809 protein-coding genes, 16 tRNA genes and 7 pseudogenes (2 of these 832 cut by a window edge) are annotated in these 909,037 nt (G+C 65.4%); 461 read left to right on the forward strand and 371 right to left on the reverse strand.

Going from position 1 to position 909,037, the window contains the following annotated elements; translation table 11 throughout:
• A protein-coding gene (locus ACMG4O_RS08525; protein WP_142948359.1) for an efflux RND transporter permease subunit crosses the window boundary here: on the reverse strand, positions 1–2,312 show its 5' portion. Its footprint begins 814 nt before the window's first position; only the first 2,312 of its 3,126 coding nucleotides appear in the window; it begins with the start codon at positions 2,310–2,312; its stop codon lies beyond the left edge, outside the window.
• A 12-nt stretch (positions 2,313–2,324) separates the two neighbouring features.
• Positions 2,325–3,593 (reverse strand): efflux RND transporter periplasmic adaptor subunit, encoded by a 1,269-nt coding sequence (locus ACMG4O_RS08530; RefSeq protein WP_414433579.1) that lies wholly within the window; start codon positions 3,591–3,593, stop codon positions 2,325–2,327.
• Positions 3,594–3,717: 124 nt separating this feature from the next.
• On the opposite strand from ACMG4O_RS08530, the gene ACMG4O_RS08535 reads away from it, so the two are divergent.
• From ACMG4O_RS08535 to ACMG4O_RS08615, 17 genes are all read left to right on the forward strand, one after another.
• The gene (locus ACMG4O_RS08535; protein ID WP_067610008.1) at positions 3,718–4,353 is read left to right on the forward strand and encodes a TetR family transcriptional regulator; all 636 of its coding nucleotides are present in this window, start codon (positions 3,718–3,720) and stop codon (positions 4,351–4,353) included.
• Between the two features lie 110 nt (positions 4,354–4,463).
• A complete protein-coding gene (locus ACMG4O_RS08540) occupies positions 4,464–5,666 on the forward strand; it encodes an acyl-CoA dehydrogenase family protein (RefSeq protein ID WP_414433580.1) in 1,203 nt (400 codons plus the stop codon).
• A gap of 22 nt (positions 5,667–5,688) precedes the next feature.
• Positions 5,689–6,453 carry an SDR family NAD(P)-dependent oxidoreductase gene (locus ACMG4O_RS08545; protein ID WP_067604925.1) on the forward strand — a complete coding sequence of 255 codons (765 nt, stop codon included), beginning with the start codon at positions 5,689–5,691 and terminating at the stop codon, positions 6,451–6,453.
• 199 nt (positions 6,454–6,652) lie between these two features.
• Positions 6,653–7,708 carry a phosphotransferase family protein gene (locus ACMG4O_RS08550; protein WP_414433581.1) on the forward strand — a complete coding sequence of 352 codons (1,056 nt, stop codon included), beginning with the start codon at positions 6,653–6,655 and terminating at the stop codon, positions 7,706–7,708.
• 143 nt (positions 7,709–7,851) lie between these two features.
• The gene (surE, locus tag ACMG4O_RS08555) at positions 7,852–8,625 is read left to right on the forward strand and encodes a 5'/3'-nucleotidase SurE (RefSeq protein ID WP_255442339.1); all 774 of its coding nucleotides are present in this window, start codon (positions 7,852–7,854) and stop codon (positions 8,623–8,625) included.
• A gap of 307 nt (positions 8,626–8,932) precedes the next feature.
• Complete coding sequence (locus ACMG4O_RS08560; protein ID WP_414433582.1) at positions 8,933–10,609, forward strand: long-chain fatty acid--CoA ligase; 1,677 nt, start codon at positions 8,933–8,935, stop codon at positions 10,607–10,609.
• A 116-nt stretch (positions 10,610–10,725) separates the two neighbouring features.
• Complete coding sequence (locus tag ACMG4O_RS08565) at positions 10,726–11,589, forward strand: branched-chain amino acid ABC transporter permease (protein WP_142948366.1); 864 nt, start codon at positions 10,726–10,728, stop codon at positions 11,587–11,589.
• The gene (locus ACMG4O_RS08570) at positions 11,589–12,623 is read left to right on the forward strand and encodes a branched-chain amino acid ABC transporter permease (protein WP_370203116.1); all 1,035 of its coding nucleotides are present in this window, start codon (positions 11,589–11,591) and stop codon (positions 12,621–12,623) included. The genes ACMG4O_RS08565 and ACMG4O_RS08570 overlap by 1 nt, the downstream gene beginning before the upstream one ends.
• The gene (locus ACMG4O_RS08575) at positions 12,616–13,383 is read left to right on the forward strand and encodes an ABC transporter ATP-binding protein (protein ID WP_142948368.1); all 768 of its coding nucleotides are present in this window, start codon (positions 12,616–12,618) and stop codon (positions 13,381–13,383) included. The genes ACMG4O_RS08570 and ACMG4O_RS08575 overlap by 8 nt, the downstream gene beginning before the upstream one ends.
• Positions 13,370–14,077: an ABC transporter ATP-binding protein gene (locus ACMG4O_RS08580; protein ID WP_142948369.1), complete on the forward strand. Its 708-nt coding sequence runs from the start codon at positions 13,370–13,372 to the stop codon at positions 14,075–14,077. The genes ACMG4O_RS08575 and ACMG4O_RS08580 overlap by 14 nt, the downstream gene beginning before the upstream one ends.
• A gap of 66 nt (positions 14,078–14,143) precedes the next feature.
• Complete coding sequence (locus ACMG4O_RS08585) at positions 14,144–15,307, forward strand: ABC transporter substrate-binding protein (protein WP_414433583.1); 1,164 nt, start codon at positions 14,144–14,146, stop codon at positions 15,305–15,307.
• Positions 15,308–15,701: 394 nt separating this feature from the next.
• Positions 15,702–17,786 carry a 3-hydroxyacyl-CoA dehydrogenase NAD-binding domain-containing protein gene (locus ACMG4O_RS08590; RefSeq protein ID WP_414433584.1) on the forward strand — a complete coding sequence of 695 codons (2,085 nt, stop codon included), beginning with the start codon at positions 15,702–15,704 and terminating at the stop codon, positions 17,784–17,786.
• 39 nt (positions 17,787–17,825) lie between these two features.
• On the forward strand, positions 17,826–19,025 hold the full coding sequence (locus ACMG4O_RS08595) for an acyl-CoA dehydrogenase family protein (RefSeq protein WP_414433585.1): 1,200 nt from the start codon (positions 17,826–17,828) through the stop codon (positions 19,023–19,025).
• Between the two features lie 10 nt (positions 19,026–19,035).
• The gene (locus ACMG4O_RS08600) at positions 19,036–20,187 is read left to right on the forward strand and encodes an acyl-CoA dehydrogenase family protein (protein ID WP_414433586.1); all 1,152 of its coding nucleotides are present in this window, start codon (positions 19,036–19,038) and stop codon (positions 20,185–20,187) included.
• Positions 20,188–20,405: 218 nt separating this feature from the next.
• Positions 20,406–21,437 carry an NADP-dependent oxidoreductase gene (locus ACMG4O_RS08605; protein WP_414433587.1) on the forward strand — a complete coding sequence of 344 codons (1,032 nt, stop codon included), beginning with the start codon at positions 20,406–20,408 and terminating at the stop codon, positions 21,435–21,437.
• 12 nt (positions 21,438–21,449) lie between these two features.
• Complete coding sequence (locus ACMG4O_RS08610; RefSeq protein ID WP_414433588.1) at positions 21,450–22,883, forward strand: DHA2 family efflux MFS transporter permease subunit; 1,434 nt, start codon at positions 21,450–21,452, stop codon at positions 22,881–22,883.
• 12 nt (positions 22,884–22,895) lie between these two features.
• Positions 22,896–23,816: a ketopantoate reductase family protein gene (locus ACMG4O_RS08615; RefSeq protein WP_414433589.1), complete on the forward strand. Its 921-nt coding sequence runs from the start codon at positions 22,896–22,898 to the stop codon at positions 23,814–23,816.
• A gap of 177 nt (positions 23,817–23,993) precedes the next feature.
• Here ACMG4O_RS08615 and ACMG4O_RS08620 read toward each other — a convergent pair whose 3' ends face one another.
• The 3 genes from ACMG4O_RS08620 to ACMG4O_RS08630 all read right to left on the reverse strand — a co-directional run bounded on the left by ACMG4O_RS08620 (position 23,994) and on the right by ACMG4O_RS08630 (position 26,573).
• Positions 23,994–24,455, reverse strand: a complete 462-nt coding sequence (locus ACMG4O_RS08620; protein ID WP_414433590.1) for an REP-associated tyrosine transposase — start codon at positions 24,453–24,455, stop codon at positions 23,994–23,996.
• Between the two features lie 331 nt (positions 24,456–24,786).
• A complete protein-coding gene (locus ACMG4O_RS08625; RefSeq protein ID WP_142948377.1) occupies positions 24,787–25,545 on the reverse strand; it encodes a class II aldolase/adducin family protein in 759 nt (252 codons plus the stop codon).
• Positions 25,546–25,607: 62 nt separating this feature from the next.
• A complete protein-coding gene (locus ACMG4O_RS08630; RefSeq protein ID WP_067606571.1) occupies positions 25,608–26,573 on the reverse strand; it encodes an NAD(P)H-quinone oxidoreductase in 966 nt (321 codons plus the stop codon).
• Between the two features lie 29 nt (positions 26,574–26,602).
• Here ACMG4O_RS08630 and ACMG4O_RS08635 point away from each other — a divergent pair, with 29 nt between their 5' ends.
• Positions 26,603–27,628 (forward strand): MBL fold metallo-hydrolase, encoded by a 1,026-nt coding sequence (locus ACMG4O_RS08635; RefSeq protein ID WP_414433591.1) that lies wholly within the window; start codon positions 26,603–26,605, stop codon positions 27,626–27,628.
• Between the two features lie 362 nt (positions 27,629–27,990).
• On the opposite strand, the gene ACMG4O_RS08640 is transcribed toward ACMG4O_RS08635, so the two are convergent.
• A complete protein-coding gene (locus tag ACMG4O_RS08640; protein WP_414433592.1) occupies positions 27,991–29,370 on the reverse strand; it encodes a hypothetical protein in 1,380 nt (459 codons plus the stop codon).
• A gap of 177 nt (positions 29,371–29,547) precedes the next feature.
• A complete protein-coding gene (locus ACMG4O_RS08645; RefSeq protein WP_370212362.1) occupies positions 29,548–30,699 on the reverse strand; it encodes an acyl-CoA dehydrogenase family protein in 1,152 nt (383 codons plus the stop codon).
• 114 nt (positions 30,700–30,813) lie between these two features.
• On the opposite strand from ACMG4O_RS08645, the gene ACMG4O_RS08650 reads away from it, so the two are divergent.
• The 6 genes from ACMG4O_RS08650 (at position 30,814) to hepT (ending at position 35,011) form a co-directional block, all read left to right on the forward strand.
• On the forward strand, positions 30,814–32,019 hold the full coding sequence (locus ACMG4O_RS08650) for a 3-oxoadipyl-CoA thiolase (RefSeq protein WP_414433593.1): 1,206 nt from the start codon (positions 30,814–30,816) through the stop codon (positions 32,017–32,019).
• 215 nt (positions 32,020–32,234) lie between these two features.
• Positions 32,235–32,687, forward strand: a complete 453-nt coding sequence (locus ACMG4O_RS08655; RefSeq protein WP_414433594.1) for a MarR family winged helix-turn-helix transcriptional regulator — start codon at positions 32,235–32,237, stop codon at positions 32,685–32,687.
• 99 nt (positions 32,688–32,786) lie between these two features.
• On the forward strand, positions 32,787–33,215 hold the full coding sequence (locus ACMG4O_RS08660) for an organic hydroperoxide resistance protein (protein ID WP_194855632.1): 429 nt from the start codon (positions 32,787–32,789) through the stop codon (positions 33,213–33,215).
• Positions 33,216–33,230: 15 nt separating this feature from the next.
• Positions 33,231–34,205 carry a quinone oxidoreductase family protein gene (locus tag ACMG4O_RS08665; RefSeq protein ID WP_414433595.1) on the forward strand — a complete coding sequence of 325 codons (975 nt, stop codon included), beginning with the start codon at positions 33,231–33,233 and terminating at the stop codon, positions 34,203–34,205.
• Positions 34,206–34,223: 18 nt separating this feature from the next.
• A complete protein-coding gene (gene mntA / locus ACMG4O_RS08670) occupies positions 34,224–34,619 on the forward strand; it encodes a type VII toxin-antitoxin system MntA family adenylyltransferase antitoxin (RefSeq protein WP_142948382.1) in 396 nt (131 codons plus the stop codon).
• On the forward strand, positions 34,604–35,011 hold the full coding sequence (gene hepT / locus ACMG4O_RS08675; RefSeq protein ID WP_142948383.1) for a type VII toxin-antitoxin system HepT family RNase toxin: 408 nt from the start codon (positions 34,604–34,606) through the stop codon (positions 35,009–35,011). The genes mntA and hepT overlap by 16 nt, the downstream gene beginning before the upstream one ends.
• Before the next feature lie 160 nt (positions 35,012–35,171).
• Here hepT and ACMG4O_RS08680 read toward each other — a convergent pair whose 3' ends face one another.
• Positions 35,172–36,395, reverse strand: coding sequence for an Ig-like domain-containing protein (locus ACMG4O_RS08680; RefSeq protein ID WP_414433596.1), 1,224 nt, complete (start codon positions 36,393–36,395; stop codon positions 35,172–35,174).
• A gap of 198 nt (positions 36,396–36,593) precedes the next feature.
• Between ACMG4O_RS08680 and ACMG4O_RS08685 the strand changes: the two genes are divergently transcribed.
• The gene (locus tag ACMG4O_RS08685; RefSeq protein ID WP_414433597.1) at positions 36,594–37,208 is read left to right on the forward strand and encodes an IMPACT family protein; all 615 of its coding nucleotides are present in this window, start codon (positions 36,594–36,596) and stop codon (positions 37,206–37,208) included.
• Between the two features lie 145 nt (positions 37,209–37,353).
• On the opposite strand, the gene ACMG4O_RS08690 is transcribed toward ACMG4O_RS08685, so the two are convergent.
• Positions 37,354–37,509, reverse strand: coding sequence for a hypothetical protein (locus ACMG4O_RS08690; protein WP_194855635.1), 156 nt, complete (start codon positions 37,507–37,509; stop codon positions 37,354–37,356).
• Positions 37,510–37,762: 253 nt separating this feature from the next.
• Between ACMG4O_RS08690 and ACMG4O_RS08695 the strand changes: the two genes are divergently transcribed.
• Entirely contained in the window at positions 37,763–38,161 is a 399-nt protein-coding gene (locus tag ACMG4O_RS08695; protein WP_414433598.1) for a DUF1330 domain-containing protein, read from the forward strand.
• Between the two features lie 55 nt (positions 38,162–38,216).
• On the opposite strand, the gene ACMG4O_RS08700 is transcribed toward ACMG4O_RS08695, so the two are convergent.
• On the reverse strand, positions 38,217–38,519 hold the full coding sequence (locus tag ACMG4O_RS08700) for a type II toxin-antitoxin system RelE/ParE family toxin (RefSeq protein WP_414433599.1): 303 nt from the start codon (positions 38,517–38,519) through the stop codon (positions 38,217–38,219).
• Positions 38,488–38,799, reverse strand: a complete 312-nt coding sequence (locus tag ACMG4O_RS08705) for a CopG family ribbon-helix-helix protein (RefSeq protein WP_414433600.1) — start codon at positions 38,797–38,799, stop codon at positions 38,488–38,490. The genes ACMG4O_RS08700 and ACMG4O_RS08705 overlap by 32 nt, the downstream gene beginning before the upstream one ends.
• 232 nt (positions 38,800–39,031) lie before the next feature.
• Here ACMG4O_RS08705 and ACMG4O_RS08710 point away from each other — a divergent pair, with 232 nt between their 5' ends.
• From ACMG4O_RS08710 to ACMG4O_RS08845, 28 genes are all read left to right on the forward strand, one after another.
• Positions 39,032–40,804: an SLC13 family permease gene (locus ACMG4O_RS08710; RefSeq protein WP_414433601.1), complete on the forward strand. Its 1,773-nt coding sequence runs from the start codon at positions 39,032–39,034 to the stop codon at positions 40,802–40,804.
• Between the two features lie 91 nt (positions 40,805–40,895).
• Positions 40,896–41,261, forward strand: coding sequence for a four helix bundle protein (locus ACMG4O_RS08715; RefSeq protein ID WP_414433602.1), 366 nt, complete (start codon positions 40,896–40,898; stop codon positions 41,259–41,261).
• Positions 41,262–41,322: 61 nt separating this feature from the next.
• Positions 41,323–41,937, forward strand: coding sequence for an adenylyl-sulfate kinase (cysC, locus tag ACMG4O_RS08720; RefSeq protein WP_414433603.1), 615 nt, complete (start codon positions 41,323–41,325; stop codon positions 41,935–41,937).
• A gap of 120 nt (positions 41,938–42,057) precedes the next feature.
• Positions 42,058–43,386 (forward strand): UDP-glucose dehydrogenase family protein, encoded by a 1,329-nt coding sequence (locus tag ACMG4O_RS08725; RefSeq protein ID WP_414433604.1) that lies wholly within the window; start codon positions 42,058–42,060, stop codon positions 43,384–43,386.
• A gap of 85 nt (positions 43,387–43,471) precedes the next feature.
• On the forward strand, positions 43,472–44,053 hold the full coding sequence (locus ACMG4O_RS08730) for an acyltransferase (RefSeq protein WP_414433605.1): 582 nt from the start codon (positions 43,472–43,474) through the stop codon (positions 44,051–44,053).
• Positions 44,054–44,074: 21 nt separating this feature from the next.
• The gene (locus ACMG4O_RS08735) at positions 44,075–45,166 is read left to right on the forward strand and encodes a DegT/DnrJ/EryC1/StrS family aminotransferase (protein ID WP_414433606.1); all 1,092 of its coding nucleotides are present in this window, start codon (positions 44,075–44,077) and stop codon (positions 45,164–45,166) included.
• A gap of 9 nt (positions 45,167–45,175) precedes the next feature.
• On the forward strand, positions 45,176–46,168 hold the full coding sequence (locus tag ACMG4O_RS08740; RefSeq protein WP_414433607.1) for an NAD-dependent epimerase/dehydratase family protein: 993 nt from the start codon (positions 45,176–45,178) through the stop codon (positions 46,166–46,168).
• A 5-nt stretch (positions 46,169–46,173) separates the two neighbouring features.
• Positions 46,174–47,289, forward strand: a complete 1,116-nt coding sequence (locus tag ACMG4O_RS08745; protein WP_414433608.1) for a DegT/DnrJ/EryC1/StrS family aminotransferase — start codon at positions 46,174–46,176, stop codon at positions 47,287–47,289.
• A gap of 29 nt (positions 47,290–47,318) precedes the next feature.
• A complete protein-coding gene (locus ACMG4O_RS08750) occupies positions 47,319–48,626 on the forward strand; it encodes a glycosyltransferase (protein ID WP_414433609.1) in 1,308 nt (435 codons plus the stop codon).
• The gene (locus ACMG4O_RS08755) at positions 48,619–50,079 is read left to right on the forward strand and encodes an oligosaccharide flippase family protein (RefSeq protein ID WP_414433610.1); all 1,461 of its coding nucleotides are present in this window, start codon (positions 48,619–48,621) and stop codon (positions 50,077–50,079) included. The genes ACMG4O_RS08750 and ACMG4O_RS08755 overlap by 8 nt, the downstream gene beginning before the upstream one ends.
• Positions 50,080–50,230: 151 nt before the next feature.
• Complete coding sequence (locus tag ACMG4O_RS08760; RefSeq protein WP_414433611.1) at positions 50,231–51,754, forward strand: capsule assembly Wzi family protein; 1,524 nt, start codon at positions 50,231–50,233, stop codon at positions 51,752–51,754.
• A gap of 29 nt (positions 51,755–51,783) precedes the next feature.
• On the forward strand, positions 51,784–52,896 hold the full coding sequence (locus ACMG4O_RS08765; protein ID WP_414433612.1) for a polysaccharide export protein: 1,113 nt from the start codon (positions 51,784–51,786) through the stop codon (positions 52,894–52,896).
• Positions 52,897–53,325, forward strand: a complete 429-nt coding sequence (locus ACMG4O_RS08770; RefSeq protein ID WP_414433613.1) for a low molecular weight protein-tyrosine-phosphatase — start codon at positions 52,897–52,899, stop codon at positions 53,323–53,325.
• Between the two features lie 66 nt (positions 53,326–53,391).
• Positions 53,392–55,560 carry a polysaccharide biosynthesis tyrosine autokinase gene (locus ACMG4O_RS08775; RefSeq protein ID WP_414433614.1) on the forward strand — a complete coding sequence of 723 codons (2,169 nt, stop codon included), beginning with the start codon at positions 53,392–53,394 and terminating at the stop codon, positions 55,558–55,560.
• Positions 55,561–55,636: 76 nt separating this feature from the next.
• Entirely contained in the window at positions 55,637–56,809 is a 1,173-nt protein-coding gene (locus ACMG4O_RS08780) for a glycosyltransferase family 4 protein (protein WP_414433615.1), read from the forward strand.
• 229 nt (positions 56,810–57,038) lie between these two features.
• Positions 57,039–57,536, forward strand: a complete 498-nt coding sequence (gene rfaH, locus ACMG4O_RS08785; RefSeq protein ID WP_414433616.1) for a transcription/translation regulatory transformer protein RfaH — start codon at positions 57,039–57,041, stop codon at positions 57,534–57,536.
• A 189-nt stretch (positions 57,537–57,725) separates the two neighbouring features.
• Positions 57,726–59,195, forward strand: a complete 1,470-nt coding sequence (locus ACMG4O_RS08790; protein ID WP_414433617.1) for an MBL fold metallo-hydrolase — start codon at positions 57,726–57,728, stop codon at positions 59,193–59,195.
• Between the two features lie 66 nt (positions 59,196–59,261).
• Positions 59,262–60,575: a nucleotide sugar dehydrogenase gene (locus ACMG4O_RS08795; RefSeq protein WP_414433618.1), complete on the forward strand. Its 1,314-nt coding sequence runs from the start codon at positions 59,262–59,264 to the stop codon at positions 60,573–60,575.
• A 13-nt stretch (positions 60,576–60,588) separates the two neighbouring features.
• The gene (locus ACMG4O_RS08800) at positions 60,589–61,548 is read left to right on the forward strand and encodes a Gfo/Idh/MocA family protein (protein WP_414433619.1); all 960 of its coding nucleotides are present in this window, start codon (positions 60,589–60,591) and stop codon (positions 61,546–61,548) included.
• A gap of 468 nt (positions 61,549–62,016) precedes the next feature.
• Positions 62,017–63,342: a lipopolysaccharide biosynthesis protein gene (locus ACMG4O_RS08805; protein WP_414433620.1), complete on the forward strand. Its 1,326-nt coding sequence runs from the start codon at positions 62,017–62,019 to the stop codon at positions 63,340–63,342.
• Positions 63,343–63,553: 211 nt separating this feature from the next.
• Complete coding sequence (locus ACMG4O_RS08810; RefSeq protein ID WP_414434861.1) at positions 63,554–63,901, forward strand: serine O-acetyltransferase; 348 nt, start codon at positions 63,554–63,556, stop codon at positions 63,899–63,901.
• Positions 63,891–65,051 (forward strand): glycosyltransferase family 4 protein, encoded by a 1,161-nt coding sequence (locus ACMG4O_RS08815; RefSeq protein WP_414433621.1) that lies wholly within the window; start codon positions 63,891–63,893, stop codon positions 65,049–65,051. The genes ACMG4O_RS08810 and ACMG4O_RS08815 overlap by 11 nt, the downstream gene beginning before the upstream one ends.
• A 3-nt stretch (positions 65,052–65,054) precedes the next feature.
• Positions 65,055–66,149: a glycosyltransferase gene (locus ACMG4O_RS08820; protein ID WP_414433622.1), complete on the forward strand. Its 1,095-nt coding sequence runs from the start codon at positions 65,055–65,057 to the stop codon at positions 66,147–66,149.
• Between the two features lie 100 nt (positions 66,150–66,249).
• A complete protein-coding gene (locus tag ACMG4O_RS08825) occupies positions 66,250–67,425 on the forward strand; it encodes a hypothetical protein (RefSeq protein ID WP_414433623.1) in 1,176 nt (391 codons plus the stop codon).
• A 35-nt stretch (positions 67,426–67,460) separates the two neighbouring features.
• Positions 67,461–68,582 carry a glycosyltransferase family 4 protein gene (locus tag ACMG4O_RS08830; RefSeq protein WP_414433624.1) on the forward strand — a complete coding sequence of 374 codons (1,122 nt, stop codon included), beginning with the start codon at positions 67,461–67,463 and terminating at the stop codon, positions 68,580–68,582.
• 15 nt (positions 68,583–68,597) lie between these two features.
• Positions 68,598–69,197 (forward strand): sugar transferase, encoded by a 600-nt coding sequence (locus ACMG4O_RS08835; protein ID WP_414433625.1) that lies wholly within the window; start codon positions 68,598–68,600, stop codon positions 69,195–69,197.
• Entirely contained in the window at positions 69,187–69,804 is a 618-nt protein-coding gene (locus ACMG4O_RS08840) for an acetyltransferase (protein ID WP_414433626.1), read from the forward strand. Before ACMG4O_RS08835 ends, ACMG4O_RS08840 begins: the two co-directional genes overlap by 11 nt.
• A 92-nt stretch (positions 69,805–69,896) precedes the next feature.
• Positions 69,897–71,096, forward strand: coding sequence for a DegT/DnrJ/EryC1/StrS family aminotransferase (locus ACMG4O_RS08845; protein ID WP_414433627.1), 1,200 nt, complete (start codon positions 69,897–69,899; stop codon positions 71,094–71,096).
• A gap of 258 nt (positions 71,097–71,354) precedes the next feature.
• Here ACMG4O_RS08845 and tnpC read toward each other — a convergent pair.
• From tnpC to tnpA, 5 genes and pseudogenes are all read right to left on the reverse strand, one after another.
• Positions 71,355–72,230: pseudogene (gene tnpC, locus ACMG4O_RS08850) on the reverse strand (IS66 family transposase); the annotation flags it as partial.
• Positions 72,231–72,271: 41 nt separating this feature from the next.
• Positions 72,272–73,356 (reverse strand): IS3 family transposase gene (locus ACMG4O_RS08855; protein WP_145912252.1). Its coding sequence is split into 2 segments (ribosomal slippage): positions 72,272–73,107 and positions 73,107–73,356, totalling 1,086 coding nucleotides; the frame shifts between segments, so codons are not numbered across the junction.
• A gap of 71 nt (positions 73,357–73,427) precedes the next feature.
• Positions 73,428–74,120: pseudogene (locus tag ACMG4O_RS08860) on the reverse strand (IS66 family transposase zinc-finger binding domain-containing protein); the annotation flags it as partial.
• A gap of 75 nt (positions 74,121–74,195) precedes the next feature.
• A complete protein-coding gene (gene tnpB, locus ACMG4O_RS08865) occupies positions 74,196–74,531 on the reverse strand; it encodes an IS66 family insertion sequence element accessory protein TnpB (protein ID WP_414433628.1) in 336 nt (111 codons plus the stop codon).
• Positions 74,528–74,911, reverse strand: a complete 384-nt coding sequence (gene tnpA, locus ACMG4O_RS08870) for an IS66-like element accessory protein TnpA (protein WP_414433629.1) — start codon at positions 74,909–74,911, stop codon at positions 74,528–74,530. Before tnpA ends, tnpB begins: the two co-directional genes overlap by 4 nt.
• Positions 74,912–75,057: 146 nt before the next feature.
• Between tnpA and ACMG4O_RS08875 the strand changes: the two genes are divergently transcribed.
• The 3 genes from ACMG4O_RS08875 to ACMG4O_RS08885 all read left to right on the forward strand — a co-directional run bounded on the left by ACMG4O_RS08875 (position 75,058) and on the right by ACMG4O_RS08885 (position 77,354).
• Positions 75,058–75,270 (forward strand): addiction module protein, encoded by a 213-nt coding sequence (locus tag ACMG4O_RS08875; RefSeq protein WP_414433630.1) that lies wholly within the window; start codon positions 75,058–75,060, stop codon positions 75,268–75,270.
• Between the two features lie 523 nt (positions 75,271–75,793).
• A complete protein-coding gene (locus tag ACMG4O_RS08880) occupies positions 75,794–76,096 on the forward strand; it encodes a helix-turn-helix domain-containing protein (RefSeq protein ID WP_414433631.1) in 303 nt (100 codons plus the stop codon).
• A 37-nt stretch (positions 76,097–76,133) separates the two neighbouring features.
• A complete protein-coding gene (locus ACMG4O_RS08885; RefSeq protein WP_414433632.1) occupies positions 76,134–77,354 on the forward strand; it encodes an O-antigen ligase family protein in 1,221 nt (406 codons plus the stop codon).
• Here the strand turns inward: ACMG4O_RS08885 and ACMG4O_RS08890 are convergent.
• The 11 genes from ACMG4O_RS08890 to ACMG4O_RS08940 form a co-directional block, all read right to left on the reverse strand.
• Positions 77,351–77,872 carry an acyltransferase gene (locus ACMG4O_RS08890; protein ID WP_414433633.1) on the reverse strand — a complete coding sequence of 174 codons (522 nt, stop codon included), beginning with the start codon at positions 77,870–77,872 and terminating at the stop codon, positions 77,351–77,353. The two genes, ACMG4O_RS08885 and ACMG4O_RS08890, sit on opposite strands and share 4 nt — an antisense overlap.
• Positions 77,873–77,951: 79 nt before the next feature.
• Entirely contained in the window at positions 77,952–78,428 is a 477-nt protein-coding gene (locus ACMG4O_RS08895; protein ID WP_414433634.1) for a hypothetical protein, read from the reverse strand.
• On the reverse strand, positions 78,400–78,711 hold the full coding sequence (locus ACMG4O_RS08900; RefSeq protein WP_414433635.1) for a DUF1778 domain-containing protein: 312 nt from the start codon (positions 78,709–78,711) through the stop codon (positions 78,400–78,402). Before ACMG4O_RS08900 ends, ACMG4O_RS08895 begins: the two co-directional genes overlap by 29 nt.
• A 70-nt stretch (positions 78,712–78,781) precedes the next feature.
• Entirely contained in the window at positions 78,782–79,486 is a 705-nt protein-coding gene (locus ACMG4O_RS08905; protein ID WP_142948423.1) for a TetR/AcrR family transcriptional regulator, read from the reverse strand.
• Positions 79,483–81,171 carry a long-chain-fatty-acid--CoA ligase gene (locus tag ACMG4O_RS08910; protein WP_414433636.1) on the reverse strand — a complete coding sequence of 563 codons (1,689 nt, stop codon included), beginning with the start codon at positions 81,169–81,171 and terminating at the stop codon, positions 79,483–79,485. The genes ACMG4O_RS08905 and ACMG4O_RS08910 overlap by 4 nt, the downstream gene beginning before the upstream one ends.
• Entirely contained in the window at positions 81,168–82,166 is a 999-nt protein-coding gene (locus ACMG4O_RS08915; protein WP_414433637.1) for a branched-chain amino acid ABC transporter permease, read from the reverse strand. The genes ACMG4O_RS08910 and ACMG4O_RS08915 overlap by 4 nt, the downstream gene beginning before the upstream one ends.
• Positions 82,163–83,044 carry a branched-chain amino acid ABC transporter permease gene (locus ACMG4O_RS08920; RefSeq protein WP_414433638.1) on the reverse strand — a complete coding sequence of 294 codons (882 nt, stop codon included), beginning with the start codon at positions 83,042–83,044 and terminating at the stop codon, positions 82,163–82,165. Before ACMG4O_RS08920 ends, ACMG4O_RS08915 begins: the two co-directional genes overlap by 4 nt.
• Before the next feature lie 19 nt (positions 83,045–83,063).
• Complete coding sequence (locus ACMG4O_RS08925) at positions 83,064–83,786, reverse strand: ABC transporter ATP-binding protein (RefSeq protein ID WP_414433639.1); 723 nt, start codon at positions 83,784–83,786, stop codon at positions 83,064–83,066.
• Positions 83,783–84,556, reverse strand: a complete 774-nt coding sequence (locus ACMG4O_RS08930; RefSeq protein ID WP_414433640.1) for an ABC transporter ATP-binding protein — start codon at positions 84,554–84,556, stop codon at positions 83,783–83,785. Before ACMG4O_RS08930 ends, ACMG4O_RS08925 begins: the two co-directional genes overlap by 4 nt.
• A gap of 26 nt (positions 84,557–84,582) precedes the next feature.
• Positions 84,583–85,821: an ABC transporter substrate-binding protein gene (locus tag ACMG4O_RS08935; protein ID WP_414433641.1), complete on the reverse strand. Its 1,239-nt coding sequence runs from the start codon at positions 85,819–85,821 to the stop codon at positions 84,583–84,585.
• A 41-nt stretch (positions 85,822–85,862) separates the two neighbouring features.
• Positions 85,863–88,001, reverse strand: a complete 2,139-nt coding sequence (locus ACMG4O_RS08940; protein ID WP_414433642.1) for an alpha/beta hydrolase fold domain-containing protein — start codon at positions 87,999–88,001, stop codon at positions 85,863–85,865.
• A 454-nt stretch (positions 88,002–88,455) separates the two neighbouring features.
• Here ACMG4O_RS08940 and ACMG4O_RS08945 point away from each other — a divergent pair, with 454 nt between their 5' ends.
• The 23 genes from ACMG4O_RS08945 (at position 88,456) to galE (ending at position 120,813) form a co-directional block, all read left to right on the forward strand.
• Positions 88,456–88,758, forward strand: coding sequence for a helix-turn-helix domain-containing protein (locus ACMG4O_RS08945; protein WP_142948431.1), 303 nt, complete (start codon positions 88,456–88,458; stop codon positions 88,756–88,758).
• Positions 88,759–88,861: 103 nt separating this feature from the next.
• On the forward strand, positions 88,862–89,986 hold the full coding sequence (wecB, locus tag ACMG4O_RS08950) for a non-hydrolyzing UDP-N-acetylglucosamine 2-epimerase (RefSeq protein ID WP_414433643.1): 1,125 nt from the start codon (positions 88,862–88,864) through the stop codon (positions 89,984–89,986).
• 39 nt (positions 89,987–90,025) lie between these two features.
• Complete coding sequence (locus ACMG4O_RS08955; protein WP_370203368.1) at positions 90,026–90,679, forward strand: type IV toxin-antitoxin system AbiEi family antitoxin domain-containing protein; 654 nt, start codon at positions 90,026–90,028, stop codon at positions 90,677–90,679.
• On the forward strand, positions 90,672–91,547 hold the full coding sequence (locus ACMG4O_RS08960) for a nucleotidyl transferase AbiEii/AbiGii toxin family protein (protein ID WP_370209949.1): 876 nt from the start codon (positions 90,672–90,674) through the stop codon (positions 91,545–91,547). Before ACMG4O_RS08955 ends, ACMG4O_RS08960 begins: the two co-directional genes overlap by 8 nt.
• Positions 91,548–91,554: 7 nt before the next feature.
• Positions 91,555–92,853: a UDP-N-acetyl-D-mannosamine dehydrogenase gene (gene wecC, locus ACMG4O_RS08965; RefSeq protein ID WP_414433644.1), complete on the forward strand. Its 1,299-nt coding sequence runs from the start codon at positions 91,555–91,557 to the stop codon at positions 92,851–92,853.
• Positions 92,850–94,181: a lipopolysaccharide biosynthesis protein gene (locus tag ACMG4O_RS08970; RefSeq protein ID WP_142948434.1), complete on the forward strand. Its 1,332-nt coding sequence runs from the start codon at positions 92,850–92,852 to the stop codon at positions 94,179–94,181. Before wecC ends, ACMG4O_RS08970 begins: the two co-directional genes overlap by 4 nt.
• Complete coding sequence (locus tag ACMG4O_RS08975) at positions 94,169–95,848, forward strand: heparinase II/III domain-containing protein (protein WP_414433645.1); 1,680 nt, start codon at positions 94,169–94,171, stop codon at positions 95,846–95,848. The genes ACMG4O_RS08970 and ACMG4O_RS08975 overlap by 13 nt, the downstream gene beginning before the upstream one ends.
• Complete coding sequence (locus ACMG4O_RS08980; RefSeq protein WP_414433646.1) at positions 95,845–97,044, forward strand: glycosyltransferase family 4 protein; 1,200 nt, start codon at positions 95,845–95,847, stop codon at positions 97,042–97,044. The genes ACMG4O_RS08975 and ACMG4O_RS08980 overlap by 4 nt, the downstream gene beginning before the upstream one ends.
• Positions 97,041–98,000 carry an NAD-dependent epimerase/dehydratase family protein gene (locus tag ACMG4O_RS08985; protein ID WP_142948437.1) on the forward strand — a complete coding sequence of 320 codons (960 nt, stop codon included), beginning with the start codon at positions 97,041–97,043 and terminating at the stop codon, positions 97,998–98,000. Before ACMG4O_RS08980 ends, ACMG4O_RS08985 begins: the two co-directional genes overlap by 4 nt.
• On the forward strand, positions 98,000–99,022 hold the full coding sequence (locus ACMG4O_RS08990; protein WP_370210623.1) for an MraY family glycosyltransferase: 1,023 nt from the start codon (positions 98,000–98,002) through the stop codon (positions 99,020–99,022). The genes ACMG4O_RS08985 and ACMG4O_RS08990 overlap by 1 nt, the downstream gene beginning before the upstream one ends.
• A 105-nt stretch (positions 99,023–99,127) precedes the next feature.
• Positions 99,128–101,095, forward strand: a complete 1,968-nt coding sequence (locus ACMG4O_RS08995) for a polysaccharide biosynthesis protein (protein WP_414433647.1) — start codon at positions 99,128–99,130, stop codon at positions 101,093–101,095.
• 639 nt (positions 101,096–101,734) lie between these two features.
• The gene (locus ACMG4O_RS09000) at positions 101,735–102,160 is read left to right on the forward strand and encodes a hypothetical protein (RefSeq protein ID WP_142948439.1); all 426 of its coding nucleotides are present in this window, start codon (positions 101,735–101,737) and stop codon (positions 102,158–102,160) included.
• A complete protein-coding gene (locus tag ACMG4O_RS09005; RefSeq protein WP_255442357.1) occupies positions 102,154–102,942 on the forward strand; it encodes a cellulose synthase operon protein YhjQ/BcsQ in 789 nt (262 codons plus the stop codon). Before ACMG4O_RS09000 ends, ACMG4O_RS09005 begins: the two co-directional genes overlap by 7 nt.
• Before the next feature lie 48 nt (positions 102,943–102,990).
• Positions 102,991–107,379, forward strand: coding sequence for a UDP-forming cellulose synthase catalytic subunit (gene bcsA, locus ACMG4O_RS09010; protein ID WP_414433648.1), 4,389 nt, complete (start codon positions 102,991–102,993; stop codon positions 107,377–107,379).
• 10 nt (positions 107,380–107,389) lie between these two features.
• Positions 107,390–111,781 (forward strand): cellulose synthase subunit BcsC-related outer membrane protein, encoded by a 4,392-nt coding sequence (locus tag ACMG4O_RS09015; RefSeq protein ID WP_414433649.1) that lies wholly within the window; start codon positions 107,390–107,392, stop codon positions 111,779–111,781.
• Position 111,782: 1 nt separating this feature from the next.
• A complete protein-coding gene (gene bcsD, locus ACMG4O_RS09020; protein WP_142948443.1) occupies positions 111,783–112,250 on the forward strand; it encodes a cellulose biosynthesis protein BcsD in 468 nt (155 codons plus the stop codon).
• Positions 112,251–112,264: 14 nt separating this feature from the next.
• The gene (locus tag ACMG4O_RS09025; protein ID WP_414434862.1) at positions 112,265–113,365 is read left to right on the forward strand and encodes a glycosyl hydrolase family 8; all 1,101 of its coding nucleotides are present in this window, start codon (positions 112,265–112,267) and stop codon (positions 113,363–113,365) included.
• Positions 113,355–114,281 carry a UTP--glucose-1-phosphate uridylyltransferase gene (locus ACMG4O_RS09030; protein ID WP_414433650.1) on the forward strand — a complete coding sequence of 309 codons (927 nt, stop codon included), beginning with the start codon at positions 113,355–113,357 and terminating at the stop codon, positions 114,279–114,281. The genes ACMG4O_RS09025 and ACMG4O_RS09030 overlap by 11 nt, the downstream gene beginning before the upstream one ends.
• A gap of 2 nt (positions 114,282–114,283) precedes the next feature.
• On the forward strand, positions 114,284–115,564 hold the full coding sequence (locus ACMG4O_RS09035; RefSeq protein ID WP_414433651.1) for a UDP-glucose dehydrogenase family protein: 1,281 nt from the start codon (positions 114,284–114,286) through the stop codon (positions 115,562–115,564).
• Positions 115,565–115,598: 34 nt separating this feature from the next.
• Positions 115,599–117,230 carry a glucose-6-phosphate isomerase gene (pgi, locus tag ACMG4O_RS09040; protein ID WP_414433652.1) on the forward strand — a complete coding sequence of 544 codons (1,632 nt, stop codon included), beginning with the start codon at positions 115,599–115,601 and terminating at the stop codon, positions 117,228–117,230.
• A gap of 35 nt (positions 117,231–117,265) precedes the next feature.
• Positions 117,266–118,660 carry a phosphomannomutase/phosphoglucomutase gene (locus tag ACMG4O_RS09045; RefSeq protein ID WP_414433653.1) on the forward strand — a complete coding sequence of 465 codons (1,395 nt, stop codon included), beginning with the start codon at positions 117,266–117,268 and terminating at the stop codon, positions 118,658–118,660.
• 113 nt (positions 118,661–118,773) lie between these two features.
• On the forward strand, positions 118,774–119,739 hold the full coding sequence (locus tag ACMG4O_RS09050; RefSeq protein ID WP_414433654.1) for a hypothetical protein: 966 nt from the start codon (positions 118,774–118,776) through the stop codon (positions 119,737–119,739).
• A 57-nt stretch (positions 119,740–119,796) separates the two neighbouring features.
• Positions 119,797–120,813, forward strand: coding sequence for a UDP-glucose 4-epimerase GalE (galE, locus tag ACMG4O_RS09055; protein ID WP_414433655.1), 1,017 nt, complete (start codon positions 119,797–119,799; stop codon positions 120,811–120,813).
• Between the two features lie 240 nt (positions 120,814–121,053).
• Here galE and ACMG4O_RS09060 read toward each other — a convergent pair.
• Together ACMG4O_RS09060 and ACMG4O_RS09065 are read right to left on the reverse strand one after the other, a co-directional pair.
• Positions 121,054–121,129: transfer RNA gene (locus tag ACMG4O_RS09060), tRNA-Asn, on the reverse strand.
• Between the two features lie 68 nt (positions 121,130–121,197).
• A complete protein-coding gene (locus ACMG4O_RS09065; RefSeq protein WP_142948450.1) occupies positions 121,198–122,388 on the reverse strand; it encodes a pyridoxal phosphate-dependent aminotransferase in 1,191 nt (396 codons plus the stop codon).
• 86 nt (positions 122,389–122,474) lie between these two features.
• On the opposite strand from ACMG4O_RS09065, the gene uvrB reads away from it, so the two are divergent.
• Positions 122,475–124,490, forward strand: a complete 2,016-nt coding sequence (gene uvrB, locus ACMG4O_RS09070; protein WP_142948451.1) for an excinuclease ABC subunit UvrB — start codon at positions 122,475–122,477, stop codon at positions 124,488–124,490.
• Between the two features lie 5 nt (positions 124,491–124,495).
• Here uvrB and ACMG4O_RS09075 read toward each other — a convergent pair whose 3' ends face one another.
• Entirely contained in the window at positions 124,496–124,822 is a 327-nt protein-coding gene (locus ACMG4O_RS09075) for a four-helix bundle copper-binding protein (protein ID WP_414433656.1), read from the reverse strand.
• Positions 124,823–125,010: 188 nt separating this feature from the next.
• Between ACMG4O_RS09075 and cysZ the strand changes: the two genes are divergently transcribed.
• Positions 125,011–125,805, forward strand: a complete 795-nt coding sequence (gene cysZ, locus ACMG4O_RS09080) for a sulfate transporter CysZ (RefSeq protein ID WP_414433657.1) — start codon at positions 125,011–125,013, stop codon at positions 125,803–125,805.
• A 96-nt stretch (positions 125,806–125,901) separates the two neighbouring features.
• Here cysZ and dbpA read toward each other — a convergent pair whose 3' ends face one another.
• A complete protein-coding gene (dbpA, locus tag ACMG4O_RS09085; protein ID WP_414433658.1) occupies positions 125,902–127,284 on the reverse strand; it encodes an ATP-dependent RNA helicase DbpA in 1,383 nt (460 codons plus the stop codon).
• A 307-nt stretch (positions 127,285–127,591) separates the two neighbouring features.
• On the opposite strand from dbpA, the gene ACMG4O_RS09090 reads away from it, so the two are divergent.
• The 13 genes from ACMG4O_RS09090 (at position 127,592) to ACMG4O_RS09150 (ending at position 146,470) form a co-directional block, all read left to right on the forward strand.
• Positions 127,592–127,993, forward strand: coding sequence for a hypothetical protein (locus ACMG4O_RS09090; protein ID WP_414433659.1), 402 nt, complete (start codon positions 127,592–127,594; stop codon positions 127,991–127,993).
• A gap of 30 nt (positions 127,994–128,023) precedes the next feature.
• The gene (locus ACMG4O_RS09095) at positions 128,024–128,428 is read left to right on the forward strand and encodes a hypothetical protein (RefSeq protein WP_414433660.1); all 405 of its coding nucleotides are present in this window, start codon (positions 128,024–128,026) and stop codon (positions 128,426–128,428) included.
• Positions 128,429–128,525: 97 nt separating this feature from the next.
• Positions 128,526–135,752: an RHS repeat-associated core domain-containing protein gene (locus ACMG4O_RS09100; protein ID WP_414433661.1), complete on the forward strand. Its 7,227-nt coding sequence runs from the start codon at positions 128,526–128,528 to the stop codon at positions 135,750–135,752.
• 21 nt (positions 135,753–135,773) lie between these two features.
• Positions 135,774–136,034, forward strand: coding sequence for a hypothetical protein (locus ACMG4O_RS09105; protein ID WP_414433662.1), 261 nt, complete (start codon positions 135,774–135,776; stop codon positions 136,032–136,034).
• 215 nt (positions 136,035–136,249) lie between these two features.
• Positions 136,250–136,663, forward strand: coding sequence for a hypothetical protein (locus tag ACMG4O_RS09110; protein ID WP_414433663.1), 414 nt, complete (start codon positions 136,250–136,252; stop codon positions 136,661–136,663).
• A gap of 107 nt (positions 136,664–136,770) precedes the next feature.
• On the forward strand, positions 136,771–137,019 hold the full coding sequence (locus tag ACMG4O_RS09115; protein WP_414433664.1) for an AbrB/MazE/SpoVT family DNA-binding domain-containing protein: 249 nt from the start codon (positions 136,771–136,773) through the stop codon (positions 137,017–137,019).
• Between the two features lie 23 nt (positions 137,020–137,042).
• On the forward strand, positions 137,043–137,240 hold the full coding sequence (locus ACMG4O_RS09120; protein WP_414433665.1) for a hypothetical protein: 198 nt from the start codon (positions 137,043–137,045) through the stop codon (positions 137,238–137,240).
• 255 nt (positions 137,241–137,495) lie between these two features.
• Entirely contained in the window at positions 137,496–140,993 is a 3,498-nt protein-coding gene (smc, locus tag ACMG4O_RS09125) for a chromosome segregation protein SMC (RefSeq protein WP_067606704.1), read from the forward strand.
• 78 nt (positions 140,994–141,071) lie between these two features.
• Positions 141,072–142,145, forward strand: coding sequence for a cell division protein ZipA (zipA, locus tag ACMG4O_RS09130; RefSeq protein ID WP_414433666.1), 1,074 nt, complete (start codon positions 141,072–141,074; stop codon positions 142,143–142,145).
• A 239-nt stretch (positions 142,146–142,384) separates the two neighbouring features.
• Positions 142,385–144,751 carry an NAD-dependent DNA ligase LigA gene (gene ligA, locus ACMG4O_RS09135; RefSeq protein WP_414433667.1) on the forward strand — a complete coding sequence of 789 codons (2,367 nt, stop codon included), beginning with the start codon at positions 142,385–142,387 and terminating at the stop codon, positions 144,749–144,751.
• Between the two features lie 322 nt (positions 144,752–145,073).
• Entirely contained in the window at positions 145,074–145,649 is a 576-nt protein-coding gene (locus ACMG4O_RS09140) for a hypothetical protein (protein ID WP_067608221.1), read from the forward strand.
• A 30-nt stretch (positions 145,650–145,679) separates the two neighbouring features.
• Positions 145,680–146,108 carry a hypothetical protein gene (locus tag ACMG4O_RS09145; protein WP_142948463.1) on the forward strand — a complete coding sequence of 143 codons (429 nt, stop codon included), beginning with the start codon at positions 145,680–145,682 and terminating at the stop codon, positions 146,106–146,108.
• Between the two features lie 122 nt (positions 146,109–146,230).
• The gene (locus ACMG4O_RS09150; RefSeq protein WP_414433668.1) at positions 146,231–146,470 is read left to right on the forward strand and encodes a YheU family protein; all 240 of its coding nucleotides are present in this window, start codon (positions 146,231–146,233) and stop codon (positions 146,468–146,470) included.
• Here the strand turns inward: ACMG4O_RS09150 and ACMG4O_RS09155 are convergent.
• Together ACMG4O_RS09155 and mnmC are read right to left on the reverse strand one after the other, a co-directional pair.
• Positions 146,467–146,847, reverse strand: a complete 381-nt coding sequence (locus ACMG4O_RS09155; RefSeq protein WP_414433669.1) for an MAPEG family protein — start codon at positions 146,845–146,847, stop codon at positions 146,467–146,469. The two genes, ACMG4O_RS09150 and ACMG4O_RS09155, sit on opposite strands and share 4 nt — an antisense overlap.
• Positions 146,838–148,739, reverse strand: coding sequence for a bifunctional tRNA (5-methylaminomethyl-2-thiouridine)(34)-methyltransferase MnmD/FAD-dependent 5-carboxymethylaminomethyl-2-thiouridine(34) oxidoreductase MnmC (gene mnmC, locus ACMG4O_RS09160; RefSeq protein ID WP_414433670.1), 1,902 nt, complete (start codon positions 148,737–148,739; stop codon positions 146,838–146,840). Before mnmC ends, ACMG4O_RS09155 begins: the two co-directional genes overlap by 10 nt.
• A gap of 364 nt (positions 148,740–149,103) precedes the next feature.
• Here mnmC and ACMG4O_RS09165 point away from each other — a divergent pair, with 364 nt between their 5' ends.
• Positions 149,104–149,607 carry an AEC family transporter gene (locus ACMG4O_RS09165; RefSeq protein WP_414433671.1) on the forward strand — a complete coding sequence of 168 codons (504 nt, stop codon included), beginning with the start codon at positions 149,104–149,106 and terminating at the stop codon, positions 149,605–149,607.
• Here ACMG4O_RS09165 and ACMG4O_RS09170 read toward each other — a convergent pair.
• Positions 149,604–150,230: a hypothetical protein gene (locus tag ACMG4O_RS09170; protein ID WP_194856884.1), complete on the reverse strand. Its 627-nt coding sequence runs from the start codon at positions 150,228–150,230 to the stop codon at positions 149,604–149,606. The genes ACMG4O_RS09165 and ACMG4O_RS09170 overlap by 4 nt on opposite strands.
• 183 nt (positions 150,231–150,413) lie before the next feature.
• Between ACMG4O_RS09170 and ACMG4O_RS09175 the strand changes: the two genes are divergently transcribed.
• Positions 150,414–152,954, forward strand: coding sequence for an ATP-binding protein (locus ACMG4O_RS09175; RefSeq protein ID WP_414433672.1), 2,541 nt, complete (start codon positions 150,414–150,416; stop codon positions 152,952–152,954).
• 119 nt (positions 152,955–153,073) lie between these two features.
• On the opposite strand, the gene ACMG4O_RS09180 is transcribed toward ACMG4O_RS09175, so the two are convergent.
• Positions 153,074–154,312: an NADH:flavin oxidoreductase/NADH oxidase family protein gene (locus tag ACMG4O_RS09180; protein WP_414433673.1), complete on the reverse strand. Its 1,239-nt coding sequence runs from the start codon at positions 154,310–154,312 to the stop codon at positions 153,074–153,076.
• 694 nt (positions 154,313–155,006) lie between these two features.
• Here ACMG4O_RS09180 and cmoB point away from each other — a divergent pair.
• Positions 155,007–155,972 carry a tRNA 5-methoxyuridine(34)/uridine 5-oxyacetic acid(34) synthase CmoB gene (gene cmoB, locus ACMG4O_RS09185; protein WP_142948470.1) on the forward strand — a complete coding sequence of 322 codons (966 nt, stop codon included), beginning with the start codon at positions 155,007–155,009 and terminating at the stop codon, positions 155,970–155,972.
• A 12-nt stretch (positions 155,973–155,984) separates the two neighbouring features.
• On the opposite strand, the gene ACMG4O_RS09190 is transcribed toward cmoB, so the two are convergent.
• Positions 155,985–156,785 carry a diguanylate cyclase domain-containing protein gene (locus ACMG4O_RS09190; RefSeq protein WP_414433674.1) on the reverse strand — a complete coding sequence of 267 codons (801 nt, stop codon included), beginning with the start codon at positions 156,783–156,785 and terminating at the stop codon, positions 155,985–155,987.
• A 201-nt stretch (positions 156,786–156,986) separates the two neighbouring features.
• Here ACMG4O_RS09190 and ACMG4O_RS09195 point away from each other — a divergent pair, with 201 nt between their 5' ends.
• Positions 156,987–157,301 carry a hypothetical protein gene (locus ACMG4O_RS09195; RefSeq protein WP_414433675.1) on the forward strand — a complete coding sequence of 105 codons (315 nt, stop codon included), beginning with the start codon at positions 156,987–156,989 and terminating at the stop codon, positions 157,299–157,301.
• Between the two features lie 172 nt (positions 157,302–157,473).
• Here the strand turns inward: ACMG4O_RS09195 and ACMG4O_RS09200 are convergent, their stop codons facing one another.
• Positions 157,474–158,226: an SCP2 sterol-binding domain-containing protein gene (locus tag ACMG4O_RS09200; protein WP_194866129.1), complete on the reverse strand. Its 753-nt coding sequence runs from the start codon at positions 158,224–158,226 to the stop codon at positions 157,474–157,476.
• A gap of 242 nt (positions 158,227–158,468) precedes the next feature.
• On the opposite strand from ACMG4O_RS09200, the gene ACMG4O_RS09205 reads away from it, so the two are divergent.
• From ACMG4O_RS09205 to ACMG4O_RS09215, 3 genes are all read left to right on the forward strand, one after another.
• Entirely contained in the window at positions 158,469–159,686 is a 1,218-nt protein-coding gene (locus tag ACMG4O_RS09205; RefSeq protein WP_142948474.1) for a DUF445 domain-containing protein, read from the forward strand.
• Between the two features lie 3 nt (positions 159,687–159,689).
• Entirely contained in the window at positions 159,690–159,986 is a 297-nt protein-coding gene (locus ACMG4O_RS09210) for a hypothetical protein (RefSeq protein WP_228548201.1), read from the forward strand.
• Positions 159,987–160,092: 106 nt separating this feature from the next.
• Positions 160,093–160,578 carry a phasin family protein gene (locus ACMG4O_RS09215; protein ID WP_194866130.1) on the forward strand — a complete coding sequence of 162 codons (486 nt, stop codon included), beginning with the start codon at positions 160,093–160,095 and terminating at the stop codon, positions 160,576–160,578.
• A gap of 623 nt (positions 160,579–161,201) precedes the next feature.
• On the opposite strand, the gene ACMG4O_RS09220 is transcribed toward ACMG4O_RS09215, so the two are convergent.
• From ACMG4O_RS09220 to ACMG4O_RS09250, 7 genes are all read right to left on the reverse strand, one after another.
• Positions 161,202–163,031, reverse strand: coding sequence for a long-chain-acyl-CoA synthetase (locus ACMG4O_RS09220; protein ID WP_414433676.1), 1,830 nt, complete (start codon positions 163,029–163,031; stop codon positions 161,202–161,204).
• 265 nt (positions 163,032–163,296) lie between these two features.
• Entirely contained in the window at positions 163,297–165,258 is a 1,962-nt protein-coding gene (locus ACMG4O_RS09225) for an acetyl/propionyl/methylcrotonyl-CoA carboxylase subunit alpha (RefSeq protein ID WP_414433677.1), read from the reverse strand.
• A 232-nt stretch (positions 165,259–165,490) separates the two neighbouring features.
• Positions 165,491–166,312 (reverse strand): enoyl-CoA hydratase/isomerase family protein, encoded by an 822-nt coding sequence (locus ACMG4O_RS09230; protein ID WP_414433678.1) that lies wholly within the window; start codon positions 166,310–166,312, stop codon positions 165,491–165,493.
• Positions 166,313–166,347: 35 nt separating this feature from the next.
• Positions 166,348–167,511, reverse strand: a complete 1,164-nt coding sequence (locus ACMG4O_RS09235; RefSeq protein ID WP_414433679.1) for an acyl-CoA dehydrogenase family protein — start codon at positions 167,509–167,511, stop codon at positions 166,348–166,350.
• A gap of 203 nt (positions 167,512–167,714) precedes the next feature.
• A complete protein-coding gene (locus ACMG4O_RS09240) occupies positions 167,715–169,325 on the reverse strand; it encodes an acyl-CoA carboxylase subunit beta (RefSeq protein ID WP_142949448.1) in 1,611 nt (536 codons plus the stop codon).
• A complete protein-coding gene (locus tag ACMG4O_RS09245; protein ID WP_414433680.1) occupies positions 169,325–170,200 on the reverse strand; it encodes an SDR family oxidoreductase in 876 nt (291 codons plus the stop codon). The genes ACMG4O_RS09240 and ACMG4O_RS09245 overlap by 1 nt, the downstream gene beginning before the upstream one ends.
• 127 nt (positions 170,201–170,327) lie before the next feature.
• Entirely contained in the window at positions 170,328–172,109 is a 1,782-nt protein-coding gene (locus tag ACMG4O_RS09250; protein ID WP_414433681.1) for an acyclic terpene utilization AtuA family protein, read from the reverse strand.
• Between the two features lie 312 nt (positions 172,110–172,421).
• Between ACMG4O_RS09250 and ACMG4O_RS09255 the strand changes: the two genes are divergently transcribed.
• The 10 genes from ACMG4O_RS09255 to ACMG4O_RS09300 all read left to right on the forward strand — a co-directional run bounded on the left by ACMG4O_RS09255 (position 172,422) and on the right by ACMG4O_RS09300 (position 181,620).
• The gene (locus ACMG4O_RS09255) at positions 172,422–173,012 is read left to right on the forward strand and encodes a TetR/AcrR family transcriptional regulator (protein WP_335628560.1); all 591 of its coding nucleotides are present in this window, start codon (positions 172,422–172,424) and stop codon (positions 173,010–173,012) included.
• Positions 173,009–173,191 (forward strand): hypothetical protein, encoded by a 183-nt coding sequence (locus ACMG4O_RS09260; RefSeq protein WP_142949444.1) that lies wholly within the window; start codon positions 173,009–173,011, stop codon positions 173,189–173,191. The genes ACMG4O_RS09255 and ACMG4O_RS09260 overlap by 4 nt, the downstream gene beginning before the upstream one ends.
• A 100-nt stretch (positions 173,192–173,291) precedes the next feature.
• A tRNA-Val gene (locus tag ACMG4O_RS09265) sits at positions 173,292–173,367 on the forward strand.
• A gap of 41 nt (positions 173,368–173,408) precedes the next feature.
• Positions 173,409–173,485, forward strand: a tRNA-Asp gene (locus ACMG4O_RS09270).
• Positions 173,486–174,102: 617 nt separating this feature from the next.
• Positions 174,103–175,473, forward strand: coding sequence for a hypothetical protein (locus tag ACMG4O_RS09275; RefSeq protein WP_142949443.1), 1,371 nt, complete (start codon positions 174,103–174,105; stop codon positions 175,471–175,473).
• A 108-nt stretch (positions 175,474–175,581) separates the two neighbouring features.
• Positions 175,582–176,655: a cyclic nucleotide-binding domain-containing protein gene (locus tag ACMG4O_RS09280; RefSeq protein ID WP_142949442.1), complete on the forward strand. Its 1,074-nt coding sequence runs from the start codon at positions 175,582–175,584 to the stop codon at positions 176,653–176,655.
• Between the two features lie 35 nt (positions 176,656–176,690).
• A complete protein-coding gene (locus ACMG4O_RS09285; protein WP_142949441.1) occupies positions 176,691–177,581 on the forward strand; it encodes an NAD(+) kinase in 891 nt (296 codons plus the stop codon).
• A gap of 75 nt (positions 177,582–177,656) precedes the next feature.
• Complete coding sequence (locus tag ACMG4O_RS09290) at positions 177,657–177,938, forward strand: YeaC family protein (RefSeq protein ID WP_067609496.1); 282 nt, start codon at positions 177,657–177,659, stop codon at positions 177,936–177,938.
• Positions 177,938–180,568 carry an aminopeptidase N gene (pepN, locus tag ACMG4O_RS09295; RefSeq protein ID WP_348322358.1) on the forward strand — a complete coding sequence of 877 codons (2,631 nt, stop codon included), beginning with the start codon at positions 177,938–177,940 and terminating at the stop codon, positions 180,566–180,568. The genes ACMG4O_RS09290 and pepN overlap by 1 nt, the downstream gene beginning before the upstream one ends.
• A gap of 53 nt (positions 180,569–180,621) precedes the next feature.
• A complete protein-coding gene (locus ACMG4O_RS09300) occupies positions 180,622–181,620 on the forward strand; it encodes a quinone-dependent dihydroorotate dehydrogenase (protein ID WP_348322357.1) in 999 nt (332 codons plus the stop codon).
• A gap of 118 nt (positions 181,621–181,738) precedes the next feature.
• On the opposite strand, the gene rmf is transcribed toward ACMG4O_RS09300, so the two are convergent.
• The gene (rmf, locus tag ACMG4O_RS09305; protein ID WP_142949460.1) at positions 181,739–181,945 is read right to left on the reverse strand and encodes a ribosome modulation factor; all 207 of its coding nucleotides are present in this window, start codon (positions 181,943–181,945) and stop codon (positions 181,739–181,741) included.
• Between the two features lie 256 nt (positions 181,946–182,201).
• Between rmf and rlmKL the strand changes: the two genes are divergently transcribed.
• From rlmKL to ACMG4O_RS09320, 3 genes are read left to right on the forward strand one after another with little or no spacing between them, the layout of a single operon-like run.
• The gene (gene rlmKL / locus ACMG4O_RS09310) at positions 182,202–184,316 is read left to right on the forward strand and encodes a bifunctional 23S rRNA (guanine(2069)-N(7))-methyltransferase RlmK/23S rRNA (guanine(2445)-N(2))-methyltransferase RlmL (RefSeq protein WP_414433682.1); all 2,115 of its coding nucleotides are present in this window, start codon (positions 182,202–182,204) and stop codon (positions 184,314–184,316) included.
• The gene (locus ACMG4O_RS09315; RefSeq protein WP_142949437.1) at positions 184,316–184,540 is read left to right on the forward strand and encodes a glutaredoxin family protein; all 225 of its coding nucleotides are present in this window, start codon (positions 184,316–184,318) and stop codon (positions 184,538–184,540) included. Before rlmKL ends, ACMG4O_RS09315 begins: the two co-directional genes overlap by 1 nt.
• Positions 184,541–184,542: 2 nt before the next feature.
• Entirely contained in the window at positions 184,543–184,851 is a 309-nt protein-coding gene (locus ACMG4O_RS09320; RefSeq protein WP_142949436.1) for a DUF6482 family protein, read from the forward strand.
• Here ACMG4O_RS09320 and ACMG4O_RS09325 read toward each other — a convergent pair.
• The 3 genes from ACMG4O_RS09325 to lexA are packed head-to-tail and all read right to left on the reverse strand — an operon-like array spanning position 184,826 to position 186,775.
• Positions 184,826–185,653 carry a TatD family hydrolase gene (locus ACMG4O_RS09325; RefSeq protein WP_370203322.1) on the reverse strand — a complete coding sequence of 276 codons (828 nt, stop codon included), beginning with the start codon at positions 185,651–185,653 and terminating at the stop codon, positions 184,826–184,828. The genes ACMG4O_RS09320 and ACMG4O_RS09325 overlap by 26 nt on opposite strands.
• Positions 185,654–185,658: 5 nt before the next feature.
• The gene (locus ACMG4O_RS09330; RefSeq protein ID WP_228548226.1) at positions 185,659–186,171 is read right to left on the reverse strand and encodes a DUF1499 domain-containing protein; all 513 of its coding nucleotides are present in this window, start codon (positions 186,169–186,171) and stop codon (positions 185,659–185,661) included.
• Complete coding sequence (gene lexA / locus ACMG4O_RS09335) at positions 186,161–186,775, reverse strand: transcriptional repressor LexA (RefSeq protein WP_142949434.1); 615 nt, start codon at positions 186,773–186,775, stop codon at positions 186,161–186,163. The genes ACMG4O_RS09330 and lexA overlap by 11 nt, the downstream gene beginning before the upstream one ends.
• Positions 186,776–186,945: 170 nt before the next feature.
• Between lexA and ACMG4O_RS09340 the strand changes: the two genes are divergently transcribed.
• Positions 186,946–187,605 (forward strand): cyclic nucleotide-binding domain-containing protein, encoded by a 660-nt coding sequence (locus ACMG4O_RS09340; protein ID WP_142949433.1) that lies wholly within the window; start codon positions 186,946–186,948, stop codon positions 187,603–187,605.
• Positions 187,606–187,765: 160 nt separating this feature from the next.
• On the opposite strand, the gene ACMG4O_RS09345 is transcribed toward ACMG4O_RS09340, so the two are convergent.
• Positions 187,766–188,218 carry a universal stress protein gene (locus ACMG4O_RS09345; protein WP_142949432.1) on the reverse strand — a complete coding sequence of 151 codons (453 nt, stop codon included), beginning with the start codon at positions 188,216–188,218 and terminating at the stop codon, positions 187,766–187,768.
• A 322-nt stretch (positions 188,219–188,540) separates the two neighbouring features.
• Between ACMG4O_RS09345 and topA the strand changes: the two genes are divergently transcribed.
• The 12 genes from topA (at position 188,541) to ACMG4O_RS09405 (ending at position 202,969) form a co-directional block, all read left to right on the forward strand.
• A complete protein-coding gene (topA, locus tag ACMG4O_RS09350; protein ID WP_414433683.1) occupies positions 188,541–191,273 on the forward strand; it encodes a type I DNA topoisomerase in 2,733 nt (910 codons plus the stop codon).
• Between the two features lie 94 nt (positions 191,274–191,367).
• Complete coding sequence (locus tag ACMG4O_RS09355; protein WP_214013878.1) at positions 191,368–191,895, forward strand: hypothetical protein; 528 nt, start codon at positions 191,368–191,370, stop codon at positions 191,893–191,895.
• A gap of 23 nt (positions 191,896–191,918) precedes the next feature.
• Positions 191,919–192,944, forward strand: coding sequence for a CNNM domain-containing protein (locus ACMG4O_RS09360; protein WP_142949458.1), 1,026 nt, complete (start codon positions 191,919–191,921; stop codon positions 192,942–192,944).
• Between the two features lie 122 nt (positions 192,945–193,066).
• On the forward strand, positions 193,067–193,726 hold the full coding sequence (locus ACMG4O_RS09365; RefSeq protein ID WP_335628550.1) for a TetR/AcrR family transcriptional regulator: 660 nt from the start codon (positions 193,067–193,069) through the stop codon (positions 193,724–193,726).
• Between the two features lie 172 nt (positions 193,727–193,898).
• Positions 193,899–194,372, forward strand: coding sequence for a L,D-transpeptidase (locus ACMG4O_RS09370; protein ID WP_194856512.1), 474 nt, complete (start codon positions 193,899–193,901; stop codon positions 194,370–194,372).
• Positions 194,373–194,384: 12 nt separating this feature from the next.
• Positions 194,385–195,404: a beta-N-acetylhexosaminidase gene (nagZ, locus tag ACMG4O_RS09375; RefSeq protein ID WP_228548121.1), complete on the forward strand. Its 1,020-nt coding sequence runs from the start codon at positions 194,385–194,387 to the stop codon at positions 195,402–195,404.
• Positions 195,404–196,657, forward strand: coding sequence for a mechanosensitive ion channel family protein (locus tag ACMG4O_RS09380; RefSeq protein WP_194856513.1), 1,254 nt, complete (start codon positions 195,404–195,406; stop codon positions 196,655–196,657). The genes nagZ and ACMG4O_RS09380 overlap by 1 nt, the downstream gene beginning before the upstream one ends.
• Entirely contained in the window at positions 196,647–197,219 is a 573-nt protein-coding gene (locus ACMG4O_RS09385) for a hypoxanthine-guanine phosphoribosyltransferase (protein WP_370183282.1), read from the forward strand. Before ACMG4O_RS09380 ends, ACMG4O_RS09385 begins: the two co-directional genes overlap by 11 nt.
• A gap of 1 nt (position 197,220) precedes the next feature.
• Entirely contained in the window at positions 197,221–197,946 is a 726-nt protein-coding gene (locus ACMG4O_RS09390) for an S-methyl-5'-thioinosine phosphorylase (protein WP_414433684.1), read from the forward strand.
• Positions 197,947–197,950: 4 nt separating this feature from the next.
• Entirely contained in the window at positions 197,951–199,180 is a 1,230-nt protein-coding gene (locus ACMG4O_RS09395) for an NAD(P)/FAD-dependent oxidoreductase (RefSeq protein WP_194856515.1), read from the forward strand.
• A gap of 312 nt (positions 199,181–199,492) precedes the next feature.
• Positions 199,493–201,970, forward strand: a complete 2,478-nt coding sequence (locus tag ACMG4O_RS09400) for a galactose oxidase-like domain-containing protein (protein ID WP_414433685.1) — start codon at positions 199,493–199,495, stop codon at positions 201,968–201,970.
• Between the two features lie 9 nt (positions 201,971–201,979).
• Positions 201,980–202,969: a hypothetical protein gene (locus tag ACMG4O_RS09405; protein ID WP_414433686.1), complete on the forward strand. Its 990-nt coding sequence runs from the start codon at positions 201,980–201,982 to the stop codon at positions 202,967–202,969.
• Positions 202,970–203,142: 173 nt separating this feature from the next.
• On the opposite strand, the gene mfd is transcribed toward ACMG4O_RS09405, so the two are convergent.
• A complete protein-coding gene (mfd, locus tag ACMG4O_RS09410; protein ID WP_414433687.1) occupies positions 203,143–206,589 on the reverse strand; it encodes a transcription-repair coupling factor in 3,447 nt (1,148 codons plus the stop codon).
• 288 nt (positions 206,590–206,877) lie between these two features.
• On the opposite strand from mfd, the gene ACMG4O_RS09415 reads away from it, so the two are divergent.
• The 10 genes from ACMG4O_RS09415 (at position 206,878) to nqrM (ending at position 216,919) form a co-directional block, all read left to right on the forward strand.
• Positions 206,878–207,753: an acyl-CoA thioesterase gene (locus ACMG4O_RS09415; protein ID WP_185956943.1), complete on the forward strand. Its 876-nt coding sequence runs from the start codon at positions 206,878–206,880 to the stop codon at positions 207,751–207,753.
• Positions 207,754–207,833: 80 nt separating this feature from the next.
• The gene (locus ACMG4O_RS09420; RefSeq protein ID WP_323745385.1) at positions 207,834–209,288 is read left to right on the forward strand and encodes a glyceraldehyde-3-phosphate dehydrogenase; all 1,455 of its coding nucleotides are present in this window, start codon (positions 207,834–207,836) and stop codon (positions 209,286–209,288) included.
• 182 nt (positions 209,289–209,470) lie between these two features.
• The gene (locus ACMG4O_RS09425; protein ID WP_194856519.1) at positions 209,471–210,817 is read left to right on the forward strand and encodes a Na(+)-translocating NADH-quinone reductase subunit A; all 1,347 of its coding nucleotides are present in this window, start codon (positions 209,471–209,473) and stop codon (positions 210,815–210,817) included.
• Between the two features lies 1 nt (position 210,818).
• The gene (locus ACMG4O_RS09430; RefSeq protein ID WP_335628541.1) at positions 210,819–212,078 is read left to right on the forward strand and encodes an NADH:ubiquinone reductase (Na(+)-transporting) subunit B; all 1,260 of its coding nucleotides are present in this window, start codon (positions 210,819–210,821) and stop codon (positions 212,076–212,078) included.
• Entirely contained in the window at positions 212,078–212,860 is a 783-nt protein-coding gene (locus ACMG4O_RS09435) for a Na(+)-translocating NADH-quinone reductase subunit C (protein ID WP_142949418.1), read from the forward strand. Before ACMG4O_RS09430 ends, ACMG4O_RS09435 begins: the two co-directional genes overlap by 1 nt.
• The gene (locus tag ACMG4O_RS09440; RefSeq protein ID WP_142949417.1) at positions 212,860–213,525 is read left to right on the forward strand and encodes an NADH:ubiquinone reductase (Na(+)-transporting) subunit D; all 666 of its coding nucleotides are present in this window, start codon (positions 212,860–212,862) and stop codon (positions 213,523–213,525) included. Before ACMG4O_RS09435 ends, ACMG4O_RS09440 begins: the two co-directional genes overlap by 1 nt.
• 24 nt (positions 213,526–213,549) lie before the next feature.
• Positions 213,550–214,170, forward strand: a complete 621-nt coding sequence (nqrE, locus tag ACMG4O_RS09445) for an NADH:ubiquinone reductase (Na(+)-transporting) subunit E (protein WP_142949416.1) — start codon at positions 213,550–213,552, stop codon at positions 214,168–214,170.
• Positions 214,171–214,185: 15 nt separating this feature from the next.
• Entirely contained in the window at positions 214,186–215,415 is a 1,230-nt protein-coding gene (gene nqrF / locus ACMG4O_RS09450) for an NADH:ubiquinone reductase (Na(+)-transporting) subunit F (RefSeq protein ID WP_142949415.1), read from the forward strand.
• Between the two features lie 237 nt (positions 215,416–215,652).
• Positions 215,653–216,681, forward strand: a complete 1,029-nt coding sequence (locus ACMG4O_RS09455; RefSeq protein WP_194856521.1) for an FAD:protein FMN transferase — start codon at positions 215,653–215,655, stop codon at positions 216,679–216,681.
• Position 216,682: 1 nt separating this feature from the next.
• The gene (nqrM, locus tag ACMG4O_RS09460) at positions 216,683–216,919 is read left to right on the forward strand and encodes a (Na+)-NQR maturation NqrM (protein ID WP_142949413.1); all 237 of its coding nucleotides are present in this window, start codon (positions 216,683–216,685) and stop codon (positions 216,917–216,919) included.
• Between the two features lie 15 nt (positions 216,920–216,934).
• On the opposite strand, the gene ACMG4O_RS09465 is transcribed toward nqrM, so the two are convergent.
• Positions 216,935–218,056 (reverse strand): GNAT family N-acetyltransferase/peptidase C39 family protein, encoded by a 1,122-nt coding sequence (locus ACMG4O_RS09465; protein ID WP_370203304.1) that lies wholly within the window; start codon positions 218,054–218,056, stop codon positions 216,935–216,937.
• A 122-nt stretch (positions 218,057–218,178) separates the two neighbouring features.
• Here ACMG4O_RS09465 and ACMG4O_RS09470 point away from each other — a divergent pair, with 122 nt between their 5' ends.
• Positions 218,179–219,318: a patatin-like phospholipase family protein gene (locus ACMG4O_RS09470; RefSeq protein ID WP_142949411.1), complete on the forward strand. Its 1,140-nt coding sequence runs from the start codon at positions 218,179–218,181 to the stop codon at positions 219,316–219,318.
• 99 nt (positions 219,319–219,417) lie between these two features.
• On the opposite strand, the gene ACMG4O_RS09475 is transcribed toward ACMG4O_RS09470, so the two are convergent.
• Positions 219,418–220,167, reverse strand: a complete 750-nt coding sequence (locus tag ACMG4O_RS09475) for a glycerophosphodiester phosphodiesterase (RefSeq protein WP_414433688.1) — start codon at positions 220,165–220,167, stop codon at positions 219,418–219,420.
• Positions 220,168–220,498: 331 nt separating this feature from the next.
• On the opposite strand from ACMG4O_RS09475, the gene ACMG4O_RS09480 reads away from it, so the two are divergent.
• Genes ACMG4O_RS09480 through ACMG4O_RS09490 form a run of 3 tightly spaced genes read left to right on the forward strand, consistent with a single transcriptional unit; the run spans position 220,499 to position 223,581 of the window.
• Complete coding sequence (locus tag ACMG4O_RS09480; protein ID WP_414433689.1) at positions 220,499–221,656, forward strand: sulfotransferase; 1,158 nt, start codon at positions 220,499–220,501, stop codon at positions 221,654–221,656.
• A gap of 58 nt (positions 221,657–221,714) precedes the next feature.
• On the forward strand, positions 221,715–222,887 hold the full coding sequence (locus ACMG4O_RS09485) for a glycosyltransferase (protein WP_142949408.1): 1,173 nt from the start codon (positions 221,715–221,717) through the stop codon (positions 222,885–222,887).
• Between the two features lies 1 nt (position 222,888).
• The gene (locus ACMG4O_RS09490) at positions 222,889–223,581 is read left to right on the forward strand and encodes a polysaccharide deacetylase family protein (protein WP_414433690.1); all 693 of its coding nucleotides are present in this window, start codon (positions 222,889–222,891) and stop codon (positions 223,579–223,581) included.
• A gap of 1 nt (position 223,582) precedes the next feature.
• On the opposite strand, the gene ACMG4O_RS09495 is transcribed toward ACMG4O_RS09490, so the two are convergent.
• On the reverse strand, positions 223,583–224,506 hold the full coding sequence (locus ACMG4O_RS09495) for a LysR family transcriptional regulator (protein ID WP_142949406.1): 924 nt from the start codon (positions 224,504–224,506) through the stop codon (positions 223,583–223,585).
• Between the two features lie 161 nt (positions 224,507–224,667).
• On the opposite strand from ACMG4O_RS09495, the gene ACMG4O_RS09500 reads away from it, so the two are divergent.
• From ACMG4O_RS09500 to ACMG4O_RS09510, 3 genes are all read left to right on the forward strand, one after another.
• On the forward strand, positions 224,668–224,919 hold the full coding sequence (locus tag ACMG4O_RS09500) for a hypothetical protein (RefSeq protein ID WP_414433691.1): 252 nt from the start codon (positions 224,668–224,670) through the stop codon (positions 224,917–224,919).
• A 406-nt stretch (positions 224,920–225,325) separates the two neighbouring features.
• Positions 225,326–226,642: an outer membrane protein transport protein gene (locus ACMG4O_RS09505; protein WP_414433692.1), complete on the forward strand. Its 1,317-nt coding sequence runs from the start codon at positions 225,326–225,328 to the stop codon at positions 226,640–226,642.
• 21 nt (positions 226,643–226,663) lie between these two features.
• Entirely contained in the window at positions 226,664–230,062 is a 3,399-nt protein-coding gene (locus tag ACMG4O_RS09510; RefSeq protein ID WP_414433693.1) for an Ig-like domain-containing protein, read from the forward strand.
• Positions 230,063–230,628: 566 nt separating this feature from the next.
• Here the strand turns inward: ACMG4O_RS09510 and ACMG4O_RS09515 are convergent.
• Positions 230,629–231,138 (reverse strand): hypothetical protein, encoded by a 510-nt coding sequence (locus ACMG4O_RS09515; RefSeq protein ID WP_142949402.1) that lies wholly within the window; start codon positions 231,136–231,138, stop codon positions 230,629–230,631.
• A 60-nt stretch (positions 231,139–231,198) separates the two neighbouring features.
• Positions 231,199–231,729 (reverse strand): hypothetical protein, encoded by a 531-nt coding sequence (locus tag ACMG4O_RS09520; protein WP_194856789.1) that lies wholly within the window; start codon positions 231,727–231,729, stop codon positions 231,199–231,201.
• 808 nt (positions 231,730–232,537) lie between these two features.
• On the opposite strand from ACMG4O_RS09520, the gene ACMG4O_RS09525 reads away from it, so the two are divergent.
• From ACMG4O_RS09525 to ACMG4O_RS09540, 4 genes are all read left to right on the forward strand, one after another.
• The gene (locus ACMG4O_RS09525) at positions 232,538–233,902 is read left to right on the forward strand and encodes a hypothetical protein (protein ID WP_414433694.1); all 1,365 of its coding nucleotides are present in this window, start codon (positions 232,538–232,540) and stop codon (positions 233,900–233,902) included.
• A gap of 109 nt (positions 233,903–234,011) precedes the next feature.
• The gene (locus ACMG4O_RS09530) at positions 234,012–234,599 is read left to right on the forward strand and encodes a hypothetical protein (RefSeq protein ID WP_414433695.1); all 588 of its coding nucleotides are present in this window, start codon (positions 234,012–234,014) and stop codon (positions 234,597–234,599) included.
• A 42-nt stretch (positions 234,600–234,641) separates the two neighbouring features.
• Positions 234,642–235,166: a DUF192 domain-containing protein gene (locus ACMG4O_RS09535; protein WP_414433696.1), complete on the forward strand. Its 525-nt coding sequence runs from the start codon at positions 234,642–234,644 to the stop codon at positions 235,164–235,166.
• A gap of 86 nt (positions 235,167–235,252) precedes the next feature.
• Positions 235,253–235,570, forward strand: coding sequence for a hypothetical protein (locus ACMG4O_RS09540; protein WP_142949397.1), 318 nt, complete (start codon positions 235,253–235,255; stop codon positions 235,568–235,570).
• Between the two features lie 10 nt (positions 235,571–235,580).
• Here ACMG4O_RS09540 and ACMG4O_RS09545 read toward each other — a convergent pair whose 3' ends face one another.
• The gene (locus tag ACMG4O_RS09545; RefSeq protein WP_414433697.1) at positions 235,581–236,288 is read right to left on the reverse strand and encodes a hypothetical protein; all 708 of its coding nucleotides are present in this window, start codon (positions 236,286–236,288) and stop codon (positions 235,581–235,583) included.
• Positions 236,289–236,438: 150 nt separating this feature from the next.
• On the opposite strand from ACMG4O_RS09545, the gene ACMG4O_RS09550 reads away from it, so the two are divergent.
• On the forward strand, positions 236,439–238,064 hold the full coding sequence (locus ACMG4O_RS09550; RefSeq protein ID WP_414433698.1) for a methyl-accepting chemotaxis protein: 1,626 nt from the start codon (positions 236,439–236,441) through the stop codon (positions 238,062–238,064).
• 54 nt (positions 238,065–238,118) lie between these two features.
• Here ACMG4O_RS09550 and ACMG4O_RS09555 read toward each other — a convergent pair whose 3' ends face one another.
• The 4 genes from ACMG4O_RS09555 to ACMG4O_RS09570 all read right to left on the reverse strand — a co-directional run bounded on the left by ACMG4O_RS09555 (position 238,119) and on the right by ACMG4O_RS09570 (position 241,815).
• Complete coding sequence (locus ACMG4O_RS09555) at positions 238,119–238,457, reverse strand: DUF3325 domain-containing protein (RefSeq protein WP_414433699.1); 339 nt, start codon at positions 238,455–238,457, stop codon at positions 238,119–238,121.
• Positions 238,454–240,046, reverse strand: coding sequence for a PepSY-associated TM helix domain-containing protein (locus ACMG4O_RS09560; protein ID WP_414433700.1), 1,593 nt, complete (start codon positions 240,044–240,046; stop codon positions 238,454–238,456). Before ACMG4O_RS09560 ends, ACMG4O_RS09555 begins: the two co-directional genes overlap by 4 nt.
• Positions 240,043–240,351 (reverse strand): DUF3649 domain-containing protein, encoded by a 309-nt coding sequence (locus ACMG4O_RS09565; RefSeq protein ID WP_414433701.1) that lies wholly within the window; start codon positions 240,349–240,351, stop codon positions 240,043–240,045. The genes ACMG4O_RS09560 and ACMG4O_RS09565 overlap by 4 nt, the downstream gene beginning before the upstream one ends.
• A gap of 81 nt (positions 240,352–240,432) precedes the next feature.
• Positions 240,433–241,815 carry an MATE family efflux transporter gene (locus ACMG4O_RS09570; RefSeq protein ID WP_414433702.1) on the reverse strand — a complete coding sequence of 461 codons (1,383 nt, stop codon included), beginning with the start codon at positions 241,813–241,815 and terminating at the stop codon, positions 240,433–240,435.
• On the opposite strand from ACMG4O_RS09570, the gene ACMG4O_RS09575 reads away from it, so the two are divergent.
• The gene (locus ACMG4O_RS09575) at positions 241,804–242,364 is read left to right on the forward strand and encodes an elongation factor P hydroxylase (protein WP_370202983.1); all 561 of its coding nucleotides are present in this window, start codon (positions 241,804–241,806) and stop codon (positions 242,362–242,364) included. The two genes, ACMG4O_RS09570 and ACMG4O_RS09575, sit on opposite strands and share 12 nt — an antisense overlap.
• Here ACMG4O_RS09575 and betT read toward each other — a convergent pair whose 3' ends face one another.
• The 10 genes from betT to arsC form a co-directional block, all read right to left on the reverse strand.
• The gene (gene betT, locus ACMG4O_RS09580; RefSeq protein ID WP_370202984.1) at positions 242,365–244,401 is read right to left on the reverse strand and encodes a choline BCCT transporter BetT; all 2,037 of its coding nucleotides are present in this window, start codon (positions 244,399–244,401) and stop codon (positions 242,365–242,367) included.
• 257 nt (positions 244,402–244,658) lie between these two features.
• On the reverse strand, positions 244,659–245,999 hold the full coding sequence (locus ACMG4O_RS09585) for a DUF58 domain-containing protein (protein WP_414433703.1): 1,341 nt from the start codon (positions 245,997–245,999) through the stop codon (positions 244,659–244,661).
• A gap of 298 nt (positions 246,000–246,297) precedes the next feature.
• Positions 246,298–247,263, reverse strand: a complete 966-nt coding sequence (locus ACMG4O_RS09590) for an AAA family ATPase (protein WP_142949388.1) — start codon at positions 247,261–247,263, stop codon at positions 246,298–246,300.
• Positions 247,260–248,573: a DUF4350 domain-containing protein gene (locus tag ACMG4O_RS09595; protein WP_414433704.1), complete on the reverse strand. Its 1,314-nt coding sequence runs from the start codon at positions 248,571–248,573 to the stop codon at positions 247,260–247,262. The genes ACMG4O_RS09590 and ACMG4O_RS09595 overlap by 4 nt, the downstream gene beginning before the upstream one ends.
• Entirely contained in the window at positions 248,570–250,060 is a 1,491-nt protein-coding gene (locus ACMG4O_RS09600) for a DUF4129 domain-containing protein (RefSeq protein ID WP_414433705.1), read from the reverse strand. The genes ACMG4O_RS09595 and ACMG4O_RS09600 overlap by 4 nt, the downstream gene beginning before the upstream one ends.
• Positions 250,047–251,036, reverse strand: coding sequence for a stage II sporulation protein M (locus ACMG4O_RS09605; RefSeq protein WP_194856629.1), 990 nt, complete (start codon positions 251,034–251,036; stop codon positions 250,047–250,049). The genes ACMG4O_RS09600 and ACMG4O_RS09605 overlap by 14 nt, the downstream gene beginning before the upstream one ends.
• On the reverse strand, positions 251,033–251,710 hold the full coding sequence (locus tag ACMG4O_RS09610; RefSeq protein WP_142949384.1) for an RDD family protein: 678 nt from the start codon (positions 251,708–251,710) through the stop codon (positions 251,033–251,035). Before ACMG4O_RS09610 ends, ACMG4O_RS09605 begins: the two co-directional genes overlap by 4 nt.
• Complete coding sequence (locus ACMG4O_RS09615) at positions 251,700–252,041, reverse strand: DUF2069 domain-containing protein (RefSeq protein WP_142949383.1); 342 nt, start codon at positions 252,039–252,041, stop codon at positions 251,700–251,702. The genes ACMG4O_RS09610 and ACMG4O_RS09615 overlap by 11 nt, the downstream gene beginning before the upstream one ends.
• Positions 252,042–252,062: 21 nt before the next feature.
• Complete coding sequence (gene wrbA, locus ACMG4O_RS09620; RefSeq protein ID WP_414433706.1) at positions 252,063–252,680, reverse strand: NAD(P)H:quinone oxidoreductase; 618 nt, start codon at positions 252,678–252,680, stop codon at positions 252,063–252,065.
• A complete protein-coding gene (arsC, locus tag ACMG4O_RS09625; protein ID WP_348322317.1) occupies positions 252,677–253,033 on the reverse strand; it encodes an arsenate reductase (glutaredoxin) in 357 nt (118 codons plus the stop codon). The genes wrbA and arsC overlap by 4 nt, the downstream gene beginning before the upstream one ends.
• 90 nt (positions 253,034–253,123) lie before the next feature.
• Here arsC and ACMG4O_RS09630 point away from each other — a divergent pair, with 90 nt between their 5' ends.
• From ACMG4O_RS09630 to ACMG4O_RS09650, 5 genes are all read left to right on the forward strand, one after another.
• Complete coding sequence (locus ACMG4O_RS09630) at positions 253,124–254,431, forward strand: YihY family inner membrane protein (protein WP_414433707.1); 1,308 nt, start codon at positions 253,124–253,126, stop codon at positions 254,429–254,431.
• A gap of 19 nt (positions 254,432–254,450) precedes the next feature.
• Positions 254,451–254,699, forward strand: coding sequence for an acylphosphatase (locus ACMG4O_RS09635; protein WP_414434863.1), 249 nt, complete (start codon positions 254,451–254,453; stop codon positions 254,697–254,699).
• A 13-nt stretch (positions 254,700–254,712) separates the two neighbouring features.
• Positions 254,713–255,591, forward strand: coding sequence for an alpha/beta fold hydrolase (locus ACMG4O_RS09640; RefSeq protein ID WP_142949379.1), 879 nt, complete (start codon positions 254,713–254,715; stop codon positions 255,589–255,591).
• Between the two features lie 146 nt (positions 255,592–255,737).
• Positions 255,738–257,246 (forward strand): fumarate hydratase, encoded by a 1,509-nt coding sequence (locus tag ACMG4O_RS09645; RefSeq protein WP_142949378.1) that lies wholly within the window; start codon positions 255,738–255,740, stop codon positions 257,244–257,246.
• 171 nt (positions 257,247–257,417) lie between these two features.
• Complete coding sequence (locus tag ACMG4O_RS09650) at positions 257,418–258,272, forward strand: hypothetical protein (RefSeq protein WP_414433708.1); 855 nt, start codon at positions 257,418–257,420, stop codon at positions 258,270–258,272.
• A 28-nt stretch (positions 258,273–258,300) separates the two neighbouring features.
• Here ACMG4O_RS09650 and ACMG4O_RS09655 read toward each other — a convergent pair whose 3' ends face one another.
• Genes ACMG4O_RS09655 through ACMG4O_RS09680 form a run of 6 tightly spaced genes read right to left on the reverse strand, consistent with a single transcriptional unit; the run spans position 258,301 to position 262,954 of the window.
• On the reverse strand, positions 258,301–259,233 hold the full coding sequence (locus ACMG4O_RS09655) for an alpha/beta hydrolase (RefSeq protein ID WP_414433709.1): 933 nt from the start codon (positions 259,231–259,233) through the stop codon (positions 258,301–258,303).
• The gene (locus ACMG4O_RS09660; RefSeq protein ID WP_142949375.1) at positions 259,227–259,610 is read right to left on the reverse strand and encodes a hypothetical protein; all 384 of its coding nucleotides are present in this window, start codon (positions 259,608–259,610) and stop codon (positions 259,227–259,229) included. Before ACMG4O_RS09660 ends, ACMG4O_RS09655 begins: the two co-directional genes overlap by 7 nt.
• On the reverse strand, positions 259,607–260,008 hold the full coding sequence (locus ACMG4O_RS09665) for a MaoC family dehydratase (protein WP_142949374.1): 402 nt from the start codon (positions 260,006–260,008) through the stop codon (positions 259,607–259,609). Before ACMG4O_RS09665 ends, ACMG4O_RS09660 begins: the two co-directional genes overlap by 4 nt.
• Complete coding sequence (locus ACMG4O_RS09670; RefSeq protein ID WP_414433710.1) at positions 259,995–261,518, reverse strand: acyl-CoA synthetase; 1,524 nt, start codon at positions 261,516–261,518, stop codon at positions 259,995–259,997. Before ACMG4O_RS09670 ends, ACMG4O_RS09665 begins: the two co-directional genes overlap by 14 nt.
• A gap of 27 nt (positions 261,519–261,545) precedes the next feature.
• Positions 261,546–262,304 (reverse strand): enoyl-CoA hydratase/isomerase family protein, encoded by a 759-nt coding sequence (locus ACMG4O_RS09675; protein WP_414433711.1) that lies wholly within the window; start codon positions 262,302–262,304, stop codon positions 261,546–261,548.
• Positions 262,301–262,954 carry a TetR/AcrR family transcriptional regulator gene (locus ACMG4O_RS09680; protein ID WP_142949371.1) on the reverse strand — a complete coding sequence of 218 codons (654 nt, stop codon included), beginning with the start codon at positions 262,952–262,954 and terminating at the stop codon, positions 262,301–262,303. Before ACMG4O_RS09680 ends, ACMG4O_RS09675 begins: the two co-directional genes overlap by 4 nt.
• Before the next feature lie 318 nt (positions 262,955–263,272).
• On the opposite strand from ACMG4O_RS09680, the gene ACMG4O_RS09685 reads away from it, so the two are divergent.
• The 6 genes from ACMG4O_RS09685 to ACMG4O_RS09710 all read left to right on the forward strand — a co-directional run bounded on the left by ACMG4O_RS09685 (position 263,273) and on the right by ACMG4O_RS09710 (position 269,210).
• Positions 263,273–264,496, forward strand: a complete 1,224-nt coding sequence (locus ACMG4O_RS09685) for a substrate-binding domain-containing protein (protein WP_142949370.1) — start codon at positions 263,273–263,275, stop codon at positions 264,494–264,496.
• Positions 264,497–264,606: 110 nt separating this feature from the next.
• Positions 264,607–265,410: an ABC transporter ATP-binding protein gene (locus ACMG4O_RS09690; RefSeq protein ID WP_142949369.1), complete on the forward strand. Its 804-nt coding sequence runs from the start codon at positions 264,607–264,609 to the stop codon at positions 265,408–265,410.
• A gap of 3 nt (positions 265,411–265,413) precedes the next feature.
• Complete coding sequence (locus tag ACMG4O_RS09695) at positions 265,414–266,139, forward strand: ABC transporter ATP-binding protein (RefSeq protein ID WP_142949368.1); 726 nt, start codon at positions 265,414–265,416, stop codon at positions 266,137–266,139.
• A 16-nt stretch (positions 266,140–266,155) separates the two neighbouring features.
• A complete protein-coding gene (locus ACMG4O_RS09700; RefSeq protein WP_194856622.1) occupies positions 266,156–267,217 on the forward strand; it encodes a branched-chain amino acid ABC transporter permease in 1,062 nt (353 codons plus the stop codon).
• A gap of 11 nt (positions 267,218–267,228) precedes the next feature.
• Positions 267,229–268,428, forward strand: coding sequence for a branched-chain amino acid ABC transporter permease (locus ACMG4O_RS09705; RefSeq protein WP_370209669.1), 1,200 nt, complete (start codon positions 267,229–267,231; stop codon positions 268,426–268,428).
• Positions 268,429–268,430: 2 nt separating this feature from the next.
• A complete protein-coding gene (locus ACMG4O_RS09710; protein ID WP_142949365.1) occupies positions 268,431–269,210 on the forward strand; it encodes a 3-hydroxybutyrate dehydrogenase in 780 nt (259 codons plus the stop codon).
• 155 nt (positions 269,211–269,365) lie between these two features.
• On the opposite strand, the gene minE is transcribed toward ACMG4O_RS09710, so the two are convergent.
• From minE to ACMG4O_RS09730, 4 genes are all read right to left on the reverse strand, one after another.
• The gene (gene minE, locus ACMG4O_RS09715) at positions 269,366–269,617 is read right to left on the reverse strand and encodes a cell division topological specificity factor MinE (RefSeq protein WP_067605699.1); all 252 of its coding nucleotides are present in this window, start codon (positions 269,615–269,617) and stop codon (positions 269,366–269,368) included.
• A complete protein-coding gene (gene minD, locus ACMG4O_RS09720) occupies positions 269,617–270,432 on the reverse strand; it encodes a septum site-determining protein MinD (protein ID WP_142949364.1) in 816 nt (271 codons plus the stop codon). Before minD ends, minE begins: the two co-directional genes overlap by 1 nt.
• 35 nt (positions 270,433–270,467) lie before the next feature.
• The gene (gene minC / locus ACMG4O_RS09725; RefSeq protein ID WP_142949363.1) at positions 270,468–271,178 is read right to left on the reverse strand and encodes a septum site-determining protein MinC; all 711 of its coding nucleotides are present in this window, start codon (positions 271,176–271,178) and stop codon (positions 270,468–270,470) included.
• Positions 271,179–271,361: 183 nt separating this feature from the next.
• Complete coding sequence (locus ACMG4O_RS09730) at positions 271,362–273,818, reverse strand: acyl-CoA dehydrogenase (protein ID WP_185956940.1); 2,457 nt, start codon at positions 273,816–273,818, stop codon at positions 271,362–271,364.
• A gap of 291 nt (positions 273,819–274,109) precedes the next feature.
• Between ACMG4O_RS09730 and ACMG4O_RS09735 the strand changes: the two genes are divergently transcribed.
• The 11 genes from ACMG4O_RS09735 to ACMG4O_RS09785 all read left to right on the forward strand — a co-directional run bounded on the left by ACMG4O_RS09735 (position 274,110) and on the right by ACMG4O_RS09785 (position 285,268).
• Positions 274,110–274,979 carry a tetratricopeptide repeat protein gene (locus ACMG4O_RS09735; protein ID WP_370184691.1) on the forward strand — a complete coding sequence of 290 codons (870 nt, stop codon included), beginning with the start codon at positions 274,110–274,112 and terminating at the stop codon, positions 274,977–274,979.
• Between the two features lie 918 nt (positions 274,980–275,897).
• Positions 275,898–276,236, forward strand: coding sequence for a P-II family nitrogen regulator (locus ACMG4O_RS09740; RefSeq protein ID WP_142949972.1), 339 nt, complete (start codon positions 275,898–275,900; stop codon positions 276,234–276,236).
• Positions 276,237–276,245: 9 nt separating this feature from the next.
• Positions 276,246–277,535, forward strand: a complete 1,290-nt coding sequence (locus ACMG4O_RS09745) for an ammonium transporter (protein ID WP_414433712.1) — start codon at positions 276,246–276,248, stop codon at positions 277,533–277,535.
• A 55-nt stretch (positions 277,536–277,590) separates the two neighbouring features.
• Positions 277,591–278,403, forward strand: a complete 813-nt coding sequence (locus ACMG4O_RS09750) for a PPK2 family polyphosphate kinase (protein WP_414433713.1) — start codon at positions 277,591–277,593, stop codon at positions 278,401–278,403.
• A gap of 3 nt (positions 278,404–278,406) precedes the next feature.
• Positions 278,407–279,927 (forward strand): Na/Pi symporter, encoded by a 1,521-nt coding sequence (locus tag ACMG4O_RS09755; RefSeq protein WP_414433714.1) that lies wholly within the window; start codon positions 278,407–278,409, stop codon positions 279,925–279,927.
• 157 nt (positions 279,928–280,084) lie between these two features.
• Positions 280,085–280,471 carry an SCP2 sterol-binding domain-containing protein gene (locus tag ACMG4O_RS09760; protein WP_142949968.1) on the forward strand — a complete coding sequence of 129 codons (387 nt, stop codon included), beginning with the start codon at positions 280,085–280,087 and terminating at the stop codon, positions 280,469–280,471.
• A gap of 158 nt (positions 280,472–280,629) precedes the next feature.
• A complete protein-coding gene (locus ACMG4O_RS09765) occupies positions 280,630–282,582 on the forward strand; it encodes an ATP-dependent DNA helicase (protein WP_414433715.1) in 1,953 nt (650 codons plus the stop codon).
• Entirely contained in the window at positions 282,579–283,244 is a 666-nt protein-coding gene (gene tsaB / locus ACMG4O_RS09770) for a tRNA (adenosine(37)-N6)-threonylcarbamoyltransferase complex dimerization subunit type 1 TsaB (protein ID WP_414433716.1), read from the forward strand. The genes ACMG4O_RS09765 and tsaB overlap by 4 nt, the downstream gene beginning before the upstream one ends.
• A 39-nt stretch (positions 283,245–283,283) precedes the next feature.
• On the forward strand, positions 283,284–283,724 hold the full coding sequence (locus ACMG4O_RS09775; RefSeq protein ID WP_142949965.1) for an acyl-CoA thioesterase: 441 nt from the start codon (positions 283,284–283,286) through the stop codon (positions 283,722–283,724).
• Positions 283,725–284,522, forward strand: a complete 798-nt coding sequence (locus ACMG4O_RS09780) for an undecaprenyl-diphosphate phosphatase (RefSeq protein WP_414433717.1) — start codon at positions 283,725–283,727, stop codon at positions 284,520–284,522.
• Positions 284,519–285,268: a class I SAM-dependent methyltransferase gene (locus tag ACMG4O_RS09785; RefSeq protein WP_414433718.1), complete on the forward strand. Its 750-nt coding sequence runs from the start codon at positions 284,519–284,521 to the stop codon at positions 285,266–285,268. Before ACMG4O_RS09780 ends, ACMG4O_RS09785 begins: the two co-directional genes overlap by 4 nt.
• Before the next feature lie 136 nt (positions 285,269–285,404).
• On the opposite strand, the gene plsB is transcribed toward ACMG4O_RS09785, so the two are convergent.
• Positions 285,405–287,951: a glycerol-3-phosphate 1-O-acyltransferase PlsB gene (gene plsB, locus ACMG4O_RS09790; protein WP_142949963.1), complete on the reverse strand. Its 2,547-nt coding sequence runs from the start codon at positions 287,949–287,951 to the stop codon at positions 285,405–285,407.
• A 184-nt stretch (positions 287,952–288,135) separates the two neighbouring features.
• On the opposite strand from plsB, the gene ACMG4O_RS09795 reads away from it, so the two are divergent.
• Entirely contained in the window at positions 288,136–289,005 is an 870-nt protein-coding gene (locus tag ACMG4O_RS09795; protein ID WP_370203141.1) for a Dyp-type peroxidase, read from the forward strand.
• Positions 289,002–289,886: a DMT family transporter gene (locus tag ACMG4O_RS09800; RefSeq protein ID WP_370203143.1), complete on the forward strand. Its 885-nt coding sequence runs from the start codon at positions 289,002–289,004 to the stop codon at positions 289,884–289,886. Before ACMG4O_RS09795 ends, ACMG4O_RS09800 begins: the two co-directional genes overlap by 4 nt.
• Here ACMG4O_RS09800 and ACMG4O_RS09805 read toward each other — a convergent pair.
• Positions 289,883–291,457, reverse strand: coding sequence for an aldehyde dehydrogenase family protein (locus tag ACMG4O_RS09805; protein ID WP_414433719.1), 1,575 nt, complete (start codon positions 291,455–291,457; stop codon positions 289,883–289,885). The two genes, ACMG4O_RS09800 and ACMG4O_RS09805, sit on opposite strands and share 4 nt — an antisense overlap.
• Before the next feature lie 152 nt (positions 291,458–291,609).
• Here ACMG4O_RS09805 and ACMG4O_RS09810 point away from each other — a divergent pair, with 152 nt between their 5' ends.
• Positions 291,610–291,804 (forward strand): hypothetical protein, encoded by a 195-nt coding sequence (locus tag ACMG4O_RS09810; RefSeq protein ID WP_414433720.1) that lies wholly within the window; start codon positions 291,610–291,612, stop codon positions 291,802–291,804.
• A 6-nt stretch (positions 291,805–291,810) separates the two neighbouring features.
• Here ACMG4O_RS09810 and dapE read toward each other — a convergent pair whose 3' ends face one another.
• The 6 genes and pseudogenes from dapE to map form a co-directional block, all read right to left on the reverse strand.
• A complete protein-coding gene (gene dapE / locus ACMG4O_RS09815) occupies positions 291,811–292,941 on the reverse strand; it encodes a succinyl-diaminopimelate desuccinylase (protein ID WP_414433721.1) in 1,131 nt (376 codons plus the stop codon).
• A 13-nt stretch (positions 292,942–292,954) separates the two neighbouring features.
• A complete protein-coding gene (gene dapD / locus ACMG4O_RS09820) occupies positions 292,955–293,989 on the reverse strand; it encodes a 2,3,4,5-tetrahydropyridine-2,6-dicarboxylate N-succinyltransferase (protein ID WP_142949957.1) in 1,035 nt (344 codons plus the stop codon).
• A gap of 39 nt (positions 293,990–294,028) precedes the next feature.
• The gene (locus ACMG4O_RS09825) at positions 294,029–294,376 is read right to left on the reverse strand and encodes an ArsC family reductase (RefSeq protein ID WP_185956967.1); all 348 of its coding nucleotides are present in this window, start codon (positions 294,374–294,376) and stop codon (positions 294,029–294,031) included.
• A 24-nt stretch (positions 294,377–294,400) separates the two neighbouring features.
• Entirely contained in the window at positions 294,401–295,582 is a 1,182-nt protein-coding gene (dapC, locus tag ACMG4O_RS09830) for a succinyldiaminopimelate transaminase (RefSeq protein ID WP_142949956.1), read from the reverse strand.
• Between the two features lie 29 nt (positions 295,583–295,611).
• A complete protein-coding gene (locus ACMG4O_RS09835) occupies positions 295,612–298,305 on the reverse strand; it encodes a [protein-PII] uridylyltransferase (protein WP_414433722.1) in 2,694 nt (897 codons plus the stop codon).
• A 36-nt stretch (positions 298,306–298,341) separates the two neighbouring features.
• Positions 298,342–299,175, reverse strand: a pseudogene (map, locus tag ACMG4O_RS09840) (type I methionyl aminopeptidase); the annotation flags it as partial.
• Between the two features lie 256 nt (positions 299,176–299,431).
• Between map and rpsB the strand changes: the two are divergent.
• From rpsB to ACMG4O_RS09985, 29 genes are all read left to right on the forward strand, one after another.
• On the forward strand, positions 299,432–300,187 hold the full coding sequence (rpsB, locus tag ACMG4O_RS09845; RefSeq protein WP_142949953.1) for a 30S ribosomal protein S2: 756 nt from the start codon (positions 299,432–299,434) through the stop codon (positions 300,185–300,187).
• Positions 300,188–300,260: 73 nt separating this feature from the next.
• On the forward strand, positions 300,261–301,142 hold the full coding sequence (gene tsf / locus ACMG4O_RS09850) for a translation elongation factor Ts (protein ID WP_194856459.1): 882 nt from the start codon (positions 300,261–300,263) through the stop codon (positions 301,140–301,142).
• 321 nt (positions 301,143–301,463) lie between these two features.
• Positions 301,464–302,213, forward strand: coding sequence for a UMP kinase (pyrH, locus tag ACMG4O_RS09855; RefSeq protein ID WP_185956966.1), 750 nt, complete (start codon positions 301,464–301,466; stop codon positions 302,211–302,213).
• A 2-nt stretch (positions 302,214–302,215) separates the two neighbouring features.
• Positions 302,216–302,773, forward strand: coding sequence for a ribosome recycling factor (gene frr / locus ACMG4O_RS09860; protein WP_194856458.1), 558 nt, complete (start codon positions 302,216–302,218; stop codon positions 302,771–302,773).
• 93 nt (positions 302,774–302,866) lie between these two features.
• Complete coding sequence (gene uppS / locus ACMG4O_RS09865) at positions 302,867–303,649, forward strand: polyprenyl diphosphate synthase (RefSeq protein ID WP_335628487.1); 783 nt, start codon at positions 302,867–302,869, stop codon at positions 303,647–303,649.
• Positions 303,649–304,473 carry a phosphatidate cytidylyltransferase gene (locus tag ACMG4O_RS09870; protein ID WP_142949949.1) on the forward strand — a complete coding sequence of 275 codons (825 nt, stop codon included), beginning with the start codon at positions 303,649–303,651 and terminating at the stop codon, positions 304,471–304,473. Before uppS ends, ACMG4O_RS09870 begins: the two co-directional genes overlap by 1 nt.
• Positions 304,473–305,657: a 1-deoxy-D-xylulose-5-phosphate reductoisomerase gene (gene ispC / locus ACMG4O_RS09875; protein ID WP_414433723.1), complete on the forward strand. Its 1,185-nt coding sequence runs from the start codon at positions 304,473–304,475 to the stop codon at positions 305,655–305,657. Before ACMG4O_RS09870 ends, ispC begins: the two co-directional genes overlap by 1 nt.
• Positions 305,651–306,964 carry an RIP metalloprotease RseP gene (gene rseP, locus ACMG4O_RS09880; RefSeq protein WP_414433724.1) on the forward strand — a complete coding sequence of 438 codons (1,314 nt, stop codon included), beginning with the start codon at positions 305,651–305,653 and terminating at the stop codon, positions 306,962–306,964. Before ispC ends, rseP begins: the two co-directional genes overlap by 7 nt.
• Positions 306,961–309,330 (forward strand): outer membrane protein assembly factor BamA, encoded by a 2,370-nt coding sequence (bamA, locus tag ACMG4O_RS09885; RefSeq protein WP_142949946.1) that lies wholly within the window; start codon positions 306,961–306,963, stop codon positions 309,328–309,330. The genes rseP and bamA overlap by 4 nt, the downstream gene beginning before the upstream one ends.
• A gap of 9 nt (positions 309,331–309,339) precedes the next feature.
• Positions 309,340–309,834, forward strand: coding sequence for an OmpH family outer membrane protein (locus ACMG4O_RS09890; protein ID WP_142949945.1), 495 nt, complete (start codon positions 309,340–309,342; stop codon positions 309,832–309,834).
• Between the two features lie 4 nt (positions 309,835–309,838).
• Positions 309,839–310,870, forward strand: coding sequence for a UDP-3-O-(3-hydroxymyristoyl)glucosamine N-acyltransferase (lpxD, locus tag ACMG4O_RS09895; protein ID WP_414433725.1), 1,032 nt, complete (start codon positions 309,839–309,841; stop codon positions 310,868–310,870).
• 45 nt (positions 310,871–310,915) lie between these two features.
• Positions 310,916–311,353 (forward strand): 3-hydroxyacyl-ACP dehydratase FabZ, encoded by a 438-nt coding sequence (fabZ, locus tag ACMG4O_RS09900; RefSeq protein ID WP_142949943.1) that lies wholly within the window; start codon positions 310,916–310,918, stop codon positions 311,351–311,353.
• Between the two features lie 82 nt (positions 311,354–311,435).
• Positions 311,436–312,221 carry an acyl-ACP--UDP-N-acetylglucosamine O-acyltransferase gene (gene lpxA, locus ACMG4O_RS09905; protein WP_194856451.1) on the forward strand — a complete coding sequence of 262 codons (786 nt, stop codon included), beginning with the start codon at positions 311,436–311,438 and terminating at the stop codon, positions 312,219–312,221.
• A 12-nt stretch (positions 312,222–312,233) separates the two neighbouring features.
• Entirely contained in the window at positions 312,234–313,406 is a 1,173-nt protein-coding gene (gene lpxB, locus ACMG4O_RS09910) for a lipid-A-disaccharide synthase (protein ID WP_414433726.1), read from the forward strand.
• Positions 313,399–314,046: a ribonuclease HII gene (rnhB, locus tag ACMG4O_RS09915; RefSeq protein ID WP_370212348.1), complete on the forward strand. Its 648-nt coding sequence runs from the start codon at positions 313,399–313,401 to the stop codon at positions 314,044–314,046. Before lpxB ends, rnhB begins: the two co-directional genes overlap by 8 nt.
• A complete protein-coding gene (gene dnaE, locus ACMG4O_RS09920; protein ID WP_142949939.1) occupies positions 314,039–317,569 on the forward strand; it encodes a DNA polymerase III subunit alpha in 3,531 nt (1,176 codons plus the stop codon). Before rnhB ends, dnaE begins: the two co-directional genes overlap by 8 nt.
• 96 nt (positions 317,570–317,665) lie before the next feature.
• Positions 317,666–318,637 (forward strand): acetyl-CoA carboxylase carboxyltransferase subunit alpha, encoded by a 972-nt coding sequence (locus ACMG4O_RS09925; RefSeq protein ID WP_142949938.1) that lies wholly within the window; start codon positions 317,666–317,668, stop codon positions 318,635–318,637.
• A 30-nt stretch (positions 318,638–318,667) separates the two neighbouring features.
• A complete protein-coding gene (gene tilS / locus ACMG4O_RS09930; RefSeq protein ID WP_414433727.1) occupies positions 318,668–319,987 on the forward strand; it encodes a tRNA lysidine(34) synthetase TilS in 1,320 nt (439 codons plus the stop codon).
• Positions 319,988–320,689: 702 nt separating this feature from the next.
• On the forward strand, positions 320,690–322,327 hold the full coding sequence (locus tag ACMG4O_RS09935) for a CTP synthase (RefSeq protein WP_142950217.1): 1,638 nt from the start codon (positions 320,690–320,692) through the stop codon (positions 322,325–322,327).
• An 11-nt stretch (positions 322,328–322,338) separates the two neighbouring features.
• Positions 322,339–323,184 (forward strand): 3-deoxy-8-phosphooctulonate synthase, encoded by an 846-nt coding sequence (kdsA, locus tag ACMG4O_RS09940; RefSeq protein WP_335628478.1) that lies wholly within the window; start codon positions 322,339–322,341, stop codon positions 323,182–323,184.
• A 30-nt stretch (positions 323,185–323,214) separates the two neighbouring features.
• Positions 323,215–324,507: a phosphopyruvate hydratase gene (gene eno / locus ACMG4O_RS09945; protein ID WP_335628477.1), complete on the forward strand. Its 1,293-nt coding sequence runs from the start codon at positions 323,215–323,217 to the stop codon at positions 324,505–324,507.
• A 63-nt stretch (positions 324,508–324,570) separates the two neighbouring features.
• Positions 324,571–324,882 carry a cell division protein FtsB gene (gene ftsB / locus ACMG4O_RS09950; protein ID WP_142950214.1) on the forward strand — a complete coding sequence of 104 codons (312 nt, stop codon included), beginning with the start codon at positions 324,571–324,573 and terminating at the stop codon, positions 324,880–324,882.
• Positions 324,875–325,618, forward strand: coding sequence for a 2-C-methyl-D-erythritol 4-phosphate cytidylyltransferase (ispD, locus tag ACMG4O_RS09955; protein WP_370202283.1), 744 nt, complete (start codon positions 324,875–324,877; stop codon positions 325,616–325,618). Before ftsB ends, ispD begins: the two co-directional genes overlap by 8 nt.
• A complete protein-coding gene (gene ispF / locus ACMG4O_RS09960) occupies positions 325,603–326,088 on the forward strand; it encodes a 2-C-methyl-D-erythritol 2,4-cyclodiphosphate synthase (protein WP_194856906.1) in 486 nt (161 codons plus the stop codon). The genes ispD and ispF overlap by 16 nt, the downstream gene beginning before the upstream one ends.
• Positions 326,085–327,140, forward strand: a complete 1,056-nt coding sequence (truD, locus tag ACMG4O_RS09965) for a tRNA pseudouridine(13) synthase TruD (protein ID WP_370202284.1) — start codon at positions 326,085–326,087, stop codon at positions 327,138–327,140. The genes ispF and truD overlap by 4 nt, the downstream gene beginning before the upstream one ends.
• A 40-nt stretch (positions 327,141–327,180) precedes the next feature.
• On the forward strand, positions 327,181–327,837 hold the full coding sequence (locus ACMG4O_RS09970; RefSeq protein WP_194856908.1) for a protein-L-isoaspartate(D-aspartate) O-methyltransferase: 657 nt from the start codon (positions 327,181–327,183) through the stop codon (positions 327,835–327,837).
• Complete coding sequence (locus tag ACMG4O_RS09975; RefSeq protein ID WP_194856909.1) at positions 327,834–328,757, forward strand: DUF368 domain-containing protein; 924 nt, start codon at positions 327,834–327,836, stop codon at positions 328,755–328,757. Before ACMG4O_RS09970 ends, ACMG4O_RS09975 begins: the two co-directional genes overlap by 4 nt.
• 4 nt (positions 328,758–328,761) lie before the next feature.
• Positions 328,762–329,541 carry a peptidoglycan DD-metalloendopeptidase family protein gene (locus ACMG4O_RS09980; protein WP_228548211.1) on the forward strand — a complete coding sequence of 260 codons (780 nt, stop codon included), beginning with the start codon at positions 328,762–328,764 and terminating at the stop codon, positions 329,539–329,541.
• 1 nt (position 329,542) lies between these two features.
• Positions 329,543–330,454 (forward strand): cation diffusion facilitator family transporter, encoded by a 912-nt coding sequence (locus ACMG4O_RS09985; protein WP_370202286.1) that lies wholly within the window; start codon positions 329,543–329,545, stop codon positions 330,452–330,454.
• 557 nt (positions 330,455–331,011) lie between these two features.
• Here ACMG4O_RS09985 and ACMG4O_RS09990 read toward each other — a convergent pair.
• Positions 331,012–333,708 (reverse strand): efflux RND transporter permease subunit, encoded by a 2,697-nt coding sequence (locus ACMG4O_RS09990; protein WP_414433728.1) that lies wholly within the window; start codon positions 333,706–333,708, stop codon positions 331,012–331,014.
• A 9-nt stretch (positions 333,709–333,717) separates the two neighbouring features.
• A complete protein-coding gene (locus tag ACMG4O_RS09995) occupies positions 333,718–334,149 on the reverse strand; it encodes an SRPBCC family protein (protein ID WP_414433729.1) in 432 nt (143 codons plus the stop codon).
• 164 nt (positions 334,150–334,313) lie between these two features.
• Here ACMG4O_RS09995 and ACMG4O_RS10000 point away from each other — a divergent pair, with 164 nt between their 5' ends.
• Genes ACMG4O_RS10000 through ACMG4O_RS10010 form a run of 3 tightly spaced genes read left to right on the forward strand, consistent with a single transcriptional unit; the run spans position 334,314 to position 337,423 of the window.
• Positions 334,314–335,339, forward strand: a complete 1,026-nt coding sequence (locus tag ACMG4O_RS10000) for an AraC family transcriptional regulator (RefSeq protein ID WP_414433730.1) — start codon at positions 334,314–334,316, stop codon at positions 335,337–335,339.
• A gap of 45 nt (positions 335,340–335,384) precedes the next feature.
• Positions 335,385–336,248: a fructosamine kinase family protein gene (locus ACMG4O_RS10005; protein ID WP_194856713.1), complete on the forward strand. Its 864-nt coding sequence runs from the start codon at positions 335,385–335,387 to the stop codon at positions 336,246–336,248.
• Between the two features lie 8 nt (positions 336,249–336,256).
• A complete protein-coding gene (locus ACMG4O_RS10010) occupies positions 336,257–337,423 on the forward strand; it encodes a 4-phosphoerythronate dehydrogenase (RefSeq protein WP_414433731.1) in 1,167 nt (388 codons plus the stop codon).
• Here ACMG4O_RS10010 and ACMG4O_RS10015 read toward each other — a convergent pair.
• Positions 337,422–337,511 (reverse strand): annotated as a pseudogene (locus tag ACMG4O_RS10015) (hypothetical protein); the annotation flags it as partial. The gene ACMG4O_RS10010 and the pseudogene ACMG4O_RS10015 sit on opposite strands and share 2 nt — an antisense overlap.
• A gap of 56 nt (positions 337,512–337,567) precedes the next feature.
• Between ACMG4O_RS10015 and ACMG4O_RS10020 the strand changes: the two are divergent.
• A complete protein-coding gene (locus ACMG4O_RS10020) occupies positions 337,568–338,713 on the forward strand; it encodes an ATP-NAD kinase family protein (protein ID WP_414433732.1) in 1,146 nt (381 codons plus the stop codon).
• A 386-nt stretch (positions 338,714–339,099) separates the two neighbouring features.
• Here ACMG4O_RS10020 and htpX read toward each other — a convergent pair whose 3' ends face one another.
• Positions 339,100–339,996 (reverse strand): protease HtpX, encoded by an 897-nt coding sequence (gene htpX / locus ACMG4O_RS10025; protein WP_370202501.1) that lies wholly within the window; start codon positions 339,994–339,996, stop codon positions 339,100–339,102.
• Positions 339,997–340,116: 120 nt separating this feature from the next.
• Between htpX and ACMG4O_RS10030 the strand changes: the two genes are divergently transcribed.
• Positions 340,117–341,040 (forward strand): class I SAM-dependent methyltransferase, encoded by a 924-nt coding sequence (locus ACMG4O_RS10030; protein WP_142949352.1) that lies wholly within the window; start codon positions 340,117–340,119, stop codon positions 341,038–341,040.
• Here ACMG4O_RS10030 and ACMG4O_RS10035 read toward each other — a convergent pair.
• From ACMG4O_RS10035 to ACMG4O_RS10045, 3 genes are all read right to left on the reverse strand, one after another.
• Positions 341,000–342,958, reverse strand: coding sequence for an acyltransferase family protein (locus tag ACMG4O_RS10035; protein WP_414433733.1), 1,959 nt, complete (start codon positions 342,956–342,958; stop codon positions 341,000–341,002). The genes ACMG4O_RS10030 and ACMG4O_RS10035 overlap by 41 nt on opposite strands.
• Positions 342,959–343,021: 63 nt before the next feature.
• Complete coding sequence (locus ACMG4O_RS10040) at positions 343,022–343,456, reverse strand: hypothetical protein (protein ID WP_194856708.1); 435 nt, start codon at positions 343,454–343,456, stop codon at positions 343,022–343,024.
• Positions 343,457–343,460: 4 nt separating this feature from the next.
• Positions 343,461–344,690 (reverse strand): pyridoxal phosphate-dependent aminotransferase, encoded by a 1,230-nt coding sequence (locus tag ACMG4O_RS10045; RefSeq protein ID WP_194856707.1) that lies wholly within the window; start codon positions 344,688–344,690, stop codon positions 343,461–343,463.
• A 91-nt stretch (positions 344,691–344,781) separates the two neighbouring features.
• On the opposite strand from ACMG4O_RS10045, the gene ACMG4O_RS10050 reads away from it, so the two are divergent.
• The 5 genes from ACMG4O_RS10050 to ACMG4O_RS10070 all read left to right on the forward strand — a co-directional run bounded on the left by ACMG4O_RS10050 (position 344,782) and on the right by ACMG4O_RS10070 (position 349,847).
• Positions 344,782–345,450 carry a DNA-3-methyladenine glycosylase I gene (locus ACMG4O_RS10050; RefSeq protein WP_194856706.1) on the forward strand — a complete coding sequence of 223 codons (669 nt, stop codon included), beginning with the start codon at positions 344,782–344,784 and terminating at the stop codon, positions 345,448–345,450.
• Between the two features lie 76 nt (positions 345,451–345,526).
• Entirely contained in the window at positions 345,527–347,446 is a 1,920-nt protein-coding gene (locus ACMG4O_RS10055) for an FTR1 family protein (RefSeq protein ID WP_414433734.1), read from the forward strand.
• Positions 347,447–347,596: 150 nt separating this feature from the next.
• Entirely contained in the window at positions 347,597–348,424 is an 828-nt protein-coding gene (gene djlA, locus ACMG4O_RS10060; protein WP_414433735.1) for a co-chaperone DjlA, read from the forward strand.
• 111 nt (positions 348,425–348,535) lie between these two features.
• Positions 348,536–348,775 (forward strand): YdcH family protein, encoded by a 240-nt coding sequence (locus ACMG4O_RS10065; protein ID WP_142949346.1) that lies wholly within the window; start codon positions 348,536–348,538, stop codon positions 348,773–348,775.
• A gap of 82 nt (positions 348,776–348,857) precedes the next feature.
• Positions 348,858–349,847 (forward strand): LLM class flavin-dependent oxidoreductase, encoded by a 990-nt coding sequence (locus ACMG4O_RS10070; RefSeq protein WP_414433736.1) that lies wholly within the window; start codon positions 348,858–348,860, stop codon positions 349,845–349,847.
• Positions 349,848–349,850: 3 nt separating this feature from the next.
• Here the strand turns inward: ACMG4O_RS10070 and ACMG4O_RS10075 are convergent, their stop codons facing one another.
• From ACMG4O_RS10075 to ACMG4O_RS10105, 7 genes are all read right to left on the reverse strand, one after another.
• A complete protein-coding gene (locus ACMG4O_RS10075) occupies positions 349,851–351,137 on the reverse strand; it encodes a DUF1835 domain-containing protein (RefSeq protein ID WP_414433737.1) in 1,287 nt (428 codons plus the stop codon).
• A gap of 195 nt (positions 351,138–351,332) precedes the next feature.
• A tRNA-Thr gene (locus tag ACMG4O_RS10080) sits at positions 351,333–351,408 on the reverse strand.
• 69 nt (positions 351,409–351,477) lie between these two features.
• The gene (locus ACMG4O_RS10085) at positions 351,478–352,989 is read right to left on the reverse strand and encodes a 4-hydroxyphenylacetate 3-hydroxylase family protein (RefSeq protein WP_414433738.1); all 1,512 of its coding nucleotides are present in this window, start codon (positions 352,987–352,989) and stop codon (positions 351,478–351,480) included.
• Between the two features lie 178 nt (positions 352,990–353,167).
• Positions 353,168–353,596 (reverse strand): peptide-methionine (R)-S-oxide reductase MsrB, encoded by a 429-nt coding sequence (msrB, locus tag ACMG4O_RS10090; protein WP_142949342.1) that lies wholly within the window; start codon positions 353,594–353,596, stop codon positions 353,168–353,170.
• Positions 353,597–353,605: 9 nt separating this feature from the next.
• A complete protein-coding gene (msrA, locus tag ACMG4O_RS10095; RefSeq protein ID WP_142949341.1) occupies positions 353,606–354,226 on the reverse strand; it encodes a peptide-methionine (S)-S-oxide reductase MsrA in 621 nt (206 codons plus the stop codon).
• Positions 354,227–354,318: 92 nt separating this feature from the next.
• Positions 354,319–354,915, reverse strand: a complete 597-nt coding sequence (locus ACMG4O_RS10100) for a hypothetical protein (RefSeq protein ID WP_414433739.1) — start codon at positions 354,913–354,915, stop codon at positions 354,319–354,321.
• A 150-nt stretch (positions 354,916–355,065) separates the two neighbouring features.
• On the reverse strand, positions 355,066–357,096 hold the full coding sequence (locus tag ACMG4O_RS10105) for a neutral/alkaline non-lysosomal ceramidase N-terminal domain-containing protein (RefSeq protein ID WP_414433740.1): 2,031 nt from the start codon (positions 357,094–357,096) through the stop codon (positions 355,066–355,068).
• Positions 357,097–357,345: 249 nt separating this feature from the next.
• Here ACMG4O_RS10105 and ACMG4O_RS10110 point away from each other — a divergent pair, with 249 nt between their 5' ends.
• From ACMG4O_RS10110 to ACMG4O_RS10120, 3 genes are all read left to right on the forward strand, one after another.
• Positions 357,346–358,437: an OmpA family protein gene (locus ACMG4O_RS10110; protein ID WP_370202086.1), complete on the forward strand. Its 1,092-nt coding sequence runs from the start codon at positions 357,346–357,348 to the stop codon at positions 358,435–358,437.
• Positions 358,438–358,448: 11 nt separating this feature from the next.
• A complete protein-coding gene (locus tag ACMG4O_RS10115; RefSeq protein ID WP_414433741.1) occupies positions 358,449–359,882 on the forward strand; it encodes a thrombospondin type 3 repeat-containing protein in 1,434 nt (477 codons plus the stop codon).
• Between the two features lie 158 nt (positions 359,883–360,040).
• Positions 360,041–362,134 carry a transporter substrate-binding domain-containing protein gene (locus tag ACMG4O_RS10120; RefSeq protein ID WP_414433742.1) on the forward strand — a complete coding sequence of 698 codons (2,094 nt, stop codon included), beginning with the start codon at positions 360,041–360,043 and terminating at the stop codon, positions 362,132–362,134.
• Positions 362,135–362,145: 11 nt separating this feature from the next.
• Here ACMG4O_RS10120 and ACMG4O_RS10125 read toward each other — a convergent pair whose 3' ends face one another.
• A complete protein-coding gene (locus ACMG4O_RS10125) occupies positions 362,146–363,060 on the reverse strand; it encodes an alpha/beta fold hydrolase (protein WP_370202089.1) in 915 nt (304 codons plus the stop codon).
• A 106-nt stretch (positions 363,061–363,166) separates the two neighbouring features.
• Here ACMG4O_RS10125 and ACMG4O_RS10130 point away from each other — a divergent pair, with 106 nt between their 5' ends.
• From ACMG4O_RS10130 to ACMG4O_RS10160, 7 genes are all read left to right on the forward strand, one after another.
• On the forward strand, positions 363,167–364,969 hold the full coding sequence (locus tag ACMG4O_RS10130; RefSeq protein WP_414433743.1) for a M61 family metallopeptidase: 1,803 nt from the start codon (positions 363,167–363,169) through the stop codon (positions 364,967–364,969).
• A complete protein-coding gene (hrpA, locus tag ACMG4O_RS10135; RefSeq protein ID WP_414433744.1) occupies positions 364,966–368,835 on the forward strand; it encodes an ATP-dependent RNA helicase HrpA in 3,870 nt (1,289 codons plus the stop codon). The genes ACMG4O_RS10130 and hrpA overlap by 4 nt, the downstream gene beginning before the upstream one ends.
• A gap of 166 nt (positions 368,836–369,001) precedes the next feature.
• Positions 369,002–370,132: a beta-ketoacyl-ACP synthase III gene (locus tag ACMG4O_RS10140; RefSeq protein WP_221929767.1), complete on the forward strand. Its 1,131-nt coding sequence runs from the start codon at positions 369,002–369,004 to the stop codon at positions 370,130–370,132.
• Positions 370,133–370,318: 186 nt separating this feature from the next.
• Entirely contained in the window at positions 370,319–370,576 is a 258-nt protein-coding gene (locus ACMG4O_RS10145; RefSeq protein ID WP_142949331.1) for a hypothetical protein, read from the forward strand.
• Positions 370,577–370,594: 18 nt separating this feature from the next.
• Entirely contained in the window at positions 370,595–371,446 is an 852-nt protein-coding gene (locus tag ACMG4O_RS10150) for a DUF692 domain-containing protein (RefSeq protein ID WP_414433745.1), read from the forward strand.
• Entirely contained in the window at positions 371,446–372,222 is a 777-nt protein-coding gene (locus tag ACMG4O_RS10155; protein WP_142949329.1) for a DNA-binding domain-containing protein, read from the forward strand. Before ACMG4O_RS10150 ends, ACMG4O_RS10155 begins: the two co-directional genes overlap by 1 nt.
• Positions 372,223–372,294: 72 nt before the next feature.
• On the forward strand, positions 372,295–373,119 hold the full coding sequence (locus ACMG4O_RS10160; protein WP_255442558.1) for a VacJ family lipoprotein: 825 nt from the start codon (positions 372,295–372,297) through the stop codon (positions 373,117–373,119).
• A gap of 30 nt (positions 373,120–373,149) precedes the next feature.
• Here ACMG4O_RS10160 and ACMG4O_RS10165 read toward each other — a convergent pair whose 3' ends face one another.
• Genes ACMG4O_RS10165 through dusA form a run of 3 tightly spaced genes read right to left on the reverse strand, consistent with a single transcriptional unit; the run spans position 373,150 to position 375,604 of the window.
• A complete protein-coding gene (locus tag ACMG4O_RS10165) occupies positions 373,150–373,593 on the reverse strand; it encodes a TerB family tellurite resistance protein (protein ID WP_335628449.1) in 444 nt (147 codons plus the stop codon).
• The gene (locus ACMG4O_RS10170; RefSeq protein WP_414433746.1) at positions 373,590–374,561 is read right to left on the reverse strand and encodes a transaldolase family protein; all 972 of its coding nucleotides are present in this window, start codon (positions 374,559–374,561) and stop codon (positions 373,590–373,592) included. Before ACMG4O_RS10170 ends, ACMG4O_RS10165 begins: the two co-directional genes overlap by 4 nt.
• Positions 374,558–375,604, reverse strand: a complete 1,047-nt coding sequence (dusA, locus tag ACMG4O_RS10175; protein ID WP_142949326.1) for a tRNA dihydrouridine(20/20a) synthase DusA — start codon at positions 375,602–375,604, stop codon at positions 374,558–374,560. The genes ACMG4O_RS10170 and dusA overlap by 4 nt, the downstream gene beginning before the upstream one ends.
• Positions 375,605–375,751: 147 nt before the next feature.
• Between dusA and ACMG4O_RS10180 the strand changes: the two genes are divergently transcribed.
• The 4 genes from ACMG4O_RS10180 to ACMG4O_RS10195 all read left to right on the forward strand — a co-directional run bounded on the left by ACMG4O_RS10180 (position 375,752) and on the right by ACMG4O_RS10195 (position 377,757).
• The gene (locus ACMG4O_RS10180; protein WP_067607129.1) at positions 375,752–375,907 is read left to right on the forward strand and encodes a DUF1328 domain-containing protein; all 156 of its coding nucleotides are present in this window, start codon (positions 375,752–375,754) and stop codon (positions 375,905–375,907) included.
• Between the two features lie 85 nt (positions 375,908–375,992).
• Positions 375,993–377,480, forward strand: coding sequence for a glutamate--tRNA ligase (gltX, locus tag ACMG4O_RS10185; RefSeq protein WP_335628446.1), 1,488 nt, complete (start codon positions 375,993–375,995; stop codon positions 377,478–377,480).
• Between the two features lie 120 nt (positions 377,481–377,600).
• A tRNA-Ala gene (locus ACMG4O_RS10190) sits at positions 377,601–377,676 on the forward strand.
• Between the two features lie 5 nt (positions 377,677–377,681).
• A tRNA-Glu gene (locus ACMG4O_RS10195) sits at positions 377,682–377,757 on the forward strand.
• Positions 377,758–377,997: 240 nt separating this feature from the next.
• Here ACMG4O_RS10195 and ACMG4O_RS10200 read toward each other — a convergent pair.
• Both ACMG4O_RS10200 and ACMG4O_RS10205 read right to left on the reverse strand, forming a co-directional pair.
• Positions 377,998–378,696 carry an RES family NAD+ phosphorylase gene (locus ACMG4O_RS10200; RefSeq protein WP_335628445.1) on the reverse strand — a complete coding sequence of 233 codons (699 nt, stop codon included), beginning with the start codon at positions 378,694–378,696 and terminating at the stop codon, positions 377,998–378,000.
• A complete protein-coding gene (locus ACMG4O_RS10205) occupies positions 378,693–379,097 on the reverse strand; it encodes an MbcA/ParS/Xre antitoxin family protein (protein WP_067606682.1) in 405 nt (134 codons plus the stop codon). Before ACMG4O_RS10205 ends, ACMG4O_RS10200 begins: the two co-directional genes overlap by 4 nt.
• 179 nt (positions 379,098–379,276) lie before the next feature.
• Between ACMG4O_RS10205 and ACMG4O_RS10210 the strand changes: the two genes are divergently transcribed.
• The gene (locus ACMG4O_RS10210) at positions 379,277–380,284 is read left to right on the forward strand and encodes an amidohydrolase family protein (RefSeq protein ID WP_142949323.1); all 1,008 of its coding nucleotides are present in this window, start codon (positions 379,277–379,279) and stop codon (positions 380,282–380,284) included.
• On the opposite strand, the gene ACMG4O_RS10215 is transcribed toward ACMG4O_RS10210, so the two are convergent.
• The 4 genes from ACMG4O_RS10215 to gltA all read right to left on the reverse strand — a co-directional run bounded on the left by ACMG4O_RS10215 (position 380,281) and on the right by gltA (position 386,448).
• Positions 380,281–381,156, reverse strand: coding sequence for an NAD(P)-dependent oxidoreductase (locus ACMG4O_RS10215; protein WP_228548127.1), 876 nt, complete (start codon positions 381,154–381,156; stop codon positions 380,281–380,283). The two genes, ACMG4O_RS10210 and ACMG4O_RS10215, sit on opposite strands and share 4 nt — an antisense overlap.
• Positions 381,153–382,238, reverse strand: coding sequence for an SMP-30/gluconolactonase/LRE family protein (locus ACMG4O_RS10220; RefSeq protein ID WP_414433747.1), 1,086 nt, complete (start codon positions 382,236–382,238; stop codon positions 381,153–381,155). Before ACMG4O_RS10220 ends, ACMG4O_RS10215 begins: the two co-directional genes overlap by 4 nt.
• A gap of 70 nt (positions 382,239–382,308) precedes the next feature.
• Positions 382,309–384,936: a DUF6351 family protein gene (locus ACMG4O_RS10225; RefSeq protein WP_414433748.1), complete on the reverse strand. Its 2,628-nt coding sequence runs from the start codon at positions 384,934–384,936 to the stop codon at positions 382,309–382,311.
• 225 nt (positions 384,937–385,161) lie between these two features.
• The gene (gene gltA, locus ACMG4O_RS10230) at positions 385,162–386,448 is read right to left on the reverse strand and encodes a citrate synthase (protein WP_142949320.1); all 1,287 of its coding nucleotides are present in this window, start codon (positions 386,446–386,448) and stop codon (positions 385,162–385,164) included.
• Between the two features lie 496 nt (positions 386,449–386,944).
• Here gltA and sdhC point away from each other — a divergent pair, with 496 nt between their 5' ends.
• The 9 genes from sdhC (at position 386,945) to sucD (ending at position 398,388) form a co-directional block, all read left to right on the forward strand.
• A complete protein-coding gene (gene sdhC / locus ACMG4O_RS10235) occupies positions 386,945–387,319 on the forward strand; it encodes a succinate dehydrogenase, cytochrome b556 subunit (protein WP_142949319.1) in 375 nt (124 codons plus the stop codon).
• A complete protein-coding gene (gene sdhD / locus ACMG4O_RS10240; protein WP_067611126.1) occupies positions 387,313–387,684 on the forward strand; it encodes a succinate dehydrogenase, hydrophobic membrane anchor protein in 372 nt (123 codons plus the stop codon). The genes sdhC and sdhD overlap by 7 nt, the downstream gene beginning before the upstream one ends.
• Before the next feature lie 3 nt (positions 387,685–387,687).
• Entirely contained in the window at positions 387,688–389,463 is a 1,776-nt protein-coding gene (gene sdhA / locus ACMG4O_RS10245; protein WP_142949318.1) for a succinate dehydrogenase flavoprotein subunit, read from the forward strand.
• Between the two features lie 15 nt (positions 389,464–389,478).
• Complete coding sequence (locus tag ACMG4O_RS10250; RefSeq protein ID WP_067609492.1) at positions 389,479–390,195, forward strand: succinate dehydrogenase iron-sulfur subunit; 717 nt, start codon at positions 389,479–389,481, stop codon at positions 390,193–390,195.
• 426 nt (positions 390,196–390,621) lie between these two features.
• A complete protein-coding gene (locus tag ACMG4O_RS10255; RefSeq protein ID WP_194856540.1) occupies positions 390,622–393,456 on the forward strand; it encodes a 2-oxoglutarate dehydrogenase E1 component in 2,835 nt (944 codons plus the stop codon).
• Positions 393,457–393,491: 35 nt separating this feature from the next.
• Positions 393,492–394,793 (forward strand): 2-oxoglutarate dehydrogenase complex dihydrolipoyllysine-residue succinyltransferase, encoded by a 1,302-nt coding sequence (gene odhB / locus ACMG4O_RS10260; RefSeq protein ID WP_335628442.1) that lies wholly within the window; start codon positions 393,492–393,494, stop codon positions 394,791–394,793.
• Positions 394,794–394,803: 10 nt separating this feature from the next.
• Positions 394,804–396,243, forward strand: a complete 1,440-nt coding sequence (lpdA, locus tag ACMG4O_RS10265; RefSeq protein WP_142949315.1) for a dihydrolipoyl dehydrogenase — start codon at positions 394,804–394,806, stop codon at positions 396,241–396,243.
• A 103-nt stretch (positions 396,244–396,346) separates the two neighbouring features.
• Positions 396,347–397,516 carry an ADP-forming succinate--CoA ligase subunit beta gene (gene sucC, locus ACMG4O_RS10270; RefSeq protein ID WP_414433749.1) on the forward strand — a complete coding sequence of 390 codons (1,170 nt, stop codon included), beginning with the start codon at positions 396,347–396,349 and terminating at the stop codon, positions 397,514–397,516.
• Positions 397,513–398,388 (forward strand): succinate--CoA ligase subunit alpha, encoded by an 876-nt coding sequence (gene sucD, locus ACMG4O_RS10275; RefSeq protein WP_067609757.1) that lies wholly within the window; start codon positions 397,513–397,515, stop codon positions 398,386–398,388. Before sucC ends, sucD begins: the two co-directional genes overlap by 4 nt.
• Before the next feature lie 70 nt (positions 398,389–398,458).
• Here the strand turns inward: sucD and ACMG4O_RS10280 are convergent, their stop codons facing one another.
• Positions 398,459–398,653, reverse strand: coding sequence for a PA3496 family putative envelope integrity protein (locus tag ACMG4O_RS10280; RefSeq protein WP_255442554.1), 195 nt, complete (start codon positions 398,651–398,653; stop codon positions 398,459–398,461).
• A 356-nt stretch (positions 398,654–399,009) separates the two neighbouring features.
• Here ACMG4O_RS10280 and ACMG4O_RS10285 point away from each other — a divergent pair, with 356 nt between their 5' ends.
• The 5 genes from ACMG4O_RS10285 (at position 399,010) to sixA (ending at position 405,196) form a co-directional block, all read left to right on the forward strand.
• Entirely contained in the window at positions 399,010–400,566 is a 1,557-nt protein-coding gene (locus ACMG4O_RS10285; protein ID WP_142949312.1) for a hypothetical protein, read from the forward strand.
• Positions 400,563–401,468, forward strand: a complete 906-nt coding sequence (locus tag ACMG4O_RS10290; protein ID WP_414433750.1) for a TIGR01777 family oxidoreductase — start codon at positions 400,563–400,565, stop codon at positions 401,466–401,468. The genes ACMG4O_RS10285 and ACMG4O_RS10290 overlap by 4 nt, the downstream gene beginning before the upstream one ends.
• Before the next feature lie 268 nt (positions 401,469–401,736).
• Positions 401,737–403,617: a molecular chaperone HtpG gene (htpG, locus tag ACMG4O_RS10295; RefSeq protein ID WP_194856535.1), complete on the forward strand. Its 1,881-nt coding sequence runs from the start codon at positions 401,737–401,739 to the stop codon at positions 403,615–403,617.
• A gap of 89 nt (positions 403,618–403,706) precedes the next feature.
• Positions 403,707–404,738: an NAD(P)H-dependent glycerol-3-phosphate dehydrogenase gene (locus ACMG4O_RS10300; RefSeq protein ID WP_335628438.1), complete on the forward strand. Its 1,032-nt coding sequence runs from the start codon at positions 403,707–403,709 to the stop codon at positions 404,736–404,738.
• Complete coding sequence (gene sixA / locus ACMG4O_RS10305) at positions 404,735–405,196, forward strand: phosphohistidine phosphatase SixA (protein ID WP_335628437.1); 462 nt, start codon at positions 404,735–404,737, stop codon at positions 405,194–405,196. Before ACMG4O_RS10300 ends, sixA begins: the two co-directional genes overlap by 4 nt.
• A 22-nt stretch (positions 405,197–405,218) precedes the next feature.
• Here the strand turns inward: sixA and ACMG4O_RS10310 are convergent, their stop codons facing one another.
• Positions 405,219–406,223: an ion transporter gene (locus ACMG4O_RS10310; protein ID WP_335628436.1), complete on the reverse strand. Its 1,005-nt coding sequence runs from the start codon at positions 406,221–406,223 to the stop codon at positions 405,219–405,221.
• Positions 406,220–407,044 (reverse strand): exodeoxyribonuclease III, encoded by an 825-nt coding sequence (gene xthA, locus ACMG4O_RS10315; RefSeq protein ID WP_370211976.1) that lies wholly within the window; start codon positions 407,042–407,044, stop codon positions 406,220–406,222. The genes ACMG4O_RS10310 and xthA overlap by 4 nt, the downstream gene beginning before the upstream one ends.
• A 138-nt stretch (positions 407,045–407,182) precedes the next feature.
• Between xthA and ACMG4O_RS10320 the strand changes: the two genes are divergently transcribed.
• The 3 genes from ACMG4O_RS10320 (at position 407,183) to ACMG4O_RS10330 (ending at position 409,453) form a co-directional block, all read left to right on the forward strand.
• Entirely contained in the window at positions 407,183–408,043 is an 861-nt protein-coding gene (locus ACMG4O_RS10320; RefSeq protein WP_414433751.1) for an alpha/beta fold hydrolase, read from the forward strand.
• The gene (locus ACMG4O_RS10325) at positions 408,033–408,887 is read left to right on the forward strand and encodes an alpha/beta fold hydrolase (protein ID WP_414433752.1); all 855 of its coding nucleotides are present in this window, start codon (positions 408,033–408,035) and stop codon (positions 408,885–408,887) included. The genes ACMG4O_RS10320 and ACMG4O_RS10325 overlap by 11 nt, the downstream gene beginning before the upstream one ends.
• A 104-nt stretch (positions 408,888–408,991) precedes the next feature.
• Positions 408,992–409,453, forward strand: coding sequence for a MaoC family dehydratase (locus ACMG4O_RS10330; protein WP_142949303.1), 462 nt, complete (start codon positions 408,992–408,994; stop codon positions 409,451–409,453).
• 1 nt (position 409,454) lies between these two features.
• Here the strand turns inward: ACMG4O_RS10330 and ACMG4O_RS10335 are convergent, their stop codons facing one another.
• Entirely contained in the window at positions 409,455–410,636 is a 1,182-nt protein-coding gene (locus ACMG4O_RS10335; RefSeq protein ID WP_414433753.1) for a saccharopine dehydrogenase family protein, read from the reverse strand.
• 141 nt (positions 410,637–410,777) lie between these two features.
• On the opposite strand from ACMG4O_RS10335, the gene ACMG4O_RS10340 reads away from it, so the two are divergent.
• Entirely contained in the window at positions 410,778–411,284 is a 507-nt protein-coding gene (locus tag ACMG4O_RS10340) for a DUF2505 domain-containing protein (RefSeq protein ID WP_414433754.1), read from the forward strand.
• 5 nt (positions 411,285–411,289) lie between these two features.
• Here the strand turns inward: ACMG4O_RS10340 and ACMG4O_RS10345 are convergent, their stop codons facing one another.
• The 5 genes from ACMG4O_RS10345 to ACMG4O_RS10365 all read right to left on the reverse strand — a co-directional run bounded on the left by ACMG4O_RS10345 (position 411,290) and on the right by ACMG4O_RS10365 (position 416,176).
• Positions 411,290–412,090, reverse strand: a complete 801-nt coding sequence (locus ACMG4O_RS10345; protein WP_142949300.1) for an SDR family NAD(P)-dependent oxidoreductase — start codon at positions 412,088–412,090, stop codon at positions 411,290–411,292.
• A gap of 4 nt (positions 412,091–412,094) precedes the next feature.
• Positions 412,095–413,384, reverse strand: a complete 1,290-nt coding sequence (locus ACMG4O_RS10350) for a dicarboxylate/amino acid:cation symporter (protein WP_214014041.1) — start codon at positions 413,382–413,384, stop codon at positions 412,095–412,097.
• Positions 413,385–413,455: 71 nt separating this feature from the next.
• A complete protein-coding gene (locus ACMG4O_RS10355) occupies positions 413,456–414,070 on the reverse strand; it encodes a hypothetical protein (protein ID WP_414433755.1) in 615 nt (204 codons plus the stop codon).
• Complete coding sequence (locus ACMG4O_RS10360) at positions 414,067–415,368, reverse strand: ammonium transporter (protein ID WP_414433756.1); 1,302 nt, start codon at positions 415,366–415,368, stop codon at positions 414,067–414,069. The genes ACMG4O_RS10355 and ACMG4O_RS10360 overlap by 4 nt, the downstream gene beginning before the upstream one ends.
• Positions 415,369–415,675: 307 nt before the next feature.
• Positions 415,676–416,176, reverse strand: coding sequence for an EVE domain-containing protein (locus ACMG4O_RS10365; RefSeq protein ID WP_142949296.1), 501 nt, complete (start codon positions 416,174–416,176; stop codon positions 415,676–415,678).
• A gap of 153 nt (positions 416,177–416,329) precedes the next feature.
• Between ACMG4O_RS10365 and prmB the strand changes: the two genes are divergently transcribed.
• Genes prmB through ACMG4O_RS10380 form a run of 3 tightly spaced genes read left to right on the forward strand, consistent with a single transcriptional unit; the run spans position 416,330 to position 419,561 of the window.
• Positions 416,330–417,295 (forward strand): 50S ribosomal protein L3 N(5)-glutamine methyltransferase, encoded by a 966-nt coding sequence (gene prmB / locus ACMG4O_RS10370; RefSeq protein WP_414433757.1) that lies wholly within the window; start codon positions 416,330–416,332, stop codon positions 417,293–417,295.
• A 17-nt stretch (positions 417,296–417,312) separates the two neighbouring features.
• On the forward strand, positions 417,313–418,410 hold the full coding sequence (gene aroC / locus ACMG4O_RS10375) for a chorismate synthase (protein ID WP_414433758.1): 1,098 nt from the start codon (positions 417,313–417,315) through the stop codon (positions 418,408–418,410).
• A gap of 14 nt (positions 418,411–418,424) precedes the next feature.
• Positions 418,425–419,561 (forward strand): MFS transporter, encoded by a 1,137-nt coding sequence (locus ACMG4O_RS10380; protein WP_194856698.1) that lies wholly within the window; start codon positions 418,425–418,427, stop codon positions 419,559–419,561.
• Here ACMG4O_RS10380 and ACMG4O_RS10385 read toward each other — a convergent pair.
• Positions 419,545–420,414 (reverse strand): LysR family transcriptional regulator, encoded by an 870-nt coding sequence (locus tag ACMG4O_RS10385; protein WP_194856697.1) that lies wholly within the window; start codon positions 420,412–420,414, stop codon positions 419,545–419,547. The two genes, ACMG4O_RS10380 and ACMG4O_RS10385, sit on opposite strands and share 17 nt — an antisense overlap.
• 114 nt (positions 420,415–420,528) lie before the next feature.
• Between ACMG4O_RS10385 and leuC the strand changes: the two genes are divergently transcribed.
• The 24 genes from leuC to ACMG4O_RS10505 all read left to right on the forward strand — a co-directional run bounded on the left by leuC (position 420,529) and on the right by ACMG4O_RS10505 (position 448,766).
• The gene (gene leuC / locus ACMG4O_RS10390; protein WP_142949291.1) at positions 420,529–421,959 is read left to right on the forward strand and encodes a 3-isopropylmalate dehydratase large subunit; all 1,431 of its coding nucleotides are present in this window, start codon (positions 420,529–420,531) and stop codon (positions 421,957–421,959) included.
• Positions 421,960–421,969: 10 nt separating this feature from the next.
• Positions 421,970–422,623, forward strand: coding sequence for a 3-isopropylmalate dehydratase small subunit (leuD, locus tag ACMG4O_RS10395; RefSeq protein WP_142949290.1), 654 nt, complete (start codon positions 421,970–421,972; stop codon positions 422,621–422,623).
• Between the two features lie 14 nt (positions 422,624–422,637).
• On the forward strand, positions 422,638–423,084 hold the full coding sequence (locus ACMG4O_RS10400) for a hypothetical protein (RefSeq protein ID WP_142949289.1): 447 nt from the start codon (positions 422,638–422,640) through the stop codon (positions 423,082–423,084).
• 31 nt (positions 423,085–423,115) lie between these two features.
• Positions 423,116–424,192, forward strand: a complete 1,077-nt coding sequence (leuB, locus tag ACMG4O_RS10405; protein ID WP_142949288.1) for a 3-isopropylmalate dehydrogenase — start codon at positions 423,116–423,118, stop codon at positions 424,190–424,192.
• A 73-nt stretch (positions 424,193–424,265) separates the two neighbouring features.
• Positions 424,266–425,378, forward strand: coding sequence for an aspartate-semialdehyde dehydrogenase (gene asd, locus ACMG4O_RS10410; protein ID WP_194856696.1), 1,113 nt, complete (start codon positions 424,266–424,268; stop codon positions 425,376–425,378).
• Complete coding sequence (locus ACMG4O_RS10415) at positions 425,378–426,388, forward strand: aspartate-semialdehyde dehydrogenase (protein WP_142949286.1); 1,011 nt, start codon at positions 425,378–425,380, stop codon at positions 426,386–426,388. The genes asd and ACMG4O_RS10415 overlap by 1 nt, the downstream gene beginning before the upstream one ends.
• Positions 426,389–426,550: 162 nt before the next feature.
• A complete protein-coding gene (locus ACMG4O_RS10420; protein WP_414433759.1) occupies positions 426,551–429,667 on the forward strand; it encodes a FimV/HubP family polar landmark protein in 3,117 nt (1,038 codons plus the stop codon).
• Between the two features lie 96 nt (positions 429,668–429,763).
• Positions 429,764–430,591 carry a tRNA pseudouridine(38-40) synthase TruA gene (gene truA / locus ACMG4O_RS10425; protein WP_194856694.1) on the forward strand — a complete coding sequence of 276 codons (828 nt, stop codon included), beginning with the start codon at positions 429,764–429,766 and terminating at the stop codon, positions 430,589–430,591.
• A 41-nt stretch (positions 430,592–430,632) separates the two neighbouring features.
• Positions 430,633–431,277 carry a phosphoribosylanthranilate isomerase gene (locus ACMG4O_RS10430; protein WP_414433760.1) on the forward strand — a complete coding sequence of 215 codons (645 nt, stop codon included), beginning with the start codon at positions 430,633–430,635 and terminating at the stop codon, positions 431,275–431,277.
• Between the two features lie 43 nt (positions 431,278–431,320).
• On the forward strand, positions 431,321–432,547 hold the full coding sequence (gene trpB / locus ACMG4O_RS10435; protein WP_142949282.1) for a tryptophan synthase subunit beta: 1,227 nt from the start codon (positions 431,321–431,323) through the stop codon (positions 432,545–432,547).
• A gap of 14 nt (positions 432,548–432,561) precedes the next feature.
• The gene (gene trpA / locus ACMG4O_RS10440; RefSeq protein ID WP_142949281.1) at positions 432,562–433,368 is read left to right on the forward strand and encodes a tryptophan synthase subunit alpha; all 807 of its coding nucleotides are present in this window, start codon (positions 432,562–432,564) and stop codon (positions 433,366–433,368) included.
• A 32-nt stretch (positions 433,369–433,400) separates the two neighbouring features.
• The gene (accD, locus tag ACMG4O_RS10445; RefSeq protein WP_142949280.1) at positions 433,401–434,282 is read left to right on the forward strand and encodes an acetyl-CoA carboxylase, carboxyltransferase subunit beta; all 882 of its coding nucleotides are present in this window, start codon (positions 433,401–433,403) and stop codon (positions 434,280–434,282) included.
• Complete coding sequence (locus ACMG4O_RS10450) at positions 434,279–435,514, forward strand: bifunctional folylpolyglutamate synthase/dihydrofolate synthase (RefSeq protein ID WP_414433761.1); 1,236 nt, start codon at positions 434,279–434,281, stop codon at positions 435,512–435,514. The genes accD and ACMG4O_RS10450 overlap by 4 nt, the downstream gene beginning before the upstream one ends.
• 2 nt (positions 435,515–435,516) lie before the next feature.
• Positions 435,517–436,095 (forward strand): SPOR domain-containing protein, encoded by a 579-nt coding sequence (locus ACMG4O_RS10455; RefSeq protein WP_414433762.1) that lies wholly within the window; start codon positions 435,517–435,519, stop codon positions 436,093–436,095.
• A gap of 81 nt (positions 436,096–436,176) precedes the next feature.
• Positions 436,177–436,671, forward strand: a complete 495-nt coding sequence (locus tag ACMG4O_RS10460; protein ID WP_067605387.1) for a CvpA family protein — start codon at positions 436,177–436,179, stop codon at positions 436,669–436,671.
• Positions 436,672–436,696: 25 nt separating this feature from the next.
• A complete protein-coding gene (purF, locus tag ACMG4O_RS10465) occupies positions 436,697–438,226 on the forward strand; it encodes an amidophosphoribosyltransferase (protein WP_142949277.1) in 1,530 nt (509 codons plus the stop codon).
• Between the two features lie 37 nt (positions 438,227–438,263).
• Positions 438,264–439,478 carry an O-succinylhomoserine sulfhydrylase gene (locus tag ACMG4O_RS10470; protein ID WP_414433763.1) on the forward strand — a complete coding sequence of 405 codons (1,215 nt, stop codon included), beginning with the start codon at positions 438,264–438,266 and terminating at the stop codon, positions 439,476–439,478.
• Between the two features lie 33 nt (positions 439,479–439,511).
• Positions 439,512–440,423: an AAA family ATPase gene (locus ACMG4O_RS10475; protein ID WP_142949275.1), complete on the forward strand. Its 912-nt coding sequence runs from the start codon at positions 439,512–439,514 to the stop codon at positions 440,421–440,423.
• Positions 440,424–440,448: 25 nt separating this feature from the next.
• Entirely contained in the window at positions 440,449–441,399 is a 951-nt protein-coding gene (locus ACMG4O_RS10480; RefSeq protein ID WP_414433764.1) for a DUF58 domain-containing protein, read from the forward strand.
• Positions 441,399–443,441, forward strand: coding sequence for a transglutaminaseTgpA domain-containing protein (locus ACMG4O_RS10485; protein ID WP_414433765.1), 2,043 nt, complete (start codon positions 441,399–441,401; stop codon positions 443,439–443,441). Before ACMG4O_RS10480 ends, ACMG4O_RS10485 begins: the two co-directional genes overlap by 1 nt.
• Before the next feature lie 37 nt (positions 443,442–443,478).
• Positions 443,479–444,267, forward strand: a complete 789-nt coding sequence (locus ACMG4O_RS10490; RefSeq protein WP_414433766.1) for a TenA family transcriptional regulator — start codon at positions 443,479–443,481, stop codon at positions 444,265–444,267.
• 579 nt (positions 444,268–444,846) lie between these two features.
• Complete coding sequence (gene hrpB / locus ACMG4O_RS10495; RefSeq protein ID WP_414433767.1) at positions 444,847–447,282, forward strand: ATP-dependent helicase HrpB; 2,436 nt, start codon at positions 444,847–444,849, stop codon at positions 447,280–447,282.
• 66 nt (positions 447,283–447,348) lie between these two features.
• Complete coding sequence (locus ACMG4O_RS10500) at positions 447,349–448,134, forward strand: thioesterase family protein (RefSeq protein ID WP_194856891.1); 786 nt, start codon at positions 447,349–447,351, stop codon at positions 448,132–448,134.
• Positions 448,134–448,766 carry a 1-acyl-sn-glycerol-3-phosphate acyltransferase gene (locus ACMG4O_RS10505; RefSeq protein ID WP_370202110.1) on the forward strand — a complete coding sequence of 211 codons (633 nt, stop codon included), beginning with the start codon at positions 448,134–448,136 and terminating at the stop codon, positions 448,764–448,766. The genes ACMG4O_RS10500 and ACMG4O_RS10505 overlap by 1 nt, the downstream gene beginning before the upstream one ends.
• A gap of 18 nt (positions 448,767–448,784) precedes the next feature.
• On the opposite strand, the gene ACMG4O_RS10510 is transcribed toward ACMG4O_RS10505, so the two are convergent.
• On the reverse strand, positions 448,785–450,011 hold the full coding sequence (locus tag ACMG4O_RS10510) for a GAF domain-containing protein (protein ID WP_335628796.1): 1,227 nt from the start codon (positions 450,009–450,011) through the stop codon (positions 448,785–448,787).
• Between the two features lie 143 nt (positions 450,012–450,154).
• On the opposite strand from ACMG4O_RS10510, the gene ACMG4O_RS10515 reads away from it, so the two are divergent.
• Complete coding sequence (locus ACMG4O_RS10515) at positions 450,155–450,418, forward strand: acyl-CoA-binding protein (protein ID WP_194856894.1); 264 nt, start codon at positions 450,155–450,157, stop codon at positions 450,416–450,418.
• Here the strand turns inward: ACMG4O_RS10515 and secD are convergent.
• From secD to ACMG4O_RS10535, 4 genes are all read right to left on the reverse strand, one after another.
• Positions 450,409–452,679, reverse strand: coding sequence for a protein translocase subunit SecD (gene secD, locus ACMG4O_RS10520; RefSeq protein WP_414433768.1), 2,271 nt, complete (start codon positions 452,677–452,679; stop codon positions 450,409–450,411). The genes ACMG4O_RS10515 and secD overlap by 10 nt on opposite strands.
• Positions 452,680–452,740: 61 nt before the next feature.
• A complete protein-coding gene (locus ACMG4O_RS10525) occupies positions 452,741–453,106 on the reverse strand; it encodes a hypothetical protein (RefSeq protein WP_414433769.1) in 366 nt (121 codons plus the stop codon).
• A 72-nt stretch (positions 453,107–453,178) separates the two neighbouring features.
• Positions 453,179–454,129, reverse strand: a complete 951-nt coding sequence (locus ACMG4O_RS10530; protein ID WP_370209991.1) for a DMT family transporter — start codon at positions 454,127–454,129, stop codon at positions 453,179–453,181.
• A gap of 2 nt (positions 454,130–454,131) precedes the next feature.
• Positions 454,132–454,599 carry a CopD family protein gene (locus ACMG4O_RS10535; RefSeq protein ID WP_335628801.1) on the reverse strand — a complete coding sequence of 156 codons (468 nt, stop codon included), beginning with the start codon at positions 454,597–454,599 and terminating at the stop codon, positions 454,132–454,134.
• A gap of 541 nt (positions 454,600–455,140) precedes the next feature.
• Between ACMG4O_RS10535 and ACMG4O_RS10540 the strand changes: the two genes are divergently transcribed.
• Entirely contained in the window at positions 455,141–456,313 is a 1,173-nt protein-coding gene (locus ACMG4O_RS10540; RefSeq protein WP_286875095.1) for a type III PLP-dependent enzyme, read from the forward strand.
• Between the two features lie 212 nt (positions 456,314–456,525).
• Here ACMG4O_RS10540 and ACMG4O_RS10545 read toward each other — a convergent pair whose 3' ends face one another.
• Positions 456,526–457,188 carry a hypothetical protein gene (locus tag ACMG4O_RS10545; protein ID WP_414433770.1) on the reverse strand — a complete coding sequence of 221 codons (663 nt, stop codon included), beginning with the start codon at positions 457,186–457,188 and terminating at the stop codon, positions 456,526–456,528.
• Between the two features lie 146 nt (positions 457,189–457,334).
• On the opposite strand from ACMG4O_RS10545, the gene ACMG4O_RS10550 reads away from it, so the two are divergent.
• The gene (locus tag ACMG4O_RS10550; RefSeq protein WP_414433771.1) at positions 457,335–458,066 is read left to right on the forward strand and encodes a zinc-dependent peptidase; all 732 of its coding nucleotides are present in this window, start codon (positions 457,335–457,337) and stop codon (positions 458,064–458,066) included.
• A 1-nt stretch (position 458,067) separates the two neighbouring features.
• On the opposite strand, the gene ACMG4O_RS10555 is transcribed toward ACMG4O_RS10550, so the two are convergent.
• The gene (locus ACMG4O_RS10555; RefSeq protein ID WP_142949982.1) at positions 458,068–458,355 is read right to left on the reverse strand and encodes a chaperone modulator CbpM; all 288 of its coding nucleotides are present in this window, start codon (positions 458,353–458,355) and stop codon (positions 458,068–458,070) included.
• On the reverse strand, positions 458,352–459,266 hold the full coding sequence (locus ACMG4O_RS10560; RefSeq protein WP_142949983.1) for a DnaJ C-terminal domain-containing protein: 915 nt from the start codon (positions 459,264–459,266) through the stop codon (positions 458,352–458,354). Before ACMG4O_RS10560 ends, ACMG4O_RS10555 begins: the two co-directional genes overlap by 4 nt.
• Before the next feature lie 191 nt (positions 459,267–459,457).
• Here ACMG4O_RS10560 and ACMG4O_RS10565 point away from each other — a divergent pair, with 191 nt between their 5' ends.
• The 3 genes from ACMG4O_RS10565 to ACMG4O_RS10575 are packed head-to-tail and all read left to right on the forward strand — an operon-like array spanning position 459,458 to position 462,349.
• Complete coding sequence (locus tag ACMG4O_RS10565) at positions 459,458–460,591, forward strand: glycosyltransferase family 4 protein (RefSeq protein ID WP_370184403.1); 1,134 nt, start codon at positions 459,458–459,460, stop codon at positions 460,589–460,591.
• Entirely contained in the window at positions 460,575–461,360 is a 786-nt protein-coding gene (locus tag ACMG4O_RS10570) for a DUF2334 domain-containing protein (RefSeq protein ID WP_370202117.1), read from the forward strand. Before ACMG4O_RS10565 ends, ACMG4O_RS10570 begins: the two co-directional genes overlap by 17 nt.
• Positions 461,357–462,349 carry a lysylphosphatidylglycerol synthase transmembrane domain-containing protein gene (locus ACMG4O_RS10575; protein WP_142949986.1) on the forward strand — a complete coding sequence of 331 codons (993 nt, stop codon included), beginning with the start codon at positions 461,357–461,359 and terminating at the stop codon, positions 462,347–462,349. Before ACMG4O_RS10570 ends, ACMG4O_RS10575 begins: the two co-directional genes overlap by 4 nt.
• Before the next feature lie 84 nt (positions 462,350–462,433).
• On the opposite strand, the gene ACMG4O_RS10580 is transcribed toward ACMG4O_RS10575, so the two are convergent.
• Entirely contained in the window at positions 462,434–464,143 is a 1,710-nt protein-coding gene (locus ACMG4O_RS10580; protein WP_414433772.1) for a sulfatase-like hydrolase/transferase, read from the reverse strand.
• 134 nt (positions 464,144–464,277) lie between these two features.
• Here ACMG4O_RS10580 and ACMG4O_RS10585 point away from each other — a divergent pair, with 134 nt between their 5' ends.
• Positions 464,278–465,222 (forward strand): LysR family transcriptional regulator, encoded by a 945-nt coding sequence (locus ACMG4O_RS10585; protein WP_414433773.1) that lies wholly within the window; start codon positions 464,278–464,280, stop codon positions 465,220–465,222.
• Here ACMG4O_RS10585 and thpD read toward each other — a convergent pair.
• The 4 genes from thpD to ACMG4O_RS10605 all read right to left on the reverse strand — a co-directional run bounded on the left by thpD (position 465,219) and on the right by ACMG4O_RS10605 (position 471,182).
• Positions 465,219–466,139, reverse strand: coding sequence for an ectoine hydroxylase (thpD, locus tag ACMG4O_RS10590; RefSeq protein WP_142949989.1), 921 nt, complete (start codon positions 466,137–466,139; stop codon positions 465,219–465,221). The genes ACMG4O_RS10585 and thpD overlap by 4 nt on opposite strands.
• A gap of 160 nt (positions 466,140–466,299) precedes the next feature.
• The gene (locus ACMG4O_RS10595; RefSeq protein ID WP_142950007.1) at positions 466,300–466,827 is read right to left on the reverse strand and encodes an isochorismatase family protein; all 528 of its coding nucleotides are present in this window, start codon (positions 466,825–466,827) and stop codon (positions 466,300–466,302) included.
• Positions 466,828–466,986: 159 nt separating this feature from the next.
• Positions 466,987–469,581, reverse strand: a complete 2,595-nt coding sequence (gene acnB / locus ACMG4O_RS10600) for a bifunctional aconitate hydratase 2/2-methylisocitrate dehydratase (RefSeq protein ID WP_142949990.1) — start codon at positions 469,579–469,581, stop codon at positions 466,987–466,989.
• 698 nt (positions 469,582–470,279) lie between these two features.
• On the reverse strand, positions 470,280–471,182 hold the full coding sequence (locus ACMG4O_RS10605; protein ID WP_194856298.1) for a lysophospholipid acyltransferase family protein: 903 nt from the start codon (positions 471,180–471,182) through the stop codon (positions 470,280–470,282).
• 75 nt (positions 471,183–471,257) lie between these two features.
• Between ACMG4O_RS10605 and ACMG4O_RS10610 the strand changes: the two genes are divergently transcribed.
• A complete protein-coding gene (locus ACMG4O_RS10610) occupies positions 471,258–471,872 on the forward strand; it encodes a tRNA-(ms[2]io[6]A)-hydroxylase (protein ID WP_142949992.1) in 615 nt (204 codons plus the stop codon).
• A 150-nt stretch (positions 471,873–472,022) separates the two neighbouring features.
• On the opposite strand, the gene ACMG4O_RS10615 is transcribed toward ACMG4O_RS10610, so the two are convergent.
• The 3 genes from ACMG4O_RS10615 to ACMG4O_RS10625 are packed head-to-tail and all read right to left on the reverse strand — an operon-like array spanning position 472,023 to position 473,843.
• Positions 472,023–472,751, reverse strand: coding sequence for a UDP-2,3-diacylglucosamine diphosphatase (locus ACMG4O_RS10615; protein ID WP_370203727.1), 729 nt, complete (start codon positions 472,749–472,751; stop codon positions 472,023–472,025).
• 4 nt (positions 472,752–472,755) lie between these two features.
• Positions 472,756–473,343 carry a peptidylprolyl isomerase gene (locus tag ACMG4O_RS10620; protein ID WP_414433774.1) on the reverse strand — a complete coding sequence of 196 codons (588 nt, stop codon included), beginning with the start codon at positions 473,341–473,343 and terminating at the stop codon, positions 472,756–472,758.
• A 2-nt stretch (positions 473,344–473,345) separates the two neighbouring features.
• The gene (locus ACMG4O_RS10625; protein WP_142949995.1) at positions 473,346–473,843 is read right to left on the reverse strand and encodes a peptidylprolyl isomerase; all 498 of its coding nucleotides are present in this window, start codon (positions 473,841–473,843) and stop codon (positions 473,346–473,348) included.
• An 85-nt stretch (positions 473,844–473,928) separates the two neighbouring features.
• Here ACMG4O_RS10625 and ACMG4O_RS10630 point away from each other — a divergent pair, with 85 nt between their 5' ends.
• The 4 genes from ACMG4O_RS10630 to ACMG4O_RS10645 are packed head-to-tail and all read left to right on the forward strand — an operon-like array spanning position 473,929 to position 478,833.
• Positions 473,929–475,626 carry a glutamine--tRNA ligase/YqeY domain fusion protein gene (locus ACMG4O_RS10630; protein WP_414433775.1) on the forward strand — a complete coding sequence of 566 codons (1,698 nt, stop codon included), beginning with the start codon at positions 473,929–473,931 and terminating at the stop codon, positions 475,624–475,626.
• Between the two features lie 6 nt (positions 475,627–475,632).
• The gene (locus ACMG4O_RS10635) at positions 475,633–477,741 is read left to right on the forward strand and encodes an FUSC family protein (RefSeq protein ID WP_414433776.1); all 2,109 of its coding nucleotides are present in this window, start codon (positions 475,633–475,635) and stop codon (positions 477,739–477,741) included.
• Positions 477,731–477,943 carry a DUF1656 domain-containing protein gene (locus ACMG4O_RS10640; RefSeq protein ID WP_142949998.1) on the forward strand — a complete coding sequence of 71 codons (213 nt, stop codon included), beginning with the start codon at positions 477,731–477,733 and terminating at the stop codon, positions 477,941–477,943. Before ACMG4O_RS10635 ends, ACMG4O_RS10640 begins: the two co-directional genes overlap by 11 nt.
• Positions 477,943–478,833, forward strand: coding sequence for an HlyD family secretion protein (locus ACMG4O_RS10645; RefSeq protein WP_194856292.1), 891 nt, complete (start codon positions 477,943–477,945; stop codon positions 478,831–478,833). Before ACMG4O_RS10640 ends, ACMG4O_RS10645 begins: the two co-directional genes overlap by 1 nt.
• Here the strand turns inward: ACMG4O_RS10645 and folD are convergent.
• On the reverse strand, positions 478,830–479,678 hold the full coding sequence (gene folD, locus ACMG4O_RS10650; RefSeq protein ID WP_142950000.1) for a bifunctional methylenetetrahydrofolate dehydrogenase/methenyltetrahydrofolate cyclohydrolase FolD: 849 nt from the start codon (positions 479,676–479,678) through the stop codon (positions 478,830–478,832). The genes ACMG4O_RS10645 and folD overlap by 4 nt on opposite strands.
• A 189-nt stretch (positions 479,679–479,867) precedes the next feature.
• Between folD and ACMG4O_RS10655 the strand changes: the two genes are divergently transcribed.
• The 10 genes from ACMG4O_RS10655 to ACMG4O_RS10700 all read left to right on the forward strand — a co-directional run bounded on the left by ACMG4O_RS10655 (position 479,868) and on the right by ACMG4O_RS10700 (position 489,051).
• Positions 479,868–479,944: transfer RNA gene (locus tag ACMG4O_RS10655), tRNA-Pro, on the forward strand.
• A 27-nt stretch (positions 479,945–479,971) separates the two neighbouring features.
• Positions 479,972–480,048, forward strand: a tRNA-Arg gene (locus tag ACMG4O_RS10660).
• A gap of 43 nt (positions 480,049–480,091) precedes the next feature.
• A tRNA-His gene (locus tag ACMG4O_RS10665) sits at positions 480,092–480,167 on the forward strand.
• Between the two features lie 151 nt (positions 480,168–480,318).
• Positions 480,319–481,629 (forward strand): trigger factor, encoded by a 1,311-nt coding sequence (gene tig / locus ACMG4O_RS10670; protein ID WP_194856291.1) that lies wholly within the window; start codon positions 480,319–480,321, stop codon positions 481,627–481,629.
• Between the two features lie 313 nt (positions 481,630–481,942).
• Positions 481,943–482,593, forward strand: a complete 651-nt coding sequence (gene clpP, locus ACMG4O_RS10675; RefSeq protein ID WP_083209708.1) for an ATP-dependent Clp endopeptidase proteolytic subunit ClpP — start codon at positions 481,943–481,945, stop codon at positions 482,591–482,593.
• Between the two features lie 118 nt (positions 482,594–482,711).
• Positions 482,712–483,992 carry an ATP-dependent Clp protease ATP-binding subunit ClpX gene (gene clpX, locus ACMG4O_RS10680; protein ID WP_142950002.1) on the forward strand — a complete coding sequence of 427 codons (1,281 nt, stop codon included), beginning with the start codon at positions 482,712–482,714 and terminating at the stop codon, positions 483,990–483,992.
• Positions 483,993–484,037: 45 nt separating this feature from the next.
• Positions 484,038–486,434, forward strand: coding sequence for an endopeptidase La (gene lon, locus ACMG4O_RS10685; RefSeq protein ID WP_142950003.1), 2,397 nt, complete (start codon positions 484,038–484,040; stop codon positions 486,432–486,434).
• A gap of 219 nt (positions 486,435–486,653) precedes the next feature.
• Positions 486,654–486,926: an HU family DNA-binding protein gene (locus tag ACMG4O_RS10690; RefSeq protein WP_142950004.1), complete on the forward strand. Its 273-nt coding sequence runs from the start codon at positions 486,654–486,656 to the stop codon at positions 486,924–486,926.
• Positions 486,927–486,936: 10 nt separating this feature from the next.
• Positions 486,937–487,013, forward strand: a tRNA-Asp gene (locus ACMG4O_RS10695).
• Between the two features lie 82 nt (positions 487,014–487,095).
• Positions 487,096–489,051 (forward strand): SurA N-terminal domain-containing protein, encoded by a 1,956-nt coding sequence (locus tag ACMG4O_RS10700; protein ID WP_414433777.1) that lies wholly within the window; start codon positions 487,096–487,098, stop codon positions 489,049–489,051.
• Between the two features lie 587 nt (positions 489,052–489,638).
• On the opposite strand, the gene ACMG4O_RS10705 is transcribed toward ACMG4O_RS10700, so the two are convergent.
• From ACMG4O_RS10705 to gloB, 7 genes are all read right to left on the reverse strand, one after another.
• The gene (locus ACMG4O_RS10705) at positions 489,639–490,445 is read right to left on the reverse strand and encodes an enoyl-ACP reductase (protein ID WP_414433778.1); all 807 of its coding nucleotides are present in this window, start codon (positions 490,443–490,445) and stop codon (positions 489,639–489,641) included.
• A 76-nt stretch (positions 490,446–490,521) separates the two neighbouring features.
• Complete coding sequence (locus ACMG4O_RS10710) at positions 490,522–492,159, reverse strand: dipeptide ABC transporter ATP-binding protein (RefSeq protein ID WP_335628820.1); 1,638 nt, start codon at positions 492,157–492,159, stop codon at positions 490,522–490,524.
• On the reverse strand, positions 492,143–493,180 hold the full coding sequence (locus ACMG4O_RS10715) for an ABC transporter permease (protein WP_142949885.1): 1,038 nt from the start codon (positions 493,178–493,180) through the stop codon (positions 492,143–492,145). The genes ACMG4O_RS10710 and ACMG4O_RS10715 overlap by 17 nt, the downstream gene beginning before the upstream one ends.
• Positions 493,180–494,262: a microcin C ABC transporter permease YejB gene (locus ACMG4O_RS10720; protein WP_142949884.1), complete on the reverse strand. Its 1,083-nt coding sequence runs from the start codon at positions 494,260–494,262 to the stop codon at positions 493,180–493,182. Before ACMG4O_RS10720 ends, ACMG4O_RS10715 begins: the two co-directional genes overlap by 1 nt.
• Entirely contained in the window at positions 494,262–496,058 is a 1,797-nt protein-coding gene (locus tag ACMG4O_RS10725) for an extracellular solute-binding protein (protein ID WP_414433779.1), read from the reverse strand. The genes ACMG4O_RS10720 and ACMG4O_RS10725 overlap by 1 nt, the downstream gene beginning before the upstream one ends.
• A gap of 150 nt (positions 496,059–496,208) precedes the next feature.
• On the reverse strand, positions 496,209–497,735 hold the full coding sequence (locus ACMG4O_RS10730; protein WP_255442626.1) for a lytic transglycosylase: 1,527 nt from the start codon (positions 497,733–497,735) through the stop codon (positions 496,209–496,211).
• A gap of 157 nt (positions 497,736–497,892) precedes the next feature.
• Positions 497,893–498,666 carry a hydroxyacylglutathione hydrolase gene (gene gloB / locus ACMG4O_RS10735; RefSeq protein WP_142949881.1) on the reverse strand — a complete coding sequence of 258 codons (774 nt, stop codon included), beginning with the start codon at positions 498,664–498,666 and terminating at the stop codon, positions 497,893–497,895.
• A gap of 65 nt (positions 498,667–498,731) precedes the next feature.
• On the opposite strand from gloB, the gene ACMG4O_RS10740 reads away from it, so the two are divergent.
• The 3 genes from ACMG4O_RS10740 to dnaQ are packed head-to-tail and all read left to right on the forward strand — an operon-like array spanning position 498,732 to position 500,704.
• Entirely contained in the window at positions 498,732–499,538 is an 807-nt protein-coding gene (locus tag ACMG4O_RS10740; protein ID WP_142949880.1) for a class I SAM-dependent methyltransferase, read from the forward strand.
• Between the two features lie 6 nt (positions 499,539–499,544).
• Positions 499,545–499,988 carry a ribonuclease HI gene (gene rnhA, locus ACMG4O_RS10745; protein WP_142949879.1) on the forward strand — a complete coding sequence of 148 codons (444 nt, stop codon included), beginning with the start codon at positions 499,545–499,547 and terminating at the stop codon, positions 499,986–499,988.
• A complete protein-coding gene (gene dnaQ / locus ACMG4O_RS10750) occupies positions 499,985–500,704 on the forward strand; it encodes a DNA polymerase III subunit epsilon (RefSeq protein WP_335628823.1) in 720 nt (239 codons plus the stop codon). Before rnhA ends, dnaQ begins: the two co-directional genes overlap by 4 nt.
• A 25-nt stretch (positions 500,705–500,729) precedes the next feature.
• On the opposite strand, the gene nhaB is transcribed toward dnaQ, so the two are convergent.
• Complete coding sequence (gene nhaB, locus ACMG4O_RS10755) at positions 500,730–502,322, reverse strand: sodium/proton antiporter NhaB (protein WP_142949877.1); 1,593 nt, start codon at positions 502,320–502,322, stop codon at positions 500,730–500,732.
• A gap of 250 nt (positions 502,323–502,572) precedes the next feature.
• Here nhaB and ACMG4O_RS10760 point away from each other — a divergent pair, with 250 nt between their 5' ends.
• From ACMG4O_RS10760 to ACMG4O_RS10785, 6 genes are read left to right on the forward strand one after another with little or no spacing between them, the layout of a single operon-like run.
• Complete coding sequence (locus ACMG4O_RS10760) at positions 502,573–504,255, forward strand: hypothetical protein (RefSeq protein WP_335628824.1); 1,683 nt, start codon at positions 502,573–502,575, stop codon at positions 504,253–504,255.
• Positions 504,248–505,087, forward strand: a complete 840-nt coding sequence (gene nudC, locus ACMG4O_RS10765) for an NAD(+) diphosphatase (protein ID WP_194856283.1) — start codon at positions 504,248–504,250, stop codon at positions 505,085–505,087. Before ACMG4O_RS10760 ends, nudC begins: the two co-directional genes overlap by 8 nt.
• 14 nt (positions 505,088–505,101) lie before the next feature.
• Complete coding sequence (locus tag ACMG4O_RS10770) at positions 505,102–505,752, forward strand: hypothetical protein (protein ID WP_142949874.1); 651 nt, start codon at positions 505,102–505,104, stop codon at positions 505,750–505,752.
• A 40-nt stretch (positions 505,753–505,792) separates the two neighbouring features.
• Complete coding sequence (gene sohB, locus ACMG4O_RS10775) at positions 505,793–506,845, forward strand: protease SohB (RefSeq protein WP_221929778.1); 1,053 nt, start codon at positions 505,793–505,795, stop codon at positions 506,843–506,845.
• Positions 506,846–506,886: 41 nt separating this feature from the next.
• A complete protein-coding gene (locus tag ACMG4O_RS10780; protein WP_142949873.1) occupies positions 506,887–507,879 on the forward strand; it encodes a YhdH/YhfP family quinone oxidoreductase in 993 nt (330 codons plus the stop codon).
• Between the two features lie 15 nt (positions 507,880–507,894).
• Positions 507,895–508,857, forward strand: a complete 963-nt coding sequence (locus ACMG4O_RS10785; RefSeq protein ID WP_414433780.1) for a zinc transporter ZntB — start codon at positions 507,895–507,897, stop codon at positions 508,855–508,857.
• Positions 508,858–508,870: 13 nt separating this feature from the next.
• Here the strand turns inward: ACMG4O_RS10785 and ACMG4O_RS10790 are convergent, their stop codons facing one another.
• From ACMG4O_RS10790 to ACMG4O_RS10805, 4 genes are all read right to left on the reverse strand, one after another.
• On the reverse strand, positions 508,871–509,395 hold the full coding sequence (locus tag ACMG4O_RS10790) for a DUF934 domain-containing protein (protein ID WP_335628826.1): 525 nt from the start codon (positions 509,393–509,395) through the stop codon (positions 508,871–508,873).
• On the reverse strand, positions 509,388–511,037 hold the full coding sequence (locus ACMG4O_RS10795; protein ID WP_142949870.1) for a nitrite/sulfite reductase: 1,650 nt from the start codon (positions 511,035–511,037) through the stop codon (positions 509,388–509,390). The genes ACMG4O_RS10790 and ACMG4O_RS10795 overlap by 8 nt, the downstream gene beginning before the upstream one ends.
• A 133-nt stretch (positions 511,038–511,170) precedes the next feature.
• Positions 511,171–511,422 (reverse strand): DUF2970 domain-containing protein, encoded by a 252-nt coding sequence (locus tag ACMG4O_RS10800; protein ID WP_142949869.1) that lies wholly within the window; start codon positions 511,420–511,422, stop codon positions 511,171–511,173.
• A 7-nt stretch (positions 511,423–511,429) separates the two neighbouring features.
• Positions 511,430–512,755 carry an MATE family efflux transporter gene (locus ACMG4O_RS10805; protein ID WP_194856280.1) on the reverse strand — a complete coding sequence of 442 codons (1,326 nt, stop codon included), beginning with the start codon at positions 512,753–512,755 and terminating at the stop codon, positions 511,430–511,432.
• A gap of 149 nt (positions 512,756–512,904) precedes the next feature.
• On the opposite strand from ACMG4O_RS10805, the gene nfuA reads away from it, so the two are divergent.
• Positions 512,905–513,498: a Fe-S biogenesis protein NfuA gene (nfuA, locus tag ACMG4O_RS10810; protein WP_142949867.1), complete on the forward strand. Its 594-nt coding sequence runs from the start codon at positions 512,905–512,907 to the stop codon at positions 513,496–513,498.
• Positions 513,499–513,561: 63 nt separating this feature from the next.
• On the opposite strand, the gene ACMG4O_RS10815 is transcribed toward nfuA, so the two are convergent.
• Both ACMG4O_RS10815 and ACMG4O_RS10820 read right to left on the reverse strand, forming a co-directional pair.
• Positions 513,562–514,344 (reverse strand): M48 family metallopeptidase, encoded by a 783-nt coding sequence (locus ACMG4O_RS10815; protein WP_142949866.1) that lies wholly within the window; start codon positions 514,342–514,344, stop codon positions 513,562–513,564.
• A 145-nt stretch (positions 514,345–514,489) separates the two neighbouring features.
• A complete protein-coding gene (locus tag ACMG4O_RS10820) occupies positions 514,490–515,893 on the reverse strand; it encodes a haloalkane dehalogenase (protein WP_414433781.1) in 1,404 nt (467 codons plus the stop codon).
• A 68-nt stretch (positions 515,894–515,961) separates the two neighbouring features.
• Here ACMG4O_RS10820 and ACMG4O_RS10825 point away from each other — a divergent pair, with 68 nt between their 5' ends.
• Complete coding sequence (locus ACMG4O_RS10825) at positions 515,962–516,285, forward strand: SET domain-containing protein (protein WP_142949864.1); 324 nt, start codon at positions 515,962–515,964, stop codon at positions 516,283–516,285.
• Between the two features lie 12 nt (positions 516,286–516,297).
• Here ACMG4O_RS10825 and ACMG4O_RS10830 read toward each other — a convergent pair whose 3' ends face one another.
• The 5 genes from ACMG4O_RS10830 to ACMG4O_RS10850 all read right to left on the reverse strand — a co-directional run bounded on the left by ACMG4O_RS10830 (position 516,298) and on the right by ACMG4O_RS10850 (position 522,091).
• Entirely contained in the window at positions 516,298–517,011 is a 714-nt protein-coding gene (locus ACMG4O_RS10830; RefSeq protein WP_414433782.1) for an RluA family pseudouridine synthase, read from the reverse strand.
• Positions 516,992–519,370: an endopeptidase La gene (lon, locus tag ACMG4O_RS10835; RefSeq protein WP_414433783.1), complete on the reverse strand. Its 2,379-nt coding sequence runs from the start codon at positions 519,368–519,370 to the stop codon at positions 516,992–516,994. The genes ACMG4O_RS10830 and lon (ACMG4O_RS10835) overlap by 20 nt, the downstream gene beginning before the upstream one ends.
• Positions 519,371–519,433: 63 nt before the next feature.
• Positions 519,434–520,108 carry a class I SAM-dependent methyltransferase gene (locus ACMG4O_RS10840; RefSeq protein WP_414433784.1) on the reverse strand — a complete coding sequence of 225 codons (675 nt, stop codon included), beginning with the start codon at positions 520,106–520,108 and terminating at the stop codon, positions 519,434–519,436.
• An 82-nt stretch (positions 520,109–520,190) separates the two neighbouring features.
• Positions 520,191–521,135: an alpha/beta fold hydrolase gene (locus tag ACMG4O_RS10845; protein WP_414433785.1), complete on the reverse strand. Its 945-nt coding sequence runs from the start codon at positions 521,133–521,135 to the stop codon at positions 520,191–520,193.
• Positions 521,136–521,242: 107 nt separating this feature from the next.
• Entirely contained in the window at positions 521,243–522,091 is an 849-nt protein-coding gene (locus ACMG4O_RS10850) for a DMT family transporter (protein WP_142949859.1), read from the reverse strand.
• Between the two features lie 143 nt (positions 522,092–522,234).
• On the opposite strand from ACMG4O_RS10850, the gene thpR reads away from it, so the two are divergent.
• On the forward strand, positions 522,235–522,738 hold the full coding sequence (gene thpR, locus ACMG4O_RS10855) for an RNA 2',3'-cyclic phosphodiesterase (protein WP_414433786.1): 504 nt from the start codon (positions 522,235–522,237) through the stop codon (positions 522,736–522,738).
• 75 nt (positions 522,739–522,813) lie between these two features.
• Here the strand turns inward: thpR and ACMG4O_RS10860 are convergent, their stop codons facing one another.
• Positions 522,814–523,635, reverse strand: a complete 822-nt coding sequence (locus tag ACMG4O_RS10860; RefSeq protein ID WP_414433787.1) for an anti-sigma factor family protein — start codon at positions 523,633–523,635, stop codon at positions 522,814–522,816.
• A 10-nt stretch (positions 523,636–523,645) separates the two neighbouring features.
• Positions 523,646–524,161 carry a sigma-70 family RNA polymerase sigma factor gene (locus ACMG4O_RS10865; RefSeq protein WP_194855887.1) on the reverse strand — a complete coding sequence of 172 codons (516 nt, stop codon included), beginning with the start codon at positions 524,159–524,161 and terminating at the stop codon, positions 523,646–523,648.
• Positions 524,162–524,321: 160 nt separating this feature from the next.
• On the opposite strand from ACMG4O_RS10865, the gene ACMG4O_RS10870 reads away from it, so the two are divergent.
• Positions 524,322–524,540, forward strand: a complete 219-nt coding sequence (locus ACMG4O_RS10870; protein ID WP_194855888.1) for a hypothetical protein — start codon at positions 524,322–524,324, stop codon at positions 524,538–524,540.
• Positions 524,541–524,621: 81 nt separating this feature from the next.
• On the opposite strand, the gene ACMG4O_RS10875 is transcribed toward ACMG4O_RS10870, so the two are convergent.
• From ACMG4O_RS10875 to ACMG4O_RS10890, 4 genes are all read right to left on the reverse strand, one after another.
• Complete coding sequence (locus ACMG4O_RS10875) at positions 524,622–526,004, reverse strand: NAD(P)(+) transhydrogenase (Re/Si-specific) subunit beta (protein ID WP_194855889.1); 1,383 nt, start codon at positions 526,002–526,004, stop codon at positions 524,622–524,624.
• Between the two features lie 3 nt (positions 526,005–526,007).
• Entirely contained in the window at positions 526,008–526,283 is a 276-nt protein-coding gene (locus tag ACMG4O_RS10880) for an NAD(P) transhydrogenase subunit alpha (protein WP_067611132.1), read from the reverse strand.
• On the reverse strand, positions 526,283–527,506 hold the full coding sequence (locus ACMG4O_RS10885) for a Re/Si-specific NAD(P)(+) transhydrogenase subunit alpha (RefSeq protein WP_142949889.1): 1,224 nt from the start codon (positions 527,504–527,506) through the stop codon (positions 526,283–526,285). The genes ACMG4O_RS10880 and ACMG4O_RS10885 overlap by 1 nt, the downstream gene beginning before the upstream one ends.
• A 205-nt stretch (positions 527,507–527,711) precedes the next feature.
• Positions 527,712–529,142, reverse strand: a complete 1,431-nt coding sequence (locus ACMG4O_RS10890; RefSeq protein WP_142949853.1) for an ABC1 kinase family protein — start codon at positions 529,140–529,142, stop codon at positions 527,712–527,714.
• 60 nt (positions 529,143–529,202) lie between these two features.
• On the opposite strand from ACMG4O_RS10890, the gene ACMG4O_RS10895 reads away from it, so the two are divergent.
• Together ACMG4O_RS10895 and ACMG4O_RS10900 are read left to right on the forward strand one after the other, a co-directional pair.
• Positions 529,203–530,003 (forward strand): alpha/beta fold hydrolase, encoded by an 801-nt coding sequence (locus tag ACMG4O_RS10895; protein WP_414433788.1) that lies wholly within the window; start codon positions 529,203–529,205, stop codon positions 530,001–530,003.
• 73 nt (positions 530,004–530,076) lie between these two features.
• Positions 530,077–531,219 carry an oxygenase MpaB family protein gene (locus ACMG4O_RS10900; RefSeq protein ID WP_142949851.1) on the forward strand — a complete coding sequence of 381 codons (1,143 nt, stop codon included), beginning with the start codon at positions 530,077–530,079 and terminating at the stop codon, positions 531,217–531,219.
• Positions 531,220–531,240: 21 nt separating this feature from the next.
• Here the strand turns inward: ACMG4O_RS10900 and ACMG4O_RS10905 are convergent, their stop codons facing one another.
• The gene (locus ACMG4O_RS10905; RefSeq protein ID WP_142949888.1) at positions 531,241–533,352 is read right to left on the reverse strand and encodes a carboxy terminal-processing peptidase; all 2,112 of its coding nucleotides are present in this window, start codon (positions 533,350–533,352) and stop codon (positions 531,241–531,243) included.
• Between the two features lie 165 nt (positions 533,353–533,517).
• Between ACMG4O_RS10905 and ACMG4O_RS10910 the strand changes: the two genes are divergently transcribed.
• Entirely contained in the window at positions 533,518–534,741 is a 1,224-nt protein-coding gene (locus tag ACMG4O_RS10910) for a nucleoside recognition domain-containing protein (protein WP_414433789.1), read from the forward strand.
• Between the two features lie 98 nt (positions 534,742–534,839).
• Here ACMG4O_RS10910 and ACMG4O_RS10915 read toward each other — a convergent pair whose 3' ends face one another.
• A complete protein-coding gene (locus ACMG4O_RS10915) occupies positions 534,840–535,520 on the reverse strand; it encodes an alpha-ketoglutarate-dependent dioxygenase AlkB family protein (RefSeq protein WP_414433790.1) in 681 nt (226 codons plus the stop codon).
• 65 nt (positions 535,521–535,585) lie between these two features.
• Between ACMG4O_RS10915 and corA the strand changes: the two genes are divergently transcribed.
• On the forward strand, positions 535,586–536,536 hold the full coding sequence (gene corA, locus ACMG4O_RS10920; RefSeq protein ID WP_414433791.1) for a magnesium/cobalt transporter CorA: 951 nt from the start codon (positions 535,586–535,588) through the stop codon (positions 536,534–536,536).
• A gap of 175 nt (positions 536,537–536,711) precedes the next feature.
• Here corA and ACMG4O_RS10925 read toward each other — a convergent pair whose 3' ends face one another.
• Both ACMG4O_RS10925 and ACMG4O_RS10930 read right to left on the reverse strand, forming a co-directional pair.
• Positions 536,712–537,545, reverse strand: a complete 834-nt coding sequence (locus ACMG4O_RS10925; protein WP_194855895.1) for an MBL fold metallo-hydrolase — start codon at positions 537,543–537,545, stop codon at positions 536,712–536,714.
• A 93-nt stretch (positions 537,546–537,638) separates the two neighbouring features.
• A complete protein-coding gene (locus tag ACMG4O_RS10930) occupies positions 537,639–538,091 on the reverse strand; it encodes a hypothetical protein (RefSeq protein WP_142950198.1) in 453 nt (150 codons plus the stop codon).
• A gap of 154 nt (positions 538,092–538,245) precedes the next feature.
• On the opposite strand from ACMG4O_RS10930, the gene yaaA reads away from it, so the two are divergent.
• Positions 538,246–539,025, forward strand: a complete 780-nt coding sequence (gene yaaA, locus ACMG4O_RS10935; protein WP_142950199.1) for a peroxide stress protein YaaA — start codon at positions 538,246–538,248, stop codon at positions 539,023–539,025.
• Between the two features lie 24 nt (positions 539,026–539,049).
• Here yaaA and ACMG4O_RS10940 read toward each other — a convergent pair whose 3' ends face one another.
• Positions 539,050–539,982, reverse strand: a complete 933-nt coding sequence (locus tag ACMG4O_RS10940) for a universal stress protein (RefSeq protein ID WP_370183325.1) — start codon at positions 539,980–539,982, stop codon at positions 539,050–539,052.
• A gap of 85 nt (positions 539,983–540,067) precedes the next feature.
• On the reverse strand, positions 540,068–540,280 hold the full coding sequence (locus ACMG4O_RS10945; protein WP_370183323.1) for a hypothetical protein: 213 nt from the start codon (positions 540,278–540,280) through the stop codon (positions 540,068–540,070).
• 66 nt (positions 540,281–540,346) lie between these two features.
• Here ACMG4O_RS10945 and ACMG4O_RS10950 point away from each other — a divergent pair, with 66 nt between their 5' ends.
• The 3 genes from ACMG4O_RS10950 (at position 540,347) to ACMG4O_RS10960 (ending at position 543,757) form a co-directional block, all read left to right on the forward strand.
• Positions 540,347–541,276, forward strand: a complete 930-nt coding sequence (locus ACMG4O_RS10950; RefSeq protein WP_370233180.1) for a chromate resistance protein ChrB domain-containing protein — start codon at positions 540,347–540,349, stop codon at positions 541,274–541,276.
• 2 nt (positions 541,277–541,278) lie between these two features.
• Positions 541,279–542,733, forward strand: a complete 1,455-nt coding sequence (gene chrA, locus ACMG4O_RS10955) for a chromate efflux transporter (protein WP_370183320.1) — start codon at positions 541,279–541,281, stop codon at positions 542,731–542,733.
• Positions 542,734–542,830: 97 nt separating this feature from the next.
• Positions 542,831–543,757, forward strand: a complete 927-nt coding sequence (locus ACMG4O_RS10960; protein ID WP_370183318.1) for a DUF1259 domain-containing protein — start codon at positions 542,831–542,833, stop codon at positions 543,755–543,757.
• Here the strand turns inward: ACMG4O_RS10960 and ACMG4O_RS10965 are convergent.
• The 6 genes and pseudogenes from ACMG4O_RS10965 to ACMG4O_RS10990 all read right to left on the reverse strand — a co-directional run.
• Positions 543,758–544,078: pseudogene (locus ACMG4O_RS10965) on the reverse strand (cbb3-type cytochrome c oxidase subunit I); the annotation flags it as partial.
• Positions 544,079–544,147: 69 nt separating this feature from the next.
• A complete protein-coding gene (locus ACMG4O_RS10970) occupies positions 544,148–547,288 on the reverse strand; it encodes an efflux RND transporter permease subunit (RefSeq protein ID WP_370210891.1) in 3,141 nt (1,046 codons plus the stop codon).
• Between the two features lie 9 nt (positions 547,289–547,297).
• Complete coding sequence (locus ACMG4O_RS10975; protein WP_414433792.1) at positions 547,298–548,323, reverse strand: efflux RND transporter periplasmic adaptor subunit; 1,026 nt, start codon at positions 548,321–548,323, stop codon at positions 547,298–547,300.
• Positions 548,324–548,917: 594 nt separating this feature from the next.
• Complete coding sequence (locus ACMG4O_RS10980; RefSeq protein ID WP_414433793.1) at positions 548,918–549,823, reverse strand: alpha/beta hydrolase; 906 nt, start codon at positions 549,821–549,823, stop codon at positions 548,918–548,920.
• 28 nt (positions 549,824–549,851) lie between these two features.
• The gene (bioA, locus tag ACMG4O_RS10985; protein ID WP_414433794.1) at positions 549,852–551,123 is read right to left on the reverse strand and encodes an adenosylmethionine--8-amino-7-oxononanoate transaminase; all 1,272 of its coding nucleotides are present in this window, start codon (positions 551,121–551,123) and stop codon (positions 549,852–549,854) included.
• Positions 551,124–551,184: 61 nt separating this feature from the next.
• A complete protein-coding gene (locus ACMG4O_RS10990) occupies positions 551,185–552,090 on the reverse strand; it encodes a hypothetical protein (protein ID WP_414433795.1) in 906 nt (301 codons plus the stop codon).
• 169 nt (positions 552,091–552,259) lie between these two features.
• On the opposite strand from ACMG4O_RS10990, the gene ACMG4O_RS10995 reads away from it, so the two are divergent.
• Both ACMG4O_RS10995 and ACMG4O_RS11000 read left to right on the forward strand, forming a co-directional pair.
• Complete coding sequence (locus ACMG4O_RS10995) at positions 552,260–553,699, forward strand: NfeD family protein (protein ID WP_414433796.1); 1,440 nt, start codon at positions 552,260–552,262, stop codon at positions 553,697–553,699.
• Positions 553,696–554,445 carry a slipin family protein gene (locus ACMG4O_RS11000; protein WP_142949726.1) on the forward strand — a complete coding sequence of 250 codons (750 nt, stop codon included), beginning with the start codon at positions 553,696–553,698 and terminating at the stop codon, positions 554,443–554,445. Before ACMG4O_RS10995 ends, ACMG4O_RS11000 begins: the two co-directional genes overlap by 4 nt.
• A gap of 5 nt (positions 554,446–554,450) precedes the next feature.
• Here the strand turns inward: ACMG4O_RS11000 and ACMG4O_RS11005 are convergent, their stop codons facing one another.
• Together ACMG4O_RS11005 and ACMG4O_RS11010 are read right to left on the reverse strand one after the other, a co-directional pair.
• On the reverse strand, positions 554,451–555,629 hold the full coding sequence (locus ACMG4O_RS11005) for a vWA domain-containing protein (RefSeq protein ID WP_067612281.1): 1,179 nt from the start codon (positions 555,627–555,629) through the stop codon (positions 554,451–554,453).
• Positions 555,630–555,653: 24 nt separating this feature from the next.
• The gene (locus tag ACMG4O_RS11010) at positions 555,654–556,496 is read right to left on the reverse strand and encodes an AAA family ATPase (protein WP_142949727.1); all 843 of its coding nucleotides are present in this window, start codon (positions 556,494–556,496) and stop codon (positions 555,654–555,656) included.
• Between the two features lie 135 nt (positions 556,497–556,631).
• On the opposite strand from ACMG4O_RS11010, the gene ACMG4O_RS11015 reads away from it, so the two are divergent.
• Positions 556,632–557,348, forward strand: coding sequence for a 16S rRNA (uracil(1498)-N(3))-methyltransferase (locus ACMG4O_RS11015; RefSeq protein ID WP_414433797.1), 717 nt, complete (start codon positions 556,632–556,634; stop codon positions 557,346–557,348).
• On the opposite strand, the gene rluB is transcribed toward ACMG4O_RS11015, so the two are convergent.
• The 6 genes from rluB to ACMG4O_RS11045 form a co-directional block, all read right to left on the reverse strand.
• Positions 557,345–558,184, reverse strand: coding sequence for a 23S rRNA pseudouridine(2605) synthase RluB (gene rluB, locus ACMG4O_RS11020; RefSeq protein ID WP_370183306.1), 840 nt, complete (start codon positions 558,182–558,184; stop codon positions 557,345–557,347). The genes ACMG4O_RS11015 and rluB overlap by 4 nt on opposite strands.
• A complete protein-coding gene (gene scpB / locus ACMG4O_RS11025) occupies positions 558,177–559,019 on the reverse strand; it encodes an SMC-Scp complex subunit ScpB (RefSeq protein ID WP_414433798.1) in 843 nt (280 codons plus the stop codon). The genes rluB and scpB overlap by 8 nt, the downstream gene beginning before the upstream one ends.
• Before the next feature lie 2 nt (positions 559,020–559,021).
• Entirely contained in the window at positions 559,022–559,942 is a 921-nt protein-coding gene (locus ACMG4O_RS11030) for a segregation and condensation protein A (protein WP_142949731.1), read from the reverse strand.
• 26 nt (positions 559,943–559,968) lie between these two features.
• Positions 559,969–561,183 carry a tryptophan--tRNA ligase gene (locus ACMG4O_RS11035; protein WP_335628856.1) on the reverse strand — a complete coding sequence of 405 codons (1,215 nt, stop codon included), beginning with the start codon at positions 561,181–561,183 and terminating at the stop codon, positions 559,969–559,971.
• Between the two features lie 82 nt (positions 561,184–561,265).
• Positions 561,266–561,889: an L-threonylcarbamoyladenylate synthase gene (locus ACMG4O_RS11040; protein ID WP_067610796.1), complete on the reverse strand. Its 624-nt coding sequence runs from the start codon at positions 561,887–561,889 to the stop codon at positions 561,266–561,268.
• Entirely contained in the window at positions 561,886–562,782 is an 897-nt protein-coding gene (locus tag ACMG4O_RS11045; RefSeq protein ID WP_370201813.1) for a PHP domain-containing protein, read from the reverse strand. The genes ACMG4O_RS11040 and ACMG4O_RS11045 overlap by 4 nt, the downstream gene beginning before the upstream one ends.
• A 91-nt stretch (positions 562,783–562,873) precedes the next feature.
• Here ACMG4O_RS11045 and ACMG4O_RS11050 point away from each other — a divergent pair, with 91 nt between their 5' ends.
• The 3 genes from ACMG4O_RS11050 (at position 562,874) to ACMG4O_RS11060 (ending at position 564,561) form a co-directional block, all read left to right on the forward strand.
• Positions 562,874–563,515, forward strand: coding sequence for an inner membrane-spanning protein YciB (locus ACMG4O_RS11050; RefSeq protein WP_335628858.1), 642 nt, complete (start codon positions 562,874–562,876; stop codon positions 563,513–563,515).
• A complete protein-coding gene (locus tag ACMG4O_RS11055) occupies positions 563,493–563,792 on the forward strand; it encodes a YciI family protein (protein WP_142949734.1) in 300 nt (99 codons plus the stop codon). The genes ACMG4O_RS11050 and ACMG4O_RS11055 overlap by 23 nt, the downstream gene beginning before the upstream one ends.
• 109 nt (positions 563,793–563,901) lie before the next feature.
• Entirely contained in the window at positions 563,902–564,561 is a 660-nt protein-coding gene (locus ACMG4O_RS11060; RefSeq protein ID WP_142949735.1) for a TIGR04211 family SH3 domain-containing protein, read from the forward strand.
• A gap of 6 nt (positions 564,562–564,567) precedes the next feature.
• On the opposite strand, the gene ACMG4O_RS11065 is transcribed toward ACMG4O_RS11060, so the two are convergent.
• Both ACMG4O_RS11065 and ACMG4O_RS11070 read right to left on the reverse strand, forming a co-directional pair.
• Positions 564,568–565,431, reverse strand: coding sequence for a hypothetical protein (locus tag ACMG4O_RS11065; RefSeq protein ID WP_142949736.1), 864 nt, complete (start codon positions 565,429–565,431; stop codon positions 564,568–564,570).
• Positions 565,432–565,587: 156 nt separating this feature from the next.
• On the reverse strand, positions 565,588–566,769 hold the full coding sequence (locus tag ACMG4O_RS11070) for a CaiB/BaiF CoA transferase family protein (RefSeq protein WP_142949737.1): 1,182 nt from the start codon (positions 566,767–566,769) through the stop codon (positions 565,588–565,590).
• Positions 566,770–566,922: 153 nt separating this feature from the next.
• Here ACMG4O_RS11070 and ACMG4O_RS11075 point away from each other — a divergent pair, with 153 nt between their 5' ends.
• Together ACMG4O_RS11075 and ACMG4O_RS11080 are read left to right on the forward strand one after the other, a co-directional pair.
• On the forward strand, positions 566,923–567,807 hold the full coding sequence (locus ACMG4O_RS11075; protein ID WP_414433799.1) for an acyltransferase: 885 nt from the start codon (positions 566,923–566,925) through the stop codon (positions 567,805–567,807).
• Positions 567,808–567,888: 81 nt separating this feature from the next.
• Complete coding sequence (locus tag ACMG4O_RS11080; RefSeq protein WP_414433800.1) at positions 567,889–570,507, forward strand: DUF349 domain-containing protein; 2,619 nt, start codon at positions 567,889–567,891, stop codon at positions 570,505–570,507.
• A gap of 84 nt (positions 570,508–570,591) precedes the next feature.
• On the opposite strand, the gene ACMG4O_RS11085 is transcribed toward ACMG4O_RS11080, so the two are convergent.
• Together ACMG4O_RS11085 and ACMG4O_RS11090 are read right to left on the reverse strand one after the other, a co-directional pair.
• Positions 570,592–571,227, reverse strand: a complete 636-nt coding sequence (locus ACMG4O_RS11085; RefSeq protein WP_142949740.1) for a DUF924 family protein — start codon at positions 571,225–571,227, stop codon at positions 570,592–570,594.
• 12 nt (positions 571,228–571,239) lie between these two features.
• Positions 571,240–571,854: an arylesterase gene (locus tag ACMG4O_RS11090; protein WP_142949741.1), complete on the reverse strand. Its 615-nt coding sequence runs from the start codon at positions 571,852–571,854 to the stop codon at positions 571,240–571,242.
• On the opposite strand from ACMG4O_RS11090, the gene ACMG4O_RS11095 reads away from it, so the two are divergent.
• Together ACMG4O_RS11095 and ACMG4O_RS11100 are read left to right on the forward strand one after the other, a co-directional pair.
• The gene (locus ACMG4O_RS11095; RefSeq protein ID WP_142949742.1) at positions 571,855–572,529 is read left to right on the forward strand and encodes an ABC transporter ATP-binding protein; all 675 of its coding nucleotides are present in this window, start codon (positions 571,855–571,857) and stop codon (positions 572,527–572,529) included.
• Positions 572,522–574,975 (forward strand): ABC transporter permease, encoded by a 2,454-nt coding sequence (locus tag ACMG4O_RS11100; protein ID WP_414433801.1) that lies wholly within the window; start codon positions 572,522–572,524, stop codon positions 574,973–574,975. The genes ACMG4O_RS11095 and ACMG4O_RS11100 overlap by 8 nt, the downstream gene beginning before the upstream one ends.
• Before the next feature lie 3 nt (positions 574,976–574,978).
• Here ACMG4O_RS11100 and ACMG4O_RS11105 read toward each other — a convergent pair whose 3' ends face one another.
• Positions 574,979–576,172, reverse strand: coding sequence for a multidrug effflux MFS transporter (locus ACMG4O_RS11105; RefSeq protein ID WP_194855934.1), 1,194 nt, complete (start codon positions 576,170–576,172; stop codon positions 574,979–574,981).
• Positions 576,173–576,315: 143 nt separating this feature from the next.
• Here ACMG4O_RS11105 and ACMG4O_RS11110 point away from each other — a divergent pair, with 143 nt between their 5' ends.
• Positions 576,316–578,136 (forward strand): cation:proton antiporter, encoded by a 1,821-nt coding sequence (locus ACMG4O_RS11110; RefSeq protein ID WP_142949744.1) that lies wholly within the window; start codon positions 576,316–576,318, stop codon positions 578,134–578,136.
• Here the strand turns inward: ACMG4O_RS11110 and ACMG4O_RS11115 are convergent.
• Positions 578,133–578,555: a MerR family DNA-binding protein gene (locus ACMG4O_RS11115; RefSeq protein ID WP_142949745.1), complete on the reverse strand. Its 423-nt coding sequence runs from the start codon at positions 578,553–578,555 to the stop codon at positions 578,133–578,135. The two genes, ACMG4O_RS11110 and ACMG4O_RS11115, sit on opposite strands and share 4 nt — an antisense overlap.
• Before the next feature lie 39 nt (positions 578,556–578,594).
• Positions 578,595–580,109: a glycerol-3-phosphate dehydrogenase/oxidase gene (locus ACMG4O_RS11120; protein WP_142949746.1), complete on the reverse strand. Its 1,515-nt coding sequence runs from the start codon at positions 580,107–580,109 to the stop codon at positions 578,595–578,597.
• 84 nt (positions 580,110–580,193) lie between these two features.
• On the opposite strand from ACMG4O_RS11120, the gene ACMG4O_RS11125 reads away from it, so the two are divergent.
• Both ACMG4O_RS11125 and ACMG4O_RS11130 read left to right on the forward strand, forming a co-directional pair.
• Positions 580,194–580,811 carry a GNAT family N-acetyltransferase gene (locus ACMG4O_RS11125; RefSeq protein ID WP_142949747.1) on the forward strand — a complete coding sequence of 206 codons (618 nt, stop codon included), beginning with the start codon at positions 580,194–580,196 and terminating at the stop codon, positions 580,809–580,811.
• Positions 580,812–580,933: 122 nt separating this feature from the next.
• On the forward strand, positions 580,934–581,599 hold the full coding sequence (locus ACMG4O_RS11130) for an OmpA family protein (RefSeq protein WP_142949748.1): 666 nt from the start codon (positions 580,934–580,936) through the stop codon (positions 581,597–581,599).
• A gap of 22 nt (positions 581,600–581,621) precedes the next feature.
• Here ACMG4O_RS11130 and ACMG4O_RS11135 read toward each other — a convergent pair whose 3' ends face one another.
• Genes ACMG4O_RS11135 through ACMG4O_RS11145 form a run of 3 tightly spaced genes read right to left on the reverse strand, consistent with a single transcriptional unit; the run spans position 581,622 to position 583,830 of the window.
• Positions 581,622–582,851, reverse strand: a complete 1,230-nt coding sequence (locus ACMG4O_RS11135) for an MFS transporter (RefSeq protein WP_228548015.1) — start codon at positions 582,849–582,851, stop codon at positions 581,622–581,624.
• A 56-nt stretch (positions 582,852–582,907) separates the two neighbouring features.
• Complete coding sequence (locus ACMG4O_RS11140; RefSeq protein WP_142949749.1) at positions 582,908–583,360, reverse strand: PaaI family thioesterase; 453 nt, start codon at positions 583,358–583,360, stop codon at positions 582,908–582,910.
• Positions 583,360–583,830 (reverse strand): PaaI family thioesterase, encoded by a 471-nt coding sequence (locus ACMG4O_RS11145; RefSeq protein ID WP_255442606.1) that lies wholly within the window; start codon positions 583,828–583,830, stop codon positions 583,360–583,362. Before ACMG4O_RS11145 ends, ACMG4O_RS11140 begins: the two co-directional genes overlap by 1 nt.
• An 83-nt stretch (positions 583,831–583,913) precedes the next feature.
• On the opposite strand from ACMG4O_RS11145, the gene ACMG4O_RS11150 reads away from it, so the two are divergent.
• Positions 583,914–585,038, forward strand: a complete 1,125-nt coding sequence (locus ACMG4O_RS11150; protein WP_142949750.1) for an alpha/beta fold hydrolase — start codon at positions 583,914–583,916, stop codon at positions 585,036–585,038.
• 3 nt (positions 585,039–585,041) lie between these two features.
• Here ACMG4O_RS11150 and ACMG4O_RS11155 read toward each other — a convergent pair whose 3' ends face one another.
• Together ACMG4O_RS11155 and ACMG4O_RS11160 are read right to left on the reverse strand one after the other, a co-directional pair.
• Positions 585,042–585,851, reverse strand: coding sequence for a hypothetical protein (locus ACMG4O_RS11155; RefSeq protein WP_414433802.1), 810 nt, complete (start codon positions 585,849–585,851; stop codon positions 585,042–585,044).
• Positions 585,852–585,953: 102 nt separating this feature from the next.
• Positions 585,954–586,742, reverse strand: coding sequence for a ParA family protein (locus ACMG4O_RS11160; RefSeq protein ID WP_142949752.1), 789 nt, complete (start codon positions 586,740–586,742; stop codon positions 585,954–585,956).
• Between the two features lie 290 nt (positions 586,743–587,032).
• On the opposite strand from ACMG4O_RS11160, the gene ACMG4O_RS11165 reads away from it, so the two are divergent.
• The gene (locus tag ACMG4O_RS11165) at positions 587,033–588,379 is read left to right on the forward strand and encodes a cytochrome P450 (protein WP_194855940.1); all 1,347 of its coding nucleotides are present in this window, start codon (positions 587,033–587,035) and stop codon (positions 588,377–588,379) included.
• A 33-nt stretch (positions 588,380–588,412) separates the two neighbouring features.
• On the opposite strand, the gene gorA is transcribed toward ACMG4O_RS11165, so the two are convergent.
• Positions 588,413–589,783 carry a glutathione-disulfide reductase gene (gene gorA, locus ACMG4O_RS11170; RefSeq protein ID WP_142949754.1) on the reverse strand — a complete coding sequence of 457 codons (1,371 nt, stop codon included), beginning with the start codon at positions 589,781–589,783 and terminating at the stop codon, positions 588,413–588,415.
• Between the two features lie 123 nt (positions 589,784–589,906).
• The gene (locus ACMG4O_RS11175; protein ID WP_414433803.1) at positions 589,907–591,472 is read right to left on the reverse strand and encodes an FMN-binding glutamate synthase family protein; all 1,566 of its coding nucleotides are present in this window, start codon (positions 591,470–591,472) and stop codon (positions 589,907–589,909) included.
• A 201-nt stretch (positions 591,473–591,673) separates the two neighbouring features.
• Here ACMG4O_RS11175 and ACMG4O_RS11180 point away from each other — a divergent pair, with 201 nt between their 5' ends.
• Entirely contained in the window at positions 591,674–592,294 is a 621-nt protein-coding gene (locus tag ACMG4O_RS11180; protein WP_142949756.1) for a lytic transglycosylase domain-containing protein, read from the forward strand.
• On the opposite strand, the gene ACMG4O_RS11185 is transcribed toward ACMG4O_RS11180, so the two are convergent.
• Both ACMG4O_RS11185 and ppsA read right to left on the reverse strand, forming a co-directional pair.
• Positions 592,291–592,593 (reverse strand): Rieske (2Fe-2S) protein, encoded by a 303-nt coding sequence (locus ACMG4O_RS11185; protein ID WP_194855942.1) that lies wholly within the window; start codon positions 592,591–592,593, stop codon positions 592,291–592,293. The genes ACMG4O_RS11180 and ACMG4O_RS11185 overlap by 4 nt on opposite strands.
• A 775-nt stretch (positions 592,594–593,368) precedes the next feature.
• The gene (gene ppsA / locus ACMG4O_RS11190) at positions 593,369–595,741 is read right to left on the reverse strand and encodes a phosphoenolpyruvate synthase (RefSeq protein WP_142950129.1); all 2,373 of its coding nucleotides are present in this window, start codon (positions 595,739–595,741) and stop codon (positions 593,369–593,371) included.
• Positions 595,742–595,950: 209 nt separating this feature from the next.
• On the opposite strand from ppsA, the gene ACMG4O_RS11195 reads away from it, so the two are divergent.
• Complete coding sequence (locus tag ACMG4O_RS11195; RefSeq protein WP_414433804.1) at positions 595,951–596,769, forward strand: pyruvate, water dikinase regulatory protein; 819 nt, start codon at positions 595,951–595,953, stop codon at positions 596,767–596,769.
• 21 nt (positions 596,770–596,790) lie between these two features.
• Here ACMG4O_RS11195 and prpD read toward each other — a convergent pair whose 3' ends face one another.
• The 6 genes from prpD to ACMG4O_RS11225 all read right to left on the reverse strand — a co-directional run bounded on the left by prpD (position 596,791) and on the right by ACMG4O_RS11225 (position 604,965).
• Positions 596,791–598,275, reverse strand: coding sequence for a 2-methylcitrate dehydratase (gene prpD / locus ACMG4O_RS11200; protein ID WP_414433805.1), 1,485 nt, complete (start codon positions 598,273–598,275; stop codon positions 596,791–596,793).
• A 16-nt stretch (positions 598,276–598,291) separates the two neighbouring features.
• Positions 598,292–599,470: a 2-methylaconitate cis-trans isomerase PrpF gene (gene prpF, locus ACMG4O_RS11205; RefSeq protein WP_414433806.1), complete on the reverse strand. Its 1,179-nt coding sequence runs from the start codon at positions 599,468–599,470 to the stop codon at positions 598,292–598,294.
• A 22-nt stretch (positions 599,471–599,492) separates the two neighbouring features.
• Positions 599,493–602,084: a Fe/S-dependent 2-methylisocitrate dehydratase AcnD gene (gene acnD / locus ACMG4O_RS11210; protein ID WP_214011618.1), complete on the reverse strand. Its 2,592-nt coding sequence runs from the start codon at positions 602,082–602,084 to the stop codon at positions 599,493–599,495.
• 97 nt (positions 602,085–602,181) lie between these two features.
• On the reverse strand, positions 602,182–603,306 hold the full coding sequence (prpC, locus tag ACMG4O_RS11215) for a bifunctional 2-methylcitrate synthase/citrate synthase (protein WP_348322138.1): 1,125 nt from the start codon (positions 603,304–603,306) through the stop codon (positions 602,182–602,184).
• 88 nt (positions 603,307–603,394) lie between these two features.
• Positions 603,395–604,288, reverse strand: coding sequence for a methylisocitrate lyase (gene prpB, locus ACMG4O_RS11220; RefSeq protein ID WP_214011620.1), 894 nt, complete (start codon positions 604,286–604,288; stop codon positions 603,395–603,397).
• A complete protein-coding gene (locus ACMG4O_RS11225; RefSeq protein WP_142950136.1) occupies positions 604,285–604,965 on the reverse strand; it encodes a GntR family transcriptional regulator in 681 nt (226 codons plus the stop codon). The genes prpB and ACMG4O_RS11225 overlap by 4 nt, the downstream gene beginning before the upstream one ends.
• Positions 604,966–605,188: 223 nt before the next feature.
• Between ACMG4O_RS11225 and ACMG4O_RS11230 the strand changes: the two genes are divergently transcribed.
• Entirely contained in the window at positions 605,189–606,295 is a 1,107-nt protein-coding gene (locus ACMG4O_RS11230) for an anthranilate synthase component I family protein (RefSeq protein WP_414433807.1), read from the forward strand.
• Positions 606,296–606,473: 178 nt separating this feature from the next.
• On the opposite strand, the gene thrH is transcribed toward ACMG4O_RS11230, so the two are convergent.
• The 3 genes from thrH to ACMG4O_RS11245 all read right to left on the reverse strand — a co-directional run bounded on the left by thrH (position 606,474) and on the right by ACMG4O_RS11245 (position 609,187).
• The gene (gene thrH, locus ACMG4O_RS11235; RefSeq protein ID WP_286875046.1) at positions 606,474–607,094 is read right to left on the reverse strand and encodes a bifunctional phosphoserine phosphatase/homoserine phosphotransferase ThrH; all 621 of its coding nucleotides are present in this window, start codon (positions 607,092–607,094) and stop codon (positions 606,474–606,476) included.
• Positions 607,095–607,179: 85 nt separating this feature from the next.
• Positions 607,180–608,154, reverse strand: a complete 975-nt coding sequence (cysB, locus tag ACMG4O_RS11240) for an HTH-type transcriptional regulator CysB (protein ID WP_142950139.1) — start codon at positions 608,152–608,154, stop codon at positions 607,180–607,182.
• Positions 608,155–608,272: 118 nt separating this feature from the next.
• The gene (locus ACMG4O_RS11245) at positions 608,273–609,187 is read right to left on the reverse strand and encodes a 5'-nucleotidase (RefSeq protein ID WP_142950140.1); all 915 of its coding nucleotides are present in this window, start codon (positions 609,185–609,187) and stop codon (positions 608,273–608,275) included.
• A gap of 207 nt (positions 609,188–609,394) precedes the next feature.
• Between ACMG4O_RS11245 and ACMG4O_RS11250 the strand changes: the two genes are divergently transcribed.
• Positions 609,395–610,048, forward strand: a complete 654-nt coding sequence (locus tag ACMG4O_RS11250; protein WP_348322135.1) for a hypothetical protein — start codon at positions 609,395–609,397, stop codon at positions 610,046–610,048.
• Positions 610,049–610,108: 60 nt separating this feature from the next.
• Here the strand turns inward: ACMG4O_RS11250 and ACMG4O_RS11255 are convergent, their stop codons facing one another.
• Positions 610,109–610,777 carry a hypothetical protein gene (locus ACMG4O_RS11255; RefSeq protein WP_142950142.1) on the reverse strand — a complete coding sequence of 223 codons (669 nt, stop codon included), beginning with the start codon at positions 610,775–610,777 and terminating at the stop codon, positions 610,109–610,111.
• Positions 610,778–610,891: 114 nt separating this feature from the next.
• On the reverse strand, positions 610,892–611,344 hold the full coding sequence (locus ACMG4O_RS11260; protein ID WP_228548171.1) for a DUF2489 domain-containing protein: 453 nt from the start codon (positions 611,342–611,344) through the stop codon (positions 610,892–610,894).
• Positions 611,345–611,458: 114 nt separating this feature from the next.
• Here ACMG4O_RS11260 and ACMG4O_RS11265 point away from each other — a divergent pair, with 114 nt between their 5' ends.
• The 5 genes from ACMG4O_RS11265 to mtnC are packed head-to-tail and all read left to right on the forward strand — an operon-like array spanning position 611,459 to position 614,832.
• Positions 611,459–611,899 (forward strand): hypothetical protein, encoded by a 441-nt coding sequence (locus tag ACMG4O_RS11265; protein WP_185956974.1) that lies wholly within the window; start codon positions 611,459–611,461, stop codon positions 611,897–611,899.
• Complete coding sequence (mtnA, locus tag ACMG4O_RS11270; RefSeq protein ID WP_414433808.1) at positions 611,900–612,943, forward strand: S-methyl-5-thioribose-1-phosphate isomerase; 1,044 nt, start codon at positions 611,900–611,902, stop codon at positions 612,941–612,943.
• Complete coding sequence (locus ACMG4O_RS11275) at positions 612,943–613,572, forward strand: methylthioribulose 1-phosphate dehydratase (protein ID WP_414433809.1); 630 nt, start codon at positions 612,943–612,945, stop codon at positions 613,570–613,572. The genes mtnA and ACMG4O_RS11275 overlap by 1 nt, the downstream gene beginning before the upstream one ends.
• A gap of 31 nt (positions 613,573–613,603) precedes the next feature.
• Positions 613,604–614,149 (forward strand): 1,2-dihydroxy-3-keto-5-methylthiopentene dioxygenase, encoded by a 546-nt coding sequence (locus tag ACMG4O_RS11280; RefSeq protein WP_142950145.1) that lies wholly within the window; start codon positions 613,604–613,606, stop codon positions 614,147–614,149.
• Positions 614,149–614,832 carry an acireductone synthase gene (mtnC, locus tag ACMG4O_RS11285; RefSeq protein ID WP_414433810.1) on the forward strand — a complete coding sequence of 228 codons (684 nt, stop codon included), beginning with the start codon at positions 614,149–614,151 and terminating at the stop codon, positions 614,830–614,832. Before ACMG4O_RS11280 ends, mtnC begins: the two co-directional genes overlap by 1 nt.
• A gap of 591 nt (positions 614,833–615,423) precedes the next feature.
• On the opposite strand, the gene ACMG4O_RS11290 is transcribed toward mtnC, so the two are convergent.
• A complete protein-coding gene (locus tag ACMG4O_RS11290; RefSeq protein WP_414433811.1) occupies positions 615,424–616,539 on the reverse strand; it encodes a methyltransferase in 1,116 nt (371 codons plus the stop codon).
• 139 nt (positions 616,540–616,678) lie between these two features.
• On the opposite strand from ACMG4O_RS11290, the gene ACMG4O_RS11295 reads away from it, so the two are divergent.
• Positions 616,679–616,755: transfer RNA gene (locus ACMG4O_RS11295), tRNA-Pro, on the forward strand.
• Between the two features lie 53 nt (positions 616,756–616,808).
• Here ACMG4O_RS11295 and ACMG4O_RS11300 read toward each other — a convergent pair.
• Positions 616,809–617,576: a DUF481 domain-containing protein gene (locus ACMG4O_RS11300; protein WP_142948758.1), complete on the reverse strand. Its 768-nt coding sequence runs from the start codon at positions 617,574–617,576 to the stop codon at positions 616,809–616,811.
• A 105-nt stretch (positions 617,577–617,681) separates the two neighbouring features.
• Complete coding sequence (locus ACMG4O_RS11305; RefSeq protein ID WP_194856013.1) at positions 617,682–618,197, reverse strand: DUF6580 family putative transport protein; 516 nt, start codon at positions 618,195–618,197, stop codon at positions 617,682–617,684.
• Positions 618,198–618,350: 153 nt separating this feature from the next.
• On the opposite strand from ACMG4O_RS11305, the gene metH reads away from it, so the two are divergent.
• Entirely contained in the window at positions 618,351–622,052 is a 3,702-nt protein-coding gene (gene metH / locus ACMG4O_RS11310; protein ID WP_414433812.1) for a methionine synthase, read from the forward strand.
• 188 nt (positions 622,053–622,240) lie between these two features.
• On the opposite strand, the gene ACMG4O_RS11315 is transcribed toward metH, so the two are convergent.
• From ACMG4O_RS11315 to uvrY, 22 genes are all read right to left on the reverse strand, one after another.
• The gene (locus ACMG4O_RS11315) at positions 622,241–624,229 is read right to left on the reverse strand and encodes a PEP-utilizing enzyme (RefSeq protein ID WP_335628886.1); all 1,989 of its coding nucleotides are present in this window, start codon (positions 624,227–624,229) and stop codon (positions 622,241–622,243) included.
• 13 nt (positions 624,230–624,242) lie between these two features.
• Complete coding sequence (locus ACMG4O_RS11320) at positions 624,243–625,031, reverse strand: DUF1461 domain-containing protein (RefSeq protein ID WP_335628887.1); 789 nt, start codon at positions 625,029–625,031, stop codon at positions 624,243–624,245.
• Positions 625,032–625,034: 3 nt separating this feature from the next.
• Positions 625,035–625,559 carry a type II secretion system protein M gene (locus ACMG4O_RS11325; RefSeq protein ID WP_335628888.1) on the reverse strand — a complete coding sequence of 175 codons (525 nt, stop codon included), beginning with the start codon at positions 625,557–625,559 and terminating at the stop codon, positions 625,035–625,037.
• Positions 625,556–626,707, reverse strand: coding sequence for a type II secretion system protein GspL (gspL, locus tag ACMG4O_RS11330; protein WP_335628889.1), 1,152 nt, complete (start codon positions 626,705–626,707; stop codon positions 625,556–625,558). The genes ACMG4O_RS11325 and gspL overlap by 4 nt, the downstream gene beginning before the upstream one ends.
• A gap of 12 nt (positions 626,708–626,719) precedes the next feature.
• The gene (gene gspK / locus ACMG4O_RS11335; RefSeq protein WP_335628890.1) at positions 626,720–627,826 is read right to left on the reverse strand and encodes a type II secretion system minor pseudopilin GspK; all 1,107 of its coding nucleotides are present in this window, start codon (positions 627,824–627,826) and stop codon (positions 626,720–626,722) included.
• Positions 627,814–628,455, reverse strand: coding sequence for a type II secretion system minor pseudopilin GspJ (gspJ, locus tag ACMG4O_RS11340; RefSeq protein ID WP_142948765.1), 642 nt, complete (start codon positions 628,453–628,455; stop codon positions 627,814–627,816). The genes gspK and gspJ overlap by 13 nt, the downstream gene beginning before the upstream one ends.
• Positions 628,455–628,928, reverse strand: a complete 474-nt coding sequence (gspI, locus tag ACMG4O_RS11345; RefSeq protein WP_142948766.1) for a type II secretion system minor pseudopilin GspI — start codon at positions 628,926–628,928, stop codon at positions 628,455–628,457. Before gspI ends, gspJ begins: the two co-directional genes overlap by 1 nt.
• Positions 628,929–628,930: 2 nt before the next feature.
• A complete protein-coding gene (locus tag ACMG4O_RS11350; RefSeq protein ID WP_414433813.1) occupies positions 628,931–629,665 on the reverse strand; it encodes a type II secretion system protein in 735 nt (244 codons plus the stop codon).
• Positions 629,665–630,096, reverse strand: a complete 432-nt coding sequence (gene gspG, locus ACMG4O_RS11355; protein WP_194856019.1) for a type II secretion system major pseudopilin GspG — start codon at positions 630,094–630,096, stop codon at positions 629,665–629,667. The genes ACMG4O_RS11350 and gspG overlap by 1 nt, the downstream gene beginning before the upstream one ends.
• 74 nt (positions 630,097–630,170) lie before the next feature.
• Entirely contained in the window at positions 630,171–631,394 is a 1,224-nt protein-coding gene (gspF, locus tag ACMG4O_RS11360) for a type II secretion system inner membrane protein GspF (protein ID WP_414433814.1), read from the reverse strand.
• On the reverse strand, positions 631,394–632,905 hold the full coding sequence (gspE, locus tag ACMG4O_RS11365) for a type II secretion system ATPase GspE (protein ID WP_142948770.1): 1,512 nt from the start codon (positions 632,903–632,905) through the stop codon (positions 631,394–631,396). The genes gspF and gspE overlap by 1 nt, the downstream gene beginning before the upstream one ends.
• Positions 632,906–632,908: 3 nt before the next feature.
• The gene (locus tag ACMG4O_RS11370; protein WP_214011645.1) at positions 632,909–634,024 is read right to left on the reverse strand and encodes a response regulator; all 1,116 of its coding nucleotides are present in this window, start codon (positions 634,022–634,024) and stop codon (positions 632,909–632,911) included.
• On the reverse strand, positions 633,993–634,607 hold the full coding sequence (locus tag ACMG4O_RS11375) for a chemotaxis protein CheB (protein WP_335628893.1): 615 nt from the start codon (positions 634,605–634,607) through the stop codon (positions 633,993–633,995). The genes ACMG4O_RS11370 and ACMG4O_RS11375 overlap by 32 nt, the downstream gene beginning before the upstream one ends.
• Positions 634,608–635,078 carry a response regulator gene (locus ACMG4O_RS11380; protein ID WP_067612917.1) on the reverse strand — a complete coding sequence of 157 codons (471 nt, stop codon included), beginning with the start codon at positions 635,076–635,078 and terminating at the stop codon, positions 634,608–634,610.
• Positions 635,079–635,103: 25 nt separating this feature from the next.
• Positions 635,104–635,967, reverse strand: coding sequence for a CheR family methyltransferase (locus ACMG4O_RS11385; protein WP_142948772.1), 864 nt, complete (start codon positions 635,965–635,967; stop codon positions 635,104–635,106).
• Positions 635,968–635,978: 11 nt separating this feature from the next.
• Complete coding sequence (locus ACMG4O_RS11390) at positions 635,979–639,656, reverse strand: response regulator (RefSeq protein ID WP_335628894.1); 3,678 nt, start codon at positions 639,654–639,656, stop codon at positions 635,979–635,981.
• A 155-nt stretch (positions 639,657–639,811) separates the two neighbouring features.
• Positions 639,812–639,898 (reverse strand) — tRNA-Leu (locus tag ACMG4O_RS11395).
• A 41-nt stretch (positions 639,899–639,939) separates the two neighbouring features.
• Positions 639,940–640,013: transfer RNA gene (locus ACMG4O_RS11400), tRNA-Cys, on the reverse strand.
• Between the two features lie 50 nt (positions 640,014–640,063).
• A tRNA-Gly gene (locus ACMG4O_RS11405) sits at positions 640,064–640,139 on the reverse strand.
• A gap of 139 nt (positions 640,140–640,278) precedes the next feature.
• On the reverse strand, positions 640,279–640,896 hold the full coding sequence (pgsA, locus tag ACMG4O_RS11410) for a CDP-diacylglycerol--glycerol-3-phosphate 3-phosphatidyltransferase (protein ID WP_142948774.1): 618 nt from the start codon (positions 640,894–640,896) through the stop codon (positions 640,279–640,281).
• A gap of 96 nt (positions 640,897–640,992) precedes the next feature.
• Positions 640,993–642,816, reverse strand: a complete 1,824-nt coding sequence (gene uvrC / locus ACMG4O_RS11415) for an excinuclease ABC subunit UvrC (RefSeq protein ID WP_414433815.1) — start codon at positions 642,814–642,816, stop codon at positions 640,993–640,995.
• 98 nt (positions 642,817–642,914) lie between these two features.
• Complete coding sequence (uvrY, locus tag ACMG4O_RS11420) at positions 642,915–643,568, reverse strand: UvrY/SirA/GacA family response regulator transcription factor (protein WP_067607693.1); 654 nt, start codon at positions 643,566–643,568, stop codon at positions 642,915–642,917.
• Between the two features lie 178 nt (positions 643,569–643,746).
• On the opposite strand from uvrY, the gene ACMG4O_RS11425 reads away from it, so the two are divergent.
• The 3 genes from ACMG4O_RS11425 to ACMG4O_RS11435 are packed head-to-tail and all read left to right on the forward strand — an operon-like array spanning position 643,747 to position 646,754.
• A complete protein-coding gene (locus ACMG4O_RS11425; RefSeq protein ID WP_414433816.1) occupies positions 643,747–645,426 on the forward strand; it encodes a carbon starvation protein A in 1,680 nt (559 codons plus the stop codon).
• Positions 645,427–645,452: 26 nt separating this feature from the next.
• The gene (locus tag ACMG4O_RS11430; RefSeq protein ID WP_185956919.1) at positions 645,453–645,719 is read left to right on the forward strand and encodes a cory-CC-star protein; all 267 of its coding nucleotides are present in this window, start codon (positions 645,453–645,455) and stop codon (positions 645,717–645,719) included.
• A 3-nt stretch (positions 645,720–645,722) separates the two neighbouring features.
• A complete protein-coding gene (locus ACMG4O_RS11435; protein ID WP_414433817.1) occupies positions 645,723–646,754 on the forward strand; it encodes an ArsA family ATPase in 1,032 nt (343 codons plus the stop codon).
• On the opposite strand, the gene ACMG4O_RS11440 is transcribed toward ACMG4O_RS11435, so the two are convergent.
• Positions 646,738–647,019 carry a putative quinol monooxygenase gene (locus ACMG4O_RS11440; RefSeq protein WP_067612904.1) on the reverse strand — a complete coding sequence of 94 codons (282 nt, stop codon included), beginning with the start codon at positions 647,017–647,019 and terminating at the stop codon, positions 646,738–646,740. The two genes, ACMG4O_RS11435 and ACMG4O_RS11440, sit on opposite strands and share 17 nt — an antisense overlap.
• A 392-nt stretch (positions 647,020–647,411) precedes the next feature.
• A tRNA-Ser gene (locus ACMG4O_RS11445) sits at positions 647,412–647,501 on the reverse strand.
• A 150-nt stretch (positions 647,502–647,651) separates the two neighbouring features.
• Between ACMG4O_RS11445 and ACMG4O_RS11450 the strand changes: the two genes are divergently transcribed.
• The 5 genes from ACMG4O_RS11450 to ACMG4O_RS11470 are packed head-to-tail and all read left to right on the forward strand — an operon-like array spanning position 647,652 to position 650,285.
• Positions 647,652–648,341 (forward strand): Bax inhibitor-1/YccA family protein, encoded by a 690-nt coding sequence (locus ACMG4O_RS11450; protein ID WP_228548030.1) that lies wholly within the window; start codon positions 647,652–647,654, stop codon positions 648,339–648,341.
• Positions 648,334–648,729 carry a sulfurtransferase complex subunit TusD gene (tusD, locus tag ACMG4O_RS11455; RefSeq protein WP_228548031.1) on the forward strand — a complete coding sequence of 132 codons (396 nt, stop codon included), beginning with the start codon at positions 648,334–648,336 and terminating at the stop codon, positions 648,727–648,729. Before ACMG4O_RS11450 ends, tusD begins: the two co-directional genes overlap by 8 nt.
• Entirely contained in the window at positions 648,722–649,033 is a 312-nt protein-coding gene (locus tag ACMG4O_RS11460) for a hypothetical protein (protein WP_194856026.1), read from the forward strand. Before tusD ends, ACMG4O_RS11460 begins: the two co-directional genes overlap by 8 nt.
• Positions 649,033–649,302, forward strand: a complete 270-nt coding sequence (locus ACMG4O_RS11465) for a hypothetical protein (RefSeq protein ID WP_142948780.1) — start codon at positions 649,033–649,035, stop codon at positions 649,300–649,302. Before ACMG4O_RS11460 ends, ACMG4O_RS11465 begins: the two co-directional genes overlap by 1 nt.
• The gene (locus ACMG4O_RS11470; protein ID WP_194856027.1) at positions 649,299–650,285 is read left to right on the forward strand and encodes a glycosyl transferase family protein; all 987 of its coding nucleotides are present in this window, start codon (positions 649,299–649,301) and stop codon (positions 650,283–650,285) included. The genes ACMG4O_RS11465 and ACMG4O_RS11470 overlap by 4 nt, the downstream gene beginning before the upstream one ends.
• On the opposite strand, the gene cysG is transcribed toward ACMG4O_RS11470, so the two are convergent.
• From cysG to ACMG4O_RS11495, 5 genes are all read right to left on the reverse strand, one after another.
• On the reverse strand, positions 650,282–651,697 hold the full coding sequence (gene cysG / locus ACMG4O_RS11475) for a siroheme synthase CysG (protein WP_335628899.1): 1,416 nt from the start codon (positions 651,695–651,697) through the stop codon (positions 650,282–650,284). The two genes, ACMG4O_RS11470 and cysG, sit on opposite strands and share 4 nt — an antisense overlap.
• 25 nt (positions 651,698–651,722) lie before the next feature.
• Positions 651,723–653,015: a serine--tRNA ligase gene (serS, locus tag ACMG4O_RS11480; RefSeq protein ID WP_414433818.1), complete on the reverse strand. Its 1,293-nt coding sequence runs from the start codon at positions 653,013–653,015 to the stop codon at positions 651,723–651,725.
• A gap of 107 nt (positions 653,016–653,122) precedes the next feature.
• Positions 653,123–654,448, reverse strand: coding sequence for a replication-associated recombination protein A (locus ACMG4O_RS11485; RefSeq protein WP_335628900.1), 1,326 nt, complete (start codon positions 654,446–654,448; stop codon positions 653,123–653,125).
• Positions 654,445–655,056: an outer membrane lipoprotein chaperone LolA gene (lolA, locus tag ACMG4O_RS11490; RefSeq protein ID WP_142948785.1), complete on the reverse strand. Its 612-nt coding sequence runs from the start codon at positions 655,054–655,056 to the stop codon at positions 654,445–654,447. Before lolA ends, ACMG4O_RS11485 begins: the two co-directional genes overlap by 4 nt.
• Positions 655,057–655,068: 12 nt before the next feature.
• Positions 655,069–657,384 carry a DNA translocase FtsK gene (locus tag ACMG4O_RS11495; RefSeq protein WP_414433819.1) on the reverse strand — a complete coding sequence of 772 codons (2,316 nt, stop codon included), beginning with the start codon at positions 657,382–657,384 and terminating at the stop codon, positions 655,069–655,071.
• Between the two features lie 303 nt (positions 657,385–657,687).
• On the opposite strand from ACMG4O_RS11495, the gene trxB reads away from it, so the two are divergent.
• Both trxB and aat read left to right on the forward strand, forming a co-directional pair.
• Complete coding sequence (trxB, locus tag ACMG4O_RS11500) at positions 657,688–658,635, forward strand: thioredoxin-disulfide reductase (RefSeq protein WP_142948787.1); 948 nt, start codon at positions 657,688–657,690, stop codon at positions 658,633–658,635.
• Between the two features lie 7 nt (positions 658,636–658,642).
• Positions 658,643–659,350: a leucyl/phenylalanyl-tRNA--protein transferase gene (gene aat / locus ACMG4O_RS11505; protein ID WP_142948788.1), complete on the forward strand. Its 708-nt coding sequence runs from the start codon at positions 658,643–658,645 to the stop codon at positions 659,348–659,350.
• A 5-nt stretch (positions 659,351–659,355) separates the two neighbouring features.
• Here aat and ACMG4O_RS11510 read toward each other — a convergent pair whose 3' ends face one another.
• Complete coding sequence (locus ACMG4O_RS11510; RefSeq protein ID WP_414433820.1) at positions 659,356–661,335, reverse strand: acetoacetate--CoA ligase; 1,980 nt, start codon at positions 661,333–661,335, stop codon at positions 659,356–659,358.
• A gap of 174 nt (positions 661,336–661,509) precedes the next feature.
• Here ACMG4O_RS11510 and ACMG4O_RS11515 point away from each other — a divergent pair, with 174 nt between their 5' ends.
• Positions 661,510–662,232, forward strand: coding sequence for an arginyltransferase (locus ACMG4O_RS11515; protein ID WP_142948790.1), 723 nt, complete (start codon positions 661,510–661,512; stop codon positions 662,230–662,232).
• 80 nt (positions 662,233–662,312) lie between these two features.
• Entirely contained in the window at positions 662,313–662,531 is a 219-nt protein-coding gene (gene infA / locus ACMG4O_RS11520; RefSeq protein ID WP_067606353.1) for a translation initiation factor IF-1, read from the forward strand.
• A 75-nt stretch (positions 662,532–662,606) separates the two neighbouring features.
• Here infA and clpA read toward each other — a convergent pair whose 3' ends face one another.
• Both clpA and clpS read right to left on the reverse strand, forming a co-directional pair.
• Entirely contained in the window at positions 662,607–664,871 is a 2,265-nt protein-coding gene (clpA, locus tag ACMG4O_RS11525) for an ATP-dependent Clp protease ATP-binding subunit ClpA (protein WP_142948791.1), read from the reverse strand.
• Between the two features lie 43 nt (positions 664,872–664,914).
• On the reverse strand, positions 664,915–665,283 hold the full coding sequence (gene clpS, locus ACMG4O_RS11530) for an ATP-dependent Clp protease adapter ClpS (protein ID WP_142948792.1): 369 nt from the start codon (positions 665,281–665,283) through the stop codon (positions 664,915–664,917).
• A gap of 227 nt (positions 665,284–665,510) precedes the next feature.
• Between clpS and ACMG4O_RS11535 the strand changes: the two genes are divergently transcribed.
• Positions 665,511–665,813 (forward strand): cold-shock protein, encoded by a 303-nt coding sequence (locus ACMG4O_RS11535; RefSeq protein WP_067610712.1) that lies wholly within the window; start codon positions 665,511–665,513, stop codon positions 665,811–665,813.
• A 29-nt stretch (positions 665,814–665,842) separates the two neighbouring features.
• On the opposite strand, the gene icd is transcribed toward ACMG4O_RS11535, so the two are convergent.
• A complete protein-coding gene (gene icd / locus ACMG4O_RS11540) occupies positions 665,843–667,105 on the reverse strand; it encodes an NADP-dependent isocitrate dehydrogenase (protein WP_142948794.1) in 1,263 nt (420 codons plus the stop codon).
• Positions 667,106–667,214: 109 nt separating this feature from the next.
• Between icd and ACMG4O_RS11545 the strand changes: the two genes are divergently transcribed.
• The 8 genes from ACMG4O_RS11545 (at position 667,215) to ACMG4O_RS11580 (ending at position 673,753) form a co-directional block, all read left to right on the forward strand.
• The gene (locus ACMG4O_RS11545) at positions 667,215–667,838 is read left to right on the forward strand and encodes a pseudouridine synthase (protein ID WP_194856035.1); all 624 of its coding nucleotides are present in this window, start codon (positions 667,215–667,217) and stop codon (positions 667,836–667,838) included.
• An 82-nt stretch (positions 667,839–667,920) separates the two neighbouring features.
• Entirely contained in the window at positions 667,921–668,388 is a 468-nt protein-coding gene (locus ACMG4O_RS11550; RefSeq protein ID WP_067607485.1) for an NUDIX hydrolase, read from the forward strand.
• Positions 668,389–668,419: 31 nt separating this feature from the next.
• Positions 668,420–669,520: a tRNA 2-thiouridine(34) synthase MnmA gene (mnmA, locus tag ACMG4O_RS11555; protein ID WP_370203006.1), complete on the forward strand. Its 1,101-nt coding sequence runs from the start codon at positions 668,420–668,422 to the stop codon at positions 669,518–669,520.
• Entirely contained in the window at positions 669,517–670,146 is a 630-nt protein-coding gene (gene hflD, locus ACMG4O_RS11560) for a high frequency lysogenization protein HflD (protein WP_370212255.1), read from the forward strand. The genes mnmA and hflD overlap by 4 nt, the downstream gene beginning before the upstream one ends.
• A 136-nt stretch (positions 670,147–670,282) precedes the next feature.
• Positions 670,283–671,653 (forward strand): adenylosuccinate lyase, encoded by a 1,371-nt coding sequence (gene purB, locus ACMG4O_RS11565; protein ID WP_335628906.1) that lies wholly within the window; start codon positions 670,283–670,285, stop codon positions 671,651–671,653.
• 26 nt (positions 671,654–671,679) lie between these two features.
• Positions 671,680–672,813 carry a JmjC domain-containing protein gene (locus ACMG4O_RS11570; protein ID WP_414433821.1) on the forward strand — a complete coding sequence of 378 codons (1,134 nt, stop codon included), beginning with the start codon at positions 671,680–671,682 and terminating at the stop codon, positions 672,811–672,813.
• Positions 672,814–672,823: 10 nt separating this feature from the next.
• Positions 672,824–673,249 carry a GNAT family N-acetyltransferase gene (locus tag ACMG4O_RS11575; protein WP_142948800.1) on the forward strand — a complete coding sequence of 142 codons (426 nt, stop codon included), beginning with the start codon at positions 672,824–672,826 and terminating at the stop codon, positions 673,247–673,249.
• Positions 673,250–673,261: 12 nt separating this feature from the next.
• Complete coding sequence (locus ACMG4O_RS11580) at positions 673,262–673,753, forward strand: hypothetical protein (protein ID WP_414433822.1); 492 nt, start codon at positions 673,262–673,264, stop codon at positions 673,751–673,753.
• Here ACMG4O_RS11580 and trmB read toward each other — a convergent pair.
• On the reverse strand, positions 673,750–674,421 hold the full coding sequence (gene trmB, locus ACMG4O_RS11585) for a tRNA (guanine(46)-N(7))-methyltransferase TrmB (RefSeq protein ID WP_142948802.1): 672 nt from the start codon (positions 674,419–674,421) through the stop codon (positions 673,750–673,752). The genes ACMG4O_RS11580 and trmB overlap by 4 nt on opposite strands.
• A 115-nt stretch (positions 674,422–674,536) precedes the next feature.
• On the opposite strand from trmB, the gene ACMG4O_RS11590 reads away from it, so the two are divergent.
• The 3 genes from ACMG4O_RS11590 to ACMG4O_RS11600 all read left to right on the forward strand — a co-directional run bounded on the left by ACMG4O_RS11590 (position 674,537) and on the right by ACMG4O_RS11600 (position 679,154).
• Entirely contained in the window at positions 674,537–676,639 is a 2,103-nt protein-coding gene (locus ACMG4O_RS11590) for a hypothetical protein (protein WP_414433823.1), read from the forward strand.
• Positions 676,636–678,303 carry a toxin-antitoxin system YwqK family antitoxin gene (locus ACMG4O_RS11595; protein WP_414433824.1) on the forward strand — a complete coding sequence of 556 codons (1,668 nt, stop codon included), beginning with the start codon at positions 676,636–676,638 and terminating at the stop codon, positions 678,301–678,303. Before ACMG4O_RS11590 ends, ACMG4O_RS11595 begins: the two co-directional genes overlap by 4 nt.
• An 80-nt stretch (positions 678,304–678,383) precedes the next feature.
• On the forward strand, positions 678,384–679,154 hold the full coding sequence (locus ACMG4O_RS11600) for a hypothetical protein (RefSeq protein WP_370183475.1): 771 nt from the start codon (positions 678,384–678,386) through the stop codon (positions 679,152–679,154).
• Between the two features lie 95 nt (positions 679,155–679,249).
• On the opposite strand, the gene ACMG4O_RS11605 is transcribed toward ACMG4O_RS11600, so the two are convergent.
• The 5 genes from ACMG4O_RS11605 to ACMG4O_RS11625 form a co-directional block, all read right to left on the reverse strand.
• Positions 679,250–681,415 carry a malate synthase G gene (locus ACMG4O_RS11605; protein WP_414433825.1) on the reverse strand — a complete coding sequence of 722 codons (2,166 nt, stop codon included), beginning with the start codon at positions 681,413–681,415 and terminating at the stop codon, positions 679,250–679,252.
• 140 nt (positions 681,416–681,555) lie between these two features.
• Entirely contained in the window at positions 681,556–682,431 is an 876-nt protein-coding gene (ttcA, locus tag ACMG4O_RS11610) for a tRNA 2-thiocytidine(32) synthetase TtcA (protein ID WP_414433826.1), read from the reverse strand.
• Positions 682,432–682,472: 41 nt separating this feature from the next.
• A complete protein-coding gene (locus ACMG4O_RS11615) occupies positions 682,473–683,270 on the reverse strand; it encodes an SDR family oxidoreductase (protein ID WP_142948806.1) in 798 nt (265 codons plus the stop codon).
• Between the two features lie 74 nt (positions 683,271–683,344).
• A complete protein-coding gene (locus ACMG4O_RS11620; RefSeq protein WP_414433827.1) occupies positions 683,345–684,553 on the reverse strand; it encodes an acyl-CoA dehydrogenase family protein in 1,209 nt (402 codons plus the stop codon).
• A gap of 11 nt (positions 684,554–684,564) precedes the next feature.
• Positions 684,565–685,662 carry an acyl-CoA dehydrogenase family protein gene (locus ACMG4O_RS11625; RefSeq protein WP_414433828.1) on the reverse strand — a complete coding sequence of 366 codons (1,098 nt, stop codon included), beginning with the start codon at positions 685,660–685,662 and terminating at the stop codon, positions 684,565–684,567.
• 212 nt (positions 685,663–685,874) lie between these two features.
• On the opposite strand from ACMG4O_RS11625, the gene ACMG4O_RS11630 reads away from it, so the two are divergent.
• Both ACMG4O_RS11630 and ACMG4O_RS11635 read left to right on the forward strand, forming a co-directional pair.
• Positions 685,875–687,026: a GGDEF domain-containing protein gene (locus ACMG4O_RS11630; RefSeq protein ID WP_228548033.1), complete on the forward strand. Its 1,152-nt coding sequence runs from the start codon at positions 685,875–685,877 to the stop codon at positions 687,024–687,026.
• 16 nt (positions 687,027–687,042) lie between these two features.
• On the forward strand, positions 687,043–687,585 hold the full coding sequence (locus tag ACMG4O_RS11635) for a YecA family protein (protein ID WP_142948809.1): 543 nt from the start codon (positions 687,043–687,045) through the stop codon (positions 687,583–687,585).
• Here ACMG4O_RS11635 and ACMG4O_RS11640 read toward each other — a convergent pair.
• Complete coding sequence (locus ACMG4O_RS11640) at positions 687,582–688,163, reverse strand: hypothetical protein (protein WP_335628919.1); 582 nt, start codon at positions 688,161–688,163, stop codon at positions 687,582–687,584. The two genes, ACMG4O_RS11635 and ACMG4O_RS11640, sit on opposite strands and share 4 nt — an antisense overlap.
• A gap of 27 nt (positions 688,164–688,190) precedes the next feature.
• Complete coding sequence (locus ACMG4O_RS11645) at positions 688,191–689,759, reverse strand: GMC family oxidoreductase N-terminal domain-containing protein (RefSeq protein WP_335628920.1); 1,569 nt, start codon at positions 689,757–689,759, stop codon at positions 688,191–688,193.
• A 180-nt stretch (positions 689,760–689,939) separates the two neighbouring features.
• Between ACMG4O_RS11645 and ACMG4O_RS11650 the strand changes: the two genes are divergently transcribed.
• Entirely contained in the window at positions 689,940–691,058 is a 1,119-nt protein-coding gene (locus tag ACMG4O_RS11650) for a prolipoprotein diacylglyceryl transferase family protein (RefSeq protein ID WP_335628921.1), read from the forward strand.
• Between the two features lie 335 nt (positions 691,059–691,393).
• On the opposite strand, the gene ACMG4O_RS11655 is transcribed toward ACMG4O_RS11650, so the two are convergent.
• From ACMG4O_RS11655 to ACMG4O_RS11665, 3 genes are read right to left on the reverse strand one after another with little or no spacing between them, the layout of a single operon-like run.
• Entirely contained in the window at positions 691,394–692,359 is a 966-nt protein-coding gene (locus tag ACMG4O_RS11655; protein WP_335628922.1) for a rhodanese-related sulfurtransferase, read from the reverse strand.
• The gene (locus ACMG4O_RS11660; protein ID WP_142948814.1) at positions 692,356–692,688 is read right to left on the reverse strand and encodes a BolA family protein; all 333 of its coding nucleotides are present in this window, start codon (positions 692,686–692,688) and stop codon (positions 692,356–692,358) included. Before ACMG4O_RS11660 ends, ACMG4O_RS11655 begins: the two co-directional genes overlap by 4 nt.
• Positions 692,689–692,722: 34 nt before the next feature.
• The gene (locus ACMG4O_RS11665) at positions 692,723–694,270 is read right to left on the reverse strand and encodes a carboxylesterase/lipase family protein (RefSeq protein WP_142948815.1); all 1,548 of its coding nucleotides are present in this window, start codon (positions 694,268–694,270) and stop codon (positions 692,723–692,725) included.
• Between the two features lie 127 nt (positions 694,271–694,397).
• Here ACMG4O_RS11665 and ACMG4O_RS11670 point away from each other — a divergent pair, with 127 nt between their 5' ends.
• From ACMG4O_RS11670 to ACMG4O_RS11680, 3 genes are all read left to right on the forward strand, one after another.
• Complete coding sequence (locus ACMG4O_RS11670; RefSeq protein ID WP_335628923.1) at positions 694,398–694,745, forward strand: poly(hydroxyalkanoate) granule-associated protein; 348 nt, start codon at positions 694,398–694,400, stop codon at positions 694,743–694,745.
• Positions 694,746–694,823: 78 nt separating this feature from the next.
• Positions 694,824–695,858: an AraC family transcriptional regulator gene (locus ACMG4O_RS11675; RefSeq protein ID WP_335628924.1), complete on the forward strand. Its 1,035-nt coding sequence runs from the start codon at positions 694,824–694,826 to the stop codon at positions 695,856–695,858.
• Between the two features lie 156 nt (positions 695,859–696,014).
• Positions 696,015–696,995: a malate dehydrogenase gene (locus ACMG4O_RS11680; protein WP_142948818.1), complete on the forward strand. Its 981-nt coding sequence runs from the start codon at positions 696,015–696,017 to the stop codon at positions 696,993–696,995.
• A gap of 64 nt (positions 696,996–697,059) precedes the next feature.
• Here ACMG4O_RS11680 and ACMG4O_RS11685 read toward each other — a convergent pair whose 3' ends face one another.
• The 8 genes from ACMG4O_RS11685 to ACMG4O_RS11720 all read right to left on the reverse strand — a co-directional run bounded on the left by ACMG4O_RS11685 (position 697,060) and on the right by ACMG4O_RS11720 (position 705,497).
• The gene (locus ACMG4O_RS11685; protein ID WP_335628925.1) at positions 697,060–697,626 is read right to left on the reverse strand and encodes a DUF805 domain-containing protein; all 567 of its coding nucleotides are present in this window, start codon (positions 697,624–697,626) and stop codon (positions 697,060–697,062) included.
• A gap of 17 nt (positions 697,627–697,643) precedes the next feature.
• The gene (locus tag ACMG4O_RS11690) at positions 697,644–698,066 is read right to left on the reverse strand and encodes a CBS domain-containing protein (RefSeq protein WP_142948820.1); all 423 of its coding nucleotides are present in this window, start codon (positions 698,064–698,066) and stop codon (positions 697,644–697,646) included.
• Between the two features lie 38 nt (positions 698,067–698,104).
• Positions 698,105–700,210, reverse strand: coding sequence for a glucans biosynthesis glucosyltransferase MdoH (gene mdoH / locus ACMG4O_RS11695; RefSeq protein WP_414433829.1), 2,106 nt, complete (start codon positions 700,208–700,210; stop codon positions 698,105–698,107).
• Positions 700,207–700,461, reverse strand: a complete 255-nt coding sequence (locus ACMG4O_RS11700) for a hypothetical protein (protein WP_228548183.1) — start codon at positions 700,459–700,461, stop codon at positions 700,207–700,209. Before ACMG4O_RS11700 ends, mdoH begins: the two co-directional genes overlap by 4 nt.
• Complete coding sequence (locus ACMG4O_RS11705) at positions 700,461–702,008, reverse strand: glucan biosynthesis protein G (RefSeq protein WP_414433830.1); 1,548 nt, start codon at positions 702,006–702,008, stop codon at positions 700,461–700,463. Before ACMG4O_RS11705 ends, ACMG4O_RS11700 begins: the two co-directional genes overlap by 1 nt.
• A gap of 145 nt (positions 702,009–702,153) precedes the next feature.
• Complete coding sequence (rraA, locus tag ACMG4O_RS11710) at positions 702,154–702,636, reverse strand: ribonuclease E activity regulator RraA (RefSeq protein WP_142948823.1); 483 nt, start codon at positions 702,634–702,636, stop codon at positions 702,154–702,156.
• Positions 702,637–702,652: 16 nt separating this feature from the next.
• On the reverse strand, positions 702,653–703,348 hold the full coding sequence (locus ACMG4O_RS11715; protein WP_142948824.1) for an NAD(P)H-binding protein: 696 nt from the start codon (positions 703,346–703,348) through the stop codon (positions 702,653–702,655).
• A 19-nt stretch (positions 703,349–703,367) separates the two neighbouring features.
• Complete coding sequence (locus ACMG4O_RS11720) at positions 703,368–705,497, reverse strand: response regulator (RefSeq protein WP_255442442.1); 2,130 nt, start codon at positions 705,495–705,497, stop codon at positions 703,368–703,370.
• A gap of 186 nt (positions 705,498–705,683) precedes the next feature.
• On the opposite strand from ACMG4O_RS11720, the gene ACMG4O_RS11725 reads away from it, so the two are divergent.
• The 7 genes from ACMG4O_RS11725 to ACMG4O_RS11755 are packed head-to-tail and all read left to right on the forward strand — an operon-like array spanning position 705,684 to position 714,782.
• Positions 705,684–706,079: a MerR family transcriptional regulator gene (locus tag ACMG4O_RS11725; protein WP_142948825.1), complete on the forward strand. Its 396-nt coding sequence runs from the start codon at positions 705,684–705,686 to the stop codon at positions 706,077–706,079.
• Positions 706,072–707,235: an isovaleryl-CoA dehydrogenase gene (locus ACMG4O_RS11730; RefSeq protein WP_142948826.1), complete on the forward strand. Its 1,164-nt coding sequence runs from the start codon at positions 706,072–706,074 to the stop codon at positions 707,233–707,235. The genes ACMG4O_RS11725 and ACMG4O_RS11730 overlap by 8 nt, the downstream gene beginning before the upstream one ends.
• 3 nt (positions 707,236–707,238) lie before the next feature.
• Positions 707,239–708,849 carry a carboxyl transferase domain-containing protein gene (locus ACMG4O_RS11735; protein ID WP_414433831.1) on the forward strand — a complete coding sequence of 537 codons (1,611 nt, stop codon included), beginning with the start codon at positions 707,239–707,241 and terminating at the stop codon, positions 708,847–708,849.
• Between the two features lie 11 nt (positions 708,850–708,860).
• Positions 708,861–709,643 carry an enoyl-CoA hydratase/isomerase family protein gene (locus ACMG4O_RS11740; protein WP_142948828.1) on the forward strand — a complete coding sequence of 261 codons (783 nt, stop codon included), beginning with the start codon at positions 708,861–708,863 and terminating at the stop codon, positions 709,641–709,643.
• A gap of 2 nt (positions 709,644–709,645) precedes the next feature.
• Positions 709,646–711,619 carry a biotin carboxylase N-terminal domain-containing protein gene (locus ACMG4O_RS11745; RefSeq protein ID WP_414433832.1) on the forward strand — a complete coding sequence of 658 codons (1,974 nt, stop codon included), beginning with the start codon at positions 709,646–709,648 and terminating at the stop codon, positions 711,617–711,619.
• Positions 711,616–713,565 carry an acetoacetate--CoA ligase gene (locus ACMG4O_RS11750; RefSeq protein WP_414433833.1) on the forward strand — a complete coding sequence of 650 codons (1,950 nt, stop codon included), beginning with the start codon at positions 711,616–711,618 and terminating at the stop codon, positions 713,563–713,565. The genes ACMG4O_RS11745 and ACMG4O_RS11750 overlap by 4 nt, the downstream gene beginning before the upstream one ends.
• A 2-nt stretch (positions 713,566–713,567) precedes the next feature.
• Positions 713,568–714,782 (forward strand): hypothetical protein, encoded by a 1,215-nt coding sequence (locus ACMG4O_RS11755; RefSeq protein WP_414433834.1) that lies wholly within the window; start codon positions 713,568–713,570, stop codon positions 714,780–714,782.
• Here ACMG4O_RS11755 and ACMG4O_RS11760 read toward each other — a convergent pair.
• A complete protein-coding gene (locus ACMG4O_RS11760; RefSeq protein WP_414433835.1) occupies positions 714,764–715,228 on the reverse strand; it encodes an acyl-CoA thioesterase in 465 nt (154 codons plus the stop codon). The two genes, ACMG4O_RS11755 and ACMG4O_RS11760, sit on opposite strands and share 19 nt — an antisense overlap.
• A gap of 89 nt (positions 715,229–715,317) precedes the next feature.
• Here ACMG4O_RS11760 and ACMG4O_RS11765 point away from each other — a divergent pair, with 89 nt between their 5' ends.
• Positions 715,318–715,842 (forward strand): hypothetical protein, encoded by a 525-nt coding sequence (locus tag ACMG4O_RS11765; protein WP_414433836.1) that lies wholly within the window; start codon positions 715,318–715,320, stop codon positions 715,840–715,842.
• On the opposite strand, the gene ACMG4O_RS11770 is transcribed toward ACMG4O_RS11765, so the two are convergent.
• Together ACMG4O_RS11770 and ACMG4O_RS11775 are read right to left on the reverse strand one after the other, a co-directional pair.
• Positions 715,843–717,381 (reverse strand): GMC family oxidoreductase N-terminal domain-containing protein, encoded by a 1,539-nt coding sequence (locus ACMG4O_RS11770; RefSeq protein WP_370201756.1) that lies wholly within the window; start codon positions 717,379–717,381, stop codon positions 715,843–715,845.
• Positions 717,378–718,019 (reverse strand): hypothetical protein, encoded by a 642-nt coding sequence (locus ACMG4O_RS11775; RefSeq protein ID WP_142948835.1) that lies wholly within the window; start codon positions 718,017–718,019, stop codon positions 717,378–717,380. Before ACMG4O_RS11775 ends, ACMG4O_RS11770 begins: the two co-directional genes overlap by 4 nt.
• A 178-nt stretch (positions 718,020–718,197) precedes the next feature.
• Between ACMG4O_RS11775 and ACMG4O_RS11780 the strand changes: the two genes are divergently transcribed.
• The 3 genes from ACMG4O_RS11780 to ACMG4O_RS11790 are packed head-to-tail and all read left to right on the forward strand — an operon-like array spanning position 718,198 to position 723,507.
• The gene (locus ACMG4O_RS11780) at positions 718,198–718,959 is read left to right on the forward strand and encodes an SOS cell division inhibitor SulA (RefSeq protein WP_142948836.1); all 762 of its coding nucleotides are present in this window, start codon (positions 718,198–718,200) and stop codon (positions 718,957–718,959) included.
• On the forward strand, positions 718,956–720,377 hold the full coding sequence (locus tag ACMG4O_RS11785; protein ID WP_142948837.1) for a Y-family DNA polymerase: 1,422 nt from the start codon (positions 718,956–718,958) through the stop codon (positions 720,375–720,377). The genes ACMG4O_RS11780 and ACMG4O_RS11785 overlap by 4 nt, the downstream gene beginning before the upstream one ends.
• 1 nt (position 720,378) lies before the next feature.
• Positions 720,379–723,507: an error-prone DNA polymerase gene (locus tag ACMG4O_RS11790; RefSeq protein ID WP_414433837.1), complete on the forward strand. Its 3,129-nt coding sequence runs from the start codon at positions 720,379–720,381 to the stop codon at positions 723,505–723,507.
• Positions 723,508–723,571: 64 nt separating this feature from the next.
• Here the strand turns inward: ACMG4O_RS11790 and ACMG4O_RS11795 are convergent, their stop codons facing one another.
• From ACMG4O_RS11795 to ACMG4O_RS11815, 5 genes are all read right to left on the reverse strand, one after another.
• A complete protein-coding gene (locus ACMG4O_RS11795; protein ID WP_142948890.1) occupies positions 723,572–723,916 on the reverse strand; it encodes a VOC family protein in 345 nt (114 codons plus the stop codon).
• Positions 723,855–724,184, reverse strand: a complete 330-nt coding sequence (locus tag ACMG4O_RS11800; protein WP_414434864.1) for a putative quinol monooxygenase — start codon at positions 724,182–724,184, stop codon at positions 723,855–723,857. The genes ACMG4O_RS11795 and ACMG4O_RS11800 overlap by 62 nt, the downstream gene beginning before the upstream one ends.
• 167 nt (positions 724,185–724,351) lie before the next feature.
• Positions 724,352–726,016: a hypothetical protein gene (locus ACMG4O_RS11805; protein WP_194856445.1), complete on the reverse strand. Its 1,665-nt coding sequence runs from the start codon at positions 726,014–726,016 to the stop codon at positions 724,352–724,354.
• Between the two features lie 100 nt (positions 726,017–726,116).
• Positions 726,117–727,289 carry a helix-turn-helix transcriptional regulator gene (locus tag ACMG4O_RS11810; RefSeq protein WP_067604834.1) on the reverse strand — a complete coding sequence of 391 codons (1,173 nt, stop codon included), beginning with the start codon at positions 727,287–727,289 and terminating at the stop codon, positions 726,117–726,119.
• 75 nt (positions 727,290–727,364) lie between these two features.
• The gene (locus ACMG4O_RS11815; protein WP_414433838.1) at positions 727,365–728,321 is read right to left on the reverse strand and encodes a helix-turn-helix transcriptional regulator; all 957 of its coding nucleotides are present in this window, start codon (positions 728,319–728,321) and stop codon (positions 727,365–727,367) included.
• Positions 728,322–728,515: 194 nt separating this feature from the next.
• Here ACMG4O_RS11815 and ACMG4O_RS11820 point away from each other — a divergent pair, with 194 nt between their 5' ends.
• Positions 728,516–729,694: a saccharopine dehydrogenase family protein gene (locus ACMG4O_RS11820; protein ID WP_142948841.1), complete on the forward strand. Its 1,179-nt coding sequence runs from the start codon at positions 728,516–728,518 to the stop codon at positions 729,692–729,694.
• Here ACMG4O_RS11820 and ACMG4O_RS11825 read toward each other — a convergent pair whose 3' ends face one another.
• From ACMG4O_RS11825 to ACMG4O_RS11835, 3 genes are read right to left on the reverse strand one after another with little or no spacing between them, the layout of a single operon-like run.
• Positions 729,695–730,042, reverse strand: coding sequence for a hypothetical protein (locus ACMG4O_RS11825; RefSeq protein ID WP_142948842.1), 348 nt, complete (start codon positions 730,040–730,042; stop codon positions 729,695–729,697). It lies immediately after the preceding gene.
• On the reverse strand, positions 730,032–730,358 hold the full coding sequence (locus ACMG4O_RS11830) for an antibiotic biosynthesis monooxygenase family protein (RefSeq protein WP_194856441.1): 327 nt from the start codon (positions 730,356–730,358) through the stop codon (positions 730,032–730,034). The genes ACMG4O_RS11825 and ACMG4O_RS11830 overlap by 11 nt, the downstream gene beginning before the upstream one ends.
• A gap of 31 nt (positions 730,359–730,389) precedes the next feature.
• Complete coding sequence (locus tag ACMG4O_RS11835) at positions 730,390–730,893, reverse strand: DUF2244 domain-containing protein (RefSeq protein ID WP_185956915.1); 504 nt, start codon at positions 730,891–730,893, stop codon at positions 730,390–730,392.
• 92 nt (positions 730,894–730,985) lie between these two features.
• Between ACMG4O_RS11835 and ACMG4O_RS11840 the strand changes: the two genes are divergently transcribed.
• Positions 730,986–733,076, forward strand: coding sequence for an LTA synthase family protein (locus tag ACMG4O_RS11840; RefSeq protein WP_414433839.1), 2,091 nt, complete (start codon positions 730,986–730,988; stop codon positions 733,074–733,076).
• Between the two features lie 9 nt (positions 733,077–733,085).
• A complete protein-coding gene (locus tag ACMG4O_RS11845) occupies positions 733,086–734,195 on the forward strand; it encodes an NAD(P)/FAD-dependent oxidoreductase (protein ID WP_414433840.1) in 1,110 nt (369 codons plus the stop codon).
• Between the two features lie 176 nt (positions 734,196–734,371).
• Here the strand turns inward: ACMG4O_RS11845 and ACMG4O_RS11850 are convergent, their stop codons facing one another.
• Complete coding sequence (locus ACMG4O_RS11850; RefSeq protein WP_370210337.1) at positions 734,372–735,301, reverse strand: electron transfer flavoprotein subunit alpha/FixB family protein; 930 nt, start codon at positions 735,299–735,301, stop codon at positions 734,372–734,374.
• A complete protein-coding gene (locus ACMG4O_RS11855; RefSeq protein ID WP_142948847.1) occupies positions 735,301–736,050 on the reverse strand; it encodes an electron transfer flavoprotein subunit beta/FixA family protein in 750 nt (249 codons plus the stop codon). The genes ACMG4O_RS11850 and ACMG4O_RS11855 overlap by 1 nt, the downstream gene beginning before the upstream one ends.
• 441 nt (positions 736,051–736,491) lie before the next feature.
• On the opposite strand from ACMG4O_RS11855, the gene ACMG4O_RS11860 reads away from it, so the two are divergent.
• Positions 736,492–738,147: an electron transfer flavoprotein-ubiquinone oxidoreductase gene (locus ACMG4O_RS11860; RefSeq protein ID WP_414433841.1), complete on the forward strand. Its 1,656-nt coding sequence runs from the start codon at positions 736,492–736,494 to the stop codon at positions 738,145–738,147.
• Between the two features lie 251 nt (positions 738,148–738,398).
• Here ACMG4O_RS11860 and ACMG4O_RS11865 read toward each other — a convergent pair whose 3' ends face one another.
• On the reverse strand, positions 738,399–738,578 hold the full coding sequence (locus tag ACMG4O_RS11865) for a hypothetical protein (RefSeq protein ID WP_414433842.1): 180 nt from the start codon (positions 738,576–738,578) through the stop codon (positions 738,399–738,401).
• Positions 738,579–738,729: 151 nt separating this feature from the next.
• Between ACMG4O_RS11865 and ACMG4O_RS11870 the strand changes: the two genes are divergently transcribed.
• Positions 738,730–739,629, forward strand: coding sequence for a LysR substrate-binding domain-containing protein (locus ACMG4O_RS11870; protein WP_414433843.1), 900 nt, complete (start codon positions 738,730–738,732; stop codon positions 739,627–739,629).
• An 18-nt stretch (positions 739,630–739,647) separates the two neighbouring features.
• Here ACMG4O_RS11870 and ACMG4O_RS11875 read toward each other — a convergent pair whose 3' ends face one another.
• Positions 739,648–741,189 carry a bifunctional GNAT family N-acetyltransferase/carbon-nitrogen hydrolase family protein gene (locus tag ACMG4O_RS11875; protein ID WP_142948851.1) on the reverse strand — a complete coding sequence of 514 codons (1,542 nt, stop codon included), beginning with the start codon at positions 741,187–741,189 and terminating at the stop codon, positions 739,648–739,650.
• A gap of 30 nt (positions 741,190–741,219) precedes the next feature.
• The gene (locus ACMG4O_RS11880; protein ID WP_414433844.1) at positions 741,220–741,594 is read right to left on the reverse strand and encodes a hypothetical protein; all 375 of its coding nucleotides are present in this window, start codon (positions 741,592–741,594) and stop codon (positions 741,220–741,222) included.
• A 42-nt stretch (positions 741,595–741,636) separates the two neighbouring features.
• Between ACMG4O_RS11880 and cobB the strand changes: the two genes are divergently transcribed.
• Entirely contained in the window at positions 741,637–742,365 is a 729-nt protein-coding gene (gene cobB / locus ACMG4O_RS11885) for a Sir2 family NAD+-dependent deacetylase (RefSeq protein WP_414433845.1), read from the forward strand.
• 73 nt (positions 742,366–742,438) lie between these two features.
• Positions 742,439–743,512, forward strand: a complete 1,074-nt coding sequence (locus tag ACMG4O_RS11890; protein ID WP_142948853.1) for a 3-deoxy-7-phosphoheptulonate synthase — start codon at positions 742,439–742,441, stop codon at positions 743,510–743,512.
• Positions 743,513–743,637: 125 nt separating this feature from the next.
• Here ACMG4O_RS11890 and ACMG4O_RS11895 read toward each other — a convergent pair whose 3' ends face one another.
• Both ACMG4O_RS11895 and ACMG4O_RS11900 read right to left on the reverse strand, forming a co-directional pair.
• Positions 743,638–746,010, reverse strand: a complete 2,373-nt coding sequence (locus ACMG4O_RS11895) for a hypothetical protein (protein ID WP_414433846.1) — start codon at positions 746,008–746,010, stop codon at positions 743,638–743,640.
• Positions 746,011–746,227: 217 nt separating this feature from the next.
• Entirely contained in the window at positions 746,228–747,085 is an 858-nt protein-coding gene (locus ACMG4O_RS11900) for a peroxiredoxin family protein (protein ID WP_142948855.1), read from the reverse strand.
• A 126-nt stretch (positions 747,086–747,211) separates the two neighbouring features.
• Between ACMG4O_RS11900 and ACMG4O_RS11905 the strand changes: the two genes are divergently transcribed.
• Positions 747,212–748,051, forward strand: coding sequence for an ion transporter (locus ACMG4O_RS11905; RefSeq protein WP_194856436.1), 840 nt, complete (start codon positions 747,212–747,214; stop codon positions 748,049–748,051).
• Here ACMG4O_RS11905 and ACMG4O_RS11910 read toward each other — a convergent pair.
• Both ACMG4O_RS11910 and ACMG4O_RS11915 read right to left on the reverse strand, forming a co-directional pair.
• Positions 748,048–748,608, reverse strand: a complete 561-nt coding sequence (locus tag ACMG4O_RS11910; protein WP_142948857.1) for a DUF1285 domain-containing protein — start codon at positions 748,606–748,608, stop codon at positions 748,048–748,050. The genes ACMG4O_RS11905 and ACMG4O_RS11910 overlap by 4 nt on opposite strands.
• Before the next feature lie 9 nt (positions 748,609–748,617).
• Positions 748,618–749,250, reverse strand: coding sequence for a TetR/AcrR family transcriptional regulator (locus ACMG4O_RS11915; RefSeq protein WP_142948858.1), 633 nt, complete (start codon positions 749,248–749,250; stop codon positions 748,618–748,620).
• A gap of 102 nt (positions 749,251–749,352) precedes the next feature.
• Between ACMG4O_RS11915 and ACMG4O_RS11920 the strand changes: the two genes are divergently transcribed.
• Both ACMG4O_RS11920 and ACMG4O_RS11925 read left to right on the forward strand, forming a co-directional pair.
• Positions 749,353–750,462, forward strand: a complete 1,110-nt coding sequence (locus ACMG4O_RS11920) for an aminotransferase class V-fold PLP-dependent enzyme (protein ID WP_414433847.1) — start codon at positions 749,353–749,355, stop codon at positions 750,460–750,462.
• 9 nt (positions 750,463–750,471) lie between these two features.
• On the forward strand, positions 750,472–751,299 hold the full coding sequence (locus ACMG4O_RS11925) for a hypothetical protein (protein WP_142948860.1): 828 nt from the start codon (positions 750,472–750,474) through the stop codon (positions 751,297–751,299).
• Here the strand turns inward: ACMG4O_RS11925 and ACMG4O_RS11930 are convergent.
• Together ACMG4O_RS11930 and sodC are read right to left on the reverse strand one after the other, a co-directional pair.
• A complete protein-coding gene (locus ACMG4O_RS11930) occupies positions 751,279–752,907 on the reverse strand; it encodes a S1 family peptidase (protein ID WP_414433848.1) in 1,629 nt (542 codons plus the stop codon). The two genes, ACMG4O_RS11925 and ACMG4O_RS11930, sit on opposite strands and share 21 nt — an antisense overlap.
• A gap of 233 nt (positions 752,908–753,140) precedes the next feature.
• A complete protein-coding gene (gene sodC, locus ACMG4O_RS11935; RefSeq protein ID WP_142948862.1) occupies positions 753,141–753,665 on the reverse strand; it encodes a superoxide dismutase family protein in 525 nt (174 codons plus the stop codon).
• A gap of 393 nt (positions 753,666–754,058) precedes the next feature.
• Between sodC and ACMG4O_RS11940 the strand changes: the two genes are divergently transcribed.
• The 13 genes from ACMG4O_RS11940 to ACMG4O_RS12000 are packed head-to-tail and all read left to right on the forward strand — an operon-like array spanning position 754,059 to position 767,921.
• Positions 754,059–756,140: a catalase gene (locus tag ACMG4O_RS11940; RefSeq protein ID WP_335628953.1), complete on the forward strand. Its 2,082-nt coding sequence runs from the start codon at positions 754,059–754,061 to the stop codon at positions 756,138–756,140.
• Between the two features lie 3 nt (positions 756,141–756,143).
• Positions 756,144–756,809: a cytochrome c3 family protein gene (locus ACMG4O_RS11945; protein WP_194856430.1), complete on the forward strand. Its 666-nt coding sequence runs from the start codon at positions 756,144–756,146 to the stop codon at positions 756,807–756,809.
• On the forward strand, positions 756,797–759,790 hold the full coding sequence (locus ACMG4O_RS11950; RefSeq protein WP_414433849.1) for a TAT-variant-translocated molybdopterin oxidoreductase: 2,994 nt from the start codon (positions 756,797–756,799) through the stop codon (positions 759,788–759,790). Before ACMG4O_RS11945 ends, ACMG4O_RS11950 begins: the two co-directional genes overlap by 13 nt.
• Complete coding sequence (gene nrfD / locus ACMG4O_RS11955; RefSeq protein ID WP_370201739.1) at positions 759,787–761,148, forward strand: NrfD/PsrC family molybdoenzyme membrane anchor subunit; 1,362 nt, start codon at positions 759,787–759,789, stop codon at positions 761,146–761,148. The genes ACMG4O_RS11950 and nrfD overlap by 4 nt, the downstream gene beginning before the upstream one ends.
• A complete protein-coding gene (locus tag ACMG4O_RS11960; RefSeq protein WP_414433850.1) occupies positions 761,141–761,671 on the forward strand; it encodes a DUF3341 domain-containing protein in 531 nt (176 codons plus the stop codon). The genes nrfD and ACMG4O_RS11960 overlap by 8 nt, the downstream gene beginning before the upstream one ends.
• The gene (locus ACMG4O_RS11965; protein WP_370201737.1) at positions 761,668–762,207 is read left to right on the forward strand and encodes a c-type cytochrome; all 540 of its coding nucleotides are present in this window, start codon (positions 761,668–761,670) and stop codon (positions 762,205–762,207) included. Before ACMG4O_RS11960 ends, ACMG4O_RS11965 begins: the two co-directional genes overlap by 4 nt.
• On the forward strand, positions 762,204–763,262 hold the full coding sequence (locus ACMG4O_RS11970) for a hypothetical protein (RefSeq protein ID WP_414433851.1): 1,059 nt from the start codon (positions 762,204–762,206) through the stop codon (positions 763,260–763,262). The genes ACMG4O_RS11965 and ACMG4O_RS11970 overlap by 4 nt, the downstream gene beginning before the upstream one ends.
• Positions 763,259–763,627: a hypothetical protein gene (locus ACMG4O_RS11975; protein ID WP_370201733.1), complete on the forward strand. Its 369-nt coding sequence runs from the start codon at positions 763,259–763,261 to the stop codon at positions 763,625–763,627. The genes ACMG4O_RS11970 and ACMG4O_RS11975 overlap by 4 nt, the downstream gene beginning before the upstream one ends.
• On the forward strand, positions 763,624–764,430 hold the full coding sequence (locus tag ACMG4O_RS11980) for an SCO family protein (protein WP_414433852.1): 807 nt from the start codon (positions 763,624–763,626) through the stop codon (positions 764,428–764,430). The genes ACMG4O_RS11975 and ACMG4O_RS11980 overlap by 4 nt, the downstream gene beginning before the upstream one ends.
• 3 nt (positions 764,431–764,433) lie before the next feature.
• On the forward strand, positions 764,434–765,414 hold the full coding sequence (coxB, locus tag ACMG4O_RS11985) for a cytochrome c oxidase subunit II (RefSeq protein WP_370184741.1): 981 nt from the start codon (positions 764,434–764,436) through the stop codon (positions 765,412–765,414).
• A complete protein-coding gene (locus ACMG4O_RS11990; protein ID WP_370184742.1) occupies positions 765,411–766,988 on the forward strand; it encodes a cytochrome c oxidase subunit I in 1,578 nt (525 codons plus the stop codon). Before coxB ends, ACMG4O_RS11990 begins: the two co-directional genes overlap by 4 nt.
• Positions 766,972–767,631: a cytochrome c oxidase subunit 3 gene (locus tag ACMG4O_RS11995; RefSeq protein ID WP_194856421.1), complete on the forward strand. Its 660-nt coding sequence runs from the start codon at positions 766,972–766,974 to the stop codon at positions 767,629–767,631. Before ACMG4O_RS11990 ends, ACMG4O_RS11995 begins: the two co-directional genes overlap by 17 nt.
• 8 nt (positions 767,632–767,639) lie before the next feature.
• Positions 767,640–767,921, forward strand: a complete 282-nt coding sequence (locus ACMG4O_RS12000; RefSeq protein ID WP_142948874.1) for a hypothetical protein — start codon at positions 767,640–767,642, stop codon at positions 767,919–767,921.
• Positions 767,922–767,934: 13 nt separating this feature from the next.
• Here the strand turns inward: ACMG4O_RS12000 and ACMG4O_RS12005 are convergent, their stop codons facing one another.
• From ACMG4O_RS12005 to ACMG4O_RS12035, 7 genes and pseudogenes are all read right to left on the reverse strand, one after another.
• Positions 767,935–769,599, reverse strand: a complete 1,665-nt coding sequence (locus ACMG4O_RS12005) for an FMN-binding glutamate synthase family protein (RefSeq protein ID WP_414433853.1) — start codon at positions 769,597–769,599, stop codon at positions 767,935–767,937.
• A gap of 272 nt (positions 769,600–769,871) precedes the next feature.
• Positions 769,872–771,161, reverse strand: a complete 1,290-nt coding sequence (locus ACMG4O_RS12010) for an ISL3-like element ISPpu12 family transposase (RefSeq protein ID WP_348321975.1) — start codon at positions 771,159–771,161, stop codon at positions 769,872–769,874.
• 21 nt (positions 771,162–771,182) lie between these two features.
• Positions 771,183–771,695, reverse strand: a complete 513-nt coding sequence (lspA, locus tag ACMG4O_RS12015; RefSeq protein WP_068518357.1) for a signal peptidase II — start codon at positions 771,693–771,695, stop codon at positions 771,183–771,185.
• Positions 771,696–771,698: 3 nt separating this feature from the next.
• A pseudogene (locus ACMG4O_RS12020) lies at positions 771,699–771,974 on the reverse strand (cation transporter); the annotation flags it as partial.
• Between the two features lie 63 nt (positions 771,975–772,037).
• The gene (gene hchA / locus ACMG4O_RS12025) at positions 772,038–772,919 is read right to left on the reverse strand and encodes a glyoxalase III HchA (RefSeq protein ID WP_138773299.1); all 882 of its coding nucleotides are present in this window, start codon (positions 772,917–772,919) and stop codon (positions 772,038–772,040) included.
• A 127-nt stretch (positions 772,920–773,046) separates the two neighbouring features.
• On the reverse strand, positions 773,047–774,117 hold the full coding sequence (locus ACMG4O_RS12030) for a helix-turn-helix domain-containing protein (RefSeq protein ID WP_278593314.1): 1,071 nt from the start codon (positions 774,115–774,117) through the stop codon (positions 773,047–773,049).
• A complete protein-coding gene (locus ACMG4O_RS12035) occupies positions 774,111–774,437 on the reverse strand; it encodes a hypothetical protein (RefSeq protein ID WP_138773300.1) in 327 nt (108 codons plus the stop codon). The genes ACMG4O_RS12030 and ACMG4O_RS12035 overlap by 7 nt, the downstream gene beginning before the upstream one ends.
• 132 nt (positions 774,438–774,569) lie before the next feature.
• Between ACMG4O_RS12035 and ACMG4O_RS12040 the strand changes: the two genes are divergently transcribed.
• The 3 genes from ACMG4O_RS12040 to ACMG4O_RS12050 all read left to right on the forward strand — a co-directional run bounded on the left by ACMG4O_RS12040 (position 774,570) and on the right by ACMG4O_RS12050 (position 776,402).
• Positions 774,570–775,592 carry a sterol desaturase family protein gene (locus tag ACMG4O_RS12040; protein ID WP_084687550.1) on the forward strand — a complete coding sequence of 341 codons (1,023 nt, stop codon included), beginning with the start codon at positions 774,570–774,572 and terminating at the stop codon, positions 775,590–775,592.
• Positions 775,589–775,996 carry a DUF4345 domain-containing protein gene (locus ACMG4O_RS12045; RefSeq protein ID WP_052717995.1) on the forward strand — a complete coding sequence of 136 codons (408 nt, stop codon included), beginning with the start codon at positions 775,589–775,591 and terminating at the stop codon, positions 775,994–775,996. The genes ACMG4O_RS12040 and ACMG4O_RS12045 overlap by 4 nt, the downstream gene beginning before the upstream one ends.
• A 94-nt stretch (positions 775,997–776,090) precedes the next feature.
• On the forward strand, positions 776,091–776,402 hold the full coding sequence (locus ACMG4O_RS12050; RefSeq protein WP_138773301.1) for a pyruvate formate lyase family protein: 312 nt from the start codon (positions 776,091–776,093) through the stop codon (positions 776,400–776,402).
• 181 nt (positions 776,403–776,583) lie between these two features.
• Here the strand turns inward: ACMG4O_RS12050 and ACMG4O_RS12055 are convergent, their stop codons facing one another.
• The 9 genes and pseudogenes from ACMG4O_RS12055 to ACMG4O_RS12095 all read right to left on the reverse strand — a co-directional run bounded on the left by ACMG4O_RS12055 (position 776,584) and on the right by ACMG4O_RS12095 (position 785,252).
• Positions 776,584–778,086, reverse strand: coding sequence for a transposase (locus ACMG4O_RS12055; protein ID WP_138773302.1), 1,503 nt, complete (start codon positions 778,084–778,086; stop codon positions 776,584–776,586).
• A gap of 65 nt (positions 778,087–778,151) precedes the next feature.
• A complete protein-coding gene (locus ACMG4O_RS12060; RefSeq protein ID WP_170214481.1) occupies positions 778,152–778,556 on the reverse strand; it encodes an MASE1 domain-containing protein in 405 nt (134 codons plus the stop codon).
• Between the two features lie 105 nt (positions 778,557–778,661).
• Positions 778,662–779,951, reverse strand: coding sequence for an ISL3-like element ISPpu12 family transposase (locus ACMG4O_RS12065; protein ID WP_348321975.1), 1,290 nt, complete (start codon positions 779,949–779,951; stop codon positions 778,662–778,664).
• Positions 779,952–779,972: 21 nt separating this feature from the next.
• Positions 779,973–780,230, reverse strand: a pseudogene (gene lspA, locus ACMG4O_RS12070) (signal peptidase II); the annotation flags it as partial.
• A 220-nt stretch (positions 780,231–780,450) separates the two neighbouring features.
• Positions 780,451–781,953 (reverse strand): transposase, encoded by a 1,503-nt coding sequence (locus ACMG4O_RS12075; RefSeq protein WP_138773302.1) that lies wholly within the window; start codon positions 781,951–781,953, stop codon positions 780,451–780,453.
• A 65-nt stretch (positions 781,954–782,018) separates the two neighbouring features.
• Complete coding sequence (locus tag ACMG4O_RS12080; protein WP_170214481.1) at positions 782,019–782,423, reverse strand: MASE1 domain-containing protein; 405 nt, start codon at positions 782,421–782,423, stop codon at positions 782,019–782,021.
• A 105-nt stretch (positions 782,424–782,528) separates the two neighbouring features.
• Positions 782,529–783,818: an ISL3-like element ISPpu12 family transposase gene (locus ACMG4O_RS12085; RefSeq protein ID WP_348321975.1), complete on the reverse strand. Its 1,290-nt coding sequence runs from the start codon at positions 783,816–783,818 to the stop codon at positions 782,529–782,531.
• A gap of 21 nt (positions 783,819–783,839) precedes the next feature.
• On the reverse strand, positions 783,840–784,352 hold the full coding sequence (lspA, locus tag ACMG4O_RS12090) for a signal peptidase II (RefSeq protein ID WP_414433854.1): 513 nt from the start codon (positions 784,350–784,352) through the stop codon (positions 783,840–783,842).
• A 3-nt stretch (positions 784,353–784,355) separates the two neighbouring features.
• Positions 784,356–785,252 carry a cation transporter gene (locus ACMG4O_RS12095; protein WP_068518358.1) on the reverse strand — a complete coding sequence of 299 codons (897 nt, stop codon included), beginning with the start codon at positions 785,250–785,252 and terminating at the stop codon, positions 784,356–784,358.
• A 95-nt stretch (positions 785,253–785,347) separates the two neighbouring features.
• Here ACMG4O_RS12095 and cadR point away from each other — a divergent pair, with 95 nt between their 5' ends.
• Together cadR and ACMG4O_RS12105 are read left to right on the forward strand one after the other, a co-directional pair.
• Positions 785,348–785,755 (forward strand): Cd(II)/Pb(II)-responsive transcriptional regulator, encoded by a 408-nt coding sequence (gene cadR, locus ACMG4O_RS12100; protein WP_067605269.1) that lies wholly within the window; start codon positions 785,348–785,350, stop codon positions 785,753–785,755.
• A gap of 123 nt (positions 785,756–785,878) precedes the next feature.
• Entirely contained in the window at positions 785,879–786,322 is a 444-nt protein-coding gene (locus ACMG4O_RS12105; protein WP_194856600.1) for a hypothetical protein, read from the forward strand.
• 6 nt (positions 786,323–786,328) lie between these two features.
• Here ACMG4O_RS12105 and rmuC read toward each other — a convergent pair whose 3' ends face one another.
• The 14 genes from rmuC to ACMG4O_RS12175 all read right to left on the reverse strand — a co-directional run bounded on the left by rmuC (position 786,329) and on the right by ACMG4O_RS12175 (position 797,907).
• On the reverse strand, positions 786,329–787,696 hold the full coding sequence (gene rmuC / locus ACMG4O_RS12110) for a DNA recombination protein RmuC (RefSeq protein WP_194856601.1): 1,368 nt from the start codon (positions 787,694–787,696) through the stop codon (positions 786,329–786,331).
• The gene (locus ACMG4O_RS12115; protein ID WP_194856602.1) at positions 787,693–788,499 is read right to left on the reverse strand and encodes a TatD family hydrolase; all 807 of its coding nucleotides are present in this window, start codon (positions 788,497–788,499) and stop codon (positions 787,693–787,695) included. The genes rmuC and ACMG4O_RS12115 overlap by 4 nt, the downstream gene beginning before the upstream one ends.
• Before the next feature lie 66 nt (positions 788,500–788,565).
• Positions 788,566–788,913: a PilZ domain-containing protein gene (locus tag ACMG4O_RS12120; protein WP_142949034.1), complete on the reverse strand. Its 348-nt coding sequence runs from the start codon at positions 788,911–788,913 to the stop codon at positions 788,566–788,568.
• A 53-nt stretch (positions 788,914–788,966) separates the two neighbouring features.
• Positions 788,967–789,947 carry a DNA polymerase III subunit delta' gene (locus ACMG4O_RS12125; RefSeq protein WP_142949138.1) on the reverse strand — a complete coding sequence of 327 codons (981 nt, stop codon included), beginning with the start codon at positions 789,945–789,947 and terminating at the stop codon, positions 788,967–788,969.
• 41 nt (positions 789,948–789,988) lie between these two features.
• The gene (tmk, locus tag ACMG4O_RS12130; protein ID WP_194856603.1) at positions 789,989–790,615 is read right to left on the reverse strand and encodes a dTMP kinase; all 627 of its coding nucleotides are present in this window, start codon (positions 790,613–790,615) and stop codon (positions 789,989–789,991) included.
• Positions 790,612–791,652, reverse strand: coding sequence for an endolytic transglycosylase MltG (gene mltG, locus ACMG4O_RS12135; RefSeq protein ID WP_414433855.1), 1,041 nt, complete (start codon positions 791,650–791,652; stop codon positions 790,612–790,614). The genes tmk and mltG overlap by 4 nt, the downstream gene beginning before the upstream one ends.
• An 18-nt stretch (positions 791,653–791,670) precedes the next feature.
• Positions 791,671–792,465: an aminodeoxychorismate lyase gene (pabC, locus tag ACMG4O_RS12140; RefSeq protein WP_414433856.1), complete on the reverse strand. Its 795-nt coding sequence runs from the start codon at positions 792,463–792,465 to the stop codon at positions 791,671–791,673.
• A complete protein-coding gene (gene fabF / locus ACMG4O_RS12145; protein WP_142949038.1) occupies positions 792,462–793,700 on the reverse strand; it encodes a beta-ketoacyl-ACP synthase II in 1,239 nt (412 codons plus the stop codon). The genes pabC and fabF overlap by 4 nt, the downstream gene beginning before the upstream one ends.
• Before the next feature lie 78 nt (positions 793,701–793,778).
• Positions 793,779–794,012, reverse strand: a complete 234-nt coding sequence (gene acpP / locus ACMG4O_RS12150; RefSeq protein WP_067606090.1) for an acyl carrier protein — start codon at positions 794,010–794,012, stop codon at positions 793,779–793,781.
• Positions 794,013–794,201: 189 nt separating this feature from the next.
• Positions 794,202–794,936, reverse strand: coding sequence for a 3-oxoacyl-ACP reductase FabG (gene fabG / locus ACMG4O_RS12155; protein ID WP_142949039.1), 735 nt, complete (start codon positions 794,934–794,936; stop codon positions 794,202–794,204).
• A gap of 10 nt (positions 794,937–794,946) precedes the next feature.
• On the reverse strand, positions 794,947–795,876 hold the full coding sequence (fabD, locus tag ACMG4O_RS12160) for an ACP S-malonyltransferase (RefSeq protein WP_142949040.1): 930 nt from the start codon (positions 795,874–795,876) through the stop codon (positions 794,947–794,949).
• Between the two features lie 112 nt (positions 795,877–795,988).
• A complete protein-coding gene (gene plsX / locus ACMG4O_RS12165; RefSeq protein WP_335628970.1) occupies positions 795,989–797,008 on the reverse strand; it encodes a phosphate acyltransferase PlsX in 1,020 nt (339 codons plus the stop codon).
• A gap of 158 nt (positions 797,009–797,166) precedes the next feature.
• Positions 797,167–797,361 (reverse strand): 50S ribosomal protein L32, encoded by a 195-nt coding sequence (gene rpmF / locus ACMG4O_RS12170; protein ID WP_142949042.1) that lies wholly within the window; start codon positions 797,359–797,361, stop codon positions 797,167–797,169.
• Positions 797,362–797,379: 18 nt separating this feature from the next.
• On the reverse strand, positions 797,380–797,907 hold the full coding sequence (locus ACMG4O_RS12175; protein ID WP_194856609.1) for a YceD family protein: 528 nt from the start codon (positions 797,905–797,907) through the stop codon (positions 797,380–797,382).
• Between the two features lie 161 nt (positions 797,908–798,068).
• Here ACMG4O_RS12175 and ACMG4O_RS12180 point away from each other — a divergent pair, with 161 nt between their 5' ends.
• Complete coding sequence (locus ACMG4O_RS12180) at positions 798,069–798,662, forward strand: Maf family protein (RefSeq protein ID WP_414433857.1); 594 nt, start codon at positions 798,069–798,071, stop codon at positions 798,660–798,662.
• A 216-nt stretch (positions 798,663–798,878) separates the two neighbouring features.
• On the opposite strand, the gene ACMG4O_RS12185 is transcribed toward ACMG4O_RS12180, so the two are convergent.
• The 3 genes from ACMG4O_RS12185 to ACMG4O_RS12195 are packed head-to-tail and all read right to left on the reverse strand — an operon-like array spanning position 798,879 to position 801,493.
• Complete coding sequence (locus tag ACMG4O_RS12185) at positions 798,879–799,862, reverse strand: S49 family peptidase (RefSeq protein WP_370184086.1); 984 nt, start codon at positions 799,860–799,862, stop codon at positions 798,879–798,881.
• Positions 799,863–800,540 (reverse strand): HAD-IA family hydrolase, encoded by a 678-nt coding sequence (locus ACMG4O_RS12190; protein WP_414433858.1) that lies wholly within the window; start codon positions 800,538–800,540, stop codon positions 799,863–799,865.
• Positions 800,540–801,493, reverse strand: coding sequence for an RluA family pseudouridine synthase (locus ACMG4O_RS12195; RefSeq protein WP_142949047.1), 954 nt, complete (start codon positions 801,491–801,493; stop codon positions 800,540–800,542). Before ACMG4O_RS12195 ends, ACMG4O_RS12190 begins: the two co-directional genes overlap by 1 nt.
• A 665-nt stretch (positions 801,494–802,158) precedes the next feature.
• Between ACMG4O_RS12195 and rne the strand changes: the two genes are divergently transcribed.
• Positions 802,159–805,659 (forward strand): ribonuclease E, encoded by a 3,501-nt coding sequence (gene rne / locus ACMG4O_RS12200; RefSeq protein ID WP_414433859.1) that lies wholly within the window; start codon positions 802,159–802,161, stop codon positions 805,657–805,659.
• 54 nt (positions 805,660–805,713) lie between these two features.
• Here rne and ACMG4O_RS12205 read toward each other — a convergent pair whose 3' ends face one another.
• From ACMG4O_RS12205 to ACMG4O_RS12255, 11 genes are all read right to left on the reverse strand, one after another.
• Positions 805,714–808,836, reverse strand: coding sequence for an efflux RND transporter permease subunit (locus ACMG4O_RS12205; RefSeq protein ID WP_414433860.1), 3,123 nt, complete (start codon positions 808,834–808,836; stop codon positions 805,714–805,716).
• Entirely contained in the window at positions 808,833–810,062 is a 1,230-nt protein-coding gene (locus ACMG4O_RS12210; RefSeq protein ID WP_414433861.1) for an efflux RND transporter periplasmic adaptor subunit, read from the reverse strand. Before ACMG4O_RS12210 ends, ACMG4O_RS12205 begins: the two co-directional genes overlap by 4 nt.
• Positions 810,059–811,450, reverse strand: a complete 1,392-nt coding sequence (locus ACMG4O_RS12215; RefSeq protein ID WP_414433862.1) for an efflux transporter outer membrane subunit — start codon at positions 811,448–811,450, stop codon at positions 810,059–810,061. The genes ACMG4O_RS12210 and ACMG4O_RS12215 overlap by 4 nt, the downstream gene beginning before the upstream one ends.
• 133 nt (positions 811,451–811,583) lie before the next feature.
• Positions 811,584–812,594, reverse strand: a complete 1,011-nt coding sequence (gene murB / locus ACMG4O_RS12220) for a UDP-N-acetylmuramate dehydrogenase (RefSeq protein WP_370184069.1) — start codon at positions 812,592–812,594, stop codon at positions 811,584–811,586.
• Positions 812,591–813,079 carry a low molecular weight protein-tyrosine-phosphatase gene (locus ACMG4O_RS12225; protein ID WP_228548143.1) on the reverse strand — a complete coding sequence of 163 codons (489 nt, stop codon included), beginning with the start codon at positions 813,077–813,079 and terminating at the stop codon, positions 812,591–812,593. The genes murB and ACMG4O_RS12225 overlap by 4 nt, the downstream gene beginning before the upstream one ends.
• Complete coding sequence (gene kdsB / locus ACMG4O_RS12230) at positions 813,076–813,855, reverse strand: 3-deoxy-manno-octulosonate cytidylyltransferase (protein WP_142949053.1); 780 nt, start codon at positions 813,853–813,855, stop codon at positions 813,076–813,078. The genes ACMG4O_RS12225 and kdsB overlap by 4 nt, the downstream gene beginning before the upstream one ends.
• Before the next feature lie 8 nt (positions 813,856–813,863).
• The gene (lpxK, locus tag ACMG4O_RS12235) at positions 813,864–814,853 is read right to left on the reverse strand and encodes a tetraacyldisaccharide 4'-kinase (protein ID WP_142949054.1); all 990 of its coding nucleotides are present in this window, start codon (positions 814,851–814,853) and stop codon (positions 813,864–813,866) included.
• Positions 814,846–816,594: a lipid A export permease/ATP-binding protein MsbA gene (gene msbA, locus ACMG4O_RS12240; RefSeq protein WP_142949055.1), complete on the reverse strand. Its 1,749-nt coding sequence runs from the start codon at positions 816,592–816,594 to the stop codon at positions 814,846–814,848. The genes lpxK and msbA overlap by 8 nt, the downstream gene beginning before the upstream one ends.
• On the reverse strand, positions 816,591–817,016 hold the full coding sequence (locus ACMG4O_RS12245; protein ID WP_067604772.1) for an ExbD/TolR family protein: 426 nt from the start codon (positions 817,014–817,016) through the stop codon (positions 816,591–816,593). The genes msbA and ACMG4O_RS12245 overlap by 4 nt, the downstream gene beginning before the upstream one ends.
• On the reverse strand, positions 817,013–817,654 hold the full coding sequence (locus ACMG4O_RS12250; RefSeq protein WP_142949056.1) for a MotA/TolQ/ExbB proton channel family protein: 642 nt from the start codon (positions 817,652–817,654) through the stop codon (positions 817,013–817,015). The genes ACMG4O_RS12245 and ACMG4O_RS12250 overlap by 4 nt, the downstream gene beginning before the upstream one ends.
• Before the next feature lie 15 nt (positions 817,655–817,669).
• Positions 817,670–819,889: a DNA internalization-related competence protein ComEC/Rec2 gene (locus ACMG4O_RS12255; protein ID WP_370184063.1), complete on the reverse strand. Its 2,220-nt coding sequence runs from the start codon at positions 819,887–819,889 to the stop codon at positions 817,670–817,672.
• Between the two features lie 130 nt (positions 819,890–820,019).
• On the opposite strand from ACMG4O_RS12255, the gene ACMG4O_RS12260 reads away from it, so the two are divergent.
• The gene (locus ACMG4O_RS12260; protein ID WP_142949058.1) at positions 820,020–820,529 is read left to right on the forward strand and encodes a DUF2062 domain-containing protein; all 510 of its coding nucleotides are present in this window, start codon (positions 820,020–820,022) and stop codon (positions 820,527–820,529) included.
• Positions 820,530–820,630: 101 nt separating this feature from the next.
• On the opposite strand, the gene ACMG4O_RS12265 is transcribed toward ACMG4O_RS12260, so the two are convergent.
• Complete coding sequence (locus ACMG4O_RS12265; RefSeq protein WP_370201652.1) at positions 820,631–821,329, reverse strand: ABC transporter ATP-binding protein; 699 nt, start codon at positions 821,327–821,329, stop codon at positions 820,631–820,633.
• Positions 821,322–822,557 carry a lipoprotein-releasing ABC transporter permease subunit gene (locus ACMG4O_RS12270; protein ID WP_142949060.1) on the reverse strand — a complete coding sequence of 412 codons (1,236 nt, stop codon included), beginning with the start codon at positions 822,555–822,557 and terminating at the stop codon, positions 821,322–821,324. The genes ACMG4O_RS12265 and ACMG4O_RS12270 overlap by 8 nt, the downstream gene beginning before the upstream one ends.
• Before the next feature lie 211 nt (positions 822,558–822,768).
• Here ACMG4O_RS12270 and ACMG4O_RS12275 point away from each other — a divergent pair, with 211 nt between their 5' ends.
• The 3 genes from ACMG4O_RS12275 (at position 822,769) to ACMG4O_RS12285 (ending at position 825,452) form a co-directional block, all read left to right on the forward strand.
• On the forward strand, positions 822,769–823,470 hold the full coding sequence (locus ACMG4O_RS12275; protein WP_228548052.1) for a hypothetical protein: 702 nt from the start codon (positions 822,769–822,771) through the stop codon (positions 823,468–823,470).
• Positions 823,463–824,494 carry an agmatine deiminase family protein gene (locus ACMG4O_RS12280; RefSeq protein WP_370184058.1) on the forward strand — a complete coding sequence of 344 codons (1,032 nt, stop codon included), beginning with the start codon at positions 823,463–823,465 and terminating at the stop codon, positions 824,492–824,494. The genes ACMG4O_RS12275 and ACMG4O_RS12280 overlap by 8 nt, the downstream gene beginning before the upstream one ends.
• A gap of 64 nt (positions 824,495–824,558) precedes the next feature.
• Positions 824,559–825,452: a carbon-nitrogen hydrolase gene (locus tag ACMG4O_RS12285; protein ID WP_370184055.1), complete on the forward strand. Its 894-nt coding sequence runs from the start codon at positions 824,559–824,561 to the stop codon at positions 825,450–825,452.
• On the opposite strand, the gene ACMG4O_RS12290 is transcribed toward ACMG4O_RS12285, so the two are convergent.
• The 6 genes from ACMG4O_RS12290 to ACMG4O_RS12315 form a co-directional block, all read right to left on the reverse strand.
• Positions 825,453–825,857 (reverse strand): MAPEG family protein, encoded by a 405-nt coding sequence (locus ACMG4O_RS12290; protein WP_370184054.1) that lies wholly within the window; start codon positions 825,855–825,857, stop codon positions 825,453–825,455. It lies immediately after the preceding gene.
• A gap of 102 nt (positions 825,858–825,959) precedes the next feature.
• Positions 825,960–826,205, reverse strand: coding sequence for a sulfurtransferase TusA (gene tusA / locus ACMG4O_RS12295; RefSeq protein ID WP_370184052.1), 246 nt, complete (start codon positions 826,203–826,205; stop codon positions 825,960–825,962).
• 10 nt (positions 826,206–826,215) lie between these two features.
• The gene (locus ACMG4O_RS12300) at positions 826,216–827,457 is read right to left on the reverse strand and encodes an MFS transporter (RefSeq protein ID WP_370184050.1); all 1,242 of its coding nucleotides are present in this window, start codon (positions 827,455–827,457) and stop codon (positions 826,216–826,218) included.
• Positions 827,450–828,478 (reverse strand): 23S rRNA (cytidine(2498)-2'-O)-methyltransferase RlmM, encoded by a 1,029-nt coding sequence (gene rlmM, locus ACMG4O_RS12305; protein WP_370184047.1) that lies wholly within the window; start codon positions 828,476–828,478, stop codon positions 827,450–827,452. The genes ACMG4O_RS12300 and rlmM overlap by 8 nt, the downstream gene beginning before the upstream one ends.
• A gap of 124 nt (positions 828,479–828,602) precedes the next feature.
• Positions 828,603–829,487 carry a formyltetrahydrofolate deformylase gene (gene purU, locus ACMG4O_RS12310; protein ID WP_414433863.1) on the reverse strand — a complete coding sequence of 295 codons (885 nt, stop codon included), beginning with the start codon at positions 829,485–829,487 and terminating at the stop codon, positions 828,603–828,605.
• A complete protein-coding gene (locus tag ACMG4O_RS12315) occupies positions 829,474–830,514 on the reverse strand; it encodes an AraC family transcriptional regulator (protein WP_142949067.1) in 1,041 nt (346 codons plus the stop codon). Before ACMG4O_RS12315 ends, purU begins: the two co-directional genes overlap by 14 nt.
• A 128-nt stretch (positions 830,515–830,642) precedes the next feature.
• On the opposite strand from ACMG4O_RS12315, the gene ACMG4O_RS12320 reads away from it, so the two are divergent.
• From ACMG4O_RS12320 to ACMG4O_RS12330, 3 genes are all read left to right on the forward strand, one after another.
• On the forward strand, positions 830,643–832,178 hold the full coding sequence (locus tag ACMG4O_RS12320; RefSeq protein WP_414433864.1) for a cryptochrome/photolyase family protein: 1,536 nt from the start codon (positions 830,643–830,645) through the stop codon (positions 832,176–832,178).
• 537 nt (positions 832,179–832,715) lie between these two features.
• The gene (locus tag ACMG4O_RS12325; RefSeq protein ID WP_414433865.1) at positions 832,716–833,222 is read left to right on the forward strand and encodes a hypothetical protein; all 507 of its coding nucleotides are present in this window, start codon (positions 832,716–832,718) and stop codon (positions 833,220–833,222) included.
• 85 nt (positions 833,223–833,307) lie between these two features.
• Positions 833,308–834,993 (forward strand): ABC1 kinase family protein, encoded by a 1,686-nt coding sequence (locus ACMG4O_RS12330; RefSeq protein WP_414433866.1) that lies wholly within the window; start codon positions 833,308–833,310, stop codon positions 834,991–834,993.
• On the opposite strand, the gene ACMG4O_RS12335 is transcribed toward ACMG4O_RS12330, so the two are convergent.
• The 3 genes from ACMG4O_RS12335 to ACMG4O_RS12345 form a co-directional block, all read right to left on the reverse strand.
• A complete protein-coding gene (locus ACMG4O_RS12335) occupies positions 834,990–835,580 on the reverse strand; it encodes a 2-hydroxychromene-2-carboxylate isomerase (RefSeq protein WP_194856153.1) in 591 nt (196 codons plus the stop codon). The genes ACMG4O_RS12330 and ACMG4O_RS12335 overlap by 4 nt on opposite strands.
• 1 nt (position 835,581) lies before the next feature.
• A complete protein-coding gene (locus ACMG4O_RS12340; RefSeq protein ID WP_067607816.1) occupies positions 835,582–835,998 on the reverse strand; it encodes a PaaI family thioesterase in 417 nt (138 codons plus the stop codon).
• A 95-nt stretch (positions 835,999–836,093) separates the two neighbouring features.
• Entirely contained in the window at positions 836,094–837,485 is a 1,392-nt protein-coding gene (locus ACMG4O_RS12345) for a PLP-dependent aminotransferase family protein (RefSeq protein WP_414433867.1), read from the reverse strand.
• A 290-nt stretch (positions 837,486–837,775) separates the two neighbouring features.
• Here ACMG4O_RS12345 and ACMG4O_RS12350 point away from each other — a divergent pair, with 290 nt between their 5' ends.
• Genes ACMG4O_RS12350 through ACMG4O_RS12380 form a run of 7 tightly spaced genes read left to right on the forward strand, consistent with a single transcriptional unit; the run spans position 837,776 to position 843,569 of the window.
• The gene (locus ACMG4O_RS12350; RefSeq protein ID WP_142949073.1) at positions 837,776–838,258 is read left to right on the forward strand and encodes an MSMEG_0572/Sll0783 family nitrogen starvation response protein; all 483 of its coding nucleotides are present in this window, start codon (positions 837,776–837,778) and stop codon (positions 838,256–838,258) included.
• 12 nt (positions 838,259–838,270) lie between these two features.
• Positions 838,271–839,311, forward strand: coding sequence for a Nit6803 family nitrilase (locus ACMG4O_RS12355; RefSeq protein WP_414433868.1), 1,041 nt, complete (start codon positions 838,271–838,273; stop codon positions 839,309–839,311).
• On the forward strand, positions 839,268–840,413 hold the full coding sequence (locus tag ACMG4O_RS12360) for an MSMEG_0568 family radical SAM protein (RefSeq protein WP_414433869.1): 1,146 nt from the start codon (positions 839,268–839,270) through the stop codon (positions 840,411–840,413). Before ACMG4O_RS12355 ends, ACMG4O_RS12360 begins: the two co-directional genes overlap by 44 nt.
• Entirely contained in the window at positions 840,410–840,952 is a 543-nt protein-coding gene (locus ACMG4O_RS12365; RefSeq protein ID WP_335629776.1) for an MSMEG_0567/Sll0786 family nitrogen starvation N-acetyltransferase, read from the forward strand. Before ACMG4O_RS12360 ends, ACMG4O_RS12365 begins: the two co-directional genes overlap by 4 nt.
• Positions 840,949–841,971, forward strand: a complete 1,023-nt coding sequence (locus tag ACMG4O_RS12370; protein WP_370186313.1) for a sll0787 family AIR synthase-like protein — start codon at positions 840,949–840,951, stop codon at positions 841,969–841,971. Before ACMG4O_RS12365 ends, ACMG4O_RS12370 begins: the two co-directional genes overlap by 4 nt.
• Entirely contained in the window at positions 841,952–842,236 is a 285-nt protein-coding gene (locus ACMG4O_RS12375) for an MSMEG_0570 family nitrogen starvation response protein (RefSeq protein ID WP_142949077.1), read from the forward strand. The genes ACMG4O_RS12370 and ACMG4O_RS12375 overlap by 20 nt, the downstream gene beginning before the upstream one ends.
• Positions 842,237–842,261: 25 nt before the next feature.
• Positions 842,262–843,569, forward strand: a complete 1,308-nt coding sequence (locus ACMG4O_RS12380) for an MSMEG_0569 family flavin-dependent oxidoreductase (RefSeq protein ID WP_414433870.1) — start codon at positions 842,262–842,264, stop codon at positions 843,567–843,569.
• Positions 843,570–843,652: 83 nt separating this feature from the next.
• Here the strand turns inward: ACMG4O_RS12380 and ACMG4O_RS12385 are convergent, their stop codons facing one another.
• The gene (locus ACMG4O_RS12385; protein ID WP_414433871.1) at positions 843,653–845,812 is read right to left on the reverse strand and encodes a 3-hydroxyacyl-CoA dehydrogenase NAD-binding domain-containing protein; all 2,160 of its coding nucleotides are present in this window, start codon (positions 845,810–845,812) and stop codon (positions 843,653–843,655) included.
• A gap of 24 nt (positions 845,813–845,836) precedes the next feature.
• Positions 845,837–847,048: an acetyl-CoA C-acetyltransferase gene (locus ACMG4O_RS12390; protein ID WP_194856160.1), complete on the reverse strand. Its 1,212-nt coding sequence runs from the start codon at positions 847,046–847,048 to the stop codon at positions 845,837–845,839.
• A gap of 242 nt (positions 847,049–847,290) precedes the next feature.
• Here ACMG4O_RS12390 and ACMG4O_RS12395 point away from each other — a divergent pair, with 242 nt between their 5' ends.
• The 3 genes from ACMG4O_RS12395 (at position 847,291) to smrA (ending at position 849,166) form a co-directional block, all read left to right on the forward strand.
• On the forward strand, positions 847,291–848,061 hold the full coding sequence (locus ACMG4O_RS12395) for a glutathione S-transferase N-terminal domain-containing protein (protein ID WP_255442497.1): 771 nt from the start codon (positions 847,291–847,293) through the stop codon (positions 848,059–848,061).
• A gap of 106 nt (positions 848,062–848,167) precedes the next feature.
• Positions 848,168–848,335: a hypothetical protein gene (locus tag ACMG4O_RS12400; RefSeq protein WP_414433872.1), complete on the forward strand. Its 168-nt coding sequence runs from the start codon at positions 848,168–848,170 to the stop codon at positions 848,333–848,335.
• 237 nt (positions 848,336–848,572) lie between these two features.
• Positions 848,573–849,166 carry a DNA endonuclease SmrA gene (gene smrA / locus ACMG4O_RS12405; protein WP_370201778.1) on the forward strand — a complete coding sequence of 198 codons (594 nt, stop codon included), beginning with the start codon at positions 848,573–848,575 and terminating at the stop codon, positions 849,164–849,166.
• Here the strand turns inward: smrA and sthA are convergent.
• A complete protein-coding gene (gene sthA / locus ACMG4O_RS12410; RefSeq protein ID WP_142949082.1) occupies positions 849,163–850,563 on the reverse strand; it encodes a Si-specific NAD(P)(+) transhydrogenase in 1,401 nt (466 codons plus the stop codon). The two genes, smrA and sthA, sit on opposite strands and share 4 nt — an antisense overlap.
• A gap of 141 nt (positions 850,564–850,704) precedes the next feature.
• Between sthA and ACMG4O_RS12415 the strand changes: the two genes are divergently transcribed.
• Positions 850,705–851,025, forward strand: coding sequence for a hypothetical protein (locus tag ACMG4O_RS12415; protein ID WP_414433873.1), 321 nt, complete (start codon positions 850,705–850,707; stop codon positions 851,023–851,025).
• On the opposite strand, the gene hda is transcribed toward ACMG4O_RS12415, so the two are convergent.
• Both hda and ACMG4O_RS12425 read right to left on the reverse strand, forming a co-directional pair.
• Positions 851,003–851,692, reverse strand: coding sequence for a DnaA regulatory inactivator Hda (gene hda / locus ACMG4O_RS12420; protein WP_142949084.1), 690 nt, complete (start codon positions 851,690–851,692; stop codon positions 851,003–851,005). The two genes, ACMG4O_RS12415 and hda, sit on opposite strands and share 23 nt — an antisense overlap.
• Positions 851,693–851,698: 6 nt before the next feature.
• Positions 851,699–852,778 carry a DUF2066 domain-containing protein gene (locus tag ACMG4O_RS12425; protein WP_414433874.1) on the reverse strand — a complete coding sequence of 360 codons (1,080 nt, stop codon included), beginning with the start codon at positions 852,776–852,778 and terminating at the stop codon, positions 851,699–851,701.
• Positions 852,779–852,917: 139 nt separating this feature from the next.
• Between ACMG4O_RS12425 and purM the strand changes: the two genes are divergently transcribed.
• From purM to ACMG4O_RS12445, 4 genes are read left to right on the forward strand one after another with little or no spacing between them, the layout of a single operon-like run.
• Complete coding sequence (purM, locus tag ACMG4O_RS12430) at positions 852,918–853,964, forward strand: phosphoribosylformylglycinamidine cyclo-ligase (protein WP_370201781.1); 1,047 nt, start codon at positions 852,918–852,920, stop codon at positions 853,962–853,964.
• Positions 853,961–854,611 carry a phosphoribosylglycinamide formyltransferase gene (purN, locus tag ACMG4O_RS12435; protein WP_142949087.1) on the forward strand — a complete coding sequence of 217 codons (651 nt, stop codon included), beginning with the start codon at positions 853,961–853,963 and terminating at the stop codon, positions 854,609–854,611. The genes purM and purN overlap by 4 nt, the downstream gene beginning before the upstream one ends.
• Positions 854,562–855,278, forward strand: coding sequence for a DUF3108 domain-containing protein (locus tag ACMG4O_RS12440; RefSeq protein ID WP_370201782.1), 717 nt, complete (start codon positions 854,562–854,564; stop codon positions 855,276–855,278). The genes purN and ACMG4O_RS12440 overlap by 50 nt, the downstream gene beginning before the upstream one ends.
• Entirely contained in the window at positions 855,275–855,991 is a 717-nt protein-coding gene (locus ACMG4O_RS12445; protein ID WP_370201783.1) for a DUF3108 domain-containing protein, read from the forward strand. Before ACMG4O_RS12440 ends, ACMG4O_RS12445 begins: the two co-directional genes overlap by 4 nt.
• A gap of 6 nt (positions 855,992–855,997) precedes the next feature.
• On the opposite strand, the gene dcd is transcribed toward ACMG4O_RS12445, so the two are convergent.
• Together dcd and apbC are read right to left on the reverse strand one after the other, a co-directional pair.
• Positions 855,998–856,567 carry a dCTP deaminase gene (gene dcd, locus ACMG4O_RS12450; protein WP_142949090.1) on the reverse strand — a complete coding sequence of 190 codons (570 nt, stop codon included), beginning with the start codon at positions 856,565–856,567 and terminating at the stop codon, positions 855,998–856,000.
• Between the two features lie 51 nt (positions 856,568–856,618).
• Positions 856,619–857,707, reverse strand: coding sequence for an iron-sulfur cluster carrier protein ApbC (gene apbC, locus ACMG4O_RS12455; RefSeq protein ID WP_370201787.1), 1,089 nt, complete (start codon positions 857,705–857,707; stop codon positions 856,619–856,621).
• Positions 857,708–857,796: 89 nt separating this feature from the next.
• On the opposite strand from apbC, the gene ACMG4O_RS12460 reads away from it, so the two are divergent.
• The 7 genes from ACMG4O_RS12460 to ACMG4O_RS12490 all read left to right on the forward strand — a co-directional run bounded on the left by ACMG4O_RS12460 (position 857,797) and on the right by ACMG4O_RS12490 (position 864,369).
• Complete coding sequence (locus tag ACMG4O_RS12460) at positions 857,797–858,498, forward strand: SIMPL domain-containing protein (protein WP_370203743.1); 702 nt, start codon at positions 857,797–857,799, stop codon at positions 858,496–858,498.
• Positions 858,499–858,504: 6 nt separating this feature from the next.
• Positions 858,505–859,539: an AraC family transcriptional regulator gene (locus ACMG4O_RS12465; protein WP_370203742.1), complete on the forward strand. Its 1,035-nt coding sequence runs from the start codon at positions 858,505–858,507 to the stop codon at positions 859,537–859,539.
• Positions 859,540–859,665: 126 nt separating this feature from the next.
• Positions 859,666–861,129, forward strand: a complete 1,464-nt coding sequence (locus tag ACMG4O_RS12470; RefSeq protein ID WP_142949094.1) for a DUF3336 domain-containing protein — start codon at positions 859,666–859,668, stop codon at positions 861,127–861,129.
• 147 nt (positions 861,130–861,276) lie between these two features.
• On the forward strand, positions 861,277–861,915 hold the full coding sequence (locus ACMG4O_RS12475) for a peroxiredoxin (RefSeq protein WP_194856166.1): 639 nt from the start codon (positions 861,277–861,279) through the stop codon (positions 861,913–861,915).
• 101 nt (positions 861,916–862,016) lie between these two features.
• Positions 862,017–862,090, forward strand: a tRNA-Gly gene (locus ACMG4O_RS12480).
• 368 nt (positions 862,091–862,458) lie between these two features.
• Entirely contained in the window at positions 862,459–863,328 is an 870-nt protein-coding gene (locus tag ACMG4O_RS12485) for a DNA ligase (protein ID WP_414433875.1), read from the forward strand.
• A gap of 60 nt (positions 863,329–863,388) precedes the next feature.
• The gene (locus tag ACMG4O_RS12490; protein ID WP_142949097.1) at positions 863,389–864,369 is read left to right on the forward strand and encodes an NAD-dependent epimerase/dehydratase family protein; all 981 of its coding nucleotides are present in this window, start codon (positions 863,389–863,391) and stop codon (positions 864,367–864,369) included.
• Here the strand turns inward: ACMG4O_RS12490 and ACMG4O_RS12495 are convergent.
• Positions 864,366–865,331: a methyltransferase gene (locus ACMG4O_RS12495; protein WP_370202837.1), complete on the reverse strand. Its 966-nt coding sequence runs from the start codon at positions 865,329–865,331 to the stop codon at positions 864,366–864,368. The two genes, ACMG4O_RS12490 and ACMG4O_RS12495, sit on opposite strands and share 4 nt — an antisense overlap.
• A gap of 158 nt (positions 865,332–865,489) precedes the next feature.
• Here ACMG4O_RS12495 and ACMG4O_RS12500 point away from each other — a divergent pair, with 158 nt between their 5' ends.
• Positions 865,490–867,406 carry a transglycosylase SLT domain-containing protein gene (locus tag ACMG4O_RS12500; RefSeq protein WP_414433876.1) on the forward strand — a complete coding sequence of 639 codons (1,917 nt, stop codon included), beginning with the start codon at positions 865,490–865,492 and terminating at the stop codon, positions 867,404–867,406.
• On the opposite strand, the gene ACMG4O_RS12505 is transcribed toward ACMG4O_RS12500, so the two are convergent.
• Complete coding sequence (locus ACMG4O_RS12505; RefSeq protein ID WP_414433877.1) at positions 867,403–868,161, reverse strand: hypothetical protein; 759 nt, start codon at positions 868,159–868,161, stop codon at positions 867,403–867,405. The two genes, ACMG4O_RS12500 and ACMG4O_RS12505, sit on opposite strands and share 4 nt — an antisense overlap.
• Positions 868,161–871,043, reverse strand: a complete 2,883-nt coding sequence (locus ACMG4O_RS12510) for a DUF748 domain-containing protein (RefSeq protein ID WP_414433878.1) — start codon at positions 871,041–871,043, stop codon at positions 868,161–868,163. The genes ACMG4O_RS12505 and ACMG4O_RS12510 overlap by 1 nt, the downstream gene beginning before the upstream one ends.
• Positions 871,044–871,170: 127 nt before the next feature.
• On the opposite strand from ACMG4O_RS12510, the gene ACMG4O_RS12515 reads away from it, so the two are divergent.
• Positions 871,171–871,644: a hotdog fold domain-containing protein gene (locus ACMG4O_RS12515; RefSeq protein WP_142949102.1), complete on the forward strand. Its 474-nt coding sequence runs from the start codon at positions 871,171–871,173 to the stop codon at positions 871,642–871,644.
• On the opposite strand, the gene ACMG4O_RS12520 is transcribed toward ACMG4O_RS12515, so the two are convergent.
• From ACMG4O_RS12520 to ACMG4O_RS12535, 4 genes are all read right to left on the reverse strand, one after another.
• Entirely contained in the window at positions 871,619–872,260 is a 642-nt protein-coding gene (locus ACMG4O_RS12520; protein ID WP_335629797.1) for an alpha/beta family hydrolase, read from the reverse strand. The two genes, ACMG4O_RS12515 and ACMG4O_RS12520, sit on opposite strands and share 26 nt — an antisense overlap.
• Before the next feature lie 77 nt (positions 872,261–872,337).
• Positions 872,338–873,384 (reverse strand): PA0069 family radical SAM protein, encoded by a 1,047-nt coding sequence (locus ACMG4O_RS12525; protein ID WP_142949104.1) that lies wholly within the window; start codon positions 873,382–873,384, stop codon positions 872,338–872,340.
• 84 nt (positions 873,385–873,468) lie between these two features.
• Positions 873,469–873,780 (reverse strand): DUF2288 domain-containing protein, encoded by a 312-nt coding sequence (locus tag ACMG4O_RS12530; protein ID WP_142949105.1) that lies wholly within the window; start codon positions 873,778–873,780, stop codon positions 873,469–873,471.
• A 271-nt stretch (positions 873,781–874,051) separates the two neighbouring features.
• Entirely contained in the window at positions 874,052–875,470 is a 1,419-nt protein-coding gene (locus ACMG4O_RS12535; RefSeq protein ID WP_142949106.1) for an alkaline phosphatase D family protein, read from the reverse strand.
• Between the two features lie 127 nt (positions 875,471–875,597).
• Here ACMG4O_RS12535 and ACMG4O_RS12540 point away from each other — a divergent pair, with 127 nt between their 5' ends.
• Together ACMG4O_RS12540 and metG are read left to right on the forward strand one after the other, a co-directional pair.
• Positions 875,598–878,387, forward strand: coding sequence for a 7TM diverse intracellular signaling domain-containing protein (locus ACMG4O_RS12540; RefSeq protein WP_414433879.1), 2,790 nt, complete (start codon positions 875,598–875,600; stop codon positions 878,385–878,387).
• A 73-nt stretch (positions 878,388–878,460) separates the two neighbouring features.
• Positions 878,461–880,488, forward strand: coding sequence for a methionine--tRNA ligase (gene metG / locus ACMG4O_RS12545; RefSeq protein WP_370202842.1), 2,028 nt, complete (start codon positions 878,461–878,463; stop codon positions 880,486–880,488).
• Here metG and ACMG4O_RS12550 read toward each other — a convergent pair.
• Positions 880,485–881,366 carry a fatty acid desaturase family protein gene (locus ACMG4O_RS12550; protein ID WP_370202844.1) on the reverse strand — a complete coding sequence of 294 codons (882 nt, stop codon included), beginning with the start codon at positions 881,364–881,366 and terminating at the stop codon, positions 880,485–880,487. The genes metG and ACMG4O_RS12550 overlap by 4 nt on opposite strands.
• Positions 881,367–881,464: 98 nt before the next feature.
• Between ACMG4O_RS12550 and ACMG4O_RS12555 the strand changes: the two genes are divergently transcribed.
• Positions 881,465–882,517 (forward strand): AraC family transcriptional regulator, encoded by a 1,053-nt coding sequence (locus ACMG4O_RS12555; protein ID WP_370202845.1) that lies wholly within the window; start codon positions 881,465–881,467, stop codon positions 882,515–882,517.
• A gap of 115 nt (positions 882,518–882,632) precedes the next feature.
• Here the strand turns inward: ACMG4O_RS12555 and ACMG4O_RS12560 are convergent, their stop codons facing one another.
• Positions 882,633–883,094, reverse strand: coding sequence for a Spy/CpxP family protein refolding chaperone (locus ACMG4O_RS12560; protein WP_067609970.1), 462 nt, complete (start codon positions 883,092–883,094; stop codon positions 882,633–882,635).
• A 230-nt stretch (positions 883,095–883,324) separates the two neighbouring features.
• On the opposite strand from ACMG4O_RS12560, the gene rsxA reads away from it, so the two are divergent.
• From rsxA to nth, 8 genes are all read left to right on the forward strand, one after another.
• Complete coding sequence (gene rsxA, locus ACMG4O_RS12565) at positions 883,325–883,909, forward strand: electron transport complex subunit RsxA (protein ID WP_142949109.1); 585 nt, start codon at positions 883,325–883,327, stop codon at positions 883,907–883,909.
• On the forward strand, positions 883,906–884,490 hold the full coding sequence (gene rsxB, locus ACMG4O_RS12570; protein ID WP_142949110.1) for an electron transport complex subunit RsxB: 585 nt from the start codon (positions 883,906–883,908) through the stop codon (positions 884,488–884,490). Before rsxA ends, rsxB begins: the two co-directional genes overlap by 4 nt.
• Positions 884,487–886,979, forward strand: coding sequence for an electron transport complex subunit RsxC (gene rsxC, locus ACMG4O_RS12575; protein ID WP_370202847.1), 2,493 nt, complete (start codon positions 884,487–884,489; stop codon positions 886,977–886,979). The genes rsxB and rsxC overlap by 4 nt, the downstream gene beginning before the upstream one ends.
• The gene (rsxD, locus tag ACMG4O_RS12580) at positions 886,976–887,995 is read left to right on the forward strand and encodes an electron transport complex subunit RsxD (protein WP_142949111.1); all 1,020 of its coding nucleotides are present in this window, start codon (positions 886,976–886,978) and stop codon (positions 887,993–887,995) included. Before rsxC ends, rsxD begins: the two co-directional genes overlap by 4 nt.
• Positions 887,992–888,651, forward strand: a complete 660-nt coding sequence (rsxG, locus tag ACMG4O_RS12585) for an electron transport complex subunit RsxG (protein WP_194856969.1) — start codon at positions 887,992–887,994, stop codon at positions 888,649–888,651. Before rsxD ends, rsxG begins: the two co-directional genes overlap by 4 nt.
• The gene (locus tag ACMG4O_RS12590; protein WP_194856970.1) at positions 888,644–889,357 is read left to right on the forward strand and encodes an electron transport complex subunit E; all 714 of its coding nucleotides are present in this window, start codon (positions 888,644–888,646) and stop codon (positions 889,355–889,357) included. The genes rsxG and ACMG4O_RS12590 overlap by 8 nt, the downstream gene beginning before the upstream one ends.
• Before the next feature lie 187 nt (positions 889,358–889,544).
• The gene (locus tag ACMG4O_RS12595) at positions 889,545–890,072 is read left to right on the forward strand and encodes a glycine zipper 2TM domain-containing protein (protein WP_194856971.1); all 528 of its coding nucleotides are present in this window, start codon (positions 889,545–889,547) and stop codon (positions 890,070–890,072) included.
• A gap of 100 nt (positions 890,073–890,172) precedes the next feature.
• Positions 890,173–890,811, forward strand: a complete 639-nt coding sequence (gene nth, locus ACMG4O_RS12600) for an endonuclease III (protein ID WP_370186347.1) — start codon at positions 890,173–890,175, stop codon at positions 890,809–890,811.
• A 568-nt stretch (positions 890,812–891,379) separates the two neighbouring features.
• On the opposite strand, the gene ACMG4O_RS12605 is transcribed toward nth, so the two are convergent.
• From ACMG4O_RS12605 to gyrA, 12 genes are all read right to left on the reverse strand, one after another.
• A complete protein-coding gene (locus tag ACMG4O_RS12605) occupies positions 891,380–891,700 on the reverse strand; it encodes a ComEA family DNA-binding protein (protein WP_067610733.1) in 321 nt (106 codons plus the stop codon).
• Positions 891,701–891,797: 97 nt separating this feature from the next.
• On the reverse strand, positions 891,798–892,493 hold the full coding sequence (pyrF, locus tag ACMG4O_RS12610; RefSeq protein ID WP_142949116.1) for an orotidine-5'-phosphate decarboxylase: 696 nt from the start codon (positions 892,491–892,493) through the stop codon (positions 891,798–891,800).
• On the reverse strand, positions 892,490–893,668 hold the full coding sequence (gene lapB / locus ACMG4O_RS12615) for a lipopolysaccharide assembly protein LapB (protein WP_142949117.1): 1,179 nt from the start codon (positions 893,666–893,668) through the stop codon (positions 892,490–892,492). Before lapB ends, pyrF begins: the two co-directional genes overlap by 4 nt.
• Positions 893,665–893,904, reverse strand: coding sequence for a DUF1049 domain-containing protein (locus ACMG4O_RS12620; RefSeq protein WP_194856683.1), 240 nt, complete (start codon positions 893,902–893,904; stop codon positions 893,665–893,667). The genes lapB and ACMG4O_RS12620 overlap by 4 nt, the downstream gene beginning before the upstream one ends.
• 21 nt (positions 893,905–893,925) lie before the next feature.
• Positions 893,926–894,297, reverse strand: coding sequence for an integration host factor subunit beta (gene ihfB / locus ACMG4O_RS12625; protein ID WP_142949119.1), 372 nt, complete (start codon positions 894,295–894,297; stop codon positions 893,926–893,928).
• A gap of 69 nt (positions 894,298–894,366) precedes the next feature.
• On the reverse strand, positions 894,367–896,043 hold the full coding sequence (gene rpsA, locus ACMG4O_RS12630; protein WP_194856681.1) for a 30S ribosomal protein S1: 1,677 nt from the start codon (positions 896,041–896,043) through the stop codon (positions 894,367–894,369).
• A 202-nt stretch (positions 896,044–896,245) separates the two neighbouring features.
• Positions 896,246–896,917, reverse strand: a complete 672-nt coding sequence (cmk, locus tag ACMG4O_RS12635; protein ID WP_142949121.1) for a (d)CMP kinase — start codon at positions 896,915–896,917, stop codon at positions 896,246–896,248.
• Positions 896,914–899,178: a bifunctional prephenate dehydrogenase/3-phosphoshikimate 1-carboxyvinyltransferase gene (locus ACMG4O_RS12640; RefSeq protein WP_414433880.1), complete on the reverse strand. Its 2,265-nt coding sequence runs from the start codon at positions 899,176–899,178 to the stop codon at positions 896,914–896,916. Before ACMG4O_RS12640 ends, cmk begins: the two co-directional genes overlap by 4 nt.
• Positions 899,178–900,281, reverse strand: a complete 1,104-nt coding sequence (gene hisC, locus ACMG4O_RS12645; RefSeq protein ID WP_335629805.1) for a histidinol-phosphate transaminase — start codon at positions 900,279–900,281, stop codon at positions 899,178–899,180. The genes ACMG4O_RS12640 and hisC overlap by 1 nt, the downstream gene beginning before the upstream one ends.
• Positions 900,282–900,290: 9 nt before the next feature.
• Positions 900,291–901,373, reverse strand: a complete 1,083-nt coding sequence (gene pheA / locus ACMG4O_RS12650; RefSeq protein ID WP_142949124.1) for a prephenate dehydratase — start codon at positions 901,371–901,373, stop codon at positions 900,291–900,293.
• Between the two features lie 49 nt (positions 901,374–901,422).
• Positions 901,423–902,502 (reverse strand): 3-phosphoserine/phosphohydroxythreonine transaminase, encoded by a 1,080-nt coding sequence (gene serC / locus ACMG4O_RS12655; RefSeq protein WP_142949125.1) that lies wholly within the window; start codon positions 902,500–902,502, stop codon positions 901,423–901,425.
• Between the two features lie 43 nt (positions 902,503–902,545).
• Positions 902,546–905,299, reverse strand: a complete 2,754-nt coding sequence (gyrA, locus tag ACMG4O_RS12660; protein WP_370203831.1) for a DNA gyrase subunit A — start codon at positions 905,297–905,299, stop codon at positions 902,546–902,548.
• Positions 905,300–905,566: 267 nt separating this feature from the next.
• Here gyrA and ACMG4O_RS12665 point away from each other — a divergent pair, with 267 nt between their 5' ends.
• The 4 genes in view from ACMG4O_RS12665 to ACMG4O_RS12680 are tightly spaced (at most 19 nt apart) and all read left to right on the forward strand, a layout consistent with a single transcriptional unit that may run on beyond the window.
• Positions 905,567–906,934, forward strand: coding sequence for a TRZ/ATZ family hydrolase (locus ACMG4O_RS12665; protein ID WP_414433881.1), 1,368 nt, complete (start codon positions 905,567–905,569; stop codon positions 906,932–906,934).
• A gap of 10 nt (positions 906,935–906,944) precedes the next feature.
• Positions 906,945–907,649, forward strand: a complete 705-nt coding sequence (gene ubiG, locus ACMG4O_RS12670; protein ID WP_142949128.1) for a bifunctional 2-polyprenyl-6-hydroxyphenol methylase/3-demethylubiquinol 3-O-methyltransferase UbiG — start codon at positions 906,945–906,947, stop codon at positions 907,647–907,649.
• On the forward strand, positions 907,642–908,298 hold the full coding sequence (locus tag ACMG4O_RS12675) for an HAD-IA family hydrolase (RefSeq protein WP_414433882.1): 657 nt from the start codon (positions 907,642–907,644) through the stop codon (positions 908,296–908,298). The genes ubiG and ACMG4O_RS12675 overlap by 8 nt, the downstream gene beginning before the upstream one ends.
• Before the next feature lie 19 nt (positions 908,299–908,317).
• Positions 908,318–909,037, forward strand: the 5' portion of a protein-coding gene (locus ACMG4O_RS12680; protein WP_370210844.1) for a YciK family oxidoreductase. The gene runs 54 nt beyond the window's last position; only the first 720 of its 774 coding nucleotides appear in the window; the start codon lies at positions 908,318–908,320; its stop codon lies off the right edge, out of view.

Consider the following 909,037-nt stretch of genomic DNA (forward strand, 5'->3'; position numbering starts at 1 on the left):
TGCACATAGACCCGTTTCACCCGGCCCCGGTCGACGAAGTCGTTGACGTAGCTGGAGCCCCAGGCCACCGCCAGGGTGTTGTTGATCTGCGACAGCGAGATGCCCATCGCCTGCGCTTCCGCGCGGTCCACGTTGAGCTTGTACTGAGGCGTATCCGCCAGGCCGTTGTGGCGCACGCCGGTCAACGCCGGGTGCTGATTGGCGGCCGCCAGCAGCTGGTCGCGGGCCTCGGACAGCGCCTCGTGGCCCAGCCCGGATTGATCCTGCAGCTGGAAGTTAAAGCCGTCGGAGGTGCCCAGCGCCGGAATCGACGGCGGGTTGAGGGCGAAGATCACCGCCTCGCGAATGGTCGAGAAGTAGCCCATGGCGCGCTGCACCACATGCTGCACGCCGTCCTCGGAGAGGTCCCGTTCCGACCAGTCCTTCAGGCGCACGAAGGCGATGCCCGAGTTCTGGCCCCGGCCGGCGAAGCTGAAGCCGGCCACGGTGAAGATCGATTCCACCGCGCCCTGTTCCTCATTGAGGAAGTAGTTCTCCATCTTCTTCAGCACTTCGATGGTCTGCCCCTGGGTGGAACCCACCGGCAGCTGCACCTGGGTGAGCATGATGCCCTGGTCTTCCTCGGGCAGGAACGCCGAGGGCAGGCGCATGAAGGCGAACGCCAGCACGCCGACAATCGCCACGTAGATCAGCAGGTAGCGGCCGCGGCGGCCGAGAATCTTCTCCACCTTGCCCTGGTAGCCGCGGCTGGCGCGGTCGAAGTTGCGGTTGAACCAGCCGAAGAAGCCCTTGGTTTTCTGGTGGTCGGCGTGGATCGGCTTGAGCATGGTGGCGCACAGCGCCGGCGTCAGGATCAACGCCACCAGCACCGACAGCACCATGGCGGAGACAATGGTGATCGAGAACTGGCGGTAAATGGCGCCGGTGGAGCCGGGGAAGAACGCCATGGGAATAAACACCGCCGACAGCACCAGGGCGATGCCCACCAGCGCGCCGGTGATCTGGCCCATGGATTTGCGCGTCGCTTCCCGTGGCGAGAGGCCGTCCTCCACCATCACCCGTTCCACGTTTTCCACCACCACGATGGCGTCGTCCACCAGCAGGCCGATGGCCAGCACCATGCCGAACATGGTCAGGGTGTTCACCGTGAAGCCGAACGCCAGCAGAATCGCGAAGGTGCCCAGCAACACCACCGGCACGGCGATGGTGGGAATCAGCGTGGCGCGGAAATTCTGCAGGAACAGGAACATCACCAGGAACACCAGGGCGATGCCTTCAAACAGGGTTTTCACCACCTCCATGATCGAGATTTCCACGAACGGGGTGGTGTCGTAGGGGTAGGAGACCTCGATGTTGTCCGGGAACAGCGGGCGCAGCTCTTCCAGCTTGGCGCGCACCGCCTCGGCGGTGTCCAGGGCGTTGGCGCCGGTCGCCAGGTTGATACCCAGGCCCGCCGCCGGCGAGCCGTTGAAGCGGCCCTGCACCTGATAGTTTTCCGAACCCAGCTCGACCCGGGCCACGTCACCCAGCAGCACCCGCGAGCCGTCGTCGTTGACGCGCAGCAGAATCTGTTTGAACTCGTCCGGGTCTTCCAGCCGCGTCTGCGCGATGATTGAGGCGTTCAGCTGCTGGCCTTCCACCGCCGGGGCGCCGCCCAGCTGGCCACCGGCCACCTGGTTGTTCTGCGCTTCCACCGCAGCGATAACGTCCGCCGGGGTCAGGTTGTACTGGTTCAGGTCGTCCGGGTTCAGCCAGATGCGCATCGCGTACTGCGAGCCGAACAGCTGGATCTGGCCCACGCCCTGCACCCGGCTCATCGGGTCCTGCACATTGGCGGCGACGAAGTCGGCCAGGTCCGAACGGCTCATGGAGCCGTCCTTGGAGTTGAACGCCATCACCATCAGGAACGAGTCCGAGGACTTGGTCACCTGCACACCCTGTTGCTGCACTTCCTGCGGCAGCAGCGGGGTGGCCAGCTGCAGCTTGTTCTGCACCTGCACCTGGGCGATGTCCGGGTTGGTGCCCGGCGCGAAGGTGATCGCGATCTGGGCGTTGCCCGCCGAGTCACTGGTGGAGGTGATGTACAGCAGGTTGTCGATGCCGTTCATCTGCTGCTCGATCACCTGGGTGACCGAGTCTTCCACCACCTTCGCCGACGCCCCCGGGTAGGTGGCCTCGATGGTCACTTCCGGCGGCGCCACGGTGGGGTACTGCTCCACCGGCAGGTTGTAGATCGAAAGCACCCCGGCGAGCATCATCACGATGGCGATCACCCAGGCAAAAATCGGTCTGTCGATAAAAAAGCGTGCCATGATAATCCCCGATTACTGGTTGTCGCCGCCACCCGACTGGGTGCCACTGGACGCCGGGTTCTCGCCGTCGAGCCCTTCCTGCTGCTCTTTCTGCTTCTGCTCCGGCGGGGTTTCGCCTTTCTCCATTTGCGGGCCGGCTTCGACGTCTTTCTCGTCCACCTTCACCGGCTTCACCGTCATGCCCGGCTGGACTTTCTGCAGGCCTTCTACGATCAACCGGTCGCCGCCGTTCAGCCCGTCGGCGATCAGCCAGCGGTTGCCCACGGCGCGTTCGGTGGTCACGTTGCGGCGCTCCACCTGGTCGTTGTCGTTGATCACCATGGCGGTGGCCTGGCCGGTGGAATCCCGGGCGACGCCTTTCTGCGGCACCAGAATCGCTTCGCTGCGCTCGCCCTCGGGCAGCTTGGCGCGCACGAACATGCCCGGCAGCAGGTCGCCGTCCGGGTTGGGGAACAGGGCCCGCAGGGTCACCGAGCCGGTGCTTTCCTCCACAGCGTATTCGGAGAACTGCAGCACGCCTTCTTCCTGATATTCGCTGCCGTCTTCCATCAGCAGGGTGACCCGCGCTTCGTCCTCGCCGACTTTTTCCAGTTCGCCGTTTTCCAGCGCCTGGCGCAGGCGGCGCAGCTCACGGGCGGACTGGGTCAGGTCCACGTAAATCGGGTCCAGCTGGCGGATGGTCGCCAGGGATTGCGCCTGGTTGGCGGTCACCAGCGCGCCGGCGGTCACCGAGGAGCGGCCGATGCGGCCGCTGATCGGCGCTTCCAGGGTGGTGTAGTCCAGGTTGGTGCGGGCGCTGCTCAGCGCCGCCCGGGCCGAGGCCACCTGGGCCTGGTTCTCGCCCAGCGCCGCTTCCGCCTCGTCATACTCCTGCTGGCTCACCGCTTTCATATCCAGCAGCTTCTCGAACCGCTCGGCGCGCAGCCGGGTGGACTTCAGGGTCGCCTGGGCGCGCGCCAGCTCGGCCCGGGCGCTCTCCACGTCCGCCTGGTAGAGGCTGTCGTCGATGCGGTAGAGCGGCGCGCCTTTTTCCACCAGCTGGCCTTCCTCGAACAGCCGCTCTTCGATGATGCCGTTGACCTGCGGGCGCACCTCGGCCACCTGATGCGGGGTGGTGCGGCCGGGCAACTCGCTGGTGATGGTGAACGGCTCCGGTTCAACGGTGATAAAGCCGGCTTCCGGCGGCGGTTGTTCGCCACCCGCCTGGTCGTCGCCGCCGCAGGCCGCGAGGGCGAGACTGAGAAATAGGGCAATCGGTAAAGCAACCGGAGCTGTGCGCATGGGAACCTCGGTTTTTCTATTAAAAGCGGATGGAAAAACAGCTTGGGAGTATACATACATTCAAAAACGTATGTATAGTGAATAAAGCATGAATCCTTAGCCACGAACGACCCAGGAGCAGCCGATGGCCAGGCGCACCAAGGCGGAAGCCCTCGAAACCCGCGAGCAGATCATCGATGCCGCCGAGCGCGTGTTTCACAAGAAAGGGGTGTCCCGCTCGTCCCTGAGTGACATCGCCGAGGAGGCGGGCGTCACCCGTGGTGCGATCTACTGGCATTTCAAGAACAAGCACGATGTCTTCGTCGCCATGACCGAACGGCACCGTCTGCCCATGGAATCCCTCTCCCAACAGGCGGAAAGCCCGGACGAGACCGACCCGCTGGGCAAGCTCCGCGAGCTGCTGGTTTACGTGCTCCACGATACCGTGCGAGATCCGTGCCGGAAACGCGTGTTTGAAATTATCTTCCACAAATGCGAGTTCACCGCCCAGACCGACCCGCTCATGGCCCGCCAGCAGGAAACCTACCTGGACGGCTCGGACAAGATCCGCCGCACCCTCAATAACGCCATCGCCCAGGGCCAGCTGCCCGACACCCTCAACATCGAGCGTGCCATCACCATGTTGCACGTCCAGATGACCGGCATGCTCTACACCTGGCTGCTGATCCCCGACTCCTTCGATCTGGAAGCCGAGGCCGAACACTTCGTCGACTGCTACCTCGGCAGCCTGCGCGAATGCCCCTCCCTGTCCGGTCAGTAATTTCGGAACATCGTTTCGAAAAATTTGACGCGACCATCCGGTCATGCCACATTTCGGGGCCGATTCGAATGCCAGAATAAACACGAGATAACCTCGAGGAGAGCCCCCCGATGTTGCCCCTTTCCGACCGGGCCCAGGCCCTGTATGACCAGCTCGTCGCCTTCATGGACGCCCACGTGTACCCCGCCGAGGCCGTCTACGCCGAACAGCACGGCAACAGCGACGACCGCTGGACCCCGCCGCCGATCGTCAAGGAACTGAAGAAAAAGGCCAAAGCCGAAGGGCTCTGGAACCTGTTCCTGCCGGAAAGCGAGCACGGCGCCGGGCTTAACAACTACGACTACGCGCACCTGTGCGAAGTGATGGGCCGCAGCGCCATCGCCCCGCAGATCTTCAACTGCGCCGCGCCGGACACCGGCAATATGGAAGTGCTGGCCCGCTACGGCACCCCGGAACAGCAGGAACAGTGGCTCAAGCCGCTGCTCAACGGTGAAATCCGCTCCTGCTTCTCGATGACCGAACCGGCGGTGGCGTCCTCCGACGCCACCAACATCTGCACCGAGATCAAGCGTGACGGCGACGACTACGTGATCAACGGCCGCAAGTGGTGGTCCTCCGGCGCCATGTCCAGCGAATGCAAGATCGCCATCGTCATGGGCAAGAGCGACCCGGACGCGCCGCGCCACCAGCAGCAGTCACAGATTCTGGTACCGCTGGACACCCCCGGCGTGAAGATCGAGCGCGCCCTGCATGTGTTCGGCTACGACCACGCGCCCAAGGGCCACGCGGAAATCACCTTCACCGACGTGCGGGTGCCGGCCAGCAACCTGATTCTCGGCGAAGGCCGCGGCTTCGAAATCGCCCAGGGCCGCCTGGGCCCGGGCCGTATCCACCACTGCATGCGCTCCATCGGCGTCGCCGAGCGCGCCCTGGAAGCCATGTGCAAGCGGGTGGAAGAGCGCGAAGCGTTCGGCCGCAAGCTGTCCCAGTTCGACTCGATCCGCAAGAACATCGCCCGCTCGCGCCTGGAGATCGAGCAGGCCCGGCTGATGACCCTGAAAGCGGCGCACATGATGGACACCGTCGGTAATAAGGTGGCCCGCCAGGAAATCGCCATGATCAAAGTGATCGCCCCGGAGATGGCCGCCAACGTGGTCGACCGCGCCATTCAGGTGCACGGCGCCCTGGGCGTCTGTCAGGACACCTTCCTGGCCAGCGCCTGGGCCAACCTGCGCACCCTGAGGCTGGCCGACGGCCCCGACGAAGTGCATCTGGACTCCATCGCCAAGCTGGAACTGGGCCGCTACCGCTAAGAACGATTCCGGGAGAACAACAATGAGCAAGCTCTTCGATCTGAAAGGCAAGGTCGCCCTGATCACAGGCTCCACCAAGGGCATCGGCAAGGCGATCGCCGAGGAAATGGCCGCCGCGGGCGCCAAGGTGGTGATCTCCAGCCGCAAGCCGGAGCCCTGCCACGACGTCTGCGAGGCGATCAAGGCCGCCGGCGGCGAGGCCATCGCCGTGCCCTGCAACGTGGGCAAGAAAGACGACCTGATGAACCTGGTCGACGAAACCCTGGCCGCCTTCGGCCGCATTGATATTCTGGTCTGCAACGCGGCCACCAACCCGGTCTACGGCCCCACCTCCGAGCTCACCGACGAGGCCTGGGACAAGATCATGGACACCAACGCCAAGGGCACCTTCTGGCTGTGCAACCGGGTACTGCCGGAAATGGATAAGAACGGCGGCGGCAACGTGATTATTATTTCCAGCATCGCCGGCCTGCGCGGCAACGCCACCATCGGCACCTACGGCGTTTCCAAGGCCGCCGAAGCGGCCCTGGCGCGCAACCTGGCGGTGGAGTGGGGCCCGCGCAACATCCGCGTCAACAGCATCGCCCCCGGCCTGGTGCGCACCGACTTCGCCAAGGCGCTCACCGAGGACCCGGTGCGCCGCCAGCGCGCCGAGGAGCGCACCCCGGTGCGGCGCATCGGCGAGCCGGTGGACATCGCCGGCGTGGCGCTGTTCCTGGCCAGCCCGGCCAGCGCCTACGTCACCGGGCAGACCATCGTCGCCGACGGCGGCGAAACCATTTGTTAGCGACCGGCGTTATGGAACAGCTCTTGTGGGAGCGGGCCCTGCCCGCGAAAGGCCGGTAACGCCGGCCGGCAGGATACCAGAGGCCTTATAAAGCGGATTACCAACAAGGTCTCTGGAATCCTGCCGGGTGGCTTCGCCACCCTTTCGCGAGCAGGCTCGCTCCCACAGCGGCGCCGCGAACTTGATTCGAGGAATAGTTATGGAAGGTCAACCGGAAATCGTCCCTGTTCTTGAGGCGCACCGCCTGGATGAGGGCCGTCTCGCCGAGTATCTGGAGCAGCACAATCTGCTCGACGGCGCGCTCAAGGTGCGCCAGTTCCAGGGCGGGCAGTCCAACCCCACCTATCTGCTGGAAAGCGGCGACCGCCAGTACGTGCTGCGCAAGAAGCCGCCGGGCAAGGTGCTGCCTTCCGCCCATCAGGTGGACCGCGAGTATCGGGTGATGAAAGCGCTTGGCGAACACAGCGAGGTGCCGGTGCCGGCCATGCACCTGCTGTGCGAAGACGATGACGTGATCGGCACCAGCTTCTACGTGATGGATTTCGTGCCCGGCCGGGTGTTCACCCAGCCGCAGCTGGAAGCCCTGCCCAGGGACCAGCGCGCCGACCTCTACAACGACAAGATTGACACCCTGGCCAAGCTGCACAGCGTCGACTACCAGGCCGCCGGCCTGGGCGATTTCGGCAAGCCCAAGGGCTATGTGGAGCGCCAGGTGAAACGCTGGAGCGCCCAGTACGAAGCCTCCAAGACCGATGAAATGCCGGCCATGGACAACCTGATGGCGTGGCTGGCGGACAATATTCCCCAGGACGACAGCGCCGCCATCGCCCACGGCGACTTCCGCCTCGGCAACCTGCTGGTGGATAACCGCACCCCCGACGTGGTGGCGGTGCTCGACTGGGAACTGGCCACCATCGGCCACCCGCTCGCCGACCTGGCCTACTGCTGCCTGCCGTACCACATGCCCCACGGCGTCAACGGCGTGCGCGGCCTCGACGGCCTGGACCTGCGCGCCCGCGGCATCCCCGACGAGCAGAGCCTGCTGCAGCGCTACTGCGAAGGCGCCGGCCGCGACGGCATCAACGACTGGCCGGTGTTCCTGGCCTTTGCCTTGTTCCGTTCCGCGGCTATTCTGCAAGGCGTTTACGCCCGCGCCCTGCAAGGCAACGCCAGCAACCGCAACGCCCTGGAAGTGGGCAAGCGGGCCGGCCTGATCGCCGAGCGCGGCTGGCAGATCGCAAGAACACACAAGTAACAGTGAACAGGTAACAGTGAACAGTTAATAGCGGGGCGGCTCCGTGGGCACGGCTTCGGCGACGGAGCCGCCCCGCTATTCACTATTAACTGTTAACTATTAACTTTTTTGGGGTTTATATGAGGCCGTTTGGCAGGATTTTGTTGACCAATGATGACGGCATCGACGCGCCGGGCCTGAAGGTCGCCGAGGACATCGCCGCGCAGCTCGCCGAGGAAGTCTGGGTGGTGGCGCCGGAGCACGACCAGAGCGGGGTGGGGCAGGGCATTTCGCTGCACACGCCGCTGCGCGTCTACCACCACGGCGAGCGGCGCTTCGCGGTGTCCGGCACGCCGGCGGACTGCGTGATGTTCGCCATGGCGGAATGGTTCGAGGAGGAGGCGCCGGATCTGGTGCTCTCCGGCGTCAACTGCGGCGCCAACCTGAGCGATTCGGTGATGTATTCGGGCACCGTCGGCGCGGTGCTCGCCGCCGCCCACCTGGGCCTGCCGGGCATCGCCCTGAGCCAGGCGTTCGTCGACCGCGCCGCCATCGATTACGCGCCCACCACCCGCTACGCCGCCGGTCTGATCCGCGAGCTGTGGCAGGCCGGCGCCGACCGCGACGGCTACCAGCGCGCCTGCTGGAACATCAACTTCCCCGACCTGCCGGTGGCGGAGCTGCGCGGCAGCCGTTTCACCCGGCAGATCGGCGGCGGCATCGCCGGGCCGCGCCTGGTGCACGGCACCGACGGCCGCGGGCTGGCCTACCACTGGCTGTCGTTCGAGCGCCGTCCGTCCAGCATCGACCACCCGCAATCCGACGTGGTCGCCCTGCGCGATGGGCACATCTCGGTGATGCCCCTGCAGCCCACCCGCTGCGATGACGCGCTGGCGGATGAATGCTTCCAGCAAGGCGACCGGCCTTTGCCCGGATAGCGTAAGGTCGAGGCACCTTGTAGGAGCGGGCCCTGCCCGCGAAAGGGTGGCGAAGCCACCCGGCAGGATTCCAGAGACCCCCGGAATGCGAAACCATATTCCAAAATAGTATTGACGCCCCAGGGGCGCCATGTCAGATTGACCGCTTGGTCAACTTCAGTATCGGTTATGTATCCGCGTTAACAAAAGCGCGGGTCAGGGTCCGGTACTGTCCGCGTCTCCGCGGGCCTTACAACAATCCAAACGGCCGGCACCGGTTTTCCGGTGCCGGCCGTCGATATAGAAAATATATAGGGAGAGCACAGGCATGTTTGATCGGCATTTTGCCGTCTGGCCGGAGGGGCTGCCTCACCAGCTCAAGCTTCCGGAAACCAGCCTTTACAGCAACCTCGAAATTTCCGCGCTGCGCTACCCGGATGAGAACGCGATCATCTACTACGATGCGCCCATCACCTACCGGGAACTCAAGCAGCAGGTGGACGCCCTGGCCGGCGAACTGCAGCACCTGGGCGTGGAAAAAGGCGACCGGGTGATGCTGTTCATGCAGAACGCACCGCAGTTCATCATCGGTTACTACGCCATTCTGCGCGCCAACGCCATTGTCGTGCCGATCAACCCGATGAACCGCAGCGCCGAGCTCGAGCACTACCTGCAGGACACCCAGGCCTCCGTGTGCATCTGCAGCCAGGAAGTGTTCCCGCACATCGAGCCGCTGATCGGCCATGAGCGTCTGCGCCATGTGATCGTCGCCGCCTACAGCGACTACATTCACCCGCAGACCGACCTCGACCTGCCCGCCGAGGTGGCCGCCCCGGCGCAGCCGCTGAACACCGCCGGCACCATCGCCTGGGGCGACGCCCTGGGCGCCGGTCACCAGCCCGGTGAACTGCTGGTGGGCCCGGACGATCTGGCCGTGTTCCCCTACAGCTCCGGCACCACCGGCGCGCCCAAGGGCTGCATGCACACCCATCGCTCGGTGATGGCCACCTGCGTGCACGGCGCCGCCTGGCGCTCCGGCGGCGGCCGCGAGGGCGTGACCCTGTCGACGCTGCCGTATTTCCACGTCACCGGCATGCAGGGCGCCATGAACGGCCCCATTTTCGTGGGCTCCTGCATCGTGCTGATGACCCGCTGGGACCGCCGCACCGCGGCCAAGCTGATCGAGCGCTACCGGGTCACCAGCTGGACCAACATCGTCACCATGGCCATCGATCTGCTTTCCGACCCGGACGTGGAAAGCTTCGACCTGTCCAGCCTCGAGAACATCGGCGGCGGCGGGGCGGCCATGCCCGAAGCGGTGTCCGATAAGCTGTTCAAGCTTACCGGCCTGCGTTACATCGAAGGGTACGGCCTGTCCGAAACCATCGCCGCTACCCATATCAACCCCTCCGAAAAACCCAAAAAGCAGTGTCTGGGCATTCCGGTCTTTGACGTGGATTCACGGGTGATCGACGTGGACACCGGCAAGGAAATGGGCGTCGGCGAAGTGGGCGAGATCATCTCCCGCGGGCCGCAGATCTTCCAGGGTTACTGGAACCGCCCCTTGGAAACCCAGAAAGCCTTCATCGAAATCGACGGCGAACGTTTCTTCCGCACCGGCGACATGGGCTACTACGACGAAGAGGGCTACTTCTTCATCGTCGACCGGGTGAAACGCATGATCAATGCGTCCGGTTTTAAAGTTTGGCCCGCCGAGGTCGAAAGTCTTATGTACCGGCATCCCGCGATCCAGGAAAGCTGTGTCATCTCCGCCCCCCACGAGCGCCGCGGTGAAACCGTGAAAGCCTGTGTGGTGCTGGCCGCCGACCACAAGGGCAAGGTCAGCGAAGACGAGATCATCGCCTGGTGCAAGGAACAGATGGCCGCCTACAAGGTGCCTCAGATCGTCGAGTTCCGCGATGAGCTGCCGCGCTCGCCCACCGGCAAGGTGATGTGGCGCGCGATGCAGGAAGAGGAATGGGCTGACCAGCAACAACAAGCCTGACAATTCCAAAAACCCAAAAAAGCTGAAACAACTTCCCGCAGTTCGAACGACGCGGATGGGACCTCGCCGCTCGCTGGGAGGTTGTTTCTCAAATAACACGAACAGGAGGCTCAGCCTTGGACGCGTTTCTTCAGCAAGCGCTTAATGGCCTCACCCTGGGCAGCATCTACGGCCTCGTGGCCCTGGGTCTGACCCTGGTGTACGGCATTTTGCACGTTCCCAACTTTGCCCACGGTGCTCTCTACATGGTGGGCGCCTACATCAGTTACTACATCATGGTGGATCTGGGGCTCAACTACTGGATCGCCATGCTCGGCGCCGGCCTCTTCGTGGCCGTGCTGTCGGTGCTCTGTGAACGCCTGGTCTTCCACCCGCTGCGGCACGCGCCGCCGATCCACGACAAGATCGCCGCCATCGGCATCCTGCTGTTCCTGGAAGCGGTGGTGCAGATGCACTGGGGTTCCGATTTCCGCCGCATGCCGACCCCGTACACCGGCATTCTGGAATTCGGCGGCCTGGTGCTGCCGGCCCAGCGGCTGCTGATCATTGTCGGCGCCTTCTCGATCATGGGCGCGCTGCACCTGTACCTAAAGAAGACCATGACCGGCTCCACCATCATCGCCATGGCGCAGAACCGGGAAGGCGCCTTCCTGGTAGGCATCGACGCCAACCGCGTGGCCATGATGACCTTCGCCATCGCCGGTTTCCTGGCGGCGGTGGGCGCCAGCCTGTTCGCGCCGATCAACCTGGTGTACCCGGCCATGGGCCACCTGGTGATCATGAAGGCCTTCGTGATCATTATTCTCGGCGGCATGGGCAGCATCCCCGGCGCCATCGTCGGCGGTCTGATCATCGGCTTCGCCGAAGCGCTGGGCGGCTACTACGTCTCCAGCACCTATAAGGATCTGATTGCCTTTGTTCTGCTGGTGGTGATTCTTTCCATCAAGCCCACCGGCCTGTTCACCAAGGGGGTGCGCTAATGGATCGCATTGCCAACTTCTTCGCCAGCCCGGCCATGAAAGTGGTGCTGTTGGCGTTCGCCCTGATTTTCCCGCTGATCGCGGGCAGCGAATACCAGATCTACGTGATGGCTCTGGCCTTTATCTGGGCCATCGCCGTGTACGGCCTGAACATCATCACCGGCTTCTGCGGCCAGCTGAACCTGGCCCACGGCGGCTTCTTCGCCATCGGCGCCTATGTGGTGGCGATCCTCACCGTGGATCACGGCTGGGCGTTCTGGCCCGCCTTTGTCGCCTCCGGCGTGTTCTCGGCGGTGTTCGGTTTCCTGGTGGGCATCGTGTCCCTGCGTCTCAAGGAACACTACTTCGCCATCTTTACCCTGTGCGTGGGCTTCATCATCTACCTGCTGCTGGATAAGTGGGAAGCGCTCACCCACGGCTCCCTGGGCATCATCAACATCGCGCCGCCGGAAGGCTTCGGGCTGATCGACTTCACCCGCACCATTCCGTTCTACTACCTGGTGCTGTTCTTCCTGGTACTGGCGATCGTGCTGGTGAGCCGTATTTCCAGCTCTCTGGTCGGCCGCACCTTCCTGGCCATCCGTATCAGTGACGACCTGGCCCAGTCCCTGGGCATCAACCTGATGCGCAACAAGGTCCTGGCGTTCGTGCTCTCCACCGTCTACGCCGGCCTCGCCGGTGGCCTGTACGCCGGTGTGGTGCGCTTTATCGGCCCGGCGGAAGCCGAGGTGGTGCACACCTTCGACATCATCACCTACCTGCTGGTGGGCGGTATCGGCACCCTGATGGGCCCGCTGGTGGGCACCATGGCGATCACCTGGCTGACCCAGGCGGTGCAGTCCTTCGAGGAGTACCGGATGATCGTCTTCGGTCCCCTGCTGGTACTGCTGGTGATCTTCATGCCCAAGGGCGTGGTCGGCACCTTCCTGACCTGGCGCGGCCGCCGTCTGGCGAGCAAAGCGCCGGCCAAAGAAGGCCAGACCCGTGTCGGCGACAGCGCCACTTCGTCCAAGGAGGCCAGCGACAATGCTTAAGATCAATAATCTCACCAAGCGCTTCGGCGGCCTGGCGGCGGTCAACGACGTGAGCGTGGAATTCGCCGCCGGCCAGATCAACGCGATCATCGGCCCCAACGGCGCCGGCAAGACCACCTTCTTCAACCTGGTGGCCGGCGCCATGCCGCCCACCTCCGGCAGCATCGAGTTCAACGGCATGGACGTCACCGGCATGGCGCCGGACCGCATTGCCCGTCTCGGTATCGCGCGGACCTTCCAGACCACCAAGCTGTTCGAGCAGTCCACGGTGCTGGATAACCTGATCGTCGGTCACCGGCTGCGTACCCAATCGCGGCTCTGGGACGTGATCATCAACTCCAAGCGGCTGCGCGACGAAGAGAAGAAGTGCCGGGCCAAGGCGGCCGAGGTGCTGGACTTCGTCGGTCTCAGCCACATCGGCCACCGCTACATCGCCGACACCACCCAGGAAGAGCGCAAGCGGGTGGCGTTCGCGCTGGCCATGGCCACCGATCCGGAACTGGTGCTGCTCGACGAGCCCGCCGGCGGCATCAACCCGGAAGAGACCGAAAACCTGGCGGCGCTGATCCGCAAAATGGTCGACCACGGCATCACCGTGTGCCTGATCGAGCACAAAATGGACATGATCATGAGCCTGGCCGACAAGATCATGGTGTTGGACCACGGCGAGAAGATCGCCGAAGGCACGCCGGAACAGATCAAGACCAATCCGGTGGTCATCGAAGCTTATCTGGGGAGTGAAGAAGATGTTGAAGCTTGAGAACGTGGACGCCAAGTACGACAGCTTCAAGGCCCTGGACGGCGTTTCCATGAGCGTGGAGCAGGGCGAGCTGGTGGTGCTGCTGGGCGCCAACGGCGCCGGCAAGAGCACCCTGTTCAACACCATCAGCGGTTTGCTCAAGGCGTCCGCCGGCAAGATCAGCCTGAACGGCGAGGACGTGACCGGCCGCAAACCCTCCGCGCTGGTGCAGGCCGGCGTGGTGCAGTGCCCGGAAGGCCGCAAGCTGTTTCCCGAAATGTCAGTACTGAAAAATCTCTGGCTGGGGGGCTACGTACACCGCCGCGATAAGGCGGGTATGAAAAAAACACTTGAGCATGTCCTTGCAATGTTTCCCATTTTAGACGAGAAAAAGGATCAGCCCGCCGGTTCCCTGAGTGGCGGTCAGCAGCAGATGGTGGCGATCGGCCGCGCCCTGATGGGCCGTCCCAAGCTGCTGCTGCTGGATGAGCCGTCGCTGGGTCTGGCGCCGCTGGTGGTCAAGCAGGTGTTCGAAGCCGTGCAGACCATCAACAAGGAAGGCACCTCGGTGCTGCTGGCGGAGCAGAACGCGTTCGCGGCACTGAAAATCGCGACCCGAGCCTACGTGATGGAGAACGGCCGTCTGGTCATGGAAGGCGACCGCGACGCCATGCTGGGTAACGAAGAAGTACGCAAAGCTTACATCGGCGCCTGAGGGCGCCGTGCAACACACTTAATTTCCGACCACATCCCAAACAATAAAGAAAGGGAGAGAAAGAGCATGAAAGTATTGAAATCCTTCCGTCGCCTGGCCGCCGCCAGCGCCGTAGCCCTCGCCATCGGTGGCGCGGCCCATGCCGACGAAGTGAACATCGGCTTCACCGGCCCGCTCAGCGGCGGTGCCGCCCTGTACGGTGAGAACACCCTGGAAGGCCTGCGCATGGCCGCCGAGGAAATCAACGCCGCCGGTGGCATCACCGTCGACGGTGAGAAACACACCATCAACATCCAGGCCCTGGACGACAAGTACTCGCCCAGCCAGGCGGCCGTGAACGGCAAGCGTCTGGTGCAGCAGTACAACGCGCCGGTGATCTTCACCCCGCACTCCGGCGGCACCTTCGCCCTGCAGGCGTTCAACGAGCGTGACGGCTTCCTGGTGATGTCCTACACCTCCGTGCCGGCGGTGACCTCCAAGGGCAACAAGCTGACCGTGAAGATTCCGCCCAACTTCACCGACTACATCGAGCCGTTCTCGCGCATCACCATGGACCGCTTCGGCAACAAACTGGGTGTCGCCAACGCCACCCACGACTACGCCAAGTACTGGACCAAGGAGTTCGTGCCGGTATGGCGTGAGCTGGGCGGCGAAGTCGCGGCCATGAACCCGATGGACTACAACAAGTCCGCGGACTTCTACACCGGCGTCAGCAAGGTGCTGTCCGAGGATCCCGACGTCATGTTCGTCGGCGGTGCCTCCGAGCCCACCGGCCTGGTGGTGCGTCAGGCCCGCGAACTGGGCTTCAAGGGCGGCTTCATCCTGATGGACCAGGCCAAGATGGACGAAGTGGCCAAGGTATCCGGCGGCATCAAGTCCCTGGAAGGCTCCGTGGGCGTGGTACCCCTGGACAAGTACGAGAACGAAGGCGCCAAGCTGTTCCTCGAGAAGTGGCAGCAGGACCACAACGGCGTGGCCACCTCCGAAACCGCGTACAACTACTTCGCCATGTACCTGATCGCCCAGGCGATGCAGGAAGCCGGCACCGTGGACGACGCCAAGGCGATCCGCGCGGCCATCGCGTCCGCCATGGATAAAGTGTCCGTGGAGCACAACCCCTACGACGTGGACGGCATCGACGAAGCCGGCAACCTGGGCGCCGACCCGCAGATCGCCGAAGTGGTCGACGGCGAAGTGGTGCTGCGCAAGTTGTCCGAAATCACCGAGTAAACGCCGCGCCTCACACTGTGAAGCAAAACCATAAAAGGGCACCATCAGGGTGCCCTTTTATGGTTATAGAGAGCTGTGCGAGCGGGCCCTGCCCGCGAAAGGGTGGCTTTAGCCACCCGGCAGGATACCAGAGACGCTGTTTGTGCCGCCGTTAAGCGTCTCTGGTATCCCGCCGGCAAGCGGAGCTTGCCTTTCGCGGGCAAGGCCCGCTCCCATAGGGTGTAGCCAACAACAGAGTTGGTCCGCTAGATAAAACCTAATTCCGAAATAATTGATAATGGCCCGGATTTTCTTATACTGAAGCGTCCGGGAGAGAACCGTTTCCACGGGATGCGCGGCGCCGTCGCGGCCCCTCCGGCCGCCGCACCGCGGGTCCCCCGCTGAAGGAGGAATCATGAGCGAGGTAGTGAGCTACCGTCTTGAAGGCGACATCGGTGTTATCGGCGTCGACTATCCGCCGGTCAACGCCCTGGGTCAGGGTGTGCGCGAAGGGCTGGTCAACTGCCTGCGCCAGGGCCTGGAAGACGACCAGGCCAAAGCCCTGGTGGTGATCGGCGAAGGCCGCACCTTCCCCGCCGGCGCCGACATCCGTGAATTCGGCAAGCCGCCCGCCGGGCCCGCCCTGCCGGACGTGATCAGCGAATACGAAAGCAGCGACAAGCTGGTGATCGCCGCCATCCACGGCACCGCCCTGGGCGGCGGCCTGGAAGTGGCGCTGGGCTGCGACTACCGCGTCGCCCTGGAATCCGCCAAGGTCGGTCTGCCGGAAGTGAAGCTGGGCCTGCTGCCCGGCGCCGGCGGCACCCAGCGTCTGCCCCGTCTGGTCGGCGCCAAGGCCGCCCTGGACATGATCGTCGGCGGCAACCCGGTGAAAGCCAAGGACGCCTTCAAGGTCGGCATCGTCGACGAAGTGGTCGGCGGTGATCTGCTCGAAGGCGCGCTCGCCTACGCCCGCAAGCTGGTGGCCGAAAACGCCCCGCTGCGCAAGATCCGCGACCTCGACGTGAAGAAGGAAGACGCGGACCTGTTCACCAACTACGAGAAGTCCATCGCCCGCAAACAGCGCGGCTTCAAAGCGCCGTTCCACTGCATCAAAGCGGTCCAGGCCGCCGTGGAACTGCCCTTCGACGAAGGCATGAAGCGCGAGCGCGAGCTGTTCGCCGAGCTGCTGGTGAGCCCCGAGTCCCGCGCCCAGCGCCACGTCTTCTTCGCCGAGCGCGAAGTGGCCAAGGTACCCGGCCTGCCCAAGGACACCGCCAAGCGTGACGTGAAAAGCGCCGCCATCATCGGCGCCGGCACCATGGGCGGCGGCATCGCCATGAACTTCGCCAACGCAGGCATCCCGGTGAAGATTCTCGAGGTGAAGGAAGACGCCCTGGAACGCGGCATCGCCGTGATCCGCAAGAACTACGAGAACACCGCCAAGAAAGGCCGCATCACCCAGGAGCAGGTGGAGCAGCGCATGGCGCTGATCCAGCCCACGCTCAGCTACGACGACCTGAGCGACGTGGACCTGGTGATCGAAGCGGTGTTCGAGAACATGGACGTCAAGAAAGCCGTGTTCACCGAGCTGGACCGGGTCTGCAAGCCCGGCGCCATCCTCGCCACCAACACCTCCACCCTGGACGTGAACCGCATCGCCTCGTTCACCAAGCGTCCCGAGGACGTGGTGGGCATGCACTTCTTCAGCCCCGCCAACGTGATGAAGCTGCTGGAAAACGTGCGCGGCGAGAAAACCTCCGACGAGGTGGTCGCCACCGTCATGGACCTGAGCCGCCGCATCGGCAAGGTCGGCGTGCTGGTGGGCGTATGCCACGGCTTCGTCGGCAACCGCATGCTGCACAAGCGTCAGGCGGAAGCGGTACAGCTGGTCAACGAAGGCGCCAACCCGGCGCAGGTGGACAAGGTGCTGTTCGACCTGGGCTTCCCCATGGGCCCGTTCGCCATGTCCGACCTGGCCGGCATGGATGTGGGCTACCGCATCCGCGAAGAGCTGCGCAAGGAAGACCCGGACAACGCACCGCCGCGCAACTGGACCGACGATCTGGTGGAGCAGGGCCGTCTCGGTCAGAAGACCCAGGCCGGCGTGTTCGACTACAAGGAAGGCGACCGCACCCCGGTGCCTTCATCCGAAGTCGACGCCTTGATCGCTAAATTCCGTGAAGAGAACGGCATCCAGTCCCGGGACATCTCCGACCAGGAAATCCTCGAGCGCTGCATGTACATCATGGTCAACGAGGGCGCCAAGATCCTGGAAGAGGGCATCGCCGCCCGCCCGCTGGACGTGGACGTGATCTGGATCTACGGCTACGGCTTCCCGGTGTACCGCGGTGGCGTCCTGTTCTGGGCCGATTCCGTGGGCCTCAAGACCATTTACGACAAGGTGAGCCAGATTCACCAGGAAACCGGCTCCGACACCTGGAAGCCGGCCGCGCTGCTGGAAAAACTGGCTAAAGAAGGCAAGGGCTTCTACAGCTGAACGCGAAGCCCTTAAGCCGCCTAAGACACAGAGGTTATTATGGACATTAATTACACCGCCGAAGAGCGCGCCTTCCGTGACGAAGTGCGTACCTTCCTGAACGAAAAGCTGCCCAAGGACATCGCCAGCAAGGTGAAAGAGCACAAGCGCCTTGGCAAGGAAGACACCATCCGCTGGCAGAAAATTCTCAACGAGCAGGGCTGGCTGGCCCTGCACTGGCCGAAAGAGTACGGCGGCACCGGCTGGAGCCCGATCCAGAAGCACATCTTCGAAGAAGAGTGCGCGGAAGCCGGCGCCCCCACCGTGCTGCCGTTCGGCGTCAACATGGTCGCCCCGGTGATCATCAAGTTCGGCACCCAGGAGCAGAAAGACTACTACCTGCCGCGCATTCTGCGCAGCGACGACTGGTGGTGTCAGGGTTACTCCGAGCCGGGCGCCGGTTCCGACCTGGCCGGTCTGAAAACCCGCGCCGTGCGCGACGGTGACCACTACATCGTCAACGGCCAGAAGACCTGGACCACCCTGGGCCAGCACGCCAACATGATTTTCTGCCTGGTGCGCACCGACCCGGACGCCAAGAAACAGGAAGGCATTTCCTTCCTGCTCATCGACATGGAGAAAAGCGAAGGCATCACCGTGCGTCCGCTGATCACCCTGGACGGCGAGCATGAAGTCAACGAAGTGTTCTTCGACGACGTCAAAGTGCCGGTGGAAAACCTGGTCGGCGAAGAGAACAAAGGCTGGACCTGCGCCAAGTACCTGCTCACCTTCGAGCGTACCGGCATCGCCGGCGTGGGCAGCTCCAAGGCCGCCCTGGCGCACCTCAAGCAGGTGGCCCGCGAGCAGCAGGTCAACGGCAAGCCGCTGATCGAAGAGCCGCACTTCCGCAGCCGCCTGGCGGACGTGGAAATGGAGCTGATGTCCCTGGAAATGACCAACCTGCGCACCGTGGCCGCCGCCGAAGCCGGTGGTGTACCGGGCGCGGAAAGCTCCTTCCTGAAGATCATGGGCACCGAGCTGCGCCAGGAGATCACCGATCTGTTCCGCCGCGCCGCCGGCCCGCACGCACTGCCGTTCCTGCCGGAACAGCTGGCCGGTGATTTCGACGGCGAGACCGTCGGCCCCGAGTTCGCCGGGTCCGTGGCCAGCCGTTACTTCAACTTCCGCAAGCTCTCCATTTTCGGGGGCTCCAACGAAATTCAGAAGAACATCATCTCCAAGATGATTCTCGGTCTGTAAGGAGACGAACATGGATTTCAAATTCAGCGACGAGCAGCGCATGCTCGAAGAGACCGTGGGTCGTCTGGTCCGTGACAGCTACACCTTCGACGCCCGCAACAAGGCACTGGAATCAGAGCACGGCTTCAGCACCGACACCTGGACCCAGTTCGCCGAACTGGGCCTGCTGGGCGTGCCGTTCTCCGAAGAGGCCGGCGGCTTCAACGGCGGCGGCCCGGAACTGATGGTAGTGGCCGAAGGCTTCGGCCGCGGCCTGGTGGTGGAACCCTACCTGGCCACCGTGGTGCTTTCCGGCGTGCTGATCGACAAGCTCGGCAACGACGCCCAGAAAGAGCAGTACCTGCCGGCCATCATCGGCGGTGAAACCCGCTTCGCCCTGGCCAACTACGAAACCAAGGGTCGCTACGACCACCGCTTCGTGGAAACCAGCGCCAAGAAAGACGGCGACGGCTATGTGATCAACGGCGAGAAAGCCGTGGTCCTGCACGGTGACAGCGCCGACCAGCTGGTGGTGATCGCCCGCACCGGCGGCAGCGGCAACGACAAAGACGGCCTCAGCGCCTTCATCGTCGACGCCGGCGCCGACGGCGTCAGCCGCCGCGGCTACCCGACCATCGACGGCCTGCACGCCGCTGACATCACCTTCAAGGACGTGAAAGTCGGCGCCGACGCGCTGCTCGGCGACGAAGGCAACGCCCTCGACGCCCTGGAAGCGACTCTGGACCTGGCGCTGATCACCCTGTGCGCGGAAGCCTCCGGCGCCATGGAAGTGGCCTGCGACCAGACCCTGGACTACATCAAGGAACGCCAGCAGTTCGGCGTGCCGATCGGTAAGTTCCAGGCCCTGCAGCACCGCATGGTGGAAATGCGCATGGAGCTGGAAAAAGTACGTTCCATCACCATGCTCGCCGCCTGCAGCCTCGACGTGGAGCCGCAACTGCGCAAAAAGCGCATCTCCGCCGCCAAGGCCCAGGTCGGCAAATCCGGCCGCAAGGTCGCCGAGGAAGCGATCCAGCTGTTCGGCGGCATGGGCATGATGGAAGAGACCCCGGTCTCCCATTACGCCAAGCGCATCGTCATGATCGACCACTGGTTGGGCGACCGCGAATACCACCTCGGTGTTCTCGAAGACCTGATCGACGTGGACGACCACGCAGCGTGAAAAAAGGGCGGCCTTCGGGCCGCCCTTTTTAGTTAACTCGTAGGAGCGGGCCCCGCCCGCGAAAGGGGGCGAAGCCCCCGGCAGGATTCCAGAGCGCTTTATAAGCAGGTCACCAACAACCTCTCTGGCATCCTGCCGGCAAGCAAGCTTGCCTTTCGCGGGCAAGGCCCGCTCCTACAACGCTACTAACAACAATGTTTCTCGGGAGAGCTCCAACCATGACTACCAATCGTCAGATCATTCTCGCCAAACGCCCCACCGGCATGCCCGGTGACGAAAACCTCAAGCTCCAGGAAGGCGCCGTGCCCGAAGTGGGTGAGGGCCAGGTGCTGGTGCGCACCATCTATCTGTCCCTGGACCCCTACATGCGCGGCCGCATGAGCGCCGCCAAGTCCTACGCCGCCAGCGTCGAGGAAGGCTCGGTGATGGAAGGCGCCACCGTCGGCCAGGTGGTGGAATCGCGCAGCGGCGACTTCAAGCAGGGCGACTACGTGCTGTGCCCGGGCGGCTGGCAGGAATACTCCGTCAATTCGCCCAAGGCGATGCGCAAGCTGGACCCGGCCCAGGCGCCGATCAGCACCGCCGTGGGCGTGCTCGGCATGCCCGGCTTCACCGCCTACGTGGGCCTGGATGAAATCGGCAAGCCGCAGAAGGGCGAAACCGTGGTGGTGTCCGCCGCCGCCGGCGCCGTCGGCCAGGTGGTCGGCCAGATCGCCAAGCTCAAGGGCTGCCGCGTGGTCGGCGTGGCCGGCGCCGAGGACAAGTGCAAGCACGTGGTCGGCGCCTACGGCTTCGACGCCTGCGTCAACTACAAGGACGCCGACTTCCGCGAGCAGCTCGCCAAGGCCTGCCCGGACGGCATCGACGTCTACTTCGAGAACGTCGGCGGCGAAACCTTCGACGCGGTGATGGAACTGGTCAACGACTTCGCCCGCATCCCGGTGTGCGGCCGCATCGCCCACTACAACGACACCGCCATGCCGGAAGGCCCGGACCGTCTGCCCGGCTTCATGGGCAAGGTGCTGGTCAAGCGTCTGCTGATCAAAGGCTTTATCCAGTTTGATTACATCCACCGCCAGGGCGACTTCCTGAAAGACATGCCGGTGTGGATCAGCGAGGGCAAGGTCAAATACCAGGAAGACGTGGTCGAGGGTCTGGAAAACGCGGTCAGCGCCTTCCAGGGTCTGTTGCAGGGTAAAAACCGCGGCAAGCTGCTGATCCAGGTCGGCGACGACCCGACCAAAAAATAACGGGCAACTTCCATGCCCGAAAATCCCGCCATAGAGCGTCTGTTCGAGCGCTATGGGCCAGCCTATCGATGGTACGCCACCGTCACGGTGATGCTCGGCACCCTGTCCGTGGTGCTGGCCTCCACCATCATCAATGTGGCGGTGCCCACCATCATGGCCGAGTACCGTCTCGAACAGGACCAGGTGCACTGGATCGCCACCGGCTTCCTCGCCGCCATGACCGTGGGCATGCTGCTCAACGCCTGGGCGGTGGCGCGGTTCGGCTCCCGGCGTGCCTTCCTGCTCGCCATGGCGATCTTCATCATTGCCTCCCTGGTGGGCGGCGTCAGCAACAGCTTCGGCCTGCTGGTGCTCGCCCGCGTGGTGCAGGGTGTGACCGCCGGCATGATCCAGCCCCACGCCATGATCACCATCTTCCAGGTGTTCCCGCTGCACAAACGCGGCCAGGCCATGGGCATTTACGGCATGGGCGTGATCCTCGGCCCTGCCATCGCCCCCGCCCTGGGTGGCGTGCTGGTGGACGCCTGGTCCTGGCGGGCGGTGTTCTTCGTGGTGCTGCCCGCCTGCCTGCTGGCCATGGTGATCGCCGGGCGCTTCCTGCCCGACCACCGCGAGGACGAGGCGCCGCGTCTTGACTGGGCCGGGCTGATCCTGCTCAGCCTGGGGCTGGTGGCCACGCTCTGGGCGCTGGCATCGGGCCTGCGGCGCGGCTGGCTGGACCCGCTGCTGTTCAGCGCCCTGCTGGGCGGGCCGCTGCTGTTGGTCCTGTTCGCGCTCTGGCAACGGCGTTGCCCGAACCCGCTGTTCGATCTGCGCGTGTTCGGCGCGCCGGGCTTCACCGGCGGCTTCCTGCTGTCCATCGTCATGGGCGCCGGCGTGTTCGGCTCCACCTATATGATGCCGCTGTACTTCCAGCAGGTGTCCGGGTTCAGCGCCTCCAGCGCCGGCCTCATGCTGATGCCCGCCGGCCTCGCCATGGCGTTCGTGTTTCCGTTCGTCGGCTACCTCACCGACCGGATTCCCCTGGCGCGGATGATCGCCGGCGGCCTGGCGTTCTTTATCGCCAGCATGGTGATGATGCGCGCCGCCGACCAGACCACCGCCGCCGTCTGGCTGGTGGCCTGGGCCGCCCTGGGCCGGGTCGGGCTGTGGCTGATCATGCCGCCGGTGACCACCGGCAGCCTCACGCTGCTGCCGCCGGCTCTGATCCCCCAGGGCTCGGGCATCATCAATTTCGGGCGCCAGACCGGCGGCGCCATCGGCGTCAACCTCAGTGCCATCTGCGTACAATTCTTCAGTGACCGTTACTGGCAAGCTCACCCGGAGGCCGGTCACCCGCACGCCTTCGAGGTCGGCTTCGATGACGCCTTTCTGATGTTGTTGATTGTTTATCTGCTGGCGCTCTGGCCGCTGCGCTCCATGCGGCGAGGGCTTATTGCCAATTAGGAGAGTTTTTCAATGAGTAACCTGAAACCCCACGCCTTGATCATCGGTGCCGGCGCCATCGGCAGCTTCTACGGCGCCATCCTCAAGCGCGCCGGCTGCACCGTCAGCGCCGTGGTGCGTTCCGAATACGACGCCGTCAAAGCGCACGGCTTCCGCTTCGAGAGCCCGCTGGGCGACATTTCCTGGAAACCGGATCACCTCTACAAGGACGGCGACCGCCCGGACAGCACCCCGGACTACGTGATCCTCGCCACCAAGGTCCTGCCCGGCAGCGACCGCGCCGGCCTGGTCCGCCCCTGGGTGGGCGAGGGCACCAACATCGTGCTGATCCAGAACGGCCTCGACATCGAACGGGAACTGGCCGACGCCTTCCCCGACAACCCGATCATCAGCTGCCTGGCGTTCATCGCCGTCAGCCGTGTCGCCCCCGGTGAAATCAAGCACAACGCCTACGGCCGGCTGGTCATGGGCCGCTACCCCAGCGGTTTGGACAACCACTGCCAGGCCCTGAGCGACCTGTTCGTGGAAGGCGGCATCGACATCAAACTCACCGAGGAAGTGGTCCGCGAACGCTGGCTCAAATGCGTCTGGAACACCCCCTTCAACCCGCTCTCCGTGCTCGCCAACGGCGCCGACACCTACACCATGCTCGACACCCCCGGCGGCGAAAAACTGGTACGCGAAATGATGCAGGAAGTGATCGACGCCGCCGAAGCCGACGGCCACCCGCTGCCCCCGCAGATCATCGACAGCAACATCGACGGCACCCGCAAAATGCCCGCCTACAAAAACAGCATGGCGCTGGACTACCTCAACGACCGCCCCATTGAGCTCGACGCCATCCTCGGCAACGTGGTGGCCATCGCCCAAAAGCACGGCGTCCCCGTCCCCCGCCTGGAAACCATGCTCGCCGCCCTCCGCATGCGGGCTTAATGACTACATTGTGCGAGCGGGCTTTTGTGAGAGCCTTGTGGGAGCGGGCCCAGCCCGCGAAAGGCCGGCCACGCCGGCCGGCAGGATCCCAGAGACGTTGTTTGCGCTGCCGTTAGATAGCTCTCTGGGATCCTGCCGGGTGGCTATAAGCCACCCTTTCGCGGGCGAGGCCCGCTCCTACAAGAGCCAGGCGGAATCCCAATGCGGGTAGTCGCCGATATCGTTAACGAGGCCGGCGCGGAGGGGGTTGGCCACGATATAGCGGGCCATGGCCACCAGATCTTCTTCGCGGCGTAGCGCACGGTCATGAAAGCCGGCGTGCCAGAGGCGTTTGTTGTCGCCCCGGCCCGCGCGACGCCAACGCTGAGTGGTCAGAGATTTGGCTTTCTGTACGGTGATGGATAAATCGGCGTGCTCACGAAGCGCCATCAACCAGTGAACATGGTCGGGCATCACCACATAGCTGAGGGTGACCGCGTGCGCGGTGCAGGCACGCAAGGCCTGGACGAAGCAGCGGCCGCTTTGCAACGCGGCGAAGTGCGCATGCCGCTGATGACAAGTGATGGTGATCAGATAGACGCGCCCCGATTCGCTGACGCGACCGATACGCAAACGGTGGGATCGGGCCTTCCTTGGCATGAGTGATACCTCCTTTCCATTGGAGGCACCACGCTAACCGGCAGTGGCCCGATTCTCTGTCAGCCGAAGCTGATTTTCGTGTAGGAGCGGCCCCTTGTGGGAGCGGGCCTTGCCCGCGAAAGGGTGGCTTTGTGGGAGCGGGCCCTGCCCGCGAAAGGCCGGCTACGCCGGCCGGCAGGATCCCAGAGAGGTTGTTTTCGCTGCCTTTAGATAGCTCTCTGGAATCCTGCCGGCAAGCAAAGCTTGCCTTTCGCGGGCTAGGCCCGCTCGCACAAAGCCACCCTTTCGCGGGCAGGGCCCGCTCCCACAAAGGCCCGCTCGCACAACGCGATCAGGTGGCGTAGTCGCTGCCGATGCGCTCGAGCTTGCGGAGCAGGGCGGGCCAGGTGAGCTGGCTGGCCATGCCGAGCTGCTTGGACTGGTCGCTGGTGGTGTCGATGGCGGCCTGGGAGGGCAGGTAGGGCTCGCCCTGGCCCAGGGTGCGCACCTGGATCTCGCTGGCCTTCATCAGGAAGTACATGTAGGTGAAGGCTTCCGCCACGGTCTTGCCCACGGTCAGGGTGCCGTGGTTGCGCAGCAACATCATGTTTTTGTCGCCCAGGTCTTTGACCAACCGCTCGCGCTCGTCCAGGTTCAGTGCCACGCCTTCATAGTCGTGGAAGCTGATGTGGTCCAGGCACAGCATGGCGGTCTGGCTGAGCGGCAGCAGGCCTTCCTTGTGGGCGCTCACGGCGACGCCGTCGGCGGCGTGCAGGTGCAGCACCGCGCCCGCTTCCTCGCGGGCCATGTGCACCGCGCTGTGGATGGTGAAGCCGGCCGGGTTGACCCGGTTGGTGGCGCCGGGGTCGACGATCTCACCCTCGGAATCCACTTTGATCAGCGACGACGCGGTGATCTCGTCGAACAGCCAGCCGTAGGGGTTGATCAGGAAATGATGCTCCGGCCCGGGCACGCGCGCGGACAGGTGGGTGAACACCAGATCTTCCCAGCCGTACAGCGCCACCAGCCGGTAGGCGGCGGCCAGGTCCTTGCGCACTTCCCACTCGGCCTGGCTCATCTGGCTCTGGCGAGTCGCGGTAGCTTCGGTCATTGCGGCACCTCTTTTGTTGTGAAATAGTATTTCATTAATATAACAACAATGTTGATCTTATGTCAGTCGACCACCAACACGCGTTTGCCGCTGAAGGCGTCCTCGATCATGTGCGCGTGCGCCGCCGGCGCATCGCTGAACGGGAACGTCTTCAAGGGCAGCGGCCGCAGGCGGCCGTTGGCGAACAGCGGCGCCAGGCGGTCGTTGAACACATTGGCGATGGCGATGCGCTTTTCCAGCGGCTGGCTGCGCATGGTCATGGCGGTGAGCGTCTGCCGGCGCTGCATCATGCCGCGCAGGTCCAGCTCGGTCTTGGTGCCGCCCAGCACGCCGATCATCACCAGCGTGCCCTCGATGCGCAGGCCCTTGAGCAGCTGGTTCCAGTCCGGGCCCACCATGTCGAAGATCACCGCCACGCCGTCGCCGGTAATCTCTTTCAAACGCTCGGGCAGGGTGTCGTCTTCCAGCACGCCTTCCACCAGCCCCATCTCGCGGGCGGTGGCCAGGTTGTCCAGGTTGCGGCTCGAGCCGATCGGCCGCGCGCCCAGCGCGTTGGCCAGTTGCACGCCCGCCAGGCCGACGCCGGCGGTGGCCGGGCGCACCAGCACCCATTGCCCCGGCTGCAGACCGCCTTCCAGGAACATCGCCCGGTAGGCGGTCAGAAACGCTTCCGGAATGGTGGCGCCGGTGGCGAAGTCGATCTCGTCCGGCAGCGTCAGCGTTTCGCGCTCGTGGGTCACCAGGTATTCGGAATAGGCGCAGCCCGGAATCAGGCCCATCACCCGGTCGCCGACCTTGCGGCCCATCACCTGGCTGCCCACCGCCTCGATTTCACCGGCGTATTCCAGGCCCGGCACGCTGCTGTCGAAGCCCGGCGGCGCCGGATAGAGCCCCTTCACTTGCAAGATATCCGCCCGGTTCACGCCCATGGCGCGCACTTTCACGCGCACCTGGTCCGGTCCCGGCTCCGGTGTGGTCATGGACGCCAGCTTAATCGTGTGGTCGTCTTGGATTTGCCACGCTTGCATTCTCGTCTCCCTGCTACGGATGTTTTGTTATGACCGACCCGCTTCGGTACCCGTTCGATCAGGCCCCGGAACCCGGTCAGCGCCGGGAAGTGGCCCCCGGCGTGCACTGGTTGAACTTTCCTCTGCCGTTCGCCCTCGACCACATCAATTTGTGGCTGCTCGAGGACGGCGACGGCTGGACCCTGGTGGACACGGGTTTCTCATCCCGTCACACCCAGGAAATCTGGCGCACCGCCTTCCAGGATGCCCTGGGCGGGCGGCCCATCCACCGTATCATCGTCACCCACTACCACCCGGACCACATCGGCCAGGCCGGCTGGCTGGCGCGGCAGTTCCAGGCCCCGGTGTGGATGACCCGGGGCGAGTGGGCGCTCACCACCCAGCTGCACGCGGCCAGCGACCAGGAGATCGGCGACAACTTCCGCGCCTTCTTCGGCCGCCACGGCGTGCCCGGTGACGACCTGGACGCCCTGGCCGGGCGCGGCAACACCTTCCGCAAGATTCTGCCGGAACTGCCGCCGCAACCGGAAACCCTGGCCGCCGGCGACGCCGTCACCGTCAACGGCGACACCTGGCGGGTGCACATCGGCCGCGGCCATGCCCCGGAGCACATCTGCCTTTACCGCGAGCGCGACCAGGTGCTGATCAGCGGCGACCAGGTGCTGCCGAAAATCTCCAGCAACCTGACGGTGCGCGCGCTCGACCCGGAGGACGACCCGGTCACCGCCTTCACCGACTCCCTGCGCGCCCTGCGCGACGCCATGGACGAGGACACCCTGGTGCTGCCCGCCCACGGTCTGCCGTTCCACGGCCTGCACGCCCGGGTCGACGACCTCTGCGACCACCACCGCGAGCAGCTCGACGCCGCCGAGGACGCCTGCCGGCAACAGCCGATCACCGCCCACGATCTGCTGCCGGTGCTGTTCAAGCGCAAGCTCGACAGCCACCAGCTCATGTTCGCCATGGGCGAGAGCATCGCCCACCTCAACTGCCTGCTCGCCACCGGCCGCGTCAGCCGCCAGGAGCGCGATGGCCGCCTCTACTTCAGCGCCTGATTGTAGGAGCGGGCCCTGCCCGCGAAAGGCCGGCAAAGCCGGCCGGCAGGATTCCAGAGAGATCGGTGTGTGCCACCCGTTAAAAAGGCCTCTGGAATCCTGCCGGCAAGCAAAGCTTGCCTTTCGCTTGCAGGGCAAGCTCCCACAAAGGCCCGCTCCTACAAAGAACATACCCGCAAGAATGTTTTGTGCATTGTATAAAATGGCTGGGCGGCATTCCGCTGGGCGGCACTCCGCTGGGCGGCTTGCGCCGCCCGATGCAGGATGCAGGATTCAGGATACAGCGCGGATGAAGCCCTGCGGGTTAACGGGAACCGCTTTCCCCGCGCTGTATCCTGCATCCTGAATCCCCTGATCACCGCTCAATACAACCAATCCACCAAGAACAGCCAGGCGCTGATCAGCGGCAGCAGTAACAGGAAAAACAGCCCGTCCCAGCGCCAGGCCAGGGTATAGGGCGAGCGGCCGGTGAGCTGCGCCAGCACCATCATGGCGGCGGTGAACGGCGACGAGATCATCGCCAGGCTCCAGGCGCTCATCAGCGCCACCGCCAGCACCTGCGGCTCCAGGCCGATCACATGGGTGTCGGCGAACAGCCCGGCGATCAGCGTCACCGACACAATCGGGTTGAGCCCCACCTGCGCCAGCAGCAACACGATCAGCATCGCCGCCACCGCCGCCGGCGCGCCGTGCAGGCCGGTGGCGATCAGCAGGTCGCCGAGCCACGCCTGGTCCACCAGTGGAATCAACAAGCCGCCCAGGAACGCCGAGCCGCCCAGCACCGCGATCTCATTGCGGCTGGCGCCGAAGATCAGCCGCGAATGCCGGCCCAGCAGGGTCACCGCGCGCACCACCCCGGTGCCGCCCCCCAGCCGCCGCCGCTGCACCGCCATCCACGCCACCGCGCTCAGCGGGCAGGCGATCAGCACCGCCACCGGCAGCCGCACATCCAGGCCCAGGCTCACCGCGAACACCAGCACGGTGATGCCCAGCGCCAGCGCGATAAAGCGAAACAAGGGTTCCGGCGAGGGGCGCGTCACCACCGGCGCGGTCAGATGGCGCGGCCGCAGCCACCAGTCCAGCGCCCAGCCCAGAACGAACACGATCGCCGCGGTGGGAAAGGCCACCGGCGCCAGCTTCGACCAGCTCAGCTGCGGCATGCTGGAAAGGATCACCGCCAGGGTCACGCCCAGCGGCGACACCAGGGGCGCCAGCGAAAAGCCGCGCAGCATCGCCATGATCATGCGCCGCTCGCGCACCGCCTGGATCGCCCGGTCGCCGCCCGCCGCCTTGAGGCTGTTGCTGCGCTGGATCATGGCGCCGAACAGATTGAGCACGCCGATATTGACGATCATCCCGAACAGGGCGCTGCCCAGGGACAGGGTAGGGTAGCGCCAGGTCGGGCGCTGGCGGATCAGCACCTGGCCGGCGTCGCGGATCAACCGGGAACGCATCGCCGACACCCGCAGCAGCCCCAGGGCGGACACGAAGGTGGCGAAGAAACAGAAGCGATCCCAGGCGTCGACGAGAATCGGCAGGGGGTCGGAGTGGAATACGGCCACCAGCAGCGACAACAACACCGCCACCGTCTGCAGGCCCTTGGCGAGCAGACCCTGGCGGGGCCACTGGGTAATCAGATAAACCAAGAGTGCGGGCCGGGCTATCCATAGCCCGAACTCGCTGTCGGCGGTGAGCGCCATCAAGGTGCCGATCATGCAGATCGGCAAGGAAAATCTCAGCATTGTTATTTCACGGATCTTGTGGGAGCGGGCCCAGCCCGCGAAAGGGAGCGCAGCTCCCGGCAGGATCCCAGAGAGGTTGTTTATATCGCCATTAGAAAGGCCTCTGGAATCCTGCCGGCAAGCAGAGCTTGCCTTTCGCGGGCGAGGCCCGCTCGCACAAGCAAAGCCAGCTTGCCGCTAAGACGCGTCGCGAACCATGCCCCGGGCGATGACGATCTGCTGGATCTGGGTGGTGCCTTCGTAGATCCGGAACAGCCGCACGTCGCGGTAGAAGCGCTCCACCGCGTACTCGGCCATGTAGCCGGCGCCGCCGTGAATCTGCACGGCGCGGTCCGCCACCCGGCCCACCATCTCGGCGCAGAACAGCTTGCAGCAGGAGGCATCGAGGCTGACGTTCTTGCCGGCGTCCTTGCTGCGCGCCGCTTCCAGCACCATGGAACGGCCGGCGAACGCTTCCGCGCGGGAATCGGCCAGCATCGCCTGAATCAATTGATGGTCCGCCAGCGGCGCGCCGAACTGCTTGCGCTCCATGGCGAAGCGCAGCGCGTCCTCAATCAGACGCTCGGCCACGCCCACGCACACCGCGGAGATATGCAGACGGCCCCGGTCCAGCACCTTCATGGCGGTCTTGAAGCCCTGGCCTTCCTTGCCGCCGATAATGTTCTCGGCGGGCACCCGGCAGTCCTCGAAGGTGATGTCGCAAACGTGGGCGCCTTTCTGGCCCATCTTCACGTCCGGCTTGCCGCGGATCAGCCCCGGCGTGTCGCCTTCCACGATAAAGGCGGTGATGCCGCCGGCGCCCTTGTTGTTCTGGTCGGTGCGCGCCATCACCGTGTACAGGCCGGCTTCCGGGCCGTTGGTGATGTAACGCTTGGTGCCGTTGAGAATGTAGTGGTCGCCGTCCTTGTCCGCGCGGGTCTTCAGGCTCGCCGCGTCGGAGCCCACGTCCGGCTCAGTCAGACAGAACGAGCTGATCACTTCGCCGGTGGCCAGGCGCGGCACGTACTTCTGCTTCTGCTCTTCGGTGCCGTCGATCAGAATGCCCTGGGCACCGATGCCGTTATTGGTGCCGAAGAAAGAGCGGAACGCCGGCGAGGTGTGGCCGATCTCGAACGCCACCAGGGCTTCCTCTTCCATGGTCAGGCCCAGGCCGCCGTACTCCTCGGGAATCGACAAACCGAACAAACCCATCTCTTTCATTTCCCGGGCAATGTCCTCGGGAATGGCGTCATTCTCGGCCACGGATTGCTCCGCCGGAATCAGGCGGTCGCGGACGAAACGGTGGATGGTATCGACGAGCTGGTTGAGTACTTCCTGGTCGCGAATCATGGGCGTTGTTCTGTCGTTGGTTTTAGTCAGCGTATTGCATCAAACTCTGTCACGACCTATGCTTTTCGTCAAGTTTCGGAATTGTGTTCCGCTTAGCGGACGAGGACCTTATTCATGCTCGACGCCTACATCTACGACGGCCTGCGCACCCCCTTCGGTCGCCACGCCGGCGCCCTTGCGCCGGTCCGTCCGGACGACCTGCTCGCCGACGTCATCCGCGCCCTGATCGCCCGTAACCCCTTCGACCCCGCCCTGATCGAGGACGTGGTCGCCGGCAACACCAACCAGGCCGGCGAAGACGCCCGTAACGTGGCCCGCCACGCGGCGCTGCTGGCCGGGCTGCCGGAATCCGTGGCCGGCCTCACCGTCAACCGCCTGTGCGGTTCCGGCCTGGCCGCCACCCTGGACGCGGCGCGCATGGTCACCGTCGATGAAGGCCAGCTGGTGATCGCCGGCGGCGTCGAATCCATGAGCCGCGCCCCGTTCGTGATGGCCAAGGCGGAAAGCCCCTACAGCCGCAGCATGCCGATGTTCGATTCCACCATCGGCGCGCGCTTCCCCAACCCCAAGATCCTCAAGCAGTTCGGTGGCGATACCATGCCGGAAACCGCCCAGAACGTGGCGTCCGATCTGGGCATCAGCCGCGAGCAGGCGGACGCCTACGCGGCTCAGTCCCAGCGCCGCTACGAAGAGGCCCGCGTCGACGGCTTCTTCAAAGAGGAAATCCTGCCGGTGGAAGTGCCCCAGGGCCGCAAGAAGCCGCCGCTGTCGGTCAGCGAAGACGAGCACCCGCGCCCCGGCACCGGCGTCGATAAGCTCGCCAAGCTGCCCGCCATCGTCGATGGCGGCGTGGTCACCGCCGGCAACGCCTCCGGCGTTAACGACGGCGCCGGCGCCCTGATCATCGGCTCCCGCGCCGCCGGCGAAAAAGCCGGCATCGCCCCCCGCGCGCGCATTATCGCCGGCGGCGTCGCCGGCGTGCCGCCCCGCGTCATGGGCCTGGGCCCGGTGCACGCCTGCAACAAAGTCCTGGAGCGCGCCGGCCTCACCCTCGCCGACATGGACGTGATCGAAATCAACGAAGCCTTCGCCGCCCAGGTGCTCGGCTGCTGCAAGCAGCTCGGCCTGCAAGGCGACGACGAGCGCCTCAACCCCAACGGCGGCGCCATCGCCGTCGGCCACCCGCTGGGCGCTTCCGGCGTGCGCGTGGCGCTCACCGCCCTGCGCCAGCTTGAGCGCACCGGCGGCCGCTACGCCCTGGTCAGCCTCTGTATCGGCGTCGGCCAGGGCGTCGCCATGCTGATCGAACGCCAGGCCTGAATCGCTTGCCGGGGCCCTGTGCGAGCGGGCCCCGCCCGCGAAAGGGTGGCTTATAGCCACCCGGCAAAGGTTGCCCCGCAGGATCCCAGAGAGGCTGTCCTGCGGGGCAACCTTTGCCGGGAGCTGTGCTCCCTTTCGCGGGCAAGGCCCGCTCGCACAAAGCCCCCACGAACCTATTCCTTGCCATTAGATAGCGCGCTATTTAATATCGCGCTATGACTAATCGCACCGACACCCTGCTCAAGCTCGACCTGCAGGTCTGCTTCGCCCTCTATTCCACCAACCTGGCCATGGCCAAGGTCTACCGGAAACTGCTGCGCGAGCTGGACCTCACCTATCCCCAATACCTGGTGATGATGGTGCTGTGGGAGGAGGGCGCCGACAGCGACGACCCGCTCAGCGTGTCGCGCATCGGCGAGCGCCTGTTCCTGGATTCCGCCACCCTGACGCCGCTGCTCAAGCGCCTGGAAAGCGCCGGGCTGATCGCCCGCCGCCGCGCCGCCGACGACGAGCGCCGCGTGGAAGTGCGCCTCACCGACCAGGGCCGCGCCCTGCGTGAGCGCGCCGAAGCGATCCCCGAAGCGGCGGCCTGCGCCAGCCAGTGCGAGCCAGAAGAACTGGCGGCCCTGAAAGCCCAGCTCGACGACCTCCGCCAGAAATTATCGTAGGAGCGGGCCCTGTGGGAGCGGGCCCCGCCCGCGAAAGGGTGGCTTATAGCCACCCGGCAGGATTCCAGAGCCATCTCTCAAACCCAAAGGAGAACCACCATGTCCGTAGAAAAAATCCTCTACCAGGCCGAAGCCCGCGCCACCGGCGGCCGTGACGGCCGCGCCGTGTCCAGCGACGACCAGCTCAACGTCAAACTCACCACCCCCAAGGCCCTCGGCGGCGCCGGCGGTGAAGGCACCAACCCGGAGCAACTGTTCGCCGCCGGCTACGCCGCCTGCTTCCTCGGCGCCCTCAAGCTGGTCGCCGGCAAAGCCAAGGTGAAGCTGCCCGAAGACACCCACATCGACGGCAAAGTGGGCATCGGCCCCGACGGCCAGGGCTTCGGTCTCGCCGTCACCCTCAGCGTCACGCTGCCCGGCCTGGAGCAGGCGCAGGCCGAAGAGCTGGTCAACACCGCCCACCAGGTGTGCCCCTACTCCAACGCCACCCGCGGCAACATCCCGGTGGACCTGGAAGTACACGTTTAGTAAGCAGGAGGCACCATGGCGACAGCGATGATCATGCACGAAGCGGGCGGGCCGCAGGTGCTGCGACCGGAAACGGTCACGGTGGGTGAGCCCGGCCCCGGCCAGGTGCGTCTCAAGCAGACCGCCATCGGCGTCAACTTCCACGACATCTACGTGCGCTCCGGGCTCTACCAGACCCTGACGCTGCCGGGCATTCCCGGGCTGGAAGCCGCCGGCGTGGTGGAAGCGGTGGGCGAGGGCGTCACCGCGTTCGCCGCCGGCGACCGGGTCGCCTATACCTCCGGCAACTACGGCGCCTACGCCGACCAGCGTCTGATCGACGCCGGCCGGCTGGTGCGCCTGCCGGACGACATCGACGACGTGCTGGTGGCCGGCATGATGGTGCGCGGCCTCACCGCCCGCATCCTGCTCACCGACGTCTTCCCGGTCCGCGAGGGCAGCATCATCCTGGTCCAGGCCGCCGCCGGCGGGGTCGGGCAGTTGCTGTGCCAGTGGGCGCGCCACCTGGGCGCCACCGTGATCGGCACCGTCGGCAGCCAGGACAAAGCCGAGCGCGCCCGCCGGCACGGCTGCCACCATGTGATTCTCGACCGGGAACAGAACGTGGTGGACACCGTCAAGCAGCTCACCGACGGCCGCGGCGTGGACGTCGCCTACGACTCCGTCGGCAAGGACACCTTCTACGATTCCCTGGCCTGCCTGGCCCCGCGCGGCCACCTGGTCAACTTCGGCCAGTCCTCCGGCCCGGTGGAGCCGCTCGCCATGCCGCGCCTGGCCGCCGGCTCCTTCACCGTGGTGCGGCCCATGCTCGGCCACTACACCGCCGACCCGGCCGACCGCGACGCCGCCGCCGACGCCTTCTTCCAGGCCCTGCGCGACGGCATCCTCACCCCCGACGACCCGGTCCGCTACGCCCTCCAGGACGTGGGCCAGGCCCACGACGACATGGAAGCCCGCCGCACCCACGGCGCCGTCGTCCTGATGCCATAGAGATGCTATTCTCGGACAATGATACCGACAGACACAGACCAATTTATTAAAGCAGCACTCCAGCCGTTCAGTCCCCGGCTGGTAGTGGTGTTTGGTTCGATGGCTCGTGGTGAAGCGACTGCCGCCAGTGATTTGGATATCGGTGTGATGCTGGAAAGTCCGCTAACCGTTGAGCAGCGGCAGGCCATGATCAAGGCGCTCGCCGGTGCTTTGGGACGTTCTGTGGACTTGGTGGATTTAAACCGTGTCGGAGAACCCCTGCTCGGACAAATCTTGAAAGAAGGGCGGCGATTGCTGGGCGCGCCGACCCATATGGCGATATTGCTAAGCCGCCACCTAACCAATGGCGAGGATTTTATCCCGCTGCAGAAACACATTCTGGAAACACGGCGGCGCGCATGGATCAAGTCATAATCGACCAAAAACTTGAGTCGCTGCGACGTTGTGTGCGCCGGCTCCATGAGCGTTGTCCGGATACGCCTGAGTTGTTGTCCGAGGACCTGGACGCTCAGGATATTGTGTCGTTGAATCTTACCCGGGCGATACAGCTTTGCGTTGATATAGCGGCCCATTGGCTCGCGGATCAAGACGATCTGGGTGCGCCGCAAACCATGGGCGAGACCTTCTCGCTGTTGGCGCAGGGCGACAAAATTCCCCAAGAGCTGGCTGACCGTCTTAGAGGCGCGGTCGGTTTTCGCAATATCGTCGTCCATAATTATGAAGCGGTGAACTGGAACATCGTCTTCCAGCTTTGCCACGAACATCTGGATGATTTCCGGGACTTTGCCCGCGCCTTCTCGGCCTGAACCCTCCAACCCTGATCCCAGAGACCTCTGGTATCCCGCCGGGAGCTTCGCTCCCTTTCGCGGGCGAGGCCCGCTCCCACAATTTCGCTCGCACAAATAAAAACGGCCCGCCGAAGCGGGCCGTGGTGCGCCCCCAAGGCGCGTAACCGGCAGGTCGGGATCAGGGCGCGCCCGCAGGGCAGCCACCGTCGTAGTCGGTGGGAAAAATCCGTGAGATCAGACCGTGCAGCGCCGGATCGTAGCTCTCCAGCTCCGCACGGGTATTGACGCTGTTGTGCAGCCCGTTGGGCGGATCGGACTCCAGGTTGGCGTTGAACCAGGTCTGCACCCCTTCCGCCCAGTACTCTTCCACGTTGTCGTCCGCGTAGGTGTTCTCAAACAGGTTGTTGGCGACGGCATCGTCGTAAGCCGCCTGCAGCGCGTCGAGGAAGTCCGGGTCCAGGTCTTCCAGCGCCATCAGGTCCACCGAGTGGGCGAACTCGTGCAGGAAGATGTCCTCGTGCACGCCGCCGTCCTGATACGGGTCGTTGCCGTAGCACAGCACGTTCTCCTCGGTGCCGCTGCTCACCGGCCGCGCCTTGGTGGCGCCCAGGCCGCCGCGGGCGCGGTTGTCCCAGGTGTCGCCGGTGATCGGGAAGACGGTATCCAGGTCCGAGTAGGCGGGAATCTGCGTGATCCCCTCGCCGTCGCCGGTCACCGCCGCGATCGTGCCGTTGGCGATCATTTCCGCCAGCAGATCCTGGCGCAGGCTCATCATCCCCAGAATGGTCTCGCAGGCGTGGGTCAGCGCCGCCGCCGACACCAGATTACCGCCCAGCACCGGCAGGCCGTTGGCGTCCGCGTATTGAGAATAGTAGGCGTCCTGCTCCGCGTTCAGGTTGAGGCTCGCGGGCACCGGGCCCACCGCGCAGGTGTAGTCGGCCACCGCGTTGGCGGTGAAATCCCAGCTCTGCGCCGCGTCCAGCGCGTCGCCGGACTGATCCGTGATGCCGTCCAACGTCACCGTGTACGCCTGGCCGTCCACCAGATCCGCATTAGGTTTGAAGATCACCACCGAGCCGTCGTCGCTGTAACTGAAGGTGCCGTCCACCTCATTGACGCCGGCGGTGACCATGAAGGAATCCCGGTCCACGCTGGCCGGGTCCACCGGCGCCGAGAACACCGCCACCACCGGGTAATCCGCCTTCTGCGTGGCGCCGTCAACCGGGCTGTTGGACGCCAGCGCCAGGCCGCCGGCGTCGGGCCCGCCGCCACCGCCGCCCGTGCCCCCGGTACCGCCGCCGCCACTGCTGCCGCCACCCCCACCGCAGGCGGTGATCGCCAGGACCAGAGCCCCCATCAGCACGGTGCCGCCGCGCCGGCGCGTAAAAATCGTCGTTTCCATGTCGCTTCCAGTTATCCGCTTTTGTTGTGCCGAAGACACTACGGACCGGCGACAACCGTTCACATCCCCTAATCAGGTAGGGCTCGAGCCTTGTGGGAGCGGGATTTGTGGGAGCGGGCCCAGCCCGCGAAAGGGCGGCAAAGCCGGCCGGCAGGATCCCAGAGCCCTCTCCAGCAAGGTCTCTGCTATCCTCTCTCAATGACTTACCCAACCCCCGCCGGCCCCGTCGACCGCGAACTGATCATCAACAAAAGCCGCTTCATCGCCTGGCTGCGCCCGGTCCAGGACCGCGACCAGGCCCAGGCCGTGCTCGAGCAGGCCCGCGCCCGCTACCCGGACGCCAGCCACCACTGCCACGCCTGGCTGATCGGCGACCCCCAGTCCGGCCAGGGCGCCATGAACGACGACGGCGAACCCTCCGGCACCGCCGGCAAGCCGATCTTCAACGTGATTCAGCACAAAGGGGTGGGCGACGTCATGGTGGTGGTCAGCCGCTACTTCGGCGGCGTCAAACTGGGCGCCGGCGGCCTGGTGCGCGCCTACGCCGGCGCCGCCGAAGCGGTGCTCTCCGCCATGCGGGTCACCGAACAGATCCCCGAGCAGACGCTCACCCTGCAGCTCGGCTTCGCCGACGAGCAGCCCCTGCGCCACTGGTGCGACCAGCACGGCGCCCGCCTGGAAGAGATCCAGTACAGCCAGCAGGTGACGGCCCGCGTCACCGCGCCGGAGCAATACCTGGACGACCTCCGCGCCTTCTGCGCCGCCAACGGCCTCCTTGTAGGAGCGGGCCCCGCCCGCGAAAGGCCGGCCTAGCCGGCCGGCAAGATTCCAGAGAGGTTCCTTGATAGTCCGACCCATTGCCTCCGGTGGCGCCCATAGAATTGGCACCGGCGGGGAGAGGTTTAAAATTGAGGATAGAGCCGGGGGTAGGGCGGGAGTGCTGCGCCCGCTGAACAGGCTATTTAGCGGCTTCAGCTTCAGCGATCAGACGCTTCTGCCGTTCGGTGGCCCGCACCAGCACGTCTTTATAGACCTGCTTGCGCTCAGCCGAAGAGGCATTGCGGATAAAATCCGAGAAACGGGTGCTGGAAACGGTCTTGGGCTTGTCTGACATAACTGACACCTATCTCGGGAGGAGCATCTTCTACATGCCACTATCACAAAGGAATCCTACTAGAGAGAGGCTTACCTATCTATTGTGCTCGTTGTGATCCGAAATGTAGAAATCTTACATGATCTTATCAATCTATCGTGTCCTTCTGCTCCCGCCGCAAGGCCGCCCATGGAATTGGCGCATCTCACCATTGGCGGCGGGGCGGGGAAGGGGCAACCTGATTGCCAATAATCAAAATCAAGGAGAGCACATCATGCCCGTCGTCGACCCGGATCCGAAACGCCTGCCGGACATCCTCAAAAGCATTCCCGCCGACACCCCCATCGTCATGCTCAACCTGCTGCGCTTCCGCGACAAAGCCCGCTACAAGGATGGCGAAGCCGACTACGACGGCCGCGAAGCCTACCGCCGCTATTCCCTGGTGGCGTTCGAGAAGGTCAAAGGCGTGGGCGGCGAAATGCTGTGGGCAGGCGACACCCTGGCCGGCGTGATCGCCCCGGAAGGCGAGCGCTGGGACGAAGTGCTGCTGGTGCGCTACCCGTCGATCCAGGCGTTCGCGCAAATGCTCGCCGACCCGGAATACAAGCAGGCCACCAAGCACCGCACCGCCGCCCTGGAAGAGGCCCGCCTCATTTGTAACCGGGAGAAATAGGAGCGACAAGCTGCAGGCAGGTCGTGCCGGCAGCTCTTGAATCGCGGTCAGGCTCTCAGGAACGGTTCGCGTCGCCAGCGTTCGACGGCGGCCACTGCCTGGCCGTATGAACGACGTTCAGCACGCGAACCTGGTCTCCGACAAGGTCGTAAACCATCATGTAATTCTCGTGTACCACGGCTTCCTGGGTACCAGGAACCCGGCCAACCCGCCCGCTTTCGGGGTGATCAATCAATAGGGCGGCGCGCTCCGAGAACAAATCATCGATGGCAATTGCCGCGGGCGGGTTCTTTTCCTCAAGGTAATCGTAAATCTTGCTACGGTCCTCAATCGCTTCTTCTGTCCAGAAAATCTCCATCCTCTTCCCTTATTAGATTGGTCCGGGTTACGGCACGGCGCGCCGCAAAGCGGGCCTCCACATCCGCCGCCGGGACCAGGTTGCCAGCGTCCGCCGATGCCCTCGACTGCTCCACCTTCGTGGTGAGCCAGGCGTCGTAATCCGCGGCTTGTTGTTTCTGACGTATGTAGGCCCTCATAAAATCGCGCAGGAGTTGAGCCCCGCTGCGATCATCGGCCTTCGCCAGCCTCGAAAACTCATGCTTCAGGTCGTCTTCGACCCGGAAGGTCATGGTGCTCATGGGTATTCCTCATTTCTCATGTGATATAGCCAATGTGTTATCTGGCATGTGCATTGTAACACATGGTATCGAAAACGGTGCAGGAAAAGGGGATTGCCTTTCGCGGGCAAGGCCCGCTCCTACAAGCGGCCTGTTATAAGTAAAGAACAAACTCACAGTTGCAGGTTATAAAGGCACAGGTACCATCGCTCTCTTCGCAACCTGCAACTTTTAGCCCGGTGCTTGGCTGTCCATGACCCCCGAAATGATCTACACATCCCTGGTGGTATTCGCGGTGCTGGCGGCGCTGGCCTCCAACCGCGTGCCCGCCGAGGTCACTATGATGGCCGCGCTGGTGGCGGTGCTGGTGGGCGACGTGATCACCGTGGACCAGGCCCTGGCCGGCTTCGCCAACCCGGGGCTGATCACCGTGGCGGTGCTCTATGTGGTGGCCGCCGCCCTGCGCGACACCGGCGCCATCTATTGGGTGGCCCACAAGCTGCTCGGCCAGCCCAAGAGCGCCCTGGGCAGCCAGGCCCGGCTGATCCTGCCCACTTCCATCCTCAGCGCCTTCCTCAACAACACCACCGTGGTGGCGATGATGATCCCGGCGGTGCAGGAGTGGGCCCAGCGCCTGAAGCTGTCCGCCTCGCAGCTGCTGTTGCCGCTCAGCTACGCCGCCATCCTCGGCGGCACCTGCACGCTGATCGGCACCAGCACCAACCTGGTGGTGGACGGCATGATGCAGAACCGGGGCATCGAAGGCTTCCACATCTTCGATATGGCCTGGGTGGGCGTACCGCTGCTGATCGCCGGTTCCGTATTTCTGCTGCTGTTCGCCCGCCGCCTGTTGCCCGAGCGCGAAGGCCTGGTGGAGCAGGTCGAGCAGGCCCGCGAATACCATGTGGAAATGGTGATTCCCGAAGGCAGCCCGCTGCACAACAAAAGCATCCAGGACGCCGGGCTGCGTAACCTCACCCACGGCTACCTCACCGAGATACAGCGCGGCGACAAGCTGTTCACCGCCGTCGGCCCGGACCAGCTGCTGCAGGCCGGCGACCAGCTCGCCTTCATCGGCGCCCCGGAGTGCGCCCGCGAGCTGCAGCGCGTCAACGGCCTGATCCCCGCCCACGGCGGCGCCCACAAGCTGCGCCTGAACAACCACCAGCGCTGCCTGGTGGAGGTGGTGCTCGGCCCCGAGTTCCCCGGCGTCAACAAAACCGTCAAGGACACCGGCTTCCGCACCCGCTACCAGGCCGCCATCCTCAGCATCAGCCGCGGCGGCCGCCGCCTGCCCGGCAAGGTCGGCGAGCAGGTGCTACGCACCGGCGACACCCTGCTGCTGGAAACCAGCGACACCTTCGTCGAGCAGTACCAGTACCGCCGCGACTTCATGCTGGTCAGCCCGCTCAGCGACTCCACCCCGCCGGACTTCAGCCGGGCGCCGCTGGCCACGGTGATTCTGGTGGCCATGGTCGGGGTCAACGTGATCGGCCTGGTGTCCGTGCTGGAGGCCGCCTTCCTGGCCGCCGGCCTGCTGCTGGTTACCCGCTGTGTCACCGTCAACCGGGCGCGCATGAACGTCAGTGTCAATCTGCCGGTGTTGGTGGTGATCGGCGCCGCCTTCGCCCTGGGCACCGCCCTGGAGCAGAGCGGCACCGCCGCCTGGCTGGTCGACGCCATGCTCGCCGACAGCATCCAGAGCCCCTGGCTGGCCCTGCTGCTGGTGTATCTGATCACCGCCCTGTTCACCGAAGTGATCACCAACAACGCCGCCGCCGTGCTGGTGTTCCCCATCGCCACCGGCGTCGCCGAGCAGCTCGGCGTCAGCCCGCTGCCGTTCATCGTCGCCGTCATGTTCGCCGCCAGCGCCAGCTTCATGACCCCGCTGGGCTACCAGACCAACCTTATGGTTATGGGCCCCGGTGGCTACCGCTTTACCGATTACCTTAAGATCGGCGTACCCATGAGCCTGGTCGCCCTCGCCGTGACCACCTCGCTGATCCCCCTGATCTGGCCGTTTTAGCGCCCTGCGGGCGCGATACAGGATTCAGGATGCAGGATTCAGGAGAAAACAGCCGGTATACTGTTCGGCCACATTATGAGGAGACGCAAGGATGCGCTTCGAGGAATTGGACGTATGGAAGCGGTCGGCACGCCTTAGTGCGGAACTATACAAATACTTCGTGGGTTTCCGGGATTACGGCTTTCGAGACCAGATAACCCGCTCAGGGCTGTCGATTCCCTCGAACATTGCGGAAGGCCACGAACGGGCATCGCCCAGAGAAAAACTGAACTTCCTGAATTACGCCAAGGGCTCCGCCGGCGAGCTCCGGGCACAGGTGCTGATCGGTATCCAAGCCGGCTACATAGACGTAAAAACTGGAAATCACTGGAAGCGGGAAGCAGAAGGCATAGCCAGAATGCTGCATGCCATGATTCAAGGCAGCCAACGCCGCAGAGCGCCTCGGCGCCACCCCTGAATCCTGTATCCTGAATCCTGAATCGCAGCCGCAGGCTGCCAACCGAGCAATAGGAGACATCATGTCAGGCCCGTACGAACGCCGAGAGAACGAGTCCCAGGCCGAAGTGATCTGGCACCAGACCCACATCACCAAGGACGACCGCGCCAAGCAGAAGAACCAGGTGCCCAAGTGCATCTGGCTCACCGGCCTGTCCGGCTCCGGCAAGTCCACCCTGGCCAACGCCCTGGAAGTGGCGCTCACCGAGCAGGGCAAGCACACCTACCTGCTGGACGGCGACAACGTACGCCACGGTCTGAACAAGAACCTGGGCATGAGCGACGAAGACCGCACCGAGAACATCCGCCGGGTGTCCGAAGTGGCCAAGCTGATGGTCGACGCCGGCCTGGTGGTGATCACCGCCTTCATCAGCCCGTTCCGTGCCGACCGGGACGCCGCCCGCGCCCTGTTCGAGGACGGCGAGTTCGTGGAAGTGTTCGCCGACGCCCCCCTGGAAGAGTGCGAGAAGCGCGACCCCAAGGGCCTCTACAAGAAAGCCCGCGCCGGCGAGATCAAGGAATTCACCGGCATCGACAGCCCCTACGAAGCCCCCGCCAACGCGGAAGTGGTGATCAACACCGCCGAGCACGACATCGGCGAGTGCGTGCGCCAGCTGATTGAGAAAATCGGCGTTTAATACCTCTCAAAGCCCCGTAAAAGGCGCTTTTTTGCGCCTTTCTCCAAGCATCGGCAGCGTCTCCGCCCGGTTAGCCTGACAACCCTTATCAGTGGTTGAACAGGCTCCGGGGAGCTGTCTATGCGTATCACCGTTTTCGGCGCCGGCTATGTCGGCCTGGTCACCGCCGCCTGCCTGGCGGATGTCGGGCACCGGGTGTTGTGCGCCGATGTGGACGTCGAGCGGGTGCGCACCCTGGACCGCGGCGAAGTGCCCATCTACGAGCCCGGCCTGAAAACCATGCTGGCGCGCAACCGCGAAGAGGGCCGCCTGGCGTTCACCACCGACGCCGGCCAGGCCGTGCGCTTCGGCACCCTGCTGTTCATCGCCGTGGGCACCCCGGCGGGCGAGAACGGCGCCGCCGACCTCAAGCATGTGCTGGCGGTGGCCGCCGCCATCGGCGAGCACATCGACGGTTACCGCCTGGTGATCAACAAATCCACCGTGCCGGTGGGCACCGCCGACCGCGTGCGGGCGGTGATCGCCGAGCAGGGCAGGGCGGATGATTTCGACGTCTGTTCCAACCCGGAATTCCTCAAGGAAGGCGCCGCCATCGAGGACTTCACCCGAGGCGCCCGCATCGTGGTCGGCACCGAGTCCGAACGGGCCCGCGAGCTGATGCGCGAGTGCTACGGCCCCTACAACTGGAACCGCGACAAGTTCATTTTCATGGACACCCGCTCCGCCGAGCTGACCAAGTACGCGGCCAACACCATGCTGGCCACCAAAATCAGCTTTATGAACGAGATGGCCAACCTGGCCGAGCACCTGGGCGCCGACATCGAACAGGTCCGCCTGGGTATCGGCTCCGACCCCCGTATCGGCTACCACTTTATCTACCCGGGTTGCGGCTACGGCGGCGCCTGTTTTCCCAAGGACATCCAGGCCCTGGAAAGCATGGCCCGCGACGCCGGCTACCCGGCGCGTATCCTGCAGGCCGTGGAGCAGGTCAACCGCGCCCAGAAAGACACCCTGTTCGCCAAGCTGCAAAAGGCCCTGGAGGGCGACCTGGCCGGCAAAACCATCGCCGTCTGGGGGTTGGCCTACAAACCCAACACCGACGACATGCGTGAGGCACCCAGCCGGTCGCTGATGGAGGCGGTCTGGGCCCAAGGGGGCCGAATCCAGGCCTACGACCCGGAAGCCGCCCAGGAGTGCCGCAGGCTTTACGGTCAGCGGCCCGACCTGACCCTGGCCGACGACCGCTACCAGGCTCTGGAAGGCGCGGACGCCCTGGTGATCTGCACCGAATGGAAGGAGTTTCGGGTGGTCGACGCCGCCGAAATCACTGCCCGCCTGCGCCGGCCGCTGGTGATCGACGGCCGCAACCTCTACGACCCGCCGGCCCTGCGGCGCGCCGGCATCGCCTATTTCGCTGTCGGGCGCGGGGACAGCGTGCTCACCAGCTAGCTTCCAAACCGGCACCTTGGAGCCGGCGAGCTATGCCATATACAATAGCCCGCTATTCTTGCTCCGCCCCGGATAGGGAGATTCCATGGATTATCAGGTTCACGAAAGCGCCATCGTCGACGAGGGCGCTCAAATCGGTAGTGGTTCGCGGGTGTGGCACTTCGTCCACGTCTGTGGAGGGGCCCGGGTAGGGCGTAACGTGTCCATGGGCCAGAACGTCTTCGTGGGCAACAAGGTCACCATCGGCGACAACTGCAAAATCCAGAACAACGTCTCGGTGTACGACAACGTGCACCTGGAAGAGGGCGTGTTCTGCGGCCCCAGCATGGTGTTCACCAACGTCTACAATCCACGTTCGCTGATCGAGCGCAAGGACGAGTATCGCGAGACCCTCGTAAAGCGGGGCGCCACCCTGGGTGCCAACTGCACCATTGTGTGCGGGGTGACCATCGGCGCCTATGCCTTCGTCGGCGCCGGCGCCGTGGTCAATAAGGATGTGCCCGATTACGCCCTGATCGTGGGCGTTCCGGGCAAGCAGATCGGCTGGATGAGTGAGTTCGGCGAGCAGTTGGATCTGCCCATGGATGGCAACGGGGAAGTGCGATGTGCGCATACCGGTGCCCATTATGTGTTGCACGACGGCCGTGTGACTAAAAGAAGCGACTGAACGCTGTCGTTTGGGGAACCTATGGAATTCATCGATTTAAATGCCCAGCAGGCTCGTATCAAAGAACGGATCGACGCCGGTATTCAGCGTGTCCTGGCCCACGGAAAGTATATTCTGGGGCCGGAAGTGGAAGAGCTCGAAGAGCGGCTGGCGGCCTTTGCCGGCAGCAAATACTGCATTACCGTGGCCAACGGCACTGACGCCCTGCAAATAGCCCAGATGGCGTTCGGGATCGGCCCCGGCGATGAAGTCATCGTGCCCGGCTTCAGCTATATCGCCACCGCCGAGACGCCGGCCTTGCTGGGCGCCAAACCGGTATACGTGGACATCGATCCGAATACCTATAACATCAGCCCGGCAGCCGTCGAAGCGGCAATCACCCCTAGAACCAAGGCGATTATCCCGGTCTCGCTCTACGGCCAATGCGCCGACCTGGAAGCCGTCAACCGCGTGGCGGCTAAGCACGGCCTGCCGGTGATTGAAGACGGCGCCCAGAGTTTCGGGGCCGAGCGCAATGGTGCTAAATCCTGTGCGCTGAGCACGGTCGGTTGCACCAGCTTCTTCCCGAGCAAACCGCTAGGCTGCTATGGCGACGGCGGCGCGATATTCACCGACGATGAAGAGCTGGCCCGGGTAATCCGGCAAATCGCCAGACACGGCCAGGACCGTCGCTACCATCATATAAGGGTGGGCGTGAACAGCCGTCTGGACACCATTCAGGCCGCCATCCTGTTGCCCAAACTCGAACTGCTGGCGGAAGAGATCACGCTTCGGAACCGGGTGGCGGCGCTGTATAACGAGCAGCTTGGCGGTTTGAGCTCATTGACCGTGCCCTATTGCGAGCCGGGTAACACCAGTGCCTGGGCGCAATACACCATTCGTGTGGAAAACCGCGACGAGGTGCGCGAGGCGTTGTCGGCCGCCGGTATACCCACGGCGGTGCATTACCCGATACCCTTGAACCGCCAGCCGGCGGTGGGCGACGAAAGCGTTTCCTTGCCGGTTGGCGATAAAGCCGCCGAGCAGGTGGTCAGTTTGCCGATGCACCCTTACCTGCCGCCGGAGGACGTGGAGACAATAACCCGCACCCTGGCGCAAATTACCGAATCGTAGAGAGATAACATGCTGAAAGGAAAGCGAATTTTTATCACTGGTGGCGCCGGGTTCATCGGCTCCACGCTGATCGGCAAACTGATTGATGACAACGAAATCATCGCCTACGACAACCTCAGCCGGAATGCGCTGGAGCGCAGCACCTCCCACGGCCACAAGAACCTGACTGTGAAGCAGGGCGATATCCTCGATAGCGAGTCTCTCAAAGAGGCGGCGAAGGGCGCGGAAGTGTTTATTCACGCCGCCGCGATCGCGGGAATCGACAACACCCTGGTTAATCCGGTCAATACCATGACCGTGAACATGGTCGGCACCGCCAACGCTCTGGAGGCGGCTCAATCAGCCGGTACGGTGGAGCGTTTTCTCGAGTTCTCCACCTCCGAAGTCTTCGGTTCGCGGGCTTATCGAGTCGAGGAAGTCGACTCGACCACCACCGGTGCCGTCGGCGAGGCACGCTGGACCTACGCGGTCAGTAAGCTGGCCGGTGAGCACCTGACTCACGCCTATCACCGGCAGCACAACCTGCCGACGGTCACGTTTCGGCCCTTTAATGTGTATGGTCCTGGCCAGGTAGGCGAGGGCGCTATCTCCATCATGATCCGTAAAGCACTGAAAGACGAAGATATCTATATCTTCGGCGATGGCGCTCAGATACGTGCCTGGTGCTACATCGACGATATGATCGATGCCTTGATGAAAGCGCTGGTGATGCCCAAGGCGGTGGGCGAATCTTTCAATATCGGTAATGCCAGGGCGGTCACCACCATCTACGGGCTCGCTCAGACTATCTGCCGGGTGCTCAATTCCAAATCAAAAATCGTTTTCAGGGATGCGCTCTCCGCCGATATTGAGCTTCGTATCCCGAATGTGGATAAAGCCAAGGATCTGATCGATTTCGAAGCGCGCGTGGACTTGGAAGAGGGGCTGCTCCGCACCGGCGAGTGGATATCCAAGAACATGGACGATTTGCCGGAGATGCCGGCTCTTTTCCAGAGTAAGTGAGCCGTATGATTAACCTGTCGAGGCCCAATATCAGCGAACAGGCCATTGAGTCCGTGGCCCGGGTGCTGCGCTCGGGACAGTTGGTACACGGACCGGAAAGCGAGACCTTTGAGCAGGAACTGGCCGTTTACCTGGGCTGCCGGGAGGCGATTCTGGTGTCCTCGGGCACCGCGGCTTTGCACCTGGCGTTGATGGCGCTCGATATCGGTAGCGGTGACGCGGTCCTGGTGCCCGACTTCACCTTTCCCGCCACCGCTAATGCAGTGATGGCGGTGGGTGCCCGCCCGGTCCTGGTGGATGTCAGCGCGGATACCTACAACCTTGATCCGCAATGCTTGCGCCAGACCATCGAAGGCTGGCGCGGCGCTGAGCGCTTGCGAGCCGTGATGCCGGTGCACGAGTTCGGGCACCCCGCCGATATGGCGGCGATCAGCGGCATCGCCAAAGAGCACGGTCTTTATGTGGTCGAAGACGCCGCGTGCGCTCTGGGCGCGAATCTCAACGGGCGTAAAACCGGCACCTTTGGGGATTTGGCGTGTTTTTCTTTTCACCCGCGCAAGACCCTGACCACCGGCGAGGGCGGGTTGTTGACCACCGACAACCCGGAACTGGCCCGGCGAACGCGCCGCCTGCGCAATCACGGCATGGAGCGTACCGATAGCGGTATGCGCTTTATGGAACCGTCGTTGAACTATCGTTTAACGAACTTCCAGGCGGCTCTGGGCCGGGCCCAACTCCCGTCCCTGGACCTATGGGTCAATGATCGTCGAGAACTGGCCGCACTGTACGTGGAGAACCTGGCCGCGCCCGCCGGTGAGGGGCTGTTGACCTTGCCAAACGCCGACCCGGGCCACAGCTGGCAGACCTTCATGGTGGTGCTCGATGGCCGTTTTGATCGGGCCGAAGTGATAGCGAAGCTCAAGGCGGTGGGTATCGAATCCAATCTCGGCGCCCAGAGTATGCAAGAGATAGGGCTGTACGGGGACGCTCTGGACACATGCAAAGTGGGCCCGCATCTGTATGCCCAGGGGCTGGCGCTGCCATTGTATGAGCGCATGACGCCGGACCAGATACGCCAGGTTTCCGAGAGCCTGACGGCGGTGTTATCAGGTGCCGACTAGACGAGCAGCCGGGTACGGGAATGCGTGACATGAAAGTGCTGATTGCGCCCGTCGAGACCGCCGGCTTCGTCGCCAATCTGGTGCAGGGGTTGCGGCAACTCGGCGTCGATGCCGAAAGCTATGTATCAGAGCGGCATTCGTTCTCCTATGACGTCGAGGAGGAGAAGAAAAGCCTGATCGTGCGCCTTTGGCGGCACCTGGGAACCTTGTTCAAGCGAACGCCCCCCTTTCCCTTTCCCGTCAGGGTGGCCCTTCTCGCGGCTCAGAGCGTTGTTGCCTGGTTCGTGCTGTTTCGCTCGGTGCGCCTATTCGACGCCTACATTTTCGTTGCCGGAAAAACGTTCACCAACACCCGCTTTGAATTGCGTTTACTGCACTTTCTCGGGAAAAAGATAATATTTGTTTCCTTAGGCAGTGAATCCCGCCCGCCGTACATGAGCGGTGGCTATTCCGCGGGTATGACGCCGGCCGAAGCGGCACCAAGAATCGTCCGGGCATCAAGAAAGGTAGCAAAGACAGTACAGCTCCAGGAGCGTTACGCGCACTACGTGGTCAATGCGCCGGGCACCGGTCAGTTTCATCGCAAGAACTTCGTAAATTGGTTTTCCATGGGCGTCCCGGTACCGGAAGCCCAGGAGCCGTCGCTTGAGGACGATGCTTCGAAAAGCGGCCCGGTCCGTATTCTCCATAGCCCCTCCAAACCCCTGCTGAAAGGGTCGAACGAAATACGCGCGGTAATCGCGAGTCTCAAGCACAAAGGCTATGCCATCGACTTTATAGAGTTGAAAGGCGTGCCAAACGCCGAAGTCAGGGAGGAGCTGGCGCGCTGTGATTTCGTCATCGACCAGCTCTACTCCGACACACCCATGGCATTCTTCGCCACGGAGGCGGCGCACTATGGAAAGCCCGCGGTCGTAGGGGGATATTTCTCCGCTTTCGTGAACCAGTATGTTGATAGGGGTGACATTCCGCCCAGCGCCTATGTATTGCCGGAGCAGCTGGAAGAAACCGTGGCCCGTCTGATCGACGACAGGCGTTACCGGATAGAGTTGGGCAGCGACGCCCGCCGTTTCGTGCGCGGGCGATGGCATAGCCGGATCGTCGCACAGCGTTATCTGCGGTTGCTTAACGATGAGGTGCCCGACAGCTGGTTGTGTTCGCCGGAGAATCTGTCGTACCTGGGGGGGGTGGGTGTATCCGAGAAGGAGCTCAAAGCCATGGTACGGTACATATTCGATCACTACGGGTGGGAGGCGTTCCAACTGAAGGGAAAGCCCGCCTTGGAAGCATCCCTTACCGATCTGTTAAGTCAGCAGCCCGCGGACGAAAATGCTTAAATCGGCACTGCGTGACAGCCTGATTTACGGTCTTGCGACCGTGCTCTCCAGAGGCATGGCGTTTTTTCTGTTGCCGCTGTACACCCACGTTCTGACGGTTTCACAGTACGGTGCCTATGACCTGCTGATCACTCTCGGTGCCCTGGCCAACCTGACCATCGCCCTGGAGATATCCCAGGGGCTGGCCCGGCACTGGGCCGAGGCCGCCAATGCCGATGAAAAACGGCGCCTGGCCAGCACCGCCCTGTTTTTCTCTCTCGGTATGTACGGGTTCTGGCTGGCGGTGGCGCTGTGGTTCGCCGAGCCGCTGGCGTCGATGATCCTCGGTGACTCGGAGTACCTGCCGGCGTTTCGCATGGGATTGTTGTTTATCGCCGCCAACGGCCTTTATCTGCTGCTGCTCAACCAGTTTCGCTGGCAGTTGAGAAGCCGGGCCTATGCGTCCGTCAGCATCGCCTACGCGCTCCTGACGGTGTGTTTCGCCGTGCTGTTCTGTGTACTTTTGGATATGAAGTTGGTCGGGGTGATGCTGGCCCAGTTCACGGCCGCCGCCGGTGCCTCGCTGGCCTGTTTTTATATGCTGCGGTCCAGTTACGGCCGGCTGTTCGACACCCGCCTGCTAAAGAAAATGTTGCTGTTCTCGGCGCCCCTGGTGCCGGCGGGCTTTCTGGTATTCCTGAACCTTTACGTGAACAGGCTGGCGCTCAACCATTTCATGTCTCTTGAAGAAGTGGGTGTGTTCGGCATTGCCAGCCGCATCGCCGGCATCGCCGCGTTACTGATTATCGGCATTAGAGCAGCGCTGACACCGCTGATCTACGAAAACCATCGGCGCCCCGAAACACCCGGTGAAATCGCCACGCTGTTCGGTTGGTTTCTGGCATTCGCGTTCCCGGCCTGCCTGTTTCTGTCGGTGTTCGCCCGGGAAGCGATCCTGGTGCTGGCCAAGCCCGCCTATGCCGAGGCGGCGTCGCTGGTGATCTATTTGGCTCCCGCCATGTTGATGTCGCAGATGTACATCTTCGCGCCGGGTATCGTCATCACCAAGAAAACCCACTGGCAGTTCTGGCTCACCCTGGCGTCCGCCACCGTCAGCGTGGTCGCCAACCTGGCTCTGGTACCGCTGGCCGGCGTGACCGGTGCCGCCATCGCCACGCTGGCCAGCGCCCTGGTGTTTTTCTTCGGCTGGGTACGGATCAGTCAGCGTCTTTACCCTGTCCCCTACGCCTGGCCCAGTGCTTTCCTGGCGATGCTCTGCTTCACCGGGCTATCTTCCCTGGGTGTCTGGATCGATGCCTCGGAGATGTCTTTATGGCCGGCGATCACCGCCAAGGCCTTGCTGCTGCTGGCCATGCTTGTCGCCGTCGTCGCTCTGAAGCTGCTCCCGGCCGCCGATCTGCGCAAGCTGGTCTCAAGCCTCATCGGCCGATTGCGCCCATCCAGCGGTAAATGATAAACCTGCCCCCGCTCTGTCACCGGGGTTAGCAATATAGTAAACACAATGTAAAATGCCGTTGCGTGTCATAGGCATGACAAAACGTGCGGGTGATAATCCTCGCCCCAGGGACGGGGAACAAACCAATCATCAGGATAGGACGCCGCCAGTGTTAAGTGGGTTCAAACGGGCCACCTGGGCCCGAGCAGTAAAGGGCGGAGCTCTGGGGATACTGCTAAGCGTCAGCGCGACGGCCGCCGCCGCCCCCTGGGCGGAGACCGGGGATCTGCGCGCCCGGCACCATCTGGAAGCGCTCTCCGCGCTGGGCTGCTTCGACGGCCTCACCACCACCTGGCCGGTGAACTGGTCGGCGGTGGCGGAAGGTCTGCGCGGCGCCAGCGACACCTGTCGCACCAGCGAGCACGCCGCCTACTTGCGTGCCGCCCTGGACCGCGCCAAAACCGAAACCCGCACCGCCACCGTCACCCTCGGCGGCGCCAATGAAGAGCCCCTGTTCCGCCACTTCGGCGCCCAGCCCGCCGGCCAGGTGGACGGCTCGGCGGCGGTGTCCTTCACCGGCCGCCGCTACGCCGCCCGCATCCAGGCCGGCTACACCGACACCGACGACCGCGAAGACACCAGCGAGCTGCGCGCCGACGGCAGCTTCGTGGCCGGCCGGTTCGGTAACTGGCAGCTTGGCGCCGGTGCCATCGACCGCTGGTGGGGCCCCGGCCACCACAGCTCCCTGGCACTCTCGAACAATGCCCGTCCGGTGGCCGGCCTCTGGTTTGGCCGCCAGACCCAGTACGCGCCGCGCTCGCCGTGGCTGAACTGGGTCGGTCCCTGGGACTTCCAGGCCTTCGTCGGCCAGCTGGAGCAGGACCGGGCGGTGCCGGACGCCAAGCTGGTTGGCGGTCGCCTTACGTTCCGCCCGGCCAGTTTCCTGCAGATCGGTCTCACCCGGTTGTTCCAGTGGGGCGGGGAAGGGCGGCCCGACGGCCTGGATTCGTTTGGCGATGCCTTGATCGGTAAGGACAACGGGCAGACCAGCGGCTTCACCGAGGGCGATGACCCCAGCAACCAGGTGGCCGGCTTTGATTTCCGCGCCGGCTTCCCGGTATTCGGCGTGCCCACTGGCTTCTACGGCCAGATGATGGGTGAAGATGAGGCCGGCGGCCTGCCGTCCAAATTCTCCGCCCTGGTGGGCTTCGACGCGCTCACTGGCATCGGCGCCGGCAGCCAGCGTTTCTTCCTGGAAGGCACCGACACGGTCGCAGGCCGGGCCATCAGCGATGCCCGTTTCAACACCGCCTACGAGCACGGGACCTACCGCAGCGGCTTCCGGTACTATGGACGCAGCCTGGCCTCCACCTTTGAAGGTGACGCCCGCGCGTTGACCCTGGGCGGCCAGCAGTTTTTCCGCAACGGCATGGTGTTCACCGCCTCGGTGACCTCCGCGACGCTGAATGCGCAGGGCGTGAAGCGGGCTCAAGTTGAACCCGACGGTGCCGAAATACTGCAAGCCAATGCGGAACAAGATATCGTGCTGGCTGAATTACGGCTGGAACACGGCCTGCTGGGCGGGCGTCTCACCTGGGCCCTGGCCGCCACCGACGAAGCGGTGGACACCTTCGCCGGTGAGCGCGAGCAGGTCACCGCCATGGCGCAATGGCGCCGCACGTTTGACTGGTAAAGGACTCCCAAACGGTTATGACAGCAATAATGAAAACACTGGCTATATTCGGGCTGCTGCTCGCCGTCGCCGGCTGCACCATTGTGCCCGGGTCCGACCGCGACGCGGAGCCGGGCTGGTTCGCCGAAGACGAACAGCCGGACGCCGCCTCCCTGCCGGACGTAATTAAAACCCATACCATCACCACCGCCATCCTCGACCAAAACGAGGCGCCGGCGCCGGAACTGCCGGAGGCGCTGGCTGACTCCCCAGAAAGCTACGACTATGAGGTCGGCATTGGCGATGTCCTGCAGATTACTGTTTGGGATCACCCCGAACTGACTATCCCCGCGGGTTCCATGCGTAGCGCGCAGGAGTCCGGCAACCTGGTACACAGCGATGGCAACATTTTTTACCCTTACGTGGGAAAGCTGCATGTCGAGGGTATGAAAGTCACCGAAATCCGGGAGATGATCACCGACCGCCTGGATGAGTACATTGAAGCGCCCCAGGTGGACGTGGCGGTAGCTGGCTTCCGCAGCAAAAGAATCTACGTGACTGGCGCAGTCAACAAGCCCGGTACCTACCCGATCACCAACGTGCCCATGCGTCTGGTGGACGCAGTCAGCGCCGCCGGCGGCATCGGTGAAAACGCCAACTGGTCCCAGGTGATTCTCTCCCGGGACGGTGAGGAATACCGCCTCTCCCTGCGCGGCATCTACGAGAACGGTAACGCCGCCCAGAACGTGCTGCTGCGCCCCGGCGATGTGGTCAACGTGTCGCGTAGCGACGACAACAAGGTCTTTGTGCTCGGTGAAGTGGTTAAGCCCGAAAGCATACCCATGGGCCGTAACGGCATGAGCCTGGCGGAAGCGCTCTCCAACACCGGCGGCCTGGACGAGCGGGAAGCGGACGCCTCCGGCATCTTCGTCTTCCGCAAGGCGCAGCCCGGCCAGGAACACGGCATTGATGTCTACCAGCTTAACGCCAAGGACGCCGCCGCCCTGGTGCTGGCGGACAGCTTCGAGCTCCAGCCACGAGATATCGTCTACGTCACCGCCGCGCCGCTGGCCCGCTGGAACCGGGTGCTGAGCCTGCTGGTGCCCAGCGTCACCGCGCTCTATCTGGGTGGCCGCGCCGAGAGCGAACTGGGAAGCGACTAGATGTTTGAGCGCATCCTGGTGGTCTGTGACGGTAACATCTGCCGCAGCCCCACGGTGGCGGCCATGCTCGCCGCTGCCCGGCCTGACAAGCGGATCAGCTCCGCCGGCCTGGTCGGTCTGGAGGGCCACGATATGGAGTCCACTGCCCGGGACGTGGCCGCCGCCCAGGGGTTGGAGTGCGGCCCCCACAAGGGCCGCAAGCTCGACCGGGCGCTGTGCCAGGACGCGGATCTGATACTGGTCATGGAAGGGCGCCAGCGCGACCGCATCATCCAGCAGTTCCCGGAAGCCAGCGGCAAGACCTTTTTGCTCAGCCACTGGAACGGCGGCCAGGATATTCCCGACCCTTATCGTCGGGGCCGGGAAATATTCGAGAGAATTTATCCGCTGATGCGCCAGGCCACGGATGCTTGGCTGAAAAAATTATGAATACAGGAACGACAGAATCCGATGAGTAACCACCCAGACACCGTCCGAGGAAGAAGCGCCGTATCCATGGATGAGGATATCGATCTGCACCGGCTGTGGGGGCTGCTGGTTGATGCCCGCTGGTTGATCCTGGGCACCACGATTCTGGCACTGCTGCTGGGTGCCGCCTATGCCTTTCTGGCAACGCCGATCTATAAAGCGGACGCCCTGTTGCAGGTGGAAAAGAAGCAAAGCGGGCTCCCTGGTTTCGAAGAGCTCAATGAGGCCCTCGGCCAGGAATCCTCGGCGGCGGCGGAAATCGCCATCCTCACGTCACGCATGGTGCTGGGGAACGTGGTCGAGCAGCTGCACACCGATATTCTGGTGGCGCCGGACCGTTTGCCGGTACTGGGAGCTTTCGGTGCGCCCGAGTCGGCGCCGCCGGGCGCGGCGCGGCCCCTGTTCGCCGGTTACGGTGACAGCGAGACCTTGGTTACGGTGAAGCGCTTCACCGTGCCGGATAGCCTGCGCGGTGAAGAGTTCAGGCTTACCGCCGACGACCAGGGCCATCCCGCTGTTTTTTATAAAGGCCAGAAGGTGCTCGGTGGCCCCGCGGATCAAGTGCTCATCAGCGAAGATGACAGTATTGCTCTGGAACTGGGGGAATGGCAGTACGGCGGCGAGGACCTGACGCTGATTCGTCAATCACGTCTGTCCGCCGTTAACAATCTGCGTGGTCGTATGGAGGTCCAGGAGAAAGGCAAGGACACGGGCATCCTCACGGTCACCCTTAATGGCCACAACCCGGCACGCATTCAAAAAGAGCTGGACGCGGTGGCGGATAACTATCTTCTCCAGAACATCAATCGACAGGCCGCCGAGGCGGAAAAGAGTCTGGCCTTTCTGGATGAACAGCTCCCTGAACTCAAAAGCAAGCTGACCAAGGCGGAAGAAAAACTCAATGAGTACCGCCTGCAGCGCGATTCCGTGGATATGCAGTTGGAAACCGAATCGCTGCTCGGCCGCCTGGTATCCATGGAGGCCAAGCTCAACGAGCTTAAAATCAAGGAAAGCGAAGTCTCGGCTAAATTTACCCAGGAGCATCCTGCCTACCGCACCCTGCTGGAGCAGCGCCGCTCCCTGGAGCAGGAAAAGGCCCAGCTCAACCAACAGATCGGTAATCTGCCCGAAACCCAGCAGGAAATCCTGCGTCTGATGCGCGATGTGGAGCTGAACCAGGAAATTTACGTGGGCCTAATGAATCGCGCTCAGGAACTGCGCATCATGAAGGCCAGCACGGTGGGCAATGTTCGCGTAATCGATGACGCCGTGGTGGCGCCCGAGCCGGTGAAGCCGAAAAAGGATGTGATCATCGCGCTGGCTGGCGTGCTTGGCCTGATGATGTCCGCTGGCTATGTACTGGGTGCGGGGTTCCTGCATCGCGGCATCGAAACTCCTGACCAGCTTGAGGAGCAGGGCGTTCCGGTTTATGCCGCCGTGCCTCTTTCCCAGAACCAGCAGAAGCTGGACCGCATCGTGGCGGTCATGCGCCGCCGCAAACGCTCCAAGCACGAGCCCATCCCGCTGCTCGCCGTCAATGATCCGGCGGACCTGGCCATCGAGGCCCTGCGCAGCCTGCGCACCAGCCTCCACTTCGCCATGATGGAAGCCTCCAACAAAGTGATGATGATCTCCGGCCCCAGCCCGGAGGTGGGCAAGTCCTTTATCTCCGCCAACCTGGCGGCGGTGCTCGCTCAGGTGGGTCAGAAGGTGGTGGTGATCGACGCGGACATGCGCAAGGGTCACCTGCACCGCTATTTCGAAAACCAGAACGACGTGGGCCTCTCCGATCTCCTGTCCGGCCAGGCGGAGCACCAGGAGGCCATCCACGAGACCAAGGTGGAGAACCTGCACTTTATTCCGCGCGGCCAGATCCCGCCCAACCCGGCGGAGCTGCTCATGCACCCCCGCTTCAAGGCCCTGATGGAGCGGCTCTCCGCCGAGTACGACCTGGTGCTGGTGGACACCCCGCCGATCCTCGCCGTCACCGACGCCGCCATTATCGGCCAGCAGGCCGGTACCAGCCTGATCGTTGCCCGCTACGGCATGAACTCCGCCAAGGAAGCGGACGTCAGCGTGCACCGCTTCGAGCAGAACCGCGTCGAGATCAAAGGCGCTATCCTCAACGCCATCGAACGCCGCGCCAGCAACGAATACGGCTACTACGCCTACCACTACAACAGTGATAAGAGCTAGACTGCGGCGAAACGTCAGGGGCCACGGAGGGCCAGGCGGTTCCACTCAAGTTTCTCCACCTGGTCTCTAGTCAAACATGAAAGTCGTGCATATTTGCCTCTCCGACTATTATCTGGACGACCGGGCTTACCAGGAAAATGAACTGGTGGAGGAGCACCAGCGCCAAGGCCATAAAGTGCTGGTCATCGCCTCCACGCAGGTTCTTGATAACGAGAAGCGGCGCAAGTATCTGGCTCCGGGGCGCTACCGCAACGGCCAGGGCGTGGAGGTGATCCGGTTGCCCTACCACCCCTGGTTGCCCCACGTGTTGGCCAAAAGCCTGCGGCCGCATCCGGGGGTGTACCGGTTACTGGATGAACTCGCTCCGGACGTTATTCTCTTTCACGGTATGTGTGGCTGGGAGCTGATTAATGTCAGCCGCTATAAGAAGGATCATCCTGATGTCAGGTTCTATGTGGATACTCATACAGACTTCATTAACAGTGCCAGAGGGCTGGTCTCTAAATGGGGCCTCCACTTCCTGTATTACCGGACTATCGTGCACTGGTGCCTGCCGTGGATAGACAGGATACTTTACATCTCCCAACTGACGGGAGAGTTCGCCCGCCGGTTTTACGGTATCCCGGAGAGTAAACTGGAGTTCTTTCCGCTGGGCGGCCATCCGGTGCCCGACGACGAGTACGACACTCTGAGAAGGCATACCCGGCAAGATCAGAACCTTACCGAGGAGCACATCCTGTTCGTGCAGTCTGGGAAACAGACCAGACAAAAAAAGCTGATTCACACGTTAAAAGCATTCTCCGGCAATCCGGACCCACGCTTTCGGCTTATAATCGTCGGCTCACTGCTCGAAGAGATCCGTGAACAGGCTCAAGCGCTTATCGACTCTGATGATCGGGTTCGATTTCTCGGTTGGAAGACGCCTGCTGAGATAAAAGCGTTACTCTGCGGTGCCGATGTTTATCTGCAACCGGGAAGCCAGTCCGCCACCATGCAGACCAGTCTCTGCTGCCGTTGCGTCCCGGTATTGGAAAACATCGAGGGTCACGATATATACACGGAAAACAACGGCTGGCTCGTCGACACCGAGGAGGACCTGGCCGCTGTGCTGACTGAAATCAGCTCAGGCACGGTCGATTTGAACAGGATGCGTGACGCTTCCGAGAAGCTGGCCAGAGAACATCTGGATTACTCGGTGCTTGCCCGGCGTCTCATTGAAGGTCCACCAGAGCCGGTACCGACGCAATAACGTGATGTTGATCACATAAATAATTTGCACTAGCATCACAAATCGATATTCCGGGGGAATGTAAAAAATCGCAACAAAAGACAACCTGAGCACTACGGCAAGGCGAACTCCGCCCGGCTAACGTAGGCTCCGTCACGCGAACGTCACCTCCCCGCGCGAAGCTACATGAATACGGACACTCGGCCTCAAAAGGGCCGGGCACGGGCAGAGCCCCGAAAAGGAAAACGGCATGAGCGATTCAGGCTGGTACGTGGTTCAGTGCCGCGCCAACCAGAACTACAGGGCCCAGGAAAACCTGGAAAATCAGGGCTTTACCTGCTTTCAGCCCCAGCTCTGCCTTGAAAAAGTGCGCGCCGGCCGGCGCGTGCAACGCCAGGAACCCCTGTTCCCCGGCTACCTCTTTATTCAACTGTCCGAGCAAGGCAGTGGCTGGCACACCATCCGCTCCACCCGGGGCGTGACCAAACTGGTGGCCTTCGGCGACCGCCCGGCGGCGGTGCCGCCCTCCGTGATCGACGCCCTCAAGCTACAGACCCAGACCAGCGCCAATGACGACCGCCCCGCGCTGCGCCCGGGCGACCGCCTGCGCATCGAACACGGCCCCTTCGCGGACATGGAAGCGGTGTTCCACCGCTTCGACGGCCAGGAGCGCGCCATCGTGCTGCTCAGCATGCTCCACAAGCAGCACCGCCTCACCCTGGCCCTGAAAGACATAAGCACTATGTAGCCCTTTTTGGTTGTGAGAGCGGGCCTTGCGGGAGCGGGCCTTGTGCGAGCGGGCCCAGCCCGCGAAAGGCAAGCACAGCTTGCCGGCAGGCTCCCAGAGACCTGCAATAAAAGAAACAGGCACCGATCCGTCCTCAGGGAATCGACGGCAAACCCTGCGGCGGTAGCGTGCCTGAACGGGGGACAGACAGTGAACGATTCCAATAAGAGTGTGATAAAACACCACGGCGCCGCCACCGGCGTCACCGGCTCATGCCACGAGCTGACGCTGGACGACAACGCGGGGCTGCTGATCGACTGCGGCCTGTTTCAGGGCGGTGACCGGGGGGCGGACGGCGCCGACGCCGGGCGCCCCGAAATCGAATTTGATATCGGCCACATCAGCGCGCTGGTGGTCACCCATGTGCATCTCGATCATGTGGGGCGCATCCCCTGGTTGCTGGCCGCCGGCTTCGACGGGCCGATCTATTGCAGCGAGCCCAGCGCCGAGCTGTTGCCGATTATGCTGGAGGACGCCTTTAAGCTGGCCGTCAGCCGCCAGCCCGAGGCGATAAACTGGTATCTGAGCCGGGTACAGCGTCTGCTGCGGCCGCTGCCCTTCGACCAGTGGCACAGCGTGTACCAGGGCGCGGGCAAAGAGGCGGCGATCCGCCTGCGCCGGGCTGGGCACCTGCTCGGCTCCGCCTATGTCGAGTGCGCTTTGACCGGTGAGGCCCGCGGCCAGGACACCAGGGTGATTTTCAGTGGTGACCTGGGGAACAGGGCGTCGCCGATACTGCGGCCACCCGACCAGCCGGACGGCTGTGACATCCTGGTGCTGGAGAGCACCTACGGCGACCGGGAACACGACGACCCGGGCGCCCGCCGTCACCGCCTGCGGGCCCTGATCGAGCGGGCTCTGGTGGACCGGGGCACGGTGCTGATCCCCGCGTTCAGCATCGGTCGCACCCAGGAACTGCTCTATGAGCTGGAGGACTTGATCCACGAGAACCAGGGCAAGGAGGCCGTCGGCGGGCTCCACTGGAACGACCTGCCGGTGATCCTGGATTCGCCCCTGGCCGGCCGGTTCACGAAGGCCTACCGGGGGCTCCGTGCGCACTGGGACGAACAGGCGCTTGAGCGGGTACGCCAGGGGCGTGGCCCGCTGGCTTTCGAGCAGCTGTTCACGGTGGACGACCATGAAACCCACCAGCGCATGGTCGCCCACCTGGCGGGCACTGGCCGGCCGGCGGTGGTGATCGCCGCCAGCGGCATGTGCACCGGCGGCCGCATCGTCAATTACCTCAAGGCGATGCTCGGCGACCCGCGCCACAATGTACTGTTTGTCGGCTACCAGGCCGCCGGCACCCCCGGCCGGGAGCTGCAGACGCAAGGGCAGGGCGGCCAGGTGGAACTGGACGGCGAGGTCCACGAGATCAAGGCCGGTGTGGACACCATTGGCGGTTATTCCGCCCACGCCGACCGCAACGGGCTGCTCGACTTCGTCACCGGTATGACCCGGTGGCCCCGGGAGATCCGCCTGGTGCACGGTGATGACCAGGCCAAGCGGGCCCTGGCCACGGAACTCGGGCGCCGCTATCAAGGCAGCGCGCAAAAAGGCAGAATCCGCACATCACCTGGACCGTCCTCAGGGAACCGGCGGCAAACCCTGCGGCGGTAGCGTGTCTGGATTACAATGGCGCCCGCAAAAAAGGCGACCATAAAGAAAGCAACAAGGAGACTTCGTGTGAGCGGTGGCAAAGAAGCCGTAATTCGGCGCTTTAAGACCAAGGAGGCGGTAATCGGTATCGTCGGCCTCGGCTATGTGGGCCTGCCCCTGATGCTGCGCTACAACAGCATCGGTTTCCGGGTCCTCGGCATTGATATCGACCAGGGCAAAGTGGATAAGCTCAACAGCGGGGTCAGCTACATTGAACACCTGGCGTCTGAACGGGTCGCCGCGGCGCGAGAAAGCGGGTTCGAGGCCACCGCGGACTTTGCCCGCGCCGCGGAATGCGACGCCCTGATCCTGTGTGTGCCCACGCCGCTGAACAAGTACCGGGAGCCGGACCTAAGCTTCGTCGTCAACACGGTAGAGGCGTTGCAGCCTCATTTCCGGCCCGGCCAGATTGTGTCCCTGGAAAGCACCACCTACCCCGGCACCACCGAGGAAGAGCTGTTGCCCCGGATCACCGCGCAGGGCCTCAAGGTGGGCGAGGACGTCTTCCTGGTCTATTCCCCGGAACGGGAAGACCCCGGCAACCTGGATTTCCAGACCAGCACCATCCCCAAAGTGCTCGGCGGACACACCCCGGCCTGTCGCGATGTGGGAGTGGCGCTTTATGAGCAGGCCATCGACCAGGTGGTCCCGGTGAGCAGCACCAAAGTGGCCGAGATGACCAAATTGCTCGAGAACATCCACCGGGCGGTGAACATCGGGCTGGTCAACGAGATGAAAGTGGTCGCTGATCGCATGGGGATCGATATTTTTGAGGTGGTGGACGCCGCCGCCACCAAGCCCTTCGGCTTTACGCCCTACTACCCGGGGCCGGGCCTAGGCGGGCACTGTATCCCCATCGACCCCTTCTACCTGACCTGGAAGGCGCGTGAATACGGCCTGCATACCCGCTTCATCGAGCTGTCCGGGGAGGTGAACCAGGCCATGCCGGAGTACGTGGTCGGTAAGCTTATGGACGCCCTGAACGATCATGGAAAGGCGCTGAAGGGCAGCAAGGTCCTGGTGCTTGGCATCGCCTACAAAAAGAACGTCGACGATATGCGGGAATCCCCCTCCGTGGAAATCATGGAGCTGATCCAGGATAAAGGGTGCCAGGTGGCCTACAGCGATCCTCATGTGCCGACCTTCCCCAAGATGCGCGAGCACCGGTTCGAGCTGGACAGTGTCCCGCTAACGCCGGATACCCTGGCCACCTTCGACGCCGTGGTGCTCACCACGGATCACGACCGGTTCGACTACGAAATGATTCGAGAAAATGCCGCGATCATCGTCGATACGCGCGGTAAGTACCGGGCTCAAGACCCGAAAGTCGTCAAAGCATAAGGTAACGTAACGAATGAAGAATTTCGCACTCATCGGCGCTGCTGGCTACATCGCTCCTCGGCATATGAAAGCGATCAACGAAACCGGCAACCGCCTGTCCGTAGCGTATGACATCAACGACTCCGTCGGCATTATCGACTCGCTCTCACCCGGCAGCGAATTTTTCACTGAATTCGAACGCTTCCAGGAGCACGCCTGGCAACTGAAACGGGATCCGGAAACCGCCCTGGATTACGTCGCCGTCTGTTCACCGAACTATCTACACCACCCGCATATTGCCGCCGGCCTGCGTCTGGGCTGTGATGTGATTTGTGAGAAACCTTTGGTGCCCACTCCCGAGCTGCTGGATGAGTTGAGCCGCGTGGAAGCCGAGACCGGCAAACGGGTCTACAACATTCTTCAACTGCGCCACCACCAGGCTATCCTGGACCTCAAGAAGAAAGTCGACGCCCAGCCCGCTGGCCCAAAGCATGAAGTAGAGCTCACCTACATCACCTCCAGGGGAAAGTGGTACATGGAGAGCTGGAAAGGGGACCCCAGGAAGTCCTTCGGAGTGGCCACTAATATCGGCGTACACTTCTTCGACATGCTGCACTTTATCTTCGGAAAGCTCGAGAAGAACGTGCTGCACTACGCCGACAACCAAAAAGCGGCCGGCTACCTGGAATACGAAAAAGCACGAGTGCCCTGGTTTCTATCCATTGACACCCAAGACCTCCCCGGAAGCGTCGAGAGCAAGCAAAGCACATATCGTTCGATTACCGTAGACGGAAATGAAATTGAGTTCTCAGCCGGATTCACCGATTTACATACTGTGAGCTATGAAGAGATATTAGCTGATCGTGGTTACGGTATAGAAGACGCTCGGCACAGTGTTGAAACCGTGAATAAAATACGCTGCGGGCACGTCGTACCTGCTGAGCCGAGGGAAGCTCATTCATTCCTGTCCCGGCTCTTGAAAGCTACTATCTAAGTTCGATTTGTATCTGACATTATCCCTAAAGCAGATTCGTCTTACTATGAAGTAAGCTGATCGGAAAGCAATTCTAAAAGGTTTTTTAAAGCTTATTTTTATCTGGTGATGTAGCTGGTGTCGCTTCTAACTACAAAGAAAAATTTTTAATTTAAGCGCCTGCACTAAAATCATCAAATAACAGAATTAAAAGTGGAAGGCATCGCCGAACCGGTTAAAGACATAGATGGAACTTTGGTGGTGAGTTTCATGTGTTGCTGCGTATTACTTATCAGAATATGAAATTTGTAAGTATCCAAATGCATTTTGATAAAAGAAATTTTCGAAAACTAAGCGATCTAGTCTCGTGTGCATTTAAATGACTATGAATATATCGGCGATAGGTGGTTAACATGAATGCACCGTCAGATCGAAGAGCACTTACAGCAAAAGTGAATTTAACATGACCTGCATGCTTGTTGGTTACCAATGAAACAGAAAATTGAGAAGGATAGCTTTTTCAAAAGTGTTGGCGTTATCTTGAGTGGGACTGTATTTGCGCAGGCTGTAACTTTATTTGTAGCACCATTCATTACTAGACTATACAGCCCCTCTGAATTTGGGCTATTTGCGGTCTACATTAGCGTAATGGCTATAATTGTAGTCCTCGGGTCTTTGCGCTATGAAATGGCAATATTGTTACCAAGGAAAAGAAGAGATGCCTATAGTATATTAATATTATGCTTTCTTATAGCAATGCCCATTTCAATTCTGGTGTTTGCAGTACTATCTTACCTGTCATTTTCTTCATTACAAATAAGCGCATATTTCCTATTTCTCCCTTTCGCTTTCTTTGCGACTGTCGGCTGCCAAATATTAACAAAATGGCAGTTGCGCGAGAAAAAATTCCATCGGATTGCCGTTTCGAGAGTAGCCCAGTCTTCTTTGACCGCTGCTGTGCAACTATCCTTTTTCAAAGGTGGTCCTTTAGGTTTAATAGCTGCTCACTTTCTCGGCCAAGTCATTCAGTTTATTATATTAAAAAAAAATGCAGTCTTCGCAAGAGACGTTTTTAGAGAAAATAAAAAAAAATTAGAGGAGGTAGCTTTTAGATATAGAAGGTTTCCTCTTTTCGATACTTCTTATGCTGTTTTTTTTGCTGCGGGTCAGCAGTCGCCGACTGTACTTTTAGGTTTGATGTTTGGCCCATCAGCGGCTGGATTGTATGCGCTCTCGGAGAGAGTTCTCTCTGCGCCGCTGAACGTGATAGGGGGCGCGGTAGGCAGCGTTTTCTTCTCTCATGTATCTGACTCAACATCGGTTTTAGAAAGAAACCAGATGATCCTTAACGTTTATACGAAAATGTTTTATTTGTCTTTGATGCCTGCCGTAATAATTTTTCTATTTGGCGAGGAGGTATTTGGCTATGTTTTCGGCGAAGCATGGATTGAGGCAGGTAAGATAGCAACTTATCTGGTGCCTTTTTTTGTCTCGCAGTTTGTGGTCTCACCTTTAATAACAATATTCGCAGTTCTTGAAGAGCAAAAAGCGGCTGCCTTTCTGCAAGGCGCTATCTTTTTTGCGAGAATTATCGTGCTGATCCTGGGCTCGATGTTCTGGAGCTTGGAGACTGTGGTTGTTATGTTTTCGGTTGTGAGCGTAATAGGTGCGATATTACAACTTTGTTTTATTTTTTGGCGTTGCAAAATTCCTCCGTTATTGGTTTTATTTAATCATATTAAGATAGCATTGGTTTTCTTGCTTTTGCTTGTCTTTTTTGAATTTACGAATTACTGGATTTTTGGCAACGTATGAGGTAAGCCTAGTGCTAAAAAAGCCAAAAGATTTAAAGTGCCTGCTCATTTTTATCAGATTAGACTTAAGGGCAAGAGGTCGTGATTTTAAATTGATATCGATTCTTGACCCTATAATCCGCTTCCAGATAGCACTAAGAATTTATGAATATCTAATAATAAAGCGCAGCTTTCTTCGATTTATATTCAAGGTCTATTTTAGATCTTTGTCGGTGAAATTATCGTTCTCAATACCTCCGCTTGTTTTTGGGCCCGGCCTTTGCATAGTTCATTACGGCACAATAATTGTTAATCCAAATTCGTCGATTGGAGCTAGATGTCGTATACATGCGGGTGTCAATATCGGTGGGAAAGCCGGCTTTTTCAGCGAAGAGGAAGCCAAGTCGCTGTGTCCGCGAATAGGGAAAAATTGTTACATCGGCCCAGGTGCTAAGATATTCGGGCCTATCTCTGTTGGTAATCATTGTTTCATAGGCGCTAACGCCGTTGTTACTAAGAGTTTTCCGGACCTGTGTGTTATAGCCGGTGTGCCTGCGAGGGTGATACGCGATGCTAATTGATATCGTGATGATCTCGAGAATAGGTCTGGGGGACGGTGGTCGAGAAACATGGCTATATAATTTCTTAATAGAAACGTTGTGTCGAAATGTAGATATAAGGTTTAGAATTTTTTGCTTGCCAGTCGATGGGAATAGCATCCTTGGCACAAAAGATTTTGTAAATGAGTCGAGAGTTTCCAAAGTAGAGGTGCCTTGTAATTCTAAAAAGATCCCGATATCTCTGCAGTTTGCCTTGTCTTTACGTAAAGCTTATACGCAAGTGAAGGAAAAAGCAGATATAATTATTGGTGTTGGAGGCCTGCCTGAAGCGTTGGCAATTATTTTGTCTGGACAAAAGAACGCCGACATATCAGAGAAAGTTATGTGGCTTAGAACTGTTTACACCAAAGAAAAGTCGGATTCACTACCTGTTGTCTCTATCCCTGTTGTAAAATTTTTTGAAAAATATGTTTTAAATAAAAAATTTGGAACTGTTATCGCTAATGGTGAGGACACGGCAGCTTTCTATAGAGAAATGGGTGTTGCTTGTACCGTAATACCGAATGCTATATCCCTCTCAAAATTTCAGCGCCCTAAAAAAAGGCGTTCAGATAAACTGAGAGTGGCTTTTGTAGGCCGCCTAGCAGAGGTTAAAGGGATTCGTGACTTTCTGCTGCTCGTACAAGCGTCCCATGAAGCTGGTATTTTAGATCAAGTTGAATATCACGTTGTGGGCGTTGGGCCTTTCTCAGATACGGTTAAAAAATATCATCTTGACAATAAGTTAGTATACCACGGTTATCTAAGTAACCTCGAAATGTCTGGTTTTCTAAACGATATAGATTGCTGTGTAGCTTTAACGTATTTCACGCCTACCATGGGCGGCGGTGGTGTTTCTAATGCATTGATAGAGCAAATGGCGGCATCACAAATAATAATAGCTTGGGATAACGTTATTTTTAAAAACGCCTTGAAAGATTCTGAATGTTTTTTTGTTCGTCAAGGAGATATAAAGGAGCTGTTCTCGATTATAAAAAATGTAGCTATCTACGACGATGCAGAAGAAAAGGCTGAACAGGCATCTTTAGGTGCGTATAGGTATAGTATAGAAAAGCACGTCGACCAATTCATAGAATTGATAGTCGATCCTAATGTCAGGGTAAAGATATAAATCATGAAGATACTTCTGGTTATAACGGGTCTTGGAGTAGGTGGCGCAGAAAGATTGGTAACTAATTTGTCGGATAAGTTTGTCCAGGCTGGACACGAAGTGACTTTGGCTTACTTCGTGGGTCCGGCCGATATGCTCCCACGAGATAGCCGAGTAAAGTTGGTTTTCATTAATTTTTCCAAATCTCCTCATGGAATAATAAAGGGTTTTATTAATCTGAGAAAGCTTGTTAAGCAATTCAAGCCGGATGTAATTAATAGTCATATGTTTCACTCTAATATTGTATGCAGATTGCTTAGGTTTGTTGCGCCAGTTAAAAGACTTATATCAAGTGCGCATAGCACTTACGAAGGTGGTAAATTGCGTATGCTTGCTTACCGTGTGACAGATCAGCTTTCTGATATAACTACAAATGTGTCAAGGAATGCGGTGGAAACTTTTGTCGCAAAAAGAGCGGTACCGTTTAATAGGATCATTCCAGTCTTGAACGGCATCGACACAGATGAGTTCTCTTATCGTTCCGACTCTCGGTACACTCTAAGAAAGAAATTACTTGGCGCCCGTCGCGGACCTCTGGTTCTGGCAGTTGGCCGTCTTTGGCCAGAAAAGGATTATCCGAATTTGTTGTCTGCTTTAAGTACGCTTCTAAATAGGGGCTATAATCCGTTACTGTTAATTGCAGGCGTTGGCCCTGAGAAACCTGCTTTAGAGGCTTTGGCGTTATCCTTGGGTATATCCGATCACGTATGCTTTCTCGGTCTTCGAACTGATATACCGGCGCTAATGTCAGCTAGCGATGTCTATGTACTCCCATCGGCTTGGGAAGGATTCGGTCTAGCCGTAGCTGAAGCTATGGCGACTGAGCGCATAGTCGTGGCAACAGATAGCGGCGGTGTGAAAGAGGTACTTGGTAACGCCGGAATATTAGTACCGCCAAAAAACCCCCTGCTTTTAGCGGCAGGGTTAGAGAAAGCATTTAATTTTAAGGACAGCGAAATCGAATTGATGGGAAAGGAAGCCCGAAATAGAGTCATTGAAAATTATTCTCTCGATAATACAGCCCAACAATACATAAGAATATATGATGGTTCTTTCTGAAGCTGACATTGATAATGCTATGCCACTGACATACTGCTTTGGCAGTTTTACCTTATGAATTTTGACTTACGCTATTTGAGCTTTAAGGGTTTGGGTTTTTATGCAAATCATTCTTAATTCATGGCATGTGTTGTCTTCGGCTTTGGTGTTTACGATAGGCCTGTTTGTAGCCCTTTTTCTTTCTCGCCGTTACGCAGTCTACCCTCAAAAAGCTATACTACTGTACTTGTGGCACACGATCTTTTGCTTCCTGTATCTTTTTTATTCGCTTTATAATCAAGCCGATTCTATAGGTTATTATAAAAGAAGTCTTACCTTCGATTGGTCTATTTCTTTAGGTACAGATAGCGTTGATGCTTTTTCGGCTATATTCTCGCAAGGTTTGGGCTTTTCATACCTTGGACTCTTTCTGGTATTTAATATTATTGGTTTTATTGGGTTCTTAGCTTTCTATGCAGTTCTTTCATACATTACATTGGGGGCTCCCTCTTATATTACTAGAATATCTACTGTCATCATATTCCTACCCTCTGTAAGTTTTTGGTCTTCGGCTCTAGGGAAAGATGCATTTTCTTTTATGAGCGTAGGCCTAGCCCTGTGGGCAAGTCTAGACTTAAAAAGATATATATGGCTGATGGTATTTGCCATAGTTCTGATGCTTATAGTTCGACCACATATGTCTGGCCTGATGGTAATAGCCCTCTCCTTAGCCCTTTTTTTCCAACCGGGAGCGTCTCCCGTCCAGCGTTTTTTATACTCGTTAGTAGCCGCCGGAGGAGCAATTCTTCTAGTCCCGCTAGCGCTTAGCTACGCTGGTGTTGGAGGCGATGCACAAGTTTCTGACTTAGTCGAATACATTGAGCAGAGGCAGAAAGAGAACCTTGATGGAGCATCTAGTGTTGACATAAATAATATGTCTCTAGTTGTAAAACTATTTACATATTTTTTTAGACCGTTGCCTTTTGAGGCGCACAATTTCGCCGCTTTAGCAGCGTCCCTGGATAACGTCGTTTTGCTTTTAATGCTTTTTTTGTCGCTTCGTTTGGTGCTAAAGCGTAAAAATTTTCAAACCGATATAGATAAAAGTGGTCGTATTTTCTTATGGACATATAGTTTCTCTGCCTGGGTTATATTGTCCATGACTACGGCTAATCTAGGTATCGCTATGCGCCAGAAGTGGATGTTTGCACCGATGCTGATTGTTTTGACTTTGTCAGCTTTGAGTCGAGCCTATAAAAGTGATCGTATTTTGAGGTCTAATCCAAGATTGAGCTAATGCCTTTAGCCAATAGCAATTAGATTGAGAGCTTCATGAAGAAACGTCTTGTTATCGTTACCACTGTCCCGGAGACGTTGGCCACAATCCTGAAAGGTCAACCGAGCTGGTTGAGTCAGTATTTCGATGTAAGCTGTATCACTTCTCCCGACGGTATTGATACCGTTCAAGAAAGCGAATCTGTTCCCGTTTATCCTTTGGCGATGACAAGAGGGATATCTCCGATGAGAGATATAATCTCTATACTTAAAATGTGGCGACTTCTAGTGACGCTAAAGCCTGATATCGTGCACTCTTACACACCAAAAGCTGGCTTGGTCGCAATGACTGCTGCATATTTGGCTGGAGTTACCACTAGGGTGCATACTTTTACAGGGCTGATTTTTCCTACATCTAAGGGGTTAAGAAAAAGGTTGGTTCTGGCCGCGGACAGGCTGATTAGCTCCGCTGCGACACACGTCGTGCCTGAGGGCGAAGGTGTAAAAAATGATCTCTATGAGTATGAGGTTACAAAAAAGACAATAAACGTGATCGGGCACGGAAATATAGCAGGCGTCGATTTGGATTATTTTAAGCCTGATTTGATGCGTGATGTAAACCATACTCCCGTCGAGAGCTTTACATTTTGTTATATTGGTCGCCTTAATCGTGATAAAGGTATAAAGGTGCTGGTTTCGGCTTTCCTGGACTTGAAGTTCGAAGCTCAGTTACTAATGGCCGGGTCAGTCGATACCACCTGCCCGCTTGATGATCGTACTTTTGAGGTTATTAAGTCACATCCCAGGATCTCATTTTTGGGGTTCCAGAATGATGTGCGAGATGTGCTTCTTAGATCTGATGTTTTGGTGCTTCCAAGTTTCAGGGAGGGCTTTCCTAATGTCGTTCTCCAGGCCGGCGCTATGTGTAAGCCGGTGATCGCCTCAAATATTAATGGTTGTAACGAAGTCATAGTGGACGGTTGGAACGGTTGGCTGGTTTCTCCTCGAGATGTGGCGGGTTTAGCAGAAGCGATGAAGAACGCCTTTGCCCTTGATAGGATAAGAATTTTAGAGATTGGGTGCAATGCTAGAAAGCGAATCGAAGAGCGATTTGATCGAGAGGTCTACCTTGAACATCTGCTATCTTTTTACAAAAAAGTTTCGCTCCGAGAATTTTAAATAGGTTGTTAATCCATGAAACGAGCCTTTGATATTTTTTTCAGCCTTTTTGCATTGATTATCTTATCTCCGGTTTTCTTGGCATGCGCTGTTCTGACCGCCACGCAGATTGGTATGCCTGTGCTTTTCTCCCAAGATCGCCCAGGACTAAATGGTAAGCGCTTTCGGATTATTAAGTTTAGGACGATGGTTGATATACGTGATTCCGAAGGTGTGTTGCTTCCGGACTCTGAGCGCATAACGAAATTTGGCCGTATTTTGCGCGAATCGAGTTTGGATGAGCTTCCAGAACTCTTTAACGTGCTGAAAGGCGATATGAGCCTGGTCGGGCCCCGTCCGCTGCTGATGGACTATTTGTCGCTGTATAACCAGCGCCAGGCGCGCCGCCATGAGGTCCGGCCGGGCATTACGGGCTGGGCACAGATCAATGGCCGTAACGCCTTATCCTGGGAAGAGAAGTTCGAGCTGGATGTCTGGTATGTGGACAATCAGTCGCTCTGGTTGGATATCAAGATTCTTTTTAAGACCGTGCTGCAGGTGCTGAAGCGCGATGGCATTTCCCACGGCGAGGAGGCCACCATGCCCAGATTCAAGGGGTCGAACCGTGACGATTAACTCGTTGGCCATATTGGGCGCGGGTGGGCACGGCAAGGTGATCGCCGACGCCGCGCTTCTGGCCGGCTGCCGTGACCTGGTGTTTTTCGACGATGCCTGGCCGGACAAGCAGGACAATGGCAACTGGCCGGTGGTCGGTGATTGGGCTGCGCTACTCGAGCGTCATCATGACTACGAGGGTGTCATTGTTGCTATTGGTGCTAATGACATTCGCATGGCAAAGCAGACTGCGTTGCGCGAGGCGGGCGTATCCGTGGCCACGGTGATTCACCCGCTGGCCGCTGTGAGCCCTTTCGCGGCCCTTGGGGCCGGCTCCGTGGCGTTTGCCGGTGCGGTGGTGAACCCGGACGCTCGCGCCGGTCAGGGCGTGATTATCAACAGTGGCGCGGTGGTCGAGCACGATTGCCGGTTGGGCGACTGGGTGCACATCAGCCCCAGGGCCTGTCTGGGCGGCAACGTCACCGTGGAAGAGGGCGCTTGGGTGGGTATCGGCGCCGTGGTCAAGCAGGGCGTCACGGTCGGTCGTGGCGCTATTGTCGGTGCCGGCGCGGCGGTGGTTTCCGATGTGCCGCCGGGTGCTACAGTCATGGGCGTCCCCGCCCGATAACACAATCTCTGTCTATAGTTTACAGGCCATCACCTAAGGTGATGGTATCTTATCGTTGTGATGGGGATCACACGCATTCAAGGAGCGCTGCAATGTTGAATGGACCTTTCCCTCCCTGGCCGTCCTACACCCCTGAAGAAGCCGATGCGGTTCAGCGGGTGCTGTTGTCGAACAAGGTGAACTACTGGACCGGCGACGAGTGCCGGGCGTTTGAGCGTGAGTTTGCCCCCTTCGCCGGCACGGAGTACGCGGTGGCGCTGGCGAACGGCACCGTGGCTCTGGATCTGGCGTTGCGGGCTTTGGGTGTCGGCGCCGGGGACGATGTGGTGGTGACTTCCCGCACTTTCCTGGCGTCCGCGTCGGCCATTGTCAATGTGGGCGCGCGTCCGGTGTTCGCGGATGTGGACCGGGACAGCCAGAACATCACCGCCGAGACCGTGGCCGCGGCGCTGACGCCGGCCACCAAGGCGGTGCTCTGCGTGCACTTGGCCGGCTGGCCCTGCGACATGGACGCCATGACGGCGCTGGCCGAGCAGCATGGCCTTTATCTGATCGAGGACTGCGCCCAGGCCCATGGCGCCACCTGGCGTGGCCGACCGGTGGGCGGTTTCGGCCATGTGGGCTGCTGGTCGTTTTGCCAGGACAAGATCATGACCACCGGTGGGGAAGGGGGCATGGTCACCACTAACGACCGGGCGCTGTGGTCCTGGATGTGGAGCTACAAGGACCACGGCAAAAGCTGGGAGGCGGTGTACGAGCGCGAGCACCCGCCCGGTTACCGCTGGCTGCACGAGAGCTTCGGCACCAACGGGCGCCTCACCGAGATCCAGGCTGCCATTGGCCGTATCCAGCTGAAGCGGATGCCGGAGTGGACCCGGCTGCGCAGTGCGTACTGCGAGCGCATTTGGGAGACTGCACGCGGGCTGCCGGGTTTGCGAGTGCCCACCGTGCCGCAGGCCGTGGGGCATGCCGGCTATAAATGCTACCTGTTCGTGGAGCCCTCGGAACTGGCCGCCGGCTGGGACCGGGACCGTATTCTCGAGGCCGTGCTGGCGCATGACGTGCCGTGCTTCTCCGGTTCCTGCTCGGAGGTGTACCTGGAGAAGTGCTTCCAGGACGCGGGCCTGGTGCCGGAGGCGCCGCTGACCAATGCCAACGAACTGAGCGACACCAGCCTGATGTTCCTGGTCCATCCCACCCTGGAAGGCCGCCACATCGACCAGACCTGCCATGCCCTCGAAGCCGTCATGGCCGAGGCCACCGCGCCAGGCGCTGCCCGCGCCTCCGGCTGACCCCTCCCTTGTGGGAGCGGGCCATTGTGGGAGCGGGCCCAGCCCGCGAAAGGGCGGCCTGCCGCCCGGCACCCAGCACCTCATCGTGAAAGATCTCCCCACAGGCCAATAGCTGTTCGCTGACAACGATTGACGTTCTGGCCGACATCCCGTTTGCTTGGGTCCGGTGCATACTGACTCCGGGCGATTGCGCCTAAGGGCAGTGCCGCTGGCCGATAAAACCGCACGCGCCTTAGTATCTGTGTAAGCGTCCGGCCATCACACCTTGTCAGTGATGGTCGGTTTCCAGTTGTGCGGCAGGAGTTCGCCGATGGCGCTGTTCTTCTGCGTCGGCAGGCGAGCCAGCACATCCTTCAGATAGACGTAGGGATCGTGACCGTTCAGCTTCGCCGATTGGATCAGACTCATCACGGCGGCGGCACGCTGGCCGCTGCGCAGTGAGCCCGCGAACAGCCAGTTGTTGCGTCCCAGCGCCCAGGGCCGGATCTGATTTTCCACCCGGTTGTTGTCGATCGGCACCGCGCCGTCGTCCAGGTAGCGCGTCAGCGCCGCCCAGCGTTTCAGGCTGTAGCCCAACGCTTTCGCCGTGCCCGACCCGTCCGGGACTTTCTGCCGCTGCGCGATCATCCATCGGTGCAGTGCGTCAGCGATGGGCCGGGCTTGTTCGTGTCTTAACCGCTGTCGGTCTTGATCGGACAGGTCCTTGAGGTCCCGCTCGATGCCGTACAGCGCGCCGATGGACTCCAACGCCTGGGCGGCCAGTTCACTCTTATTGGCCACGTGCAGGTCGTGGAACTTGCGACGGGCATGCGCCAGGCAGCCGATCTCGGTAATGCCCTCGCCGAAGCCCGCCTTGTAGCCGGCGTAGTCGTCACAGACCAGCTTGCCCCGCCAGTCGCCCAGGAAGGCGCGGGCGTGTTCGCCCGCCCGACCCGGGGCGAAGTCGTAGACCGTGGCCTTCAGGTCGGCGAACGGCGTACTGCAGTAAGCCCACACATAGGCCCGGTGGGTTTTCTTCTTGCCGGGGGCCAGCATGGCCACCGGGGTCTCGTCGGCGTGCAGCACCGGCTGGGCCAGCAGTGTGGCGCGCAGGGCATCCACCAGAGGCTGCAACCGTACACCGCAGGTGCCCACCTGTAATCCCCCCATTTTTAATCGCCAATTTGAGTAGAGGGTTAACCGGTTTGTAACAGCCGGGCCGGCGGCACGCCGCCGATAGCCGAGTTCGGTCGCTCGTGATTGTAATGCCAGAGCCATTGAGTCGCTAATAGCTGGGCGTGAGCAACGCTGGTGAACTCATGTAGATCCAACCATTCGTGCCGTGCGGTTCGGTTGAACCGCTCAATGTACGCGTTCTGGGTCGGTTTGCCTGGCTGGATGTAGATCAGTGTAATCCGCTGCCTGTTGGCCCACTCCACCAGCGCCTGCGAAATATATTCCGGGCCGTTATCACAGCGTAGGGCAGCGGGCTTTCCTCGCCATTCGATGATCTGGTCAAGCGCACGTATTACTCGTTGTGCAGGCAGTGACAGGTCAACTTCAATACCGAGCCCTTCGCGATTGTAGTCGTCGAGCACATTGAATGTTCTCAACGATTTGCCGCTGACCAGTTGGTCGCCCATGAAATCCATCGACCAGACCTGATTCGGCGCCGTCGGCACCGCCAATTCGCCCGGATAACCCCGCTTGATCCTCCGCCGGGGCTTGATCCGCAAGTTGAGTTCCAGCTCCCGATAGATCCGATACACCCGCTTGTGGTTCCAGGCATAGCCTTTCACGTTACGTAAATACAGGAAACATAACCCGAATCCCCAGCGCTTGTGGGCCTGCGTGAGCTTAAGCAGCCAGTCCGCAATCAGGGCGTTTTCGCCGCTAAGCTTTGCCTGGTAGCGGTAGCAGGTTTCACTAATGCCGTACACGACACAGGCGAGCCGGACACTGATACCGTGCTTGGCAACGCCCTTCATGGCCATCTCCCGGCGTTGAGACGGCCTTACAACTTTCCCTCCAGTGCTTCCTGGCGCAGTTCGGCTTTGAGGCGCTCCTCAGCATACATCTTCTTCAGACGGGCGTTCTCGGCCTCCAGTTCTTTCAGACGCTTCATCAGCGAGGCGTCCATGCCGCCAAACTTCGAACGCCACTGGTAGATCAGCGCTGTACTCACGTTGTGTTCGCGGGACAGTTCCGCCACCGGAACTCCGGCTTCGTGCTGCTTCAGAATCGCCAGGATCTGGCTGTCGGAAAATCGAGACTTCTTCATGTGTCGCTCCTCAATGCCATCAGTGTAAAAGTCTCTACTCAAAACCTCGATTACTTTTCGGGGGGATTACACACCCACTCGGCCAGGGTGGAGCGTGGGATCGTCAGCCCCGCCCGGCCGAAGATGCGTTCCTGGCGGTACAGGGGCAGATGGTCGGCGTACTTGGCCACCAGCACCTGGGCCAACAGCCCGGCAGTGGGGATGCCTTTGTCGATCACTTGTGCCGGCACCGGCGCCTGGATCAGCGTCTCGCACTGCTCGCAGGCCCACTTGCCACGGATGTGGCGCTCCACCGTGAACTCGCCGGGCACATAGTCCAGCTTCTCGCTGACGTCCTCGCCGATGCGTTTGAGCGCACAGCCACAACGGCATTGCGTGTTCTCGGGTTCGTGGTGGATCAGGGTGCGGGGCAGTTGTGGCGGCAGTGGCGCGCGCTTGGGCTGTTGCTTGGGTGCAGCGGTGGGCGCCTCGGCGGGCAGGCGCTCGCTCAGCTCCGTTTCCATGGCAGCCAGGTCGGCGTCGATCAGTTCTTCCAGCAGTTGCCCTTGCACGCCTTTGAACTGCTCGCTGCGGCGGGCGAACTTGTGGCGCTTGAGCAGCGCCAACTCGTGGTTTTGTTTCTCGATCACCGCGTCGCGGTGGCGGATGGCGGTATCTTGCTGGGTGAGGGCCCGGTCCTTACTCTCCAAGTGATCGAACAGTTCCGTGGCCAGAGCACGGAGTTGATCGGCGGAGAAGGCATTGAGGTCGGGGCGCGAAGTCATGGCGAACAGTATGCCAAGCCCGCGCCCGATCGGCGATTGGATGTTGGGCGTATAGCCAACAGGAACGGGGTGTGGTTACAGCACCGAGATCACGGCGTCGTTGCCCAGGCGCTGCCAGGGCAGGCCCTGCACCAGGGCGTCGAGCTGCTCGTCGGTCAGGCGTAACTGGTCACCGCGCCAAGCGTCCCCCCAGTGGAACTTGCCCCGATGGAGCCGGCGGGCGCACAGCCAGATGCCGAAGCCATCGTGGATCAGCACCTTCATGCGGTTGCCCCGGCGGTTGGCGAACAGGTAAGCCTGGTGCGGCTTCGCCGCACCGAACACCTGGATCACCCGGGCGAGGGCCTTGTCCGGCCCGGCGCGCATGTCCAGCGGCTCGGTGGCCAGCCAGATCTCGTCGATGCGGATCATCGCAGCAACTCGCGCAACAGGGCCAGGCACTGATGGGCCTGTTCGGCGGGCCACTCCACCACAACAGGCCCACCCGCGCGAGGCACTTCGATACGGATGCGGCTATCCTGACCGTTGGTTCGGGAGCGCTCGCCCGGACTCGACGCGGCCGGCAGGGACAAAGGCATAAACCCAGGTGACGCTGTTGCCTGGTCGGCTTGCTCGGCTTCACGGATCCAGCGGCGGAGCAGGTTAGCATTGAGTTGGTTGTCCAGGGCGATGCGGGAAACGGACACGCCGGGCTCCTGACAGGCGGCCACGATATGGGTCTTGAACTCACGGGAGAAGTGGCGGCGACGTCGGGGCTGAGGTTGGGGCTGAGGTACGCTTAAAGGGTCCATGGTAAGTGTCCACTAGGAATTAAGTGGACACTATCGTGAAGACCGCCATCATCGACTCAAGATGGGTTTGCCGGACGCTTACGTATCTGTTAAACTCGTTCTAGGTTGAGGTCCGGTTCATGTTGGACGCTACAATGGAGGCATTTATGGATCTTGCATCACTACGGCAGCTCCCCGTGGAGCAGCGTATGCATCTTGTCGAAGAGCTTTGGGACAGTATTGCGGCTGACCAGGGGGCGCTACCTCTTACGGATGAACAAAGAGTGGAGCTTGATCGGCGGCTTGATGCTTATGAAGCGGATGGTAACCCCGGTCGTCCTGCCAAGGAGGCGCTGGACGATATTCGGCAGCGACTGTGACGGCTTCCATCTATGTCGTCGCGGTGATGCACGGGAGCCGAAACCCCTCTCGCTGGAAAGCAAGAACATAAGCAGCCGGCCAAGCCCCGCCGCCCGCGCCTCCGGCTGATCCCTTGTGCGAGCGGGCCCCGCCCGCGAAAGGGCGGCCTGCCGCCCGGCAAAGGTCGCCCCGCAGTCTTCTATTGACAGTCTACGTCAAAGACGTATGCTGTCCGGATGTACACGGTAGTTGAGGCGCCAACATTCGCAAAGGATGCGGACAGGCTTTGGACCCACGACGAGCGCGCTGAGTTTTGTGTTTGGATAGCCGCGCACCCCGAAGCCGGTCAGGTGATACCGGGCAGCGGTGGTTGTCGTAAGATTCGCTGGAGCAAGGCGCAAAGCGGGAAGCGTGGGGGCGTTCGCGTGATTTATTTCACACGGCTTCCCGAGGGGCAGATCTGGTTATTGGTTATCTATGCCAAGAACGTGATAGCGAATATCCCAGCCCATTTGCTAAAAGCGATCCGCCAGGAGTTGGAAGATGGGTAAAATGAAAGAAGACATTACGGGTGAAGAGCTTGGAGAAAAGCTGCTTCATGCCGTGCGCGAAATGAAAGCAGGTTACTCTGCCAGGACCACTGAAGTCAGTACTAATGAGGTGGCGTCGGCTCGCCTGCGTACCGGGCTTTCCCAGGCACAATTCGCTCGTGCTCTGAAGATCTCTCCGCGAACATTACAAGAATGGGAGCAGGGTCGGCGTAGACCTTCCGGAGCTGCGCAAGCTCTTATTCAGATCGCCTTTCGTCATCCGGAAGTGATTGTGGAGTCGCTGAGCGATTCTTAGGGCTGGAACCTTTGCGGCTTAGGCGTCTCCTACCACCATGATCTCTTCTTCCCTGGCCGGGCTTGTGCTGGCCGCTTTTCTGTCTCTTCTTGTTGCCTGGCCACCGGCCTATGCCGTGGTGCCGCTGGCGGCGGCTGCCCTGGCGTTGGTGGCGTTTGTCTGGCCGCGCCAGACGGTTACCGCGCTGAGCCGCGAGGATGCCTGGTTCCTGGCCGCGTTGGCGGCATTTTCGTTGGTCTGGCTGGCCGACGTGGCGCGCACCGGGGTTTGGCCCCGGGCGATTGAGGGCGGCGGGCTGTGGTTGCCGCTTTGGCCGTTACTGGCCGCGTTTGTCTGGCTGGGGTGGCAGCGTCTCCGGCCCCCTGTCGCGGCTTTTTGGTGGGGCGTCGGCCTGGGCGCGTTGCTGGCCGGGCTGATCGCCGGCTGGGAGGTATGGGTCGTAGGCCGTGGCCGCGCCAGCAACGGCATCAACGCCATTCCTTTCGGCATGCTCTCGTTGTTGCTGGGCTCGCTGGCCTGGGTCGGGGTGTTCGCGGTGCGTTCCGGCTGGGCGCGGGCGGGGTTATTGTTGGCGCTGGCGCTTGGTCTGGGGGCGTCGCTGTTGTCCGGCACCCGGGGTAGTTGGGTGGTGTTCCCGGCTGTGGTGGTCGTGGTGGGGCTGGGCTTCTGGCGGACGCTGCCGCGCCCGGTGCTGGGGATCGGTGTGACGGCGTTGCTGGGTCTGCTGCTGTTGGCGTCGTTGTCGCCCACGTTGGCGGTGACTGAGCGCGTCGGCGAGGCCATGGAGAGCGTGGACGAATACGACGAGGGTGAGCGGGGCAATTCCTTCGGCGTGCGCGTGGAGATGTGGCGCGTCGGCGTGCGGCTGTTTTCCGAGAAGCCGTTGTTCGGTTGGGGGGAAGAGCGGCTGCAGGCGCGGCGTGACGACTGGGTGGCGGCCTGGAATTTGCACCCGGCGGTGAGTAAGCACGACCAGCTTCACAGCGATCTGATCGACACCGCCGCCCGCCGGGGCCTGGTGGGCCTGGGCTCCTTGCTGATGCTGTACGCCGTGCCGCTGCTGTTGTTCGCCCGCGCCCTGCGTGGCCGCCCCGACGCCACCACCCGGGCCCTGGCGGTCGCCGGCCTGGTGGTGGTGGTCGCCTTTATCGGCTTCGGCCTCACCCAGTCCATGCTCCGCGACGCCCGTGGCCTGGCCGGCTACCTGGGCATGGTTACCGCTTGTTGGTGCCTGCTGCGCAACCGTGAGGTGTCTTAGTCTTCTGTTCTGAGCTTGGTGCCGTAGTACTTCCCTTGGGCGGGCACGTCTTTGTTTACCAGGCTCATGGCCCCGATGATCGCTTTGTCGCCGATGGAAACGCCCATCTGCACGATCGTATTGGGACCGATGTAGACGCCATCGCCGATGCGGGTGGGCTTTCTTTCGATGCCTTTCTCGCCCAGAGAGGTGCTCCAATCCACCGTGTGGTGGGTGTAGATCTGGCTACCCGCGCTGATGGAGACGTAGTCACCGATCTCCAGCCCGCTGGACCCATCCAGCACCACATTGGGGCCGATCCAGGTGTTTTTCCCGACTTTCACGTCTCCCAGAATCAGCACGTTGTTGTAGCAGGACGTGCCCTCCCCAAAACCGTAGAAACGGGCGGTTTCCCATCGGTCCGTGAGCAAGTCTTGAACGGATACATGCCGATCGAACTTCTCTTTGATTTCTCTTCTTCTGGTCTCGATGAGGCTGCGAATTTCCTCTTCGATGCCGGTCTCTCTCGACTTGCTCATTTCCATTGCCTTTAAACGCGTCGCTCTGCCGACGAGCGGTTGCGGGCAGTATACATAACGCCCCGGCGCACTGTCCCGCCTACACCTCCATGAGCGAGATGCAATCTTGAATGGGCAGGAATAGCTGCAGCCCGTCTTCTTCGATCCTGAGGAATTCGTATTTCTCACAGAACGCAGCGGCCTGCTGATCCTTGGCATCCACCACCAACCCACCGATGGCGATGAAGGTTCGGGAGATGGTCGCCGCGTCGTCGATGGCGGAGAGTAACGCCAGCTCACCGACCCCCTGGCCCTGAACACTCTGATGCGAGGCGAGCCGGGCTATTCTTAGAAATGGCACAGGGTGCGGGTAGTCCATCTCGCAGGGCGCGGTCGAGTAGTAAGCCAGAATCCGCTCCGGCTGGTCGGTATCGACCAGCACTGTTGTGCGCACCAGGTGCCGTTCGTCCTGCCGTCGTGCGGTTTTCTGAATAAAAGTGTTGAGTTCCGCGACCCCGCAATCGAAGCCGGCTCGGTCGTGTTGCTTGCTAAGTGGCTGCTTTCGGATCCGAGTCATGCACCACGTCCTTGTAGTGTTGTGCGGCCCGCTTTAGGCGGGGCAGTTCGCGAGCCGGCTGGTCCAGGGCCGTCATCATGTTCTCGAAGGCGCCGCGACTTGCACTGATCCGTGTGGCTCGCTCGGTGACCTCGGCGGCGCGCTCCAGGGCAGCGTCCAGCAGGAACTGTGAGACCGTGGAGCCTTGCAGCTCCGCCGCGTCCGCAATCCGTTGATGGATCTCGGGCTTGGCGCGTGCCACCAGCCGCTTCTCTTTTTCATGGTCTGTCGCTGCTGTCGTCATGCGACACCTCTTCATTTAAATGTGGTGCCAATATGGCACCATCAGAGGTAAAAATCAATCTCCCGCCTCTTCAGGCGGCGGTGCCCAGCATCCGACGAATCAGAATACTGACCTGCTCGAGCGCCTGGTCGGGCGTCATCTGGCCCTTGGGGTTGTACCAGTAGGCCATGCGGTCGCACTGGCTGAGCAGCGCCAGGGTGACCACCTTGGGGCTCACCGGGGCGTCGTCGGCGACGTAGTCGCGCACCAGGTCCTGGACGGTGTGGCGGTAGCCGGCCATGCGGCCGCTGAAGTGCCGGGCGGTGTCCTCGGGCAGGAACATGCGCGCGAATTGCGGATCGATCAGGCGGTCGTTGGCGCGGGCGATCAGCCGGTGGCGCATTTTGTAGCCGGCGTGGCGGCGCACGATTTCGAACAGCCGCTCTTCGCGGGGCACCTCGTCGATGCCTTCCAGGATGTAGCTGAAGAAGTCGGTCATGCCCAGCTCGATGGCTTCGATCAGCAGCTGCTCCTTGGAGGCGTAGTAGTTGTAGAGGGTGGGGGCCTTGAGGCCCACCCAGCCGGCCAGGGTGCGCATGTTGAGGTTTTCGTAGCCGCGTTCGGCGAACAGGGCGATGGCGGCCACCAGAATGCGGCTTTGCATGGTGCCGCCGTCGGCCCGTTCGCTGACTTCCCGCAGGTCCTTCTCGATGTTCTCGCCGAGGTAGCGCGGTGTCGCCTGGTCGGCCGGCAGACGCGCGCCGTTGCGGGTGCGCCGTATTTTCGGTTCGCTCATAGGTCCTGTACTTCCCGCCACATGATCTTGCCGCTGCCGTTCTTGGGCAGGGCGTCCACGAAGTCGACGATTTTCGGCACTTTATACGCGGCCATATTTTCGCGGCACCATTCTATCAGGGTCTCGGCGTCCAGGCCCGACTCAGACGCGCGGCGCACCACCACCGCGCGCACGGTTTCGCCCCGGTAGGCGTCCTGGCTGCCGACCACGCAGGCTTCCTGAATGCCCGGGTGGCGGAACAGCAGGTTTTCCACTTCCGCGGGCCACACCTTGAAGCCGGAGGCGTTGATCATCCGTTTGATGCGGTCGGTGATGTAGAAGTAGCCCTCGCCGTCGCGCCGCCCCAGATCCCCGGTGAGGAAGTACTTACGGCCGCCGATGTAGAGGAAGCTTTTGGCGGTGGCTTCGTCGTTGTTCCAGTAGCCCTGGAACACCTGCGGGCCGCAGATGGCGATTTCGCCGGGCTGGTTGTCCGCGCACTCTTCGCGGGTGTCCGGGTCCAGCACTTTCACGTCGGTGCTCATGAACGGAATGCCCAGGCACTGCAGCTTGGGGCGGTGGCAGGGGTTCATGTGGGTGGGGCCGGAGGTTTCGGTGAGGCCGTAGCCTTCCACGAAGTTCAGCCCGTAGGTGTCCCTGAGGCGTTCGGCCACGGCTTCCGGCATGGCCGCGCCGCCGCCGCCGATAAACGCCAGCCGCGACAGGTCGTAGCGTTCCAGGTCCGGTGAGGCGAGCAGGTCCACCACCATGGTGGGAATGCACAGCCAGTGGCTGATGCCTTCTTTTTCGATCAGGTGGCTGGCCAGGTCGCGCTGCCAGCGCGGCAGGATCACCAGGGTGCCGCCGCCGAAGATCGTGCCGTGCATCACGCACACCAGGCCGGTGATGTGGAACAGCGGCAGCACCGCCAGCATCACGCTTTCCGGGTCGCCGTTGATCCAGTGCCAGCTGGCCACGGCGTTGTGCATGATCGAGCCGTGGTGGTGGACGCAGCCCTTGGGGGCGCCGGTGGTGCCGCTGGTGTAGGGCAGCAGGCAGGGCGTGTCCGGGTCGCCGATCAGCACCGGCGGCGGCAGGGTGGTGGCGAGCGCCTCCAGCCAGGGGGTGACCGGGGTGCGCCCGTCCACCGGCAGGTCGCAGGTGTTAAGCCAGCCCTGCCATTCGTCCGGTACCGGCAGGTCCTGGCTGGCGCTCGGGTCGAAGGCGTCGGCGTAGCGGGTCACCAGCAGCCGCTGCAGTTGCTCGTCGCGGGGCAGCTCGTTGTTGGCGCCGGTGAGCTCGCGGGTCAGTTCCGCGGAACAGATCGCCGCCTTGGCGCCGGCGTTGCGGATGTAGTGGCCCAGCTCGGAGGCTTTATTCATCGGGTTGATCGGCACCACCACCGCGTTGGCGCGCATGATCGCGTAGTGGGCGATCACCAGCTGCGGGCAGTTCTGCATCATCACCAGCACCCGGTCGCCGGGGCGCACGCCGGCGCCGCTGAGCCAGGCCGCCAGGGTCTCGCACTGGCACAGCAGCTCGCGGTAGCTGAGCGCGCGATCGAAGAAGCGGATCGCGGTTTTTTCCGGATAGCGCCGCGCGCTGGTGACCAGGTTGTCCCACAGGGTGGTGCGCGGCGGCCGAAGGCTCTTGGACAGCCGCGGCGGCCAGTGATGGTGAAACGCGTCGGGGGTATGGGTGGTCATGATTGAGGCTCCGGTGCCGGGTTGGGGGTGCGGACACGGCGGCGCAGGGCGTCGAGCTCGCCCATGATGCCGCGCCGGAAAGCGAGGACGCAGATCACGAACACGATGCCCATGATCATCATCACCGACTCGCCCAGGGTGGCGAACCAGCCGATGCCGGTGACGCCGGCGAGCAGCGCGCCCAGCTCGCCGATCTTGTTCTCCAGGGTGACCAGCACCACGGCGCCGACCACCGGGCCGGACAGGGTGCCCAGGCCGCCCACCAGGGTCATCAGCAGGGCGTGGCCGGAGGTCATCCAGTGCACGTCGGAGAGCGTCACGAAGCCCAGGCCGATGGCCTTGAGCGCGCCGGCCAGGCCGGTGAGCGCGGCGGACAGGGTGAACACCAGCAGCTTGTAGCGGTCCGGATGGTAACCCAGCGATACCGCGCGCGGTTCGTTGTCCTTGATCGCGGTGAGCGCCTGGCCGAACGGCGAGCGCACCACCCGGGCGATGAACAGGAACGCCGCCACGCCGATGGTCAGGGTGGTGTAGTACATGACGCGGTCGTTGTGCAGATCGATGAAGCCGAACAGCAGGCCCCGGTCGATGCCCTGCAGGCCGTCCTCGCCGCCGGTCTGCGGAATCTGCACGCACAGGAAATAGACCAGCTGCGCCAGCGCCAGGGTGATCATGGTGAAGTAGATGCCGGAGCGGCGGATCGACACATAGCCCATCACCAGCCCCATCAGCGCGCCCACCGACAGGCCGGCGAGCAGCGCCAGTTCCGGCGACAGCGCCCAGGCCTTGATGCCGTAGCCGGCCACATAGCCGCCGACGCCGAGAAAGGCGGCGTGGCCCAGGGACGCCAGGCCGGTGTAGCCGAGCAGCAGATGAAACGCGCAGGCGAACAGCGCGTAGCAAAGAATCTTGGTGCCGAGCACCGGGTAGAGCCCCATCCAGGGGGCGGCCACCAGGGCCAGCAGCAGGAAGCCGTAGCACATCAGGCGAGTCATTCCATACCTCCAAACAGGCCGTTGGGCCGCACCAGCAACACCAGCACCATGACCAGGAACATCACCATGGAAGAGGCTTCCGGGTAGTACACCTTGGTGAGCGCTTCCACTAGGCCCAGGCCGATGCCGGTGACCACGGTGCCGGCGATGGAGCCCATGCCGCCGATCACCACCACCGCGAACACGATCACGATCATGGTCTGGCCGGTGAGCGCGGACACCTGCATGATCGGCGCGGCCAGCACCCCGGCGAACGCCGCCAGGGCGACGCCGAAGCCGAAGGTCAGGCTGACCAGCACCGGCACGTTGATGCCGAAGGCTTCCACCAGCTTGGGGTTCTCGGTGGCGGCGCGCAGGTAGGCGCCCAGGCGGGTGCGCTCGATGGTGTACCAAGTGGCGGCGCACACCAGCAGCGAGGCGACGATCACCCACAGCCGGTAGTTGGGGATCATCAGAAAGCCCAGGTCGGTGACGCCGGAGATCGGCGCCGGGCCGTAGGGCTTGCCGGACACGCCGTAAACCGAGCGCACCGCGCCTTCGATGATCAGGGTCAGGCCCAGGGTCAGCAGCAGGCCATAGAGATAGTCGAGCTTGTAGATGCGTTTCAGAAACAAACGCTCCAGCACGATGCCGAACACGCCCACCACCAGCGGTGCCAGGAACAGCATCACCCAGTAGTTGAGCTCGAAGTAATAGAGGCCGGCCCAGCTGAGCAGGGCGCCCAGCATGAACATGGCGCCGTGGGTGAAGTTGATCACGTGCAGCATGCCGAAGATGACCGCCAGCCCCAGGCTCAGGACCGCGTAGAAGCAGCCGTTCACCAGGCCGATCATCAGTTGCGCCATGAGTGCCTGCACCGGCACACCGAATATATCCATAGCCTTCCCTTTATTGTTTTCAGACGCTGAGCATGCGCGCCACTTCGTCGGCGTTGTCGTCCAGTTGGTCCGGGGTCAGGGTGTCGATGATGCGGCCGCTTTCCATGAACAGCAGCCGGTCCGACAGCGCCGCCGAAAAATGGAAATTCTGCTCCACCAGCAGAATGGTGTAGCCGCGCCGGCGCAGCTCCTGGATCGCCTGGCCGAGGGTGTCGACGATCACCGGCGCCAGCCCTTCGGAGATTTCATCCAGCAACAGCAGCCGCGCGCCGGTGCGCAGAATGCGCGCCAGGGCGAGCATCTGCTGTTCGCCGCCGGACAGCGCCATGCCCGGGCTGTGCTTGCGCTCTTCCAGGTTGGGGAACAGCCGGTAGACCTCATTCAGCGAGAGCCCCGCCTCGGTGCCCTTGAACAGCGGCGGCAGCAGCAGGTTCTCCTCGCAGCTGAGGCTGGCGAAGATCCCCCTTTCTTCCGGGCAGTAGCCGACGCCCAGCCGGGCGATGCGGTGCGTGCTCAGGCCGATCACTTCCTCGTCAAACACCCGTATTGAACCGCTGCGCCGGCCGGTGAGACCGAGCAGGGCGCGTAGCGTGGTGGTGCGCCCGGCGCCGTTGCGGCCCAGCAGGGTGACCACTTCGCCGTGCTGAACGTGGAAGTTCACGCCCTGCAGCACGTGGGATTCGCCGTACCAGGCGTGCAGGTCGCGCACCGCCAGGGCCGCTGTTTGCGTTGCCGTGTTCATGCCACGCTCTCCTTGCCGTGCCCGGGGGCGGTGCCCATGTAGGCCTCCATCACCCGGGGGTTGGTGGACACCTCCTGGTAGCTGCCGCTGGCGATCAGCCGGCCGCGCTGCAACACCGACAGGGTGTCGGCGATGGACGCCACCACCTTCATGTTGTGCTCCACCATCAGCACGGTGCGGCCGACGGCCACCTGCTGGATCAGCGCGGTGACCCGGTCCACGTCCTCAAAGCCCATGCCCTGGGTGGGTTCGTCCAGCAGCATCAGCACCGGGTCCATGGCCAGGGTGGTGGCCAGCTCCAGGGCCCGCTTGTGGCCGTAGGGCAGGCTGCCGGCGGCGTGCGAGGCGACGCCGGTGAGCCCCACCGAATCCAGCAGCGCCATGGCGCGGTCGTTGAGCCGGTTGAGCACCCGGTCGCTTTTCCAGAAGTGAAACGACATGCCCAGCTCGCGCTGCAGCGCCAGCCGCACGTTGTCGAGCACGCTCAGGCTGGCGAACACCGCGGAGATCTGAAACGAGCGCACCATGCCGCGCCGCGCCACCTCGCGGGGCGGCAGCGCGGACACCGAGCGCCCGTTGAAGTGGATCTCGCCGGCGCTGGGCTCGGTGAAGCGGGTGAGCAGGTTGAACAGCGTGGTCTTGCCGGCCCCGTTGGGGCCGATCAGGGCGTGGATGTGCCCCTTTTGCACGGACAGATCCACGTTGTCGACGGCGGTGAAGCCCTTGAAGCGTTTGCTCAGCCGCCGGGTGCCCAGTACCTCGTCCGTCATGTCTGTCCCCTCCCTTAGCTGTTCTTTTAGCTGTTAACCAAAGGGCAGCGTGATTCGGAGAGCGGCTGGTAGGCTTTTTCCGCCGGCACGGTTTCGCGCAGCTTGTAGTAATCCCACTCGCCGTCGGACTCTTTCGGGCTTTTCACTTCGTAGAGATAGACGTCGTGGACCATCTGGCCGTCCGGGCGGATGCGGCCGTTCTTGGCGAACAGGTCGTTGATCTCCTGCTCGTGCAGGTGGGCCAGCACCGCGTCGGCGTCGTCGGTGCCCAGCTCTTTGGCGGCGCTCAGGTAGTTGGTGACCGCCGAGTAGGTGGCGGCGTTGAGCATGTTGGGCATCTTGCCGGTCTTATCCTTGAAGCGCTTGCTCCACTGGCGCGCTTCGTCGTCCTGATCCCAGTAGAACCCTTCCACCAGCAGCATGCCCTGGGTGACTTCCAGGCCCAGTGCGTGCACGTCGGTCATGCTGGCCGCCAGGCCGACGATTTTCTGCGACTGGTTGATGCCGAACTCATTGGCCACGCGCACCGCGTTGTGCAGGTCGCCGCCGGCGTTGGCGATGCCGATCACATCGGCGCCGGAGCTCTGCGCCTGCAGCATGAAGGAGGCGAAGTCGGAGGCGCCCATGGGGTGGTGCAGGGAGCCGAGCACTTCACCGCCGGCGTTTTCCACCGCCTTGGTGGCGTCGTATTCGATGGATTTGCCGAGCGCGTAGTCCACCGTCACGAAGTACCAGGACTCGTCGCCTTGCTCGGTGATGGTGCGGCCCAGGCTGTTGGCCAGGGAGTAGGTGTCCCAGGCATAGAGGATGGTGTTGGGCGAGCACTGCTCGTTGTTGATGGTGGTGGAACCGGCGCCGGTGACCATCAGCACGCGGTCCTTGTCGCGGGTCACTTCGGACACCGCCAGGGCCACCGCCGAGTTGATCACGTCGGTGATCATGTCCACGCCTTCGGTGTCGTACCACTCGCGGGCGCGGCTGGCGGCCACGTCGGTTTTGTTCTGGTGGTCGGCGGTGACCACTTCCACCTTGAAGCCGGGTTTCTGCTCGGCGACGAAGTCGTCCACCGCCATGCGCGCGGCGGTGACGGCGCCTTCGCCGCTCAGGTCGGAGAAGATGCCGGACATGTCCGCCAGCACGCCGATTTTCACGGTGTCGCCGGAGATGCCCTTGGCGTTGTCTTGCTTGGCGCTGTCGTTCGCGCCGGCCACGGCGCTGGCGAGCAGGGCGATGGCGAAGAGGCTGTTTGTTATTGGCTTATTCATGATGCGTCCTCGTTTTGTTGTTGTGGTTCTGATCGTTTGCTTCAGCCGGTGACGCGGCGCGCCCAGCGGCTGATTTCATTGAGGGTTTCGGTGGTTTCCGGCAGGAACGGGAACAGGGTGTAGACGTGCACCGAGTCCTTCACCGGCACCATGGTCACGTCCACGTCCGCTTCCCGGGCGCGTTCCAGCAGGCGGCTGCTGTCGCTGTACAGGGACTCGCCCTCCACGGCGGACAGGAACAGCGGCGGCAGGCCCTTCAGGTCGCCGAACAGCGGTGACACCAGCGGGTCGCGGGGCTCGTGCTCCTGGAAGTAGGAGGCCGCCATGAACGCCAGGGTGTCGCGGTTGGCCGCCGGGTCCTGGCCGGCGAATTCCTTGATGCTGGCGCCGGACAGGGTGAGGTCGGCGAACGGGCAGATGGCGATGATGCCGGCGGGCTGTTGGTCGCCGGCCATCTTCAGGGTGAGCGCCAGGGCCAGTGCCAGGCCGGCGCCGGAGGACTCGCCGCTGAGCAGAATCCGCGACGGGGCCACGCCGCTTTTGACCAGCCCGCGGTAGGCGTCCACCGCGTCGTCCAGCGCCGCCGGGTAGGGGTTTTCCGGGGCCAGCCGGTAGTCCACGGTGACGCAGTCGCCGCCCACCGCCTTGGCCAGCCGGCCGGCGTACTCCACCGAGCCCTTGGCGGAGCCGAGCATGTAGCCGCCGCCGTGGAAGTGCAGCACGGTGGTGCGATTGTCGGCGGCGGTGGCGCCGGCGGCGCGCACGCGCAGCGCTTCCACGCCGCCCAGCTCGGCGTTTTCCACGGAAAGGTCGTCCGGCGCCGGGAAGTGGGTGGTCAGGAAGCGGTCGTAGCCTTCACGCATGCCGTCGTGGCCGCGCGCCACGTCCTCGGCGGTGAACGCGGACTTCCACATATCAAAGGCGCGCTGGCTTTCCGGGCGCTCCATCTTCTTGTCTTCGCGGGTGGCGGACAGGCCCTGCACCTCACCGGCCGGACGCTTCACCTCTTCCAGCACGTTGTAATCCCAGACGAACGCCCAGGTGGCCTCGGTCATCGGGTCGATGTGCTGCATGCCTTTCCAGCGGCCGTTGCGCGCCTTGATGCGCTCCGGCTCGGACTCGTGCACCAGCTTGACCATGGCGCGGGCGCCGGACTGAACCCGGGTGGTGCGCGGGCGGCGGCGTTGTTCGTACTCCTCGAGCGCGGTTTCCAGATTGTCTTCGCCGTAGTGCTCCAGCATGGTCGCCAGCACCCAGGCGTCCTCGATGCCCTGGCAGGCGCCCTGGGCCAGGAACGGCACCATCGGATGGGCGGCGTCGCCCATCAGCGTCACGCGGCGGTCGGTCCAGCGGTCGATGGGGTCGCGGTAGAACATGCCGGTCAAAAAGGCGGTGTCGATCTGATCCATCATCGCCTGGGCGCGCGGCTCCAGGTCGGCGAAGGAGGCGCGCAGCTCGTCGATGTCACCGCTCTCGGTCCAGGACTCGCGGTGCACCTCGCCGGAGGGCACCGACGCGAGAATGCTGTAGAGATTCTGCGGGCGGATCCAGTAGGTGATCAGCGTGCGGCCGGGGCCGAACCAGTAGTTGCCGCGCTCGGGCAGGTCCACGTGCTCCAGTTTTTCGGCGGGAATCAGCGCCCGCCACATGAGGATGTTGGAGAACTGAACCTCGTCCTCGCCGAACAGCTGCTTGCGGATCACCGAATGGATGCCGTCGGCGCCGATCAGCACATGGCCGTGCAGATCGTCGCCGTCCTCGACGTGCACGGTGACGCCGTTGTCGTCCTGGGAGAAGCCGGTGCAATGCACCCCGAGACGCACCGACTCGGAGGGCAGGGCGTCGGCAAGAATCTCGATCAGGTCGGCGCGGTGGATGTTGTACAGCGGCGCCCCCCAGCGGCGGGTGCCTTCTTCGCCCAGCGGGGCCACCCACAGCAGCTTGCCGTCGCGGATATCACGCATATCGAAAGAACCGGGGATCACCGACTTCGCCGCCACCGCCTGCTCCAGGCCCAGCTCACGCAACACCACCGAGCCGTTGGCGGCGATCTGGATGCCGGCGCCGATCTCGGAGAGTTGCGAGGCCTGTTCGATGATGGTCGCGTCGATGCCCTTGTGGCGTAGCGCGATGGCGGCGGTCAGGCCGGCGATGCCGGCGCCCACGATCAAAACGTGCATGGTTGCTCTCCCTTGTTATTCTGTTTTGTGCATTACGAACGAATGTTCGTACGTAGTGGCTGGCAGTGTTCCCCAACCCCCGAACCCCTGTCAACACTTTTGCCTTTCGGCATTTGACTGCATACGTCAAAGACGTATACTGACCAAATGTACACGGTAGTTGAGACGCCAACATTCGCAAAGGATGCGGACAGGCTTTGGACTCAAGAGGAGCGCGCTGAGTTTTGTGTCTGGATAGCTGCGCACCCGGAATCCGGGGTCGTTATCCCTGGAAGCGGCGGTTGTCGGAAAGTTCGTTGGAGTAAGGCGCAAAGAGGCAAGCGTGGCGGCGTTCGGGTTATCTATTTCACGCGTCTGTCTGAGGGTCAGATTTGGTTATTGGTTGTTCACGCAAAAAATGAGATCGCCAATATTCCAGGCCATTTGCTGAAAGCTATTCGCCAGGAGTTAGAGCATGACTAAAGAAAAAGACGATCTTACCGGCGAAGAGCTTGGTAAAAAGCTGCTACATGCAGTGCGAGAAATGAAAGCGGGTTACGCGGCCAGGACCACAGAAGTGAGCACTAATGAAGTGGCTTCGGCTCGGCTGCGCACCGGGCTTTCTCAAGCTCAGTTCGCCCAAGCCCTAAAAATTTCTCCGCGGACATTGCAAGAATGGGAGCAGGGACGGCGTAGACCCTCTGGCGCCGCTCAGGCTCTGATTCAAATCGCTTTCCGTCACCCCGAAGTGATCGTGGAGGCACTAAGAGAGCCGTAGGAGCCGCGCCTACAATTACGCCGCGATTAATGAGAAAATGGCCGGCTTTCGGGCGCATGGCCCTAAATGACTGGCGATAAGGCGTTTTTGTGAGCGAACAGTGGTGAGCGGAAAACGGATTCTCAGTGTCTTCGGCACCCGCCCGGAGGCCATCAAAATGGCGCCGGTGGTGAAAGCCTTGAACGCCGACCCACGCTTCGACAGCCGGGTGTGCGTGACCGCCCAGCACCGCGAGATGCTGGATCAGGTGCTGGCGCTGTTCGAGATCACGCCGGACCACGATCTGGATATCATGGCGCCGGGCCAGGACCTCTACGACATCACCACCCGCATTCTGCTCGGCCTGCGCGACGTGATCCGCGCCGAGAAGCCGGACATGATCCTGGTGCACGGCGATACCACCACCACGCTGGCGGCCTCGCTGGCCGCTTTCTACGAGAAGGTGCCGGTGGGCCACGTGGAAGCGGGGCTGCGCACCGGCAACCTGCTTTCCCCCTGGCCGGAAGAGGCCAACCGCAAGCTCACCGGGGTGCTCGCCGCCGCCCACTTCGCGCCCACCGCCAGCGCCCGCGACGCCTTGCTGGCCGAGGGCGTGGACGAGGCCCGCATTCTCACCACCGGCAACACCGTGATCGACGCATTGCTGTGGGTGCGGGAGCGCATCGACGGCGACGCCGCGTTGCGCGATGAGCTGGCCGGGCGTTTCCCCTATGGCCTGGAACGGCCCATGGTGCTGATCACCGGCCACCGCCGGGAAAGCTTCGGCGGCGGTTTCGAGCGCATCTGCCAGGCGGTGTCGCGGCTTGCCGAGGCGCACCCGGGCACCGATTTCGTCTACCCGGTGCACCTCAACCCGAACGTGCAGGAGCCGGTGAACCGGCTGCTCAGCGGCCGGCCCAACGTGCACCTGATCGAGCCCCAGGACTACCTGCCGTTCGTCTGGCTGATGAGCAACGCCACGCTGATCCTCACCGACTCCGGCGGCATCCAGGAAGAGGCGCCTTCGCTGGGCAAGCCGGTGCTGGTGATGCGCGACACCACCGAGCGCCCGGACGCGGTGGACGCTGGCACGGTGAAGCTGGTGGGCACCGGCGCCGACGCCATCCACGACGAAGCGCACCGCCTGCTCACCGACCAGGCCGCCTGGGACGCCATGAGCCGCGCCCACAACCCCTACGGCGACGGCCGGGCCTCCCAGCGTATCGCCGACTACCTGGCCGGCAATTAGTGTTGGATACTTTCAAAAAATGAAAGTATCCTACATTTTATGGAGACATTGACCCGGACTCTGATCGATCAAGGACTGACGGAGCAGGTGCTGACCGAGAAGCAGCTGGCACGCTTGCTTCGGGGTACCGATCAACGGCGCTATAACCTGGTGAACCGCGCATTGCACGCCCAGGAGCTGTGGCGGCTGCGCCGTGGGCGCTATTTGTTGTCCCCGATGGTGTCGGGCTACCGGCCGCACCCTTTCGTGATTGTTCAGTCTCTTCATCCGGGGGCCTATGTGTCGTTCGAGGCCGCGCTGTCGCATCACGGCTGGATTCCTGAATCAACGCCTTTGGTTCAGGCGGTCACGCCGGGGCGGCGCCGGGATTTGGTTACTGTCACCGGGGTTGGAGAGTTCCGTTTCTATCCGTTGGCATTGAATCCTGGCGGTTTTTTGCGCGGTGTTGAACGCTCTGTCTTGTCCGGCCATCCGGCACTAGTGGCCAGGCCGTTGCGCGCGTTGCTGGATTTGCTCTGCTTGCGTAAGGAAGAATGGCCGGGAGAAACCGCCCTTCTTCAGGGCCTGCGCATTGATGAGCAGGCCTGGAAGTCGGTGGACGTTTCAGAAATGGACGCATTGCGGGCGGTGTATAAACATCGCCGCATGCAGCGTTTGATCGACGCTCTACAAAAGGATTTGGCCGATGATTGATCTGTTGCGTCAGCGCCTGGAGCGCTACGCGTGCACGGATGCTCTTCAGGAGGAGCACGCCCTCAAGGAAATTCTTCAGGAAGTCGCGCTGTATGGCTTATGGCGGGCGAATTTCTATGAAGTGGCGGCGTTCCAGGGTGGCAGCAGTCTGCGAATACTGCATGGTTTGCCACGCTTTTCGGAGGATCTGGATTTTATTCTTATCGAGCCCGACAAGGATTTCCAGTGGCAGCCGTATTGTGATGAGCTTCAAGAGGTTTTGCTTGAGTTTGGTGTCCGAGCGGAGCTTTCCGACCGGGGAAAGATGGACCGCGCCGTTCGGCAGGCGATGCTCAAGGACGACTCCATCGGTCGGCAGCTGGACCTCTCTTTCATGCAAACCGATTCCGGAAGAAAGCTACGGGTTAAACTGGAAATCGATACCCGGCCCCCGGCAGGCAGTGGTTTTGAATCCCATTACCTGGATTTCCCTCTCGATTTCGAGGTGCGCAGCCAGGACCTGGCCAGTAACTTCGCGTTGAAAATCCACGCCCTGCTTTGCCGGGATTACCTGAAGGGGCGGGACTGGTTCGACTTCAATTGGTATATCAAGCAAGGTGTGGCGCCGAATTTGAGTCACCTGCAGGCCGCGCTGCGACAGACCGGTCCATGGCAGGGGACGGATCCGGTGGTCGATGCGGCCTGGTTGGACGCGGCACTGACGGAAGCCGTGAACGCCATCAACTGGCGACAGGCGGCGGACGACGTCGCCCCTTTTCTGTCGCCGGCGGAACGTCATGGCCTTGCCCTATGGAAGGCGCCGTTTTTCTTGGATAAGGTTCGCAAGCTCAGCGCTTTGATCCGCCAAAACCCCACTGCCAAGGATTAACCCTCTTATGGATTTCAACACCGTTTGTGTCGTCGGCCTGGGCTACATCGGCCTGCCCACCGCCGCGGTCTTCGCCGGCCGCCGCAAGAAGGTGATCGGCGTGGACGTGAACCAGAACGCGGTGGACACCATCAACCGGGGCGAGATCCATATTGTCGAGCCGGAGCTGGATATCGCCGTGCACGCGGCGGTGAAAGAGGGCTACCTGCACGCCACCACCGAGCCGGAGCCGGCGGACGCGTTTCTGATCGCGGTGCCGACGCCGTTCAAGCGCCAGGCGGACCCGGACGCGGTGCCGGAACCGGACCTGAGCTTTATCCGCGCGGCGGCCCGTTCGGTGGCGCCGGTGCTGCGCAAGGGCAACCTGGTGATTCTCGAATCCACCTCGCCGGTGGGCGCCACCGAAGCGATGGCCGCCTGGCTGGCGGAAGCGCGTCCCGACCTGAGCTTTCCCCAGGACGCGGGGGAGGGCGCCGACATCCGCGTGGCGCACTGCCCCGAGCGGGTGCTGCCCGGGCGCATCATGCACGAGCTGATCGAGAACGACCGCATCATCGGCGGCATGACGCCGGCCTGCGCCGAGGCCGCCGCCGAGCTGTACCGCACCTTCGTGCGCGGCGACTGCCTGACCACCACGGCGCGCACCGCCGAGATGGCCAAGCTCACCGAGAACGCCTTCCGTGACGTCAACATCGCCTTCGCCAACGAGCTGTCGATTATCGCCGAGCGGCTGGACATCAACGTCTGGGAATTGATCGCGCTGGCCAACCGCCATCCGCGCGTCAACATTCTGCAGCCGGGCCCGGGCGTGGGCGGCCACTGCATCGCCGTGGACCCCTGGTTCATCGTCAGCGAGACGCCGGAGCTGGCGCGGCTGATCCGCGCCGCCCGGGAAGTGAACAGCGGCAAGCCGGACTGGGTGGTGGAAAAAATCAAAACCGCGGTGGGCGAGTTTCTGCAGGCGAACCCGGACAAGCGCGCCGGCGACGTGACCATTGCCTGCTTCGGTCTGGCGTTCAAGCCGGACATCGACGACCTGCGCGAAAGCCCGGCGCTGGACATCGCCACCCGGGTGGCGGCGGAACATCCCGGGCCGTTGCTGGCGGTGGAGCCGAACATCAAAGCGCTGCCGGCGGGCCTGGCGGAGCACGGCGTGGGCCTGGTCTCCGCCGACCAGGCCCTGGCGGACGCGGACGTGGTGGTGGCCCTGGTGGCGCACCGCTCGTTCCGGCGGGTGGCGCCGGCGGCGCTGGACGGTAAAAGGGTGGTGGACGCCTGCGGGCTTTGGAACCGCGTCGTCCCATGATGTGGAGAAATCTGTCTTTCGGGCTGCTCAGCCGCCTGATTCAGATTATCGTCTCGTTCTTCACCATCGGCATGGCGATGAAGGCGATCGGGCTGGACGCCTGGTGGATCGTCGCCACCGCCTTGAGCGTGATTACCTTGCTGCTGATGGTGCAGGCCGCGTCCACGGCGGGGCTTTCCCGGTTGCTGATTGAATACCAGGACGACGCGGCGTCGTTCAGTGCGTTGTATGTGACCGCGCTGACCGCCTTTCTCGGCCTGGGGCTGGTGGCGTTCGCGCTGGGCGGGCTGTTTTTCCTCTATTCCACCACGCCGATTCGCGATGAGTTGCTGGTGTCCCTGGGCGGTTTGATTTTCACGCTGATCGCCATTCCCAAGTACGCGGCGTTGTACGCCGGTGACCGGCTCGACCTGCATTTCAAAGTGATGATCACCACCGCCCTGGTCAAGGTGCTGGTGATTTACCTGCTCTACGCCGGCGATCTGCTCGGCACCTTCACGTTTTGCGCGGTGCTCGCGCTGGAGCAGATGATGATTTATCTGCTGGTGAGTGTGCAGTTCACCCGGGTGGTGGAGGCCGACAAGCGCAGACGCGCCGGCCGCTGGTTTCACCCCGAGGCGTTCCGTAAGGCGTTCGCCTTCAACGCCTGGATCAGCGTCAACAGCCTGAGCCAGAGCCTGATCATCACGGCGCCGCAGATTCTGCTGCACGGCGCGCTGGGCAGCCGCTCGCTGTCGTTGTACGGCGTTTTCCTGCAGTTGCACAACTTCAGCCGTGGTTTCATGGTGTCTCTGAACGCCTCCCTGGTGACCCGTTCGTCGCTGGATTACGACGGCGACACCGACGCCTTCCACCGCATGCTCGGCAAAAGCGCCGCCGGCCTGGCTGTGATCTCGGTGGTGGGGTTCTGGGTATTTCTGGCGGTGGGCGACCAGGCGTTGCATCTTTGGCTGGGCATCGATTTCAGCGAGAAAAACCTGTTTTTGATGTCGATGCTGTTGATGACCACGCTGTACGCCTCGTTGTCGTTCGTGTTCGGCAACCTGTCGGTGACCAGCAAACGTGTGAAGCCGCCGGCGCTGACCGGCCTGCTGATCGCGGTTTTGGCGGTGGTCACCTTGATCGTCATGGAGGAAACCGGCGTGCGGACCCTTGAGCACTATGCGTACAGCGTGGCCGGGTTCCAGTTGGTCTATGTGATCTCGAGAAACCTGGTCACGTTGAATGCCATGGGGGCCATTCTCAGCAACGCGGAGAAGGTCAGACAAATGACGATTAATCTGTTGGCGTTGCTGGCCATGGCGGCCGGTTTGGAGTGGCGGTTTTGAGCCGGCTGTGGCGGCTGTTCCACACCGTGCGCTACCTGCGGTGGCGGCAGGTGTGGTTTCGTCTCTATTACCGGGTGCGGCCGTTGCGCGTGCCGGTGGCCGGCGGTGCCCGGCCCCGTGGCGGGCTGACCCTGGACCCTTGCCATTGGGGTGAGCTGGCCACCGGCGACGGCCGCCGTTTCGATTTTCTCGGTGAATCCGGCGACGTGGCCACGGCGGCGGACTGGAACGCGCCGCGCTTCAGCAAGCTGTGGTTGTACAACCTGCATTATCTGAACGACCTGAACGCCGTGGGCGCGGACCGGCGCGAGGCGCTCAACGCCGCCTTGGTGGACCGCTGGATTGAGGAGAACCCGCCTTGCCAGGGCAACGGCTGGGAGCCGTACCCGCTGTCGTTGCGGCTGGTGAACCTGGTGAAGTGGTTCGCCCGCGGCGGCCAGGTGCCGACGCACCGGCTGGACAGTCTCGCCACCCAGGCGCGGGCGCTGGAGCGGCAGGTCGAATGGCCGATTCTCGGCAACCATCTGTTCGCCAACGGCAAGGCGCTGGTGTTCGTGGGTGCCTACTTGGCCGGCGAGGAGGGCGACCGCTGGCTGCGTCGCGGGCTGGCGATTCTCGACCGGGAGATTCCCGAGCAGTTTCTCGCCGACGGCGGCCACTTCGAACGGTCGCCGATGTATCACGACGCTCTGCTTTGGGATCTGTGCGACCTGATCCACCTGGCCGAGCGCGCCGGCTTGCCGGCGCTGTCGTCGCGGCGGCGGGACTGGCTGGCGGCGCTGGAGCGCGGGCTGCACTGGTCGTCGACCTTGCGGCACCCTGACGGCGACATCGCCTTCTTCAACGACGCCGCCTTCGGTATCGCGCCGTCGCTGGAGGATCTGCGTGCCTATCACCGGCGGTTGGCCGATGCTTCGGTGGTGGAGCGCGCCGTGGACGGCACCGGCACGCACTATTTCGCCGACAGCGGCTACGCGGCCCTGGACCTGGGGCCCGGCCACCGGGCGCTGCTGGATCTGGCGCCGGTGGGCCCGGACTATCAACCCGGCCATGCCCACGCGGACACGCTTTCGTTCGAGCTCAGCCTGTTCGGCCGGCGCCTGCTGGTGAATTCCGGTACCTCGCGCTACGGCGTCGACCGGGAGCGCCTGCGTCAGCGCGCCACCGCGGCGCACAATACGGTGGAAGTGGACGGCCAGGACTCCTCCGAGGTGTGGTCCGGCTTCCGGGTGGCGCGCCGCGCCCGGCCCACGGTGACCCGGTTCGAGAACGAAGGAGGGCGGGTCCATGTCAGTGCCGGCCACGACGGTTACCGGCGGCTGGCCGGTGACAACGTGCATTACCGGGAATGGCAGGCCCGCCCCGGCGAGCTGCTGATCCAGGACCGGGTGAGCGGCGCCCATGGGCAGGCCGTGGCCCGTTTTCATCTGCACCCGGACGTGCAGGCGCAGGCGGACGACGACGGCTTCGTGCTGCGGCTCTCGACGGGCGGCCCGGTGCGGGTGCATTGCCGGGGCGCCGACCGGGTGACCCTCGAGCCCGCCAGTTGGCACCCCACGTTTGGCGGATCGGTGCCGAATCAGTGTATCGTCGCTGCTTTTTCCGGGGGCGTGACCCTGGAGACCGCCATAGTCTGGCAAGACCATGTAGACGGGAGCGCCGTTTGAGACTGCTGTTTCTGAGTTTTTATTACCCGCCGGATCTGTCCGCCGGCTCGTTCCGGTCGGTGGCGCTGGTGCGTGCCCTGTTGGACCGCCTGCCGGCGCACGCGCACATCGAGCTGATCACCACGCTGCCCAACCGCTACAGCACCTTCACCAGCGCCGCGCCGGCGCTCGAGGAGCACCCGCGCCTGACCGTGCACCGGGTGGCGCTGCCGGCCCACAAGAGCGGCATGGTGGATCAGTCCAAGGCGTTTCTGGCCTATGCCCGTGGCGCCATGGCGTTGTGCAAGGGCAAGCGCTACGACCTGGTGTACGCCACCTCGTCGCGGTTGATGACCGGGTCGCTGGGGGCGCTGCTGGCGCGCCGTTTGAAGGCGCCGCTGTATCTCGATATCCGCGATATTTTCGTCGACACCATGAAGGACGTGCTGCCCGGCAAGCTGGCCTGGGCGAGCAAGCCGTTTCTGTCCGCGCTGGAGCGCTGGACGCTGGGCACCGCGCGGCGGGTGAACCTGGTGTCGCCGGGTTTTCTGCCGTATTTCCAGGCCCGCTACCCGGGGCGCGACTGGTCATTGTTCAGCAACGGCATCGACGATGAGTTCCTCGCCGCTGCGCCGCCGGACGCGGAACAGCCCGCCGGCGAGCGCGTGCTGGACGTGGTGTACGCGGGCAATATGGGCGAGGGGCAGGGGCTGCATGCCATCCTGCCGGGCCTGGCGCGGCGGTTCCGGGGGCGGCTGCATTTCCGGCTGGTGGGCGACGGCGGCCGCCGTGCCCAGCTGGAGCAGGCCCTGGGCGACGCCGGCTGCGATAACGTGACCCTGCTGGATCCGGTCAACCGCGAGGAGCTGATCGGCCTGTACCAATCGGCGGACGTGCTGTTTCTGCACCTCAACGATTACCCGGCATTCAAAAAAGTGCTGCCCTCGAAACTGTTCGAGTACGCCGCCCTGGGCAAGCCGGTGTGGGCCGGCGTCGGCGGTTACGCGGCGCGCTTCGTTGAGGAGCATATTGATAACGCGTCGGTCTTCGCGCCCTGTGACCTGGACGCGGCGGTGCGCGCCTTTGAAACGCTGGTGCCGGTGACCCGGCCGCGTCCGGAGTTCGTGGCTCGGTTCCGCCGCGACGCGATCATGGCGGACATGGCCGAGGACCTGCTGGCCACGCCGGGGTCGCCGTGGGCAGGGCGGACACCATGAAGGTCGTGCTGACCGGCGCCACCGGCTTCGTGGGCGCGCCCTTGCTGCGGCGCCTGCTCGCCGACGGCCACCAGGCCACGGCGTTGACCCGGGATGACGGCGGCGCGCTGCCGGCGGACGCCGCGCGCCGGGTGGTGGGCGAGCTGGGCCCGGACCTGGATTGCGGCGACGCCCTGGACGGCGCCGAGGCGCTGATCCACTGCGCCGCCCGCGCCCATATCATGGACGACCCGGCCGCCGACCCGCTGGCCGCGTTCCGCCGCGTGAATACCGAAGGCACCCTGGCGCTGGCCCGCCAGGCGGCGCGCGCCGGGGTGCGCCGCTTTATTTTCGTCAGCTCGATCAAGGTGAACGGCGAGGCCACCCGGCCGGGGCGGCCCTTTACCGCTAAGGATATCGCCGCGCCGGCCGATGCTTATGGTGTGTCCAAGGCGGAGGCGGAGCGCGGCCTGCTGGCGCTGGCCGACGAGACCGGCATGGAAGTCGTGATCGTGCGCCCGGTTTTGGTCTACGGGCCGGGTGTGAAGGCCAATTTCCATAGTATGCTGCGCTGGATGCAGCGGGGTGTGCCGTTGCCGTTGGGCGCGGTGAACAACCGCCGCAGCCTGCTGGCGATCGATAATCTGGTGGATCTGCTGGTCACCTGCCTGGACCACCCCGCGGCCGCCGGCCGGGTGTTCCTGGCCGCCGACGGCGAGGACGTGTCCACCAGCGGCCTGCTGCGGGCCGTGGCCCGGGCTCTGGGCCGGCCGGCGCGGCTGATCCCGGTTCCCGCCTTGGTGCTCACCGCGCTGGCCGCGCTGGTCGGCAAGCGAGACGTGGCCCGGCGCCTGTGCGATTCCCTGCAGGTGGATATCACCGACACAACCACGACGTTGGACTGGGTGCCGCCGGTGGATATGGACACGGCGCTGCGACGCACCGCCCAACATTTTTTGAATAAAGAGACGCATTGATGGCCTTTCTGTACTGGCTTTTGCCGCTGATTTTCCTGTGCTCGCTGGTCGGCACCTGGATGCTGCGGCATTACGCGGTGTCGCGCAGCATCCTCGACGTGCCCAACGCGCGCAGCTCCCATGAGGTGCCGACGCCCCGGGGCGGCGGCGTGGCGGTGGTGGTGACCTTCCTGGCCGGGCTGCCGGTGCTGGCGGCGCTGGGCGCGGTGTCCTTCCCGACGGCGGTGGGGCTGTGGGGCGCCGGCGCGCTGGTGGCGGCGATCGGCTGGCTGGACGACCACGGCCATGTGGCGGCTCGTTGGCGGCTGCTCAAGCATTTCGGTGCCGCCGCCTGGTTGCTGTACTGGCTCAACGGCCTGGCGCCGGTGGCCCTGTTCGGGTTCTGGATCGACTTCGGCTGGACGGGCCACATCTTCACCGCCTTCTATCTGGTGTGGATGCTCAACCTCTACAACTTCATGGACGGCATCGACGGCCTCGCCGGTGTGCAGGCGATTACCGTGGGCCTGGGCACGGTGTTTATCTACACCCTGCTGGGCGAGACCGGGCTGATGGCGCTGCCGCTGCTGCTGTGCGCCTCGGTGGCCGGCTTCCTGGTATGGAACTTCCCGCCGGCGCGGATCTTCATGGGCGACGCCGGCAGCGGCTTCCTCGGCTTTATGATCGGCGGGCTCTCCCTGCACGCCGCCTGGCTGGTGCCGGAGATGCTGTGGAGCTGGCAGATTCTGATGGGCGTGTTCATCATCGACGCCACCTTTACCCTGATCCGCCGGCTCTGTAACGGCGAAAAGGCCCACGAGGCCCACCGCACCCACGCCTACCAGTACGCTTCCCGGCACTACGGCTCGCACCGGGCGGTGACGTTGCGGGTGCTGGCGATCAATGTGTTGTGGCTGTTGCCGCTCGCCACCTTCGTGGCCCTTGAGTGGCTGGACGGCCCGCTGGCGGTGGTGATCGCCTATACCCCGCTGATTATGCTGGCGGTGCGTTTCAACGCGGGGCGCCCGGAGCCCGAAGCCTAGGGTTATCGATGGCTTCAAAAAAGTTACATATCAAGGTGGTAATGTGATACAGGGCACATCAGAATACGGGGTCCGAACACTGGGGACCGACAAGGAACTGTCAAAATGGCTCTAAGCGCGATGCAGCGTAGCGTCTCGCGGGTGCTTCAGTGCAGCCGCTGGCAAAAGCGCGGGATCATGATGATCGCCGACGCCCTGATTTTGCCGCTCCTGTTGTGGGGCGCCTACGCCCTGCGTTTCAGCACCGTGCAACCGGTGGTCCACGACAGCTGGCTGTTTCCCGTCGCGGCGCTGACCAGCGTGGCGATGCTGTATGTGTGTGGCTTCTACCGCTCGATTCTCCGCTATCTCGGCTCCGAAGCCGCCTGGTCCATCGTCACCGGCATGGCCGCCTCGGTGATCACCCTGGCGGCGATGTCCTACATGGTGCCCGCCGAGGTACCGCGCTCCATCTTCGTGATCTACTGGCTGCTCGGCACCATGTATCTGGGCGCCAGCCGTTTTCTGGCGCGCCGTTTCCTGTTCCGGGTGATGGCCGGCTACCTGAACCGGGAGCGGGTGGCGGTATTCGGCGCCGGCGAGGCGGGCGCGCAGCTGGTGGCGGCGCTGCAATCCGGCCGTGAGCTGAACCCGGTGCTGGTGGTGGACGACGACCCCGGCAAGCAGGGCTCGCTGCTGTGCGGCGTGCCGGTGGTCAACCGTCAGGGCCTGCAGGCCAAGGCCAAGCAGGGCGCGGTGACCACGGTGCTGCTGGCGCTGCCCACCTTGCCCCGGCACCGCCGCATGGCACTGGTGAACTGGCTGGAACAGCTCGATATCCGCGTGCAGACGGTGCCCACCTTCAACGATATTGCCAGTGGCCGCGCCCGCCTGGACGAGATTCAGGACGTGGCCATCGAGGACCTGCTGGGCCGTGACACCGTGCCGCCCAGGCTGGACCTGCTGAGCCGCTGTATCAGCGGCAAGCATGTGCTGGTCACCGGCGCCGGCGGCTCGATCGGCTCGGAGCTGTGCCGTCAGATCGTCAAGCTGGCGCCGGCGCGGCTGGTGCTGCTGGAACAAAGTGAAGTGGCGCTCTATGACATCGAGCGGGAACTGCGCGGCCTGATCGAGCTGAGCGGCCGCGACACCACCCTGGTTCCGATGCTCGGCTCGGTGGTCAACCGCGGGCATGTGCAGCGCCTGTGCCGGGAAAACCGCATCGACACTCTCTATCACGCGGCCGCCTACAAGCATGTGCCGATCGTCGAGGCCAACCCGGCGGCGGGCGTGCGCAACAACATCATCGGTACCCTGGCGGCGGCGGAAGGCGCCGAAGCCGCCGGTGTGAAGCACTTCATTCTGGTCTCCACCGACAAAGCGGTGCGCCCCACCAACGTGATGGGCGCCACCAAGCGGTTCGCCGAGATGGTGCTGCAGACCATGGCGGCGCGCGGCAGCGAGACGGTCTTTTCCATTGTCCGCTTCGGTAACGTGCTGGGCTCCTCGGGCTCGGTGGTGCCGCTGTTCCGCGATCAGATCCGCCAGGGCGGGCCGGTCACCGTGACCCATCCGGAGGTGGTGCGTTATTTCATGACCATTCCGGAGGCGTCGCAGCTGGTGATCCAGGCCGGCGCCATGGCCAAGGGCGGCGAAGTGTTCGTGCTGGACATGGGCGAGCCGGTGCGGATTCTCGATCTGGCGCAGACCATGATCCGCCTGATGGGGCTGTCGGTGCGCGACGAGTCCAACCCGGAGGGCGACATCGAGATCGTGTTCAGCGGCCTGCGGCCGGGTGAGAAGCTGTTCGAAGAGTTGCTGATCGGCGATGCCAGCGTGCGTACCGAGCACGAAATGATCATGCAGGCCCACGAAGAGACGCTGTCCGACAGCGATGTGGTGACGGCCATGGAAGCCTTCCGCGCCGCCCTGGACCGGGGCCAGTCCGAACCTCTGAAAGCGCTGCTGCGCAGCTACGTCAACGGTTACCAGCCGCGCCAGGAAGACGGCGAGGCGCCGGCGGCACGCGGCGGCGTGGAGCCCGTCGACACGGTGATCGACCCTCAAGTGGCGTCCGGAAAGGGCGTCCATTAAAAAGGGCGCCATAAAGGCGCCCCGGGCTCGAAGTGACGGAGACTCTTAAAAACATCACTCGATACTTCGCGGTCCGGCCACATCCGTGTTGTTTGATATCCATTCCGCGAAGCGCAAGAGCCTGCCACTGTGAGACCCGGGTCTCAATTCACAGCCTGATACTTTCTGTATACCCCTGCCTGCTTACTGCCTTCTTCCCGCCCATAAAAAAGGCGCCCGTGGGCGCCTGAAGTCACACAAAACGACTGTGAAACGATGCCCCGGGGCCTACGGGAAGGGGGTGAGATAACCCCGGGGCACACTCAAATCCTGCCATTTTGTGATACGCATCACAATATGCATTTCAAGTACCTTGGTACGAAAAGTCAGCTTGTGTGTGAAGAGTAATAATACTTGCCGCAATTTTTGTAATTATTAATGCTTAGTTTTAACTAGGCCGATTTTATTGTTTTACGCTCTTTAATCCAAAATACGATTAAAACCCTGGTTCTCAGCGTGTACAGCTTTTGTATCGATGTGTACCATTTCCGAATCTGTGATGGGGTTGGCATAAAAATAAATTTGTATGCGCTAGGCAATGTAATGCTTATGCCCGGGCGCAGTGTCAGTTCCAATTTGTGATCTGTACCTGGGGACGTCATGAATTCTTATCATGAAATTGAACGCTTTCAACGCAAGGCCGGGCAGGCCGATTTCCCTTTTCGTGATACCGGTACGCCGGCCCATGAGCACCGCGAGACCGGTTGGAGCCTGATCGACCAGGTCGCCGCCGGCGTGTCCGCTTCCCCTTCCACACCGTCCTCCGAACCCGACCCGGGGCCGCCGATCCAGGTAAGGCGGCCGGCGCCGGAGGTGACCGAAACCACTGAGACGCCGGCCCCCGGCGACGAAGAGGCCCAGGACGCCGCGCTGGAGCGTTTCGCCTCCTTGCTGCAGGCGCGTCACCGCCGCGAGGTGGAGCAGGACCACCCGGAAGCGGGCGACGAGCAACCGCTTAAACAATTGTTGCGCCGCATCGCGGTGGGCCCCGGCGAAAACAATGAGAGGTGGCCCACGCGGTGCTGATCGCGGTCGCATCCCCAAAAGGGGGCGTGGGTAAGACCACGTGCGCGGCGCATCTCGCCTACGGTATTGCCGCCGCGGGCTACCGCACCCTCGCTCTGGATCTGGATCCGCAGAACAGTTTGCGCCTGCATTTCGGCATTCCCCTGGGCGAAGCCGGCGGGCTGGCGCGGGGCGGCCCGCCGGCGGGCGACTGGATGGCGCGGGTGCTCAACGGCGGAGGCGGCGTCGGGGTGTTGCCCTACGGCGCCGCCGACGGCGCCCAGCGCCGCGAGCTGGACCAGGCGCTGCAGACGCCGGGGTTTCTGAGCGCGGGCCTGCGCGGCCTGGCGGAGCAGCCGGACACCGTGCTGGTGGTGGATCTGCCGCCGGGGCCGTCGCCGGCGCTGGACGCGGTGTCGCCGCTGGCCAACCTGCGGCTGACCCTGTTGCTGGCGGATTCCGCTTCGGTGTCCCTGCTGCCGGGTCTGGAGGACGGTTTTTATCCGCCCGGCGTGGCGCCGGGTTCCGAGCACCGGCTGGTGCTGAATCAGGTTGATATTCGCCGCCGGCTCAACCGCGAGATTACCGAATTTATGCAGACCCGGTACCGCGACAGTCTGCTCGCCACCCTGCACCGCGACGAGGCGGTGCCGGAAGCCGGCGCCCGTCAAATTTCCGTGTTTGAACATGCCGAGTCGTCGCGCGCCGCCCGCGACCTGGGGATGCTTTGCCGGCGTTCGCTGGCGCTGCTCAAGGGGGCGGATTCAGCGGGTTATTCACCGCTTTGGGGACACAACAGGTAATTAACCATGTCGAAGAATAAAACCCGGCCGCCATTGGGGAGGCGGTGTTTGTTCGCGCTTGCCTGCTTGCTGGCGATACCACCGGTGCTGTTGTTTATCACCACGCCCATGGACGCGGGGCACCAGGCGTTGCTGGGTGCCGCCAGCGTGCTGCTGATGGCGCTGGTGAACCGTGTGCGCCCGGACTCGCGGCGTGTGTCCCTGTGGCTGGTGGCGTTGTCGCTGATCGTTTCCAGCCGCTACATCTGGTGGCGCGCCACGGCGACGCTGCATTTCGAAAGCGTGCCGGAAGCGGTGCTCGGCTACGGCCTGTTCCTGGCCGAGTTGTACGCGCTGGTGATTCTTCTGCTCGGCTATCTGCAAACGCTCTGGCCGCTGGAACGCAAGCTGGTGCCGCTGCCGGACGACACCGGCCTGTGGCCCACCGTGGACGTCTATATCCCCACCTACAACGAAAGCCTGGAGGTGGTCAGCGACACGGTGCTGTCGGCGCAGAACCTGGATTACCCCGCCGACAAGATACGCATCTACATGCTTGATGACGGCCGGCGGGAAAGTTTCGAGGCGTTCGCCAAGAGCGCCGGGGTGGGCTATATCACCCGCCCGGACAACCTGCACGCCAAGGCCGGCAACCTGAACAACGCGCTCGGTCAGACCGACGGTGAACTGATCTGTGTGTTCGATTGCGACCATATTCCCACCGCCGGTTTTCTGCAGGCCACCGTGGGCGGCTTTCTCGATGACGCCAAACTGGCGATGGTGCAGACGCCGCATTATTTCTATTCCCAGGACCCGTTCGAGCGCAATCTGGGCGTCGGCGAGGAGCTGCCCCGCGAGGGCGAGCTGTTCTACGGGCCGGTGCAGAAGGGCAACGACTTCTGGAACGCCACCTTCTTCTGCGGCTCCTGCGCGGTGATCCGCCGTGAAGCCCTGGACGAGACCGACGGCTTCGCGGTGGAAACGGTCACCGAGGACGCCCACACCGCACTGCGTTTCCAGCGCAAAGGCTGGCGCACCGCGTTCGTCAGCCTGCCGCTGGCGGCGGGCCTGGCCACCGAGCGGCTGTCCCTGCACATCGGCCAACGGGCGCGCTGGGCACGCGGCATGACGCAGATTCTGCGGGTGGACAATCCGCTGTTCGGCCGCGGCCTGACCCTGGCGCAGCGGCTCTGTTATCTGAACGCCATGCTGCATTTCCAGTTCGCCCTGCCACGGGTAGTGTTCATCACCGCGCCTTTGGCCTACCTGCTGCTCGGCCAGAACATCATCGCCTCGTCCGCCTCGATGATCTTCGCCTACGCCCTGCCGCACCTGTTCCATGCGATCTGGACCAACTCGCGGCTCAACGGCCGTTTCCGCTACACCTTCTGGGGCGAGATTTACGAATCGGTGCTCTGTTTTCATCTGATCAAACCGACGCTGGTGACGCTGTGGGACCCCAAGAAGGGTTCGTTCAACGTCACCGAAAAAGGCGGCCTTCTGGAAAAGAGCTTTTTCGACATCAGCGCGGTGCGTCCGCATCTGGTGGTGGCGTTTTTGCTCGCCCTGGGTTTGGGCAGCGGCCTGGTGCGGTTCTATTGGAACGAGTACTACGCCATCGAGCGGGACGTGATGCTGCTCAATGTGTTCTGGGCCGGCTTCAGTTTGATCACCTTGCTGGCGGCGATCGCCGCTGCCCGCGAGCAGCGCCAGGTGCGCACCAACGTGCGGGTGCCGCTGGTGCTGCCGACGTCGATCTATCTGGCCGACGGCCATGTGCTGAAAACCCGCACGCTGGACGTGTCGTTGGGCGGCGTGCGGTTGGCCAACCCGCTTGAAGAGGCCTTCGACGGCGAAGTGGAAGACGTGGAAATCCGCCTCGACGACCAGAGCGTGGTGTTGCCGGCGCGGCTGGTCGACGCCGACGGCGAGGACCTTCGTTTGCAGTTCGGCCTGATGAACCTCAGCCAGCAGCGGCAGATGCTGCGCATCGTCATGGGCCGCTACGACGCCTGGCTGGCCGACAAACCGCACCCTAAGGACCGGCCCCTGCATTCCTTCCGCATCGTGCTGCGGGTGGTGATCCTGATGTTCTTCGGCCGCTGGCTGGCGCGCGGCACCAAGGAGCGCGAGATCGACGAAACCATGCGCGCCAACCACCTCTGGCACCGTTTCATGCCCCTGGCGGTGCTCGTGCTCCTGGCCCTCCTGGCCCTCCTGGCAGTCCGCCCGGCCCTGGCCGACGATGTGCGAGCGGGCCTTGTGGGAGCGGGCCCCGCCCGCGAAAGGCCGGCAAAGCCGGCCGGCAGGATCCCAGAGACCTCCATCAAGGGCGGCGCCACCCTGGAAACCCGCCCCCACCAACAAACCCTGACCTTCCGCCAGCTAGGCCAGGTCGACGGCCTCACCCTGGCCGGCGCCCAGTCCCAGGCCGGGCTGGGTTTCTCGGTGGGCCGCGATGAAGTGGTCACCGAGGCGGAGATGTATCTCAAGCTTAATTACGGCGATGAGATTCTCCTCGGCACCGGCCGGCTGGTGGTGGAGATCAACGGCGCCCGGGTGAAAACCCTGGAGCTGGACCGCGACGCCACCGAGGCCGAATTCCGGCTGCCGGTGAACCCGGCCCTGCTGGTCACCAACAACCGCATCAACTTCCGGCTGGTGGGGCTCGCCGACCGCGCTTGCCCCAACCCGCTGGACAAGCGGGTGTGGCTCACCGTGGCCCCGTCCTCGGCGATCGAATACCAGGCCGACCGGCTGCCGCTGGCCAGCGACCTGGAAATGCTGCCGGAGCCGTTCTTCGACCTCACCTCGCAGAGCCGGCTGGACCTGCATCTGGTGCTGCCCGATGCGCCGGACAGCGACGTGCTGCGCGCCGCCGCCATCACCGCCTCCTGGTTCGGCGCCCAGGCCCGTTACCGGGGTACCCGGTTCTCGCTGCACGACAACACACTGCCGGCCGGCCACGCCATTGTGCTGAGCACCGACGCCAACCCGGTTTCCGGGCTGGGGGCGGAGAAGGGCAGCCACCTGTCGGTGATCGACAACCCGGCGGACCCCTTCTACAAGCTGCTGGTGCTGCACGGCACCGACGGCGCCGACCTGGTGCGCGCCGCCCGCTACCTGACCCTGCGCAGCGCCGAACTGAGCGGTCGCCGTCAGCCGGTGGAGGACGTGTCCAGCCCGCCCCGTGCCGCCAACGACTCGCCGCGCTGGGTCTCCACCGACATGCCGGTGGAGCTGGGCAGCCTGGTGCCCGGCGATCAGCTGCGTACCCGGGGCCTTTATCCGGGCGTCATCGACGTGGGCTTCCGGGCGTCGCCGGACCTGTTCCTGTGGCCCGGCGAAACCGTGCCGCTGCGGGTCCGTTACCGGTTCGCCGAAGGGCCCTGGCTGGACAACGAAAAGTCGCGTCTGGACGTGGCGTTGAACGGCCAGTTCCTGAAATCGCTGCCGCCACCCCGCCTGGATTGGTGGGGCAACATCAAGCGTGAGCTGGGCGCCGGCGACAGCGGCCAGCAGGAGGCGGTGATCCCGGTGCCGCCGGATCTGATCCACGGCGAAAACCGCCTGACCTTCTATTTCAATATGCGCTACACCCTGGAGGACGAATGCGACCCGGTGCTGCCCGGTGACGTGGTCAATCAGGTGTTTCCCGGCTCCACCCTGGACCTGACGCACACCCGGCACCTGGCGGTGATGCCGTCACTGTCCGCGTTCGTGGCCGCCGGCTATCCGTTTTCCGCCCGCGCCGACCTTGGCCGCACCGGCCTGGTGCTGCCGGCGGCGCCGGATCGCGCCACCCTGACCGCCGCTTTGGATCTGATGGCGCGCATCGGCGCCGCCTCCGGTTACCCCGCCTTGGGCGTGGAGGTGGCCCTGGGCGTGGGCGGTCTGCATCGTTTGCGTGACCGGGATCTGCTGGCGGTGCTGCCGTTGGAGGATCCGGCCTTGCTACGGCTGCTGCGCGGCAGCGCTTTCCAGCGCGACGACCAGGCGCTGCGCATACGGCCGCCTTCGCTCGCCGATCGCCTGCGGCATGCCGCCCTGGGCGACTGGTTCCTGGAGCACGAGGAAGCGGCCATCGCCCTGGCCGGACAACGTGAGCCCCGGGCGCTGATGGCCATGCCCTCGTCCCTGAACTCGGATCATTGGCAGGTGCTGGTCACCGCCGAGGATTCGGCGCAGCTGCCCGCCATGGCCGAGGCCCTGGGCGACAGCGAGGTGACCTCGCGGGTGCGCGGCGATTTCCTGCTGCTGGACGCGGACCAGCCGCGCGGCTTCCGCGTCAATCCGCAGCGCCTCAGCGGCGACGTGAACTGGCTGACCCAGTTCCGCTGGGGCTTCGGCAAGCGGCCGCTGCTTCTGTTTTTCCTGATGTGCGTGATTTTCGCCGTGCTGGTGATCCTGTTGGTGCCGCTACTGAAATGGCGCCAGGCGCGGCGCCTGGGTGAATAAGGAAGGGTCCATGAAACGAGCGACTTTGGCTTTGCCGATGGTGTTGTGGCTGGTGATGACGCCCGCTTGGGCGGCGGCGCAGCAGGGCAGTGAAGCGACCGGGGACCAGGCGCCCCGCGCCGGCGAATCCTCCCTGGACGCGCTGTTCAGCCAGGCCACCTTCTGGCGGGCGAACAATCGCCCGGACCTGGCCCGGGACGCCCTTGAAAGGGTGCTGGCGGTGGAGCCGGACAACGCCCGGGCGCTGCGCGGCATGGGCGAGCTGGCGCTGGCCGCCGACGACCGGGACGGGGCCCGCCAATGGCTCGACCGGCTGCGTGAGCGGGCCCCGGGCAGCGAAGACGCGGCCCGCCTGCAGGCGGCGCTGCGCCGCGAACAGATCAGCAACGGCGATCTTATGGAGGCCCGTGCGCTCGCCAAGGCGGGGGACGCCGGCGCCGCCGTGGCCCGTTACGAGGCGCTGTTCGACGGCGCCGGGCCGCCGCCGGACCTGGCGCTGGAGTATTACCAGACCCTGGCCGGCGTCGACGCCCGTTGGCGGGAAGCCCGCGACGGGCTGCAGCAGGTGGTGCGCCGTAACCCCGACGACCCGGCCGCCCGCCAGGCGCTGGCGGAGGTGCTCACCTACCGCCAGGCGACCCGCGACCAGGGCATCGAGCAGCTGGCCGGGCTGTGGCGCGACCAGGAGCGCCTGCAGGTGATCGCCCCCTGGCGGCAGGCGCTGCTGTGGCTGCCGCAGGAGCCGGCCTCGGCGGACGCGCTGCGCGACTACCTGGCGGTGCGCCCGGACGACGAAGTGGTTCGCGAGCGGCTGGACAGCGTGCTCAGCGGCAGCGGCGGCGCCGCCGTGGCGGACGCCTACGACGCCCTGGAAGCGGGCCGCCTGAGCGCCGCCCGCCGCGGGTTCCAGGGCGTGCTCGAGGACGACCCGGACAGCGCCGAGGCGGTGGCCGGCCTGGGGCTGGCCGACTTACGCCAGGGGCGCTTCGGCGCGGCGGAGCAACGGCTGGCACGGTCGATCCGCATGGCCCCCGACCGGCGCGCCGATTGGGCGCCGGCGCTGGAGGATGCGCGCTTCTATGGCCAGCTCGCCGAGGCCCGCGCCCTGAACGAGCAACAGAACTACGACCAGGCCCTGCAGGCGGTGATTCCGCTGGCCCGCGCCGGCGGCCGCCGGGGCCGCGACGCCGCCTTGCTGCAGGGCGACATTCTGCTCGCCCAGGACCGGCCCCAGGTGGCGGAGACCGTGTTCCGCGACCTGCTGGAAAGCGACGACGCCAACAGTGACGCCCGGGTCGGTCTGGTACGGGCGCTGATGGCCCAGGAACGCTACGACGAAGCCAACCGCATCTACGCCGAGCTGCCCGCCGAGGAGCGCATGCGCTACGGCTATGTGCGCGACCAGCAGAGCCAGGTGTTGCGCGAGCGGGCGCAGGCGTTGATCGATGACGGCCAGGTCTACGCCGGGGAAGCGCTGCTGCACGAAGCGGTGGCGGCCGCGCCCCGCGACCCCTGGGCGCGGCTGGCGCTGGCCAAGCGCATGCAGGCGCGCGGCCAGAGCGGCCAGGCGGCGGCGATGCTGGAGCCGCTGGAAGCGCCGGACGCCGAGCCGGAAGCGTTGCTGGCGGCGGCGCAGTTCGCCGCCGACCAGGGCCGCTGGCAACACGCCCTGGATCTGCTCGACCGCCTGCCCGCCGACGCCCGCGACAGCGACAGCCAGGCGCTACGCCGGCGCGTGGAGAACGGCGCGCGGATGGCCGAACTGGCCCGGGTGTTCGACAGCGGCGACCGCTGGCGCATCCAATCGGAACTGGAGCGGCTTTACGCCGAACCGCCGGAGACTCCGGCGCAAACCGGCCAACTGGCCAATTTCCTGGTGGAGCGGGGCGAAAGCAGCCTGGCGCTGACGCTGGTGCGCAAGGACCTTGCCAAGGGGCTGGATCGGGGCGCGCCCAAGGATTTCGTGCCCCATGCGCTGGTATTGGGGCGGCTGGGCTACGACCGCGAAGCCGGCGAGCTGCTGCGCGAGCTGGAGCGGCGCGCGGAACGCCGGCCCGGCGGCGCCGGGGCCTTCGCCGACGCGCGCCGGACCCTGTCGGTGGCGGCGGTGGATCACGCCCGCCAGAGCGGCGATTTCGCCCGCGCCTACGACGAGGCGGTGATGGCACTGTCCTCGGACCCGGATAACGAAAAGTTGGTGCTGGCGCTGGGCCGGGTTTACCAGGAGGGCGGCCTGCACCGGGAAGCGGCCACCACCTATGACTGGCTGCTGGCGCGTCCCGGCCCGCAGTTGCCGGCGCGTCGCGCGGCGGTGGCCAATGCCCTGGCCATGGACGACGTGGAGCGGGCGGAACAGTTGCTGGAAGAGGCGGCGCCGCTGGAAGACGGCGAGCTGCTGTTGCTCGCGGCCCGCACCGCGCGCCGTTCCGGCGACAGCCGCAGCGCGCTGGCGCTGGCGGAAAAGGCGGCGGACGCCCACTACCGCGACAACCGTTCCGGCGCCCCGGCGGCGCTGGCGGGCAGCGCCAACCCGTTCCGCAAGAGCGCCGGCAAGACCCCGGAGAACCGCTGGCTGGCGCTCGCCGACGGCGACGGCAACAACGATGGCGCCCGCGCCGACGTCTGGTTGCCCGGCAACCGCTCCCCCGGCAATGAGGGCCAGCACTGGCAGCCGCCGGCCCGCGAGCAGGCGGTGGCCGCCTCGGCGCCGTCCGGCGATTACTACCAGCCCGGCGCGGCGCCGCGCCCGGCGCCGGCGCCCACGCCGGTGCAGGAGAGCGCCCGCGCCGAGGCGCGCATCGACCGCTTCCGCGAGGACGTGCGCCAGGATATCGCGCCGCGCGTGGAAACCGGCCTGGGCCTGCGCAACCGGGACGGCGAGTCCGGCCTCAGCGAACTCACCGAAGTAAGCGGCGAGCTGGCGTTCTCCGGCGTGCCGTTCCGGGGCGGCCGGTTCCGCGGCGCGGTGACGCCCACCTTCCTGAACGCCGGCTCGGTGAGCGGCTCCGCCGCCGGGCGTTTCGGCTTCGGGCCGCTGGCCGAGGGCACCGCCTCCCTGGCCGGTAATCTGGAAGGCGCCTACGACCTTATCGCCGAAGTGGGGCAGAACGCCGAGCAGCTGGAAGCGGCGGAAAGCGCCGTGGACGAAGCGCAGACCGCGTACCAGGAGGCGCTGGAAGAATTCAACACCCAGGTGCCGCCGGACCCGGACGACGAAAACGCGGACGAGGTGGATCTGGTCACCCAGGAGGAACTGGACGCGCTGGAAAACCAGGTGGCGGACCTCGAGGATCAGCGCGACCAGGCGGCCAACCAGTTCGAAAACGCCACCGGCCTGAATGTGCTGAATGAGGTGGGCATTGATCTGGACGCGCTCTCCGACGAGCAGCGCGCCTTCGTGGACCGTTTCCTGGTGTCCAATTTCGGCAGCGCCGACTTCTCCCTGGAAGCGGACACCCCGGAAGAGTTCGAGGCCCGCTCGCAGGCGGTGCGTGATCTGATCGGCGGCCTGCAGGCGCGCGCCAACGGCTATGCCCGTGGCGCCGCCGCCGGCAATCAGACCGAGGCGGGCATGGGCGTGGGCTTCGGCTATCAAGGTCGGGCGTTCGCCGCCGATATCGGCAGCACCCCGTTCGGGTTCGAGATCACCAATCTGGTGGGCGGCCTGAGCTGGGCGCCCAAGCTGGGCCGCAACGGGCGCTTTATTCTCGCCGGCGAACGGCGCGCGGTGACCGACAGCCTGCTCTCCTACGCCGGGGTCGAGGACCCGGGCACCGGCGACCGCTGGGGCGGGGTGGTACGCACCGGCGGCCGCCTCGGGCTGACCTTCGACAATGGTCCGCTGGGGCTGTACGGCGACCTGGGTTTCTACCACTACGACGGCCACAACGTGGCGGACAACCAGTCGGTGGAGGCGTCCCTGGGCGGCTATCTGCGGCCGATCCGCGAGGACGGCCGCGAGCTGAAGACCGGGGTCAATGTGCGCTACATGAGTTTCGACGAGAACCTCAGCAAGTTCACCTACGGCCACGGCGGCTACTTCAGCCCGCAGGATTACGTCAGCCTGTCGTTCCCGATCGAGTATTCGGAGGACTACCGCCGCTGGACCTGGAGCGCCACCTTCGCGCCCGGTTTCCAGAGCTACAGCAGCGACGCGGCGGCGTTCTTCCCGACCCTGGCGGAGGAGCAGTTCTGGATGGAAATCCTGGCCTCTTCCGGGGTCATCGACAGCGCCTACTACGCCGCCGAAAGCGAAAGCGGCTTCGGCGTCAATCTGGGCGCCGGCCTGGATTACCGCTTGTCGCCGGGGCTCAAGCTGGGCACCCGGCTGGGTTACGACACCTTCGGCGACTACTCGGAAACCAAGGCGTCGGTGAACCTGAATTACACCCTGGAGGAATAATATGGACCGCGATGCGATCAGCGCGCGCAGCCTGGCTTACCACCGGGACCAGCAATGCGCCGTGCAGTGGCGCGATTTTCTCTCGGTTCTGGTGGCGGAGCTGGGCCAGGTGTCCGGCCGCGAGGAATCCCTGGAATTTTTCCGCCATCTGGGCCACCGGCTGGCGGAACGGCTGCCGCTGCAGGAGCAGGACACCTTGCACGGGCTGGAGCAGGCGATCAACGCGCATTGGCGCCGCATGGACTGGGGCTGGTGTTTGTTCTCCGCGCAGCAGAACATGATCACCATTCTGCACGGCGCCTGGCCGGAACTGGACAAGCGCCCCGGCTGCCTGTGGCCGCTGGCCATGGCGTCCCTGCTGGAGGGGCTCTATGAGCGCTGGCTGCGCGGGCAGGGCGGCGGCGAGGTGTCGGTGAAGATGCTCACCGCGGTGGCGGGGGAACCGATGGAATTTTGTTACGGCCGATAAGAATGGATATGACGATGCACCTACGACCACGGAAGGTCGGACCCTTGGCGCGGCGCTGTTGGCCCGTGCTGCTGTGTCTGACGCTGTTCACCGGCCTGGCCGCCACGGCCGGGGCCGAAGAGCGCTACTCGATTTGGCGGGATTACGCCCAGCGTTTTATCACCGGGGAAGGCCGGGTGATGGATACCGGCAATAATAATTTCAGCCACACCGAGGGGCAGGGCTGGGCGATGCTGTTCGCCGAGGCGTTCGATGACCGGGCGCGTTTCGACGCGCTCTGGAACTGGACCCGCGAGCACCTGGATGTGCTCGACAGCGGCCTGCTGGCGTGGCGCTACGAGCCCGGCGAAACGCCGCCGGTGCAGGACCTGAACAACGCCAGCGACGGCGATCTGCTGATTGCCTGGGCGCTGCACCGCGCCGCCCGCAAGTGGCGGGCGCCGGAATACGAGCGGCAATCCCGGCGTTTGCGCGGCGCGATCGAGCGCCACCTGATCCGTGATTACGCCGGCTATTCGGTGCTGCTGCCGGCCCGGCGCGGCTTCGAGCATGACGGCTATGTGGTGCTCAACCTGTCCTACTGGGTGATGCCGGCGCTCCAGGAATTCGCCCTGGCGGAGCCGGACGGCCCCTGGCGGCGCTTGCTGCTCGACGGTGAGCGGCTGCTGCGCGCGGCCCGCTTCGGCGCCCACAAGCTGCCGCCGGACTGGTTGAGCCTGACCGAGGGCGGCGAGCTGCGGGTGGCCGACCAATGGCCGCCCCGCTTCGGTTTCGAAGCGGTTCGTGTGCCGCTGTACGCAGTTTGGGCCGGGCGCTCGGAACAAGCCGGGCTGGAGGCGGTCAGCGCTTACTGGCGCGGCGCGGCGGATGACCGGCCGCCGGCCTGGGTCAATCTGGTGGACGGCGACACCGCCGACTATCCGCTGTCCCGGGGCGGCATGGCGGTGCGCTCGCTGTTACTCGGGATGCCGGGTAAAATGCCCCAGCACATCCGCCCGGAGGATGATTACTACTCCGCGTCTTTATTGGTTCTGTCCTGGCTGGCGGCGTTCCTACCGGAACCGGCCGTCCCCCGGGCCCCCCTACAAGGAGGTAAGCGACCCCGTGATTCGTAAAGCGGTGATTCCCGTGGCCGGCTTCGGCACCCGCATGCTGCCGGCGTCCAAGTCGATCCCCAAAGAAATGCTGCCGGTGGTGGACCGGCCGGCCATCGCCTATGTGGTGGACGAAGCGGTGCGCGCGGGCATCACCGAAATCATTCTGGTCAGCCACGCCAGCAAGAGCGCGGTGGAGAACTATTTCGACGGCCATCCGGAGCTGGAAGCGCAGCTGGAAGCCAAGGGCAAGACCGGGCTGCTGGAGCAGGTGCGCCACCCGCTGCCGGACGGCGTGCAGGTGGTGAGCGTGCGCCAGGGGCCGCCGCTGGGTCTCGGCCACGCCGTGCATGCCGCCCACCAGCTGGTGGGGGATGAGCCGTTCGTGGTGATTCTGCCCGACGTGCTGGTGGACGCGCTGGACGACACCGACGACCTGACCGCCATGGTGCGCCGCTTCGAGGAGAGCGGCGCCGCCCAGATCATGGTGGAGGCGGTGCCCGACGACCGGGTCGACCAGTACGGCATCGCCGAGCTGGACGGCCCGTCGCCGGCGCCGGGGGCGAGCGCGCCGATGCGCGCGGTGGTGGAGAAGCCCAAGCCCGAGGACGCGCCCTCCAACCTGTCGGTGGTGGGCCGCTATGTGCTGCCCGCCGGCATCATGGGCCTGCTCGCCGACACCGCGCCGGGCGCCGGCGGCGAGATCCAGCTCACCGACGCCATCGCCGACCTGATCGCCCGCCAGCCGGTGGAAGCCTACGCCATGCGCGGCCGCACCTTCGACTGCGGCAGCAAGGCCGGCTACCTCCGGGCGATTCTCCACTACGCCGCCAAGGACCCGGCCCTCGCCGAAGTTCTGGCTGGAGCTGGCCTTGTGGGAGCGGGCCCAGCCCGCGAAAGGGAGCAAAGCGACCGGCAGGATCCCAGAGAGGCTTAACCATGCGAATCGATGTCTTCGGCGACACCCTCTGCGCCTCGGTGACCGCCGCCGCCTTGGCGCAGAGCGGCCATGAGGTGTGCTGGTTCATCCCCGAGGGCCGGGTGCTGGACGCGGTCAACGAGGACCGGGTGCCGTACCGCGAGCCGGGGCTCGGCGAGCTGCTCGGTGAGCAGCGTGCCGCCGGGCGGCTGCGCTGCGAGCCGATGACGCTGAACGGCGCGCCGGCGGCGCCGGCGGTGTTCCTGGCGCTGCAGCCCGGCGCCCAGGCGCTGGCCGGGGAGATCGCCGACTGGCTGGCCGGCTCCGGCGCCTGCGGCCTGCTGGTCAACCAGAGCGTGTTCCCGGTGGGCACCAGCGAGGCCCTGCAGGGACGGCTCGCCGAGGCGCGCAGCCCGGCGCGGGTGGTGGCGCTGCCGGAGACCCTGCAGGAAGGCGTGGCCATCGACAGCTTCCTGCGCCCGCACCATATCCTGCTGGGCTGCGACGACCCCCAGGCGGAAACCCTGATGCGCGAGATCCTGCGCCCGTTCAACCGGCGCCGCGATGTGATCCGCGTGATGGGCCTGCGCGAAGCGGAATTCACCAAGCTGGCGATCAGTGGCATGCTCGCCACCCGGCTCAGCTATATGAACGACATGGCGCTGCTGGCGGAGCAGCTCGACGTGGACATCGACACGGTGCGCCAGGGCGTCGGTTCCGACCCGCGCATCGGCGAAGCCTATCTGTACGCGGGCTGCGGTTTCGGCGGCTCCGGTTTCAGCCGCGACGTGATGAGCCTCACCGACACCCTGCGCAGCAAGGAAGTGAGCGCCAAGCTGCTGGAACAGGTGATGGAGATCAACGAGCGCCAGAAGGAGGTGCTGTTCCGGCGCTTCTGGCGCCACTTCGAAGGCGAAGTGGCCGGGCGCCGGGTGGCGATCTGGGGCGCCGCCTTCAAGCCCGGCTCCGACCGGGTGGACAACGGCCCGGCGCTGAAGCTGATCGAGGCGCTGTGGGCCCAGGACGTGCAGGTGCACGTGCACGACCCGCTGGCGCTGCCGGAACTGGAGGCCTGGGCCGGTGGCCACCCGGATCTGATTCTGCACGACGACCCCTATCAGGCGGCGGCGGAGGCGGACGCGCTGATGCTGGTGACCGAGTGGAAACAGTACTGGAGCCCGGACTGGTCGCGTCTGCGCGACAGCATGGGCACGCCGCTGATCCTGGATGGGCGTAATATTTACGACCCCGACTATGTGCGCGGCCAGGGTCTGCTGTATCACGGCATCGGCCGGGGCTGACCCGCCGCCGAGCGAGACGAAGAGGAAAGACAGGATGTTGCCCGACCACTTCAGCGCCGCGGAGCGGCCGGTGCGCCAGGCCCTGGCGGACCACGCCGGCAAGGCGCGCCACTGGCACCTGGCGGATCTGTTCGCCGACGACGCCGGGCGTTTCGAGACGCTCAGCCGGGAGTGCTGCGGCCTGCTGGTGGACTACAGCAAGCAGCGCCTGACCGGCGAGACCCTGGACCTGCTGCGGGACCTGGCCCGGGCCCGCGACCTGGAGGGCTGGATCCGCGCCCTGTTGCAGGGCAGCGACGTGAACTGGACCGAGGCGCGCCCGGCGCTGCACTGGCGCCTGCGCGAGCAGGCCGCCGCCGCCCCGGAGGTGCACGACCAGCTGGCGCGCATGGGCGAGATCGTCGACCAGGTTCTGCGCGGCCAGTGGCGCGGCTGCCACGGCGACGCCATCACCGACGTGGTCAACGTGGGCGTGGGCGGCTCGGACCTGGGGCCGCTGATGGCGTCCTACGCGCTGGGGGATTTCCGCCCGGAGCACGGCCGCCGGCCCAACCTGCACTTCGTGTCGTCCATGGACGGCAGCCAGATCGCGCCGCTGCTCAATGATCTCAACCCGGCCACCACGCTGGTGGTGGTGTCGTCGAAATCCTTCACCACCCTGGATACCCTGGCCAACGCGGAGACCGCCCGCGCCTGGCTGGAACGGGCCTTCCCCGACCAGCAGCGGGCGCTGATGCGCTGCCATTTCGTGGGCGTGTCCGCCAACCCGGAAAAAATGAGCGAGTGGGGCATCCACCCCTGCAACCAGCTGCTGTTCTGGGAATGGGTGGGTGGCCGCTTCTCTCTGTGGTCGGCGATCGGCCTGCCGATCGCGCTGACCGTGGGCATGCAGGGTTTCCACGAGCTGCTGGAAGGCGCCCGGGAGATGGACCGGCACTTCCGCGAGGCACCGCTGGCGGACAACCTGCCGGTGATTCTCGGCCTGGTGGACGTCTGGAACATTAACTTCCTGGACATCACCGCCCGGGCGGTGCTGCCCTACGACGGCCGGCTCAAGCATTTTCCGTCCTACCTTGAACAGCTGGAGATGGAATCCAACGGCAAGTCGGTGACCCGCGACGGCACGCCGGTGGATTACCACACCTGCCCGGTGATCTGGGGCGAGGTGGGCTCCAATGCCCAGCATGCGTTCTATCAGCTGCTGCACCAGGGCACCCAGCCGGTGGCCTGTGACTTTATCGTCGCCGGGCGCTATGTGCCGCCCCACGGCGATGCCGAAGGCGGCGAGCACCAGCGGCTGGCGCGCCAGCACCGGCTGACCCTGGCCAACTGCCTGGCCCAGTCGCGGCTGCTGGCGCTGGGCGGCCGGGCGCTGCCCGACGACCAGCACGACCAGCCCGCCTTCAAGCAGTACCGGGGCAACCAGCCCAGCACCACCCTGATGCTGGACGAGTTGTCGCCGCGCCGGCTGGGCAGCCTGGTGGCGCTCTACGAGCACAAGGTGTTCGTGGAATCGGTGCTGTGGGGCATTAACCCGTTCGACCAGTGGGGCGTGGAGATGGGCAAGGTGATCGCCCGCGACATGGTGCCGGTGCTGGAAACCGGCGACGGCCTGGACGGGCTGGACGCCTCCACCCGGGGCCTGGTGCGCCGCGCCCGCTCCTGACTTTTTACGTCAACGTTTTCGGTAAAGGACACAGCATGGCTTCCGACTTTTCCGCTTCCGAACTTTCCGACTCCCTGTTCCGCGCCTACGACATCCGCGGCATCTACGAGGATACCCTGACCCTGGAGGCGGCGCGTCTGATCGGCCGCGCCATCGGTTCGGAAGTGCGTCGCCAGGGCGGCGACACCCTGGCGCTGGCCCGCGACGGCCGCCTGTCCGGCCCGGCCCTGCTGGACGCCCTGGCGGAAGGCGTGCAGGCCTGCGGCTGCGCGGTGGTGGACCTGGGCATGGTGCCCACGCCGGTGCTCTATTTCGCCACCTGGCACTACCCGGGGGTCAATTCCGGGGTGATGGTCACCGGCAGCCACAACCCGCCGGACTACAACGGCTTCAAGATCGTGATCAACGGCACCACCCTGTCCGGCGACGCCATCCAGGCGCTCAAGCAGCGCATCCACGACCGGGATTTCAGCGACGCCGACAGCCCCGCCGGCCGTGAGACGCGCGACGTGCTGCCGGCCTACCTGGAGGCGCTGCTGGCGCGCCACCGCGCGCCGCGCCCGCTCAAGGTGGTGGTGGACTGCGGCAACGGCGTGTCCGGCGTGATCGCGCCGCGCGCGCTGCGCGAGATCGGCTATGACGTGGTGCCGCTGTTCGACGAGGTGGACGGCACCTTCCCCAACCACCACCCGGACCCGGGCGACCCGGAGAACCTGCGCGACCTGATGCGCGTGGTGGCGCAGGAGCGCGCCGACCTGGGCCTGGCCTTCGACGGTGACGGCGACCGGCTGGGCGTGGTGCTGCCCAACGGCACGGTGATCTACCCGGACATTCTGCTGATGGCGCTGGCCGAGGATATGGTGGCCCGCCATCCCGGCGCCAAGGTGATCTTCGACGTGAAGTGCACCGGCGCCCTGTTCGAGGTGATCCGCGCCGCCGGCGGCGAGCCGGAAATGTGGCGCACCGGCCACTCGCTGATCAAGGCGCGCATGAAGGAGACCGGCGCGCTGCTGGCCGGTGAGATGAGCGGCCATATCTTCTTCGGCGAGAACTGGTACGGCTTCGACGACGGCCTGCTGGCGGCGGTGCGGCTGCTGGACGTGCTGGGCCGCCAGGAGCAGGGCGCCCAGGCGTTTTTTGAGCGCTTCCCGGCGCTGTGCACCACCCCGGAAATCCCCATCGAGGTCACCGAGGAGAATAAATTCCGCATCGTCGAGTACCTGCAGAACCAGGTGGAGTGGGGCGAGGGCGCGCGCACCGTGCTGGACGGCATCCGCATGGACTACGAGGACGGCTGGGGCCTGTGCCGGGCGTCCAACACCTCGCCCAAGCTGGTGACCCGCTACGAGGCCCGCGACGAGCGTGCGCTGGACGCCATCCGCGCCCGCTTTGAGGCGGCCATCCGCGAGGCCATCGACGCCGTCGGCTGATAGCCACCGGTCGTCGGGGAAATTGCAAAATCGAACCGGTTTGCGGTGCGGTTCCCGTTCTTTAGCGGCGGGAATTGGACAATGGGTCTCCGCCATCGCGAAAGGATTCGATTATGAGCATTGCGGTTTTCGAGGCCGTACCGGACGACGTTCCCCATGACGTGCCGGACCAGGTGTTCCGCCGCCGCGACGTGCGCGGCCGCTACGGTGACACCCTGACCCTGGACGGCGCCCGCCTGATCGGGCGCGCCCTGAGCGCCCAGGCACGGGCGGAGGGCACCCAGCGGGTGCTGCTGGGCCGCGACGGGCGGCTGTCGTCGCCGGCGCTGGCCGAGGCGGTGACCGAGGGCCTGCGCGCCGGCGGCTGTGATGTGATCGACCTGGGCCTGGTGCCCACGCCGGTGCTCTATTTCGCCACCCACCATTATGACGATGCGCACGCCGGGGTGATGGTCACCGGCAGCCACCATCCCGCGGACTTTAACGGCTTCAAGTTCGTGCTCGGCGGCGCCGCCGTGGGTGGCGCCGGGCTGGCGACGCTGCGTGAGCGCGTGCGCGCGCGCCGTTTCAGCGAGGGCGCCGGCGGCTATGAGCAGCGGGACGTGCTGCCCGTTTACTTGAACGCCATGCAGCGCCGCCACGAACTGAGCCGGCCGATGAAGGTGGTGGTGGACTGCGGCAACGGCGCCGCCGCCGTGGCCGCCCCGGAAGCGCTGATGCTGATGGGCTGCGACGTGGTGCCGCTGTTCCTGGACGTGGACGGGCGCTTTCCCAACCACGCGCCGGACCCGGCGGACCCGGACACCCTGCACGACCTGCGGGTGACGGTGCGCGACGTCAACGCCGACCTGGGCCTGGCGTTCGACGGCGACGGCGACCGGCTGGGCGTGGTGCTGCCCGACGGCGAGCTGGTCTACCCGGACCTGCTGCTCAAGGCCGGCGGCGCCGGCAGCCCGTTGTTCTTCGGCGAGGAGTGCTACGGCTTCGGCGACGCCACCCTGGCCGCCGCCCGCCTGCTCGGCCTGCTCAGCCGCCACCCCGGCCCCGCCGCCGACTTCTTCGCCCACGCGGACTTGTAGCGCTTGCCACCAATCCGCCTACAATAGCCCCACATTTGACGGCGGAAAGGACACGCAATGGATACGGTTCTGGTTACCGGCGGCGCCGGTTACATCGGCTCGCACACGGTACTGTTGTTGCTGGAAGCGGGGCGCCGGGTGCTGGTGCTCGACAACCTCAGCAACAGCAGCCGCGAAGCCCTGGAGCGGGTGGCGGCGATCACCGGCAAGCGGGCCGAATTCGTGGAAGGGGACATTCGCGACACGGCGCTGCTGGACCGGCTGTTCCAGGAGCATGAGATCGGCTCGGTGATCCATTTCGCCGGGCTCAAAGCAGTCGGCGAATCCGTGGCCCAGCCGCTGCGCTACTACGACTGCAACGTGACCGGCTCGCTGCGGCTGCTGGAAGCCATGGACCGGGCCGGGGTGCGCAATCTGGTGTTCAGCTCCTCGGCGACGGTGTACGGCGACCCGGCCTCGGTGCCGATCCGCGAGGACTTTCCGCTCAGCGCCACCAATCCCTATGGCGCCACCAAGCTGCACATCGAGGACATGCTGCGCGACCTGCACCGCGCCGACCCGCGCTGGTCGGTGGCGCTGCTGCGCTATTTCAACCCGGTGGGCGCCCACGAAAGCGGCCGCATCGGCGAAGACCCCAACGGCGAGCCCAACAACCTGATGCCCTACGTGGCGCAGGTGGCGGTGGGCAAGCGCGAACAGCTGAGGGTGTTCGGCGACGACTACGACACCCCGGACGGTACCGGGGTGCGCGATTACATCCACGTCATGGATCTGGCGGAGGGCCACCTGGCGGCGCTGGACGCCCTGGCCCGGGACGGCGGCCTGATCACAACCAACCTGGGCACCGGGCGCGGTTACAGCGTGCTGGAAATGGTGCGCGCCTTCGCCGCCGCCTCCGGCCGGGAAGTGCGCTACCAGATCGCCGAGCGGCGGCCCGGCGACGTGGCGTCCTGCTACGCCGACCCGGCCCACGCCAAAACGGTGCTGGGCTGGGAGGCGAAGCGCGGCATCGACACCATGTGCGCCGACCACTGGCGCTGGCAGAGCGAGAACCCCAACGGCTACCGCGGCTGACTTGTGTGAGCGAGCTTATGGGAGCGGGCCTTTGTGGGAGCGGGCCTCGCCCGCGAAAGGGAGCGAAGCTCCCGGCAGGATTCCAGAGCGCGCTCTAACGGGAGCATGATCAGCGTTTCTGGGATCCTGCCGGGTGGCTATTGCCACCCTTTCGCGGGCGGGGCCCGCTCCTACGGACTTTTAACACCCGGGAGCCAAATAAAAAGGCCCCGGTGTCTGGGACACCGGGGCCTTTTTATTTGGCTCCGCCTGCTGGGCTCGAACCAGCGACATGCTGATTAACAGTCAGCTGCTCTACCAACTGAGCTAAGGCGGAATAACTTAAGGCGCGTATCTTAGTGTCGGTCCCGGGGGGCGTCAACCTCCCCGGGGCCTGTTTGCTGCTTATTTGCTCAGTGCTTTCTCGATACGGCTGATCGCTTCCACCAGCGTGTCCATGCCCACCGCGAAGGACAGGCGCAGGCAGCCCGGGGCGCCGAAGGCGGAACCGGGTACCAGGGCCACTTCGGCGGTTTCCAGCAGCTGGGCGGCCAGGTCGGTGCAGCTTTCCACGCCGTCCATGTCGGCGATGGCGCCGGAGAAGTCCGGGAAGGCGTAGAAGGTGCCGTCACCGGGGGCGCAGGTGACCCCGGGCAGCTTGTTGAGGGCGTCCACCACATAGTCGTGGCGTTCCTTGAACGCTTTGACCATGTCCTTGACGCACTGCTGGTCGCCGGACAGCGCCGCTTCGGCGGCGGCCTGGCTGATCGAGGCCGGGTTGGAGGTGCTCTGGCTCTGCACCTTCTTCATGGCGGCGATCAGCTTCTGCGGGCCGCCGGCGTAGCCGATCCGCCAGCCGGTCATGGAGTAGGCCTTGGAAACGCCGTTCATCACCACGGTGCGGTCGTACAGCTCCGGGCAGGCGTTGACGATGTTCACGAACGGCTGGCCGGTCCACAGGATGTGCTCGTACATGTCGTCGGTGGCGATGACGATGTCCGGGTGCTTCTTCAGCACCTCGCCCAGGGCGGCCAGTTCCTCTTTGGAGTAGGCCATGCCCGACGGGTTGGAGGGGCTGTTGATCACGAACAGGCGGGTTTTCGGCGTGATCGCCTGTTCCAGCTGCTGCGGGGTGATCTTGAAGCGGCTGTCCAGGTCGGTTTCCAGGATCACCGGGACGCCGCCGGCCACTTTGACCATGTCCGGGTAGCTGACCCAGTAGGGCGCCGGGATGATCGCTTCGTCACCGTCGTTGAGCAGCGCCAGGGCCATGTTGAAGAAGCTCTGCTTGCCGCCGCTGGAGACCAGGATCTGGCCGGCTTCGTAGTCCAGGCCGTTTTCACGCTTGAACTTGTCGATCACGGCCTTTTTGAGACCGGGAGTGCCGTCCACCGGGGTATACTTGGTTTTACCGGCGTTGATCGCCTCAATGGCGGCCTGTTTGATATGATCCGGCGTATCGAAGTCCGGCTCGCCCGCACCCAATCCAATGATGTCCTTACCCTGGGCCCGTAATTCCGCTGCTTTGGAAGTAATCGCCAGAGTGGGGGAAGGTTTGATGCGTTGTACGCGGTCGGAGAGGTTGATATCGGACATGCACTCCTCATTTCTCTAATGAGTTCGGGCCGCGCCGGCGGCGCGGGTAGGGGAGGCCAATACTAACGCATTCGGGACCAGGAATCATGTCAGACACCGCGTTCAAACTGCATTCCGACTACCAGCCGGCCGGCGACCAGCCGACCGCCATCGCCGGCCTGATCGAGGGTATCGGCGACGGTCTGGGCCACCAGACCCTGCTCGGGGTGACCGGGTCCGGCAAGACCTTCACCATGGCCAACGTGATCCAGGCGATCCAGCGGCCCACCATTATCCTGGCGCCCAACAAGACCCTGGCGGCCCAGCTGTATGGTGAGTTCAAGGAGTTCTTCCCGGAGAATGCGGTGGAGTACTTCGTCTCCTATTACGACTACTACCAGCCGGAAGCCTACGTGCCCAGCTCGGACACCTTCATCGAGAAGGACGCCTCGGTGAACGAGCACATCGAGCAGATGCGGCTGTCCGCCACCAAGGCGATTCTGGAACGCCGCGACACCATCATCGTGGCCACGGTGTCGGCGATTTACGGCCTCGGCGACCCGGCCAGCTACCACGCCATGGTGCTGCACCTGGTGCGCGGCGACCACATCGACCAGCGCGACCTGCTGCGCCGGCTGGCGGAGCTGCAGTACACCCGCAACGAGATGGATTTCCGCCGCGCCACCTACCGGGTGCGCGGCGACGTGATCGACATCTTCCCCGCCGAGGAAGAGAAAGAGGCGGTGCGCATCGAGCTGTTCGACGACGAAATCGAGGACATCAGCATCTTCGACCCGCTCACCGGCGAGGTGATCAAGCGGGTGGGGCGCATCACCATCTACCCGAAGAGCCATTACGTGACGCCCCGGGACACGGTGCTGGCGGCCATTGAGATGATCAAGGTGGAGCTGGAGGAGCGCCTCAAGCAGCTCAAGGACAACAACAAGCTGGTCGAGGCGCAGCGGCTGGAGCAGCGCACCCGCTTCGACATCGAGATGCTGCAGGAACTGGGCTACTGCAACGGCGTGGAGAACTATTCCCGGCTGTTTTCCGGGCGTCAGCCCGGCGAGGCGCCGCCCACCCTGTTCGATTACCTGCCCGACGACGCCCTGCTGATCGTGGACGAGTCCCACGTGACCATTCCGCAGCTGGGCGGCATGTACAAGGGCGATCGCTCGCGCAAGGAAACCCTGGTGGAGTTCGGCTTCCGGCTGCCTTCGGCGATGGACAACCGGCCGCTGAAGTTCGATGAATGGGAACGGCTGGCGCCGCAGATGGTGTTCGTGTCCGCCACGCCGGGCCCCTATGAGGAGGCGCACGCCGGCCAGGTGGTGGAGCAGGTGGTGCGGCCCACCGGCCTGATCGACCCGGCCCTGGAAGTGCGCCCCGCCGGCAGCCAGGTGGACGACCTGCTCGGCGAAGTGCGCGAATGCGTGGAAAAAGGCGAGCGGGTGCTGGTCACCACCCTGACCAAGCGGATGGCCGAGGACCTTACCGAGTACCTCAATGAGAACGGCGTCAAGGTGCGTTACCTGCACTCGGACATCGACACCGTGGAGCGGGTGGAGATCATCCGCGACCTGCGGCTGGGCAAGTTCGACGTGCTGGTGGGCATCAACCTGCTGCGCGAGGGCCTGGATATGCCCGAGGTGGCGCTGGTGGCGATCCTGGACGCCGACAAGGAGGGCTTCCTGCGCTCCGACCGCGCCCTGATTCAGACCATCGGCCGCGCCGCGCGGAACCTCAACGGCCGGGCGATTCTCTACGGCGACAAGATCACCGGCTCCATGCGCCGCGCCATCGACGAGACCGAGCGCCGCCGCGAGAAGCAGGTGCAGCACAACAAGGAGCAGGGCATCACGCCCCAGGGCCTGAAGAAGATGGTCCGCGACATCATGGACGACGCCTACACCACCGGCGCCGGCCAGCCGGAGCGCAAGCGCACCCGCAAGGTGGCCGAGGACAAGGCCCCCTATGTGGCCCGCTCACCGGCGCAGGTGGCCAAGGACATCGAGAAGCTGGAAGCGGAGATGATGAAGCACGCCAAGAACCTGGAGTTCGAGCAGGCCGCGGCGGTCCGCGACCAGATTCACAAGCTCCGCGAAGAAGGCTTCATGCGCTAGCGGCGTTACGCGGCCATCTTGCGGCATTCACGGACGCAGTCCATGCAAGCGTCGGCGCACTGACGGCAATGGTCGTGGTCATGCTTGCCGCATTCCTCGCCGCAGGCCTGGCAAACCTCCGCGCACAGGGAACAGAGCTGGGCGGCGAATTCGCTGCCCTGGGCCATGTACTGGGCGGCCAGCCGGCAGATAGCGGCGCATTGCATGTCCAGGCGGATGCACTCCGCCATCATCTTGGTGTTCTCTTCCTGCAGGCAGGACGCGGCGCAGAAATCGCAGTAGGCGGCGCAGCGGTTGCAGGCTTCGATGCAGTCAGCGTGGTTGATCGCCATGATTCTCTCCTTGAATGACGTACGGGGATGAGCTGAAACGCCCCTTCGACGCTAGTCCTGTGCGTCGGCGTCAACAAGCCGTGAAGTGCCAGGATCGGCTACCGCCGGGTAAAAGATTGTGGAATTGAGCGGCGCGGTGGCGATGCTACACTCCCTGCTTTACCCGACAGCCGACTCAAGAGGTCTCCGTGTCCCAAGTCACCGCCGCCCTCGATTACCTGAAACAGGGCCTGTCCCTGGCGAAAAGCCCGGGCCTGCGCCCCTACGTGATCATCCCGATGGTCTTCAATGTGCTGGTGTTCGGCGGGCTCTACTATTTCTTCGGCCAGTGGATCGGCGGCTGGGTGGCCGGCCTGGCCGCCGGCTGGGAATTCGGCGGCGCCTGGAGTTTCCTGAACCCGGCGGTGGACTTCCTGGTGGGCGCCGCCGTGGTGTTGGTGTGGGTCGTGCTGCTGGGGCTGTTCGCCAGTGTGTTCACCCTGGGCGTGCAGCTGATCGCCGCGCCGTTCATGGGCTTCCTGGCGGAGAAGGTGGATATCCGCGCCACCGGCCGGCCGATGCCGGAGGAATCCATCCCGGCGATGACCGTGCGGGTGTTCAAGCGGGAGCTGCGCAAAACCTGGTACTGGCTGTGGCGGGCGGTGCTGATTCTGTTCGTGGTGCTGGTGATCTACTTCATCCCGGTGGTCAACGTGCTGGCGTCCACGGTCTGGTTCCTGTGGTCCGGCTGGTTGCTGGGGATGCAGTACATCGACTTCGCCGCCGACAACCGCCAGGTGCCGTTCACGGTGATGCTGGAGCGGCTCAAGAGCAAACGCTGGATGGTGCTCACCTTCGGCTCGGTGGTGCTGGGTTTGACCATGCTGCCGCTGGTGAATCTGGTGATCATGCCGGTGGCGGTGATCGCCGGCACCCTGATCTGGGTGCACGAGCTGGCCGAACCCGGTGGGAGCGGGCCCAGCCCGCGAAAGGGTGGCTTCTAGCCACCCGGCGGGATACCAGCGGCCTTATTCTATTCTTGTTGCTCTCTGGGATCCTGCCGGCCGGCATTGCCGGCCTTTCGCGGGCAAGGCCCGCTCCTACAAGGCGCGTACCCTTAGTGAGCGGCCCTTGATCTTGCCTTGGCTGAGGCGCTGCAGGGCTTTATCGGCAATCGCGCGCTCCACCGCCACATAGGCCTGATTATCAAACAGGGTGATTTTGCCCACCTGTGAGCCAGGCAGCCCGGCGTCGCCGGTGAGGGCGCCGAGAATATCGCCCGGCCGCAGCTTCTGCTTGCGGCCCGCGCCGATGCACAGGGTCGCCATGGGCGCCTGCAACGGGCCACGGTCCACATGGGGCCGCACCTCGTCCAGCGGCCGCCACTGAATCGCGCCTTTCTGCTGATCCTCGATGGCCAGCGCGCGGCGCATTTCCTTGGGCGCCACCAGGCTCACCGCCAGGCCCTTTTCACCGGCCCGCCCGGTACGCCCGATGCGGTGGATATGGGTTTCCGGGTCACGGCCCAATTCCACATTGATCACCAGATCCAGCGAGGCGATATCCAGCCCGCGTGCCGCCACGTCCGTGGCCACCAGCACCGACAGGCTGCGGTTGGCGAACATGCCCAGCACCTGATCCCGATCGCGCTGGTCCAGGTCGCCGTTCAGCGCCATCGCCGAGACGCCCTTGGCGGCAAGATGATCCGCCACCTCCTGGCACTGCTGCTTGGTAAAGCAGAACGCCACGCAGGACGTGGGGCGCAGGCTGTAGAGCAGCCGCGTCACCGCCTCCAGCCGGGTCTCCGGCGTCACCTCGTAGAAGCGCTGCTCGATCTGCCGGTCGTCGTGCTGGGTGGCCACCTCGATCCGCGCCGGGTCGCGCAAGAAACGCCCCGCCAACGCCTCGATGCCGGCCGGGTAGGTGGCCGAGAACAGCAGCGTCTGCCGACGCGCCGGCGTTTGCCCGATGATCTCCGCGATGCTGTCCACGAAGCCCATGTCCAGCATGCGGTCCGCCTCGTCCAGCACCAGCGTGTTCAGCCCGTCCAGCGACAGCGTGCCCTTGCTCAAATGCTTCTGCACCCGCCCCGGCGTGCCCACGATCACCTGGGCGCCGTGCTCCAGCGAGCCAATCTGCGGCCCCATCGGCACCCCGCCGCACAGCGTCAGCACCTTGATGTTGTCCGACCCCCGCGCCAGCCGGCGCAGGTCCTTGGCCACCTGATCCGCCAGCTCGCGGGTTGGGCAGAGCACCAGTGCCTGGCAGCCGAAAAAGCGCGGGTTCAACGGGTGCAGCAAGCCCAGCCCGAAGGCCGCCGTCTTGCCGGAGCCGGTCTTGGCCTGGGCGATCACATCCCGCCCCTGCAGGATCAACGGCAGGCTCTGCGCCTGGATCGGCGTCATCTCGGCAAACCCCAGCGACGCCAGCGTCGCCAGAGTCGGCGCGGAAAGGGGGAGGGAAGCGAAGTCGGTATCGGTCACGGGTGGGCCTGCTATATGAAGGGGCCGGCAGTGTAGCACTCGGTCTGGAGCGCGGGCGACAGAGGGTTTGGGCGGGGAAATGAACTGACCAGCCGGTCGTCGCGGAATTCATGCCGGTGGTCCGTACGCCCAGATACGGAGGTAAATTTTTTGTGAACGTAAGTTATTGAAATAAAAAAACTAACCGCCACCGCTGTAAGAAAATGCTTACACCGGCGTGAAATGGCGTAAGAAAATGCCTTTGTACCGATAACTCGGGGTCTGATAAAAAACAAAAAAGGGAATTACTCGAAAAGAGGAACTAACAATGCGGTTGGGGTTTGTAGGGGTTTCATTACTCTTATTTCTTTCTTCTTCTTATGTTCATGCTGCGCGCGACTGGGCATTTCAGGACGTCTATGTCGATGACGTCCTCGTTTACAGTATGAGCGGCTATAACGTGGTCACCGTGAAGATGAAAGACGTCGGTCAGATAAATACCGGGTGCGCCCAGACAGATCAGCATCATATTGTATCTTATTGGACCACGGGCGGGCTTGGTTCCAACGTGCAAACATGGGTCTCCTTACTGCTGTCAGCGCAAGCGCAGAAGTTTCCGGTCAATCTTTTGGTTGAGATGAATACCTGCAGCACCGGCGCCGAATGGGACGCCTTCGGCAGTCCGGAGGGGCTTGGTTTGAAGCTGTTCGGGGTCAGGGTAATTAAATAGCTCTAAGGAATAGATAAGGCAGGGATGAATATGTATACAAAAATCATTTTGGCTACGCTGGCCCTAATTTTTTCTGCCGAAGCCGTTGCGGGGCGGATATGGCTCGAGAACAGTGTAAAAGTGGATGAGGTCCTGGTCTATCACAATAGTGGTTATAATATAATAACAGTAAAGGTGTCACCTTCAGAGCCACTTGAAACCGGATGTGTCCCCACGGATACCCATGACATTTTTAGTTACTGGACCCAAGGCGGTCTTAGCGGTGCGACACAAAGCTGGGTTTCACTTTTACTGTCTGCACAAGCTCAAGATTTAGACGTCAATCTGCTTGCGGACACTGCGAATTGTAACACTTCTACTACATGGACTGCGTTTGGTAATCCGCTTGGTCTGGGTGTTGCTTTTTATGGCGCCAGAATAGCGCCGCAAAATTAATAATTAAGCATGGTCGAAAATACTATTGGGCTGTGTGTTGATCCTCACTTTTATAGAAACTGGGGAAAAAAGGGATATAAGCAAGGTGGGTCTGAGGATGCTGGGATTAAATAGAGGTCTCGCTTTATTTGGTGTATTTTTTTTGCTGTTTTGTGCGCAGGCCGGTGCCTCCATGAATGGCCCATTCGAAGAGAAGTACTACGACGTCTATTATGAAGACGTCGAGAGTAATGAATATGGCCTTGATGGTTACCCGGATATCCTTCTTCGGTCTGTTCCTCGAATTATCCCACTCGGTGTAAGAATTACTTTCCCTATAGCCGTCAATTCCGGCTTTGAGACGTTATTGTTCTGCGGAACATCGTCCGGTGAGTTCGTTGCTTGTACAATATCCCCGAATGCTGAAATGCCTGCTGAACCGACCGACGATTTTGAGCTGATGGTTGGCGATTTCGACGGCGATGGCGAAATCGATATCCTGCTCCATTCAAAAGATGCGTCTGACAACACCGTTTACTTAAAAAATAATGGAAACGGCGGCTTCGATATCGAAGACCAATTTACACATATCGGTGATCACGCTGTATCCGGAAACACTAATGTCACGGCAACCGATAATATCGGCGCTGAGGGTGCCGAAATCGTTATCGATGATGAATTTTACTCCGAGGCACAAGGCGGAGACTTTAACGAGCCGCGTCGCATCAATCTCCTTTATTCTTTGGTTGGCGCCTCTCAATCCAGCTTCTCTGTCAGTAAAGGCCAGGCGCAACTCTCTATACCTATTCAGGTGGCGAGTGGTGGTGCCGGCGTAGCACCTAGCGTGTCACTGAATTACTCCAGTAACGGCGATTATGGCCAGGCTGGTATGGGTTTCCAGATATCCGGGCTTTCAAAAGTTAAGCGCTGTGGACGTAACAATCTTCAAGATGGCTATGTTCAGGCTGCGGACGGCTCAGACCAGGACCTGGCCTGCTTGGACGGTGGCAGACTGATTCTGGTAAGCGGCACTTACTGGCAGAGTGGTTCAGAGTATCGGCTGGAGCAAGAAGACAGTTCTCGAGTTGTGTTCGAGAACGGCGGCTTCACTCAATATAAGAAAGATGGTGACATTTATCGTTACGGGCAGACTGACAATTCGCGCGTTGCCGGACTCAGGAACAATGAGGCTATTGCGACCTGGGCCTTAGGCTCGGTATCCGACCGTTTGGGTTATGGATATCGAATAGAATATCTGCCAGATCGTGCCGCTACGTTTCCCGACTTCATAGAGTATACGGTGAAAGCCGGGAGTTCAGAGCCTGGCCATGCTGTCGTGGACTTTAGCTACGAAGCCGATCCATATGGCCAATCCATACCTGTTCTTGGTCGTCGTTACGATGCAGGTATTCGCTTGAGTAGTATACAGAGCCGAGTTGGAGGATCCACTCTTCGCGAGTACCACTTCTCCTATGATACTAACCCGGTTACACGGCGCTCGCTGATATCGAGCTACGCCGAGTGCGATTATAAAAAAGAATGTTTCCAGGCCACTGAACTTGAATGGCAGAATGCTGGGCCCGTAAATTTTTCGAACGGCCAATATATAAAATTGCCGGCGGGCCCTGAAGAGATTTTTCAAGAAGGTCTCCCGAGAAGCGGTTTTAATCGTTGGGCGGATATTAACCGGGACAAAATCGACGATTATTGTCGTATCTCGACATATAGCGGTGCTTCGTCCGGCCTCGAGATCATATGTTACGTCAACGATGGGAACGGCAATTTTGGTAATCCGATCCTTATTGATGCGGGTCTTCAGGGTACAGAGCCGGTTCCACAGAGTTCAGGAATTTATCTGGTAAACTGGAATGTCGACCCTGCCTGGCGAGACATCAACAACGACGGCTATACAGATTTTTGTTACTCTGTGCCACTCGACGAAAAAGCCGGTTGGGCGTTCTACGGTACAGACAGAATTAAGTGCCACTTGAATGACGGCCAGCAAGTGCCGAGTTTCGATACCGTCGTTAGCTTTGACATTGATCGTCCTGCTGCTGTTGGAGACGTTGCAGGCCGGTCTTGGACTGACTTTGATGGTGACGGTAATCTGGATTACTGCTTCTCGTATAAACCGGTGAATGGTAATAAATATGTCACCTGTGCGTTAAAAAAAGAGGGCGTGTTCGAATTTGAAGATCATGTATTCACGCAGAGAATAGAACGCACTGGTGGCTACTGGGTCGATGTCTCCGGTGACAGTCTGCCCGATTTCTGCCGCACTAAGAAAGATCGTATAGTTTGTGATATTAACAAGAATGGTAAAGATTTGACGGCTGGCCGGTGGTCTAAATCCGGTTCTCATTTGGCAAGTCGTTCTGAGCCTTCTTTCCCCTATCAGGGAAGCACAACTAAATATTTTAGCGCTCGCTTCTTCGACTTTTCCGGAAATGGCTACTCTGACTATTGCCGTATCTATATGGATCATTCTGGAGGGTACGACGGTTATCGTGCCAGATGTCTTGAATCTACGGGCAGCGGCTGGGCCGGCGAGATTGAGTCACCGTTCATGCCTGTGGTGCAAGGGTCGGGCTATGACTATGAATCCATGGCTGAAGCAACCCAGTTCATGGATGTAAATGATGACGGTATAATGGATTGGTGCGCAGAAGTCGACTCCGAGTTGAACTGCATGCTTTCAACGCCTGACGGCTTTGGCGAATCTGTTGTTACGTACGTTCTACCCGATCTTGGCGGTATATCGGGCCTGCGCAATCTACGAGAAGTTAACCGGGGATGGGCCGACGCCGACGGTGACGGTAAGGTGAGTTACTGCGCGTTGTACTGGAAAGATATTTATCCTCGCAATCGTGGCATGGCTTGCTTTGATTCCGGGTCTCTTGAAAATCACGATTATCTTGTGGGTGTCACCAATGGCCTGGGGCTATCCTACGAGGTTGAATACAAAGATATCGCCGATCCGTCGGTCTATTCGTACAATTCAGGCACGGGGCCTCATGGCGAAATTTATGCTGCATCCGGTGTTAACGTCGTCTCTCGTCTCCTGGTATCAAATGGCGTCGGTGGCGTTAACGAAGAGACGTATTACTACGAGGACTACGGCTATCTCGAGGGCGAGATTGGCGGGCTCGGTTTTCGCTATATCGAGACAACCTCTGAGGATGGCAAAAGGATTAATGAGGCCTGGTATCTGCACGAACCTTACCTGCATCAAACCGGTCGCCTTGAATCCAGCCAGACCAGCTATCTGACCGACAGCGGTGCGTTACAGGTCGTTTCCGAGCAGGAGAACACCTGGGAAACCGTTCTTTATAGCGGATCCGGTTTCAATGTCGAGGGTTATGACGGCACTATCTGGGATGCTGATGACGCCACGTCGCTTCGCTACCGTGTTCAACAGGTGGAAAGCGAGTCCACCAGCCACGATTTGAATGGCGCCTTCAGACAGTCGGTGGTATCCACTAATACTTACGATAACTTTGGGAATCTGACCGGGGCTACGGTAACCACCTCCGGTCCCCAGCAAACCTTTACCAAGACAGTCACAAGCCAGTTCGATGACTTTCTGGACGATTGGATTCTGGGCCGAATCACCAGATCCTCGGTGACCCAGTCAGGCACCTACAATGGCGTTCCCGTGCCGGCGATCACAAAGACCTCTGAGTGGGAATACTATTCACCCTCGCAGTCGCAGTTCGGTGGGATGGTCAAGAAGGAGATTATTGAGCCGGATCAACCCGAGTTGCGTAAGGAGAAAAGCTACACCTATAACGCCTTTGGCTTAAAGGAGTCGGTAACGACCTCCGTGCCAGGAAGCCCTCCGCGATCGGTTCAATTCGGTTATGACCCGAGTGGCCGTTTCCAGACCAGTGTAACCAATGAACTAGGCCATCAGGTTACCTACACCTATGATGAGGTGACCGGCGCGAAGCTGACACAACAAGATCCCAACGGGCTTGTATCCTCGTGGGAATACGACTCCGTTGGTAGGGTGGTGCGTGAACAGTCGCCGGGAGGCCAAGCCACCGAGGTACGACTCGCCACTTGTGTCTCGGGCTGCCCCGCACACGCTACCTACTACTCCGAAACCTGGACGACATCGGCTAGCGGTGCCGTCATGTCGCCAAAGACTCGTGAGTACAAGGACAAGCTTGGGCGTACCGTGCAAACGCGCTCACAGGGCCTGGACGGAACCTATATCTACAACGTGGCCCAGTACGATCCCCAGGGTCGCCTGCTTCGAAGCAGTCAGCCTTACGAAGCGGGTGACACTGTTCACTGGGACGAGGTTCTCGAACGGGACGCTATGGGGCGCGCGACTAAAAAGCTCAATGCTTCTGGGGCTCTACTGGAGACTCAGTTTAACGGTTTGACGACCACCCAGACGACCTCCTGGACCGGCCAATTGGGCGCCGGCAGTCAGGTTCGTGTTTCGTCTGTGACTGAGGATGTCGCCGGGAATATGCGTCAGGCGACGGATAACGATGGCCGCCAGATAACCTACTTCTATGACGCCACTGGTCAGCTCACGAAGGCGCTGTTACCGGGCGGTGTCGAGCTGGTCAACCAATACGATCAGCTGGGCCGCAAAGTGCTCTCCAGCGACCCGAATATTGGTACTTGGCGATACGCCTACGACGGCTACGATCAGTTGATTCTCCAAGAGAACGGCTCTGGCCGCCGTGTCTGCTTCAGTCACGATATTCTTGGCAGAAAGGTCGCTCGTACCGATGACTATCTGGCCTCCTCCAGTTGGGAGCAGGCTAAGTCGGGCGCCCTGAGTGCCTGCCAAGGGCAGCTAGCCGACGCAAACTGGAGCTACGACTCGCCATCCAAGGGTGTAGGTCGACTTTCCTCGATCCAAACATCCGAAGGCTATTCGCAAGAACCTTTCTACGACAGCTTGGGTAGGGTTGTCCGCACCGAAACCAGCTACGGACAAGAGGACTACGTAAGCACCCGGGAATACGATCCGGATACCGGTAAGGTTGCCTTGATGACACCCACTCACCGGGATCAGGGACCGAGTATCAGCGTCGAGTACCGCTATAACGCGCTGGGTTTTCTCACTGAGCTTGGTAAGGCTGGCACCTCGGACTATTACTGGCAGATTCTTTCCCAGAACGCCCGCGGCGATGTCACTCAGCGCCGATTCGCCAACGGCATGATTGAGAACCAGGCGGCCTACGACGACGCTACGGGCATGGTCTCCCAGATTCGCTCCAAGATGATGTTGGCCTCCGGGTGGGATATCCAGGACGAAACCTACGTCTACGATCCCAATGGCACCATGCTTCAACGTACCCAAACGAACACCGCTCAAAACCTCGATATTGAGGAAACCTTCGGTTATGACAATCTCGATCGCCTGATCAGCGCCAGCGTAGACAATCTGAGCAGCCCGGGCATGTCATTCGATCAGACCGTCCAATACGATGTCGCCGGTAACATCACTTCCCGCAACGATGTCGGCACCTATTCGTACCAGGAGAGCTGCCAGTACCAAGGGGAGACCTTCACTCCCGGCCCCTACGCGGTCACCCAGGTGAGCGGCGCCAGGAACGAGCAGTACTGCTACGACGACGGCGGCAACATGCTTATCGGCGGAAACAAGACGATCTCGTACACCTCCTTCAATAAGCCGGTGTCGATCAGCACGCCTGACGCTCAAGTCGACTTTGTTTACGGCCCGTCGCGCGAGATCCTGCGTAAGATAAGCTCCACCTCCAGCAAAACGATCAGCAAGACCTCGATCGGTTCCTACGAGGCCTTAACGATCTCCGAGTCCGGCAGCACCACGGTGAAAGAACGCTGGTCTTTGCCTGGCGGAGTGGTCGTCTCGCTGGAGGATGGCGACACCTCAACGCTCAAGGACGAATACCTGTTCTCGGACGCGCTCGGCTCCATCGTGGCCGTCGCCAATCAGCTCGGTGGCGTCACCGAGCGCTTCCAGTACGACCCGTGGGGGCGGCCAAGGCACGGCCTGAACTGGACCCTGCTGACCGATACCGCCTGGTTCGAGCTAGAGCGCGATGAGAACACCACAGGTAAAGGCTTTACGGGCCATGAGATGCTCGATCAGGTGGGCGTGATCCATATGGGCGGCCGGATCTACGATCCAACACTCGGCCGTTTTATGAGTGCGGACCCAGTGGTGAAAGGCCTTAAGAACACCGAGAGCTATAACCGCTACAGCTATGTGCTCAATAATCCCATGAGCTACACCGACCCGACCGGCTATTCATGGTGGAGCGAAAATATAACGGATAAGTGGCGTGATTTCAGAAAGGAATATAAACGTGAGATCATGCAATTTGCTCTGGGACCGGTCGGCGAAGCATTGTTCAGATACGGTGGCAGGGCGTTGTCTGAGTTCGCGCAGCGAAACAAATATGCTGGTGAAGTTATTGGAATTGTAAGCACTGTTGCCTGCGGTCCCGCTGCTCCGCTTTGTGCTGCAGGGGCCAACGCTAGTATCGCGTATGCCAATGATGCTTCTCTGTCTGATGTAGCTAAAATTGGGGTGAAGTCTGCTGCGTTGGCATATTCTAATCAGTGGGTAGCAGGCAGAATCGGAGCGGCCCGGGATCATGGGACCATAGGGAGTGTAGGTGCTGCTGGCTTGCATGGAGCTAGGGGGGCGGCCTTTGCCGCGGCTTCTGGGGGGGGCGCTCGGTCTGGTTTTGTTGGCGGAGTGACAGAGTCCGCATTAGGAGGCGCCATTCAATACTTGGTGCCAAATGATGCCGGAGGCACGTTAACTGCTGCCCTGACTAGTGGTACGGTTTCTCAAGTTACTGGTGGGAAGTTTGCGGTCGGTGCGCTTCAAGGTGCTGTAGGCTATAGGTTCAATCAGATCGGAGATCATCAAGAGTCATCAATATTCGGTTTCTTCAGAGAGGAAGGTGTAAATCTACTTCTGCGGGCTGGGCAGGCACTCGGTGGTCTGGGACAAGTTCTTTTGGGAGGAGCAATATGCACGGGTGTCGTCACTTGTGCTGGGGGTGGAGTGTTGGCGGTGAAAGGTGTAGATAATATTCAAGCAGGTATAAGAGGCACTGATAGTCTTGCTCAGCAAGGGTTGGTGGCCGTCACTGGCAGCCAAAAAGCGGGTACGTTAATAAACGCCGGCCTTGATTTGGGTACATCCGTAACAGGGTTGATGCGTAGTGTTCCTAAAATAAGCGCATATGGAACCCCTTATAATGCTAGATGGTATAAGGGTTCGCCTGGATACTTCGAGCCAGCAGTTAATCAAGCTGCCAAGCCCATGCTAATGATGGAGGGTTTTTCAAGCGGTGCAACCATCTACGGCACAATCGAGTAAATATTAAGAATGGTGGCATTTATGGAAACAATTTTATTGCTAATGTATGTTGTGCTTTTAAGGTTGCTTTTTTTTATAGCATTGAACAAATTTAGGGTAGTTAGAAGTTATAGCCTTGTGGCTTTTATTTTGTTTGCGGCGTTTGCGGTGCCGTTGCCGCTAGTTATGATCAAAAAAGAGATTATAAGTAATAGTGTTTTTAATATCTCTATTGCGGGACTATCTCTGTTTTATTTTGCATTTGTTGTTTCAGCAGGTCTTAGTCGTTTGAAGCGTTATTAAAGTTTTTTATAGGGTAGGTATTTATATATTTTTTGTCGCGGATTATCGCGCGGGTCCGGTTTGCAAGATATTAATTCCGCTTTATAGATAAAATTTAATGTATCACTATTGTGATGTATGGTGATGCACTTGGTCGCGTGCCAGATTCGATTGGCGGTTTAGCAACGTCGTTGTGCGCGAGTTTTAAATCATTAACATAAGCTGAGAAAGGGTAGATGAAAGTCAAAATTATTTTATTTATGATTGGTATTTTCTGGGCCATTAATGCTTATGCTGAGCTGGACTGGTTAATTAATGACGCAGAAATAGTCTCGGTCGGTACATTTTACGATGGCTATAACCATGTCTTGCAACTAAAGTTTAAAGCATCGCCTTCGGATGTAAACGCTGCTGCACTGAATTGCGCTCCGACATGGAGTGATGGAGAAACGACTGCATCTGACGTTATGACTATGGCGTGGTGGTCAGATAGCACGCCTCATTCAAGAATCCAAAGCCAGTACTCCACTGCGCTTTCCGCCCAGGCACAGAAGTTGCCGGTTGATCTTCATCTCGATACCTCTCGGTGTGCGTCTACTTCGGCTAAGCCGTATGGAAACTTTTGGACGGGGATAAGGTTTTCAGAATAGGGGCTTGATCTGTTGACGCGAGTCTCAAGCCGATCCTAATTGCGGTTCATTGTTTCTGTAGGTGTTTTATCAGGTTGGTACCATTTAAAATATTTCAGGTAATCGTGATGAAAGTGCAAATAGGAAAGAGGGGCAATAGTTTCGCGGTGCGCCTTCCTGACGCGCTGATGGCTCAGCTCGACCTGGAGGTAGGCGGCACGGTGACACTTGAGCTCCATGAGGACGCGCTTGTGATGTGCCCCGATCGCCCCTCGCTGGAGGACATGCTGGCGACTTGCACCCCGAAAAGAATGGCCCGGACCGACGAAGACCGGCACTGGCTTGGCAGCGTCGCCGCTGGCAACGAGAAGATCTGATCACCGGGATCGCGTGATTCGCAATGGGCAACGATGACCCAGAGCCCGTCGGCGCCGTTGGCTTCCGCCTCGCGGCTAAGGGCCTCCATGGCGTCATTCAGGTGTTGATTGGGCCGGTCGAGGCGCTCAAGGAACTGGTCGAAGGCTCGTTCCTGTTCCGGAGCCTGAAGATCCTCGAAACGGAGCCGACCTTGCTGCAAGACCCGAAGGGCGGGCGCTGAACTACCAGAGATACGACAGATTTTCGCCATGCGAGCCCCCTGAGACAGGCGTTGAGAGGGCCATGGTGGGACAACGGACCTGATTCCCCCACCTGCGCACTCCGGCCCCTCGTGTAACGACACGTAAAACGCCCCCGCCGTGGATGAATTCACCCTCTCTTCCCGCTAGACTAGCGCGTTTGAACCGTCCGCCGGCGACCCGCCGGGTCGCGGGCGCTTTGGGTTAGGAGCGGCCTGGGCCGCCATGCGAGCACTATGAGACTGAAAACAATCAAGCTGGCCGGGTTCAAGTCCTTCGTGGACCCGACGCCGGCCTCGTTCCCGGAAAATCTGACCGCCGTGGTGGGCCCCAACGGGTGCGGCAAGTCGAACATCATCGACGCGGTGCGCTGGGTGATGGGCGAGTCCTCCGCCAAGCACCTGCGCGGTGAGTCCATGGCGGACGTGATTTTCAACGGCTCCAATGCGCGCAAGCCGGTGGCCCAGGCCTCCATTGAGCTGGTGTTCGATAATTCCGACGGCACCGTCACCGGCGAGTACGGCAAGTTCAACGAAATCTCCGTGAAGCGCCAGGTGACCCGGGACGGCCAGTCCAACTACTACCTGAACGGCACCAAGTGCCGCCGCAAGGACATCTCCGACATCTTCCTGGGCACCGGCCTGGGCCCGCGCAGCTACGCGATCATCGAGCAGGGCATGATTTCCCGGCTGATCGAGGCGAAGCCGGAAGAGTTGCGCGTCTATATCGAGGAAGCGGCGGGCATCTCCAAGTACAAGGCGCGACGCCGGGAGACCGAGAACCGCATGCGCCGCACCCGCGAGAACCTGGAGCGGCTCACCGACATCCGTGACGAGCTGGAGCGCCAGATCGAGCGCCTGAGCCGTCAGGCGTCCGCCGCCGAGAAGTACAAGCAGTATAAAGAGGAAGAGCGCCACAAGAGCGCCCAGCTCAAGGCGCTGCGCTGGCGCGGGTTGAACGGCCAGGTGAAGCAGCTGGACCAGATTATCGCCGAGCTGGAAGTGGCCATGGAGGCGCGCATCGCCGAGCAGCGCCACGTGGACGCGGAGATCGAGCGGCTGCGCGAGAGCCACAACGACGCCCAGGAAGGCTTCAACCAGGTGCAGCAGAAGTTCTACGCGCTGGGCGCCGAGGTAGCGCGCCTGGAGCAGAGCATTCAGCACCAGCGCGAGCGCCGGCAGCAGCTGTTCGAGGAGCTGGATCAGGTGACCGCCAGCTGGAAAGAGGCGGACGCCCACCAGAACACCGACGCGGAGAAGCTCGCCGAGCTGGAGGAGCGGCTGGCGGCCCTGGAGCCGGGCCTGGAAGAGGCCCACGAGCAGCAGGAGACCTCCGCGGAGGCGCTGGCCCGTGCCGAGGACGCCATGCAGGAGTGGCAGCAGGCCTGGGAAACCTTCAACAGCAAGGCCGGCGAGTCCCGCCGCCAGGCGGAGGTGGAGCAGTCCCGCATCCAGCACCTGGAGAAGTCCATCGAGCGCCTGGGCGAGCGCATGGAGCGCCTGCGCAAGGAGCAGGAGTCCCTGGATTCCGGGCCGCTGGCCCGGGAAATGCGCGAGTTCGAAGAGCAGGTAGCCGAGTACCAGGAGCAGCGCGAAGAAAGCGAAATGCGCGCCGAAAGCCTGCAGGAACAGATTAATCAGCTGCGCCGGGACAACGGCGAGCGCGGCCGCGAGCTGGACGAGGCCCGCGACCAGCTGCAGAACCACAAGAACCGCCACACCTCCCTGGAAGCCCTGCAAAAAGCCGCCATGGGCGACGACGGCGCGGTCAGCGACTGGCTGGAGCGCCACGACCTGGACCAGCGGCCGCGCCTGGCGGACCGCATCGAAGTGGCCGAGGGCTGGGAAAACGCCGTGGAAGCGGTGCTCGGCGACGCCCTGCAGGCGGTGTCCGTGGACGGCCTGGAGGAAGTCAGCAGCTGGCTCGGCGACCTGACCCATGGCCGCGTGGCGCTGGTCCACGAGAGCCCGGTGCAGGCCTCCGGCGACGCCGGCGATCTGCTGCGCTCCCACGTCACCGGCCAGGTGCCGGAAGGGCTGCTGGCCGGGGTCTACGCCGCCGACGACCTGGGCGCCGCCCTGGCGCTGCGCGGCCGCCTGAAGGCCGGCGAATCCGTGGTCACCCGCGACGGCATCTGGCTGGGGCCGGACTGGCTCACCGTGGCCCGCGAGCAGGACCAGGAAGCCGGGGTGCTGGAGCGCCGCCGTGAGCTGGAGAGCCTGGCCGGGCTGATCGACAGCGGCCAGCAGCGCGTCGACGAGCTGAAGGCCAAGCTGGAAGAGACCCGCGAGCAGGTCGCCGAGCTGGAGGAAGAGCGCGAGGAAGTGCAGCGCCAGGCGTCGCGCATCAGCCGCGAGTTGGGCGAGGTGAACGCCCAGGTGAGCGCCCGCCAGGTGCGCCTGGAGCAGATCACCATGCGCCGCGAGCGCCTCGGCAAGGAGCTGGAGGAAGCCGGCGGCCAGCTGCAGCAGGAACAGGAACAGATCAAGGAGTCCCGCGCCGTCCTGCAGGAGGCCCTGGACGCCATGGAGCAGGACTCCGGCGAGCGCGAAGCGCTACTGTCGCGCCGCGACGAGACCCGCATGGCCCTGGACGAGGCCCGCCAGCAGGCGCGCCAGCACCGCGACCACGCCCACCAGCTGGCGATGGACGCCCAGGGCGCGCGCACCCAGGCGGACGCCCTGCGCCAGAACCTGGCGCGGCTGGAATCCCAGGTGGCCAGCCTGCGCGAACGCAAGGCGCAGCTGGAAGAGCAGGCCGGCGAAGACGGTGATCCGGGCATCGAGCTGCAGGAGCAACTGGAAGAGAAGCTGGAGCAGCGTCTGGAAGCGGAGCAGCAGCTGATCGAAGCGCGCCGCCAGCTGGAAGACGTGGAACACCAGATGCGCGACCTGGAAGGCCGGCGCGGCCAGCATGAGCGCCAGGCCCAGGAAGTGCGCGACACGATCAACAACAAGCGCATGCAGTGGCAGGACCTGAGCACCCGCCGCCAGACCGTGGCGGAGCAGCTTAACGAGCAGCACTTCGATCTGGACACGGTGCTCAATAATCTGCCCGAGGACGCCGACGAGAAGCAGTGGTCCGACGACCTGGAGCAGATCGCCCAGCGCATCGGCCGGCTCGGCCAGATCAACCTGGCGGCCATCGACGAATACCAGCAGCAGTCCGAGCGTAAACAGTATCTGGATCAGCAGAACGAGGATCTGGAAGACGCGCTCCGGACGCTGGAAAACGCCATCCGCAAGATCGACCGGGAAACCCGCACCCGCTTCAAGGAATACTTCGACCGCATCAACAAGGGTCTCCAGGAGCTGTTCCCGAAGGTGTTCGGCGGCGGCCACGCCTACCTGGAGCTGACCGGCGACGACCTGCTCGACACCGGCGTGGCGATCATGGCGCGGCCCCCGGGCAAGCGCAACAGCACCATCCACCTGTTGTCCGGGGGTGAGAAGGCGCTCACGGCCCTGTCCCTGGTATTCAGTATTTTTGAACTGAATCCGGCGCCGTTCTGTCTGCTCGATGAGGTGGACGCGCCGCTGGACGACGCCAACGTGGGCCGGTTCTGTAATCTGGTCTCGGAGATGGCCGAGCGGGTGCAATTTATTTACATCACCCACAACAAGATCGCCATGGAAATGGCGCGTACCCTGATGGGCGTTACCATGCACGAACCGGGTGTCTCGCGACTGGTGTCCGTGGATGTGGAAGAGGCCGCCGAGCTGGCGGCCATGTAAGCCGCCGCCGGCGTTTTGACAGGCGCCGGCGGCTGACCAATGATGACTGAAACTGGCGCGAGCTAAGGAAGAGGCAACATGGGCCTGAATCTGGAAACATTGATCGGCATTCTGGTTATTCTGATCCTCCTGATTCTTGCCGATGGCGTGCGGCGCATGATCCGCGAACGCCACGGCCGGTTGCGCATGCGCATCGACCGCCGGTTCGGCAAAGGCCCGGCGGCGGACGACGACAGCGACGACGATTACCCCAACGAACTGATCGGCCGCCCGCGCGTGCGCAGCCGCGAAGAGCAGGCCCGCATCGATATGGACGGCGTCGACGAGGACGGCGTCGACGAGGACGGCGACCGCGCCGACCCGCCGATCATGATGGACACCGCCGAAGCGCCGCCGGAAGCGCCCTCCCGCCGCGCCGAGCAGCAAACCCTGTTCGACGCCGACAACGGCGACGACGATGACGCCGCGCCGGAAAGTCCGGTGGCCGGCTCCGCGAAAGCCGGCGCCGCCACCTCCGGGTCCGCCGCCTCCGGCGTCACCGACACGGACGACGTGGACGAGCCGCCGGCCCGCCGGGTGACGCGCCGGCCCGAAGCCACCCGCGAGCCTGCCACCGGCTCCCAGCGCGAAGAGCTGCGCCGCGAGGAAAGCCGCAAGCAGTCCGCGCCGCGCCCGTCCGCCGCCCGTCAGGAGCCGAAACCCAAGGACCCGGGCCCGGTACTGGAAGTGATCGTCTTCCACCTGATCGCCCGCCGCCCGGAACGCTTCGACGGCCAGGACATGCTGCGCCTGCTGCTGGAAAACGGCCTGCGCTACGGCGACATGCACATCTTCCACCGCCACCGTGACGTGGACGGCCGCGAGCAACTGGAGTTTTCCGTGGCCAACGCCGTGGAGCCGGGCACCTTCGACATCGATACCATGGAAGACGAGCAGTTCGCCGGCATCACCTTCTTTATGAAGCTGCCCGGCCCCCGTGACCCGCTCGCCTCCCTGGAGCGCATGCTCACCGCCGGCCGCCGTCTCGCCGAAGGCATGAACGGCGACCTCAAGGACGAGCAGCACAGCGTGCTCACCCCGCAAACCATGGAGCACCTGCGCCAGCGCGTGCAGGAATTCGAACGCCGCCAGCGCGTCTCCCACGGGGCCTGAGCACCCTTGGCGACAGGCGGACCGTTGTGGGACGGCCTTTTGTGGGAGCAGGCCTTGTGGGAGCTTGCTTGCAAGCGAAAGGCCGGCAAAGCCGGCCGGCAGGATTCCAGAGACGGTGTTGCTGCCGCCGTTAAAATGGCCTCTGGGATCCTGCCGGGCGCTTCGCGCCCTTTCGCGGGCCGGGCCCGCTCCCACAAGGCCCGCTCCCACCCCCGCATTAACCAACGGACCAGGCAACAGTGACCGCAAAGAAAGACACTTCCCCAGCCGAAGAGATCAAAACGCTTCGCGATCAGCTCAATCAGTGGGCGCATGAGTATTACGTCCTTGATGATCCGTCCGTGCCTGATTCGGAATACGACCGTGCTTTTCAACAATTGCAGGCTTTGGAAGAAGCGCACCCCGATCTTGTTACCGCCAATTCGCCCACGAAAAGGGTTGGCGGTAAGCCCCTGGAAAAATTTGATGAAGTAAAGCACCAGGTACCCATGCTGAGTCTTCAGACGCTGACCGATGAAGATCAGTTTTCCGCGTTTGATTCCAGGATAGCCAAACAGTTAAATCGGAAATCGAATAACCTCAGCCTTTTCGACAGCGAGAGCGTCGAGATTGAATACTGCTGTGAACTCAAATTCGACGGTCTTGCGATCAGCCTTTTGTACGAAAATGGCCAGCTGGTGCGGGCAGCGACCCGTGGAGACGGCGAAGTCGGTGAGGATGTCACCGCTAACGCCATGACGATCCGCTCGATACCCCTGGAGCTTTTGGGAAAGGGCTGGCCGCGCACCTTGGAAGTCCGGGGTGAGGTCTGTGTTACTAAGCATGAATTCGAGAAGCTGAATAAAAAGCGCGCTGATGCCGATGAAAGGCCTTTTGCCAACCCCCGCAACCTCGCCGCGGGCAGCATGCGTCAACTTGACTCAAAGCTGGCTGCCCAGCGTCCGCTGGTCTTCTTTTGTTACGGCATAGGGCATATCGAGGGCGGCCGTGTCAGCGACCGGCAGAGAACCAGGCTGAGCCACTTGCAGGACTGGGGATTCCGCGTAGCCAAGGAAGTGAAAACGGCAAAAGGCACCGCCGGGTGTCTGGCGTATTTTCATGATATCGGTGAGAAGCGGGACCGCCTGCCCTACGAGATCGATGGCGTGGTCTTTAAAGTGAACTCTATCGAGTTCCAGGACATGCTGGGCTTTCGGGCCAGGGAACCGGCTTGGGCGGTGGCACTGAAATACCCGCCATCGGAAGAGATCACCGTGCTCAACGAGGTGGACTGGCAGGTGGGCCGCACCGGCGCGCTGACCCCGGTGGCCAAGCTGGAGCCGGTTCAGGTGGGCGGCGTCACGGTCAGCAACGCCACCCTGCATAACATCGACGAGATCCGCCGGCTGGACATCCGCGTCGGCGACAGCGTGGTGATCTACCGCGCCGGCGACGTGATTCCCAAGGTGGTGCGCACGGTCCCCGAGCGGCGCCCCAAGGATGCCGGGGAAATCAACCTGCCCACCGAGTGCCCGGTGTGCGGCAGCGAGATTCTGCGCGCCGACGACGGCGTGGTGGCGCGCTGCACCGGCGGCCTGATCTGCGGCGCCCAGCAGCGCGAGGCGATCAAGCACTTCGCGTCGCGGCGCGCCATGGACATCGACGGCCTGGGCGACAAGCTGGTGGACGCCCTGGTGGATCAGGAACTGATCGAGACCGTGGCCGACCTCTACCGCCTCAAAGCCGAGGACGTGGCCGGTCTGGAGCGCATGGGCGAGAAATCCGCCGCCAACCTGATCGAGGCCCTGGAAGCGTCGAAAAAAACGCCGCTGAGCCGCTTCCTGTTCGCGCTCGGCATCCTGCAGATCGGCGAGGAAACCGCCAAGGCCCTGGCGGAAGCGTTCGGCGAGCTGGACAGCATCCGCAACGCGCCGCTGCTGTTGTTCCTGCAGGTGCCCGACGTGGGCGGCGAAGTGGCCAAGGCGATCGCCGCCTTCTTCGCCGAAGAACACAACGAGAAGGTCATCGACGGCCTGCTCAACGCCGGCGTCGAGCCGCAGTCAAACGGGACGCCGTCACGCCGCTTCGTGGACACCCTGACCCTGGCCAACTTCCTGAGCAGCGCCAAAACGCTGGGCATGCCGCTCAGCGGCGTGGGCACCAAGACCCTGGAAACCCTGGGCCGCCACTACCGGCACCTGGACGCGCTGCTCAAGGCGGTGGACAAGGGCGAGGACGACAGCGGCGTCAAAGCCGGCACCCTGGAGAAGCTGGCGGAGGGTCTCAAGGCTGACGATTGGCGCAAAACACTAAAGGACGCGCAGGCCTACGCCGACAAGCTGGCCAAGAAAGCCCCTGCCGGCGGCGCCGACGAGCGTCCCCTGGAAGGAGAGACCTGGGTGCTCACCGGCACCCTGGCGCGCCTCACCCGCGACCAGGCCCAGCAGCATCTGGAAGCCCTGGGCGCCAAGGTCTCCGGCAGCGTCTCCGGCAAGACCGCCCGGGTGGTGGCCGGCGAGTCCGCCGGCTCCAAACTCGACAAGGCCCGCAGCCTCGATGTCGATGTGATTGATGAGGAGGAATTTATCGGCTTCCTCGCCGAACACGGCATCAAGCTCGAAGACTGAACAACGCTGGGAACGGGCCAAGCCCCTGAAACGGAGCTCTTGTGGGAGCGGGCCTTGCCCGCGAAAGGGAGCAAAGCTCCCGGCAGGATGCCAGAGGCCTCGCTAACGACAGCACCAACAACCTCTCTGGGATCCTGCCGGCAAGCTGCGCTTGCCTTTCGCGGGCGGGGCCCGCTCCCACAAGGCCGGGTCCCACAAGGCCGGGTCCCACAAGGCCGGGTCCCACAAGGCCGGGTCCCACAAGGCCGGGTCCGGTAAGCCATTGCTTGCAGCGTTCCCTCAACCCGCTACCATGACTCAAACCCAAACCCCGAGGTCGCCCATGCGTGCCGCAGTTCTGGCTTTGATTCTGGCATTGGGGGGCTGCGCCTCCACGCCCACCCACATCGACGACGTTTGCGCGGTGTTCGACCAAAAAGGCGGCTGGTTCAACAACTGGTACAAGGCCGCCAAGCGCAGCGAAAAAGAGTTCGGCGTGCCGGTGGCGATTCTGATGGCCACCATCTACAAGGAATCCGGCTTCCAGGCCGACGCTCGCCCGCCGCGCACCAAGCTGCTGGGCTTTATTCCCTGGAAGCGTCCCTCCAGCGCCTACGGCTACCCCCAGGCCCTGGACGGCACCTGGGACTGGTACCGCCGTGAAACCGGTCACGGCGGCGCCGACCGGGACGACTTCGGCGACGCGGTGCACTTCGTCGGCTGGTACCATTACCAGAGCCATGTGCGTAACGGCATCGCGCGCAACGACGCCTACCATCTGTATCTGGCGTACTACGCCGGCCACGGCGGCTATGCCCGGGGCACCTGGAAAAGCCGGCCCTACATGAAACGCTCGGCGCAGCGCGCCCAGGACATGGCCACCCGCTACGCGGTGCAGATGGAACGCTGCGGACGCTGACGCGGCGCTCTCTTTGGAACGAGGTTTGAATTGGACAACGAATCGATCGTCTACGGGTGCATCAAGCACCTGCCGTTCGGTGACCGGCAGCAGCGCCAGGCGAGCTGCTTCCACAACCGCCGCGCCATCCGCACCCTGCCGGAATCCGATCAGTGGCCGTTTCTCAGCCAGGACATGTTCGCGATCTCCGGCGACCAGGCCTCCGGCGGCAGCTACCAGACCCAGGTGATCCACTTCGGCATGTCCTACCGGGCGGTGGAGTACGAGTGGGAGCACTGGATCGCCAAATTCGAACGCCTGCTCAAACAGATGTACTGGGTGGGGGCGGTGGTGCACCTGGAAACCGATTTCGCCGGCTTCCACACCTTCATGTGGGACAGCGCCGACGACTACCACGAGCCCTCCGACGAGCCCCTGCGGGTGCGTTGCGAATGGTCCCGCGAAGGCACCATGGTTTAGAGCAGTTAATAGTTAACAGTTAACAGTGAATAGTTAAAACACCTTTGCAGCGAGGCTTGGCGCGCGGACAATACGCATTGTTTCGCTATTAACTATTCACTGTTAACTATTAACTGCCTTCTATGATTGTTCCCTGGCAAGAGATCCCCCCGGAGACCCTGGACAACCTGATCGAGGAGTTCGTCACCCGCGACGGCACCGATTACGGCGAGCAGGAAATCGGTACCGACACCAAGGTGGCGCAGGTGCGCGAGCAGTTGCGGCGCGGCCAGGCTTCGGTGGTGTTCGACGACGTCACCGAGACCATCTCCATCTTTACCCGCGAACAGCTCGACGAGCTCGACCGCTCGTCATCCTCTTAGGCGAGCACCATCACCAACAGGTGCACGGCACCGGCCAGCAGCGCGACCCAGTTGCTGACGATGCCCAGCTGGCGCGCCCGCACCGGGCCGCCCATCAGGCCCCAGGCGTGGGCCAGCCGGCCGCCCACCAGCAGGCAGCCGTAGAGGTGCAGCGCCAGGTGGTTGCCGTTGTTGCCTTCCAGCAGTGCCATCAGAATCAGGATCACCGGGGTGTATTCCACCGCGTTGCCGTGGGCGCGGATGGCGCGGTTCAGTTCGCCGCGGCCGCCGTCGCCCAGGGAGACCCCGTGGCGCAGCCGCAGGCGCACCACGTTGGCGGCCAGGGCGAGGATGATCAGCGCGGCAAGCGCCGCGTACAGGGCGGTGGTCAGGAACATGGTGGACTCCAGTCAGGTTGTTTTTTGCGTTTGCGGAGAATGAAGCGTTCCGGCGCCAGGGCGGCGACCAGCGCCTGGTCCGCCGGCGGCGCGCGCCGGCTCAGTTGGTCGGCGAGCAGGTCGGCGCACAGCGGCGTGCCGGTGATGCCGCGGCTACCGTGGGCGATGTTCAAGTATAGGCCGGGCAGGACGCGATGCGGGTTGGCCGTGGCGTCCGGCAGCGGGCCCACCAGGGGCAGGAAGTCCAGGCTCTGGCAGCGCATGGCCACGCGCCGGTCCACCACCTCGATGGATTCGCCGCCCAGTTCTTCCCACTCCCGTGGCAGGTGGTGGCGCAGCTGCGCCAGGTTGGCGGCGTCGTCGCTGTCGCGGGGCGCCGGGTCCAGCTGGTGCAGGTCGAAGGTGGCGCCCACGCAGTGCACGCCGTCCAGCGGCGGGGTCAGGTAGCCGCCGTGGCATTGCGCCTGTTGCCAGGCGGCGCTGGCGGCGGTGGGGCGGCAGTAGCTGACCTGGCCACGGATGGTCTTCAGCGGCAGCCACCCCAGGCCGGCGAGATCCCGGGCGGCGCCGGCGGTGGCCAGAATCAGGGCGTCCGCCTCCAGGGCGTGGCCGTCGCTCAGGCGCACCCGCACCGGCCGGTCGTCGGTGGCGGGCTGGAACTCGCTGACGGCGGCAAGCCGCGGTTCGATGGCCGGGTGGTCCAGCAGTTGTCGGCACCAGGCCGGCGGTGACAGATAGCCACCGCCCACCAGTTCCATGCCGTGTTCCCCCAGCGGCTTTAGCAGGGCTTGCGGCCAGGCGCCGCTGTCCCGGGCGGCGCGGATCTTGTCCGCCTGCTTGTCGTCGACGAAGTGCTGGGGCACACCGTTCAGGCGGCCCTGGTCCGGGCCGGGGAAGCGGTGGCGTCGCAGCCAGCGCAGGGCGTGCACATAGCTGAGCTGGTAGAAGCGGTTCTGTTCGGTGAGGTGGGCGCTGGGCGTGCTGTAGACCACCCCGGCCCGGTTGCCGGAGGCGCCGGCGGCAACGCCGGCCGGGTCCAGCACGGTGACCCGCCAGCCCCGCTCCGCCAGGGCGCGGGCGGTGGTGGCCCCGGCCAGGCCGGCGCCGGCCACCAGCGCATGGCCGCGCCGGGCGCGGGCCGGCTGCCAGACCCCGTCACCGAAGTGGCCGGCCAGCATGTGGCGCTTGCCGCCGAAGCCGTCGCGGCGCTGCATGGCGAAGCCCGCCTCGATCAGGCCCCGGCGCACGAAGCCGGCGGCGGTGAAGGTGGCCAGGGTGGCGCCGGGGCGGCTGTGGGCGGCCAGTTCGGCGAACAGGCCGGCCTGCCACATGTCCGGGTTGCGGGCCGGGGCGAAGCCGTCCAGGAACCAGGCGTCCACATCGGCGGGGCACTGGCGCCACAGCGCTTCCGCGTCGCCGAGCATCAGCGTGAGGGTGACGTTGTTCGCCAGTTGCAGCCGGTGGTAACCGGGGCTGGCGGGCGGGTACTGATCCAGCAGCGCCCGGGCGGGTTCGCCCAGCTCCGGCCAGTGGGCCAGGGCGCGGGCCAGGTCGTCACGCTGCAGCGGGTGCTTTTCCACGGACCACAGTTCCAGGCCGGCGCCGGCCGGCGCCAGCGCCAGAAAGCGCTGGGCGGCCAGCAGCATGTTGAGGCCGGTGCCGAAGCCGGTTTCGCCGATCACGAAGCGGTCGCCGTCGGCGAGGGCGGCGAAGCGCCGGTCCAGTTGGTTGCCGTCGAGGAACACGTAAAGGCTTTCCGCGCGGCCGTCCTGGCGCGAGAAGTAGGGGTCGTCGAAGTCGGTGGCCACCGGGGTGTGGTCCTGCCACTGCAGACGGGCCGGGGTGATCGGCGTGAAATCGGCCTCGGCGGCGCGGGACGGTCCGTTGGACATGGCTGGGCGGGCTCCTCACACTACGCGGCCTGGCGCGCTGCAAACGATTTCTCCGGACGCGGGATCTTACCATGCTAATGAAAATCTGGGCGGTGATGGCACCGGTGCTGGCCTGCGCCGGGGTGGGCTATTTCTGGGGCCGCACCGGGCGCCCGTTCGACACCCGTACTGAGTGTGGAGATCCTCGGCCAATGGCGTTCTTGTGGGAGCGGGCCTCGCCCGCGAAAGGCAAGCTTTGCTTGCCGGCAGGATTCCAGAGGCCCTTATTACGCACTTAAGATGACTCTCTGGTATCCCGCCGGGCGGCTAAAGCCACCCTTTCGCGGGCAGGGCCCGCTCCCACAAGGCGCTGGCTCTGGCCTGGATGATGCTGACCTCGGTGATCCAGTTTTCCCTGGGATTGGCGGTGGTCAGCGGCGAGCGGCTGTCGTGGCGTTTGCTGCGCCACCCAATCCTGATCTCGGTGGTGGTGGCCGTGGTGATGGTGGTGTTCCAGATCCGCCTGCCGGCCTGGCTGCAGAACAGCGTGGCGCTGATCGGTGACCTGACCATTCCGATGATGCTGATCACCCTGGGCGTGTCGCTGTCACAATTGCGGGTGCGCGATGCCGGCGGCGGGCTGGTGTTCGCCGCGGCCCGGCTGTTGCTCGGCTTCGGCGCCGCCTGGCTGGTGTGCGAACTGGCCGGCGTGGAGGGCGTGCTGCGCGGGGTGATTCTGATCCAGTCCACCATGCCGGTGGCGGTGTTCAACTATCTGCTGGCGCAGACCTACCGGCAGGGCCCGGAAACGGTGGCGGCGATGGTGGTGTTCTCCACGCTGCTCTCCTTCCTCACGCTGCCGCTGCTGTTGATGGTGGCGCTGCCCTAGCGGGCCGCCTGGTAGGCGCGGAATTCCGCCAGGGCCCGTTTGCTCAGTTGCAGCAGCTCGGTGGTCTTGCGTTCCCGCGAGCCGCTCTCGACGCGCACGAAATGGTCGCCGTCCATGGTCAGCAGCAGCACTTCGTGAAGCGGCCGCCGGCCGGGCTGATTGACCAGGTAGCGGGCGCTGGCGGTGAGGCGGCCTTCCAGGTCGAACAGCCGCTCGCTGGTGAAGCGGATCGACTGGTTGTCGCTGTTGTAGACCCGGTTGATGCGTTGCTGGCGAAGCTGGCCATAGTGGCCGGAGACGATGCGCTCCTGGCCCAGGTCCTGCCAGCCCGCCGGCAGGCCGTAGACGGTCACGGTGAGGCGGGTGCCCGGGTCGCCGAACAGCCACTGGCGCCAGCCGGAGCGGTCGCTGCTGATCTCGCCGTTGCTCTCCAGGCCGGCGAGCTCCGGCGGCCCGCGGAAGCGGTCCAGGGCCAGGGTCTGGCCGGCCAGCTGCCGTGGCAGGCTGCCGCCGTCGCCGCCCTGCAGGGTCCGGATGTTGTTTTCCGGTGCCGGGGCGGCGCAGCCGGCCAGGCTCAACACGGCGCCGGCGAGCAGGGCGAACAGGGTACGGCGAAAGCACATGGTCGGGACTCTTAACCAAGGGGACGAACGAAGGTTCTTTTTTACAGTAACCGCCCCCTGACCGTCACGCGATGGTGGCGTCACTATTGCCAAATTTGTCCTGTAATGCGTCCGGCGCCGTGCTAATTTTTCGGGATGAAGGCCCGGTACGCGAGGACGGGCCGTCGAGCCAAGGAGGCGATGGTGGCACAACGAAAACAATATCCGGCCATCTTGCTGTTAGTGGGCCTGGTCACCGTGCCGTTCCTGGTGGTCGCGGTGCTGTTGTTGCAGTACCGCGTGGGCCTTCACGAAGGCTACCAGCGCATGCTCGACGACGTACGCCTGTTCCGAATCGGCCTGGCGGTGACCGCGCCCCTGGAAGAAACCCGCGACCTGGCGCCGGCCCGGGTGCACCTGGAGGTGCCCGACCTGGAAGCGCGCTTTCTGCGGGCGCGGCGCAACACCGAGGCGCGGCTGGACGACTTCGTGCAGGCGGTGTCCGGCAGCGCCATCCCCAGCCTGCTGGATCAGGTGGTGGCACTGCGCCGGGAGTGGCGCGAGCTGAGTCCGGCCACCGGGCTGGCCGGGCGGGACGTGTCCGGCCCGTTCGATAACGTGGAGCAGATCAACGGGCGGCTGCACAACGCGCTGGCGGCGGTGCTCTACATGGGCGACATCGCCGTGCCCACCCGCCCCAGCCCCAACGAGGCCCTGTCCCTGCCGTTGAACGGGCTGCGCCAGCTCAGCCACGACCTGGGGGTCATCCGCGCCATCGCCGTCTACACCAGCCTCAACGGCGGCTACCTGAGCACCGTGGACCTGCGTCAGCTGGAGCGCGCCCTGGCGCGGCTGGAAGAGTTGATTCCCCAGGTGGAGGGGCAGATCCAGGCGCTCGCCTCGCGCACCGGCGAGGCGCGGCTGCGTCAGCAATGGCGGACCACCCACGCGGAATTGGAAAGCTACCTGCAGTGGTCGCGGCAGACGCTGCTGCTGCCGTCGCGGGTGACCGTCACCTGGCAGGAGGCGTTGGCCGAGGGCGGCGATCGCCAGCAGCGCCTGCGTGATCTCAGCGAGGACATCACCGGCGTCGCGGTGATGCTGGTGGAGCAGGGGCGCGGCAAGAGCCTGCGCGACAGCGGGCTGATCGCGGCCGGCCTGCTGGTGCTGTATCTGCTGGTGCTGGTGCTCAGCCTGGTGTTTTTCCACTTCGCCACCCGCGCCATTCGCGGCCGCGCCGAGGTGCGCGCCAAGAGCCAGTTCCTGGCGCGCATGAGCCACGAAATACGCACGCCGCTGAACGGCGTGCTGGGGCTGGCGGAGCTGCTGCGTGAAACCAACCCGTCGCCGCGTCAGCAGGAATACATCGGCTTGATCGAGAACGCCGGCCGCACCCTGAATACCCTGGTCAACGACGTGCTCGATTACGCCAAGCTGGAAGCCGGCAAGCTGGAGCTGGAGCAGTCACCGTTCGATCCCGCCGCGTTGCTGATCGACTGCGCGCACATGTTCAGCCTGCCGGCCAGCGACAACGGCGACCTGGTGCTGGTGGACGCCGACGCGGATATCCCGGCGCAGCTGCGCGGCGACGCGCCCCGGCTGCGCCAGGTGCTCACCAATTTGCTCTCCAATGCGATCAAGTTCACCCGCCACGGCTGGATCCGGGTGGGCGCCCGCTGCCTGGAAGAGCGCGACGGCCGGGCGATGATCGAGTTCACCGTCAGCGACAGCGGCATCGGCATGACCCGCGAGGAGCAGCGCCGGCTGTTCCAGAACTTCAGCCAGGCGTCCGCCTCGGTGGCGCAGCGCTTCGGCGGCACCGGCCTGGGGCTGTCGATCAGCCAGGAGCTGGTGCGCCTGATGGGCGGTGACATCGAAGTGCGCAGTGCGCCGGAGCAGGGCACCACCTTCCGCTTCGTGATTCCGCTGCCGGTGCTGGAAAAAGCGGTGCCGATGCCGGAATGGACCTCGGTGCCGGCGCTGGTGTGGGACCCGGTGGGCAACCTGGGTGAGCTGCTGCAGCGCGACCCGCGCTTCTCCCGGGTGCGGGTGGTGGACGACCTGGCGGCGGTGCAGCGGGCGCTGAGCGAAGACGACAGTGGCCATCTGCTGGTCAACGGCGTCAGCGACGGCGTGCTGCTGGATCAGGGGCTGCGGCCCGCCCGCGAGCGCCACGCCGGGCTGCGGCCGGTGTTGCTGTGCGGCATGCGCGAAAGTGGGGAAGTGGTGATGCGCGACGACGTCACCCTGGTGCGCCGCGCGGTGCTCACGGTGACCGAGCTGCAGCAGCTGATCAGCGACAGCGGCCCGGGCCAGGTGCCGCTGCTGTCGGAACGGGAACCGGTGGACACCCAGGGCGGCCTGCGCGTGCTGGTGGCCGAGGACAACCCGGTCAACCAGATGGTGACCCGCGGTTACCTGGAGCGCCTCGGCGTGCCCGGCCCGGTGCTCAGCGACGACGGCCGCAAGGCTCTGGAAGCGTTCACCGCCGGTGAAGGCCGCTACCGGCTGGTGCTCATGGACCTGGACATGCCCGACATGGACGGCTTCGAAAGTGCCACCCGCATGCGCCGCCTGGAGCAGGAGAAAGGCTGGCCCCCGGCGGTGATCCTGGCGCTCAGCGCCCACGTCCTCCCCGAATACGCCGGCCGCATCCACGACGCCGGCATGGACGGACAGTTGATCAAGCCGTTGACGCTTAGTGCCATGCAAGCGGCGCTACACCAATACCTTACGGACAGTTAACAGTTAAGAGTTAACAGTGAATAGCTAAAGCCCTTTGTAGATACGCAGGGTGCTATTGTGAAAACGCAAACCTGTCTGCTACGCACTGTTTTCAACTATTAACTGTTCACTGTTCACCTTTAACTGGCGCGCAAGCGCCCCATCCTGAGGCGGCGCCAGCCGATCAGGCCGGCGACCTTGACCAGGGAGGTGAGGCCGCCGGCGTCGGCGAGGGGGGCTTTGCCGCGGGCGATGCGGGCGAGCTGCAGGGTGTACCAGGACACTTCCATCATCGCGGCGTTGTCCACGGCGCGGATGCCGGTGCGGATCGGCGCCACGGCGCTGACCGCGTCTTCGCCGGCGAGCAGGCGGTTGCTGAACGCCGGGTCCAGCACCAGCGGCCGGGCCACGCCGATCACGTCGGTGGCGCCGTCTTCCAGGGCCGCCGCCATGCCTTCGCGGCTGCGGAAGCCGCCGGTCACCATCAGCGGGACCTTCACTCTTGAGCGCACCTGTTCCGCGTAGCTGAGGAAGTAGGCTTCCCGGCGGCGGGTGGATTCGCGCTGGCCCTGGCCGGCCATGCGCGGGGCCTCGTAGGTGCCGCCGGAGATTTCGATCAGGTCGATGCCGCGGGCGTCCAGCGCCTCCACCACCGCCAGGGATTCCTCCTCGGTGAAGCCGCCTTTCTGGAAGTCCGCCGAGTTGAGCTTGATCGATACCGGGAAGTCGCCGCCCACCCGGCGGCGGATCTCGTCGTAGACCTCCAGCACGAAGCGGCGCCGGTTTTCGGCGCTGCCGCCGTAGGCGTCCTCGCGGCGGTTGTGGCGCGGCGACAGGAACTGGCTGACCAGATAGCCGTGGGCGCCGTGGATCTGCACGCCGGAAAAACCCGCTTCCTTGGCGAGCGCGGCGGTTTCGCCGAAGCGGCGCACCAGGTCTTCGATTTCCGCCACGGTGAGCGCCCGCGGCACATGGAAGAAGCGCTTCAGGTTGGGGTCGGAGAACGGTACCGCCGAGGGCGACACGGTCTCGCGGTTAAGCGCCGCCGGCGCCTGCTTGCCGGGATGGTTGATCTGCATCCACAGGTGGGTGCCGTTCTCGCGGCCGGCCCGCGCCCAGGCCTTGAGCCGGTCCATGTCGCGGCGGTCTTCCAGCACCACGTTGCAGGGCTCGCCCAGGGCGCGCCGGTCGATCATCACGTTGCCGGTCACCGACAGGCCGGTGCCGCCCCGGGCCCAGGCCCGATACAGGCGGGTGAGCTTGGCGGTGACCCGGTTGTCGGTGGTGCCGAGGGTCTCGCTCATGGCGGACTTGCCCAGCCGGTTCTTCAGCGTCGCGCCGCAGGGCAGCTCGAGGGGTTGGTCCAGCGTCACGGTCATGGGGTTTCCTTACATCGGGCAATGGGAATGTGCACATAGTGCCTGTTCCCCTCGTGAATGCAGTGTCCGCACGGGCCAATCTTAGCGGCTGTGGGAGCGGGCCCTGCCCGCGAAAGGGAGCGAAGCTCCCGGCGGGATACCAGAGACCTGTCTAACGGGAGCACGAATAGCGTCTCTGCATCGGAAATGTGGGCTCTCCATCCGGGGTCGCGAGTCTGTGTTCTGCCCTTCCGGGAACGCTGTGAATACGTCCCTGTACGCTCCCTGTCGAACGTCCTGTTCTCCAGGGTCCCGGAAGGGCAGAACACAGACTCGCTCCGGGGCAGACTCCAGTGCCTCGGGTCATAGCTGACGCCGAACCTTTCTGTAAAGGTCCTGGCGGTGTTATGTCCCGTGGCGGTGACGCTGCCCAGTGAGCGGGGCAATGGTGGTGCCTGGAGGGAGCTGTTTGGCCAGGGAAGGCCAAACTAACAGCGGCCATGGATGGCTTGAGCGGTCCCGGAAGGCACCACCATTGCCCCGCGTCTCGGATACGGAGCTCCGAACACCTCAAAAACCCAGGTCTCTGGAATCCTGCCGGGTGGCAAAGCCACCCTTTCGCGGGCGAGGCCTGCTCCCACAAGGGCCCGCTCCCACAAGGCCGGTGCCGCAGCGGGCCTTGTGGCGGCGGGCCGGCGCCGGGATAATCCGCGCCATGCTGGATACCTATCTGAATGAACTGGACGCGGCGCTGCCGTCGCTGCTGGGCGAGGGCGGCGCGCCGGTGGCGGCGCTGACCCGCCATCGTTTGCTGGACAAGCCGCACGGCGATCTGCCGCGCTGGCACGACGCCGTGACGGCGTTGCCGCCGGGGCCGGCGCCGTGCCGGCTGGACCGGGACCGGGTCACTATCGGTGAGCCGGGGGCGGTGGACCCTGAGGTCCTGGACGCGGCCTTGCGCGGGCTGATGCCGTGGCGCAAGGGGCCGTTTGAATTCTTTGGTACGCACATTGATACCGAGTGGCGCTCCGACTGGAAGTGGCAGCGGGTGGCGCCGCACCTGTCCGATCTGCGCGGGCGGCGGGTGCTGGACGTGGGCTGCGGCAGCGGCTACCACGGCTGGCGCATGGCCGGGGCCGGCGCCGCCCAGGTGCTGGGCATCGACCCGACGGTGCTGTTCCTGATGCAGTATCTGGCGGTGAAGCGCTTTACGCCGGAGACGCCGTTCTGGTTCGCGCCGCTGCGCATGGAGGAGCTGCCCGCCGGGCTGGCGGCGTTCGATACGGTGTTTTCCATGGGCGTGCTGTACCACCGCCGTTCGCCGCTGGACCATCTGCTGGAGTTGCGCGATGCGCTGCGCCCGGGCGGCGAGCTGGTGCTGGAAACGCTGGTGGTGGAAGGGGACGAGCGCGCCGTGCTGATGCCCGAGGGGCGTTACGCGGCGATGCGCAATGTGTTCTTTTTGCCGAGCACCGAGCATCTGGCGGTGTGGCTGCGGCGTTGCGGGTTCGACCGGGTGCGTTGCGTGGACGAGTGCGTGACCACGGTGGACGAGCAGCGGGCCACGGACTGGATGCGCTTTCAGTCGTTGCCGGATTTTCTCGACCCGGACGATCCGACGCGCAGCCGGGAAGGCTACCCGGCGCCACGCCGGGCGGTGATGATCGCCCGCAAGGCGTAGCGCGGCGGCCCGTTAATGGGGGATCAGCGAGGCTTCCAGAAGCTGATCGATCAGCAGCATGCGGGTGCGCTCATCGAGCCGCTGCAGCGCCGGGGAGAGGGTGCTCACCAGGGTGGTGTCGTCGTCGCGCAGCTGATCCACCAGGTCCTTGAGTTGTTGCGGCGAGGCGTGCCCGTTGGCGGTGTCGTCGCGGCGGCGTTGCGGGCGGCCGTTCACGGGGCTTTCTTCAGTCGCTTCAGCCGCTTCACCTGCTTCGCCTGCCTGGTGGTTGATCGCCGGTGCGTTGTGGCTGTCGTCCAGGGCGCGCCGTGACAGCGCCGGGCCGTCGCCGTGTTCGTTTTCGGCGGCGAGCAGGCAGAGCGTGTCCATAAGCAGTTCGCGCACGTTTTCGCGGGCCTGCTCTTCGCTTTGTTCCGGCGTCGGGTTGGCCACGTGCACGGCCATGGCGGTGTCCAGCTGCACGGTGAATTCGTCCAGGGTGAAGCGGGTTTTCTGAAACCACTGCTCCAGCCGGCGGGCCACGCAGGCGGCGCCGGCGGCGCGGGTGCCCGGCAGGCAGAGCACCAGATAGCCCCGTTGCCAGGCGATCAGCGCGTCTTCCATGCGGGTGCGTTGCTGCACCGCCTGGCCCAGTTGTTTTTGCAGACGTTGCAGGCGGTCGCCGCCCAGTTGTTTGCTCAACGACGCCACATCCTTAAGCTGGATGGCGAGCAGCGAGAGCGGTAATCGGTAACGCTGACAAAGAGACAGCAGTTGCGCCAGCGGAGTGAGACTATGGCTCTGAGCGCGGATCGAGGTAGTCCCGGCAGTCATTCAAATATCCCGTGTCGAGTTTATTATCATGCTCCTGCGTATACACGGGCTGTCCTTAGCACTGTTTTTGCGCCATAAATTGGCTGTCGCAGAAAGATAGTAATTGTTTTGCTGAGCAATACTTCCGATTCGTACCAATGGTTACAGTAATGCCCGGCGCTGTTACAAAAGCGGTATCGGGTTGAACCGAAGGGGAACATCATGACCGCGATTTTGCTGTCCGCCGTATTGAGCGCGGCCATCACCTTGACCGTGGTGGCTATTTGGGGACAGGTCTATTTCTTGCCGCGCCTGCGCCGCACCGTTCGTCAGGACATCGACGAGGAGGCCCGCAAGGCCGCCGACCTGATCGCGGAGAGCGTGGAGGAAGCGGTCAAAAGAGGTATCAACGAGGGCGTGCGCAATCTGCCCACGCGGGAAATGCTGGAGGAAACCAGCCGCAGCCTGGCGCGCTCCAGCACCGAAATTGTCGGCGAACGTATCGGCCGCTTCTTCGGAAAGAAAGATCGCGACTAACGCGGTGCTATGAGCGGGCCTTTGTGGGAGCGGGCCCTGCCCGCGAAAGGCCGGTGCAGCCGGCCGGCAGGATGCCAGAGAGATATCTAACGGGAGCACAAAAAGCGTCTCTGGCATCCTGCCGGGAGCTTCGCTCCCTTTCGCGGGCAGGGCCCGCTCCTACAAGTCCGGTCTAGTTTTTGGGGCGGTGGAGCAGCCGGCCGAGAATGAGGGCGAGCCCCAGGCTGATCATGGCCAGCGACAGATAGTCGTGGGAGAGGGCGGTCCAGGTGGTGTGCCACTGGCCCAGGGCGCGCAGCAGCGACACCAGAATGAGCGTGACGCCGATCACCAGGAAGGCCAGATCGAGGCGGCGGCCGCGGCGCATTTCCCGGCGCAGGCCGCGCACTTCCTCGAGGATGTCTTCCTGCAGCAGTTGCTGGCGGGCCACTTGCGCGGCGAGCTCGCCCAGGTGGTCGGGGATGCCGGCCAGCTTTTCCAGCCAGGCCGGGTCTTCGCGGCGCAGCAGCGAGAGCAGCTCGCGCAGGCGCACGTGGTCGTCCAGCCAGTTGCGCACCAGCGGCCAGAGGCTGAATTCGCTGATGGTGGCCTGCAGGCGTTCCAGGGTGTCGTCCGGGCCGGTGATGCGCAGGCTGTGCTCGGCGTCGCCGCTGTTGGGCGCCAGCAGCCAGTGCAGCATGGCGCCCAGCGCGCCGCGCACGCGCACGTCCACCGGCCCTTCGTAGTCGCTGAGCAGCTCCACGCCGTCTTCGTAGATCAGCACATAGAGCACCCACATGGGGCTTTCGCCGCGCAGGCGCACCACGGTGCCGTCCAGCGCCGCCAGTTGCTCGCGGCCGCGTTCGTCGCCGGTGAGCGCCTGGTTGAGCAGCGTTTCCAGGGCGCCGTACATCAGCAGCCCGGTCAGCGACGAGGGGGAGGACATGGGTATACGAAATCCTTCTGTATCAAGGCGTTGGCCCGCTCGGAAGTATGAGGTATTTGCCGTCGGGTTGCCAAAAATTACGTTATTGTGCTTATTTCGCGCAGGCCGGCTGCTTATACTAGGTTCTTTCACAATTACATAACATTGGCTGTTGTGACTCGGGTCGACGCTCGCGGGAACTGTTCGTCATCTCTTTAGACGGCTAGTCTAGCCTTTTCCCTGGGAGGGGAGTCTCTGCCCACATGCTGGATTCGATTTTTTCCCATCCGGATTTCTGGAAATACTTCAGTATCCCATTCATAGCCGGCGTGGTTGGTTGGACCACCAACTGGATGGCCGTGCAGATGACCTTCTATCCATTGGAGTTCCTCGGCATCCGGCCGTTCTTCGGCTGGCAGGGCATCATTCCCTCCAAAGTGGAGAAGATGGCCGCCATCGTGGTGGACAAGACCCTCCAGAAGCTGGGCAGCCTGGACGAGTTTTTCCGGGAGATGGAACCGGAAAAGATCGCCGCCCACCTGACCAAGAGCATCCAGGGCCGTATCGAGGAATACGTTGACGAGGTGATGACCGAGCGCAACGCGGTGCTCTGGGAGAACCTGCCCCTGGCCGTGCGCCGGCGGGTCTACACCCGCGCCCGCCGGGCGATTCCCGCGGTGATGGATAACGTGGTCGACGATATCAGCCACAACCTGGAAAACCTGGTGGACATGAAGCACATGATTGTCGAGCGCATGCGCTCGGACAAGGCGCTCATGGTGCAGCTGTTCCAGGAAGTGGGCGAGCCGGAATTCCGCTTCGTCACCAATTCCGGGTTCTACTTCGGTTTTCTGTTCGGTTTGATCCAGGTACCCATCTTCATCTTCGTGCCCAGCAACTGGGTGCTGCCGCTGTTCGGCTTTATTGTCGGCATCGCCACCAACTGGCTGGCGCTGAACGTGATCTTCCGCCCCCTCAACCCGGTGCGGGTGGGGCCCTTCCGCCTGCAGGGCCTGTTCCTGAAACGGCAGAAGGACGTGGCGGAGTCGTTCGCGCGGCTGACCACCGAAGAGCTGGTGACGCTGCGTAACATCATGCATCAGGTGATCAACGGGCCGCGCGGCGACCGTACCAAGGCGCTGATCAAGCGCCACCTCAAGCCGCTGCTCAACGGTGGCATGGTGCGCACCGCCGCCCAGCTCACCGTGGGCCCGGGCGGTTACGCCGACCTGAAACGGGCGGTGGAAGAGAAGGCCGTGGACCTGGCGGTGGAGCCGTTCGAGGACGACAACTTCAACCGCGAGCGCAGCAGCATTATCGAGCGGCTGATGCGCGACCGCATGCAGGCGCTCAGTTCCGAGGACTTCCAGGATCTGCTGCGGCCGGCCTTCCAGGAGGACGAGTGGATCCTGATTTTGGTGGGCGGCTTCCTGGGCGCCATGGCCGGCCTGGCCCAGCTGATCTTCGTGTTCGGGCTCTGAGCCATGGAGAACGCCACTATCGCCACCGCCGACCTGATCCCGCTGCTGGTGGGCTGCGCGCTGCTGTCGTCGCTGATTACCCTGGCGGTGATCGGCGTGCTGGTGAAGTTCTGGCTGGGGCCGCGCCTGGAGCGCCATATCGACGAGCGCTTCGAGGCCGGCGCCGACCGGCTGACGCAGCGCTTCGTGGCGGTGCTCACCGGCAAATCCCGCGAGGTGATCCGCGACCGCGCCCGCGACCTGGCGCGCTTCGTGGGCGGCCGTCGCGGCCGCGACCCGGATGACGAGATCGACCCCTGACCCGCTGTCCCCACTGTCCCGGTGGCGCACCCCTTGTTCGACAATCAATTGGTTTCGCCTGTCATTTTTGACCTATACTCCCCTGGCGTTGATGGAGTAGAGGATCATGGCCGACCACAACAAACCGTCCGATCAGGACCCGCGAACCGACGGCGATGCCGTCTCCGAGCACCAATCCGGAACCCCCGTGGACGAGCGTGGCCACCCGCTGCGCGCGCTCAGCGGTGCGTCCCGCGATCTGCGCAAGTACACCCACCAGATCTGGCTGGCCGGGCTGGGCGCCTTCGCCCGCGCCGAGGAAGAGGGCAGTGGCTTTTTCGATGCCCTGGTGGAAGCCGGCCGCGAGGTGGAACGCCGCGCCAAGGACAAAGCGCCGCGCGTCGGTGAACTGAAGGAGCGGGTGCGCCACCACACCGGCGAGACCATGGACCGCATGGAAAAGGCCTTTGACGACCGGCTCGGCAAGGCGCTGTCCCGGTTGGGCATTCCCAATAAGCGTGAGGTGGATGCCCTGCGACAGCGCGTCCAGGAGCTCACCGACGCCCTGGACCATATCGACAAGGACGATCAGGACCCGCCGACGGGCCGCTAAGCGGCCCTTGTTCACCGTTTCCCACCAGTTTGTTCACACTGTTATCCACAAGCCTGGATAAAACCGGACAAAGCCGCCCCCGGCGCGACCCAAACCGGGGCAGGGCGGCGGCGTCCCCGCGCCCGAAAAACGGGCAGCCCGCTTTGCCTTCCAATGACGCATTTTCACTATTGACAGGTTTACCGTGGACCGAAACTGTGCACAGGCCGGTAACAAGTGGGAAAGAAGGTAACAAATCCTTCCAGAAGTGCTGTCTTCACCTATAAATAACGGCTAAGTCGTTGTTTAATAAGGCTTTTCATATTTTGGTTAAAAAAGCGTCAAATAGCCAGAGGGGCCGGATTGCTGCCGCTTGGCCGACTTGTCCGCGCTTTTTCAACAGGTTTATCCACAGTATTTGTGGACAACCCGGCCTGGGGAAAACTCCGTTTCATAGGTCTACCGGCGGCCGGTTGTGACTGGTTAATTTCACCGCATTCTGGGGGACGGCCCGGCAACACCGCGCTGGCCGGGGTCATCCAGTGTTTATTCACAATCTTGTCCACAGGATTTGTGCATAACTTCCGAGGCCATAAAAAAACCCGGCCGGAGCCGGGTTTTTTTGGAAGCGGCGGAGCGCCCGCTTAGAAGCGGTGCTTGCCGTTGTCGATGTCGGCCTGCATTTCCGGGGTGAGACGCTGGTAGCAGCTCTCGCCGGGCAGCAGCACATAGACCGGGTCGTTGTGCTGGTTGAGGTCGTACTTCTCTTCCTTCAGCTTGTTCTTCTGGTGCTTGAAGGTGCCGGTGGTTTCCACGCCGTGGTCGGTGATGCGCAGGAACACGGGGATCGCGTAGGGCGGCAGCTCGCGCTTGAGGTAGGCGCACAGGGCGGGCCAGTCCACTTCCTCGTGCGGACGGTCGAGACGCAGCTCAGCCATGCCGGCGCGGCCGTTGGTGCCGGGGATTTCCACGCCGTAGACCACGGATTCGACGATCTGCTCGAAGCCGTCGAGGATCTGCTCCACCTCGGTGGTGGAGACGTTCTCGCCCTTCCAGCGGAAGGTGTCACCCAGGCGGTCGACGAACTGGGCGTGGCGGAAGCCGATGTCGCGCATCATGTCGCCGGTGTTGAACCAGGCGTCGCCTTTCTTGAACACGTCCCGGAAGATCGCCTTCTCGGTCTTGTCCTTGTCGGTGTAGCCGTCGAACGGGGTCTTGTCGGTGATCTCGCCGAGCATCAGGCCGGATTCGCCCTTGCCGACCTTGATCATAAAGCCCTTGTCGTCGCGTACCGGCTCATCGGCTTCCTTGTCGTACTTGACGATGGCGTAGCTGACCGGCGAGAAGCCCACGGTGTTGTCGAAGTTGAACACGTTGGTGAAGGCCACGTTGCCCTCGGAGGAGGCGTACAGCTCCACCACGCGCTCAATGCCGAAGCGGTTCTTGAACTCTTTCCAGATGCTGGGACGCAGGCCGTTGCCGACGATGGTGTGCACCGGGTTGTCGCCGTCGTCCGGCTTCTCGGGCTGCTCGTGCAGGTAGCGGCACAGCTCGCCGACGTAACCGAAGGCGGTGCAGTTGTGCTTGCGGATGTCGTCCCAGAAGCGGCTGGCGGAGAACTTCCGCGCGATCGCCAGACCACCCGCGGGGGCGATCACCGAGGCCCAGCAGATCACCATGCCGGTGGCGTGGTAGAAGGGCAGGGTGCTGTACAGGCGGTCGTCCTTGTTCAGGCGCACGGCGGAGTAGCCGAAGGCGCCGTAGGCTTTTTCCCAGCGGCCGTGGTTGAACACCACCGCCTTGGGCAGCCCGGTGGTGCCGGAAGTGTAGATGTAGAACAGCGGGTCGCGCAGGAAGGTCTGGTGGGTGCTGGCCGGATTCTCGCTGGAGCAATCCTTGATCTCGGTGGCCAGGTTGGTGAAGCCTTCCGGGGCGGTGCCCGGGTCGGCCAGGGTGTCCTGGTCGGCGAAGTAGAAGAAGTTCTGCTTCAGGTCCAGGTCGTCACGCACTTCCTGGATCACTTCCACCAGCTCCTGGCCGATGATCGCCGCCTTGGGCTCCACCAGGTTGAAGCTGTGGGTGAGCACCTTGCCCTTCTGGGAGGTGTTGATCAGGGCGGAACAGACGCCCAGTTTGGCGCAGCCCAGCACGGTGGCCAGCAGCTCGGGACGGTTTTCCACGTCCACCGCCACGGTATCGCCTTTCTTCAGGCCGATGGAGGCCAGGTAGTCGGCGATGCGGTTGGCCCAGGCATTGAACTGCTTGTAGGTGAGCTCCCGGTCCTCGTAGAGGATGGCGACGCCGTTGGGGTTGCTGTCGGTGGCCTTTTCGAAAGCCACCCCCAAGCCCAGCGGCGTGTTGGTGTCGGTGATCTTGCTCATCTTGGAGCCTTTGATCAAACCGGGCAGATTACCGAAAATCTCGGGAACCTTGGACAGAAGCTTGGGCAACGTAATGACGTCGGCGCTGCTCATGGGATCTCCATTGTCTGTGTTCTTGGAATGCCCGGATCGAGCCGGGAGTTTATATAAAGCACTGCTCTATTAGTGTGGCGTCACATCCGGCGTCCGGTGGCGGCTCGGGACCGCTCCACAGGGGCCGCCATACCTTACCGTTCGCCCCCTATACCGGCAAGCAAAGCGCCGGCTCTTGCGCGACCGGCCGGTCGCGCCGCCGCCGTGGAGCCATTCAAACATACTTTGGAACGAACGTCCGTTACCCGAAAACGCCGGCCGGTTGTCATTCAGTGACAACCTCCGGGGTGACGGTGATCAGCAGCTGCTGGCGCTTGACCTGATCGCCGGCGCTGACGGTGACGGTGTCCACGGTGCCGTCGCAGTCCGCTTTCAGGGCGTGCTCCATCTTCATGGCTTCCAGCACCGCCAATGTCTGTCCCCTTTTTACCGTATCGCCGGCGGCGGCGTTCACTTCGATCACCGCGCCGTCCATGGGCGCTTTCAGCTGGCCGGAGCCGGGGCCCTGCTCGCCGCCGCTGGCCCGGTGGGTGCGCTCCTCGAAGCAGGCGCGCAGGCCGCCGTCCTGCAGCCACACGCGGCCGTCCCGGTGCAGCCAGTGGTAGCGGCGGCGCACGCCGTCCAGGGTGGCGATCAGGGTGCCGTCGTCGTGGACCGCGTCCAGGGTCAGGTCCGGGCCGCCGTGGATGCCGTCCGGGGTCAGGTAGAGGGTGCGTTCGCGGTCGCCCTGGGCCAGCACCAGCGGCTGCGCGCCCACGCCGCTGGAGTGCCAGTTGCGGTAGCCGGCGCGGCCGGCGGCGTCACCGGCGCCGATACGGGTGAGCAGCAGGGCGGCCAGCGCCCACAGGGCTTCCGGGGTGTCGGCGGCGCGCAGGCCCGGGTCGTCGGCGAAGGGGCCGTCGATAAAGGCGGTGGTGGCGTCGCCGGCGGCGAATTCCGGGTGGCGCAGGATCGCCGCCAGGAAGCGGCGGTTGTCGTCCAGGCCCATCAGCACGGTGTCTTCCACGGCGCGGATCAGCCGGCGGCGGGCTTCGTCGCGGCTGGCGCCGAAGGCGATGATCTTGGCCAGCATCGGGTCGTAGTGGCTGCCCACTTCGGCGCCGTCCACCAGGCCGTGGTCAATGCGCACGCCCTCGCCACTGGCCGGCCGCCAGCTCAGCACCGGGCCGGTTTGCGGCAGGTAGCCCTGGGCCGGGTCCTCAGCGTAGAGGCGCACCTCCATGGCGTGGCCGGTGAGCCGCACCTGCTCCTGGGTCAGGGGCAGGGGCTCGCCGGCGGCCACCCGCAGCTGCCAGGCCACCAGATCCTGGCCGGTGACCAGTTCGGTGACCGGATGCTCCACCTGCAGGCGGGTGTTCATTTCCAGAAAGTAGAACTCGCCGTCCGCGCCGAGCAGGAACTCCACGGTGCCGGCGCCCACGTAATCGCAGGCCTTGGCGGCGTTCACCGCCGCCTCGCCCATGCGCCGGCGCAGGTCTTCGTCGACCACCGGCGAGGGCGCTTCCTCCACCACTTTCTGATGGCGGCGCTGCACCGAGCAGTCGCGCTCGCCCAGGTGGATGACGTTACCGTGGTGGTCGCCGAACACCTGGATCTCCACGTGGCGGGGGTTGATCACCGCCCGCTCGAGGATCAGCTCGTCGTTGCCGAAGCTGCTTTTCGCCTCCTGACGGGCGCTTTTCAGCTGAGCGGGGATCTGCTGCGGTTCGGTGACCACGCGCATGCCGCGCCCGCCGCCGCCGGCGCTGGCCTTGATCATCAGCGGCAGGCCCACGGCCTCCGCTTCCTTTATCAGGGTGTCGTCGCTCTGGTCCTCGCCCTGGTAGCCGGGCACGCAGGGCACACCGGCCTTCTGCATGGCGATCTTGGACAGCCGCTTGGAGCCCATCAGGCGGATCGCCTCGGCGGGCGGGCCGATAAAGGTGACGCCGGCCTCCGCGCAGGCGGCGGCGAAGTCCGCGTTCTCGGACAGAAAGCCGTAGCCCGGGTGCACCGCGTCGGCGCCGCTGCGGCGGCAGGCGTCCAGCAGCGCCGGCACGTTCAGGTAGGACTCGGCGGCGGTGGCGGGGCCGATGCACACCGCCTCGTCGGCCAGCTGCACATGGCGGGCGCCGGCGTCCGCCTCGGAGAACACCGCCACTGTGCGATAGCCCAGCGAACGCGCGCTTTGCAGTACCCGGCAGGCGATTTCGCCGCGGTTGGCGACCAGTACTTTCTCAAAACTCATTGCCATTCCTTATTGATTTGTGCGAGCAGGCCTTGTGGGACCACCTGTGCGAGCGGGCCTTGCCCGCGAAAGGGTGGCTTATAGCCACCCGGCAGGATCCCAGAGCGGTTGTCTGCGCCGCCGTTAGAGAGGCCTCTGGAATCCTGCCGGGAGCTTCGCTCCCTTTCGCGGGCCGGGCCCGCTCCCACAAGGGCCCGCTCCCACAAGGGGTCGCTTTCACAGGAAGACCTGATCATTCGTCGGCGGCCCACTTCGGCGGACGCTTCTGCACAAAAGCCAGGGTGCCTTCCTGGCCCTCTTCGCTGGCCACGGCTTCGGCGAAGTCGGCCGCCGCGCGGTCGAGCAGCTCGTCCATGGGCACGTGGCCCACGTCGAGCACCAGTTGTTTGGTGACCCGGCTTGCGTTGGGAGCGCAGCGGCGTATTTCACCGAGCACCTCGGCGAGCTTCTTGTCCAGCTCCGCCGGGGAGTCCGCCACCTCGTGGACCACGCCCAGCGTCAGCGCGTGGTGGCCGTCGAAGCGCTGGCCGGTGAGGGCGATGCGGCGGGCGCGGGTGAGGCCGATGCGCTGCACCACGAACGGGGCGATCTGCGCGGGGATCACGCCGAGACCGGTTTCCGGCAGGCCGAATTTGGCGTCGCCGGCGGCGATCGCCACGTCGCTGACGCAGGCCAGACCGAAGCCGCCGCCCATCACCGCGCCTTCCAGCACGGTGATCAACACCTGGGGCAGACGGTTGGCGGTGCTGATCATTTCACCGAAGCGGCGGTTCAGGCGCAGGAACGCCTCCGGATCGCCCTCGGCGGCCTGCTGCCTGGCGCCGGCCATGTCCTTGATGTCGCCGCCGGCGCAGAAATGGCCGTCCGCGCCGCGCAGCACCAGGGCACGCACCCCGGCACCGCCGGCGTCGTTCTCCAGCCAGTCGAACACGTCCATCAGCTCGTTCACCATGGCCAGGCTCATGGCATTACGCGCTTCCGGCCGATTCAGCGTGATGTGCAAAACGCCGCTTTCACGGGAAAGCGTCAGCGCCGTCGTCTCAGGTAAAGTCATCATCCATCCCGCTAGTCACTGTTAACTGTTCACTATTAACTGTTTTTCTTTTTGCCTGGCAGCATGCCCATGGTCTTGCAGATAATGCCGAGCATGACTTCGTCGGCGCCGCCGCCGATGGAGCCCAGGCGGCCGTCGCGGTAGAGCTGGCTGGCCGGGTTGTCCCACATAAAGCCGTTGCCGCCCCAGTACTGCATGCAGCCGTCGGCCACTTCCCGGGACAGGCGGCCGGCCTTGAGCTTGGCCATGGACGCCAGACGCAGCACGTCGCCGCCGTTGATGTAGGTTTCGCAGGCCTGCCACACCAGCGCGCGCAGCATTTCCACCTCGGTCTGCAGCTCCGCCAGCTTGAAATGCACGGACTGGTTATCCAGCAGCGACATGCCGAACACCTGACGGTCGCGGGCGTACTCGATGGTCTGGGCGATCAGGTTCTCGCAGCCCTTGATGGCATTGGCGGCGCCCCACAGGCGCTCTTCCTGGAACTGCATCATCTGCATCATGAAGCCCATGCCTTCCTGGCCGATCAGGTTGCGTTGCGGCACGCGCACGTCGTCGAAGAACACCTGGGCGGTTTCCGAGCTGCGCATGCCCAGCTTGTTGAGCGGCTTGTCCACGGTGATGCCGCCGGCGTCCTTGGGCACCACGATCAGGGATTTGTTGACGTGCGGCTTGTCGTCGGAGGTGTTGGCCAGCAGGCAGAAGAAGTCGGCGCTGGGGGAGTTGGTGATCCACATCTTGGTGCCGTTGATCACGTAGTCGTCGCCGTCCTTTTTGGCGTTGGTCTTGATGTTGGCCACGTCGGAGCCGGCGTGGGGCTCGGACACCGCGATCGAGGCGACCATGTCACCGGCGATGGCCGGCGCCAGGTAGTCGCGCTTGAGCTCGTCGGAGCCGAAGCGGGCCAGGGCGGGCGTGGCCATGTCGGTCTGCACGCCGATGGACAACGGCACGCCGCCACAGGTGGCGCCGCCGATTTCCTCGGCGACGATCAGGCCGTAGGAGTAGTCCAGGCCCATGCCGCCGTACTCTTCCGGCTTGGTGACGCCCAGCAGGCCCAGGTCGCCCATCTTCTTGAACACGTCGTGGATCGGAAAACGGCCCGCCGCTTCCCACTCCGGCACGAACGGGTTCACCTCTTTCTCGATAAAATTACGCACCGTGCGGCGCAGCTCTTCATGTTCCTGAGTAAACAACATGGTCGTGTCCTGTGTTTGTTGGCTCGTTTTGTTGAGCGCTGGGATGTCGGTGGTAACCAAAAAAACTGGTGGTTTTAGTTAACAGTTAATAGTTAACAGTGAAGAGCGAAACAGGGTGCGGTCCGGCCTTCGCCGTCCGCACCGAGCCTTTCTGCAACGGTGTTTTCGCTATTAACTGTTCACTATTCACTTTTAACTGCTCTCTACAGTCGTGCCACGCCAAAGGTATTGGCGTTCAGCTCCCGTTGCTCCGCTTGCCGGCAGATGTCGAGCACGTAGGCCAGCACCTTGCGGGTGTCGCGGGGGTCGATGATGCCGTCGTCCCAGAGGCGGGCGGTGCCGTAGAGCGCGGTGGATTGCGCGTCCAGTTTCTGGGCCGTGCTTTGCTGCAGCATGTCGAGCACCTTTTCGTCCGGTTCCAGGCCGTTGGCGCGCTGCTTGGCTTCGGCGACGATGCGCAGCACGGTGCCGGCCTGCTGGCCGCCCATCACCGCCACCTTGGCGTTGGGCCAGGCGAAGATGAAGCGCGGGTCCAGGCCGCGGCCGCACATGGCGTAATTGCCGGCGCCGTAGGAGCCGCCCACGAGAATGGAAATTTTCGGGACCCGGGCGTTGGCCACCGCCTGGATCATTTTCGAGCCGTGCTTGATGACGCCGTTCTGCTCCGGGTCGGTGCCGACCATGAAACCGGTGGTGTTGTGGAGAAACAGTAAAGGCCGGCGGGTCTGGTCGCAGAGCTGGATGAACTGGGCCGCCTTGGCGGCGCCGCGCGGGGTGATCGGGCCGTTGTTGCCGATCACGCCCACCGGCTGGCCTTCGATGTCGATCCAGCCGCACAGGGTGGCGCTGTCCCAGTCGTTCTTGAAGTCCAGGAAGTCGGAGCCGTCGGCGAGGCGGGCGATGATCTCGCGCACGTCGTAGGGCTTCTTGCTGTCCGCCGGCACCACGCCGAGCAGCTGCTCCGGCGGGTAGAGCGGTTCTTGCCAGTCGCGGTGTTCAGCGGGCCGGTCGCGCAGGCCCAGCTTGCTCATGATGTCGCGGGCGTGGCGGATGGCGTCGGCGTCGTTCTCGGCCAGGTACTCGGCGGTGCCGGCCACGCCGGTGTGCATTTCCGCGCCACCCAGCTCCTCGTCGGTGGCGATTTCCCCGGTGGCCGCCTTCAGCAGCGGCGGGCCGGCCAGGAACATCTTGGCGCGGTTGCGCACCAGCACTACATAGTCCGAGAGCCCGGGCTGGTAGGCGCCGCCGGCGGTGGCGTTGCCGTGCACCACGGTGATCTGCGGGATGCCGGCGGCGGACAGGCGTGCCTGGTTGGCGAAGGTGCGGGCGCCCTCCACGAACACGTCGGCGGCGTAGTTGAGGTTGGCGCCGCCGGATTCCACCAGGCTCACCATGGGCAGCCGGTTCTCCTGGGCGATGCGCTGCAGGCGCAGCGTTTTGTGCAGCCCGGAGGGCGTTACCGTGCCGCCCTTGATGGCGGAGTTGGAGGCGGTGACCAGGCAGCGCACGCCGCACACATAGCCGATGCCGGCGATGGTGCCGCCGCCGGCTTCGGTGCCGTCCTTGTCGTCGTGCATTTTGTAGCCGGCCAGGTTCATCAGGCTCAGATAGGGCGAGCCCGGATCCAGCAGCCGCGCCACCCGCTCGTGGGGCAGCAGCTGGCCGCGTTTCTCGAACTTTTCCCGTTTGCCTTCGGCGGTGTCGCGCACCTGCTGTTCGATGGCGCGGAATTCCTCCACCGCCTGCAGCAGGGCGTCACGGTTTTGCCGGTATTCCTCGCTGTTCGGGTCGAGGGCGGATTCGAGTACAGGCATTAATCCAGATCCTTGAGCACGTTGGGCGTCACGGCGCGGTGGAAGCCGTCATAGGGTTTGGAGTTTTTGTGGTCGGGCAGCGGGAACATGGCCACGTTGCCCTGGCTGGCGGCGCCGTCGATGCGCCAGGTGTCGCCGCTGATAAAGGCGGCGCCGTCGCTGAGCAGGAAGGTGATCGCCGAGGACACTTCCGCTTCCAGGCCGAGCCGTTTCAGCGGCACCGCGCCGCGCAGGGTCTTGATGGTCTGCTGCATGCCTTCCGGGTAGGTGTCCATGCCGGAGGAGGCGATCCAGCCCGGCGCCACCGCGTTCACGCGCACGCCGGCGCAGGCCCATTCCAGGGCGGCGGTTTTGGTGAAGTTGTCCATGCCGGCGCGGGCGGCGCCGGAGTGGCCCATGCCGGGCATGCCGCCCCACATGTCGGCGACGATATTGACGATGCTGCCGCCGGTCTTGTTCATGCCCTGCATGAACACTTCCCGGGCCATCAGAAAACCGCCGGTCAGGTTGGTGCGAATCACCGTTTCCCAGCCTTTCTGGCTGATCATGGCCACCGGCGAGGGGAATTGGCCGCCGGCGTTGTTGACCAGACCGTCCACCTGACGCACCTGCTTGTAGATCGCCGCCACGGTCTCGCGGACCTTGTCTTCGTCACGGATATCGCAGGTGAAAACCAGCGCCTCCTGGCCGGTGTCCTCGCGGATCTCTTCGGCCACCGCCTTGAGCTTGTCTTCCTTGCGGCCCAACAGCACCACCCGGGCGCCCAGCGCCGCCAGTTCATGGGCGGTGCAGCGGCCGATGCCGGAACCGCCGCCGGTGACGATGATGGTGCGGTCGGAAAATAGGTCCGGGCGAAAAACGGAGCGATATGGCATTCGAAATATCCTCACTGCAATAATTCAATTTGGTTGGCCGCGAATGGCCGGCCACAAGCCTCAAGCTACAAGCTGCAAGCAAACAGGTGGCACGGCCAGCTTGCAGCTTGCGGCTTGGAGCCTGTAGCTACTCAAGTGCTTCCGCGATCTCAGCGCTCACCGGTACCGGAAAGTCCAGCAGCTGCTGGGCGAACGCCTTGCCCTGCGGGTCGATGCGCAGGCTGGCGATGCCGCCGCCGCCCAGGGCGTGGCGCAGCAGGAAGTTGAAGGCGTTGAAGCCCGGCAACTCCCAATGACTGACGCTGCCGCGCTCCGGGTCGAGCACGTGTTTCATATACTCCGCCACGGCGGCGTCGGTGAGCGCGGCGCGCAGGTAGGGCAGGTATTCCGGTTTGCGCGCCATCACGCCGATGTTGGCGTGGTCGCCCTTGTCCCCGGAGCGTGCCCAGGCCAGCTTCACCAGCGGCACGCTGGTGTCGCCGGTGGCGGTGTCGCTGCCGTTGGTGTCCGGCAGGCCGGCCACGTCCAGGGGTGTGCCCACCGGCACGCCCACTTCCGTGGGGGTGCCGTCCAGATCCACGGTGGCGGTGACGTCCACCTTGGGCACCAGGGTGGAGAACAGGCGGATGCGCGGCATCGGCTTGGGCCGGCCACCGACCAGCCCGGACAGGCCCGGCGCCATGCCGGTGGCGGCCTGGGCGATTTCCCGGGCGAACAGGCCCAGCGCCTTGCGGTCGTCGTGCAGGGCGGCGATTTTCACCACCACTTCGCGGCTGTCCTCGCGGCGCGCCTGGGCGCCGTAGGTGGTTTCGCTGCCGAGGATTTCCACGCTGGTGTCGCGCATCGGCGCCATGCCCAGCTGTTTGAGCAGGCCGTCGGTCTTTTTCAGGATCGCCGCCGCCACCGCGCGGCCCTTGGCCGGCGCTTCGCGGCCGCCCATCAGGAAGGAGGCGGTGATGCGCTGGCCGTCCGGGTAGGTGGCGGACACCTTATAGGTGTCGGTGGGCGGCAGGCCGCGGGCGCCGCTGACGCGCACCCGGTGTTCGCCGTCCTGGGTCAGGGTGACGCCGGTGAAGTCGCACACCACGTCCGGGAGAATATAGGCACGGGGGTCGCCGATTTCGTAGAGCACCTGCTCGCCCACCGTGGCCGGGGTCACCAGGCCGCCGGTGCCGGGTGGCTTGGTGATCACGAAGGTGCCGTCTTCGTGGCACTCGGCGATCGGGAAGCCCATGTTGTGGAAGTCCGGCACGTCGCGCCAGTCGGTGAAGTTGCCGCCGGTGCACTGGGCGCCGCACTCGATCACATGGCCGGCCAGTGAGCCCTGGGCGAGCTTGTCGTAGTCGTCGTCGGCCCATTTGAATTCGTGCATCAGCGGGCCCAGCACCAGCGCCGAATCGGCGATGCGGCCGGTCAGCACCAGGTCGGCGCCGGCGTCCAGCGCCGCCTGGATCGGCAGGGCGCCCAGGTAGGCGTTCATGGTCACGGTGATGGGCGGCAGGTCGGCGCCGGTGTCCAGCTCCTTGCAGTCGCTGAACTGGTCGCGGCGGCCGTTGAGGTCGTCGCCTTCCACCAGGGCGATGTTCATTTCCACGCCGGCCTCGGCGAACACCTTTTGTAGCGCCTCGCGGCAGGCGCGCGGGTTCACGCCGCCGGCGTTGCTGATCACCTTGATGTTCTTCTCTTTGATCTCGCGGGCCAGCGGTGCCATCACCTGGGTGACGAAGTCGTGGGCGTAGCCGGCGCTGGGGTCCTTCATGCGGGCGCCCGCCATGATCGACAGGGTCACCTCCGCCAGGTAGTCGAACACCAGATAGTCGATCTCCCCCTGGCGCACCAGTTGGAAGGCGGCGCTGTTGGTGTCGCCCCAGAAGCCCGCGGCGCAGCCGATGCGAACAGGTCCAGCCATAAGTCTTGCCCCGAATTGCTGTTGTGCGAATGATTCCGTAAGCTACCAAGCAAGCGCTTGGTTTGTAAAGCGGCAAACGGTGGCGACATTGTGGGAGCTTGCTCGCAAGCGAAAGGCCGGCAAAGCCGGCCGGCAGGATTCCAGAGGCCTTTCTAACGGCAGCACAAACAGCGTCTCTGGAATCCTGCGGGGCAACCTTTGCCGGGAGCTTCGCTCCCTTTCGCGGGCGAGGCCCGCTCCCACAAGGCCGCCAACCCGGTCTTGCAGCTTGCAGCTTGCAGCGATTAAATGCGCCCCGAGGAGGAGCACCCCATGCCTGACACACCCGCCATTCACGGCATCGACAATTCGCCCCGGGGCCGGCTGCTGAGCGCCGCCGCCCATCTGTTCCGGGACAAGGGGTTCGACCGGACCACGGTGCGTGACATCGCCGCGGCGGTGGGCATTCAGAGCGGCTCGATCTTCCACCACTTCAAGAGCAAGGAGGACATCCTGTTCGCGGTGATGGAGGAGGTGATCCGCTTTAATACCGAGCGCCTGCGCCAGGCGGTGGCTGACGCGGACACGCCGCTGGAGCAGCTGCGCAACCTGGTGCGCGCCGAGCTCACCGCCACCGTGGGCGACACCCGCGAGGCGATGGTGGTGATGGTGGCGGAGTGGCGCTGTCTCGGCGAGGCCAAACAGCAGGAAGCCCTGGCGCTGCGCGAGATCTACGAGCAGATCTGGCTGGATGTGCTGGGGCGCCTGCACAAGGCCGGGGCCTTCCACGCCGACCCCTTTATCATGCGGCGGCTGCTCACCGGCATGATCGGCTGGACCCCCAACTGGTTCAGCACCAACCGCCGGCTGTCCGTGGAGGACCTGGCGGACCTGATCGTTGACCGGGTGGTGGGCGAAGCATGATCGGCAACGGCATCGCCTGGGGGCGGCACACCATCATCGAAGAGGGCGAGCTGCAGCGCGACACCCTGCAGCTGCGCGTCGACCACTATATCGTCGCCGGCCCGGACGGGCGACCCTTGCCGGGCCGGTTCCCGACCCTCGAAGCGGCCAAGACCTTCGTCGAGCAGCGCGAGGCCTGACAACGCGCAATTTATGAACGAACGGTGTCATCGGGGCAAAAAAGCCGTTGACACCCCGGGCGCAATCCCTAAAATGGCGCCCACTTCGCAACGCGAACCTGGGTGGTTAGCTCAGCTGGGAGAGCATCTGCCTTACAAGCAGAGGGTCGGCGGTTCGATCCCGTCACCACCCACCAGATTTTGCAGTACGCACGACAGACTGTGCGGTAAAGAGTTTGGAGCGGTAGTTCAGTTGGTTAGAATACCGGCCTGTCACGCCGGGGGTCGCGGGTTCGAGTCCCGTCCGCTCCGCCATCTTCATGATCTTTCTCGTTTTCCGTTTGGATTTATGGCGACGCCGGCCTAGCCCGCGTCGCCTTTTTGTTTGTCTGAACCTTTCCCGCCGACACCGTTCTAACCCCCTGTAGCCCCCGTTCGCGGCCGCGATTGTCATCAAGCCGTCACGGGCGGTGCTCTAACCTTACCGATGAACACACTGAAACAGGCCCGTTGGGCCGAATGGAGTATCCCTATGGATGAATATCTGGAAGACCAACTGGAAGAAAAGCTGTGGCTGGAAAGCCTCGACGACCTGGACGACGATGTCGCCGATGACGGAGTCGAGCTTTGATGCCCCGGCGACAAGCGCCACGCTTCAAGCTTCAAGCAAGCCCCACCGCCACCCCGAGGCCTTCAGCTTGCGGCTTGTCGCTGGCAGCTTGAAGCCCCATCCCCGAACGTCCCTCCGACACTTCGAAAGCGAAACGCCCTCCCCTCGATAAAAGGTCCCTTTTTGGTGACCGGCTTCCTTGTTTTGCCCTTACCCCTGTGAATATGCTGCCGTTGAATCTGACGGGCAGCGGCAAGGAGTGACGCGTACTGTCACTGGCCGCGTGGATAACAGCGAAGAAATAACAACGAAGGGAAGGCTTATGGCGGGTTCGTCAGTGACCTCCGAAGCGGTGCTGTTCTATTGCGAGAAGGGCATCAGCAAAAGCATGTTGTACGCCGATTTCGAAGCCATTCTGGACGGCATGGTGGGGGTGCCCGAGTTTGCCGGTAAGGAAATGCGCGGCGCCTATTGCCTGGTCAACGGCCGGCTGCGGGCCAAGGCCATGGTGCTGTTTCTGATCGATTTCGACGCCGACGGCATGGCCGACACCACCTGGAACGTGCCCCTGCGACACCTGGCGGAACACGGCGGCCCGGGCCCGGACATGGGCGCCGGCCCGATTCGTCTGGCCTGCCGCAGCCAGTGCCCGGTGGCCTGGCACCAGGACCAGCTGTGGGACCCGGTGATGAAGCCCGGCGCCAATGATTTCGTGGCGGCCCGGGATCTGCTGCGCAGCCGGGGCTCGAAGATGGGCCTGGAAGTGGACGAGGATCTGCCGCCGCCGACGGCGGCGGTGCCCACCCTGTCCGGCGAGGACGTGCCCACGGTGCGGCCCGCCGACGGCGCCAGGAGCAAGAACGACGACGAGGAGCGGGTGCGTCTGGCGCGCACCATCAAGGAACTGCGGCTGCGCATCCACACCCTGGAAACCGGGCAGAAAGAGGAGATGGCCCAGCTCCGCTATGCCCAGCAGCAGAAGGAAGAGATTCTCAGCGCCCAGCTGGAAAAGGTGCTGATGCAGTTCAAAACCCTGAAATCACAGAACGCGGCGCTGCGTGAGCAGAACGGCTCGCTCAAGGCGCAGGTGGAGTCGCTCAACCGCAGCCTGGAAGAGCACGCCGGCCGCAACGCGGAGCAGGGCAGCGAGGTGGAGCGTCTGGCCGAGCAGTACAAGCTGTCCCTGGAGCAGCGCCTGGAGGAAGAGCGCGCCCGGCTGGCCGATGAGATCCACAGCCGTGAAATGGACGTGCTCAACCGCGACGACCTGGTCAACCAGCTGCGCGCGGAAATCTCCGAGCTTAAGCGCGACCAGATGAAAGTGGCCCACTCCGGCGGTCAGAAGATCCTCGATAAGCTGGAGAGCCTGGGCCTGAGCTTTATCGCCTTTCATCCGGGGGCCGGGCATGTGTCCGTGGCCGCCGACCAGATCGCCGATTATATGGACAACCCGGTGGCGTTCGCCGCCCGCAAGTGCCTGGTCACCGAGGACCATTACCGGGCCTGGCTGGCGCACTACGAAAACCCGGTGTGCCAGGTGGCGGTGGGCCCGGACCAGGCCTGCTGCGGCAAGCGGGTGATCCGCGTGGACGTGCCCAATCAGTTCAAGCCGGGGGTGTCGGATTGCAACTCCAACCGCTGCCCGCACTGCCGGTCGGATTCGTCCATCGATAACGTGCTCCGCTTCCGCTGAACGGGGGCGTGGCAGGGCGCGACCGCGAGTTGGTAAGTTTTTTGCAGGTAATTGTCCCAATAAACCGCGGACGCTCCGCGACACAAGAATGAATCAGGGGGAGCTCGAATGGCTCGTGAATCCATCGACAAGAGTCTGCTGCAGACCTTCGTGCCGGTGAACGCCCTGTCGGGTGATCAACTGGACTGGCTGCTGGATCAGCAGGAAGTGCGCCGCTACGAGGCCGGCGATGTGCTGTTCCGTCAGGGCGACCGGGACAACACCACCATTTACCTGCTGAGCGGCGAGGTGGAGTTGTTCAGCGAGCACGGCGAGCGCACGGTGATCAGCGCCGGCGACAGCGCCTCCTGGCACCCGCTGGGCCATTTCCAGCCGCGCCGGGACGACTGCAAGGCGGTCGGTGAGGTGAGCGTGGTGCGCTTCGACAGCTTCCGGCTGGACACCATCCTCTCCTGGGATCAGTCCGCCGGCTATGTGATTCTCGACATCAACGCCAACGCCGCCTACCAGCACGACCGCGAGTGGATGATCCGGCTGCTCAAATCCAAGCTGTTCCACCGGGTGCCGCCGGCCAACATTCTGGAGATCTTCCGCCGCCTGCGCGCGCGCCGCTGCAAGGAAGGCGAAGCCATCGTCACCCAGGGCGAGCAGGCGGATTGCTGCTATATCATCAAGGAAGGGGTGTGCGAGGTGGCGATCACCCTGGGCGGTAAAAGCAGCGAAGCGATGCCGGTGGCGATGCTCGAGGAAGGCCAGTGGTTCGGCGAGGAGGCGCTGCTCTCCGGCAAGCCGCGCAACGCCACCGTGACCATGGCCACCGACGGCGTGTTGATGCGCCTGGACCGCCAGGACTTCGACGCCCTGCTGCGCGAACCGGTGATTCACACCCTGGACCCGGCGGACGCCCGCCAGCGTATCGACGAGGGCGCCCGCTGGCTGGACGTGCGCACCGCCGACGAGTTCGACCAGCAGCATCTGGCCGGTGCCACCAATATTCCGCTGGGCGCGCTGCGCCTGAAATCCCGGTTGCTCGACCCCGCCGGCCGCTACGTGGCCTACTGCGACACCGGCCGGCGTAGCGCCACCGCCGCCTTTCTGCTAAAAAACGCCGGACTGGATGTGTTCGTCCTGGATGGCGGTCTGAATAACAATGCTGATACCCTGCAGGACTATCTGAAATAGCACGCCGACGGCGTCTACTTGGTTGCAGGAACAACGTGTCCCAGGAAAAATTTCGCAATATCGGTCTGATCGCGCGCACCGAGAGTGAACAAACGCTGTATTCGGTGCGGCAGCTGATCCACTTTCTGCACGGTCGCGACTGCACTGTGATCCTCGATCGGGCGATCGCCGGCAGCCTCCCGGAATCCGGCCTGCAGGCCGCCAAGGCCTCGCAAATGGGCGACGCCTGTGATCTGGTGATCGTGGTGGGCGGCGACGGCAGCCTGCTGGGCGCGGCCCGCGATCTGGCCCGTTTCGACGTGCCGGTGCTGGGCATCAACCGCGGCCATCTGGGCTTTCTCACCGACATTCTGCCCTCGGAGATCGAATCCCGGGTCGGCCAGGTGCTGGACGGCGACTACACCACCGAACGGCGCTTCCTGCTGGATATGGAAGTGCGGCGCGGCAAGACCGTGATGGGGGAGGGCAGCGCCCTCAACGACGTGGTGCTGCTCTCCGGTGACAGCGTCCACATGATCGACTTCGAGCTCACCATCGACGGCCTGTTCGTGTACGGCCAGCGCTCCGACGGCCTGATCATTTCCACGCCCACCGGCTCCACCGCCTACGCGCTGTCCGGCGGCGGGCCGATCATGCACCCGCGCCTGGACGCCATGGTGCTGGTGCCGCTCAACCCCCACACCCTCACCAGCCGGCCGCTGGTGGTGGACGGCAACAGCGAGATCAAGATCCACATCACCACCGAGAAGGTCAACCCGCTGGTCAGCTGCGACGGCACCGCCGGCATCCGCCTGCAGGCCGAGGACGTGATCGCGATCCGCAAGAAGCCCCACCGCCTGCGCTTGATTCACCCGCCCGGCCACGATTTCTACCAGGCCTGCCGTTCCAAGCTGGGCTGGAGCACCCGCCCCGGCGACGGGAACTAGCCGCAAGCTTCACTTGCATCCTGTATCCTAAGCCCCATTACTCCACGCATAGCGATTGATAGGTATAGGTACGCCATGGCTTCTTCCCCTTCCTTCGACGAGCTTATCGACGGCATGACCCTGGAGGTGTGGCACAACATGCGCACCGCGGTGGAAACCGGCCGCTGGCCGGACGGCCGCCGGGTCAGCGACGAGCAGCGTGCCCTGTGCATGCAGGCGGTGATCGCCTGGGAAGTGCGCAACCTGCCCGAGGAAGAACGTAGTGGTTACGTCCCCAGTCACTGCAAGAGCGCCGACGGCGACACCGGGGAACAGCCGGTGGACCTGCGCCCCGCGCGCCGACACGGAGAACATTGATGAGAGACGGCAACCCCGCGCCGGTCACCCGGATCACCGACTACCGCCCGCCGGCCTGGCTGGTGGACCACACCCGCCTGGACGTGGACCTGCGTGACGGCCACGCCACCGTCACCGCCGAGCTGACGGTGCGCCGCAACCCGGCCCTTGACGACCGCCCGGGCGAGCTGGTGCTGGACGGCGAACATCTGGAGCTGCTTTCCCTGAGCGTGGACGACCGTCCGCTCGGCGAGCCGGACTACCGGCTCGAGGAAGGCCGGCTCACGGTGCCGGGCGTGCCGGAACAGTTCACCCTGACTTCCAAGGTGCGCATCCATCCGGAGAGCAACACCGCCCTGGAAGGGCTGTACCGTTCCAACGGCATGTACTGCACCCAGTGCGAAGCGGAGGGGTTCCGGCGCATCACCTTCTTCCCGGACCGGCCGGACGTGCTCAGCCGGTTCACCACCACCATCCACGCCGACCGGGCCGCCTACCCGCTGCTGCTCTCCAACGGCAACCCGGTGGACAGCGGTGACGAGGAGGGCGGGCGCCACTTCGCCACCTGGGACGACCCCTTCCCCAAGCCCTGCTACCTGTTCGCGCTGGTGGCCGGCGACCTGGCCTGCCTGGAAGACAGCTTCCGCACCGCTTCCGGCCGCAATGTGGCGCTGCGTCTGTACGCCGAGCACCGCGATCTGGACAAGCTGGGCCACGCCATGGATTCCCTCAAGCGCGCCATGGCCTGGGACGAGCAGGTGTTCGGCCGCGAGTACGACCTGGATATCTTCCAGGTGGTGGCGGTCAGCCACTTCAACATGGGTGCCATGGAAAACAAGGGCCTGAACATCTTCAACACCTCCTGCGTGCTGGCGCACCCGGCCACCACCACGGACGCCGGCTTCGAGCGGGTGGAATCGGTGGTCGCCCACGAGTACTTCCACAACTGGAGCGGCAACCGGGTGACCTGCCGGGACTGGTTCCAGCTCAGCCTCAAGGAAGGCTTCACGGTGTTCCGCGACCAGGAGTTCTCCTCGGACATGAACTCCCGCGCGGTGACCCGGGTGGAGAACGTGGATTTCCTGGTCAACCACCAGTTCCCGGAAGACCAGGGCCCCATGGCCCATCCGGTGCGGCCCTCGGAATACCAGAAGATCGACAACTTCTACACCCTCACCGTCTACGAGAAGGGCTCGGAAATCGTGCGCATGCAGCACGAGCTGCTGGGCGCCGAGGATTTCCGCCGCGCCAGCGATCTCTACTTCGAGCGCTTCGACGGCCAGGCGGTGACCTGCGACGACTTCGTCGCCTGCATGGAGGAGGTGTCCGGCCTGGACCTGAGCCAGTTCAAACGCTGGTACAGCCAGGCGGGCACACCGCTGGTGACCGCCTCCGACCGGTTCGCCGACGGTGAATACCAGCTCACGCTGCGCCAGGAAACGCCGCCCACCCCCGGGCAGAGCGACAAGCAGCCGCTGATGATTCCGGTCAAGCTGGCGCTGCTCGACGACCAGGGCCGCGCGCTGCCGCTGGACGACAGCGGCGCCACCGAAACCGTGGTGATCCTGCGTGACGGCGAGCAGACCTTCCGCTTCCCGGTGGCCACGGACCGCATCCCGACGCCGTCGCTGCTGCGCGGCTTCTCGGCGCCGGTGTCGCTGCGCTACCCGTTTAAAGAAGCCCAGCTGATCACGCTGCTGGCCCACGACAGCGACGGCTTCTGCCGCTGGGACGCGGCGCAGCGGCTCTATTTCGCCGCCCTGGCGCGGATCATCGACGACGGCGAGGACGCCGCCGCGCAGCTCGACCGGCTCACCCCGGTGCTGGAGCAGGTGATCCAGCGCGCTGATGAAGACCCGGCGCAGGCCGCGCTGCTGCTCACCCTGCCCACGGAAACCGCGGTCGGCGACCGGCACACCCCGCTGCGCCCGCAGGCCGTCCACGACGCCCTCAGCGCCCTGCGCGCCGGCCTCGGCGAGGCCCTGGCGGCGTCCTGGTGGCGTCTGGTGAAGGAACTGGCGGAACCGGAGTATCGCGCCAACGGCGAGGCCATGGGCAAACGCCGGCTGCGCCAGGTGGCGCTGGGGTACCTGTCCGCCGCCGCCGGCGCCGGCCGTGGCGACCGCGACAAACTGGTGGCGCAACTGCAGGGCATGCTGGACGCCCCCACCTGCATGACCGAGGAACTGGGCGCCCTGCGCGCCCTGGTGCACAACCAGCTGCCCGGCGCCGAGCCGGCGCTGGCGGCCTTCGCCCAACGCTGGCGCGACGAGGCCCTGGTGATGGATCAGTGGTTCGCGGTGCAGGCCACCGTGCCCGGCGCCGACACCGTGGCGCGGGCGGAGGGCCTGTTGGCCCACGACGCCTTCGAATGGACGCTGCCCAACCGGGTGCGCGCCGTGGTCGGCACCCTGGTCAACGGTAATCCGTCCGCGTTCCACGCGCCGGACGGCAGCGGCTATGCGTTCTTCGCCCGGGCGCTGAAAAAGCTCGACGGCATCAACCCGCAGATCGCCGCGCGGCTGGCCAACGGCGCCGCCCGCCTGCAGCGCCTGGAGCCGGCCCTGGCCGAACAACTGAGCGCCGCCCTGCGCGAGCTGCGTCCCGCCGCCTCCGCCAACCTGGCCGAGGTCCTCGACCGCATCCTGTAACGTGGTCCCGGCTCCCGGTATAATCCGCGCCGCCAACCGAGGAGCCGCCGCCCATGCTTTACCAGCTTGCCCGTCCCGCCCTGTTCGCCCTGTCCGGGGAGCAGGCCCACGACCTGACCCTCGCCGCGCTGCGCCGGGGCGCCGGCAGGCTCTATCCGGCGCGGGTGCCGGCGCGGCCGGTGCGGGTGATGGGGCTGGATTTCCCCAACCCGGTGGGGTTGGCGGCGGGCCTGGACAAAAACGGCGACTGCATCGACGGCCTGGCGGCGCTGGGCTTCGGCTGCATCGAGGTGGGCACCGTCACCCCGCGTCCGCAGCCGGGCAACCCCAAGCCGCGCCTGTTCCGGCTGCCGCCGGCCGGGGCGCTGATCAACCGCATGGGGTTCAACAATCACGGCGTCGACGCCCTGGTGAACAACGTGCGCGCGGCCCGCTTCCAGGGCGTGCTGGGCATCAATATCGGCAAGAACAAGGACACCCCGGCGGAGCAGGCGGTGGACGATTATCGAATCTGCCAGGACAAGGTGCACGGCCTGGCCGGCTACCTGGTGGTCAACGTCTCCTCGCCGAACACCCCCGGCCTGCGCGACTTGCAGCACGGCGACGCCCTGAACCGCCTGCTGGGCACCCTGCGCGAGGCGCAGACCCGCCTGGATCAACAGCGCGGCGTGACCGTGCCGCTGGTGATCAAGATCGCGCCGGACAACAGCGAAGAGGAACTGGCGGCCATGGCGGAGGCGTTCGTGCGCCACGGCATCGACGGCGTCTGCGTGGGCAACACCACCCTGGAACGGCCCGGCGTGGCGCACCTGCGCCACGGCGACGAGCAGGGCGGCCTGAGCGGCGCGCCCCTGAAGCCGATCGCCGACCGGGCCCTGGCCACCATGGCCAAGGCCCTGGACGGCCGTATCCCGATCATCGGCGTGGGCGGCATCAGCGGGGCCGGCGACGCCCTCGATAAGCGGCGTCTGGGCGCCTCGCTGGTGCAGGTCTATTCGGGCCTCATTTACCAGGGCCCCGGGCTGGTCGGGGACATTGTCCGCGCCTGGTAGGTTTTTAAAGGCCGCAAAAGAAAAGGGCCCGGGAGGGGCCCTGTGGGGTCGACGCGCGAAGCGCCGGCGCTGATCGAAAACAGGTTTTTTACAATGTCCTCTTAACGCGAAATAAAGATTAGGTGACGTCTTTCAAATTCTGGATGCCGGCCACGCCGACCATGCCTTGTACCTGATTCGTGCGGCCCTCGCGCCAACCGCTCATCCAGTGGGTGCGGGCCTGCAATGCGCCGAAGGGGCAAAAGTCCCTGGGCCTGCCTTGAAATCCGGCCAGGTACCCCCGGCTGTAAGCTCTTTCATCACGACTGCGTTTCTGTCTTTTCATAGACACGATCCTCTTGGCTTGTACGCCTGTTGGCTTATTCGCAGTGCCGCTTTGCCGATTGCGGCGACGGTCAGTAAGCTGCGGCCCCCCGGTCACCTTTTCGAAGGGCCACGCTTTGAGTATGTGAAAGGGGGAAGAGGGTGTCGAATAACATGTCGCCATAATGGTGGCGCCGTTTAAGCGTGTGACGAATAATGGTCCAACCGATGAATTTTTCATTTCCGTCTTTAAAACAGGCACTTGCAGGGCAAAACCCATGGATTTCGTAATTACCTGTCTGCCCGGCCTGGGCCCCTTGCTCGCCGACGAGCTCACCGAATTGGGCATCTCGGTAACAGATCCGGGTAACGCCCATGTGGGGATTCAGGGTCTGCAGCAGGACGCCCTGCGGGCCTGCCTGTGGTCGCGCCTGGCGGAGCGGGTGCTGGTACCGCTGGCGGAACTGGATGTGACCCCGGACCAGGCGCCGGAGCGGCTGGCGGCGGCGGTGGACTGGCGCGCCCTGGTGCCGCCCGGCGTGGACCTGCATTTGAGCCTGGACCACGGCAAGGGCGTGCGCGGCGACAGCCGGGTCAGCGGTAAGCGGCTGCTGCGCGCCTTGCCGTCGGAGATCGGCCAGGCCCGGCGCGAGGAGGGCGCCTGCGCGGTGCGCGCCCGGCTGGACGAAAACAGCGCCCGCCTGTGGCTGGACCTGGCCGGCACGCCGCTGCACCGGCGCGGTTACCGGCTGGCCGGCGGCCGGGCGCCGCTGCGCGAGAATCTGGCGGCGGCGCTGCTGCGCGCCGGCGGCTGGCACCGCGAGGACCGGCCGGCGGCGTTGCTGGACCCGTTCTGCGGCAGCGGCACTCTGGTGATCGAGGCGGCCTGGATGGCCGCCGGCGTGGCGCCCGGCGCGCTGCGCCGCGAGTACGGCTTCCAGGCCTGGCGCGGCTGCCGCAAGCCGCTCTGGGAAGAGGCCCTGCGCGAAGCCGCCGCCAGCCTGGAGGGCGGGCTCAAGGGTCTGCCGTCGCTGAAGGGCTTCGACGCCGACCCGGACACCATTCAGTACGCGCTGCACAACGCCGAGCGCGCCGGGGTGCGCCGGCTGGTGCATTTCGAGCGGCGCGAGTTGGGCGCCCTGCGCGGCCGCGATTTCGCCGACCAGGGGCTGCTGGCCACCAACCCGCCCTGGGGCGAACGGCTGGACGAGCAGACCAGCGCCGCCTGGCTGTATGCCGGCCTGGGCCGCATCCTCGGCGAGAAGGCGCCGGCCTGGACCGCGGTGATGCTGGGCGCGGACGTGGCCGCTCTGGACCGCTCCGGCATGGATATGACCCAGCAGTGGAAGGTGCGCAACGGCGCGTTGAACAATTTCATCCGCGTCAGCCGGCCGCGCCCGCCGGCGCCGCAGCCGCCGCTGCGGGTCGGCGACGCGCCCGGCTTTGAGCTGCCGGAACCCGCCATGCCGCTGTTCAACCGCCTGCGCAAGAACGGCAAGCACCTGCGCCGCTGGCTGGAGCGCGAGGACATTCAGGCCTACCGCCTCTACGACCGGGACCTGCCGGAGTTCAACGTGGCGGTGGACGTGTACGGCGATCAGGCGCTGGTGCAGGAGTTCAAGGCGCCCAAGACCGTCGACGAGGACAAGGCGAAACAGCGCCGCCAATGGGCGGTGAGCGCGGTGCGCGCGGCCCTGGGCGTGCACCGCGAGCAGGTGCACCTGCGCACCCGCGAGCGGCAGAAGGGCAACCGCCAGTATCAGAAACTGGACGGCCAGGGCCAGTACCGGGTGGTCCGCGAGGGTCAGGCGCGCCTGCTGGTGAATCTGAACGACTATCTGGACACCGGCCTGTTCCTGGACCATAGGCCGTTGCGCCTGCGGCTCGCCGAGGAGTGCGCCGGCAAGCGCTTCCTCAACCTGTTCGCCTACACCGGCGCGGCCAGCGTGCAGGCGCTGGTGGGCGGCGCCCGCCGCGCGGTGACGGTGGACGCCTCGCGGCGCTACCTGGACTGGGCCGCCTGCAACCTGGCGGTGAACGGCTTCTCCAGCGAGGCCCACCCGCTGGTGCGCGCCGATGCCATGGCCTGGCTGGAGGACTGCCAGGAGCAGTTCGACGTGGTGTTCTGCGATCCGCCCACCTTCTCCAACAACAAGTCGCGCCAGGACTTCGTGGTCCAGGAGCACCACGGCGAGCTGATCCGGCGCATCATGAAGCGCCTGGAGCCCGGCGGCGTGCTCTACTTTTCCTGCAACTTCCGCCGCTTCGAGCTGGAGGAGAGCATCGCCCGCTGGTATCAGGTGGAGGACCTGACCGCCTGGAGCCTGCCGGAGGACTTCCGCCGCAACAGCGCCATCCACCACTGCTACGCGATCCGACACGGAACCCTTTGATGACTGTCGTGCTATACACCACCCTGGGCTGCCACCTGTGCGACCAGGCCCGCGACCTGCTGCTCACCGTGAACCCGCAAATCGATATTCACGCGGTGGATATCGCCGAGGACGATACCCTTATCGCGGAGTACGGCGAGCGTATCCCGGTGCTGCGCCACGGCGACCGCGAGCTCGCCTGGCCGTTCGGGTTGCTCGACATTCAGGCGCTGCTTTCGGAGTAAAGATGGAAAAGATTACCGTTAAGAAACTCAACGGACGGCACGTGGAAAAGGTGCTGCTGCGGTCGGTGACGCTGTCGATCTGCATCGTGCAGGTGGAGATCGACGGCGTGAGCTACCACGTGGTGGACGAGAAAGGCCAGATCGTGCGCTTTAACGGCGCCGAGCACGCCAACAACGTGCTCGGCAAGATGACCACCGACAAGGCGGTGCTGGTGCACAACTCGCCCTACGCGGAAATGGCCGGCCAGCCCGAAGACGGCCCGCAACCGCCGCTGGAAGTCGACTTCAACTGGCGCGCGGAGAAAGCCTGAGAAAAGCGCGGGTATTGGCAAAGGTGCGCTCTGCCAGATCCGCCTCACTCTCGCCACGCAACGCCGCGATCCGCCGCCCGATCCAGGGCAGATAGCAGGGCTCGTTGCGGCGCTTGCGCGGTGGCTTCTCCGGCAGATCCCGGGGCAGCAGATAGGGCGCGTCGGTTTCCAGCAGCAGGCGGTCGCCGGGAATCTCCGGCACCAGCTCCGCCAGGGCGCCACCGCGCCGCTCATCGCACACCCAGCCGGTGATGCCGATGTGGCAATCCAGATCCAGGTAGTCGAACAGGGCCTCGCGCTGATCGGTGAAGCAGTGCACCACGGCGGCGGGCAGCTTGTGCCGCCAGGCTTTCAGAATCGGCAGGAAACGGTGGTGGGCGTCGCGCTGATGCAGGAACACCGGCTTGCCGGCCTCGGCGGCCAGCGCCAGCTGTGCCTCGAAGGCGCTTTCCTGGTCGTCCCGGGGCGAGAAGTCGCGGTTGAAGTCCAGGCCCATCTCCCCGGCCGCCGCCACCTCGGGGTGCGCCAGCAGCCCGGCCAGCGCGTGGCCGGCCTCGGCGTCGAAAAAGCGGGCGTTGTGCGGGTGAATGCCGGCGGTGGCGAACAGGGCCGGGCCGGCGTCGGCCCATTGCCGGCACAGCGCCACGGCGGCTTCCGACTCCGGCACACTGGTGCCGGTGAGCAACATCAGGGCCACGCCGCTGTCGGCGGCGCGGGCCAGCACCTGTTCACTGTCCTCGGCGAACTGCTTGTCGCCAAGATTGACGCCGATGTCCGCCCAGCGCGGGCCGTGCTCCGGCATGCCGCTCATCCGTGGCTGGGCTGGGGTTGTCCAAGGCGCGCGTTGAGGCGCTCGCGCAGGTCTTCCACCCGGCGCCGGTTGGCGCCCAGGTCCCAGTAACCGATGCGCGAGGCGGAGCGCACGTCGATCAGACCGTCGTCGTGCACGTACAGGGTCACATCATCAACGAACCGCAGAATCCGGCTGGTGAAGCGGGCCTGAATGCGGGCCGGACCGATCCGCTCGTAGGCCACCCGGGGCAGGGTGTCGAGCACCTCTTCCAGCATCGCCAGGCTGTCGGCGCGGTTGCCGGCGCCGGGCAGCGGCGCCACCCGGTGACGTTCGTCCTCGGCAAGGCTCGACACGCAATTCGGCGCGGACGGGCAGGGGGCAAGCAAACGGGTGTCCGACATACGGTTCTGTCTCTCACTACTCTCGTTACTGGCGTCGTCGCCGGCGCCGGCGTTGCCCTGGCAGGCGGCCAGAGCGATGCCCAGCAACAGGGTTGCCAAAAGGCGGTTAACGGTGTCAATGCGCATTGGGATCACGGATCAGACCCACGAAAATACCCTCGATCATCAGCTCGTCGGCGGCCACGCGGATCGGCGCGTAGGCGTCGTTGGCCGGCAGCAGCGTGGCGCTGGAACGATTTAGTTTAAGGGTTTTCACCGTGACTTCATCGTCAATGCGCGCCACCACGATCTCGCCGGACCGGGCGGTCTGGCTTTTGCGAACCGCGATCAGGTCACCGTCGAAAATGCCGGCTTCGATCATGCTATCGCCCTGGACCTTGAGAAGATAGGTGGGGCGCTGGCGAAACAGCCCCTGGGGCACCGGCACGGTGCGCTCCACGTTTTCGATCGCCTCGATCGGCGTACCGGCGGCGACCTTGCCCACCACCGGCACCTCATCGCCCATCTCCAGGGCCAGATCGAGAAGCTGGATGCCCCGCGAGCGGTCGCCGTGCAGGCGGATGTAGCCCTTGCGCTCCAGGGCGCGCAGGTGGTCGGACGCGGCGTTCTTCGATTGAAAGCCCATGCGTTCGGCGATTTCAGCCCGGGTCGGGGCCATGCCGGTCTCCATCTGGGACGCACGAATGCAATCGAGAACCTGCTGTTGGCGTGCGGTTAATGCGATGCTCATGTCGGCCTCCTCGGGCACGGTTCCGCTGTTACGTACACTGATAATACGGACAGTGTAATATGTCCAGTGGTTTTTTGCACCGTGCGAGTGAATACGGCCTGTTCGGCGGTGGCAATCCGGGAAACGTTCGGGCTAGGATGAGGCCGCCATACACGGGGAAGAGGGGAGACATGAAGCACGCCCAATGGCAGGAATCGGATCACGCGCGGGTGGAGGCACTGCTTTCCGGCGTGCCGTTTTTCAATGAGGTGGCGCGTGACGACGCGGACCAGCGGGCGCTGCTTCTGGCGCGCACGGAAATCATCGAGGCCGGCCCCGGCGACCGGGTGATCCGCGCCGGGGAAGTGGAATCGTCACTGTACTTTCTGCTGCGCGGCCAGCTGGTGGTGCAGGGCGAGAGCGCCGACGGCGCACCCTCGGCGGTGCTGTATTACGTGTCCCCGGGCGAGGTGTTCGGGACGCTGTCCATGCTGCTGGGCACCGCCCGCAGCGCCACCATCCGCGTGGCGGACGCCGCCCGCGAGGCGGTGATGGCGAAGCTGGAATTCACCGATTTCGACCGCCCCGACTCGCCCTACACGCTGGCCACCCGGCTGGCGTTCTTCCATATGCTGGTGCATCAGATCCGCTGGGCGGTGGAAGTGCAGCGGATGCAGGCGCCGGACCAGGAGCTGGTGGCGGCGCTGCGCAAGGTGCCGATCTTCACCGGCCCCCGGGACAGCGACGAAGAGCTGGCCGCGCTCAAAACGCAAGCCCGCGAACTCGCCGGGCTGCTTTACAGGTGGAACACTAAGCCGCCCAGCGCCACTGGTAACGCCCAACTCACCTAATGGCACCCTGTGGGAGTGGGCCTTGCCCGCGAAAGGGCGCCGCCAGGCCGCCCGGCAGGATACCAGAGACCCTGTTGGCGGCTTCATAGAAAAGCCTCTGGAATCCCGCCGGCAAGCTCCGCTTGCCTTTCGCGGGCGGGGCCCGCTCCCACAGTTTCCGCTAGCTTTCCTTCTTGCGCTTGTCCATTTTCACGGCGAGCACGTCGCAGTGGGCGCCGGGCACCAGGCCGCGCGCGGTGGAGCCGAGCAGCAGGGCCAGGCCACTGCGGGTGTGGCTGCCAACCACGATCAGATCGGCGCCGATGTCGTCGGCCTTGTCGAGGATGGTTTTTTCGATCGACCCCAGTTCCACATGGATGCGGCTTTCCGGAATCCGGTAGTGGCCGGCGTATTCCAGCGCCGTGTCGCGGGCCTGCTTGACCAGGCCGCTTTGCAGGTCGGTGACGTCCATCGGCACGTCGGCGCCGTAGGCCAGCGCCAGCGGTTCGATCACGTGGATCAGGTGTAATTCCCCGTCGGTGCCTTCCTGGACCCCCGCCGCACGGGACAGAACCTCGGCGGATTCGTCGCTGCAATCAATCGCCACCAGTACCTTTCGATAGGGTGAGGTCATGGTGTTCTCCCTTAACCGGCAGAGGTTGTTTTCAGTACCTTCACGCCGAGTATAGCCTTCTCGGCGGGCTCTGCCAGCCCACCGTGAAAGGCGCCGCGACGCCATGGCCGGCGCGGCCTGGAGGGCTTCCGGGCGGCGTCGCCGGCGACCCCGGTGCTTGACCGGACGATACCGGCGCTGTCTAAATAGGCGCCCGCCGGGGTCCGCAAAGGCCCCGGCCCGACCTCTGAGGCGTGTCCTGCCCGGCGAATTTTCACCGCCGTGGCGGTCAGGCCTCAGAGGTTTCTTATGACGCAGCTTCTCATGATCGGGTGAGCAACGAATGGGTAAATCCCTTGTAATCGTGGAATCGCCGGCCAAGGCCAAGACCATTAATCGCTATCTGGGCGATGATTTCGTGGTCAAATCCAGTGTCGGCCATGTGCGTGACCTGCCGGTAAGCGGCGGCGCCAAGACCAGTACCCCCAAGGAGCGGGCCAAGGAAGCGGCCTATACCCGCTCACTGCCGAAGGAGGAGCGCGAAGCCTATAAAAAGAAGAAGGCCCGCGCGCAGCTGATCAACCGCATGGGCGTGGACCCGGACCACGGCTGGCAGGCGCAGTATCAGATCCTGCCGGGCAAGGAAAAGGTGATCGACGAGCTCAAGCGGCTCGCCAGCAGCGCCGACCGCATCTACCTCGCCACTGACTTGGACCGCGAAGGGGAGGCGATCGCCTGGCACCTGCGGGAAGTGATCGGCGGCGACGACCAGCGGTTCGACCGGGTGGTGTTCAACGAGATCACCAAGAAAGCGATCCAGGCCGCCTTCGAGGAGCCGGGCAAGCTCGACATGAGCCGGGTGGAAGCCCAGCAGGCGCGCCGCTTCCTGGACCGGGTGGTGGGCTTCATGATCTCGCCGCTGCTGTGGGAAAAGATCGCCCGCGGCCTGTCCGCCGGCCGGGTGCAATCGGTGGCGGTGGAGCTGGTGGTGGAGCGCGAGCGGGAAATCCGCGCCTTCACCCCGGAAGAGTACTGGGAGCTGCACGCCGACACCCATAACACGGCCAACGCGGCGGACGCCATCCGCATGCAGGTGGCCCGTTACCGGGGCGAGAACTTCCGCCCCAACAACGGCGACGACGCGGAGAAGCACCGCGCCGCCCTGGTGGCCGCCGGCAAGCTCACCATCAGCCAGCGCGAGGAGCGCCCGACCCGCTCCAAGGCGCCGCCTCCCTTTATTACCTCCACCCTGCAGCAGGCCGCCAGCACGCGCCTGGGCTTCGGGGTGAAGAAGACCATGATGATGGCCCAGCGCCTCTACGAGGCCGGCCACATCACCTATATGCGTACCGATTCCACCAACCTGAGCGCGGATGCGGTCAACGACTGCCGCGCCTGGATCGGCGAGCAACTGGGTAACAAGTACCTGCCCGAGCAGCCGCTGCGGTACTCCAACCGCGACGGCGCCCAGGAAGCCCACGAGGCGATCCGCCCCTCGGACGTGAAGCGCGACGCCAGCAACCTCAAGGACATGGAGCGCGACGCCCAGCGCCTTTACGAGCTGATCCGCCGCCAGTTCATCGCCTGCCAGATGCCGCCGGCGGAGTACCTGAGCACCACCATCACCGCCGAGGCCGACGGCTACGAGCTCAAGGCGCGCGGTCGCATCGTCAAGTTCGACGGCTGGACCCGCATCCAGCCCCAGGCGTCGCGCAAGGGCGCCGAGGACACCGTGCTGCCCGATCTCAAGCAGGGCGACGTGCTCGACATCGATCAGGTGGACGCCAACCAACACTTCACCAAGCCGCCGGCGCGCTACACCGAAGCCAGCCTGGTGAAGGAACTGGAGAAGCGCGGCATCGGCCGGCCCTCCACCTACGCCTCGATTATTTCCACCATCCAGGATCGGGGCTATGTCCGTCAGGACAACCGCCGTTTCTACGCGGAGAAGATGGGCGACATCGTCACCGACCGGTTGGCGGAAAGCTTCCCCGACCTGATGGACTACAACTTTACCGCCCAGATGGAGGAAACCCTGGATCAGATCGCCGAGGGCAAGCGCGGCTGGCGCGACGTGCTCGACGAGTTCTACCGGGACTTCCTGGCCAAGCTGGAAGCCGCCCAGGGCGAGGGCAGCGGCAAGCAGGCCAAGGGCGGCATGCGCGCCAACCTGCCCACCGACACCGACATCGACTGCCCCAAATGCGGCCGCCCGATGCAGATCCGCACCGGTTCCACCGGCGTGTTCCTGGGGTGCTCGGGCTACAGCCTGCCGCCCAAGGAGCGCTGCACCGCCACCCTCAACCTGCTGCCCGGCGAAGAGGCGGTGCGCGCCGACGACGAGGAAGCGGAAACCCAGGAGCTGCGCCGCAAGAAACGCTGTCCCAAGTGCGGCACGGCGATGGAAAACTACCTGATCGACGAAAAGCGCAAGCTGCACATCTGCGGCAACAACCCGGACTGCGACGGCTACGTGGTGGAGAAGGGCGAATTCCGCATCAAGGGCTACGACGGCCCGACACTGGAATGTGAAAAGTGCGGCAGTGAAATGCAGCTGCGCACCGGCCGGTTCGGCAAGTTCTTCAAGTGCACCAATGATGACTGCGGCAACACCCGCAAGCTGCTCAAGAACGGCGAGCCGGCGCCGCCGCGCGCCGACCCGGTGCCCATGCCGCACCTCAAGTGCGAGAAGGTGGACGATCACTACCTGCTGCGCGACGGCGCCTCCGGCCTGTTCCTGGCCGCCAGCCAGTTTCCCAAGAACCGGGAAACCCGCGCGCCGCTGGTGGAAGAGGTGCAGTCGGTGGCCAAGGAACTGGACCCCAAGCACAAGTATCTCGCCGAGGCCCCCGCCGAGGACGCCAAAGGTCGCAAGGCGGTACTGCGCTACAGCCGCAAGGCGAAAGAGCAGTACGTGATGACCGAGGAGGACGGCAAGCCCACCGGCTGGTACGCCTTCTACCGCGACGGCGCCTGGGAAGTGGAAGAGAAAAAGACCGCGCCCAAGAAAAAAGCCGCCAAGAAAAAGGCGGCGAAGAAAAAAGCCCCGGCCAAAAAGAAGGCCGCCAAGAAATAGCGACAAGCCTCAAGCTACAAGCTAGAAGCGGTTCGGGTGCGATAGCCGGCTTGCGGCTTGAAGCTTGAGGCGTGCAGCCCACCGGAGGTGGCGTATGTCCCGAATGGTTCGAGAAAGCGAAGTGAGCGGCCTGCGCGAGCGGCTGTTCTTCGCCCGCAGTCTGCTCAAGCAACTGTACAGCGACGAGAGCGCCGCCGTGGGCCAGCGCCTGGCGCTACGCGGTGCGGTGGTGTTTCATTTGTACTCGGTGCTGGTGGGTCTGGCCCGGCAGGCGGCCAAGAACTATCAGGTGGCCGGTTACGAGGATCTGATCAGCCTGGCGGCCCTGGAGCAGGCGTTTCAGCGCGCCGAGGTGCGCGCCCAGGAAATCCAGGTGCTGGCGACGGCGCGGGCGGACCGCGCGGATCTGGTATTCTGGCTCGATCAGGAAATCCGCGCCGCGGTGGGCGCCGCCGGGCTCGCCCGCCGGCCCACCCCGCCCGGTGAAGGCAATGATCTGGCGATGCGCGCCGAGGACCCCTACGCGCCGCTCGCCTACGGCGACCTGGAACGCCTGGAACAGGCCGCGCGCCGCGTTGAGGAACTGATCGAGCATTGCGGCGCCTATATGGAAGAATGGTAGGAAATCACTGAATGGAAACGCCGATGTTTTTGCTTATCGTTTTTGCCCTGGTCGCCATCGGGTTTTCGTTCCTGTGCTCAATTCTGGAAGCCGCCCTGCTGTCGATCACCCCCAGCTATATCGCCGGCCTCAAGGGTGAGCGGCCCAAGCTGTTCGAGAAGCTGCGCAAGCTCAAGGACGACATCGACGACCCGCTGGCGGCGATCCTCACCCTCAACACCATCGCCCACACCGCCGGCGCCACCGGGGTCGGTGCCCAGGTGGCGGTGATCTTCGGCGAGGCCTATCTGGGCGCGGCGTCGGCGGTGATGACGCTGGCCATCCTGATTCTCTCCGAGATCATTCCCAAGACCATCGGCGCCAAGTTCTGGCGCACCCTGGCGCCCATGCTGCCGCCGGTGCTGAACCTGATGATTCTGGTGCTCAAGCCGTTCGTGTGGCTTTCCAAGATCGTCACCCGGCAGATCGGCGCCGGCGAGCCGGACACCGATATCCGCGCCGAGCTCAAGGCAATGGCGGCCATCGGCCGCGATCAGCAGGCCCTGGACGAGGACGAGCAGCGGGTGATCACCAATGTGCTCAACCTCCACGAGATCAAGGTGGAGAAGGTGATGACCCCGCGCACCGTGGTGCGCTCGCTGGGCCCGGACGAGAGCGTGGCCGACGTGCGCCAGCGCCTGGCCGGCTCGCCGTTTTCCCGCTTCCCGGTGATCAACGAACACGACGAAGCGGTCGGCTACGTGCACAAGAGCGACCTGCTGGAAGTGGAGGGCGACCGCAAGGTCAGTGAGCTGGCCCGTGGCATGGCGCCGTTCCGCGCCACCATGAATATTGAATACGTGTTCGGCGAAATGCTGCGCGAGCGCCAGCACCTGGGCATGGTCTATGACGACCTGGGCACCTGGGTGGGGTTGATCACCATGGAAGACATTATCGAGACCCTGTTGGGGCACGAGATCATGGATGAGACCGATAACGTGTCCAATCTGCGGCGGTATGCGAAGCAGCGCTGGAGCCGGCGGTTGAAGAAGCGCGTTAGTCAGGACTAGTGACGTCTCTGGTATCCTGCCGGGCGCTTTGCGCCCTTTCGCGGGCTGGGCCCGCTCCTACAATTGACCTGTGGTGCCTCAAACGCTAGTTTAAAACGTCTGTTTCCAGGCGTGAGGCCGGCATGTCCCAATCCGATACCGTGCAGCGCATTCTTGATGCGGCGGAAGTTCTGTTCGCCCAGAAGGGGTTCGCCGAGACCAGCCTGCGCGCCATCACCAGCCGGGCCGGCGTCAATCTGGCGGCGGTCAATTACCACTTCGGTTCCAAGGAAGCGCTGATCCAGGCGGTGTTCGAGCGCTATCTGACGCCGTTCTGCCAGGCCCTGGACGCCAAGCTCGAGGAACTGGAAGGCGAAACCCGCAGCGGTGGCGAAGTGCCCCTGGAGAAGCTGTTCACCGTGGCCTCGCGGCTGGCGCTGGGCTCCCACGGCGACGAACCACGCCGGGCGATGATCTTCTTCCGCCTCTCCGGGCAGGCCTACAGCCAGCCGCAGGACCACCTGCGTGCCTGGCTGCGCGAACATTACGGCCCGGTGTTCCGCCGCTTCCTGGCCCTGCTGCGCCGGGCGGTGCCCGACGTGCCGCCGATGGAGCTGTTCTGGCGGGTGCACTTCAGCCTGGGCGCCGTGATCTTCACCCTGTCCGGCATGGAATCGCTGCAGGCGATCAGCAAGAAAGACTTCAACCAGAGCGTCACCGCCGCCCACATCACCCAGCAGCTCCTGCCGTTCGTGGTCGGCGGCATTGTAGGAGCGGGCCCAGCCCGCGAAAGGCAAGCGTAGCTTGCCGGCAGGATCCCAGAGAGGGTGTTGCTGCCGCCCTTAGATACGCCTCTGGAATCCTGCCGGGGCTTCGCCCCTTTCGCGGGCAGGGCCCGCTCCCACAAGGCCCGCTCCCACAAGGTTCCGCCGCCACAGTGCTTACAACCCGGCGCCCATCCTGTATCTTCTCGCTATGCCTATTCTCGTGTCGCTCAGCGATCAAACCCTGACTCTGGAAAGCCCTGAAGACACGCTGCGGTTTCCGGTGTCCACCGCCGCCGTGGGCGCCGGTGAGCGCCACGGCAGCGGCGCCACGCCGCGCGGCCGGCATCTGGTGCGGGCCCGCTTCGGCGCCGGTTTGCCGGCGGGCGCGGTGTTCGCGGGCCGTCGCTTTCACGGTGAGTTTTACGACCCGGAGCGGGCACGGGAAGCCCCGGAACGGGACTGGATTCTCAGCCGCATTCTGTGGCTCGGCGGTCTGCAGCCGGGCGTCAATCAGGGCGGCGACGTGGATAGTTTCCGCCGCTTTATTTATATTCACGGCACGCCGGACGACCAGCCCATGGGCGAGCCGGCTTCGCATGGCTGCATCCGCATGCGCAACACGGATGTGATCACTCTTTTTGAACGGGTACCGGTGGCCACGCCGGTGACCATCGTCGAGTAAGACACCCCGCTTATGTCGAACCAAACCGATACCCAGCCGCTGCTGATGCTGGACCTGGAAGGCCTTACCGTAACGGCGGAAGAGCAGGAGTTGCTGCGTCACCCGGCGGTGGGCGGCCTGATTCTGTTCAGCCGCAACTACCAGGAACCGGACCAGCTTTACGAGCTGATTCACCAAGTGCGGGCGGCGCGCCCGGACCTGCTGATCGCCGTGGACCAGGAGGGCGGCCGGGTGCAGCGTTTCCGCACCGAGTTCACCCGCCTGCCGCCGATGGCGGCGCTGGGCCGTTACCACGGGCGCGATCCCGAAGCCGCTTGCCACGCCGCCGACCTGCTCGGCGAACTGATGGCGGACGAGCTGCGCGCCTACGACATCGACATCAGTTTCGCGCCGGTGCTGGATCTGGATTTCGGCACCAGCAGCGTGATTGGCGACCGCAGCTTCAACGCCGATCCGCACGCGGTCACCGAACTGGCCGGCGCCTTTATCGACGGCATGGCCCGCGCCGGCATGGCCGCCACCGGCAAGCACTTTCCCGGCCACGGCCACGTGGCGGCGGACTCCCATCTGGAGCTGCCGGAAGACCCGCGTACCTGGGAACAGCTGCACGACGACCTGGTGCCGTTCAAGGCGCTGGCGCCGCGTCTGGACGGCATCATGCCCGCCCATGTCCGTTACCAGGCGGTGGACGCCGAGCCGGCGGGTTTTTCCCGCCACTGGCTGGGCAAGGTGCTGCGCGGTGACTGCGGCTACCGCGGTGTGATCTTCTCCGACGATCTGGGCATGGCCGGCGCCGCCGGTGCCGGAGACTTTTCCCAGCGCGCCCAGGCCGCCCTGGGGGCGGGTTGCGACATGGTGCTGGTGTGCAACGACCGCCCCGGCGCCGTGGCCGTGGCGCAATGGCTGGAAGGCCGACGCTTCGAGCACCGGGTCGGCGCCGCCGCCCTGCGCGGCAAGCCCCGCGCCCCCATGCATCTGAGCCGCCGCCGGCAGGCCGGCGACGTGGCCGACCTGCTTAATAAGGACCTGTAATGAATTGGGAAGCGCTGACCGACTGGCGACAACTTCTGGTGTGGCCCGGGCCGGACACCGAAACCGCGTTGTGGGTGACTCAGGTCTTCGCCGTGGTGCTGTGCACCGTCACCGTCAACTTTATCCTGATGCGGGTGATCGACATCATTGATCACTTCAGCCGCGAAACCCACAACCTGTGGGACGACGCCCTGCTGGATTCCCTGCGCATTCCGATCCGCCTGCTGATCTGGGTGGTGGGCCTGTCGGTGGCCGCGGAAATGATGCAGGCGGTGTCCGAGGCGGCGGTGTTCGATTACGTCGGCGACGCCCGCCGCGTGGCGTTCATTCTTATCGTCGCGCTGTTCCTGACCAAGCTGGTCGGCAACGTGGAAAAAAACCTGATCGACCCCGATCGCATGCGCAACCCGATGGATCAGACCACCGCCTCGGCGGTGGGCAAGCTGCTGCGCATTTCGGTGTTGATCACCGCCTTTCTGATCATTCTGCAGACGCTCGGTTACAGCATCTCCGGGGTGCTGGCGTTCGGCGGCCTGGGTGGCATGGCGGTGGCGTTCGCCGCCAAGGATCTGCTCGCCAACTTTTTCGGCGGTGCCATGGTGTACATGGACAAGCCGTTCAAAGTGGGCGAGTGGGTGCGCTCGCCGGACCGCAGCATCGAAGGCACGGTGGAGCACATCGGCTGGCGCCTGACGCGCATCCGCACCTTCGACCAGCGGCCGCTGTACGTGCCCAACGCCATGTTCACCACGGTGATCCTGGAAAACCCGTCGCGCATGCTTAACCGCCGCATCAACGAGAAGGTGGGCATCCGCTTCGACGACTGGGAGAAGATGCCCGCCATCGTCGACGCGGTGCGCGAGATGGCCAAGAAGCACAAGGATCTGGAAACCGAACACCGCACCCTGATCGTCAACTTCGACAGCTACGGCGCGTCGCACATTGAATTCTTTATCTACACCTTCACCAAGACCACGGACTGGGTCACCTACCATGAAATCAAACAGGACGTGCTGATGCGCATCATGGCCATTGTCCATGAGCACGGCGCCGAGTTCGCCTTCCCCAGCCGCACGCTGTACATGGCGGCCAACGATGAAGGGGACGAGGAATTCGAGGACGACGAGGACGAGGTCGCCGAAGGGCGCGCCGCGCAACGCCGTTCGCGCCGCCGCAGCCGCAACCGTCGCGACCGTAACCAGACCTGGAAAGGCGACCAGGACCAATCCGAGGAGGACGCCGATGGCGACTGAAATGGCCACTGAACTGAAGCAAGAACTGATGCGCGTGCGCCGCGAAGCCCGCGAGCTGTATTCCCGCGACCAGGTGGAAGAGGCGGTGGCCAAGGTGGCGATCAAGCTGGCCGAGGACTATTCCGAGCGCTTCCCGGTGTTCGTCACCATCATGAACGGCGGCCTGGTGTTCGCCGGCCAATTGCTCACCCGTCTGGACATTCCGCTGGAGGTGGATTACCTGCACGCCAGCCGCTACCTGGGCGAGACCAGCGGCGGCGACGTGCAGTGGATCGTTACCCCCACCGCCAATCTGGAAGGCCGCGACGTGGTGATTCTGGACGACATTCTGGACGTGGGCTCCACGCTGCTGTCGATCATCGATGCCTGCAAGGCGCAGGGCGCCGCCAGCGTCAAAACCTGCGTGCTGGTGGACAAGGTGCACGACCGCAAGGCGCAACCCGGCCTGAAAGCCGACTACACCGCCCTGGAAGCGGAAGACCTTTACCTGTTCGGCATGGGCATGGACTACAAAGGTTACTGGCGCAACGCGCCGGGTATCTTCGCGGTGGAGGAGGCCTGAGGTGCTGGCATTTATCGGCGGTACCGGCCTCACCCGCATGGACGACCTCGAGATTCGTCACCGGCACGATATCGAGACCCGCTACGGCAAGCCCTCGGCGCCGGTGGCGGAAGGCGAGCTCAACGGTGTGCCGGTGCTGTTCCTGGCCCGCCACGGCGACCCCCATGTGTGGCTGCCGCACCAGGTGAACTACCGGGCCAACATGCAGGCCCTCAAGGACGCCGGCGCCACCGCCATCGTGGCGGTCAACGCGGTGGGCGGCATCACCGCCCCGGCCGGCGCGTTGGTGTTGCCCGAGCAGATCATCGACTACACCTGGGGCCGCGACAGCACCCTGTTCGACGACCCGAACGACCCGCTGGTGCACGTGGACTTCAGCTGGCCGTTCGACCCGGTGCTGCGGCGCCGGCTGCGCGGTGCGTTGGAGCGCGCCGGCCTGCAATGGGTGGACGGCGGCTGCTACGCCGCCACCCAGGGGCCGCGCCTGGAAACCGCCGCCGAGATACTGCGCCTGGAGCGCGACGGCTGCGACATCGTCGGCATGACCGGCATGCCGGAAGCGGTGCTCGCCCGCGAGCTGGGCATCCCCTATGCGATGCTGTCGCTGGTGGTGAACCCGGCCGCCGGCAAGGCCAACCGGGAAATCACCATGGCGGAAATCGAAGCGGTGCTGCACACCGGCATGAGCGATGTCCGCCGCGCGCTCGCCACCCTCGCAGCCGGCTAAGCGAATGCAGCAGTACGATGTGGTGGTAATCGGTGCCGGCGCGGCGGGTTTGATGTGCGCCGCCAGCGCCGGTTACCGCGGCCGCTCGGTGCTGGTGCTGGACCACGCCAACAAGGCCGGCAAGAAGATCCTGATGTCCGGCGGCGGGCGCTGCAATTTCACCAACCTGAACACCACGCCGGACCATTTCGTGTCCGCCAACCCGCATTTCTGCAAATCCGCGTTGCACCGCTACAGCCCCTGGCACTTCGTCGAGATGGTGGAGCGTCACGGCGTCGGTCATGTGGAGAAGGCGCCGGGCCAGTTGTTCTGCGACACCTCCAGCAAGGCGATTCTTCAGGTGCTGCTTACCGAGTGCGAGTGGGCCGGGGCCGAGGTGCGCCTCAAGACATCGGTGACGCACATTAACAACCGGCCGGTGGGCGAGGGCGCCGACAGTGGCGCCTCATCACAAGCGTTGGGGGACGACGGCTTTGTGCTGCGCGCCGAAGGCGAATCGATTCGCTGTGACAAGCTGGTGATCGCCAGCGGCGGGCTGTCGATTCCGACCCTGGGCGCCGGCCCGTTCGCCTACCGGGTGGCGGAGCAATTCGGTCTGCGGGTGCTGCCCACCCGGGCCGGGTTGGTGCCGTTCACGCTGCAGCCCGCCGATAAGGAATGGCTGGCGGCACTCAGCGGCGTCAGCGCCGAGGTGCGGGCCGAGGCCGGGGGGCGCGCGTTCGCCGAGCCCATGTTGATCACCCACCGTGGTCTGTCCGGTCCGGCGATGTTGCAGGTTTCCAGCTTCTGGTCGCCGGGGGAGGCGGTGACCGTGGACTGGCTGCCGGCCCTGGCGGACCCGCTGGCGGCGTTGCGCGAGGCGCGCAAGGCGCAGCCCGCCGCCGGCGTGGAAAAGTGGCTGCGGGGGTTTTTCTCGCAGCGGCTGGCCGCCGCGCTGGCCGAGCACTTCGGCTGGTCCGGACCGTTGCAGCATTACAGCAACGAGGCCCTGGCGGAAATCGCCTCGGTATTGAAAGGCTGGCGGTTCAAGCCGTCCGGCACGGAGGGCTACCGCACCGCCGAAGTGACCCTGGGCGGCATCGACACGGACGCGGTTTCCTCCAAGACGTTCGAAGTGAAAAGCGTGCCCGGTTTGTATTTTATCGGCGAAGCACTGGACGTGACCGGCGAGCTGGGCGGCTTCAATTTCCAGTGGGCCTGGGCGAGCGGCTGGTGCGCCGGCCAGGCGGTGTGATCTGATCCGCCGCGCTTGCAATCGTTCTTTGGTATTAGTACGTTAGTCTCCATAAGTGCTTGATTCCGCTACACAAACCCCCTCAATTTGTTTTCCCCGTCAGCAGCGCGTGAAAATTTTAAGGCGTCTTTGTTAAGCCGCATGTTCATGCGGTGAATAACTGTCGTGATGTGGTAAGACCTGGCACTACCTTCATGACGCCCCTCTTTCCCCCGGCGCACAATCTTGCGTGAGAAGACGTATACATCGCGTCTCACTGATTGGTTTTGAACACCTCAGGTTTGAATAACAACGCCCTCGGGAGAGAGACAAATGAAAAACCTTGAACGGCTTATCGGACTGGGCTTGCTGACCACGGCGCTGATCGCCTGTGGCGGCGACAGCGGTTCCAGTGGTGCCGGCACAACGGCCAGCACCGGCGGCGGTGGTGGCGGTACCCCCGCCACCGACCCCGGCACGCCCCGCGCTGACGATCCGATGGCGCCTGCCCCGGCGCCTCAGGGATCGTCTTTCAGTGGTCGTCAGTACAGCTGTGAAGGCGATGAGTGTCTGGTGGGTAAATTTGAAGGCCCGTTTGCCGAGCCCACCATCCGCTACAGCGATTCCAGCACCGGCGACAACCTGAAAGTGGTGACCACCGAGGACAAATGTCTGGAGGACGCGGACGGTGCCTTGCGCTGTAAGCCCGCCGCCGGTTCCATCGCGCTGTTGCCGGATAACCGGTTGATCTATTTCAACGCCCTGGAAGGCACGGAAAACGTGGAGTTCTCCATCGTCGCCGAATTCGGCTTCGTGTCGGTGAACGACCAGACCCGGGTGCTGAACTTCGGCCCCGCCGGTGCCGACGACCAGATCTCCTGGCAGCGTCCGTCGCCGGTACGCGGCGGCGCCAATGTTGATGGCAACGACAGCGACACGCTGCTGCCCGGCGCCGAGCTTTCCGACGCGGAAAGCACCAACGGTAACGATGGCGCGCTGTTCTGCGCCGACGTGATCCAGCTCGCCGACGGCCGCATCATGGCGGTGGGCGGCACCGACTACTACACCGAGCCGTCCCTGGGTTCCGTGTTCCCGCAGGCCCGCGACGTGCTGGGCTCCATCGATAACGAGGTGCCGCTGCCCAGTAACTTCGGCGAAATCAGCGTGCCCGATGACATCGGTGTGGTGGAGCTGGAAGGCCTGAAAGACGCTCGTATCTTCAATCCGGAAGACAACAGCTGGACCCAGACCGGCCACATGAACCACGGTCGCTGGTACCCCAGCATGGTGACCCTGCCGGACGGCGACGTGTTCGTGGCCAGCGGCGTGACCAAGCTGCTCAAGCCGGTCTACACCGGCGCGTTGCTCGGCGGTGAGAGCACCGGCCTGCGCGAACTGCTGCAGTCCGCGGACAACGTGCGCACCAGCGAAACCTACGATCTCGATACCGGCACCTGGTCCGAGAACGGCGAGCGTCCGCTGCCGGGCCTCGACACCACCGCCGGTAAGCCGCTGCCGCTGTACCCGCGTCTGCACCTGCTGCCCAACGGCCAGGTGTTCTATAACGCGGCCGGTCAGGCGTTCAACCCGTTCGGCCAGTCCTACAACCAGGCGCAGTGGAACTTCGTTTCCGCTTACGATCCGGAAGAACAGCTGTGGACCGACCTGGGCTACGCCGGCCTGAACGTGCAGCTCGACGAGCTGGGCCTGGAGCGCATCACCTCCGCGCTGACCCTGACCAGCCCGAACCTGCTGGAAGATCTGATCGGCACCGGCGAAGGTCTGCTGACCAACCTGCTGGGCGATCCGCTCAACAGCCTGGAACAGCTTGAAAACGTGCTCGGCGACGTGGCCGACCCGCAGGTGGCCAACCGTCTGATCGGCGCCGGCTTCCGCGGTTCCAGCTTCTCCATCATGATGCCCCTGCGTCAGGACGAGAGCGGCAACTACAGTGAAGCCAGCTTCCTCACCGCCGGCGGCGTGCTGGGCGCGGTGGCGGCCACCAGCCCGGGCAGCTACCTGGCGGTGCCCAACAGCCGTCTGGACACGGTGGAAGTGAACGCGGACACCGAAACCGGCATGCGCTACTCCTCCGAGATCGTCGGTAACCTGAACGGCCCGCGCTGGTACTCCACCGGTGTGCTGCTGCCCGACGGCTCCGTGATGGCGTTCAACGGCGCCAACCGGGACGAAGTGGTCCTGCCCGGTTCCGCCACCCCGGTACAGATGACCGAACGGTTTGATCCCGAGACCGGCGAGTGGACCGAAATGGCCACCTCGCTGAACCCGCGCACCTACCACAACACCGCGCTGTTGCTGCCCGACGGCCGGGTGCTGGTGGGCGGCCACGCGCCGATCAACACCGCCTACCTGTTCAGCCTCAACCTGGAAGAGCTGGGCCTGTCCCCGAACGACGGTCGTGACCCGTCCTTCGAGATCTACAGCCCGCCGTACGTGTTCAAGGACCGTCCGGAAATCATCCAGGCGCCGAGTGAAGTGGATCACGGTGACACCATTGAAATCGCGGTGGACGACGCTTCGGCCATCAATGAAGTCATGATGGTGCGCCGCACCAGCCTGACCCACCTGGTGGACGGTGATCAGCGCAACGTGGTGCTGCCGCACACCGCCAACGGCAACAGCGTGCGTGTGCAGATTCCGGAGAACGCGGCGGTGATGCCGGCCGGTCACTACATGCTGTTCGTGAACCGCGTCGCCAGTGACGGTTCCGGCATGGTGGTGCCGTCCGTATCCGCACCGGTTCAGGTGATGCTGCCTTCCAGCACGCCGGGTCTGGTGGTGCAACGTTAAGGAGCCGACATGACGAGACGTAACCGCAATACCCACGCTCGTCTTGCCGCCTGGTTGCTGGGTGCCGTGCTTGCCACGGCGCCCACTCTGGCCCTGGCCCACGGGCCGGAGGCCAAGGCGGTGAAGGCGCGGCTGGCGCCGCTGTCGGACACCCTGGAGGGCATCAACGCCCAGGTGCAGACGACGGTGGCGCCGCAATTGGTGGTGGCCAACGACAGCCCACGCACCCTGGAGATTTTCGACCAGGAAGGGCGGGTGTTCCTGCGTATCAACGAGCAGGGCGTGCTGGCGGACCTGGCCAGCCCGGCCTGGTACCGCAGCCAGACTGCCGCCCGCGGCGTGCCGATTCCCGAAGGCGCCAGCCAGGACGCGGAGCCGCGCTGGGCGCTGGTGCACAAGGAACCCAACTGGGGCTGGTTCGATCCCCGCCTGCGCACCGATGAAATTGAAGTGCCCCACGACATGGAGCACGCCGGCAAGCCGGCGGCGATCAGCCAGTGGTCGGTGCCGGTGCGGCTCGACGGTGAGGAAAGCACCCTGGCCGGTGAATTCCGCTACGAGCCGCTGCCGCCCGGATCCTTTCAGTCGCGGCTGACCTCGGACCCGGAACCGGTCGAGGGCGTTTCCGTGAGCCTGGCGCCGGGCACCGTGCCGGCGGTGCACATTCATAACCAGAGCGGCAAGCCGGTGGTGGTGGCGGACGCTGAAGGTCGCGCGCATCTGCGCATCGGCCCCGGCGGCAGCTTTATGAACGCCAACCAGGAACAGGGCGAGCCGCAATGGGTGAAGGTGGCCGGCGGTTCCCGCTACACCTGGACCGAGCCGCGCGCCACCTACGGCGATCTGCGGCCGCCGGAAAAGGTGTCCGAGGCGGGGCGCCGCGCCCAGGTGGCCACCTGGTCACTGCCGGTCACCGTGGACGGTGAGCCGGTGGCGGTGAAAGGCGTGGTGGACTGGCTGCCCGGCGAGCAAGTCGCCGCCAGCGGCGGGCACCACTAAAGCGGAGGACTTGTAGGAGCGGGCCCAGCCCGCGAAAGGGAGCGAAGCTCCCGGCAGGATTCCAGAGACATTGTTTGCGCGCCTTTAGAAAGCTCTCTGGGATCCCGCCGGCCGGCTTTGCCGGCCTTTCGCGGGCAGGGCCCGCTCCCACCAGTTCGCTCCCACCCGTTGTTTTAAGCGTTTGAGCCGCTCAGGCGGTTCAGGACTTCCCCTACCACCTCAATGCGCTCCTGCGCGGTTTCGGATTCCAGTTCGAAACGGAGGGTGCTGGCGCCTTCCAGCTTGTAGACGTTGGGTCCGGACTGCACCAGTTTGACGATGGTGAGCGGGTCCACCGGGGTGCGCTCGGCGAATTCCAGCTTGCCGCCGCGGCCGTGGGCGTCGAGCCGGGTGATGCCCAGCTTTTCCGCCTGTTGCCGCAGCTCGGTGACCTGGAACAGATTCTTCACCGGGTCCGGCAGCAGCCCGAAGCGGTCGATCATTTCCACCTGCAGTTCCTTGAGCTGGTCGGCGTTCTTGCTGCCGGCAATGCGCTTGTACAGCGTCAGGCGGGTGTAGACGTCGGGCAGGTAGTCCTCGGGAATCAGCGCCGGAATGCGCAGGTTCACTTCCGGGCCGCCGGACAGCGGCTTGGCGGTGTCCGGCTGCTCGCCGCGCTTGAGCGCTTCCACCGCCTGCTCGAGCATTTCCATGTACAGCGAAAAGCCGATGCTCTCCATGTTGCCGTGCTGCTCTTCGCCGAGCAGTTCGCCGGCGCCGCGAATCTCCAGGTCCTGGCTGGCCAGCACGAAGCCGGCGCCCAGGTCGGTGGCCTGCTCGATGGCTTCCAGACGCTTGAGGGCGTCCTTGGTCATGGCGCGCGGCCCGGGGGTGGTGAGGTAGGCGTAGGCCTGGTGGTGGCTGCGGCCCACGCGCCCGCGCAGCTGGTGCAGCTGCGCCAGGCCGAGCTTGTCGGCGCGCTCGATGATGATGGTGTTGGCGCTGGGCACGTCGATGCCGGTTTCAATAATGGTGGAACACACCAGCACGTTGAAGCGGCGGTGGTAGAAGTCGCTCATCACCGCTTCCAGCTCGCGCTCGCGCATCTGCCCGTGGGCGATGCCCACCCGGGCGTCGGGCACCAGCTTGCGAATGTCCTCGGCGGTGCGCGCCATGGTGTCGATGTCGTTGTGCAGGTAGTAAACCTGACCGCCGCGCAGCAGCTCGCGCAGGATCGCTTCCTTGATGGCGGTGTCGTCTTTTTGCTGCACGAAGGTTTTCACCGACAGCCGCTTCTGCGGCGGCGTGGCGATAATGGAAATATCGCGCATGCCGCTCATCGCCATGTTCAGAGTACGCGGGATCGGCGTGGCGGTGAGGGTGAGGATGTCGCACTCGGCGCGCATTTCCTTCAGGCGCTCCTTGTGGCGCACGCCGAAGCGGTGCTCCTCGTCGACGATGATCAGCCCCAGGTCGTGGAAGGCCACCGATTCCTGCAACAGCTGGTGGGTGCCGACGATGATGTCCACCTTGCCGCTTTCCAGCCGCTTGAGCACGTCGGCGCGGTCCTTGGCGTTGCGGAACCGGGACAGCACTTCCACGTTCACCGCCCAGTCGGCGAAGCGGTCGATAAAGGATTCGTAGTGTTGCTGGGCGAGCAGGGTGGTGGGCACCAGCACCGCCACCTGGGCGCCTTTTTGCACCGCCACGAAGGCGGCGCGCATGGCCACCTCGGTCTTGCCGAAGCCGACGTCGCCGCACACCAGCCGGTCCATGGGCTTGGCCAGCTGCATGTCGCTGAGCACCGCGCGGATGGCGCTCTCCTGGTCCGGGGTCTCCTCGAACGGGAAGCCGGCGGCGAAGCGCTCGTAGTCTTCCGCTTCCACCGCGAAGGCGCGCCCCTGGCGGGCTTCCCGGCGGGCGTAGGTGTTGAGCAGCTCGGCGGCCACGTCGTGGATCTTCTCCGCCGCTTTTTGGCGCGCCTTGGTCCACTGCTCGGTGCCGAGGCGATTGAGCGGCGGGTTGTCCGCGCCGCCGTACCGGCTGATCAGATGCAGCGAGGACACCGGCACATAGAGCTTGTCGCCGCCGGCGTACTCCAGCAGCAGGAATTCGTGTTGCTGGCGGTCCACCTCCATGTGCACCAGGCCCTGGTAGCGGCCGACGCCGTGGTCCAGGTGCACCACCGCCGCGCCGGGGCTGATCTCGCCCAGGGTGCGGATGCCCAGCTCGTTGCCGCTTTCCTCGCTGGTGCGCCGGCGGCGGCGTTGCATTACCCGCTCGCCGTAGAGCTCGTTTTCGGTGACCACCAGCAGGTCGTGGTCGGGGGCGTAGAAGCCGGCGTCCAGCTCGCCGCGGGTGAGCGCCCAGCGGTCCGGTTCGTTGATGAAATGCGCCCAGCCCTCCTTCATCACCGGCTGGATGCCGATCTTCTGAATCATCTCCAGCAGCGCCTCGCGGCGGCCGGCGGTTTCCGCCACCACCAGAATGCGGGTGTCCGGGTGGGCGTCGGCGAAGGTGTGCAGCGGCGCCAGCGGGTTGCGCGCCTTGGCGTCGGCGGACACCGTGGGCGGCACCTCCACGTCGAAGCGCACCGCCTGCTCCGAATCCTTCTGGCGGGCCCGGGGCAGGGTCTGCCAGGCGCTGTTGAGCTGATCCGGGCGCAGGAACAGGTCCGTCGGCGGCAGCACCGGCCGGCGGATGTCGTGGCGGCGTTGCTCGTAACGGGCGCTGACCTCGTCCCAGAAGTGTCGGGCGGCCTCTTCACAGCCGGCCATCTCCACCGCCCGCGCCTTGCCGGGCAGGTAGTCGAACAGGGTGGCCAGACCGTCGAAAAACAGCGGCAGATAGTATTCCAGGCCCGGGGTGGCGATGCCCTCGGACACGTCCTGATAGAGCGGCACCTTGCGTGGGTCCACGTCGAAGGTGTCGCGGAAGGCGGTGCGGAACCGGCGGATGCCCTCGGCGCTGAGCGGGTACTCGGCGGCGGGCAGCAGGTTGATCTCGCTGACCTGGCCGGTGGAGCGCTGGGACTCCGGGTCGAACAGGCGCAGCGACTCGATGTCCTCGTCAAACAGCTCGACCCGGAACGGCTGCTCCGAGCCCATCGGGAAGACGTCCATGATGGCGCCGCGCACCGCGAATTCGCCGTGCTCGTAGACGTTGTCGCGCTGCCGGTAGCCGCAGTCCACCAGCCGCGCGCGGGTGGTCTCCATATCGAAGGTTTCGCCCACCCGCAGCATGAAACTGTTGCCGCTGATGTGCAGCGGCGGCGCGATGCGCTGCATCAGGGTGTTCACCGGCACCACCAGCACGCCGGTGCCGGCGCCGTGCAGCCAGTTCAGCACCCGGATGCGGTCGCTGACGATGTTGAACAGGTCGTAGGGCAGGGTCTCCCAGTCCGGGAACAGCATCACCGGCACCTCGCCGGCGGCGCCCGGGTTGCCTGCAAGGTAAAACCCCAGGGCATCCGCCAGCTGCTGGGCGCGGCTGCTGTCCGGCGCGGCCACCAGCAAGGGGCCGTCGGCGGCGCGCGCCACCTCGGCGAGCACGGCGGCCAGGCTGCCGTCGGACAGGCCTTGCCAGTCTTTGTAGTGGTCCTGACCGGTGGGGAACAGCGGGGTATCGGGTAACAGCGTCATTTCGTCTCCAGCAGAGGGCGCGCATTGTACCCCACCGGTGTGCCGGTTTGGGAGCTTGCCCTGTGGGAGCTTGCCTGCAAGCGAAAGGCCGGCAAAGCCGGCCGGCAGGATACCAGAGGCCTTTCTAACGGAGTTACAAACAGCGTCTCTGGCATCCTGCCGGGAGCTCCGCTCCCTTTCGCGGGCGGGGCCCGCTCCCACAAGCCCGCTCGCACAAGGCTTGCTCCCGCTGAGTTGTGGTAACATCTTCGCCGTTTTTATTGGCCCGGTCGCGGTAGGGGAGAGAGCATGAGGGAATCAGTCAGTGAATTGATGCAGCGGTTCCGCCTGGAGCCGCTGGAGGACAACCTGTTCCGGGGGCTCAGCGAGGCCAACGGGCAGAGCAGTATCTTCGGCGGCCTGGTGGCCGGGCAGGCGTTGCTGGCGGCCTCGATGACGGTGCCGGAGGACCGCCCGGTGCACTCCCTGCACGCCTATTTCCTGCGGCCCGGGGATATCCGCCAGCCGGTGGTCTACGACGTGGACCGGATCCGCGACGGCAAGAGCTTCACCACCCGCCGGGTCAACGCGATTCAGCACGGCCGTCCCATTTTTAGTCTGTCCACGTCATTCCAGGTGGAAGAGGAGGGCAGCCGCCACCAGACGCCGATGCCGGACGTGCCGGCGCCGGAGGATCTGGAGAGCGACGAGAGCGCCCGCCTGCGGGTGGCGGACCGCATTCCCGAGCAGTTCCGCGCCGCCTTTCTGCGCGAGCGGCCGGTGGAGTTCCGCCCGGTGACGCCGCGCGACGTGTTCGCCCCGGAGTCCCGCGAGCCGCTCAAGCAGTTCTGGTTCCGGGTGCCGGACCCGATCGAGGCGGACCGCATGACCCACAAGGCGTTGCTGACTTATTGTTCGGATTTCGGTTTCATGGGCACCGCCATGCAGCCCCACGGCATGACCTTCTGGCAGAGCAACGTGCAGTGCGCCAGCCTGGACCACGCCATGTGGTTCTATGACGACCTGCGGGTGGACGACTGGCTGCTCTACCACTGCGAGAGCCCCGGCGCCGCCGGCGCGCGGGGGCTGACCTTCGGCGCCATCTACCGCCGCGACGGCACTCTGGTGGCCTCGGTGGCCCAGGAAGGGCTGATGCGGCTGCGGCCGGGCGAAGACCCGGTGTAAGTACCCTGGAAGATGCGCGGGTTTGGCGCTATCATGCGCGCCCCCATGACCGCCAACCCAAACCGATGAGGGGCGCAGCCGTGAACAAACTGGAAGACCACTTCGGACGCTGGAAAAACCGCGAAGAAATCGCAGAGGCCATGATCCCCATGATCGGCCGCCTCTACCGCGAGAAGAACGTGACCACCACCGTGTACAGCCGGTCCCTGGTCAACAATTCCGTGATCCAGATCCTCAAGACCCATCGCTTCGTCAAGCAGATCGAGGACTCCGAGCTGTTCGAGAGCGGTCTTTCCGTGGTCGATTCCTTCCCGATCCTGCAGGAAGTGACCAAGCTGGATCTGGGCCCCTGCCGCCTGGACATCGGCAAGCTGGCGGTGGAGTACAAGAAGGACAGCCGTGGCCTGTCCGTCGAGGACTACGTCCGCGAGGAGCTGGGCGAGGCGGTCAACGATAAGGTGGACCTGCCGGGCCAGACCGACGTGGTGCTGTACGGCTTCGGCCGTATCGGCCGCCTGCTGGCCCGCCTGCTGATCGAGAAGACCGGCTCCGGCGACGGCCTGCGCCTGAAGGCCGTGGTGGTCCGCGAGACCGGCAAGGGCGACCTGCAGAAGCGCGCCAGCCTGCTGCGCCGCGATTCCGTGCACGGCCCGTTCGCCGGCACCATCGCCGTGGACGAGGAAGACAACGCGATCATCGCCAACGGCAACTACATCAAGATCATTTACGCCAATGATCCGTCGGCGATCGACTACACCCAGTACGGCATCAAGGACGCGCTGCTGGTGGACAACACCGGCAAATGGCGGGACCGCGAGGGTCTCGGCCAGCACCTGAAGTGCCCGGGCATCAGCAAGGCGATCCTCACCGCGCCCGGCAAGGGCGACATCAAGAACATCGTGCCCGGCGTCAACCACGGCATGGTGGAGGACAGCGACACCATTCTGTCCCTGGCGAGCTGCACCACCAACGCCATCGTGCCGCCGCTCAAGGCGCTCAGCGACAAGTTCGGCATTGAGTACGGCCACGTGGAGACGGTGCACTCCTACACCAACGACCAGAACCTGCTGGACAACTTCCACAAGGGTCCGCGCCGGGGCCGGGCCGCGCCGCTGAACATGGTGCTGACCGAGACCGGGGCCGCCACGGCCGCCGCCAAGGCGCTGCCGGAGCTGGGCGGCAAGCTCAGCGGCAACTCCATCCGGGTGCCGACCCCGGACGTCTCCATGGCGATTCTCAACCTGACCCTGGAGCAGGAAACCACCCTTGAGGAGCTCAACGACTACCTGCGCTGGGTGAGCCTGCACTCGCCGCTGCAGCGTCAGCTGGACTTCATCCGCAGCCCGGACGCGGTGTCCACGGACTTCGTGGGCTCCCGGCACGCGTCGGTGGTGGACGCCGAGGCCACCATCGTCAACGGCCGACACTGCGTGCTTTATGTCTGGTACGACAATGAGTTCGGCTACAGCTGCCAGGTGGTGCGGCTTCTGCAGCAACTGTCCGGGGTGGAATACCCGATTTACCCCAAGGATTGAGCCGTCAGCCAAGGAAAAGCCCGCTATCGCGGGCTTTTTTTCGACTAATAGCCACACGGTCAGTCCTGGCATCCGAACCACTCGGTCATTATAATGGCGCCGCCTTCCCACCTCCGCCTCCATCGCGGCCATCCGGGGAAAGCACCGCTTGACTTCAGAACACGCAACGTGGGCGAGACACTATGATCAAAATCAAGAAGGGGCTTGACCTGCCCATCGCTGGCGCGCCACGCCAGGCGATTGAGGAGGGTCATCAGGTCCGTTCTGTCGCCGTGCTCGGCGGCGACTACATGGGGATGAAGCCGACCATGGAGGTCCGCGAAGGCGACACGGTCAAGAAGGGCCAGCTGCTCTTCACGGATAAAAAGACCGATGGCGTGAAATACACCGCCCCCGCCGCCGGTAAGGTGGTGGCGATCAACCGCGGCCACAAGCGCGTGCTGCAGTCGGTGGTGATCGAGGTGGCCGACCAGGAAGACGAGGTCGAGTTCGACGCCCATGACGCCGCCGCCCTGGCTTCCCTGGACCGCGAGGCGGTACAGCGCCAGCTGATCGATTCCGGCGAGTGGACGCTGCTGCGCACCCGCCCGTTCGGCAAGGTGCCGGCGCCCGGCACCACCCCCAACTCGATTTTCGTCACCGCCATGGACACCAACCCCCTGGCGCAGGACCCGGCGGTGGTGATCAAGGCCAACGAGAGCAGCTTCCGCCACGGTCTCGCCGTGCTGGGCCGCCTCACTGACGGCCCGGTCTGGGTGTGCCGCGCGCCGGGCGGTGATCTGCCGGCCTTCGCCGAAGGCCAGATCCGTGAAGAAACCTTCACCGGCAAGCACCCGGCGGGCAACGCCGGCACCCATGTGCATTATCTTGACCCTGTCAGCCTTGCCAAGACCGTCTGGACGGTGGGCTATCAGGAAGTGATCGCCATCGGCAAGTTGTTCACCGAGGGCAAGATCAGCACCGACCGGGTAGTGGCGCTGACCGGTCCCCAGGTAAAAACGCCGCGTCTGATGCGCACCCGCGTGGGTGCCGGCATGGAAGACTTCACGCGCGGTGAACTCAAGGACGGCGACAATCGCATCGTGGGCGGCTCCGTGTTCAACGGCCATCACGCCCGCGGCCCGCTGATGTTCCTGAGCCGTTTCAGCAACCAGGTGACGGTGCTGCGCGAAGGCCGCGAGCGGCAGTTGCTGGGGTATATCTCACCGGGGCCCAACCGCTTCTCGGTGATGAACATTTATCTGTCCAAGCTGATGCCCGGCAAGCGCTTCAATCTGACCACCACCACCAACGGCAGTGAGCGCGCCATGGTACCGATCGGTGCCTACGAGCAGGTGATGCCGCTGGACATTCTGCCCACTCAACTGTTGCGCTCGCTGATCGTCGGCGACACCGATTCCGCCATCGCGCTGGGCGCGCTGGAAGTAGTGGAAGAGGACCTGGCGCTGTGCACCTACGTGTGCCCCGGCAAGTACGAGTACGGGCCGATTCTGCGCGACAACCTGACCACGATCGAGGTGGAGAGCTGAGATGGGCCTGAGAAACTACATCGACGACAAAATCGCGCCTCATTTCCACGAGGGCGGCAAGCTCGAGAAGTACTACGTCTTCTTCGAGATGTTCGACACCATGCTGTACAGCCCGGATTCGGTGACCCGGTCCGCCGCCCACGTGCGCGACGGCATCGACCTGAAGCGGATCATGATGACGGTCTGGTTCGCCACCTTCCCGGCGATCCTGTTCGGCCTCTACAACACCGGTTATCAGGCCAACCTGCAGATCACCGAGTTCGGTTACGACGCCATCCCCGGCTGGCGCGCCGACCTGGTGGCCATGCTGGCGGGCTTCGACTACCAGAGCTTCTGGGCCAATATGCTGCACGGCCTGGTCTACTATGTGCCGATTCTGGCCACCGTCTACCTCACCGGCTTCTTCTGGGAAGCCCTGTTCGCGTGGAAGCGTGGCCATGAGGTGAACGAGGGCTTCTTCGTCACCGGTATCCTGTTCACTCTGATTCTGCCGCCGGCGATTCCGCTCTGGCAGGTGGTGCTGGGCGTGTCCTTCGGCGTGGTGATCGGCAAGGAAGTGTTCGGCGGCACCGGCAAGAACTTCCTCAACCCGGCGCTGGTGGGCCGTGCCTTCCTGTATTTCGCCTACCCGGCACAGATGTCCGGTGACGCGGTGTGGACCGCGGTGGACAACTTCTCCGGCGCGACGCCGTTGTCCCTGGCCGCCAGCGGCGACCTGAACTTCGCCGCCGGCCTGGGCGAGAACGCCCTGGCCGCCGGCGCCAACGGCGCCACCCAGAGCCTGGCCTGGATGGACACCTTCCTGGGCGGTATCCAGGGTTGTATCGGCGAGACCTCGGTGATCGCCATCGGCCTGGGCGCGATCTTCCTGCTGTTCACCAAGATCGCCTCCTGGCGCATCATGCTGGGCGTGCTGCTGGGCATGGTGGCGATGAGCGCGGTGTTCAACGGCGTCGGCAGCGACAGCAACCCGATGTTCGCGATGCCCTGGTACTGGCACCTGACCGTGGGCGGCCTGGCGTTCGGCCTGGTGTTCATGGCCACCGACCCGGTGTCCGCGGCGATGACCAACACCGGCAAGCTGATCTTCGGCGCGCTGATCGGTGTTATGACGGTGCTGATCCGGGTGATCAACCCGGCGTTCCCGGAGGGCATCATGCTGGCGATTCTGTTCGGCAACCTGTGCGCGCCCTTGATTGACTACTTTGTTACCCAGGCGAACATCCGTCGTCGCCTGCGTCGGACCGGGGGAGTGGCGTAATGGCTGGAAAGAACGAAAGCGTAGGCAAGACTCTGCTGGTCGCGTTCCTGGTGTGTCTGGTGTGCGCGGTGGTGGTCTCCACCGCCGCCGTGAGCCTGCGCCCGGTGCAGCAGAAGAACCAGACCCTGGACCGGCGCGTGAACATTCTGCAGGCCGCGGATCTGTACCAGCCGGGCATGGACGTGGAAAAGGCGTTCAACACCATCGAGCGCAAGTTCATTGATCTGGAAACCGGCGAGTACGTGGAAAAACCGGACTCCTACGACCAGCTCAAGGCCGCCAAGGATCCCGAGCGCAGCGAGCGCCTCAGCGGCGAGGAAGACATCGCCGGCATCAAGTCCCAGGCGGACGTGGCCGAGGTGTTCCTGGCGCGCAAGGATAACGGCGAGCTGAGCCGCATTATCCTGCCGGTGCGCGGTTACGGCCTGTGGTCCACCCTGTACGGGTTCATGGCCCTGGAAGCCGACGGCAAGACCATCGCCGGTCTGGGCTTCTACCAGCACGGGGAAACCCCGGGCCTGGGCGGTGAAGTGGACAACCCGAAGTGGAAAGCACTCTGGGAAGGCAAGAAGCTCTACGACGAAGACGGCGACATCGCCATCGAAGTGGTCAAGGGCTCCGTGGACAGCGGTACGCCCAACGCGGAAAACAAAGTCGACGGCCTGGCCGGCGCCACCCTGACCAGTAAGGGCGTCAGCAACCTGGTGCGGTTCTGGGTCGGCGAGAAGGGCTTCGGTCCTTATCTTGAGCGCATGCGGAACCAAAGCGGAGGAGAAGCGTAATGGCGGAGAAAACCAAGGACCTGTTATTCGGTCCCATTTTCGACAATAACCCCATCGCGCTGCAGATCCTGGGTATCTGCTCCGCGCTGGCGGTCACCAGTAACCTCAGCACCACGGTCACCATGTGTATCGCTCTGACCCTGGTGGTGGCGTTCTCCAACTTTTTCGTCAGCACGATCCGCAACAGCATTCCCTCGAGCATCCGGATCATCGTGCAGATGACCATCATCGCCTCGCTGGTCATCGTCGTGGATCAGTTCCTGAAAGCCTACGCGTACAGCATCTCCAAGCAGCTGTCGGTGTTCGTCGGCCTGATCATCACCAACTGTATCGTGATGGGCCGCGCCGAAGCGTTCGCCATGCAGAACAAGCCGCTGCCGTCGTTCATGGACGGCATCGGTAACGGCCTGGGCTATTCCGTGCTGCTGCTGGTGCTGGGCTTTATCCGTGAGCTGTTCGGCGCCGGCAGCCTGTTCGGCGTGCAGGTGCTGCCCTCGGTCGCCGACGGCGGCTGGTACCAGACCAACGGCCTGCTGTTGTTGCCGCCCAGCGCCTTCTTCCTGATCGGCTTCTTTATCTGGGCGGTGCGCGCCTGGAAGCCGGAGCAGGTGGAAGAGGACGACTTCAAGATGAAGCCGCACACCCGTGTCAGCGACGCGTTCTAAGCGACGGCCTGGAGGATTTGAAGCATGTTTGAACATTATCTGAGCCTGTTCGTACGCGCCGTTTTCGTTGAGAACATGGCGCTGGCTTTCTTCCTTGGCATGTGCACCTTTATCGCCGTGTCCAAGAAAATCTCCACGGCCATTGGTCTGGGTGTCGCCGTGGTGGTGACCCTCACCATCACCGTGCCGGTGAACAACCTGATCCTGAACTACCTGCTCGGCGAAGGCGCATTGGCCTGGACCGGCATCGAGGCGCTGGCCAATCTGGACCTGCGCTTCCTGGGGCTGCTCAGCTACATCGGGGTGATCGCCGCGCTGATCCAGATTCTCGAGATGACGCTGGATAAATACGTGCCCAGCCTCTACAACGCGCTGGGCGTGTTCCTGCCGCTGATCACGGTGAACTGCGCGATTCTCGGCGCGTCCCTGTTCATGGTGGAGCGTGACTACAACCTGGGCGAGTCCCTGGTTTACGGCATCGGCGCCGGCACCGGCTGGGCCCTGGCCATCACGCTGCTGGCCGGTATCCGTGAGAAACTGAAGTACAGCGATGTGCCCGACGGCCTCAAGGGGCTGGGCATCACCTTCATTACCGTGGGGCTGATGTCGCTCGGGTTCATGTCCTTCTCCGGCGTGCAGTTGTAAAGGGGAAACAGCATCATGAGTTTTGAAATTATTCTCGGCGTGGTCATGTTCACCACCATCGTGCTGGCACTGGTGGCGGTGATTCTGGTGGCCCGCTCCCGGCTGGTGGTCAGCGGCAATGTGCACATCGACATCAACAACGATGCCGAAAAGGCCATCGACGCCCCGGCCGGCGGCAAGCTGCTCGGCACCCTGGCCGACCAGGGTATCTTCCTGTCCTCCGCCTGTGGCGGCGGCGGCACCTGCGCGCAGTGCCGTTGCCAGGTGCTGGAAGGCGGCGGTGACATCCTGCCCACCGAGGAAGGCCATTTCACCAAAGGCCAGATCCGCGACGGCTGGCGCCTGAGCTGCCAGGTGGCGGTCAAGCAGGACATGAAGATCAAGGTGCCGGAGGAATTCTTCGGCGTGAAGAAGTGGGAATGCGAGGTGGTGTCCAACCCCAACGTGGCCACCTTCATCAAGGAACTGACCCTGAAGCTGCCGGAAGGCGAGAACGTGGATTTCCGCGCCGGCGGTTACGTGCAGCTGGAATCGCCGCCCTACGACATCAAGTTTTCCGACTTCGACATCGAAGAGGAATTCCGCGGTGACTGGGAGCGCTTCAACTTCTTCGATCTCACGGCGAAAAGCGACGAGACCGTGGTACGCGCCTACTCCATGGCCAACTACCCGGAAGAGAAGGGCATCCTCAAGTTCAACATCCGTATTGCCACGCCGCCCCCGGGCTCCCAGGGCATTCAGCCCGGCCTGATGAGCTCCTACGTGTTCAGCCTGAAGCCCGGCGACAAGATCACCGTGTTCGGGCCCTTCGGCGAGTTCTTCGCCAAGGACACCGACGCGGAGATGGTGTTCATCGGCGGTGGCGCCGGCATGGCGCCCATGCGCAGCCACATCTTCGACCAGCTCAAGCGCCTCAACTCCAAGCGTAAGATCAGCTTCTGGTACGGTGCCCGCTCGATCCGCGAGACCTTTTACTCGGAAGAGTACGACAAGCTGGCCGAAGAGAACGATAACTTCGAGTGGCACCTGGCGCTGTCCGATCCGCTGCCCGAGGACAACTGGGAAGGCCCCACCGGCTTCATCCACAACGTGGTCTACGACATGTACCTCAAGGACCATCCGGCGCCGGAGGACTGCGAGTACTACATGTGCGGCCCGCCGATGATGAACGCCTCGGTGATCAAGATGCTCGAGGACCTGGGCGTCGAACCCGAAAACATCATGCTGGATGATTTCGGCGGGTGAGCCTTCTGGCCAGGGCCCTTGTGGCATTTGGCTTGTGGGAGCGGGCCCAGCCCGCGAAAGGCAAGCTCCGCTTGCCGGCAGGATTCCAGAGACGTTGTTTGTGCTGCCGTTAGAAAGGGCTCTGGGATCCTGCCGGGAGCTTCGCTCCCTTTCGCGGGCAAGGCCCGCTCCCACAAGGCCCGCTCCCACAATTTCTGCAAGCCGCTTTCAACCTTCAACCTTGTCGTAGGCAGGCCGATGCGAAACCCGCTCCTTCGTTTTTCCTTACTGCTGGTGGCGTTCGCACTCCTGACCGCCTGCGACGACACCACCGACCGTCTTTCCCAGCTCTCCGGGCCCACCATGGGCACCAGCTGGTCGGTGAAGTTCACCGGCACCCCGGAGAACGGCGTGCCGGCGCTCAAGAGCGCGATTGAGTCCTCCCTGGAGGACATCAACCAGGAAATGAGCACCTACCTGCCGGATTCGGCGATCAGCCGGTTCAACGGCCTGGAGGCGGGCGGCAGCCTGGTGCTGCCGTCGGATTTCGCCATGGTGCTGGACGAGGCCCTGGGCCTGGCCGAGGCCACCGACGGCGCCTACGACGTGACCGTGGGGCCGCTGGTCAACCTGTGGGGCTTCGGGCCGGACCCGGAACGCTTTGAGCCGCCGGCGGCGGAAGACATCGAGGCGGCCCGCCGGCGGGTCGGCTGGCACAAGCTGAAGCTGGACGACCGCACCCTGACGCAGCCGGGCGGTGTCTATCTGGATCTGTCCTCCATCGCCAAGGGTTTCGCCGTGGATAAGCTGGCGCATCTGCTTGAAAAAGCGGGTATCAGCAATTATCTGGTGGAGATCGGCGGCGAACTGCGCGCTTCCGGCACCAAGCCCCAGGGCCTGCCCTGGCGGGTGGCGGTGGAACGGCCGATCCCCGGTGTGCGCGAAGTGGAGAAGGTGGTGCCGCTGCGCGACCTGGCCATCGCCTCCAGCGGCGACTACCGCAATTTCTTCGAGAAAGACGGCAAGCTCTATTCCCACACCCTGGACCCGCGCACCGGCCGGCCGGTGGAGCACAAACTGGGCTCGGTGACCGTGTTACACTCCAGTTGTGCCACCGCGGACGGGCTCGCCACCGCGCTCACCGTGCTCGGCCCGGAGAAGGGCCTGGCGTTCGCCGAAGAGCGTGAACTGGCGGCGCTGTTTATTGTCCGAACTGATGACGGGGTCGAAGAAGTGATGACCCCGGCTTTCGAGGCGCTCCTCGAGAGCCGTGAAGGAGGAAACTGAAATGCTCGCAACCGTGATAGCCAGTATTGTTGTTTTCGCGCTGCTGTTCACCGGCATGGCGATCGGCTCGATTCTCGCCAACAAACCGGTGAAAGGCTCCTGCGGCGGCCTCGCCACCCTGGGCATGAAGCAGGGCTGTGAAATCTGCGGCGGCGACCAGGACGCCTGCGACGAAAACAGCCGCGAAGTGAACGCCAAGCGCGCCGGCGAACTCGGCAAGGACGTCCTTAAGACCTGATCTCGCTCTCTGGGATTACCCCCGCCCCACGATCACCGCGGTCCGCAACCTCGACTGCCCATACCGCGTCATCTGCTCGAAGCGATCCCGGCTGATCGGCACATGCTGGCAGTCCAGCGGCACCTGATCGTCCGCCGGGTCCGGGTCGTGAATGTAGAAGCACTCCCGGTCGGCGCCGCTCACCACCACCCAGTGGGGCGCCTTGCGCCCGTCTAGCCGCCAGGTGCTGATCAGCACGATGGCCACTTCGCCGTCCTGTAACGCCTGGTCCAGCCGCTCGGCGGTGAGCTCCTGGTAGTGCACCGGCACCGCCTGCTGCCGGGCCTCGTCCTCGAAATGCCGGTGCACCGTCTCGATCACCCGCTTCTTGTTCTCATCGCGCACCGAATCCAGAAACAACGGCCCGCTCTGGTTGCAGTAGACGGTGGCGCTCAGCCCCCGGCGGCGGGCGGCCAGCGCCAAGCCCAGCGGGTGGCAGCCGCCATGGCCGGCGGTCATGAAGATGGTGGTGGCTTCCCGCCAGATCAGCAGCTCGTCGGTGTCCGCCGGGGCGTGGCCGTCCAGGGCGTGGCGGGCCATCAGCAGGCAGGCGGGCCCGCAGGTGAATTCGGTGGTCTGGCGCACCCAGGGAATATCCAGCCGCGCCGGGTTCTCCGGCTTGTAGTGCAGCCGCTTCTGGAAGCGCAGGGCGTCCTGGTGGTCCTCGTAGTAGTCCGGGGTTTCCGCGAACAACTTGTAGCCCAGACGCTCGTAAAGGCGGATCGCCGCCGGGTTGTCCCGGCGCACTTCCAGGCGCAGATAGAGGCGTTTTTCCCGGTGGGCGTAGCGCTCGGCGGCGTTCATCAACTGCTCGCCAAGCCCCTTGCCGCGACAGGCCGGGTCGGCGGCGATGGAATAGAGCCGCGCCATGCGCGTGCCGCGCTGCAGAATCACCAGCGCGTAGCCGGCCAGGGCGCCCTCGGCCTCTTTGTCGTCGCTCAGGCCATGGGCCACGATCAGCCCGGAATGGGCCTGGCGGATCCAATGGCGGAAGCTGCGGCGTGACAGCCGGTCGCCGTCGAAGCAACGCTGCTCCAGGTCAACAAGGGCATCCAGGTCTTCGGGGCGGGCGGGGCGAAACGAAAAAGCGGCGGTCATGGCGTAATCCGGAAACAGACCGGGGCAGCATAAAGCGGAGTGGGGCGGTGAAGCCAGCGCTTCCCGACGGATGACGCCGGGGCCCGTCAAACGGCATACTGGCGCGATAAGGAGATCACACCATGCCCCAAGCGTCCGCCCCCAACCGAGGGCTGATTTTGTCCGGCGGCGGCGCCCGCGCCGCCTATCAGGTCGGCGTGCTGAGCGCCATCGCCGATATGCTGCCGGCCCACAGCAGCAACCCGTTTCCGATTATCTGCGGCACCTCCGCCGGCGGCATCAACGCCGCCGCCCTGGCCGCCGGCGCCCACGACTACCGGCTGGCGGTGCGTGGCCTGGAGCGGGTGTGGGCCAACATGACCGCCGAGCAGGTCTACCGCACCGATATCTTCGCCTTTCTGCGCAGCCTGCTGCGCTGGCTGATCAGCTCCGCCGCCGGCGGCCGGGCGGTGACCCGCAGCGCCTTGCTCGACAGCACGCCGCTGAAGCGGCTGCTGCGGCTGGTGATCAACTTCCAGCGCATCGAGGAGAGCATCCGCCAGGGGCATCTTCGGGCGCTGTCGATCACCGCCTCCAGCTACGCCACCGGCGAATCAGTGGCGTTTTTCCAGGGGGCTGAGGGCGTGGACGAGTGGACCCGCGCCCGCCGGCTGGGCCGGCGCTCGGACATCGGCGTGCAGCATCTGCTGGCGTCGGCGGCGATCCCGCTTCTGTTTCCCGCCGAGAAAGTGGACGGCAGCTACTACGGCGACGGCGCGGTGCGCCAGCTCGCCCCGGTGAGCCCGGCGCTGCACCTGGGCGCCGACAAGCTGCTGGTGATCGGCGTGTCCGGTAACGTCAGCGCCGACCACCAGCGCCAGCTCAGCGGCTACCCGTCGCTGGCCCAGGTGCTCGGCCATGTGCTCAACAGTGTGTTCGTGGACACCCTGGAAGGGGACGTGGAGCGGCTGGAGCGGATCAACCGCACCGTGGAGGCGCTCGGCAAACGGGCCCGCAGCCAGCACGGCATCCAGCTGCGCCAGGTGGACGTGCTCAAGATCTACCCCTCCCAGCCCATCGACGAGATCGCCGCCGAGCACATCAAGGAGCTGCCGCGCACGCTGCGCTTCTTCCTGAGCGGCTCCGGCGCCACCCGCTCGCCCGGCGCCAGCGCGGTCAGTTATCTGCTGTTCGAGCCCGGCTTTACCGGGCGACTGATGTCACTGGGGTACCAGGACGCCAAGGCCCGTGAAGACGAGATCCGCGCCTTTTTCGAGGATTGAAGCAGGTAAAGTGCTTTGTGCGCGAGCGCCCTGTGGGAGCGGGCCCTGCCCGCGAAAGGCCGGCGACGCCGGCCGGCAGGATCCCAGAGGTCCCTCTATTTAAGCCTTCCGCGCCGCGCGCCGCTCAAAATGGGCGATAAAACTGGTGGGGAAATCGGTGATGATGCCGTCCACGCCCAGCTCCACCATGCGCTCCGCCCGGGTCAGATCGTTCACCGTCCAGGTGGACACCTTCAGGTTGCGGCGCCGCGCCCGGCGCATCAGCGCCGGCGTCACCAGGGTGTGGCGCGGCATCAGCCAGGTGCAGCCCAGCGCCACCGCCCGCCGGGTGGGTTGCTGGTAGCGGTACTCCGCCACATAGCCGCGCTCGATGTGGGCGGTCATGGTGCCGAGCATGCGCAGAAAGCCGGTGTGGCTGGAGGTGACCACCACCCGGTCATTCATTTGTCGCTGGTTGATGAAGTCCACCAGCTGGTGGGCGAGGCGGTGCAGGATGGCCCGGTCGGCGCCTTTCACTTCGAACTGAAAGCGCATGGACGGCCCGCACAGATCCACCACTTCCCGCAGTGAAGGGATGCCCAGGGGGCTGTGCCAGCCGGGGGTGTTGCGGCGCGCGTCCAGCACTTCCAGTTGCGAAAGGGTGTAGTGGTGCGCCTTGCCCCGCTCACCGGTGGTGCGGGTGACGTTGGCGTCGTGCACCACGATCAGATGGCCGTCCCGGGACAGCCGCACGTCCAGCTCGATTTCGGTGACGCCCGCCTCCATGGCGACCTGGAAGCCCGCCGCGGTGTTTTCCGGGGCCTCGCCGCGGGCGCCGCGGTGGCCGACAATGGTGGGGAAGGTACTCATCAAGCCTCGAATTGATAAGGTTGCCTTGGCGGCCGTCGGCCGCGATTCAGCGTGCAGGATACAGGATGCAGGCGCGATTTTGTGTCCTTGGTGTGACGGCTGTGTTGCAAGGCTTGGGGGACTTGTCTGGTGGGAGCGGGCCCTGCCCGCGAAAGGCAAGCTTCGCTTGCCGGCAGGATTCCAGAGACGTTGTTTGTGCTGCCGTTAGAAAGGACTCTGGGATCCTGCCGGGAGCTTCGCTCCCTTTCGCGGGCTAGGCCCGCTCCCACGACATAGTTCTGTCATCTTTTTGCTGCTAGTGTCGGCGCGTCTTCGACGGAAGTAGAAAGCTATGGGTGCTTTGTTAAAAGCCTACGGGCGGTTGTTCGTGCGCTCCTGGTGTCCGGATTACGGCGGCACGCTGAAGGGGGTGTCGCCGCGCCGCTGGCTGGTGATGGCGCTGTTCTGGCCGCTGTTCGTGCTGCTGCAGGCGATCAACGGCGCCGGGCTGCTGCTCGATTACCTGCTGTTTTCCGACTTCCGCCGGGTGCGCGTGCGCGAGCCGCTGTTCGTGGTCGGTGTGCCACGCAGCGGCACCACCTTTCTGCACCGGCTGCTGGCCGGCGACCGCGAGCGTTTTACCACCACCGCCCTGTGGGAACTGATCTTCGCGCCGTCCATCACCCAGCGCTTTTTCTGGCGCGGGGTGGGGCGGCTGGACGCCCTGGTCGGCGCGCCGCTGAGCCGGCTGTTCTTCCGGCTGGAGCGATGGGTGCTGGGCGGGCTGGACGATGTCCATCAGACCGGCCTGCGCGACCCGGAGGAGGACTATCTGGCGCTGCTGCCGGTGCTGGGCTGCTTCCTGCTGGTCCTGGCGGTGCCGGACCCGGCGCTGTGGCGCCTCACCTACGCGGACCGGGATCTGCCGGCGGCGGAGAAACGGCGGCTGATGGCCGCCTACCGGCGCTTCGTGCAGCGCCACCTGTACTTCCACGGCGAGCACCGTACTTTCCTGTCCAAGAACCCGTCGTTCACGCCGTTCATGGCCACCCTGGCGGACGCCTTCCCCGACGCCCGTTTTATCGGCTGCCTGCGCAATCCCACCGCCGCGGTGCCCTCGCAGATCAACTCCATCGTGATCGGCGGCAAGCTGTTCGACGGCCGCGACACCGCCGACTACTGGCGCGAAGGCTTCCTCGCCATGCTCGATTACTACTACCGGCACTTGCTGGAACAGCTCGACGGCCTGCCGGAGGGGCGCGGCGCCCTGTCGGTGATGGAAACCCTGGCGGCCGCGCCCGGCGAGAGTGTAAGCGGATTTTACCGGACCTTCGGCTGGACCCCTTCGCCGGCGTACCGCGCCTTTCTGGACGGCGAGGACCGCCGCGCCGCCGGCTACCGCAGCGGCCACCGCTATTCCCTGGAGAACCTGGGCGTGGACCCGGGCCGTCTGGCGGCGACCTTCGGCTGGGTCTACGACCGTTTCGGCTACCCCCGACCCGGTGACTGAACCGTGCTAGGGTAGGGGTGTCATAAATACGACACACGTGGTGCGGATACTGACGACCATGAAAACAAAAGACCTGCGCGTACTGTTCGTCGTCGACGCCATGAAAGGCCGCAATGGGGTCGGCGCCTACTTCCAGGACCTGGTCGCCCACCTGGACGGGGTGGTGGCCCGGGCGGAGCTGGTGTCCCCCAGCCTGGAAGACCCTCACCCCTGCCAGGGGCTGTCCATGCCGATCCCCGGCGATCCCACCCAGCGCCTGTTCCTGCCGAAAATGCGCGAGCTCACCGCCCTGGTGTGGGAGATGAAACCCCATGTGATCGTGATTCCCGGACCGGGGATTTTCTCCCTGGGCGCGTTCTGGGTGGCGCGCAAACTGGGCATCCCGGTGTGCGTGACCTTCCAGACCGACTACGACAGCCTGGTGCGGCTGTACTGGGGGCCGCGTCTGGCGCGCCTGGCCGGCGGCCTGCTCAACTGGGTCAACCGCACCCTGTTCCAGGGCAGCAGCGCGGTGGCCACCATCTGTGAAAGCCTGATCGCCGACGCCCGCGCCGCCGGCGCCCGGCACCCGCAACTGGTGGGCACACCGCTGGGCCCGGAGTTCGTCGAGCGGCCGCCGCTGCCGCTGGCGGAGAAACTGGATTCGGTGCTCTACGTGGGCCGTTTGGCGGCGGAGAAAAACATCGAACGCTTTCTGGCGCTGGCCGCTCAACGGCCGGACTGCCGATTCACCGTGGCCGGGGACGGCCCGCTGCGGGAGAAGGTGGAAGAGCAGGCCCGCCGACTGCCCAATCTCACCTTCCTGGGCTGGTGCAGCCGGGCGCAGGTGGTGGAACAGCTGGACGCCGCCCAGGTGCTGGTGCTGCCGTCGGTGGTGGAGGCGTTCGGCACCGTGGCCCTGGAAGCCATGGCCCGCCAGCGGCTGGTGATCACCACGCCGGCCTGCGGCATCAATCAATGGCCGGAGCTGGCCCGCGGGCTGGCGATCATGGAAGAGGGCGAGAGCCTCGGTGACACCCTGGCGCGTCTGCAGGCGCAGAGCCCGGCGCAGCGCCGTGAGCGAGCCGAGCAGGCCCGCCACGCCGCTCTCACCATGAACCAGCGCGCCATGGACACCTGGCTGCAGGTGCTTGGTCACTGCGCCCGCCAGGCGCCGCTGCTGCCCAAGCGCTGGCCGTCGCCGACGCTGGCCGTGTTGCGCCGTTTGAGCACCGCCCGCCCGGAGCTCTGAGATGGCGCTAAGCGGCTTGATCTCGATTCACGATGTGATGCCGGAGACCCGTGAGCGGGTCACGGACATTCTCGAGCAGCTCGCCTGGCTGCCGCCGGCGGCGGTGACGCTGCTGGTGGTGCCCGGCAAGGACTGGCGGGCCGCCGATCTGGACTGGCTGCGCGACCTTAGCGAGCGCGGCTACCCGCTTGCCGGCCACGGCTGGCGGCACCGCTGCGACACCCCGAAAAGCCTTCACCACCGTCTGCACAGCGCGTTCATTTCACGGGACGCGGCCGAGCATCTGTCGCTGGACGAAGAGCGCATCATCGCGCTGATTCAGGATTGTCACCGCTGGTTCGTGGAGCACGGCCTCACCCCCGGGCCGCTCTATGTGCCGCCCGCCTGGGCGCTGGGGGCGGTGAACAAGCGCCGGCTGGCGGCGCTGCCGTTTCGCTACTACGAAACCCTGGGCGGCCTCTACGACGCCCGCGACCAGCGCTTTCACCGCATGCCGTTGCTGGGCTTCGAGGCCGACACCACGCTGCGCGCCTGGAGCCTCAATCTGTTCAACCGGGGCAACTATCTGGCGGCCCTGGCCAGCGGACGCACCCTGCGCGTGTCCATCCACCCCCAGGATCTGCAGCTGCGCCTGGGTGCGCAGGTGCTGTCCTGGGTGCGGCGTCTGGAACGCCCGCTCGAGGCCTACGCCTGAATCACGCCTGCGCGGAATCCGAAATCGGCTGCTTCAGGCGCTCCACGTTTTCTTCCAGGAAGGCAATGAAGGCCCGGGTTTTCGCCGGCAGCAGGTCCCGTCCGGCGTACACCAGATAGAAATCCAGGTCCGGCGCCCGGTAGCGCGGCATCAGCTGCACCAGCTCGCCGCGGTCCAGGTGCTCGGCGATATCCCAGCGGCTTTTCAGCGCCACGCCGTAGCCTTTCAGCGCCCACTCGCGCAGTGTTTCGCTGTTATCGGTGATCAGGTTGCCGGACACTTTGACGTGGTGCTGGCCGCCGTATTCGTCCTCAAGCTGCCATTGGTCCTTGAAGGAGCCGTGGCAGTCCAGGATCAGGCAGTCGTGCCGTTTCAGGTCCTTGGGGTGGCGAGGCGCCTTGCGGCCTTTCAGATAAGCCGGCGACGCGCACACGCAGCAGGGGTTGCTCATCAGCCGCTTGGCCACCAGGGAGGCGTCGTCCGGCGCGCCGATGGAAATCGCCACGTCCACGTCGTCGAGCACCATGTCCACATAGCGGTCGCCCAACGACAGTTGCACCGTCACGTCGGGGTACAGCTTGGAGAACTCCGATACCAGCGGCGCAATACGATTGCGCCCCAGACCGATGGTGGAACTTACCTTGAGCATGCCCCGGGGAACGTCCCGGCAGGCACTGACATAGGCAATCGCTTTGTTGAGCTGGCTGAGCAGGGTATCCACCCGCACATACAGCGCCTGGCCCTCGCTGGTGAGCCTGAGCCCCCGTGCGTTACGCACCAGCACGCGCACTCCGAGCTCCTGCTCGATGCGCGATATATACTTACTGATGGACGCTACGGAAAGACCCAGATCATTGGACGCTTCGGAAAGACTCCCCGCCTTAACGACCGACACAAACACACTGAGATCAGCTATCCGTTTCATCGTCGAATCCTTATTTTAAGGAACCGAGACGGCCGGCATAGGCGTTATTGAGCTACGCAAGACGGTACAGCGGTTCCTTCCACCTTTTGTTTTTCTTCAGGGTTTTGATCCCCTCCGGGCATTAGCCCGCCCCGGGGGCCCAGCACCCGTCCCGTTCAGGTGTGTTCTTACCGATCCTTGGACAGTTCTTAAAAAACTATAACACAAGACAACCGTTTTACGACGCTTTCGCCGTGGTGGCCGGGCGCGCCTTTTCTTTCGCCGCGAAGCCGCGCGGCGCGGGCATTTCGAAGAAAAAAGAGCGGTCTTCGCCGGCGCTCTGTTACAAAAAAGTTTGGCGCGGCGCGAAAAAAGTGGCCGGAAAGCGGCCGGTGTTTCCTCTGGTAACACCTGTAAACATGGTGGCGTTCTGATGGCGCTGAATAGGCGCCTCAGGCCCGCCACAACGGGTGGGCCTGCCGCACAAAAGAAAGTAAATAAAGGTGCGGCATTTTGTTTATCTTTTTGTTTACTTTTTCATAAAGTTGGCGCTTTCGGTGGTCCGAAAACAGGCAAAAAGTGTCTGTCACCATAAAATGTGACCGTCTGGTCAGGCGCATTAATAAAGGCTTTCCGCCATTCTTTCTTTTTTTGAAACACCTGTTTTCACGTTTTCTTGTGTCCGACGTCAGTGGGGCATCTATAGCCTCAGCAGTTGCACCATCCCGTCGGTGCCTTACCCGTTCATGGACAGTTCGGGACATAAAACCAATAACGACTGTTTGCGGCGAACACCCGCGAACGAAAGAGAACAACAAACAAATCGGAGGGAAAATCCGCATGCGACCGCTTCCTTATTTGAAGACCGGGCTGTGCGCCAGCACCCTAGTGCTGGCACCTGCTATCTCCCTGGCGAATATGGGCAACACCGCCACCACTTACGGCTTGCTGCCCACGGACATCGCGTCCGCGCAAGCGCTTTCCATGTTTAATACCCAGGTTTCCACCGCGTATTATAATCCGGCCTATCTGGCGCACAGCACCAAGAGCGAGCTGACCGCCGGCCTGATGCACGCCGAGCACAACCTCAAGGCCGACAGCCAGCAGTTCGGCACCTACACCGTGCAGGACGACCCCACCCAACAGGTGCTGCTGGGCCTCAAGGCCGATCTTAGCGACCTCACCGAGCTGGGCCAGCCCATGTACCTGGGCGTGATGATCGGCTCCGAGAAGTTCGGTGATGAGCTGCTCGCCTTCGGCTCCCGTACCGATCCGGACGGCCAGTACTTCAACTACGGCCGCCAGCCGCTGTTCCTGAGCATCGGCGTGGGCACCCACGTATGGCGCGGTCTGGACGTCGGCATCGGCACCAAGGTCACCCTCAAATCCGAGGCTTCCCTGGTGGCGCAGACCAATCTGGCCGGCGACACCGAGTACGAAGAGCTCAACGTCTCCGCCAAGCCGGTACTGCGGCCGGTCATCAGCATGAACTTCGACTGGGAAGAGACCTTCTGCCCGGACGCGCAGTGCTGGTATGACGGTCTGGAAACCGCGTTCGCCTTCAAGGGTTACTCCGACTCTTCCGTGGAAGTGAACGCCAACACCATCATCCCCGGCACCATCCCTGATCCCGGCCTGTTCATCGACATCGCCACGGTGGATTCCTACCAGCCCAACATCTACACCCTGGGCATGCAGCTCAAGCGTGACAAATGGCGCCTGGGCCTGGCGGTGGAAATGCAGGAATGGTCCGCGCTGGAAGACGAGCTCAACAACGACACCGTCAAGAACAACCTGGGTCTGGAGTTCGACGACATCGTCATCCCGCGCATCGGCGCCGAGTACTACCTGAACGACACCTTCACCCTCACCGGTGGCGTGGCGTTCGAGGAATCGCCGCTGGCCAACGACGTGAACCCGGAAGTGAACTACCTGGACGCCGACCGCACCGTGATCGGCCTGGGCATGAGCGCGACCTTCGACCACGTCTACGGCCTCAAGCATCCGCTGCGCCTGGACTTCGGCTATCAGTACCACCTGATGGATCAGCGCGAATTCCAGATCAAATCCAGCCAGCCGACCGCGCTCAACGATGATGTGGTGGAAACCAAAGGCGACGTTAACGCATTCGCCGGCTCCATCAGCATGCAGTTTTAAGGGGGCACCATGAAGACAAGAATGATCAAGCGGAAAGGAACGCTGCTGTCCTCCGTCGCGGTGCTCGGCACCGCGATGCTGCTTACCGCCTGTGGCGGTGACGGCGGCGACTCACCTGTCGACGATTTCGGCAGCAACCCAGGCGAGGGCGACAATCAAGCGCTGCTCTACGCCTATCCCGATAACGGCCAGGGCGAAATCTCCACCGCCGCCCCGGTGGTACTGCGCTTCTCCAGCGCCGTCAACCTGGGCCAGGCTCAAAACTCCATCACTCTGTATGAGGGCGATGCCGAGACCGGCACCGTGGTCAACACCACCCCGGAGTCAGTGGCCAAAGAGCCCAACAACGTGCTGCTGCAGCCCGACGAGGACCTGAAGCCCAACCAGACCTACACCGTGGTGATCGACGACCTGCGTCTGCGCAAAGGCGTCGCCGAAGACCAGACCCTCACCTTCACCACGCGGCCGCTGCATGAAGGCCCGAAAAATCTGGTGGTGAAAGACGATGCCTTCGAAGTCAGCCGGCGCATGCCGGACGGCTCGGAGATGGAACCGGTGATGGATTTCTCCAGCTTCCGCTTCCAGTTCACACAGCCCGTTGATCGCGCCACCGCCACCTACGGCGACTCCGTGACGCTCACCAGCAGCGGCGGCGACACCGTGGACGCGACCCTGCTGATCGACGGTGCCTACATGACCGTGGACCCGGACGCGGAATACCTGAACGCCGGCGAAACCTACACCCTGGACATCACCGCGGACCTGGCCAGCACCTACGGTGAGACGTTCGGCGCCGAGAGCTACACGTTCACGCCGAAAGACTCTTCCCCGGGCCGCGAACCGGCGATCCTGGTGCAGAAACTCACCCAGGGCACCACCTCACGCCTTACCGGCAAGCCGGTGAACGAAGTGCCCGTGAACGGCACCCTGCTCGGCGAAAACGACAACATCACCCAGGCCAGCGCCGAAGTGGTGCGCGCGGAATTGGCGGACGTCACGACCTACACCGACGTCACCCCGATTCGCTTGCCCAAGGGGACCGTCCTCAACGGCGCGGAAATCAATCCGATCCTCATCGGTGGTGAAGTGCCGGCCGGCTTCGGCTCCGGTGACGTCACCATGACCGTGCTGTCCGACGCCAGTGGCTACCTGGTGCCGAACCCCTACGCCGAGAACAACCCGGACGCCCTGCGCATCGTGCACCTGTTGATGGACGTGGGCATCGCCACCAGCGAGGCGCGCGCCAACGGCGCCTTTACTCAGGATCTGATGCACATTGAGCTGGTCGGCCTTGCCGAGGTGGACCCCGAAGCCGGCGTGCTGAACCTGGATGCGGTAAGCGTGGTTGAGCCCAACATTCTGGGGCAGGAATACGGCTACGGCATGTTGAGCTTCCAGTTGCAGTCTTATAAAGACCAAAACAATGCACCGCAGGTCGTGGGGGATGATACACCCCCGGCTTTGCAGAGTTGGAGTCTGGAAGACCTGGTGGGTGAGCAAGCTAAAACCGGCCTGGTTAAGCCGGGCGATCCCATCATTCTTAACTTTGACGAGCCACTGAACGCTGCTTCGGTCGCCGGAAAGGTGCACCTTCTGGAAAACGATTCTGAAGTTGAGGCGGCCGTGAATGTCTCGGGGTCGGCCATAGTGGTGAACCCGGCGTCCCCGCTTAAATTCGACCATGAGCTCGATCCGGTGGATTATGAACTGGTTCTTGACAGCGGCATCACGGATATCAGCGGTAATGAAACCGCGAGTATCTCGAAAAGCTTCGCCTTGCCCTTGGTCGTGGATCAGATCATAGGGGGGATTGACCCGAGCGAAAATCCGGAGGAGATGCGGATTCGCCCCCCGGTTGTCACCGCAACCTATCCTGGTTTCCCATGTGTGACCGACCCGCAGACCCGTGATCTGGCGAACGACATGGCGGGTATTTGTCTCGGCAGCGTTTACGAGTGGACGCACCCTGATAACCCTGAGGGCGGCACCGAGGACAGTGACTCAGTGCCCGTAATGGCCCTGCCTAAAAATCGGCCGATTATCGTTAATTTCTCGAAGAACGTTGATGCGGATTCGGTGCAGCTCGGTAGTACTTTTACAATTTACGAAGTCGACGCGAACGGTAATCCTATTGGCGGGCAGATCAATGGTTCGCTGAAAGTTAACCCCCGGCAGATCACTTTTTATCCGGATGAGGAATGGCAGGAAGGAGCGTTATACGCCTACACACTGCATTCCAACGGTGATATGCATGACAGCAGCTGCGATCCGGCGACCGCCATCTGTTCCGATGAACAGCCGGCCTTGCCTCTTCAAACGCAGATACTTGGGGAGCTAACGATTGATCTTTACCCGCAAAAGGATCCAGGTTTCGCGCGTTTAAGCACTGATCCGGTCGACGAGCGCGGCGGCGGGAAAAACATGGTGATTTATTTCCGCGGAGGCGCAGAAAGCAACAGTGTTCTTCAGAACTTAGTTAATGCGCCCACGTCGGATACAAACGCGAACTTCTTCCACGATACGAATCATGATGTTCAAGGCGAGATTCTCTTTCCAAGTATTTCTTATACGGTTCCACGAGAATATGCAGTGGAGGAAAAGGAACCCGGTGAAGAACCGGATCCTTACGCCGATCAAACTGAGAGCCCGCTAAATGGCGTTCCTATTGATCTGAACGGCGTAAAGCCGATTCCGAATAGCGCCAAGGTGCTCTCCCGGAATACCGCTGGTTCTCAGGAAACGGACTCGGACGGTTTTCCATTGGGCGTTAACTATGGGAATATCGGCTGCGGTGTTCGGGAGGCGATTCCCTTTGATCCAGACAATCCGTTTGCAGGAAATTATTTTATTCCTGTAAATTGTCCCGACAAAAAATTTGTATACTTGACTGGCGCGTTGAATGCTGAGGTTACTGATGAGTACTCCGAGCAAAGAGATGCGATAAAAGTAAAAATTTGGCCAAGCCAGATCGTTACGACCAGTTTGACTACGTACACAAATCTCTTCTCTTCCCAATTCGTTTATTCCTATAGTGGGCCGCAGTTACTACGGATTCGGTACGCACCAGGCCCTGATGGAAAGCGTGATCAACCAGTTACGGCTTGGATCAGAGAGACCGAAGAGGGGCCTGTTCTGGATGCAACGGTCGATTTGTATCTTGATGTTCCTTATCTTGAACAGCGATTCTTTGCTGTAGATAACCGACATAATCTGCATAGTTATCCGTTGACGATGGATCTCTCAGGCCCGCTTGAGTTCCTTGATGACGGTCGAATGGTTGTGACTCAATTTAATTATAATAATATTGATATAGACCTTCGTGGGTATGGTGAAAAAGAAGGGGGTATCAATACCAAACTTGATTTAAGGCTGCCAGACAGAGGGACATACATAAAATATGTGACTCAGCCTATTAAGTGATAGCCTCGCCCTTACCATCCCCTCGATGGTGAGGGCGTTCGCCTTTAGAGGGAAAGTAAAATCGCCCACGTCATTGGGTATATCTCTTTGCGCCCAAGCTTTCCGGGGCCCGGTAAATCCGTAGACTTTGCTCTGCTTGACATATCCAAGCCGGGCCTCGGAATACCGTCGCACAGTCGCGCTGATTGTTGAGCGCCAGTCCAACTTGTCAATTCGATGCTTGATCCAATCTACCTCCTAACTGAGCCGAATATGTTTTCGTGGTGATGCGCTGAACGGGCCTGCACGGCTAGGAGACGTCGAGGTTTGCTGACCCGGAAGTGCTCTTTCGGACACCCGGACCTTAGGGATACCAAAGAAAGTTATATTGACAGACGGAACAGGCAGCCTGGGTCGGTGTGGCTTCGTTTGGTAGTGTTTTGTAGATTATCGAGTGTGGATGAACAGCTACAAGGATTTAAAAAGAGGAGTAGGTGCCCCGGGCTTTCGGTTGCCCAGGGCTTGGTCTTTAAGTAAAAGCACTTTAAGTCAAAGTAAAAGAATAAAACCTGTATGTCAGCGATAAATTAGGGGTAGATGTTTAGGTCTCCGCTATGGCTCTCGGCAGGCACGATAGTAAGCGGAACATCCGTTTCGATAGAGCAGTTGTTCGATATATTCTGATCTGGAATTGTAATGAAGGAGGGGTTGCTGCCTGAGTTTTTAAAGTTGATGTATATGCTTTCGCCATCACATTCAAAAAATGTATGCCCCGTGAAGGTTATGCCAGAGAAATCTATTCTGGCTCCTTCGTTGGAAACGTTGCTTATCGTTCCGGTGCCCAGGTTTTGAATGCTGAAAACATGACAAGGATAAGAACCGCTTACTTGAGTATCAACAACCTCCATGGTGTCGGTGGATGTGTTGACTTCTGTGGTCATGTTTAGCGAGCACCCGAATGTAACGCTTCCATAACTTAGCTCGAAGCTGCCGAAAAAATTATACTCTTCCCCATTAGCGCCAACCGGGTCTAGCGTGATTGCATTGGCTTGCAGAGCTGCAGAAAGGAGTGCTATCCCTATAAATGTATGCTTCATAATGACCTCCAAAAAAAACGGGCACCTATTGGTGCCCGTTATGTTTTAGCCTCGTTTTTCTTACGGGCTTACATTTACATCGCTGCTGTAGCTGTCAGCGGGAACGATAGTCAGCGGCGTGTCGGTTTCCAGAGTGCAGTTGCCGAAGCTTTGCTGCGCAATGGTGAAGTAGGAAGGGTTGCTTCCGTCGTTATGGAAGTCCGCTACCACGGTGCCATCGTTACACTGGAAAAAAGTGGCAACGGTGACGTCGACGCCGTCAAAAGTAACCTGGCCGCCGTCGGAATCGATGTTGCTCACATCGCCCACGTCCAGGTTGCTGATGTTGACGGAGCCGCAGGGGTAGGGGCCGCTTACATCGTTGTTGGTGATGGTAATGGTTTCGTTGCCGGCAGTGATGTAGCCGGACAGTTCCAGGGTGCAGCTGGCGGTGATGCTGCCATAGGACAGATCCGTGGTCCCGGAGAAGGTGTAGTTCTGGCCGTCAGCGCCAGCGGGATCCAGGGTCAGGGCTTGGGCAGAAGCCGCGCCCAGCAGAGCGATAGCGCCAGCAGCACCAAGAACAGCTTTCTTCATCATTTCCATAGACATGAGAGTCTCCTCATTCTTCCGTTTATTTGGATGGTTTCGGCAGCGATTCTTTACTTCTTCCATGGTCGCCGCCGTGTCGGTTGGTGAGTTGTTGTTTTTGCCCCCGAACCGACACGATTCACGTTAGAGGAGGTGGGAAGGCGGGAGAATAGCAAAAAATGAAAAGGGGTCTTTCAAAAAATGAAAACATGAAATTCGACAAACGAGAAAACAGAACGAGAACAAATACTTGGGGCTAAAATCTGGCGTACAACCATAAACAATAAAAGTTCTGCGTCCCCGACGAGCGGTAGCGTATAGCCGACGAACGGTAGTATTTTCTGGTGCGGCCCAAAAACGTGACCGGGAAATTGTCCGTTCTTTAAAATCCGATTTTGTTTTTCTTGTAAGTTTTTGGCTATTTATTCTGTAAGTTTTTCGCTGGCCTTCCGGGTTTGTTACCTATGGTAGCATTTTAACCAATCTGTAGCGTTTCACTTGGTTTTTGGTGTCCTGGGTCAAGCCGTTCGTTCCTTGAATATCGAAATATTTTGCATTTCGCCGGCTTTTTTCTGTGTCCGCGTCGTTAGCCACGGGCTGCTATTAAGGTGTCGGACCCGTCTCGGCCGTTTTCGTGAAGGGTTGTTCGCACTTTGTGGCGTACAGGTGTGTGCAAAGCAGTGGCTGTGGCGTGCTTCGCTTTTTCTTGCCGGCCGGTCGGGGTAAGGTTGTTGACTCATTGATTCGACAATAAGAACTGATCATGCAGCCTCGCCCCGCCTCAACGTTGGCGCTGCTCCGGGATACCGGGCAGGGCCTTGAAGTCTTGATGCTCCAGCGCACCCTTAAGGCCGTGTTCATGCCCGGCTTTTATGTGTTCCCCGGCGGCGCCGTCGACGACGGCGATCGCGACCTGGCCCGCAGTGGTCACCTTTATGGCCACGATGACGATTCCGCCAGCGCCTTGCTCGGCCTGCCGGAGGGCGGCGGGCTGGGTTATCTGGTCGCCGCCGTGCGTGAGTGCTTCGAGGAGTCCGGCATGCTGCTGGCCCGCGACAGCGCCGGCCAGTGGCTGGACGGCGGCCATCCGGTGATGGACGGCCGCTGGGCGGTGGGCAGTGGTGAGGCGGATCTGGGGGATCTGTGCCGCTCCCACGGGTTGGCGTTGTCGCTGGACGGCATCGCCTATCTGGATCACTGGGTGACGCCGCCGGGGCCGCCGCGCCGGTTCGATACCCGCTTCTTCGCCGCCGTGGCGCCGCCGGACCAGGTGCCCGCCCACGACGGCGATGAAACCATCGACCATATCTGGATCCGTCCGCAGGACGCGTTGGAGGACCGCCGCCAGGGCCGTCGCGAGTTCGCCACGCCGACGGTGAGCGTGCTGCGCAAGCTGTCGGAGTTCGCCTCCGCGGACGAGGTGCTGGCCTACGCCCGCGACCGCCGGCCGCAAGCCTTCCCGACGCAGCCGTGGCCGGCGCGCAAGGGCGACGAGGTGGTGTATATCGAGCCGGGCCGCCCGGCCTACGATGAGGTGTGCAAGCTCGACCCGGATGCCAAAGGCAACGCCCAGGCGCGCCTGGAGGCGGGCCTGTGGGTGGCGCTCAGCAACCACGTATCGCGCCTGACCTTGAACGCCGGTTCGGACGACGGCGGCCCGGGCTTTAACAGCTACCTGGTGCGCGCCGGTGAGCAGGCCCTGGTGGTGGACCCGGTGATCGAGGGGCGGGATGACCTGCACGCGCTGCTGGAAGCCTGCGACGGCGTGCTGTCCACCATCGTGCTCACCCGGCCTCGCGAACAGGAAGCGGCGGCCCGCACCCTGCAGGGCGCCACCGGCGCCCGCATCCTCGGCGTGGCCGGCCCGGCGGACCTGCGCCTGGCGCACGGCGAGCCGCACCGCCTGGGCGGGCTTACCCTCAAGCTGCTGCACACCCCCGGCCAGGCGGACGACCGCCAATGCCTGCTGATCCAGGAGGAGGGCATGCTGTTCTCCGGCACTGCGGTGCTGGAGCGCTCCATCGCCAAGGGCTACCTGCCCGCCGCCGACGTCGATGCCTACGTGGCCGGCCTGGCCCGGCTGCTGGAGGAAGACCTGCACTGGATTGCCCCCGGCCGCGGCTTCCTGATGGGCCAGCCGCAGAAGGTCCTGGACCACCTGATGACCCAGTGCCTCAGCAAGGTTCAGCGCTGATTTCATGACACGGAAAAATGGGGACGGACCCGGTGCAAGTCGGGTCCTTTTCAACTAGAGTTTTGAATCAGCATAACAACGAACACCATGACGATTCTGGGGGCCGGCAATGGATGCCGATTTTTCCACGCAGGCTTTGCAGTACCAAACCACCGCGTTGCGCAACACCCGGCTGGCGCAGGACGCTTCGCTGGTGCCGTGGGCGGGTAACGCGGAGAGCCTGAAGGCCACCGCCGTGGCGCAGCTGCATCGCATCGCCGGCTTCAGCCCTGGCGGTGGATTCAGCGCGGGCGGCTGGGAATATCAATTTCTCTATAACACCTTGTACACGCTGGAAGCGCCCCAGCACGACGGCCAGGACCTGTATCAATTGGTTCTGACCTGGGACGCCACCCTGGTGGTGCGCTACCGTGCCGCCGAGGCGCAATCCCAGGAGAGCCTGCTGGAGGCCGCCTTCGGCGTCGGCGCCCGGGCCTTCCGCTCCCGCTGGCGGAGCACCGCGAACGTCCTGTTTGACCAGGCCGGCTACGGCGCCGCCGTCGGTGGCCAGGCCCTGGAAGACGCGCTCATCATGAAACCGCCTCGGAGCAAACCCGTGTACCAGCAGGACGAACCCCTGCACCCCGGTGTCACGCCCGCCCAGGAGGTGCGCCGCCCCAACGGGCCGGAGACCGGCCCCGTCGACCGCCCCCATTAGCCCGGTACGATAGCGTCGAAGGATTGGAAAGGACTCTGAAACATGGCAATAACCAAAACGCTGCTTCATCTGGCCCTCGCCGCCTCGATCTGGCTTGCGGTTGCGGCGGCGCAGGGCGCGCCGGTGACGTTTTCTTCCAAGGAACTCTGCGTGGAGGGTGTGGCGGCGCCGCTTGAAGTGGAAGTGGCGGAAACCCAAGCCCAGCGCAACCGGGGCCTGATGCAGCGCGACAGCCTGGCCGAGGACGCCGGCATGCTGTTTCTGTTCGACGGCCCGATGGCGAAGGGCGTCGGGTTTTATATGTACCGCACGCTGATTCCCCTGGACGTGGCGTTCGCCGACCCGGACGGCCGTATCGTGTCGATCATGACGATGACGCCGTGCCCCCATGAGGACCCGCGCCGCTGCAAGATCTACCGGCCGGGGAGGGCGTTCGTGTCCGCGCTGGAGGTGAACGCCGGCTTCTTTGAGCGCCACGGCGTGAAAAAAGGGGACAGACTTTTTGATCCGCAGGAAGGACGCTGCGATCTCGCACCCGACGACGAGCCGATCGCTGACAAGGATTAGCGTTTCCGGCTTATTCCCTTCGCGTTTTACCCCGGCACACTGAAGCCGTACCGACCCAAGGAAGCGGAACGGAGAGCGAGATCGATATGTCGGAGGAGCGCACCCCCTACGCGCCGGGCACCGGCTCGGCGGCGGATGCCTGGGTGGACCGCCTGCTGGAACGGGGGCGCGGCCCGGAGCTGGCGCCGATGCCCTTGAACACCCCGCTGGACGGCACCCACGTGACCGCGGCGGTGCGGCTCACCGGCCGCGACCGCTTTCACCTCGCCCGCGTTCTCGGCGTGGACCTGCCCACCCTGGAACACTGGGAGCGCGGCCTGGGCGCGCCGGACGGCGCCGCCCACGCCTTGCTGCTTATCGCCCTGCGCTTCCCCGAGGTGATCCGCGCGTTCTCCACGGATTGACCGGCCGGGGTTACTGCCGGGCGTTGAGCATGGCGATGGCGGCCAGCGCCTCCGGGTCGTGTTCCTTGAGCCGGTTGGCGATGCCGTGCTGGAAGAAGTAGCGGAAATCCGGCTCCTTCTGCGCGGGCACCAGGCAGTGGTCGCCGGGCAGCACCGGGGTCTGGGTGACCGCTGCCTCGTCGGCGACCATGGCCCGGGCGGTGCCGTCGCCGTACAGGCGCCAGCTCACCACTTCCATCAGGCTCAGGGTTTCGAACTCGTCCTCGGAAAACACCGCGTGGGTGCCGATGGTGTCGGGGATCTCCTGCACCAGGCCCCGGGCGGGATTGTCGAAGGTCGGTTTGCCGAAGAAGGACACCGCGGCGTCCAGCTCCTGGACCTTGTGCGGTGGCGCTTCGCAGAACAGGTGGTCGCTCTCCGGCAGCCGGTAGCCTTCCCAGCGCCCGTTGAGCGGGTCCGCCAGCTCATGGGCACTGGCCAGCTTTCTCAGCCACGGCACCATCGCCAGGGTGTCGCCGTTTTCCAGGCGTGCCCAGGCCAGGATTTTGACCGAGAAAAGAGTGTCGGGATGCTGGTCGTTGGCATAGAGCAGTTCCATGCCGTCGTATTCAGGGGAGAGCCTGAGAATCGGCGGCGAAGCGGCTCGCCGTCGTGGGGTGAATGGCAACACGTTGTTGGGACGCTTCGTGTCGCCGATGGGGTCACGCCGGTTTGCCATAAACACCTCCGCGCAGCCTATGTTTTCACACTAGACGGTGGCGGCGGGGCGCGCAAGCGCTGTTTTGCGGGAATTAAAGCGGCGATCGGATCAGCCGATGAACCGGCCAGGCGCCACGCGCATACGAAACTTACAAGCCGGAAAGCCGTCATGTCCCGTTCCTCCCGTTTTAGTATTCGCTCCAACCTGCAGAACAAGATGCTGCTTCTGGCCCTGGGCCCGGTGTTCCTGATTACCTTGATTCTGGAGGTGTTGGCCACCCTGGAAAGCCGCCGGGAAACCCGCGAAAGCCTGGCCGAGCAACGGTCCGCGCTGATCGAATCGCGCCAGCAGGGCATCAAGAATCTGGTCGACGCCGCCAAGGCGTCGGTGAGCCACCTGGCCGACGCGCCGCCGGAACAGCAGGCCGAAGCCCAGGCCCGTGCCCGGGAGATCCTCGGCAACGTCACCTTCGGCGGCGGCAACTATCTGTTCGTGTATGACTTCCAGGGCAACGTGGCGGCCTCGCGCACCGACAGCGTCGGCGGCAACAGTTGGGACCTGCAGGACGAAGACGGCCAGTATGTGATTCGCGATCTGATCGCCGCGGCCCGCGACGGCGGCGGTTATTACCAGTACCGCTGGACCAACCCGGCCACCGAGACGGTGGAAGCAAAGTACTCCTACGCCACCGCCATTCCGCAGTGGGATTGGATGATCGGCGCCGGGGTGTACGCCACCGAGGTGGACAAGAGCATGGCGCTGGCGGAAGCGGAGGCGATGGCGTCGCTGAAGCGATCGATGATCACCACCGTGCTCACCGGCCTGGGGCTGATGGCGCTGGTGGGCGCCGGCGCCGCCTGGATGGTGCGCCGCACCGTGCGGCCGATCCGCGATACCGCCACGGCCATGGAAGACATCGCCCGCGGCAAGGGCGATCTGACGCGCCGGTTGGCGGTGACCACCGACGACGAAGTCGGCGAGCTGGCCAATCAGTTCAACGGCTTCGTGGCGCGCATGCAGGAGACCCTGCTGGAGGTGCGCGGCAGCACCCGCCACGTGAACCGCGCCGCCGATGAGATCGCGCTGAGCAGCGAGGAGTTGGCCACGCGCACCGAGCAGGCCGCCGCCAACCTGCAGGAGACGTCCGCCTCCATGGAGGAGATCACCGCCACCGTCAATCACAGCGCCGAATCCGCCGGTCAGGCCAACAAGCTGGTGGCGGGCACCGGGAAGGTGGCCGGCGACGGCCTGGCGGTGATGGGCCAGGTGGAAACCACCATGGGCGAGATCAGTGACTCCGCCACCCGTGTGAACGAGATCGTGACCCTGATCGACGGCATCGCCTTCCAGACCAACATTCTCGCCCTCAACGCCTCGGTGGAGGCGGCCCGCGCCGGCGAGCACGGGCGCGGTTTCGCGGTGGTGGCCGAAGAAGTGCGCAACCTGGCCGGCCGCGCCGGCGAAGCCGCGCGCGAGATCCGCGCCTTGATCGACACCTCGGTGTCGCGCACCCGGGAAGGTTCGGAACTGGTCCGCCAGGCCGGCGAGACCATGCGCGGTATCGTCGACAGCGTCGCCCGGGTCACCGAGGTGATCGAGGAGATCAGCAGCGGCGCCGCCGAGCAGAGCAGCGGCATCGGCCAGGTGAACACCGCCGTGGCGGAGATGGATTCCGTCACCCAGCAAAACGCCGCCATGGTCCATCAGACCTCCGGCAACGCCGCCGAGATGCGCGGCCACGCCGGCCGCCTCAGCACCCTGATCGATTCCTTCGTGCTCGGCGACGCAACCTGATCATGCTCCATTTAGAGAGTGGGCCTTGTGGGAGCGGGCCCCGCCCGCGAACCCCTATATCACTGCCGTGGCGATCAACGCCAGCACCGGCAGAGCCGGCGCCAGCCGCACCATCAAACGCGGCCTGTACGGCAGCAAAAACACCAGCGGCAAGCCCGCCAGGGTGACCAGGCCCAGCGCCATCGCCAGCGCCAGGCCGGTGGGCCACAGCCGCAGGCAGCTGGCCACCATCAACGCCATCAGCACCCAGCCGGCGACACGAAAAGCACGCAGCCGTGCCGCCGGGGGTTTCGCGCCGACAGCCGCTTCATGGTGGCGTTTCATCGCCAGCGCCAGGGCGGTCAGGCCGGCGTAGGCCAGGCTCAGCGGCAACGTCACGGCAATGACCGTCATGCGCCATCCTCCGCCGTGCGTCGTTGTGGGAGCGGGCCGCGCCCGCGAACGGGTTGCTTCCGCACCACCCGCCACAGCGCGTAGCCGCCGGTCGCCGCCATCAGCAAACACACCACATCGAACCCGGCCAGCGCGCCGGTTCGCCAGGCGGTGGCGCTGAACAGGTGGCTGTCGGTGGTGGCCACATTCAATAGCGGCAACGCCGCCCACAGCACGGTGATTGCCGCCAGCTGCTCGATCCAGCCGCGCCGGTCCGGGCGCAGCAGGGCGTGGCCCAGGGCCAGCAGCCAGGTCAGGAAGAACACGCGGATCTCCCAGCTCTCCCGGGCGGCCAGCTCCACCGGCAGCAGCCGGTTGGCGGCGAAGTAGGCGGCCAGCGCGCCCAGCAGGCCGGTGAGCGAGGCGATGTTGAGCCCGTTCACCAGCCGCAGCGCGGCGCCCGGCGCCTTGCCGCGCAGCTGCTGGGTGCGCTTGGACACCCACAGCAGCATGCCGGTGGCGACCATGGCGGTGCCGCCCACGCCGAACAGGAAGAACAGCCAGCGCACCGTGGGGTCGGCGAAGCGCGCCAGGTGCAGGTTGACCAGCAGGTTGTAGACCCGGAAGGCGCCGGGCACCGCCTCGTCGCCCGGTCGCGTTTCCAGCAACTCGCCGGTGCCGCCGTTGAACACCAGGGTGGGGTTGCCGCCCCGGCGCTGGTCGGTGATGTGGGGATCTTTCGCCGTGGATACGCGGATCACCGCGTTGTCCCGGTTGGGCCAGTCCACGCTGATGCGGCGCACCGGCTGGTCGAAGGTGGCCCGGGTGCGCGCCACCAGCGGCGCGATGTCCACCATCGGCGCCGCCGCGCCGCCCTCGGCGGCGGCCTCCTCGCGCGGAAACACGTCCTGGAAGAAGCCGCGCCAGCCGTCTTCGTAGGCCGCGTTCATGCCCCAGGGCATCAGCATCACCATGAAAATCAGCAGACCCGAATAGGTGATCATGAAATGAAACGGCAGCGCCAGCACCGCCGTGGCGTTGTGGCTGTCCAGCCAGGAGCGCTGGCCCTTGCCGGGCCGGAAGGTGAAGAAATCCTTGAAGATTTTCTTGTGGGTGATCACGCCGCTGACGATCGCCACCAGCATGAACATGGTGGCCACGCACACCAGCCAGCGTGCCCAGATACGCGGCACCCCGTACAGCTCAAAGTGAAAGCGGTAAAGAAAGTCGCCGCCCCGGCTGGCGCGCGGCGTCAGCAGCTCGCCGGTGCCGGCGTCCATCACCGCCTGCTCGCCGCGTCGGCGTCCGCCGCCCTCGGCCTGAGGGGTATCCGGCTGCCAGCGCAGCTGCGCCACCGGCGAACGGGCCTCGGGCAGCTGAATGTCCCAGCTTTTCGCGTCCGGGGCCTTGGCGTTGAGCGCCGCCCAAGCCAGTGCCGGGGTGTCCGGCGACGGCTGCGAGTGGTGCAGTTCCGGTGCCATCCACAGGGAGATTTCCTCGCGGAAATAGGCACTGGTGCCGGTCACGAACATGGCCAGCAGCAGCCAGCCCAGTAACAGGCCACTCCAGGTGTGCAGCCAGGCCATGGATTGCCGCAGACCCGCCTTCACAGCAGGTTCTCCGCGCCGCCCAACCAGGCGAGGGCGGCCAGCATCAGCGCTGGAATCACGATGCCCGCCCAGGCGCGGGCGGCGCTGCGGGTGGCGAACGCCCACAGCACCGCCACCGTGTAGATCAGAAAAGAGAGCAGGTTGGCGGTGATCACCGCCGTGGCCGGCGCCGCCGGCAGCCACAGGGCGAGGGCGGTGGTGGCGCAGGCGGCCAGGGCGTAGCCGCCGAACACGGCGGCCAGCGTGCGCGACGCCACGCCGAGTCCGGGGGAGGCGGCGAACCGCTGCAAAGAATGTTTGGACATGCAATCCCCAGCGCCGAAGGGTCGGCACCCGTCACGGACGAATAAAGCAAATAAGAATTGTTATTATCCGCATTTAGAGGTTCAATGCAATGCGTCAACCGTAAGGTTTGTAGCCGGCGCCGCCAGCGGTTGTCGCAGCCGCCAGCGCAGGCGGATGCCGAGCAGCACGGCGGCGGCGGTGAGGCCCGACACCAGACCGATCCAGAAGCCCGCCGGGCCCATGGCCGGCACCCACAGATCGGTAAGCCCGAGCACATAACCCACCGGCAGACCCACGCCCCAGTAGGCCACCAGCGTCATCAGCATCGGCCAGGCGGTGTCTTCGAAGCCGCGCAGGCAACCGTTGGCGCACACCTGCAGGGCATCGGACACCTGGTAAATGCCGGCGAACAGCAGCAGGTGGGCGGCCAGGGCGATCACCTCCGGGTTGTCGGTGTAGATGTGCGGAATCCACGGTCGGCTGACGATCAGCGCCAGGCCGGCGAACAGACCGATGCCGCCGGTCATCGCCAGCGAGCAGCGCACCGCGCGGCTCAGCCCGGCGCTGTCGTGGCGGCCGCGCGCATGCCCCACGCGCACCGTTGCAGCGAGGGCGAAACTGAGCGGGATCATGAAAATCAGCGAGGTGAAGTTGAGCGCGATCTGATGGCCGGCGACGATCTCCGGCCCCAGCCGGCTGATCAACAGCGCGATCACCGCGAAGATGCTCACTTCGAAGAAAATCGACAGCCCCACCGGCAGCCCCAGCCGCAGCATGTAGCCCAGGCTGGCCAGCTCCAGATGGCGCTCGCGCAGCGTTAGCCGCGCCGGGCGGTAGACCGGATGACGGCGGATATAAGCGCCCATCATCAGCGCCATGCTCCACATCACCAGGCTGGTGGCCCAGCCGCAGCCGACCCCGCCCATGGCGGGGAAACCCAGCTTGCCGTAGATCAGCACATAGTTGGCGGGAATGTTGATGGCCAGGCCGATAACGCTGATCCACAGCACCGGCCGGGTGTGGTTCATCGCCTCGGTGTAGCTGCGCAATGCCAGCAGCACGGCGGCGCCGGGCATGCCCCAGCTGAGCGCGTCCAGATAACCGGCCACCAGCGGGCGGATCGCCGGGTCCACGTCCATCAGGCCCAGCAGCGGCCCCATGGAGCGCAGTATCACCGCGCTGAACAGGCCCAGCCCCAGCGCCAGCCACAGCCCCTGCTGGGCCACCGGGTTGACGCGATGGTAAGCTTCGCCGCCGAGGTGGCGGGAGAGAATCGGCGTGGCGCTCATCAGCACGCCGGTCATGAACAGGAACAGCGGCACCCAGATGCTGGCGCCCACCGCCACCGCGGCGAGATCCTCGGCGCCCACCCGGCCCGCCATCATGGTGTCCACGAAGCCGTTGGCGGTCTGCGCCAGCTGGCCGCCGAGGATCGGCAGGGCAAGACGCAACTGAGCAAGGTATTCGAGACGATGAGCGGACATGGCGCACTACAGCCTGATCACGGGGCGGCTACCATACCGCAATCCCGTGGCGTGGTGCACCGCGCCACCGACCTGGAAACGCTGTTTCGGGACACTTTTTTCGAGCGCCACCACACCGTGTTGGAAGGCGGCTTCGAAGAGCCGGTGTATTTGGCAGGCACACCGGTGGCGGGTGAGCCCGCCCGTATCCGCTACACCCGCGATTATTTCCGCAGCGCCCTCCATGAAGTGGCGCACTGGTGCGTGGCCGGCCCCCGCCGCCGGCGCCTGGACGACTACGGCTACTGGTACGCGCCGGACGGCCGCGACGCCGCCGCCCAGGCGGAATTCCTGCGCGTGGAAGTGCGGCCCCAGGCGCTGGAAGCGCTGTTCTGCGCCGCCTGCAATCATCCGTTCCGCGTCTCCCTGGACAACCTGGACGGCGACCCCGGCGACGAAGCCCGCTTCGCCGCCGACGTCCAGGCCCTCGCCGAGCGCCTGCACCGCGACGGCCCGCCGCCCCGCGCCCGCCTCTGGCTCGACGCCCTGACCCGCTTCTACAAAGTCTGATCAGCGCAGCATGTGCAGGAAATGCATGTGCTTCTCGTACTGGTCGAGCACGTCACTGATCACCTGCTCGCGGGTGAAGCCCATCAGGTCGTAGTCCTGGCCGCCTTCGCTGAGGAACACGTCGGCGCGGAAGTACTGGTCGCTGTCGGCGTGACGTTTCGAGTGCTCCAGCTGGCGCATGGTGATCGACGGGCGCGCGTAGCCGCGTATGCGTACGCCGTAGAGAAAGTCGGTTTCCTCCGCGTGACCGACGATCAGGGTGGCGCGGTCGTCGGCTTCTTTCACTTCCACTTCCAGGCCGTGGCCACGCAGTTCGTCGGCCACGGCGTTAAGGGCCGGTGTGGCGACGTCGCGCAGGAACGCCTCGACCCGGGCGCGGCCCGGGAAGCTGACCATGCCCCGCAGGCGCGACTTCCAGCCGCCGGTGGGCGCGGTGTGGCCCACGTGGATGGCCGCCGGCGCGGTGCCCAGATTGGACTGGAAGCTGGTGCGCCGGATGCCTTCCACCCTCAAGGATCGGACCAGCCCGAAGCAGGCGATCAGCAGCACCGCCGAGAACGGCAGCGCCGAGGCGATGGTGGCGGACTGCAGCGCCTGCAGGCCGCCGGCCAGCATCAGCGCGATCGCCACCAGACCCTCGGAGCCGGCCCAGAAAATCCGCTGCCACACCGGGGTGTCGTCGTGGCCGCCGGAGGCCAGCATGTCCACCACCATGGAACCGGAGTCCGAGGAGGTGACGAAGAACACCACCACCATCAGGGTGGCGACGCCGGAAATAAAGCCCGACCAGGGGAACTGCTCCAGGAAGCGGAACAACGCCACCGCGTTGTCGTCCTTCACGTATTCCGCCAGTTGCGCGTAGGAGCCGTCCAGAATCATGCGGATCGCGGAATCGCCGAACACGGTCATCCAGAACAGGGTGAAGCCGGCGGGCACCAGCATCACGCCCAGGGCGAATTCACGGATGGTGCGGCCGCGGGAAACACGGGCGATGAACATGCCCACGAACGGCGACCAGGAAATCCACCAGCCCCAATAGAACAGGGTCCAGCCGCCCATCCAGTCCTGCGGGCCGTCCTCCACCTTGGGCTGATAGGTGTAGAGGTTGAAGGTCATGCTGACCAGCTCGGAAAGGTAATCGCCCAGGTTCTGCACATAGGCTTTCAGCAGGAACACGGTGGGGCCCAGGATCAGCACGAACGCCAGCAGCAGGAAGGCGAGCCCCAGGTTCAGTTCGGACAGGCGGCGGATGCCGGCGTCCAGGCCGGTGACCACGGAGATGGTGGCCAGGCCGGTGATGGCGACGATCAGCCCCACCTGCACCCATTCGTTCTTGGGCAGTCCGAACAGATAGTTCAGGCCGGCGTTGACCTGCTCGACGCCGAAGCCCAGCGAGGTGGCCACGCCGAACACCGTGCCCACCACCGCGAAGATGTCCACCGCGTGGCCCAGCGGGCCGTAGATTTTCTTGCCGATCAGCGGGTAGAGCGCTGAGCGCAGCGTCAGCGGCAGGCCGTGCCGGAAACTGAAGTAGGCGAGAATCAGGCCGACAATGGCGTAGATGCTCCAGGCGTGCAGCCCCCAGTGGAAGAAGGTGGCGCGCATCGCCTCCTTGGCGGCGGCGATGGTGCCCGGGTCCGCCATCGGCGGCGCGGTGAAGTGGGTCACCGGCTCGGCGACGCCGAAGAACATCAGGCCGATGCCCATGCCCGCGGAGAACAGCATCGCGAACCAGGACCCGTAGCTGTAGTCCGGCTCCGAGTGATCCTTGCCCAACTTGATGTCCCCGAAGCGGCTCACCGCCAGAAAGGTCACCAGGGTGATGATGATCGCCACGGTGAGCACGTAGAACCAGCCGGCGTCGCTGATCACCCGCGCTTTGACGTTGTCGAACACGGTTTCCGCGGTTTCCGGCACGATCACCGAAAACAGCACCATGGCGGCGATGATCGCCACCGAAGTGAAGAACACCGGCGGGTTGATCAGCACCTTGGGTTTTTGTTCTGGGGCGGGGCTTTGCTGGGGATCATCACTCATCGGGTTCTCCTGATCCTTGGAAGAAACTCAATATCAAGACGCTAACACAGCGGCGGTGAAAACGACGCGAGCTTGTGGAAGCCAGCCTTGTGGGAGCTTGCTAGCAAGCGAAAGGCAAGCTTTGCTTGCCGGCAGGATGCCAGAGGCCTCTCTAAAGGCTATACAAACAACCTCTCTGGGATCCTGCCGGCCGGCTTTGCCGGCCTTTCGCGGGCAGGGCCCGCTCCCACAAGGCCCGCTCCCACAAAGGCCCGCTCCTACAAGCGGCCGGCCTGCTTGAGTTGTTGGTAGGCCTGGCCGAGGCGCTCGGCGAGGGTGTCCGGGGTGGCCGCCACCAGCTGCGCGCCGGCGTGGCGAAGGCGCGCGTGCAGGGCGCGGCGCAGGTGTTGTTCGTGGGCGTCGGCGGTGACGCGCAGGGCGTCGTCCACGCCGGTCACGCGGGCGTGGCGCAGGGCGGCCTGCTCGGGCAGCTCCATGTCGGCGACCATCACCAGGTGGCGGCGGCTGAGCATACGCACGGCGGCGAGCAGGTCGTCGCTGTCCTCCGCCTGCACCCGGCTGATGATCACCACCAGGGCGCGCCGCCGCCAGCGGCCGTGGAAGTGCCGCGCCGCCTGGCTGAAGTCGCTGGCGCGGTCGGCGGGGTGCACGTCGTAGAAGCCTTTCAGCAGACTCTGGATGCCGTTGGGCCCGTGCACCGGATCCAGCCAGCGCGGCGTTTCCGCCGAGAACAGCATGGCGCCGGCCCGGTCGCCCTGGCGCAGCGCCGACCAGGCCAGCAGCAGGGCGGCGTTAAGGCCATGGTCGAAGGCGGTCAGGTCGCCGATCGGCAGCGCCATGCGACGGCCGCCGTCGAGCAGCACCCAGACGCTCTGGTTCTGCTCGTCCTGATAGTGGCGGGTGATCAGCCGCTGGCGGCGGGCGCTGGCCTTCCAGTCGATGCGGCGCGGGCTGTCGCCGGCCTGATAGTCGCGCAGCTCGTGGAATTCCAGGCCCTCGCCCCGGCGCGGCTGCACCCGGGCCCCGAAGCGGCCACGGCTTTTGTCCACCGCCAGGGCGGCGCGGGCGATCGGCGAAAAATCCGGATAGACCGGCACCCGCCGCTCGGCGGCGATGCGCCGGCGCTGCTGCCAGAGGCCGCGCGGCGACGGCAGCCACAGCTCGATATCGCCGAACCGCACGGTGCCGCGCCGGGTGGGCCGGTAGCGGTAGGTCACTTCGGTGCGGTCGTGATCGACGGCGGGCACCAGGGTGCGCGGCAGGCCGGTGAGCGGATCGTCCGGCGGGTGGTGATCGGCCACCAGCCACGGCTCACCGGCGACGGCGCCACGACTGTCGAGCAGCAGGGTGACGGTGTGCGCGATGCCCACCGCCAGCGCCGCCGGCAGCCGCCGCTCCGCCGCCGGCGTCGGCCGCGCGCGCAACCGGCGCAGATCGTCCAGCGCCCAGGCGGCGCCGACCAGGCCTAACGCGGCCCAAGCCAGTAGAGCCGGCGCTGCCAGTTCCGGCAGCCCGACGCGAGCCACCAGTGGCAAGACGGCCAGCGCCGCCCACACCAGCAAGACCTGGATCAGGCGCTGTCCGGGCCTTATCCGCATGCGGCCTCCACGGCGGTCTGGCGACCGCGATGCAGGATGCAGGATTCAGGATACAGGGGCGAGGCCTGGTTTTTTGTGGGAGCGGGCCATGCCCGCGAAAGGGAGCGAAGCTCCCGGCAGGATCCCAGAGACCCTGTCGGCAATCCGCTGTCCTGGCTCTCTGGAATCCTGCCGGCCGGCTTTGCCGGCCTTTCGCTTGCAGGCAAGCTCCCACAGGGCAAGCGCCTACAAGAGGTCCAGCCGCTCACGCCTCCTGGCTGCATCCTGAATCCTGCATCCTGTATCGACCGGAAGGCGATCATTGCCGGGGCGCCTCCACCTGCTCCAGCAGTTGCGCGAGCACCGATTCCACGGTCTGGCCTTCCAGCTCCGCGTCCACGCCCAGGCGCAGGCGGTGGCGCAGCACCGGCGCCGCCACCGCCTTGACGTCGTCGGGCACCACGAAGTCGCGGCCGCTGAGCAGCGCCTGGGTTTTGGCGGTGCGGGCCAGGGCGATGCTGGCGCGCGGGCTGCCGCCCTGGATCAGGCTGGGATGCTCGCGGGTGGCGCGCACCAGGCGCAGCAGGTAGTCGATCAGGGCCGGGTCGATCAGCACCTGTTCGGCGCTGCGGGTCAGTTCCAGGATGCCGGCGGCGTCGGTGACCGGCGTCAGCTGCGCCGCGTCCAGGCTGTCCGGCAGCCGACCGTCGAGCACCATCTCCACCATGCGCGATTCGTGCGCCTGGTCCGGGTAGTCGATCAGAATCTTGAACAGGAAGCGGTCCAGCTCCGCCTCCGGCAGCGGGTAGGTGCCTTCCTGGTCGAGCGGGTTCTGGGTGGCCAGCACCACGAACGGCGGCGCCAGCGGGAAGCTCTCGCCCTCGATGGTGATCTGCCGCTCCTGCATCACTTCCAGCAGCGCCGCCTGGGTCTTGGCCGGCGCCCGGTTGATCTCGTCGGCGAGCAGCAGGTTGGTGAAGGCCGGCCCCTTGCGCACCCGGAAGTCGCCGCTCTGGCTGTCGAACAGGGCGTGGCCGGTGACGTCCGAGGGCATCAGGTCGGGGGTGAACTGGATGCGCTGAAAGTCCAGCTCCAGCACCCGCGCCAGGCTGCGCGCCAGCAGCGTCTTGCCGAGCCCGGGCACGCCTTCGATCAGCACATGGCCGCCGGTGATCAGGGCGATCAGCACCTGCCGGGTGATCGCCGGCTGGCCCACCAGCACCTGGTTAAGCTGCTCTTCGATGCGGCGCGCCAGGGCGCCGGCCTGTTCCGTCTGGCTGGTCATAAACGGCTCCTAAGGGTTTGCAGTATCGCCACCCGGTCCGCCCATTGCTGGCGGTCCCGGGGGCGCGGTGGTCGGGTGGCGCTGCCGCTGTTCAGGGCGTCGCGCAGAGCGGCTTCGGGCAGGGCCAGCCGCTCGGCGGCGATCGCCAGGGCCTGGTCCCGGTCCGGGTGAAGCAGGTCCAGGCGCCGCCGCGCCTCGTCGCGCAGCGGCGCCGTTAGCCGCTCGCTCTGGCCGGTGCGCCAATGGAAATGGCCCAGCGCCAGCAGGTGGCCGAGGTAATCGGTGCGGTCCGCTTCGGCGGCGTGCCACTGCGGCCCGGGGCGCGGCAGACGCCGCCACAGCCAGGCCGCCAGGGCGAGCAACAGGGCCAACATCAGCGGCCAGGCGTGCTGCCACAGCCACAGCGGCAGCGGCGGCATGTCGATGCCTTGCACGAACCACACCGGGCCGTCGCCGATCAGCTGCTCCAGCAGCCAGGCGTGGTCGAAATAGTGCAGGTGCTGGTTGTCCCACAGCGTCAGGCCGGCGAGCACGGTCATCTGCCCGTCGCCCCAAGACAGGTGAACCAGTTGCGCGCCCTCCGCATTGTCGGCCTTGGAGGACGGCAGCGCCGGCAGCAGGTCGGTGGGACGATGCTGCAGGGCCTGGCCGGGCGAGGCCAGCAGTTGCCGCCGGTCGCCGTCCGCGAACACCCAGGTTGCCGGCGCCGGTAACGGCGGCGCTTCGCAGGTGAGCGCCTCGCACTGCGGCGACAGGTCGCCGTCGTTGTCGCCCAGGCAATACTCCAGGAACAGGCTTTCCATGGGCTGGAAGCGGTCCAGCAGGGTGGTGAAGGGGTCGTCCTCGGTGTCCGTCTCCACGGCGACGGCGTGCAGGCCCAGCGGCGTCAGTAGCGGGTCGTCGTTGCCGCCGGTCCGCTCGCTGTTCCCGTCCTTGTCCCCGGTTTCGTCGGCCACGTAGTGATAGGCCGGGCGGGCGGCGACGATCAGATGGCCGCCGCGCTGCACCCAGTCGAACAGGGCGTCGATCCGACCGCTGCCCAGCTCGCCCCGGTATTCGTCCAGAATCAGGGTGGTGCCGGTGTCCGGCAGCGGGAACAGGGCGCCGGTGCTGAAGATCCGGCGGGTGGGGCGCTGCCAGTTTTCCAGCAGGGTCTGGGCGGCCAGGTAGGGGTTGCCGCGCACCGAGGCGTCCGGCGCCGCCGGTGCCATATAGCGTACCGGCTCGGTGGCCCAGACATAGAACACCAGGGCGGCGACCACCAGCAGCAGCGCCAGGCCGCCCCAGAATCTGCCGCGCCGCCGGCTCATGTTCTTGCCTCCGCCGGGCGCAGTCCGCGCCATTGGTCATAGAGCGCCTGGACCTGTTCCGGCGTGGTGGGGCGGTGCGCCCAGGCGGTGCGGGTCCAGGCCTCGGTGAGCCGTTCCAGGTAGACCACCGCCGGGGTGTCGCCCAGCAGCCGCCGGTAGGCGCGCAGGCAGTCCTGCTCGGTGGCGCCGGGGGTGAGCGGCGTGGGGTGCCGGCGGAAAAAGGTGACCAGGGTGTCGCGCAGCAGCAGTGCCAGGGCCTCACGCACCCGGCCCTGGCGCAGCGCGTCGTCCAGAGCGCCGGCCAGGTCCACCGGTAGATTCTCGGCGCGGGTGTCCAGGCCCGCCACCTGCACCGGCATGGCGGTGGGCGGCCGGCGCAGCGGCGAGCCGGGAAGACGGCGCAGCAGGGCCCAGGCGATCACCGCCAGCAGCGCCACCAGCAGCGTCCAGCCGATCCCGTGGATCAGGCCTTCCGGCAGCGCCAGCGGGTCGCCCCGTTCGTTGTCCCGCTGGCCGTCGATCAGCCGCTGCAGCAGGTCCCGCCACCAGCTGTCGCCGTCGTCGTCGCGGAATTGTTCCTTCAGGCGGCGCTCTTCGCGCAGCGCCATGGGCATGAAGGTGTCCGAGGCGAGCAGCTCCACGGCCTGCTGCTTGCTGTCTTGTTGCTCGGCTTGGCCCGGCGCCGGCAGGCCGCCCAGGCACAGCACCATCAGCGCCAGCGCCCCGGCGCCCCGGCTCAGGCCCAGCGCGGCGCGGCGCTTGCCGATGCGAGTCAGGCCCAGCTGCAGATCCCAGCCTTCCAGGTGGGTGCGCTGATTCAGGTAGAGGGCGAAGGAGGTGGCCACGTACAGCGGCTCGGTGACGGTCAGCACCAGATACCAGAACAGGTTGCCCAGGGCCCAGTGCAGGCGGCTCTGCTCGCCGAACCAGACGCTGAACTCCAGGTTGAACTGCCACGGCGCCAGGGTGATCGCCAGCAGGATCAGCGCCACCGTCATCAGGTGTTCCAGGGTGAGCAGGGTGAACGTCAGCGTGGCCGGGCGCTGGCCGGGGGCGCGCAGCAACACCGCGATGCGTCCGGAAGCGGCGTCGCCGCGGTTGCCTTCCAGCTGCCAGACGCCGGTAAGCATGCCCCGCGCCGGGCTCAGCCGCCGCCAGGTGAGCTGCCCGAACAGCCCGTTCAGGCCGTACTCCCGAAAGCCTTTGAGCAGGGCCCAGGGGCCGGGATAGTCATCGAACAGGGCGCGGCTGTAGAACGCCAGCAGCGGCCTTTCCCACAGCGGCTTGAGCCACCAGAACAGCAGCATTGGCCAGATGCTCTGCCAGGCGGCGGCGAGGCCGGCCAGCGCCAGGAAGGGCAACCCGGTGAACACCACCCACACCAGCGCCGCCGACCGCCACCAGTGCCGGTACAGGCGCGTGCCCATATCCATGGCCTGCCAGCACGAGCGCGGTGCCAGGCGGGCGTTGAGCTTATTCAGGTCCATGCCGCCCTCCCTGGCGCCGGCGTTGCCGGCCGGCGAACAGCAGGTACAGCGCCAGCAATGCCCAGCAGGCGGCGCCCACGCCGTACTTGATCTGCGGCGCCAGCTCCCGGGACGACCAGAACGCCTCGATGAACGCGGCCAGCACCAGCAGCGCGAACACGCCGTACATCACCGGCAGGCATTCGCCGGCGGCGCGCCGCAGGGCGTCCACCCGGCGCCAGGAGCCGGGCGCCAGCACCGCCCAGCCCATGCGCAGGCCGGCGCCGCCGGCCAGGAAGATGGCGGTCAGCTCCGGCGCGCCGTGGGCGATCACGAAGGTGAAGAACGGCTGCGCGGCGCCGGCCAGGGTCAGGTGGCCGGCGGCGGCGCCGAAGAAGCTGCCGTTGAAGAGCATCGCCACCAGCGCGCCCACGCCCAGCAGCAGGCCGCCGGCGAAGGTGCGGAAAGCGATGCCGATGTTGTTGTAGATGTAGTAGCCGAACATCATCACATCGTCCTGGCGGTCGCGGCCGCTGACGTCGCGCAGCTCCGGGTGGTACATCTCTTCCAGTTCGGCCACCTGCTGCGGGCCCACCACGGTGTGCACCAGCTCCGGGTCGTGCAGGATCATCGCCCACACCAGGCCGGCGGACAGCACGAAGCAGAGCGTGCTGACCAGATGCCAGCGCCACTGATAACGCACCGCGCGTGGGAAGCCGCCGGTGAAAAACGCCACCAGCCCGGGCAGCAGCGGGGTGCGGTAGCGGTACAGCTGGCGGTGGGCGCGCAGCATCAGGTCGTTGAGGTATTCCTGCAGCGCCAGGCTGTAGCCGCGCTCGCGGGCCAGCGCCAGCTGGTGGCAGAGGCTCTGGTAGTCGGCGGTGAAATCGGTGAGCGCCGACGCCTGCGGGCGGCGGCGGGCTTCCAGCGCGGTGAGACTGGTTTCCAGCCGTTCCCACTGGGGCCGGTAACGCTGCTCGAACTGGCTCTGCCTCATGCGCCCCCCAACACGTGCCGGGCCACGCGCTGCAGTTTTTCCCGGGCGGCGGCGGGCGCCAGCTCCGGGTAGGCGAGGGCGGCGAGCTCCTCCTGACGCTCGGCGGAGAGCCGCGCGCCCCGGTCGGTGAAGGCCAGCAACACCAGTTGGTCGTCGCGGCTGAGCGGCCAGTCCGGCGCTTCGCTGTCGCCGTCCTGGTGGGGCCGCGCCGGGCGCGCCGGCGGCGTGTGGATCACCAGGGTGTCGGCGGCCAGGTCGCCGAGGCGCTGCGAGCGTCGGGTGATCAGCATCACCACGAAGCCGGTGAGATAGAACATCGGAAACAGGTCGGCGGTGCGCAGCAGGTTACGCACCAGGCTGCCGTTAAAGCCCAGCGGCGCGCCGTTGCCGTGCACCACCGCCAGGCCCATCATCCGTTTGCCCGGCGTACGCCCCTGCCAGAGTGCTTCGAACAACACCGGGTAAAACCATTCCATCAAGAACAGCATCACCAGGTAGAGGCCCATTCCGCCGCGCCCGAACAGCATCAGCGGAATCGCGACCAGCGCCAGCGCCAGGCCGCGAATCGCCAGATCGATCCCGTAGGCCAGGGCGCGCGGCAGCGGCCCGGCCAGGGACAGCGTCAGGCGCGCCCCCTCCGGTGTATCGATGTGCAGCTGGTCATCAATCCGCACGGCCGCCCCGGCGCATGAGCTGCATGGCGAGCAGGAACAGCACCACCGTCAGCGACACCTGAACGATGGCCAGGGTGCGCACCGGCGGCGGGTTCAGGCACTGCACCACATAGCCGCAAAAATAGAAAAGCAGCAGGAAACACAGCCAGGTGAGCGAACGCGGGTGCAGCGTGATCGGCGCCGCCGCCATTAACGCCAGCGGGCCGTAGAGCACCGCCGCCATGATCACGGCGGCGAAGGTGGGCGTGTCCGGCGGCGCGAACCAGAACAGACCGGCGATACCGAGAACCAGCAGCAGAATATAGGTGATGCGCAGAAGGGCGCTCAGCATGGTGTTCCCCCTCGGTTGGGTTTAGTGGGCGGGCGCCAACTGGCGCGCCAGGGTGGCGAGCCGCCGGCCCAACGCCTTGGCGATGGCGTTTTCGTCGTCGCTGGTGTCGCGGCCGCGCCCGTCGCTGCCGGACACATGGCTGGCCCCGTAGGGCGTGCCGCCGCCGGTGGTGCGTGTCAGCGCCGCCTCCGAATAGGGCACCCCGGCCAGCACCATGCCGTGGTGCAGCAGCGGCAGCATCATCGACAGCAGGGTGCTCTCCTGGCCGCCGTGGAGGCTGGCGGAGGCGGTGAACACACCGGCCGGGCGGCCGATCAGCGCGCCGGACATCCACAGGTCGCTGCTCTGGTCGAGAAAATACTTGAGCGGCGCCGCCATGTTGCCGAAGCGCGTCGGCGAGCCCAGCGCCAGGCCGGCGCAGCCGGCCAGGTCGTCCAGGGTGGCGTAGGGGGCGCCGCTGTCCGGCACCGGCGGGGCGCTGGCCTCGTGGTCCGGGGACACCGGCGGCACGGTGCGCAGGCGTGCCTGCAGGCCGGCGCCTTCCACGCCGCGGGCCACTTGCTGCGCCAGCCGGGCCACGCCGCCGGTGCGGCTGTAGTAAAGGACCAGCACATAGGGGTTGAGGGCCGCGTCGCTCACGGCGTCACCAGTTCCAGAACCGTTTCCGGCGGGCGTCCGATCACCGCCCGGTCGCCTTTCACCAGCACCGGCCGCTCCAGCAGTTTGGGATAGCGGGCGATGGCGTCGATCACGGTGTCGTCGTCGGCGTCCTGGCTCAACCCCGCTTCCTTGTACTCCGCTTCTTTAGGGCGCACCAGATCGTGGGCCCGTTCCAGGCGCAACTTTTTTACCAGAGTGCGGACGGTTTCCGCATCCGGCGGCGTATCAAGATACTTGACGATGGTCGGGGTGATGCCGTTTTCTTCCAGCAGCGCCAATGCCTGCCGGGATTTGGAACAGCGGGGATTATGATAGAGCGTGTATTCGGCCATGGCGTCACGTTGTCGTCTGATAGGATGGGAGCATTGTAAGGCACCGACCCACAGCTACAAGCTTGCCGCTACGTGATTAAAGGAAGCAGTGTGAATCAGGACCTGGAAAGCAGCGAAGAAGATCCGGTAATTCCGTTCCGGGCAAGGGCGCAATCGGTGTGGGCGTTTCTCAAACTGTTGCGCCGCCAGTTCGTGGAGGACGGTTGTCAGTCCAGCGCGGCGGCGCTCACCTATACCACGCTGTTCGCCATCGTGCCGATCATGACGGTGATGTTCGCGGTGATCGCCGCGATCCCGGCCTTGAACGAACGGGGCATGGTGATCCAGGAGTGGGCCTTTGAATATTTCGTGCCGTCCGCCGGCGCCGAGATTCTCGAATACCTGAGCAAGTTTTCCCGCCAGGCCACCAACCTGACCGGCGCCGGCGTACTGATTCTGATCGTCACCGCGATCCTGATGCTGCGCACCATCGAGCAATCCCTGAACCGGATCTGGAAGATCCGCCAGCCGCGCAAGGGCCGGGTAAGCCTGATGATGTACTGGGCGGTGCTGTCCCTGGGCCCGCTGTTGCTGGGCGCGGGGCTCGGCATCTCGTCCTATCTGACCTCGCTGTCGCTGGTCAGTGACACCGTGGCCTATCTGGGCGGGGTGCGGTTCTGGCTCACGCTGTTGCCGTTTTTCCTGACCACCTCGGTGCTCGCCTTGCTATATATCGTGGTGCCCAACACCTCGGTGCCGTTGCGCCAGGGGCTGATCGGCGCGGCGTTCGCGGCGTTGCTGTTCGAGCTGGCCAAGGCCGCGTTCGCCCAGTTCATCAAGCACGCGCCCAACTATCAGGTGGTCTACGGCGCTTTTGCCGCGGTGCCGCTGTTTCTGTTATGGATTTATATTTCCTGGATGCTGGTGCTGTTCGGCGCCGAACTGGTGCGGGCCCTGGTGGTGTTTCAGGAGCATCAACGGCGGGTGCCGCGCATGCAGGCGCTGATGCGGTTGCTGAACGTGCTCTGGGAACGCCAGCGTGACGGGCGGACCCTGCACGGCAACGAGGTGCGGCGGGTGATGCAGGATGCCGGCATCACCCACTGGGATGAATTCCGCAACCTGCTGCAGGACTGCCATCTGATCCGCCGCACCGAGGAGGGCGGGTATGTGCTGATCCGCGATCTGCGGGCGCTCACCATGGCCGAGCTGCTGACCATGGTGCCCTGGCCGGCGGAGCAGCAGTTGCGTATTCACGCCAACGGCAAGGAGCCCTGGGAAGCGGCGCTGAAGCAACGCTGCGATCAGGCCCGGGAAGGCCTGCGCCTGCCGCTGGATTTCAACCTGGAAGCGCTGTTCGGCAACCGGTTGGAGGAAAGCCGGGATGTAAAAGAGGAGGAAAATCGTGACAACCGCTAGGATTGCCCGACAAGCCGTGGTGAGTGGCCGTGTCCAGGGTGTGTATTATCGGGCTTCCACCCAGCAACAAGCGCGCCGTTTGGCGGTCGCCGGCTGGGTGCGCAACCGCCCCGACGGCAGCGTCGAGGCGTGGCTGGAAGGCGCCCCCGACGCGGTCGAGGCGCTGCTCGCCTGGATGCGGCGCGGCCCCGCGGGCGCTCGGGTCACGGATATCACCGTCACCGAGACGCTGCCCCGGAACGACGCCGATTTTGTAGTAACCGATTGAAGAGGCTTCGCCCATGAAGCAGGTGGAAATGGTTAACGGGCACTTGCGCTTCCCGACGCTGCTCAGCGGTGACGGCGAGCCGGTGATTTTACTGCACGGTTTTCCCGATACCCACGAAAACTGGGCGGTGCAGATGAAGCTGATCGCCGACGCGGGCTACACCTGCCTCGCGCCGGCCCTGCGCGGCTACGCGCCATCCTGTCAGCCCGGCAACGGCGACTATTCCCTGCACGCCGCGGTGGACGACCTGCTGGTGTTCGCCAATCAACTGGGCGGGCGCGTGCATCTGATCGGCCACGACTGGGGCGCCGCCGTGGGCTACCTGGCCTGCGCCCGCTACCCGGACACCTTCTGCACCTTCACCGCGCTGGCGATTCCGCCGCTCAAGCGCCTGCCCCAGGCGTTACTGAAAGTGCCCGAGCAGATCAAACTGAGCGGCTACATGCAGTTCTTCCAGTTGCCCATGGCGCCGGAAGCCTGGCTGAAGAAGGATGATTTTTCCGGCATCGACAAACTCTGGCAACGCTGGTCGCCGGACTGGGAGCCGGGCCTCTACCTGGAAAACGCCAAGCACACCCTGCGCGAGCCGGGCGTGCTGCCCGCCGCGCTGGGCTGGTACCGGCATCTGATCCGCCTGTGGCGCAAGGAGCAGCGTGAGACCCAGGAGTGGCTGGGCATGAACATCACGGTGCCCACCCAGGTGCTGATCGGTGAACAGGACGGCTGCATGAGCCCGCGCCTGCTCGACCACACCGTCAACCACGGCGACTTCCCGGGCGGGCTGCGCGTGGAGCGGGTGTCCGGCGCCGGCCACTTCCTGCATCTGGAGCGTCCCGAGACCGTTGCCGATTTGCTTATCGCCCATCTTAAACGCGGTGAGTGCCTGGCGTAGGTCTCTGGGATCCTGCCGGCAAGCCTTGCTTGCCTTTCGCGGGCAGGGCCCGCTCCCACAAGCTCGCTCCTACAAGGCGGCTCCCACAAGCCGGCCCGGGTAGTCTATAATGCGCGCCCCGAATCCCAGCAGTCAGGAGTGCCCCCATGACGGTGATCCGCCAGGACGATCTGATTCAAAGCGTTGCCGATGCCCTGCAGTACATCTCTTACTACCACCCGGTGGACTTTATCCGCGCGGTGAAGGAAGCCTACGAGCGGGAAGAGAGTAAAGCGGCCAAGGACGCCATGGCGCAGATTCTGGTGAATTCCCGCATGTCCGCCATGGGGCGCCGGCCGATCTGCCAGGACACCGGCATCGTCACCGTGTTCTGCAAGGTGGGCATGAACGTGACGTTCGAGAGCGACATGAGCCTGGACGACATGATCAACGAGGGCGTGCGCCGGGCCTACAACCATCCGGACAACGTGCTGCGCGCCTCGGTGCTGGCGGACCCGGACGGCAAGCGCGCCAACACCAAGGACAACACGCCGGCGGTGATCAACTACTCCATCGTGCCCGGCGACACCGTTGAGATCGACGTGGCGGCCAAGGGCGGCGGCTCCGAGGCGAAGTCCAAGTTCGCCATGCTCAACCCGTCCGATTCGGTGGTCGACTGGGTGCTCGAGCAGGTGCCGAAGATGGGCGCCGGCTGGTGCCCGCCGGGCATGCTCGGCATCGGCATCGGCGGCACCGCCGAGAAGGCCATGCTGATCGCCAAGGAGTCCCTGATGGACCCCATCGACATCCACGAGCTGCAGGCGCGGGGCGCGCAAACCCGTTCCGAGGAACTGCGCCTGGAGCTGTTCGAGAAGGTCAACGCCCTGGGCATCGGCGCCCAGGGCCTGGGCGGCCTGACCACGGTGCTGGACGTGAAGGTGGCGGATTACCCCACCCACGCGGCCAACAAGCCGGTGGCGATCATCCCCAACTGCGCCGCCACCCGCCACGCCCACTTTATCCTCGACGGCACCGGCCCGGCGGATCTCAAGGCTCCGGACCTGGAAGAGTGGCCGGAGATCGCCTGGGGCAACGACGAGGGCGCCAAGCGCGTCAACCTGGACACGGTGACCCCGGAAGAGGTGCAGACCTGGCAGCCCGGCGACACCATCCTGCTGTCCGGCAAGCTGCTCACCGGCCGTGACGCGGCCCACAAGCGCATGGTGGACATGATCGCCAAGGGCGAGGAACTGCCGGTGGACTTCACCAACCGCTTTATCTACTACGTGGGTCCGGTGGATCCGGTGGGCGACGAAGTGGTGGGCCCGGCCGGCCCGACCACCGCCACCCGCATGGACAAGTTCACCCGCACCATGCTGGAGAAGACCGGCCTGATCGGCATGGTCGGCAAGGCCGAACGCGGCGACACCGCCATCGAAGCGATCAAGGACAACAAGGCGGTCTACCTGATGGCCGTGGGTGGCGCCGCCTACCTGGTGTCCAAGGCGATCCGCAAATCCCGCGTGGCCGCCTTCGAGGATCTGGGCATGGAAGCGATCTACGAATTCGAAGTGGAAGACATGCCGGTGACCGTGGCGGTGGATTCCAACGGCGAATCCGTGCACAAGACCGGCCCGGTGATCTGGAAAGAGAAGATCGCCGCCAAATCCGCCTGAGAGGGGAACTTGTGGGGCTGCTTCGGCTCGGACCATTGAACCTTTGCTTGTGCGGGTCTTGTGGGAGAGGCCCTGCCCGCCGGCTTCGCCGGCCTTTCGCTTGCAAGCAAGCTCCTACAAGTGCTCGCTCCCAAGGGTTTCAACAAAAACGAATACAACGTTGTTTTTAATATGCGTTCCAACCTGACGATCCTGCTTCTCGGCCTGGTGGCCGTGGCACTCACCGGCTGCGCCTCGCTGCGTGACTCCACCGCCGGGTTGATGGGACGGACGCCGGCGCCGGGGGCGGTGGCCGGGCTGAGCTACGGCGCCATCGACGCCCTCGGCGCCATGGACGGCGCCTGCCGGCGACTCGCCGAGGCGCACCGGGCGGAGCGCTACGTGGACGAGCGGCAACTGCGTGAGGACTGGCTGCCCGCCTGCCGGGAACGGATCGAATCGGTGCGCCAGTCGCGGCGTCTCGACCGGCTGGTGGACGACGCCTACCAGGCCCAGCAGGCCCATGAAGCCGAACTGGCCCGGCAACGGGCGGAACGTGAACGGGTCCGGCGGGACATGGAAGCGGCCCGCCGGGAAGCGGAGAAGCGCAGCGAAGCCGCCGCCGACGAGGCCCAGGGCCGGCTGCGCGAGCGGCTTGCCGACGCCCATATCCTCAGCATCCTCGAAGACGTGCCCGACCAGCCGCTGGCGTTTGCCGTGGGCCAGGCGTCGGAGCGCACCATGAAGAATTTCCTCGCCTGCCTGGAAGTGGGCTACCCCAACCAGGGCTACGAAGTGGACCGCGGCGACGACAGCCTTACGGTCACCGCCCGCCAGGCGGACATGCTGCGCGGTGACGTGGACATCCGCGCCCGCTTCGTCAACGTCTGGGACACCTGGATGCTGGAATCCCTGAGCGTGGCGGAGCTCACCGCGCGCACCCCCCAGGACCGCTTCATGCTGGCCCAGAACCTGCTCGCCGGGCACTGCTACGGCATCGATAATCTGATGCAGCGCGACGCCCCCGCCACCTCCGAACGTTCCTGACATTGTGGGAGCGGGCCCTGCCCGATTGTTAATCGCCGTTGAGGAAGGCGGCGATCTCCCGGTAGGTGGCGGCGCAGGCGTCGGGCGCCAGGGATTCCAGATTCAGATAGGCGTGGATCATGTCGTCGAAATGGCGGTGGCGGCAGGGCACGCCGGTGTCGTTCAGCCTTTGCACGTAGGCCAGCGCCTCGTCGCGCAGCGGGCAGTATTCGGCGCTGATCATCAGCGTTTCCGGCAGGCGGTTGCTCACCGGCATGAACAGCGGCGACGCGCCGCGGCGGTCCTCGCCGTGCTGGAAATAGTGCTCGAAATACCAGGCGATGCGCTCCGCTTCCAGTAAATAGCCCTTGCCGTTCTCGGTCACCGAGGGGTGGTTCAGGGTGTAGTCCAGGCTGGGGTAGATCAGCACCTGTTTTTCCACCGGCAGCCGCTGGTCGTTCTGCGCCAGGACGCTGAGGGTGGCGGCGAAGGTGCCGCCGCCGGAGTCGCCGGCCAGGGCCAGGCGCCGCTGGTAGCGCCGCCCTTCGGCGTCGAGCACCGGCCACAGGTGGCGGGCCACGCTGTGGCAGTCTTCCAGGCCGAACGGGTAGGGGTATTCCGGCGCCAGCCGGTAGTCCACCGACACCACCAGCCAGCCGCTGGCGTCGGCGAGCCGCCGGCAAATCGGGTCGTACACCGCCACGCTGCCGGCCATGTGCCCGCCGCCGTGGAAGAACAGGCACACCGGGGTGTCCCGGTCCGGCGCCGGGTCGTAGAGGCGCACCGGCACCGGGGTTTCGCCGCATTCCACCCGGGCGTCGCCGACCCAGGGCAGCTCGGGCCCCGGGCGGACCTGATTGCGGGTCATCGCCGCCATGCTGTCGCGCACGGTGGCCGGGGTGGCTTCCACGCCGGCCGCTTTTTGTTCCGCCACCAGTTCATTGAGGCGGTCCAGCCAGGCCTTTAGCTGAGCGTTCAGCATTGAAACAGCACCAGGGCGTCGCCCGCGCAGATCATCCGGCCGTCCTCGCCGGTGCACAGGGTGTCCAGGTTCACCAGCGCCTTGTCGCCGCGCAGGTGGGTGATGGTGACGGTGGCGGTGAGCGTCTCGCCGATGCGGGCGTCCTCCTCGAAGCGCATGTGCTGCTTGAGGTAGTTGGTGCCGTGGCCGGGCAGCTCCTCGCCGAGCAGATAGGAAAACAGGCCGGCGATCAGCGGCTCGGGCACCTGGTCCGGGGTCTCATCCTCAAGGCCGGCCATGTCGCACCAGGCGCGCACATCCTCGGCGCTGAAGCGCCGTTCCACGGTGGCCTGGTCTTCCAGCCGCAGAGCGTTGAAGCGGGGCAGGGTCTCGCTCATGGCGCCATCTCCTGGTCGAGTTTGAGACGGCAGGTGCCCTGCAGGCAGCGGCTGTCGTCTTCCTTGAGCACGTCGGTGGTGAGGTGGACGATGCCGTCCACCGGGCGGCCGCGGGTTTCCAGCACCACGGTGAGCGGCTCGTCGGCGTAGGCCGGCGCCGGAAATTTCAGGTCCTGCACTTCCAGGCGGGCGCCGGGGAAGAATTCATGGATCAGCCCGCGCACCGCGCTGAACAGCAGCATGCCGTGGGACACGGTGGCGCCGAAGCGGGTGCCGGCGGCGTAGTCCGGGTCCACATGGATGGGGTTGTGGTCGCCGCTGAGTCGGGCGAAACGCTGGAAGTCCTCCTGGCTGAAGGACAGATCCCGTTCCATGCGGGCGGTGTTATTGTTTTGCATGATCACGCAACTCCTGTTTGGTGACTTTGCCCAGGGCGTTGCGGGGCAGGGCATCGACCCGTTCGAACGCCTTGGGCACCTTGTAACCGGCGAGCCGCTCGCGGCAGAACGCGCGCAGCGCTTCCGGGTCCGGGGCGTCCCGGTCCGCGTGGACGCCGTAATAGGCCTTGCCGACTTCACCCCATTTGTCGTCGGGCATGCCGACCACCGCCACTTCGGCGATGGCCGGGTGTTGTTCCAGTACTTTTTCCACCTCCGCCGGGTAGACGTTTTCGCCGCCGGAGATGTACATGTCCTTCCAGCGATCGACGATGAAATACTGGCCGTCCTCGTCGCAGCGGGCCACGTCGCCGCTGTGCAGCCAGCCGTCGGCGCGGATCGCCTCGGCGGTGGCGTCCGGGCGGTTCCAGTACCCGGGCGTGATGTTGGGCCCGCGAATCAACAGCTCGCCGGCGTCACCCGGGGGCACGTCCCGGCCGTCGCGGTCGACGATGCGCACTTCCGTGAGCAGCTGCGGCCGGCCCACCGAGCCGATCTTGTCGATCACCTTGTCCTCGTCCAGCAGGAACACCGTGGGGCCGGTTTCCGTCATGCCCATGCCGGTGCGCACGCGGATACCGGCGTCCACATAGCGCTGCGCCACCGGCAGCGACAGCGGCGCGCCGCCGCAGCCCCAGGAGCGCACGCCCTTGAGACGCTCGCCGCTGAACCCGGGGTGATCGAGCAGCGCCTGGTACACCGCCGGCACCCCGAAAAAGATGGTCGCTCTTTTTTCCAACACTTGCAGTGCCTGATCCGGGTCGAAGGCGCGCGCCACCAGAACGCTGCCGCCGACCATGAACACCGCCGAGGAATACAGGTTGATGCCGGCGGTGTGGAACAGGGGCAGCACGTTGAGCAGCACATCGTCGCCGCTCAGGTTCACCGCCAGACCGATATTGAGATAGTTGGCCAGCATCATGCGGAAGGTCTGGATCACGCCCTTGGGCCGGCCGGTGGTGCCGGAGGTGTAGAGCAGGTACCAGGGGGTGTCCGGGTCCCTGTCCGGGTGGGCGGTGAGGTCCGGCCGGGTGTCGGCGAGATCCCGGTGATAATCGCGCTGGCCGTCCGCGGCGCCGTCCAGCGCCACCAGGGTGAGCGGCCCGCAGCGCTGCTGGAGCTCGGCGGCGGCGTCGGCGAACTCGGCGCCGAAAATCAGCGCCCCCGGGTCGCAGTCTTCCACCAGCACTTCCAGTTCCGGCACCGCCAGGCGCCAGTTCAAAGGCACCAGGATCAGGCCGGCCTTGGCGCAGCCGAACAGCATGGCGAAGAACTCGGCGCGGCTGTGGCCCAGATAGGCGAGCCGGTCGCCTTCCTCCAGGCCCCAGTGTTCGCGGGCGGCGGCTGCCAGCCGCGCGGCGCGCTCGTTGAACTGGGCGTAGTTGTAGCGTTCGCCGCTTTCCAGGTCCTCCAGCGCCGGGCGCTCCGGCGTTACCCGGGCCCGGTGGGCGAGCAGGTCGAACATGTCCATCGGGTTCTCCCTTAATTATTTCTCTTTTTATCTGTTCAAAAAATCGGCCATCCCCTGATCGGCTTCGTCGCTGACGATGTGCTCGAGAAAATGGCGGAGCTCCGCGTCCAGCCCGGCGGCCACGGTGTCCAGGTCGGGCCGGGTGAGGGCCAGGGTGTGGTGCACGCTGCCCCGCTTGGCGGAGCACAGGGTGTCGGCCACGGCGCGGGCCTGCTCGGCCACCTTGTTGTCCTCGCTGAGGTACTGAACCAGGCCCACGCGATGGGCTTCCTCGGCGTCCAGGCGGCGGTTGGTCAGCTGAATGTCGAGCGCGCGGGCGCGGCCGATGCGCTCCGGCATCAGGGCGGTCCAGCCGCCGTCCGGGCTGTAGCCCACACGGGTGTACCAGGGCGCGAAGCTGGCGCGCGGGCCGGCGACGACGATGTCGCAGGCCAGCACCAGGCCCACCGAGCCGCCGGTGACCATGCCGTGCACCGCCGCCACCGTGGGCAGCGGCAGGCTGAGCAGATCCAGAATCACCGCGTTGAGCGTGCCCACCACGCGGCTGGCGTAGTCGTGCCGTTCGGCGCGCGGGGTGTCGTAGAACCCGCCCACGTCGCCGCCGGTGGAAAACGAGCGGCCTTCCGCGTCCAGGATCAGCGCCGCCGGGCGGTCTTCCCGACAGCGCGCCAGAGCGGCGCGCAGACCGTCGAGCAGCTCCGGCACCAGAGCATTGTGGCGCTGCGGACGGTTCAGGGTGATGCGCGCCAGCTCGCCGTCCAGTTGATAGTGCACCGCCGTGTTCATGGCTTCTCCTTGCCGTCCAGGGTCAGGCCGTTGCGGAACAGGTCGGAGAGGGTCTCGACAATCTCGTCGAAGGAGACGTCCTGCTCCCAGAGCGCGTAGCGCAGGCCGAGAAAGTTGGACATGCCCATCAGGGCCCACACGCGAACCTCGTTATTGCCGGGGCGGATTTCCCCCTTGCGGGTGGCGTTGGCGAGCATGCGCACATAGCCCTTGCCGAAAGCTTCGTAGTAATCCCGGTAGATCGCTTCGTCGACGAACTGGGCTTCCTGCAGCACCCGGTACAGCGAGGGGTTCTCGTAGAGGTACTGCAGAAAGGCGCGCAGGCCCCGTTCCTCGGCTTCCAGCCGGTTGTCGGTGTCGAGAATTTCCGCCGCCAGATGGGCACGCACCTGATGCCCCATATCGCGCACCAGTTCGCGGAGGATTTCTTCCTTGCCGGCGAAGTAGGTGTAGAAGGTGCCCTGGGCGACGCCGGCGGCGCGGGTGATGTCGGAAATGCCGGCGCGGTGGTAACCGAGCGTGCCGAAGGTGTGTTCGGCGGCTTTGAGAATACGCGCCCGGGTGCGGGCGCCGCGGGCGGTTTTCGGGGCGCCGGGCCCGCCGCTGGCGGCCGGTGCCTGGGCGGCGTTGGTCTGGGAGGCAGTGGTCATGGCGGGCTTCTTAGGTCCGTGATTTTGTTGTATGAAATATGAATCGGTATTCAACTAAATTAAGTTTGCGCACCCCCGGTGTCAACCAGGACAGGGCCCAATGCCTGCCATACGCGGCCTTCCCGAACCGTGGAGTACGCCTCAAAGGCCCGTTATTCCGGTATTTGCAGGTGGCGTGGCCGGTCCAGGCGGGTAATTCCACGTTTGTGGAATTTTTTTCGAAACCCTCTTGCGGAAAGGTGAATCGGGAGTCATATTGAAGGGGACCATAACCACAACAAGACGGCCATCAGGCCGAAAAATAAGGGAGAGATTCCTATGAAGCGTCTCATCACCGCGACGGCCTTCACGCTCACCGCCCTCACCGCCGCGCCTCTTGCGCAGGCGGCCGATTCCATCCGTATTGCCCATGTCACCGGTTTCACCGGCCCGTTGTCCGCCTACGCCGAGCAGCTCAGCGTGGGTATGAAGATGGGCTTCGAATACGCCACCGACGGCAGCATGGAAATCGAGGGCCGCAAGGTCGAAATCATCGATAAAGACACCCAGCTGGATCCGGCGCGCGCCCGCTCGCTGGTGGAAGAAGCCTACGCCGAGGACGACGCCCACATCGTGGTGGGGCCGGTGTCTTCCGGGGTGGCGCTGGCGACCCTGCCGATCGCCCAGCAGTATGAGCGCATCATCATGCCCGAGGGCGTGGCCGACGCCATCACCGGCGCGGACTGGAACCGCTATGTGTTCCGGGTCGGCCGCAACTCTTCCCAGGACGCGGTTTCCAATGCCGTGGCACTCGGCGAGCCGGGCGTCTGTGTCGCCACCATCGCCCAGGATTACGCCTTCGGCCGTGACGGCGTGGCCGCCTATAAAGAGGCCATGGAAACCCAGGGCGGTGAAGTGGTCCACGAAGAATACCTGCCCACCGACGCCACCGACTTCACCGCCGCCGCCCAGCGTTTGTTCGGCGCCCTGAAGGATCGCGACGGCTGTGAGCAGGGCAAATACATCTTCGCCATCTGGGCCGGCAGCGCCAACCCGCTGAGCCGTATCCAGGACCTGAAGCCGGACCGCTTCGGCATCAAGCTGGCCACCGGCGGCAACATTCTGCCGGCACTGGTGAGCTACTCCGAGTTCCCCGGCATGGAAGGCGCCGGCTTCTATTACTTCGAATCCCCCAAGAACGAGATCAACGACTGGTTCGTGAAGCAGCACATGGAGCGTTACAACGCCGCCCCTGACTTCTTCACCGCCCAGGGCTTTTCCCAGGCCATGGCGATCACCGCGGCGATCCGTGAAGCGGACGGCTCCACCGACACCGAGGCTCTGATCGACGCCTTCGAGGGGCTGGTGTTCGAAACCCCGAAGGGCAAGATGGTGCTGCGTGACGAGGACCACCAGGCGATGCAGGAGATGTATCACTTCCGCATCGAAGTGGAAAAGCGTGACGACTGGTTCGCCGACCGCACCGTGGAAGCGGGCGTGCCCAAGCTGATTCGCAAGATCGGCATGGACGAAATGAACATTCCGATTCGCAACAAGCGCTAACGCCAAGGGCGTGGCCTTCGCGGGCCACGCCCTTCAGGTAGCCGCTTTCCATGTGCGACTCGTGGCTTCCGAAAAACTCTAGAAAATATTCCAATAAAAAGGGACCTCCCATGGCCTCCTTGCACCCCCAATCCGCCTCTGAACCGGTTCTGGAAACCCGCGGGCTGACCATTAACTTCGGTGGGCACGTGGCGGTGAATCAGGTGTCCTGCGCGTTCCACGCCGGCACCCTGACGTCCATCGTCGGCCCCAACGGTGCGGGCAAGACCACCTGGTTCAATCTTATTTCCGGACAGCTCGCCGCCAGTGCCGGCAGCGTGCATCTGTTCGATCAGGACATTACCGCGCTGGGCGCCGCCGCCCGGGCCGATAAGGGCCTGGGCCGCGCCTTCCAGCTCACCAACCTGTTTCCCAACCTGACCGCCCTGGAGAACGTGCGCCTGGCGGTGGCGTCGCGCTACCGCATCGGCCATGTGTTCTGGCAGATGGCCTCGCGCCGCCGCGACATCAGCGACCGCGCCGCCGCCTATCTGGAGCAGGTCAACCTGGGCAAGCGCGCCGACACGCCGGTGGCCAATCTGCCCCACGGTGATCAACGCAAACTGGAAGTGGCGCTGATGCTGGCGCTGGAGCCGGAAGTGTTCATGTTCGACGAACCCACCGCCGGCATGAGCGTGGACGAGGTGCCGGTGATTCTGGATCTGATCGCCGACATCAAGAACAAGCAGAACAAAGTGATTCTGCTGGTGGAACACAAAATGGACGTGGTGCGCTCCCTGTCGGACCGCATCGTGGTACTGCACAACGGTGAACTGGTGGCCGACGGCGAACCTTCCGAGGTGATCGCCTCGCCGATTGTTCAGGAAGCCTATCTGGGCGCGCCCCAGGAAGACACCGCCGGCGAGGAGGGCTGAACGATGGCCGAATCGATTCTTTCCCTGTCCGGCGTGCGCGCCGACATCGATCAATACCACATTCTGCACGGCGTGGACCTGGAAGTGCCCGCCGGCGAACTGACCGTGCTGCTGGGCCGTAACGGCGCCGGCAAGAGCACCACGCTGCGCACCATCATGGGCCTGACCACGGTGACCCAGGGCAAGGTGCGTTTTCGCGGCGAGGACATCACCGGCCAGCCCACCCCGCGGATCGCCCGCAAGGGCATCGCCTTCGTGCCGGAGAACATGGGCATTTTCAGCCTGCTGACGGTGCGCGAAAACATGGTGCTGGCGGCGGTGGACGGCCCCATGGACCCGGCCCGCCTGGACTGGGTGTTCGACCTGTTTCCGCCGCTGAAAAAATTCTGGAACCGGGCCGCGGGCAACCTCTCCGGCGGCCAGAAACAGATGCTGGCCATCGCCCGGGCGATCATCGAGCCGCGCGAGCTGTTGCTGGTGGACGAACCCACCAAGGGCCTGGCCCCGGCGATCATCAACGACCTGGCCGGCGCCTTCGAGCAGCTCAAGCAGCAACAGGTCACGGTGCTGCTGGTGGAGCAGAACTTTAATTTTTCCCGCCGTCTGGGTCAGTCCGCGGCGGTGATGAACGATGGCGGGGTGGTCTGGTCCGGCCAGATGACCGAACTCGCCGACAACGATGATCTCCAGCACGAGCTGCTGGGTCTTGGGCTCGGCGAGCACCAATAAGAATAGGAGTAAGACCATGTCGGCGCACGACGAAATGATTGGTCAAGCAACGCCGCCGCAAGGCGTGTTGGCGCGCTTTGCCGCGTTCCGCGAAAACAAGCCGCATATTTTTCTGCTGCTGCTGATGATGGCGGTGGCCCTGTTGATGATGGACCCGCGCACCTGGGTACTGCTGACCATCAGCGGCCTGGCGATGGGTGCCATGGTGTTTTTGATGGCCTCGGGCATGACGCTCACCTTTGGGTTGATGAACGTCCTCAACCTGGCTCACGGGGCCTTTATTTCTTTGGGCGCGTTCGCCGGTGCCAGCGTGCTGGTATGGCTGAGTGCGCAGGCCAGCGAACCGTCGCTGCTGATCAATCTGGCGGCGATTCTGCCGGCGCTGGGGTTCGCCCTGGTGGTGGCGGGGCTGCTGGGTCTGGTGTTCGAGCGGCTGGTGATCAAGCCGGTGTACGGCGACCACCTCAAGCAGATTCTGGTCACGGTGGGCGGCTCCATCATCATCATGGAGCTGATCCATGTGGTGTGGGGGCCCAACGAGATTCCGGTGCCGCGCCCGGAGGCGCTCACCGGTGCCTTTCTGCTGCCCGATGCGCTGCCGGTGATCGGCGGCGTGGCGCTGGAAAAATACCGCCTTATCGCGGTGGTGCTGGGCCTGGCCATTTACGGGCTGATGACCTGGATCATCGAGCGCACCCGGGTCGGCATTCTGATCCGCGCCGGGGTGGAGAGCCGCGAGATGGTGGAAGTGCAGGGCTACCGCATCCGCCTGTTGTTCCTGGGCGTGTTCGTGGCCGGCTCGGCGCTGGCCGGCCTGGGCGGCGCCATGTGGGCCATGTACCGGGAGATCATCACCGCGCACATGGGCGATGAGCTGATGATCTCGGTGATCGTGGTGATCATCCTCGGCGGTCTGGGCTCCATCAAGGGCTGCTTCTACGGCGCCGTGCTGGTGGGCCTGATCAATCTGTATGTGGGTTACCTGGAGCCCCGTCTGGCCGCGGTGGCCACGGTGGGGCTGATGGTGGGCGTGCTGATGTGGCGTCCGCAGGGCCTGATTCCGGTCATCAAAGTCTGAGGAGGCGCGCCATGTTTAATCGTATTCTTTCCGGCGACTATCCGCGTAGCCGGGCGCTCTCCGCACTGCTGGTGCTGATCGGCGTGTGTCTGGCCCTGGGGCCGTTCCTGTTTCCCGGCGTGCGCGCCTTTTCCATGCTCGGCATGATCTGCGTGTTCATTATCGTGGTGGCGTCCTACGACCTGATGCTGGGTTACACCCATATCGTGTCGTTCGCCCACACCATGTTTTTCGGCATCGGCGCCTACGGGGTGGCGATGTCCACGGACGCCTTCGGCTCCGGTTTCGGCGCCGTATTTATCGGCATCGGTGGCGCCGTGGTGATGAGCATTCTGCTGTCGCTGTTGCTCGGTTTGCTGTCGCTGCGGGTGAAAGCGATCTTCTTCGCGCTGGTGACCCTGGCGGTGGCGTTCGCCTTTCTCAGTCTGGTGACCCAGCTCTACAACATCACCGGCGGCGAAGACGGCCTGGCGGTGCGCAGCCCGCGCGAACTGGGCCCGGCGTTCCGGCCGTTGGATTCCTCGCTGCCGGGCTTCAGCGTGGTCGATTTCATCACCGGTGTGGTCGGCCAGGGCAGTATCGGCCAGGCGTTCAATGACGCCGTGTTCGAGGTGCGGGTGAGCGGCCGGCACCTGATGTACTACATCACCTTCGCGATCTCGCTGGGCGTGTTCCTGTTCCTGCTGCGCATGGTGAATTCCCCGTTCGGGCGGGTTCTGCAGGCGATCCGCGAGAACGAGTTCCGCGCCCAGGCGCTGGGTTACCGGACCGTGTTCTACCGCACCGCGGCAGTGATCGTGTCGGCGGTGCTGGCGACCCTGGCGGGCGTGCTGTTCGCGCTGATCAACCGTTACGTGAATCCGGAGAACACGCTCAACTTCGAGCTGATGGTGTTCATCCTTTTGATGTGCGTGATCGGCGGCATGGGCACCCTGTACGGCGCCGTGGTCGGCACCGCCGTGTTCCTGCTGGCGCAGAATTACCTGCAGGATCTGCTCGGGCTGCTGGTCAGCAACGCCGAGCCGGGCAGCCTGTTCGCCGAGCTGGCGGGCCCGGACCGCTGGCTGCTGTGGTTCGGTCTGTTGTTCGTGTTGAGCGTGTATTTCTTCCCCGCCGGTATCGTCGGCCAGTTGCGCCTTTGGGCGGAACGGCGCCGGGAGCGGAAAGCGGATAAGACGCCGGCGGCGTCGTCCCTGAAACAGGAGTCGTAGTCATGCGTCTTGAACAACGCGTCGCGGTGATCACCGGGGCCGGTCGCGGCATCGGCCGGGCGATCGCCGAGCGGTATGCCCGCGAGGGTGCCCGGGTGGCGGTGGCCGATCTGGACAGCGCCACCGCCGAGGAAGCGGCGGCGGCGATCCGTGACGCCGGCGGCGAGGCCCTGGCGCTGGCCATGGACGTCACCGACGAACAGGCGGTGGACGCCGGCGTTCAGCGGGTGGTGGACACCTGGGGCCGGCTCGACATCGCCTTCGCCAACGCCGGCATCCAGCATATCGAGTCCCTCGACAAGCTGGCGCTGGAAAACTGGCGCAAGGTGATGAGCGTGCACCTGGACGGCGCCTTCCTGCTGACCCGCGCGGCGCTGCGTCATATGTACGCGGGGCAGGGCGGCACGCTGCTGTACATGGGCTCGGTGCACTCCATGGAGGCCTCGCCGCTGAAAGCCCCCTACGTGGCCGCCAAGCACGGCCTGCTGGGGCTGTGCCGGGCGGTGGCCAAGGAGGGCGCCGGACACGGGGTGCGCAGCAACATCATCTGCCCCGGGTTCGTGCGCACGCCGCTGGTGGACAAGCAGATTCCGGAGCAGGCCCGCGAGCTGGGCATCTCGGAAGAGGAAGTGATCCGCAATGTGATGCTCAAGAACACCGTGGACGGCGAGTTCACCACCGTGGAGGACATCAGTGAGCTGGCGGTGACGCTGGCGGCGTTCCCCTCGGCCGCGTTAACCGGCCAGTCCGTCGTGGTCAGCCACGGCTGGCACATGGGCTAGGGGAGAGCGGAATAAGGTCCGGGAGCCCGGCTCCATCCTTGGAGCCTGGAGATCGATCAGGCCTTCCGAGGGGTCGCAGAAAAGAAAACCTGAGGAGGGCTCACCGGACCACCGAAGTTACTGTACATCCGAACAGTAGTCAAGCGAAGCCCGACCTATTCGTCGGGCAGGGTGATGTTCAGTTCCAGAATCTCGCAGCCGGATTCCCGGTCCACCTGGATGTTGATGGCGTCCTGGTCCACCTCCACGTACTTACGCACCACCATCAGCAGCTCTTCCTGCAACTGGGGCAGGTAGTCCGGGCCGCCGCGGGTGGCCCGCTCGCGGGCAACGATGATCTGCAGGCGCTCCTTGGCCACCGAGGCGGATTTCTCTTTCTTGGGAAGCAGGTAGCTGAAAATGCTCATCATTGCGCTCCGAACAGACGGCCGAAGAGCCCTTTCTTATTGGCGGTGAGGAAGCGGTGCGGGCGCTGCTCGCCGAGGAAGCGGGCGACCGCGTCCTCGTAGGCCTTGCCGGCGTCGGATTCGCTGTCGAGAATCACCGGCGCGCCGCTGTTACTGGCGTTGAGCACCGCCTGGGACTCCGGAATCACGCCCAGCAGGTCGATCGCCAGGATGTCCTTCACGTCCTCCACGGACAGCATCTCACCGCGCTCCACCCGTTCCGGGGAATAGCGGGTCAGCAGCAGGCTGGCGGGAATGTCGCCTTCGCCCCGCTCGGCCTTGCGGGTCTTGCTGGAGAGAATGCCGAGAATGCGGTCGGAGTCGCGCACGCTGGACACTTCCGGGTTGGTCACCACCACCGCTTCGTCGGCGAAATAGGCGGCGGTGAGCGCGCCTTTTTCGATGCCCGCCGGGCTGTCGCAGATGATGTATTCCATGCCCATGTCCTTGAGCCCTTCCAGGACTTTTTCCACGCCTTCCAGGGTCAGGGCGTCTTTGTCCCGGGTCTGGGAGGCGGGCAGGATGAACAGGTCCTCGACGCGCTTGTCCTTGATCAGACCCTGCTTGAGGTTGGCGTCGCCGTTGATCACGTTGACCAGATCGTAGACCACGCGCCGCTCACAGCCCATGATCAGATCCAGATTGCGCAGGCCCACGTCAAAATCGATGACCGTGGTTTTATGGCCGCGCTGGGCGAGGCCGGTTGCCAGCGCGGCGCTGGTGGTGGTTTTACCCACGCCGCCCTTGCCGGATGTTACGACCACGATTTTTGTCACGATCTCGTCTCCTAGGTTTTGCTGTCGGGTATGGCTTATTTGAGGTCCGCGAAGCGCATGGCGTCGCCGTCCAGAGTGATGTGCACCGCCTGTTTGCGGTGTTGCTCGGGCAGGTCTTCGGCGACCCGGTAAATCCCGGCGATGGAGACCAGCTCCGCGTCCAGTTTCTGGCAGAAGATGCGCGCGCTCTGATCGCCGCGCACACCGGCCAGCGCGCGCCCGCGCAGGGTGTTGTAGACGTGGATATGGCCTTCGGCGAGCAGCTCCGCGCCGGTGCTCACCGGCGCCAGCACGATCAGATCGCCGCGGCTGTAGATTTGCTGGCCGGAACGCACCGGCTGGTCGATCACCAGGGTGTGGCCGGCGTCGGCCGGTTGCTCCGCCTGCGGCGCCGGTTCGGCGCTGCGCGGCACGTCCCGGCCGCCGGCCAGGCTGATGCTGCCCAGGCCGAGCATGGCGGCGGTGTCGCTGTCCAGGTGCTCGTTGCGGGCCAGCGCCACCAGGTTCACGCCCAGGCCGCGCAGGGTGTCCACGGCGGCCATCAGGGCCACCTGGTCGGCGCCCTCGGGCTGTGCCAGGTCCACCACCACGGGCGCGTCGCGCAGCCACTGGGCGGCGTCTTCAAGCCGCTGGCTGACCTGTCGGTGCAGGGTGTTGGGGTCCAGGTCCTTGAGCAGCAGGACCGTCATCATCAGCATGCGGCCCTTGAACTCCAGAACCGCCTTTTCCTCGAATGCCACTGTCATTACGGGGGATCTTTATGAATATGGGTTGGCGCCGAAGGCGAGACGCAGAAAGCCTAGTCGAAAGCGGTAGCCGGTGAAAGCGGCGCGGCGGCCCGCCATTGTTAAATTTCGCCGATCTGGGATCGATCGAACAAAAAAAAGCCGCCCCGGAGGGCGGCTCTTGAGGATTTACCAGGGCCGCAATCAGGTCGGCCGCTGGGTGTTCATGTCGACTTCCTTCAACTCCTTGTCGAAGGCGTCGGTGAGCAGGCAGTCGTAGCGCATCTCGTCGTAGTCGAGAATCGCCTGTACCTGGTCGTTGGGGATGATGCCCTTGGCGGCGGCGTCTTCCAGCTTGGCCTGGATGGTCTCGCCCTCCAGCTTGCCCTTGCCGTCCGCCTTCAGGAAGGCTTCGTAGTCGCGCTCCACTTCCAGCAGCTTGTTGTAGGTGACTTCCACCCGACCGATGCTGTCTTTCGGATCGACGCTGATGTAGGCGTTGGCGGCCAGCGCATCGCGCACGCTGCTGGGGTTCATGATCTGCTCGCCCAGGGTGCGGATCAGCTCGTCGCTGGGCTTCTGAGCACCGGCGGGCCGGCCGAACGGGAAGAACACGCCTTTGAGAATGCGCGCCACACCCATGTAGCCGAAGTTGCGGGCGAAGTCCTCCACCGCGTCGTGGATCTGGCTGAACGCGTGCTGCAGCGCATAGCGGGCGTGCGCGTCGTTGGCCTCGTCGCGGGGCAGGGTGGCGTGGAACTTCAACACCGCGCAGGCGATCAGCAGCTGGCTGTGCACGTCGCCGAGGCGCGCGGACACCATCTCGCGGCGCTTGAGGTCGCCGCCCAGCAGCGCGAACGCCACGTCGGAGAAGCTCGCCAGCACCGCGCTGTAGCGGGTGATCAGGCGGTACCAGGGGGCGCTGAAACTGTCCGCGTTGGCCGGAATCTCCGCCAGCGCGGCGCCGCTCAGGCCGTGCACCAGACCGCGGCTCATGTTGCCCAGGGTGTGGCCGGCGTGCTTGAAGAACAGGCCTTCGAAGGTGTCCAGGCCGCGTTCCTGGTCCTCGTCCTGAATCGCCTGCAGCTCGTCGTACAGGTACGGATGGCAGCGCATCGCGCCCTGGCCGAAGATCATCAGCGAGCGGGTCAGGATGTTGGCGCCCTCCACGGTGATCGCCACCGGAATGGACTGGTAGGCCAGCGCCATGAAGTTACGCGGGCCCATCTGCACGGCGCGACCACTGGCGATGTCCATGCCGTTGTTGATCAGCACGCGCATCATTTCCGTGGAGTGGTACTTGGCCATGGCCGTGACCACGGAGATGGTGCCTTCCTCCAGGCCACGGGTGACCAGGTGGCGGTAGGCTTCCAGGGTGTAGGCCAGCCCCGCCACTTCCGCGGACGCTTCCTGCACGCCCTCGAAGTGGCCCACGGCGGTGCCGAACTGGCGGCGGATGCGCGAGAAGGCGCCGGTCATGCGGTAGCCCATCTCGCCGCTGGCGGTGGCCAGGGCGGGCAGGGAAACGCCGCGGCCCGCGCCCAGGCACTCGATCAGCATGCGCCAGCCTTTGCCGGCCATTTCCGGACCGCCGATGATGGCGTCCAGCGGCACGAACACGTCCTTGCCGTTGATCGGGCCGTTCATGAAGGGGGAACCGCCCGGGTTGTGGCGGCGGCCGATTTCCACGCCTTCGGTGTCGGCGGGCAGCAGGGCACAGGTAATGCCCAGCTCGTCCTGGTCACCCAGCAGGTGCTCCGGGTCGTAGAGTTTAAAGGCCAGCCCCACCACGGTGGCGATCGGCGCCAGGGTGATCCAGCGCTTGGCGAAGTTCAGGCGCATGCCCAGTACTTCCTCGCCGTCCACGGTCTGCTTGCAGATCACGCCCTTGTCGGGGATCGCGCCGGCGTCGGAGCCGGCTTCCGGGCCGGTCAGGCCGAAGCAGGGGATTTCCTCGCCGGAGGACAGGCCCGGCAGCCAGCGCTGTTTCTGCTCTTCGGTGCCGTACTTGGCGAGCAGCTCGCCGGGGCCCAGGGAGTTGGGCACCATGGCGGTCACCGCGGTGGTCAGCGAGCGGGTGGCGATCTTGCTCATGGTGCGGCTTTGCGCGTAGGGGCTGAAGTCCCGGCCGCCGTACTCCTTGGGAATGATCAGGCTGAAGAAGCCCTTGGTCTTCAGATAGTCCCAGACTTCCTCGGGCAGATCCTTGTGCTCGTGGTAGATCTTCCACTCGTCGAGCATTTCGCACAGTTCCTGGACTTCATTATCCAGGAACGACTGCTCGTCCTCGGTGAGCTGGGTGAAATTCACCTTGGAAAAGTCATCCCAGTCGGGCTTGCCGCTGAACAGCTCCGCCTCGAACCAGGTGGCGCCGGCCTCGATGGCCTCGCGCTCGGTGTCGCCGATCGGCGGCATCATCTTGCCGAGCGTCTGATAGACCGGCTTGCTGATCAGCTTGCGGCGCAGGCCGGGGTGGTTGAGCACCACCAGCGCGCCGGCCAGCAGAATCAGAAGAATCGGGTTGTACAACCAGGACGCCAACAGACCGCACAGTAACCAGACCACGGCGAACGTAACGCTGCCGACGGTCAGGGATAACTGCATGTAGAAAATGGTCGTCAATGTCGCGACCAGAATTACCAGGGCCAAAAGGCTCAGCATGGTCATCTCCTTTGCCAGGACTTCACTTGTCGATCACAAGTATGAACCGGAAATACGCCTCCGGGCGGGCGTGGGTATCGTAACGAATCAAACATCAGGGTACCGAGCGAGCATGTACGGCACGTGAACGCCTGTTCCTGACCCCTAAGAGAATACTAACGCCCATGATGCCGCTTTCGTCTTGATTTAACAGTATTTAATCCGGCCACTTGCATCCTGTATCCACAGCCCCATTTGAGTACAATGCAGCGCAACTCACACTCGCTTAGCAAGCCGCTTCAAGGAGCAACCGTGCAGGACAACGCCGCCACTATCGACGTCACGGAACAAAACGTTCAGCAACTGCTGGAGCACTCACGCCAGGTGCCCGTGCTGTTTGGTTTCTGGGCGTCCTGGAGCCAGCCCAGCCAGCAAATGACCGTCATGCTGGAGAAACTGACCCAGGAATATCAGGGCAAGTTCGTCCTCGCCAAGGTCAACGCCGACGAGCAGGCCAACCTGACCAGCCAGTTCGGGGTGCGCGATCTGCCGTCCCTGAAAATGGTCTACCAGGGCCAGCTTGTCAGCGAACTGGAAGGCGCGCAAACCGAAAGCGCGGTGCGCCAATGGCTCACCCCGGTGGTCGACCCGGACGCCGCCCAGCAGGAGCAGGAAGAGGGCTTCCTGGAGCAAATCCGCATGGCGATCGACGCCGGGCAGGGCGCCCAGGCCGAGCAGGCGTTGCGGCAAATGCTCTCCGAGCAGCCGGACAAGCACGCCTTCCGGGCGCTGCTGGTGGAGTACCTGCTCGGCGAAGGCCGCACCGACGAGGCGCAGTCGGTGCTGGCGGAAGTCACCGAGGACGTGGAAGCGCTGCGCCCGTTCCGGGCCCGCTTCGCGTTGCTGGAAAAGCTCGACAACGACGGCGTCGGCCTCAAGGAGCTGCAGGCGCGCATCGAGCGCGACGGCAAGCCGGAGGACCTGCACGCCTACGGCCTGCGCGCCGCCGCCGCCGGCCAGTTCCAGACCGGCCTGGACGCGCTGTTGCGGTTGCTGCGCGATCACCGCGACTACCAGGACGGGGTGGCCCGTTCGGCGCTGCTGGAAGTGTTCGAGTGCCTGCCCAAGGGCGATCCGCTGGCCAGCGAGTATCGCCGGAAGATGTTCACCTACCTCTACTAAGCGCCCGGCCCTTCCATCGGCGGATGCCGGTGTGTGGGAGCTGGGGCCCTCCAGCGGGGGCGCGGGTCTGTGTTAGGCCACTTCAGAGCGGGCTGTGGGAGCGGGCCCCGCCCGCGAAAGGGAGCGAAGCTCCCGGCAGGATCCCAGAGACTTTTCTCTCCAGAGAGCCCGCACCGGGATCGGGTGTGCCCATCCAGGACACGCTGCGAGTACATCCCTGTAAGCTCGGATTTGGCCATCCCTGGCCAAATACGGTCCTGGATGGGCACACCCGATCCCGGTGCTCCTTGGAAGATTCCAAGCTCCCCTCCCTGGAGGGTCCGGCGGTGTTATGACCCGTGGCGGTTCCGCTGCTAAGTGAGCGGGGCAATGGTGGTGCCTGGAGGGAGCTGTTTGGCCAGGGATGGCCAAACTAACAGCGGCCAGGGGTGAGGCAAGCGTGTTGCGAAGCACTGCTTCGCGCGCCGCCGAACGCCGCCCATCTGTGATGGGTGGCCGGGCCCGCTTGCGGGGCTTGAGCGGTCCCGGAAGGCACCACCATTGCACCGCGTCTCGGATACGGAGCACCGGACACCTGAAGAATCAGGTCTCTGGGATCCTGCCGGGTGGCTAAAGCCACCCTTTCGCGGGCGGGGCCCGCTCCCACAAGGACCGCTTCCTACAGAGCCTGCTGCCTTCAGATGGCGCAGGTCTGCACACTGGTCGTGCACAACATTGGTGACTTCGGCCTAATTTGTGCACGACAATAGTGCAAAATAGACGTCTCCGCACATCTTTACCCTCCCAATGCCCCGTTTTCTGGCGCTCCCTGTCCTGGCCCGATTCTTGTATGCCCTTAGCCGGTGCAATTCCGGCGGGCTGCTTCCCGCTGGTGCAATCCGGGCCGTTCGCGGCCGCGAGGACTAGGGACCTATAGCTATGAAAATGATCACGGCGGTAATCAAACCGTTCAAAGTGGATGACGTACGCGACGCCCTGGCGCAGATCGGCGTTCAGGGCATGACCGTCACCGAGGTAAAGGGCTTCGGCCGTCAGAAGGGCCACACCGAGTTGTACCGTGGCGCCGAGTACGTGGTGGATTTCGTGCCCAAGGTGAAGCTGGAGCTGGCGGTGGTGGACGAGCGCGTCGACCAGGCCGTGGAAGCCATCGCCCAGGCGGCCAGCAGCGGCAAGATCGGCGACGGCAAGATCTTCATCACCGCGCTGGAGCAGGCTCTGCGTATCCGCACCGGTGAAACCGACAACGACGCCCTGTAAGGAGGCCCCATGCGATATCTGATTGCGGGCCTGCTGGCCCTGACGCCGTCTCTGGCGCTGGCGGACACCCTGGATAAAAGCGACAGCGCCTGGATTCTCACCGCCACCGCGCTGGTGCTGTTCATGACCCTGCCGGGTCTGGCGCTGTTCTACGGCGGCCTGGTGCGTAACAAGAACGTGCTGTCGGTGCTGATGCAGTGCTTCGCCATCGCCTGCGCGGTGTCGCTGGTGTGGCTGGTGGTGGGCTACTCCCTGGCGTTTTCCCACGGTGGCGCGGCCAACGCCTGGATCGGCGGCCTCAGCCACGTGTTCTTCGACGGCATCGGCCGCGACACGCTGGAGGGCAGCCTGCCCAAGAGCCTGCACGGTCTGTTCCAGATGACCTTCGCGATCATTACCCCGGCGCTGATTGTCGGCGCCTTCGCCGAGCGCATGCGCTTCGGCGCCATGCTGGCGTTTTCGGTGCTGTGGGTGCTGGGCGTGTACGTGCCGATCTGTCACTGGGTGTGGGGCGGCGGCTGGCTCGCCGAACTGGGCCTGTACGACTTCGCCGGCGGCACCGTGGTGCACATCACCGCCGGTGTGGCGGCGCTGGTGGCGGCGGTGGTGCTGGGCCGCCGTCAGGACTGGCCCGGCCAGGCCATGAAGCCGCACAACATGACCATGACGGTGATGGGCGCCGGCATGCTGTGGGTGGGCTGGTTCGGCTTTAACGGCGGCTCCGCCCTGGCCGCCGACGGCAACGCCTCCATGGCCATGCTGGTGACCCATATTTCCGCCGCCGCCGGCTCCCTGGCCTGGGTGACGCTGGAAGCGGTCAAGTTCGGCAAGCCCTCGGCGCTGGGCATTGCCACCGGCATGGTGGCCGGCCTGGGCACCATTACCCCGGCGTCCGGTTTCGTGGGCCCCGGCGGCGCGCTGCTGATCGGTCTGGCCGCCGGTGTGATCTGCTTCTACATGGTGCTGGTGGTCAAGCAGAAGTGGCGCATCGACGATTCCCTGGACGTGTTCCCGGTGCACGGCATCGGCGGCGTGCTGGGCACGCTGTTGGCCGGCGTGTTCGCCTCCACCGAACTGGGTGTGTTCTCCGGCTACGGCTTCGCCAAACCGGAGTACGGCATGCTTGATCAGATCGGTGTGCAGGCGCTGGGTGTCGTGGCGACGTTCGTTTACACCGCTGTGGTCACTTTCCTGTTGCTCAAGCTGGCGGGCCTGTTCACGCCATTGCGCGTCACCGCCGAGGAAGAGGCGCAGGGCCTGGATATCGCGCTCCACGAAGAGCGCGGCTACGACATCTAACGCCACCGGCCGGGGTCCAGTATGCTCGGGGGAACCGTCCCGCGAGGAGCTTCCCTTGGATCTGGACCCCTACGGCTGGCCCCGCGCCGGCGCCCTGGACGTTCGCCAGCTGCCCACCGCGGTGGGGGCCCAGGGCGTGGCGCCCCTGGCGGACAGCCTCGACCGTATTCACGAGTATCAGCGCCGGCTCTATGCCGGCCGGCGCTATGGCGTGCTGCTGGTGGTGCAGGGACTGGACGCCGCCGGCAAGGACAGCCTGATCCGCACCCTGGCCCGGGCTCTGGACCCGGCCGCTTTCCGTGCCCATGCGTTTGCTCGCCCACTCGGCGAGGAAGTCCGCCATGATTTTCTATGGCGGGTTTGGCGGCATCTGCCGGAGCGGGGCGAAGTGGTGGCCTTCAACCGCAGCCACTACGAGGCGGTGCTGGCCGAGCGGCTGTGGCCCACCGGCGACATCGGCGTGGACTGGCGCGGCCGCTACCGGGCGATCAACGAGTTCGAGGGGCATCTGCACCGGGAAGGCACGCGGCTGCTCAAGGTGTGGTTGAACACCTCCGAGGACGAACAGCGCCGGCGCCTGCTTAAACGCCTGGATAAACCGCGCAAGCGCTGGAAGTTCGACCCCTCCGACATGGACAGCTGGCGCGCCCGCGACCGTTACCTGGCGCTGGTCAACGAGACGCTCACCGCCACCCACACCGACCACGCGCCCTGGCATCTGATCCCCAATGACGACAAACCGTCCGCCCGTGCCCGGGTCGCCGGCCTGCTGGCGGATCTGCTGGAAAGCCTGGCCCCGGAATACCCCCGCGAGGATATCGACTGCATTGAGCACTATCGGGCGCTGCTGCGCGGCGAGGAGGACTGAGCCTTGGCGCTGACCAACCTGCTGCAGGCGCTGGCCGGGTTGGGCCTGTTCCTGTTCGCCATGTCGCAGCTGGAAAGCGCCGCGCGCGCCCTGCTGGCCGGGCGCGCCGCCGGCTGGCTGCAACAGGCCGCCGGCACCCCGGTGAAGGGCGTGCTGCTGGGGGTGGCGGTGACCGCCCTGATGCAGAGCAGCTCCCTGGTGGGGCTGCTGGTGCTGGCCCTGGTCACGGTGCGGGTGCTGGCCCTGCGCCATGCCCTGGCCATTATGCTGGGCGCCAACCTGGGCACCACCGTGACCGGCTGGCTGGTCACCGTGCTCGGCTTCAAGCTGTCCCTGGGGGAAGCCGGCCTGCCGCTGGCCGGCCTGGGCGGGCTGCTCGCCCTCGCCCTGCCGGAGGGGCAGCGGTCGCTGGGCCGGTTCGTGTTCGCCCTGGGCCTGTTGTTGCTCGGCCTGGATACCATGAAGACCGCGGTCGAGGTGGTCGGCACCCGCTTTGATCTGGCGGTGTTGCAGGGGCTGCCGCCGATCGTCTATCTGCTGGTCGGTGTTGGTCTGACGGCGCTGATTCAGTCTTCTTCGGCGAGCATGCTGATCAGTCTGGCGGCGCTCAACGGCGGCCTGGTGAGCTTGCCGGAGGCGCTGGCATTCATGATCGGCGCGGACCTGGGCACCACCAGTACCTTGCTGTTGGGCTCGGTGAAAGGTGCCGCCGACAAGCGCCAGGTGGCGGCCTTCCATCTGCTGTACAACGTGGCCACGGCTCTGCTGGCGTTTCTTGTGCTTCTGCCGCTCTGGCCCCGCCTGCTGGCGGCCCTGGGCTGGAAGGATCCGCTGCTGGGGCTGGTCGCGTTCCACAGCACCTTCAATCTGCTCGGTGTGTTTCTGTTCCTGCCCTGGTTGGCGCCTCTGGAGCGCGGGCTGGTGCGATGGGTGGGGCGCCGTGCGCGGGATCCGGATCCGTTCGAGGACGTGGACCCCAAGGCGGTGGAGCCGGCGCTGCTGGTGGTGGAGCAGAGTGTCGCCCGGCTCGGCGAGACCATCCGGCGGCGTTGTCTGGATTGGCCGGACCGGGGCGCGCTGCCGGCTTTCTATCGGGACTACGAAGCGATCACCGACCGCGAGATGCGTATCACGGCCTACCTGAACCGCGTCGGGCAGCAACCGCTGGACGCCGGCCAGACCGCGCGCTTGCAGAGGGTGCGCCAGTGTCTGAGCGAGTGGGTGTACGCCTGCAAGGCGATCAAGGACGTGGTCGACGACCTGGCGCCGCTGCATGACAGCCGGGCGCCGGCTCTGGTGGCGCTGGACGCGGCCCTGCACCGGGGGCTGGCGGCGGCGCTGGCGCACGGCGCCGCTCTGGACGAGACCGCCCACGGCCGTGCCATGGCCCAACTTACCCGGCAGGCCTACCAGGCGGTGGAAGCGGCCCGCGCGGAGGGCATCAGCGTGCTCAATCTGGTGCGCGAAATCGATGCCTGCGGCCGGCACTGGATTCGCGGCGCGCGGGCCGGGTCGTCGATATGACTTTTTGGCTCATTCCGAGTGCCAGGAAGACATTGTCAGCCCCGGGGCCTTTCTATAAGGTACAGGAAAGTTTCGAACGCTCGTTTGAATATCGCTCAGGCGAATCGAGCGGCCCATCGACCCGGGCGTCGAGACCATCGCAACCAAGGAGATAACAATGAGCCTGGAATTTTTGTCCGACGAGTGGTTTGCAAAGGTTAAGGAAATCCGTGATTCCGCCGGCGACGTGGAAGCGCCCGCGGCGCTCGCGGACCTGGTGATCAACATCACCGTGAAAACCGATGACGGCGAGAAGCACATGGCGATGGCCGGTGGCATGATCGAGGAAGGTCACCACGACGACGCGCCCACCACGCTGATCCTGCCCGCCGATCTGGCCAAGCGCATCTTCATCGAAGGCGACCAGTCCGCCGGCATGCAGGGCTTCATGAGCGGCCAGATCAAGATCGAAGGCGACATGAGCAAGCTGATGGCGCTGCAGTCCGCCCAGCCCACCGACGAGCAGAAGCAGCTGATGAAGCAGATCCAGGACATTACCGCCTGAACCTGCTTTCTTCATCTCTCTCGGTGAATGACAATGCCCGCCCCGTGCGGGCATTGTCGTTTTTGCGCCGCGCGGTTGGGCGCGGGCCGGGTTATCCGCTATCCTCTCAGCCCCGAAAGCGGGTGTTTCCCCGCATGGCGAGACCCGAGAGACAGTGAGTGAACAGCGTCGGTGAATTCCAGAGTGCCCGCGATTACCTGAACGACAGCGCCCGCTTCGGCGGTTTGCTGGAGGGGTATCGTCCCCGCGAGGCGCAGCTGCGCATGGCGGACGCGGTGGCCGAGGCCATCGAGGCCCGCGGCACCCTGCTGGTGGAAGCGGAAACCGGCACCGGCAAGACGCTCGCCTATCTGCTGCCGGCGTTGCTGTCCGACGGCCCGACGCTGGTGTCCACCGGCACCAAAAGCCTGCAGGACCAGCTGTTCTTCAAGGACCTGCCCATGGTCCTCAAGGTGCTGGGCATGGCCCGCAAGGCGGCCCTGCTGAAAGGCCGCGCCAACTACCTGTGCCCCTACCGCCTGGAGCTGCACCAGGAAGAAGCCCGTTTTCTCACCCGGGAAACCGCCGAGCAGATGCAGGTGGTGGCCCACTGGGCCGGGCGCACCCGCACCGGCGATATCGCCGAGCTGAAGCAGTTGCCCGAGGACGCGCCGGTGTGGCCCTGGGTGACCAGCACCGCGGACAACTGCCTGGGCACCGAATGCCCGAAATACAGCGAATGCCCGTTGATGAACGCACGCAAGGAAGCCCAGGAGGCGGACCTGGTGGTGGTCAATCACCATCTGTTCTTCGCCGACGCGGCGTTGCGCGGCGAGGGCGTTTCCGAGTTGCTGCCCAGCGCCAACACGGTGATCTTCGACGAGGCCCACCAGTTGCCGGAGATCGCCGCCAACTTTTTCGGCGACTCCCTGAGCACGCGCCAGGTGCAGGAGCTGGGGCGCGACGCGCTGTCCGAGGCGGCCCATTCGGCACTGGATCTGGCCGCCTTGAACCAGACCGTGGCGGCGGTGGACAAGGCCTGCCAGGATCTGCGTCTGAGCCTGGGCGAAGCGGAGCGGCGCGCGCCCTGGTCCGAGGTGCAGGACACGCCGGCGGTGGTGGAAGCCGGCACGGCGCTGCTGGATGCGCTGGTGGATCTGGAGGCGTCCCTGGCGCCGCAGGCGAAAACCAGCCGCGGGCTGGACGCCTGCGCCCGGCGCGCCGCCGAGCAAGTGATTACGCTGAAGACCATTCTCGACGGGTCGGCGCCCAACCGGGTGTACTGGTTCGAGACCTTCAAGCGCACCCTGGTGCTGCACAGCACGCCGCTGTCGGTGGCGGCGCAGCTGCGCGCCCAGCGCGAGAAGCACCCCTGCACCTGGATTCTCACCTCCGCCACCTTGTCGGTGGCCGGTCGCTTCGAGCATTTGCAGAAGCGGCTGGGCCTGGAGGAGGCGGACACCCTGCGCCTGGAAAGCCCGTTCGATTTCAAACGCCAGGCGGTGTTCTATGTGCCCGAGGGCATGCCGGCGCCGTCCTCGCCGGACTACACCGCCACCCTCACCAAGGCGATGATTCCGGTGATCCGCGCCGCCGGCGGCCGTACCTTCTTTCTGTTCACCAGCCACCGGGCCCTGCGCGAAGCCGCCGGCCTGCTGCGCCAGGCGCAGCTCGAGTACCCGCTGCTGGTGCAGGGCGAGGCCGGCCGCCGCGAGCTGCTGGACAACTTCCGCAGCCTCGGCAACGCGGTGCTGCTGGGCACCAGCAGTTTCTGGGAAGGCATCGACGTGCGCGGCGAAACCCTCAGTTGTGTGATAATCGACAAGTTACCGTTCGGCTCCCCGGGGGACCCGGTGGCGGCGGCGCGCATCGAGCACATCAACAGCAGCGGCGGTAACGCCTTCCGCGATTACCAGCTGCCCCAGGCGGTGCTGGCGTTGCGCCAGGGCGCCGGCCGGTTGATCCGCGACCCCAGCGACACCGGGCTGCTGGTGGTGGGCGATCCGCGTCTGATCACCAAAGGCTACGGGCGCCTGTTTCTGGACAGCCTGCCGGGCATGACCCGCACCCGTAAGGCCGAGGTCGTGCAACGGTTTTTCACCTACATTGCCAACCGCGAGCACCTTCAATGACCTGCATTCTGGCCCTTGAAACCGCCACCGACGCCTGCTCCGTGGCGCTCTACCGTAACGGCGACATCCAGGAGCGTTTCGAACCCGGCGCGCGGCGCCAGACCGAGCGCATTCTGCCGCTGGTGGACGAGCTGCTGGCGGAAGCCGGGGTGACGCTGGCGGCGGTGGACGCGCTGGCGTTCGGCCACGGGCCGGGCGCCTTCACCGGGGTGCGGGTGGCCACCTCGGTGGTGCAGGGCCTGGCCTTCGCCCGCGACCTGCCGGTGGCCGGCGTGTCCACCCTGGCGGCCTGCGCCCTGGCGGCGTTCGACCGCTACCCGCACCGCTCCCGCGTGCTGGCGGCGTTCGACGCGCGCATGGGCGAGCTCTATCTGGGTGCGTATCAATGCGGCCCGGACGGCGTGGTGCCGCTGCTCGCCGATGGCCTGTTCGACCCGGACGCGGTGCCGGAACTGGACGGCGACGACTGGCTGCTGGCCGGCTCCGGCGCCGTCTACCGGGAACAGATCGCGGCCCGCGTGCGGCTGGCGGAGGTGGACGCTGACGTGGCGCCGCGCGCCGGCGCCGTGGCCCGTCTGGCACTGCCGATGGTGGCGCAGGGCCGCACCGTGCCGGCGGAACAGGCGCAACCGGTTTATCTGCGCGACCGTGTCGTGAATTAAGCCGCCGGAGCGCGGCACAAAAAAGGGAGAGTAATCGCGATGATCCATTGGGACCTGCCGGACGTGCACCAGATCGAAGTGGTGGTGGCGCCGGAATCCATCGACGTGCTCGGCCACGTCAACAACACCGAATACCTGCGTTACATGGAAAAGATCGCCTGGCAGCACACCCAGGTGCTGGGCCTGGGCTGGGACGAGTACCAGCGGCTCAACCGCTGCATGGTGGCGCGGCGCACCGAAGTGGACTATCTGGCGCCGGCGTTCGAAGGCGAAAAACTGCTGATCGGCACCTGGATCGTCGACAACGACCAGCGCATCAGCATCACCCGCCGCTACCAGATCGTGCGCGAAAGCGACGGCGTAACCCTGCTGCGCGGTCGCACCAAGTGGGTGTGCGTGGCGCTGGACTCGGGCAAACCCCGGCGCATGCCGCCGGAATTTCTGACCGGCTACCGGCCCACGGCGCAGGAATCCGTTTGAATGGATAATGTCCAGGCGTTGATTCTGGCCCTGGTTCAGGGCCTCACCGAGTTCCTGCCGATCTCCAGCTCGGCGCATTTGATCCTGCCCGCGCAGATGTTCGGCTGGCCGGATCAGGGCCTGGCGTTCGACGTGGCGGTGCACCTGGGCACGCTGCTGGCGGTGGTGGCCTACTACCGCCGGGATCTCTGGGCGATGACCCGGGGCGCCGGCGACGGCGTCATGCAGCGGCGCATGAACCCGGATCTGCGCCTGGGTCTGCTGGTGGTGCTGGCCACGGTGCCGGCGGTGGCGGCGGGCTTCCTGGCCAAGGATCTGATTGAAAACGAGCTGCGCTCGGCGGCGGTGATCGCCGTCACCACGGTGGTGTTCGGCGTGCTGCTGTGGCTGGCCGACGTCTACGGCGCCCGCAAGCGGGCGGTGGCCGAACTGGGCGTGGGCAGCGCGCTGCTGATCGGCGTGGCCCAGGCGGTGGCGTTGATTCCCGGCACCTCGCGCAGCGGCATCACCATCACCGCCGCGCTGGCGCTGGGCTTTCGCCGCGAGGACGCGGCGCGCTTCTCCTTCCTGCTGTCGATCCCGGTGATCCTCGGCGCCGGCCTGCTGAAAACCAAGGACCTGCTGGAAAGCACGGTGCCGGTGGATTGGGGGCACATGGCCCTGGGCGTGGTGGTGAGCGCGGTCACCGCCTACCTGACCATCATGCTGTTCCTGCGGCTGCTGGACCGGGTCGGCATGCTGCCGTTCATGCTCTACCGCCTGTTGCTGGGGGCGGTGCTGTTGGTGTGGTTCGTGTGAGCCTTGTGGGCCGCCTGCCCGGCGCCCCCGCCGTGGCGGGCACCGTGCCGGTGGCGTCAACGCAGGCCGCCCGCGACGGTGGCCTGGCGCTGGTGCTGGGCCCCGCCGGTGACGGCGGCGCCCTGTCGCTGTGGGACCCGGCGGACCGCGCCACGCCGCTGAGCGTGGATTTCCTCGCCGGCCGGCAGGGCTACCGGCTGGCCGCCGACCGGGCCCGCCACGAACGGCTGGTGAAGGCACTGGGGCGCTGCCGGGACGGCGTCCAGGGGGTGCTGGACCTGACCGCCGGCCTGGCGCGGGACGCGGCGCTGATGGCCGCCGCCGGCTACCCGGTCAGCATGGTGGAACGCCAGCCGGTGCTGCACGCGCTGATCGCCGATGCGCTGGCGCGCGCCCAGGGGCAGGGCGCCGCCGCCTTACTGACGCTGCTGGACAACGGCGACGCCGCCACGCTGACGCTGCCCGCCGGCCCCTGGCACGCGGTCTACCTGGACCCGATGTTTCCGGCCCGCGGCAAAAGCGCGGCGGTGAAGCAGGACCTGCAGTGGCTGCAGCAGCTTTGCCCCTATCCCGACGACGATGAAGAGCGCCGCCTGCTGGACGTGGCGCTGGCGGTGCCGGCCCGCAAAGTCGTCATCAAACGCCCCCGCCGCGCGCCGCCCCTGGCCGGCCGCGCCCCGCACCACGTCCTGGAAGGCAAGACCGTCCGCTTCGACGTCCACAACGGCATGGCAGTTAACAATTAACAGTTAACAGTTAACAGTTAACAGCGAAAACAGCGCGCACCGACCGACGTCTGCGCGATAGCAGTGTTTGTCATGCGTTTTTGCAACGGTTTTTTGACGTTAGCTGTTAACTGTTCACTATTAACTGTCAACTGATTTATTTGTCCGCTTCGGTGCCTTTGGCGGTGTTGCCGTCGTCCTGGGCGTCGTGCTCGGCGGTTTCCGCCAGCGCCCGTTCCAGCTCGGGCACGCGGGTGACGCGCTGGATCGCCTGGCTGATGTCCGGGCTGAGGATGCGACGGGCTTCGTCGTCCAGGGCGCGCAGGTTGTCGCCGAAGCACAGCGCCTTGTCGTCGTCCTGCCAGACCAGGTCGGTATCGCGCAGCTGGTTGATGAAGTTGCGCAGCACCACCTTGTCGAAGAATTCCGGGGAATTGAATTCGTACAGCAGCGACAGCCGCTGGGCGGTGTGGTGGGCCAGATCGCTGAGGGCGTCGGCGTCCAGCCTGCCGCTGCCGTACTGCACCAGCAGCCGGATGGTCAGGTAGAAGCGCTCCAGGGACGGCATCACCGTCTGCCCCAGGTGCGCCAGCATGTCCGACGCATAGGTGTGGATCGCGGCGCCGTGCAGGCAGTCGTCCTCGCGGCTCACCAGGCCGTGCTCTTCCAGCACCGAGGCGATGCGCTCCACCGCCGCCGGCAGTTCGCCGTCCTCGCGCCAGTGCAGCAGGTATTCGTTGCGGAAGAACGGGTAGAGCAGGGCGATCATGCTTTGCAGCATGTCCATGCGGATGCTGCGCGCGTTCAGGAACAGCGAGCAGATCAGCCCCGGCAGGACGAACAGGTGCAGGCTGTTGTTGCGCACATAGGCCATCTGCAGGGCGGTTTTCGGGTCGGTGGTGACCACGTCGCCGAGCGGGTGGGCGACGCGGATCAGGAATTCGTGCTCCAGCCCGTACTCGATGATCACGTCCGGATCGTTCTCCGCCAGCCGCGCGGTGTCGCTGTAGGGCGCCTGATCGAGCAGGTTGATGTAGAGCTGCAGTTGCTGGCGCAGTTGCTGCAGGTCCATGGTGTGCTTGGGCGTGGCCAGCAGCGCCAGGCTGATCAGGTTCACCGGGTTGGCGACGGCGGCGGCGTTGATGCCGGTGACCACGTCGCGGCCCAGGTTGTTGATGGTGGTTTTGAACCAGTCCGGGGTTTCGTGCACTGACAGCTCTTCGTTGCGCCAGCCTTCCCGGTGGCTGTCCAGGTAGTCCACCAGCTTGATCGGCTCACCGAAGTTCACGTGCACCTGGCCGAAATGGCTGCGCAGCACCTTGAGCGATTTCATCAGGCCGCCCACGGATTCTTTTTTCTTTTTGCCGCCGTGCAGTTCGCCGATGTAGGAGCCGCCTTCGATCACTTTTTCGTAGCCGATATAGACCGGCACGAAGGCGATCGGTTTGCGCGCGTCGCGCAGGAAGCTGCGCACCGTCATCGCCAGCATGCCGGTACGCGGCTGCAGCATGCGGCCGCTGCGGCTGCGGCCGCCTTCCACGAAATACTCAATGGAGAAGCCCTGGGTGGTGATGCTGTGCAGGTACTCGTAGAACACCGCCGCGTACAGCGGGTTGTCGCGGAAGCTGCGGCGCATGAAGAAAGCGCCGCCCCGGCGCAGGATGGTGCCCACCACCGGCAGGTTCAGGTTGATGCCGGCGGCGATGTGCGGCGGCACCAGGCCGTTGCGGTAGACCACGAACGACAGCAGCAGATAGTCGATGTGGCTGCGGTGGCAGGGCACGTAAATGATTTCGTGGTCGCGGGCCACCTGGGTGAGGTTGTCCAGATTATACAGGCGGATGCCGTCATAGAGGCGGTTCCACAGCCAGTTGAGAAACAGCTCCAGCGCGCGGATGGTGGTGTGCGAATAGTCCGCCGCGATCTCCATCGCGTAGCCGCGCGCCCGCGCCAGGGTTTTGTCCTCGCTTTCCTTGTTCTCTTCGGCGGTGTGCTGGATCGCCTCGCGCACCGACGCGGCTTCCATGATCGAGTTGGTGAGCGTCCGCCGGTGGGACAGGTCCGGGCCGATGGCGGCTTCCTGCTGGCGGCGGAAGTGCACGCGCAGAATCCGCGACGTCTTGCGCACCACCTGGTCGTCGGAGCGGCACTGGTCGACCAGCTGGCGCAGCGACATGGGCGAGCTGAACTGCACGTAAAGGTCGCGACCCTGGGTCAGCACGATGAAGAATTTCTTGATAAAGCCCGGCGGCGACCAGTTGTCGGAGAAGATAATCCGCCACAGGGAATTCTCTTTTTCCGGCTGGCGGCCCCAGAACACCGACACCGGCACCAGCTGCACATCCAGTTCCGGGTTGTGCTTGAGGCCGGACACCAGCCGCTGCAGTCGCGCCGGGGTGATCGCCCGGCGCTGACGGCTGATGGTGGTTTCCCGCTTGTAGAGGTGGAAGTAACTGCGCGACAGATGCTGCTTGCCCAGGGTCAGCGACGCCTTGGGGGCGCGCAGCCCGAGCCGGCGCGCCGCCTGGTCGGCCACCGCCGCGTCCGCCAGGGAGCGGTCGCGCAGCACATACACCACCGGTATGTCCGGGTTCAGCTGCAGTTCGGCGGGGTCGCCGGGCAGCGCGCGGATACGCGTGCACAGACGCATAAAAGCGCGAATCAGCAGGAAAAAGAGTCGATCAAGTCCTAACCAGGGCGTCATAAGGGCCGAAACTGTGGGAAAAGGTTTGTGAATTCTACCTAAAGGGCGGGCCCCCGGACATAACCGGATATTGCAAGATGTTACCGTCCGTCGAACGCCTGAGCGGTGCCGGTGTGGCCCCTGTCCGGGGCCCGGGATGTTGCTACAATCACGGTCTTTCCATTGCTTGCAGAGGAAGTCCAACGTGTCCGAGCATCAGGCCGGTATTTTCGACCGCAGTTTCACCGAGCATTTGTTCCTGGAATTCGCCCTGGGGGGCGGCCATTCGGTTGAAGCGGTGCGCGCCGCCCTGCGCGAGGCGCTGGCGGTGGCCGGGGAACGCACCCCGGTGCTGATGGCGTTCGGCCCGGGGCTGTGGGACCGGCTCGGCGAGGGCTTCGACTTTCCGCCGTTCTCCCTGGAGGGCATGGTGCCCGCTACCCAGGGCGACCTGCTGATCTGGATTCAGGCGGACAACCGCAGCGCGCTGTTCGATGCCGGCCTGCGGGTGCACCGGCTGTTGGCGCGTGAGCTGGATCTGCAACTGGAAGTGCAGGCGTTCGTCTACCACGACCTGCGTGACCTGTCCGGCTTTGTCGACGGCATCGGCAACCCGGAGGGCGAGCGCGCCAAGGAGGCGGCCATCATCCCCGAGCCGCACCCGGCGGCCGGCGGCAGCTGGGTGCTGAGCCAGAAATGGGTGCATACCGGTCTCGAGGACTTCCATAAATTGCCGGAAGCGGAGCAGGAGAACGTGTTCGGCCGCACCAAGGCGGACGCGGTGGAATTCGACGACGAGCGCATGCCCGTCAACGCCCATGTGGGGCGCACCGACGTGGACTACCACGGCGTGCCGCAAAAAATCTGGCGGCGCTCGGTGCCCTACGGCAACACCACCGAATACGGGCTCTATTTTATTGCGTTCAGTTGCGAGCTGGACCGCTTCGACTATCTGCTGCGCCGCATGTACGGCCTGACCGATGACGGCGTCCGCGACCGCCTGCTGGACTTCACCCAGCCGGTGACCGGTGCCTGGTGGTATGCGCCCACGCGGGAGTGGCTGGCGGCGCTGTGAGCACCGACAACCGCGTCCAGACCGCCGCCCGTCCGTTGCTGGGCGTGGCCCTGATGGCGCTGGGCGTGGGCATCCTGCCGGTGATGGACGGGCTGGCCAAGCACCTGAGCGCCGAGTACCACGTGGTGCAGGTCACCTGGGCCCGCTATCTGTTCCATTTCGTGCTGCTGGCGGCGTTACTGCTGTGGCGGCTGCCGCTGCGTGAGTTGATTCCCCGGCGCCTCGGCCTGCAGATCGTGCGCAGTGCCTTTTTGCTGTCCACCACGCTCTGCTATTTCGGCGCCATTGCCTTCCTGCCCCTGGCCAACGCCCTGGCGCTGGCGTTCATCGGCCCGCTGGTGAGCACCGCCCTGGCGCCCTGGCTGCTCGGCGAGCACGCCGGGGCGCGCCGCTGGCTGGCGGTGGTGGTGGGCTTCAGCGGCACCCTGGTGGTGATCCGGCCCGGCTGGGCGGCGTTCGAATGGGCGTCGCTGCTGGGCGTGGCCGCCGGTGTGTCCTACGGGCTCTATCAGCTCACCACCCGCCGTCTGTCCGGCAGCGGCCGCGCCTCGGTGACGCTGTTCTATACCTCGGTGTTCGGCTTCGCCGTGCTCAGCCTGGTGGTGGCGCCGTTCTGGACCACGCCGGACCTGGGCGGCTGGGGCCTGATGCTGATCATGGGCAGCGTCGGCGCGCTGGCGCACTTTCTGATTATCAGCGCCTTCGAATACGCCCCGGCGCCGGCGCTCGCGCCGGTCAGCTATATGGAGATGGTGTCCGCGGTGACGGTGGGCTGGCTGGTGTTCGGCGATTTCCCGGACGCCTTCACCTGGACCGGGATCGCCCTGATCGTGGTCAGCGGCCTCCTGGTGGTCACCGGAGGCCGCCTGCCCAAAACCTAGTCCGCCTTCCAGCCGGTGAACATCTTGCGGATTAGGAAGGGGGTGAGCTTGAGGCTGGCGCCCAGCCACTGGCCGACGCCGGTGGGGAAGGCGAAGCGCAGGGCGTTGAGCAGGCCCTTGTAGGTGGCCTGGTCGAACGGGTACCACCAGAGGTTGCGCTTGGCCGGCAGCAGGTCCCAGTTGATCACCTTGGCGTTGGTCATTTCCAGCAGGCCTTCGGGGCCGTGGGTGCGGCCGATGCCGGATTCCTTCCAGCCGCCCCAGGGCGCTTCCGACAGGCCGTGGGTGTAGAGGTGGTCGTTGATGGTGGTGACGCCGCTTTCCAGGCGCGCCGCCAGTTCCCGGCCGCGCTTGTTGTCGCCGGTCCAAATTGACGAGGTGAGCGCCAGGTTGGAGCGGTTGGCTTTCTCCAGCGCCTGTTCCGCGTTGGCCACTTTTTCCACCGCCAGGATCGGGCCGAAGGTTTCCTCGCACACGGTGAGCATGTCGTCGGACAGTTCCGTGAGCAGGGTGGCGGGGAAGAAGAAGCCGTTGTCCACGTCGCCCACCGGTTGTGACTGCGCCTGGATGCGCGCGCCCTTGGCGAGGGCGTCTTCCAGGTGCTGCTGGACGGTGCGCAGCTGGCCCTCGGTGGTCAGGCTGCCGATGTCGGCGGTGACCTCCTTGCCGTGGCCGGGGCCGTGGCGCAGGGCGCGGGTCTTCTTCGCCAGCCGTTCCACGAAGTCGTCGTAGACGGCGGCTTCCACGTAGATCCGTTCCACGCCGCCGCAGCTCTGGCCGGCGTTCTGGTAGCCGGCCCAGGCGGCGCCGTTGGTGGCGCGCTCCAGGTCGGCGTCGGCGAGCACGATCATGGCGTCGTTGCCGCCCAGTTCCAGGGACACCGGCGTCAGCGTCTGCGCGGCCTGGGCCATCAGGGTCTTGCCGGCGGGCACGCTGCCGGTGAAGAACAGTTTGTCGATGCCGTTTTCGAAGAAGGCGGTGGCCACCTTGGAGCCGGAGCCGACGATGTGCTGGAACAGGCCCTCCGGCAGTTCGCCGGCGTCCAGGATGCGTTCGATGGCGCGGCCCACCGCCGGGGTGGCGGCGGCCACTTTGAGCAGCACCGCGTTGCCGGCCATCAGCGCCATGACGATTTCACCGAACGGGATCGACAGCGGGTAGTTCCAGGGGCTGATGATGCCCACCACGCCCAGCGGCAGGTGGCTCACTTCGGTGCGCTTGTTGGCGAACAGCAGGTGGCCGGCGGCGCGTTTTTGCGGGCCGAGCACCTTGCCGGCGTTTTTGGCGTACCAATTGCACGCCAGGGCACAGGGCAGCACTTCCGTGGCCAGGGCGTCGATGCGGGTCTTGCCGTTGCTGTCACTGACGGTGGCGGCCAGGTCCTCGGCGCGGTCGACGATATAGCGGCGCATCAGCTCGATATGGCGGGTCCGTTCCTTGAACGACTTGGCCGCCCACTGGCGCTGGGCGGCGCGGGCCCGTTGCATGCGCTCGGGCATGCCGGCGAGATCGGTTTCATTGAGCTCGGCCACGGCGGCGCCGGTGGCGGGGTTGATATCGGTGACGGTCATCTCGTGGCTCCGGCCATGGACGATAAAACGGGTGGGTGACAAACGATAATGGAAGCATACGCCCCCGGCCCGGGGAATGGCGATGCCGCCGTTGTGAGCGGCGCGGCTGTCAAACTTTGCTATGCTGACCGACGGATAAAAAAGGAGAAACGATGATCGAGGATATCAATGCGTGGCTGCCGTTCTACGGCGCCTGGGTGGTGGTGTGCACGCTGCTGAGTTTGATGATCGCGCGCAACAAAGGCATGAAACCGCTGCTGCCCGCCGCGGCCGGTTTCGTGGCCGCGTTCATTCCGATTGTCGGGTTGATCTATCTGGTGGTGCTGGGCACGCGGCCCGCGAAATAGCGGGCGTTAACCGGCAAGCAGGTTTTTCAGGATGCTTTGGTAGATGCCGGTGAGCGTGTCCAGCTCGGAGATGGAGGTGTGCTCGTCCACCTTGTGGATGGTGGCGTTGACCGGACCCAGTTCGACGACCTGAGCGCCGGTGGGGGCGATAAAGCGGCCGTCACTGGTGCCGCCGGCGGTGGACAGATGCGTGTCGGCGCCGGTGTGTTCCTTGATCGCCGCCACGGTGGCGTCCACCAGGGCGCCGCGGTCGGTGAGGAACGGCTGGCCGGACAGCTTCCACTCGATCTCGTAATCCAGGCCGTGGCTTTGCAGGATGGTTTCGGTGCGCTGGCGCAGTTCGAAATCGGTGACTTCGGTGGAAAAGCGGAAATTGAACAGCACCTGGCAATCGCCGGGGATCACATTGGTGGCCCCGGTGCCGGCGTTGATGTTGGAAATCTGAAAGCTGGTGGCCGGGAAGAAATCATTGCCCCGGTCCCATTCCGCCGCCGCCAGCTCCGCCAGGGCCGGTGCCACTTCGTGCACCGGGTTGCGGGCCAGGTGCGGGTAGGCCACGTGCCCTTGCACGCCTTTTACCGTGAGCAGGCCGCCCAGGGAACCGCGCCGGCCGTTCTTGATCACGTCCCCGACGGTGTCCGTGGAGGAGGGCTCGCCCACCAGGCAGTAGTCGATGTGCTCCTCGCGTTCCTGCAGGGTTTCCACCACCTTGACGGTGCCGTTCACCGACGGGCCTTCCTCGTCGGCGGTGATCAGAAAGCCGAGGCTGCCCCGGTGGTCCGGGTGGGCGGCGATAAAGTCTTCCACCGCCACCAGCATGGCGGCGATGGAGCCTTTCATGTCCGCCGCGCCGCGGCCGTAGAGCAGGTCGCCGTCCTCGGTAGGCTCGAACGGGTCGAAGCGCCATTTGCCGGCGTCGCCGGTGGGCACCACGTCGGTGTGTCCGGCGAACACCAGCAGCGGGCCGTCGCTGCCGCGCCGCGCCCAGAGGTTGCGCACTTCCTCGAACCACAGCGTCTCGCACTGGAAGCCCAGGGCCTCCAGCTTTTCGATCATCCAGTCCTGACAGCCTTCGTCCTCCGGGGTGACCGAGGGGCGACGGATCAGTTCCTTGGCGTACTCGAGGGTTCTGCTCACGGACACTCCGGTTTTAGTTGTGTTTATGCAGCTCTTCGTTGAGCGCCACGGCGGTTTTGTTGGTCTGGCACTGCACCGCGCCGCTTACCGAATTGCGGCGGAACAGCAGGTCGGACTGGCCGGCCAGGTCACGGGCCTTGACGGTGTCCGCCACCTTGCCGTTCTGGTCCAGCACTTCCACCTTGGTGCCGGCGGTGATGTACAGGCCCGCTTCGATGGTGCAGCGGTCGCCCAGCGGGATGCCGGTGCCGGCGTTGGCGCCGAGCAGGCAGTTCTCGCCCAGGGAAATCACGATGTTACCGCCGCCGGAGAGGGTGCCCATGGTGGAGGAGCTGCCGCCCAGGTCGGAGCCCTTGCCGACGAACACACCTGCGGAGATACGGCCTTCGATCATGCCCGGCCCTTCGGTGCCGGCGTTGAAGTTGATAAAGCCTTCGTGCATGACGGTGGTGCCTTCGCCCACATAGGCGCCCAGACGCACGCGGGCGGTGTCGGCGATGCGCACGCCGGCGGGTACCACGTAGTCGGTCATCTTGGGGAACTTGTCCACGCTGTTCACTTCCAGCACCTTGCCGTTAAGGCGGGCGAGAAGCTGGCGCTCGGGCAGTTCGTTCAGGTCCACGGCGCCTTCGTTGGTCCAGGCCACGTTGGGCAGCAGCGGGAAGATGCCGCTGAGCACCACGCCGTGGGGGCGTACCAGGCGGTGAGAGAGCAGGTGAAGCTTGAGATAGGCTTCCGGGGTGGAGGCCGGCTCCGCGTCGCTTTCCAGAATGGTCAGCACCACCGGGCGCTCGGATTCCTGGAACGCCACCGCGTAGCTGGCTTCGTGTTCAAAGCCGGCCTCGCGCCATTCCCGGGCGAGGTGCTGGATCTGCCGGTGAGTCAGTTCCAGGGCCGCGTTGCCGCCCTCGTAGCCGACTTCTTCGCTGACCACGTCCACCAGCTTGCTGTCCGGGTTGATCACCGGGTCCGGGTAGAACACTTCCAGCCATTGGTCGTCGCGGTTCTTGCTGCCGCAGCCCAGTGCCATTGCGAAAATATTGCTCATGTTTGCCTCTCTGTCATTCGGTGCGGCGGAGCCGGTGGCTCAGCCCAGCAGTGTTTTCCAGCGGCCTTCTTCAAAGCCGGCTTCGATAATGTTGTCGCTGTGCAGAATCGGGCGTTTGATCAGGGACGGGTTGTCCTGTGCCGCGGCCACCGCGCTTTCCGCGTCCATGTTGTCGCGGGTGCTCTGATCGAGCTTGCGCCAGGTGGTACCGCGCCGGTTGATCACGGTGTCCCAGCCCAGGGCGTCGATCCAGCGTCGCAGCTGGGCTTCGGGCACGCCGTCCTTTTTATAGTCGTGAAAATGATACTCCAGGCCCTGTTCGTCGAGCCATTTCAGAGCCTTCTTCATGGTGTCGCAGTTCTTGATGCCGTAGACGGTTATCGCCATGGGGTCCTTCCTCCTGGGGCACGTTTACAGACGTTCGATCAGGGCGCGGATGCGCTTGGCGCCTTCCACGCACTGATCCAGTTCCGCGACCAGCGCCATGCGCACCCGGTTCTTGCCGGGGTTGCGGCCCTGCACGGTGCGCGACAGATAGCGCCCGGGCAGTACGGTCACGTTCTCTTCGGACTTGAGGCGGCGGGCGAAGGTTTCATCGTCCACCGGGGTTTTGGGCCACAGGTAGAAGCCCGCGTCCGGGGCGCTAACCTTAAGCGGCTCGCCGAGAATGTCCAGTACGGCGTCGAACTTGCTGGCGTACAGGGCACGGTTGGCGCGCACATGCTCTTCGTCGTTCCAGGCGGCGATGCTCGCCACCTGGTGATGGTTGGGCATGGCGCAGCCGTGGTAGGTGCGGTAGCGCAGAAAGCGGCGCAGGATTTCCGCGTCGCCGGCGACGAAGCCGGAGCGCAGGCCGGGCAGGTTGGAACGCTTGGACAGCGAATGAAACACCACGCAGCGGCGGTAATCATGGCGGCCCAGCTCCGCGCAGGCCTGCAGCAGACCGGCGGGGGCGCGCTCTCGGTAAATTTCCGAATAACATTCGTCGGACGCGATCACGAAGTCGTACTTGTCCGCCAGATCGATCAGTGCCTTGAGCTGCGCGCTGCTCAGGGTGGCGCCGGTGGGGTTGCCCGGCGTGCAGATAAACAGCACCTGGGTGCGCAGCCAGGTGCTTTCGTCGACGGCGTCGAAGTCCGGTTGCAGGCCGGTGGCGTCGGTGCAGGGCAAATACACCGGTTCGCCGCCGCCGAGCAGGGCGGCGCCTTCATAGATTTGATAGAAGGGGTTGGGCATCAGCACCAGCGGGCTGCGCTGACGGTCCAGCATCGCCTGGGTGAACGCGAACAGCGCCTCGCGGGTGCCGTTCACCGGCAGCACCTGATGGTCGCTGCTGACCTGCTGCAACTTGAAGCGCCGGGTCAGCCAGCCGGCGATGGCTTCGCGCAGCTCCGGCAGGCCGGCGGTGCCCGGGTACTTGGCGAGCAGGGCGGTATTGTCGCGGAGCGCCTGCTGCACGAAATCCGGCGCCGGGTGTTGCGGTTCGCCGATGGAAAACGCCACCGGGCTTTTGTCACTGGCGGGCAGGTCGGCGAACAACGTGCCCAGCTTCTCGAACGGATACGGATGCAGGCGTTCCAGATCGGGATTCATGGTGTTCCTTAAATACGGCGCAAAGGTAATTAGATGGTGACCGACATGGGGTCGGTTTTGCTGTAATCGTCCAGCTCCTGCTTGAGCGTGGCCTGCAGACGCTGGCACAGCTCCGGATCGGAGACCGGCTGGCCTTCCAGGTCGGTGACGAAGAACACGTCCTCCGCTTTTTCGCCCAGGGTGGCGATGCGCGCGTTCTGCACCAGCAGCTCAAACTGCACGAAGATACGGCCGATATGCGCCAGCAGGCCGGGGCGGTCGAGGGTCTGCACCTCCACCACCGAGCGGTCGTTGACGATGTCGTTGCTGATCATCACCTGGGTGGGCACATCGAAATGCTTGTGGCGGCGCGGCATGCGCCGGCTCACGGTGGCACCGAAATTTTCCGGCTGCTTGAGCGTTTCGGTGAGCGTTTTGCGGATGTATTCAATGCGCGGCCAGTCGTTACCGATGGGCGTGCCGTTCTCGTCGAGCACGATATAGGTGTCCAGGCTGAAACCGTCCGCGCTGGTGATAATGCGCGCGTCCATAATGGTCAGCCCGAGGCTGTCCAGCGCGTTCACGGTGGCGGCGAACAGGTTGCGGGTGTCCGGCGTGTAGATAAAGATCTGCGAGCCGCCTTCCAGGTTGCCGGGGCTGGTTTCCGACTCGCGGATCAATACCAGCGGGTCTTCCTTGTTGGTGCGTTCCAGCAGCGCCTCGGTGTGCCAGGCGATGTCCCAGGGTGTTTCACGCAGGAAATATTCGTCGCCGATGTTGGCCCACAGCGCTTCGATGGCGTGCGGATCATGGTCGCGCTCGGTGAGCAGCTTTAGGGCGTCGTCGCGGGTCTCGTCGATCCAGTCCTGTTTGTCCTGGGGGTTGTTCAGACCGCGCCGCAGGGCGCGTTTGGTCTCCAGGTAGAGCTGACGCATCAGCGAGGCGCGCCAGGAGTTCCACAGCGCCGGGTTGGTGGCGTTGATGTCGGCCACGGTGAGCACGTAGAGGTAATCCAGGTGCACCAGGTCGCCCACGGTGCGCGCGAATTCATGCACCACGTCCGGGTCGGAGATGTCCTTGCGCTGGGCGGTGACGCTCATGGTCAGGTGGTTGCGCACCAGCCAGGCCACCAGCTTGGCGTCCCAGTTGGTGAGGCCGTGGCGCTGACAGAAGGCGATGGCGTCGTCGGCGCCCAGCTCGGAGTGGTCGCCGCCGCGGCCCTTGGCGATGTCGTGGTAGAGTCCGGCCACGTACAGCAGCTCGGGCTTGGGCAGCCGGTAGAACACCTCGCAGGCCACCGGGAATTCGTCGCGCTGGTCGTCGTAGCGCAGGCGCCGCATGTTCTTGATCACCAGCAGGGTGTGCGCGTCCACGGTGTAAATATGGAACAGGTCGTACTGCATCATGCCGATGATGCGGCCGAACTCCGGCAGGTACTTGCCGAGGATGCCGTAGCGTTTCATGCGGCGCAGTTGCGAGAACAGCGCGTGGGGGCTGCGCAGCAGCTGCATGAACAGGGCGGTGTGGGCCGGTTCCTGGCGGAAGGCGTCGTCGATCAGCGGCCGCGACTCGATCAGCGCGCGCACGGTGGCGGCGCGCACCCCTTTCAGGTCCGGGTTCTGGGCCAGCAGCACGAACACCTCGAGGATCGCCGACGGGTGCTTGCGGAACACGTCCGGCGCGCTGATTTCCAGGTAGTCGTTGCGCACCTGGAAACGGCGGTTGAGCGGGCGCACGTTCTCCGGCTCGCCGGCGCGCAGGATCACCTCGTCGAACAGCTGCAGCAGCATCTCGTTGAGCACCGACAGCGCCAGCGCCACGCGGTAGAAGCGCTTCATCAGTTGTTCCACCGCCAGGTTGGCGTCGGAGTCCTTGTGGCCGAGGCGTTCGGCGAGCTGGCGCTGGTGATCGAACAGCAGCCGGTTTTCGTTGCGGCCGGTGAGGCCGTGCAGCTGCCAGCGGATCCGCCACAGCGACTCCAGGCACTTGCTCAGCACGCGGTGCTCGTCGGCGGTGAGGAAGCCGGCGTCGACCAGCGCTTCCAGGCTGTCGGCGCCGAAATGCCGCTTCGCCACCCAGGCGATCATCTGCACATCGCGCAGGCCGCCGGGGGCGTTCTTGATGTCCGGTTCCAGGTTGTATTCGGTGTCGTTGAACTTGCGGTGGCGGGCGGTCTGTTCTTCCCATTTGGCGGCGAAGAAGCGGTCGTTGGGCCACATCGCGTCCGGCCCGGTAAGCACCGCCAGATCCGCGCGCACCCGGTCGTCGCCGGCCAGGGTGCGTGCTTCCATGATATTGGTGGCCACGGTGATGTCCTGGCCCGCCAGGCTCACGCACTCGTCCAGGGTGCGCACGCTGTGGCCGATTTCCAGGCCGATGTCCCACAGAAAGGCGACGAAGCCTTCCAGGGCGGAGCAGGCCTCCGGGTTGGGGGCGTCGCGGAACAGCACCATCAGGTCGACGTCGGAGTGCGGGTGCAGTTCGCCGCGGCCGTAGCCGCCCACCGCCACCAGGGCGGCCTCGGCGAAGCGGTCCAGGCCGAACAGCGACCAGGCGGCGATCAGCACCCGGTCCACCAGCCGGGCGCGGCCGTGCACCAGCTCGGTGATCGGCGCTTCGTGAAAGGCCTCGTCGAGGCGCGCCTGGCCGGCCTCCAGGAATTCCCGGGCGGCGAGCCCCGGCTGATCACTGTCGCGCAGGGTGTCGAGCAGCGAGTCTTGGCTCATCGGCGGATCCAGGTTCATAACGGGGCGGCCTCGGCAACGGCGTTAAAGACGGCGTTAGTAAAGATCGGATTCTTCCTGACGGGCGGTGAGTACCTCGTAACCGTCGGCGGTGACCGCCAGGGTATGCTCCCACTGGGCGGACAGCTTGCGGTCCTTGGTGACCACGGTCCAGCCGTCGGGCAGCACCTTATTATGGGCTTTGCCGGCGTTGATCATCGGTTCGATGGTGAACACCATGCCTTCCTGCAGCTCCAGGCCGGTGCCGGGCTTGCCGTAATGCAGCACCTGCGGGTCTTCGTGGAACACCTGGCCGATGCCGTGCCCGCAGTATTCGCGCACCACGGAGAAGCGCTCGGACTCCGCCAGTTTCTGGATGGTGTGGCCGATATCGCCCAGGCGCACGCCGGGCCGCACCATCTTGATGCCGGCCAGCATGCACTCGCGGGTGGTGTCCACCAGCCGCTGGGCCAGCACCGAGGGCTCGCCCACGTAGTACATCTTGCTGGTGTCGCCGTGCCAGCCGTCCTTGATGACGGTGACGTCGATATTAAGGATGTCGCCCTTTTTGAGCACCTTTTTCTCGTTGGGAATCCCGTGGCAGATCACATTATTCACCGATGTGCATATCGACTTCGGGAAGCCCCGGTAGCCCAGGCAGGCGGGGACCGCGTTCTGCTTGTTGACGATGTGGTCGTGGCAGATGCGGTCCAGTTCCTCGGTGGTGACCCCGGGCTGGACGTGCTCGCCGATCATTTCCAGAACTTCGGCGGCCAGGCGGCCCGCTTCGCGCATTTTCGCGATGTCTTCCGGGGTTTTTATGGTGACGTTCATGTTGATCAGAGAAACTCCAGCGTTTTCAGTGTCTTGGGCGGCAAATGCGGGGGCGGGGCGGTGTCTTGTATACCGCTTTTCCGTTGCCCGGCAGGGGCGCTTGTGGTATAAAGCGCGCGCCTTTGTCGCTCATGGGCGGTGCAACATTGTACCCGCTCGGTGTCGGCGAAGGGAAATCACACACGTTCCGTCACATGGCCCTGGGTGCCTTCCTGCTTGATCACTGTCACCGCGACGAAAGCGCGGCGGCACAGAGTAGAGGGGGTTGGGTCATGCGGGAATCGTGGAGGCCTAACCCAATTGGAGAAAGACCATGTCCAGCGTAACGATGCGCGATATGTTGAAAGCCGGTGTCCATTTCGGCCACCAGACCCGTTACTGGAACCCCAAGATGAAGCCCTTCATCTTCGGCGCCCGTAACAAGATTCACATCATCAACCTGGAAACCACCCTGCCTCTGTTCAACGACGCGCTGTCGTTCCTGAACAAGCTGGCGGCCAGCAACAACAAGATCCTGTTCGTCGGCACCAAGCGCGCCGCTCAGAACGCGGTCCGTGAAGAAGCCAAGCGTTGCGGCATGCCGTACGTGGATCACCGTTGGCTGGGCGGCATGCTCACCAACTGGAAGACCATCCGCCAGTCCATCAAGCGTCTGCGCGACCTGGAAGCCCAGGAGCAGGACGGCACCCTCGGCAAGCTGACCAAGAAAGAGCACCTGATGCGTCAGCGCGAGATGGAGAAGCTGGAACGCTCCATCGGCGGCATCAAGGACATGGGCGGTCTGCCGGACGCTCTGTTCGTGGTGGACGTGGATCACGAGGACATTGCCGTCCAGGAAGCCCGCAAGCTGGGTATTCCGGTGGTTGCCGTGGTCGACACCAACTCCAACCCGGACGAAGTGGACTACGTGATCCCGGGCAACGACGACGCCATCCGCGCCATCCAGCTGTACGTGAAAGCGGCCGCTGACGCGATTATGGAAGGCCGTGAGTACGCCCAGACCCAGTCCGGCGGCGACAGCGAGTTCGTTGAAGTCGAGGACGCCGAAGGCGAGAAAGCCGAGGGTTGATGACGCCGGGGCGGGCGTGGCCCGCCCCGACACCGGGGGTTGTTCCCCGATTCAAAGATTTAAAGAGGTAAGCATGGCTGCTGTAACTGCTTCAATGGTTAAAGAGCTCCGCGAGCGCACCGGTCTCGGCATGATGGAGTGCAAGAAGGCCCTGGTCGCCGCTGAGGGTGACATTGAGCGCGCGATCGACGATCTGCGCAAATCCGGCCAGGCGAAAGCCGCCAAGAAAGCCGGCCGCACCGCCGCCGAAGGCGTGGTGATGGTGGCTACCACCGAAGACCGCAAGCGCGCGGTGATGGTGGAGATCAACTCCGAAACCGACTTCGTGGCCCGTGATGACAACTTCCTGGGCTTCGCCAACAAGGTGGCCCAGGCCGCCCTGGACGCGGACGAAGTGGACGCCGCCAAGATCGTGGCGCTGAGCCTGGAAGACGGCTCCACCGTGGAACAGGCGCGCGAGTCACTGGTTCAGAAAATCGGTGAAAACATCCAGGTTCGCCGCGCGGTGCGCCTGAACGCCACCGACGGCGTGGTCGGCTCCTACGTGCACGGCGGCAAGATCGGTGTCCTCACCGCGCTGTCCGGCGGCGAGCCGGAGCTGGCCAAGGACGTGTGCATGCACGTGGCCGCCGTGGCGCCGATGGTGGTGAACTCCGAGAACGTGCCCGAGGACGTGCTGGAAAAAGAGCGTGAGATCATCCGCGCCCAGCCGGACATGGAAGGCAAGCCCGCCGAGATCGTCGAGAAGATGGTCGGTGGCCGGATCAACAAGTTCCTGAAGGAAGTCAGCCTCACCGATCAGCCGTTCGTGAAGGACCCCAACACCACCGTGGGTCAGCTGGTCAAGGACGCGGGCGCTGAAGTGCTGGCGTTTGAGCGTCTGGTGGTCGGCGAAGGCATCGAGAAAGAAGAAGTCGACTTCGCGGCTGAAGTCATGGCGCAGGCTAAGGGCTGATCGCGACCGAAGCACCGCTTCGCAGCGCGATCAGCGACCGGCCAGGGATGGCCGGGCCGGGCTTTCCGAATGCGATGGCGTGGCGCCAGGGATGGCCGGCACGGCCTGGCCGGGTAAGCCACTTCGCAGCACGACCAACGCGACTGGTGGCGCCTGCTTCCGGCGCCGTTCCGGGAAAGCCGGTTGTGCGGAAGCCACAAAACGCCTTGCTGGCCTGACCAGCAAGGCGTTTTTTTCGACTTGCATCCTGCCTCCGGCGGGGTAGTGTGCTGAATGGATTGAGATGAACGGCGGGTATTCATGAGTGGCGGAGATCAAGAGATGGCCAAGAACAAGGAGCGCTCGCCGCGCTACAACCGTATTCTGCTGAAATTGAGCGGTGAAGCGCTGGCGGGCGAAGAGGGGTTTGGAATCGACCCGCGGGTGCTGGACACCCTGTCATTGGAAATCGGCCAGCTGGTGGGCATCGGCGTTCAGGTGGGCCTGGTGGTCGGCGGCGGCAACCTGTTCCGCGGCGCCGCCCTGCAAACCGCCGGCCTGGACCGGGTGGCGGGCGATCATATGGGCATGCTGGCCACGGTGATGAACGGCCTGGCGCTGCGTGACGCCCTGGAACGGTCCAATATCCGCACCCGGCTGATGTCGGCCATTCCCATGAGCGGCATCGTGGAGCATTATGACCACCGCAACGCCAACCGGCACCTGAAGAACGGCGAAGTGGTGATTTTCTGCGCCGGCACCGGCAATCCGTTTTTCACCACGGATTCCGCGGCCTGTCTGCGCGGTATCGAGATCAGCGCCGACGTGGTGCTCAAGGCCACCAAGGTGGACGGCGTCTACAACGACGACCCGGTGACGAACCCCCAGGCGGAGAAGTACGATCACCTCACCTACGACGAGGTGATTGACCGCAAGCTCGGGGTGATGGATCTGACCGCCATCTGCCTGTGCCGTGACCACGGCATGCCGTTGCGGGTATTTAACATGAACAAGCAGGGCGCGCTGCTCGGCCTGATGCTGGGCGGCAACGAAGGCACCCTGGTTGTGGCTGACAAAGAAGGCGAGGAATAAAGGTGATCGAGGATATCAAGAAGGACGCCCAGTCGCGCATGAAGAAGAGTCTGGAATCGCTCGACGTGGCACTCAAGCGGGTGCGCACCGGACGGGCGCATCCGAGCCTGCTGGACGGTGTGACCGTGGCCTACTACGGTTCGCCCACGCCGCTCAGCCAGTTGGCCAACATTTCCGTGGAAGAGGGCCGCACCCTGGTGGTGTCGCCGTTCGACCGCTCCCTGGTTCCGGAGGTTGAGAAAGCGATCATGACCTCCGACCTGGGCCTGAACCCCTCCACCGCCGGCACGGTGATCCGACTGCCGCTGCCGCCGCTCACCGAGGAAACCCGCAAGGACCTGGTGAAAGTGGTGCGCGCTGAAGTCGAGCACGCCCGGGTGGCGATCCGCAATATCCGCCGTGACGCCAACGGCGACCTGAAAGACCTGCTCAAGGAGAAGGAAATCTCCGAGGACGAAGCCCGCCACGGCGAAGAGCAGATTCAGCAGCTCACCGATAAAAGCGTGGCCGAAGCCGACGCCATGCTCAAAACCAAGGAAGAGGAGTTGATGACGGTATAAGTGGCGGGGCGCAAGGGCGCCCGCCGACCGTTGTCCAAACACACTGTACGGGTGAATTCGGGATGCGGGCCCACCGCAGCCCGATGTTTTTTTATGGAAGACAGCAAAGCCGACTCCTCCGCTCCCGATATCGACTCCCATCAGGGCGCCGTTCCCCGCCATGTGGCCATCATTATGGATGGCAACAACCGCTGGGCGCGCCGCCGTGATCTGCCCGGGGTGGAAGGCCACCGGGCCGGTGAAAACGCGGTGCAGACGGTGATCCGCCGGGCCGGCCAGCGCGGCGTGGAAGTGGTCACCCTGTTCGCCTTCAGTTCCGAGAACTGGCGCCGGCCCCCGGAGGAAGTGAACCATCTGATGGGTCTGTTCGTGCGCGCCCTGGGCGAACGGGTGGACGAGCTGCAGGAAAACGGCGTGCGGCTGCGTTTCATCGGCGAGCGCGCCGCGTTCGGCGAGGATCTGCGCCGGGGCATGGCCGACGCCGAGCAGCGCACCGCCGGCAACCAGCGAATGACCGTGGTGGTGGCGGTGAATTACGGGGGCCAGTGGGATCTGGCCCAGGCCGCCGCCGAGCTGGCGCGCCGGGTGCGCGACGGCGAGCTGGCCCTGGAGCGGGTCGACGCCCAGGCCCTCGGCGCCGAGGTCAGCATGGCGGACCTGCCGGCGCCGGATCTGCTGATCCGCACCGGCGGCGAACAGCGCCTCAGTAACTTCCTGCTATGGCAAAGCGCGTACAGTGAATTCTATTTTACCCCGGTGCTGTGGCCGGACTTCGACGCCGACGCTTTTGATGCCGCCCTGGCGGATTACGCCGGCCGCCAGCGTCGTTTCGGTCGTTCCGGGGAAGAGGTGGAGCGCCTCAAGGGAGAACAATAATGCTTAAATTGCGGGTGATCACCGCTCTGGCGCTGCTGCCGGTCGTTCTTGGCGCGGTATTCGGCCTGGAGCGGGGCCCCTTCGCCCTGGTGGCGGGCGCGTTTTTCCTGATCGGCGGCTGGGAATGGTCGGCGATGATGGCGCGTTTCTCCACGGCGGCACGCCTGCTCTGGTGCCTGTCCCTGGCGCTGTTGATGCTGGGGGCCGAAGTGTTCCGCCCGGCCTGGGTGCTCAACACGCTGCCGCTGTGGTGGCTGCTGGCGCTGGTGGCGGTGCTCGGCTACCCGCGCACCGCCAGCCACTGGTTCCGCCCGGCGGTGCTGGTGCCGGTGGGCTGGTTGCTGCTGGTGCCGGCCTGGATGGCGGTGGTGGAACTGCAGGACAACGGCGCGCTGGGGCTGGCCGGGCCCTGGGCGCTGCTGTTCGTGCTGGTCTGGGTATGGGCGGCGGACACCGGCGCCTATTTCGCCGGCCGCGCCTTCGGCCGCCGGAAGTTGGCACCGGCGGTGAGCCCCGGCAAGACCGTGGAAGGCCTGCTGGGCGGCGTGGCACTGGCGCTGGTGGTGGTGGCCGCGGTGTTCTACACCGGCTGGCTGGACGCGTCGCTGCCGGCGCTGATGGTGGTGGCGCTGCTCACCGTGCTGGCGTCGGTGCTCGGCGACCTGTTCGAGAGCATGGCCAAGCGCCAGCGCGGCATCAAGGACAGCGGCACCGTGCTGCCGGGCCACGGCGGCATGCTCGACCGCATCGACAGCGTCACGGCGGCCCTGCCGGTGGCCCTGGCGGGGCTCAACTGGTTCGCTCTCCCTGGAGGCACGTTTTGATGACCGACCGGAGTCTGGAAACGGTCACCATTCTCGGCGCCACCGGCAGCATCGGCCGGCAGACGCTGGATGTGCTGGCGAGAAACCCGGAGCGTTACCGGGTGCTGGGCCTGACCGCCGGACACCGCTGGCGGGAACTGGCCGAGCACTGCCTGACCTGGCGGCCGCCGTTCGCCGCCCTGGCCGACGAGCAGGCCGCCGAGGCGCTTCGGAACCATCTCCGTGAGGCCGGGTCTCACACCCAGGTCCTGGCCGGCCATGCCGGCGTGGCCGAGGTGGCCGCCCTGCAGGAGGCGGACACCGTGGTCGCCGCCATCGTCGGCGCCGCCGGTGTGCGGCCGACCCTGGCGGCGGTGGAAGCGGGCAAGAAGATACTGCTCGCCAATAAAGAGACTCTGGTGGTCACCGGCGCCCTGTTCATGGAGGCGGTCAAGCGCCATGGCGCCACGCTGCTGCCGGTGGATTCGGAGCACAACGCCATTTTCCAGTGCCTGCCGGCGGAAGGCGTCGGCCCGGGCGTGCGGCGCCTGCTGTTGACCGCCTCCGGCGGCCCGTTCCGGGGCTGGACCCGGGAGCAGCTCACCGCGGTGACGCCGGAGCAGGCGGTGTGCCACCCCAACTGGGACATGGGGCCGAAGATCTCCGTCGATTCCGCCACCCTGATGAACAAGGGGCTGGAGTATATTGAAGCGTGCTGGCTGTTCGATGTGGCGCCGCAACGCATTGAAGTGGTGATTCACCCGCAGAGCGTGGTGCATTCCATGGTCGAGTATCTGGACGGTTCGGTGCTGGCGCAGATGGGCACGCCGGATATGCGCACCCCGATCGCCTGCGCGCTGTCCTGGCCGGAGCGCATCGAGTCCGGGGCGTCGCGTCTTGATTTCGCGACCCTTTCGAGCCTGGATTTCCAGGCGCCGGACAACGACGCCTTCCCCTGCCTGGGCCTGGCCCGGCAGGCGATGGAGGAGGGCGGCGCCGCCACCGCGGTGCTCAACGCCGCCAACGAGGAGGCGGTGGCCGCGTTTCTGGATCGCCGGCTGGGCTTTAACGCCATCGGCGCCGTGGTGGAGGAAACCCTGCAACGTACGCCGTCCTCGCGGTGCGCCGACGTGGACGCGGTGATGGACGTGGATGCCCGTGCCAGAGATCTGGCGCGGTCGCTGATTAGGGAGTGGGCATGCTGACGGTGCTGGCCTTTATAGTCACCATTGTGGTCATAGTGGCCTTCCATGAGTGGGGGCACTTCCTGGCCATGCGGGCGTTCGGCATCCGCGTGCTTACCTTCTCCGTGGGCTTCGGCCCGCGCATCGCCCGCTTCACCGACAAAAAAGGCACCGACTGGGTGATCAGCGCGATTCCCCTGGGCGGCTTCGTCAAACCGCTGGACCGCCGCGATTCGGAAATGCCGCCGGACGCCAACATGGACGAGGAGTTTTCCGGCAAGCCGGCCTGGCAGCGGGTGATCACCTATGCCGCCGGTCCGGTGTTCAACTTTATTCTCGCCTTTATTATTTACTGGCTGCTGATGATGAGCGTCGGCCAGCGCGACGCCCTGGCGGTGGTCGGGGTGCCGGCGCCGGACTCGCCGGCCGCCGAAGCCGGCTTCCAGCCCGGCGATCAGTGGCTGGCGGTCAACGGCAAGCCGGTGGAAGGCTGGCAGGACGCGGTCAGTGAGCTGGTGCTTTACCTGGGCGAGGACGAGCCGGTCAACGTGCGGGTGCGCCAGTCCGGCGGCGACACCGCCGAACGCCGCCTGCCGCTGGCCGCCTGGTCCGAAGACCCCGAGCAATCACCGCTCACCGTGCTGGGGCTGCGTCCGGCGGTGCTGATCGGTCAGGTGGCCGAGAACAGCGGCGCGGTGCAATCCGGCATTCGCCCCGGCGATCTGGTACTGTCCACCGCCGGCGAGCCGGTCACCGGCTGGGGCGGCTGGAGCGAGCAGTTGCGCGCCAGCCCCGGCGAGGCGCTGCCGGCGCGGGTGCTGCGCGACGGCCGCATCGTCGATCTCACCCTTTACCCGCAACCGGTGGAACAGGACGGCGTCACCGTGGGTCAACTGGGGGTGGGCTCCGGCGGCCTGGTGGAGCACACCTATAACCCGCTGGCCGCGGTGGGCGCCGCCGGCGACCGTTTCGGCCAGCAGGTCAACGTGATCATTACCAGCGTAGCGAAGCTGGCCACCGGGCATCTGCCGCTGGACAGTCTCGGCGGACCGGTGACCATCGCCCAGGTGGCGGGCGACAGCGCCGCCCTGGGCGTCGCCAGTTTTCTTATGCTGTTGGCTTACCTGAGCATTACTCTGGGGGTCATCAACCTGCTGCCGATACCGATGCTGGACGGCGGCTGGATTCTCTTCGGCATCATTGAAATGATTCGCGGGCGCAGCCTGCCCGAGCGGTTTATTATCGCCGCTCAGGGTGTGGGTCTGACGCTGGTGGTCAGTTTCATGTTGTTGGCCATCTATAACGACCTGGTGCGACAGTTTTCATGAATTTCGGAAACACCACTAAAACCCTGCTCAGCGGGGCCCTGGCCCTGGTTCTTATCTTCTCGCCGGTGACCGTCGGCGCGCAAAGCGGCGGTGGCGCCTTGCCCTTCCAGGTGCGCGATATCCGCGTCGAGGGGCTGCAGCGCATCCCGGTGGAGCGCGTGTACGCGGAGCTGCCGATCCAGCCCGGTGACACCGTCAACCGGAACGACGTGGTGCAGGCGGTCAAGCGGCTGTTCGCCACCGGCGACTACGAAGACGTACAGCTCGGCCGCGACGGCGACGAGCTGGTGGTGGTGGTGGCCGAGCGCCCCAGCATCGCGCGCATCGATCTGGACGGTAACAAGCAGATCGAGGAAGAGGACCTGCGCCAGGGCCTCACCCAGGCGGGCCTGGCGGAGGGCGAAGTGTTCCAGCGCTCCACGCTGGAGGCGATCTCCGGGGAGCTGGAGCGCCAGTACATCGCCCAGGGCCGCTACGGCGCCGACATCAGCACCGAGGTGGTGCCGCTGCCGCGTAATCGGGTGGCGCTGGACATCCAGATTTACGAAGGCAAGGCCGCGCGCATCAGCGACATCAACGTGGTCGGCAACACCGTGTTCAGTGACGAAGAGTTGCTGGAAGACTTCGAGCTCAGTTCCTCGCACTTCTGGTCGTTCATCAAGGGCGACGACAAGTATTCCCGCCAGCGTCTGGCCGGTGATCTGGAACGCCTGCGTTCCTATTACCTGGACCGCGGCTATATCAACTTCTCGATCGAATCCACCCAGGTGTCGGTGACCCCGGACCGGGAGCGGGTGCTGATCACCGTCAACGTGGCCGAGGGCGACCAGTTCCGCGTCAACGACGTCAAGCTGTCCGGCGACCTGGTGGTGGATGAAAGCGAGCTGACCCCCCTGCTGGTGCTGCAGGAAGGCCAGGTGTTCAGCCAGCAGCTGGTGACCTACACCAGTGACCTGATCAAGCGCCGTCTCGGCAACGAGGGCTACACCTTCGCCGAAGTGCGCGGCGTGGAGCAGGAAACCGGCGACGGCAACACCGTGGACGTGACCTTCTTCGTCGACCCGGGCCGCCGTGTTTACGTGCGCCGCCTGAGCTTCGTCGGCAACGCCAAGACCGAAGACGAAGTGCTGCGTCGTGAAATGCGTCAGTTCGAGGACGCGCCGGCCAACACCTCGCTGATCGACCTGTCCCGCGAGCGCCTGCAGCGTCTCGGCTACTTCAGCTCCGTGCAGGCGGACACCGAGCGGGTCCCCGACTCCGAGGACCTGGTCGACGTGGAATACGAAGTGGAAGAGCAGCCCTCCGGCTCCATCGGCGCCAATGTGGGCTACTCCGACGCCTCCGGCGCCATCTTCGGCGCCAACGTCAGCCAGAACAATTTCCGGGGCACCGGTAACCGGGTGTCGTTCTCCCTGAGCCGCAGTGCGATCCGCGACTCCTACAGCTTCTCGCACTACAACCCGTACTACACGCTGGACGGCGTGAGCCGCGGCTTCAGCCTGTTCCATTCGGAAATCGATTTCGATGAAACACGGATTTCCTCCTACGCCGCCGACCGTTCCGGCGGCTCGGTGACCTTCGGTTATCCGATCTCCGAATACTCCCGTCTCAGCTTCGGCGGCACCTTCGAGCGCACCGACGTGCAGAGCGGTGACTACATCGCCGTCGCCATTGACGACTTCCTGCAGCGCGAAGGGGAAGAGTTCGACGAGTTCAAGTTCAACGCGTCATTGCGCACCAGCACCCTGAACCGGGGCATCCTGCCGGACCGGGGCTGGGCCAGCACCTTCAATCTGGAAGCGGCGGTGCCGGGTTCCGATTACCTGTTCTACAAGGCCAGCTGGGACGGTGAGAAATATTTCCCGATCACCCGTAACTGGACACTGCGGGCGCGCGGTGAAGTGGGCTACGGCGACGGTTACGGCGACGACAACGGCCTGCCGTTCTTCGAGAACTACTATTCCGGCGGTATCGGTTCGGTGCGCGGCTTTGAATCCCGCTCGCTGGGCCCGCGCTCGCCGGCGTTGTTCTACGCCGATTCGTCGGTGGCCGACCCCGATCCCGATCCGATCGGTGGTAACCTGCTCACCGAAGCCAGCATCGAGCTGATTTTCCCGACGCCGTTCGCGCCGGAATCGCGCAGCATCCGAACCTTCCTGTTCGTGGACGCCGGTAACGTGTTCGAAACCCGGCAACAGGATATCATGCAGGACTTCGACGCCACCGAACTGCGTTCCTCGGTGGGCATCGGTTTGAGCTGGCTGACCGCCATCGGTCCGCTCAGCTTCAACCTGGCCACACCGATCAACGATGAATCCGGTGATGACACGGAAGTATTCCAGTTCTCCCTGGGGCAAACTTTCTAGGAGTTAATTATGAAAAAATATTTGCTTGCCGTTGCACTGATGTTGCCGCTTTTCGCCCAGGCCGAAGGCCGTACCGGGGTGGTTGACCCGATCGGCGCTTTGCAGGAAGCCAAGGAGTTCCAGGACCGTTTCGGCAAACTGGAATCCTCGCTGAAAGACGAACAAAACCGTCTCGACCGTCTCGGCGGTGAGGTGGAGAACCTGCGCGGTCGCCTCGAAAAAGAGGGCATGACCATGAGCGAGGACGAGCGCGAACAGCTGCAGACCCAGGGTCAGCAGAAGATGATTGAGTTGCAGAACCTGCGCCAGTCCGCGCAGCGCAAGCTGAACAAGGGCCAGCAGGAGATCCTTCAGGTGATGGAGCCCAAGCTCAAGCAGGCGGTGGAAACCGTGGCCGAGCGGGAAAACCTGGATATGGTGCTGAACGCCCAGGCGGTGGTCTACGTGAAGTCCGACATGGACATCACCGAGGCCGTCACCAAACAACTCAATTCGATGAAGTAATCGGATGCCTGTGACAGCACCGAAGACGGTCCGCCTCGACGTTCTCGCCCGGGAACTGGGCGCCGAGCTGCACGGACCCGGCGACCTCGAGGTCACCGGGCTGGGTACGCTGGGCGCCGCCGGCCCGAGCCAACTCACGTTTCTCGCCAATCCCCGCTACCGCGCGCACCTGGAGAACAGCCGGGCCGGCGCCGTGTTGCTGCGCGCCGACCAGCTGGACGTCTGTCCGGTGGCGGCGCTGGTGGTGAAGGATCCCTATCTGGCGTACGCCAAGGCCAGCCACTTCTTCGACACCGCTTCGGTGCCGGCGGCCGGTGTTCACGCGGCGGCCTGCGTCGCCGAGGACGCGGTGGTGCCGGCCTCGGCCTCGGTGGGGCCCAACGCGGTGATCGAAGCCGGCGTGGTGCTGGGCGAGGGCGTGGTGATCGGCGCCAACAGCGTGGTGGGCGCCGGCAGCAGCCTGGGCGACGGCTGCCGTATCTGGCCAAATGTTACAATTTACCATGGTGTCCACATCGGACCGCGCTCTATCATACACGCCAATTGCGTCCTGGGTGCCGACGGCTTCGGCTTCGCGCCCACCGCGTCCGGCTGGAGCAAAATCGCCCAGGTGGGTGGGGTGCGCATTGGCGCCGACGTTGAAATCGGCGCCGGCACCACCGTTGACCGGGGTGCGATCGACGACACGGTGATTGGCGACGGCGTGATTCTGGACAACCAGATTCAGGTGGCGCACAACGTGGTGATCGGTGATCACACCGCGGTGGCGGGCAAGGTCGGCATCGCCGGCAGCAGCCGGATCGGCGCCTATTGCATGATCGGCGGCGCCGCCGGGATCTCCGGGCATCTGGAAATCTGCGACAAAGTGCAGATTCTCGGCATGTCGCTGGTGTCGCGCTCGATCACCGAACCGGGCACCTACGGGTCGGCCCTGCCGGTGGACAAACAGGACCGTTATCGCCGGAACGTGGCCCGTTTCCGGCATCTGGATGAACTCTACCGCCGGGTCCTAAAGCTGGAACGCGACGCCGAGTAGCTCGGCCGCGGGCGGCGGCCAGCGTCACTTTTGGAAAACACAATCATGATGGATATCCATGAGGTGAGGGAGTATCTGCCTCACCGCTACCCTTTTTTGCTGGTCGACCGCGTGGTTTCGGTCGAGCCGGGCAAACGTATCGAAGCCTATAAGAACGTTTCCATCAACGAGCCGTTCTTCAACGGTCATTTCCCCGACGAGCCGATCATGCCCGGTGTGCTGATCGTCGAAGCGCTGGCCCAGGCGGCCGGCATTCTCGGGTTCGTGACCGCCAACAAAAGGCCTTCCGACGGCTTTATCTACCTCCTTGTGGGCACCGACAAGGCGCGCTTCAAGCGCCAGGTGGTGCCCGGTGACCGGCTCACGCTGCACGCGGAGTGGCTCACTCTGCGTCGCAACATCGCCAAGTTTTCCTGCCGCGCGGAAGTGGACGGTAAAGTGGTCGCGGTTTCCGACCTGCTGGTGGCCGAGCAGCGTAGCTGATCCGTTGATGGGGCCGTCGCCGTGGGCGGCGGCCTCGCGTATACTCCAGCACACCAAAACGCCAGGGCAAAAGCGCATAACAATGACTCACCCCGCAGCGATTCATCCCACAGCCATTATCGATCCGACGGCGGAGCTGGACCACGACGTTCAGGTCGGTCCTTACTCCATCATCGGGCCCCGGGTGCGCATCGGCGCGGGCACCGTGGTCGGACCGCATGTGGTGATCAACGGCCCCACCGTGATCGGCAAGAACAACCGCATTTTCCAGTTCGCGTCCGTGGGCGAGGACTGCCAGGACAAGAAGTACAAGGGCGAACCGACCCGCCTGGAGATCGGCGACAACAACGTTATCCGCGAGCATTGCAGCATTCACCGGGGCACCGTCCAGGACCAGAGCCTGACCCGCATCGGCGACAACAACCTGCTGATGGCCACCGTCCATGTGGCGCACGACTGCATGATCGGCAACGACAATATTTTCGCCAACACCACCGGCATCGCCGGCCACGTGCACATCGGCGACGGTGTGATCCTGGGCGGCATGACCGGCGTGCATCAGTTCTGCCGCATCGGCTCCTACGCCATGACCGCCGGTTGCAGCCTGGTGCTCAAGGACATCCCCGCCTTCGTAATGGTCAGCGGCAACCCGGCCGGCGCGCGCAGCATGAACTTCGAGGGCATGCGGCGGCGCGGCTGGGACGCGGACGTGGTGGCCACCCTGCGGCGCGCCTACAAGACCGTCTACCGCCAGGGCCTGACCCTGGAGCAGGCGCTCGCCGAGCTTGAGCCGCAGGTGGCGACCTGCCCGCAGCTGGCCATGTTCGTGGACTCCCTGCGCGCTTCGGAGCGCGGCATTACCCGCTGATAGGGCGCTGTTATGAACTCCTCTCCGGCGCCTCTCATTGCTGTGATCGCCGGCGAGGCGTCCGGGGATCTGCTCGGCGCCGGCCTGATCGGCGCCCTGCGCGAGCGTTTCCCCGGCGCCCGCTTTATCGGCGTGGGCGGCGAGAACATGGCCGCCGCCGGCCAGCATTCCCTGTTTCCGATGGAAAAACTGTCCGTCATGGGCATCACCGAGGTGATCGCCCATCTGCCGGAACTGTTCCGCCTGCGCCGCCGGCTGGTGGACGACCTGCTGGCGCGGCGCCCGGACGTGGTGATCACCATTGATTCCCCGGACTTCACCCTGGGCGTGGCCAAACGGGTCCACGCCGCCGGCCTGAAAACCGTGCACTACGTCAGCCCCTCGGTGTGGGCCTGGCGCCAGGGCCGGATCAAGGGCATCCGCCGGGACATCGACCTGATGCTCACCCTGTTCCCGTTCGAGGCCCGGTTCTACCAGGAACACGGGGTGCCGGTGGCGTTCGTCGGCCACCCCCTGGCGGACATGATCGAGCTGAGCGTGGACGCCGCCGCCGCCCGGGCGGAACTGGGGCTGGCCGCCGAGGGCCCCTTGCTGGCGGTGCTGCCGGGCAGCCGGGGCGGGGAAGTGGCGCAACTGATGCCGGAATTCCTGGACGCCATGCAGCGCCTGCACCGGGAGCGGCCGGCGCTACGCTTCGTGATTCCCGCCGCCAACGCCGCCCGCGGCGAACAGATCCGCGCGGCGCTGGCCGCCGCGCCGGCGCTGCCGGTGACCGTCACCGACGGCCGCAGCCGCACCGTGATGGCCGCCGCCGACGTGGTGCTGATGGCGTCCGGCACCGCCACCCTGGAAGGCCTGTTGCTGAAGAAGCCCATGGTGGTGGGCTACCGGCTGGGCGCGGTCACCTTCGCGATCGTCTCGCGGTTGGTGAAAAGCGAGCATGTGGCGCTGCCCAACCTGCTGTGCCGCCAACGGCTGGTGCCGGAGCTGGTGCAGGACGCCTTCACCGGCGCCGCCCTGGCCGAGGCGGTTCAGGTCTGGTTTGATAGTCCCGAGCGGGTGGCCGCCCTGGAGGCGGATTTCACCCGGGTCCACGAGCAGTTGCGGGGCGGTGCCAACGACAAGGCCGCCGACGCCATCGCGGCGTTGCTGGCCCCGGGTACGGGAACCCAAGACTATGCATGATCCGTTCGCCGAATACGCCCTGGCGGAGCCGTTCATTCCGTCCAGCTTCGACTGTTTTCCGGGCATGCATCTGGCCGGGGTCGACGAAGTAGGGCGCGGCCCCCTGGTGGGGGCGGTGGTCACCGCCGCGGTGGTGCTGGACCCAGCCCGGCCGGTGCCCGGCCTGGCGGATTCCAAGACCCTCAGCGCGCCACGCCGCGAGGCCCTGGCCGAGGTGATCCGCGAGCAGGCGCTGGGCTGGGCCCTGGGCCGCGCCGAGCCCGAGGAAATCGACCGGCTGAATATTTATCATGCCACCCACCTGGCCATGGTGCGCGCCGTGGAGGCGCTCGCCCTGCGCGTCGACGCGGTGCTGGTGGACGGCAACCGGGGGCCGCGCTTCGCCTGCCCGTCGCAGCCCGTGGTAAAGGGGGACGGGCGGGTGCCGGCCATCGGCGCCGCCTCGATCCTCGCCAAGGTGGCCCGCGACCGGGAAATGGTGGCGCTGCACGAGCGTCACCCCGAATATGGCTTCGACCGCCACAAGGGGTACCCCACCAAGGTGCACCTGGCGGCCCTGAGAACCCACGGTCCGCTGCCGTACCACCGCCGCTCCTTCGCGCCGGTGGCGGCATTGCTGACAGGAGCTGGAAGTGACTGATCCCCGCTTTGTACACCTGCGCGTGCACACCGACTACTCCCTGGCCGACGGGGTGGTGCGCGTCAAGGAACTGGTCAAGGCCTGCGTCGAGCAGCGTATGCCGGCGGTGGCGGTGACCGACGAAAACAACCTGTTCGCCCTGATCAAGTTCTACTCCGGCGCCATGGGCGCCGGCGTCAAGCCGCTGATGGGCGCCGATCTCTGGGTGCAGGCGGACGACCCGGAAGACGCCCCTTACTACCTGTGCTGCCTGGTGCAGAACGAAACCGGTTACCGCAACCTGACCCTGCTGATCAGCCGCGCCTGGCAGAGCAACCAGCACCGTGGCCGGGCGATGATCCGCCGCGAGTGGCTGCTGGAGCTCAACGAAGGGCTGATTCTGCTGTCCGCCGCCCGCGCCGGCGACGTGGGGCGGCTGCTGGTGTCGGAGAAGACCGCCGAGGCCACCGAGCGGGCTCGCGAGTACCAGCAGGTGTTCGGCGACCGCTTCTATCTGGAAGTGCAACGCACCGAGCGGCCCGGCGATGAGCAGTGCCTGCACGCCACCGTGGCCCTGGCGGCGGAGCTGGGCATCCCGGTGGTGGCCACCAACGACGTGCGCTTTATCGACCGCGACGATTTCGAGGCCCACGAAGCGCGGGTGTGCATCCACGACGGCAACACCCTGGATGACCCGCGCCGCACCCGGAAGTACTCCGAACAGCAGTATCTGAAAACCGCCGATGAAATGGCGGAGCTGTTTTCGGATCTGCCGGAAGCCCTGGAAAACACCGTCGAGATCGCCCGGCGCTGCACGCTGGACATCCGCCTGGGCGAGAACTTCCTGCCGGAGTTCCCGATTCCCGAAGGGCTGACCCTGGAGGAGTACTTCGAAAAGGTGGCCCAGGAAGGGCTGGAAAAGCGGCTCGCCGGCATTCTCGACCCGGACGCGCCGGATTACGCGGAACGGCGCGCCGAATACGATCAGCGGTTGCAGTTCGAGCTGGGCATCATCAACCAGATGGGGTTCCCCGGCTACTTCCTGATCGTTGCCGACTTCATTCAGTGGGGCAAACAGCACCAGGTGCCGGTGGGGCCGGGCCGGGGTTCCGGCGCCGGCTCGCTGGTGGCCTACGCCATGGACATCACCGATCTGGACCCGATCCAGTACGACCTGCTGTTCGAGCGTTTCCTCAACCCGGAACGGGTTTCCATGCCCGACTTCGACGTCGACTTCTGCATGGAGAAGCGCGACCGGGTGATCAACTACGTGGCCGACAAATACGGCCGCGACGCGGTGAGCCAGATCATCACCTTCGGCACCATGGCCGCCAAGGCGGTGGTGCGCGACGTGGCGCGGGTGCAGGGCAAGCCCTACGGCCTGGCGGACCGGCTCTCCAAGATGATTCCGGGCACCCCGGGCATGACCCTGAAAGCGGCGCTGGAGCAGGAAGAGCCGCTGCGCGAATTCCTTGAAGACGACGGCAATTCCGACAAGGAATCCGCCAACGAAATCATGGAAATGGCGTTCAAGCTCGAGGGCCTCACCCGTAACGTGGGCAAGCACGCCGGCGGCGTGGTGATCGCCCCCGGCAAGCTCACCGACTTCGCGCCGCTGCACTGCGACGAAAACGGCGACAACCTGGTCACCCAGTACGACAAGGACGACGTGGAAGCCGCCGGGCTGGTGAAGTTCGACTTTCTCGGCCTGAAGACGCTGACCATCATCGACTGGGCGGTGAAGGCCGCCAACGTGCGCCGCGAACGGGAAGGCGAGGGCCCGCTGAGCATCGAGCGCATCCCGCTGGACGACAAGCCCAGCTTCGACCTGCTCAAGAAGGGCGACACCACCGCCGTGTTCCAGCTGGAAAGCCAGGGCATGAAGGAGCTGATCAAGAAGCTCAAGCCCGACCAGTTCGAGGACATCATCGCGCTGGTGGCGCTGTACCGGCCCGGCCCGCTCGAGTCCGGCATGGTGGACAACTTCATCAACCGTAAGCACGGCCGCGAGCCGGTGTCCTACCCGGATGTGAAGTACCAGCACGAATGGCTCAAGCCGATCCTGGCGCCCACCTACGGCGTGATTCTGTACCAGGAACAGGTAATGCAGATCGCCCAGGTGCTGGCCGGCTACACGCTCGGCGGCGCGGACCTGCTGCGCCGGGCGATGGGTAAGAAAAAACCCGAGGAGATGGCCAAACAGCGTGAGATCTTCGAGTCCGGCGCCAAGGAAAAAGGCATCGAGCCGGACCTGGCGATGAAGATCTTCGACCTGGTGGAGAAGTTCGCCGGCTACGGCTTCAACAAATCCCACTCCGCCGCCTACGCGCTGGTCGCCTACCAGACCGCCTGGCTGAAAGCCCATTACCCGGCCGAGTTCATGGCGGCGGTGATCTCCGCCGATATGCAGAACACCGATAAGGTCGTGACCTTTATCGATGAAAGCAAAAACATGGGCCTCAGGGTGCTGCCGCCGGACGTGAACTCCTGTGGCTACCGCTTCACCGTCAACGCGGAAGGCGACATCATCTATGGCCTGGGCGCCATCAAGGGCCTCGGCGAAGGCCCGATCGAGGCGATCGTCAGCGCCCGCGGCGACAACGGCGAGGAGCGGGCCTTCGAGGACCTGTTCGATTTCTGCCGGCGCATTGATCTGAAGAAGATCAACAAGCGCTCCCTGGAAGCGCTGGTGCGCGCCGGCGCCCTGGACAAGCTGGGGCCCAACCGGCATTTCCGCGACCGCGCCGTGCTGATGGCCACGCTGCCGGACGCCATCGCCGCCGCCGAGCAGGACGCCCGCAACCAGGAAGCGGGCATGATGGACCTGTTCGGCGGTGGCGAGGACGAGCACGCCCCCGCCACGGCGGTGGCCTGGAAGCCCGGCCGCGACTGGAACGACGACATCCGCCTCAACGGCGAGAAAGACACCCTGGGCCTGTTCCTCACCGGCCACCCCATCGACCAGTTCGAAGGGGAGGTGCGCCAGTTCGTCAGCAGCCGCCTGAACAGCCTGCAGCCCACCGCCAAGGGCGAAGCCGCCACCGTCGCCGGCCTGGTGGTGGCGTTGCGCATCACCCGCAGCAAACGCAGCGGCGAGCGCATGGGCTTTATCACCCTGGACGACAAAACCGGCCGGGTGGAGGTGTCGGTGTTCGGCCGCACCTTCGCCCAGTACGGCGAGCGCATCCAGAAGGACGCCTTGCTGGTGGTGCGCGGCGGCGTGCGCATGGACGACTACACCGGCGGCTTCAACCTGGTCGCCGATGAGGTGATGGACATCTGCCAGGCGCGGGAAATGTTCGCCCGCCGCCTGCGGGTCAGGGTGCCGGTGGACGACGCCTTGCCCGACACCCTCGGTCGCACCCTGTCGCCGTACCGCGCCAACGGCAACGGCGGCGGCACCCCGGTGACGCTGCAACTGGCCCACCGGGAGGCGGACGCGGCCATGGCCCTGGGCGACGACTGGAAGGTGATTCCCCACCAATCGCTGATGGACGACCTGCGGGGGCGTTATGGGGACAGCTCGGTGACGCTGGAATATTGAGCCCGGTAACAACTTGCAACCATAGCGCGGGGCGGGCCGCTCGACGCTGTCCCGGCCTTGGCGCTACACTTACCCCACCAAAGAAAGGGGTGCCCTATGAATCCGAATTTCCTCGAATTTGAACAACCCATCGCGGAATTGGAAGCGAAAATCGAGGAACTGCGTCTCGTCGGCAGCGGCAGCGACGTCAATATCTCGGAAGAAATCGGTAAGCTGCAGGAAAAGAGCATCACGCTCACCGAAAACATTTTCGGTAACCTCAGCCCCTGGCAGATTTCCCAACTGGCGCGCCACCCCAAGCGTCCCTACACCCTGGATTACATCCAGCGCCTGTTCGGCGGCTTCGACGAGCTGCACGGCGACCGGTCGTTTTCCGACGATCCGGCGATCGTCGGCGGCGTCACCCGCCTGGACGACCAGCCGGTGATGGTGATCGGCCACCAGAAGGGCCGCGAGGTGAAGGAAAAGGTGCGCCGCAATTTCGGCATGCCCAAGCCCGAGGGCTATCGCAAGGCGCTGCGTCTCATGGAGATGGCGGAACGCTTCAAGATGCCGGTGCTCACCTTTATCGATACCCCGGGCGCGTTCCCGGGCATCGACGCGGAAGAGCGCGGCCAGTCCGAGGCCATCGCCCGCAACCTGCGGGTGATGTCGCAATTGAAAGTGCCAATCATCGCCACGGTGATCGGCGAGGGCGGCTCCGGCGGCGCGCTCGCCATCGGCGTTTGCGATCACCTGCAAATGCTGGAGTTCTCCACCTACTCGGTGATTTCCCCGGAAGGCTGCGCGTCGATTCTGTGGCGCAGCGCCGACAAAGCGCCGGAGGCCGCCGCCGCCATGGGCCTCACCGCCGGCCGCCTGCACGAACTGGGTATCGTCGATCAGGTGGTCAAGGAACCGCTGGGCGGCGCCCACCGTGATTACGATCAGGCCGCCGATGCGGTGCGCCGTAATATCAGTGAGCAACTCGACGAGCTGCGCGGCCTGGCCGTGCCGGACCTGGTGGAGCGCCGCTACCAGCGTCTGATGAGCTACGGCAACGTGCTCACCGACCCCGCCGACGAATAAACCGCCGGCCCCGTGCCGGCGGCCCGCGCCATGCCACCCGTTGACCCCGATGTCTCCGCCGATCTCGCCACCACCGTGCGGAGCCTCGCCCGCCGGGCGCCGGCCGGCCCCCTGTGGCTGGCGTTCAGCGGCGGCCTGGATTCCACCGTGTTGCTGCATCTGCTGGTCCAGGCCGGGCTCGGCCCGCGGCTGTCGGTGGTGCATGTCGATCACGGCCTGCACCCGGACAGCGAGCGCTGGGCGGCGCACTGCGAAGCGGTGGTCAGCGCGCTGGCGCTGCCGTTCTTCCGTGAGAGCGTCAACGTGGCCGGCCGCGCGGGCCTGGAAGCCAACGCCCGCGCGGCCCGTTACCAGGCGCTTTGCCGGCTGGCCGGCGACGCCACCCTGATCACCGCCCACCACCGTGACGACCAGGCGGAGACCCTGTTGTTGCGCCTGCTGCGCGGCGCCGGCGCCACCGGCCTGGCGGCGATCAGCGAGCACAGCCGGCGCGGCAGCACCCGCCTGTGGCGGCCGCTGCTCGGCGTCTCCCGCGAGACGTTGCGCGGGCTGGCGGAGCAGGGCGGCTGGTCGTGGGTCGAGGACCCCAGCAACCGGGCGCTGCACCTCGACCGCAATTACCTGCGCGCCGAGATTCTGCCGCGCCTGCGCCTGCGCTGGCCCGGCGCCGACGCGGCCCTGGCCCGCGCCGCCGGGCACCAGGCCGACGCCGCCGCCTTGCTCGCCGAACGCGCCGAAGAGGACGCCCGCCGTCTGGCCGTGTCCGCGCGCCGGCTACCGCTGGCCGCCTGGCAGCGGCTCGATCCGCCCCGGCTGCGCAACCTGCTGCGCTGGTGGCTGGCCGCCGCCGGCGCCGCCACCCCGTCGGCGGCGATACTGGCTGAGATCCTGGCGCTGCCGTCGGCGGCCGCCGACCGTTCGGCGCGTGTCGCCTGGGGCGGCTGGCAGCTGCGCCGCTTCCAGGACCACCTGCACTTGCTCGCGGACGCCGAGCTGACGCCGCTGACGGTGGCCCGGGACTGGCCGCCGGGCACGCCGCCGCCGGACCTGGGCGCCTGGCGGCTGGTCGCCGGCCCCGGTGATGGCAGCGCCGAGCAACCGGCACTTCAGCTGCCGGACGGCCTGCCGCTGCGCCTGGCGCCCGCCCGGGGCGGCGAGCGCCTCGCCCTCAACGGCTGCCACCAGCGCATCGCCGAGCTGTGGCGCGCCGCCGGCGTGCCGCCCTGGCGCCGCCGCCAATGGCCGCTGGTTTACGCCGGCGACGACCTGGTCGCCGTCCCCGGCGTCGCCGTCGCCGACCCCTGGCGCGACCAGCCCCTCACCACCTGGCACCTGGAACCGGCTTCCTGACGAAGCCGGGTTTGTGGGAGCGGGCTGTGGGAGCTTGCCTTGCAAGCGAAAGGGTGGCTTTAGCCACCCGGCAGGATTCCAGAGACCTGGGTTCTTCAGGTTTCCGGTGCTCCGTATCGGAGACGCGGTGCAATGGTGGTGCCTTCCGGGATCGCTCAAGCCGTCCCTGGGCGCTCTCATTTGGCCATCCCTGGCCAAATAGGTCCCTCCAGGCACCACCATTGCCCCGCTCACTGGGTAGCGTCACCGCCACGGGTTACAACACCCCCGGCCCCCAGGTAGGGAAGCTTGGAATCTCCCAAGGAGCGCCGGGATCGGGTGGGCCCGTCCAGGACCGTGTTTGGCCAGGGATGGCCAAACGCCGAGCCTACATGGATGTACTCGTGGCGTGTCCTGGACGGGCCCACCCGATCCCGGTGCGGGCTCTCTGGAGAGAAAGGTCTCTGGCATCCTGCCGGGAGCTTCGCTCCCTTTCGCGGGCATGGCCCGCTCCCACTAAGCCAAGACGATATTGGTTTCCCGGATAGCGCCTCTCTGGTATCATTTTTTGCCATCCTGACGTCGCCCAGGCGTCCGAAATCCGGCCATCCCGTATTTATCGAAGAGAACCTTTGCCCACCCCGGCGGGCAAGGGTATTTTTTTGGAAGGCGTTCGGGCTCCCGCAAGCGGGCGCGTTCAATCCATGACTTACTGGTGGGTGCATGGCACGTTTTATTTTTGTCACCGGCGGGGTGGTGTCCTCCCTCGGAAAGGGAATCACCGCGGCGTCGCTGGCTTCCCTGTTGGAAGCCCGTGGCCTGAAGGTCACCCTGATCAAGATGGATCCCTACATCAACGTGGATCCGGGCACCATGAGCCCCTATCAACACGGCGAGGTGTTCGTCACCGAGGACGGCGCCGAGACCGACCTGGATCTGGGGCACTACGAGCGCTTTATCCGCACGCGCCTGACCCGGCGCAACAGCTTCACCACCGGCCGCGTCTACCAGGACGTGCTGGATAAGGAGCGCCGCGGCGAGTACCTGGGCGCCACCGTGCAGGTGATCCCGCACATCACCGACGAAATCAAACTGAAGATCGAGCAGGGCGCCGGCGACGCCGACGTGGCGATCGTCGAGATCGGCGGCACCGCCGGCGACATCGAGTCGCTGCCGTTCCTGGAGGCGGTGCGTCAGCTGCGCGTGGAGCTGGGCTCCAGCCGCTCGCTGCTGGTGCACCTGACCCTGGTGCCCTACATCGCCTCCGCCGGCGAAATCAAAACCAAGCCGACCCAGCACTCCGTGAAGGAGCTGCGGTCCATCGGCCTGCAGCCGGACATTCTGGTGTGCCGGGCGGACCATCCGGTGCCCCAGGGCGCCCGCGAGAAGATCTCCCTGTTCACCAACGTGGAAGCGCGGGCGGTGATCTCGGCGCCGGACTGCAAGACCATCTATCAGGTGCCGCGGGTGCTGCACGAGCAGGGCATGGACGACATCATCGTGGAGAAATTCCACCTTGATCTGCCGGCGCCGGACCTGAGCGAGTGGGACCGGGTGGTGGAAGCGCAGCTCAACCCGGAACGCCAGGTCACCATCGGCATGGTCGGTAAGTACATTGATCTGGCGGACGCCTACAAGTCGCTGAACGAGGCGTTGATGCACGCCGGCATCGCCACCCGGGCGAAGATCAATATCCGTTATATCGACGCCGAGGACATCGAGCGGGACGGCACCGCCGAGCTGGGCGAAGTGGACGCCATTCTGGTGCCCGGCGGCTTCGGCGACCGGGGCACCGAGGGCAAGATCGCGGCGATCCGCTACGCCCGGGAAAACAAGGTGCCGTACCTGGGCATCTGCCTGGGCATGCAGCTGGCGGTGATCGAGTACGCCCGCCACGTGGCCGGCCTGACCGGCGCCCATTCCACCGAGCTCAAGCAGGACACGCCGGACCCGGTGGTGGCGCTGATCACCGAGTGGACCCGCGAGGACGGCAGCAAGGAGCTGCGGTCGGCAGCGTCGGACCTGGGTGGTACCATGCGCCTGGGCGGCCAGGAGTGCGTGCTGGTGGACGGCAGCGTGGCGGCGAAGTGCTACGGTAAGACGCACATTATTGAGCGTCACCGCCACCGCTACGAGGTCAACAACAACTACCTGGACAAGCTGGAAGCCGCCGGCCTGAAAATTGTCGGCCGCTCCCACGACGGTGAGCTGGTGGAAGTGATCGAAGTGGGCGACCATCCCTGGTTCGTGGCCTGCCAGTTCCACCCGGAATTCACCTCCACGCCGCGTGACGGCCACGGTTTGTTCAAGGGCTACGTGGAAGCGGCCCTGGCGGCGCACCGGACGTCGTCCGCCATCTGAAGGAGTAGAGCATGCGGAACATCACCATCGAGCTGGGTGATCTGGCGTTCGCCAACGACCGGCCCATGGCTCTGTTCGGCGGCATGAACGTGCTGGAATCCCGCGACATCGCCCTGCGGGTGGCCGAGGCCTACGCCGAGGTCACCGGCAAGCTGGGCATGCCCTGGGTGTTCAAGGCCAGCTTCGACAAGGCTAACCGCTCGTCGCTGCACTCCTACCGGGGCCCGGGCATGGAAGAGGGCCTGAAGATCTTTCAGGAGATCAAGGACACCTTCGGCTGCCCGGTGATCACCGACGTGCACGAGCCCTACCAGGCGGCGCCGGTGGCGGAAGTGGCGGACATCATCCAGCTGCCCGCCTTCCTGGCACGGCAGACCGACCTGGTGGTGGCGATGGCCCGCACCGGCGCCATCATCAATATCAAGAAGCCGCAGTTCCTGGCCCCCCAGGAGATGAAGCACATTCTGCACAAGTGCGAAGAGGCCGGTAACGAGCGGCTGATTCTGTGCGAGCGCGGCTCGTCGTTCGGCTACAACAACCTGGTGGTGGACATGCTCGGCTTCGGCATCATGAAGCAGTTCGGCTACCCGGTGTTCTTCGACGTGACCCACGCGCTGCAGATGCCCGGCGGCCGTTCCGATTCCGCCGGCGGGCGCCGCCAGCAGGTGGCGGAGCTGGGTCGCGCCGGCATCAGCCAGGGCATCGCCGGGCTGTTCCTGGAGGCCCATCCGGACCCGGATAACGCCAAGTGCGATGGCCCCTGCGCCCTGCGTCTGGACCGCCTGGAGCCATTCCTGACCCAGATGCAGACCCTGGATAATACCGTTAAGGCGTTTCCCGCCTTCGACAACCATTGAACCCGATTTCGTTTCTGGAGACCGTCTCCCATGTCCAAGATCGTTGACGTCAAGGCCCGCGAGATTCTTGATTCCCGTGGCAACCCCACCATCGAAGCCGATGTGATTCTGGAGAACGGCGAGCGCGGCAGCGCCTGCGCGCCCAGCGGTGCCTCCACCGGTTCCCGCGAGGCGCTGGAGCTGCGTGACGGCGACAAGAGCCGCTACCTGGGCAAGGGCGTGACCCGCGCCGTGGGCAACGTCAATTCACAGATCCGCGAGCTGCTGGTGGGCCGCGACGCCGCCGATCAGCGCGCGCTCGATCAGGCCATGATCGACGCCGACGGCACCGAGAACAAAGGCAACCTGGGCGCCAACGCGATCCTGGCGGTGTCCCTGGCCGCCGCCAAGGCCGAGGCCCAGGCGCAGAACAAGCCGCTCTACGAGTACATCTCCGATCTGCAGGACGACGACAACGAGTACTCCCTGCCGGTGCCGATGATGAACATCATCAACGGCGGTGAGCACGCCGATAACAACGTCGACATCCAGGAGTTCATGATCCAGCCGGTGGGCGCGCCCACCGTGGCCGAGGCGATCCGCTACGGCGCCGAGGTGTTCCACGCTCTTAAAGGGGTGCTGAAGAAGCGCGGCCTGAACACGGCGGTGGGCGACGAGGGCGGCTTCGCCCCGGACCTGCCCAGCAACGAAGCGGCGCTGGAAGCGATCATGGAAGCCATCGAGATCGCCGGCTACAAGGCCGGCGACGACATCACCCTGGCCCTGGACTGCGCCTCCAGCGAGTTCTACAAGGACGGCAAATACGTGCTGGCCGGTGAGGACCGCACCATGGACGCCGCCGGCTTCGCCGACTATCTGGCCGAGCTGTGCGACCGCTACCCGATCATCTCCATCGAAGACGGCATGGACGAATCCGACTGGGACGGCTGGAAGACGCTCACCGACAAGCTCGGTGACAAAATCCAGCTGGTGGGCGACGACCTGTTCGTCACCAATACCAAGATTCTGCAGCGCGGTATCGACGAGCACATCGCCAACTCGATTCTGATCAAGTTCAACCAGATCGGCTCCCTGTCGGAAACCCTGGACGCCATCAAGATGGCCAAGGACGCCGGCTTCACCGCGGTGATCTCCCACCGCAGCGGTGAGACCGCCGACACCACCATCGCCGACCTGGCGGTGGCCACCGCCGCCGGTCAGATCAAAACCGGCTCGCTGTGCCGCTCCGACCGGGTGGCCAAGTACAACCGGTTGATCCGCATCGAGGAGGAACTGGGCCGTGCCGCCTATAACGGGCGCAAAGAGTTCCGGTTCCTGGGCTGACGCCAGCATGGCCGGCCGTAGCGTTCCGTTCCCCGGCCGTGGTCAGGCGCCGTGGGGCGCGCGATGAAAGTGTCGCCCGCCCGCCAGGTGGTGCTGGCCGTACTGGCGCTGGTGCTGCTGGTGTTGCAGGCGCGCCTGTGGTTCGGCGAGGGCAGCCTGCGCCACGTGGCCAGCCTGGAGCGGCAGGTGGAAGTGCTGAATGCCAAGAACGCCGAACTGGCCGAGCGCAACCGCCTGCTGGCCGCCGACGTGCGTGACCTGAAAGAAGGCACCGAAGCGGTGGAGGAGATCGCCCGCAAGGATCTCGGCATGATCCGTGACGGCGAAAGCTTTTTCCTGATCGTGGAGCCCCAACAGGACCCGGACCGTGACTGAGCGCCGCTCTCTATCCTTGCCGCCTCCCTTGTTCGCCGTGGTGCCCGCCGCCGGTGTCGGCGCGCGCATGGGCGCCGGGCTGCCCAAGCAGTACCTGACCCTGCAGGGCCGCACCCTGGCCGAGCATACCCTGGGCCGGCTGCTGGCCTTCGCGCCGTTGCAGGCGGTGGTGGTGGCGGTGGCCGACGGCGACCCCTGGTGGCCGGAACTGGCGGTGGCCGGCCATCCCCGCGTCACCAGCGTCACCGGCGGCGACAGCCGCGCCCGGTCGGTGCTGGCCGGAGTGGCGGCGGTGCTGGAGCGGGCGCCGGACGCCCGCGTACTGGTGCATGACATGGCGCGGCCGCTGGTGCGGCTGTCCGATATCCAGGCGCTGCTCGACCATGACGACCGGGGCGACGGCGCGATCCTGGCGCGGCCGGTCACCGACACCATCAAGCAGGCGGACGCGGACACCCGTATCCGAGCCACCCTGGACCGGTCGCTGATCTGGCGGGCGCTCACCCCCCAGCTGTTCGACGCCCGCCGTCTGCACGACGCCCTGCTCAGCGCCCTACGCGACGATCCCGAGGCGATCACCGACGAGGCCTCGGCGCTGGAAGCGGCCGGCGCCCGGCCGGCGCTGGTGGCCGGCCACGCCGACAACATCAAAATCACCGTCCCGGAAGATCTGGCGCTGGCGCGCTTTTATCTCCGGGCCCAGGAAGAGGAAGGGCTGGCATGGCAATTCGTATAGGCCAGGGGTTCGACGTGCACGCCTTCTGCGAGGGCGACCACGTGATGCTGGGCGGTGTGCGCATTCCCCACGAGCGCGGCCTGAAAGCCCACTCCGACGGCGACGTGGCCCTGCACGCCCTGGCCGACGCGCTGCTCGGCGCCCTGGCGCTCGGCGACATCGGCCACTACTTTCCGGATCACGATGAGCGCTGGCGCGGCGCCGACTCCGGCGGCCTGCTGCGGGCGGTGATGGACGGCGTCAGCACCGCCGGCTGGCGCATCGGCAACCTGGACCTGACGGTGATCTGCCAGGCGCCCAAGCTGGCCGACCATATCGCCCCCATGCGGCGCCGCATCGCCGGCCTGCTGGACTGCGGCATGGATCAGGTGTCGGTGAAGGCCACCACCACCGAGCGGCTCGGGTTCACCGGCCGGGGCGAGGGCATCGCCGTGCAGGCGGTGGTGCTGCTCACCCACGAGGACCAATGAGCCGCGACGCCGACCTGCCGGCGCCGCTGCCGGCCACGCCCGCCGCCCACGGCGGCCCCTTCGGTAAAGCGCTGCTGCGCGCCGGCTTCGAGGATTTCCGCGTCACCGAGATCATGAACGTGGTCCCGGAAGGCGAGGGCGAGCATCTCTGGCTGGAGATCGAAAAAACCGACTGGAACACCGAGGACGTGGCCCTGTGGCTGGCCAAACAGGCCGGCATCCACCGTCTTGCCGTAGGCTACAGCGGCCTCAAGGACCGCCGTGCCGTGACCCGCCAGTGGTTCAGCCTGCATCTGCCCGGCAAAGCGGACCCGGACTTCCCCTGGCCGGCGGGCCTGGTCGCTCTGCAGGCGCGCCGTCACCGGCGCAAGCTCAACCGGGGCACGCACCGCGGCAACCGCTTCGAGATCGTGCTGCGTGAACTGGACGCTGACCGCGACGCCCTGGAGCGTACCTTGCATACCCTTTCCGAGCGCGGCGTACCCAATTACTTCGGTGAACAGCGCTTCGGCCGGAGCGGCGGCAACTGGCAACGCGGCCAGCAATGGCTGTTGGGCGGCGAGGCGCCCCGTAAGCGGGCGCTGCGCGGTATCTGGTTGTCGGCGGTGCGCAGCGGCCTGTTTAATCGGGTTCTGGCCGAGCGGGTGCGCGAGGGTGTCTGGGACCGGCCGCTGGAGGGCGATATCCTCCAGCCCCGTGACAGCCGCGGGCTGTTCGAAGCCGACCAGGACGCCAGCGCCGGCGCCCGCGTGGCCGCCGGCGAGGTGCACCCCACCGCCCCTTTGCCGGGGAAGGCGGGCATGGCATCATCGGCGGCTTGCCGGCAACTGGAAGCGCGCGCCCTGAGCGGCTGTGACGCCCTGGTCGAGGCGCTCGCCGGGGAAGGGGTGGACGCCGCGCGCCGGGCCACGCGGTTGCCGGTGAATGGCTTACAATGGGCCTGGAGCGAGGGCGACGTGCTGACGCTGGGGTTTGATCTGCCCACCGGCGCGTTCGCCACTACGGTGCTCGCCGAGTTGGTGGAAACACATACGCCGGTCAACGATAACTAAACCTCCGGCGCGTCATTGGATTGGGGATGCATTAACACACATGAACACAGAGCTGCGCGGTATTGGCATGACGTCGGCACGGACCCGGGAAAGGCTGATCAGCCGCCTGCGGGAAGCGGGCATCGAGGACGAGCGCGTTCTCGAAGTGATCCGCAACACCCCCCGTCACCTGTTTATCGACGAGGCCCTGGCTCACCAGGCCTATGACGATACCGCCTTGCCCATCGGTTACGGCCAGACCATCTCCCAGCCCTGGGTGGTGGCGCGCATGACCGAGCTGCTGATCGCCGACCGGGTGCCGCCCAAGGTGCTGGAGATCGGCACCGGCTGCGGCTACCAGACCGCCGTGCTGGCCGCGCTCTGCGAGCAGGTGCATTCGGTGGAACGGATCCGCCCGCTGCAGGACCAGGCGCGCCGCCGGCTGATCAGCCTGGGCATGGCGCGGGTGCAGCTCAAGCACGCCGACGGCGGTTTCGGCTGGAAAGCCGCCGCCCCCTTCGACGGCATTCTGGTGGCCTGCGCGCGCCCGGATATTCCCGATGAACTGCTCGGCCAGCTGGCCGACGGCGGCCGCCTGGTGATGCCGGTGGGCGACCGGGTGCAGAAGCTCACGGTGGTGGAGCGTCACGGCGACGACATCACCACCCGGGCCCTGGACACGGTGCGCTTCGTGCCGTTTCAACGGGGCGTGCAATGAGCGGGCCCTGGCGTCCCGGCCTGTTCCTGCGGGGCATGGCCATGGGCGCCGCGGATGTGGTGCCCGGTGTGTCCGGCGGCACCCTGGCGCTGATCACAGGCATCTATCAGGAACTGATCGATACCCTGGGCGGCATCGGCCCGCGCCTGCTGGGCGTGTGGCGGCGCCAGGGTTTCCTGGCGTTCTGGCGGGCCGGCAATTTTACCTTCCTTTGCACGCTTTTGGCGGGAATCCTCACTAGCATTGCGCTACTGGCCCGGATGATCGGCTGGCTGCTGGAGAACCATCCGGTGCCGGTATGGGCGTTCTTTTGCGGTCTGATCCTGGCCAGCATCGTGATGGTGCTCAAGCCGCTGCAACAGCGCGGGGTGACGCAGGGCGTGGCCTTCGTGATCGGCACCACGCTGGCGGCGCTGATCGCCCTGGCTCCCGGGCTGGGCGCCTACCCGGTGTCGCCGCTGATCTTTTTCCTCGGCGGGGCGCTGGCGATCTGCGCGATGATCCTGCCGGGCATTTCCGGCAGCTTTATTCTGTTGCTGCTGGGGTTGTATCCCTCGGTGCTGGCCGCGGTGGAGCAGGGCGACTGGCCCCTGTTGCTGGCGTTCATGGCCGGCTGCGCCTGCGGCTTGCTGGCGTTCGTGCGGCTGTTGAAATGGCTGCTGGCGCGCCACCACGACACCGTGATGGCGCTGCTCGGCGGTTTCATGGCCGGCTCCCTGGTGAAGCTGTGGCCCTGGCGGCTGAGCGTGGAGGGCGGTGTCGGCGACCGTTGGCTGTGGCCGGCGGAGTACGCCCGCGCGGTGCAGGGCTCCAGTGAGCTGCCCGCGGCCCTGGTGATGACCGCGGTGGGTCTGGTGTTGGTGTGGTTACTTTCTTTCGCCGCGCCCGGGCATAATGAGGTCACTGAAACGGACGAGTAACCTTTTGCGTGTTTTGCTCTCCACATTGTTGTCGCTGTGTCTGTGCGGCTGCGCGGTAGGGAATCCGCCGCCGGTGGTGGACATCTATCAGCGCGACAGCAAGGCCACCAAAGTGACGTCGGGCAGCCACCGGGTAGCGCGTGGCGAAACCCTGTATTCCATTGCCTGGCGTTACGGCTGGGATTACCGGGCGCTGGCCGAGGCCAACGACATCGACGCGCCGTACACCATCTATCCCGGCCAGACCCTCTCTTTCGCCGGCGGCCCCAAGCAGGCCACCCGGCCGTCCCGCCCGCCCGCCTCGTCGAGCAGTGCCCCGGCCAAGCCGTCGTCCTCGTCGTCCGGCGCCGCCAAGGCGGAACCGGCCCCGCCGCCCGCACCCAAACCCAAGCCGAGCACCGACACCGGCCCGGTGAACTGGCAGTGGCCGGCCTCCGGTGAGGTGCTGGAACGTTTCTCCAAGGCCTCCGGCGGGCGCCGCGGCATCACCATCGGCGACCGCGAGGGCAGCCCGGTGCGCGCCGCCGCCGACGGCCGCGTGGTCTACCGGGGCAGCGGCCTCACCGGCTACGGCAACCTGCTGATCGTCAAACACAACGACCGCTGGCTGAGCGCCTACGCGCACAACAGCAGCCTGCTGGTGAAAGAGGGCGACCGGGTCAGCGCCGGCGACAAGATCGCCACCATGGGCGCCAGCGGCACCTTCCGCACCCAGCTTCACTTCGAGATCCGCAAGGACGGCCAGCCGGTGGACCCGCTCACCGTGCTGCCGAACCGGTCCTGATATGAACGCCGACAGCGAACGTCAGCAACGCCGCCTTCTGACCCTGGCCGCCAGCGCCTCGGTGGCCACCGCGCTGGTATTGATCGCGGTGAAAACCGTGGCCTGGATGATGACCGGCTCGGTGAGTCTGCTGGCGTCCCTGGTGGACTCGGTGATGGACTCCCTGGCGTCGCTGATGAACTTCGCCGCGATCCACTATTCGCTGGTCCCCGCCGACGACGAGCACCGCTTCGGCCACGGCAAAGCGGAAGCGCTCGCCGGCCTCGGCCAAGCCGTGCTGATCGGCGGCTCGGCGCTGTTTCTGCTCAAGGAAGCGGTGCTCAAACTGATCGAACCGGCGCCGCTGGAGGCCACCGCCCTGGGCGTCGGGGTGATGGTGTTCTCGATCCTGCTCACCGCGCTGCTACTGCTGCTGCAGCGCTATGTGGTGCGCCGCACCGGCTCCACCGCCATCGACGCGGACGCGCTCCATTATCTGTCCGACCTGGCGGTGAACCTGGGCATCATTTTCACACTGATCGTGGCCGGCTACGGCTTCGAGGAGGTCGACGGCATCGTCGGCCTGGCGATCGCGCTCTATATTCTGCGCTCCGCCTGGAAAATCGGTTGGGACTCCACCCAGCTGCTGCTCGATCATGAGCTGCCCGGCGAGGTGCGCGACGTGATCAGCGCGGTGGTCGCCGAACAGGAAGACGCGCTCGGTTTCCACGACCTGCGCACGCGCCAATCCGGGCGCACCCAGTTCATCCAGCTGCACGTGGACATGAACGAGACCTTGTCGCTGCGCGACGCCCACGACCTCGGCGAGCGCATCCGCGCCGGCATCGTCGAGCACTACCCGGCGGCGGAAGTGATCATCCACCACGACCCCGTCGCCGAGCGCCCCCACGTGCCCATCGACGACCACCACTAGCGGCCCCTTTGGGGTGGGGCCCTCCAACTGGGCCGCGGGTCATAGCACGGATTGTGCGAGCGGGCCTTGCCCGCGAAAGGGAGCGCAGCTCCCGGCAAAGGTTGCCCCGCAGTATCCCAGAGACGCTGGTTCTTCAGGTGTTCGGTGCTCCGTATCCGAGACGCGGTGCAATGGTGGTGCCTTCCGGGACCGCTCAAGCCATCCATGGCCGCTGTTAGTTTGGCCGTCCCTGGCCAAACAGCTCCCTCCAGGCACCACCATTGCCCCGCTCACTGGGCAGCGGAACCGCCACGGGTCAGAAACGCCGCCCGGACCTTTCTACGAAGTGGGTTTGTGGCGGTGAATTTCCCAAGGAGCGCCGGGATCGGGTGGGCCCGTCCAGGACCGTGTTTGGCCAGGGATGGCCAAACGCCGAGCCTACAGGGATGTACTCGTGGCGTGTCCTGGACGGGCCCACCCGATCCCGGTGTGGGCTTTCTGGAGGGAAAAGTCTCTGGCATCCCGCCGGGTGGCTAAAAGCCACCCTTTCGCGGGCGGGGCCCGCTCGCACAGGGCTATTACTCCGCCATGTTCGTGGTGGGCCCGGCGCGGAGCTTGGGTTTGACGCTCATCAGCAGCGCCGGCAGCAGGGTCAGGTTGCTGAGCAGCGCCACCAGCATGGCCAGGCCGGTGAGCAGGCCGAAGTAGACGCTGGGGTTGAAGTTGGACAGCGACAGAATCGAGAAGCCGGCGATGATCACCAGGGAGGTGTAGTACATCGCCTTGCCGATGGAGCCGTGGCAGCGGCGCACGGTGGCGCGGTAGTCGCCGTCGCGGGGCAGCTCCTCGTGGAAGCGGTGCACGTAGTGGATGGTGTCGTCCACGGCGATGCCGATGGTGATGGCGGTGATGGTGATGGTCATCAAGTCCAGCGGCAGGCCGATCCAGCCCATCAGGCCGAGCACCGAAGCGGCGCTCACCAGGCTCGGCACCATGCTGATCAGCGCCACCGGCAGGGACCGGAACAGCACCAGCAGCATCAGCATGATCGCCGCGAACACATAGCCCAGGGTTTTGATCTGCGAGTCGAACAGGCTCTGCAGCATGTTGTTGTAGAGCACCATGGCGCCGGTGAGGTGCAGTTGCTCCGGCTGCAGGTCGAATTTTTCCAGCATGTCGGCGCGGATCTGTTCCAGCAGCTGGTTGCGGTTGAGGCCCTTGTAAGAGTCCACCACGCGCACGCTGATGCGGATCTGGCGGCCGTCGCCGGACAGGTAGGGGCTCACCAGTTGGGAGCGCAGGTCGTCGGGAATGAAGCTGGCGAGCAGCATCAGCTGCACATAGCTGAGCGGGCCCTCGTTGATTTTCTTGGCCACCTCGTAGGTGGTGGCGATGGACAGCACCTTGCCGGTTTCCGGCAGGGATTCCAGGTAGCGCTCCATTTCGATAATGCGGTCCAGCCGCTGGGGCGTGTACCAGTAGGCGCCTTTCAGGTTGGGACCGTCGCTGGCGCGGGCCTGGCCGGATCCGCCGCTATCGGCGAAGGGGTCGTCGCCGGCGGGTTCGCCGAAGCCGTCGTCACCGCTCGACGCGAAGGGGTCGTCCTCCACCGCGCCGAAGCCGTCATCGCCGTTGGCAACGGCGCCGTCGCCGTCGTCGGCGAACGGATCCGCTTCCACCGCCTCGAAGCCGTCGGCGCTTTGTGCCGTGTCGCCGCTGTTTTGTTGCGTGGCGCGCGGGGTGTTGTCGGCCTGTTCTTCCGGGGCGTCGATGACGATATCCAGCGGCGTGGTGCCGCCCAGCTTGCGGTCGATCTGCAGCATGCCCTGGTAGATTTCGGTATCTTCCTGGAAGTAGTCGATAAAGCGGGTTTCCACCGTCAGCCGGGTCATGCCCCACACCGCGGCGATCAGCGCCAGCCCGGTGAGCAGCAGCAACGGTAACCGGCCGCGGTCGGCGAAGCCGGCGAAGGCGAGGGTGATGCTTCGCGTCAGGTCACGGCCCTGGCGCGGCCGGCCCGGCGACAGCGGCGCCAGCAGGGCGGGGAACAGCAGAAAGCAGGTCACCAGCGCGACGCCGATGCCGATGGTCATCATCCAGCCGAAGTCGATCACCGGGCGGATGTCGCTGATCACCAGCGAGGAGAAGCCGACCATGGTGGTGAGCACCATGTAGATGCTCGGGCGCATCATGTGGGCGGCGGTTTCCTTGAGCAGCCAGGCCTGGTCGGCGTCCGGGTTTTCCTCATGGAGTTCCCGGTAGCGCACCGTCAGATGGATGGTGATCGACATGGTGATGATCAGCAGCAACGACAGATAGTTGCTGCTGATCACGGTGACTTTCCAGTCCATCCAGCCGAGCCAGCCGGTCACCGCCAGGGCGGTCACCGCGCAGCAGGCCAGCGGTACCACCACCCAGCGCGGGCGACGGAAGATCAGGAACAGGGTGAGCACCAGGAAGATCAGCACGCCCAGGCCGAACACCTTCAGGTCGGACTCGATAAAGCGGATCATGTCCGAGGCGATCATCGGCACGCCGCCCAGGAACAGCTGCGCCTGGTCCCGGTAGCCGTCCATGATGCTGCGAATTTCGCTGACTTCCTGCTGGGTGCGGGCCTGCACCTGGCTGTGGTAGTCGCTGAACTCGGCGGCGACCTGTTCCAGCTGCTCCGCTTCCTGATCGCTCAGCTCGCCGGCGCGCTCGCTCTCGCGCAGGGCGTTACGCCGGTTGAGCAGCTCATAATAGCGTTCGTCCCGTTCGAAGGTGAGCAGCAGGGCGGTGGTGCCGCCGTCCTCGCTGACCAGCAGGTCCTCGTAGAGCGGGTTCTCTTCGGTGAACTCCTGCTTGGCCAGGCCCAGGTCCACGCCCGGGTCGCGCAGCGTGCGGTAGCCGTCGGACAGGTCGGTGAACGCCACCTTGGGGCTGAACAGCAACGGCACGTCGAGGAAACTGTACACCGAGCCGACCCGGTCCACGCCTTTCAGTTCGTCCTGCAGCGCCTGAATATGGCGCAGGGTGTCCTGCTGGAACAGCGGCCGGTCCTTGGGGGTGTAGGTGACCACCACGAAGTCGCTGCCGCCGTATTGCTTGGCGATCTCCCGGTAGTATTCCAGCGCCTTATCGTTTTCCAGCGTCAGGGATTCCGCCGACGCATCCAGTTTGAAGTCGGTGGCCTGCCAGGCTGCCACCGCGCACAGCGCGCCCACGGCGGCGAGCCAGAACAGGGGATGGCGAAGAACCAGCCGGCAATAGGCGCGAAACAATCGAGACGTCATCAAGAATCCCTAGAACATGGCGGCGAATTCGCGGGCGAAGCGCTGATCGAAGCGATGGATCAAGCGGCCCGCGGGCAGCGTCAGCAGGGTCATCAGCCCTTCGGACCACTCCTCCTGATGGACCCGGCAGCCACCCTCACCATCGTCGATAAAGGTGAAACGGTGCGTGATGCTGGCCATGGGCAGCTCCAGCCCCCAGGCGATGGATTCGTTTTCGCGGTATTCCTGGACGCGCACCACCACCGGCGCCGGCGGCAGACGGGGCAGGTCGGCCACGAACAGCAGCGCGGCGCCTTCGCGCCACTCACCGCCGAACAGGCGCGCATGGCGAACCACGGAACACCAGTCCGCCCAGCCGTTCACCTGGCTGAACAGGGAAAAGGCCTGGCGCCGTGACGCCCGGGTCTCGGTGACTTCGTCGATGAAGTAACGTTTCAGCATGCGGTCCTCGTGACGGGCGTATTCGTGACGGGGGTAAGAGTACCCATCATGGGGCCGCGCCACCAGTTCCGGCGCGGGTTGAATCGGGCCATTCGCCTTTGGTCTGCTTGACCGCCGGCACGCCTCTGCCTAGCGTCGACAAAAAAATAACAAAAGGAACCCTCATGGTGGATCAACCGCTGCCGGCGGGCACGGCCCCCGGTTTGCTTGATATCGTCCTGCGTGGCCGCCCGGATCGGGCGACTCTGTTCCAGCAGGCCGGGTTGGACGCGGATACCGTCGCCGGCGGCGACGGCCACCTGACCTCCGCGCAACTGGACGCGCTACTCGGCACCGCCTTTACGCAAGCCGGGGACCCGTTGTTCGGGCTGCGCGTGGGGCGCGCCAACCACTACCGCGACCTGGGGCCGCTGGGCGCCTTGATGGCCGCCTCCGAGACCCTGGAGCAGGCCCTGCTGGTATTGCTGCGTTACCGGGAACTGATGCTGCCCTATCTGGCGCTGGCCCTGCATCGCGGGGAACACCAGTGCACCCTCACGGTGAGCGGCGGCGAAGCGCTCGCCGTTACCCACACCCGCGCCCATAACGATCTGCTGCTCGCCACCCTGGTGGCCCTGGGCCACTCGCTGCTGGGTGGGCGCATGCCGATTCAGCGGGTGGCGTTCCGCCATCCTTGCCCGCCCGATCAGGAGCTGGATGAGTACCGGTCGTTTTTCCGTTGCGCGCTGCAGTTCGACCAGCCGGCCAACGCCCTGGTGTTTTCCCCGGCGTTGCTGGGGCACAGCCTGCCCGCCGCCGATACCGCGCGGCGGCGGGACCTGGAACGGACCGCGGACGAAAAGCTACAGGCACTGCGGCGGGTCGGCGGCGTGACCGGCCAGGTGATCGAGCAGCTGCACGCCGGCCTCGGCGAGCGGCCGCTGACCGTGCATCTGGTCGCCGACCGGTTGCAGATGACCGCGCGCACCCTGCAGCGCCGGCTGCACCACGAAGGCGCGCAGTTCGCCCGCCTGCGCGACCAGGTGCGCATGGAGTACGCCTGCCGGCGGTTGCGCCGCGGTGACTGCGACATGCCGGAGCTGGCCCGCCGTCTGGGTTTTTCCGACATCGCCAATTTCTACCATGCGTTCCGGCGCTGGACCGGTTGCGCGCCCGGCGCCTACCGCAAAAATCAGGTGCGCCGCCGCTGAACCCTTACGGTTTTCGCGCCGCCCCGGCTCTCTTACCATAGCGCCATGATAACCAGTGAACGGATCCAGGCGGCCCTGGCGGCCCGCCACGGCCTGCCGGTGCGGCATTGCCGGGTGGACGCCCTGGGCGGCGGCGACACCGGTGCCACCTTCCAAGTCGATTTGAACGGCCGACCGGCGTTTCTTAAATGGCTGCCCGACGTCGATGCCCTGGACGCGGAGGCGGACGGGCTGGCGGCGCTGGCCAAGGCGATCCGGGTGCCCGAGGTACTGGACCACGGCGACCTGGCCGGAGGGCGGGCGTTATTGCTGGAGTGGCTGCCGTTGGCGGCACCCGGCGAGCCGTTCTGGCCCGCGCTCGGCCGTGCCCTGGCCGCCTTGCACGGCGTGGAGGGTGAACGCTTCGGCCATCACCGGGACAACTGGATCGGCGCCAACCCGCAATACAACAGGCCGGACACTGACTGGCCGCGCTTTTTCGTTGAACAACGGCTGCTGCCGCAACTGCGCTGGGCCCGTGACCGGGGCCTGGAGGCCGCGGTGGGCGAGCGGCTGGAGCGGGTCATGGCGCGGGTGCCGGCCTGGCTGGCGGGCCTGAGCGTTCGTCCGGCGCTGGTGCACGGCGATCTCTGGCGGGGCAATGTGGGCACCCTGGCGGGCAACCGCCCGGTGGTGTTCGATCCGGCGGTGTACTACGGCCACGCCGAGGTGGACCTGGCCATGCTGTCGTTGTTCGGCCGGGTACCGGAGACGTTTTACCGGGCCTACGGGCAAAACCCCCGGGCGGTGGATTTTCAGCATCGCGTTCGGCTTTACAACCTGTATCATTTGCTCAACCACTTCAATCTGTTCGGCGGTGGCTATGCCGGCGCCGTAGCCGACAGCGCCACCGCCTTGCTGCGTGACTGAGATAGCCGATGCACATCGTCGCCGACGAAAACATGCCCGCCCTGGATGACTTTGAGCGCTTGGGGCGGGTGACCCGCGTGGACGGGCGAAGTCTGACGCGGGCCGACCTGCGCGACGCGGACATCCTGCTGGTGCGCTCGGTGACGCCGGTCACGGAAGCCTTGCTGGCCGATACACCGGTGCGGTTCGTGGGGTCCGCCACCATCGGCACCGACCATGTGGATCTGGACGCCCTGGACCGGCTGGGCATCGCCTTTGCCTGCGCGCCCGGCTGCAACGCCCGGGCGGTGGCGGAATACGTGCTGCAGGCGTTGCTGATGGCCAGCCAGCACCACGGTCGCCCCCTGCGCGGCAGCACCGTGGGCGTGATCGGCCTGGGCAATGTGGGCGGCCTGGTGGCGGCCTGGCTGCGCGCGCTGGATGTGAAGGTGCTGGGGTGCGACCCGCCGCTGGCGCGCGCCGGCCGGGTGACCTCGGTGTCGTTGGACGAGGCGCTGGCGGCGGACGCCGTCACCCTGCATGTGCCGCTGATCAAAGGCGGCGACGAGGCCACCCGGCATTTGCTGGACAAGACCCGGCTGCGGGCGCTCAACCACGAGCAAACGCTGATCAATACCTGCCGGGGTCCGGTGGTCGATAACCAGGCCCTGAGCCGGCGTCTGGCGCGCGGCGACGGGCCTTTGACCTTTCTCGATGTGTGGGAAGGGGAGCCACGGCTGAACCCGGCGTTGCTGGAGCAGGTGTTCAACGGCTCCCCCCATGTCGCCGGTTACAGCGTGGAGGGCAAGCGCCTGGGCAGCGCGATGCTCTACCAGGCCTGGTGTTGCTGGATGGGGGAACCGGCGCCGGCGGCGCCGGCTGTGGCGGAGCGGCGCACGCTGGCTCTGGATGTGGAGGACGAAAGCCAGCTATTGGCGCTGCTGCGTTACGCCCACCGGCTGCCGGAAGACGACCAGCGGCTGCGGCGCAGCCTGCGTGAGAGCGACCCCGGCGCCGCCTTCGACCGGCTGCGCAAGCAATACCCGCCCCGCCACGAACTGCATCACTGGCGCCACCAGGGCAAGGTGGCGCCGTCGCTGCGGGCGCTGGTCAGCCTGCTTTTCGAGTCGAACGCTTCGGGTAGCGCCAGGCCTGTTCCAGCTCTTCACAGGCCCGCAGGATCATCGCCTCGGTGATGGGAATCTCGCGGCCCTGATCGTCGAGGACGGCGGCGCCGTGGAAGTCCGCGCCACGGGGCGTTTGTGAATAGGACAGGCAGCTCATGCTAAGGTCTCCGGCGTTGCGTCCCGGCCATTGTTATAAAGAGACATGATCGTTTTATGACAAACATCGAGAATCGCCTGGTCCTGGGCGTGCTGGTCAACCCGTTCGCCGGCGTCGGCGGCGCCGTGGGCCTCAAGGGCAGTGACGGCAGCGACACCCGCGAGGAAGCGCTGCGGCGCGGCGCCACGCCCATGGCGGTGGACCGCATGAGCCGCGCCCTGGCCGGTCTGGCCGCGCGCACCAGTGGTCTGGAGGTGCTCACCTGGGGCGGCGCCATGGGTGAGGACAGTTGCCGGGCGGCCGGGCTGCCGGCGCGTTCGCTCGGCGAGCCGCCGTCGCCCAGCGAAGCCGATGACACCCGCCGCGCCGCGCGCGCCCTGGTCGATGCCGGCGCGCAGCTGCTGCTGTTCGCCGGCGGTGACGGCACCGCCCGGGATCTGGTCGATGCGCTCGGCGAGGACGACGTGCCGGTGCTGGGCGTGCCGGCGGGCTGCAAGATGCACTCCGCCGTTTATGCGATCAACCCGGAAGCCGCCGGCGAGTTGCTGGCGGAGCTGGTGGACGGCGGCCTGGTGGCGCTGCACGAGGCCGAGGTGCGCGACATCGACGAAGAGGCCTTCCGCGCCGGGCGGGTCCAGGCGCGCCACTACGGCGACCTGAACGTGCCCGCCGAGGCCCGCTACCTGCAGCAGGTGAAGTGCGGCGGCCGCGAGGTGGAGGACCTGGTGGTCACCGAGATCGCCGCCTGGGTGATCGACACCCTGGAGCCGGACACCTATTACCTGGTGGGCTCCGGGTCCACGGTGGCGGTGGTGATGGAACAGCTGGGTCTGCCCAACACTCTGTTGGGCGTGGACATTATCCGCAATGAGGAAGTGGTGGCCGCGGACGTGGGCGCCGACCGGATACTCGAGGTGATCGGCGACGCCCCGGCCCGGGCCCTGCTGACCGTGATCGGCGGCCAGGGCCATCTGTTCGGGCGCGGCAACCAACAGTTCAGCCCGGCGGTGATCCGGCGCCTGGGGAAGGGCCGCATCGACATTCTCGCCAGCCGCACCAAGCTGGGCACCCTGGAAGGGCGCCCGCTGGTGGTGGACACCGGCGACGCCGAGCTGGACCGGTCCTTATGTGGGCTCTGGCCGGTGATCAGCGGCTACGAGGACACCCTGCTATACCGCGTCGCCACCGACGCCGGCCACTAAGGCGAAGCGGCTTCAGCCTGGAGCCGTCGGTCTTCCCGTTGTTGAGGCTCCGAATCCGGGACGCGGTGCAATGGTGGTGCCTTCCGGGACCGCTCAAGTCGTCCCTGATCGCTGTTAGTTTGGCCCTCCCTGGCCAAACAGCTCCCTCCAGGCACCACCATTGCCCCGCTCACTGGGCAGCGGAACCGCCACGGGTCGAAACGACGCCCGGACCTTTCTACAAAGCCCTGGCGGCGAATCTCCCAAGGAGCGCCGGGATCGGGTGGGCCCGTCCAGGACCGTGTTTGGCCAGGGATGGCCAAACGCCGAGCCTACAGGGATGTACTCGTGGCGTGTCCTGGACGGGCCCACCCGATCCCGGCGCGGGCCCTCTGGAGGGAGAGACGTTACCCGTAGCGCTTTTCGTTGAGCGCCTGGATGCGATCGTCCAGCGGCGGGTGCGAGCGGAACAGGGCGGCCAGGCCGTGGCGCACGCCGCTGTTGATACCGAAGGCGACCAACGAATCCGGCATCTGGTTGGGCACCTCGTACTCCGCTTTCAGGCGCTGCAGGGCGCTGACCATGTCACGACGGTCGGCCAGTTGCGCGCCGGCCACGTCGGCGCGGTATTCCCGGCGCCGCGAGAACCACATGACGATGGTGCTGGCGGCGATGCCGAAGATGATCTCGGCAATGAACACCACGATGTAGTAGCCGAAGCCCAGGCCGCCTTCGCCGTCGCGGCGCAGGAAGCTGTCCACCACCGAGCCGACCACGCGGGCGGCGAAGATCACGAAGGTGTTCACCACGCCCTGGATCAGGCTCAGGGTGACCATGTCGCCGTTGGCCACGTGGCCGATTTCATGGGCCAGCACGGCGCGCACTTCTTCCGGGCGGAAGCGCTGCAGCATGCCCTGGGAGACCGCCACCAGGGCGGCGTTCTTGTTCCAGCCGGTGGCGAAGGCGTTGGACTGCTGGGCGGGGAACACGCCCACTTCCGGCATGCCGATGCCGGCTTTCTCGGACAGCTCGCGGACCGTGTCCAGCAGCCATTTTTCGCCGCTGTTGGAGGGCTGCTTGATGATCTGCGCCCGGGTCGACCACTTGGCCATGGGCTTGGATATCAGCAGTGAAATAAACGAACCGGCGAAGCCGAACACGGCGCTGAAGATCAGCAGGTTGCCCAGATCCAGTCCGGTGCCGCTTTGCGCCAGATAGGAATTCACGCCCAGCAGGCTGAGCGTGATACTGGCCACCACGATGACCGCCAGGTTGGTAAGCAAGAACAGCGCGATGCGCATCATTGAGGTCGATCTCCAAAACCAAAAGGACGTTGTCAAACCGATCGTTAAATGGGGGCGGCGCGGTTGTCTTCAAGCGCCCCGGCGGCGATACTCGCCGGTTTCCATCGGTCCTTGATGCGCATGCCTTCCCCCGATTCGATAGACCTGCTCAGCCCCTTTCTGGTTCCCCCGAGCGACGCTCGCCACCGGCTTTTTCACGGCCGTGGCAAGACGCTGCCCGGCTGGGAAGGGCTCACCCTGGACCGGTTCCCGCCGGTGCTGGTGGCGACCCTGTTCGACGACTACCCTCCGGCCACGCTGGCGGCGCTGGAGCAGCGCCTCGGCGAGGCCCTGCCGGGGCTGGGTTGCGACACCCTGGTGTTCCAGCACCGCCACCGCCGGCCGGCGGTCACCGAGGTGCGGCGCGGCGCTCTGCCGGAGACCGCCTGGGCGGAGGAGGCCGGCCTGCGCTACCGGCTCGATTTCCAGCGCGGCCAGAACCTGGGGTTCTTCGCGGACATGGCGCCGGGGCGGGCCTGGCTGCGGGAGCGCGCCGAAGGCAAGCGGGTGCTCAACCTGTTCAGCTTTACCTGTGCGTTCTCCGTGGCGGCGCTGGCCGGCGGCGCCCACTCGGTGGTCAACATCGACCTGTCCCGGCCGGCGCTGGCGCTGGGCCGGGAAAACCAGAACGCCAACGGTTTCGCCGACGCCCGGGTGCATTATCTGCCGCATAACGTGTTTCGCAGTTGGAAGAAGCTGCACGCCCTGGGCCGTTACGATCTGATCGTGGCGGACCCGCCCAGCGCCCAGAAGGGCAGCTTTCTGGTGGAACGGGACTACCCCAAGGTGCTGGCCCGGCTGAGCAAGCTGCTGGCGCCGGAGGCGGAACTGCTGCTTTGCCTGAACGCCCCCTGGCTGCCGGCGGACTGGTTGCGGGAGCAGGCGGCGGAGCGGCTGCCCGGCGCCGCCTTCGAAGGCCGGCTGCCGGGCGCGGCCGGTTTCGACGAGGCCGCCGAACCGGCGCTCAAGGCGCTGGCGTACCGCTATCGGCGGCCGGCGCCTTAAGCGGTTTCAGGGGGTTGCCGAAGCGCGCCCGGAACGCCTGGCCGATTTCCTGGGCGCCGATGTAATTGAGATGGCTCTCGTCGCGGTAGAGCGGGATGCCGTCCAGCACCGTCTGGCAACGCTCCGCGTCGCACAGCACGCGGCTCGGGTCGATCCAGTTCACGCTCGGGAAGCGTGCCTGCACGTCGCGCTGGAAGCGGTTGAAGTCGCGCCGCTGGTCGGCCGCGTCGGCGGCGTCGATGCTGCAGTCTTCCAGGCCCTTCAAGCGGCACTGCGCGTGCGCGTCGGAGGGCAGCTCCGGCACCCCTTCAAGCACCACCACCCGGTGGCCCTGGTCGAGTAGCCAGTCGATGGTGGCCACGAAGTAGTCGTGGAAGTCCGTCGACCGCAGGTAGGAGTTCCACCAGGCCGAGATAAACACCGTCATCGGCTCCTGCTTGAGGTACTCGGTGAGGGCCCGGTTGCGCACGATCTTCTCTTCGTCGCCGGGGAACGCCTGCTCCGTCAGCTCACCGGGAATAAACGGCGTGGAGGCCTGCGTGACCATCAACAGGGACAGGTCGGTGCTCTCCAGGAAGACTTCCATGAAGCCGATCAGCGCGATGGCGTGGGAATCGCCGATCAGCACGCTGTCCGGCCGCTCACCCTCGGCCAGCGGCTGGCCGAACAGGCAGGCTTGGTCGCGCACGAAATCCCGGGTGGGGCCTTTGAAGCACGGCTCGTGCACGTCGGCGCTGTCGTTCTGCACGATGATCTTGTAGAGGTCGCGGCGTTCCTCGGGGATGCGGAAACTGAGGTCGTCGGCGATGCGGATGGTGGACTGGATCGCCCAGATGATCAGCAGCGGCACCAACACCAGAATCTTGAAGGCCCGCTTGAAGTTCCAGGGGCGGCGCCGCAGCGGGTTTTCCACCAGCTTGTAACCCAGCCAGGACGCCAGCAGTACCGCCGCCAGCAGGCCCAGACGGATCGGCCAGGTCAGCTCGATCAGCTGGTAGTGCAACAGCGCCACCGGCGGCCAGTGCCACAGGTACAAGGAGTAGGAGAGCCCGCCCAGGAACACCATCACCGGCAGGCTGAGCAGGCGGGCGGTGACCGTGCCCGGCTGCACCAGCCCGGCCTGGATCACCATGGCCGTGCCCAGCGTCGGCCACAGGGCGTTGAAGCCGGGGAAGGGATCGTTGCTGGTCAGGAATACGGCGGTGGCGAGAATCATCGCCACGCCGGCCACCGCCAGCGCCTCCGCCTGCCTGGGCCCCAGCGCCGGCAGGCGGTGGCCGTACAGGGCCACGCCGGCCCCCAGCATGAATTCGAACAGCCGCGCCGGCGGCAGATAAAACGCCGCCTTGGGGTGGGTATGGGCGAGGTAGACGGAGAGCAGCAGGGCGGCGATCAACAGGGCCAGGAACACCAGCGGCGAGCGGGTCAGCCGCCCGCTGCGCCAGGCCCACAATGTCGCCGCCGGCCACAGCAGGTAGAACTGCTCTTCTACCGCCAGCGACCAGGTGTGCAGCAGTGACAGGCTGCGGGTTTCCGGCGCGAAATACTGGCTCAGTTCAGTGAAATAGTAGAGGTTGCTGATCCCCATCAGCGACGCCAGCCAGCTCTTGGCGAAGATGTAGTAATCGTCGCCGATATAGAACGGCGAAATAATCAAAAAGGTGACGGTGGAGACCAGCAGAAAGGCCGGCACCAGGCGGCGGATACGGCGCGCATAGAAGTCGCCGAAGCGGAAGCCGCCCTGGTCCATCTGACGGGTCAGCAAACCGGTGATCACGAAACCGGAGATCACGAAAAACACGTCGACGCCGATAAAGCCGCCGCTGATACCCGGAAACTCAAAGTGGTACACGATGACCAGTAAAACGGCGAGCGCCCTCAGACCCTCGATGTCCGGGCGGTATCGTAAAGCTGTCATTGTTTCCCCAAGTCCCGCTATAGCGCGGGTCCCATGAAAACCGTCCTTGGGTGAAGTGGACGTTCAGGCGGTGGCGCGGGCCAGGAAATGGCGCACCAGCGCTGAGATTCGCGTGGAATCCCGGGCGGCCAGGGCGGTGCGGAACTGCTCCGCCAGGGTGGCGCGCTCCAGTTGTACGCTGACGGGCAGGTCCGGGTCCGCTTGCGGGTCCGGATCGCCGGTGGCGGTGAGCAGGGTGAAGGCGCGGTTGCTGAGCACCGCCTGTTCAATGCCCTCTTGGTAGAGGGTGCTCTGGTAACGCAGGTAACCCTCTTCAGCCAGCCACAGCATTGCCCCCAGACAGGCCATGTGCCTCTTGCCGTGCAGCCCCGCCTCGTCCAGTTGGTCAGGGCCGCTGATGTCTTCCACATAGACGGCCTGGGGGCGCGGAAAGTTCATATACAGCTGCAACAGTATGCGCGCCACGTCCTGGCTGAAGTCGTCGATGTGCAGATGCATGGGATTACTTCTTTCTGATCCGGTCCAGATAGTTGGCGATGCGGCCGATGGAATCCTCCAGATCGTCCATGCGCGGCAGGAACACCACCCGGAAATGGTCCGGGTCGGGCCAGTTGAACGCGGTGCCCTGGACGATCAGCACTTTTTCCTGGCGCAGCAGGTCCAGCGCGAAGGCCTCGTCGTCCTGGAACGGAAACACCTTGGGATCCAGACGCGGAAACAGGTAGAGCGCGGACTTGGGTTTGACGCAGCTGACACCGGGGATCGAGCTGAGCATGTCCCAGGCCTTGTCGCGCTGGCGGCCCAGGCGTCCGGTGGGCAGCACCAGGTCGCCGATGCTCTGGTAACCGCCCAGCGCGGTCTGGATCGCGTGCTGGCTGGGCACGTTGGCGCACAGCCGCATGCTGGCCAGCATGTCCAGGCCCTCGATGTAATTCTCGGCACGGTACTTGGCGCCGGAGATCACCATCCAACCGGCGCGGAAGCCGGCGGCGCGATAGTTCTTGGACAGCCCGTTGAAGGTGATGAACAGCAGGTCGTCGGCCATCGACGCGATCGAGTGGTGCTCCTCGCCGTCATAGAGAATCTTGTCGTAGATCTCGTCGGCGAACACGATCAGGTCGTGCTCGCGGGCGATCTCCAGCATTTCCTGCAGCAGCGCCTTGTCGTAGTTGGCGCCGGTGGGGTTGTTGGGGTTGATGATCACCATCGCGCGGGTGCGGTCGGTGATTTTGGAACGCAGATCGTCCAGCGCCGGTTGCCAGTCCTGCTTTTCATCGCACAGGTAATGCACCGGGTTGCCGCCGGACAAACGCACGGCGGCGGTCCACAGCGGGTAGTCCGGCGCCGGCAGCAGCACCTCGTCGCCATAGTTGAGCAACGCCTGCATGGCCATCACGATCAGTTCCGAGACGCCGTTGCCGATGATGATGTCGTCGACCGTGACGTTTTCGATGCCCTTGGTCTGGGTATACTGCATCACCGCCTTGCGGGCCGGGAACAGGCCCTTGGAGTGGCAGTAGCCGGTGGAATCCGGCAGGTTGTGAATCACGTCCTGCAGCAGCTCTTCGGGTGCTTCGAAGCCGAACGGCGCCGGGTTGCCGATGTTGAGCTTGATCACCCGGTGGCCTTCGTCCTCCAGGCGGTGCGCTTCGCGCAGCACCGGGCCACGGATGTCGTAGCAGACGCCCTTGAGTTTGTCGGATTTGTTGATCGTGGTTTGATGACCGCTCATGAATACTGCCCGTCCTGATCCGGCGTTAGGCTAAAGACCGGATTCTACAATGGCGGGAAAACACTGTATACGAAGCAGCCGGGAGCATTTGATGATCGAGTTCAAGGACCTGCTGGCCCTGGCGGTGAACCGCAAGGGCGGCCTCAAGCCGGTGGAAGCGCAACTGCCGGCGGTGAAGAGCGCCGCCCAGCTGCGCCGCCCGGACGACGCCTTTTATTTTTCCGCGCTCACGCGGCGCGTGTTCCGGGCCGGGCTCAAGCACTCTCTGGTGGACGCCAAATGGCCGGCGTTCGAAGAGGCGTTCTTCGGTTTCGATCCGGACAAGCTGGTGCTGATGCCGGACAGCATGCTCGAGGAGCGCATGCAGGACACCCGGCTGATCCGCCATTGGGGCAAGATCAAGGCGATCCGCCATAATGCCCAGCTGGTGCTCGACCTGCGCCGCGAATACGGCAGCATGGGCCGTTGGCTGGCGGACTGGCCGGCGGAGGACACCGTCGGTATGTGGATCCTGCTGAAAAAGCGCGGCAAGCAGCTCGGCGGCAATTCCGGCGCCGCCTTCCTGCGCATGGTGGGGCGCGACACCTGGTACCCCACCGACGATGTGATCAGCGTGCTCCGCGCCCACCGCATCATCGACAAAAACCTGTCGAGCCAGCGCGATCAGCGCGCGGCGCAGGCGGCGTTCAACCAGTGGCAGAGCGAATCCGGCCGTCCGCAGGCCCACATCAGCAAGGTACTGGCGCTCACGGTTGGGTAAAACCCTTTGACACAGCGGGTCTGGGAAGGGAACATAAATAAGAATTATTCACTTTTAGACGCTGGAATCCGGATCCATGGTTCTCATCGAGCGGCGCCCCCTGGGCGTTTTTTTGTTGCTGTGCTTTTTCATGCTGACCGCCACCGCCCGGGCGGCGGACCAGACCGCCCTGGTACAGCTGGTGGAGTACGTCGGCGCGGACTACGTTAACGCGGTGCAGGACGGCGAGATCGCCAGCGAGGCGGAATACGCCGAAATGGACGAGTTCACCCGCCTGTTGAGCGAGGGCATCGCCACCCTGGACGACGTGGAAGGCAAGCAGCGGCTGGCCGACCAGGCGCAACAGCTGGAAGCCGCCGTCGACGACAAGGCGCCGGAGGCGCGCATTCAGGAACTGGCGCAGAAAATCCGCGGCACCCTGGTGACGGTGTACGGCCTGCCGGTGATTCCCAAAACCGCGCCGGATATGGAGAAGGCCGCGCAGCTGTACCAGACCCACTGCGCCGCCTGCCACGGTGACGAAGGGCGTGGCGACGGCCCCGCCGGCGCGGCGCTGGAGCCGGCGCCCACCGATTTCCATGAGCGCGCCCGCTACATGGGCCGCTCCATGCTGGGGCTCTACACCACCATCACCGGCGGTGTGGACGGCACCGGCATGGCCGCCTACGACGACCAGCTCAGCGACGCGGAGCGCTGGGCGCTGGCGTTCTACGTGGGCGGCAAGGCGGTGTCCGATCAGGAGGCCGACGCCGGCGAGCAGGCCCTGCGCGGCACGCCGGGCCTGAAAGCGGATATGACCCTGGACACGGTGATCGGCAAGGCCCCCGCGGACGTGCGCGACGAGATCGGTAAGCCGGCGGTCCAGGCCATGGGCTATCTGCGCCGTAATCCGGAAGCGCTGTTCAGCCAGAACCGCTTTATCGAAATCAGTGACGCCAAGCTGGGCGAGGCGGCCGGCCTGTACGCCGACGGCGACCGGGCGGCGGCCCGCGCCGCGGCGCTGTCGGCCTATCTGGACGGCTTCGAGATGATCGAGCAGCAGCTTGCGGCGGTGGACGGCGACCTGATGCGCGCCACCGAGCGCCGTTTCATGGCGGTGCGCCAGGCGATCGAACAGGGTGAAGAGCCCGCCGCGGTGGACGCCAGAGTGGCCGAGGCCCGCGACAGCCTGGCCGCCGCCGAGGACGCGCTCGGCGGCGACGGCCTGAGCGCCGCCGCCACCTTCTCGGCGAGTTTCTTCATCCTGTTCCGTGAGGGGCTGGAGGCGCTGCTGATCGTTGCCGCCTTGCTCACCTTCACCCGTAAAGCGGGCGCCCGCTCGGCCAGCCGTCATATCCACTTCGGCTGGGTGGCGGCGCTGATCGCCGGCGTGGCCACCTGGTTCGCCGCCTCCACGGTGATCAGCTTCAGCGGTGCCTCGCGGGAGCTGACCGAGGGCGTGGCCGGCCTGGCGGCGGCGGTGATCCTGTTCTACGTGGGCTTCTGGATGCACAGCAACAGCAACAGCCAGAAGTGGATGGGCTACATCAAGAGCAAGGTGGATAACGCCCTCGGCGCCGGCACCGTCTGGACCCTGACCCTGGTGGCGTTCATCTCCGTGTACCGGGAGATGTTCGAAACCATCCTGTTCTATCAGGCGCTCTGGACCCAGGTCACCGAAGCCACCCAGCCGTACCTGCTGTACGGGTTGCTGGCGGCCCTGGCGGCGCTGGCGGTGGTCTGCGTGCTGATCTTCCGCCTCGGTATGCGCCTGCCGCTGGGCCTGTTCTTCAAGGCCACCAGCCTGGTGCTGCTGGTGCTGTCGGTGATCCTGCTCGGCAAGGGCATCGCCGCCCTGCAGGAAGCCGGCCTCATCAATGCCACCTACATCGGCCTGCCGACGCTGGAGTGGATCGGTTTCTTCCCCACCCTGCAGGGCGCGCTCGCCCAGGCCGCCGCCGTGGTCCTGGCGGTGCTGGCCTGGTGGCGCGGTAACCGCGCCACTAAAGCAGGTTGAGAGCGCGCGGCAACCGCGCCACCAAGTAGGTCCTTCCCCGCACACCGTTCCACCCGGGTCGCTCAGGCCCGGGTTTGCGTTTGTGCGCGAACCTCCCGGATACTCCGTGGTCTTTCCCTACCTGTAGATGACGATAGAGAGTTCTGATTAATGCGAAGTTGGGGTGGCAAACTCATTGTCGGCCTGTTGGGCATGTTGATCGGCGGGCCCATCGGCCTGGCGATCGGCGTGCTGATCGGCCACTTCCTGGACCGTGGCGTGGAGCGGGTGCAGTCCTTCAACCCGTTCCGGCCCTACCGGCCCGGCGAACGGGAGGAAGTCCAGGAGGCCCTGTTCTCGGCGGTGTTTTCGATCATGGGCCATCTGGCCAAGGCGGACGGCCGGGTCAGCGAGCAGGAGATCGGCCAGGCCGAAGCGATCATGAGCCGCATGCAGCTCAACGACGAGCAGCGCCGCCGGGCCCAGGAGGCCTTCCGCCAGGGCAAGGACGATGATTTCCCCCTCGACCGGACCGTGGCCGAATTCCGCCAGCGCATCCGCCGGCGCCGCCATCTGGTGGTGGTGTTCCTTGAGCTGCTGCTGCAAACCGCCCTGGCGGACGGCGAGCTGCACGCCGAGGAGGAGCGCATCCTGTTCCGTGTCGCCGCCGGGCTGGGCGTGCCGGAAAGCCAGTTCCGGCAGATTCTCAACATGGTGCTGGCCCAGGCGCGCTTCGGCGGCGCCGGTGCGGCCGGCGCGGGTGGCGCGGCCGGCCCGTCACAGCCGTCGCTGGGCGAGGCGTATCAGGTGCTGGGGGTGAACGAGGACGCCTCCGATCAGGAGGTCAAAAAGGCCTACCGGCGGCTGATGAGCGAGCATCACCCGGACAAACTGGCGGCCCGTGGCGTGCCGGAAGAGATGATCCGCGTGTCCACCGAGAAGACCGCCGAGATCAGCAAAGCCTACGATATGATCAAGGAAGCCCGGGGAATGCGTTGAGTCGCCACCGGGAGGATGACAAGTACCCGGCGGCGGTAGTAGCTTGAAGAGGATTACCCGCCCGAGCACCGCCCCGGTGCCCGGGCCCCTTCAGCGGAGGACCTGTCAGCTATGCTCGGTGAACCCCATAGTATCCACCACGAATTCCCCCAGCACCGCGAACGCATTGACGCCCTGGCCAAGGAACACCCGGAGTTCCGCGCCAAGGTGGAGGAGCACGACCGGTTGGACAAAACCATTCGTGGGCTGGAGATGCGCGAGAACCCGATCGCGGACCGCGATATGGAGACCATGAAAGTGGAGCGTATGCACCTCAAGGACGAGATTTATCGTCGCTTGAACGGGGGTTAGCCGACGCGACCTTTAAAAACGCGGTCACAGGCCCAACCGTAAGAAGACGCGTAAACGGACGCGTTTTGGCTCGGGAGGCCTGATGACTGCCTATTCCATTCTTGATCTGAGTCCCATCCTGCGTGGCGGCGACGCCGCCCAGGCCCTGGGCAATTCCCTTGATCTGGCGCGCCACGCCGAACAGTGGGGCTACACCCGCTACTGGGTGGCCGAGCACCACAACATGCCCGGCGTGGCGAGCGCCGCCACCAGCGTGGTGATCGGCCATATCGCCGCCGGCACCCAGCGTATCCGGGTCGGCTCCGGCGGCGTGATGCTGCCCAACCACGCGCCCCTGGTGATCGCCGAACAGTTCGGCACCCTGGCGGCCCTGCACCCGGGGCGCATCGACCTGGGCCTGGGCCGGGCGCCGGGCACCGACATGGAAACCGCGCGGGCGCTGCGCCGCGACCTCAACAGCAACGCCATGGAGTTCCCGCGCGACGTGGACGAGCTGCAGGCTTACCTGGGTGATCCGACCCCGGATCAGCGCGTGCGGGCGGTGCCCGGCGCCGGCAGCAAGGTGCCCATCTGGCTGCTCGGCTCCAGCCTGTTCAGCGCCCGGCTGGCGGCCCAAAAGGGCCTGCCGTTCGCGTTCGCCTCGCATTTCGCCCCGGAGGCCCTGCTCGATGCGTTGCAGGTCTACCGTGACAACTTTCAGCCGTCGGCACAGCTGGAGCGGCCCTACGCCATGGCGGGGGTGAGCGTGTTCGCCGCCGACAGCGACGAGGAGGGCGCCTTCCTGGCCACCTCCATGCAGCAGCAGTTCGTCAATCTGCGGCGCGGGCGGCCCGGACCGCTGCCGCCGCCGGTGGAGAGCATGGACGGCATCTGGTCGCCGCTGGAAGCGGAGGGCGTGCGCCAGGCGATGAAATACGCCATGGTCGGATCAGCGGAAACGGTCCGTGACGGGCTGCGTGCCTTCCGTGACCTGACCGGGGTGGATGAGCTGATGATCACCGGCGGGATTTTCGACCACGACAAGCGGCTGCAATCGTTCCGCATGGCCGCCGATATCTGCCGCGATCTCTAATCCCTAGGCCACGTTGGCCGGCCGTTTTTGCGGCCGGCCGGTGCCCTTGTTCAGACACCAGCTGTCGCGGTCGCCGTCGATGGCGATGCCGCCCACCCAGCGCCGTTTGGGGTGGGTGTCGAGCCAGTTGTTGTGGCCGCTGAGCACCGCGTGGCCGTGGGAGGTGATGTGCAGCGACCGGTCCTGCCACGGGGTGTCTTCGCCGTGGTCGCTGGCCAGCAACGGGCGCTCGCCGCCCATCAGCGGCTGCATCATCCACCAGAACATGGTGTCGCCCAGATAGGGCAGCGGCTCGCGCTCGCGCATCAGATCCCGGAACACCTCGCCGACGGTAATCGGGCCGCGCTCGGCCACCAGCTGCACCGCCAGTTGCTCGCTCAGGCCCAGGCCGGTGTCTTCATCCGGTAACTCCAGCAGGTGCCGGCGCAGGGCGCGGCCCAGCATCGGCAACTCCGGGGTCAGGGTCCGTGACAGGTCGTCCAGCCGTTGCGGCGTATCGGCGGTCACCGCCCGCCAGGCGCGGCGCCCCAGGGTGATAAGCGCATCGTCCACCGGGCGGCGCTGCTGCCAGAGCCAGCCGAGCACCTCCGGCGCCAGTTGCCCCAGGCCGATAAACCGTTGCACGCCGGGAATGCCGTCCGTGGCCACCAGTTCCAGCCGGGTGGGGCGGCGCTGATGGGCCAGATGATTGAGGATGTAGGCCAGAATCAGCTGGTCGTAGCTGTCGTGTTCGAACCACAGCACCACCCGCTCGCTGTCCATGGCCTGGTCCAGGCCGTCGTACTCATGCTGCTGCCGCCGGCGGGTTTCGTTTTCGTCGCCACCGAAGGCGTCGCAGAGAAAGCGGGTGCGCTCGTCCATGAACGCCTGCCGTTCCAGGCTGTGCAGCGGGCCGATGCAGAAGGGGTCGCTGAAGGTGTGAAAGTGGCCGTGCAAACCGGTGGCGGGCAGGGCGTCGCGCAGATCCGACCCGCAGCGGATGTGCACCGTGTCCAGGTCGTCGTCCAGTGTCTCGTTGGCCCGCTCGGCGGCGGTGTCCAGGGCGGCCACGTGCCGCTGGAAATGATCCCAGCCCTGGAACCCCATTTCCCGCGACACGGTGTGCAGGGCATCGCGGAGCCCGGGCTTTTCGCTCACCGGGGTGAGGCGGTGTACGGCGATGCGAGCCAGGCAGCGACGGTCGCCGGACAGGGCCGCGTCCAGTAACCGCTCGGCATCCTCACGGGGGTCGTCGAGACGGAAGCGTCCGTGCTGTTTCGGAGTACTGCTGCCGGCGGGCATCGATGTCATAAACGGGGCCTTCTCCACAGCGCGGTGTGTGAGTCAAAAAATGGACTTACACAGTTGGCGAAGCGGGCCTTTGAGTCAATGCAAAGAGAGGCTTCAATGGCTTGAAAAGCCTAAGCTTTATAAAGGTTTTACCGGGGATACAAAGGAAGGCAAGAAATTGTCGTGACCTTCACGCCCGTTTCGACGGGAAAGGAATGGTGCCGGAAAGAGGAATCGAACCTCCGACCTACTGATTACGAATCAGTTGCTCTACCGACTGAGCTATTCCGGCACGGCCCGCCCGGGGGCGAGCGGGCGCTAGTTTAGCAGGAACCCCACGGCTGGCAAGACCGCCGACGGCTTACGCCTGTTTGATGCCGGCCAGCTTGCGGGCGTGCCATTTCTTGGACTCCACGTCCATGCCGCGCAGGATCTGAATACGCTGGGCCTGGGGGCTGCCGGCGCCGTGCATGGACTCGGTCAGGTAGCCCACCGCGTTGCGGCCCAGGGTCATGTTTTCGATCAGGCGCAGGATGCGCATGCGGTCCTCCGTGGGGATGTCGTCGCGGCCCTTCAGGAAGCGGCGGATGATGGCGCCGGCTTCCTCGTTGTCCAGATCCTTTTCGCTGGGCATGGTGGCGACGATGCCGCCGGCCAGGTCCTGGGCGAGGCGGGCGATCTCATAGGGGAAACGGGTGACGTTGTGCTTGCACACATTGGAGAGCATGGCGTCGTTCATGTAGATGCCGCTGGCCAGGGGTTTGGCTTCGTGGGAGCTGGCGATGCCGGACGAGAAAATGGTCTCGTTGAGGTGCACCATTTCCACCAGCTTGTCCTTGATGTGGCTGACCTTGTCGACGCCGTTGTAGTCGGCGATGGTGGCGGCGGCGCCGGTCATCACATCGCCGAGGCCGGTTTTGCACACATAGCTGGCGCGGTGGTAGGCGGTGAAGCGCGCCACCATGTCCTGGGCGAATTCGTATTCGCCGTCCATGAGCACGTGCTCGTGGGGGATGAAGACGTCGTCGAAATAGACCCACACTTCCTGGCCGCCGAACTCGGCGTTGCCCTGGTCGATGCTGCCGCCTTCCATGGAGCGGGTGTCGCTGCTCTGGCGACCGTAGATGTAGGTGATGCCCTCGGCGTCGCCGGGAATCATGCCCACCACGGCGTAGTCCTTGTCGTGCTCGCTCAGGTTCATGGTCGGCATCACGCAGATCCAGTGCTGGTTCCAGCCGCCGGTCATGTGCGCTTTGACGCCGCGCACGAAGATGCCGTCGTCGTTGCGTCCGGACACGTGCAGGAACATGTCCTGGTCGCTCTGCTCGAACGGTCGCTTGCTGCGGTCGCCCTTGGGGTCGGTCATGCCGGCGGCGATCAACACGTTATGGCGCTGCGCTTCCTTGAGGAAAGCCAGATAGCGCTGGTGGTAGTCGGTGCCGTGCTTTTCATCGATGTCCCAGGTGATCGAGTGCAGCACGCTGAGTGTGTCCAGGCCGGTGCAGCGCTGGAAGCAGGTGCCGGTGAGCTGGCCCAGGCGCCGCTGCATGCGGTTTTTCATTACCAGGTCCTGGGGTGACTCCGGCATGTGCAGAAAGCGGTTCACCGGGGCGTCGATCAGCGGCGAATGGGCGGTGGCCAGTTCCGGGTCGTCGATGGCCAGATCGTAGGTGGCGCGCAGGGCGTTGATGCTGGGGCGGATCATCGGGTGGTCGGCGGGCTCGTCGATCAGTTCGCCGAACAGAAACAACCGGGTGCCGCGGCCTTTAAGGCTGCTGATGTAGTCGTCACCGGTGCGGATCATCGGCATCCGTGACCAGCGTTCACTGGCGCTGTCGTGGCGGCGTGATGCCAGAGGGGAAACGGCGTTCATAGGGCACTCCTTGCGGGCTGAGCCGGCTGGCCGAGGTGCGTGTTATTGGACGTTTTCCCCAATAGTAGACACTGTGTCTCGGCTGGCAATGCGGGAGTGGCGGCTTGTTACCCAGGGTCAAGCGGTGGGTTGCTCCCGGGTCGGGCGGGGCCGGCCCGGGGCGATCGGCAGGGGCGTGCTAGTGGGGCTGTGGCTCGAACACCAGGGACGCGGAGTTGAGGCAGTAGCGCTGGCCGGTGGGCGGCGGTCCGTCGGGAAACACATGGCCGAGGTGGCCGTCGCAGCGCGCGCAGCGGATCTCCACGCGCACCATGCCGTGGCTGCTGTCCTCCAGCTCGCGCACGTGGTCCGCGTCCACCGGCTCGAAGAAGCTGGGCCAGCCGGTGCCGGACTCGAACTTGCTGTCGGCGTGGAACAGCGGCAGGTGACACAGCTTGCAGGCGTAGGTACCGCTTTCCTTATTGTCCAGCAAACCGCCGCAGAACGGCGGCTCGGTGCCCTGATTCAGTAGGATGCGGCGCTCCTCGGCGGTGAGGCCGGCGGCGCGCTGCTGCTTTTCGGCGTCGGTGAGCGGCGTCAGATCGAAGCCGCTGGCGGAAACAGTCATGGCTACCTCTCAGGTTTTAAGCATTTCCGGGAAGGCGGCGTGCAGCTTTTCCAGTTTCGGCTTCGCCACATGGGTGATGTACGGCTGGTTGGGATTGCGGCGGGCGAAATCCTGGTGGTAGTCCTCCGCCGGATGGAACGGGTGGCCCGGCTCCAGGGTGGTGACGATGGGCGCGGTGAAGGCGCCGGCGTTATTCAACTGCTGGATGTAGTCCTCGGCGACTTTCCGCTGCGCCTCGTCCACCGGAAAGATGGCGGAACGGTACTGCGGCCCGCGGTCGTTGCCCTGGCGGTCTTTCTGGGTGGGGTCGTGGGCCACCGCGAAAAACAGTTTAAGCAGGGCGCCGAAACTGATCCGACGCGGGTCGTAGCGCACTTCCACCACTTCCGCGTGGCCGGTGCGGCCGCTGCAGACCGCTTCGTAATTGGCGCTGGCCGCGTCGCCGCCGGCGTAGCCGGACACCACCGACTGCACGCCGTCGAGAGGTTGATAGACCGCTTCCACGCACCAGAAGCAGCCGCCGGCGAGCACAGCGCGGCCGGCATCCTGATCGGTGGGAACGTCTTCCACCGGATCGGGGAACCGGTCCGGGTGTATCGCCAGGGATGTGCCGGGGATCACTGCTTTCATACAACCTCCGTGACTGGACGACGACCATGACAGCCGCCGGGAAACCGTGCCGTGAAGACAGTGGGGGCGGGGCCGGCGACTCTCAACCCGGGTCAGGGCAGCAGGCGCGCCTGCCGCAGGGTGTCGCGCAGGGCCAGGCACTGGCTTTTGGCGATGGCGCTCTGATCATTGGCTTCGTGGGTGCGGGCCATGCCGTGCCACAGGTTGGTGCCGGCGCCGTCGAGCAGGTCGGCGGGGAACATCTGCTCCACATCCGCCGGCGGCGCGTCCTTGATGCGCTCGCCGTCCAGGCCCACGCGCCAGGTGGGGCGCACTTCGTTGTCCTGGTTGATCGGGTTGAGCTCCTGGCGGTCGCGCATGTGCGGCGCCGACATCAGCAGGCGGGTCAGATCGACCAGCAGAATGCGGTCCACCGGGTGGTCGCCGGCCCATTCGACCAGCGCCTTGCGGCCCCGCTCGTACCACAGCGGTACCTCCTGGTGGCTGAGCAGCACGGTCAGGCCGGCGCGCTCGAAGATCGGCCGGCAGGTCAGTTCCCAGGTCTCGCGGGTGTCGCCTTCCGGGCTTTGCGCCACCAGCAGCAGGGTTTCCGCCGGCGGCGGCGGGGTCTCGGTGACCGTGCGCGTGGTCACTTCCGTGGTGCTGGCGCACCCGCTCAAAAACAGAACCGCCAGTAACAGGGCCCTCATGGCACTCTCCACAACACTACTTCCGGATGAACAAGCACCCAGTGTAGCAGGGGCCGACCACGGAGAAACCCGATAACGACGCGGTTTTACGTCATTCTGTGACGCCGCTCAGGGACGCCCGCTCAGGGACGCCCGCTCAGGGACGCCCGGTCACGGGAACGCCGGCGAGATAAGCGCGGGCGCGTTCGCGCCGGCCCTCACCTCCAACTGGAAACGGCCCTCGTCGGCAACCGAGGGGTGATACCAGCGCACTTCGTAGAGGCCCTGTCCCTCGACGTCGTCGTCGATCAGCCGCAGGCGCATGTCGCCGCTTTCATCGTCCACCAGCGTGCCCCGGTTGTCGCTGCGCAGAATCCGCAGCAGCGGTTGGTGCAGGCGCAGGTCTCCGGGCGGTTCGCCGACAAAACGCCAGGACCAGTAGGGGCCGCTGTCCTCTTCGCCACGGTGGAAGGTGGCCGGCCGGCGCCAGCTCCGCGACCAGGTGCGGTCCGGGTCGCCGTCCGGCCAGTAGTGATGGCTGAGCAGCTCGAAACGGCTTTCCCTGGGATAGTCGTCGACGCCACCGGTGCGCATCAGGTCCTCGCTCAGCCGCGCGCTTTGCGCGGCGAGAAAGTCCAGCGTATGCGGGCCGTAAAGGGTGTGGCCGCCCTCGTAGTACTGGGCGCCGTACTCGGCCTCGCTCACCGCGTAGCCGAAAAAGCCGTTGGCCAGGCTGGAGATCTCCACACGCCAGTCGGTGCCGGCGGGCAGGGTGTCGAGGACCTCGCCGCGGATGCGGTTGCCGCTTTCCAGGGTGATCTCCCAGGGCAGGGGCACCAGCACCAGATCGTTGACGCGCAGTACCTGAAGCAGGGCACGGTGCGGGAAGGTGTCCGCGGACATCAATAATTGCAGCTTGGACAGCGCCCACTGCTTTTCCGCCTGGCAGCCGTCGGTGAAGACGGTGCGTGGCCAGCCCTCCTGAAGAAACGGCAGGTAGGAGATCGGGAACACTTCGTCGCCGTTGGCGGCGCCCATGGTGGCGGCGCCCACCACCGCGCGCTGGCAGAGACCGTGGCGTTGTTCCTCGGGCAGCTCGAGCACGTCCATCAGGCGGCTGGCGGCGGCGGTGCGCAGGCGCGGTGCCAGATCGCCCTCCAGGCGTTCGAACAACGCGCCGGCCTGGTCGCCGAGCGCCTTGCCGATACGCCGGGCTTCCAGATCGCCGCGGTGATCCGGATGCCAGGCCGGGTTGTTGTCGGCGTGGGTGGCCTGAAAGGCGCCATGCACGAACGGCCACGGCAGCTCGTCGCCGAAGCCGGCGCTCAGGCCTTGCCCCAGCCAGTGCCAGACATCCGCGTGATAGGGGCGCGTGAAGGCGGGGATGGCGGTGCCGTGGATGGAAAACAGGGTCAGGGCGCCGGCGGGGTAGAAGCGGCCGTCGTCGGCTTGCAGGTCGATGCGCAGCATGGTCATGCGCGGATTTACCGCGCGCAGGGCGTCGTCCTCGCCCATTTTTTCCGGATCCAGATTGTGATTACGCGCCCATGCCTGTACCGAGCGGTTACGGGTCAGCCCCCAGACATCGCGCTGGCCGGTGGCGATCCGCGCCGGGCGGCGGTTGCGGTAGGCGCGGATCACCGCCTCGCTGATGCGTTCGCTGAGAAAACCGAACAGCTCCGGGTCGAAACCGGCGCTGTTGGCGCCGAAGGTGTTGTAGAAATCGCTGCCCAGATATTGCCCGGGCCCCGAATGCGTGTGCGTGACCAGCAGGCTCAAGCCCCGCGCGGGCACGTCCGTGGCGGCGGCGATGCGCTCGGCCACGGCGTAATGCAGCGGCAGTGAGCCGGCGCCCAGATCAAGCTGCACCAGAGCCAGCGGCGTCTGCCCCGGGCCGTGCAGATAAAAGGCGCGTGCCTTGAGCCGGGTACGGAACCCGTCGGCGTTCTTCGCCCAGGCGGAATAGCCGAATTTGGGCAGGCCGATGGCGGGAGTGATGTCCACTTCGGCCACCCCGGCCAGGGGGCCGCCGTTCGCCGTCGGCGGCAGCGGTTCGGGAACCTGAAACGTCAGCGTCTCACGAGGATAGGTAAGAAAGGGCCAGGCGGTGTGCACAAGCACGGCGGCCAGCACCCCGAGCAACAGCAAAAGAATAAGCGCGAGCCGCCGGCGACCGGATCGCCGGGGTTTGGATAACTGCATGTGAAGCCTCTTTTTTATTTTTGCACGAACGTACTTGTGGGGTGCATGTACGGCAAGCCTGATCGGGCCAAACCGGCGCCTGGATACATATCGGATACAAAATGATACGGCTTGTACAATTCGTGCAAAAGCATGGATAAGTTCACAACACTATTCCAACCGGACGTCACCGGAATTCTGTTTTTTTTACCTCCCTGGGATATTCCAATGATTGCACTGTAATCCGTTGATACCCGAGGGGGGTAGAACATGAAAGCAACCGTGAGATTGTCGACTCTGGCGTTCGCCGCCGGGCTGGCTTTTCAGCCGGCCCTGGCGGAAGACCGTTATGAGGAGACGCTGAACACTCGCCAGTACGTGGGTGGCTTCGCCTCCTACGTGGATGTGGATGAGGATCGGCAGTTCGACGACGAAGGTCTGGGCTACAGCGCCTTCTACGGTCGTCAGTTGTCCGACCGCATCTGGTGGGAAACCGAAGGCGGCTTCTACAAAGTGGATCCGAACCAGGCCGACTTCCAGGATTTCTACCAGTATCACCTGACCACCGGTCTCGCCTATGCCTTTGGTGATCGTACCGGCTTCACGCCCTATGTGATCGCCGCCGTCGGCGCGATTGACCAGGAAGTGCTGCCTGACGAAGACCAGGACACCAACCTGACCGTCAACGCCGGCATCGGTGCGGTGACCGGGCCGATCTTCGACAACGGCCTGAAGTTGCGCGGCGACGCCCGTTATGTGTATGACGACTTCGACGGCTCCGGCCCGGCCCGTGGTGACGGTGCGTTCGGCGATGTTCGCCTGTCTCTCGGTGTGGAGATCCCGCTCGGCTACACCAAGGTAGTAACCAAAGAAAAAACGGTGATCAAAACCCGTGAAGTGGCGGCCAAGCCGCAGCCGGTGATGGACTCCGACGGTGACGGCGTTCCCGATAACCGTGATCAGTGCCCGAACACGCTGGAAGGCGGGCGCGTGGATTCCAACGGCTGTCTGATCGTCAACCAGACCGTGACCCTGACCAACATCAACTTTGAGTTCGACTCCGCCAAGCTGACCCGTTCTTCAGAGTCTTCCCTGGACCGCATCGCCGACTCGCTGAAATCGCAGACCGACTTCCGTGTGGAAGTAGCCGGTCATACCGACAGCGTGGGCGCCGCGGAATACAACGAACAGCTTTCCCAGGAACGCGCCGAATCCGTTCGCCAGTACCTGCTTAACCGGGGTGTGGACCCGTCCCGTGTTACCGCCCGGGGCTATGGCGAGCTGAATCCGGTGGCCAGCAACGAAACCGAATCCGGCCGCGCGATGAACCGCCGCGTTGAATTCCGCGTTACCGAGAAATGAGGAATACGAACATGTTGCGAATCAAAAACCTATTAATGCTGGTCCTGCTCGCCGCTCTCGGCGTGGGGATCTACGGCTGCGAAGCCAACGACAGTGATGACACCGTCATCACTACGCCCAACAACCCGAACCCGAACAATCCTGATGATCAGGACAATGACGGGATTCCGGATGACATGGACAACTGTCCGGCCTTCGCTAACAACGATCAGCGCGATCAGGACAACGACGGTATCGGCGACGCCTGCGACGACGATGTCGACGGTGATGGCGTGCCCAATGATCCGGACAACTGCCCCTGGGTGGCCAACCCGGATCAGACCGACACCGACATGGACGGTATCGGCGACGCCTGTGACGAAAACACCGACACCGATGGTGACGGCATCGACGACGGCGACGACAACTGCCCGCTGGTGGTGAACCACAGCCAGGCGGATTCCGACATGGACGGCATCGGCGACGCCTGTGACGACGACCGCGACGGTGACGGCGTTCCCAACGACAACGACAACTGCCCGTTCGTGGCCAACAACGACCAGGTTGACACCGACATGGACGGCGTCGGCGACGCCTGTGAAGACGACACCGACGGTGACGGCGTGCTGGATCCGGACGACAACTGTGTGTTCGTGCCCAACCCGGGCCAGGAAGACCTGGACGGCGACAACGTGGGCGACGTCTGTGACGACGACGACGATGGCGACGGCACCAACGACGGCAACGACGAGTGCCCGGTTCAGCCCGGCCCGCCGGAAAACGACGGCTGCCCGGTTGACGAAGACACCGACACCGACGGCGACGGCGTACCCGACGACCTGGACAACTGCCCGAACACCGCCAACGCGGACCAGCTCGACAGCGACGGCGACGGCATCGGTGATGTGTGCGACGACGACGGCTTCACCTGTAACGACACCAGCACCTATCAGCCGCTGACCACCCCGGACTATGAAGCCAGTGGCAACTCACTGGGCGTGTGCCTGGGCTGCGGCGTGAGCGAAGCGGACAGCCTGGTGGACGGCAACGACGCTTCCTTCGCAACCATTGAAGTGGGTGTGGCCGCGGTCTACGGCGGCGCTGAAATCCGTGCCACCGCGGTGGACGCGGCCAACGACTTCGCCGACATCAACCGCATCGGCATGGTGATCTCCGATCCGGCCTCCGCGCTGCTCAACCTGAGCCTGCTCGGCGACTTCCTGACCCTGCGTTTCTACAACGACGGCGAGGAAGTGGACAGCGCCACCGTGGGCGGCGGTCTGCTCGGTCTGGAACTGCTGGGCCTGAGCCTGGACAGTGACGAGCGCTTCCTGTCCGCCGAGGTGGATACCAACGAGCTGACCTTCGACGAAGTCCAGCTGGACTACGCCGGCCTGCTCAACGCCAACGCCTCTCTGCGCGTGCATCGCGTCTGCGCCGGCAACGATCCGGAGGACGCACCCTGAGTCTCCTTTGATATCAGGCATATCCTGGGGGCGCATTCGCGCCCCCTTTTTTTTGCCCGGCACCCGGCCGGCGTTTTCCTCCGTTCGCCTTCACGTGATTCCGTTCGCAGTCTGTCAGCCTTTTGGGTTAGATTGGGGACGCTGGAGGGAACGAATCTATGACATCCATTTTTCGCTGGCCGCGTCACGCGCAGTGGTTGTTAGTGCTTCTGACACTGGTTTTTTTGCTCGGCGGCTGTGATTCCGGGGGCGCGAATTACACCGAAACCGGGGACCTGGAATCGCTGCGCGAACGCGGCCAACTGCGTTTGCTGGCGCCGCGCTTCGATGAAGAGCAGGCGCTGGTCCGCGAGGGCGTACCGCTGCAGGAATTCCGCGAACAGGCGGAAATTCTGGCGCAATCCCTGGGGCTGACGCCGCGCTGGGTGTACGCGGACAGCACCGATAACCTCGATGACATGCTCAACGAGGGCCTCGCCGATCTGATCGTCACCAATTACACGGTCACCGAATCCCGCCAGGAGAAAGTGGATTTCTGTACCCCGGTGGCGGTGATACGGGAGTATCTGGTGCTGCCCAAGGACCGCCAGGGCGACAGCGTTGAGGATCTGGGCGAAGTGCGTATCGCCGCGCCCGAAGGCACTGCCTATCAGGAGACCGCCGAAGCGCTGGCGGAACGCCACGACACCGTCAGCGTTGAAGCCGTGGAGGCCGGGCTCTCCGATGTGGAGCTGCTGGAGGGCGTCGCCTCCGGTCTGTATCAGGCGGCGATCGTCGACAGCAACGCTCTGGACGGCCTACTGCGTACCTTCGATCAGGTGCGCAAGGGGCCGGTGGTCAACCCGCGCCGGCGTATCGCCTGGGCGGTGCGCAGCGACAATCCGGAGCTGCGCGCGGCGGTCAATGAATTTCTGGTCAGCCACCGCGTGCGCACCTCGGTGCGCAGTGAAGAGCGCCGCGATTGGGCGGCGATCAACAAGGACGGCGTGTTGCGGGTGATCACCTCCAACAATCCGGCCAGCTATTTCCTGTGGCGCGGCGAACTGATGGGCTTCGACTACGATCTGATCCGCCACTTCGCCCGGCAGCATGACCTGCGCGTGCGCATGGTGGTGCGCGACAGCGCCTCGCAAATGTTCGACGCCTTGCAGACCGGTGCCGGCGATGTGATCGCCGGGGCCATGACCATTACCGAGCGGCGTAAAGCCGAGGGCTGGCGCTTTTCCAACCGCTACCTGGAGGTGCACGAGCAGATTATCGGCGACGCCGATGACGAGCCGTTCGAATCGGTCCAGGAACTGGCCGGGCGCACCGTGGTGGTGGCACCGGACAGCGCCTTCATGGACACCCTGGAAGAACTGCGCGAGCAGGGCATCGACGTGCGCATCGAGCCCCGTGAAGGGGCCACCACGGAGATGCTGATACAGGACGTGGTGGACGGCGCGATCGATCTCACCGTGGCGGACAGCCACGTGGCCGCCCTGGAAAGCACCTACCGGGAAGACCTGCGCCCCCTCTGGACCCTGGAGGGCAGCCGCGACATCGCCTGGGTGCTGCGCGATGATCAGGACCAGTTGGTTGAGAAACTCAACGCCTACATCAACCGCAATTACCGGGGCCTGTTCTACAACGTCACCTTCAACCGCTACTTCAAGGAATCGAAAACCATCCGTATCCATGAGGAATACCGGGTGGAAGCGGGCAAGGAAATTTCACCCTACGACGACCTGGCCAAGGAATACGCGTTGAAGTACGGGTTTGACTGGCGCTTGCTGGTGTCGCAGATGTACCAGGAGAGCAAGTTCAATCCGGACGCGGTGTCGTTCGCCGGGGCCCAGGGCCTGATGCAGGTGATGCCGCGCACCGCCCGCCAGTTCGGCTTCGACAACCCCCACGATCCGGAGCAAGGCGTGGCCGCCGGCTCGGCCTATCTGGAATGGCTCGAAGAGCGTTTCCCGCAGCGCCTGGGCATGGCGCAGAAAATCTATTTCGGCCTGGCGGCCTACAACGCCGGCCACGGCCATGTGGAAGACGCCCGCCGGCTGGCCCAGCGGCTGGGCAAGAACCCGGATCTCTGGTTCGGGCACGTGGAAGAGGCCATGCTGCTGCTGTCACAGCCCCGTTACGCCCGCCAGGCGCGTTTCGGTTATGTCCGTGGCAGCGAGCCGGTGAAATACGTGCGTGAGATCCGCAACCGCTATCTGGGCTATGTGCAGTTCACCGAAGAGAACAACATTTCCGCCGAGCCGTGAGGCGCCGCCGGTCAGATCCGGCGGTTGAGCCACTCCAGCAACGTTTGGCGCACTTCCGGGGCGCAGAAATCATTGAGAATCTCGTGGCGGCCGCGCGGGCAGTCCATGCGTTCCAGGGGTAGCCGCCGGCGGCTCAGCACCTGTTGCAGCCGGTCCATGCCTTTGCCGCCACCGCTCATTGGGTCCTGGCGGCCGCCCAGCAGCAGAATCGGCAGCCGCGCGGGCAGGCGGCTCAGGCCCTTGGAGGACTGCACGTCGGCCAGGGCCGAGAGCAGCGCCAGCCAGGTGGCGGTGGTGCATTGAAAGCCGCATTTGGGGTCGTCGATGTAGGCCTTCACCTGGGCCGGATCCGCGCTGAGCCAGTCGAAATCGGTGCGCGCGTCGGGCACGCTGCGTGCCCAGGCTTCAAAGGTGAGCTTGTGCACCAGCGCGCTGTGCCCGCGGGCGCCGTGCCGCCGCCGCTGCCATTTCAGCACCGAGGCCATCAGCCGGTAATACAGCGGCGGGTGGTAGTCGCTGCCGCACAGCACCAGGCCGTCCAGCTTGTCGCCGTGGGCCTGGGCGCCGGCCAGCGCCAGGAACGAGCCCATGCTGTGGCCGCCCAGCACCAGGGCGCCAGGCTCCCGTTCGCGAAGGTGGTCGATAACCCGGCCCAGATCGTCCATCACCCGCCGCCAGCCGTCCTGGTCGGCAAAGTGGCCCGGCGGGTCGGCGGCGTCCATGCTGGCGCCGTGGCCGCGATGGTCGGGGCAGTAAAGGTTCCAGCCGTGTTCGGCCAGGGTTTCCCCCAGGGCCTGGTAGCGGGCCCCGTGTTCGGCCATGCCGTGCAGCCAGATCACCGACCCCACCGGGTCGGAGGCGCGCCATTCATGAACGGCGATGGTGTGGCCGTCCGCCGCGCCGATAACAAAAGATTCCGAAGTCATTAATGCGGTCCCCTGAAACAGGCCATGAACATGCGTCATGCATGTGCGAGCGTCAAGATCGGCGTGTATCATCATTAGCCGCGTATTCAGGCCCAAAGGAGAGCGTGTGATTCATTATCAGGTCCGTCCGTTGCGCCCGCAGGCGCATCTGTTCCAGGTCACTCTCACCATCGACCGGCCGACACCGGAAGGGCAGGGGCTGACCCTGCCCGCCTGGATCCCCGGCAGCTACATGATCCGTGACTTCGCCCGCCATATCGTGTCGCTGGAAGCGTCGGCGGCCGGCGCTCCCGTGGACGTGGCCAAGCTGGACAAGCAGACCTGGCAGCTGGCGCCGGCCAGCGGGCCGGTCACGGTGTGCTATCAGGTGTACGCCTGGGACCTGTCGGTGCGCGGCGCCCACCTGGACACCACCCACGGCTATTTCAACGGAAGCTGCCTGTTTCTCGCCGCCATGGGGTTCGAGGACCAGCCCTGCGAGGTGGACATCGAAGCCCCGGACGGCGCCGCCTACGCCACCTGGAAACTGGCCACCGGGCTCGACCGGGTCAGCGGCCCGGAGCTGGGTTTCGGCCGTTTCCGCGCCGACAATTACGACGCCCTGATCGATCATCCGGTGGAGATGGGCCATTTCGACCATGCCCGCTTCGAAGCCTGCGGCGTGCCCCACGACGTGGTGCTCAGCGGCCGCCACCGGGCCGACATGGCGCGGCTGTGCCGCGACCTGAAGCCGATCTGCGAGCACCACATCAAGCTGTTCGGCGAGCCGGCGCCGATGGATCGCTATCTGTTTATGACCCTGGTCACCGACGGCTACGGCGGGCTGGAGCACCGCAACTCCACCAGCCTGATGAGCCCGCGCACCGACCTGCCGCTGCTCACCGACGGCGCCGACCAGGTGCGCGACGGCTACCGCAGCTACCTCGGGTTGTGCAGCCACGAGTACTTCCACACCTGGAACGTGAAGCGCATCAAACCGGAGGCGTTCACGCCCTTCGACCTGAGCCGGGAAGTGCACACCGAACTGCTGTGGGCCTTCGAGGGCATCACCAGCTACTACGACGATCTGTCCCTGGCGCGCACCGGGCTGATTACACCGGAAAGCTATCTGGAACTGCTCGGCCAGACCTTGACCCGGGTCTACCGGGGCCGGGGCCGTTTCAAGCAGACCGTCACCGAGTCCAGCTTCGACGCCTGGACGCGCTTCTATAAGCAGGATGAAAACGCCCCCAACGCCATCGTCAGCTATTACGCCAAGGGTTCCCTGGTGGCGCTGGCGTTGGATCTCACCCTGCGTGAACGGACCAACGACGCGCGCAGCCTGGACGACCTGATGCGGCTGCTGTGGCAGCGCCACGGGCAGACCGGCGTCGGCGTGCCGGAGCAGGGCGTGCAGGCCCTGGCCGAGGAGGTCGCCGGCGGCGACCTCAGCGACTTCTTCAACCAGGCGCTCTACCGTACCGAGGACCTGCCGCTGGAGGCGCTGCTCGCCGAACGCGGCGTCACGGTGAACTGGCGCCCGGCGGACGGCCACAGCGACAACGGCGGCAAGCCCGGCAAAAGCCGGCCGCCGGTGCATCTGGGCGCGCGCTTCGCCTCGGACCCCCAGGGCGCTCGCCTGCAGGTGGCCTACGAGCAGGGTGCCGCCATGGAGGCCGGGCTCGCCGCCGGCGACGTGGTGGTGGCGGTGGACGGCCTGAAAGCCAGCGCCGGCAATCTGGACACGCTGCTGGCCGGCTACCAGGAGGGCGAGCGTGTCGACGTGCACGCCTTCCGCCGCGACGAGCTGATGCGGTTCACCGTGACGCTGGCGGCCTCGGAAGCGGACACCGCCTATCTGACCCTGGCCGGGGACGGCTTGAGCGCCAAAGGCCGGGCCTGGTTGTTGGGTACCGAAAGCAAGGTATGACGAACCCGCAACTGGATGAACTGTATCGGCGGCTGGAAACTGTTCGGGCCGCCGACCGGCGGCGGCTTAAGAAGCGGCTCGATGGGTTGGCGCGCAAGTTCAACGCCAACGCCCTGCCCAAGGTGAGCGCCGCCATCGACGCCTCGGTGGCGGCCCGTGCCCGGCGTGCCGGGCTGGCGGCGGTGCCGCTGCGCTGGCCGGACCTGCCGGTGGTGCACGACCGCGAGGCACTGGCCGCCGCCATTGAGCGGCACCAGGTGGTGGTGGTGGCCGGTGAAACCGGCTCCGGCAAGACCACCCAGCTGCCCAAGATCTGTTTGTCCCTGGGGCGCGGCGTGGACGGTTATATCGGCCACACCCAGCCGCGCCGGCTGGCCGCCCGCTCGGTCACCGCGCGTATCGCCGAGGAGCTCAACAGCCAGGTTGGCGGCCTGGTGGGCTACAAGGTGCGTTTCAGTGAACAGGTCGGGGAAGACACCCTGGTCAAACTGATGACCGACGGCATGCTGCTCAGCGAAATCCAGCAGGACCGCTACCTCCATCAGTACGACACCCTGATCATCGACGAGGCCCACGAACGCAGCCTGAATATCGATTTTCTGCTCGGCTATCTGAAGCAGCTGCTGCCGCGCCGCCCGGACCTGAAGATCATCATCACTTCGGCGACCATCGACCATGAACGCTTTGCCGCCCATTTCAACGGCGCGCCGGTGTTCGAGGTGTCCGGGCGCACCTTCCCGGTGGACATCCACTACCGGCCGCCGGCGGAAGAGCGCGAGCTGGGCCTGCAGGTGGAGGAGGTGCTGCGCGAAATCGATCAGCAGGAGCGTCGCGACGGGCCGCCAACCGCCCGTGATGTGCTGGTGTTCCTAAGCGGCGAGCGCGACATCCGCGACGTGCATCATCATTTGAAACGCTGCGATTTCCGCGATACCGAATTGCTGCCGCTGTACGCCCGCCTCAGTGCCGCGGAGCAGCAGCGGGTGTTTTCCAGCCACCGCGGGCGGCGCGTGGTGTTGAGCACCAACGTGGCGGAAACCTCGCTGACGGTGCCGGGCATCCGCTATGTGATCGACGCCGGTACCGCCCGCATCAGCCGCTACAGCGTGCACTCCAAGGTGCAGCGTTTGCCGGTGGAGCCGATCGCCCGCGCCAGCGCCGACCAGCGCGCCGGGCGCAGCGGCCGCATCATGCCCGGCGTCGCCTATCGGCTCTACGACGAAGACGACTTCAATAACCGGCCGGCGTTCACCGATCCGGAAATCCAGCGCACCAATCTGGGCGCGGTGATTCTGCGCATGGCCGACCTGAAGCTGGGCGCGGTGGAGGACTTCCCCTTTATCGAACCGCCGGACGGTCGCCTGATACGGGACGGCTATCGCCTGCTGGAAGAGCTCGGCGCGCTCGACAAGCAGCGCCGGGTCACCACGCTCGGCCGTCAATTGGCGCGTTTCCCGTTGGATCCCACCCTGGCGCGCATGGTGGTGGCCGGCGCCGAGAAAAAAGTGCTGCGCGAAGTGCTGGTGATCGTCGCCGCCCTGGCGGTGCAGGACCCGCGCGAACGGCCCCGCGATAAACAACAGCAGGCCGACCAGGCCCATCAGCCTTTCGAGAACAAGGAATCGGATTTTCTGTTTTTCTGGAATCTCTGGCAGTGGGCCGAGCAGCAGCGCGGCGACCTGGGTCGCAACCCCTATGAAAAGCAGCTGAAAAAGCATTTTCTGGCGCCGTCGCGGATGCGCGAATGGCGGGACACCCACCGGCAATTACTGTTGCTGGCCCGGGAAGAAGGCTGGTCGCTCAATGACGAAGCGGCGGACTATGAAAGCCTGCACCGGGCGCTGCTCACCGGGTTGCTGGGTAATGTCATGACCCGCAACGAAGACGGTGAGTGGCTTTCCACCCGCAACCGCAAGCCGCTGCTTTGGCCGGGCTCATCGCTCAGTAAAGGCGGCGACAAGAAAGCGAAGCTGCGTTGGCTGGTGGCCGCCGAGCAGGTGGAGACCAGCCGCCTGTTCGCGCGCTGCGTGGCGCGGATTGAACCGCAATGGGTGGAAGCGGAAGCGGCGCACCTGATCAAGCGCCAGTATTTCGAGCCGCACTGGTCGAAGAAGCGCGGCTGTGTGATGGCCAAGGAACAGATCAATCTGTTCGGGCTGATCCTCGCTTCCGGGCGGCGCATGCACTACGGCCCGCTGGAGCCGGAGCTGGCCCGCGAGCTGATGATCCGTGAGGGCCTGGTGGCCGGCGAGCTGACCCGTGAACCGGAATTCGTCGCCGCCAACCGCGAGCGGCTGCAGCGCCTCGAAGAGATGGAACACAAGTTGCGCCGGCGCGACATCCTGGTGGACGAGGAGACCCGGTTTCTGTTCTACGACCAGCGCCTGCCGTCCGGGCTGTACACCCTGGCGCATCTGGAAACCTGGTACAAAAAGCAGGCCGACGAGCATGAGCGCCAGGCGCTGTTCATGGACGACGAATTTCTGCTGTCCCACAGCCCGGACCTGCAGGGTGGCGCCTTTCCCGATGAGCTGGAATGGGACGGTATGCGGTTGCCGCTGGAATACAGCTTCGACCCCACCGGCGACCGCGACGGCGTCACGGTGATCGTGCCCGCCGGCGCGCTGCAGCAGTTGCACGCGGAACGGCTCGCCTGGCTGGTGCCGGGTCTGTTGCGCGAGAAGCTGGAAGCGCTGATTCGTGGTCTTCCCAAGGCCCGCCGCCGTCATTTCGTGCCGGTGCCCGACTATGTGGCGGCGCTGCAGGAATCGCTGAGCCCGGACCAGCCGCTGCTGCCTGCCATGACCCGCGAGCTGCAGCGCATGACCGGCGTGCGCGTGGAGCAGGAAGAGTGGCGTGAGGACCAGCTGCCCGGGCACCTGCGGATGAACGTGCGGGTCACCGACGGGCAGGGCAAGGTGCTCGCCGAGGACCGTGATCTGGCGCGCCTGCAGCAGCGCTTCGAGGCCCTGGCCGGGGAGCGCGAGGCGTCACCGGCCCGCGAGGAAGTGGTGAGCGGGCGCACCTGGGTGTTCGGTACGTTACCGGCGTGCCAGGAGAGCGAGCAGGGCGGGGTGGTGTTCCGCCGCTACCCGGCGCTGCGCGACCGTGGCGAGGACGTGGCGCTGGAACATCACGCCGACGCCGACGACGCGCACTGGTGGCACGGTATCGGCTGCGCCAGGCTGATGCTGCTGGCACTGAACGAGCAGGTGCGCGGGCTGAAACGGTTCGCCGGCCAGCAACCCGGCTTTCAGAAACTCAAAGCGGAGAAATCGGCCATGGCGCGCGGCGCCCTGGATCAGGCGTTGCTGCGGGCCACGGTGTCCCATTTCCATCTGCACGACCAGCCGCTGCGCGACGAGGCCGCCTTCCGTGAGCGGTTGGACCAGGGGCGCGGCGAGTTCGTGCCGGCGGTGGAGCAGGCTCTTCGCACCTGGGGCGAGTTGTTCGCCGCCTACCGCCGCGTGATGCAACGCCTGGAAAAGAATTTCCCGCTCGCCTGGGCGCACGCCCACCGCGATCTGAAACAGCAGCTCGCCGATCTGTTCAGTGATGATTTCCTGCTCACCGTGCCCAAGGAATGGCTGGATCAATACCCGCGCTACCTGGCGGCGGTGGAGCAGCGTCTTGAAAAGCTGGGCGGGCAGATCGGCCGGGACCGGGCGGTGGTCGCCGAGCTGGAGGAGTTCCGCGAGCGCTATCACCGGCGCGCCAAGGACACGCCGCCGTGGCGGCAGAGCGAGGCGCTGCGTCTGTACCGCTGGATGATGGAGGAATACCGCGTCAGCCTGTTCGCGCAGCCGCTGGGGACCCGGGTGCCGGTCTCCGCCAAGCGCCTCAACCGCCAGTGGGAGGCCTGCTGAAACCGGCCTGAGCCGGCGTCAAGAGCCGGCGAGACGGCGAAATACCATTCCGGCTTTGCGCCGGCCCGGTCATATCCGGATAATTGACCCATTTATGGAACCCGCCCCGAGGTTCCCGACTGTCGCGGCGCTCCCCGGAGTGCCCTTTTTGCGCGAGGACAGGCTTGTGACCCATTCCGTCGTTATCAGCGGTACCGGACTCTGGACCCCCGAACAATCCATCACCAATGAAGAGTTGGTGGCCTCCTTCAACGAATACGTGGCCCGCCACAACGAACGCCATGCCGACGCCATCGAAGCGGGCGAGATGGAGCCGCTGACCGGTTCCAACTCCGCGTTTATCGAGAAAGCCTCCGGCATCAAGCAGCGTTACGTGCTGGACAAGGAAGGCATTCTCGACCCGGACCGGCTGGCGCCGAATATTCCCGAGCGAAGCGACGACGAGCTGTCGGTGCAGGCGGAGATCGCCGTGCTGGCCGCCCGCCGGGCGCTCGACAACGCCGGCCTTAAGCCGGACGACCTGGACGCGGTGCTGGTGGCCTGTTCCAACATGCAGCGCGCCTATCCGGCCATGGCGGTGGAAGTGCAGCAGGCGCTGGGCATGGAGCACGGCTGGGGCTACGACATGAACGTGGCCTGTTCCAGCGCCACCTTCGGCATCCAGACCGGCGTCGACGCCATTCGCAACGGTTCCGCGCGCCGCGTGCTGATGGTCAATCCGGAAATCTGTTCCGGGCACCTGGCCTGGGAAGACCGGGACTGCCACTTCATTTTCGGTGACGTGAGCACTGCGGTGATCCTGGAGCGGGCCGAGGACGCCACCAGTGACAATCAGTGGGAGGTGCTGGGCACCCGCCTGCAGACCCGTTTCTCCAACAACATCCGCAATAACTTCGGCTTCCTCAACCGCGCCGACCCCTCCGGTGTGGGCAGCCGCGACAAGCTGTTCCGTCAGGAAGGCCGCAAGGTGTTCAAGGAAGTGTGCCCGATGGTGGCGGAGCAGATCACCGGCCATCTGGCCGATTTGTCCGTGCCGGTGGAAGACGTGCGCCGCATGTGGCTGCACCAGGCCAACCTGAACATGAACGAATTCATCGCCCGCCGGGTGCTGGGCCGCGACCCCAGCCGCGACGAGGCGCCGGTGATCCTGGATGATTACGCCAACACCAGCTCCGCCGGTTCGATCATCGCTTTCCACAAGCACAACAGTGATTTGCCGGCGGGCACCAAAGGGGTGATCTGCTCCTTCGGCGCCGGCTATTCGATCGGCAGCGTGATCGTGAACCGGGTGCGCTGAGCGCGCCGCTTTCACGCCAGCGTCACGGCGGCCGCGGGGTAAAGTCCGCGGCCGTTTTTGTTTGTTTTGCGGCCTACACGTAACGTTTACTTGATTCGTGCATCCATATAGTGTCGAAGCCACGGAAAGGACGCTTTTCTGTCGGTTTCACATACAGAATTACACGATCCATATTGGAGAACGATCATGGCTAAACTGAGCAAAATGAATCCCCTGGCCGCCACCCTCGGCGCCGCCTTCGTGGCTTCCGCAATGTCCATTCCGGCGCACGCGGCCGAGAATCCGTTCGGTGCCACCGATCTGCAAAGCGGTTACCAACTGGCCGGTGACCACGCCAAGGACGGAGAAGGCAAGTGTGGTGAAGGCAAGTGCGGCGACAAGAAAGGCGAAGGCAGCTGCGGCGGCGACAAAAAGAGTGAAGGCAGCTGCGGTGGTGCCGCCTGAACCCAGGAGTCGTAATCTATGACGACTTTCCCCGTGACCGGTACCGGTCTGGGGTTGCGGCGGGCCCTGATGGGCCCGCTGTCCCAACCGGGCACCATACCGGTGGATTTTCTCGAAGTGGCGCCGGAAAACTGGATTCCCATGGGCGGCAAGCTGGCCCGTGAGTTTCGTGGTTTCACCGAGCGGTACGCCTTTGTCAGCCACGGTCTCAGCCTGTCCCTGGGCGGACCGGAACCTCTTGATTTCGAATTGCTGGGGAACATCAAACAGTTTCTCGGCGAGCACCGGATCCGCTGCTACACGGAGCACCTCAGCTACTGCAGCGATCACGGCCATCTTTACGACTTGATGCCGATCCCGTTCACCGAGGAAGCGGTGCACTATGTGGCGGACCGCATCCGCCGGGTGCAGGACTTTCTCGGCCAGCGCATCGGTATTGAACACGTCAGCTATTACGCCACGCCGGAGGTGACCGAAAGCCGCCCGCTGGGCGAGCTGGAATTCGTCAACGCGGTACTGGAAGAGGCGGATTGCGGCCTGTTGCTGGACGTGAACAACGCCTACGTCAACGGTATCAACCACGGCTACGACGCCGCCGACTTTATTCGCGGCCTGCCCGGCGAGCGTATTTTCTATGTGCACATCGCCGGCCATTTCGACGAAGCCGAGGACCTCAAGGTGGACACCCACGGCAGCGAAGTGATCGACCCGGTGTGGCGGTTGCTGGACGTCGCCTACGACCAGTTCGGCGTGTTGCCCACGCTGTTGGAGCGGGACTTTAATTTTCCGCCGGTGGAGGAACTAAACCGCGAGCTGGATCGCATCGGCGAGGCCCAGCAGCGCCGCGCCGCGATCAGCCGGAGGGCCTGATGAGCGAGCCGGAATTCCAGCGCCTGCAGCGTTCGTTCGCGGCGCACCTGCGCAATCCGCAACGCCATCCGGCGCCGTCCGGCATCGAGGAGCGGCGTCTGGCGGTCTACCGCCAGTTGTTCTTCAACAATCTCAACGGGTTTCTGGAAAAGGGCTTTCCGGTTCTGCGCAGCCTCTACGACGACGCCGGCTGGCGGCGTCTGGTGCGCGGCTTCTTTGATCAGCACGCCTGCACGTCGCCGTACTTTCTGGAAATTCCGGAAGAGTTCGTTACCTTTCTTGCCGAGACCTATCAACCGGGGGAGGGCGATCCGCCTTTTCTCGCCGAGCTGGCGCACTACGAGTGGATTGAGCTGGTGCTGGACACCGCCACCGACACGGTGCCGGAGCAGGGTGTGCAGCCCGGCGGTGATCTGCTGCGGGGGGTGCCCTATCTGAACCCGCTGCATTGCGTGCTCAACTACCGTTGGCCGGTGCATCAAATCGGCCCGGAGCACCGCCCGGAGACGCCGCCGGAGCAGCCGGTGTGGCTGCTGGTGTACCGCAATGCGGAGGACCGGGTGGCGTTCATGGAAATCAACGCGGTCACCGCGCGGCTGCTGGCATTGATGCAGGAGCAGCCGCTCAGCAGCGGCGAACAACTGCTGCAAACGCTGGGCGATGAAATGGGTTTCCAGGACCGCGTCGCGCTGTTGAGCTTCGGCGCGGATCTGCTGCAGCGGCTTCGCGACCGCGAACTGATTCTGGGCGCCCGCCTGCAACCCACTCCGGCCTGAGAGCGGCAAGGTTGCTCTTTGCATGGCAGGCACCGCTATAATGCGCGGGCCATCACTGATTAGGGAGCTACTGTGCGCATATGGATTGCGGCGCTTGTCTCGGCGCCATTGATTGCCTTATCCCAACCGGTATTCGCCCAGCCGGTACCGGAAACCGCCGGCGAGACCCGCGAAGCCGCGATCCAGTCCGGCGACGACTGGGGCAGCGCCTCGACGCCGTTCGACCAGGCCGGCGGCGCCGGTCGCTTCGCCGAGATGGATCCCTGGCAGGGTTTCAACCGCAAGATTTTCGGCTTTAACGAATTCGTCGACCGCTACGCGCTGAAGCCGGCCGCCAAGGGCTATCGCTGGGTGACACCGGAGTGGCTCGATAACACCGTGACCCGTTTCTTCAGCAATCTGGGCGATATCGGTGACGGCCTCAACTATATTTTCCAGTGGCGCTGGGGTGAGGCCGGCAACAGCCTGGGGCGTTTCGGCATCAATACCACTCTGGGGGTGGCCGGCCTGTTCGACGTGGCCAGCGACGTGGACCTGCGCAACACCGACACCAGCCTGGACGTGACCCTGGGCCGCTGGGGCGTGCCCCGCGGGCCCTATCTGGTGGTGCCGATTCTGGGGCCGTCGTCGGTGCGTGACGCCACCACCATCTATCCAAGCAGTTATCTGTGGCCGGTGAGCTATCTGGAGGACGATCTGGCGCGCTACTCGCTGGCGGCTTTGTACGGCGTCGATCTGCGGGCCGATCTGCTGGACCTGGAGCGCAATATCGTCGGCGACCGCTATACCTTCATCCGCAACGCCTATCTGCAGCGCCGTCTGATGCAGGAAGGCAAGGACGAAGAGCCGGCCCTGCCGGACGAAGACCCGGAGCTGGAAAGCGACGACGGCTGGTAAAGCGCGGGGTAGCCGGGCGCGGGCCCGGCGCTATTCTCCCAGGGCGGCCAGTTTGGCGCGGATAAAGTCGCCGTGGGACACGTACAACAGCTCCGACACCCGCCGGATCAGCTGCTCTTCGTGGCTGTCGGCGTCGCCGTCGGCGGCGGCGATCGCCCACATATCGTAAATCAGCTGTACCCGCGTTTCCGGATCCCAGCGTTGCCGCAGAGGGATGGTGAACTCGAACAGGTCGGTGGCGTTTTCCAGTCTTTGATCCAGCTCGGCGACGATTTCCTCCATCTCTTCCGCTTCCAGATGCCAGCGCTCGCGCACCGCCTTGACCAGCAGGCGCTGCTCGCGCTGATCCACTTCGCCGTCGGTGCGCGCCACTTCCATGAGCAGCGCGGCGGCGGCGCGGTGCAGGTCGTGGTCGCTTTCTTCGCGGGTCTGGGCGGGTGAGTCGGATTCAAACAAACGGGCAAGCCATTTCACGCTGCGATGTCCTCCGCGGTCAGTAATGATTCCAGGGCGCGTTGATCGGCGGCAAAACGGCGAATGCCGTCGCTGAGCAGATCGCAGGCCATGGGGTTGTCATTCAATGACCAGCGGAAACGGGCTTCGTTCAGTGCCCGGGCGGGAAGCGCGCCGTCCGGTTCCGCCGGGACCACCGTGTCCGGGTCCAGGCAGCGCGACAGGGCGCCGTCGTCTTCGGCCAGCTCGCCGAGCAACGCCGGGCTGATGGTGAGCCGGTCGCAGCCGGCCAGCGCCTCGATCTGAGCGGCGTTGCGGAAGCTGGCGCCCATTACGATGGTGTCCAGCCCGCGCCCCTTGAGCAGATGGAAAATCTCGCGCACCGACTGCACGCCCGGATCCTGATTGATATCGCTGATTTCCAGCCCGCGTTTGACGTGCCAGTCCTGAATCCGGCCCACGAACGGCGAGATCAGCGTGGCGCCGGCTTCGGCGGCGGCCAGCGCCTGCTCGGCACTGAACACCAGGGTGAGGTTGCAGCGCACGCCTTCTTCCTCAAGGATGCGCGCCGCCTGGATGCCCTCCCAGGTGGCCGCGGCCTTGATCAGAACGCGTTCCGCCGGCACCTCCAGTTCCCGGTACAGCGCCATCAGGCGGCGCGCCTTGGCGACCGTGGCGGCGGTGTCGAACGACAGCCGCGCGTCCACCTCGGTGGACACCAGGCCCGGGATATGGCTCAGCACCGCCTGGCCGGCCACGCAGGCGAAGGCGTCGGTGCACCAGGTCAGGTCGCCTTCGTGGCCCAGTTCCCGGGCCAGCTCGCGGGCCTGGTCGAGCAGGTGCCGGTAGCGTTCGTCCCGTGCGGCGGCCAGCAGCAGGGACGGGTTGGTGGTGGCATCGTGGGGCCGCAGCTCAGCGATGCGTTCCAGATCGCCGGTGTCGGCGACCACGGTGGTCCATTGTTCGAGTTGTTGGCGTTTGCTGATCATGGCTGACCTCCCTGTGTAGTGGCCCCAGCATAGCCAACCGTGTGCCGGGTCAAAAGGGCCAGGGCCTCTTGGTAGACCTCCGGCGTGGCGTCGTTCTTGTGCGCGTGCTGGCTCAGGTGCCGGCGGTAGGCGCGGGCGCCGGGCATCGCCTGGAACAGATTGAGCGCGTGGCGCAGCACATGCTTGGGGTGCACGCCGTCGGCGTAGCGCCGCTCCAGATAGGGAATGAACGCCTCGGCCACCGCCAGCCGGTCCGGCGGCGGGGTGTTCTCGCCGAACACCTGGCGGTCCACGTCGGCCAGAAACCAGGGGTTCATGTAGGCCTCCCGGCCCACCATCAGGCCGTCCACCTGGCCCAGATGGGCGAGCATGCCCGGCACGTCGCGCAGCCCGCCGTTGAGGATGATCTCCATGTGCGGGAAGGCTTGTTTGACGGCGTAGGCGCGCTCGTAGATCAGCGGCGGGATATCCCGGTTTTCCTTCGGCGACAGGCCGTCCAGGATCGCCTTGCGGGCGTGAATGGTCAGGCTGCGGCAGCCGGCCTCATCCATATGGCGGACGAAGCGCTGCAGGAACGGGAAGTCGTCCTGATCGTCGATGCCGATGCGGGTTTTCACCGTCACCGGCACGTCGGTGACGTTCGCCATCGCTTCCACGCAGCGCGCCACCAGCTCCGGTTCCGCCATCAGCACCGCGCCGATCTTGCCCTGCTGCACCCGGTCCGAGGGACAGCCCACGTTGAGGTTGATCTCGTCGTAGCCGTAGTCCGCGCAGATGCGCGCCGCTTCCGCCAGCTGTTCCGGGTCGCTGCCGCCCAGCTGTACCGCCAGCGGGTGCTCGGCGGCGTCGAAACCGAGCAGGCGGTCCCGGTCGCCGTGGATCACCGCCGGCGCCACCACCATTTCGGTGTAGAGCAGCGTGCGGCGGGTAATTAACCGGGCCAGATAACGAAAGTCGCGCGTTGTATACGCCATCATGGGCGCGATGGAAAAGCGCCGGCTGAGCGGGGCAGGGCCGGGGATCGGGGTGTTGAGTGAGGACATGGCGTTATTATCGCACGGCCGCCGCCGCCACGGGAAACCCCCGTTCATGCAAATCCGGGCAAAGGTATATTCCTGTAAAAGCGCCTTGTGAAAGTGGCGTCGTTTGGCTTTGATGACGGTGCGATAACGCAAAACAGGGAGAAAATTATGCTGAGCTGGAGCCTTTTATTTCTTGTCATCGCGATCATTGCCGCGGTTCTGGGGTTTAGTGGTATTGCCGGCACCGCCGCGGGCATTGCCAAGATTCTGTTCGTTGTATTCCTGGTGATCTGGATCATCAGCCTGATTGCCGGACGGCGCTGACCGGAAAGCATGACCTCGCCGTTATGCTGATAACAGGGGCGCATTAGCCTATAATGCGCCCCTTTATTCCGGCCACGGAGTCAGCATGACCGTTCGTACCCGAGTGGCACCTTCGCCCACCGGCGACCCCCATGTGGGGACCGCTTATATCGCGCTTTTCAATCGTTGTTTTGCCCGCCAGCACGGCGGCCAGTTCATTCTCCGTATCGAAGACACCGATCAGACCCGCTCCAGTGATGCCTCGGAGCAGGCGATCCTGGAATCGCTGCGCTGGCTGGGCCTGGACTGGGACGAGGGCCCGGACGTGGGCGGCCCCCATGCGCCTTACCGGCAAAGCGAGCGGGCCGGTGATTACCGGCGCTATGCGGAGCGTCTGATCGCCGACGGCCATGCCTTCAAATGTTTCCGCAGCGCCGAAGAGCTGGACCAGCTGCGCGCCGACCTGAAAGAGCGGGGCGAAAACCGGGCTCTGAAGCCGGCCGATCTGGAACTGCCCGCCGATGAGCAGCAACGCCGCGAGGACGCCGGCGACCCCTATGTGATCCGCATGCGGGTGCCGGAGTCCGGCCGCTGTGAAATCGACGACATGCTGCGCGGCACCGTGGAGCTGGACTGGTCCCTGGTGGACGCGCAGATCCTGCTCAAGTCCGACGGCATGCCCACCTACCACCTGGCCAATGTGGTGGACGATCACCTGATGGAAATCACCCATGTGATCCGCGGTGAGGAATGGCTGAATTCAGCGCCCAAGCACAAGCTGCTGTACCAGTATTTCGGCTGGGACATGCCGGTGCTGTGCCACATGCCGCTGCTGCGCAACCCGGACAAGTCCAAGCTCAGCAAGCGCAAGAACCCGGTGAGCATCAACTTCTACCGCCGCATGGGCTATCTGCCGGAGGCGGTGGTCAATTACCTGGGCCGCATGGGCTGGTCGATGCCCGACGAGCGCGAGCGTTTCACCCTGGAAGACATGCAGGCGGCGTTCGATATCCAGCGCGTGTCCCTGGGTGGTCCGGTGTTCGACGTGGAAAAGCTGAGCTGGCTCAACGGCCAGTGGCTGCATGACCTGTCCGACGAGCAGTTCCTCGACCAGTTGCGCGACTGGGCCTTCAACCGCGATTACGCCATGCGCGTGCTGCCCCATGTGAAGCAGCGCGTGGAAACCTTCGGCGAGGTGGTGGACAAGGCGGGCTTCTGTTTCTCCGGCATGGTGGCCGTGGAGGAAGCCGACTTCCAGCACCCCAAGCACGACGCGGAGGCGATGAAAGTCTGGCTGCAGTTCTACCTGTGGAGCTGTGAGGCGCGCCGGGACTGGCAGCGCGACGGCCTGTTCGCGGACGCCAAACAGCTGGCCGACGCCCTGGAGATCAAGATCAAGGATTTCCTGTTTCCGGTGTTCGTGGCGATCGCCGGCACCAGCGCCAGTTTTTCCGTGGTCGACAGTATGGAACTGCTGGGCCCGGACATCAGCCGCGCCCGTCTGCGCCATGCCATTGACGTGCTCGGCGGCGTTTCCAAGAAGCAAACCAAGAAGCTGGAGAAGGAGTGGGCGGCCATTGTTCCGGCGAATTGAACAAGGCTTGTACAAACGGACTTCCATCTGTCAAAAACCCGGGGTGGATGCTTGACAGGGTAAGGCCGCTGCGTAAAATACGCGGCTCCACACAGGGCGCAGCCCGGTGGGACAGCTTTTGGGGCCATAGCTCAGCTGGGAGAGCGCTACAATGGCATTGTAGAGGTCGGCGGTTCGATCCCGCCTGGCTCCACCAAACACGTCCCCTTCGTCTAGTGGCCTAGGACACCGCCCTTTCACGGCGGTAACAGGGGTTCGACTCCCCTAGGGGACGCCAAATAAAAAGCCCCGGCTCGAAAGAGCCGGGGCTTTTTTTTGGCGTTCCACCTCTGGGGGAGTCGCCACTTGTGCGAGCGGGCCCCGCCCGCGAAAGGGTGGCTTTAGCCACCCGGCGGGATACCAGAGACGTCTGGAAGCGGCGCGGTAACAAGGTCTCTGGGATCCTGCCGGCCGGCTTTGCCGGCCTTTCGCGGGCCGGGCCCGCTCCCACAAGGCAGGCTCCCACAAGCCGGCGTTTCTAACCAAGCTGCCGAATAGTAAGAATATGAGCGATCCGCTCCCCATCCCAGATGTACTCGTAATGCGTGGCCGGCGTCACCGATTCAATCAGATGCGGTGACAGCAGGGCGAAACAGCGCGCCTGGTGGTGGCGCACCGAGCCGTACACCAGACCGTGCTCATCGGCGTCGAACAGGGCCCGGCCCAGCCGGCGCGCGCTGCCGTAATCCTCGGGGTGATACCAGTCCTCGTCGTCGCGGCGGGGGTCGTGGATATTGCGTAGCCGCGCGCTGAAGCAGACCTTCAGGCCGCGCATCACGATGCGATCGAATTTCAGACCCTGAACGGCACGAAAGTAACGCTCCTGATGGTAGCGGGTCTCGGCGATCGCCGTGGCCATCTGTTCGGCGCAGTAGAACACGCCGTATTCGCCATCCGAGAAGCGCGAGCCGTAGGGGCTCAGATGCACGAAGGGGCCGAGCGCGTAGTTGCAGCCGGGAATGCCCCAGGGGCGGCGCGCCGGCGGCACCCGGTGCAGCTCGCCGACCTGCATCTGAATGCGTGGGTTGGTGAGCGCCTGAACCGCGTACAGAGCTTCGAAATCGGCCTGGTCGGCGACGTCGTCGAATAAATGGATGGGCGGGTATTTACCGTTCACCAGCCGGTAGGCCTCTTGATGGAGAAAAGCGGCGGTGGGCAGGTCGGCGGGGTCGATCACCACTGCCCCCCGCGCAGCCCGTCCAGTTGCCGGTGCACTTCGTACAGGCTGGCCACCCGGCCGTTGCTCATCACATCCATGGGGCTGGCGCCGTTGAAAAACGGGTTGTGGTTCGGCATGCGCACGAAGCCGTAGACGTTTTCCCGGTTGCCGAACAGGGTGCGCAGCGCCTGGTGGATGTTCAGCAAATAGCTGAGGCGCTCGAGCAGATCATTGCTCACCCGGGCGCTTTCCGGTCGGCTTTGGTATTTATGCAGGGTGGAGCGGCCGACGCCGAGCAGGGCGGTCTTTTCCCTTTCCGAGCACTGCCAGTGGTCCAAAAGGCGCAACACCGCCCGCAACGCGGCATGGCGGGCCGTGTCATCCAGTGGTTTGGCGCAAGGTTCAATGGCCGGTTGCATATTGCCTCCTGACGGTTTTCTCCATAATAAGCCTTAAAGTGATGGAATGTCCACAAATAGACAGCGGCTCGACCGGATGTGAAAATGTGTTCAATTATGACCGCCCGGTGAAACCGCGCGCCGGCCTCCGGGTCTGTTAAGCGGGTAAGCAAATACAGCCGTTGGACGGGGAGAACCGCATGAGAACAGGGTTGTTTGGGGCGCTTTTGATGGTCGCGGGCCTGGCATCGGCCGGCGAGGGCGGCTGGGTGGACGCCCATCTTCACTATGTGGATTTCATGCAGCAGAGCGACGGCAGCGAGGCGATGTTGGCGGCCATGGACGAGGCCGGCGTCGAGGACGCCTGGCTGTTCGGCCTGCCGGTGGTCAAGAAGTGGCAGCAGGACGCGCCGCGCCGGCCGCGTTATTACCTGGGCGACGAAGCGCCGCTGTATTACTACAGCGCCACCGACGACATCGTCGCCGGCGCGGTGCGGGATCTGCCGGAGGATCAGCGCCGCCGCCTGGCGCCGTTCATCAGCGGTTTCAATCCCACCGACATGAACGCCGCCCGCCACGTGCAAGCGCTGATCGAACGCTACCCCGGCCTGTGGCGCGGCATCGGCGAGGTGATCACCCGCCACGACGATCTGACCGCGCTCACCGCCGGCGAAACCGCCCGCGCCAACCACCCGGCGCTGATGAAAGTCTACCGCCTGGCGGCCCGCCATGATCTGCCGGTGCTGCTGCACAGCAACCTGACCTCGCTGCGCGAGGAAACGCCGATCTACCTGGGCGAGCTGGAGGACGCGCTGAGAAGCAATCCGGACACGCGCTTCGTGCTGGCCCATGCCGGTACCAGCGGCGGCGTGGAGAAGCGCCAGGCGCCGCTGGCCACGCTCAATGAAATCATCCGCGCGCTGCTGGAGCGTTACGACAACCTTTATGTGGATCTGTCATGGAGTGTGCGCGAGCACTATCTGATCAAGGACGGCGAGCCGCGCGCCGCCTGGGTGGCGCTGATCGAGGACCATCCGGACCGCTTCGTATTGGGCAGCGACGTGGTCGGCCATTTCGACAGCATCGGCGCGATCCTGGGTGAGTACCGTCCGCTTCTCGACGCCTTGCCGAAACCGGTGGCGGACAAGCTGCGGGCGGAAAACGCCCGGGCCCTGTTGCCCGAGCGCGGAGCCGTGGCGGAGGACTAGTCGCGCCGGCGTTGCAGGCGGCGCAGCAGGCTGGAAGTGTCCCAGCGGCCGCCGCCCATGGCCTGGACCTCCTTGTAGAACTCGTTGACCAGTGCCGCCAGCGGCAGCGGCGTGCCCAGCCGGCTGGCTTCCGCCAGGCAGATGTCCAGGTCCTTGCGCATCCAGTCCACCGCGAAGCCGTGGTCGTACTGGTCGGCGAGCATGGTTTGATGGCGGTTCACCAGCTGCCAGGAGCTGCCGGCGCCGGCGCCGATCACGCGCATGGCTTTTTCCGCGTCCAGGCCGGCTTTTTCGGCGAAGGCGATGGCCTCGGCCACGCCTTCGATCACCCCCGCCACGCAGATCTGGTTGGCCATCTTGGTGAGCTGGCCCTGGCCCACCGGGCCCATGTGCACCACGCTCTTGCCGTAATGATCGAGCAACGGCCGCGCCCGCTCGAACACCGCTTCGTCGCCGCCGCACATGATCGACAGGGCGCCGTCCTTGGCGCCTTGCTGGCCGCCGGACACCGGGGCGTCCATGAACAGGGCGTCGTGCTCCCGGCAGGCCTCGTCCAGGGCGTGCGCCATGGCGGCGCTGGCGGTGGTGTGGTCGACCAGCAGCGCGCCCGCCTTGAGGCTCTGCACGGCGCCATTGTCGCCCAGGGTCACCTGGCGCAGGTCGTCGTCGTTGCCCACGCAGACGAACACCATATCCGCGTCCAGGGCCGCCAGGGCCGGGGTTTCCGCCTGCTTGCCGGGATACTCGTCTAGCCACTGGCGGGCCCGTTCCGGGCTGCGGTTGTAGACGGTGACGGCGTGGCCGGCGTTGGCCAGGTGGCCGGCCATCGGATAGCCCATGTTGCCGAGGCCGATGAAGGCTGCGTGGATCATGGTAATGACTCCCTGTCGTCGCTGAGCGGATAAACGGCGAAGCTGTCGCGGGTCAGGCTGCCCAGATAGAGGCGCTCGCCGGCCTGTTCGGCACTGGTCACCGGCGCGAAGGCGTTCTCGCCAAGATGCTGCAGATTGGCGGTCACCGCGCCGCTTTCGTCCAGGCCGAGCACGAAGCCGTGGCGGGCCGGCTGCGGCTGCATGAACTGGGGCAGGCGGAACACCACCTTGCGCAGCAGCGGCTTGTCGGACATGGCGTCCAGGGCGGCGTTGCGCGGCGCGAACAGCGCCAGCCAGAAGGTGCCCCGGCCGTTGCCGGAGATGCCGTCGGGAATGCCCGGCAGGTTATCGAAGAACACATCGTGGCTGCCCGCTTTGTCGCCCTTGAGCCAGTAGCGCAGCACGTTGTAGCTGCCGGTCTGGGTGACCAGCACGAAATCCTCGTTCTCGGAGAGCGCCACGCCGTTGGCGAACTGCAGGCCCTCCATCAGCACCGTGGTGGTGGCCGATTCGGGATCGTACTTCAGGAAGCGGCCGTGCCCGCCGTGCTCCATGATGTCGTCGCGGGCCTTCATGGCCGGGCCGAATTTGCTCGACGCGTCGGTGAAGTAGATGACGCCGTCGCTGGCCACGTCCACGTCGTCGGTGAAGCCGAAGGGCACCCCGTTGGCCTGGTCGGTCAGCACGGTCAGCCCGCCGGAGGCGGGATTCACGCGCAGCAGGCCGCGGTAGCCGTCGGCGACCACCAGGGTGCCGTCCGGCGCCATGTCCAGGCCCAGCGGCCGGCCTTCGGTGTTGGTGATCAGGTCGCCGTTCTCGCCGTTCGGATCGTAGCGCACCAGGCGGCCGTCCTCGTAACCCACGTAGAGGTTGCCCTGGTCGTCGATGGCCACGTCCTCCGGGCCATGGCCCTGACCGGCGGCGAGGCGCTCAACGTCGGCGAGCTCGTCATTGGCGGCGTAGGGGCCGGTCAGTTCCGGGGCCTCCGGCGCGTCCCAGGCCACCGGGTCCACCGGCACCGGCCACAGCAGCAAATAGGCGGCGGCAGCGGCCACGAACAGCAGAACGATGATTTTTTTCATTATGCCTTCCCGGTCTTGAAGCGATGCCCGCGAGTTTAGGCATTCACGACCGGGAAGACAAAGCGGGCCCTCAGGGGCTGAGTTTGAAGGCCGGCGCGGACAGGCCGTCGCCGCCCTCGGCGAGCGGACCGGTGCGTGGCAACGGCTCACCGCCTTCGATCACCCGCGTGGCGTCGCCGTAGTGCAGCCAGGCCCGGGTCGGCACCACGCCGGCGCCCGGCCGGGTGTAATCGCAAACACCGTCGGGGAAAATCTCCGCCACGCGCTCGGCGAAGGCCGCCGGATCCAGGATCCCGGCCAGCGGGTTGGCCGGGTAATCCGCCGGGTCCACCTCCTTGAGCCGGCACTTGTTCACCAGGGTGGTGATGGCGTCGCCGGCGACGGTGCGTGGTGTGCCGAAGCGGGTTTGCACCACCGTTTCCTGCAACGCCACCAACGGGTCCGTGATCGGCGCCAGCAGGTCGCCGATTTCGCCGGGCAGCCCCAGGGCGGTCAGGTCCAGCCCGCACACCTGGCCGGTCAGGGCATCCACCACCAGGCCCGCCTGCGCGGGCGGCGCGGGCAACAGCGACGGATCCAGCCCCGGCACGATCGGGTCCGGATAGAGCAGGTTGCCGGTGAGCGGCACCAGCGGGTCTTCCTCATCGAACAACGACGACAGCGACAGGCAGCGATCACGCGCCCGGGCCGGCTTGTGCGTGACCACTTTCTCGGCGATCGCGGCGGCGCCGTGGTCCGCTTCGATGTTCGACAGCCAGCGGTCCATGACCAGCAGGGCCTCGGTGGTGAACACGGTGTCGCCGGCGAGCGGGAAGGCGCCGAACCAGATCACGTGGTTGTCCGCGTGGCCCTGCACCGCCTCCAGGCGGGCGCGCATCTGCCAGGAGTGATAGGCGTCGTGGGCGATGCCGGGGTCCGGGCCGCGCAGGTCGATGATCGGCACGTTGGAAAGGTGCTCCGCGGTATTGATGGCGCCGGTGCGGTAGGCGTTGCGGAGCGCGGTCGGGTCGGCCACGGTGCGCGCCGCCTGCGGCTGGATGTCCACGTTCAGGCCGCCGATTTCCCGGTTGACGCGCAGGAACTGCTCGCCGGTGATCAATCCTTGCTGCAGGGCACCCAGGCCGTACTGGACGCCGACGTTATCCAGGGGAATGCCGGCGAAGCCCCTGGACAGCAGGGCTTCGTTGGTGGACCAGACTTCCGGTGGTCGGCTGCCGAACTGGTTGATCATGAAGTCGAGCAGCCCGCAGCGCACCCCGTCGGGCCGGGTTTCGGCGTTGTACACCGGCACGTCGTCGGCCAGGCCGGGGCATTCCGCCTGCTCCGGGAAGGCGGCGGGGAAAAACGCCAGGTCCGAGACCAGCGGATTGACCGGCAGGTGGCCGTAGAACGCCGACCACTGCACCCCCGGCAACACGCCGCTGGAGAGCAGGGCGGTGATCACCGACAGGAAGCTGTCCGGATCGGAGGGAATCCGGTTGCCGAAATAGCGGCTGAGCAGGTTGTAATCGGCGAACTGGGTGGCGGTGGTCCAGACGTCCGGATAGGAGCACTGCACGATCAGGCCCTGGTAGATGCCGGGGTAGGCGTTGGCGATGTGCTGCTGCGCGATGGCGCCGCCGGAACAGCCGGTGCCGATGGTGTAGCGCAGCTCGCCGTACTGCTCGACGATGCGTTCCTTGCCCATCATCAGCGATTCCGCCGCGGTGACCAGATTGACGTTATGGCCGAGGTTCGCCTGGGCGGTGGAGAGCGTCATGAAGCCGCGGCCCAGGGCCGTGGTGATGCTGTCGCCGAGCAGGATTTCAGCGCCTTCCGGCGCGGTTCCGGCGATGTCGCCGTTGGGCGGTTCGCCGGGGCCGAAACTCACGCCCACGTTGCCGCCGTGGTGGATCAGCAGCTTGCCGTTCCACTGCGGCTGGGGCGCCAGGGCGGACCAGTCCCGGTCGGGCTGGAACAGGGTCATGATCTGGTAGCGGTCACGGTTCTGGACGCCGGTTTCAATGCGCACGATAAATGGCACCTGCACGCCCTGATCGGTGGTCACCCGGGCGATGTCCTGGTCCGCCGGCGGGTTGTCCGGCTGATAGTCGAGGAAGGCGCCGGGCAGGCCCGGGTTCATCGGATCGAACCCGGTGATGAACGCCTGCAGCTTGCCGGCGGGCACGTACTTGAAACGGTATTCGGCGGGCTGATTGCACTGCGCGTCGGTGGCGGCGTCGTTGCTGCAGGTCCAGGGCCCGATCTGGGGGCCGGAAAACACCGGGCCGCCGTTGGGATGGTTGACCAGCGGCTGTTGCAATATCGAGCCGTCGGCCAGGGTCACCCGCAGGGTGTGGGCGCCGGGGGACATGCCGTCGACCAGGCCTTTGAGGGACTCTCCGGTGCGCCGAAACCGGTCGCTGACGTCGGTGTCTCCGAGGCTGACCCGGGCGTTATTGAGCAGCGCGGGGTCGTCGGCGGCGATCGCGACCAGGGCGTCGCCGCCGCTGATCAGGTCGGCGCGGCTGGACAGCACCCGGATGCTGCCTTCGCCGGCCACCGGCGCCGGCGGTTCAGGCTCCGGCTCGGTGGGCGTCGGCGACGGGCCGCCCGACGGGGCCGGCGAGGAGCTCGAGCCGCCGCCGCAGGCGGTGGTCAGTAAGGCCAGTAGGGCGAGCAGGGCGATACCGGCGTACCGGTTCACGGGCATCTTCATCAGGGCACTCCGCTGGCCGGCATGGATGCCGGTCCGTTGTTATTAAAATGGCGCGTTGCCTGACAGTATCCACCGGCCGGCGGAGGGCGGTTGTTGGTGGCTGGTTGCGGATTGTTGTACTGGTGTACCAAGTGTTGCGGCGGGGCAAAAAAAAAGCGAACCCGGCCGGGTTCGCTTTCTGGTCCCGAAGGACCGGACAGAGCGCCGCGGGGCGGCGGTTGTCGGTTACTTGCGGTCGCTGAGCGCGGTCATCTCGCGCTCGGTCTCGCCGGTGTAGAGCTGGCGGGGACGGCCGATCTTGTAGGGATTGGAGATCATCTCGTTCCAGTGCGCGATCCAGCCCACGGTGCGGGACAGGGCGAAGATCACGGTGAACATGGAGGTCGGGATGCCGATCGCCTTGAGAATGATCCCGGAGTAGAAGTCCACGTTCGGGAACAGCTTCTTCTCTTTGAAGTAGGGGTCGTTCAGGGCGATCTCTTCGAGCTTCATGGCCAGCTCGAGCTGCGGATCGTTGACACCCAGCTCGTTGAGCACTTCGTGGCAGGATTCGCGCATCACGGTGGCACGCGGGTCGTAGTTCTTGTAGACCCGGTGGCCGAAGCCCATCAGCTTGAACGGATCGTTCTTGTCCTTGGCCTTGGCGATGTACTCGTCGATGTTGGAGATGTCGCCGATCTCGTCGAGCATGTTCAGCACCGCTTCGTTGGCACCGCCGTGGGCGGGGCCCCAAAGGGCGGAAATGCCGGCGGCGATGCAGGCGAACGGGTTGGCACCGGAGGAGCCGGCCAGGCGCACCGTGGAGGTGGAGGCGTTCTGCTCGTGGTCGGCGTGCAGGATGAAGATCTTGTCCATGGCGCGGGCCAGGGTCGGGCTGACCTTGGTTTCCTCGCACGGGTTGCCGAACATCATGTGCAGGAAGTTTTCCGCATAACCGAGGTCGTTGCGCGGATACATCAGCGGCTGACCGAGACCGTACTTGTAGCACATGGCCGCGATGGTGGGCATCTTCGCGATCAAACGGAACGCGGTGATTTCCCGGTGGGTGGGGTTATTGATGTCCAGCGAGTCATGATAGAACGCGGACAGCGCCCCCACCACGCCACACATGATGGCCATCGGGTGCGCGTCGCGGCGGAAGCCGTTGAACAGATTGCGGATCTGCTCGTGCACCATGGTGTGGTTTTTGACGGTGCTGACAAAGGTCTCTTTCTGCTCGGCGGTGGGCAGTTCACCGTTGAGCAGGAGGTAGCACACTTCAAGATAGTCCGACTTGGCGGCCAGTTCCTCGATGGAATAGCCCCGATGCAGCAGTTTGCCCACTTCACCGTCGATGAAGGTGATTTTTGATTCGCAGGAAGCGGTGGACGTGAAACCCGGGTCGAAGGTAAAGATGCCGTTGGCGGTCAGGGAAGAAACGTCGATCACGTCACGGCCCAGGGTGGGCGTATGGATCGGCAGTTCCAGATCGTCCCGGCCCTCTACCTTGAGAATGGCTTTCTTCTCGGTCATGGGAATTTCTCCTCGGTGAATAGAGGGTCCCTACTGGGAAGGTCCTCCAGAGCGCGGGGGACGTTAAAGTTTTGGTGGGTCTTTGTCAACGAGAAGCCGGCCCCCGGCGGGAGCGACTTTTGTAGGGTAAACAGGCTATTACGGCGCTTCGCGACGGGCCCGCCGCAAAGGGCCGTTAAAAAACAAGGGATTAACCGCCCAGGTCCCGCCAGCGCCGGATGAGGGGGCGGTCCGCGGGGCCGGCTAAGATAAAAGTCGCAGTTTGCCGTTTGTTTTGCCGTAAGCGCGGCGATATACTGCCGCCCGCGAAGGAGTCTCCGGCCCCGTTCCGATCGGTTTTTCGCCGTTCGGGACCAAGCAGGAGTTCCCTGTGGGCTCCAACCCCGGCCCGGGCACCATCGGCTTTATCCGCATTCACACTCTGATGTCGCCGTTGATGCCAAGTTCCCGATAACCGCTCCGGTGTATCCGGGGCCCGGCAAAAGTGTAGGCTACCGTGAACGATAAGAGACCCGTTAACCTCGATCTAACGACGATCAAGTTCCCGGTCACCGCCATTGCATCCATCACTCACCGTATTACTGGCGTGGCCATTTTCGTTGCCATCCCCGTCTTGCTGTGGATGCTGGATCGCTCCTTGGCGTCCCCCGAGAGCTTTGCGGACCTGAAACAGCTGATGACCTCGCCCCTCGCCAAATTGGTGGTCTGGGCAATCCTGGCCGTCATTCTTTATCACCTGGTCGCCGGTATCCGCCATTTGATTATGGATATGGGCATGGGTGAGACCCTGGAAGGTGGACGTCGTGGCGCCTTCGCCACTTTCGTTGTCACCGCGGTACTGATTCTGTTGGCAGGAGCCTGGGTATGGTAACCAGTGTAACGAGCCTGGGCCGTAACGGCCTTTATGATTGGCTGATCCAGCGGGTTTCCGCTGTGGTGATCGCCGTGTACGTGATCGGCATGCTGGGCTTTCTGATCGCCCAGCCGGATCTGGATTACGGCACCTGGAGTGCCTTTATGGGCTCCGTGCCCATGCAGATCGCTAACACCCTTCTGTTGTTCTCCGTGGCCGCCCACACCTGGATCGGCCTGTGGAGCGTGACCACCGACTATCTGACCAGCCTGACCTTCGGCAAAGCGGCCACCAGTGTTCGTCTGGTGGTGCAGATGGCCATCGCGCTGCTGCTGCTTGTGTACCTGCTGTGGGGCCTGCTGATGATCTGGGGAGGCGCATAATCCATGTCCATTCGTACCATCACCTTTGACGCGATCGTCGTTGGCGGCGGGGGCGCAGGCATGCGTGCTTCCCTGCAGATGGCGCAGTCCGGTTTCAAAACCGCGCTGATTTCCAAAGTATTCCCGACCCGTTCGCACACGGTGTCCGCCCAGGGCGGTATCACCTGCGCGATCGCCTCCGCCGATCCCAATGACGATTGGCGCTGGCACATGTACGACACGGTGAAGGGCTCCGACTATATCGGTGACCAGGAAGCCATCGAATACATGTGCCAGGTGGGCCCGGAAGCGGTGTTCGAGCTGGACCACATGGGTCTGCCGTTCTCCCGCACCGAGGAAGGCCGCATCTACCAGCGTCCTTTCGGTGGCCAGTCCAAGAATTTCGGTGAGGGTGGCCAGGCCGCCCGCACCTGTGCCGCCGCCGACCGTACCGGTCACGCGCTGCTGCACACCCTTTACCAGCAGAACCTCAAGAACGGCACCCAGTTCTACAACGAATGGTACGCCGTGGATCTGGTGAAGGACGCCGACGATAACGTCTGCGGTGTGATCGCGATCAGCATCGAGACCGGCGAGACCGTGTTCTTCAAAGCCAAGGCCACGGTGTTCGCCACCGGCGGCGCCGGCCGTATCTACTCCTCCACCACCAACGCCCTGATCAACACCGGCGATGGCGTGGGCATGGCCCTGCGTGCCGGCGTGCCGGTGCAGGACATGGAAATGTGGCAGTTCCACCCCACCGGCATCGCCGGCGCGGGTACCCTGGTCACCGAAGGGTGCCGGGGCGAGGGCGGCTACCTTATTAATAAGGACGGCGAGCGCTTCATGGAGCGCTACGCGCCCAACGCCAAGGACCTCGCGTCCCGTGACGTGGTGGCCCGCTCCATGATGATGGAGATCCTCGACGGCCGCGGCGACGGCCCGGACGGCGACTACGTCTATCTGAAGCTGGATCATCTCGGCGAGGAAGTGCTGCACAGCCGTCTGCCCGGTATTTGCGAGCTGTCCATCACCTTCGCCCAGGTGGACCCGGTCAAGGAACCGATCCCGGTGGTGCCCACCTGTCACTACATGATGGGCGGCATCCCCACCAACGTGAACGGCCAGGCGCTCAAGTTCAGCGGCGGCCACGAAGGCGAGGATCAGTTCGTCAACGGCCTGTTCGCGGTGGGCGAGGTAGCCTGCGTGTCGGTACACGGCGCCAACCGTCTGGGCGGCAACTCGCTGCTCGACCTGGTGGTGTTCGGCCGCGCGGCGGGTCTGCACATCGAAGAGGCGCTGCGTCAGGGCATGACCCAGTACGAGCCCAGCGAAGAGGACCTGGAGCGGGCGCTGAGCCGCGTCAACCGCTGGAACGAGTCCAAGGACGGCGAATCCGTGTCCTCGCTGCGCAAGGAACTGCAGAGCACCATGCAGAATCACTTCGGTGTATTCCGCAAGGGTGATCTGATGGAAGAGGGCGTTCAAAAGCTGGCCAAGTTGCGCGAGCGCATCGCCAACGCCCATCTCGAGGACAAGAGCCAGTCCTTCAACACCGCCCGTGTCGAAGCGCTGGAACTGGACAACCTGCTGGAAGTCGCGGAAGCCACCGCGCTGGCGGCGTCCGGACGCACCGAAAGCCGGGGCGCCCATTCCCGCTACGACTTCCCGGATCGTGACGACGAAAACTGGCTGTGCCATTCCGTATTCGACCCCAAGTCGAAAAAACTGGGCAAGCGGGATGTGAACTTCAAGCCGAAGACCGTCGATACCTTCCAGCCGAAGATCCGGACCTACTAACGGAGGCGCGTAGCCATGAAAGTCAGTATCTATCGCTACAACCCGGACACCGACCGCGAACCGTCCATGAAAGAGTACGAGGTGGACACCCAGGGCAAGGACCTGATGGTGCTCGACGTGCTCAATCTGGTCAAAGAGCAGGACCCGTCGATGGCCTACCGCCGGTCCTGCCGGGAAGGCGTTTGCGGTTCCGACGGCATGAACATCAACGGCAAGAACGGCCTCGCCTGTATCACCCCGCTGTCTGAAGTGGCGCCGGGTGTGAAGGAAGGCAAGAAGCCGCTGGTGCTGCGCCCGCTGCCCGGCCTGCCGGTGATTCGCGACCTGGTGGTGGACATGACCATGTTCTACAACCAGTACGAGAAGGTGCAGCCGTACCTGCAGAACGACACGCCGGCGCCGGCCATCGAGCGCCTGCAGACGCCGGAGGACCGGGCCAAGCTGGACGGCCTCTACGAGTGCATTCTGTGCGCGTGCTGCTCCACCAGCTGCCCCAGCTTCTGGTGGAACCCGGAGAAGTTCCTGGGTCCGGCGGCGCTGCTGCAGAGCTACCGGTTCCTCGCGGACAGCCGCGACGAGGCCACCGAGGAGCGCCTGTCGCGCCTGGATGACCCGTTCAGCCTGTTCCGGTGCCACGGCATCATGAACTGCGTGAGCGTCTGCCCCAAGGGGCTGAACCCAACGCGGGCCATCGGCCACATCCGGTCCATGCTCCTGGAACGGGGCGTGTAACGGAAAGCGAAGAAGGCGGCCTGCGGGCCGCCTTTTTTGTGGGCGCCTTCCCCGGCTGCAAATTGTATCCGGATGCGACGGAAGGGTTCGGGGAAGGGTGGCTTTGGTTAAGCTTGAGATCGGTGCCGTCGCCCCCATGCCTTTATAGAGGGTCGGTAAGCGTTAGACGTTGGTGGGATTGCGGTCAGGAGAAAAAAGACCGATAAGTCATTTTCTCCGTAGACGCCTAACAAAACCACCACAAAGGTACTACACTAGGTGGCGGTTTCGGCAACCCCGGAGCCGCCAGACAGCAAGTGGGCCGGAGCTTAAAAGGTGCCGGTCCGTAAACAGCGATGAGCGCGGGTAACAGGGTCGCAGCCCTGTGGACAGAGCAGAATACATGCCCACAGGCGTGACGTTCGCCCGGCTAAGGAACGAGCGACGATGCAAGACAGTTCCATGTACCGTCAGTGGCAGTCCTCCCATATCGGGGGCTCCAATGCGGCCTATGTTGATGAACTGTACGAATCCTATCTGACTGATCCCAATTCCGTGCCGGAAGACTGGCGCGCCTACTTCGAAAAGCTGCCCTCCAACGGCGCCGTTGAGTCCGATGTCCCCCATTCGGCGGTCCGTGAGTATTTCCTGCTCGAAGCCAAGAACAAGTCCCGTGTGCAGAAAGTCGGCGCCGGCGCCGTCAGCAGCGAGCATGAACGCCGCCAGGTGCGGGTGCTTCATCTGATCGCCGCGTACCGCAACCGGGGCCATCAGGTGGCCAAGCTGGACCCGCTCGGTTTGATGGAGCGCGAGGCGGTCTCCGACCTGGAGCTGGCGCACCACGGCCTGAGCAAGGCGGACATGGACACGGTGTTCCAGACCGGCAACCTGTTCATCGGTAAGCCGGAAGCCACCCTGCGCGAGATCATGGACTGCCTGAAGGGCACCTATTGCTCCACGGTGGGCTGTGAGTACATGCACATCGTCAACACCGCCGAGAAGCGCTGGCTTCAGCAGCGGCTGGAGGGCGTGCGCAGCCACCCGCAGTACGGCGCCGACATCAAGAGCCATATTCTCGAGCGTCTGACCGCCGCCGAAGGCCTGGAAAAATACCTGGGCAGCCGTTACCCCGGCACCAAGCGTTTCGGCCTGGAAGGCGGCGAATCGATGATTCCGCTGATGGACGAGATGATCCAGCGGGTCGGCAGTTACGGCGCCAAGGAGATGGTGATCGGCATGGCCCACCGTGGCCGCCTGAATCTGCTGGTCAACATCCTCGGCAAGAGCCCCCGCGATTTGTTCGGCGAGTTCGAGGGCAAGAGCTTCAACGAAAACGGTTCCGGCGACGTGAAGTACCACCAGGGCTTCTCGTCCAACGTGCAGACCTCCGGCGGCGAAGTGCATCTGGCGCTGGCCTTCAACCCGTCCCACCTGGAGATCGTGTCGCCGGTGGTGGAGGGGTCGGTGCGCGCCCGGCAGGATCGCCGCAACGACGCCGGCGGGGACCAGGTGGTGCCGATTCTGATTCATGGTGACGCGGCGTTCGCCGGTCAGGGCGTGGTCATGGAGACCTTCCAGATGTCCCAGACCCGCGGCTTCAAGACCGGCGGCACCCTGCACGTGATCGTCAACAACCAGGTCGGCTTCACCACCAGCCGCCGTGACGACGCCCGCTCCACCGAGTACTGCACCGACGTGGCGAAGATGGTTCAGTCGCCGATCTTCCACGTCAACGCGGACGATCCGGAGGCGGTCTACTTCGTCACCCAACTGGCGGTGGACTACCGCATGCAGTTCAAGAAGGACGTGGTGATCGACCTGATCTGCTACCGTCGTTCCGGTCACAACGAGGCGGACGAGCCGTCCTCCACGCAGCCGCTGATGTACAAGAAGATCAAGTCGCACCCGTCCAGCCGCACGCTGTACGCGGAGCGTCTGATCAACGAACAGATACTCTCCGAGCAGGACGCGCAGAAGATGGTCGACGACTATCGCGACGCGCTGGACGAGGGCAACCACGTGGTCAAATCACTGGTGCGCGAGCCCAACAAGTCCCTGTTCGTGGACTGGAGCCCCTACGTCGGCCATCAGGTCGAGGACGACTGGGACACCGGTTACCCGCTCAAGAAACTCCAGGATCTGGCCAACCGTCTGGAAACCGTGCCCGAGGGCGTGGTGCTGCAGCGGCAGGTGAAGAAGATTCTCGAGGACCGCCGCAAAATGACCGCCGGCGCCATGTCGATCAACTGGGGTTACGGCGAGACCCTCGCCTACGCCAGCCTGCTGGACCAGGGCGTGATGGTGCGGCTCACCGGCCAGGATTCCGGGCGCGGTACCTTCTCGCACCGCCACGCGGTGCTGCACAACCAGAAGAACGGCGAGGACTATGTGCCCCTGGCCCACCTGCAGGAAGGTCAGCCGCGCTTTGATATCTACGATTCGCTGCTCTCCGAGGAGGCGGTGCTGGGCTTCGAGTACGGCTACGCCACCACCACCCCGGAAGCGCTGATCGTCTGGGAAGCGCAGTTCGGTGATTTCGCCAACGGCGCCCAGGTGGTGATCGACCAGTTCATGTCCTCCGGCGAAGCCAAGTGGGGGCGTTTGTGCGGCCTCACCCTGTTGCTGCCGCACGGCTACGAAGGTCAGGGCCCGGAGCACTCCTCCGCCCGGCTGGAACGCTTCCTGCAGCTGTGCGCCGAGCACAACATGCAGGTGTGCGTGCCCACCACCCCGGCGCAGATTTTCCATCTGCTGCGGCGCCAGGCGGTGCGGCCGCTGCGCAAGCCGCTGGTGGTGATGACGCCGAAGAGCCTGCTGCGGCACAAGCGCGCCAAATCGTCCCTGGAGGATTTGTCCGAAGGCCGTTTCCAGACCGTTCTGGACGACCGCGCCGACATCGACCACAAGGACATCAAACGCGTGGTGATGTGCTCCGGCAAGGTGTTCTACGACCTGTTGGAAAAACGCGAGTCGGACGACCTCAACGACACCGCGCTGGTGCGCATCGAGCAGCTGTATCCGTTCCCGGAAAAGCGTCTCCAGGAAGTCCTGGAAAGTTACCCCAATCTGGAAAATCTGGTGTGGTGCCAGGAAGAGCCGATGAACCAGGGCGCCTGGTACTGCTCGCAGCACCATATGTTCCGGGTGGCGCGGGCGGTCAACGACAAACTGCATGTGCATTACGCCGGCCGTGACATGGCGGCGGCCCCGGCGGTGGGCTCCATGTCCCTGCACGTGGAACAGCAACAGCGTCTCGTCGAAGACGCCTTCCAGATCAACTGAGCGACAGCCAACCGAGATAGGGTTAAGGAATAAGCATGGCGACAGACATCAAAGCCCCACAGTTTCCCGAATCCGTAGCGGACGGCACCGTGGCGACCTGGCACAAGAAAGAAGGCGAGGCGGTCAAGCGTGACGAGCTGCTGGTGGACATCGAAACCGACAAAGTAGTGCTGGAGGTGGTGGCCCCCAGCGACGGTGTGGTGGCGAAGATCATCAAGGACGAAGGCGACACCGTGGAAAGCCAGGAAGTACTGGGTCAGCTGGAAGCCGGCAGCGGCGCCGGCGGCGCGGACAGCGGTGACGACAAGGACGACGACAAGGACGCCGCGAAAGACAGCGGAGACGACGACAAGGGCGAACAGAAACAAGCGCCCGCGGCGGACGATAAAGGCGCGCAGCAGCAAGACGAGGAGGGCGGTGACAAGGACGCCCAGGCCGGTCCCGCGGCGCGCAAGATGATGAGCGAACACAACCTCTCCGCGTCCGACGTCAAGGGCAGCGGCCGCGACGGCCGCATCACCAAGGAAGACGTGGAGAAAGCCCTGGCCAGCCGCGAGGAGCGCAAGCAGTCCTCCGCCGGCGAGACCAAAAGCGACGCGCCCAAGGCCGCGCCGATTCCGGCACCGGAACCGGGCGAGCGGGAAGAGCGCCGGGTACCGATGACCCGTCTGCGCAAGCGCATCGCCGAGCGCCTGGTGTCCGCGCAACAGAACGCGGCCATGTTGACCACCTTCAACGAGGTCAACATGAAGCCGATCATGGATATGCGCAAGAACTACAAGGACGCCTTCGAGAAGGCCCACGGCGTTCGTCTTGGTTTCATGGGCTTCTTTACCCGCGCCTGTGTGGAAGCACTCAAACGCTTCCCGGAAGTGAACGCCTCCATCGACGATGACGACGTGGTCTACCACGGTTACTACGACATCGGCATGGCGGTATCCACCGAGCGCGGTCTGGTGGTGCCGGTGGTACGCGACGCGGACCAGAAGGGCCTCGCGGAAGTGGAATCGCAGATCATCGATTACGGCCAGAAGGCTCAGAAGGGCAAGCTGTCCATCGATGAAATGACCGGCGGCACCTTCACCATTTCCAACGGTGGCGTGTTCGGCTCCCTGATGTCGATGCCGATCCTCAACCCGCCGCAGACCGCCATCCTGGGCATGCACAAAATCCAGGAACGGCCCATGGCGGTGGACGGTGAAGTGAAGATTCTGCCGATGATGTATCTGGCGCTGTCCTACGACCACCGTCTGATCGACGGTAAGCAGGCGGTGCAGTTCCTGGTCGCGGTGAAGAACTTTATCGAGGATCCGGCGCGGCTGCTGCTGGACATTTAAAGGATTAGTTATGGCTGATAAATACGATGTCATCGTCATCGGCGGCGGCCCCGGCGGTTACGTCGCCGCGATTCGCTGCGCGCAGCTGGGCTACAACACGGCCTGCATCGAGAAGCGCGTCAACAAACAGGACCAGCCGGCACTCGGCGGTACCTGCCTGAACGTGGGCTGTATTCCGTCCAAGGCGCTGCTGGATTCCTCCTGGAAGTACCATGAGGCGGAGCACGCGCTCGCCGATCACGGCGTGGGCGTGGGCAAACTGAGCCTTGATCTGGACACCATGCACCAGCGCAAGGACAAAGTCGTGCAACAGCTCACCGGCGGCGTGGCCTCCCTGTTCAAGTCGAACAAGGTCACCTGGCTGCAGGGCAGCGGCCAGCTCAAGGCCAACAAGCAGGTGCAGTTCTCGCCGCTGGACGGCGACGAACAGACCCTGGAAGCCGAACACGTGATTCTCGCCGCCGGTTCCGTGCCGGTGGACATTCCGGTGGCCGAGGTGGATCAGAAGATCATTGTCGATTCCACCGGCGCGCTGGAATTCGATTCCGTGCCCAAAAAGCTGGGCGTAATCGGCGCCGGCATCATCGGCCTGGAGCTGGGCAGCGTCTGGGCCCGCCTCGGCAGTGAAGTGAAGGTGCTCGAAGCGGTGGATACGTTCCTGCCCACCGTGGACCGGCAGATCGGCAAGGAAGCCTTCAAACTGTTTTCCAAACAAGGGCTCGACATCCATCTGGGTGCCCGGGTCACCGGAACCAAGAAGAACAAGAATTCCGTGCGCGTCACCTACAGCTACGACGGTGAAGAGCACGAAGAGACGTTCGACCGCCTGATCGTGGCGGTGGGCCGCCGTCCTTACACCGAAGGCCTGCTCAGCCAGGACGCCGGCGTGACCATGGACGAACGTAACTATGTGTACGTCGACAGCCAGTGTCGCACCGATGTCCCGGGCGTGTACGCGATCGGCGATCTGGTGCGTGGACCGGCTCTGGCCCACAAAGCGATCGAAGAGGGCGTGATGGTGGCGGATGTGATTGCCGGGGAACATACCCAGGTCAATTACGACGCCGTGCCGGGCGTCATTTATACCCACCCGGAAGTCGCCTGGGTGGGCAAGACCGAGGAAGAGGTGAAGGATTCCGGCGAGCCGTATAAAACCGGCGCGGTACCCTTCGCCGCCAATGGCCGCGCACTGGCCGCCGGCGAGCCCGGCGGTCTGGTGAAGTTCGTGGTGGACGAAAAAACCGACCGGGTGCTGGGCATGCACATCCTCGGCCCGCAGGCCTCCGAGCTGATTCAGCAAGGGGTCGTGGCGATGGAATTCGGTGCCAGCATCGAGGATCTGCAATTGATGGTGTTCGGCCACCCGAGCCTCTCCGAGACCGTGCACGAAGCGGCTCTGGCCACGGACTACAAGGCTATCCACGTGGCGCAACGCCGCCGCAAAAAGTAGGGCCCCGAAGATACCCAGCGGGCCCCGACACAAGAGGGGCCCGAAGAGGCCCCGATATTGCGCCGGGAGCGCTATCCACAGACAAGCTTACGGAAGTTAAGGCATGAATCTCCACGAGTATCAGTCGAAACAGCTTTTTGCTGATTACGGCCTGCCGGTTTCTCCGGGCTTCGCTTGCGATACACCGGAAGAGGTGGCGGCGAAGGCAAAGGAAATCGGTGGTGACAAATGGGTCGTGAAAGCCCAGGTGCACGCCGGTGGCCGCGGTAAGGCCGGTGGCGTCAAACTGGTCGACAGCCCCGAGGAAGCGGCGGAATTCGCCAAGAAGTGGCTGGGCCAGCGCCTGGTGACGTTCCAGACCGATGAACACGGCCAGCCGGTCACCAAAATTCTGGTGGAAACCTGCACCGACATCGCCCGCGAACTGTATCTGAGCGCGGTGCTCGACCGTGCCACCCGCCGGGTGGTGTTCATGGCGTCCACCGAGGGCGGCGTGGAGATCGAGAAAGTCGCCGAGGAAACCCCCGAGAAAATTCTCAAAGCGATCGTCGACCCGCTGGTCGGCGCGCAGTCCTATCAGGCCCGCGAGATCGCGTTCCAGCTGGGTCTGGAAGGCAAGCAGATCAACCAGTTCGCGAAAATTTTCGTGGGCCTGGCGAAGCTGTTCGAAGAGAAGGATCTGGCGCTGATCGAAGTGAACCCGCTGGTGATCACCGACCAGGGCGACCTGCACTGCCTGGACGCCAAGATCAACGTGGACGGCAGCGCGCTGTTCCGTCACCCGGACATCAAGGCACTGGACGATCCGACCCAGGAAGACGACCGCGAACGCCGCGCCGCCGAATGGGACCTCAACTACGTGGCCCTGGAAGGCAACATCGGCTGCATGGTCAACGGCGCCGGCCTGGCCATGGGCACCATGGACCTGGTCAAGCTGAAAGGCGGCGCGCCCGCCAACTTCCTGGATGTGGGTGGCGGCGCCACCAAGGAACGCGTCACCGAAGCGTTCAAGATCATCCTCTCCGACGACCAGGTGAAAGCGGTTCTGGTGAACATCTTCGGCGGCATCGTCCGTTGTGACCTGATCGCCGAGGGCATCATCGGCGCCGTGGAAGAAGTCGGCGTGGACGTGCCGGTCGTGGTGCGTCTGGAAGGCAACAACGCCGAACTGGGCGCCAAGAAGCTCGCCGAGAGCGGCATGAACATCGTAGCCGCAGAAAGTTTCGACGACGCCGCCGAACAGGTGGTGAAAGCCGCTGGAGGTGCCAAATGAGCGTATTGATTGATAAGAACACCAAGGTGATCTGCCAGGGTTTCACCGGCAGCCAGGGCACCTTCCATTCCGAACAGGCGCTGGAGTACGGCACCAAGATGGTGGGCGGCGTGACCCCGGGCAAGGGCGGCCAGACCCATCTGGGCCTGCCGGTGTTCAACACCGTGGCCGAAGCGGTCAAAGAGACCGGCGCCACCGCGTCCGTGATCTACGTACCGGCCCCGTTCTGCAAGGATTCCATCCTGGAAGCCGCCGACGCCGGCATCGAGCTGATCGTCTGCATCACCGAGGGCATCCCGGCGCTGGACATGCTCTATGTGAAGGAATACCTGGACCGTAAGCAGGGCGTGCGCCTGATCGGCCCGAACTGCCCGGGCGTGATCACCCCCGGTGAATGCAAGATCGGCATCATGCCCGGTCACATTCACAAGCCCGGCAAGGTGGGCATCGTGTCCCGTTCCGGCACCCTGACCTACGAGGCGGTCAACCAGACCACCAAACTGGGTTACGGCCAGTCCACCTGCATCGGCATTGGCGGCGACCCGATTCCCGGGACCACCTTTATCGAAGCGCTGGAACTGTTCCAGAACGACCCGCAGACCGAAGCCATCGTGATGGTCGGTGAAATCGGCGGTACCGCCGAGGACGAAGCCGCCGCCTACATCAAGGACAACGTGACCAAGCCGGTAGTCAGCTACATCGCCGGTGTCACCGCGCCCCCGGGCAAGCGCATGGGCCACGCGGGCGCCATCATCGCCGGTGGCAAGGGCACCGCGGACGAGAAGTTCGCCGCCCTGGAAGCGGCCGGTGTGGTCACCGTCCGCAACCCCGCCGAAATCGGCGAAGGCGTGAAAAAAGCCACCGGCTGGTAATCCCGCGACGTACCAGAGTGGTTAATAAAAAGGCCGGCAATCGCCGGCCTTTTTTTATACCCCGCCACTGTCAGTGCAGGATGTCCTCGTCATCGTCGTCCATATCGAAGAACTCGTAATCACCAAGCTCGCGCTTGAGACGACGCTCTTCCAGACGGTCTTCGATGCGGTGCCTCATGTCCATGTTGAAACTGCGTGAACGGGCTGCTTTCTCTTCCTGGAGATCGTCGTCCACGCCATCTTCGAGTTCAAAATCATCGTTCATCAGTAAATCATCCGACTCATAGTCATTCTCAGTGCGTCGGTCACTCATGGTCGCCTCCTTCGGAAACGGAACCGCCGTAAACAACCGGGTACCGAGCGGCATCCCCCTGGGAGGATTCCAGCTCTGACCACCTCAGCGCCTGTATAACGTCAGTTTTTTATCGAGACAAGCGTTTTTTGATGAAATCCGATGACCGGTATTTCGCGGCCCGGTGTGACCACCGTCATACCCTTGGGGGCCGGGAACATGTCGCGATGGTGAAAGTGTGGATTGACCGGGTAAGGCTTTGTAAGCTGACGTTTACCATGGCGGCATGACGCCGGCCGCCGGCCGGCTATCGGGGAGAGCATAATAAAATGGCGGAATGGCTATTAGTGGCCGGCCTCAGCCTGCTGATCATGGCCACGGTGGGGCTGGTGCGGCAGGCCGCGTTCCGTGGCGACAGCACGCTGCTTTTTCTAATACCCCTGGCCGGTTTGCGCCAGGTTCAGGAAAACTGGCAAAACTACGGGGTGCTGGCCCTGCTCAGGGTGCTCGGCACCGTGTGCCTGCTGGTCGGCGCGGGGCTGATCTACGTGCAGCACGAGCGGCTGGAGCCGATCAACGCGGTGCCCGGCCAGGTGCTGCGTGGCGCCAAAACCCCGGCGGCCACCACCTTCGTGCGCTCCCCGGAGGCGGCGCTGTTGATGGTGCAGGGCGACGGCAAGCCGCTGTCCGGCCTGATCCACGGCCAGACATTGCTGAACCCGGTGCGGGTCACCCTGATCAACGGCGTGCTCAGCATCCACCAGGGGGAGGCGTTCCTGCCCGACCTTTCCGTCAGCATCCTGCTCGGCTGGCGCCCGGAGGACATCCAGGAACGGCGCACCCTGCTGATCACCCCGGCGGAATCCGGCGGCCCGCCGGTGCATGTGTCCTGGAAACCGGAAGGGCGCAGCTACCCCGAGACCCGCATCTTCAACGAGGGCTACCGGCTGGAGCTGGCGCTGGCACCGCTCGGCGACCAGCAGTTCACCGGCGCCCTGCAGCTGGTGCTTCCCGATACCCTGCGCAGCTATCTGGTCGGAGACTTCACGGTACAGACCAACCACCTGCGCTACCGTAACGGCAAAGTGGATTTGTTTTTCGATCACCCGGACACGCTCGGCTACGTGGCGCGCGAATATCTGCATACCCAGTTTCCGGCCGGGGCGGTGGCGTCGATCCGCATCGAGAACGTCAACCTGCGGCGCGCCTCCCGCGAAGGGGAAGTGCAGGCCCGCGTGGCACTGCGCGACGGCACCGTGGAACGCCGGCGGTTGCAGTTGGAAGAAAACAGCGTCGGCTGGGCGGTGACCCCGGGCTCCATGGAAACCCGGGTGCTCGCCGCCGGCGCCGCCGAGACAGCGGACAGCGGCGTGCTCGGCGCCTCGGCGCCGCGCGCGTCGCTGTCGCCGGCGGTGACCGTGCGCCTGCACCGCTTTACCGACCTGGCCTCCTACCTGGGCCAGCAGGTGACCGTCACGGAGCGCGACGGCAGCGCCAGCAGCGGCACGCTGACCCGCGTCAACGAGCAGCGCCTGTGGCTGGAAATGACCATGGGCTCCGGGCGGGCGGAAATCAATCTGCGTGAGGACAGCGTGCGTGAACTGATGCTCGCCGACGGCACCCGGCTGGTGCTGGACACCGCCGGCGGCGGCGAGACGGCGGCCGCGCCGGCGCCCGAGCGGGCCGCCCCCGACGAAGACGGGGCGCCGTACCAGGGCTTGATCGGCGGCCCGGTGACGGTGACCCTGGAAAGCGGTGAACGCCACCGGGGGACCCTGGTGGACGTCGACAAGAGACGCGTGACGCTGGCGGTGGCAATGGGTTCCGGCAAGGTCGAGTACTTCTACGACCTCGGCGACGTGGCTTCAATCGAGGAGGCGCAATGAAGGTTCTGATAACCGGCGGCAGTGGTTTCATCGGCGGCGAGCTATGCCGGCGGCTGGCCGCCCACGGCCACGCTCTGACCGTGCTCAGCCGGTCGCCGGAGCGGGCGCGGTCGAAACTGCCCGAGGGCACCCGGGTGGTGGCGTCCCTGGACGACATCGGCGACGACGAGGCTATCGACGGCATCGTCAATCTGGCCGGCGAAAACCTCTTCACCCGCCGCTGGAGTGAATCCCGCAAGCGCACTCTGATGGCTTCGCGGCTGGACACCACCCGCGAGCTGGTGGCGCTGTGCCGACGGCTCGACACCACGCCCTCGGTGATGGTGAGCGGCTCGGCGGTGGGTTTTTACGGCGACGCCGGCGACGCCGAGCTGACCGAGCACAGCTCCGCCCGGCGCAAGGATTTCGGCTACCGGCTCTGCGACGCCTGGGAGCAGACCGCCCGCGAGGTGGTCGGGGAGGGCGTGCGCCTCTGCCTGATCCGCACCGGCGTGGTGCTGGGCCGCGGCGGCGGCATGCTGAAGGGGCTCTGGCCGGTATACCGGATGGGCCTGGGCGCCCGGCTCGGTGACGGCAGCCAGTGGCTGAGCTGGATTCATATCCAGGACATGGTGGCGATCCTGATGCGCGCGCTGGAAACGCCGGGCGTGGAAGGCATTTTCAACGCCACCGCCCCCCAGCCGGTGACCCAGCGGCATTTTCACCGGGCGCTGGCCAGCGCCGTCCATCGCCCCGCGCCCTGGGTGGCGCCGGCGCCGCTGCTGCGCCTGGGCCTTGGCGAGCTGTCCGGGCTGTTGTTGGGCGGCCAGCGCGTCTACCCGCGCCGCCTGGAAGACCAGGGCTTCACCTTCCGCTTTCCGAGCCTCGAAGAGGCTCTTGACGATCTCTCCAACGCCTCCTGAGCGGCAGCTTGTGGGAGCGGGCCCCGCCCGCGAAAGGCAAGCTATGCTTGCCGGCAGGATACCAGCAAGCTCTCCAAGCGGGCAGACAAAAGTTCTCTGGAATCCTGCCGGGAGCTTCGCTCCCTTTCGCGAGCAGGCTCGCTCCCACAAACTCCACTCCGTAGAGAGGTCCGGACCTTGAAAAAGGCCGTCCGGGTGCCTATCTAGAAGGCGGCGGTGCCGGGGAGGGCGCCGTGGTGTTCAGTGATTATCCGGCGGAGAAGAATCTATGAGTCAAGACCGCGAAACCCGTGGTTTCCAGGCGGAAGTATCCCGCCTTTTGCACCTGATGGTGCACTCCTTGTACAGCAACCGTGAGATTTTCCTGCGCGAGCTGATATCCAACGCCTCCGACGCCTGCGACAAACTGCGCTTCCGGGCGCTCGACGACGCCGAGCTGCTGGAAAACGATCCGGAGCCCTGGATCCGACTCTCGGTGGACAAGGACGAGGGCACGCTCACCATCGCCGACAACGGCATCGGCATGAACCGGGAAGAGGTGGTCGACAATCTGGGCACCATCGCCCGCTCCGGCACCGAGAAGTTTCTCGCCAGCATGACCGGCGACCGCCGCAAGGACGCCCAGTTGATCGGCCAGTTCGGCGTGGGCTTCTATTCCGCCTTTATCGTCGCCGGCCGCGTCGAGGTGTTCAGCCGCCGTGCCGGCGACCCCGCCGACCAGGGCGTGCGCTGGGAAAGCGACGGCGAGGGCGAGTTCACCGTGGAAACCATCGAGCGCCCCCAGCGCGGCACCGCGGTGGTGCTGCACCTGCGCGACGACGCCAAGGAATTCCTGGACGACCAGAAAGTGCGCGCCACCGTGCAGCAGTATTCCGACCATGTGGCGTTCCCGATTCTGATGCCGACCCCGGCCGAGACCGGCGGTGAGGGCGAAGACGGCACCAGCGAGTGGCAAACCATCAATTCCGCCACCGCGCTCTGGCAACGCCCCCGTCAGGAGATCAGCGACGAGGAGTACCAGAATTTCTATCGCCACCTGAGCCATGATTTCCAGGACGCGCTGACCTGGAGCCACAACAAGGTGGAAGGGGCACTGGAATACACCAGCCTGCTCTACGTGCCCGCCCGGGCGCCGTTCGATCTCTATCACCGCGAGGCCAGCCGTGGCCTGAAGCTGTACGTGCAGCGCGTGTTCATCATGGACGACGCGGAGCAGTTCCTGCCCCTGTACCTGCGCTTCGTCAAGGGCGTGATCGACGCGCCCAACCTGCCGCTCAACGTCAGCCGCGAGCTGCTGCAGGACTACGGCCCGGTGCGCAAGATCCGCGCCGCGCTCACCAAGCGTGTTCTGCAGACGCTCAAGAAACTGGGCAACGACGAGGAAAAATACGCCACCTTCTGGTCGCAGTTCGGCGAGGTGCTCAAGGAAGGCATCGGCGAGGACCCGGACAACCGCGAGGCGATCGCCGCCTTGCTGCGCTTCCCGTCCACAGAGGACGTCCGGCCCGGCGCCGTGGGGCTCGACCAGTACCTGGAGCGCGCCGGTGAAAAGCAGGACAAAATTTATTACCTGCTGGCCGACAACCTGAACGCGGCGCGCAACAGCCCGCACCTGGAAGTGTTCCGCAAGAAAGGCATTGAGGTGCTGCTGCTCACCGAGCGGGTCGACGAATGGATGGCCGGCTATCTGGGCGAATACAAAGGGTGCAAACTGGTCAACGCGGCCCGCGGCCAGCTGGACATGGACCAGGAAGACCAGGAGCGCGCCGACCAGGACAAGCAGGCGCCGCTGATCGGCCGTCTCAGTGACAGCCTGGGCGATCAGGTGGCGGAAGTGCGGCCCACCAGCCGGCTGGTGGATTCGCCGGCCTGCCTGGTGCTGGCCGAGGACGAGCTGGGCCCGCAGATGCGCATGATGCTGGAAGCCGCCGGGCAGCCGGTGCCGGACAGCAAGCCGACGCTGGAAGTGAATCTGGCGCACCCGCTGCTGAAACGGCTGGAAGGCATCGAGGAGAGCGCCACCTTCACGGAACTGGCCGAACTGCTGCTCGATCAGGCGCTGCTCGCCGAAGGCCAGCTGCCCTCGGACCCGGCGGCCACCGCCCGGCGCCTGAACCGGCTGCTGCAGGAGCGTGCCGACCAGTCCTGAACGACTCGGCCGGGCGCATTGCCTGGCCTGGTGGAGGCGCTTATGATGCCCCCTTTGGTGACCCACCCGCCCGAACAGAGGGGCTCTTGATGGAGCAGCGCAAACACACCGCCGCGATTCTCGGCGGTGGCAGTTTCGGCACCGCCACGGCCAGCATCCTGGCCGAAAACGGCCACCGCACCCGCCTCTGGGTGCGCGATCCGGAAACCGCCGCCGCCATTAACGAGGACGGGGAGAACCCCCGTTATCTGCCCGGCCAGACTCTGCCCGAGGGGGTTCACGCCACCGAGCATCTCGACCAGGTGCTCGACGGCGCCGATCTGATCTTCGTGGCGGTGCCCTCCAGCGCCTTCGTGGAGGTGCTGCGCCAGGCCCGCCCCATGGTCAAGGACGGCACCCTGGTGGTGAGCTGCACCAAGGGCATCCACGAAGACGGCTTCCTGCTGATGAGCCAGCTGCTCAAGCGCGAGTGGGACCACACCCGCATCGGCGTGCTCAGCGGCCCCAACCTGGCGCGGGAGATCGTCGAGCGCAAGTTCACCGGCTCGGTGATCGCCAGCCCCGACGAGGCGCTCTGCCACACCATCCAGCAGGCGCTCAGCTGTGAATATTTCCGGGTTTACGACAACCCGGACATTTACGGCGTGGAGCTGGGCGGCGCGCTCAAGAACATCTACGCGGTGGCGTCCGGCATGGCCGCCGCCATCGACATCGGCGAGAACAGCCGCAGTTTCATGCTCACCCGGGCGTTGGCGGAAATGAGTCGCTTCGCCGTGGAGCTGGGCGCCAACCCGCTCACCTTCCTGGGGCTGTCCGGGGTCGGCGACCTGATCGCCACCTGTTCCTCCTCCCTGTCGCGCAATTACCGGCTCGGTTATCAGCTCGGCCAGGGCCAGGAACTGCAGCAGGCGCTCGATACCCTGGGCCAGACCGCCGAGGGCCTTAACACCATTCGGCTGGTCGCCACCCACGCGGAAAAACTCAACGTCTACATGCCGCTGGCCACCGCCCTCTACGAGATCATCTATCAGGGCAAGCCGCTGGAGACCATGATCGCCCGGTTGATGAGCGGCGAGCACAAGCACGACGTGGAGTTCAGCTTCCACGGGGGGGCGGCTTGAGAGTCTACCTTTGCCGGCACGGCGAAGCCGTGGCTCAGGCCCCCACCGACGCCGAGCGCCCGCTCACCGAACGCGGGCGCCTGGAAGTGATGGCCCTGTGGCAGAGATTGCGCGAGGAGGGGGTGACCGTGGACCGCCTGATCGCCAGCCCTTACCGGCGCGCCCAGCAGACCGCGCTGTGCATCGCCCGTGCCTACGGCGGCATGGATCAGGAGGCGTGCGGGTATCTGGTGCCGGAAGCGGCGCCGGATCAGTTTCTCGACTGGCTGATCGAGCAGCCGCCCTGCGAGAACCTGGTGCTGGTCAGCCACATGCCGCTGGTGTCGCTGCTGAGCGCCCTGTGGGTGGGCGAGCCGCGCTCGCGGCCGGGGTTCCGCGTCGGCAGCGTGGCCGCGTTTGATGTCGACGTGGCCGCCGCCGGCGGCGCACGGCTGCTGTGGCTGCGCGCCCCGGAGTAACCCGGCCGGCGCGGGCCGGGCGTCAGTCCTCTTCTTTCCAGTGCTGGACCGCCACCTGATCCTTCACGTGGTCGAGAATCTCCAGCAGCGTTTCCTTCACCATCTCATTGAGTTGTTCGCCGCCGCCGCTGGACGCCACCAGAAGGTTGTCCACCAGGGCGTCCAGTCGTTGCCGGTTGGCCGGGGCGCTGATGTCCTCGACGATTTGCGCCACCAGGGCGGTGCCGCCGTCGCGCACGGTGTCGCCGAGCAGCGCGATGGCGCGCGGGCCGGCCACCGGAATCGCCGCCAGCCGCCGGCCCGCCGGGGTGCGTTGCACCGCTTCGTCGGTGACGTGCACCAGGTACTCGGAAAGCTGATCGCGGTACTGGTCGTGGCTGCGGCGGGTGGCGTCGGCGATGCGGCCGGCCACATAGTCCACCAGCTGCGCCCGCCGCGGCGCCAGCACGTCCTGCTCGATGCGGTGCATCATCGCGCCGCCGCTGCGGATCTCCCGCTGCGCGCCATCCAGCACGTTGATCACCACCCGGTCGGAAATCTCTTCCATCAGGATGCGGTAATACTTGATCACCGTGGCGCCCACCGCGGTGTCTCGGAAGTCCACCACGCCGAGCTTCTGCAGCCGGTACATCAGGCTCACCACACGCAGGATCCGCAGCCAGCGGAAGCTGCCCACCGGGATGCAGCCGAGCAGGTCGTACCAGTGCACGAACGGATAGAAGAACCAGCGATGATAGGTTTGGCGGGCGATGGCGGCGGCCCAGCGGATCACGAACTCGGTGAGATAGACACTGACGAAGGCCAGATCGATTTCAAAGAAGTTGGCATGAATGCTGTCGCTGTAGAAGCGATAGAAGTCCGGCGTGTAGGTTTCCATCGCCGACTGCACCGCTTCGACCCGGTAGATCCAGTCGAACAGGATCAGGCTCAGGTTGGCGATCACCAGCAGGATCATGCCCACATCGATCAGGAACCCGAGCCCGTCCAGGTTGGGCCTCAGCCGCTTGAGGTTGAAATGAACGCTCATGAGGGCAGGTTATCGAACCGGCTCCACACCGGGCAGTGGTCCGAAGGGCGCTGCATGGCGCGCATCTCGTAGTCGACGCCGCAATCGGTCAGGCGCTCCACCAGGGGCTTGGTGGCCAGCACGGTATCAATGCGCAGGCCGCGGCGCGGGTCCCGTTCAAAGCCTCTGGAACGGTAATCAAACCAGGAAAACACGTCGTCGGTGTCCGGGTACCGGCAGCGGAAAGTGTCTTCCAGGCCCCAGTCGATCAGACGCTGCCACCATTCCCGTTCCTCGGGCAGAAAGCTGGTCTTGCCCTCGCGCAGCCAGCGCTTGCGGTTGGCTTCGCCGATGCCGATGTCCAGGTCGGTGGAGGAGATGTTGAAGTCGCCCATGATGGCCAGCTTCTCGCTGGCGTCGTGGTGGTTCTCCAGATAATGCTGCAGATCCTGGTAGAACTTTTCCTTGGCGGGAAACTTCACCGGATGCTCGCGGTTTTCGCCCTGCGGGAAATAACCGTTGAGCACCGTCAGTGGCTGGCCGTCGGCGTCACGCAGCCGGCCGATGATCATGCGGCGCTGGGCGTCCTCGCCGTCGGAGGGAAAACCGTATTGCACGTCCTCCAGCGGTTCCCGGGTCAGCAGCGCCACCCCGTAATGGCCTTTCTGGCCGTGATAATAGGGGTGATAGCCCAGGTCGCGGATCGCCTGTTCCGGAAACTCGCTGTCCTGAACCTTGGTTTCCTGCAGGCCCACCAGGGTGGGTTTGTATTTGCCCAGCAGCTCTTCCAGCTGATGCAAGCGTGCGCGAATACCATTGATATTGAACGAGATCAGCGTCATGACACCTCCTGTTTGCCGCGCATTGTACAATCCCCGACGCGAACTGTCCGCGCGTTGGCGGATTTCGCCATGGGTTTGCCGCCGGGGGCGGTTATCATGGTCCTTTTTGCATTGCCGATTTTTCGAGGAGAGCGCTGGATGAACACCCAAGCGGCGGCGGGACGCAAACCGGTGCTGGCCTTTGCCCACGCCAACGGCGTGCCCGGGCACAGCTACGACACCTTCCTGGCGCCCCTGGCGGAGCACTACGACATCCATGTGGTGGAGTGCCTCGGCCAGGACCCCCGTTACCCGGTGGACCGGGACTGGAAAAGCCTGAGCCTGGAACTGGAAGCCTTCCTCGAACCGCTGCCCAAGCCGATTATCGGTCTGGGGCACTCGATGGGTTCGGTGCTGATGTTCTGGGTCGCCCACCGCCATCCGGACTGGTTCCGGGCCCAGGTGATGCTCGACCCGCCCCTGGCCAACGGCCTGCAGGGCGCCGCCTACCGGCTGGCCCGGCTGACCGGGCAGGGCGACCGTTTCTCGCCGGCGAAAAAGAGCAAAGGCCGGCTGGATTACTGGGCCAGCTGGGACGACGTGGAGAGCTATTTCAACTCCCGCGGCCTGTTCAAGGCGTTCGACCCGCGGTCGCTGAAGAACTACCTGGAAGCCGGCCTGGAGCGCCACGGCGACGGCTGGCGTCTGCGCTTCCGCCCGGAGGTGGAAGTGGCGGTGTTCCGCGAGACCCCCACCGGGGTCACGGCGCTGCCGCGCACCCGGGTGCCCGGCGTGCTGGTCACCGGCGAGCAATCGCCGAAGCTGTTCCACCTCGGCGGTGCCCGCCACGCCCGCCGTCACCGGATGACGCGCCTGTTCGCCCCGGGCAGCCATATGTACCCGCTGGAGCGCCCGGAGGGCACCGCGCAACTGGTGCTGCGCGCCCTGGACGGCGTGCTCGGTCCGGACCACCGGCAAGACGGCGCGGAAGCCGGGGAGGGCGCCGGCAATGCCCGCTAACCCGTCCCGGACTCCGGTGGAACGCCGCTTCCGCGCCTACGGCCAGGAACTGGCCGGCCTGCAGTGGCCCGGCGAGGGCGAACCGGTGCTGGCGCTGCACGGCTGGCTGGACAACGCCGCCTCCTTTCAGCCGCTGGCGGAACCGCTCGGCCATCCGCTGGTGGCGCTGGATTTCGCCGGCCACGGCCATTCCGAGCACCGCCCGCGCCACCAGGCCACCCATTACGTGGACCACGTCCGCGACGTGCTGGCGGTGGCCGATCAGTTGGGCTGGGACCGCTTCGTGCTGGTCGGCCATTCCATGGGCGCCGGCGTGGCCTGTTTGTTCGCCGCCACCTTCCCGGAACGGGTCAGCCGCCTGGTGCTGATCGAAGGCCTGGGACCACCGGCCACCGCCGCCGACGAAGTGGCGCCCAATCTGCGTAAGGCCATCGACCAGATGCAGGCGCTGCCGGACAAGCGCAAGCCGGTGTACGCGGATCCGGAGCAGGCGGTGGCGGCGCGGCTGCCGGCCCTGGGCGGCCTGGAGGAAAGCTCGGCCCGGTTGCTGTGCGAGCGCGGGCTGGAGCAGGTGGACGGCGGCTGGACCTGGCGCACCGACGCGCGGCTGCGCATCACCTCGTCACTGCGGCTCACCGACGACCAGGTGAAAGGGTTCGTCGAGCGCATCACCGCGCCCACCTTGCTGGTGCTGGGTAATGAGGGGCTCGGCGGCGACGGGCGCTTCGATCACCGCATCCAGTGGCTGCGCGACGTGGAGGTCATACGTCTGCCCGGGCGCCACCATCTGCACATGGACGACCCGCGGCCGGTGGCGGACGCCATTAAAGCCTTCCTCGGTTGACCAAAACATTGGCGCCGGCGAGCCATCCCGTCATGGCGGCGCCGGCGGGCACGGTTATCCTCGCGGTAGTGAAACCTTAATAAAAAACGCGAGGAGAGCCGGGCATGAAAGTGGTGGAAGCCGCACAGATCAACGAGTACGTCGGCGAGGACATGGGCGCCTCGGAATGGTTCACCATCGACCAGGGGCGCATCAACGACTTCGCCGCCGCCACCCTGGACCATCAATTTATCCATGTGGATCCGGAGCGCGCCAAGGCGACGCCGTTCGGCACCACCATCGCCCACGGTTACCTGACCCTGTCGCTGCTGCCGTACCTGCAGACCAGCATCGATGATTTTCTGGTGCCGCGCGGCATGAAAATGGGCATGAACTACGGCTTCGACAAGCTCCGCTTCATGGCCCCGGTCAAGGTCGACGCGCGCATCCGTGCCCGCGCCACTCTGATCGAAGCCAATGAGAAGAAGCCCGGCCAGTGGTTGCTGAAATTCCTGTTCACGGTGGACATCGAGGGCGAGGACAAGCCCGCCCTGGTGGCCGAATGGCTGCTGATGTACTTCGTCTGAATCAGGCGTTGCGCTCGAACAGCATGCCGGCGGCTTCGAGCCGGTCGATCAGGCGGTCACCGAGCGCCATCACCGGGGTGACCACGCCGGTGTGCATGGGGTAACCCTCGTCCAGCGCCAGGCCCATCAGGGTTTCCGAGAGCATCTTGGCGGTTTCGTCGTAGCCGGGATCGCCACCGGACACCCGGCACAGCACTTCGCTGTCGCCGCAACGGGCGCGCACCTTCACCTGGAACCAGGAACGGGCGCGGGTGGCTTCATCCGGGCCCTGACCGGCCGGGTTGAGCTTCATCAGACGGCGCCGCAGCGGGCCGATCTGGGCCGCCAGCAGCAGCCCGCCGACGCCGGCGGCGCCGCCGATCAGCTTGCCCAGCCCGCCGGTGACCAGATAATGGCCGTAGCGGAACTCCGGGCCGTAATCGTCCAGCGCCCGGGCCGAGCGCATCACCACCATCGGATCAATGGTCGGCATGGGCGCCAGCCAGCCGCCCAGGGCGTCGTCCTTGTGCGGCTTGGGCGCCAGACCGCCCACCTTGCGCGGGTACCATTGTTTGAGGCGCACCTGGGCGTCGCGCTGGCTGCGCTGGTTGGCGCCGGGCCGGGCGAACGCCTCCAGCGCCGAGCGCCAGGTGCCGCCGGAAAACTTGGCGGAGAACGCCACCGCGCCTTCGGCGGTCACCGGGCCGTCCAGTTTGCCGCCGTGCTCCAGGGTCAGTTCGCGGATCGCGAACAACACCCCGGCGTCATGGGGAATCGAGTCGAAGCCGCAGCAGTTGACCAGCGCGCAGCCGCTGGCCTGGGCGGCCTCGTGGTAGCGGCTCAGCAGGGTGTTGACGAATTCCGGTTCGCCGGTGAGGTCGCAGTAATGGGTGCCCTGTTCCACGCAGGCGCGCACCAGCGGCTCGCCGTATTGCATGTAGGGGCCCACGGTGCTGGCCAGGGCGCGGGTCCGGGCGGCCAGGGCGGTGAGGCTGGCGGGGTCGCCGCTGTCCGCCTCGATCAGCTCCGGCGGGTTGTCGCCGGGCAGGCCGGCGGCCACCTGCTCAAGCTTGGCGCGGTTGCGGCCCGCCAGGGCCCAGGGCGTGCCCGCGGGCAGCTTGCGGGCCAGATAGCGGGCACACAGGCCGCCGGTGAAACCGGTGGCGCCGTACAGAACCAGGGCGTAGGGACGGGTGGCACTCATGCTCGCTCCTTACTTTTGACGAGGGGCAGTCGCCGAACAATTGAAATGGCTTGTCGGCGCAGTGTAGCTTTGCCTTCGCCCCGGGCCTACCGGTACCCCGGCGATTGGCCTTCAGGGCATCTTTTTACTCGGGAGAAAACCATGGATGTCACCGCGGAACGCCGCTATCCGGTGAATGTTGAAGAGCTGTACGGCATTCTCACCAGCCGGGCGTTTTTCGAACAGCGTTATCAATGGGGCAAAGTGGACGATTACCGCTTTGAGGTGTTCGAACCGGTCGGCGACGGCTTCCACATCCGTATTGCGCAGCCCATCGAAATCCGTCTGGACAAGGTGCCCGCCTTCGCGCGCAAGTTGCTGCCCTCGGAAGCGGAACTGACCACCGAATTCCACTGGCGCCCGGCCACCGGCGGCTACCAGGCGGACTATCGCTTTCAGGTGGGCAATGTGCCGGTGAAGGTGAGCGGCACCATGACGCTGCTCGCCGACGGCGATCAGTCCCGCCAGATCACCCGCGTGGCGGTGCATTCATCCCTGCCGCTGGTGGGTCGCAAACTGGAGCGTTTGATCGGCGAGCGTTTCGATAAGGCGCTGGAAGGCGATTACCGCCACACCCTGCGCTATATCGAGGAAGTGCATCAGCAATAAGTGCATCAACGATAGCGGCGCAGGCTGCTGCCCAGTTTCGCCATGCGCGCCACGAAGCGTTCCGGGCGCCAGCGCTTCCTGCGCCAGTCGCGGCGGGCCTCCGGCTGTGGAAACAGGTACAGCGGCCGCTTGCCCATCTGCTGAAGGATGGTGTCCGCCACCTCGGCGGCGCTTTCCGGGGCGTCGTCCATGGCGCGCTGCAGGCGGGCACGGCTGAGCGGATCGGCGTTGGGCATGCGCCGGCTCATGTCGCTGGAGAACAGATCCGGACAGACCACGCTGACGCCGATATTCAGACCGTCCAGTTCGGCCGCCAGGGCCTCGCTGAAGCGGATCAGCGCGGCGTTGCAGGCCACATAGGCGGCCATGCCCGGCGGCGCGGTGATGCCCGCCAGCGCCGCCACGTTGATCAGGTGGCCGTCACCCTGGCGCTTCATCATCGTCAGAGCGGTGCGACAGCCGTGGACCGCGCCCATCAGGTTGGTGTGCCAGAGCTGCTCCCAGGTGGCCGGGGTCTGTCCCTCGAACGGGCCCATGGCGGCCAGCCCGGCGTTGTTGATCAGGATGTCGAGCCGTTCCCAGCGCCGCTGTACCCGCTCCAGGGCGTGGCGCCAGTCCGCCTCCACGGCCACGTCGGCGTGCACGAACAGCACCTCGGCGCCGTCCCGGCGCAGCGCATCGGCGAGCTGCTCGCCGGCCACCCGTTCCCGGTCGAGCAGCGCCAGCTTGTAGTCCCGCGCGGCGCCGAGAGCGAGCGCCCGGCCCAGGCCGTGGGCGGCGCCGGTGATCAAAAGAACCGGTTTCATTCGCTCAGGCCCGTTCCGTCTCGAGTTCTTTCATGGGGGTGCGCAGCACGTTTTCTTCGCCTTCGCTGCGCGCCAGGATCACCGCGCCGACGCTGTCGCCCCAGACGTTCACCGCGGTGCGGCACATGTCCAGCAGCCGGTCGGTGACCAGAATCAGGCCGATCGCTTCGGCGGGCAGGCCGATGGTGCCCAGGATCACGGTGATCGCCACCAGGCTGGCGGCGGGAATGCTGGCCACGCCGATGGAGGTGAGCAGGGCGGTCAGCACGATCACGAACTGGGTGGTCAGGGACAGGTCCATGCCGTAGGCCTGGGCGATGAAGATCGCCGCCACGCACTCGTACAGGGCGGTGCCGTCCATGTTGACGGTGGCGCCCAGCGGCAGCACGAAGCTGGAGGTGCGCTTGGACACGCCGGAGCGCTTCTGCACGCAGTCCATGCTCAGCGGCAGGGTGGCGGCGGAGCTGGCCGACGAAAAGGCGGTCATCAGCGCCGGCGCCATGGCCTGCAGGTGGCGCACCGGCGAGCGTTTGGCGAACAGCCGGATCAGCAGCGGCATCACGCCGAACATGTGAATGCCCAGCGCCAGCAACACGGTGACGAAGAACAGCGCCAGCGGCTCCACCGCGTCCAGCCCGGTGCGGGTGACGGTGGCGGCGATCAGGCCGAACACGCCCAGCGGCGCGAAGCGGATGATCACCATGGTGATGCGCATGGTGACCTGATAGATGCCTTCCACCACCTGGCGCAGATGCTCACCGGGCGCGCCGGGCAGGGTGCGCAGGAAGAAGCCGAAGAACAGCGAGAACACGATCAGCCCCAGCATCTGGGTTTCGGCGGCGGCCTGGAACAGGTTGGGCGGCAGCAACTGGCGCAGAATCTCGGTGAAGTCGCCGGCGCCGCGGCCCTCGATGCTGGCCAGGGCCCGGTCGGTGTCCGCCGACAGGCCCAGCAGGTTCCGCGCCGGCTGGCCGTCGATCACGCCGGGGGCGATCAGATTCACCACCACCAGCCCCACCAGCACCGCGATCAGGCTGGTGCTCAGGTAGAACAGCACGGTTTTCAGGCCCAGCCGGCCGAGATCGTCGCCGTCGCCCACGTTGACCATGCCGCTGATAATGGCGGTGGTGATCAGCGGCACCACCACCATCTTCAGGGCATTGATGAATAGATCGCCGATCAGGTCATAGCCGGGCAGCAGCGGCAGCCCGAACAGGCGGGTGCTCTCTTCGGTGAGCGCCCCGGCAATACCGCCCAGCACCATGGCCAGAAATATCTGGTGATGTAATTTCATTCAGCGCCCCGATTACACAGTGTGGGCTAGCATAATGACCCCTTTGAACCACTGGCAAGCAACGTCGGCCGTCAGAGCAGGGCGTGCAGCGCGGATTCCAGCCCCGGGCGCTGCCCACGCACGCGGTCGACGGCCAGTTTCAGCAGCCGGTCACTGTGCACCGGGCCGAACCGTTCGCACAGCAACACATAGGCGCGGTTAAGCAAACGCCGCAGCTGATCCTGGTCCAGCGGCGCCAGGTCGCCGTCGGCGTGGTTGAGCCAGTATTCGAGGGTGTCACGCAGGGCCGGGTCGACGCCCGGGCGGCGCAGGTCGGTGAGCTGATCCAGACGCACCTGGCCGGCCTGGCCCCCGTCGAGCTGCGCCCACAGGGCGCGCATCAGAAGCTGGAACGCCTCGGTGCAGGGGTGGGCCCGGTGGGCGCCGTCCTCGTCCCCCAGCGGGTCGGGCAGCAGTTCCCGGTCCGGCAGGGTCATCGCCTGCACCAGACTCAGGTGCAGATCATGGCGCCGGCCCCCCACCTCGAACAGGCGGCTGATATGGCTCACGTAGCCCTGCAGCGAAAAGCGCGGGCGGTGGGCGTAGTCGCGCTGCCACAGGGCCACCGCCTCCGGCACCTGGCGGCTGTCCAGATAGGGGGCCAGGCCGGTGGCAATGGCGCGGCGGTGGCGTTCTTCCGGGCTCATCGTGGGCTATCCAGGCCGCTGGCCACGTCGGCGTCGTAGAGGTGCTGCTGGGCGAATTCCGGGTAGCCCAGCTCGGCGTGCTCGCTGACGTCCAGGCCCCGCTGTTCATGCTGGCTGGGCGCCCGCAGGCCGGCGGTGAGCGACAGCACCATATACAGGATCAAGGCGGCGAAGAACGCCCAGGCGAAGGCGACCACAATGCCCAGCAACTGCACCGTGACCCGCTGCGGGTCGAACAGGTCGCCCTGGTAGAACAGCCCGGCGGCCAGCGTGCCCCAGGCCCCGGCGAACGCATGCACCGGCACCGCGCCCACCACGTCGTCCAGTTTCATCGACAACAGCAGGCGGCTGCCCGGGCCCACCAGCAGCCCGCCCAGCAGGCCGGTGATGATCGCGAAGCCGGGCGTCATGGTGGCGCAGCCGGCGGTGATCGCCACCAGCCCGGCCAGGCTGCCGTTGACGGTTTCGGTGAGCAGCACCGGGCGGCGGGCGATAACCCGGTAGAGCGCGGCCCCCAGGGCGCCGGCGGCGGCCGCCAGCTGGGTGTTGAGGTTGATCAGCGCGATATTGACGTCGGCCCCCAGGGTGGAGCCGCCGTTGAAGCCGAACCAGCCGAACCACAACAGGAACCCGCCCAGGGCCACGAACGATAAATTGTGGCCGCGAATCTCCCGTGGCCGCCCCTGGCTGTCGAAGCGGCCCAGGCGCGGCCCCACCACCATGATGCCGGCCAGCGCGCACCAGCCGCCGACGCTGTGGACCACGGTGGAGCCGGCGAAGTCGATAAACCCGAGAGCCGCCAGCCAGCCGTCGCTATTCCAGGCCCAGTTGCCGAACAGCGGGTAGACCAGCCCGGTGATCAGCATGGCGCCGCACAGATACCCCAGGTAGCGGGTGCGTTCCGCCATCGCCCCGGACGCGATGGTGGCGGCGGTGGCGGCGAACATCAGCTGGAACAGCAACAGAGTCCACAGATCGCTGTCGCCCTGGCTGGGCGCGAACAGGTCCTGGCCCACCCAACCGCTGGGATTGACCCCGAACATCAGGCCGAAGCCCAGCGCCCAGAACATCAGCGTCCCCACGCACAGGTCCATGTAGTTCTTCATCACCACGTTGATGGCGTTCTTGGTGCGGCTCAGGCCACTTTCCAGGAGCGCGAAGCCGGCCTGCATGAGGAACACCAGGGCCGCCGCGATGGCGATCCAGACCACGTCGTTGGCGGTGTATTCCGGGGTGTCGGCCAGGCCGGAAGCGGGCAGGGCGATGAGGGTGAGCAGTAGCGCGGCGCGTCGTTCCATGAGATCCCCCACGGGAATAGCCTTTGGTTAGGGGGGCGGTGCAACGGTTATGCCAATTTTTCAGCGCTAGGGCTCCGTAGCCCGGTTCGTTCTCGGTGTCCGTGTCCAGGACCCGCCGTGAATACGTCCCTGTAGGCTTGTGTTCGGCTCCCTGCCTCACACAGTCCTGGACACGGACACCGAGAACGAACCTCCCGAATGGTGCCAGCTGCCGAGTGCGGCTTTGTCGAAAGGTTCGGCGCCAGCGATAACCCGGAGCGGTGACGCTGGCTGGTGAGCGGGTCTGTGTTCCTTCTGGAGAGAACGTTCAGGTAAAGGCGGGGATCAGCGGGGAGCGGGCGGCGAGCTCGGGCTCGCAGCGGGCAATGATCTGCTGGTACTGGCGGTCGGTGATGTGCTGGATCGACAGGCGCGGGTGCACCAGCAGCTCCATGTCCGCGAATTCCGGCACTTCGCGCATGTCGGCGAGGCTCAGCGGGGTCTGGTAGAGCGCCACGAAGCGCAGGTCGACCTGGAACCAGCGCGGCATGTCCTCGCTGCTGCGCGCGTCGAAGCCGGGGTGGTCAGGCTTGAACTGGGTGGGATCCGGGTAGGGGCCGGACACCACCTGGGCTTCACCGACAATCGACGGATTGCGTCCGCGGGAATGGTAGATCAGTACCCGGTCGCCGTCCTGGATCTCGTCGCGCAGCCGGTTGCGGGCCTGGTAATTGCGCACGCCGTCCCAACCGGTCATCTGGTCGGGGGCATCACGCAGGTCGCGGATGCTGAAGTCGTTCGGTTCGGTCTTGAAGAGCCAAGTTCGCATGAAAGCCTCGATTGCCTGGAAAGCGCAATTTAACAGGTTTCCCGATAATGTCATCTGTATTTACGTTTCAGTGCCGGACCCAGCATGGCAAGGGCGCATGTCAGTGCTGTGACGATGCCGCCGGCGGCGCGCCGGGCCTCCCCCTGTGGCAGAATGTGGTACTCTTTCGAGCCCGTTTGGAGCCAAGACGTGATTGAACCCCGCGAACAGCAACAGGCCCTGGCCACCCTCAAGACCCCCCGTGATTGTCTGCGTTGGGGGGAATCCGCCCTGCGCCGCGCCGGGGTCTATCTGGGCCACGGCACCGACGACCACGGCGATGAGTGCCTGGCGTTGTTGCTGCACGTGCTGGCGCTGCCCCTGGACACCGACCCGCGCATGCTCGACGCGCGGTTGCTGCCGGACGAGGTCGACCGCTATGTGGCGCTGCTGGTTAAGCGCGCCAACGAGCGGGTGCCGGTGCCGTATCTGACCGGGCAGGCCTGGTTCTGCGGGCTGCCGTTTTTCGTCGATGAACGGGTGCTGATTCCCCGTTCGCCGCTGGCGGAGCTGATCGAGGCCGGCTTCCAGCCCTGGCTGGCGCCGGAGCGGGTCGGCCGGGTGCTGGATCTGTGCACCGGCAGCGGCTGCATCGCCATCGCCTGCGCCCACGCGCTGCCCGACGCGCGGGTGGACGCCAGCGACATCTCCGAACAGGCGCTGGCGGTGTGCCGGCGCAATATCGACGAGCACGGTCTCGCCGACCGGGTCACGGCGGTGCAGGCGGACGGCCTGGACGGGCTGGACGGCCCCTACGACCTGATTATCTCCAACCCGCCCTACGTGGACGCGGAGGACCTGGCCGCGATGCCCGACGAATACCGCCACGAGCCGGAGTTGGCGCTGGCGTCCGGGCACGACGGCCTGGATTTCACCCGCCGCCTGCTGGCCGGCGCCGCCGAGCGGCTCTCCGAGGACGGCGTGCTGATCGTCGAGGTGGGTAACAGTGACCGGCACATGGCGGCCCTGTGGCCGGACGTGCCGTTCCTGTGGTTTGAATTTGAACGCGGCGGGCATGGCGTTTTCATGCTGGACCGCCGCCAACTGCTAGAATTCCGGGATCGGTTTATCGCCGCCTGAGGCGCCTGAGGAGCACTATGTCTGGGAACAGTTTCGGTGAACGCTTTCGCGTCACCACTTTCGGTGAAAGTCACGGCGTCGCGCTGGGCGCGGTGGTGGAAGGCTGCCCGCCGGGTCTGGAGATCAGCGAGGCGGACCTGCAGGGCGAGCTGGACCGCCGCAAGCCGGGCACCAGCCGCTACACCACCCAGCGCAAGGAACCCGACCAGGTGCGCATCCTGTCCGGGGTGTTCGAGGGTAAGACCACCGGCACCTCGATCGGCCTGCTGATCGAGAACACCGATCAGAAGTCCAAGGATTACAGCAACATCGCCGAGACCTTCCGGCCCGGCCACGCGGACTACACCTACACCCAGAAATACGGCTTCCGCGATTACCGCGGCGGGGGGCGTTCCTCGGCCCGCGAAACCGCCATGCGCGTGGCCGCCGGCGCCATCGCCCGCAAGTATCTGGAGCAGCGTGTCGGCGTGCGCATTTACGGTGGCGTCGAGCAGATCGGCACCATCCGCGCCGAGCGGTTCGACTGGCACAGCGTCAACGACAACCCATTTTTCTTCCCGGACGCGGACAAGGTGCCGGCCCTGGAACAGCTGATCAACGACCTGCGCAAGGACGGCTCGTCCATCGGCGCGCGGGTGACGGTGTTCGCCGAAGGCGTGCCGCCGGGCTGGGGCGAACCGGTGTTCGACCGTCTGGACGCGGATCTGGCCAAGGCGCTGATGTCGATCAACGCGGTCAAAGGCGTGGAGATCGGCGACGGCTTCCAGGTGGTCAACCAGCGCGGCGAGGAACACCGCGACGAGATGACACCCGAGGGCTTCGCCAGCAACCACGCCGGCGGCGTGCTGGGCGGCATCACCTCCGGGCAGGTCGTGCGCGCCAGCATGGCGCTCAAACCCACCTCCAGCATCACCATCCCCGGGCGCAGCATCAATCTGCGCGGCGAGGCCACCGAAGTGGTCACCAAGGGCCGCCATGACCCCTGCGTGGGGGTGCGCGCCACGCCCATCGCCGAAGCCATGCTGGCCCTGGTGCTGATGGACCATTACCTGCGCCATCGCGGCCAGAACGGAGACGTGACGCCGCCGCTGGCGCCGATTCCCGGCGGATTCTGAGCAAGGGGCGCCGTATGCCGTTTTACTGGCGCCTGTCCGGGTTCTATTTCCTCTACTTCGGCCTGCTCGGCACCCTGGTGCCGTACTGGTCGCTGTACCTGAAAGACCTGGGCTTCAGCCCGTTCGCCATCGGCGTGCTGATGGCGGTGCCGCAGATCACCAAGATCGGCGCGCCCAACCTGTGGGGCTGGCTGGCCGACCGCACCGGGGCCCGGCTGCGCATCATCCGCCTGGGCAATCTGGCCGCCGCGCTGGCCTTCCTGCCGGTGTTCTGGGTCGACCAGGTGTGGAGCATGGCGATCCTGCTCGCCACCTTCAGTTTCTTCTGGAACGCGGTGCTGGCCCAGTTCGAGGTGATCACCCTGCGCACGCTCGGCGACCAGGCGCACCGCTACAGCCATGTGCGGCTGTGGGGGTCGCTCGGCTTTATCGGCGCGGTGCTGCTGGTGGGCTGGGCGCTGGATCATCTGCCCATCGATCTGCTGCCCTGGGTGATGTCCGCGCTGCTGTGGCTGCTGTGGCTGACCACGCAATCGCTGCCCTCCGGCGGCGCCGAACAGCCTAGCCCCCGGCCCGGCGGCGTGCGGGCCCTGCTGCGCCGGCGCGACGTGCAGGCGTTCATCCTTGCTTCTTTTCTGATGCAGGCGTCCCACGGGCCGTACTACACCTTCTACAGCATTCACCTGGAAGACCTGGGGTTCCGCAAGTTCACCGTGGGCGTGCTGTGGGCGCTGGGGGTGGCCGCCGAGGTCGGCATCTTCCTGATCATGCACCGGCTGATGCGCCGCTTCGCCCTGGCCCGGGTGCTGTTCGTCAGCCTGCTGCTGGCGGTGCTGCGCTGGCTGATCATCGCGCTTTGCGGCGCCGATCTGTGGTGGCTGGTGCCCGCCCAGCTGCTGCACGCGGCCAGCTACGGCAGCTTCCACGCCGCCAGCATCGCCTGGGTGCAGGACACCTTCGGCGAAGCCCACGCCGGCCAGGGCCAGGCGCTGTACTCCAGCCTCGGCTACGGGGCCGGCTGGGCGCTGGGCGCCGGCCTCAGCGGCCTGTACTGGGCCCGCTGGGGCGCGGACAGCTTTCTGGTGGCGGCCGCCACGGCGGCGGTGGCGGCGCTGGTGGTGTGGCGCTGGCTGCTCAACCGCCGCTGTTGAGAATATCCAGAAAGGCACCGGCGGCGTTGGAGCGGCTGCGGCCCGGGTGGGTGACCACGCCCAGGCGGCGCACCGGCAGGGCGGTGTCCACGTTCAGGCGCACCACGCTGTCATCGAGCATGGTTTCCGGCAGCACGCTCCAGCCCAGGCCGATGGACACCATCATATGGATGGTTTCCAGATAGTTGGTGGACATGGAGATGTTCAGGGTCAGCGCCTGTTCCTCGAACAGACTTTCCACGATGCGCCGGGTGAAGGTCACCGGCGAGGGCAGGATGGCGCTGTAGCCGGTCAGGGTCTCCAGGGTCACGCGGTCGAGACGCGCCAGCGGGTGCTCCGGCGCGGCCATGAACACCAGCGGGTCCTGCCACACCGCCTGGCTGTGCAGGCGCGGGTCCGGCTGCGGGGGCAGGGTGACCACGCCCATCTCCAGGTCGCCGTGCAGCACCGCTTCCCAGGCTTCCTCCGAATCGATGAAATGGATGTCCAGTTTCACGTCCGGGTATTCCCGGGAAAAGCGGCGCAGCACCGGCGGCAGCCGGTGCAGGCCGATATGGTGGCTGGTGCCGATGCGCAGGGTGCCGGACACCGTGCCGGTCAAATTGCTGATCGCCCGGCTCATGTCTTCCAGGTCGAGCAGCACCTGGCGGGCGCGGGGCAGCAGCGCTTCGCCCGCCTCGGTGAGGCGGATGCGCCGGCCCACCCGGTCGAACAGGCGGGTGCCGAGCTGCTGCTCCAGCTGGGCGATGCGTTTGCTCACCGCCGGTTGAGTGAGAAACAGCCGTTCCGCCGCGGTGGAGAAGGAGCCGCTCTCCGCCACCGCCAGGAAGGCGGTCAGGGCCTGGGTGTCCATGGATAGCGCCTCCGGGAATTCAGATAACCTTCTGGAATCCTAAACATAAAAATTATGAATTGGAATTATCGAAAAGCCCTGCGTAAGGTGTGGCTATCAATTGGAGAACAGGTTATGGCAGGCAAGACACTCTACGACAAGTTGTGGGACGCCCACCTCGTGACCGAACGCGAGGACGGCTCCGCGTTGATTTACATTGATCGTCAGATCATCCACGAAGTGACCTCGCCGCAGGCCTTCGAGGGGCTGCGCCTGGCCGGTCGTCAGCCGTGGCGGTCGGGCGCGTCGGTGGCGACCATCGACCACAATGTGCCGACCACGCCGTTCAACAACGCCTCGGACATCGTCGACGACACCTCGCGCATCCAGGTGCAGACGCTGCAGGACAATACCCGCCAGTTCGGCATCACCGAATACGGCATCGGTGATGTGCGCCAGGGTATCGTACACGTGATGGCGCCGGAGCAGGGCGCGGTGTTGCCCGGCATGACGGTGGTCTGCGGCGATTCCCACACCTCCACCAACGGCGCCCTGGGCTGTCTCGCCCACGGCATCGGCACCAGTGAAGTGGAGCATGTGCTCGCCACCCAGACCCTGGTGGCGCAGAAAATGAAGAACATGCAGGTGCGCGTGGAAGGCGAGCTCGGCCCCGGCGTCACCGCCAAGGACGTGGTGTTGCACATCATCGGTGTGATCGGCACCGCCGGTGGCAACGGCCACGCCATCGAGTTCGCCGGCAGCGCGATCCGCTCGCTGAGCCTGGAAGGGCGCATGACGGTGTGCAACATGTCCATCGAAGCGGGCGCCCGCGCCGGCATGGTGGCGGTGGACGACACCACCATCGACTACGTGCGCGGTCGTCCCGGCGCGCCCAAGGGCGCGGACTGGGACAAGGCGGAGGCCTACTGGCGCGGGCTGGTGTCCGACCCGGACGCCGAGTTCGACACCCTGGTGGAAATCGACGCCGCCGACATCCGCCCGCAGGTGTCCTGGGGCACCAGCCCGGAAATGGTGGTGCCGGTGGACGGCGTGTTGCCGGACCCGGCCGACGAAGCCGATGAGGTGAAGCGTTCCGGCATGGAGCGGGCCTACCAGTACATGGGCCTCAAGCCCGGCATCCGCACCAGCGACATCAAGCTGGACCGGGTGTTCATCGGTTCCTGCACCAACTCGCGCATCGAGGACCTGCGCGCCGCCGCCCAGGTGGCCAAGGGCCACAAAAAGGCGGATTCCGTGAAGCAGGTGCTGGTGGTGCCCGGTTCCGGCCTGGTCAAGCAGCAGGCCGAGAAGGAAGGGCTCGACAAAATCTTTATCGAAGCCGGCTTCGAGTGGCGCCAGCCCGGCTGCTCCATGTGTCTGGCCATGAACCCGGACCGCTTGCAGCCCGGCGAGCACTGCGCCTCCACCTCGAACCGCAACTTCGAGGGGCGCCAGGGCAACGGCGGCCGCACCCACCTTGTGAGCCCGGCGATGGCCGCGGCCGCGGCGGTGGCCGGCCATTTCGTGGACATTCGCGATCTCGCCCCGGCGGATCAGACGGCTTAGGAGCGGTACCATGGAAAAGTTCGTGAAATACACCGGTTTGGTGGCGCCGCTTGATCGTGCCAACGTGGACACCGACCAGATCATTCCCAAGCAGTTTCTCAAGTCGATCAAGCGGACCGGCTTCGGCCCCAACCTGTTCGACGAGTGGCGCTACCTGGACGAGGGCTTTCCCGGCCAGGACAACGAAAAGCGCCCGAAAAACCCGGATTTCGTGCTCAACAAGCCGCAGTATCAGGGCGCCAGCGTGTTGCTCACGCGCCGCAACTTCGGCTGCGGTTCAAGCCGCGAGCACGCCCCCTGGGCGCTGATGGATTTCGGCTTCCGGGCGATTATCGCGCCCAGCTATGCGGATATTTTCTACAATAACTGCTTCAAAAACGGCCTGTTGCCGATTGTGTTGCCGGAAGCTACCGTTGATGGGCTTTTTAAAGCCGAAGCGGCAAGCACCGATTTCCAGCTCACCATCGATCTGGCGAATCAGCAGGTGATGACTCCGGATGGCGAGGCCATCGGCTTCGAGATCGACGAATTTCGCAAACACTGCCTGCTCAACGGCCTGGACGAGATCGGCCTGACGCTGCAGCAAAGCGATGCGATTCGTGAATACGAAAGCCGCCGGCTGGCCGCCGAGCCCTGGATTTTCCAGGAGCCGCAAAAACAATAAAACAAGGAGGCATGATGATATTTCGTAGCGCTGGCCTGTTGCTGGTCCTGGCCCTGGCGGTCACCGGCTGTACCCGCACCGCCATGTACCACCCGCCGGGTGACGACGACCCGAGAGCGCGGCTGAGCATCGAAAGCCAGCTGGGCAGTAACGAAGAGAGCAGCGGCTGGCAGATGCCCGGCGCCGGTGAAAGCACCGTGGCGATTTTCAAGGTGGACGGTGAGCGTCTGGCCGAGAAGGGCGGCGAGCAACGCGTCTTCGTGGAGCCCGGCGAGCACAGCGTGGAAATCTTCGCCGACCACCAGGGCTTTTTGCGCTTCGGTACGCTGAGCCATGATTTCGAGCCCGGCCGTGATTACCGGATCCTGGTCGATGAAGGCGAGGGCGACAAGCGCTACAGCGCGGTGCTGGTGCCCCAGGGCAGCGGCGTGATGAACGTCTACGACGAGACCCTGTTCTGAACGGGGTGAACCCAACGTTTAAGGAAAGTGAATGAGCAGTATCCTGGTGTTGCCGGGCGATGGTATCGGCCCGGAAATCGTCGACGAAGCGCTGCGCGTGCTGACGGCGGCGCAGAAACGGTTCGACCTGGACATCCAGCTGGACCACGCCCTGGTGGGCGGCGCCGCCTATGACGCCGAAGGGGACCCGCTGCCCGAGAGTACCCTGGCCAAGGCGCGCGCCGCCGACGCCATCCTGTTCGGCAGCATCGGCGGCCCCAAGTGGGACAATATTGAACGCGACAAGCGTCCCGAGCGCGGCCTGCTGCGCCTGCGCTCATCGCTGGGCCTGTTCGCCAATCTGCGCCCGGCGATTCTGTTTCCGCAACTGGCGGAGGCGTCCAGCCTCAAGCCGGAAGTGGTCTCCGGCCTGGACATTCTGATCGTCCGCGAGCTCACCGGTGGTATCTACTTCGGTCAGCCGCGCGGCATCAAGGAAGAGAACGGCGAGCGTGTCGGCTTCAACACCTATGTGTACTCCGAGTCGGAAATGAAGCGTATCGCCCGGGTCGCCTTCGACCTGGCCATGCAGCGCGGCAAGCGCGTCTGCTCGGTGGACAAGGCCAATGTGCTGGAAGTCACCGAACTGTGGAAAGAAGTGGTCACCGAGGAAGCCAAGGCTTACCCGGAGATCGAGCTCTCCCATATGTACGTGGACAACGCCGCCATGCAGTTGGTGCGCGCGCCCAAACAATTTGATGTGATCGTCACCGGTAATCTGTTCGGTGACATCCTCTCCGATGAAGCCGCCATGCTCACCGGCTCCATCGGCATGCTGCCCTCCGCGTCCCTGGACGAAAACCGCAAAGGTCTCTACGAGCCCTGCCACGGTTCCGCGCCGGACATCGCCGGCCAGGGCATCGCCAACCCGCTCGCCACGATTATGTCGCTGGCCATGTTGATGCGTTACAGCCTGCAGCGCGACGATGTGGCGGACGCCATTGAAGCGGCGGTGGAAAAGGTCCTGGATCAAGGTCTGCGGACCGGCGATATTTACACCGAGGGCACCCGGAAAGTCAGCACCGGGGAAATGGGCTCCGCCGTGGCCGAGGCACTGGCCGGCGTCTGAGCCCCGCTGAAGAGCACAAACGCAGTAATCCATTCATAGAGAAGGGCAACGGCCTTTCAGGAGATTCGTCTCAATGAATAAAGTCGGTTTTATCGGCTGGCGCGGCATGGTCGGTTCCGTATTGATGGACCGCATGCGCGCGGAAAATGATTTCCAGGACATCGAACCGGTGTTCTTTTCCACCTCCCAGGTGGGCCAGCCCGGCCCGGACGTGGGCAAGGACATTCCGCCCCTGGGCGACGCCAAGAGCGTGGATGAACTGAAAGCCCTGGACGTGATCGTCACCTGCCAGGGCGGCGATTACACCAACGAGGTGTACCCCAAGCTCCGCGAAGCCGGCTGGAAAGGCTACTGGATCGACGCCGCCTCGGCGCTGCGCATGTCCGACGACAGCGTCATCGTGCTGGACCCGGTCAACCGCAAGGTGATCGATCAGGCGCTGGACAAAGGCACCCGGGACTTCGTCGGCGGCAACTGCACCGTGAGCCTGATGCTGATGGCCATGGGCGGCCTGTTCAACGCCGACCTGGTGGAGTGGACCAGCGCCCAGACCTACCAGGCCGCGTCCGGCTCCGGCGCCCAGCACATGCGTGAGCTGATCGCCCAGATGGGCGCCATCCACGGCGACGTGACCTCGGAACTGGCCGACCCGGCCAGCGCGATTCTGGACATCGACCGCAAGGTGGCCGCCACCATGCGCGGCGACGGCATGCCCCACGAACACTTCGGCTTCCCGCTGGCCGGTTCGCTGCTGCCGTGGATCGACAAGGAAATGGAAAACGGCCAGAGCAAGGAAGAGTGGAAAGCCCAGGCGGAGACCAACAAGATTCTCGGCCGCGGCGACCACCCGATCCCCCTGGACGGCACCTGCGTGCGCATCGGCGCCATGCGCTGCCACGCCCAGGCGCTCACCGTGAAGCTCAAGAAGGACGTGCCGCTGGATGAGATCTATGATCTGATCGGCCAGGCCAACGATTGGGTGAAAGTGGTCCCCAACGAGAAGGAAGCCACCCTGCGCGACCTCACCCCCACGGCGGTGACCGGCACCCTGACGGTACCCGTCGGGCGCCTGCGCAAACTGAACATGGGCGGTGAATACCTGAACGCCTTCACCGTGGGTGACCAGCTGTTGTGGGGCGCCGCGGAACCGCTGCGCCGCATGCTGCGCATTTTGTTGGAGCACTGATGAGTATTGACCTCGCCCTGGTGGGCGCCACCGGTCTGGTGGGCGAGGCCATTCTCGAACAACTCGCTCATCGGGATCTGCCGGTGGGCGAGTTGTTCGTTCTGGCCTCGGAAAACAGCGAAGGCAAGAGCCTGCGCGTGGGTAAAAAATCCCTGCAGGTACGGAAAGCCGAGGATTTCGATTTCTCACGGGTGCAGCTGGCGGTGTTCGCCGCCGGCGCGGCGGTGTCCCAGGAATTGGCACCGCGCGCCGCCGACGCCGGCGCGCTGGTGCTGGATCTGTCGCCGGCGTTCCGCTATGAGCCCGACGTACCGTTGCTGGTCGCCGGGGTCAACGACGAACAGCTCGGCGCCGCCCGCGAACGCAACATCGTGGCCGCCGCCGACGCCGCCACGGTGCAGCTGCTGCTGGCGCTGAAACCGCTGATGGCGCTGGGCGATCTGACCCGGGTCACGGTGACGCAGATGCAGAGTGCGTCGTCATCCGGACGGGTCGGCGTGGAGCGCTTGGCGCGCCAGAGCGCGCGGCTGTTGAACGGCCTGGAGGCCAGCGAAGGGCCGGAGTCCCAGTACGCCTTTAATATGCTGCCGATGGCCGGCCGCCGTCAGGATAACGGCTACACCAGCGAAGAGCTGAAACTGATGCTGGAGGCGCGCCGGGTTCTGGGCCAGCCGCAACTGGCGGTGGACGTGAGCTGTGTTCAGGTGCCGGTGTTCCACGGCCTGTCGCAGACCGTGGTGGTGCAGGGCACCATGCCGATCACCCTGGCGCAGGCCGAAGCCTGCTGGCAGGACGCCCCCGGGCTGCAAATGGACGCCGACGACGAAGCCGACGGCGCCTCCCCGGTACGGCAGATCCGCGCCGACCTGGGCGTGCGAATTGCACGGGTTCGCGAGGACATCGACGGGCAGGGTGATTTAAGCTTCTGGACGGTGGCCGATAATATTAAAACCGGCGCCGCCTACAACGCGGTGCTGCTGGTCGAGAAGTTGCTAAAAGACTATCTGTAATGGATACTTACCGAGATTATGTGACGCAGTTTCTAGGTGTCCGGTGTAATTTCCTGCACAATCACGATAGCGATTCTTGGCATTCAAAGACCGCATCGGGATAATTTTGGCGGCCTGCCGGCTGAGAGGGCGGGGAAAGATAATAAGTAAAGGGTTCGATCAATGCTCCGAAAACTTGGGATAGGCTTTATCGCTCTGGCGACCATGGCGCCCGGGCTGGCGGCTGCACTGGGGGTGGGTGAGTACGAGCTGAACTCGTATTTGAACGAGCCGCTGGACATGACCGTGGAACTGCACGATCTGGGCGGCCTGTCCGAGGACGAAATTCTCGCCAACCTGGCCACGCAGGAGGCGTTCGACGCCGCCGGTGTGGACCGCGGCTACTTCCTCAACGATCTGAAGTTCGAAGTGGACGTGAGCGGCGACAGCGGCGTATTGCACATCCGCTCCCGTCAGCCGGTACGCGAACCCTATCTTAATTTCCTGGTGGAATTCCTCTGGCCCACCGGCCGCCTGATGCGGGAATACACCGTTCTGCTGGATCCGCCCAGCTACGCGGACGACGGCGACAGCCTGCAGCCCGCGGTTTCCGAACCCTCGCCACGCCCGGCCACCCGGCCCGAGCCCGCTTCCGAGCCGGCTCGCCAGCGCCCCGCCGAACCGGCCACGCGCCCGCAAACCCGCCCGGCCCCCTCGGAGGCTCCCGGCGACGGCGCCGGCGAAGTGGCCGAACGCGACAGCGGCACTTACCGGGTCGGGGCATCCGACACCATGTGGCGCATCGCCCGGCAGCAGCGCCCGAGCCCGGATGTGTCCGTACAGCAGATGATGCTGGCGATCCAGGAGCGCAATCCCGACGCCTTTATCAATGACAACGTGAACCTGGTGCGCGAAGGCGCGGTGCTGCGCATTCCGTCCGAGCAGCAGGTGCGCCGTGTGTCCAGCCGTGAAGCCCTGTCCCGGGTGGCCACGCAGAACCGCGAATGGCGGGGCATGCGCCCCGAGCCGGCGGCGGGCCAGCCGCAGCGGGCGCCGATCGACGCCACCGGCCGCGACCGCAGTGATCAGGTCGCCGGCGGCGACGACGGTCAGGGCCAGGTCACTCTGGTGAGCCCGGACAGCGAGGGCGGCGTGCGCGACGGCGACGCCACCGGCGGCCGCAGTGGCGACGCCGATACCGCCGCGCTGCAGAACGAGCTGGCGATCCGCGACGAAAATCTGGACCGCCTGAACCGCGAAAACAGCGAGCTGCGCAGCCGTCTGGACGCGCTGGACGAGCAGGTCAGCACCAGCCAGCAGTTGCTGGAAATGCGCAGCGAGAAGATCGCCGCGCTGCAGGCGGAACTGCGCCGGCTGCGTGAAGAGCAGGACCTGGACGTGGACCCGTCACTGCTGGAAGAGCCCGAGCCGGCGGCGGACAGCGCCCCCGACATGACCGCCGACACCGGCGGCGCGGACAGCGGCGGCGCCGAAAATACGGACGGCACCGATAGCGCCGACGCCGCCGGCGACCAGCCGGGCGCGGCTGGCGATGACGACGACGCGGCACCGGCGCTGGGCGCGCCGGGCCAGAACGGCGGCGGCGACGGGCCGTCGCCGGATCAGGGCGGCGGCGGTGATGACCGCACCGCCACCGTGACCCCGCCCGAAAAGCCGGAGCCGGCCTCCGCGGATCAGGCGGGCTCCGGCCCGGCCAACGCCGATCAGGCGGACAGCGGCGGCGGTATCGTCGGCCTGATTCGCGACAACCTGCTGTATGTGGGCGCCGCTCTGGCGGTTTTGCTGCTTCTGTTGTTGCTGGCGCTGCGCCGCCGTCAAAACGCGGCCGGCGACGAGCACGACGAAGAGGACGACAACGGGTTTGGTGACGATTTCGAAGCCCCGGTGATGGCCGGAACCGCCGCCCACGACGACGCCGACCTGGAAGAGGATCTCGCCGATGACGAGATGGATCCGATGGAGCGGGCCGACGTCTATGTGGCCTACGGCCAGTACCCCCAGGCGGTGGACTTCCTGCGTAATGAAATCAATCAGGCGCCGGAGCGCGGCGATCTGAAAATCCGCCTGCTGGAACTGCTGCACGAAAGCAACGACGAGCGCGGTTTCCACCAGCAGGCCACCGCGTTCGCCGGCACCAGTCCGGCGGTGGACGCCGCCATCAAACGGCTTGGCGGCGATCCGGGCGAGCACGATTACGGTGATAACGCCTACGTCGCGTCCAGCGCGGACAGCGGCGACGAGGAGTTGTCCCTGGACGATCTGGAACTGGATCTGGCGTCCGACCTGTCGGATCAGCCGGACGACAGCGACGGCTATTCCCATGCCGCCACCGCCACCGCGGCGGGGGCCGGCGCCGCGGCCGGTTTCGCCGCCGGCCGCGAGCAATCCGAGCAGGCCGATACGGAACAGACCGAAACCGAACAGACCGACCAGGACGACAGCCTGGAACTGGACGACTTCGACTTCACCCTCGAGGACGAAGAGCCGGAAAACCGGCCGCTTCGCGACGAGACGCCACTGGAGCTGGACGATCTGGTACTCGACGACGGCAATGACCGCGCCGGCGACGATGAAGACGACGGCCTGGCGTTCTCCCTCGAGGACGATTTCGAAAGCGACGGCGACGTGGCCTTCACCGATGACGAGCTGGCCGCGCTGGACAGCGCCGAAACGCCCGCCGGCAACGACGATGGCGACACCTCCACGGAGCGTGGCGCCGACGACCTGGGCGACTTCGACGACCTCGAACTCGATGATCTGGATGTGTCGCTCACCGACGACCGCACCGGCGTCGACGAGCCCGCGCCGGCACCGGCTGAAGCCTCGCCCGGGGAAGACACCGGCGACGAACTGGCCGATCTGTCCCTGGAAGACGACGACACGGCACTGTCCCTGGACGATCTCAGCCTGGAAGACGATGCGCCGTCGTCGCCGCGCACCGAACCGGATGCCGGCGCCGATGACCTCGACGACCTGAATCTCGAACTGGACGACGCCGGGGAAGACGACGCGCCGGCGGCGGAATACGAGCCCGAGCCGCAAACGGCCGCCACGCCGCCCGCGGACACCAGTGAGGTGAGCGACGACATGCTCGGCGACGACGATGACTTCGACTTCCTGGGTGAAACCGACGAAAACGCCACCAAGCTGGATCTGGCCCGCGCCTATATCGACATGGGCGACGCGGAAGGCGCCCGGGACATCCTCAACGAGGTGCTCAGCGAAGGCAGCGAAGAGCAGCAGGGCGAAGCCAAGGAGCTGCTCGCCCGCGTCGGCTGAGACCGACCGGTTGCCGTCTCTGGCGGTTCGGGGGGCGATGCCTTAAGGTATCGCCCCCTTTTTAATGCTCGCTTTACGGACCGCTAGGACGGCTTGATGACGCGAATCGCAGTGGCGGTGGAATACGACGGCGCCGGTTTCCACGGCTGGCAGACCCAGGAATCCGGCGTGCGCACCGTCCAGGAAGAACTGGAAAAGGCGCTCTCGCGGGTGGCCAACCACCCGGTGGCGCTGATCTGCGCCGGCCGCACCGACGCCGGCGTGCACGCCACCGGCCAGGTCTGCCACTTTGATTCCGACGCCGACCGCAGCATGAAGAGCTGGGTGATGGGCGCCAACCGCTTTCTCCCCGACGACGTCTCGGTGCAGTGGGCGCAAGCGGTGCCGGACGATTTCCACGCCCGCTTCAAAGCCAACCGGCGCCGTTACCGCTACGTGATCTATAACCACGCCGCGCCGCCGGCGCTGTTCCGCCGCCAGGTGACCTGGAACTACCGGCCGCTGGACGTGGACGCCATGATCGAGGCAAGCCGTCACCTGGTCGGCACCCACGATTTCACCTCCTACCGGAGCGTGCACTGCCAGGCCAAGTCACCGGTGAAAACCCTCAGCCGCTTTCATATTCACCGGCAGGGTCCGTTGATCGTGCTGGAAGTGGAGGGCAACGCCTTCCTGATGCACATGGTGCGCAACATGGCCGGCGTGCTGATGAGCATCGGCGCCGGCAAGCATCCGCCGGTGTGGGCCCGTGAAGTGCTTGAGGCCCGCGACCGCCGTAAGGGCGGCGTCACCGCGCCGCCGTTCGGGCTGTATCTGGTCGACATCGGCTACCCGGAGCCGTTCGTGCTGCCGCGTCCGCCGCTGGGCCCGCTGTGGCTGACCACGCTGAACGCGGCTGACGGCGGCGGTGCCGATGCCCCATAATTGACGCCCTCAACACCACGGTCTGTTATCATAGGTAACGAATGAACATACCCCGGGTCAAAATTTGCGGCATCACGCGGCCGGACGACGGGCGCCACGCGGCGCGGGCCGGCGCCGACGCCATCGGCCTGGTGTTTTACCCGCCCAGCCCCCGCTACGTGAGCCCGCGTCAGGCCGCCGACATCGTCGCCGCCTTGCCGCCGTTCGTGACCACCGTGGGGTTGTTCGTGGACGCACCGCCGGAGCAGATCGCCGCGTTGCTGGAACAGGTACCGCTGGACATGCTGCAGTTCCATGGCGATGAATCGCCGGAATACTGCGCCGCTTTCCAGCGTCCCTGGATCAAGGCCCTGCGGATGCGTGACGGGGTGGACCCCCGGGCCGAGGCGGACCGCTACGGCGCCGCCGGCGCCCGCGGTCTGCTGGTCGACAGCTATGTGCCCGGCGTGCCCGGCGGCACCGGCGAACGGTTCGACTGGGACCGGCTGCCCGCCGATCCCTCCCTGCCGCTGGTGCTCGCCGGCGGCCTGGACCCGGCCAACGTGGCCGAGGCGGTGCGGCGGGTACGGCCCTGGGCCGTGGACGTGAGCGGCGGCGTGGAGGTCCTCGGCGTCGACGGCCGCCGGCAGGGCGGCATCAAGGACCCCGGCGCGGTGAGCGCGTTCATACGCGCGGCGCGCGGCTGACCCCTTTATTCAAACTGGCAGGCACCATGACGAGGAGCATTCGGTGACACAGTCTTCTGAAAGCAGTGGGCCCGATTACAAGGCATTTCCCGATCAGAACGGTCATTTCGGACGCTTCGGCGGACGCTTCGTCTCCGAAACCCTGATGGCCGCCCTCGACGAGCTGGATGTCATGTACCGGCGCCTCAAGGACGATCCCCAGTTCCAGGCGGATTTCGACTACGACCTGGCCCATTACGTGGGCCGGCCCTCGCCGCTGTATCTGGCCGAGCGCTGGACCAAACAGCTGGGCGGCGCCCGCATCTGGCTCAAGCGCGAGGATCTCAACCACACCGGCGCCCACAAGGTGAACAACACCATCGGCCAGGCGCTGCTCGCCAAGCACATGGGCAAGAAGCGGGTGATCGCGGAAACCGGCGCCGGCCAGCACGGCGTGGCCTCGGCCACCGTGGCCGCGCGCCTGGGCCTGGAGTGCCACGTGTTCATGGGCGAGGAAGACATCCGCCGCCAACGCCTCAACGTCTATCGCATGAAGCTGCTGGGCGCCAACGTTGTGCCGGTGACCTCCGGTTCGCGCACCCTCAAGGACGCCATGAACGAGGCGATGCGCGACTGGGTCACCAACGTGGACGACACCTTCTACATCATCGGCACCGTGGCGGGACCGCACCCGTACCCGATGCTGGTGCGCGACTTCCAGTCCGTGATCGGCCGCGAGGCGCGCGAGCAGAGCCTCAAGCAGGCCGGCAAGCTGCCGGACGCCCTGGTCGCCTGCGTGGGCGGCGGCTCCAATGCCATCGGCCTGTTCCACCCGTTCCTCGACGACCGGGACGTGGCCATGTACGGCGTGGAAGCCGGCGGTGACGGCATCGACACCGGCCGCCACGCGGCGCCGCTGAGCGCCGGCCGTCCCGGTGTGCTGCACGGCAACCGCACCTACCTGATGGAAGACGACAACGGTCAGATCATCGAGACCCATTCCGTGTCCGCCGGCCTCGACTACCCCGGGGTGGGCCCCGAGCACTCCTGGCTCAAGGACATCGGCCGGGTCCATTACGTGTCCGCCGACGATAACGAGGCCCTGGCCGCGTTCCGCGAGCTGACCCGCATCGAGGGCATCATGCCGGCGCTGGAATCCGCCCATGCGCTCGCCTATGCCCGTAAGCTGGCGCCGCAAATGGACGCCGACCAGGACATCGTCATCAACCTGTCGGGCCGCGGGGATAAAGACATCCTCACCGTGGCGGAAATCGACGGCATTCATTTTTAAGATCGGGGAAGGATATGAGTCGTATTGAAGCCTGCTTCGCCACTCTCAAGGAGCAGCAGCGTAAGGCCCTGATTCCTTACATCACCGCCGGCGACCCGACCAAGGCGGTCACCGTGCCGGTGATGCACGCCATGGTGGAGGCGGGCGCCGACGTGATCGAACTGGGCGTGCCGTTCTCCGACCCGATGGCCGACGGCCCGGTGATCCAGAAAGCCTGTGAACGGGCCCTGGCCGCCGGCACCGGCCTGCGTGACGTGCTGGCCATGGTCACCGAGTTCCGCCGCGACAACGACACCACGCCGGTGGTGCTGATGGGCTACCTGAACCCGGTGGAGATCATGGGTTATGAGCGCTTCGCCGACGCCTGCGTGGACGCCGGTGTCGACGGCGTGCTGCTGGTGGATCTGCCGCCGGAGGAGTGCGACGAGGTGGCGCCGCTGTTCAAGACGCGCGGCGTCGATCTGATCTTCCTGATCGCGCCGACCACCACCGACGCGCGGATCAGCCGCATCGCCGGCGCCGCCAGCGGCTACCTGTATTACGTGTCGCTGAAAGGCGTGACCGGCTCCGCCAGCCTCAACGTGGAGGAAGTGGCGCGCCGCGTTGAAACAATTCGCAACCTTGCCCAATTGCCCATTGGCGTGGGCTTTGGTATCAAAGACGCGCAATCGGCACGGGCGGTGAGCCAGGTATCCGACGGCGTGGTGGTCGGCAGTGCGCTGGTCAACCAGTCCGCCGAAAACGTGGATACCCCGGATCGCATCGCCCCCGCGGTGGCGGCGATTCTCGCCGACATGCGTGCCGCCATGGATAAACAGTAAACGCTGAGCGCTGAGCGTACGAGGTCCGACTGATGAGCAATAACTGGCTGGAAAAGATCCTCCCCGCGGTGCGTCGCCCGCAGGAAACCCGGCGCAGCACCATTCCCGAGGGTCTGTGGCGCAAGTGCCCGCGCTGCGACAGTGTGCTCTACCGTCCGGAGCTGGAACGCAATCTGGAAGTGTGCCCGAAATGCGAGCACCACCTGCGCGTCGGTGCCCGCAAGCGGCTGAAGATGTTCCTGGACGACGGCCCGATGAGCGAAATCGGCGCCGATCTGGCGCCGGTGGACCGGCTCAAGTTCAAGGACTCCAAGAAGTACAAGGACCGCCTGGTGGCGGCCCAGAAGGAGACCCAGGAACGGGACGCGCTGATCGCCATGAAAGGCAAGCTCCACGATTTGCCGGTGGTGGCGGTGGCGTTCGAATTCCGCTTCATGGGCGGCTCCATGGGCTCGGTGGTCGGCGAGCGTTTCGTGCGCGCGGTGGAAAGTTGCCTGGAACACAAAACGCCGCTGATCTGTTTCGCCGCCAGCGGCGGGGCGCGCATGCAGGAAGCGCTGTTCTCCCTGATGCAGATGGCCAAGACCTCCGCCGCGCTGGAACGTCTGCGCGAAGCGGGTCTGCCGTTTATCTCCGTGCTCACCGATCCGGTCTACGGCGGCGTGTCCGCGTCGCTGGCCATGCTCGGCGACGTCAACGTGGCCGAGCCCAACGCGCTGATCGGCTTCGCCGGCCCGCGGGTGATCGAGCAGACCGTGCGGCAGAAACTGCCGGAAGGCTTCCAGCGCAGTGAATTCCTGCTCGAGCACGGCGCCATCGACATGATCGTCGAGCGTCAGCACATGCGTGACACCCTGCACCGCATTCTCGCCAATCTGACCGGGGCGCCGCTGGCCGAACCCGCCGAACTATGAGCGTCGGCCTGGACGCCTGGCTGGCGCGCATTGAAAAACTCCACCCCAGTGAGATCGAGCTGGGCCTGGAGCGGGTGCGCCGGGTGGCCGAGGCGCTCGGCGCGGCCAGCCTGCCGATGCCGGTGATCACCGTCGCCGGCACCAACGGCAAGGGCTCGGTGGTGGCGCTCACCCGCGCCCTGGCGGCCGCCGCCGGCCGCCGCGTGTGCGTCTATACCTCCCCCCATCTGCAACGCTTCAACGAACGCATCACGCTGCCCGACGGCCCGGTGGACGACGACGCCCTGTGCGCCGCCTTCGAGCAGGTGGACGCCGCCCGCGGCGACACCGCGCTGACCTATTTCGAATTCACCACCCTGGCGGCGCTGTGGCTGTTCCGCCACAGCGGCGCCGACCTGGCGATTCTGGAAGTGGGGCTGGGCGGCCGCCTGGACGCGGTCAATCTGGTCGACGCGGACGTGGCGGTGGTCACCTCCGTGGGCCTGGACCACACCGACTGGCTGGGTGACACCCGCGAAAAAGTGGCGGTGGAGAAACTCGGCATCGGCCGGGCAGGGCGGCCCCTGGTGTACGGGGAGGAAAACGCCCCCGCCAACCTGGACGCCGAACTGGATCGCCTCAAGGCGGTGCCGCTGCGCGCCGGCCGCGAGTTCCAGGTGGAGGCCGCCCGCTTGTCGATCCGCGACGGCCAACGGCAACGCCATTATCCATTGCCGCTGCCCCCGCGCCTGGGCGCGGACAACCTGGCCACCGCCTGCCAGGCGCTGGTGGCCGCCGGTTTCCCACCGGCGGACGACGCCCCCCACCAGGTGGCGGATACCGGTCTCGTCGGCCGCTGCCAGGTGCGCCGTTACCGTGGCGTGCAGTGCGTGCTCGACGTGGGGCATAATCTGGAAGCATTGACCCGGCTGCGCGGGCGGCTGCCCGCCCACGCCGGCCGCCGGCGCCTGGTGTTGGGCATGATGACCGACAAACCGGTGGAAGCGGTGGTGGCGCTGTTCGCCGCCGACGTGGATGAGTGGTATCTGGCGCGCCCGGCGGTGAGCCGCGCGGCGGACACCGGGCGGCTGGCCCGGGCGCTGCCCGAGAGCGCCCTGGCGCACCGTTTCGACAGCGTGGCGGCGGCGCTGGATCAGGCCGTCGCGGACAGCGGCGCCGGCGATCAGGTGCTGGTTCTGGGCTCTTTCTTTACCGTCGCCGAGGCGTTGAACGCCATGGATCAGGGAGACTAGCGGTGCATTTGCGAACTCGCCAACGTGTGATCGGCCTGCTGCTGTTGCTGCTGCTGGCCGCGATTCTGGCGCCGCTGGTACTGCGCACGCCGGAACAGGTACGCCTGGCCCTGGATATGTCGATCCCGGAAGCGCCGCGCATCAGCGAGCCGGACATCGCCCCGGTGGTCAGCGAGGAAGAGCAGGCCGCCACCGACCGTCAGATCGACGAAGAGCAGCAACAGGTGGCTGCCGCCGAACCGGAGCCGCGGGTGGCCCCTCCGGTGGTGGAGGAAGAGCCGTCAGCGGATGAAGAGCCTTCAGAAGCACCGCAACCCGCCGCCCAGGACGCCCCGCAACCCGGCTTCACCGTGCAGGTGGCCAGTTTCAGCGACGTGGCCAACGCCCAGGCGCTGGTGGCGCGCCTGCGCGAGGCCGACTACAGCGCCTATCACCGTGAAGTGCGCCAGGACGGCAACACCTGGCAGCGCGTGTTCGTGGGCCCGGAGATCAAGCGCGAACGGGCCGAGGCCCTGCGCCAGCGGCTGGCCGACGACAAGGCCTTCGCCCTGGAAGGGCTGGTGCGTTCCTTTGTGCCTTAGCGATTCCGGGCCGATAAAGCCCTGTGCCCGCCCCGGGCGCTCTGATAGAATCGCGGGCCTGTTTTAACCACGCGCGTGTTCATGAATCTGGCAGACGGCATCATTCTGTTTATCATCGCCGCCTCGGCACTGATCAGTGTGCGTCGTGGCTTCACGCGTGAAGCGTTTTCCTTGCTCACCTGGGTGGCGGCCTTCATCGTCGCCCGCCTGTTCAGCCCGGCCCTGGAGGTTCTCCTGGCCGATTCCATCGAGACGCCCAGCCTGCGCCTGGCCGTCGCCTTCGGTCTGTTGTTCACTGTCACCCTGATAGTGGGCGCGTTGATCAATCACCTGCTCGGTGAATTGATCCGCGTGACCGGCCTGAGTGGCACCGACCGTTTGCTGGGCATGGTGTTCGGCGCCTTGCGCGGCGCCCTGGTGGTGGTTGTATTGGTGGCCCTGGGCCACCATCTGTTCAGCGAGGATGCCTGGTGGCGCGAGTCGCTTCTGGTCCCGCATTTCGCCATGCTGGAGGACTGGACCCGCCGTCTCGCCGGGGATCTGATCGCTTATCTTATGAACGTCAGCGGAAGCTAAGCTTAGCTAGCTCGAGGATACGCAAATGTGCGGCATTGTTGGCATTGTCGGCCACTCCTACGTCAACCAGGCGATTTATGACGCTTTGACGGTTCTTCAGCACCGGGGACAGGACGCCGCCGGCATCGTCACCTGCGACGGGGACCGGCTGTTCCTGCGCAAGGACAACGGCATGGTCCGGGACGTATTCCGCAACCGCCACATGCGCCGCCTGGTCGGCAACATGGGCATCGGTCACGTGCGTTACCCCACCGCCGGCAGCTCCAGCTCCGCGGAGGCGCAGCCGTTCTACGTCAACTCGCCCTACGGCCTGACCCTGGCCCATAACGGCAACCTGACCAATTCCGAGGCGCTCGCCGAGCACCTCTATCGTTCCGATCTGCGCCATATCAACACCACCTCGGATTCCGAAGTGCTGTTGAATGTGTTCGCCCACGAGCTGCACGAGCGCGGCAAGGGCAAGCTGCGCCCGGAGCCGGACGACATCTTCGACGCCGTGTCCGCGGTGCACCGGCGCGCCGAGGGCGCCTACGCGGTGGTGGCGATGATCACCGGCTACGGCATCCTGGCGTTCCGCGACCCGCGCGGCATTCGTCCGGTCTGTTTCGGCAAGAAAGAGACCGAGCACGGCCCCGAGTACATGGTGGCGTCGGAGTCGGTGGCGTTGTCGTCGCTGGGCTTCCAACTGGTGCGCGACCTGGCCCCCGGCGAGGCGATCTACATCACGTCGGAAGGGGAGCTGCACACCCGTTCCTGCCACGATCAGCCCAAGCTCACGCCCTGCATCTTCGAGCAGGTCTATCTGGCCCGCCCGGATTCCATCATCGACGATATTTCCGTCTACAAGGCGCGCCTGCGCATGGGCGAAAAGCTGGCGGAAAAAGTGGAGCGCGTGTGGCCGGACCACGACATCGACGTGGTGATCCCGATTCCGGACACCAGCCGCACCTCGGCGCTGCAGATGGCCAACCGGCTTAACGTGAAATACCGCGAAGGCTTCATCAAGAACCGCTACATCGGCCGCACCTTCATCATGCCCGGCCAGCAGCAGCGGCGGAAATCGGTGCGCCAGAAGCTCAACGCCATCGAGCTGGAATTCTCCGGCAAGAACGTGCTGCTGGTGGACGACTCCATCGTGCGCGGCACCACCTGCCACGAAATCATCCAGATGGCCCGTGAAGCTGGCGCCCGCAAGGTGTATTTCGCCTCCGCCGCGCCGGCGGTGAAATACCCCAATGTGTACGGCATCGACATGCCGTCCGCCGGCGAACTGATCGCCCACGACCGCAGCGACGACGAAGTCTGTCAGCTGATCGGCGCGGACAAGCTGATCTACCAGGATCTGGAAGATCTGGTCAGCGCCTGCCAGGAAGGCAACGCGGACATCGAGGAGTTTGATTGTTCGGTGTTTAACGGCCACTATCTGGCCGGTAATATCGACGGCCAGTATCTGTCCGATCTGGAAACGCGCCGTAACGACGACGCCAAGAAAAGCCGGGAAAAAACCCGCGCCCTGGCGGACAACGAAGTGATCGACCTGCATAACTCCAACTGAACCAGGGGCGGCCCGGCCGCCCCGCACCGAGGTAACGATGAGCGACACACCGGACCCCCGCGACCTGCATACCGACACCCTGGCGATTCGCTGGGCGCAGTTGCGCACCGATGAAATGTCGCACTCGGATCCGATCTTCCTCACCTCCAGCTTCGTTTACGAGAGTGCCGCCCAGGCCGCCGCCCGTTTCTCCGGCGAGGAGCCGGGTAACGTCTATTCGCGTTTCACCAACCCCACGGTGCGTTCCTTCGAGCAACGCCTGGCGGCCATGGAAGGCGGCGAAAGCTGCGTGGCGCTGGCCTCCGGCATGGCGGCGATCAGCAGCACCTTCTTCACCTTGCTGGCGCCCGGCGATCACGTGATCAGTTCACGCAGCGTGTTCGGCACCACCAATGTGATCTACGACCGCTATCTGAAGAAGTTCAACATCGACACCACCCTGGTCGATCTGAACGATCTGGATCAGTGGCGCGCGGCGATTCGCCCGGAAACCAAGCTGCTGTATCTGGAAACGCCGTCCAACCCGCTCTCGGAAGTGGGCGACATCGAAGCGCTGGCCAAACTGGCCCACGACAACCGCGCGCTGCTGATCGTTGATAACTGCTTCTGCACTCCGGCGCTGCAGAAACCGCTGGAACTGGGCGCCGACCTGGTGATTCACAGCGCCACCAAATATCTGGACGGCCAGGGCCGTTGCCTGGGCGGCGCCGTGGTCGGTCCCGAAGAGATCCTCAAGGAGATCCACGGGTTCGTCCGTTCCGCCGGCCCCTGCATGAGCCCGTTCAACGCCTGGGTGTTTCTCAAGGGTCTGGAAACCCTGGGCCTGCGCATGAAGGCGCATTCGGAAAACGCCCTGCAACTGGCGCAGTGGCTGGAGCAGCAGCCGGGTATTGCCCGGGTGCACTATGCCGGCCTCGACAGCCACCCGCAGAAAGCCCTGGCCGAGCGCCAGCAGAAAGCGTTCGGCGCGGTGATCGCCATTGAAGTGGAAGACAGCGACGGCCGGCGCGACCGCCAGGCCGCCTGGCGCTTTATCGACGCCACCCGGCTGCTCTCCATCACCGCCAACCTGGGCGACGTGAAGTCCACCGTTACCCATCCGGCCACCACCACCCACGGGCGCGTGGCGGAGGAAGAAAAACAACGTTCCGGCATCAGCGAAAATCTGATCCGCATCGCGGTGGGGCTGGAAGACGTCGGCGATCTCAAGAACGACCTGGGGCTCGGCATCAAAGCGCTCGGCTTCGAATAAAAACTTGAAGCGTGTCGCCAATAAAGGGGTGTTATGCAGGCTTTGGATAAAGCACTGGCCCAGGTGGGCAGCGTGCTACTGGGGAAACCGGAACAACTGAAACTGGCCCTGGCCTGCATGCTCGCCGGCGGCCATCTGTTGATCGAGGACCTGCCCGGCATGGGCAAGACCACCCTGGCCCATGCGCTGGCGCGGGTGTTCCGCCTCGATTACCGGCGCGTGCAGTTCACCAGCGACATGCTGCCCGCCGATATTCTCGGCGTTTCGGTGTTCGATCCGGAGAGCCAGCAGTTCAGTCTGCGCGAGGGGCCGGTGTTCAGCCAGCTTCTGCTCGCCGACGAAATCAACCGCGCCACCCCCAAGACCCAGGGCGCGCTGCTGGAAGCCATGGAAGAGCGACAGGTCACCCTGGACGGCGTCAGCCGGCCGCTGCCGTCGCCGTTCTTCGTGGTCGCCACCCAGAACCCGGTGACCCAGGCCGGCACCTTCGTGTTGCCGGAATCCCAGCTCGACCGTTTCCTGATGCGCATTTCCCTGGGCTACCCGTCCCCGGACGTGGAGCTGTCCCTGCTGGCCGGCGGCGACCTGCGCGAAGCGGTGCGCGAATTGAAACCCATCATCGAGCCCAGCGGCCTGGTGAAACTGATCGCCCATGTGGGCAAGGTGCGCGCCACCCGCGACTTGCTCGACTATGTGCAGCGGCTGCTGGAAGCCACCCGCGCCGACGATCGTCTGGTCACCGGCCTGTCGCCGCGCGCCGGCCTCGGCCTGCTGCGCGCCGCCCGCGCCTGGGCGCTGGTCCACGACCGCGATTACGTGCTGCCCGAGGACGTGCAGGCGGTGTGGCCCTCGGTGGCCGAGCACCGGCTGCAGCCCCGCGAAGGGGGCCAGGTGTCGGCGATGACCCAGGCGCTGCTGCAAACCGTGCCGGTGGTGCGCCACTAGTCGGTCGAACCTGAGGAGGGACGCCGTGCTCAAGCAAGCCTGGCAGCGTTGGCTCGACCGCCGGCTTCCCCGGGCCCGCCAGGTGCAGCTCGACCAGCGGCGCATTTTTATTTTCCCCACCGGCTACGGTTTCCTCTATCTGCTGGTGTCCGTGCTGCTGTTCTTCGGCGGCATCAACTATGAGAACAACCTGATTCTCGGCCTCTGTTTTCTGATGGTCAGCCTGTTTCTGGTGGCCATTCTGCACACCTTCCGCAATTTGTCCGGGCTGTCCCTGCGCGCCGGCGCCAGCCGCTCCGGTTTCGTCGGCGGGCAGGGCAGCGTGGAAGTGGTGCTGGTCGCCCAGCGGCGCCCGCACCGGGCGCTGTGGCTGCGCTGGCTGGACCAGCCGGCCCAGGAGATCAGCGTCGAGCCCGGCGAGGAAAGTGCCCTGTGGCTGAACCTGCCGCTCAGCCGGCGGGGCCGCGTCCGGCCGCCGCGTCTGCGCGTGGAGAGCCGCTACCCGTTGGGGTTGCTGCGCAGCTGGTCGCTGGTGTCCCTGGATCAGGTTTGTCTGGCCTGGCCGCGCCCCCAGGAAAGCCACGACTGTCCCGCCGACGGCGGTGACCGGGAGCGGCAGGTGGCCAGCGCCGGGCAAAGCGGCAGCGAGGAATTCCAGGGCCTGCGCGGCTATGTGCCCGGCGACTCCCTGGGCCAGGTGGACTGGAAAGGCTATGCCCGCGGCCGGGGGCTCAACGTCAAACTGTTCGAGGAGCCCGCCAGCGGCCGCCTGTGGTTGCGCTATGACCGCCTGGAAGGCGTGCCGGTGGAGCGGCGTCTGTCGATCCTGTGCTTCTGGGTGCAGCGGCTGAGCCGCGAGAACCGGCCCTTCGCCCTGGCGCTGCCCGGCGCCGAGCTGCCGCCGGGGCAGGGCGAGGAACAGCGTCTGCGGGCCCTCAACCTGCTGGCCCGTCACGGCGACACGGAGGCGCACTGATGGCGCGCATCTACCAGATCCCCAGCCACGCCCGCGGCTGGCTCACCCTGGCGATCATCGCCGCGTCGCTGCCGCAACTGTGGGGCGGCCCCCTGTGGCAGGCCGGGCTGCTCGCCCTGGTGCTGGGCTGGCGTGCCCTGATGGACCGCCAGCGGCTGGTGCTGCCCGGGCGCATCCTGCGCCTGGTGCTGCTGGTGGCCACCGTGGCCGCCACCTTCTACAGCTTCGGCCGTCTGCACGGGCCGGAGGCGGGCACCGCGCTGATCACCAGCCTGTTCGCGCTCAAATACCTGGAACTGGTCAGCAAGCGCGACGCCTATGTGCTGATCGTGCTCGGCTACTTCGTGTGCGCCACCATTCTGCTGTTCCACCGCGGGCCGGCCATGGCGCTCTACGTGATCGGCTGCCTGATTCTGCTCACCGCCAGCCTGGCGGGCATCAATTACAGCGACACCCACGCCCGCCGCCGCCAGCACCTGTCGGTGGCGGCGGTGATGGTGCTGCAGGCGCTGCCGCTGGCCATCGCCCTGTTCGTGCTGGTGCCGCGCATCGCGCCGCTGTGGAACATGCAGCTGGACAGCGGTCAGGCGCGCACCGGCATGAGCGACAGCATGTCGCCGGGGCAGGTCAGCCGCCTCACCGAATCCAGCGAGCTGGCGTTCCGGGTCCAGTTCGAGGGCGAGCCGCCACCGCCCCGGGAGCGCTACTGGCGCGGCCTCACCTACAGCTACTTCGACGGCACCACCTGGCGCCAGGCCAGCCCGCCCGGCTGGGACCGTGACCAGTTGTTCTACGGCGGCCGCGGGCCGTCGCCGGACTGGTACCGCGCCCTGATCAATGCCGCCGCCGACCGCACCGGTTACCGCTACCGCGTGATCATGGAGCCCTCCCGGCAGCGCTGGCTGTACGCCCTGGCGGTGCCGTTCACCGACTTCGACGGCAACGCCCTGGCGCGGGATTTCCGGCTGGTGGCGGACGGCCCGGTCAACGGCGCCTTCAGCTACAACGTGCGCAGCGTGGACGTGACCGGCGCGGTGCCGGCCCTCGGCGACGCGGAACGGCGGCTGATGCTGGACCTGCCCGAAGAGGGCAACGCCCAGGCGCGTGCCCTGGCCCAGCGCTGGCGGCAGCGCCACCGGAACGACGGCGCCCTGGTGCAGGCCGCGCTCGGCTATTTCCGCGAGCAGCCGTTCTTCTACACCCTGGAGCCGCCGCGCATCGCTGGCGACACCGTCGACGAATTCCTGTTCGGCACCCGCCAGGGCTTCTGCGAGCACTACGCCTCCAGCTTCACCTTCCTGATGCGCGCCGCCGGCATCCCCGCCCGGGTGGTGGCCGGCTACCAGGGCGGCGAAATGAACGCCGGCGACTACCTGCAGGTGCGCCAATACGACGCCCACGCCTGGGCGGAAGTGTGGCTGCCCGGCCAGGGCTGGGTGCAGGTGGACCCCACCGCGGCGGTGGCCCCGGAGCGCGTCGAGCTGGGCCTGCGCGGCGCCTTCGACAGCGCCGCCGACGGCGCCGGCGGTGACTTCGACGGCCTCAACCGCCTGCCGGTGCTGTTCCAGCTGCAGCAGTGGGCCGACTACGTGGACTTCAACTGGCAGAAATGGGTGCTCGGCTATCGCCAGCAGTCCCAGCGCGATCTGCTGGAGCGCCTGCTCGGCGCGGTAACGCCGCTGCGTGTCGGGCTGGCGCTGCTCGGCGTGGTGCTGGTGTTCAGCGCCGTGCTCGGGCTGCTGGTGCTCAGCCGCCGCCGGGACACCCCGGTCAGCCCCCTGGAGCGCGAGTTCGCCCGGCTGCACCGCGCCCTGGCCCAGCGCGGCCTGCGCGCCCCGGACACGGTCTCCGCCGCCCAGCTGGAAGCGGCGGTGACCCGGCGCTGGCCGTCCGCGGCCGGGGCCGCCGGGCACTGGCGCCACCTGTTCGAGCATCTCGCCTACCGGGACCAGGGCGCCCCCGGCGCCGCCGACCTGGCCGCCCTGCGGCGCCGTCGCCGCGCCGTGCTGGCGTCGCTGGCATCGCCACGGAGAGCGCAGTAGGCTCTTGGCTGGCACGCTGAATAACAAGGAGAACAGCATGGCCGTGGCCCGCTACAAGCAAGCGCTGACGCTCACCGAACACGCCCCCTGGGCGCAACGGTTCTGGGACGCGCTGGTCCCGCTCAAGGACCGCGTCGCCCGCCACCCCCTGTTCGTGGAAATGGGCGACGGCTCGCTCTCCCTGGGCCGCTTCCGCGACGCGCTGCTGCACTTCTACCCGCTGGTGGAGAATTTCCCCAAATACATGGGCCTGGCCCTGGCGAAAACCCGGCCCGGCCTGTACCCCGGCCACGAAGAGACCAAAAACTGGCTGATCGGCAACATCAAGATCGAGCAGCGCCACGCCTACTGGTACCAGGACTGGGCCGCCGGCTTCGGCCTCGACACCGAACGCCTGGAACGCACCCGTCCACCGGCGGCCATGGACGCGGTCAACCAGTTCCTGTGGGCCACCGGCCACCAGGGCACCCTGGAAGAGAGCATCGCCGCCACCAACCTGGCCATCGAATGGGCCACCGGCGAATGGAGCCAGCGTGTGGTCAGCGGCATGAAGCACTACGCCGAGCAAGGCAGCGCCACCATCAACCGCCACACCATGGCCTGGCTGCGCGCCCACGCCAGCTACGACGACGCCCACCCCCACGAGGCCATGGAGCTGGTCAAGCGCCTGGTCACGGACCAACCCGCCCGCCAGCGCGCCTTCGCCGCCGCCCAACGCGGCCTGGAGTACTACGTTCTGGCGCTCGACGACTGCTACCGGTTTGGCGAGGACAGAGCTCAGGAAGCGGTACCGCTCCTTTTTGAGGGTCCGGCGGATAGACAATAAACGCACCTCCCGAGGCTACGGGAAAGTTCTCTCCAGCCGGGGGCGCGGGTCTGTGTTATTGCCCTTCCGGGAACGCCGCGAGTACGTCCCTGTAGGCTCCCTGTCGGACGTCCTGTCCTCCAGGGTCCCGGAAGGGCAATAACACAGACCCGCTCCGGGGATAGCTTCTGACGCTCCGGGTCATCGCTGGCACCGGAACATTCTACGAAGCGTGAGTTTTGTGGGAGCTTGCCTTGCAAGCGAAAGGCCGGCTTTGCCGGCCGGCAGGATTCCAGAGACGCTGTTTTCTGCTGCCGTTAGAAAGGTCTCTGGCATCCTGCCGGGAGCTTCACTCCCGTTCGCGGGCAAGGCCCGCTCCCACAATCCTCATTTCTTAGCCCCCTTGGCGGTGAATCTCCCAAGGAGCCCCGGGATCGGGTGGGCCCATCCAGGACCGTGTTTGGCCAGGGATGGCCAAAGCGGTCCGCCGCCGCGGCCGAGCCTACATGGACGTACTCGTGGCGTGTCCTGGATGGGCCCACCCGATCCCGGGGCGGGCTTTCTGGAGAGAGCAAGCGCCATTTCCGATAAGATGTCGCCATGACTGACCCCCGATATTTTTCTCTGCCGGTGGACGCCGTGCTGCCGGAGCTGTGCCGTTGTCTGGAAGAGCAGGGCGGCGCCGTGCTGGAGGCGCCGCCCGGCGCCGGCAAGTCCACCCGCGTGCCGCTGGCGCTGCTGGACGCGCCCTGGCGCGGCGACGACCGGATTCTGGTGCTGGAGCCGCGCCGGGTGGCGGCCCGGGCGGTGGCCGGGTTCATGGCGCGGCAGCTCGGTGAACCGGTGGGGCACACCGTGGGCTACCGCACCCGGCTGGACACCCGGGTGAGCGCGTCGACGCGCATCGAGGTGGTCACCGAGGGCGTGCTCACCCGGATGCTGAGTAACGACCCGGCGCTGGAGGGTTACGCGGCGGTGCTGTTCGACGAGTTCCACGAACGCTCCCTGCAGGCGGACCTGGGTCTGGCCCTGGTGCAGGAGGTGCGTCAGGCGCTGCGCGAGGACCTGCGTTTGCTGGTGATGTCGGCGACGCTGGATGTGGGCCCGCTGGCCGAAGGGTTGGCCCTGCCCACGGTGCGCAGTGAGGGGCGGGTGTTCCCGGTGGAGGTGAGCCATGCGCCGCCGGGCCGCGATCAGGATGTCTGGGATCACTGCGCCCGCCAGGTGGAGGCGCTGGCCGGGGAGGGCACGGTGCTGGTGTTCCTGCCCGGGGTGGGCGAGATCGAGCGGCTGCGCGAGCGGTTGTCGGTGTCGATGCCGGTGCAGGTGCTGCACGGGCGCCTGGCCGGCGATGCCCAGGCGGCGGTGCTGGAAGCGCCGTCCGGGCCGAGGGTGGTGCTGGCCACTAATGTGGCGGAGACCAGTGTCACCATCGAAGGCGTCACCGTGGTGGTGGACAGCGGTCTGGAGCGGCGCCCCAGCTATGACCCGCGCCGCCACCGCAGCCGTCTGGTGACGCGCCGTATCAGCCAGGCCAACGCCGACCAGCGCGCCGGCCGCGCCGGCCGGCTGGGCCCGGGCCGCTGCGTGCGGCTGTGGGCGCGGGAAGAGGTGCTGGCCCGGCATATCGAGCCGGAGATCCACCAGACAGGGCTGGAAAGCCTGGTGCTGGATCTGGCCCGCTGGGGGTGCCGCGACCCCGATCAATTATTCTGGCTGGACCCGCCGCCGGCGGGGCCGTGGCGGGCGGCGGTGCAGCGGCTGCGCGCGCCGGGCGCCCTGGACGGGCAGGATGCGATCACCGACCTGGGGCGGCGCCTCAACGACCTGCCGCTGGCGCCGGAGCTGGCCGCGCTGGTGGTGCGCGGCCGCGACGCGGGCCTGGCCGCCAGCGCCGCCCGGGTGGCGGTGCTGCTCAGCGAGCGGATGCCGGGCCTGGACCGCCAGGTGGACCTGGCCGAGCGGCTGCGCCGTTTCACAGCGCGCCCCGGCGACTGGCCGCTGCTTCAGCGGGCGTTGGCCCGGCTGAACGGCGACCGTAAGGACGGTTCGGCGCCGGACGGCGCGCTGGGCCCGCTGCTCGCCGACACCTTCCCCGATCGGATCGCACGGCGCCGGGACGGTGAGGAAGACCGTTACCTGCTGGCCGACGGCAGCGGTGCCCGGCTGCCGCCGGGCTCGCCCCTGGCCGGGCGGGAATGGCTGGTAGTGCTGGACACCGACGGCCGCCCCCGCGATGCCGTGATCCGGCTGGCCTGGGCACTGGGGCCGCCGGAGGTGCCGGCGCTGCTGGCCCGGCACGCCGAGTGGCGGGACCAGGTGGCCTGGGACGATAAATTGCAGAAGGTCAGGGCGGAGCGCCGCTACGGAGTGGGCGCCATTACCGTGGAGAGCCAGCCGCTGCCGTCGCCGTCACCGGCCCAGGTCGAGCAAGGGCTATTGGACGGCGTGCGCCAGCAGGGCCTGCGGGTGCTGCCGTGGACCGAGGCCACCCGCCAGTGGCGGGCGCGGGCGGGTTGGCTGCACCGGCTTGAGCCGGAGCACTGGCCGGCCATGGACGACGACACCCTGCTGGCCGACCTGGAGACCTGGCTGCTGCCGTTCCTGGCCGGCCGCCGCGCCCTGCGCGATCTGAAAACCCTGCCCTTGCTCGACGCCCTCAAGCTGCGGCTGGGGCCGGGCCAGGCCGGCGAGCTGACACGGCGGTTGCCGGAGCGGGTCACGGTGGCCTCCGGGCGGGCGGTGACCATCAATTACGAAGCCGAGGGCGGGCCCCGCCTGGCGGTGAAACTGCAGGAATGCTTCGGCATGGAAAGCCTGCCGGCGCTGGCCGAGGGGCGCCTGCCGCTGACCGCCGAATTGCTGACCCCGGCGGGGCGACCGGCGGCGATCACCGCCGATCTGGCCGGCTTCTGGCGCAACGGTTACGGGCAGGTGCGCAAGGAGCTGCGTGGCCGCTACCCGAAACACCCCTGGCCGGAGGACCCGCTGGCGGCGCCGGCCACGGGCCGGACCAAGGCGCGCGGAGGCGGCTGAGCGTTTCGGTCCTTTCCTTGGGCGCCCGGCTCTGCTATCAATAGCCGCTTTCGGTGGGAGCGCATTATGAAATTTGATTCCATTATTGATGCCGCCGCCGGGAACCGGATGACGGTTCCCGAGGGCTGGGGGCAGGGCAGAGCCACGTTCGGCGGCCTGGTGGGCGCCATTCTGATTCGTCATATGGACGCCCATCTGGGCGCCGACGCGCCGCCGTTGCGCAGCTTCACCATCTCGTTCGTGGCGCCCATGGTGCCGGGGCCGGTGGACCTGGAAGCGACCACGCTGCGCGCCGGCAAATCGGTCACCCAGGTGCAGGTGATGGCCCGCCAGGAGGGTCAGGTGGTGGCCACCCTGCTGGGCAGCCTGGGCCACGGCCGCGAGTCCAGCATCCGCGTGCCGGGCCCGGAAGCGCCGCGCTGGAAGGCGCCGCAGGACTGCTTCAAGTTGCCCTACATGGAGGGCCGGTCGCCCACCTTTCTACGCTTTTTCGACATGCGCATTGCCGGCGGCAATATGATCTTCTCCGGCGCCAAGGAGCCGGATTTCCACGGCTATATGCGTTTTGACGAGCCCGGCCAGACCCAGGACGCCGCCACCCTGGCTTGCCTGGTCGACACCTGGCCCGCCGGCGTGCTGCCGATGCTCAGCAAGCCGGCCCCGGCCAGCTCGCTGACCTGGACCATGGAATTGCTGGAAGACCCCCGTGAGCTGGAGCCGGTGGATTTCTGGCAGTACCAGGTGATCACCGACTCGTTCGCCGACGGCTACGGCCAGTGCCAGGCCACCGTGTGGGACGACCGGGGCCGGCCGGTGGCGCTGAGCCGCCAGACCGTGGTGGTGTTCGGCTAATGAGTACCGATCTGCGGCCGCTGACCCCGGACGCCATCGGCGCGTCGGTGCCGCGCCGTGGCCACTGGCTGGTGGCGGCGCTGGGCCGCGCGGTGTTGCGCCTGATCGGCTGGAAGGTGGTGGGCGAGCTGCCGAACGTGCCCCGGGCGGTGATGATCGCCGCGCCGCACACCTCCAATTACGACGGTCTGGTGGGCGTCAGCGCGATCCAGGGGCTGCGGCTGGATATTCGGTTCATGGCCAAGCACACCCTGTTCCGGGGGCCGGCGGGCTGGCTGCTGCGGGCGCTGGGCGGGATCCCGGTGGACCGCGCCCGCTCACGGGGTCTGGTGGAAGACACCAAGAACCTGATGACCGGCGGCCAGCCGTTCTGGCTGGGGATCACGCCGGAGGGCACCCGCACCGGGGCGGAGCAGTGGAAAACCGGCTTTCACCGGATCGCCGTGGACCTGGAATTGCCGATCATCGTGGTGACCTTCTGCTACCGGCGCAAGCAGGCCCGTATCCTCGATGCGTTCTGGCCGAGCGGCGATCAGCAGGCGGACATGGACGCCATCTACGCCATGCTCGACGACGTTCAGCCGGCCCATCCGGAGCGGTTGTCCGGGCCGCTGCGCCGGCGGCGCCAATAACCGGCCGACAAAGATCGTCTAGCCGGCTTCCTGCCGGTGGCGGCGGATATACTCCTCACGGCCGACGGCCGCCATCAGCGCGTAGGCCAGCGGTGACGCCAGCGATTCCAGTAGCGTGCGGGTGTGGTCGTCGAACGGTTCCAGCGCCGCCAGCTCGATCACGCCCAGCGCCTGGTCGCCCTGCCAGATCGGCAGAAACAGCAGCTCGCCGGGCCGCACCGCGCCGTGAGCGATCTCCAGATCCAGGTAGCCGGCCGGCACATTGTGCCGCACGGTGACGCCGGGGCCGCGCTCCAGCGCGCCGCCGAGCAGGCCGTCCACGGGCACGTTGTCGCGCTCCCGGGCCTGCTGGTTGAGGCCGCGCGCCGCTTCCTGGCGCAAGCGGTCATCGTCCAGCCGGTAGGCGGCGCCGGCGATCGCCTCGGTGCGCTCCAGCATGAAGGTCAGAGCCTGATCCATCAGCACTTCCACCCGGGGGTTGCCGGCGATGTGCGCCATGAACTCGTTCAGCGTGCGTTGCCGCAGCGCTTCCCGGTCGGCGTTGTCGCGCCACTGGCGCAGCCGCGCCGACTCGCGGCCGAGCAGCAGATTGTTGGCGTAGGAGCCGCGCGCGCTGGCATCCAGCATGTAGCCGTTCAGCGCGCACACCACCAGCGGAAAGCCGTAGAACAGCATCAGCGATACCGGGTCCACGTCCCAGCGTTGCAGCAGCGCCACGGCCAGGGCCACCACCAGCGAGCCCAGGCACCAGAACAGCGTGCGCGTGGGCGGCAGGCGCAGAATCGAAAAGCCGATGATCAGCACATAGATGGTTTCGAAGGCGGCCACCTGGCCGAGGAAGGTGCCGGCCAGATGCAGCGCCCCCAGCAGCGTGCCGGCCAGGGAGGTCATCAACGCCAGCCCGATCAGGGTGGTCACCCAGTCCGCCAGCGCGTCCACCTTCACCGCCACGAACAGCAGCGCCAGGGAAATCGCGATCGGGTAGACGCCGTAGGCCATCCACAGATCCCGGTTGTGCTCGTCCGACAGCAACGACACCGGCACCGATACGATCAGGAACAGGACGATCAGAATATACAGCGAGCGCTGGATCAGCTTGGCCGCGCGGCGCTCGGCGTAGTCGCGGTAACGGTCTTCCAGGGAACCGGGAAAGCGCACCCACAGGGTCTGGACCGCCTGCTTGAGATCCCGCTCCTGGCGGGCGTCCAACTGTGGCGCGGACTTGGAAGTGGTGGAACTCGTCATCGGGGTCCCCTTTATTGTTGCGCTGTCCCGCGCTGTTGTTCAAAGTAAAACAGCCGGGCCGCGTCGCCCCCCCGACGGATCGCGGCCCGTGGAGCCCTTGAGCGGCTCCCTAAGAATCAATAGCCAACTAACAGGTGAGAATAATGGCCGATAAAGCTCAGTTTGAACAGGCCCAGAAGGACGTTAAAACGCTGTCCAAAAAGCCGGATAACGACGACCTTCTGTTCCTCTACGCCCACTACAAGCAGGGCAGCGCCGGCGACGTGTCCGGCAAGCGCCCCGGCATGCTGGATATGGTGGGCCGGGCCAAGTACGACGCCTGGGCCAAGCTCAAAGGCATGAGCGCCGACGACGCCATGCAGAAGTACATCGACAAGGTCGAAGCCCTCCTCAAGAGTCATAAATAACCGCTCTCACTCTCCAGAGAGGCGGGTTCACGAGCAGCGGGCCCCTCTGGAGAGAACCACCGCTCTAAAAACATCGCCATCGGCGCGGCGATAAACATCGACGAACTGGTCCCCACCACGATCCCGAACAGCACCGGCAGCGCGAAGCTGGTCACCGCCGGGCCACCGGCCAGCCCCATGGGCAGGATCGCCAGGAAGGTGGTCAGCGACGTAAACAGCGTGCGCCGCAGGGTCTGGGTCAGGCTCAGGTCGATGATGTCTTCCAGCGGCCGCTCCGGGTCCAGCGCCCGGTTCTCGCGCATGCGGTCGAACACCACCACCTTGTCGTTCACCGAATAGCCGATCAGCGTCAGCAGCGCCGCCACCGTGGTGAGGTTGAACTCCAGGCCGGTGAGCACCAAAAAGCCCAGCGTCTTGCTCAGGTCCAGCCCCAGGGTGATCAAGGCCGCCCAGGCGAAGTGCGGCGCGAAGCGCAGACGCAGATACACCAGCATGCCGGCGCCGGACAGCAGCACGGCGAGAATACTGGTCTCCACGAAGCCGCCGCTGACACTGGGACCGACCACGTCCAGGCGCGGGTAGCCGGCCTCCGGCGACACCGCGCTGAGCGCCGCCTTGGCGGCCTCGATGCGGGTGTCGCTGTCGGCGCCGGCGGGCAGGCGCAGCAGATACTGGCCGTCGTCACCGAAGCGCTGCAGGCTGCCTTCCAAACCCGAGGCGGCCAGCCCGCCGCGCAGGGTGTCGATGGTGGCCGGCGTGTGCACCTCCATGGCCACGCCGCCCTGGAAGTCGATGCCGGTGTTGAGCCCCGGCCAGGCGAGCGCGCCCAGGGACGCCACCGACAACACCAGGGACAGGACGATGCCCCGGCCGCGCACCGCCATAAAGCGGATCGGCCGGCGCCGGCGTTCCGCGCCCAGCCAGTCCGGGCCGGGCAGCGTGAGCGTGCCCCGGGTCCGGCCGCGCAGCCGCCACTCCATCAGCAGGCGGGTCACCGAGATCGAGGTGAACAGCGACACCACCAGGCCCACCGCCATGGTCACGGCGAAGCCGCGCACCGGGCCGGCGCCGAACTGGAACAGCAGGCCCACGGCGATCAGGGTGGTGATGTTGGAATCCAGAATGGTGGCGTAGGCGCGCTGGAAGCCGGCGCGCAATGCGCCCTGGCCGCTGCGGCCGCGACGGGCCTCTTCACGGATGCGTTCGTTGATCAGGATGTTGGCGTCCACCGCCATGCCGACGCTGAGAATCAGCCCGGCGATGCCCGGCAGCGTCAGGGTGGCGCCCAGCGACGCCAGCAAGCCGATCACCAGGCCCAGGTTGATCACCAGGGCGGTGTTGGCGATCAGCCCCCAGCGCCGGTAGGCGAGCACCATGAACGCCAGCACCAGGGCGGCGCCGATCAGGCCGGTGGCCACCCCCATGCGAATCTGGTCGCCGCCCAGATCCGGCCCCACGGTGCGTTGCTCGACCACTTCGAGCGGCGCCGGCAAAGCGCCGGCGCGCAGCAGCAGGGCCAGGTCGCCGGCCTCGCGGGCGTCGAAGCCGCCGCTGATCTGGCCGCGCCCGGCGGTGATCGGCGAGCGGATCACCGGCGCGGTGATCACCTTGCCGTCCAGCACCACGGCGAACGGGTCGCCCACATGGTGGGTGGTGATCTCGGCGAATTTTCGGGCGCCCTCGTCGTCCAGCTGGAAATTCACCACCGGCTGGCCGGTGCGCGGCTCGAAGCCGAGCCGGGCGTCCTCCAGGTTGCCCCCGTCCAGCAACGGCAGCGGTTTAAGCGGGTAAACGCGGTCGCCCTCGCTGGCCGGCAGCCGGCGGGCCGGGGTGCCCGGTTCGGCGAGCAGGTGGAAGCTGAGTTTGGCGGTGCGTCCCAGCAGCGTTTTGATGCGCTCCGGGTCGGTGACGCCGGGCAGTTGCACGACGATACCGTCATCCCCCTGGCGCACGATCAGCGGCTCCACCACGCCGGTTTCGTTCAGGCGGCGGCGCACTACCTCCAGGCTGCGCGCCACCGCGTCGTCGCGGATTTCGGCTTTTTCACGGCCGCTTTTGCCGCGCGTCAGATCATCGGTGTCCACTTTCAGCAGCAGGTGCGAGCCGCCCTGCAGGTCGAGCCCCAGGGTCAGGCTGTGCGACTGATAGGCCGCCGGCAGGGCGCTCAGCCAGGCCGGTGGCAACAGGCTGGGCAGGGCGGCGCCCAGGCCCAGCACGATCACCAGGCCGTAGGTCACGGCCCGGATCCAGAATCGGTTCATAGCGGGTGTCTCTAAACGGTTGTAAACCGCCCGAAGCGGGCGGGCTCAGGCCGATAACCGGTTAGAGAGGGGGCGCCCGTGGGGCGCTGTTGTGGTAACGGGGAAAGCGCGGCGCCGGCGCCGGCACGGCCACCGCCCGGGGCGGGCCGGCGGTGCCTGGAAGCGTCAGCGCCAGGGTGGCGAGCGGGGCCTGGGTCGGTTCCCAATCCCAGCCCGGATCGTCGCCGCTGTCACGGCGCTGCCACTGGCCGCCGGCGTCGCGGGGCAGCGCCTGCCCGAACAGTCCGCCGTCGTCCACCAGTGCCGGCGAAGAGGGCGCCGGCGCGGTGAGTGCCTGGGCCGGCCACACCGACAGGCCCACCGCCAGCCATAGCAGCAGCGCCCAGAACGGGAAGGCGCGGCGGAAGGGCGGGCGTGGAGCGGTCATGGGCGTGGTCGCTGTGGGAAACGTCATGATGCTAGGCCGGTGCCGGCCGGCGCGCAAGCGTCACCGCGCGGCCTACGTCAGCCACTGCTTGAGCACGCGGCGCACGCTGGCCCAGCGGTTGACCACCAGGGACAGGAAGATCAGAAAGCAGCCGCCCACTTGCACCACGGTCATGGTCTCGCCGAACCACAGCGCCGCGAACAGCGCCGTCCACATCGGCTCCAGCACCATGATCACCACGCCGTGGCTGTGCACCGACAGGCTCTGGGCGTAGGTCTGCACGAAGAAGCGCGCGGCGGTGCCCACCGTGGCGCTGGCGATCACCCAGCCGGCCATCACCGGGGTGAAGGCGCCGAACGCGGCGGGCCAGTCTTCCAGAATCAGCGAGCCGGTGCCGGTCACCAGACTCACCGTGAACAGCACCACCGTGGTCAGCGCTAGCGCCGGCACCCGGTCGCGGGTGGTCACCTGGCCGGCGGCGCCGGTGATGGTGGCGCTGTTGGCGGCGCGGGTGTTGAGGGTGAAATAGAGCGCGAAAATGCAGGCCGCGGCGACGAAGAACAGCTGCCCGGGTTCCGCGTGCAGGCCACCGCGCAGGGACAGCAGCGCCAGCCCGGCGGCGGCCACCGGCAGCGCCACCCAGGTGCTGGCCGGCGGCTTTTCCTTGAACACCAGCCGCGCCATCACCGGCACCAGCACCACGCCCAGACTGGTCAGGAAGGCGCCTTCGCCCACATGGGTGCCGAAGTGCAGGCCCATGATCCAGAAGCTCATGGCCAGGCCGAACACCAGCCCGACCCTGGCACTGCGCTGGTACTGATCGGCGCTCAGGCGCAGCAGTTGCCGCCAGCCCACCAGCGCCAGCACCAGGCCGGCGAGCAGAAACCGCAGCGCCATGAACAACAGCGGCGGCATCAACAGCACCGCCTCCTTGGAGAAAATCCAGCTGACGCCGGCCAGCAGCGTCACCGCCACCAGCAATAGGTCGGCCTTGCCGGATCCGCCGCCGTTCTGCGCGCTCACGGTTAGAGGTACCGCCCGCCGGAGGCGATCACCACCACGATCAGGCCGAGAATCAGGTTGATGCCCACCAGCTTGCGGATCTGACCGACGCGGCGGGCGCCTTCGCTGGCGTCGTTATCGGCCACGGCCTGCTTGAGGCGACGGAACGGCGCGAAGTAAACGTGGGCGAACAGCAGCATCATCAGAATGCCCAGGCCGATCATGGCGTGGATGTGCCACTCCACGTTGGCCATGCCCTTGTAGACGCCGAACACCATGCCGAAGCCGGTGGCCAGCAACAGCACCACCGCCGCCCACACCCAGCGGAAGAACCGCTCCAGGGTGGCCGCCCACAGCGCCGGGCGCCGGGCCGGGTCGATCACCTGCACCACCGCCGGGCGCATGGCCAGGTAAGCGTAGAACATGCCGCCCACCCAGACGACGGCGGCGAGCAAATGCAGGGCGAGGGGAAGGGCCATAGCGATAACCATGAAGGGCTCCGTGGTCGGGGGAATTCGGGGGCGCATAGTGTAGCAGAGCGGTGGTCCGCCGGCAGGCGGTGCTGTGACTCCGTAGCCCGGTTCGGTCTCGGTGCCCGTGTCCAGGACCCGCCGTGAATACGTCCCTGTAGGCTTGTGTTCGGCTCCCTGCCTCACACAGTCCTGGACACGGGCACCGAGACCGAACCTCCCTTGGGAGCAAGCGGCCGAGGTGCGTAGTAGGGTTCGGCGGCGCCGACAACCCGGGGCGCCGGAATCTCCCCACTGAGCGTGTCTGTGTTAGGCCCTTCCGGGACCCTGGAGAACAGGACGTTCGACAGGGAGCGTACAGGGACGTATTCACAGCGTTCCCGGAAGGGCCTAACACAGACACGCGTCCCGGCTGGAGAAAGCTGTCCTGCCAAGAAAAAAAGGCGGTCGGGTATCTCCCCAAACGGTGAGCAAATTGCTACTTTGGGCGCCCGTTGCCTTCGCAACGGTCCCGGTGCCGTGTCGGCCCGGGTGGTTGCTGAGTACCGGGAAGAGGACCCCCATGACCATCGACGCCATTCGCGTGGAAGACTATTACGATCCGGTGGTGTTCCGCCGCATCAAGGACCTGGCGGACACCAAGGAGACCCCCTTCGTGGTGATCGACACGGAAACCGTGGGCAAACACTACGATCAGCTGATCGAGCAGTTTCCGTTCGCCAAGGTGCACTACGCGGTAAAGGCGAACCCGGCCGCTGAGCTGATCAGCCTGTTGCGTGACCGGGGCGCTAATTTCGATATCGCCTCGATCTACGAGCTGGAAAAAGTGATGGGTCTGGGGGTGTCGGCGGAGCGCTGCATTTTCGGCAACACCATCAAGAAGGCCCGCGACATCCGCGCTTTCTACGAGAAGGGCGTGCGCATGTTCGCCACCGACTCGGAAGCGGACCTGCGCAACATCGCCAAGGCGGCGCCGGGTTCCCGGGTGTATGTGCGCATCCTCACCGAAGGCACGCACACCGCCGACTGGCCGCTGTCGCGCAAGTTCGGCTGCCAGACGGACATGGCGCTGGATTTGATGATTCTGGCCCGGGACCTGGGCCTGGAACCCTACGGTGTGTCCTTCCATGTGGGCTCCCAGCAGCGCGATATCGGCGCCTGGGACGCGGCCATTGGCAAGGTCAAGATCATGTTCGAGCGCCTGCGCGATGAAGTGGGCATCGAGCTGAAGATGATCAACCTGGGCGGCGGTTTCCCGGCCAACTACATCGCCAAGACCAACGACCTGGAAACCTACGCGTCGGAAATCATCCGTTTCCTGAAAGAGGACTTCGGCGAGCAGCTGCCGGAAATCATTCTCGAGCCGGGCCGGTCCCTGATCGCCAACGCCGGTGTGCTGGTCAGCGAAGTGGTGCTGATTTCCCGTAAATCCCGCACCGCCTTGCAGCGCTGGGTGTTCACCGACGTGGGCAAATTCTCCGGCCTGATCGAAACCCTGGACGAAGCCATCAAGTACCCGATCTACACGGAAAAGAAAGGGGAAATGGAAGAGGTGGTGATCGCCGGGCCGACCTGCGACAGCGCCGACATCATGTACGAAAACTACAAGTACGGCCTGCCGCTCAACCTGGCCATCGGCGACCGGCTGTACTGGTTCTCCACCGGCGCTTACACCACCAGCTACAGCGCCGTGGAGTTCAACGGCTTCCCGCCGTTGAAGGCGTACTACATCTGAATACGCCGCCAAAGGGCGCTACGAGGCGGGGATTGTAGGAGCGGGCCCTGCCCGCGAAAGGGTGGCTTATAGCCACCCGGCAGGATTCCAGAGACGCTGTTAAAGCCCCGCTTTTAAAGGCCTCTGGTATCCTGCCGGCCGGCAAAGCCGGCCTTTCGCTTGCAAGGCAAGCTCCCACAATGAGCGCTTCGTAGCGCCGGTTATTCCCACCCTCAGAACCTGATCTCCAAGCCCGCGAACACCGGACCCACCGCCCAGTCCACATAAATGGGCAGACTGGCTCCGTTGGCCTTGAGCCGGAAATCCGGTTCCCGCTCCAGGAAGTGGGTGGCGGTGTCCGGCCGGGTGCGCACGTTGAGCTCGGTGGTCAGCATGCCGGTGGCGAAGTTCACCCAGCCGTCGCCGGGGCGGTTGTCTTCCACGCCGATGGCGAGCCCGGCCAGGCCGTTGACGATCAAACCGCCCAGCCGGCTTTGCCAGGCCCGCTGGCGGGCTTCCTCCTCGGCCAGCCCGGCGATCAGGATGCGCGTGGCGGCGCGCGCTTCCGGTGTGTCCTTGTCGTCCAGGGCCTGATATTCCCGGTAGGCATCGCCGTGGGAAGGGGCGAACAGCAGGGTGCCGGCCAGCCCCAGGGCCGCCTTGGTGGCGTTGATGTAATCGTCGTAGCGCTCCTCCGGGTCGTCGGTGTCGCGGGCGTGCACCAGGGAATAGGCGCTGCTGCCGCCGTAGAAGGCGCTCCAGCCCCATTGCCAGTAGCGCGCCTGGTCGGCGCCGCTGCGGAGCGCGGACGCCGCTTCGCGCGTGGCCTGGGCGTGGGCCGCGGGGCCGAGCAGCAGCAGGGCGAGCACGGCGATCACGCGGTAGCGATGGGTCATGGGGGCTCCTTCCATGGTCTTTCTACGGTGGCTTGGTTTTTTGCAGTGCTTATCTAAACCGCTTTGCGTCCGGTTGGCAAAAGCGGCAAGCTTTGCGCTCTCTCCTCTATGCTGGGAAGGCCATGTTCGGACGGGTTCGAGACTGGTTGGAAGATCGCAAGCTGGCGCGTTTGCCGGTGACGCGGGCGCAATGGGAAAACGCCATTGCCGGCTGGCCGGTGGCGGCCCGGTATCAGGGCGCCGACCGGGAGCGGTTGTTCGATCTCACCCGCCGTTTTCTGGTGCGCAAGGAGTTCGCCGCCGGCGGCGAGTTCACCGTCACCGACGACATGCAGCTTCTGATCGCCACCATGGCGGTGGTGCCGGTGTTCGGGCTGGGCCTGGACTGGTACGACGGCTGGTACACGTTGATCGTTTACGAGGACACCTTCGTCACCCCGGACAACGAAATGGACGAGTTCGGTATCGTGCACGACGCCGGGCGGGAACTGGCCGGTGAAGCCTGGCTGCAGGGGCCGGTGATTCTGTCCTGGGGCGATGTGCTCGAATCCGGCGGTGAGGACGGCTACAACGTGGTGCTGCACGAGCTGGCCCATAAGCTGGATATGCGCCGCGAGGGCCCCAACGGCGCGCCGCCGCTGCATGCCGGCATGGATCCGCAGCGCTGGCACGATGTCTTCACCGAGGCCTGGCAGGCTTTGGAGCGGGCGGAGCAGGGCGGTGAGCCCTTTATCGACCCCTATGCGCTGGAAGATCCCGGCGAGTTTTTTGCCGTGGCCACGGAAAGTTTTTTTGAATCCCCCGCGCATCTGCGCCAGGTGCTGCCGGCGTTGTACGAGCAGCTGAGTCTGTTTTACCGGCAGGATCCGGGCGCCTGAGTCAGTCCAGAAAGCGGTTTAACCGTTGTCGCAATTGTTCGTTCTCGCGGCGCAGGGTGTCGATTTCCTCAAGCAGTTCCAGGGCCAGGGCCACGCCGTGCCAGTCCAGCGCCAGGTCTTCGTGCAGGCGCGCGGCGCGGCTGAGCACCACCAGGGTTTGATCGTCGAAACGCCAGGTGTGCGCTGAACCGGCCACCGGGGTGACGATGCCCACTTCAACGATTTCGATGACCGCGTGCTCCGGCAAGGACACGCGGCGGCACACTTCGGTGAGGGTCAGCGTGTTCATTTTCGGCGCTCCTTATCATGGCGCCGGCCGTCGCCGGCCCAGTTCGCCCGTGGGTCAAAATCGGACTGCTCGGCCAGCGCCCGCCACAGTTCACGGTCCCGATCGGAAATCCGCTCGGGCATGACGATTTTGATAATCGCGTAAAGATCACCCTGCGTCTTCTTGCCGGCGAGACCCTTGCCCTTGACCCGCAGGCGGCGGCCGGTCTGGCTGCCCGCCGGCAGGGTCAGGCTGATGCGTCCGCTGAGCGTGGGCACCTGCAGTTTGGCGCCCAGGGCCGCTTCCCAGGGCGCCACCGGCACGGTGACGAGCAGGTCGTGGCCCTCCACATCGAATACCGGGTGGGGCACCAGTCGCACGCGCAGGTAGAGGTCGCCGGAGGGCGCGCCGTCGCTACCCGGTTCCCCTTTGCCTTTCAGACGAATGCGCTCGTTGTCCGCGGTGCCGGCGGGAATCGTGACATTGAGGGTGCGACCGTGGACGCTGATCGGTTTACGGGTATCCGCCACCGTGTCTTCAAGGAACAACGGCAGATCCATTTCCAGATCACGGCCGGGGCGCGGACCGCCGCGTCGGGAGAATCCGCCACCGAACAGGGATTCAAAAAAGTCGGAGAAATCCGCTTCCCGGCCGCCACCGGACGCGGCGCCGGCACTCTGCCAGCCCGGCGGTGGTTGGAAGCCGCCGCGGGCGTCACGGAACTGGCGCAGCTGATCGTACTCGGCGCGCTTTTCGGCGTCCTTGAGCACCTTGTAGGCTTCCGCTACTTCCTTGAATTTACTTTCCGCGTCGGCGTCGGCATTGACGTCCGGATGATACTTGCGCGCCAGCTTCCGGTAGGCGGCTTTGATCTCTTTATCGTCCGCTTCCGGTGGTACGCCGAGAATCTTGTAATAGTCCTTGAATTCCATTGCTGCCGTGCTCCCGTTGGCGGCCTTTCTGACCGCTTAATGGCGGCGGGCCGCGCTTTTACAAGCCTTTACCAAGGTCGGCGGTGAGCTTTCCGTTGCCAATGCTATCTTAGGCTTATTCACCCGCTATTGACGATGATCAGGGTCGTCGGTAACGGCGGCACCGCACCAAGTGGGAAAGGGAGAACCGCTTGAGAATTCTTGATACCACGCTTTTTTACACCCAGGCCAGCGGTGGCGTGCGTACCTACATTGACGGCAAGCGCCAGGCGTTGCTGCGACGTGGGGGCACCAGCCACAAAGTGGTGATGCCCGGCTCGCGCGTGTTCTTCGACGGCGACTTCGTGTCCCTGCCGGCGATGCCCCTGCCGTTGGCGCCGGGCTTTCGTTTCCCGTTGCGTCTGGGTTTGTGGAGCAGCATCATCGCCGGCCTGCAGCCGGACGTGATCGAAGCCGGCGACCCGTACACGCCCGCCTGGGCGGCCCAGCGGGCGGCCAGATTGCTGGACGTGCCGTCGGTGGGTTTCTACCACTCCGATCTGTTCACTCTGGTTCATCATCGCGTCGGCCGCTTTCTCGATCCGGGCACCCGGGCCTATATAAAACGCCTCTACGAAGGCTTTGATATGGTCCTCAGCCCCAGCCGCGTGATGGCGGAGCAGTTGCACCGCTGCGGTATCGGTGAGGTCGAGGTGCAGCCGCTGGGCGTGGACCTGGAAGCCTTCCAGCCACAGCGCGCCAAGCCCAACGCCCGCCGCGCGCTGGGCCTCTCCGAGGACCAGCACCTGCTGGTGTTCGCCGGACGCGGCACCCAGGAGAAGAATATTCCGGTATTGCTCGAAGCGATGCGCAGGCTGGGGCCCGACTACCATCTGCTGCTGATCGGTACCGGCCTGCAACCGGACGCGCCGTCCAATGTGTCGGTGATCCATGAGTTTTGCCAGACCCCGGAAGTGGCCGGCTGGATGGCGGCCGCCGACGCGCTTGTGCACGCCGGCGATCAGGAGACCTTCGGCCTGGTCGCGCTGGAAGGCATGGCCAGCGGCCTGCCGGTGGTGTGCGTGGACGCCGGCGCCTTGCCGGAAGTGGTGCCCGGTGACTGTGGGCGCCATGTGCGCCCCAACGACGGCGCCGCCATGGCCGCCGGTGTGCGCGACCTGTTTGAACATGACGATCCCGCGGCCCTGGGACGGCGCGCCCGTGCCCATGTGGAAACGCGGCACAGTTGGGATGCGGTGGCGGAGAGCCTGGTCGGTCACTACCGGCGCGTCCTTGGCGATCACGAGCAGCCGGTATTAGCATCCACCCATGAATCGCATTCCTGATACCCAACGGGCCTTTATATTATCGCTGCACGATGTGGCCCCGCACAGCTGGCCGCTGTACCAGTCGTTTCTGCGCGAGTTGCAACGCCCGGCGTCGCTGGTCAGCACCCTGCTGGTGGTGCCGGATTTCCACCGCCATGATCCCGCCGAGCGTTCACCGGCGTTTTGCCGGGCCATGGCCGAGCGCCAGGCCGCCGGTGACGAGCTGGTGCTGCACGGCTGGTCGCACAGCGACGACGGCCCCACCCCCAAGGGGCCGCGGGAATGGGTCCGCCGCCGGATACTGACCCACGAAGGGGAATTCTCCGCCCTCAACGAGGCTGCCGCCTACGCCCGCATACGCGACGGTCTGGCGCTTTGCCGCCGCCAGGATTGGCGGGTCAGCGGCTTCGTGCCGCCGGGCTGGCTGAGCAATGAAGCCAGCCGCCGCGCGATCCGTGACGCCGGTTTCGACTACCGCACCGACGCCGGCGCCCTGTACCGCCTGGCCGACGGCGAGCGGCTGCCGCTGCCCACGGTGGTGATGTCGTCCCGTTCGTCCTGGCGCCGGCGCTGGTTCGAGCGCTTGAACCAGGCGCGGCTGCGCCGCTTCCAGCACCGTCCGGTGATCCGGCTGGCGTTGCATCCGGTGGACCTGCGTCACCCGGAAAGCCGCGCTTTCTGGCGGCGCACCATCGATGCACTCAGCGAACAGCGCCGTTGTGTCAGCAAGGCCCAGTGGCTGATGGAGAATGAGCGCCTGCCGGCGAGCGGATCCGAATCGCTATGACGCGGCATTGGCGCTGGTTGTTCGCGGTGGCATTGCTGGTCGGCGCGGCGGTGCCGTTTGTGCTGGGCGGCCAGCAGGTGCTGGCACGGCTGGTAACCGTGCCGGTGGGCTGGCTGGCGCTGCTGGTGGCGATGATCGCGGTGTGCTGGAACCTCAACGCCTGGCGGCTGCGGCTGATGCTCAATGGCCGGGCGCCGGGCCTGGGCCACGGCGCCGCCGTGGCCACGGTGATGGCCACCGAGTTCACCCTGAACGCCACGCCCGGCGGCAGCGGCGCGCCTTTCACCCTGGCCGCGCTGCTGCGCCGGCACGGTGTGGCACCGGCGCAGGCCACGGCGGTCCTGGCGGTGGATCAGCTCACCGACTTGCTGGTGTTCGCGGCCCTGTTGCCCACCGTGGCCCTGTACGGGCTGGCCCGCTATCTGGATCTGGCCGCCTGGTGGCAGGTGGCGGTGCCGTTCGCGCTGATGCTGGCCGCCCTGGCCGGGGTCGGGCTTTTGGCCCGTTTCCAGCGCCGGGTGCTGATCGGGTCCGGGGACTTTCTCGCCTGGCTGGGGCTGCGCCGGCGCCGGCGTCTGCGTCTGGCGCGGGCGGTGCTGCGTTTCCGGCGCGGCCTGGAAGAAACCCTGGCGGTGCCGCGCCGCCGCCTGTTGCTGATGTTTTCCCTCTGCCTCTGCCACTGGCTGCTGCGCTATTCGGTGATCTACGTCGCGGTGCTGGCGCTGGGCGAGCATCTGGATTGGGTGTACGGCTTCTTCGTGCAGATGGTGGCGATGGGGGCCGGCCATTTGACCCTGCTGCCGGGTGGGGCCGGCGGCGCCGAGGTGGCCGGCGCGGCGCTGTTGAACCCCTGGCTGACGTCGGTGACCACCGCCACCACCATCGTGGTGTGGCGGTTTTTCACCTTCTACTGGTATCTGCTCGCCGGTGGCGCGGTGATGCTGTGGTTGGCGGCCCGCACCGGGCAGCCGTTGCTGGACGGAAAATAGCCGGCACCGGCCGTGAATAAGGTGCCCCGGACACCGGCGAGGCCGGGCCGGGGCGGATTGCCCCCCAAGGGCAAAGCAAAAAAATTACAGGCGGTAGAGGAATTCAGGCCCGGGGTATTCGCCGCCGTGGTCGTCGCCGATTTCCTGCTCGATCAGCTGGTTGGTCCGGTCGTTGAGGGCCAGCAGGCGCTCTTTCGCCGCCTCCGGGCCCTCCGGGCGCGCCGCCAGGTTGACCAGTTCGTCCGGGTCCTGGTGGGTGTCGTAGAGCTCCAGGTCGTTGTGGGCGAGCAGGGTGTCCCAGTCCCGGGGCAGGTGGTGGCTGTCCGGGCTGAAGTAGCGGGTGAACTTGTAGCGGCCGTCAAAGACACCCCGGTGCAGGCCGCGGTTGCCCAGCTCCGGGCCCAGCCGCAGCTGCTTGAGGAAATCGCCCATCAGTTTCACCGGCGTGATCTCGTCGCCTTCCCGGGCCAGCCGCTGGGTGGCTTCCGGGTCGGTGTAGAGCAGCACGCCGTAGGCGAACAGGATGCCGTCCCGGTCGCGCTGCGTGGTCTGCCCGCTGAGCGCCGGGCTCAGGTCCACGCCGGGGGTGTCGGTGGTGGTTTTACCCTCGGTGGCCAGGCCCACCAGGGTCGGCACCAGGTCCAGCGCCGAGCCCAGGTTGTCCACGGTGCGGCCGCCGCTCACGTCCGGGTGGCTGACGATCAGCGGCACCCGGCTGTTTTCCTTGTAGGTCACCGGGCCTTTTTGCCGCAGGCCGTGGGCGCCGGCCATTTCGCCGTGGTCGGCGGTGTAGACGATGATGGTGTTGTCGAGCTGGCCGCTGTCCTCCAGGGCCTGCAGGACATGGTCCACCTGCCGTGACACAGCGCGGATGCAGTTGAAATAGTAACTCTGGTTGGCCAGCCAGGCGGCTTCGTCGTTCTTGTCCATGTGGCCGTAGATGCTGTCGATCACCTGGGCGTAGGAGCGGTGGCACCAGGGCTTGTCGCGCAGCGTTTCCTTGGCGAAGGAGGCGGGCAGCGGCAGGTGCGACCAGTCTTTCCTGTAGATCGGATCGTTCGGCGGCGGCCGCAGCGGCGCCATGAAACGCCGGTTGGCCCGTGACTGCTCCTGCTTCTCGCCGGAGGAGAAGAACATGATGTCGTGCGGGTTCACGAAGTTCACCGCCAGCAGCCAGGGCTTGTCCAGCTTCTGGCTGTCGCGCACCAGCCACTGGCTGGCTTCGCCGGCCACCATGCGGTCGGCGATGTAGCCCTGCCACACCGAGCCGTGCACGTCGCCGGTCAGGTTGTAGTCGCTGAAGCCGTAGGGCTCCAGCGCCTTGCCCCGGCTGGGGTAGCTGCCGTACATCAGCCCCGGGCCGTCCTCGATATCCGACAAATGCCATTTGCCCTTGTAGGCGGTGTGGTAGCCCAGCTCCTGGAACAGGTGGCCGAGGGTCGGCAATTCCTGATTGAAGCTGGGAAACGGCGGCGCGTGCAGATTGGCGGTCATGCCGGTGCGCATGGTGTGCTGGCCGCTGTACATCACCGAGCGCGAGGGCGAGCAGGGCGAGGTATTCACATAGTACTGGTTGAAGCCGGTGCCCCGGTTGAGCAGCTTGTCATGGGCCGGCAGATCCAGGCCGCCGGGCAGGTCCATCCAGGAGCGTTCCTGGTCGGACACCAGCAGCAGCACATTCGGCCGGCCCTGCTTGCGCAGGTTGATCCTGGCGTTCAATGAAGGCGCGGTGGCCAGGGCGGCGCCGCCCAGGGCCAGGTTTTTCAGCACGGTGCGCCGGGTCACTTCGGTCATCGGGGCTCTCCGGTGGTAGGCGGTTTTTGTTGTTGGCGGGTCATGGCGGGAAGTATGCGCCGGGGATTCATTACTGTGTTGCATGAGTCTATGCTTAATGGGTTGATGATCCCGACCGAGTCAAGGAGCCCGCCGTGTGGCAATTACAGGAGCTGACCCGCTTCCGGGCGGTGTACGAGCACGGCAGCCTGTCGGCGGCGGCGCGCGCCCTGGGCCTGTCGCAGCCGGCGCTGACCCGCAGCCTGCAACGGCTGGAGCAGAGCGCCGGGGCACCGCTTTTTGAGCGCCATACCCGTTCGTTGCGTCCCACCGAGCTGGCGCGGACCCTGCACCGCCAGGTAAACCGGATTCTCGATGAGGCCGCCGGCCTGGACCGCCTGGTGGAGGCGTTCCACGACGGCCGCAGCGGGCTGGTGCGCATCGGCTGCGGGCCGTTCGTGCCGGACTTGCTGGCCCAGCGTCTGGCCGGGCCGCTGCAACGGTCCCGGGCCACCATGGACGCCGGCGTGCGGCTGGAGATGCACAGCGATCACTTCCAATCACTGTGCGAAGGGTTGTACGCCTACCGCTACGATTTTCTGGTGTACGACGGGCGCAAAGGCTCGGCGTTGCCGGACCGGGACGACGTGGAGGAGCTGCCGCTGGTGGAGCTGCCTTTGCAAGTGGTGGCGCCGGCCTCCTGGCTGGTGGGTAAGGCGGCGGCCGCCCTTGAGGACGGCGACGCCGCCGTCGCGTTCATGAGGGGCCGGCCCCTGGCGCTGCCCCGGGTGCCCCCGGAGTACCGCCGTCAGATCGCGCCCTGGTTCCGTGAGTTGTTGCTGGCCCGTCGCGGCGCCGAGTTTCAGATGGCCACCATCAGCTCTTGTCTGGCGTTGTGCCGGGAGGGGCGGGCGGTGACGGTGGCACCGCGCAACCTGCTTGAGGACGACCTGCGAGCAGGCCGCCTCAAGCCGTTGCCGCTGGATGCGGGGGTGACGGTGTCGGCGTGCGCGTACCGATTGCGCTCGCATCCGCTGTCGCAGGCCGCCAGCGAAGTGTGGCGGCTGCTCAGGCGGGGCGCGCTGCGGCAACCGGGTTAGAGCGGTTCCAGGTGGTCGTGCATGGCGAGCGCCTCGGTGTTGTCTCGGTTGGCGAGAAAATCCGGGCGCGGCTGATGGCCGCAGTAGGGGTCTTCCAGGGTGTTGTCCACGCTGTTGTAGACGAAGAACAGGTTGGAGCGCGGCCAGGGCGACAGGTTCTTGTTGGACGCGTGCAGGGTGTTGCACTCGAACAACAGCAATGAACCCGGCGGCCCCTTGGGCGCCTGGATACCACCCTGTTCGACCAGCTCGGCCAGGTTCTCCTGGCTGGGCACGCCCAGGCGCTGGCTTTTCAGCGAGTCCTTCCAGTTGTCCTTGGGCGTGACCCCCTGGCAAGGCACGAAGTAATGGTGCGAGCCGGGTATCAGCATCAGCGGCCCGTTGAACTCGTTGTTGTCGGTGAGCATGATCGAGGCGCTGATGGCCCGCATGCGCGGCATGCCGTCCTCGGAGTGCCAGGTTTCAAAGTCGGAATGCCAGTTAAAACCGCTGCCCTGGAAACCGAACTTGTCGTTGATGCGCGACTGATGAATATAGACGTCGCCACCCAACAGCTGGCGCACCATGCCGAGGATGCGCGGGTCCCGGGTCAGTTCATCGAACCGGCGGGAAATCTCATGCATCTGAAACACCGAGCGCAGATCGCCGGAATCCGGGTCCGTGATCGACTGGTCGGATTTCATCAGCTCGCTGTCCTTGGCCATTTCCTTGAGTTCATCGAAGAACGGCCGCATCCGCTCCTGGGAAAAGAACCCCTCGAACCAGAGAAAGCCGTCGCGCTCGTAATGCGACAGGGCCACTTCGTCCAGGGGGCCGTCCCAGCGCGCCTGGTTGCGGGCATGGACCACCGGGTCCAGTCGGGGGAAGCGGTCATGATGCTGTTCATGCCGCGTCGGGAAAAGATCTTCACTGGTCATGTTGTGCTCCTGCGAGAATCCATTTTCGAAGGTACTGCCACGACGTGACCGGCTCGGCCGGGGCGCGGCGGGCATCGGCGGCATTGTCTCGACCACCGGCGTCCGCCGTCATCCGCATTCAATGTTTCTTTACAGCGAGGATGTAAAAATCAGGTGAAGGCTATTTGATCAGGGCCTGGACCTCCCGGAAGCGCGGGTGATCCGCGTCGCCGAGCCATTCGAACGCGGCCATCTCCAGGGTCACCAGGGTGACGCCGGCCTGGCTCAGGCGCGCCAGCGCCGCGCTCCTGTCGCCCTGACGGCGGGCGCCGACCGCGTCTTCCACCACGAACACCTGGAAGCCCAGCGCTTGCAGGCCAAGCGCGGTCTGCAGCACGCACACGTGCGCCTCGCAGCCGCACAGCACCACCTGGCGGCGCTCGGCCAGCGCCGTGGCGCGTAGCGCCTCGCTGGCGTCGAACCGATGCTTGGCGACGGTTTCGGCGCAAAGCCGTCGGATCGACGGCACGTTCTCGCCCAGTTTGTCCGGGCTCTGCTCGGTGCCGATCACGGGTACGCCGAGCAGCGCGGCGATACGACCCAGCGTCACCGACCGCGCCACCAGCTTCTGACCGTGGCGGATCGCCGGCAGCAGCCGTGGCTGATAATCGATCATCACCAGGGAGGCGTTCTTCGCGTCCATCATCATGGTGGTCTCCGCTTGTGGGAGCGGGCCCAGCCCGCGAAAGGGTGGCTCCAGCCACCCGGCAGGATACCAGAGACCCGCTCTCACAAGGCGCGCTCCAAAAAAAAGCCCCGCCGAAGCGGGGCTTTTCAGTTCCGTGCGCCCGAAGACGCCGACACCGGATCAGCTCGCTTGAGCCACCGGAATCTTAACGGTATCCGCCACGTTCTGATATTCGTCCATGCGGTCGAAGTTCAGGTAGCGGTAGATCTCACCGGACATGGCGTCGATGGTGCCGGCGTACTCCATGTACTCCTCGGCGGTGGGCAGCCGGCCGATCACCGCGGCGATGGCCGCCAGTTCCGCCGACGCCAGATAGACGTCTGCGCCCTGGCCGAGGCGGTTGGGGAAGTTCCGGGTGGAGGTGGAGACCACCGTGGACTTCGCCGCCACCCGTGCCTGGTTACCCATGCACAGCGAGCAGCCCGGCATTTCGGTGCGCGCGCCGGCGCGGCCGAAGATGTTGTAGTAACCCTCTTCGGTGAGCTGGTGCTGGTCCATCTTGGTGGGCGGTGCCACCCACAGACGGGTGGTCAGGCCTTCCACTTTCTCCAGCAGTTTGCCGGCGGCGCGGAAGTGACCGATGTTGGTCATGCAGGAGCCGATGAACACCTCGTCGATGTTGGCGCCGGCCACCTCGGACAGGGTCTTGGCATCGTCCGGGTCGTTCGGGCAGCACAGTACCGGTTCCTTGATCTGATCCATGTCGATCTCGATCACGGTGTGGTACTCGGCGTCCGCGTCGGCGCGCATCAGGCTGGGGTTGGCGAGCCACTCTTCCATGCCCTGGATGCGGCGCTCCAGGGTACGGGCGTCGCCGTAGCCGTTGCCGATCATCCACTTGAGCAGGGTGATGTTGGACTTCAGGTACTCGCTGACGCTGTCCTCGGACAGGGTGATGGTGCAGCCGGCGGCGGAGCGCTCGGCGGAGGCGTCGGACAGTTCGAACGCCTGCTCCACGGTCAGGTCGTCGAGGCCTTCGATCTCCAGCACGCGGCCGGAGAAGACGTTCTTCTTGCCGGCCTTGGCGACGGTCAGGTGACCGTCCTTGATCGCCTGCATCGGGATGGCGTGCACCAGGTCACGCAGGGTGACGCCGGGCTGGCGCTTGCCCTTGAAGCGCACCAGCACGGATTCCGGCATGTCCAGCGGCATCACGCCGGTGGCGGCGGCGAACGCCACCAGGCCGGAGCCCGCCGGGAAGGAGATGCCCATCGGGAAGCGGGTGTGGGAGTCACCGCCGGTGCCCACGGTGTCGGGCAGCAGCATGCGGTTCAGCCAGGAGTGGATGATGCCGTCACCCGGGCGCAGGGACACGCCGCCACGGTTCATGATGAAGTCGGGCAGGGTGTGCTGGGTTTCCACGTCCACCGGCTTGGGGTACGCGGCGGTGTGACAGAACGACTGCATCACCAGGTCGGCCTGGAAGCCCAGGCAGGCCAGGTCCTTCAGCTCGTCGCGGGTCATCGGGCCGGTGGTGTCCTGGGAGCCGACGGTGGTCATCTTCGGCTCGCAGTACATGCCCGGGCGAACGCCTTCCAGGCCGCAGGCCTTGCCGACCATTTTCTGCGCCAGGGTGAAACCGGCGTTGGAATCGCCCGGCTGCTCCGGCTTGCGGAACAGGGTGGACTCTTCCAGGCCCAGGGCGGTGCGCGCCTTGGTGGTCAGGCCACGGCCGATGATCAGGTTGATGCGGCCGCCGGCGCGGACTTCGTCCAGCAGCACCTGGGAGCGCAGCTCGAACTCGGCGATCACTTCGCCGTCTTTCTCCACGCGGCCTTCGAACGGGTAGATGTCGATCACATCACCGGTGTTCATTTTTTCCACGTCGCACTCAAAGGGCAGGGCGCCGGAGTCTTCCATGGTGTTGAAGAAGATCGGTGCGATCTTGCCGCCGATGCAGACGCCGCCGGCGCGCTTATTGGGCACGTAGGGGATGTCTTCGCCGAAGTGCCAGAGCACGGAGTTGGTGGCGGACTTACGGCTGGAGCCGGTGCCGACCACGTCGCCCACGTAGGCCACCGGATGGCCTTTGGCCTTGAGCTCTTCCATCTGCTTAAGCGGGCCGATCTCGCCGTCTTTCTCGGGCACGATGCCTTCACGGGCGTTCTTCAGCATGGCGTTGCCGTGCAGCGGAATGTCCGGGCGGCTCCAGGCGTCCTGGGCCGGGGAAAGGTCGTCGGTGTTGGTCTCGCCGGGCACCTTGAACACGGTCACGGTGAACTTCTCGGAGAGGTCCTTGCGGTTGGTGAACCACTCGCCCTCGGCCCAGGATTCGATCACTTCCTTGGCCTTGGCGTTGCCGGCTTTCATTTTGTCTTCCACGTCGTGGAAGGCATCGAACACCAGCAAGGTGTGCTTGAGTTCCTGGGCGGCCACGTCGGCCAGCTCTTCATCGTCGAGCAGCTCGATCAACGGCGCCACGTTGTAGCCGCCCTGCATGGTGCCGAGCAGTTCGGTGGCACGCTTGCGGTCGATCAGAGGGGAGCTGGCTTCGCCTTTCACGATGGCGGTGAGGAAGGCGGCCTTCACGTAGGCGGCCTGGTCCACGCCCGGCGGGACCCGGTTCACGAACAGGTCCTGAATGAATTCTTCTTCGCCAGCGGGCGGGTTCTTCAGCAGTTCCACCAGTTCGGCGGTCTGCACTTCGTCCAGCGGCTTGGGCGGAACGCCCTGGGCGGCGCGCTCTTCTACGTGTTTGCGATAGGCTTCTAGCACAGCGAATCCCTCGTTTCGTCTGACTGATTTCTTTTGGAAATCAGTTGTTTGGGGTATGTCTGGGGGTGGAAATGCGCGCGGAGTATAGCGGAAACGGTATCCACTGTTAAATCAAACAGGCCTCACAGTCATTCATGACATGAATGTTCGTAATAACGAAGGCGGCAGACCGTGGGCTTTAACAAGGTTCATAGCGCTTTAGCGGGAACGGTCTCTCCAGCCGGATCGCGAGTCTGTGTTCTGCCCTTCCGGGAACGCTGTGAATACGTCCCTGTACGCTCCCTGTCGAACGTCCTGTTCTCCAGGGTCCCGGAAGGGCAGAACACAGACACGCTCACTGGGTAGATTCCAATGCCCCGGGTTATCGCTGACGCTCAACCTTTCTTCAGAGCTTTGCTGGGCAGCTGGCACCTTCGGGAGGTTCGGTCTCGGTGCCCAGGACCCGCCGTGAATCCGTCCCTGGAGGATTGTGGGAGCGGGCCATGCCCGCGAAAGGGTGGCTTTAGCCACCCGGCAGGATCCCAGAGACCTTGTTGGTGCTGCCGTTTGAAATGTCTCTGGAATCCTGCCGGCCGGCTTTGCCGGCCTTTCGCTTGCAAGGCAAGCTCCCACAATCCGAGCTTCATCGACAGGTTCAGCGCCATCTATAACCCCCTTCCCGGCTGGAGAGAACGGTTCGGCTAAAGCGAGATGCGCCTTTAATAGGGCAGGGTGCCGCCGGGCGGTTGGCGGCGAAAGCGTTTGTAGCTCCAGAGGTACTGGCTCGGGTCCTCGAGGATCAGCGCTTCGATGGAGCGGTTCATCGCTTTCAGGGCGTGGTCCAGGTCCTCGTCGTGGATGTCCGGGTCGGCGGGCCGCACGCGGATCTCGAAGCCTTCGTCGCCGGGCAGCCGGCGCGCCCAGGCCATGAACACCCGGGCGTTGGTCTGCTTGACCAGCTTGCAGCTCAGCGTGCCGGTATAGGCCGGCTGGCCGAAGAAGGGCGCGAAGCGGCCGCTGCGCCGGTCCGCCACCTGGTCCGGCAGGATCGCGGTGAGCGCGCCCTTGCGCATGGCGCGCACCAGGCCGGCGACGCCGCGGGCGGTGGCCGGGTACATGGTGGTGCCGAAGTGTTCCCGGCCCTGCTTCACCAGCGCGTCCAGTTCCGGCAGGCCGGAGGGCGCGAACATGGCGTGCAGGCCGAATTCGCGGGCCAGCCAGAAGTTGAGCACCTCCCAGCAGCCCAGGTGCGGCGCCAGGATCAGGATCGGTTCCTTGTTGGCCACCGCCTCGCGCAGCGGCCCGTCGCCCTGTTCGGACACCACCCGTTGCAGGCCGTCTTCCGGTTTGCTCCAGAAGCGGGCGATTTCGAAGGTGTTCTTGACGCTTTCCACCAGGGATTCGCGCACCAGGGCTTCCCGGTCCGGATGGTCGGGCAGGCACAGAGACAGGTTGATCCGCGTCACTTCACGGGCTTCGGTGGAGAGCCGTGCCAGCAGCCCGCCCAGCGCGGTGGCCAGCGCCCGGTTCAGCCGGAACGGCAGCAGGCCGAGCAGGCGCAGCGCGCCCACGGCGGCGCGGCCTTTCAGCGTTTGGATATAAGGATTGGTTCGACGACCCATGGCCGGCGATTATACGGGGGTGTGGGTATAACGCCAGCCGTCGCCTATAATGGCCGCCCGATTTTCGAGGTGCCCATGACCGACATTGCCCCGCTGCTCGAGTTTTTACCCTGCCGGACGCCGCAAGCGTGGATCGGCTGGGCGCTGGACAACGAGACGCTGCTGCTGATCGACCACGCGCACTGCGAGAAGAAAGCGGCCTCCACCGCGCTCAACCTGATGTTCCGCTACGTGGACCGCCCGGAACTGCTCGACAACCTGAGCCAGCTGGCCCGGGAAGAACTGCTGCACTTCGAACAGGTGGTGGGTCTGATGCGCGAGCGCGGCATCCGCTACGACCATTTATCGCCGTCCCGCTACGCCGGCGCCCTGCGCGCCGAGGTCCGCACCTCGGAACCGCAGCGCCTGGTGGACACCCTGATCGTCGGCGCCCTGATCGAAGCCCGCTCCTGCGAGCGCTTCGCCGCGCTCGCGCCCCACGTCGACGCCGAACTGGGCCGCTACTACCGCTACCTGCTGAAAAGCGAATCCCGCCACTTCGAGGACTACCTGAACCTCGCCCGACGCTACGCCGAGGCACCCATCGACGAACGGCTCGCGTTCTTCAAGGAAAAGGAGAGGGCGTTGATCGAGTCACCGGACAGCGAATTCCGGTTTCACTCCGGAACACCGGAAGCAGTTGATAGTTGACAGTTAATAGTTAATAGTTAACAGCGGAAGAGGGGGCGGGGTTGCGGGAACGCAAGGGCTCCGTTGCGATACCGCAAGAAGCGCGGGCAGCAAGGCCGACGAATCCACCAAACCCTCCCCGCGCAACTATTAACTGTTCACTGTTACCTGTTAACTGATTTCCCAGTTTTCGAGGCGGAGCCCATCGCTGTCCGCCACGATCCACCAGCCGAGCGCCCCCCAATCGCCGAGCACCCAGCGGGTGCCTGTGCCGTCTTTGAGGGCCACGTCGTGGACGGCGGGGCGGTGGGTGTGGCCGTGGATCAGGTGGCGGACGCCGGCGTCTTCCATGACGCGCACCACTTCCGCCGGGGTCACGTCCATGATGTTTTCCGGCTTGTTGGCGTTGTTGCCCTGGCTCTGCATGCGCATGCCCTGGGCGAGGGCGCGGCGTTCTTCCAGGGGTTTGGCGAGCATGCCTTGCTGCCATTGGGGGTCGCGGGCCATGGCGCGGAATTGCTGGTAGGCGTGGTCTTCGGTGCACAGGCTGTCGCCGTGCATGAGCAGGGCGCGGGTGCCGTACAGGTCGGCCACGGTGCCTTCGTCCAGCAGCACGCCGCCGCAGTCGTCGGCGAACTGGTCGCCGAGCAGAAAGTCCCGGTTGCCGTGCATGAAGAACAGCTCGGACCCGGCATCGGAAAAGCGCCGGAAGGCGTCGATCGCCTGGCGGTTGAAGGGGCTGTCATCGTCGTCGCCGATCCAGGCTTCGAACAGATCCCCCAACACATAGAGGCGGTCGGCCTTGCCGGCGTGGTTGTCGAGCAGGGTTTCCAGCGCGGCCAGGTGTTCCGGGCGGGCCGGATCCAGATGCAGATCGGAAATAAGCAGGCTGTAAGTCATAGGCTTAGGGGTTGTCAGCACGGCGGGCGTTTTCGATCACCACCGGTTCCTTGGGCACGTCCCGGGCGGGCTGCCCGTTCAGGCGCTGGCTACCGGTAGCGACGCCGGCGATCCGGTCCACGGTGTCCATGCCCTCGACCACTTCGCCGAACACCGTATAGCCCCAGCCGCGCGGGGTTTTGCCGCTGTGGTTGAGGCTGCGGTTGTCGACCAGGTTAATAAAGAACTGGGCGGTGGCGGAGTGCGGGTTGCCGGTGCGGGCCATGGCGATGGTGCCGCGCCGGTTCTCCAGGCCGTTGTCCGCCTCGTTGCGGATCGGGGCGCGGGCCTTTTTCTGTTGCAGACCGTTCCGTTCGCCGTCCAGGGTGAAGCCGCCGCCCTGGATCATGAAGCCGCGGATCACCCGGTGGAATACGGTGCCGTCATAAAAACCGGCGTCCACGTACTCGAGGAAGTTGGCGGTGGTGGCCGGCGCCTGTTCCTGGTTGAGCTCGATGACGATCTCGCCCTGGGAGGTGTTCAGGGTCACGCGCGGCCCTTCGGCCAGCGCCAGCGCCGGCAACAGCGCTAGCAGGGGAAGCAGCCAGCGCATCCTTACTCCTCCAGCACTTGGGCGGATTCGATCATCACGTCTTCACGGGGCACGTCCTGGTGGAAGCCCTTGTTGCCGGTGGGCACGCCCTTGATGCGCTCCACGGTTTCCATGCCTTCCACCACCTTGCCGAACACCGCGTAGCCCCAACCGTCCGGGGAGCGGGCCTGGTCCAGGAAGTGGTTATCGGCCACGTTGACGAAGAACTGGGCACTGGCGGAGTGCGGGTCCGAGGTGCGGGCCATGGCCACGGTGCCGGTCTCGTTGGAGAGGCCGTTGCCGGCTTCGTTCTCGATCGGGGGGCGGGTCGGTTTCTGCTCCATGTCCGGGGTGAAACCACCACCCTGGATCATGAAGTTACTGATCACCCGGTGAAAAATGGTGCCGTCATAATGCCCGTCCCTGACGTATTGCACGAAGTTCTCGGTGGTGGCGGGGGCGCGCACCGTATCCAGTTGCAGAACGATCTTTCCATAGGTGGTGGTCAACAGCACTTTCATGGGGTCTCCGGGTCCTGGGAGTCTTTGACTTTAGGGGGGCGCACTTTACACTAGCCAACCCCGTATTTCAGCCGCAGGCGGCTCAATGAGTGAAGCAAAAGCGCCCAGTAACTTTATCAGACAGATCATCGATCGTGACCTGGCCGAAGGAAAAAACAATGGCCGGGTGGTGACCCGGTTCCCGCCGGAGCCGAACGGCTACCTGCATATCGGTCACGCCAAGTCGATTTGCCTGAATTTCGGCATCGCCGAATCCTACGGCGGCGCCTGTCATCTGCGCTTTGACGACACCAACCCGGAAAAGGAAGAGGATGAGTACATCCACTCCATCAAGAAGGACGTGGAATGGCTCGGCTTCCAGTGGGCCGGCCCGGTGCGCTTCGCCAGCGACTACTTCGACCAGCTTTACGATCTGGCGGTGGCCCTGATCCGCAAGGGCCTGGCCTATGTGGACACCCAGTCGCCGGAGCAGATCGCGGAGATGCGCGGTAACTTCACCACCCCGGGGCGTAACAGCCCGCACCGGGACCGCTCCGTGGAAGAGAACCTGGCGCTGTTCGCCGACATGCGCGACAACAAGTTCGACGAGGGCGCCGCGGTGCTGCGCGCCCGCATCGACATGCAGAGCCCCAACCTGAACATGCGCGACCCGGTGCTCTATCGGATACGCAAAAAGGCGCATCACCAGACCGGTGACAAGTGGGTGATCTACCCGATGTACGATTTCACCCATCCGCTCTCGGATGCGCTGGAAGGCATCACCCACAGTCTCTGCACCCTGGAGTTCGAGGATCACCGGCCACTGTACGACTGGCTGGTGAAGCACGCGGACGTCCCCGCGGAAGGCCGCCCCGCAGAGCCGCGCCAGTACGAGTTCGCCCGCCTCAACCTGAATTTCACCGTGACCAGCAAACGCCGCCTCAAGCTGCTGGTGGACGAAGGCCACGTGGACGGCTGGGACGATCCGCGCCTGCCCACCCTGAGCGGCCTGCGCCGGCGCGGCTACACGCCCGCCGCGATCCGCCATTTCTGCGAGAACCTGGGTGTCAGCCGCGCCGACTCGGTGATCGACATGAGCATCCTGGAAGCCTCGGTGCGCGACGATCTCAACCATAACGCGCCGCGCGCCTTCTGCGTGCTCAACCCACTCAAGCTGGTGATCGAGAACTGGCCGGAAGACCGGGAAGAGTGGCTGGACGCGCCCGTGCACCCGCAGAACGAAGACATGGGCACCCGCCGCATGCCGCTCACCCGCGAGGTGTACATCGACCGGGAGGACTTCCGCGAGGAGGCCAACAAAAAGTACAAGCGGCTGGTGCTCGGCGACCGGGTGCGGCTGCGCTACGGCTATGTGATCCAGGCGGAGGACATCGTCCGCGACGCCGACGGCGAGATCGTCGAAGTGCGCTGCAGCTACGACCCGGACACCCTGGGCAAGAACCCGGAGCCGGCGGAAGGGCAGGGCAAAATGCGCGGCGTCATCCACTGGGTCAGCGCCGACCGGGGCCTGCCCTGCGAGGTGCGCCTGTACGACCGCCTGTTCCAGACCGCCAACCCGTCGAAAGTGGCCGAGGGCGAGAGCTTCCTGGACAACATCAACCCGGAGTCGCTGCGCGTGCTGCAAGGCTGCGTGGTCGAGCCGGGCCTGCGCGACGCCGGGCCGGAAAGCCGCTTTCAGTTCGAGCGCGAAGGCTACTTCTGCGTCGACCGGGACAGCGTCGACGGCCGGCTGGTGTTCAACCGCACCGTGGGTCTGCGCGAGTCCTGGCCCCGCGAGGCCTGAGCCACGATGGTCTTCGCCGCCGTCAGGCTCCCCGCGTTCCTGCGCGAGGCCGGGCGGCGGGAGTGGCAATTCACCCTGCGTACCTTCAGCGCCGGCATGCTGGCGCTCTATATTGCTCTGGCCCTGGGCCTGGACGAGCCCAAATGGGCCTTGATGACGGTCTATATCGTCGCCCAGCCGCTGGGCGGCATGGTGCTGGCCAAGGGCGTCTACCGGCTGCTCGGCACCCTGGCCGGCGCCGCCATGGCGGTGGTGCTGGTGGCCACCCTGGCCCAGTTGCATACCCTGTTTTTCGTCGCCCTGGCGGTGTGGCTGGGGCTTTGCACCCTGTGCGCCAGCCTGCTGCGTAACTTCCGCTCCTACGCCTTCGTGCTGGCCGGTTACAGCGCCCTGATCGTGGGCGTGCCGGCGGTGCTGCAGCCGGACCAGGCGTTCACCATGGCGGTGGCGCGGGTCACCGAGATCGGCCTGGGCATTCTCTGCGTGAGCCTGATGAGCGTGCTGGTGTGGCCCCGGTCCGCCGGGCGCAGCTACCTACAACAGAGCCGCGAACAGCTGGTGGGACTGATCCGCCTGGTGGCGGACAGCGCCGGCGGCCGGCTCGACGCGCCGGCGCTGCAGCGGCGCCGCCAGGCGCTGATCACCAGCGGTATGGCGCTGGAGGCCCAGCGCGAGCACGCCCTGTTCGATTCCGCCCGGCTGCGCCGCCACGCCGGTCTTTGCCGCCGGCTGGGCCACGAGATGCTGGCGCTGATCTCCTCGGTGGGGCCGCTGAACACCTATGTGAACCGCTACGCGGAGCGCCACCACCAGGACCAGGTGGCGCTGCTGCTCGCCGACATCGCGCGCCTGGATCCGGAGGCGTCCCCGGCGGCCCTGCGGGAGACCCTGTCGGCGCTCTACCAGCGCGCCCGGGAACTGGCCCGCTCGCTGCGCGGCGAACTGCTCAGCCATGACGAGCAACGCTTCTACGCGCTGCAACTGGTGCTGGAGCACAGCGCCGAATTGTGCGACCGGCTGCGCTCCAGCGTGGCGCTCTACGCCATGCTCACCGATCAGGCCACGCCGGTGCGCTGGCGCGCCGGCACCTCGCGGCTGCATCTGGATTACGGGCAGGCCTGGCGCAACGGCGCCCGGGCGGCGCTGGCGCTGGGCGCCACGGTGGTGCTGTGGTTCTGGAGCGCGGCGCCCCAGGGGGCGGCCATGGCGATCCAGGTGGGGGTGATCTGCGCGCTGTTTTCCACCCGCGACGACCCGCTGGCGGCGGTGAAAGGCTTTATCAAGGGCGCCTTGCTGGCCACGGTGCTGGCCACGCTCTACCGGCTGGTGCTGTTGCCCGCCAGCGACGGCTTTCCGGCCCTGGTGCTGTGGCTGGCGCCGCTGTATCTGCTGGCCGGGCTGGCGATGGCGCGGCCGGCCACGGTGGCCACCGGCACCGCGCTGACCATCTTCTTCCCGCTGTTGCTGGACCTGCGCCCGGTGCAGGACTTTTCCGCCGCGCCGCTGTTCAACAATATGATCGGTCTGGGGCTGGGCATGGGCTTCGCGGTGCTCGCGTTCCTGTTGCTGTGGCCCGGCGACGACGCCGCCCGGGCCCGGCGCCGGCTGTGCCGGGATCTGTGCCGGACCCTGGGGCGCTGGCCGATCCGGCGGCGGCGCCCCCGCCATGAAATGGAAAGCCAGCTCTATGACCGCATCAGCCGTACGCTGCCCAGGCTCGATCCGGACCACCCCCGCGACGGCGAGCTGCTGCAGGGCGCGCTGGCCGCGGTGACCCTGGGGCTCGGGCTGCTTTATATGGACGCGCTGTGTCGGCGCGGCGTGCCGGCCTCGGTGCGGCTGGCGCTGACCCGCCTGATCCGCGACACCCAGCGCGCCCTGCGGGACGGCGACCAGGACCGCTGGCTGGCCCTGGCGGCCCGCGCCGACACCGTGGCCGGCCAGTGCCAGCGCGCCTACGACAGCGCCGCCAGCGACGGCGAGCGCCGCCGGCTGGTACGGGCGGTGGTGCGCCTGCGCATGCAGATCAATATTATCCGTGGCAACGCGGGCTTTTTCCTGAGCGGGTCCGGCGACGGCCCCTGGCGGGGACTGGAGGCGAACGGTGCTGCATGAGATCAATCTGGCCGGTGTGCTGCTGCCGCCGCTGATTCCGGTGGTGGTGCTGGGGTTGCTGATATTCTGGCCCGTGAACGGGCTGATCAGCCGCTACGACGGCTACCGGTTTGTCTGGCATCCGGCCCTGGCGGGCCTGTGTGTGCTGGTGATGAGTCTGGCCCTGGCGCTGGGCCTGCTGATGCTTATAGGGAGAGTGTGATGGCTGAATCCCGCGCGGACGAAGGCCGGCGCCGCCGCTGGCGCCCGTTTTTAATCACCCTGGTGCTGGTGGCCGGCGCGGCCCTGGCGGTGTGGTTTTTCTGGCATCAGTACATGCACACCCTGTGGACCCGCGACGCCCGGGTGCGCGCGGCGGTGATTCAGGTGGCGCCGGATGTGTCCGGGCCGATTACCGGGCTGAACGTGAGCAACAACGCCCGGGTGGCGCAGGGCGACCCGCTGTTCGTGGTGGATCCGGAACGCTACCGGCTGGCCCTGCACCAGGCCCGGGCCGAACTGGAGCACCGCCGGCTGGAGTCGAAACTGCGCAGCGACGAAGCCGCCCGCCGCGACCGCCTGGGCCGGGCGGTGTCCGCCGAGGAGCGCGAGGAGGCCACCAGCCTGGCGGACGTGGCGCGGGCCGACTTACAGGCCGCCCAGGCGGCGCTGCAAAAAGCCGAGCTGGACCTGGCGCGCACCCGGGTGAGCGCGCCCGCCGACGGCCATGTGACCCATCTGCTGGCCCACGCCGGCGATTACGCCCGTGCCGGCGAGCCGGTGCTGACCCTGGTGGACGGCGATTCGTTCTGGGTGGAGGCGTATTTTCGGGAAACCCAGGTGCACCGGATCCGGGTGGGCGACCCGGCGCGGGTGCGCTTGCTGGGCGTGGATCGGCCGCTGGAAGGAAGGGTCGCCGGCATCGCCCGGGGCATCGGCAACGCTAACGCGGTGGCCGGTGGCGACCAGGGTCTGGCGGAGGTGGCGCCGACCTTTGAATGGGTGCGGCTGGCCCAGCGGATTCCGGTGCAGATCGAGCTGCGGGCGGTGCCCGAGTCGCTGACGCTGGCGGCGGGCATGACCGCCAGCGTCAGGATCCTGGACCGCGATTAGACGCCGAACGCCTTTTCGCCCGCTTCCAGGGTCTGGAAGATCAGGGTGTTGATGGTCATCGGCCCGACGCCGCCGGGCACCGGCGTGTAGGCGGCCACCCGGTCGGCGAGCGGCGCCAGTTCGATGTCGCCGCATTTTTCCGGGTGGAAGCCGGCGTCCACCACCACGGCGCCGTCCTTGATCCAGTCCGCCTTGATGAATTCCGGGCGGCCCACGGCGCCCACCACGATGTCCGCCTGCTTGACCAACTCCGGCAGGTTTTGGGTGCGGCTGTGGCAGATGGTGACGGTGGCGTTGGCGCCCAGCAGCATCAGCGCCATGGGTTTGCCGAGAATGGCGCTGCGGCCCACCACCACGGCGTGCTTGCCCTCCAGCGGAATCTGGTAGTGCTCCAGGATGCGCATGATGCCCTTGGGGGTGGCGCAGCCGTAGGCCGGCTCGCCCATGGCCATGCGGCCGAAGCCCAGGCAGGTGACGCCGTCCACGTCCTTCTCCAGGCTGATGGCGTCGAAACAGCGGCGCTCGTCGATCTGCTCCGGCACCGGGTGCTGCAGGAGAATGCCGTGCACGTCCGGGTTGTTGTTGAGCTCTTCGATCTGCGCGAGCAACTGCTCGGTGGTGGTGTCCTCGGGCAGTTCGATGGCCCGGGAGTCCATGCCGACCCGGCGGCAGGCGTTGCCCTTCATCTTTACGTAGGTGGCGGAAGCCGGGTCGGCGCCCACCAGCAGGGTCGCCAAAATGGGGGTGCGTCCGTCGGCTTTCGCCTTGAGAGCGTCCACGCGACGGCGCATTTCCTCTTCGAAATGCTGGGCCAGTGCCTTGCCATCCAGAATCTGCGCGCTCATTGAGTGTCTCTTGGTCGGGAATCGGGAGGCGCGGATTTTCGCACGCCGGCCGCGGTGGGGCAAAGGGGCGCGCGGACCGGTTCGCGGCGCGGCTGGCGAATAATCCAGCGAACGGTTCCGGCGCCGGGCGCGCGGCGTTGACGCTCCCGGGGGCGGCGAGTATTATGCCGCCTCGCTCGACCTGCTCGGCGGGGTGTAGCGCAGCCTGGTAGCGCGCCTGCTTTGGGAGCAGGATGTCGGGGGTTCGAATCCCTCCACCCCGACCAGTCAAGCGAAGACGTTTTACCGGTTCAGCGCCTGTAGCTCAATTGGATAGAGCAACGGCCTTCTAAGCCGTAGGTTGCAGGTTCGAGCCCTGCCAGGCGCGCCAAAGCGCGCCGACAGGCACACAAAGTACCAAACCAGTTTTGCTGGTGGCTGTAGCTCAGTTGGTAGAGCCCCGGATTGTGACTCCGGTGGTCGTGGGTTCAAATCCCATCAGCCACCCCAACATTGAAGCCTCCGGGGGTAATCCCCGGGGGCTTTTTTCGTATCGGTGTTCATGGCGGCGGGCATTGACTATAATTGCCGCCCTTCAAAGTATGCGGTCCGGGCCGGCACGGTCGGCCGTGGACCAAAAAGTCTTTATAAAGAGGATGTTATGCAGGTTTCCGTAGAAACGACATCAGGTCTGGAACGGCGTTTGACCGTGGGCGTACCCGCGGAAAAAGTGGATTCGGCGGTCGACACCAAGCTGCGCGAGGCCCAGAAAAGCGTCCGCCTGAACGGCTTCCGCCCGGGCAAGGTGCCGATGCGGGAAGTGAAACGTCGCTTCGGTGATGCGGTGCGTAACGAGGTCCTCGCCGACGTGATGCGCGAATCCTTTATTGAGGCGGTGGAGCAGGAATCCCTGCAGCCGGCCGGCATGCCCGGTTTCGAGGCCACCAAGAACGAGGCCGGCCAGGATCTGGAGTTCGTCGCCACCTTCGAGGTGTACCCGGACGTGGAACTGGCGCCGCTGGACAGCGTGGAAGTGGAAAAGCCGGTGGCCGAGATCAGCGACGCCGACGTGGAGCAGATGATCGAGACGCTGCGCGAGCAGCGCTCCGAGTACGAAGCCGTGGAGCGCGCCGCGCAGACCGGCGACCGCGTCAACATCGACTTCAAGGGCCTGAAGGACGGTGAAGCCTTCGAAGGCGGCAGCGCCGAAGGCCAGAACCTGGAGCTGGGCTCCGGCCAGATGATCCCCGGTTTCGAGGACGGCATCGTCGGCATGAAGCCCGGTGAAGAGAAGGACATCGAGGTGACCTTCCCGGAGGACTACCAGTCCGAGGAGCTGAAAGGCCAGGCGGTGGTGTTCCAGATCAAGGTGAACAGCGTCGAAGCCAAGCAGCTGCCGGAAGTGGACGCCGAGTTCATGAAGGCGTTCGGCGTCGAAGACGGCGACCTGGAGCAGTTCAAGGCGGAAGTGCGCAAGAACATGGAGCGCGAGCTGAAGAACGCGGTGTCCGGCAAGGTGAAGGAACAGGTGATGGACGGTCTCGCCCAGGCCCACGACTTCGATCTGCCGGAAGCGCTGGTGAAGCAGGAAATCGACCGCATGCGTCAGCAGATGATGCAGCAGTTCGGTGGCGGCCAGCAGTTCGACGCGTCGATGCTGCCCGAAGAGCTGTTCCGCGAGCAGGCGCAGCGCTCCGCGCGGCTCGGCCTGGTGGTGCGCGCGATCCTCGAGAAGCACGAGATCAAGCCGGACGCGGATCGCGTCAAGGCGCGGGTGGAAGAGATCGCCTCTCAGTACGAGCAGCCCGAGGAACTGGTTAACTGGGTGTACAGCAACCCGCAGCAACTGCAGCAGATCGAAGGCGCGGTGCTGGAAGACCAGGTGGTGGACTTCGTACTGGAATCCGCCAAGGTGGAAGAGAAGAGCATGTCCTACCAGGACGCGGTCAAGCCGCGCGACCAGCAGGGCTGATCACAACGCCAGGCGTTGCCCCGGACCCGCCGACTGGGTCCGGGCGGAAGACCTCCGACGTACCGGAAAACGGTATTTCGGAGGTTTTTTTGTTCTAAAAGGCCGCTTTTGTGCAACTTTTGCGCAGTTGAACGCCATATTGCCCCGCCTTTATAGACGCCCCACGGGGGCCACCTTACTATCAGGTGACCGCTATCGGGCGAACACCTTGTAACAGGGCCGGTTCGCCCCAATACCCGTTCACAGGCCGCGGCGCCGGAACAGCAGGTTGCGGACACGCCGGAGCGGGACACGCAGATATAGGAAGCGCTAGATGATAGACCTGAGCCGGATCACCTCCGTAACGCCGGAGATGAAGACTTTGATGCAGGACCCGACCAACGTGGGTCTGGTGCCCGTGGTGATCGAGCAGACCTCACGGGGCGAGCGTTCCTTCGACATTTATTCCCGTCTGCTGAAAGAGCGGGTTATTTTCATGGTCGGCCAGGTTGAGGACTACATGGCCAACCTGATCGTCGCCCAGATGTTGTTCCTGGAGTCGGAAAACCCGGACAAGGACATCAACCTGTACATCAACAGCCCGGGCGGTTCGGTGACCGCCGGCATGTCGATCTACGACACCATGCAGTTCGTGAAGCCCGCGGTGTCCACCATGTGCATCGGCCAGGCGGCCAGCATGGGCGCCTTCCTGCTCGCCGCCGGCGAGAAGGGCAAGCGCTACGCGCTGCCCAACGCCCGGGTGATGATCCACCAGCCGCTGGGCGGCTTCCAGGGTCAGGCTTCCGACATCGAGATCCATGCCCGCGAAATCCTCAAGATCAAAGAGGATCTCAACCGCATGCTCTCCCACCACACCGGCCAGCCGCTGGAAGTGGTGGAGCGCGACACCGATCGCGATAACTTCATGGACGCCACTCAGGCCAAGGAATACGGTCTGGTGGACGAGGTGCTCAGCCGCCGCTGAGCCCGCCGGAACGGCGTATGAAAGCGGCCGAATGGCGGTCGCCGGGGCCTGAGCGGGCTTGAAAAAGCCGCGCTCTCCCTGCATCTTCAAAGTGACTACCAGGTTCAGAGGCGATTCGATGACCGATAACACCGGAAAGGGCGACGACGGCAAACTGCTGTACTGCTCGTTCTGCGGCAAGAGCCAGCACGAAGTTCGCAAACTGATCGCGGGCCCGTCGGTCTTTATCTGCGACGAGTGTGTGGATCTCTGTAACGACATCATCCGCGAAGAGGTCCAGGAAGAGACCGGTGACAGCGGCGACGAGCGTCTGCCCAAGCCCCAGGAAATCAAGACCACGCTGGATGATTACGTGATCGGTCAGGAGCGCGCCAAGCGGGTGCTTTCCGTGGCCGTGTACAACCACTACAAGCGCCTGGGCAGCCAGGGCCGCAGCCGTGAGGAAGTGGAACTGGGCAAGAGCAACATCTTGCTTATCGGTCCCACCGGCAGTGGTAAAACCCTGCTCGCGGAAACGCTGGCGCGCCTCCTCAACGTGCCGTTCACGATCGCCGACGCCACCACGCTCACCGAAGCGGGCTATGTGGGCGAGGACGTGGAAAACATAATCCAGAAGCTGTTGCAGAAGTGTGACTACGACGTGGACAAGGCCCAGCGCGGCATCGTCTACATCGACGAAATCGACAAGATTTCCCGCAAGTCGGACAACCCGTCGATCACCCGCGACGTGAGCGGCGAGGGTGTGCAGCAGGCGCTGCTCAAGCTGATCGAGGGCACCGTGGCCTCGGTGCCGCCCCAGGGCGGCCGCAAGCATCCGCAACAGGAGTTCCTGCAGGTCGACACCTCCAACATCCTGTTCATCTGCGGCGGTGCCTTCGCCGGTCTGGACAAGGTGATCCGCGACCGTTCCGATAAGGGCGGCATCGGCTTCTCCGCCGAGGTGAAGAGCAAGGAAACCGTGCTGTCCATGGGCGAAACCCTGGCCGGCGTGGAGCCGGAGGATCTGGTCAAGTACGGCCTGATTCCCGAATTCATCGGCCGCTTGCCGGTGATCGCCACCCTGGAGGAGCTCTCCGAGGAGGCGCTGGTACAGATTCTTACCGAACCGCGCAACGCACTGACCAAACAGTACGTCCGCCTGTTCGAGATGGAAGGCGTGGAACTCGACTTCCGCGACGACGCCCTGAGAGCGGTGGCGCGCAAGGCCATGGAGCGCAAATCCGGCGCCCGGGGCCTGCGTTCGATCCTCGAGGCGGTGCTGCTGGATACCATGTATCAGGTGCCGTCGCTGGATGGCGTCGCCAAGGTGGTGATCGACAGTGCCACCATCGACGGTGAGTCCGAACCGCTTCTGATTTACGAGAACAGCGAGCAAACGTCCAGGGTCGCGCCGGATTGATCCGCGCGACCGGTTGATGGTCGTAAACCAACAAAGGGGCGATACGTGCTGAAAGATATTCCGTTGCTGCCACTGCGTGACGTGGTGGTCTACCCGCATATGGTGATCCCGCTGTTCGTCGGCCGGGAGAAGTCCATTGCGGCCCTGGAAGCCGCCATGGCCAGCGACAAGCAGATCATGCTGGTGGCGCAGCGCAACGCGTCCGATGACGATCCCGCGGAAAGCGATATTTACCGAGTGGGCACCGTGTCCACCATCCTGCAGATGCTCAAGCTCCCCGACGGCACCGTCAAAGTGCTGGTCGAGGGCGGCGCCCGCGGCCACATCAGCAAGGCCCGCTTCGGCGAGGAGGGCGGCGTCGCCGATGTCCGCGAACTGGACAATCAGATGCCGTCGGAAAGCGAGCAGGACGCCTTGTCCCGCTCGTTGCTCGCCAAGTTCGAGGAATACGTCAAGCTGTCCAAGAAGGTGGCGCCGGAGATCATGAATTCGGTGTCCTCCATCGACGAGGTCAGCCGCCTGGCCGACACCATCTCCGCCCACCTCCAGCTCAAGCTCGAAGAGAAGCAGGACGTCCTGGAAATGGTCGACGTGCGCGAGCGTGTCGAGCATCTGGTGGCGCTGATGGAATCCGACATGGATGTGCTGAAAGTGGAAAAGCGCATCCGTGGCCGGGTCAAGAAACAGATGGAGAAGAGCCAGCGCGAGTACTATCTGAATGAGCAGATGAAGGCGATTCAGAAAGAACTCGGCGACCTGGACGACAGCGGCAACGAGCTGGAGGATCTGGAAAAGAAGATCGACAACTCCGGCATGCCCAAGGACGCCAAGGAAAAGTCCAAGAACGAATTGAACAAGCTGCGCATGATGTCGCCGATGTCCGCCGAGGCGACGGTGGTGCGCAGTTACCTGGATTGGATGACCTCGGTGCCGTGGAAGAAGCGCAGCCGGGTGCGTCACGATCTGGCCCACGCCAAGGAAATTCTCGACCAGGATCACTACGGCCTGGAAGAAGTGAAAGAGCGCATTCTGGAATTTCTCGCCGTGCAAAGCCGGGTCGGCAAGGTAAAAGGTCCGGTGCTGTGTCTGGTTGGTCCGCCCGGGGTGGGCAAGACCTCCCTGGGGCAGTCGGTGGCGCGCGCCACCAACCGCAAGTTCGTGCGCATGGCCCTGGGCGGCGTCCGTGATGAGGCGGAGATTCGCGGTCACCGGCGCACCTACATCGGCTCGCTGCCGGGCAAGGTGATCCAGAAGCTGTCCAAGGTGGGCGTGCGCAACCCGCTGTTCCTGCTCGACGAAGTCGACAAGATGGGCATGGACATGCGTGGCGACCCGGCGTCGGCGTTGCTGGAAGTGCTGGATCCGGAACAGAACCACACCTTCAGCGATCACTACCTGGAAGTGGACTACAACCTGTCCGAAACCCTGTTTATCTGCACCTCCAATTCCATGAATATTCCGGCGCCGTTGCTGGACCGCATGGAAGTGATTCGTCTGCCCGGTTACACCGAGGACGAGAAGATCAACATCGCCTCCCAGTACCTGATTCCCAAGCAGATCAAGTCCAACGGTCTGCGCGAGAACGAACTGGTGCTGGATGAAAAGGCGCTGCAGTTCATCGTGCGTCATTACACCCGGGAATCCGGGGTGCGTGGCCTGGAGCGGGAAATCAGCAAGATCTGCCGTAAGGTGGTGAAGGAAAATCTGCTGGAAAAAGAGAACCGCACCATTACCCTGACGCCGGAAAACATTGATCATTATCTGGGTGTGCGCAAGTACGATTACGGGCGCGCCGAAGAGAAGGATCAGATCGGTCAGGTCACCGGCCTGGCGTGGACTTCGGTGGGCGGTGAACTGCTCACCATCGAAGGCGTATCCACCCCCGGCAAGGGCCGTGTCACCACCACCGGCTCGCTCGGTGATGTGATGCAGGAGTCCATCCAGGCGGCCTGGACGGTGGTGAAAAGCCGCTCCGGCAACCTGGGTATCCGCCGCCGGCAACTGGAACGCAACGACGTCCATATCCACGTGCCCGAGGGCGCCACGCCGAAGGACGGGCCCAGTGCCGGCATCGGCATGTGCACCGCCATGGTGTCGGTACTGACCGGCATTCCGGTGCGCGCCGACGTGGCGATGACCGGTGAGATCACCCTGCGCGGCCAGGTGCTGGCCATCGGTGGTCTCAAGGAAAAACTGCTCGCCGCCCATCGCGGCGGCATTAAAACCGTGCTGATTCCGCAGGAAAATGAGCGGGACCTCAAGGAAATTCCGGACAAGATCAAAGAGGCTCTGGATATCCGGCCGGTAAAATGGATCGACCAGGTGTTGGAGTTGGCGTTAACGCACACTCCCACGCCGCTGAGCGAGGCGGAAGTGGAAGAAGACCTCGCTCTGGCCGAAGAAAAAGCGCAGAAAGGTTCGGAACGGCCCAGCACCCATTGAACCAAATGGGTGGCGGGCCGTCTCAAGAGCTCTTCCGTGACTTTGTTGTTCGTCTTTAAATGATTGATCAAAAAGGTTTTTTACTTTTATCCAAGCTGGTGTGACTGCACTTATCCTTCCTTGACGCCCCCTAGGCCCATTGGTATAAAGGCGGCTTCGTCATACGGAGAGTGCATCGCGCCTCGACCATAAAACCGGGAAATAGAAAAGGGGAATTTTGTGAATAAATCCGAACTGATTGACGCCATCGCCGCGGCTTCCGATATCTCCAAGGCCGATGCGGGCCGCGCGCTGGACGCCACTCTGGATGCCGTGACCGGCGCTCTGAAGAAAGGCGACAGCGTTTCTCTGGTGGGCTTCGGTACTTTTTCCGTGAAGCAGCGCGCTGCGCGCGAAGGTCGCAATCCGCAGACCGGCGAAACCATCAAGATCGCCGCTGCCAACGTACCGGGCTTCAAGGCGGGCAAGGCGTTGAAAGACGCCGTGAACTGATCTGGCTTCAGGAGCGGTAGTTCAGCTGGTTAGAATACCGGCCTGTCACGCCGGGGGTCGCGGGTTCGAGTCCCGTCCGCTCCGCCAGCGCATAAGCGTATCCGTCTTGGGTGCGCTTTTTTGCTTTCCGGTACCCTATAAAAAGATTAGAGATTCCTTGGAGTAAACCATGCAGGAGTTCAGACGATTTGTCCGCGGGCCCGTGGGCAAGGTTCTGCTCGCCGCGATCATTCTTCCCTTTATCATTTCCGGGTTTTACGGGTATTTCACCGGAGGGGGTAGTGACAGCGCTGTTGCCGAAGTGGAAGGCAACAAAATCAGCCGCGGGTACGTCAGTTCGCGCACTCAGCAACTGCGTCAGATGCTGCGCCAGCAGAGCCCGGATATTAATGAATCAATGCTCGATTCGTTTATTCGCCCTGAGATGGTGCTGCAGGGAATCGTGAACGAGCAATTGATGATCGCCGCCGCGCGCAACGCGGACATGGCGTTCAGCGACGCCCAGGCGGCCGTGTTGATCCGCAATAACGACATGTTCTACGAGAACGGTCGCTTTTCGGAAACCCAGTTCGAGCGCATGGTGCGCGCCCAGGGCATGACCCCGCAGGGCTATCTGGAATCGCTGCGCCAGGAGCGCATCAGCCAGCAGTACCGCAACGCGTTCGCGGCCACCGATTTCGCCCTGGAAGGTGAGCTCGCCGAGCAACGCCGCCTGGGTGAACAGCGCCGCGACATTCGCTATGTGCGCCTCAGCGTGGACAGCCTGCGTGGTGATACCCAGGTTTCCGATCAGGAAGTGTCGGATTTCTACGACCAGAACACGTCCGAGTTCATGCGCCCCGAACAGCTGCGCGTGCGCTATATCGAGTTGACCCCGGAGCGCTACCGGGATCGCGTGGAGATCTCCGACGAGCAGATCCGCGCCGAATACGAAGCGCGCAAGCAGATGCGTGACAGCGCCGCCACCCGCCGGGAAGTGGCCCACGTGCTGATCAGCGTCAACGACGAGCGTGACGAAAACGCCGCCGTGGAGCGGGCCCGCGAGGCGCGCCAGGCGCTGGAGCAGGGCAGCAGCTTCGCCGAGGTGGCGCGGGAATATTCCGACGACGCCGCCACCGCGCGCAGCGGCGGTAACCTGGGCCGGGTCGGTCAGGGTTCCCTGCCGGACTCCCTGGACGAGGCGCTGGCCGACATGGACGTGGGTGACGTCTCCGAACCGGTGATTTCCGACGCCGGCGTACACCTGCTCAAGGTGATCGAGGAAGAGCGCGCCGAAATGCCGCCGCTGGAAGAGATGCGCGACGAGATCGTCACCGATCTGCAGAGCGCCCAGTCCGATTCCCTGCTCGCCGAGGATCTGGTGACCCTCGAAGAGCTGGTCTACGAGCACAGCGACCTGCAGGTGCCCGCCGAGCAGCTGGACCTGGAACTGCAGACCACCGACTGGGTCTCCATGCAGGAACTGCCGACGGCGCTCAACAACGCCCGCGTCCGCGAAGCGCTCAACAGCGAAAGCGTGCGCGAGCAGGGCCGCAACAGCGACCTGCTGGAAGTGGCCCCGGGCCGCTTCCTGGCCCTGCGCCTGGAAGAGGTGAAGGACGCCGAGCCGCTGCCGCTGGCGGAAGTGAGCGAGGACATCCGCGCCCAGCTGCGCCTGCGCAAGGCCCGCGCCCGCGCCGAGGCGCTGGCCGAAGAAGCCCGCGAAGCGGTGGAGCAGGGCGCCGATCTGGCGGCCGTGGCCGAGCAACTCGACGCCGAGGTGCAGGAAGAAGCGGATCTGCAGCGCGGCGCCTCCGAGCCGGCCATGGAAGTGGTGGATGCCGTGTTCGCCACGCCCCGGCCCGCCGAAGGCGAAAGCAGCCCGATCCGCTTCACCAGCCTGCGCAACGGCGATCTGGTGGCGTTCCAGCTGACCGCCGTGGAAGACGGTTCCGTGGACGCCCTGGAGCCGGAGCAGCAGCGCCAGGCCCTTCAGGAGCTGGCGCGCGTGGAAGGCGAGCGGGGCTTCCGCCAGGTGATGGCGTTCCTGCGCGACAGCCTGGACGTGGAACTGCATCCGGATCGCCTCAGCCAGCCCCGCGAACAGCCGCAGCCCCAGCCCCAGCCGGCGGCCCCGCCGCTCTAAGCGGCTCGCCGGCCAGCGAAAAACCCGCCACCCCGGCGGGTTTTTTTATGGGGGCATGACGCGACCAGAAAGGTTCGCACCCTCGAAGATGCCCGAATTGTGGGAGCGGGCCTTGTGGGAGCTTGCTTGCAAGCGAAAGGCCGGCAAAGCCGGCCGGCAGGATACCAGAGACCTGGGTTCTCCGATGTCCGGTGCTCCGTATCGGAGACGCGGGGCAATGGTGAGGCCTTCCGGGACCGCTCAAGCCATCCATGGCCGCTGTTAGTTTGGCCATCCCTGGCCAAACAGCTCCCTCCAGGCCTCACCATTGCCCCGCTCACTTGGCAGCGGCACCGCCACGGGTCATAACACCACTGGACCCTCCAGGGAGGGCAAGCTTGGAAATTTCCAAGCAGCGCCGGGCCCACCCGATCCCGGTGCGGGCTTTCTGGAGAGACGGGCTTTCTGGAGAGAAAGGTCTCTGGAATCCTGCTGGCAAGCTCCGCTTGCCTTTCGCGGGCTTGGCCCGCTCCTACCAGACCCCCTCCCGCTGAACGAAAAAACCCGCCATTTCGGCGGGCTTTTCGGTGGGGCTTGGCGAGGGGAAATCAGCTTTCTTCGCCGGGCTCCTCGAACGGCATGGAGACCGTGGCGGCGCCGCCGTCCACGTAGGTGATCTCGGAACTGATGCCGGAGGCCAGGTCCGAGCACAGGAAGGCGGCGGTGTTGCCCACTTCCTCGATGGTCACGTTGCGGCGCAGCGGCGCCTTGGCGGCGTTGTAGTCCAGCATGCTGCGGAATTTCTTGATCCCGGACGCGGCCAGGGTGCGAATCGGGCCGGCGGAAATGCCGTTCACGCGGGTGCCTTCCGGGCCCAGGCTGGACGCCAGATAGCGCACCGACGCCTCCAGGCTGGCCTTGGCCAGGCCCATCACGTTGTAGTTGGGCACGGTTTGCCGGGAGGCGTGGTAGGTGAGGGTGAGCAGGGCGCCGTTGTGGCCCTTCATCAGCGGGCGGGCCGCCTGGGCCAGGGCCACGAAGCTGTAGGAGGAAATCTCGTGGGCGATGCGGAAACCTTCGCGGGTGGCCACGTCGGCGAAGTTGCCGTCCAGCTCGTTGCCCGGGGCGAAGCCCACCGCGTGGACCACGCCGTCGAGGCCGTCCCACTGCTTGCCGAGCCCTTCGAATACCTGCTGGATCTGCTCATCGGAGGCCACGTCGCAGGGAAAGCACAGCGCCTCGTTGCTGCCGTAGCGCTCGGCCGCTTTCAGCACCCGGCTTTTCAGTTTGTCGTTCTGGTAGGTAAAGGCCAGCTCGGCACCTTCGCGGTGCATGGCTTCGGCGATACCGGTGGCGATCGACCGGTCACTGGCGACGCCGACAATCAGAAATCGCTTACGTGCGAGAAAACCCATGATATGTCCTCGATTCGACGGTTCGGTGTGGCCCTAGTATAGGGAAATGGCAAGGGGGTGAAAGACGCCCCGGAATTCAATGTGCAACCGCTTGTTTCTCGCCGCCGGCGTTGACGGTGCGGTTGTAGGCGGCGTCGATCAGGCGCCGTGTGTAGGCCTGCTGGGGCTCACGGAACACCCGCTCGGTGTCGCCGTGCTCCACCACCTGGCCGTGGCGCATGACCAGCAGCCGGTGGCTGATCGCGCGCACCACCTTGAGGTCGTGGCTGATGAACAGGTAGCTGAGGCCGTGGCGGCGCTGCAGGGTTTTCAGCAGCTCCAGCACCTGGGCCTGCACGCTGCGGTCGAGCGCCGAGGTGGGCTCGTCGAGGATCAGCAGGTCCGGTTCCACGATCAGGGCCCGGGCGATGGCGATGCGCTGGCGCTGGCCGCCGGAGAATTCGTGCGGATAGCGCTCGGCGGCGTCCGCCGGCAGACCCACTTCCTCGAGCAGGGCGCGGGTGCGCTCGGCCCGCTGGGCGGCGTTCAGGTCTTTGTGGTGCACGCGCAGGCCCTCGTCCACGGCGCGGCCCACGCTGAGGCGCGGATTAAGGCTGCCGAACGGGTCCTGGAACACCACCTGCATATGGCGGCGCCAGGGGCGCAGGGCGGCGCCGCTGAGGCGGTCCAGCGGCTGGTCCAGCAGCCTCACCGTGCCGGCGGCGGGGATCAGCCGCAGCAGGGCCAGCGCCAGGGTCGATTTGCCGGAGCCGGATTCGCCCACCACGCCCAGGGTTTCGCCGCGGCGCAGGGTCAGGGAGAGGTCGTCCACCGCCGCCAGCGGCGCGGCGCGGCCGAACCAGCCCCGGCGCGGGCCTTTGAAGTGCACCGACAGGCCCTGGGCGTTGAGCAGCTCCGGGGCCTCGTCGGTCAGCGGCTCCGGGTGGCCGGCGGGCTCCGCCGCCAGCAGGTGGCGGGTGTAATCGTGTTCCGGCTGCTCCAGCACCCGCGCGGTGGCGCCGGTTTCGACGATGCGCCCCTGGTGCATCACCGCCACGTCGTCGGCGTAGCGGGCCACCAGGCCCAGGTCGTGGCTGATCAGCAGAATGCCCAGATTGCGCTCGCGCTGCAGGCGCCGCAGCAGGTCCAGGATGGTTTCCTGGATGGTCACGTCCAGGGCGGTGGTGGGCTCGTCGGCGATCAGCAGGGCCGGGTCGTTGGCCAGCGCCATGGCGATCATCACCCGCTGACGCTGGCCGCCGCTGAGCTGATGCGGGTAGCGCTGCAGCATGTCCTCGGTGGCGGGCAGCTCCACCTGTTCCAGCAGATTCAGGCAACGCTGCCGGATGGCGGCGCGTCCCAGGCCCTGATGAATGCGCATCGCCTCGCCGATCTGCCGCTCCACGCGGTGCAGCGGGTTGAGCGCGGTGAGCGGCTCCTGAAAGATGGTGCCGATACGGCCGCCGCGCAGCGCCCGGCGGCGATCGGCGGGCCAGTCCAGGATGTTGTCGCCGTCCAGCTCGATGGCGGCGGCACGGCGCCCGGCGCCGCCCGGCAGTAAGTCCAGCACTGACATGGCGGTGAGCGACTTGCCGGAACCGGATTCGCCCACCAGGGCCAGGGTGCGCCCGGCGTCCACGCTCAGGCTTACCCGGTCCACCGCCGGCCGGGCCGGGTCGTCGAACCAGACGCTCAGGTCGTCCAGGCGCAGCAGATGTCTAGGCAGCGGCGTCATTGTATTTCCTCGGATCGAAAGCGTCGCGTACCGCCTCGCCGGCGAACACCAGCAGCGAGAGCATCACCGCCAGGGTGACGAAGGCGCTCAAGCCCAGCCAGGGGGCGTGCAGGTTGGCCTTGCCCTGACCCAGCAGCTCCCCCAGCGACGGCGAGCCCGGCGGCAGGCCGAAGCCGATGAAGTCCAGCGAGGTGAGCAGGATCACCGACGCGTTGAGCACGAACGGCAGATAGGTGAGGGTGGCCACCATGGCGTTGGGCAGCATGTGCCGGAACAGAATCACCGGGGTGCGCACCCCCATGGCCTGGGCGGCGCGCACGTACTCCAGGTTGCGGCAGCGCAGGAATTCGGCGCGCACCAGATCCACCAGGGTCATCCACGAGAACAGCAGCATGATCGCCAGCAGGACCCAGAATCCGGGCACCACGAAACTGGAGATCACGATGATCAGGTAGAGAATCGGCATGCTCGACCAGATTTCCACGAAGCGCTGGCCGCCCAGGTCCAGCCAGCCGCCGTAGTAACCCTGCACCGCGCCCACCACGATGCCGATCAGGCTTGAAGTGACGGTCAGGATCAGGCCGAACAGCACCGACAGGCGGAAGCCGTAAATCAGGCGGGCCAGCACGTCCCGGCCCTGGTCGTCGGTGCCCAGCCAGTTTTCCGCCGAGGGGGGCGCCGGCGCCGGCACGGTGAGCTCGTAGTTGATGGTGTCGTGGCTGTAGCGGATCGGCGGCCACAGCATCCAGCCGTCGTCCTCGATCAGTTCCGCCACATAGGGGTCGCGGTAGTTGGCTTCGGTTTCGAACAGGCCGCCGAAGGTGGTTTCCGGGTAGGTCTTGAACACCGGGAAATACAGGTCGCCCTGGTACTGCACCATGATCGGCCTGTCGTTGGCGACGAATTCCGCCCCCAGGCTGACCACGAACAGCACCAGGAACAGGCCCAGCGACCAGAAGCCGCGGCGGTTGCGACGGAAGGCGCGCCACTGGCGCCGCCAGATCGGATTGCCGCTGCCCATCAGCGTGCCCTCCGCTCAAAGTCGATACGCGGGTCCACCCACATATAGGTCAGGTCCGAAATCAGCTTCAGCAGCATGCCGATCAGGGTGAAGATGAACAGGGTGCCGAACACCACCGGGTAATCCCGGTTGATCACCGATTCGAAGCCAAGCAGGCCCAGCCCGTCCAGCGAGAAGATGTACTCGATCAGCAGCACGCCGGTGAAGAACATGCCGACGAAGGCGGCCGGGAAGCCGGCGATGATGATCAGCATGGCGTTACGGAACACATGGCCGTAGAGCACGCCGTTTTCATCCAATCCCTTGGCGCGGGCGGTCTGCACGTATTGCTTGCTGATCTCGTCAAGAAAGGAGTTCTTGGTGAGCATGGTGAGGGTGGCGAAGTTGCCGATCACGATGGCCAGGGTGGGCAGCGTGATGTGGTGCAGGTAATCCAGCGCCTGGCGCCACCAGGGCAGTTGATCGAAATTGTCCGAAGTCAGCCCGCGCAACGGAAACCACTCCCAGTAGGAGCCGCCGGCGAACAGCACCACCAGCAGAATGGCGATCAGAAAGCTGGGGATCGCATAGCCGACGATGATCGCGGTGCTGCTCCACACGTCGAAGCGGCTGCCGTCGCGCACCGCCTTTTTGATGCCCAGCGGCACCGCCACCAGATAAGTGATCAGCGTGCTCCACAGCCCCAGGGAGATGGACACCGGCAGGCGTTCGGCGATCAGGGTGCTGACGTCCTTGTCGCGGTAGTAGGATTCGCCGAAATCGAAGGTCAGATAGCGTTTGATCATCAGCCAGAAACGTTCCGGCGCCGGCTTGTCGAAGCCGTAGAGCTTTTCGATACGCTCGAGCAGCTCCGGCGGCATCCCCCGTGAGCCCCGGTAGTCGCCGCCGCCGCTGTTGACCAGATCCTGGGTGGTGCCGGCGAAACCGCCGCCGGCGCCGCCCCCGCCGATGCCCTGCAGCTGGGCGATGGCTTTCTCCACCGGGCCGCCGGGGGCCGCCTGCACGATCACGAAGTTAAGCAGCAGAATGCCCAGCAGGGTGGGCACGATCAGCAGCAGGCGCTTGAGAATATAGATCAGCATTATTGCGCGCTTTTATCCCACCAGAGTTCGGTGGCGCCGTCGAAGCCCACATAGGGCGGCAGCGGCGGATGGGCGAGCCGTGACTGATAGGCGAAGCGGTGGTAATCCAGATACCAGTTGGGCACCACGTAGAAGCCCCACTGCAGCGCCCGGTCCAGGGCGCGGGTGCGGGTGACCAACTGCTCCCGGGTGTTGGCGGCGATCACCTTGCTGACCAGCTCATCGATGGCCGGATTGCTGACGCCGGCGTAGTTCTGGCTGCTTTCCCGCTCGGCGGCGGCGGAGCCCCAGTAGCCGCGCTGCTCGTTGCCGGGGGAGGGCGACTGGCCCCAGCCGCCGACCATCATGTCGAAATTGAAATTACGCACCCGCTGCACGTACTGCGACTGGTCCACGCGCACCACGTCCGCGTCGATACCCAGGGTCTTCAGGTTGCGCGCGTAGGGCAACACGATGCGCTCGAAGGCCGGCTGGTAGAGCAGGAATTCAAAGCTCACCGGCTCGCCGTCCGGGGTGTGCAGCTTGCCGTCCTTGACCTGGTAGCCGGCGTCCTTGAGCAGCGCCTGGGCCTGGCGCAGATTGTCGCGGGGGCGGCCGGAGCCGTCCGACACCGGCGGCTGGTAGGCCTCGGTGAACACCCGCGGCGGCAGGTCCTCGCGCAGCGGTTTCAGCAGTGCCAGCTCTTTCTCGTCGGGCAGGCCGGTGGCGGCCAGCTCGGAATTCTGGAAGTAGCTGCGGGTCCGCTTGTACTGACCGTAGAACAGATTCTTGTTGGACCACTCAAAATCAAAGGCGTAGGTCATCGCCTCGCGCAGCACCGGGTCCTGGAACAGCGGGCGGCGGGTATTGAAAATAAAGCCCTGCATGCCGGCCGGGTTCTGGTGGGTCACCTCTTCGGTGATGATCTCGCCGTCGCGGAACGCCTCGCCGGTGTAGGCGGTGGCCCAGTACTTGGAATTGTTCTCCGAGCGCCAGTCGTAGTCGCCGCGCTTGAACGCTTCCAGCGCCACGGTCTGGTCCAGATAGTATTCGTAGATGATGCGGCCGAAATTATGGTGCCCCCGGTTCACCGGCAGGTCCTTGGCCCAGTAGTCGTCGCGGCGCTGGTAGACGACCCGCTTGCCGGCCTTGAAGCTGTCCACCTTATAGGGCCCGGAACCGGGCGGCGGCACCAGATTGGCGTCGTCGAAGGGTTTGTCGTCCCAGTAATGCTTGGGCATCACCGGCAGCTGGCCGACGATCATCACCAGCTCGCGGTTGTCGCCGGCCTTGAAGCTGAATTTCACCTTGCGCTCGGACAGCGCCTCGACCTTTTCCACGTCGCCGTAATAGTAGGCGTAGAAGGGCGCGCCTTTGTCGCGCAGCTGCTTGAAGCTCCACACCACGTCCTCGGCGCGCACCGGATGCCCGTCGGCGAAGCGGGCCTGCTCGCGCAGGGTGAAGGTGACCCAGCTACGGTCCTCGGGCCATTCCATGGATTCGGCCAGCAACCCGTATTCGGTGAAGGGTTCGTCCTTGCTGCGCACCGTCAGGGTGTCGAACACCAGCCCCTGGGAGCCGGCCGCCGCCTGGCCCTTGGGCAGCCACGGCTGAAAATTATCGAAACCGCCCACCACGTGCAGGCTCAGGCTGCCGCCCTTGGGGGCGTCCGGCCGGACATAGTCGAAGTGCTTGAAGCCGGCGGGGTATTTGGGTTCGCCGTGCATGGTGATGGCGTGGGAGCGCTGGGTCTCCGCCAGCGCCGGGCCGCTAAACAGGGCGGCAACAAAGAACAAACAGCACACTAAGCAACGCATCGCGCCTTTCATCGTTATTGTGGACTCCTTGGTGGGGTCTTTGGCGTCACCATAGCCCAGGCGATGGGGATCGCCAAATGGCACTGCTTATTGTGACCCGCGCTCGCCGGCCGGGTTCACCGGCGAAGCGGGCCGTCGCGCCTGATCCGCTTAAGGCGCGTTGCGCACATCCACATACAGCGTCAGATTGTCGCCGGGTTGCAGATAGCGGCTTTTCTCCAGGCGGTCATTCCAGTCGCGAATCTGATTCACCGACACGTTAAAGCGGTTGGCGATAGCGTGCAGTGAATCCCCGCGACGCACGGAGTAGCGCACCTTGCGAATCATTTCCTCGCGCTCTTCGGCGCGCACCGTGGCCGCCGGGCCGTCCTCGCGCCACACCGCCAGGGTCTGGCCCACGCGCAGCGGGTCGCCGGGGGCCATATTGTTCCATTTCGCCAGCGCCTGCACGCTGACGTCGTTCTCCCGCGCGATCTGCCACAGCGTGTCCCCGGCGGCGACCCGGTGATCCACGCGCTGGCGCTTGCCGCGCTGCCGGCCCTGGTTGTCCGCCAGCCGCTGGTCGGCGCTCAGTTTGTACTGATCCTGGGAGGGTTCCGGAATCAACAGGGTGCGGCCGGCGATGATGGTGTTGCCGGACAGATCGTTGATGTCGCGGAGCACCGCCGGGGTGGTGCGGTGGGCGCGGGCGATGCGGCTCAGCGAATCGCCGCTGCGAATGGTGTAGCGGTGCCAGCGCATGCGTTCTTCCTGCGGCAGGTCCGCCACCCGCTCGCGGAAGGCGTCGGCGCTGCCCACCGGCACCAGCAGGGTGTGCGGGCCTTCCGGGGCGGTCGCCCAGCGGTTGAACGCCGGATTCAGCAGGTAGAGCTCTTCGGTGGAGATCTCCGCCAGGCTGGCGGCCTGGGCCAGGTCGATCTGGCCGCCCACGTCCACTTCTTCAAAGTAGGGCTGGTCGGCCATCGGGTGCAGGGTGACGCCGTAGCGCCGCGGGTCGCGGACGATCTCCGCCACCGCCAGCAGCTTGGGCACATAGGCGGTGGTTTCGCGGGGCAGGTCCAGGTGCCAGAAATCGGTGGGGCGGCCGGCTTCCTCGTTGCGGCGCCGGGCCCGGGAGACGGTGCCGCCGCCGGCGTTGTAGGACGCCAGGGCCAGCAGCCAGTCGCCGTCGAAGCGCTCGGAAAGCTGCTGCAGGTAGTCCAGGGCGGCGCGGGTGGAAAGAGTGATGTCGCGGCGGCCGTCGTACCACCAGGTCTGGTCGAGCCCGAAATACTTGCCGGTGGACGGAATGAACTGCCAGGGGCCGGCGGCGCGGCCGTGGGAGTAGGCGAACGGGTCGAAGGCGCTTTCCACCACCGGCAGCATCACCAGCTCCAGCGGCATGTCGCGGCGCTCCGCTTCCTCGACGATAAAGTGCAGATAGCGCTCGGCGCGCTCCGTGACGCGGGTGAAATAGCTCGGGTGCCGGGCGTACCACTTGCGCTGCAGGCGCACGCGCTCCCGGTCCTGATGCAGGTCCAGCGCGTAGCCGTCGCGAATCCGCGCCCACAGATCCTGCTGCGTGCTTTCTTCCTGGTCGGCGGCGGGCTCAACGGGTTCCGGTTCCGGCATGCCGTTGGCGAGCCCCGGGTCTTTGACGGAGGGCTCCGCCGGCGGCATGGGAGGCAGGTCGTCCACCTCGGGTTTCGTGGCACAAGCGCCTACCATCAGCGCGAGCCCCAGGGCTGCACAACCAAGAAGTTTATTCATAACAATAATATACGATTCGAATTTTAAGTTGATTCTAGGCAGGGGCGGCGATCCCGGCAAGGAGAAATCGCCGCCGGACCGCGCTTCAGGCGGAGTCCTTCCAGCGGCGCAGGGCCGCGAAACTGTCCACGTTGGTTTCCGGCGCCTCCCCGAAACGGGCTTCGCAGGCCTGGCGCAGTTGCGGGTCCGCCGCGCGCAGAAACGGGTTGGTGCGTTTCTCCTCACCGATGGTGGAGGGCACCGTGATGCGGTCCTGCTCGCGCAGGGCGCTGACCCGGGCAAGCCGGTCGCTTACCGCCGGGTCCTCGGGGGATACGGTCGCCGCGAAGCGCAGGTTGGCCAGGGTGTACTCATGGGCGCAGAACACCTGGGTGTCCTCGGGCAGGCCGGCCAGCCGCGTCAGGGAGTGGTGCATCTGCTCCGGGGTGCCTTCGAACAGCCGCCCGCAGCCGCCGGCGAACAGGGTGTCGCCGCAGAACAACCAGCCCTGGCGGGGGGCGTAGAAAGCAATGTGCCCCAGGGTGTGGCCGGGCACTTCCATTACGTCCAGTTCCAGGTCCGGCGTGGCCAGACGAACGCGGTCGCCGTCGCCCAGCGGGTGGTCCATTTCCGGAATGGTTTCCCGGGCCGGGCCGTACACCGGAATATCCCGGTCCCGGCACAGGGCGGAGACCCCGCCCACGTGATCCGGGTGGTGATGGGTAATCAGCAGCGCACTCAGGGTCAGGCCCTGGTCGCTCAGCCAGGCCTCCACCGGGGCGGCGTCGCCCGGGTCCACGATCACGCATTGATCGCCGTCGCGAATCGCCCAAATGTAGTTGTCATTGAAGGCCGGGATGGCCGTAGGGGCTTGCAGCATGACGTGTTACCCTTCGCTTGAATGCTTGGATGTAACCCTACAGTTCCAAGGGAGAAATGTCAGCGATGCAGTTACCCCCGCTGTCGAGATCACCGTTCCGCCGCCAGCCGGCGGACATGCTGGAACGGTTCAATGAGTGGCAGGACACCCAGGCCGGCCAGGCGGTGCTGGAGGCGGAACGCGCCATCGTCGCCGAATGGACCCCCCGGCTGGTGGGCCAGCGCGCGGTGGAAGTCAGCGGCGGCCGTTGCCAGGACATGCTGCGCGACATTCGTCTGCCGTGGCGCTGTTCGGTGACACCGATGCCGGTGGAAGGCGGGCGCCAGGCCACCAGCCGGGTGGCCCTGGAAGCCTGCCCGCAGTCGCTGCCGATCGCCAAGAACAGCGTCGACGTGGTGCTGCTGCACCATTGTCTGGAATTCCACGACGCCCCCCACCAGGTGCTGCGCGAGGCGGCCCGCTGCGTGGCCCCGGGCGGCGTGCTCGCGGTGGTCGGCTTCCACCCCCTGAGCATCATGGGGCTGGCGCGCTGGTTCCGGCGCGGCGGCCAGCGGCCCGGCTGGAACGGCCGCTATTTCCGTCCTTACCGGGTCAGCGACTGGCTGAACGTACTGGGTTTTGAAGTGGAGGGCGTGGCCAGCGGGTTCTACAATCTGCCCGTCGGCGACCGGGGCCGCGCCCGTTTGCGCTGGCTGGACTGGCTGGGGCGGCGCTTCTGGTGGCGCAACGGCGGCGTGTATCTGCTGGTGGCCCGCAAACGCGCCGCCATGATGCGTCCGTTGCCGGCGACCGCCGGCTTCAGCCGCCAGCAGGGCCCCACGGTGGTATCGGTGCCGGTGGCGCGCTGGCGACAACAACGAAATACGGAGTAACGGCTTTTGAAGCAGGTGGATATTTTTACCGACGGCGCCTGCCGTGGTAACCCGGGCCCCGGGGGATGGGGCGCGATCTTGCGTTACGGCGACAAGGAAAAGGAACTGTTCGGCGGCGAGCCCCATACCACCAACAACCGCATGGAGCTGATGGCCGCGATCCAGGCCCTGGAAGCGCTCAAGGACCCCTGCGAGGTCAATCTGACCACCGACTCCCAGTATGTCCGCAAGGGCATTACCGAGTGGCTGGCCAACTGGAAAAAGCGCAACTGGCAAACCGCCGCCAAGAAGCCGGTGGTCAACAAGGACCTCTGGCAGCGCCTGGAGACCGCCGCCGAACGGCACCGGGTCAAATGGCACTGGGTGCGCGGCCACAGCGGCCACAGCGAGAATGAGCGCGCCGACCGGCTCGCCAACCGGGGTATCGACGAAGCGGAGATCGGCGCATGAGACAGATCGTTCTGGATACCGAGACCACCGGCCTGGACCCGCTGTCCGGGCACCGGATCATCGAAATCGGCTGCGTGGAGCTGCGCAACCGGCGACTCACCGGCAACAACCTGCACCTGTACATCAACCCGGAGCGGGATATCGATGAGGGCGCCCTGGAGGTGCACGGCATTACCCGGGAGTTCCTCGCCGACAAGCCCACCTTCGAGCAGATCGCCGAAGAGTTCATGACCTTCGTGGACGGCGCCGAGCTGGTGATTCACAACGCGCCGTTCGACGTCGGGTTCCTCGACCACGAATTGCGGCGCCTGGGCGGCAAATGGGGCGCCGTCGCCGAACGCTGCCGGATTCTGGATACCCTGAAAATGGCCCGGGATCTGCACCCGGGCCAGAAGAACAGCCTGGACGCGCTGTGCCGCCGTTACGATGTGGAGAACGCCCACCGGGAGCTGCACGGCGCGCTGCTGGACGCGGAGATTCTCGCCGACGTCTACCTGGCGATGACCGGCGGCCAGACCAAGCTGTCCCTGGGCGGCGCGGACGCCGGCGAGCAGGGCAGCGAGCAGGCCGAAGCGATTCGCCGCCTGGCGGCGGACCGGCCGCGTCTGGCGGTGGTGCGGGCCTCGGACACGGACCTGGAGCGTCACCGCAAGAAGCTGGAAGCGATGGCCGAGAGCCGGGGTCAGATGACCCTGTGGCAGGAACTGGAGCAGTAACCGCCGCCGGCGGCGAGCCGCGCCCTTAGTGGGCGGAGGGCTCGGCGTCCATTTTCAGATCGCTGGGCTCGTGGTGGGTGATCCAGCCGTGCTCGTACATGTACTCGGTGGCGGGCTCGAGAAGCGTGGCGGTCATGATCAGACCGGTCAGCGTCATGACGATGGTGTAGGGCAGGGCCATGATCACCATGCGGCCGTAGGACAGCCGCACCAGCGGCGCCAGGGCGGAGGTGAGCAGGAACAGGAACGCCGCCTGCCCGTTGGGGGTGGCCACCGAAGGAATATTGGTGCCGGTGTTGATCGCCACCGCCAGCAGATCGAAGGTGTCCCGGTCGATTTCCCCGTTGACCAGTGCCTTGGCCACCTCGTCCACGTACACCGAGGCCACGAACACGTTGTCCGACACCGCCGACAGCACGCCGTTGGCCATATAGAAGGCGGAGCCCTGGACGCCGCGGTCGAGGCTCAGCACATAGTCGATCACCGGGGTGAACAGCTGCTGGTCGGCGATCACCGCCACCACCGCGAAGAACACGGTGAGCAGGGCGGCGAACGGCAGCGCCTCCTCGAACGCCTGGCCCAGGCGGTGCTCCTCGATGATGCCGCAGAACGCGGTGGCGAGGATGATCACGCTCAGGCCCACCAGACCCACGGACGCGGCGTGGGTGGCGAGCCCCACCACCAGCCACAGCGCGATGAAGCCCTGCACCACCAGATTGACCTTGTCCCGGGTGGTGCGGCGGTCGTCCTGCTCGCGGGCGTACTGGCGCATGATCCCCTCGACCTTCTCGGGAATCTCCTCGCCGTAGCCGAAGCTGCCGCTCCATTCCAGGAACAGACAGGTGAGCAGGCCCATGGCCAGCACCGGCAGGCTCACCGGCGCCATGCGCAGGAAGAACTCGCCGAACTCCCACTGCGCCTTGGTGGCGATCAGCAGGTTCTGGGGCTCGCCCACCAGGGTGCAGACGCCGCCCAGGGCGGTGCCCACGGCGGCGTGCATCAGCAGGCTGCGCAGGAAGGCGCGGAAACGGCGCAGGTCTTCCCGGTGCAGATCCTCCACCGTGGTGTCGTCGCCGTGGTCGTGTTTCTGCTGGAAGGTCTTGCCCGAGGCCACCTTGTGGTAGATGCCGAAGAAGCCGGTGCACACCGCGATCACCACCGCGGTCACGGTCAGCGCGTCCAGGAACGCGGACAGGAAGGCCGCCGCCAGGGCGAACAGCAGGCTCAGGCGGATCTTCGATTTCACGCCCAGCAGAATTCGGGTAAAGGTATATAGAAGAAGGTCCTTCAGGAAGAAGATGCCCGCCACCATGAAAATCAACAGCAGCAGCACTTCCAGGTTGCCTTCGACTTTATGCAGGACGGTGTCCGGCGAGGTGAGGCCGATCAGCAGGGCTTCGATCGCCAGCAGGCCGCCCGGCTGCAGCGGGTAGCACTTCAGCGCCATGGCCAGGGTGAAGATGAACTCCGCCAGCAACAGCCAGCCTGCCGTTGCTTCGCCCAGGGTCCAGGCGACCAGCGGGTTGATCAGCAAAAACACCACGATGGTGTACTTGTACCAGGCGGGGGCTTGCCCCAGGAAATTCTGACCGAAGGCGCGGCCGAACTGGGCGTACATGGCACTACTTCCTGCTAAATGTAAGGAGAACGGATGGGCGGCGCAATCATAAGCACTTCCGATGCCGGGGTACAGTCGACGAGCCGGGGATGAACGCCTTCACGCCACGGCGGAAACCGGCGCCGGCCTGTGTGCCTGTTAACAATATGCCGCCAAATCAGTTGCTTACGTTTGAAAGTTGACGCATTGTTGAACGCCGTGAGAAAGTTCAAAACGCTTTTAATAATCAGCAGGGGTTTCCGGAGAGTTCATGGTCGCCATCACCAACACCACCTCCCTGACGTTTCTCAAGGAGTCCATCGACGCCACGTTGAGCGAGGCGGAAGCCAGCCTTGAGGCGTTCGCCGAGGAACGGGACGAGGGAACCTCGCTGGATCGTTGCGGTGAAGCCTTTCACCAATTGCGCGGCATCTCGCAGATGCTGGAGCTGTCGGCGGCCACCCTGATGAGCGAGGAAATGGAACTGGCCGTGGAAGGCCTCAAGCGCCACGGCGGCCGGGCGCTGGTGCAGGCCCTGGGCAACGCCATCGTACTGCTGGGCCGCTATTTCGAGTACGTCCAGCTCAAGGACCGCACCCTGCCCGAAATGCTGATCGGCGGCATCAACGAACTGCGCCGCGCCGGCGGCAAGCCGCTGATCCAGGAAAGCCATTTCTTCAGCGTCGACCTGTCGCGGGCGCGCAGCCCGGAGCCGGAGGAGGGCGACCCGGCGGCCCTGCTGGCACAGGGGCGGCGTCTGCGTCATATGTACCAGGTCGGCCTGCTGGGGCTGCTGCGCGGCGATAACCGCGACGCGCACCTGCGGCTGATGGCGCGGGCCCTGGCCCGGGTCGACAATCTCTGCGGCCGCTGCGCCAACAGCCGCTTCTGGTGGGTGGCGCGGGCCGCCACCGAATCCCTGGCGGAAGACCGCATGGTGATCACGCCGGCGCGCAAGGCGCTGCTGGCGCAGTACGACCGGCAACTGAAGAAGCTGGTCTACGACGGCGAGCGGGCCCTGGCCCAGGAAGCGCCGCTGCTGCTGATCAAGGAAAGCCTGTACCTGGCCAGTCTCGGTTCCGGGACCGGCACCGCCGCCGCCGAGGTGCGCGGCGTGTTCGGGCTGGAGCGCGGCGTCAGCGACACCGTGCTGCAGAGCGAGCTGGCGTTGATGGCCGGCGCCCGGGGTTCGGTGATCCGCTCGGTGGCGGGCGCGCTCAAGGACGAAATCAACCAGGTGAAGGAAACCCTGGATCTGGCCTCCCAGGGGGTGGCGGACACCGACTACGCCGGCGTCGCCGGCGGTCTGCGCCGGATCGCCAGCACCCTGGAAATGGTCAGCAAGGAGCACGAAGCCAACCTGCTGCGCGAGCGCGCCGACAAGGTGGCCGACTGGCCCTCGGACGTGGACGCGGACAGCCCGGATTTCCACGCCCTGGTGGACGACCTGCTGGCCGCCGAGAACACCGTGGCCAGCCTGGAACGCAGCCTGGCGCCCTCCGACGATGTGCGCCGGGACGCCACCAACACCCGTATTTCCCTCTACCAGCTCGACGACGCCCGCATGACCGTGGTGGGTGAGTGCCGGGCCGGGCTGGCGCTGGCCAAACGGTCGCTGGCCAGCTACATGGAGAACAACTGGGACCCCATGCACCTGACCAATCTGCCCGGCACCTTCGCCAGCGTCTCCGGCGGTCTGATGTTCCTGGAGCTGGAGCGGGCCTGCGCGGTGATCCGCGCCTGCCGCACCCACATCGAAACCCGTCTGATCGGCGGTGACGAACCGCCCGGCCAGCCGGCCATGGAGACCCTGGCCGACGCCCTCACCGGGGTCGACTACTATCTGGAAAGCATGGAAGAGCAGAAGCCGATCGGCGAGGGCGTGCTGGACGTGTCCGAGCAGGCGATGGCGGAGCTGGGCTACCCGCTGGCGGAGCGAGGCACGCATGGATAATGACTTTTTTCCCATGGACCTGTCCGCGCCGGAGCCCCGCGACGCCGACGAGGCCTGGCTGTTCGTGATCCACGACCAGCAGCTGTGCGTGGACACCGACCAGGCGCCGGCGCCGGGCCTTCCCCGCGCACCGTCGTTTCTGCTGCGCGGCCACCCGGATTACCGCTTTATCGGCCTGCTGCACGGCGAACCCTGCTATGTGTGCCGCCAGGCGGACCATGAGCTGGCGGACCGGCCGCTTTACCCGATGCCCCTGCGGGAACTGATGGGGCACCTGGACGAGACCCAGTTCACCATGGCGGCGCGCGCCCTGCAGGTGATCAGCTGGCGCCAGAACCATCGCTTCTGCAGCCGCTGCGGCGCCGAGACCCGGCCCCATCCCACCGAGCTGGCGATGCTGTGCAGCGCCTGCGATTACCGCCAGTACCCGCGCATCACCCCGTGCATCATCGCGCTGGTCACCGACGGTGAATACGCCCTGCTGGGGCACTCCGCCCGTTTCCCGGAAGGTTTCTATTCCTGCCTGGCCGGCTTCATGGAGGCCGGTGAAACCGCCGAGCAGGCGGTGCACCGGGAAATCATGGAAGAGACCGGCGTTCGGGTGAAGGATCTGCGTTATTTCTCCAGCCAGTCCTGGCCGTTCCCGCACTCCCTGATGCTGGGCTTCCACGCCGCCTTCGCCGGCGGCGAGATCCGTATCGACGATGACGAGATCACCGACGCCCGCTGGTTCCACCACACTGAATTGCCGCACATCCCACCGCCGGGCAGCATCGCCCGGACTCTGATCGATCACTGGCGCGGCGCCTGTCAGGCGGCCACCGGTTCCTGAAGGGAGACACCCCAATGAGTTTCAGCGTTGCTCCGTTTCTGATCATGGCCGTGAGCCTGGTCCTGATTCTGGTGGGCGCCTGGATCCTGCTGCGCCAGAAGTGGCTGTGGCAGTGGATCAAGGGCAGCCTGGGCCTGGCGGTGGTGGGCCTGGCGGTCTACCTGGTGCTGGTGGCCCTGAACCTGTACAGCTTCCACGAGCTCACCGAGGAAACGCCGGTGGCCACGGTGAGCTTCCGCGCCATCGGCGAGCAGAGCTACATCGCCACGGTGACCCGCAATGACGGCAGCACCGAGGACTTCCGCCTGAACGGTGACCAGTGGCAACTGGACGCGCGGATCGTCAAATGGAAGACGCCGTTTTCCCTGCTGGGCCTGAAGCCCGGTTACCAGCTGGACCGCATTCAGGGCCGTTACTTCGCCCTTGAGGACGAGCGCTCCAAGGAACGCACCCTGTACAGCCTCAGCCGCGACCCCCTGGGCATGGATATCTGGCGCCAGGCCAGGGAGGGGTGGAGTTTTCTGGTGGATGCGCGCTATGGTAGCGCGGCCTATCTGCCGATGGCGGACGGGGCTATTTTCGAAGTAACCGTGCCGCCCTCCGGGGGCTTGATCGGGCGACCGCTTAACGGCAGCGCTCAGCAGGCCGTGGCGGGCTGGCAATAACCTGGAGCCATGACGGCCCCTGAACAGGTGAGCGTACAAGGTGATCGATTTTCTTTACCAATATGGCATGTTTCTGGCCCAGGTCGTCACCCTCGTGGTGGCGATTTTGGTTGTGATCGGCGGCATCGTTTCGGCGGCGGCCCGTAACCGGCACCGCACCAGCCGCGACGGCGAACTGCGCGTCAAGCACCTCAACGAAGAGTTCGACGACCTGCGCGAAAGCATCGTCGACCAGGTGCTGCCCGAGGCGGAGCGCAAGGCCGAGCACAAGAAAAAGCGCAAGGAAGAGAAGGCCCGTAACAAGCAGCGCAAAAAGGCCGGCGCCGAAGCGAAGAGCAAGCCGCGCATGTTCGTGCTCGATTTCAACGGCGACATTCAGGCCAGCGACGTGGCGCGGCTGCGCCGCGAGATCACCGCGGTGCTGGAAGTGGCCACCGGCGACGACGAAGTGCTGCTGCGCCTGGAGAGCCCCGGCGGCCTGGTGCACAGCTACGGCCTGGCGGCCTCCCAGCTCAAGCGCCTGCGCGGCCGTGGCGTGAAACTGACGGTGGCGGTGGATCAGGTGGCGGCCAGCGGCGGCTACATGATGGCGTGTATCGCCGACCGTATTCTGGCGGCGCCGTTCGCGGTGATCGGCTCCATCGGTGTGGTCGCCCAGGTGCCCAATTTCCACCGGCTGCTGAAGAAGAACGACATCGACGTGGAGTTGATGACCGCCGGCGAATACAAGCGCACCCTGACCATGCTCGGCGAGAACACCGACAAGGGCCGGGAAAAATTCCAGCAGGAGCTGGAAGAGACCCACCAGCTGTTCAAGGGGTTCGTGCGCGAACACCGCCGCACCCTGGACATGGACGCGGTGGCCACCGGCGAGCACTGGTTCGGCACCCGCGCCAAGGAGTTGGGCCTGGTGGACGACATCATGACCAGCGATGAATACCTGCAGGGCCGCAAGGAGCATCTGGACCTGTACGAATTGAACTGGGAATACAAGCGCAAGCTGGCCGAGCGTCTGGGCGTGTCCGTGGAGAACGCCGGGGTGCGTCTGATCGACCGGTTCTGGCACCGGGGCAGCCAGCGTCAGTTTCACTAACCCCGGTGGCGACACCGGCGGGCTTTCAACGGAGCGAGGCAATGACTTTCAAGGCACTGATCACCGAGAAAACCGACGACGGCTACCAGAGCCGGGTAGGGGACAAGAACCTGGAAGATCTGCCCGAAGGCGATGTGCTGGTACGCGTCGCCTGGTCGTCCCTGAACTATAAGGACGCGCTGTCCGCCAGCGGCAACAAGGGCGTCACCCGCTCCTTCCCGCACACCCCCGGCATCGACGCCGCCGGCGTGGTGGAGGAGGCCGGCGACGGCCCCTTCAGCGTCGGCGACGCGGTGATCTGCACCGGTTACGACCTGGGCATGAACACCTCCGGCGGCTACGGCGATTACATCCGCGTGCCCGCCGAATGGCTGGCGCCGCTGCCCGCCGGGCTGTCCGCCCGTGACGCCATGGTGCTGGGCACCGCCGGCCTCACCGCCGCGCTCTGCGTGGAAGCGCTGATCGACACCGGTCTGCAGCCGGAGCAGGGCGAGGTGCTGGTCACCGGCGCCACCGGCGGCGTCGGCAGCGTGGCGGTGTCGATCCTCTCCAATCTGGGCTTCAAGGTGGTGGCCGCCACCGGCAAACAGGACGCCCACGACTGGCTGCGTGATCTCGGCGCCGCCGACATCATCGGCCGTGACGCCTTGCTGGAAGGCATCGAGAAGCCGGTGCTCAAGCCGCGCTGGGCCGGGGTGGTCGATTGCGTGGGCGGCGATATTCTGGTCAACGCGCTGAAAAGCCTGCAGTACGGCGGCAGCGCGGCCTGCTGCGGCCTGACCGCCTCGCCCAAGCTGGAAAACGCCACCGTGTTCCCGTTTATCCTGCGCGGCGTCAATCTGCTCGGCGTGGACAGCGTCGAGCTGCCCTGCGAAGTGAAGCAGCAGATGTGGCAATTGCTGGCCAGCGACTGGCGCCCGGCGCTGGACAAGCTGGAGAGCCGCGAAGTCACCCGCGAGCAACTGCCGGACTGCTTCACCGAGATTCTGGCCGGCAAGCTGCGCGGCCGGGTGGTGGTTAAGATCAACCCCTGACGGGCACCCTGAATCATGGCCAACGCTCCCTGGGTCAAGCTGGCGCTGCAGTTGAACGGCGCCGGCGGTGCCACGCCCATTTCATTGTCGGCGCCGCTGCCGAGCCAGGGCGGGCCGCTCTGGATCCATCTCGATTACACCGTCGACGAGGCCTATGAGTGGCTGCAAAGCCGGCCGGATGTGCCGGTTTCCGTGCTCGAGGCGCTGTTCGCCACCGACACCCGGCCACGGGCGGCGGACGTGGGCGGCGGCCTGCTGATCTACCTGCGCGGCGTCAATCTGGCGCCGGGCGCGCGCCCGGAAGACATGATCGCGGTGCGGTTGTGGATCCGTAACGGCCTGATCATCAGCACCCAGAAACGCCAGTTGCTGACGCTGTCGGAAATCGTCACGGAACTGGAGCAGGGCGAGGGCGCCCGCACCCCGTCGGACCTGGTGAAGCGGCTGGTGGACGGTCTCATCTGGCGCATGGAAGACGTGATCGAGCGCATCGAGGATCAGGTCGGCGACTGCGCCGATCTGCTGGAGACCCGGCCGGACAAGGCGCTCACCCACGAGATCAGCAGCCTGCGCCGCCGGGCGGTGACCCTGCGCCGCTATCTGGCGCCCCAGCGCGAGGCCATCGCGCGCCTGCAGAACGACGCCCGTATCGACCGCGATGACGCCGAGATCATCCGCGAGGCCGGCGAGCGCCTGCAGCGTCTCCTGGAAGATCTGGATGCGGCGCGGGACCACGCCACCTTGCTGCAGGAAGAGGTGTTCTCGGTGCAGAACGAGGCGATCAACGACCGCATGTACCTGCTCGCCATTATCAGCGCGCTGTTCCTGCCGCTGGGCTTTCTGACCGGTCTGTTCGGGATCAATGTGGGCGGGCTGCCCGGGGTCGATAACCCGGAGGCGTTCTGGTGGTTCGCGGGGTCCCTGGTGGTGATCGCCGCCGGCATCCTGGTGTGGATGGCCCGGCGGCGCTGGTTCTGAACAAGCCCGGGGATCAGGCCTGCTCGAGTTCCTGACGGCGGCGGTAGATCGGGCGCGGGTCGTGCACGTCGCCCTGGTAGGTCACCGAGAACGGCCGCAGGCCGTTTTCCAGCGCTTCATGGATGTCCCGGTCGGCACGCACTTCGAAGGCGTTGAAGCCGACGCGGTGCATGTAGAACAGCTGGTCCTGCAGCACGTCGCCCACCGCGCGCACCTCGCCGGTGAAGCGGTAGCGGGTGCGCAGCTCGCGGGCGTAGGAGTAACCGCGACCGTCCTTGAAGGCCGGGAAGTGGATCGCCACCAGCGGCAGGTGGGGCAGGTCCGCGGCCAGGTCGGCGGGCTCCTCGCCCGGCTCCAGACACACGCCCACCGGCGCCTCGCGCTCCAGCAGGGTGTCGCGGTGGGCCTGCCAGTAGGCCAGCGGCACGATCACCGGCTGGTTCTCCGGCAGGCTCTGGCCGTCTTCTTCCAGCTGGCCCGGTTCGAACCGCTGCCAGCCGTTGTCGACGATTTCACCGTCGAGAATCATCTTACCCATAGACGTGTTCCTTGAACGGTTCCATACCAATGCGCTCGTAGGTGTCGATGAACGGCTCGTTTTCCAGCCGCTTGTCCACGTACACATTGATGATCTTTTCGATCACGTCGGTGACTTCATAGGACTCGAAAGAGGGGCCCATCTTCTCGCCGATGCGCGACAGCTTGTCGCCGCGACCGCCGAGCGTGATCTGGTAGAACTCCTTGCCCTTCTTGTCCACGCCGAGAATGCCGATGTGGCCGATATGGTGATGGCCGCAGGCGTTCATGCACCCGGAGATATTGATGTCCAGCGGGCCCAGGTCATGGACATAGTCCATGTCGTCGAAGCGGCGCTGGATGCCCTCCGCCACCGGCACGGACTTGGCGTTGGCCAGGGCGCACAGGTCGCCGCCGGGGCAGGCGACGATGTCGGTGAGCAGGCCCAGATTGGGGGTGGCCATGCCCAGCGCGTCCAGTTTTTCCCACAGCTCGAACAGGTCATCGGTGGCCACGTCGGACAGCACCATGTTCTGCTGGTGGGTGTTGCGCAGTTCGCCGAAGCTGTAGCGGTCCGCCAGGTCGGCGATCGCTTCCAACTGCTCGTCGCTCACGTCGCCGGGGATGCGGCCGGTCTTCTTCAGCGTCAGCGTCACGCTGCGGTAGCCGTCGCGCTTATGAGCGCGAGTGTTGGTGTGGTACCAACGGTTGAAGGCGCGGTTTTCCTGCAGTGCCTTGTCCAGCACGCCGTTGTCCACGTCGTCCCGGTAGGCCGGCTCGGTGAAGCAGCCCTGGATGCGCGCCACTTCCTCTTCGGTGAGCGTCATCGGGCCGTCCTTGAGCTCGGCGAATTCCGCTTCGGTCAGTTCGCGGTACTTCTCCGCGCCCAGTGCCTTGACCAGAATCTTGATGCGCGCCTTGAACTTGTTGTCGCGGTTGCCGTACTTGTTGTACACCCGCAGGATCGCTTCCAGGTAGGCGAGCAGATGCTGCCACGGCACGAACTCGCCGATCACCTGGCCGGTCATCGGGGTACGGCCCAGGCCGCCGCCGGCCCACACCTGGAAACCGGTTTCGCCGGCGTCGTTGTGGATCACCTTGACGCCGATGTCGTGCACACCGATCAACGCCGGATCGGCGTCCGGCACCGCGTTCACCGCGATCTTGAACTTGCGCGGCAGGTAGGCGAATTCCGGGTTGAAGGTGGCCCACTGACGGATGATCTCGCACCAGGGGCGCGGATCCTCGATTTCCTTGGGGTTCACGCCGGCGTATTCGTCGGTGGTGATGTTGCGGATGCAGTTACCGCTGGTCTGGATGGCGTGCATCTGCACGCTCGCCAGTTCCGCCAGGATATCCGGCACGTCCTGCACTTCCGGCCAGTTGAGCTGGATGTTCTGGCGGGTGCTGACGTGGCAGAAGCCCTTGTCGTATTCGCGCACCACCTTGGCCAGGGTGCGCACCTGTTCGCTGGAGAGCAGGCCGTAGGGCACCGAAATACGCAACATCGGCGCGTAACGCTGAATATAGAGGCCGTTCTGCAGCCGCAGCACCAGGAACTCGTCCTCGCTGAGCTGGCCGGCCAGATAGCGCCGGGTCTGGTCGCGGTACTGAGCTACCCGCTCTTCCAGAAGCCGTTGGTCATAGTCCTGATATACGTACATGATGCCGTTGCGCCGTGTTTAATTCGTTGATTTGTAAAGAATATTTCTCTTTACCACCATGATTTGGCGGGAAATGTAGCAAAGTGGGCTTATACATAAAAGAAATATATTGCTATATCGCTAGTTCCCGGGGCTATGAACCAGCGGCGCTGAGGACCATGTTCACCACCACGAACATGGCGATCACGATGGCGATCACGATCACCACGTAGACGCCGATATAGTCGCCGGCGCTGCCTTTCTTGAAGTCGCGCTCACGGTTGCCGCTGCTCTGCACGCCGAAAATCGCCGCCAGCACGCTGTGCAGCACCTGGAAAAAGCCCGGGCGCTCGTGGTCGTCCTGCCGGTCGTCGGTATCCGGGTCGTGCTTGTGTTGCTCGCTCATGGTCACCTCATAGCTCTATATGGGCCCAGCCGCGCTTAATCCATAGGCCGCTCAGCAATAAAGATGTAATCAGCCGCTGAAACGCCTGGGCCAGCCAGATGCCGAGCAGCCCGTAGCCCAGCACGGGGCCGATGATATAGGCCAGCGGCAGAAAGAAAAACCACTGCACGGCCAGCGTCACCACCATCACCGAGCGGGCCGCCCCGGCGCCCAGCAGCGCCTGGGTGAAAATGATCGCCACGCCGTCCAGGCAGATCGCCAGGCCGGTGATCATCAGCGGCGCGCGGCCCAGCTCCACCAGCGCCGGCTGTTTCAGGAACAGGCCGAGAATCAGGTCCGGCACCAGCCACATGGGCAGCGCCAGCACGAACAGCAGCGACACCGCCAGCCGGGTCACGTCCCAGCCCCAGCGGTAGGCGTCGTCGGCGTCCCGCCGCCCCAGCGCCTGGCCCACCAGCGACGCCGCCGACAGGCCCAGCCCGATGGCCGGCAGAATCAGGAACAGGATCAGCGTGATCAGGATGTGCGCCACCGCCACCTCGTCGGCGCCCACCCGGCCGATAATCCAGAACAGCACGGTTAGGCCGGTGGCGAAAAAGAACTGCTGCACGCCATTGGGCAGGCTGATGCGCAGAATATTGCGCAGGGTGGCGCGGCTGGGGCGGGCGCGCAGGAACCCGTGTTCCCGGGCCGCTCGCCAGGTCTGCAGCAGGTAGAGGGCGCTGCCCAGGTAAAGCGCCAGGCTGGTGCCCAGGCCCGCGCCGGCGCCGCCCAGCGCCGGCAGGCCCCAGGCGCCGAAGATCAGGCCGTAGCTGAAGATCACGTTGGCGACATGGGTGATCACCAGGGTGCGCATGTAGACGCCGGAGCGGTTGATGCCGTTCCAATAGCCCCGGTAGCTGAAGTTCATCGCCACCGCCCAGACACTGAGCAGCCGCATGTCGAAATAGTCGCTGCCCACCTCGGCGACCCCGGCGGTGGGCGCCAGAAAGGCCATCATCGGCGCGCTGGCCAGGGCGAAAATCACTGAGATCGGAATCGCGAATGCCAGCCCCAGCACCAGGCCGGCGTTCAGCGGCACCGCGTAATTGGCCCGGTCCCGCTCACCCTTGCGGCGCGCCACCATGGCCTGGACCCCGGCGCCCAGGCCGATCACCATGCTGATGGCGATAAAACTGGCGTAGCCGCCCAGGCCTACGCCGGCCAGCGCCTCGCCGCCCAGGCTGCCCACCATGGCGGCGTCCACCAGGTTCATCAGGCTCTGGCTGGCCATGGCGGCCATGATCGGTAGCGCCAGGGCGAGAATGCGCCGGCTGCGGGAAAGGTTAAGCACGCTGGATACTGCCCCACGTCGAGGAAGCGGGCACCTTAGCAGAAAGCCGGAATCGACCCCAGCGCCGGATTACGCCAGTTGCGTCACGGCCATTGCAACGCGCGAATACTTGACTAAAATAGTCAGGAAATTCGCAACCGAGAATCGGCATGACCGAACCCCTGATCCGAATCACAGATTCCGCTCAAGAGTACCTGCGCGACCTGCTGTCCCGGCAGGACCAGGGAGACATCGGCGTACGCATTTTCGTGGAACGCCCCGGCACCCCCCACGCGGAGTGCTGCATGGCCTACTGCCCCGAAGGCGAACAGGAAGAGGGCGACGAGCGCTACCAGTACGAAGGCTTCCACGCCTTCGTGGAAGGCAAGAGCGTGCGCTACCTGGAAGACGCGGTGATCGACTTCAAGAAAGACTCCATGGGCGGTCAGCTGACCTTCCGGGCGCCCAAGTCCCGGGTGCCGGACATCAGCGCGGACGCCACCCTGGAAGAGCGCATCAACTATGTGCTGTATTCCGAGATCAACCCGAACCTGGCCGCCCACGGCGGCAACGTACAGCTGCTGGAGCTCACCGAGGACAACGTGGCGGTGCTGGAATTCGGCGGCGGCTGCCAGGGCTGCTCGGTGGTCGACGTGACCCTCAAGGACGGCGTCGAGCGCACCCTCATGGAGCAGCTGCCGGAACTCACCGGCATCCGCGACAAGACCGACCACAGCGTCACCGAGAACGCTTACTACCAGTAAGTGCTCGCGCTGCCAAAAAAAGGGCCCTTCAAGGGCCCTTTTTTTATGCCTGTAAGACCGGCGTCAACCGCAGTTGGGCGTGCGGCCGGCGGACTGCGCCTGCTGGTACAGCGGCATGGCTTCGGGGATGCGCGCCTGCAGGCCCTCGATGCGGGTCTGGTTGCTGGGGTGGGTGGACAGGAACTCCGGCGGTGAACCGCCGCTGTTGGCGGCCATGTTCTGCCACAGGTTGACGCTCTGGCGCGGGTCGAAGCCCGCTTCCGCCATCAGATCCAGGCCGATCACGTCGGCCTCGGCTTCGTGCTTGCGGCTGAACGGCAGCTGCACGCCGTACTGGGCGCCGACACCGAGCAGGCCCATCAGCGTCTGCTTCTCGGCGCTGTCGCCGCCGGCCAGGGCGGCCACCAGCTGGGTGCCGGTCTGGGTGGCGTACTGGATCGACATGCGCTCGTTGGAGTGCTGGGCGAGCACATGGCCGACTTCGTGGCCGATCACGGCGGCGAGCTGGTCCTGGTTATCGGCCACTTTCAGCAAGCCGGTGTGCACGCCGATCTTGCCGCCGGGCAGGGCGAAGGCGTTGGCGCTGTCGTCCTCGAATACGGTCACTTCCCACTGCTGGTCGGAATCCACCACGGCGACGATGGCTTCGGCCACGCATTCCACATAGCGGGATTCGGCGGTGCCGGTGACGGTGGGCTGCTGCTCTTTCATTTCGTTGTAGGCGGTGGCGCCCATTTGATCCATTTCCGCGGCCGGCAAAAACAGAAATTGCTGGCGTCCCAGGGGGGAGGTGGCGCAGGCGGTGAGGACCAGGGCCGCCACCACGGGCAGAGACAGGCGTTTCATGCTGGAGCTACTCCTTAGTAAAACTGCTCGAAAATCCGTTCACGGCGTTCGCCCACTGATGCGGGGGCACCGGGCGGCCCAGGGTAACCCCGTGTAAGGGGCGCCGCCAGCCAATAATATCAGGATTCCCGACCCGGGCACGCGGTTATGGCGCCGCGCCTTCGGCGGCCAGCAGCGCCCGTTTACGGTCCTGGCCCCAGTGATAGGCGCCGGCGCCGCCGGCGCGCGGCACCACCCGGTGGCAGGGCACCAGCACGGCGATCCGGTTGGCGGCCACGGCGCCGCCCACCGCCCGCGCCTGGCTGCCCACGCGGGCGGCGAGGGCGGCGTAGTCACTGGTGGTGCCGGCGGGCACCTCGAGCAGGGCGCGCCACACGCGGCGCTGGAAATCGGTGCCGATCAAATGCAGCGGGGTGTGACCGGAAGCCGTGAACAGGCCGGCGATGCGGGCGTCGTCGGTGCGCTCCAGCCGGCAGGCGGGAAAGCGTTCCGACACCTGGCGTTGTCCGTCGTCCGCGTCGTCGGCGAAGCTCAGCATCACCAGGCCCCGGTCGGACCAGGCCGCCACCAGGCCTTCGTCGCGGCCGGCCGGACGGGCCCGGGCGAAGGCCCAGTGCAGCGTGCCGCTGAAGGTTTTGTCCTCCGCCGCCACCTCCGGCACGCCGGAGGCCGCCGACGGTCCCCGTTGGCGGCACCAGTCCGCCAGCGCGCTGGCGATGGCTTCCGGGTTGTCCTCCTGCACATAGTGCAGGCCGCGACCGCAATCGACCACGTCCAGATGGGCGATGCGCTGGCTGAGCCAGGCCACCCGGGTGCGGCTGAGCACCGCGCCGGGATGGAACTGCAGCAGCAGCATGGGTTGCGGCATGCGTTCCAGGCGCTGCTCGATATCCTGGATGGCGGCCCAGGTCTCGGTGCGCCGGTCGTTGATCGGCAGCTCGCCGGGGAACACCCGGATCGGGTAGCGGCTGCGCGCATCCGGAAACGGTGCCCGGTAGGCAGCCAGCACACTGCGCGGCAGCCGGCGCCGGGTGCTGAAGCGCAGCACCACGTCGACGAACAGGTTCTGGCGCTGCAGCAGCCAGTAGCTCAGCCGCCGCTGCCGGAACGCGAAGAACAGCGGCCGCGCCGCCGGCGGAAACTCATGCCAGTCGAAGGTGAAGGGGAAGGTTTCCATGAAGCAGAGCGCGCTGACGCGCTCCGGCTGGTGCTGGGCGAGACGAAAGCCGAGCGGCCCGCCCCAGTCGTGCAACACCAGGGTGATGTCGCTGAGCTCGAGCGCGCCGACGAATTCGTGCAGGAAGCGGTAGTGCGTAAGAAAGCGGTAGTCGAGATCCGGTTTGTCGCTTTTGCCGAAGCCGATCATATCCAGCGCCACGCAACGGTAGTGGGCGGTCAGCGGCTTGATCACGTTGCGCCACAGGTAGCTGCTGGTGGGGTTGCCGTGCAGGAACAGCAGGGTCGGGCCCTGGCCTTCGTCGATGTAGTGGAGGCGGTGACCGTCGACGGTCAGGTAGCGCGAAGTGAAGGGGTAATCGGCGAATCCCATGCCATGCGTCCGGGCGGCTTTTCTGGCAAGATGCCACGGCCCCGATGACTACTGCAAGCGTGAACGGTATGGATAAACCCTTTGTGCGCAAGGATCTGGTGGAAGTGAAGGAAAGCCCGGTGCACGGCCGCGGCCTGTTCGCGCGGGCGCCGATTTCCCGCGACACGGTGCTGGGTGTATTGAAGACACAAGCCGCCAAGGGCGACGGCCCCTACGTGCTGTGGCTCGACGACGAAGGCAAGGAACGCTACCGCGTGCTTTGCGATCTGCGTTTCATCAACCACGCCAAGAAACCCAATGTGGCTTACTACGACGACCTGACCGTGGTGGCGCTGAAGAACATCAAGGCCGGCCAGGAGTTGCTGCACGACTACGGCGACGACTGGGCCTAGCGCCGGTTCACACTAGAACGGCGCCGGGGAATAGAACTCCCGCCACAGACCGGTACACGGATGGTTGAACGCCAGACGTTCGGCGTGCAGCAATAAACGGTCGCTGCGATTGAGAATCTCCGACGGCGCGTACAGGTCGCAGCCGAGAATCGGATGGCCGATCTCGCGGCAATGAATGCGCAGCTGGTGGGTGCGGCCGGTGACCGGGCGCAGGGCCAGCCGGGTGGCGTCGCGGTCCGGGTAGCGGGCCAGCACCCGCCAGTGGGTGAGGGCGGGCTTGCCGGTGTCGAAGCACACCTTTTGCAGCGGGCGGTTGGGCCAGTCGGCGATCAACGGCAGCGCCACCTCGCCGCTGTCCTCGGCCACCTGCCCGGCGACCACCGCCTGATACCGCTTTTCCACCTGACGCTTCTGAAACGCGCGGCTGAGATTGCTTTGCGCCCGGCGGTGCAGGGCCAGCACCATCAGGCCGGAGGTATCCAGGTCGAGCCGGTGCACCAGCCGCAAATCCGGGTACGCCTGCTTTAAGCGGCGGGTGACGCAGTCGCTGTTTTCCGGCGCGCGGCCGGGCACGCTGAGCAGGAACGCCGGCTTGTTGATCACCAGGATGTCGTCGTCCCGGTGGATCACGCCGATCGACTCCCGGCATTCGGGCACCAGGTAGCGCGGCGGCTGCTCCGCGCGGGTCAGCCGCCGCCGGCCCGGTTCAACCCCAGACCACGTCATGCACGTCCTGGTAGCGCTGGGCGAAGTGCACCGTCATGCCCTCCTTGATGTAGTCGGGCAGCTCCTGGTAATCCCGTTCGCAGGCCTTGGGCAGAATCAGCTCGCGGATACCGGCGCGCCGGGCGGCGATCACCTTTTCGCGGATGCCGCCCACCGCCAGAACCTGGCCGGTCAGCGTCAGTTCGCCGGTCATCGCCAGCTTGCGCGGCAGCCGCTTGCCGGTGGCCAGGGACACCAGCGCGGTGGCCATGGTGACGCCGGCGCTGGGGCCGTCCTTGGGCGTGGCGCCCTCGGGCACGTGCAGATGCACGAAGGACTCGTCGAACCAGTCCTCGTCGACGCCGAACGTCTTGAGATGCCCGGCCACATAGCTGTAGGCGATCTCCGCGGATTCCTTCATCACATCGCCGAGCTGGCCGGTTTGCTTGAAGCCGCGCCGCTGGCTGTGCACCCGGCTTGCTTCCACCGACAGGGTGGCGCCGCCCATGGCGGTCCAGGCCAGGCCGGTGATCACGCCCACGCCGCGCTGGGCTTTCTCTTTCTGGAAGTAGGGCTGGCCGAGGAAATCCTCCAGATTCTTACCGGTGATGCTGATCTTCTTCTCTCCGGAGAGCAGCCGCACCGCTGCCTTGCGGATGATCTTATTCAGCTGCTTTTCCAGGTTGCGGACGCCGGCCTCGCGGGCGTAGCCGTCGGCGATCTGGCGCAGCACGCTGTCGCTGATCTTCAGCTGCGACGGTTTCACGCCGGCCCGCTCCAGGGCGCGCGGCCACAGATGGTCGCGGGCGATCTCCACTTTCTCTTCGGTGATGTAGCCGCTCAGCCGGATGGTTTCCATGCGGTCCAGCAGCGGGCCGGGAATCGAATCCAGCGTGTTGGCGGTGCACACGAACAGGCAGTGGCTGAGATCGAGCCGCTGGTCCAGATAGTGGTCCAGGAAATCCTGGTTCTGTTCCGGGTCCAGCACTTCCAGCAGTGCCGACGCCGGGTCGCCCTGGAAGGACTGGCCCAGTTTGTCGATCTCATCCAGCATGATCACCGGGTTGCTGGTGCCGGCGTCCTTGAGCGCCTGGGTGAGCTTGCCCGGCATGGCACCGATGTAGGTGCGGCGGTGGCCTTTGATCTCCGCCTCGTCGCGCATGCCGCCCAGGCTGAGACGGTAGAACTCCCGCCCCAGGGCTTCACCGATGGACTTGCCGATGCTGGTCTTGCCCACGCCGGGCGGCCCCACCAGCAGCAGAATCGAGCCTTTCACCTCGCCGCGCATGGCGCCCACGGCCAGGAACTCGACAATGCGGTCCTTCACGTCGTTGAGGCCGCTGTGGTGCTCCTCCAGCGTCCGGCGCGCGTGGCCCAGGTCGAGGTTGTCCTCGGAGTACTGGCCCCAGGGCACGCTGGTGAGCCAGTCCAGATAATTGCGGGTCACCGCGTATTCCGGCGAGCCGGATTCCAGCACGTTGAACTTGCGCAGCTCCTCTTCGAAGCGCCGCGTCACCGCCTCGGGCGGGTTCAACGCCTCAAGCCGCTCGCGGAATTCGTCGGCGTCGGCGGTGCGGTCGTCTTTCTCCAGGCCCAGCTCCCGCTGGATCACCTTGAGCTGCTCCTTGAGGAAGAATTCGCGCTGGTGCTTGCTGATCTTTTCGTTCACTTCCTCGCGAATCTGGTTCTGCAGGCGCGCCACTTCCACTTCTTTCTTGACCAGTGTCAGCACGCGCTCCATGCGTGCTTTCAACGACACGGTTTCCAGAATGCCCTGCAGCTCGTCGCCGCTGGCGCTGGTCAGGGAGGCGGCGAAATCGGTGAGCGGCGAGGGATCACGGGGTGAAAAGTTCTGCAGGTAGTGCTTGAGCCCTTCGTTGTACAAGGGGTTGAGCGGCAGCAGTTCCTTGATGGTGTTGATGATCGCCATGCCGTAGGCACGCAGGCTGTCGTCCAGCTCATCGCGGGAGGTGGGGTAGGTCACTTCCGCCATGAACGGGCGCTTGCGGCTCAGATAGCCCTGCACGCGGAAACGGGCCAGGCCCTGGGCCACCACCTGCAGCTGCTGGTCTTCATGATTGACCGCGTGCACCTTGACCAGACAGCCGTACTCGGGGAAATCCTCCACGCTCACGTCGTCCGGGTCCCGGTCGCCAATGTAGATCAGGCCGAGCGCGTGGTGCGGGGTTTGCCCGACGCGCTCCAGGGTGGCGCGCCACTGCTCCTGGTCCAGCAGCAGCGGCTGCACCAGACCGGGCATGAACGGACGGTCCCGGACCGGGATCAAATACACCCGTTGCGGCAGGTTCTGATCGGGCAGCGCCAGGGCGCCCTGCGGAGTTCCTTCGTCAACCGTGGTTTGATGTTCTTCCTGACTCATGGGCTCGACTCATTGCAAAGCTGAAAACAACCTGACTCTAAGGTGGCGCCAGTGAGCCGCTTTTCAATCCCGGTCGACGATCAGAAGATCGGCGCTGAGCGCGCGCGGCGTCTGTGTGCGGCGCTCCACCACGCGGGCGTTGAAGCGGGCCTGGCAGCGCTCGGCCAGATCATAGAACGGCGACCGCCCGGGATCGGCGATGATGACCCGCTTCACGTCCTGGTCCAGGGCGCGCCGGATCAGATTGAACAGCACCGGTGTGAGCTCATCCCAGAAACAGATGTCGGCGCCGGTAATCATATCCACGTCGGCGAGGCGCTGCTTGGTAAGGCGCTCGAAGCGGCAACGCAGGGTGTCCACCTGAACACGGTTGATGGCGGCGTGCAGATCCAGGTAGGGGAACACGTCGGCGTCCGCGTCCACGGCGGTGGCCCGGCAACGGAAACGCTTGGCGGCGAAAATCGCCAGCGGCCCCCAGCCACAGCCGATGTCCATCAGGTGGCTGTCGGCGGTGAGCCGGAGCGGGCCTTTTTCCCGGGTCAGCTGGTCCATGATCAGGAAGCTGGAGTTCCACACCTTGTTGCCGTGGATGGTGGGCACGTGGTTGGCGCGTTTCAGCTTTCTGATTTCACGGTGACCGCTGCGCAGCAGGGTGACGCCGCGGGTATCAACCGTGTGGGCTTCGCCGCGTTTAATACGCGGAATCGGGGGGGACGAGGGTGAGGCATCAAGGGGCATGGACGTTTCCGGCGCCAAAAGGGAAAGCGCAAACACTAAGGCGGCGCGGCCGGCGGTTCAAGGCCGGCGCGCCGCGATGGCGTCAGCCGTCGATATCTTTCCAGAACGCGCGGAACGCTTCGGCGCTTTCTTCCGGCGCTTCCGCCATCGGCACATGGCCGACGCCTTCGAGGATCACCGCGCGGCTGTTAGGCAGCTCGCGCTGGAACACCTCCACATTGTCGACGCCCAGCAGGGCGTCCTCGCGGCCCCACAGAATCAGCGTCGAGGTTTTGATTTCCGGCAGCACGCCGCGCCCCTGCAGGCGCATGGCCGGGTCCAGATTGATGTCCTGCCACACCTTTTCCGCCACGTCCGCGTTGGCGGCTTTCTCCTCGCCCATCAGCGTGATGGCGAAATCGGGAATGCCCACGGAGCGTTCGCTGGCCCAGTCCAGGGTGGTGCGGAAATCCTCGGCGCTGTGCGGAATCAGCGGGTTGCTGTCCGACTGCTCCAGCACATTGAGAAATTCCGGTGTCTGCAGGGTGATGCCGGCGGCATCCACCAGGCCCAGGGAGCGGAGCCGGTCCGGCTGGCGCCGGGCCATCTCGATGGCGATGGCGCCGCCCATGGAGTTGCCGGCCACGTGGGCGCGCTCCACCTGCAGGGCGTCGAGCAGGCGGAACAGGCGCTCGGCCTGCTCACTGATACCGTAATCCATGTTGGTGGTGCGCGGCTCGGTGTTGCCGTGGCCGGGCAGGTCGGGAATCACGAAACGGTAGTCGCCTTCCAGTTCGTTGGCGAAGCGCACCCAGTTGCGCGAATCGGCGCCGAAGCCGTGGATCAGCAGCACCGCCGGGGCCTGGTCGGCGTCGCTGGATTGCAGCACCCGCCAGCGCAGGCCGTCGTCGGTGGAGACGGTGTGCTCTTCGAGCCCGGCGCGCCATTTTTCAAAATCCATTCCCTGGTGGTAAACCCACCGCTGGCTGCTTTCGCAGCCGGCCAGCAGCACCAGCGTCGCCGCCAGCATTAACAGTCGGATGGCCATTCCGTTTCCTCCGGGTTGTTATTGTTCCGTTCAAGACGGAAAGTCAGCTTAGTTGCTCGGTTTCCGTTTGGCACCACCGTGAAGGTCAAATTTTGTAGCAACCCGCTCTAGCGGGACTTCAGATTCCAGATGCCGGCGCCGATGATCAACAGGGTGCCGAGCACCGTGGACAGCACCAGGGTCTCGCCCCAGAACAGCCAGCCCAGGAACGCCGCCCACACCACCGCGGAGTAGTTGTACACGCCCACCTGGCCGGGGCGGGCCAGCTGGTAGGCGGTGGTCATGGCGAACTGCCCGGCGATCGCCACGCTGCCGATCGCCAGCAACCAGAGCATTTCGGTGCCGGTGGGCATCTGCTGCACGCGCAGCAGCAACAGCGCCGACAACAGGGTGGCGAACAGGGAGAAGTAGAACACCACCCGGTGCGGGGGTTCGCTGGCCGCCATGCGCCGGATGCTCACCTTGGCCACGCTCATGATCGCGGCGCCGGCCAGGGCCACCAGCATCACCGGATCCACCACGCCCTCATCGGCGCGCAGGATCACGCCGACGCCGACAAAGCCGAGTACAATCGCCGCCCAGGTATGCCCGCTGATACGGTCGTTGAGCCACAGCCAGGCCACCAGCGGCAGAAAGAAGGGCACCGTCATCTTCACCAGCACCGCTTCCGCCAGCGGAATATGGGCGATGGTGAAAAAGAAGCAGAACATGGCGGTGACGCCGGTGAAGCCGCGGATAAAGTGCAGCCGCAGGTGGCTGGTGCGCAAATCGCGGATACCGCCACTGGCCACCAGCACCGGCAACAGCACCGCCAGGCCGATCAGATTACGACCGAACACGATCATTTCCACCGGCAGAGTGTCGGCGAGATGCTTGATCATCGCCGCCATGACCGCCAGCAGACCTTCGCCCAGCACCAGCAGAAGCGCGCCTTTAAAAGGCTGGTCCGGCTTCACCGCCGGCTACCACGACAGGCGCGGTGGCGGCTAACGTTGATCATCGCCATGGGAGCGTCATCATAGAGGGCGTCCAACGCCGTGGGTGGGGGCGGCATTCTAACGTCGGCGCCTCGTCCTGGCCATTTTTGAAGGGAGGACGCATGCGTTGTTTTATCGGTATTCCGGTGCCGCCGGCGCTGGCGGCGATACTCACCGCCAACCCGGTCCCGCCGACGGCGCGGCCGGTGCCGGCGGCCAATCTGCATCTGACGCTGGCGTTTCTCGGCGAGCGCTCGCGATCGCAACTGGAGCCGTTGCTGCCGCCGCTGAAGAACGCCCTGGCGCGGTTGCCGGCCTTTACCGTCACGCTCAGCACCCTGGACGTCTTTCCCGAACCCGGGGCGCGCATCTGGGCCGCCCACGCGCGCCGGGAACCGGCGCTGCTCGACCTGCACCGCCAGATTTGGGACCTGCTCGGCCAGGCCGGCATCGACGCCGAGCCCCGCCAATTCCTTCCCCACGTAACCCTGGCCCGCGCCGCCGCACCCCTGCAGGCGGAGCCTGCGCCCGGGCCCTGGGTCCTCCCGGTAAATTCGGTGATGCTCTATGAGAGCCCCCCGGACGGCTACTATCGGGTGTTACAGGACTGGCGACTAAAAGATTAGCGAGCTCTACCACCACTTCAGCTACGGAGCACTTTTTGTGCGAGCGGGCGGGGCCCGCTCCCACCAAGGCCGCATCTAGAAATTATTGCCCGCCGGGGCCGGGCGGGTGGACCGGGCGGTGCCGGCGTCCTGGGGCGCCGGGGCGCCGTTGGCCGTGGTGGAGGAGGGCGAACCGGTGGCGCCCGGCACGGTTTTTTCCGGCGCCACCCGCGGGCTGCCCATTTTTTGCTGCATGGCCATGGCGGTCCGGGTGAGCTCGGCAAGCTCCATATCGCCCACCAGCAGATAGCTTTTGCCGCCTTGCTGCCAACGCACCAGCGGCACGCTTTTATCGGACATCACATGAAACCAGCCGTCCTGGATGGCGGTGTGGTGGTCCATTTCATACAGCGCCAGACGGTTGGAGCCGGCATCGTGGTAGCGATACTCGGTGATTTCCCGGCCGGCGAGCTGCAGCTGCTTCTGCGAGAGCGGTTGCAGGCCCAGGCCGCTGAACAGCCGTGGCCCGCTCACCTCGCCGGAGGCGCGGGCGGGCTGCATGTAGGCTTGCAGCACCATGTCCGCGAAGCGCGCCGGCGCCGGGCCGGAGCCCGCCATGTGCAGGGCGCCGCCGGTCACCAGCAGCGCCGCCACGATCAGCGCCGCCGCCGCGGGCCAGCGCCGGGCACGGGGCGCCTCGATCTGTGGGACCGATTCCTGGAATACCGGGTCGAGCGCCCGCCACAGGGCCGCTTCGCGGCGCCAGTAGGCGTAGATGCGGTCGGCGAACCGGGGGTGGGCACGGATTTCCGCGGCCACCCGGCGGGCGCGGTGCGGCGGCAGCTGGCCGTCCGCGAAGGCGCTCAGCTCTTCATCGGTGACCGCATGTTTCGCGTTGCGATTGCCGAGCGAGATCATCGGTCCCTCCTCACTTGACCCGTTTCAACGCCGTTGTCCGTCGCCGGACCGCGGGCCTGTCCCGTTCCTGGCGCAACGTTTCCCGTGCCCGTGACAGGCGTGAACGCAGCGTGCCGACACGGACGCCGAGAATCCGTGCCGCCTCACGGTAACCCGGATTCTCAAGGGCCACCAGCAACAGGGCGGCGCGTTGCTCGGTGGGCAACTGGTCGAGCGCCTCCAGTGCCTGCTGGCACTCGACGTGATCCTCCTGGTCCGCGGCCACGGTCTGATCCAGCCCGGCGTCCGCGCGCGGTTGCTCCTTGCGCACCGGCGCCGAGGTGCGCTGGTTGATGTACAGCCGGTACAGCATTCGAAACAGCCAGGAGCGCAGACGGCCGGACGGCCGCCACAGGTGGCGTTTGCGCAGCGCCCGCTCAAGGCAGTCCTGGACCAGGTCGTCGGCGGCGCCCGGATCGCCGCACAGCGCCGTGGCATAACGTCTCAGGTGGGGTATCTGGTCGCAGATCTGCTGCTCGAAACTCATCCTGTTCAATGGCCCTGTCAGCGGCGGTGTTACCAGTACCAACAAGACACAGGGCGGTTTGGTTCCGGATTTTTTTGGAACCAATCCGGAGCGCGGGCTGTTGGTGGGATAGCGGGCGAGGCCCGCTGACTTTCGAAACGGTACGAAACAGGAGGATCGAATGTCTGTAGAGGACGTACGCAAAGGCTTGTTACTGGCCACCGGCCTGGTGTCTCTGGTCGCCGGCGGCGCGGCCCTGGCCGCCTGTGATCCGGTCGAACCGCCCGAGGGCGGCGACGGTCAGCAGCCGGGCGGCATGCAGGACTCCATGCAACAGGGCGGCGGCTCCATGCAGCAGGAGCAATCCTCGCCCGGCGAGGGCGGCGGCTACTCCGAGTAACGCCGTTCGGGTTAAGCAGACCCGCAACAAAAAAGCCCGGCACGAAGCCGGGCTTTTTTATGGGTCGGTGATCGCGGGCGATCAGCCTTCCTTGAGAGCAGTGGTGATGTCCACCACCGCGCCCTTGCCGTCGCCGAACAACATCAGGGTGTTGTCCTTGGCGAACAGCGGGTTGGGCAGGCCGGCGAAACCGGGGCTCAGCGAACGCTTCACCACCACCACGGTCTTGGCCTTGTCCACGTTGAGGATCGGCATGCCGTAGATCGGGCTGCCCTTGTCCTCGCGCGCCATCGGGTTGGTCACGTCGTTGGCGCCCAGCACGATGGCCACGTCGGTCTGCTCGAAGGTCGGGTTGATGGTGTCCATGTCCTTGAGCTTGTCGTAGGACACTTCCGCCTCGGCCAGCAGCACGTTCATGTGCCCGGGCATACGGCCGGCGACCGGGTGGATCGCGTACTCCACCTCGACGCCCATGCCTTCCAGGGTGTCGGCCATTTCACGCACGGCGTGCTGCGCCTGCGCCATGGCGAGACCGAAGCCGGGCACGATCACCACGCGCTGCGCGGTTTCCAGCACCATCGCCACTTCCTCGGCGGAGGTGGACTTGATCTTGCCTTCGTAGACCTCGTCCTGATCCATCGCTTCGCCGGCTTCCGCCATCACACCGAACAGCACGTTGGTGAGGGAGCGGTTCATCGCCTTACACATGATCTGCGTCAGAATCAGACCGGAGGCGCCCACCAGGGAACCGGTGACGATCAGGGCGCTGTTGCCCATCACGAAGCCGGCGGCGGAAGCGGCGATACCGGAGTAGGAGTTCAGCAGCGCGATCACCACCGGCATGTCGGCGCCACCAATGGGGGACACCAGCAGAATACCGAGAATCGCGGCGGCGATGGCCAGGCCCCAGAACACCGGCTCCACGCCCGGGTTCATCACCAGGTAGGCGATGGCGGCCACGGAACCGAGCAGCAGAATGGCGTTGACCAGCTTCATGCCCGGGAAGCCCATCGGCTTGCCGTCGATCAGTTCCTGCAGCTTGGCGAACGCCACGAAGGAACCGGTCAGGGTCACCGCGCCGATCAGAACCGCGATACCGGTGGCGATGATGCCCACGGTGTCCGGGTGCCCGCCACGGAAAAACTCCGCGCCGGCCACGGCGAAGGAGGCGCCGCCACCGAAACCGTTGAGCAGGGCCACCAGCTGCGGCATGGCGGTCATTTGTACTTTCTTGGCCAGGATGGCGCCAATGATGCCACCGACGATCACGCCGCCGATGATGATCTCGTAGGTCACGATATCGCGGTGCAGCAGGGTCACCACACAGGCCACGCCCATACCGGAGGCGGCCAGCAGGTTGCCCCGCACGGCGGTCTTCGGCTTGGTCAGACCCTTGATGCCCAGGACGAAGAGTACGGCCGAGATCAGATAGGCGATATCAATCCAGTTATCGGAAATCTGCATGGGTTACTTCCTCTTGAACATCGCCAGCATTCGATTGGTGACCATGAAGCCGCCAATCACGTTGATGGTCGCCAGTACCACGGCGATAAAGCCGAGGACATTGATCAGCAGACCGGCGTCGGAGCCGGCGGCGATCAGCGCGCCCACCAGGGTAATGCCGGAAATCGCGTTGGAGCCGGACATCAAAGGGGTGTGCAGCGTCGGCGGTACCTTGGTGATCAGTTCCACACCCAGGAAAATCGCCAACACGAAGAGGGTAAGCTGAGATACGAAGTCCATTACTTTTCCTCCTGCCCGTTGTCGTCGCCGTTATCGGCGGGCGCTTCGGGTTCGGCTTTCTTCAGTTCCGGCAGGCCCAGCATCTCGCGCAGGCGAGCGTGGGGGACATCACCGTCGTGACTGATCACGGTGTCGGTGACGATCTGGTCTTCGAAATCCAACTGCAGGTCGCCGTTGTCGTCGAGCAGCAGGTTAAGAAGGTTCTCAATGTTCTTGCCGAACATCTGGCTGGCATGGAACGGCACGGAGGAGGGCACGTTGGTGGGGCCGATGATCAGCACACCGTTTTCCACCACCGTTTCGCCGGCCTTGGTGAGGTCGCAGTTACCACCGCGTTCCGCCGCCAGGTCCACGATCACGGAGCCGGGCTTCATCGCCTTGACCATTTCCTCGGTGACCAGGATCGGGCTCTTGGCGCCGGGGACCGCGGCGGTGGTGATCACCACGTCCATTTCCTTGATCACTTCCTTCATCAGCTCGCGCTGACGCTTGAGGAAGTCCTCGCCCTGGGCCTTGGCGTAACCGCCGGAGCCTTCCGCTTCGCCGGTGTCCAGGTCCAGTTCCACCGGCTTGGCGCCAACCGACAGAATCTGTTCACGGGCGGCGGGGCGCACGTCGTAGGCTTCCACGATGGCACCGAGCCGCTTGGCGGTGGCACAGGCCTGCAGGCCCGCCACGCCGGCGCCCATAACGAACACGCGCGACGCGTTCATGGTGCCCGCCGCGGTCATGTTCATGGGGAACATGCGGTGAGAGGCGTTCGCCGCCAGCAGTACACATTTATAGCCGGCGATCATGGCCATGGAAGAGAGCACATCCATGGACTGAGCCCGGGTGATGCGCGGAATCAGTTCCAGGGCCAGGCCGGTGACCTTGCGCTCCGCGAGAGCCTGCGCGAACTGCGCGTTGGCCAGCGGGTCGGTCATGCCGATAAGGAACTGACCGGCTTTCAGCTTGTCCAGATCTTCCTGGCCATTGGTCGTATTGCTGCCCGGAGTCTGAACTTGCAGGATTGCCTGAGCGTTGGAAAAGATGTCGTCCCGGTCGGTGAGTTTCGCGCCGGCGTTTTCATAATCGCCGTCGGTAAACCCGGCCGCCTCGCCAGCGCCGCGTTCGATGCGGATCTCGACACCGTTTTTCTTGAGCAATGCACCGACGTTGGCGGGCGTCAGTGCGACGCGCTCTTCGCCGGGGCAAATTTCCTTGGGTACACCGATAATCACCTGCGTTACCCCCATTTTATGGTTCGTAAAAACAGGTCCATCTGAAAGCCGGTCGGGATGACGGGTTTTCAGGGGAACCTCGAAAAACGGCCGGTTTATTCAAACCGGCCGCTGAGCAGGCTGCTAACCTTATTGTGCAGTCGACAGCTTGGCAAATAAGAAATGGTTATTGCGCCCATAAACGGTCAATAATTGACCGGAAAGGTCAACTATCCGCCGCCTGCCCGTTTATTTTTTGAGCAACACGCTCGCGATCCTCGTCTTCACGCATGTGGATAAACGGCTCGAGAATGGTATTTCCGCGCACCTGGGCCTTGATCACGTGTAAAAAAGTGTAAGCCCCGAGCAGCTTGCGGAACAGGAAAATGAATTCCTTGGGCGGCACGTCGAAATGCACCGACAGGGCGGTGCGGCTGGCGCGGTTCATCACCCGGTTGGGCAGGTTGCTCTCGCCCCACAGGTATTCACCCTTGTCGTTGACCACGGACTTGGGCGGCGGAAAGCGGTCCGGGTCCTGCAGCGCCTCGATGGCCTCGAAGCACAGCGCGGCGAAATCATCCAGCAGCCGGCGCGGCACCTCGCCGTCGAGAAATTCCAGCGCGCGCATGGCGCCGAACAGACGCTCGCTGTCGTGCAGCCAGGCGGCGCGGATCATCTCGCGGCCGGGGCCCAGCACCTCATCGTCGAAATCGCGGATGGCGCCGAAATCCAGCAACACGATCTTATCCTTGCCGTCGTCGCCGACGCGCATCAGATAGTTGCCGAAGTTCGGGTCGGTCTGCATCTTGTTCCATTCGAACACTTCCCGGCAGCACAGCTCCATGATGGCGCGGCCCAGAAAATTGCGGCGCTCCTGGCTCAGCGACACCACCGACGGATCGCTGATGTGCACGCCTTCCTCGTAGGACAGGCAAAGAATGTTGTGGGTGGAGTAGTCGCCGTACACTTCCGGCACCACGAAACGCGGGTCGTCGGCCAGCGCCTCGCGGAAATGGCGGGTGGTGTGCGCTTCCAGGTCGTAGTCCACCTCGCGGCCGAGCATGTCGCGCACTTCATCCAGCCATTGGTTGAACTGCTCGGTGATCGGCACCAGGCGGCTCAGCTTGAGCAGCCGCACCAGCGCGCGCATGTCCGAATCGATGGCGTTGGCGACGCCCGGGTATTGAATCTTGAGGGCCAGCTCGGCGCCGTCGCTCTTGCGCCGGGCCCGGTGCACCTGGCCCAGGCTCGCCGCGCCCAGGGGCTGCGGGTCCACCTCCAGCTCGGCCAGTTTGACGCTGCCCAGCTGCTGCCGGAGGTGCTTCTCCACCGCCGGCCATTCCAGGGCAGTGGTGCTGTTTTCCAGGGTGTGCAGCGCCTCGGTGACCTCCTCGGGGAGGAAATGCTCGCCGAACAGCGCCATCATCTGGCCGATTTTCACCACCGAGCCCTTTAACTGGCCGAGTTCCTCGACCAGCTCTTCCGCCCGTTGCGAGAGGTTGCGCCGGCGCCGCGCCTCGCGCTGGTCCGGCGCCGCGAACAGACCGCCGGCGCTGGCCGTGGCGTAGCGGGCACCGGCCAGGAAGCCGGCCCGGGCCATGGAGAAGCGGCGTTCCAGGGAGCCTGTTTTCACCCGTTTTACGGTTTTTCGTGCCATAGTTCCTCGCGCGGGCCAACTGCAGCCTCGCATTCTAGCTGATTAAGGAAGCACAGATATATGCCAACGACCTGGATCCTGTTGCGCGGACTGGTTCGTGAACAAGCACATTGGGACGGTTTCGCCGACCGCCTGGCCGGGGCTCTGGGCGCGGACCATCGGGTGATGTGCATGGATTTGCCCGGCAACGGCGTCCGCCACCGGGACCGCAGCCCGACCCGCATCGCCGCCATGGTGGACGCGGCCCGCGAAGACCTGGCCGGGCGCGGCGTGGACGGGCCGATCCACCTGGTGGCGCTGTCCCTGGGCGGCATGGTGGCGATGGATTGGCTGCAACGCCATCCGCGGCAGGTGGCCGCCGCCGCCTTGATCAATTCCAGCGCCGCGCCGGTGAGCCCGTTCTGGCACCGCCTCAAACCGGCCAACTATGGCGCCATTGTCCGCCACGGCCTGCTTGGCCGCGACCGCCTCAAGCGCGAGCGCATGATTCTGGAGATCACCACCAACCGGCTGTCGGACGCCGATAAAGACCGCATCGCCCGGCAATTCCAGCGGATCGACGAGGCCCGCCCGGTGTCCGCCGCCAATACCGTGCGGCAGTTATGGGCGGCGGCGCGGTTTCGCGCGCCGAAGACGCTGCCCGACGGGCGTCCGGTGTTGGTGATCAGCGCCGCCGGCGACCGACTGGTGGACCCGCGCTGCTCCGCGGCGCTGGCCCGACGGTGGTCGGCGCAACGGGCGGTCCACCCGGACGGCGGCCACGATCTGTCCCTGGACGACCCGGGCTGGCTCGCCGACACCCTGGCGGACTGGGCCGGGCCGACCCCGGGACTAAATAAAACCGCGGCTTTTGACGATTGACCCCCGTGGCACGACGCTCTAGCTTGAACGCAGAACTCACGGGTTCTGTGTCGAGCCCATGTTGGAGACGTTGATGGCCACACCGCAGGAATTAAACCAGCTACGCGACGGCCCGCGCACGCCGCGGGAGCAGATCTGGTTCGACCGCTACGCCCACCACCGGCTTGAAGCCTGGCGCCGGGTCCAGGACCCGCTGGCCGACCGCTGTCTGGAAAACATCGCGTTTCAACGGCCCTCCGGCCTGCTCGACGAAGTGGAGCGGCGCGCGGCCGAAGAGGGCGGGGTGTACCAGGCGTTCCTGGACCACTGCCACACGGTGCCCGGCTGGGTGGACTTCGAGCGCATGGAACTGGGGCGGCGCATGTACCGCCGGCACGGTGCGCTGCAGGGCCTGGTGCTGATGTGCTCCAGCCTGGTGGAGGGCTACGCCCACAACAAACCGTCCCAGGTGCTGGTCGCCACCGGCCGCCTGCAAAAGGATGTGTCGCGGCGTATTTATGAAACCGGCCAGATGCTGCACAACATCGCCGCCACCGACGGCCTGCGTCCCGGCGGCCTGGGCCACCGGACGCTGATGGAGGTGCGGCTGCTGCACGCGGCGGTGCGCCGCTTTCTCAGCGAAAGCGGGCGCTGGGACAGCGACCGTTTCGACCTGCCGATCAATCAGGAGGACATGGCCGGCACGGTGCTCGAGTTCGATTACATGGTGGTGCGGGGGCTGCGCCGGATGGGCCTCTATATCAGCCATCAAGAGCACGAGGCGATGCACTATTTCTGGCGCTACGCCGGCTACCTGCTGGGCGTGGACGAGGCCTTGCTCACCGCCACCGTGGAAGAGCAGAAAGTGCTGGCGCTGCAGCTCACCTCCCATCTTTACGACCCCACCGAGGACAGCGAAAAGCTGGCCAAGTCGCTGCTGGCCGGCATGGCGGGCAAGCCGCCGTTCCATCTTTCCTATGACGTGCTGGTGGCGGTGAGCCGTTTCCTGATCGGCGACGCCATGGCCGACGACCTGAACCTGCACAGCCGGGTATCGTCCGCCGCGGCGGTGCGCCTGGCCCGGGCCGGGTTTGGCGCCGCCAGCCTCGGCCAGCGGCTGCTGCCGGAGGCCGCCAAGCGGCGGTTGGAGGACTTCAACCACGACCTGGGGCGTCGCACCCTGAAACTGGGTCTGGGGAAGGACCCGGCGCGCTGGGGGTTCAAGGCGATGGCCTGACCCCCGCGCCGGGCGGGGCGCTCAGGAGGCGCGTTCGTCGGCCACCCGCTGCTCGCGGAGCAGCGACACCATGTCGGCGAGGATGTGCCCGGTTTCCCGCAGGTAGGGGTCTTCGTCCAGCGGTTCGTCGTTGCTGTCCGGGTCCAGCGCCCGCTGTTCTTCCAGCGCGCGCAGATCTTCCATTTTCTCAATCGGCTCTTCACCACGGTGCTTGCGCAGGGCGTTTTCGATGTCCAGACGGCGCTGGTCGAAATCCTCCTGCCAGGCCTTGCGCTGCTTGGCGTTAAGGGACAGTTCCTGGCGTTCGTTGGCGCGGTTGAGCAGATCGCGCAACTGGTTCACATAAACGAATTCCGGATTGTCGCCGATGCGCGCGTCGTGCCGCTCGCGCAGCCCCGGCAGCAGCGGCACCAGGTCCTGATAACGCTGGTACTTGGCCGGGTCGATCTCATCCCAGGGCAGGGCGTTGGGCAGGCTGCTTTCGCCGATCGATTCCTTGTCCACCAGCGACGGCATGGTGACGTCCGGCACGATGCCCATGTTCTGGTTGCTGGAACCGGACACCCGGTAGAACTTGGCGTTGGTCATCTTGAGCTTGCCGTGGTTCAGGTCCAGCAGGGTCTGCACGGTGCCTTTGCCGTAGGTCTGATCGCCGACGATCAGGGCGCGGCCGTAGTCCTGCATGGCGCCGGCGAAAATCTCCGACGCCGAGGCGCTGTAGCGGTTGACCAGCACCGCCAGCGGCCCGGAATAGAGCATGCCGGGATACTGATCGTTTTCCACGCTGACGCGACCGCCGGCCTCGCGCACCTGCACGGTGGGGCCACGGTTGATGAACAGGCTGACCAGTTTGTTCACCTCCAGCAGGGAACCGCCGCCGTTGTTGCGCAGGTCCACCACCAAGCCGTCGACATTCTCTTTACGCAGTTCCACCAGCAGTTCCGCCACGTCCCGGGTGGTGCTGGTGTAATCCGGATCGCCACGGTGGAAGGCGTTGAAATCCATGTAGAAGGCGGGAATCTCGATGATGCCCAGCTTCATGGTGTCGCCGCCGTGCTCCACCTCGATCACTTCCTTCTTGGCGGCCTGTTCCTCCAGCACCACCTTGTTGCGGGTAATCGCGATGGTGCGGGTGTCGTGCTCGCTGGCGCGGCCGGCGGGAATCACTTCCAGGCGCACCTTGGAGCCCTTCGGCCCGCGAATCTTGTCGACCACTTCGTCCAGGCGCATGCCGATGACGTTGACCATCTCCTCGTCGCCCTGGGCCACAGCGATCACCCGGTCGGCGGGGCTCAGCTGCCCCTGTTTGGCGGCCGGGCCGCCGGGCACCAGGCGCACCACCTTGGTGTAGCCGTCCTCGTACTGCAGCACCGCGCCGATGCCTTCCAGCGAACGGCTCATGCTGATGTCGAAGTTCTCGGAATTATGCGGCGTGAAATAGTTGGTGTGCGGATCAAAGGTCTGGGCGAGGGCGTTCATGTAGGTCTGGAACACGTCCTCGGGGGTGTTCTGACGAACCCGGCTGAGCTGGCTTTCATAGCGGTTGGTCAGCCGTTTGCTGATTTCCTCGTCGCTGGTGCCGTTGAGGCGCATGGACAGCACCGCGTTGCGCAGCTGGCCGCGCCAGATCGCGTCCAGGGCGTCCTGGTCCTCGGCCCAGTCCGCTTCGCTGCGGTCCACCAGCACCTTGCCGTCACCGTCGAAGTCCCAGTCCTCGAAGCCGCCTTCCAGGGTGGCGAGGATCTCGGTGAGGCGGTCTTCCAGACGGCTCTGGAAGCGGTTGAAGATGGAGTAACCGGCCTCCAGGACGCCGTCGCGCAACTGGTTGTCGAGCTGATCGCGGTAGGGCTGGAAGTCGTCCACGTCCTGCTGGGTGAAATACAGCCGGTTGGGGTCAAGATCCTGCAAATACTGCTCAAGCACCTGCGCGGAAAGCGCGTCGTCGAACTTCAGGCGCCGGTAGTGCAGCTCCAGGCGCTCGACGATTTCCTCGGCGGCTTCACGGTGGACCTTCTCGGGCTTGAGCGATCCTTCGATGGCGGGGTCGTTGCCCAGGTCGCCGCCCACTTTCAGGGCGCCGCCCAACAACAGGGCCGCCAGGAGCACGCCAAACAGCTTGCGGAATACGGACATGAACTTACTCGGCTGCATTTTTTAAAGGGTTCCAGGGCAGTATAAAGGAAACCACCGCCTGGAACAGGGTCGCCCAAATCACCGGGCGGGGGCAAGCGCGGATGGATAGGCAAAGGCGCCGATCATCGACATACTGAGCGCTTTGCCGGACTTCATGAGGCCCCCGTGCATCGTCTTTTTACCGCCTTTTTTCTGATCGGGATACTCGGCGCCCTGGTGCAGCTGCTGGGCGGCGACCTGCAGGCCCCGGCCCGTGTGGTGTCGGCGCTCTGGGAGGCGGCGGACCTGGCGGTGGAAGTGAGCCTCGGGTTGATCGGCGTGCTGGCGCTGTGGAGCGGCCTGTTCCGCCTCGCCGAGCAAAGCCGCCTGGCCGACCGCATGGCGGCCGGCGTGCGCCCGGTGCTGGCGCGGCTGATGCCGTCGCTGCGGCGGAACCCGGCCGCCGGCGCCGGGGTGTCCATGAACCTGGCCGCCAATATGCTCGGCCTGGACAACGCCGCCACGCCGCTGGGCCTCAAGGCGATGGAATCGCTCCAGGAACATAATCCGGAGCCGCGCCGGGCCACCGACAGCCAGATCATGTTCCTGGTGCTGAACACCTCATCGGTGACCCTGGTGCCGGTGACGGTGCTGCTGTACCGGGCCCAGCAGGGCGCCGCCGACCCGGCGGCGGTCTACCTGCCGATGCTGATGGCCACCACGATCTCCACCTTTATCGGCGTGATACTCACCGCCCGGCTGCAGCGCATTCCGCTGCGCGACCCGCTGCTGATCACGGTGGCGCTGGGCTGGCTGGCGCTGCTTGCGGTGCTGGCGCTGGGCGTTTATCTGGCGCCGCCGGACCTGGGCAACACCCTGTCCGGGTTGTTCGGCAACGGCATTCTTCTGGCGGTGATCGGGCTGTTCTTCTTCGCCGCCTGGCGCGCCCGCATCGACAGCTACGACTGCTTCGTGGAAGGCGCCAAGGAAGGCTTCACCCTGGCGGTGAAGCTGATTCCCTATCTGGTGGCCATGCTCGCCGCCATCGCCATGCTGCGCGCCAGCGGCGTGCTCGAAGCGGTGCTGTCGGCGATCCGCCTCGGCGCCGCCGCCCTGGGCTGGGACACCCGCTTCGTGGACGCCTTGCCGGTGGCCTTCCTGAAACCGCTGAGCGGCTCCGGCGCCCGCGCCGCCATGCTGGACGTAATGCAGACCCACGGGGTGGATTCCCTGGCCGGGCGCATGGCGGCGGTGATGCAGGGCTCCACGGAAACCACCTTCTACGTGCTCGCGGTGTATTTCGGCAGCGTCGGCATCCGCGACTTCCGCTACGCGCTCTGGTGCGGCCTGGCCGCCGACGCCGCCGGGCTGTTGGCGGCGATCCTCTTAAGCTACGTTTTCTTCGGTTAGAGGGAACTTGTGGGAGCGGGCTGTGGGAGCGGGCCCAGCCCGCGAAAGGGTGGAATCAGCCACCCGGCGGGATACCAGAGACGTTGTTTGTGCTGCCGTTAAGAAGTCGCTCTGGGATCCTGCCGGAAGCTTCGCTCCCTTTCGCGGGCTGGGCCCGCTCCTACAATCTCGCGGAAGGTCAGGTTAAGGCGGGCTTCCCGCACCCGGCGCCGGCGGGGCAGGGCGTGCTCGAAGTGGGTCTGCACCTCCGGTGACATGATCAGCAGGCTGTCGTGTTCCAGCGCGATCACCCGGCTCTGGCGGCCGCTGCCGTAGGGTCGGAAGGCGAAGTCGCGGGCGGCGCCGAGATTATAGGAGAGCACCCAGGGGTGGGCGCCCAACTCCGGCTCGTTGTCGCGGTGCCAGCCCATGCTGTCGTCGCCGTCGCGGTAGAGGTTGGCCAGGGCCCCGTTGGGGGTGCGGCCGGTGAGTTCGGTGACCCGCCGCCGCAGCGCGTCGAGCGCCGGCGGCCAGCCCCGGCCCTCATGGGTCAGCCCCGAATACCGATAAGAGATACCCTGGTCCGCCACCCAGCAGGTCAGCCTGGGCACCGGATGCTCGCGGCCGAACACCCGCACCCGGGGCCGGTCCCAGGGCAATTGGTTACAAAGCGTGTGAAAGAGAGCGGTCGCCGCGTCACCGAGAATGCCCGGAATCAGCCACAGGCGCGCCTCATGCCCCAGGTCGATGGGCGCGGTGTGCTGGTTCAGCCGTGTTATCGTGGAGTTGACAGTCATCATGCGCTGCTCTATCTAAGCCGGGTTGATACCTGACGCCGGCCCATCTTGTTCGCGAGGAGCTTAGCATGCTGCACGTTTACGACATCGAAAAAGGAGTGCTCCGCGAAAGGGACGTGGCCGAGTTGACCCCCGGCACCTCGGACGCGGCCAGCTGGATCGATCTGGTCGACGCGTCCGACGAGGAACGTGAGCAGCTGCAGCACCTGTTTCGCCAGAACCTGCCCGAATCCGACGACGTGGAGGAGATCGAGGCCTCGGCCCGCTTCTTCCACGACGAATACGGCCTGCATGTGCACTCGCTGTTCGTCTACCAGGCCGAAGGCCGCCACCGCACCTCGACCGTGGCGTTCGTGCTGCAGCCGGGCCGGCTGCTCACCTTCCGCGATTCACGGCTGCCGGATTTCCGCCTCATGCGCCTGCGTGTGCGCCGCGGCTGGGTACAGGCCCAGGCGCCGCTGGACATTCTGCTAAGCATTCTCGAGCAGAAAGTGGAAAACATGGCGGACAGCCTGGAGGACATCCACCGCAACCTGGAGGAAGTCAGCTACCTGGTGCTGGAAGACGAAGAGGCGGAGCTGGAAGACGGCATCGAAAAGCTCGCCCACCTGGAGGACAGCAACGGCAAGATCCGGCTCTGCCTGATGGACACTCAGCGCTCGATCTCCTTTATCCAGCGCTACGTGCGCACCGACAAGGACCGCCGCCGCACCTGCTCGGAAATCCAGCACGACCTGGACACCCTGATGTCCCACGCCACCTTCCTGTTCGAGAAGATCAACTTCCTGATGGACTCCACCCAGGGCTTCATCAATATCGAACAGAACCAGATCATCAAGATCTTCTCGATCGCCGCGGTGGTGTTCCTGCCGCCCACCATGATCGCCAGCATCTACGGCATGAACTTCGACGTCATGCCCGAACTGCAATGGGCGTTCGGCTACCCGGCGGTACTCGGCCTGATGGTCCTCTCCGGCATCGCCCCGTACTGGTACTTCAAACGCAAAGGATGGCTGTGAGGAGCAGTTAAGAGTTAACAGTGAACAGTTAACAGTTAACAGCTAAAAGACGCGGTCCGGGTCTCTTTGAACGGTAAGGCCGTGCCCGCGAAGTATCAGCGCGGGCACGGCCTTACCGTTTATGCGGACCTCGATCGCGCAACTATTAACTGTTCACTGTTAACTATTCACTGATTCAGACTGCCCACTTCCCGCTGGTGTGGCTGACGCGGCCTTCGTCGCGGAGTTTGATCAGGTGGGCTTCCAGGGAGAGGCAGGCGACGCCGTGCAGGAAGGCGGGGACGTCTTCGTAGACCCGGGTGACCAGTTCCTGGACGGTGATCGGGTCCGAGTCCAGCGCTTCCACGACCTTGCGTTCGCGGTCGCGGCGGTGGGCGAGGGTTTTGTCCACGGTGGCCATGGGGTCGTCGATCACGTCGCCGTGGCCCGGCGCCATCAGGTCGATGCGGTAGTCGCGCAGCAGGGCCAGGGAGTCCATATAGGCCGCCATGGAGCCGGACGGCGGGGCGATCACCACGGTGGAGCCTTGAATCAGGTGGTCGCCGGTGAACAGCAGGTTCTGGTCCACCATCAGATAACACAGGTGATTGCCGACATGCCCGGGCGTGGCGATCACTTCCAGTTCGGTGCCGCCGCAATCCACCCGTTCGCCGTGACGCAGGCGCCGTTCCGGGGCCCAGGTTTCGTCCTGCAGGCCGTCGTCGGGCACGTCGGGGCCGAGCAGGCGCGCGCCGCTGGCCTCGGCCAGTTCGCGGGCGCCGGGGGAGTGGTCGCGGTGGGTATGGGTGACCAGAATCTGTTCGATCGGGCGGCCGATCTTTTCCGCCGCGTGCAGCAGCGCCTGGGTGTGTTCGTGGTCCACCGGGCCCGGGTCGATGACCGTGAGCGCGCGGTCACCGACCAGATAGGAGTTGGTGCCGGGCCCGGTCATCATTCCCGGGTTGCGGCCGAGTACCCGCCAGGCGTTGGGTGCGATTGGGGTAGGGTGGCCAGGAATGAGCGCTGCCATTATCTCTCCTACAGCCGTTGCTGTGCTTCGAGGAGCCGGCATTGTGACCATTTAGTCGGCGATTGCCTAGTGGTCCATGCCACGGCCCGGTGATCAGCGGTCGTAGGCTTCCACCCGCAACACCCGGGCGCGCCAGCGTTCGGCCTGGATTTCCCGGTCGGGGCGGGGCACGGAAAGATTGAGCGGGTAGCGTCCGCCGGCGGGGATGTGCATGGACAGCGTCATGCGCTCGCCGTACAACACCTCGCAGGCTTTGGCCGGCGGGCAGCTGAGCGCTTCCGCCATGATTTCGGTGCGCGCCACCGCGTTCTCGCCGCGATTGATGATTTCACCGCGCAGGCGATAGGTGGTTTCGGTTTCGTGCACGCTGGAGATGCTGGTCTCCACGGTCTCCGGGTCGGTGGGCACCCGGCGTTCCTGGTCGGTGAGCAGCATAGCGCCGAGGAAAATGGAGCCGGCCAGCGCGACGCCGGCGAGGACCAGGTAAAAAGGCTTGCGGCCCGCTTGCCAGCTGCCCCAAAGCAGCACGACAACGGCGACGGTCACGGTTAACACCAACAAAAAGCGCATCGGACTGGATCACTCCCCGGTTCGGTTGAGGTTACGATAGCATCTCGCCAAGGGGCCCATAGTATAAAGCCTGTTTCTTCTCTCGACGGTGTTCTTATAATCGGGTCTGCATCTTGTAAAGGAGAACCGCATGTTGATCGTGGTATCGCCGGCCAAAACGCTGGATTACGACTCGCCGCTGCCGTCGCTGCGCGCCACCCAGCCGCGCCTTCTGGAACACAGCGCCGAACTGGTGGAGCGTGCCCGCAAGCTGTCACCGGCGGATCTGGCCAGCCTGATGAAGGTCAGCGACAAGATCGCCCACCTGAACGTGGAACGGTTCGCGCAATGGTCGCGCCCCTTTGATAAACACAACGCCCGGCCCGCATTGTTCGCGTTCAAGGGCGATGTGTACACCGGCCTCGACGTGAGCCGCTTCGACGGCGACGATTTGAAAGCCGCGCAAAGCCGCCTGCGCATCCTCAGCGGCCTGTACGGCGTGCTGCGCCCCCTGGATCTGATGCAGCCCTACCGGCTGGAAATGGGCACCCGCCTGGACAATGAGCGCGGCAAGGATCTCTACCAGTTCTGGGGCGACATTATCACCGCACAGCTGAAAAAAGACATGAAGGCGGCCGGCACCGAGGTGCTGGTGAATCTGGCGTCCAATGAGTACTTCAAATCGGTGCGCACCGAGCAGCTGCCCGGGCCGGTGATTGAACCGGTGTTTCAGGACGAGAAGAACGGCAAATACAAGGTGATCAGTTTCTACGCCAAGAAGGCGCGCGGGCTGATGGCCGCCTGGATTCTGCAGGAAGGGATTGAAACGCCGGCGCAATTGAACAAGTTCCGGGTCGCCGGCTACCGCTACGACAAGGCGGCTTCCACCGACACCAAGCCGGTGTTCCGGCGCGCGGAAGGGGCCGCCTGAGCCCCTCCCTTGGCCGCCGGAGGGTTACAACCAGTCGGACTCGAAGTCGTCCGGCTTGACCACCATCACGTCACAGCCGGCCCGGGTAAGAAGCCCTTCGGCGGTGGCGCCCAGCAGTAACCGCTCCACCGGGTTGCGGCGCACCGTGCCCACCACCAGGCAGTCGCTGCCCTGTTCCTCGCAGTAGCCCGCCAGGGTCCGTGATACCGGCCCTTCCAGCAGGGTGGCGCGGTCCTTGGGCAGGGCGTGGCGCTCGGCGAAGGCGTCCAGCGCTTTCTGGTGGTAATCGCGAATGTTGGCGGCGCTGGCGGCGTATTCCGGCAGGGCTTCGCCGGCCACCAGCAGCAGGGTTTCGTCCGGGTGCTCCAGCACGTGCACCGCCTCCAGCTCGCCGTGCATCTGCTCGCACCAATAACCGGCGGCGCCGATCACCCGGTCGTCCAGACCGCCTTCATACTGTTCCGGCTCCACCGCCGCGGTGAACCGGGGCGTGTCGTTCCAGGGGTCGGAATGCACGCACAGCACCGCGCCGGGGGCATGGCGAATCAGCAGCCAGTCGCGGGGCGTGAACAAATGGCGGCGCAGCCGGCCTTCCTCGCTGGTGTGCACCACGCTGAGCACCGGGCGGCAGTCGCGGACCGTGTCCCGCAGCGCCTGTTCGCTGTCCCGGGAGGAGAAGATGCGCTTGTCCACCTGGTGGTCGCCGCACAGCGCGTCGATGCGTTTGTCCCAGGCCTTTCGAATCTGTTTCTCCGCCGCCTGCCGCCGTTCCTCGTCCAGGCCCACCGCCCGGCGCATCGCCGCCGAGTCGCTGTTGACCATCACCGTCAACGGCAGGCCGGCGGCGCGCGCCAGCTTCAGGCCCTTGGTCAGCGCCGGCTGCGGTGCTTTCAGATCGCGGTCGAGAAAAACCAGAATACCGCGATTGCCGTGGGTGGCGTCTGTTTGCTCGCTCATGGGGAACACCTCCGTACCGGTGCGGCCAAAACGGCCACCGCGCTGTCCATCATGCTACAGGGGCGGCCGCTGATGCCAGAGCCGCCTAGCGGCGCTCGGTGAGACGCAACACCGTGACGGTGAGCGCGGGCAGGAAGGTAATGGCGACGATCGCGGTGCCCAGCAGGCCGAACAGCACGAAGGCCCCCACGCCGCGCCCGTCGGAAATGCTTAGCGGGACCGCCAGCGCATGCTCAAACGCCCGCGCCGGCTCGGCGGTTCCGTGCAGATTGATTTTATCAAGGCCGAGTGAGGTCATCGGAATATCCGGCTGTCATCGATATATTGGTAGCGCTTACTACAATAAGGTCGTAACCTCTACATTATGTCATGGCTATTGTTGATTCTGTCTCTCCCAACCGAGAACGCCACGGTACGCATGCGGGCCTGGCGCTCTATCAAAGGATGGGGCGCGGCTTCGCTACGCGACGGCGTCTATCTGCTGCCAGCTCACCCTGATCATGTCAAAAAGTTGGAGGCAGTAGCCCGCGACGTACGTGAGGCCGGAGGGGTCGCCTATGTTGTGCCCACTGACGGCCCGGAAGCCCACGGGTTTCCGGTCTTGTTTGATCGCTCAGACGACTATGAGGCGTTGTACTCGGACATCGCAGAACTCCGCGCAACGCTGGCGCCCGAATTGGCAATGGAGGTCATGAAGGAGGCCCGTAAGCTGCGCAAGCGCTTTTCACGACTGTCAGAGATTGATTTTTTTCCAGGTGCTGCCCGTGGACGGGTCGATTCGGCGTTGCAGGCACTCGAAACCGATACCAATCGGGTTCTGTCGCCAGATGAGCCACTACCTTCTTCGGGCTCAGTTCCTCGATTAGAACATGCCAATTACAAGAGCAGGATCTGGGCAACACGTCGCCAGCCCTGGGTGGACCGCTTGGCCAGCGCTTGGTTAATTAAGCGATTTATTGATCCCAGAGCGCGATTTCTGTGGTTGAGGTCACCTGCTGATTGCCCCGATGATGCGCTGGGTTTCGATTTCGATGGGGCGGCCTTCACCCACGTGAATGAGAAAGTAACCTTCGAGACTTTGCTAGCGAGCTTTGACCTGCGTGAGGTGGCGCTGCAACGGATCGGGGAACTGGTGCACTACCTCGATGTGGGCGGCCATCAACCACCGGAGGCCTCTGGAGTTGAGTGCGTATTGATGGGGCTCCGCGAATCTCATAGTGATGATAACCAACTATTGCTGGCTGCCAACCAGGTGTTTGACAGCCTGTACACAACCTACGCAAAGGGGAAGTAATCATGCCGGAGCCCTCCCACTCGGCCACTCGACCCAACAGACTCCAACAGGACACAGCAGTATCGTCGGACAGCAATCTCAATGAATTCGGCCACCAAATTTCGTTCGGGGAAGCGGTGCGAGTCTGGCTGCGGGTCGCGATATTGAGCTTCGGTGGCCCTGCTGGTCAGATTGCCGTTATGCACAGGATTCTAGTGGATGAAAAGCGGTGGGTCAGTGAAAGCCGGTTTCTGCACGCCCTGAATTACTGCATGGTGCTGCCCGGGCCTGAAGCTCAGCAGCTGGCCACATACATCGGCTGGCTACTGCATGGCGTCAAGGGTGGACTCATTGCCGGTGGGCTATTTGTGTTACCGGGTTTTTTGAGCATCCTGGTGTTGAGTGTGCTCTATGCTGGCTTCCAGGAAGCGACCCTGGTGCAGGCGCTATTTTTTGGGATTAAGGCGGCAGTATTGGCGGTCGTGATTCAGGCGGTCATCCGCATCGGCAAACGCGCTCTCAAGAATGTCTACATGTACGCACTGGCCAGTGTGGCCTTCATTGCGATCTTCTTCTTTGCTGTCCCATTTCCGGTAGTGATTCTGACTGCCGCTTTCATTGGCCTATTGGGATGGCGTGTGGACCCGGAGCGTTTCGTGGTCATCAAGGGGCATGACACGCCCGATGATGCTGAACGGACGATTGACGCCATGATGAATGGCGGCGCCGCACACCATACTAAGGCAACACGCAAACGGGCGCTCAAGGTGCTTGCGGTCTGGGTGCCGCTGTGGTTTACACCATTAGTCGTATTGGCGGCCTTGCTAGGCTTTGATGATATCTTCACCCAGATCGGACTTTTCTTCAGCAAGCTGGCGGTGGTTACGTTTGGTGGTGCTTACTCGGTACTGGCCTACATGGCCCAGGAAGCAGTGCAAAATTACGGCTGGCTTGCGCCGGGTGAAATGCTGGATGGTCTTGGTATGGCAGAAACCACGCCAGGCCCTCTGATTCAGGTGGTACAGTTCGTGGGATTTATGGGGGCCTTCCGAGACGCAGGCCTGCTCAATCCCTTTGTAGCAGGTGTTCTTGCGTCGATTCTGGCGACTTGGGTTACCTTTATTCCCTGTTTTTTGTGGATATTCCTGGGCGCGCCCTACGTAGAAAGGTTGCGTGGGAACCAAGCGGTGAGCGCGGCGCTATCGGCGGTAACCGCCGCCGTCGTGGGCGTCATGCTGAATCTGGCCATCTGGTTCGCCGTACATGTCGCCTTCGGTGAGGTGGATACGGTTCGGACCTTTGGCATGCAGTTGCTTGTGCCGACATGGAGCAGTATCCAAATCGCCAGTGTCGTGCTGGCTCTGGGCGCCTTCATTGCTATGTTGCGCTTCAAGGTGGGCATGCTGCCGGTGATTTTTGTCAGCGCGATGCTAGGTATTGCTTACTACTTGCTATTCGGAGGCGCTCCCGCCCTGTGAGCAGCGAGTTAAGAAGACAAGGGCGTGGCTCGTCAATTTGAACTACAAACAATCTGGGCTAACCCCCAAATTGACATTCAGAAAATAGAGGATAGCTATGAAAACCCTCTTGTTTAAGTTACTCATCATCTCGTACGTCCTACTGGGGCAGGCGCCGATGGCCCTCGCGGATGCCTCCAGTGGTCTCAATCCTGATATCATTAGCGAGGCTATGGACACACCGGCGACAGTTAAACCGGACGGTGTCGTACGCGTCGGCTGGCAACGCGATGACGTGCCGGTCATGGTAGACGGGGTGACACTCCCGCCCCCTGCAGGTTTGGGGAGCTGGGCTGGTTTCAAGTCTATGTCGGACGGCGGTGTAATGCTGATGGGGGACACGGTGGTGTTCGAGGATGAAATCACTCCGGCGATGGACGCTGCTTTCGCCCATGGCCTGGAAATCACGGCCTTGCACAACCATTTCGTGTTCGACCGCCCACCTGTTTACTTTATGCACATCGGCGGCCATGGGCAGAGTGCCGGAAAGCTTGCTCAAGGCGTCAAAGCTATGTGGGACGCTATCAAGGCACAGCGGAAGGAGCACCCCACCCCAGCAGAACACTTTCCCGGAAGTTCGCCCGAAATCACTGGAGAGTATGACACCGAGTCACTGGAAGCCATTTTGGATGTCGAAGGCAGTCTCAATGGTCAGGTGCTGAAATTTACCTTTGGACGTAACAGCACGATGCACGGAACAGAATTCGGTGCATCAATGGGACTGGCCACATGGGCGGCGTTCTCGGGGAATGAGGATCAAGCTGTTGTCGATGGGGATTTCGCCATGACGGCGAAGGAAGTGCAGCCTGTAATGCATGCTTTACGGCGCGCGGGCATCCATATCGTCGCCCTGCATAACCACATGGTAGGCGAGACACCGCCCTATTATTTTCTGCACTACTGGGGCAACGGCGATCCTGAGAAACTGGCACATGGGATTCGTTCCGCGTTGGACGCCCAGGAAAACTTAGAAACTCAACATTAGCACGATCACCGCCTGGTAGCCCCAGAACACGAAGGCGGCCAGGCGCGGAAAGGCGAGGCGGGTTTCACAGGTGCGCTGCACCACGTACAGCGAGGTGCCGATCAGCGCGCAGCCGCCGAAGGCGAAGATCACCGCATTGGTGTGTAGCGGCCGCAGGCGGCCGAAGCTCAACCAGGGCAGATTGAAATTAAGGGCGGGCCAGGCAAGCTGCGCGGCGATCCACACGCCGACCAGCATCCCCACCACTCCCCAGACCACGGTGGCCACCGTGAATTGCCGTACCACTCGGTAGTGGTACGGCGTGCCGTTGCCATCTCGCATGATGTTTCCCTTCCGGTTTCAGGCGGCTGCAAAGGTAGCAGCGCGGAAGGGGCGGTCTATTGACCTGCATCAAGATGAGGCGGCGCGGCGCTCGGTGAGGCGCAACACCGTGGCGGTGAGCGCGGGCAGGAAGGTGACGGTGACGATGGCGGTGCCCAGCAGGCCGAACAGCACGATGGCGCCGACGCCGCGGTACAGCTCGGTGCCTTCGCCGGGGATCAGCACCAGCGGCGCCAGCCCGCACACGGTGGTGATGGTGGTCATGGCGATGGGCCGCAGCCGCGAGCGCACCGCCTCGCTGACCGATTCGGCCACCGCCATGCCGCCGCGCCGGTTGGTGAGCGCCTCGTGCACGATCAGGATCGGGTTGTTGACCACCGTGCCCATCAGAATCAAAAAGCCGAGCATGGAGATCATGTCGAACGGCTGGCTGAACCCGGGCAGGCCCAGCAGCGGCATCAATTCACCCAGGCCGTTCAACAGCGCCAGACCCAGGATGCCGCTGGCGATGCCCACCGGAATGGTGGTCATGATCAGCAGCGGGTAGCCCCAATGGGTGAAGATCGCCACCAGCAGCAAATAGACCAGCAACACCGCCACCACATAGTTGCCGCCCAGGGCCTCCTGGGTGGCCTGCAGCTGGTCGCTGGCGCCGGAGATATCCACGTTGACCTCCGCCGGGATCTCGCCGGCCTCGCGCAGGGCGCCGATCACGTCGTTGCGGACCATGGCGACGCCGGTCTCCAGCGCCACGGAGCGCGGCGGAATAATGTTCAGGGTCACCGTGCGGCGGCCGTTGACCCGGCGCACGCTGCTGGTGTCCACGGTTTCCACCAGCCGCGCCACCGACGACAGCGGCACGGTGGCGCCCTGCGGCGTGTGCACCGGCAGCGAGGGCAGGGCGGCCAGGTCCGGATCCACGCCGGCGTTGCTGTAGGCGTAGATGTCGACCTTGTCGTCGCCGAGGAAGAACTCGTCCATGAAGGCGCCGTCGGTGAGCGCCGCCACGGTGAAGCCGATGTCGCCGGCGCCCATGCCCAGCTCGGCGGCTCTCTCCCAGTCCGGACGCACCTCGAGCAGCGGCTGGGCCAGGGACAGGCTGGCCGGCTGGCTCTGGATGCGCGGGTTGTCGAACACCTCTTCGGCGCGCCGGTAGGCGGTTTGCGCCACCTCATAAAGAGTGGCCAGGTCGTTGCCGGAGATATCCAGATTGACGCTGCGGGTGCCGCCATCGTTGCTGGAAATGATCGAGCCGCGCGCGGCGAAGGCGCGCATGCCCGGGTAGCGCTCGTAGTATTCGGTGAGCGAGTCCATCAGCGCTTCCATATGATCCGGATCCACCGGCTCGGCGATGATGCGCAGGCTCTGGGCCTCGATGGACAGGTTCAGGTAGCGGATCGGCGGCGCCGGCAGTTCGCCGCGCTCCCAGGCGGCCGGGTCGGCGTCCACCAGCGGCAGGAAGTGGGCCTGGACCTCCTTGCCGATCTCCACCATGGCGTTCAGGTTGTAGCCCGGCGGCGCGTTCATGGAGGCGAAGGTTTTGGCTTCCTCGCCTTCGGGCAGGTACTCCGCCGGCGGGGTGAGCAGCACCAGCACCAGGGCGCCGCCGGTGACCGTGGCGGCGATGGTGGCCAGGCGCCGGGGCGCGGTGGCGCTGAGCCAGTGCGAGACGCCGTGCACACGCCGCAGCCAGCCGCTGTCCTGACCGTCGTGGTCGAACACGGCGCCGAAATCGAGCCGCGCCGCCAGGGTCGGAATCACCGTCATCGCCACCAGCATGGAGATCAGGATCGACGCGGACACGGCGATGGCGATGTCGGAATAGAGCTGCCCGGCTTCCTGGGAGATGAACACCACCGGCAGGAACACCAGCACCGTGGTCATGGTGGAGGCGAACACCGCCGGCCACACCTTGCGGATGCCCTCCACCGAGGCGCGGAACCGGTCCAGCCCCTTGCGCCGCTCGATCTCGATGCTCTCCAGCACGACGATGGAATTATCCAGCGTCATGCCGATGGCGAACGCCACCCCGGCCAGGGAGATCACATTGATGGTGCGCCCGGCCAGCAACAGGCCCAGGAAGGCAGCGATGGTACAGATCGGAATGCCCACCACGCCCACGGCGGTGACCCGCACCGAACGCAGGAACAGGAACATCACCAGGGTGGCGAAGGCCGCGCCGATCGCCAGGTTGGTCCAGACATTGGCCACCGAGGCTTCCACGTAGCGCACGTCGTCGGAGATCAGCGACATGCGCATGCCGGCGGGTTCCAGCACCTCCTTATTGATCAGGTCCACCTGATCGAACATGGCGTACTTGATGTCGATCACGTTGGAGCCGGTCTCCCGGCGCACCGCCAGGCTGATCACCGGCTCGCCGTTGACGAACGACTCGGCGCGCACCGGGAAATGGTCCAGCTCCACGGTGGCCACGTCGCGCAGGCGGGTGACGCTGTCCTCGCGGCGCTCCAGAATCAGGTCCAGCAACTGCGGCACCTGGTCGAAACGCCCCACGGTGCGCAGCAGATAACGCCGTTTGCCGCTGTCCACTTCACCGCCGGACACATCCTGGTTGCGGCTCAGCAGCGCTTCGCGCACCTGCGTCACCGTGAAGCCGCGCTCCGCCAGCTTTTGCGGGTCCAGCAGCACGCGGATCTGCCGCTCGGCGCCGCCGCGCAGCTCCACCTGGGAGACGCCGTCGACGCTCTCCATGCGGGTGCGCACGTTGTCGTCGATGAAGTCCCGCATCATGTCCATGTCCAGGTCCTTGGGATTGCCCTCCTGGGGCGAGACCCGGTAGTACATGAACGCGTTGGCGGAAAACGACGTGGACAGGATGCGTGGCTGGTCCACGTTGTCCGGGTAGGAGGGCACCTGGCTGAGCGCGTTATTAACGCGGATCAGGGTCTCGGTGATGTCCACGCCGAACGGGAATTCCAGCTCGATCTCCGCGTCGCCGCTGCGCGCCGTGGCGGTGAGACGGCGCAGATTGGGGATATTGCGCAGGTATTCTTCCTGCTCGATCAGAATCTCTTTTTCCACGTCCTGGGGCGTGGCGCCGGGCCAGCTGGTCTGGACGGTGATGGTGCGCACTTCCAGATCGGGAATCATCTGCACCGGAATGCGCAGCGCCGCGAGCACGCCGAGAATGGTGATGATCAGCACCACCACGGTCATCAGGGTGCCGTTGCGTACGATCTTTTCAAACACGGCGAAACCTCATTCGGACACCCGCAGCGCGCGGCCGTCGGTCAGGCTTTCGTTGCCGCGCACCACCACCCGGTCGCCGGCGGACAACCCTTCCTTCACGGTGACCAGGTCGGCCAGCCCGTCGCCAATGCGGATGCGCTGCTCGCGCGCCACCAGGCCGTCGTCGCCTTCCTCCGCCAGCCACACCGACACCCGGCCGTCCGGGTAGCGCACCAGAGCGTCCCGGGGCACCGCCAGGCTGGCCTCATCGCCCTGCAGGAAGAGGGTGGCGCGCACCGACATGCCCGGCGTCATCGCCGGCGGCGACTCCAGCTGCGCGCGCACCAGGAAGGTCCGGGCGCTGGGATCGTTCACCGGCACGATGGCGGAAATGGTGGCCGGGTAGGCCGGGCCGCTGTCGCCGCCCAGCCGCACTTCCAGCCGGTCGTTCTTGGACACCCGCGGGAAATACTCCTGCGGCACCGACAGATCGGCGCGCAGATCCTCCAGGCTGACCAGCTCCAGCACCGAGGTGCCCGGCGTCACCCACTCACCGACTTCGGTCTGCTTCTGGCTGATCACGCCGTCGAACGGGGCTTTCAAGGAATGGCGGGCGAGCAGGGCGCTTTGCCGGCGCGCCTCGGCGCGGGCACCGGCCAGGGAGGAACGGGCCACCTCCACCTCGGATTCCAGGCCGCGCACCTGGGTGGCGGCGATGCTCTGGCGGGCCGCCAGGGTGCTGGCTTCCTCCAGGCGCCGCCGGGCGTCCGCCAGGGTGGCTTCCGCCTCGGCGGCGGCGGCGCGGGCGCCTTCCAGGGCCAGGCGGTTCAGCTCCGAATCCAGCTCCAGCAGCACGTCGCCCTGTTCCATGCGGTCGCCCAGGTCCACATTAAGGGCGGTCACCAGGCCGGACACCGAGGTGGAAAGCAGGGCGGCGCGCTTGGCCGTCAGGGTACCGGTGAGCGGCAGACGCTCTTCAAGCTCGCGGGATTCCACCGTCACCAGAGACACCGGCTCGCGAGCCGCCGCCGGTTCCACCGTCAGCAGAGCCAGCACGCCGGCCAACCCCAACCAAAAACGACGGACGTCCAGAACGCCCCTCAGTCCTGCTGTATCGCAATCGCGCATCCGTACCGTTACCCCCAATGATTTCGGTGTGGTGAGTCGCCCTGGGAGTGGACCATCATAAACGACAATGATTCCCTTTATCGGCGGCGCCGGGATTAACGCAGCTCGCCCGAAACGGGTCAAGCGGACAGCCCAAGCCTAATGGTTTCCCATGAAAGACCCGCGAAGGCCGGCGAATGTCACCCGCTAATAAAATAGAAACGACCTCAGGTATGCTTTCCAAGCCAATGATTTATATGGAGTCGCCGCCTAATGGTGCGACCTTAAGTTTCGTCATATGAAGTCCGAACCTGTCGAGCGGAACGCTCGCAGTGCAGACCCGGCACCGGCCTGGGGGCGGCCCCGGGGACAAGCCGGAACCGCCGAAAGGACGGGGATTCTGAGAGCGCTTCGTCCCACCGGCCCAGATTCATGACTACGTGTAATGTATATTATGTTAAATAGAAGATAACGAATCGAACAGGTATGAATCCAAGCCCCGGGGCTTCCCTTTGCATCCGGGGCTTCGTTCGTCGGGCTCGCTCAGGCTTCCGGTGTTTCCCGTGGCGGGCAATGCGCTTTCAGAAACTCGATCTGGTCCGCCACCACCTGCTCGAACGCCTCGCCCACATAGATCTCGAAATGCCCCGCCTGATACCGCCTGATCTCATGGCGCGGCACGCGGCTCTCGTGGCGGAGTGTCTGTTTGGCCGGCGCCACGGTGTCGTTGTCACACACGCAGAAGAACACCGGTGCCCGTATGCCGGCGGCCTTGCGGCCCGGATGATAGCGGATAATGTCCAGGGCGACGCGCGCGGCGGCTTCATTGCGAATCCGGGCGCCCTCGGGAACCAGGTTCATGTACCCGTCCCAGACGTCCGGTGCCGTCATCAGCGCGGTGTCGCCGGGGCGCCCGGCCACGGCGACCATCACCGGGGCGGCGCCCACCAAGGCGCCAAGGCGATCGCGCAGCGCCTTGGCCGTGAGTTTCGCGGAGACCAGCGGTTCCGTGGCCAGGGTCGACGCCAGCCCGTCGGTGAACGGACATTGGGAGATCACCGCCGCGATGCGCGGATCGTCGGCGGCGGTGGCCAGCACATGGCCACCGGAAAAGGACGTGCCCCACAGGATCACCCGATCCGGGTCCACCTGCGCGAGGCCACGGGCGTGCTCGATGGCGGCCTTCCAGTCCTGAAGCTGCTTTTTGATGTCCAGCAATTGGCGGGGTTCGCCGTCGCTGTCGCCGAAATGACGATAGTCGAACAGCAGGCAGGCGTAGCCCTCGGCCACGAACCGCTCGGCGAAGGCCGGCAGTCGCATGTTGCGGGTGCCGCCCAGGCCGTGGGCCATGACCATGATCGGTGCGCGGCCGGCAGTGTCGGGCAGGTAGAGGTCGCCCCGACAGGTTACGCCCTTGGATTGGAATTGGATCGCTGTTACGGACGTCATCGCCCTGCCCCCCTTAAAGTGTCAACGCCTAAAGTTCCGCCACCGCCGCCATGGCACGGGTCAGCTGGCTCAGGTCGTCCGGCTCAATGCCGTACGGCGGCATGATGTAGACCAGCTTGCCGAACGGCCGGATCCACACGCCCTGCTCCACCAGCAGCTTCTGGGTGGCGGCCACGTCGCAGGGTTCTTCCAGCTCCAGCACGCCGATGGCGCCCAGGGCACGCACGTCGGCGACGCCGGAGGCGCCGCGCAGCGGTTCCAGCTCGCGGCGCAGCTGCGACTGGATCGCCGTCACGCGGCCGCGCCAGTCGCTCTCCAGCAGTTCATCGATGCTGGCGTTGGCCACCGCGCAGGCCAGCGGGTTGCCCATGAAGGTGGGCCCGTGCATCAGCACGCCGGCCTCGCCGTCGCAGATGCCGGCGGCCACGCGGTCGTTGCACAGGGTCGCCGCCAGGGTCATGTAGCCGCCGGTGAGCGCCTTGCCCAGGCAGAGAATGTCCGGGCAGACACCGGCGTGGTCCATGGCGAACAGTTCGCCGGAGCGGCCGAAGCCGGTGGCGATTTCGTCGAAAATCAGCAGTACGCCGTGCTCGTCGCACAGACGGCGTGCGCCGCGCAGGTATTCCGGGTGGTAAAAGCGCATGCCACCGGCGCCCTGCACGATCGGTTCCAGAATCACTGCCGCCACTTCGTGGCCGTGCTGTTCCAGCAGGCCGCGCAGGGAATCCAGATCCCGCTCGTCCCAGTCGTCGTGGTAGCCCACCGCCGGCGCGTCCGCGAACAGGTGCTTGGGCAGCACCTTGCTGAACAGATGGTGCATGCCGTTGACCGGGTCGCAGGTGGCCATGGCCCCGAAGGTGTCACCGTGGTAGCCGTTGCGCAGCGCGATCAGACGGTGCTTCTCGGGCTGCCCCTGGCTGAGCCAGTACTGCAGCGCCATCTTGATCGCCACCTCCACGGACACCGAGCCGCTGTCGGCCAGGAACACCTTGTTGAGCGGTTCCGGCGTCATCCGCACCAGGCGCTTGCCCAGCTCCACCGCCGGCTCGTGGGTGATGCCACCGAACATCACGTGGGCCATTTTGTCGATCTGGTCCTTGGCCGCCTGGTTCAGACGCGGGTGGTTGTAGCCGTGGATCGCCGCCCACCAGGACGACATGCCGTCGATCAGCGTGCGGCCGTCTTCCAGCTCCAGGCGGACTCCGTCGGCGCGCGCCACCGGGTAGGTGGGCAGCGGCTTGGAGGTGGAGGTATAGGGGTGCCAGAGGTGGTCACGGTCGAAATCGAGATCAATGGACATAGGGTGCTCGGGGCCGGTTAGGTGGACGAACCATGCCAATTCCCCGGCCGGGACTCAAGTCTTAGAACGGCGCGGCCAAGCGCGCCAGCACGCCGTAGGCGTCGCCGGGGTTCTTGGTGCCCGAGATGTCCAGATCGAAGACATGGAACAGCGGGAACACCAGCCCCAGGGTGGCCACCGAATCCAGATTGGCGACCAGGTCGTGGCGGTAGCCCAGCCGTAGCCGGGTGCGGTCGGCGGCGCCCCACTGCAGGCGGGCGCCGGCGTAACGGGCGTCCAGGTCGCGCTCCAGGGCCTCGAAGCGGTCCAGGTTGAGGTTCAGGCGGGTCGGCAGGCCGGCGTACTGAAAGCCGGTGGCCAGTTCCGCGTGGGCCTTCATGGTATAGGGGCTGGCCACCATGCCCGGCCGCCGGTCCGGGAACAGGTTCTCCACCCGAAGGGCCAGGTCCAGCTCGCCGAACGACCGGCTCAGCCGGGTATCCACGTTAAAGCCCTGCTGCTCGCTCACCGTCACCGGGCTGTCGAAGGCCGAGCCGAACGTCTCCTGGTGGCTGAGCTCGTAGCTGTAAAGGTCGATGCGGTGGGCCTTGAACGCGGTCTCCAGACGGTAGGCGCCGCCGGGCGCCCCGAACAGACGCTCCACGGTAAGGCCAGCTTCGTTGGTAATCGTGCCGCTGCCCACCATGCCCTCGGTGTCCGGAAACAGGGCGTTGAAGCGGCTTTGGCTGCGCGCCACCAGCGCCGAGGACACGCACTGCGTGGGCAGCTGGATACGCGCGCCGGAGCCCGCCTCCAGAAACATCTCGTCCTGCTCCACCTGCTGGCGGATCACGCCGTCGTCGTCCAGCCGGGGGCCGGCTTCCACGCTGGTGAGCCCCTGGAACAGGCCCGCGGCGGCGGCCGGCTGGACCAGCACGGCCAGCATCAGGGTCCGGATCAGATATTGGCGGATGTTGGAGGCGGTCATCGCGGAACTTCAGGGCCGATGCATGGCGGGGCGGAACTTCGCCGTACTATGCAGCATGGCGCGCAGGGCGAAAAGGGGGGCACCGCCGGTTTCCATTGCCGGGACCGGCGAACTGCGTTTTCATGGAAACAGCAGCCACCAAGCAGCGAAAAGCAGCGAAGAGACGCGCATGACCTCTGTAGCCGGCAGCGATCGACACCTTTCACCCGGGAAGCGGCCCCTTGGGCGCCGCCTGGGCGGAGGCCTTATCGCCCTCGCCGCCCTCTGGCTGCTCGCCGCCACCGGCCAGGCGCAAACCCCTTCCCAGCCGTCCAGCGAAGACCGGCCTGAGGTGCGGGTCATGGACCTCCGCGGCGCCATCGGCCCGGCGGTCAGCGACGGTTTCGTGCGTGCCCTGGAGGACGCCAACCGCGCCGGGGCGGCGCTGTTCGTGGTGCGCCTGGACACGCCGGGCGGTCTGGATAAGTCGATGCGCGTTATGATCCAGGCGATTCTTGATTCCCGGGTGCCGGTGGCCACCTATGTGTCACCGTCCGGCAGCCGCGCGGCGAGCGCCGGCACCTACCTGCTCTACGCCTCCCACGTGGCCGCCATGGCCCCGGCCACCAACCTGGGGGCCGCCACGCCGGTGCAGCTGGGCGGTGGCGGCGCGCCCTCCCCGGCCGGCGACGACGCCGAGCCGCAAGCCGATGACAAAGTCGAAGACAATGCCTCCGCGCTGCGCCGCAAGCAGGTCAACGACGCCGTGGCCTATATTCGCGGCCTGGCGGAATTGCGCGGGCGCAACGCGGACTGGGCCGAGCGCGCGGTGCGCGAGGCGGTCAGCCTGACCGCCACCGAGGCCCAGGCGCAACAGGTGATCGACCTCGTGGCGCCGGATCTGGACGCCCTGCTCGCCCGTCTCGACGGCTTTACCGTCCGTGACGGGGACGCCGAGCGCACCCTGGCGCTCACCGACTACCGGCTGGTGGAGCTGGAGCCGGACTGGCGCACCCGCTTCCTGGCGGTGATCACCAACCCCAGCATCGCCTACATTCTGATGCTGGTGGGCATCTACGGGCTGATTCTGGAGTTCTCCAACCCCGGTTTCGGCATCCCCGGCGTGCTCGGCGCCATCTGCCTGTTGCTGGCGCTGTATGCGCTGCAGATGCTGCCGGTGAGCTATGTGGGCCTGGGATTGATCCTGCTCGGCATCGGGTTGATGGTGGAGGAGGGGCTATCGCCCAGCTTCGGCGTCCTCGGCGTGGGCGGCGCCGTGGCCCTGGTGATCGGCTCGATCATGCTAATGGACACGGACCTGCCCGCCTTCCGGGTCGCGGTGCCGGTGATTGCGGCGGTGGGCGTGGGCAGCCTGGCGCTCACCGGCCTGACGGTGCGGCTGGCGTTCAAGGCCCACGGCCGCCCGGTGGTCACCGGCGGCGACACGCTGATCGGCCAGGATGCCGTGGCGGCAAACGATTTCGGGCCGGACGGCAACGGCCAGGTGCGCGCCGCCGGCGAACTGTGGCGCGCCACCACTGACGAGGCGGTCCTTGAGGGCGAAACGGTGATCATCCGCCGCCGGGACGGCCTCACTCTTCATGTGTCCCGCAAAGGAGACAAACCATGATCTTCCAATATTTCTGGATTGCGCTGGCGATTCTGGTCGTCGGCTTCGTGGTCAGCATGTTCCGCATTCTCCGCGAGTACGAGCGCGGTGTGATCTTCATGCTGGGCCGCTATCACAAGGTGAAGGGGCCGGGGCTGATTCTGGTGATCCCGGTGATTCAGCAGATGGTGAAGGTGGACCTGCGGGTGCGGGTGCTGGACGTGCCCAGCCAGGACGTGATCTCCCGCGACAACGTCTCGGTGAAGGTCAACGCGGTGCTCTACTTCCGCGTGGTCGACCCGGAACGGGCGGTGATCAACGTGGAGGACTTCTACGACGCCACCAGCCAGCTCTCGCAAACCACCCTGCGCTCGGTGCTGGGCAAGCACGAGCTGGATGAAATGCTCGCCTCCCGGGACGAGTTGAACCGGGACATCCAGGAAATCCTCGACGAGCAGACCGATCCCTGGGGCATCAAGGTGGCCAACGTGGAGATCAAGCACGTGGACCTGGACGAGGACATGGTGCGGGTGATCGCCCGCCAGGCGGAAGCGGAGCGGGTGCGGCGCGCCAAGGTGATTCACGCCAACGGCGAGAAAGAGGCCTCGGAAGTCCTGCTGGACGCGGCACGCACCCTGTCGTCACAGCCCCAGGCGCTGCAACTGCGCTATCTGCAGACCCTCACCGAGGTGGCCAACGAGCGCACCACCACGGTGGTCTTCCCGCTGCCGATGGATATGATCGACAGCTTTTTGAAGAAGGACTGACGGACCTATTTACTTAAATAACGCATCGCCCGCTCGATCCCGTCCAGGGTGAGCGGGTACATGTGGTGGTCGTTGAGCTGCTTGATCCACTGGGTGGAGGTGGTCATCTGCCAGGCCTTTTCCGGCTCCGGGTTGATCCACACCACCTTCTCGTAGGTTTCCTTGATGCGCTGGAACCAGACCGCGCCGGGCTCGTCGTTCCAGTGCTCCACGGAGCCGCCCACCGAGTTCACTTCGTAGGGGCTCATGGCGGCGTCGCCGATGAAGATCACCTTGTAGTCGCTGCCGTACTTGTGCAGCACGTCCCAGGTGGAGAACTTCTCGTCCCAGCGGCGCCGGTTGTCCTTCCACACGTACTCGTAGACGAAGTTGTGGAAGTAGAAATACTCGAGATGCTTGAACTCCAGCCGGGCGGCGGAGAACAGCTCCTCGCAGAGTTTGATATAGGGGTCCATGGACCCGCCGATATCGAAGAACAGCAGCACTTTGACGCGGTTTTCCCGCTCCGGGCGCATCTTGATGTCGAGCAGGCCGGCGTTGCGCGCGGTGGAGCGGATGGTGTCGTCCATGTCCAGCTCTTCGTCGCGCCCGGTGCGGGCGAACTGGCGCAGCCGGCGCAGGGCCAGCTTGATGTTGCGGATGCCCAGCTCCACGGAGTCGTCCAGGTTGCGGAATTCCCGCTTTTCCCAGACCTTCACCGCGCTCTTGTTGCGCGACGGGCCGGTCATGCGCACCCCTTCCGGGTTCTCGCCGTAGCCGCCGAACGGGCTGGTGCCGCCGGTGCCGACCCATTTATTGCCGCCCTGGTGGCGCTTTTCCTGCTCTTCCAGGCGCTTTTTCAGCTCCTCGAGGATCTTTTCCAGGCTGCCCAGCCCCTGCAGTTTTTCCCGCTCTTCCGCGGACAGGGTCTTTTCCATCTGCTTGCGCAGCCATTCCTCGGGAATGGTCTGGCTCAGCCAGCCCGGCTCGATGCTTTCCAGGCCCTCGAAATAGTGCGCGAAGGCGCGGTCGAAACGGTCATAGTACTTTTCGTCCTTGACCATCACCGTCCGCGACAGCATGTAGAAGTCCTCGATGGACCCGAACGCCACGTGGTGCTTGAGCGCGCCGAACAGGTCCAGCAGCTCGCGCAGCGTCACCGGCACCTTATGGGCGCGCAGGTCCTCGAAAAAACCGATCAGCATAGAAACCTCTATCGGTTAAAGGATCTACCGTTCCCGGCGGCTCATGAAAGCCAGCCGTTCCAGCAGCTGTACGTCCGCTTCGTTCTTGACCAGGGCGCCGTACAGCGGCGGGACCGCGGTCTTGGTGTCGCGGTTGCGCAGGATGTCCTGGGGGATGTCGTCGGCCATCAGCAGCTTGAGCCAGTCGATCAGCTCGCTGGTGGAGGGCTTCTTCTTCATGCCCGGCACTTTGCGCAGGTCGAAGAAGATCTCCAGCGCCTCGGTGACCAGCTCCTTCTTAATTTCCGGGAAGTGCACGTCCACGATCTGCATCATGGTCTTGGCATCGGGGAAATTGATGTAGTGGAAGAAGCAGCGGCGCAGGAAGGCGTCGGGCAGCTCTTTCTCATTGTTGGAGGTGATGATCACGATCGGGCGCTTCTCGGCGCGAATGGTCTCGCCGGTTTCGTAGACGAAGAATTCCATGCGATCCAGCTCCTGGAGCAGATCGTTGGGGAATTCGATGTCCGCCTTGTCGATCTCGTCGATCAGCAGCACCACCTGGTCGTCGGCCTGGAAGGCCTCCCACAGCTTGCCCTTCTTGATGTAGTTGGACACGTCCTCGACACCTTCGGCGCCGAGCTGGGAGTCGCGCAGGCGGGAGACCGCGTCGTACTCGTACAGGCCCTGCTGGGCCTTGGTGGTGGACTTGATATGCCAGGCCAGCAGCGGCATGCCCAGTGATTCGGCCACCTGTTCGGCGAGCAGGGTTTTACCGGTGCCCGGCTCACCCTTGATCAGCAGCGGACGCTGCAAAGCGATGGCCGCGTTAACGGCCATTTTGAGATCTTCCGTGGCAACGTACTGTTCAGTGCCCTGAAACTGCATGCGAGTTTCTCCACATCAGCGAGAATAACGCTGCGCACTCTAGCAACCCGCGCACCCCGGGCAAAGGGCCAGAATGGCCATGTTGCAGTCGGTTTGCGTCAGCCGGCCGCCCCGGGTGTGGCATAATCCGCCGCCATGAATCTGTTATTGCTGCACCCCGACCAGCGCCTCGACGGCGACCGCTGGCGTCTTGACGACCGCCAGGCCACCCATGTGCGCTCCGTGCTCAAGCTCGCGGAGGGCGACCATTGCCGTGCCGGCCTGCTCGACGAAGGCACCGGGCAGGCAGTGATTGAATCTATTAAAAACAATGAGATAGAAATATCTTTTAAAGTGGATTCGAAGCCGATCTCCGCCCTGCCCCTGAACCTGCTGCTGGCCCTGCCCCGCCCCAAGATGCTTAAGCGGTTGCTGGTGGACGCCGCCAGCCTGGGCATCAAGAACATCGTGCTGGTGAACGCCGCCAAGGTCGACAAGAGCTACTGGCAGACGCCCAATCTCAAGGGCGAGCTGCTGCGGGAAAAATTGCTGCTGGGGCTGGAACAGGCCGGCGACCCGGTGATGCCGAGCCTGCGGTTGGCGCCGCGCTTCCGGCCCTTCGTCGAGGACGAGCTGGATCAGTGGGCGGGTCCAGGGCGGCGCCTGGTGGCGCACCCGGGTCCGTTTCGGGAGCTGCCGCGGGGCCTGGATGAGCCCGCCACCCTGGCGATCGGCCCCGAGGGCGGCTGGACGCCCTTTGAAGTAGCGTTGCTGGAGCAGCAGGGCTTCGGCTGCCACCGTTTCGGCAGCCGGATCCTGCGTGTGGAGACCGCCCTGCCCGCCCTGGTGGGCGCGCTGATGCGGCTGCCTTAGCGGCGGTAGGGGTTGCGGCGCGGCTTGCGCGGCGGCTTGTCGCCGCGCTGGTGGCGCAGCCGGGCGCGGCCGTAGAGGCCGGTGTATTTCTTGCCTTTCAGATCCACGCGATCGGTGAGCGGTTTGATCTCCTGCTCGCTGAGTTCCTGCCAGCGCCCGGTGCGCAGCGACGACGGCAGCGTCAGGTCGCCGAAGCGGATGCGGATCAGCCGCGCCACTTCCAGGTCCTGGGACTGGAACAGGCGGCGCACTTCCCGGTACTTGCCGCCGGTCAGCCGCACCTTGTACCAGTGGTTGGCGCCCTCGTCGGCGCCGCCGGCGTCCTCAATGCTGTCGAACTTGGACACGCCGTCCTCGAGCAGCACGCCGTCCAGCATCGCCTTGCGCTTGTCCTCGCTGAGAGTGCCGTGGACGCGCACCGCGTATTCGCGGATAAAGCCGTTGGACGGGTGCATCAGCCGGTGGGCCAGCTCACCGTCGGTGGTGAACAGCATCAGCCCGGTGGTGTTGATGTCCAGACGGCCCACCTGCACCCAGCGCATGCCCTGCAGCTTGGGGAGGTTATCGAACACGGTGGGGCGGCCCTGCGGATCGTTCCGCGAGCACACTTCCCCGACCGGCTTGTGATAAATGATCACGCGCCGAACTATGTCTTCTTCCGCCTTCACTCGAATGATCCTGCCGTCGACTCTGATGGTGTCTTCCGGCTCCGCCCGGTCTCCCAGCGTTGCCACCTGGCCGTTCACGGAAACCCGCCCATCGGCGATCCAGGTTTCCAGCTCACGGCGTGATCCCAGCCCGGTGCGGGCCAGAACTTTCTGTAACTTTTCACTCATGGGGCGATTGCTCGTCCTCGTCGGCCGCCTTGGCGGCTTGCTCGCCGGCCCCCTCGGCGGGGGCCGGTTTGCGGCGAAATTCCTCTTCGAAGCCGGCGTTGACGGAATCCACCTTGTCGATGCTCATCAGGGTGGAGTCGTCCAGTTCCGGTTCTTCGTCCAGGGCGGCGAAAATTTCCTCGTTACGGGCTTCGCGCTCCCCTTCGGTGCGGGCACCGAAGGCGGCCGTGGCGTCGTTGTCGTCATCGGCGCGGTCGCCGCTGTCGGGATCCGGCGCGTCGCTGAGCGCCAGTTCCTCGTTGAGCTTGTCCAGGTCCTTGATTTCCGACAACGGCGGCAAATCTTCCAGACTTTTCAGATCGAAATAGTCGAGAAACTGCCGGGTGGTGGCGAACATCGCCGGCCGGCCCGGCACGTCCCGGTGACCGACCACCCGCACCCAGTTGCGCTCCAGCAGGCTCTTGATGATGTGCGAGCTCACCGATACGCCGCGGATCTCCTCGATCTCGCCCCGCGTGATCGGCTGCCGGTAGGCCACCAGCGCCAGGGTCTCGAGGATCGCGCGGCTGTAACGCGGCGGCTTTTCCTGCCACAGGCGGCTCACCCAGGGCCCCAGATCCTTGCGCACCTGGAAGCGGAACCCGGACGCCACTTCCTTGAGCTCGATGCCGCGCTCCGCGTAGTCCTCGCTGATCTGTTCCAGTGACCGGGACAGATCGGCTTTCTCCGGGCGCTCCTGCTCATCGAACAGCAACAACAGCGCGTCCCGGTCCAGCGGGCCGTCGGCGGCGAAGATCGCCGCTTCGACGATCTGTTTTATCTTATCCGGCTCCACGGTTACTCATCCTCGTCAGCCTCGTAAGGTTCGTCATCCAGTTCCAGCGCCGCCAGGGCTTCCGATTCTTCCAGCACCAGGGTTCTGGCCTTCACATGGATGGGGCTGAAGGGCCCGCTCTGCACCAGCTCGATCAGCGACCCTTTGACCAGTTCAAGAATCGCCAGGAAGCTGACCACCACGCCGAGGCGCCCTTCGCTGGCTTCGAACAATTCCACGAAGGGCACGAATTCCCGGCCTTTCAGGCGGTCCAGCACGTTCGCCATGCGCTCCCGGGTGGACAGTTTCTCCCGCGACACCTGGTGGTTCTCGAACATGTCCGCCCGGTACAGCACTTCCTTGAAGGCCAGCAGCAGCTCGCGCAGGTCCACGTCCGGCTGCGCCTTTTCGCGCACGTACTCGGGGCGGCGCGCGGCGGCGATCTGAAAATCCCGCTCCTGGCGCGGCAGGTTGTCGATGTCCTCGGCGGCCTGCTTGAAGCGCTCGTATTCCTGCAGCCGGCGGATCAGCTCGGCGCGCGGGTCCTCCGCCTCGTCCTCTTCATCGTGCACCGGTCGCGGCAGCAGGGTGCGCGATTTAATCTCGCCCAGCATCGCCGCCATCACCAGATATTCCGCGGCCAGCTCCAGGTTCATGGCCTTCATCAGCTCCACGTACTCCATGTACTGAGTCGTGATCTGGGCCACGGGGATGTCGAGAATATCCAGGTTCTGCCGTTTGATCAGGTACAGCAGCAGATCCAGCGGGCCTTCGAACGCCTCCAGGAACACTTCCAGGGCGTCCGGCGGTATGTAGAGATCGTCGGGCAGCTTGGTGATCGCCTGGCCGTACATCAGGCCGAACGGCATCTCCGCCTGGTGCGGCGCCGGCGGCGCCAGCGGGTTACCGGCCTTCGGGACCTGTTGCTTGACCACTTCGTTCATCTGCCCTGGCGTCCCATGGTTCACCGTTACCGGTATTGAAGGCCCATTACCGAGCGCACTTCGTCGAGGGTGGCGCGGGCCACTTCGCGGGCCTCTTCACACCCTTCGGAAACAATCGTGCGCACCAGATCCGGATTACGCAAATGGTCCTCGGCACGGCGCCGGATCGGCTCCAGCTCCGCCTGCACCGCTTCGATCACCGGCTTCTTGCACTCCAGGCAGCCGATGCCGGCGGAGGTGCAGCCTTCCTGCACCCACTGGCGGGTGCGCTCGTCGGAATACACCTTGTGGAACTCCCACACCGGGCACTTCTCCGGCGTGCCCGGATCGCTGCGGCGCACCCGCGCCGGATCGGTGGGCATGCGGCGGATCTTGGCGTCCACGTCGTCCGGCTCCTCGCGCAGGCTGATGAAGTTGCCGTAGGACTTGGACATTTTCTGACCGTCCAGGCCGGGCATCTTAGAGGCCGGCGTAAGCAGCGACTGCGGCTCCGGCAGGATCACCTTGCCGCCGCCTTCCAGGTCCCCGTTCAAGCGCTCTTTATCGCCGAGCGTGATGTTCTGCTGGTTCTGCACCAGCGCGCGGGCCGCTTCCAGAGCGGACTCGTCGCCCTGCTCCTGGTACTTGCGGCGGTTATCGGCGTAGATGCGCGCCTGCTTCTTGCCCATCTTCTTGATCGCCGCAGTCACCGCCTCCTCGAAGCCGGGCTCGCGGCCGTAGAGGTGGTTGAAGCGCCGCGCCACTTCCCGGGTCAGCTCCACATGGGCCACCTGGTCGGCGCCCACCGGCACCTGGCCGGCCCGGTAGATCAGGATGTCCGCCGCCTGCAGCAGCGGGTAGCCGAGAAAGCCGTAAGTGCTCAGGTCTTTCTCGCGCAGCTTTTCCTGCTGATCCTTGTAGGTCGGCACCCGTTCCAGCCAGGACAGCGGCGTCATCATCGACAGCAGCAGATGCAGCTCGGCGTGCTCGGGCACCTGGCTCTGGATGAACAGCGTGGCGGACCCGGGGTTCACCCCGGCGGCCAGCCAGTCGGTCACCAGGTCCCAGACGTGGCCCTGAATACCGTGCGGATCCTCGTATTCAGTGGTCAGACCGTGCCAGTCCGCGACGAAAAAGAAACACTCGTACTCATGCTGCAAGCGCACCCAATTCTTAAGCACGCCATGGTAATGCCCCAAATGCAGGCGCCCGGTGGCGCGCATGCCCGATACCACTCTTTGGGAGGGAACCACGGAACTCAAAAGCCGACTCCTGTCGTAACGGCGGAAAGCGGCGATTATAAAGGGAAGAGACGGTGTAAAGACAGGGCTGGGCGCAACCCGCTCAGAAGATAGCGTCCAGCGGGCCTGCCCCTTCGCGGACCACCTCCGGGCCGTTGCCGTCGGCCAGCGAAATCACGGTGGTCTCGGTGACCCCGCAGAAGCCGCCGTCGATCACCAGATCCACCTGCCCCTGCAGGAAATCGCGCACGTCCTGGGGGTCGGTCAGCGGGAACTCGTCGTCGGGCAGATGGGCGGTGGAGGTCATGATCGGCCCGCCGTGCTCGTTGAGCAGCGCCTGGCAGATCGGATGATCCGGCACGCGGATGCCGATGGTGCGCTTCTTGGGGTGCATCAGCCGCCGCGGCACCTCGCTGGTGGCGCTGAGAATGAAGGTGTAGGGCCCCGGCGTGTGCGCCTTGAGCAGCCGGTAGTCCGGGTTGTCCACCTTGGCGTAGGTGGCCAGCACCGACAGGTCAGGGCACAGCAAAGTGAACTGGTGTTTATTGTCCAGCCGGCGCAGGCGGATCAGGCGATCCAGCGCGTCCTTCTCGCCGATCCCGCAACCCAGAGCGTAGGTGGTGTCGGTGGGATAGGCGATCAGCCCGCCGCCACGGATCACGTCCACGGCCTGACGGATCAGGCGCGGCTGGGGTGTTTCGGGGTGGATATGCAATACATCGGTCATGGAGCCGCATTCTCCACCCGCGCCCCGGCCGGCGCAACACCCGCCTGGGGCAGCGCCCAGACCGGCGTGCCGTCCGCCGGAAACGGCGGCAGGCCGCCCAGCGCCAGCCATTTCTGCTGGGGGGAATGGAAATCGCTGCCGCCGGACACCGCCAGGTCGAAATGCCGCCAGCACTCCTCGAGCAGCGCCGCCTGCTGCGGGCTGAGCCCGGGCATCATCGCCTCCAGGGCCAGGCCACCGGCATTGCGGAAATCGCGCACCAGCTCACGCAGCCGCTTGCGGGTCAGGCCGTAGGCCTGGGGATGGGCCAGCACCGGAATGCCGCCGGCGGCCAGCAGCTCGGAGACGCCCTCCTCCAGGCTCACCCAGGGGGTCGACACGAAGCCGGACTGGCCTTTCTTAAGGAAACGGTTGAACGCGTGGCGCTGATCGCGCACCACGCCGGCTTCCACCAGCATTTTCGCAAACCAGGGCCGCCCCGGGGTGTCGCTGTCGGCCAGCTCGCAGGCCTTGCGGTAGCTGTGTTCCAGCCGGGCCGCCTTGTCCAGGCGGGCGCCGATGCGCACCGCGCGCTCGCGGCGGGCCTCCAGTTGACGGTTGACCCGCTCCACCAGCACCGGCGCGTCCGGGTCCACCCACAGGCCGAGCACGTGGATTTCCCGGCTGCCGCACAGCACCGACAGCTCGATGCCCGGCACCAGGGTGATACCGTGCCGGTCCGCGGCGCGGCGCGCCTCGGGCAGGCCGGCCAGGGTGTCGTGGTCGGTGAGCGCCAGGGCGTCGACGCCGTGATCGGCGGCGCGGGCCACCAGATCGGCGGGCGACAGCACGCCGTCCGAGGCGAGGCTGTGGCTGTGGAAATCGGGGCGCTGGAAACGGGTGGTATCGGTCATGGCGGGCAAGGTATCACACAACCTGCCCCGGCGGGATGATTTGCGCCGCCGTTCCCGCTACCATCGGCGGTCCCGGTAAGGATGCGTGTCCATGAAGCAATTGTTTGATTATCTCCCCGTGGTGGTGTTTTTCGGCCTCTATTTTCTCAGTGGCCGCGACATCATGCTCGCCACCTGGGGCATCATCGCCGCCACCAGCTTTCAGGTGGTCGCCGGCCGCCTGATCTGGAGGCGCTGGCACCGCCTGCACCTGATGGTGCTGGCCGTCACTCTGGTGTTCGGCGGCCTCACCCTGCTGCTGCGCGACGATGTGTTCATCAAGTGGCGGCCGTCGATCATCAGCTTCGTGCTGGCGGCGGTGCTGCTGGGCGGGCATTTCCTGCGCGAGCGCAACCTGCTGCAGCGGCTGTGCGAAAAGCTGATGATCAGCGGTTTCGGCCGCGTGGTGGCGCTGGGCGCCGCCCAGTGGACCCGCCTTAACCTGGCCTTCGTGCTCTATTTCATGGCCCTGGGCGGGCTCAATCTGTTCATTGCCTATACGTTCAGCACCGACTTCTGGGTCAATTTCAAACTGTTCGGCTTCACCGCCATCCAGATGGTGTTCTACGTGGCGGTGTTCCTGTATTTCTACCGGCACATTTCCGAGGAAGACCGCAAACAACTGTTCCATCAGGAAAAATCCGCCGAGGAACCGAAGAAAAAGGACGACGATGCTGTACGCGATAATCAGTGAAGACGTGGCCGACTCCCTGCCGCTGCGCAAGACCGCCCGCCCCGACCATATCGCCCGCCTGGAGCGGCTGCGTGATCAGGGCCGCCTGATTCTGGCCGGGCCGCTGCCGGCGGTGGACAGCGAGGACCCCGGCGACGCCGGCTTCAGCGGCTCGCTGGTGGTGGCGGAGTTCGAATCGCTGCAAGCCGCCCGTGACTGGGCCGACGCCGACCCCTATGTGGCCGCCGGCGTCTACGCGCACGTCCAGGTGAAGCCCTTCAAGGCCGTCCTGCCCTGAGTTTTTACAAAATCGACCCGCGAAGCGCCGGAAAATGTGACTATTTCGGCGCCATTGCCGCCGAGGGTTGCCTAAACTTCGCGCCTTGAATTCTAAGGAGTACCTGTTAATGCTCGTTCGCTGGCTCTGCTTCGTGCTGATTGCCCTGTTGTCCACACCGGCGCTGGCCGCCACCGCCTGGATCGACGATGAAATCTACGTGCCGGTGCGCTCCGGCGCCGGTTCCGGCTACCGCATCGTCCATCGCGGCCTGAAAAGCGGCACCCGGGTGGAATTTCTGGGGGAAGACGGTGACTGGGCGCACATCCGCTTCGGCGATACCGAGGGTTACATCGGCAAGCAGTACATCAGCCGTTCCCCCACCGCCGCCATTCGTCTGGAACAGATCAGCGGCGACCGCAAGCAAATGGAAAGCCGCATGACCGAAATGCGCGAGCGCCTGAGCAGCGTGGAAGCGGAGCGCGACCGCCTGAGTGCCGAAAACGAAGAGCTTAAGGGGTCGCTGAGCAGCCGCAGCGACGAGCTGGAAAACCTGCGCGACGTGGCCGCCGATCCGATCCGCCTGGATCAGGCCAACCGCCGGCTCAACGAAGAGCTCAGCATGCTGCGCTCGGAGCTCGACCAGGTGAAAGCGGAAAACGCCATGCTGCGCGGTAATAACACCTCCCAGCAATGGATCACCGGGGTCGGCATTCTGATTCTCGGCGCCATCGCCGGCCTGCTGCTGAAATCCAAGTCGGGCCGCCGCCGCAGCACCTGGGCCAACTGAGCGGCGTCAGCCGTCCAGGCGGCCGAACAGCGTCTCCAGCCGCACGGTAACGCCGTTCACCCCCTGATAGCCCTGGTCCCGGGGCCACAGGACGAACGGCTCCACTTCCACGAACAGCCACGGCCGCCACACCTGGCGCCGGTAGCGCACGTAACAGCGGTAGCTGTCCACCCGCGCCTCCGGCTTGGTGAAGCCGGCGGCCCCGGCACCCAGATTCCAGGCCGCCTTGTCGCTCTGGCGCAGGAACAGATTGGCGCCCTGGAACAGCCCCAGCCCGCGCCCGTCCTCGTTCAATTCCTCGCTGTACTGAATCTCGCTGGCCAGGCGCACGCTGGCGGTATCGCTCAAGGCGCGGTCGACCTCGAACAGGGAGCGGCTGCGCCAGCCTTTGGGGTCACGCCATTCGACCCGCTCGGTGAACCGCAGCCAGGCCCATTCGTTGAACAGGGGATGGACGCTGCGGTAACGCAGCCGGGTAAAGGTGGTCAGGTCGGAGCGCACGCCGGTGTCCAGGTCCAGGTCCATGGCCTCGGTGCGGTTGATCACCCAGCGCAGGGCGCCGCGAAAGCCGCTGTCGTCCTCGCCGATGCCGGTGACTTCGGAGGCCTGCGGGCCGTCGGCCACGGTGTCGTCCTCGTTGCTGCGAAACAGCAGGGACAGCCGCCGCTCGGCGCTCGGCAGCCACACCCGGGCGTCCACATCCAGGTCGCGGTCGTCCAGACCGTCGTCCCGCCAGGTGCGCTCGCCGGTAATGCGCACCAGGCTGGCGGCGGGCTCGTTGCTGGTGCTGAGCGGGTCGGCGAAAAAGCCGTCCACCCAGCGGCTCGGCCAGCACAGGCCACGGGACAGCCAGTCGTGGGTGCGGTCCACCCAGAGGGCACGCGGTCCCTGGGCGCAGGGATCCGTGGAGGTCGCCGGGGCCGCCGTCCCGGGTAACGGAAGCCCCACCATGCAAAGTATCAACAGCCCGGAAAGTCGCCTCATGACGACAGCATAGCGCCGCCCGGAGGCGGCGGGAATTACCGATCAACCCACCGCGCCGGAATCCTTGAAGGCCTGGATGTCCTCGTCGCTGAAGCCGTGGTCGGCCAGCACCTCGTCGCTGTGCTGGCCGAGACGGGCACCGCTGAAACGGTAGCCTACCGGCGTGGCCGAGAACTTGAACGGCGACGCCACCTGGCGCTGCTTGCCGCCGTCGTGGCGCGGCACCTCCACCACCATGTCGCGGGCCTTCAGCTGCGGATGCTCGGTGGCTTCGGAGAAACTCAGCACCGGCTCCACGCAGCAATCCAGATCGGCGAACACCCGGCACCAGTGGTCGTAGTCCTGGCCGCCGATCACCTCGGCGATCTCCGCTTTCACTTCCGCCACCACGGTCGGGTCCAGGGTCATGCCCTTGCTGGTCAGTTCCGGCTTGCCGATGGCCTGGCAGAACTGGGTGAAGAACTGCGGCTCCAGGCCGGCCACGGACATAAAGCGTCCGTCGCGGGTGCGGTAGCAGTCATAGAAGCCGCCGCCGTTGAGCTGGGTGGTCTCCAGGTCCGGATCCTGACCGCCCACCAGGGCCGGCGGCGCGGCCAGGCCGTGCAGGCTGAAGGCGGCGTCGGTCATGGAGATGTCCACGTGCTGGCCCTCGCCGGTGCTCTGGCGGTGGATCACCGCCGCCAGCACGCCCATCACCGCATGGCAGGAACCGCCGGCGATGTCCGCCACCTGGAACGCCATGGGCGCCGGGCCGGAGGCCTTGCGGCCGTTGTAGGCGGTCATGCCGGCGATCGACAGATAGTTCAGATCGTGGCCGGCCCGGTCCCGGTAGGGCCCGTCCTGGCCGTAGCCGGTGATCGAGCAATAGATCAACCCCGGGTTGATCGCCTTGAGGTCTTCGTAGCCCACGCCCAGACGGTCCATGACCCCGGGGCGGAACTGCTCGACGATAATGTCGTACTCGGCCACCAGCCGCCGGATGATCTCCTTGCCTTCCGGCTTCTTCAGATCCACGGCGATCGACCGCTTGGAGCGGTTGATATAGCCGTGCACCGCCGACACGCCGTCCTCGGACGGCGGCAGCAGCCGCACCATGTCCGGACGGGTGGGTGATTCCACGCGCAGCACCTCGGCCCCCATGTCGGCCAGCATCAGGGTCGCGAACGGACCGGGCAACAGGGTGGAAAAATCCAGAACTTTCAAAGACGCCAGGGGACCACTCATGAACACCGCTCCTTCAATTCGAAAACCCGACCCTACCCGCTCGCCCCGGCCTCGCCAATGGCAGGCCTGGTCGCACGAGTGACCGAAACTGACATGGGGCCGGCCCGCCATCTGCGCTAGCATGCGCGCTTACTCCGCAACCGTGTAACGCTGATGACCGTTTCAACAAAAATCCGCGGCGTGCTGGCGCTGGTGGGCATCTTCCTCAACACCCTGTTGCTGGTCACCCCTCTGTATCTGTTCGCCCTGCTCCGGCTGCTGCTGCCGTTCCACGCCGCCCAGGTTCGGTTGTCCCGGGTGCTGGTGGTGATCGCCGAAACCTGGATGGCGATCAACAACGCGATCATTGATCTGTTCAGTCAGGTGGAATGGCGGGTGGAAGGCATGGACGGCCTGGCCCGCCAGGAGTGGTACCTGATGACCTCCAACCACCAGTCCTGGGCGGACATTCTGGTGCTGCAGAAAGTCACCAACCGCCGGGTGCCGTCGCTGAAGTTCTTCCTCAAACAGGAGCTGATCTGGGTGCCGCTGCTGGGGCTGGCCTGGTGGGCGCTGGATTTTCCGTTCATGAAGCGCTACAGCCGCGCCCAGCTGGAAAAACGTCCGGAGCTCAAAGGCAAGGACATGGAGACCACCCGCAAGGCCTGCGAGAAGTACGCGCACTATCCGGTGTCGGTGATGAACTTCTTCGAAGGCACCCGCTTCACGGAAGAGAAGCACCGTCAACAAAACTCTCCGTACCGGCATCTGCTCAAACCCAAAGCCGGCGGTGCCGCCTTTACCCTCAAGGCGATGGGCGGCCAGCTGCACTGCCTGCTCGACTTCACCATTGTCTATCCTCCCGGCACCAGCCGTTCCCTGCTCGGCTTCCTGGGCGGTGACATGGACCGGGTGGAAGTGATCGCCCGGCGCCGGCCGATCCCGGACTGGGCGGCGCAGGGCGATTACGAGAACGACCCGGAGTTCCGGCGCCGCATTCAGGAGTGGGTGAGCGAAATCTGGGCGGAAAAAGACGCTCTTATCGAGTCACGTCTGTGATCCTATCCGAGGGTTGCCTATAGTAGTGGCCCGGCGCCTCCTGGCGCCGCATAAATACAAAGCAAATCCAATGGGATGGCCATGCTAGGCAAACTGTTCAAACCCCGGTGGCAACACCGCGACGCCGAGGTTCGCGCCCAGGCGGTCGCGAACCTGAATCCGCGCCAGGATCAGGAAACGTTGTCGAAACTCGCCCGCGACGACGGCAGCGCCAGGGTGCGCGCCGCCGCCGTGTCGGCCCTGCTGGACCTGCACCTGCTGGACCAGCTGATCGAAGCGGACGGCGATGCCGGCGTGCGTGACGCCGCTTCGGACCGCTTCGTGGCGCTGCTGGCCGGCACCGTGGACGGCGCCCCGGCGGTGGACACCCGGCTGCGGTTGATCCAGCACACCGGCAATGCCCGGGTGCTGCTGCATGTGGCCCGCCACAGCCCCGACCAGGCGTGCCGGGACGCCGCCCTCGCCGCCATCGAGGAACCGGAGTCGCTCTACCGGCTGGCCCTGGAAGGCGCCGACGCCGCGCTGCGCCTGGCCGCCGCCGAACGCCTGCAGGACGCCACCCTGCTGCGCCAGCTGGGGCGCGAAGGCCGTGACAAAAAGGTGGTGCGCGTCGCCCGCGACCGGGTCAAGGCCCTGCAGGCCCGGGACGCCGAGGCGCGCCGCCACGAGGAACAGCTCGACACCCTGATCGACGCCCTGGAACAACTGGCCCAGCACAGCGCCGACCCCCTGTTCGAAGGCCGCCTGCAACGGCTCGAGCAGCGCTGGCAGGCCCTCTCCGAGCACGCCGATGAGGCCCGCTCCGCCCGCGTGGAAAGCGCCCTGGCGCAATGCCACGCGCATCGGCGCGAGCAGCAGCAAGCGGCGGCCCGCCAGGAAGCGCTGGAATCCGCCGCCCACGAGCGCCGCGCCGCCCTGGACACCCTGCGTTCTCTGTATCGCGACCTGAGCGCGGAGACCTGGGACCAGCAGCTCGGCGAGCTGCGCTCGGCGGTGGCCACCCAGGAGCGACGCTGGCAGGCCGCCGGCGAACTGCTCGAGGCGGACGACGAGTCCGACCTGATGTTCCACTCCCGGTTGAGCGAATGGCGCCGGCTGATCGCCCTGGCGGAAGCGGCCCTGGACGCCGAGGACGACAACCAGCGCCGCGAGCTGGCCGAACAGTGGCCCGCCGAGGTGGCGGCGCCTTCCGCCCTGGCGGCGGCCCTCCCGCCCGAGCCTCCCGAACAGCAGGAAGAGCCGAAGCAGCAACAGAAGCCCCGGCAGGCGCCGGCGCGGACCGGCGCCGACAGTGAGCACCGCGGTCTGGTGGTGGCCCTGCGCCGGGAGCTACAACAGGGCAATCTCAAGCACGCCAACCGGCTCTGGCACAAAGCCGAAGCGGTGCTGGCCGAGCAGAACGACCCCTGGCTGCAGCAGCAGCTCGAGCGCCTCACGCCACGCCGGGAAGAGCTGCGCGACTGGCACGCGTTCGCCGCCCAGCCCAAGAAAGAACAGCTCTGTGAGCGCATGGAAGCGCTCGCCGAAACGGACATGGACGCCGAAGAGCGCGCCAGCGCCGTCCAGGCTCTGCACGAAGAGTGGCGCGCGCTGATGAGCTCCGACCAGGATCAGGACCAGGCGCTCTGGGACCGCTTCAAGGCCGCCTCCGACCGCGCCTATGAACCCTGCCGCGCGCACTTCGCCGAGCTCGACGCCCTGCGCGAGGAAAACCTGCGGCGCCGCGAGGCACTGTGCCGGCAGCTGGCCGATTTCGTCGCCGCCCAGGACTGGCAGAACGCGGACTGGCAGGCGGTGTGGGAAATCCGTCGGCAGGCGCCACAGGAATGGAAGAGCCACGCGCCGGTGCGCTTCACCGACGCCCGCGACGTGCAAAAGCGCTTTTCGGCGCTGCTCAGCGAAATCGATGAGCGCCTGGAAGAGGCCTGGCGGCAGGCCGAGCAGCCCCGCCAGGCGCTGCTGGAGCGCGCCGCCGCCCTCGCCGAGAGCGTGGCCGCCGACCAGGGCGAACAGGCCGTCGACGTCCGTGGCGCCGCCCGCGAGGCCCAGGCGCTGCAGAAGCAATGGCGCGCCGCGCCCTGGCTGCCGCCGGCCCGTCACCGGCCGTTCCAGAAGCGTTTCCGCCGTACCATGGACGCCATCTTCGCCGCGCGTCAGGCCGACACCGAACAAAAGCAGGCGCAGCGCGCCGAAGCTGCCGAACAGGCACAGACCGTACTGGAACGGGCCGCCCAACAAACCGCCCGGCCCCTGCCGGAACAGGACGGCGCCACCCTCGCCGCCCTCGCCGAGGAATTGCAGGCGGTGGACGGCGCGTCGCTGGGCCGCAGCCTGCAGCAACAGCTGCAACGGCTGCAGGAGCAATTGCGCGCGCTGCGCAAGGACCTGCCCCGGTGGCAGCGCTGGCAGGCGGCCCGCGACCGTGTCAGCGGCGCGCCGTCCGGCGAGGAGCGCGCCGAAGACCGCGCCCTGGCCGCCGCGTTGGAAGCCCTGGCCGGCGTCGACAGCCCCGAACACGCCCGCGAGGAACGCATGGCCTGGCAACTCGAGCGGCTGCCCAAAGCGATGAAATCGAGCGGCTTCACACCGCTGGAAGAGGCCCTGGCGCTGGTCGACGAACGGCCCGTCGGCACGCCGCTCGAACCGGACCTGGCCTCCCGAATGACAACCGCCCTGACAGCCCTGGAACCGCGCCCCTAATCCAGCCTGTGCGAGCGGGCCCCGCCCGCGAAAGGGTGGCTTTAGCCACCCGGCAGGATCCCAGAGACCTTGTTTGTGCGCGATTTATTGCCCGTAGCGCCGCGCGTGCTGCAAGAAGTCGAGTTCCTCGGCGCTGTCGGTGCGCTCCAGCACCCGGTTGCGGTGCGGGAAACGGCCGAACCGCTGGATGATGTCGCGGTGCTCCTCGGCGAATTTGAGGTTGTTGGCGATATCGTCCTTAAGCGCCGCCGGCACCCGTGCGTGCAGGTCCTGGTAGCAGGCCACCGCGCGGTCCTGCAGCTCGGCGTCCTCGGCGTGCATCAGCGGCATATAGAAAAACACCTGGCCGGCCCAGCCCAGGCGCCGGTCCATGCCGGTGGATAAACCTTCCAGGGTCAGCGTGGCGGCGTGGTGGTCGCCGGCGAAGGCGTCCGCCGTGCCGCGATAGATGTTGCGTGTGAACTGGTCCAGCAGCAGGATCAGCGCCAGCCTGGGGCCCGGCTCCCGTTCCCAGTCCACCAGGTCGCGCCGCAGCGCCGCCGCCACTCGGTCACCGAAGCGTTCAGCGATTTCCGCGTCCTGGGCGTCACTGCTCTTGAACCAGCGCCGGCGCAAGGATTCCGGCGGCCAGCCCCGGGCATCGTCGGTCTCCCCTTCCAGGCCGCCGCTGTCGCCAAACCAGAAGTCGAGGATATCCCGGTACGGGATGGTGAATTCCATGGTGCTCTTCCTTTACAGGTCGCAGTGGTCCGGCAGCGCCGGTTTGATCGCCGGCCAGGCGTTTTTCAGCAGGCCCGGCTGGGCCTCGGCGGTGGGATGTATGCCGTCGCGCTGCATCTGCCCCGCTTCCACCACGCCGTCGAGCAGGAAAGGCACGAACGGCACCCCGGTTTCCCCGGCCACCTTTTTGAAGGCCTGCTCGAACAGGCGGGTGTAGGCCTGGCCGTAATTAGGCGGAATACGCATGCCCAGCAGCACCGGCTCGGCGCCGGCCGCTTCGCTCAGTTCGATCATGCGGGCCAGGTTGTCGCCCAGCCGCTGCGGCGGCAGGCCGCGCAGCCCGTCGTTGCCGCCCAGCTCGATCACCACGGTGTCCGGCTGGTGGCGCTCGAGCAGATCCGGCAGCCGCACCAGACCGCCGTCACTGGTGTCGCCGCTCACCGACGCGTTGTTCACCGGCAGCCCGGAACATTGCGTTTCCAGCCGTTGTCGTAAAAGGTGCACCCATCCCTGCGTTTCCTCGATACCATAGGCCGCGCTGATGCTGTCACCCAGCACCAGCACGCCCTCGGCGCGGGCGCAAAACGGCGTTACCAGTAAAACCAAAACGATCAGGCGTTCCCACATATGGCCTCGACTCCCGTGCTTGTCGCGCGACAACTTAGCAAAACGGTCTCCGCCCCGGAAGGCGAGCTGACCCTCCTGGAGCATATCGACCTCACCGTCCAAGGGGGAGACACTTTGGCCATCACCGGGCCGTCCGGTTCCGGAAAATCCACCTTGCTGGGTTTGCTGGCCGGCCTGGACGTGCCCACCGGCGGCGACGTGCGCCTCGCCGGCGAGCCGTTCAGCGGCCTCGACGAAGACGCGCGCGCGGCGCTGCGCGGGCGTTACTGCAGCTTCGTGTTCCAGGCGTTTCATCTGGTCGCCGACCTCACCGCCCTGGAAAACGTCATGCTGCCGCTGGAAATCGCCGGCGCCGACCGGGCCCGGGACAAGGCCCGGCACTGGCTGGCCCGGGTCGGCCTGGGCAAACGCGAACGGCATTTCCCGTCGCAGCTCTCCGGCGGCGAGCAGCAGCGCGTGGCGCTGGCCCGCGCCTTCGCCATGGAGCCCGCCCTGCTGTTCGCCGATGAGCCCACCGGCAGCCTGGACCGGGCCAACGGCGACCAGGTGGCGGAGATGCTGTTCGACCTGAACCGCGACCACGGCACCGCCCTGGTGCTGGTGACCCACGACCCCGCCCTGGCCCGGCACTGCGGCACCCATCACGAACTGGTGGAGGGCCGCCTGAGTGCCTGATTTGTCCCCGCGACCTCTGCTTCGTCCCTGGCGTTCGCCCGCGTTCCGCATCCAGGCCCTGGCGCTGCTGGTGTGCACCCTGGCGATCGCCGCCGTGGTGCTGATGCGCGGCGAGCTGGACCACCGCTTCGCCAACCGCACCGCCGAGGCGATCGGCGGCGACCTGGTGCTGGAGGGCAGCGAGCCGGCCACCCGGGCCCAGCGCGAGCAGGTGGCCGCCCTGCCCCATTCCCGGATCAGCGCCTTCAGCACCGTGCTGGTGCACGGCGACACCTTCGTACTCACCAGCGTCAAAGCGGTGGACGACGCCTACCCGCTGTACGGCGAGCTCACCGTGGCGGACCAGCGCTTCGCCACGCCGGGCACCGTGGACCAGGGCCCGCCGCCCGGCGAGGTGTGGCTGGCCGGGCCGGCGCTGGATCGCCTGGAACAGAACGTGGGCGACACCGTCACCGTGGGCGAGCGCCAGTTGCGGATCGGCAAAGTGCTGGTCCGCGAGCCGGACCAGGGCGCCGGTTTCTACAGCATGAACCCCAGGGTGCTGATGAACCTGGAGGACGTGGACTCCACCGGCGTGCTGGCGCCGGGCACACGGGTCGAATATGAACTGCGCATCGCCGCCCCCGGCGAGCAAATGGCCGGCGTCCTTGACCGGCTGGAACCCACCCTGGCGCCGCATCAGGAGATCGACACCCGCGAGGACGCCGCGATGCGCTCCATGGGGCCGATGCGGCAACTCAGCCTGTGGGGCCAGCTGTCGGTGATGATGGTGGTGCTGCTGTGCGGCGGCGCCGTCTACCTGGCCGCCGGCGTGCGCAGCGCCGAGCAGGCGCGCCGCTGCGCGGTGATGAAAACCTTCGGCGCCGGCCGCCGCCTTATCCTCGGCCAGATACTGGGCCGCGAGCTGGCGGCCCTGCTGCCGTCCATCCTGGTGGGCCTGGCGCTGGCCGGCGGCGGCTTTCTGCTGCTGCAGCAATGGCTCGGCGACGCCCTCACCTGGCGGCCGTCCGTGCTCACCTGGCTGCTGCTGGCCCTGGCGCCGGTGGTGATCTGGGCCGGTTTCGCCCTGCCCCGGCTGTGGCGGCTGGCGGATCTGCCGGCGCGGCTGATCCTCGCCGACCGCCTGGAGGCCCCGGCGGCGCGCACCGGCCGTAATCTGCTCGGCGCCCTGCTGGCCCCGGTGCTGGTGGCGATGATGCTGTCCGGCTCGCTGGTGGCCCTGGGGCAGCTGTTGCTGCTGATGGTGACCGTGGCGGTGGGCCTGCCGCTGCTGCTGTGGGGGCCGCTGCGCCTTGCCGACAAGGGCGGTGCCCGTCTGCCGCTGGCGCCGCGTCTGGCGCTGCGGCGCCTGGCCCGGCGCCCGATGACCACCCTGCCGATGCTGGCCGCCATGGTGCTGGCCCTGGCGGTCATGTCGCTGGCCAGCCAGGTGGGCCAGCAGCTGCTGGGCCAGTGGCGCGCCAGCCTGCCGGAGAAGGCGCCCAACTATTTCGTGCTCAATCTGTTCGACCAGGATATGGACGCGTTCCGAAGCTGGCTGGACGCCCACGACGCCGAGGTGCCCGGCTTTTACCCGGTGGTCCGGGCCCGCCTCACCGAGGTGAACGGCCAGCCGGTACGCGAGGCGGTCACCAAGGAAGACGAGGACGACCAGGGCCAGCGCGCCCTCAACCGCGACCTGTCGCTGACCCAGGCCGACACCCTGCCGGAGAGTAACCGGGTGACCGACGGGCGCTGGGTGGCCGATGCCCCCGGCGAAGTGTCGGTGGAATCGGAACTGGCGGCATCCCTGGGCCTGAAGGTGGGCGACGAACTGGGCTTCACCGCGCCCTCGGGCAGTGTGGCGGCCACCGTGGTCGGTTTGCGGGAAGTGGAATGGGAAAGCTTCGAGCCGAATTTCTACTTCATGTTCAGCCCCGGCACGCTGGAATCACTGAACCGCTACTGGCTGACCAGCTTTTACCTGCCCGAAGGTCAGGGCGCGGACCTGCCGGACCTGATCCGTCAGTTCCCCCAGATCACCCTGCTGGACGTGAACGCCCTGCTCGACCAGGCCCAGGACCTGATCGCCCGCGCCAGCCGCGCGGCCCTGGCCCTGGCGGCACTGCTGCTGGCGTCCAGTGTGCTGGTGATGGCCGCCGCCTGGCTGGCGGGCAGCCAGCAGCGGCGCCGCGACGAGGCGCTGCTGCGGGTGCTGGGCGCGCGCTCCGCCCTGCTGCGCCGGGTGGCGGTGCTCGAACAGGCCCTGCTGCTCGGCGGCGCCGCCCTGTTCGCGCACCTGCTGCACCTGGTGGCGCTCTGGCCGCTGGGCACCAAGTTGTTCGACGGCGATATGCCGCTGTCCTGGTGGATTCTGCTGCCCTGGGTGCTGATCCTGCCGATGCTGGCGACCCAGTGGCTCAAGCCACGACGCCACAGCGCGCCGCTGGCGCGCCTGATGTCCTGACGGCTACTGCCTGAGGCCCGGCTTTTCCCGCGCCAGCAGGAAGAAGCAGAGCATCCCGCCCACCGCGCTGGCCGCCATCAGGGCGGTCATCGGCAGCGGCGTACCGTTGTGGATCAGGCCCAGCCCGGAACCGATCAGCCCCGCCATCAGAAACTGCAGGCAGCCGTTGAGGCCGGTGGCGGCGCCGCTGTCGCGCTCGAAGAAGGCCAGGAAGCTGGCCAGCGCGTTGGGGATCGCCAGCGCCGCCATGCCGGCCACCACCATGATCAGCGGCACCGTGCTCCAGAGCGTCAGGTAGCCGCTCAGGGTGAGCAGCAGCAGCGTCAGCGCGGCCAGGCTTTGCAGCACCACCGCCACGGCCATGATCGCGGCGCTGTCGAAGCGGCGCAGCAGCAACACGTTAAGGCGGTTGAGCCCCAGCATGGCGACCACGTTGGCGCCGAAATAGAGCGGGAAGCGGGCCTCGTCGATGCCGAAGTATTCGATATAGAGAAAGGCGGCGTCGGTGATGAAGGTGAACATGGCGGAAAAGATCAGGCCGTTGGCGAGGATGAAGCCCATCGCCCGGCGCTGGCGCAGCACCCGGCCGTAGGCCGCGAACATGCGGTGGCGCAGCGGCTCCTCCGCCACCTGCGGGGCCACGGAAGGCATCGCGAAGCGCAGCATCAGCGCCACCAGTACGGCGTAGCCGGCCAACATCACGAAGATGCTCTGCCAGCCGGCCAGGTGCAGCAGGAAGGCCCCCACCGCGGGCGCCACCAGCGGCGCCAACAGAAGCACCAGGCCCACACTGGTGAGCACCCGGGCCGCTTCGCGGCCGTTGAAATGGTCGCGCACCGAGGCGGCGGCGATCACCACGGTGGCGCCGCCGCCCAGGGCCTGAAGCACGCGCAGACCGTACAGCCAGCCCACCTGCGAGCACACCGTGATCGCCAGGCTGGCGACGATGAAAACGGACAGGCCCACATAGGCCACCGGTTTGCGGCCGAAATGATCCGACAGCGGCCCACCCAGCCACTGGCCCAGCGCCACACCCAGCACATAGACGCTCACCGACAGCTCAATGCGGTGCACCGCCACGCCGAAGTCGTCGGCCATGGTCGGCAGCGCCGGCAGGTAGGTGTCGATGGCGAGCGGCCCGAGGGCCACCAGAGTGCCGAGCATGATCGCCAGGCGTACGGGGGAAACGGTAGGCATCGGGAATCCCTGGGCGGTACAACGGAGGTCGGCAAGCCTATCATTATCACCGTCGTTTTTGCCGTTAGCGGGATGAAAAAAATCGGGCTTGCGACGCTCCGGGTTCGCTGGGACTATAGCCGCACTCTCAGACAAGGAAGCCCATGGAACTCTCCGTACCTTTGCAGTTGGCCCTGATCACCGTGGTGGCGTTTGTCTGCCAGTGGGCCTCCTGGCGCATCAAGCTGCCCGCCATTTTACCGTTGCTGCTGTCCGGCCTGTTGTTGGGCTCGGTGGCCGGTCTGATCCAACCCAAGCAGTTATTCGGAGATCTGCTGCTGCCCGGGGTGTCCCTGGCGGTGTCGATCATTCTGTTCGAGGGCGCCCTCACCCTTCGCTTCAGCGAGATCCGCGGCCTGGAAAAAACCGTGCGCCGGCTGGTCACCTGGGGGGCGCTGATCACCTGGGGCGTGGTGACGCTGTCCGCCTGGGGCCTGCTGAATCTGCCCTTGGAGCTGGCGCTGCTGTTCGGCGCCCTGGTGGTGGTCACCGGCCCCACGGTGATCGTGCCGTTGCTGCGCAGCGTGCGCCCCAAGGCGAGCGTGGCGCGGCTGCTGCGCTGGGAAGGCATCGTGATTGACCCGCTGGGCGCGATCCTGGCGGTACTCGCCTACGAGCTGGTGGTGGCCACCGGCCAGCAGGGTGCCCTGCTGCACGGGCTGTGGCTGTTCTTCCAGGCGATCGCCGTGGGCGCCGCCATGGGCGGCGCCGTGGCGCTGGCGCTGAGCGCCCTGCTGAGCCGCCACCTGGTGCCGGAGTATCTGCGCAGTTTCCTGGTGCTGTCCTCGGTGATCGGCTCCTTCGTGCTGTCCAACAGCATCAGCGAGGAATCCGGCCTGGTGACGGTGACCGTGGCCGGCATCGTGATGGCCAACCGCAAGGGCGTGCGCACCGACGACATTCTCCACTTCAAGGAGAACCTGTCGGTGATGCTGATTTCGGTGCTGTTCATCGTGCTGGCCGCGCGCCTGGAAATGGAGCAGCTGCTCAGCCTGGGCGCCACCGCCCTGCTGGTGCTGGCGATCATCCAGCTGGTGGCGCGGCCGTTGTCGGTGTGGGTGGCGACCCTGGGCAGCAGCCTGAACTGGCGCGAGAAGGCGCTGCTGGCGTGGATCGCGCCGCGCGGCATCGTCGCCGCGGCGGTGTCCGCCCTGTTCGCCCAGCGTCTGGAAGAAAACGGCGTGGCCGGCGCCGAGCTGCTGGTGCCGCTCACCTTCATGGTGATCATCGGCACGGTGGCGCTGCAGAGCGTCACCGCCCGGCCGCTGGCGCGGCTGCTCAAGGTGGCCGAGCCGGGCCCCAGGGGCTTCCTGATCATCGGCGCCAACCCGGTGGCCCGCGCCATCGGCCAGACCCTGAGCCAGAACAATTTCCCGGTGATCCTCACCGATTCCAGCTGGGAAAGCATCCGCACCGCGCGCATGGAAGGGCTGCCCACCTTCTACGGCAACCCGGTCTCCAGCCACGCGGATCAGTACCTGGACCTGGTGGGCTACGGCAAATTGCTGGGCCTGAGCCCGCGCCGGGAACTGAACACCATGGCGACCATGCGCTACCGTCTGGAATTCGGCGAACCCAATGTCTACAGCCTGCCCTGGCAGAGCGAAAAGGAAGAGAAGCACGACGTGGCCGCGCACCACCGGGGCGCCACCCTGTTCGGGCCGGACATGACCTATGCCCGCCTCGCCAGCCTGCTCAGTCAGGGCGCGGACATCCGCAAGACGCGGATCACCGAGGAGTTCGACTTCAAGGCCTATCTGGCGGTGGAGAACCGGCAGGTCTGGCCGCTGTTCGCGGTGGACAGCAAGGACCGGATCCACGTGTTCACGTCCGAGTCTCAGCCGGAGCCCCGGGCCGGCTGGTCGGTGATCGGTTTGATCAAGGAAGAGCAAAGCGCCGAAGAGAACGGCGACCAGGCGTCCTAGCGGGGCGCCGCCGATTCGGCGTTGAAGGAATCGATCAGGCCGCACACCCTGCCGTCGCCCAGATGGCAGTCCGGGGCCCGCGACCAGTCGTCCATGGCGGCGCGCATGCGCGCGCTCAACTCGCTCAGTTCACGGATGCGCGCTTCCACTTCGGCGAGGCGCGCCTCGATCAACGACCGCACCCTCGGGCACGGCGTTTCCCCGCCCTCCGACTCTTCGATCAGTTCACGCACGTCGCCGAGCGTGAAGCCCAGGCTGCGTGCTTTCAGCGCGAAGCGCAGCCGCGACAGGTCGACGCCGTTGTACTGGCGGTAGCCGTTGTGTGGGTCGCGACGCGGGGTCAGCAGGCCCAGATCGGTGTAGTGGCGAACGGTTTCGGCGGTGGTGTCGGCCCGCCGGGCCAAATCGGTAACGCGCATAACGATCGACTCCGATAATGCAAAGGTAGCGTTCGGGGCTCAGGCGGCGGCCCGGTCCCGGTCCGCCGGCGGCACGCCGTAAAAGCGCTCACGGATCTCTTCATAGCGGGCCCATTCCTGTTCCCAGCGGGCCGCGTCCCAGCCCAGCAGTTCGCCGGTGAGCGCGCGCAGCCGCTCCGCCAGGCCGGCGCCGCCGTCGCGGCGCAGCAAACCCAGCCGGGTGCGGCGCAGCAGCAGGTCGTCCAGATGCACCACCGCCTCGTGGCTGAGCACCCAGCGCAACAGCGCCTCGTCGTCCTGGACGCCATGAAGGAACTGGTCCACCTGTTCCGGCGCGTCCGGCAGCGGCCGGAACAAGGGGGCGTTGCTGCGCCGGGCGCGGCGCGCCTCCCGCGGGCCCAGCAGGCCGGCGGCGCAGAGCGCGTCCAGGGCGATCAGCCGGAAGGTGGTGAGCTTGCCGCCGCTCACGGTGACCACGCCGTTCTCTTCCCACACCGCGTGGTCGCGGCGCTCCTTGGAGGGATCCTTGCCGTCGCCGGAGGCGATCACCGGGCGCACCCCGGCCATGGTGGAGAGGATGTCCTCGCGGCCCAGGTTCACCTTCGGGAACTGTCCGTTGATCAGTTCCAGCAGGTAGTCCACTTCCGCGCCGCTGGCGCGGGCCTCCTGGTCCAGGCTGTCGCCGTGATCCAGGTCGGTGGTGCCGATGCAGGTGACCCCTTCCCACGGGAACACGAACACCGGCCGGTCGTCGCGGGGGTTAATCAGCGTCAGGCAGTCGGCCACCGGCAGCCGCGCCGGGTCGACGAACAGATGGCTGCCGCGCAGCGGGCGGATGCGTTGCCCGGCGCCGCCCAGGCGGTTGGCCCAGGCGCCGGTGGCGTTGATCACCGCGCCGGCGTTCAGGGTCAGGCTGTCGCCGCTTTCCAGATCGGTGACGTCCACCCGGGCGCGGCCGTTCTCGGTGCGGCCGTTCTCGGTGCGGATAGCGGTGGCGCGGGCGTAATTGAGCGAACGGCCGCCATGCCGGGCCGCTTCCAGCAGGCAGCGCACCACCAGCCGGCAATCGTCGGTGAGGGCGTCGGTGTAGCTCATGGCGCCGTTCAGGCCCGCCGTATCCAGCCCCGGGACGCGCATCAGCACCTCGGCGCGGGGCACGAAACGGTGGTCGCGAATGCCGGCCAGAAAGTCGTACAGCGACAGCACCGCGGTCATCGGCCAGCGCCCCGGGAACCGGCCGTCGCGCAGTGGGAACAGGTACTGGGCCCGCTCCACCAGGCCGGGCAGATCGCGCAGCAGCCGCTCCCGCTCGCGCAGGGCGTCGCGGGTCAGGCGCACTTCGCCCTGGGCGATATAGCGCAGCCCGCCGTGGACCATCTTCGACGAGCGACTGGAGGTGCCCCAGGCGAAATCCTGCTGTTCCAGCAGCAGCGCCTTGCGCCCCTGGCGGGCCGCTTCCAGCAACACGCCGGCGCCGGTGATGCCGCCGCCGATCACGATCAGGTCCCATTGTTCCCCGGCCAGTTCGGCCAGTGACGCACGCTTCGCCAGCATGGTGTCTCCTTGGATTGTGTGAACGCTTTGCCTCCGGGTGGCACGACCGTTCCTTTTTCGCGGTCAGTCTGCTACAAACGCCGGATGCCTTCATCCTACTCATTATCCCCGGTTCTTTTGCAGCCGCATTGCACCCGCGCCGAATTCGACGCCGTGGTGGAGGTGCTGGCCCGCGCCTTCGTCGACGATCCGTTCTGGCGCTGGCTGTGCCGGCCGGAGGATTTCCAGGTCCGCCTGCGGCGCGGCATGGCCGCGCAGCTGCGCCACCTGGCCCTGCCCGGACGGGTCGATCATATACCCGGTGTGGGGGCGGCGCTGTGGTCGCCGCCGGGCCAGTGGCGTCTGGGGCTGTGGCAGCAGCTTCGCTTCCTGCCCGACTTCGCGGCGATTACCGGGCTCACCCGCCTGCCCGGCCGGCTGAGCGGCATCCAGCATATTCAGCAACTGCATCCGAAGCGACCCCACTGGTACCTGCAGGTGCTGGGGGTGGCGCCGGACCAGCAGGGGCGCGGCCACGCCCGCCGCCTGCTGGCGCCGGTGCTCGCCCTGTGCGACAGGGACCGCCACGGTGCCTTCCTGGAGACCTGCGAGCCGGACAACCTGCCGCTCTACCGCCGCTTCGGTTTCGAGGTGATCCGCGAGGACCGGGTCACCGCCGACGGTCCTCCGATCTGGCTGATGTGGCGCCCGCCGCCGCTTTAAGAGACCGCGATCGCATCCCGGTGCTACCCTACTTTACCGATTTTTACCGCGCCGCTATGGTTTCGGTTCCCTGATCGCTTATTGTTGAGCCACTCAGGAACAATGGATAACAAGGAGTAATGATGAAACGCACTGCCGGATGCCTCTTACTGGCCGGGGCTTTGTCCCTGTCCGCTTGCAGCACCATCAATCCCTACACTGGGGAAAAACAGACTTCCAAGGCCGCCGGCGGCGCCGCCATCGGCGCGGTGAGCGGCGCGCTGATCGGTATCGCCACCTCGGACAGCGCCAAGGAGCGCAAAGAGCGGGCCCTGGCCGGGGCCGGTATCGGCGCCATCGCCGGCGGCGGCGTGGGCTACTACATGGACGTCCAGGAAGCCAAGCTGCGTCAGAAACTGGAAGGCTCGGGCGTGTCCGTCACCCGTGACGGCGAGAACATTATTCTCAACATGCCGGGTAACGTGACCTTCGACACCGACAGCACCCAGGTGAAATCCTCGTTCCGTTCCGTGCTGGACTCCGTGTCCGAAGTCCTCAAGGAATACGATTCCACCATGCTGCAGATCGCCGGCCATACCGACAGCACCGGCGGCGACCGCTACAACCTGCTGCTCTCCCAGCAGCGCGCCCAGGCGGTGGCCGATGTGCTCAGCGGCTACGGCGTGCAGGCCGTGCGCATGGACGTGGTCGGTTTCGGCGAAACCCAGCCGATCGCGGATAACGGTTCGGCGTCAGGCCGCCAGCAGAACCGCCGCGTGGAACTGACCCTGATTCCCTACGAGGAATAATTCAGGGCTCCGCGCCACCGCCTCAGGCGGTGCCGGCCCGGCGTAGCCGCCAGACCAGCACCGCCAGGGGCACCATCAGCATCACCACCAGCATGTACGGAAAACGGTGGTCGAGCGTGTACAGCCCGGTGCCCACCAGTGGCCCGAGCACGAACCCCAGCGACGGACAGGCACTGGCCAGCCCGGCCACCCTGCCCTGCTCCGAACTGTCCACCCTCAGGCTCGCCAGCGACATGATCGCCGGCATGCCGAAACCGATCCCCATACCCACCAGCATCACCGCCAGGGTCATGCCCAGACGGCTGTCGAACAGCCACAGCACGCCGGCGCCCAGGCCGATGGCCGGAACCGCCAGGGCCAGCAACACCAATGCCGGCGCGCGCAGCCATTGCACCACCAGAATCTGGCCGGTCAGCGAGGTGATCGCCGCCGCCATCATGGCGGTGCCCAGGGCGCCGGCCGCTTCGCTGGGCGACATGTTCAGCGCGTCCTGAAACAGAAAGCCCAGGGTCTGTTGAACCAGCGCGAAGCTCATGAACAGCACTACCCCGGTGATCAACAGATCGCGAAAACGGCGGTCGGTATAGGCGCGCAGGCCGGTGGCCAGCACCGTGCGCCGGCGCTGCACCGGCGGCTCGCCGCGGTACGGCGACGGCGGCAGGAAGAACAGAATAAACACCGCCATCAAGGCCACCAGACCGGCCACCAGATAGAGCGGCAGCACCAGCGCCACCGCCGCCAGCATGCCGCCGATGCCCGGGCCCAGCACGGTGCCCAGGTTGTTGGCGGCGCCGATGCGGCCCATGCCGCGGGTGCGCGCCTCCGGCGCGGTGATGTCGGCGGTGTAGGCCGCCGCCGACGGCGGCGTGGCGGCCATGATCACCGCCTGGCTCATGCGCGCGGCCACCAGCAGCGCCACCAGAACGCCGCCGCTCACCCAGCCGGCCAGCCCGGCCTGGAACACCAGCGCGAACAGCAGCGTGCCGGTGGCGTAGCCGCTCAGGCCGATGATCAGGATCGGCCGGCGGCCGTAGAGTTCACTGAGGTAGCCCCACACCGGGCTGGCCAGGGCAAAGGCCAGCGACGAGCAGCTGATGATCAGCCCCACCTGGATCTCGGCCAGGCCGGTGGCCCGGCCCAGCGACGGCAGCAGCGTGAACACCAGGGTCTGGCCCAGGGCGGTGACGCCCACCGCGGCAAGCAGCAGGCTTTGGGTAAAGGTCGAGGATCTGGCAACCGGCGATAATGACAAAGAGGGCCTCCTATCGGGCCCGCTAATATATCACCTTCGTTGCCCTATCGCCGCCGCTAGTTGTTTTCTTCGGACAGCAGGAAGTGGGCGCGGGCAATGGTGATCGGCTCTTCCCGGCGTTTCTGCCAGGCGCTGATGTGCACATTGGCGATGCGACGGCCCAGGCGGGTGATGCGGCATTCGGCGAAGGTGTCGCGGAACAGGCCGGCGCGCAGGTAGTCGATGGTGAAATCGATGGTCTTGGGCACCTTGGGCTCGCCCATTTCCAGCAGGATGAAGATGATCGCGGCCTGCTCCATGAAGCCGGCCACGGCGCCGCCGTGCAACGCCGGCAAGGTGGGGTTGCCGATATTGTTTTCGTTGCGCGGCAGAATGAAGGTCAGTTCCTCGCCCTGCACCAGCAACTCGATACCCAGAAAGCGCGCATAGGGCACGCGGTCCACCAGGTCCTGGTAGTTGGCTTCGCCGTTGCGGCAGGCTTCGATCAAGGCTTTCAGTGAATCGGTCATCAGGACACCACCCGCCCGTTCTTATCCAGTTTCATGCGTGTGTAGGTGGCCAGGCCGGTGGCCACCGGCTCACCCTCTTCCTCGCCCTCTTCCCAGGTGGTCAGCCGCACGAAGGTGACGTTGGGCGTGAGCCGGTAGCAGCTGGCGTAGCAGATCACCGCCTTGCCCGGTGTCGGGGCGTGCAGGTGGTCGACGCGGAAATCGATGGTCGGCGTGATTTCGAAGTTGGGGTACAGGCGGCAGCTGTTCGCCATGCCGCCGGCCTGGTCCATCATCGCGAAGATGGCGCCGCCGTGCAGCACACCGGTGTCCGGATTGCCGACCAGGTCCTCGCGCCAGGGCAGGCGCACACGGACGCCGTCTTCTTCGGCGCTGAGCACTTCCATACCCAGGTTGCGGGAATGGCGCACGGTCTCCAGGGACCGGTTACAGACGTCCATGCGGGTGTAAGGGGGCTTTGAATTTGTCACGGGGGCCAATGCTCTGTTACTGCGGGCCCGGCAAGATTACCGCCTACCCTTACTCGGGATCAATTGCTATCAGCGGAGCCTCCATGGCACCACGTCCTTCCGTGAAATCATCACTGCGCGCATTGAGCCATATGGTGGAGCGCCGCCGTCATCCGCGGCGCTTCATTCAGACCGACAAAACGCCCTGGGACGAAATTTACCGCAACGGCATCATGGCGCTGCGTCATTACAGTTTGCCGCCGATGGCGCGGATTCCGGTCGGCGACGAGGAGATACCGGTACGGCGGGAGAAGCATCGTATTCCGCTGATTCTGGTGCCGGCGCTGGGTATCCACTGCTGGACCTACGACCTGATGCCCAACCGGTCCATGGTCCGTTACCTGATGGCGCGCGGCCATGACGTCTACCTGATCGACTGGGGCCAGCCGTCCCAGGCCGACCGCGACCTGGACCTGGACACCTACGTGAACCAGTGGTTGCCGCAGGTGGTGGAGCGGGTGCGCGAGCACACCGGGTCGGACCAGGTGAATCTGCTCGGCTACTGCATGGGCGGGCTGCTGTGCATGCTCTATCTGGGCAGCCACCCGGAGGCGCCGGTGCGCAGTCTGTCGACCATCGCCAGCCCGGTGAATTTTCATAAAAGCGGGCCGTTCGGCAAGATTTTCAGCCTCGCGGCGATTCCCGCCATGCAGGCCCACGACTGGTTCCAGGTGCGCCTGGAGCCGCTCGACAGCAAGCTGTTCCACATTCCCGCCCGGCTGCTGTCGCTGGGCTTCAAGATGACCAACCCGCCGGGGCTGGTGCAGTCCTACGTGGATTTGCTGCGCAATATGGGCGACCGGGACTACCTCACCGAGTACATGACCATGGGCCAGTGGTTCAACGACATGGTCGACTACCCGGGGGCGGTGGTGCGCGAAGTGATCGAGAAGATGGTGCTCGCCAACAGCCTCGCCGACGGCCGTCTCAGCATCGGCGGGCGGCCGGTGGATTTCGGCGCCATCACCCAGGATCTGCTGGCGTTCGGCGGACGCACCGACCGCATCGTCAGCCTGCGCGCCGCGCGGGAGATTCTCAAAGTGGTGGGCAGCCGCGAGAAGCGGTTCGAGGAAGCCCCCGGCGGCCACGCCGGGGTGTTCGCCGGCAGCAAGGCGCCCGGCCAGTGCTGGCGGGTGATCGCCGACTGGCTGGAGGCGCGCGCCGACTGAGCGCTACTCGGGCGGACCGATGGTGGGCTTGGCGACCTCGGAGGTGGCCAGCTCCACCGCCTGCTGCAGGCTGCTGGTCATCTGCGAGGTATAGCGGTAAACCAGGAACGGCACCGCGTCGTCACCGAACTTGAGCATGGAAGAGCGGATGAACCCCCACTTGAGAGCGGCCTGCTCCAGGGTGCGGTTGAGGTTGCCGTCGCCACGGTGGGCGGCCTGCACCCGCTTGAGCCGGTCGGAAAACGCCGGCACCGCCTGCTCGAAGGCGCCGCGATCCTGTTGCCCCTCATCGTCGCCGTCGTTGTTGTCGGCGATGATCGCCACGTAGGACGAGGTCAGTTGTTGCAGCTCGCTGATCAGCCCGTGGACGTCGTCGTAGTCGCCGTCGGCGGCGCCTTCGAAGTCGTCGATGCCGGCGGCCATTTCCGCCGGCAGGTCGTCCAGCCGCCGCGGGTCGCCGGACGCCGCTTCGCCCTCGGCGTCGCCGGGGGCCGGCAGGGCCTGGTCGGCGGCCATGCGTTGCCACTGGTCGGCGAGATCCGCGACCAGGGCCCGCTCCGCGTCGGACTCGCCGGCGGCGCGCAGTTCATCCAGCGCTTCGGCGGCCTGCTGAGCGGCTTCGTTGAGCGCTACCCGGTAGGTGTCGTTGCCGTCCATGACGGCATACATGTGGTAATCCGTGCGCACTTGCCAAAGATGGTGCTCCAGATCCTCCAACTGGGCGCGGCTCAGGGCCGCGCTCGCGGCCATCGGGGCCGCCAGCCCGGTTATCGACAACACCACCGCCAAGGCGCCCCTGGAAAGGGTTCGCATAGCATCTCCTATTGCATTTCTTTTTGTTGCCCAGCCCGAGGACAAACGCGGCAAAGATAGTACATAGCGCCGCCTTTTACCAATGCGCAATATTGCGCGGGGTCAGCGGCCGGGCCTGCTGAGTTCCGTATAGAGCGCCTGGTATTCCTGCGTCAGCTTGTGCTTGGGGCTCCAGTTGATCAGCGGCGTGGCGCACTCGTGGGATTCGCGCATGGCGACGCTGGCGGACAACTTGCTGTCGAGGATCGGCAGGCCCTCCTCCACCAGCGACGCCACCAGTTCCTTGGGCAGGCGCGCGCGCGGCTGATACTGATTCACCACGATGCCCTGCACGCGCAGGTCTTCGTTGTGATCCTCGCGGGTCTCCTGAACGTTCTCCAGCAGGGAATAGAGCGCCTTGCGGGAAAACGCATCGCAGTCGAAGGGGATCAGCACCCCGTCGGCGGCGATCAGCGCGGACAGGGTGTAGAAATTGAACGCCGGCGGCGTGTCCACATAGATGGCGTCGAATTCCCGGCCCAGGCTTTTCAGCAGGCCGCGCAGCTTGTAGATCTTGTGCTTGGATTCGAGCAGGTGCTCCACCTCGCCCAGTTCACCGTCGGAGGGCAGCACGTACAGGTTTTCGAACTTGGTGAGATGCACGTAATCGCGGGGCGCTTTTTCCTTGAGCTTGAACGACAGCGTCTGCGCGAAGAAGGTGCCGATGTTGGGCGTCGGCCCCTGCTCCTGCTGATACGCGCCCATGCCCAGCAGGTACTGGCTGGCGTTGCATTGTGGATCCAGGTCCACCACCAGCGTCTTGTTGCCCCGGGCGGCGCTGATCGCCGCCAGATTCACGGTGATACTGGATTTACCCACACCGCCTTTCTGATTAAACACCACGGTTCGCATGCACGGTTCTCCTTACCTGAATGGCGCAATGATACACAGGGGCCGGAACGGCTCCCAGGCCGCAGCGACGTGGGCGGCTGTCATCCTTCGTCCACAAAAACTGTGGATAACCCCGTTAACAAGCCGTTGAAGAGTGGCGGCGGCGCCGACACCATGCCGCCTCCGACGAATTGATCGTTCCCTGGCCAGTGCGGGGTAAATGCGCGGCAGAAAGACATTTACCCCCCCTTGTCCCGCTTCCCGTTTTGCGCTCAGTATAGATATACACCATGTTTACCACGGAGTGATCCATGAGCGCCGTTACCCCCTTTGCGCCTGTTCCCACCGGCAGCCCCCTCAAGTCGGTCCCCGGAGATCCGGGCTGGCCGCTGGTCGGGCACACTCTGACCAGTATGCGTGATCCAGTGGGCCTGATGCGACAGCGTTACGACCAGTACGGTCCGGTGTCCTGGACCCGGCTGTTCGGCCTGCGGGTGGTGCAGATGCTGGGCCCGGACGCCAACCAGTTCGTGCTGATGAACAAGGGCGACCTGTTCTCCAACCACGGCGGCTGGGACTTTTTCATCGGCCCGTTTTTCCATCGCGGCATCATGCTGCTGGATTTCGAGGAGCACCGCTGGCACCGGCGCATCATGCAGCAGGCGTTCACCAAAAACGCGCTGCGCGGCTATCTGGAGCGCATGGGGCCGCGCATCACCGCCGGCCTGGACACCTGGCCGGAGGGCGGCATCAAGGTGCTGCCCCGGGTCAAGCGGCTGACCCTGGACCTGGCCACCGATGTGTTCATGGGCCAGGAACTGGGCCCGCGCTCCGAACAGGTCAACCGGGCGTTCGTGGACACGGTGCGCGCCGGCACCGCGCTGCTGCGCTTCCCGGTGCCGGGGCTGCGCTGGTCCAAGGGGCTGCGCGGCCGGCGGGTGCTGGAGCAACTGTTCCGCGATGAGATCCCGACGAAACGGGCCCAGGAGGACAACGACCTGTTCAGCGCGCTTTGTCACGCCACCACCGAGGACGGCGACCGCTTCTCCGACGACGATGTGGTCAACCACATGATCTTCCTGATGATGGCGGCCCACGACACCACCACCATCACCCTGTCCAATCTGTTCTACCACCTGGCCAGCGCGCCGGAATGGCAGGAGCGCCTGCGCGAGGAAAGCCGCGCGCTGGGCAAAACCCAACTGGAATACGAGGACCTGGAGAAGCTGCCGGGCATCGGCCTGGCCATGAAGGAGGCGCTGCGCCTGTGCGCGCCGGTGCCGTCGCTGCCCCGCCGCACCGTGCGTGACGTGGAATACGACGGCTTCCATATACCCAAGGGCAGCTTTATCACCATGGCGCCCTACTTCACCCACTATATGGAAGAGTACTGGCCGGACGCGGAGCGCTTCGATCCGGAGCGGTTCGCCGAACACCGCCGCGAGGACAAGGTGCACCCCTATGCCTGGGTGCCCTTCGGCGGCGGCGCGCACAAATGCATTGGCCTGCATTTCGCCGACATGCAGGTGAAGGCGATCCTCCACCAGGTGCTGTTGAAGTACCGCTGGCGGGTGCCGGCGGACTATGTGATGCCGGTGGACACCACCAGCCTGCCGGTGCCCAAGGACGGCCTGCCGGTGACACTGGAACGGCTGTGACCGCTCCAGAGGAGGGCTTACCCGCGGCCGCGATCAGCCGCTGACGGTCTCACCGTCGCGCAGCGTCACCAGCTCTTCCGCCGAGGTGGGGTGAATGCCCACGGTGGCGTCGAAGTCCGCCTTGGTGGCGCCCATGCGCACCGCCACGGCGAAGCCCTGGGTGATCTCGGCGGACTCTTCGCCGGCCATGTGCAGGCCCACCACCCGGTCGCTGGCGTCGTCGACGATCAGCTTCATCATGGATTTCTCCTGGATGTCACTGAGCGTGTAGCGCATCGGCCGGAACTGGCTTTTATAGACCCGGATGGTGCCGTACTCGGCCAGCGCTTCTTCCTGGCTGAGCCCCACGGTGCCGATGTTCGGGTGGCAGAACACGGCGGTGGGCACATCGCGGTAGTCCAACGGCGCCTTCGGTTTGTGCTCGCCGAACAGATGGGCCGCCAGCCACATGCCTTCGGCCAGGGCCACCGGGGTGAGCTGCAGCCGGTCGGTGACGTCGCCCAGGGCGTGGATGCCCGGCTCGCTGGTCTGGAAGGCGTCGTCCACGATTACCGCGCCGTTGTCGCGGGTCTGCACCGACACGCCCTCGGCGAACAGGCCGTCCAGCTTGGGCACCCGGCCGGTGGCGTAGAACACCTCATCCACCACCAGGCTGTCGCCGTTCAACAGACGCAGGGTTTTCTCGCCGTCGGCGTCGCCTTCAATGGCGCTGACGTCGGTGTTCACATGGATATGAATACCGGCGGCGGCCATGCGCTCGGCGACGAACTCGCGGATTTCACCGTCGAAGCCGCGCAGGATCAGATCGCGGCGGTAAAGCTGATGCACTTCCACGCCCAGGCCGTTGAGGATGGAGGCGAATTCGCAGGCGATGTAACCGCCGCCGACCACGGCGACGCGCTCCGGCAATTTATCCAGATAGAACAGATCGTCGGAGATGCGCACCAGATGGTCGCCGGGCAGTTCCGGCACATGGGGCTTGCCGCCGGTGGCGATCAGAATGTGCTTACATTCCAGAACACGGTCGCCGTCCACGGACACCCGGCCGGGGCCCTCAATGCGGCCGTGGCCTTCGAACACGGTGACGCCGGCGTTATCCAGGATGCGGTTGTAGATGCCGTTGAGCCGTTCGATCTCACGGGTCTTGTTGTCGCGCAGGGTGTTCCAGTCGAACCGCCAGCCGTCCAACTGGTACCCGTAGCTGGCGGCCAGCTCGAACTCTTCCGGGAAGCCGGCGCCGTAGGCGAACAGCTTCTTCGGCACGCAGCCCACGTTGACGCAGGTGCCGCCGAAGAACCGTTCCTCGATAATCGCCACCCGGGCGCCGTGGCCGGACGCCATGCGCGCGGCGCGGACACCGCCGGAACCGGCACCGATGACCACCAGATCGAATTCGTCAGACAAAACACTCTCCTTAATCGTAGACCGCTGCGGGATGGCCGCTATTGTGGCGGCCACCCGGTGAAGAACAAGGCCAGGCGGTTAATCACCCTGATAGCGTGCCCTTATGCCGCCGCGCCCACGCCCTCAGGCGCCGACCCGGAAACGGGCGAACGGCGCGTGCAGGCTGGGCCGCCCCTGGCGCAGATAGAGCCCCGGCTCGATCGGCGGCCACAGCTCTTCCAGGGGCATGGAGTCGCCGTTGGCGTTGACCATGCGGGCGTGGTGGCGGCGCAGCTGGCGCGGCTCCCCCACCCCGCAGGCGTGGGCAATGGTCTCCACTTCCTTGACCAGATTGGCGTGGAAATGCGCCACCCGCGCGCCCTTCTCGCTGGGCACCAGACCGCGCTGCAGGCGCGGGTTGTGGGTGGTGACCCCGGTGGGACAGGTATTGCGGTTGCACTGCATCGCCTGGATGCAGCCCAGCGCGAACATATAGCCGCGCGCGGAGACACAGAAATCCGCGCCTATGGCGATGGCCCAGGCGACCATGGACGGCGTGATCAGTTTGCCCGAGGCGATGATGCGAATCCGGTCCTGCAGCGCGAAGCCGTCGCGCAGGTCCACCACCAGCGGTAGCGACTCGGCCAGGTTCAGCCCCACGTCGTCCATCAGCGACATGGGCGCGGCGCCGGTGCCGCCGTCGCCGCTGTCCACGGTGATGAAGTCCGGCGCGCTCTCCAGGCCCCGTTCATGGATTTCCATGAACAGCTCTTCCAGCCACTGCCAGGAACCGATCACCGTCTTGATGCCGGTGGGCTTACCGGTCACCCGGCGCACCCGCTCAATCATGTCCAGCAAATCCCCGGCGCTGCGGATGCCGGGCTGGCCGTTGGGGCTCACCGACGCCTGCCCCACCGGAATGCCACGAATGCGAGCAATGTCCGGGGTGACTTTCTCCGCCGGCAGAATGCCGCCCTTGCCCGGCTTGGCGCCCTGGCTGAGCTTGATCTCGAACATCTTCACCGATTGCAGGCGGGCCACCTCCCGCAGCTTTTCATCGCTCAGGTTGCCCTCCTGGTCGCGCACGCCGTAATAGGCGGTGCCGATCTGGAACACCAGATCACAATGCCCTTCCAGGTGCATTTCGGTGAGGCCGCCTTCGCCGGTGTTCAGCCAGCAGCCCGCCTGGCCGGCGCCCCGGGACAGGGCCCGCACCGCCGGCGTGGACAGCGCGCCGAAGCTCATCGCCGAAATATTGTGGAAGCTGCGTGCCACGAACGGCTGGTCGGCGTGGGGGCCGATCATCAACGGCAGGGTTTCGGCGGCGTCCTTTTCCAGGGTCGGATAAGGCGTATTCAGAAAGACGATGCGCCCGGCGGCGTTCTGCTTGGTGGTGCCGAATGCCACCGTATTGCTCAGATCCTTGGCGGCGCGGTAGACCCAGCTACGCTGGGCGCGGTTGAACGGCAGTTCTTCCCGATCCATGGCAAAGAAATACTGACGGAAAAACTCGCCGATATGCTCGAAAAAGTAGCGAAAACGACCGATCAGAGGGTAATTCCGTCGAATCGCGTGGGCCTTCTGGAAATAGCGGTCCTGCACCCACAGGATCATGGCCGCCACCGTCACCAGAAACACCATCAACAGCAGGCCCAAGGCCAGCCAGGTGGTCAGTAGATTGACCCAGGCATGCAACTGCTCGGAGAGCATAGGACCTCCTCTAATCGCCCGAATCCATGCTATCACTATAACCCGGCCCCGCCATCCGGGTTGGCCGCTGAAAATCACCGTCTGATGCGAAAAGGTGAGAACCCGGACTAATAATCCGCACAGGGCACCTAGCCCGACCGCTAATACTGTGGTATCACTTTCAACTGGAATCGGGATGTAAAATCAGTAAGAGACAAAACAATGAAATTACCGGGGGTCTGCGGCCTGGTTTTGGCACTGGGGGTGTCGATGCCGGCCATCGCGGAAAACATCTACACCTACCGTGGCGACGGCGGCGAAATCCTGTTCACGGACAAGCCCCGCGCCAAGGTGGACGCCAGCTATACCCTGCTCTCCGTGCGCAAGGGTTGGAATTACACCCCCACCACCCTGAGCGCCGCCCGGCGTGACCGCTACGACACCGTGATCGCGCGCGCCGCCGACGATTTCGGCGTCGAACCGGCCCTGGTGAAAGCGGTGATCCACGCCGAATCCCTGTTCGACCGCACCGCCGTGTCGCGGGTCGGCGCCCAGGGTCTGATGCAGCTAATGCCGCGCACCGCCCGCTACCTGGAAGTGGCCGACCCGTTCGACGCCAGCGCCAACATCCACGGCGGCACCCGTTTCCTCGCCTACCTGCAGAACAAATTCAGCACCCTGGACCAGGTGCTGGCGGCCTACAACGCCGGCGAAGGCAACGTGCGCCGTTACGGCGGCATCCCGCCGTTTCCGGAAACCCAGGCCTACGTGAAAAAGGTCAAACAGCTGCGGCTGCGCTATCAGCTGCAACTGGCCAAGGAAGACGCGGTCGCCAGCCGCTAAAGGTCACTGACCCCGATCCAGGGGCCGTCGTAATCAATCCGGTAGCGTTTCAGGCAATAGCCCTGGGCGCCGCGGCACTGACCGCTGCTCAGGGAAAACTCCAGCCCGTGCCCGGGACAGCGCAGCACCTCGCCGCGCACCGAAGCCCTTTCCAGGGGAAACTCCCCGTGCGGGCAGCGGCGCTGCACCAGCCAGGTGGCGCCGTCCTCATGAATCAGCAGTAACTCCTCGCGGCCGATTTGCACCGGCAGCCGCAGCCCGTCGTACAGATCCAGCGTGCGGATAAGGCGATGGAACATTCCGCGCTCTCCTCCCCCTGCGATGCCGCCAACCTTAGCATGCGATTACCGGATCGTCCCGGGCCGGGGTGTCGGACTGTGGGAGCGGGCCCCGCCCGCGAAAGGGTGGCTTTAGCCACCCGGCAGGATTCCAGAACCTTTCTCTCCAGAAAGCCCGCACCGGGATCGGGTGGGCCCGTCCAGGACACGCCACGAGTACATCCCTGTAGGCTCGGCCGGGCGGCGGACCGCTTTGGCCATCCCTGGCCAAACACGGTCCTGGACGGGCCCACCCGATCCCGGCGCTCCTGGGAAAATTTACCGCCACGGGCCAGAAAACCGCCAGGACCATTCTACGAAGCTCGGTTTGTGGGAGCTTGCCTCGCAAGCGAAAGGCCGGCTTTGCCGGCCGGCAGGATTCCAGAGACGCTGTTGGTGCTGCCGTTAGAAGAGCCTCTGGCATCCTGCCGGGAGCTTCGCTCCCTTTCGCGGGCTGGGCCCGCTCCCACAAGGCTTAATCCCACACCCCCAGCTTCGTAGAAAGGTCCGGCGCCGGCGATAACCCGGAACACCGGAATCTCACTCCGGAGCGTGTCTGTGTTATGCCCTTCCGGGACCCTGGAGGACAGGACGTCCGACAGGGAGCGTACAGGGACGTATTCACAGCGTTCCCGGAAGGGCATAACACAGACACGCGCCCCCGGCTGGAGAGACCCCGCCCGGCCAAAACGCGATGCACCATAAAAAAGCCCGGCGCGAAGGCCGGGCTTTTCGGGGGTGGAAACTGGGTCGAGGGTCAGTCGACCAGGTTTTCCGCCAGGTAGAACCAGGTGCCCATCACCGAATCCGGGTTCAGGGACACGGAGGAGATACCCTGGTCCATCAACCAGCGCGCCAGATCCGGGTGATCGGACGGCCCCTGGCCGCAAATGCCCACGTACTTGCCCTGGGCATTGCAGGCGTCGATGGCCATCTTCAGCAGCGCCTTCACCGCCGGATCGCGCTCGTCGAACAGGTGGCTGACGATGCCGGAGTCCCGGTCCAGGCCCAGGGTCAGTTGGGTCAGGTCGTTGGAGCCGATGGAAAAGCCGTCGAAGTACTGCAGGAACTCGTCGGCGAGCAGCGCGTTGGTGGGCAGCTCGCACATCATGATCACCCGCAGGCCTTCGTCGCCGCGCTTGAGCCCGTTCTTGGCGAGCAGATCGATCACCTGCTCGGCCTCGCCCGGGGTGCGCACGAACGGCACCATCACTTCCACGTTGGTGAAGCCCATCTGCTCACGGACTTTCTTGATCGCGCGGCACTCCAGTTCGAAGCAGTCGCGGAAGTTTTCGCTGATGTAGCGGCTGGCGCCCCGGAAGCCGAGCATCGGGTTTTCTTCGTCCGGCTCGTAGAGGCTGCCGCCGATCAGGTTGGCGTATTCGTTGGACTTGAAGTCGGACAGGCGCACGATCACCTTTTCCGGATGGAAGGCGGCGGCCAGCGTGGCGATGCCTTCCACCAGTTTCTCGACGTAGAAGTCCACCGGATCGTCGTAGCCGGCGATGCGCTTGTCGGCGGCCTGTTTCACGTCGCGCGGCAGGCTGCCGTAGTTCAACAGCGCCTTGGGGTGCACGCCGATCATCCGGTTGATGATGAACTCGAGACGGGCCAGGCCCACGCCCTGGTTGGGCAGCGTGGCGAAATCGAAGGCGCGGTCCGGGTTGCCCACGTTCATCATGATCTTGAACGGCAGCTTGGGCATGGACTCGATGGAGTTGCGCTGGATGTCGAAGTCCAGCTTGCCTTCGTAGATGTTGCCGGTGTCGCCCTCGGCGCAGGACACGGTCACTTCCTGGCCGTCCTTGAGCAGGTCGGTGGCGTCGCCGCAGCCGACGATGGCCGGCACGCCCAGTTCACGGGCGATGATCGCCGCGTGGCAGGTGCGCCCGCCGCGGTTGGTGACGATGGCGGAGGCGCGCTTCATCACTGGTTCCCAGTCCGGGTCGGTCATGTCGGTGACCAGCACGTCGCCGGGCTGCACGCGGTCCATTTCCTTGATGTTGGAAACGATGCGCACCGGGCCGGCGCCGATGCGCTGACCGATGGCGCGGCCTTCCACCAGCACCTTGCCGGTCTGCTTGAGCAGGTAGCGCTCCATCACGGAGGCGTCGGAACGGCTTTTCACGGTCTCCGGACGGGCCTGGACGATGTAGAGTTTGCCGTCGTCGCCGTCCAGCGCCCATTCGATGTCCATGGGCATGCCGTAGTGCTTTTCGATCTCGATGGCCTGGCGGGAAAGGTCTTCCACCTGGGCATCGGTGAGGCAGAAACGCAGCCGGTCGGCGCTGTCCACGTCCACGGTCTGCACCGATTTGCCGGCGCTGGCTTCGCTGCCGTAGACCATTTTCTGCATTTTGCTGCCCAGGTTGCGGCGCAGAATGCAGGGGCGCTTGTTCAGCAGCGTCTTTTTATGGACATAAAACTCATCCGGGTTCACGGCGCCCTGCACCACCATTTCGCCCAGGCCGTAGGAGGCGGTGATGAACACCACGTCGCGGAAGCCGGATTCGGTGTCCAGGGTGAACATGACCCCGGCGGCGCCGGTCTCGGAGCGCACCATCTGCTGCACGCCGGCGGACAAGGCCACCAGTTTGTGGTCGAAGCCCTGGTGCACCCGGTAGCTGATGGCGCGGTCGTTGAACAGGGAGGCGAACACTTCCTTCACCGCCACCATCACATGGTCCAGGCCGCGAATGTTGAGGAAGGTTTCCTGCTGACCGGCGAAAGAGGCGTCCGGCAGGTCTTCCGCGGTGGCGGAAGAGCGCACCGCCACCGGCAGTTCGCCGTCGCCGCCGCCCATTTTCTCATAGGCGTCGCGGATCGCGGCTTCCAGCTCGGGCTGGAAGGGGGCGTCCACCACCCATTTACGGATCTTCTCACCGGTTTCCGCCAGAGCCACCACGTCTTCCACGTCCAGCGCCCCGAGCGCCTCATTGATCTTGGTGGTCAGATCGTTGTGCTCGAGGAAGTCGCGGAAGGCTTCCGCGGTGGTCGCAAAACCGCCCGGGACGGACACGCCGGCCGCCGCCAGGTTGCTGATCATCTCGCCAAGGGAGGCGTTCTTGCCACCGACGCGCTCGACATCGCCCTTGCCCAGATCCTGAAACCAGACTACGTATTCCGCCAAGGTCGTCTCCTTAAGTATTGCTGGCCTGGGGAGCCTCCGACCCACTCTTGGCGCGCTCTGGCTTTACGCTTCAGGTCGCCGGGGGGTGTTTCGAGGCTCTCTTAACTTTACCGGAATGAATGGAGGCGCCATTCTACCCAAAACATCAGCGCTTTGCCCGCCCGGATTGGGCAATCTGTTACGACTTTTGTGGAAGGAGCATCGAGCCCATGGCCAGAACCGCCTTTTTTATCTCCGACGGCACCGGCATCACCGCCGAGACCCTCGGTCACAGTCTGCTGAGCCAGTTCGGCGGCATCAAATTCGACCAGGTGACGATTCCCTATGTGGCCTCGGATGACCTGACCCGGGAAGCGGTGGCCCGAATTGACCGGACGGCGCAGACCGACGGCGCCAAACCCATCGTCTTTTCCACCCTGGTCAACGACGACCACCGCGCCATCCTGCACACCTGCAAAGGCAAGGTGCTGGATCTGTTCACCGCCTTCCAGCAACCCCTGGAGGACGAATTGGGCGTGACCGCCAACCACAAAGTGGGCCAGAGCCACGCCATCCGCGATCAGAAAGCCTATCGCATCCGCATTAACGCGGTGCACTTCGCCCTGGACAACGACGACGGCGCGCGCACCCGCTATTACGACCAGGCGGATTTGATTCTGGTGGGGGTATCGCGCTCCGGCAAGACGCCGACGTGTCTGTATCTGGCGCTGCAGTTCGGCCTGTTCGCCGCCAACTACCCGCTCACCGAGGACGATTTCGACGATCTGCGGCTGCCCGATGCGCTGGCCCCGCACAAACACAAGTTGTTCGGCCTGACCATCAACGCCGACCGGCTCAGCGCCATTCGCAGCGAGCGCAAGGCGGGCAGCCGCTACGCCTCACCGCGCCAGTGCGATATGGAAGTGCGCGCCCTGCAGGCGCTCTACAACAAGTTCAATATTCCCCACCTGGACGCCACCGAGCTGTCCATCGAGGAAATCAGCACCCGCATTCTCGCCACCACCGGGCTGCAGCGCCGGCTGCAATAACCGGCGCCGCGAGCGGCCGGTTCAGATCACGAACCGGTCCATGAACTCGTTCACCGGCGTGTCGTTCAGTCGCGCCGGATCCAGACACAGGTCCATGATTTCCGCCACCCGGGCGGCCGGGAAACGGGTCGCCAGATTGCGTTTGAACTTCTGTTCCAGCACCGGGATGCCCTCTTCCCGGCGCCGGCGGTGGCCGATGGGATACTCCACCGCGACCTGATCGGTGCTCGAGCCGTCCTTGAAGAACACCTGGATGGCGTTGGCGATGGAGCGCTTTTCCGGGTCGTGATAGTCCTTGGAATAGCGCTCGTCCTCGACGATCTCCATCTTGTCGCGCAGCTCGTCGATCAGCGGGTGCGCCTCGTGGAACTCGTCCTCGTAGTGCTCCGCCACCAGGCTGCCGAAGATCAGCGGCACCGCCGTCATGTACTGGATGCAGTGGTCCCGGTCCGCCGGGTTGGCCAGCGGCCCTTGCTTGGAAATAATGCGGATCGCCGAGTCGTGGGTGGTGATCACGATGCGGTCGATTTCATCGAGGCGGTCCTTCACCTGCGGGTGCAGGGTCACCGCCGCTTCGCAGGCGGTCTGGCTGTGAAACTCCGCCGGGAAGCTGATCTTGAAGAGGATGTTTTCCATCACGTAACTGCCGTAGTCACGCTGGAACTTGAACTTGCGGTCCTCTTCGGGCTTGAGCTTCTGGTCCTTGTTGGTCTTCGAGAACAGGACGTCGTAGAAGCCCCACTGGGGCGCGGACAGCGCGCCGGGGATGCCCATCTCACCGCGCAGGGCGATGTCCGCCAGGCGCACCGCGCGGCTGGTGGCGTCGCCGGCGGCCCAGGATTTGCGCGAGCCGGCGTTGGGGGCGTGCCGGTAGGTGCGCAGCGCCTGGCCGTCCACCCAGGCGTGGGAGACCGCCGAAAGCAGCTGCTCCCGGTTGGCCCCCATCATCCGGGCGACCACGGCGGTGGACGCCACCTTGACCAGCAGCACGTGGTCCAGGCCGACCCGGTTAAAGGAGTTTTCCAGCGCCAGCACGCCCTGGATCTCGTGGGCCATGATCATGGCTTCGAGCACGTCCTTGATGGTCAGCGGCGGCTTGCCGGTGGCGAGATTTTTCTGCGACAGGTAGTCGGCCACCGCCAGAATACCGCCGAGATTGTCCGAGGGATGGCCCCACTCCGCCGCCAGCCAGGTGTCGTTGTAATCCAGCCAGCGCACGATGCAGCCGATGTCCCAGGCCGCCTTCACCGGGTCGAGCCGGTGCGGCGTGCCCGGCACCCGGGCGCCGTGGGGCACCTGGGTGCCCTCCACGATCGGCCCCAGATGCTTGCTGCACTCCGGGAAACGCAGTGCCAGCAAACCGCAGCCCAGGGTGTCGATCAGGCAGTTGCGGGCGGTGTCCCAGGCCTCCTCGGAGTCAATCCGATAGTCGAGGACGTAATCCACGATGGCCTGAATTTCCGGATCGTAGTCCGGGCGCAGATTCTGGTCGACATTGCTGCTCATAGGGCCTCCTTTCGTCCTAAAAAGCGTCTCCGGGTACGCGCACCCAACCCTCCATCAGAATACGGGCGCTACGGCTCATGCTGGCCTTGGTGACCACCCATTCGCCGTCTTTCTGGTGGGCTTCGCCGCCCACGCGCAGGGTGCCGGACGGGTGTCCGAAACGCACCGCGTCGCGTTCGCCGCCGCCGGCGGCCAGATTCACCAGCGTGCCGGGAATCGCCGCGGCGGTGCCGATGGCCACCGCCGCCGTGCCCATCATGGCATGGTGCAGCTTGCCCATGGACAGCGCCCGCACCAGCAGGTCGACGTCGGCGGCGGCCACTGGTTTGCCACTGGAAGCGACATAGTCGCGCGGCGGCGCCACGAACGCCACCTTGGGCGTGTGCTGGCGCTGCTCCGCTTCTTCCAGGGACTGAATCAGCCCCATGCGCAGGGCGCCGTGGGCGCGCAGGGTTTCGAACATGGCCAGGGCGCGGGCGTCCTCGTTGATGTCGCCCTGCAGCTCGGCGCCGGTATAGCCGACGTCCTCGGCGTTGACGAACACGGTGGGGATGCCGGCGTTGATCATGGTCGCCTTGAGCGTGCCGATGCCGGGCACGTCCAGCTCGTCCACCGGGTTGCCGGTGGGGAACATGGCGCCGTCGCCGTCCGCCGGGTCCATGAAATCAATCAGCACTTCCGCCGCCGGAAAGGTCACCCCGTCCAGCTCGAAGTCGCCGGTTTCCTGAACCCGGCCGTCGGTGATCGGCACATGGGCGACAATGGTCTTTTCGATATTGGCCTGCCAGATGCGGACCACCGCGACCCCGTTATCGGGAATGCGGTCGGCGGCCACCAGGCCGTTGCTGATCGCGAACGCGCCCACCGCCGCGGTCAGGTTGCCGCAGTTGCCGCTCCAGTCGATGAACGGTTTGTCGATGGAGACCTGGCCGAACAGATAGTCCACGTCGTGGTCGGGGCTGTCGCTTTTCGACAGGATCACCGTCTTGCTGGTGCTGGACGTGGCGCCGCCCATGCCGTCGGTGTGCTTGCCGTAGGGGTCGGGGCTGCCGATCACCCGCAGCAGCAGCGCGTCCCGGGCGGGCCCGGGGACGCGTGCCGCTTCCGGCAGATCGTTAAGGCTGAAGAACACGCCCTTGCTGGTGCCGCCACGCATGTAGGTGGCGGGGATTTTGATCTGGGCTGCGTGAGCCATGGTACGGATCCTCGCGATTGCGTTAGCTGGCGGCCTGCATGAAGTCCTTGGCGAAGCGCTGCAGGATGCCGCCGGCGGAATACACCGAGACTTCCTCGGCGGTATCCAGACGGCAGATCACCGGGATGCGCTCCACGTCGCCGTTGGCCCGGTGCATCACCAGGGTGAGCTCGGCGCGCGGCGACGCCTCGCCTTCCACGTCGAACACCTCGGTGCCGTCGATGCCCAGGGTGTGGCGGGTGGTGCCTTCCTGGAACTGCAGCGGCATCACGCCCATGCCGATCAGGTTGGTGCGGTGGATGCGCTCGAAGCCTTCCGCCACGATCGCTTCCACGCCGGCCAGCGCCACGCCCTTGGCGGCCCAGTCGCGGGACGAGCCCTGACCGTAGTCGGCGCCGGCGATGATGATCAGCGGCTGCTTGCGTTCCATGTAGGTTTCGATCGCTTCCCACATGCGCGTCACCTGGCCTTCCGGCTCGACCCGGGCCAGCGAGCCCTGGATTACGTTGCCGTCCTCGTCGCGCACCATTTCGTTGAACAGTTTCGGGTTGGCGAGCGTGGCCCGTTGGGCGGTGAGGTGATCGCCGCGATGGGTGGCGTAGGAGTTAAAGTCCTCCTCCGGCAGCCCCATCTTGTCCAGGTAAGCACCGGCGGCGCTGTCCAGCAGGATGGCGTTGGACGGCGACAGGTGGTCGGTGGTGATGTTGTCCGGCAACACCGCCAGCGGCCGCATGTTCTTCAGCGCGCGGGCCTCCGCCATGGTGCCTTCCCAGTACGGCGGGCGGCGGATGTAAGTGGACTGCGGGCGCCAGTCGTACAGCGGGCTCACCGCCTTCGCCCCGCCCTCTTTCTTCTCGAACATGGGAATGTAGGTGCGGCGGAACTGCTCCGGCTTGACGCTGGATTTAACGATGGCGTCGATCTCGCTGTCTTCCGGCCAGATGTCCTTGAGCATGATCGGCTTGCCGTCCGCGTCATGGCCAAGCACGTCCTTCTCGATATCGAAACGGATGGTACCGGCGATGGCGTAGGCCACCACCAGCGGCGGCGAAGCCAGGAACGCCTGCTTGGCGTAGGGGTGGATACGGCCGTCGAAGTTGCGGTTGCCGGACAGCACCGCGGTGGCGTACAGGTCCCGGTCGATCACTTCTTTCTGAATCTCCGGGTCCAGGGCGCCGCTCATGCCGTTACAGGTGGTGCAGGCGAACGCCACCACGTCGAAGCCGAGCTGCTGCAGTTCCGGCAGCAGTTCCGCTTCCTCCAGGTACATCTTCACGGTCTTGGAGCCCGGCGCCAGGGACGACTTCACCCACGGCTTGCGGATCAGGCCCAGCCGGTTGGCGTTACGGGCGATCAGACCGGCGGCGATCATGTTGCGCGGGTTGCTGGTGTTGGTGCAGGACGTGATGGCGGCGATGATCACCGCGCCGTCGGGCATTTCGCCCTCTTTCTCTTCCCAGGCACCGGCCACGCCGCGCGCCGCCAGGTCCGCCGCCGGCAGCAGCGCGTGCGGGTTGGACGGGCCGGCCAGGTTACGGCCCACCGAGGACAGGTCGAACTTGAGCACGCGCTCGTACTCCACGCCCTTGAGGGCGTCCGCCCACAGGCCGGTTTCCTTGGCGTATTTTTCCACCAGGGCCACCTGCTCGTCTTCGCGGCCGGTGAGTCTCAGGTAATCCAGGGTGTTGTCGTCGATAAAGAACATGCCGGCGGTGGCGCCGTATTCCGGGGTCATGTTGGCGATGGTGGCACGGTCACCCACGGACAGGCTGTCCGCGCCTTCGCCGAAGAACTCCAGATAGGCCCCCACCACCCGTTCCTTACGCAGGAACTCGGTGATCGCCAGCACCAGGTCGGTGCCGGTGATGCCGGGCTTGAGCTTGCCGGTCAGTTCCACACCGACGATGTCGGGCAGGCGCATCATCGACGGATTGCCCAGCATCACGTTTTCCGCTTCCAGGCCGCCGACACCCACGGAGATCACGCCCAGCGCGTCCACCATCGGGGTGTGGCTGTCGGTGCCGACACAGGTATCCGGATAGGCGACCCCTTCGCGCACCTGCACCACCGGCGACATCTTTTCCAGATTGATCTGGTGCATGATGCCGTTGCCCGGCGGGATCACGTCCACGTTATCAAAGGCGGTCTTGGTCCAGTTGATAAAGTGGAAGCGGTCCTCGTTGCGGCGGTCTTCCACCGCCCGGTTCTTCTCGAAGGCGTTCTCCTCGAAGCCCGGGTGTTCCACCGCCAGGGAGTGGTCGACGATCAGCTGGGTGGGCACCACCGGGTTGATCTTGGACGGGTCCCCGCCCTGCTCGGCGATGGTGTCACGCAGGCCGGCCAGATCCACCAGGGCGGTCTGGCCGAGAATGTCGTGGCACACCACCCGCGCCGGGTACCAGGGGAAATCCAGATCCCGCTTACGCTCGATCAGCTGTTTCAGAGAATCCGTCAGCGCCGCGGGCTCGCAGCGGCGCACCAGCTGCTCGGCGAGAATGCGGGAGGTGTACGGCAGCTTGTCGTAGGCGCCGGGCTGGATCGCGTCCACCGCGGCTCGGGTATCGAAGTAGTCCAGATCCGTGCCTGGAAGGCGTTTGCGGTATTCGGTGTTCATGCCTGGGAGTACCTGAGTAGAAAATGGTAGTGCGGGGAAGAACGCCGGGCATCCGCTGGTCGCGGACGCCCGCGGCGCTCTCTTTTTTCGGCCTGCCTTATCGCTCGGCGATGGGCGTGACCTTGCGCAGTTCCGGGCCGGTGTAGTCGGCGCTGGGACGGATAATGCGGTTGTCCGCGCGCTGCTCGAACACATGGGCGGCCCAGCCGGTCAGGCGGCTCATCACGAAGATGGGCGTGAACAGCTTGGTGGGAATGCCCATGAAGTGATAGGCGGACGCGTGGAAGAAGTCGGCGTTGCAGAACAGCTTCTTCTCGCGCCACATCACTTCCTCGCAACGTACCGACACCGGGTACAGGGTGGTGTCGCCCACGTCCTCGGCCAGCTTCTCCGCCCAGTGCTTGATGATCGCGTTGCGCGGATCGGACTCGGTGTAAATGGCGTGGCCGAAGCCCATGATCTTCTCTTTGCGCTCGAGCATGCCGAGCATGCCTTTCTCGGCGTCGTCGGCGTCGCTGAACTTCTCGATCATCGCCATCGCCGCTTCGTTGGCGCCGCCGTGCAGCGGGCCGCGCAGGCTGCCGATGGCGCCGGTGACACAGCTGTGGATATCGCTGAGCGTGGACGCGCAAACGCGGGCGGTGAAGGTGGACGCGTTGAACTCGTGCTCCGCGTACAGAATCAGCGATACGTTCATCACCGTTTCATGCAGCTGATTGGGCTTCTCGCCGCGCAGCATGTGCAGGAAGTGGGCGCCGATGGAATCGTCGTCGGTCTCGGTGTCCACGCGCACGCCGTCGTGGCTGAACCGGTACCAGTAGCAGATGATGCTGGGGAACGCGGCCAGCATGCGGTCGGCCTGGTCGTCCTGCTGGTCGAAGCTGGTTTCGGTTTCCAGGTTGCCGAGCATGGAGCAGCCGGTGCGCATCACATCCATGGGATGGGCGTCCTTGGGTACCCGCTCGAGCACTTCCTTGAGCGCCTGGGGCAGCCCGCGAAGGCCTTTCAGCTTGGTTTTGTAGGCGTCCAGCTCGCTTTGGTCGGGCAGCTCGCCCTTGAGGATCAGGTACGCCACCTCTTCGAACTGGCAGTTCTCCGCCAGATCCTTCACGTCATAGCCGCGATAGGTCAGGCCGGAGCCGGATTTGCCCACCGTGGAGAGCGCGGTCTTGCCCGCTACCTGGCCACGCAGGCCGGCGCCGCCAACTTTCTTCTCTGCCATCGTCGTTTTCCTCTGCTCAAGAAGTGAAACGCTGCCGGCCCGGCGTGACCGGGCACCAGGTGCCGTCACCGGCCGGCAGCGGGTTGATTTATTCGCCGCGTTGCTGGGCGAACAGTTCGTCAAGTTTGCGTTCGTAGTCGTGGTAGCCCAGGAAGTCGTACAGTTCCATGCGCGTCTGCATGGTGTCCACCACGTTTTTCTGGGTGCCCTCTTCCCGAATCGTGCGGTACACGTTCAGCGCCGCCTGGTTCATGGCGCGGAACGCGGACAGCGGGTACAGGATCATGCTGGCGCCGGCGTCGCTGAGCTCCTCGCGGGTGAACAGCGGCGTGGCGCCGAATTCGGTGATGTTGGCCAGCAGCGGCGCGCCGCCCAGCCCTTCGGCGAACGCCTTGTAGTCTTCCAGGGTGTGCACGGCCTCGGCGAAGATGCCGTCGGCGCCCGCTTCCAGGCAGGCGCGGGCGCGATCGACAGCCGCGTCCAGCCCCTCTTTCTGGAACGCGTCGGTACGCGCGATGATAAAGAAGTCCTCGTCGGTGCGGGCGTCGGCGGCGGCCTTGATGCGGTCCACCATCTCCGCCTTGGAGACGATTTCCTTATTGGGGCGGTGGCCGCAGCGCTTCTGCGCCACCTGGTCTTCCAGGTGCACGGCGCCGGCGCCGGCGCGGATCATTTCCTTCACCGTGCGGCCGATGTTGAAAGCGCCGCCCCAGCCGGTGTCGATGTCCACCAGCAACGGCACGTCGGTGGCGGCGCTGATGCGGCGCACGTCCTCGAGCACGTCGTTCATGGTGGTCATGCCCAGGTCCGGCAGCCCGTAAGAGGCGTTGGCCACGCCGCCACCGGACAGGTAGATGGCGCGGTAACCGACCTGCTCCGCCATCATCGCCGTGTAAGCGTTAATCGTGCCCATGATCTGTAGGGGCTGTTCCTCGGCCAGGGCGCGCCGGAAACGGGCGCCGGCACTGTTCGACTGGGTCATTGTGGACTCCTTTGCTGGGCCTGCTGTTCGATGTTTTCCCGTGCCCGGCTGATGTGCCGGCGCATTAGCAGCTCGGCCATTTCGGCGTCACGCGCCTCGATGGCTTCGACAATGCGGCGGTGCTCGTGCAGGGCTTTTTGCGGCCGGTTGGCCACGGTGCTGAATTGATACCGGTACATGCGCACCAGGTGGTAAAGCTCGCCGATCAGCATGCGGATCAGCGTGCGATTGTGGCTGCCCTGGATGATGCGGTAATGAAAATCCAGGTCGCCCTCGCGTTGAAAATAGGCGGTGTCGTGGCGCAAGTCCTGCTGCTGCTCGTGCTGGCCGAGCAGCTCGGTGAGGCCGGCCACCTCCTCGGCGGTCATCAGCCGGGCGGCGAGGCCGGCGGCCAGCCCTTCCAGGGCCTCGCGCACATGGTAGATTTCGATCAGGTCGTCGAAGCTGAGAGACGCCACGCGGGTGCCGACGTGCACCTCGCGCTCCAGCAGCTTGCGCGATTCCAGGCGGCGGATCGCCTCGCGCAGCGGCCCCCGGCTGACCCCGTAGCGGCCGGCCAGGTCGGTTTCGCTGACCTTGCTGCCCGGGGCGATCACGCCGCGCACGATATCGTCCTGGAGCCGGCTGAAGACCCGATCCGCCAGGGTGCGCGAGCTGTCTACCAGGACTTCGTTCATGGGGGCGCTCATTCCGGTAGGCCGGGTCACCGTTCGGCGGCGGCCATTGTCGACAATTTTTCCAAGTGGCGGGCACTCTACCCGCACCGCCCCGACCTTTCAATGGTTATTGTCGACAATGGCGCCGGGCTCGCGGGCCGCCGCCACGGGCGCTACACTACGCGCTCCCCGCGGCCGGGCGCCCGCCCCGCCGCCATCGCTCAGAGAATTCAGGGTCGAAAGCGTGCAACCTGTGCAAGTTGTGGTGACTCGAAACGGCGAGCTCCAGGCCCTGGGGCCGCCGGCGCTGACGCTGCGCGCCGACAGCGCGGCGGACATCGAAGCCCTGCCCGCGCGCGTCGAGCAGGCCCTCGCCGAAGGCTGCCGGTTCGCCTGCGGCCTGGTGCCCTACGAAACCGGCGCCCTGCTGCACGGGCTGCCGGTGGCCGGGAAGCGCACGGGCATCACCGTGCACCTGTTCGATCACCCGCCCGGCCCGATGCCGGAACAGCGCGCGCCCTTTCAGCTGCGCCGCGAGTTCGAAGCCCAGCAAAGCGCCGCCGACTACCTTCAGGCGCTGGCGCGCATTCAGCACTACCTGCGCGCCGGCGACTGCTACCAGGTCAACTACGCGCAACGCTTCGAAGCGCGCTGGGACGGCGACGCCCTGGGCGGCTTCCAGCGTTTGGTGGCGGCGCACCCGGCGCCCCACGCCTGCTTCTTCCGGGACGAGGAGGATGCGGTGTTCGGCGTGTCGCCGGAGCGCTTTCTGAGTATTCAGGGGCGGGACGTGGTGACCGAGCCGATCAAGGGCTCCCGGCCCCGCGGCGCCACCGAGGTGGAAGACCGGGCCCTGGGCCGCGCCCTGCTCCGCCACCCCAAGGACCGCGCCGAAAACCTGATGATCGTGGACCTGCTGCGCAACGACCTGGGCCGCTTCTGCGACGCCGGCTCGATCCAGGCGGACCCGCTGTTCGAACTGCGCCGCTTCAGCAACGTGCAGCACCTGGTCTCCACCGTGCGCGGCCGGCTGCGCGACGGCGTCGCCCCGCTGGCCGCCCTGATCAGTGCCTTCCCCGGCGGCAGCATCACCGGCGCCCCCAAGAAACGCGCCATGCAGATCATCCAGGAACTGGAACCCGCCCCGCGCGGCGCCTACTGCGGCAGCCTGTTCTGGCAGGACGACCAGGGCCGCTTCGACAGCAACATCCTGATCCGCACCCTGCAAACCGACGGCGACCGCCTCCACTGCCACGGCGGTGGCGGCATTGTGTTCGATTCCGATCCGGACGAGGAATACGCGGAGAGCTGGTTTAAGGTCCGAAAACTGATGGGATCAGTTAACAGTTAACAGTGAATAGTTAACAGCGGAAAACAGTGCGCGGCTGCGAGGTTTGCGATCTAGCAAGGCAGGCGTTGCTCAAACGCAATGTACGCGGGCACGGCCTTCGATGCCGCTGCCACCCTGACCGCGCACTATTAACTGTTCACTATTAACTATTAACTATTAACTGCTCTCAACGAAGCCTCTAGCTAAGCGGAATATCCCTTTCGCTCGCTTTAATGATCTCCCCTTTCAAAGCGTCGTAGCTCTGTACAGAGGGGAATTGGGGGAATTCGGCGATGACGTTGTCGGGGGCGTGGAACAGGATGCCCTGGTCCGCTTCGCTGAGCATGGTGGTGTCGTTGTAGGAGTCGCCGGCGGCGATGATGCGGTAGTTGAGGGTGTGCAGGGCTTTCACCGAGGCGCGCTTGGGGTCTTTCTGGCGCAGGATGTAGTCGGTGATGCGGCCGTTGTCGTCCACCGCCAGGCGGTGGCACAGCAGGGTCGGCGAGCCGAGCTTGCGCATCAGCGGGCGGGCAAACTCATAGAAGGTGTCCGAGAGGATGATCAGCTGGAAATGCTCGCGGGCCCATTCGACGAATTCCACCGCGCCGTCCAGCGGGTCCAGGGTGTCGATCACCTTCTGGATGTCCGGCAGGCCGTAGCCGTGCTGGTCGAGGATGCCAAGCCGCATTTTCATCAGCTCGTCGTAGTCGGGAATGTCCCGGGTGGTGGCGCGCAGCTCGTCGATACCGGTGCGCTCGGCGAAGTTGATCCAGATTTCCGGAATCAGCACCCCTTCCAAATCGAGACAAAGCAATTCCACGATGATCCCCTAGGTCGTTGAAGGCGGGCACAATGTAGCCGCGCGCCCGGCGCTTTGCAACGGCCAGGGATCGCCGCCGGGCGCGTCAGCGCACCGGCAGGTCCAGGTCGGCGAACAGCACCTCCCGCTCTTCGCGGGTGCTGGCGCGGACCGCCGCGTCCACCCGCTCGCGGGTGAGATGGGGGGCGAAGGTTTGCAGGAATTCGTACATAAAGCCGCGCAGGAAGGTGCCCTTGCGGAAGCCGATGCGGGTGGTGCTGGGTTCGAACAGATGGCCGGCGTCCAGATTCACCAGGCCTTTGTCCTGCACCGGGTCCACCGCCATGTGGGCGACGATGCCCACGCCCATGCCCAGGCGCACATAGGTTTTGATCACGTCCGCGTCGGCGGCGGTGAACACCACCCGCGGCTCCAGCCCTTTGCGCGCGAAGGCGTCGTCGAGCTTGCTGCGCCCGGTGAAACCGAACACATAGGTGACCAGCGGGTAGTCCGCCAGGGCTTCCAGGGTGAGCGGTTTGACTTCGGTGAGCGGGTGCCCCTCGGGCACCACCACGGTCCGGTTCCAGCGGTAACAGGGCATCATCACCAGGTCGGAGAACAGGTCCAGCGCTTCGGTGGCGATGGCGAAATCGACGCTGCCGTCGGCGGCCATCTCGGCGATCTGCATGGGCGTGCCCTGGTTCATATGCAGGGACACGTCCGGAAAACGCTTGGTGAACTGCTGGATCACCGGCGGCAGCGCGTAGCGCGCCTGGGTGTGGGTGGTGGCGATGCTCAGATCGCCCTTGGTTTCGTCGCGGAACTCCTGGGCCACCCGCTTGATCGATTCGGTCTGCTGCAGGATTTCCCCGGCGATGCGCAGAATCGCCTCGCCGGCGGGCGTCACATGGGTCAGGTGTTTGCCGCTGCGGGCGAACACTTCCACGCCCAGTTCATCCTCCAGCATGCGGATCTGCTTGCTGATGCCCGGCTGCGACGTATACAACGCCTGGGCGGTGGCGGATACGTTGAGGTCATGGCGCGCCACTTCCCAGATGTAGCGTAGCTGCTGCAGCTTCATCGAATGCTCCTTGCCGGCGACACCCGCCGTTTACGCGGAGTTATAAGAATAGCCGAAATTATGCATTCCAAGCATAGAGGCAAGCAAAGACGCTGGCAACGGGAAGCCGGCGGGCGCGTCAGGCGTCTTCCGGGCGCGGGTTGGAAATGCCGTGGGGCACATGGCCGGCGGCCACATGTTCCCGGGCCGATTCGCAATGGCCCTGCTGATCGTCGAAGAACACGTCCGCGCCGAACGCCTTCAGGAAAGGCCCTTTGGGCAGCCCGCCCAGGAACAGGCTTTCGTCCAGGCGGATGCCCCAGCCGCGCAGGGTGCGCACCACCCGTTCATGGGCCGGCGCCGAGCGGGCGGTGACCAGCGCGGTGCGAATCGGGCAGCGTTGCGGGGAAAACTCCCGCTGAATCTGATGCAGGGCTTCCAGAAACGCCTTGAACGGACCGTCGCTGAGCGGCTGCCGGGCGGCCTGCTTTTCGCTGGCGGTGAAGGCTTCCAGCCCGCTGCTCTGGAACACCTGCTCGGACTCGTCGGAGAACAATACCGCGTCGCCGTCGAAGGCAATACGCAGCAGGTCGTCCTTATGCTGCAGCCCGGCGCCGGAAAGAATGGTGGCGGCGGCGTAGCCGGCGTCCAGAACCTGGCGAACGTCCTCGGGATCGGTGGACAGGAACAGGTGGGCGCCGAACGCGGACACATAGCGGTGCGGGCTTTCGCCGCCGGCGAACGCCGCCCGGGTGATCGGCAGACCGTAATGCTCGATGGAATTGAACACGCGCAGGCCGGTGTCGGAGCTGTTGCGCGACAACAGGATCACCTCCACCCGGCCGGCGCCCTCTTCCAGCTCGTTGATCGCCAGCAGCTTGGTCACCAGAGGGAAGGCGTCGCCGGGTGGCAGCACGTCGTCCTCATGGGCGATCTGATAATCCTGGTAGGCGTCCAGGCCTTCCTTCTCGAACACCCGGTGGCTGTCGCTGAGATCGAACAGGGCCCGGGAGCTGATCGCCACCACCAATTTTCCGTCAAAGGACGCCGGCATAGCCCACCTTTTTTCCACCGTCATTCAATTGGGCGCAGTATCACCGCTGTCCGATAAAACCACAACACGACCACCGTGTTACAGGAATTGACCAGAAAGCCTGCAAAGCCAACCCCCTTGGCGGTTGTCCAGCTTAAAAATGTGACATACAGTTTCCTGGACGTCCGCACCGCGGACCCAAATCAGCACGGGGAAAGGGAGTCATCCATGGCCGTTAATAAGGTAAGAGGTCGTCTCGACGAACTGCAGGCGCAGATTCGCAAGCTCGCCGAGCGCTTTGATAATGAACGCGACAAGCAGATCGCCCAGCTTGAATCTCAGCTCGATAAGGCCCGCCAACGGGTCAACGAAGAGATGAAGCGACGCCGCGACAGCCTCAACCGGCTGGAGAAACTGCAGAACGAGTACCGGGACAAAGCCAACGCCACGGTGCAGCGCCAGCTCGACCGCGCCCGCAAGGCCGTGGACGACGCCCGCAAACGGGTGGACGACTCCGAAGCCCGCAAGCGCTTTCTGGAAACCGAAGTGAAGGTGCTCAAGGCCACTGCCAAACAGGCCAACAGCCTGGCCAAGGTGATCAACCAGTACCAGAAGGATCTGGAGAAGCGCGCCAAGGACATCGAGAAGCGGGTCAGCCCTTCCGCCCGCAAGGCACCGGCCAAGAAAGCCGCCGCCAAGAAAAGCGCGGCTAAAAAGAGCCCCGCCAAGAAAGCCGCGGCCAAGAAAAGCACCGCGAAAAAGAGCGCCGCCAAAAAGAGCGCGGTGAAGAAAGCCCCGGCCAAGAAGAAGGCGGCCCGCAAGGCGCCCGCCAAAAAGGCGGCGAGCTCCGGAGACTCCGGCGGCGCCACCCCCTCAAGCTGAACGCAAAGCGGCCCGGGCATCACCACCCGGGCCGCTTCGCTTCACGCCGGCTGAACGGGGTTACGGCTGCAGCAGCAGCGACTCGAAATACGCCACCACCGGTTTCTGGTGGGATTTTTCCATCGCCGGAATGCCCTTCTCCACCGAGGACGCGGACGCCTTCTTGATGGTGGCGCGGGCACCGGACACCAGCCCGCGATTGATACGGCCCAGCTCCAGATTGCCCACGGTTTTGTCGAGATAGTTCTCGATGGCGCCGGCGCTGATGCCGTCCATCACTTCCACCAGGCGCGGCATCTGGCCGTTGCCGTCGGCGAATTCCTGGAACACCAGCGAGGCACGCTCGGCCAGCGCCGGCGACAGCGGGTAACCGATGTAGACCTGACCGTCCTTCTCCAGCCGCAGGTTGCGGAAGTGCTCGGCCAGCGCGCGCTGCTCTTCAACGCTGGTCTTGCGCATCAGGCGCCCGGCCAGGCCGTGGGCGGCTTTACTGATGACCTTCATGGCACCAAGGATCACGTTCACCGCGGTGCCCTTGGCGTTGACCGCGTCGATGGGCCCGGTGAAGTAGGTGTGCAGCACTTCGTCGAGGAAGGGATCCATGATCGCTTCCAGTTCCTGCACATGGTTGCTGTCCGGTTCTTCGCGGGTAATTTCCAGGAAGGCGTCGATCCGGTCGCGCAACTCGTCGGAGGCCGGAAAGGCCACGTAAAGGGTGGGTTGGCTCATAATTATCGGCTCGGCTTACTGCGATTCAGAAGCCGCGGATGATAATTCAAGCCCGCGCCGGAAACGTCCGCCTTCGCGACTGCGGGCCTTGTCTGTGGGGTCAGTCGAAGCGGATCAGACGGCGACCCGTGCACGCCAGGCGTCCAGCACGCCGGCCAGGCGCTCGGCGGCGGCACGCACCGCCGCGCCCTGCTCTTCCTCCAGGCGCAGCCGCGCCACGTCCTGACGGTTGCGCTCCGCCGGCGCCAGCTCGCGGCGCTGCTCGCCGCGGGTGAAGTGACCACAGTCTTCCGCCAGACGGTGGATCGCCGCCAGATCCACTTTCGGCTCAATGCCCTGGGGTAGGCAGTCCAGCAGCACGCTGATGCGGATGCTGGCCTCGGCGCTGTCCACTTGTTCCTGCAGCAGGGCGCGGCAGAGAATGCTCAGGTTCTCCAGCACGTCGAGATGCCGGGCGGCCTGCCGGCGCCGCTCTTCACGTTTGCGCGAAGCCCGCAGGATCAACATCCCCAGCAGCGCGCCTATGGCGAGCCCCATGAGGGCCACGAGTACCAACTTCCAAGCCATGCCGGTGCATCCTTAAAGCGATTGATTTGCGACCTACAAGCCACCATTGTACGGCACGTGGCATCAGCAACCCATGAACACCACCGCAACGCCGCCCACGGAGAGGCAACGCCTTTGGATCTGAACCTCCAGCGCGACTGGCAACCCCTGCTCGAACAGCTCCAGCCCCTGCTGCCGATTCTCACCGTCACCGGCGTGGTGATGGCCGTGGCGTCGATGCTGGCGATTCCCTGGCTGCTGGTGCGCATGCCCCAGGATTACTTCAACACCCCCAGCCGGCCGCTCCATTACCGGGGCCCGCTGGGCTGGTGCCTCTGGCTGGTGCGCAACGCCCTGGCGCTGGTGCTGCTGGCCGCCGGCATCCTGATGCTGGTGCTGCCCGGCCAGGGCATTCTGACCATTCTGATCGCGCTGATGGTCAGCACTTTTCCGGGGAAATACCGCATGGAACGCGCTATCATGCGCCGCCCGAGGGTGCTGCGCGCGGCCAACTGGATTCGCCGCCGCTACCACAAGCCCGAGCTCAACCCACCCCGCGACACCGAGAGGCCCTGAATGCCCATTGATAGTCCCGCCATCCGCTGGCTCGACGATCATTTGCTGCTGCTGGATCAACGCCATCTGCCGTTACGCACCGAGTGGCTGGCGATCCACGACGCCGCCGGCGCCGCCGGCGCGATCCGCGACATGGCGGTACGCGGCGCCCCGGCGATCGGCATCACCGCCGCCTACGGCCTGGCGCTGGAAGCCCTGGGCCTGGGCCGGCGCGCGTCCCTGGAAACACTGCGCCCGGCGCTGGAAACCCTGGCCGCCAGCCGCCCCACCGCGGTCAATCTGTTCTGGGCCCTGGAGCGCCTGCAGCGGCTCGGCGCCGACCTGGAAGGCGAGGCCCTGGGCCGCCGCCTGGCCCGCGAAGCGGAGAGCATTCACCAGGACGACCAGGCCGCCAATCTGCGCCTGGGCGAACTGGGCGCCGCCCTGCTGCCCCACGACGCCCGCGTCTATACCCACTGCAACACCGGCGCGCTGGCCACCGGCGGCCACGGCACCGCCCTGGGCATCATCCGCTCCGCCTGGCGCGGCGGCCATCTGCGCGAGGTGATCGCCGGCGAGACCCGCCCCTGGCTGCAGGGCGCCCGGCTCACCACCTGGGAGCTGATGCAGGAAAACATTCCCGTCACCCTGGTGGCGGACAGCGCCGCCGGCATGTTGATGGCGGCGGGCCGCGTCGATGCGGTGGTGGTGGGCGCGGACCGCATCGCCGCCAACGGCGACACCGCCAACAAGATCGGCACCTACGGGCTCGCCGTGCTGGCCCGTCACCACGGTCTGCCGTTCATCGTCGCGGCGCCGGATTCCACCCTGGACCCGGCCATGACCGACGGCAGCAGTATCGTCATCGAGGAGCGTGCCGCCGACGAAGTGCGCCGGGTGGGCGGCCAGCCTCTGGCACCGGAACAGTGCCCGGTTTACAACCCGGCGTTCGACGTGACGCCGGCCTCGTTGATCACCGCCATCGTCACCGAAAGCGGCGTGGTGCACTCGCCGGACGCGGCCAGCGTCGCCGAGCATCTGTCGCGCCTGAACCGGAGGTCCTGATGAGTCACCGCCCCTACTCCACTAGCGCCTACCGGGAAGCGGCCCGCGCCCTGGCCGCCACCGGCCGCCGCATCTACGGCCAGGGCTGGTCGCCGGCCACCAGCAGCAATTATTCGCTGCGCCTCAACGAGGACCACGCGGCGATCACCCGTTCCGGCCGCGACAAAGGCCTGCTGGAAGAGACCGACATCATGGTGGTGGACATGGAAGGCGCCGCCGTCGGCGACGGCAAGCCCTCCGCCGAGACCCTGCTGCACACCCAGCTCTACCGCCGGTTGCCGGACTGCGGCGCGGTGCTGCACACCCACAGCCACGCCTCCACGGTGCTCACCATGCACTGGCCCGCCAACCACATCACCCTGGAAGGCTACGAGCTGCTCAAGGCCCTGCACGGCGTGCAAACCCATGACACGCGGCTTACCATTCCGGTGTTTGAAAACAGCCAGGACATCGCCGCGCTGGCGGCCGAGGTGGACCGGGCCATGGACGCCGGCGACGCCGGCCACGCCTACTTGATCCGCGGCCACGGCCTGTACACCTGGGCGGCGGACATCGGCGCCTGCTATCGCCAGCTGGAAGCGCTGGAAACCCTGCTGGCCGTGGAACTGGACCGGCGCCGCCTGGGCTGATCGGCGGCGGCCCCCTGAGGAGGAAAACCCCATGAGTAATTTGAAAGTGTTTCGCGACGGGCATCCCGAGCAACCCGAACAGATCATCAACGACAAGCTGGCCATGGCCGAGGAACTGGCCAAGGTGGGCATTCGCTACGAACAATGGCAGGCCGTCGGCGCACTCACCGAGCAGCCCAGCCAGGAAGAAGTGCTGGACGTCTATCGCCGGGAAATCGACCGGCTGATCGACGAGGAAGGCTACCAGAGCGTGGACGTGGTCAGCATGACCCCGGAGCACCCGCAAAAGCAGGCGGCGCGGGAAAAATTCCTTGAGGAACACAGCCACAGCGAAGACGAAGTGCGGTTCTTCGTCGACGGCCAGGGCCTGTTCAGCCTGCACATCGGCGAGCGCATCTACGAAGTGCTGTGCACCAAAGGCGACCTGATCTCGGTGCCGGCCAACACCCCGCACTGGTTCGATATGGGGCCCAACCCCAACTTCACCGCCATCCGCTTGTTCAATAACCCGGAAGGCTGGGTCGCCAACTTCACCGGCAGCGACATCGCCCAGCGTTTTAATCGTCTGGAGAATTGATGATCCGCGCCATTCTCACCGACATCGAAGGCACCACCAGCAGCATCCGCTTCGTCAAGGAAGTGCTGTTCCCCTACGCCGCCGACCAGATGGGCGACTTTCTGGCGCGCCACTGGGACGACCCGGCGGTGGCGGAACAGGTGGCGGCGGCGCGGCGCGACAGCGGTGAAACCCTGGACACGCCGGAACAGGCCGCCGCGCTGATGCGCGCCTGGATCGATCAGGACCGCAAAGCCACGCCGCTGAAAGCGCTGCAGGGCATGATCTGGGAAAGCGGCTACCGCAACGGCGATTACCAGGCGCACCTTTATCCGGACGCCGCCCGGCGGCTGCGCGACTGGCACGACCAGGGCTTCCCGCTGTACGTCTACTCCTCCGGTTCGGTGGCCGCCCAGAAGCTGTTCTTCGGCTACTCGGAAGCCGGCGACCTGACGCCGCTGTTCCAGGGCTATTTCGACACCACCAGCGGCGGCAAGAAAGAAGCCACCAGCTACCGGCGCATCAGCGACGCCATCGGCCTGCCCGGCCACGAGATTCTGTTTCTTTCCGACGTGGAAGCCGAACTCGACGCCGCCCGCGAGGCCGGCCTGCACACCGTGCTGCTGGATCGGGACAACGCCCTGCCCGACGGTGTCCACCCCAGGGTTACCGACTTCGACGCCATCGATCCTGCTTCCTTCTAGCGCTCGGCGTTTAGCCCGGGGGGGTTCCCTCCAGAGGCTGTGTCAGGCCCTTGTGGGAGCGGGCCCTGCCCGCGAAAGGGAGCGGAGCTCCCGGCAGGATTCCAGAGACCTTTATCGTTCCGGTGTTCGGTTGCTCCGTATCCGAGACGCGGTGCAATGGTGGTGCCTTCCGGGATCGCTCAAGCCATCCCTGGCCGCTCTCATTTGGCCATCCCTGGCCAAATAGGTCCCTCCAGGCACCACCATTGCCCCGCTCACTTTGCAGCGGCACCGCCACGGGTCAGAACACCGCCTGGACCTTTCTACGAAGTGGGGTTTGTGGCGGCGAATCTCCCAAGGAGCCCCGGGATCGGGTGTGCCCATCCAGGACCGTGTTTGGCCAGGGATGGCCAAAGCGGTCCGCCGCCCGGCCGAGCCTACAGGGATGTACTCGTGGCGTGTCCTGGATGGACACACCCGATCCCGGGGCGGGCTCTCTGGAGAGAAAAGTCTCTGGGATCCTGCCGGGTGGCTAATGCCACCCTTTCGCGGGCAGGGCCCGCTCCCACAACCCTGCCCGGTACCTCGCCCCTGATGGAGAGTGCTCTCCCACTAAGGGCTGCCCTTAATGCAGCGAAAGATGACGAACTTGGCGTTGCGGGCCACGGTGTCCACGCGTGGGAACAGCTTGCCGAGCGGGCGCTGGTAGCCGAGGTGCTGGTTGGCGACCACGCGGAGTTCGCCGCCGGGGGCGAGCCGGCGGGCGGCCTGGCGGAACAGGCCGCGGGCGACCCGGTCGTCCACCGCGTGGCCGCGGTGGAACGGCGGGTTGAGCAGAATCAGGTCGAACTGCTTGTCGATGCCTTCCAGGCCGTTGCCCAGGTGGAAGTGGTGGCGCTCCGGTTGCCGGTCGTGGTCGGCCACGTTGGCGCGGGCGCTTTCCACCGCCAGGAAGGAGACGTCGCAGAAGGTGACCCGCGCCGGGTTGTCCGCCGCCAGGCTCAGCCCCAATACGCCGTTGCCGCAGCCCAGGTCGGCGACATCACCGCTGACGTCGGTGGGAAGGTGGTCGAGCAGAAAGCGGGCGCCGATATCCAGATGGCGGCGGCCGAATACGCCGGGGCCGGCCTGCAGGGTCCAGCCCCGTTCGGGAACGGCCACGCGGGCCGGTTCCGGCGCATCGCGCAGGGCGGCGCCGGGTGCTTCGGCGGTGAACAGCCGCGCTTTTTTCCAGCCGAGCCCGGCGCGGCCGTTGCCGAGCCAGTGTTCCAGCAGCGGCACCAGTTGGGCCGGCAGATGCTTGTCCATGCCCGCCAGCCATACCGGGGTGCCCGCCGGCAGGTAGTCCGCCAGCCAGGCGAGCTGCGCTTCCAGCAGGGAGACCGCTTTGGGCAGTCGCAGCAGCACCTGATCCGGCGCCCGGGGCGGCGTTTGCCAGGGCCACAGCCAGGCGTCGCCGGGGGCCGCGCGGCCGTTGTCCTCGGCGTTGGCGACGGCGGCGCGCCAGCACAGCCAGTCGTCGCCGGCGCTCCAGGCCGGGCCGGACGCGGCGGCGGTGAGCCAGAGGGCGCCGCACTGGTCGTTGAGGACCAGCGTGGCCGGCCCGCGCCGGTGCCCGTCGAGTTGTTTGAGCAGATAGCGGTCGGCCGCGTCGAACGGCAGCAAGGGGTCGCCGCGTCGGTGCGGCCAGCGTTTCAGGGCCAGCGGGCCCAGGTTGGCTTCGGCCATAATCAGTGTGGGAGCAAGCTCAGGAAGCGCGCATTGTGCCCGTGGCACCCGGCTTTGGCCAGAATATGCGCAACCGGTACATCCGCCGGGTTAAAACGGTGGCATTCTCAAATTTCGCTGCTAGAATACGCCGCACATTCGGAGTATAGCTCAGCCTGGTAGAGCACTACGTTCGGGACGTAGGGGTCGCAGGTTCGAATCCTGCTACTCCGACCAAATTAAAAAAGCCGACCCTCGGGTCGGCTTTTTTATTGCCTGGCGATCGACAATCAGAAGGTGTAGACCAGCGACACACTGGTTTCCTGATCGGTGTTGTGGGTGCCGTCAGGCACTTCGGAATCACGGGTCACCAGGTGGCTCAGACGCATGGCGAAGTGATCGTTGATCTTCGAGGTCAGGGACGTTTCGGAACGCACCGAGGTGTTGTCCTCGCCCACTTCCGTGGAAACCGCCTGACGGAAGGAAGCGTTTTCGCTGATCGTCCATTTGTAGTTACCGGCGAAACGGGCGATCACGCTTTCATCCTTGTTGTCACAGCCGGTATAGGAATCCTCCGGCTCCAGACACTCCACGCGGTAACCGGGACCGGCTTCAAGGTCCAGGGTGTGCGCCGGCGTTTCCAGGAAACGGCGACCCAGACCGAGCGCGTAGCTGGCCTGATACTGGAACCCCGAGAAGTTGTCTTTGTCGTAGGTCAGCACGTTGAACAGATAGTTGTTGTCGGTCAGTTTGCGGTCGAGCTTGTAGGAGGCGTAGTAGCGTTCCGCGGTGCGCTCTTCCTCGCCATCATCGTTATCGCTCATGGTGTTGACGGCTTCCGCCTTGGCGGTCTGGCGCCAGTTGACGCCGTCATGGGCGGCGTTGACCTTGCCGACAATCGACTCGGATTCGCTGTTGCCCCGCGAGAGGAGGTAGGACGCCTCCGTTTCGATGTCCCAGGCGCGCTCCTGAGCACTCTCCTGCTCCGCTTCCTGGGCGTGAACCATCGCCGGCATTACCGCCACGCCGCACGCCAGGGCCAACCAATTTTTACGCATTATTCCTCCTCGAAGTGATTGTCGATCCGGTACCCGGGGATATCGCTTTGAACGTACGGGTGGCCACGGCAAGCCAACGCGAACAGAGCTTGCCGCGGGCCTCGATCAACGGGATTCGGTGCTCTGTGTGTGCGGCTGGTAGCGCTCCACCAGCTGGAAAACAGCGAAAAAGAGCACGGTGAAAAACACATTGCCGGCCAGGGTCTTCCACAGGAACGGCAGACCGGCGGCGTAGCTGGCCAGCAGGCCGGAAGCGTCCGCCGGATACAGCACGCCGGCGGCCCAGACGCCGAAGTTGGTGACGGCGTAGAACAGCAGTGCCGCCGCCACCGCGCCGCCGGTGTGGGCCAGCAGGCCCCGTCGGCGCAGCAGCACCCCGCCCAGGGCGATCACGGCGAAGGCGCCGTAGACGTACAAGGCGGTATCATGGAAGCCGAGAATCAGATCGGACGCCACCAGGGTGGCGAGCGGCACCAGTACCCGGGCCAGGGGTTGGCGCAAATAAGCCCCGGCGAACAACGCCAGCGCCCCCATCGGCGTCATATTGAAATCGTGCGGCACCACGCGCCACAGAAAAGCGAAGCCGGCCAAAGCCAGCACTACGATCACGGTACGACGCATCAAACTCCCCTTACACTGTCCTAAACCGCCGCGGGAGAGCGGCGCTGTTCAATGGGCGGGAGTATAACGCACCTGCCACGTTGGGTAACCCGGCCACAGCCGGTATAATGCGCGCCCCGGTTTTCCACGGGCCACACAATGACGGAGCCTTGCATGTCCTCGAACCGCCGCGAACAACTCACCGCCCTCCTCCGGGAGCGAATCGTCATTCTCGACGGCGGCATGGGCACGATGATCCAGCGCCTGGAGCTCTCCGAAGCGCAGTATCGCGGCAGCCAGTACGCGGACTGGCCTTCCGACCTGAAGGGCAACAACGACCTGCTGAGCATCACCCAGCCGGAGATGATCGAACAGCTGCATCGCGATTATCTGAACGCCGGCGCGGATATCGTCGAGACCAACTCCTTCAACAGTACCGCCATCGCCATGGCGGACTACGATATGCAAGATCTCGCACGCGAGATCAACGTGGCCGCCGCCCGGGTGGCGCGCCGCGCGGCGGACGCCGTCGCCACCCCGGAGCGCCCGCGCTTCGTGGCCGGCGTGCTGGGCCCCACCAACCGCACGGCCAGCATCAGCCCGGACGTGAACGACCCGGGCTACCGCAACACCGATTTCGACCGGCTGGTGGCGTCCTATCTGGACGCCATCGACGGCCTGGTGGAAGGCGGCATCGACCTGATTCTGATCGAAACCATCTTCGACACCCTCAACGCCAAGGCGGCGGTGTTCGCGGTGGATCAGTACTGCTACGAGAAGGGTCTGGATCTGCCGGTGATGATCTCCGGGACCATCACCGACGCCTCCGGCCGGACACTGACCGGCCAGACCACCGAGGCGTTCTACAACTCGTTGCGTCACGCCAGGCCGATCTCCATGGGCCTGAACTGCGCCCTCGGGCCGATGGAACTGCGCACCTATGTGGAAGAGCTGTCGCGGATCAGCGAATTCCATGTCTCCGCGCACCCCAACGCCGGCCTGCCCAATGAAATGGGCGAGTACGACCTGGACGCCGACACCATGGCGCGGGAAATCGGCGAGTGGGCGGACTCCGGCTTTCTGAACATCATCGGCGGCTGCTGCGGCACCACCCCGGAGCACATCGCGGCGATCGCCGAGGCGGTGCACGGCAAGACGCCGCGCCGCCTGCCGGAGATTCCGGTGCAGTGCCGCCTGTCCGGCCTGGAGCCCTGCAACATCGCGCCGGACGACCTGTTCGTGAACGTCGGCGAGCGCACCAACGTGACCGGTTCCAAGCGCTTCCTGCGCCTGATCAAGGAAGAGGATTACGACACCGCCCTGGACGTGGCCCGCGACCAGGTGGAGAACGGCGCCCAGATCATCGACATCAACATGGACGAAGGCATGTTGGAGTCGAAGGAGTGCATGGTGCGCTTCCTCAATCTGGTGGCCGCGGAGCCGGAAATCTCCAAGGTGCCGATCATGATCGACTCCTCCAAGTGGGAGGTGATCGAAGCGGGCCTCAAATGCATCCAGGGCAAGGGCGTGGTCAACTCCATCTCGCTGAAGGAAGGCGAGAAAGCCTTCCTCGACCAGGCCCGGCTGATCCGCCGCTACGGCGCCGCCACCGTGGTGATGGCGTTCGACGAGGACGGCCAGGCGGAAAGCCGCGACGAAAAAGTCCGCATCTGTACCCGTGCCTATAAGTTGCTCACCGAGGAAGTGGGCTTCCCGCCGGAAGACATTATTTTCGACCCCAACATCTTCGCCATCGCCACCGGCATTGAGGAACACAACAACTACGCGGTGGACTTCATCGAGGCGGTGGCGGAAATCAAGCGCACCCTGCCCCACGCGATGATCTCCGGCGGCGTGTCCAACGTCAGCTTCTCGTTCCGGGGCAACAACCCGGTGCGCGAAGCGATCCACGCGGTGTTCCTGTACTACGCCATCAAAAACGGCATGGACATGGGCATCGTCAATCCGTCGCAGCTGGCGATCTACGCGGACATCCCCGACGAACTGCGCGACGCGGTGGAAGACGTGGTGCTCAACCGCCGCGACGACGGCACCGAGCGGCTGCTCGACCTGGCCGAGAAGTACAAAGGCTCCGGCGAAAAAGAAGCCAAGAAGGAAGACCAGGAGTGGCGCTCCTGGCCGGTGGAGCAACGCCTGGAGCACGCCCTGGTGAAAGGCATCGCCGATTACGTGGAAGAGGACACCGAGCTGGCGCGCCAGAACGCGGAGCGCCCGCTGCACGTGATCGAAGGCCCGCTGATGGACGGCATGAACGTGGTCGGCGACCTGTTCGGCGAAGGCAAGATGTTCCTGCCCCAGGTGGTGAAGTCCGCCCGCGTGATGAAAAAGGCGGTGGCCTACCTGCTGCCCTACATGGAAAAAGAGAAGGAAGAGCTCGGCACCCAGGATGAGGCCAACGGCAAGATTCTGATGGCCACGGTGAAAGGCGATGTGCACGACATCGGCAAGAACATCGTCGGCGTGGTGCTGCAGTGCAACGGCTACGACGTGGTCGACCTGGGCGTGATGGTGCCCTGCGACAAGATTCTGGAAACCGCCCGCCAGGAGAAGGTGGACATCGTCGGCCTGTCGGGCCTGATCACCCCGTCGCTGGACGAGATGGTGCACGTGGCCAGTGAGATGGAGCGCCTGGGCATGGAGCAACCGCTGATGATCGGCGGCGCCACCACCAGCCGCATTCATACCGCGGTGAAGATCGACCCCAATTACCACAACCCGGTGATCCACGTGGCGGACGCCTCCCGGGCCGTGGGCGTCGCCTCACGCCTGCTTTCGAAAACCCAGAAAGCGGACTATGTGGCGGAGATCAAACAGACCTACGAGGACCTGCGCGTACGCCGCAAGCAGCAGCAGGTGGACCGCTCGCTGATCAGCATCGAGCAGGCCCGCGAGCACCGCTTCCAGCCGGACTGGGACAACTACACGCCGCCGGAGCCGAAGGTTAAAGGCCTCAAGGTGTTCGAGGAGTACCCCCTCGACGAGCTGGTGGAGCGCATCGACTGGACGCCCTTCTTCCGCTCCTGGGAGCTGGCCGGCAAGTTCCCGCGCATCCTGGAAGACGAAGTGGTCGGCGTGGAAGCCACCAAGCTCTACAGCGACGCCCGCGAGATGCTGGATAAAATCGTCAACGAAAAGTGGCTCACCGCCCGCGGCGTGATCGGCTTCTGGCCCGCCCATTCCGACATGGACGACATCCATCTGTACCGCCAGCCCGGCGACGACCAGCCGTTCATGACGCTGCATCATCTGCGCCAGCAGCTGGACCGCAGCAAGAACCAGAAGCCGGACTACTGCCTGAGCGATTTCATCGCCCCGAAGGAAAGCGGCAAGACCGACTGGCTGGGCGGCTTCGCGGTCACCGCCGGCATCGGCATCGACGAGCACGTGCAGCGCTTCGAAGCCGACCACGACGACTACTCCTCGATCATGATCAAGGCGTTGGCGGACCGTCTCGCCGAAGCCTTCGCGGAACGCCTGCACGAACGGGTGCGCAAGGAATTCTGGGGCTACGACAGCGACGAAACGCTCAGCAACCAGGACATTATTTCCGAAAAGTATCGCGGCATCCGCCCAGCGCCGGGCTACCCCGCCTGCCCGGACCACACCGAGAAAAGCCTGCTGTGGGAACTGCTGGAGCCGGAGAAAAACGCCGGCATGACGCTCACCGAACACTACGCCATGTTCCCGGCGGCGGCGGTGTCCGGCTGGTACTTCTCGCACCCGGAATCCAAATACTTCGGCACCGGCAAGCTCGGCAAGGACCAGATGGACGACTACGCGGCCCGCAAAGGCATGTCGCGCAAGGACATCGAGAAGATGGTGCCGCACTTGCTCGGATACATAGACGACAATTAATAGTTAAGAGTTAACAGTGAACAGTTCGCGGGTGGGATCGCGGGCTGATTCCTGGGCCGTGCCCGCGCTTCTGGGGTGGCGGGAAGCTGGCCGCCTAAGCAGCGCGGGCACGGCCGCTCCGCTTCCCCGGCCCCACCCGCGCCACTATTAACTTTTCACTGTTAACTGTTAACTGCTCTCGCTATTAACTATTCATTGTTAACTATTAACTCGCCACGCTCATCGAGCGTGGCTCTCCTTCCGTCAACGACGCTGTGCATGACGTCGCTGACGTCCCAGACCGCGGGGATGGCGCAGGCGACCGCGAGGCTGGCGGCGACGTTGGCGGGGTCGCGGCCGGTGATCACCAGGCCGGCGGCCTGGACCAGCCAGGGGGCCCAGCTGGGGTCGACCTGGTCCACCACGACGATGTCGCCGGGTTGCAGCCGGTTCAGGGCCCAGGCGCTGCACAGGCGGCGCACCGGGCCGCTGGCGGTGCCGGGCACCAGGGTGGCGCCGCGCAGTACCGGGCTGAGCCGGCCACCGCCGCCGAAGCCGAAACCGATGCGATCCATCTTCCAGTCCGGGGCGCCGGCGTGGGCGTCTTCCAGGTAGCGCACCTTGCGCTGGCCGATCACGTCGCCGGAGGCGGACGCCGGCACCCTGCCCTGCATCCACAGTTCCCAGAGCTCGTCGAAGTAGAGAAAGAAGACGTCGTCCGGGTGGGCGAGCAGCTTGTCGCGCACCAGCAGCGCCGCCACGTCGACCAACAGGGTGCGCAGCCGGTTGCCGACGGCGAAGCGCAGCCCGCGGGCGCGCCGCGCCAGCCGCAACAGGCTTTGATCCAGGTGCGGCGGAATCTCTTCGTGCAGTGTCGGCGGCCGCGCCGGCGTGCGCAGGCTCTGGAACTGCGCCGGCTGGTCGCACAGCGGGGCGTGCACCGGGTCCGCCCCGGTGCGCAGGCGGCTGGCCTCGAGCGCACTCCGGTCGCCGGCCAGCACCGCCCGCAGGGCGGCCATTTCCACCTCGCTGAGCAGCAGCGCCAGAGGAACCGGGTCGCGCTCGGCGAGCAGGCGGTCGGGCAGCGACAGATAGGCCAGCGCGCCCTCCTGGGCGGCCAGACGCTCGCCGATACGGTCCAGTTCCATCAGGCTGCGCCACAGGCGTTCGCGGTCCCGGTGCGGCGCTCGCCAGCCCTTGAGCCGCCGGCCGATCACCGCCAGTTCGCCGCTCTGCCGCCAATGCTGCAGCCGCCCGGCCGGCTTGCCGGCGCCGGGGTTGCCGGCCACGCTTTCCAGCGGTTGCCAGGCGGGCGGCACCTTGGCCGCCGCGCCGGGGTGGTGCTCGCGCAGGCGGCGGAAAAATTCGCTGTTGGTGTAGAGGTGGCTTTGCTGGCGGCGGTAGGGTTCGATCCGCGCGAGATCGTCCCAGCCGTGCTTCTCAACCAGGCGTCGCCAGAAATGGGTCTTCAGCCAGCGCCCGACCAGGGTGTACCAGAGTGGCGTCAGCGCCTGGTTGAACAGGGCCGGGGTGGCGCGGCGGGTCCAGACTTCCTTGGGCACCGGCAGCGAGCCCACCGGCAGGGTCTGCAGCAGCCACAGCCGTTCGCCGTCATGGATCCATTCGCCGGCCTGGGGCCGTTCGAAGCCCCGTTTGAGTTGCTCGCCGAGCGCCAGTAACTGGGACGCGGGCACCGCCTGATCCAGGGCCACCGCGTCGCTGTCGGCGCGATACACCAGGCGCCCGTCCTCATCGAAAATCAGGCGCTGCCGTTCGGCGCCGCCTTCGGCCACGCCTTCCACCACCATGTGCGGCAGATCCTGACGCAGCGGGTGGCGGGTGAACAGCACCCCGGCGGCACGCTGGCGGGGCAACGCCTGCACCACCACCTGCTCGGGGGCCGGGTCGCGGCCGAACACCGTGGTCAGGGCCGCCGCCAGGGCTTCGTCGGAATCCAGGTTGAGCAGGCTCTCGCGCTGGGACTCCGCGTTCATGGCCCCCTGGTGCAGCACCCAGTAACGCTCACCGTTAAACATGCGCGGCAAGGCGCGCAGCCGGCGCACCAGGCCGTCGGTGTCCTGCTCCAGCACGGCCTGGCGGGAAATACGCCAGCTCGGCGGCACCGGCAAGCCGGAAGCCAGCCAGCGTTGCACGTTCTCGTCGCCGCGCTCGTCGGCGGCCAATACATCTATGCTCATGAATATCTAATTATCAGAGTGGGCCGCGGCGCAGGCGCCCGATCAGCCAGAGACCGCCACGGTAGAACAACGGCGTGAGAACCAGGGTGCCCCCCACGAGCACCACGGCAATGCCGCCAAACAGCACCGGCGCCTTCATCAGCGTGCTCATCAATGAGTCCTGCCAGTAGAAGAACCACTCATGGTCGGCGGGAAACAGCCAGATATGGAACTGGTAGAACACCGCTTCAGGCCCGGAAACGAGCAGCCAAACTACCATAGCCAGCAACGGGGTCACAGCGACCAGCGCCCGCCGCCGCCAATCCGGCGCAGGCCGGCGGGCCACCCCGGCGGCCAGCGGCAGCCAGACCAGGAAGGCCACCGCCAGGGCCCAGCGGCCACTGTCGATAAGATGGGCGACGTCGCGCAGGTGTTGCACTTCGGCGGGCCGCAGCAGGGTCACCGGCGTGCCCTGGCGGTCCGGATAGCGGATCGACGCCAGCCCCTCGCCACCGTCGTGTACCGCCACCCGGATGCGGTGAAACAGCTCGATGTGCTGGTCGGCGTCCAGCGCCTCGAAATCCGCCCGCTGGAAACGGTTCAGGGGCCCGTACTGCTCGATGTGCCGGTCGATATCCAGCGTTTTATACCAGAAGGCGTAGCCGTAATCGGCCTGGGCGTAGAGGGCCCAGGTGATCCCCAGGGCCAGCACCACCGTGGTCAGCGCGTAGCAGAACCAGGCGGTGAGCGCGGCCCCGCCGGTGGCGCCTGGGGCGCCGGCGGGCCGTCGCGGGGCTTTTTTGCGGGTGGCTTTTTTCGCCACGGATCAGCGCGCCAGGGTGGCACGCAGGGAGGCGGTGCCCGGTTTGTCGCCGGCGCTCATTTCCATGGTCGCCAGGGTCAGGCCCTTTTCCTCCATGGCCTGCAGCCAGAGCAGCATCTCGCTGGCGGGCTGGTTTTCCATCTGGATGCGCACCGAACGGTTACCGTCCGGCGTGAAGCCACGCAGGGTCAGCCCGTAGGACTGCACCGAACGGCTGATATTGCTGGTCCAGTTGGGGCCCAGGTCGGCACCGGTATTGCCGCCGCCACCACGGGCCGCGCGCACCGCGTCCGCGTTGCTTTCAATCCACGCCAGGGTTTCCTGGTTGGCGAGATAGCGCTGGCGGGCCGCGTCGCGGGCGTCCCAGGCCGGCTGCCAGATCAGCCAGTACACCAGCGCCGCCGCCACCAGCAGCGCCAGGGCCTGCAGAATGCGCTGTTCGCGGGGTTCCCGTTGCTCGTACCAGGCCCGGGCCGGCGCCAGTTTGGCGTCCAGTTTTTCCCGTGCCTGTTGCAGATTCTTATTCATCCCGCCTGCTCCACTTTCACCCGGGCGGTGACGCCGGTGGCGCCGTTCCGGTAGTTGGCAATCGTGGCGCGTACGCCTTTCTCGTTGAGGGCGCCCTGCAGCTTCTCCACCTGGTTGTATTCCTTGGCGCCCAGATCCAGCAGCAGGCTGCCGTCGCGCTGATCGAACTGCAGCCGCTTGGGTTCCACTTCGCTTTGCGACAGCGTCGAGGCCACCGCCGGCAGGACGCGGAACAGGGTCCCGCCGCCGCCGTCCCCGTCACCGCCCAAACGGGCCAGGCGCGCCTGGAACTGGCGGCGCAGGCCGGAGGTGGCGCGGTCGCCGGGGAACAGTGACTGGTACAGCTCGGCGGCCTGGGCGAAGGTCTCGTCGGCCGCTTTCTGGTAGCGCCACTGCTGGGCCCAGACCGCCGCCAGGGCAATAAAGAACACCGCCGCGGCCAGCCCCATGACCGGTTTCCACGGCTGCCAGGGGGACGGGCCGCTGGCCTGGTTCTGCCGTTGTGAAAAGGCCCCCTGCAGCATCTCCACGCCGTGATCGGCGGCCAGCGCGGCCTGCAGTTGATCGCACAGCGTGGCCGGGTCTTCCAGGCGGGTGAAATGCAGTTCGTCGTCGCCGTGCAGCGCCAGCACCGCTTCGCGCTGGGCGTCGTCGGCCACCAGCGCCTGGTCGCGCTCCAGAATCAGCGTGCCCCACCCTTCCACGGTGATCAGCACCGGGGTCTGGGCGGCCAGCAGGTCGGCGTCGGCTTTCAGGCTCTGCGGGCGCACCCGGTGCTCGCGGCACAGGTCGATCAGCGCTTCCAGATTGGGCCGGTTGATCACCGCCACCGGGTAGCGGCCGTGCTCGGCCTTGCCGGACGCGAACCAGAGCTGCTCCGGCGCTTCCAGCAACTGCTCCTCAAGCAGATAGGGCAGCACCCGCTGCAAATGGCGGGCCTGCTTGCGCGACAGGGTGACGCCGGTGAGCAGCGCTTCGGCGCTGGTCACCACCAGGTTCACCGCCCGCCCGGAGAGCGCTTCCAGCGCCTCGCCCAGGCTGCCCTGGCGCGGGCTGTCCGCGCGGCTTTCCTGGAACAACACCCTGGCGTCGGCCAGTGCGTCCTGAAATGCCCCCGGGGCCAGATAGATCAATGCTGAATCGGCCACAATAAGAATCCTTTACGTCCCTGGAATACTGTCTATCACATTGTTGTTGTCATCGCCCGCATTGTAAAAGGGATTGCAGGCGGGTTCGAGCGGCGACAGCAGCGGCTTCACCTGGCGGCTGTACACCCGGGTGCCGTCCGCGCCGCCGCCGGCGGAGCGCCGCACCCGGCTGACCAGACGGCTGAGATTGCCGGCCACTTCCACGTCCACCATCACCTGGAAGTACTCGCTGGCGACCCCGAGACGGTCGCTCAGGGCCTGCTTTTGATCCGCGTCCAGGCTGCTGAACGGCTCCTGCTGCATCAGGGTGCCGATGTCCTCGATGGGCTCTTCCTGGCGCAGCGACACCACCGCTTCGGCGGCGTCGGAGCCGGCCAGCGGCCCGAGCACCGCGTCCAGCACCGGCAACGGCGCGGTGTTCACGTTCAGCGCCGTGTCGCTGGGCAAGGCGGTGAACAGCCCCCAGGCGGTGGGGTCCGGAAACAGGTCCTCCACCTCGAAGCTGCGCAGCGCCCGCATTTCGCTTTCATGGGCCACCGGCATGTTGGGCGTGCGGCTGAGGCGGTATTCCGCGTCTTCCGCGCCTTCCACGGCGTCGACGATGTTGTTGCTGTCGATCCAGTCGGTCATCTCGTTGGCGAGGATGCTCGCCTTGCCCGGGTCCGGCAGGGTCTGCTGCAACAGCCGTTGCAACATATCCCGGGCCTCGTCGTCGCGGGTGAAGCCGGCGCCGTTGGCCTCCACCAGCCAGTTCAGGTTAAAGCGTCCCTGCAGGTCCTGAACGCTGGCGCTGAGAATGGCGTCCTCGTAGGGCGTGGGCGTCAGCTGCACGGCCCACTGCTCTTCAATGCATTCGTCCAGTTGCTGGTTGGTGCGGCGGTCTTCGTCCAGGTCGTCGATCAGCCCCTGCACCGCCACCACCTCGGCGGCCATGGCGTACTGGTAGCGCTTGTCCCACTCGAGCAGGTTCTCGGTGCGCACCCGGAAGCGGTCCTGGCGGAACATCACCTCGGTGGTCACCGCCGCCAGGATCGCGAACAGCATCAACACGATGATCAGCGCCATGCCCTGCTGGCGGCGCCGCCCGCCGCTGCGCGGGTGTGCGATCAGGACGCCCATGGGTTCACCACCGTGCGGAAGTAGCGGTGCAGGGTTTGCCCGTCTTCCATTTCGATGTCGATTTCCACGCTTTTCGGCAACCGCTGCTGCCACACCGGCGTGTTGGCGAGGGCCGGCTCGGGCCAGAATTCCAGCCAGCCCACTTCGCCGGTCTGCGCCTGGTCAAGATAACGGACCTTGAAGTCGGCGACGCCGTCGAGCAGCACGTCTTCCTGGAATTCGGTGGCCACGTTGGTGTCCAGCACCGGCCAGTAGCGGCGGTAGAGCTTTTCGTCCTCGAAGGCGTAGACCACGCGCTGCATTTCGCTGCGGCGGCGCAGCGCGAAGGGGTTGGCCCAGCCCAGGCGGGTGAATTCCACGTAGTTGTCGTTGCCGATCAGGGCCGGTTGCGGATCACCGTAGGGGTCGCGCACCGGCCGGGCGATCATCTGTTCGAAATCCAGGGTCAGGTAGGTGACCGCGCGCTGGGCGTCCTCCAGCTCGGTGGCGCCCTCACTGAGGGTGTCGCGGTTGTTCATGGCGCTGCTGAGAAATTCCACCGCCACCACATACATCAGCGCGAAGATGGCGATGGTGATCAACATTTCCAGCAGGGTGAACCCCGGCTGCCGTGCCCTGGAATCGCGCATCAGCCCCCCGTCATATCCTGGCCGCCGCCGCCCTGCTGACCACCGCCGCCCTGCTCGCCACCGGTGAGGGACTGCCCCTCCTGGGCCGGTTTGCCGATCAGGCTGGCCAGCTCGTAGACCAGATCGCCTTCGTCATCGTCGCGCATTTCGCCCACTTCGATGTCGACCCGGCGGGTGTCCGGATAGGGCCCGGAACTGATGGTGGTGCGCACCCACCACTCGCGGTCGCCGCGGGTCACCTGGTCGTCGTTGGTGCCGGTGTTGGGCCATTGCTGGTACACCTGCATCTCCACCAGCTTGTCGGCGGCGACCAGATAGGCCTGGCGGGTGTCGTCGATATTGCGGTAGGCCACGGCGCTGGCGCCCAGCGTCTGGCCCAGGGTGACCATGGCCAGCGCCAGCACCGCTACCGCGAGCACCACCTCCACCAATGTGAAGCCCGCCTGGCTGTGTTGCCGGCCGCGCGAGGTCATGGTCAATCCTCCAGAAAGTCGTCGTCGATCAGGCTGTCGTCCGGCTTTTCATCCGGCGCGGTCAGGGCCTCTTCTTCTTCGTCCCGGTCCGGGTCGCGTACCTTGCCGAGGGCGGTCATCTGTCGGCGGGCTTCCAGGTCCAGGTCCTGCCGGGAGCGCACCGTGAAGGTGATCGGCGTGGTCTCGCCGCTGGGGAAAAAGAACACCTGGGGCAGCGGCTCTTGGTCCTCTTCCTCCTCGTCCCGTCCGTTTTCCGGTTCGTCACGGTCGTCGCCGAGCAGGCCCTGGTCATCGCCGCCGAACGGGTCGTCGCTGACCAGCTGCTCGGCGGCGTCCTGCAGGGACACCCGCTCTTCGTCCTCGTCGTCGGGCAGGTCGTCGTACTGCCAGGTGAGCTCCAGGCTCTCGGGCAGGCGGTTGGCCTGCAGGCCGTTGCCCTGGGCGGGCACGAAGGCCCGCTCGCCGACGTCGTAGGTCAACGGCGTCCAGCCCCGTTCCGTGACTCTGAGCGCCATCAGACGCCCCGAGAACAGGCTCTGCTCGTTGAGCATGATGAGGGTGTCGGCGAGGCTGGCGCTTTCGCTGTCCAGCTGGCGCTGGTCGTCGACCCACACCGGCACCACCAGCACCGCCAGGGACAGCATCGCCACCAGCCCCACCACCACCAGGATTTCCAGCAGGGTGAAGCCACTTTGGCGGCGGCCGCGCGGCTTGGCGTCAGGCCCGGCCCGCCACATCAGTTGTCGCTATCGCGCCAGCTGATGTCCGCGTCGGTGCCCTCGCCGCCTTCCGCGCCGTCGGCGCCCAGCGAATACAGGTCGAAGGGGCCGTCCACGCCGGGGCTGATGTACACATACTCGTTGCCCCAGGGATCTTCCGGCACGCTCGGCAGGTAACCGCCCTCGGGCCACTTGCGCGCCGATGCGGAGCGTTCCACCAGGGCGTTGAGGCCCTCTTCGGTGGACGGGTAAGTGCCGTTGTTGAACTTGTACATATCAAGCTGCTGGACCACCCGCGACATATTGGTCTTGGCGATGTCCACCTTGGCCTGTTCCCCCTGCCCGATCACATTGGGCACGATCATCGCGGCGAGCAGACCGATAATGGCCACCACCACCATGATTTCCAGCAGCGTGAAACCGCTCTGGGTGCGTTGCATCTTTTTCATGAGACACCTTTTCGTGTTGTCTGGAAGTCACTTCCTTGTTTTTGGGGATTGCGCTTTTTCTTCTTGCCGGCGGGTCAGCCCGCCATGAAATTGTTCATCTGCATGATCGGCAGCATCACCGCCAGAACAATGAGAATCACGAACCCGGCCATGGTCAACAGCATCAGCGGGCCCAGCAACCCCACCATGGTTTGGACCGTGCTGGTGAGTTCCCGTTCCTGGTAATCCGCCGCCCGGGTGAGCATGTTGTCGAGCTCGCCGCTGGTCTCGCCGCTGGCGATCATCTGCACCAGCATGGGCGGGAAATAGCCGCTGGTTTCCAGGGCCCGGCTCAGGCTGCCGCCCTCGCGCACCCGGGCGGCGGCGGTCACCACCGCCTCGCGGATCGCCAGGTTGCCCACCACCTGGGCGGCGATGAACAGGGCATCCACCAGCGGCACGCCGGAGCGCCCGAGAATGCCCAGGGTGCTGGCCAGCCGGGCGCTGTCGGAGGCCCGCATCATGGTGCCGATCAGCGGCAGCGCCGCCAACCGGCGGTGAACGCGCATTTTGAACGACGGCTCGCGCATGGCGCGGGAAAACGCCACCACGGCGCCCACCACCACCAGCGCCAGCAGCCAGCCCCAGGCGCGCACGAAATCGCTGAGCGCGATCACCGCCACGGTGATAAAGGGCATGGCCTGCTCCCGGTTGTCGAACACGGCCACCATCTTGGGCACCACGAACGCCATCAGGAAGCCTATCACCAACGCCGAGAAGATCATGATGAAGGCCGGGTAAATCATCGCCTGGCTGACCGAGCGGCCGGTGTCGTCGCGGGTTTCCAGGTAGTCGGCGAGCTGTTCCAGCACCTGCTCCAGGTGGCCGCTCTGCTCGCCGGCCGCTACGGTGGCGCGGTACATTTCCGGGAAGGCGCGCGGGTATTCGGCCAGCGCCCGCGCCAGGCTGAAGCCCTCCAGCACCTTGCCGCGCACCGCCATGACGATTTTTTCCACGCGCGGGTTGCCGGCCTGCTTGGCCACCGCGCCCAGGGCCTGCTCCACCGGCAGGCCGGATTTCAACAGAGTGGCCATCTGCCGGGTGATCAGCGCCTGTTCGCCGCCCTTGAGCTTGCCGGTGCCGGACAGGCGCGCCGACAGACCGCCCCCGGACTGGTGGTCCTTGGCCTCGGACACCTCCAGCGGCACCCAACCCTTGCCGCGCAGCTGCTGGCGCACATGGCGGGCGCTGTCCGCCTCCAGGGTGCCACGTTTTACTTTGCCCCGGTGATCCAGGGAGCGGAATTCAAAAGCGGGCATCAGTCTTCCTTGGTGACGCGCAGTACTTCTTCGATGCTGGTGTCGCCGGCCAGCACCTTGCGCCAGCCGTCCTCGCGGATGCTGGGGGTCAGCTTGCGGGCGTGCCGCGTGATCTCCAGCTCGCCGGCGCGTTCGTGGATCAGTTCGCGCATGGCGTCGTCGATGATCACCAGCTCGTAGATGCCGGTACGGCCCCGGTAGCCCTGGTTGTTACAGGTCTCGCAGCCCTCCGGGTGGTACAGGGTCACGTCCTGGTCCGGGGCCAGGCCGAGCATGCGGCGTTCGCTTTCACTGGGCTGGTAGGGACGCTTGCAGTCCGGACACAGCACCCGCACCAGGCGCTGGGCCAGGGCCCCGAGCAGCGAGCTTGAAAGCAGGAACGACTCGATGCCCATGTCCTGCAGCCGGGTCACCGCGCCCACCGCGGTGTTGGTGTGCAGGGTGGACAGTACCAGGTGACCGGTGAGGGACGCCTGCACCGCGATCTCGGCGGTTTCCAGGTCGCGGATCTCGCCCACCATCACCACGTCCGGGTCCTGGCGAAGAATGGCGCGCAGACCGCGGGCGAAGGTCATGTCCACCTTGGTGTTCACCTGGGTCTGGCCGATGCCCTCCAGCTGGTATTCGATCGGGTCTTCCACGGTGAGGATGTTGCGGGTGCTGTCGTTGAGCTCGGTCAGCGAGGCATACAACGTGGTGGTCTTACCGGAACCGGTGGGGCCGGTGACCAGGATGATGCCGTGCGGCTTGTGGATCAGCTCGCGCATGTGCTGGTCGCAGACGTCGCCCATGCCCAGATGGGAGACCTGCAGGCGGCCGGCCTGCTTGTCGAGCAGACGCAGCACCACCCGCTCGCCGTTGCTGGAAGGCATGGTGGAGACCCGCACGTCCACGTCCCGGCCGCCCAGGCGCAGGGAGATGCGGCCGTCCTGGGGGATCCGCTTCTCGGCGATGTCCAGGCGCGCCATTACCTTGATCCGCGACACCAGCAGCGGCGCCAGCTCGCGTTTGGGGGTGAGCACCTCGCGCAGCACCCCGTCCACCCGCATGCGTACCACCAGGCGGCGTTCGAAGGTTTCGATGTGAATGTCGGAGGCGTCCTCGCGGATCGCTTCCTGGAACAGGGCGTTGATCAGCCGGATGATGGGGGCATCGTCTTCCTGCTCCAGCAGGTCCGAGGTCTCCGGCAGCGAGTCCGCCAGGCTGGCCAGGTCCAGGCCTTCCAGGTTGTCGGCGGCCTCGGCGGCGGCGCCGCGCTGCTGCTCGTAGGTGATCGCCATGGCGGCGCTGAAGGCGCCGTCGTCCAGCCGCACGATGGCGGGCAGCCCACCCAGCCAGCGCTGCACCTCGGCCACCGCCGACAGCGACACGTCGTCGCGGCAACAGAGTTCACGCCGGCCGTCTTTTTCCCGCAGCAGCACACCGAACCGGCGGGCGTAGCCGTAGGGCAACAGCAGCGGGCCGTCGCCCACTTCCGGCAGCTCGGACTGCTCCATGACTGCTTCACTCATACATCAATACCTTTCCATAAGTATTTCCACGATCTCGCCGTTGCTGTCGGAGAGATCCAGGAACTGAAAACCGGCGTGGTATTCCCCCGGCTCGTCCAGTGCCTCGCTCCACACCACCCTGGCGTTGAAGCTCATCGTGTTGACGCCGCCGATCTGGTCCGGAAGCACCATCCCCAACTGAAGCTGCTCACTGGGCGCCACGTCCCGCCGCAATGACAGCTTGAAGCCGCCGACGCTTAAATTGGTCAGCCGGCCCACGTTACCACCGGTGCTGCGGTCGAACACCACCAGTTCATGGAACATACGCTTGCGCGGGTGACGGCGGCGTTCGCGGCGGTCGTCGCCGGCCTCCTCATCCCGCGGCCGCAGCATGAACACCACCCCGGTGAACTCGCCGCCCTCGCGCAGCACCGGGTTGGCGTGCACCCGCAGCGGCACCGGCTCGTCGTCGCCCGACGGGTACACATCCAGGTCGTCTTCCCAGTGCCGCCCCTCGGCGCAGCGGGCCAGAACCGGCGAATCCCGCCATTCCCCCTGGCCGAACAGCAGCGGCGTCACCGGCGTGCCCAGCAGGGTGTCGCGCTCCACGTTGAGCAGGGCGCAGGCGGATTCGTTGCAAAAGGTCACCAGGCCGTCGGCGTCGGCGCCCACCACCGACTCGCCGAGGGCGTGCAGGAGGCGCTCATTCTCGTCCTTGAGGCGCTTCATCTGCACCACCGCCTGCTGCAGCTTACGCCGCTGGCGGTCCAGCTCCATAAACACATTGACCTTGGCATCGAGAATCTGTTCATCGACGGGCTTGAACAAATAGTCCACGGCGCCGTGCCGGTAGCCCTCGAACACGTACTTCTGTTCCTTGGAAATGGCGGTGACGAAGATAATCGGGATGTGCCGAGTCTTCCGGTTCTGGCGCATCAGCTGCGCCACCTCGAAGCCGTCCATCTCCGGCATCTGTACGTCGAGCAGGACCAGCGCGAAATCGTGCTTGAGCGCCAACGCCAGGGCTTCGTTGCCGGAGCCGGCCATGACCAGGTTGCGGTCCTCGGCCTCCAGCAACGCCTCCATGGCGATCAGGTTCTCCCGGTGATCATCGACGACCAGGATGTTCTGTTTTTTCATCTCGCAACCCAATCAAGAATTCCGCCAGATACGGGCCGATGCGTTCCAGATCCAGCACTTCCCGCACCGATCCCTTTGTTATTGCCGCTTCCGGCATGGCCGGCGCCTCGCAGCTCTGCGGCGACTGAGCCAGGGTCAGCCCGCCGCGGCGGCGTATATAGTCGAGACCCTCGGAGCCGTCTTCGTTGGCGCCGGTGAGGATCACCCCGATCACCTTTTTGCCATACACGTGGCCCGCCGAAAAGAACAACTCGTCAATCGACGGCCGGGAGAAATGCACCGCCCGGTACATGGACAACGCAATGGTTTCGTCCGCGTCCACCAGCATATGGTAGCCGGGCGGCGCCACATAGACGTGCCCGGGCCGGATGCGCTCTTTGTCTTCCGGTGCCACCACCGGCAGCCGGCTGTAGCGGGCCAGCAGCCAGGCCAGCCTGTTCTCGGTGCTGGCGTTCTGGTGCTGGACCAACATGATGGCCGCGGGAAAGCCTTCAGGCAAGCTGGCGAGCACCGAGGAATAGGCGTTCAAGCCACCCCAGGATGCCCCCATAACGACCGCTTTAACGGGCGTCGCGCCGGGCACTTACTCCCCCTGGCCGCGATTGCGCTTCTCCGCCTCATAGGCGGCCCGGTGCGCCTGGGCCTCCTTGAGTTTCACCTGCAGCTCGCGGCGCTGCCGGTCCAGCTCCAGGAAAAAATTCACCTTGCTCTTGAGGATCAGCGGGTCCAGCGGTTTGAACAGATAGTCCACGGCGCCCGCCTGATAGCCCTTGAACACGTATTTCTTCTCTTTGCTGATCGCCGTGACGAAGATAATGGGGATGGTCTGGGTGTCCTTGCGCTGACGCATCAATTCCGCCACCTCGAAGCCGTCCATGCCGGGCATCTGCACATCCAGAAGCACCAGGGAGACGTCTTCCTTGAGCAGAATTTTGAGCGCTTCCTGGCCGGACTCGGCCTTCAACAGCGTGCGCCCCTCATCCTCCAGAATCGCTTCCAGGGAGACCAGGTTGGCGGGTTGATCATCAACCAACAGCAGTTTCTGCTCGATCATCATTATTCTCGATTAAGCGTGTCTGTTATGCGTTGGGACGCATTTGTCTTTTACGGAAAATCCGCAGTGATCGATTGACCACGTCGAACGACTCTTCATTGCCGCTGAAACGCAGACTTTCCTTGGTGCCCAGGCACAGAAAGCCGCCCATATCCAGGCTTTCTCCGAACAGCTTGAACACGCGCTGTTGCAGGGGCCGGTCAAAGTAAATCAAAACGTTGCGGCAGAGTATCACATGCATTTCACCGAACACCTGATCAGTGGCCAGATCATGATCGGCGAACACGATATTGCGTTTCAGGCGTTGCTCCATGATGACGCTGTCATAGCGGGCGGTGGCGTAGTCACTGAGCGACTGACGGCCACCGGCGCGGCGGTAATTGTCCGTGTACTGCTTGAACGCATGGATCGGATAGATGCCTTTCTTGGCCGCCGCCAGAACGTTCTTGTCGATGTCCGTGGCGTACAGCATGGCGCGCTCGTAGAGCCCCTCTTCCTCAAGAAGAATGGCCATTGAGTAGATTTCCTCGCCGGTGGAGCAACCCGCGTGCCAGATCTTGATGAACGGAAAGGTTTTCAGCACCGGCACCACTTCCTCGCGGAACGCCTTGTAGAATTCCGGGTCGCGGAACATCTCGGTGACGTTGACGGTGAGGTCGTTGAGCAGCGTGACGAAGAACTGCCGGTCGCGCAGCACCCGGTCGGTCATCTCCAGCACCGTGGAAAAGCCGGACATGGTGAGCCGGTGCATGATGCGCCGGCGCATGGAGGCCGGGCTGTAGGAGCGGAAATCGTAGCCGTAGAGCTGGTAGATCGCCTCCAGCAGCAGCCGGATCTCGATATCCTCCACTTGCACCTGTTCATCGCTGATCGCCGGCTGCGGTTCCACTGCGGGCACTCCTATTTATGCAGCCAGACCCGCATCAGCGAGGTCAGCTTGCTCATGTCGATGGGTTTGGAGCAGTAATCGTTGGCGCCGGCGTCCAGGCACTTGGCGCGGTCGTCCTTCATCGCCTTGGCGGTCAGCGCCAGCACCGGCAGCGCCGCGAAGCGCGGCTGGCTGCGGATATGCGCCATCGCTTCGTAGCCGTCCATTTCCGGCATCATGATGTCCATCAGGACAATGTCGAAGTCCGGGCTTTCGTCCAGCGCTTCCAGGGCTTCGCGGCCGTTGTTGGCGAGGTGGATATCGAAGCCCAGCTCTTCCAGCTGGGCGGACAGCGCATAGATATTGCGCATGTCGTCGTCCACCAGCAGCAGCTTCTTGCCCTCGAAAATGTCATCGCGGTGTTCGATCAGCTCCGGGTTGCCGCGCCGGTGGGCGGGCAAAGTGGACTCCAGCCAGTGCAGGAACAGCGACGCCTCGTTGAGCAGCCGTTCGTGGGAGCGTTCGGTCTTGAGGATGATGCGGTCGGCGTACTTGCGCAGCCGCGCTTCCTCGTCGCGGGTCAGGTCCTTGCCGGTGTAGATCACCACCGGCACCGCCTCGTAGGCGTCGTTGCCGTGCAGCCGCTCGAGCAGTTCGAAGCCGCTCATGTCCGGCAGGGTCAGGTCCAGAATCATGCAGTCGTAGACGGTTTCACCGAGGGCTTTCAAGGCCGCCTCGCCGCTGGTGACGGCGGTGATCTGCACACCCTTCTGGTCGAACAGCTCGCGGATGCTTTCATGCTGGATGGCGCTGTCCTCCACCACCAGCAGGCGCCGCACATTGGTCTCGATGGCGGTCTCGATCTTGGCGAAGGCGCTGAGCATCTGCTCCTGGCTGACCGGCTTGGCGAGGAAGTCGATGGCGCCCAGATCGAGCGCCTTCTTGCGCTCGTCCTTGCCGGACAGAAAGTGCACCGGAATATCCTGGGTGCGGGCGTCCGCCTTGAGCTTCTCCATCACCTCCCAGCCGTCGATGCCGGGCAGCCCGATATCGAGAATAATGGCGCTGGGCCGGTAGCGGCGCGCGTACTCGAGACCGGTTTCACCGTCATGGCAGATATGGCTTTCCAGGCCGTAATCCGCCGCCAGGTCCACCAGTACGTTGGCGAACTCGCCGTCGTCCTCGACCACCAGCACGGTCTTTTCGCGGACCACGAAGCCGTCGTCGTCCTGGCCTTCCAGCGGCAGATCGGCGGCGGTGTGCGCCTCGGCGTTGGCGCCGATGTCCACCGGTTCCGCCGGCGCCGCCCCGTCGTCCGCTTGCTCGCCCTGCCCGGCATGGCCTTCGGGCAGGTAGAGCATGAAGGTGGCGCCGGTGCCGGGGCCGTCGCTGTGCAGGCTGATTTCGCCGCCCAGCAGACGCGCCAGCTCCCGCGAGATGGTCAGCCCCAGGCCGGTGCCGCCGTATTTGCGGCTGGTGGTGCCGTCGGCCTGCTGGAAGGCCTCGAAGATCAGCTTTTGCTTGTCCTCGGGGATGCCCACGCCGGTGTCGGTGACCGCGAATTTAAGCGTGCTGGCACGGTCCATGCGGCCGGGAATGCGCTCGTCCTCGCCGGGGCGCTCGATGCTCAAGGTCACCGAGCCGTCGTCGGTGAATTTGAGCGCGTTGGAGAGCAGGTTCTTGAGAATCTGCTCGAGCCGCTGACGGTCGGTATAGAAACTGGCCGGCAGCCCCTCGCCGCGGGCCACGTGGAAGGCCACGTTGCGGTTCTCGGCGATATGGCTGAAGTGGCGTTGGAAGTGATCGCACAGCTCCGACGGCGCGATGGCGTCCACCATCACGTCCATCTTGCCTTCCTCGATCTTGGAAATATCCAGAATGTCGTTGATCAGTGACAGCAGGTCGGCGCCGGCGGAATGGATCACCTGGGCGTGCTCCACCTGCTTGTCGTCCAGGTTGCCCTTTTTGTTCTGCCCCAGGGCGTTGGACAGAATCAGAATCGAGTTCAGCGGCGTGCGCAGCTCGTGGGACATGGTGGAGAGGAATTCGGACTTGTACTTCGAGGACAGCTCCAGCTCCTTGATCTTGTCCTCCAGCTCCTGGTGCAGCAGCTCCAGTTCCTTGTTCTTCTGCCCCATTTCCGCTTTCTGTTCGCCGAGCACCTTGGCCTGGGCTTCCAGTTCCTCGTTGGTGACGCGCAGCTCTTCCTGCTGGGCCTGCAGGGACTCCTCCGAGGCACGCAGGGCCTGGGTTTGCGACTCCAGTTCCTCGTTGATCGCTTTCAGTTCTTCCTGCTGTTGCTGAAGGCGCGATTCGGAGGCGGACAGCTCCATGGCCTGCTCTTCCAGGTCCTGATTGACCTGGGCCATCTCTTCTTTCTGCGCTTCCAGCGCGCGCGCCTGCTGCTGGGTCTGCTCCAGCATGCCGGCCAGCCGCAGCCGGTTCTGGGCGCTGTGCAGGGCCACGCCGATCAGGGCGGCGCCCTGCTCCAGGAAGGCGGTGTCGGACTCGGAAAACGACTGAAAGGCGCCCACTTCCAGCACGCCTTTCAATTCATCGTCGTGAAGAATCGGCAGCACCATGACGTTGCGCGGTGCCGCGTTGCCGGTGCCGGAGCCCACCAGCATGTACTCCTCGGGCACCTGCTCGAGAATAATGGTTTTCTTTTCCAGCGCGCTCTGCCCGACCAGGGATTCGCCCAGACGGAATTCGTTGGCCAGCTGCTTGCGCCGCTGCATGGCGTAGGCGCTGGAAAGGCGCAGGGTTTCGCTGTCGGTGTCGAAGGTATAGAAGGCGCCGACCTGGGCTTCCAGGGTGGGCACCACATAGGAGAGAAGATTGTTGCCCAGCTGTTCGATGCTCAGATCACCGCGCATCAGGGCGTTGAGTTCGGACAGCTGGTTTTTCAGCTGCTCCTGACGCCGGTCCTCGTCGGTGCGCGCTTTCAGGGTGTCGCGCATTTTGCGGATGGCGCGGATCAGGTGGCCGGTTTCGTCACGGCTGTCGCTGCGGATCTCGGTGTCCCAGTTGCCGCTGGCGATGCTGTCCGCGGCGCCCATGGCGTCTTCCAGGGGGCGGGTAATGGACCGGGTGACGCGCAGGGCGATCAAGCCGAGCAGCGTGAACGCCACGCTGCCCAGGGCCAGGCCGATCAACTGAGTGCTTTTATTGTCTTCGCGGCTGGCGTTGAGGTTATCGCGGAAGCTCTGATATCGCTGTTGCTCGAAGGCGCCGTGCTCGTCGGTGTACTGCTGCTCCAGGCGCTGCATCTCGGTGAGCGCTTCGTAGCTATCGACCCGCGCGCCGGGATTTTCGACCAGCCCGGCGGCGGTGTCGTTGGCGACGGTGATGTAGGTGATAAAGGCGGAGCGCAAATCGTCCACCGGCGCGCTCAGGGTGGGGTCGAGACGCTCGATATCGCCGAGGCGTTCCAGGAAACGGTCGGAGCGTTCCCGGGCCTCGTCCAGCAGCCCGGCGTCCGCCTGGCTGATGGCGTCGTCGAAGGCATCGCTGATCGCCAGGAATTCCACATTGTTGGCGTTGACCAGTTCCAGCACCGGAAAGTCGTGGCTCTCCACCTGGCGCAGATGATCAATATTGGTTTCCGCGATGTAGTAGCTGTACAAGAAGTAAGCGAGGAACAGGAAGATCCCCAAGCCCGCCACGGACAAAATCTTCAGCCGCACGGACAGATGCTGAAACCCAGTCATTAACCGTTTCCCCCTGAATCCGAGGTTTGTTATGGCGTTATGCTATTGCCCCGGTATTCGTGCTTTCCCGCAGGAATAAGACTAAAGCATTAAAGTACCAGAAAGCGATTCAAGGCGGCAATAAAAGGCGAAGGGAGGAACCGGAAGGGAGAAGTTGGTGCGGGTAGCCGGACTCGAACCGGCACAGCCATAAGGCCGAGAGATTTTAAGTCTCTTGTGTCTACCAATTTCACCATACCCGCAGGTCATGCCGAACTTTACACAACAGATGCAGGCCTGGGAATGGAGGCGCGGGTCGGAATCGAACCGGCGTATACGGAGTTGCAGTCCGCTGCATAACCACTCTGCCACCGCGCCGTTAAACCTGTACGAACAAAAAACCCCGGCTTGGGCCGAGGTTGGAAATCTGGAGCGGGAAACGAGATTCGAACTCGCGACCCCAACCTTGGCAAGGTTGTGCTCTACCAGCTGAGCTATTCCCGCTTTTTTCCAGCGCCGGGTTGCCCCGAACGCGAAGCCGCATTCTACCCGAGCGCGGGTCTCTGTCAAGACTGTTTTTGCTGCCGATTCAATATCTTGGACAAACTTTGCGCAGTCGTGCCGGGCACTCAACCCGCCCCGTTCACGAGCCGTCGCGGTCGCCGCCCGGGTTAGTGAATTGCGGCACCGCCGCGCGCAGATAGGAGAACATGGACCACAGCGTCAGCGCGGTGGCCAGGTACAAACAGCCGTAAGCCAGCCACAGCCCCGGCGTCATGACAATGGTGAGGTTGTCCGCGCTGTGCTCCGGCTTGAGCGCCAGCAACAACGTGATCGCCACCATCTGGGTAACCGTTTTGATCTTGCCGATCGAACTGACCGCCACCTTGGCGCGCTCGCCCAGCTCCGCCATCCACTCACGCAACGCGGACACGGTGATTTCCCGGGACACGATCACCATCGCCGGCACCGCGAACCAGACGCTGGCGTGGGTCTGCACCAGCATCACCAGGGCCACCGCCACGATCAATTTGTCCGCCACCGGGTCCAGAAACGCCCCGAACGGGCTGGTCTGGCCGAGACGCCGAGCCAGGTAGCCGTCCAGCCAGTCGGTCAGGCCGGCGGCCAGAAACAGCGCCGCGGCGAGCAGATCGCTCCACCAGAAAGGCAGGTAGAACACCGCCACCAGCACCGGAATGGCAGCCACCCGGATAAGCGTGAGAATGTTGGGCAGGTTGAGAATGGGAGCGTGCTTGGACATGGACAACTTCTATGCCGTCGGCGGAAAAAGTGAGTATAACGGAAAGCGGCGCCGGCCTCATTGTTGAAACGGCCGGGGTGAAGGCATCGCCGCTGATTATTCGTGAAACCAGTTGTACAGCGTCTCGGCGGTCTGGGCATTGATGCCTTCCACCCGCGCCAGCTCTTCCCGGGACGCGTTACGCAGCTGCTTCAAGCCGCCGAAATGGTTCAGCAGCGCCTTGCGCCGCTTGGGGCCGACGCCGGGAATGTCTTCCAGACCGGACCGGCGGGCCTTGCCGCGCCGGGCGCGGTGGCCGGTGATCGCGAAGCGGTGCGCCTCGTCACGCACCTGCTGCAATAAGTGCAGCGCCGCGTGGGCACCGCCGGGCACCAGCTCTCGGCCGTCGGGCAGGTACAGCACTTCCAGGCCCGGGCGCCGGCTGGGCCCTTTGCCGATGCCCATCACCAGCACCTGGTTGTCCAGGTGCAGGCTCTGGATCACCTCGAAACTGCGCTGCATCTGCCCCTTGCCACCGTCGATCAGCAACAGGTCCGGCAGCTTCGCCTCTTCCTTCACCACCCGCTGGTAGCGGCGCCGTACCGCTTCCTCCAGGGCTTCGTAATCGTCACCGCCGTGCTCCGGGCTGACGTTGAAACGGCGGTAGTCCGCCTTGCGCGCGCCCTGCTGGTCGAACACCACGCAGGACGCCACCGCCCGCTCGCCCTGGGTGTGGCTGATATCGAAACACTCGATGCGGCGAATCGGCGTGTCCGCCTCGAGCAGGGTTTCCAGTGCATGAAAGCGCTGTTCCAGGTGCTCCCGGGCGGCCAGATCCGCGTGCAGGGACTGGTCCGCGTTGGTGCGAGCCATGTTCAGCCAGGCCTGGCGCTGGCCGCGCACCCGGGCGGCCAGCCGGATGCGGCGGCCGAGATGGGTTTCCATGGCTTCCTGCAGGGCCGCCTGCCCGGGCAGCGCGCCGGGCAATACGATCTCCCTGGGGATCGACTGGTCGTCGCGTTCGCCCAGGTAGTACTGGGCCAGGAAGGCTTCCAGGATTTCATCGCTGTCTTCCTCGCCGCGGGTATCCGGCCGGAAGCTGCGATGGCCGAGCACCCTGCCCTGGCGCACCATCAGCACCTCCACCACCGCCAGCCCGTGGCGCACGGCGATGGCCACCGCGTCCACGTCGCCGCCCCGGTCGGTTTCCACGTTCTGCTTTTGCTGCACCGCCTGGATGGCGGCGAGCTGGTCGCGCAGTTCCGCCGCCCGTTCGAAATCCAGCTGTTCGGCGGCTTTCTCCATCTGCTCGGTGAGGTGGTCGCTGACCTGGCGGCTGCGGCCGGAGAGAAAATCCATCGCCATGCGCACCTGCTCGGCGTACGCCTCGCGGCTGACGAAATCCACGCAGGGCGCGGTGCAGCGCTCGATCTGGTACTGCAGGCACGGCCGTGTGCGGTTGCGGAAGAAGCTGTCCCGGCAGTTGCGCACGCGGAACACCTTCTCCACCAGCGCCAGGGTTTCGCGGACGCTGCCGGCACTCGGATAGGGCCCGAAATAGCGGCTGCCCGTCCGGCGCTTGCCGCGATGAAAGGTCATGCGCGGGTACTCGTCCGAGGTGGTGATCTTGATATAGGGGTAGGACTTATCGTCGCGCAGCAGAATATTGTACGGCGGGCGCAGGGACTTGATCAGCGACTGCTCGAGCAGCAGCGCCTCCGCCTCGCTGGCGGTGACGGTGGTCTCCACGCCCGCGATACGGCTCACCAGCGCGCGGGTCTTGGCGCCGGTGACGTTTTTCTGGAAATAGGAATTCAGCCGGGCGCGAAGGTCCCGGGCTTTACCCACATAGAGCACCCCGCCATCGTCGTCCAGCATCCGGTAGACACCGGGCTTGCGGGCACAATGGGCGAGAAACTGCTTGGCGTCGAATTGCGGCAAGGCCACTCCGGGGTCGGCGAACGACAGGCTGCATAGGATCGGCACTGGCGCGATACTGTCAAGCCCGCGCCGGTCATTTCCGCCCGCCGACCGGACCCTCAGGCCGGGTTGGCTTCGTCGGCGTCCACCATGCCGTGGCGCACCGCCACCAGGGCCATTTCCACGTCGCTGCTGATGCCCAGCTTGTCGAAAATGCGGTAGCGGTAGGTGTTCACCGTCTTCGGCGACAGGCACAGCTGATCGGCCACGTCCTGCACCTTGTGGCAGTTGACGATCAGAATCATGATCTGCAGCTCGCGCTCGGAGAGCATGTCCAGCGGCGCGTCCGGGGTCGGCACGAAGGGCCGCAGCGCCATCGCCTGGGCGATCTCCGGGCTGATGTAGCGCTGCCCGGTGCTCACCACCTTGATCGCCCGCACCATCTCTTCCAGGTCGGCGCCCTTGCTCAGGTAGCCGGCGGCGCCGGCGTGCAGCAGCCGCGACGGGAACGGCTCGTCCTCGCAGACGGTCACGGCGATCACGCGCAGGCCGTCGTCCTGGCGCAGCATCCGCCGGGTCGCTTCGAGGCCACCGATCCCGGGCATTTTAATGTCCATCAGCACCACGTCCGGGCTCAGCTCGCGGGCCAGGCGTACCGCTTCTTCCCCACAGTCGGCCTGGCCGACCACACGAATCCCTTCCTGATCGCCGAGCATGCGGGTGATGCCGGTTCTAACCAGATCGTGGTCGTCGACCACCAGTACTTTTATCATTTTATCCTCCCCACTTAGCGTCCTTGATAGTGGATGTGTTTTGAACCCATCAAGCCTAGCGCGCCGGGGCCTGGATGCCTAGTGGCCGGCGTCACGATTCGACCAGGGTCGCATTGACGTGCCAGGGCGTGACGGGTAATTCTGAAACCCGGCCAATCTCACAACAAGGACAAGACCGATGAGCGCGATTCTGCTTTTGGTTCTGGGCCTCGGCGGCATGGCCGCCGGCTACTTTGTCTACTCCCGCTTTATCGCGGAGAAGATTTACAAGCTTGATCCGGATTTCCGCACCCCGGCCCACGAGTTCGAGGACGGGGTCGACTTCGTGCCCACCAATCGCTTTGTGCTCTGGGGCCACCATTTCACCTCGGTGGCCGGCGCGGCGCCCATCGTCGGGCCCGCCATCGCGGTGATCTGGGGCTGGCTGCCCGCCTTTCTCTGGGTGGTGCTGGGGACCATCTTCTTCGCCGGCGTCCACGACAGCGGCGCGATCTGGGCCAGCGTGCGCAACCGCGCCAAGTCGGTGGGCGCGCTCACCGGCGAGGTGGTCGGCGGACGCGCCCGCAGCGTGTTCATGATCGTCATCTTCCTGGTGCTGCTGATGGTCAATGCGGTGTTCGGGGTGGTGATCGCCAAGCTGCTGATCAACAACCCCGGCGCCGTGGTGCCGGTATGGGGCGCCATCGCCGTGGCCCTGGTGATCGGCCAGTTGATCTACCGCCGCAAGATCGGCCTGGGCCTGGTCTCGGTGGTCGGCGTGGCGGCGCTCTACGCACTGATCTACATCGGCCCCTCGGTGCCGGTGACGCTGCCGGAAAGCACCGCCGGCCTGTCGCCCAACGCGCTCTGGATTCTGATTCTGTTCGGTTACGCGGCGATCGCGTCGCTGCTGCCGGTGTGGGTGCTGCTGCAGCCCCGGGACTACATCAACGGCCTGCAATTGTTTGTCGGCCTGATCCTGCTGTACGGCGCGGTGATCATCGCCAGCCCCACGGTTGTCGCGCCGATGATCAACTTCGGCGTGCCCGAAGGCACCCCCTCGATGCTGCCGCTGCTGTTCGTGACCATCGCCTGCGGCGCGATTTCCGGCTTCCACGGCCTGGTGGCCTCGGGCACCACCTCCAAGCAGCTGAACAAGGAAACCGACGCCCGCTTCGTCGGCTACTTCGGCGCCGTGGGTGAAGGCGCCCTGGCGCTGGCCGCGATCATCGCCGCCACCGCCGGCTTCGCCTCGCTGGCCGACTGGCAGGCGGTCTACTCCTCGTTCGGCCAGGGCAGCCTGACCGCCTTCGTGGACGGCGGCGCCTTTATTCTCGCCGCCGGCACCGGCATGGAAGTGACCGTGGCGGCCACCCTGCTCACGGTGATGGCGGCACTGTTCGCCGGCACCACCATGGACACCGGCCTGCGTCTGCAGCGCTACATTTTCCAGGAATGGGGCGAGATCTATAACATCGGCTGGATGCGCAAGGCGCTGCCCGCCACCCTGCTCTCCGTGGCCAGCTGCCTGATTCTGGCGTTCGGCGCCGGCGGCGCGGACGGCTCCGGCGGGCTGCTGATCTGGCCGCTGTTCGGCACCACCAACCAGCTGCTGGCCGGCCTCACCCTGCTGGTGATCACCGTGATGCTGGTGCGCCGCGGCCGGCCCACCTTCTACACCCTGGGCCCGCTGGTGTTCCTGCTGGTGATGACCCTGGCCGCGCTGCTGATGCAGCTGCGCGACTTCTTCGAGAAGGAGAACTGGTTCCTGCTGGGTCTGGACCTGGTGGTGCTGGTGGCGGCGGTGCTGGTCACCCTGGAGTGCGTGGCCGCGCTGCGCCGCGCCAAGGGCGCCGCCAACGACGAGAGCGCCTCTTGAGCGGCACGCAACCGGCGGCGCGTCTGATCGGCCGGCTGCGCCGCTGGTACCGGCGCGCCGGCGATCTGGGGGCGAGCTACTACAACGCCCCCTACCGGGCCGCGATCGCCCGGGCCCGGCGGGACGAGGAGGATCTGTTCATGCTGATGGTGTTCTCCGAAACCCTCGGCATCCCCAACCCGGCCACCTGGTACACCCTGGAGCTGCAGCCGCTGCTGCTGGACCGCTTCCACGACTGGCACAAACGCATGGGCATGCCCCATTCGCCCCTCGACCACTTCCGCTGCTGCTGATTCATGCCCGACCCGAACCGCCACACCGCTCTGGATATCGATACCCTGCTGCGCCGGCGCCGCCTGTTAATGGTGGGCGGCAAGGGCGGCGTGGGGAAAACCACGGTGGCCTCGGCCCTGGCATTGCGCGCCGCCAGCCTGGAACGCCGCGTACTGCTGGTGTCCACCGACCCGGCGCACAGCCTGGCGGACGCCTTCGACCGGGAGATCGGCGACCGGGAAACCGACCTGGCGGCCAACCTCACCGGCCTGGAAATCGATCCGGACAGCGAGGTGGACGCCCATCTGGAACGCGTGCGGGCGCAGATGGCCCGCTTCACCGGCGCCGACCAGCGCCCGGAACTGGAGCGCCAGCTGCGCCTCAGCCGCCAATCACCGGGGGCCCAGGAAGCGGCCCTGCTGGAGCGCATTACGACGATCATTGATCAGCAGGACCGCTTCGATCTGATTGTGTTCGACACCGCCCCCACCGGCCACACCCTGCGGCTGCTCAGCCTGCCGGAACTGATGGCGGCCTGGAGCGAAGGCCTGTTAAAGCAGAACCGGCGCACCGAACAGCTGGGCAAGGTGCTGGGCCATCTGACGCCGGGGCGGGACCTGGAGAGCCCGCTGGGGGAACCGGAGGACCGGGAACTGGAAGGGCTGGACCAGCGCGCCCGGGCGCTGGCGGCGCCACTGCTCGAGCGGCAGCGACGCTTCCACCGCGCGCGGCGGCGGCTGCAGGACACCGACCACACCGGCTTTGTGTTCGTGCTGACCCCGGAGCGGCTGCCGATCCTGGAAACCGAACGGGCCGTGGCCAGCCTCGGCGAGGCCCGGATCCCGGTGGCCGGAATGATCATCAACCGGGTGTTGCCGGACGAGGCGGAGGGCGCCTTCTTCCGCGCCCGCCGGGAGCGGGAGCAACGGCTGACGGCGGACATCGACCAGCGCCTGGGCGCCCTGCCCCGCCTCACTCTGCCGCTGCTGGCCGACGATATTCAGGGGGGCGACGCGCTGGAGGCGTTCGCCGGGCGCTTCAGCCAGCCACGTTGAACAATTTCACGTCGGGCCGGCCGGCCAGCAGGTCTTTCAAACCACCACCCAGGCCTTTCATGTTCTCGCGGTGGGCGTCCAGCGCCGCCTGATCGTTGTACTGCTCATAAATCATCACGGTGTCGCCGTCGTCCACGGACTGGTGGACGGTGTAACCGTGATTGCCCTCTTCCTTGCGGACTTCCACGGCGATGCGGCTCATCTCAGCGGCGAGCGCGTCGCCCTTGCCGGGTTGGGCGGTGAGGATAGCTACGATACCGAGCATGGTGATTCCTTTTTTGTTTGTGGAATAACTCTTTTGGAATGAGATTCCGAAAATGGAGCAAGCATGCTGGCACAGCGGTGTGGACGCGGCCATGGGGTTTTGCGTCGTGGATTGGGGTGGAAAGGACTTGGGAACAACTCGAGTGAGCGGGTTTTGGGAGCGTAGTCGAGGGATTTGGTGGTGGCTGAGAGGTTTGGGCGCGCTTTGCGCGCCGAGAGGGTGGGATTATTCGCCGGCTACGCCGGCTCACCCCTTCGGGGCCGCCGCCTTTGGCGGCGGTCCTTCGCGGCGCTTTGCGCCGCTCGGTCGAACCGGTGGGTTCGAATGAAACCACCCTCTCCGCCAGACGCGGACATAAAAAAAGCGCCCCTTGGGGCGCTTTTGTCCGCGTCTGGCGGAGAGGGTGGGATTCGAACCCACGGAGGACGCAAATCCTCGGCGGTTTTCAAGACCGCTGCATTCGACCACTCTGCCACCTCTCCGATGGGCGCCAATCATACCTGAGACGCTTTCGCAGTCAACGGTCCCGGGTCAATAAGGCTGCCATAACCGTGTGATTCAAGAGGGAAATCTTGATTTTGGCGCGAGTGTCCCTATTATCCATGGAACACCCTCAAGCAATGAGTCCGAGTATGAGCAACCACCCGAACCCGTACACCGCCCCCCACCGTCAGCATGCGGCGACGGCGGTCACCGGCGAGCGCGCCGCTCAGGTCCTGAAAAACACCTATATGCTGCTGGGGCTTTCCCTGATGGTCGCCACCGGCGCCGCGGTGTTCGCCATGGCAATGGGCATCGGCTACGTCAATGTGTTCGTGACACTGGGCGTCTACTTCGGCCTGCTGTTCGCCACCAATAAGCTGCGCAACAGTTCCTGGGGCATTCTCGCCGTGTTCGGCCTGACCGGCTGGCTGGGTTTCACCACCGGACCGATCATCAACATGTACGCCCAGATCAACGGCGGCATGGAAATCGTGTCCCTGGCCCTGGGCGGCACCGCCAGTATCTTCGTGGCCATGTCGGGTATCGCGCTGGTGACCCGCAAGGACTTCAGCTTCATGACCAACTTCATCATGGTTGGCATTCTGGTGGCCTTCCTGGCCGGCCTGGCGGCGGTGTTCTTCAACATCCCGGCGCTGTCACTGGCCGTGTCCGCCGCCTTCGTGCTGCTCTCGTCCCTGCTGATTCTGTGGCAGACCAGCGCCATCATTCACGGCGGCGAGACCAACTACATCATGGCCACGGTCACGCTGTTCGTGTCGATCTACAACCTGTTCCTGTCCCTGCTGCATATTCTCACCGCCCTTAGCGGGAATGATTAAAGTCAGTCTGCTCGTGACCGCCGGGCCGCAACGGCCCGGCGCCCTCACCGCCCTTCACACCGCCCAGGCGGTGGCCCGTTCCTCCCACCAGCTCTATCGCATCTTCTTCTACGGCGACGGTGTCCATCTGGCCAACCGTCTGGCCTGCCGTGGCGATCTGGCCTGTGACGCCCAGCGCGGCTGGCAGACGCTGGTGGCCGAGCACGGCTGGCCGGCGTCGGTGTGCGTGGGCGCCGCGCTCAAGCGCGGTATCAGTGACAGCGAGGAGGCCCGCCGCGCCGGTCTGAACGACGTCAGCGGCACCCTGGCGGACGGCTTCACGCTGGTGGGGCTGGGCGACTGGGTGGACGCCCTCACACAAAGCGACCGGGTGGTGCATTTTGGCTGATTCAGTGCTTTATCTGGTGGGCCACGCGCCGGGCCGCGGCGGCGGTTGGCGCGAAAGCGTGGACATGGCACTTACCGGCGCCGCCTTCGGCGTCACCACCCTGGTCTGGTTCGAGGCGGCGCCCTTGAAAGTGCTGGCGCGGCGCGCCGACCATGGGGACCTGCTCGCCGAGCTTACCGGCTTCGGCGTGCGCTGCGTGGCCCGGCGCGACGATCTGCCCGCCGGGCTGGACGGCATCGAGGGCCTGGACGACAGCGCGCTTCACGGGCTGCGGCACAGCGCCGCGCAACTGGTCATCTTATAATGTTGCACCTGATCGGCTTTGACGACCTGGACAGCGAAACCGGCCGCGACTGCCTGGCGGTCTACGAAAGCGGCGATCTGTGCGTGTTCGTCGACCAGGGCCATCTGGTGGCCGCCGACTTTCCACTGCAAGGGCCGGGCTTTCTGCTCGCCGAGGGCCCGCCGGCGGCACGCCCGGCGGATCTGGAAACCATTGACTACGACCGGCTGGTGGCCCTGATCGCCGAACAGGGTCCGGTCACCGGCTGGTACGACACCGAGAGCTCATGAGCGAACATCCTTTCGCGCCCTATGTGCGCACCCTGGGCCGTGGCAAACGGGCGCGGCGCAGCCTCACCCGGGAAGAAGCCGCCGACGCAATGGCGATGATCCTGCGCGGCGAGGCGGAACCGGCCCAGGTCGGCGCCTTCCTGATGCTGCTGCGCGTCAAGGAGGAGACCACCGAAGAGCTGGCCGGCTTCCTGGACGCCTGCCGGCCGGTGTGCCGGGAGCATCTCGCCGCCCTGCCCGCCGTCGACGTGGACTGGCCCAGCTACGCGGGCAAGAAGAAACACCACCCCTGGTACCTGCTGGCCGCCCGCCTGCTGGCCGACAACGGCCTGCGCATTCTGATGCACGGCGGCCCGGCGCATACCCCCAACCGCCGCTACAGCGACGACATGCTGGCGGAGCTGGGCCTGGCGTTGCCGGCCTCGGTGGCCGAGGCCGGCGAGCAGCTGGACAGCGACGGCCTGACCTATCTGGATCTGGGCCACTTCTGCCCGGCCCTGCCCGAGCTGCTGATGATGCGCTTCCAACTGGGCCTGCGCTCGCCGATCAATACGCTGGCGCGCAGCCTCAACCCGGCGGCCGCGCCGCTGAGCATGCAGAGCGTGTTCCACCCCGCCTATCTGGAGCTGCATCTGGGCGCGGCGAGCGCCTGCGGCGACCGCAACCTGCTGCTGTTCAAGGGCGAAGGCGGCGAGCTGGAGATCCGCCCGGACGCGCGCACCGCCCTCACCGGGCTGCGCCACGGCGAGCCGGCGGAGGGCGTGCTGAGCGCCGCCATGGGCCGCCAGACGCCGCCGGGCGAAGTGTCCGTGGCGCCCCTGCAGGCGCTGTGGCGCGGCCAGGCGGACGATGCCTACGGCGAGGCCGCGGTGATCAAGACCGTGGCGGCGGTGCTGTGGGGGCTGGAAAAGGTCGCCAGCCTGGAGGAAGGCGAAAAGGCGGCCGCCGCCCTGTGGGAAGCGCGGCGCCGGGACCGGCTCTAAGCGCCGCCGGTATCAGCAGCGCCGAACCAGCGGTAGCGCGGGTGCAGGCTGACCACGCTGCCGACGATGATCAGGGTGGGCGCGTGGATTTCACGGCCTTCGATGCGGTCGGCCAGGTCATCCAGGGTGCCGGTGATCACTTCCTGGGCGTCGGTGGTGCCGCGTGACACCAGCGCCACCGGGGTATCCGCCGCGCGCCCGTGCTCGATCAGCCGGGCGCAGATTTCGCGCAGCCCCACCAGCCCCATGTAGAACACCAGGGTTTCCTGCTCCGCCACCAGGCCGGCCCAGTTCAGATCCACGCTGCCGTCCTTGCGGTGGCCGGTGACGAAGCGCACCGACTGGGCGTGGTCCCGGTGGGTCAGCGGAATACCGGCGTAGGCGGCGCAGCCGCTGGCGGCGGTGATGCCGGGCACCACCTGGAACGGAATGCCGGCGGCCACCACCTCTTCCAGCTCCTCGCCGCCACGGCCGAAAATAAAGGGATCGCCGCCCTTCAGCCGGCACACCTTCTTGCCCTCGCGGGCGTAATGCACCAGCAGATCGTTGATGTTGTCCTGCGGCAAGGTGTGCCGGTCGCGGGCCTTGCCCACGTAGATCAGCTCCGCGTCCTCACGGGCCAGGGCGAGAATCTCCGGTGCCACCAGCCGGTCGTACAGCACCGTATCCGCCTTTCGCAGCAGGTGCAGGCCACGGAAGGTGAGCAGGTCCGGGTCGCCGGGGCCGGCGCCCACCAGATAGACCTCACCGTCCACCGGCGGCGGACGCTCCTGGTCGGCGTGGGCCACGGCGGCGTGCAGCGCCGCCTCCGCTTCGGATTCATGCCCGGAGAGCACCTGCTCCACCAGCGGGCCGTCCAGCTGCCGCTCCCAGAACGCTTCGCGGGCCTTGCGGTCCGGCAACGCCCGCGCCAGCGGCGCCCGGAAACGGCCCAGAATGCCGGCCAGGCGCCCCCAACGGCTGGGCAGCCAGGCTTCCAGCCGGGCCCGCAGCCGCCGGGTCAGCACCGGCGAGACGCCGGAGGAACTGATGGTGATGAACAAGGGATCGCGGTCGATCAGCGCGGGGAACACGAAACTGCTGATGTCCGGCCGGTCGACCACGTTGACCGGCACGCCCCGGGCGGCGCAAAGGGCCGCGACACGCTCGTTGAGCGCTCCGTCGTCGGTGGCCAGCACCACCAGCCGGGCGCCTTCCAGGTCGTCGTCCTGGAAGGCGCGGCGGTGACACTCACCGCCGGTCCCTTGCCGCTCCACCAGGGCCTGCAGTTCGGCGCGCCATTGCGGCGCCACCAGACGCAGGCGGGCCCCGGCGCGGTGCAGCAAGCGCGCCTTGCGCAGCGCGGTGTCGCCGCCGCCCACCACAACCACGGTGTGGCCGGCGAGCTTGAGCCCCAGGGGCAGAAAATCCATGGCGTTGCGTCCTCCCGGCGTGCCTTCAGCTCAGCCGTTCCAGGCCTCTCATGTAGGGCCGCAGGGCCTCGGGCACGGTCACGGAACCGTCCTCGTTCTGGTAGTTCTCCAGGATCGCCACCAGGGTGCGGCCCACGGCCAGACCGGAACCATTCAAGGTATGTACCAATTCCGGCTTGCCGGTCTCCGGGTTGCGCCAGCGCACCTGCATGCGGCGGGCCTGGTAATCCCGGAAGCTGGAGCACGAAGAGATTTCCCGGTAGCGGCCCTGGCTGGGCAACCACACTTCAATATCGTAGGTCTTGGCGGCGGAGAAGCCCAGGTCGCCGCCGCACAGGATCACCACCCGGTAAGGCAGGCCCAGTTTCTGGAGAATCGCCTCGGCGTGACCGGTGAGGTCTTCCAGGGCCTGGTCGGACTGGTCGGCGGGCACCAACTGCACCAGCTCCACTTTCTCGAACTGATGCTGGCGAATCATGCCGCGGGTGTCCTTGCCGTGGCTGCCCGCCTCGGAACGGAAACAGGGGGTGTGGCAGACATAGCGGCGCGGCATGCTGTCCGCCTCGAGAATCTCATCGGCGGCCAGATTGGTGACCGGCACCTCGGCGGTGGGGATCAGATAGAGCTCCCGCTCGCCTTCCATCTTGAACAGGTCTTCCTCGAATTTGGGCAGCTGGCCGGTGCCGCGCAGGGCCTCCGGGCCCACCAGATAGGGCACGTACAGTTCCTGGTAGCCGTGCTCCACGGCGTGGGTGTCGAGCATGAAATCGATCAACGCCCGGTGCAGGCGCGCCAGCTGGCCGCTCATCACCGCGAACCGGGCGCCGGACAGCTTGCTGGCACGCTCGAAATCCAGGTGGCCCTGGCTGAACGCCTCGCCCAGATCCACATGGTCCTTGGCGGTGAACGACAGCTCCGTGGGGGTGCCCCACTGCCGCACTTCCACGTTGTCGTCTTCGTCGTTGCCGGCGGGCACTTCGTCCACGGGCACGTTGGGCACGCCCATGAGAAAGTCGCGAATCTCTTCCTGGACCGCCTTGGAGCGGGCCACTTCCTGGTCCAGTTCCGCGTCCAGGGTCTTCAGGGTTTCCGCCACCTTGGCCTTGGCGGCGTCCACGTCCATGCCGGACTTGATCAGCTCGCCCACTTCCTTGGAGGCTTTCTTGCGCTGCGCCTGCAGGTCCTGGGAGCGCATGTCCGCCTCTTTGCGCCGGGCGTCGAGGCTTTCGAAGCCGGCCAGGTCCAGGTCATAGCGCCGTTTTTTCAACGCTTCACGGATGGCGTCGCCGTCCTGGCGCAGCGCACGGATATCAAGCATGGTCGGTCCCCTTGGGAATAAATCGTCGTTCGTCTCGCTGGCCAGCGGCCAGGGCCGCGAAGTTTAGCAAAATCCAAAGCCGCAAGCTTGTAGGAGGAGGCCTTGCCCTAATCGTCGTAACGCTTCCAGTTACTTTCAGCGTTCTTGCAGCGCAGGGTGCGCAGCTTGTCGGCGATGCGGATTTCCAGCCCTCGCTCCACCGGCTCGTAGAGGCGGGTGTCGCGTAGCTCCACGGGAAAATAGTTCTCGCCGTCGACGAAGGCATCGGGGAAATCGTGGGCGTAGTGGTATTCGGCCCCGTAGCCTTCGTTTTTCATCAGCTTGGTGGGCGCGTTACGCAGATGCAGCGGCACGTCGTTGCTGGGGTTGGCGGCCACCAGGGCGCGCGCCGCGTTATAGGCGTTGTAGACCGCGTTGCTCTTCGGCGCCACCGCCACATAGGCGATCGCCTGGGCCACCGCCAGCTCGCCTTCGGGGCTGCCGAGGCGCTCCTGAACGTCCCAGGCATTGAGACACAGGGTGAGCGCGCGCGGGTCGGCGTTGCCGATCTCCTCGCTGGCCATGCGCACCACCCGCCGGGCTATATACAGCGGGTCGCAGCCGCCATCGAGCATGCGCGCGAACCAGTACAGCGCGGCGTCCGGGTCGGAGCCGCGCACCGCCTTGTGCAGCGCGCTGATCTGGTCGTAGAAAACGTCGCCGCCCTTGTCGAAGCGCCGCACCGCGTCGCGCAGCACCTCTTCCATCAGCGGCCGGTCGATGCGCGGTTGCTCCCCGTCGGTGAGGTCCAGGGCGATCTCCAGCATATTCAGCAGCCGGCGGGCGTCACCGTCAGCGTAGCCGAGCAGCAGGTCGCGGGCGTCGTCCTCGATCACCGTGTCCGCCAGTTCCGGCTCCGCCAGGGCGCGGTTGAGCAGGCCGTCCAGGTCGGCCCGTTCCAGGCCGCGCAACCGGTACACCCGGGCCCGGGACAGCAGCGCGTTGTTCAATTCGAAGGAGGGGTTTTCCGTGGTGGCGCCGATGAAGATCACCGTGCCCTCCTCCACGTGCGGCAGGAAGGCGTCCTGCTGGGCCTTGTTGAAACGGTGCACCTCGTCGACGAACAGCACCGTGCGCCGGCCCTGCCCCAGCCGCGCCTTGGCCTGATCGACGGCGGCGCGGATGTCCTTGACCCCGGACAGCACCGCCGACAGCGTGATGAACTCGGCGTCCACGGAGCGGGCGAGAATCAACGCCAGGGTGGTCTTGCCGGTGCCCGGCGGGCCCCACAGGATCATCGAGTGCAGTTGACCGCGCTCGCTGGCCTGGCGCAGGGGTTTGCCGGGGCCCACCAGGTGTTTCTGGCCGACGTATTCGTCCAGATCGGCGGGACGCAACCGCGCCGCCAGCGGCTGGGCGGCGGCGCGGTTGTCGGTTTCGAACAGGTCGTTCATTGCTGGTTGATGATGTCGGTGCCTTCCGGCGGCTGGAAGTCGAAGCGGTCCGCGGCGGGCGCCTTGTTGAGGGTGAGATCGCGGAAATCGATCACCGTTTTCTGGCCCAGGGCGTCTTCCAGGCGCATGGATACCGGGCGCTGCCCGTCGAAGGTCACGTCCAGGGTTTCAAACAGCGGGTCGCTGCCGCGCGGCTTCAGGCGGTAGGTGATGTTGTCGCCGTTGCGGTCCTGCTCTTCAACGCGGAACGCCTTGCCCACCGCCGACGGGTCGCCGCCGAACAGCAGCGCCGGGGTCTCGCTGAGGTTTTCGTTGAGCGGTCGCACCACCACCTGCTCAAGATCGGCGTCGTACACCCAGACGGTTTCGCCGTCGGACACCGCCAGCTGCTCGTAGGGCCGCTCGGTGTGCCAGTAAAAACGGTTGCCGCGCGCCACTTCCATGGTGCCGGAGGCTTCCTGGGCGCGGCGCCCGTCCTGGTCGAGCACGGTCTGCTCGAAACCGCCGCGCAGGCTCTCCAGGCCCTGCAGCTTGGCGACCAGATCCTCGGCGGCGTTCGCCAGGGCCAGGGAGGGCAGCAGTGTTACCAACATCAAAAGCTTGTACATAGGGGTTCCTTGTCAGACCGGCGGCGGCGCGATCACTTCGCGCTGGCCATTGTGTCCGGCTTCGGACACCACACCGGCCATTTCCATGGCTTCCACCAGGCGGGCCGCCCGGTTGTAGCCGATCTTGAGTTTACGTTGCACCGAAGAGATGGAGGCGCGGCGGGACTGGGTGACATAGGCCACCGCCTCGTCGTAGAGCGGGTCGTCTTCCTCGCCGCCGTCGGCGCTTTCCATACCCGGCAGGGGCGCCGACAAATCCGAGCCCCCTTCGAGAATCTCCTCGAGATAATCCGGCTCGCCGCGCTTGCGCCAGTCGTCGCAAACCCGGTGCACCTCTTCATCTGAGACAAAGGCGCCGTGCACCCGTTCCGGCATGCTGGTGCCGGCGGGCAAATAAAGCATGTCGCCGTGGCCGAGCAGCTGCTCCGCCCCGCCCTGGTCGAGCACCGTGCGCGAGTCGATCTTGGACGACACCTGGAAACCGATCCGCGACGGCACGTTGGCCTTGATCAGGCCGGTGATCACATCCACCGACGGGCGCTGGGTGGCGAGAATCAGGTGGATGCCGGCGGCCCGGGCCTTCTGGGCGATACGGGCGATCAGCTCTTCCACCTTCTTGCCGACGATCATCATCATGTCGGCGAACTCGTCGATCACGATCACGATGTACGGCAGCTTCACCGCCAGCGGCGCCTCTTCGTTCAGGTCCATGGGGTCGCTGGGCTTCCACAGAGGGTCCTTGAGCGGCTCGCCCTTCTTCTCCGCCTCGGCCAGCTTGCGGTTGTAGCCGGCGATATTACGCACGCCCACCGAGGCCATCAGCCGGTAGCGGCGTTCCATTTCACCCACGCCCCAGCGCAGCGCGCTGGCCGCCTCCTTCATGTCGGTGACCACCGGCGTGAGCAGATGGGGGATGCCGTCGTAGACCGCCAGTTCCAGCATCTTGGGGTCGATCAGGATCATCCGCACGTCTTCCGGATTGGCCTTGAACATCAGCGACAGCAGCATCGCGTTCAGGCCCACGGATTTACCGGAACCGGTGGTACCGGCCACCAGCAGGTGCGGCATCTTGCCGAGATCCGCCATCACCGGGTTGCCGGAAATGTCCTTGCCCAGCGCCAGGGTCAGCGGCGAAGCGGCGTCGTCGAACATGCGCGAGCCGACCACCTCGGTGAGGCGGATCATTTCGCGCTGCTCGTTGGGAATCTCGATGCCCACCGTGGTCTTGCCGGGGATCACTTCCACCACCCGCACACTGATCACCGCCAGGGAGCGGGCCAGGTCCTTGGCCAGGTTGCTGATCTTGGACACCTTGATGCCCGCCGCCGGCTGAATCTCGAAGCGGGTGATCACCGGGCCGGGCTGCACCGCCACCACTTCGGCGTCGACGTTGAAGTCCTTGAGCTTGATCTCCAGCAGCCGGGACATGGCGTCCAGCGCTTCCTCGGAGTAACCGCCCTTGCTGTGGTCGTCCACCGCGTCGAGCAGCTCCAGCGGCGGCAGATCGCCGCTCACCTGGGCGGTGAACAGGGCGCGCTGCTTCTCTTTCTGGACGCGCTCGCTCTTTTCCACCGGCTTGGCGGGCTGGGCGATCTTGGGCGGGGTGCGGTTTTCCTGTTTCTTCTTCGCTTCGGTGACCACCTGGGCGCGCTTGTGGCGCGCCTCGCGGGCGGCCTGGCGCTCGGCGCGCTGCTCGCGGCGCTGGGCGAACCAGGCCGGCACTTTCTGGCCGATGCCCAGCACCAGCGCGCCCAGGCGTTCGGCGAGGACGATCCAGGACAGGTCGGTGAACACGGTGACGCCGATCAGGAACAGCGCCACCATCACCAGGGTGCCGCCCAGGGCGTTGAACGCCGCCAGCGACGCCTGCCCGACCACCTGCCCGAGGATGCCGCCGGCGTCCTCGGGCAGCGACAGGCCGGCGCCGGAGAAATGCATGTAGGCCAGCGCGGTGCCGCTCATCATGGTCAGCACGAAGCCCACCAGCCGCAGGCTGAACAGCGGCCAGCTGCCGGCCAGCCCGGCGTGGCGCTCGCGCAGCACCTTGAAGGCCCAGAACGCCACCAGCACCGGGAATACGTAGGCCATGTAGCCGAACAGGCCGAGCAACAGATCGGCGCAGAAGGCGCCGGCGCGTCCGCCGGCGTTGCTCACCTGGCCGGCGTCGCCCACGTAGGACCAGCCCGGATCACCGCTGTCGTAGGTGATCAGAGCCAGCAGCAGATACAGCGACAGGGCGATCAGGGCGATCACCATGCCTTCCATCAGGCCTTTCTTGAGATGGCGGGAAAACCCGGACGGTTTCGCGCCGGCGGCTGCCTTGGTCACTCGAGGCCTCTTACGTTGGTCAAACCCATTTCTTAGGAATCCTTCCTAAAGAGCTGAAATTACAAGGATTGTAGTCAATCCGGGCGCCATGAACCAGCGGCGGCGCCACGCTTCGCGCGGCCCGCGGTCCGACCTTGGCGTTCCCTATCGAAGTCATAGAGTGTACGCCCTTCACGGCCGATAGGATTTATTGTAGTTTGCTTGCGCCTTGAAAGGTGGCGTGCATGCCACAACTATTGCCCAATCAGCCGGACGGGTCACGCGGCCCGCGGCAACAATCCTGAATTCGTGGTGGAGGAATCAATGAGCGACGCGCAGCACCATCGACTGATCATCCTGGGTTCCGGCCCGGCGGGCTACACTGCGGCGGTGTATGCCGCCCGCGCCAACCTGAAACCCGTGGTGATCACCGGCATCGAGCCTGGCGGCCAGCTCACCACCACCACCGAGGTGGATAACTGGCCCGGTGACGTGGAGGGTCTCCAGGGTCCGGACCTGATGGTGCGCATGCAGCAGCACGCCGAGCGGTTCGAGACCGAGATTGTCTACGACCACATCCACACCGTAAACATCAAGGATCGCCCCTTCGTGCTGGAAGGCGACTCCGGCACCTACACCTGTGACGCGCTTATCATCGCCACCGGCGCTTCCGCCATGTATCTGGGGCTGGAGTCCGAGCAGGCGTTCATGGGCAAGGGCGTGTCCGCCTGCGCCACCTGCGACGGCTTTTTCTATCGCGGCCAGAAAGTGGCGGTGATCGGCGGCGGCAACACCGCCGTGGAAGAAGCGCTGTATCTGTCCAACATCGCCGAGGAAGTGGTGCTGGTGCACCGCCGCGACAAGCTGCGCGCCGAGAAGATCCTGCAGGACAAGCTGCTCGCCAAGGACAACATCAAGGTGATGTGGGACCACACCCTGGACGAAGTGCTGGGCGACGACTCCGGCGTCACCGGCATGCGGGTCAAGTCCACCAAGGACGACACCACCGAGAACGTGGAGCTGCAGGGCGTGTTCATCGCCATCGGCCATAAGCCCAACACGGACATCTTCCAGGGCCAGCTGGACATGAACAACGGCTACATCAAGATCAAGAGCGGTCTGGAAGGCAACGCCACCGCCACCAGCGTGCCCGGTGTGTTCGCCGCCGGCGACGTGGCCGACCACGTCTACCGTCAGGCGGTCACCTCCGCGGGTGCCGGCTGCATGTCGGCCCTGGACGCGGAGAAGTACCTGGAAAGCCTGGAAGAGTGACCGGAGAGTGATTCCCTGGCTGCCGCCGGGAAGTGACTTCCCGCCGCTCGAGGAGGCGCTGGATGACCCCAACGGCCTGCTCGCCGCCGGCAATGATCTGGCGCCGGACACGCTGATCAGCGCCTACACCAGGGGTATCTTCCCCTGGTACGACCCCAGCCAGCCGGTCCTGTGGTGGACCCCCAATCCCCGGTGCGTTTTTCGCCCCGGGGATTTTCATATCAGCCGCCGGCTCGGCCGGCACCTTCGCAATGCCGACCTGACCTTCTACCTGGACCGTGATTTCGAGCGGGTGATCGACGTCTGCGCGGCGCCCCGCGATGACGACGGCGGCACCTGGATCACACCGGAAATGCGCGCCGCCTACCTGCGGCTGCACGCACTCGGCCACGCCCACTGCGTCACCGTGTTCGAGGACGGCGAGCTGGCCGGCGGGCTGTACGGCGTGCAGCTGGGCGGCGTGCTGTTCGGCGAATCCATGTTTTCGACCCGCACCAACGGCTCGAAAAGCGTGCTGGCGCTGCTGTGGCGGCTGGCGCCACGGCTCGGCATCCGCCTGCTGGACGCCCAGGTGGAGAGCGAGCATCTGATGCGCCTGGGCGCCTTCCTGATGCCGCGGGTGGATTTCCAGCGGCAACTGGACGCCCTGATCACCGACATTACTCCCCTGCCCTGGCCGAAGGCGCCGATCCGCTGGAACGACGCCACGCCCTGAGCCGGTTACCCGGCGGTGCCGCGCTGCTCCGCGTAATCCTGGTAGGTCCGGATACTCTCCGGGTTGGCCATGGCGTCCGGGTTGGCGACTTTCTCCAGGCTCTGCCCGAGCAGCAGCTTCTTGATCGGCAGCTCCATTTTCTTACCGGTCAGGGTGCGTGGCACGTCCGGCACGGCAACGATGTCGTTGGGCACATGGCGGGCGGAGAGGTTGTCGCGAATGCCGGCCTTGATCCGCCCTTTCAGGTCCTCGTCCAGGGACACGCCCTCGCGCAGCACCACGAACAGCGGCATGAACGACTCCCGCCCCAGGTATTCCAGGTCCACCACCAGGCTGTCGAGCACCTCCGGCAGCTCCTCCACCACGCGGTAGATCTCGCTGGTGCCCATGCGAATGCCGTGGCGGTTGATGGTGGTGTCGGAACGGCCGTAGATCACCGCCCCGCCGCGTGGCGTGATGCGGATCCAGTCGCCGTGGCGCCAGATGCCGGGGAACACGTCGAAGTAGCTGTCGTGGTAGCGGTGGCCGCCCTCGTCGTTCCAGAAATACAGCGGCATGGAGGGCATCGGTTTGGTGACCACCAGCTCGCCCACTTCGTCGTCGAGAATGCGGCCGTCGTCGTCCATGGCGTAGACCGCCGTGCCCAGATAGCGGCACTGCATTTCACCGGCGTACACCGGCTGGATCGGACAGGCGCCCACGTAGGAGGCGGCCACATCGGTGCCGCCGCTGATGGCGGCGATCAGCACATCGCCGAGCTGATCCATGATCCAGCGGTAGCCCTCCTCCGGCAGCGGTGAACCGGTGGAACCCACGGTGCGGATGCGTCCGGTGTCCACCCATTGCGACGGCTCGATCTCCGCCTTCTTGCAGTTCAGGAAGTAGGCGGCGCCGGCGCCGAACACGGTGATGCCGGTCTCCTCGGCGAAACGCCACAGGGTGCCGAGATCCGGATAGCCCGGGTTGCCGTCGTACAGACAGATGGTGGCGCCGGTGAGCAGCCCGGACATCTGCGAATTCCACATGATCCAGCCGGTGGTGGTGAACCACATGAAGCGGTCGTCCGGGCCCAGGTCCAGATGCAGGGCGTGATTGAGCAGCCCGTTGATCAGCGCGCCGCCGTGGCCGTGCACGATCGGCTTGGGCATGCCGGTGGTGCCGGAGGAATAGACCACCCAGATCGGGTGATCGAACGGCAGTTGCTCGAACGCCATGGGCGCGTCGCGCTGGATCATCGAGGCCCAGGAACGGGCACCCGGCAATGCCGCGCCGTCATCCAGGTACGGCAGCAGCACCAGGTGCTCCAGGGTGGGCAGGTCGTCGCGCAGGCCGGCGACCACATCCAGGCGGTCGAAATCCTTGCCGCCGTAGCGGTAGCCGTCCACCGCGATCATCACCTTCGGGTCGATCTGCTGAAAGCGGTCGAGCACGCTGCGGGTGCCCATGTCCGGCGAACAGCTGGACCAGACCGCGCCGATGCTGGCGCAGGCCAGGAACGCCACCACCGTTTCCGGAATATTGGGCAGGTAGGCCACCACCCGGTCGCCGGGGCCCACGCCCAGGCCGCGCAGGCTGGCGGCGGTGGCGGCGATCTGGCGGTGCAGCTCGCCCCAGGTGAGGGTCTGGCGGCCGCGCAGCTCGGAGCGGGATTCAATGGCCGGGCGGCCCGGGTCGCCGATATGAAAGCGGAACACCTGCTCGGCGAGATTCAGGCGGGCACCCTCGAACCATTTGGCGCCGGGCATGGCGTGGCCGTCCAGCACCCGGGTATAGGGCTGCGAATGGCGAATATCGAAGTATTCCCAGAGCGACGCGTAGAAGCTCTCCAACTGGTCCACCGACCAGTCCCAGAGTTGCGGGTAATCGCTGAAGCTCAGCCCTTTCTCGGCCTTCAGCCAGTCCATGTAGTGGGTCAGGCGGCTGTTGGCCACGCGGTCGGCGTCCGGCGTCCAGAGCGGCGCCGGCGGGTTGTTGTTGCTGTTCATGGGCTCTCCCGTGCCGGTGCCCGGCGGAGGCCAACACAGCCCCTAAACCGCCACCGACGTTGTTTTGATTGTCATTATGTGGATACAAACCGGCTACAGACTAGCCAAGGCGCGGCCGCGAGGAAAGCGCCGAAGCGGTATTCCCGGAGGCCGCCGCTGGGCTAGAATGACGCCATGAGCGATTTGTCCGAACTGCGTTTTTTCCGCACCCCCGCCCACCCCTGCAGTTACCTGGAGGGCCGGCAGGCGGCCACGCTTTTCGTCGATCCGCAGACGCCCCTGGATGCCAGGCTCTACAGCGAATTGTCGCGCCTCGGATTCCGCCGCAGCGGCGACTATCTCTACCGGCCTCACTGCGAGGGCTGCCAGGCCTGCATTCCGGCCCGGGTACGGGTGGCGGATTTCCGGCCCCGCCGCCGCCACCGCCGGCTGATCAAGCGCAACAGCGACCTTACCGTCAGCGAGGAACCGGCGCGCTACACCCGGGAAATCTACCGCCTCTACGCCCGCTATATCGACCAGCGCCACGGCGACGGCGATATGTTTCCGCCCTCCGAGGAGCAGTTCACCGGCTTTCTCACCTGCGACTGGGCCGACACCCGCTTCCACTGTTTCCGTGACGCGGACGACACGCTGCTGGCGGTGGCGGTCACCGACCACCTGGACGACGGCCTGTCGGCGGTCTACACCTTTTTCGACCCGGACCAGGAAGCCCGCGGCCTGGGTGTCAACGCCCTGCTCTGGCAGATTCAGGCCAGCCACCGTCTGGGGCTGCCCTATCTCTATCTCGGCTACTGGATCCGCCAGTGCCAGAAGATGAGCTACAAGAGCCAGTACCAGCCGCTGGAGCTGCTGCGTGACGGACGCTGGCGGCTGCACACCTCGGACGGTGGATAACCGTCAATAGCCTTTGCACGATAAGTCCATTTACGGCACAATTGCGCTCCCTCTGAAGCCGAAGATCGGAATTTTACTGGATGGCGAAAGAAGAGCAGATTGAATTGGAAGGGGTGGTTCTGGAAACCCTTCCGAACACCATGTTCCGCGTGAAGCTGGACAATGACCACATTATCACCGCCCATATTTCCGGGAAGATGCGCAAATTCTATATCCGCATCCTGACCGGCGACCGGGTCAAGGTGGAGATGTCGCCCTATGACCTGAGCAAGGGCCGCATCACGTTCCGGATGAAATAATCCGCCGCCGGCGCCAGCGACGCGCCCGCAAAAAAAACCCGGCCGAAGCCGGGTTTTTTACGTTCAGGGGCGACCTCAGCAGGTCGCCTCCGCTTCGGACGCATCCACCGTCAGCACCAGTCCATCGTCGCCGGCGGTAATGCGTACCTGGCCGCCGCGGTCCGCCAATTCGCCGAACAGCAGCTTCTCCGCCAGGGGCTTCTTGATCTGCTCCTGGATCAAGCGGGCCATGGGCCGGGCGCCCATGTCCTTGTCGTAGCCCTTCTCCGCCAGCCAGCGGCGCGCGCCGTCGTCCACGTCGAGCACCACCGCTTTCTCGTCCAGCTGCGCCTGCAGCTCCACCAGGAACTTGTCGACCACGCCCAGGATCACTTCCGGGGTGAGCGCGCTGAACTGGATGATGCCGTCCAGGCGGTTGCGGAACTCCGGCGAGAACACCTTCTTGAGCATTTCCATGCCGTCCGTGGACTGGTCCTGCTCGGTGAAGCCGATGGTGCGCTTGTTGAGCACCTCGGCGCCGGCGTTGGTGGTCATGATCACGATCACATTGCGGAAGTCCGCCTTGCGGCCGTTGTTGTCGGTGAGGCTGGCGTTATCCATCACCTGCAACAGGATGTTGAACACCTCCGGGTGCGCCTTCTCGATCTCATCCAGCAGCAGCACGCAGTGCGGCGTCTTGGTGACCGCCTCGGTGAGCAGCCCGCCCTGATCGAACCCGACATAGCCCGGGGGCGCGCCGATCAGCCGGCTGACGGTGTGCCGCTCCATGTACTCGGACATGTCGAAGCGCACCAGCTCCACGCCCAGGGCGCGGGCCAGCTGACGGCTGACCTCGGTCTTGCCCACCCCGGTGGGGCCGGCGAACATAAAGGACCCGATCGGTTTGTGGTCGGCCTTGAGACCGGCACGGGACAGTTTGATCGCCGCCGAAATGGTGTCGATGGCGTCCTCCTGGCCGAACACGGTCATCTTCAGATCCCGCTCCAGGTTCTGCAGCACTTCCTTATCGGAAGAGGACACCTGCTTGGGCGGAATCCGGGCGATTTTCGCCACGATGGCTTCCACGTCCGCCTGATCGATGGTTTCCTTGCGCTCGCCTTCCGGGCGCAGACGCTGCCAGGCGCCGACCTCGTCGATCACGTCGATGGCCTTGTCCGGCAGGAAGCGGTCGTTGATGTAACGCGCGCTCAGCTCCGCCGCCGTCTTCAGGGCCGCGTCGGTGTAGACCACGTTGTGGTGCGCCTCGAAACGGCTCTTGAGCCCCTTGAGGATGCCCACCGTGTCTTCCACCGAGGGTTCCACCACGTCGATCTTCTGGAAGCGGCGGGACAGCGCCCGGTCCTTCTCGAAGATGGTGCGGTACTCGGTGAAGGTGGTGGAGCCCATGCACTTGAGCTCGCCGGAGGCCAGCATCGGCTTGAGCAGGTTGGAAGCGTCCATGACGCCGCCGGACGCCGCCCCGGCCCCGATGATGGTGTGGATCTCATCAATGAACAGAATGGCGTTGTCCTGCTTGCGCAGCTCCGAGAGCAGGTTCTTCAGGCGCTTCTCGAAATCACCCCGGTACTTGGTGCCCGCCAGCAGCGCGCCCAGATCCAGGGAGTAGACGGTGGCGTCGAGCAGCGGCTCGGGCACCCTCTCTTCCACGATCATCCGCGCCAGCCCCTCGGCGATGGCGGTCTTGCCGACACCCGGCTCGCCCACCAGCAACGGGTTGTTCTTGCGGCGGCGGCAGAGGATCTGCGCGGCGCGCTCGATCTCGAACGCACGGCCCACCAGCGGGTCGATACGGTCCGCGCGGGCCAGCTCGTTGAGGTTGCTGGCATAGGATTCCAGCGCGCTGGCCGGTGCGCCTTCGGCGCCGCCGTCCATTTCCTCGCGCTGTTCCGCGGCCGGGTCGTTGTCCTCCACCTGGGAAATGCCGTGGGCGATGAAATTGACCACGTCCAGACGGTGCACGTCCTGGCTGTTGAGCAGGTAAACCGCCTGGCTCTCCTGTTCGTTGAAGATCGCCACCAGCACGTTGGCCCCGGTGACTTCCTTATTGCCCGAGGACTGCACGCTGAATACGGCGCGCTGCAGCACCCGCTGGAAACCCAGGGTGGGCTGCGTGTCGCGTTCGCCGTCTTCCGGCAGTAACGGGGTGGAATCGTCGATGAACTGAGTCAGGGCCTCGCGCAGCTCTTCCATATCGGCGCCGCAGGCGCGCAACACTTCCACCGCCGCCTCGTTATCGAGCAGCGCCAGCAACAGATGTTCCACGGTCATGAATTCATGCCGGTGGCTGCGTGCGTGGTGGAAAGCCTCGTTGAGAGTCAGTTCCAGTTCTTTGCTGAGCATAGGCTACCTCACTGCTTGTTGCCCGCTCCGTTGCCGGAGACTATCAGGCCTTTTCGACCTGGCACATCAGCGGATGCTGATTTTCACGGGCGTAGTCGACCACTTGCGCGGCCTTGGTTTCGGCGATGTCCTGGGGAAACACCCCGCACACCGCCTTCCCCCGGGTATGCACCGTCAGCATAACCCGGGTGGCTTGCTCGCGGTCCATGCGAAAGAAGGTTTCCAGCACCTCGACGACGAAATCCATGGGGGTGTAGTCGTCGTTCAACATCAATACTTTGTACATCGGCGGGCGCTTGAGTCGAGGCTTGGCTTCCTCAACGGTGGCCTCGCCATGACGATCGGGCTCATCCGGCTTGCCAGGGTCCGACGCCGGGCCCCAGATGTGGCCGGTAGAGCGCCTGTCGCTCATGTGAACAAATATCGGGTGTTGCTGCCTCTTCATAACCATCTCTAACGGTTGTATACCCACCGGCGTCAGCGGGCAATGAACAAATGAGGGGTGTCCGGGTATTTTTCAATCCCCACCGGGGGTTGACACCCTCGCGGCCTTAGGGAACAGTTGATCAAAAACCAGCCTATTCTATCGCAGCCGCGATAAATAAGAACAATCACAGCCAGCGGCCAGAGGGAAGGACCATGGCAACGGGAACAGTGAAATGGTTTAACAACGCCAAGGGCTACGGCTTCGTGCGGCCCGATGAAGGCGGTGACGACCTTTTCGTGCATTACTCCTACATTCAGGAGGAAGGGTACAAAACCCTGTACGCAGGCCAGAACGTGGAGTACGAGCTGCGCGAGGCCAGCAAAGGCTACCACGCGGTCAATCTTAAACCGGGTGAGGTCAAAAACGGGAAAGACGGCAAGGACGGAGAGTCCCCGACTTCCCGCCGCCAGAAACCACGACGACGGGACCGGGAAAACAGCGCCGTCTCCGGCTGACGCCGGGACCGCGCGGAGGCCGGGGCCGATCAGACCCCCATGTGCTCGATCACGGCGTCGCCGAACTGAGAACACTTGAGCAGGGTCGCGTCGGGCATCAAACGCTCGAAGTCGTAGGTCACGGTCTTCGCGGCGATCGCGCCTTCCATGCCGGTGATCACCAGATCGGCGGCATCGTTCCAGCCCATGTGACGCAGCATCATCTCCGCGGAGAGAATCAGCGAGCCCGGGTTCACCTTGTCCTGGCCGGCGTACTTCGGCGCGGTGCCGTGGGTGGCCTCGAACAGGGCCACCGAGCCGCCGATGTTGGCGCCCGGCGCGATGCCGATGCCGCCCACTTCCGCCGCCAGGGCGTCGGAAATGTAGTCGCCGTTCAGGTTCAGAGTGGCGATCACGCTGTAATCCGCGGGACGCATCAGAATCTGCTGCAGGAAGGCGTCGGCGATCACGTCCTTGATGACGATGTCCTTGCCGGTACGCGGGTTCTTCATCACGTGCCAGGGGCCGCCGTCCAGGGGCTCGGCGCCGTAGCGCTCCACCGCCAGCTCATAACCCCAGTTCTTAAACGAACCCTCGGTGTACTTCATGATGTTGCCTTTGTGCACCAGGGTGACCGAATCCTTGTCATTGTCGATGGCGAACTGGATCGCCTTGCGCACCAGGCGCTGGCTGCCCTCGCGGGAAACCGGCTTGATGCCGATGCCGCAGCCTTCCGGGAAGCGGATCTGGGTGACACCCATCTCCTCGCGCAGGAAGCGGATCAGCTTGGTGGCTTCGGGGCTGTCGGCCGCCCACTCGATGCCGGCGTAAATGTCCTCGGAGTTCTCGCGGAAGATCACCATGTCGGTGAGCTCCGGGTGACGTACCGGGCTGGGCACGCCCTCGAACCAGCGCACCGGACGCATGCAGGTGTACAGGTCCAGCTCCTGGCGCAGGGCCACGTTCAACGACCGGATGCCGCCGCTCACCGGGGTGGTCAGCGGGCCCTTGATGCCCACGGTGTATTCCCGCAGGGCCTCCAGGGTTTCTTCCGGCATCCAGGTGTCCGGGCCGTAAACCTTGGTGGCTTTTTCACCGGCGTAGACTTCCATCCAGGTGATGCCACGTTTGGTGCCGTAGGCTTTTTCTACAGCGGCGGTAACCACTTTCATCATCACCGGCGTGATATCGACGCCGATGCCGTCCCCTTCAATGTACGGAATAACCGGGTGGTTGGGGACATTCAGGGATAGGTCCGCATTAACGGTGATTTTGTCACCGTCCGCCGGAACCGTGATCTTTTGGTATCCCATCTACACTACTCCCTCTGAAAAAAACCGTCGGATTCGGTTGCCTGGCGAGTATAGCACTCAGCCGTTATTCTTGCTTGGCCTTGACGGGCCTACTAAGGCGTTTTTTGACATGGCCAGACTGATTTTGTTTAACAAACCCTTTCAGGTGCTCTCCCAGTTCACCGATCCACGGGGACGGCGCACGCTGAAGGATTTCATTCCGGTGCCGGGGGTCTACCCCGCCGGCCGGCTGGACTGGGACTCTGAGGGCCTGCTGTTACTGACCGATGACGGCGCCCTGCAGGCGCACATCGCCAGCCCCCGCTTCCACCAGGCCAAGACCTACCTGGTGCAGGTAGAGGGGGAGCCGTCGGAAGACGCCCTCCAGCGCCTGCGCCAGGGCATCACCCTGAAGGACGGCCCCTGCCGTCCGGCACCGGTGGAAGCGGTGCCGCCGCCGGCCCTGTGGCCACGGCACCCGCCGGTGCGCACGCGGCTCACGGTAGCCGACCAGTGGCTGGAACTCACCCTAGACGAAGGTCGCAACCGCCAGGTCCGGCGCATGACCGCCGCCATCGGCCACCCCACCCTGCGGCTGGTACGCTGGCGCATCGGTGACTGGGACCTGAGCGGCCTGGCCCCCGGCGAATGGCGTGAACTGCAAATCCACGCCCCCAAAAAGCCGCCCCGCCCGGCCGCGCGCAAAGGCCGGCGCCGGGCTCCGGCCCGGGGTACGCGCGGGCCTCGTGGCTGAGGCACCGCCCGCGGCTGTCGCGGCGCGCCCGGGTGCGCTACCATCGGCGCCCGCAGCAAACCACAGACGGATCAGGAACCGGATGAACAGCTTCCAAGCGCATATTACAGTCGCCACCGTGGTGGAACATGAAGGCCGCCTGTTGTTCGTGCGCGAAACCCAGAACGGCGAAGCGGTGATCAACCAGCCCGCCGGCCACGCCGAATTCGGCGAGGACCTGATGCAGGCCGCCTACCGGGAAACCCTGGAGGAGACCGCCTGGCGGGTGGAGATCACCGGCCTGCTCGGCTGGTACATTTTTCAGCCTTATAAAGGCGCCGGGGTATACTACCGCACCTGTTTCATCGCCGAGCCCCGGGGGCACGACCCGCACCAGAAGCTGGACACCGGCATTCTGGAAGCGCTCTGGCTGACCCCCGAAGAGCTGGCGCAGCGCCGCGCCGAGCACCGCAGCCCGCTGGTGGCGCGCTGCGTGGAAGACTATCAAAGCGGCCGGCGCCTGCCGCTGGACGCCATTTATCAGCACCCCTGGCCGCTGCAGCGCGGTTGATTCGCGTTAAAGCGCCTATATAGAGAGCCCCATGAACGCACAAGCGCCCGAAAACACCCGCGTCATCGTCGGCATGTCCGGCGGTGTCGATTCCTCCGTGGCCGCCGCCCGCCTGCTGGACGCCGGCTATCAGGTGGAAGGCCTGTTCATGAAGAACTGGGACGAGGACGACGGCACCGAATACTGCACCGCCCGGGACGACCTGCTCGACGCCATGCAGGTGGCCGGGGTGCTGGGCATCGAGCTGCACACCGCCAACTTCGCCGCCGAGTACTGGGACCGGGTGTTCGAGCACTTCCTGGCCGAATACCGCGCCGGGCGCACCCCCAACCCGGACATCCTCTGCAATAAGGAAATCAAGTTCCGCGCCTTCCTGGACCACGCCCTGACCCTGGGCGCGGACTATATCGCCACCGGCCACTACGCCCGGGTCGATCACGCCGGTGAGCACGCCCGGCTGCTGCGCGCGGTGGACGACAATAAAGACCAGACCTACTTCCTGCACGCCGTGGGCGGCGACAAGTTCGCCCGCACCCTGTTTCCGCTCGGCGACCTGGAGAAGCCGGAAGTGCGCCGTCTGGCCGGCGAGCGCGGCTTCGCCAACCATAAAAAGAAGGACTCCACCGGCATCTGCTTTATCGGCGAGCGGCGCTTCAAGGATTTCCTGGAAACCTACCTGCCCGCCCAGCCCGGCGACATCGAGGACGACGCCGGGCACCGCATCGGCCGCCATGACGGCCTGATGTACTACACCCTGGGCCAGCGCCAGGGCCTCGGCATCGGCGGCCTGGCCGACGCCGGCGACGCCCCCTGGTACGTGGCCGGCAAGGACCTGGACCGCAACGTGCTGATCGCCGTGCAGGGCCAGGACCACCCGCTGCTTTACCGCGACGAGCTGACCAGCGGGCCGGTGGACTGGATCGCCGGCGCGCCGCCGGCGCTGCCGGCCCGGCTCACCGCCAAGACCCGCTACCGGCAGCCGGACCAGGCCTGCCGGGTGGAAGACGCCGGCGCGGGCCGCGTGCGGGTGGTGTTCGACCAGCCCCAGCGGGCCGTCACGCCGGGCCAGTCCGTGGTGTTCTACGATGGCGACGCCTGTCTGGGCGGCGCGGTCATTGAGGAGACGCGATGAACTCGCAGCAGCAACAAGCCCTGGCTCTGGCCGCGGTGTTCGAGGCCGCCACCCTGGCCGACCAGATCGCCACCAGCGGCGACTGCGATCACGCCGCCATGGAGGCCCTGCTCGACGGGGTGATGACCATGGAGGCCACCGACTTCGACACCATCTACCCGCGCCCCGCCCTGTTCCGCAACGGCCTGCGCCTGCTGCGCCAGAGCCTCAACCGGGAGCAGACCCGCCAGGCGGCGCGGCCGCTCAGCTACTCGCTGGCGTTGCTGCATTTGTCCTCCAAGCTGCGCAAGAACAGCGACGTGATCAGTATCCTGCGCCACCGGCTGATCGCCCTGGAGGGCCAGCGCCAGCATTTCCAGGGCGGCACCACCAATGTCACTTTTTGTCATCGCCTGGCGGGCATCTACCTGGATACCCTGGGCACCTTCCGGTTTCGCATCCGGGTCCAGGGCGAGCCGGCGCGGCTGCAGGACGAGGACAACGCCGCCCGTATTCGCGCCCTGTTCCTGGCCGGCGTGCGGGCCGCCTTTCTGTGGCACCAGCTGGGCGGACGCCGCTGGCGCTTGCTGTTCCAGCGCAAGCAGCAACTGGAAATCCTGGAAAGCATAAAATTCAGTGAGTTATAGCTATAACCTGATAATCGACTTTAACTAAAATCCGCGCCTTTCCCGGGCGCCTTCCCGGCGCGCGCCGGCGCTACGCGAGCGGCGCCATTTTGCTGTATGATTGCGCCGCTATCGGATTCCCTTCAGGAGTTGCCCCATGTCCAGCTTTACTTCCCTTACCGCCATTTCCCCGGTGGACGGCCGCTACGCCGGCAAGTGTGAATCCCTCCGCGCGATCACCAGCGAATACGGCCTGATTCGCTATCGGGTCCACGTGGAAGTGAGCTGGCTGGAACAACTGGCCCATGACAAGGCGATCCCGGAAGTGCCGCTGATGAGCGGCAAGGCCGCCTGGCACCTGCGCGGCGTGACCCGCGACTTCGAAGAGAAGGACGCCGAGCGGATCAAGGAAATCGAAGCCACCACCAACCACGACGTCAAGGCGGTGGAATACTTCATCAAGGAGCGCATGGCCGAGCACGAAGAGCTGGACGCCATGAGCGAATTCGTGCACTTCGCCTGCACCAGCGAGGATATCAACAACCTGTCCTACGCGCTGATGATGCGCGAAGCCCGCGAGCAGCTGCTGCCCAAACTGGACCAGGTGATCGGCGGCATCCGCAAGCTGGCCCACGGCCTGGCCGACACCCCCATGCTGTCGCGCACCCACGGCCAGTCCGCCTCGCCCACCACCGTGGGCAAGGAAATGGCCAACGTGGTGGCGCGCCTGAAACGCCAGCGCGACCAGTTCGCGGCGGTGGAGATCCTCGGCAAGATCAACGGCGCGGTGGGCAACTACAACGCCCACCTGGCCGCCTACCCGGAGGTGGACTGGCCGGCGTTCGCCCGCCGCTTCGTGGAAGGCCTGGGGCTGAGCTTCAACCCCTTCACCACCCAGATCGAGCCGCACGACTGGATCGCCGAATACTTCCACGCCCTGATGCGTTTCAACACCATCCTGCTGGATTTCGACCGGGACCTGTGGGGCTACATCTCCCTGGGCTATTTCAAGCAGCGCGCCGTGGAGGGCGAAGTGGGCTCCTCCACCATGCCGCACAAGGTCAACCCCATCGACTTCGAGAACTCCGAGGGCAACCTGGGCATCGCCAACGCGATCATGGACCACCTGGCCGGCAAGCTGCCGATCTCCCGCTGGCAGCGTGACCTCACCGATTCCACCGTGCTGCGCAACATGGGCGTGGGCCTGGCGCACAGCCTGATCGCCTACGAAGCCGCCCTGAAAGGCATCGGCAAGCTGGAAATCAACGCCGAACGGCTCGACCACGACCTGGACGCCGCCTGGGAAGTGCTGGCCGAGCCGATCCAGACCGTGATGCGCCGCTACGGCATCGAAAAGCCCTATGAAAAACTGAAGGCGCTGACCCGCGGCAAGGCGATCACCCAGGAGGCGCTCGCCGCCTTCATCGACGACCTGGCGATCCCCGAGGACGCCAAGGAGCGCCTCAAGGCGCTGACCCCGGCCACCTACGTGGGCAACGCCGGCCAGCAGGCGCGCGGCGTCCAGTAGGCGCCAGCGCGCCGCCGCCGGATACCATGTCTGCCGCCACCGCTCTGCCCCGCTTCAACCTGCCGATGGCGCCCCGGGACTTCCTGGCGCGCCACTGGCAGCGGGCGCCCCTGTTCATGCCCGGCGCCGCCGGCGGCCTGGACCACCCGGACGCCGATACCCTGGCCGGGCTGGCGCTGGAGCCGGAGGTGGAGTCCCGGCTGATCCGTGGCGCCGGCAACGGCCCCTGGCACCTGGAACAGGGCCCGCTGGACGAACAGCGCTTCGCGGAGCTGGGTGACCGGGACTGGACGCTGCTGGTGCAGTCGGTGGACCACTACCTCACCGAGGTGTCGCTGCTGCTGGATGATTTCGGCTTCGTGCCCGGCTGGCGCCTGGACGACATCATGATCAGCTACGCGGCCGAAGGCGGCAGCGTCGGCCCCCATTTCGACCAGTACGACGTCTTCCTGATCCAGGCCGCCGGCCGGCGGCACTGGCAGCTGGGCCCGCAGTGCGACGAACACAGCCGCCTGCGCGGCGATGTGCCCCTGAAAATGCTGGCCCACATGCCCGTGGAGCAGGAACACACCGCCGGCCCCGGCGATGTGCTCTACCTGCCGCCCGGCATGGCCCACCACGGCGTGGCGCTGGACAGCGACTGCATCACCTGGTCGGTGGGGTTCCGGGCCCCGGACTACCGGGACCTGCTGGCGGAAATGGTCGCCGAAACCCTCGCCGACACCGACGAGCAGCTGTATACCGACCCGGGCCGGGCGCCGGTGGACGACGCCGGCGAGCTGAGCGCCGCCGACCGCGACGCCATGCTCGACCGCGCCTTCGGGCTGCTGGATCGCGGCGCCGCCGGGCGCGCCCTGGCCCGCTGGCTGAGCACGCCACGGCAGACAGGACTTGATTTTCTGATCGACCCGGCGCACATTCGCGCCGCCGACCCCGCCACGGCCCTGATCCGGCATGGCGGCGCGCGGCTTCTCTGCCACGGCGACACCGCCTGGCTCAACGGGGAACCCTGGCCTCTCAATCAGGGCCAGAAGCCGCTGGCGCGGCTGCTTGCACGCCAGCGCCGCTATCGACACGACGAGCTGGCTGAGGTGCTCAACGCCGACAGCCGCGACCTGCTTAACCACTGGATAGACCAGGGCTACTTTGCCGAGCTTTAACGAGAACGCCATGGCCTTTAGCATTATCGAAACCTCCTGGGACGAACACCGCGCCGAACTCAGCGCTCTGCGCGAGCGCATCTTCATCGGCGAACAGGGCGTCCCCGAAGAACTGGAATGGGACGGCGCCGACCCGGCCTCTCGTCATTTTCTGGCGCTCGACGACGACCAGCAGCCGATCGGCTGCATCCGGTTGCTGGGCAGCGGCCAGATCAGCCGGCTGTGCGTGTTGGAAACCCGCCGCAACAGCGGCATCGGCCGCGCCCTGCTGGTGGCCGCCGAGGAAGCCGCCCGCGCCGCCGGCATGCGGGAAATCTTCCTCTACGCCCAGACCCACGCCACCAGCTTCTACGAAGGCGCCGGGTTCTCCGCCTCCGGGGGAATTTTCATGGACGCCCATATCCCCCACCGCCAGATGTTCAAGCTGCTCACCTGAAGCGGCGCTGCCATGGACCTCCGGATCGGCGAAGACAGCACCCTTCACCGTCCGTCTTCGGCGACGGCTGCCCTGGCGGCGCTGATCCGCGCCGGCCGGCGCCGCCTGTGGCTGCGCGTGCCTCAGCTGGACGCCCTCAGCAACGACGGCGACGTCCTGGACGCCCTCAAAAGCCTGGCTCTGTCATCGCCGCGCGCCGATCTGCGCGTGCTGTTCGACGACGCCGGGCATGCGGTGAAAACCGGCCACGGCCTGATCCACCTGGGCCGCCGCCTGCCGTCACGGCTTCAGTTGCGCCAGACACAAGCGGACGATGCGGACCCGCGCCTGTGCTTCGCGGTCGCCGACCGCACCGGCCTGTTCGAGGCCCACGGCTGGCCCCGCCCGGAGCGGCTGACCCTGTGCGCCCACGCCCTGCCCCTGGGCCCACGCCGGGCCGATGAGTTCGCCCACGTCTGGGAACGGGGCCGCGCCAACCGGGAGCTGCGCGAACTGCGGCTCTAGACGGTCTTTTCAGCGTTTGCGGTCAACGCCCAGAGCCGGTGACCACTATGCCGATACTTGCTCTCGAAGTCGGTGAGTGATTCGCCGTCCGTCGTCAGTTCGCTCACCGACGCCGAAAGGCCCGCGAACGCCAGCGCCTCGGCCATCTCCCGGGCGTACAACTCCCAGTTGGTGCGCAGCACCAGGGTACCGCCCAACGCCAACAAATGCGGAAACACCGGGTGACCGTGCCAGCGGCGTTTCAAGTGGGCGCTCTTCGGCCAGGGGTTCGGGTATAGGAGGTAATGCCGCCAGGGCCGCCAGCCGGCCGCCTCCGCCAAGCGCCAGAAGCCGGCGCAGTCGGTGCGCACCAGCAGCAGATTATCAGGCGGATCGAAACGGCGCTCCGCGCGCGCCAAGCGGTGGGCCGATTGGTCCAGCCCCAGCACCAGCGCCTCCGGATGCCGTCGCGCCAACAGCATCGACGAGCGGCCGGTGCCGCAGCCCGAATCCAGAATCAGGGGCCGCCGGGAAGTCCCCACCCAGGCCTGCGCCCGGGCAAACGCCTCGCGGTCATGGTCGCCAAGCGGCGCCCGCCAGGGGTGCGCCAGGTGGCGACGCACCGTCGCTTCCAGAGCGGGGTGCACCCCTTCCTGGTTAGTGGTCACCGCCCGGCTGTTAGCAAACATGCTGTGTCTCGAGAAGGGGCATTATTTAGGACAACTTGATTCACATTTCCGGCCCGCGGACCACCCTGCCGCGACGATATTGGCTACAATTCCGCGCGTTACGGAGTTTGCCATTATGCGTTTTTTGTTGGTTTTTTTCTGCCTTTTCCTGATCACCGCCTGCCAGGACAATCCGGCCCCCGACAGCGACTACGAGGACGATTTCCTGCTCGTCGCCCATCAGACCATGACGCCTCTGGACGACGACTACAGCCAGGACATGAACCTCAAGGCCCTGGTCCGCAACCGTATCGCGGACGGGCCCGACGACGGCCGCTGGATCCGCACCACCCTGCCCTGGCTGCGCCTGGGCAGCGGCGAGCTGGATACCCGCGACCTGGACCGGCTTGGCGAGCGCGCCGAACCGCTGATGAAATTTCTCTCCACCGGCACCCTGAGCCGCATCGAGGACGTTGAAATCACCGACACCCGGATCGCCGACCAAGCGCTCTACGAGACGCTGGTGGAGCGCTTCGGCGACAAGGTGCAGCAACTGCTGGATCAGGCCACCGCCACGGCGGTCCCCCTGCCCCGTGACCCGCGCCCCGGCGACACCTGGCACGCGGACGCCGCGCTGTGGGGCCTGCCCAGCGTCGCCGCCGACTACGAGGTGCTGGACCGGGACGGCGACCGGGTATTGATCGCCCTCACCCTGGACGGCGACGGCGTCACCGGCCAGGCGCGCATGGTCGCCCGCTGGCCCTCCGGCATGCCCGAAGCGCTGCGCCTGCACAGCACCGTGACCCTGCCGGAGCAGAACGCGCGGGTGGAGCAGCGTCTGCTGCTGATCAGCCAAAGCCATTACCCCTACCCGGTGAGGGACTGGGATGTGGATCCGATACAGGCGGAAATGCAGGCGGAGTACACCGAGCGCCGGCTGGCCGATCCGTTCTTCATGGAGGCCGGATCGCTGCAACCGCTGCGCGACGCCGGGCATGTGAATACCTTGCTCGACAGCCTGGAGGACAGCCTCTTCCATCACACCGACGAGCACCGCCTGGTGACCACCGGGGACTGGGCCCTCGCCGCCCCGCTGCAACAGCAAACCAGCTTCCACCTCACCGGCCTCGGCGACGACGCGCCGGCGGGCCTGGCCTTGAACCGCCTGGCGGAATCCGGCGGCTTCTACGGCCTGGCGGAACCGGGCCCGCAGGACCTGGGCCGCGACCTGCTGATTCCCACCCCGAACCACCCGATGCCCGGCGACGAGCCGATCACCGTGAACGGCCAGGCCAGTATCTGGGTGCCGGGAGAAGCCATCACCGTGAAACAGGGCGATGACCTGCCCGAAGGCACCCGGGTGCTGGAATGGGACGAACGGCGCGTGGACCTGCACCTGGAAAATGAGGGGCGGCTGAGCGCCCGCCCGCTGGATGCCGACGGCGAGCCGCTGGACTTCGCGGTGGTGTACCGGGCGCCCAAGCAGGGCGACACCTCCGCCGACACCTTTGTCGAACGCCTGACCCTGGGCGCGCCGCCGGCGGAGGTCAGCCTGCTGACCGAGGCCCCCATCGCGTCGCTGCGGCTGACGCCGCTGCACCGGGAACAGCGGGCACTGACCTTCACCGTACGGCCACTGCCGGACGAGCCGATAGAGGACCCGGCCGGCGTACGGCACGAAGCGTCACCGCTGCCGCCGGTCCCGGAGCGGCTCGACGGCCTGCTTGAAGGGATGGAACTGAGCGGCCAGGACCAGAACCGGCTGCGCGTCACCGGCCCGGCGGGCCTGCGCCTGTGCACGCTGACCCCGGAAGACGGCGCCGCCCACCACGGCACGCCCTTGCGCTTCACCTGGGCCGGCGGCGACCGGGATCGGGGCACCCGGCCCGGCTTCGAGCTGCGCACCGAGGACGATCAGATCCGCTATTTCTACGACCGCAGGATCACCGTCGAGGCGCGCTGCCCCACCCGGGTGGAGACCGTCACGCTGACCCCGGACGCCCCCGGCTGCGCCCGCTTCGAGGGGGACAACGGCGTGGTGCTGGGCGACGACTGCGGCGGTATCGCGCACCTGGACTTCGCCGCCGTCGACGACACCGGCCTGGCGCTGCAGCCGCTCGGCGAGGACGAGAACGGCGTGCACCGCTTCTGGGGCCCGGTTAAGAAAGTCCGCTTCCTGCGTGGCCGGGACCCGCAAAGCCGCACCCTGACCGCGGAACTGCCGGAGTTGCCACAATGAAACACCGCTGTTTGCTGGCGCTGGCGCCCCTGCTGCTGATGCTGGCCGCCACCGGCCACGCCGAGCGCCGCTATTTCACCCAGTACGACTCCCCGGCGAAAGCGCCGGAACAGGCGCTCTACTACGTGGATCTGCCGTTACCGGAAAACCCCGACGGCCCCGGTTATCTGTACCGCGCCTATTACCGGGAAAACGACGCGCTCTACGCGGAAGGCGCCCGCGCCGGCGCCGGCCCGGACGCGAACTGGTTCGGCGACTGGCGCTACCTGTATCCCGACGGCGACATCAGACAGCGCGGCCACAGTGACGACCAGGGCCGCCTCGACGGCGATGTTATCTCGTACTTCGAGAACGGCCGGATCGAAAAGCTCCAGCCCTACAGCGCCGACAAACTGGACGGCACCGAAAAGCGCTACGACGAAGACGGCGACCTGCTGCTTGAGCTGCCCTATAAGGACGGCGCCCGCCACGGCATGCGGATCAATTATTACGGCGAAGGCGGCGGCCCGGAAGGCGGCCAGATCTACGAGGAACGTCGCTATAAAAACGGCGATTACGACCACTTCTACAATCGCTACGACCGCGACGGCCAGCGCATCGGCCACGCCGGCTACACCGCCCCCGGCGTGTTCATGGCCTGGAGCAAGGACCGCGAAGGGCGCTACAGCCGGCGCGAAGCCAGCTTCCAGCGCGACGCCCAGGGCCGCTACCGCAACGATGCGCCGGTATGGCTGCGGGTGATCGCCGATCACGACGGCGGCGGCCCGCCCGAACGCGTGGTTTTGAGCTATCCCCGGGAAAAGAGCGAATGGACCACCGGTTTCAGGAACGGCAAGGTGGTACGCCTGGAGCATGACATGGACGGTATCCCCCAGGGGCACCGAATCGTCAGCCAATACGGTGGCGGCCGCGAAGAAGGCCGCATGGTCGACGGCCTGCGCACCGGCACCTGGCGCGGCTACGACGACCAGGACCGTCTGATCTCGGTGTCGCATTTCAAACAGGGCCGATTGGACGGCGAGGTCCGCGAGCGCAGCGGCCCGAAAGGGGAGCGCTGGACCTATAAGCACTACCGGCAAGACAAACAGCATGGTCCCTGGCGCACTGAAAACGCCGACGGCGAAGTGCTCGAATCCGGCCGCTATCGCGATGGCGTGCCGGTCGGTGAATGGCACACCCTGCGCGACACCGGCGAGCAGGAAACCGCCACCTACGTGGACGGCGAACTGCACGGCGAGTGGCGCCTGCGTTCCGCCTCCGGGGCGCTGATCGCCGAGCGGCACTACGACCATGGCGACGCCACCGGCACCTGGAAGCGCTTCCAGGACGGCGAACTGAGCTACCGCGCCACCTTCAAGAACGGTAAGCGCCAGGGCAAAGTGTTCGAGATCAGCCTCAACGGCAACCACACCTTTGCCCATTTCCAGGCCGGCCGGCTGGACGGCCCTTACCGGGAGACCACGCCGCAGGGCTACCCGCTTCTGCAAGGCCACTACCGGGACGGCCAGCGTCATGGCCGTTTCGTCGAATACAACGCCCAGGGCCGCGTGGAGCGCATTACCCCCTACCGGAACGGCCAGCGCCAGGGCGAGGGCTGGCTGCGGGACCGCGACGGCGAGCTGGTGAAAGCGCGTTGGGAGGACGGACGCCGGGTGACGCCCTAGAGCGCGCCCTGTCCGACCGGTATTCAGCGACGGCGGCTTATGGCTATGATGCGGGTTCCAGCCGAACAGGGACTTTCGTGATGCCGTTACTGCCACCACCACCGCTACCCGGCGGCTCCCGGGCCCGACGTCTTGCTCTGGCCCTGCTGGTGCTGCTGTCGCTGTCCGGCGCCGCCCGCGCCGACGAGATGTCGATCCATGTGATCCAGCGCGCCGACGCCGAAACGGTGCTGCCGGTGATCCGCCCGCTGCTGCCCGAAGGCGGCTACGCCAACGCCTACCAGGGCAAGCTGGTGATCCGCACCAACGACCGCAACTTCGACGAGATTCTCGGCGCCCTCGGCGACATGCCCGAGGTGCCGCGCACCGTCACCGTGCAGTTGCGCCGCCAGGGCGACAGCAGCGGCGCCGGCGGCGACATCCGCATCAACGGCCAGAGCGTGCACGCCGGCGCCAACACCGTCACCACCCGCCGCCAGGACCGCTACAGCATCAACACCCTGTCCGGCCACCCGGCGGGCATTAGCCAGGGCAGCCTGGTGGCCCTCACCGGCACCCAGTTCCCGGCGCTGCTGGCGCTCAAACAGGGCATCGACATCACCCCGGTGGTCACCAGCGACGGCCGGGTGCGCCTGACCATCGAACAGCGTTTCGACGAACCCGCCGGCCGGCGGAGCGCCCGCACCCAGGAAGCCAGCAGCACCCTGGTGGTGACGCCGGGGCAGTGGCAGCCGCTCGGGCAGATCACCGTCAGCGAAAGCCAGTCCGCCACCGGCCTGGGCGGCGCCAGCACGCGCAGCGACCGCTTTTCCCTGCCCCTGGAAGTCAAAGTGGAGATCGGCGGCGAATAAAGCGAATTGTGGGAGCGGGCCCCGCCCGCTTCCACAAACAAAAAAGCCCGGCTCAAGGCCGGGCTTTTTCATGGTGCTGCAAGCGTCGCGAAGGCTTAGCCGCGCTTGGCTTTCAGCTCCAGGCGACGGCGGTGCAGAACCGGCTCGGTGTAGCCGCTGGGCTGCTCGGCGCCCTCGAACACCAGGTCGCAGGAGGCCTTGAAGGCCAGGCTGCCGTCGAAGTCATCCGACATGTTGGTGTAGGTCGGGTCGCCGGCGTTTTGCTCGTCCACCACCTGGGCCATGCGCTTCATGGTTTCCATCACCTGGTCCTTGCTGACCACGTCATGCATCAACCAGTTGGCGATGTGCTGGCTGGAGATCCGGCAGGTGGCGCGGTCTTCCATCAGGCCCACGTTGTTGATGTCGGGCACCTTGGAGCAGCCCACGCCCTGGTCGATCCAGCGCACCACGTAACCGAGGATGCCCTGGGCGTTGTTGTCCAGCTCCTGCTGGATTTCCTCGGCGCTGAGCTCGCGGTCGAGCAGCGGGATGGTGAGGATGTCGTCCAGGGACGCGCGCTCGCGCTTGGCGATCTGATCCTGCACGTCCTGCACGTTGATCTCGTGGTAGTGGGTGGCGTGCAGGGTAGCGGCGGTCGGTGACGGCACCCAGGCGCAGTTGGCGCCGGCTTTCGGGTGGCCGGCCTTGGTGGCCATCATTTCCGCCATTTCATCGGGCTTGGGCCACATGCCCTTGCCGATCTGCGCCACGCCCTTGAGGCCGCACTCCAGACCGATGTCCACGTTCCAGTTCTCGTAGGCGTTGATCCAGGGCAGACCTTTCATGTCGCCCTTGCGCGCCATCGGACCGGCCTGCATGGAGGTGTGGATCTCGTCGCCGGTGCGGTCCAGGAAGCCGGTGTTGATGAAGATCACGCGGTCCTTGGCTTCGCGGATGCACTCCTTCAGGTTGACGGTGGTGCGGCGCTCTTCATCCATGATGCCGATCTTCAGGGTGTTCTCGGGCAAGCCGAGGGCGTCCTCGACGCGCTCGAACAGCTCCACCGCGAAGGCCACTTCCTCGGGGCCGTGCATTTTCGGCTTCACGATGTACACGGAGCCGGTGCGGCTGTTGCGCGGACCTTCGGTCTTCTTCAGGTCGTGCATGGCCGCCAGCACGGTGATCATGGCGTCCATGATGCCCTCGGGGATTTCCTCGTCGTTGTAGAGGATCGCCGGGTTGGTCATCAGGTGGCCCACGTTGCGCACCAGCTGCAGGGAGCGGCCCTGCAGGGTCAGGGTGGAGCCGTCCAGGGCGGTGTATTCGCGGTCCGGGTTGAGATCACGGGTGACGCGCTGGCCGCCTTTCTCGAAGCTCTCGCTCAGGTCGCCTTTCATCAGGCCCAGCCAGTTGCGGTACACCTCGACCTTCTCTTCGGCGTCCACCGCGGCCACGGAATCCTCGCAGTCCTGAATCGTGGTGATGGCGGACTCCATCAGCACGTCCTTCACGTGGGCCGGGTCCTCGGCGCCGATCGGGTGCTGATCGTCGATCTGGATTTCCGCGTGCAGGTTGTTGTGCTTGAGCAGCACGCCGTCCGGCTTGCCCGCGTCGCCGCGGTAGCCTTGCAGCTGGCTTTCGTCCTTCAGGCCGCTCTCGCCGTCCTTCAGGCGCACCACCAGCTTGCCGTCAACAATGGCGTAGCCGGTGCTGTCCTTGTGCGAGCCGTCGGCCAGCGGGAAATACTGGTCCAGGAAATCGCGGGCCCAGGCGATCACTTTGTCGCCGCGCTTGGGATTATAAGCGCCGCCCTTCTCGGCCCCGCCTTCGTCGGAAATCATGTCGGTGCCGTAGAGGGCGTCATAGAGACTGCCCCAGCGGGCGTTGGCCGCGTTCAGGGCGAAGCGCGCGTTGCGCACCGGCACCACCAGCTGGGGACCGGCGATATGGGCAATTTCCTCGTCCACATTGGCGGTACCCACTTTGAAATCCTCGCCTTCGGGCAGCAGATAGCCGATCTCTTCGAGGAGTTCCTTGTACTCCTGAAAGTCGATCTTGGCGCCCTTCTTCTCCATGTGAAAGACGTCGATCACTTCCTGCATCTGGTCGCGCTTGGTGAGCAGCATCTCGTTGCGCGGCACCAGGTCCGCCAGGATGTTCTCCATCTGCGTCCAGAAATGATCCGCCTCCACACCGGTGCCGGGAGCGATCTCGTTGGCTACCAGGTCATGGAGTTCGGCGGCAATCTCAAGGCCACCTTTTTTGATTCGATCGGTCATGTGCTCCTACCTTTCAGGTCGAGAGTGCGAAGAGAGAGGGCCGGGGCGGCGGGCGGCCACCCTGCCGGCCACAGGGCGGTGCGTATTTTAGCGGAAACGGCGGCGCGAATCATGTGGCACGCGCGGCTGGCCGGTCACCGCTAACCGAACAGGTTCACCACGTCCAGCCGGTGGGCGCCGGCGCCGCCCTGGTTCTGGCCTTGTTCCAGGTGCTCGAAGTCGAACAGGCTGGTGTCGGCCAGCTGCGAGGGGGCGATGTTCTGGATCGAGGAAAAGATGCTCTCCACCCGGCCCGGGTGCTCCTTGTCCCAGCACCGCAGCATGTCCTTCACCGCCTGGCGCTGCAGGTTCTCCTGGGAGCCGCACAGGTTGCAGGGAATAATCGGATACTGCTTGTAGCGCGCGAACTCGATGATGTCCTTTTCCCGGCAATAGGCCAGCGGGCGGATCACCACGTTGCGGTTGTCGTCGCTGCGCAGCTTGGGCGGCATGGCTTTCATCTTGCCGCCGAAAAACATGTTCAGGAACAGGGTTTCCACGATGTCGTCACGGTGGTGGCCGAGGGCGATCTTGTTGGCGCCGATCTCCTCGGCGAAGCCGTACAGGCTGCCGCGCCGCAGGCGCGAGCACAGGCCGCAGGTGGTTTTCCCCTCCGGCACCTTCTCCTTGACGATGGAATAGGTGTCCTTTTCCAGGATGTGGTAGTTCACCCCTTCTTTTTCCAGGTATTCGGGCAGCACATGCTCCGGGAAGCCGGGCTGCTTCTGGTCCAGGTTCACCGCCACCAGCTCGAAATCCACCGGCGCGGAGTGCTGCAGATTGCGCAGAATCTCCAGCATGGTGTAGGAATCCTTGCCGCCGGACAGGCACACCATCACCTTGTCGCCGTCCTGGATCATGTTGAAGTCGGCGATCGCCCGGCCGGTCTCGCGGCGCAGCTTCTTCTGCAGCTTGTTGAGACGGGTGCGGTGCTTGGCGTCCATTTGGGTATCGGCGAAGGTATCGGCGGTGCTCATAGTCGGCTGTCGGATAGCGGAGAACGAATGGTGGAAAAGGCTCAGGTCACCTTGACCTTGCGAATCACGCGACGATACAGGGCCGGTGACCAGCGTTTCAAATAGAGCCCGGCCCCCTCGCGGCCGGCGATGATAACCTGATCGCGGCCGCGCTGCACGGCCTCCACCAGGCGCCGGGCGCACAGCGCCGGGTCCATGCCGTTGGCCTGCAAGTCATCCATGCGGCCCTGGGCGCTGCCGTCGGCGGTGAGCGCGTTGACCGACACCTGAGTACGGATAAAGCCCGGCAGCACCAGGGTCACGCGCACGCCGTTGTCGAATTCCTCGGCGCGCAGGGCCTCGAAGAAGCCGTGCAGGGCGTGCTTGCTGGCGCTGTAGGCGGAGCGTTTGGGGGTGGGCAGCTCGCCCACCAGCGAAGTGACCACCACGAAGCGGCCGCCGCCCTGACGGATAAACGCCGGCAGCACCGCCTTGGTGAGCGCCACGGCGCCGAAGTAGTTCACCTCCATGATGCGCCGGTCCACGGCCATGTCGGTGTCGCGCACCAGCGAGCGCTGGGAAATGCCGCCGTTATGCACCACCTGGTCGAGCCGGCCGAAATGCCGCAGCACCGTTTCCGTGGCCGGCGCCATGGCATCCTGGTCGGTCAGGTCCAGCGGCAGCACCAGGTGCTCGTCGGCGTTGACCAGCCCGGCGCGCACCCGCTCCAGCTCTTCGCGGCGGCGCGCCGAGAGCACCAGTTTGGCGCCGTAGCGGGCGTATTCGGAAGCCACCGCTTCACCGATGCCGGAAGAGGCACCGGTGATCCAGATCACCTGATCGGCCAGTGATGACGACATGCCGGTCTCCTGCAATGGGACATTGAATGCGTATCAATGTCCCGCATGCTAGCAGATCGGCCGGCCGCCGCGACTCATTTCAATTCCCGGGAGGACAGCCCCAGCAGATGGCGGGCGACGATCAGTTGCTGGATTTGCTGGGTGCCTTCGAAGATGTCGATGATCTTGGAATCCCGCGCCAGCTTCTCCAGCAGGTAACGCTCGGAGTAGCCCAGCTCGCCGCACAGCGCCACGCACTTGAGCGTCACGTCGTTGCCCATGCGGCCGGCCTTGGCCTTGCACATGGAGGCTTCCTTGGAATTGGCCTGGCCGTTGTCCGCCATCCAGGCCGCCTTGTAGGTCATCAGACGGGCCGCGTCCAGGTCCGCCTCCAGGCGGTAGAGCTCCAGCTCAATGGCGCTGGAGTTATAAGGTGTTTTCGAGAAATCCGCCTTAACCCCTTCTTTTTCCAGGGTTTCCATGGTGATTTCCAGCGCGGCGCGGGCCACGCCCAGGGCCATGGCGGCGACCATCGGCCGGGTATTGTCGAAGGTCTGCATGACCCCGCCGAAGGCCTTCTTGCGGGCCGCCTCGGTGTCGGCGATCTCCGCCGAGCCGAGCACATGGTCCAGGGGAATCCGGCACTCGGTGAAGGAGAGCGCGGCGGTATCGGAGATACGCAGGCCCATCTTGTCCTCGACCCGCGCCAGCTGCATGCCGGGGTTGTCCCGGGGCACGATGAACGACTTGATCGCCGCCTTGCCCAGTGACTTGTCCAGGGTCGCCCACACCACCACGGCGTCACAGCGCTGGCCGCCGGTGCAGTAGATTTTCTCGCCGTTGAGCACCCACTCGTCGCCGTCGCGGCGGGCGGTGGTGCTGATCGCCGCCGAATCGGAGCCGGCGCCCGGCTCGGTGATCGCCATGGCGCAGTAGAGCTTGCCGTACTGCTCTTTCTGCTCCGCCGTGCCGACCGCCTGGATCGCCGCGTTGCCCAGCCCGGAGGCCGGCAGGGACAGCATCAGGCCGGTGTCGCCCCAGCACATCTCCTCGACGCTGACGATGCCCATCAGGTTGCTGCCGTTCTTGACCGCCTCCGGATCGGCGTCCGCCTTGTCGCTTTTGCCACCGCCACGGGGGCGGCCGGCGGCGATCATCTGCGCCAGCGGCTTGAGCTCCGCCGGGGTGTCGCCATGCTCGATGCGGTCGTATTTGCGTGAGATCGGCCGGAACCCCTGCTCGGCGAGCTGGTGGGTCATGTTCTGGAGATTTTTCAGGGACTTGGGCAGTTCGAAATTGATCATGGCAACTCTCCTCACACCATCAGCGCGCCGTGCAGGGCCGACAGGCCACGCAGGTTCCGGTAGTACATTTCCAGCGGGTAGTCGCGCACGAAGCCGGCGCCGCCGAACACCTGCACGCCGTCGGTGGCGATGCGCATGGCTTTTTCCATGCTCTGCAGAAACGCCAGGTAGGCTTCGCGCTGGAACGGCAGGCCCTGTTCCGCGCGGCTGGCGGCCCGCCAGGTGAGAAGGCGCATGCCTTCGATCTCGATGCCCATGTCGGCGATCATGAACGCCACCGACTGGCGCCGGGCGATCGCTTCACCGAACGCCTTGCGCTCCAGGGCGTAGGGCACGCACTGCTCCAGCACCGCCTGGCAGCACCCGGTGGCGAGCGCCGCCAGACCGATCCGCGACAGGCTCACCAGCCGCTCCAGATCGAAGTTGGCGAGACGCTGGGACGCCGGCACCCGCACCCCTTCCAGGGTCAGGGTGCCCGGCTCGGCGCTGCGCAGGCCCATGTAATCCTGCCGCGCCCGGCTCAGGCCGGGGCTGTCCGCCTCGACGATAAACGCCGCCGGGCCGTCGTCGGTGGCGGCCACCACCAGGAACAGCTGACATTGTTCGACCAGCGGGATCAGGCATTTTTCGCCATCCAGGATATAATCGTCACCGTCGCGGCGGGCGCGGGTGTGCGGGTCGCCCGGCTCAAAGGTGGCGCGCGGCTCCGCCAGCGCCACCGCCGCCGGCACCGGCGCTTCGCTGGCGAAACGGGGCAGCCAGGCCTCGTGCTGGGCCTCGTCGCCGAAGTCCAGCAGCGCGTTAACCACGCCCAGCGGCGCCAGCGCCGCCAGGCTCTGGCTCAGGTCGCCCTCCCCCAGGTCCTCGCAGGCGAGCACATTGCCCATCGGCGAGCGCGGCAGGCCGGCACCGCCCAGGGCTTCGGGCAGGCTCATCAGGGTCAGGCCGAAGCCGGCGATGCCCGCCAGCACCCCGGGGTCGGCGGCGGCCGCTTCATCGGCGGCACGGGCGCCGGGCACCATTGTTTGGGAGGCAAAGCGGCGCATGCCTTCGCGGCTGATGCGCTGCTCCTCGGACAATCTCAGGTCGATAGGCAAATCGGTGGACATGGCATCCTCATAAACCAATCAAACGTTTGTTTAACTCGACGAGTCTGGCACTATTTCGGTGTGACCGGCAAGCCATACCCTTGCTTTGGTACCAGCAAAGACTAAAGTGTGAACTATGACACAATGATAAAGTATGAGATGCAGCGTTCATCTCAGGGGCCGGACACCTTGAGAAGCAGCCAGGGGTGGCAAAAACCAGGCGGGCCTTTGCATTGAATAACAACATAAAGCTGGTTCTTTCCCACCGTCCCGAGCGCGCCCTGCGGCTGCGCCGGCAACTCATGGCCATCTATTCCTATCTGCTGCTTTGGGCCGGCACCGTGGTGGGCGTGGAAATCGCCGCCTTCGATCCGCGCACGCCCCACCTGCTGATCTTCGGCAGCCTGTTCGCCGCCAACCTGGTGGTGTTCGCACTGGTGCGCAGCGGCTTCACCGAGCGCTTCAAGGACCCCAGCCTGACCATGGTGCAGATGTTCGCCGGTATCGTGGTGATCACCCTGCTGCTCTATTACGCCCGCGAGCTGCGCGGCGCCCTGCTCAGTCTCTACCTGATCATGATGACGTTCGGGGTATTTTCCCTGGACCGCCGCCAGCAAATCGTGATGGCGGCGAGCGCCCAGCTGTCGTTCACGGTGCTGCTGGTCTATGAGTGGGTGCAGTTGCCGCTGACCCAGATTCTCGCCCTGTCGTTGAGCCAGTGGGGCGTGCTGGCGCTGATCCTCGCCTGGTTCGTCTACATGGGCGGCTATATCCACAATCTGCAGCAGCGCTTCCGCGCCCAGCGTGAATCCCTGCGCCAGGCCCACGACCGGCTGGCCAGCATCGCCATCCGCGACGAACTCACCGACCTGTTCAACCGCCGCCACTTCCTCGAGCGGCTGGAAGAGGAGCTGTCCCGCACCGACCGCGAACACATTCCCCTGCACATCGCGGTGGTGGACCTGGACCATTTCAAGAGCATCAACGACACCTACGGCCACCCCGCCGGAGACGAGGTGCTGAAACGCTTCGCCGCGCTCGCCAGCCAGTGCCTGCGGCGCTCCGACGTGCTCGCCCGCTACGGCGGCGAGGAGTTCGTGGTGCTGTTCCCGCAATCCGACCACGCGGATTGCGAGGCGGCCATGACCCGCCTGAAGGAAAAGTTCGCCGAGCAGCGCTATGACTTCGACCCGTCCCTGCGGATCACCCTGTCCTGCGGACTGGCCGGCCATCACTGGGGCGAGTCCGCGCTGGCGTTCATCGAACGGGCCGACCAGGCGCTCTACCAGGCCAAAGCCGCCGGCCGCGACACCCTGCGCAGCAGTTGCGCGCGGGCGCCGGTTTCAGGGGCGTCGGCAAGCGGGTATCCTTGCCGTCCCAATTAACGGCAGCGGCGACAGTATGAGCGGAATTTCCAACCCCCACCTGAAACACACCGTGGAAACCTACTTCGCCGGCCAGGGCGAGGAGGCCCCCTCCTGGGTGGAGACCCACGGCCTGATTTGCGCCTTCACCGTGGGGCCCTACGACGGCCCGGCGGATTTCGGGCTGGCGCTGGAGATGTCCTTGCCGGAGGCGGTGGCCGGGGCGCTGGACGAACTGCGCGGCCGCCTGCTCACCGACACCCTGGGCGGCGAGCGCATCACCCTGCCCTGCCTGCTCGACCCCTACCGCGAAGACGACGGCGCCGATCTGGCGTCCTGGTGCGCCGGTTTCCTGAGCGGCATGCTGCTGCATGAGGAGCGCTGGCACAGCGACGAGGACGACGACCCCATGGCCACCTGGTTGCTGCCCATGCTGCTGATCTCCGGCGTCGACGACGACCCGGCCCTGGACGAAGTCTGGAACGACAGCCAGCTGGTGCGGCAGATGGCCAACGGCATCCCCGACGTGCTGGAAGAAATGATGCTGCACTTCCAGGGGCCGGACGGCCCCCAGGGCTAATCCGGCTTGATCGACAGGTGGCTGATATCCGGCACCACCACTGCCTGCTCCTGTTTGAGCGGCTCCAAATCAGCGCCCGGTTCAGCCATGGACAGATGACTGATATCCGGCGCCGCCGCCGGCTGACCACGCTCTGAAGTGTCCAGGTCAGCCCCCACCGGCGCGACCTCGAAGGCACCACTGAAACCGGTGCCGCCGGTACGAATCGTGCCCACCGTTTCAATATCACCGCTGCGCTGATCGGCGCTCGCCGCCGGGGCTACAGCGGCCTCTGAGCCCTCCGCTTGCGGGGCGGCCGGGGCGGCAGCGGTGGGTTGCGACGCGGCTGTCGCGGCTCCACCGTCCACCGGCAGCAGCTCGCAGCGGGCGCCGGCCTGCCGCAGGGCCACCTGGAATTTGCGCGCCGTGGCTTCGTCCGCGTCCTTCTTGACCACCCGTGGTTTACCGCTGACCAGCAAGGCGGCCTTCTCTTCCGGCATCTTGAACAGGCGCGCCAGGTTCGCCGCCACCCGGTCGGCGTCGGCGCCGCCCATCAGCTCGCCGGTCAGGCGTACATGGTATCGGTTGTCGTCACTCATAAGGTCTCGCTTGCTGCCGGATAGGGTTCAGCGCCATTGCGCGGCGGCGTGCTCCGCCAGCGCGGCGATGGTCCGCGACGGGTTCAGCCCCAGGGAGCCGGGCACCGTGGCGCCGTCGACCACGAACAACTGAGGATAATTGAACACCTCACCGGCGTGGTTGACCACACCCTGTTTCACGGTATCGGCCATATTGCAGCCGCCCAGCGGGTGCGGCGTGATCAGGTTCTTGAACCAGCGCCAGGTGGCCGGCGTGTTGGCGCGCCCGCCGGTGACCTCGGTGAGCGCCAGATGGCGGTCCGCCAGCCCCTGCACCGCCTGCTCCGCCTTGCGGCAATCCCAGCTCAGACGCAGGCGGTCGCGCTTCCAGGGCGCGTACCAGCGGCGTCCCAGGTAGAAGCGGCCGCCCGGCTCGTCCCGGGCCTGCCCGAACCAGGGCATCATGTTCTCGAACGGGGTGTTGTCGCGGCGGTATTCCAGCAGCGCCGCCGCCAGCCGGGTGCGCGCCAGCTTGGGGTGTTTGCCGGCGTGGCGCAGCAGGTTGCCGAGCAGATCCGGAATGCCGCCGTCCTCGACGAAATAGCGCGCCCCGCCATCGCTGCCGTCCAGATAATCGATGGCGGAGGTAATGGTCGGTCCCCGGCTCGGCGCCAGATCGCGGTCGGGATAAAACGCCGGGGTGAAAAAGTCGCCGTTGCTGGTCCAGCCCCGCCCCAGCGCCCGGCTCAGCTTGGGCAGCGTCTTGTACTGATCGCGGCAGCGCAGCAGCAACTCGGTGGAGCCGACACTGCCGGCGGCGACGATCACCTTGTCGGCGCGGATCAGCCGCCAGGCGCGGGCGTCCAGGTCGTTGACGCCGACCTCGTAACCGCCGCCCTGCAGCGGCCGGATCCAGCGCACGTGGTGCAGCGGGCGGATCTCCGCGCCCTTCTGCTCGGCCCGCGCCAGATAGTTAAGGTCCAGGGTGTTCTTGGCCTGCACCGGGCAGCCCAGGTCGCAGTTGCCGCAGTGCACGCAGGTGCCCTGGGTGCGCCCCTGGGCGTTGGTCCAGGTCTTGCTGCGCGCATAGCTGTAGGCGTTGTCCAGGCCGTCGTGCCAGTCCGGATCGAAGCTGATCGCCTGGGGCACCACGCGAAAGCGGTGCCGCTGGCCGAGCTTGTCGGCGGCTTCGTGCATCAGGCGGGTACGCGGGGTCCATTGATGGTCCGGCAGGGTCTGCACATTGAGCATTTCGCCGCTGACCCGGAAATGCTCGCGCAGGGTGTCGAAGCGGATCGCCTCCGGCCAGCCGTGCTCGAACACTTCCGGCGGCGGCGCCACGCTGACATTGGCGTAGATCAGCGAGCCGCCGCCGACCCCCGCGCCCAGCGCCACGCTCATGTCGCCGAAATAGCGGAAATCCAGCCAGCCGTTCTGCTGCTCCGGCTGATCTTCGTCCCACAACCAGTCGCGCTGGCTGACGCTGGGGTAGTCCTCCGGCAGCCAGCGCCGTCCGCGTTCCAGCACCACCACCTTGTCCCCTTTTTCCGCCAGCCGGCAGGCCATCACGGCACCGCCGAAGCCGCTGCCGATAATCAGCGTGCTTACCCTTTCCATGGTTTATCCCCCGTGTGCCCGTGCGGGCACCAGTGCTTTTTTATGCACCATAATTCGGTCACCGCGCCTTGTCCACGCGGCGGCGGTCACCGAACCGTCACCCCCCTGTCACCGGCGCGTCCGCAACGCCGACCTAGCCTGCCGGTACCGATCAAGGGACAACGTTCACGGGAGAAAACCATGCACGCGGATCTGTTGATACTGGCCCTGGCCGTGGTGTTCGCCGTCGTCTACCGGGTGCTGTTCCGGGAGCTGCCCCGCGAACGCTGGCAATTCGTCGCTTCCCTGCCCCTGGCGAAAAACAGCGACGGCTCCTGGCGCGGCCTCAACCTCACCTTCTACGGCCTGTTCACCGGCCTCGCCGGCGGCCTGGGGGTGGCCACCTTCATCGTGCTCACCGGCGCCTCGCGGGTGCCGCTGGCCATCGCCCTGGGGCTCACCGCCGGGGTGCTCGCCATCTGCCTGCCGGCGGCCAAGATCATCGCCAGCGTGGTGGAGAAGAACCGCCACGGCTTCACCGTCGGCGGCGCCAGCTTCATCGGTATCCTGCTGGCGCCCCTGCTTCTATGGGGCGCGGACGCCATCGCCCGCGCCACCTGGCAGACCGCCCTGCCGATCATGCCGCTGCTCGCCGCCATGGCGATCGCCTATGTGCTCGGCGAAGGCGTCGGCCGCCTGGCCTGCATTAGCTTCGGCTGTTGCTACGGCAAGCCGGTGCACGTGGCGCCACGCTGGGCCAAGCGCTGCTTCGGCCGGCTGAACCACGTGTTCCTCGGCAAAACCAAAAAGATCGCCTTCGCCGGCGACATGGAAGCGGTCCGCGTGGTGCCGATCCAGGCCGTCACCTGCGTGCTGCACACCGCCCTGGCGCTGCTCTGCACCAGCCTGTTCTTCCACGGCCTCTACGCGGCCGCGTTCGCCCTGGCCCTGGTGGGCAGCCAGCTGTGGCGGGTCTACTCGGAATTCCTGCGCGCCGACTACCGCGGCGGCAGCCGCCGCTTCTCCGCCTACCAGACCATGGCGCTGCTGGCCGCCGGCTACGGCGTATTGATCAGCCTGCTGCTGCCGGCCACCACGGCGGCCGCGCCCTCCCTCGGCGCCGGCCTGGACGCGCTGTGGCGCCCGGGCGTGATCCTCAGCCTGCAGCTGATCACCCTCGGCATGTTCTTCTTCTCCGGCACCAGCACCATCACCACCGGCGAACTGCGCTTCGGCCTGGCCCCCGACTGGCGCGGCCAGGCCGGCTGCCACCCCGAACCCTCCAAAGACCCCGCCCCGGCCACCGAATCAAGCGTGTAGGAACGGACCTGTGGGAGCGGGCCCAGCCCGCGAAAGGGTGGCGCCAGCCACCCGGCGGGATTCCAGAGACCTTGTTTGTGCTGCCGTTAGAGGTCTCTCTGGGATCCTGCCGGGAGCTTCGCTCCCTTTCGCGGGCAAGCCCGCTCCCACAAACCTTGCTTCGTAGCGGCCGTGGCGGCTGGCGCCATTCAGGAGGTTCGGTCTCGGTGCTTGGGTCCAGGACTGTGTGAGGCAGGGAGCCGAACACAAGCCTCCAGGGATGGATTCACGGCGGGTCCTGGACCCAAGCACCGAGACCGAACCGGGCTACGGAGCCGCCAAGACAGCAGGGCGACTCAGTCCGGGGAAGGATCGCTATCAGCGTGCTGATCGACACCCAGATGCCGGGTGCCCCGCTGGCGGGCCAGCTCGATCTGCTTCTGACGCTCGGCGAAGCGGGCTTTCTGCTCCGCCGACGATTCGTGGTAACAACGCGGGCAGGACACCCCCTTCCGGTACAGCGGCGAGGCCTTGTCGTCCTCGCTGATCGGTCGCCGGCAGGCGTGACACTGATCATAGCCGCCCGGCCGCAGTGCCTGGTCCACGGTGACGCGCTCGTCGAACACGAAACATTCGCCCTGCCACAGCGACGCCTCCGGCGGCGTTTCCTCCAGGTACTTCAGAATGCCGCCCTTGAGGTGGTAGACCTCCTCGAAGCCCTGCTCGCGCAGGTAGGCGGTGGACTTCTCGCAGCGGATGCCGCCGGTGCAGAACATCGCCACCTTCTTGTGCCTGGCGGGGTCCAGGTGCTGCTTCACGTACTCCGGGAATTCGCGGAACGCCTTGGTGTTGGGATTGACCGCGCCCTGGAAGGTGCCCACTTCGTACTCGTAGTCGTTGCGGGTATCGATCACCAGGGTTTCCGGGTCGGCGATCACCCGGTTCCACTCCTCGGCTTCCAGGTAGGTGCCGCGGTTGGCGTTGGGGTCGAGGTCCTCCACGCCCATGGTGACGATCTCTTTCTTGAGTTTCACTTTGGTGCGCAGGAAGGGGTGCTCGGCGGCGAAGGACTCCTTGTATTCCATGTCCTGGAAACGGGGGTCCGCGCGCAGCCAGCCGACGATCGCGTCGACATCGTCGCGTGCGCCGGAGATGGTGCCGTTGATGCCTTCGTGGGCCAGCAACAGGGTGCCGCGCACGTCACGCTCAAGCATGGCCGCCAGCAGCGGCTCACGCAGGCTCTGGTAGTCGTCGAGGCGGGTAAAGCGGTACAAGGCCGCCACCACGATGGGCCCCTCGCCGTGGTGCGGGGCGGGACTCATCGCGCCTTCTCCTTGGCCTGGCCGTCGCCGCCCCGGCAGTCCGGGGAGTCGGCCACGTCACCGCCCTGGGCACGCCATTCCTCCGGCGTGAAAAGATGCAGGGCGAGCGCGTGCACCGGCCCTTTCATCTCCTCGGCCAGCGCCTGGTAGACGGCCTGGTGGCGCCGCACCGGCATCTGGCCCTGGAAGGCGTCGGACACCAGCACCAGCTTGAAGTGGGTTTCCGAGTTGGCCGGCACATTGTGCCGGTGGCTTTCGTTTTCCAGTTCCAGGTGCGCGACCGGCAGGGCGTCGCGCACTTTGCTTTCAATGGCCTCGGCCACGGACATCGGGGTACTCCTGAGGGGTGACAGGGCCGCTATTTTACGCGCCCTGGCCCGGTTTTGCAGTCCCCGGCACGGGAATGATGTCGGCCCACAGGGCTTCGCCGTCCGCGTCCAGCAAGGCGGCTTCCGCGTCGCCGGGACCGAACTGGCGCACCCGGCGGGTGTCCTTCCAGGCCGGGCCCTGCACCGCCCGACCGTGGGCGAAATCCCCCCAGACTTTCTGCACCTCGGCCGCCAGAGCGCGGGCCGGCTCGCCGCCGCCGGTGAAGAACATGCCCGCCGGGGTGTCGGTGACGCCGAACACGAACGGCACGTCGATCACGTGGCAGGCGCCCATGGGCACGCCGAACTGCTGGCTGGTCCAGGTGAACTGGAAGCCGCGGGTGTCGTCCCGGTGGGCGGCCTGGGCATCGAGCAGCCGCAGGGTGGGCACGCGGAACAGGCGGTCGGTCTCCATGGCCGAGAACCAGTCCATGTTGCTGCGCTGCGGGTCCGGCGTGACGGTGCGCTGGTAGTAGCTGAGCGCCTGCTGGCCGTGCTGCGGCAGCGCGCGCTGGAAGCGGCGCAGGATTTCCGCCTCGTCGAAGCGGCGCAATTCCTCCACCGAGGGGAAGCCCGCCATCGGCCCGGCGTACTGGAAGAAGTGGTATTCGTCGCGGCAGACGCTGGCCATCAGGGCGATATCGCGGGCCTCGCCGTCGGCAATGGCGTCCACCGGCAGGCGTGGCAGCAGGTCGCCGTCCACCATCGGCTGGAAATTCATCGCGAACTGCGGCGTGGTGTCGCGCAGGCCACGTTTCACCAGGGTGCGCAGGGCCTGATTCTGGGCGGCGATCCAGGCTTTCGGGTCGGCCTGCCGGAGCTTGTCGGCGGCGCTGCCCTCGCCCGGCAACGCCTCCACGAAGGCGCTTGTGACCTTGGCCACCTCTTCCGGGGCGAGCGCGAAGTCGCCGGCGCCGGATTGGACGATGGCGCCCTGGAACAGGGGCCGGGCGCGGGGCGTGGCCATCAGGGTGGCGACACTGAAGCCGCCGGCGGATTCGCCGAACAGGGTGACCCGGTCGGGCCGGCCGCCGAACGCTTCGATGTGCCGGTTGACCCATTCCAGCGCCGCCACCTGGTCGCGCAGGCCCAGGTTGCTGTCCGCCTCCAGCTCCGGGGCGATGGCGGCGAAGTCGGCGAACCCGTGGGCGCCCAACCGGTAGGCGGCGTGCACCACCACCACCTTCTGGCTGGCCGCCAGCGCGGCGCCGTTATACAGCGGCTGGGACACCGAGCCGGCGATGTAGCCGCCACCGTGGTACCAGAGCATCACCGGGAAGGGTCCCTCCCCCTCCGGCACCCAGATATTCAGGTACAGGCAGTCTTCCCCGGAGTCCTCCACGCCCATCAGCGGGTTCTTGACCTGCAGCGACGGCAACGGATAGCGGTCCGCGTTAACGCTCCGGTCGCTGTCCGGCAACGGCCGGGGCGCCTTGAACCGCAACTCGCCCACCGGCGGCAGCGCGAACGGCACGCCCCGGAATTCCACCACGCCGTCGCCGGCGAGGCCCTGATACCCACCCTGGGGAAGCTCTACCTTCATGCACTCTCTCCCGATGTGTCCCGTCTCGGCGGAACACGTTGTTTAATTGTCGGACAACAAAAGATACCCAAAACGCCGGGTTGCTTACCATCGGCGTCACTGATGTTGGATAAGGAGACCCTTACTCATGAGCGACGCACAAGCAAACACCGAATACCCGGCCACCACCCTGAACGCGAAGCTGTCCGATTTAAGCACGGAAATCAGCGCCACGGCGGACAAGCTTAGCAAAGCGGCCCAGGGCGCGGTGACCCGGCTCAGCGAATCCGGTAACGAATTCTTTCAGGAGCTGATCAAAAGCGGCGAATCCCTGCGGGCCAAAACCGGCAAGAGCGGCGACGCGGAACAGTGGCGCGCGCGCCTGGCCCACACCCTCGGCCTGCCCACCCGGGACGAAATGGACGCCCTCAACAAAAAGCTCGACCGCATCAACCGCAAGGTCAATAAACTGGCCCGCGAACAAAAAGCGAAATGATCCTGCCTGACCGGGCCGTGCCGGCCCGGTCGCTTTCCCGTCATTGACTGGTCGGCGTCAATCACGTTGACTTCCGCTATGTCTGATTCCCATCCGCCTTCCCTGCATTCACTGACCGTGGCCTCGTTCTGGATCGAGTACCTGCTCGACGCCGCGTTGCACTCGGGCGTGGACCTCAGCGATGCCCTGGTGCGTCTGGGGGTGAGCGAGGCGGAGCTGGAATCGCCCCGGGCCCGGGTGCCGTTGAAGGTCGAAAACCGACTGTTCGAACTGGCCCTGGAAGGCAGCGGCGACCCCTTGTTCGGGCTGCACATGGGCGAATGCATCCGGCCACGCTTCATGGGCGAGCTGGGCTACGCCAGCATGTCCAGCGCCACCCTGCGCGACGCCATCGAACTGATGATCCCGTTCGCGCGGGTGACCACCGAATTCGCCGACCTGCGCTTCGAGTGGCACGATAATGAACTCTGGCTGATCCTCGATACCCCCTTCGAGGACCTGCCCACCTCGCCGCACCGGGTGGACGCCTTCTACGCCGGCGCGGTGGTGTTCGGCCGCTGGATTCTGGGCGCCGAGCTAAACCCCATGGCGGTGCACTTCCGGCACCCGCCCCACGGCGACAGCGGCGAATACCAGCGCCTGTTCGGCTGCCCGGTGTCGTTCTCCCAGCCCTGCAACGCCCTGGTCATCGACGAAGCCCTGCTGGATCTGCCGCTGCGTGACGCCGATCCGGAGGTGAACCGCATCGCCCGTTCGCGGATGCAGCGGGCGGTGACCCAGTACCGGGCCCGCGACAACCTGCTCGAGCAGGTGCGCCTGGAAATCCAGCAGCGGCTGGTGGACGGCGTGCCGCAGCTGGAACCGATCGCCGAGCGCCTGGGCGTCAAACCCTGGACCCTGCGCCGCCGGCTGCGCGCGGAACAGGCGGACTTTTCCACCCTGCTGGAAGAAGAGCGGCGCCGGCTGGCCTGCGACTGGCTGCTGCACAGCAACCGCTCGGTGAACCAGATCGCCCTGGATCTGGGCTATTCCGAACAGAGCGCCTTCAACCGCGCCTTCAAGCGCTGGTTCGGCGTCACCCCGGTGAGCTACCGGGACAGCGGCGGCCACTGAGACGCCGGTTTGGCGCCGATCCGCACCGATCCGTGCGCTCGCCCATCAGCTACTCTATAATGCGCGCGGCCCGGGGAACCTCCGAATGCGCACTTCCTAGCCAAGGTCGTATTCAGAGGCTCCTCAGTTCTCCCGACGATTCCAAGGAGATTTTTAATGAAAGCACCCGTACGCGTAGCTGTCACCGGCGCCGCTGGCCAGATCAGCTATTCCCTGCTGTTCCGCATCGCCTCCGGCGACATGCTCGGCAAAGATCAGCCGGTCATCCTCCAGCTTCTCGAAATCACCCCCGCCCTGGAAGCGCTGAAAGGCGTGGCCATGGAGCTGGAAGACTGTGCCTTCCCGCTGGTTGACGGCATCGTGCAGACCGACGACGCCAAGGTGGCGTTCAAGGACGCCGATTACGCCCTGCTGGTCGGTGCCCGTCCGCGCGGTCCGGGTATGGAGCGCAAGGACCTGCTGGAAGCCAACGCGGCGATCTTCTCCGCCCAGGGCCAGGCCATCAACGAAGTCGCCAGCCGCGACATCAAGGTGCTGGTGGTCGGCAACCCGGCCAACACCAACGCCCTGATCGCCCAGCGCAACGCGCCGGACATCGATCCGCGTCAGTTCACCGCCATGACCCGCCTGGACCACAACCGCGCCATGGCGCAGCTGGGCAACAAGCTGGGCAAGAGCATCAACGACGTTAAGAAGATGACCATCTGGGGCAACCACTCCTCCACCCAGTACCCGGATCTGCACCACTGCGAAGTGGACGGCAAACCCGCCATCGATCAGGTCGAGCAGGACTGGTACGAGAACGACTACATCCCCACCGTGCAGCAGCGCGGCGCCGCCATCATCAAGGCACGGGGCGCGTCCTCCGCCGCGTCCGCCGCCAACGCCGCGGTCGACCACATGCGCAGCTGGGCGCTGGGCAGTGACGACGGCGACTGGGTGTCCATGGGCATCTACAGCGACGGCTCCTACGGCATCCAGGAAGGTCTGATCTATTCCTACCCGTGCGTTTGCAAAAACGGCGACTGGGAAATCGTTCAGGGCCTGGAAGTGAATGACTTCTCCCGCGAGCGCATGACCGCCACCGAAACCGAGCTGGCCGAAGAGCGCGACGCGGTGAAGCATCTGCTGCCGTAAGTGATCCCGGTTTCCTGACGAAACCGTCGATCAAAAAAAGGGCCTCCATTCGGAGGCCCTTTTTTTAGCGCTGCATCTGGTGCATTTGCGCGCGCTCCACGTAATCCTGATACGCGGGCAGCGCCACGGCGCTGATCATGCCGATCCACCCCACCATCACCAGCAGCATGATCACCAGAGCGGCGATCAAACCACCGCCGTTGGGGGTCGGCGCGGGGCCGTACCGGTTATCGCCGTCGCTGCCGGGAACGAACAGCATCGCCAGTGCCATGACGACGTTGGCCAGCGGTACGAACATCAGCAGGATCAGCCAGCCGCTCACGTTCATATCATTCAGCCGGCGCACGCCGTAAATAATGCTCATCACGGCCGCGAACACACCACCCACCGCGAGCACCAGCATCATCACCGAGAACATCACGCCGCCGGGCTCCGAAGCGGGCGGCCCGGCGATCGCGGCGACCGCCGCCACGGCGGCGAATACCAGGTAAACGATCAGGGTAATGGTGAGGGCATAGACGAAGTAGCGCACTCTGCCGAGACGGCCCTTTACCTGGAATAAGCGAGGCTGATAACGGCGTTCTGATCCGGTCTCCAGATCCGACCCCGGCGCGGCATAAGGCTGGTTCATGGTGTTCCCCCCTGGTTTTAGTTGCTTGTGTGTTCCAGCGGCGCGCTCTCCGCCCGGGCGGAGACGGCGCGCAGAATGTCGCAGCGGCTCAGCTGCCCCACCAGCCGCTGGCCGTCCACCACCGGCAGGCAACGGCGGTGGTTACGAAGAAACATCTCCGCCGCTTCCTGAACCGTGGCGTGACAGTCGAGGCGGTTCACTTCACGGCTCATATAGTCGGCCACCAGACCGATGCCGGTCTGGTGATAGCCCGCGTCCAGAGCGCCCTTCAACCCGTCGGATTCGGAGAACATGCCCACCAGCCGGCCCTGTTCCACCACCGGCGCGCCGGCCAGACCCTGGGCCAGCAACACGGCAATGGCGTCGGTGACCGACATGGAGGGGGAGAGCAAGAAAGGGTCGCGGATCATGTAATCCCTTACCTGTAATGTATTCAACATGGCTTCGTTCCCTGGAAGCGTTTTAATAAAGCCTACCGTCAGGCCTCGCGCACGGCCACCCCGAGTTGGCCGATGCGGCGCCCCCAATAGCCGTCCGGCGTGGCGCGCCAGGCCTGGCGGTGCAGCCAGGCGAGGCTGTCCGCGTCGCGGGCCAGCGCGTTGAGCTGGAAGCGGTTAAGCGTGGCCGGCCCCTGCTCCAGGCAGCGTTGCGCCCACTGGCGCAGGGTATCCGGCTCCACGGTCCGGCGGTGGCGCGCCTGGGCCCGGTGCAGACGGTTGAGGCGCGGATCGATCACCGCCACCTCGAAGGCGCTTAGCGGCGTGGGGTTGAGCGGCGCCGGCTCGGCCACCGTGCTCACCAGCGGGATCAGGCGCTGCTCTTCCGGCGTCAGCAGCAGACCGCGCTCGCGCAGCCACCGGCCGATCGCCACCCGGCTCAGCAGGACCGAAGTGGGCGCCGCCAGGATCAGCGGCAAGGCCACCGGCAGCGACCAGTAAAAGAACATCGGATCCAGCCACAGGGCCAGCGCCGCCCAGCCCGCGGCCAGCAGCGTGCCCGGTGCCTGGCTGATCAGCGCCTGGAGCCAGCCGGTTTCATCGGTGCGGTTCTGGCCGCCCCAGTGCAACGACACGTTGAACAGCGCCTCCAGCACATAGCGGCTGTGCGCCAACATGCGGATCGGCGCCAGCAGCATGGACACGAACAGCTCCAGAAACACCGACAGCAGCAGCTTCCAGAAGCCGCCGAACTGACGCCGGCCACCGCTGAGCAGCACATCCGCCACCGCCAGGAATTTCGGAAAAAACAGCAGGAAAAAGGTACTCAGGATCATCGCCACCGCCCAGTGCGGGTGCCATTCCGGCCACACCGGGAACATGCTGTTCTGCGGATCCGGGAAGTAATCGATCGGCCACAGCGTCAACCGCGTGGCCTCGATGCTGGTGAGCACCAGAAACACGAACCACACCGGCGACGCCAGATAGGAAAGGATACCGTTGATAAACGCCATGCGGTGCGCGAAGCGGATGCGGCGGCCGAAGAACAACAGCCAGATGTGCTGCATGTTGCCCTTGGTCCAGCGCCGGTCACGGGTGAGCTCGTCCACCAGGGTGGGTGGCGACTCTTCGTAGCTCTCGTGCAACTCCGGCTCCATCCACACCTGGTAACCGGCGCGGCCCATATAGGCGGCCTCGACGAAGTCATGGCTCATGATCGAGCCTTTGAACAGGCCGAACCCGGACAAGCGGCGCAGGCCGCAGTGCGCCATGAACGGCTCGGTGCGGATAATGGCGTTATGGCCCCAGTAGGCCGCTTCACCCAGTTGCAGCGCGGCCAGGCCGGTGCTGAACAGGGGCCCGTAGATGCGGTTGGCGAACTGCTGAAAACGGGCGAACGCGGACCGGGCGTTGATCAATGAGGGGCTGCTTTGCAGAATGCCGATGCGCGGCGCCAACTCCATGTGCCGCACCATGCGCACCAGGGTGTCGCCCCCCATCACGCTGTCCGCGTCCAGCACCACCATGTAGCGGTAGTCGGCGCCCCAGCGGCGCAGAAAATCGGCCACGTTGCCGCTTTTGAAGTTCAGGTTCACCGGCCGGTGCCGGTAGAACAAACGGCCTTCCAGGCCCAGCTCCCGGCACAGCGCGTACCAGCCGGCCCGTTCCGCCAGCCACACGTCCGCGTCACGGCTGTCGGAAAGAATATAAAAATCGAAATGATCCAGCTGACCGCTGGCGCGCAGGGATTCCACCGTGGCGCGCAGGCCGGCCAGGGTGCGGTCCACCGGCTCGTTGTAGATCGGCAGCACCAGCGCGGTGCGGGCCAGGGGCGTGGCGGCCAGGGTGGCGGCGTCATGCCGGCGCGCCAGCGATTGCGGATCACCGCCCCGGCGGCGCATGTAGAAGCCCAGCATGGCGGTCCAGAAGCCCACCGAGATCCAGGCGAACAGCAGCGCGAACAACAGCAGAATACTTTGTTCCAGCAGATCCCCGCCGTGGTAAGGCAGCACCGACAGCATGCCGTAAACACCGGCCAGGGTCTGGCTGACCACCAGCAGGGTAAGCACCGTGCGGCGCATCACCGCCACCGCCTTCCAGCGGCCGGTGAGGTCGGGCACCGATTCCGCCTCGCCGGCCCCGCTCATAGGGAATCCGCGTAATGAACGCTGGCGTGGTGCAGCGGTGGTGTTTGCGGGGGCAGCGCCTCTTCCGGCAAGGGAAAGGTGTCCGGCAGCCGCTCCATCACCCGGGCCAGCAGCCGCTGCTCCCCCTCTTCCAGGGCGCTGTCCACCAGCCGCAGCGCGCGCCGCGCCACCTCCGGCGTCACCCTGATTCCGGACAGGCGCAGATAGGTGAGCGCCCGCGCCAGTGTCTCTTCCACCTCGTGATACGGCATCAGCGGGCCTCGCCCAGAATGTCGTTGTCGGCGGGGATGTCATAGGACCAGGTTTCGGAAACCGCCTCCTCCTCGTTCTTGAGGAAGGCGCGCAACGCCAGCGGCTGGCCCTCCGCCGGCTTCGCCAGAATCGACAGCCGCCAGCGATTCACCGGGCTGAGGAATTCGACGAAATGCTCGATCACTTCGGCGTCGCCGCCGGCGGTCACGGCGCTGGTCACCGGCGCGTCGGCGGACAGATCCTTCAGCGGCCCGCCGGCGAAATCCACGATCACCCGGTAGGCGCCCTCCACGGTGCCGCCGCCGACCCGGTTGCCGTCGCCGACGAAGGTTCTCTCGGCGCGCGCCCGGTCGCCGCCGCTCACCGACGGCCCGCCCACCTTGAGGGAATAATCGAACGACAGCGACTGGCCTTCGCGGACCGGCTCGTCCGGGGTCCAGAACGCCACGATGTTATCGTTGGTTTCGTTGTTGGTGGGCAGTTGCACCAGCACCACCCTGCCCTTGCCCCAGTCGCCCTTGGGCTTCACCCAGGCACTCGGGCGGCGATGATAGTTGGCGCCGTAATCCTGGAAATCCTCGAAGTTGGTCTGCCGCTGCATCAAGCCGAAGCCCTGCACCGATTCGGTCTGGAAATAGTCCAGTTTCAGGCTTTTCGGATTCAGCAGCGGCCGCCACAGCCACTCGCCGCTGACCCCGTTATGAACCAGCAGGCCGCCGGAATCGTGCACCCGGGGCCGCCACTCGCCGCGCGGACGGGCGGTGTTGCCGCCGTAGAAAAACATGCTGGTGAGCGGCGCGATGCCCAGTTTCTCGATGTCGCTGCGAATGAACAGACGGGACTGCACGTCCATCACGGTGTTATCGCCGGTGCGCACGTCGAACCGGTAGGCGCCGGTGAGGCTGCGGCCGTCCAGCAAGGCATACACGGTCATGGTTTCCGACTTGGCGTCCGGGCGCACCAGCCAGAATTCCGTGAACGAGGGAAACTGCTCGCCGGAGGGCAGCCCGGTGTTCACCGCCACGCCCCGGGCGGATAAGCCGAAGCTGTTGTCACGGCCGACGGCGCGGAAGTAGCTGGCGCCGGCGAACACCAGAAACTGGTTGCGGCTGTCCGGGCCCTGCAACGGATAGGTGAGCTTGAAGCCGCCGTGGCCGAGATCCGCGGGGATACGCTTGGCCAGCTCTTCGTTGGTGTAGCTGTAGTCGGTTTTGTTGTAGGTGATCGGGCGGACACCCTCGGCATCCACTTCGTGGAGCACCACCGGATGCTTGAAGTACAGGCCCGGCGACATCAGCATCACCTGGAAGCGGGCGTCGCTTTTGATCCAAAGGCTGTTTTCCGGCTTGAAGCGGATGCCCTGGTACTGCTCGTAGGTGAGCTCACGGAGAAAGGCGGGAATGGGCGTCGGTGCCTGGTAGGATTCATCGGCCAGCGCCCTGGCCTTGTCGATCACATCCTCAAAAGAGAACCCCGACGCCGGAAGCGGCAAGGCCGCCAGGGCCAGCCACAGCATCAGCATCGGCCACCAACGAAAACGCTCCATGTATACAACTCCGCTGCCTGATGTCGCCGAGCCTGGACCGGCTCGACGCCGCTATCATCAGACAGATGTTAACCGTGTGACAACCGGGCGGACGGGGATAAACGTCAATAAACTATAAATTTTCGCAAAACCCGCCCGCGCCCCTTTAAATCAGGGCCTTGGGGGCGGTGATCACACCGTTGTTGTCGGCGTAGACGAACTCGCCCGGGCGGAACGTCACCCCGCCGAAGGTGATGTCGATGTTCAGCTGGCCCTCGTCCCGGCGCACCGATTTGATCGGCACGCAGCCCAGGGACAGCACGCCGATATCCAGCTTGGCCAGTTCATCCACATCGCGGCAGGCGCCGTGGATGATCACGCCTTCCCAGCCGTTCTTCACCGCGTTCTCGGCGATCATGTCGCCGATCAGGGCGTTGCGCAGGCTGCCGCCGCCGTCCACCACCAGCACCTTGCCTTTACCGTCGGTGCCCAGGTGTTCCTTGACGCGGGAATTGTCCTCAAAGCATTTCACCGTGACGATTTCACCGCCGAAGGCGCCGCGGCCCCCGTAGCTGAACCAGTTAAGGCCGGTGACCACGGACACCAGGTCCGCGTTGTCGTCGCACAAATCACAGGTGACGAAACTCATCTTTACTCCTTCTACGTTAAGACACAGCCCGTGGGTATTTTTCACGAAACTTGCCGGCGTACACCACGAAATCGCGGAAGCGCACCCGGTAGACCCCGGTGGCCGGGCCTTCCAGCGCCATGCCCACCAGCGCCTCGGCGACCCGCTCGCCGCTCACCGGCAGCCAGTGCGCGTCGGTCCAGCGGGTGATCGGGTCGATGATTTTCGAAAAACGAATCCCGAACGCTTCCACCGGACGCGGCCGCTCCCGCTCGCCGAGCAGCAGAGACGGCTGGAACAGCGCCAGCAACGGCAGCTTCAGTGCTTTCAGTTCGCGTTCCGCCTGCCCCTTGGTGCGCGCATAGAAAAACGGCGAATGGGCATTGGCATTGACCGCCGACACCATCATAAAGCGCTGCACGCCGGCGTCGCGCGCCGCGCGGCCCACCGCGGTGATCAGATCCAGGTCCACCGCGCGGAACGCTTCCTTGGAGCCGGCCTGCTTCAGGGTGGTGCCGAGCGCGCAGAACACGTCGTCGACCTGAAAATATTCGGTTTCCTTGTCGAATTGCGCCGGCTCCACCACCTTCTCGATCAGTTTCGGATGGTCGATCCCCAGCGGCCGGCGCGTCAGCACCCGTACTTCCTGGTAGGCGTCGCAATCCAGCAGCAGGCGCAAACAGTGCCCGCCAACCAGACCGGTGGCGCCCAACAGCAGGGCCCGTCGGCTCATGGCAGTTCCCTCGTTGTTGTCATTCGTCGTCGTTACCTTCCCCGTCGGTATCCACGTCGTGGAGCAACCAGCGCCGCAGCACGGTTTCCAGCTCTTGAAGATGCACGGGTTTGGCGAGAAAGTCATCCATGCCGGCGGCCAGACACTTGGCCTGAACGCCCTCGGCGGTGTTGGCGGTGATCGCGATCACCGGGGTGCGGGTGCGCTCCGCGGCCTGCTCTCTTTCGCGCAGGGTGCGGGTGGCGGTGAAGCCGTCCAGCTCCGGCATCATGCAGTCCATCAGGATCAGATCGAAGCTTTCCTGCTCCAACAGCGCGAGAGCGGTTTCCGCGTTATTGACCGTCTTAACCTGGTAACCGAGCTTGCCGAGCATGCCACGGGTGACCAGCTGGTTGACCTCGTTGTCTTCCACCAGCAACAGCCGGTAAAGCCTGCGGCGCTCGCGCTCTTCCGGGGTTTCGGTGGGCAGGTCCGGCACCGGCATCTGGCGCGGCACGCCCAGCAACTTGCCCAGTGCCACGCGCAACCCGGTGCGATGAACCGGGCGCACCAGCACCACCAGCCCGTGCTTGTCCACCAGCCGCTGCACCGCCGGCTCGCCGCGCTCTTCGATGGCGCAGATCAGCATCAGTTTCACCGGCCGCAGCCCGGGGTCTTCCAGCACGGTGCGGCACAGGTTCAGCGCCGATTCCCGGCGCCCGTGGGTGTCCACCAGCAGCAACTCAAACTCGCTGTGCTCGCGGTGACCGGCGCGCACCGCCTGCAACGCCTGGTCGTAATCCCGGGCGCCCTGGCAGTAGCTGCCCAGTGCTTCGAACTCCTCCTGCAGACAGGCCAGGGAGCCGCTGCTGGTGCCCACCGCCAGGCCCTGCACCTGGCCCACGGCGCCGGCCAGCTTGGTGCTCTCGCTCATGTTCGCCTGCATGCCCAGGCGCACCGTGAACCAGAAGGTGGAGCCTTCGCCGGGATTGCTTTCGGCGCCGATCATACCGCCCATGGCCTCGATCAAACCCTTGCAGACCAGCAGCCCGAAGCCCGCGTGCCGGGTGCTGAAGGCGTCCTGGGCACCGGCCAGGAACTGATCCTCGAACAGATGCTTGAGGGTCTCGGTGTCCATGCCCTGGCCCTGGTCACTGACCCGCACCCGCAGCACGCCGTCGCTTTCCCCTTCGGTGGTGAAATCCACGTCCAGGCGTATTTCGCCGCGCTCGCTGAATTTGATCGCGTTGCTGAGCAGATTGGTGAGCACCTGCAGCAGACGGTCCCGGTCGCCGCGCACCCGTTTCGGCAGCATGCGGTCCACCACCGCCGACAGCTCCAGATTCTTGGACTGGGCCATGGGGCCGAAGGCTTCCAGGGTCTGCTCCAGGGCGCCGCGCAGGTCGAAATAGTCCGGGCTCAGGGTGATGCGCCCGGTGAGAATCCGGGAGTAGTCCAGCACGTCGTCGATCAGGCTGATCATCAGCTTGCCGCTCTGCCCCGCCACCTGCAGGTATTCCTGCTGCTCATCACTGAGCCGGGTGTCCTCCAGCAGCGACATCATGCCCATCACCGAATTCATCGGCGTGCGCAATTCATGGGCGAGCCGGTATACCAGGCTGAGCTGGATGTCGGTGTTGGCCGGCAGGTCCCGGCGCCGCTCGGGGGAACCACGGCGCTCGCGGGTGACCGCGTGCCAGAACAGCTCGTACTGGCCCCGGTAAAGACGGAACAGATAGAAGGTGTAGGAGGTGACCAGCAGGCCCAGCAGCCACTCCTGCAGCCCGGCGGCCAGGAACAGCGAGGCGATCAGCGGCAGGAACATCAGCAGGATATACACCTGCCGCACCCGCAGGCCGGCCATCCAGGAGCTGCCCAGCGCGGTGGTCACACCGACGTTATAGAGGATCACCACGAAGACGTTGAAGCCGGTGCCGACCCGCCACACCAGCCAGGCGGGCAATACCCCCCAGACCAGGGCGTGCAGAATCAGGCCGAGCGCGAACAGCCGGCGCCAACGCGCCGGCCCGGCGCCGTAGAGGGCGTCAAAGCGCGCCACCAGCCACAGCCGGTAGGCGGTCACCAGCACCACGGCGCCGCCGGCGATCAGCGTCTCCAGCTCGTAAGCCCGGTACACACCGCCCCAGGCGGTCACCAACGCATAAACCACAAGGGCCGCCAACACCCCCATCAGAGAGTTCTTGGCGGCCCCGTAGTCGACTCGTTTCAGAACCTTGCGATCTTTTCGGTAAATCACCCGTCCACCATCCTCGGACGAAGAAGGCGCTAAAGGTAACACCGTCCAACCGGACAGGCCACTTTACGTTAACGTAAACTTCCCCTAATCTTTTCCGCCATGACACTCAAGCAAAGCTACGGCATCGGCGAGCTGGCACGGGAATTCGACGTGACCACGCGCACCATCCGTTTTTACGAAGACCAGGGCCTGCTCACGCCCCGCCGGCGCGGCCAGACGCGCATTTATTCGCCGGCGGATCGGGTCGCCCTGAAGCTGATCCTGCGCGGTAAACGCCTGGGCTTCTCGCTGGCGGAATCCGGCGATCTGATCCGCCTCTACCAGCCCACCGGCGACAACCGCCAGCAGCTCGGTGCCCTGCTTGAAAAAATCGAAGAGAAACGTACCCAGCTACAACAGCAACTGGTCGACATCCAGATCATGCAACAGGATCTGGACGCGGCCGAGGAACGCGCCAGGCAGGCGCTGAAGGAATTGGAGGAAAGCGATGTTTAACGGCGGCCTGGATTTTCAGTTCGACGACACCCTCACCGCGCTGCAGGACAGCGCCCGCGCCTTCGCCCGCAAGGAGATCGCACCGATCGCCGCGCGCGTGGACCAGGACAACCTGTTCCCCAACGAGCTGTGGAAGAAGCTCGGCGATCTGGGCGTGCTGGGTGTCACCGTGGGCGAGGAATACGGCGGCGCCGGCCTGGGCTACCTGGCCCACACCCTGGTGATGGAGGAAATCTCCCGGGCCTCCGCGTCCATCGGCCTGTCCTACGGCGCCCACTCCAACCTGTGCGTGAACCAGATTTATCTCAACGGCAACGACGCCCAGCGCCAGAAGTACCTGCCCAAGCTGGTCAGCGGCGAGCACATCGGCGCGCTCGCCATGAGCGAGCCCGGCGCCGGTTCCGACGTGGTCAGCATGGGCCTGCGCGCGGAAAAGAAAGGCGACCGCTATCTGCTCAACGGCAACAAGATGTGGATCACCAACGGCCCCGACGCCCACACCTATGTGATCTACGCCAAGACCGAACCGGACGCCGGCCCGCGCGGCATCACCGCCTTTATTGTCGAGCGCGACTTCCCCGGTTTCTCCCGCGCCCAGAAGCTGGACAAGCTGGGCATGCGCGGCTCCAACACCTGCGAGCTGGTGTTCGAAAACTGCGAAGTGCCGGAGGAAAACATTCTCGGCGAACTCAACCAGGGCGTGCGCGTTTTGATGAGCGGCCTGGACTATGAGCGCACCGTGCTGTCCGGCGGCGCCACCGGCATCATGCAGGCCTGCCTGGATGTGGTGCTGCCCTACGTCCATGAGCGCAAGCAGTTCGGCCAGGCGATCGGCGAATTCCAGCTGATGCAGGGCAAGCTCGCCGATATGTACGTGACCCTCAACGCCAGCCGCGCCTACCTCTACCAGGTGGCGCGCAACTGCGACGCCGGCCACAGCAGCCGCAAGGACGCCGCCGGCGCCATCCTCTACTGCGCCGAGAACGCCACGCAAATGGCCCTGGACGCGATCCAGTGCCTGGGCGGCAACGGCTACATCAACGAATACCCCACCGGCCGCCTGCTGCGCGACGCCAAGCTCTACGAGATCGGCGCGGGCACCAGCGAGATCCGCCGCATGCTGATCGGCCGCGAACTGTTCAACGAGACCGCCTGAGCCATGCCCAAAATCATCAGCCAGCTCAACAAAAGCGCGCCGGAATACGGCCAGTACCGCGAACACAATCTGGCGCTGCGTGACACCCTGAAGGAAAAACTCGACCGCATCGCCCATGGCGGCGGCGAGGCCGCCGAAGCGCGCCTGCGCGACAAGGGCAAGCTGCCGGTGCGCGAGCGCATCCAGCACCTGCTCGACCCGGGCTCCCCTTTCCTGGAGCTGTCGGCGCTGGCCGCCGACGGCGTCTACCCCGGTGAGGACGTGCCCGCCGCCGGCTGTGTCGGCGGCATCGGCCGGGTGGCCGGCGTGGAGTGCATGATCGTCGCCAATGATCCCACGGTGAAAGGCGGCAGCTACTACCCGCTGACTGTAAAAAAACATCTTCGCTGCCAGGCGGTGGCCGCCGAGAACCGTCTGCCCTGCGTCTACCTGGTGGACTCCGGCGGCGCCAACCTGCCGCGTCAGGACGAAGTGTTCCCGGACCGCGATCACTTTGGGCGTATCTTTTTCAACATGGCCAATATGTCGGCGCGCGGTATTCCGCAGATCAGCGTGGTGCTGGGCTCCTGCACCGCCGGCGGCGCCTATGTGCCGGCCATGGCCGACGAAGTGATCATGGTGCGCAACCACTCCACCGTGTTTCTGGCCGGCCCGCCGCTGGTGAAAGCCGCCACCGGCGAAGTGGTCAGTGCCGAGGAGCTGGGCGGCGCCGCCCTGCACGGCGAGCAGTCCGGCGTCGCCGACCATCTGGCCGACGACGAACCCCATGCGCTGGACCTGGCGCGCCGCTGCATCGACCGGCTCAACTGGCACAAGCCGGAACAGCTGGAGGTGCGCCCGGCCCGGCCGCCGGCCTATGAGCCGGACGAACTGTACGGCCTGATTCCGCCCACCACCCGCTCGCCGATGCCGGCCCGGGAACTGATCGCGCGCATCGTCGACGATTCCGACCTGGACGAATTCAAGGCCAACTACGGCACTACCCTGGTCACCGGCTTCGCCCGCATCCACGGCTTTCCGGTGGGCATTCTCGCCAACGACGGCGTGCTCTATTCCGAGTCCGCGCTCAAGGGCGCTCACTTCGTGGAGCTGTGCAACCAGCGCAAGATTCCGCTGCTGTTCCTGCAGAACATCACCGGCTTCATGGTGGGCAAGAAATACGAAGCGGAAGGCATCGCCAAGCACGGCGCCAAGATGGTCAACGCGGTGGCCTGCGCCAGCGTGCCCAAGTTCACCGTGATCACCGGCGGCAGCTTCGGCGCCGGCAACTACGGCATGTGCGGGCGCGCCTACGACCCGCGCTTTATGTTCATGTGGCCCAACGCGCGCATCTCGGTGATGGGCGGCGAACAGGCCGCCAGCGTGCTCACCCAGGTAAAAGCCGCGTCGCTGAAAAAGAAAGGCGAACACTGGAGCGACCAGGACGCCCAGCGTTTTCAGGACGACATGACCGCCCAGTACGAAACCATGGCGCAGCCCTGGTACGCCAGCGCGCGTCTGTGGGATGACGGCGTCATCGACCCGGCGGACACCCGCGAAGTTCTCGGCCTGGCCATTTCCGCCAGCCTCAATGCACCCATCGAAGAGACGCGCTACGGCGTGTTCCGCATGTGAGGGAGACAACCATGAGTGTGCAAACCACCCGCCGGGGCCCGGTCACCCACATCACCCTGAACAACCCGGACAAACGCAACGCCTTCGACAACACCATCATCGAAACGCTGATCGACGCCTTCCAGCAGGCCGGTGGCGACGATGGCCGGGTGATCGTGCTGGACGCCGCCGGCAAGCATTTCTCGGCCGGCGCCGACCTCAACTGGATGCGCGCCATGGGCGCCCTCGACGAGCAGGAAAACCGCGCCGACGCCCTGCGCCTGGCCACCCTGATGGACACCATCGACCGGGCCGGCAAACCGGTCATCGCCCGGGTCCAGGGCGCCGCCTACGGCGGGGCCCTGGGGTTGATCTGCGCGGCGGACATCGCGGTGGCCGCCGACGACGCCCGCTTCTGCCTCAGCGAAGTGAAGCTGGGCATTCTGCCGGCGGTGATCGCGCCCTATGTGGTGCGCGCCCTGGGCGCCCGCCAGGCGCGCCGCTACGTCATGACCGCCGAAGTGATCGACGCCCCCCGCGCCGGCCGGCTCGGCCTGGTCCACGAAGTGGTGCCGGCGGCGGAGCTGGACGCCACCGTGGACAAACTGGTGACCGCCCTGCTCGACGGCGCCCCCGAAGCGCAACGGCGCGCCCGCGAGCTGGTGCACCGCGCCGACGACAGCGACGTCAGCCACGGGTTGATCGAGTACACCGCCAACCTGATCGCCGAGCTGCGCACCGGCGCGGAAGGCCAGGAGGGCCTGGGCGCCTTCCTGGAAAAACGCCCGCCGAACTGGAAACCGAACCGGAACTGACCATGGCCGCCATCAACACGCTATTGATCGCCAACCGGGGCGAGATCGCCCGGCGCATTATCCGCACCGCCCGCGAGCTGGGCCTGACCACGGTGGCGGTGTACTCCGACATCGACGCCGACGCGCCCCATGTGCGCGAGGCCGACCGCGCCGTGCGGCTGGGCCCGGCGCCGGCCCGGGACAGCTACCTGGACATCGACAAGGTGATCCGCGCCGCCCGCGACAGCGGCGCCGACGCCATTCACCCCGGCTACGGCTTTCTGTCCGAGAACACCACCTTCGCCGACGCCTGCGCGGACGCCGGCCTGATCTTCGTCGGCCCCGGCGCCGAGGCCATCCGCCTGATGGGCGACAAGGCCGCCGCCCGCCAGCACATGGCGCAAAGCGGCGTGCCGGTGCTGCCCGGCTTCGACCGGGAAGGCGCCGACGACGCCACCCTGATCGCCGAGGCCGACAAGGTCGGCTTCCCGCTGCTGATCAAGGCGGTGGCCGGCGGCGGCGGCAAAGGCATGCGCGCGGTGGACAACGCCGCCGGCTTCGAGGAAGCCCTGGCCGCCGCCCGCCGCGAGGCGCGCAACGCCTTCGGCGACGACCGGGTGCTGCTGGAGCGCTACCTGCCCACCGCCCGCCACGTGGAAGTGCAGGTGTTCGCCGACAACCACGGCAACGCGGTGCACCTGTTTGAACGCGACTGCTCGGTGCAGCGCCGCCACCAGAAAATCATCGAGGAAGCCCCGGCCCCCGGCCTCACCGAGGCCCAGCGCCGGGATCTCGGCGACGCGGCGGTGCGCGCCGCCCGCGCCATCGACTATCGCGGCGCCGGCACGGTGGAGTTTCTGTTCTCCCCCGAAGGCGAATTCTTCTTCATGGAGATGAACACCCGCCTGCAGGTGGAGCACCCGGTCACCGAGCTGATCACCGGCGAGGATCTGGTCGCCTGGCAACTGGCCGTGGCCGAAGGCCGGCCGCTGCCGAAAAGCCAGGAGCAGATCCAGCGCCACGGCGCCGCCATGGAGGTGCGCCTGTACGCGGAGAACCCGTACCAGCAGTTCCTGCCCTCCGCCGGCCGCCTGGACCAACTGCGCTGGCCGGAACAGGTGCGCGTGGACAGCGGCTTCGAGGCCGGCGACCGGGTCAGCGACCATTACGACCCGATGATCGCCAAGCTGATCAGCCACGGCGGCGACCGTGACCAGGCCCGCCGCCGGCTGGTGGCGGCCCTGGACGACCTGGCCATCAGCGGCGTGCACCACAACGCCGCCTTTCTGCACCGGGTTCTGAGCAGCCCGGTATTCGCCGACGCCGAGCTGGACACCCGCCTGCTTGAGAAACACTCGGACCTGATGACGCCGGCGCCGGCGGACAGCGACCTGGTCGCCGTGGCCGCCGCCGGCGCCGTGGCCCGACGGCCCGCCACCGGCAACGACCCCTGGGGCGCGCTGCCGGGTTGGCGTCCGCTGGGACAAAAGCGCACCCTGATCCCATTGCGGGTGGGCGAGCAGGCCCACACCGTGGTGCTCGACAATGACCAGGCCCGGGTGGACGGCGGCGAGCCCGCGCCCTTCCACCTGCGCCGCCGGGGCACCGCCTTTGAGCTGCACTGGGGCGAGCGCCGCCTGGCCGGTCACCTGATCGAACCCCAGGATGGCGACGCCCGACATACGGCGGTCTTCGTGCACGGTCAGGATTACCCGGTGGAGATACACCCGGCCCGGGAGAGCGACCGCGCCGGCGGCCAGGACGGGTTCATCGCGCCCATGAGCGGCACCATCGTCGCCTGCCATGTGGCAGCGGGCGCCACGGTGGCCGCCGGCGACGCGGTGATCACCCTGGAAGCCATGAAGATGGAGCACACCCTGCGCGCCGGTGCCGCCGGCACCGTGGAACGCTTCCACGTGGCCGATGGCGACAGCGTCGCCGAAGGCACGCTCCTGGTTGATTTCAATTCGCTGGATTCCGAAACGGAGGCACAATGACAACAACCCCGACCCCGCTCTGGCAGCCCGATGAAAAGCGGCTCAACGAAGGCCAGCCCGCCGCGTTCCGCGCCCGCGCCGAACAGCTGGCCGGCACGCCGCTCACGGATTACCGGGACCTGCACCGCTGGTCGGTGACGGAGCCGGAGGCGTTCTGGAATCTGGTCTGGGATTTTTGCGAACTGCGCGGCCATAAAGGCGAGCGGGTGCTGGCGCCGTCACCGGTGTTCCGCCACAACCGCTGGTTCCCGGACGCGCGCATCAACATGGCCGAGAACCTGCTGCCCCGGCACGACACCCACACCGCCCTGGTGAGCATCGACGAGGGCGGCCGCCGTGACCAGATCAGCTACAACGACCTGCACGTGGCCGCCGGCCAGGTGGCCGCCCAGCTGCGCGCCGCCGGCGTTGAGCCCGGCGACCGGGTCGCCGGCTACATGCCCAACCGCATCGAAACCGTGATCGCCGCTCTGGGCTGCGCCTGGATCGGCGCCATCTGGTCGTCCTGCTCGCCGGACTTCGGCGTCGAGGGGGTGCTCGACCGCTTCGGCCAGATCGAACCCAAGGTGCTGTTCGCCTGCGACGGCTACCAGTACAACGGCAAGTGGATCGAGCTGGATGAACGCATCCAGGCGCTGCATGAAAAACTGCAGCCGGAATTGCTGATCGTGATTCCCGGCCGCGGCGACACCAGCGCGGTGCGCCAGGCGCTCAACTGGCGCGACTGGCTGGCCGCCGCCGGGGCGCCGCCGGCCTTCGCCGAGCTGCCGTTCGACCATCCGCTTTATATTCTCTATTCCTCCGGCACCACCGGCGCGCCCAAGTGTATCGTGCACGGCACCGGCGGCGCCCTGATCCAGCACGCCAAGGAACACCGCCTGCACGGCGACCTGGGCGCCGACGACGTGCTGTTCTACTTCACCACCTGCGGCTGGATGATGTGGAACTGGCTGGTCAGCGGCCTGCAGACCGGCGCCACCCTGGTGCTCTACGACGGCAACCCGGCCTACCCGGACGCCACCCGCCTGTTCGATGTGATCGACGCGGAGAAGATCACCCACTTCGGCACCAGCGCCAAGTTCGTGCAGGCGGTGGAAAAAGCCGGCGCCGTGCCCCGCGACAGCCACGACCTGTCCACCCTGCGCACGCTCTACTCCACCGGCTCGCCGCTGCTGCACGAGAGCTACGACTTCCTCTACGAAAAGGTCAAACCGGACCTGCTGGTGAGCTCGATTTCCGGCGGCACCGACATCATTTCCTGTTTCGCGCTGGGCAGCCCGCTGGTGCCGGTGTACCGGGGTGAACTCCAGTGCCTGGGCCTGGGCCTGGACGTGGCGGTCTATAACGACGACGGCGAGCCGGTGGTCGGCGAAAAAGGCGAGCTGGTGTGCCGCGCGCCCTTCCCCGCCTGCCCGGTGGCGTTCTGGAACGACCCGGACGAGGAGCGCTTCCACGGCGCCTATTTCGATCGTTTCGAGAATGTATGGGCCCACGGCGACTACGCCGAGATCGTCCCCCACGACGGCCACGACGGCCTGGTGATCCATGGTCGCTCCGACGCCGTGCTCAACCCCGGCGGCGTGCGCATCGGCACCGCCGAAATCTACCGCCAGGTGGAAACCCTGGAGGAAATCCGCGAGGCCATCGTGGTCGGCCAGCAGTACGACGGCGACGTGCGCGTGGTGCTGTTCGTGGTGCCCGCCGAGGGCATCGAACTGACCGACGAGCTGCGGAAAAAAATCCGCACCACCATCCGTGCCGGCGCCAGCCCGCGCCATGTGCCGGCGGTGATTCTCACCGTGCCGGAAATTCCGCGCACGGTGAGCGGCAAGATCGTCGAGCTGGCGGTGCGCGATGTGGTGCACGGCCGCGAGGTGCGCAACCGCAACGCCCTGGCGAACCCGGACGCGCTCGCCCACTTCGCCGACCGGCCCGAGCTGGCCTGATCATGACGGGCCGGGCGCTGCTGCTCGCGCTGTTCTGGCTGCTGGCCGGAACCGCGCAAAGCGCGGTGGCGACCTTCCAGGGCGAGGCCCTGGAAGACCTTACCGGGCTGCGTACCGACCGCCTGGAAGTGGCCGCCTACCGGGACGGCGAGCTGCGCAGCGTCCGCCACCAGTGGCTGGCCTGGTCGCAGCGCGGCTGGCCCTACTTCAGCGAGGATGACGACAGCCGCCGGGCCGGAGAGACCGGCCGGGTGGGCCCCCGCGACCGGCTGCTGGTGGACGACGCCGACGGCGGCGAACGACTGCCCTCCCCCGGCCAGGAAGTAATCGGTGAACTGGCGCTCGACAGCGACGGCGAGCGGCCCGTTTATTTCTACGTGCTGGCCCGGCCGCCGTTCCAGGGTTTCACCCCGCCGGTGACCCTGGAGCGCGACGATGACGGCGACCCGCTCAGCCTGCGCACCGCGGACTACCGGCTGGAATTTCTGGACGGCAACCTGTTCCAGTGGGGCGATTTCACCTACCGGCATTACCGCGCCCCGGACGACAAACCGCAACGGACCCTGTTGGACAGTTTAAAACTGCGGCTCAGCGCCGGGGTGTTCAGCGAGGGCGCCCGCCTCACACTCACCAACGAAAACCTGGACCCGCAAATCCAGCAGGTCATCGAAGGGCCGCTGGCGACGCTGGTGTACGCCACCACCCGGGTGCGCGTGGCCGGCCTGCGCGTGCTCACCGTGCACAACCACTTCGTGCTGATGGAAAACCGGCTCGCCATCCACAGCCGCTTCGCGTTGCCCGGCATCGCCGCCACCGTGCTGCGCGACCCGCGCGCCCGGGTCAGCGTCGACGGCCACGATCTCCAGGGCGCGCGGCTGCGCACCAGCTGGACCGGCGAGCGGGAGGCGGTGGTGGACGGCCGGCTTTCGGACACCGAACGGGCCATGCTGCGGCGCCCGGTGCCGGCGGAAAACTGGCTGCGTTTCGATACCGGGCGGGGCTTCGCCCTGCTCGCCCGGCTGCACTTCGCGGAAGGCTTCGATACCGGCGCCCGGCTGATCTATCAGGACGACCCGGACCTGGAGGAAACACCGGAGCGGTTTCCCGGCCAGCAGCCCAACGTGGGCTTCGAGATGGACCGGATACCGTTCGGTGAGCGTTTCTACTTCCTGGCGGAGCTACATTTTTCCGAAAAAAACTATTTTCCCGAAGACTGAATCGCCGCCAACGCCTCACGCAGCGGCGCCGGGATCGACACCGGCCGGCCAGTCTCCCGATCAACGAACACATGCACCACGAAACCCAGCGCCTTGGCGGCTCCGGTTTCCCCGAACAGTGCTAAGCCGTAACGCACCGAGCTGTTGCCCAGCTTGTCCACGCGCATGCCGATGGTGAGCGCGTCCGGGTAGGCGGCGGCCTCGAAATAGTCGCAGCCGGAGCTCACCACATAGGCGATCACCTCGCCGTTATGGATATCCAGCCCGCCCTTGTCGATCAGATAGCGGTTGATGGTGGAATCGAAGTAGCTGTAGTACATGACGTTGTTGATATGGCCGTAAACGTCATTGTCCGCCCAGCGGCTGTCCACCGGGCACAGATAGCCGAACGCCTCGCGCCCGGGCCGTTGTTTCGCCTGCGCGGATTGGCTGTTGGCATCACTCATGGCTGCTCCTTCGATCAATACGGACAAGGCCGGCAATGATAACCTAGGGCGCAATGAATGACTCCCCAGTGACCCACAAGGAGAACACCATGGCCCCAGGCCCGTCGCGGTCCCTGCCAGCGCTGCCAGCGGTACTCGGCGCCCTGCTCCTGCTCAGCGGCTGCGTGTCGGTGGCGCAGCGGGATTACCAGCCGGCGCCCAACCCGATTCCGCGGGATATCCGCCACTATCAGTTGAGCATCGACCCGCCGTTACCGGCGGATCAGGTGCGTATCGAGGTGGTGTACCGGTCCGAGGGAGACACCTGCCCGGTGACCCAGGCGGGCACCCAGTTCCGCCCTGAACGCCAGGGCCAGAGCCTGAGTTTCCAGGTGCCGCTGGACATGTTCCGCAACCAGGACGGCTGCGAGTGGCTGCCCAATCAGCTGTGGATCGCGCTGCAGGCCGGCGGCAACTACAACACCCGCTTCAGCGTGCCGCTGGCACTGGGCCGGCAGGTGCGCTGGTGCCGGCTCAACCCGGAGCACGGCGCCTGCATGGCCCGCGAAAGCGACATCCGCCGCTATAAAATACCCGGTGGCGTGCACCGGGTGGTGGTGAGACAGGGCCGTTAATCAGGCCATGCGTTCGGCGATGCGCGTGGCCAGGGCGTACACGGTCACCTGGGGGTTCACGATGATCGAGGTGGGCAGCAGGCTGGCGTCCGCCACGTAGAGCCCTTTCACGTCATGGGTTTCGCCGTCCGAGTTGACCACGCTGGTGTCCGGGTCGGCACCCATGCGGCAACTGCCCTGCGGGTGGTAGCTCACCATGCGCAGGTGCTGGGGCTGGTTGTCGAGCCCCTCGATGGCGCCGTCGATATCCGCTTCGGAACGAATCACCCGCTTGTCGCTGGACGGCACATAGACTTCCTCGGCGCCGGAGGCCAGGTGCAGTCTGGCGGCCGCTTTCAGGGCCCGCTTCATGGACGGAAAATCCGAGTTGGCGAGCTGGTAGTCGATCACCTTGCGGCCGTCCTCCCAGCGGATGGTGCCCACGTTGTGGTCGTGGATCAGCGTCACCAGACCGGCCAGGTACTTGGCGTCCTTCATGAACTGCATGAACGGCTCGCCGGTGCCCGGCTCCGCGGTCATGCTCAGTTCCGCCAGGCCGGCGCCGCCGTCCTCCAGCACGAAACCGCCCTTGTCCGGGTGCAGAAACTCGTCCACGTACACGCCCAGCATGGCGCCGCGCCAGGCGTGCACCGGCTTCGGATAGCGCGCCGACACATACAGCGACGGGTGGCAGGCGAAGTTCTTGCCCACCTGCCCGGACCGGTTGGCCAGGCCGCCCTTCAACAGCAGCAAGGGCGTCTGCACGGCACCGGCGGCGAGGATCACCCGCTCCGCGTTGACCGTCATGTCCGCCACCTTGGCGCCGTCGTGACCGGTGACCTCGGCGCGCACACCGCGCGCCCGGCCGCCGTCGGCCAGCACCTCGGTGACGCGGGTGTCGGCGTAAATGCGGGCGCCGTGGGCGGTGGCCCAGGGCAGATAGCTGACCAGCATGGACTGCTTGCGTTCGGTCTTGCAGCCGGACAGGCAGTGCCCGGTGAGCGCGCATTCACGAATATTGCGTTTGAACGGTTTCACCGACCAGCCCAGCTTGTTGGCGCCGGCGCGGATCAGCTGGCCGTGGCGGGCGATCTCGTGTTCCTTGTTTTCCTCGATGGAGAGGTTCTTTTCCACCCGGTCGAAATACGGCGCCAGCTCTTCGGCGGTCAGATCGCTGAGCCCGAAATCCCGCTGCCAGTCCTGCAGAATAAAGTCCGGGGTGCGGAAGCACACGCAGCCGTTCACCACCGTGGAGCCGCCCACGCAGGCGCCCTGCAACACCAGCAGGTCGCCGCTTTTGTTGGTCTGGCCGCCGTGGTCCTGGTACAGGGTTTCCAGGCTTTCCGGGAAGCGCTCGGTAAAGTCTTTCGAGGGGACATAGGGCCCCGCTTCCAGAATCACCACCTTCTTGCCGCGCCGGGCCAACTCATAGCCGGCCACCGCGCCGCCGGCGCCGGAGCCGACGATCACCACGTCCGCATCCAGGGTCAGCGCACTCTGTTTAATGTCCTTCGCTTCGGTCACCGGCAAGCCGGAAGACCGCCATTGCACTTCGCTCATGCGTTGCCCTCCTCAGTGGCTTGCTCCGATTGCTGATCCGGCAGGGGCGCGTTGCCCAGATAGGCGATGCCCCAGCGGTCGGACACCGGGCCGTCGAATTCCACCGGCCCCCAGGTGCTTTCGTCGCGCCAGTAGGAGGTGTAGGTGAGCTGTTTGATCACCGTGCCCAGGGTGCGCTGCACCACATTGCCCCGGCTCCAGGCGTCGAAATAATCGCGGGCGGTGGCCTCGTCCAGATCCACGAAGCGCTTGCCGTGGAAAAACACCGCGGCGTTATCGAACAGCGTCAGCCCGGTGGCCACGTCCTTGCGGGTGGCCGCGTCCATGAAGCCGAGAATGCCCTGCACATTGCGCACCACCGGCACCTGGTCGCTGGGCGTGAGATCGGTGCCCACGGTGGGCAGCAACGCCACCCGTGCCCGGTCGAACAGATGGTATTCCTGGCGGCTCAGGCCGTCGGCCCAGTCCGGTTTCGGCCGGTCGTCCAGGGGCGAGAGGCGCAGCAGCGCGAAGCCGCCCGCGGCGGCGGCGGCCACGCCGGCACTGCCGACCAGGCCCCACTTCAGGAACCGCCGCCGGGTCACGCCCTGCTGAAAGGCCGAGGACAACCGGCGCGCTGTTTGTTGTTGTGATGACATCGGGAAATCTCGTCGAGCTCGGGGATGCCTTGAAGCTACTCAAGAGCCCCGGGCAATACAATATGTTTACCCTGACAGCGCCGCTTGACCGCTCAGCACAGCCTTTCCCATTGACCCTTCGCCGGCTTACGGATACTGTTCTTATGTACAGCATCTCAAACACTCCGGATTTCCCTTCATGCCGCCCATGCCGCCTGATTTCTTGCAACAATTGCTGGCCCGCAGGGACACCTGGTGGGGCCGCGAAAGCACCGGTACCGGCCAGGGGCAAAGCACCGGTTTCAACGACCTGGACCGGATCCTGGCCGGCGGCGGCTGGCCGGAACAGGGCCTGGTGGAGCTGCTCTGCCCCCTGCCCTGCCCGGCGGTGCTGCATCTGCTGCTGCCGGTGCTGGCCAGCGACGGCCCCGGCGCCCGCCTGATCGCCAACCCGCCGATGCGGCCTTCCGCCACCATGCTGGCCCGGGCCGGGGTGCCCCTGGACGACCTGCTGATCCTGCGCAGCGGCGACCGCGCCACCCTGCTGCGCGCCAGCTTCGAAGCGATCGCCGGCGACACCGTGCGGCTGGCGTTGCTGTGGGCCCCGGGCGGGCCGTTGCCGGCGGGCACCCTGCGGCGCCTGCATCTCGGCGCGCAACAGGGGCGCTGCCTGCTGATACTGGTGCGCCCGCGCCAGGCCGGCCGGCAACCCAGCCCGGCCCCGCTGCGCCTGGACCTGAGCTGCCCGGCCCCCGGCGAACTGACCGTCACCGTGCACAAGCAGCCCGGCGGCCGGGCCGGGCTGCACTGCCGTTTGCCGCTGCTGCCCGAGCACCTGCGTCGGCGGCCGCCGGCCTGCCGCGAGCTGCCGGCCCTGACCCGGCGCCCGGCGCCGGAACCGGCGCTGCGCACGCCGTTGTTGCGGCTGCCCGCCCCCGTCGTCCCGGAGGTGCGCCCATGAGCGCGCTGTGGCTGGCCCTGCATTTTCCGCTGCTGGCGTTGGAGGCGGAGCACGGCCCGCGCCCGGAGCCGCGCGTGCTGGTGCGCGCCAACCGGGTGCTGCTGGCCAACCCGGCGGCCCGCGCCGCCGGCGTGGAAGCGGGCCTGCGCCTGGGCACCGCCCGTGCCCTGTGCGAGACACTGGAAGTGCACGAAGCGCGGGCCGACCAGCAGCACCAGGCGTTGCTGCGCGAAGCCCGCCAACTGCTGGCGCTCACGCCCCAGGTGTGCCCGGCGCCGCCGGCCACCGTGCTGCTGGAAGTGGGCGGCTGCCTGAAGCTGTTCGGTGGTTTTAAACCGCTGCTCGCCCGCGTCGACCGCTACCGGCTGCACTGCCCGCTGACCAGCCGCCTGGGCATCGGCCCCACGCCGCTGGCCGCCTGGCACCTCACCGACCCGCCGCCCCTCGACGCGCCCCCGGAAGCGGCGCGTTTCCAGGCCTGGCTGGCGGATCTGCCGCTCGCCGAGCTGGACCTGGACGAGCGCCTGCGCCGGCGCCTGCAGGCCCCCGGTTTCCGCACCCTGGGCGAGCTGTTCCCGCTGCCCCGGGCGGCGCTGGGCAAGCGCTTTGGGGTGGACTTCCTGGACTGGCTGCAGCGTCTGCTCGGCGAGCAGGCGGACCCGCGCAAACCGATTTCCCCGCCGCGCCCGTTCCGCGAACGGCTCGACTTCGACGACCCGCTGGACGATCTGGACCGGCTCAGCGGCCCGATGGGCACCCTGCTGGCCAAGCTGGAAGACACCCTGAACCGCCACCAGGAAAGCCTGGTGACCCTGCGCTGGCATCTGTACCTGAACAACGGCCACCGGGACACACTGATCGTACGGCGCGCCCGGCAGGGCCACGACGCCGCCACCTGGCTGGACCTCAGCCAGCGGCGCCTGAGCCACCATGAATTGAGCGCCCCGCTGCTGGGCCTGGGCCTGGACGGCGGCCGCCCCCGGCCGCGCAACCCCGGCCTCGCCGAGCTGTTCCCGGACCCCGGCGCCCGCCCGCCGCTGGCCGGCCTGCTGGAAAAGCTCGCCGGCGAACCGGCGCTGGGCGTGTACCGCCCGGACCGGGGCGACGGCCATCTGCCGGAGGAAACCGAACGGGGCCGCGCGCCGCTGGCGTCGGCGCCCAAGCCGACCGCCGACGACGGCCGCGATCAGGACCGCCCCCTGTGGCTGCTCGACCCGCCCCGGCCGCTGACCCTGCGCGACCGGGTGCCCCACTGGCGCGGCCGGCCCCTGACCCTGTTCCCCCAGGAGGAACGCTTCAGCCAGCCCTGGCACGACCTGGCCGCGCGCCGCTACCGCGTCGCCCACCACCCGGACGGGCTCTGCTGCTGGGTGTTCGAGGACGACCAGGCGCGCTGGTGGCTGCAGGGCTTTTTCTGACATGGACTTCGCGGAACTGCATTGCACCTCCGCCTTCACCTTTCTCACCGGCGCCAGCCAGCCGGAGGAGCTGGTGTTGCAGGCCTGGCGCCAGGGCTACCGCGCCCTGGCGATCACCGACGACGGCTCCCTGGCCGGGGTGGTGCGCGCCTACCAGGCCCACAAGAACCTCAAAAAAGCTCTGGAGGACGAAGGCCGCACGCTGGATTTCCGGCTGATCGTGGGCAGCCATTTCCGCCTGCACCAGGACCGGGGCGAGTTGCGTCTGGTGCTGCTGGCCCGCGACCGTCAGGCCTACGGTGAAATTTCCACGCTGATCACCCGCGGCCGGCGGCGCGCGGAGAAGGGCCACTACCGGCTGCACTGGCAGGACCTGACGCGCATCGACCGCAACGCCCTGTGCCTGTGGCTGCCCGCCGGGGACGACCGCGACGATCACCACGCCGCCCTGCTCAAGGCGCATTTCGGCGAGCGCCTGTGGCTGGCCTGCGAGCTGCTCCAGGACCGCAACGACGCCCTGCACTACCGCTACTGCTATCAGCTGGCGGACCGCTTCGGGCTGGCCATGACCGCCGCCAACGACGTCCACTACCACCGGCCGGAGCGCCAGCGCCTGCAGGAGCTGCTCACCGCCCTGCGCCTGAACACCACGGTGCGCGACCTGGGCCGGCGCCGGTTCCAGAACGACCAGCGCCACCTGCGCGGCCTGGACCGGCTGGCGGAGGTCTACCCACCGGCGCTGCTGGAAGAAGCCGCCTGGATCGCCGACCAGTGCCACTTCGAAATGGACGAAATCCGCTACCAGTACCCGGAAGAAGTGGTGCCGCCGGGCCAAAACGCCGACGACTATCTCGCCGCCCTCGCCCACCAGGGCGCCGAAGCCCGCTACCCGGACGGCGTACCGGACCGGGTGCGCGCCCTGGTGGACAAGGAGCTGGGACTGATCCGACAGCTCGGCTACGCGCACTACTTCCTCACCGTGCACGACATCGTCGCCTTCGCCCGTGGCCAGGGCATCCTCTGCCAGGGGCGCGGCTCGGCGGCCAACTCCGCGGTGTGCTACTGCCTGGGCGTCACCGAGGTGGACCCGGGCCGCAGCCAGCTTCTGTTCGAGCGCTTTATCTCCCAGGAACGGGACGAGCCACCGGACATCGACGTGGACTTCGAACACGAGCGCCGCGAAGAGGTGATGCAGTACCTCTACCGCAAATACGGCCGCGACCGCGCCGCCCTGGCCGCCACCGTGATTCACTACCGCACCCGCTCGGCGGTGCGCGACGTGGGCCGCGCCCTGGGCGTGGACATGGACATTATTGAGCGCCTCAGCGGCAACCTGGCCTGGTGGGACAAACCCGACGCCCTGGTGGAACGGTTCCGGGAAGTGGGCCTGGGCGGCTCCACCCTGGGCCGTCATTACCGGGAGCTGGTGCAGGAGCTGGTCGGCTTCCCGCGTCACTTGTCCCAGCACGTGGGCGGCTTCGTGATCACCCGCGACCCGGTGCACACCCTGGTGCCGGTGGAAAACGCGGCGATGCCCGACCGCACCCTGATTCAGTGGGACAAGGACGACCTGGAATCCCTGGGCCTGATGAAGGTGGACGTGCTGGCCCTGGGCATGCTCACCGCGATCCGCAAAACCCTGGACCTGGTGCAGGGCTACCGGGGCCGCCCGCTGGCCATGCAGGACATCCCCGCCGGCGACGAGGCCACCTACGACATGCTCTGCAAGGGCGACAGCCTGGGCGTGTTCCAGGTGGAATCCCGCGCCCAGATGAACATGCTGCCGCGCCTGCGGCCGCGCAAGTTCTACGACCTGGTGGTGGAAGTGGCGATCGTGCGCCCCGGCCCGATCCAGGGCGACATGGTGCACCCCTACCTGCGCCGCCGCGACGGCCTGGAAGAAACCGACTACCCGGACGCCAAGGTCAAAGCGGTGCTCGAGCGCACCCTGGGCGTGCCCATTTTCCAGGAACAGGTGATCAAGCTGGTGATGGTGGCGGCGGGCTTTTCCGGCGGCGAAGCCGACCGCCTGCGCCGCGCCATGGCTCGCTGGGGCAAAAGCGGCGAGTTGATGGAATTCGAAGCCCGGGTGATCGACGGCATGCGCGCCAACGGCTACAGCGGCGACTACGCACGCCGCCTGTTCGAGCAGATGAAAGGCTTCGGCGGTTACGGCTTCCCGGAATCCCACTCCGCCAGCTTCGCGCTGCTGGTGTACGTGTCCGCCTGGCTCAAGCGCCACCACACCAGCGCCTTCTACTGCGGCCTGCTCAACAGTCTGCCGATGGGCTTCTACTCGCCCTCGCAGATCCTACAGGACGCGCGCCGCCATGGCATCGAAATACGCCCGGTGGACGCCCGCCACAGCCACTGGGACCACAGCCTGGAAGAGCTTCAGCGCGAGAAGCTCGGCGTGCAGCCGGCCCTGCGCCTGGGCTTGTGCCAGATCAAAGGCTTCAACCCGGAGGCCGCGCAACGCCTGGTCCAGGCCCGCGCCGAAGCGCCCTTCACCGGCGTCGGCGACCTCTGCCGCCGCGCCCGGCTCGGCCAGCGCGAACGCGAAGCCCTGGTGGCCGGCAACGCCCTGCGCGGCCTCAGCGGCCACCGCCACCAGGCCCACTGGGACGTCCAGGGCCTGGAAGGCCAGCGCCCGCTGCTCGAAGACGGCCCCCAGGGCGACCACGACGGCGTCTACCTGGACGCCCCCTCGGAATACACCACCCTGATCGAAGACTACCGCCACCTGGGCGTCAGCCTGGGCAAGCACCCCATGGCCCTGGTCCGCCACCTGCCCCGCTTCAAACGCGGCTACCGCGCCAAGGACTTGAAACGCGCCCGGCCCGGCCAGGTGGTGCGCGTTGCCGGCCTGGTCACCAACCGGCAACGCCCCGGCTCCGCCAAAGGCACCCTGTTCATGACCCTGGAAGACGAAACCGGCAACACCAATGTGGTGATCTGGAGCGCCATCCAGGAACGCTTCCGCACCGTGCTGCTGAAAAGCCCGATGGTCACCGTCACCGGCACCGTGGAAATCAGCCCCGAAGGTATCGTCCACCTGATGGCCGGCCGCCTCGACGACACCAGCGACGCCCTCAACGAACTGATCGTCCGCTCAAGAGACTTCAAATAACGAAAAGAGAATGGCTCGCTCGCGAAAGGGTGGCGCCAGCCACCCGGCGGGATACCAGAGGCCCCTAAACTTGCCAAAGCCCGTGGTCGTTGCCACCAAGAATATAAATGGCAAACTTGCCCTTGCCGGGGATTTCCGTCGGCGCCATGGCGATCTTGGCCCCCGCGGCCTCAACGTCGACTACGGCCTGATCAATATCCTCCACCAGCCAATAGGGGCGAACCACCGGCGCCTCCGTGCTTCGCAGCGGCCCTCTCACGCCGACAATCGATCCATCGGCCAAGGTGCAGGTTCTGGCGCCACCGAGTAGTTCGTCCGGCTCACCAAATCTGACGCCGTGAGCAGCCTCATACGCTTTGCATACCGCATCCACATCCTCGGATACGATCTCCAAATAGTGAACTTTCATGATTCTTTCTCCCATCTCGTAATGCCGCTCTGAGTTCGCTGATATCCGCCCCCCAGGCTGAATCACGGACACATTCCTGGTGGCGCTGAAACGCGGCCTTATCGGCAAATATCTCGTACACAATAAAGGTGTTGTTGTGCTCAGCGCTTTGAGTGACTTCAAACTTCAAGCAGCCTTTTTCTTGGCGTGAGAGATCAATATGAGTTGAGAGGGCATCAACAACACCATCAAAATCCCCGTCGGGGACAATGATCCGGCCAGTTAAGATTACTTTCGATTATGAGCAACGGGAGAGAATTCGACATCGTGGTGTACCGCGACAGCAGCTTAACGGGTCAGCTGGTGGCGGATGGTGCTGACAGCGGTGGGGCTCTTAACGAGTTGGTCGTGGGATTTCAGAAAGACAGGGGAGCGTTTCCGCTCCCCTGTCTTTTCTTACTGAGCGGAACTGACCGGTTCAGCGGGAAGAACAAAATCGCTGATGAAGAAGCCCAGCAGGCTCTCCGTGGTCCCATCCACATGACGAAAATCAACAAGTACATCCTTACCGTTATTGACCTTTACCATCGTCCATGAGCCCGTGGACTCATCGTCCAGGCTTTCCGTGAAGCGCAGGGTCCCGCTGTCCGTGGTAGTCCAGGGCGCGTCGATGGTGCTTGTCTCTTGATCCTGGGTACCGGGGGAGAACGTCATCGTGCCACTGCCATCACCGTTCAGGGACACATCGGCGCTGTCTCCCTCACCGACCAGTTCAATGGTGAAATCAGCGCTCATTCCCTCTTCGAAACCCTGCTCGGAACGCTCCACCACGGCGACGCTACGGTTGCCGACAAGATCCCGCAGTTCCACGCTGAAACGGCCTATCCGCCCGAAGGTAATGACGTCCTCCGCGTCGAAAGCCATGCCCAGATCGCCATACGGGGTTGCTTCCACCGTGGCGCTGGCGCCGGGAGCACCGGAATTGCTGGCGTCGTACAAGCCGCCTGGGCCATCGGTTTCGGTTTCGACACCGTTTACCTGGAACTGATCATTGGTGATGGAATACGTGCCCCACTCGGACGATGTCGGGGTCAGATTGTCGCCGGTATATACGTCCTGGTTATCGGAATGCGCGACCACGTAATGGCTGCCATCCAGGATCGTTAGAACATTGAATCCCACGTCTTCCGGCAGATACCAAGCGCCAACATAGTCGTTGCCCTCATTTTTAACTGCCTGGAAAGCGGTGGTGGCCTCCTCCTCGCTACCTAGAACCAGCTCATCACCCACCAGATTGATGGTATCCGAACAGAAGGTGTCGTCGCCGCAAATACCTCCCGACGCATCGGAATCACCGACCACCTCGAAGGACACGTCGCCGCTTTGCGGATTCCAGTCATAAAAGCCCCATTCGGCGGTCGCCGCGCCCTGGTCGTCATTGCCGTATTTGTGCGCGACGATATAACGGCCGCCGTGCATGAAGGTGAGAACGTTGATCTCTTCACCGTCGGGCCCTTTTCCGTTGCTGCTTTCTCCGGCGGGTTCAACGAATACCCAGCTGCCACGCAGGTCAGCCTGTTGAGACTCATTGAAATGGGTCTCCGCATCCTCGGCACTGACCAGATCCGAATTGGTTTGCGACCTTACTTCGGAATCATAAGCGGTCTCGAACGAGGCGGCTGGCTGAGCCAAATCCAATTGAGCGTTTGCCAGGTCCGTGTGGGTCTGACCCGGGATGGTAATCCCGTTATCCGGATCACCGTCCTGATCCAGCGACTGTAAAAGGCGCAGGATATTGGTGACCTGATCCGGCTGTTCGTCGCTGGCCATGTCGGCGGGAGTGACCCGGCCGGTCGCCGGTACCGAAGGCAAGGGAATGCCGCCGATCATAAACGTGACGGTGTCGCCGTCGACATAATCGTATTCGCCTAGAGCGTTGGTGCTACCGCTCCTGTTGCCCGGCGAGGTCCGGTAATTGATTCCCGCCACCGCGCTATCGGTGAAGACGCCCGTTCTTGCATTTTCGGCGGGCGCGTCTGAGCCACCGTCCGACGAAGATCCACCACCACAACCAGTCAACGCCACGGCACAAGCCAATGCAGTGAGCTTCAAGGTATTCATGATTCCTCCAGTACTATCAAACAAGTTCGAGAGCACTAGCTAATCATCTGCGACTGAAGCGCACATCCCCAAGATGGGGGATACAACCGGCTGCCACCGATCAAGACAGAAACGGCGTTCTCGAGCGCCCCTGCCGGTCGCGGGTGGCCGGTAACGCTTTCACCAATCGGGTGAGTTGCGCCTGGCTGGACACATCCGTTTTAAAGTAGATGCTCTTGATCTGACTTCGCACGGTATGCAGCGACACCCGACGGAAAGACGCGATCTTCGCGGCGGTCTGCCCACCGGCTACCAAGGCGGCGATCTCCGCCTCCGCCTGCGTGAGGCCGAGCAGGTTCGCCAGTTTTTTAGTGTCGAATTCAGGCTCCGCGTCACCATCCACCAGATAGAGGGCGGCATGGGCCGGTACCGGCATCAGTGGCCTGTCGGCATCGGGATGCAAGGGGACGACCTGCAGCAACAATGGCGACCGTTCCGGGCGCGGCAAGGCAATGACGCCTCCCGTCACCGGCGCGCCCGCCGTGCCACCGGCGAAAGAGGCCTTCAAAAGGAAATCCAGCCTCTGCTGTGCCTCGCCGTTCTGCAATAACACCCTTTTGCCAAGACGAAGAGCGTGTGGATTATCTTGGATATGACGCCACGCGGCCTCGGAAACGTGTACCGCACGCTGATTGGCATCAAGCAGTATGAAAGCGCTGAAGCGGCCCGTATGCTCCAAATACCCCTGTTTCTGCTTTTGCTGATGGATTATGGCTTCCAGTCGAAGAGCACGGCGAATATGCGGTGCCAAAGCATTGAAGGCATCGGTTTCATAACGTCTGAAATGGCCCTGACCGCCTGTCCGCTGAAAAAACATCTGAATAGTCTGGCCCTCGAACTGCCAGACCGTGCCGCTGGCGCCATGGTGAATATCAAGCTCTTTGGCCCAGTCGTTAAAAAATTCGGAACGGTAGAAGGTTTTCTGGTCGCAGATGCCGTCCAGGTAAGAAGAATAGAACTTACCCGGCGGCAGATGGGCCAGCCCCGGGCGCCAGGGACACAAATTGACGAAGTGATCCACAAAGGCTTTATGGGCCTTATCGTCAGTGTTGACCTGAACACCTGAATACACCTGATCCGCTTGTTGATTCATTACCAATAGTCGGGCCGACCGACTACCCGACTGGCGAACCATTTCTTTAAGGAACCCGTGCCAGCCGGACGCCTCGTAAGGCGCGAAGTAAAGTTGATCCAGCAAGCGCTCCGACGCCAAAAGCCCGCGCGTATTATTCATTATCCCTCCCTGAACCCTCATTGGTTATCATCTCCCCAGAGAACAAATAACCAGAAGCCGTTTATATTGTCACCTTCAAAGCGGCAGATTCAGCACCATGGCGGTAAGTTGCGATTGAGAGTGAGTACCGGTCTTGCGGTAAATGTTTTTAAGATGGTGACGAACGGTATGCAAAGACACACCCAATGCAGCGGCAATGTCCGCCGGACGGCCCCCTTGAGCAATCCGTGTCGCAATGCGTGCTTCTTGTTCCGTTAGTCCCAACCAACGAGCAATGGCGCCCTCGTCGTCTATGTCTTCACTATCGATAGCCAGAATAAAAACAGCAATCAGACCATTCGACTCGAAAATCCCATCAATTCCGGCTTCCTCGAAACTGACCAGCAAACGCACGACACCGGTCTTTTCCGGCAGTGCCATCATGCCGGAGCCTCTTTGACCCATACAGTAACGAACCAGATCCGAGAATTCCGTTTGCTTCTTATAACCGGATAGATACAAATGGTTGTCTCTTAATGTCATGCGGCTCGTTTGCGAGAGCCAGTCCTTGGCCCGGGTAGAAACAAACACGACTTCCTGTTGGACATTGAGCAGTAACAGAGCGCCCTGGTTGGGCCTGCTCACGGCGGCGTGCCGGTCCATCAGTAATCTGGAAGCGCCGTCCTGTCGTAACGCACGGGCGATATGTGGCATCAGTTCATCAAGAACGCTCCGGTCCCGTGGAGTGAAGGGGGCGCCTTCGCCGACACGTTGAACCTTCAGCTCGACCACCAGGCCATCCGCGACGAAACGGCCATGGAGTGCGCCACTATTTGCACCCTGAAAATCCGAATCACCTGCTTGCCCGGCCAGATTCTGGCCCGGAAGCTCGGCGACCACTTGTTCGGTTTGCTTGTCTATTCTCAGAAGCCGTGCAGCATCACCGCGCACAAGCTCACAAATCAGGTTCAGGCAGTCGCACCATCCGCTTCCTCCATGCGGCGCGAAATATATGCTATCGAGCACCTTTGTCAGGTCCGGTTCGCCGGCCACCTTATTCCCCTTATCAGTGATCCGGAATTATCCTAAACACCGGCGGTCCGCGGCGCATCCCCCAACCTGGGGATAAGAGTACACGCCGCGCCATGACTCTCTTGCCCATAAAAAGGCCGTTCCCCACCCTGCCCAGGGGCGCGGCACGGGGTCTATAGTAGGCGCATCATTCGCAACAGAACGGATTGCCGATTATGAGCAACGGGAGAGAGTTCGACATCGTGGTGTACGGCGCCAGCGGCTTCACCGGCCGGCTGGTGGCGGAGTATCTGCATCAGCAGTACGGCGCCGATAGCGACGTGAAGTGGGCCATGGCAGGCCGCAGCGAGGAGAAGCTGAAGGCGGTGCGCGAGGAAATCGGCGTGCCGGATTCGGTGCCGCTGATCACCGCCGACGCCGACAAGCCGGAGACCCTGGAGGCGCTGGCGAAGCGCACCCGCGTGGTGCTGACCACGGTGGGGCCGTACCAGCTGTACGGCGAGCCGCTGGTGGCGGCCTGCGCCAAGACCGGTACGGACTATGTGGATCTGTGCGGCGAGCCGGCGTGGATGCGCCAGATGATCGACGCCCACGGCGAGGCCGCCAAGGCGAGCGGCGCGCGGATCGTGTTTTCCTGCGGGTTTGATTCTATCCCGTTCGATATGGGCGTGTACTTCCTGCAGCAGTACGCCAAGGAGAACCTGGGCGCCTACCTGCCCCGCGTGAAGGGCCGGGTGCGCAAGATGAAGGGCACCTTCTCCGGCGGTACCGCCGCCAGCCTGCAGGCGACCCTGGTGGCCGCCAAGAAGGACCCGAAGATCTACCAGCTGCTCACCGACCCGTTTTCCCTGACGCCGGGCTTCAAGGGCCCGGAGCAGCCGGAGCCGAGGGAGCCGGTCTACGACGACGAGCTGCACACCTGGCTGGCGCCGTTCGTGATGGCGACCATCAACACCCGCAACGTGCACCGCTCCAACCAGTTGCTGGGCCACGCCTACGGCGATCAGTTCGTGTATGACGAGATGATCCTCACCGGCCCCGGCGAGAAGGGCAAGGCCACCGCCGAGGCGGTGACCAACGACCGCTCCCTGTCCGGTAAGGACGCGCCCAAGCCCGGCGAAGGCCCGAGCAAGGAAGAGCGCGAAAACGGCTTCTACGACGTGCTGTTTATCGGCGAGACCGCCGACGGCCGGCAGTTGAAGGCCAGCGTGTCCGGCAACCGTGACCCGGGCTACGGCTCCACCTCGCGGATGATCGCCGAGAGCGCCCTGTGCCTGGTGCAAGACGCCGACGATACCGCCGGCGGCATCTGGACCACGGCGCCGGCGTTCGGTGACAAGCTGATCAAGCGGCTGGTGGACAACGCCGGCCTGAAGTTCCAGATCGAGGGCTGATCAGGGTTCTTCCCGAATCGACTCCAGCTCGATTTCGCGGCCGGCGTTTTCCTGGTAGTGGAAAACGCCGGTGACGCGTACCCGCTTGCCCAGATGGGCTTCCACGTTTTCCACCGGCTTCAGGGCCACCCGGTTTAAGTCGTCGTCCTCGATCCAGTAGTGCAGCGGGTCCTGGAAATGGCGCACGGTGCCGGCGGTGGTCACCAGTTCGCCGTCATAGTCGGCCGGCTGTTCGGCGAGCATTCGCAGCGGCGCCGCCTGAGGCGCGTCGGAATAGTCGCAACCGGCCAGACCGATCAGCGCGGCCAGCAGCGCCGCCCTGCCCCACACCGACCGTCTAGCGCTCACCGTCACCTCCATCGGGGTGCACTTCCCATTCCGGCTCTTCGAATTCGCCCAGCGGGGTGATCTCGCAGGTGCGGGCGTGTTTTTCCAGAATCGCTTTGACCTTGGCGCTGCGGCTGTCGTCCTTGGCGTCCCGGTGCGCCTTTGAGTCCCAATGGGCGATGGCCAGCAGGGTGTCCGGCTCGCCGATCTTGCGGTGCAGGTAGGTGCCGCGGGCGCCCGGCGTCTGCTGGATGATCTCGCTGGCCTCGATCCAGCCCTGGGCGTATTCCTCCACGGTGTAGCCGTCCTTCATGCGTACTTCGAAGATGTACTTCATTGCAGTCTCCTGTTGGGGTTGGCATCGGGGCTCAGCCCTGCACCCACCAGCGGTCCGAGGTTTCCACCAGGCCGGCGTCGCGCAGCGCCTGGCGCGCCTGTTCGCGGCCGTCGCCGTTGAGAAAGGCGCCCAGCTCCAGGCGGGTGTCGTCGTCGCACAGATGCAGGCCGATCATGTCCACCTCCTTAACCGGCAGCACCACGTGCAGGTGCGCCGCCGGGCGCGCCAGAATCCACTCCCGGTCCGGGCCGCGCACGCCCTCGTGCAGCACCACCCTGCCCCGCTCCACGGCGATGCGCTGGTGCAGGTAGGACAGGCGGAAACAGACCCGGTAGAGCAGATAGCCGATCAGCCCCACCTCGATGAACGCGAACGGCAGCGCCAGCCAGATGCCGGCCAGGGTCCAGGCCGCCGCCACCGTGAAAACCACCACCGCGATCAGCGCGATAAAGCGTTTCACCTGGGGCCAGTCGGCGGAGAGGTGAGGCTTCAGCGTCACCACCGTGACGCCGTTCCGGGATTCAGTTGCCACCATAAGAAGGGGTCTCCAATACCGCATGCACTGCGGACCCTGTATCGGTAGCATAGGCCGCCTGAATTTCCTATCAACCTGACCCGGAGGCATACATGGGGTGGTGGAAGTCACGCCGGCTTCGTTTTCTGGCATCCAGCGTGGTGGCGCTGTTCGCACTGTTCGTGGTTATGAGAGCGGTGTTCTTCGCGTTCTTCTCCGAAGTGGGCGACACCGTGCAGGCGGATTCCGGCGACCTTTACCATGCCCTGGGCGTGGGGCTGCGCTTCGATCTGCGGCTGGCGTTGCTGATGGTGCTGCCCCTGGCGGTGCTGGCCTGGCTGCCGCGCTTTAACCTGGTGCGCTCGGCCCCGGTGCGGGTGCTGGGGCTGGTGTACATCACCCTGGCGGTGCTGGTCGTGGTGCTCACCTACATCCTCGACTTCGGCCATTACGTCTACCTGGGCGACCGGCTGAACGTGACCGCCTTCCGCTTCCTGGAAGACACCGCGATCTCCACCCGCATGGTCTGGGAAAGCTATCCGGTGGTGTGGATCACCCTGGGCTGGCTGGCCGTGACCGCGGTGATGGCGCTGATTTTCCGGGCGCTGGCGCGCCGTTTCCTGCTGCGCGCGCCGATGCCCATGGGCACCGGCAGCAAGTGGATCGGCGGCGTGGTGGTATTCCTGGCGCTGGTGTTCGGCCTGCTCGGCCGGGTCTCCGACATCAACCTGGAAAACCCGGTGCCGCTGCGCTGGAGTGACGCCTTCGCCTCCGGCAATAACGCGGTGGCGGCCCTGGGGCTGAATCCGGTGCTGTTCCTCTACGACACCACCCTGCTCAGCAGCGAGCCCTTCGACCGCGAGGCGGTGGAGAAATACTACCCGCTGATGGCGGACTTCCTGGCGCTGCCGGAGCAGGCCCGGGAGCCGCTGAATTTCGAGCGCAACGTGTCGGTCCAGCCGCACCGGCTGGACGTGGACCGGCCGCCGAACATCGTGGTGGTGATGCTGGAATCGCTGGGCGCCAGCCGCGTGGGCGCCTACGGCACACCGTTCGACCCCACCCCCAATCTCGACCGCATCGCCCGCGAAGGCTGGTTCTTCGAGCACTTCTACGTGCCGGTCACCGGCACCGCGAAAAGCATCTGGGCGTTTCTCACCGGCATCCCCGACGTGGCGCCGGAGGAGACCGCCAGCCGTAACCCGCTGATCGGCCACCAGCGCAACATCGTCAACCAGCTGGAGGGCTACCGGAAGCTGTACATGGTGGGCGGCAACGCCGGCTGGGCCAACCTGGAGGCGGTGCTCACGCGCAGCATCGACGACCTGGAGCTCTACGAGGAAGGCGACTGGCAGTCGCCCAACGTGGACGTCTGGGGCATCTCCGACCTGAACCTGTTCAAGGAATCCCACCGGATTCTGGAGGCCCTGCCGTCGGACCAGCCGTTCTTCGCCTTTATCCAGACCGCCGGCAACCACCGGCCCTTCACCATTCCGGAGAACAACGACGACTTCGAAACCCGTTCGCCGCCGGAACAGGAACTCAACGCCAACGGCTTCCGCAATACCGCCCAGTACAACGCGGTGCGGCTGCTCGACTACAACGTGGGCCGCTACATGGACATGGCCCGGGAAAGCGATTACTTCGATAACACCATTTTCGTGTTCTTCGGCGACCACAACAATCGCATCACCACCCTCTCGCACATGCCGCCCTTCCAGGAGCAACTGGGCCTGGAAAGCCACCATGTGCCGCACATGCTGTACGCCCCCGGCATGCTGGAGCCGCGCCATGTGAAAGACGTGGTCAGCCTGGTGGACGTGATGCCGACCCTGGCCGGCATGCTGGGTATGGAATACCGCAACACCACCCTGGGCCGGGACATCCAGATGCCGGCCCCGGAGGGCGAACGCAGCGCCTTCGTGGTACTGCGCGAGGGCCCGGCGCCGCAGATCGGCATGGTCACCCGCGAGCACCTGGCGCGCCTCAACCACGACGGCGAAGCGGCCACCCTGCACGAGCTGTACAGCGACGAGCCTGAGCAGGACCGGGCCGGCGACGACCCGGAAACCTTCCAGAAGCTGTTCGATCTGGCCCGGGGCACGTACGAGACCTCCCGCTATCTGTTCTACGACAACGCGGTGAACGACGGCAAAGGCGAGAAAGCGGCCTCCGGAGACGTTGAACCGGAAGGGGCACGGTAAGGCCAAGCCATGTCCTTGCCGCTGGAAGAAACCGGCTGCGTGGTGATCGGCGCCGGCGTCATCGGTCTGGCGGTGGCCCGGCGCCTGGCCCGGGCCGGCCAGGCGGTGGTCGTTCTGGAGGCGGAAGCCCACATCGGCGAGCATCTTTCCTCGCGCAATAGCGAAGTGATCCACGGCGGGCTCTACTACCCGCCCGGCTCGCTCAAGGCGGAAACCTGCCTGCGCGGCAAGGCGCTGCTCTACGAGTACTGCGCCGCCCGGGGCATCGCCCACCGCCGCTGCGGCAAATGGGTGGTGGCCGGCCCCGGCCAGACGGGGGCTTTGGAGGACCTGTACGCCAACGCCCGCGCCGCCGGCGCCAAGGGGCTCAGCCTGGTGAGCCGCGAGCGGCTGCGCCGGGAGGCGCCCTGGCTGCGCGCGGAGCAGGCGCTGGAGAGCGCCACCAGCGGCATCGTCGACAGCCACGGCCTGATGGCCAGTCTGGCCGCGGAAGCGGAAAACCACGGCGCGGTGATCGCCCTGCGTCACAGGGTGACGCATATCGACTGCCGGCCGGGGCGTTTCACCCTCACCGTGGAAGGCCCGGACCAGCCTTTCCAGCTGCGCGCGGAGCGCCTGATCAACGCCGCCGGCCTCGGCGCGGTGCCTCTCACCGGCCTGATGGACGGGTTGCCGGAAAAGCATCGGCCGGAACAGCGCTTCGCCAAGGGGCACTACTTCAAGCTGCGCGGCAAACCGCCCGCCGAGCGGCTGATCTATCCCCTGCCCGACGCCGACGGCCTGGGCGTCCACCTGACCCTGGATCTGGCCGGCGGCGCCCGTTTCGGGCCCGACGTGGAGTGGGCGGAACGGCCGGACTACCGGGTGGACGAAAGTCGCCGGGAAAGCTTCGAGCAGGCGGTGCGGCGCTACTGGCCGGGCCTGCCGGCGGGCGCGCTGCAGCCGGACTACGCCGGCGTGCGCCCCAAGCTGTGGCTGGACGGCAAGCCCTACCGGGACTTTCTGATCCAGGGCCAGGGGGAGCACGGTATCGACGGCCTGGTAAACCTGCTCGGCATTGAATCGCCGGGGCTTACCGCCGCCCTGGCGCTGGCGGAGCGACTCGAAGAATCGGCATAACTATGGAGTTGGAACAGGCCTCTGGGATCCTCCGGGGCAACCGTTGCCGGCAAGCTTTGCTTGCCTTTCGCGGGCGGGGCCCGCTCCCACAGCGCCCTCACCTCCACAAATTTCAGGCACAAAAAAGCCCGGCGCGAAGGCCGGGCTTTTTCGTTGATACCGATGTTACATCGGGATCAGAGCTTGCTGTCGAGCTCCGGAACGGCCTCGAAGAGATCCGCCACCAGGCCGTAGTCCGCCACCTGGAAAATCGGGGCTTCCTCGTCCTTGTTGATGGCAACGATCACTTTGGAGTCCTTCATGCCGGCCAGGTGCTGAATCGCACCGGAGATGCCCACCGCCATGTACAGCTGGGGTGCGACGATCTTACCGGTCTGACCCACCTGCATGTCGTTGGGTACGAAGCCGGCGTCCACGGCGGCGCGGGAGGCACCGACGGCGGCGCCCAGCTTGTCGGCCACCTTGTACAGGATCTCGAAGTTGTCGCCGTTGCCCATGCCGCGGCCACCGGAGATCACGATGTCGGCGCTGGTCAGCTCGGGACGGTCGGACTTGGCCAGCTCTTCGCTGACAAAGCTGGACAGACCGCTGTCTTTCACCACGTCCAGGTTTTCCACGGACGCGGAGCCGCCTTCCGCCGCCACGCCGTCGAAGGAAGTGCCACGCACGGTGATCACTTTCTTCTCGTCGGTGCACTTGACGGTGGCGATGGCGTTACCGGCGTAGATCGGACGACGGAAGGTGTCGCCGTCAACCACGTCGGAGATCTCGGAGATCTGGGCGACGTCCAGCAGCGCGGCCACACGCGGCGCGAAGTTCTTGCCGGTGGTGGTGGCGGCGGCCAGGATGTGCTTGTAATCGGCGCCCACTTCGGCGACCAGCTCGGCGATGTTCTCGGCCAGCTGATGCTCGTAGGCGTCGTTGTCGGCGCACAGTACCTTGCTCACGCCTTCCGCCTTGGCGGCTTCCTCGGCCACGGCGCCGCAGCCTTTGCCGGCGACCAGCACGGTGATGTCACCGCCGATTTCCTTGGCGGCGGCGAGAACGCTCAAAGTAACCTTGTTGAGCGTGGCGTTGTCGTGTTCGGCGTAAACTAAAACACTCATCAGATCACCTTCGCTTCGTTCTTCAGTTTCTCGACCAGCTCGTCCACGGAGCCCACCATAACGCCCGCCTTGCGCTCGGCCGGTGTTTCCACCTTCTCGATGGTCACGCGGGGGGTCATATCAACGCCCAGATCAGCCGGGGTTTTAACGTCCAGCGGCTTCTTCTTGGCTTTCATGATGTTGGGCAGGGAAGCGTAGCGCGGCTCGTTGAGACGCAGGTCGGTGGTCACCACCGCCGGCAGTTTCAGTTCCACGGTCTGCAGGCCGCCGTCGATTTCACGGGTCACCTTGACCTTGCCTTCTTCCACGTTCACTTCAGAGGCGAACGTGCCCTGGGGCATGCCGGTCAGAGCAGCCAGCATCTGGCCGGTCTGGTTGTTGTCATCGTCGATGGCCTGTTTGCCGAGGATCACCATTTCCGGCTTTTCCTCTTCAACGATGGCTTTCAGCGCCTTGGCGATGCCCAGCGGCTGAATCTCTTCATCGGTTTCCACCAGGATGGACCGGTCGGCGCCCAGCGCCATGGCGGTGCGCAGCTGTTCCTGAGCGGCTTTCGGGCCGATGCTGACAGCGACGATTTCGGTCACGACGCCTTTTTCTTTCAGGCGTACCGCTTCTTCCACGGCGATTTCGCAGAAGGGGTTCATGGCCATTTTCACATTGGCGAGATCAACGCCAGAGTTGTCCGCCTTCACGCGAACCTTAACGTTGTAGTCAATGACTCGCTTGATGGGTACAAGAACCTTCATAGGATCCTCGGAATCTTCCACTTGGTGACTGAAGTCGCTTCCGTCCGGGGGCTGCCACAAAGCAGGGTTTGGAAGCCCACCGTGCCTTGTGGCAACCCGCCCGAATACTCGCTTTCACCAGTACTTAATAAGGACGGAAACGATGAAAGAGGCGAGACGACGCCGAACGCCGGGGCCCCGCGCGAGAGCCGGTATCTTGAACGCTGCCCCCCGGCAGGTCAATAGGCCGAAGTCGGGTAAGCGGATGATTTTGCTGCCAATTGTGTCGTTGTTTCATGACCCGCCGGTCGCCGATATCCTTGTAAATCAACCACCTGGCAAGGGATAATCCAAACAAGTGTTTGAATCGGCGTGAAAGTCGATTCCGAAAAGTGGTGCGATATGGAGGATGCCTTTATACTCCGCGCCACCCCAAGAGAACCGAAAGCTAGGAGACAGGCTGTGGAACGCGAATCTATGGAAGTCGACGTCGTCATCGTCGGCGCCGGTCCGTCCGGTCTGGCAACCGCATGCCGCCTGGGTCAAATCGCCCAGGAAAGCGGTCAGGAACTCAGCGTCGTGGTGGTGGAGAAAGGCTCTGAAGTAGGCGCCCATATCCTCTCCGGCGCGGTATTCGAGCCGCGCGCGCTTAACGAGCTGTTCCCCAACTGGAAAGAACTCGGCGCCCCGCTGAACACCGAAGTCGGCGGCGACGAAATCTTCTACTTCACCGGCGCCGAGAAAGGCTCCAAGGTGCCCAACCCGTTCGTGCCCAAGACCATGCACAACGAGGGCAACTACGTTATTTCCCTGGGCAACCTGTGCCGCTGGCTCGCCGAACAGGCGGAAGGCCTCGGTATCGAAGTGTTCCCCGGCTTCGCCGCCACCGAAGTGCTCTATAACGAGGACGGCTCGGTGAAAGGCATCGCCACCGGCGATTCCGGCATCGACCACAACGGCGAGAAGAAGCCCAGCTACACCCCCGGCATGGAGCTGCACGCCAAGTACACCGTGTTCTCCGAAGGCTGCCGCGGCCACCTGGGCAAAGGGTTGATGGAAAAATTCAACCTGCGCGAAGGCGTCGATGCCCAGCACTACGGTCTGGGCATCAAGGAACTGTGGGAAATCGATCCGGCCAAGCATCAGCAGGGCCTGGTGGTGCACACCGCCGGCTGGCCGCTGAGCGAATCCGGCTCCCACGGCGGTGGCTTCCTGTACCACATGGAAGACAACCAGGTGACCCTGGGTCTGATCACCGACCTGGGTTATTCCAACCCGCACGTTTCACCCTTCGATGAAATGCAGCGCTGGAAAACCCACCCGGAAATCAAAAAATTCCTGGAAGGCGGCAAGCGCGTCAGCTACGGCGCCCGGGCCATCGCCAAGGGCGGCCTGCAGTCCCTGCCGAAGATGACCTTCCCGGGCGGTCTGCTGGTGGGCTGTGACGCCGGCACCCTGAACTTCGCCAAGATCAAGGGTAACCACACCGCCATGAAGTCCGGCATGATCGCCGCGGAAGTGATTTCCAAGGCCATCAAGGACGGCCGTGGCAGCGACGAGCTGACCGAGTACAAGAGCCAGTTCGAGAGCAGCTGGGTGTTCGAAGAGCTGCACACGCAGCGCAACTTCGGCCCGGCCCAGCACAAGTTCGGCAACCTGCTGGGTTCCGCCTTCGCGTTCGTGGACCTCAACATCCTCAACGGCAAGATGCCGTTCACGATGCGGGACACCACCCCGGACCACGACACCCTGAAGCCGGCGGATCAGTGCAAGAAAATCAGCTATCCCAAGCCGGACGGCAAACTGACCTTCAACAAACTGGATTCGGTGTTCCTGTCCAACACCAACCATGAAGAAGATCAGCCCTGCCACCTGACGCTGAAGGACCCCAGCGTGCCGATCGAGTACAACCTGCCCAAGTACGACGAACCGGCGCAGCGCTACTGCCCGGCGGGCGTGTACGAAGTGGTCGAGGACGAAAGCACCGGTGACAAGCGCTTCCAGATCAACGCGCAGAACTGTGTGCACTGCAAGACCTGCGACATCAAGGACCCCACCCAGAACATCCACTGGGTGGCGCCGGAAGGCACCGGCGGCCCGAATTACCCGAACATGTAATTCGGCGGGCTCAATCGCAACAAGAAAGGCGCCTTAACGGCGCCTTTTTTGTGTCCGGAATTTGGGCTGCGGGCCCTTGTGCGAGCACCTTGTGGGAGCGGGCTTGTGGGAGCGGGCCCCGCCCGCGAAAGGGAGCGAAGCTCCCGGCGGGATACCAGAGGCCTGTCTAACGGCAGCTCAAACAAGCTCTCTGGAATCCCGCCGGCCGGCTTTGCCGGCCTTTCGCTTGCAAGCAAGCTCCCACAAGTCGCCTAATGCTGGCCGCTGGGGCGTGAGCGGCGCAGTGCCGCCGCCTGCCGGCGCTCGGCGCGCTGGCGCCACCATTTCTGGACGCGGCGCTCAAAGGCGTTGAGCAGGCCCAGCGGCGGCATCGCCGGCATGTACAACTGCGGGTCCGGGTAGTCGCGTTGGATGCGTGGCTTCTGTTGCATGACTCTCTCCTTCATGACGCTCTCCTTGATCGGTCGCCGACCGGGCACCGTCCCGGCCTATGGAAGAAAGCATGCAGGCTTCACATTGTTAACTCCAACGAAAAGAACTACATTATCCATTCAGAAATATTGAACGATTGGAGAGCCCGCCATGACCGTCGCCAAGGCCCGGCCGGAGAACGCCTCGCTGCCTCTTCTCGACACCGACACCCTGCGGACTTTCGTGGCCATTGCCGAGAACGGCAGCTTCACCCGCGCCGCCCATCAGGTGTTCCGCACCCCGTCCGCGTTGAGCATGCAGATCAAACGCCTGGAGGAGACTCTGGGCCAGAGCCTGTTCATACGCGAGGCGCGCCGGGTGTCCCTGACGCCGGAGGGGGAGGTGCTGCTCGGCTACGGACGCCGGCTGCTCAAGCTCAACGAGGAAGCGGTGGGCCGGTTTCTGGCGCCGTCCCTGGAAGGCAGCGTGCGCCTGGGCACGCCGGACGATGTGGGCACCCGGGTGCTGCCCCAGGTGCTGACCCGCTTCGCGCGCTCGCACCCGGCGGTGCAGGTGAACGTGAACGCCGGGCGCAGCATCGACCTGCTGAAACGGCTCGACGACGGCGAACTGGACCTGGCGCTGGTCACGCTCGGCTACAGCGATCTGAGCGCCAAGCGTGGTGAGGTGGTGCACACCGAGCCGCTGGTCTGGGCCGGTCGCGACGGCGGCGTGGCAGTGCAGCGTTCGCCGCTGCCGCTGTCGCTGGCCAACCACGGCTGTGCCTGGCGGGAGATGGCGCTGGGCGCGCTGGATAAAGCGGAAATCAGCTACCGGGTGGCCTACAACAGTGAGCACTGCGCCGGCCAGGAAGCGGCCATGCTGGCCGACCTGGCGGTGGCGCCCTTCCCCGCCAGCCTGGTGCAGCCGCCGCTGCGGGTGCTCGGCCCGGAAAGCGGCCTGCCCGCCCTGGGTGATTACCAGATCGCGCTGGTGCGCCGCGACGGCTCCGGCCCCGCCGCCGAAGCCCTGGCGGAACAGGTGGTGCAAACCTTCCGCGAGCGGCGCTGACACGCGCCGCCCCGGACCTCAGGGGTCGAGCTCTTCCTTGCCCTTCCAGACCAGGCTGTACAGGTCCTTGCGGCGGTCACGGATATTGGTGACCGAGCCTTCGCTGTGCAGCAGCTTGAGCTTTTCCAGGTCGATGTCGGCGAACAGCAGCATCTCGGTGTTGGGCACCGACTCGCTGATGGTGCCGTCGTGGGGGAAGTAGAAGTCGCTGGGTGAAAATACCGCGGACTGGGCGTACTGAATGTCCACGTTATCCACGCGCGGCAGATTGCCGACGCTGCCGGAAATCGCCACGTAGCATTCGTTCTCGATCGCCCGCGCCTGGGCGCAATGACGCACCCTCAGGTAGCCGTTCTTGGTGTCGGTCCAGAACGGCACGAACAGAATCTCCATGCCCTGCTCGGCGAGCAGCCGGCCCAGCTCCGGAAACTCCACGTCGTAGCAGATCAGAATGCCGATGCGGCCGGCGTCGGTGTCGAAAATACGCAGGCCGTCACCGCCCTGGATCGCCCAGTCCTTGCGCTCGTGGGGGGTGATGTGAATCTTCTTCTGCTGCTCCACCGAGCCGTCGCGGCGCATCAGATAGGCGACATTATAAATGCGCCCGTCCTCTTCCAGCGGCATGGAGCCGCCGATGATGTTGATGTTGTAGCTCACCGCCATGTCCGCCATGGCGTCGCGGATTTCCTCGGTGAAGCTGGCCAGGTAACGCACCGCTTCCACGGAATTGAGGTCGGTCTTGAGGCCCATCAGCGGCGCGCTGAAGAATTCCGGCAGCACGGCGAAATCGGCCCGGTAATCGGACAGCGAATCGATGAAGAACTCCACCTGGCTGAGCAGGTCTTCCACCGAGCGCGCGCTGCGCATGCGGCGCTGCACCACGCCCAGGCGCACCACCGAGCGGCGCGGCCAGTCGCCGTCGTCCTCCGGCTGATAGAGGATATTGTCCCATTCCAGCAGGGTGGCGTAGCCGCGCGAGCTTTCGTCCTCGGGCAGGTACTTCACCAGCAGGCGCTTGACGTCGAAACCGTTGGACAGCTGGAAGGTCAGAATCGGGTCGTAAATGGTGCGGGCTTCCACTTCGGCGATGTACTCGGTCACCGTCATCTTGTCCGCGTAGTTGGTGTAGCCGGGCAGACGGCCGCCGGCCAGAATCGCCCGCAGGTTTTCCTCCCGGCACAGATCCTTGCGCGCCTCGTAGAGCCGCCGGCCCAGGCGGTAACCCCGGTACTCGGGGTCCACGAACACGTCCAGGCCGTACAGCGCATCGCCCTTGCGGCTGTGCGAGCGCACCTTGTCGTCGGTGATCAGGTCTTCGTAGCGGTGCGGGTTGGAGAACCGGTCGTAGCTCACCTTTACCGTCAACGCCGTGGCGATCAGCGTGCCGTTGTCCTCGATCACCAACTGCCCTTCCGGGAACAACCGGATCAGGGTGGCGATGGTTTCCTCGGGCCAGGCACCGCCGATGTCGTGGTACACCTGATCCATCAACCGGGCCAGCGCCGGGTAGTCTTCCAGGGTCAGTTGCCGCAGACGAAGGCGAGTGCTTTCTTCAGCCATGGATCTCTCCAGTGAAGGAACCGGCGGTTCCTAGGAATTAAGGGGTGGAAACGGGATTACCCACTGGCAATCACGGTTGTGCAGCGCATCCAGGCTGCTAGCGTACAGCGCCACGCCATCCGGGCGTATGAACATGGCGGCGCCGGAACGCAGGCCGATAAAACCGGACATCTGCTCGACCACATAGCCGTCCGGCTCTTCGAACTCGCAGCGCAGCGCCTCGGGAATCGGCTCGTAGCCGACCAGACCATTGGCGAGCGGGTCTTCCACGGCGCGCCGGTCGCGATACAGACCCACCGCGTCGGCGCCGATCAGCAGCACCATACCCTGGTGGAAGTGCAGCAAATTGACAGGTCCCCGGGCCGGCAGGGAAAGTGTTTCCTGCCTTGAGATGATGGTATCCATAACACTCCACGGTAACGAAGAAGACAGGCGGAGGCAGCAGCCATGCAGGAAAGGATTGTAATACTTACCGGCGCCGGAATCTCGGCGGAATCCGGTATCAATACGTTTCGCGACGCCGGCGGCCTGTGGGAAAACCACCGCATCGAGGATGTGGCCACCCCGGAAGCCTTCCAGCGCGATCCGCATGGTGTGCAAAGCTTCTATAACCGGCGGCGTGAACAGTTGCGTGACCCGGCGATCCAGCCCAATGCCGCCCATCGGGCCCTGGCCGAGCTGGAGCAGGCGCTGCCCGGCCAGGTGCTGGTGGTGACCCAGAACGTGGACGATCTGCACGAGCGCGCCGGTAGCCGGAACGTCATCCACATGCACGGTGAGCTGCTCAAGGCGCGCTGCCAGAGCACCGATACCCTGGTCGCCGCCGACCGCGATCTGGACCCGGCCCTGACCTGCACCGTGTGCGGCGCCGCCGGCTGCCTGCGCCCCCACGTGGTGTGGTTCGGTGAAATGCCCCTGGAGATGGAGCGCATCTACGCCACCCTGGCCGGCTGCGAGCGCTTTATAAGCATCGGCACCAGCGGCAACGTCTACCCGGCCGCCGGCTTCGTGGCGGAAGCCCGGGCCAGCGGCGCGCACACCACCGAACTCAATCTGGAGCCCTCGGAGCAGCTCACCGCGTTTCACGAACACCGTCACGGGCGCGCCACCGAACTGGTGCCCGCCTATGTCCGCGAACTGCTCAGCGACACCAGCGCCACTCTATCCCGGCAATAGGCTGATTCCTGCAACGGATTCGGCTAGACTGCCAAAAACCGTCGACACCGAAATAACAGGCATAGCCAGACTCATGAGCCAGAAGCAATTAGACGATCTCAACATCGAATCCCAGGAGGTGCTGATCACCCCCCGGGCCCTGAAGGAAAAGCTGCCGCTCAGCGAAGCGGCGGCGGAAACCGTATTCCAGGGTCGCCAGCAGATCCGCGACATCCTCGACCGCAAGGATCCGCGCCTGTTCGTGGTGATCGGCCCCTGCTCCATCCATGACCCGAAAGCGGCCATGGAATACGCCGAGCGGCTCAAGAAGCTGGCCGCCGAGGTGGACGACGCCCTGTTTCTGGTGCTGCGCGTGTATTTCGAAAAGCCGCGCACCACGGTGGGCTGGAAGGGTCTGATCAACGACCCCTACATGAACGACTCCTTCAAAGTGCAGGACGGCCTGCACATTGCCCGCAAGCTGCTGCTCGACGTGGCCGAGCTGGGCCTGCCGGCGGCCACCGAGGCACTCGACCCGACCACCCCGCAGTACATGCAGGACCTGATCTCCTGGTCGGCGATCGGCGCGCGCACCACCGAATCCCAGACCCACCGGGAGATGTCTTCCGGGCTGTCCGGCCCGGTGGGCTTCAAGAACGGCACCGACGGCAGCCTGGACGTGGCGGTCAACGCCATGCTCAGCGTCAAGCATCCGCACCGTTTCCTGGGCATCGACCCGGACGGCCGGGTGGCGCTGACCACCACCAAGGGCAACCCCTACGCCCATGTGGTGCTGCGCGGCGGCGGCGGCAAGCCCAATTACGACTCGGTGTCCGTGGCCCTGGCGGAGAGCGCTCTGGAGAAAGCCGGTGTGTCCACCAACATCATGGTGGACTGCTCCCACGCCAACTCCAACAAGGACCCGAACCTGCAGCCGCTGGTGATGGAGAACATCGGCAACCAGATTCTGGAAGGCAACAAGTCGATTGTCGGCCTGATGGTGGAATCCCACCTCAAGGGCGGCAACCAGAAGCTGCCGGCCAATCTGGACGATCTGGAATACGGCGTGTCGGTGACCGACGGCTGTATCGCCTGGGACACCACCGAGCAGAGCATCCGCGATCTCGCCGACAAGGTGCGCGACACCCTGCCCCGCCGGAATCAGTAGCCGGCCTTTCGCTTGCAAGGCAAGCTGCCACAAAAAAAGCCCCGGCCATTCGGCCGGGGCTTTTTTGTTTTCGGGGACCGGCCCCCGCCGCGAACGGCGGGACACCGATCAAACCGTGGTTGCCGTTACGGCGCCAGACCGCCGAGCAGGTCCGGCAGGCCGGTCAGCAGTTCGGGCAGGTTCTGCCCCGCTTCCAGCAAACATTCGAACGGCAGGGTCGGGCTGAGGCCGCCGGCGCCGGCTTCCGGGCACAGCTGCCCGGTCACCGGATCAGCGGAGCCTTCACCGCCTTCACCGCCGCCCAGGCCGCCGAGCAGGTCCTGGAGCTGGCTCAGGCTACCGCCGGCTTCCATCAGGCAGTCCAGCGGCGTGGTCGGACCCACTTCGTCTTCCAGTGCCAGCGGGCAGATTTGCGCCAGGCCGTCGCTCAGACCCGGGATTTCCGGGATGCCGCCGGTGCCGCCGTCGCCGCCGGGGGCGCCGGGCAGGTTGCCCAGGGCTTCGGTGAAGCAGGCCGCCGGATCAAGCTGCTCGGCGCCGGAGGCCGCCGGGCACAGCGCGTCGGTGAGCGGGTTGCTGCCGCCCAGGCCACCCAGCAGGTCGGTGAGACCGCCCAGGTTCTGGCCGGCCTCGGTGAGGCACTCCAGCGGGGTGGTCGGGCCGATTTCGCCGGCACCGGCTTCCGGGCACAGCTGCGCCAGGCCATCGCTCACACCGGGAATTTCCGGTACGCCGCCGCCGTCGCCGCCACCGGGCAGGCCGGGCAGACCGCCGCCCAGGGCTTCGCTCAGGCACGCCGCCGGGTCCAGCTGCTCGGCCGCGGACGCGGTCGGGCATACGGCTTCGGTGAGCGGGTTGCTGCCGCCCAGGCCGCCGAGCATGTCCTGGATGTTGCCCAGGTTCTGGCCGGCTTCGGTCAGACACTCGATCGGGGTGGTCGGGCCGATTTCACCGGCACCGGCTTCCGGGCACAGCTGGCCCAGCAGTTGCTCACCGCCGGGAAGCTCCGGGGTGCCGCCGTCACCGCCGGGCAGCGGCACGCCGCCGGGCAGACCTTCCAGGGCTTCCATGAAGCAGGCCGCCGGATCCAGACCTTCCTCGGACGTCACCGGGCACAGGGCGTCGGTCAGCGGGTTGCCGCCTTCCAGACCACCGTCGGCGAGACCGCCGAGCAGACCTTCCAGGTCGCCGAAGCCGCCGCCCAGTTCCAGCAGGCAGTCGAACGGCGTGGTGGGGCCGATTTCCTCACCCGCGGTCACCGGGCAGATGCGTTCCAGAGCCATGCCGGCGCCGGGAATCTGCGGGGCGCCACCACCGGGTGCGGAGGGCAGCTGACCGGCCGCTTCGGTGAAGCAGGCCGCCGGGTCAAAGCTTTCCGCCGTGGCGGCGGTCGGGCACAGGGCCTCGGTGAGCGGGTTGCTGCCGCCCAGGCCGCCGAGCAGGTCTTCGAAACCGCCGAAGCTGCCGCCGGCTTCCGCCAGACAGTCGATCGGGGTGGTCGGGCCGACTTCGGCTTCCAGGGTCTCCGGGCAGATGCCGGACAGCGCGTCGGTCAGCTGATCCAGACCGGGTACGTCCGGCGTGCCGCCGTCGCCACCGTCACCGCCGCCAGGCAGACCGGGCAGATCACCCAGACCGGGCAGGCCGGGCAGGCCGCCACCGCTCACGGCTTCCTCGAAACACACCACCGGGTCCACGCGGCCGGTGCCGGCTTCCAGCGGACAAACGGCTTCGGTGAGCGGGTTCGGGTTGGTGAGCATGTCGACAATGGTGATGTAGACACGGCTGGCTTCGTTGAGACAGTTCAGCGGGGTCTCGGGGCCGACACCGGCACCGGCGCTTTCCGGGCAGAACTGGTTCAGGAACTGATCGGCACCGGGCACGCTGCCGCCGCCGTCACCGCCACCGGGCAGACCGGGCAGGCCGCCGTTGGCGCCGCCGGTCACTTCCGCGAAACAGGTGGCCGGGTCAAAGGACGGCTCGGTGGCCGCCACCGGGCACAGCTGCTCGGTGATCGGGTTGCTGCCGCCGATCAGCTCCTGCAGGCCGTCCAGGTTGGTGGCCGATTCCTGCAGACAGGCGATCGGGAACGACAACGGGCCGTCGGTCAGGAAAGCGGCCGGATCATCGAAGCCTTCCGTGAACGCCGCCGGGTCGAACGCCCCTTCCAGATCGAACGAGGAAGCCGCGGTGGGACAGAACTGAGCGACCACGTCGGTGGGATCCGGCGCACCGCCTTCGGATTCTTCGCTTTCCTCGACGCAAAGAACCGGATCAAGCGGCGTGCCGGCGGCCCCTTCCGAGGTCTCCGGGCAGAATTCTTCGGTAAAGGCGTTGGACTCGTCCACGACCGCCGCCATTTCTTCCGGCAGGTCACGGGTTGAGGGCGTCGGCGAATTGCCGGAGACGTCACCGCCCCCGCTGCTTCCGCCGCCGCAGGCGGTCAGCAGCAGCGCGAGCACGCCACCACCGATGAGATGTTTGATGTTGGTATCCAAGGTTTACCCCTCCCTTTTTACTTCTTAGTCGCTAGGCCCCCGAAATGGAGACTGACTTTGCGACTATGGAAGGGGTGTGCAAAGCGATGTAGATGCACGCCGTTGCGGGTATGTAATAAAGCGTAGCGGTGGTAATCGAACGGTTATCCGGCACGACTCCCGGAAACCTTTGTTGACCGGAGAAGCGCCCGAGGGTACGGCCGTGCCAGCACCGCGGCTAGCGCGGCGCCGGCACCATGGTGTCCAGCACGCGAAGGAAGGTGGCGGGTTCCGGGCGCACCCGGTAATTGTCGGCCAGGTCCACGTAGCAGATCTCGCCCCGGGCGTCGGTGATCAACACCGTGGGCAGCACCGTGTCCGAGGGGTAGCCGAACAGCTCCAGGCCCAGGGGCGTGCCCCCGGGGTCGAGGATGCGCAGTTGCCGGGCGGCGTCCAATTGCGGGTCCACCCACCACTCCATCGGCACGCCCAGGCGGGCGGCAAGCCGACCGGTGCGGGCGCCGGGCTGAGCGCTGACCAGGATAATGCGGGCACCGCGCCGTTCCAGTTGCGGGCGACGCCGGGCCAGCTCGCGCACCTGGGCCATGCACACCGGGCACCAGTTGCCACGGAAAAACAGCATCACCGCCGGCGCCCCGTGCAGCGAGGTGGTGGACACCGGCCGCCCCTCCAGATCCCGGAACGCCAGCGGCGGCAGCAACTGGCCGGGCCGCGGGCCGTCGGCGGCGTCGCGCTGCAGGGGGCTGTACCAGAACAGGTAGGCGCAAAGGCCGAGCAGACCCAGCCCGGTGTACAACCAGGCCAGCCAGCGGGGATCGCCGAGCGACAAGGTGCCCAGCAGGGTCACCGCCGCGCCGAGCCAGGCGCACAGGGTGGCCAGCGGCAAATGCGGGCTGGTGCGCGCCGGCCCCAGGCTGACCAGCCAGCCCAGCAACACCAGAATCGGCACGTTGACCAGCAACGGGCCGGCCCACAGCCAATGCCGGTCCTGCCAGCCCAGCCACAGGGCATGGGCACAGATAAACAACGAGGCGAATGGGTACAACGAAATGAACAACGCTTTGACGCGCGCCATGATCCCCCCTCAAGCGGTGCGGTACAGCAGACGGCTTTTTATTCGTATATAAAACAGAGACTAAGTGGTCAACGGACGATGGACAAGACAGAATAGCGTTCTCGCAATGTCCCGGCCCGAGGTTCCATGAGTTCGGATTCCGTTTCCCTGCGCGATCGCTGGCGCCACATTATTTTCGGCACCGATACGCCGGCAGGGCAATATTTTGATCAGCTGCTGATCGTCGCCATTCTCGCCAGCGTCGCGGCGGTGATGCTCGACAGCGTGCAGTCCATCCATCAGCAATACGGCACCTGGCTGTACGGCGCGGAATGGTTCTTTACGCTGCTGTTCACCTTTGAGTACATGATCCGCCTGTGGGTCAGCGACCGGCCGCTGCGTTACGCGCGCAGCTTTTTCGGGGTGGTGGACCTGCTGTCGATCATTCCCACCTACCTGAGCCTGTTTCTGCCGGGCGCCAACTACCTGCTCACCATCCGCGCGCTGCGCGTATTGCGGGTGTTCCGGGTGCTCAAGCTGGCCCACCTGATGACCGAGGCCAACGAGCTCGGCGCCACCCTGGTGCGCACCCGCCGCAAGATCGGCATCTTCATGTTCTCGGTGGTGATCGTGATCATCATCTTCGGCAGCCTGATGTATCTGGTGGAGGGGCCGGCCAACGGTTTCACCAGCATTCCTCGCAGCATCTACTGGGCCATCGTCACCATCACCACGGTGGGCTACGGCGATATTTCACCGCAAACCTCGCTGGGCCAGGCGGTGGCGTCCATGGCGATGATCACCGGTTACGCCATCATCGCCGTGCCCACCGGCATCGTCACCGCGGAAATGTCCAAGGCGAGCATGGCCCGGCGCTACGAGCGCGAGTGCCCCAACTGCCACCGCCATGACCATGATCCGGACGCCCGCTTCTGCAAGCAGTGCGGCACCGGCCTGCCCAAGCCCGGGCAGGAAGACGCGGGCTAGAGCGCGCCGAGCTCGAAGGTTTCGCCGTCGGAATCCACCACCAGACGGGCGCCGCCGCCCTGCTCTTCGCGGCGCGCCCAGTCCACCAGCTGGTAGAAAATATTGCGTGAGATGAGCGCTTCCAGGTTGTCGCGCACATGCACGTAGGGCGCCGGCTCGCCGCTGTCGGCGTCGGTCTCCACCCGTAACGGATGGCGCGCGCCCGCCACCACATGGGTCCCCACATTGGTGGTGAACACCAGCTTCTCGCGGTCGCCATCGGTGACGCGCTCCACGTCGGTGGCGACAAAGGGGGCGTCATCCACCTTGATGCGCAGCTTTTCCACCGGCGTGACCAGAAAATAATCGTCGCCTTCGCGCAGCAGAATGGTGGAGAACAGCTTGACCATGCGCTCGCGCTGAATCGGCGATTCCTGGTAATACCAGGTGCCGTCGCGGGCGATGCGCATATCGATATCGTCCTGGCGTTCCGGCTGCCATTTGTGTACCGGGGGCAGCCCCTGTTCGTCCTGGTCGGCTTTTTCCAGCAGCGCCAGTAATTCCTCGGCTTTGCTCATCGAAATTCCTTATTTGCCGCGCTGGCCTTTGTTGCCCATGCGGATGCCGATCTCGATCAGGAAATCGAGAAAGTCGTCCTTGTCATCGATCAGGCGCTGATAGAACGGCGACTGCATCAACGCAACGGCGCCGTGCGCCAGAGCCCAGGCGGAGCAGATATGATAGATGGCGGGCACCGGCTCCAGGGAACCTTCCTGGATGCGGGCCTCGACGATGTGGTTGAGCTTCTCGAAATTGGCTTCGCGGATGCGGTGCAGTTTGTCCACCAGCTCGGGCACGGCGTGATCCTTGATCACTTTGTTTTCCAGCCGGTCGAACAACTGGTAGCGGGCCGGATCGCTGATCCGGAAGCGGAAGTATTCGCGCGCCAGGGTTTCCTTGTCGTCGGACTCGGAGATGTCCTGAAACAGCGACGCCAGATCCTCCTCGTAACGAAGCATCAACAGCAGGTAGATCTGGTTCTTGGTCTCGAAGTGCTTGTAGATGGTGCCCTTGCCAATGCCCACCCGGTCGGCGATGTTCTCCACCGTGACGCGGTCCTCGCCCTGCTCCAGAAACAGAATCAGTGCGGCGTCCAGAATTTCCTGCTCGCGCTGCCGGAATTCCTGCGCCTTACGCGTGGCTTTTTCCAAGTCACCCATCTATACCTCCTCGTTTATGGGCTAGATTACCATAACCACGCCCTCTGCACGTTACCTCCAGGGCGGTTACAATCAAGTGAGTTTTGTGGAGGAGCACTGGCAATGGTCGACCTGAAAGCGGAATTCCCGTTGCACCACGACGTGCTGTATCTCAACCACGCCGCCGTGGCCCCCTGGCCCCGCCGCACCCGCGACGCGGTGGTCGCCTTCGCCAACCAGAATATCCAGGTGGGCGCCCGGGACTACCCGCAATGGGCGCGCGTGGAGCAACGTCTGCGCGACCGTCTCGGTTGGTTGATCAACGTCGAGCCGGCGGACGTGGCGCTGCTCAAGAACACCTCCGAAGGGCTGTCGGTGATCGCCCAGGGGCTCGATTGGCGGGCCGGCGACCAGGTGGTGATCAGCGATCAGGAGTTCCCGTCCAACCGGATTCCCTGGCAGGCCCTGGCCGACCAGGGCGTCGAGGTGGTGGAAGTGGACGTGAGCGGCCCGGACGCCGAACAACGGGTGATCGACGCCATCGGCGAACGCACCCGTCTGGTATCGCTGTCCTCGGTGCAGTACGGCAGCGGTATCCGCCTGAACCTGGCGCCGATCGGCCGCGCCTGCCGGGACAGCGGCGTGCTGTTCTGCGTGGACGCGATCCAGAGCCTGGGCGCGGTGCGCTTCGACAGCGGCGAGGTGTACGCGGATTTCGTGGTCGCCGACGGCCATAAATGGATGCTCGGCCCGGAGGGCCTGGCGCTGTTCTACTGCCGGCCGGCGGTGCGCGAGCGCCTGCGGTTGCGGCAATTCGGCTGGCATATGATCGCCAACGCCGGCGACTACAGCCAGACCGGCTGGCGGGTGGCCGAGGACGCGCGCCGCTTTGAATGCGGCAGCCCGAACATGCTCGGCGCCCACGCCCTGGACGCCTCCCTCTCTCTGTTTCAGGAACTGGGCATGGACACCGTGGCCCGGGCCCTGGCGGAGCGAATCGGCTATCTGGACAGCGCCCTGCGCGACCGCGGCGCCGAGGTGCTCAGCCCGGCGCAGGCGGAGCGGCGCGCCGGCATCGTCACCTTCCGGCTGATGGACGAGGCCCCCGCGGACACCCGGGCGCGGCTGCAGGCCGGCGGCGTGGTGTGCGCGGAACGGGGCGGCGGCGTGCGCTTCTCGCCGCACTTCTATACTGACTATTCGGTCATGGATCGCGCAGTGGCGCTACTGTAGGATCACGCCATGAATTCCCAGCGACTCTACCAATGGCTCTGTGAACGTCTCCAGCGGCAACCGGACCACTCCGACTGGCCGCTCGGCGACCTGGAAAGCCAGCGCGCCCAGCTGCGCCCCTGCGATGTGCTGCTGGTGGACGGCGACAGCCCTCTGGACCGCCGTCTGAAGGTGCTCACCGGCAGCCGCTTTTCACGGGTGCTGCTGTACATCGGCCGTCCCCATGAAGTGGCGGACCCGGCCCTGCGCTCGCTGCTGGCGGATTACCTGCCCTGCCGGCCGGACACCCAGTTGGTGCTGGACGCCAGCCTGGAGCGCGGGCTCTGCGTTCGCGACCTGAGCAATCTCCACGATCTGCACCTGCGGGTCTGCCGGGCGCAGAATCTGTCCGAGGCGGAATGCCAGGACGCCTTGCGCTTCGCCATCAGCCGCGTGGGCACCGGCACCCAGCACACCTGGAGCACGCTGGCGCTGCTGTGGTTGCTGCCCTGGCGCACCCTGGCGCGCCACGCCCGCCGGCGGCTGCTCAACCGCTGGGCCAACGACCTGTTGCGGGCCATCACCGGCACCACCGTGGGCGAGGCCTTCGCCTTTATCCAGTTTCCGGTGCACCCGCTGGTCAAGGAGCCCGGCGACGCGGGGACCCGGCTGCTGCGCCTGCAGCCCCGGGTGTTCCACGCCGCCGACTTCGATCACTCGCCCTACTTCGATGTGATCAAGGCGCCCTACCTGCTCGACAAAGTGCCCACCGGCTTCGGCGCCCTGCCCTGGAAAGGCAACGCCGGCGCCCTGGCGCCGGAGCAGCGTAAACGTCACTTATCCGTGGTGGACGGCTAGCCCCGGCCGCCGCCCGCCGCGCGCCAGACCCGCCAGCACCAGCAGAGCCAGCCAGCCCCAGCCACCGGCACCGCCGCCGCCACCGCCGCCACCGGACCCGCCGGTGTCGCCGCCACGGCTGCTTTCCTGGCCGGCCGCCGCCGGCGTCACGAAGGCGCGGGTATCGCCGGCCGGGAAATCACCGTTGGCGGCGCCCGCGTCCAGGAACACCCGGCCGCTGCCCTCGCCGGTCAGCGCCAGGCTCAGGGTGCGGCTTTCGCCGCGCGCCAGGTCGCCCAGGTCGCAACGCACCGGCTGGGTGTCGGTGCAGCCCGCGGGCAGGCTGTCGTAATCCCAGCCGGCGGGCACCTGGAAGCTCGCCCAGGCGTTATAGGCGTCGCGGTGCTGCGCTTGGTTGGTGATCTCCGCGCGGATCGAAACGGTGCCGCCGCTACGGGTGGCGGTGGCGTCCAGCGTCATATCCGGCACATCGCTGAACACCGGTGAGAACTGCTCGGTGTCGGCGCTGTAATAGTCGTGGCTGTCGCTGATCGGGGTCACCGTGACCCGGTCGGTGAAGGTACCGCCGTGGGTGGGGGTCAGCCACAGGCGGTGGCTGTTGCTGACCGCGCCGGTGGACAGTTCCGCCGCGCCCAGGCAATCGGTGTAGCCGCCGCGGGCGGTGCACTGCAGATCGTCGGCGCTGACCCGCAGGCCGGCCTTGTGGTGGATCCGGATGCCCACCTGGCGGGCGTCGTTGACCTGGCTCAGGTTGCTGACCCGGGTGTCCATGGACAGCGCCCGCCCGGGGCCGGTGTAGAGGCTTTCGCCCTCGGATTCGCTGTGCAAATCCACCATGGCGCCGGAGGAGGTGCTCTCGATCCAGCCCAGATAGGCGCTCACCCGGGTGTAGACCGCCGGCACGCCGGACGCGCACCGCTCGGTGCCGTAGCTGGTGACGCCCACCAGCCAGGTGCGTCCGTCCTGCTGGAAGATCAGCGGCCCGCCGCTGTCGCCCCGGCAGGTGTCCTGGTTGGTGCCGTTCACCGGGTTTCTCTCGGCGGCGCAGATCTGTCCGGAGGTGAGACTGTTCCAGTAGGTGCTGCACTGCTGCGGCGACACGTAATCCAGACCGGCCTGCTGCAGGGTGTCGGACATGCTGCTGGTTTCGGTCTGCCCCCAACCCAGCGCCACCAGGGCCTCGTCCGAGGAACCGGCGCGCAACGCTTTCATCTCGTCCGCCTTGGCCAGGTCCAGGGGCTCCAGCCGGGAGGCCGAGGACAGCTCAAGCAGGGCCAGGTCGTTGTGGTACACGCCGGTGCGGTAGTGCTCGTGCACGCGCACCGAGCGCACCGCCAACCGTTCCGGGGCCTGCTCATGGCGATTCAGGTGCCCGAGGGAGACATACAGGTCGCTGGCGGCGTAGTCGTCCACGCAGTGCGCGGCGGTGAGCACCCAGCGCGGCGCCACCAGGGCGCCGCCGCAGCGGGTGTACCCGTAACTGGCGCCGCCGATCTCGATTTCCGCCATCCAGCTGCGCGCCGTGGGGACCGGGTCCCCACCGATGATACGCGGCGTCATGGTGTCGTCCGCGCCGAACGCCACGCCGGAGAGAAGCCCTGAAGCCACAATGAATGAGATTATAAGATTACGCATAGCCCGACCCGCCTAGTGTTAAGTTCGTACTCGGCGGATACTAGGTCACGCTTAGTGGCGATTACTAGAGTAGTTGGATGATATCAGTACGACATCATTCTTATTTGTGACTCAACGCATAGGTAATTCGTGCCCTAACGCACAAAAAAACACCGGGCTAAGCCCGGTGTTTTCGGTTCTGGTAGGAAAAAAGGGTGAAAAGCGTACTAGTCGGCGACCACGCCGCAGGCCATACGCGGTCCGCCGCCGCCCAGGGGTTTGGGCTGATCGCTGTAGTTGTCGCCGCCGGCGTGCACCATCACCGCGCGGCCTTTCAGGTCGTCCATCTCCAGCCGGGGTGCGAGAACCGGCAGCGTGGCGCGGCCCTCATCGTCCACGTACAGCGCCGGCAGGTCGCCCAGGTGGCCGTCGCCCCAGGGGGTGCCGTGGCGGCCGCTGTTGTCCGGGTCGAAATGGCCGCCGGCGGCCAGGGCCGGCACCGTGTCGCCGTCCTTCTCGCCGGGCTGGCAGGTGGGGTTCTGATGAACGTGGAACCCATGGATGCCCTCGTCCAGATCCTTCAGATCCGGCGTGAACACCAGGCCGTATTCGCTCTCGGTGACGGTGACCGTGCCGACACTGTCACCGGGGCCTTCGTCGGTGGCTTCGTGCAGGGTGATGGTGGTGGCCGCCTGGGTGGTGCCGGCAACGGCGCCGGCGAACAGAGCGAGTAACAGGTGTCGATTGCGCATAGTCATGCCTTCCTTGTGTCGTCGATGGTTGATCACACTGTCACATCCTAGTCATCCGTGGACACGCATTTAAAGCGAAACCGTCACCCTGGTTCTGAAAGCGCACAGGTTTTACGGTTTTTCCCTGTTTTTTACGTTCCTGGTCCGGGTCATCTTTAAGTGCCAGCTCCAAGGCCTCAATAGCGCCACGAACTTCTTAGTTATTCCCCTCATAAGCGCCTTTCTTATTTCATAAAAGTATCGAACCTTCACTTTCACAAGTTTCCTGGAATGAAGAGACCGGCGGACACCGCTGTTTTACCGGGTGCCGCCGCCGTGAGCGTCTTGTGAAGTTTTCACTCCCGGGCCTAGGCTTGAAGCCAGCAAAGGATTGAACACCACCCAGGAGGCAACATGGCCAAGAAGGCAGCCAAGAGCGACCGGAAAACCGTTAAAGGAAATGGCGGAGAAACCCACCAGACCGCCGGGGGCGAAGTGCCCACCCTGACCACCAAGCAGGGCGTGCCGGTGGCCGACGACCAGAACACCCTCACCGTCGGCGAGCGCGGCCCCGCCGCCCTGGAAGACTTCCACTTTCGCGAGAAACTATTCCACTTCGATCATGAGCGCATTCCCGAGCGCGTCGTGCACGCTCGCGGGTTCGCGGCGCACGGCTACTTCGAGAACTACGCGCCGCTGGACAAACTGACCCGCGCCGGATTGTTCCAAAAAAAGGGCCAGCGCACGCCGGCGTTCGTGCGTTTTTCCACGGTGGCCGGCAATAAGGGCTCCGGGGATCTGGCGCGCGACGTGCGCGGCTTCGCCGTAAAGCTGTACACCGAGGAAGGCAACTGGGACATCGTCGGCAACAACATTCCGGTGTTCTTCATCCAGGACGCGATGAAGTTCCCGGACCTGATCCACGCCGCCAAGCAGGAACCGGACCGTGGCTTTCCCCAGGCGCAGACCGCCCATGACAATTTCTGGGATTTCATCTCCCTGACGCCGGAAAGCATGCACATGGTCATGTGGATTATGTCCGACCGCACCATCCCGCGTTCCCTGCGTTTCATGGAAGGGTTCGGCGTGCACAGCTTCCGCATGGTCAACGCCAAGGGCGAGTCCACCTTCGTGAAATTCCACTGGAAGCCCAAACAGGGCATGCAGTCGGTGGTCTGGAACGAAGCTCTGAAAATCAACGGCGCCGATCCGGATTTCCATCGCCGGGACATGTGGGGCGCGATCGAATCCGGCGACTACCCGGAGTGGGAACTGGGCCTGCAGATTTTCGACGAAAAGTTCGCTGAAAAATTCGATTTCGACGTGCTCGACCCCACCAAGATCATTCCCGAGGAAGAAGTGCCGGTGACCCCGGTGGGCCGCCTGGTACTGAACCGCAACGTGGACAACTTTTTCGCCGAAACCGAGCAGGTGGCCTTCTGTACGCAGAACATCGTGCCGGGCATTGATTTCACCAATGATCCGCTGCTGCAAGGCCGCAACTTTTCCTACCTGGATACCCAGCTCAAGCGTCTCGGCGGCCCCAACTTCACCCATATTCCGATCAACGCGCCCAAGTGCCCCTATCACACCCTGCAGCAGGACGGGCACATGGCGATGGAGAACCCCAAAGGCCGCGCCAACTACGAGCCCAATTCCTGGGGCGGTGCCGAAGGCGGCCCGCGCGAAAACCCGCAGCGCGGTTTCCACAGCTACCCGGCCGAGGAAGCGGGCACCAAGCAGCGCCTGCGCCCGGAAAGCTTTTCCGACCATTACAGCCAGGCCCGTCAGTTCTTTATCAGCCAGACAGAGGTGGAACAGGACCACATCACCGACGCCCTGGTGTTCGAACTGAGCAAGGTGGACACCGTAGCGATTCGCGCGCGCATGGTGTCGCACCTGCGCAACATCGACGAAGACCTGGCCAAGGGCGTGGCCAAGGGTCTGCGGCTGAGTCCGCTGCCGCGCGCCGCCGACGCCGCGCGGCCCACCCGCCAGGACCTGAAGGCGTCGCCGGCACTGAGCATTCTGCTTAACCAGCCGGAAACCTTCTCCGGCCGCAAGATCGGCGCACTGGTCAGCGACGGCGCCGACGCCGCCCTGCTCACCGCGCTGGAGAAAGCGGCCAAGAAAGAAGGCGCCAAGGTGGCCTATGTGGCGGCCTCCGTGGGCGGCGTGAAACTCAGCGACGGCAGCTGGCTGGAAGCCGACGAAAAAATCGACGGCGGCCCCTCGGTGGTGTTCGACGCGGTGGCGCTGGTGCTCTCGGAAAAGGGCGCCCGCGAACTGGCGGCGATGCCCCCGGCCCGTGACTTCGTCAGCGACGCGCTGGCGCACAAGAAGTTCATCGGCTTCACCGAGGAAGCGGTGGCACTGCTCGGCCTGTCGGGCCCGGACGACGCCGGCGCGGAAGGGCTGGTGCCGCTGGACAAGGCCGGCGACGCCGCCCGCTTCCTGACCCTGTGCCGGAACCTGCGTTGCTGGACCCGGGCCTGACCCGTGCCGCGTATTTTCAGGCCCAGGGCCAATGCCCTGGCCTGGATGGCGCTGATTCTGGCGTTCGCGCTGGTGGTGGTGATGGTGGCGCTGGGCGCCTATTACTTCCAGTCGCCCTACTACAGCGGCGTTGACCGAACGCCGGCTCAGCCGGTGCCGTTCAGCCACAAGCATCATGTCGGCGAGCTGGGTCTGGATTGCCGTTACTGCCATACCTCCGTGGAGCAATCCTCGTTCGCGGGGGTACCGGAGAGCGAAATCTGCATGACCTGTCATTCGCAGCTCTGGACCAACGCCGACATGCTCGCGCCGGTTCGCGACAGCCTGCGTGACGACAAGCCCCTGCGCTGGCGGCGGGTCCATGACCTGCCCGACTACGTGCGCTTCGATCACAGCGCCCACGTCAATAACGGCGTGCCCTGCGAAGCCTGCCACGGCCGGGTCGACCGAATGCCGCTGACCACGCAGAAAAAAACCCTGTTCATGCAGTTCTGCCTCGACTGCCACCGCAATCCCGCGCCCCGTCTGCGGCCGCCCGACGCGGTCTTCGAGATGGGCTGGGAAGCCCGGCGAGGCGTCGACCGCCAGCAACTGGGTGAGCGTCTGATGGCGCGTTACCACACGCCCTCCACCGAGCGTTTGACGGACTGCAGCCTATGTCATCAATAATCGCCCGCGAACACGGCACCGACATGGCCGCCCTGCGCCGTAAACTGGCCGGCCGCTCCGGCCGCCACTACTGGCGCAGCCTCGAAGAGCTGGCCGACAGCGATGACTTCCAGCGGCTGCTGGAAGAAGAATTTCCCAGGCTGGCGCCGCTCTGGGAAGGCCGGGTGTCGCGGCGCGGGCTGCTGGGCCTGATGGCCGCGTCCCTGGCCCTGGGCGGCCTGACCGGCTGCAAGCCCCAGCCGGAGGAAAGGATCGCCCCCTACACACGGCGCCCGGAGGACCTGCTGCCCGGGCGTGCCCGCTGGTACGCCTCCACCCTGCCCTTGGACGGCTATGCCCGGGGCGTGCTGGTGAAGACGTTCCAGGGCCGGCCGGTGAAGGTGGAAGGCAACCCGGAGCACCCCGCCAGCCTGGGCGCCACCGACAGCATCGCCCAGGCGGAAATTCTCGGCCTCTACGACCCGGACCGCTCGCAGACGATACGCTACCAAGGCACCGCCGGCAGCGACGCCGCCTTCCTCGAGCAGCTGCAGGCGCAACGCCGCCACTGGGCCGCCGGCGAACGCCGGCTGTGCCTGCTTACCGGCCCGCTCACGTCGCCCAGCCAGCACGCGCTGATAGAACGGCTGAAACGCCTCTATCCGTCCACGCGCTGGTACCGCCACGAGCCGCTCGCCAACGGCGCCGCCCACCAGGGCACCCGGCAGCTGTTCGGCGAGCCCCGGGAGGCCCGCTACCGGCTTGACCGGGCCCGGGTGATCCTGGACCTGGACGCGGATATGCTCGGCAGCGGCCCCGCCAAGCTGGTGCACGCACGCCACGCCATGGGCCGGCGCCGGCCGGACCGCGAAGACGCGCTGCTGAACCGTCTCTATAGCGTGGAAAGCACGCCCTCGATCACCGGCGCCAGCAGCGACCACCGACTGCCGCTGGCCGCCGCCGAGGTGCCCGCGCTGGCCGCTGCCCTGGCGGCGCGCCTGGGGGTGCCCGGCATGGCGGATCAGGCTGAAAACAGCCCGGTCGACCCCGCCTGGCTGGACGCCCTGGCCGACGATCTGCGCCGCGCCGGCGCGGAAGCGGTGGTGATCCCCGGCGATACCCAACCGGCGGCGTTGCACGCGCTGGCGCACGCCATCAACCACCATCTCGGCGCCGCCGGCACCAGCGTGGAATACAGCGCCCCGGTGGCGCCCGCCGCCGACGGCGACCTGGCCGACCTGAGCCGCGCCATGGGCGAGGGCCGGGTCGACGCGCTGCTGATGCTGAACGTCAATCCGGTCTACAACGCCCCCGCCGGGCTGGCGTTCGAAGAGCGTCTGGCGCGGGTGCCGTTCAGCGTCCACTGCGGCCAGTACCGCGACGAAACCGGGCGCGCCGCGCTCTGGCATCTGCCCGCCGCCCATCCGCTGGAAAGCTGGGACGATGCGCGCGCCTTCGACGGCACCGTCAGCCTGATGCAGCCCACCATCGTGCCGTTGTTCGGCGGCTACACCGCCCAGCAAGTGCTCGCCGCCTTCGCCGGCCGCTACCGCACCGACCCTCGCGAACTGGTCCGTGAGCACTGGCGACAGGCGCTGCCGGGGGCGGACTTCGAACGCCACTGGCACAGCGCCCTGCAGCGGGGCTGGATCGACGGCACCGCCCTGCCGGCCGCCCTGCCGACGCTGCGCAATACGCCGCCGCCACCGCCGCCCACCGACCGGGACGGCCTGCTGCTGCAGTGGCGCGCCGACCCGGCCCTGCACGACGGCCACTACGCCAACAACGGCTGGCTGCAGGAGTTGCCGCGCCCGCTGACGCAGCTCACCTGGGACGGCGCCGCGCTGATCTCACCGGCGCTGGCGGAACGCGAAGGCCTGAGCGAGGGCCAGCGTGTGCGGCTCACCCTGGCCGGCCGCAGCCTGGACACGCCGGTGTGGATCCAGCCCGGCCAGCCGGCCCGGGCGATCACCCTGTTCGTCGGCCAGGGCCGCCGCGACGCCGGCCGCGTCGGCAACGGCGTGGGGGTCAACGCCTACCGGCTGATGCCCGACCACGGCGCCTTCGCCGCCGGCGGAGTGACTCTGGAGGTGCTCGGCGACCGCGCCGCCCTGGCCAGCACCCAGCAACACCACAACATGGCCGGCCGCGATCTGCTGCGCGAAACCGACCTGGCGCATTTCCAGGAAGAGCCCGGTTTCGCTCAACCGGACCGGGTGGAAGAACCGATCTCGCTGTACCCGGAGTGGGACTACCCAGACCACGCCTGGGGCATGAGCATCGACCTGAACAGCTGCATCGGCTGCAACGCCTGCATCACCGCCTGCCAGGCGGAGAACAACATTCCCATTGTCGGGCCGGAGGAGGTGCGGCGCGGCCGTGAAATGCACTGGATCCGCGTGGACCGTTACTACGCCGGGCCGCTGGACGATCCCAGCATGCACTTCCAGCCGGTGCCCTGCATGCACTGTGAAAAGGCCCCCTGCGAATACGTCTGCCCGGTGGAGGCCACCCAGCACAGCAGCGAGGGCCTCAACGAAATGATCTACAACCGCTGCGTGGGCACCCGCTATTGTTCGCAGAACTGCCCGTACAAGGTGCGCCGCTTCAACTGGTACCACTACACCGAAGCCACCGCCGAGCTGGCCACGCCGGCCGCCGCCCACAACCCGGATGTCACCGTGCGCAGCCGCGGCGTGATGGAAAAATGCACCTACTGCGTGCAGCGCATCAATCAGACCGAAACCGACGCCCGCAACGAAGACCGCCCCCTGGAAGACGGCGAGTTACGCACCGCCTGTCAGCAGGTGTGTCCGTCCGAGGCGATTGAATTCGGCGATCTCAACGACCGCCACAGCGCCGTCAGCCGGGCCAAGGCAAGCCCGCTCAACTACGCCATGCTGGAAGAGCTGAACACCCGGCCGCGCACCACCTATCTGGCCGGCGTGCGCAACCCCAATCCGGCGATCCAGGCGCTTGAGGCGCGGGAGGCGCCGGCATGAACCGGCGCCGCGACGAGCTGGCCCCGCCCGGCCTCAGCGCCGGCGCGCTCACCGACCGGGTGAGCGCCACGGTGCTCGGCACCCGGCCGCCCAGGGCCTGGTGGCTGGCGCTGGGCCTGGCGACGCTGTTGTCCCTGCTGTTCCTGGTCGGCGTGGTCTACGTGCTCAGCGTGGGGGTCGGCGCCTTCGGCCTGAACATTCCGGTGGCCTGGGGTTTTCCCATCATCAATACCATCTGGTGGATCGGCATCGCCCACGCCGGCACGCTGATCTCGGCGGTATTGTGGCTGACCCGCCAGGACTGGCGCGCCTCCATCAGCCGCTCGGCGGAGGCCATGGCGATGTTCGCCATCGTGCTGGCCGGCAGTTACCCGCTGCTGCACCTGGGGCGTCCCCAGTTCGCCTATTTTCTGCTGCCCTACCCCAACCTGATGGATCTCTGGCCGCAGTGGCGCAGCCCGCTGGTGTGGGACTTCTTCGCCATCGCCAGTTATCTGCTGTTCACCGCCAGCTTTCTGTTCCTGAGCCTGCTGCCGGACTTGGCCAGCCTGCGCGACCGCGCCCGTCACCGCGCCGTGCAGCTGTTCTACGGCGTGCTGGCGCTGGGCTGGCGCAACTCGGCGCGGCACTGGCACCGCTACCAGCAGGCCCACCGGGTGCTGGCGGTGATCGCGGTGCCCATCGTGGTGTCGGTCACCGGCACCATTTCACTGGACCTGGCGGTCAGCATCGTGCCCGGGTTTCATTTCACCATCTTTCCGCCCTACTTCGTCGCCGGCGCGCTCTATTCCGGCTTCGCCACGGTGGCGATCATCGCCATCGTGCTGCGCGCCCTGTTCGGCTTCCGCGATCTGATCACCCGGGCGCATCTGAACCGGCTCGGCATCATGATGCTGTGCTTCGTGCTGGTGGTGGACTACGCCTACCTGCAAGAAGTGTTCACCGCCTTCTACACCGGCGAGGACTTTTACCGCAGCGTCTATTACGACCGCTGGAGCGGGCCCTACGCGCCCTTCTACTGGGGCATGATCCTGTGCAACGTGGTGCTGGCCCAGGGCCTGTGGTTCCGGCGCCTGCGCGAGAGCGTGCCGGGGCTGCTGTGCCTGGCGGTGATCGCCGAGATCGGCATGTGGCTGGAACGCTTTCAGATCGTCATTACCAGCACCCACAAGGACTACATGCCCAGCGCCTGGGATACGGTAACGCCCAGCGCCTGGGACTGGCTCACCTACGCCGGCTCGATCGGCGTGTTCGTGGTGCTGCTGTTGCTGTTCATCAAGCTGATGCCGGCGATCTCCATGCACGACATGCGGGAGATGCTGCACCGCCGCAAACAGCGGGAGGCCGACCATGGATGAGCGCCTGCACGGGCTGCTGGCCCGCTTCCCCGACGCCGACCGCCTGCTCGCCGCCAGCCGTGATTTGCGCCGGCGCGGGCTGACCCGCCTGGACGCCTACAGCCCGCACCCGGTGGAAGGCCTCGACCAGGCGCTGGGCCTGAGCGAGCGGCGCGTGCCGGTCATCGCCCTGGTGTGCGCGGTGGTGGTCGGCGCCGGCGCCCTGGCGCTGCAGGTGTACGCCTCGCTGGATTATCCCTTCAACGTGGGCGGCAGGCCGGTACTCAGTTGGCCCGCCTATACCATCGTTACCTTCGCCATGACCATGGTCGGCGCCACCCTGGGCGCCATGCTGTCGATGCTGTGGCTGAACGGCTTCCCCCGCCCCTACCACCCGCTGTTCAACGTGGCGGAGTTCGACGCGGCATCGCGGGACGGCTATTTCCTGTGCCTCGAAGCGTCGGACCCGCTGTTCGACGCGGAGCGGCTGCGCGAGCACCTGCTGCAAAACGGTGCGGTGTCGATCCGGGAGGTGCCGGCATGAAGTACTGGTCCTGGTGGTTGCTGGTGCCGGCGCTGCTGTGCGGCTGCGAGCAGCCCGACATGGCCGACCAGCCGCGCCTGGAAACCTATGAAACCGGCGCCGCCTTCAACGACGGCCTGGCCGCCCGGCCGGTGCCCGAAGGCACGGTGGCGCGGGACCAGCGGCCGGCGGCCACGGAGAACCCGCTGCCGATCAACGCTGAAACACTGGCCCACGGGCGGGAACAGTTCGATGTGTTCTGCGCGCCCTGCCACGGCCGCAACGGGCGCGGCCAGGGGGTGATCGTGCAGCGCGGCTTCCCGGCGCCGCCCAGCCTGCACCGGCCACGCCTGCGCCGAGCCGCGGACCGGCATTTCTACCAGGTGATCCGCGACGGCCACGGCGCCATGTACGCCTACGCCAGCCGCGTGCCCGAGGACCAGCGCTGGGCGATCATCGCCTACATTCGCAGCCTGCAGTTGAGCCGCAACGCGCGCCTGGAGGACGTGCCCCGGGACCACCGGCCGCTGCCCGACACCGGGGAGGCCCCGCCATGACCCGGGCACTGGTGTTCGTCGCCGTCGCCGGGCTGTTGCTCACCGGCCTGGGGGCGCTGCTGGACAGCGCCGCCTTCCTGCGCGCCTGGCTGGTGGCCGCCCTCACCGGCATCGCCCTGCCGCTGGGCGCCATGGCGGTACTGATGACCCACAATCTCACCGGCGGCCAGTGGGGCGAGCCGGTGCGCGCGCCGCTGAAGGCGGTGGTGGCGACCCTGCCGCTGATGCTGGTGGCGTTCGTGCCCCTGCTGCTGGGCGCGCGGGTACTGCTCCCCTGGACCGGCGACCTGAGCGGCCTGCCCGAGGTGGTGCGGCACAAGACGTTCTATCTGAACCTGCCGTTTTTCCATGCCCGCTTCGCCCTGTACGCGGTGATCTGGCTGATCCTGGCCGCGCGGCTCTCGGTGTGGCGCGGCGACCGCCGCTCCATGCCGGCCAGCGCCGGCGGGCTGGTGCTATGGGCGCTCACCACCACCTTTTTCGCGTTCGACTGGATCATGGGCCTGGAGCCGGCCTGGTACTCGGACATTCTGGGCCTGATTTTCATGGGCTCGGCGCTGTCCATGGCGCTGGCGCTGCCGTTCCTGCTGCCGGGCGTCTACCCGGACGCGGAGCGGTGGCCGGCGCTGGAAGGCGCGCGGCGGGATCTGGCGCATCTGTGGCTGGCGGCGATCCTGTTCTGGGTGTTCGTGGCCTTCAGCCAGTACCTGATCATCTGGAGCGGCGATCTGCCCCACGAAATCCGCTGGTACGCCCACCGTGGCCAGGGCGGCTGGCAATGGCTGGCACTGGCGATGATGACACTGTGCGGGGCGCTGCCGTTCGCCGCCCTGCTGCCCGCCGGCTGGAAGCGGCGCGCCCGGCCGCTGGCGGTCCTGGCGGCGCTGGTGCTGCTGGGGCATGCGCTGGAATTCGCCTGGCTGGTGCTGCCCGCGTACTACCCGCACCACTGGCCGCTCGGCTGGCGCTCACCGGTGGCGTTGCTCACCCTCGCCGCCCCGGGCCTGCTGCTGATCCGGCGTTACCGTTCGCGGCGCGCGGAGGGCACCCCATGACCGCACCACGGCGCGACCCCGGTTACGAACAGCGCGACGTGTCACCGCGCCTGCCGCTGGTGGCGGCGGTTCTGGTGTTGTGTCTGCTGGCGGTGGTGCTGGGCCTGATCGGCTGGGCGTTCGCGCTGCGCGGCGACGCCGGGCCGCGCGCCACCGGCTTCTTCGAACTGCCGCTGGACCAACCGCGCACACCACACCTGCAGGCCGAGCCCGGCCCCGACCTGCGGCGCATGCGCGAAATCAGCGAACGGGGGCTGCACCGATACGGCTGGGTGGACCAGGAGGCCGGGGTGGTGCACATCCCGATTGAGCGGGCCATGGCTCTCTACGCGCGCCGCCACGGCGACGGGGAGGCGCGCCCATGAGCCGCCTGATACTGGCCGCCGGCGTGCTCGGCCTGCCGCTGCTGGTCGCCGCCCAGCCGCCGACGCCGTCGCAAACCCTGGACCGGGTCGGCGTGGACCAGCGCATCGGCGAGCGGGTGCCCCTGGATCTGCGCTTCACGGATCGCCACGGCGACAGCGTGACCCTGGGCAACCTGATCGACGGCAAACCCGCCCTGCTGCAGCTGGCCTGGTACGACTGCCCGAACCTCTGCGATCTGTCCCTGCGGCGCCTGGGCAGCCGGCTCTCGGAGGTGAAGTTCCAGCCCGGCGAGGACTTCCGGGTGATCACCGTGAGCATCGACCCGCGGGAAGGCGCCGACGCCGCCGACCGCGCACTGGCCACTTTGCGCGACAGCCATCAGGGCGACAGCGACGCCGGCGACTGGCGGGTGCTGACCGGCGACGCCCGGGCCATCGACACCCTGGCGCGGCGGATCGGCTACCGCTACCAGTACGACGCGGACAGCGAGCAGTTCGCCCACCCGGCCGCCCTGGCGGTACTCGACGGCGACGGGCGCCTCTCTTCGTATCTGCTGGGCCTGACGTTTTCCGGGCGGGATGTGGAACTGGCGCTGACCCGCGCCGGCGAAGGCCGGCTGGGCTCGATCACCGACCGGATCGCGCTGCGCTGTTTTCACTTCGATCCGGAGAAAGGCACCTACACCCTGGACATTCTGCGGCTGCTGAATCTGGCCTGCCTGATCACCGCCCTGGTGCTGGCGCTGGTGGTGGGCCGGCTGCTCCGGCGCCGCCGCGGGAATGACCGGCAAGGGAGGCATTGAGCCATGGCCGACGCCGACGATAGATGGCAGCTGCTGCTGTTCCCGGAATCCGCGTCCAGCGTGTCCGGCCAGGTGGACACCCTGTTCTGGGCCATGGTGGTGGCCTGCGGGCTGGTGGTGGCGCTGGTGTTTACGGTGCTGCTGGTGTTCGGCATCCGTTATCGGCGCGGCTCGCCGGCCAGCCGCCGCGGGTCGCCGCTGCTGTACCACAACCGCTGGCTGGAAATCGGCTGGTCGATTCCGGTGCTGGCCGCGTTCCTGTTTTTCTTTGCCTGGGGCGCGCTGCTCTACGTGGAGATTCTCGATCCGCCCACGCCGGAGGACGGCGAAGCGCGCCGGGTGAACGTGATCGGCAAACAGTGGATGTGGAAGTTCCAGCACCCGGAGGGCATCCGCGAGATCAACACTCTGCACGTGGCCGTGGGCCAGACCGTGCGGCTGCGCATGACTTCCCAGGACGTGATCCACAGCTTTTTCGTGCCGGCCTTCCGCATCAAGCAGGACGTGCTGCCGCAAACCTATACCCGCTTGCAGTTCACCCCCACCAAGGTCGGGCGCTTCGACCTCTATTGCGCGGAATATTGCGGCCTGTCCCATTCCGGCATGGTCGGCGAAGTGGTGGTGATGCCGCCCTCGGAATTCCAGGACTGGCTGGCGCGGCGCGACCGGCCGGGCACGCCGCAACAGGACGGCGAGCGGCTGTTCCGCCAGTACGGCTGCAGCGGCTGCCACGGCGAGGCGTCCTCGGTGCGGGCGCCGGATCTGGCCGGCCTGTACGGCAAGCCGGTGCCGCTGGAAAGCGGCGGCACGGTCACCGCCGACGCCCAGTACCTGCGCGATTCGATCGTCTTTCCCAGCAAGCATGTGGTGGCCGGATACGCGCCGATCATGCCGTCCTTCAAGGATCAGATCAGCGAGGAAGATCTGCTCAAGCTGACCGCTTATATCCAATCCCTGACGCCCGAGGAGCCTGACGCGCCATGAACTATCTGAACGCCGGTTACGGACTGAAAAGCTGGCTGCTGACGCTGGATCACAAGCGTGTCGCCTGGCTCTATTTCATCAGCATCACCGGGTTTTTCTTTCTCGGCGGGGCCGCCGCCACCCTGGTGCGCCTGGAGCTGATCACCCCGGCCGGGGACCTGCTCTCCAGCGACGCCTACAACCAGATGTTTTCCCTGCACGGCATCGTCATGGTGTGGTTTTTTCTGATTCCCTCGATTCCCGCCACCATGGGCAACTTCCTGCTGCCGTTGATGCTGGGCGCCCGCGACATGGCGTTCCCGCGGCTCAACCTGATGAGCTGGTATGTGTTTATTCTCGGCGGCGCCTTCACGCTCACCGCGGTGATCGCCGGCGGCATCGACACCGGCTGGACCTTCTACACCCCCTACAGCACCATGTTCTCCAACGGCGCGGTGCTGGCCGCCGCCACCGGCGTGTTCATCGTCGGCTTCTCGTCGATCCTCACCGGCATCAACTTCATCGTCACCACCCATAAGATGCGCGCGCCGGGGCTCACCTGGTTCCGCCTGCCGCTGTTCGTGTGGGCGCAGTACGCCACCAGCCTGATCATGGTGCTGGCGACGCCGGTGCTGTCGATCACCCTGGTGTTGTTGGGCGTGGAACGGGCCTTCGGCATCGGCATCTTTGATCCGGAGCTTGGGGGTGACCCGATCCTGTTCGAGCATTTATTCTGGTTCTACTCCCATCCGGCGGTCTACATCATGCTGCTACCGGCCATGGGCGTGGTCAGCGAGGTCATCGCCTGCTTCGCCCATAAACGGATTTTCGGTTACAAGGTGATGGCGTTTTCCATCCTCGCCATCGCGTTGTTCGGCTTTCTGGTATGGGGGCACCATATGTTCGTCTCCGGCCAGTCGATCTACGCCGGGGTGGCGTTCTCCCTGCTCAGCTTTCTGGTGTCGGTGCCCTCGGCGCTGAAGATCTTCAACTGGCTGGCCACGCTCTATAAGGGCCATATCCGTTTCGACGCGCCGATGCTGTTCGCGCTCAGTTTTATCGGCCTGTTTCTGATCGGCGGGCTCACCGGGGTGTTCGTGGCCACGCTGGCCCTGGACATCCAGATGCACGACACCTACTTCGTGGTGGCGCATTTCCACTACATCATGGTGGGCGGCATGGTCTCCGCCTACATGGCGGGGCTGCATTTCTGGTGGCCGAAGATCACCGGGCGCCTGTACCCGGAAATGTGGGCGCGGGTGTCGGCGATTATTGTGTTCGCCGGCTTCAACCTGACGTTCTTCCCTCAGTTCATTCTCGGCTGGGCCGGCATGCCGCGCCGCTACCACGCCTACGCCGAAGAATTTCAGTTGTTGAATGTGTTTTCGTCCGCCGGCGCCGGCATGCTGGCGGTGGGCTATCTGTTGCCGCTGCTGTATCTGCTCTGGTCGTTGCGCTACGGCGCCCGCGCCGGCGGCAACCCCTGGGACGCCCGGGGTCTGGAATGGACGGTGGCTTCACCGCCGCCGAAAGAGAATTTCGCCACCGTTCCACGGGTCGACAGCGAGGCGTACGCCTATGACACGCCCCAATAACCAAACCACGGTGATCGTTGCCCACCAGTTCGAGACGCTGGAGCAGCAATTCGACGCCGACCTGTTGGGCATGTGGCTGTTCCTGGTCACCGAGGCGCTGCTGTTCTCCGGTGCCTTCCTGGCACTGGCCGTGTACTACCATCAGTATTACGACACCTTCTCGGCGGCGGCCCGCGAGCTGCACTGGCTGCTGGCCGGTTTCAACAGCGTGATCCTGCTGACCAGCGGCCTGGCGGTGGCGCTTGCCGAGCAGGCCGCGGACCAACACCGGCGCCGGCTCACCCTGTGGTGGCTGAGCGCCACCATCGCCCTGGGCGTAGCCTTCCTGGGCCTGAAGGGCTACGAGTACTACATGGAATACCGTGCCGGCCTGGTCCCCTTTCTGGATCAGCCGTTCGCGTTTTCCGGGCCGGACCCGCACAACGCCATGTTGTTCTATAACTTCTATTTCGCGATCACCGGCCTGCACGCGCTGCATATGATCATCGGCCTGATGGTACTGCTGGTCATGCTGGTGCTGACGTACCGTTGGCGCGAGGGCGCGCGGGTCGCGCGCCAGGTGCGCATCGCCGGCCTGTACTGGGCGTTCGTGGATATCGTCTGGGTGCTGGTGTACTGCAGCCTTTATTTGCTTGGCCGTTAGGGGGCGCCATGTCCGACGATAACGAAACCCGGGTTCGTCACCGCTTTGTCGGCCTTTATGTTCTGTTGCTCGGTTTACTGGGCGCGAACATGGCCGGCACCCTGATCGACGCCGGCGGGCTGGCGATACCGATTCGGCTTTCGGTGGCCGCCGTGATGGTGGTGGTGATCGCCACCTCCTTCATGCGGCTCCGACAAAGCAGCGCACTGGTGCAGGTGGTGGCGGTGATGAGCCTGCTCTGGATCATGTTCCTGTTCGTGCTCACCTTCGCCGATTTTCTCACCCGCTAGCGCCGCCCGGCGATCAACCGGGTGTAACGCGGGCGCTGCGATGGTGGCCCGGGCCGACCAGACCGCGCGGTTTGAAGCTGTCCGGGTCGGCGGCGTTCCACCATTCCTGGTACGGGGTGGCGGCCGGGTCCTCAAGCAACTCACCGGAACGCAGAAACGGATACATCTTATCCAGGCCGATCAATTCCGTGGCGCTGCGCCGGTGCAGCAGATGGTGCGGCAGCAGCTCAGCGGGATGGTCCAGCCCGGCGGCGGCCACCAGGTCCGCCAGATGGTCCAGGGTGTGGCGCTGAAAATTGGCCACGCGGGGCGCTTTGTCGGCGATCACCAGACCGCGCTGCCGGTTGGGGTTCTGCGTCGCCACACCGGTGGGGCACAGATCGTTATGGCAGCTTTTGGTCTGCACACAGCCCAGCGACAACATGAACGCCCGGGCCGCGTTGCACCAGTCGGCGCCCAGCGCCAGGTTGGCGGCCATGGTGTAGGCGCTGTACACCTTGCCGCTGGCCGCCAGCCGGATGTCCGGGCGCAGGCCGGTGCCCACCAGAGCGTTGCGCACCAGCAACAGCCCTTCGCGCAACGGCATGCCCACATGGTCGGAGAATTCCTCCGGCGCCGCGCCGGTGCCGCCCTCGGCGCCGTCGACCACGATGAAATCAAGGCGGATGCCGGAATCCAGCATCGCCTTGCACAGCGCGAACACTTCCCACGGATGACCCACGCACAGTTTGATGCCCACCGGCTTGCCGCCGGAATCCGCGCGCAGGGAGGCCGCGAATTCGAGCAACTCCCGGGGCGTGGAAAACGCGGTGTGATAGGCCGGCGACAGGCAATCCTGCGCCACCGGAATCTTGCGGGTGCGGGCGATTTCCTCGGTGATCTTGGCCGCCGGCAGTAAACCGCCGTGGCCCGGTTTGGCGCCCTGGCTGAGTTTGATTTCGATCATGCGCACCGAATCCCGGTTGGCCTGCTCGCGAAACAGCCCGCGATCAAAATAGCCGTCCCGGTCCCGGCAGCCGAAGTAGCCGCTGCCGATCTCCCAGACCAGATCGCCGCCGTGACGCACATGGTAGGGGCTGATGCCGCCTTCTCCGGTGTCCTGGTAGAAGCCGCCGCGCCGGGCACCGAGATTCAGGGCCTCCACCGCCGGCCCGCTCAGCGAGCCGAAACTCATCGCGGAAACGTTGAGCAGTGACACGTCGAAGGGGCGCGCGCAGGTGTCGGCGCCCACCCGTACCCGGAAGTCACTGTCCGGCTTGGGACGCGGCGCCATGGAATGGGTCACCACCTGGAATTCGTTGTCGTAGGCGTCCAGATCGCTGCCGAACGGCTTGGCGTCCACCTGGTCCTTGGCGCGCTCGTAAATCAACGAGCGCATGTCCCGGTTATAGGGCCGACCCTCGCGGTCATTCTCGACAATGTACTGGCGTAGAAACGGTCGCAGAAATTCAAAAAGCCAGCGGAAATGGGCGAGCAACGGATAGTTGCGCAGCAGCGTGTGGCGGTGCTGCAGCAGATCGCGCAGCCCCTGCGCCAGCAACGCCAGGGCCACCAGCGTTAGTAACCACAGCCACGGCGAGGCGGGATAAAAAAACAACGCGACACCGCCGCCAAGGAAGATCACCGCGGCGATCACGGGACCAATGAACCGGCCCGGTCCGGTGGTGCTGTCAGCCATCGTACTCTCCTTTTTACGATGAACCTCAACGCTACCTGATGTGGCCGCCACGGGACGGCGAAAAAACGTAAAAGCATGACAAATTCCGCCGCGCGCCCCTGTTTCCAGGCACCGAAAGTCGCAGGATGAATCCAAACCGTTAAGGACGATGCAAGCCAAAAGGAGGTTCATCATGGCAACGCAGAAGCAGATTCAGGCCGCCCGGGAAAACATCGGGTATTCGGATTAAATGGTTGATGGGGTGCTCTTGCCCCACCTACTCGGTACCACCCTCAGATGGTTGATAGATCGACCCCGTAGTTGAGCTCCTCTGCGAAGTCCGGTAGTCCGTAACCGATGGTTTTCTTGTAGAACGGAGAGACCTTCGCAGTGGGTGCCTTCTTTTTGTGCTTCGTGGTGTAGAGCATTCGTGCCCGCATCACCTCGAAGGAGTAACCACGCCCTTCACGGTTCTTGTCTTTGGCCAGTCGGTTGATCGACTCCGTGTAAGCGTTGGTGACGGGCATGTCCGTCTCGAAGTAGGTCATGATCTCTTCGCGCCAGTTGCCCACAGCCCTGACCAGATCGCTCCAGACTTCCTTCTGGCCTTTCGGAATGGTGGCTATCCACTCGTCCAGGGCGGCTTCTGACTGGGGCCGTGTGGTGGCGTCCCAGATGCCGTAGAAGCGTTCCTTGTGCTCGTAGGCGGCCAGCAGTTGCGGGAATGCGCCTGTCCAGGTCTCCATGATCAGCCGTTCCCGATCTGAAACTTCGTGAGCGCGTTTCAGCAGGATCTTCCGGTCGCCCTTGAGGGTTCGGCTCTGGGAGGGTTTCAGCTCCTTTCTGAGGCCCTTGCGCACCTTCTCCAGGGCATCGTTGGCCATGCGTACCACATGGAACTTATCGACCACGATGCGGGCCTGTGGCAGCACGGCCTTGACCGCTGCCCGGTAAGGGTTCCACATGTCCATGCTGACGATCTCGACCTTCTGGCGGTCTTTCAGCTTCATCAGGTAGTTGGTCACCACGTCCTGACGGCGGGTAGCCAGCAGGTCGAGCAGGGTTCGCTCCTCGATGTTGGTCAGGATGCAGCGGTAGCGCTTGTTCAGGTACAGCTCGTCGATGCCCAAAATGCGGGGCGTCTCGAAGCGGTGCCAGCGCCCCAAGAACTCGGCGCGGGCGTTGAAGATGTCGCGTACCGTCTTCTCGTCCAGACCTGTCTGTGCCGCCACGAAGGTGTAGGGGTGGTTGAAGGATTCCTTCTCCACGTATTCATGCAGCCGCAGCGTCATACGGAAGCCGTCCACCATCTCCGGTAGCTGGGGCCTGAAGGTTGTCTTGCAGGCCCGGCAGGTGTACCGGCGGCGGACCACCCAGAGGGTGACCCGCTTGCCGTGGATGGGCAGATCACGATAGGGAACATCACGCTTGCCGAACCGCACGAACTCACCCTGCACGCCGCATTCCTCGCAAGCGACGGGATCGGGCGCGTCCACCTGGAAGTGCATTTCGTCGTCGGTTGATTTGCAGCCCAGTACTTGGTATTGCGGCAGGTGAAGAATGTTGTCGGGAAGTTCGGTCATGGTGTTGTATAGGCGAAGGTGTCAGTCAGATCCATCCGACTCGGCATTGGTGTTTGTTTTTTTACCCAAAAAGCTGCCGGAAACGAAAAGTAAGGCACCGAGGACAATTGCAATATCAGCCAGGTTGAAGGCCGGCCAATGCCAGTCTCGCCAATAGAAATCAAAGGAATCCACAACATAGCCACGAAAGACCCGGTCAATCAGGTTGCCCATGGCGCCACCGAGGATAAGACTGTAAGCGATGGCTTCTCCTTTATGACGATTTTCAAGGATCAGCTTGATCAGAAAAATCGAGACCGCCACCGCGATCCCGATAAAAAAGTAGCGCTGCCAGCCTCCACCATTCGCAAAAAGACTGAATGCGGCACCGGTGTTCCATAGGTGCACCCAGTTAAAGAACGGGGTCACCGAAACAGACTCGCCATAGGCCATTGATTGCTGCACCAGCCACTTTACAGCCTGATCAGACGTTGCCAGCAGGCCCGATATGGACAACAGGGCGTACGGCGAGAGCTTTTTGCCAATAATGAGCATTATTTAACCCTTGAGCGCCAGAATGCGCCTGGCACCGTTAAGCACGACGAGCCCCGCGATGGTGCCGATAATTAGATCCGGATAATTGGAACCGGTCCACGCGACCAGGGCGCCGGCGGTGATGACCCCCAGGTTGATCACCACGTCGTTGGCCGAGAATATCCAGCTTGCCTTCATGTGCGCCCCGCCCTCCCGATGTTTGGATATGAGCAGCAGACAACTGGTATTGGCAATCAATGCGACGAATGCGATAGCCATCATCACCAGCGATTCAGGCTCATCTGATTCCCGAAGCAAGAGCATAAAACCGGGCGGGAATCGGGTCGATTTCCGCCTTAATGCCTACCCCGCCCCGTTCACCTCCGCCAGCAACGCCCTGGCCGCCAGCTTGCCAAACTCATTGGCCGCATCCGGGCTGTCGCCGGTGATCAGCTTACGGTCTTCGCAGCAGCTACCATTGGCTTTCTTGTTGATGATTTCCACGCCCTGCTCACGGAGCCGATCGCCGAAGTACCAGGGCATGGGGCCGGGCAGGTAGCCGAACTTGGGGGTGAGCTTGTCGAGGCTGTCCGGGAACACCGCCATTTTGTAACCGTGATAGGCGAAATCCTTGGGATCGCCGCCACGGTTTTCTGCCAGCAAGGCCGCAGGGCCGTGGCAGATGGTGAGCATGTGTTTGTCGTTGGCGTTGACCCAGCGGATCAGGGTTTGCAGGTCTTCACTCTCCGGCAGGCCCAACATGGCGCCGTGACCACCGGGGATAAACACCGCCAGGTAGTCGGCGTGATCTTCCAGGCCTGCGGCGACCAGGGCCTTTAGGGATTGAGGCTGTTCGAATTGAGGCTGGTAGCGTTGCAGGGCATCCGTGACCGCGTCGTCTTTCTCTGGCACCGCCCACCTTTCTATTTTTACCGGTGCGCCGGTAGGCGTGCAGACCTCGATCTGGAAGCCGGCTTTTTCCAGGTGCAGTAGCGGCACCATCATTTCTACCGGGTGATTGCCGGTGGAAAACTTCACGCCGTTTGCCATGGTCATGTAGCGTTCTTCGGTACAGACCATCAGCACCTTGGCCGTGCTGCCCTGAAGGGCATCCGGATACTCGGCGTGGTCGTAATCAGTCTTGCTTTTGGTGGCCAGTTTCAACGCCACGGAAGAGGGCGTGAAGCCACCCCGCCCATCATCCTTGGGGGCCATGCCAAACATTGCCTTGATGCCACTAGCCATAAATTCTCCTGATCACCGGGCTCCCTTTATCCTTTGCCCTTTACCAGCTATGGCGGAGATTCCCTTTCGGAAATTTCCGCCCTACGAATCCGGGAGTGGAGATAAACCTATAGGGTGGCAGGCTGCGTTATTGCCCTTCCCGCCACGCCCCCGGCGACACCCCCACCCACTGTTTAAATGCCCGGTTAAACGAGCTCTGCTCGGCAAAGCCCAGCAGCATGGTGATTTCGAAAAGCGATAGCGACGGGTCGTGCAGATAGCTTTGTGCCAGTTCCTGGCGGGTGCGATCCAGCAGGCCCTGAAAGGTCTGGCCGCTTTGTGTGAGACGGCGTTGCAGGGTACGAACGGAGATGGCCATTTCGTTGGCCACGTCTTTCAGGGATACCCGCGCATCAGGCAACAGGCGCAGAAACACCTGCTGCACCTGAAAGGCAAAGGGATCATTGCCCGGCAAGGCGTTGGACAAGGCCACAGACTGGCGATCAAGAATCTGGCGCAGGGCCGGATTGGCGGTGGGCAGGGGGATGCTGAGGTAATCCGCCGGGAAGCGCACTGCCACATAGGGGGCATTGAAGCGTACCGGGCCGCCGAAGAAGGCCTCGTACACTGCCGGATTGTCCGGCGCCGGCGAGGAGAAAGCCACTTCTGCCGGGTTAGGGGCATCCGGGACGATCTTGCGCAGGAAGCTGATCAGGGCCGAGATAGCGGTTTCATCTACCAGCAGCCCGAGACTCAGACCACCGTACACAGGCCATCCGATCTCCGCCTCATCCCCGCGGATCACCACTTCCGCCATGCGGATGCCATAGAACAGTGACTCGAAGCGCTGGTAGGCATACAAGGCCTGCCCCAGGTTATCGCTGGCCTGCACCAGATAGCCCAACACCCCCACATGATCCGGGCTGATGCAGGCACCGATCTCCAGGCCACGTCCGTCGCCGGGGTGCACGGCATACGCCCGCCGCAGCAGGTCCAGCCACTGGATCAGGGGCACCTGCTCACCGGGCGCCAGACGCGACACCGCAGCCCGCAGGGTAGGTGCGCTCAACTGGTACTGGTCCAGCCAGTCCAGCAGCACGCGCACATAGGAGCCGTTGACGCGGATGGCGGTGGGGTCGGGGTAATTCATCGTCATGGCATGATTGGATAACAGCTTGGCATGATCCGTCAATCCGATAAGCCCACTCTTTTCTACCATGGCTTCATCAGAGCTGACACCGCTTGTCCCATAACTTCAGGGAGACATGACATGAACCCATCACAAGAAGCCGCCAGATATCCCAAAATACCGGCATCTTGGATTTCGCCTCGCATACCAATCTGGATACCCAGCGCAGGTATCGGGTGAAGTGTCGCGAGCTCTTCCAGTAAGCCCCACCAATGCTCGATACTGATGCGATCAACAGACTTTGCTGCTTCGATGCGAGAGCGAAAATCAGCGTTAGCAATGCCTTCTTCGTCAATATAACGCAGCAGAATATTTAATATCTGGGAAGAAACTTGAATCGCAGCGGTCATTCGTTATGCCTGACTGAAAATGTCAAATACTATACGTTCCGGTCAAGACGCAATCAAGAGACAGAGTCATAATTACTGCAGTTTTTAAATCGCTGAATATTAATAATAACGGCGCAAAAGGAGTGAGTTCATATGCAGTTGTTTAGTTTTATCACCGAAACCCTGACCGATCTGTTCGGGCGTGAACCTACGCTCAATGAGATGATCCTGATTCCAATGGTCCCTATTTTTGTTTTGGGCTTTCTTGTTGAGTGGCTCTATCGAAGAATTAAAAGCGGAAACTGGGCAGCCACAAAAGGGCAGGCATTTTATATTCCCGAGGTTTTTGCCAACTTTTCGTTAGGCGGTGGTTACTACGTCTTCGGTGCGGTTATGAACATAGTTTATGTCGCAGCTGTTTATATTTTCGTCTGGGATCATCGTCTCTATACCATCCCTGTGAATGCCCTCACAATAATTCTGGCATTTTTTGTTCAAGAATTTTGTTACTACTGGTATCACCGTACAGCACATAGAGTGCGCTGGTTTTGGTCGCAACACGTATCCCATCACAGCGGCGAAATCATGAATATGTCTACGGCGGCGCGACAAAGCATTCTTAATGGCATTGTGGGCACTTGGATATTCTTCGCACCGGCTGTTTTCATCGGTTTTAGCCCCGACCTAATTCTTGGTTTATTAGGATTGAACCTCGCATTCCAGTGGTTTGTGCATACCGAAAGCATTACAAAGTTGCACCCGTGGTTGGAATGGTCACTAAATACGCCGTCTAACCACCGCGTGCACCACGGACGTAACCCACAATATATTGATAAAAACTTCGGCGGAGTCATCATGATCTACGACCATATTTTTTCAACCTATGAGGCAGAAAAAGAAAAGGCCGAATACGGCATCGTAAAACAGATCAAAAGCTATAACTGGTTTGTAATGAACCTGCATGAACTTGTCGATATGATTCGAGACGTGATGGCACCCGGCAAGCTTTCCGAGCGGCTAAAGCATCTTTGGAAGCCACCGGAGTGGGAGCGTTCAGGTCATACACCTATTCATACCTGGACAACCGTACAGATGGACGGAAAACAGACAGGAAATACGGCCGCTGAAGAAGTCGAGACGGCCAAAACAGACTCTAAGATGGTGGAAGTAAAATGATCTTTTTAAGTCGACTTTTTTTGAGTATGTCAGCCATTGCGTTTCTACTGATCGGTTTAAATACCTTGTACGACCCAGTCGCAGCCATGACTGCCATCGAACTGCAGCCGACTTCGATCAGCGCAACGAATGAAATTCGAGCCAACTATGGGGGAATGCACCTAGCTTTTGCCTTAATCATGCTGACGGGTGCTATTGCCGCGTCAGCGCGCCGACCCGCACTTTGGATGATTTTCTCAATCACTTTCGGCCTGGTTGTTGGCCGATTAATAAGTTTGTTGCTTGATGGTATGCCTAATGCCACTGCAGATTTTTTACTGGCTCTGGAGATTGTCTCCACAGCGGGGGCCGCAGGGTTACTTTGGTTCAGCCGAAATATAAGTCATGAGCCACTCAGCGATTAAGCTTCGTAGGCCTATCTTCATATTAATAGTCATAGTCAATTCATAGTCATTTAATCTTAGTTTCACAGCCCGCTAAGCGGGCGGAGAAGGTAATATGAGCGATCGCATTGAAATCCTAAAAAACTCAGTTAATAATGCCATTCGAGCGATTTGTCCGGAAAGAGCCATTCTTTGGACGGAATACTACAAGAATAAATTGAATCGAAATAAGCCGGTAGAAATACAGGCCGCTGAAGCCATGTGTTATGTACTGCAAAATAAAAGTATAGAAATATATCCCGATGAACTGGTAGTCGGAAATTACACCTCCCATAGAGTGGGAGGAATTATCTATCCAGAAAAGGCAGGGCTTTCGGCGAGTATAGGAAGAATAAACGCCGTTTTTCTCCAAGTCCAGCCACTGTAGACCGCGAATGACGGCCTGCTTTGCCAGTGGGTGATTCTGAATCCGGCCCGTGTAGCCATCGATCCCGCCGAAAATTCACCCGTTTTTCCCGACAGCCGGGGCCAACCCAAGCCGCCGGCATAACGCATCCCTGCCGCGGCTGAATTACCGCAGCATCGTGATCGGAATCGTTTGGGACGGGTCAGGTAAACAGACCCGGCGACAGGCCAGCCGGTGGTGCCCGGCTCTCGGGCAACGGGCTGGACTCGTTGGTTTCGGCTTTTTGCTTCAGATGGTCGAGGATCTGCTTGATCACTACCGGATCTTCAATACAGGCAATCACCTTCATGGCACCGCCGCATTCGCTGCAAGTCTCGATGTCGATTTGGAATACACGCTTGAGCCGCTGTGCCCATTTCATCGACGCTCGCCGCCCAGCGGGTGTTGGCGGCTCATCCGATACCTTGACCTTTTTGCTCCCCTTGCCCCTCATGGCAGGTGTAACCAGGGCGCGGTGCTTGCTGTTGGGCGCAAACACCCCATGAAACCGGGTAAGGTTCACACGTGGCTTCGGCACCAACGCCGACAGTCTTGCGATGAAGTCCAGCGGCTCAAAGATCACATGCGTGGTGCCGTCCCGGTACGGCGTCTTGAGCTGGTAGCGCACGTTGCCATTCTTCGTGAGCGACAGCCGTTTCTCAGACACCGCCGGGCGGCTGATGTAGTGGCACAGCCGTTCGAGTTTGCTGCGCTCATGGGCCTTGGCCGCTACGCCGGCATGTAGCGAGAAACCGGCAACCTTACCGGGCATGTCACCAAACTGATCTTCCGGGTCGCAGGCGGGCAGTGTCTGCAGGGTGAACACCTTGCGCCCTGCCTGTGGCCCCACGGCGATGCGATACGTGATGGAATGCCCCAGCAGTGGAGTCATCGCATCTTCATCCACCGCATCCAAGGCCAGGTAACTGTTTTCAGCATCCCGCTCCAGTAGGCCTTGCCGCTCCAAATAGCGGCCGACCCGATGGGCGATGGTGTGCGCCAGTTGGGTGAGTTCGGCGCTGGTCGGCGCCCTGACCCAGAGGAACCGGGCTGTTCCATTGGGACGCTCAACGTACACGCCATCGAGGAACAGCATGTGAAAGTGAATGTTGAGGTTCAGTGCACTGCCGAAGCGCTGGATCAGGGTGACGGCACCGGTCTTGGCCGCTTGGTGGGTATAGCCCGCTTTCTTGACCAGATGCGTGGCGATGACGCGGTAAACGATGCCCAACACCCGGCCCATGACCTCCGGCCGGCTGGCGAACAGAAAGCGCAATTGAAAGGGAAAGCTGAGTACCCATTGGCGCATGGGCTGTACGGGCAGAACCTCATCGACCAGTAGCGCGGCGCTTTCGGCCATACGCCGTGCGCCACAACTAGGACAGAAGCCCCGACGTTTGCAGCTGAACGCAACCAGGTGCTCAGCGTGACACGACTCACAACGCACCCGCAGAAAGCCGTGTTCGAGACGGCCGCATTTGAGGTAGTCGTCAAACTCGCGTTGCACATAACCGGGCAGTTCCCTGCCCTGCGCCGCCAAATGGGCAGCGAACGTCGGGTAGTATTCTTCGACGATCCGATAGAGCAGGGTTTGCTCGGGCCGGTGACGCTGGTAACGACCAGTGTTCTCGTCCCGGCTGGCCATCCTGGCCGCCACTTGGGGCATGATCCGCATCCTTGCGATACTGTGTTTTTATACAGTTTATCGCTCAGCTGCGAGATATTGAAGTCTCAGCTGTGATGCCAGCCAGTGCCAGACATTGCCTGTGAGTGCCAGTCACTCCCACTCGATTGTAGCAATCCATCAAACAGGGTGTCTTGCGGATGCAGTTGCGTCAGCGCGGTGCGTGCCAGCCACGCAGCGAAGGTGGTGCCGCAGGCGGACAGCAGCGCCATCAGTACGCTGCCACTGGTCACGTTGACGGCGATAAAGCCACCCAGCCAGATGGCTGGCAGGAATCGGTTGCCGCCCAGCAGCATGGCGGCCAGGGCGATGCCGGCCGGCGGCCAGACCATGCTGGCCAGGCCGTCGTTGGCGCTCAGGTCAAGACTCAGCAACCCCGTGAGCACGTACGACCCGGTGAGGGCGGCACCTTGCAGCAGTGTGGGGATGGAATAAAAACGCGCGAGAGTCATGGACGCCGAATCCGGAAGTTGATGGCATCCTGCCATGAATGTTTTTCGGGTATACGGATTTAATGGTTGATGGGGCACCTTCACCCCATCAATCTGATACCACCCTCAGATGGTTGATAGATCGACCCCGTAGTTGAGCTCCTCTGCGAAGTCCGGTAGTCCGTAACCGATGGTTTTCTTGTAGAACGGAGAGACCTTCGCAGTGGGTGCCTTCTTTTTGTGCTTCGTGGTGTAGAGCATTCGTGCCCGCATCACCTCGAAGGAGTAACCACGCCCTTCACGGTTCTTGTCTTTGGCCAGTCGGTTGATCGACTCCGTGTAAGCGTTGGTGACGGGCATGTCCGTCTCGAAGTAGGTCATGATCTCTTCGCGCCAGTTGCCCACAGCCCTGACCAGATCGCTCCAGACTTCCTTCTGGCCTTTCGGAATGGTGGCTATCCACTCGTCCAGGGCGGCTTCTGACTGGGGCCGTGTGGTGGCGTCCCAGATGCCGTAGAAGCGTTCCTTGTGCTCGTAGGCGGCCAGCAGTTGCGGGAATGCGCCTGTCCAGGTCTCCATGATCAGCCGTTCCCGATCTGAAACTTCGTGAGCGCGTTTCAGCAGGATCTTCCGGTCGCCCTTGAGGGTTCGGCTCTGGGAGGGTTTCAGCTCCTTTCTGAGGCCCTTGCGCACCTTCTCCAGGGCATCGTTGGCCATGCGTACCACATGGAACTTATCGACCACGATGCGGGCCTGTGGCAGCACGGCCTTGACCGCTGCCCGGTAAGGGTTCCACATGTCCATGCTGACGATCTCGACCTTCTGGCGGTCTTTCAGCTTCATCAGGTAGTTGGTCACCACGTCCTGACGGCGGGTAGCCAGCAGGTCGAGCAGGGTTCGCTCCTCGATGTTGGTCAGGATGCAGCGGTAGCGCTTGTTCAGGTACAGCTCGTCGATGCCCAAAATGCGGGGCGTCTCGAAGCGGTGCCAGCGCCCCAAGAACTCGGCGCGGGCGTTGAAGATGTCGCGTACCGTCTTCTCGTCCAGACCTGTCTGTGCCGCCACGAAGGTGTAGGGGTGGTTGAAGGATTCCTTCTCCACGTATTCATGCAGCCGCAGCGTCATACGGAAGCCGTCCACCATCTCCGGTAGCTGGGGCCTGAAGGTTGTCTTGCAGGCCCGGCAGGTGTACCGGCGGCGGACCACCCAGAGGGTGACCCGCTTGCCGTGGATGGGCAGATCACGATAGGGAACATCACGCTTGCCGAACCGCACGAACTCACCCTGCACGCCGCATTCCTCGCAAGCGACGGGATCGGGCGCGTCCACCTGGAAGTGCATTTCGTCGTCGGTTGATTTGCAGCCCAGTACTTGGTATTGCGGCAGGTGAAGAATGTTGTCGGGAAGTTCGGTCATGGTGTTGTATAGGCGAAGGTGTCAGTCAGATCCATCCGACTCGGCATTGGTGTTTGCTTTTTTACCCAAAAAGCTGCCGGAAACGAAAAGTAAGGCACCGAGGACAATTGCAATATCAGCCAGGTTGAAGGCCGGCCAATGCCAGTCTCGCCAATAGAAATCAAAGGAATCCACAACATAGCCACGAAAGACCCGGTCAATCAGGTTGCCCATGGCGCCACCGAGGATAAGACTGTAAGCGATGGCTTCTCCTTTATGACGATTTTCAAGGATCAGCTTGGAATAAACGCCGTTTTTCTCCAAGTCCAGCCACTGTAGACCGCGAATGACGGCCTGCTTTGCCAGTGGGTGATTCTGAATCCGGCCCGTGTAGCCATCGATCCCGCCGAAAATTCACCCGTTTTTCCCGACAGCCGGGGCCAACCCAAGCCGCCGGCATAACGCATCCCTGCCGCGGCTGAATTACCGCAGCATCGTGATCGGAATCGTTTGGGACGGGTCAGGTAAACAGACCCGGCGACAGGCCAGCCGGTGGTGCCCGGCTCTCGGGCAACGGGCTGGACTCGTTGGTTTCGGCTTTTTGCTTCAGATGGTCGAGGATCTGCTTGATCACTACCGGATCTTCAATACAGGCAATCACCTTCATGGCACCGCCGCATTCGCTGCAAGTCTCGATGTCGATTTGGAATACACGCTTGAGCCGCTGTGCCCATTTCATCGACGCTCGCCGCCCAGCGGGTGTTGGCGGCTCATCCGATACCTTGACCTTTTTGCTCCCCTTGCCCCTCATGGCAGGTGTAACCAGGGCGCGGTGCTTGCTGTTGGGCGCAAACACCCCATGAAACCGGGTAAGGTTCACACGTGGCTTCGGCACCAACGCCGACAGTCTTGCGATGAAGTCCAGCGGCTCAAAGATCACATGCGTGGTGCCGTCCCGGTACGGCGTCTTGAGCTGGTAGCGCACGTTGCCATTCTTCGTGAGCGACAGCCGTTTCTCAGACACCGCCGGGCGGCTGATGTAGTGGCACAGCCGTTCGAGTTTGCTGCGCTCATGGGCCTTGGCCGCTACGCCGGCATGTAGCGAGAAACCGGCAACCTTACCGGGCATGTCACCAAACTGATCTTCCGGGTCGCAGGCGGGCAGTGTCTGCAGGGTGAACACCTTGCGCCCTGCCTGTGGCCCCACGGCGATGCGATACGTGATGGAATGCCCCAGCAGTGGAGTCATCGCATCTTCATCCACCGCATCCAAGGCCAGGTAACTGTTTTCAGCATCCCGCTCCAGTAGGCCTTGCCGCTCCAAATAGCGGCCGACCCGATGGGCGATGGTGTGCGCCAGTTGGGTGAGTTCGGCGCTGGTCGGCGCCCTGACCCAGAGGAACCGGGCTGTTCCATTGGGACGCTCAACGTACACGCCATCGAGGAACAGCATGTGAAAGTGAATGTTGAGGTTCAGTGCACTGCCGAAGCGCTGGATCAGGGTGACGGCACCGGTCTTGGCCGCTTGGTGGGTATAGCCCGCTTTCTTGACCAGATGCGTGGCGATGACGCGGTAAACGATGCCCAACACCCGGCCCATGACCTCCGGCCGGCTGGCGAACAGAAAGCGCAATTGAAAGGGAAAGCTGAGTACCCATTGGCGCATGGGCTGTACGGGCAGAACCTCATCGACCAGTAGCGCGGCGCTTTCGGCCATACGCCGTGCGCCACAACTAGGACAGAAGCCCCGACGTTTGCAGCTGAACGCAACCAGGTGCTCAGCGTGACACGACTCACAACGCACCCGCAGAAAGCCGTGTTCGAGACGGCCGCATTTGAGGTAGTCGTCAAACTCGCGTTGCACATAACCGGGCAGTTCCCTGCCCTGCGCCGCCAAATGGGCAGCGAACGTCGGGTAGTATTCTTCGACGATCCGATAGAGCAGGGTTTGCTCGGGCCGGTGACGCTGGTAACGACCAGTGTTCTCGTCCCGGCTGGCCATCCTGGCCGCCACTTGGGGCATGATCCGCATCCTTGCGATACTGTGTTTTTATACAGTTTATCGCTCAGCTGCGAGATATTGAAGTCTCAGCTGTGATGCCAGCCAGTGCCAGACATTGCCTGTGAGTGCCAGTCACTCCCACTCGATTGTAGCAATCCATCAAACAGGGTGTCTTGCGGATGCAGTTGCGTCAGCGCGGTGCGTGCCAGCCACGCAGCGAAGGTGGTGCCGCAGGCGGACAGCAGCGCCATCAGTACGCTGCCACTGGTCACGTTGACGGCGATAAAGCCACCCAGCCAGATGGCTGGCAGGAATCGGTTGCCGCCCAGCAGCATGGCGGCCAGGGCGATGCCGGCCGGCGGCCAGACCATGCTGGCCAGGCCGTCGTTGGCGCTCAGGTCAAGACTCAGCAACCCCGTGAGCACGTACGACCCGGTGAGGGCGGCACCTTGCAGCAGTGTGGGGATGGAATAAAAACGCGCGAGAGTCATGGACGCCGAATCCGGAAGTTGATGGCATCCTGCCATGAATGTTTTTCGGGTATACGGATTTAATGGTTGATGGGGCACCTTCACCCCATCAATCTGATACCACCCTCAGATGGTTGATAGATCGACCCCGTAGTTGAGCTCCTCTGCGAAGTCCGGTAGTCCGTAACCGATGGTTTTCTTGTAGAACGGAGAGACCTTCGCAGTGGGTGCCTTCTTTTTGTGCTTCGTGGTGTAGAGCATTCGTGCCCGCATCACCTCGAAGGAGTAACCACGCCCTTCACGGTTCTTGTCTTTGGCCAGTCGGTTGATCGACTCCGTGTAAGCGTTGGTGACGGGCATGTCCGTCTCGAAGTAGGTCATGATCTCTTCGCGCCAGTTGCCCACAGCCCTGACCAGATCGCTCCAGACTTCCTTCTGGCCTTTCGGAATGGTGGCTATCCACTCGTCCAGGGCGGCTTCTGACTGGGGCCGTGTGGTGGCGTCCCAGATGCCGTAGAAGCGTTCCTTGTGCTCGTAGGCGGCCAGCAGTTGCGGGAATGCGCCTGTCCAGGTCTCCATGATCAGCCGTTCCCGATCTGAAACTTCGTGAGCGCGTTTCAGCAGGATCTTCCGGTCGCCCTTGAGGGTTCGGCTCTGGGAGGGTTTCAGCTCCTTTCTGAGGCCCTTGCGCACCTTCTCCAGGGCATCGTTGGCCATGCGTACCACATGGAACTTATCGACCACGATGCGGGCCTGTGGCAGCACGGCCTTGACCGCTGCCCGGTAAGGGTTCCACATGTCCATGCTGACGATCTCGACCTTCTGGCGGTCTTTCAGCTTCATCAGGTAGTTGGTCACCACGTCCTGACGGCGGGTAGCCAGCAGGTCGAGCAGGGTTCGCTCCTCGATGTTGGTCAGGATGCAGCGGTAGCGCTTGTTCAGGTACAGCTCGTCGATGCCCAAAATGCGGGGCGTCTCGAAGCGGTGCCAGCGCCCCAAGAACTCGGCGCGGGCGTTGAAGATGTCGCGTACCGTCTTCTCGTCCAGACCTGTCTGTGCCGCCACGAAGGTGTAGGGGTGGTTGAAGGATTCCTTCTCCACGTATTCATGCAGCCGCAGCGTCATACGGAAGCCGTCCACCATCTCCGGTAGCTGGGGCCTGAAGGTTGTCTTGCAGGCCCGGCAGGTGTACCGGCGGCGGACCACCCAGAGGGTGACCCGCTTGCCGTGGATGGGCAGATCACGATAGGGAACATCACGCTTGCCGAACCGCACGAACTCACCCTGCACGCCGCATTCCTCGCAAGCGACGGGATCGGGCGCGTCCACCTGGAAGTGCATTTCGTCGTCGGTTGATTTGCAGCCCAGTACTTGGTATTGCGGCAGGTGAAGAATGTTGTCGGGAAGTTCGGTCATGGTGTTGTATAGGCGAAGGTGTCAGTCAGATCCATCCGACTCGGCATTGGTGTTTGCTTTTTTACCCAAAAAGCTGCCGGAAACGAAAAGTAAGGCACCGAGGACAATTGCAATATCAGCCAGGTTGAAGGCCGGCCAATGCCAGTCTCGCCAATAGAAATCAAAGGAATCCACAACATAGCCACGAAAGACCCGGTCAATCAGGTTGCCCATGGCGCCACCGAGGATAAGACTGTAAGCGATGGCTTCTCCTTTATGACGATTTTCAAGGATCAGCTTGATCAGAAAAATCGAGACCGCCACCGCGATCCCGATAAAAAAGTAGCGCTGCCAGCCTCCACCATTCGCAAAAAGACTGAATGCGGCACCGGTGTTCCATAGGTGCACCCAGTTAAAGAACGGGGTCACCGAAACAGACTCGCCATAGGCCATTGATTGCTGCACCAGCCACTTTACAGCCTGATCAGACGTTGCCAGCAGGCCCGATATGGACAACAGGGCGTACGGCGAGAGCTTTTTGCCAATAATGAGCATTATTTAACCCTTGAGCGCCAGAATGCGCCTGGCACCGTTAAGCACGACGAGCCCCGCGATGGTGCCGATAATTAGATCCGGATAATTGGAACCGGTCCACGCGACCAGGGCGCCGGCGGTGATGACCCCCAGGTTGATCACCACGTCGTTGGCCGAGAATATCCAGCTTGCCTTCATGTGCGCCCCGCCCTCCCGATGTTTGGATATGAGCAGCAGACAACTGGTATTGGCAATCAATGCGACGAATGCGATAGCCATCATCACCAGCGATTCAGGCTCACTACCGAATACAAAGCGTCTCACCACCTCTATGAGTACGCCCACAGCCAAGATCAGTTGCAGTACACCAGCAACATGCGCGGCACGTAACTGCATTCTCACGCTATGTCCAACCGCATAAAGGGCGAGCCCGTACACGGCCGCATCGGCGAAATTGTCCAGGGACTCTCCAATCAGGCCGGTGGACTGGGCGATCAGGCCGGCTGTCATTTCCACTACGAAAAGGAGTGCATTGATGCCGAGCAACCAGCGCAGAGTCCCGGATTCTTGCGTGGCAGAGGCTGCCGAGAACTCGGCCGCCTTGATGGTCTCCGGATCGGCAGCGACGCTTTCCTGAAGCGAGGCGCCTAGCTCCAAGGTCTTCAGTTTCGAGGTGACGGGCTCGACCTCACCGTCATGCACGACCTTCACCCGGCGGTTCGACAAGTCGAAGGACAGTGCCCGAATCCCCTCAACGCCGTTCAGGGCCAGGCGAATCATGCGCTCTTCTGATGGACAGTCCATCTTCGGCACGGCATAAACACTGACCCATTCCCCCGACGCATCGGAGGAGGCCTGCATATCGGTATCCGCCGCAGGCCTTGCATCGTCGCCACAGGGGCCTCCGCAGTTTTTACTCATGATATGACTCCACTTGAATGTGATCGGGCTTTCATTTAAAACTATATAGTAGCTATAAGGTCAATAGCGTAGAGAATCCGTTGCGGAGGAACCCGATGCGTATTGGTCAGTTGGCACAGTCAGTAGGGGTAGATACACAGACGATCCGCTTCTACGAACGGCAGGGCTTGTTGCCGCCGCCTGATCGGCAGGAGAACGGTTACCGTGTCTATACCGAGAAACACGTTGAGCGGCTGGCCTTTATTCGTCGCTGCCGCATCCTGGATCTGTCACTGGCAGAAATTCACGAACTACAGCGCTATCAGGACGACCCTCATCAGTCCTGTACCGCCGTCAATGCTTTGCTCGATGATCACATCTCTCATGTGCGCTCGCAGATAACCGCTCTACAGGCGCTTGAGAAACAACTCGTTTCACTAAGAGCGCGTTGCAACGATGACCGGGAAGTTAAGGCGTGTGGGGTTCTTGCTGGAATTAGCGAGGGAAGCATGCATCAGCAGTAGGTTGGAGTACCAACCAGATAATCCGATGAGATGTCGGTTTGCCTCACTCTCATGCAAAGGTAAGATCAACCATTTAATCCGTATACCCAAAACATCAAGAAGGCGCAGAAAACCTGGCGCAATATGAGCAAATCCGAACGCGCCCGCTCTCAGCCGGAAGGCGCCCAGCGCAAGGCGCCGGGCCGTGGCAGCGACGGCGACTACTACCATGTGGCGGTGCGCAACAAATCCCAGTTCAAGACGTTCCGCACCCACGACGTGGGCGACCCTGGCGGCATCCAGCGGGTGGCCGGACAACGCAAAAGCGGCACCTGGGGCACGGTGAAATGGCTGATCCCCAAGGAATGGGCGCACATGAAAGGCGGCAAGCTGATCGCCGACAGCGACGACGCCCGCAAGGTGCTGGAGCAATTGGGCAGCGCGCCGGTGCACAGCAGCGCCGACATGTTCGAGGCCAAACCGCGCCCCAAGGTGCCGGAGAAGGACAAACCCACCAAGGCGCAACAACAGGCGCGCCGGGAGAACATCAAGAAGGCGCAACGGGCCGCGCACCAGCGCGGCCACTGACCCCGCTCAGGGCGTGTCGTCGCTCTCCGGCGTGCCGTTCTGGTCCGCGCCCTCGTCCGCATCGTCGTCGGAGGCGGCGGGCAGAGCGCGGCGTGCCTTGGCGCCCAGGTCGCGCAGCTTGTGGGCCTGACCGAGAAGGTTACCGCGGCCTTCGGTGAGCCGTTTGTAGGAGGTTTCCCAGGACTGCTGCGCCTTGTCGATCTTGTCGCCCACATCCGACAGGGACTCCGCCACCAGTGACACCTGGTCGCAGATGCGGCCGGCGCGGCTGGCGATGTCCAGCGCGTTACGGTTCTGGTACTCGTAGCGCCAGATGTTCTGAATGGTGCGCAGGGTGACCAGCAGCGTGGTCGGGCTGACCAGCACGATATTGCGCTCGTAGGCCTCGGTATAAAGGCCCGGATCCGCTTCCATGGCGGTCATGAAGGCCCCTTCCACGGGGATGAACAGCAGCACGAAATCGAGGCTGCGCACCCCTTCCAGGCCGCTGTAATTCTTCGCGTCCAGACCCTTGATGTGGGCGCGCAGGGAGCTGAGGTGCTGTTCGCGGGCCAGGCCGCGCTGTTCGTCGTCCTCGGCGGACACGTAGCGCTCGTAGGCCACCAGCGACACCTTGGCGTCGATTACCACGTCCTTGTCTTCCGGAAGATGCACGATGGCGTCCGGCAGACGTCGTTCGCCGCTCTCCCCTTTCAGCGCCACCTGGGTATCGTATTCGCGGCCCTTGGTGAGCCCGGAGCTTTCCAGCACCCGCTCCAGAATCATCTCGCCCCAGTTGCCCTGGGTTTTCACCTGGCCCTTTAGTGCCTCGGTGAGGTTGCGCGCGTCCTGGTGCATCTGCTGGTTGAGGCTTTTCAGGTGTTGCAGCTGTTCGGTGAGCGCCGCCTGGGCGCGCGCGTCATCGCCGTGGATCTGATCCACCCGGCGGCGGAACTCCGACAGCTGCTCGCGGAACGGCTTCAACAGCCCGTCCAGCCCCTCGCGGTTCTTTTCCTCGAACTGCTTGCTGCGCTGTTCGAAGATTTTCGCCGACAGGTTTTCGAATTCATGGCGCAGCTGTTCGCGGCTGTTTTCCAGAAAGGTGAGCTTGTCCTGCTGGCCGGCCAGCCGCTCATCCAGACGGGCTTTGTCGGCGCGCGCCTGGGCCAGGCTCTGCTCGCTTTCCCGCAGCCGTTGCTCAAGATTTCGTTGGCGCTCGTCCTGCTGCTGGTGCTGACGGTCGCGTTCCTCGGCCAGAGTGGCGAGACGGTCACGGGCCTGGTCCCGCTCGCCGCGCAGACGGTTCAGGGCGCCGCGCGTGATCAGTAGCGCGATCAGGGCGGTCACCGCCGCCGACAGGGCGCCGGTGAGAATCCATACGGTCAGATCGTTCATCGCGCCGCCTTGTTGAACAGGGTGTAGAAATTGTCCCGGGTCAGCGCCGCCAGCTCGGCCACCGGAATGCCCTTGAGCTCCGCCACGCACTCGGCCACCCGGGCCACGTAACGGGGTTCGTTGGGTTTGCCGCGGTACGGCACCGGCGCCAGCCAGGGGGAGTCGGTTTCGATCAACAGGCGCTCCAGCGGCACCTGACGCACGGTGTCGCGCAGCGCCTCCGCGTTGCGGAAGGTGACGATGCCGGAAATGGAAATATAGAAGCCCAGCGCCATGGCCTGCTCGGCCATATCCAGGTCTTCGGTGAAACAATGCAGCACCCCGCGCACCTCGCCTTCGCCGTGCTCGCGCAACAGCGCCAGGGTGTCCTCCTTGGCGCCGCGGGTGTGGATGATCAGCGGCAGGCCGGTGCGGCGGGCGGCGCGGATGTGCTCGATAAAGCGGTCCCGCTGCCAGTCGCGCTGTTCCTTGGCGTAGAAATAATCCAGGCCGGTCTCGCCGATCGCCACCACCCGGGGGTGGTCGGCCAGGCGCACCAGCTCATCGGCGTCCGGCTCGCGGGAGTCCTTGTAGAGCGGATGCACGCCCACGGTGGCGTGCACGTCGGCATGGCGCTCGGCCAGCTCACGGACACGGGGAAAGGTTTCCAGATCGACACCGATGCACAGCATATGGCTGATGCCATCGGCGCGGGTGGCGGCCATCATGGCGTCGAAATCACCGTCGTAGGCATCCAGATTAAGACGGTCCAGGTGGCAGTGGGAATCCACCAGATCGGGACGATCAACAGCGGTGTCGGACATCAACGGTTCGGCTCCTGTCGCGGATAGCGGGAAAACCGCAAGGGTAGCGGGGAGCGACCGCGAACGCTACATGGTGTGGGTGGGACGGTCCGATTGCAGCGAGCCGGCCAAGTGGTTTTCGATGGTGCGGCGGGCGGTGTCGTCCTGGTCGGAAAACTGCACGCCGATACCGGCGCTGCGGTTGCCCTGGGCGCCCTGGGGCGTGATCCACACCACCTTGCCGGCCACCGGAATTTTCTCCGGCTCGTCCATGATATTGAGCAGCAGGAAGATTTCCTCGCCCAGCTTGTAGTTCTTGTCGGTGGCGACGAACAGACCGCCGTTGGTGACGAAAGGCATGTAAGCCGAATACAGGGCCGCCTTGTCCTTGATGCTCAATGACAGAATGCCGCTGCGGCCTCCGGGCATTTTCATGCGATCGCTCCCCCTGACAAACCCTTTAGCGTTATTGGAATGGTCTCAGCAGATTAGAAGCCGCCGGCGGCAGCGTCAACGCCCACCAGGACCAGCAACCATTGTTCCATGAGCAGCTCTTTATTCGGGTTGGCGCCGCCCATCAGCTGCCGGCGCCCTTCCATGACCCGCTGGGCGGCGCGCAGCAGCCGCGCCGGCGGAAGCTGCGCCGCCAGTTGTCTGAGTATCGGCTCCACCTTGGGATCCTGAACCCCGGCCGGGTCGGCCTGCTCCACCTTATCGCCGAGGGCGGCCAGCACCGAAGCCCGGGCCAGCCAGCCGTACAGCACTCCGGCCATCACGCGCGGGTCGTGGGCGGCCAGCGCCTGACCGCCCTGGGCCGGCGACAGGCGCCCCTGAGCCACCGACAGCAATTGCCCGGCGAGCTGCTCGCGGGCCGCGAACCAGTCCGCCTGCTGCAGTTCCAGAGCCCGCAACGGCGCGCCCTGGGCGGCGGCCAGCAAGGCCGGCGCCTCTTTTTCGCCGGCCTGAGGCACCAGCCACTCCAGCGCCGCCGCCGGTTCCGGCAGCGGCAGATGCCGCTGCTGGCAGCGGCTGCGTATGGTCGGCAACAGCAGGCTGGGCTGGTGGCTGACCAGGATCAGCACCAGACCCCGGCCGGGCTCCTCCAGGGTCTTGAGCAGGGCGTTCTGGGCGCTGCGGTTCAGCCCCTCGGCGGGGGCGATCAACGCCACCCGGGCGCCGTTGTACTGGGCGGTGCGGGTACCGAACTCCACCAAACGGCGCACCTGATCGATCTTGATGCCCAGGCTGGTGCCTTCCGGCACCAGGGTGTGCGCGTCCGGGTGGGTGCCGGCGGCGCTCAGATGGCAGCCGTGGCACTGACCGCAGGCGAGCCCGGCGCTGGGGTTTTCGCACAGCAGCGCCTGGGCCAGGGATTGGGCCAGGCGGAACTTGCCGCTGCCGGCGGCGCCGGCGAGCAGCAACGCATGGGGCAGACGGCCCTGAGCGTGCTGCTCCAGCAGCCGCTGCATCTCTTCCCGGTGCCAGGGACAGGGCACCTGGATGGGGGCGTTCAGCGCCACTGCAGCATCTCCTGAAGGTGGTTCTCGAGTTGCGCGCGCACCTGATCCAGGCCGACGCCGGCGTCCACCACCCGGAACCGGTCCGGCTCGCCGGTGGCGCGCTCAAGGTAGCACTGGCGCACCCGTTCGAAAAAGGCCGCCTGCTCCCGTTCGATACGGTCCGGGCGGGAGCGCTTGCCGGCCCGCGCCAGGCCCTCCGCCACCGGCACGTCGAACAGCAGGGTGCGGTCCGGGGTCAGACCCTGAAGCACCAGGCGCTCCAGCACGGCGATGCGCTCCCGGTCGAGGCCCCGGCCGGCGCCCTGGTAGGCCCAGGTGGCGTCCATGAAGCGGTCGCAGAGCACCCACTCGCCGCGCGCCAGCGCCGGCCGGATCAGCGCCGCCAGATGCTGCGCCCGGGCGGCGAACACCAGCAGCAGCTCGGTGGTGTCGTCCATGGCCTCCGGGCCGGGGTCGAGCAGCACCTGGCGGATCCGTTCGGCCAGATCGGTGCCGCCGGGCTCGCGGGTCACGGTGACGGGGACGCCCGCGTCACGCAGGCGCTCGGCGAGCCACGCCAGGTTGGAACTTTTGCCGGCGCCCTCGCCGCCTTCCAGCGTGATAAAACGCCCGCTCACGGCCGCGGCTCCGGGCTGGAGCGGTAATTCTCGCGCCGCTTGAGCTGATACTCGCGCACCGCGCGCTGGTGTTCCGCCAGGGTGCGGGAAAACTTATGGCTGCCGTCGCCCCGGGCCACGAAGAAGAGGTCCTCGGTGGGCTCCGGGCTCACCGCCGCGAGGATCGACTCGCGGCTGGGCATGGCGATCGGCGTGGGCGGCAGGCCGCTGATCGCGTAGGTGTTGTAGGGGGTTTTGCGGCGCAGGTCGGAGCGGCGGATATTGCCGTCGTAGTCGGTGCCCATGCCGTAAATCACGGTGGGATCGGTCTGCAGCCGCATGCCCTTGCGCAGGCGGTTGATGAACACGCCGGCGATGCGGCCGCGCTCCGCCGGTACCGCGGTCTCTTTCTCCACGATGGAGGCCATGATCAGCGCCTCGTAGGGGGTGTCGTAGGGCAGATCCTCATCGCGGGCCGCCCAGGCCTGATCGAGAATCCGCTGCTGGCGCTCCAGGGCGCGGCGCAGCAGATCCACATCGCGGGTGCCGCGCGTGTAGAAATAGGTTTCCGGCGCGAACCAGCCCTCCGGGTGGGCACCGGGCCGGCCCAGACGGGCCATCACCGCGGCGCCGTCCAGGTCCACCAGGGTGTGCTCTATGCCCTCCAGGCCGGCCAGGCGGGCGCGCCATTCGCGGAAATTCCAGCCCTCCACCAGGGTGACGCTGCGTTGCAGCACGTCGCCACGGTCGATCTTTTCCAGCAGCGTGAGCAGGGAGTCGCCGGGGTTGAGCTGGTACTCGCCCACATGCAGGCGCGCATCGACCCCGGTGAAGGCGCTGTAGAGCCGCGCCGACCAGCGCCGCAGACGGGCTTCCGGCGGCTCACCGAGCAGGCCGTCGGCGCGCATTCCCGCCAGCAGACCGTTGAACGAAGAGCCCGGCGCCACTTCCACCAGCACCGGCTCTTCCAGGGGCAGCGGCCGGTGCAAATAGCCGCTCACCCAGAAGCCGGCCAGAGGGATGCCGACCAGGAGCAACAACAGCAGCAACCCGAACATTCGTATTTTTCGGCGCATTTATGAAAAAAGAACCTCGAAGTCTTCTTGGAATTGTCGCACCGGCGCGGTGACCGGCCAGACCCATTGCGCCAGTTTACGCACCGGCAGCACCCCGACAACACTGTTGATCAGAAAAACGCTGTCGGCGGTGCGCAGATGTGACAGCGGACGCAGCCGCACCTGCACCGGGCGGCCCTGCTCGCCGGCCCGCGCCAGCAACCAGGCACGGCCGACGCCGGCCACCCCGGCGGCGTCCAGGGCGGGCGTCCACAGGGTATCGCCGAACAGCGCGAACAGGTTCATGGCGGTGGCTTCCAGCGGGCAGCCGCGCCGGTCCAGCAGCAGGCCCTCGTGCCAGCCCCGGCGGGCCACTTCCATGCGGGCCAGCACCTGGGGCAGCCGGTTAAGATGCTTGAGACCCGCCAGCGGGTCGCGCTCCAGGGGCTCGTTGCACAGGCCGGTTTCAATGCCGTCGCGGCGCAACAGCGGCGACCACTCCGGCACGGTGCCGTGCTGGGCGAACAGGGAAGGCGTCGGGTGCGACGGCGGCAGGTACCCGCGACCGCCCGGCCCCCGGGTGAGAATCAGCTTGATCAGACCGGTGCCGGGCGGCGCGGCGGTCAGAGCGTCAGCGAGACAGCGGTCCAGGGCGTCCGGCGCCACCGGGATCCGCAACCGGGCGGCGCCGTCGAGCAGCCGCGCCCGGTGGCGCGGCCACAGTGGCGCCGCGCCGGACGCCGTGACCCGCACGGTCTCGAATAGGCCGTCGCCATAGGCGAGGCCCCGGTCGTTGACGGCGGGCCCGCCGCTCACACCTTGCGGAACAGCAGCGACCCGTTGGTGCCGCCGAACCCGAACGAGTTGGACAACGCCACGTCGATGGTGCGCTGCTGGGCCTGGTTGGCCACCAGGTCCAGATCACAGCCCTCGTCCGGGTTGTCCAGGTTGATGGTCGGCGGCGCCACGGAGTCGCGCATGGCCAGCAGCGTGAAGATGGCCTCCACCGCGCCGGCCGCGCCCAGCAGGTGGCCGATCATCGATTTGGTGGAGCTCATCGCCAGCTTCGGCGCGTGGTCGCCGAACACCTTCTTGACCGCGTGGATCTCGATCAGATCGCCGACCTTGGTGGAGGTGGCGTGGGCGTTCACATAAGCCACTTCCGACGGATCGATGCCGGCATCACGGATCGCGTTGCCCATGGCCAGGGCGGCCCCGGCCCCGTCCTCGGACGGCGCGGTCATGTGGTAGGCGTCGTCGCTCATGCCGTAGCCGATCAGCTCACCGTAGATGGTGGCGCCACGGGCCTTGGCGCGCTCGTATTCCTCCAGCACCACGGCGCCGGCGCCGTCGGCGAGCACGAAGCCGTCCCGGTCCCGGTCCCAGGGCCGGCTGGCGGCGGTGGGATCGTCGTTACGGGTGGACAGTGCCCGGGCGGCGGCGAAACCGCCCATGCCCAGCGGCGTGGAGCCCTTCTCGGCGCCACCGGCGACCATCACGTCGGCGGTGCCCAGCTGGATCTGCTGGGCGGCGAAGCCGATGTTGTGGGTGCCGGTGGTGCAGGCCGTCACGGTGGCGAAGTTCGGGCCCTTGAAGCCGTACATGATGGCCAGGTTGCCGGCGATCATGTTGATAATGGTGCTGGGCACGAAAAACGGCGACAGCTTGCGCGGCCCGGAATCCATCAGCTTCTGGTGGTTTTCCTCGATGTTGGTCAACCCGCCGATGCCGGAGCCGATGGCGACGCCGATGCGTTCACCGTTTTCCTTATCCATTTCCAGGCCGGCGTCACGCAGGGCCTGAATCGCCGCCACCATGCCGTACTGCACGAAGACATCCATCTTGCGCGCTTCCTTGCCGGACAAATATTCGTCCATGGCAAAGTCCGGCACCAGCCCGGCGAACTTGGTGGAGAAGTTCTCCGTGTCGAAATGGTCGATCCGGCGAATACCGCTACGACCGGCCAGAATGCCCTCCCAGGTACTGGCCACGTCGGTGCCCAGAGGGCTCAACATTCCCAGACCGGTTATCACTACTCGACGTCGTGTCACCCGTTCTCCTCCCAAAAAAAACCGCAAGCCCGGAGAGCCTGCGGTTTTTTTACTGACGTTGCGTTGGCTGTGACCGAATCAGCTGTGCGACTTGATGTAATCCACGGCAGCTTGAACGGTGCTGATCTTTTCAGCCTCTTCGTCCGGAATTTCGGTTTCGAATTCTTCCTCGAGAGCCATTACCAGCTCGACGGTGTCCAGTGAATCGGCACCCAGGTCTTCGACGAAGGAGGCGGCGGGCTTAACGTCTTCCGGTTTAACGCCCAGTTGCTCAACGATGATCTTCTGGACCCGTTCTTCGATGCTGCTCATGATGTTATTACTCTCCTGTTGATGGTGTGCAAGCACCTATGAGCGGCTATTCTAGGTGAACGCTGTTCGCGCTTGCAAGCCGCTCTCGGTACTGGTTTTCGCGGATTAGTTTCCAAATGTTTGAGCGCCTGCGAGAAGCGCCCGTACGCCGTGGCTAAGCGCAGCTTAGCGGTTTTCCGCAGCAATGTCTCAACCCGTGAACATCCCGCCGTTCACATGCACCGTGGTGCCGGTCACATAACCGCCGCCCTCGCTGGCCAGCCAGCCCACGGCGCTGGCCACTTCGGCCGGCGATCCCAGGCGCCCCAGCGGTATTTCGCTGAGCAGCGCTTCACGCTGCGCCTCGGGCAGGCCATCGGTCATATCGGTCTGAATAAAGCCCGGCGCCACCGAATTCACGGTGATGTTGCGCGACCCCAGCTCCCGCGCCAGGGCCCGCGTGAAGCCTTCCACGCCCCCTTTGGCGGCGGCGTAGTTGGCCTGGCCGGCGTTGCCCATGGTACCGACCACGGAGCTGATGTTGATCACCCGGCCCCAGCGGGCCTTGGTCATGCCCTTCAGGCACGCCTTGGTGACCCGGTACAGCGAATTCAGGTTGGTGTTGATCACATCCTGCCACTCATCCGCCTTCATGCGCAGCATGAGGTTGTCGCGGGTGATGCCGGCGTTGTTGACCAGCACCAGCGGCGGGCCGTATTCGGCGCTCAGCGCCTTGAGGCCCTCGGCCACGGAGTCGTCGTCGGCGACGTTGAGCACCACGCCGGCGCCCTGCTCGCCGAGCGCTTCGGAGATGGCGGCGGCGCCTTTCTCGCTGGTGGCGGTGCCGACCACGAACCAGCCGGCGCCGGCCAGCTCGGCGGCGATCGCCCGGCCGATGCCACGGGTGGCCCCGGTGACCAGCGCTACTTTTCTGTCCTCGCTCATAAGGTTCTCCTCAGGCGCCGGTGAGCGCGTTCTGAAAGGCGGCATCGTTTTCCAGGGGCTTGGCGTCCAGGCCCCGGTCGATGCGCTTGGTGAGGCCGCACAACACTTTGCCGGGCCCGCACTCGTAAAGCGTGGAGACGCCGTCGGCGGCCAGCGCGCGCACCGTTTCCGACCAGCGTACCGGCGAGTGCAGCTGGCGCACCAGCGCGCCGCGGATGCTGTCCGGGTCGGACTCCGCGCTCACGTCCACGTTATTGATCACCGGCAGCTCCGGCGCGAAGAATTTGGTGCTTTGCAACTGCTCGGCCAGTTTGTCCGCCGCCGGGCGCATCAGCGCGCAGTGGGACGGCACGCTCACCGGCAGCGCCATGGCGCGCTTGGCGCCGGCGGCCTTGCACGCCTCGATGGCGCGCTCCACGGCGCTCACCTGGCCGGCGATCACCACCTGGCCCGGCGCATTGAAGTTGACGGCTTCCACCACCTCGCCCTGGGCGGCGTCGGCGCAGGCCTGGCGGACCTGGTCGTCGTCCAGGCCCAGAATCGCGGCCATGCGGCCCTCGCCGTCGGCCACGGCGGCCTGCATCAGTTCGCCGCGCCGGCGCACCAGGCGCACGGCGTCGCCCAGGGTGATCACCCCGGCGCAGGTGAGCGCGGTGTATTCGCCCAGGCTGTGGCCGGCGAGCCGGTCGGGACGGGCGCCGCCGGCCTGCTCCCAGAGCTTCCACAGCGCCACACCGGCGGTGAGCAGCAGCGGCTGGGTGTTTTCGGTGCTGTTGAGGGCCTCTTCCGGGCCTTCCTGCGCCAGCTGCCAGAGATCCAGATCCAGGGCGCCGGAGGCCTCCTGGAACGCCTGGCGCACCGGAACGCGCTCGGCGAAATCGGCCAGCATACCCAGGCTCTGGGAACCCTGACCGGGAAAGACGAAAGCGGTTTTCGACATGCGTTTGCCTCTTTGATGTCGCTCGAGCCGGGAGTATGCCGCCTGCGGGCGCGGCTGTCCGCCCGACCCTGAAACAAATTGTGAATGCGCGGCCGCCGCGCCCCGGGAAAACCTAGGAGGCGTCCGCCGGGGCGAGAGCGTCGCGGATCAGCGCCGGCACGTTGCGCTCGGCTTCGAGAACCGCCACTTCCAGGGCGCTGACAAAGCCTTCCACGCCGGTGCCGCCGTGGCTTTTCACCACGATACCGTTCAGCCCCACCAGGCTGGCGCCGTTGTAACGCTCCGGGTCCAGACGGTGCTTGAGCCCGCGCAGCAGCGGCAGCGCGAACAGGCCGCTGAGCTTGCGCAGCAGGGAACGGCCCGCCTCTTCGCGGATCATGCCGCCGATCATGGAGGCGGCGCCTTCCATGGTTTTCAGCGACACATTGCCGACAAAGCCGTCACAGACCACCACGTCCACGTCGCCGACGAAGATGCCGTTGCCCTCGACGAAACCGGCGTAGTTCAGATCGGCGGCCTGCTGCATCAGGGTGGCGGCTTCCTTGATCTGCTCGTTGCCCTTGATGTCCTCCTCGCCGATGTTCAGCAGCGCCACCCGCGGCGCGCTCAACCCGTCCACGGCGCGCACCACGGCCTGCCCCATCAGGGCGAACTGCAGCAGGTGCTTGGGTTCGGAATCCACATTGGCGCCCAGATCGAGCATGTGGCAGTGCCCTTTGGCGGTGGGGATGGCGGTGCAGATGGCGGGCCGGTCGACGCCCGGCAGGGTTTTGAGAACGAAGCGGCTGACCGCCATCAGGGCACCGGTGTTGCCGGCGCTGACCGCCGCCAGGGCGCGGCCTTCCTTAACCTGGTTGATGGCCACCCGCATGGAGGAGTCTTTCTTCTGGCGCAGTGCCACGGCGACCGGGTCGTCCATGGCCACCACTTCCGACGCCGGGGTCAGGGCGAGGCGCGGGTGATCGTCGAGTTTTTCTTTCTTCAGGGCCGCGGCGAGGGCGGACGGCTCGCCCACCATGATCACATGCAGATCGGGGTGGCGGGCCAGTATCCGGGCCACGGCGGGCACGGTCACGGGCAGACCGTGATCGCCGCCCATGGCGTCCACGGCCAGGGTCACAACCGCTGACATGGCAAATTTCCTGCTTGGCGAAGCGACGGCCATGATACGAGTTCGATCCGGCCGTGGATAGAGAAACGGGAGCCCTGAAGGCTCCCGTTACACAGTCGTCCTGTTGTCACCGTCGGGCGGCGTACCGTCGGGCGGCGCACCGCCCGCGGCAAACGGACTTACTCTTCTTCGTCGTCCAGTTCCGCGGTGCGCAGCACCTGGCGGCCGCGGTACATGCCGTCCGGAGAGATGTGGTGACGGCGGTGCACTTCACCGGTGCTCGCGTCTTCGGTGATAGCGGGCGCGGTCAGCGCATCGTGGGAACGACGCATGCCACGCTTGGAACGGGTTTTGCGACTCTTCTGAACAGCCATTTGTTGCTCCTCGGCGTATTACTTGCGGCGGCCCTTGAGACGGGCCAGCACGGCAAACGGATTATCCGGATCGGACTGATTGTCATCCTGGTCGCCCGGATCCCCAGCGCTCTGGGGCGGCGGATCGGGGCACTGATCGTGAAGCGCCACCAGCGGCATCGCCAGCAGCAGCTCTTCTTCCACCAGTTCCGCCAGCGTCATGCGCTCCTCGGTAACCAGCAATGGATCCAGGTCGGCGGGCAATGCCTTGGCCTGCTCTTCGCTCCACACCAACATCAGATCGACGTCGGCGGCGACTTCCTGTTGCACCGGCTCCAGACAACGCTGGCACACCAGAACCAGAGAAGTCTCCACCCGGCCCTGAACGCGCCGGCGGCCGTCCTCGTCCCGGCCAAAGGCCAGGCTCACCCGGACCGGCTGGTCCAGACTCTCGCGATATTCCCGCAGTCTGGGGAGGTCCCCGACCCGGGCTTCGCCTTCGACGACGCGTTCCTGGTCCGCGAACTTCCTCGGTTCCAGATACGGTGGCAGTTGCCCTGAAAACATAAGCGCGCAATTCTAGGCGCGGGCCCGCGTCCTGTCAAAGCGAAAATACACCCGCGACGCCCGGCTTAACTGTCTGAGAAAGCTGGTTTTTTCGTGCACCGGATCGGGGCCGTGGGTACACTCCCGACCCGCAACCACCCGCCACCGACCAGGAGACCGCCATGACCGACCAGCCACAGCCTTTGATTCTGGCCTCCTCGTCGCCGTTCCGCCGCGAGCTGCTGGGCAAGCTGCGTCTGTCATTCCAGCATCACAGCCCGGACATCGACGAGCGCGCCCGGCCCGGCGAAACGCCCACGGAGCTGGTGCTGCGCCTGGCGCGGGACAAGGCCGCCGCCCTCGCCGACGCACACCCGGACGCCCTGATCATCGGCTCCGACCAGGTGGCGGTGATCGACGGCGACGTGCTCGGCAAGCCCGGCGATCACGACACCGCCGTGGCCCAGCTGCGCCGCGCCAGCGGCCGCACCGTGCAGTTCCTCACCGGGCTGTGCCTGCTGAACAGCGCCACCGGCCGCCACCAGAGCGGCTGCGAGCGCTTCACCGTGCACTTCCGCCAACTCCGTGACCGCCAGATTGAGCGCTATATCGAGGTCGAACAACCCCTCAACTGCGCCGGCAGCTTCAAGTCCGAGGGTCTGGGCATTGTGCTATTCAAAGCGCTCGAAGGCCGAGACCCTAATGCGCTGGTGGGACTGCCGCTGATCATGCTCACCGACTTTCTCAACGCCGAGGGCGTCGCCCTACCCGGCTAGAGCCGCAAGCCAACAATGGTGGCAACTTGTGCGAGCGGGCCCAGCCCGCGAAAGGCAAGCGCAGCTTGCCGGCAGGATCCCAGAGACCTCTCTAACAAAGCACCAACAACGCCTCTGGTATCCCGCCGGGTGGCCAAGGCCACCCTTTCGCGGGCGAGGCCCGCTCGCACAACTTCGCTTCCTTTCGCGGGCGGGGCCCGCTCCTACCGTTCGCGGTTATCGCAGCGTGGGCGCGCCGCCTTCCAGGCCCAGGGTCTGGCCGATGCCGTTGCCGATCGAGGTGCCGAAGCGCTTCAGGAAGCGGTCCACCGGCGAGCGGGTGACGGTGTAGTCCACCATTTCCTCCAGGCCGGCCACGTCGCGGGCCACCTGCCCCGGGCTTTTCAGGCCGTCGATCAGCCCCAGCTCCAGAGCGCGCTCACCGGTCCAGAACAGGCCGGAAAACAGCTCCGGGTTCTCGTCCACTTTCAAGCGGTCGCCACGGCCGTCCTTCACCGCGCCGATGAACTGCTGGTGGATCTCGTTGAGCATGGTCTGCACGTGCTCGCGGTCGGACTCGCGCACCGGCGAGAACGGGTCGAGCAGCGCCTTATTCTCGCCGGCGGTGTACACGCGGCGCTCCACGCCCAGCTTCTCGGCGGCTTCCTGCACCCCGAAGCTGGCCATGATCACGCCGATGGAGCCGACGATGCTGGCCGGGTCGGCGTAGATCTGGTCGGCGGCGGCGGCGATGTAATAGGCGCCGGAGGCGCCCATATCGGTGATCGCCGCGTACAGCTTCTTATCCGGGTATTCGGCGCGCAGCCGCTGGATTTCGTTGAACACGAAGTTCGACTGCACCGGCGAACCGCCCGGGCTGTTGACGCGCAGCAGCACCGCTTCGGCGTTCTCCGCCTCGAAGGCGTCGCGCAGCCCGCGGCTGATCAGATCGGCGCTGGCTTCGGAATCCGCCATGATCACGCCGTTCAGGTCGACCACCGCCACGTGGGGCTCGGCCACCGCCATGGCGTCCCCGGAGCGGCTGCCGGTCATCATGAACAGCAACGCGAACAGATAGATAAAGGTCAGGCTCTTGAAGAAGATGCCCCAGCGGCGGGTCTTGCGCTGTTCCGCCTGGGCCTGGCCGAGCAGCTTCTCGAGCAGCTTCCACTCTTTACTGGTGGGGCCGCTGTTCGCCGGGTTGTTATTGTCGGACTCCATCTACACCGTCTCCTCGAAGTGTGTTTCGCAGTCCACGCCGAGTAACGGCAGCAACTGCGGTAAAGCATCGATCACCGCCAGCGGGTGAAAGTTCATCAAACGGTCCACCGGATGGGCGCCGTAACTCACCGCCACCCGGTCGACACCGGCGTCGCGCGCCATCTGCAGATCAAAGGACGTATCCCCGACCACCAGCGCCCGCTCCGGCGCCACGCCCAGTTCGGTCAATAACTCCGTGACCATGGCCGGGTGCGGCTTGGAATGGGTCTCGTCGGCGCAGCGGGAGGCATCGAAACTGTCGCCCAGCCCACTGCTCGCCCACACCCGCTCCAGCCCCTTGCGGCTCTTGCCGGTGGCCACCGCCAGGCGCAACCCGGCGGCGCGCAGCGCCGCCAGCGTCTCGCGGGCGCCCGGGTAGAGCCGGCTGGGGCTCGCCTCGGCGGCCACGAAATGCACCGCGTAACGCTCGCGCATGCGCTCCAGATCCCGGTCGCCGATGCCCGGGTAAAGGGTGCGCAGGGCTTCCGGCAGACCCAGCCCGATGATCTCGCGCACGGCGTCGTCCTCCAACACCGGCAGACAAAGATCGGCGCCGGCCTGGTGCATGCAGGCAATGATACGCCCGGTGGAGTCCATCACCGTGCCGTCCCAGTCGAAAATCACCAATTGGTAGGCCATCAGCGTTTATCCGACCGCAGCGCCGCCAGGATGGCCTCGAAATCCTCGTCCAGCGGCGCGTTGACCTTGATGGTTTCGCCGCTCTGCGGGTGGCGGAACACCAGCGACCGGGCGTGCAGACACAGGCGGCGGTGCCCGAGCGCCTCCAGCCGTGCGTCGCCCTTGCGGCTGCCGTATTTATCGTCGCCGAGAATCGGGAAGCCGCCGAACTGGCTGTGCACACGAATCTGGTGGGTGCGGCCGGTACCCAGGCGCGCCTCCACCAGGGCGGCGTCGCCGAACCGCTCCACCAGCGTGAAATCGGTCACCGAGGCCTTGCCCTCGCGGGACACCCGCACCATCCGCTCGTTGCCCTGGGTGATCTTCAGCAGGGGCGCTTCCATGCGCCGCTCGCTGCCTTTAAACCCCTGGCACAGCAGCCAGTAGCGCTTCTCCACCCCACCCTGCTGCATCAATTTCTGCAGGCGCCGCAAAAAGCCCCGGTGGCGGGCGACCATGATGCAGCCGCTGGTGTCCCGGTCGAGCCGGTGCACCAGCTCCAGGTTGCGCTCTTCCGGGTAGAGCACCCGCAGCGCCTCGATCAGCCCCAGGCTGACCCCGCTGCCGCCGTGCACCGCCAGCCCGGCGGGCTTATTAAAGATGAAGATCTGATCGTCCTCGTAGAGCAGCGCCCGCGCCAGCCGCTCGGCCAGCCCGCCGCTGACCACCGGCGGCGCCTGGGACTCGCTGGTGCGCACCGGCGGAACGCGCACCACGTCGTCCACGGCCAGGCGGGTGGTCTGCTTGGCGCGCTTCTTGTTCACCCGCACCTCGCCGGATCGGATAATCCGATAGATACGCGAACGGGGCACACCCTTGAGGTGGGTGATCAGGAAATTATCAAGGCGTTGGCCGTCACGGCCTTCATCGATGGTAACGAAAGTGACGCGATCGGCGGCGGGGGTATCTGACATGCGGCGATTCTAGCCAAGCGGGCGCGGCTCCGCCAGCGGTGTCGGTGTTCACGGCGCGCTCATGCCTCGCCCATCTATCTGATTGATCAGACTGTGATTTTACTGGTATAGTCAGCCGTCGGCCCGGGCTGGCCAACGGCGACGCGCAGCGACCATTCGCCGTCGGTACACCAAAACCCGCCAGCCCGCCCGACAAGAATCGAACGGGCCCGAAAGGCCCCGACGCTGCAGCCAATCCCCCGGCGGCAACACAACTCCCCGGCGGATTACCGACAACCAACACCAGGTGGTCTGCGGCACAGGTCGAAGACATAGCCGGGCTGCCGGCGAGCAGCGCCAATAGCGCCCCTTGCCGACACCCCAACCGGTACACAGACGGTAAAGTTTACCCGGCACGGCGCGTTTGACGCGCCGGGCACAGCGTAACGCGGATAGAGGGGCCAAGGCCCCGCCAGCAACGCCAACGGCACAACTTCACAAGCCCGGAGAGGAACAGGAAAGGTAGAAGACAGGCAGATTACCAACGTCGTCCGAGCGCCCAGCGCCGCCACGCGTGAGCATTGCCTGCTCGCCACTCTTCCGCCTCCCCACCAGGGTAAGAGGTCTGATACCGGTATTGATACCGGCCCGCTGCATGCCGCCACGAACCTTGTGGTAGCACAACAATGAAACGAATGTTAATCAACGCCAGCCATCCGGAAGAAGTCCGGGTGGCGCTGGTGGATGGCCAGAGACTTTATGATCTGGACATCGAGCATCGCACCCGCGAACAGAAAAAAGCCAACATCTATAAAGGCAAGATCACCCGCATCGAGCCGTCCCTGGAAGCCGCCTTCGTGGATTTCGGCGCCGAGCGTCACGGTTTCCTGCCCCTCAAGGAAATTTCCCGCCAGTACTTCCAGAAAGACCCCAAGGACATCCAGGGCCGCATCAATATCAAGGATGTGATCAAGGAAGGTCAGGAAATCATCATTCAGGTGGACAAAGAGGAGCGCGGTAACAAAGGCGCCGCGCTCACCACCTTTATCAGCCTGGCCGGCCGCTACCTGGTGCTGATGCCCAACAACCCGCGCGCCGGCGGCATTTCCCGCCGCATCGAGGGCGAGGAACGCCAGCAGCTCAAGGAAGCCCTGGGCAGCCTGGACATCCCCGACGAAATGGGCGTGATCGTGCGCACCGCCGGCCTGGGCCGCGGCGCCGAGGAACTGCAGTGGGACCTCAACTACCTGCTCAAGCTGTGGGGCTCCATCGCCGAGGCGTCGGAAACCCGTAAAGCGCCCTTCCTGGTGTACCAGGAATCCAACGTCATCATCCGCGCGATCCGCGACTACCTGCGCAAGGACATCGGCGAAGTCCTGATCGATTCCGAAAAGGTCTACAACGAGGCCCAGGCGTTCGTGCAGCAGGTGATGACCGATTTTCAGCACAAGCTGAAGCTGTATAACGACGACACGCCGCTGTTCTCCCGTTACCAGATCGAGTCGCAGATCGAGACCGCCTTCGAACGTGAAGTGAAGCTGCCCTCCGGCGGCTCCATCGTCATCGATCCCACCGAAGCGCTGGTGTCCATCGACATCAACTCCTCGCGCGCCACCAAGGGCGCCGACATCGAGGAAACCGCGCTGCAGACCAACCTGGAAGCGGCGGAAGAGATCGCCCGCCAGCTGCGCCTGCGCGACATCGGCGGCCTGATCGTGGTCGATTTCATCGACATGGGCCCGGCGCGCAATCAGCGCGAAGTGGAAAACCGCATGCGCGACGCGCTGGAAGCGGACCGTGCCCGTATTCAACTGGGCCGTATCTCCCGCTTCGGCCTGCTGGAACTGTCCCGCCAGCGGCTGCGCCCCAGCCTCGGCGAGACCTCCAGCATCGTGTGCCCGCGCTGTGACGGCCTGGGCCACATCCGCGACGTGAAATCCCTGGCCTTGAGCATCCTCCGCCTGATCGAGGAAGAGGTGATGAAGGAGCGCACCGGGGAGATCCAGGCCCAGGTGCCGGTGGCCGTGGCCACCTACCTGCTCAACGAGAAGCGTCCGGTACTGCGGGAGATCGAAAGCATCCACAAAGTGCGCGTGCTGATTATCCCCAACCCCAACCTGGAAACCCCGCACTTCCAGGTCGAGCGCATCCGTGACGACCAGACCAAGGCCCAGGTGAGCCACGAGCTGGAGCTGCTGGAAGGTCAGCAGGACCCGGCCACCCTGTCCGCCCAGGACACCGAAATCAAAACCCAGGAGCCGGCGGTGAAGCTGGTGGCGCCGGACACCGCGCCGCCGCCGCCCAAACCGCAGCCGGAGCCGAAACCGGAAGCCGCCGCCGCCAAGGCGCCTTCCAAGAAGCCCGCCACCGCGCCGAAGCCGCCGCTGGAGCCGGGCCTGCTGGCCCGTTTCTTCACCTGGCTGACGGCGCTGTTCAGCGCCTCCGAGGACGAGAAACAGCAGCTTGACGGCAAGCGCGACGGCCAGCGCGGCAACCGCCAGAACCGGGACGGCAAAGCCGACGCCCGGGGCAACAACAACCGTGGCGGTGACAACCGCCGTGGCGGCCGCCGCAACGGCGGCAACCGCAACCGGAACGCCGACGGCGATAACCGGGGCGGCGACGGTCGTGGTGGCGATAACCGTGGCGAGAACCGCAAGGACGACAACCAGGACGGCAAGAGCGAAGGCGGCAACCGCCGTGGCGGCCGCAACCGTCGTGGCGGCCGTGGCGGCAACCGGGGCGGTGACAACCGCAACGGCGACAACCGTGGTGCCGACAACCGAAGCGACGACCAGAAAAGCGCCGACAGCGGTAAGCCGGAGTCCAAGCAGGACAATAAGCAGGACGCCAAGCCGGATAACAAAGGCGAGTCCAAAGGTGGCGCCGGCAAAGGCCCGCGCAAGGACGACGGCCCCAAAGCCCAGCGCCGCACCGACAGCAAGGACGACCGTCCCCTGCGCGAGCGCCAGCGTCCCGGCGCCCAGGACAAAGCGGCCCAGGATAAAGGCGCCCAGAGCGACGACCAGACCACCGCCGGCGGCCCGCCGCCGCGCATGACGTCCGAGGACAACACCCCCGGTCGTGATCAGGAGCGTGGTGACAGCCGTCCGCCCAAGGCCAAACTGGTGCCCGCCGAAGAGCACGGCGAACCGAAAACCGCCGCCGCCAAGCCGAGCGCGGAACAGGCCACCGAGGCTCAGGCGCCCCAGGCCGCCGCAGCCCGTCAGGAAGAGCAGCCCAAGGCCGCCACCGGCGACGCCGCGCCGGCGCCCTCTGCCGAGGCCCCTTCAGCCAAAGCGCAGAAGCCCGCCAGTCAGGAAGCGCCCTCAGCCAAGGCGGAAGAGCCTTCAGCGAAGGTGGAAGAGCCCTCAGCGAAGGTAGAGGAGCCTTCAGCGAAGGTAGAGGAGCCCTCAGCTAAAGTGGAAGAGCCTTCAGCGAAAGTGGAGCAGCCTTCAGCCAAGGCGGAACAACCGTCAGCGAAAGCAGACGAGCCCTCGGCTAAAGCAGAGGAGTCCCCGGCTAAGGTAGAGGAGCCTTCAACTAAGGCAGAAACCCCCTCAGCCAAAGAGGAAGAGCCTTCCGCCAAGGTAGAGGAGCCCTCAGCGAAGGTAGAGGAGCCCTCAGCCAAGGTAGAAAAGCCTTCAGCGAAGCCGGAAGAACCTTCAGCAAAAGCCGAAGAAGCTCCGGCCAAAGAAGCGTCTTCAGCTAAGGCGGGAGAGCCTTCAGCAAAAGCGGACGAGCCCTCGGCGAAGGCAGAAGAGCCTTCAGCCAAGGCTGAACAGCCGGCGAAAGCTGAAGAACCCTCAGCCAAGGTTGAGGAGCCCGCGGCGAAAGCGGAAGAGCCTTCACCCAAGGCGGAGGCTCCTTCTTCCGAGCAGGCGCCTTCAACGGCAGCGGATCAGGTCCGCCGTGCCGGCAACGACCCGCGTGACCGCAAACCGGGCCAGCCGGTACCGCAGCCGGAACGCCAACCCGCCGCCAAACCCGCACCGGCCGCCGAACAAGCGCCGGCCAAGGCGGAGACCGGCGAAGCGGAACAGCCGGCCACCCCGGCGTTCAGCAAGCCGGTGGCGCCGGAGCGTCCGGCCGGGCGCGCCAGCAATGACCCGCGCCTGCGCCGCCGTCAGCAACAGGCGGAACAAGCCGCCCGGGAAAATTCCGGCGACGGCAACCCCGGTGCCTGATCGGTCCACCCGACGGTCACACCAATAAAAAAACCGCCCTTCGGGGCGGTTTTTTTATGCGCCGTCGGAATATTTGAACGCCCGGCGGCGCGTGTCGATGGCGCCCATCAGATCGTCCAGGGCCAGGTAGAGGCACGGCACCACGAACAGAATCAACGCGGTGGCGAACACGATGCCGAAGCCCAGGGACACCGCCATGGGGATCAGGTAAGCGGCCTGCAGGGAGGTTTCGAAGATGATCGGCATCAGCCCGGCGAAGGTGGTCATGGTGGTGAGAAGAATCGGCCGGAAGCGGCGCAGGCCCGCTTCATAGACCGCCCGGGCGGCGCCCAGCCGGTGCCGCTGGCGGTTGGCGTAGTCGACCATGATCAGCGAATCGTTCACCACCACCCCGGCCAGGGCGATGATGCCCATGAAGCTGACCAGGGACAGGTCCATGCCCAGTAGAATGTGGCCGAGCACCGCACCCACGGCGCCGAACGGGATCGCCAGCATCACCACCAGCGGCTGCAGGTAGCTGCCGAACGCCACCGCCAGCAGCGCGAAGATCACCCCCAGTGCCAGGGCGAAGCCGCCCCACAGCGCCGAGGTGGATTCGCGCATGTCCGCCTGGCCGCCCTGGAAGGTCCAGGTCAGGCCCGGGTAGTCGGCGCGCAGTTGCGGCAGCAGCTCGTCGCGGACCACGGCGAGCACCTGGCTGGTGGCGCTCTTGGGCAGCACGTCGGTGCCCACGGTGATCACCCGGCGGCCGTCGCGGCGGTCGATGGAGCGGAACGACTCGCTGATGGTGACGCTGGCCACGTCGGTCAGCGGTACTTCGCCGCCCTCCGGCAGCTGCACCACGAAGGTGTCCAGGTAACGCAGGTCCTGGCGCTCCTCTTCCGGCAGCCGCACACGGATTTCGTTTTCGTTGATGCCGCGCAGCTGGCGCAGCGCGATGGCGCCGTAAAACGCATCCCGCAGCTGCCGGCCCACCTCGGCGCCGGTGAGCCCCAGGGCGTCCGCCTGCGGCGTCAGGCTGACGTCGAACTGCGGTTTACCGGTGGTGTAGCTGTCGTTGACGTTGCGGGTCTGGGACAGGCCTTTCATGGCGTTCAGCAGGCGCTCGCTGGCCTTGGCGAGCACGTCGATGTCGGTGTGACTGAGGTCCACGCTGATATCGTCGCGCCAGGAGCCGGGGCCCTGCTCCGCCTCGAAGGTGATCTGATCGACGCCCTTGAAATCGCCGATCTGGTCCCGCCACAGCTCGACGATCTGCTGCACCGTCATGTCCCGTTCGTGTTCCGGCTTTAACACCAACTCCACGTCGATTTTCTGCTCGCCGCGCACGTTGGTCTTGATGCCCTCGGCGTTGCGGCCCAGGTCGTTTTCCTCGAACAGCCGCTCGGTTTCCCGGGTCAGCGCCAGGGCCAGCTCACCGGCCTGGCGCGGCGTGGTGCCCACCGGCAGACGGATACCCGCTTCGATCTCGTCCGCCGGCACTTCGGGCATCATGATCATGCCCATGTGGTCGCTGCCGGCGTAGGCGCCCACCACCAGCATCAGGGTCAGCGCGGCGCTCAGGGTCACGTAGCGATAGCGCAGCGCCCGGTCCAGCAGCGGCCGGTAACCGCGCTCCACCAGCGTCTGGAAATAGCCGGAGAAGCGGCGCTGCACGCGGTGCAGGGCGCGCCCGTAGACGGTCACCGTGCCTTTGCCGCTGTGCGCCAGGTGGGCCGGCAGAATGAACAGCGCTTCGAACAGCGAGATCGCCAGCACCACGATCACCACCGCCCCCAGCGGCCACCAGAAATTACCGGTGACGCCGGGCATGAACAGCAGCGGCATGAAGGCGACGATGTTGGTGAGAATACTGAAGGTGACCGGCCCGGCGATATCACGGGCGCCCTGCACCGCCGCGTCCATGAAACTCATGCCCTGCTCGCGGTACTCGTAGATGTTCTCGCCCACCACGATGGCGTCGTCCACCACGATGCCCAGCACCATCAGAAAGCCGAACATGGAGATCATGTTCACGCTCACGCCCATGGCCGGCAGGAACAGCACCCCGCCGACGAAGGACACGGTCATGCCCATCATGATCCAGAACGCCAGCCGGTACTCCAGGAACAGGCTGAGAATCACCAGCACGATCACCATCGCCAGGATGCCGTTCTCCAGCAGCATGTCCATGCGGCTTTCAAACTGCTCGGCGCGGTTGCTGTCGATGCGCACTTGAACCGGGTCGGGCAAGGTGGTCTTGAGTTCCGCCATCACCCCTTCCACCGCCGCGGCGATGTCCAGCGGCGACTGGCTGCCGGTGCGGAAGATCTCGATCTCCACCGACGGCTGGCCGTTGAAACGGGAGTGGAAACCGGTGTCCTCGAAACCGTCACGCACGGTGGCGATGTCGCCCAGGGTCACCACCGCGCCGGAATCCGCGCGGCTCACCACGATGCGGGAAAACTCGTCGGCCCACTGCTTTCGCTCTTTCAGGCGCAGCAGAATCTCGCCGTTGTCGGTGGCCAGATTGCCGGCGGGCACGTCGCGGCTGGACTGCTCGATGATCGACGCCACCTGGTCCAGGGTCAGGTCGTACTCGCGCAGCGTGGCCTGGGAAATTTCCACGCTGGTCAGGTAATCGGGCACGTCGCTGATGTCCGCCCGGGTCACCGCGGACTCGCTGAGCAGGCGGTTGCGCACCTGCTCGCCGAGCTGGCGCAGGGTCCAGATGTCCACTTCGCCGTACAGCACCAGCTCCATCACATCGCGGGTGCGCGCCTGCAGGCGCACGCGCGGCTCTTCCGCCTGGTCCGGGAAGGTGCGCACCCGGTCCACCGCCTGTTCGATGTCCTGCAGCGCCTGCATCCGGTTGGCGCCGGCCACCAGCTCCAGCTGAATCACGCCACTGCCTTCGCGGGCGGTGGACACCATTTCCTCGATGCTCTCGACGCCCTGTACCGCCTCTTCCACCGGCATCAGCACGCCCTGCTCCACCTCCTCGGGCGCGGCGCCGGGGTAGGTCACCTCCACTTCGACAACGTCGAGCTGGGCTTCCGGGAAGATCTCTTTCTGTACCTGCACCGCCATCCACAGACCACCGCCGAGCAGCAGAATCATCAGCAGATTGGCGGCGATGCTGTTGCGCGCCATCCACTCGATCGGGCCCACCCAGCCCTGGCGGCGCGGCGCGCTCATTCCATGGTCTCCCCGCCGGCGGCGTCCTCAAGACGCAGGGCGGCGCCGTCCACCACCGTGGCCAGGTCGGTGGCCACCACCTGATCGCCCTGGTCGAGCCCGTCGCTGAGGTAGACATAGTCGTTGTCACGCAGCAGCACGGTGACGTCGCGGATATCCAGGGCGCCGTCCTCCATCACCCAGACCGTGTCCTCGCGGCGCAGCAGATCGCGGTCCAGACGCACCACGTCGTCCAGCGCCCGACCTTCGATGGCGGTGCGCACGAAGGCGCCGAGAATCAGGCTCGGGGCGCCGGCCTCCGACTGCAACGCCAGCGGGTCCTCGACGCTGACCAGCACCCGCGCCAGGCGGGCGTTGGCGTCCAGCTCCCCCACCAGCCGCTGCAGGCGGCCCTGGCGGCTCCGTGACGGCCCCCAGGCGGCCTCGTGGCGCAGGGTGACGGGCGCGCCCTGCTCGCCGTCCTCTTCGGCGAAGCGCAGCCAGCGCAGTTGCGACAGCGGTACGCTGGCCGACACCCAGTAACGGTCCGTGGCCACCAGCCGGGCCAGGCTGTCGCCGGTGCTCACCTGGGAGCCGGTGGCCACGTCGCGGGACAGGATCTGGGCATCGAAGGGCGCGCTGATACGGGTACGCTGGAGATCCAGTTCGGCGCGACGCAGGGCCGCCTCGGCGAAATCCACCCGGGCACGGGCCTGCTTCAACTGCGGCTGGCGCAGCACCAGGTGCCGGTTGCCCTCGTCCAGCTCTTCACCCAGCAATTCGAAATCCTGTTCGGCCACCGCCTGGCGGCCCTGCTCCAGTTCCAGATCGGCGCGCGCCTGCGCCAGCTCGCTGCGCCGTTGCCGCAGCGCGGCCTGGTAATCCGCCGGGTCGATGCGCAGCAAGGCGGTGCCCTCGGCCACCCGACCGCCGGGCTCGAACGCCTCGGCCAGCTCGATGACACGGCCGCTGACACGCGGCCGCAGGGTCACTTCCCGGGCCGGCACCACCCGGCCCATCACTTCGATCACCGGGGTGAAGCGGCCCCGTTCGGCGCTGCGTACCTCCACCAGCATGGCGGTTTCCCGCGCCACATCGCCGCGCGTGGCGGTGGGCTCGGTCTCGAAGATCAGCACCATCAGCGCCACGCCGGCGAGCAGGATCAGCACCGACACCAGCGCCGTCTTGCCGCGCCCGGCCCGCCCGCTCTCCGGGCGCGCGGCCTGGTCGTCCACCGTGTTGCTCATGCGTTTTCTTCCTCTTCGGGCACCGGGAAACCGCCGGCCAGCGCCCGGTACAGGGCCACCCGGAACGCCAGCAGCTCCTGGCGGGCGGTGATCAGGGTGCGGCGCAGTTCCTGGCGTTCCTGGAGCGCGCTCAGCACCTCCAGGTAGCCGACCGCGCCGTTAACGTACTGAATGCGCAATTGCCGGTAGGCGCTGTCCGCCAGTGCCAGCTGCTCGCGCAGGCTCTCCATGCGCCGCTGCTGCTGGCGCTCCTGAACCAGGGCGTCCTCCACTTCCTGGAACGCCACCAGCGTCGCCTGCCCGTACTCGTACAGCCGTTGCTCGCGCAGCGAGCGGAAGCGGCGCGCCTCGGCGCGGCGCTGGCCGCCGTCGATCAGCGGCAACACCAGGTTGCCGGCCAGGGTCGCCAGCCAGTCGTCGAACAGAGCCTCGCTGTCCGTGGTTTCATTGCTCAGCGACGCGGACAGGGTCAACCGGGGAAAACGCTCGGCCACCGCCGAGGCCAGGTCCGCGTCCGCCGCCTGCAATTGGAAATAGGCCTGCCGGAGATCCGGCCGGCGCCGCACCAGTTCCGCCGGCACGCCGGTGGCGGGCAGCGGCGGCAACGCCGGCAGGGTGCCGTCGTCGGGGAACACCACCCCCTTGGGCGGCTCGCCCAGCAGCACCGCCAACTGGTGCTCGAGCACCCGGGTGCGGGCCTGCACGGTGAGCAATTGCTCGCGGGACGCTTCCACCAGCTGGCGCTGGCGCAGCACGTCGGCGCTGGCGCTTTCGCCGATGCCGAAACGGGCACGGATCAGCGACAGCACGTCCCGGTTGGTGTCCAGCTGGGCGCTCGCCAGCTCCTGCTGGGTGCGCTGGGTGAGCAGTTCGAACCAGGTGTTGGCCACCTCGGCGGCCAGGGACAGCGCGGCGGCCTGGTAGTCGGCGCCACTGGCCGCCACGCGGAAGGCTTCGGCGTCGGCCTGGGCGCGCACCCGGCCCCACAGATCCAGTTCGTACTCCGCCGCCAGCCCGGCGCTGAACAGATCGGTCTCACTGTCGCCGTCGTCGCGGCGCTCGGCGCCGGCGCGCGCCTCCAGGCTGGGGAACAGACCCGCTTCCTGGCGTGCCCGCACCGCGCGGGCCTGGTTGAGGCGCTCATAGGCGGCCTGCAGATCCAGATTGGCGCCCAGGGCGCGGTCCACCAGACGGTTGAGGGCGGCATCGTCGAAGGCCACCCACCACTGCTGCGGGGCGACGGCCTCGCCGGAACGGGAAAACAGCTCCGGCGTGGCCACCGGCGGCGACGACGATGGCGGCTGGCCGGCGCAGGCGGCCAGCGCCAGCAGCAGCGCGGACAGAACGGCGGCGCGCGCCCTGGGCCAGGAAACTACCAAGGGGTGCATGAACAGAGGACAATCCTGATTTCTTATCGGTTCCGCCGTGGCGGCAAGGCCGGTTCAGGCTAACAGGCGCGCCCCGTGAGAACCACTGGCGCCCGGCGGCAGGAAACAAAGCTTACACCCTGGCGGGTCAGCGTCAGGGCAACGCCACCGGCTCCTGTTCCAGCGTCACACCGAAACGGGCCAGCACGTCCTCGCGCACGGCGGCGGCCAGCGCCAGCACGTCGTCGGCGCGGGCGCCGCCCTGGTTGACCAGCACCAGCGCCTGGTCCCGGTGCATACCCACCGGCCCCAGCCGGCGGCCTTTCCAGCCGGCGTCCTCGATCAGCCAGCCGGCGGCCAGCTTGGCGCCGTCCGGGTGCGGGAAGGACACCAGCTTCGGATAGTCGGCTTTCAGCCGTGCCAGCTCCGCCGCGCTGACCACCGGGTTCTTGAAAAAGCTGCCGGCGTTGGGCAGCACCGCCGGGTCGGGCAGCTTGCTTTGCCGCAGTTCGATCACCGCCGCCCGCACCGTGGCCGGGGCCAGGGTGCGCGGGTCCTGGCCGGCGAAGCGCTCGGCCAGGCCGCCGTAGTCCACCCGGCGGGCGCCATGGCGGTGCAGCCGCAGGGTAATGCCGGTAATGATGAACTCGCCCCGTCGGCGGCTTTTGAACAGGCTGTCGCGGTAGCCGAATTCGCACTGATCGGCGCGAAAGCGCCCTGCCCGGCCATCGGCCACCGCCACGGTGTCCACGCTTTCCAGGCAATCGGCCAGCTCCACGCCGTAGGCGCCGATGTTCTGAAACGGCGCGGCGCCGGCGGTGCCGGGAATCAGGGACAGGTTTTCCAGACCGCCCCAGCCGCGCGCCACGGTGTCCGCCACCAGCCGGTCCCAGACCACGCCGGCGCCGACGCGCACCCGCACCTGATCCGCGCTCTCATCCAGGTAGTCGATGCCGTCGAACGCGGGGATCACCGTGAGGCCCGGCAGGTCGCCGCGCAGCACCACGTTGCTGCCCTCGCCAAGCACGTAGAGCGGCTCGCCCGGGTCGCGCCCGGCCAGCAGTTCGCCCAGCGCGGCCACGTCCGTGGGCCGCGCCAGCCGTCGGGCCCGGGCCGGCAGCGCCAGGGTGTTGGCGCCGCTCAGGTCGGCGTCGTGTTCGATCACAGCCGCTCCCGCAACCGCGCCAGCCACAGGTCACTGGCGCGCTCCACCAGATTGAGCACGTGGCCGAAACCGTCCTCGTCGCCGTAGTAGGGGTCCGGCACTTCACCGGGGCCGTCATCGCCGAGCACATCCAGGAAGCGCGCCAGCACCAGCCCCTCGCGGGCGACGCCCGGGCCCGGGTCGAGCGCGCGCAGGTCGGCCAGGTTGCTGTTGTCCATGGCCAGGATGTAATCGAAGTGGCGGAAGTCCTCGGCGCTCACCTGGCGGGCGCGCAGGTCGTCCATCGGGTAGCCGCGCTCGGCGGCGGCGGCGCTGGCGCGACGGTCCGGCGGCCGGCCGATGTGCCAGTCGCCGGTGCCGGCGCTCTCGATGCGAAGCCGGTCGCTCAGGCCGGCGTCCCGCACCCGCTGGCGGAACACCGCTTCGGCGGTGGGCGAGCGGCAGATGTTGCCCAGACACACAAACAGTATCGACAGCGACGTCATCCCCGGTTTTCCTCCGCTCGCAGGTGGCGGCGCATGCGCTGCAGATCCATGTCCGTGTCGACCCCGCCGGGCACCGGCTCGCGGGCCGGCGCCACATGGATGGCGACGCCGTTGGCCAGGGCCCGCAATTGCTCCAGGGATTCGTGCATTTCCATGGAGGCCGGCTCCCAGCTCACGAACTGGTGCAGAAAGCCGACCCGATAGGCATAGATACCGATATGACGCCACCAGTAGCCCGGGTCCATATCGATATCGTGCGGGTTCGGTTGCTGGCTGAAGGCATCGCGATGCCAGGGGATCGGCGCCCGCGAGAAATACAGGGCGCGCCCGTTGCAGTCGAACACCACCTTGCAGACGTTGGGGTTGAACAGATCGATGCCGCGCTCGATGGGCTCGCACAGGGTGGCCATGCGGCACTCCGGGTGGGCGGCCAGGTTCTCCGCCACCTGGTCGATCACGGCGGGCGGGATCAGCGGCTCGTCGCCCTGCACATTGACCACGATGTCGTCGTCGGCCAGGCCCAGCTGCTCGGCCACTTCCTGCAGCCGGTCCGTGCCGGAGGGATGATCGGCGCGGGTCATCACCACCTCGCACTGGTCGCCCACGGCGTCGCGGACGCGCTCGTCGTCGGTGGCCACCAGCACCCGCGTGGCGCCGCTTTTAGCGCAGCGTTCCGCCACCCGGGCCACCATCGGCCGGCCGGCCAGATCCGCCAACGGTTTTCCCGGCAGGCGCGAAGACGCGTACCGCGCCGGCACTACCACATAGAAACTCATAGCTGTCCTTACTGAGGCTGCGATTGCAATGCACGATCAATCATGGCGTCCAGGGTGGCCGGCGGCAAATTGGCGTGCACCGGCAGCATCCACAGGCGCGGATCGTCGAAATCACGGCATTTTACCGCATCTTTTTCGGTCATGATCACCGGCCGGCCGTCGGCGAAGTCCAGGTCCGCGGCGGTGAAGCCATGATGGTCGGCGAAGGCGTGCGGGGTGACCGCCAGGCCGAGCAGCGCCAGGGTGCGGAAAAAGCGCTCCGGGTTGCCGATGCCGGCGACGCCGTGCACCGCCCCGTAACGCTCGCGGAACGCCGCCGCGTCCAGGGTCTCGCCGTCGCGCAACCGCACCAGATCGCCGGGCACCAGATGCATGGTGGTGGCGCCGGGCCAGGCGCCGCCGTTGGCGACCAGGAAATCCACCTGGGAAAGGCGGGACGCCGGCTCGCGCAGCGGGCCGGCCGGCAGGCAGCGTTGATTGCCGAGGCCGCGGCGGGCGTCGATCACCACCACCTCGCTGGAGCGCGGCAACGCATAGTGCTGCAGGCCGTCGTCGCTGATCACCAGGTCCGGCTGGAACTCCGTGACCGCCCGCCGCAGGGCGCGGTCTCGCTGAGGGTCCAGCACCACCGGCACCGCCGCGCGGCGCGCGATCAGCAGCGGTTCGTCGCCCACTTCACGGGGGTCGTCGTGCAACGCCACGACGCGTGGGTAGGCGTCCGCCCGGCCGCCATAGCCCCGGGAGATCACCACCGGGTTCAGGCCGCGCTCCCGGGCACGCCGGGCCAGGGCAATCACCAGCGGCGTTTTGCCGGTGCCGCCCACCGCCACGTTACCGACCACCAGCACCGGCACCGGCGGCCGCTCGGCGCGCCGCCGGAAGCGGCGCAGCCGGCGGCCGGCCACACGCCCCACCAGCCAGCCCAGCGGGCGCAGCGGCGTCAGCCAGCCGCTGCCTTCGTACCAGCCGCGCTCTACGCGGCGGCGCCAATCAACCATGGCCGTTGTCGGCGAAATCCATTTTGTAGAGCTGGGTGTAGAGTCCATTCTTTTCCAACAATTCGCTATGGGTGCCCTGCTCGATCAGCTGCCCCTGGTCCAGCACCAGAATGCGGTCCGCTTTCTCGATGGTGGACAGCCGATGGGCGATCACCAGGGTGGTGCGCCCTTCCATAAGACGCTCCAGCGCCTGTTGGATGTGGTGCTCCGACTCCGTGTCCAGGGCGCTGGTGGCCTCGTCGAGAATCAGAATCGGCGCGTCCTTGAGCAGCGCCCGCGCGATGGCGATGCGCTGGCGCTGGCCGCCGGAAAGCTGGGCGCCATCCTGGCCCACCTCGGTGTCCAGGCCGTGTTCCAGGCCCTGGATGAAGTCCCAGGCGTAGGCGTTGCGGGCGGCCTGTTCCACCTGGGCGTCGTCGGCGTCACGCATCTCGCCGTAGGCGATGTTATGGCGCACGGTGTCGTTAAACAGCACCACTTTCTGGCTGACCATGGCGATCTGACGGCGCAGATGGGCCAGCTTGTAGTCCGGCAACGGCACGCCGTCGAGCAGCACCTGACCCTGATCCGGGTCGAAGAAGCGCGGCAGCATCGCTGAAATGGTGCTCTTGCCCGCGCCCGAGCGGCCGATCAGCGCCACCGTCTCGCCGCTGTTGACCTTGAGACTGAGGTTGCGCAGCACCGGTTGTGCCGGGTCATAGCCGAAGGTGACGTCGCGGAATTCGATGTTGCCGTCGGTGCGCGGCAGGTCCTGGTCGCCTTCGTCCCGCTCTTCCGGGCGGTCCATCAGCTCGAACAACGAGGCCGCGCCGGTGACGCCACGCTGGATTTTCACGTTCACGTCGGTGAGCTGCTTGAGCGGCTTCTGGATCATCCCGGCGGCGGCGATGTAGGACAGGAAGCCGCCCACGGTCAGCGCTTCGCCCATCATCGTGATGTACAGATAGGTGACCGCGCCGATCGCCACCGACACGAACAGCTGCACGATCACCGTGGAGCCGATCTTGCTGGCGTTGAGTTTGGTGTTCTGACGGGCAAAGCGGCGGCTCACGGAATGAAAGCGGTCGGCCTCCAGCTTCTGGCCGCCGAAGATCTTCACCGCCTGGTTGCCCTCGATGGCTTCGCCGAGAAACTGGGTGATATTGCCCATGGAGCCCTGGATACGGCGGCTGATATGCCGGAAACGCTTGCTGGTGAGGTTCACCACCAGGCCCACCAGGGGCGCGGCGATCAGCAGGATCAGCGTCAGTTTCCAGTTCTGATACAGCAGGAAGGTGAGCAGCCCGATCACGGTAAGGCCCTCGCGCAGCATCACGATCAGGGCATCGGTGCCGGCGCTGGTGATCTGCTGGGCGTCGAAGATGATCTTCGACATGATCCGCCCGGAGGCGTTGTTGTTGTACTCCGCCTGCGGCAGACGCAGCACATGGCCGAACACGTCGTTGCGCAGCCGGTAGACGATTTCCTGGGCCACCCAGGTCATCGAATAACTGCCCATGAACTGGCCGAGCCCCTGGGCCAGCGCGATAAAGAACGGCGCGATGGAGACGATCACCACGCGGTGCGGTTCCGGGTTGACCACGGTCTCGCCCAGGTAGCCGGCCAGTTGCGCAGCGCCGGCCTGGGTGGCGGCGTAGATGGCGTAGCCGATGACACTGGCGAACAGGATCAGGGCGTGGGGCTTTACGTACGACAGCAGACGTTTGTACGTCTGCCAGGCATCATCCGGTAGTTGGCTCATTGGCCCTCTTCGTCGGCTTCGCGGGTGGTCAGCGACAGCTTATCAAAGCCCAGCTGCCCGGCCACATCCATCACCCGCACCACCGCCTGATAGCTGGCGTTGGCGTCGGCGGTGATGATCATCGGCAAGGCGGCTTTGTCCTGCCCCAGCCGGAGCAGCGCCGAACGCAGGCCCGCCTCACTGTTGTCGGTGAGTTTTTCACCGTTGATCAGATATTCCCCGAGCGGCGAGACCAGCACCTCCACCGCCTGCGCCGGGCTCTCCGGCGGCATGCCCTGCGCTTCCGGCAGGGTCAGTGAAAGCTGAGTCTCACGGGTAAAGGTGGTGGAAACCATGAAAAAGATCAGCAGCAGGAACACCACGTCGATCAGCGGCGTCAGGTTGACGCTGATCTCTTCCTGGCGCGGGCGCGGGAACTTCACGTTTTCTCTCCAGGAGTCTGCCCCGGAGTCGCCTCCCGCTCACCGTGGACCAGATCGACCAGGTGCACGGCGCTCTGCTCCATGCCCACGGTGATTTCCTCCACCCGGCGCACGAAAAAGCGATGGAAGAAGATCGCCGGGATCGCCACCACCAGACCGGCGGCGGTGGTCAGCAGGGCCTGGGAGATCCCCCCGGCCAGCTGCGCCGCGTCGCCGGTGCCGTGCATCATAATCGCGGCGAACACGTCGATCATGCCGATCACCGTACCCAGCAGCCCGAGCAGCGGCGCGATGGCCGCGATCGAACCCAGCGTGGAGAGGTACTTCTCCAGGTCGTGGACCACGCCGGTGGCCTCCTCCTGGATGCTTTCCTTCATGATGTCGCGGCCGTGGCGGGCATTGGCCAGCCCGGTGGCGAGAATCCGCCCCAGCGGCGACTCCTCGCGCAGCGTCTTGAGCCGCTGGGCGTTCAACTGGCCCTTTTTCAGCCAGCCGCGCACCTGCGGCAAGGTGCCCGGCGGCGCCAGCTTGTTCGGACGCAGAGTCCAGAAACGCTCACCGACGATGGCCAGCGCCACCACCGAGCTGATCAGGATCGGGAGCATCATCCAGCCCCCGGACTGCACAAGATCCTGCACGTTGCGATCCCCTTTTCACAGTTCCGGCTCGCGGTGCCAGGGCCGACCATGGGCCCGGCGCCACTTTGTTATGAGCGCGGCATTATCAGGGCCGCCCAGGCGAAACACAATCATGCCGGTCCGGTCGGTGCGCAGAAGCGTGACGCCGGCCGCCTCCAGCCGGTCGACCACGTCCGGGTCGGGATGGTCGAAGCGGTTGGCGTAACCCATCGACGCCACGGCCCAGCGCGGCGACACGGCCCGCAACCAGGCGGTTGACGAGGAGGAGTCGCTGCCGTGATGGGCAAGCTGCAGCACCGTCGTCGGAGCCACCCGCCCCAGCAGCCGGTATTCCACCTGTTTGGGGATGTCGCCGGTCAGCAGCGCACTGGCGCCCAGGGCGTCCACCCGCAGCACGCAGCTGGCGGCATTGCCCTGGTACGACCCGTCCGGCGGCCACAGCACCTCGAAGCGCACGCCGTCGAACCGCCATTGCTGCCCGGCCCGGCACGGTCGCGCCCCGTCCACCCGGTCGGGCTCGCCGCTCAGCAGGCGCCCGGTGTGCTCCAGATCCGCCAGGCCGCCGGCGTGGTCGCCGTCACCGTGGCTGACAATGGTGAGGTCCGGGGTCAGGCCATGGCGCCGCAGCCAGGGCAGCAACACGCTTTTCGCCGCCGACCCGCCGGCCCAGCCCGGCCCCAGGTCGTAAAGCACCAGGTGGCGCTGGGTACGCAGCGCCAGCGCCTGCCCCTGCCCCACCTCGAAAACGATCAGATCCAGCTGGCCCCGGGCCGGCGGCTCGGCGCCGGGCAACCACCAGGGCAGTAACCCCAACAGCAACAGCCGGCGCGGCCAGGGCCAGGCCGGTAACAGCCACAGCAACGCCGACCCCAGCAGCGCCAGACCGGCCCAACCGGGCGCCGGCGCCAGCGGCGGCGACGGCAGCCCGTGCAGGCCCTCCATCATCAGCACCGAGGCCTCCACGCCGGTGGCCGCCGCCAGCAGGATGGCGGGCACGTCCAGCGCCACGCCCAGCAGCGCCGCGGGCACCACCAGCAGGCTGAACAGCGGCACCAGCAACAGATTCGCCAACGGGCTCAGCCACGCCCAGGTATCGAACAACCAGGCCCCCAGCACCGCCATCAGCAGGGGTAGGCTGACCATCACCGGCCAGCGACCGCCGTCGATCAGCAACAGGATCACCGCCACCGCCGTGAACGACAACCACAGCCCGGCGGATAACGCCGCCAGCGGCTGCACCAGTAAAACCGCCAGCAACGCCAGCCCGAGCACGCTGCCCGCCGCCGGCCGCGCCCGGCGCAGCCGGCAGGCGGCCAGCACCGCCACCATGATCAGGGCGCGCTGGGTGGGCAGCGCGAAGCCCGCCAGCGCCGCGTAGCCGAGCGCCCCGGCCAGCGACGGGGCCCAGGCCCACTGCTGCAGGCTGAAGCGCCGCGCCGGCGGGCACGCAAGCCACAGCAGCGGCGCCAGCAGCCAGCGCCCCAGCCCCCACAGCAGGCCGGTGACCAGCGTCAGGTGCAGGCCTGAAATCGCCAGCAGGTGGGCGGTGCCCAGGTCGCGGAACAGCCGCCATAGCGGCGGCTCCAGACCACGGCGGTCGCCGGTGACCAGCGCCGGAATCACCGCGGCACCCGCGGGACTGACGGACAGCAGCTCCCTGACGCGCCGGGAAAGATCGGCGCGGCGGGCGTCCAGGCTGTCAGGCCGCCCCCGCTGGCGGATCACCGCCGTGAGCACGCCACGGGCGTCGATGCGGTCGGCGAGATCGAAACGGGCGCGGTCCGGCCCGGTCTGGTTGTACCAGCCATGGGGGAAGAAGAGACGCACCTTGCCGCGCAGCCGGTCACCGGCCTCCAGCGCCGGCAGCGGCGCCCAGGCCGTGACCCGCACCCGGTGACGGCCCGGCCAGGGCCGCTCGTCGACGGCCAGGCGCAGGTCCAGAATCATCCGCTGGCGGCGCAGGGTCTCGCCGAAGCGGCGGCGCGTGTCCGTGACCGGCAGCCCCACCACCCGGGCTTCCACGGTCAGCGGGGTGCCGTTCAGATACTCCGGCAGCCGGCGATCCAGCCCCTGCTCCAGGGCCAGCAGCCCGTAGGCCCAGGACAAGGCCAGCAGCAGGCACCAGCCGCGCCCGCGCGGCAGCGCCGCCGCCAGGGCCGCGCACACCGCCAGCGGCCACCAGAGGCCGCTCCAGACCGCCGCGATCATCGCCGCAGGGGAAAACCAGTATCGCATCCTTGCTCACCGGGTTGTTATGATCACGCCTCCATGTAACGGCGCGGCGTCTCGGTCACAGGTCGATGTAGGCGTACGCCGCCCGGGTCGGCATAATAGCGCCCGTCTTCCAGGGACCTTGCAGTTTCACATGCCCAAACATTTGTTCCGCAAATACCTGCCCTCGCCGGATCGCCTCAAAGGACACAAATCCCTGAGCTTCCTGGGAGAGGTATTGTCGGACCCCAACCTCTGGCACATAAACCGCCACTCCCTGGCCGGGGCCGCCTTTATCGGCGTGTTCACCGGGCTGCTGCCGATTCCCCTGCAAATGGGCCTGGCCGCCCTGCTGGCGGTGCGCTTCCATTGCAACCTGCCGCTTTCGGTAATGCTGGTGTGGATTTCCAACCCGGTCACCTATGTGCCGATCTTTTATTTCACCTACCGGGTGGGCGCCTGGATGACCGGGCTCACGCCCAGCTCCGACCACGCCATCAATGTCGCCTGGTTCGTGGAGCAGCTGGTGCCGTTGTGGATCGGCTCGCTGACCTGCGCGCTGATCGCCGGTCTGGCTTCCTATTTCACCGTCAAACTGTTCTGGCGGCTGGCGGTGGTGCGCAGTTGGAATCTTCGTGCCCGCCGCCGGCAGCGGCAGCAGTAACGCGCTGATCCCTACAGCCTAACGGCGACGGCGCCGCCGGCCTGTCAGCCAGCGGCGATAATCCGGGAAGGAAAAAACGGAAGGTGTTGTGCGCCGGCGGCTCAGGCCACCGGATGCAGCAGGCCGTCGTGCAGCTCGTGGCGGCTCTGGCAGCGGCCCGCGAAGTGATGATCGTGGGTAACCACCAGGAAAGCGGTGCCCAGGCGCTGGTTGAGCTCCAGCATCAGGTCCTGCACCTGGTCGGCGGTGCGCTCGTCCAGGTTACCGGTGGGCTCGTCGGCCATCACCAGCGCCGGGTCGGTCACCAGGGCGCGGGCGATCGCCACCCGCTGCCGCTCGCCGCCGCTCAGCTGCGCCGGCTTGTGCTCGGCGCGCGGCGCCAGGCCCACCTGATCCAGCAGTCGCTCGGCCCGTTGCGCGGCTTCCCCCGGCTTGAGGCCACGGATCAGCAACGGCATGGCCACGTTCTCCCGGGCGGTGAACTCCGGCAGCAGATGGTGGAACTGGTACACGAAGCCCAGATAATGATTGCGCAGCCGCCCCAGCGCCCGGTCATTGAGACCGGCCAGCGGCTGGCCGCCGATCTGCACGGTGCCCTCGCTGGGCACGTCCAGCCCGCCCAGCAGGTTGAGCAGCGTGGATTTGCCCGACCCGGAGGTGCCGATAATGGCGGCGATGTCGCCCCGGCGGACGGTCAGCTCCACGCCGTTGAGCACCTGCAGCTCGCCACGGCCTTCCGGGTAGCACTTGACCAGCCCGCGGGCCTCCAGCACCGACTCCTGATGTTCACCGTTACTCATAGCGCAGGGCCTCCGCGGGTCGCACCCGGCTGGCACGCCAGGATGGATACAGCGTGGCCGAGAAGCTGATCAGCATGGCGATGCCGACAATCACGGTGACGTCGCTCCATTTCAGCTGCGACGGCAGATAGTTGACGAAGTAGGCATCGAACAGACGGGTGTTGAAGGTGGCTTCCACCCAGGCCGCCACCTCGCTCACATTGGTGGCCAGCAGCACGCCGAGCACGGTGCCCAGGAAGGTGCCGGCCAGGCCGATCACCGTGCCCTGAACCATGAAGATGCGCATGATGGTGCCCGGCGAGGCGCCCAGGGTGCGCAACACGGCGATGTTGCCGCGCTTCTCGGTGACCAGCATCACCTGGCTGGAAATAATATTGAACGCGGCCACGGCGACGATGAAGCTGAGCAGCAGCGTCATCATGCTCTTTTCCATCTTGATGGCCTGGAACAGGTTGCCGTGGCTGCGGGTCCAGTCGCTGGTGTAGTAGTCCGGCCCCAGCGCCTGCTGAAGTTGCCAGCCGATCTCCGGCGCGGCGAACAGATCGGTGAGGCGCAGATGAATGCCCTCGACGGTGCCGGGCTGGCGTTCCAGCCGGGCGGCGTCCTCGTTGGCCACATAGGCGTAAAGACTGTCCACCTCGGCCCGCGCCCGGAAACGGCCGACCACGGTGAAACGCTTGAAGCGCGGCATCACCCCGGCCGGGGACACGCTGGCCTCCGGCAACACCAGGGTGATCTTGTCGCCGGTTTCAGCGCCCAGCTTACGGGCCAGCGCGTAACCCAGCACGATACCGAACTCACCGGGCTGCAGATCCTGGAGGTCACCGTCCCACATCATCTCATCGACGATGGACACGTCCTTCTCCGCCTCCGGCTCGATGCCGTTGACCAGCACCCCGGCCACGTTGCCCTCGTAGGTGAGCATGCCCTCGAGCTTGATGAACGGCGCCGCCGCTTCCACGCCCGGGTAGTCACGCACCTGGTCGGCCAGCGCCTGCCAGTCGGTGACCGGCTCGCGGCCGTGCACGGACAAATGGGTGACCATCCCCAGAATGCGGGTCTGAAGTTCCCGGTCGAAGCCGTTCATCACCGACAGAACGGTGATCAGAACGGCGACACCGAGCATCAGCCCGAGCGCGGAGATCAGGGTGATCACGGAGATGAAACTATTGCGGGCCCGGGCGCCGGTGTAGCGCAGACCCACGAACAGGGCAAAGGGTCGAAACATGGCGCGCATTTAAGCACTAAAACGGCGGCCTGTGCCAGTCGCTTTGTGACGACTATCCGCGACCACACAACGGCGATTTGATTCAATCCCGGCACCACAAAAAATCGTCGACGCGGGCGGCGGCGCGGGCAAGGCTAAACACCGTTTTACTTGAACAGAGGTTCACGCTGTCCGTACTATCAGTACCGGCTTATCCAAGGGGGAAGAGGTAATGGGCAAGATATTCACGGCGTTGGCACTGGCGACCACGATGTACTGGCCGGCCACGGCGTTGGCCGCGTCGGACCAGGACATCCCCGGCCGCGGCCTGAGCAAGGCCGAGGTGCGCGCGCAATTCGGCGAACCCCGGCATACCCGGCCGTCGGTGGGTAAACCGCCGATCACGCGCTGGGACTATGACGGCTTCAGTGTCTATTTTGAAAACGACACCAGCCTGCACAGCGTGCGCGAAAAAGAACGCGCGCCGGCGGCCGAGCCGTCCCCAGCCGGCGACGCGCCGGGCGAAGCCTCGGAGGCGCATTCCACCCTGGAAGCGGAAGTGGGCATTTCTCCGGCCAACGGCGAGGAGCCGCCCACGGAAGAGGAAGAGCAGGAAACCAATATCGAGGTGGAGACCTTCGATCCGCCGCGCAATAAAGAGGAAGAGGACGACGAAGCCAGTTCCGAATCCGATTCCGCGCCGGGCAGCACCGCGGTGCGCGCCAAAGCGGAAAGCGCCGAGGAGCGTGCAGAGAAGGATTCCGACGAACGTGCCGAAGAGGACGCCGACGACGACACCCGGGAGCGCACCGATGACGGCGCCTCGGACGACGCCGCCGAAGGCGATAAAGCAAGCGACGGACGTTTCCGCTTCGATCCGGCCACCGGCCGCATCGTCGTGGACGACCCCCGGGAAGACCAGGACAGTGACTGATCACCGCCACACCGAGCGCCGCCTGTTACCGGAGTGGCACCCCCAATGGGGCATCCTGCTGGCCTGGCCCGACGAGCACACCGACTGGGCCGGCCGGCTGTCCCCGGCACGCGACACCTATCTTGCCCTGATCAAGGCGCTGCTCGACCACGAAGCGGTGCTGCTGGTATGCCGCGACAGTGAAGCGGCGGAGACCGCCCGGACACTGATCGACGACAGCGGCGCCGACAGCCGCCGGCTGCGCATCCGCATCGCCGACTACAACGATACCTGGGCACGGGATTTCGGCCCCATCGCCGTGCAGGAAAACGGCGCGCCGGTGCTGCTGGATTTCCGTTTCACCGGCTGGGGCGGCAAATTCGAAGCGGCCCTCGACGACCGGCTCAACCGCGCCCTGCCCTGGCGCGTGACCCTGCATACGCAGGACCTGGTCCTGGAAGGCGGTGCCATCGACACCGACGGCCACGGCCATCTGCTCACCACCCGCGCCTGTCTGCGCAACCCCAACCGCAACCCGGCACTGGACGAGGCGACGCTGGAAAGCCGGCTGCGGGAATCCCTGGGCGTGGACACCATCTGGTGGCTCGACCACGGCCACCTGGAAGGCGACGACACCGACGCCCATGTGGACACCCTGGCGCGCTTCGTGAACGCCACCACCCTCGCCTATGTGCACTGCGACGACCCCGACGACAGCCATTACCCGGCGCTCTCCGCGATGGCCGCGCAACTGCGCGAGCTGGCCGACCGCGAAGGGCTCGACCTGGTGCCGCTGCCCATGGCCCGCGCCCAGTACAGCGACGACGGCGAGCGGCTGCCGGCCACCTACGCCAACTTCCTGATCACCAACCGCAAGATCCTGGTGCCGCTGTACGATTGCGACACCGATGACGCCGCCCTGAAGGCCTTCGCCGCCGTAGCCGGCGAGCGCCAGGTGCAGGGCATCCCCTGCCGACCGCTGATCGAACAGGGCGGCAGCCTGCATTGCATCACCATGCAACTGCCCGAGGGCGTGCTGGCCTGAGCCGGAAACTGCTATCCTTTTCACAACGCCCACTTTCCAACACCGCACCGGAAGAGACACCCACATGCGCGTTGCCGTGATACAGCAACAGAACACCGCCGACCTGGACGCCAACCTGGCCCGTTCCATGGACAAGATCCGCGAGGCCGCGGCCCAGGGGGCCCAGCTGGTGATGCTCCAGGAGCTGCACCGCAGCCTCTATTTCTGCCAGAGCGAAGACACCGCCATGTTCGATCTGGCGGAAACGGTGCCCGGCCCCAGCACCGACGCGCTGGGCGCGCTGGCCCGGGAACTGCAGGTGGTGATCGTCGCCAGCTTGTTCGAAAAGCGCGCCACCGGCCTCTACCACAACACCGCCGTGGTGCTGGAAAGCGACGGCCATCTGGCCGGCCTGTACCGCAAGATGCACATCCCCGACGACCCGGGCTTCTACGAGAAGTTTTATTTCACCCCCGGCGACGCCACCTTCAACGCCGGCCATTCCGGGTTCACGCCGATTCGCACCAGCGTCGGCAAGCTCGGGCTGCTGGTGTGCTGGGATCAGTGGTACCCGGAAGCGGCGCGCCTGATGGCGCTGGCCGGCGCCGATCTGCTGCTCTACCCCACCGCCATCGGCTGGGACCGCAGCGACGAGCCGGAAGAGCAGAACCGCCAGCTGGACGCCTGGATCACCGTGCAGCGCGCCCACGCGGTGGCCAACGGCCTGCCGGTGCTGGTCGCCAACCGCACCGGCTTCGAACCCGGCCCGGATGGCGCCGGCGGCATCGACTTCTGGGGCAACAGTTTTGTGTGCGGCCCACAGGGGGAATACCTGGCCCGCGCCGACCGGGACCAGGAACAGACGCTGGTGGTCGACCTGGACATGGCGCGCTCTGAAGAGGTCCGCCGCATCTGGCCTTACCTGCGCGACCGGCGCGTGGATGCCTACCAGGACCTCACCAAGCGCTACCGGGACTGACTAGGGCAGCAGTGTCCAGGCCAGATACAGCATGATCAGCACCTGCGCCACGAACAGAGTAGCGCGAACCAGCACCAGCGGCAGACTGGTGCCGATCAAATGCGCCGCGCTTTGCCCCAGACGACAAAAAATGAAGGCGCCGGCCAGTCCGTCCACCACCGCACTTTGTCCGGTGGCCGCGGCGGTTAGCACCAGGGCCGCGAACAGCGGCAGGTTTTCCAGACAGTTCAAATGGGCGCCTTTGGCACGTATCAGGAAAGCGGGGTCGTCAACCGGTTGGTTGCGCTCCCAGTGATTGGCCTTCTTGTTCCCCAGAAAAATCTGCGGCACCCGATAGCCAGCGTAGGTCATCGCCAGCAATAAACTCAGAATCACGAAGATCAGCAAAGCCGTAAAACCAGTCATTTTATTTCCCTTATCGCAGAGGCAAAGGCGGTCTGGGAGACCACGAGTATCTCAGAATGACACAGCGAAAATGAAAATGACGTTACCGAATGTAGTTCGGTGTCAGGCGCGCTTCTTTTCGATCCAGTAGAGGAACAGGTCCCCCCGCTGGCGCTGCTCCAGAAGCGTGTGGCCGAGAAACTGGCAAAACTTGGGAATATCCCGTTCCGTGGAGGGGTCGGTGGCGCGCACTTCCAACACATCGCCGGCGGCCATGTCGCGCACCTTGCCGTGCAGCAGCATCACCGGTTCCGGACAAACCAGGCCGGTGGCGTCGAGATGATGTTCAGCGTGCGGCGTATCAGTCATGGCAAAAAGGTCAGCCCAGTCGTTGCGGCGGCGGGCGCCAGAAAAGGGCCGCTATTATAACCAAGCCGCCAAGGCCCGCCGCAAGCAGGAAATGGCCGGCGTAGCCCAGCGCCGAAGCGCTGAAACCGCTGCCCAGCGTGAAAAGCCCCACCGCCATCAGGTACACCGATGCCTGCAGGGTGTAATCGCCACCCTCCCGGTCACGGCGGCAGTAGTCCATCATCACCACGAACAGGGCCACCGTGGAGAGGCCGTCCGCGAACTGCTCGAACAGCGCCACCGGCCAGATCCAGCCGGCCGCGCCGGCGGCCACCGCCCACCAGCCGACGAACGCCAGCGCCTGCAGCAAACCAAAGCCGATCAGCGCCGCCTTGCGGCTCAGCCACAGCATCAGCAGGCCGGCCAGCGCCGCCGCCAGTAACCCGGTCAGCGAGGCCGCCAGGTCCAACCGGCCGATGGCCGCCTGGCTCCAGCCCTCATCCACCAGAAACGGCTTGATCATCCGCGTGCCGAAGCCGTCACCGATCTTGTAGCCAAGCAGAATCACCACCCACAGCAGCAGGCCGGGCCGCTGCCAGAACCCCTGCCACTGGCGCCACCACCAGTGGCGCGATGTCCGTTCCGCCGGCGTCGGTATCGAAGGCGACGCCTCCAGGGGCTCGCGGAACAACGCCACCGGTATCAGCAATAACGCCACCGTGGCCGCCAGCAACCAGAGGCTGGCGCGCCAGCCGATCCAGTCGTTGGCCATCAGCAACAGGGCGCCGCTGAGAATCAGCCCGACCTTGTAGCCCAGCACCTGGACGCTGTTACCGGGCCCGCGCCATTCAGGACGCAGCAACCGCACGGCGAGGCCGTCGGCGGCGATATCCTGGGTGGCGCTGGCGGTGTTCAGCAGCAGCAACAGCAGTAACAGCAGCGGAAAGGCGTCGGCGAACCAGACCGCCCGCTCGGTGAAGGACAGCAGCAGCAGAATCAGCACCACCAGCGCCTGGCAGCCGATCACCCAGCGTTTGCGGTGGCCGGGGCGGCCCCGGCCGAGCCGGTCCACCCAGGGCGCCCACAGAAATTTCAGCGCCCAGGGCGCGGCGGCCAGGCCCAGCAGACCGATCCACTCCCGGGACAGGCCGCTCTCGCGGGCCAGGGACGGCACCGCCTTGGCCAGCAGGCCGGCGGGCAGGCCCTGCAGGAAATACAGCACCGCCAGGGTGCCCAGCAGCACCGGCAGCGCCGGCCGCCGCGCTTCAGGCATCGCGGCAGTCCACCCAGACGGTGATTTCCTCGCGGTCGTGATAGAGGTGCGCGGCCTGGATGCGGGCATCGGGGTACTGCCGCGACAGCCCCTCCTGGAGGCGCTCCAGCAAGGTGGCGGTCTCCCGGTAGCGGCGCGCCATCGGCAGCTTGAGATTGAACAAGGCGGTGCGGGCCCAGCCCTGCTGCAGCCACTTCTGCATCAGCGCCAGGGTGCGCGCCGGCTTGTCCACCACATCGCAGACCACCAGATCCACCGGCCGCTCCGGGCGCCAGGTGAAGGCGTCGCCGGCCACATGGCGCACCGGGTACTCGTCCATCAGGCGCGCGTCCAGCCGGCCATGGTCGACGCCGGTGACCTTGATGCCCAGCCGCGCCAGATGCCAGCTCCAGCCGCCGGGCGCCGCGCCCAGGTCCACGGCGGTGTGCAGACCCGGCGGCCGGCCCCGCCCGCAAAAACGCAGCAGCGCCTCTTCCAGCTTGAGCGCCGAACGGCTGGGCGCTTCCGGCGACAGCCGCAGGCGCATCAGGCCGCTCTCCGGCAACGGCAGCTCCGCCGGGCTGACACCGATCAGACCGTTGCGGGAGTCGTCGAAAAACAGATGCAAACGCTGCCGGGCATTGTTGCGCAGCAGGCCGTCCTTACGCAGCCGGGGCTCCAGCGCTTTGCGGAAGCCGCGCAGAAAACGGGCCAGCTCGCGGCCGTCATTGCTGTCCGCGTGCTCCAGATAGAGCTCGCTGAACGGCCCCAGCGCCCGTAGTGACGGCCACAGGGCGCCGATGCGATCGGTGTCCGGCAGGTCCTCAAAGCGATCCGGGCAGGGATACAGGCTGCGCGCGAACACCAGCCCGGTATCCAGCAACGACATCACGCTGCCCTGCTGGCTGTGCCAAAGCACATAGCCCTTGTTCTTGTCCGCGCGCGGGTAACCGGCCACGCCCATATCGGCGGCACGCTCGGTGAACTCCGCGGCCAGATCCGACTCGAACCCCGGCCGGCACAACGCCAGAAAAGTTTCCATAAAACGACAACTAGTGGTGAAGAGTTAATAGTTAACAGTGAACAGTGAATAGCGAAAAACCCGGCTTCGGAGCCGCCCCGCTGTTAACTGTTCACTATTAACTATTCACTGACGGTGGTGTTCGTTACTTAACGAACACCACCGTCTTGTTTCCGTCCACGATCACCCGGTCTTCCAGGTGCCAGCGCACCGCGCGCAGCATCACCTGGCGCTCCACGTCCTGGCCCAGGCCGCGCAGCTCGGCCGCCGAATGGCGGTGCGACACGCGCTGCACGTTCTGTTCGATGATCGGCCCCTGGTCCAGGTCCTCGGTGACGTAGTGGCTGGTGGCGCCGATCAGTTTCACGCCCCGGTCGTGGGCCTGCTGATAGGGGTTGGCACCGACGAAGGCGGGCAAGAAAGAGTGGTGAATATTGATGATGCGGTGCGGGTGCCGGGCCACGAAGGTGGGGCTGAGAATCTGCATGTAGCGGGCCAGTACGATCACGTCCACTTGCCCTTCCAACAGCTCCAATGCCTGCGCTTCCGCCTCTTCCTTATTGTCCCGGGTGACCGGAATGTGGTGGTAGGGAATGCCGAAACGCTCCACTTCGCCGCGCAGGTCGTCGTGGTTGCTGATCACCATCGGAATCACCGCCGGCAGATCGCCCCGCGACACCCGCCACAACAGGTCCATGATCACGTGGTCATGGCAGGACACCAGCACCGCCATGCGCTTTTTATCAGCGGCGTAACTGATGTGCCACTGCATCCCGTAGCGGTTGGCGACGCGGTTGCGGAAGTTGTTCTCCAGCGCTTCGTGGCTGCAATCCAGCCCCGGGGTCTGGAATTCCAGGCGCAGAAAGAAAGTACCGTCCTGATGATCGCTGGAGTGCTGATCCAGGTCGGTAATGTTGGCGCCGTGGTTGTACAGAAACGTGGACACCGCGCTGATGATGCCGGGCTGGTCCGGGCAGGTCACCAGCAGGCGGGCGGTGGCCGCGTCCTCGGGTTTGTCAGCGGGGTTCATGAATGTCTCCGTGTGGATTGCCGAAATGGTCGCGCCGGTAGGCGGACGGGGTCTGACCGGTCCACTTCTTGAACGCCCTATGGAAAGAACTGGCCTCGCTGAAACCCATCAGCAGGGCGATTTCGTCGATGCTCAGTTCCGGTTTGGAAAGGTAATACACCGAAGCGTCCTTGCGGATCGAATCCTTGATTTCCTGATAGCTGGTGTTGCCTTCCTTGAGACGGCGACGCAGGGTCTGCGGCGTCATGCCGAGCTTTTCGCAGATCTCGCCGAAGTCGGGAAAATGGTTGCCGTACTCATTGGAGATGATCGCGCGGATCTGGGCCGGCAGCCCCACGTTGTGTACGTTGCCGTCGAACAACTGAGCCAGCGAGTCGCGCAGGAACTTGGACAGCGACAGCTCGTTCTGCACCAGCGGCAGGTCGAGAAAATGCGCCGGGAACACCACCTGGTTGACGTCGCTGTTGTAGTGCGTCGGGCAGTCGAACATAAAGCGGTATTCGTCGTCCTCGCGCACCGGCTCGTAGTCCAGGTACACCGCCTGCGGCTCCACCGCCTTGCCCACCAGCCAGCTCATAAAACGCAGCGACAGGAACAGCATCGCCTCGATGATCACATCGCGGAAATCCAGCCGGCGGTCCACGCGCACCATCAGAGCGGCCTGGTCGCCGTCACGCAGCAGCCGGCTGTCCACGCTCAGGTCAAACAAACTGTAGAAACGGATCCCCCGGTCCACCGCCGCTTCCAGGTTGGGGCAGTTGACCACCGCGTGGGCCATCATCGAAAACGTGCCGGGCTTGGACTTGCGGCCCTGCCCGAAGCCCAGGAACTCATCCTGGGTCTGCTCCATGACCAGCAACATCAAACGGATAAAGGTATCGCGCTCGATGCGCGCGTCCGGATCCTCCAGCACGCGCCGCTCGATACCGCACTGGTCAAGCAGCGCCGGAATGCTCACGCCACCGCGGGCGGCGCCCTGCAGCACCTTCACCACCCGCTGTACGTTGATTGTTCTTCGCTGAATCATTGGCCATCCTGAAACGTCACGTGCCCTGCCCCCATCGGACAAGCGCCCCATGATAAATACTTTTGACCCGGGCTTCATCGCCCGGCGCTACCCTGTGTAGCTCAACCCATCGCGCAAGGACCGCCACCATGGCCGCACCCCGCCTGATACTGATTCTCGGCGACCAGCTCAGCCCCCATCTCAGCAGCCTGGCCGAAGGCGACCCGGCCCGCGACCGGGTGGTAATGGCGGAGGTGGCCGGCGAGTGCGACTACGTGCCCCACCACCGCAAGAAGATCGCGTTCCTGTTCGCCGCCATGCGCCATTTCGCCGATCGCCTGCGCCAGGACGGCTGGCGGGTGGACTACTATACCCTGGACCAGGACCATCAGGACCTCACCGATGCCCTGCTGGCCAGCCGCCGCGACAGCGGCGCCCGCCAACTGCTGGTCACCGCCCCCGGCGAGTGGCGGCTGCTCGAGGCCATGAAGCGCCAGTGGCCGCAGAAGCTCGGGTGCACGGTGCGCATCCTGGATGACCGGCGCTTCCTGTGCACCACCGAGGCCTTCCGGGACTGGGCCGAGTGCCGCAAACAGCCGCGCATGGAATACTTCTACCGCACCATGCGCCGCGCCACCGGCCTGCTGATGGACGCCGACGGCCAGCCGCTGGGCGGCCGCTGGAACTTCGACAAGGAAAACCGCAAACGCTTCGACGGCGAAGCGCCGCCCCCCGGCCCCAAGCGCTTCAACCCGGACGCCACCACCCGGGAAGTCCTGGAGCTGGTGGAAGCCCGCTTCCCCGACCGCTTCGGCGACCTGCAACCGTTCTGGTTCGCGGTTACCGAAGAGCAGGCGCAGGCGTCACTGAGTCACTTTCTGGACCACGCCCTGCCCCACTTCGGCGACTATCAGGACGCCATGGACAGCGGCGACGACTTTCTCTTCCACAGCGTGCTCAGCCAGTACATCAACGCCGGCCTGCTCGACCCCCTGGCGGTGTGCGAGGCCGCCGAGCAGCGCTACCTGCAAGACAAGGCGCCGCTCAACGCGGTGGAAGGCTTCATCCGCCAGATACTGGGCTGGCGCGAATACGTGCGCGGCCTGTACTGGCTGCTGATGCCCGACTACCGGGAAGAAAACCGGCTCGCCAGCCACCGCGACCTGCCCTGGTTCTACTGGAGCGGCAAGACCCGCATGCGCTGCGTGTCCGAAGCGGTGCGCGCCACCCGCGAACACGCCTACGCCCACCACATTCAGCGGCTGATGGTCACAGGCAACCTGGCCCTGCTGCTGGGCGTGGAAGTGAAGCAGATTCACGAATGGTACCTGGCGGTCTACGCGGACGCCTACGAGTGGGTGGAGCTGCCCAACACCCTGGGCATGGTGATGCACGCCGACGGCGGCTATCTGGGCTCCAAGCCCTACGCCGCCAGCGGCAAATACATCCAGCGCATGTCCGACTACTGCGGCGACTGCCCCTACAAGGTGAGCAGCGCCGAGGAAGACAACAGCTGCCCGTTCAACAGCCTCTACTGGCATTTTATCCACCGCCACCGGCGGCGCTTCGAGAAGCACCCGCGCATGAGCATGATCTACAAAGCCTGGGGCCGCATGGCCGAGAGCAAGCGGGACGCGATCCTGGCCCGCGCCGACACCCTGCTCGAGGATCCCGAACACCTTTAAGCCGCCTTGTGGGAGTGAGCTTGTGGGAGCGGGCCCCGCCCGCGAAAGGGTGCGAAGTTGTGCGAGCGGGCCTCGCCCGCGAAAGGGTGGCGCTAGCCACCCGGCGGGATCCCAGAGACTTTTTCTCTCCAGAAAGCCCGCACCGGGATCGGGTGGGCCCGTCCAGGACACGCTGCGAGTACATCCCTGTAAGCTCGGCGTTTGGCCATCCCTGGCCAAACACGGTCCTGGACGGGCCCACCCGATCCCGGCGCTCCTTGGGAAATTCGCCGCCACAAGCCCCACTTCGTAGAAAGGTCCAGGCGGTGTTCTGACCCGTGGCGGTTCCGCTGCCCAGAGAGCGGGGCAATGGTGGTGCCTGGAGGGACCTATTTGGCCAGGGATGGCCAAATGAGAGCGCCCAGGGAAGGCTTGAGCGATCCCGGAAGGCACCACCATTGCACCGCGTCCCGGATGGAGAGAACCAGCCCCGGAGCATGACGAACTTTTTTGTAGTACATTGTCGTGACCTGAACCAACACACCGTGACCGACCACCATGACCGACAAGCCGCGTAAAAGCCGCCGTGGAAGACGGCCGGCGCCGGAGAGTGAACGCAAGGACCGGGTGATCCAGACCCGCGTGCCCCAGGACCTGGAAGACAGCCTGCGCCACGCCGCCGAGCGGGAACGGGTAACCGTGTCCCACCTGATCCGCAATGTGTTGGAAGACAGCTTCCGCCTGGTGGACGGCATCGTTGCCGATTCCTCGCAACTGGTGGACAACGTGACCCGGGACGCCCGCCGCCTGGCCTCCGCCGCCAGGGGCCAGGCCCGCGCGCCGGCCACCTTCGTGCCCGCCGACCAGGGCGGCACCGTGGCCCGTGCCCTGCTCGACGCCGTGGACGCCTGGCAGGAAGTGATCGTCAACAAGCCCACCCACTGCACCCAGTGCGGTGTCACCCTCTCCCGCGGGCAGAAGGCGCTGCGCGGGCTGACCACCGAGCCCGCCGCCCCGGTGGTGTGGCTGTGCCAGGCCTGCCTCGACAAAGACCCCGCCGGGTAATTTTGTAACAAGTGTTCACATCGCCATTGCCAGACCGGCCCGGCTGTCCTATTTTGTAATACATTAAATGACAAGGGGCGCCCCTATGACCGTATCCCGGCAAGCCACCGACATCGACACTGCTGACCGGACCGACATGGAAAGCCGCGACCGCCACTGGCCGGCGCTGAAGGCCTTCAGCGGCCACCAGCAGGACAGCGGCCTGCGCGCCTGGCTGGCGGTGATGGAAGGCACGCTGAAAGCCATCGAACGCACCGCCTGGCAGGGCCGTGAGCTGGCGCAGCAGGCCGTGTCCGCCTGGCGCGCCATCGAGAGCGGCGCCGGCGACGTGGCCGGTGAATGCCAGGAACTGGCCCGCGAGGCGAAACGCTGGCCCGCCCGGCTGAAACGGCTCTCCGTAACCGGCTGGATGCTCACCCGGGTGGTGGCCAGTTACCGGCTCTGGGGCACGCGTTCGGCGTTCCTGCCCTCCAGCATGCAGGAGGCGGCCCTGACCTCCCTGCACCGCAAGAACGCGCGCCGCTTCCGCAAAACCTCCCTGGAACAGGGCGGCGCCTTCCTCAAGATCGGGCAAATCCTGTCCAGCCGCCCGGACCTGCTGCCCGCCGCCTGGGTGGAAGAACTGGCCCAGCTGCAGGACCAGGCCCGTCCGGAAACCTTTGAGGCGGTGCGCGGCGTGATCGAGCAGGAGTTCGGTGCCCCCTTGGAGCAGCTGTTCGAGCACTTTGATCCGGAACCGCTGGCCGCCGCCAGCATCGGCCAGGTGCATAAAGCCCGCTTGGCGGATGGCCGCGAGGTGGCGGTGAAAATCCAGCGCCCCGGTCTGGATGAGGTCATCGAGCTGGATATGACACTGTTAAAGGTATTCATCGACAGTGTGCGCGGCGCCCTGCCGCCGATGGATTTCGACACCATCATCGGGGAAATCCAGCGTACCGTCCGCGACGAACTGGACTACCCGGGCGAAGCCGACGCCATGCGTCGTGTGCGCGCCCAGCTGGCGGCGCAACCGGCGGTCACCGTCCCCGCCACGGTCGACAGCCTGTGCGGGCGACGCGTGCTGACCAGCGAGTTCGTTCGCGGGCGCAAGCTCACCATGGTGCTCGACGAACACAACCAACGCGGTGATCAGGAGGCCGTCAGCGGCATCCTGCACGCCCTGCTCGACGCCTGGTTCCGTCAGGTGCTGGTGGGCGGCGTGTTCCAGGCCGACCCGCACCCGGGCAACCTGATGGTCGACGACGACGGCCGCGTGGTGGTGCTCGACTTCGGCTGCACCATGACGCTGCCGGAGGCCTACCGGCGCGGCTACTTCCGGGTGCTGCAGGCCGCCATTGTCGGCGAACGCACGGTGATCGCGGAAACCCTGGCGGAGCTCGGCTTCGCCACCCGCAGCGGCCGCCCGGACACTCTGCTGGCGTTCACCGACGCCCTGCTCGATCAGATACGGGTGGCCATGGTGGAGACCGGCGCCGCCGGCACGCAGTGGCCCGGCCCGGAGGCACTGATGGAACAGGTGCGAGCGCTGTTGATCCGCATGGAGGACGACCCGGTGGAAAAAATACCGGCGGAGTTCGTGATGCTGGCGCGGGTGTTCGGCACCCTGGGCGGCCTGTTTCTGCATTATCAGCCGCGCCTGGACATCGGCCGTCTGGTGCTGCGTTATCTGACCATGCCGGAAACCCTCGGCGACACTCCTCGGCAGGCGGCGACACCCGAACCGCTCCCCTGGTGGCAGCGCTGGGGCCTGGTACCGCGGGCGGAGTTCTAATCCACCCAGGCGCGCTCCAGGGCCGCGCCGAGGCGCTCGTTGCCCCAGAACAGCTCGCCGTTCACCACGAACGACGGGGCACCGAAAATATCCCGCTGGCGGGCCGCCGCCACGTCGGCCCGGGTGCGCTCGCCGCCGCCTTCCGCCAGCGCCCGGTCCAGGGGCGCGCGGTCCAGCCCCGCCTGGCGCAGGCACTCCTCGATCACCGTGGGCGTGGCCGGATCGCGGCGCTCGGCGAAGCCGGCCCGAAACACCGCCCGACAATACGCCGGCAGCCGGAACCCGGTGTCGATCCAGGTGGCGGTTTTGGTGGCCAGGGTGCTGTTGAACGGAAAGCGCGCCGGCCGGCGCCAGGCAATGCCCAGGCGCCGGGTCTCCCGTTGGAGATCCAGCCACAGGTAGCGGCCCCGGGCCGGGTAAAGGTTGAAGGGCGAATCGGTCCAGCCCTGCTCGCTGAAAATCGGGCCCAGCAGGAACGGCTTCCAGATCACCCGCACGCCGGCCTCGGCGGCGGCCGGCTCAATGGTCTCCGCCGCCAGATAGGCGTAGGGGCTGGCAAAATCGAACCAGAATTCCAGATCCGCCATATCAGCGCACCGCCACGATCGCCAGGGTCACGGTGGCCTTGGCGATCAGCTTTCGGCCGCCGTTGCCGTCCTCGGCGAACACCTCGGACTCCGCCACCGTCAATGTCTTGCCCATTTTCAGCACCGTCGCCTCGCACACCAGCGCCACGCCCAGGGCCGGGCGCAGCAGATTGACCTTGAACTCGGCGGTCAACGGCATATGGCCGTCGTCGAGCAGCGTGCCACAGGCGGCGCCGGCGGTGTGATCCGCCAGGGTGCCCACCGCGCCGGCGTGCACATAGCCGTTCTGTTGATTGAGCTCTTCGCGCACCGGCAGGCGGGACACCACCCTGCCCGGCTCGATACTGTCCACTTCCACCCCCAGCAAGCGCAAAAACGGCGCCTGCATCAAGGTGCGCACCTGGTCCTGGTCGGCCATGGCGACTATCCCCCTGTTGTTATAACCCATGCGGACAAGCGTCAAGCATTCCGCATCGGGCCGGCGTTGGCCAGCCCTCCGAAAGTACGGACCGCTCAGAAAAAGCCGGCACTGGCGGCGCCCGGCTGTTGCAGGGCGTCGGCGATCACATGCAGGGCCTGGCCCAGATCCTGGCGGCTGGCGGGGCCGCCCAGGCAAAGCCGCACCGCTTCCGGCGGCTTGCCGTTGACCGCGAAGGCGTCGCTGACCACCACATTGATGCCCTGGGCGCGCAGCCGCGCGGCGAACGCCACCCGGCTCCAGGCGGGCGGCATCCGCAGCCAGACGTGGAAGGCCTCCGGGTGCGACCGGTAGTCGGCGCCGGTCAGGATCTCCGCGACCAGTTCCTGGCGCGCCTGGGACTCGCGGCGGGTCAGCGTCAGAGCCAGGTCGGCGGTGCCGTCCTGGACCCAGCAGGACGCCAGCGCCGCGGTAATCGGCGACGCCATCACCGTGGTGGCGCGCAGGGTGACCGCCAGCCGCGAGCGCAACCGGGCCGAGGGCAACGCCAGATAGGCGATGCGCAACCCCGCCCCCAACGACTTGCTGAATCCGCACAGGTAATAGGTCAGTTCCGGCGCCAGCGCCGCCAACGCCGGCGGCCGGTGGCTGGGCAGCAGGCCGTAGGCGTCGTCCTCGATAATCGGCAGATTATGACGGCGGGCGATCTGCACCACCCGGTGGCGGCGCTCGTCGCTCAAGGTCACCGCCGCCGGGTTGAGCAGCACCGGATTGCAGTACAGCGCCTTGGGATGATGTTCCGCGCACAGCTTCGCCAGCGCGTCCGGATCAATGCCGTCGTCGTCCAGCGGCACCCCCACCAGACGCAGGCCCAGCTGCCCGGCGATGGCCCGCAGCCCCGGGTAGGTCAGCGCCTCGCACAGCACCACGTCGCCGGGCCGGGCCAGGTTGCCGAGCACCGCCAGCAAGGCGCTTTGCACCCCGGGGCACACCAGCACCCGGTCCTCGCTCACCGTCAAAGGGCGCCGCTCCAGCCAGGCCACCGCCGCTTCGCGGTCCTCCATGGAGCCGCCGAATTCCTGGTAGCGCATCAACGGCTGAAGGTCCGGCCCCAGGGCGCGCAGCCCGGCTTCCATGCGCTCGCGCAGCAGCGGGTCGCGGGGTTCCGGCGGCAGGTTCATGGTCATGTCCACCGCCCGGTCGGCGCTGGCGCTGCGGCGGCTGGCGCGGCCCGGCCGGCACACGAAGGAGCCCTGCCCGACCCGCGAATAGATCAGACCACGGCGCTGCGCCTCGCCGTAGCCCCGCGACACGGTGGCGTAGTTCAGTTGCAGGGTTTCGGCCAGATCCCGCAGCGGTGGCAGACGCTCGCCGACCCCCAGCCGGCCGGCCAGGATGTCGTCGCCGATGGCGTCGGCGATACGAATATAGACTGGCTGGCCGCTGTTCTTGAGAACCGGTCGCCAGGCCTCCTGGGAAGAGGTCATGGACTCACTCCGCGCCATGTGGCGGCGCCTTTTCGCACTGATCGGAACCACCCCGTGCACCAGTGTCGCTCACCAGGGTGGGCGCCGCCCGGCGCTTTGATTGGTTGCCCGCCGGTCGGTGGCTCGCGGCACCACGGGATTCGCCGCCCATTGAGCCACAGCGACCGGGACCAATCAATCATTTCATCTATTGGTTGGCATATTGATTGCAATTGAACGGTTACGGAGCGCGACCCTGGGCGTCGCCTTCGATCAACCTCAAAAGCATCCTCAAAGCATGGGAGACGGTTATGCCCACCGTAGAGAAAGCAGCGCATCAGAAAGGCGATTTTTTCGTCGACTACGAAGAAAAGGTGTTCGAGGACGTCAAGGCGGAGCCGGGGGAGAAAGCCCTGGTGACCTTCCATACCGTGGCGTTCGAAGGGTCCATCGGGCTGGTCAATATGTTGCAGGCCACGCGCTTGCAGCGCAAAGGGTTCGACACCTCGGTGCTGCTGTACGGCCCCGGTGTCACCCTGGGCGTGCAGCGTGGCTTCCCGACCCTGGGCGACGAGGCGTTCCCCGGCCATATGGCGGTCAACAACCAGATCACCAAGTTCATGGGGGAAGGCGGCAAGGTGTACGCCTGCCGGTTCGCGCTTCAGGCGCTGTACGGCCACGGCGAGCCTTCATTGATTGAGGGGATCAGACCAATCAATCCCTTGGACGTGCTGGACCTGGTGCTGCTGCACCGCCGGGACGGCGCCTTCATCCTCGACACCTGGACCACCTGAGGGAGCGGCGCCATGAACGAAGCCGCAACGGTACGGGCGGCGGCGGCGCAGATCGCGCCGGACCTGCGCACCCCCGGGGGCACGCTGGACAAGGTGTGCGCCACCGTCGAGGAGGCCGCCGGGCGGGGCGTGCAACTGATCGTCTTCCCGGAAACCCTGCTGCCCTACTACCCGTATTTTTCGTTCGTGCGCGCCCCGGCGTTCTCCGGCGCGGACCACCTTGCCCTCTACCAACAGGCGGTGACGGTGCCCGGCCCGGAGTTGGACCGGGTCGCCGCCCTCGCCGCCCGCCATTCGATGGTGGTGGTGCTGGGCGTCAACGAACGGGACCGGGGCACGCTCTACAACACCCAGGTGGTGTTCGACCGCGACGGCCGCCTGCTGCTCAAGCGCCGCAAGATCACGCCCACCTACCACGAGCGCATGATCTGGGGCCAGGGCGACGCCAGCGGCCTGAAGGTGGTGGACAGCGGCGTCGGGCGCATCGGCGCGCTGGCCTGCTGGGAACACTACAACCCCCTGGCCCGCTACGCGCTGATGACCCAGCACGAGGAAATCCACTGCGCCCAGTTTCCCGGTTCCATGGTCGGCCAGGTGTTCGCCGACCAGATCGAGGCGGCGATGCGCCACCACGCGGCGGAATCCGGCTGTTTCGTGGTCAACGCCACCGGCTGGCTGGAGGACCACCAGATTGAATCGATCACCGACGACCCGGCCCAGCAAAAGGCCCTGCGCGGCGGCTGCATGACCATGATCGTGTCCCCGGAAGGCAAGGTACTGGGTGAGCCGGTCACCGAAGGCGAAGGCCTGTGCGTGGCCGACCTGGACATGGCGCTGATTCTGAAACGCAAACGGATGATGGATTCGGTGGGCCACTACGCCCGCCCGGAACTGCTCAGCCTGATGATCGACCGACGGCCGGCGGCCACCTGGCACGACGTCCCGAAACCGGACGACCAGGCGCCCACCGTGGCCACTTTCCAATCTCCGTCCGAGAGGAGCGATAGCGATGACCGCGAGCAAAGCGTTGTCCACCGAACAGCTCATCAATGAGCTGCAGACCCGCGGCGTACGCCTGGAGGACGCCGGCCACGGCGCCCCCAGCCGGCGCGGCGGCGCCGGCCCCTCGGACCACAAGGCGCTATCGATCGATGGCCGGGTGGTGATGATCCCGGTGCACACCGCCGGCGCCGATCAGTCACCGTACAGCCTGGGCACCGCCGGCGACGACGGCGGCGCCGCCCTGTCCCGGGAGGGCCGGGAAATCGCCCGGCTGGCGTTCACCCCGACACCGCGCTTTTACGACCTGCGCACCGACGACGGCGTGCCCTATTCGCACATCGCCACCCTGCACGGTAAGGACGTGCTCGCCACCACCGTGCTGCAAACCTGCATCCGCTATAACAACCGCAAGGTCTCCTGCCAGTTCTGCGCCATCGAGCAGTCGCTCAAGGAGGGCCGCACCATCGCCCATAAAACCCCGGCGCAACTGGCCGAGGTGGCGCGGGCGGCGGTGGCGCTGGACGGCGTCAAGCACATGGTGATGACCACCGGCACCCCCAACCTGCGGGACCGGGGCGCGCGCATCCTGTGCGACAGCGCCGCCGCCGTCACCGCCGCCGTGGACCTGCCGATCCAGGCACAGTGCGAACCGCCGGATGACCCGGCCTGGTTCCAGCGCCTGCGCGACAGCGGCGTGGCCAGCCTGGGCATGCACCTGGAAATCGCCACCCCGGCGCTGCGCGAAAAAATCATGCCCAGCAAGGCCTCGGTGAGCCTGGCGCAGTACATGGACGCCTTCGCCGAGGCGGTGGCGGTGTTCGGGCGCGGCCAGGTCAGCACCTATTTGCTGGCCGGACTGGGCGACACCCCGGAAACCACCCTGGCGCTTTGCCGGCGGCTGATCGAGCTGGGCGTTTACCCGTTCGTGGTGCCGTTCGTGCCGATCTCCGGCACACCGTTGGCGAACCATCCGTCGCCGTCGTCCGCTCACATGGCCAGCATCCTGGAACCGCTGGCGACCATGCTGCGCGACGGCGACCTGCGTTCCCGTGACATCAAGGCCGGCTGCGGACGCTGCGGCGCCTGCTCGTCGCTGTCGACCTTCGAGGACGCCTCCGACCAGGTGCCCGCTGATCTGGAGAGCCTGCCATGATCCTGGAACCGGTCACCCCGTTCCGCCCCCGGGAGTACGCCGTCAAAGTGGCGGACCAGGCCTGGGAGCAGCGTGCCGCCGCCGCCCTGCGCCGCCGCGTGTTCTGCCAGGAGCAGGGGCTGTTCCAGGACCACGACCGGGACGCCCTGGACCAACACGCCACCACCCTGGTGGCGCTCTCCTACCTGGCCGGCGGCCCGGACGAGGTGGTCGGCACGGTGCGCATCCACAGCGACCGGCCCGGCATCTGGTACGGCTCCCGGCTGGCGGTGGCGCCGGGCTACCGGCGCGACGCCCATCTGGGAAGCGCCCTGATCCGGCTGGCGGTGGGCAGCGCCCATGCGCGCGGCTGTAACGCTTTTTTCGCCACCGTGCAGGCCGCCAACCAGGCGCTGTTCGAAAGCCTGCACTGGCGCACCCTGCGTAGTCTCGACCTGCACGGCAGGCCGCACGTGCTGATGCGCGCCGATCTGGCCCACTATCCGCCGGTGCACGGCGGCACCCTGCCGCTGGTGGCGGTGGGCAGGAGGGCCTCATGACCCTCACCGCCCTGATGGACGCCCTGCGTGACAGCCCGGCGTTCCAGCACAAGCAGGACATCGCGCCGATGCTGCGCGACCTGGAGGCCGCGCACGGCGCCGTGCCGGTGGGCGACGACTGCGCCGTCCTGGCCGACGGCGACGGCTACCTGCTGTTCGCCATTGAAGGCTTCCTCAACGGCTTCGTGGCGCGGGACCCGGATTTCGCCGGCTATTGCGGGGTGATGGTCAACGTCAGCGACATCTACGCCATGGGCGGCCGGCCCACGGCGGTGGTGGACGCGCTGTGGAGCGCCGGCGCCGATCAGGCGGACGCGATCATGGCGGGGCTGCGCCGGGCCGCCGGCAAATACCAGGTGCCGGTGGTGGGCGGCCACAGCAACGCCCACAACGATCGGGCGCAGTTGTCGGTGGCCATTATCGGCCGCGCCAAACGCCTGCTCACCAGTTTCGATGCCCGGCCCGGCGACCATTTGATGGTCGCCTGCGACCTGCGCGGCGCCTATCGGCCGGCCGCCCCCGGCGAACCGGACAGCCACAACTGGGACGCCAGCAGCGACGCCCCCGGCGAGCGGCTGCGCGGCGACCTGGAGCTGTTGCCGCTGATCGCCGAGCGCGGCCTGTGCCGCGCCGCCAAGGACATCAGCATGGCCAGCTTCGTGGGCACCACCCTGATGCTGCTGGAGTGCTCCGGCGTGGGCGGCCACCTGGCACTGAACGCCCTGCCCCGGCCCGCCGATGTGCCCCTGGCGCGCTGGCTGAGCACCTTCCCCAGCTACGGCTTCGTGCTGGCGGTGCCCGAGGCCCACCGCGACGCGGTCACCGGCCTGTTCCGCCAGCGCGATCTGGCGATCGCCGACGTGGGCCGGGTGCACCCCGGCCACCGTCTCACCCTCTCCCTGGAGGAAGAAGCCGGCCTGTTCTGGGACCTGGGGCGCACCCCTTTTATCGGCGCGCCCGCCCTTCAATCCGCTATTCAACCCGAGCCTGGAGCCCACCATGCCCGAAGTGCATTTTGACGTCCGCTGGCCGGACCAGAGCGAAAGCCACTGTTATTCCCCTTCCACCGTGATCCACGACTATCTGCGCAGCGGCGAAGACTACCCGCTGCCGGAATTCCTGCGCCTCAGCCGCGAGGCGCTGACCCTGGCCGCGGACCGGGTGGAACAAAAGTTCGGTTTCCGCTGCAGCAGCGCGGAAACCCAATTGCTGGCGATCGAAACCCGGGGCCGGCAGTTCGCCGGTGTCGAGGACGCCCGCGTCACCGTCACCCGTATTGGCTGACACTTAATCAATAAAAGGAGCCACCATGACCACGCCCTTTTTCGCAGGACAGCACTACCCGGTGATCGTGGTGGGCGGCGGCCAGGCCGGCCTGTCCGCCAGCTACTGGCTGTGCCGCCATGACATCGACCATCTGGTGCTGGAAAAGCACCAGGCCTTCCACGCCTGGAAAAACGAACGCTGGGACAGCTTCTCCCTGGTCACGCCGAACTGGCAGTGCCGGCTGCCCGGCCACCCCTATGACGGCGACGACCCGGACGGCTTCATGGTCAAGGACCAGATCGTCGCCTGGATGGAGCGCTTCCGGGCCGCCTTTTCGCCGCCGCTGCGGGAAGGCGTCACCGTGCAGGAGGTCACGCCGCGATCCGGCGGCGGCTACCGGGTGCGCACCGACCGGGGCGCGCTGAGCGCCGACCGGGTGATCATGGCGGTGAGCGTCTACCACCAGCCCAAGGTGCCGCCCTGCGCCGACGCCCTGCCCGACCACCTGACCCAGCTGGACGCCTCCGCCTATCGTAATCCGGACGCCCTGCCCGAGGGACCGGTGCTGGTGGTGGGCACCGGCCAGTCCGGCTGCCAGATCGCCGAGGACCTGCACCTGGCCGGCCGCGAGGTGCACCTGGCGGTGGGCCCCGCGCCGCGGGTCTCGCGCTTCTACCGGGGCCGCGACGTGGTCGCCTGGCTGGACGACATGGGCCACTACCGCATTCCGGTGCGCGAGCACCTCAGCGAGGATCAGGTCAAAGCCAAGGCCAACCACTACGTCACCGGGCGCGACGGCGGCCGCGACATTGATCTGCGCCGCTTCGCCCTGGAAGGCATGCGCCTGTACGGGCGCCTGGAAGACGTGGCCGGCGGCCGGATTCTGTTTGGCCACGACCTGACCGAAAACCTCGACAACGCCGACGCCACCAACGCCCGCATCAAGGCCGGCATCGACGAGCATATCGCGCGGCACAACATCGACGCGCCGCCGGAAGCGCCCTACCGCCCGGTGTGGGAGCCGGCACCGGACCATCCCACCCGCCTGGACCTGGACGCCACCGGCATCACCACGGTGATCTGGTGCATCGGCTACGCGCCGGATTTCAGCTGGATCAAGGTGCCGGCCGCCTTCGACGACAGCGGCTACCCGAAACACGAGCGCGGCGTCACCGCCAGCCCCGGCCTCTACTTCCTGGGCCTGCCCTGGCAGCACACCTGGGGCTCCGGACGCATCTACGCCATCGCCGAGGACGCCGAGCATGTGGTCGACCACCTGGCTGATGAGCTCTGTGCGAGCGGGCCGGGCTGGGCCCGCTCCCACAACACCACACAAAATTGTCGGCCATAAAAAAGCCCCACCAAAAGGCGGGGCCGAAAAATAAAAACAGGACAAAACAGCGGCGCCGGGGGAACGGCGCCGCCAGAGTTGGCTTACTTGAAGATTTCGCCTTTCTCGGCTTTTTCCACCAGCGACTTGGGCGGCGTGAACCGCTCGCCGTAGGTGCCGGCCAGTTCCTGGGCACGGGCCACGAAGCCGCGCAGGCCGCCGTCGTACTGGTTCATGTACTGAACCACGCCGCCGGTCCAGGCCGGGAAGCCGATGCCGAAGATGGAACCGATGTTGGTGTCGCCCACCGATTCGATCACGCCTTCGTCGAAGCACTTCACGGTTTCGATGGCTTCGGCGAACAGCATGCGCTCCTGCATGTCCTGGAACGGAATCGCTTCTTTTTCTCCGAACTGTTCTTTCAGGCCCGGCCAGAGGTGCGCCTTGCCGTTTTCCGGATACTCGTAGAAGCCCTTGCCGTCCAGCTTGCCGGGGCGGTCCAGTTCGCGAACCATCTTCTCCATCACCGCCAGGGCGGGATGGGCCTGGTTGGCGCCTTCGCCTTTGCTGGCCGCTTCCTTGTACTCATCGGCGATCTTCAACGACAGCTTCATGTTGATTTCGTCGATCAGCTTGAGCGCGCCCACCGGGTAGCCGGCCTGGGTGGCGGCCTGCTCGACGGAGTTGGCGTTCTGGCCTTCACCGACCATGGCGATGGCTTCGTTGATGAAGGTGCCGATCACGCGGCTGGTGAAGAAACCGCGGGAATCGTTGACCACGATCGGCGTCTTCTTGATCTGCAGGGTGTAGTCGAACACCTTGGCGAGCACTTCATCACTGGTGTTTTCACCACGGATGATTTCCACCAGCGGCATTTTTTCCACCGGGCTGAAGAAGTGGATGCCGATGAAGTTTTCCTGCTTCTTCACGCCTTTGGCGAGGCCGGTGATCGGCAGCGTGGAGGTGTTGGAACCCAGTACCGCATCGGGTTTGACCACGTCTTCCACTTCCTGGAACACCTTGTGCTTGAGCTCGGTGTTCTCGAACACGGCCTCGACGATGAAGTCCACGCCTTCCAGGTCCGCCGGATCGGCGGTGGGGGTGATGCGCGCGAGAATTTCTTCTTTCTTCTCTTTGCTCATCTTGCCCTTGGACACTTCCTTGTCGAGCAGCTTGGCGGAATACGCCTTGCCCTTCTCGGCGTTCTCGGTGGAAATATCCTTGAGCACCACCTGGGCGCCGGAGCGCGCGGTGACGTAGGCGATGCCCGCGCCCATCATGCCCGCGCCCAGCACCGCCACTTTTTCGGCCTTGAACTTGGGCACGTCGTTGGGACGGCTGGCGCCGGCGTTGATCGCCTGCAGGTTAAAGAAGAAGGCGGTGATCATGTTCTTGGAAACCTGGCCGCAGGCCAGTTCCACGAAGTAACGGCCTTCGATGGTGAGGGCGTCGTCGAAGCTCACCTGGGCGCCTTCCACGGCGGCCGCCATGATGTTGCGCGGTGCCGGGTAGTTGGCGCCTTTCAGCTGCTTGCGCAGGTTGGCCGGGAACGCCGGCAGGTTCTGCGCCATGGCCGGGGTGCTGGGGGTGCCGCCGGGAATCTTGTAGCCTTTTTCGTCCCAGGGTTGCTTGGACTTGGGGTTGGCTTTGATCCACTCGCGGGCCTTGGCCAGCATCTCTTCCTGGCTGTCCACCACCTCGTCGATGATGCCCACGGATTTGGCTTTTTCCACTTTCAGCCGCTGGCCCTGCATCAGCACCTGCATCAGGGCGTTCTGGATGCCCAGCATGCGCACGCTGCGCACCACGCCGCCGGCGCCGGGCAGCAGGCCCAGGCTGACTTCCGGGAAGCCGAATTGCGCTTTCGGATTGTTCAGCGCGATACGACGGTGGCAGGCCAGCGCGATTTCCAGACCGCCGCCCAGGGCGGTGCCGTTGAGCGCCGCGACCACGGGTTTGCCCAGGGTTTCCAGGCGGCGCAGTTGCGCCTTGCCGGCTTCCACGCCCTTGGCGAATTCGGCGGCGTGTTCCGGGGTCACTTTGATCAGGTCGTTGAGGTCGCCGCCGGCGAAGAAGGTGCTTTTCGCGGAGGTGACGATGACGCCGGCGATCTGGTCTTTTTCTTTCTCCAGACGGGCGACCATCTCTTCCATGGAACGCATGTAGCGCTCGTTCATGGTGTTGGCGGACTGCTGGGGATCGTCCAGGATCAGGGTAACGATGTTATCCGCGTCCTGTTCCCAGCGGATGGTTGATTCACTCATATTCTTTCTCCGAATCCGTTGGGTTTACAGACGCTCGATAATGGTGGCGATGCCCATGCCGCCGCCCACGCACAGGGTGCACAGGGCGAATTTCTTATCACGGCGTTCCAGTTCGTCGAGCGCGGTGCCCAGGATCATGGCGCCGGTGGCGCCCAGCGGGTGGCCCATGGCGATGGCGCCGCCGTTGACGTTGACCTTGTCGTGGTCGAGGCCCATGTCGCGCATGAAACGCATCGCCACCGAGGCGAAGGCTTCGTTGATTTCCACCAGGTCCATCTGATCCACGGTCATGCCGGCTTTCTTCAGTACCTTGCGGCAGGCCGGCGCGGGGCCGGTGAGCATGATGGTGGCGTCGGCGCCGCTGATCGCGGTGGCGACGATGCGCCCGCGCGGCTTCATGCCGTAGTCCTTGCCCACCTGCTCGTTGCCCAGCACCACCAGGGCGGCGCCGTCGACGATGCCGGAGGAGTTACCACCGGTGTGCACGTGGTTGATCTTCTCCACATAGTGGTATTTCTGCAGGGCCACGGCGTCGAAGCCGCCCATTTCGCCCATCACTTCGAAGGAAGGGTTCAGGTTGCCCAGCACGTCGGCGGTGGTGCCGGCGCGCACGTGCTCGTCGCGGTCCAGCACGGTCATGCCGTTGCGGTCCTTCACCGGTACCACGGAGCGCTGGAAGTAGCCCTTTTCCCAGGCGTTGGCGGCACGGGCCTGGGACTCGGCGGCGAACTCGTCCACGTCGCGGCGGGAGAAGCCCTCGATGGTGGCGATCAGGTCGGCGCCGATGCCCTGCGGCACGAAGCCGGTCTCATAGTTGGTGATCGGGTCCATGGCCCAGGCACCGCCGTCGGAGCCCATGGGAATGCGGCTCATGGCTTCCACGCCACCGGCGAGAATCAGATCGTCCCACCCGGAGGCGACTTTCTGGGCACCGGTGTTCACCGCTTCCAGGCCGGAGGCGCAGAAACGGTTGAGCTGGTAACCGGCCACGGTATCGGGCAGGCCCGCCGCCAGCGCGGCGGTCTTGGCGATACAGGCGCCCTGGTCGCCCACCGGAGTGACCACGCCGAGCAGCACGTCGTCGATGCGGTTCACATCCATATCGGGGAAACGGCCTCGAACTTCGTCGATCAGGCCGACCACCAGGTCCAGCGGTTTAACGGTGTGCAGTGAGCCGTCCCGCTTACCCCGGCCACGCGGGGTACGGATAGCGTCATAAATATAGGCTTCGGTCATGTAACCTTCCTCTCGCCTTGGGCCAATGCCGGCGGCGCCCGCCAATCGGGCGCGCCGGCTCCTGTGAAAATCAGGCGCTCAGAGTGCCCCACCGGCGGCGCCTCAACAATGACAGGAGTGCTCAAAGGCCCTGAGCGGAAAGGACACGCCCTTTCCGATAACGCCCGCGCCGGCGGCGGCACGGCCATTGCGGGCCCGGGCGACAGGCCCTAGCGTAGCATCAACCGATCAAGGAGTTACCCATGGCCTCACCCCTGCCCCGCACCCTGGACGTCGCCCGTTCCCTGGCCTCCACTCTGGCCCAGCAAGGCCGCGGCATCGCCACCCGGCCCGCCGGCCGGCAACCCGCCGAGCCGCTGGAGCTGTACGACATGGAGGGCTGCCCGTTCTGCCGTCTGGTGCGCGAAGCGCTCACCGACCTGGACCTGGACGTGCTGATCTACCCCTGCCCCAAGGGCGGCGACCGCTACCGGCCGCTGGTGGAAAGGCTCGGTGGCAAGCAGCTGTTCCCGTATTTGATGGACCCGAATACCGGCGTGGACCTGTACGAATCCGCCGACATTATCGATTACCTGTACCGCGAGTACGGCGGCCGCCCGGCACCCGCCGCCTGGCGTCTGCGTACCCTGCGCACGGCCAGTTCGTTCGCCGCCTCGCTACCGCGTGGCGGGCGCGGTCTGCGCAGCCAGGACAGCGAGCCGGCCAAGGAACCGTTGATTCTGTATTCCTTCGAGGCCAGCCCGTTCGCGCGGCTGGTGCGCGAGCGGCTGTGCGAGCTGCAGCTGCCGTTCCTGGTGCGCCAGTGCGGACGCGATCAGTGGCAGGACTGGCTGCTGCCGCAGGTGCGCGCGGCGCTGGACATGGACTACCAGCCGAGCCAGCGCCACCGCCAGGAACTGGTGGCCCGCACCGGCCGCGTGGCGATTCCCTATCTGATTGATCCCAACACCGGCGAGGAGCACTTTGAGTCCGGACAGATTCTTGACTACCTGCAGGAAACCTACGCGCGTTAAATCGCAACGCGGCCTTCTCCGGGGCCGCTTTCGGTGCTATATAAGACTCAGTTTATTGCGATATCGATATTGCAACATAGCCACTGTGATATAGAGAGTACCGAACATGAGTCGTCGCCAATTTGATGACTACGACGCCCAGGAATGGCGGGAAGAACACGAGCGGGCCGACAAGGAGCGTCGTAAACGGGAAGCCAAGAAACAGCGCCATCACCTGGATGATGACGACCCGGCTCCCGCGGGACGGTCCCGACCCCAGCGCGACACGCACTGACGGGTCTTTGTGGGAGCGGGCCCTGCCCGCGAAAGGGAGCGAAGCTCCCGGCAAGGTCTCTGGAATCCCGCCGGCCGGCTTTGCCGGCCTTTCGCGGGCAAGGCCCGCTCGCACAGAGCCCGCTCCCCGCTTCGTAGCTATTTTGGCGGCGAGATGGCCGGACGGCATCCCATTGATGCCACTTTCCCGTCGTTTTGGTAGGATTTTCAGCAGAAACTTCTTTCCAGGAGAGGGGCCATGGCCGACTTCGACGATGATTTATTCCGTCAGGAAATGACCGGTGTGGCGCCTCTCAAGGAAGACGACCGGGTGCGCGACTTCCGTCGCGGTGAGCCCACGTTGACCCAGCGCCTGCGCCGCGCCTCCGCGGTGGCCCGCCCGGACCGCGATCCCAACCCGCTGACCCTGCCCGACCAGGTCCCCCAGGCCGGCCCCTACGATATTGTCGGTCTGAAGAAGAACGGCGTGCAGGAAGGCGTCTACCGCAAGCTGCGTCTGGGCAAGTACGAGCCCCAGGCGACCCTGGATCTGCACCGGGTACGCTTGGTGGAAGCCCGCGACCGGGTCTATCTGTTTATCCAGGAATCCCAGCAGAACGGGCTGCGCACGGTGCTGATCAGCCACGGGAAGGGCGAGCACAGCGAGCGCCCGGCGCTATTGAAAAGCTATGTGCTGTTCTGGCTGGAGCAGTTCGAGCAGGTGCTGGCGTTTCACAGCGCGCCGGCCAACCGGGGCGGCGCCGGCGTGACGCTGGCGCTGCTGCGCAAGTCCACCAGCGCCAGCCAGAGAACCCGGGAATTCTTCCACGAACGCAGCCGCGCCCAGCGCTAGCGGCTGACCCGGTTCATGCCGTTGATCGCCGCCACCCGGTAGCCCTCCGCCATGGTCGGGTAATTGAAGGTGGTGTCGACGAAATAATGCAGGGTGTTGTTGGGGGCGGGCTGGCGCATCACCGCCTGCCCCACATGGACGATTTCCATGGCCTGATAACCGAAGCAGTGAATTCCCAGCACTTCCAGCGTTTCCCGGTGGAACAGGATCTTCAGCATGCCCACCCGCTCGCCGGTGATCTGCGCCCGCGCCAGATTCTTGAAAAACGCCTGGCCCACTTCGTAGGGCACGCGGGCCTCGGTGAGCTCCTGCTCGGTGCGGCCCACGGAGCTGATGCCGGGAATGGTATAGATACCGGTGGGCACGTCGGTGACCTGTTTCACCGGGCCGCCCTCGACGATGCCCTGGGCGCAGAACCGGCCCTGGTCGTAGGAGGCACTGGCCAGTGACGGCCAGCCGATCACGTCGCCCACCGCGTAAACACCCGCCACTTCCGTCTGATAGCGCTCGTCCACCGCCAGCTGGCCACGGCTGTTGGGCTTGAGGCCCAGGTTTTCCAGGCCGATGTTCTGGGTGTTGCCCGAGCGGCCGTTGCTCCACATCAAGGCGTCGGCGCGCAGCCGTTTGCCGGAGCGCAGCACCAGCGTCACGCCGTCATCGTCCGCCTCGATATGGGTGTATTCCTCACTGTGGCGGATAGTGGCGCCCTGGTCGCGCAGGTGATAACTGAGCGCGTCGGAGATTTCCGCGTCGAGGAAGTCGAGCAGATGCTGACGGTTATTGACCAGGTCCACGCGAATGCCCAGGCCGGTGAACAGGCAGCTGTATTCGCAGCCGATCACGCCGGCGCCGTAGACGATCATATTGCGCGGCGTGTGCTTCATTTCCAGGATGGTGTCGGAGTCGTAGATACGCGGGTGATCAAAGTCCACGTCCGCCGGGCGGTACGGCCGCGAGCCGGTGGCAATCAGAATGTTGCGGGTGCGCAGGGACCACTGGCGGCCGGCCTGGTCGTCCACCCGCACTTCACCGGCGCTTTCGATACGGCCCTGGCCGTTAAACAAACGCACCCGGTTGCGCACGTAAAAATCGGTGCGCACCTGCACCTGGCTGTCCACCACTTCGCGGGAACGCTGAATCAGATCCTGCCAGCGCACCTGGCGCGGGCTGATCAGCCCGCGCAGCAACGGGTTGCGCTGCGAGCGCACCACCTGACGCACCTGGTGGCGCAGCGCCTTGGAGGGAATCGTGCCCCAGTGGGTGCAGTTGCCGCCCATCTGGTCGTCACGGTCGACCATGGCGACGCGCAGGCCCCCTTTGGCCGCCTGCATGGCGGCGGCTTCCCCGGCCGGGCCGCTGCCCAGCACCACTAGATCCCATCCGGAGCTGATATCCATAACTGGCTGTTACCTCCCGCATCGCCCGCGCCTCCCCGGGAGGCGCCTTGATAAATACTTGACCGAGACCGTGATAGTCTGGAACTTCTTTACAGTATCGCCGCACGCGAACTGCCCGCAGCGAACCGAAGGAGCCGATCTATGGAAACGGACCCCCATGACACCCGGCACTCATCGTCCCCACTGGGGCGCACCGCGCGCGGCGCCGGCGGCTGGCTGCGCCGTCATCCGCTGGGCGCGCTGCAGATCCTGCTGCTGATCCTGGTGTTGATCGTGATCGCCCAGAACCTGGAAACCACCTCCATCGACGTGCTGTTCTGGACCCTGGCGAGCCTGCCCAAACTGGTGCTGATTCTGATCAGCATGGTGGTCGGCGCTCTGGTCTGGGAAGGGCTGCGCCGAAAGCTGCTCAAGCCGGACCGGGCGCGCGGCGCCACGGTCACCAGCCGAACACATCCTTGACGAAAGGAATGGTCAGCGCCCGCTGGCGGGCCAGGGCCACCCGGTCCAGGGTGGCCAGCCGCTGAATCAGGGCCGCCGGCGCCCGCTCGCTGCGCAGCACCATGAAGCGGGCCACGTCGCCGCCCAGCTTGAGGCCGCGCTCGTTGGCGCGCTCGATCAGCAGGGTCACCAGGTCGTCCTCTTCCAGGGGCTGCAGCCGGAACACCGGGCCGGCGGCCAACCGCGTGGCCAGGTCCGGCAGGCCCCAGGGCACGCCGCCCGGCGATGCGCCGGCGCTGAACAGCAGGGTGCCGCCCAGGGCCATCACCCGGTTATACAGGTGGAACAGCGCTTCCTCCCACTCCCGGTGGCCGGCGAACAGATCCACGTCGTCCACCGCCAGCAGCTGAAACTGCTCCATGGATTCCAGCACGTCCGGCACCAACGGCAGCAGTTCGGCGGCGGGCAGCAGGCAGGCGTCGCGGCCCTGCTCCTGGGCCCGGCGCACCGCCCCTTCGAGCAAATGGCTGCGGCCCTGGCCGGCGGCGCTCCACACGAACACCTGACGCTCGTCGCCGTCGCCGGCGGCGGACACCGTGGCCCAGGCGGCGCGGTTCGGCCCGGCGTGGAAGTTCTCCAGAGCGTGGCCTTCGCGCAGCTCAAGGGCGAGGGGCAGTTGACCGGTCACGGGCGGCTAGCGGAAACAGAACGTGGGTGATTCGGCGGCCGGCTCCTCGCATTCGCTGAGCCCCTCCACGCCGGTGACGCTGCGTATCAATTGCGAGCGACCGCCGGCGAAATCCACCTCGAACTGAACCCGGTCGTCACTGGCCACCCGCAGCGCCACCGAGCGCATCGGCCCCAGATCGGACAGCGCCTGGCGCAGCCGCTGCCAGTCGGTCAGGCTTTGAACGCCGCGCACGGTGATCCAGCCGGAGCGGTCCACCAACGCGTCGCCGGCCGGCTCGGAGGGCTCGCCATCGTCGGCCCCATCGCCGCCGTCGCCGGCGCCGGAACGCACCGAGTAACGCTCGGCGATGCGGTCGGCGATCACATCCACCAGGCGGTCCAGGGCGGCGCCGCTGTCGTCGGCGCGGTCGCGGCTGCTGGCTACGGCATCGCCGTCCTGCAGCAAACGCCAGTTCAGGGTGGTGGCGCCGCCCTGGCCGCTGTCATAGAGCACCGCCGTGGCCACCCAGTCGGTCTCGTAACGGCGGGAAGCCTGCAGCAGCGGGCCGTCGAAGCGGCCGCGAATATCGGCCACGGCGACCGTGTCCCGGTCGCGCTGGTCCCACTCGGGCAGCGTCAGGGAGACGCCGCGGCGGGCCGCCGCCGAAGTGAGTTTTTCCGCCAGCGGGTCGCCGGCCGCCACCATGCGGCCCTGGCCAGTGCCTTCCGATACCAGCCACACCAGTACCGGCGGCCGCTCGCCGCTCCATACCGGCGCGCCCTGGTCGGACAAATGGCGCACCAGCGCGCGGTCGTCGAACACCGCGTTCAGGCGCGGCGGCGTGCCGCCGTCGTAGGCGTAGCGCATCAACCAGCGCGACGGGTCCTCGAGAACGCCGGCGACGCCGGGCAGATCCGCCACCTGGTCGCGGCCGGTGAGCCGCCGGATCACCGTTTCCAGGCCCTGCCGCAGTGCCTGCTCACGGGCCTCCGCGCCCCGTGGTTGCTCGCCCTCCAGGGGCACCGACACTTCGCCGGCATCGGCGGCGAACACGGGGGAAACGCACAGAAACCCGACAATCAGGCCTAACAGCAAGCGATACATCGAACCATTCCGAATCAGAGAACTTCAGGGCGCGACATTATCACTGATATGGCCGGCGCTGGCGAATATCCACTCGCCGGTTCCCCCGCAGGGACGGCGGTTGCTAGAATAGCGCGCCCTCACCTTCCTGGAGCCTGCCATGAGCGAACAAAAACGGCCGCTGACGTACCGCGACGCCGGCGTGGACATCGATGCCGGTAATGACCTGGTCAAGCGCATCGGCCCGATAGCCAAGCGAACCCTGCGCCCGGAAGTGATGGGCGGCCTGGGCGGCTTCGGCGCGCTCTGTGCCCTGCCCGAGGGCTACAAGAACCCGGTGCTGGTGGCCGGCACCGACGGCGTCGGCACCAAGCTGCGTCTGGCCATGGAACACGACAGCCACGACACCGTGGGCATCGACCTGGTGGCGATGTGCGTCAACGACCTGGTGGTGGGCGGCGCGGAGCCGCTGTTCTTCCTCGACTACTACGCCACCGGCAAGCTGGACGTGGACACCGCCGCGCGGGTGGTCTCCGGCATCGGTGAGGGTTGCGAGCAGGCCGGCTGCGCGCTGATCGGCGGCGAGACCGCGGAAATGCCCGGCATGTACGAGGGCGAGGACTACGACCTGGCCGGCTTCTGCGTCGGCGTGGTGGAGCGCGACGGCATCATCGACGGCAGCAAGGTGGCGCCCGGCGACACCATCATCGGCCTGGGCGCGTCCGGCCCGCATTCCAACGGCTACTCCCTGGTGCGGCGTATTCTCGAGCAGGCCGACGACACCGATGACCTGGACGGCAAGCCGCTGATGGAGCACCTGCTGGCGCCCACCCGCATTTACGTGAAAAGCCTGCTGGAGCTGATCAAGCAGGTGCCGGTGCACGCCCTGGCGCACATCACCGGCGGCGGCCTGCCGGAAAACCTGCCGCGGGTGCTGCCCAACGGCACCCGGGCGGTGATCGACACCCAGTCCTGGCAGTGGCCGGCGGTGTTCCGCTGGCTCCAGGAGCAGGGCCAGGTGCCGACCAACGAAATGTACCGCACCTTCAACTGCGGCGTAGGCATGGTGGTGGTGGTGCCGGAAGCACAGGTGGACCAGACCTTGGCGCTGCTGGAAGCCAGCGGCGAAAACGCCTTCGTGATCGGCGGTATCCACGCCAGCGACAATGACCAACCCGAAGTGTCCCTGGAAGGCCTGGCGTCATGACCCACCGGCTTGCGGTGCTGATCAGCGGCACCGGTTCCAACCTGCAAGCCATTCTTGACGCCATCGACGCCGGGGAACTGCCCGCCCGGGTCAGCCTGGTGCTGAGCAACAAAGCCGGCGCCGCCGGCCTGGCCCGCGCCGAGCGGGCCGGCGTGCCGGCGCAGGCGATCGATCACCGGGGCTTCCCGGACCGCGCCAGTTTCGACCAGGCGATGATCGAACGCATCGACGCCCACGGCGCCGATACCGTGGTGCTGGCCGGGTTCATGCGCATTCTCAGCCCCGGCTTCGTGCGCCACTATCAGGGCCGGCTGATCAATATCCACCCCTCCCTGCTGCCCAAGTACCCGGGGCTCAACACCCACGCCCGGGCGCTGGAAGCCGGCGACCGCGAGCACGGCTGCTCGCTGCATTTCGTCACCGACGAGCTGGACGGCGGCCCGCTGATCGCCCAGGCCCGTTTCCCGGTGGCGGCGAACGATACCGCCGAAACCCTGTCAGAAAAGGTTCAAGCGCGAGAACATCGCTTGTACCCTCAAGTATTGCGCTGGCGTGCGCAGCAGCGCTTACAGATGACCGACCAGGGAGTGGAACTGGATGGCGAACGCCTGCCCGCGCAGGGCTTTCAGATGGACACGCACGGCTAGCCTGCTGCTCGCCGGCCTGCTGGCCGCGACCCCGGCTTTGGCGGAATCTCCGGTGGAGAGCTTCAACACCCAGTACCGGCTGAAAGCCGCCGGTTTCCCGTTCACCGTGGGCGCCCAGCGCACGCTGTCCAAGGCCGGCGGCGAGCGCTGGGAAATGGAAGTGTCGGCCAGTAATTTTCTCGGCGAAATCCGCGAAACCTCGGTATTCACCTGGCAGGGGTGCCTGCCCGTAACCCACTACTACGGCTACCACCGGGAAGGCCTGGGCCGGGTCAAGGCGGCGGAGTTGCGCATCACGGACAAGCAGGCCACCAGCGAACGCACCGAGCACGAGCCCTACCGCTACGCGGTGGACCAGCCGGCCACCGACAAGATCGCCCTGACCCTGGCGCTGCAGTGTCGCCTGGCCCGGGGCGACCGGGACATCACCCTCAACGTGGCCGACGAGCGCGGCGTGGAAACGCAGCGCTTCCAGGTGGAAGGCCGCGAAACGCTGGAAATCGACGGCGAGGACGTGGCCACCGTGAAGGTGCGGCGGCTGCGCGAAGCGGACAGCGAGCGGCAAACCTGGCTGTGGTTCGCCCCCGGCAACGACTACACCCTGGTGCAACTGGTGCAGGAAAACGACGACGGCCGCCACGTCATGAACCTGGAGAGCCTGCCATGAGATACCTGAGCGGCCTGGCCCTGGTGGTGGCGGCAAGCCTGTTACCGGCCCTGGCGGCGGGCGCCTCGCTGCCGCCCTTCTCCGCCGAATACCGCATCTACGTCAACAAAATCCCCACCCCGATCAAGGCCGACCTGGTGCTGGAGCCGGCCAGCGGCGAAGACCGCTACCACATGCGCTTCGAAGCCCACTCCTGGCTGCTCAACAACCGCGAGGAGAGCTGGTTCCGCTGGAACGACTGCGCCCCCCGCACCGAACGCTACACCCACGAGTTCAAGGGCTTCGGCAAGCACCGTTACCACGACACCGACTTCAACTGGGAACAGGGCCGGGCGGTGAGCGAATCGGATTCCGGCGACGAATCCTTCCCGATTCCCGACCAGGCGTTGGATGAGCTCAGCATGCTGCTGCGCGCGCGCTGCGTGTTCGCCACCGGCGACAAGGAATACAGCGCCACCAGTGTGTACGGTGACGATATCCGCGAGCATCACTTCATCGTTATCGACCGGGAAACCATCGACACGCCGATGGGCGATCTGGACACCCTGGTGGTGGAAAAGAAACGGGAAGAAGACAAGGAAGAGAGCCGCCGCACCCTGTTCTGGGTGGCCCCGGAGGTGGGCTACATGGTGGTCAAAGCGCGCCACATTGAAAGCGCGCTGTTGCACGGGGAACTGATCATGACCGAATACAACGGCCCCACGCCCGACTAGGCCGGATCAGGTGCGCGGCAAGGTGACGCCGCGCTGGCCCTGGTATTTACCGCCGCGATCCTTGTACGACGTCTCGCACTCTTCATCGGATTCCAGGAACAGCATCTGCGCCACGCCCTCGTGGGCGTAGATGCGCGCCGGCAGATTGGTGGTGTTGGAAAACTCCAGCGTCACGTGCCCTTCCCACTCCGGCTCCAGCGGCGTCACGTTGACGATGATGCCGCAGCGCGCGTAGGTGGATTTGCCCAGGCAGATGGTCAGCACACTGCGCGGAATCCGGAAGTACTCCACGGTGCGCGCCAGGGCAAAGGAGTTGGGCGGAATGGTGCAGTAGTCGCCCTTGATGTCGACGAAGCTTTTCTCGTCGAAATGCTTGGGGTCCACGGTGGCCGAATGAATATTGGTGAACACCTTGAATTCGTCGGCGCAGCGCACGTCATAGCCGTAGCTGGAAACCCCGTAGGAAATCAGTTTTTCACCGTTGGCATCGGCGCGCACCTGGCCGGCCTGGAACGGCTCGATCATGCCGTGCTCGGTGGCCATGCGGGTGATCCAGCGGTCGGACTTGATGCTCATTGGAATCCTTTATCGGTTCGGCAACCCTAAACGGTGAATGGTACCCGGAATTCAGTGCTGCATCACCACCTTGGGAAACGCGCGCCGCCCCTCGCGGGTCAGGGACAGGCGCGCCGCCATGCGCCGCGCGGTATCCATGTACAGGCGGGCCTCAGCGCTGTCCGGGTCCGCCGCCACCGTGGGGGTGCCGCCGTCCGCCTGCTCGCGAATGCGCAGCGACAGCGGCAGCGAGCCCAGCACCGGGGTATCGTAGTCACGGCCCATGCGGTCGGCGCCGCCCTGGCCGAACACATGCTCCTCGTGGCCGCAGTTGGAGCAGATGTGCACCGCCATGTTCTCGACGATACCCAGCACGCCGATATCCACCTTGCGGAACATCTCCACGCCCTTGATCGCGTCCAGCAGGGCGATGTCCTGGGGCGTGGTGACCACCACCGCGCCCGCCACCGGAATTTTCTGCGCCAGGGTGAGCTGGATGTCACCGGTGCCCGGCGGCAGGTCGACGATCAGATAATCCAGATCGTGCCACAGCGTTTGCTGCATCATCTGGGTGAGCGCGCCGCTGGCCTTGGGCCCGCGCCACACCACCGGGGTCTGCTCGGTGACCAGGTAGCCCATGGACATGGTCTGGATGCCGTGCGCCATCACCGGCACGAAGGCGTTGCCGTCGCGGGTTTCCGGGCGGGTGCCCTTGGGCAGGCCGAGCATGATCGGCTGGCTGGGCCCGAAGATATCCGCGTCCAGCAGGCCCACCTTGGCGCCCTCCGCGTGCAACGCCAGGGCCAGGTTCACGGCGGTGGTGGATTTGCCCACCCCGCCCTTGCCGGAGGCCACCGCGATCACATTGGCCGCCTGCATCATCGCCGGCATGTCGTGCTGGGCCCGGTGCGGTTTAATACGCACCGACAGCTCCAGCGCCAGCTCACGGCCTTCCAGCAGCGGGGTCACCCGCTCCTCGATCTCCCGGCGCAGCGCCGGCAACCGCGAAGCACAGGGGTACCCGGGGTGCACCACCAGACGCACGCGCCCCTCCTGTTCCTCGATTTCCGTCACCGTGCCGGCGGAAACCAGGTCGACGCCGAGTTCCTCGGGGATGATTTCACCCAGGGACTGTCTAACCGCCTGCTCAATACGCGTCATGGTACCTCCTGCAACTCAGGAGGGGATGATAGAGTTAGCGCAGTCCACAACCAAGGGCCGTACGCACTTAATCACAAGGAGTAACCCCCATGAGGAAGACCGCCCACCTTTTCACCGGCCTGCTGGCCGCGCTGGTCCTCACCGCCTGCGGCGGCAACAACGGCCAGCCGATCGCGGAGCGCGACACCGTCAGTGTCTCCGGCGAAGGCACCATCAAGGCGCGCCCGGATATCTTTAATCTGGTGGCCGTGGCCCGCGAGCGCGGCGACGACGTGGCCGCCATGAAGGACGAAGTGGACCGGCAGGTGCAGGCGATGCTGGATCTGGCCAAGCAGCTGCAAATCGACGACAAGCACATCACCGCCAGCGACATCCAGATCGCCCCGGAGTGGGAATACCAGCCGGAGCGCAAGTTGATCGGCCATCAGGTGAGCCGTGAAGTGAGCTTCCGCACCTCCGGCGTGGAGCGCTACGCGGAACTGGCGGACGGCCTGGCCGGCCTGGGCCTGAAGGAAGTGCGTCCGGGCGGCAGTGAAATCAGCAACGCCGACGAGCTGGCCAACCAGGCGCTGGAAAAGGCGGTGCGCGCCGCCCGTGAAAAGGCCGAAATCCTGGCCCGGGCCGCCGGCCGCGAGCTGGGCGAGGCAATGCAGATCAACGCCCAGGGCTACAACGTGCCCGGCCCGGTGCCGATGCGCGCCGCCATGGCCAAGGAAGACGCCTCGCAGAGCTACCGCCCCGGCGAGCGGGACGTGACCGCCAGCGTTCAGATCACCTTCCAGCTGAACTGATCACCCATGGGTCCGCTAGGCTTTGTATCCGCGGCCGGGCTGCGCGCCTATCTTGCCGCGGGCCGGGCCGCCGGCGTGGACAGCGCCGGCGCGCTGACGGCGGCGGGCATCGACCCGCGGGCGCTGGATCTGCCGGACCTGCATGTGCCGGGCGATCGCTTCGAAGCGCTGATCGCGGAACTGGCCGAGCGCAGCGGTGATCCGCTGTTCGGCCTGCACGCCAGTGAATGTCTCCCGCCGGGCGTGTTCAACGTGCTCGGCTATATCGCCCTGAGCGCCAGCACGCTGCTGGAGGCCCTGGCCAAGGTGGCGCGCTACGAGAAACGGGTCGGCGACCTGGGCAGCGTGGAAACCCGGTTGCGCGGCAATGAATCGCGGATACTCTGGCATCCCCGCTGCAGCCGTCAGCCGGTGCGGCGCCATCTGGTGGAGGCCGTTTTCGCCGGGTGGCTGCGTTACACCCGCTGGCTCGCCGACGATCAAGCGCTCAACCCGGAGCGGGTGTGGTTCGAGCACCCCGGCCCGGACGATCCCCGGCAGGCCGGGGAATACCAGCGCCTGTTCGGCTGCCCGGTGGATTTCAACCAGCCCTACTCCGCGCTGATCGGCGACCGCGACATGCTCGCCCGCCCGCCGCGCCGGCCCGAACCCCACCAGCTGGGCCCCCTGGAAGAGCACGCCGCCCGGCACCTGGAAACCCTGGGCATCGCCACCAGCCTGTCGCTGCGCGTGCGCCATTACCTGCAGGCGGCGCTGGGCGGCCCCCTCCCCGACCGCGACCAGGTGGCCCACGCCCTGCGGCTCAACACCCGCACCCTGCACCGCCATCTGGTCGCGGAAGGCACCGGCTGGCGGGAAATCCTCGACAGCGTGCGCCTGGAGCGCGCCAAGGCCCGTCTGCTGGAGAGCCGCTGCCCACAGGCGGAGATCGCCGCGGACCTGGGTTACGCCGACATCCGCTGCTTCCAGCGCAGTTTCAAGCGCCATACCGGCGTGACACCCGGGCAGTACCGTCGTGGCATGGACAGCGACGGCGAATAGCCACAATATTTACATTACCTGATGGCAATATTACGTGTTTGTCGGACAATCCGGGCATCAGGGGCCGGTCCGGCGAGGCTAGACTCGGGGACAACGATAAAAACAGTATCCGCCAGGGAGAACCGCATGAAACGCACGCTCAAGCAGCTTGAGCGCGCTATCGCGCAAGCCAGCAGCTACGACGAATGGTGCCGTGCAAGCCGTGAATACGACCGGCTCGGCGGCGCCGACGAGTGGAAGGACATCGACCGCTCGCCCCACTACGATTACGAATTGATCCGTAACCGCCTGTGGCAGATCCGCCAGGCCCGCGAGCGCAACGACGTCAACAAACTGGTCTTTCACCTGCATGAAGGCCTGCACGGCAATCTGGGCAATATCTCCAACCCCGCCCTCTACGGTCACAGCCGCATCGGCACCAAGCGGCTGATCGAGCGCTATCTGGAAGAGGTCTGCACCGCCCTGGACTACCTCTGCGACGGCGACTTCGCCGAGTTCGGGCTCAAGCAAAAACTCGATTTCTTCGAAACCACCGGCCAGGCCTTCGGGCAGAGCTGCCTGATGTTCTCCGGCGGCGCCGCCCTCGGGCTGTTCCACATCGGCGTGGCGAAAACCCTCTGGGAGCAGGGCCTGCTGCCCTCGGTGATTTCCGGCTCCAGCGCCGGCAGCATCGTCGCCGCCGTGGTCGGCACCCACGACAACGACGAGCTGGCCGCCAAGCTGGAGCCGGAAAACATCTATCTGGAAGCGTTCAAGGCGATCGGCTGGAAAGGCCTGCTGCGCGGCACACCGGTGCTCGACGGCGACCACCTGGAAGCCTGCCTGGAGGAGAACATCAAGGACCTGACGTTCGAAGAGGCCTACCGAAAGACCGGCCGCGAGATCAACATCACCGTCAGCCCCTACGACCGCAACCAACAGAGCCGCCTGCTCAACTGGCGCACCTCGCCCAATGTGCTGATCCGTAAAGCGGCACTGGCGAGCTGCGCGATTCCCGGCATCTACCCGCCGGTGAGCCTGTGGGCCAAGAACCTGGACGGCGAGCGGGTGCCCTACATCCCCGGACGCAAATTCGTCGACGGCTCGATTCAGGACGATCTGCCGATCCGCCGCCTGTCGCGGCTGTTCGGCGTCAACCACTCCATCGTCAGCCAGACCAACCCGCATGTGGTGCCCTTCCTGCCGCGCAGTGAAAGCACCGATTCCAGCCTCAGCACCCTCAGCGACTGGGCGATCCGCAATGTGTCCATGAACCTGCACTACGCGCTTGACCTGGTGCGCCGCCGGGTGCGCTCCAACGACCTGGGGCTGGTGGTCGACAAGGCGCAGACCGTGGTCAAGCAACGTTACATCGGCGACATCAACCTGATCCCGCCGCGCCAGCCGCGCAACGCCCTGCGCGTGCTCAGCAACCCGTCACTGGAAGACGTGCGCGCCTTCATTCGCGCCGGTGAGCAGACCACCTGGCCGAAGCTGGCGATGATCGACAACACCACCCGCATCAGCCGCACCTTCCGTGCCTGCCGGGAGCGTCTCGACCGCCTGGAAGAACGCACCCTCAACCGTCTCAGCGTGGCCGCCAACGGCTGACCGCCACCGGCACCCCGCGCCGCGGGGTGCTATTTGCTTAGCGCGATTGATTATGACCGGCCCCCTTTAAAGGGCGGCCGGAAGCCTCTATGTTCTTAGCACCAGCCAAACAACATCGCATTCGTACTGAGACCAGGAGACACACCCATGGCACTGCAACTCGGCGATACCGCCCCGGATTTCAAACAGGATTCCACCGACGGCCCGATCTCATTCCACGACTGGGCCGGCGACAGCTGGGTGGTGCTGTTCTCCCACCCGAAGGATTTCACCCCGGTGTGCACCACCGAGCTGGGCGAAGTGGCCCGCCTCAAGCCTGAATTCGACAAGCGCAACGCCAAGGTCATCGGCCTGTCCGTGGACCCCCTCGAGGACCATAACGCCTGGTGCGGCGACATCGAGGAAACCCAGGGCTCGGCGCTGAACTTCCCGCTGCTGGCCGACGCGGACCGCTCCGTGAGCCAGGCCTACGGCATGATTCACCCCAACGCCGACAACACCCTGACGGTGCGCAGCGTGTTCGTGATCGACCCGAACAAGAAGATCCGCCTGACCATCACCTACCCGGCCAGCACCGGCCGTAACTTCGATGAAATCCTGCGGGTGATCGACAGCCTGCAGCTCACCGACGGCTACAAGGTGGCCACCCCGGTGAACTGGAACGACGGCGACGACGTGATCATCGTGCCCTCGCTGGACAACGAGGCCGCCGCCAAGCTGTTCCCGGAAGGCTGGGACGAGAAGAAACCCTACCTGCGGATGGTGAAGCAGCCGAAGAAGAGCTGATGCACCATGGCCTCGCGCCCTTTCGCGGGCCGGGCCCGCGCCCACATTGTGCGGAACCGGCTGGACAGGGCGCGGGAATCCCGGTGTAATAGCCGCCGTTCGCGGGTGTAGTTCAATGGTAGAACGGCAGCTTCCCAAGCTGCATACGAGGGTTCGATTCCCTTCACCCGCTCCAGACACAAAAAGGGCCGCCTAGCGCGGCCTTTTTTGTGTCTGGAGCCGCTTGCCTGCGAATGGAAGCGGAGTTGTGGGAGCGGGCCCGGCCCGCGAAAGGGAGCGAAGCTCCCGGCAGGATGCCAGAGAGATTTCTAACGGCAGCACCATCAACGTCTCTGGCATCCTGCCGGCCGGCTAAAGCCGGCCTTTCGCTTGCAAGGCAAGCTCCCACAAAACTCCGGCTTCGTAGGATGTTCCTGAGCGCTTAATCAATAGCATTCAAGCATTGCCGTTCTGGCTTACAGCAATTTCAGCCCTGGCCGACAGAGCCCCGTCCCCGATTGTTGGAGACTGACCACTTCCGTTTATTGATGGGAGGGGACAAGGATGTCTCGTGCAATTTTTCTGTTCGTACTGGCCACGGTGCTGGCGTTCGGCGTGGTGGTGGCCAGTGTCGGGCACGGCCGCACCGTGCCGGCGCTGACCCAGGCCCGGGTCTATCAGGGGGAAGCGGACCTTTCCCGCTACTGGGTCAGCGAAAAGTTTGACGGCGTGCGCGCCTACTGGGACGGCGAAGACCTGATTTCCCGCCACGGCAACCGCTTCGATGTGCCGGCGGCGTTCACCCGGGGCTTCCCGGAGCAGCCCCTGGACGGCGAGCTGTGGATGGGGCGCGGCACCTTCAGCCGAATGGTGGGCCTGATCAATCGCCACGACACCGGGCCGGAGCACTGGCGGGATGTCTATTACATGGTGTTCGACCTGCCCCGGGCGGCGGGCCCCTTCGACGAACGCCTACAAACCCTGCGCCGGTTGCTCAAGGACCATGACAATCCGCATTTGCGTCTGGTGCGCCAGCTCAAGGTCCCCGACCGGGCGGCGCTCGACCGGCGCCTGGAGAAAGTGATCGAAGCCGGCGGCGAAGGGTTGATGCTGCACCGGGGCGACGCCCCCTACCGCAGCTACCGCTCGGCGGATCTGCTCAAGGTGAAGCCCTACCAGGACGCCGAGGCGCGGGTGGTGGCTCATCTGCCCGGCGAGGGGCGGCTGGAAGGCAAGATGGGCGCGCTGCTGGTGGAAACCGCGAGCGGGCAGCATTTTCGTCTCGGCACCGGTTTCAATGACGCCCAGCGGGCGGAGCCGCCGCCGATCGGCAGCCTGGTGACCTACAAGTTTTATGGCCGCACGCGCCACGGCCTGCCGCGCTTCCCCAGCTTTCTGCGGGTGCGGCGGCAGGGGCCGGGCTTTATCCGCTGAGGGTTGCAGGACGGCGCCCGCTGGGCGATAAGTAGCACACCGAAACAAGGAGTGCGCGCTATGCCCAGCGCTTTTATTACCGGTGCCCGGGGTTTTCTGGGCGGCCATATCACCCGACAGTTGCTCGACGCCGGCTGGGAAGTGACCGCCCTGCTGCGCCCCGGCAGCGACGGCGCGGCCCTGTCCGCCCTGGGGGTCAAAGTGGTGGAGGCGCCGATGGACAACGCCACGGAAGTCACCCTGGTGATGCCGCCGGCGGTGGACGCGGTGTTCCATGTGGCGGGCAATACCAGCCTTTGGCGGCACCTGAACCAGCGCCAGTACCAGGACAATGTGATGGGCACCCGGGCGTTGATCACCGCCGCGCTGCGCAACCAGGCCGGGCGCTTTATTCATACCTCCTCGATTTCCGCCTGGGGCATCCAGGACGAGGCCATCGACGAGGCGTCACCGTCCAACGCCGCCGACGACTGGATCGGCTATAACCGCACCAAGTATCTGGCCGAGGAAGAGATCCGTCACGGTATGCAGCACGGTCTCGACGCGGTGATTCTCAACCCCTGCGGCATTATCGGCGCCGGTGACACCCACAACTGGTCGCAGATGATCACGCTGATCGAGCAGCGCAAACTGCCCGGCGTGCCGCCCGGCGGCGGTAACTTCTGCGCGGTGGAGGAAGTGGCGCGGGCGCACCTGACGGCGGTGGAGAAAGGAGTGCGCGGCGAGAACTATATTCTTGCCGGCGTCGAGGCCAGCTTTCTGGAGCTGGCCAACACCATCGGCCGGCTGCTCGACCGGCCCACGCCGCGCAAACCGATGCCGGTCTGGCTGCTGCGGCTGGCCGGGCAGGTCTACGCGGTCGGCGGGCTGTTCACCCGGCAGGAACCGCGCCTGACCCCGGAGAAGGTGGCGCTGGTCACCAGCCGGGTTCACGCGGATGGCAGCAAAGCGGTGCAGGAGCTGGGGTTCGACGCCACGGTGCCGCTGGAAACCATGCTGCGCCGCTGCATCGACTGGATGCGCGAGACCGGGCGCCTTTAGCGCAGCGCCCGGTAGACGCGAAAGCGGTTGGTTTCGCTCACCACCTGCACGTGCCGGAAGGCGGCGTCGAGCCACTGCACATAGGGCAGCTCGCGGTTCGCCACCATCCAGAACTCACCGTTTTCCTCAAGATGGCGCGGCGCCTGTTCGATCAGGCGCCGGGTGATCGACATGGTGCGGTCACGGCCGTCGTGGAACGGTGGGTTGGTCACCAGGGTCTGGTAACGCCCCTCCACGCCGCCGTAGAGGTCCCCGCCCACCACCTTGCCCTGCAAGTGGTTGCGGTTGAGGGTGCTGCAGGCGGCGGCCACCGCGGTGGCGCTCACATCGGTGCCGGTCACGTTGCAGCCGGCATGGGCCAGCGCGGCGGTGATCACTCCGCAGCCGCAACCCATATCCAACGCCTTGCCGCGGGGCGCCGCCTCGGCGAGCGCCTGCAGCAACAGGGCGGAGCCTTCGTCCAGGCGGCCGTGGCTGAACACCCCCGGATAGCTGATCACGTCCAGGTCGTCGACGCGCACCACGCTTTCCACCTGCTCCAGGGAGAGTGCCGGCCCCGGCCGCAAGGCGCCGCGATAGACTTTGCAGTGACGGGCGCTGTCCACCAGGGTCACCCCGTCGGCGTGCCGGGACAGCCGCGTCACGCCGCCGCGGATGCCGCCCTTGGCCGGCCCCACCAGCCACACCTCCAGCGGTTCTTCGACGCTGCCGGCAAGGCCGCGCAGCAACAGTTCCAGGCGCTCCGACGATTTCGGCAGCGGCAGGATCACCAGATCGGTGTCCTCGGGGAGCGTGGGCAGAGGCGCCCACTGGTGGGCACCGACGGTGTAATCGTCGGCGTGCAGATAGACCTGCTCGGCGGGCAAGTCGGCCAGCTCCGGGTCGTTGGCGTCGACCACCAGAACCCGCCGTCCGGCCAGGCTCTCTTCCTGTCGCCACAGTAACCGTGTGCTGTTTTCCATCGCTTGGCGCCTCGGCAAATCGGGCAGTATAAACAAACCCGGCCCCGGGGGATAAATCCGGCCTTCACGGCGCGCTTGAAGTTTTACATAAACACCACGCCCCGGGTGCTTTCCTACCGCTAGAATGCGCGAATCAGATGATGTTGTGGAGGCAAAGGATGGTCCGTTCCGCAGTTCTGGCTATTGGTATTCTAGTGGCGTCCCTGGCCTGCGCCGATAACAGCGACAGCGTGTTTGAAGAAGCGCTGCACGCCGCCCGCAATGATGATTGGAACGGTCTGGCGCAGGCACAGAAACGCCTGTCCGACGATCACCCGCTGCAGGCTTACCTGGAATTCCACCGGCTGCGCGCTGCCCTGCCCGATCTCTCACCGCAGCGCGTGGTGGAATACGGCGAGCGCTACCCGGATTCGCCGCTGCCCGACGATATCCGCCAGCACGCCCTGGTGGCCTACGCCAAGGAATCGCGCTGGCGCGACGTGCTGAAGGTCTACGACCGCGCGCCACGGGGCACCGAGCTGCGCTGCTATTACCTGCGCGCCCAGTGGGAAAACGGTGACAAGGGTGTGCTGCCGCAGGTTCGCGAGCTCTGGCTTTCCGGCAGCTCGAGACCGTCCAGTTGCGACCCGCTGTTCGAAGCCGCCCGGGACCAGGGCGTGATCGGCGAACAGGAAATCTGGCAACGTCTGCTGCTCGCCTTCGACCAGGGCGCCACCGGCCTGATGAGCTACCTGGCCGACATGCAGAGCGGCGCCGACGCCACCGCCGGCGAGTGGCTGGGCCGCCTGCACCGGGACCCGGAGCGGCTGCGCGAGCTGCCCGAGGGCATCGGTGATGAACGCCGTGAACAGCTGCTCAGCGCCGCCCTGCGCCGTCTCGCCTACACCGACACGGTGCGCGCCCGGGAGCTGTTTGAACAGGAAAGCGCCAACCTGGGTCTCAAGGACCCGGCCCTGCGCGAGCGCGCCGCGGAGCGCATTGCCTGGTACTCCACCATTCGCGGCATTGAAGAGAACCGCCAATGGCTGGACGGCTGGCTGGCCAACAACGGCAGCGCGGACACCCTGGACCAGCGCGCCCGGCGTAGCGTGATCGAACAGCGCTGGGACGAGCTGCCTGACTGGGTGGCCCGCTTGCCGGCGGCGGCGCGCGACGACAGCCGCTGGCAGTACTGGCTGGGCCGTGCCGCCGAGGAGAACGGCGATGATGAGGCAGCCCGCGCCCACTGGGGCCGCGCCGCCGGGCAGCGTAACTTCTATGGCTTCCTGGCCGCCGAACGGCTCGGCCAGGCCCCGGTGTTCAGCAATGCCTCGCCGGCCACCGACGACAGTGCCCCGACCCAACCGGGCCTGGCGCGGGTGGCGCTGCTGCGGGAGATCGACGAGCCGCAACTGGCCTGGGACGAGTGGAACTGGATGCTCTGGCACAGCAGCGAGGGGCAGCGCCGGAAGCTGGCGCAGCACGCCTTGCAGCAAGGCTGGTACGACCTGGTGGTGCAGGCGTCGATTCAGGCCCGTGCCTGGAACGTGCTGGCCTGGCGCTTCCCGGCCGCGCACCGGGACCTGTTCGTGAACGCCGCCCGTCGCCACGATCTGGACCCCTGGCTGAGCATGGCGGTGGCGCGCCGCGAAAGCGCGTTTTACCCCCACGCCCGTTCCCCGGTGGGCGCCCAGGGCCTGATGCAGCTGATGCCGGGCACCGCCCGCAAAGTGGCGCGCGACGCCGGCCAGACCCCGCCCGACGCCCGCCAGGTGATGGATCCGGACGTCAATGTGGCCCTGGGCACCCGTTATCTGGCGGAGTTGCTGGAGCGGTTCAACGGCAACCGGGTGCTGGCGCTGGCCGCTTATAACGCCGGCCCGCACCGGGTGGACGACTGGCTCGCCGAGGAAGAGGACGCGGTGCCGGCGGACGTCTGGATCGAGTCCATTCCCTTCTATGAAACCCGGGAATACGTGCAGGCGGTGCTCACCTACCGGGTGCTGTTCCAGGGCTTGCACGGCAACCGGGAAGAACTGGTGCTGCTGCGGCCCGACGAGCGCGGCACGCCCTACTCCCTGGCGATGATGGATTAGGCGCCGGCTGAGTCGAGCTGGCGAATGTGATAGTCCAGGCGCCCCCGGCGCAGCAGCGGCGCCAGCCGGGCGTCCTGCTGCAGGCGGCGGCGCAGATGCACGCTGCGCGCCGGGTCACGGGTGAAGGCCACCACCGCGTTGTGGCAGTCGCCGCAGGATAACCGGAAGCGGCTGCTCCAGCCTTTCATGATGTGCTGGTCGGCGGCGTGGCTTTGCCGGTATTCGGTGAAATCGCCGAAATTCATCACCAGGGTGCCGCGTGCGCTGACGTGCCGGGCCAGGGTCCGCACCCAGGCCCGGTCGGCGGGCACCGCCCGACTGACCGCCTCGTTATCCGGGGCGAACAGATCTTCGATGATCAGATCGAACGGCTCGCCGTCGTAGGCATTGAGCCAGGCCACCGCGTCGCCGAGCACGGTCTGCTCGCCCTCGCCCACCACCGAAAACACCTCGCGGGCCACCGCCAGGTGGTGCGGGTCCAGCTCCACCGCGATCAGCTTGTCCGGGGCCAGCAGTTCGCGGATCGGCGGCAGCAGGGTGCCGCCGCCCAGCCCCAGAATCAGCACCCGCCGGAAGCGCTGCGGCTCACTGAGCAACGCCGGCAACCAGAGCAGGTCCCAGACGCTGCCGGTGACCAGCCGCTTGGGGTGGAACTCGGAGTGCTGCACACCGTTGGCGAACAGGCGCATGCGGTCGCCGCGGCGGTGTACCTGATACAGCACACCGTCTTCCTGACGCTGCCAGACCACCGCCATCAGGAGTCGACGCCCAGGCCCACCCCGGTCACGTCACCGTCGGCGCGGGGATCGCCCAGCCGCACCTGGTCCTCGGGCAGGCCGTGCTCTTCGATCAGCCGGTCACGGGCCTGCCGGGCCCGCTCCCCGGCCAGCTCCAGAAGGGTCTCGTCGTCCACCTCGGCGGCCGCCTGTTCCAGCATCCGCCGCCAGGCTTCCCGGGCGCGATCGGCGTCGCTGTCGCCTTCCAGGGTGTCCCGGTCGCGGTCCAGGCGGTCCTCATAGGTGTCGAGGATACGTTCGCGCCAGTCTTCGCCGGTGAGCGCGGTGTCCAGGCCCGGCCAGTCACCGCCCAGGTCGTCGATCACCTCGGCTTCGCCGAGCGCGCGCCGGTCGTCGTCACTGGCCTGCCCGGTGAGGATCACCGTCAGGTTGTTCCGGTCCTTGAGAATGTCCGCCAGGCGCGCCACCTTATCGCGCGTCTCACCCGTGGGCCGGTCGTCGCCGGCCCGGAAAGGCAGGTATTGCAGGTCGTCGTCGCCGCCGCCGGCGAGGCTGGCGAGCATGGAGAACGGCGCCGTGGCGGCTTTCACCAGCACATTGCGGATCACCCGCAGCACCACGCCGCCGGCGCTGAACCCCGGGTCGTTGAGATCACCGGCGATGGTCACCGGCAGGCGGATCATGCCGGAGCTGTCACGCAGCACCGACAGGCCCAGCTTCACCGGCGCGTCCAGCGCCTGTTCGCTGTCCACTCGCTCGCCCAGGTAGAACTTGTCGGCGGCGATCTTGGTGGTGCTGTCCAGCTGGCCGTCCTCGATCGACACTTCGGTGTCCACGTCCAGACGACCGCGCTCGACCCCGAAGCCCAGATAACGGGTGGTGAACGGGGTCAGGGTTTCCATGCCGTAGCCGTCCAGTTGCCCGGTGAGGTCCAGGTACAGCGGGCTCACCGCCAGATCGCCCTGGGCGCGCAGGCGGGCCTGGCCGTTTACGCGCCCCGAGGTCTCCAGCCGGGCGCGGCCGGAGCCGGTGTCGAAGTTTTCCATGACGCCGCTCCACTGCTCCAGCGTGACGTCGAAATCCGGGGTCAGGGTGTTGTCCCGGTGCGCCAGCCGGGACTCTTCCACCGACACGCGCCCGAGCATCACCCGCCAGGCCGGACCGTCGTCCTCGCCGTCATCGTCGCCGGCCAGGCGCGTCATCAAGCCGCGGCCCTGCTCGTCGAGAAGATGGCGAAAATCAATGCCGCGGCCGGCCAGGCCGTCCACGGTTACGCGACGGTCGGCGGTTTTGACACTCAAACCGTCGGCGGCCAAACGCGCCACGCTGAGGGTCTCGCGGCCGTTTTCGCGGATGTCGGCGTCCGCCACGCTGGCGCGGCCGGTGACGGTGATATCCGGCGTATCGCCGGCCACGGTGAGCGCCAGCTCGCCGCCGGCGCGGCCCTGCTCGATGGTCAACGGCACGGCGTTGGCGAGCCAGGGTGACAGCGTGGTCAGCGGCAACTCCTCGAGGTCGAGATCGGCGGACACCTTCAGCGGCGCAAGCTGTCCGGTGCCGGAGTGCGACAGGCGGCCGCTTTCCGCCAGCACGGCGCTCCCCTCCCACTGCCAGCGGACGCTGTCCTCGACGCGGAAATCGGTGAGGTTGAGAGCCCCTTCACTGAGCGTTACTTCAACCGGCTCGGGCAGGGTCTGGTCGCGGAACACCACGCTGCCGTTCTCCACCTTGAACCGGTCCAGGGTGACGGCCCAGGCCTCGCCTTCGCGGATCCGCTCGGCGGATTGGTCCGCTTCCTCGCGCACCTTTTCACGGGTCTCCCGGGCCCGGTCCGGATCGGACGGCAAAAACAACGTGGCCAGGTCCAGCCCTTCGCCGGTCAGCACCGCCCGCATCGCCGGCTCGGTCAAGGTCACTTCCGGCACGCTGACACGGCGCTCGGTGAGATCCAGGCTGACGCCGTCCACCTTGAGGGTGGGCACCTCGAAGCTGGGCGCCTCGTTGCCGTCGCGAAGAATGCGCAGCCGGTCCAGCTGGAAACGGCCGTTGTCCACGGTCAGGCCTTCGCCGTCCCCGGTGCCGTAGCGGTAATCCGCCGCCAGCCCGAGCATGCCGGACGGCACCTGGAACGGAAAATGCGGCTCCAGCAAACGGGTGAAGGCGGCCACGCCCACCTTGTCCATTTGCAGGCGGCCTTCCACGGTCAGCGGCTCGAACACAAAGCGGCCGCGCCAATCCAGGGTGCCGCCGTCGGGGCCTTCGACGTGCATCTGGTAAAGGTTGTCTTCTTCACCCACGCCCCGGGTGGTCAGGTCCTCGATGCTGAACGCCACCGGCAGAGTCAGGGAACTGGGCTCGCTGCCGGACACGTCGTTCAGCGTCACGCGGCCTTCGGACAGGCGCAGATGGCTGATGGTGAACGCGGGCGGACCGGAGGCTTCGTCTTCCGGCGGGGGCTCGTCGGCGGTGTCCTCTTCGCCGCTTTCGCGCAGGCGGGTGACGATGTCGTCCAGGTTGAGGGCGCCGTTCTCGCCCCGGCGCAGGCGGACCTCCAGGCCGGCCAGGTCCACATCGCTGACCCAGGGGCGCCAGTGGAACAGCGACGCCCAGAAGGAGGTATTCACGTACAGGCGGTCAAACCGGGCCAGGAAGTCGGTGTCCGGATCCGCGATCCGGAACCGTTCCGCGGTGGCCGACAGCGTCAGCGGGTTGAGCCGCACTTCTTCCACGGTCACGTCCCGCCCCAGCAGACCGGACAACCGCTGCTCGATCTCCCCACGCGCCCAGCCGGGCAGAATCAAAAACACCGTCAGCGCGTACAACACATACAACAGGGCCAGAATCGCCAGAATCCGGGCGCCCCATCCCCGCGAGCGCCACCATTGTATCGGTGTGTCCATGTCGTCGTTCCCTCTGCCCGGTTGCGCAAGCGCAAAGTCTAGCATTAACGCCGTGAACAGGTCGCCCCGGCGGCCATTGCGCCGGCGGCGGCAAGGTTCACACTCAGCCTTTTCCAAGGAGGCCGCCATGAGCGACAACTATCTACTCAAGATGTACCAGAAAGCGGCGAAACTGCCCCGCGGCCGCCGGCTTTTCTCGATTATGTTCAGCCGCAAGGCGCCCTATTTCGGCACCATCAAACCGCTGATCGCGGAGCTGCGTCCGGATTACTGCAAGGTCACCTTCAAGAAGCGCAGGGCGGTGGAGAACCATATCGGCACCGTGCATGTGATCGCCATATGCAACGCCATGGAAGCCGCCATGGGGGCGCTGGCGGAAGCGTCGATTCCCAAGCACCTGCGCTGGATTCCCAAGGGCATGGACGTGCGCTATACCGCCAAGGCCACCTCGGACATCACCGCCATTGCCGAGGTCGCGCCGGGTGCCTGGGAAAACGGCCCCGAGTTGCCGGTGACGGTGACCGCGTACCGCGACGACGGCACCGTGGTGGTGGAAGGCACCATCCACCTGTGGGTCACCGAGAAACCCGCCCGCGAATAAAATCAGCGGCCCGGTCGGCGGCGCCGGCCAGGTTCGCCCGCGGGTCGATGCCGCTGCGTTTGCGCGGCGTGAGATCGTGATCGCCGTCGGGCACCCAGTGCAAGGTTACCCGGGACGGCAGGCTGTAGCCGGCCACTTCCGGGGGCTTTCCGAACGGGTCCCTCTCCCCCTGGCAAATCAGCACCGGCGCCGCCAGCGCCGGGAAATGATCCAGCCGCGTCTTTTCCGGTTTGCCGGGGGGATGGAAGGGGTAGCCGAACACCACGCACCCGTCCGGGGCGGTGTCCGGGTCCGCCGCCAGCATGGTCGCCATGCGTCCGCCCATGGACTTGCCGCCCACCCAGACCGGGCCCGGCGCCGTCCGGCGCACCTCGTCCAGCACCGCCTGGAAACACGCCATCAGCCGGGGGGCACGATCCGGCGGCGCCTTGATGCCTTCTTCGCGGCGCCGGGCCATGTAGGCGAACTCAAAGCGCGCCACCTCGATGCCGCGCTCCGCCAGCAGCCCCGCCATGGTCGCCATGAACGGGCTGTCCATGGGCGCGCCGGCACCGTGGGCCAGCACCAGGGTGGCGACGGGCGTGGCGGGCGCGCGGTTCCAGAGAAGTTCCGGCATCGGCGTTGATTCCTTTGTGCGGTTAAACCGGAGCCACAATGTGGCCGATCCCGACTCCCCTGTAAACGCGGGCGCTATCAGGCCTCCCAGAGGTGCATCTGGCCGGCCAGGCCGGGCGGCCGGAACGCGCTGCTGTCCAGGGTGAAACTTTCCCGGGGCGCCAGGCCGTGGCGCTGGCAGGCCACCTGGAAACGGCGCGCCAGCAGTTCCGCCATCGGCCCCTGGCCGCGCTGCCGGTGGTGCCAGCGGCTGTCGTAGCTGGCGCCGCCGTGCATTTCCTTCAGCGCCGACATCACCCGTTCGGCCCGCTCCGGATAATGCCGCTGCAGCCATTCCTCCCACAGCGGCCCCACTTCATGGGGCAGGCGCAGGGCCACATAGCCGGCACTGCGGGCGCCGGCCGCCGCCACCTGCTCGACGATATCCTCCAATTCCTGATCGTTGATAAACGGAATCAACGGCGCCACCAGCACGGTCACCGGCACCCCGGCGCGGGCCAGCTCGCGCACCGTTTTCAGGCGCTCACGGCCACCGCTGGCACGCGGCTCCAGCTGGTTCTTGAGGCGGTTGTCCAGGGTGGTCACCGACACCGCCACCGAGGCCCGGCCCTCGACGGCCATCGGCGCGATCAGGTCCAGATCGCGCAGCACCAGCGCGCTTTTGGTGATCAGGCTGAAGGGGTGCCGGCATTCCGCCAGCACCTGCAGAATCTCCCGGGTTATAAGCCGCTCGCGCTCCACCGGCTGGTAGGGATCGGTGGCGGTGCCGATCACCAGCGGCCGGCAGCGATAGCCGGGTTTGCGCAGGGTGTCGCGCAGCACCTCGGCGGCGTTGTCCTTGCAGAAAATCTCGGCCTCGAAGTCCTGCCCCGGAGAGAGGTCCACATAGGCGTGGTTGGGGCGGGCGAAACAGTAGATACAGCCGTGCTCACAGCCCCGGTAGGGGTTGATGCTGCTGTCGAAGTGCAGGTCCGGGCTCTGGTTGTGGGTAATGATCGACCTGGCCTGCTCCCGGTGGTAGCGGGTGGGCCGGGCGGTATCCGCCTCGTCGCTGACCACGGTGGTGACCTGAAAGCGGCCGGGGTGCCGGCTGAGGGTGCCGCGGTTGGATGCGCTGGTGGCCATGCTGCCTCCAAATACTGATCATATGGACAGTATTATGGGCAGCCCACCGGGGAACCGCAACAGCGGATTAGTAAACCGGGTGAATCAGTGGGGCCGCACCGGCTGCACCAGCACCCAGGGCATCACGACCACGGTCCACAGCGCCTGGTCGGACTCGAACCAGGCCCGTGCCTGGTCGTCGGTGACGCCGCCCACGCGGCCCTGGTCACGCCACGGCTTGAGCTGCTCGGTCCGGTCTTCGGCGAACGCCACGGCCACTTCGATCAGATCCAGGTCGCCGGCCACGGCCACGGTCTGGCCGCGGGCAAAGAACGGCTGCAGCTCTTTCCAGTCCGCCTTGGCGGTTTCCTGGTTGAGTTTGGCTCTGAGAATGTCGCTGTCGGTGGGGTCGGCCATGACGTCTCCTGTTGGTGGCCCCGGCGCGGCTGGCGACCGGGCGGCGCCATTATCGCCCACGACGTTCGTAACGCAAGGGAGCGCTTGTGGGAGCGGAACTGAAGAGAGGGAAAAAGAGCGCCCGCCTGGGGAGGACGGGCGTCTGTACCGAAAGGAACGTCCGTGTTCTTTCGCGTCCTTGCCCGATCCAATATAAGAGCCCCGCCGGCTCTTACCTATAATCCATCGCCGTCAATCCGTGTAAGAGATTTGCTCATTGTCGGCGACGTTATTACCACCTGATCTCGGTACCGATGTCGGGGACCGGGTTGCCGTCGCGGTCGAACAGCGCCAGGGTGGCGCCGTTTTCGTCGACGCTGACGCGGGAGAAGGCGTCCCGGCTGTAGACCTCGCCGGGCACCGTGACCCGGCCCAGGGACGGCTTCCAGAGGCCGCGCAGGGTGTGGTGGTCACGGATCATCGGCCGGTACCAGCGGAACGCCATCAACGCGGTGGGCCAGAACAGGCCGGAGCAGATCCAGCCGTGTATCGGGTTCCGTCCGCGCCGGTCCAGGCGGGCGTACAGGGAGGCGTGCACGTCGCCGCTGAGCATCAGTAATCGCCGACAGCCGCTGTCGTGGATGGCGTCCACCAGCCGCTGGCGCTGGGCGGCGAAGCCTTCCCAGCTGTCCTGCCCGCGGAACGGCCAACGCTGCTCGGGAAACAGCGGCACCGAGGACACCAGGCATTTGACCCGGTCCGGCTCGTCCTCGAGCCAGGCCACCACCGCGTCCTCCTGGGCCCGGGACATGATTTTGCGTTGCCAGGGCCAGCGGCTGAGCACGCGCTCGGTGCGCAGATCCATCAGGAAGAAGTCCGCGCAGCCCCAGCGAAAGCGGTACCAGAGCGCGTCCGGGTCGCGCTCCAGGCGGGTGCCTTCCGCGTTCAGCGGCACCGCCGGGGAGTGCGAGGCCTGGTAGATCTGGTAGGCCTTCATGGCGGCCGGGTATTTGCTGGTCCACAGATCCGGATTGGCGCGCGCCGGCCAGTTGTTCTCGATTTCGTGGTCGTCGAGGATCATGTGGTGGTTGTAGTTGGCCATCAGCCGGCGGATGTTGGGCTGGCCGAAACTCTGGCGGTAGAGGTCGAAATACTCCCGCTGGGAGGACGCCGCCGCCACTTTCCAGGTGGAATCGGCGTACACCTGGTCGCCGCCGTAGAGGACGAAATCCGTGGGGCTGGCGGCGGCGTTGTCCGCCATGCGGGAGAAGATGCGGTCGGCCCGGCCGTCTTCCACCTCGTGGTCGAGCCCCACGAAGCGGTAACAGCAGGAGCCGAACAGGAAGCTCACCGGCGCCCGGGGCGAGGCCGGCGCAGTGCGGAAGTGGCCGGTGTTGACGTGGCCCCAGTCCAGTGCCTTGTCCTCGCTGTCCGCCGCCGCCACCGCGCCGGCCTGGAACTGATAGCGCCGCCCCGGCTCCAGGTCCTTCAGCACCACCACGCCGCTGCTGTCGAAGTTACCGTTGATGCGGAAATGCCTCGGCCCGCGCCAGCGCGTCTCGCCTTCCAGCCGCCAGCGTATGCGACCGTGCGGCGCCTTCTGGCCGGCCTTCAAGGTTCCGGCGGGCATCACGCCGAGAATACGAATGCTGGTTTGACCGGCGGTGCCCACGATCGGACCGACGACAAACGGCTCTACCCTGCTCTGCATTTAGTGTTCCCCCCGAAAGAGCGCGGATACGTCACTGATTGAGCCACCTCTTAAGCACTGCTAGCATCCAGAAAGATTACTTAGCGGGGTGGCGGTTATTTTGTTGCAAGATGCGGTATCTCACACCTTGCGGTTCGCCGCTCTGGTCCTGCTGCTCGGCGCCGCCGCCGGCCCGGCCCGCGGCGACGATGCCGCGGTGTTGACCTCACAAACCGAAACCCTGAAACCGTATCCGGCGGTTCGTTATTTTTGTAGCCCGGCGGCCGAATCACCGGCGCCGGAGCAGCTGTTCGGCAACCCCGAGGCCTGGCCCTGGCGGGCCACCGGCAACGAGATGGCCAACCTGGGGTTCACCGCCGATCACTGCTGGTTCCATTTGACCGTGCGTAACCAGGACAACGCCGAGAACGAATGGCGCCTGGTGGTGAACTACGCCCTGCTGGGGCAGCTGGACACCTATGTCCTAACCTCCGACGGCGAGCGCCTGGCGCACTTCAGCGCCGGCATGGACAGCGCCTTCAACGAGCGGGCCAGCGCCGAAGCGACGCCTTCTTTCCCACTGAACCTGCCCCCCGGCGAGCAGCGGGAGCTGTATCTGAAGGTGGTGTCCCCACACAGCATTCAACTGCCTCTGGAGTTGATGAGCAACCCCGCGTTCCAGTCCGCCACGCTGGCCCACACGCTGGTTCAGGGTTTGTTCTTCGGCGGCATGCTGGTGATGATTCTCTACAACCTGTCGCTGTTTTTCTCGATCCGGGAAAAGGCCTATCTGCTGTACGTGTGCTGGTCGCTGGCGATCACCCTGTTCATGGCGGTCCTGCACGGCTATGCGCAGAAGTATCTGTGGCCCGGCTCGGCGCTGATCAGCCAGTACATTCTGCATTACCTGCTGCCGCTGCTGGTGATTCTGCCGTCCCTGTTCACCTTGCACTTTCTCGACCTGCCGGAACGCTCCCCCCCGCTGGCGCGGCTGCTCAGAGGCCTGGTGGGCCTGGGCGTGGCCCTGCTGCTGGCGGCGCCGTTCGTAAGCCGGGAGCTGCTGATTCCGGTGGCGGTGCTGGCGATCCTGGCGATGGATTTAAGCATTCTGCTGATCGGCCTGCTGCGCACCCAGGCCGGCGACCCGGACGCGCGGGTGTTCACCCTGGCCTGGCTGTGCTTTCTGGTCGGCGCCGCCGCCATGTCGCTGAACAAGTACGGCATCGTGCCGCGCAACGGCTTCACCGAAAACCTGCTGCAGGTGGGCGTGTTCCTGGAGGTGGTGCTGCTGTCACTGGCCCTGGCCCGGCGCATCAACCGCCTCAAGGAAGCCCATGCGCTGTCCGTGCGCGACAAGGCGGTGGCCGAGATGGACGCCTTCAAGGCCGGCGCGCGCAACCAGGCGAAAAGCGAGTTCCTGGCCACCATGAGCCACGAAATCCGCACGCCGATGAACGGCATCATCGGCATGACCGACCTGCTGCGGCGCACCACGCTCAGCGGCCAGCAGGCGCAATACGTGGACACCATCTACCAGTCCACCCAGTCGCTGGTGACGGTGATCAACGACATCCTGGATTACTCACGGATCGAATCCGGCAAGCTGGAGCTGGAGTATCAGGAAGTGGACGTGGAGCACCTGGTGGACGACTGCGTGCGGCTGTTCTCGCTGCGGGCGTCGGAGACCCGGGTGCCGCTTTACACCTTCATCGATTCCCGCGTGCCCCAGCGCATCCATACCGACCCGATCCGCGTGAAACAGGTGCTCACTAACCTGCTCAGCAACGCCTACAAGTTCACCGACCAGGGCCAGGTGGCCTTGCACTTGAGCGTGCGCCAGCCCCCCGACGACCAGGGACAGTGCGTGATGATGCTGGAAGTGGTCGACACCGGCATCGGCCTGGACGAGGCCCAGCAGCAGAACCTGTTCCAGGTGTTCAGCCAGGGCGCCCGCGGCAGCCGCCACAAGTCGCAGGGGGCCGGGCTGGGCCTGACCATCTGCAAACGGCTCACCGAGTTGCTGGGTGGGGAGATCGGCGTGTCCAGCTCACTGGGGCGCGGCGCCACCTTCTGGATCACCCTGCCGACCCGGGTCGGCGCCCCCAGCCGCGAGAAAAACCCGCTCGCCGGCCACCAGGTGATGATGATCAACGAGAACGCCTCGCTGTCGTTGAGCCTGTCTCAGCTGATGGCCCGCTGGGGGCTCGGCGTGATCGAGTTCGCCGACTGCGAGCAGGCCCTGGCGGGCCTCAGCGCGGACACCCTCCGGGCGGACATTCTGCTGGCGTCGGAGGCCAACCTGGCCCGGCGCGGCGAACTGATCCATATCCGCAACCGGCTGGGTGACCCGCCCCTGCTGATTCTCCAGGCCACCGGCGCGGAAATCACCGGCGAGCTGCCCGGCGACATGCTGCTGGTGGAGACGCCGGTGTCCTCGCGGGCGCTCAAGCACACGCTTTCCACCCAGCTGCAGGAGCGCCTGGACCAGGCCGAGCCCGCCGACAGCGCCCCCAGCGGCGCCTCGGAGCATCCCGGCCTGCGCCGTCTGAACGTGATGGTGGTGGAAGACAACGCCGTCAACCAGCTGGTGATCGACAGCATCCTGCGCTCCATCGGCATCCACGCCACGCTGCTCAACGACGGCGCCCAGGCCCTGCGCCGGGTCAGCGAGCGCCCCGGCAACTGGGACGTGATCTTCATGGATTGCGAAATGCCGGTGATGGACGGCTACCAGTCCACCCGCGAGATCCGTCTGTTCGAGCAGAGCCGGGACGTGGACCCCTGCTGGATCATCGCCCTGTCCGCCCACGCCGCCGGCGATTACGTGCAAAAGGCCCGCGACGCCGGCGTCGACGATTACCTCAGCAAGCCGGTGTCCCGCTCCCAGGTGTTGGAGGCGCTGCAGCGCAACCGGGCGCTGTCCGCCGGCGGCGACTGATCGCGACGGATGAAATGGCCGGCGCGGGCCAGTATCATGTCGGTTCGTTTTTCTGCCGACGTTGAAGTTCTCCATGAGCGAAGCACCCCGCAAGATACTGGTCACCAGCGCCCTGCCCTACGCCAACGGCCCGATCCATCTGGGCCACCTTCTGGAATACATCCAGACCGACATCTGGGTGCGCTTTCAGAAGCTGCGCGGCGAGCAGTGCCTGTACGTTTGCGCCGATGACGCCCACGGCACCGCCATCATGCTCAAGGCGGAAGAGAAAGGCATCACGCCGGAGCAGCAGATCGAGCAGGTGAAGGCCGAGCACGAGCGCGACTTCGCCGCTTTCCAGATCCGCTTCGACAATTACTACAGCACCCACAGCCCGGAGAACAAAGCGCTCTCGGAAATGATTTTCCAGCGCAACAAGGACGCCGGTTACATCCTGGAAAAGACCATCACCCAGCTCTACGACCCGGAAAAAGGCATGTTCCTGGCCGACCGGTTCGTGCGCGGCACCTGCCCCAAGTGCAAGACCGCCGACCAGTACGGCGACAACTGCGAGGCCTGCGGCGCCACCTATTCGCCGTCGGAGCTGATCGACCCCTACTCCGCGGTGAGCGGCGCCACCCCGGTGGAGAAAGAAACCACCCAGCTGTTCTTCGACCTGCCCAAGTTCGAGCCGCTGCTGCGTGAATGGACCCGTTCCGGCTCGCTGCAGGAAGGCGTGGCCAACAAGCTGCAGGAGTGGATGGAAGACCTGCAGCCCTGGGACATCTCCCGGGAAGCGCCCTACTTCGGCTTCGAAATCCCCGGCTATCCCGGTAAGTATTTCTACGTGTGGATGGACGCGCCGGTGGGCTACATGGCCAGCTTCCAGAATCTTTGCGAGCGCGAAGGCATCAACTTCGACGACTACTGGAAAGCGGATTCCGACGCCGAGCTGTACCACTTCATTGGTAAGGACATCATCAATTTCCACGGTCTGTTCTGGCCGGCCATGCTCGACGGCGCCGGCCTGCGCAAACCCACCGCCATCTTCAGCCACGGCTTCGTCACCGTGAACGGCGCCAAGATGTCCAAATCCCGGGGCACCTTCATCATGGCGCGCACCTACTTGGATCATCTGGATCCGGAGTATCTGCGCTACTACTTCGCCGCCAAGCTGAACAGCCGGGTGGATGATTTCGACCTCAACCTGGAAGACTTCGCCCAGCGCGTGAACACGGATCTGGTCGGCAAGGTGGTCAACATCGCCAGCCGCACCGGCAACTTCGTCAAGAAATTCGGCGGCCGGCTCGGCGACGATCTGGACAACCCGCTGCTGGCCCGCGAAGCCCAGGAAGCGGCGAGCCGCATCGCCGCCTTCTACGAACAGCGTGAATTCAGCAAGGCGATGCGCGAGATCATGAGCCTGGCGGACCACGCCAACGGCTACATCGCCGACAAGGCGCCCTGGAGCCTGGCCAAAGAGGACGGCAAGGAACAGGAAGTGCTGGCGATCTGTACCACCGCGCTGAACGTATTCCGCCTGCTGGTGCTGTACCTGAAACCGGTACTGCCGGGTCTGGCGGAACGCGCCGAGGCCTTCCTGGATATCCCGCCGCTGACCTGGGCGGACGCCGGCACCCTGTTGCTCGACCACCCGATCAACAAGTTCAAGCCGCTGCTGTCACGGGTGGACATGGCGCACATCGAAGCGATGCTGGCCGATTCCCGCGACACCAACCCGGCGGCCTCCGCCGGGGAAGCGGCGGCCCAGGACACGCCCGAGGAGGAAGACGACACCATCACCATCGACGACTTCCTCAAGGTCAAGTTGCGCGCCGCCCGCATCGCCAAGGCGGCGCCGGTGGAAGGTGCCGACAAACTGCTGCAGCTGACCCTGGACGTGGGCGAACTGGGCGAGCGCAATGTGTTCGCCGGCATCAAAAGCAAATACCGCCCGGAAGACCTGGAAGGCCGCATGGTGGTGCTGGTGTCCAACCTGGCGCCGCGCAAGATGAAGTTTGGCGTTTCCGAAGGCATGGTGCTGGCCGCCGGCCCCGGCGGCGATGACATCTTCCTGCTCAGCCCGGACGACGGTGCCCAGCCCGGCATGGAGGTGCGCTAAGGCGCCGGCCTGCGATTAAAGATGCCGATCACCGGCGCGCCATGCGCGCGCATGACCGGCTCGATTTCGCGGAACAGCGCGTGGTAGTGATAGAACGGCACGCGGGGAAACGCGTGGTGGATCGAGTGCAGGTTCTGGCCGAGCCAGAACCACTCGAGGGGTTTCATCCAGACGGGCATGATCAGGCTGTTGGTGTTTCGATAACGCGCCGGCTCTTCGTACGGCAGGTGCGGGCGGTAGGCGAACCAATAGGCGGTGAATAAGCCGCCGGGCAGAAAGCCTGCGATCAGTAACACGAGGGTCGACACGGTCGGGAAAAGCGCCAGGAAAGCCAGGCGCCAACCGATCGCCAGCGCCACTTCGGCGAAGTAGATGGCACGCTCGCGCCGCGGCATCGTCGCCCAGTGGTCGCGGAACAGGAAGGTGTTCTGCGTCCACAAAAACTTGAAGCCGTAGACGATGAAGGCCAGAAAGCCGTGACGCATACCGCTGACGATGAAGTCCGGGTCCTTGTCCGGCTGGTTGGTATAACGATGGTGGGTGAAGTGCTCCACCTTATGCGTGGAGTAGGGAACCATGATCAGCGGCGCGACGAGGTAACCACAGAGATCGTTGAGCCATTGCAACCGCTTGTGGCTGCCGTGGATATTGCCGTGGGCGGCCTCGTGCAGCGGCGTGTACGACATATACGTCAGTGCGGCATAGATCAGCGCCGCTGCCCAAAGCGGAACCTGGCCGGCCGCGAACAGCCAGAGGTTGGCGACAAAGGCAATCAGCACGAGCGCCACCAGGAGAACTGTTGGCCACGCTAGTCCCCCTGTATACTTCTTCGAGATGGCAATTGCCTGCTTGTTCAGCACACTCAGGTCCTGCTCCATGGGTCACTCCGAGTTCACGTTGACGAGCCTCCAAGCTAGAGGCCGCCGGCGATGGGCAACAGCGCATTGCCGGCCTTCGGCAGGGCATATCCGGCCAGATGGAGGAGAAGCGTATCTCCGTAAAGGGCATGTCAGCGCAGACGAGTGTTCTACATCCGATCGCCATTGCCCAGGTGATGGTCAACTTCGCGGCGCGTTACGACGTCGACGCCGAGACCTGTCTGCTGGGTACCGACATCACCGAGGCAAAGCTGCGCGACGCGGATGTGCTGATCTCGCGCGAGCAGGAAATGCGCCTGATCGAGAACCTGATCCTGGCGCTGCCGCAGGCGCCGGCGCTGGGCTTCGAACTGGGCATGCAATACAACGTCGCCACGTTCGGCACCTGGGGATTCGCGCTGCGCACCAGTCGCACGCTGCGCGAGGGGATCGAGCGATCTCTGCGCTACCTGCCGTTGAGCACGGCTTACTGTCGCTTCTGGTCGGAGATCGACGAACGCGAGCTCGCTTTTTGCGCCGATCCCGGCGCCATTCCGCAGCACCTGCGCCAGTTTCTGCTGGAGCGTGATACCGGTACCACGGTCAATCTACTCACGGAACTCAGCCTGTCCGGTATTCGCGAGCGTGGTCTGGAGTATGAAGGGCCGGCGCCGGCACCGGCGCACGTCGCGCGCATCGAGGCCTTGTGCGGTATTGCGCCACGCTATGGCAGCGCTCGCAACGCCATTGTGCTGCGGCGGGAGGATGTCGAGATCCCATTGCCAATGTACGACGCCCACCTGGTGCGCCTGTTGGAGGACCAGTGTCGCGCCCAGCTCAAGCGGCGCCAGGTCGGCGGCGTGGCCGGTCAGGTCCGCCAGCTCATCCTGGGGCCGCTGGACCTGGCCGCGTCAATCGAAGAAGTCGCGCAGCACATCGCCATGGCGCCGCGCAGCCTGCGGCGCAGGCTTGAAGAAGAAGGCACCAGCTTCCGCGACATCGTCGAAACGGAGCGCCGGCAACTGGCCGTGCAGTTGCTGCAAGACACCCAGATGAAGCTCGACGAGATCGCGCCGCAGCTCGGCTACGGCGACACGGCCAGTTTCACCCGTGCGTTCCGGCGGTGGTTCGGGCAGGCGCCCGGGGAGTACCGCAAGTTGTCCGGAACGTGAGCGCGTTTCACATCCTGGATATTATGGAGTCATGGTGAAATAAAAAAACCGCGACCAACAGGCCGCGGTTTTTGGTTCCGTGGCGCCCGCGCGGGGCGCCGAACGGACAGGGGGTTTACTGACCGCCCTGCTGCTGACGCATCTGTTCCTGCATCTTGCGCATCTGCTCACGCTGCTGCTGAGCACGCTTTTCCAGGGTGGCACGCTGCTCTTCGGTAAGCGTGTCCTGGATACGGGCCTGCAGAAGCACGCTCTCGGCGGTCACATCGCCGGTCAGCTCGCCCAGCTCTTCCGCGTTATCGCGGATTTCGCCTTCGTCATAGTCCGGACCGATCTGGTCGCTCAGAGCCTGTTGCAGCTGCTGCGCTTCCTTACGCATCTCGGTGATCTTGCCTTCGGAATCCTTGATCATTTCCCGCAGTTCCTGCTTCTGGTCGTCGTTCAGATCGACCATTCGATCCAGCTGGTCCACCTGATCGCCCTGCTGCTGGCCGGGGGCCGCTTGCTGAGCGGTGGCGGTGGCACTGAGACCGAGGGCCAACAGGACCATCAGGCTCATTTGCTTTAAGCTCGTCATAGAGATCTCCCAGACGTTGTATGCACATGGTGTCAATTCGTGAACGGGTCACGCTACCGGATCAGGCAACGCGACGTCACCCCCGGTTCCCCAGGCTTCACCGGACGGCCTCCTCCGACCCCCGGGTCACGGCTGTGCAGCCGAGTCATGACGCGGGGTCCAGCGGGACACCTCGGAAACGGAAAATTTTGCTAAACTCGCCGTTCCCAAGCTCGAACCGACCCTAATTGATGACTGAATACCTCCTCATCCTGATCAGCGCAGTGCTGGTGAACAACTTCGTTCTGGTGCAGTTCCTCGGCCTGTGCCCGTTCATGGGCGTCTCCAATAAGGTGGAGACCGCCATGGGCATGTCGCTGGCGACCACCTTCGTGCTGACCCTGTCGTCGGTGCTCGCCTACCTCACCTGGGCCTATATCCTGGTGCCGTTCGAGCTGGAATACCTGCGCACCATCAGCTTTATTCTGGTGATCGCGGTGGCGGTGCAGTTCACCGAGATGTTCGTCAAGAAAGCCAGCCCGCTGCTGTACCGGGTGCTGGGCGTGTTCCTGCCGCTGATCACCTCCAACTGCGCGGTGCTGGGCGTGGCGCTGCTCAATGTGCGTCAGAGCGACGCCACCTTTATGAGTTCCCTGACCTACGGCCTGGGTGCCGCCCTGGGTTTTTCGCTGGTACTGATTCTGTTCGCCGCCATGCGTGAGCGGATCGCCGTGGCCGATGTGCCCGAGGCCTTTCGCGGCCCCAGTATCGGTCTGATCACCGCCGGGCTGATGTCTCTGGCGTTCATGGGCTTTTCCGGGCTGATCAAGTTATGACCACGGTACTGATCGCCATCGCCGCCCTGCTCGGGCTGGCGGCGCTGTTCGGCGCCGTGCTCGGCTACGCCTCCGAGAAATTCAAAGTGGAAGGCGACCCCATCGTCGAGCAGATCGACGCCCTGCTGCCGCAAACCCAGTGCGGCCAGTGCGGCCACCCCGGCTGCCGCCCCTACGCCGAGGCCATCGCCGAGGGCGAAGAGCACAACCGCTGCCCGCCCGGCGGCGAAACCACCGTGGAAGCGCTCGCCGACCTGCTCGGCCGCGAGGTGCTGCCGCTGGATAACGAGGGCGCCGAGGACGCCAGCGTGGAGCGCGTGGCCTACATCCGCGAGGACGAATGCATCGGCTGCACCAAGTGCATTCAGGCCTGCCCGGTGGACGCCATCGTCGGCGCCGCCAAGCAGATGCACACGGTGATCGCCGACGAGTGCACCGGCTGCGACCTGTGCGTGGACCCCTGTCCGGTGGACTGCATCGACATGATCGAGCGCCCGGTGACCCTGGCCACCTGGACCTGGGACCGGCCCGCCGGCATCGGCCGCCGCCCGGAACAGCGCATTGAGGTGGTGAACCTGTGAGAGCGAACCTGTCCCTGTTCCAGCGTCTGCTACCCGGTGCGCGGCGCGCGCCGACCTATGATTTCCCCGGCGGCGTGCACCCCGCCGAACACAAAACCGTGTCCAACCGGGCGCCGATCGCGCCGGGGCCAAGGCCGGCGCAGCTGGTGCTGCCGCTGAATATGCATCTGGGCGCCCCGGCCCGGCCCATCGTGGCGGTGGGCGACCGGGTATTGAAGGGACAGATGCTGGCCGAGCCCGCCGGCGCCGTCAGCGCCGCCCTGCACGCGCCCACCTCCGGCACCGTGGTGGCCCTGGGGCCGCGCCCGATTCAGCACCCCTCCGGCATGGACGCGCTCTGCATCGTGCTGGAGCCGGACGGCGAGGACCGCTGGGCGGAGCGCCGGCCGGTGGCCGACCACACCCGGCTGGGGCCGGGCAAACTGATCGCCCTGCTGCGCGACGCCGGTGTGGCGGGCCTGGGCGGCGCCGGCTTCCCCACCAGCGTCAAGGTGAACCTGGGCGACCATCAGCGTGTGGAGCAACTGATCATCAACGCGGTGGAGTGCGAGCCCTACATCACCGCCGACGACCGCCTGATGCGCGAACGGGCGGACGAGATCGTGCTCGGCATTCAGATTCTGCAGTACCTGCTCAATCCCCACGACACCCTGATCGGCATCGAGGACAACAAGCCCGAAGCCATCGACGCCCTACGCGCCGCCTGCGCGGACAGCGACGTGGAAATCCGCGTGGTGCCCACCAAGTACCCTTCCGGCGGCGAAAAACAGCTGATCCAGCTGCTCACCGGCAAGGAGGTGCCCAGCGGCAGCATCCCCGCCCAGTGCGGCGTGGTGTGCCAGAACGTGGGCACCGCCTGGGCGGTGAAACGCGCGGTGCACGACGGCGAGCCGCTGCTGTCACGCATCACCACCGTCACCGGCGATGCCGTGGCACGCCCCGGCAACTACGAAGTGTGGCTGGGCACCCCGGTGGCCGACCTGCTGCACCACGCCGGCGTCGACAAGGAGCGGCTCGGCCGTCTGGTCATGGGCGGCCCGATGATGGGCTTTACGCTGCACGATCCGTCGGTGCCGGTGGTCAAGACCAGCAACTGCGTGATCGCCGCCAGCGCCGAGGAGCTGCCGGAACCGCCGCCGGAGCAGGCGTGCATCCGCTGCGGCGCCTGCGCCGAGGTGTGCCCGGCCAACCTGCTGCCGCAACAGCTCTACTGGTACGCCAAGACCGACGACTTCGAGCGCGCCCAGCACCACAACCTGATGGACTGCATCGAGTGCGGCGCCTGCGCCTATGTGTGCCCCAGCCATATTCCGCTGGTGCAGTACTACCGCTACGCCAAGGGGGAAATCCGCACCCAGACCGCCGAGCAGATCAAGGCGGACCGCGCCCGGGAGCGTTTCGAGGCCCGCCAGGCCCGGCTGGAACGGGAACAGGCGGAGAAGGAAGCCCGCCGCCGCGCCCGTCTGGAGGCCAACCGCAAGAAGCAGGAAGCGGCGACCGACAGCGGCGCCGGCGACGAAAAGCTGGCGGCGCTGAAGAAGGAAGTGGGCCAGGCGTCCAGCGCCTACAAAGCGGCGGTGAAAGCGGCCAAGACCGCCGAAGCCCAGGAAGCGGACAACGCCGCCGAGCTGCGCGCCCGGGCGGACAGCCTCAAGGCGGAAGCGGACCGGGCCAAGGCGGCCCTGCGCGACGCCAAGGCCGCGGCCCCGGCGCCGACGGCGGCGCCCGCCGAATCCACCGCCCTGGCGGACCTGAAGAAAGCAGTGGGCGAGGCCTCCAGCGCCTACAAGGCGGCGGTGAAAGCCGCCAAGACCGCCGAAGCCGAGGAAGCGGACGACGCCGCCGAATTGCGCGCCCGGGCCGACCAGCTGAAAGCGGAGGCGGACCGCCTGAAGGCCGAGTTGCGCGACGCCAAGGCGGCCCAGGGGCCGGCGGCCGCCCCCGCCGCGCCGGCGCCGTCGACGCAGGACAAGGACACCGCGGCGGAGAAACCGGCCGCCGCCGGGGCCGCGCCCAAGGCCGCTGGGGATGACCAGGCCGCCGCCAAGCGCCAGAAGCGCCTGAAAGCCCTGAAAACCGCCTACAACATGGCGCACAAACAGTACAAGGAAGCCCACGCCGCGGTGGAACGGGCCGAGCGCGCCGGCCAGGAGAGCGATGAGGCCCTCGCCGCCATGCACGCCAAGGTGGAGAAACTGAAAGCCAAGGCGGACCACTGCCGCGACGCCCTGGACGCGCTGGTGGAGCAGGCCAAGGCGGATATCCTCGCCCACACCGGCAAGGACCTGAAAACCCTGAAGCTGGACGCGGCCCGGGCGGAAAGCGCCCTGCGCGACAAGGCCGACGAGCTGGAGCGGCGCCGCGACACCTCCGACGCGGACACCCTGGAAACCCTGAATTCGGAATTGGACGCTTTGCAAGAACACGCGCAACTGACCCGCCTGGCGCTGAAAACCGCCGTGGAAGAACAGGGGCTGGTGGAAGAATGAGCCTGATCAACGCCCCTTCCCCGCACACCAGCCGGCACACCGACACCGGCGCCGTCATGCGCCAGGTGGTCTATGCCACCCTGCCCGGCCTGGCGGCGCTGGTCTGGCAGTTCGGCCTGGGCAGCCTGCTCAACGTGCTCTGGGCGGTGCTGGTGGCGGTGGTCTGCGAGGCCCTGTTCCTGCGCGCCCGGGGCAAGCCGGTGGCGTTTTATCTGAAGGACTGGAGCGCGGTGGTCACCGCCGTGCTGCTGGGCCTGGCGCTGCCGCCCACCGCGCCCTGGTGGCTGACCCTGATCGGCGTCGGCTTCGCCATCGTGGTGGCCAAGCAGCTCTATGGCGGTCTGGGCATGAACCCGTTCAACCCGGCGATGATCGGCTATGTGCTGTTGCTGATCTCTTTCCCGGTGGCGATGACCCAGTGGATCGCGCCCGGCGAGGCGCCCGCCCCGGCGGACAGCCTCGCCCTGTTCCTCGGCCAGGCGCCGGCGGACGCCTTCACCGGCGCCACGCCGCTGGACACTTTCCGCACCTGGGCCGGCGACGCCGAGGCGCTGGCCGGCCGCGACATTCTCGCCGGGCAGCTGGCGGGCCCCGGCTGGGAGACCGTTAATCTGGCGTTCCTGCTCGGCGGCCTCTACCTGCTGGCGCGCCGTATCATCACCTGGCAGATCCCGGTGGCGTTCCTGGCCGGCCTGGCGCTGCCGGCGCTGATCGCCCACCAGGTGGACGCGGCGCGCTTTGCAGGCCCGCTGTTCCACCTGTTTTCCGGCGGCGCCATGCTGGGCGCGTTCTTCATCGCCACCGACCCGGTGAGCGCCGCCACCAGCCGCCTGGGCCGGTTTATCTACGCGCTGCTGATCGGCCTGCTGATCTGGGTGATCCGCACCTTCGGCGGCTACCCGGACGCGGTGGCGTTCGCGGTGCTGCTGCTCAATCTGTCGGCGCCGTTTATTGATTACTACACCCAGCCGCGCGCCTACGGGCACCGCAAGGCGAACAAGGGGGCCAACCCATGATCCGCCAGGCGATAACCCGCAACGCCGTGATCCTGGGGCTGTTCGCCATCGGCACCGCCGCCGCGCTGGCGCTGACCAACCAGGCCACCCTGCCGCGGGTGGAGTGCAACCGCCAGAACGCCCTGATCGCGTCTCTGGCCCAGGTGATGCCCGACGACCGTCACGACAATGTGCTGATCACGGACCGCATTGAAGTGCGTGACCCGCTGCTCGGCAACGGCGCGCAGCATATCTACCGGGCCCGCCGCGACGGCGCGCCGTCCGGCGTGGTGCTCGAAGCCACCGCCCCGGACGGCTATGGCGGCGCCATTGATCTGATCGTGGGCGTGGACACCGGCGGCCGCGTGCTGGGCGTGCGGGCGGTGCCGCCGCACAACGAAACCCCGGGCCTGGGCGACAAAATAGAACGGCGCAAATCCGACTGGATCACCACCTTCAACGGCCGCTCCCTGACCAACCCGGACGACGCCGGCTGGGCGGTGAAGAAAGACGGCGGCAGCTTCGACAGCTTCACCGGCGCCACCATCACCCCGCGCGCCGTGGTCGGCGCCGTGCACCGCGCCCTGCTTTATTTCCGTGATCACAAAGAGCAGGTTTTCCAGGCACCGGCCACCGACGACGCGCCAGACAGCATGAGGGAGGCCTGCCGTGGCTGAGACCGACTACCGGAAAATCACCCTCGACGGGCTCTGGAACAACAACCCGGCCACCGTGCAGATACTCGGCCTGTGCCCGCTGCTGGCGGTCACCGGTACGGTGGTCAACGCCCTGGGGCTGGGGCTGGCCACGCTGGTGGTGCTGATGGGCTCCAACGGCGCCGTGTCGCTGATCCGCGGCTATGTCACCGACGCGGTGCGGCTGCCCGCCTTCGTGATGATCATCGCCGCTCTGGTGACGGTGATCGAAATGCTGATGCGCGCCTTCACCTTCGAGCTGTACGAAATCCTGGGTATTTTCATTCCCCTGATCGTCACCAACTGCACCGTGCTGGGCCGCGCCGACGCCTTCGCCAGCAAGAACCCGGTGCTGCCCTCGCTGCTGGACGGCTTCATGATGGGCGCCGGCTTCCTGGTGATCCTGGTGATCCTCGGCGGCATGCGCGAGCTGATCGGCCAGGGCACGCTGTTCGATAACATGCAGTTATTGCTGGGCCCCGTCGCCTCCGGCTGGCGCCTGGAAGTGTTCCCGGACTACCCCGGCTTCCTGTTCGCGGTGCTGCCACCGGGCGCCTTTATCGGCCTGGGGCTGATCATCGCCGGCAAGAACGTTATCGACCGGCGCCTCAAAGCCGCCCGCAAGGCCCGGCAAGCGGACCAGCCCACCGCCAGCCGGCGGGTACGCACCACCGGCAAGGTGAGCTGAAAAGCGGGTGATCGGGCCAACACGGTTGCCGTTCTAATGTCGTAGCCCCAGTGATCTGGTTCAAAAGCACGGCGCATTTAACAGCGTTATACAACGTTCACCGGGCTTCCCGGGTAAAAATAGCGCCCACTACGTTAAAGCGCGCGCCAGTGATCGGCGCATGCCAAGAATCAGAAAGGAGGCCATTATGAAAACAGCAGCAACCGTGGCACTCGCCGTGGTAGGCACCGTGGCCGTCGCCGGTGTCGGTTACGGCGGCTATCAGGCGCTCAACGACGAAGGCCCTTACGCCGAAGTGGTCAAAGTGGAGCCCGCCACCAAAACCTGGCAGGAACCCAACCAGCGTTGCGAGCAAGTCACCGTGCAGCGGCAGAAACCGGTCAAGGACAAACACCAGATCGCCGGCAGCGCCATCGGCGCGGTGGTGGGCGGTGTTATCGGCCACCAGTTCGGTGGCGGCAGCGGCAAGGACGTGGCCACCGCCGCAGGCGCCGTGGCCGGCGGTTACGCGGGCAACAAGGCGCAGGAACGCATCCAGGAAGGCAACACCTACACCACCACCGAAGAGCGTTGCCAGACCATTATGGAAACCCGCAGCGAACAGGTCGGCTACAACGTCACCTACCGCTTCGACGGCCAGACCCAGACCGTGCGCATGGAAAACGAACCCGGCGACCGCCTGCCGGTGGAAAACGGCCGGGTGGTGACCGACTAAGGCGCCCCGGAAGCGCACCACGCCAGCACCCACCGGGTGGCGTCGCCGCCCGGTTCCCCCTTCGTTATACTGTCCGTTTTTCGCCAGCGAACCCGACGCCATGAATCGCGAAAAACGCACCGAAATCTTCCGGCGGTTGCGCGAACAGCGACCGCACCCCACCACCGAGCTCTATTTCACCACGCCGTTCGAGCTGCTGGTGGCCGTGGTGCTGTCCGCCCAGGCCACCGACGTGGGCGTCAACAAAGCCACCGCAAAACTCTTCCCGGTGGCCAACACGCCCCACGCCATCCGCGCCCTGGGCGTGGACGGCCTCAAAACCTACATCAAGACCATCGGCCTGTTTAACTCCAAGGCCGCCAACATCATCAAACTTTGCGACCAACTGATTGAGCAGCACGACGGCGAAGTGCCGCGCTCCAGAGCCGCCCTGGAAGCACTGCCCGGTGTCGGGCGCAAAACCGCCAACGTGGTGCTGAACACCGCCTTCGGCGAGCCCACCATCGCCGTGGACACGCACATCTTCCGGGTCTCGAACAGGACGCGCATCGCGCCGGGAAAAAACGTGGTGGAAGTGGAGCAGCGGCTGATGCGGACCGTGCCGGAAGAGTTCAAGCGGGACTGCCACCACTGGCTGATTCTGCACGGGCGCTACACCTGCGTGGCGCGCAAACCCAAGTGCGGCGAGTGCCTGATCGCCGACCTCTGCGAGTTCCCCGTTACCAAGCGGCCAGACTGAGTACGACCTCTCCAGAGAGCCCGCGCCGGGATCGGGTGGGCCCGTCCAGGACACGCCACGAGTACATCCCTGTAGGCTCGGCGTTTGGCCATCCCTGGCCAAACACGGTCCTGGACGGGCCCACCCGATCCCGGCGCTCCTTGGGAGATTCGCCGCCACAAACCACACTTCGTAGAAAGGTCCAGGCGGTGTTCTGACCCGTGGCGGTGCCGCTGCCAAGTGAGCGGGGCAATGGTGGTGCCTGGAGGGAGCTGTTTGGCCAGGGATGGCCAAACTAACAGCGGCCAGGGACGGCTTGAGCGGTCCCGGAAGGCACCACCATTGCACCGCGTCTCGGATACGAAGCTCCGACCGCCGGAACAATATAAGTCTCTGGAATCCTGCCGGGAGCTTTGCTCCCTTTCGCGGGCGGGGCCCGCTCCCACAAGCGCGCTCCCGCAAGGTATCGGTCATTCTCCGTCGCTGACGGAGATGAATATAAAAAGCCGGCCGTCCCGGGGAAAGGACGGCCGGTGAAAGCGGAATGACGGAAGAGCGGGCGGCATTCCGCGTCAACGGTCTACAGCACTCAGAGACTCAGCCGGTCACGGATCCGCGACAACGTCATCTCGCCGATGCCCTTCACCGCCATAAGCTGATCGACGGATTCGAACGGCCCTTCCCGGTCCCGCCAGGCCACGATCGAGGCGGCGGTCTTGGGGCCGATGCCTTTCAGGGTCTGCAGCTCTTCCACTCCGGCGTTGTTCAGGCTCACCGTGGTGTCCACGGCGGCGGCACCGTCGCCGGCGCCCTCCGCTTCGGGGGCGGCCTGGGCGGCGGGCAGGCCGCCGGCAAGCAGCATCAGGCTGAGTAGCAGGGTTTGATACAGTTTTCGTCCATGGAGCTTCATCGTCCTTCCTCCTTATCGGTTTGGGTTAGGACGTTCTACTCTAGGCGGGACGAAGCGGCGGGGCTGTAAGCCTGCGCGGTGACTTTTCGCGCTCTGATCAGGAAAGACTTTGTAGGATATCGTCGACTGCGGCCGTGGGATTTTCCGCACGGGTAATCGGGCGTCCGATCACCATGAAGTCCACGCCCCATTCGCGGGCCTGGGGCGGCGTCACCACCCGGCGCTGGTCGTCGCCGGCGCTGCCGGCCGGACGAATGCCGGGGGTTACCAGGGCGAAATCGTCGCCGCAGGCGGCGCGCAGCATGGCGGCCTCGCGGGCCGAGCAAACCACGCCGTCGAGACCGCTGTCGCGGGTCAGGGCCGCCAGGCGGCGGACCTGGTCCTCGGGTTCGTGGTCGATGCCGATTTCCTGAAGGTCGGCCCGTTCCTGGCTGGTGAGCACGGTGACCGCGATCAACAGCGGCGGACGCTCATGGCCGACCAGCGCCTCACGGGCGGCGAGCATCATGCGGCTGCCGCCGCTGGCATGGACGTTGACCATCCATACGCCCAGGTCGGCGGCGGCCTTGACGGCGCCGGCCACGGTGTTGGGAATGTCGTGGAATTTGAGGTCCAGGAACACCTGGAAGCCTTTGTCGTGGAGGGCGCGCACCACGTCCGGTCCGCCGCGGGTGAACAGCTCCTTGCCCACCTTGACCCGCACCTTGGCCGGGTCGAGCCGGTCCGCCATCGCCAGCGCCTGGTCCGGTTGCGAGTAATCCAGGGCGACGATAATGGGGCTGGCGACGGTCACGGCTTAATCTCTCCTTCGGAGCGGGGTTTGATGGTGCCCCAGCGGCGGCAGCTGGGACAGCGCCACTGCAGCAACGGGGTCTGGAACCCGCAGCGGCGGCACTGATAGATGGTTTTACCGCTGGTCAGCCGCTCGGTGAGGGCTTTGAGCAGACCCAGGTGCTCGCGGGCCTCGCCTTCCGCCGACCCTTGCAGGTTCATGTCGATCAGGCGGTGCAGGCCGAGCACCGTGGGGTTGGCCTGCATGTAGTCGGCGATGAACTGCCCGGCCTCGCGGTCACCGTAGCGCTCGCGCAGCTGCTCGGACAGCAGCAGCACCCGGGCGGTGCTGGGTGTCTCGGCGCTGTAATCGGCGAGCATGCGGATAAAGTCCTCTTCTTTCTCCAGTGCCTGATAGCACTGGCGCAACTCGCTGAGCACCTCGTCAAAGAAGTCCGGATCCTGTTTCCAGATGCGGCGGAACGCGTCGATGGCCGCATTCCAGTCTTCCTCGCGCATTTCCAGGCGCCCCTGCAGGACGCTGGCGCGAACGCAGTTCTTGTCGAAGCCGAGGGCGCGGCGCAGCATGCGGCGTGCCGGGTTGAGCTCGCTGCGGGCGATCTGCGCTTCCGCTTCCTCGCAGCAGTAGTGGGCCAGCACCGGGGCGATCTTGGGCTGCGATTTAACCAGGTGCTCGCCCATGGAGATGGCGTTGGTCCAGTCACGCTCCTGCTCGTACAGGTAGGTGAGCTGGCGAATCACCTGCTCGCGCTTTTCGCACTCCTGGTCGAGCATTTCCAGCAGCACTTCCTCGGCCCGGTCGAACAGGCCGCCGGCCAGGTAGTCCTCGGCCAGCTCCAGCTGAATCTGCTCCTGGGTGGCGCGGGGCAGCTCGCCCTGCTCGAGAAGGTGGGAGTGAATCAGGGTGGCGCGGTCGAATTCGCCGCGCTTGCGGAACAGGCGCGCCATGCTGAGGTGCGTTTCCAGGGTCTGGTCGTTGACCTCCAGGCTGTTGAGCAGGGCCTGCACCGCCTTGTCCGGCTCTTCGTTGAGCAGAAAATTCAGACCGGCCACGTACTCCTGGGACAGCGAATCCATGCGCCGGCGCTGGCGGCGTTTACCTTCACGCCGGCCGAGGAAAAAGCCCGTGGCGATGGCGAAAAAGAACAGCGGAATAAGCCAAAGCGGTTCGCTCATGAACGGGGTCCGAACAGGCCGCGCAACCCTTTCAGGCCCAGGCCGGTGACCAGCCCCGCCAGCAGGCCGAGGGCCAGCAGCACCACCACCAGTGCGCCCAGCGTCACCTGGTATTGCCAGTCGGCGACGGGCACCGCCAGGGTCACCGGCTGGGTGTTGGCGGTGACGAACAGGAAAGCCGCCATGAAGATCAGCAGCAAAACCAGAATCAGAAAAATACGGTAAAGATTTCGCATCACATCGTCCTGCTGGGGCGATCAGCCGTTGACGGCTTCGCCGGGGGCGTCATCGGCGTTGCGTTTGTCGTCGCCATGGGTTCCGGACGACGCGTCGAACATGGAGTCATTGACCCGTTCGCGCAGCTCTTTACCGGATTTGAAATGGGGAACGTACTTGCCATGCAGCTTGACGCTGGCGCCGGTCTTGGGATTACGGCCCACGCGAGGTGCACGGAAATGAAGGGAAAAACTGCCGAAACCGCGTATTTCGATGCGGCCCCCTTCAGCGAGGGTGTCGGCCATGTAGTCAATCAGGGTTTTTACGGCGAGCTCCACATCCCTGGGAGACAATTGCTGGTTTTCCTTGGAAATACGGGCAATCAGTTTCGATTTGGTTAACGCTGACGCCATTGCAACCTACTCCCCTGGGCTCCCTGCCCAAGCGGGGCCGGCCTGATGGCCGGCCCCCGGGAGGAGCCGTTATGACTCGTTGCTGTTTTCCATCTGCTTCTTGATCAGATCACCAATGGTCTTGGGCGCGTTGGCGTCCGGACCCTGGGTATCCAGTGCTTCCTTGTCCTGCACCTGATCTTTGGCGCGTACGGACAGGGTGATCACACGGTTCTTGCGATCCACGTTGGTGATGCGGGCTTCCACCTCGTCACCGACGCTGAGCACTTCGGTCGCATCGTTGACCTTGTCGCGGCTGAGTTCGCTGGCACGCAGGGATGCTTCCACGTTTTCAGCCAACTCCACGGTGGCGCCCTTGGCGTCCACTTCCGTTACCTTGCCTTTAACGATGGTGCCCTTCTCGTTTGCAGCAACATACTGAGCAAACGGATCATCTGTCAACTGCTTGATTCCAAGGGAAATTCTTTCCCGCTCGGCATCAATGGACAGTACCACGGTTTCCAGCTCGTCGCCCTTGTTGAAGTTGCGCACCGCCTCTTCGCCCTGCTCTTCCCAGGAGATGTCGGACAGGTGCACCAGGCCGTCGATGCCGCCTTCCAGGCCGATGAAGATACCAAAATCGGTGATCGACTTGATCTTGCCGCTGATGCGGTCGCCTTTCTGGTAGTTCTCGGAGAAGGATTCCCACGGGTTGGACTGGCACTGCTTGATACCCAGGGAGATACGACGACGGTCTTCGTCGATGTCCAGGATCATCACTTCCACTTCGTCGCCGATCTCGACAACCTTGGACGGGTGGATGTTCTTGTTGGTCCAGTCCATCTCGGACACGTGCACCAGACCTTCCACGCCTTCTTCGATTTCCGCGAAGCAGCCGTAGTCGGTGAGGTTGGTGACCCGGGCCTTGACGCGGGCACCTTCCGGGTACTTCTGCACGATATCGTGCCAGGGATCTTCGCCCAGCTGCTTGAGACCCAGGGACACACGCATCTTCTCGCGGTCGAACTTGAGGACCTTGATCTCGATTTCCTGGCCCACTTCGACGATTTCGCTGGGATGCTTGATGCGCTTCCAGGCCATGTCGGTGATGTGCAGCAGGCCGTCGATGCCGCCCAGGTCGACGAACGCGCCGTAGTCGGTCAGGTTCTTGACGATACCCTTGACGACCATGCCTTCCTGCAGAGACTCGAGCAGCGCTTCGCGCTCGGCGGAGTGCTCGGCTTCCATGACCGCGCGGCGGGACACCACCACGTTGTTACGCTTGGGATCGAGCTTGATGACCTTGAAATCCAGGTCCTTGCCTTCCAGGTGGGTCACGTCGCGTACCGGACGGATGTCCACCAGGGAGCCGGGCAGGAACGCGCGGATCGGGCCGATATCGACGGTGAAGCCACCCTTCACCTTGCCGGAAATCTGACCTTTGACGATCTCGTCTTTGTCGAAAGCCACTTCCAGTTCGCCCCACACTTCGGCGCGCTTGGCCTTTTCGCGGGACAGACGGGTGAAGCCCATGCCGTCATCGATAGCGTCAACCGCCACTTCCACTTCATCGCCTTCGGCGATTTCCAGTTCACCGGTTTCGCTGATGAACTCGCCGCGGGCGATGATGCCCTCGGACTTGAGGCCGGCGTTAACGGTCACCCAGTCGCTGTCGATGGCGACCACGGTGCCTTTGATGATGGAACCACGGGCAACGTCGAGGTCCTTAAGGCTTTCTTCAAAAAGTTCGGCAAAAGATTCAGTCATGGAGAAGTCTCACGGATACACATACCAACCAGCAGGCATGGGTTATTACTAAAAGGCCACCGCCCCAAGCTGGTTTACTGTCAGGGGCCGGGCGACCTGTCACTTAACACTCATTGCGGGAGCGGCCCTGCCCGCGGACCCCGCGTAATCGGGGTTGCCGCGGCCAGGGCCGCTCCTACGGATGAATACGGTTTTACCGCCTTCAGACCAGAGATCGGCGGGCGGCCTCATCGAGAATCGCGTCCACCACCTGTTCCACGGAGAGCGAGGTGGAATCGATCTCCACCGCGTCATCAGCGGGCTTCAGCGGTGCCACATCGCGGTTCATGTCCCGGTCGTCCCGGGTCTGGATGTCCTCGATAAGGGTCGCGAGGGTAGCATCAAAGCCCTTTTCCTTCAACTGGGCGTAGCGCCGGCGGGCGCGCTCCTCGGCGCTGGCGTTGAGGTAGATCTTGAGCGGCGCGTCCTGGAATACCACCGTGCCCATATCACGGCCGTCGGCCACCAGGCCCGGGCTCAGGGCGAAGGCCCGCTGGCGGGCGAACAGCGCGTCGCGCACCGGCTGCAGCACGGCCACCTGGCTGGCCATCTCGCCGACTTCCTCGCGACGGATGTCGGCGCTCACGTCCTCGCCGTCGAGCACCACGGCGGTGTCGCCGTTCTGCTCGCGGAACACCACCGGCAGGTTCTCGGCGAGCCGGATCAGCGCCGGCTGGTCATCCAGGGCCACGCCCTGGCGGGTGGCGTACAGGCCCAGCACCCGGTAGAGAGCGCCGGAGTCGAGCAGGTGCCAGGCCAGGCGGGCGGCCACCAGGCGCGCCACGGTGCCCTTGCCGGAGGACACCGGGCCGTCGATGGTGATGATCGGGATCATGCGTTCTCCTTGGATGCGTGCACCTCCAGGTCGAGACCGGCGCCGCGGGCAAGATCCGCGAAGCCCGGGAAGCTGGTGGCCACGTTGGCACAGCGGCGGATAGTGATGGGCGCCGAGGCGCGCAGCGCCGCCATGGCGAAACTCATGGCGATACGGTGATCGCCGTGGGAATCCACCTCGCCGCCGCCGAACGGGCCGCCGACGATGCGGATGCCGTCCTCATAGACTTCATGCTCCACGCCCAGCGCCGCCAGGCCGTCCGCCATCACCTGAATGCGGTCGGACTCCTTGACGCGCAGCTCCTCGGCGCCGCGCAGCACGGTTTCGCCCTGGGCGCAGGCGGCGGCGATGAAGATCGCCGGAAACTCGTCGATGGCCAGCGGCACCAGCTCCCGGGGGATCTCGATGCCCTTGAGCGGCGCGCTCCTGACCACCAGGTCGGCCACCGGCTCACCGCCGGAATCGCGCGGGTTCTCCAGGCGGATGTCCGCGCCCATCAGCTTGAGAATGTCGATCACGCCGGTGCGCGTCGGGTTCACCCCCACATGGGGCAGGGTCAGCTCGCTGCCTTCGGCGATGGAGGCGCCGACCAGGAAGAACGCCGCCGAGGAGATGTCCGCCGGCACGTCCAGGGGGCCCGCCGCCAGCGGCGTGCCGCCGGTCACCGTGCTGGTGGCGCCGTCGCGCCGCACCGGCACGCCGAACCCGCCCAGCATCCGCTCGGTGTGGTCGCGGGTGGGGGCCGGCTCGGTCACCGAGGTGTCGCCCTCGGCGTACAGGCCCGCCAGCAGCACCGCCGACTTCACCTGGGCGGACGCCATCGGCAGCGGATAGTGGATGCCCTTCAGCGTCTGGCCGCCGTGGATACGCACCGGCGGGCGGCCGCCCTCGCCGGTGTCGATGCGCGCGCCCATTTCCCGCAGCGGGCCGGCGACCCGCTCCATGGGCCGCTTGGAGAGCGATTCATCGCCGGTCAGTTCGGTGTCGAACGCCTGGCCGGCGAGCAGGCCGGTGAGCAGCCGCATGGAAGTGCCGGAATTGCCCATGTAGAGCGGTTTGCCCGGCGCCTTGAGGCCGTGCAGGCCGACCCCGTGCACGATCACCTGACCGTGGTGGGGGCCTTCGATCAGCACGCCCATGTCGCGGAACGCCTGCAGCGTGGCCAGGGCGTCCTCCCCTTCCAGAAACCCCTCCACGGTGGTGGTGCCCTCGGCCAGGGACGCCAGCATGATGGCCCGGTGGGACATGGATTTATCACCCGGCACCCGCAGCCGGCCGTTGAGCCGGCCGCCGGGGCGCGCCAGGAAGGTGGGGTTGGATTGCTGTGTCATGCCTGTCTCGTCGTCGGAATGCCGGGCGCGGGTGTAGGAGGTGCGCTCGTTCATGGCCAGAAAGTGGGCCCGGGCGGCGTTGGCCCGGGTCATGACGCCCATCAGGGCCTCGTCGTCGTTATGCTCGATGGCGTTCTGGAAACGGTCGATACCATCCCGGAACAGGGCCAGCGCTTCCAGTACCGCGTCCCGGTTCTCGCGGAAGATGTCGTGCCACATCACCGGGTCGGAACTGGCGATGCGGGTAAAATCACGGAAGCCGCCGGCGGCGTAGCGGAAAATCTCGGTGGAATCGCCCTGCCGGGCCAGGGTATCGACCAGCGAAAACGCCAGCAAATGCGGCAGATGGCTGGTTTCCGCCAGCACCCGGTCGTGGTGGTCCGGCGCCATCTCCAGCACCTCCGCGCCCACCGCCGCCCACAGCGCGTTCACCCGCGCGGTGGCGCCGGGGTCGGTGTCCGGGGTGGGCGTCAGAATCACCCGGTGCTGGCGATACAGCCCCGCATCGGCGGCTTCCACGCCGCTTTTTTCCTTGCCGGCGATCGGGTGGCCCGGCACGAAGCGCGGGAAATGATCGCCCAGGGCCCGGCGGGCTTCGGCGATCACCGCGCCTTTGACGCTGCCGCCGTCGGTGACGATGGCGCGCTCGGCGAGCCCCGGGCGCAGCGCTTTCAGCACCGCCCCCATGGACGACACCGGCGTCGCCACGAACACCAGATCGGCGCCGCGCACCGCCACCGCCAGGTCCTGGCTGCCCTCGTCGATCAGCCCCAGGGCCAGGCCCTGCTCCAGGGTGCGCGTGGAGCGGGAGCCGGCCACCACGGTGCGCGCCAGCCCCTGCTCGCGGATGGCGGCGGCCAGCGAGCCGCCGATCAGACCCAGCCCGATGATGGCGACACGTTGAAACAGAGGGGGCCGGTGCGCGCTCATCAGCGGCGCGTCACTTGTTTCAGGGCCTGCAGGAAACGTTCGTTGTCGCGGGCGGTGCCGGCGGTGACCCGCAGGTGGTTGGGCAGGCCGTAGCCGCCCAGCGGGCGCACGATCACCCCTTCGCGCAGCAGCCCCTGGTAGACCGTCTCGGCGTCGCCGCCGCAGTCGAAGGCGATAAAATTGGCCACCGAAGGAATCTGCGTGAAGCCGAGGGCGTCGAGCCCTTCCGCCAGCTGCACCAGGCCGGCGGTGTTCTCGCCCTTGGAGTTCTCGATATGGTCAAGGTCGCCCAGGGCCGCCTGGGCCGCCGCCAGCGCCGGAATATTGACGTTGAAGGGCTGGCGCACCCGGTTGAGCACATCGGCGATCTGCGGGTGCGATACGGCGTAGCCCACGCGCAGGCCGGCCAGGCCGTGGATCTTGGAAAAGGTGCGGGTGACCACCAGGTTCGGGTAGCGGTCGAGCCGCTTCAGGCCGTCCGGGTAGTGGCTTTCCTCCACGTACTCAAAGTACGCCTCGTCCAGCACCACGATCACCCGCTCCGGCACCCGGGCCAGGAAGTTGTCCAGCGCCTGGTCATTGAACCAGGTGCCGGTGGGGTTGTTGGGGTTGGCCAGGAACACCACCCGGGTGCGTTCGGTGATGGCGTCCGCCATGGCGGCCAGGTCGTGGCCGTAGAGGTGCGAATCCACCGACACCGGCTTGGCGGAGCAGCCCAGGGTCACCAGCGGGTAGATGGCGAAGGCGTACTCCGAGAACACCGCCTCGTCGCCGGGCTGCAGATAGGCGCGCGCCACCAGCTCGAGCACGTCGTTGGAGCCGTTGCCCAGGGTGATGCGGTCGCTGCTCACGCCCAGGTTGTCCGCCAGGGCGTGTTTCAGCTCGAAACCGGCGCCGTCCGGGTAGAGGTGGATCTGATCCAGCGACCGGCGCGCCGCTTCCAGCGCCCGGTGGCTGGGGCCCAGCGGGTTTTCGTTGCTGGCCAGCTTGACCACGTCGCGCAGGCCCAGCTCACGCTGCAGCTCCTCGACGGGTTTGCCCGGCTGATAGGGGCGCAGTTGCTGCACGCCGTTGTTGGCCAGTTGGGTGTAATCGCAAGTCATAGCGCTTTCCTACAGAACCGCCTTCGGATAGGAGCCCAGCACCTTGATGGTATTGCCGTCGGCTTCCAGAGTCTCCAGCACCTCGGTGAGCGTGGCGTCGGCTTTGTGGCCCTCGCAGTCGACGAAGAACACATAGCTCCAGTTGGCGATGCGCGAGGGCCGGCTTTCCAGACGGGTCAGGTTGATGCCCTTGTCCCGGAACGGCCGTAGCAGATCGGACAGCAGCCCCGGACGGTTCTTGCCGGAGATCAGCAGGCTGGTCTTGTCGCGGCCGGAGGGCGGCGTGTCCTGGCGGCCGATGATCAGGAAGCGGGTGGTGTTGTCCGGGCGGTCCTCGATGTTGCGCTGCACCGGCTCCAGATTATAGAGCTCGCGGGCCATGTCGCCGGCGATGGCCATGGCGTTCCATTCGTCCTTGAGCCGCCGCGCGGCCTCCGCGTTGGAACTCACCGCCACCCGCTCCACGGCCGGCATGTGCGCGTCCAGCCACTGGCGGCACTGGGCCAGGGTCTGTTGGTGCGAGTAGATGCGCGTCACCTTGTCGCGGCGGGTGTGCGGGCCGGCCAGCAGGTGGTGGTGGATACGCAGTTCCACCTCACCGCAGATCTTGAGGTCGGAGTTCATGAACGAATCCAGGGTGTGGTTCACCATGCCCTCGGTGGAGTTTTCCACCGGCACCACGCCGAAGTGCACGGCGCCCGCCTCCACCTCGCGGAACACCTCGTCGATGGCGCCCAGCGGCACGCTTTCCACCGCGTGGCCGAAATGCTTGATCGCCGCCTGCTGGGTGAAGGTGCCCTCCGGGCCCAGAAACGCCACGCGCATGGGCTGTTCCAGCGCCAGGCACACGCTCATCACCTCGCGGAACAGGCGCGCCATGGATTCCGCGTCGATCGGGCCCTTATTGCGTTCCTTAATGCGGCTCAGTACCTGGGCCTCCCGCTCCGGGCGGTAAAACACCGGCTCGGCATCCTCGCGGCGCTTCACTTCGGCCACCTGGTGGGCGAGCTCGGCGCGGTGATTGAGCAGATCCTGGAGCTGCTGGTCCAGGGCGTCGATCTGATCTCTCAGCTTGTCCAATGATTCGGTCATGTCAGGTTCCGCCTGGGCGCGCCACGGCTGGCGAGTGCGCGCACCCGCCTTATCCGTTGCGTTTTTCGAAGTCCGCCATGAAATCTATCAGGGCATCCACGGCCGTTTCCGGTACCGCATTATAAATGCTGGCGCGCATGCCGCCGACACTGCGGTGGCCCTTGAGGTTGCGCAGCCCGGCGGCGTCCGCCTCGGCCAGAAACGCCTTGTCCAGAGCGCTGTCGGAGAGAATGAAAGGCACGTTCATCCAGCTGCGCTGGGTGGGCGCCACCGGGTTGCTGTAGAAGCCGCTGGCGTCGATGAAACCGTACAGCTTGTCCGCCTTGCGCCGGTTGATCTCGCCCATGGCGTCCACTCCGCCCTGCTCCTTGAGCCACTGGAACACCAGGCCGGCCAGATACCAGGCGAAGGTGGGGGGCGTGTTGTACATGGAGCCGTTCTCGGCGTGGGTCTGGTAGTTCATCATCGCCGGCACCGAGGCGCCGGCCCGGCCGAGCAGGTCCTTGCGCACGATCACCACGGTGATCCCGGCCGGGCCGATGTTCTTCTGCGCGCCGGCGTAGATCAGGCCGAAGCGGCTGACATCCAGCGGACGCGACAGGATGGTGGAGCTCATATCCGCCACCAGTGGCTTGTCCACCTCGGGCACGAAATCGAACTCCAACCCGCCGATGGTTTCGTTGGGGCAGTAATGCACGTAGGCGGCGTCGTCGGAGAGCCGCCAGTCGCTCTGCGCCGGCGCATAGGTGAAGTTGCGGTCCTCGCTGGAGGCCGCCACATTGATCTCGCCGAAGCGGCGCGCTTCCTTGATCGCCTTGCTGGACCACTGGCCGGTGTTGATGTAATCGGCGCGGCCCGCGTCGCCGAGCAGGTTCATGGGCACCATGGCGAACTGGGCACTGGCGCCGCCCTGCAGGAACAGCACCGCGTAGTCGTCGGAAATCCCCATCAGATCGCGCAGGTCCTTTTCGGCCTGCTCCGCCATGGCCACGATCACGTCATCGCGGTGGCTCATTTCCATCACCGACATGCCGGTGCCACGGTAATCCAGCATTTCCTCGCGGGCCCGCTGAAGGACCGCTTCCGGCAAGGCCGCCGGGCCGGCGCAAAAGTTATAAGCGCGGGACATTGGTTGATCTCCGGGTTACAGGCGGCTGGCGCCGCCCTTGTCGTTACTCTTGGTCGCCGTCCGCCGGCGCGTTGTCGGCTCCGTCAGCGCCGTTTTCTTCGCCGGTGCCCTCTTCCAGCTCTTCGTCGTCCACGTCCAGCTCCGGAATCGGCGCCAGACCGGACAAGGCTTCACCGTTGCCGAGGCGGATCAGGCGAACACCCTGGGTGTTGCGGCCCAGATGGCTGACTTCGTCCACGCGGGTGCGCACCAGGGTGCCCTGGTTGGAGATCAGCATGATGTCCTCATTGCCGAACACCTGGGCGGCGCCCACCAGCGGGCCGTTACGCTCGTTGACCACCATGCCGATCACACCCTGGGTGCCCCGGCCCTTGGTGGGGAACTCGCTCAGGTCGGTACGCTTGCCGTAGCCGTTCTCGGACGCGGCCAGCATCTGCCCGCCTTCCTGCGGCACCATCAGCGCGATCACTTCCTCGCCCTCGGCCACTTTCATGCCACGCACGCCGCGGGCGGTGCGGCCCATCACCCGGACCTTGGATTCCTGGAAGCGGACCACTTTGCCGTTGCCGGCCACCAGCACCACGTCTTCGTCGCCCTGGGTAATGGCCACGTTGACCAGGTGCTCGCCCTCCTGCAGACGCACGGCGATCAGGCCGTTGCTGCGCGGCTTGGCGAACTTGGCCAGCTCGGTGCGTTTGACCACGCCGTTGGAGATCGCCATGAAGATGAACGGCCCTTCGGCGGCCTGCGGCTCGCTGTCGGCGCCATCGGCTTCCATGTCTTCCACCACCTCGGCGGCTTCGCCGTCGATGGCCGTCGCGTCGGCGTCGGTCTCGTCCTCATCATCGCCGCCGGCGCGCTGGCGGACCATTTCGGCGTCCAGACGCAGAATGGCGGTGATGCGCTCCTCGGGCTTGAGCGCCGGAATCAGGTTGACGATCGGCTTGCCACGGGAGGCGCGGCCGCCCTGGGGCAGCTCGAACACGCGCAGCCAGTAGACCTTGCCTTCATTGGTGAAGCACAGAAGGGTGTCGTGGGTGCCGGCCACCAGCAGCTGCTCGACGTAATCCTCGTCCTTCAGCTGGCCGGCGGACTTGCCGCGCCCGCCGCGCTTCTGCGCGCGGTAGGTGTCGATCGGCTGGGTCTTGGCGTAGCCGGAATGGCTGAGCGTGACCACCACGGTTTCCTCGGCGATCAGGTCTTCCATGCTCAGATCCAGCCGCGAGGTCTGGATTTCCGTGCGGCGCTCGTCGCTGTACTCCGAACGGATCGCGTGCAGCTCGTCGCGGATCACCTGCATCAGGCGGTCCGGGTCGGCCAGGATCAGCATCATTTCGCGGATCTGGTCCAGCAGCACCTGGTAATCGGTGATCAGTTTTTCCCGTTCCAGGCCGGTCAGTTTCTGCAGGCGCAGATCGAGAATCGCCTGGGCCTGCTCCGGGCTCAGGTGGTAGAAGTTGTCGCGCAGCCCGTAGTGCTCATCGAGACCGTCCGGGCGGGCGGCGTCTTCGCCGCCGGCGCGCTCCAGCATGGCCAGTACGTCGCCCGGCGCCCAGCCCTTGGCAAGCAGTTTTTCCTTCGCCTCGGCGGCGCTCGGCGAGCCCTTGATCAATTCGATCACCGGGTCGATGTTGGCCAGCGCCACCGCCAGACCTTCCAGCAGGTGGGCCTTTTCGCGGGCCTTGCGCAGTTCGTACACGGTGCGGCGGGTCACCACCTCGCGGCGGTGACGCAGGAAGGCGTCCAGCAGCTCGCGCAGGTTCAGGGTGCGCGGCTGGCCGTCCACCAGCGCCACGGTGTTGATGCCGAACACGGTCTCCATCTGCGTCTGCTGATAGAGGTTGTTGAGCACCACTTCCGCGTTCTCGCCCCGGCGCAGCTCGATATAGACCCGCATGCCCTGCTTGTCGGATTCGTCGCGCAGCTCGGTGATGCCCTCGATCTTCTTTTCCTTGACCAGCTCGGCGATTTTCTCGATCAGCCGGGCCTTGTTCACCTGATAGGGCAGCTCGTGAATGATGATGGCTTCCTTGCCACTCTTGTCGGTCTGCTCGATCTCGGCGCGGGCACGGACATAAATACGGCCCCGGCCGGTGCGGTAGGCCTGCACGATCCCGGCACGGCCGTTGATGATGCCGGCGGTGGGGAAATCCGGACCCTTGATGTATTCCATCAGGTCGTCCGGCGTCAGGCTGTCGTCGTCGATCAGCGCCAGGCAGCCGTCGATCACCTCGCCCATGTTGTGGGGCGGGATATTGGTGGCCATGCCCACGGCGATGCCGGAGGAGCCGTTGACCAGCAGGTTGGGCACCCGCGTCGGCATGACGTCGGGAATGCGCTCGGTGCCGTCGTAGTTGTCCACATAGTCGACGGTTTCCTTGTCCAGATCGGCCAGCAGCTCGTGGGCGATCTTGGCCATGCGCACTTCGGTGTAACGCATGGCGGCGGCGGAGTCGCCGTCGATGGAACCGAAGTTGCCCTGCCCGTCCACCAGCATGTAGCGCAGGGAGAACGGCTGGGCCATGCGGACAATGGTGTCGTACACAGCGGAATCGCCGTGGGGGTGATATTTACCAATTACATCACCCACCACACGGGCGGACTTTTTATAGGGTTTATTCCAGTCGTTGCTGAGCTCGTGCATGGCGAACAGCACGCGGCGGTGCACCGGCTTGAGGCCGTCGCGCACATCCGGCAGAGCCCGGCCCACGATCACGCTCATGGCGTAATCCAGGTACGACTGTCTGAGTTCGTCCTCGATGTTGACGGGAGTAACTTCTTTGGCGAGGTCCGTCATGGCGTTCCTTATATCCCTCGGTGGCGTGGATAGCGACCCGCGGAAGCCCCGGTCGCGGAGCTCCTAAAAGCCACCGATGATAGCACAGCTTTGCCGCCTCTAAATAATTCCCATCAACCCCGTCACCACAAGCCCGGCGCCGACATCGGACGAGGCTGGCCAGACAGGTTATACTCGCCGCCGGACCGACCGGGCCGGGCCCGGTCTCATGCCCACTTCCGCGCGGAGAAGGCGCCGTCAGCGGGAGCTAATAAGGAGCCGTCAGCGATGCAGAATCAGCCGTCCCCGGATCACCAACACGCCGACCTCATCATCAAAGCCGGCTGGATCGCGCCGGTGGCCCCGGAAACCGGCGCCCTCGCCGATCACGCCCTGGTGGTCCGCGGCGACACCATCGTCGACCTGCTGCCGACGCCCCTGGCGGACCAGAAATGGCGCGCCGACGAGGTGGTGGAGCTGGGCAACCACCTGCTGATCCCCGGCCTGGTGAACGCCCACACCCACGCCGCCATGAACCTGTTCCGCGGCCTGGCCGACGACCTGCCGCTGATGACCTGGCTGGAGCAGCACATCTGGCCGGCCGAGGGGCAGTGGATGAGCGAAGCCTTCGTGCGCGACGGCACCCGTCTGGCCGCCACCGAGATGATCCGCTCCGGCACCACCTGCTTCGCCGACATGTACTTCTTCCCGGAGACCACCGCCCGGGTGGCCATGGAGGCGGGCCTGCGGGCGGTGCTGTTCTCGCCGATCCTGGACTTCCCCACCCCCATGGGCGCCGGCCCGGACGACTATCTTCGCCTGGCCACGGAGGCCGCCGATAACTGGCGCCATGAACCCCGGGTGACCATCGGCTTCGGTCCGCACGCGCCTTATACCGTCTCCGACGGCCCCCTGGAGAAGGTGCTCACCCTGGCCGAGGAACTGGACGCGCCGGTGATGATGCACGTGCATGAAACCGCCGGCGAGATCCACCAGGCGGTGGAGACCAGCGGCGAGCGACCGCTGACCCGGCTCAAGCAACTGGGCCTGCTCAACCCGCGCCTGCTGGCGGTGCACATGACCCAGCTGCTCGACGAGGAAATCCAGTGGCTGGCGGAGACCGGCAGCCAGGTAGTGCACTGCCCCGAGTCCAACCTCAAGCTGGCGAGCGGCTTCTGCCCGGTGCAGAAACTGCTCGACGCCGGCATCAACGTGGCGCTGGGCACCGACGGCTCGGCCAGCAACAACGATCTGGACATGATCGGCGAGACCCGCACCGCCGCCCTGCTCGCCAAGGGCGTGAGCCTGCGCGCCGACGCGGTGCCGGCGGCCACCGCCCTGCGCATGGCGACCCTCAACGGCGCCCGGGCGCTGGGCCTGGAAAGCCGCACGGGTTCACTGGAAATCGGCAAGCAGGCGGATATGATCGCCGTCGACCTGGGTGCCCTGGAGACCCAACCGGTCTATGACCCGGTGGCGCAACTGGTGTACGCGGCCACCCGGGACCAGGTCACCCACAGCTGGGTCGCCGGGCGCTGCTTGATGGCGGACCGCCGGCTGACCACGCTGAACGCGGCGCTGATCGCCAAGAACGCGGCCGAGTGGCAGCGCAACATCGCGCCCAACAATGACCGCGCCAACAACGAGAGTCGATGAGGGACACCCGATGAACCAACCCAACGTGGACAGCGGCGAAATCGCCAAATTCAACGCCCTGGCGGAACGCTGGTGGGACCCGAACTCGGAATTCCGCCCGCTGCATGACATCAACCCGCTGCGGCTCAATTACATCGACGAGCGCCTCGGCCTGCCCGGCAAGAAAGTGATCGACATCGGCTGCGGCGGCGGCCTGCTCTCCGAGGGCATGGCCCGGCGCGGCGCCACGGTCACCGGCATCGACCTGGGCGAGGCGCCCCTGGCGGTGGCGCGCCTGCACGCCGAGAAGAGCGGCGTGGAGGTGGAATACCTGCAGGTGCTGGCCGAAGAGATCGCCGAGCAGCGCGCCGGCGAGTACGACGCTGTGACCTGCCTGGAAATGCTCGAGCACGTGCCCGACCCGGCGTCGGTGATCCGCGCCTGCGCCAAACTGGTGAAGCCCGGCGGCCAGGTGTTCTTCAGCACCATCAACCGCAACCCCAAGGCGTTTCTGTTCGCCATTGTCGGCGCCGAATACGTGCTGAGGCTGCTGCCGCGCGGCACCCACGAGTACGCCAAGCTGATCCGCCCCTCGGAGCTGGCCGGCTGGAGCCGCGACGCCGGGCTCGATGTGCGCGACACCACCGGCATGACCTACAACCCGGTGACCCAGGTGTACAAGCTCAACCGCGATGTGTCGGTGAACTATCTGATGCACGCGGTGCGCCATGCTTGAGGCGGTCTTCTTTGATCTGGACGGCACCCTGGTGGACACGGCGCCGGATTTTTACGTGGTGCTCAATCAGCTGCTGCGCGAACACGGCCGGCCGGAGGTCAGCTACCAGGCGGTGCGCGCCACAGTCTCCAACGGCGGCCGGGCGCTCACCGAGCTGGGCTTCGGCCTGGCGCCCGGGGACGCCGGCTTCGATGATCGGCTCAATGAGCTGCTCAACGCCTACGGCGGCCGCCTGGCGGTGGACACCTGCCTGTTCGACGGCATGGCCGAGACCCTGAGCTGGCTGGAAGACCAGGGCCTGCCCTGGGGGGTGATCACCAACAAGCCGGAGCGCTTCACCCGCCCGGTGCTCGCCGGCCTGGGCCTGCTCGACCGCTGCGCCTCAGTGATCTGCCCGGACCAGGTGCGCGAGCGCAAACCGGACCCGGAAGGCCTGCTGATGGCGGCCGGCGCCGTGGGGGCCAACCCCACCCACTGCGTCTATGTGGGCGATCATTTGCGTGACATCCAGGCCGGACTCAATGCGAAAATGATCACCGTCACCGCCGGATTCGGCTACATCGACGCGGACGACAACCCGCGCGCCTGGCCGGCCGACTATTTTGTGGAACGCGGCGAGCAACTGCTGCCGCTGCTGAAAACACTGTGAAGAAGTAGGTACAGTCGAAATGGACATCAAGGAACTCAACGGCCTGGCGGCCAATTACCAGTGCCCGCCGGACGCCTTTAAGGATCGTATTATTCTGGTTACCGGCGCCGGCGCCGGTATCGGCCGGGCGGTGGCCCTGGCCCTGGCCGCCCACGGCGCCACCGTGATTCTGCTGGGCCGCACCCAGAGCAAGCTGGAAGCGGTGTACGACAAGATCAAGGCCGCCGGCGGGCCGGAGCCGGCGCTGGCACCGGTCAACATGGAGGTGGCGCGGCCCGAGGACTACCAGGAGCTGGCGACCCTGTTCGGCCGCGAATTCGGGCGCCTGGACGGGGTGCTGCACAACGCCTCGGTGCTGGGGGACATCACGCCGCTGGAGCGTTACGGCGCGGACACCTGGGATTCGGTGATGCGCGTCAACGTCAACAGCGCCTTCTATCTGACCCAGGCGCTGCTGCCGCTGCTGCGCGACAGCGACGACGGCCGCATCCTGTTCACCTCCTCCAGCGTGGGCCGTAAAGGCCGGGCATTCTGGGGCGCCTACGCGGCGTCCAAGGCGGCTACCGAAAATCTGTCGCAGACGCTGGCGGAAGAATTGGAGAACACCTCCAAAATTCGCGTGAACACCATCAACCCGGGCGCCACCCGCACGGATATGCGCGCCCTTGCGTATCCCGGCGAAGACGCGGAAAAATTGAAAAGCCCGGAACAGATTGTGGCCAGTTATTTGTATCTGCTG

Source organism: Alloalcanivorax venustensis (genome assembly GCF_047495515.1).
Lineage (GTDB): Bacteria > Pseudomonadota > Gammaproteobacteria > Pseudomonadales > Alcanivoracaceae > Alloalcanivorax > Alloalcanivorax venustensis.

What these genes read in the sequence shown, in the direction of transcription:
- ACMG4O_RS10625 (WP_142949995.1), bottom strand. Translation starts at nt 473,843, where the DNA reads ATGAAAGTGCTGTTGACCACCACCTATGGAAAGATCGTTCTGCAACTG.
- hisC (WP_335629805.1), bottom strand. Translation starts at nt 900,281, where the DNA reads ATGACTTGCGATTACACCCAACTGGCCAACAACGGCGTGCAGCAACTG.
- sucC (WP_414433749.1), top strand. Translation starts at nt 396,347, where the DNA reads ATGAATCTCCACGAGTATCAGTCGAAACAGCTTTTTGCTGATTACGGC.
- asd (WP_194856696.1), top strand. Translation starts at nt 424,266, where the DNA reads ATGAATAAAGTCGGTTTTATCGGCTGGCGCGGCATGGTCGGTTCCGTA.
- ACMG4O_RS08730 (WP_414433605.1), top strand. Translation starts at nt 43,472, where the DNA reads ATGGATTATCAGGTTCACGAAAGCGCCATCGTCGACGAGGGCGCTCAA.
- ACMG4O_RS09065 (WP_142948450.1), bottom strand. Translation starts at nt 122,388, where the DNA reads ATGTCCGATATCAACCTCTCCGACCGCGTACAACGCATCAAACCTTCC.
- ACMG4O_RS11665 (WP_142948815.1), bottom strand. Translation starts at nt 694,270, where the DNA reads ATGAAGGTAGAGCTTCCCCAGGGTGGGTATCAGGGCCTCGCCGGCGAC.
- prpF (WP_414433806.1), bottom strand. Translation starts at nt 599,470, where the DNA reads ATGGCTCACGCAGCCCAGATCAAAATCCCCGCCACCTACATGCGTGGC.
- ACMG4O_RS09645 (WP_142949378.1), top strand. Translation starts at nt 255,738, where the DNA reads ATGACGGTGATCCGCCAGGACGATCTGATTCAAAGCGTTGCCGATGCC.
- ACMG4O_RS09740 (WP_142949972.1), top strand. Translation starts at nt 275,898, where the DNA reads ATGAAAATGATCACGGCGGTAATCAAACCGTTCAAAGTGGATGACGTA.
- ACMG4O_RS10155 (WP_142949329.1), top strand. Translation starts at nt 371,446, where the DNA reads ATGAGCGAGCCGGAATTCCAGCGCCTGCAGCGTTCGTTCGCGGCGCAC.
- dapD (WP_142949957.1), bottom strand. Translation starts at nt 293,989, where the DNA reads ATGAGCAATATTTTCGCAATGGCACTGGGCTGCGGCAGCAAGAACCGC.
- ACMG4O_RS12460 (WP_370203743.1), top strand. Translation starts at nt 857,797, where the DNA reads ATGAGGAAGACCGCCCACCTTTTCACCGGCCTGCTGGCCGCGCTGGTC.
- hrpB (WP_414433767.1), top strand. Translation starts at nt 444,847, where the DNA reads ATGACTGACCCCCGATATTTTTCTCTGCCGGTGGACGCCGTGCTGCCG.
- ACMG4O_RS10945 (WP_370183323.1), bottom strand. Translation starts at nt 540,280, where the DNA reads ATGACCTCACTCGGCCTTGATAAAATCAATCTGCACGGAACCGCCGAG.
- ACMG4O_RS12260 (WP_142949058.1), top strand. Translation starts at nt 820,020, where the DNA reads ATGCCCAAACATTTGTTCCGCAAATACCTGCCCTCGCCGGATCGCCTC.
- ACMG4O_RS10290 (WP_414433750.1), top strand. Translation starts at nt 400,563, where the DNA reads ATGAAGGTTCTGATAACCGGCGGCAGTGGTTTCATCGGCGGCGAGCTA.
- trxB (WP_142948787.1), top strand. Translation starts at nt 657,688, where the DNA reads ATGAGCGACGCGCAGCACCATCGACTGATCATCCTGGGTTCCGGCCCG.
- ACMG4O_RS11060 (WP_142949735.1), top strand. Translation starts at nt 563,902, where the DNA reads ATGCTCGTTCGCTGGCTCTGCTTCGTGCTGATTGCCCTGTTGTCCACA.
- ACMG4O_RS08900 (WP_414433635.1), bottom strand. Translation starts at nt 78,711, where the DNA reads ATGACGACAGCAGCGACAGACCATGAAAAAGAGAAGCGGCTGGTGGCA.
- pepN (WP_348322358.1), top strand. Translation starts at nt 177,938, where the DNA reads ATGAGAGACGGCAACCCCGCGCCGGTCACCCGGATCACCGACTACCGC.
- ACMG4O_RS11485 (WP_335628900.1), bottom strand. Translation starts at nt 654,448, where the DNA reads ATGAACGACCTGTTCGAAACCGACAACCGCGCCGCCGCCCAGCCGCTG.
- apbC (WP_370201787.1), bottom strand. Translation starts at nt 857,707, where the DNA reads ATGACGCGTATTGAGCAGGCGGTTAGACAGTCCCTGGGTGAAATCATC.
- uppS (WP_335628487.1), top strand. Translation starts at nt 302,867, where the DNA reads ATGGAAGACAGCAAAGCCGACTCCTCCGCTCCCGATATCGACTCCCAT.
- ACMG4O_RS08635 (WP_414433591.1), top strand. Translation starts at nt 26,603, where the DNA reads ATGACCGACCCGCTTCGGTACCCGTTCGATCAGGCCCCGGAACCCGGT.
- ACMG4O_RS11085 (WP_142949740.1), bottom strand. Translation starts at nt 571,227, where the DNA reads ATGGAATTCACCATCCCGTACCGGGATATCCTCGACTTCTGGTTTGGC.
- gspK (WP_335628890.1), bottom strand. Translation starts at nt 627,826, where the DNA reads ATGGGCGTCCTGATCGCACACCCGCGCAGCGGCGGGCGGCGCCGCCAG.
- ACMG4O_RS10280 (WP_255442554.1), bottom strand. Translation starts at nt 398,653, where the DNA reads ATGAACGATGATTTTGAACTCGAAGATGGCGTGGACGACGATCTCCAG.
- ACMG4O_RS11915 (WP_142948858.1), bottom strand. Translation starts at nt 749,250, where the DNA reads ATGGGTGACTTGGAAAAAGCCACGCGTAAGGCGCAGGAATTCCGGCAG.
- ACMG4O_RS11070 (WP_142949737.1), bottom strand. Translation starts at nt 566,769, where the DNA reads ATGAGTGGTCCCCTGGCGTCTTTGAAAGTTCTGGATTTTTCCACCCTG.
- ACMG4O_RS11910 (WP_142948857.1), bottom strand. Translation starts at nt 748,608, where the DNA reads ATGAGCAAAGCCGAGGAATTACTGGCGCTGCTGGAAAAAGCCGACCAG.
- tnpA (WP_414433629.1), bottom strand. Translation starts at nt 74,911, where the DNA reads ATGGACCCTTTAAGCGTACCTCAGCCCCAACCTCAGCCCCGACGTCGC.
- ACMG4O_RS11470 (WP_194856027.1), top strand. Translation starts at nt 649,299, where the DNA reads ATGAGCGAACATCCTTTCGCGCCCTATGTGCGCACCCTGGGCCGTGGC.
- tusA (WP_370184052.1), bottom strand. Translation starts at nt 826,205, where the DNA reads ATGACTGATACGCCGCACGCTGAACATCATCTCGACGCCACCGGCCTG.
- ACMG4O_RS11055 (WP_142949734.1), top strand. Translation starts at nt 563,493, where the DNA reads ATGCTGTACGCGATAATCAGTGAAGACGTGGCCGACTCCCTGCCGCTG.
- ACMG4O_RS10980 (WP_414433793.1), bottom strand. Translation starts at nt 549,823, where the DNA reads ATGACGTCCGTAACAGCGATCCAATTCCAATCCAAGGGCGTAACCTGT.
- purU (WP_414433863.1), bottom strand. Translation starts at nt 829,487, where the DNA reads ATGAACCCCGCTGACAAACCCGAGGACGCGGCCACCGCCCGCCTGCTG.
- ACMG4O_RS12185 (WP_370184086.1), bottom strand. Translation starts at nt 799,862, where the DNA reads ATGGAGTCCGACAATAACAACCCGGCGAACAGCGGCCCCACCAGTAAA.
- ACMG4O_RS12550 (WP_370202844.1), bottom strand. Translation starts at nt 881,366, where the DNA reads ATGGAGCAGGACCTGAGTGTGCTGAACAAGCAGGCAATTGCCATCTCG.
- ACMG4O_RS10770 (WP_142949874.1), top strand. Translation starts at nt 505,102, where the DNA reads ATGAGTTTCAGCGTTGCTCCGTTTCTGATCATGGCCGTGAGCCTGGTC.
- ACMG4O_RS10580 (WP_414433772.1), bottom strand. Translation starts at nt 464,143, where the DNA reads ATGACCGAAGTGACCCGGCGCACCGTGCTGAAAAACCTGGCCCTGGGC.
- ACMG4O_RS08830 (WP_414433624.1), top strand. Translation starts at nt 67,461, where the DNA reads ATGAAGAAACGTCTTGTTATCGTTACCACTGTCCCGGAGACGTTGGCC.
- ACMG4O_RS09105 (WP_414433662.1), top strand. Translation starts at nt 135,774, where the DNA reads ATGGAAACAATTTTATTGCTAATGTATGTTGTGCTTTTAAGGTTGCTT.
- nqrF (WP_142949415.1), top strand. Translation starts at nt 214,186, where the DNA reads ATGAGTTTTGAAATTATTCTCGGCGTGGTCATGTTCACCACCATCGTG.
- ACMG4O_RS09555 (WP_414433699.1), bottom strand. Translation starts at nt 238,457, where the DNA reads ATGACGGTCATTGCCGTGACGTTGCCGCTGAGCCTGGCCTACGCCGGC.
- ACMG4O_RS12340 (WP_067607816.1), bottom strand. Translation starts at nt 835,998, where the DNA reads ATGGCCGACCAGGACCAGGTGCGCACCTTGATGCAGGCGCCGTTTTTG.
- trmB (WP_142948802.1), bottom strand. Translation starts at nt 674,421, where the DNA reads ATGTTTGCTAACAGCCGGGCGGTGACCACTAACCAGGAAGGGGTGCAC.
- wecC (WP_414433644.1), top strand. Translation starts at nt 91,555, where the DNA reads ATGGATTTCAACACCGTTTGTGTCGTCGGCCTGGGCTACATCGGCCTG.
- ACMG4O_RS09615 (WP_142949383.1), bottom strand. Translation starts at nt 252,041, where the DNA reads ATGCTGAGCGCCCTTCTGCGCATCACCTATATTCTGCTGCTGGTTCTC.
- ACMG4O_RS09190 (WP_414433674.1), bottom strand. Translation starts at nt 156,785, where the DNA reads ATGACTGCCGGGACTACCTCGATCCGCGCTCAGAGCCATAGTCTCACT.
- ACMG4O_RS09710 (WP_142949365.1), top strand. Translation starts at nt 268,431, where the DNA reads ATGCGTCTTGAACAACGCGTCGCGGTGATCACCGGGGCCGGTCGCGGC.
- ACMG4O_RS12620 (WP_194856683.1), bottom strand. Translation starts at nt 893,904, where the DNA reads ATGCGAAATCTTTACCGTATTTTTCTGATTCTGGTTTTGCTGCTGATC.
- ACMG4O_RS11735 (WP_414433831.1), top strand. Translation starts at nt 707,239, where the DNA reads ATGCCCAAAATCATCAGCCAGCTCAACAAAAGCGCGCCGGAATACGGC.
- ihfB (WP_142949119.1), bottom strand. Translation starts at nt 894,297, where the DNA reads ATGGCGTCAGCGTTAACCAAATCGAAACTGATTGCCCGTATTTCCAAG.
- gspJ (WP_142948765.1), bottom strand. Translation starts at nt 628,455, where the DNA reads ATGCGCGATTCCAGGGCACGGCAGCCGGGGTTCACCCTGCTGGAAATG.
- xthA (WP_370211976.1), bottom strand. Translation starts at nt 407,044, where the DNA reads ATGACGCTGATCTCGTTCAATATCAATGGTATTCGCGCACGCTTGCAT.
- ACMG4O_RS11050 (WP_335628858.1), top strand. Translation starts at nt 562,874, where the DNA reads ATGAAGCAATTGTTTGATTATCTCCCCGTGGTGGTGTTTTTCGGCCTC.
- kdsA (WP_335628478.1), top strand. Translation starts at nt 322,339, where the DNA reads ATGCGGAACATCACCATCGAGCTGGGTGATCTGGCGTTCGCCAACGAC.
- ACMG4O_RS10830 (WP_414433782.1), bottom strand. Translation starts at nt 517,011, where the DNA reads ATGACGTGGTCTGGGGTTGAACCGGGCCGGCGGCGGCTGACCCGCGCG.
- msrA (WP_142949341.1), bottom strand. Translation starts at nt 354,226, where the DNA reads ATGAAAGCAGTGATCCCCGGCACATCCCTGGCGATACACCCGGACCGG.
- ACMG4O_RS09490 (WP_414433690.1), top strand. Translation starts at nt 222,889, where the DNA reads ATGGCGCTAAGCGGCTTGATCTCGATTCACGATGTGATGCCGGAGACC.
- ACMG4O_RS12205 (WP_414433860.1), bottom strand. Translation starts at nt 808,836, where the DNA reads ATGAGCGCGCCGCGCCGCCAGGGCTGGGTGGGCCCGATCGAGTGGATG.
- eno (WP_335628477.1), top strand. Translation starts at nt 323,215, where the DNA reads ATGTCCAAGATCGTTGACGTCAAGGCCCGCGAGATTCTTGATTCCCGT.
- ACMG4O_RS09395 (WP_194856515.1), top strand. Translation starts at nt 197,951, where the DNA reads ATGCAGCAGTACGATGTGGTGGTAATCGGTGCCGGCGCGGCGGGTTTG.
- ACMG4O_RS09515 (WP_142949402.1), bottom strand. Translation starts at nt 231,138, where the DNA reads ATGAAGCATACATTTATAGGGATAGCACTCCTTTCTGCAGCTCTGCAA.
- ACMG4O_RS10120 (WP_414433742.1), top strand. Translation starts at nt 360,041, where the DNA reads ATGACATCCATTTTTCGCTGGCCGCGTCACGCGCAGTGGTTGTTAGTG.
- ACMG4O_RS11005 (WP_067612281.1), bottom strand. Translation starts at nt 555,629, where the DNA reads ATGCTGATCGGTTTTTTCGAGGACCTGCGCGCCCATAAGGTGCCGGTG.
- ACMG4O_RS08645 (WP_370212362.1), bottom strand. Translation starts at nt 30,699, where the DNA reads ATGATTCGCGACCAGGAAGTACTCAACCAGCTCGTCGATACCATCCAC.
- ACMG4O_RS08725 (WP_414433604.1), top strand. Translation starts at nt 42,058, where the DNA reads ATGCGTATCACCGTTTTCGGCGCCGGCTATGTCGGCCTGGTCACCGCC.
- ACMG4O_RS12560 (WP_067609970.1), bottom strand. Translation starts at nt 883,094, where the DNA reads ATGACGAGCTTAAAGCAAATGAGCCTGATGGTCCTGTTGGCCCTCGGT.
- htpX (WP_370202501.1), bottom strand. Translation starts at nt 339,996, where the DNA reads ATGATGCGCATCGCGCTGTTCTTGCTTACCAACCTGGCGGTCATCGTG.
- ACMG4O_RS11730 (WP_142948826.1), top strand. Translation starts at nt 706,072, where the DNA reads ATGTTTAACGGCGGCCTGGATTTTCAGTTCGACGACACCCTCACCGCG.
- ACMG4O_RS08990 (WP_370210623.1), top strand. Translation starts at nt 98,000, where the DNA reads ATGGCCTTTCTGTACTGGCTTTTGCCGCTGATTTTCCTGTGCTCGCTG.
- ACMG4O_RS10860 (WP_414433787.1), bottom strand. Translation starts at nt 523,635, where the DNA reads ATGATCTCGCTCGGCAATCGCAACGCGAAACATGCGGTCACCGATGAA.
- icd (WP_142948794.1), bottom strand. Translation starts at nt 667,105, where the DNA reads ATGGGATACCAAAAGATCACGGTTCCGGCGGACGGTGACAAAATCACC.
- ACMG4O_RS12050 (WP_138773301.1), top strand. Translation starts at nt 776,091, where the DNA reads ATGAGCGATCGCATTGAAATCCTAAAAAACTCAGTTAATAATGCCATT.
- ACMG4O_RS09360 (WP_142949458.1), top strand. Translation starts at nt 191,919, where the DNA reads ATGTTTTTGCTTATCGTTTTTGCCCTGGTCGCCATCGGGTTTTCGTTC.
- thpD (WP_142949989.1), bottom strand. Translation starts at nt 466,139, where the DNA reads ATGACCAGTGAAGATCTTTTCCCGACGCGGCATGAACAGCATCATGAC.
- ACMG4O_RS10490 (WP_414433766.1), top strand. Translation starts at nt 443,479, where the DNA reads ATGGCCGTGGCCCGCTACAAGCAAGCGCTGACGCTCACCGAACACGCC.
- ACMG4O_RS08775 (WP_414433614.1), top strand. Translation starts at nt 53,392, where the DNA reads ATGGATGAGGATATCGATCTGCACCGGCTGTGGGGGCTGCTGGTTGAT.
- ACMG4O_RS12000 (WP_142948874.1), top strand. Translation starts at nt 767,640, where the DNA reads ATGTCCGACGATAACGAAACCCGGGTTCGTCACCGCTTTGTCGGCCTT.
- rlmKL (WP_414433682.1), top strand. Translation starts at nt 182,202, where the DNA reads ATGGATTTCGTAATTACCTGTCTGCCCGGCCTGGGCCCCTTGCTCGCC.
- ACMG4O_RS08895 (WP_414433634.1), bottom strand. Translation starts at nt 78,428, where the DNA reads ATGACTCGGATCCGAAAGCAGCCACTTAGCAAGCAACACGACCGAGCC.
- ACMG4O_RS10085 (WP_414433738.1), bottom strand. Translation starts at nt 352,989, where the DNA reads ATGAACGCCGTTTCCCCTCTGGCATCACGCCGCCACGACAGCGCCAGT.
- ACMG4O_RS10510 (WP_335628796.1), bottom strand. Translation starts at nt 450,011, where the DNA reads ATGACGAGTTCCACCACTTCCAAGTCCGCGCCACAGTTGGACGCCCGC.
- ACMG4O_RS08825 (WP_414433623.1), top strand. Translation starts at nt 66,250, where the DNA reads ATGCAAATCATTCTTAATTCATGGCATGTGTTGTCTTCGGCTTTGGTG.
- pyrH (WP_185956966.1), top strand. Translation starts at nt 301,464, where the DNA reads ATGGCCAAGAACAAGGAGCGCTCGCCGCGCTACAACCGTATTCTGCTG.
- ACMG4O_RS10020 (WP_414433732.1), top strand. Translation starts at nt 337,568, where the DNA reads ATGACAAACATCGAGAATCGCCTGGTCCTGGGCGTGCTGGTCAACCCG.
- ACMG4O_RS11605 (WP_414433825.1), bottom strand. Translation starts at nt 681,415, where the DNA reads ATGACCGATCGAATCAAAAAAGGTGGCCTTGAGATTGCCGCCGAACTC.
- ACMG4O_RS11150 (WP_142949750.1), top strand. Translation starts at nt 583,914, where the DNA reads ATGGCACCACGTCCTTCCGTGAAATCATCACTGCGCGCATTGAGCCAT.
- ACMG4O_RS09670 (WP_414433710.1), bottom strand. Translation starts at nt 261,518, where the DNA reads ATGGACATGTTCGACCTGCTCGCCCACCGGGCCCGGGTAACGCCGGAG.
- aroC (WP_414433758.1), top strand. Translation starts at nt 417,313, where the DNA reads ATGTCTGGGAACAGTTTCGGTGAACGCTTTCGCGTCACCACTTTCGGT.
- ACMG4O_RS09220 (WP_414433676.1), bottom strand. Translation starts at nt 163,031, where the DNA reads ATGAGCAGCGCCGACGTCATTACGTTGCCCAAGCTTCTGTCCAAGGTT.
- rpsB (WP_142949953.1), top strand. Translation starts at nt 299,432, where the DNA reads ATGTCCAGCGTAACGATGCGCGATATGTTGAAAGCCGGTGTCCATTTC.
- galE (WP_414433655.1), top strand. Translation starts at nt 119,797, where the DNA reads ATGGATACGGTTCTGGTTACCGGCGGCGCCGGTTACATCGGCTCGCAC.
- ACMG4O_RS11590 (WP_414433823.1), top strand. Translation starts at nt 674,537, where the DNA reads ATGCGTTTTTTGTTGGTTTTTTTCTGCCTTTTCCTGATCACCGCCTGC.
- ACMG4O_RS09090 (WP_414433659.1), top strand. Translation starts at nt 127,592, where the DNA reads ATGCGGTTGGGGTTTGTAGGGGTTTCATTACTCTTATTTCTTTCTTCT.
- lspA (WP_068518357.1), bottom strand. Translation starts at nt 771,695, where the DNA reads ATGCTCATTATTGGCAAAAAGCTCTCGCCGTACGCCCTGTTGTCCATA.
- mnmC (WP_414433670.1), bottom strand. Translation starts at nt 148,739, where the DNA reads ATGTCCAACGGACCGTCCCGCGCCGCCGAGGCCGATTTCACGCCGATC.
- ACMG4O_RS11795 (WP_142948890.1), bottom strand. Translation starts at nt 723,916, where the DNA reads ATGAAAGTTCACTATTTGGAGATCGTATCCGAGGATGTGGATGCGGTA.
- acpP (WP_067606090.1), bottom strand. Translation starts at nt 794,012, where the DNA reads ATGAGCAGCATCGAAGAACGGGTCCAGAAGATCATCGTTGAGCAACTG.
- ACMG4O_RS09455 (WP_194856521.1), top strand. Translation starts at nt 215,653, where the DNA reads ATGCGAAACCCGCTCCTTCGTTTTTCCTTACTGCTGGTGGCGTTCGCA.
- ACMG4O_RS08625 (WP_142948377.1), bottom strand. Translation starts at nt 25,545, where the DNA reads ATGACCGAAGCTACCGCGACTCGCCAGAGCCAGATGAGCCAGGCCGAG.
- ACMG4O_RS09300 (WP_348322357.1), top strand. Translation starts at nt 180,622, where the DNA reads ATGCTTTACCAGCTTGCCCGTCCCGCCCTGTTCGCCCTGTCCGGGGAG.
- ACMG4O_RS12380 (WP_414433870.1), top strand. Translation starts at nt 842,262, where the DNA reads ATGACCACGCCCTTTTTCGCAGGACAGCACTACCCGGTGATCGTGGTG.
- ttcA (WP_414433826.1), bottom strand. Translation starts at nt 682,431, where the DNA reads ATGAGCACCGCCGATACCTTCGCCGATACCCAAATGGACGCCAAGCAC.
- ACMG4O_RS12175 (WP_194856609.1), bottom strand. Translation starts at nt 797,907, where the DNA reads ATGTTTTCAGGGCAACTGCCACCGTATCTGGAACCGAGGAAGTTCGCG.
- acnD (WP_214011618.1), bottom strand. Translation starts at nt 602,084, where the DNA reads ATGAACACCGAATACCGCAAACGCCTTCCAGGCACGGATCTGGACTAC.
- ACMG4O_RS08885 (WP_414433632.1), top strand. Translation starts at nt 76,134, where the DNA reads ATGATCTCTTCTTCCCTGGCCGGGCTTGTGCTGGCCGCTTTTCTGTCT.
- ACMG4O_RS11245 (WP_142950140.1), bottom strand. Translation starts at nt 609,187, where the DNA reads ATGCCGGCGTCCTTTGACGGAAAATTGGTGGTGGCGATCAGCTCCCGG.
- ACMG4O_RS10150 (WP_414433745.1), top strand. Translation starts at nt 370,595, where the DNA reads ATGACGACTTTCCCCGTGACCGGTACCGGTCTGGGGTTGCGGCGGGCC.
- cysG (WP_335628899.1), bottom strand. Translation starts at nt 651,697, where the DNA reads ATGGATTTTCTGCCCCTGGGGCTCAAGCTCGCCGGCCACACCGTGGTT.
- bioA (WP_414433794.1), bottom strand. Translation starts at nt 551,123, where the DNA reads ATGTCCATTGATCTCGATTTCGACCGTGACCACCTCTGGCACCCCTAT.
- ACMG4O_RS12445 (WP_370201783.1), top strand. Translation starts at nt 855,275, where the DNA reads ATGAGATACCTGAGCGGCCTGGCCCTGGTGGTGGCGGCAAGCCTGTTA.
- ACMG4O_RS09045 (WP_414433653.1), top strand. Translation starts at nt 117,266, where the DNA reads ATGGCTTCCGACTTTTCCGCTTCCGAACTTTCCGACTCCCTGTTCCGC.
- ACMG4O_RS08560 (WP_414433582.1), top strand. Translation starts at nt 8,933, where the DNA reads ATGTTTGATCGGCATTTTGCCGTCTGGCCGGAGGGGCTGCCTCACCAG.
- ACMG4O_RS10055 (WP_414433734.1), top strand. Translation starts at nt 345,527, where the DNA reads ATGGTTCTCATCGAGCGGCGCCCCCTGGGCGTTTTTTTGTTGCTGTGC.
- infA (WP_067606353.1), top strand. Translation starts at nt 662,313, where the DNA reads ATGGCGAAAGAAGAGCAGATTGAATTGGAAGGGGTGGTTCTGGAAACC.
- ACMG4O_RS10715 (WP_142949885.1), bottom strand. Translation starts at nt 493,180, where the DNA reads ATGGGCAGCGGCAATCCGATCTGGCGGCGCCAGTGGCGCGCCTTCCGT.
- ACMG4O_RS09545 (WP_414433697.1), bottom strand. Translation starts at nt 236,288, where the DNA reads ATGGCAAACCGGCGTGACCCCATCGGCGACACGAAGCGTCCCAACAAC.
- ACMG4O_RS08600 (WP_414433586.1), top strand. Translation starts at nt 19,036, where the DNA reads ATGGATTTCAAATTCAGCGACGAGCAGCGCATGCTCGAAGAGACCGTG.
- ACMG4O_RS09290 (WP_067609496.1), top strand. Translation starts at nt 177,657, where the DNA reads ATGGCTTCTTCCCCTTCCTTCGACGAGCTTATCGACGGCATGACCCTG.
- ACMG4O_RS10100 (WP_414433739.1), bottom strand. Translation starts at nt 354,915, where the DNA reads ATGAGGGCCCTGTTACTGGCGGTTCTGTTTTTGAGCGGGTGCGCCAGC.
- ACMG4O_RS10515 (WP_194856894.1), top strand. Translation starts at nt 450,155, where the DNA reads ATGGCCGATAAAGCTCAGTTTGAACAGGCCCAGAAGGACGTTAAAACG.
- ACMG4O_RS11805 (WP_194856445.1), bottom strand. Translation starts at nt 726,016, where the DNA reads ATGAATACCTTGAAGCTCACTGCATTGGCTTGTGCCGTGGCGTTGACT.
- ACMG4O_RS11675 (WP_335628924.1), top strand. Translation starts at nt 694,824, where the DNA reads ATGTCTGATTCCCATCCGCCTTCCCTGCATTCACTGACCGTGGCCTCG.
- ACMG4O_RS08700 (WP_414433599.1), bottom strand. Translation starts at nt 38,519, where the DNA reads ATGGAGATTTTCTGGACAGAAGAAGCGATTGAGGACCGTAGCAAGATT.
- ACMG4O_RS10595 (WP_142950007.1), bottom strand. Translation starts at nt 466,827, where the DNA reads ATGATGATGGACGCGAAGAACGCCTCCCTGGTGATGATCGATTATCAG.
- ACMG4O_RS11125 (WP_142949747.1), top strand. Translation starts at nt 580,194, where the DNA reads ATGCCTTCATCCTACTCATTATCCCCGGTTCTTTTGCAGCCGCATTGC.
- cmk (WP_142949121.1), bottom strand. Translation starts at nt 896,917, where the DNA reads ATGATCCCGATCATCACCATCGACGGCCCGGTGTCCTCCGGCAAGGGC.
- ACMG4O_RS11325 (WP_335628888.1), bottom strand. Translation starts at nt 625,559, where the DNA reads ATGAATAAGAATCTGCAACAGGCACGGGAAAAACTGGACGCCAAACTG.
- cadR (WP_067605269.1), top strand. Translation starts at nt 785,348, where the DNA reads ATGCGTATTGGTCAGTTGGCACAGTCAGTAGGGGTAGATACACAGACG.
- ACMG4O_RS08780 (WP_414433615.1), top strand. Translation starts at nt 55,637, where the DNA reads ATGAAAGTCGTGCATATTTGCCTCTCCGACTATTATCTGGACGACCGG.
- ACMG4O_RS11260 (WP_228548171.1), bottom strand. Translation starts at nt 611,344, where the DNA reads ATGGCTTGGAAGTTGGTACTCGTGGCCCTCATGGGGCTCGCCATAGGC.
- ACMG4O_RS11700 (WP_228548183.1), bottom strand. Translation starts at nt 700,461, where the DNA reads ATGCCGTATCACGAGGTGGAAGAGACACTGGCGCGGGCGCTCACCTAT.
- ACMG4O_RS08620 (WP_414433590.1), bottom strand. Translation starts at nt 24,455, where the DNA reads ATGCCAAGGAAGGCCCGATCCCACCGTTTGCGTATCGGTCGCGTCAGC.
- lpxK (WP_142949054.1), bottom strand. Translation starts at nt 814,853, where the DNA reads ATGGTTGATTGGCGCCGCCGCGTAGAGCGCGGCTGGTACGAAGGCAGC.
- ACMG4O_RS09760 (WP_142949968.1), top strand. Translation starts at nt 280,085, where the DNA reads ATGAGCCTGGAATTTTTGTCCGACGAGTGGTTTGCAAAGGTTAAGGAA.
- ACMG4O_RS09990 (WP_414433728.1), bottom strand. Translation starts at nt 333,708, where the DNA reads ATGACGTCTCGATTGTTTCGCGCCTATTGCCGGCTGGTTCTTCGCCAT.
- sucD (WP_067609757.1), top strand. Translation starts at nt 397,513, where the DNA reads ATGAGCGTATTGATTGATAAGAACACCAAGGTGATCTGCCAGGGTTTC.
- ACMG4O_RS08550 (WP_414433581.1), top strand. Translation starts at nt 6,653, where the DNA reads ATGGAAGGTCAACCGGAAATCGTCCCTGTTCTTGAGGCGCACCGCCTG.
- ACMG4O_RS10870 (WP_194855888.1), top strand. Translation starts at nt 524,322, where the DNA reads ATGTCTGTAGAGGACGTACGCAAAGGCTTGTTACTGGCCACCGGCCTG.
- ACMG4O_RS11580 (WP_414433822.1), top strand. Translation starts at nt 673,262, where the DNA reads ATGGACCTCCGGATCGGCGAAGACAGCACCCTTCACCGTCCGTCTTCG.
- uvrY (WP_067607693.1), bottom strand. Translation starts at nt 643,568, where the DNA reads ATGATAAAAGTACTGGTGGTCGACGACCACGATCTGGTTAGAACCGGC.
- ACMG4O_RS09000 (WP_142948439.1), top strand. Translation starts at nt 101,735, where the DNA reads ATGAATTCTTATCATGAAATTGAACGCTTTCAACGCAAGGCCGGGCAG.
- ACMG4O_RS09870 (WP_142949949.1), top strand. Translation starts at nt 303,649, where the DNA reads ATGCTTAAATTGCGGGTGATCACCGCTCTGGCGCTGCTGCCGGTCGTT.
- ACMG4O_RS11690 (WP_142948820.1), bottom strand. Translation starts at nt 698,066, where the DNA reads ATGTTGAATACATTACAGGTAAGGGATTACATGATCCGCGACCCTTTC.
- ACMG4O_RS09180 (WP_414433673.1), bottom strand. Translation starts at nt 154,312, where the DNA reads ATGACCGTGACGCTGGACCAACCCCTCGAGCTGCCCTGCGGCGCGACG.
- ACMG4O_RS10345 (WP_142949300.1), bottom strand. Translation starts at nt 412,090, where the DNA reads ATGAAACCGGTTCTTTTGATCACCGGCGCCGCCCACGGCCTGGGCCGG.
- ACMG4O_RS10865 (WP_194855887.1), bottom strand. Translation starts at nt 524,161, where the DNA reads ATGAGTTTCGAGCAGCAGATCTGCGACCAGATACCCCACCTGAGACGT.
- ACMG4O_RS11550 (WP_067607485.1), top strand. Translation starts at nt 667,921, where the DNA reads ATGAACAGCTTCCAAGCGCATATTACAGTCGCCACCGTGGTGGAACAT.
- ACMG4O_RS10780 (WP_142949873.1), top strand. Translation starts at nt 506,887, where the DNA reads ATGACTTTCAAGGCACTGATCACCGAGAAAACCGACGACGGCTACCAG.
- ACMG4O_RS09775 (WP_142949965.1), top strand. Translation starts at nt 283,284, where the DNA reads ATGATCCATTGGGACCTGCCGGACGTGCACCAGATCGAAGTGGTGGTG.
- smrA (WP_370201778.1), top strand. Translation starts at nt 848,573, where the DNA reads ATGGCCGACTTCGACGATGATTTATTCCGTCAGGAAATGACCGGTGTG.
- ACMG4O_RS12400 (WP_414433872.1), top strand. Translation starts at nt 848,168, where the DNA reads ATGAGTCGTCGCCAATTTGATGACTACGACGCCCAGGAATGGCGGGAA.
- ACMG4O_RS09575 (WP_370202983.1), top strand. Translation starts at nt 241,804, where the DNA reads ATGAGCGGACATGGCGCACTACAGCCTGATCACGGGGCGGCTACCATA.
- ACMG4O_RS09380 (WP_194856513.1), top strand. Translation starts at nt 195,404, where the DNA reads ATGAATTGGGAAGCGCTGACCGACTGGCGACAACTTCTGGTGTGGCCC.
- ACMG4O_RS10845 (WP_414433785.1), bottom strand. Translation starts at nt 521,135, where the DNA reads ATGGCCATCCGACTGTTAATGCTGGCGGCGACGCTGGTGCTGCTGGCC.
- ACMG4O_RS10820 (WP_414433781.1), bottom strand. Translation starts at nt 515,893, where the DNA reads ATGGGATTCGCCGATTACCCCTTCACTTCGCGCTACCTGACCGTCGAC.
- ACMG4O_RS09700 (WP_194856622.1), top strand. Translation starts at nt 266,156, where the DNA reads ATGTCGGCGCACGACGAAATGATTGGTCAAGCAACGCCGCCGCAAGGC.
- ACMG4O_RS09970 (WP_194856908.1), top strand. Translation starts at nt 327,181, where the DNA reads ATGAACACAGAGCTGCGCGGTATTGGCATGACGTCGGCACGGACCCGG.
- ACMG4O_RS08530 (WP_414433579.1), bottom strand. Translation starts at nt 3,593, where the DNA reads ATGCGCACAGCTCCGGTTGCTTTACCGATTGCCCTATTTCTCAGTCTC.
- ACMG4O_RS10630 (WP_414433775.1), top strand. Translation starts at nt 473,929, where the DNA reads ATGAGTGAAGCAAAAGCGCCCAGTAACTTTATCAGACAGATCATCGAT.
- ACMG4O_RS11120 (WP_142949746.1), bottom strand. Translation starts at nt 580,109, where the DNA reads ATGCTGGCGAAGCGTGCGTCACTGGCCGAACTGGCCGGGGAACAATGG.
- ACMG4O_RS12530 (WP_142949105.1), bottom strand. Translation starts at nt 873,780, where the DNA reads ATGGCCGACCCCACCGACAGCGACATTCTCAGAGCCAAACTCAACCAG.
- gloB (WP_142949881.1), bottom strand. Translation starts at nt 498,666, where the DNA reads ATGCTGCAAGCCCCTACGGCCATCCCGGCCTTCAATGACAACTACATT.
- ACMG4O_RS12360 (WP_414433869.1), top strand. Translation starts at nt 839,268, where the DNA reads ATGACCGCGAGCAAAGCGTTGTCCACCGAACAGCTCATCAATGAGCTG.
- ACMG4O_RS12505 (WP_414433877.1), bottom strand. Translation starts at nt 868,161, where the DNA reads ATGGCGGTGGTCTGGCAGCGTCAGGAAGACGGTGTGCTGTATCAGGTA.
- ACMG4O_RS10575 (WP_142949986.1), top strand. Translation starts at nt 461,357, where the DNA reads ATGACGCGGCATTGGCGCTGGTTGTTCGCGGTGGCATTGCTGGTCGGC.
- ACMG4O_RS12425 (WP_414433874.1), bottom strand. Translation starts at nt 852,778, where the DNA reads ATGTATCGCTTGCTGTTAGGCCTGATTGTCGGGTTTCTGTGCGTTTCC.
- ACMG4O_RS11515 (WP_142948790.1), top strand. Translation starts at nt 661,510, where the DNA reads ATGAGCGATTTGTCCGAACTGCGTTTTTTCCGCACCCCCGCCCACCCC.
- ACMG4O_RS09165 (WP_414433671.1), top strand. Translation starts at nt 149,104, where the DNA reads ATGATGCTGACCTCGGTGATCCAGTTTTCCCTGGGATTGGCGGTGGTC.
- nagZ (WP_228548121.1), top strand. Translation starts at nt 194,385, where the DNA reads ATGTCGAACCAAACCGATACCCAGCCGCTGCTGATGCTGGACCTGGAA.
- ACMG4O_RS12675 (WP_414433882.1), top strand. Translation starts at nt 907,642, where the DNA reads ATGCTTGAGGCGGTCTTCTTTGATCTGGACGGCACCCTGGTGGACACG.
- pgi (WP_414433652.1), top strand. Translation starts at nt 115,599, where the DNA reads ATGTTGCCCGACCACTTCAGCGCCGCGGAGCGGCCGGTGCGCCAGGCC.
- ACMG4O_RS08630 (WP_067606571.1), bottom strand. Translation starts at nt 26,573, where the DNA reads ATGCAAGCGTGGCAAATCCAAGACGACCACACGATTAAGCTGGCGTCC.
- ACMG4O_RS12040 (WP_084687550.1), top strand. Translation starts at nt 774,570, where the DNA reads ATGCAGTTGTTTAGTTTTATCACCGAAACCCTGACCGATCTGTTCGGG.
- smc (WP_067606704.1), top strand. Translation starts at nt 137,496, where the DNA reads ATGAGACTGAAAACAATCAAGCTGGCCGGGTTCAAGTCCTTCGTGGAC.
- rmuC (WP_194856601.1), bottom strand. Translation starts at nt 787,696, where the DNA reads ATGAACGATCTGACCGTATGGATTCTCACCGGCGCCCTGTCGGCGGCG.
- ACMG4O_RS10995 (WP_414433796.1), top strand. Translation starts at nt 552,260, where the DNA reads ATGACCTCTGTAGCCGGCAGCGATCGACACCTTTCACCCGGGAAGCGG.
- ACMG4O_RS09435 (WP_142949418.1), top strand. Translation starts at nt 212,078, where the DNA reads ATGGCTGGAAAGAACGAAAGCGTAGGCAAGACTCTGCTGGTCGCGTTC.
- corA (WP_414433791.1), top strand. Translation starts at nt 535,586, where the DNA reads ATGCTGCACGTTTACGACATCGAAAAAGGAGTGCTCCGCGAAAGGGAC.
- coxB (WP_370184741.1), top strand. Translation starts at nt 764,434, where the DNA reads ATGGCCGACGCCGACGATAGATGGCAGCTGCTGCTGTTCCCGGAATCC.
- ACMG4O_RS12335 (WP_194856153.1), bottom strand. Translation starts at nt 835,580, where the DNA reads ATGGCGGATCTGGAATTCTGGTTCGATTTTGCCAGCCCCTACGCCTAT.
- cysC (WP_414433603.1), top strand. Translation starts at nt 41,323, where the DNA reads ATGTCAGGCCCGTACGAACGCCGAGAGAACGAGTCCCAGGCCGAAGTG.
- ACMG4O_RS10115 (WP_414433741.1), top strand. Translation starts at nt 358,449, where the DNA reads ATGTTGCGAATCAAAAACCTATTAATGCTGGTCCTGCTCGCCGCTCTC.
- ACMG4O_RS10205 (WP_067606682.1), bottom strand. Translation starts at nt 379,097, where the DNA reads ATGCAACCGGCCATTGAACCTTGCGCCAAACCACTGGATGACACGGCC.
- thpR (WP_414433786.1), top strand. Translation starts at nt 522,235, where the DNA reads ATGCGTTGTTTTATCGGTATTCCGGTGCCGCCGGCGCTGGCGGCGATA.
- ACMG4O_RS10570 (WP_370202117.1), top strand. Translation starts at nt 460,575, where the DNA reads ATGAATCGCATTCCTGATACCCAACGGGCCTTTATATTATCGCTGCAC.
- ACMG4O_RS11275 (WP_414433809.1), top strand. Translation starts at nt 612,943, where the DNA reads ATGAGTCACCGCCCCTACTCCACTAGCGCCTACCGGGAAGCGGCCCGC.
- ACMG4O_RS10895 (WP_414433788.1), top strand. Translation starts at nt 529,203, where the DNA reads ATGCCAACGACCTGGATCCTGTTGCGCGGACTGGTTCGTGAACAAGCA.
- ACMG4O_RS11575 (WP_142948800.1), top strand. Translation starts at nt 672,824, where the DNA reads ATGGCCTTTAGCATTATCGAAACCTCCTGGGACGAACACCGCGCCGAA.
- purM (WP_370201781.1), top strand. Translation starts at nt 852,918, where the DNA reads ATGAGCGAACAAAAACGGCCGCTGACGTACCGCGACGCCGGCGTGGAC.
- ACMG4O_RS12350 (WP_142949073.1), top strand. Translation starts at nt 837,776, where the DNA reads ATGCCCACCGTAGAGAAAGCAGCGCATCAGAAAGGCGATTTTTTCGTC.
- gspI (WP_142948766.1), bottom strand. Translation starts at nt 628,928, where the DNA reads ATGACCTCGCGCGGCCGGCAACACAGCCAGGCGGGCTTCACATTGGTG.
- ACMG4O_RS10705 (WP_414433778.1), bottom strand. Translation starts at nt 490,445, where the DNA reads ATGGGTTTTCTCGCACGTAAGCGATTTCTGATTGTCGGCGTCGCCAGT.
- ACMG4O_RS12265 (WP_370201652.1), bottom strand. Translation starts at nt 821,329, where the DNA reads ATGAGTAACGGTGAACATCAGGAGTCGGTGCTGGAGGCCCGCGGGCTG.
- ACMG4O_RS09565 (WP_414433701.1), bottom strand. Translation starts at nt 240,351, where the DNA reads ATGTCCAAACATTCTTTGCAGCGGTTCGCCGCCTCCCCCGGACTCGGC.
- ACMG4O_RS08995 (WP_414433647.1), top strand. Translation starts at nt 99,128, where the DNA reads ATGGCTCTAAGCGCGATGCAGCGTAGCGTCTCGCGGGTGCTTCAGTGC.
- ACMG4O_RS10815 (WP_142949866.1), bottom strand. Translation starts at nt 514,344, where the DNA reads ATGAAACGCCTGTCTCTGCCCGTGGTGGCGGCCCTGGTCCTCACCGCC.
- ACMG4O_RS09810 (WP_414433720.1), top strand. Translation starts at nt 291,610, where the DNA reads ATGATCGAGGATATCAATGCGTGGCTGCCGTTCTACGGCGCCTGGGTG.
- ACMG4O_RS10915 (WP_414433790.1), bottom strand. Translation starts at nt 535,520, where the DNA reads ATGATGACTGTCAACTCCACGATAACACGGCTGAACCAGCACACCGCG.
- ACMG4O_RS10880 (WP_067611132.1), bottom strand. Translation starts at nt 526,283, where the DNA reads ATGGACTTCGTATCTCAGCTTACCCTCTTCGTGTTGGCGATTTTCCTG.
- clpS (WP_142948792.1), bottom strand. Translation starts at nt 665,283, where the DNA reads ATGAGCGACAGGCGCTCTACCGGCCACATCTGGGGCCCGGCGTCGGAC.
- ACMG4O_RS09695 (WP_142949368.1), top strand. Translation starts at nt 265,414, where the DNA reads ATGGCCGAATCGATTCTTTCCCTGTCCGGCGTGCGCGCCGACATCGAT.
- ACMG4O_RS08685 (WP_414433597.1), top strand. Translation starts at nt 36,594, where the DNA reads ATGACTTACCCAACCCCCGCCGGCCCCGTCGACCGCGAACTGATCATC.
- ACMG4O_RS12500 (WP_414433876.1), top strand. Translation starts at nt 865,490, where the DNA reads ATGGTCCGTTCCGCAGTTCTGGCTATTGGTATTCTAGTGGCGTCCCTG.
- ACMG4O_RS11185 (WP_194855942.1), bottom strand. Translation starts at nt 592,593, where the DNA reads ATGTTCCATCGCCTTATCCGCACGCTGGATCTGTACGACGGGCTGCGG.
- metG (WP_370202842.1), top strand. Translation starts at nt 878,461, where the DNA reads ATGAGCGAAGCACCCCGCAAGATACTGGTCACCAGCGCCCTGCCCTAC.
- ACMG4O_RS09690 (WP_142949369.1), top strand. Translation starts at nt 264,607, where the DNA reads ATGGCCTCCTTGCACCCCCAATCCGCCTCTGAACCGGTTCTGGAAACC.
- mtnC (WP_414433810.1), top strand. Translation starts at nt 614,149, where the DNA reads ATGATCCGCGCCATTCTCACCGACATCGAAGGCACCACCAGCAGCATC.
- ACMG4O_RS11290 (WP_414433811.1), bottom strand. Translation starts at nt 616,539, where the DNA reads ATGGCCGAAGCCAACCTGGGCCCGCTGGCCCTGAAACGCTGGCCGCAC.
- ACMG4O_RS10635 (WP_414433776.1), top strand. Translation starts at nt 475,633, where the DNA reads ATGGTCTTCGCCGCCGTCAGGCTCCCCGCGTTCCTGCGCGAGGCCGGG.
- ACMG4O_RS10645 (WP_194856292.1), top strand. Translation starts at nt 477,943, where the DNA reads ATGGCTGAATCCCGCGCGGACGAAGGCCGGCGCCGCCGCTGGCGCCCG.
- ACMG4O_RS10385 (WP_194856697.1), bottom strand. Translation starts at nt 420,414, where the DNA reads ATGGACACCCAGGCCCTGACCGCCTTCCTGGCGGTGGCGGAGAGCGGC.
- rseP (WP_414433724.1), top strand. Translation starts at nt 305,651, where the DNA reads ATGCTGACGGTGCTGGCCTTTATAGTCACCATTGTGGTCATAGTGGCC.
- ACMG4O_RS09100 (WP_414433661.1), top strand. Translation starts at nt 128,526, where the DNA reads ATGCTGGGATTAAATAGAGGTCTCGCTTTATTTGGTGTATTTTTTTTG.
- ACMG4O_RS11685 (WP_335628925.1), bottom strand. Translation starts at nt 697,626, where the DNA reads ATGAACCAGCCTTATGCCGCGCCGGGGTCGGATCTGGAGACCGGATCA.
- ACMG4O_RS09465 (WP_370203304.1), bottom strand. Translation starts at nt 218,056, where the DNA reads ATGACCGCCGCTTTTTCGTTTCGCCCCGCCCGCCCCGAAGACCTGGAT.
- ACMG4O_RS09385 (WP_370183282.1), top strand. Translation starts at nt 196,647, where the DNA reads ATGGCGACTGAAATGGCCACTGAACTGAAGCAAGAACTGATGCGCGTG.
- ACMG4O_RS10110 (WP_370202086.1), top strand. Translation starts at nt 357,346, where the DNA reads ATGAAAGCAACCGTGAGATTGTCGACTCTGGCGTTCGCCGCCGGGCTG.
- clpA (WP_142948791.1), bottom strand. Translation starts at nt 664,871, where the DNA reads ATGCTCAGCAAAGAACTGGAACTGACTCTCAACGAGGCTTTCCACCAC.
- ACMG4O_RS11250 (WP_348322135.1), top strand. Translation starts at nt 609,395, where the DNA reads ATGGCCGTTAATAAGGTAAGAGGTCGTCTCGACGAACTGCAGGCGCAG.
- ACMG4O_RS11845 (WP_414433840.1), top strand. Translation starts at nt 733,086, where the DNA reads ATGTCCTTGCCGCTGGAAGAAACCGGCTGCGTGGTGATCGGCGCCGGC.
- ACMG4O_RS09510 (WP_414433693.1), top strand. Translation starts at nt 226,664, where the DNA reads ATGATCAAGCGGAAAGGAACGCTGCTGTCCTCCGTCGCGGTGCTCGGC.
- mltG (WP_414433855.1), bottom strand. Translation starts at nt 791,652, where the DNA reads ATGTTCGGGTTGCTGCTGTTGTTGCTCCTGGTCGGCATCCCTCTGGCC.
- ACMG4O_RS09600 (WP_414433705.1), bottom strand. Translation starts at nt 250,060, where the DNA reads ATGGACCTGAATAAGCTCAACGCCCGCCTGGCACCGCGCTCGTGCTGG.
- mdoH (WP_414433829.1), bottom strand. Translation starts at nt 700,210, where the DNA reads ATGAGCGGGGCCGGCGAGGCGGAATCGGTGCCCGACCTCACCGGCCGC.
- ACMG4O_RS09985 (WP_370202286.1), top strand. Translation starts at nt 329,543, where the DNA reads ATGAACGCCGACAGCGAACGTCAGCAACGCCGCCTTCTGACCCTGGCC.
- ACMG4O_RS10420 (WP_414433759.1), top strand. Translation starts at nt 426,551, where the DNA reads ATGCTCCGAAAACTTGGGATAGGCTTTATCGCTCTGGCGACCATGGCG.
- ACMG4O_RS11855 (WP_142948847.1), bottom strand. Translation starts at nt 736,050, where the DNA reads ATGAAGGTTCTTGTACCCATCAAGCGAGTCATTGACTACAACGTTAAG.
- sthA (WP_142949082.1), bottom strand. Translation starts at nt 850,563, where the DNA reads ATGGATATCAGCTCCGGATGGGATCTAGTGGTGCTGGGCAGCGGCCCG.
- ACMG4O_RS12195 (WP_142949047.1), bottom strand. Translation starts at nt 801,493, where the DNA reads ATGTCAGATACCCCCGCCGCCGATCGCGTCACTTTCGTTACCATCGAT.
- ACMG4O_RS08745 (WP_414433608.1), top strand. Translation starts at nt 46,174, where the DNA reads ATGATTAACCTGTCGAGGCCCAATATCAGCGAACAGGCCATTGAGTCC.
- ACMG4O_RS10035 (WP_414433733.1), bottom strand. Translation starts at nt 342,958, where the DNA reads ATGACAGCTTTACGATACCGCCCGGACATCGAGGGTCTGAGGGCGCTC.
- ACMG4O_RS09825 (WP_185956967.1), bottom strand. Translation starts at nt 294,376, where the DNA reads ATGGCGATAACCGTCTACGGCATCAAGAACTGCGACACCATGAAGAAG.
- pheA (WP_142949124.1), bottom strand. Translation starts at nt 901,373, where the DNA reads ATGACCGAATCATTGGACAAGCTGAGAGATCAGATCGACGCCCTGGAC.
- ACMG4O_RS12045 (WP_052717995.1), top strand. Translation starts at nt 775,589, where the DNA reads ATGATCTTTTTAAGTCGACTTTTTTTGAGTATGTCAGCCATTGCGTTT.
- rsxB (WP_142949110.1), top strand. Translation starts at nt 883,906, where the DNA reads ATGACCACGGTACTGATCGCCATCGCCGCCCTGCTCGGGCTGGCGGCG.
- ACMG4O_RS11980 (WP_414433852.1), top strand. Translation starts at nt 763,624, where the DNA reads ATGAGCCGCCTGATACTGGCCGCCGGCGTGCTCGGCCTGCCGCTGCTG.
- ACMG4O_RS10125 (WP_370202089.1), bottom strand. Translation starts at nt 363,060, where the DNA reads ATGACTTCGGAATCTTTTGTTATCGGCGCGGCGGACGGCCACACCATC.
- ACMG4O_RS10325 (WP_414433752.1), top strand. Translation starts at nt 408,033, where the DNA reads ATGCCCGCTAACCCGTCCCGGACTCCGGTGGAACGCCGCTTCCGCGCC.
- ACMG4O_RS09650 (WP_414433708.1), top strand. Translation starts at nt 257,418, where the DNA reads ATGCGTTCCAACCTGACGATCCTGCTTCTCGGCCTGGTGGCCGTGGCA.
- ACMG4O_RS11755 (WP_414433834.1), top strand. Translation starts at nt 713,568, where the DNA reads ATGACGGGCCGGGCGCTGCTGCTCGCGCTGTTCTGGCTGCTGGCCGGA.
- ACMG4O_RS11350 (WP_414433813.1), bottom strand. Translation starts at nt 629,665, where the DNA reads ATGTGGCGGGCCGGGCCTGACGCCAAGCCGCGCGGCCGCCGCCAAAGT.
- ACMG4O_RS11195 (WP_414433804.1), top strand. Translation starts at nt 595,951, where the DNA reads ATGGCCAGAACCGCCTTTTTTATCTCCGACGGCACCGGCATCACCGCC.
- ACMG4O_RS11780 (WP_142948836.1), top strand. Translation starts at nt 718,198, where the DNA reads ATGCCGCCCATGCCGCCTGATTTCTTGCAACAATTGCTGGCCCGCAGG.
- ACMG4O_RS11010 (WP_142949727.1), bottom strand. Translation starts at nt 556,496, where the DNA reads ATGCAGTTTCAGGGCACTGAACAGTACGTTGCCACGGAAGATCTCAAA.
- ACMG4O_RS09595 (WP_414433704.1), bottom strand. Translation starts at nt 248,573, where the DNA reads ATGAGCCGGCGGCGCGGCAGATTCTGGGGCGGCCTGGCGCTGCTGCTG.
- gyrA (WP_370203831.1), bottom strand. Translation starts at nt 905,299, where the DNA reads ATGACGGACCTCGCCAAAGAAGTTACTCCCGTCAACATCGAGGACGAA.
- prpC (WP_348322138.1), bottom strand. Translation starts at nt 603,306, where the DNA reads ATGGCAGAGAAGAAAGTTGGCGGCGCCGGCCTGCGTGGCCAGGTAGCG.
- ACMG4O_RS10285 (WP_142949312.1), top strand. Translation starts at nt 399,010, where the DNA reads ATGGCGGAATGGCTATTAGTGGCCGGCCTCAGCCTGCTGATCATGGCC.
- ACMG4O_RS09540 (WP_142949397.1), top strand. Translation starts at nt 235,253, where the DNA reads ATGTCGGAGGAGCGCACCCCCTACGCGCCGGGCACCGGCTCGGCGGCG.
- bcsD (WP_142948443.1), top strand. Translation starts at nt 111,783, where the DNA reads ATGGACCGCGATGCGATCAGCGCGCGCAGCCTGGCTTACCACCGGGAC.
- ACMG4O_RS12330 (WP_414433866.1), top strand. Translation starts at nt 833,308, where the DNA reads ATGACCGTATCCCGGCAAGCCACCGACATCGACACTGCTGACCGGACC.
- ACMG4O_RS11645 (WP_335628920.1), bottom strand. Translation starts at nt 689,759, where the DNA reads ATGGAAAGGGTAAGCACGCTGATTATCGGCAGCGGCTTCGGCGGTGCC.
- ispF (WP_194856906.1), top strand. Translation starts at nt 325,603, where the DNA reads ATGGCAATTCGTATAGGCCAGGGGTTCGACGTGCACGCCTTCTGCGAG.
- nth (WP_370186347.1), top strand. Translation starts at nt 890,173, where the DNA reads ATGAATCGCGAAAAACGCACCGAAATCTTCCGGCGGTTGCGCGAACAG.
- ACMG4O_RS09665 (WP_142949374.1), bottom strand. Translation starts at nt 260,008, where the DNA reads ATGCAAAACAATAACACCGCCCGCATGGAACGGGATCTGTCCTTCAGC.
- ACMG4O_RS10615 (WP_370203727.1), bottom strand. Translation starts at nt 472,751, where the DNA reads ATGACTTACAGCCTGCTTATTTCCGATCTGCATCTGGATCCGGCCCGC.
- ACMG4O_RS09605 (WP_194856629.1), bottom strand. Translation starts at nt 251,036, where the DNA reads ATGAGGCAGAGCCAGTTCGAGCAGCGTTACCGGCCCCAGTGGGAACGG.
- ACMG4O_RS12475 (WP_194856166.1), top strand. Translation starts at nt 861,277, where the DNA reads ATGGCACTGCAACTCGGCGATACCGCCCCGGATTTCAAACAGGATTCC.
- ACMG4O_RS12075 (WP_138773302.1), bottom strand. Translation starts at nt 781,953, where the DNA reads ATGCCCCAAGTGGCGGCCAGGATGGCCAGCCGGGACGAGAACACTGGT.
- ACMG4O_RS09280 (WP_142949442.1), top strand. Translation starts at nt 175,582, where the DNA reads ATGGCTCGTGAATCCATCGACAAGAGTCTGCTGCAGACCTTCGTGCCG.
- ACMG4O_RS08545 (WP_067604925.1), top strand. Translation starts at nt 5,689, where the DNA reads ATGAGCAAGCTCTTCGATCTGAAAGGCAAGGTCGCCCTGATCACAGGC.
- ACMG4O_RS12515 (WP_142949102.1), top strand. Translation starts at nt 871,171, where the DNA reads ATGAGCGACAACTATCTACTCAAGATGTACCAGAAAGCGGCGAAACTG.
- ACMG4O_RS09680 (WP_142949371.1), bottom strand. Translation starts at nt 262,954, where the DNA reads ATGACCACTGCCTCCCAGACCAACGCCGCCCAGGCACCGGCCGCCAGC.
- ACMG4O_RS12085 (WP_348321975.1), bottom strand. Translation starts at nt 783,818, where the DNA reads ATGACCGAACTTCCCGACAACATTCTTCACCTGCCGCAATACCAAGTA.
- ACMG4O_RS09340 (WP_142949433.1), top strand. Translation starts at nt 186,946, where the DNA reads ATGAAGCACGCCCAATGGCAGGAATCGGATCACGCGCGGGTGGAGGCA.
- purB (WP_335628906.1), top strand. Translation starts at nt 670,283, where the DNA reads ATGTCCAGCTTTACTTCCCTTACCGCCATTTCCCCGGTGGACGGCCGC.
- ACMG4O_RS10105 (WP_414433740.1), bottom strand. Translation starts at nt 357,096, where the DNA reads ATGCAGTTATCCAAACCCCGGCGATCCGGTCGCCGGCGGCTCGCGCTT.
- ACMG4O_RS10795 (WP_142949870.1), bottom strand. Translation starts at nt 511,037, where the DNA reads ATGTACGTATATCAGGACTATGACCAACGGCTTCTGGAAGAGCGGGTA.
- ACMG4O_RS11960 (WP_414433850.1), top strand. Translation starts at nt 761,141, where the DNA reads ATGGATGAGCGCCTGCACGGGCTGCTGGCCCGCTTCCCCGACGCCGAC.
- ACMG4O_RS08765 (WP_414433612.1), top strand. Translation starts at nt 51,784, where the DNA reads ATGAAAACACTGGCTATATTCGGGCTGCTGCTCGCCGTCGCCGGCTGC.
- ACMG4O_RS11095 (WP_142949742.1), top strand. Translation starts at nt 571,855, where the DNA reads ATGGCCTCGACTCCCGTGCTTGTCGCGCGACAACTTAGCAAAACGGTC.
- ACMG4O_RS09025 (WP_414434862.1), top strand. Translation starts at nt 112,265, where the DNA reads ATGCACCTACGACCACGGAAGGTCGGACCCTTGGCGCGGCGCTGTTGG.
- mtnA (WP_414433808.1), top strand. Translation starts at nt 611,900, where the DNA reads ATGCCCATTGATAGTCCCGCCATCCGCTGGCTCGACGATCATTTGCTG.
- ACMG4O_RS10310 (WP_335628436.1), bottom strand. Translation starts at nt 406,223, where the DNA reads ATGAGCGTTCATTTCAACCTCAAGCGGCTGAGGCCCAACCTGGACGGG.
- ACMG4O_RS10760 (WP_335628824.1), top strand. Translation starts at nt 502,573, where the DNA reads ATGGTCGCCATCACCAACACCACCTCCCTGACGTTTCTCAAGGAGTCC.
- ACMG4O_RS09425 (WP_194856519.1), top strand. Translation starts at nt 209,471, where the DNA reads ATGATCAAAATCAAGAAGGGGCTTGACCTGCCCATCGCTGGCGCGCCA.
- ACMG4O_RS09530 (WP_414433695.1), top strand. Translation starts at nt 234,012, where the DNA reads ATGGATGCCGATTTTTCCACGCAGGCTTTGCAGTACCAAACCACCGCG.
- uvrB (WP_142948451.1), top strand. Translation starts at nt 122,475, where the DNA reads ATGTCAGACACCGCGTTCAAACTGCATTCCGACTACCAGCCGGCCGGC.
- ACMG4O_RS10450 (WP_414433761.1), top strand. Translation starts at nt 434,279, where the DNA reads ATGAGCGTCGGCCTGGACGCCTGGCTGGCGCGCATTGAAAAACTCCAC.
- ACMG4O_RS09780 (WP_414433717.1), top strand. Translation starts at nt 283,725, where the DNA reads ATGGATAATGTCCAGGCGTTGATTCTGGCCCTGGTTCAGGGCCTCACC.
- tilS (WP_414433727.1), top strand. Translation starts at nt 318,668, where the DNA reads ATGCCACCCGTTGACCCCGATGTCTCCGCCGATCTCGCCACCACCGTG.
- ACMG4O_RS11280 (WP_142950145.1), top strand. Translation starts at nt 613,604, where the DNA reads ATGAGTAATTTGAAAGTGTTTCGCGACGGGCATCCCGAGCAACCCGAA.
- ACMG4O_RS11300 (WP_142948758.1), bottom strand. Translation starts at nt 617,576, where the DNA reads ATGCGTAAAAATTGGTTGGCCCTGGCGTGCGGCGTGGCGGTAATGCCG.
- ACMG4O_RS10220 (WP_414433747.1), bottom strand. Translation starts at nt 382,238, where the DNA reads ATGAAAAAAATCATCGTTCTGCTGTTCGTGGCCGCTGCCGCCGCCTAT.
- ACMG4O_RS09115 (WP_414433664.1), top strand. Translation starts at nt 136,771, where the DNA reads ATGAAAGTGCAAATAGGAAAGAGGGGCAATAGTTTCGCGGTGCGCCTT.
- ACMG4O_RS10005 (WP_194856713.1), top strand. Translation starts at nt 335,385, where the DNA reads ATGATAACCAGTGAACGGATCCAGGCGGCCCTGGCGGCCCGCCACGGC.
- ACMG4O_RS11925 (WP_142948860.1), top strand. Translation starts at nt 750,472, where the DNA reads ATGAATTCCCAGCGACTCTACCAATGGCTCTGTGAACGTCTCCAGCGG.
- ACMG4O_RS10505 (WP_370202110.1), top strand. Translation starts at nt 448,134, where the DNA reads ATGAGTACCGATCTGCGGCCGCTGACCCCGGACGCCATCGGCGCGTCG.
- ACMG4O_RS10720 (WP_142949884.1), bottom strand. Translation starts at nt 494,262, where the DNA reads ATGCTGATCTATATTCTCAAGCGCCTGCTGCTGATCGTGCCCACCCTG.
- prpB (WP_214011620.1), bottom strand. Translation starts at nt 604,288, where the DNA reads ATGACCCAGTCGAACAGTGCCGGCGCCCGTTTCCGGCGCGCCCTGGCC.
- ACMG4O_RS12365 (WP_335629776.1), top strand. Translation starts at nt 840,410, where the DNA reads ATGATCCTGGAACCGGTCACCCCGTTCCGCCCCCGGGAGTACGCCGTC.
- ACMG4O_RS11870 (WP_414433843.1), top strand. Translation starts at nt 738,730, where the DNA reads ATGACCGTCGCCAAGGCCCGGCCGGAGAACGCCTCGCTGCCTCTTCTC.
- ACMG4O_RS09200 (WP_194866129.1), bottom strand. Translation starts at nt 158,226, where the DNA reads ATGTCCTCCCCCTCGTCGCTGACCGGGCTGCTGATGTACGGCGCCCTG.
- ACMG4O_RS11835 (WP_185956915.1), bottom strand. Translation starts at nt 730,893, where the DNA reads ATGGTGGCAACTGAATCCCGGAACGGCGTCACGGTGGTGACGCTGAAG.
- prmB (WP_414433757.1), top strand. Translation starts at nt 416,330, where the DNA reads ATGTGGTACTCTTTCGAGCCCGTTTGGAGCCAAGACGTGATTGAACCC.
- ACMG4O_RS10065 (WP_142949346.1), top strand. Translation starts at nt 348,536, where the DNA reads ATGCTCGGTGAACCCCATAGTATCCACCACGAATTCCCCCAGCACCGC.
- ACMG4O_RS12345 (WP_414433867.1), bottom strand. Translation starts at nt 837,485, where the DNA reads ATGACCTCTTCCCAGGAGGCCTGGCGACCGGTTCTCAAGAACAGCGGC.
- ACMG4O_RS09590 (WP_142949388.1), bottom strand. Translation starts at nt 247,263, where the DNA reads ATGACCAGCCAGACGGAACAGGCCGGCGCCCTGGCGCGCCGCATCGAA.
- ACMG4O_RS09685 (WP_142949370.1), top strand. Translation starts at nt 263,273, where the DNA reads ATGAAGCGTCTCATCACCGCGACGGCCTTCACGCTCACCGCCCTCACC.
- ACMG4O_RS09505 (WP_414433692.1), top strand. Translation starts at nt 225,326, where the DNA reads ATGCGACCGCTTCCTTATTTGAAGACCGGGCTGTGCGCCAGCACCCTA.
- folD (WP_142950000.1), bottom strand. Translation starts at nt 479,678, where the DNA reads ATGAGCGCGCAGATTCTGGATGGCAAGGCACTGGCCCAGCATTTCGAA.
- ACMG4O_RS12120 (WP_142949034.1), bottom strand. Translation starts at nt 788,913, where the DNA reads ATGAAAATGCCCGGAGGCCGCAGCGGCATTCTGTCATTGAGCATCAAG.
- ACMG4O_RS08905 (WP_142948423.1), bottom strand. Translation starts at nt 79,486, where the DNA reads ATGAGCGAACCGAAAATACGGCGCACCCGCAACGGCGCGCGTCTGCCG.
- ACMG4O_RS08910 (WP_414433636.1), bottom strand. Translation starts at nt 81,171, where the DNA reads ATGACCACCCATACCCCCGACGCGTTTCACCATCACTGGCCGCCGCGG.
- ACMG4O_RS09730 (WP_185956940.1), bottom strand. Translation starts at nt 273,818, where the DNA reads ATGCTGAGCCTTTTGGCCCTGGTAATTCTGGTCGCGACATTGACGACC.
- ACMG4O_RS12080 (WP_170214481.1), bottom strand. Translation starts at nt 782,423, where the DNA reads ATGACTCTCGCGCGTTTTTATTCCATCCCCACACTGCTGCAAGGTGCC.
- ACMG4O_RS09405 (WP_414433686.1), top strand. Translation starts at nt 201,980, where the DNA reads ATGACGAGACGTAACCGCAATACCCACGCTCGTCTTGCCGCCTGGTTG.
- truA (WP_194856694.1), top strand. Translation starts at nt 429,764, where the DNA reads ATGACGCGAATCGCAGTGGCGGTGGAATACGACGGCGCCGGTTTCCAC.
- odhB (WP_335628442.1), top strand. Translation starts at nt 393,492, where the DNA reads ATGGCGACAGACATCAAAGCCCCACAGTTTCCCGAATCCGTAGCGGAC.
- ACMG4O_RS10525 (WP_414433769.1), bottom strand. Translation starts at nt 453,106, where the DNA reads ATGACCGCTCCACGCCCGCCCTTCCGCCGCGCCTTCCCGTTCTGGGCG.
- plsB (WP_142949963.1), bottom strand. Translation starts at nt 287,951, where the DNA reads ATGACGCCCTGGTTAGGACTTGATCGACTCTTTTTCCTGCTGATTCGC.
- ACMG4O_RS09205 (WP_142948474.1), top strand. Translation starts at nt 158,469, where the DNA reads ATGCTGGATTCGATTTTTTCCCATCCGGATTTCTGGAAATACTTCAGT.
- ACMG4O_RS10180 (WP_067607129.1), top strand. Translation starts at nt 375,752, where the DNA reads ATGCTGAGCTGGAGCCTTTTATTTCTTGTCATCGCGATCATTGCCGCG.
- ACMG4O_RS12490 (WP_142949097.1), top strand. Translation starts at nt 863,389, where the DNA reads ATGCCCAGCGCTTTTATTACCGGTGCCCGGGGTTTTCTGGGCGGCCAT.
- truD (WP_370202284.1), top strand. Translation starts at nt 326,085, where the DNA reads ATGAGCCGCGACGCCGACCTGCCGGCGCCGCTGCCGGCCACGCCCGCC.
- rlmM (WP_370184047.1), bottom strand. Translation starts at nt 828,478, where the DNA reads ATGGAAACTTTTCTGGCGTTGTGCCGGCCGGGGTTCGAGTCGGATCTG.
- ACMG4O_RS10030 (WP_142949352.1), top strand. Translation starts at nt 340,117, where the DNA reads ATGCCTTCCCCCGATTCGATAGACCTGCTCAGCCCCTTTCTGGTTCCC.
- ACMG4O_RS12285 (WP_370184055.1), top strand. Translation starts at nt 824,559, where the DNA reads ATGCGCGTTGCCGTGATACAGCAACAGAACACCGCCGACCTGGACGCC.
- ACMG4O_RS12395 (WP_255442497.1), top strand. Translation starts at nt 847,291, where the DNA reads ATGGCCTCACCCCTGCCCCGCACCCTGGACGTCGCCCGTTCCCTGGCC.
- ACMG4O_RS11465 (WP_142948780.1), top strand. Translation starts at nt 649,033, where the DNA reads ATGTTGCACCTGATCGGCTTTGACGACCTGGACAGCGAAACCGGCCGC.
- ACMG4O_RS11765 (WP_414433836.1), top strand. Translation starts at nt 715,318, where the DNA reads ATGGCCCCAGGCCCGTCGCGGTCCCTGCCAGCGCTGCCAGCGGTACTC.
- ACMG4O_RS08665 (WP_414433595.1), top strand. Translation starts at nt 33,231, where the DNA reads ATGGCGACAGCGATGATCATGCACGAAGCGGGCGGGCCGCAGGTGCTG.
- ACMG4O_RS10250 (WP_067609492.1), top strand. Translation starts at nt 389,479, where the DNA reads ATGAAAGTCAGTATCTATCGCTACAACCCGGACACCGACCGCGAACCG.
- ACMG4O_RS09495 (WP_142949406.1), bottom strand. Translation starts at nt 224,506, where the DNA reads ATGAAACGGATAGCTGATCTCAGTGTGTTTGTGTCGGTCGTTAAGGCG.
- rne (WP_414433859.1), top strand. Translation starts at nt 802,159, where the DNA reads ATGAAACGAATGTTAATCAACGCCAGCCATCCGGAAGAAGTCCGGGTG.
- ACMG4O_RS08640 (WP_414433592.1), bottom strand. Translation starts at nt 29,370, where the DNA reads ATGCTGAGATTTTCCTTGCCGATCTGCATGATCGGCACCTTGATGGCG.
- ACMG4O_RS10485 (WP_414433765.1), top strand. Translation starts at nt 441,399, where the DNA reads ATGGCGCGCATCTACCAGATCCCCAGCCACGCCCGCGGCTGGCTCACC.
- ACMG4O_RS09835 (WP_414433722.1), bottom strand. Translation starts at nt 298,305, where the DNA reads ATGAACCTGGATCCGCCGATGAGCCAAGACTCGCTGCTCGACACCCTG.
- chrA (WP_370183320.1), top strand. Translation starts at nt 541,279, where the DNA reads ATGCCGGAGCCCTCCCACTCGGCCACTCGACCCAACAGACTCCAACAG.
- ACMG4O_RS11940 (WP_335628953.1), top strand. Translation starts at nt 754,059, where the DNA reads ATGGCCAAGAAGGCAGCCAAGAGCGACCGGAAAACCGTTAAAGGAAAT.
- mnmA (WP_370203006.1), top strand. Translation starts at nt 668,420, where the DNA reads ATGAACGCACAAGCGCCCGAAAACACCCGCGTCATCGTCGGCATGTCC.
- ACMG4O_RS09640 (WP_142949379.1), top strand. Translation starts at nt 254,713, where the DNA reads ATGAAGCAGGTGGAAATGGTTAACGGGCACTTGCGCTTCCCGACGCTG.
- ACMG4O_RS11255 (WP_142950142.1), bottom strand. Translation starts at nt 610,777, where the DNA reads ATGAGCCAACCCACCCTTTACGTGGCCTTTCCGGCCTCCGACGAGTTG.
- ACMG4O_RS10800 (WP_142949869.1), bottom strand. Translation starts at nt 511,422, where the DNA reads ATGAGCGAGCAACACAAGCACGACCCGGATACCGACGACCGGCAGGAC.
- ACMG4O_RS10215 (WP_228548127.1), bottom strand. Translation starts at nt 381,156, where the DNA reads ATGATCCACGCAGCCTTCATCGGCCTCGGCAACATGGGCTATCCGATG.
- nqrM (WP_142949413.1), top strand. Translation starts at nt 216,683, where the DNA reads ATGCTCGCAACCGTGATAGCCAGTATTGTTGTTTTCGCGCTGCTGTTC.
- lspA (WP_414433854.1), bottom strand. Translation starts at nt 784,352, where the DNA reads ATGCTCATTATTGGCAAAAAGCTCTCGCCGTACGCCCTGTTGTCCATA.
- ftsB (WP_142950214.1), top strand. Translation starts at nt 324,571, where the DNA reads ATGAAAGTGTCGCCCGCCCGCCAGGTGGTGCTGGCCGTACTGGCGCTG.
- rnhB (WP_370212348.1), top strand. Translation starts at nt 313,399, where the DNA reads ATGCATGATCCGTTCGCCGAATACGCCCTGGCGGAGCCGTTCATTCCG.
- ACMG4O_RS11990 (WP_370184742.1), top strand. Translation starts at nt 765,411, where the DNA reads ATGAACTATCTGAACGCCGGTTACGGACTGAAAAGCTGGCTGCTGACG.
- tnpB (WP_414433628.1), bottom strand. Translation starts at nt 74,531, where the DNA reads ATGATCCGCATCGACGAGATCTGGCTGGCCACCGAGCCGCTGGACATG.
- ACMG4O_RS08880 (WP_414433631.1), top strand. Translation starts at nt 75,794, where the DNA reads ATGGGTAAAATGAAAGAAGACATTACGGGTGAAGAGCTTGGAGAAAAG.
- sdhD (WP_067611126.1), top strand. Translation starts at nt 387,313, where the DNA reads ATGGTAACCAGTGTAACGAGCCTGGGCCGTAACGGCCTTTATGATTGG.
- ACMG4O_RS09150 (WP_414433668.1), top strand. Translation starts at nt 146,231, where the DNA reads ATGATTGTTCCCTGGCAAGAGATCCCCCCGGAGACCCTGGACAACCTG.
- ACMG4O_RS08940 (WP_414433642.1), bottom strand. Translation starts at nt 88,001, where the DNA reads ATGCACGTTTTGATCGTGGGCGCCGGCATCGCCGGCCTGACCGCCGCC.
- ACMG4O_RS11635 (WP_142948809.1), top strand. Translation starts at nt 687,043, where the DNA reads ATGAGCGGAATTTCCAACCCCCACCTGAAACACACCGTGGAAACCTAC.
- ACMG4O_RS09995 (WP_414433729.1), bottom strand. Translation starts at nt 334,149, where the DNA reads ATGCTGAAACGTTACTTCATCGACGAAGTCACCGAGACCCGGGCGTCA.
- accD (WP_142949280.1), top strand. Translation starts at nt 433,401, where the DNA reads ATGAGCAATAACTGGCTGGAAAAGATCCTCCCCGCGGTGCGTCGCCCG.
- dusA (WP_142949326.1), bottom strand. Translation starts at nt 375,604, where the DNA reads ATGTCCTCACTCAACACCCCGATCCCCGGCCCTGCCCCGCTCAGCCGG.
- lon (WP_414433783.1), bottom strand. Translation starts at nt 519,370, where the DNA reads ATGAGTCAGGAAGAACATCAAACCACGGTTGACGAAGGAACTCCGCAG.
- ACMG4O_RS08595 (WP_414433585.1), top strand. Translation starts at nt 17,826, where the DNA reads ATGGACATTAATTACACCGCCGAAGAGCGCGCCTTCCGTGACGAAGTG.
- ACMG4O_RS12535 (WP_142949106.1), bottom strand. Translation starts at nt 875,470, where the DNA reads ATGCAGAGCAGGGTAGAGCCGTTTGTCGTCGGTCCGATCGTGGGCACC.
- ACMG4O_RS11090 (WP_142949741.1), bottom strand. Translation starts at nt 571,854, where the DNA reads ATGTGGGAACGCCTGATCGTTTTGGTTTTACTGGTAACGCCGTTTTGC.
- ACMG4O_RS11015 (WP_414433797.1), top strand. Translation starts at nt 556,632, where the DNA reads ATGAATCTGTTATTGCTGCACCCCGACCAGCGCCTCGACGGCGACCGC.
- lpxA (WP_194856451.1), top strand. Translation starts at nt 311,436, where the DNA reads ATGACTCACCCCGCAGCGATTCATCCCACAGCCATTATCGATCCGACG.
- ACMG4O_RS11775 (WP_142948835.1), bottom strand. Translation starts at nt 718,019, where the DNA reads ATGTCATCACAACAACAAACAGCGCGCCGGTTGTCCTCGGCCTTTCAG.
- ACMG4O_RS09260 (WP_142949444.1), top strand. Translation starts at nt 173,009, where the DNA reads ATGATCGGCAACGGCATCGCCTGGGGGCGGCACACCATCATCGAAGAG.
- ACMG4O_RS09235 (WP_414433679.1), bottom strand. Translation starts at nt 167,511, where the DNA reads ATGTTGTTTACTCAGGAACATGAAGAGCTGCGCCGCACGGTGCGTAAT.
- ACMG4O_RS09925 (WP_142949938.1), top strand. Translation starts at nt 317,666, where the DNA reads ATGAATCCGAATTTCCTCGAATTTGAACAACCCATCGCGGAATTGGAA.
- sdhA (WP_142949318.1), top strand. Translation starts at nt 387,688, where the DNA reads ATGTCCATTCGTACCATCACCTTTGACGCGATCGTCGTTGGCGGCGGG.
- ACMG4O_RS11970 (WP_414433851.1), top strand. Translation starts at nt 762,204, where the DNA reads ATGACCCGGGCACTGGTGTTCGTCGCCGTCGCCGGGCTGTTGCTCACC.
- ACMG4O_RS12385 (WP_414433871.1), bottom strand. Translation starts at nt 845,812, where the DNA reads ATGAGTGAATCAACCATCCGCTGGGAACAGGACGCGGATAACATCGTT.
- hflD (WP_370212255.1), top strand. Translation starts at nt 669,517, where the DNA reads ATGAACTCGCAGCAGCAACAAGCCCTGGCTCTGGCCGCGGTGTTCGAG.
- purN (WP_142949087.1), top strand. Translation starts at nt 853,961, where the DNA reads ATGACCCACCGGCTTGCGGTGCTGATCAGCGGCACCGGTTCCAACCTG.
- ACMG4O_RS08925 (WP_414433639.1), bottom strand. Translation starts at nt 83,786, where the DNA reads ATGAACACGGCAACGCAAACAGCGGCCCTGGCGGTGCGCGACCTGCAC.
- ACMG4O_RS12470 (WP_142949094.1), top strand. Translation starts at nt 859,666, where the DNA reads ATGAAACGCACGCTCAAGCAGCTTGAGCGCGCTATCGCGCAAGCCAGC.
- dnaQ (WP_335628823.1), top strand. Translation starts at nt 499,985, where the DNA reads ATGAGACAGATCGTTCTGGATACCGAGACCACCGGCCTGGACCCGCTG.
- mfd (WP_414433687.1), bottom strand. Translation starts at nt 206,589, where the DNA reads ATGACGCTGTTACCCGATACCCCGCTGTTCCCCACCGGTCAGGACCAC.
- gltX (WP_335628446.1), top strand. Translation starts at nt 375,993, where the DNA reads ATGACCGTTCGTACCCGAGTGGCACCTTCGCCCACCGGCGACCCCCAT.
- ACMG4O_RS11640 (WP_335628919.1), bottom strand. Translation starts at nt 688,163, where the DNA reads ATGAGTGACGACAACCGATACCATGTACGCCTGACCGGCGAGCTGATG.
- ACMG4O_RS10460 (WP_067605387.1), top strand. Translation starts at nt 436,177, where the DNA reads ATGAATCTGGCAGACGGCATCATTCTGTTTATCATCGCCGCCTCGGCA.
- ACMG4O_RS09170 (WP_194856884.1), bottom strand. Translation starts at nt 150,230, where the DNA reads ATGTGCTTTCGCCGTACCCTGTTCGCCCTGCTCGCCGGCGCCGTGTTG.
- ACMG4O_RS08710 (WP_414433601.1), top strand. Translation starts at nt 39,032, where the DNA reads ATGACCCCCGAAATGATCTACACATCCCTGGTGGTATTCGCGGTGCTG.
- ACMG4O_RS08970 (WP_142948434.1), top strand. Translation starts at nt 92,850, where the DNA reads ATGATGTGGAGAAATCTGTCTTTCGGGCTGCTCAGCCGCCTGATTCAG.
- ACMG4O_RS11620 (WP_414433827.1), bottom strand. Translation starts at nt 684,553, where the DNA reads ATGATCAATTTCGAACTGCCCAAGTCCCTGAAAAATCTCCAGAACATG.
- ACMG4O_RS10785 (WP_414433780.1), top strand. Translation starts at nt 507,895, where the DNA reads ATGGCCAACGCTCCCTGGGTCAAGCTGGCGCTGCAGTTGAACGGCGCC.
- ACMG4O_RS10415 (WP_142949286.1), top strand. Translation starts at nt 425,378, where the DNA reads ATGAGTATTGACCTCGCCCTGGTGGGCGCCACCGGTCTGGTGGGCGAG.
- ACMG4O_RS12065 (WP_348321975.1), bottom strand. Translation starts at nt 779,951, where the DNA reads ATGACCGAACTTCCCGACAACATTCTTCACCTGCCGCAATACCAAGTA.
- ACMG4O_RS12605 (WP_067610733.1), bottom strand. Translation starts at nt 891,700, where the DNA reads ATGAAGCTCCATGGACGAAAACTGTATCAAACCCTGCTACTCAGCCTG.
- ACMG4O_RS08985 (WP_142948437.1), top strand. Translation starts at nt 97,041, where the DNA reads ATGAAGGTCGTGCTGACCGGCGCCACCGGCTTCGTGGGCGCGCCCTTG.
- ACMG4O_RS10905 (WP_142949888.1), bottom strand. Translation starts at nt 533,352, where the DNA reads ATGTCCGTATTCCGCAAGCTGTTTGGCGTGCTCCTGGCGGCCCTGTTG.
- ACMG4O_RS10380 (WP_194856698.1), top strand. Translation starts at nt 418,425, where the DNA reads ATGCCGTTTTACTGGCGCCTGTCCGGGTTCTATTTCCTCTACTTCGGC.
- ACMG4O_RS11875 (WP_142948851.1), bottom strand. Translation starts at nt 741,189, where the DNA reads ATGGCTGAAGAAAGCACTCGCCTTCGTCTGCGGCAACTGACCCTGGAA.
- dapC (WP_142949956.1), bottom strand. Translation starts at nt 295,582, where the DNA reads ATGAATCCCGATCTGGAACGCCTGCATCCGTATCCGTTCGAGAAGCTG.
- ACMG4O_RS11165 (WP_194855940.1), top strand. Translation starts at nt 587,033, where the DNA reads ATGAGCGCCGTTACCCCCTTTGCGCCTGTTCCCACCGGCAGCCCCCTC.
- ACMG4O_RS11040 (WP_067610796.1), bottom strand. Translation starts at nt 561,889, where the DNA reads ATGACCGATGTATTGCATATCCACCCCGAAACACCCCAGCCGCGCCTG.
- ACMG4O_RS11785 (WP_142948837.1), top strand. Translation starts at nt 718,956, where the DNA reads ATGAGCGCGCTGTGGCTGGCCCTGCATTTTCCGCTGCTGGCGTTGGAG.
- metH (WP_414433812.1), top strand. Translation starts at nt 618,351, where the DNA reads ATGTCCTCGAACCGCCGCGAACAACTCACCGCCCTCCTCCGGGAGCGA.
- rsxD (WP_142949111.1), top strand. Translation starts at nt 886,976, where the DNA reads ATGAGCCTGATCAACGCCCCTTCCCCGCACACCAGCCGGCACACCGAC.
- ubiG (WP_142949128.1), top strand. Translation starts at nt 906,945, where the DNA reads ATGAACCAACCCAACGTGGACAGCGGCGAAATCGCCAAATTCAACGCC.
- djlA (WP_414433735.1), top strand. Translation starts at nt 347,597, where the DNA reads ATGCGAAGTTGGGGTGGCAAACTCATTGTCGGCCTGTTGGGCATGTTG.
- fabG (WP_142949039.1), bottom strand. Translation starts at nt 794,936, where the DNA reads ATGAGCGAGGACAGAAAAGTAGCGCTGGTCACCGGGGCCACCCGTGGC.
- rpsA (WP_194856681.1), bottom strand. Translation starts at nt 896,043, where the DNA reads ATGACTGAATCTTTTGCCGAACTTTTTGAAGAAAGCCTTAAGGACCTC.
- ACMG4O_RS11450 (WP_228548030.1), top strand. Translation starts at nt 647,652, where the DNA reads ATGAGCAACCACCCGAACCCGTACACCGCCCCCCACCGTCAGCATGCG.
- ACMG4O_RS12370 (WP_370186313.1), top strand. Translation starts at nt 840,949, where the DNA reads ATGACCCTCACCGCCCTGATGGACGCCCTGCGTGACAGCCCGGCGTTC.
- ACMG4O_RS08615 (WP_414433589.1), top strand. Translation starts at nt 22,896, where the DNA reads ATGAGTAACCTGAAACCCCACGCCTTGATCATCGGTGCCGGCGCCATC.
- ACMG4O_RS08915 (WP_414433637.1), bottom strand. Translation starts at nt 82,166, where the DNA reads ATGACTCGCCTGATGTGCTACGGCTTCCTGCTGCTGGCCCTGGTGGCC.
- leuB (WP_142949288.1), top strand. Translation starts at nt 423,116, where the DNA reads ATGAGCAGTATCCTGGTGTTGCCGGGCGATGGTATCGGCCCGGAAATC.
- ACMG4O_RS10210 (WP_142949323.1), top strand. Translation starts at nt 379,277, where the DNA reads ATGAGAACAGGGTTGTTTGGGGCGCTTTTGATGGTCGCGGGCCTGGCA.
- ACMG4O_RS11890 (WP_142948853.1), top strand. Translation starts at nt 742,439, where the DNA reads ATGAGCCAGAAGCAATTAGACGATCTCAACATCGAATCCCAGGAGGTG.
- ACMG4O_RS10710 (WP_335628820.1), bottom strand. Translation starts at nt 492,159, where the DNA reads ATGACGCCGCTGCCTAGACATCTGCTGCGCCTGGACGACCTGAGCGTC.
- ACMG4O_RS11600 (WP_370183475.1), top strand. Translation starts at nt 678,384, where the DNA reads ATGCCGTTACTGCCACCACCACCGCTACCCGGCGGCTCCCGGGCCCGA.
- ACMG4O_RS09250 (WP_414433681.1), bottom strand. Translation starts at nt 172,109, where the DNA reads ATGGCTGGACCTGTTCGCATCGGCTGCGCCGCGGGCTTCTGGGGCGAC.
- ACMG4O_RS09520 (WP_194856789.1), bottom strand. Translation starts at nt 231,729, where the DNA reads ATGTCTATGGAAATGATGAAGAAAGCTGTTCTTGGTGCTGCTGGCGCT.
- lpxB (WP_414433726.1), top strand. Translation starts at nt 312,234, where the DNA reads ATGAACTCCTCTCCGGCGCCTCTCATTGCTGTGATCGCCGGCGAGGCG.
- ACMG4O_RS10535 (WP_335628801.1), bottom strand. Translation starts at nt 454,599, where the DNA reads ATGGTTATCGCTATGGCCCTTCCCCTCGCCCTGCATTTGCTCGCCGCC.
- msrB (WP_142949342.1), bottom strand. Translation starts at nt 353,596, where the DNA reads ATGACTGTTTCCGCCAGCGGCTTCGATCTGACGCCGCTCACCGACGCC.
- ACMG4O_RS08800 (WP_414433619.1), top strand. Translation starts at nt 60,589, where the DNA reads ATGAAGAATTTCGCACTCATCGGCGCTGCTGGCTACATCGCTCCTCGG.
- ACMG4O_RS12520 (WP_335629797.1), bottom strand. Translation starts at nt 872,260, where the DNA reads ATGCCGGAACTTCTCTGGAACCGCGCGCCCGCCACGCCCGTCGCCACC.
- ACMG4O_RS09470 (WP_142949411.1), top strand. Translation starts at nt 218,179, where the DNA reads ATGCCCCAAGCGTCCGCCCCCAACCGAGGGCTGATTTTGTCCGGCGGC.
- ACMG4O_RS08770 (WP_414433613.1), top strand. Translation starts at nt 52,897, where the DNA reads ATGTTTGAGCGCATCCTGGTGGTCTGTGACGGTAACATCTGCCGCAGC.
- ACMG4O_RS11595 (WP_414433824.1), top strand. Translation starts at nt 676,636, where the DNA reads ATGAAACACCGCTGTTTGCTGGCGCTGGCGCCCCTGCTGCTGATGCTG.
- ACMG4O_RS11770 (WP_370201756.1), bottom strand. Translation starts at nt 717,381, where the DNA reads ATGAGCGAAGTGCAATGGCGGTCTTCCGGCTTGCCGGTGACCGAAGCG.
- ACMG4O_RS10255 (WP_194856540.1), top strand. Translation starts at nt 390,622, where the DNA reads ATGCAAGACAGTTCCATGTACCGTCAGTGGCAGTCCTCCCATATCGGG.
- ACMG4O_RS12225 (WP_228548143.1), bottom strand. Translation starts at nt 813,079, where the DNA reads ATGACGTCGCTGTCGATACTGTTTGTGTGTCTGGGCAACATCTGCCGC.
- ACMG4O_RS09275 (WP_142949443.1), top strand. Translation starts at nt 174,103, where the DNA reads ATGGCGGGTTCGTCAGTGACCTCCGAAGCGGTGCTGTTCTATTGCGAG.
- ACMG4O_RS11995 (WP_194856421.1), top strand. Translation starts at nt 766,972, where the DNA reads ATGACACGCCCCAATAACCAAACCACGGTGATCGTTGCCCACCAGTTC.
- ACMG4O_RS10990 (WP_414433795.1), bottom strand. Translation starts at nt 552,090, where the DNA reads ATGACCGCCTCCAACATCCGCCAATATCTGATCCGGACCCTGATGCTG.
- nrfD (WP_370201739.1), top strand. Translation starts at nt 759,787, where the DNA reads ATGAACCGGCGCCGCGACGAGCTGGCCCCGCCCGGCCTCAGCGCCGGC.
- ACMG4O_RS10500 (WP_194856891.1), top strand. Translation starts at nt 447,349, where the DNA reads ATGAAATTTGATTCCATTATTGATGCCGCCGCCGGGAACCGGATGACG.
- ACMG4O_RS11130 (WP_142949748.1), top strand. Translation starts at nt 580,934, where the DNA reads ATGAAACGCACTGCCGGATGCCTCTTACTGGCCGGGGCTTTGTCCCTG.
- ACMG4O_RS10355 (WP_414433755.1), bottom strand. Translation starts at nt 414,070, where the DNA reads ATGAGCCCGGAAGAACGCCACCGCCGCGCCATTGCCACCGGCCTGGCC.
- ACMG4O_RS11425 (WP_414433816.1), top strand. Translation starts at nt 643,747, where the DNA reads ATGAGCGCGATTCTGCTTTTGGTTCTGGGCCTCGGCGGCATGGCCGCC.
- ACMG4O_RS11615 (WP_142948806.1), bottom strand. Translation starts at nt 683,270, where the DNA reads ATGTCGTCATCACTGGCCGATCAGGTGATCTGGATCACCGGTGCCTCT.
- ACMG4O_RS09535 (WP_414433696.1), top strand. Translation starts at nt 234,642, where the DNA reads ATGGCAATAACCAAAACGCTGCTTCATCTGGCCCTCGCCGCCTCGATC.
- ACMG4O_RS12125 (WP_142949138.1), bottom strand. Translation starts at nt 789,947, where the DNA reads ATGCAGCGGCTGCTGGAGCAGCACGCTCAGGGCCGTCTGCCCCATGCG.
- ACMG4O_RS11660 (WP_142948814.1), bottom strand. Translation starts at nt 692,688, where the DNA reads ATGTCCGTGGCCGAGGCCATTGAAAGCAAAGTGCGCGACGCCCTGCCG.
- ACMG4O_RS12060 (WP_170214481.1), bottom strand. Translation starts at nt 778,556, where the DNA reads ATGACTCTCGCGCGTTTTTATTCCATCCCCACACTGCTGCAAGGTGCC.
- ACMG4O_RS10740 (WP_142949880.1), top strand. Translation starts at nt 498,732, where the DNA reads ATGCAGTTACCCCCGCTGTCGAGATCACCGTTCCGCCGCCAGCCGGCG.
- fabD (WP_142949040.1), bottom strand. Translation starts at nt 795,876, where the DNA reads ATGTCGAAAACCGCTTTCGTCTTTCCCGGTCAGGGTTCCCAGAGCCTG.
- hrpA (WP_414433744.1), top strand. Translation starts at nt 364,966, where the DNA reads ATGACGAACCCGCAACTGGATGAACTGTATCGGCGGCTGGAAACTGTT.
- ACMG4O_RS11080 (WP_414433800.1), top strand. Translation starts at nt 567,889, where the DNA reads ATGCTAGGCAAACTGTTCAAACCCCGGTGGCAACACCGCGACGCCGAG.
- ACMG4O_RS11390 (WP_335628894.1), bottom strand. Translation starts at nt 639,656, where the DNA reads ATGACTGGGTTTCAGCATCTGTCCGTGCGGCTGAAGATTTTGTCCGTG.
- ACMG4O_RS09195 (WP_414433675.1), top strand. Translation starts at nt 156,987, where the DNA reads ATGACCGCGATTTTGCTGTCCGCCGTATTGAGCGCGGCCATCACCTTG.
- ispC (WP_414433723.1), top strand. Translation starts at nt 304,473, where the DNA reads ATGACCGACCGGAGTCTGGAAACGGTCACCATTCTCGGCGCCACCGGC.
- ACMG4O_RS08690 (WP_194855635.1), bottom strand. Translation starts at nt 37,509, where the DNA reads ATGTCAGACAAGCCCAAGACCGTTTCCAGCACCCGTTTCTCGGATTTT.
- ACMG4O_RS12055 (WP_138773302.1), bottom strand. Translation starts at nt 778,086, where the DNA reads ATGCCCCAAGTGGCGGCCAGGATGGCCAGCCGGGACGAGAACACTGGT.
- ACMG4O_RS08735 (WP_414433606.1), top strand. Translation starts at nt 44,075, where the DNA reads ATGGAATTCATCGATTTAAATGCCCAGCAGGCTCGTATCAAAGAACGG.
- ACMG4O_RS09075 (WP_414433656.1), bottom strand. Translation starts at nt 124,822, where the DNA reads ATGGCGATCAACCACGCTGACTGCATCGAAGCCTGCAACCGCTGCGCC.
- ACMG4O_RS12485 (WP_414433875.1), top strand. Translation starts at nt 862,459, where the DNA reads ATGTCTCGTGCAATTTTTCTGTTCGTACTGGCCACGGTGCTGGCGTTC.
- ACMG4O_RS11380 (WP_067612917.1), bottom strand. Translation starts at nt 635,078, where the DNA reads ATGATCGAGCAGAAACTGCTGTTGGTTGATGATCAACCCGCCAACCTG.
- arsC (WP_348322317.1), bottom strand. Translation starts at nt 253,033, where the DNA reads ATGGCCGAATACACGCTCTATCATAATCCCCGCTGTTCCAAATCCCGG.
- ACMG4O_RS09330 (WP_228548226.1), bottom strand. Translation starts at nt 186,171, where the DNA reads ATGCGCATTGACACCGTTAACCGCCTTTTGGCAACCCTGTTGCTGGGC.
- ACMG4O_RS09485 (WP_142949408.1), top strand. Translation starts at nt 221,715, where the DNA reads ATGAAAACAAAAGACCTGCGCGTACTGTTCGTCGTCGACGCCATGAAA.
- ACMG4O_RS10335 (WP_414433753.1), bottom strand. Translation starts at nt 410,636, where the DNA reads ATGAGTGCCACCCGTCCCTACGCCCTGGTTCTGTACGGCGCCACCGGT.
- ACMG4O_RS09480 (WP_414433689.1), top strand. Translation starts at nt 220,499, where the DNA reads ATGGGTGCTTTGTTAAAAGCCTACGGGCGGTTGTTCGTGCGCTCCTGG.
- rfaH (WP_414433616.1), top strand. Translation starts at nt 57,039, where the DNA reads ATGAGCGATTCAGGCTGGTACGTGGTTCAGTGCCGCGCCAACCAGAAC.
- ACMG4O_RS11305 (WP_194856013.1), bottom strand. Translation starts at nt 618,197, where the DNA reads ATGCGTCGTACCGTGATCGTAGTGCTGGCTTTGGCCGGCTTCGCTTTT.
- ACMG4O_RS08750 (WP_414433609.1), top strand. Translation starts at nt 47,319, where the DNA reads ATGAAAGTGCTGATTGCGCCCGTCGAGACCGCCGGCTTCGTCGCCAAT.
- ACMG4O_RS11865 (WP_414433842.1), bottom strand. Translation starts at nt 738,578, where the DNA reads ATGCAACAGAAGCCACGCATCCAACGCGACTACCCGGACCCGCAGTTG.
- ACMG4O_RS11975 (WP_370201733.1), top strand. Translation starts at nt 763,259, where the DNA reads ATGACCGCACCACGGCGCGACCCCGGTTACGAACAGCGCGACGTGTCA.
- ACMG4O_RS11950 (WP_414433849.1), top strand. Translation starts at nt 756,797, where the DNA reads ATGTCATCAATAATCGCCCGCGAACACGGCACCGACATGGCCGCCCTG.
- ACMG4O_RS12095 (WP_068518358.1), bottom strand. Translation starts at nt 785,252, where the DNA reads ATGAGTAAAAACTGCGGAGGCCCCTGTGGCGACGATGCAAGGCCTGCG.
- ACMG4O_RS09415 (WP_185956943.1), top strand. Translation starts at nt 206,878, where the DNA reads ATGAGGGAATCAGTCAGTGAATTGATGCAGCGGTTCCGCCTGGAGCCG.
- ACMG4O_RS08705 (WP_414433600.1), bottom strand. Translation starts at nt 38,799, where the DNA reads ATGAGCACCATGACCTTCCGGGTCGAAGACGACCTGAAGCATGAGTTT.
- ACMG4O_RS08715 (WP_414433602.1), top strand. Translation starts at nt 40,896, where the DNA reads ATGCGCTTCGAGGAATTGGACGTATGGAAGCGGTCGGCACGCCTTAGT.
- purF (WP_142949277.1), top strand. Translation starts at nt 436,697, where the DNA reads ATGTGCGGCATTGTTGGCATTGTCGGCCACTCCTACGTCAACCAGGCG.
- rsxA (WP_142949109.1), top strand. Translation starts at nt 883,325, where the DNA reads ATGACTGAATACCTCCTCATCCTGATCAGCGCAGTGCTGGTGAACAAC.
- ACMG4O_RS10475 (WP_142949275.1), top strand. Translation starts at nt 439,512, where the DNA reads ATGCAGGCTTTGGATAAAGCACTGGCCCAGGTGGGCAGCGTGCTACTG.
- ACMG4O_RS11920 (WP_414433847.1), top strand. Translation starts at nt 749,353, where the DNA reads ATGGTCGACCTGAAAGCGGAATTCCCGTTGCACCACGACGTGCTGTAT.
- ACMG4O_RS12275 (WP_228548052.1), top strand. Translation starts at nt 822,769, where the DNA reads ATGGGCAAGATATTCACGGCGTTGGCACTGGCGACCACGATGTACTGG.
- ACMG4O_RS12665 (WP_414433881.1), top strand. Translation starts at nt 905,567, where the DNA reads ATGCAGAATCAGCCGTCCCCGGATCACCAACACGCCGACCTCATCATC.
- ACMG4O_RS10610 (WP_142949992.1), top strand. Translation starts at nt 471,258, where the DNA reads ATGACCGACATTGCCCCGCTGCTCGAGTTTTTACCCTGCCGGACGCCG.
- ACMG4O_RS09245 (WP_414433680.1), bottom strand. Translation starts at nt 170,200, where the DNA reads ATGCCATATCGCTCCGTTTTTCGCCCGGACCTATTTTCCGACCGCACC.
- ACMG4O_RS12315 (WP_142949067.1), bottom strand. Translation starts at nt 830,514, where the DNA reads ATGATTCAGCGAAGAACAATCAACGTACAGCGGGTGGTGAAGGTGCTG.
- ACMG4O_RS08845 (WP_414433627.1), top strand. Translation starts at nt 69,897, where the DNA reads ATGTTGAATGGACCTTTCCCTCCCTGGCCGTCCTACACCCCTGAAGAA.
- ACMG4O_RS11905 (WP_194856436.1), top strand. Translation starts at nt 747,212, where the DNA reads ATGAGTTCGGATTCCGTTTCCCTGCGCGATCGCTGGCGCCACATTATT.
- zipA (WP_414433666.1), top strand. Translation starts at nt 141,072, where the DNA reads ATGGGCCTGAATCTGGAAACATTGATCGGCATTCTGGTTATTCTGATC.
- ACMG4O_RS09705 (WP_370209669.1), top strand. Translation starts at nt 267,229, where the DNA reads ATGTTTAATCGTATTCTTTCCGGCGACTATCCGCGTAGCCGGGCGCTC.
- ACMG4O_RS08535 (WP_067610008.1), top strand. Translation starts at nt 3,718, where the DNA reads ATGGCCAGGCGCACCAAGGCGGAAGCCCTCGAAACCCGCGAGCAGATC.
- ACMG4O_RS11745 (WP_414433832.1), top strand. Translation starts at nt 709,646, where the DNA reads ATGGCCGCCATCAACACGCTATTGATCGCCAACCGGGGCGAGATCGCC.
- tsf (WP_194856459.1), top strand. Translation starts at nt 300,261, where the DNA reads ATGGCTGCTGTAACTGCTTCAATGGTTAAAGAGCTCCGCGAGCGCACC.
- ACMG4O_RS11750 (WP_414433833.1), top strand. Translation starts at nt 711,616, where the DNA reads ATGACAACAACCCCGACCCCGCTCTGGCAGCCCGATGAAAAGCGGCTC.
- ACMG4O_RS10900 (WP_142949851.1), top strand. Translation starts at nt 530,077, where the DNA reads ATGGCCACACCGCAGGAATTAAACCAGCTACGCGACGGCCCGCGCACG.
- hepT (WP_142948383.1), top strand. Translation starts at nt 34,604, where the DNA reads ATGGATCAAGTCATAATCGACCAAAAACTTGAGTCGCTGCGACGTTGT.
- ACMG4O_RS09550 (WP_414433698.1), top strand. Translation starts at nt 236,439, where the DNA reads ATGTCCCGTTCCTCCCGTTTTAGTATTCGCTCCAACCTGCAGAACAAG.
- ACMG4O_RS09035 (WP_414433651.1), top strand. Translation starts at nt 114,284, where the DNA reads ATGCGAATCGATGTCTTCGGCGACACCCTCTGCGCCTCGGTGACCGCC.
- lolA (WP_142948785.1), bottom strand. Translation starts at nt 655,056, where the DNA reads ATGTACAAGCTTTTGATGTTGGTAACACTGCTGCCCTCCCTGGCCCTG.
- ACMG4O_RS11740 (WP_142948828.1), top strand. Translation starts at nt 708,861, where the DNA reads ATGAGTGTGCAAACCACCCGCCGGGGCCCGGTCACCCACATCACCCTG.
- ACMG4O_RS09475 (WP_414433688.1), bottom strand. Translation starts at nt 220,167, where the DNA reads ATGAGTACCTTCCCCACCATTGTCGGCCACCGCGGCGCCCGCGGCGAG.
- ACMG4O_RS10725 (WP_414433779.1), bottom strand. Translation starts at nt 496,058, where the DNA reads ATGCGTTGCTTAGTGTGCTGTTTGTTCTTTGTTGCCGCCCTGTTTAGC.
- ACMG4O_RS08820 (WP_414433622.1), top strand. Translation starts at nt 65,055, where the DNA reads ATGAAGATACTTCTGGTTATAACGGGTCTTGGAGTAGGTGGCGCAGAA.
- ACMG4O_RS12270 (WP_142949060.1), bottom strand. Translation starts at nt 822,557, where the DNA reads ATGTTTCGACCCTTTGCCCTGTTCGTGGGTCTGCGCTACACCGGCGCC.
- ACMG4O_RS10950 (WP_370233180.1), top strand. Translation starts at nt 540,347, where the DNA reads ATGTCATGGCTATTGTTGATTCTGTCTCTCCCAACCGAGAACGCCACG.
- ACMG4O_RS09230 (WP_414433678.1), bottom strand. Translation starts at nt 166,312, where the DNA reads ATGACTTTACCTGAGACGACGGCGCTGACGCTTTCCCGTGAAAGCGGC.
- cysB (WP_142950139.1), bottom strand. Translation starts at nt 608,154, where the DNA reads ATGAAGCTGCAGCAGCTACGCTACATCTGGGAAGTGGCGCGCCATGAC.
- ACMG4O_RS08815 (WP_414433621.1), top strand. Translation starts at nt 63,891, where the DNA reads ATGCTAATTGATATCGTGATGATCTCGAGAATAGGTCTGGGGGACGGT.
- ACMG4O_RS09430 (WP_335628541.1), top strand. Translation starts at nt 210,819, where the DNA reads ATGGGCCTGAGAAACTACATCGACGACAAAATCGCGCCTCATTTCCAC.
- ACMG4O_RS12105 (WP_194856600.1), top strand. Translation starts at nt 785,879, where the DNA reads ATGAGCAAATCCGAACGCGCCCGCTCTCAGCCGGAAGGCGCCCAGCGC.
- ACMG4O_RS11160 (WP_142949752.1), bottom strand. Translation starts at nt 586,742, where the DNA reads ATGCGAACCGTGGTGTTTAATCAGAAAGGCGGTGTGGGTAAATCCAGT.
- ACMG4O_RS12415 (WP_414433873.1), top strand. Translation starts at nt 850,705, where the DNA reads ATGGAAACGGACCCCCATGACACCCGGCACTCATCGTCCCCACTGGGG.
- ACMG4O_RS10145 (WP_142949331.1), top strand. Translation starts at nt 370,319, where the DNA reads ATGGCTAAACTGAGCAAAATGAATCCCCTGGCCGCCACCCTCGGCGCC.
- ACMG4O_RS08610 (WP_414433588.1), top strand. Translation starts at nt 21,450, where the DNA reads ATGCCCGAAAATCCCGCCATAGAGCGTCTGTTCGAGCGCTATGGGCCA.
- ACMG4O_RS10545 (WP_414433770.1), bottom strand. Translation starts at nt 457,188, where the DNA reads ATGACCCATCGCTACCGCGTGATCGCCGTGCTCGCCCTGCTGCTGCTC.
- ACMG4O_RS09110 (WP_414433663.1), top strand. Translation starts at nt 136,250, where the DNA reads ATGAAAGTCAAAATTATTTTATTTATGATTGGTATTTTCTGGGCCATT.
- ACMG4O_RS11670 (WP_335628923.1), top strand. Translation starts at nt 694,398, where the DNA reads ATGAGCGACGCACAAGCAAACACCGAATACCCGGCCACCACCCTGAAC.
- ACMG4O_RS10620 (WP_414433774.1), bottom strand. Translation starts at nt 473,343, where the DNA reads ATGCGCTGGCTGCTTCCCCTGCTAGCGCTGTTGCCGGCGCTGGCGCTG.
- ACMG4O_RS10045 (WP_194856707.1), bottom strand. Translation starts at nt 344,690, where the DNA reads ATGAGCGGTCATCAAACCACGATCAACAAATCCGACAAACTCAAGGGC.
- ACMG4O_RS10825 (WP_142949864.1), top strand. Translation starts at nt 515,962, where the DNA reads ATGGATAAACCCTTTGTGCGCAAGGATCTGGTGGAAGTGAAGGAAAGC.
- ACMG4O_RS09525 (WP_414433694.1), top strand. Translation starts at nt 232,538, where the DNA reads ATGCTCCAGCGCACCCTTAAGGCCGTGTTCATGCCCGGCTTTTATGTG.
- ACMG4O_RS08805 (WP_414433620.1), top strand. Translation starts at nt 62,017, where the DNA reads ATGAAACAGAAAATTGAGAAGGATAGCTTTTTCAAAAGTGTTGGCGTT.
- ACMG4O_RS12525 (WP_142949104.1), bottom strand. Translation starts at nt 873,384, where the DNA reads ATGGCCACCAGCGCATCCAACCGCGGCACCCTCAGCCGGCACCCCGGC.
- ACMG4O_RS10840 (WP_414433784.1), bottom strand. Translation starts at nt 520,108, where the DNA reads ATGCCCCTTGATGCCTCACCCTCGTCCCCCCCGATTCCGCGTATTAAA.
- ACMG4O_RS09320 (WP_142949436.1), top strand. Translation starts at nt 184,543, where the DNA reads ATGGAAAAGATTACCGTTAAGAAACTCAACGGACGGCACGTGGAAAAG.
- ACMG4O_RS09675 (WP_414433711.1), bottom strand. Translation starts at nt 262,304, where the DNA reads ATGAACACGGCGGTGCACTATCAACTGGACGGCGAGCTGGCGCGCATC.
- ACMG4O_RS09440 (WP_142949417.1), top strand. Translation starts at nt 212,860, where the DNA reads ATGGCGGAGAAAACCAAGGACCTGTTATTCGGTCCCATTTTCGACAAT.
- ACMG4O_RS11030 (WP_142949731.1), bottom strand. Translation starts at nt 559,942, where the DNA reads ATGAACGAAGTGGTCAAGCAACAGGTCCCGAAGGCCGGTAACCCGCTG.
- mntA (WP_142948382.1), top strand. Translation starts at nt 34,224, where the DNA reads ATGATACCGACAGACACAGACCAATTTATTAAAGCAGCACTCCAGCCG.
- hchA (WP_138773299.1), bottom strand. Translation starts at nt 772,919, where the DNA reads ATGGCTAGTGGCATCAAGGCAATGTTTGGCATGGCCCCCAAGGATGAT.
- ACMG4O_RS11810 (WP_067604834.1), bottom strand. Translation starts at nt 727,289, where the DNA reads ATGAATAATACGCGCGGGCTTTTGGCGTCGGAGCGCTTGCTGGATCAA.
- ACMG4O_RS09120 (WP_414433665.1), top strand. Translation starts at nt 137,043, where the DNA reads ATGGGCAACGATGACCCAGAGCCCGTCGGCGCCGTTGGCTTCCGCCTC.
- leuD (WP_142949290.1), top strand. Translation starts at nt 421,970, where the DNA reads ATGGAAAAGTTCGTGAAATACACCGGTTTGGTGGCGCCGCTTGATCGT.
- secD (WP_414433768.1), bottom strand. Translation starts at nt 452,679, where the DNA reads ATGAACCGATTCTGGATCCGGGCCGTGACCTACGGCCTGGTGATCGTG.
- ACMG4O_RS10170 (WP_414433746.1), bottom strand. Translation starts at nt 374,561, where the DNA reads ATGATCAGCAAACGCCAACAACTCGAACAATGGACCACCGTGGTCGCC.
- bamA (WP_142949946.1), top strand. Translation starts at nt 306,961, where the DNA reads ATGAATTTCGGAAACACCACTAAAACCCTGCTCAGCGGGGCCCTGGCC.
- ACMG4O_RS11440 (WP_067612904.1), bottom strand. Translation starts at nt 647,019, where the DNA reads ATGCTCGGTATCGTAGCTATCCTCACCGCCCAACCCGGCAAGGGCGAC.
- leuC (WP_142949291.1), top strand. Translation starts at nt 420,529, where the DNA reads ATGGCAGGCAAGACACTCTACGACAAGTTGTGGGACGCCCACCTCGTG.
- ACMG4O_RS10470 (WP_414433763.1), top strand. Translation starts at nt 438,264, where the DNA reads ATGAGCGACACACCGGACCCCCGCGACCTGCATACCGACACCCTGGCG.
- ACMG4O_RS11820 (WP_142948841.1), top strand. Translation starts at nt 728,516, where the DNA reads ATGAGCAACGGGAGAGAGTTCGACATCGTGGTGTACGGCGCCAGCGGC.
- lexA (WP_142949434.1), bottom strand. Translation starts at nt 186,775, where the DNA reads ATGAGCATCGCATTAACCGCACGCCAACAGCAGGTTCTCGATTGCATT.
- ACMG4O_RS10560 (WP_142949983.1), bottom strand. Translation starts at nt 459,266, where the DNA reads ATGGAATTCAAGGACTATTACAAGATTCTCGGCGTACCACCGGAAGCG.
- ACMG4O_RS12005 (WP_414433853.1), bottom strand. Translation starts at nt 769,599, where the DNA reads ATGGCTGACAGCACCACCGGACCGGGCCGGTTCATTGGTCCCGTGATC.
- ACMG4O_RS10790 (WP_335628826.1), bottom strand. Translation starts at nt 509,395, where the DNA reads ATGGGTAAGATGATTCTCGACGGTGAAATCGTCGACAACGGCTGGCAG.
- ACMG4O_RS08590 (WP_414433584.1), top strand. Translation starts at nt 15,702, where the DNA reads ATGAGCGAGGTAGTGAGCTACCGTCTTGAAGGCGACATCGGTGTTATC.
- ACMG4O_RS11175 (WP_414433803.1), bottom strand. Translation starts at nt 591,472, where the DNA reads ATGCTCTCCGAGCAGTTGCATGCCTGGGTCAATCTACTGACCACCTGG.
- fabZ (WP_142949943.1), top strand. Translation starts at nt 310,916, where the DNA reads ATGATGGATATCCATGAGGTGAGGGAGTATCTGCCTCACCGCTACCCT.
- serS (WP_414433818.1), bottom strand. Translation starts at nt 653,015, where the DNA reads ATGCTTGATATCCGTGCGCTGCGCCAGGACGGCGACGCCATCCGTGAA.
- ACMG4O_RS09050 (WP_414433654.1), top strand. Translation starts at nt 118,774, where the DNA reads ATGAGCATTGCGGTTTTCGAGGCCGTACCGGACGACGTTCCCCATGAC.
- topA (WP_414433683.1), top strand. Translation starts at nt 188,541, where the DNA reads ATGGGTAAATCCCTTGTAATCGTGGAATCGCCGGCCAAGGCCAAGACC.
- lpxD (WP_414433725.1), top strand. Translation starts at nt 309,839, where the DNA reads ATGCCTGTGACAGCACCGAAGACGGTCCGCCTCGACGTTCTCGCCCGG.
- ACMG4O_RS12595 (WP_194856971.1), top strand. Translation starts at nt 889,545, where the DNA reads ATGAAAACAGCAGCAACCGTGGCACTCGCCGTGGTAGGCACCGTGGCC.
- ACMG4O_RS09365 (WP_335628550.1), top strand. Translation starts at nt 193,067, where the DNA reads ATGTCCCAATCCGATACCGTGCAGCGCATTCTTGATGCGGCGGAAGTT.
- serC (WP_142949125.1), bottom strand. Translation starts at nt 902,502, where the DNA reads ATGTCCCGCGCTTATAACTTTTGCGCCGGCCCGGCGGCCTTGCCGGAA.
- ACMG4O_RS09655 (WP_414433709.1), bottom strand. Translation starts at nt 259,233, where the DNA reads ATGCTGAACGCTCAGCTAAAGGCCTGGCTGGACCGCCTCAATGAACTG.
- ACMG4O_RS09215 (WP_194866130.1), top strand. Translation starts at nt 160,093, where the DNA reads ATGGCCGACCACAACAAACCGTCCGATCAGGACCCGCGAACCGACGGC.
- ACMG4O_RS08945 (WP_142948431.1), top strand. Translation starts at nt 88,456, where the DNA reads ATGACTAAAGAAAAAGACGATCTTACCGGCGAAGAGCTTGGTAAAAAG.
- ACMG4O_RS09095 (WP_414433660.1), top strand. Translation starts at nt 128,024, where the DNA reads ATGTATACAAAAATCATTTTGGCTACGCTGGCCCTAATTTTTTCTGCC.
- ACMG4O_RS11680 (WP_142948818.1), top strand. Translation starts at nt 696,015, where the DNA reads ATGAAAGCACCCGTACGCGTAGCTGTCACCGGCGCCGCTGGCCAGATC.
- ACMG4O_RS09370 (WP_194856512.1), top strand. Translation starts at nt 193,899, where the DNA reads ATGCCTATTCTCGTGTCGCTCAGCGATCAAACCCTGACTCTGGAAAGC.
- rsxG (WP_194856969.1), top strand. Translation starts at nt 887,992, where the DNA reads ATGATCCGCCAGGCGATAACCCGCAACGCCGTGATCCTGGGGCTGTTC.
- kdsB (WP_142949053.1), bottom strand. Translation starts at nt 813,855, where the DNA reads ATGAGTTTCTATGTGGTAGTGCCGGCGCGGTACGCGTCTTCGCGCCTG.
- ACMG4O_RS10010 (WP_414433731.1), top strand. Translation starts at nt 336,257, where the DNA reads ATGCACATCGTCGCCGACGAAAACATGCCCGCCCTGGATGACTTTGAG.
- ACMG4O_RS10350 (WP_214014041.1), bottom strand. Translation starts at nt 413,384, where the DNA reads ATGAAATTACATCACCAGATATTTCTGGCCATGGTGCTGGGCGGTATT.
- ACMG4O_RS09155 (WP_414433669.1), bottom strand. Translation starts at nt 146,847, where the DNA reads ATGTTCCTGACCACCGCCCTGTACGCGGCGCTTGCCGCGCTGATCATC.
- dcd (WP_142949090.1), bottom strand. Translation starts at nt 856,567, where the DNA reads ATGAGCATCAAGTCCGACCGCTGGATCACCCGCATGGCCACCGAGCAC.
- ACMG4O_RS09255 (WP_335628560.1), top strand. Translation starts at nt 172,422, where the DNA reads ATGCCTGACACACCCGCCATTCACGGCATCGACAATTCGCCCCGGGGC.
- ACMG4O_RS08540 (WP_414433580.1), top strand. Translation starts at nt 4,464, where the DNA reads ATGTTGCCCCTTTCCGACCGGGCCCAGGCCCTGTATGACCAGCTCGTC.
- yaaA (WP_142950199.1), top strand. Translation starts at nt 538,246, where the DNA reads ATGTTGATCGTGGTATCGCCGGCCAAAACGCTGGATTACGACTCGCCG.
- ACMG4O_RS08935 (WP_414433641.1), bottom strand. Translation starts at nt 85,821, where the DNA reads ATGAATAAGCCAATAACAAACAGCCTCTTCGCCATCGCCCTGCTCGCC.
- ACMG4O_RS12030 (WP_278593314.1), bottom strand. Translation starts at nt 774,117, where the DNA reads ATGGTAGAAAAGAGTGGGCTTATCGGATTGACGGATCATGCCAAGCTG.
- cmoB (WP_142948470.1), top strand. Translation starts at nt 155,007, where the DNA reads ATGCTGGATACCTATCTGAATGAACTGGACGCGGCGCTGCCGTCGCTG.
- ACMG4O_RS09585 (WP_414433703.1), bottom strand. Translation starts at nt 245,999, where the DNA reads ATGCGGATAAGGCCCGGACAGCGCCTGATCCAGGTCTTGCTGGTGTGG.
- ACMG4O_RS11880 (WP_414433844.1), bottom strand. Translation starts at nt 741,594, where the DNA reads ATGGATACCATCATCTCAAGGCAGGAAACACTTTCCCTGCCGGCCCGG.
- ACMG4O_RS11570 (WP_414433821.1), top strand. Translation starts at nt 671,680, where the DNA reads ATGTCTGCCGCCACCGCTCTGCCCCGCTTCAACCTGCCGATGGCGCCC.
- ACMG4O_RS09400 (WP_414433685.1), top strand. Translation starts at nt 199,493, where the DNA reads ATGAAAAACCTTGAACGGCTTATCGGACTGGGCTTGCTGACCACGGCG.
- ACMG4O_RS12190 (WP_414433858.1), bottom strand. Translation starts at nt 800,540, where the DNA reads ATGGCCTACCAATTGGTGATTTTCGACTGGGACGGCACGGTGATGGAC.
- ACMG4O_RS09225 (WP_414433677.1), bottom strand. Translation starts at nt 165,258, where the DNA reads ATGAGTTTTGAGAAAGTACTGGTCGCCAACCGCGGCGAAATCGCCTGC.
- ACMG4O_RS10540 (WP_286875095.1), top strand. Translation starts at nt 455,141, where the DNA reads ATGACCATCGACGCCATTCGCGTGGAAGACTATTACGATCCGGTGGTG.
- ACMG4O_RS12035 (WP_138773300.1), bottom strand. Translation starts at nt 774,437, where the DNA reads ATGACCGCTGCGATTCAAGTTTCTTCCCAGATATTAAATATTCTGCTG.
- ACMG4O_RS09935 (WP_142950217.1), top strand. Translation starts at nt 320,690, where the DNA reads ATGGCACGTTTTATTTTTGTCACCGGCGGGGTGGTGTCCTCCCTCGGA.
- ACMG4O_RS12215 (WP_414433862.1), bottom strand. Translation starts at nt 811,450, where the DNA reads ATGCACCCCTTGGTAGTTTCCTGGCCCAGGGCGCGCGCCGCCGTTCTG.
- rpmF (WP_142949042.1), bottom strand. Translation starts at nt 797,361, where the DNA reads ATGGCTGTTCAGAAGAGTCGCAAAACCCGTTCCAAGCGTGGCATGCGT.
- ACMG4O_RS11000 (WP_142949726.1), top strand. Translation starts at nt 553,696, where the DNA reads ATGATCTTCCAATATTTCTGGATTGCGCTGGCGATTCTGGTCGTCGGC.
- ACMG4O_RS12555 (WP_370202845.1), top strand. Translation starts at nt 881,465, where the DNA reads ATGGAGGAGAAGCGTATCTCCGTAAAGGGCATGTCAGCGCAGACGAGT.
- prpD (WP_414433805.1), bottom strand. Translation starts at nt 598,275, where the DNA reads ATGAGCAGCAATGTCGACCAGAATCTGCGCCCGGACTACGATCCGGAA.
- ACMG4O_RS10050 (WP_194856706.1), top strand. Translation starts at nt 344,782, where the DNA reads ATGATCGAGTTCAAGGACCTGCTGGCCCTGGCGGTGAACCGCAAGGGC.
- ACMG4O_RS10555 (WP_142949982.1), bottom strand. Translation starts at nt 458,355, where the DNA reads ATGAACACGCTGACCCTCACCGAAGTGTGCCGCCGCGTGTCCTTGCCG.
- clpP (WP_083209708.1), top strand. Translation starts at nt 481,943, where the DNA reads ATGATAGACCTGAGCCGGATCACCTCCGTAACGCCGGAGATGAAGACT.
- ACMG4O_RS08835 (WP_414433625.1), top strand. Translation starts at nt 68,598, where the DNA reads ATGAAACGAGCCTTTGATATTTTTTTCAGCCTTTTTGCATTGATTATC.
- ACMG4O_RS08655 (WP_414433594.1), top strand. Translation starts at nt 32,235, where the DNA reads ATGACTAATCGCACCGACACCCTGCTCAAGCTCGACCTGCAGGTCTGC.
- ACMG4O_RS09345 (WP_142949432.1), bottom strand. Translation starts at nt 188,218, where the DNA reads ATGACCTCACCCTATCGAAAGGTACTGGTGGCGATTGATTGCAGCGAC.
- ACMG4O_RS12325 (WP_414433865.1), top strand. Translation starts at nt 832,716, where the DNA reads ATGACCGACAAGCCGCGTAAAAGCCGCCGTGGAAGACGGCCGGCGCCG.
- gspF (WP_414433814.1), bottom strand. Translation starts at nt 631,394, where the DNA reads ATGCCCGCTTTTGAATTCCGCTCCCTGGATCACCGGGGCAAAGTAAAA.
- ACMG4O_RS10070 (WP_414433736.1), top strand. Translation starts at nt 348,858, where the DNA reads ATGACTGCCTATTCCATTCTTGATCTGAGTCCCATCCTGCGTGGCGGC.
- betT (WP_370202984.1), bottom strand. Translation starts at nt 244,401, where the DNA reads ATGAGTGATGATCCCCAGCAAAGCCCCGCCCCAGAACAAAAACCCAAG.
- ACMG4O_RS08575 (WP_142948368.1), top strand. Translation starts at nt 12,616, where the DNA reads ATGCTTAAGATCAATAATCTCACCAAGCGCTTCGGCGGCCTGGCGGCG.
- minE (WP_067605699.1), bottom strand. Translation starts at nt 269,617, where the DNA reads ATGAGCATTTTCAGCTACCTGCTTCCCAAGAAAGAGAAATCCGCCTCG.
- ACMG4O_RS10875 (WP_194855889.1), bottom strand. Translation starts at nt 526,004, where the DNA reads ATGCAGATTTCCGATAACTGGATTGATATCGCCTATCTGATCTCGGCC.
- ACMG4O_RS11650 (WP_335628921.1), top strand. Translation starts at nt 689,940, where the DNA reads ATGCACGCGGATCTGTTGATACTGGCCCTGGCCGTGGTGTTCGCCGTC.
- tsaB (WP_414433716.1), top strand. Translation starts at nt 282,579, where the DNA reads ATGACCTGCATTCTGGCCCTTGAAACCGCCACCGACGCCTGCTCCGTG.
- ACMG4O_RS10000 (WP_414433730.1), top strand. Translation starts at nt 334,314, where the DNA reads ATGGTGGATCAACCGCTGCCGGCGGGCACGGCCCCCGGTTTGCTTGAT.
- ACMG4O_RS09315 (WP_142949437.1), top strand. Translation starts at nt 184,316, where the DNA reads ATGACTGTCGTGCTATACACCACCCTGGGCTGCCACCTGTGCGACCAG.
- ACMG4O_RS10075 (WP_414433737.1), bottom strand. Translation starts at nt 351,137, where the DNA reads ATGACATCGATGCCCGCCGGCAGCAGTACTCCGAAACAGCACGGACGC.
- ACMG4O_RS11110 (WP_142949744.1), top strand. Translation starts at nt 576,316, where the DNA reads ATGGAACTCTCCGTACCTTTGCAGTTGGCCCTGATCACCGTGGTGGCG.
- ACMG4O_RS08875 (WP_414433630.1), top strand. Translation starts at nt 75,058, where the DNA reads ATGGATCTTGCATCACTACGGCAGCTCCCCGTGGAGCAGCGTATGCAT.
- nhaB (WP_142949877.1), bottom strand. Translation starts at nt 502,322, where the DNA reads ATGTACGCCCAGTTCGGCCGCGCCTTCGGTCAGAATTTCCTGGGGCAA.
- ACMG4O_RS12210 (WP_414433861.1), bottom strand. Translation starts at nt 810,062, where the DNA reads ATGAGCAACACGGTGGACGACCAGGCCGCGCGCCCGGAGAGCGGGCGG.
- rmf (WP_142949460.1), bottom strand. Translation starts at nt 181,945, where the DNA reads ATGAAAAGACAGAAACGCAGTCGTGATGAAAGAGCTTACAGCCGGGGG.
- ACMG4O_RS12115 (WP_194856602.1), bottom strand. Translation starts at nt 788,499, where the DNA reads ATGTCCGACACCGCTGTTGATCGTCCCGATCTGGTGGATTCCCACTGC.
- pgsA (WP_142948774.1), bottom strand. Translation starts at nt 640,896, where the DNA reads ATGTCCAAGCACGCTCCCATTCTCAACCTGCCCAACATTCTCACGCTT.
- ACMG4O_RS12255 (WP_370184063.1), bottom strand. Translation starts at nt 819,889, where the DNA reads ATGCGATACTGGTTTTCCCCTGCGGCGATGATCGCGGCGGTCTGGAGC.
- ACMG4O_RS12290 (WP_370184054.1), bottom strand. Translation starts at nt 825,857, where the DNA reads ATGACTGGTTTTACGGCTTTGCTGATCTTCGTGATTCTGAGTTTATTG.
- ACMG4O_RS08920 (WP_414433638.1), bottom strand. Translation starts at nt 83,044, where the DNA reads ATGGATATATTCGGTGTGCCGGTGCAGGCACTCATGGCGCAACTGATG.
- ACMG4O_RS12355 (WP_414433868.1), top strand. Translation starts at nt 838,271, where the DNA reads ATGAACGAAGCCGCAACGGTACGGGCGGCGGCGGCGCAGATCGCGCCG.
- ACMG4O_RS11435 (WP_414433817.1), top strand. Translation starts at nt 645,723, where the DNA reads ATGCCCGACCCGAACCGCCACACCGCTCTGGATATCGATACCCTGCTG.
- ACMG4O_RS12180 (WP_414433857.1), top strand. Translation starts at nt 798,069, where the DNA reads ATGACCGACCAGCCACAGCCTTTGATTCTGGCCTCCTCGTCGCCGTTC.
- ACMG4O_RS09240 (WP_142949448.1), bottom strand. Translation starts at nt 169,325, where the DNA reads ATGCCTGTACTCGAATCCGCCCTCGACCCGAACAGCGAGGAATACCGG.
- ACMG4O_RS11075 (WP_414433799.1), top strand. Translation starts at nt 566,923, where the DNA reads ATGACCGTTTCAACAAAAATCCGCGGCGTGCTGGCGCTGGTGGGCATC.
- gspE (WP_142948770.1), bottom strand. Translation starts at nt 632,905, where the DNA reads ATGAGTGAAGCAGTCATGGAGCAGTCCGAGCTGCCGGAAGTGGGCGAC.
- ACMG4O_RS08695 (WP_414433598.1), top strand. Translation starts at nt 37,763, where the DNA reads ATGCCCGTCGTCGACCCGGATCCGAAACGCCTGCCGGACATCCTCAAA.
- ACMG4O_RS10365 (WP_142949296.1), bottom strand. Translation starts at nt 416,176, where the DNA reads ATGCGAACTTGGCTCTTCAAGACCGAACCGAACGACTTCAGCATCCGC.
- ACMG4O_RS11655 (WP_335628922.1), bottom strand. Translation starts at nt 692,359, where the DNA reads ATGAGTCCCGCCCCGCACCACGGCGAGGGGCCCATCGTGGTGGCGGCC.
- ACMG4O_RS09325 (WP_370203322.1), bottom strand. Translation starts at nt 185,653, where the DNA reads ATGCCGGAGCACGGCCCGCGCTGGGCGGACATCGGCGTCAATCTTGGC.
- ACMG4O_RS11105 (WP_194855934.1), bottom strand. Translation starts at nt 576,172, where the DNA reads ATGCCTACCGTTTCCCCCGTACGCCTGGCGATCATGCTCGGCACTCTG.
- ACMG4O_RS12010 (WP_348321975.1), bottom strand. Translation starts at nt 771,161, where the DNA reads ATGACCGAACTTCCCGACAACATTCTTCACCTGCCGCAATACCAAGTA.
- clpX (WP_142950002.1), top strand. Translation starts at nt 482,712, where the DNA reads ATGACCGATAACACCGGAAAGGGCGACGACGGCAAACTGCTGTACTGC.
- ACMG4O_RS10925 (WP_194855895.1), bottom strand. Translation starts at nt 537,545, where the DNA reads ATGGCAGCGCTCATTCCTGGCCACCCTACCCCAATCGCACCCAACGCC.
- ACMG4O_RS12390 (WP_194856160.1), bottom strand. Translation starts at nt 847,048, where the DNA reads ATGACCGAAGCCTATATTTATGACGCTATCCGTACCCCGCGTGGCCGG.
- ACMG4O_RS11225 (WP_142950136.1), bottom strand. Translation starts at nt 604,965, where the DNA reads ATGAACGAAGTCCTGGTAGACAGCTCGCGCACCCTGGCGGATCGGGTC.
- ACMG4O_RS08960 (WP_370209949.1), top strand. Translation starts at nt 90,672, where the DNA reads ATGATTGATCTGTTGCGTCAGCGCCTGGAGCGCTACGCGTGCACGGAT.
- ACMG4O_RS11715 (WP_142948824.1), bottom strand. Translation starts at nt 703,348, where the DNA reads ATGAGCCGACGGGCCCTGCTGTTGGGCGCCACCGGTCTGGTTGGCGGG.
- ACMG4O_RS11830 (WP_194856441.1), bottom strand. Translation starts at nt 730,358, where the DNA reads ATGAAGTACATCTTCGAAGTACGCATGAAGGACGGCTACACCGTGGAG.
- ACMG4O_RS09660 (WP_142949375.1), bottom strand. Translation starts at nt 259,610, where the DNA reads ATGAGCGAGACCCTGCCCCGCTTCAACGCTCTGCGGCTGGAAGACCAG.
- ACMG4O_RS10960 (WP_370183318.1), top strand. Translation starts at nt 542,831, where the DNA reads ATGAAAACCCTCTTGTTTAAGTTACTCATCATCTCGTACGTCCTACTG.
- trpA (WP_142949281.1), top strand. Translation starts at nt 432,562, where the DNA reads ATGAGTCGTATTGAAGCCTGCTTCGCCACTCTCAAGGAGCAGCAGCGT.
- ACMG4O_RS11535 (WP_067610712.1), top strand. Translation starts at nt 665,511, where the DNA reads ATGGCAACGGGAACAGTGAAATGGTTTAACAACGCCAAGGGCTACGGC.
- ACMG4O_RS11315 (WP_335628886.1), bottom strand. Translation starts at nt 624,229, where the DNA reads ATGAGCATAGATGTATTGGCCGCCGACGAGCGCGGCGACGAGAACGTG.
- lpdA (WP_142949315.1), top strand. Translation starts at nt 394,804, where the DNA reads ATGGCTGATAAATACGATGTCATCGTCATCGGCGGCGGCCCCGGCGGT.
- ACMG4O_RS12300 (WP_370184050.1), bottom strand. Translation starts at nt 827,457, where the DNA reads ATGCCTGAAGCGCGGCGGCCGGCGCTGCCGGTGCTGCTGGGCACCCTG.
- ACMG4O_RS10400 (WP_142949289.1), top strand. Translation starts at nt 422,638, where the DNA reads ATGATATTTCGTAGCGCTGGCCTGTTGCTGGTCCTGGCCCTGGCGGTC.
- ACMG4O_RS10940 (WP_370183325.1), bottom strand. Translation starts at nt 539,982, where the DNA reads ATGAGCGAGCAAACAGACGCCACCCACGGCAATCGCGGTATTCTGGTT.
- ACMG4O_RS10605 (WP_194856298.1), bottom strand. Translation starts at nt 471,182, where the DNA reads ATGGGTCGTCGAACCAATCCTTATATCCAAACGCTGAAAGGCCGCGCC.
- plsX (WP_335628970.1), bottom strand. Translation starts at nt 797,008, where the DNA reads ATGTCAGCGGTTGTGACCCTGGCCGTGGACGCCATGGGCGGCGATCAC.
- ACMG4O_RS11045 (WP_370201813.1), bottom strand. Translation starts at nt 562,782, where the DNA reads ATGACCGATACCACCCGTTTCCAGCGCCCCGATTTCCACAGCCACAGC.
- ACMG4O_RS12640 (WP_414433880.1), bottom strand. Translation starts at nt 899,178, where the DNA reads ATGAGCGCGCACCGGCCCCCTCTGTTTCAACGTGTCGCCATCATCGGG.
- ACMG4O_RS10430 (WP_414433760.1), top strand. Translation starts at nt 430,633, where the DNA reads ATGAACATACCCCGGGTCAAAATTTGCGGCATCACGCGGCCGGACGAC.
- ACMG4O_RS11900 (WP_142948855.1), bottom strand. Translation starts at nt 747,085, where the DNA reads ATGGCGCGCGTCAAAGCGTTGTTCATTTCGTTGTACCCATTCGCCTCG.
- ACMG4O_RS08580 (WP_142948369.1), top strand. Translation starts at nt 13,370, where the DNA reads ATGTTGAAGCTTGAGAACGTGGACGCCAAGTACGACAGCTTCAAGGCC.
- ACMG4O_RS08740 (WP_414433607.1), top strand. Translation starts at nt 45,176, where the DNA reads ATGCTGAAAGGAAAGCGAATTTTTATCACTGGTGGCGCCGGGTTCATC.
- ACMG4O_RS12320 (WP_414433864.1), top strand. Translation starts at nt 830,643, where the DNA reads ATGGCCGCACCCCGCCTGATACTGATTCTCGGCGACCAGCTCAGCCCC.
- ACMG4O_RS09975 (WP_194856909.1), top strand. Translation starts at nt 327,834, where the DNA reads ATGAGCGGGCCCTGGCGTCCCGGCCTGTTCCTGCGGGGCATGGCCATG.
- ACMG4O_RS08930 (WP_414433640.1), bottom strand. Translation starts at nt 84,556, where the DNA reads ATGACGGACGAGGTACTGGGCACCCGGCGGCTGAGCAAACGCTTCAAG.
- tig (WP_194856291.1), top strand. Translation starts at nt 480,319, where the DNA reads ATGCAGGTTTCCGTAGAAACGACATCAGGTCTGGAACGGCGTTTGACC.
- ACMG4O_RS11140 (WP_142949749.1), bottom strand. Translation starts at nt 583,360, where the DNA reads ATGACCGATTCACTGAAAGCCTTGATCGAAGCCTGCCGCAACGGCGAA.
- ACMG4O_RS08955 (WP_370203368.1), top strand. Translation starts at nt 90,026, where the DNA reads ATGGAGACATTGACCCGGACTCTGATCGATCAAGGACTGACGGAGCAG.
- ACMG4O_RS08585 (WP_414433583.1), top strand. Translation starts at nt 14,144, where the DNA reads ATGAAAGTATTGAAATCCTTCCGTCGCCTGGCCGCCGCCAGCGCCGTA.
- ACMG4O_RS11180 (WP_142949756.1), top strand. Translation starts at nt 591,674, where the DNA reads ATGAAATTACCGGGGGTCTGCGGCCTGGTTTTGGCACTGGGGGTGTCG.
- ACMG4O_RS12465 (WP_370203742.1), top strand. Translation starts at nt 858,505, where the DNA reads ATGGGTCCGCTAGGCTTTGTATCCGCGGCCGGGCTGCGCGCCTATCTT.
- ACMG4O_RS11760 (WP_414433835.1), bottom strand. Translation starts at nt 715,228, where the DNA reads ATGAGTGATGCCAACAGCCAATCCGCGCAGGCGAAACAACGGCCCGGG.
- ACMG4O_RS11840 (WP_414433839.1), top strand. Translation starts at nt 730,986, where the DNA reads ATGGGGTGGTGGAAGTCACGCCGGCTTCGTTTTCTGGCATCCAGCGTG.
- ACMG4O_RS11545 (WP_194856035.1), top strand. Translation starts at nt 667,215, where the DNA reads ATGGCCAGACTGATTTTGTTTAACAAACCCTTTCAGGTGCTCTCCCAG.
- ACMG4O_RS10890 (WP_142949853.1), bottom strand. Translation starts at nt 529,142, where the DNA reads ATGGCACGAAAAACCGTAAAACGGGTGAAAACAGGCTCCCTGGAACGC.
- minC (WP_142949363.1), bottom strand. Translation starts at nt 271,178, where the DNA reads ATGACAGTGGCATTCGAGGAAAAGGCGGTTCTGGAGTTCAAGGGCCGC.
- ACMG4O_RS12440 (WP_370201782.1), top strand. Translation starts at nt 854,562, where the DNA reads ATGGCGAACGCCTGCCCGCGCAGGGCTTTCAGATGGACACGCACGGCT.
- ACMG4O_RS11370 (WP_214011645.1), bottom strand. Translation starts at nt 634,024, where the DNA reads ATGAAAAAACAGAACATCCTGGTCGTCGATGATCACCGGGAGAACCTG.
- gltA (WP_142949320.1), bottom strand. Translation starts at nt 386,448, where the DNA reads ATGACCGAGAAGAAAGCCATTCTCAAGGTAGAGGGCCGGGACGATCTG.
- ACMG4O_RS11625 (WP_414433828.1), bottom strand. Translation starts at nt 685,662, where the DNA reads ATGTCCACCGATTTGCCTATCGACCTGAGATTGTCCGAGGAGCAGCGC.
- ACMG4O_RS10330 (WP_142949303.1), top strand. Translation starts at nt 408,992, where the DNA reads ATGAAAGTGGTGGAAGCCGCACAGATCAACGAGTACGTCGGCGAGGAC.
- ACMG4O_RS08570 (WP_370203116.1), top strand. Translation starts at nt 11,589, where the DNA reads ATGGATCGCATTGCCAACTTCTTCGCCAGCCCGGCCATGAAAGTGGTG.
- ACMG4O_RS11850 (WP_370210337.1), bottom strand. Translation starts at nt 735,301, where the DNA reads ATGAGTGTTTTAGTTTACGCCGAACACGACAACGCCACGCTCAACAAG.
- ACMG4O_RS11510 (WP_414433820.1), bottom strand. Translation starts at nt 661,335, where the DNA reads ATGAACAGCAACAACAACCCGCCGGCGCCGCTCTGGACGCCGGACGCC.
- ACMG4O_RS09355 (WP_214013878.1), top strand. Translation starts at nt 191,368, where the DNA reads ATGTCCCGAATGGTTCGAGAAAGCGAAGTGAGCGGCCTGCGCGAGCGG.
- ACMG4O_RS11725 (WP_142948825.1), top strand. Translation starts at nt 705,684, where the DNA reads ATGACACTCAAGCAAAGCTACGGCATCGGCGAGCTGGCACGGGAATTC.
- lapB (WP_142949117.1), bottom strand. Translation starts at nt 893,668, where the DNA reads ATGAGCGAACCGCTTTGGCTTATTCCGCTGTTCTTTTTCGCCATCGCC.
- ACMG4O_RS10700 (WP_414433777.1), top strand. Translation starts at nt 487,096, where the DNA reads ATGCAGGAGTTCAGACGATTTGTCCGCGGGCCCGTGGGCAAGGTTCTG.
- ACMG4O_RS09140 (WP_067608221.1), top strand. Translation starts at nt 145,074, where the DNA reads ATGCGTGCCGCAGTTCTGGCTTTGATTCTGGCATTGGGGGGCTGCGCC.
- ACMG4O_RS10225 (WP_414433748.1), bottom strand. Translation starts at nt 384,936, where the DNA reads ATGAAGATGCCCGTGAACCGGTACGCCGGTATCGCCCTGCTCGCCCTA.
- ACMG4O_RS11790 (WP_414433837.1), top strand. Translation starts at nt 720,379, where the DNA reads ATGGACTTCGCGGAACTGCATTGCACCTCCGCCTTCACCTTTCTCACC.
- ACMG4O_RS12375 (WP_142949077.1), top strand. Translation starts at nt 841,952, where the DNA reads ATGCCCGAAGTGCATTTTGACGTCCGCTGGCCGGACCAGAGCGAAAGC.
- ACMG4O_RS10320 (WP_414433751.1), top strand. Translation starts at nt 407,183, where the DNA reads ATGAACACCCAAGCGGCGGCGGGACGCAAACCGGTGCTGGCCTTTGCC.
- ACMG4O_RS08755 (WP_414433610.1), top strand. Translation starts at nt 48,619, where the DNA reads ATGCTTAAATCGGCACTGCGTGACAGCCTGATTTACGGTCTTGCGACC.
- ACMG4O_RS08660 (WP_194855632.1), top strand. Translation starts at nt 32,787, where the DNA reads ATGTCCGTAGAAAAAATCCTCTACCAGGCCGAAGCCCGCGCCACCGGC.
- rraA (WP_142948823.1), bottom strand. Translation starts at nt 702,636, where the DNA reads ATGAGTTTCGTCACCTGTGATTTGTGCGACGACAACGCGGACCTGGTG.
- ACMG4O_RS12510 (WP_414433878.1), bottom strand. Translation starts at nt 871,043, where the DNA reads ATGGACACACCGATACAATGGTGGCGCTCGCGGGGATGGGGCGCCCGG.
- nqrE (WP_142949416.1), top strand. Translation starts at nt 213,550, where the DNA reads ATGTTTGAACATTATCTGAGCCTGTTCGTACGCGCCGTTTTCGTTGAG.
- ACMG4O_RS08680 (WP_414433596.1), bottom strand. Translation starts at nt 36,395, where the DNA reads ATGGAAACGACGATTTTTACGCGCCGGCGCGGCGGCACCGTGCTGATG.
- ACMG4O_RS09015 (WP_414433649.1), top strand. Translation starts at nt 107,390, where the DNA reads ATGAAACGAGCGACTTTGGCTTTGCCGATGGTGTTGTGGCTGGTGATG.
- sodC (WP_142948862.1), bottom strand. Translation starts at nt 753,665, where the DNA reads ATGCGCAATCGACACCTGTTACTCGCTCTGTTCGCCGGCGCCGTTGCC.
- ACMG4O_RS08650 (WP_414433593.1), top strand. Translation starts at nt 30,814, where the DNA reads ATGCTCGACGCCTACATCTACGACGGCCTGCGCACCCCCTTCGGTCGC.
- rluB (WP_370183306.1), bottom strand. Translation starts at nt 558,184, where the DNA reads ATGAGTGAAAAGTTACAGAAAGTTCTGGCCCGCACCGGGCTGGGATCA.
- ACMG4O_RS11115 (WP_142949745.1), bottom strand. Translation starts at nt 578,555, where the DNA reads ATGCGCGTTACCGATTTGGCCCGGCGGGCCGACACCACCGCCGAAACC.
- ACMG4O_RS09805 (WP_414433719.1), bottom strand. Translation starts at nt 291,457, where the DNA reads ATGACCGTCACCGATATCAACCCCGCCACCGGCGCCGCCGTGGCCGAG.
- ACMG4O_RS10040 (WP_194856708.1), bottom strand. Translation starts at nt 343,456, where the DNA reads ATGCATCTGCACATCGACGACTTCAGCCAGGACGTGGCGCGCATACTG.
- nfuA (WP_142949867.1), top strand. Translation starts at nt 512,905, where the DNA reads ATGACCGAACCCCTGATCCGAATCACAGATTCCGCTCAAGAGTACCTG.
- ACMG4O_RS08890 (WP_414433633.1), bottom strand. Translation starts at nt 77,872, where the DNA reads ATGAGCAAGTCGAGAGAGACCGGCATCGAAGAGGAAATTCGCAGCCTC.
- cobB (WP_414433845.1), top strand. Translation starts at nt 741,637, where the DNA reads ATGCAGGAAAGGATTGTAATACTTACCGGCGCCGGAATCTCGGCGGAA.
- ACMG4O_RS10300 (WP_335628438.1), top strand. Translation starts at nt 403,707, where the DNA reads ATGGAGCAGCGCAAACACACCGCCGCGATTCTCGGCGGTGGCAGTTTC.
- nudC (WP_194856283.1), top strand. Translation starts at nt 504,248, where the DNA reads ATGGATAATGACTTTTTTCCCATGGACCTGTCCGCGCCGGAGCCCCGC.
- htpG (WP_194856535.1), top strand. Translation starts at nt 401,737, where the DNA reads ATGAGTCAAGACCGCGAAACCCGTGGTTTCCAGGCGGAAGTATCCCGC.
- ACMG4O_RS10340 (WP_414433754.1), top strand. Translation starts at nt 410,778, where the DNA reads ATGGATGTCACCGCGGAACGCCGCTATCCGGTGAATGTTGAAGAGCTG.
- ACMG4O_RS11155 (WP_414433802.1), bottom strand. Translation starts at nt 585,851, where the DNA reads ATGCGAACCCTTTCCAGGGGCGCCTTGGCGGTGGTGTTGTCGATAACC.
- ACMG4O_RS09210 (WP_228548201.1), top strand. Translation starts at nt 159,690, where the DNA reads ATGGAGAACGCCACTATCGCCACCGCCGACCTGATCCCGCTGCTGGTG.
- ACMG4O_RS11705 (WP_414433830.1), bottom strand. Translation starts at nt 702,008, where the DNA reads ATGGAGCGTTTTCGTTGGTGGCCGATGCTGATGCTGTGGCTGGCCCTG.
- ACMG4O_RS10360 (WP_414433756.1), bottom strand. Translation starts at nt 415,368, where the DNA reads ATGGAACGACGCGCCGCGCTACTGCTCACCCTCATCGCCCTGCCCGCT.
- gspG (WP_194856019.1), bottom strand. Translation starts at nt 630,096, where the DNA reads ATGAAAAAGATGCAACGCACCCAGAGCGGTTTCACGCTGCTGGAAATC.
- tusD (WP_228548031.1), top strand. Translation starts at nt 648,334, where the DNA reads ATGATTAAAGTCAGTCTGCTCGTGACCGCCGGGCCGCAACGGCCCGGC.
- ACMG4O_RS09890 (WP_142949945.1), top strand. Translation starts at nt 309,340, where the DNA reads ATGAAAAAATATTTGCTTGCCGTTGCACTGATGTTGCCGCTTTTCGCC.
- ACMG4O_RS11965 (WP_370201737.1), top strand. Translation starts at nt 761,668, where the DNA reads ATGAAGTACTGGTCCTGGTGGTTGCTGGTGCCGGCGCTGCTGTGCGGC.
- ACMG4O_RS08605 (WP_414433587.1), top strand. Translation starts at nt 20,406, where the DNA reads ATGACTACCAATCGTCAGATCATTCTCGCCAAACGCCCCACCGGCATG.
- ACMG4O_RS09570 (WP_414433702.1), bottom strand. Translation starts at nt 241,815, where the DNA reads ATGTCCGCTCATCGTCTCGAATACCTTGCTCAGTTGCGTCTTGCCCTG.
- msbA (WP_142949055.1), bottom strand. Translation starts at nt 816,594, where the DNA reads ATGAGCCAACTACCGGATGATGCCTGGCAGACGTACAAACGTCTGCTG.
- ACMG4O_RS09745 (WP_414433712.1), top strand. Translation starts at nt 276,246, where the DNA reads ATGCGATATCTGATTGCGGGCCTGCTGGCCCTGACGCCGTCTCTGGCG.
- ACMG4O_RS12495 (WP_370202837.1), bottom strand. Translation starts at nt 865,331, where the DNA reads ATGGAAAACAGCACACGGTTACTGTGGCGACAGGAAGAGAGCCTGGCC.